The sequence below is a fragment of the Burkholderia plantarii genome, assembly GCF_001411805.1.
GTDB classification, from domain to species: Bacteria; Pseudomonadota; Gammaproteobacteria; order Burkholderiales; family Burkholderiaceae; genus Burkholderia; species Burkholderia plantarii.
Genome location: NZ_CP007213.1, coordinates 1,656,904 through 2,579,649 on the forward strand (window position 1 = coordinate 1,656,904; position 922,746 = coordinate 2,579,649).

A 922,746-nucleotide genomic window follows, 5' to 3' on the forward strand; every position below is an offset into this window, starting at 1 on the left:
CGAATGCGCTCGCCGGACGCACGACGTACGTCACGCAGGTGGCTGCGGACCGCGACTACGTGAACTCTGCGCAGCAGTACTACGACCTCGCACAGGCACGCTACCGTAGCGGCACCGATAGCTTCTTGACGCTGCTCGACGCGCAGCGCACGTTCTATACCGCGCAACAGCAACTGGTCACAGACACGCTTGCTAAGCAGTCGAACCTTATCACGCTGTACAAAGTGTTGGGTGGCGGATGGTCGGAGACGAGTGTGATGGCGCTGCGGTAGCGGGAGAGGTGGCCGCGCAAATTCGGACAGTCGGGTAAGTGGAAAGCCCGGGGCCTGAGCCAGCGATAATGTGTAGAAGTCGCGACCCGATCTGACAGTTACCCGTTCCGACGGTGCGTGACTGTCAGATCAGATTCAGGTGGCTCACTTTCTCCTTCCACACCTCCTTGCCCGCGATGAGCGTTTGCACAGGCGTGCGACCACGACACATCTTACCTTGATGGGTCCGCTCGCCGTTGTAGTACGCCAGCCAGGCATCGAGATCGGCCTGCAGCTCCGACAGCGTCCAGATACAGCTTGCGGCGGAACGCGACCTGATAAAACTCCTGCAGGATGGTTTTGTGGAACTGCTCGCAGATGCCATTCGTCTGCGGATGTCGCGCCTTGGTTCTGGTGTGCTCGATGTCGTTCAGCGCCAGGTACAGTTGATAATCGTGCGATTCCGGCTTGCCGCAATACTCCGTGCCTCGATCGGTCAGCATACGCATACACCCATGCCGTGCTCCTCGAAGAACGGCAGCACCCGGTCATTGAGCAGATCGGCCGCCGTGATCGGCGTCTTGGAGGTGTACAGCTTGGCCATGGCCACTTTGCTGTACGTGTCGACGAAAGTCTGCTGGTAGATCCGGCCTACGCCCTTGATCGTGCCCACCTAGAACGTGTCTTGCGAGCCCAGATAGCCGGGATGAGCGGTTTCGATTTCGCCATGAGCCACATCGTCGTCCTGCTTTCTTTCCAGCGCGGCCACCTGGTCCTCGCTCAGCACGACGCCTTTTTCAGCGACCTGCTTCTCCAGCGCCACGAGCCTCAGCTTGAAGGACGACAACGCGTGACGCAGCCGGATCGAACGAACCCCGGATGCAGACACGAAAATGCCGCGCCGGCGTAATTCGTTGCTGACCCGAACCTGCCCGTGGGCGGGCTGCTCCATGGCATAGGCCAGCACGGCGGTTTCCCTAGCTTCATCGACGCGATTCTTGGGATTCGGTTTGCGCCGATTGCTGCCGAACAGGGCATCGACGCCGCCCTCGGCCACGGCGTCCTGATAGCGGTAGAACGTATCGCGCGACACGCCCATCACCTTGCAGGCTTTCGAAACGTTCCCGAGCTCGGTGGCCAGATTCAGCAGACCGATCTTGTGGCGGATGACATTTTGGTTGAGACTACTCACGGGTGACTCCTTGGCGCTTGCACGCTGTTTTGATGAAGATTCGCACCTCTATCAAAACGGGTAACCCCACCTCCTGGCAAGGCCCTACTGTCAGATCAAGTCTGAACTTCTACACCTTAAGGCCGGAAATCTCCAAGTCTAGGCGCTCGGCTAGTCGGGGGGAGGTCAGTCATCTCTGCGAGCATCATGACGTTCTTCATCCATCTTTGCGACAGCCATTTTCAGTAGCGAACGTAGCCAGGTTAGCCCGGGGTCCGAGGTCCGATGCTTGTGCCATTGCATCGCCTGCTCCAGCGTCGGTACCGGTACTGGTACTTCGCGCAACACGATCGGCAGACTGCGCGCAGCCTCTTCGGCTAGCCGCCGATGCATAGTGGCAATCCGGCTCGTGCCGGCCAGCAGGTGAGCCGGTGACACGAAGCTGTACGTGCTTGCCTCGACGCGTCTTACGAGGCCGAGTCGCTGCATGAACCAGTCTTCGATTGTTGTCTGTGCGTCGCCTACCTGCACGACGACGTGCCCGGCAGCCATGTAGCGCTCGCTCGTCATCTCGCCTTTCGAGAGGGGGCTGTGGCTCCATACGGCACAGCAGTAAGTTTCCTCGAGCAGCAACTCGGCTGGATGCTCAGTCGAGCAATACTCCTTGGGGATGATCAGTAGATCCGCTTCACCGCGCTCCAGTACGCGGTGCGGATAGGCGACCTGCGGATGTAAATCGAATCGGATGCCGGGTGCTTCCTTGTAAGCGAGCGCGAACAGATGCGGCATTAGTGTCGTCATCGTATAGTCCGAGACGAATAGGCGAAACAAACGATTCTCTTGCGCCGGCACGAATTCGGGCCGGGCCGCCACGGTTGCATCGACGCGCACGAGAATGTCGCGCACGGCATCTTTGAGTGCCTCGGCACGCGGCGTCGTCTCCATTTTACGGCCGACCTGTACGAGCAGTTCGTCGTGGAAGTATTCGCGCAACCGTGACAGCGCGTTGCTCATCGCTGACTGGCTCAGATGAATTTTTTCGGCCGCTCGGCTGATGCTTTGTTCGCTCAAGAGAGCGTCGAGTGCCACGAGCAAGTTGAGGTCGAGCTTGTTGAACCGCATACGTGCTATCTCCATTCTCCCAATCGCCGCCACATTACCGAGACCGCATGCGATATCAGGGTTTAACCTCAAAGTATTGACGCCGTCGATATCGGCAATGGATCGAATCCATTTTTAGGCTACGTTGGCCTATCTTAACCTAGCCACATCTCGAAGCGACGTCAGCTGACGCTTCGCATCGGGAGGCCGGCGTCAGGGGCATTTTCGGATCGAACGAACCGCTTTACCTCGACCGTCTGCACCACGCTTTCCGCTATTAAAAGAGATTCCAGACGGCGCAAACGTGCCCCTAGGAAGAGGAGACAGCATGTCCATGAAACTGATCGCAGCCATTGCCGGGTGCGGTGTGTTGGCTATGGGTTCGATGAACGAAGCACGGGCGTTCGAAGGCGGCGTTTCGCCGTATGCGGCCGGCGCGGTGGGTACGAATATCGCCAATATGCCGCCAATCCCCGGCCTGTTCGCACTGGAACAATACAACTACAGCTTTGCGAACGGGCTCTATGGCAATGACGGCAGGAAACTGCCGACTCCATTCCATACATCGGTGTTTTCGGCAACTACTCGCCTGCTGGCGGCGTATCCATTCCACCTCCTCGGCGCAAACGTCTATACGCAGTTGGTCATCCCCGTTGTGTCTTTGCACAGCACTGTCTACGGGCAGTCGAGCACACAAAATGGTCTTTCCAACATAACGCTGACGCCTGTGTTGCTGCAATGGAATCTCTCACCGAACCTGGCGGTTGCGTCGGGCATCGATGTCGCATTCGCGACAGGCTCCTATAGCCCGGTCAAGTCGAGCGTCGCGGTGGGCTACACCTCGGTACAGCCGTTGATCGCGATTCGCTATAACGTTCCCAACGGAATCGACGTCGCACTCGCGAACCGCATCCTGCTCAATCGAAGGAATGACACGACAGACTACAGGTCGGGCGACGGTTACGTTGCCGAGTTCAACGCTGGCTGGAACTTCGGTCCGTGGAAGCTCGGCGTTGTCGGCGCATACCTCAACCAGTTAGGCGACGACAAGGCTGGCAGCGCGAACGTGGGCAATCGAATGCGGACCTTTGGCATGGGGCCGTCGGTCGTGTACGACGCCAGAAGCTGGAGCATCAACCTCAATTATCAACAAGGCATCTATGCCGCAAACACGGCCAAGAGCAGCAACGTCTGGCTGAACATCGCCATCCCGTTGTGGGCAGGTTTTGGGCGCGAGGGCTGAGCATCGTCTCGAGGGCCGGACCGCGTGCGGCACCCAGGTCATGAGCACCGTCATCGAGCAATACGCAATTTCAATCGAGGCAATCAGTATGTTCCGATACTTTCCTACCAACTACGTCTGGAATCTGTCCGTCAATCTCGCCATCGAAATGGGCGCGCGCATCGGTGAAATCGAGGAAATGTGCGAACCGCTCAAGGAAGCAGCGAAGCAGCCAGACACTGACGGCACGCGCGCGTTTCGCGAAGCATGGGTCGAGAAGGCCGACAGTCTTTGTGACCTGGCGCAGGAAGACGAGGCCCTAGGGCGGCTGCTGTCAGCAGGCGAGAAATTCAAGCGTGCCGCAATCTATCTGATCACGGCAGAACGCATGCTCGCACACGATGCCCCGGGGCGCATGGAGCTCTACCGACGCTCGCTCGATACCTTCGACAGGAGCATCGCACTTTCCGGCGACGACTGCGAGCGCGTCGTTATTCCCTACCACGATAAACATCTGTCCGCACTCCTTGTGAAGGCGAAGAATACCGGCGCGCGTAGTCCACTGCTGGTGCAGGTGAACGGGCTTGATTCGACGAAGGAAATGAAGTACCTCGTGGGCTTGCCGGCGTGGCTTGCGGCGCGCGGTGTATCGTCATTGATCGTCGACCAACCCGGCACCGGCGAAGCCTTGCGGATGCACGGCCTGCACGCGGTATACAACTCGGAGGCCTGGGCGAGCAAGATTGTCGACTGGCTCGAAGATCGGGACGATATCGATCCGAAGCGGATCGGTATGGAAGGCGTGTCGCTTGGCGGCTACTACTGCCCACGCGCGGTCGCCTTCGAGCCGCGCTTCGCCTGCGGGGTAGTGTGGGGCGCGAATCACGACTGGCGCGACGTCCAGAAGAAACGTCTGCAGCGCGAGGGTAACTTCCCGGTACCGCATTACTGGGAGCACGTCTGCTGGGTCTGGGGCGCGAAGGATATCGACGATTTCATGCGTATCGCCGAAAACGTGCATCTCGACGGTGTGCTCGATCGTATCAAGGTGCCGTTCCTCGTCACGCATGGCTCGAAGGATTCGCAGATCCCGGTAACCTGGGCTCATCGAACTTACGAGCAACTCGTAAATAGCGCCAAGCGTGAGCTCAAGATCTTCACCGAGCGTGAGGGTGGCGTCCAGCATTCGAGCTTCGACAACTCGATCAACGCAGGGCATTTCATCGCCGATTGGATCGCCGAGACGCTCGGCGGACGCACCTCGCTCTGACTCATTGGTCAATCTTAAGAACGCACATCTCATGAATATCATCGGACCCGATACGCTGGTCTTCGGCGTGGACGACGTCGCCGCCTGCAACGAATATCTGCTTGACTACGGCCTGCTGCCGGCGCGAAGCGAAGGCGCTGGCAGCCGATTCGAGGCGCTCGACGGAACTGGCATTGAAATCGTGCCCCGCGACGACCCGGCGTTGCCGCCTGCGCTCGGCACCGCAAGCATGTTGCGCAAGACGATTTACGGCGTCGCCGATGCCGCGACGGTCGACGCCATCGCGCAGGAGCTGCGCCGCGATCGCGAAGTGCGCAAGGTTACAGACGGATCGATTGAATCGCTCGATGACATGGGCTTCGCGATCGGCTTCCAAGTCACCACGCGCCGCTCGCTTTCCCTGCCCGCCGAGCCCGTGAATGCACCGGGCGCGCCCGCGAAACGCGCGCCGAACGTCGTGGCCGTGAGCGACGATGCCGTGCTTACCCCGCGCACGCTCTCGCATGTCGTCTATTTTGTGCCGGATGTCGCCAAAGCCGAAGCGTTCTATGTGGAGCGTCTTGGCTTTCGCTGTACCGACCGATTCACGGGCGTCGGGCCGTTCCTGCAGCCTGCCGGCACGCTTGATCATCACACGCTATTCATGATTCAGACACCGCCGTTCATGAAAGGCTGCGAGCATTTCACGTTCCATATGGGCGGACCGACCGAGGTTCTGCAGGCAGGTACGCGATTCGTCGCGAGGGGCTATCAGTCGTTCTGGGGGCCGGGGCGTCATCGTTTCGGCTCGAACTGGTTCTGGTATTTCAACAGCCCGCTCGGCTGTCACGTCGAGTACGACGCCGATATGGATTTGCACGACGAGGCATGGAACGCGCGCGAGGCACCGATGGGCGCTGACGCATCGCAGCTGTTCCTGTTTCAGCATCGCGAGAAGTGGGTGCCGGGCGGTCCTCCCCCTCAGGCGGCGGCGAAGTCGGATTGACGGCGAGCACCGTGCTGCCATGACCAGTACATATTCCGATCGCATTCATCTTGCAAACGTCGACGATCTGCCCGATCCCGGCGCGCGTGGATTCGACCCCTACGAGGAGGGATGCGATACGCTTTTTGTCGTCCGATGCGGCGCGCAGGTTCGTGCATATCGTGACGCGTGTCCACACTTTTTCGGCGTAACACAGATGGCTTGGCGCAAGGACGCCTACCTGAACGGTGATGGCACTCGCATCGTCTGCCACGCGCACGGTGCGCAGTTCGACATCGCAAGCGGCGAATGCGTGCTCGGCCCGTGCCTCGGCCAGCGGCTGACGTCCGTCGAGATCGACGTGACGGACGACGGTGCCATCATGCTGACCGCGACATGACATACCAACACCCACAACAGATATATCAAGGAGACACCCGGATGGTAGCCCCTCTTCACTCCGTCCTCGTCATCGGCGGAGGCTTTTCCGGTATGGCGACGGCAATCCAGTGTGCGAAGCTCGGCCTCACGGTCGACCTCGTCGAGATCGACCAGGGCTGGCGCTCGTACGGCGCCGGCATCAGCATCGGGGGGCCCACGTTGCGCGCGCTGCGCACGATCGGCGTGCTTGATGCCTTTTTCGAACGAGGCCACGGCGGGGACGGCGTGAATCTGTTCACAGCCGGCGGCCAACTTATTGGCACGCTGCCGACGCCGCGAGTGGCCGGCGAGGACGTTCCCGGCGGCGGTGCGATCATGCGCCCGGCACTGGCCGATATTCTCGCCAAGGCTACACGCGCCGCAGGCGTACATGTGCGGCTCGGCTGTACGTTCTCGCAGATCCAGCCAGGCGACGAGCAAGTACACGTTGCGTTCACCGACGGCACGCACGGAACCTACGACCTCGTGGTCGGTGCCGACGGACTCTATTCGAAGGTGCGCGCCGCTGCGTTTCCCGATGCGCCAAAGCCGCGCTATACGGGCCAAGGCGTGTGGCGTGCGGTGGTGCCGCGGCCGGCGGAGATCGCTTGTGCAACGATGTGGTTGGGACAGAAGATCAAGGCGGGTGTCAATCCGGTCTCCCTGGACGAAATGTACGTCTTCGTCACCGAGGACAGACCGACCAACGATCACATCGATCCTGCCGAATGGCCACGCATGCTGTCCGAGTTGCTGGCCTCGTTCGACGTGCCGCTGATCAAGTCCATCCGCGCGCAGATCGGCGCCGAATCGCGCGTCAACTACCGTCCGCTGGAAAGCCTGCTGCTGCCCACCCCCTGGTTCAGCGGACGGGTGGTGCTCGTCGGTGATGCGGTGCATGCCACCACGCCACATTTGGCCGCGGGTGCGGGTATCGGCATCGAGGATGCGATCGTGCTTGCTGAAGAACTGGGGCGGGGCGTGACGGTGGAAGCGGCCTTGCAGGGATTTCAGGCGCGCCGCTGGGAGCGCTGCCGCATGGTGGTGGAAAACTCGGGGCGTCTCGGCGAAATCGAGATCGTCGGTGGCGACAAAGACGAGCACAAGCGCATCATGCACGAGACACACATGAGTCTCGGTCGGCCGATCTGATACAAAGCGGAGACACGATGGAAACGAACCTTTCCCACACGGCGTCGGCAAGCGACGATCTTTCGATATCGACCGACACGACGCGGCTTGGCCCGTTCGGTGCCATCGCGTTGATGTTCGCGCATTGCGCTGGCATGGTCGACCTGGTGGCCTTACCGGTCTGGGTCGGCACATTGATCGGCGCGTATCGGCTGGACCCCCAGAAGGCAGGCCTGCTCGCCACGCTTTTCCTGGCCGGTGCCGTTCTGAGCAGCCTCCTTTTCTCGCCACGCTTGAATCGCCTGCCGGCGCGCGCGATGTCGACCGCAGGCTTCGGCATCGCGGCGTTCGCGTTTTTCGGAATGACGTCGGTGCCGGTCGATCGCTATCTGGCGATGGCGGCCCTGCATGCAGTCGCGGGCATCGCCGTCGGGTGCGGCCTTAGCTTCACGCACGGCACCGTCGGACGCAGCCGCAACCCGCATCGCCTGTTCGCGATCGCCGGCCTCACGCTGGGCATCTTTTCGATCGCGTTTCTCGGCACCGTGCCGGGGCTGATCGCAACGCATGGCGGCCCGATTCTGTTTCGCGTGTTCGCCGGTGTGATGGCCGTCGCAGCGATCGCGTGCGCGCTTGCATTTCCATCGATTCACGCGTTCCGTAGCGCGGCGACTGGCGCTGAGCCTCGCTTCGAGCGTGTCGTCTGGTTTGGCATGGTGGGCGTCGGCTGCATGGCACTGACGCAGTCTATGCTGTTCAGCTTCGTCCAGCGTATCGGACTCGATCGTGGCTTCGGATTCGGTGCCGTGACCGGGACGCTGATCACGCTCGGCTTCGTCAACCTGTTTTCCGCGCCCGTCGCGGGGCTGCTGGAAACGCGCATGCCGGGCCGCCAGGTCGTGCGGGCAGGTCCCCTTGTGCAAGCCGCACTCGCGCTGGTCATCACGCAAAGCGCGGCGTTCGTCCCATACGCGGCGGCGACTTCTGTATTTGCTGCGGTGATGATGTTCACCCATACCTTTGCCTTCGGCATGCTGGCGCGCATCGACCGAACAGGCCGCGCCGTTGCCGCGACACCGGCCATGTTGATGACGGGCGCCGCCATTGGCCCCCTGCTCGGCGGCACGCTCGTCAAGCAGTCCGGCTACGGCAGCCTCGGGATCGCTGCGATGCTGATCACTGCCGCCGCGGTGATCTGCTTCTCGCAGTTCGACCGTGGTCCCCAACCCCAAGGAGTCTGAACATGAAGCCCGTTCGACGGTTCGTCGATCTCTCCATCTATCTCGAGAACGACGTCCTATCCGATCCGCCGCCGCTCGCGCCAAAGATCAGCTATCAGAAGCACGGAGATACGCTACCCGAATTTATGGCGATGCTGCCGGGTACGAGGCCCGAGGACTATCCCGATGGCGAGGCCGCCGCCGCGGAGTGGGTCACGCTGACGACCCACAGTGGCACACATCTCGACGCGCCCTGGCACTTCCATTCGACGATGGATGCGAGCCTGGGTGAATCGCGTCCCTCCATCACGATCGACCAAGTACCGCTGGAGTGGTGTTTCCAGCCGGGAGTGAAGCTCGACTTTCGTCACCTCCCGGACGGCTACGTCGCGACGGCCGCCGACGTTGAGGCCGAACTCGCGCGCATCGGCCATGAACTGCGGCCGCTCGATATCGTCGTCGTGAACACGCGAGCCGGATCGCGCTACGGGCATGACGATTACGTCAATGCCGGCTGCGGCATGGGCTATGAGGCGACCATGTATCTGTTGGAGCGTGGTGTGCGCTTGACCGGCACTGATGCATGGAGCTGGGACGCGCCGTTCTCCTATACCGCGAAGAAAATCGCGGAAACGGGCGATACGTCACTGATATGGGAAGGGCACAAGGCGGGGCGGGATATTGGCTATTGCCACTTGGAGAAGCTGCACAACCTCACCGCCTTGCCACCAACCGGCTTCACGATTAGTTGCTTTCCTCACAAGATTCGCGGTGCGTCGGCTGGATGGACGCGTGCCGTCGCAATTTTCGATGGGCCCGATGTGGAGGCGGTGGCATGAGCTTTTCGTCGATTCGTCGCGTGGTGACCGGACACGATATTGACGGCCGTGCTGTCGTTGCATCCGACGGCCCTCTGCCGAGTGTGGTGGAAATTGCCGCGATTCCTGGCACCGTATTCCACGAAGTGTGGAGCACGTCGTCGATCCCCGCCGTAGTGGACAACGGGCCTGATCCCACGATTGGTGCGCTCATGCTGGCGCCCCCGAAGCACGGCACCCGTATGCGCTTCGTCGACATTCCGCCCGACACGCCGGAATTTCTTGCGCACGGTGCGACGAAAATGTACGACGCCTTCAGCCAGATCGGTGATGTCAAAGCGTCGACGGTCGAGCCGGGCTCCCCTCATCCGCTGATGCATCGCACCGAGTCGATCGACTACGGAGTGGTGATCGAAGGCGAAATGACCTTGATCCTCGACGCTGCCGAAGTCGCACTCGTGCCGGGCAGCGTGGTGATTCAGCGCGGGACCAACCATGCTTGGGCGAATCGTTCGGGCCGTCCATGCCGCATGCTGTTCGTTCTGGTCGACGGTGCCTATGATCCGGCGATTGCCGCCGTGCTCGATATGCCCACACACGGAGGTGCATGATGAAATTCGCCACCTTGCCCGACGGAAGTGCCGATGGCCGCTTGCTGCTGGTGTCGCGCGACCTTCGCCATGCTATCGAGGCTGCGCCGATCGCACCGACTTTGATTGATGCGCTCGACCGCTGGGAGGCGCTTGCACCGGCCTTGCAGGCGCGTTACGACGCACTGAACGCTGGCAGCGTGCCCGGGGCGCATTCGTTTGACCCGATCGAATGCGCAGCGCCCTTGCCGCGCAGTCCGCAATGGTGCGATGGTTCGGCGTTTCTGAATCACGGCCGCCTGATGGAGCAGGCGTTCAACACTTCGCCGATCCCCGAGTTCGATACGGTGCCGGTCATGTACCAAGGCGCCAGCGACGACTTCCTCGGCTCGGCCGATGACGTTCCTTTACCCAACGAGGATGACTGCATCGATTTCGAAGGTGAATTCGGGGTGGTGGTGGGGCAAGTGCCGATGGGCGTATCGGCCGCGGCTGCGCTGGGCTGCATCCGTCTGATCGTCCAGCTCAACGACTGGAGCCTGCGGGCGTATGGCCCTCGCGAAATGAGGACGGGCTTTGGTTTCCTCCAGGCCAAACCCTCTACAAGCTTTGCCCCGGTCGCCGTTACACCTGACGAACTTGGGAGGGGCTGGCGCGACGGGCGCGTGCATCTGAGCTTGCATGTCGAATGGAACGACCGTTGGTTCGGACATCCGCATGGACGTGAGATGAACTTCGGGTTCGGTGAACTGATCGCGCATGCAGCCCGCACGCGCCGCCTGTCGGCGGGGACGATCGTCGGGTCCGGCACCGTGTCGAATGCCGATCGCAACGCGGGATCGGCATGCCTTGCCGAGCGTCGCGTAATCGAAATGATCGATGAAGGGAGCGCGCGCACGAGGTTCATGCGCTTCGGTGACCGGGTCAGGATGACGGCGCGCGATGACGCCGGCAACGCACCGTTCGGCATGATCGATCAGCGGGTGGTGCGCGCTCCGCGCGCCGACGATGAGGATACGTACCCATGAGAGTGATGGTAACCGGGGCGGGTGGATTTGTCGGAACGGCGTTGGTTGAACGGCTGCTTCGCGACGGTATCGCGAAGACGGGCGATGTGTCGGAGCTGTTGTGGATCGATCGGCAATCAGGGTGGCCGCACGGCGATGCTCGAATTACGGCGCTTGTCGGCGATTTCAGCAGCCGGGATATTCTCGAATCGTCCCTGTCGAGACCTGTCGACGTTGTCTTTCACCTAGCGAGCATGCCTGGCTCGCAGGCGGAGGCCGAACCGGAAGAGGGCGACCGGGTGAACCTGTCGGGCATGCTGGCTCTGTTCGAACGCCTGGCAAAACAAGCGATCGAGCACGGGCATGCGCCACGCGTCGTCTATGCCAGCAGCGTCGCGGTGTTGGGCGATTCTTTACCTACATTCGTGGACGAGCACACCGTGTCGAAACCGACGATCAGCTATGGCGTGCACAAGCTGGTCGGGGAACTGCTCCTTGCCGACTGGACGCGACGCGGCAAGCTGGATGGCCGCGCGATACGCCTGCCGGGCATCGTGGCTCGTCCGATGCTGTCTACAGGGCATGGATCCGCGTTCATGAGTCAGATTTTCCGCATGGCGCAGAGCGGCCAATCCTATACGTGTCCCGTATCGGCGTCGGCTACCGTGTGGTGGATGTCTCGCAGATGCAGCGTCGATAACCTGCTGCACGCCGGACGCATGTCTGCGGAGGGTTTGTATACGGGTCGGGTCTGGACGCCCCCGGTGCTGCACCTTTCGGTTCAAGAGATCGTCGATGTGTTGGTCCAACGCTTCGGCCCGTTCGACATCGATTACGCACCGGTGGAGTGGATCGAGCGCCTTTTCGGACGACAACCTCCGTTGACGGATCACCGCGCCATCGAGGCGGGATTCCGGCACGACGGTACGATTGACGAACTTGTGACGCATGCGCTTGAGCTAGAGCGCCAGCCCTCCTGAACCGTGACGCGCTCCGAACTGCTCGACCGCCAAGTCGAGCAGTTCGAGGACATCCCCGGGTAACTCGGTATGTAGTAGCCAGCCTCTGAGTGATCAGCTACGTACGCCCGGAATTGGCGCCTGCTGAGACCGCAACATATAAGCGGCTTGGCCGGCAGCGAGCATGATGCTCCATTCGACAGTTTGCGCCTTGAGGGGGACAAGCAGATTGAGGTCCGGCTTGTTGAAGCGCATGTCGTCAGGGGTTAACCCAAAGAGTATTCACATAATCGATATCTCGAATGGATGCAAACAATTTTGCGCTTTCCGCCATCCTCCGTAGTCTCACTGCGATCAAACACAAAACGAAATACGGAGGCTAGAAATGGATCGCTGCCATGCGAAGGACGAGTTAACGTCTGCTACTTCGGAGGTGCAGTGATGCTGCAGCAGCGGATGACCCGGGCGCGGACCATGCGCGTCGCCTCAAAGACCTCCGAAGCGCTCGACATCTTCTCCTTCGAACTGGTGGACGCTGCTGGCGAACCGCTGCCCGCGTTCTCGGCGGGATCCCACTTGGACGTGTACACCCCGGCAGGGCCCATTAGGCAGTACTCGCTATGCAACGATCCGCGCGAGTCGAATCGCTACCTGATCGCCGTGTTGAGGGATCCGGCCTCCCGGGGCGGCTCCGTAGCCATGCACTCTATGGAGGTTGGCCAGACGCTGAAAATCAGCGATCCAAAGAACTATTTCCCGCTTGTCCATGATGCCCGGTCGAGCATCTTGTTCGCCGGCGGCATCGGTATCACTCCGATTTTGTGCATGGCCGAACATCTGGCCGCCTCAGGTGCCGACTTCATGCTCCACTACTGCACCCGATCGGCGGAACGCACCGCGTTTGCGGATCGGATCGCGCGTTCGGCCTTCCGCGAGCGTGTCTTCTTTTATCACGACGACGGTCCTTCGAATCGCCGGCTCGATGCGCAGGCTGCCGTCGGCAAGTTTGCACTCGGACGCCACCTCTACGTCTGCGGCTCCACCGAATTTATGGAGTGGATACTCGACGCGGCGCGGGGGCTCGGGTGGCCCGAGAATCACCTACATCGCGAGTACTTCGCGACAGCGCCGACACGCACCGATGAGGATGACACGCTTGGGATATCGAAGGCTTCGACCGGTCATGTTATCTCTCCGGATAAGAATCAAAGTGTTGTCGCGGAGTTCGCCATGAGCGGGGAGGCGGAGGCGCTCGGTGCCGCTCGCGGCACGTGCGCTCAGCCAACTACGTCGCCGCATGCCGAGCTGCACCCCGATCTGGCACTGAAGCTGATTATCGTAGGCCGCCGCAGGCCCGGCACCACGCTGGCCGACCACCGACGCCACATGCGGCGAGTGCATGGCGAACTGGTAGTGCAGAACATCGCCGCCGATCCCACCAATGCTCCGCGGCGCTATGTTCAAAACCCGGTGTTTGACGGCACGTTTCGCGCCACCGACACGGGTGCGGCGGACCCGTTCGCGCTGAATCGCGACTTCGTCACCCAGATCTGGTTTCCGGACATGGCGTCGCTGATGCGCGCACGTCAGTCCGCGTTTTATATGGAGAAGGTCAAGCACGACGAGGACAACTTTGTCGACCAAGCCAGCGTCGTCTTCATGCCGGTTCGTGAACGCGTGATTGCAGGCGCCGCCGCGCCGGCCACCCAGCACGTCAAACTATTTGGTTTCCTGCAGCGCTCGCCCGGTGCAACGCCCGAAGACTTCCGCCGTGCCTGGGACACCGCGCCCTGGGCCGTGGCTGGCTACACCGGTGTTCTGCGGTACACGCAGAACGACACGCTGCCGACCCCGACAGGGCTGCCGCTGGTCGACGGGATCGACGAGTTCTGGTTCGACGACGAAGCCGACGCGCGCATCTTCCTCGCATGCTGGCAGGCGTGGGTGTCCGAGGCGCTCGTGTGCCCCGGGCTCGCACCTAAAGGCCGCCATTTCGTGCTGCTCGTGCACGAGGACGTTATCCACGCCGGCCCGCGCTGACATCTTCCGTTTCTTCTGGGCAAATATCCGCCGTGAACATCGTCGGACTCGACGACCTCGCGGTCTGCGGCTAGTTTCGGGGTAAGCGATTGATCACGGCCCTCTTGAGAGGGTGACGAAAGGCGGCAAGGATAGCGCCCGCGAAATATTGCGGGCACGATAGTGGACAGAACTGACAACGTTCTTGGGGCGGAACGAAACGGACGAATTTTTCCGACGAGTACTCTCGGGCAATTGTGGAGATGACATTGACGCCCGGGGCGTCGACCTCACCGATTGATCGCGAGAACGGCCTTTATGCCAGATGTCGAAAGATAGGTATTCCGATGCGCATGGACCCCGTTCGAGCCGTACTGCGTGAGCTGATCAAGATTGGCCCAGCGGACGATGCTCGCTAGCGGGAGGCAAGTCGACATGGTGTGGTTGCCGGAGGTCAGTGCCGCGCCCGTCAGCAGCATCTTAAGTTGGGCGCTGGCTCTCGATCACCGCTGCCAACCTCCGCGCCATCGCCTGACGTTGCAGTTGTGCGCGACGGGCTCTATTCGGCCATCAAAGGCCGTTGGGCGAAGTTGCCCGGGTGTCTGCTCGCAGATTGTCAAAAGACGACGGATGAAGCCTGATCAGCGCGTTTTCCTAGGTGCGACGGTCGGCTGTCCGCAGTATATTTTGCGAAGCAAGCCCTGCGCGCAATACTGAAGCGCACGGAGGAAACTTGGTGCGCATCGTACACATTTGCTAATACAACGAGTAGCGGGAATAGGTCTCGATAGGAATGATTGCCTGAGCGGGAACTCCTCCCCCTGCGCGTGCCGTTCTCAAATGTTCAACCGCAGTGCGAAGCAGGAGCCGAAGATCCTGTGTGAGCAAATAGTCGATGGTATCGGAACGCAACAGCGGCTCGGTTATTCGGTTCACTTCGTGCGTGATATAAACCGTCCGGCCCACGAGATCGCGTTCACGCAGCGCCGCTGCCAATCCTTCATTGCCGCCCGCCACGTTGTAGATGGCGTCGAGCTTGCCGTGTCCCTGTAGAAAGCGCTTGGTCGCCTCATAGGTCGCAGCGCCGGAATCTGCACCTTTGATCACCTCCACGAGATTCACGTTCGGGAACCGTTGTCTTAGCAACGAACGGAAGCCAATCTCGCGGTCCTCGTGGCACGTATAGGAGAACGTGGCGACGACCACTGCGACGTCGGGTGCGGCGTGCGCCTGCAGATGCCGTCCAATGAGGAACGCCGCGGACTGACCCGCCGCGCGATTGTTGACGCCTACGTAGGTGTGGCGGGCGTCAGCATCAACGTCGGTGATCAGCGTCACGACCGGTTTGCCGGCAGCCATGCATCCGCGCAGTGCCGCAGTTGTTGCAGCCGTATTCGTGCAGATGATCGCGATACCGTCTGTCTCATCGGCAGCTCTGTGCACCCTCGCGGCGACTTCGTCGTCAGGCGCTCCCACGCAACTCTCGACCTCCAGGCGCACGTCCGAGGCCGCGAATTCCGCTTCGAGTCCAGCCGCGCTGCGCGCCAATTCCTCCGTGAACGCGTCGCCCGCCTGGGGTAGCAACCTGAACACATAGCTGCGCTGTCCCACCGGAGTGACCGGGTGCACTGGTGGTTTGGAATCCAATTGCCTCAGCGCGGCATCGACAGCACTGCGCGTGCGTGGATGCACGCCGGGCCGGTTGTTCAGCGCGCGATCGATTGTCGCCCGGCTGAGCTGCGTTATTTCCATCAGTTGTTTCAGTGTCGGCTTACCCATTGTCGCGCGGTCCTGGTTGTCGCAGCGCGGCATAGCCCGCGCACGCATCATTTTGCCTCAAAAATGAGGCTATTGAGGCTGCTGCCCTGTTTGGTGCCCCGCATAGGCCGACACGCGGATTGTGGAATACCCTATATGGCTCATAATGAGGCATATTATGGTTTGACCGTAGCTCATAAAGAGCCTTAAATGCACTCACGGATGATCAACGGATCATCTCATGACGACGGTCAACATCGGGAAGGGGGCGATTCATGTCCAACCAGCAAGACAGCAGACAAACGATCACCATGGACGACTGGTATAAATGCCGACTCGACAGGAAGGTGCTCAAAGAGGTCACACGGCGTAACGACACCGCCGCGTTGCTGCACTTTGGCGGTTTCATCGCGTTGGTCACGGCAAGCGGAGCGTGCGCGTGGCTGTCGCTCGATACTCTCTGGTGCGTACCGGCGTTCTTCCTTTACGGAACGCTCTATGCCTTCGCGGAGGCGATGGAGCACGAGTTGCGTCATCGCACGCCCTTCAAAAGCGAATGGCTGAACGAATCGGTGCACTGGCTGATCTGCTTTATGACGTGGCGCGAACAGATCTACAGCCGCTGGTCACATGCGCAGCATCATACGTACACGCACCTGACAGCAACCATCCCATCCGACGTTGAGCTCGCCGTCATGCGGCCGCCGAACTACCTGAAGCTCGCCACCGATTTTCTGCGCGTTTCGCACGGCATTCATCATCTTGGCAATATCGTGCTGCACAGCTTCGGCATCGTGTCGAAAAGCGCGAGAGCCGTCGTGCCGGTCACCGAATATCGTGCGATGTGCCGCAATTCACGCGTGATTCTGCTGCTCTACATTGGCGTGGCCGGTTGGGCACTTGCCGTCCATAGCTGGCTGCCCGTGGTGTTCCTCCTATTGCCGCGCGCCTATGGCGCATGGCTGCATGAATTGCTGGCGATTACCCAGCACACGGGGCTGCGTGAAAACGAACTAGATCATCGCTTCTCGACACGAACGATCAAGCTCAACCCGGTGCTTCAATTCCTTTACTGGAATATGAACTATCACGTCGAGCATCACATGTTTCCCAACGTGCCGTTCCATGCGTTGCCGAAGCTGCGTGAGGCGATCCAAGCGGACCTACCGCCTGCCTATAACGGCCTTTTTAGCGCGTGGGGCGAAATCCTCCACGTGTTCAGAATGCAGCGGCGCGATCCTGACTTTATGGTGACCCCGCTCGTACCCGGCAAGCTGCCCGTGGCGGCCGCGGGCCAAACTACTGATACGACGCTTGGCGCGGTTGAGACCCGCTGAGCCCCGGAGACACGTTAATGAACATCCTGCAATGGCATTTCGTCTGCGCATGCGATGACATCGAGGAAGAAGATGTCATTGAGTTTAGTCACGACGATAAGCTGTATGCGATCTATCACACGCCGACTGGCTTTTACGCATCGGCAGGCCTGTGCACCCACGAGACGGCGCGCCTCACTGAGGGACTCGTGTTTGGCGACATTATCGAATGTCCGATGCACATGGGACGCTTTCATATTCCGACAGGCACGGCGAAAGGTGCTCCCGTCTGCATCAATCTCGCCATTCATCCCGTAAAAATTGAGGACAACAAGGTTTTCATCGGATTGCCAACGGATTGACTGCGGCAACTTGCGGTCGAGGCATGGCGCGAATGGCCGATGTCTCCCCATCCGCAAACAGACCATAAACAAGGAGACACGTATGAAGCATGCTATTGGAAAAGTGCTTGGCATTAGCGTCATTGTGCTGAGTATGGCGCTATGCACGGGGGCTTGTGCGGACCCGGTTGCCCATTTCGATTTCATCACGCACGCGCCGGATTCCGATGCGTGGTGGAACACCGTCAAGAACGGCATCACGCAAGCCGATCAGGATTTCAACGTCCGGACCGACTATCGCAATCCACCAAACGGTGACATCGCGGACATGGTTCAACTGGTCAATCAAGCGGCAGCACGCAACTATGACGGCGTGGTGCTGACGATTGCCGACTACGATCTGCTGAAAGGAGCCGTCTCGAAGCTGAAGGATAAAAACATCCCTTTCATAACGGCCAATACCGGTACGGAGCAGCAGAGCGCCGAGCTCGGGGCGCTCATGCACGTGGGCCAGCCGGAGTACCTAGCTGGCAAAGAGGCCGGACTGCGTGCGAAAGCCGCCGGTATCAAGACGTTTGTCTGTGTGAATCACTATGCCACCAATCCGCTCTCATTCGAGCGGTGTCGTGGGTTTGGTGAAGCCATTGGTGCAGCCTCGAAGGCGTCGTCGCTCGATGTCGGCATGGATCCGACCGGCATCGAATCGAAGGTGAGCGCATATTTACGGACCCACCCGGATACGCAAGCCGTGTTGGCGCTAGGGCCAACTTCCGCGGACCCGACCATTCGCGCCGTGACCAAGCTGGGGCTTGCCCGGAAGATCTGGTTTGCCACCTTCGATATCGATCCTGACGTGGCCAAGGCAATCAAGGACGGCACCATCAAGTTCTGTACCGACCAGCAGCCGTATTTGCAGGGATACATTCCGATCGCCATGCTCGCAATCATGCACAAGAACCACAACACGGATGTGATCGCGGCTCGCGCGGAACTTGAGAAGAACCCGAGCTTCATCAAGCGTCTTCAAGACTATGGTCTGAAGCCGGTCTACGGGGCGCGCAACATCAGCTCGGGACCGGGCTTTATTACGCCGCAGAACATTGATCAGGTCTCGGCGCTGGCCGGCCGCTACCGCTAAGCGCAAGAGGAGCCACCGATGAATGCAACGCACCCGATGGTGATTGTCGGCGCAGGCCAGTGCGGAGTGCGTGCGGCGCAGGCGTTACGCGAGAACGGCTGGAAGGGCGCCATCGCGCTTCTCGGCGACGAAGGTTTGTTACCTTATGAACGGCCGCCGTTATCGAAGTCAGTGTTGCTCGGGAAAAGGACGACCTCGCAATGCACAATCTACGACGAGACGTTCTTTCGGGAACAGCGCATCGATCTGCATACCGATGCGCCTGTGGTTGCCATCGATCGTGCGGGGAACAGGGTGGTCCTCGCCAGCGGCGACACGCTCGGCTATCACCGGTTGCTGATTGCGACGGGTGCACGGCCACGCCTGCTGGATCTGCCGGGAGCGAAGCTCGCCGGAGTTCATGTGCTGCGTGGCGTGCGCGACGCGCATGCGATTAGCGTCGAACTGCGCCCGGGCCGCCGCATCGCAGTGATCGGCGCAGGCTTCATCGGGCTTGAAATCGCAGCGACAGCGGTGGCGCTCGGTTGTGAGGTCGTCTTGCTCGAAGCGGCGCCGCGGGCATTAATGCGTGCCGTACCTGAAGTCGTGGCGGAATGCCTTGTGGCGCTGCATAGACAACGAGGTGTAGACATCCGCTTCGGCGCGCACGTGGAGTGTTTGATCGGAACAGCGCGTGTAAGTGGGGTGGGGCTTGTCGATGGAACAACATTGGCGTGCGACGCCGTGATCGTGGGCATTGGCGTGACACCATGCACTGAACTTGCTCAGGAGTCAAAGCTTGACGTCGAAAATGGCATCGCAGTCGACGCGACACTATGCACAAATGACCCCCGCATTTTCTCGGCCGGGGATGTTTGTTCATTTCCCCACCCGCTGTTCGGCCGCCGGATTCGGCTTGAATGCTGGAAAAACGCTGAAGACCAGGCGCGTGTCGTCGCGCGCAATATGCTTGGCCACGGCGAACCCTGTTCGTCAGTGCCATGGTTCTGGTCTGATCAATACGACGTGACGATCCAGATCACCGGCATGCCTGCGCTCGGAGCGACGACGGCGGTACGCGAGACGGGTTCGGCGTCGCACGTGTTCTTCGCACTGGATGGCGAAGGCGTGCTTGTCGGCGCGAGCGGGATTGGCCAGGCTGGTGAAATTGCGCGCGACGTGCGCTTCGCGCAAGAACTGATTGCGCGGCGCGCGCGCGTGGAGCCGCGTCTACTTGCCGATCGCGCGACGAAGCTTAGGTCGCTGCTCGAAGCGGAGGCGCCATGAGTCAACGACTGCTTGTGTTTCAGTCACTTTGGGCGATGGAGCGTCGCCACACCGATGGCTACGAACGCACACTTGAAGAGAACGTGCGGATGATTGCCGATGCCGGGTTTGAAGGCGTGAGCGCGCACTATATGAAGCGTGAAGACGTAAAGCGGCTTGCTCAATTGCGTGCTGCATGCGGACTGCACGCGGAAGGTCAGTGTTTTCCACGCACGATCGATGATTTACAACCCGTGCTTGAAAATGCCGTCGAATTTGGTGTGCATCATATCGACCTGCAGCCGGACGTACGTCCTCGCACCACCGCAGAATGCGTAGCTCTGCTCGATGGCTGGCAGAGACTGGCCGAACAGGTCGACTTCCCGGTCTACATCGAGACGCATCGCGATCGCATGACCACGGATCTCTATTTCACGCTTGACCTGCTCGATGCTCGGCCCGATCTAAAGCTGCTTGGAGACATCTCGCATTATCTCGTTGGACGCGAATTCTCGTGGCCGGTGTCCGATGAGAATCACGGGTTGATGCAACGTATCCTGGATCAGTCGTGGGCTTTTCATGGGCGCGTCGCGAGTCGCGAGCAAGTGCAGATAGAGTTATCGTTCGAGCCGCACCGAATGTGGGTCGATCTGTTTCTCGACTGGTGGGGCTATGGCTTCGCGTCGTGGTGTCGACGGGCGGATACGGACGGCACCCTCGCCTTCACTTGCGAGCTTGGACCTAAACCGTACGCGATCATTGGCCGCGACGGCAACGACACGACCGACCGCTGGGCAGAATCGCTGCTGCTGCACGACATGATCCGTCAGGTGTGGATAGATGTTCAACGCGACGTTCGACCAACGGACCACGCAAATCACGGACAACAAACGCTTCAGCACAGGAGTTCAGTATGAAGACACGAGCAGCCATTGCATGGAAGGCCGGTGCGCCGCTGACCATCGAGGAAGTGGATCTGGAAGGCCCGCGCGCGGGCGAGGTGCTGATCGAGGTGAAGGCCACGGGGATCTGCCATACCGACTACTACACGCTGTCGGGCGCCGATCCGGAAGGGATCTTCCCGGCGATCCTCGGCCACGAGGGCGCGGGCGTGGTGGTGGACGTCGGCCCCGGCGTCGGCACGCTGAGGAAGGGCGACCACGTGATTCCGCTCTACACGCCGGAATGCCGCGAGTGCAAGTTCTGCCTGTCGCGCAAGACCAACCTGTGCCAGAAGATCCGCGCCACGCAAGGCAAGGGCCTGATGCCCGACGCGACTTCGCGCTTCTCGCTCGACGGCAAGCCGATCTTCCACTACATGGGCACCTCCACGTTCTCGAACTACATCGTCGTGCCCGAGATCGCGGTCGCGAAGATCCGCGAGGACGCGCCGTTCGACAAGGTCTGCTACATCGGCTGCGGCGTGACGACGGGCGTGGGCGCGGTGGTCTACTCGGCGAAGGTCGAGGCCGGCGCGAACGTGGTGGTGTTCGGCCTCGGCGGGATCGGCCTGAACGTGATCCAGGGCGCGAAGATGGTGGGCGCCGACAAGATCATCGGCGTCGACATCAACCCGGCGCGCGTCGAGCTCGCGAAGAAGTTCGGCATGACGCACTTCATCAACCCGAAGGACGTCGAGAACGTGGTCGACCAGATCGTCCAGCTGACCGACGGCGGCGCCGACTACTCGTTCGAGTGCATCGGCAACGTCACCACCATGCGCCAGGCGCTCGAATGCACCCACAAGGGCTGGGGCCAGTCGTTCATCATCGGCGTGGCGGCGGCCGGCCAGGAGATCAGCACGCGACCGTTCCAGCTCGTCACGGGCCGCGAATGGAAGGGCTCTGCGTTCGGCGGCGCGCGCGGGCGCACCGACGTGCCGAAGATCGTCGACTGGTACATGGAAGGCAAGCTCAACATCGACGACCTGATCACGCACCGGCTGCCGCTCGATCAGATCAACGACGGCTTCGACCTGATGAAGAAGGGCGAGTCGATCCGCTCGGTCGTGGTGTACTAGACAGAGCTTTGACCGTCTTGCTTTGCTTGAAGGTCCAGGCGTAGTTCGCTGCAGGCTTCAGCAGATAATTGGGTCTTCGCCATCTCTCGAAACTTGCTCTGCCACTCGGCCGTTGCCAAGCGCCCGAAGGCCTCGGGTACATCAGTGCGTGCTAGCCGGTAGCGGCGACCGCAACGCCAGAGGTGGTCCCGCAAATTCGGACAGTGTGATAAGTGGAGCGACCGAGACCTGAGCCGGAGATAATGCCGACAGAGGAACCGAGAACATGACTGGAGTTGCCCCCGTAACTCCGGACACGGCCCCCACTTAGGTGTAGAAGTTCAGACTTGATCTGACAGTAAGGCCTTGCCAAGAGGTGGGGTTACCCGTTTTGATAGAGGTGCGAATCTTCATCAAAACAGCGCGCAAGCGCCAAGGAGTAACCCCGTGAGTAGTCTCAACCAAAATGTCATCCGCCTATCTGCCGCTGGCGGAGCTGCAGGTCGATCTCGATACTTGGCTGATGTACTACAACGGCGAGCGAACGCATCAAGGTAAGATGTGTTGTGGTCGCACGCCTCTGCAAACGCTCATCGCGGGCAAGGAGGTGTGGAAGGAGAAAGTGAGCCACCTGAATCTGTTCTGACAGTCACGCACCGTCGGAACGGGTAACTGTCAGATCGGATCGCGACTTCTACATATCAATGTCCACCCGCAAAACGCCCCGTCGCCGTGGTTGCAGTCAAAGCTCTGTTCTCAAACTGTCGAAGGCGTCCCGCAGGAACTTGGCCACCGGCTTTCGCTGGCCGGTCTGATCCCTCCACGCCTGAAGCGCGAGTCTCATCGCACCGACGGACACCACAGCCACCATCCGAAGGGCCAACCGCCGCTCAGGCTGCCGCCAGACCTCACACAGCGTGTTGAACAGCGCCTGCTCCTGCTCCGCGTAGTACGCCTGCTTGCGCGCAAGGAGCGATTCGCTCGAACGCATGAGATTGTCCGCGGCTGTCATCTGCTCGGTCGTATAGCGCGCGATGTGCTTCACCATCACATCGCGAACAGCATCGAGTGGCGGTACATCGGGCGATGTCTTCAGCAGATCGGCAATCAGCCTGGCCGAATCGGCGTCCTGCCAGAACAAGATGATGTCGTCCTTCGATTTGAAGTACGAGAAAAACGCGCGGCGCGAGATGCCGGCCGCTGCTGCGATGGCGTCCAGCGTTGTGCCTTCGTAACCGTTGGCGAGGAACAAGCGCTGGCCGACCTCGGCGATGCGCTGACGTGTTTCGCGGCGCTTGCGTTCCCGCAAGCCTTCTGTGGGCGCTGTACCTGCGAGAGGGAGGGTTCCTGACATTCCGATGGCCTATTGCTAGACTGCACCAAGTGCATTAAAGTTAGCACCAAGTGCATGTTTATATGCACTCAGTATACATTCCCATTCCTCGACAGGCAAGGATCATGACCCACTGGACGGTTTCCGACATCCCTTCTCAACGCGGCCGTACGGCGGTCGTCACCGGTACTGGCGGCTTGGGGTTCCAAGACGCGCTGGCGCTGGCCCGTGCCGGTGCAAACGTCATCATCGCGGGTCGAAATCCCTCGAAAGGGGCAGCAGCAGTCAATCAGATTCGCCAAAGTGTTCCTGGCGCGAATGTGACTTTCGGGACGCTGGATCTCGCCAGCCTCGAATCCATCAAGGCGTTCGGCGAGAGCCTGCGGAGTTCGCGCGACAGCCTCGACTTGCTGATCAACAACGCGGCAGTGATGACGCCGCCGAAGCGTCAGGTGACTTCCGACGGATTCGAGTTGCAGTTCGGCACGAACTACCTGGGTCACTTCGCCTTGACTGCCCAACTGCTGCCGCTGCTGCGCAAGGGCAACAAGCCACGCGTGGTGAGCCTTTCAAGTGTCGCCGCCCGAAGCGGCACGATCAACTTCGATGATCTGCAAGCCCAGCGCAGCTACAGGCCGATGCCGGCTTACTGCCAATCGAAACTCGCTTGCCTGATGTTCGCCCTTGAATTGCAACGCCGCAGCGATGCTGCGGGCTGGGGCATCCAGAGCATCGGTGCCCATCCTGGCATTTCGCGCACCGATCTGTTGCCCAATGGCGCCGGAGCATGGAGCGCTCCGGGTCTGGCTCGTCGTTACATGTGGTTCCTGTTCCAGCCGGCAGCGCAGGGTGCGTTGCCGACCATCTTCGCCGCGACTTCACCGCAGGCTCAAGGCGGTGTCTACTACGGTCCGGACAAGCTCGGCGAAACACGCGGCTATCCGGCCGTTGCCAAGATTCCTCCGCAAGCACTGGATACGAGCGTCGCTGCGAGGCTGTGGATTGAGTCCGAAGGGCTTACGGAAGCGGTCTTTCGATAAACCAAGCATGCACAAATAGATCATCTATGCAGCCTATGGCTGGCTCACCCTTGAATCGCCCAGGATTTTAAGGAGGCTGCAAGGTAATCCCGCCGTTTTCCACGGGGTTCAGAAGTAGAAACTAAGCTATAGAAGTCGCAACCCGATCTGACAGTTACCCGTTCCGACGGTGCGTGACTGTCAGATCAGATTCAGGTGGCTCACTTTCTCCTTCCGCACCTCCTTGCCCGCGATGAGCGTTTGCAGAGGCGTGCGACCACGACACATCTTACCTTGATGGGTCCGCTCGCCGTTGTAGTACATCAGCCAGGCATCGAGATCGACCTGCAGCTCCGACAGCGTCAGATACAGCTTGCGGCGGAACGCGACCTGATAAAACTCCTGCAGGATGGTTTTGTGGAACCGCATCGCAGATGCCATTCGTCTGCGGATGTCGCGCCTTGGTTTTGGTGTGCTCGATGTCGTTCAGCGCCAGGTACAGCTGATAATCGTGCGATTCCGGCTTGCCGCAATACTCCGTGCCTCGATCGGCCAGCATGCGGATCACACCCATGTCGTGCTCCTCGAAGAACGGCAGCACCCGGTCATTGAGCAGATCGGCCGCCGTGATCGGCGTCTTGGAGGTGTACAGCTTGGCCATGGCCACTTTGCTGTACGTGTCGACGAAAGTCTGCTGGTAGATCCGGCCTACGCCCTTGATCGTGCCCACCTAGAACGTGTCTTGCGAGCCCAGATAGCCGGGATGAGCGGTTTCGATTTCGCCATGAGCCACATCGTCGTCCTGCTTTCTTTCCAGCGCGGCCACCTGGTCCTCGCTCAGCACGACGCCTTTTTCAGCGACCTGCTTCTCCAGCGCCACGAGCCTCAGCTTGAAGGACGACAACGCGTGACGCAGCCGGATCGAACGAACCCCGGATGCAGACACGAAAATGCCGCGCCGGCGTAATTCGTTGCTGACCCGAACCTGCCCGTGGGCGGGCTGCTCCATGGCATAGCCCAGCACGACGATTTCCGTCGATTCATCGACGCGATTCTTGGGATTCGGCTTGCGCCGATTGCTGTCGAACAGGGCATCGATGCCGCCCTCGGCCACGGCGTTCTGATAACGGTAGAACGTATCGCGCGAGAGCCCCATCACCTTGCAGGCTTTCGACACGTTGCCCAGCTCGGTGGCCAGATTCAGCAGACCGATCTTGTGGCGGATGACGTTTTGGTTGAGACTAATCACGGGGTGACTCCTTGGCGCTTGCGCGCTGTTTTGATGAAGATTCGCACCTCTATCAAAACGGGTAACCCCACCTCTTGGCAAGGCCTTACTGTCAGATCAAGTCTGAACTTCTACACCTAAGGTGTAAGATCTCTCGGCAGGTTGAATTCCAAAGTGAGCGAGGACGAATCCAGGGTCGATTGATGTATGCTTAGCATCACTCCACTCTATATTCTACGAGATATGCGCCGGAATAACCGAAATTACCTTTTTCACACTGGCGAGCTCTTCCAGCAGCTAAGTGCCGGGCTTAACTCCGTCCGAGATGCTGTGGGAAACATCCCCCGGGATCAGTTTCTCGCGACGAGCGTAGATACGTTGGTTGAGTATATTGAACAGAAGTTTCACATTGAGCCCTTGGTCCTTCACGAGGATCAGATGCAGATGGAGCACAGCGAGACAAAGATCGATGTTACCGGGCGGATTGAATACGGAAGCTTTGACGGTAACCGCGTTCTGACGGATGGGCATAAATTGCGATTCTTTCTACCGTTCTCTGGTAACGCCGAGCTCTGGAATTTGCGGCCGAACGCATGGAGTTCGATGGTTCCTGAAGGTGAAGTCGATACTCTTCGGCGGATATTGACAATTTCATTTTCAAATACGAGCAGTACGGCGCCAGAATGGTATAAAAACGAACTTGAAAGTACACTTCAGTTGATTCGTCAATCCATTTCTTCCCAAGCTTCGATGATCAAGGAACATCTGTCGTCAGTGAGCCGGACAGCGCGAGATGCGATTGCACATCGAAGGCAGGGCATTGATTCGCTTCAAGGGCTTTCTTCGGTTTTTAACATTCCAGTGGTCAAAAATTTGGGGATGCCTGAATTTAAACCTCTTGAAATAAAGAGAAATTCGGCTCGTGCCCTCCCTAGGGCCCCAGTTTCAGGTTACAGGCCTGAGCCAGCAATCAATGAGGAGTTGTATGAAGAGATATTGGCGAATATTCGGCATATGGGGGCAACGTTCGAGGGAACGCCCCAAACTTATCAGCCTATGGGCGAAGAGGGGCTGCGCGATATTCTGCTTGCAAGCTTGAATGGCCTCTATAGAGGAAATGCGACAGGGGAAGCCTTTCGTAAATACGGAAAAACCGATATTCGCATCGAAGAAGAGTCTCGGTCAGCCTTCGTTGGCGAATGTAAGCTTTGGGGCGGAGAGAGAGTTCTGAGTGACGCGCTTGATCAGTTGCTCAGTTATCTTACGTGGCGTGACTGCAAGGCTGCACTTGTCTTGTTCAATAAATCGGTCGCTGGATTCTCGGGCGTGCAGGCAAAAATCGAGAGTGCCTTATCTCAGCATGGGCTGTTTTTGAGGGTGAAGTCGGTGATGCAGCCTGGAGAGTGGCGATTTGTATTAAAATCAAAAGAGGATGATGGGCGCGAAGTCACTGTGCAAATCTTCTGCTTTAATCTGTTTGTGTCGGAAGAGCGGGCGGGAAAGAAACGATAATATTTAATGCTCGAAATAGGATCGATAACCGATACTCTGTGAAACGACGACAGCCCTTGCGCATCTAGCAACCCAAGTCTGCGCCATCGGGCAGGAACGCTAGCACGCTGCGTAGGTCGTCCGCGTTCCGGTAAACGGGCAATGGTTTGCCGATTGGACCAGTGCTACTGGCCAGAACGGTATTCGTGTATTGGACGCCGCGGAGATCGGTATGCGAGTGAACATCTTGATTCAGACAGGCCTGCACGCGACAGTGTTTTGTCGATTGCATTATCAATGATGGTTCAGGCGGCAGATTAGTGTGCCGACGACGTAAATTGCACCCTACAGGTGTTTTTTAGCGGGATTCGTTGAGGTGGCGGCAGGCGTTGGCGCGGTGGCCGCAACGCTCCCCACAGTAGCTCCCGCCGGGTGCAGCGGTGGTGGCTTGGCCGGTGCCGACATCGGAATCGATGGCGGCGAGGGAGGTGCGAAAAACGGCGGTGAATGGCTACCAGTGTCCCGGTGCTGGCTCGACGCCACTGCAGCGGGGTTTTCCTGGCCTTCCGCAGCCGCTTTATCGAAACTCGCCATCCAGTTATAAGCGTCGGGGCCGGTACGCCATGTGCCCTTCGGAGAACGAATACCGCTGAAGTAGTCCGAGTGCCCTGCGTCGTTGGTTGTTCCGACGCCGTATTTCGGCGTGTATGGTGTGGGGGTGGACGAAAGCCGCCATTGCGGCGGTTCGGTCGGTGCACTGGTCGATCCGATCGCGGTCAGCACGGCCTGCGTATGCGCGGCGGTAAGATCGCGCACCTCGTTCTCGTCGGGCATGTTGCGATCGCCGTCCTGATGGTGCGTATGCGCCGGTGAGTAATGCTGCGACAGCGACGATCTCCCATGCGTATATCGCACTCGAGTTTCGAGCGTGCCGGCGCCCTCGCCGTTACCACGGATTCGGGCGACGTTGACCTCGCGCACCTGAGCATCTGGCACCAGCTTTGAGAGCGCATGGTGGCTTTCTTCCATCGCCATGTCCTCGATGTTGCTGCCGACTGCTGCTGGCACCGCGCCTAATGTACCGGTGAACCCACCGGTCGCCTGCTGACGATGATGCGCAATTTCCGAAAAATGGACGCCGCCGCTATGCGGGGCTCCCTGCTGTCCAGGCACCTGCCGAAGGCGAGCATCCAATCTGTGACTGATCGTGGTCTGATCTGTCGACCACGAGCGGCGATCGATATGTGGGCCGGTCATCCCCATGCCCTCCAGATGGCGACCCGGCGAGACCCGTCCGCCATATACGACCAAGAAGCTGTCTGGCGAAGCGCTGCTTGGTCCCGCGAGCGCCAGCCTTGCCCGATTCAACTCGGCGGAAGATTGCCCGTCCACCGGTGTCAGCGCACGACCGGCAGCAGTCACGTGTGAACGAGACTGCTCGTTGGCACGTGCGGCCATCAATTCCTCGTGCTGTTGGCGCTTCTGCAACGTGGACGACCTGACGCTGCGTCGCGATTCATCCGGTGCATGGTCAGCACGCGTCGCCGTGACAGGATCGGCAACGTCGGGCATCGGCACGTGCGCCGATGTCACAGCGACCGGCGCGACCAGGGAAGGACGTGCAGCCGTGGCAGCGATCGACGGAGCAGACGCATGCTGCGAGGGAATCGATGGGAGAAAACCCGCCGGGGGCATCCCAAACGCGGATGCTCCGCCGGATGTGGGCGGCGCTGGCGTGAAAGCCGAGGGCGGCGCAGGCTGGACCGACGGTAGAAATGAACGCGCTGTCGATTCGGCGGAGGGTTGGCCGCGACCTGGCTGACCGTTTTGACTATTGGGATCGCGCTGTCGAAGGTTACTCATGATGTCTGGATAACGGCCGTCACGTACAGGGAAGCTGGATCGCCAGATCGAACAACTCGAATTGCGGCTGGAAGACCCGCGGGCCGACGAAGGCGCCGCCGATATGGCCGCCGCTCGGGCGGCGCCGCACGCGTAACGCGAAAGTGTCGGTCGGAAGCCGCTGCCTGATCACCTCGAACGCGAAGAGCGCGTCCATCTACTTGAATTAATCCTGTTCAGAGTGTAACGGGGCTATCGGGACCGGCGCGACGTCCTGGTCAGAGCCTCAAGTCGGATCACGTCGGTTTCGTAGTCGCGGAGCGCGGTCAAATAGAGGCTGGCCATTGCCGCCTCGCAGGCAAGGGTCGTCCATAGTATGAAAGCGCCGAGAGCAGTGTCCTCGTAGATCTGTTGGCGTGGCAGGCGTGACGAAGCCCTCGCTTGTTGCATGTGCTCGCGGATCACGAACTCCGTTTGGCGCGTCAGTATGTCATATGTGAGGCTGGAAGCTAGCGGCATGACGGATTCCGTTTGGTGATGTGTGAAGTTCCGCTAAATTGTAGAAGTCGCGACCCGATCTGACAGTTACCCGTTCCGACGGTGCGTGACTGTCAGATCAGATTCAGGTGGCTCACTTTCTCCTTCCACACCTCCTTGCCCGCGATGAGCGTTTGCAGAGGCGTGCGACCACGACACATCTTACCTTGATGGGTCCGCTCGCCGTTGTAGTACATCGGCCAGGCATCGAGATCGACCTGCAACTCCGCCAGCGTCAGATACAGCTTGCGGCGGAACGCGACCTGATAAAACTCCTGCAGGATGGTTTTGTGGAACCGCTCGCAGATGCCATTCGTCTGCGGATGTCACGCCTTGGTTCTGGTGTGCTCGATGTCGTTCAGCGCCAGGTACAACTGATAATCGTGCGATTCCGGCTTGCCGCAATACTCCGTGCCTCGATCGGTCAGCATGCGCATCACACCCATGCCGTGCTCCTCGAAGAACGGCAGCACCCGATCATTGAGCAGATCGGCCGCCGTGATCGGCGTCTTGGTGGTGTACAGCTTGGCCATGGCCACTTTGCTGTACGTGTCGACGAAGGTCTGCTGGTAGATCCGGCCTACGCCCTTGATCGTGCTTACGTAGAACGTGTCCTGCGAGCCCAGATAGCCGGGATGAGCGGTTTCGATTTCGCCATGGGCCACATCGTCGTCCTGCTTTCTTTCCAGCGCGGCCACCTGGTCCTCGCTCAGCACGACGCCTTTTTCAGCGACCTGCTTCTCCAGCGCCACGAGCCTCAGCTTGAAGGACGACAACGCGTGACGCAGCCAGATCGAACGAACCCCGGATGCAGACACGAAAATGCCGCGCCGGCGTAATTCGTTGCCGACCCGAACCTGCCCGTGGGCGGGCTGCTCCATGGCATAGGCCAGCACGGCGGTTTCCCTAGCTTCATCGACGCGATTCTTGGGATTCGGTTTGCGCCGATTGCTGCCGAACAGGGCATCGACGCCGCCCTCGGCCACGGCGTCCTGATAGCGGTAGAACGTATCGCGCGACAGCCCCATCACCTTGCAGGCTTTCGAAACGTTCCCGAGCTCGGTGGCCAGATTCAGCAGACCGATCTTGTGGCGGATGACATGTTGGTTGAGACTACTCACGGGGTGACTCCTTGGCGCTTGCGCGCTGTTTTGATGAAGATTCGCACCTCTATCAAAACGGGTAACCCCACCTCTTGGCAAGGCCTTACTGTCAGATCAAGTCTGAACTTCTACACCTTATCCCCGCTGCCCAAACTCTGCTTCCTGCGCCGTCCACCCTGCCACCCGCTCGCTCAACGTCAACCCGAGCCCCGGCCGCGTCGGCACGATCATCCGCCCGTCGCGCGTCTCAAGCTTCTCGTTGAACAGCGGCTCGAGCCATTCGAAGTGCTCGACCCACGGCTCGCGCGAATACGCCGCCGCCAGATGCACATGCAGTTCCATCGCGAAGTGCGGCGCGAGCATCATGCCGGCGTGCTCGGCCAGCGTAGCTACCTTCAGGAACGGCGTGACGCCGCCCACGCGCGGCGCGTCGGGCATCAGGTAATCGGCGCCGCGCTGGCGGATGAATTCCCAGTGCTCGGACACGCTCGTCAGCATCTCGCCGGTGGCGATCGGCGTGTCGAACTGCGCGGCGAGCGCGGCGTGGCCCTCGGCGTCGTAGCAGTCGAGCGGCTCCTCGATCCAGATCAGGTCGAACTGTTCGAACGTGCGGCACATGCGCTGCGCGGTCGGGCGGTCCCATTGCTGGTTCGCGTCGACCATCAGCGGGAACGTGTCGCCCAACTGCTTGCGCACGGTCGAGACGCGATGGATGTCGAGCGCGCAGTCGGGCTGGCCGACCTTCAGCTTGATGCCGCCGATGCCCTTCTCGCGCGAGATTTCGGTGTTCACAAGCAGTTGATCGAGCGGCGTGTGCAGGAAGCCGCCCGAGGTGTTGTAGCAGCGCACCGAATCGCGCTGCGCGCCGAGCAGCTTGGCCAGCGACAGGTTCGCGCGCTTCGCCTTCAGGTCCCACAGCGCCACGTCGAAGGCGCCGATCGCCTGCGCCGCCATCCCGCTGCGGCCCACCGACGCGCCGGCCCAGGCGAGCTTGTCCCACAGCCGCGCGATGTCGTTCGGATCTTCCTCGAGCAGCGCCGGCGCGATTTCCTTCGCATGCGCGAACTGGCCCGGCCCGCCGGCACGCTTCGAATAGCTGAAACCGAGGCCGCGGTGGCCGTCGGCCGTCTCGATCTCGACGAACAGGATCGCGATTTCGGTCATCGGTTTCTGGCGGCCGGTCAGCACCTTCGCGTCGCTGATCGGGTTGGCGAGCGGCAGGAACGTCGAGGCGATCCGAATCCACTTGATGCGATCGTTCGAGGCTTGCGGCGTGAGCGGCTTGACGGTGTTCATGAGCAGGGTCCTTGACTGAGGCTTGACGGCCGCAAGCGCACGGTGCGCGCGACCCGAATCAGGTGATTGCGCAATCATTCTAGCAACAAATGATTGCGCAACCATGATCGTTAACACTGAAGGCGAATCGAAGCGGTGGAAATGATCGATACGGCGCGCCGGCTACGAGCTTCACGAAGACGTTCGGAAAGCGCGCCAGCGCGAGCAGCTCTCGAATCTGGTCGGCGCGTTCGGGAGGGTATCGACCATGTGATCGATGACCACGGCGAGATCGGATGGCGATCGGCAACGCGGGAAAGGCGAATCCGCGCGGCAACGGCTGCCGTGCGGACGGGGAGGCGGCACGGCGGGCCATCGGGCGGGCCGCGAGCGCCCCGGGCATCAGCTTCGACGCTATGCTGCCGCGCTTGGGCGGCGGATACCGCGCCTCCGATTGCGGCTTCAACATCGCGAGATAGAGCGGTACGATCACCAGCAGGCCGAGCCGGCCCGCGATGTAGAACAGCGCGCGCCGACCGGACGCGTCGTACAGCGGCGTGAGCAACATGAAGCCGATGGCGAGCGCGAGGAACTGGCCGTAATACTGGATCACGGCGTTGGCCTTGGTGCGCTCGTTCGGCGCGAACCAGGCGGTCGCGAAGCGCGATTGCTGCGGCCAGTAGATGCCTTCGCCGATCCCCTGCAGCACGCGGCAGATCAACAGTACGGTGATCGAATTCGTCATCCCGATGTGGAACGTCGCCACCGATCACAGCGCGAACGTCCACGCCGCCACGTATTTCGGGTCCCGGCGCCGGGGCAGGGCGCCGCCGAGCACGTTGGCCACGGCGTAGCCGATCAGGAACGCCGTCGGCGGCCGGCTCGCGGTGGCCGCCATGTTCGGGCCAGCGAAACCGAAATCCCTCGCGATCGAGCAGAGCGCCACCGACAGCGCGAGCCGGTCGAGATACGCGACGAACAGGCCGGCCAGCAGGCTGCCGCCGATGCGTATCCATTTGTGCGATGCGTTCGTGCATGTCTCCTGCTTCGTGGATCGAAGCCCGTCGTGTTGCGCGTGGTGTCAACCGTGCGCGACGGCGGCGTCGCGTGCCTGCGATCCGGCATCGTCGATTTCGATGCGTTCCAGCTTGCCGACGATCAGAAGATAGGACAGCGCGCCGAGCAGCGACAGCGCGGCGATATACGTCAGCGCGATCTCGAACGAACCGGTGAGCTTGATCATCGCGCCGATCGCCAGCGGCGTGACGATGCTGGCGAGGTTGCCGCACAGGTTGAAGATGCCGCCGCTGATGCCCATCGCGTGCTTCGGCGAGACGTCGCCGACGATGCACCAGCCGAGGTTGCCGACGCCCTTGGCGAAGAACGCGAGCGACATCACGCCAATCACGAGCGCAGTCGAATGGACATAGTTGGCGGCCACGATCGAGCACGACAGCACGAGCCCGGTGATGATCGGCGTCTTGCGCGCGGCCGACAGGCTGAAGCCGCGCTTGAGCATCCAGTCCGACCACGCGCCGCCGGCCAGGCCGCCGATGCAGCCGGCGATCGCCGGGATCGAGGCCACCAGCCCCACCTTCAGGATCGACATGCCCTTCGCCTCGATCAGGTAGGTCGGGAACCAGGTCAGGAAGAACCACGTGATCGAGGTCAGGCAGAACTGGCCGATGTAGATACCGACCATCATCCGGTGCGCGGCGATTGCCTTCACCTGGCGCCAGCTGAACGGGCGCGGGCTGTCGCCCATCTTCGGCAGCCCGCCGCCAGCTTCGATGTAGGCCAGCTCGGCGGCGTTCACGCGATGGTCGCGCTGCGGCTCGCGCACCACCTTCAGCCACCAGAGGCCGATCAGCACGCCCACCGCGCCCGTCGTGTAGAACACGTAGTGCCAGCCCCAGGCGCTGACCGTGTAGGTCATGATCGGCGTGAACACCGCCAGCGCGAAATACTGCGCGAGCTGGAACACCGAGGTCGCGAAGCCGCGCTCGGCGCTCGGGAACCACATCACCGTCAGCCGGCTGTTGCACGGGAAGGCCGGCGATTCGGCGATCCCCATCAGGAAGCGCAGCGCGAACAGGGCCGCGAACGCCGATGCGAACAGATGCACGTAACCCTGCATGAACGTCAGCACCGACCAGACGATCAGGCTCACGCCGAGCACGAGACGCGCGCCGAAGCGGTCGAGCAGCAGGCCGCCCGGAATCTGCATGCCGGTATAGGCCCAGCCGAACGCGGAGAACGCGACGCCCATCGTCAGCGCGTCGAAGCCGAGGTCGTGGCGCATGCTCGGCGCGGCGATCGACAGCGTCGCGCGGTCGACGTAGTTGAAGGTCGTGACGATGAAGATCATCGCCAAGGTGAGCCAGCGCACGTTGGTGCGCCGGGATGTGTCGGGTCGTGCGGCCACGCCTGTCTCCTGAAGTGGATCGGTCGGACGAATCGCAGCGGGCTTTCCGTGTCGACGCGTCAACGTATTTTTTGACGATCATACAGTGATTGCGCAATCATTCAATTGATTTTGATTGCGCAATCACTGTCGTTTACACTGAGGCGGGATTCGTCGGTCGCCGGTCTGGCGAACGCGGATCGTGTTCTAATCCCTCCGCATGAACAGGACGGGCAGGGGAGCCAACGGATGAAGAAGAAAGACGTGCGCGCCGCGCCGGTCGACAGCGCGGCGTCGGGGCATAGCGTGACCCTGATCGACGTGGCGCGGGTGGCCGGCGTCGCGCCGATGACGGTGTCGCGCGTGCTGAACCGTCCCGAGCTGGTGCGCGCCGATACGCAGAAGAAGGTGCTCGACGCCGTGCGCGCCACCGGCTACGTGCCGAACCTGCTGGCGGGTGGCCTCGCCAGCAATCGCAGCCGTTTGGTCGCGATCCTCGTGCCCACCATCGTCAATTCGATTTTCGCGGATACCGTGCAGGCGATCATGGACGGCCTGTCGCGCTTCGGCTACCAGACGCTGCTGGGCCTGACCGCCTATTCGACGCAGCGCGAGGAAGAACTCGTCGAGGCGATTCTCGGTCGTCGGCCCGACGGCATCGTGCTGGCCGGCACGCTGCACAGCAAGGCGACGGTCGAGCGGCTGTCGAAGGCGAAATTACCGGTGGTGGAAATCTGGGATCTGACCAGCAAGCCGATCGACATGGTGATCGGCTTTTCGCACGAGAAGGTCGGCAAGGAAGTCGCGCGCCATCTGGTCGGCAAGGGCTATCGCTCGTTCGGCGTGGTATCGGTGGACGATCCGCGCGGCCTGCGTCGCCTGAAAAGCCTCAAGACGGAACTGGCGGCGCTCGGCATCGCCGAGCCCGCCGTGGCCGTGATGCCGGCGCCGGCCACGTTGCAGGCGGGACGGGAAGGGGCGGGGCGGCTGCTCGACGCGGCGAAGCCCGACGTGATTGTGTGCAGCTCCGACACGCTCGCGCAGGGCGTGCTGGCCGAAGCGGCCAGCCGCGGCCTGCGCGTGCCGGCCGATCTTGCGGTGATGGGATTCGGCGATCTGAGCACGGCCGCGCAGGTGTTTCCTGCCTTGTCCACCGTGCGCATCGACGGCGCGGCGATCGGCGCGAGTACGGCCGAGGCGCTGCTCGCGCGCTTCACCGACGCCGGCGACGCGGCGGCGGCCGCCGCCGTGAGGATCGACAAGGGATTCACGATCGTGGAGCGGCACAGCGCCTGAAACGTGACGTTCGCGGCTCTCCCGGCTTCCTGCGAAATCAGCCCTGCGCCCAGCCCGGCAACGTGCCCACCGCCGCCACCGGAATCTCCTCCGAATCGTTCACGTGCCGCGCGCGGGATGCCGTTAAACCCGGGGGCAGTTGCCGCACGACCGGGCGCTGACTCCGCTTTGGCGTTTGCAAATCACGCCGGAGGAACGCCGCTTCGGGCATTACCTGCTGGTGAGACGCAGCCTTTGAGAAGTGACCTCCTCCCGAAAAACCGTAGCGGCGAAGACTGGAGATTTCTGGCAAATTTGAAGCCCTGACGGGTGGGTGGTTTGCATGAAGAAATCGAGGTACACGGAAGAGCAGATTGCCTTCGCGTCGAAGCAGGCCGAACTGGGCACCACGGTCACGGACGTGTGCCGAAAGATGGGCATTTCGGAGGCCACCTTCCACAACTGGAAAAAGAAGTATGACGGCCTCGGCGTGTCCGAGCTACGGCATCCGAAGCAACCGGAAGAGGAAAATGCCCGGCTCAAGCACATGGTGGCCGGCCTCAGCCTGGACAAGCAGATGCTGCAGGAGGTGGTGCGAAAAAGCTATGAAGCCGGCGTGCAAACGCGCGTCGGCTGATTTCTTGATCCAGGCCTATCGCGTGAGCATGCGGCGAGCGACGGCTGTATTGCAGTTGCGTCAGGCCACGTATTGTTATCAGCCTCATCCACGTGAGGACCGCGCCGAACGCCAGCGCATCCGGGAAATTGGCGAAACCCGGATTAATCAATCACAAGAAAACGTATCGGATCTACTGCGAGGAAAAGCTGAATTTGCGACGTAAGCGGCCACGCCGGCGCGTGGCCGCCGCACACCGCTTGGCGCGGCCGGAAAACTCTACCGTCAACACGTGCTCGAGCATGGACGTCGTGGCCGATCAGCTGTTCAACGGGCAGAAAATCCGCGCCTTGACCGTGGTCGATAATTTTAGTCGGGAGAGCGTGGCGATCACGGTCGACTACGCCTTGAAGGCAACCGATGTGGTCGCTACGCTGACCCATCTGGAATCGCTTCGCGGCACCAAAACGGATAAAGGTCGATAACGGCAGCGAGTTCATCTCGCCTGCATTGGATCACTGGGTGTATGAAAACGGGGTGACCTCGGACTTCTCACGCCCTGGCAAACCCACGGATAATGCGTTCATCGAGTCGTTCAACGGCAGCTTGCGGGACGAATGTTTGAACGTGCATTGGTGCTTGTCACTGGACGATGTCCGGGAAAAGATCGAGCATGGGCGGCAGGATTACAACGAATCCAGACCGCACAGTTCGCTGGGCGATCTGACGCCGTGCGAGTTCCGGCTCGCACACCTTACGGCCGGACACCTCCAAGTCTAGGCGCTCGGCTAGTCGGGGGGAGGTCAAGGCCACTGCCTGAAGCAATCCGGCAGCGCACGTAGAGGAAGGAATTGGTAGTGCGAAGGAGGGGCTTGAGCTGCCACGAGCGGTGGCCGCAGTCGGCCGTCGCTGCGAGCCTGGCGGCATGGCAACGCAGCGCCGGTGTGCGCTCCAGACAGCAGAGGCAATGAAGCGATGAGGCGGCGCGGCCACAAGCCCACGCCGCGCCCCGACGCTTGCCCTCAGAATCCCACTTCGCGCTGCAGCACCGCCGCCACGAAGCGAACACCCTTGCCGACATAGCTCTCGCGCCCCGCGCCGAGCTGCACCGTGCCCGGCACCTCGCGCCCGAGCCCGTCTCCGCCATTGCATTCGCCGAAGCGCACCTGCCAGGTGGCCGCGAGCGGCACCAGCTGGTGCGTCCTCGCGTCCTGCTCGGCCGGGATCGGGCCGCCGTAGGTGCTGGCCACCGACGGCGCGTCGAGCGTCGCCAGGTTGACCTTGTCGATCGCGTCGATCCGGCAGCGGCGCGCCGCCAGTTCGGGCAGGCTCGCCACGAAGCTGGCCGACTGTCCGGCCTTCAGCCGCGCCACGTCGTTCTCGCCCACGTAGGCGTCGCCCTTCACGGCGCCGGGCGCGATCAGGTCGTAGAGGCGCTCGCCGCGCGGCAGCCAGGTGCCGGGCGCCTGCGCGTCGTCGTTGGCCTGCACGGTGCCGTCGAACGGCGCGCGGATCGTCAGCTGCGCGATCTGCGCCTGCAGGCCGGCCACGGTCTGCCGCGCCGAATCCCAGCGATGCGAGAGCGCGGTGCCCTGCTTCTGCAGCCGCTCGTCGAACGGCTGCTGGTCGACTTCCCAGTGCAGCAGCGCCTCGTCGGCGCTGGCGGCGGCCAGCTTGGCATCGAGATCGGGTGACACCAGCACCGCCAGCACCTCGCCGGCGCGCACGCGCTGGCCGTCGCGCGCCGGCGTCGGCATGGCGGCGAGGTAGCCGGGCGCGACGCTGTAGAGCCCCTGCGCGCGCTGCGGCGCGAGCACGGCCGGCGCGCTCACGCCGGCGTGCCACGGCAGCACGAGGAAGCCGAGCAGTGCGGCGCCGAGCAACGCGCTGCGCCGCGTCTCGCGACACCAGCGCAGCTCGTCGCGGCGCTGCCAGGTGAGCGTGGCCTCGCGCCAGACCGGGCGCACGATGAACCAGCCGAACTCGACGCAGAACAGCAGCATGCCGAGCAGCTTGAAGAACGCGTGATAGACCACCAGCGCGATCGACATGAACACCACCAGCCGGTACAGCCAGGTGGCGAACGAGAACGCGATCAGGAAGCGTCGCCGCGAGGCGCGGCACGGCTCGGGCTGCGGGTCGCCGAAGCCGAACAGCCACTCGCGCAGCCACCAGCGGCCGAGCGCGAACGCGCGGTCGTGCAGGTTCGGCATGTCGAGCCAGTCCGACAGCAGGAAGTAGCCGTCGAAGCGCATGAACGGGCTGGCGTTGATCGCGAGCGTGGCCACCCAGGTGGTGGTGGCGAGCATGAACGCGCCGCCGCGCAGCGGCCCGTCGGGCAGGAGGCTCCAGGCCAGCGTCGCGAACGCGGCCAGCGCGATCTCGCTCAGCATGCCGGCCGCGCCGATCCAGAGCCGGTCGCGCCGCGCCGGCACCTTCCAGGCCTCGGTGGTGTCGGTGTAGAGCACCGGCAGCATCACCAGCAGCGCCACGCCCATGGTCGGCACGCGGCAGCCGTGGCGCTGCGCCGTGTAGGCATGCGCGAACTCGTGCAGGATCTTCGCGAAGCCGAGCGCGATGCCCACCCCGATCAGGCCGCGCCAGTCGGCGTAGCCGTGGAAGGTGTGGACGAATTCGTCCCAGTGGCGCGAGGCGAGGATCAGCCCGATCAGCGCGACGGCGGCCACCACGATCCACGACGCCGGCCGGAACGCGAAACGCACGTAGCGCTCGGTGGCGCGCAGCAGCGGCATCGGATGCCAGAGCGGAATCCGGATCATCAGGTAGTGCTTGAGCAGCCACATCGCGCGCGAGGTGCGCTGCGCGGCGCCGTGCTGTTCGAGCCGCGCGGTGTCGGCGGCGCTCGCGGACACCAGCAGGCTCTGCTGGCGCAGCATGCGCGCGAGCGCCTCGAGGTCGTCGAGCGTGATGGTCAGCGTGGTGTCGCGGTTGACGGCATCGACGATCGCCTGCGCGTCGTCGAGCGGCCAGCGCGAGAGCATCTCGAAGGCCGGCCAGCCGATCTGGAAGAAGCGGTTGGCGGCCGGGTCGTGCAGCATCCAGGTGGGCGCGCCGTCGGGCGTGGCCGCGCCGGGCGAGAGCGTCAGCTCCTGGCGAAGTTGCGGAAGTCGTGGCATGGCGGAAAGCGCGCTGTCACCAGCCGAGCCATTGACGCGCGAGCGTCAGCGGGCGGCGCAGCACGTAATAGATCGCCGGCACCCACGGGCCGCGGATGCGCGCGGTGCCCATCGCGCCGAGCGGGGCCTGGCGGGCATCCTCGTCGCGCGTGTCGAAGCTGGCGCGCACGCGGTACGCGAGCACGCCCTCGGGAGTGGGCTCGGCGCGCCAGGCGATCGAATCGACGCGTGCCTCGTAGCTGGTGAGCGGCGAACTCTTCGGATAGAGCGTGAGCGCGGTGCCGGGCTGCACGTCGATGTTGTCGGCCACCGGCAGCCAGGCGGTCACCTCGACGTGGGCCGGATCGGCCAGCACCAGGATCTTCTCGCCGACGGCCACCGCCTTGCCGGTCCATTCGTTCGGATCACTGAACACGGCCACCCCCGAGCGCGCGGCATTCACGCTCACGCGGGCGAGCTGGCGCGCCGTGTAGTCGAGCTCGACGCGGCTCTGGTCGAGCTTGCCGCGCCGTTCGGCCATGTCCAGGCGCGTGCGGTCGTCGGTGACGGCGAGCTGCTCGGTCTGGCGGAATTCCTCCTGCGCGGTGTCGTAGTCCTTGCGTGCCACGGCGTAGCGCGACTGCAGCGTGGTGGCGTCGAGGCCGAGCAGCGGCGTGCCGGCCTGCACCACCTGGTTCGGCTTCACGTAGAGCCGGTCGATCACGCCGTCGAGCGGCGAGCGCACCACGAACGGATCCTTCGGCGTGACCTCGGCCGGCGCGAGCACGGTCAGCCGCATCGGGATCACGCAGACCACGGCCACCCCGATCAGCACGCGGCGCTGCTGGCGGCCGGGCCGCAGCACGGCGCGCGCGCGTTCGAGCCAGCTCGCGCGCGGCGAGAACGCCTCGAACGCGTGCGCCCACACTTGGCCGAGCTCGGTCAAAAGCGCGGTGTCGGTGGCGCTCCAGGCGGTGTCGCGCGCGAACACCACGCCGCCCACCGGATGGCCGGCGCGGTCGGTCAGCGGCAGCCACGCGCCGTTCGCGGGCCACCAGGCTTCCCATTCGGCCGCCACGTGGGGCGCCTCGGCCTCGAGGTCGGCGGCGGTGAAGGTCTGCACCTTCGGCCGCGCCGGCAGCACCGGCGCGCCGTGGCCTTCCACGTGCGCGGCGGCGTCCCTCGGCGGCGCGCCGCGCAGGCCGTGCGCGAGCGCCTTGCAGAGCGCGCCGAGCCACTGCACGTAGGGCGCGTTCGGGTCGCTCTGCGGCAGGCCCGAGACGGCCGCGACGTGACCCGGCGTGTCGCCGCGCCACCAGGCCGCCTGCCGGTAGGGCACCAGCGCGAGCGTCTCGTTGACGATCGTGAAGCCGAGCGTGGTCTCGCTCGCGGCGAGCCGCGCGCGCGTCGACAGCTGCCACAGCAGCGCGAGCTGCTGGCCGTCGATGCGGACCTGTTGCGCCGCGTCGTCGGCCCTATGCGTTTGCGTCATTGCATCACCGCGCGAAGGTCGCCCAGCCGCTCATGCCCGGCAGCAGTTCCGGCGCGCCGCCGTTGAGCGCCGCGGTCACGTCCACGGTCTGCGTGACCGGATCGACGCGCGCGCCGATCCGCGCGACCCTGGCCGGATAGGTCTTGCCGACCTCGTCCACCTGCACGCTGAGCGGATGGCCGGGCTTGAGCCAGGCGAGCCACTTCGACGGCACGATCATCTTCAGTTCGAGATGGCTGGTGTCGATGATGGTCAGGAGCGGCTTGCCCGGCTCCGCGAACTGCTGCGGCGAGGCGCTGCGCTTGGAGACGCGGCCGTCGAACGGCGCGGCGATCGCGCACTTGCGGACGGTGGCCTGCATGTAGGCGACGTCGGCGGCGCTGGCCTTCTGCTTGGCCTGCGCCTGCTGCACCTCCAGCTCGCCGATCGAATGCAGCGCCTGCAGCTTGCGGTTCGTGTCGAGCAGCTCGCGCGCGCCTTCCGCGTCGGCCTGGGCCTTGCGCAACTGCGCATTGAACAGCGAGCAGTCGAGCGTGACGAGGGTCTGCCCGGCGCGGAACGTGTCGCCGTCGCGGAACGGCAGCGAGGCGATCTTCGCCGAGATCTCGCTCGACACGTCCACCTGGTCGCGCGAGACGAGCTGGATGCGGATTCGCGAGTCGTTGCCGTCCGGGCTCGCCGGCGCGGCGGCCGGTGCCGCGGGAGCCGCCGGGGCGGCGGCCGGCGCCGGAGCCGGCCGCGCGGGCGGCGCGGCGGGTGCCGCCGTGGCCGCCGAGGCGGCCCGTGCTGCGACGAGCAGCGCGACTGCGGCCGCCGCCCGGTATTTCATGAACTGCGTCATTTCGGGGTGGCTCCCGCCGGCAATGCCGCTGCCGCGGCGATCGTCGGACCCGGTTGCGCGAGGGCGGCGGCCTGGATGCCGTGCTGGGCGATGTCGTCCCAGCGCTTCTGTTCCTCGCCGATCGATTGCGTCAGCGACGAGAGATCGGTGCCGTTCAGCCTGGCCGGCACCGGATCGAGGCCGAGCGTGGCCAGCATCTGGCCGTAGGCGCTTTCGAGTTCGCCGTAGCTCTGGTACAGGCGCAGTTCGGACATCATCGCGGCGGTGGCCACGCGGATTTCCTCGAGCTTGCCCTGGGCGTTGGCCACGGTGGCGTTGTGCGTGTGTTCGAGGATCTGCTGGTCGATGTCGTTCAGCTGCTTGAACAGGTCGAACTGGCGCGTCTTGGCGCCGAGTTCGCTGCGCGCGACGTGGACCTGCGTGAGCACGGCCATGCTGAGCGCCATGCGCTGCATCTTCGCCACGTCGAGCTGGGCCTGCGCGGTGCCGCGGATGTTGCGCTGGTTGAGCAGGTTCAGCAGGTTCCAGCTCACGCTGATGCCGGCCGAGCGCCACGCGTTGTACACCAGGAAGCTGTTGCTGTCGTAGTGCGCGCCGAGGCTGAACTCGATGCCGGGCAGCAGCTTGGCGATCGCCTTGTGGGTTTCGTTGACGCTGATGCGCTCGTTGTAGCTGGCCTCGACCAGTTCCGGGCGGCGCTGCAGCGCCATGTCTTCCATCTGCGGCATCGCCATGTCGAAGGCCGGCACGCGGAAGTCGTCGCTCGCGGCGAGCGTGAAGTCCTTGCCCGGTTCGAGGTTCATCAGCGAGGCCAGACGCGGCTTGGCTTCCTCGAGCTGGTCGCGCACGGCTTCGAGCTGGCGCATCAGGTCGAGCAGCGAGCGCTGGTAGTTGAGCGTCTCTACCGGCGAGCGCAGGCCCTGCTGCTGGGCCGCGCGCGAATCGTCGAGCGCGCTCTTCGCCTGGTCGAGCAGCGGCCCGATGCGGTCGTGCAGGCGCTGCGCGCCCATCGCCTGCCAGTACGCCTCGCGCACCTGCTGCATCATCAGCTGCACGACCTTGCGGCGGCGCTGCTCCAGCACCAGCACGTGGTCGGCCTGTTCCTTGGCCTCGAAGTAGCTGACGCCGAAATCGAGGATGTTCCAGGACAGGTTCAGGTCGGCGGTGCGGCTGTTCTTGTCGGTCGAGTACGACGGAATCAACGATTCCTCGTGCGTGAACAGACCTTCGGAGGCCGACGCGAGCTCGTGGTTGCGGTTCGTGTAGCCGGCCGCGGCGGTCAGCTTCGGCAGCAGGTCGAAGTTCGACAGGTCGAGCTGGCGCTGGGCCAGCGCCTCTTCCATCATCTTCAGGCGATGGTCGAGGTTGTAGCGGATCGCACGCGCCATTGCCTCGTCGAGCGTGATCGGTCCGTTCACCGACTGCTGGTTCGCGAACATCGTGGCGCGATCGGTGCGAGCCGTTTCGGCCCGTTCGGCGTCGGAGAACGGCATGGGCTTGACCGCGCAGCCGGACAGCCAGACGACGGCGAGCGCGACCGCGAGCAGGGCGGGACGCGGTGCGCGTCCACGGAGCGACAGGGTTTTCACTTCGGCTGGTCTCTTATGTGATTGAGCGAGTTGGGCAAGGAAACCGGGGTTCATGAGCGGCGCTCCGTGGTGGCATGGATGGCATCGGAAGGCGCCGCGTCGTGGCGCGCGACGTGCAGCGCGGCGTGCGCGCTCGCGAACTGCGCGGCGAGCGAGGCCTTCGCGGGCGGCAGCGCGGCGTGCGGGGCGGCCGGCGCCTGCGCTCCCCGCGCGGCCGGCTTCGCGGCGTCGTGACCATGACCGGGGTCGCGCGGCGCGTGGGCGGCCGGCGCGTCGAAGCGCACCGTCACCTCGCGGCGCGTCACGTTGCCGGCCGCGTCGCGCACCAGCAGCGTGACGTGGACCGAATGCACGCCGGCGGGCGGCGTGCCGCTCAGCACGCCACGCGCCGCGTCGTAGTGGAGCCAGGCCGGCAGCGGCGCGCCGTCGGGCAGCGTGACGGCCACGCTGGTCCCGGCGTGGCCGGCATCGGGGCCGGCCGGGGCCTGCAGCAGCGGCGCGACGCGCAGCGCGAAGCGGCTGTCGCCCTGACGCAGCGGATGGACGTCTGCGGCGGGCAGCGCGCGCGGCACGGGCGGCGCGCCTTCCACGCCGCGCGGCACGATCGAATCGAGCGCGCTCACATGGGTGTCGCCGAGCGAATCCTCGCGAGCGCCGTGCGTGCCGAACGTGAAGGTCGTGCGCGACGGGATCAGGCCGAGCCCGCGCGGCGCGTCGAGTTCGTTGAGCACGATGGTCGGGTTCGATACGCCGTCGCTGTGGCCGTTGACGTCGGCGACGATCAGCGGATTGGCGCGGCCGGTGAACAGCGGCGGCGGCGCGATGATCGGCGGCTCGATGCGGCGCGGCTGGGGCCACGGCAGGATCGGCGTGCCGACCTGGTCCTGGCCCGCCTGGATCTGCAGCGAGCGCGTGAGCGGCGCGCTGGTGGCGGTGCCGTCGCCGATCGTGAAGATCAGCGTGCGCGAACCGGCCTTGCCCTCGATATGGTTGTCGCGATAGGTGACGGCGGCCAGCGCCGCCTGCCACTGGTCGACGCTGGCCGCGCCGCCGGCCGACTGCAGCGTCAGCGTGCCGGTGGCGGCGTTGTAGCTGGCCGTGATGTCGCCCGTCGCGGCGCTGGCATTGAAGGCCAGCACGTCGTGCAGCGGATCGAAGCCGGTGCCGATCGACACCGTCGCCAAGGTCGGCGGCGTGCCGTTGCGGTCGGTCAGCGTGATGCCGGCGCCCACCGCCACGCTCGACTTGCCGTCCGCCGTGTAGCTCAGCGTCGCATCGCCGCCGGACAGCATTGGCGTCTGATGGGTGGCGGTGACGGTGACCTGGCGCGTATGGGCGGCGCTGGTCTTGGTGTCGTCGCTGACCGTGAAATCGATGGTGCGGGTGGTCGTGTCGGGCGTGACGGCCGTGTCGGTGTAGGTGACCGAGCGCAGCGCGGCCTGCCATTGCGCGAGCGTGGCGGTGCTGTTGGCCGAGGAGAGCGTCAACGTGCCGGTGGCGGCATCGTAGCTGGCGGTGATGTTACCCATCGTGGCGCCGTCGTTGACGAACGCGAGTACATCCTCGCCGGCGTGGAAACCCGCGCCGATCTGCACGGTGGCCGAGGCCAGCGTGCCGTTGTCGCGATCGCCCACGATGATGCCGGCATCGACGGCGATCGGCGTGGAGGTCGTGTTGTCGCCCGACACGAATGCGGCCGGCCCGGTGCTGCCGGTCGACATCGTCGGCGTTTGCTCGGTGTCGGTGATGCTGACGTCGCGCGAAATCGCGGTGCTCGACTTGGCGCCGTCGTTGACGGTGAAGCTGATGGTGCGGGTAGCCGTGTCGGGCGTGACGGCCGTGTCGGTGTAGGTCACGGCGCGCAGCGCGGCCTGCCATTGCGCCAGCGTGGCGCTGGCGTGCTGCGAGGTCAGCGTCAACGTGCCGGTGGCGGCGTCGTAGCTGGCGCTGATGTTGCCCATCGTGCCGTCGTTGATGAAGCCGAGCACGTCCTCGCCGGCGTGGAAGCCCGTGCCGACCTGCACGGTGGCCGAGGCCAGCGTGCCGTTGTCGAGGTCCGACAGCGTGATGCCGTTGTCGACCACCACCGGCGTCGAGGCCGTGTTGTCGGCGGCGACGAACGAAACCGGGCCGGTGCTGCTGGACGAGACGAGCGTGGTCTGGTCGGTGGCGGTGATGTCGATGTCGCGCGAATAGGTGGCGCTGCTCTTGGTGCCGTCGCTGATCGTGAAATCGATGGTGCGCGTGGTCGTGTCGGGCGTGACGGCCGTGTCGAGATAGGTCACGGCGCGCAGCGCGGCCTGCCATTGCGCGAGCGTGGCGCTGGCGTGCTGCGAGGTTAGCGTGAGCGTGCCGGTGGCCGCGTCGTAGCTGCCCGTGATGTTGCCCATCGTGCCGTCGTTGTTGAACGCGAGCACGTCCTCGCCGGCGTGGAAGCCGGCGCCGATCTGCACGGTGGCCGAGGCCAGCGTGCCGTTGTCGAGGTCGGACAGCGTGATGCCGTTATCGACCGCGATCGGCGTCGAGGCGGTGTTGTCGCCCGACACGAACGCGGCGTCGCCGCTGTTGGTGGAGCCGACGATCGGCGTCTGGTCGGTGTCGGCCACGGTGATGTTGCGCGTGAGCGCGGTGCTCGACTTGGTGCCGTCGTTGATGCTGAAGCTGATGGTGCGGGTGGCCGTGTCGGGCGTGACGGCCGTGTCGGTGTAGGTCACGGCGCGCAGCGCGGCCTGCCATTGCGCCAGCGTGGCGCTGGCGTGCTGCGAGGTCAGCGTCAACGTGCCGGTGGCGGCGTCGTAGTTGGCGCTGATGTTGCCCATCGTGCCGTCGTTGATGAAGCCGAGCACGTCCTCGCCGGCATGGAAGCCCGCGCCGATCTGGAACGTCGCCGAGGCCAGCGTGCCGTTGTCGAGGTCGGACAGCGTGATGCCGGTATCGATCGCCACCGGCGTCGAGGCGACATTGTCGCCGGCCGTGAACGGCACCGAGCCGGTGCTGCCGGTGGTGAGGATCGGCGTCTGGTCGTTGGCGGTGATGTCGATGTCGCGCGAATAGGTGGCGCTGGTCTTGGTGCCGTCGCTGACGGTGAAATCGATGGTGCGCGTGGTCGTGTCGGGCGTGACGGCCGTGTCGAGATAGGTCACGGCGCGCAGCGCGGCCTGCCATTGCGCGAGCGTGGCGCTGGCGTGCTGCGAGGTTAGCGTGAGCGTGCCGGTGGCCGCGTCGTAGCTGCCCGTGATGTTGCCCATCGTGCCGTCGTTGTTGAACGCGAGCACGTCCTCGCCGGCGTGGAAGCCGGCGCCGATCTGCACGGTGGCCGAGGCCAGCGTGCCGTTGTCGAGGTCGGACAGCGTGATGCCGTTATCGACCGCGATCGGCGTCGAGGCGGTGTTGTCGCCCGACACGAACGCGGCGTCGCCGCTGTTGGTGGAGCCGACGATCGGCGTCTGGTCGGTGTCGGCCACGGTGATGTTGCGCGTGAGCGCGGTGCTCGACTTGGTGCCGTCGTTGATGCTGAAGCTGATGGTGCGGGTGGCCGTGTCGGGCGTGACGGCCGTGTCGGTGTAGGTCACGGCGCGCAGCGCGGCCTGCCATTGCGCGAGCGTGGCGCTGGCGTGCTGCGAGGTCAGCGTCAACGTGCCGGTGGCGGCGTCGTAGTTGGCGCTGATGTTGCCCATCGTGCCGTCGTTGATGAAGCCGAGCACGTCCTCGCCGGCATGGAAGCCCGCGCCGATCTGGAACGTCGCTGAGGCCAGCGTGCCGTTGTCGAGGTCGGATACGACGATGCCGGAGTCGATCGCCACCGGCGTCGAGGTCACGTTGTCGCCAGCCGTGAACGGCACCGAGCCGGTGCTGCCGGTGGTGAGGATCGGCGTCTGGTCGGTGGCGGCGACGGTGACGTCGCGCGTGTATACGGCGCTGGTCTTGGTGCCGTCGCTGATGGAGAAGCCGATGGTGCGGGTGGCCGCGTCGGGCGCGACGGCCGTGTTGGTGTAGGTCACGGCGCTCAGCGCCGCCTGCCATTGCGCGATCGTGGCGCTGGCGGTGGCAGAAGTCAGCGTCAGCGTGCCGGTGGCGGCGTCGTAGCTGGCGCTGATGTTGCCCATCGTCAGGCCGTCGTTGACGAACACGAGCACGTCCTCGCCGGCGTGGAAGCCGGCGCCGATCTGCACGGTGGCCGAGGCCATCGTGCCGTTGTCGAGGTCCGACAGCGTGATGCCGTTGTCGACCGCGACCGGCGTCGAGGCGGTGTTGTCGGCCGACACGAACGACGCCGAACCGGTGTTGCTGGAGCCGACGATCGGCGTCTGGTCGGTGTCGGCCACCGTGATGTTGCGCGTGAGCGCGGGGCTCGACTTGCTGCCGTCGCTGATGCTGTAGCTGACGGTGCGAGTGGCCGTGTCGGGCGTGATGGCCGTGTCGGTGTAGGTCACGGCGCGCAGCGCGGCCTGCCATTGCGCGAGCGTGGCGCTGGCGCCGGCCGAGGTCAGCGTCAACGTGCCGGTGGCGGCATCGTAGTTGGCGCTGATGTTGCCCATCGTCAAACCGTTGTTGACGAACGACAGCACGTCCTCGCCGGCATGGAAGCCCGCGCCGATCTGGAACGTCGCCGAGGCCAGCGTGCCGTTGTCGAGGTCGGACACGACGATGCCGGAGTCGATCGCCACCGGCGTCGAGGTCACGTTGTCGCCAGCCGTGAACGATGCCGGGCTGGTGCTGGTGGTCGACATGATCGGCGTCTGGTCGGTATCGGCCACGGTGACGTTGCGCGTGTACGCCGCGCTGGTCTTGGTGCCGTCGCTGACCGTGAAGCTGATGGTGCGGGTAGTGGTGTCGGGCGTGACGGCCGTGTCGGTGTAGGTCACGGCGCGCAGCGCGGCCTGCCATTGCGCGAGCGTGGCGCTGGCGGTGGCGGAAGTCAGCGTCAGCGTGCCGGTGGCGGCGTCGTAGCTGGCGGTGATGTTGCCCATCGTGTGGCCGTCGTTGACGAACGTGAGCACGTCCTCGCCGAACTGGAAGCCCGCGCCGATCCGCACGGTGGCCGAGGCCAGCGTGTTGTTGTCGAGGTCCAGCAGCGTGATGCTGTTGTCGATGGTGACCGGCGTCGAGATGTCGTTGTCGGCCGCCACGAACGACACGGCGCCGCCGTTGCTGGTCGAGATCAGCGGCGTCTGGTCGGTGTCGGCCACCGTGATGGTGCGCACCAGCGTGTTGCTGGTCTGCGCGCCGGCGCTGAGCGTGATGTCGATGGTGCGCGTGGCGGTGATCGGCGTGACGGACGTGTCGGTGTAGAGGACCGCGCGCAGCGCGGACTGCCACTGCGCAAGCGTGGCCGTGCCGCTCGACGAGGTCAGCACCAGCACGCCGGTCAGCGTGTTGTAGACGCCGCTGATGTCCCCCATCGTCGTGCCGTCGTTGGTAAAGCCGAGCACGTCCTCGCCGGAATGCAGGTTGCCCGTGATCGCGATGATCGCCGTATCCACCACGTTGCCGAGCGGGTCCGCGACGGCGATGTTCGCGTCGATCGCCACCGGCGCCGCGGGGGCGTTGTCGCCCGCCACGAAGCTGACGCTGCCGGTGCTGGTGGTCGCCAGCGCGGGGGCGGAACTGATCACGTCGATCGAGTAGGACACCGGCGCGCTGGTCTTGACGCCGTCGCTGATGGTGATCGAGATCGCGCGCGTGCCGAGCGGGGCGCTGCTGCCGGTTTCGAACTGCAGGTTGTCGAGCACGCTCTGCCATTGCGCGAGGGTGCCGCCGGTGGAGGTGATCGTCAGGGTGCCGGTGGCGGGATCGTAGCTCGGGCTGATGCCGTTGACGGGAATCTGGCCCAGGCCGCTGAAGGCCAGGATGTCGCCGCTCTCGAAGCCCGAGGTGATCTGCACCGTGATCGTCAGCGAGACCAGCGCGGACGGGCTGCCGACGTTCAGGTCGGTCAGCGCGAGGCTGCCGTCGATCGTCGTGGCCGAGTTGCCCGGCAGGAAGTTCTGGCTGGTCGAGGAGCCGCTGGTCAGGACCGGCGTCTGGTGGGTCGCGACGACGGACAGCGACTTGGTCTCGGTGGCGCTGGTCTTGGTGCCGTCGTTGACCGCGAACGAGATGGTGCGGGTCGTGCGGGTCGGCACGGCGGCCAGGTCGGTGTAGGTCACCGAGCGCAGCGCGGCCTGCCATTGCGCGAGCGTGGCGCTGGCGCCGGCCGAGGTCAGCGTGAGCGTGCCGCTGTTGCCGTCGAAGCTCGCCGTGATGTTGCCGAACGAGCCGCTGCCGAGCGCCAGCAGGTCCTCGCCCCCCACGTAGTTGCCGGTGATCTGCACGGCGGCCGAGGCCATCGTGCCACTGTCGCTGTCGGTCAGCGTGATGTGGGTGTCGATCGCCACCGGCGTCGAGGGGGCATTGTCTGCCGCGGTGAAGGTGGTGGTGCCGCCGCTGGTGCCGAGCAGCGGCGTCTGGTCGGTCAGCGCCACGTCCACGGTGCGGCTCCACACGCTGCTGGTCTTGGTGCCGTCGCTGATCACGAAGGTGACGACGCGCGGCGTGGTGGTGGGCGCCGCCGAGAAATTCTGGAACTGGATCGAGCGCAGCGCGGCCTGCCATTGCGCGACCGTCGCGGTGGAGTTCAGCGAGGTCAGGGTCAGCACGCCGTTGGAGTACGAGCTGCTGATGTTGCCCATCGTCGAGGGGTTGCCGACGAACAGCAGCACGTCGCTGGGATCCTGGAAGTTGCTGATCGCGACGGTGGCCGAGGCGAGCGTGGCGTTGTCGAGGTCCGACACGACGATGCCGCTGTCCACCGTGACCGGCGTCGAGGAGGTGTTGTCGCCCTGGGTCAGTGTGACGGTGCCGCTCGTGCCGCTGATGAGCGGCGTCTGGTCGGTGTCGGCCACGTTGACGGTGTCCGTCACGGTGGTGCTGGTCTTGACGCCGTCGCTGATGCTGAACGTGACGGTGCGCGGCACGTTCGACGGCGTGACGGCGGTGGACGTGTAGGTGACGGCGCGCAGCGCGGCCTGCCACTGCGCGAGCGTGGCGGTGCCGGTGGGCGAGATCAGCGTGAGCACGTTGTTCGAAATGGACGCCTGGATGTCGCCGTACAGCACCGTGTTGTCGTTGCTGAACGACAGGAAGTCGGTGGACTGATAATTGCCGGTGATCGTGACGGTGGCCGTGTGCAGCGGGCCGCCGTCGGCATCGGCCACGGTGATGGTGTTGTCGACCACCACCGGCGTGGAATTGGTGTTGTCGCCCGCCACGAAGCTGGCGGTGACGCCGCCGCCGCCGATGATCGGCGTCTGGTCGGTGTCGGTCACGCTGATGTTGCGAGTCGCCGCCGGGCTGACCAGGGTGCCGTCGTTGATCCGGAACGTGAGCACGCGCGTCGCGTTCGACGGCACGACCAGGTCGCTGGTGAAGGTGACGGCGCGCAGCGCGGCCTGCCATTGCGCGAGCGATGCCGTCCCGCTCGCCGAGGTCAGCGTGAGCAGGCCGGTGCCGGTGTTGTAGATGGCGCTGATGTCGCCCATCGTCGCCGGGTTGTTGCTGAACAGCAGCTGGTCGTGATTGACCTGGAAGTTGCTGGTGATCTGGATCGTGGCGCTGGCGAGCGTGGTGCTGGTGCCGTCGCTGATCGTGACGCCGGCGTCGACCACGACCGGCGTCGAGGGCGCGTTGTCGCCGGTCACGAACGCTGCCGTGCCGCCGTCGGTGGTTACCGTCGGGCCGACCGCCACGACCACGCTGTGATGCAGCGCCGCACTGGTCTTGGTGCCGTCGTTGACGACGAAGGTGAGGTCGCGCGTGCCGCTGGTGGTGGTGCTCGACGACGCGAAGGTGACCGCGTCGAGCGCGGACTGCCATTGCGCGACGGTCGCCGCGCCGCTGCCCGAGAACAGCGACAGCACGTGCGTGCTCGGGTTGTAGCTGGCCTGGATGTCGCCGTACAGCGTCGAGTTGTTGTTGGTGAAGCCGAGCGAGTCGCCGCTCGCGAACCCGCTGGCGATCGTGATGGTGGCGGTGGCCAGCGAGGCGTTGTCCGCGTCGCTGACGTGAATGTTCGCATCGACCGTGGCGGCGGCCGTGCCGGCGAGATAGTTGGTGCTGGTCGCGCCGCCCTCGGCCAGCACCGGCGTCTGGTCGGTCGCCGTGATGGTCACGTTGCGGGTGGCGATGTTGCTGGTGAAGGTGCCGTCGTTGAACGAGAACGAGATGGAGCGCGTCGTGGTCGAGAGGGTCGGCGAGGTCAGCGAGCTCGAGAACGTCACCGATTCGAGCGCGGCCTGCCACTGGGCGAGGGTCGCGGTGCCGGCGCCGGTGCTGAGCGTCAGCGTGCCGGTACTCGTATTGTAGACGCCGGAGATGCCGTTCTGCGCCGTGAAGTTGAGCACGTCGCCGGCCTGGACGTTGGTGATCTGCACGGTTGCCGTCTTGGCCGTGCTCGAGCTGCCGTCGCTGAGCGTGAGGCCCGGGTCGACCGGCACCGCGTTGCCGCCCGTGCCGGTGCCGTTGTCGGCCGAACTCCACGCGGCGCTGCCGCTGCTGGTGGTGACGGTGGGGCCGGTGTCCTGGTAGGTCAGGTTGTCGAGCGACGGCTCGAAGGCGCCGGAGTCGTTCTGGTCGATCAGCGAGAACGAGACGATGTTGTTGAAGGCGCTGCCGAGCTGGCTCGACACGGTGGCGCCCGGGAAGCCGCCCACGGCGGCCGTGGCGAGCTGGATCAGCGCGCTCGAGGTGCCGTTGGCGTAGTGCGCCTGGATGTAGAGGTCGCCGTTGAACGAGCTGAGGTCGAAGCTCTGCAGGTTGAAGGTGTGGCCGTTCGCGAGCGAGATGGTGACGTTGCTCATCGCCGAGGCGCCGTCCGCGTTGATCTCCAGCACGCCGTCGGTCTGCGAATCGGTGATGTCGGTCGGGCCGTTCGGCGCGTTCGAATCGTTGTACGCGAAGGTGTTGGCGGCCTGGTCGAGCGTGTAGACGATGCCGTCGAGCGTGAACTGCGACGAGCCGAGCGCCTGGAAGTTGTTGTTGGCGGCCGTGTCGTAGGTTTCCACCGTCACGCCGAGCAGTTCGTTGAACTGCGCCTCGGCGCTGGCCGATTCGTTCAGCGTGCTGTGGACGTTGCCCGCCTGGTATTCGAGCGTCCAGTTGCCGCCGAGCGAGGCGGCGCCGGTCGCGTCGGTCGAGGCCGCCACGTTCAGGTGCGTGATGCCGGCGATCTGCTGCACCAGCGCCTGGCCGTCGGCCTGCCGGGCCACGTCGCAGCCGTAGATCAGGAAGTCGCCGCCGGCCTTCATCGCCGCGCCGATCTGCGCGAGCTGGGCGCTGTAGGCCGACAGGTCGGACGCGGTCAGCCAGGTCGAGCCGGCCTGGATCGCGCCGTCGGTGCCGTGCGAGATCAGCGCGATCGAATCGACGCCGTGGTGGCTCTGCAGATACTGGGCGATCTGCGCGAAGCCGTCGGTGCTCGCGTCGAGCACCACGTACTGCGTGCCGGCGGCCAGCCCGGCGATCAGCGTCTGGTAGTTCGCCACGCTCGGGTCGATGAACACCACCTGCGTCCGGGCGGCCGGCATCGCGACGCTGACGTCGTTGGCGTTGGTGTGCTGCGTATCCTGTTGGGCCTGCTGCTGGTTCTGCGCGGCGGCGGCCGTCGAGGTCGGGTCGCTCGCGGCGCGCGAGGCGCCGCGCACCGGCTTGTCCACCGGTGCGTTCTGCGTGGCGTTGGCCGAGGCGGTATCGGTCTGGGACTCGGTGCTGCGATGCGTGTCCGCGTGCGCGTGTTCATGCGCATGCGGCTGGGCGGCGATGGCGGCCACCGACGCGTCGTAGACGACGCGCGGCTCGAGCGCGAGCAACAGCGGAGAGGCCGCGACGCGCGGTCCGGGTCGGTTGGCGCTTTGCTGCTGGCGTGCGAACCACTGCTTGACGATCTTCATGACGATGCTCTCCATGCTGCTGCTACCGGCCCGACGCCGCGCTCGCGTGCCCGGGCGGCCGATCCGCCCCGGGCGATGTTTGACGCTGCGACGCGCTTTAGCCGCGCGTCGGATACACCCCTTGCAGCGCGATGATGAACGTCAGGCCGATGTAGGGGTTGCGACTGTCGAACGGCAGGCTGCCGCCGGCCGCCGAGTTCGTGATGCTGGGCGGCGCCGTGGTCACGCTGGCGTTGAACGGCAGCAGGTTCGTGTTCGGCGTGGAGGTGCTGTACACCGTTGCCGTGTGGCCGCTCGAGGCGCCCGGGCCGAGCACCATCGCGGCGCCCGGCACCGACTGCGGATTCGCGGTGTTGGTGGTGGCCGGGATCGAGATCGACACCGTGCTGGTGCCGCCGCCGCCCGTCACGAGCGCGGCGTGCGTGTGCATCGGCATTTCCGAGCTGGTCAGGGTGATCTGCTCGGCACCGCCGGTCTCGCCGAGCACGATCGGCGCGAGGCCCGCGCCGGTGCCGACGCCGACCGGCGAGCGACCCTGCAGGTTCGGCAGGCCGAAGTTGGAGACGCCGGTGCCGCCGTAGTTGGTGCCGAGCAAGGCGAACAGCGCGTTGTTCTGCGAGATCGGCAGCAACTGGCCGCCGCAAAGCGCCCAGCCATAGGGGGCGAAGTCGAAGGCGACCATGCGGATTTCGCCAAGGTACTGATCGGACATGTTGACTCCTGAAGGAGATCGGGTGGGGAAAATGGTGCGATGGGAGCGGGAGTCGTCCCGCCGCCGTCAGGCGCCCGCTGCCGGTGCGCCGGCGGTGGCCGCGGCGTCGTCCAGACGGCGATGGATGACCACGCAGATCGTGCCGGCGCCGGTCGCGAGGGGGCGCGTCGGCGACGCGAACAGCGACCATGCGCGGCCGTCGGGGGCGCAGAAGCGGTAGGTGTCCTGCGGCAGCCGCACGTTGACGGGCAATTCGAAATTCGCCAGATAGCAGGCGTGCTGGTCGTCCATCGGCAGGCCGTCGGGCGCATCCGTCAGGCGCGTCTGGGTCAGCGGCACCGCGGCGGCGTCGGCCGTCGTTATCGTCAATACTTGTCCGAGCAGTGCCTTCAGCTCGTCATGGGTGGGTAGAACTGACACGTCTCATTTCCCCAGGCGTTGGTCCATGCGCCCGCCCGTTCGCGGGCGCATGGCCGTGCGAGCAGGCGATCCTTGTTATTGCATCGTCAGGCCGCGGAAATCTTCCCGTGCCACGCCCGAGACTCCGGTGCCAGACTGGCTGCATGGAATTCGGTTTCCATGTCGTTTTAATCGAGCGTTAAACCATGGCCTAGGGTTTTCACTATCGTCCAGCTCTTTCTGTTTACGGCGTCCGCCGGTTTTTCTTGAGTTCGAACCGGTTTCTTCGAGCGAGCCGCATCCCTTAAAGCGGTTCGGTCGGCACGACCGGGTCGCGCCGCAACCCCGCCAGCGGAGTGGCCGGCAAATCGAACCGGACAGCATCGCGGCGCATGGTTTCGTACACTCCGCCGCTGCCGGTTTTAACGAAACCGAGCCGCTTGTATAACCGCTGCACCGGATTGTCGGCCTCCACGTTCAGACTCACTGGTAAGCCTTGCAGGACCGCCTCGGCGATCACCGCATGCATGAGCCGGGTGCCGATGCCGCGGCCGCGCCATTCGGCCAGCAGCGAAATGTCGATCACCCGGACCTCGTCGCCGAGCTGGCGCGGGCGCCAGGCGTGATAAAGGCGCCCGACCGGCTGGCCGGCGAGCGACACCACGTCGAAGCAGCCCTGCCGGTAATGCTCCTGATAATACTTGTGCTGAAGTCCGAACTGTTCGCGCAGAAAAGCATCGACCCGCTCCGGCCCCCAGCCGGTTCGCATGAATTCCTCGCGACGGGTACTGATGAACACCTCGCAGAGAAACGCCAGATCAGCATCGGTCGCGGCTCGCAGCGTCAAATCCGCATTCGCGCAATCGCTTGCCGCGAGGAGATTCGGAGCGGATATCAAATCGACTGTCATGGACCCAAATATCTGAAATGGCTGGCAAAAAAATGACAGACGAGATGCTAACCAAATGTCAGATGAGCAGCAACAGGATTTTATTCAGGGGAAATCCGGTAATTGCACGAATACGTTTGCGCGCGTATTTTCGAATTTTTCACTGCTATTTTTCTGGCGAATTTGGTAGAGCCGGCTCTGGTAGTCGCGACCATTATGAAGATGTGCATCTTCGATTGAAGGCAAAACGAAAGAATTGAAGGGCGGGCCGGATGCGGAGGCAAAAAAACGCCCCTGGGCGGCCAGGGGCGTCGGGTGAGCTGGCGGCGTGCGCCGCAGCGGGCTCAGTGCGGCTTCGGATCGTCGTCGAGCGTGTGCAGGAACGCGATGATGTCCTGGATGTCCGCCTGCGTCATGGCCGGCGTGTCGCCGAACTTGCGGTCGAACGGAGCATCGGTCACGTCGACGTTGGCCTGGTACCTGGCCGGGACGTCGTCGTATTTCTCGATCTTGCCGTCCGGGCCGCGCGGGTAGAACTTGCCCGGGTCCGTGTTGCGCGCGTTGTAGAAGTCCATCACGTGCTGCAGGTCGTGGTAGATGCCGTTGTGGAAGAACACCTGGCGCGTGGCGGCGTTGCGCAGCGTCGGCGTGAGGAACATCGAGCAGTATTGCGACTGGTCCTTCAGGTCGGTGCGGAACGGGCCGCACACGCCGATATCGTAGAACGCCGGGTCCTTGTTCTGCGCGAGCGCGTGGTTGCGCGGCACGCCCAGCGCCTCGTACTGGTAATCGGTGAACATCGGCGGCAGGCCTTCCGGGCTCGGCTTCGAGAGATGGCAGCCCGCGCAGTTCGCCTTGTCCGGATCGTTGAACAGCCGCAGTCCGTTCAGCTCGGCATGGCTCAGGCGCGCCTTGCCTTCCAGCCAGCGGTCGTACTTGCTGTTGTACGGGTGGAACGAGGGGTCCTCGAACTGGTAGCGCGCGATCGCGAAGACGATCTCGGAGGCGGCCAGCCGCGGATCGTTGAAGACGTTGTCGCCGAACATCTGCTTGAGCGTCGTCGCGTACTTGCTGCCGGCCACGCGCGTGACCAGGCCATCGATGTTCGGGTTCGCCATCTCGACCGAATTCAGCAGCGGCCCGAATGCCTGCTGCTGCAGCGTATCGGCGCGGCCGTCCCAGAACAGGCCGCCCTGCGGCACCATCTGCACCGGGGCCGCGCCGCCGGCCGTCTTCTGCGCCTTCACCACGCCGGCGTTCTGGGCGGCGAGTTGCTGCACGGTGGGCGCGGCGTCGTTCTCGCCCGCGTCCGGGCCGATGCTGAAGTTCGGCTGGCGGTTCAGGTACATCAGCGAGGGCGGCGGGCGGTAGCCCTGCTGGTCCAGGTTCCGGCCGCCGAGCTGCACGTCGAGATCGTTCGGCGGGCCGTAGGCGTGCGCCGGGCTGTGGCACGACGCGCACGACATCTTGCCCGAGGCCGACAGCATCGGGTCGAAGAACAGCGATTTGCCGAGCAGCGCGACGGCGGAAAGCGGGTGATCGACCGGACGTTTCAGCACGACCGGATGCGGATTCGCGCCCGTCAGGTTCTCGACGATCTCGCCCACGGCTTCGGGCACGTCGGCCGGGAACGCGACCGCGTAGCCGGCGTAGCCCACCGCGGCCAGCACGGCGGCGCCGGCGATCGTCAGCACGACCGCGCGCAACGGATGGCGGCGGGGTGCCGCGGGAGAGGGAGGGACGGCGGGCGTGGCGGAAAGCTCGTTCATGCTGGTGTGGTCGATTCGGGAGGGCCGCCCGCGAAGGCGGCCGCACAGGCAAAAGGCCGGCGCTCGGGCGCCGGCCGGTTTCGTTACATCGTGCCGGATCAGTTGGCCGGTGCCGCGCTCAGCTGCGTGCCGGCCGACGGATCGAGGAACAGCGCCGTCGTGTTGGCCGTGCCCGTCAGGTTCAGCATGTCGCTCATGTCGCCGGTCGTCGCGTCGAACGAACCACCGCCAAGGCGTGCGCCGCCGAGCCAGTTGTCTTCGATGAAGCGCGCCACCGATGCCTGCGTGATCTGGACGTGGCTGACGTAGTTCGTCTTGGCCCACGGCGAGATCAGCACGAACGGGATGCGCGTGCCCGGACCGCAGCGGCCGTTGACGGCCTTGCCCGTGACGCCGAGCGGTGCGGTGGTCGAGCCCGTGCCGCAGATGCCGTCGCCGTTCAGCTGGTCGACCGCGTCGAACGACGCGTGCGTCGGCGTGGCGTACTTGTGGTCGTACCAGCCGTCCGAATCGTCATACGTGACCACCACGGCCGTGTTCTTCCAGTCCGGCTGCTGCATCAGGAAGTTCACGACCTTTGTGACGAACAGCTGCTCGTCGAGCGGGTCCGAGTAGCCGGCGTGCGCATCCTGCGCGCCCGGCGCCTTCAGGAACGACACCGACGGGAAGTTGCCGGCCTTGACCGCCGCGAAGAAGTCGTCCGAATCGTACTGGTGGTTCGCCGGCTCGGCCGTCTTGCCGTCCGCTTCCAGGCTCGAGCCGATTGCCGCGGTCGAGCTCGGGCGCGTGTGGTTCGGGTTGGCCGTCGAAGCGAAGTACTGGAACCAGTTGTGGTGCGGGATGTAGTCGTTCGTCGCGGCGCCGACGGCCACGGCCGTCGTCTTGCGCGTGCAACCCGTCGAGCCGTCGGCGTTCTTGGTCGACAGGTTGAAGCCGCCCATGAAGCCGCCCCACGTGATGTTCTGCGCGTTCAGCAGGTCGCCGATGTTCTTGCCCTGCATCATCGCCTGATCGGTCGTGCTCGAGCAGACGTCATAGCCCGGGTCCACGTCGTTGATCATCGTGTAGCCGCTCTGGCCGTCGTTGATGTAGTACGAGCTGGCCAGCTTCGTCGACGTCGACTTCGAGGTCTTCACGATCTGCATGCCGTTGGTGTTGCCCGACACGACTTCAAGCGCGCCCGGCGTCGACGGACCATAGGTGTCCGTGAACGCGTTGTCGCTCATCGCGTAGTGCGAGGCGTAGTTCCACAGCGCCGTGACGGTGTTGCCGTCGTAGTAGCCCATCACCTGGCCCTTCGTGCCGAAGCCGCCCACGCCGCCCGGCGTCGCCGTACCGGTGTAGAGCGGGAACAGGTCGGCCGCGCCGTTGTCGTAGGCCTGCTGTTCCGGCGTGTACGCGTGGTTCTGGTCGGCCGAGGCGGCCTGCGTGCGGTCCAGACGGAACGGGCCCGAGGCGTTCGCGCCGTTGGCCGGATTCGTCTGGTTGCCGTTGGCGGTGCGCAGCGTGCTGGTGGCGACGCCGAGGTTGTCGATGTCGGTCTGCGTGTTCGCGGCCGGCGTGAAGGCCGGTTCGCCCGGCAGGTTGGTAGCGTTCGGGTAGGTGCCGAAATAGTGGTCGAACGAGACGTTCTCGCCGTAGATCACGACCAGATGCTTGATCGGCGTCTTGGTCTGCAGGGCGTCCTGAGCCGAAACCGTCGCGGTCGTCGGCGGCGTGGTCGAGGTCGAGGTGGACGGGGAACTATCATCATTGCCGCCACAGGCGTACAGCGCGATCGCGGACGCGGCGCATGCAGTGGCAATCAAGGTTCGACGAAGCAGCATTGTGTGAGACTCCATTGGAAGGCCGTCTGTTGTTTCATTCCCCGTGCGGGACGGCGCGGACCATTTTTGGTAGCGGGCGGGGTCTTCGAGGCGGGATACCCCCCCGAGCGTCGAAGTGCGAGCATTGGAACAGGTCGGTATGAAGCTGGCGGGAAGAGTTACTTTCGCGGCAGTTACGCATGCGTATCTGGAGCATTACGCGTGATTGGATGGCGAAAGAATCATGAAGGCATGGCGGCGAGGCGCGTGACGGGCCGGCAAGCCGGGCCGGCGGCACGCGTTTTCCCATCGTGACGAAAGCTCGACGATCCGATGAAATTCATGCGAAGAAATGCTTTCGAGTACATTTTTCGAGGCTGTCCGAATGATTCCCGAGACGTCGAAACGCCGGCGGAGCCGGGTGCCGATACGCGGCGGGCGATCGGCGGCGATCGTCGGCGAGATGGCGTGGTGTCCGTCGATAACAAAATGAAGGCTGGCGACAAGTCGGGCGAAAGCCGTGGTCTGGACGAAAGCCGCGGCGCGCGGTGATTCACGATTCGGGCGCCGGGGCGGGCCGGCGCGGCGGTTTTCGCGGCGGCGCATGCCGATCACGCGCGCCGCCGGTGCGCAATCGCCCGGCCGCCAGCGCAGCCCCGCGCACGATGGCGTTGCAGGCGTGCGTGACACGCCGCGAACGCGCCGGTTTCGTCGCGCGGACACCACAGCGCCTGCCAGATTTTTATGTGTTCCCTGCGCGGGTCGACGCGAACGGCAAAGCCGCCGAGCCGCAAGCCATTACAATTGCGGATTGCCGACGCGCCGGCGGCGCGCCACCCGAGGGCCGGGGGGCGCCCGCGAGCCGGCGTCGTCGATGGGGGCGAGAGAGGTGCGGCCGATCCATCCATCCATGGGGGGAAGACGCGCATGCTACGGAGACAACATGGTTGAACCTACTGACAACGACAACGGTGGCCTGAAGCGCGGGCTCAAGAACCGCCACATCCAGCTGATCGCCCTGGGCGGCGCGATCGGCACGGGCCTTTTCCTCGGTATCGCGCAGACCATCCAGACGGCCGGGCCGGCCGTGCTGCTCGGCTATGCCGTGGCCGGCATCATCGCGTTCTTCATCATGCGGCAGCTGGGCGAGATGGTGGTGGACGAGCCCGTCGCCGGCTCGTTCAGCTACTTCGCCGCCAAATACTGCGGCCACTTCACGGGCTTCCTGTCGGGCTGGAACTACTGGGTGCTCTACATCCTGGTCAGCATGGCCGAGCTGTCGGCGGTCGGCCTCTACGTGCAGTACTGGTGGCCGGGCGTGCCGACCTGGGTGTCGGCGCTGGTGTTCTTCGCGCTGATCAACCTGCTCAACGTGGTCAGCGTGAAGTCCTACGGCGAGACCGAATTCTGGTTCGCGATCGTCAAGGTCGCCGCGGTGGTCGGCATGATCGGCTTCGGCGCGTGGCTGCTGCTGTCGGGCGGCGCGGGACCGCAGGCGAGTGTGACCAACCTCTGGCGCAACGGCGGCTTCTTCCCGAACGGCGTGGGCGGCCTCGTCACCTCGATGGCGGTCATCATGTTCTCGTTCGGCGGGCTCGAACTGGTGGGCATCACGGCCGCCGAGGCCGACGATCCCACGCGCAGCATCCCGCGCGCGACCAACCAGGTGATCTACCGGATCCTGATTTTCTACATCGGCGCGCTCGGCGTGCTGCTCTCGCTGTTCCCGTGGCAGAAGGTGGTCACGGGCGGCAGCCCGTTCGTGCTGATCTTCCACGCGCTCGGCAGCGACCTGGTGGCGAACGTGCTGAACGTGGTGGTGCTGACGGCCGCGCTGTCGGTCTACAACAGCGGCGTGTACTGCAACAGCCGCATGCTGTTCGGCCTCGCGCAGCAGGGCAACGCGCCGCGCGCGCTGCTGTCGGTGAGCCGGCGCGGCATCCCGCTCGCGGCGCTCGGCGTGTCGGCGGTGGCCACCGGGATCTGCGTGCTGATCAACTACCTGATGCCGGGCAAGGCGTTCGGCTTCCTGATGGGGCTGGTGGTGTCGGCGCTGATCATCAACTGGGCGATGATCAGCTACATCCACCTGCGCTTTCGCCAGGCCAAGCGCGCGGCCGGCCAGACCACGCTGTTCCGCAGCCTCGGTTATCCGCTCACGAACTGGCTCTGCCTGGCGTTCCTCGCGGCGATCCTGGTCGTGATGTACCTGGACCCGGATCTGCGCCTGTCGGTTTACCTGATCCCGGTCTGGCTGGTCGTGCTCGGAATCGGGTATCGTCTGCGCGGGCGGCGCGCGAACGATGCGGCGCCCGGCGTTTCCGTGCAATAGTTCAGCTTTCCCGCTTCCTCCGATTGACCAGGACTCACCATGTTCGAACACATCGATGCCTTTCCGGGCGACCCGATTCTCTCGCTGAACGAGAATTTCCAGCACGATCCGCGCGAGCGGAAAGTCAACCTGAGCATCGGCATCTATTTCGATGAAGCCGGCAGGATTCCCGTGATGGGCGCCGTGCGCGAGGCGGAGCGGCAGCTCGCCGCGTCGGTCGGCCCGAAGCCGTACCTGCCGATGGCCGGCATCGCCGGCTATCGCGACGCGGTGCAGACGCTCGTGTTCGGCAAGGACTGCGCGGTGCGCGATGCGGGCCGCATCGCCACGGTGCAGACGGTGGGCGGCTCGGGCGCGTTGAAGGTCGGCGCCGATTTCATCAAGCGTTATTTCCCCGATACGCCGATCTGGGTCAGCGACCCGAGCTGGGAGAACCACCGCTTCGTGTTCGAGCGCTCGGGCCTGAAGGTCGAGACCTATCCGTACTACGACGAGGCCACGGGCGGCCTGCGCTTCGAGGCCATGCTCGCGGCGCTCGACGCGCTGCCGGCGCGTAGCGCGGTGCTGCTGCATGCCTGCTGCCACAACCCGACCGGCGTGGACCTCGACGACGCGCAATGGCTCAAGGTGATCGACGTGCTGCAGGCGCGCGAGCTGCTGCCGTTCATCGACATGGCCTACCAGGGCTTCGGCGCGGGCCTCGACGCCGATGCGTTCGCGGTGCGCGAGCTGGCGCGGCGCGGGATGCCGGCGCTCGTCGCCACCTCGTTCTCGAAGAACTTCTCGATCTACGGCGAGCGCTGCGGCAGCCTGTCGGTGATCTGCGATGACGCGGCCATCGCCGAGCGCGTGCTGGGCCAGCTGGCCAGCAACGTTCGCGCGATCTACAGCAACCCGCCCACGCAGGGCGCGAAGATCGTCACGGCGGTGCTGGGCTCGCCGGCGCTGCGCGCGCAGTGGGAGGAGGAACTGGCCTCGATGTGCCGCCGCATCGCCCGGATGCGCACCGCGATCCACGACGGCCTGCGCGAGCACGTGCCGGCCGAGGCGCTGTCGCGCTACGTCAAGCAGCGCGGCATGTTCACCTACAGCGGCCTGACCGGCACGCAGGTGGACGTGCTGCGCGAGAAGTACGGCGTCTACATCCTGCGCTCGGGCCGCATGTGCGTGGCCGGGCTCAACGAGTCGAACGTCTCGATCGTGGCCGATGCGATCGGCGAGGTGATCGCGAGCGGCGTGTAAGCCGCATGCAAGCGGCGTGCGAGCCGGCGCCGGGCGGGCCGGCTGTCTGACGCGGCGCGGTTTCGTCGCGCAACCGGCGCTCGCATGGTCGGGAGGATTGTCGTATCGTCGGCGGGGTCGCCGTGGGTCGTTCGCATCAGGCGGGCGGCGCGCGGCGGCCCTTTTTCATGCCAGTTTTTTCCCGTTTCTCATGCCGGTGCCGTCGCCGCGCGGCCGGCAATCTGCTCGGAGGTCCGGATGAGCATCCGTGTGGTTCGGCTCGGCGCGCCGCGCGCGCCCGACGAGGGCGTGCGCATCGGCACCGTGCGGCGCCCGCCACGCGGCGTGCCGAAGGCCGAATTCGCGACGCGCGACTACTACGACGTCTGGCTGCCGGTGCTCGCGCCGAGCGACACGCTCGTCAAGGCGATCCACGCCGTCACCACCGACGCGCAATGGCACGCCTGCGAGCGCAGCTTTCGCGCCGAGATGGCCAAGGGCGATGCCGGCAAGGTGCTCGACCTGCTCGCCGCGCTGTCGCACACGAGCGACTTCTCGGTCGGCTGCTATTGCGAGAACGAAACGCACTGCCATCGCAGCGTGCTGCGGCGGCTGCTCGAATCGCGCGGCGCGGCGGTGCTGCCGTGAGCGCGGCGGCGGCCTGACCAACGGGGTGGCACGGCGCTTGCGCGGCGATGTGCTCGCGCGGCGCGCGAGGCGTGGGGAGCCGGTACGCGGCGGGCGGGTGGAGAGGTCATGCACGGCGGCCGCGGTGTGCCACGGCAGCTTGACCGTGCGCAAGCGACGGCGCGGTCCGCCGTCTATTCTGGAGTGACGATGCGTGCCGCATCGCCATCAGGAGGCTGCCATGCACATCTCGTTTCCGCAGGAACTCCCGCAGTACACCCCGGCCGATCCGGCCATCGCGTTTCCGGTGCTGATCGACACCACGCGCCTGCGTTGCGAGATCAGTGCCGAGGCGCTCGAAAGCCATTTCGGCGCGGCGTCGGCCGGCGAGGGGGACCTGCGCCACGCCTTCAGCGCGCATCGCGACGAAATCGAGGAAGCCGCGCGGCGCATGATCGAGGCGGCGGGCGGCAGGCCCGTGAAGCTGAACAGCGGCTATTTCCGTTTCTGCGGCTGAGTTGGGCCGCTCCGGCCGGTGGTGTTCGGCCACCGCGCCGGCCGCCTTCTGGCTTCCAGGACGCGCTGCCTCTGGTTGCCCCGTATTGTTCCGATTGCCCCCGTTCTCCGTTTCCGGTCCCGGCTTCGTGCCGCGGGCGCGTCAATCGTCCGGATCGTCGACCAGCCGGTGCCGCAGCGCGTAGCGCACCAGCGCCGCCTCGTGCGGCATCTGCATCTTTTCCAGAATCCGCGTCTTGTAGGTGCTGACCGTCTTCGCGCTCACGCATAGCGCGTTGGCGATCTCGGTCAGCGTCTGGCCCGCCGCGATGCGGCGGAACACGTCGAACTCGCGGTCCGACAGCCGCTGGTGCGGCAGCGTGTCGGCCGGCTCGTTGAGGCTCTGCGCGAACCGCTCGGCCATCGACAGGCTCACGTACACGCCGCCCGAGGCCACCTTCGCGACCGCGCCCACCAGCTCGGCGCTCGCGCTTTCCTTCGTCAGGTAGCCGGACGCGCCGGCGCGAAACGCGCGCATCGCATATTGCTGTTCGGCATGCATGGTCAGCACGAGGATTCGCAGCGTCGGCTTCTCGTCCTTGATCTGGCGGATCAGCTCCACGCCGTTGCGGCCCGGCATCGACAGGTCGAGCACCAGCACCTGGGCCGGCGTGGCGCGGATCAGGGCGATCGTGGAGGCGCTGTCGCAGGCTTCGCCGGCCACTTCGAAGCCGGTGGCGTCGCGCAGGATATGGCGCAGCCCGTCGCGCACGAGCGCGTGATCGTCGGCAATCAGCACATGGATCATGGCAGGTTCGGGTCCTGTGTCGAAGGCAGGGGGATGGTGATCGTCAGCGCGTAGCCGCGGTCGCGCGCCGTCTCGATGCGCACGGTACCGCCCAGCATGTGCGCGCGCTCGCGGATCCCGAGCAGGCCGAACGACTTGTCGTCGGGCGCGCGGCGGCCGTCGGCGTGATCGGCGCCCACGCCGTCGTCGACGATGCGCAGCAGGCACTGGCGGTCCTCGATGCCGAGCGTGAGCTCGACGCGCGAGGCTTCCGCGTGGCGCGCGACGTTGGTCAGCGCTTCCTGCACGATGCGGAACAGCGCGGTGGCGGTGGCGTTCGGGAACCGCACGTCGCCCGGTTCGATGCGGCGCTCGACGTCGATCCCGTAGCGGTTCGTGAAATCGTTCGCGAGCCATTCGATGGCCGGCACGAGGCCGAGATCGTCGAGCATCACGGGCCGCAGGTCCGCCGCGATGCGGCGCACCGAGGCCACCGTCGCGTCGATCAGGCGGCGCATCTCGCGCAGCGGCTCCACCACGCTCGCGTGGGCGTTGCCGGTGCCGTCCCGCAGCAGCCGGTGCTCGACGGCCGAGAGGTCCATCTTCAGCGCCGTCAGCTGCTGGCCGAGGTCGTCGTGCAGTTCGCGCGCGATGCGGGTCTTTTCCTCCTCGCGCACGCGCTGCAGGTTCGCGGACAGTTCGCGCAGTTCCTCGCGCGAGGCCTTCAGCGCGTTTTCCGCCTGCACGCGCTCGGTCACGTCGCGCATCATCACCGTGTAGAGCTTGCCGTCGCCGTCGTGGATCTGCGAGATCGACGCCTCGATCGGGAATTCGTCGCCGTTCGCGCGCAGCCCGTACAGCAGGCGCTGGCTGCCCAGGTGTCGCTCGGACTGACCGGTCACGCCGAAGCGCGCGATGTGGCTCGAGTGCGAGTGGCGAAAGCGCGGCGGGATGAAGCGCGTGAGCGGCGCGCCGATCGCGTCCATCGCCGATACCCCGAACACCTTTTCCGCCATCGGATTGAAGATGACGATCTTCTGCTCCTCGTCGACGGTGATGATCGCCTCCATCGACGAGCGGATGATGCCCATCATGCGCGCCTCGTTGAGCCGGCTGCCGCTCGGCACCGTGCGGGCCGCCGCGCGGGCGCGCGACCAGCCGGCCAGCGCGGCGGCCAGCGACAGCGACGCGACCAGCCCCGCCGCGAGCACGATCGAGGCGAGCGTGCGGGCGCCGGCGGTGGCGTCCGCCGCCGTGTAGGCGAGCGTCAGCGTGGCGCCGCCGAACGCGAGCGTGTCGGTGCGCCGGAAGTTCGCGCGCGCGAGCGGCGAATCGTCGGCGGGCGGCGTATCGGTGGCATAGAGCGGCGCGGTGCCGGGCGCGGCGAAGGCCTGCAGGCCGAGGTTGCGGTCATCGGCGCTGGCGAGTTCGAACAGGCGCGTGACGTCGAGCGGCGCGAACAGGTAGCCGCCCGGCGCGCGGCGCGGCGCGGTGCCGGGAGCCGCGGCGGGCGTGGCGTCGGCGGCATTCGCGACGTCCACGGGCAGGTAGAGCGTGAGCGCGGCGGGCAGGCCGCCTTGCGCCGGGCGCGCGGCGAGCGCGAGCTGGCCGCTCTCTCGCGCGCGTTGCAGGGCGCCGGCATCGGCGGCCGGCGGCGTCGGTTGCGCGCCGTGCGCGATCGGCGCGAACAGCGTGATCGAGGCGGTGGATGAAGCGGCGGATGAAGCGGTGGCGCTGGATGAGGCCGCTGCCGGCGCGGAGACAGCGGCTTGCGCGTCGCTCGCGGCGAGCAGGGACCGTGCCTGTCCGAGGCTCACGCGGCCGGTGCGCGTGGCGTCCGGCAGGATCGCCGTGCTCGCCGGGCCGGCACCTGGGCTCGCGGCGCCGGCCGTGGCGTAGCCGAGTCCGGCGAGCGGCGCGCGGGCGCCGTCCGGATCGAGCGTCGCCACGTAGTCGCGCCACGCGGCGGGGGCGAGGCCGGGCGCCAGCTGCAGCACGCCGCGCGCGCTGCTCAGCACGGCGCCGCTCGCCCGCAGCTCGCGCCGCAGGTTGGTGGTGACCAGGCTCGCGCGGCGCTCGAAGCGCGCCGTCATCGAGTCCTGCCAGGCCTGACCGACGAACCATGCGACACCGATGGACAGCACCGCGCCCACGGCGAACGCGGCCAAGCCGGCGGCGGCCGGGCGGGCCAGCGCGGCGCCCAGCCGTGAGCGGGGCGCGCGCGGCTGGCCGGAAGGAAAGCGGGAAGAACCGCTAGCAATCATGGCGAGTTGTCGTTGGCGTCGCGTGCTGGAGCGTCTCCGCGTGCGGAAATTGCGCACGCGCCCATCGAACGGTCCGTTGCGGTGATCTACGTTCGTTCTTATCGAGATGAAATTGTGATCGGTTTCCCTACTTTTGGCTAATGGGAAGAGGCAATCGAGCGCAGTTGGTATGGTTGCCAGATTATATTGACGCATCGCGTGCCCCGGGGGCGGGCATCGGGAAATCGCGCCCGGCGTGATTTCTGGCACCTTGCCGGGTTCGGTCATGGGGGCAACGGAATGGAGCAATCGCTCGGCACCGGCCGCCCCCGGGAAAACCTGCAGCGGACGAACGGGCCATGGGTGAACGGCGGCGACGAACCCGGGATGCACTCGGGGCGATCCGGCTGCCGTCCGGCCGGCCAACGGCCCGGCGTGGCGGGCACGCCGCCTGCGCTGCGCCGCCCGCACGCATGGCGTATGAAATCTGCAACGATCCTTTGCTCACGTTCTGTAACCGAAACCGTCTAAAATGCGGCATCCCGGTCGTGCGGCCGGGCGCCGCAGTCGGCACGCCGCCGCCGGGCGGTTCCGACCCGCGCAGCCCGGCTCGATCGTGATTCAGGAGCGGCGCCGTGTGGCACTTTCCCGTTGCAATCCCCTCGTCGCTCGGCCCGTGGGCCGTCTTTCTGAGCGTGCTCGTCACGCAGCTCGGCCTGCCCGTGCCCGCGGCGCCGATGCTGATCCTCGGCGGCACGATGGCGGCGATGGGGCAGGCGTCGTACACGAGCATGTTCGTCGCCGCGATCAGCGCGACGCTGCTCGCCGATTCGCTCTGGTTCAGCGCCGGGCGCCTGCGCGGGCGCCGGTTGCTGAACGGGCTGGTGCGCTATTCGCTGTCGCTCGACACCACGCTGCGCATCGCGCGCAACGTGTTCGAGCGCTACGGCGCGCCGATCCTGATCGTCGCGAAGTTCCTGCCCGGGCTCGGCCTGATGTCGGCGCCGCTGCTCGGCACCACCTCGATCGCGATACCCGTGTTCCTGCTCTGGGATTTCGCCGGCGCGACGATGTGGGCCAGCGTCTGGCTGCTCGGCGGCGCCGCGCTCGACCATGAGATCGTGCGCATCGTGCTGTGGGTGCGCAGCAGCGGCGGCACGATCTTCGACGCGTTCGCGGCGATCTTCGTCACGTTCCTGCTCTATCGCTGGGTGCGGCGCATCCAGTTCCGCCGCTGGCTCGCGAAGGTGCGCATCGAGCCGGCCCAGCTCGACGCGATGATGAAGTCGACCGAGCCGCCGCTGATCTTCGACGCGCGGCCGCGCGCGATCCGCCAGAAGGACGCGTACCGGATCGCCGGCGCCTATCCGCTCGATCTCGATTCGTCGGACCAGCTCGATCCGGCGCTGCTGAACCGGCCGCTCGTGGTGTACTGCGTGTGCCCGAACGAGGCCACGGCGAAGAAGATCATCCAGCAGCTGCAGCGCAAGAACATCCACCAGGTGCGGGCGCTGAAGGGCGGGCTGGATGCCTGGGAGAAGCATGGCTATCCGGTCGAGCCGCTGCCGGTGGATTTCGATGCGTCGCGGTATACCGTGAAGCCGGAGCTGGAGATGGATGGGGAATACACGGTTCGGGCGCGGTTGTCGGATACGTGACACACGCCGGCGGGGCGCCGCCCGGCGCCTCGCGCATCCGTTGCGATGGCATGGCGGATCTCCGTCCGGTCGCAGCGCCTGCCGCCGGCACGCGTCGCCTCCGTCGCGAGCCACGATTGCCCGCTCCGATCACCGGCCCCTCGCGCGGCTCGCCGCGCCCGTTTCCCCACCCCGCCGTCCCCGCCTGAATACACGTTTCGCCGCAACCGGGCACAATCGTCCGCTCTGCCTCATCCAAACGCGCGACCGCGCGGCTTCGCGCCGTCGCGTATCCCGACGTTCGCGCGCCTGCCTCACGAGGGCGGCGCGCGGACTGCCTTCACTTCGAACGGAGCGCCCATGGCAAGCAAAACGATCGCAGATTATCTGGCCCACACGCTGGCGGAAGCCGGTGTCGAACGCATCTGGGGGGTGACGGGCGACAGCCTGAACGGCCTCTCGGACAGCCTGCGGCGGCTCGGCAAGATCAAGTGGGCACATACGCGCCACGAGGAAACCGCGGCGTTCGCGGCCGGCGCGGAGGCGGCCGTCACGGGGCGGCTGGCCGTCTGCGCGGGCAGCTGCGGCCCCGGCAACCTGCACCTGATCAACGGCCTGTTCGATTGCCATCGCAATCACGTGCCGGTGGTGGCGATCGCCGCGCACATCCCGTCCTCGGAGATCGGGCTCGGCTATTTCCAGGAGACGCATCCGCAGGAACTGTTCCGCGAATGCAGCCACTACGTCGAGCTCGTGTCGAACCCGAAGCAGTTCCCGCGCGTGCTCGATCGCGCGATCCGCACCGCGGTGGAGGAGCGCGGCGTGGCCGTGATCGTGCTGCCCGGCGACGTGGCGCTCGAGGCGGTGCCCGACGCCGCGGTGCCCGGCCACGTCAGCTACGAGACCGGCGCGGCGGTGCCGCCCGAGCCGCAGCTCGACCAGCTCGCGAAGCTGCTCGACGCGTCGCGCAAGGTCGCGCTGCTGTGCGGCAGCGGCTGCGCGGGCGCGCATGACGAGATCGTGGCGCTGGCCGACACGCTCGGCGCGCCGATCGTCCACGCGCTGCGCGGCAAGGAGCACGTGGAATGGGACAACCCGTTCGACGTCGGCATGACCGGGCTGATCGGCTTCAGCTCCGGCTATCACGCGCTGAAATCGTGCGACACGCTGCTGATGCTCGGCACCGACTTCCCGTACCGCAACTTCTATCCGACCGACGCGAAGGTGATCCAGATCGACCGGCGCGGCTCGGCGATCGGCAAGCGCGTGGCCGTCGACCTGGGGCTCGTCGGCGACGTGAAGGCGACGCTCGCGGCGCTGCACGGACGCCTCGCGCGCAAGACCGACCGCCATTTCCTCGATGCCGCGCGGCGCCATTACGCCGAGGCACGCGAGGGGCTCGACAGCCTCGCGCGGCCGTCGCCGGCCGGCAGGCCGATTCATCCGCAATACCTGACGAAGCTGGTCAGCGAGCTGGCCGACGACGACGCGATCTTCAGCGTGGACGTGGGCACGCCCACGCTGTGGGCCGCGCGCTACCTGAAGATGAACGGCAAGCGGCGCCTGCTCGGCTCGTTCAACCACGGCTCGATGGCCAACGCGCTGCCGCAGGCGCTCGGCGCGCAGGCCGCGCAGCCGGACCGCCAGGTGGTCGCGCTGTGCGGCGACGGCGGGCTGTCGATGCTGATGGGCGAACTGCTCACGGCGCGCCAGCAGCAGCTGCCGCTCACGCTGGTGGTGTTCAACAACAGCTCGCTCGGCTTCGTGTCGATGGAGATGAAGGCGGGCGGCTATCTCGACGACGACACGCGGCTCGCCGACACCGATTACGCGGCGATCGCGCGCGGCGCCGGGATCGAGGCGATCCGCGTCGAGCAGGCCGAGGAACTGGAGGGCGCGCTGAAGGAGGCGTTTGCGCTGCGCAAGCCGGTGCTGGTCGACGTCGTGACGGCACGACAGGAGATCGCGCTGCCGCCGAAGATCGAATGGGCGCAGGCCAAGGGCTTCAGCCTCTACATGCTGAAGGCGGTGCTGAACGCGAAGGGCAACGAGGTGGTGGAACTGGCGACGACGATGTTCCGCTGAGGCGGACGCAGGAAGAGGGCGGCCGGCGGCGCGGGCCGCCGGCGCGAGGCCGGGCCGGACACGCGCCGGCCCGCTTCGGTTTACTTCGGTTCGGCGTCGTGCCCGACGTGATCGGCCTGGCCCGCGTCGGTGTCGGAGGCGGCCGTCTCGACGGCTTCGCTCGCGTCGGGCGCCGGCGTTGCCGGAGCCCCGGCGGCGTGCGCCGTCACCTCGGCTGCCGGCGCGGCGTCGGCTGCGGCCTCGGCGGCTTCGGGCTGCGCGGCCGCATCCTGCTCGCTCGCCGCGTTCGCATCCGGGGCGCCCTTGGCGCCGTCGCCGCGCTTCGTGTCGCCGGCCTTGCCCTTGCCGGACGCGCGCGAACGGCGCGCCGCGTCGAGGCGGACCGCGCCGGCCGCCTGCTGGGCCGTCACGGTGCCGGCTTCGGCGCCCGTCAGGTCGACGCGCGCCGCGCCGTCGACGAGGCAGGCCCAGTAGCGGCTGCCGCGGCACCATTCCTTGATGGCGTCACGCAGCTGCGCTTCGTCCAGGCCGAGTTCGGCCGTGTGGGCCACCAGGTCCTTGAAGATGCCGATCTTCAACGGCACCTTCGGCGCGGGGCTCTTCGGGAACGCGACCGGGAAACGGCGCTGCAGCTTGCCGATCGCCAGCACGGTCGGATTGACCGGCTTCGCGTCGGCGGCCGGGGCCGGGCGGCGCGCGTGCTGTTGCGGCTTGCCCGCCGACGGCTTGCCACCGCCATGCGCTGCCGCCGGCTTGCCGGCGGATTGGTGATGCGCCGGCTTCGACGATTTCGCCGGCGGCTTGCCGCCGGACGGTTTCGCGGCGGGCTGGCCAGACGGCTTGCCCTGCCGGGCCTGCGGTTTGGCATCGGCTCGCTGCTTCGCGAGTTGCTTCTTCAATTCTGCGAGTTGTTCGAAACCCATTTCGCACGATCATTCAGGTTGGACGGCGATTGTAACAGCCCGGCATCGGGTTTCGCCGGTCGCCACTGAAAGAACTTCACGGCGCGCCACGCTGATGCGCGAAAACGTCATCACGGCGCCACCGGCCGCGCCCATGCCGGTATTCGCGTGAATTTTCCGGGCCGATCCTCAATTTTTTCCAGCAACCCTCAAGTTTTCTGAGCGCGTGCCGTTTACCGTTCCAGCCCCTGATCCAGGGCTGAAAAACCGCGGGCCACAAGCCCGTTCGACCGAGCTTTCACCATGCTTTCGTCCCTCCGTGCCCGTATCGTCGTCGCCAGCGTCGCCATCGTGGCGTTCGCGCTTTGCGCCAGCACGATCATCGGCTACGTCGTCACCCGTTCCTCGAATCTCGACAACCTCAACGTCAACCTGTCGGCGACCGCCGCCGACAACGGCAGCGGCGTGCGCGACTGGGTCGCCTCGAAGCGGCGCATGATCGAATCGCTGACCGACGTGGCGACATCGGCCGACCCGGTGCCGACGTTCCGGCAGATCGTGGCGGCGGGCGGCTTCCTGAACGTCTACGCCGGCTACCCGGATAAAAGCTGGAAGTTCTCGGACGCGGACGGCGTGCCCGCCGACTACGATCCGACCGCCCGCCCTTGGTACCGGCAGGCGGCCGAGGCCGGGCACACCGTGGTCACCACGCCCTACGTCGACGCGCGAACCTCCAGGGTGGTCGTGACGGTGGCCGTGCCGGTGCTGCGCGACGGCCAGCTGAAGGCGGTGGTCAGCGGCGACGTGACGATGGACGACGTGGTCGCGAACGTGAAATCGATCCACCCCACGCCGGGCAGCTTCGCGATGCTGGTGGACGGCACCGGCCACCTCGTCGCGCACCCCGACGCGTCGCTGGTGGGCAAGCCGCTGGCCGACCTTTCGCCCGATCTCGCGAACGTGCCGCTCGCCACGCTCGACGACGCGAGCCGGCCGTTCGTGGCCCGCATCGGCGGGCGCGACGAGTGGTTGCGCGCGCAACCGATTGGCGGCACCGACTGGCGGCTCGTGGTGGCGTTCGACGAACAGGAGGCGACCGCCGCCACGCGCTCGCTGCTGGTGACGTTCGCGATCGTGTTCGTGGTGATCGTGCTGCTGGCCTCGGTGATCGTGGTGGCGATCACGCGCACCGCGTTCCGGCGGCTCTCGCAGGTGCGCGACGCGATGACCGCGATCGGCTCGGGCTCGGGCGACCTCACGCAGCGGCTGCCCGCCGACGGCCGCGACGAGGTGGCCGACATCGCGCGTTCGTTCAATGCGTTCGTGGGCAAGCTGCACGACGTGATGCGCGAGGTGCGCGACGCGGCCGAATCGGTGCGCTCGGCCGCCGACGAGATCGCGGCCGGCAACGTCGATTTGTCGTCGCGGACCGAATCGGCCGCCGCGAGCCTGGAGCAGACCGCCGCCTCGATGGAGCAGATCACCGCCACCGTCGGCCAGTCGGCGAGCGCCGCGCAGCAGGCCGACGAACGAGCGGGCGCCGCGCAGCAGATCGCCTCGCACGGCGGGGAAGTGGTGTCGAAGGTGGTCGCGACCATGGAGAAGATCGAGGGCGCCTCGAGCCGGATCGGCGACATCATCGGCGTGATCGACGGCATCGCGTTCCAGACCAACATCCTGGCGCTGAACGCGGCCGTGGAAGCGGCGCGCGCCGGCGAACAGGGGCGCGGCTTCGCGGTGGTCGCGCAGGAAGTGCGCAGCCTCGCGCAGCGCAGCGCGCAGGCCGCGCGCGAGGTGAAGACGCTGGTGGAGACGACCGTCGAGCGCGTCGGCGAGGGCGCCGCGCAGGTCCGCGCGGCGGGCGCGACGATGGACGAGATCGTCGGCAACGTCGCGAACGTGACGACCATCATCTCCGAGATCCGCCACGCGTCGGGCGAGCAGACGCGTGGTATCCAGGAGGTCAATCGTGCCGTCACGCAGCTCGATGAAATGGTCCAGCAGAACGCGGCGCTGGTCGAGCAGTCCACGGCCGCCGCGGCCGCGCTGCAATCGCAGGCGAAGATGCTGACGGCGACGGTCGGGCGTTTCCGGGTCGCCTGAGCGGCGCGGAGCGGCATGGGCGGCAAGCGCGTGCCGCCGGCCGTAAGGGGCGTTGAGCCGCCGCACGGCGGGCGGGCGATTGGGCTGACGTGCGTGGCGGGTAGCGGGGCGTGCCCGATGGGGCGCTTGATGGTCTGCCGGATGGTCTTGTTGGCGGCTTGCCGAACAGGTCTGCCTGATGGATCTGCTTGATGAGTCTGCCGAATAGGTCTGTCTGATGGATCTGTCTGATGAGTCGGCTTGATGACTTGCCCTGGCGACGGCCCGATCCCGGCCGGCGGCGCCTCCGGGGCGTGCCGGCCGACGTGGCCGGCCGGCACGGCAAGGCGCGGCGGGCGCGTCAGGAACAGCAGCACGAGGGCGGGGACGCAGCCGGCCGGCGACGCTTTCTCCCGTCATTTCAAAAATGATTGGAGCGGGCGCTTCAGGCCGCGCCGCGCCTGCCGTTTACCTAAAGAGTTCGGTTCGCTTGCATGGGAGTTCGCCTGCCTGATGCGATCGCACCGCGCGCGGCGCATAATCGCCGCGGCCATTCCGGTCAGACCCGCGTCGCGTATCGCAGCGCGACGCTGGCCGTTCAGCCGTTCGTCGTGGTGCGCCTCGTGCCGGGAGCGCCTCGCCCGCGCTGCCGGCGAGACGAAGGGTGGGGAACGGGAGGATGTAAAAAAGCGAGCCACTATCTCAGAATAGTGGGTTGAGACCTGTTTGAGCGTCATAAACCGTTGCCACGCGTGGATCGAGCGTTTCGCCCTCTAGCGGCGCATCGTTGCCGGTCGATCGCGCGGGGACTTCGGTGTCCTACGAGGAAGCTGTCATGTCGAATTACCACGAGCTGCTCGCTCAACTGAACGAGTTGACCCGCCAGGCCAGCGAGGCCCGCGAAACGGAGCTCAAGGCCGTGATCGCCGACATTCGTCGCGCGATCGCCGAGTACGGGCTGACCGAACGCGACCTGTTCCCGCCGCGGCTTGGCCGTCCGCGCAAGGAGGACCAGAAGCCGAAGCCCCGCTACCGCGACCCGGAGACGGGCGCGACGTGGACGGGCCGCGGTCGCGTGCCGGGCTGGATCGCCGGACAGGATCGCGAGCGCTTCCTGATCTCCTGAGCGGGATCGTCGACGGGGCGGGGAGACCGCGCCGCGCCGGGCCGAGGCAGCACCGGGCCGGGCGCGGACGCGCCGAACCGGATGCGACCGGCGCCGTGCCAGACGGCGGTCGCGAGTCCGGCGCCACGTAGCGGTCGCCAGGCTGCCGCGGCAGCCTGAAAAAATGTGATCGACCGATCACGGGAGTGGTGTTTTTAGCGCGAATTCGCACGCGCCGGCGTTTGAAACGCAGGTCAAACGTTTGCGCGTTTCGAATTGCCCGAATCGAGAAAAAATACGAGACCGCGCAGGCGGCAATGAAAAAGGCGGCCGCGATTTGACCGCGGCCGCCCTGCAGACCGGATTACCACCCCACGTCCGGTCGACCGTCAGGCCGCCCGCGCCGCTGCTTCCCACTCGGCCGTGAAGCGCTCGATGTCGCGCGCCGAGGGCGACTGCCCGCTGCGTGAGCGCACCGCCGGCAACGCATCCACCTTCGCCTGCCAGGCCGTGAGCGCGCTCAGCTCCGGTGCGATCTGCAGGCCCGTGAACGGCAGGAACAGCAGCGCCGCGTAGAGCGTGATGTCGGCCATCGAGAACGTGTCGCCGGCCAGGAACGCGCGTTCTCGCAGCACCCCGTCCCAGTAGCGCAGGCCACGCAGTGCCGCCTCGCCGCGTCGCTTGCCCCATTCGCCGCGACCGGGCCAGTCCGGCATGCGCCACGGCGCGAGCGCGCGGCCGAGGCCCGGCGTGCCGTAATGGAAATAGTCGTCGATCGGCTCCAGCAGCAGTTGCTCGACGCGCCGCTGCATCATGTGGATCAGCGCTTTCTCGCGCGGCGTCGTGCCGGTGAGCAGCGGGCGGCCGTCGAGGTTGTCGAGGTATTCGGTGATCGCGGTCGATTCCGAGATCACGAGGCCGTCGTCGAGTTCGAGCAGCGGAATCTTGCCGATCGGGTTCTTCGCGAGATAGCCGTCCTGCTTCTGCCCGGCGGACAGCAGATCGACGGGGACGAATTCGACGCATGGCTCGAGACCTTTCGCGGCCAGCACGATGCGGATACGGGCGGCGTTGGGGGCACCTTCTGAATCGTAGATCTTCACTTCAGCTCCTGGGTTCCGGTGTGGCGATTCATGCGCCGAGCGCATCGGGTGAGCGCCGGTTGCATGGCCGGGCCGGCATGGCGGCCACGGATGACGCGACTGTAATCAGGCGCCGGCCGGTTGCCTATCCCGATGGACGGATATCAGTGATCGATCGGGCGCATCAATCGCGGTACGGGTCAAGGCCGTCGCTGTCGTGGCCCAGGTGCGTCGCCGTGCGCGGAACAGGGCTTGCTAGGCGCGCGGCTCGCTGCGCCGCCGCACGCGGTGATGCCGGGCGCGCGCGCATCGCCGTCGCCGTGCCGCCGGCCGGCGTTCCCGACTCCGGCCGGTGCCGTGTGCGGTGCCGCACGCCGCGCGCCGGCGAAGCTTACGGCTGTGGTCTTTCCCGCTTACACCGCCACAACCGCCGTGCGCCGTCTGCCGTCGTTTGCTCTACGCTCCTCACGCGATCCCGCCCGGGTCGCCTCGCGGGCCGCTCCGGCAACGCATCTTGCCGGGCCTCGCGCCTGCATTGCGCGGTGCATGGCCGTCACCGCCGGGCGCGCGTCCGTCCGCTTGACAACACCATCGACAGGAGGGGGCATGACAGCACGCCGTTTCGTGACATCGCTGATCGCGTCTTGCATCTGTGCGGGCCTGCTGGCCGCCTGCCATGACGACGACGGCACGCCGTCGGGCGGCACGCAGGCCGGCGCCTCGGCGCTGGCGTTTCGCATGGACGCGGGCGGGCAGGTGAACGCGTTCCTGCGGCAGGACAAGGTGGCCGCGCATCTGCTGATGCGTTCGTCGACCAAGCCGCGCCTGCTGGTGGTGTTTCCCGCCGGCAACAGCGGCACCGGGCTCTGGTTCGACGACACCGCTCGGGCCGTGAACTGGAGCATCGACACGCCGCCCGCGCCGATCTCGCAGCAGGACCATCTGGGGCGCCCGCTCTACGGGATCGCGTCGGACGTGTCGGTCGACACCGGCACGCTGACGATCCATCAGGGGCTGGCCAGCAGCGTGCGTTTCCTGCGCGACTACAACGGCGGCGCGACGGTGCCGCAGCAGATCATCACGGCGCCCGTGGTGCGCGATGCCGGCGCGCAATGGCAGCGCGATCGCGTGGACGGCGCGCCCGGCTACGCGCTGCGGATCTCGCTGCGCCAGGGCGGCACCGTCACCGCCACGCCGGACGGCAAGGTCGTGCTGCAGGCGGCGTCCGGCGCCGGCACGCTGAAGCTGCACGTCGAGGCGCTGACCGGCGAGACGCCGCTCTCGCCGATCGCGCACGACGCGCTGTTCGACGCGCAGGCGGGCGCCGATCCGGTGAGCCGGAACGTGGTCGAATTTCTCAGCTTCGACGACAAGCTGCTGGCCGGCTCGTGGCAGTACGACACCTACTTCGGACGCGACACGCTGATCTCCGTGCAGATGCTGATGCCGGTGCTGCAGCCGCCCGCGATCGAGGCCGGCCTGGGTTCGGTGCTCGACCGCCTGGCGCCGGACGGCAAGGTCGCGCACGAGGAGGGCATCGGCGAATTCGCGCTGATCGACAACGCGAAGAACGGCCGGCCCAACGATCCCACGCCCACCTACGACTACAAGATGATCGACGGCGACTATCTGCTCGCGCCCGTGATGGCCGCCTGGCTGCTCGACGACACGCGCGGCCAGGCGCGCGCCGCCGCGTTTCTCGCGCAGGCCGCCGGCGGCGGCGGGACCAACGGCAGCCGGTTCGTGACCAACCTGCTGCACGTGGTGAACACCGCGCAGCCGTTCGTGCAGCAGCCGTCCGCCGCGAACCTGATCCACCTGCGGCCGGGCGAGATCGTCGGCAACTGGCGCGACAGCACCGACGGGCTCGCGGGCGGCGTGGTGCCCTACGACGTCAACGCCGTGCTGGTGCCGGCCGCGTTGCGCGCCGCGGGCAACTTCCTCGCGCGCGGGCTGCTCGATCCGTACCTGAGCGCGGACCAGCGGGCCGTGTTGCAGAACGCGACCACCGAGGCCGCGGCCTGGGAGCAGCAGGCGCCGCCGCTGTTCCAGGTGAGCGTGCCGGCCGCGCAGGCCGCCGCCGACGCGTCCACCTACGCCGCGTCCGCCGGCGTGCCGGCCGGTGGCGCGCCCACCGCACCGCTCGATTTCTACGCGCTGTCGCTCGACGCCAACGGCGCGCCGATACCGGTGATGAATTCCGATGGCGGATTTGCGCTGCTGCTCGGCACGCCGTCGGAGGATGCTTTGCAGCGGATCGTGACCGACGCGACGCGGCCGTTTCCGAACGGGCTGATCACCGACGTCGGGATGCTGATCGCGAATCCGGCGTATGCCGATCCGTCGTTGTGGCCGAAGTTCACGAGTTCGGCCTATCACGGCACCGTGGTGTGGTCGTGGCAGCAGGCGATGTGGGTGGCCGGGCTGGACCGGCAGCTCGCGCGGCAGGACCTGTCGGACACCACGCGCACGCTGCTCGCGCAGGCGCGGCAGCAGATCTGGCAGGTGATCTCGAACGCGCGCGAGATGCGCACGCAGGAGATGTGGACCTGGTCCTATCTGAACGGTCGGTACCAGGCCGACGCGTTCGGCACGCGCAGCGCCGACGCGACCGAGGCGAACGCCGCGCAACTCTGGAGCACGACGTATCTGGCGATCCAGGATCCGGGGCTGCGGGCCGGGAAGTTCTGGTGGCAGGCGGCGGGTGGCGTGGGCGGTACGAGCGATGCGCGGGCGCCAATGCCGGCTGCGCGTGCCGTTGCGCCGGCCGGGGCGCGTGGATCGTGGCGGGGTGACGGGGTGACGGGGTGATGAGGTGGTGATGCGATTCATCGGCGTGATGTGGGGCACGCGGGCCTCGATCCGTCCGATGAATCGTGTGTCGCCGGGCATGCGAGGTCGGCGGCCGGCGCGAGTGGCCGTGACGCGACAGCCGCTTGGCGATTCGCGACCGACGCGGTGTTTTCCCGGTAGGCACGAGGCGCCGCGAGCCGCTATAACGTCGGGAACGTCGTTCGGACGGGGAGGCCCGCGATGAAGTGGCTGGTGATGTTGCTGATCGGACTGGTCGGCACGGCGGCGGTGGCCGCGCGTAGTGCGGGAGACGACGTGGGCGTCGTGCTCGCGGTTGGTTACGCGGCGACGGTGGTGGCCGGCGTGATCGCGGGGCGGGTGCTGTGGGGACGGGTGGGGCGCGGGCGGTAGGTGGTACGCGGCAGGCGGCGAAACGGTCGCGTGGGAGCGGACGGAATTTCCGGGCTGCCGCGCCGATTCGCCTGGATGCGAGTCGTGGGCAGGCGCGTTGTCGAAGATTGTGTCCGCGCCATTTCGCTTGTCCTGCTTCGCGGCAGCGTCGACCTTGGCCGCCTTGTCATGTGTACGCGTCGAGCCGGCACGCGCCGGCCTCCCGCCCGATCAACGAGACCGCGCCGCCGCCGCTCCTGCTCCCGGCTTCGCCACCGCGCCGCGCACCTCGAACGCCACGTGGTCGGCCACCTTGCCGCCGGCATCGAGCAGCGCCAGCTCGTGCCGCCCGGGCCACGGCAGCCACGCCACGCGCTCGCCGCGGCCGATCACGCGGCCGTCGAGCCGCCAGCTGCCGGGCCCGCTGTTGCCGGCCACGCGCTCGAACCAGACGCGCTGGTTGCGGGGCGGGATGTCGGGATCGACGGCGAAGATCGTGCCGTCGGTGGGGGCGGCGATCGCGAGCGGCGCGCGCGGCGCCAGGCCGGCGGCGCCGGCCGACACGGTGCGCAGGCGTCCCGCCGGCATCGCCTCGCCGCGGGCCGACGCGGCCGGCTCGCCGTTGGCGCCGGCCGCGAGCCGCACCTCGGCCGTCTCGGTGCCGCGCAGGAACCACTCGTCGCGCGTGGGCTCGATCGCGCGCTCGAAGCTCACGCGCTCGCGCACCACGCCGGGCGGCGCCGGCGGCGCGACGCTGCCGCCGTCACGATGCAGCCGCGCGACGATCGCGGCCCACACGGGCGCGGCGCCCGTCACGCCCGACACGTTGCGCATTGGCGCGCCGTCGGCGTTGCCCACCCACACGCCCACCGTGTAGCGCGACGTGAAGCCGACCGTCCAGTTGTCGCGCATGTCCTTGCTGGTGCCGGTCTTGACGGCCGAGAACGCATGCGTGGCGAGCGGGCTGTCGAAGCCGAAGGTGCGCGTGCGCGCGTTGTTGTCGGCGAGCATGTCGGTGACGATGAAGCTCGCGTCGGCGCTGAACACGCGCCGGCCAGACGGGGCGGCCTTTGATGCGGTGACCGGCGTGGCACCGCGTGGCAGGTCGAAGGTGGGCCGCGCGATCCCGCCGTTGGCGAGCGCGCGGTAGGCGTTGGCGAGCGTGAGCAGCGAGACGTCGGCGCTGCCGAGCGCGAGGCTGTAGCCGTAGTAGTCGCCCTGTTCGGTCAGCGGCAGGCCGAGCGCGGTCAGCGTCTTCGAGAAGCGGTGCGGCGTGACGAGCACCAGCGTGCGCACGGCCGGCACGTTCAGCGACGAGCCGAGCGCGCTGCGCACGCTGACCCAGCCCTTGAAGTCGTGATCGTAGTTCTGCGGCACGTAGAGGCCGCCGCCGGCGGCGAGATCGACGGGCGAATCGTCGAGCAGCGTGGCGCCCGTCACGCGCCGTTCGTCGATCGCCTGCGCGTAGAGGAACGGCTTGAGCGTGGAGCCGGCCTGGCGCAGCGCCAGCACCGCGTCCACCTCGCGCGCGGCCGACAGCGCGCCCGACGAACCGACCCAGGCGAGGATCTCGCCGCTGCGGTTGTCGATCACGATCGCGGCGCCGTCCTGCACGTCGCGCGATTGCGGCGGCGCGTTCAGTTCGGTCAGCGTGCGCGTGAGCGTGTCGCGCGTGAAGCGCTGCAGGCCGGCATCGAGCGTCGAACGCACGCGCGCGCCGGCTTGCGGCCGCGCTTGCGCCGCCACGCGCCGCGCGAAATGCGGCGCAAGCGCCTCGCCGTCGAGGAACGCCGACGACGGCGTGGCCGGCCGCGCGAACACGAGCTGCACGAAGCCGTCGAGGCCGGCGCAGCGCGGCGCGGCCTGCATGTCGCGCAGGATCCGGCAGGCGCGTTCGGCCACTTTCGGATACGGCGCGTTCGGCGCACGGATCAGCGCGGCGGCCACCGCCGCTTCGCGCTCGTCGAGGCCGGACGGCGCCTTGCCGAACAGCGTGTACGACAGCGCCGAGAGGCCCACGGTCTCGCCGCGGAACGGCACGAGGTTCAGGTAGGCCTCGAGGATCTGGTCCTTGCGCCAGCCGCGTTCGAGCCAGAGCGCGTCGATCGCCTGGCCGGCCTTCTGCGGCAGCGAGCGCTGGCCCGAGTGGCGCGCGCCGTCGCCGAGCAGGCCGGCCAGCTGCATCGTGACGGTGGACGCGCCGCGCGTGCGCGCGTTCCAGAGGTTCGCCCAGGCGGCGCCGGCGATGCCGCGCCAGTCCACGCCGCTGTGCGCGTAGAAGCGCTTGTCCTCGGACACCACGATGGCCTCGCGCAGCGCCGGCGAGACGTCGGCGAGCGCGACCCAGTCGCCGCGCCGCTCGCCGTCGTCGATGCGCGTGCGCTGCAACGGCGTGCCGTCGCGCGCGAGCAGGATCCAGTCGGAACTGCGCCAGTCGCGGCGCACGGCGTCGTAGCCCGGCACCGCGCAGGCGAGCGTGGCCGCGCCGAGGCACAGCGCGCCGGCGATCCCGCGCAGCAGGCGCGCGAGGCGGGGCGCCCTGTCGGGTATCAGCGAACAGCAACTGGTGCCGGCGTGGTTGGCCTTGTTCGGCGAGGCGGGCGCCGTTGAGGCAAACCGCGGCTTGTGCCGTGCCGCGAGCGGCCGGTCGAACGGCGCGTCGATCGACTGATCGAGCGCCCCACCGGGCGGCTCGCCGAGCGACCAACTGATCGGCCCACCAGGCGAGCCTCCAGACGGCCCACCCGGCGGCCCACCAGACGGCCCACCAGACGGCCCACCAGGCGCCCGCCTGGGCGGCCCCTCGGGCAACCCGCCCGAGGGCCTCGCCCGCGATCCCGAACGCGAACCGCTCACGGCCGCGCGTCCGGCGCCGGCTGCACGACCACCGGCGCGTTCGGCGTCACGCCATACGCCGACGGCGCATAAAGCGCCTCGACGCGCGTCGGCGGCAGGCCGAACGTGCCGACCGCGTTGAGCCGCACCGTGTATTCGAGCGTCGCGTGGCCCTTGGGCAGGTAGTCGTAGTAGGCGCGATAACCGTCGAAATCGCGCTCGACGAACACCGGCCAGCTGCCCTTCGGCGCGTTCTCGTCCTGCGTGGCCGCGGCCGAGTCGCGGCCGAGGCCCGAGCCGAGGATCGTCGCGCCGGCGGGCACCGGATCGTTGACGGCCACCCAGGTCATGTCGGCCTGCGCGTCGATGTCGAGCTTCACGCGCAGCACGTCGCCGCGCGTGAGCACGCCCTTGACGGCGGGATCGACCGGCGTGACCGTCTTCACCACGCGGTAGCCGGCCGCGAACGGCGCCTTCAGCGCGACCGCCGCGAGGCTCTGGATCGTCGCCCACGGCTTGCCGGTGCCTTCCTGCGTCAGCGTCAGCGTGACCGGCGCCGGCTGCGCGGCGGGCCACGGCAGCAGCGCCTGGCGCGCGCCGGCCGCGCGCGTGGCGGCGGCCGTGGAGGCCGCGTTCGACGGCGCGGCGGCGGCCGCGGCCGAAGCGGTCGAAGCCGACGCCCCGGACGACGCAACCGAAGCCGACGCACCCGCCGATGCCCCGGCCGGCACCGCCGCGCCGCCCCAGCCGATGCGTCGCTGCGTGGCGCCGAACTGCAACAGCGTCTGGCCCGCCACCGGCGTGCTTTCATAGGTCTTCGAGAAGCGTTCGACGGCAAGCTGGCCGAGCGCGTTCGAGGTGGTGGTCTGCCACGCGCCGTTGCGTTGCAGCGCGAGCAGGCCGGCCAGGATCCTCGGCATCTCGTCCTTCCAGGCCGCGTCGCCGTTGAACTCGAGCGCGAGCCGGGCGGCGTTGGTCTCGGTGCCGCTCATCAGCCACCAGAGGTCGTCGTCGCGCGCGGTCGAGAACACCAGCTGCGTGCCCTGATAGGTGATGCGCGCGCGCAGCAGCTGTTCGACCTGCGCGCGCTTCTCGTCGCGCTGCGGGATGTCGGCCACGCGCGAGAGGATCGCGTGGTAGTCGAGCAGCGCCGAGGTCGGCCAGCGTTCCGGCGCGATCGTCAGCGAGCCGAGCATGCGGGCCTGCGCCGCGCCGTGGCGCGACAGCGCCTCGATCGCGGCGAGCTTGCGCAGTTCGAGATCCTGGCGCGGCGCCCAGCTCTCGCGCGTGATGCGGCCGTCGACGAAGCTCGCGAGCCCGGCCTCGAGCTGCGAGCGCAGCGCGTCGGGGATCGCGAAGCGCGGGTCGAGCCTGGCCGCCTCGTCGGTAACCGACAGCAGATAGGCGGTCAGCGCGGTGCTGCCGGTCGGGCCACTGTCGGCGTCGGCCGGGAAGTAGTTCGCGAGGCCGTCGCGGTCGAGATAGGCCGGCATCTGCGCGACCACGGCCTGCCACATCCCGGGATCGTGCAGCCCGATCGCTCGCGAGGTCTGCTGCTCGATGCAGCGGTACGGATAGCGTTCGAACCAGCGCGTGACGCCGGGCAGGCCGTCGGCGAGCCGCGCCTGCAACGCCACCGAGATGCCGCCGCGCGGCACGCCGCTGCGATCGGCGGCGGCGCCGGCCGGCGCCGCGACGGGCAGCGAGACGCTGCCGTCCACCTGGGTGAGCGTGGCCTGCTGCACGGTGACGGGCAGCGACGGCACGATCCGCTGCGTGATCTTCAACGCGTCGGCGGCATGCGCGCCGCCCTGTTCGGCGGCCGCGACGCTCCACGGCAGCGCGCCGCCCGCGTCGGCGATGCCGTCGGGGATCGCCACGCGCCACGACACTTCATGCGAGGCGCCGGCCGCGAGATCGACCGTCTGCGCGGCGAGCGCGAGCCCCGGCACGTTCGGCGTGACCACCACCTTCATCGCGCGCGAGGTGGTGTTGCGCAGCGTGAACGGCGCGACCAGCGCGTCGCCCTCGCGCGCGAGCGGCGGCAGCCCCGGGATCAGCTGCAGGTCCTGCGTGCTGCGCACGCTGGCGCGGCCGGTGCCGAAGCGGTCGGCGCCGGTCGAGGCAATCGCGACGATCGAGAAGCGCGTCAGCGCATCGTTGAGCTTGACGTCGAGCGTGGCCTCGCCGTGCGCGTCGAGCGTCACGCGCGGGTTCCACAGCAGCAGCGTGTCGAACAGCTCGCGAGTGGGCGCGGCACCGCCGCCGCCGCCGGCCGGCACGGCCTTGCGGCCGAAGTGGCGGCGCCCGACGATCTCCATCTGCGCGGTGGCGGTTTCCACGCCGTAGCCGCGCCGCTGCAGCATCGCGCCGAGCAGGTCCCAGCTGTCGTTCGGCATCAGTTCGAGCAGCGCCTCGTCCACCGCGGCCACGGCCACCTGCGTGCCGGCCGGCGCGGGTCTGCCGTCCGGCAGCTTGACGGCCACCTTCACGTGGGCGGTGCCGCGCACGGGATAGCTGGCCGCGTCGGTCGTGACCGTCACGCCGAGCCGGTGCGGGGCGATGCCCACCTTGATCTCGGCCACGCCGTAGCGGAACGCGGGCTTCGACAGATCGACGAGCGGGGTGGGCGGCACGTAGTGGCGGCCCTCGTTCCAGAACGCATGCGCCCACTCGATCGGGGTCTTCCAGCCCCAGCTGAAGAACGAGTACCACGGCACCTCGCGCAGCCGCCCGCGCAGCGCGAGTACCGACACGTAGACGTTCGGCCCCCAGTCCGGCTCCACCTTCAGTTCGACGCTCGGATCGCGCCCGTTCAGCTGCACCACGTGCGTTTCCATCACGCCCGAGCGCTCCACGGCCACCAGCGCGGTGGCGAAGCGGAACGGCATGCGCACCTGGAAGCGCGCGGTTTCGCCGGGCTCGTAGGCGGGCTTCTCGGGGATCAGGTCGATGCGGTCGGTGTTGTTGCCGCCGAACCAGAGTTCGTCCTCGCGCACCACCCACACCGAGGTGCTGCCGGTGGCGGCGCGGCCGGCACCGTCCTTGACCACGGCCACCAGCGAGATTTCGCCGGCGGTCTTGAGTTTCGCGTCGCAGGCGAGGCGCCCGTGGTCGTCGGTCTTGCCGCTGCAGAGCGTGCCGAGGTCGCTGGTCTCGCTGCGGTCGTCGTAGGCGTAGAAGCCGCCCACCATGCGCTTGCGCGACGAGGTGGTGACGCGCGCGTAGCCGTGGATCTCCATCTCGGCGCCGGCGTGCGGCTTGCCGTCGAGGTCGATCGCGAGCGCGGTGACGGGCACCGTGTCGCCCACCGCGACCCAGTGGCCGGCCTTGATGCCGGCCGCGAGCGCGGCGGGCCACAACGTGGCGTCGCCGCGGATCGTCTGGATCTCGCCGTTCGGATCGGCGAAGGTGGCTTCGAGCGAGAGCTGCCGCGGCGCGTCCACCTTCGGCAGCGATTTCAGCGCGAGATTGCCGGCGCCGTTGCGGTCGAGCGTGACGGGCAGCTTGTCGGCCACCAGCTTCGGCGCGTCGGGGTCGGGCGCGGACGCGGTGTCGGCGCCGCCACTGTCGCCGTCGTCATCGTCGTCGCTCGCGCCGGCGTCGGAGCCCGGCTGCTGCGCGCGGTACGGGTTGAACGAGAAGTCGGGATAGCGATCGAGGAAGGCGGGCGTGGCGGGGCGCACCAGCGCCGACACGCGCACCGGCAGGTTCGATGCGGGGCCGCCCGACACGTAGTCGAGCTGCACGGTGACGGGTGCCTCGCTCGCGCCGACGAGCGGGCTCGTCTTCGTGTCGCGCACGCCCACGGTGCCCTTGAACACCGGCAGGCGAAACGCCTCGACGCGGAACGAGCCGCTGTCGTAGCTGGCGCGCGAAGCATCATCGTCGTCGGCGCCGCCATCCTTGTCGTCGGCATCGGCGCTGCCGTTGTCGAGCGTCACCGCGTATTCGCCGAGCTTCGCGGCGGGCGGCAGCGTGAACGACGAATCGGCGGTGTGGTCGGCGGCCCAGACGAGCGGCTGGTGATAGGTGTCGCCGCTGCCCAGATGGCGGATCGTGACGCGGTTCGGATACTGCTTCGGAAAGCCGAGCGAGGCGAGCTGCTCGACGCGCAGGTAGTGCTTCATCGAGACCGTCTCGCCGGCGCGCACCAGCGTGCGGTCGAACACGGTATGGGCGATCGCGCGCGAGCCGCTGCCGTATTCGGTCGGCACGTCGAAGCGCCAGCGCTCGATGCCGCGGTTCCAGTCGTCGATCACGAACGCCATGTCCGGGCCGGTGACGGGGTCGTTGACGCGCGCCGACACGAACGTATTGCGATAGCCATGTTCGTAGTCGCACGCGCGCCGCGCGGCGAGCGTGCCGTCGATGGCGAGCAGCCCCTGCGCGTTGGTGCGGCCCGAGGCGATCGTCTCGCCGTTGCAGTCGGACACGCGGATTTCCGCGTTCGGCACCGGCTTGCCCTTGTCGAGCGTGGTCACCCACACCAGGCTGTTGTCGCGGCCCTGCTTGAAATGCACGCCGAGATTGGTGACCAGCACGGTGGTGCGCACGTACATCGGCGCGGGCCTGGCCATCAGCGAGCGGCCGAGCGCGGGCGAGGCGAGTTCGAGCACGTAGAAGCCGGGCCTGGCGATCGGCACGCCCACCACCTCGAACGGCCGCAGCGTGGCCGGGTCGGCCTTCGGCAGCACCAGCCGCTGCAGGTTCGGCTCGCCGGCCAGCAGCGACAGCGAGCGCAGGTCGACGATGCGGCGCTGGCCGGTGGGCGGCTTCTCGCCCTCGGCGGGCGGCACGAACACCGGGTGGGCCGCGTGTTCGAACAGGCCGGGGCGCACCGCGTCCAGCTCATGCACCGACATCGCGATGCCGTCGAGCCGCTCGACGGTGCGCATCCAGTCGCGGATCGCGCCGTCGTCCTCGACGCGGATGTTCGCGAACTCGGCGCGGCCGGCCTCGAGCCCGGCGACCTTCAGGTCGGCCTCGACGTTGCGCAGCGTGACGGGCACCAGCGCCGGCGAATCGGGCTCCGCGTAGCGCTCGATGATGCCGAACGTCGACGACGAGAACTTCGCGAGCGGCGGCATCGCGGCGGTGCGGGTCTTGAGCGGGAACAGGTCGGCGTTGCCGAGCGGGCGGCCGCTGTCGTCGGTCAGCCCGGCCGGCAGCGTGACGGTCAGGTCGGCGCTGGCGGGCAGCGGCGCGGCGAACGCCACGGTGCGCGTCTGGGCGGACTTGTCGTCGGGCTTGAAGGTGGGCGCGATCGCGCCGCCGGGGCCTTGCAGGCGCAGCTTCTCGGCGTCGGCGCGCGCGATCGGCGCGTTGAACTCGATGCGCACCGGCCGCAGCGGCGTGCAGGGCGCCTTCGCGTTCTCGCGCTCGCAGCTGAACGAGGCCGCGAACGGCTCGCGCACCTCGTAGTCGTAGCGTGCCTCGTTGTCGTTGGCGATGCCGCTCGGGCTCGCCACGCCCTTGCCGAACACCAGTTGCATCTTCACGCCGGGCGGCAGCGCCTGCGCGCAGCCGAGCACCAGCACGCGGGCCGCGTCGGCCTTCCATTTGAAATGATCGAGCAGCTTGCCGCGCGTATCGGCATCGGCGAGCGTGACCGGAATGCGGTTGCCGATGCCGGTGGCCTCGCACCAGACATGGTCGCGTACCGAGGCCTCGGTGGCCGGGCCGGTCAGCTTCAGCACGAACAGCTGGCGTTCCTCGATGCGCCCGCCGCCGGGGCGCACCGTGGCCGGGTAGGGGCCGCCCGTCTGGAACGTGAAGCGGCGCGGGCCGGTGACGGCGTGGCCGGCCACCGAGCGCAGCTTGTCGTCGAGTTCGATCGTGCAGGACACGCCGGGCGGCAGGTCCTGGCGGAAATTGACGAGCCAGGTGCGCGCGTCGCTCCAGCTCGCGTCGTATTTCGTCGCGGCGGCGTCGTTGCAGCTCAGGTGGGCCGGGTCGGGTTGCGCGGCCGAGCCGAACGCCACCATCGGCTCGTCGAACTTCACCACCGCCTGGCTGACCTGGGGCGAGGTGCCCTGCGGCGAGACGCTGACCGTTTTGGCGGCATCGGCGCGCCAGCCGAAGCCGGCGCCAAGGCCCGCCGCGAGTGCCGCGACGGCACTCCAGCGCAGGATTTTTTTTGATGTGATCTGCTTCATCGCTGGCCGTTCCTGGAGAGGGAAGCATTTCGGAATGCCTGCGATTCTAACCGAGCCCTTTCACGGTCAGACGGGATTTTGACGCGCGATAACACGATTGGGCCGTGCAGGGAAGCGCTGTCGCGCCGATCCGACATCTCGGGCCCGGCGCGGGATTATCGCGAATCAGCAAATGCTTCATGCACTATAAAGAGATTGTCCGTCAGGCCGCGAACGCGTACATTGCCGGTCCGCGCGAACGGTCAACCCTCCGAACGGACCCGGCCGCCCCGTTGCATCACGATCCGGGCGGCCTCGAGCGAGACGACCCACGCACGCGGCATCTGGCGATTCGTTTGCCGATCACACAAGAACACCGTATCCGCGGGCGGCGTCGCTGCGCCGGCGGTACGGGCCCGGGACGCTTCACGGCCGCATCCAGCAGCGCGGCGGCGCGCCGGAAGTGCCAGTCAATCTGAGAGAGATACAGGCAGGGGATATGAAACTTCGAATCAGAACCATCGCGGCGCTGAGCTTTGCCATGCCGGCCGCCGCGTTCGCGCAGTCGAGCGTCACGCTGTACGGCCGGATCGACGGCGGCATCCAGTACATCAACCACGTCGCCAACGCGACGCGCACCGGCACCAGCAACCTCTGGAGCGCCGAGGGCGGCGACTGGGGCACCAGCATGTTCGGCCTGAAGGGCGTGGAGGATCTGGGCGGCGGGACGTCGACGATCTTCGACCTGGAAACCGCGTTCCAGGTGATGAACGGCACCACGGGCGGCGGCCGGATGTTCTCGCGGCGCGCCTACGTGGGCCTGAAGAACAACGAGTGGGGCACGCTGCAGGCCGGGCGCAACCTGTTCATCGACAGCGACGGCGTGTGGGAATTCGATCCGTTCGTGCAGCAGGCGTTCTCGTCGGCCTCGCTGGTGCGCGGGCGCAACTGGCAGCAGACCAGCAACAACATCGAGTATCACAGCCCGGTGTGGAACGGCTTCGACGTGCAGGGACAGTTCGCGTTCGGCAACCAGACCAGCTTCAACACCGGTCCGAACAACGACTTCGGCCGTTCCGACGGCATCATGCTGTCGTACCACTCGCCGCTGTTCGACGTGCGCGGCATCTATGACGAGCTGCGCAACAGCAACGGCAAGATGGACAACGTGTTCACGGCCTCGCGCGAGTACTTCGTCGGCACCAACGTCTACGTGCAGAAGTTCAAGGTCCAGGCCGCCTATACGCATTACTCGGCGCCCGACACGCCCACCGGCCTCGCCGATCGCGCCGATCACATCTGGCTCGGCGCGACCTACACGGCCACGCCGGCCTGGGCCGTCACGGCCGGCGGCTTCTACGTGCGGGTGGGCAGCGGCGGCGGCGACGCCACGCACGATCCGTCGGGTCACGCGATCATGTACGTGCTCGGCACCACCTACAACCTGTCGAAGCGCACGTTCCTGTACGGCACGGTCGCCTACATGCGCAACAGCGGCAACTCGGACTTCTCGCTGATCGCGACCTCGCGTGACTCGACCAGCGGCACCAACCCGTTGACGGGCGAGTCGCAGACGGGCGCCTACGTCGGCATCATGCACAACTTCTGATGCGGGGGCCGGCCGCTGTCGTTGCGCCGTCGGTCAGGGCCGCGTAGCCAATGGCGGGGCCGGTGGCGGTGGCGTGAACCCGCCGCCGACCGGGTCACCGCGGGCCGGCCACACGTCGGCCATACTTCGGCCATACTTCGGCCGCGCGGCCGGCTCCATGACGCGCGCAGTGCGCGGCACACCGCCAACGACCACCGCCCGGAACGCCTCGCGCCGTCCCGGGCGGTGGCGCGTTCAGCGCCGGCGCATCAGTCGCCGGCCGTCCACTCGACGTTCGCGCCGACCGAGCGCAGGTTCTCGACGAAGTGCGGATGCGCGCGGCGGATCGGCTGCGCGTTGAGGATCTCGGAGCGGCCCTCGATGCTGGCGGCCACCATCAGCAGCGCGATCGCGACGCGGATGATGTAGGGGCTCTCGACGCGCGCCGGCGTGAGCGGCAGCCCGCCAAACGTGATCAGCCGGTGCGGATCGGACTGGAACACGTGCGCGCCGAACTTCGAGAGCTCGCCGGTCCAGCCCATCGCGCCGTCGTACACCTTGTTCCAGAACATCACGCTGCCCTCGGCCTTGACGCCGAGCGCGATGAAGATCGGCAGCAGATCGACGGGCAGATAGGGCCACGGCGCGGCCTCGATCTTGGTCAGGATGTTCTGCGTGAACGGCTTTTTCACCTTCATCGCGCCGTCGCGCGTGGCGCGCGACCAGCCGTTCGCGTGCGTGACCTGCACGCCGAGCTTGGCGAAGGTGCGGTCGATCAGCGGGAACTGCTCCGGGCCGCTGTTGCGCACCGCGATGTCGCCGCCCGTGATCGCGCCGAGCGCGAGGAACGTGGCGATCTCGTGGAAATCCTCGGCGAAGCGGTGTTCGCCGCCCGCCAGCTTCACGCCGCCCTGCACGCGCACGTGCGAGGTGCCGATGCCCTCGATCGGCACGCCGAGCATGGCGAGGAAGCGGCAGAACTCCTGCACGTGCGGTTCCGAGGCGGCGTTCACGAGCGTCGACACGCCGCCGGCCGCCGCCGCGCACAGCACGAAATTCTCGGTGGTGGTGACCGACGCATAGTCGAGCCAGTGGTCGTTCGGCGTGAGCGTGGTGGCGCGCACGATCAGCGAATCGGTGGTGCGCTCGATGCTCGCGCCGAAGCGCTCGAACACTTCCACGTGCGGATCGATCTCGCGTACGCCGAGCGTGCAGCCCTTCACGTCGTTCTCGAGCCGCGCCACGCCGAAGCGGGCGAGCAGCGGCGGCACCAGCATGATCGACGAGCGCATTTCCTCGGGCAGCCGATGCACGGCCGGATCGAACTGCGTCGCGCGGTGATGGAGATCGAGCACGCCGCTGGCGAAATCGATCGACACGTCGCTGCCGAGCGTGCGGAAGATCTCGAGAATCTTGCGCACGTCGGTGATGTCGGGCACGCCGACGAGCCGCAGCGGCTGGTCGGACAGCAGGGTGGAGCAGAGGATCGGGAGGACGGCGTTCTTGTTGGCGGACGGCGTGATTTCCCCGCGTAGCGGGGTGCCGCCGTGGACGATCAGATTCGACATGTTTTGGCGCGGTAGGGATGAAGGTGGCGCAAGTTCGTATCATGCCATCGTTTGCGGGGCGGGCGCGAGCCGGAGCGGCCCGGTGCGGGGGGGGGCTTCACGCCGGTTTCGTGCATCCGGCCCTCGTCGGCCGGTGTTGCGCCGTCCCGCGCCGCGTCTCAGGCGGCGAGCCAGCCCTGCGCGATCCTCACCCAGTAGCTCGCGCCGATCGCGAGGATCTCGTCGTTGAAGTCGTAGCCGGGGTGGTGGACCATCCGACCGTGGCGGCCTTCCAGGCCGTTGCCGAGCAGCGCGTAGCAGCCGGGCCGCGCCTCCAGCATGTAGGCGAAATCCTCGCTGCCCATCAGCGGCGGCGCCTGTGCCTCCACGCGCGCGTCGCCGAGCAGTTCACGGGCGATGCCGCGCGCGAATTCGGTCGGCGCCGCATGGTTGACGAGCACCGGGTAGCCGTAGTCGTAGTCGACCACGGCGGTGAGGCCGTAGGCGGCGGCGTGGCCCTGCGCGAGTTGCGTGATGCGCAGTGCCAGCTGCCTGCGCACCTCGGCGTCGAGCGCGCGCACCGAGAGCTTCATCTCGACCGTCTCGGGAATCACGTTGAAGGTCTCGCCGGCCCGCACGCTGCCGACCGTGATCACCGCCGCCTGCTGCGCATCGATGTCGCGCGCGACCACGGTCTGCAGCGCCACCATCAGGCCGCCGGCCGCCGACATCGGGTCGCGCGCCAGATGCGGCAGCGCGCCGTGGCCGCCCATGCCGCGCAGCGTGATCGTCACGCGATCGCACGAGGCCATGGTCGGACCGGTGCGGAACGCCATGTCGCCGGCCGGGCGCCCCGGCATGTTGTGCAGCGCGAAGATCGCGTCGCACGGGAAGCGCTCGAACAGGCCGTCGTCGAGCATCGCCTTGCCGCCGCCGAAATTCTCCTCGGCCGGCTGGAAGATCAGGTTCAGCGTGCCGGAGAAGCGCCGCGTGGCGGCGAGGTAGCGCGCGGCGCAGAGCAGCATCGCGGTATGGCCGTCGTGGCCGCAGGCGTGCATGGCGTGCTCGTGTACGCTCGCGTAGGGCAGGCGCGTGGCTTCGCGGATCGGCAGCGCGTCCATGTCGGCCCGCAGGCCGAGGGTCTTGCCACTGCGGCCCTCGCGCAGCACGCCGACCAGCCCGGTCCTGCCGATCCCGCGATGGACGGCATAGCCCCACTGCGTCAGCCGCTGCGCGACCAGGTCGCTGGTGCGGTTTTCCTGGAAGGCGAGTTCGGGGTGGGCGTGCAGGCGGTGGCGCAGTTCGATGAATTCGGGCGCGAGCTCGGCGATGCCGGCGATGACGGGCTGGGTGGCGGACATGACGACTCCTGGTGGACGGGGCTCGCGGACGCGGAGCCCGTGGGGCGTGAGTTCAGCCCAGCATAGGCGGTGCTCGCGCTCGCCATAAGCTGTTAAATTGTCCCGCCAGCCGCGCTGGAGGATTGCCGGCGCGAAGCGGCACGAAGCGGCACGAAGCGGCGCGGATCGACGCGCGATGGCGGTGCCGCAAAAGCGTGGTCGGATGCGGGAACTGCCCGCCGATATGAAAACACCCCGCCGGGGCGGGGTGTGGCGTGCCCGACGAAGCGGGCCGAGGCATGTCGTGGCGGTGGAGTCTGGCCGCGACGCGCACCAGTCAGGGAAGCGTGGTGCGTGTCGCGGCGAGGCGCCGGCGCGCCCGGCCGCTTCGCTTACAGGCAGGTGCTGAGATCCGCGGCAGCCGGGTTCGCGGCGTCGCCGACCGAGCGGAAGCCCACCCAGGTGGCGGCACCGGCCGAGCGGGCCGGACGCACCATCGCGGCCGCGCCGTTGGGCGGCTGCTGGCCCGGCACGTAGACGTCCATCGCCATGTCGTTGGCGAGCACGTCCTGCGAGATCACCTGTTGCTGGGACTTGTCGGCCCAGCTCTTGGCGATGCAGGCGGCAACCTGCGGAGCGGGCTTCTGGCTTTGACCGACGTTCTGGATCGTCCACTGCGGTTGTTGCTGTTGCGCGAAAGCGGAAGCAGCGACGGTCAATGCGATAAGCGGCAGCAGTTTCTTCACGTTTATCTCCTTCTTCGGTCTTCGGTAAAAACACATGCCGGACACCCGCGATGCCGATGCCGGCGAGAGCTACGAAAATGTCGAATCGCCTGTTTCGCGCCGGGGTTCCGGCGATAGCGCAACGGCTTGTCAAGTTGCCTTGCGAAACGTGTCGAGACGTTCCCCGGTACATCCGGCGGCGTCCGACGAGGCGCTTGCCCTGATCGCTGGTCTTGCGACGTGGCATGGAAGGCCGCTTCGCGACGAGGTCGCGGCGCGGCGGGTGACGAGATCGGCACGGGCGGAGCCGGCACGACCGGACTGCTGGAGCGAGGTGGCCGCCAGGGCCGTCCGCCTACGCCGCGGTTCTATGACCGCTGGCGTAGTGTGCGTGCTGAGCGGTGGCCCCATCGCATTTGCCTTCATGATGGCGCAAAACGCCGCCGAAATCTGTTAAGCAGATTTAAATTCGTGACGGATTGTGACAGCGGTGGCGTCGCCGCGAGCCTGGCGGATCGCTCCGACCTGCGTTCGTCGAGGCCGTGGAGGTCGTCAACCGGGCCGCGCGATGCGCTTTCGCGAGCGCGTGGCGCGCGCCAGGCGGATGCCGTGGAAGCGTTCGCGCTTGTGCACTTCGTCGAAGTGGCGCAGCGCCGGTTTCACCAGATCGCTGCGCGCGACCAGGCCGACGAGCCGCGGCGAGGCCTCGTCCGCGATCACCGGCAGCCGTTCCAGCCCATGCACGGCGAGCCGCGTCGCGACCAGCCGGCAGGTCTCGCGCGTCAGCGCCCAGGGGCCGCGCGAGACGCCGCGCAGCGCTTCGCCGACGCCGGCGTGCGGGCCGTGCTCGGCGTCGAGCCGTTCGAGCGCGGTGCGGTCGAGCATGGCCACGAGCCGGCCGTCGCGCAGCACCGGGTACGCGCGATGCTTCTGGTCCGCGCCGAAGCAGAGCGCGCGCGCGAAGCCGGCCACCGCGCAGGCCAGCGCCACCGGCAGGAAACTGCGCGGGCGCCATTCGAACAGCAGCAGCTCGACGGCCAGCAGCACCGCCGCGACCGGCGTGCCGAACACGGCGGCGCCCGCCACCAGCAGCGTCTTGCGCTCGGCGGCCGTCACCTTGAAGCATTGCGCGATCAGCGAGCCGAGCGCGCCGCCCGTCATGATGATCGGCCCTTCCGCGCCGAACGGCCCGCCGCTGCCGATCACGATGCCCGACGAGAGCGGCTTGAGTATCGCCACCTTCGGCGACATGCGGCTCTTGCCGGACAGGATCGCCTCGATCGCCTCGGGAATGCCGTGGCCGCGGATCTTCTCCGAACCGAAGCGCGCCATCAGGCCCACGATCAGGCCGCCGATCACCGGCACCGCGATCACCCAGGCGCCGGGCGCGTGGCCGGCCGGCGCGCGGTCGGCGAACGACCAGCGGCCGAAGAAGAACAGGTTCGTGAACAGATGGATCAGGTTCAGCAGCACGACCGCCGCGAGCGTGCTGGTCACGCCGATCGCGGCGGCGAGCACGGCGATGCGGGGCAGGCGGAGGTTCGGCGCGAAATCGCGCTGGTGCGGCGCGACGGGATGCATGATGGTCGGGGGACGAAGAGCGAGGAAACGGGGCTAATAGTCGATCTGCGGCACCTGGAACGTGCCGCGCAGCGATTTGATCTCGGCGCGATGCAGCGCGGCGAGCCGCGCCAGCACCGTCTCGCCGGCCTTCAGCAGATGGACTTCCACCTGGCGCCGGTCGCTCGCGCTGGGCCGGCGCTTGACGAGCCCGGCCGCCTCGCAGCGCGAGACCAGCGCGACCACGCCGTGGTGCTGCGCCTGCAGCCGTTCGGCCAGCTCGCCGATGGTGGCCCATTCACGTGCCGGGTAGCCCTTGATGTGCAGCAGCATCAGGTATTGCAGCGGCGTCACGCCCTCGCTCTGCGCCGCGCGCTCGGAGAAGCGCTCGAAGCGACGCATTTGATAGCGGAACTCGGACAGTTGTTCGAAATCGGATTTCTGCAGGAGTTGGGTCGAGTCGGTCATCATGATTCCAGGTCTGGCGGAATCGATTAATATATCATGTCGTGATATATGTGGCCGTGAAACAGCGGAAATATTGAGGTTTCGCATCGTGTCCGCCGGGCGCGGCTCAGGCCGCCCGGCGCTCCCGCGTGCCCCGATACAGCCCGGCGATCAGGTCGGCCTGCGTGACGAGCCCGACCACCTGCTCGCCCGCGTCGACCACCACGATCACCGGCTCGCCCGCCTCGGCGAACAGCGGCACGAGATCGGTGATCGGCTCGGTGGACAGGATACTCGGTGCGCCCGCCACGATCGCATCGGCGATCGGCGGATCGTGTCGCGCATCAACGATCGGGCTGGCGTGTCGGGCGGCTGGCCGCTGCGCCGCCGCGGCCAGCGGCGCGAGCCGCGCGCGCGTGACGACGCCGAGCACGCGACGCGCCGCGTCGACCACCGGCAGCGCGTCGGTGCGCAGCCGGTCGAGCAGCGCGAGCGCGGCCGAGACGCGCGTGGCGGCGTCGAGCCCGACGCGCGGATGCGCGACCAGATCGGCGCAGCTCAGCGCGCCGAACGAGCGCGCGTAGGCGTGCAGTTCGGTTTCGCGCAGCAGCGCGTCGAGATCGTCGGTCGAGACGTCGAGCCATTCGGTCCGGCGTGCGAGCACCGCCTCCAGATCCTCGCGCGAGAAGCCGCGCGCGGGCGGCCGGTCGGCCTCGCGCGGGGCCGCGGCGCGGTGGGGATAACGGTGGCCCGTCAGCGCGTGATAGCCGAGCGCGGCGGCCAGCAGCGCCGCCGACTGCAGCGCGATCGGCTCGAACACGAAACCGAAGCCGAGCGCGTGGACGGACGGCCCGCCCACCACGGCCGTCAGCGCCACCGCGCCGGACGGCGGGTGGACGCAGCGCAGCGCCAGCATCGCGCCGACCGAGCAGGCGATCGCGAGCGAGGCGGCCGCGACCGGCGACGGAATCCACCGCGCGCAGGCCACGCCCACCACCGCCGACACCAGGTTGCCGCCGATCAGCGGCCACGGCTGCGCGAGCGGGCTGGCCGGCACCGCGAACAGCAGCACCGCCGACGCGCCCATCGGCGCGACCAGCAGCGGCACCGCGTCGGGGATGCCCGGCAGCACGCGCATCGCGAGGCCCACGCAGGCGATGCCGAGCAGCGCGCCGAGGCACGAGCGCAGCCGTTCGCGCGAGCTGAGCACGACCGGGGCCGGCGCGAAACCGAGCAGCCAGGCGCGCAGGCGGGCGGCGAACGACAGGAGGGAGTGCGACGGCAGCGGCGACATGAGCGGATCTGGGGTGCGACGATCGGATGGTCGGGAATTATATCGCAACATGATATTTATCACGGTGCATCCCTGCATTGCGTGTAAAGGCGTGCGATTTCAAACGAGCGTTCGACCGATCATCGGCGTACAATTCGCCGCAGCCCCGATTGCTTCAAATCAAATTCGAATCCGACAAGATGCCGCGCGCGATGCCGATCCCCAGCCCAGCTTCCGGCCCGGATCGCGTGTCTGCCGCCTGCGCCGCCAGGCCCCGAGGGGCCGCGGCATCGCCAGTTCCTCCGTATCCCTGATCCCCCATGGACATGCTCGAAAACATGCGGCTGTTCGTGCGCGTCGTCGAGGCCGGCAGCTTCACCGCCGTTGCCAAGGAAATCGCCGCCACGACCGCGCAGGTGTCGCGTGCCGTCTCGAATCTCGAGGCCCACGTGCAGACGCGCCTGCTGCACCGCACCACCCGCCACCTCGGTCTGACGGAAAGCGGACAGCGCTATTTCGAACGATCGAAGTCGATCCTGGCCGAGATCGACCACGCCAACGCCGAGGCGCGCAACGCCTTGCTGAAGCCGAGCGGGCGGATGCGCATCCATGCGATGACGGGACTCGGGCAGAGCCACGTGGTGCCGGCCGTGGCGCGTTATCAGGAAGACAACCCCGAGGTGTCGATCGAGCTGACGCTCGCGCAGCGCATGCCGAACCTGGTGGAAGAGGGCTACGACGTGTCGATCGTCACGGCCTCGCAGCTGCCCGATTCCGGCTACGTCGCGCAGACCTGCGGCGAGAGCTGCAGCGTGCTGGTGGCCTCGCGCGATTACCTGGCGCGCCACGGCGTGCCGAAGACGCCCGACGACCTGCTGAAACACATCTGCCTGCGGCTCGACACGCCGTCGTCGCCGGGCGGCGAATGGCGGCTCGAGAGCGACGACGGCGACGAGCGGCGCTTCGAGCTGCCGACCTCGCCGTTCCAGGTCAACGTGCCCGACGCGCTCGCCGTGGCGCTGCGCCTCGGCCGCGGCATCGGTTCGATCGCGCTCTACACGGCGCTCGACGACCTGCGCTCCGGCAGGCTGGTGCGTGTGCTGCCGAACTACCGGCTGCATACGATCCACGTCTATGCGGTGTATGCGACGCGCCGCTATCTCGACGCGAAGACGCGGACCTTCCTCGACCATCTGCGCACGACGCTCACGCCGGCGCTCGCCAACGATCTGGTCGAACTGGCGCGGCTGGCCGGCACGGTGCCGGCCAGCGCCTGAGCGCGCATCGAGTCAAGGGGAGCCGTGCCCGCCGGCACGGCAGATGAGGGGGCGGGCGTCGCCAACGGCTCGCCCGGTGCATCGCGCGCATCGCGCCGGCCGCACACGTGGCGCAGGCGCTTGGCGCCGCCGTCCGGCGCGCGGGACCGGCCGCGATCCGCCGGAATCGGCGCGCAACCTTCCCGTGCCGGCGCGCGGTCGTCAGCGCGTGACCGGGTGGGCGACTTAGTGCGTGACTTAGTGCGTGACCGACAGGAACAGGTAGGCGGCGAACAGCGAGAGGTGGACCACGCCCTGCAGCACGGTGGTGCGGCCCGCGCTCAGCGTCAGCGTGCTGACCAGCAGCGTGAGCGAGAGCAGTACCGTTTCCATCGAGCCGATGCCGAGCGTGAGCGGCTGGCCGGTCCAGATGAACACGATGGCCACGGTCGGGATCGTCAAGCCGATGCTCGCGAGCGCCGAGCCGAGCGCGAGGTTGAGACTCGTCTGCAGGCGGTTCGCGCGCGCCGCGCCGACCGCCGCGAGCCCTTCGGGCAGCAGCACCAGCGCCGCGATCACGATGCCCACCGCCGCCTCGGGCGCGCCCAGGCGCGCCACGCCGCGTTCGACGGCTGGCGACAGCAGCTTCGCGAGCAGCACCACCGCCACCAGCGCGATCAGCAGGAACGCCACGCTCGTCAGCGCGACGCGTGCCGTGGGCGGCGCCGCGTGGATCGATTCGTCGGCGCTTTCGGCCACCAGGAAGTAATCGCGGTGGCGCACCGTCTGCACGAACACGAACACGCCGTAGAGCACCAGCGAGGAGACCCCCGCGAAGGCCAGCTGCGAGGTGGAGAACTGCGGGCCGGGCGCCGCGTTCAGGTAGTTCGGCATCACCAGCGAGAGCACCGACAGCGAGGCCAGCACCGCCAGCGACTTGCTCGCGCCGCGCCCCTGGAAATCCTGTTCGCCGTGCTTCCAGCCGCCCGTCAGCAGGCAAAGCCCGACGATGCCGTTGCAGACGATCATCACCGCCGCGAACACCGTGTCGCGCGCGAGGCCCGCTTTCTCGGGGCCCGCCGACAGCATCACCGAGACGATCAACGCCACCTCGATCACCGTCACCGCGACGGCCAGCACCAGCGTGCCGAACGGCTCGCCGACGCGATGCGCGACCACCTCGGCGTGATGCACGGCGGCGAACACCGAGCCGGCCAGCGCGAGCGCGACCAGCGTGATCGCGAGCCACTCGAACGGGATGAAGCCCGCCAGCGCGAGTACCAGCCAGGCCACGATCGGGGCCACGAGCGTCCAGCGGGGCAAGGCTTGCGAGGAGTTCGGCATCGGCGGTCCTGGGTTGCTTTGTTGATCGGGAGTTCCGTCCCGGCGCTCGGCCCGGGCGGGTGCGCGCGTGCCCGATTCTAGCAGGCGGGCGGGGCGTTCCAGCCCAGCGGGCGGTTGCCGTGCGTCGATACGGCGGCCCGCCTGGCGGCACATGAAAGGGCCGGTAAAGGCATGCATGAACGGCGATGTCGGCATGCGGCGTGCCGGGCCCGTCATCGATTCGTTCGCGCCGCCGCCGCGAGCGTGAACGGCTGCACTACAATGGCGCCGGCCCGATCCCGTCCGCGTGCCCGGACGCCGTCGTCTTTCTTTTTCGACCGATGATCCTCCACCGCCTGATTTCCGAAATCCTGTTCGGCTTCACCGGCCTGATGGGCATCCTCAATCCGTTCGGGATCGCGTTCCTGTTCCTCGAACGCACCGATTCCCTCAACGAGCGCCAGCGCGCCGCGCTCGCGCGCAAGGTGGCGATCAACGCGTTCATCGTGCTGATGGTGGCGTTTTTCCTCGGCACGCCGGTGCTGCACTTCTTCGGCATCTCGATGGAGGCGCTGCGCATCGGCGGCGGCTTCGCGGTGGCCGTGTCCGGCTGGCAGATGCTGAACGCGCCGGACGTGCCGGGCGGCGAGGCCGAGGTCAAGCCGCTCAACCCGCACAACGTGATGTCGCGCGCCTTCTTCCCGCTGACGATTCCGCTGACGGTCGGGCCGGGCTCGGTCGCCACCGCGATCGCGCTGAACGCGAACCGCACCCACAAGCTCTCCGAGTTCCTGATGTCGAGCATCGTCTCGGTGGCCGTGTCGGCGCTGGCCGCGCTCGTGATCTGGCAGACCTACAGCCGTGCCGAGGTGCTCGCCCGCTACCTCGGCGCCGAGGGTACCAAGGTCGCGCAGCGCGTGTCGGCGTTCCTGCTGCTGTGCGTGGGCGTGCAGATCATGCTGACCGGCTTCTCCGCGTTCCTTCAGCCGCTGGCCGATCAGGCGAAGTAAGAGGCGGCGCGGGCCTCGCCTGACGCTCAGGCACCGGTTGCCGCGCGCAGCGGATAGGTGAATAGCGCGAAATGCACGAGGTCGAGGCCGGCGTGGGCGATCCAGGCCGCGCGCAGGCCGCCGAAGCGGTAGGCGAGGCCGTAGCCGAGGCCCGACAGCGTGGCCAGCGCGACGAACGCGGCGCCGCCCGGCGCATGGGCCGCGCCGAACACGAGCGAGGCCACGAGCAGCGCGAGCCACTGGCCGCCCGGGGCGCGCGCGAGGCCGATCTCGAGGCCGCGCTGGAGCCAGCCGCGAAACAGCGCCTCCTCGGCGAGCGCGACGATCAGCAGGTTGTTGGCGAGCCAGAGCCAGCCGGCCGCCGGCCATTTCGGCGCCCAGCCCACCGCGCCGAGCGCGGCCGCCAGCGCGAGGCAGACCAGCGCCGTGCCGAGCGCGGCCGCCGCGCCGATCGGCAGCGACTTGCTCCAGCGCACCGGCCGCACCGCCGACGGCAGCACCCACGGCAGCCAGAAGCCGACCAGCGCCTTGTCGGCGTTCAGATACATCGTGAACGGAACCGCGTCCGGCGTGAAACGGATCGCGGCGATCACGCGCGGGTTGTGGAAGCCGGGCAGCAGGTGCAGCGAGAGCGCCACGGCCAGGATCGTGAACAGCACGCCGCCGGCGATGCGCAGCGGCCAGACGCGACCCGGACGGATCGCCCAGGCGGCCAGCGCCAGGCCCGCGAGCGGGGCGAGTGCGAGGGGAGCGAGCTGGCCGGCCGCGAACGCGGCGGCGTAGCCGATCACGGCCAGCGCGAGGCTGGCCGGGCGCAGGCGGGGCCACCAGACTAGCAGCGCGGCGGCGAAGATCGCGGCCCAGGGCAGCAGCGGCGGGAGGTTGGACATATCGGGGAGCGATGAAGCCGACGGGCGCACATCATAGCTTGGGTGGAGGGGTGGTGCGTTGGTGTCGGGGAGGTGAAAGGGAGGCGGGGACGGCTAGACAGGGCTGCCCGCATCGGTCGTGGCGGCCGGGATTCAAGGCGTCGCCGGATCGCGCGCATGGCTCGCGTGGGTACCGCGCCCGCTTGCCTGCCGCCGGGATTTTTGAGATGGTTCAATCGAGTGTTTTTCAACCAACAGCCAGGTCGCGATACGCATGAGCGAAAGCGTTCAACGAATCCAGATACGACAACCGTCCCTCCACGATTTGCACGGGCTGTTGGCGTGTCGAAATACGGGCTTGTCGCCCGATTCGCCCGACCTCATGTCCGAGGACGCTGCGACGCGTCTGCTCGAGGAGCAGGCGTTGAAAACGGATGCCGATCCCGGCTGGCGCATGTTCACGATTTGCCGCGATGGCCACGATGACATGATCGGCGAGGTCGGCGGATTCGTTCATGCGGGAGACACCCCCGTGATCGATATCGGGTGGTGGCTGGCCGCGCCGTTTCGAGGAAACGGCTATGCCACCGAGGCGGCGCGACGGCTGCTGGTCTGGTGTTTCGACGTCCGCCACGCCAGCGAGGTCACGGCGCACTGCCTGGCCAAAAACACGGCGTCGAGAAAAATAGCCGAGAGACTTGGCATGCGTGAGAGCGGACGGAAACCTGTCGGGACGGACGGGGCGCAAGAGGTGGCGTTCGTGTTGAGTCGGGACGCGTGGGGTCGGCGCAATGGCTGAGCGGCGATTCAACGATGCCGTTCGGCGTGGCGGCTGGCGATGGCGGGCCAGGCATGCTTGCCTGCAACGCACCGCCGAACCGGCGTGCCGCTGCCGCGTTTTCATGCGCGGCAAGGCGCGTCACGCGTCACGCGCCGGCGGCGCGGGCCGCGTTCGGGCGGCCGCCTGGAATCCCGCGCACGGGCACGCGCAATCGCTCACCCGAACCCGCCGCGCCGCGCCGCGTCGTGCGACCCGCCTTACTCCGGCTTCGCCCCGACCGTGAACGCGAACGACGCGATGCCGTCCACGCCGCCTTCCACGCGATCGCCCGGTTGCAGCGCCGCGACGCCGGCCGGCGTACCGGTGAAGATCAGGTCGCCCGGCTGCAGTTCGATCGATTGCGACACATACGCGATGATGTCCGGCACCGGCCAGATCATGTCGGCCAGGTCGCCTTGCTGGCGCGCCTCGCCGTTCACCGACAGCCAGATCCGGCCGCCCTTCGGATGCCCGACCTCCGCCGCCGGGTAGAGCGGCGTGACCGGCCCCGACGCGTCGAAGCCCTTGGCCCAGTCCCACGGGCGGCCGAGCTTCTTCGCCTCGGCCTGCAGGTCGCGGCGCGTGAGATCGACGCCCACGCCGTAGCCCCAGACGTGCTCGAGCGCCTGGGCCGGGTCGATGTTCTTGCCGCCCTGGCCCACCGCGATCACGAGTTCGATCTCGTGGTGCAGGTCCGAGGTCAGCGGCGGGTAGGGAATGGTGCCTTCGGCCGGCACCACGGCGTCGGCCGGCTTCGAGAAGAAGAACGGCGGCTCGCGGGTCGGATCGGCGCCCATTTCGCGGGCGTGCTCGGCGTAGTTGCGGCCGACGCAGAACACGCGGCGCAGCGGAAAGCGCGCCGACGAACCGGCGATCGCGACGCTGGCGACGGCGGGCGGCTGGATGGCATAGGAAGCGGAATGATCGGTCATGTCGGAACTCGGGTCGAAGACGGGGAAGCGGAACCAGGCGGCCGTGGCGACACGGCCCGATGACAAGATAACAAGCGCGGCCGTGCCGGGATGCGACTCAGCTGTCGACATTCTGGACAAATCTACGCTGCCTGCCTACCGGCGCCATCGCGGCGGGGGGCGGCTTGGTTCGCGGCCAGCGCTTTCTCCCGCCGTTTCAACCTGCCGCTGCGTCCCGCTGTTGTTGTCTTGGCGTTCGCCGCCGGCCTCGGGCAGGCCGTTTTCGACCGGATCAGCCGCCGCTGGCGCCTCGGCTTCGGCGTCCTCGCCCCCGGCGGCGAAGCCCGCCGCGTCGTCGCCCAGCGCCGGCCCGGCCGCCACCATCCCCGCACCACTCGCCGCGCTCAGCGCCCCGGCCACGTTCGCCGACGCGCCACGCGGCGCGCCGGCCTCGCCGTTCGCCTCGCGATAGTCCTTCGGCGACATCCCCACGCAGGCCCGGAAGCGACGCGAGAAATAGCCCTCGTCACGAAACCCGACCTCGTGCGCGATCTCGGCGATGCGCCGCGTGGTATGCGCTAGCAGCGACTGCGCGAGCGCGATGCGGCGCCCGGTGACGAGTTCGGTAAACGTGCTGCCGGTCTCCTTGCGGATCAGGTGGGCAAGATAGTTCGGCGACAGGAACGCGGCCTCGGCGGTGCCGGTCAGCGTGAGTTCGCCGCTCGTCAGGTTGGCGCGGATGTGGCGCATCACGCGCGCGAGCGCGTCGCGCCGGCCGGCCTTCTGCGCGCCGTGGCTGTGCGCGAGCCGGCCGAGCGCGCCGGCGTACAGCGTGCTGACCAGGCCGATCAGCTGCAGCAGGTAGCCGCGCAGCAGCGTGGCCGAGCCGAAGCCGCGCTCGCGGTCGGTATCGAGCATGCGCTGGGCCAGGCGTCGCGCGTCGTCGAACGCGTCACCGGTCAGGATGTAGTCGAGCCGCTCCTGGAAGCGGAACGGCGCGAGTTCCGGCACGCGCTGCACGGGCACCTCGTCCAGGTCGAGCGGATCGACGTCGAGATCGGCGCGCAGGAACGTCTGCGAGAAGTTGATGACGATGAAGTGCGCGCCGGGCGGGTGCGGGATCAGGTGCTCGCGAAACGGCAGGATGAACGCCAGCGCGCCGCGCGGAAACGGCCGCGTCACGCCGCCGATGCGCTGCTCGGTGTCGCCGCCGAGGTTGAACTGGATCTGGAAATACGCGTGCCGGTGCGGCTCGGTGATCGGCTGCCGGGTGGTCTGGTCGCGAACGTAGAAATCGAGGCGGTCGCTGCGCTCGGGCATCGCGTAGGTGCGCGGCTGCGGATTGGCTGGCATGGCGGTGAAGCGGGGTCTTGCTGGTCGAGCCGGGATGGTACAGCGGTTGGGGCGGAGGGTGTCACGGATCGTTCGCAATGACATGAAATGTTTTTGTTGTTGTTTATAATAATCATTCTCATTTAGATGAAGAGGCCCGGCGTGAGCGTCGGAAGAAGGTTCGATGTCGGCCAATCCACTGCTTCAACACCGCGAAATCGATGCGCTCTACAGCGGCCATCATGCCTGGCTGCAGCGCTGGCTGTGCCGCCGGCTCGGCTGCGCGCATCGCGCGGCCGACCTCGCGCATGACACGTTCATGCGGCTGCTGGCCCGCGAGGAGCCGATCGGCGCCGACGAGCCGCGCGCGTTCCTGACCACCGTCGCGCAGCGCGTGCTCTACAACCACTGGCGCCGCGAGCGCATCGAGCAGGCCTATCTCGACGCGCTGGCCGCGCAGCCCGAGCCCTATGCGCCGTCGCCCGAGACGCGCGCGCTGCTGCTCGAGACGCTGGTCGAGATCGACCGGCTGCTCGACGGCCTGCCGGTGGCCGCCAGGCGCGCGTTCCTGCTCTCGCAGCTCGACGGGCTCTCGCAGGCCGAGATCGCCGCCGAGCTTGGCGTGTCGTTGTCCACGGTCAAGCGCCACCTGACGCGCGCCGCCGCCCGGTGTTTCTTCGCGATGGCGCTCTGATCTCATGCAATCCGAACCGAACCCGGCGATTCCGCCGGAAGTCGCGCAGCGCGCCGTGCAATGGTGGGTGGAAATGCAGGGCGCCGGTGCCGCCGCCGATGCGGCGGCCCGCGCGGGCCTGGCCCGCTGGCGCGCCGAACATCCGCTGCACGACGCCGCGTGGCGCCATATCGAAACCGTGCAGGGGCGCTTCACGCAGCTGGCCGCCGGGCTCGACGCCGGCGCCGCGCGCGCCGCGCTGCTGCCGGCGCGCTCGCCGAAGCGGCGCGCCGCGATCAAGGCGCTGGCGCTGCTGGTGTTCGCGGGCGGCGGCGTCTGGACGCTCGATCCGGCGCGGCAGTGGGCCGTCTGGACCGCCGACGCGCGTACCGCCGTGGGCGAGCGGCGCCGCATGACGCTGGCCGACGGCACCGAGGTGGTGCTCAACACCGACAGCGCGATCGACGTGCGGTTCGACGCGAGCACGCGCCGGATCGTGCTGCTGCGCGGCGAGATCATGGTGACGAGCGGCCACGAACGGCGCCTGCCGGCGCGCCCGCTGGTGGTGGCCGCCGCGCCGGGCGAACTGACGCCGCTCGGCACGCGCTTCGGCGTGCGGCTCGACGGCGCCGTGCTGCGCGTGGGCGTGTTCGAGGGGGCCGTGCGCGCGCAGCCGGGCGAGCCCGGCGCGGCGTCGCGCGTGATCGCGGCCGGCCGGCGCGCGGCCGTCACGCTCACGGCGGTCAGCGAGCCGCAGCCGCTCGGCGCCTACGCCGGCAGCTGGACCGACGGGACGCTGGTGGCGTCGAGGCTGCGCCTGGGCGACCTCGTCGCCGAACTGGCGCGCTACCGGCACGGCTACCTGCAGTGCGATCCGGCCGTGGCCGGCCTTCGCGTGTCGGGCAGCTATCCGCTCGACGACGCCGACCGCGTGTTCGAAACGCTGCGCGCGACGCTGCCGATCGACGTCGAATCCTTCACGCGCTACTGGGTGCGGATCGTGCCGTCGCGCGCCTGAACGGGCCGCCGCGCGACACCGGCGGCCGGTGCCGGCCGATCCCGACCGCGCCCGACGGCCGTCGCCCGTGGCCCTCCGGTCGATCCCGCCATCCGTCTCTCCCTCCACTTCGCAAATTATTTTCGAGAAAACCTGAGCTGTTTTGCCTCGCTCGCGTGACAGGGAACAGGAAAGCCACTCTCTTTGCCCTCGTCTCCGATTCTCCGATCATGCAACCGACCCGTACCGCCCGGCCGCCGCGCCGTTCCCCCGTTTTCTCCCCGAGCGGCGCGCCCGATTTCGCCGCGCTGGTGCCACGGCGCGTGGTCGGCCGGCTCGCGGCCGCCGCGTTGCTGACGGCGCTGGTGCCGCCCGTCGCGACGGCCGCCGATGCGGGCGCCGGCGCGGGCGCCCGGTCCGGCGCACCCGTCGCCGCGCCGCGCGGCTACGAGATTCCGGCCGGCCCGCTGGAGGGCGCGCTGAACCGCTTCGGCCACGAGGCCGGCATCCTGCTCGCGTTCCCGGCCGATCAGGTGGCCGGCCTGCGCAGCCCGGGGCTGCATGGCCGCTTCGAGGTCCGCCAGGCGCTCGACCAGCTGCTGTCGGGCAGCGGCCTGAGCGCGGTGCGCCAGCCGGGCGGCGGCTACACGCTGATGCATGCCGAGGGGGCCGCGGCCGACGCGGCGCCGCTGCCGGCCACCGCGCTCACCACCATCGTCGTCGAGCGCCAGGCGGTGAAGGCCGACAGCTACCGGCCGCAACGCGAGGCGAACGTCACGCGCTCGAACGAGCCGGTGCTCGACACGGCGCAGGCCGTCGACATCGTGCCGGCCCAGGTGCTGCGCGACCAGAAACCGCGCAACCTCGACGACGCGCTCGCCAACGTCAGCGGCATCACGCAGGGCAACACGCTGGCCGGCACGCAGGACGCGATCATGAAGCGCGGCTTCGGCGACAACCGCGACGGCTCGATCATGCGCAACGGCATGCCGGTGGTGCAGGGCCGCGCGCTGAACGCCACCGCCGACAGCGTCGAGGTGCTGAAGGGGCCGACCTCGCTGCTGTACGGGATCATGGACCCGGGCGGCGTGATCAACGTGGTCAGCAAGGTGCCGCAACTGGTGCGCTCGAACACGGTGTCGGTGACGGGCGAGACCTACGGGCACGGCAGGAACGGCGGCGACATGATGCTCGACCTGACCGGCCCGATCGGCGACACCCGGCTGGCCTACCGGCTGATCGTCGATCATTCGGACGAGCCGTACTGGCGCAACTTCGGCACCAGCCGCGAGACGCTGGTGGCGCCGTCGCTGGCCTGGTACGGCCGCGACACGCAGGTGGTGCTGTCCTACGAGCATCGCGACTTCCTCTATCCGTTCGATCGCGGCACGGCGCTCGACCCGCGCACCAACGCGCCGCTCGCGATTCCCGCGCGCGAGCGGCTGGACGAGCCCTGGAACAACATGGTCGGCGCCTCGAACCTGTTCCAGCTCTCGGCCGACCACCAGTTCAATTCGGACTGGAGCGTCCACCTGGGCTACAGCGACAACCGAGAGACCTACGACGCGAACCAGGTGCGCATCACCGGCGTGAACACGGCCACCGGCACGCTCACGCGCAGCGACGACGCCACCCACGGCGCCCTGAGCACCGACAGCTACGGCGTGGCCTACGTGAACGGCAAGCTGCGGCTGGCCGGCATGCAGCACGACCTGCAGTTCGGCGTGGACAGCGAATACCGCCGCATCTATCGCGCCGACCTGCTGCGCCAGGCCGTGTCCACGCCGTTCAGCTACCTGAACCCGGTGTACGACCTGATCTCGCCGTCCTCCACGGTGTCGCCGCCCGACAGCGACCAGACCGACAAGCTGCACAGCCTCGGCCTGTTCGCGCAGGACGCGATTCACCTGACCGACAAGTGGATCGTGAGCGGCGGGGTGCGCTTCATGCGCTTCAGCCAGGTGGCCGGCAAGGGCCGCCCGTTCGTCGCCAACACCGATCTCGACGGCACCAAGTGGCTGCCGCGCGCCGGCATCGTCTACAAGGCCAGCAACACGTTCTCGCTGTACGGCAGCTATTCGAAATCGCTGAAGCCGACCTCGTCGATCGCGGTGCTCTCGTCGGGCTACGTGATCGACGGCGCCACGCCGCCCGAGCAGTCCACCGCCTACGAGGTGGGCGCGAAGCTCGACATGCCCGGCGGCATGACCGGCACGCTCGCGCTGTTCGACATCGACAAGAAGGACGTGCTGGTCTCGCAGTTCAACGACGTGACCAAGCTGACCGACTGGCGCACCTCGGGCCGGGCGCGCTCGCGCGGCGTGGAGCTCGACGTGTCGGGCCGGATCGGCGCGCACCTGGACCTGATCGCGAGCTACGCCTACATCGACGCCAAGACCACCGAGGATCCGCTCTACGCCGGCAACCGGCTCTGGAACGTGGCGCGCAACACGGCGTCGCTGTCGGCCGTCTACGACGTCGGCACGCTGTTCGGCGGCGACGACCTGCGCATCGGCGGCGCCACCCACTACGTGGGCGCGCGGCCCGGTGACTCGGCCAACAGCTTCACGCTGCCGTCCTACCTGCTGTTCGACACGTTCGCCACCTACGACACGCGGATCGGCAAGCAGAACCTGTCGTTCCAGCTCAACGTGAAGAACCTGTTCAACCGCACCTACTACCCGTCGAGCGCGAACCGCTATTTCGTGGCGATCGGCGACGCGCGGCAGGTGCTGCTGACCACCACGCTGCAATTCTGATCCGGAGCCCGTGATGAAGACGTTCGGGCAAGACGGGGCGGCGCGGGGCCGCGCGGTCGAGGACGGCGCGATGGAGCCGGCCGCCGGCTCGCGCGAGGCCGGCGCGGCGCACGACGCGCGGCGCCGCTCGTGGCTGCGCGCGGCGGCGGGCGCGGTGGCCTGCGGGCTCGGGGGCGTGGTGGCCGCCGGTGGTGCGCGGGCTGCGGAGGCGGCGCGGGGCGGCACCGCGCGCGTGACGCTGCTGGCGCAGCTCGGCGGCCCCGATCTCGCCGTCGATCAGCGCATTGCCGCGCATCTCGGCGAGCGCGGCTACGCGGTGCGGCTGGTCGATCAGGCCGCGCCCGTGTCGGTGGCGGCCGACGCCGATCTCGTGATGATCTCGTCCACGGTGTCGGCCAAGGCGGTGCTGGCCGGCTGGCGCCACCTCGCCACCCCGCTCGTCACCTGGGAGAACGACCTGCTCGACGATCTCGCGATGACGGGCAAGCGCCACGATGTCGATTTCGGCGAGACCGGCCAGGAGCGCCATCTGTGGCTCGTGAACGCGCCGCATCCGATCGCGGCGGGGCTGCCGGCCGGCACCACCGACGTGTACGGCAAGCAGGCGCCGATGAGCTGGGGCAAGCCCGGCCTCGGCGCGTCGATCATCGCCACCGTCTACGGCCAGCCGGAAAAGGCGGCGATCTTCGCCTACGAGCGCGGCGCGACGATGGACTACGAAGCGCTCGCGCCGGCGCGCCGCGTGATGCTGTTCCTCGACAACGATACGTTCCCGAACCTGTCGACGGCCGGCGTCGCGCTGTTCGACGCGGCTGTCGATTGGGCCGTGGGGCGGCGCTGATGGAGGCGGCGGCGCGGTGAACGCGGCGCCGGACGGCGAGCAGACCATGTTCGGCGGCGCGAATCGACGGCCGAGGCCCGACGATTGGTTTGTCGCGGCCGCCTTCGTCGGGCGCGGCCGCCGGTCCGCTCAGCGTGCGCCGGCCCTGGCCGGCGATGCCGCCGGCAGCTCCTTGCCGGCCGGCGCATCCGACGGCATCGGCGCGCCCACCGTCGCTGTCGTCGCCGTCGCTGCCGCCGTGTCGGCAGCCGCTGCCGTATCGGACGCGGCGGTGCTGGCCGCCGCGGCGGCGGCCGCCTCGTCCTCCCACCCCCCGCCCAGCGCCAGGAACAAACGCACCTGGTCGGCCGCGACCTGGCCTTCCACGGCGGCGACCTGTGCCTGCACGCTGGTCAGCGTGCGCGTCGCGTCGAGATCGGAGATGAACGATTCGCGGCCCGCCGTGTAGAGCCGGTGCGTTTCGTCGGCCGAATCGCGCGCCGACTGGTACGCGGTGCGCAGCGCGTCGGCGCGCTGCGTATCGGCCGCGTAGGTGGCCAGGCTCGTCTGCGTCTCGCGCAGCGCGTTCAGCACCACGCCGTCGAAATGCGCGAGCGCGCCGCCCGTCGCGGCCTCGGCCTCGCGCACGCGGGCGCGCTGGCCGTTGGCCGGGAAGGTCCAGCTGATCAGCGGGCCGAATGCCCAGCGGTTGGTCTCCGACGAGAGCAGGTCGCCGAAGATGCCGGTGGTGCCCACCGAGGCGCCGAGACTGACCGTCGGATACATCGCGCCCACCGCCACGCCGATCCGCGCGGTGGCCGCCGCCAGCTGGCGCTCGGCCTCGCGCACGTCGGGGCGGCGCCGCAGCAGCGCGGCGCCGTCGCCCACCGGGATCGCCTGCTTCAGGCGCGGCAGCCTGCTGCAGCCGAGCGCGGCGGCCGGCAGCTCGGCCGGCGAGCGCGCCAGCAGCGCGGCCAGCTGGTACTGCGCGACGCGGCGGCGGCCCTCGAAGCGCGGGATGTCGGCGGCGAGCGTCTGCACTTGCGTGACGCCGCGCGTGACGTCGGGCTGGTTGCCGCGCCCGGCGTCGCGCAGCCGCCGCGAGAGCGCGACGCGCTGCTTCTGCAGGTCGAGCGACTGCTTCGCGATCTCGAGTTCCTCGCCCGCCGAGCACGCTTCCACATAGGCGCGCACGACGTCGGCCACCACCGTGATGCGCGCGAGATCGCCGGCCGCCTTCACGGCGTCGCTGTCGGCGCGCGCGGCCTCGACGCCGCGCCGCAGCTTGCCGAACAGGTCGAATTCGTAGGACACGTTGAAGTTGAACGCGCCTTCGTTGACCACCGGCAGCTTGCCCGAGAGCAGGTATTGTTCGGCCGACTCCTGGGCGCGCTGCGCGCCGCCCTCGAAGTTGCCGCCGAAGCCGCCCTGCGCGTTCGCGACGTCGAGCGCCGCGCGCGAGCGCGCCAGGTTCGCCGCCGCCACGCGCAGGTCGGTGTTCGAGCCGAGCGCCTGCTGCACGAGGCCGTCGAGCACGGGGTCGTCGTAGAGCCGCCACCAGTTGGCGGGGACCGCGTCGTGCGAGACGAGCGCGCCGCCGCTGCCGGCGCCGTCGAGCGGGGCGTTCGCGAGCGGCGCGTTGACGAGCGCCTGCCTCGGCAACTGGTAGTTCGGGCCGACGGTGCTGCAGGCCGTGAGCACGAGCGCGGCCGCGAGCGGCGTGAGGGCGGCGGCGCGGCGCGAGATCGATGCCGATGCCGCCGAAGCCGCCGCGAGCGCGAAGCGGCGCTTCATCGCGCGGCTCCGGCGGAGGCCGCGTGCGATGCCGGCGCCTCCGAGGTACCGGGCGCGCCGGCGACGCTGGCCGTGTCGGTGGCGTTCGTGGCGTGCGCCGTAGCGGATGCCGCCGAAGCGCTCGATGCACCCGACGCCGGGCCGCCAAGCCGGCGCGGCGCCGCGGGCGAGCCCGGCGCGCGCATCGCCACGGTCGCGGTGCGTCCCGCGATCATGCGGAAGTCGTCGGGCACCTCGTCGAGCGAGACGCGCACCGGAATCCGCTGCGCGAGCCGCACCCAACTGAAGGCCGGATTCACGTTCGGCAGCAGGTTCGCGCTCTGCGAGCGGTCGCGGTCCTCGATCGCGGCGACGATGCTCTGCACGTGGCCGCGCAGCGGGCGCGGCTCGCCCATCACGGTGATGTCCACCGGCTGGCCGATATGGATGCCGCTCAGCTTGGTTTCCTCGAAGTAGCCGTCGACGCGGAACGAATGCTGGTCCACCACCGACAGCACCGCGCGGCCGGCCGGCACGTATTCGCCCACGCGCGGCGCGCGGTCGTTCAGGTAGCCGTCCACCGGGCTCACGATGGTGGTGCGCCGCAGGTTCAGCTTCGCGGTATCGACGTTGACCTGCGCGTCGGCCACCGCCGCCTCGCCCTGGTCGACGCGCGTGCGGCTTTCCTCCAGCTGCTCGCTGGCCACCAGGTCGCCGAGCTTCAGGTTGCGCGCGTATTCGCGGCGCGCCTGCGCGAGCGTGGCGCGGCGCTGTTCGAGCGTGGCCTCGGCCAGCCGCAGCGCGAGCGTGTAGCGCGCCTGGTCGATCACGAACAGCACCTCGCCCTGACGCACCGCCTGGTTGTCCACCACGCGCACGTCGGTGATGAGGCCCGACACGTCGGGCGCCACCTGGATCACGTCGGCGCGCACGTGGCCGTCGCGCGTCCATGGCGAGAACATGTAGTAGTTGACGATGCGCCACAGCACGAGGGCCGCGACGACGACGACGATCAGGGTCAGCAGGACCTGCCCCGCCGAGAACCAGGTTCTTTTCACGTTGAGGTAGCCACGAAATGGTGGGAGACGAGCACGACGCCGGCCAGCAGGAACACGTAGATGCCGAGGTCGAAGATCGACCGGTGCCAGACGAAGCGATAGAGGCCGACGCGCGTGAAGATCGCGCGCACGACGATGTTGAGCAGGTAGGCGATCAGCATCAGCACCAGCGGTGCGGGCACGTAGACGCCGAAGATGTCGAGTTCGCCGATCATGGTTGCGCGAGGTTGGGCATAGGAGCGTCGGGTCAGGCCTGCGCGGCCTCGGGCGCGGGCGGTTTCGGCTGCATCAGCACGGGGTTCAGCGACAGCCGCAGGCCCACCAGCGCATGCAGCGCGTCGCGCAGCCCGCGCTGCGGCGCGGCGGCCGGGCGCTCGTCGTGCGGCGGCGGCACGGCGCCGGGGACGGCGTCGGCGTCGGTCCCGGCGCTGGCTGCGTCGGCGGACGCGCCGCCCCGGGCCGGCTGGCGCAGCGACAGGCGGTCGAGCGCCTCCTCGATCGATTCGATCAGCGAGGGCGGTACCGGCTGGCGCGCGTTCGCGTCGGCGCAGGCGGTGAAGTGCGCGTTGACGCCGTCGAGCACGCGGTCGATCGCGGCCGGCATGTCCCCGCCGAGCCGGCGCCGCGAGCGGTGCAGGTCGAGCGCGTTGAGCGCCACGCGCAGGTCGCGGAACGATTCGATCGACGGGTGGCGGTGGTCGTCGGAGGCGGCCAGCCGCGGCAGCAGCTGGGTGACCCGGTCGAGCATCCGCGAGGCGTGGTTGCGCTGGTCGCGGACCGGCTGCGCCGAGGCCGATTTCGCCACGTCCTCCCAGCTCGAGCGCAGCAGCCGCCGCACCGCGAGTTCGGCGCCGAACGGCCGCGTCACGCGGGTCCAGACGAACGCGAACAGCAGCCCCGCCACACCGGCGATGTTGCTGTTCAGGAAGATCAGGAAGTCGGCCTGGTAGGCATCCTGGATGCTGATGAAGGTGGCGGTGTTGACGGCCACCAGCATCGTCACGAGATTGAACTGCGGGCGCGGGATCAGCGTGCCGATCAGGATGAACGGGCCGGCGAACATCACCACCAGCATCGCGAAGTCATGCACGTGCGGCAGCACCAGGAACAGGTAGAGCCCGGCCAGCACCACGCTCGCGCAGGTCGCGGCGAAGAAGCGGAACACCATCGGCGCCGGTTCGTCGAGCGCGGCGAAGAAGCAGCAGGCCACCGCCGCCAGCGTGACCGCGCCGGCGCCGTCGGCCCAGCCCGACGAGATCCACAGCCAGCACGCGAACACGATCGCGCCGCCCGCCGTCAGCGTGGAGAACAGCATCATGCCGCGATCGAAGTAGCGCTCGGTGCCGCCGATCCGCCAGTGCCGGTAGCGCGGCTGCCAGACGCCCGACTCGTCGGCGATCAGCGCGCGCAGCGCGCGGCAGTCCTGCCAGACGTCGATCACCTGGCGCAGCCGCCACAGCGCGTTCGACAGCAGCGCGCCGTCCCAGCGCGTGAGCGCCTCGCCGCGCGGCTGCAGGGCCGCGATCCGCGCGCGCAGCCGGTCGGCCTCCGGCTCGTCGGCGCCGCCGGCGGCATCGGACGCGTTCGGCAGCGGCGCGTCGAACCAGCGGGCCGCGTCGGCCAGCAGCGTCTCCAGCTCGACCGGCAGCTGCTTCAGCTCCTGCATCAGCGCCACCAGCGGATCGGCCAGCGCCGACATCAGCGGCAGGAACAGCTGCATGCGCCCGCGCAGCGCCTCGGCGCGCGCCAGCACGCGCGGCGACGAGTGATCGTAGCCGAGCTGGCTCAGCAGGAATTCGAGCGCCGAGATGGTCGAGGCAAGGCGCTGCCGGCAGGCCGACAGCGCCTTGCCGGCCAGGTGGCCCGACAGCGTTTCGCGGCCGTAGAACGCCGCGTCGCGGAACCACGCGTCGGTGCGCTCGATCAGCGTCGGCGCGAGCCGGTTCGGCAGGATCGCGCTGCCCACCACGCTCGCGCAGACGATGCCGAGCGTGATCTCCTCGGTCCGCGCGATCGCCACGTCGAACACCGTGGTGGGATCGGTCACGGTGGGCAGCGCGATCAGCGGCATCGTGTAGCCGGCCAGCATGAACACGTAGCTGCGCGCGGTGCGATCGGAGATCGCCAGATAGAGCAGGGTGCCGGTCCACAGCGCGACGATCACGCTGAACAGGAACGGCGTCTCGACGAACGGCGGCACCAGCAGGATCGCCGCGGCCGCGCCGAGCGCGGTGCCGAGCGCGCGGTACAGCGCCTTCGAGCGCGTGGCGCCGACGAACGGGTTCGAGACGATGTAGACGCTGGCCATCGCCCAGTACGGGCGCGGCAGCTGGAAGTAGAGGCCGAGATAGAGCGCGAGCATCGACGCGGCGAACGTCTTGGTCGAAAACAGCCAGTCGCGGACCGACGGGTAGGTCATGATGCGGCGTGATCCTGGCCGCCCGCTTCGTTGAAGGCGTTCAACACGCGCAGCGTCGCTTCCAGATCGGCGCGGCTGACCGATTTCAGCACCCTGCCGCGCAGCGCGCGCAGATCCTCTTCCATCTTTTCCGTGACCGCGCGGCCTTCGTCGGTCAGCGTGATCGTCTTCGCGCGGCGGTCGGCGGGATCCTCGTCGCGGCGCGCGAGGCCCGCCGCGCAAAGCTGGTCGAGCAGCCGCACCAGCGACGGCCCCTCGATGCCGACATATTCGGCCAGCGTGACCTGACGCACCGCCTCGCCGAGCCGGCCGGCGATCAGCAGCGGGGTGGCGCAAGCCTCCGACACGTTGTAGGCGGTCAGCACCGAGTCGCTGGTGCGCCGCCACTTGCGCGCGGCGATGGTCAGCGTGCTGCTGACGGCAAGGCGCAGGTCATGCAGATTTGTCATGGCCGGCATGATAGCGGAAATCAATTCGATAGCAAACTAACTTGTTTTCGTCGATGCACGGCGCGATCGCGCGGGCCGAAAAGCGAGCGGGCCGGCGGGCTCGGGCCGCTTCATGCCGGCATGGTGATGCCGGTTCGATGGCGGGACGATGTCGTTTTCGTGCCACGTCGATGCCGCGGCGCGGCCGGGTTGGCGGGGCCGACGCCGCGGCGCGTCGAGCAGGCCGGCATACCGCCGGGTCACGGTCGGTCCATCGCGCCGCGTCATGCCGGGCAGGGCCTTGCCGGTCCTGGCGGTGCGGGCACGATGGCTGCTCGGCGATGCTGCGGTGCGGCGAGCGCGAACCACGGCGCGGGGCGGTGCGGCCTCGGCGCCAACGCGTGCCGCACCGCGCGAACGCCGGCTCGCGAGCCGTAGCGCTCGGCTCACGCAGGCGGCCGCGATCTGTCGAATCGGGTCGGATGTGCTTATAGTTCCGGATGCCTCGCGCCGTCGGCGCGCGGTGGCCGATCCTTCCCGTCAAGCCCTGCATCGAGGCCCCAGAATGAAGAAGAAATCGCTTGCGATGTTCGTTCGTCCGCGCCGCCGCGCCGGCGAGCTGGCCGCGCGGCGCAACCGGAAGATGGCGCGCTCGGTCCACGCCTACGTGCGCGGCAACACGGCCCGCTATTACGAGTGGCTCGAGAACGCCAAGGTGGGCACGCTGCCGGAAGGCCCGGCGATCTGGATCTGCGGCGACTGCCATACCGGCAACCTCGGCCCGGTGGCGAACGATGCCGGCGAGATCGAAATCCAGATCCGCGATCTCGACCAGACCGTGATCGGCAACCCGGTCCACGACCTGATCCGGCTCAGCCTGTCGCTGGCCACCGCCGCGCGCAGCTCCGACCTGCCCGGCATCGTCACGGCCCGCATCATCGAGGAGGTCCACGAGGGTTATACGCACGCGCTGGCGGGCGGCAAGCCGCGCGCCGCGGCGATCCAGAAGCCCGACGTGGTGCGGATCGTGATGCGCGACGCGCTCGAGCGCACCTGGAAGCACCTCGCGCGCGAGCGCCTGATGGGCGCGAAGCCCGAACTGCCGCTCGGCAAGCGGTTCTGGCCGCTGTCGGCGGCCGAGTCGCGCGGGATCGCGTCGCTGGTCGGCACGCCCGCCATCGCCGAGCTCGCGATCGGGCTGCGCGGCCACCGGCCGGGCGAGCACGTCGAACTGCTCGACGCCGCTTACTGGGTGAAAGGCTGCAGCTCGCTCGGGCGGCTGCGCTACGCCGTGCTGCTCGACGTGGACGGCGCCGCCTCCGACGGCGACGACCTTTGCCTCGTCGACATCAAGGAGGGCACCACCGCGCTCGCGCCGCGCTATCGCGACAGCGTGATGCCGCGCGACAACGGCAAGCGCGTGGTGGAAGGCGCGCGCCACCTGTCGCCGTATCTCGGCAACCGGATGTGCGCGGCCACGCTCGCCGATCGCTCGGTGGTCGTGCGCGAACTGCTGCCGGCCGACCTGAAGCTCGAGATCGGCAGCGTCGACGAGGTCGAGGCGCGCCGCATCGCGCGCTATCTGGCCTACGTGGTGGGCGTCGCGCACGCCCGGCAGATGGATGCGGCCACGCGCACGCGCTGGCACGCCGAACTGAAGCGCGTGCGCTCGAAGACGATCGACGCGCCGTTCTGGCTCTGGCGCAGCGTGCTCGAGCTGATTGGCAGCCACGAGATCGGCTACCTCGAACACTGCCGGCGCGTGGCCGCGCAGCACGGCAAGGCGTGAGCCGGGCCGGGACAGCCGGAACGCAACGACAGGAACAGGCGGGAGCGATCGGACCATGAAAACGTTTCATTGCGGAAACTGCACGCAGCTGGTGTTCTTCGAAAACGTCCGCTGCGAGCGCTGCGAGGCGCCGCTCGGCTATCTGCCCGACGTCGGCGAGGTCGGCGCGTTCGAGCCCGACGCGTCGGGCAGCTGGCGCAGCCTGCATCCGGCCGCGCACGGGCGGCGCTACCGGCAATGCCACAACTACGCGGTCGAGAACGTCTGCAACTGGATGATTCCGGCCGAGTCCGACGCCACCTATTGCGAAGCCTGCGCGCTGACCGAGACGATTCCCGACCTGTCGAACCCCGACAATCGCCCGCTCTGGTATCGCACCGAGGTGGCCAAGCGGCGGCTGCTCTACACGCTTTCCATGCTCGGGCTGCCGATCGAATCGCGCAGCGCGTTTCCCGAGCGCGGCATGAGCTTCGCGTTCAAGGCCGCCACTGAGACCGAGCCGGTGATGACGGGCCACGCGAACGGCCTCGTCACGCTGAACCTCGTCGAGGCCGACGACGCTGAGCGCGAGCGCGTGCGGGCCGCGATGCGCGAGCCGTACCGCACGCTGGTCGGGCATTTCCGGCACGAGATCGGCCATTACTATTTCGATCGCCTGATCGTCGGCACGCCGTGGCTCGAACCGTTTCGCGAGCGCTTCGGCGACGAGCGCGCCGACTATCAGGCCGCGCTCGACGCGCATTACCGGCATGGCGCGCCGGCGGGCTGGGAGGATGCCTACGTCAGCGAATACGCGACCATGCACCCGTGGGAGGACTGGGCCGAGACCTGGGCGCATTACCTGCACATCGTCGATACGCTCGACACCGCCAACGCCTGCGGGCTCGTGCTCGATCCCGACGACGAGAGCCTGCCGCGCCTGGACGACCAGACCTCCGTGGACGAGGCGTCGTTCGGCAACCTGATGCGGCGCTGGTTCCCGCTGACCTATGCGCTGAACAGCCTGAACCGCAGCATGGGCGTGGCCGACGCCTATCCGTTCGCGCTTTCGGCGACGGTAGTGGCGAAGCTGCGATTCGTCCATCGCGTGGTGACGGCCACGCGCGAGGTGACGCCCGACGATGGCGCCGGTGCGCGCGCCGTGGGCAGCGAGGGGGAAGCGGGTTGAGCGTGTAGGGGCGCGCGCGGCGGGCGTGCCGGGATCGACAGATTGGTCCGGCGCACCGCCGAAGCGGCGCGCCGCGATTTCACGACTCGTCGGCGGTGCCGGCCGTGCCGCGCGGGCGGCGCGCGCGCGCGGCGCCGCTGCGGGGCGAGCGCGAACGTTTTGCGGCGGCCGGAGCCGGTGCGTCGTCGGCCGGCAGCAGGCTGGCGGGCGCCGTATCCGGGCTGGACGAATCGGCGGCGGGCGCCGATGCCGGTTCGGCGTCATGCCCGGCATCATCGGCCGATGCGGCTGCCGCACCGGCGTTCTTGGCCGCCGTCTTGCGCGTGCGGGCCGGCGTCTTCCTCGCCTTCGCCGTTTTGCGGGCGGGCTCGGCCTGCGCATCCACCACCTCCCACACCGCCGCCTCGGGCGCCGCCGGTTCGAACCCGGCCGGTTCGGCCGGCTCGGCCGGCGCGATCGTGTCGACCTCGGCCGGCGTGTCGTCGATCAGCGGCATCTGCTCGGGCTTGCGCGAGCCGCGGCCCTTGCCGTGTTTCGCGTCGTCGCGCTTCGCTTGGCGGCGCTCGTCGCCGTGGCGTGGCTGGCGGCCGTCGCGATGCGGCTTCGCGGCGGCCGGTGCTTCGACCGGTGCCGGCGCGGTGGTGTCGATCGCCTCGGTCGCTTCGCCTGCCTCTGCCGGTTCGGTCGCTTCGTCCGGCTTGCCCGCCCTGTCGGCGTGGCGTGCGTCGTCGCCGCCGCGTTGCGCGTCGCGATCGCGGCGCCGCGAGCCGTGCCTGCCTTCGCCATGGCGCGAGGTGCGTGCCGGTTCGGCCGGCGCGTCGGCCGTGAAGCCTTCCTCGGCGCCCTTGGCCGCGTCGCCCGTCAAGGCCGGATCGACGGTCACGCCGCCGCGCGACACGTAGGTGCCCGACTTCTCGTCGCGACCGATCTCGAGCAGCCCGCGTGCCTGCGCGTCGTCGAGCAGGTTGCCGAACGCGCGGAAGCCGTAATAGCTTTCGTTGAAGCCCGGCTTGCGGCGCTTGATGGCGCTTTTCAGCACCGAGGCCCAGATCTTGCCGCTGTCGCTGCGCTCCGAGGCAAGCGCGTCGAACGTTTCCACCGCGATCGTGATTGCCTCGAGCTTGCGCGCGTCGCCATCCTGCTTGCGCTGGCGCTCGTCGTCGGCGCGCTTGCCCGGCGCGGCCGTCGCGGCGGCGCGGGCATCGCGCTTGGCCAGCTCGCGTTGCTGCTCGCGGGCGAGGTCGTCGTAAAAAATAAACTCGTCGCAGTTCGCCACGAGCAGGTCCGAGGTCGAGTTCTTCACGCCCACGCCGATCACGCGCTTCGCGTTCTCGCGCAGCTTCGAGACGAGCGGGGAGAAGTCGGAATCGCCGCTGATGATCACGAACGTGTCCACGTGCGATTTCGTGTAGCAGAGGTCGAGCGCGTCCACCACCAGGCGGATGTCGGCCGAGTTCTTGCCCGACTGGCGCACGTGCGGGATCTCGATCAGCTCGAAGCTCGCTTCATGCATCGCGCCCTTGAACGTCTTGTAGCGATCCCAGTCGCAATACGCCTTCTTCACCACGATGCTGCCCTTGAGCAGCAGTTTTTCGAGCACCGGCTTGATGTCGAATTTTTCGAACTTCGTATCGCGCACGCCGAGCGCGATGTTCTCGAAGTCGCAAAAAAGCGCCATGTTGACGCTGTCCTGAGGCAAGGCCATGAGTTCTCCAACCGAAGGCTCGCCAAGGCGGCGAGCGCTGAAATTGCGGACATGATAGCGGTTGTGCGGCGCGCCAACGGAAAAAGCGCGGCGCGCGGCGGACGGTTTGCGTAACCGGATGTTGCGTCGCGCGTGGCCGGGACGCGGTGTCGAGCCCGTCTCGCACCGCCCGTGGGCAGTGGTGGGCGCGGCTGCCCGCCGTCAGCTTCGCGGGTCGCGCAGCTTGCGGATCGCCTGCCACGCGCAGCCGGCCGCCGTCGCGACCAGGCCGGCGAACGCCACCAGCACGCCGAGCGCGAAACCGGCCGGCATCTCGCCGCTGTCGGGCGTATCGGGGCGCGCGATCGCCATCGCCAGCGCGCCGGCCGCGAGCAGCGCCACGCAGATCACCCAGTAGAGCCGGCCGCGCGTCGCGCGCAGTGCCTGCCAGCCCGCCCAGCCGAGGCCGCAGACGTAGAGCAGCGCGAGCACGCCGAGCGCGACCAGATCAGTGACGGGGGAGGCTTGGGCGAGGGCGGCGGAAGCGGGCATGGCGATGAGGCTGGCTGGAGCGGTGAGGGCGGTGGCTGCGCGGGGGACCGATGCGCCCGCGGATGGCGCGGGCAGCCGTGACTGTATCGGCGACGGTGCCGGGAACGCAAGCGACGCGAGGCGGGCGGCGCCAGGCTTCGTGGCTTGCCGATGATCACCACGCGTCCGCAACGAGATATCAAAAACAGATCGTGGTTGGCACGCGCCTGTTTAGAATCGAGTCTTTTCCCGTTCCGAGACCGTTGCCATGACGCACACCCCGCCCGCCTCGATCGATCCCGTTGCCCTGTCGGGCCGCCTCGACGCCGTGTTCGGGCGGGCGCTGAGCGAGCGGCGCGTGGTGGGCGCGGTGGGCGTCGTCGCGCAGCACGGCAAGCTGCTGTACCGGCGCGCGCACGGCCTGGCCGACCGCGAGGCGCGGCGGCCGATGCGCGAGGACACGCTGTTTCGCCTGGCCTCGGTGACCAAGCCGATCGTCGCGCTCGCGGCGCTGCGGCTCGTGGCGAGCGGGGCGCTGGCGCTCGACGCGCCCGTCACGCGCTGGCTGCCCGGGTTCCGGCCGACGCTGGCGAACGGCGAGGCGCCGGAACTGACGATCCATCATCTGCTCACGCACACGGCCGGCCTCGGCTACTGGCTGCTCGACGGGCCGGGCTCGCCTTACGACCGGCTCGGCATTTCCGACGGGCTCGACCTGAGCGATTTCGATCTCTACGAGAATCTGCAGCGGCTGGCCGCGGCGCCGCTCGCGTTCGCGCCGGGCACGGGCTGGCAGTATTCGCTCGCGCTCGACGTGCTCGGCGCGGTGATCGAGCGCGCCACCGGAACGACGCTGGCGCAGGCGGTGGCGACGCTGGTGGGCGAGCCGCTCGGCTTGCGCGACAGCGGCTTCGTGTCGAACCAGCCCGAGCGCTTCGCGACGCCTTATTTCTACGGCAGCCCGGAGCCGGTGCGGATGACGGACGGCGTGGACGTGCCGCTGCCCGACGGGCACGGTGCGGCGGTGCGCTTCGCGCCGTCGCGCGTGTTCGAGCGCGACGCGTATCCGTCGGGCGGCGCGGGGATGTACGGCTGCGCCGACGACGTGCTGCGGGTGCTGGAGGCGATTCGCGACGGCGGGCGTTTTCTGCCCGAGGCGCTGGCCATGGCGGCCCGGCGCGACCAGGTGGGCGCCGCGGCCGAGACGCGCGGGCCGGGCTGGGGGTTCGGCTACGTCGGGGCGGTGCTGAGCGAGCCGGCGCTGGCGCAGACGCCGATGGCGGCCGGGGCGCTGGCCTGGGGCGGCGTGTACGGGCATGCGTGGTTCGTCGATCCGGCGTGGGGGTTGAGCGTGCTGCTGCTGACGAATACCGCGTATGAGGGGATGTCGGGGGAATTGAAGATCGAGTTCGGCGAGGCGGTTTATGCGGGATGAGCGGCCGGCTCGGGGCGGGCTGTATCGATGAGATCGTCGCGCGGCGTGGCGTTGCCGGCGGGCCGGGCGGGCCGTCGAGCGGTGGGGCCGCGCCGGGCCGTGGCATGTGGGATGTCGAGGCGGATGCCGCGTGCCCACGCGCCCGGTTCACGAGGCGCCGCCGCCGACGCGACGCTCCGTGGCCGGAGCGGCGGCATCAGCCCGTGACGGTACTCCTTCAATCCTGACCGGCGCTCGTCGACCCGGTCAGGAAAATGCTGTTGCCCGTTTCGGGCTCACCGCCCCGGCAGCTGCCGCGTCAGAACGCATCCCATTCGCCGTCGGCCACCTGAGCCATATGCGCCGAAGGCGCCACGGCGGCATTCGGCACCGCGACCGCGCGCTTCGGCTGCGGCGCCCTGGCCACGCGTGCCGCAGGCGGCGGCTTGGCGGGCGCCGGCGCGGGCGCTGAGGCGGGCACGAAGGTCCGGTCGTCGCCGACGCGGAACACCGAGACGGTCTGCTTCATTTTGGCGGCCTGCGCTTCGAGCGATTGCGCGGCGGCCGCCGCCTCCTCGACGAGCGCCGCGTTCTGCTGCGTGGTCTCGTCCATTTGCGTCACGGCCTGGCTGACCTGCTGGATGCTCTGGTTCTGCTGCTCCGAGGCCGCCGTGATCTCCGCGACGATATCGGACACGCGGCGAATCGCTTCCTTGACGTCGGCCATCGTCTTGCTGACTTCCGAAGCCTGCTGCGTGCCGCCCTGGATCGTCGTGACCGATGTCGAGATCACTTCCTTGATCTCCTTGGCCGCGCTGGCCGAGCGTTGCGCCAGGCTGCGCACCTCGCTGGCCACCACCGCGAACCCGCGCCCCTGCTCGCCGGCGCGCGCGGCTTCCACCGCCGCGTTCAGCGCGAGGATGTTGGTCTGGAACGCGATGCCTTCGATGACGCCGGTGATCTCGGAGATTTTCGTCGAACTGCTGCTGATCCGGCTGATCGTGCGCACCATGCTTTCGACGGAGGCATGGCCCGTGTCGGCGACGCTCGCGGCCTGCAAGGCGAGCGCATTCGCGTGGCGCGCGTTTTCGCTGTTCTGGCCGACCGTCTCCGTCAGTTCCAGCATGCTCGCGGCAGTCTGCTCGAGCGATGCCGCCTGCTCTTCGGTCCGCGACGACAAATCGACGTTGCCGCTCGCAATCTGCTTCGACGCGACGCTGACCGACTCGGCGCCTTCGCGAACCGAGCCGATCGTTGCCGCGAGTTGCTCCTGCATGCGCGCCACGGCGAACAGGATGCTGCGGCGGTGGGTGCCTCCGGTCTCGATGCGCTGGCTCAGATCGCCGCCCGCGATCTGCTCGACCACCTGCGCGACCGCCGCCGGTTCGCTGCCGATCTGTTGCACCACGGTGCGCGTCACCATCAGCCCGAGGCCGATCGCGACCGCCACGCCGCCGAGCGCGCAGCCGACGATCCACCAGGTCACCGAGGTGACCAGCGTGGCGCCGTCCGCGACGCGCGCGCGCGCGAGTGCGTCGCGCACGTCCGAGAGCTTGATCAGCAGCGTGCGCAGCTTGACGTGCAGCGGGTCGGTGGTCGATTTCAATTCGGCCAGGGCGCCGGACTGGTCGGCCTGGTCGGCGAGCGCCTCGACCTTGGCGACGGAACTCATGTAGGCCGGCCAGGTGGCGTCGAAATCGCTGATCAGCTGCTTCTGGGCATCGGTGCTCGCGTGCGCGCGCTCGTAATCGAACGCGGCGAGGATCGCCGCTTCGCCACCGTGGTTCAGCCGGATCGTGTCGGCCCGGCCGGCCGGGTCCGGGTTCAGGATGTACGAATAAAGACGGCGGAAATGCGAAGCGGCCTGCCATGCGGCAGTGCCGTCCTGACGCACCGGAACGAATTCAAGGTTGTACATTTCGGTCTGCATCGTCGCGACTTCGCGCACCTTGACCAGACCGACCGCGCCCACAATGGCGGTGACGAGCGCGCACAGCACCAATGCGCCGACCAGCTTCTGACCAAGCTTGAGATTGGAAAACCACTGCATTTTTTGAATACGCCTGTCGTGAGGAGATGGGAGCGCCGACGCGACGTCGCCGGATCGGGATTCGGGACGTCTGTCGCACGTCGTCGTATCGGCAATCGGCGCGGCTTCTTAAGGCTCCCGGGCCGAACCTGCCGTTAACCCCTATCCACCAACGCGTCGATTCCGCACCGCGACGCCGCACGCCGGCAAGCCCGGGGCGCCGCGCTCGAGCAGGCCGCGTATGCGCGTCAGAGCAGGTTTCCTTCGGTGTCCTTTCGAATCGATTCGGCGACAGCCGATGCGCCATGCGCGTCGTGACGGGCCGGCACGGCGAGGCGCGGGCGCCCGCGACACGGCCTGCCGCGTCGGCGATTCGACGCGTCATGCCTTGCCTTTTTAGCGCGCCCCGACATGGTATCGGGTGAGCTGGCGATACGGCCGTCCCGGCATCACGAGTATCCCGTCCCGATCCGCCATGTTGATCTGGTTCGGGAATCCGCCCGCCTCGAGACACAGGCCGGCATGCCGGCGATACGGGTTCCCGCCGCGGGCGACCACGCCGTCGAGGAAGTTGCCGCTGTAAAACTGCAAGCCGGGCTGATCCGTCGACACGGTCAGCACGCGTCCGCTTTTCGGCTCCTCGACACGCGCCACGTCGCGCACGGCCGGCCCTCCCTCCGGGGAGGCGGCGGCGCGGAGCAGGTAGCAATGGTCGAAGCCGCCCGCGAGCCGGATCTGGGCGTGCCCGGCGTCCAGCCCCGGGCCGATCGGCGCGCCGGCCCGGAAGTCGAACGGCGTGCGATCGACCGGCGCGCATTGCTGCGGAATCAGCGCGCCGTCGACCGCGAAATACGAGTCGGCATGGATCGTCAGCCGATGATCCCGGATGTCCCGGTCCGGCCGCCCCGTCAGATTGAAATACGCATGATTCGTCAGGTTCACCGGCGTCAGCCGGTCCGCCTCGGCCAGATAGTCGATTTCCAGCGTGCCGTCGTCGCTCAGCCGGTAGCGCACCTCGACGTGCAACTGGCCCGGGAACCCGCCGTCGCCGTCCGGCGAATCGAGCTGCATCACCAGCGACTCGCCCGCCGGCCGAGCGCGCCAGAGCCGTTGGTGAAAGCCGTCATGCCCGCCGTGGAGCAGGTTGCCGCCTTCGTTGGGGGGCAGCCGGTATTCCACCTCGTCGAGCTGGAATCGCGCCGACTCGATCCGGTTGGCCCATCGCCCGACCACCGCCCCCAGGTACGCGCGCGAGCTCAGGTAATCGTCGGGCGAATCGTGGCCGAGCAGGATCTCCCCCGGAACGCCGTGCCGGTCGGGCGCGATCCACGACACGAGCGTCGCGCCCAGTTCACTGATTCGCACGCTGGCGCCTTTCGCATTGCGCAGCAGAAAAGTCCGCACGGTCCTGCCGTCGCGCAGGAAGCCGCTATCGGTGGCGGCCACGCGTTGCGCCGCGTTCACGTTTTCCGTCGACACGGCTCGTCTCCTTCAGGTTGAACGTTCATTCACGATGCGTCGGCCGGTGTTCCGCGGCCCGCGCCAATCCGCCGTCCGGCCCGTGCCTCGCGGCTCTCGCACCGGCGTCGCGCGATTACCGCGGGGGCCTGGTCCGCGTGCCGGTGCGCTCGATGGTGAAACGGAAGCAGCGGCACAGCTTCGCGCCGGCATCGAGCCACACGGCATCGTCGTCGCGACCGGCAAGGCCGGCGCCCCCGGCGGGACCGCCGAGCGCGTGGAACCAGAAACGCGCTTGCTGCGCGGGCGCATGCAGCCAATAGGCGCGCGCGTCGGCCGCGACCTCGAGCGCGTATTGCCGGGCCGGCCAGGCAAACCTGGCCCGTCCGCCCCAGCCCGTGAAAAGATGCCCGACCCGCGCGCGCGGCAGCGGATAACTCACGCCGAACTGCCAGGCCGGCGGCGTCGGCACGGGGTGCTGCCCGCCGCCGCTGCCGCACGGTAACCACAGCCCGCTGGCGGGCGCGCACATCGACGTGTCCGCATCGCGAGGGAGCGCCCAGCACAGGCCGGCCGCCACCCGTACCGGCACGCGGGCCGCGTTCTCGAACTCGATCCGGATGGTGAGCGTCGGCCCGTCCAGCTCGAATGCCTGAGTGACGGCGTAGGGCGGATCCGCGAGGCTGCGCGTTGCCAGCCGCAACCGGTCGCCGGCCACGCCATCGACCTGCCATGGCGCGTCGGCGGCGGGGCAGGGCGGGCGCGGCCATGCCGGATCGTCGGGACGCGTTCGCGGCCGGCGCGCGCCGCGGCGCGAATGGCCCCGCATGTCCCACACCGGATAGCAGGCGAGCCCACGCGCCCCGGCGTCGGCTGCCGCGGGCGGCGTGCCGTCGAAGACGGGCGTCCAGGCGCCGCGATCATTCCAGTCGACGCGTGTCAGGCCGCCGCGCGCGCCGGCGACGGCCTCGAGCCGCAGGCAGGCGTTCGCCAAGGTCACCGGGGCCCGGCCGGGCCGCGAGCCCGGCGCCATCGTCCCGCCCTCCGGCACCCCGGCCTCGCGCGCGTCGGCGTGATCGGCTGCCAGGTTCGCGCCGCGCCTGCCGGCGGCGTCCCCGCCGTACAGGCTCATGGCCCCGTGCCGACGAGGGCGGTTTCCTTCCCCTCGTCGCCTCCCCGGGACGGATGCGTCGCCGGCCGGGCCGCTTTCGCGTCGGTTCCGGAGCCGCCCGACTGCCGCCGCCGCGCATGGCGTTCGATGAACCGCTGCAGCAGGCAGAAAATGCAGAGCAGGGCGCCGATCACGATCCGCGTCCACCACGAACTGAGCGTGCCGTCGAAAATAATCAGCGTCTGGATGGTGCCGAGAATGCCGACCCCGAACAACGAGCCGATCACGTAGCCGACGCCGCCCGTCAGCAGCGTCCCGCCGATCACGGTGGCCGCGATCGCGTCCAGTTCCATTCCCTGCGCCTGCAGCCCGTAGCCGGACAGCACGTAGAGCGTGAACACGACGCCGCCGAGCGCCGAGCACAGCCCGCTTATCGCATAGACGCCCACCTTGGTGCGCGCCACCGGCAAGCCCATCAGCAGCGCGGAGCGCTCGTTGCCGCCGACGGCATAGACGTTGCGTCCGAAGCGCGTGAAATGGGCGACGTAGATCGCCACGCCGAGCGTCACGACGGCGATCAGCGCGCCCGCGTTCAGGGTCCCGCCGCCCACCGGCACGCTCAGGCGCGCGATGGCGCGAAACGTCGGCTCGTCGATCGTGATCGACTGCGTCGTGATCAGGAAGCAAACGCCGCGCGCGAGAAACATCCCGGCAAGCGTGACGATGAACGGCTGCAGCCGGCAGAAGTGGATCAGCGCGCCCATCGCCGCGCCGTACAGCGCGCCGAAGGCGAGCACGACCGGCACGATGGCCCAGAACGGCCAATGCAGCCGCTCGGCGCCCACGGCGCACAGGATCGTGGTCAACGCCACCACCGCGCCGACCGACAGGTCGATGCCGCCGGACAGGATCACGAACGTCATGCCGATCGCGACGATCAGCAGAAAGGCGTTGTCGACCAGCAGGCCCGTCAGCACCTGCATGGAAAAGAAGCCCGTGTACATCACGGAGCCGAAGCCGAACAGCGCGGCGAACAGCACGATCGTCACGACGATCGGCAAGGTACGGGGATCGGCCAGATGGCGAGTCAGCGTCTTCATGATGTCGTCGAGCCGTTGACGAGGCGCGCGCGCACCCCAAGGAGCCCTCTCCGGATCGGCCGCATCAGCAGCCCCCGCGCGGCGTCCGACTGGATCACGCTGACCAGGATCACGACCACGGCCTTCACGACCAGCGTCGCCTCGGGCGGCACGCCGATCGAGTAGGTGGTGTAGGTCAGCGTCTGGATGGTGAGGGCGCCGAGCACGGTGCCCGCCATGCTGAAGCGCCCCCCCATCAGCGACGTGCCGCCGAGCGTCACGGCCAGGATCGCGTCGAGTTCGAGCAGCAGGCCCGCGTTGTTGCCGTCCGCGCTGCGTACGTTCGAACTGGCGATGATGCCGGCGATGGCCGCCGTGAGCCCCGAGAACGCATAGACGCTGAAGACGATCATGCCGGATCGCAGGCCGACCAGGCGCGTCGCCACCGGGTTCACGCCGATGGCGCGGATGAACAGGCCGAGCGCCGTGCGGTTGACGAGCAGCGCCGACAGCGTCACCACGGCGGCCGCGATCCAGACGGAACACGGGATCGTCGCGAGATAGCCGTCGCCGAGCCGCAGATAGCCGCCGGCGCCGATCGGGATGATCTGGCCGTCGGTGAGCAGTTGCGCAACGCCGCGTCCCGCCACCATCAGGATGAGCGTGGCGATGATCGGCTGCATGCCGATGAAGGCCACCAGCAAGCCGTTCCAGAAGCCTGCCAGCAGCCCGACGCCGGCCGCCGCGACAAGCGCCTGGGGAAGGTGGGACGGGTCCGCCTGCAGGATCACCGCCGCCGTCGCGCCGGCAATGGCGACGATCGCTCCCACCGAGATGTCGATGCCGCGCGTCGCGATCACGAGCGTCATGCCGAGCGACACGATGACGAGCGGCGCCGCGCGGTTCAGGATGTCGATCGGCGCGCCGAACAGATGGCCGTCAAGCATCGTCACCGACAGGAAGCTGGGCCGATAGACGACGTCCAGGGCGAGCAGAAGTGCCAGCGTCGACGCCGGCCAGACGAGCGGATGGTCGAGCCGCCCGAGGATGCGCTTCATGACTGGCCTCCCGCGATGAGCCGATAGACCTCGTCCTCCGACAGCGACTCGCCCGCCACCTCGGCCACCTTGTGCCGGTCGCGCAGCACCGCGATCCGGTGGCTGACGCGCACCACTTCGCCGACGTCCGAGGAGATGAAGAGAATCGAGAGACCCTTGGCGCAAAGCGCGAGCACGCGATCCATGATGTCGAATTTCGCGGCGACGTCGATGCCGCGCGTGGGCTCGTCGAGAATCAGCAGCTTCGGCTCGGTGGCGAGCCAGCGGGCCAGCAGCACCTTCTGCTGGTTGCCTCCCGAGAGCAGCCCGATCGGCTGCTCCGCGTCGCGGGCCTTGATGCCGAGCTGCGCGATGTATCGCTGCGCCAGCTCGCGCTGGCGCGCAAGGCTCATCATGCGCCACCAGCCGAGCCGGGCCTGCAGCGCGAGCACGATGTTCTCGCGGATCGACAGCGCCGCGACGATGCCTTCCTTCTTGCGGTCCTCGGGGCAATAGGCGATACCGTGCCGAACGCCGTCGCGCGGCGACGAAAGCTTCACCGCGTCGCCGCCCACCGTCATGCGGCCGCTGTCGGCGCGCTCCGCGCCGAACACCAGCCGCGCGGTCTCGGTGCGGCCCGAGCCGAGCAGCCCCGCCAGACCCAGGATCTCACCCGGCCGGATGGCGAGATCGAGCGGATGCATCAGGCCCCGGCGGCCGACGCCCTGCATCGTGAGAAACGGCGCCGTCCGGTGCTCGGCGCGCGCGCCGTCGCCGTCCTTCAGGCGCTCGCTCATGCGGACGTGCCCGGTCATCCTGGCGACCAGTTCGTCCATCGGCAGGTCCCGGGCCAGGTATTCGCCTTCCCGCTCGCCGTTGCGCATCACCGTGATCCGGTCGGACACCGCGTAGGTCTGCTCGAGGAAGTGCGTCACGAACAGGATCGCCATGCCTGACGCCTTCAATTGCCGCAGCACCGCGAACAGCCGCTCGACCTCTCCATCGTCGAGGCTGGAGGTCGGCTCGTCGAGGATCAGCACGCGCGCCTCCACCGAGACGGCCCGCGCGATCGCCACCATCTGCTGGACGGCAATCGGATACGCCTCGAGCGAGCGGGTCACGTCGATGGTCAGGTTCAGGCCGGCGAGAATCTCGCGGGCGCGCGTGCGGATCGTCCGCCAGTCGATCGCGCCGCGCCTGACCGGCTGCCGCCCGGCGAAGATGTTCTCGGCAACCGAGAGGTTCGGACACAGATTGACCTCCTGATAGATCGTCTGTATCCCGGCCGCCTCGGCCTCGATCGGCGCGGCGAACCGCACCGGCTCGCCGCCCAGCCGGATCTCGCCGCCGTCGTGCGCGAGCACGCCGGTCAGCACGTTGATGAGCGTCGATTTACCCGCGCCGTTCTGGCCCATCAGCGTATGGACCTCGCCGGGGAACAGCCGGAAATTCACCTGCTGCAACGCCTTCACGCCCGGGAACGTCTTGTCGATCCCGGTCATTTCCAGCATGGGTGTCTGGATCATTGTGTTCACCGCCCGTCAGTGCCCGCCAGATAGTGGAAACAGCCGAACGCGGCCCGGCGACGCGCGCCGGGCCGCGTGGCACGCGCCTCAGTATTTCCGGGTCGGCAGGACCTGCGCCGCGACGTCCATCGGGAAAATGGTTTCATTGGTCACGATGCGCCGCGGAACCGGCTTGCGGGCCACCACGTCTTTCACCGCGCTCATCAGTTGCGGGCCGAGCAGCGGGCTGCATTCGACGTCCACGTTGATCTTGCCCGCCTTCATCGCCTCGAAGCCGCCCCGCGTGGCGTCGAACGAGACGACCGTCACGTCCTTGCCGGGCTTGATGCCGGCTTCTTCCATGGCCTGAATGGCACCCAGCGCCATGTCGTCGTTATGGGCGTACACGACATTGATCTGCTTGCCGTAGGTTTTGGCGAACGCTTCCATCACCTGCTTGCCGCCGGCCAGCGTGAAGTCGCCGCTTTGCGACGCGATGACCTTGAACTTCGGATCGTTCTTGATGATTTCCATCAGGCCCGCATGGCGGTCGTTGGCCGGCGCGGAGCCCACCGTGCCCTGCAGCTCGGCGATGTTGATCGGGCCCGGCTCGTTCTTGTAGCGTTGCTCGAGCCAGTGCCCGGCGCGCCGTCCTTCCTCCATGAAATCGGAACCGATCATCGTCACGTACAGCGACGGATCCTTCACGTCGACGCCGCGGTCCGTGAGGATGACGGGGATCTTCGCGCGCCTGGCTTCCTCCAGCACCGGCCCCCATCCCGATTCGACGACCGGCGAAAACGCGATGACGTCGACTTTCTGCGCGATGTACGACCGTATCGCCCGGATCTGGTTTTCCTGCTTCTGCTGGGCATCGGAAAACTTGAGATTGATGCCGGCGTCTTTCGCGGCGGACTTGATCGATACGGTATTCGCGGTGCGCCAGGCGCTCTCCGCGCCGACCTGCGAGAATCCCAGCGTGATCGGCTTGTCCTCGGCCGAGGCATTCGTGCCTGCCGCCAGCGCGAACACCGCTCCCACCAGCGCACCCACCGCAAACGTCCTGATTCGTCTCATCGTCGTCTCCTGTTCATCGGGTTTGTATTTCTTTACTTGCCATGCCCGCGCTGCCGGCAGCGCGTCTTCCGGGCGCCCGCGACGGTTACACCGCCTGCTTGGCGCGCCGCAACAGGTCGAACCGGGCCGGCAGCAGCGCCATGCCGCCGCGGATCGGTGCTGGATGAACGGCCGTCACGTCCGTGAGGCGATGGCGTCGTGCCCGGCGCCCGGTGCGCCCCGCGCGAGGCTCGCCCACTCGCGGGGCGCCGGATGCCGGACGCCCGGCCGGCGACGGCGAGGCGGCGTCGCGGGCGCCTTTGTCGCCGGCGGTCTGCGTCGGCGCGTCGGAGAGGTTTTCGTTCTGGAAGCCGGCGGTGCCGATCAGCAGGTCGTCGGTCAGAGGCGCCGTCACGATCGCGTCCTCGCCGGTGCGTCAGTCGGAGTCAAGATCGCGTCTCCCGCCGGCCCGCGGCATGCGATCGAAATGACGTCGCGGTTCCAGGCCACCGGGAACTCGACCGGAACGCGTCCCGCCCCGGATGCGCCGCGCCGGCCCGGGCACGCGCCGGGGCCGGGTTTTGCGGATGATCGGCCGGTCGCCGGCTTCATGGTCGGGATTGCCCGGATTCTTCATCCAGCTTCGAGACATGAAGCCATCGTTGTCCGTGGTGCCGGACCATCGTTGGGAGCGCAGCTTGGATTGCGTGTCCGACATCGCTCTTCCGTGAGAGTGACTGGATTTGCGAGCAGTCTAAAGAGAAGCTTTATAGCCTACTAATGAAATATCAAGCGCTTCCGATATCGTTTCCCGTATCCGCGTAAACACCGAAGCCCGCCCGGCGGGCTTCCCGGCCGTCGCGCGCGCCACTTGTACCGCGCCGCTCCGAGTGGATGCCGGGCCCGTGGTCGATCACATCCAGGCCGTCCGCGGCGCAGCGGATCACCACCTCCGCGGCGTCGGGCGACACGTCGATGGCGTTGTCCACCAGGTTCTTCAGCAGGATGAACAGCGCGCTGCGATCGGCCAGGATCTGCCGCGGCGCGGCGCCGTCGTCGATGCCGGGCGTGACCTGTCTGGCGTCGGCCTTGCGCGCCAGCCAGGCCTTCACGTCGTGGACCACGTCGCCGATCGGGATCTGCGCGAAGCGGAAGTTCCGGGTCTCGCGCACTTCGTCATCATCGCGCGGCAGCCGGAAGCGGCGAGACCGAAAGCATCGCGATTTCAAGGCGTCGAGACTGGCCGTTCACTTACCAAAGGGCGACGCACGTCTTGCCCGGTCGGGACGGCGAAAACCGGCGGCAATCGATCGCGGGCGAGGGCGACGGAAAGGCGAACAAGAACGCGGACGAAAAACGGACAAAAAAACGGCCGGAAATCGTTCCGGCCGTCGTGGTTGCGGCGCTCGACCGGCCGACGCCGGCCCGGCGCTGCCTCACAGATCGAAAAACACCGTCTCCCGATCGCCCTGCATGCGGATGTCGAAGCGATAGACGACGAGGCCGTTCGAGCGCGCCTCGCGCCGCGCCATCAAGGTCTCGCGCCGCGCCGCCGGCACGCTGTCCAGCACCGCGTCGGCCGCGTTCGCCTCGGCCTCGTCCTCGAAGTAGAGCCGCGTGAAGGCATGCGTGAGCACGCCGCGCATCATCACGGTCACGTCGACGTGCGGGGCGCCGGCGTCGGTCGCGGCCGGCTTCACGGTGCGCACCATGAAGCGGTGCTGCGGGTCCGTGCCGGTCCCGACGCGGGCGAACCCGGTGAAGCCGCTCTCGTCGATGTCGGCGCGCGAAGCGGGAAACCGGCCCGCGGCGTCCACCTGCGTGAACTCGAGCATCGCGTCGAGGATCGGCTGCCCGTCGCCGTCGAACACCTGCCCGACCAGCAGGATCGGCTCGCCCGGCGTATGCGGCGCGGCGATCTCCGGCGAGAACAGGCTCTTCATGTCGAAGTTGTACTGCTGCGGACACAGCCCGTAGGCGAAGTACGGGCCGACGGTCTGCGAAGGGGTCTGTTTCAGGGTCGTCATGATCAGCGCTCCATCGGGGTGGCGTCGCGGCCACGCAGCACGATATCGAATTCGTAGCCGAGCGCGTAGCTTTCCTCGGTCACGTCGAGCGAGAAGCGCGACACCAGCCGCTCGCGCGCGGCTTCGGGCGTGCCCTGGAAGATCGGATCGTGTTGCAGCAGCGGGTCGCCGGGGAAATACATCTGCGTGACGAGGCGCGAGCCGAAATGGTCGCCGAACAGCGAGAAATGGATATGGTTCGGGCGCCACGCGTTGGCGTGGTTGCCCCACGGATAGGCGCCGGGCTTGATGGTCAGGAAGCGGTAGCGGCCCTCGCCGTCGGTCAGGCAGCGCCCGGCGCCGAGGAAGTTCGGGTCGAGCGGCGCGTCGTGCTGGTCCGCCTTGTGGACGTAGCGCCCGGCGGCGTTCGCCTGCCAGACCTCCACCAGCGTGTTGCGCACCGGCTTGCCGCCTTCGTCGAGCACGCGGCCCGTCACGATGATGCGTTCGCCGAGCGGCTCGCCGTTCTTCACGGCGTTGCGGGTCAGGTCGTGGTCGAGCGCGCCCAGATCGTCGCTGCCGTACACGGGCACGCGCTGGTTGCGCAGCCGTTCCTTCAGCGGCACGAGCGGCTGCGTCGGGCCGCGCTTGACGGACGAGCGGTATTCGGGGTGGACGTAGGCGGGATGCGAGGGCCAGTCGCGCGGGCTGAGGATGGAATCGTCCATCGCGGGGTCTCCTGTTTCGTATTGGCGGGAATGGCAAGACTTTAGCCAATCCGGAAAGTTATGCAAAATGACGTTTCTTCCCATCTCGTATAACCGCTCGTTATGTCCAACCGAATCGCCGACGGCCGCGTCAAGTTCCGGCACCTGCAGTGTTTCCTCGCGGTGGCGCAGCTGGGCGGCGTGCAGAAGGCGGCCGAAAGCCTGTCGATCACGCAGCCGGCGGTGTCGAAGACGATCGCGGAACTCGAATCGATCCTCGGCGTGAAGCTGTTCGAGCGCGGCCGGCAGGGCGCGCAGCCCACCCGCGAGGGGCAGCTGTTCCTGCCGCACGCGAGCGCGAGCGTGCTGGCGCTGCGCCAGGGCGTGGGGCTGCTGGCCGGCGAGAGCGGCGGCGCGGCGGCCACGCTGGAACTCGGCATGCTGCCGACGGTGGCGGCCTCGCTCGCGCCGGCGGTGCTCAAGGCGCTCACGGCGCGGCTGCCGCGCGTGATCGTGCGGATCGCGACCGACGCGAACGCGCGGCTGCTCGAACGGCTCAAGTCGGGCGAGATCGAATGCGCGATCGGCCGGCTCTCGGAGCCCGAGCGCATGGTGGGGCTGTCGTTCGAGCAGCTCTACAACGAGCCGCTCGTCGCGCTGGTGCGCGCGGGCCATCCGCTCGCGTCGCATGCCGCGCCGGCCGGCGAGCTGGGCCGCTTCCCGGTGGTGCTGCCGCCTTACGGCACGCTGATCCGCCAGTCGGCCGAGCAGCTGCTGGCGGCCTGCGGGGCGCCGCCGCTCGAGGCGTTCGTGGAGGTGCTGTCGGTATCGGTCGGCCGCGCGCTGGCGCTGGAGAACGACGCGGTGTGGTTCGTGCCGCGCTACGCGGCCGAGTACGACCTGGCCGCGCGCACGCTGGTGCGGCTCGCACTGCCGGCCGAGGGTGCCGACGAACTGGTGGGGCTGGTCCTGCGCACCGACGCGCGGCCGTCGCCGGCCGCGCAGGCGTTGATCGACGCGGTGCGCAACGTCGCGCGCGATCGTTTCGCGAGTTTCGCGCCGCGCCGCCCGGCGGCGCGTAAACGGCGTGGTTCCGCGGCGCCGCATCGGTGATAATGGCCGCTCGGCACACTTCACGGAACCGGCCCGCGCGGCACGGTCCGCATGACAACGATGAACGAGAGCACTGCCGGGTGGCGCGGATGGAGAGATCCGTCGCCCCGGATGCCGTTGGGTTATCTCGTGATCGCCGCCGGTGTGGCGATCGCGCTGGTGATGATGACGATCTGCGCGGCGATCCTGCGGGACAGCCGCGTGGATGCGTTCGAGCGCGCCCAGGACAGCGCGCGCAACACGCTGCTGATGATCGAGCGCGACGTGGCGCGCAGCCTGCACATCGACGACCTCGCGCTGCAGGGCGTGGCCGCCGGCCTGCGTGATCCGGCGCTGGCCGCGCTGCCGGTGGCGCTGCGCCGCCGCCTGCTGTTCGACCGCGCGGCGGTGGCCAACGACGTCGGCGGGATCTACGTGCTCGACGCCGCCGGCCGCCTGATTTTGTCCTCGACCGATCTCGACACCGGCGACGAACGCTTCGACGACCGCGATTTCTTCGCGGCGCAGCGCGACGACCCCGACACCGGCCTGTTCGTCAGCAGCCCCTACACGTCAGTGCTGCATGGCGACGATCCCAGCATCGCGCTGTCGCGCCGGCTCAACGGCCCGGACGGGCGGTTCGCCGGGGTGGTGGTGCTGTCGGTGCGGCTCGAATATTTCCGCCGGCTGTTCGCGGGGCTCGCGCTCGGCGCGCACGGCGCGATCGCGCTGATCCACGCCAACGGGCGGCTGATCATGCGCGCGCCGAGCGACGCCACGCTGATCGGGCGCGACCTGCGCGGCACCGGCCCCTACACGCGGATGCTGGCGGGCGGCAGCGGCTCGTTCGTCGACGTCGCCTCGATCGACGGCGTGCGCCGCAGCTACCTGTTCCAGCGCCTGCCGCGGCTGCCGGTGATCGTCCAGGTCGCGGTGGCCGAGCAGGACGTCTACGCCGAATGGCGGCGGCGCGCCTGGCGCTTCGGGATTCTCACGGGCGCGTTCGGCATCGCGTTCGTGGTGCTGAGCGCCTGCCTCGCGCATTCGCTGTGGCGCCAGTCGGAGGCCGAGGCCGCGCTGGCGCGGCTGGCCGGCACCGACAGCCTGACCGGCCTGCCGAACCGCCGCTCGCTGGACGCCTCGCTCGATCGAGAATGGCGCCGCGCGGTGCGGGCGCGGCGGCCGCTCGCGATCCTGTTCGTCGATATCGACCACTTCAAGCGCTACAACGACGAATACGGCCATACGGTCGGCGACGAGGTGCTGGCCAGCGTGTCGGCCAGCATCGCGCGGCAGGCGACGGGCTCGCACGACGTGGTGGCGCGCTACGGCGGCGAGGAGTTCGTGGTGGTGCTGCCCGAGACCGACAGCGCCGGCGCGCGCGCGATCGGCGAGCGGATTCGCGACGCGGTGCGCGAGCTGGCGATCGTCCATGCCGGCTCGGAGTCGGGTTACGTGACGGTCAGCGTCGGCGTGGCGACCTGGCGGCCCGATGCGGGTTTTGCCTCGGACGTGGCGGTGGTGGTCGACGCGGCCGACCAGGCGCTCTATCGCGCGAAGGAGAGCGGGCGCGACCGCGTGTTCGAGACCGAACTGGCCTGAGCGCGAGGCGGCGGGGCTTTTCGATGTCGATGCGGGGGCGGGCGAGGTCGCGCGTCGCGGGCCGTGCTTTGTGTCGGGCCGTGCCGTATCGCGGCAACCCGCGAGCAGCGGCGAGATCGCGACATCCGCCCGCTCAGCGGCGGCTGCCCGGCGGTTCGCGGCCGGCGGCCACGGCATCGGCCGGCCGCCGCGCGCTGCTCGCGTCCTTCGCCGGTTTCATGGCCGGCATGCCGTCGATACCGCCCCGATCCGTTCCCGCGTCGCCGCGAACCACCTCGTCCAGCCCGTGCCGGTGCCGCAGCTCGTCGAGCACCGGCCGGCTGACCGCCAGCTCGGTCGCGGCGCGCGCGAGATCCGCGCCGTGGCGCCGCAGCGCGGCGTCGAGCGCCTGCCGCTCGGCGGCCTCGCGCGCCTCGGCCAGCGTCGGCGCGGGGCGCGCCGCGTAGTCGCCGAGGTCGAGATCGTCGGCGCACAGCACCGGATGCTCGGCCATCACCATCGCGCGGCGAATCCGGTTGATCAGCTCGCGCACGTTGCCGGGCCATGCGTAGCGATACATCGCCTCGATCGCGCAGGGCGTGAAGCCACGCACGCGGCCGCCGCCGTCGCCGCCGAAGCGCTGCAGGATGTGGCGCGCCAGCACCTCGATGTCGCGGCAGCACGCTTTCCTGCGCCCGCGCGGCCGGCGCGCCGAGGGCGGCGGCCAGCGTGGCGGCGAGGATCAGGCAGAGGTGGCGGTAGAGGTTCGGCATCGCGGTTCTCCGTGGCGCACTCCATTCAGCGAATAGCGTGCCAACGGCGGCACAGCCGCGCCGCTGCTCGCGCCGGGCCGGCACAGCGTGGCGCGCGGCGGGCGCGGCGCTCGAAAACGTATCAGCGGTGAAACGCGCGGACCGGCGAGCGCGCTGCGGGGGCGATGCGCGGAGTCGCGCGCGGCACGGCGCGCGGGCGGTGAAAGAAAGTGAGCGCGATGCGCGACGCGGCGCGCAGGCGAACACGCACGGGTTCGGTGCGCGCGAGCGGGCAGGGCGGATGCCGCCGTCGCGGCGCCGCTCGTGCTGCAAACGTATCGGCGCGGAAACGTCGGCTTACGGTTTGATGACGAGGCAGGCGGCAAGATCAGGAGGCGAGGCCGTGCCGGAGCGGCGGGCGCAAAGGCGCAGGCAAGGGTGGGCGACGCGAGGAGGCCGACTCGTCAGGTCGACGGCGACGGTTGACCGGGCCGGGAATCGGCCCGGAAAGCGGCCCGGAAAGCGGCCCGGGAAGCGGCCCGGGAAGCGGCCCGGACGGCGGACCGAGAAACGGCCCGCCGCCGCGCCGCGCAGGCGCTCAGGACGGCCGCAGCGCCGCGTTGTGCGGCAGGCCCGTGGCGAGCGCGCGCGTGTCCGCCGGCGGCGCGCTGGGCCGGGACGCCACCGAAAAGCCGAACGTGTTCCAGCCGTCCTCGCTGGCCACGAACACCGAGCCGCCATGCATCTCGGCCACCGCCTTGACGATCGACAGGCCGAGCCCGTGGTTCTCGTTGCTGTTGGTGCGCGCTTCCTCGCGGCGGTAGAAGCGCTCGAACATCTGCGCGCGCACGGCGGGATCGAGCGGCGCGCCGGGGTTCGACACGGCGATCTCGACCTGCTCGCCGGCCGCGCGGATCTTCACGCGCAGGGTGTCGCCGGGCCGCGAGTGCTGGATCGCGTTGATCAGGAGATTGGTCATGGCGCGGCCGAACAGCGAGGTGTCGACGCTTGCTCGCGCGTCGCCGGCCAGCTCGGCGCGCAACTGCGCGTCGTCGAGCGAGATCTCGAGGAAGTCGAGCATGCGCGACACCTCCACGGCCAGCGACACGTCGCTGAGGTTGGTGGCGCGCTCGCCGCGGTCGCTGCGCGACAGGAACAGCATGTCGTTGACGATCACGCGCAGCCGCTCGAATTCCTCCAGGTTCGACTGCAGCGTGCGCTGCATCCGATCGACGCTGCGGTCGCGCGAGGTCAGCGCCACCTGGGTCTGCCCGATCAGGATGCTGACCGGCGTGCGCAGCTCGTGCGCGACGTCGGCGTTGAACGATTCGAGCCGGTCGTAGGCGTGCTCGATCCGTTCCAGCGCGCCGTTGAACGAGCTGGCCAGATCGTGCAGCTCGCTCGGCAGCGCGTCGGTCCGCAGGCGCTGCTTGCGGTTCGCGGGGCTCAGCGCGGCGGCCTCCTTCGACAGCCGCACCAGCGGTTCGAGCCCGAAGCGCGTGACGGCGCGGCTCAGCAGCAGCGCGATCACGGTGGCCGCGCCGATCAGCCCGGCCAGCGTCAGCGCGATGAAGCGCAGCATTTTCTGGGTGCGCTCGCAGGTCGTGGCGACCACCAGCGTCAGCTCGGGCCGCACGCCGTTCGGCGGGATCACGGTGGTGCGGGTCATCACGTCGTAGCCGCTGCCGACGCAGTGGATCAGCCGGAACGCGCCCACCGGCATGCCCTTGGTCTCGCCCTTCAGCGGCGTGCCGAGCCGGAACGCCGGATCGGGGCTCGTCACGATGTAGCGTGTCGAGCCGTCGAGCGGCTGCAGGTCGTTGAGCTTCTCCTGCGTGATGTGCCAGCGCGCGGCGGTGGTGGCGTGCGAGACGATCAGCTCGGCCACCTTGGCGCGCGTCTCCAGCGTGGCGCGCAGTTCGGCGAACAGCTGCCGCTCCATCATCGCGAACAGGCCGATGCCGACCAGCGAGAACACCAGCAACGAGGTGATGCCGAACATCAGGGACAGCCGCAGCGAAATCGAACGCTTCATCGCGGACCTCAACGACGCAGGTCGGCTTCCGGCTCGTCGCGCACCTCGAGCACGTAGCCCATCCCGCGGATGGTATGCAGCAGTTTGTCGGAGAACGGCCCGTCCAGCTTGGCGCGCAGCCGCTTGATGGCGGTTTCCACCACGTTCGCGTTGCTGTCGAAATTGACGTCCCACACCAGTTCGGTGATGGTGGTCTTCGACAGCACCTCGCCGCGCCGGCGCGCGAGCACGCCGAGCAGCTGGAATTCCTGGGCGGTCAGGTCGAGCCGGATGCCGTTGCGCGAGGCGCGCCGGCTGATCAGGTCCACCCGCAGGTCGCCGATCGAGATCAGCGTCGATTCCTGCACGCGCGCGCGGCGCGTCAGCGCGCGCAGCCGCTCGATCAGCTCCAGGAACGAGAACGGCTTGGTCAGATAGTCGTCGGCGCCGCCGCGCAGGCCGCGCACGCGGTCGTCCACGCGATCGCGCGCGGTCAGCATGATCACCGGCGTGTCCTTCTGGGCGCGCAGCGCGCGCAGCACGCCGAAGCCGTCGATCTTCGGCAGCATCACGTCGAGCACGACCACGTCGTAGTCGTATTCGACCGCCTTCCAGGCGCCGTCCTCGCCGTCGGTCGCGGTGTCGACCACCCAGCCTTCCTCGGCCAGCCCGCTCTTCAGGTAATCGACCACCTTCGGTTCGTCTTCGACTATCAGTACTTTCATTCGCTGGTTCCGGTTGCGATGCCGGCGGCCGGCCGGGCCGCGGAGTCGGCGGCCAGGCGGGGCGCCGGCGCGCCGCCACGGGTGTCGCCGTTCGTGACATTGGCCGCCACGGGCGCGGCGCCCGACCAGCCGCCGCCGAGTGCTTTTGCGAGATATACCACCAGTGCGGCCCGTTGGCCACGGATCTGCACTTCCTGGCGCTCGCTGGTGAGCAGCTGCTGTTGCGCGCTGATCACGTCGATGTAGGCGGTCAGGCCGCCGCCATAGCGGTCCTGGGCGAGCGAGACGAGCTGGCGCGCGTCGTCCACGGCCGCGCGCGCGCGCCGCTCGGCCTCGTCGAGCGCCGACAGGCCGGTCACGGCGTTCTGCACTTCCTGGAAAGCGGTCAGCACGGTCTGGCGGTAGCTGGCGCGCGCCGCGTCGTAGCCGGCCTGCGCGACCTCGACGCCGGCCTTGAGGCGGCCGCCCTCGAACAGCGGCTGGGACACCGAGGCGCCCACCGACCACACCAGCGCCGGCACCGTGAACAGGCTCGCGAAGCGCGTGGCTTCCCAGCCGATGTCGGGCGACAGCGTGAGGCGCGGGAAATAGGCCGCGTGCGCGATGCCGATCTGCGCGTTGGCGGCCGCCATCGCGCGCTCGGCCGAGGCCACGTCGGGGCGCCGCTGCAGCAGCTCGCTCGGCACGCCGGTCGGCAGCCGAGGGGCGGTGAGCGGCTGCACGCGCGGCGCGATCGAGAACGACGGCGCGGGCGTGCCCACCAGCGTCGCGATCGCGTGTTCGTATTGCTGGCGCGTGTTGAGGAGCAACTGCGCCTGGGTTTTCGTCGCGTCGAGCTGCGAGCGCTGCTGCAGCAGGTTCAGGCCCGACACGGCGCCCAGCTCGTGCTGCGCGGTGACGAAATCGAGCGCTTTCTGCTGCAGCGCGACCGAGCGGTTCAGCACGTCGGTCTCGGCGTCGGTCTCGCGCAGCGCCAGGTAGGCGGTGGCCAGATCGGCCGTCAGCACCAGCCGCGCGTTGACGAGATCGTCGCCGGACTGCTCGGTGCTCGCGCGCGCGGCCTCCACGGTGCGGCGGATCCGGCCGAACAGGTCCAGCTCGTAGCTGGCGTTGGCACCGATCTGCGTGTCGTTCTGCACCGTCGACATGTTGCGCTGGGCGTAGTTCGTCAGCGGCCGGTCCGCCGAGATCCGCTCGCGCGCCGCGCTGGCGCCGAGCCCGATTGACGGCAGCAGCGAGGCCGAGGTCGAGGCCAGCGCGGCCTGCGCCTGCGCGTAGTGCGCGGCGGCCACGGCGAGCGTCTGGTTCGCGCCGAGCGCGCGCGTCTCCAGCGCGTCGAGCAGCGGATCGTTGAACGCTTCCCACCAGTCCGGCGCGAGCGGCGCGTGCGAGGGCGTGCCACGCTGCCAGTAGGCGTCGCCGGGCGGCGGCTGCCAGGCGGCGGGCGTGTCGTCGACGCCTGGGCGGTGGTAGTCGGGGCCGACCGCGCAGCCGGCCAGCGCGAACGCGGCCAGCGCGAGCGCGGCGGGCAGCGCGGGCGGGGCGCGACGTGAGCGCGGCGCCGGGGGCGAGGCGGGCGTGCGAGATGCGGCCGGGTTGGGCGTGCCGCGAACGGCGAACGTCGCCGTGCCGCTCGCCTGGCCGGCGTCGGCCGCGTGGGCGGCACGGGCCACGCAGGCGGATGAACCGGCAACGGCCGTGGTCGCGCGTGCGGCGCGCCGTGCCGGGAAACGGACCCGGATCACGATCCGGCCCCCGGGCCGGCCTTGGTGGCCGAGGCGGCGTCCGGCGCGGCGGACGAGGTGGCCGAAGCGGCCCGGGTCGAAGCCGAAGAAGCCGAAGAAGCCGAAGAAGCCGACGGGGAAGCCGCCGCCCCCGAAGCCCCACCCGCCGGCGCCGCCGCCTTGACGATCACTGCGTCGCCGTTGGCGAGCGAATCGCTCGGGTTCAGCACGAGCCGGTCGCCGGCCTCGACGCCTTCGTCGATCTCGAGCGTCTTGCCGAGCGTGCGCGCGATCCGCACCGGGTGCAGCGCGATCTTGCCGTCGGCGCCGACCACCGCCACCGTCGGCCCCTCGGCGCGGAACAGCAGCGTGTTGGCCGGGATCGACAGCGTGCCGACCGCCGCCATCGGCAGCGTGGCCTTCACGTAGGCGCCCGGCAGCAGCCGGCCGTCGCCGTTGGGCAGCGTGATCTCGATCTGCAGCGTGCGGGTGGCCACGTCGATCGCCTGCGCCGTGTGCGTGATGGTGCCGTCGAAGGTGCGCCCCGGCAGCTCCGACTGCGTGATGGCCACGTGCTGGCCGAGCCTGACCTGCTGCGCGTAGGTCTGCGGCACGCGCACGTACAGGCGCAGCCGGTCGGCCTGGGTCACCACGAACAGCGCGCGGCCGGCGCCGCCATTGCCGGCGTTGACGAGGTCGCCGATGTCGAGGTTGCGCTGGGTGACCACGCCGTTCACCGGCGCGACGATCTTCTGGAAGCCCTTCAGCTCGGTCAGGCGGCGCACGTTCGCGTCGGCCGCCGAGAGGTTCGCCACGGCCTGGTTGTAGGCGCCCTGGCGGTCGTCGAGTTCCTGCTGCGAGACGGCGTCGCGCTCGCGCAGCTGCCGGGCGCGATCGAACGAGGTCTTGGCCAGCGCCAGCGTCGACTGCACCTGCTGGCGCTGCGCCACCGCCTGCGCGAGTTCCTGGTCCACCTCGGGCGTGTCGAGTTCGGCCAGCACCTGGCCGGCCTTCACGCGCGTGCCGATGTCCACGTCCCAGCGGCTCACGTAGCCGCTCGCGCGCGCGTAGATCGGCGCTTCCACGTAGCCGCGCAGCGTGCCCGGCAGGGCGAGCCGCGTGTCGCCGGTGGCGGGGCCGGGCCGCACCACGCTCACGTACTGGCGCGCGTTCTGCTGCGCGAGCTGTTCCAGCTGGTCGTGGTTCAGGTGGTCGGCCACCAGCGTGCGCACCGCCAGCGCGGCCAGCAGCACGCCCGCCACGATCAGCGCGAGCGTCGCGCGGCGCCTGACCTGCGCGCGGGCCGGCAGATCGAGGCCCGACGATTCGTCGACGTGGAGCCCGACGGAGCTGTGACGTTTCTCTTCCATGAGTTCAACCGGTCTATACGAATCCAGGGGTCAGGACGCCTCGGCGCGATGCTCGCGCCGCTTCGCCAGCCGATGATGCACGCCCGCGAACACGAGCGGCACGAAAAACAGCGTCGAGACGGTGGCGAACAGCAGCCCGCCGATCACCGCGCGGCCGAGCGGGGCGTTCTGCTCGGCGCCCTCGCCGAGGCCGACCGCCATCGGGATCATGCCGATGATCATCGCCAGCGCGGTCATCATGACCGGGCGAATTCGCGTGGCGCCGGCCTCCAGCGCGGCCGACAGCGCCGGCACGCCGGCATCGAGCCGCTGCCGCGCGAACGCCACCACCAGAATGCTGTTGGCGGTGGCCACGCCCACCGTCATGACCGCGCCGGTCAACGCCGGCACGCTCAGGTGCGTGCCGGTCACGAACAGCATCCAGGCGATGCCGGCCAGCGCGGCCGGCATCGCGCTGATGATGATCAGCGGGTCGATCCACGACTGGAAGTTCACCACGATCAGCAGGTACACCAGCACGATCGCCATCGCCACGCCGGCGCCGAGCCCGAAGTAGGAACTGCGCATGGTTTCCACCTGGCCGCGCAGCGTGACCGAGGTGCCGCGCGGCAGCGTCGCGCGCGCCCTGGCGACGATCGCGTCGATGTCGGAGGCCACCGCGCCGAGGTCGCGGCCGTCCACGCTGACGTAGAGATCGGTGACGAGCCGGATGTTGTAGTGCGTGACCACCGCCGGATCGACGTCGCGGCGTATCTCGGCGAGGTTCGAGAGCAGCTGGTACGGCGTGCCCGGGCTGCCGGACGCGGCCACCGGCGTGGAGAGCAGGTCGCCCACCGAATGGATCTGGTATTGCGGGGTCTGGATCGTCAGCGGGTACTGCACGCCGGTACGCGGGTTGACCCAGAACGTCGGGCTGGTCTGCGAGGTGCCCGCCAGCGAGATCAGCATGTTCTGCGCGACGTTCTGCGCCGACAGGTTCAGCTCCTGCATCCGCGTGCGGTCCATGTAGGCGGTCAGCAGCGGCTCGTCGTTGCGCTGCAGGACGTGCGCGTCCACGGCGCCGGGCACGGTGCGCACCGCCTTGAGCAACTGGCTCGCGATCCGCATGTTCGAGGCCGCGTCGTTGCCCTGCACCTGCACGTCGATCGCCGCCGGCTGGCCGAAGTTCAGGATCTGCGTGACGATGTCCGAGGGCTGGAAGAAGAACTCCACGCCTGGGAAGCGTTCCGGCAGGATTCGGCGCAGCGCCGCCACGTAGCGGTGCGCGCTCGGGTGGCCGTCCTTCAGCGCGATCATGATCTCGCCGTCGAGCGTGCCGATCGTGCCGGCGTTGCTGTAGGACAGGTTGATGCCGCTGGAGGGCAGGCCGAGGTTGTCGACGATGGTGTCGAGCTGGTCGCGCGGCACCACCTCGCGGATCACCTTTTCCACCTCGTCGGCGAGCCGCGCGGTTTCCTCGATGCGGATGCCGGTCTGGGCGCGCATGTGCAGCCGGATGTTGCCGGAATCGACGCTCGGGAAGAAGTCGCGGCCGAGCGCGAACACCAGGCCGGTGGACAGCAGGCAGAAGCCGAGGAACGCGATCGCGGCCACCCGGCGGCGCACGATCAGCATGCCGAGCAGCACGATGTAGGCGGCGCGCAGCCGCTCGAAGCCGCGGTCGAAACCGTGATGGATGCGCGCGAAGCGCGACGCGCGGCGCGCCGGCACGGCGTCGTGGCCCGCGGCGTGCGCGCCGGCCGGCGACTTGACGCGAAACAGCAGCATCGCGAGCGTCGGCACCAGCGTGCGCGACAGCACGTAGGAGGCCAGCATCGCGAACACCACCGCCTCGGCGAGCGGCACGAACAGGAAGCGCGCCACGCCGGTGAGGAAGAACATCGGCACGAACACGATGCAGATGCAGAGCGTGGAGACCAGCGCCGGCACGGCGATCTCGCCCGCGCCCTCGAGGATCGACTCGCGCAGCCCGGTGCCCAGGTGCAGGTGGCGCTCGATGTTCTCGATCGTGACGGTGGCGTCGTCCACCAGGATCCCGACCGCCAGCGCGAGGCCGCCCAGCGTCATGATGTTGATGGTCTGGCCGAGCGCGGCGAGCGCCAGGATCGAGGTGAAGATCGACAGCGGGATCGACACCGCGATGATCAGCGTACTGCGCCAGTTGCCGAGGAACAGCAGGATCATCATCGCGGTCAGCAGCGCCGCGATCAGCGCCTCGCGGATCACGCCCTGCACGGCGGCCTTCACGAACACCGACTGGTCGAACAGCGCGCTGATCTTCAGGTCGGCCGGCAGCGTCGCCTCCACCGAGGGCAGCAGCGCCTTGAGCGCGCCCACCACCTGCAGCGTGGAGGCGTCGCCGTTCTTCATGATCGACATCAGCACGCCGCGCTGGCCGTCGCGGCGCACCACGTTGGTCTGCGGCGTGAAGCCGTCGCGCACGTGGGCCACGTCCGACAGGTAGATGGTGGCGCCGTTCTGGGTGCGCACCGGCAGGTGGTTCAGCTCGGCCACCGTGTCGGGCGAGGCGTTGGTGCCGACCCGGTATTCGGTCGGGCCGATCTTCGCGGTGCCGGTGGGCAGGATCAGGTTCTGCACGCCCACCGCGTTGACCACGTCGGACGGCGTGAGGCCCTTGGCCATCAGCGCCTGCATGTCGAGGTCGACCGAGATCACGCGCGTGCGCCCGCCATAGGGCGCCGGGATCTGCACGCCGCGCACCGTGACCAGCTGCGGGCGCAGGAAGTTCTGCGCGATGTCGGCCAGCGACTCCTCGGGCAGCGACTGGCTCGACAGCCCGAGCTGCAGCACCGGGATGCTCGACGCCGAATAGCTGATGATCAGCGGCGGGGTGGCGCCGGGCGGCATCTGCCGCACGATCGACTGGGCCGACGAGACCGTCTGTGCGATCGCAGTTTGCGTGTTCGCGCCCGGCTGCAGGAACACCTTGACGATCGCGATGCCGGGCAGCGTCTGCGATTCGAGGTGCTCGATGTTGCCGACGGTGGTGGTCAGCGTGCGTTCATGGACCGAGGTGATGCGGTCGGCCATGTCGCGCGCCGAGAACCCGCTGTACGTCCAGATCACGCTGATCACGGGGATGTCGATCGACGGCAGCACGTCGGTCGGCGTTCTGACCAGCGCGAGCGGCGTCGCGAGCAGGATCATGATGGCCATCACGATGAACGTGTACGGGCGGCGCAGCGCTAGATTGACGATCCACATGGAGGCAGGGGGCGGGCGGCTCGGGAGGCGGGGCGAGGTCGGGCCTGGATGATAGTGAATCACGCGGGACGCATTCCTGACGCCAAAATGGCTGAATTGTCAGGAAGCGGCCGGCGGGATGCGCCAGGGCACGGCTTCAGATCTGGTCGGTGCCGATCGTGCGCAGCCGCGCCAGATCGGTCACGGCGATCTCGTTGTAGGCGATCCGCAGCAATCCCGCGCGTTCCAGCTGCCGCAGCGACGGGTTGATCCGCTGCCGCGACACGCCCACCAGCATCGCGAGTTCTTCCTGCGAGATCGGCAGCGTGGCGCCGGTGTCGGGATAGAGATCGGGGTTCATCAGCTGCGCGAGCGCCTGCGCGACGCGCGCGTCCACGTCGAGCAGCCGCGCGTTCTGGATCGAGGCGATGAATTCGCCCATCCGGTTGTTGAGCTGGCGGATCACGAAACCCGTGAACGGCAGGCTGGTGTCGAGCAGCGCATGGAACGTGGCCGACGGCACGAACAGCATCAGCGAGCGGCGGATCGCGATCACGTCGTACTTGCGCAGCTCGCGCTTGATCACGCTGCCCTCGCCGAACCAGCCGCCCGAGGGCACGCCCGAGAGCGTGCAGCCGCGCCCCTGCGCGTTGTGGATCGCGAGCTTGACGAGCCCGTCGTGCACGCCGATCCAGTCGCCGGACGGCGCGTGGCGGCGCGCCACCGCCTCGCCCGCCTCGCGCCACTCGGCCCGCGCGTCGGCCAGCACGCGCGCCTGGTGCTCGGGCGCGAGCGCGCGAAACCAGCCGCAGCGCCCGAACAGCACGGCGAGCGCGGGCAGCGCCGGCACGGCGGGCGGCGCGGTACCGGACGGAGGATTCGCGAGGGCGGCGTCGGTCATGGGGCAGGGTTTGCGAGCAGAGGGATAACGCGGGTTCGAATCGGGCGAGTCTGTCGTTTCGATGACAGACGGCTCACAATGCCGGCGGTAGCCTATCGCAATTCGAACGAGATCGAAATCGCGAATAACGAGCGGGCGCGGCCGGCGCGGACGGCCCCACCCGACACCAACGAGCAACACGGAGACACGACATGACGCAGCTGTTCGAGACCGGGCTGGGCCGGCGCGAGGCGAACCACGTAGCGCTCACGCCGATCGATTTCATCGCGCGCGCGGCGGAGGTATACGGCAGCCGGCTCGCGGTGGTGCATGGCGCGCAGCGCACTACCTGGAGCGAGGCCTACGAGCGCGCGCGGCGGCTGGCCGGCGCGCTGGCCGAGGCCGGCATCGGCCGCGGCGACACGGTGGCCGCCGTGCTGCCCAACATCCCGCCGATGATCGACGCGCACTTCGGCGTGCCGATGGCGGGCGCCGTGCTCAACGCCATCAACACGCGGCTCGACGTGGCCTCGATCCTGTTCATGCTGCGCCACGGCGAGGCCAGGCTGCTGATCGTCGATACCGAATACGCCGAACTCGCGCGGCGCGTGGCGCAGGAGCTGCCGGCGGTGCGCATCGTCTGCGTGGCCGACGCGCTGCCGGCCGACCCCGCCAGCTTCGGCGGCGCGACCGACTACGAGGCGTTCCTCGCCGGCGGCGACCCCAACTACGCCTGGACGCCGCCCGCCGACGAGTGGGACGCGATCGCGCTCAACTACACCTCCGGCACCACCGGCGAGCCGAAGGGCGTGGTGTACCACCACCGTGGCGCCTATCTCGCGGCGCTCTCGAACCTGCTCGAGTGGGACATGCCCAAGCATGCCGTCTACCTCTGGACGCTGCCGATGTTCCACTGCAACGGCTGGTGCTTCCCGTGGGCGGTGGCGGCGCGCGCGGGCGTGAACGTCTGCCTGCGCAAGTTCGATCCGCGCACCGTGTTCGAGCTGATCCGCCGCGAGCGCGTGACCCACTACAGCGGCGCGCCGATCGTCCACGGCGCGCTGGCCGACGCGCCGGCCGAATGGCGTGCCGGCATCGAGCACGTGGTCCACGCGCAGGTGGCGGGCGCCGCGCCCGCGCCGGCCGTGATCGCGAAGATGAAGGCGATCGGCTTCGAACTGCTGCACGTGTACGGGCTGACCGAGATCTACGGGCCGGCCACCGTCTGCGCCGAGCAGCAGCACTGGGCCACGTTGCCCGACGAGGAGGTGGCGCGGATGAAGGCGCGGCAGGGCGTGCGCTACCACCTGCAGGCCGGCGCCACCGTGCTCGACCCCGACACCATGCAGAGCGTGCCCGCCGACGGCGAGACGCTCGGCGAGATCATGTTTCGCGGCAACCTCTGCATGAAGGGCTACCTGAAGAATCCCAAGGCGACCGACGAGGCGTTCGCGGGCGGCTGGTTCCATACCGGCGATCTCGGCGTGCTGACGCCGGACGGCTACATCCGCATCAAGGATCGTCGCAAGGACATCATCATCTCCGGTGGCGAGAACATCTCGAGCATCGAGGTGGAGGACGCGCTGTACCGGCATCCGGCGGTGGCCGTGGCCGCGGTGGTGGCGCTGCCGGACCCGAAGTGGGGCGAGGTGCCGTGCGCGTTCGTCGAACTGCGCGAGGGCATGCAGGCGAGCGAGGCCGAGATCCTCGCGCACTGCCGCACGCTGCTGGCCGGCTACAAGATGCCGAAAGCGGTCCGCTTCGGCGAGCTGCCGAAGACGTCCACCGGCAAGATCCAGAAGTTCCAGCTGCGTACGCAGGCGCGCGCGGAGCGGGAGAGCGACGAGGGCGCGCGGGCGGGGAATGCCGCGCTCGCGGCGGACCGGACCGGTTGAGACGGGCGGGTGCGGGGCGCCGGGATCAGGTCGCGGGCTTGCGGCGGCGCGCCGTCGGCTCGGCCGGGGCAGGCCGGCCGAGGGGCCGGTTCGGGTGGCGCGATCCGCTTCGGGGTGGTGCGGCACGATTCGCGCTGGCCCGATCCGCATGTCAGCGCCGCCCCGGCGTCGCGCGACGCAGCGACGGGCGCGGCCACGCGGCGGCGCGCGGCGTGACCCGCGCGGATCATGCCCGTCGCGGCGCGGCGCGCGGGACGAAAGTCGTCCGCTGCCGGGCCGCTGCCGCCAGCCGGCGGCTTTTTTGCTTGCTCAGCGCGTGACGAACGGCGTGCCGGCAGCCGGCGCGCCGCGCGCGAACCGGCGCTGCCGCAGCAGCGCCACGCGACAGTTCTCGCGCGCGACGTCGCGGCCGTCGTCGTCGAGCAGCACGAGGTCGCCGCGCATCACGTTGAGCGTGATCACCTGGCCGCTCGGCGAGGCCAGCGTCTCGGGCGTGTGGACCGAGCCGGCCGGCTCCAGCACCGTGCTGCCGGCGCGCGCGATCCAGTCGTATTCGCGATAGCGCCACTCGCCCTCCAGCGTATAGACGAACACCGTGCCTTCGTGCCGGTGCCGCGGCAGCGCCATGCCCACCGGCATGCGCAGCAGCACGGTCAGTTCGTCGCGCGCGGCGTCGATGTGCAGGTACTGGATCGCGAGTCCCGGCAGCGCGTCCGCCATCGGCAGCCAGGGCAGATCGTCGTGTTGCAGGCAATGGATCGGCGGCAGCGCGAAATCGGCTGGAATCATGACGGGGATCATTGGAGAGATGGCGCGAAACGGCCATGGGGCGACTATTATGGCAGACCGTCGTCCGCCCCGAGCGAGCCGGCGCCGTGGCTCCGCCCCGGCCCGGGCCATCGCGGCGGACGGCGGCCGCGTAATCGAGGCAGCCCGCGGGCTGCGCCCGGCCGGCCCGGATCACCGCCTTGTTATTTCGGTATGCAGAACATCGGGCGGCGTGCCGGCTTTAACCAGCAAGGACAACAATGACCGGAATCACCCGCTGCCGGAGAGTGGCAGCCGCGCCGCTTGCTCGGCTCGTTTCGTTCGCCCTGGCGGCATCGTGCGTGGCCGCGCACGCGGCCGCCTACCGCCCGGACACCACCCTGCTCACGCAGGACATCGTCTACGACGTCCACGCCGACGGCACCTACACGAAGGACGTGACCGAAAGCTGGCGGATCGACACCGAGAAGGGCGTGCGCGAGGACGGCGAAGGGCGGCTTTCCTACAGCACCTCGCTGCAGGCGCTCGACGTGACCGAGGCCTACACGCTGACGAAGGACGGCCGGCGCGTGGCCGTCGGCGCCGGGCAGATCCACGATCAGCAGACCCCCGAGAGCGCGCGGGCACCGATGTTCGACGACAACAAGGTGAAGGTCGTGGTGTTCCCGGCCGTCGAGGTGGGCGCGACGCTGGTGCTGCATTCGCGGCTCACGCAGAAGGTGCCGATCTTCCCGGGCCAGTTCTCGGCGCTGAACTACTTCACCGACAACGTGCGCCGCGAGTCGATGCAACTGACGGTGCGTGCGCCGGCCGACATGCCGCTGCACGTCGATGCCGTCGATCTGCCGGGCGGTCGCGTCGAGTCCGACCGGCCCGACACGCAGGTGTGGCGCTGGTCGCTGACCGGGCGACCGGCGCGCACGCCGGAGCTGTCGGCGACGGCCAACCTCGATCACAGCCCGCGCGTGGCGATCACGAGCTTCGCCGACTATGCGCAGATCGGTGCCGCCTATCAGCAGCGCGCGCTCGACAAGGCGGCCGTGACGCCGCGCGTGCGTGCGCTCGCCGAGCAGCTCACGCAGGGCGTGAGCGACCGCCGCAAGCAGGCCGAGATCCTCTACGACTGGGTCAGCACGCAGATCCGCTACGTGGCGATCCATCTCGGCTTCGGCGGTGTGGTGCCGCATGACGCCGACGCGATCCTGGCCGCCGGCTACGGCGACTGCAAGGACCATGTCACGCTGCTGGAGGCGCTGCTCGCCGCCAGGTCGATCCGCAGCGAACCGGTGCTGATCAACCTCGGCGACGCTTACTGGGTGCCGAAGGTGGCGCTGCCGCTCGGCGTGTTCGACCACGCCATCAGCTGGCTGCCCGAATTCGATCTGTACGTCGATTCGACCGCCGGTTTCGCGCGCTTCGGCGTGCTGCCGCCGGGCGAACTCGGCAAGGTGGCGCTGGTGGCCGGCGGCGAGGGGAGCCCGGGCGGGCTGCGCACGCTGCCGCTCGCGAATCCCGACACCGCGCGCGTGACCGTGACGACGCGCATGAACGTCGCGCGCGACGGCACCGTGACCGGCAGCGCCCGGGTCGAGAACGGCGGCTACTTCGATCTGGCCGCGCGGCAACTGATGGCGTCCGTGCCGCCCGGCATGGAGGAGCAGCTGGCCGAGCGCGTGCTGTTCGTGACCGGTCAGGACGGCTCGGGCACCTATCACCATGGCGACGTGCGCGACCTGAGCGTGCCGTTCGACTATGGCGCCGACTTCCGGCTGCCCGACTACGCGCTGTTCCCCGGGCCGGGCGCGTTCAAGGTGCCGCCGGGCCTCGGCAGCTTCGAGGGCATCAGCGGAACCTTCATCGCGGCGGGGCCGGACACGCGGAAGTTCGCGATCGCCGTGCCGGGCCGCCACCTGACCGAGATCTCGATCATCACGCTGCCCGCCGCGATCCGCGTGCCGCGCCTGCCGAAGCCGGTGTCGGTGTCGTCGCCGCTCGGCACGTATACGGCCACCTACCGCGCGAACGGGGCCACCGTGACCGTCACGCGCGACCTGTGGCTCACGCCGCCCGGGCCGGTGATCACGCCGGCCGATTATCCGGCGTTCCGCAAGCTCGGGCTGGCCGTGAAGCGCGATCTGCGCACGCAGCTCGTGTATTGAGCGGGTGGCGGCACTGGCGGGCCGAGGTGCGTGGCCGCGGGTGCGGGTCGGGCGGCCCGCCGGGATTTCGCGTAGGCCGTCGCGCGGTCACGGCGGCGGCCCGCCTGATCGCCGGTGCGGCGGGATGGGGGCGCCGGCGGTGCTTCGCGGCCCGATCCGACGCGCAAGCGAGTTCGGTGGCGGGTTGATGCCTCGCGCCGGCCGATCCCGGTGCCTGCTTCGCTTCGCGCGCCCGGCGTTCGGGTTTGCCGCGCCCGGCCGCCGCGTTCGGGCGTATACCAACGCGCAACGACAGGGCGCGCGCGGCGTCGCCGCGACGAGCGCGCCTGTCGGCTTTCCCGATCCGACGCGTATGACCCGAATCCCGCCCTCGAACCTGCCGTCCGCCTACGCACCGCCCACCGCCGACGATTCCGCGCGCGGCCCGGCGGCGGACGCGCCCGGCCTGGCGAGCGCGCCGGGCGGCACGATCGCGGGGCTGCGCACCATCGCGGCGGACGGCAAGCGCACGCGCGGCGCGCTTACCGCGGTGCGCAGCGAGGCCACGCGCGAGCGCCTCGGCCGGCTGCGCACCGAACTCGCGCGGATCAGCCCGCCGCCCGCCACGGCCGACGCGGCGCGCGCGGCGATCCTTGCCGCGATGGCACGCGCCAATCTCGCCGGCTGGACGATCCCGGCGCTCGACGATGCCGACTCGCTGGCCTATCAGGACGGCTCGCGGCGCATCATGCTGATCGCGCACGCGATCATCTTCAATCCGTCCGGCGCGTTCCGGATCGTCGATCTGCGGTCGAGCACGCCGGTCTATTTCGAGGCGGCGGGCGAGGGCGAGTGCCGCTTCGTGATGCCGCGCGATCGGGACGGCGCGGGCGTGGCGGGCGGCCGGCGGCGGATCGGGATGCGCTAGGGCGGCGGCGCGGTCGGCCACGTCCGCGCCGCGCCGGTCAACTCCGCGCCACCTCCGCGCCGCCCGACGCAACCGGTAGGCCGCCGCCGCTCACCCTACAGGCATCGCGCTTGCTATCTCATCCTGTTTCAGCCACCCGGACGAGATCATGCCGATGAACGATGCCAACCGCCAACCCTCCGACGAATCGCGCCAGCCGGCCAGCACGAAGGTGCCCGCGCCGTCGCGCGGCGAACCCGCGTCGCCGGCCGGCCGGCACCCCGCGCCGCCATGCACGCTGGTGATCTTCGGCGCCGGCGGCGACCTGACGAGCCGGCTGCTGATGCCCGCGCTCTACAACCTCGCGGTGGACGGCCTGCTCGACGACGGCACCAAGATCATCGGCGTCAATCACGGCGAACGCGAGACCGGGGCGTGGCGCGACGATTTACACAGCGCATTGCAAAAGCTCGCCGCCGACAAGGCCAGCACCTTTCACGCCGGCAAGCTGGACGGGCACGCCTGGGACTGGGTCGCGCAGCGCCTGCAGTACATGGCCGGCGACTTCGAGGACGACGGCGCCTACCAGCGCCTCGCGCAGCAACTCGGCAAGGACGGCAAGGGCGACGCCGGCGGCAACGTGGTGTTCTACCTCGCCGTGAGCGGGCGCTTCTTCAAGCCGATCGTCGAGCGCCTCGGCAAGGCCGGCCTGCTGAAGGAGGCCGGCGACGGCGGGCCGTTCCGCCGCGTCGTGATCGAGAAGCCGTTCGGCAGCGATCTGGCCTCGGCGCGCGACCTGAACCAGCACCTGCTCGGCTTCATGAAGGAGTCGCAGATCTACCGGATCGACCACTTCCTCGGCAAGGACACGGTGCAGAGCATCCTGGCCGTGCGCTTCGCCAACGCGCTGTTCGAGCCGATCTGGCGGCGCGAGTACATCGACAGCGTGCAGATCACCGCGTCCGAGGTGATCGGCGTGGAGCGGCGCGGCAGCTTCTACGAGCAGACCGGCGCGTTCCGCGACATGGTGCCGAACCATCTGTTCCAACTGCTCGGCATGGTCGCGATGGAGCCGCCGAACTCGTTCGACGCGGAAGCCGTGCGCGACAAGAAGGCCGAGATCTTCGACGCGCTGAAGCCGCTCGCGCCGCAGGACGTGGTGTTCGGCCAGTACACGGCCGGGCCGGGCGGCGCGGCCTATCGCGACGAGCCCGACGTGGCGCGCGACAGCACGACCGAGACCTACGCGGCGGCGCGCGTGCAGATCGACAACTGGCGCTGGGCCGGCGTGCCGTTCTACCTGCGCACCGGCAAGCGGCTGGCCGAGCGGCGCACCGAGATCTCGGTGCAGCTGAAGCCGGTGCCGTTCCGGCTGTTCCGCGACACCCCCAACGACGCGCTGACGCCGAACGTGCTGACGCTGCGCATCGATCCCTCGCACGGCACCAGCTTCGACTTCAACGTGAAGACGCCGGGGCCGGTCATGCAGATCGGCGCGGTGCGCTCGTCGTTCGATTACGATGCGTTTTTCCCCGAGCGCGCGAACGTCGGCTACGAGACGCTGCTTTACGACTGCCTGCTCGGCGACGAGACGCTGTTCCAGCGCGCGGACAGCATCGAATCGACCTGGGAAGCCGCCGAAGCCGTGCTGCACCCGCGCGACGGCGCCGCGATCCCCGTGCATGACTACCCGGCCGGCAGCGAGGGGCCGGCCGAGGCCGACGCGCTGATCGAGCGCGACGGGCGCGCGTGGCGCCCGCTCGAGGCGCGGGAGGCGGGCGCCGGGGCGGATTCAAGGCCGGATTCGAAGTCGAAGTCGAAATCGGATGCGAAGCCGGACGCCGGCAAGGCGTGACGACGGCGCGACACCCGGCGGCCCCGGTCACGGCATCGCCGGCCGGCCGGCGCATGGTAGCGACAGGCGGAACCAGACGAACCACGAGACGAACTTCATGAAACCGAGCAAGAAACCCAGCACGAAACCCCATGACGCGAACGACGCGGCCGATTCCAGCGGCGGCGGGCGCATCCTCTCCATCGACATCGGCGGCAGCGGGCTGAAGGCGGCCATCGTCGACACCCGGGCGAACATGCTCGGCAAGCGCGTGCGCGTGGAGACGCCGCATCCGTGCCCGCCGGGGCTGCTGGTCGATACGCTGCACGCGCTCGTCGCGCCGCTGATCGCGAGCCATGCGCCGTCGCGCGTGTCGATCGGCTTTCCCGGCTTCGTGCGCGACAACCGCGTGCTGACTGCGCCGCACATCGGCCCGGACGGCTGGCGCGACGTGCCGCTCGCGGCGATGCTCGGCGAGCGGCTCGGCATCGACGCGGTGCGCATGATCAACGACGCGGAGATGCAGGGCCTGGCCGCGATCGAGGGGCACGGCCTCGAATTCGTGCTGACGCTCGGCACCGGCGCCGGCACGGCGCTGTTCCGCGACGGCGAGCTGATGCCGCATCTCGAGCTCGCGCATCATCCGGTCAGCAAGAAGCACGCGTATGACGAATACATCGGCGACGCGGCGCGCCGCAAGGCCGGCAACAAGCGCTGGAGCCGGCGCGTCGGGAAGGTCATCGACATCCTCGAATCGCTCGTGCATTACGACAGGCTGTGGATCGGCGGCGGCAATGCCGCCCGGCTGAAGCTGGCGCTGCCGCCGAACGTGGCGACGGTGCCGAACGATCGCGGCATCGAGGGCGGGGCGCTGCTGTGGCATCCGCGCTCGGTGCGGGAAGCGCGGCGGGGCTGACGGCCCCTGGCGCGCCGGCTTCCCGGGCGATATTTACAGCGACTTCGCGGCGTCGGCCGTGGGGATGGCCGGCGCCGGATCGGCCTCGTGGCGCAGGCCGTTGTCGAGGACGCGCACCACCACGCGCGCCTTGTCGTCGACGAACGAGTAAGGCGCCGGGTAGCAGGCCACGGTGTATGAGTGTCCCGCCTCGAGGTCGGCCGTGGTCGCCGGCTCGGCCGAGAACGACATGTGTCCCATGTTGATCCATCCCCGCACGAAGGCGCGGCCGAGCGGCGACACCGAGGAATCGACGGCGACGTCGCCGTTGCCGCAATGCGCGGTGATGGTGTGCTTGCCCGGCAACGCGTCGACCTTCGACGGGAAGCCGAACAGCCAGCTGCTGTCGTCGACCTGCTTGATGCTGGTGACCAACTGGATCATCAGGGTGCCGGAGCGCACCGCCTGCGCCTGGGTCGGGTCCGGCAGCAGCGTCGCCACTTCGGAGGCCGGGCGCGCCGGTCCGTCATAGGCCTGCATGCCGGGCATCATGGTGGCGCATCCCTGCAACAGGGTGACGAGGCCCAGCCCCGCGGAAATCATTATTGTTTTCATGGTGGTCTTGATTCGGTGATGTCTGCCTCGATCCCGAGGCTCCCGTTTTCTTACATGGATTACAGCGCGGCGGATGATAGCAGAAGGATCGGCCGGCGCCGCGCGGTGGAGGAAAGCGTTGATAGCCATGCGTTTCCCGGGGTGAGCGCCGGGCGAAAGCGGGTAGACTCCGCAGTTTCGTCGTCCCGCGATATCGGAGCAGTTCGTGAAACGCATTCTTGTGATCGGCATCGGCGCCGGCAATCCCGACTACCTGACCGTGCAGGCCATCAAGGCGCTGAACCGCGCCGACGTGTTCTTCGTGATGGACAAGGGCGCGGCCAAGAGCAAGCTGATCGAGCTGCGCCGCGAGATCGTCGAGCGCTACGCGACCGAGCGCAACTACCGCGTGGTCGAGGCCACGAGCCCCGAGCGCGGTCCCGACGGCGCCAGCTACGTGGGCGCCGTCGAGACGCTGAACCGCGACAAGCAGGCCGTGTTCGAGCGGCTGATCGCCGACGAACTGCGCGACGGAGAATGCGGCGCGTTCCTCGTGTGGGGCGATCCCGCGCTCTACGACAGCACGCTGCGCATCCTCGACGCGATCCTCGCCGATGGCCGGCCTGGCTTCGACTACGAGGTGATCCCCGGCATCAGCAGCGTGCAGGCGCTCGCGGCGCAGCATCGCGTGCCGCTCAACGCGATCGGCCGCGCGTTCGAGGTCACCAACGGCCGCGGGCTCGCCGAGGCCGGTTTCCCCGCGCGGGCGGACAGCGTGGTCGTGATGCTGGACGCGCGGAACGCGTTCACGCGCCTGGACGGCGGCGATCTCGAGATCTTCTGGGGCGCCTACGTCGGTACGCCCGACGAGATCCTGATATCCGGTCCGCTCGACGAGGTGCGCGACGAGATCGTGCGGGTGCGCGCCGAGGCGCGTGAGCGGCACGGCTGGATCATGGATACCTATCTGCTCAGGAAGCGCGCGCGCGGCAACGGCTGAGCCGGCATCGCGCCCTCAACCGAACCAGCGGTTGGTGCGCGCCCAGCGCGCGAACAGCTTCGGCCAGGAGGCCGGCTCGCTGTCCGGCACCCCGAGCGACCAGCCGTGCCCGCCCGACTGGTAGACGTGCAGCGCGGCCGGCACGCGCGCGTTGCGCAGCGCGGTATGCGCGAGCAGCACGTTGTCCACCGGCACGATCGGATCGTCGAGCGCCTGCGCGAGGAACGTGCGCGGCGCGTTGGCGTCGATCCGCAGCACCGGCGAGAGCGCCTCGGCGGCGCCCGTCGACGGCGCGTCGCCGAGCAGGTGGCGGTGCGAGCGCGTGTGGTCGAACGGCGGCAGCAGCGTCAGCACCGGATACATCAGCGCGGCGAGATTCGGGCGCGCCGAGAGCCGGTCCGCGCCGTCCGTCTCGGGATAGCGCCGCGCGTTCGGATCGAACGCGGTCATGCCGGCCAGGTGGCCGCCCGCCGAGAAGCCCAGGATCGCGATGCGCGCCGGATCGATGCCGTCGCGCTGCGCGCGCGAGCGGATCACGCGCATCGCGCGCTGGCCGTCCTGCAGCGGCGCGCCGCGCTGCCAGCCCTGCTCCGGCAGCCGGTAGACGAGTTCGTAGGCGGTCACGCCGAGCGAGGCGAGCCAGCGGCAGACCGGGCCGCTTTCATGGGCCAGCTCCACGCATTCGTAGCCGCCGCCCGCGATCACCAGCGCGGCCGCGCCGTTCGGCGTGGCGGGCCGGTACACGTGCAGGCGCGGCGCGACCACGCCGATCACGGCGCCGCGCCGGATCACGCGCTCGCCGTCGAGGTTCATGTCGGGCAGCGGGTCGGGCGGCAGGTCGCGCCACAGCCGGATTGCCTCGTCGGGCAGCAGGCGCGGCGGCGCGGCCGTGGCCGGTTCCTTCGCGGGTTCCTGGGCGCGCGCGGCGGCCGGCAGCAGCGCGCCGAGCGTGCCGCCCACGGCGGCGCCGAGCAGATTGCGGCGGGTGTCGTCCATATCTGGGGAAGGGGCGCGATGAAGCGATGGCGTCAGGCTTGCATTTAACCGCATCGAGGCGGTCGGGGTTGTGACGTAATGTATAAATGATCGCCAGCAAGTGATTCGCCTGGTTCTCCCGGGCCGTGTCAATCGGGGAGAACGGCCATGCCGGCCACCCGGCACGTCGATCACGCATTCCGTGCGAGCGGGCTCTCGCCGTGGCGCGAACGGCGGCACGACCGGCCCTGGCATCCGGCTTCAGATCCCACGCTGGTTCACGCGTTTCGACAGTGCCTCCGCGCTTTCCTTGCGCTCGCTGTAGCGGTCGAGCAAGTACGCGCCGGTATCTCGCGTCAGGAACGTGAACTTCACGAGCTCCTCCATCACGTCGACGACCCGGTCGAAATACGCCGACGGCCTCATCCGGTCGCGCTCGTCGAATTCCATGAACGCCTTGGCCACCGACGACTGGTTCGGGATGGTCAGCATCCGCATCCAGCGGCCCAGGATACGCATCTGGTTGACCGCGTTGAACGACTGGGAGCCGCCGCTGACCTGCATCACGGCCAGCGTTTTGCCCTGGGTCGGACGCACGGCGCCGATCGACAGCGGAATCCAGTCGATCTGCGCCTTCATGATGCCCGTCATCGCGCCGTGGCGCTCCGGGGAACACCACACCATGCCCTCCGACCACTGCACCAGTTCGCGGAGCTCGGCCACCTTCGGATGGGTCTCGGGCGCGTCGTCGGGCAGGGGCAGGCCGCCCGGATCGAAGATGCGCGGCTCGGCGCCCATTGCCGCCAGCAGGCGCGCCGCTTCCCGCGTCAGCAGGCGGCTGAACGAGCGCTCGCGGACCGAGCCGTAGAGCAACAGGATGCGTGGCGCATGCGAGGACGGGGAACGGTTCGACAGGCGGGCCGGGTCGGGAACCTGGAAACAGGCGCTGTCCACCTGCGGCAGGTCGTGGGTGGGCTCAGGCATGCTTGCCCCGCGCATCGATCACGACTTCGCCGTCTTCCTTGGTGAACGGGGCCGCCTGCGGGGTCGGCAGGAGCGCGAGGACCGCTTCCGAGGGACGGCAAAGCCGCGTACCGATCGGCGTCTGCACGATCGGCCGGTTGATGAGAATCGGGTGGGTGATCATGAAGTCGATCAGTTCCGCATCGGTCCACTTCACGTTGTCGAGATCCAGCGCGTCATACGGCGTGCCCTTGCGCCGGAGCACGTCGCGCACCGGCACGTTCATGGCGGCGACCAGCGCAAGCAGTTCGTCGCGACTCGGCGGTGTCTCGAGATAGCGCACCACGTGCGGTTCGACGCCGGCGTTGCGGATCATGGCCAGGGCATTGCGCGAGGTGCCGCAATCCGGGTTGTGGTAGATCGTGATATCGGTCATGTCGTGAGATTCCCGGCGTGGTCAGGCGCGTTCATACCAGGCCTTCGATTGATTGACGATGCGCACCACCAGCAGCATGACGGGCACCTCGATCAGCACGCCCACCACGGTTGCCAGGGCCGCGCCCGAGTGGAAGCCGAACAGGCCGATGGCGGCGGCCACGGCGAGTTCGAAGAAGTTTGATGCGCCGATCAGGGCGGACGGGCACGCCACGCTGTGCTTTTCTCCCACGGCCCGGTTGAGCCAGTAGGCAAGCGCGGCATTGAAGAACACCTGGATCAGGATCGGCACCGCCAGCAGGGCGATGACCAGCGGCTGGCGGAGAATCGCCTCGCCCTGGAATGCGAACAGCAGGACCAGGGTAGCCAGCAGCGCCACGATCGACCAGGGGCCGATTCTCGTCATGGCGGCATCGAAGGCGGCTGGTCCGTTGGCCAGCAGCATTCGCCGCCAGCACTGCGCGAGGATCACCGGGATCACGATGTAGAGCGCCACCGAGGTCAGTAGCGTCGCCCACGGCACCGTGATCGCCGACATCCCCAGCAGCAGGCCGACCAGCGGCGCGAACGCGAACACCATGATGCCGTCGTTCAACGCGACCTGCGAGAGCGTGAACAGCGGGTCGCCGCCCGTCAGCCGGCTCCAGACGAACACCATCGCGGTACAGGGCGCCGCGGCCAGCAGTATCAAGCCGGCGACGTAGCTGTCGAGCTGATCGGCCGGCAGCATCGGCGCGAAGAGATGCCGGATGAACAGCCATCCGAGCAGCGCCATCGAGAACGGCTTGACCAGCCAGTTGACGATCAGGGTCACGCCGATGCCCTTGACGTGCCGGCGTACCTCGTGCAAGGCGCCGAAATCGACCTTGACCAGCATCGGAATGATCATCACCCAGATCAGCAGCCCGACCGGCACGTTCACCCGCGCGTATTCGAGGCGGCCGATCGACTGGAACACGCCGGGCATCATCTGGCCGAGTCCGATGCCGGCGAGGATGCACAAGGCGACCCACACCGTGAGATAGCGTTCGAAACGGTTGATCGCGGGCTTGCCCATCACGCGGCTCCCTCGTCAGGCGTCGCGCAGCCGCCCGCTGCCGGCAGGCAAGGATTGCCCGCGCAGCAGTTCTCGGTCAGGAAGCCGAGCAAGTCGTTCATGACGCTGAAGTTCGCGGAATAGATCATGAACCGGCCCTGCTGCCGGACGCTCGCCAGCCCGGCGTGGCTGAGTTCCTTCATGTGAAAGGACAGCGACGATGGCGCGATCTCGAGGCGCTCGCCGATCTGCCCGGCGGCCAGGCCAGCGGGGCCGGCTTCCACGAGCAGACGAAAGATGCCCAGCCGTGAAACCTGAGCGAGGGCGCCAAGCGCGCGGACGGCGGAGTTCATTTCCATGTTTCGATGATAATCGAAATGTTGAAACGAGCGAAAGGCCGGCTTGAAAAATCCCACGTTCGCGGCAGAGCGGACGGTTTTCGCATCGAGGCAGGCGAACGCGGCTTCACGGCCGCGGCGCTTGCCGACACCCGCGGCACATGCGCTATCATTCATCCCTGTACAAACGTACAGCTTCCGACCATTTCCGTGCCGCCCGCCGTTCCCGCTCCCTACGCCTTCTATTACCTCGACAACTTCGAGCGCGCGCTCGCCTGGATCGCCGGGCGTTACGACGACCTGCTCGACCTGGCCGAGCAGGCATTCCTGCGCGAGTTCGCCGGCTTGCCGCGCGCCTCGCGCGCGCTGCTGGTGCGGATGCTGATGCGCAGCGGGCCGTGGTTCCGGCGCAGCAAGCTCGCCTATGACGAGATCGGCGACACGGCCGCGGCCGCCGCGCCGCTGGTGGCGCTGGGCTGGATCGACGCGGCGCCGGCGCTGGCGCTCGACGCCGTGTTCGCGCTGGCCACGCGCCCGGAACTGGCGCAGCGCTTCGCGGCGCCGAAGGGCGCGCGCAAGGCCGACTGGCTCGACGCGCTGCGCGCCGAGGCCGGCCACGCGCTCGAGCAGCCGTTCGAGGCCTGGCTGCCGGCCACCGGCGACAACGTGTTCGAGGTCCGCATCGGCGCGCTGTGCGAGCGGCTGCGGCTGATGTTCTTCGGCAACCTGCATCAGGACTGGTCCGAGTTCGTGCTCGCCGATCTCGGCGTGTTCCAGTACGAGCGGGTGGACATCGCGCCGTCCTCGCGCGCGTTCCAGCAGCGCGCCGACGTGGATGCGTATCTCGCGCTGTTCGTCTGCCGCGAGGCGCTGGCCGCCTGGCCCGACGACGCGCCGCTCGACGCGCTGACGGCCGAGGTGGGCGCCGTGGCGTGCGGGCAGGGCTGGCTCGAGATGCGCCGCGCCAAGCTGCTGCACGGCATCGGCAACGCCTGCGAGCGGCGCGCCGACTGGCCCGGCGCGCTGGCCGCCTATGCGGCGAGCGGCTGGCCCGGCAGCCGGCACCGCCGCATCCGCGTGCTGGAGCGCTGCGGGTGCGACGCCGACGCGCTCGCGCTGGCCGAGGCGGCCTCGGCGCAGCCGGAGAGCGAGGAGGAGCGCCAGCGCGTGGCGCGCATGCTGCCGCGCCTGCTCCGGCGCGCGGGCCGGCCCGTCGCGCGAGCCGCGGGCGCCGTGCTGGTGGCGCGCGAGACGCTGGTGCTCGCGGTGCCGCGCGTGCCGCATTCGGTCGAGACGGCGGTGGGCATGCATCTGTCGGGCGATGGCGCGATCGTCTATTACGTCGAGAACACGCTGATCAATTCGCTGTTCGGCCTGCTGTGCTGGGACGCCGTGTTCGCGGCCGTGCCCGGCGCGTTCTTCCACCCGTTCCAGCGCGGCCCGGCCGACCTGCACGCGCCCGACTTCCGCGCGCGTCGCGCGGCGCGTTTCGACGCCTGCCTCGCGCAGCTCGAGTCGGACGCCTGGCGCGAGACGGTGCTGCGCCGCCATGCGGAGAAGGCGGGCCTCCAGTCGCCGTTCGTGTTCTGGGGCGCGCTCGACGACGCGCTGCTCACGCTGGCGCTCGACTGCATCGATCCCGTGCATCTGCGGCGCTGCTTCGAGCGCCTGCTCGACGATCCGCGCGGCAACCGCTCGGGGCTGCCGGACCTGATCCGCTTCTGGCCGGCCGAGCGCCGCTACGAACTGATCGAGGTGAAGGGGCCGGGCGACCGCCTGCAGGACAACCAGATCCGCTGGCTCGACTACTGCGTCGGGCACGGCATGCCGGTGCGCGTGATCGACGTCGAATGGGCGGCGCAGATCGTGCCGGCCTCGCATGCGGGGGCGCGGATGGACGCTGCCGCTGCCGCTGCAGCAGGGCTGGCGGAGCCGGGCGCATGAACTACACCGTGGCCGTGCGCGCGATGTGCGAGTTCACCGCGAAGCACGGCGATCTCGACCTGCGCTTCACGCCGGCGCCGTCGGCGCAGGAGGGGATCATCGGCCACGGCATCGTCACCTCGCGGCGCGACGACGGCTACGAGCGCGAGATCGTGCTGACGGGCGAGCACGGCAACGTGACGGTGCGCGGCCGTGCCGACGGCTACGATCCGGCGCTGAACCGCATCGAGGAAATCAAGACCTATCGCGGCGACCTGAACCGCATGCCCGCCAACCATCGCGCGCTGCACTGGGCGCAGGCGCGCGTGTACGGGCACCTGCTCTGCAAGCTGCGCGACCTCGCGAACCTGACCGTGGCGATCGTCTATTTCGACGTCGATTCGCACCAGGAATCGGTGTTGACCGAGACGCACAGCGCCGAATCGCTGCGCGACTGGTTCGAGTCGCAATGCGAGCGCTTCGCCGCGTTCGCGGCACGCGAGACGGCGCACCGCGCGGCACGCGACGCCGCGCTGCGGGTGCTGCCGTTTCCGCACGGCGCGTTTCGCAGCGGGCAGCGCGCGCTGGCCGCCGACGTCTATCGCGCCGCGCGTGACGGCCGCGCGCTGCTCGCGCAGGCGCCGACCGGGATCGGCAAGACGGTCGGCACGCTGTTTCCGATGCTGCGCGCCTGCGGGGACGGCTATCTCGACCGCGTGCTGTTCCTGACCGCGAAGACGCCGGGCCGCGCGCTCGCGCTCGATGCGCTCGACTTGCTGCGCGGCGCGCATGCGGAAACGGCGGGGGGCGACGGGCAGGCTGTCGCCGGCTCGTCCGATGACGCGACCGCGATTCGCGCCGCCGCCGAGAAGGCCACGGAAGAGGCGGCGCCGGGCGTGGTCTTGGCGGCCTGCGTGGGCGATGCGCGGGGGACGCCTTCGCAGGCGGTCCCGGCTGTCGTCACCGATGCCGTTTCCGGCGTCGCGCCGGACGATGACGGCGGTGTGGCCGCAGTCGCCGTCACCGACGATGCTTCGATTGCAGCCGGCGGCGCCGGCGGCTCGAACGCCGCGATCGCCGATCGAGCCGCCTCCACCCCGGTCGCTCGCGACCGGCCGGTTCCTCCCGCCGCAAGTTCCGCGGCTGCCGGCACCCGTGCTCCAGCGATCGATTCCGCCACCACCGCCACCGCGCTGCCCCTGCGCACGCTCGAACTCGTCGCGCGCGACAAGGCCTGCGAGCATCCGGACCGCGCCTGTCACGGCGAATCGTGTCCGCTCGCGCGCGGCTTCTACGATCGGCTCGACGCCGCTCGCGCCGTGGCGCTCGCGCGTCTCAGGCTCGACCGCGCCACGGTGCGCGAGGTGGCGCTCGCGCACGAGATCTGCCCGTACTATCTCGCGCAGGAGCTGGCGCGCTGGGCCGACGTGATCGTCGGCGACTACAACTACTACTACGACGGCAGCGCGCTGCTGCATTCGCTCGCGGTGCAGAACCAGTGGCGGATCGGCGTGCTCGTCGACGAGGCCCACAACCTGCTCGACCGCGCGCGGGGCATGTACAGCGCGACGCTCGACCAGTTCGTGCTGGCCGACGCGAAGCGGCGCGCGACGCCCGCGCTCGCCGCGCCGCTGGAGCGGCTCAATCGCGAATGGAACGCGCTGAACCGCGAGCTGGAACAGGACTACGTGGTGCAGGCCACGGTGCCGTCGGCGCTGCTGCTGGCCGCGCAGCGCTTCATCGGCCGCGTCAGCGAACTGCTGGCCGACGTGCCGCTGTCGATCGAGCCGCAGGTGCTGCAGTTCGCGTTCGACGCGATGCATTTCGTGAACCTGGCCGAGCAGTTCGACACGCATTCGATCTTCGACATCACGCGCGTGGCGGGCGAAGCGGCGCGCGTGCGCGGCTCGCGCGGCGGGCGCGCGAAGTCGGTGCTGTGCGTGCGCAACGTGATTCCCGCCGATTTCCTCGCGCCGCGCCATGCGTTCGCGCGCGCCACCGTGCTGTTCTCCGGCACGCTGAGCCCGTTCCATTTCTATCGCGACACGCTCGGGCTGCCGGACGGCACGCCCGCGCTCGACGTCGACGGGCCGTTTCGCGCCTCGCAGTTGCAGGTCCACGTGGCCAGCCACGTCTCGACGCGCTGGCGCGACCGCGAGGGGTCGCTGGCGCCGATCGTCGAACTGATCGCGACGCAGTACGCGCGGCGGCCCGGCAACTACCTCGGCTTCCTGAGCAGCTTCGATTACCTGCGGCGCATCGTGGAACTGATGCGCGAGCGGCACCCCGAGGTGCCCGTCTGGGCGCAGGAACGCGGCATGGACGAGGCCGCGCGCGACGCGTTCCTCGCACGCTTTCGCGACGGCGGCCGCGGCGTGGGCTTTGCCGTGCTCGGCGGCGCGTTCGCCGAGGGCATCGATCTGGCCGGCGACCGGCTGATCGGCGCGTTCATCGCCACGCTCGGGCTGCCGCAGGTCAACGACGTCAACGAACAGATGCGTCGCGCGCTCGACGCGCGTTTCGGCAGCGGCTACGACTACATGTACCTGTTCCCGGGCATGCAGAAGGTGGTGCAGGCCGCCGGGCGCGTGATCCGCACCGAACACGACGAGGGCGTCGTGCATCTGATCGACGACCGGTACCGGCGCCGTGAGGTGCAGCGGCTGCTGCCGAGGTGGTGGCGGATCGAGGGGTAGTCTTACTGTGTCAATAAATTCCTACCATGACAGAAACTTCTGCATCCATGGCGCGAGCAATGATGAACTGGGAGACGTCGTTCGAGCGGTATCTGGCATTTGTGCGAAGCGCTTGGGCATCACGATCGCGCATCAGGCTTGAAGGGCTATTGCCAAGGGCTGATGCTGCCATTTCGGCGCAAGAGCATCGAGCCATTGGCGGCACATCTGGAACCGGAGCAGGTAAGCGCACGGCACCAGTCGCAGCATCATTTCGTGGCGAAGTCGGAATGGTCTGATACGGCGCTGCTCGAGCAGGTGCGGCGCTGGGTACTGCCGCACATGGACCCCGCTGGCGGGTTGTACCGGATCCTTGACGACACTGGATTTCCCAAGAAGGGCAAGCATTCGGTCGGCGTGGCGCGTCAATTCTGCGGTCAGTTGGGCCAGCAGGACAACTGCCAGATTGCGGTGAGCCTGCCAGTGGCGACGGAAGACGCAAGCCTACCGGTGTCGTATCGACTGTATCTGCCGCGTGAATGGAGCGATGCTCCCGCGCGACGACGGAAAGCAGGCGTGCCCGAAGAAATCGCTGGGCGGTCTGACGCCTGCGACCTACGCTCGCCGACTGGCGGCAAAAGCCAAGACATCAACCCAGGATTCTAAAGCCGGGCGCTACTGAAAACGAGGGGACGTCGGACGTGTGGGCGGTCGGCAAGGTGACCACGATGCAGGCTGGCGAAGACCATATTGGAAACCACAGGGTGCCTGGACGGTTGGTGGGACCGATCGTCGTGCGCCTCGCGGATGGGCTGCGGACAAATACGACGACGGACCGCACGGTTAGGCGATACCGGTGCTTACAGGCAATAGCTCGTCTGCAAACGTGCTCGGCCCTCGACTGCTCGTCGGGGAGCGGCCCGCCGCTGGCTGCGCTAGGCTGGACCTGTGTCTAATGCGGAGCCAATCGTGCGATTAGCGCCGGTAGATCGGTCCACGTAACGCGTCGTATCGGCAGGATGACGTTCGCGCCGGGAAAGGTGTCGGTGAATGGGGCCGACTCGTTGCCGCTGATACGCCGGTAGAACTCTCGCGCCTGCGTGTTGCCATCGAGCACGTAAAGGTAAAGCGGCCGCCCTGGCCAGCCTTCGATCGCGCGGGCGGCGCACTGTGCAAGCAGTCGCTTGCCAAGGCCGCAGCCCTGGAACGCGGGAAGGACGTGTAGGTTGTCGAGGTAGACGCCGTATTCCGGTTCCGACGCGGGCCTGAGACAGCTGAAGCCCGCAGGCGTGCCATCGACGCGGCCGAGCGAGATCTCCAGCGGTCCGTCGGCACCTTCGAGCAGGCGGGCCCGCCACGTGACGCGACGCTCGGTCGGAGCCCGATGCATCAAGTAGTCGGCCGGTAGCAGCCCGGCATACGCGTGCTGCCAGCTGACGGTTTGGATGGCAGCTATCGTGTCAACGAAGCCTTCGTCGTAGGGGCTGGTAATAAGAGGAAGGTCGATGCGAGGCATAGGGAGGCTCTGGAAGGCGACTTCTGCATTCTGCCGCATTGCAGGGCTCACCGGCAGCGATTGATCGTGACCAGCGTGTTGCTGGACGCCCGTCTCCTAGGCCGCTCTGTTGACGGGCTGCCGCTCGGGCGCGGGTCGCGGTGCGCGAGTGCGGAGGCTGGTGCCATGCACAGCCTGGGTCCGGTGCTGGGCGGCACCGCCACACGAGGTCGACGTGCCGACGAACCGCACGGCAGCGGTCGTCCGGGTTCGATCGGTTGCGGCTGTTCCATGCGCTCAATCCCGCCCTTGATCCTTCGTCATGTCGCGTTGATATCTGGAATGACGTGTTAGGATTTTGCAAAAATCGAATGCCATTTTTTTCGGCATCAAATATTTCGATCTTTACCTGAAGAGAATAAAAAAATGCGGCGAATTCCAGCGGGGATGGCTGAACTCTTGCTCTGTGCGATCTTGCTCTCGCAAACCGCTTGCGACGAGGTCAAGGTAAGCGTTCCCGATGACATCAAACCTGCTGTGGACGCGTACCGGCTGTCGAGTATCGGTGTTTCCGATTTGACCAGGCCGGAGATTCGGCGCTCGCTGGTTCAACTGAGCCGCGAGGCCTGCAATCGCGATGCAATGGGCCGCATGGCCGCGCAGATCGACCGGCTCGGTTACCGGCGCGAGAGTGCGGACGCGCTGGTCGGCTTCGTGGATCGATGCGGCAGGGCGGACGGATTCCTGAGCGCGGCTCTCGAGGATCTGATTGCCGCCAGCGACTCCAAAGGTGCGGTGGCGGTCGCCAATCGCCTGCTCGCGAACGATGCCACCGAACCGCAATACTATTTCGATCGCGGCCGTGCCTACGAAGTCGGCCAGCTGGACGACGCGGCGCTGGCCGACTACATGCAAGTGCTGGCCTTGTCGCCGAACCGCGCGTCGATCACCAGCAACCTGTTCATCCGCATCGCCGATCTGCATGCCAAGGCCGGCCAGTATTGCGATGCGGTGAGCGCGATCCGGATGTGGGTATCGGCCGATCCCGAGCGTGCCGACAACGCAGCAGCCAAGAATAGGATTGCCCGTTACGCCTCGCAGGCAAACTGTCCATCGAACTACGCCTCGGGGCAGGAGCGCTTCGCGCGCTCGAGCGGCAACACCATCCGAGTCAATGCACGCATCAATGGCGTGGAGGGCACCTTCATCGTCGATACCGGCGCGAGTTATGTCATGACGAGCCGAGACTTCGCGCGGCGAGCCCGGATCGACACCGCGCAGGCCCGGCATATTCACCTGCAGACCGCCAATGGATCGCGTGAAGGCCTGCTCGCTCAAGCGAATTCCGTCACGCTCGGCAAGGTGGAGGCTTCCGCCGTGCCTGTGTCGGTCGACCCCGCGGCCAAGACACCGTTCGGGCAGGGTATCGACGGCCTGCTGGGCCAATCGTTTCTTTCGCGATTCGAAGTCTCATTCACACCAACGCAGTGGTCGATCCGGCAGCATTCCTGAGTATCGACATCGTAGGCTTGTACGACCTCCCACCACGCTTGCGGGGCGCAAGACGTTCGCCCCGCGGTTTGCTTCATGGTAGGCTGCATTCGGCCATCAAACGACGCTCGACTGAGGCGTCAGAACAGGCGACAATTTCTCGTCTCGTAAGCGTTCCGCGTATCCGGTAGAAAAATCTAACCTGTTCGAAATGAATTTGAGAGTCGCATGTCCGCTTATCGAAAACTAGCGTTATATAGCGATCAGGACTTTCCCGCTAACGAAGAAATGGATGCGCGTCTTCTACGACTGATCGGACGACCGCAGCCGAAGATTGGATATATCCCCGCGACAGGGGACCCAGAGCGCATTTACTTCCGGCGCAAAGCGGACTACTACGCCGCGATTGGCGCCAATTTGGTAGTGTACGTGGACCCAAGCCAAGGCACATCGGAAGCAGAATGGTCCACTCTGCTCTCGTGCGATGCGATTCACCTCTCTGGCGGAAATACATTCTCATTCTTGTCGTGGCTGCAGCGACGTAACGTCCTGCCGCTCCTGACTCGGTACGTATCCGAAGGAGGGGTGCTGATCGGCGTAAGTGCGGGTGCTATCTTGATGACACCAAGCGTGAATTCAGCATTACTGTGCGGCGATGTGTGGGACGAACAATTGATGAATGACGTAGGACTCGGCCTAGTTGATTTCCACTTTTGGCCGCACTTCATCTCTGAAAGCGTTACCCGAGATCAGGCAAAGTTGTCTTCTACTATCCCAGACCTCTATGCGTGTCCCGACGGTTCGGGGATTGTCATTGACGGCAATGAAGTCGAGTTGTTCGGACAGGTTCATCGATACGACTCGGAAGCGATTCGTTCTACCTCTCTTTAAGAATTGAGGTCGTCTATTCTGCGTTGATGGCCTATGCTCGGTTACTGAAGGTCCGCTTCGTAGAAAATCGAACGTCATATATGGGTCAGTAGCCGTCTGCCGCATCCGTCTGTAGGCGGCCAGGAGAAGTCGGTCGGGTGCCGGATTGAGCGCCGAATAGCGGCCACTCGCCCGCTGCTGAAGCGAGAGGGAATCGGTCCGACTCCTGGAGCTAGCCTTGTTGCAACGCCCACGGCCGCACCTGATCAGTAGAGGTCGTTGTGCATCCCATGTTGGTAATGAGCATTGACTTGCTCAATCTGTTCGTCGGTCATTCCGGCCTGCGCGTCGTCGAGCATGGTCAGTTCTGCGAGCATCTGCCCGACCGTCGGGAGAGCATGGGGGGAGATGCGGGAGTCGTCCTGCCAGAGCTTTGCTCGGTTAATGGCCTTGCCGCAATGCATCAGTACCTCGTCGATGGTCACCACGGTGGCCGTCTTAGGGATGCGCTCGCCTTCCGTGAGCGCCGCCAGCAGCGAGGGCTCGGTCGAGATCCGGCCGCGCCCGTTGATACGCATGAAGATATCCAGGCCCGGAAACAAAAACATCAGCCCCAGGCGGCCGTCGCTTTCGAGATTACGCAGTGACTCGATCCGGTTGTTGCCAGGCCAGTCGGCGTACGCCACGGTTCGGCTATCGAGCACGCGGACGAAACCTGGCGGACCGCCGCGCGGCGATGCGTCGAGTCCGTGCTCGCTGCCGGTGGCCAGGCAGAAGAAGGTTGCCGCCTTCAGGTATTCGATGTGACACCCGATGAGGCGGTCAAGCACGGCTTTTTGGATCCTTTGGACGGGCGGATCGTAAAGCGTGTCCAAGTCTGGTCGCCGGTCACCTTGGCTCTCATTGCGGGTCTCATTCGAGGTCATCGGTCAATCTCCAGGGGTAGTCTCTGGGGTAGCTAGCGAAGGATAGACGTCAATTCGTGGCGGCTGTAAAGCGATCAAGCCATTCAGTATTAAAATGCCGCCATGAGCCACTTGAATTTCGATGCGAACGCGCGCGACAGTTCGGCCGGGCCGGTCGTGTTCGTCGTCGCTGGACGTGGCGAGGATGAGCACGCCACTGAGCCGCATCAACATGCGCGTGGACAACTCTTCGGCTCCCTTCGCGGCCTCCTGACCGTGGAGCTCGACGAGGGCGTATGGGTTGTTCCCGCGATCCATGCCGTGTGGATACCTCCCCACTACAAACACGGCGGCAAGACACACGGCCCATTCCATGGCTGGAGCGCATACATCGCCGAGGCTGCGTGCGGGAGCCTGCCCAAGCAGCCCTGCGCGCTGCGGACCTCGGGGCTGCTTCGAGAGGCGGTGCTGCGCGCGAGCCAATGGCCGATCGCTGCGCTCGACGAGCAGAAGACGCACGTGGCCGAAGTCATCCTCGACGAAATCCGGACGCTCCCGATCGAACCCCTGGGCCTGCCGTTTCCGCGCGATCCGCGTCTACATCGGATAGCCAGGGCGTTGATCGCCAACCCAGCTGATGACCGTGATCTGAAGCGCTGGGCAACGTGGGCGTCAGTAAGTTCACGCACGCTGAGCCGCCGATTCGTCGCGGAAACTGGGTTCAATTTCACGGCGTGGCGCCAGCGGGCGAGATTGATGCGGTCGCTCGAAATGCTCGCGGCCGGGATGCCGGTCACTGCGATAGCGCTCGACCTGGGCTATTCGACGGCCAGTGCCTACATCACTTTGTTCAGACGCACATTCGCTGAAACCCCCGCTGCTTACCGGCTTCGACTTCAGTCCTGACCGCGCCTGCAAAAAACGGGCTGTAGCCGCGAATTTCATTGCTGGCATCTACTTCGGCGTATGCACCAGCGGCAGGTATCCGGCTAGGACTGGTCTGGGTCGCCGGCGGGCTGCACCGGACGCCGCCCGGCGAATTCTGGCCAGTTTACGACGTTCGACAACGTAGCCAGGATCGCTGACAATCGGAAGCGGGTCATTTCGTATTAACGCGCTGAATTCGAAGATGAAAAAGAAGAACTGGAAATTCGCTGCCTGCGTCGTGTTTTCTCAGCTAACGGGGTGCGCAAACGATATTGCACAGACGACAAGCAATGTGCCAACGATACCCCTCGAGCAAGTAATCAACCATTGCTTGGCGCGCGTTGCCCCGCAAGGAGGGCCGACGCCTACGCAAAACAACCTCACTGCATCGCAATGGATCGGCTATGTCACTTGCGCCATGAGTAGCAATTTGCGAGTCGACGTCGATCAGGTTCACGAGAACCCGGCGGCAACTGTCGAGATCCTCATAGGCAATGATGGGGCTATCAACTCCGTGAAGCGCTTGCGGACGAGTGGCAATGAAGCTTGGGATCGTGCTGTCGACATATCGATCAGAGCTGCACCTCCTCTGGCGCCAGCGCCTACTGCACGCTATTTTTCGAAGTTGGATCTGATTTTCACGCCATTTTCACAAGGTGGCGGGATGAGTCGTGGCGCAACTCTGACAGGGCAAAGTCATTGGTCGATGCACCAATGCACGACGGCCGGCGGTGCCGTAGCATGCAATTAGCTTCTGAGTTAGATCGAGTATGAGTGGCTGCTTTCTGGAATTACGGATGACTGTTCGGGGTCGCCTACCGCCGGTCGAGCTGCACCGAGCGCCAACCGGCGACTTCCGGCTGTTATGAGCCATTCGAGATTGCTACCGGATTGGGCGTTGCAAGACGATGAGTTCGCCGGTAAACCGCGGACTGCTTTCGCGTCGAATCTCCGCGAAGCCCTCGCGCTGCCAGAATGAATAGGCGCGAGGATTGGTTGAAACAACTGCAAGTTGCGCCGTGCGGTAGCCCCATTCGCCCGCCATCTCAATCAACAACCCTAATGCGGCCTTCCCGTAGCCTCGCCCCTGATGTGCCTCGGAGAAAAGCATCAGGCCGATCCATACGCAGTCGCCATTTGGATACGAACGGATTACATCCGCGCAGCCGATCATGTCCCATTCAACATAGAATCCAAACACTGATTTGTGTGCCGCATCTGTGCCCACTGGCTTGCCGAAGAAGAAGTCGTCGACATCTTCCGTGGAGGGCGGACGACCTTCGACAAGTTCAGTGTAGGCAGGTGCTTCGGTGAAGATGCGTAAGACGCTTGCGCGGTCGCTGGCCGATTCGTTGGTAAGTGGGAGCGATGTAAGCATTGTGTAATCGCGGGAGACGAGGAATTTGATTCTAAGCTGGTTGATTCCGCAATGACCTCATGCATCGTCGCTGCGAACGTCCGCTACATAGAAATGTCGCTTCAGGGTCGGCAAGAGAAGCTCGCGCCGAGATCGGGCAGGCCGCTAACGGGTGCCGGCCGAACTTCCGGGTTCGGCCAGGACGTGACGCTCGGCGCCCGCTCCTACATCGTCAGCGATCAACCGGCAGCAAGGGCTGGCTCAACCGTCACGACAACGTGTCGGTGTGAACGGCGGCACGGCGATAAGTAAAGACGGTGTAGCTGGTCGGACCGCTTACGTCGACCCTTTCTGCGCAATGGAAGTCCGCCGGCAAATCTGGAAACGTTGCATCGCCCGTCGGCTCCAAGTCGAGTTCTGTGAGATACACAGTATCTGCATACGGCAAAAACAGGCGATAAATCTGCTCACCGCCTGCGATAAAAACCTCTTCCCGCGAATCGTTTGCGATGACTTCAAGCGCATCCTGCAGCGTGGTGCATGTCGACACCCGTTCGGCGGCGATAGACTGTCTTCCAATCACCAGGACGTCCCGGTTTGGTAGCGGTCGACCTATCGACTCGTATGTCCGTCGTCCCATTAGCACCAGGTGACCTTCGGTCAGTTGGCGAAACCGCTGCTGCTCTCCCGGCACCCGCCACGGAATGTCGTTGGCCGCGCCGATCACCCGATTTTTCGCCATCGCAGCTATCATTGAAATCGTCTTGCCGTTCAACATTCGCTCATCTCGCTGTGGGTTTTTCAGCCTATTCTAATGGCGACCAAAGTAGGCGGTGACGAGTGGCGGCCGTCGAGGAAACCGAAGGGTTGGCGTATATCGGGTTGCGACTGCCGCGCGTTGAAGGGCGGCAGTCGGCCGAGATCGGCAAGAAAGGGACATTCGACATGGATGCTTGGATCGCCGACAATCTGGTTCCTTGACGGGAACCCGCGACGCCGCACCGATGGCAACAAGATTCGACATTGTGAAGTTTCGTCCCTTGACGATACTTATCGCTTCCATTGGCTTATGGAGCATTGTCATACCGATGCTGCAGCCAGCGCCCCCGTCCAAGCTTTCGGACCTATGCCACTTGAATGCGTCTGGCGATCCGGCAATAGACAAAGTGGCTGCCGGGCGCGTATCGCACATTACAAATGCCTACTTCATCCAGGAGGCAGGGGACAACGCCACGCTTCTGTCGCGTTGTGCCAAGGGTGGTTGTGGTCCACTCGATCCGAGACTTTTCGAGGCGCGGGTCGGTTCCCCAGTACGTGCAGAGTTCTGCGGCGGCCATCCGGTAGAAGTGACGATTTCCGGTACCGAAGTATTTCGATTGACTCAGCAGTATCTCGATGGTCAAGTTGCCGCGACTCGACGAAGTAGTAAGTGGATGATCCAATTCGGAGCTTTCTGGTGTGGCTTATGGTTGCTTCTGCAAATGATCGCAGAGATTCGATTCAAGCGATTAAATACATAGCTACGCACCCGGGCAGCTAGTCGTCCACTCGTGGCTAACTTGATCGGTTCGAATGATTGCCTTCGAGATCGTCCTCAGGGTCCGCTACCGCGGACCGCATCAGGCAGCGGTCGGCTGCGGACACTCGGCCGCCATAGATTACGTTATAGAAATCAGATGCTCTTGTTGAGCGACCTTTTGAGAAACAATCACATATGCAGCGATTTCGAAAGTATATATTTACATTGCTTTCCCTGAGCCTTGTCGGCAGCTTCGTGATAGCGATTGCTTTGCAACCGCTCGTATCTGCCACCTTTGCAACGAGAGAGTTCTCTCAGTGTATCAATCCGCTCGTGGTTGCCGTAATCAGCGTAATTGGCCTGATCGTCTTGGCAACACTTTTATGGCTCGCGCTCTGGCGTTCGCCATCGTCTTCGTCTGCGAAGCCGCCATTAGCTATGCTAGAAGCGGCCGGACTGCCAGCGCTGCCGTCGCAAGTCATTGTCTTCGTTTTGGTTTTTGGCGCCCTTAACTGCCTGACTTTCTGTTTTCTTATTGGCGATATTGAAGCGCTTGTAGTCAGATTATCGGCCAAAAGAGATGTGTTTTACGAAGAAACTGTTAAAGAAACATATCAGAAAGGATGTGGCAATGCGGTTGAATGGATCGACTCGTTCGTTGGCGGCAGCGTGACCGTTTGCTTGACCTCCCCATTATTTACAAAGCACGGCGGTCCGATCAGCAGATTGTCGATTGTGCATTCGCTGCGTGGCCCATTCGGCATACGTGTTCTGACGGTTCATGCGGTCGATTCCGAGCCGGGCCGTGTCGATTTTTCTCAAATGCAGACAAATCCGGCCACGCACTGAACCGGCTCGATTGCCGATTGCCTGATTTCAGGGTTAAATCTACCGTGGCATGAGACGCCTGTCGGCCAGAAGGCGGCATTCGATGCAGGGAGTAGAATCGCCGACGATCGGACGGCGACGCCGCGCCGAGCTTTCTTCTAGGAGTGACGCAATGGACGAAGCGCTTACCGACCTCAGTTCTTTCTCTTTCGTTCTCGCAGTACCAGATATCGATGCCAGTGCCGCGTACTTTCGCGACGCGCTTGGTTTCCGATTGGATTGGCCTGATGGCATCGGGTGGAAGTTGGCAACGAGAGGAGGCGTGCGCGTCATGCTTGGCCATTGTCCCGACGCGATGCGGCCATCGGCAACAGGCGACCACAACTATTTCGGTTACGCCCATGTGACGAATGCCGACGCGCTTCATGAAGAACTTGTCGCTCGGGGTGCCATCATCCTGCAACCTCCGACCGACAAACCGCATGGCATGCGCGAATTTCTCGTGGGCACCCCAGACGGTCATCGACTGATGATCGGCCAAGACCTGTCCAAATGAAGGGCCGTTGTGGTGTGAGACCGCTCACTGGCTGAAACGGGTCGCATGCATCTATTTGCCCGCAGGCCGGCTGCATATGCGGTACGCATGAGGCGCTGATCGGCCAAGAGCGGTCAGTCGATAGCAGGCTCCAGATCGTCAACAATTCAACGCCGCATATCGTTCAAGAATCTCATGTATCGGATACGGAACTCGCGTTTCTTTATCTCAGAATGTCTCTCAGAGCCAGTCTTCGTATTGGAAGGAGCCGCGTCGGAATGGCTCTTTGCCTCGGGGTTCTGGACTCGGGTTAACCGCTTGATGGGGACGATGTACGATCAGTACGAAGAGGACGAGGCGTCTCCCGCGACTCTCGAGCAGATTGCATCACGAATGCGTTGCCAGATTCGTGAGCTTGAAATGGGCGACGAAGAAATGATTCGTTTCACGTGTGGGTGGTTCAGTACAGGCGCAGCTTGTGTCCTCGAAACCCCGAGGGCCGTCCTCGTATCGCAACTAATTTTGCTCCAAAGTTTTCTGGAGCGGATGGCTGAAAGCGGCACTACTCTTGAGTTAAGCCTTTGAAGGCAACACTGCCATGAACATTGAAACAATGGCCGCTCGATGTGAAGATCAAAAGTTGAGTTTGCCTGACGTTGATACCGCATGCCAAGCCGCGAAAATGTCAAGGCTGGAATTTTTTGACGAGCTGGCCCGCTGGCTTGCCATCGAGTTCCTCGAAGGCCGGCGCGATTTCACGTTTTGCGATGGCGTCGTCAACAACATGATGCCGCTCGCAGATTGGAACCTCAGTGATTTTGCGTGGTCGATTTTCCATGCGTTCGACAATGGCGAGTTCTACCATAGGGAGGATTCGCGAGATGTCAATCCCGTGGAGAAATACACAAAACCGATGCTGGCGCGAGCGTTAGCGGAACTGAAATGATCGCTTACATGGAATGGGTACGAACGGCCGAAGATCGGAGAAGGCAACTAAATGGCTAAGAAGAAAATGAATCGGCTGAGACTGCTGTTCCGACAGCCGGTCCCGTCGCCTGCGCCGTCCATATCGGACGGATTCCCGTTGCCTTGGTCAGAGGGGCGGCCTAGTATCTACCGCTTTCTGTCGGATTTTGCGGTTGCGGATGACCAATGTCTTTCCGACGTGGCTGCGACGTTGCCTGATGAGGAGTTACTGTCGATCCGAAGTGGCACACAACTGCGATGGGCACCCGGCGCAATGGACGGCGCATTCGGTCATCACGCGGCGAGCGATGGCAGCACACAGGTCGAGCGGGTAGTTGCCATGCTTGTGTCGGCGGCTGACGCTCGATCGGCTGAAGCGGTCAAGAATCTCTACGACCTGATTGCCGGGGATGAAGCACTGCGCCTTGTCGATCCTTTGCTGACGTCGTTGCGGCAATTGCGGCCAACGGACCCCGAGCGTTTGCATGCCTTGGCTCACTGGCTCGCCAGCGAAAGTCCGGATAGAGGCGCGGTCAAGATTGGTATTGCACTGCTCGGGATGTTTCAACCGCCTCGGGACACGGCGTTGCTTATCACTCTTGGTTTGCATGAGGAGTTCACGCTCTATGTAGCAGTGGCCCTCGGAAACACGTTGCCAGCCCCGGACAGGGAGGATGCCTGGTGGTCGCTGGCCAGACGAGTGAACGGATGGGGACGCATCCATTTAGTTGAGCGTCTGGCAAAGACTGAACGAAGCGATATAAAGGCCTGGATGCTGCGTGAGGGCTACAAGAATTCGGTGATGATCGAATACTTGGCCTATCCATGCGCAGTCGGCGGCGATTTGCTGCGCGCGCTGCGGGAGAATGACGTCGACGATGCATTGCTCAACGGCGCCGGTGATATGCTGCAGGCGCTGATCGCAGGCGGCCCGGCGCAGGACATGCGCGATTACACTGAGGGTGCCGAGGCCACTAGCCTGTATTTGGGTCACCTGGCGCGACGCGTGTCGGCCCGACTCGATGACTATCTGGTCGTCTCGGACATCGCAGGGTTTGCTACGGATGAGGAAAGACCTTGGGAGGTATTGGGAGCGCGCGGTTGGACCGCAGAGCGTAGGGCGCACGTCGCTGCATTGGCCAGCGCCATCGTCGCGGACTCGAGATGGCCAGCGCTGGCCGCTGAAAGCCTTGGCGCACCCGACGAGGCAGCTTTCTGGACGGCAGCAACAGTGGCGGAGCGCTTGGGGTTAGATCCGTGGGAGGTGCGCTTCGATCGTCAGCGCGCCGGCCAAGGGAGCCAGTGGTTTTATCTGATGCGGGATGCTGATACGCAGCGCGCCGATCGCGTGGTCACCTTGGCGATGGAGCAACTGTCCTTGAATGATCTGGCGACTGGAGCGGCGGATGAGTCCGGTCTTGGGCCTGGGTTTGCACAACAGACCGTGCTCGGTGCGATCCTCCAGGAACTGGGGCGCTTTCCTTGCAAAGGCTGGCCTCTCGTTGAGGCAGGTCTTCGGAGCCCGGTGGTCAGGAACCGGAACATGGCGTTGAAGACCTTGGATACTTGGGGCAAGGAGAAATGGCCGACGGCTGCCGAGGCTGCACTCAATAACGCCCTCTGCGCAGAGCCTAACGACCGGGTGCGAGAGTACATCACTCAGGTGCTTTCTCGTTAAACTCCGACTTGTGCTCGCGAGGACAGGCAACGCTGATGGCGCTCGTCGAGAGTTGGATCGCTTTCTCGAAGGGCGTTCAGCGGAAGACCCAGTCTCCATACGGCTCGGCGAGATGCTGGCTAAAGCTACCGGCATGGCATGATCGCGAACAAAGAATCCTTCGTGTGGATGGCGGGCGACTGCGCCAATGAACATGCGCCGAGTGTCCGCTTGCAGGAGATCTGACTGTCTCTTCAGGGTCGATCTGCGCCGGTCGCGCATGACAGGGCGGCGGCCGGCCGTGTCCGGCCAGGAACAGACGATCGTAGCTCGCAGACGATCTCTGTCCGAACGTCGGCGCCCCTGTCTGCAACGGTCATTCGAATCCGACGACACATCTCCGCCAAACGTTTCCACAGTTGATCATGTCAATTGAAGCATTCGATATGGATAAGATAGCGTTGCAGGCATAATCGCGGGTACAAGCACTTGTCTGAAGCGCACGGCCATGGCCGGGGTGGGCGCTGGCAACGCCCATTTATCCGTGGTAGCCGATATGAAGGCGGAGCAACATCATTCGGCATAAACTCTCGTTTGCTCGTTCGAATCAACGGAATCGTGACGCAACTCCAAGGAAAAACGTTTGCGGGCAAGAGGCTCGCATTCACCGGTGGCGGCTCGGCTGGGCACGTTGTCCCTTTGCTCCCATTGATGGAAGATGCTTCGGCACGCGGGGCAGAGGTCCGATACATGGGCTCCGTGGCAGGCATCGAGAAATCGATCATCGCCGCGACGGGCATACCCTACGTCGCTTTGCACACGACAAAGCTGAGACGGTCATTCACCGTCAGCAACCTCGCAATCCCTTGGCGCCTCGTACTCGGCATACGCGATGCGATCGGATTCTTCAAACGATACGAGCCGGATGTACTGATTTCAAAAGGCGGGTTTGTATCCGTGCCGGCAGTTATCGCAGCGTGGCTAACCAGGGTACCTATCGTGTCCCATGAGTCAGATTTGACTACGGGCCTCGCAAATCGGATAGCGTTGCCGTTCTGTACCTCAATGTGTACCGCGTTGCCGCTTTCCCTTGTCAAAGGACGAATTACGAGCAAGCACGTATTTACCGGGATTCCGATCCGGCGCGAATTCGTTAGCGCGAAGAAATCAGTTGTTTCTATACCCTGTAAGCCCACGTTACTTGTGTTCGGTGGCAGCCTGGGCGCAAGTGCGATAAATACCGCGATCCGGGCCGCCCTTCCTTCGTTAGCGGGCTATCGCGTTGTGCATATATGCGGACGGGGAAACGTTGACACGAATTACGACGCCCCCGATTACATTCAGCACGAGTTTGTGACTGAAGGAATGGCCGCGCTGATTCAAGAGGCGGAGGTCGTTCTCTGCCGTGCCGGCATGACTTCTATCCTTGAGCTTCTTTATCTGGAAAAGCCGGCAGTGCTGGTGCCGCTTGGGAAAGCCGCGAGCCGCGGCGACCAGCTTGACAACGCGAAGCTATTCGAGGACTTGGGCATCTTTCAAACGTTGCACGAAGATGCGATCGCAACAGACCTCCTACACAAACTCAAGGTTGCGCGGGAACGACGCATCGAATCGCAGCACGCGATTCGAGCGCTCGGCCTCCAATTCAGTACCGCTCCAATATTACGTGTTCTGGCCGACGTAATGCACGTGTAAAGGGGCGCCCTAATGCGGTTGAACTGTAAGCGCCTCACGCCGACCGTTCGCGATCGCTCGCTCGCGGATGGCAAGCTATTGATAGCGCGTTGATGAGTACTCGGTAGACGTTGCGGAGATCAGGTTATCGCTGAGAGCGGAGCGGATCGCGTGGCCAACTTGGCGGCCACATCCCAAGGCAGCGGTTCATCGATGCAGTTGACCGATGCTCATTGATCACGTCGCGCATCGCTGATGCCTGTCTGGCGATGGGGCTGACCATCGATCTAGCGAGGGCCGAACAACGGAACCGGCGCGTCGACGAAGATCGCGATCTGTGCGGCGTCTGTTCGCGACTTGCTAGCGTAAGCAAACTCCCGCTCCACCAACACGTCCTATACTGCGAGTTTTTTGGGGAGGAGAGATCAATGCGCGCCCCGTTTCAGATCCTTGCCATTCCTTATCGTGTCGGCTGTAAAGGATCGACGTTCGCCGCCCTCAAACGTTCTGACGATGGACATTGGCAGGGTGTCGCTGGCGGCGGAGAAGTTGGTGAAACTCCGTTCCAGGCGGCAGTCAGGGAATGCCAGGAAGAAGTCGGCGTTGGCTCACGCAGCAGGGTTCGATCGCTAAAAAGTCGGGCGTCGATCCCTGTTGAGCACTTCACCGACCGCGGACATTGGCCGACTGACATGTTTGTCATCCCCGAATATTGCTTCGGGCTGGACTGCACAGACAAGGAGCTTGTTCTATCAAGCGAACACGTGGACGTGCGTTGGGGAACATATCGAGAGATTAATGCGCTACTGCGCTGGGATTCAAACAAGACAGCTCTCTGGGAACTCAACTGTCGTGTCACCAAGGAGTAGTCTGCCCTTGCTTCGGACGGTGAACGTAGATACAAACCTATCGGCCGTCGTGTTGCTCGCTGTAGACGACCCAGAACCGGTTGAACTCGACTTGGTCCAAAGACGTTTGGTGCTAGTTTGGGATCGCTCATTCGCAAAGGCGAGCGGCCGTTGTCAGTTTTGGAACGGGCATCACAGGAATGAAGCTGTGATCGTCGCTTCAGGGTCGCCATCTGCCGTCGGCGTCCGCAGCCTCCAACGAGGCGCCGCGACGGTCGTCGTCGGGCCGAGTTCGGCCAGGAACGGGCATTGGTCACCGGCGGGTAGATGTCCCCTCATGAACGAGGAAAGGCCCCTTGACGCGGATCAAGTGCCCGGGAGGCTACTGACCTGAATGCGCCGCCACCCTTTGTAGTTGGTCTCACCCTACAACTATTTTCAGTTCAGTCAGCGAGTATCCACTACGGATGGCGTGGCTCGGAAGCGTTCGAATGTCAGCCTGGTGCGTTGCGCTGTTGTCTCCCAAAGAGCCTCGGTGAGCGTATTAAATCGCGCGAGGGCCAATAAGATGCGCAACTGGTGGAAAACTACACACAGGGGCAGCGACGCGCTCTCTAGCGCATTGAGCGGTCGCTTGACCTGGTAGGCAGAGAGGAACGATTCCCAGAGCGCTGCAGCGTCAGACAGGTCTCGGAGATGAAGCGGCAGAGCGCCAAGATCGAAAATGAGCGCACCCTGGCCGCACTCGTCGAAGTCAAAGAACGTCACCGTCTCGCTCTCGATTCGAGCGTTACCTGTCCAGACGTCGCCATGACATGCCCCGAGCGGTAGCCGGCGATTTGCCAGCTCGGTCATCAGGTCGATGCCTTCGCGCAAGACCTGTTCGGCGATTCTCTCGCCAATCGGCCCAACCCGCCGCAACGCTTCGATTGCTTCATAGCCAATGCAGACAGGATCGAGCGTCCTCAAAAATGTGGGCTTGAAGTTCGCCGATGCATTGTGAAGCTTTGCCAAGGCGCTACCGAGTCGCTGCATGTCTTCAGAGTCGAGACAAGGTTCGCGACCTTCGGCAGCGGTAAATAGGCAACCCACTCGGGCCTCACCTTCGAGGATGAAGCGGGTAAGCGCGTTGCCTTCGACGTTTCGCACGGCCTTCGATACGGCAACGTCCTGTTTTTGTGCTAGTACATCAACTAGCGCAAGCTCATATCCGATCTCTTCCAGTGAGCGGCCCAGCGGCCTGTAGAGCCGGAGGTAGAAGCTTCCATCATCTGTCGTGAGGCGGTAGGTCCGGTTAATTCCGTCGACGATAAGTTTCATCTCCAGAAAATGACGGCCGTAGCAATTGGCGAGCGCGGCTAGCGCGACGTCATGTAGTTGAATCGCATCTGCTGGCGGATCTTTCCGGCCACCTGAAGTAATCATCAGGGATACCTTGTCGTTTCAATGCTCAATGATCTCTTGGCAGCCGAGAAGATTGCAAGGGCTCCGAATTTGCCTGGCCCGACATACCTTTCATTGGTGATCGGATGCACCCAAGGAGTTTTTTCTGGTTCAACGAAAACGAACGACCGGTTTCGGAGAGTGACACGGACATTCCCCGGACATTGACGGCGGGCCGTTGTGGGTCGCCATCTGCCGTCGGCGTCCGCAGCCTCCAACGAGGCTGCCGCGACGGTCATCGTCGGGCCGCGTTCGGCCAACCGCAGGCGTTCATCAATTTCTGAACTCCGACGTACGAATGTCTGCGTCGCGACCGGTTGCAGACATTCTCCCGAATCAGAGGACCGTACAAGCGTTGCATCCGAGTCGGCCTGACGGTGCCCATGCGCGGCTCGCAAGCTTTCATATCTCGTGCATCAGTTCATTCGCCTGGTACTAAGCCGCTCTGCTCAGGGCATTGATCGCGACCCGTAGCCGCGCGGGGATAACCGCCGCCGTTGCCCAGAGCAGGTGGACATCATGGTGGCGTGCAGGGAGGTGGGGTAGGAGCTGAACAAGCGTACCCGACGCGAGCGCATCCTCGACCAGCCAGTCGGGCAACCACGCGACCCCTCGGCCCGAGACCGCCGCGTCAAGGATGACCCCGAGATCGGCAACGCGGAAGCGCGAACGTGGCTCGACCAGTTCCAGTCGTCCGTCCCCGGTCGGGAAAATCCAAGGCTCGCTCCATCCGTCGCGATGGTAGACGAGCGAGTCGTATCGGCCAAGGTCGTCGAGCGAATTGGGCATGCCCAGCCGCGCAACCAGCGACGGTGCCGCGCACAGGACTGTCGCGTGCCGGCCGACAGTGTCCGACGACAGGCCAGCCGCCGTACCGATCGATCCGCTCCTGACGGCCAGATCATATCCCTCCTCGACAAGAGACACGCAGCGATCCCGCAGATCAATTTCGATTGTCAGCTCCGGATTCTCATCTGCGACACGCAGCAGCAGTGGTGCGACTTTCAGTCGGCCGTAGAGCACGGGCATCGTGATTCTTAGCACGCCGCTGGCGCGTTCGCGCCCGGCATCCAGCCACGCGGCGCCCTCGCGCAGTTCCTCCGTGGCTCTCACGCATCGAGAGAGAAAGGCGCGGCCCTCATCGGTGAGCAACTGTGCGCGTGTCGTTCGGTTGAACAGGCGAACACCGAGGCGATCCTCGATGCGCGCGATCGCCTTGCCGACCGCCGAGCGCGAAAGGTGCAATTGCCGGCCGGCGGCCGCAAAGCTCCCCGCCTCTGCTGCGGCGACAAAAGCAGGGACGTCTTTGAAAAGATCAATCACGTTGTATCCCCAGAGGCTACATCAGGGCGAAATATTATCGTTACCGTCGCCAGACAGGCGCGGTCTACCATCGGATGCATGGATATTTCTTTTCGTTCCCTTAACAGCCGCAAGGAGATTCGCGTGTACTCACCTCGTTTCCTTCTTCCTCTCGTGATGTCGCTGGCCACCCTCGGCATCTTCTTGACCGTCCCGGTTTCGGCTCAACAGAGTGAGCAAGCGAACGTAGCGCGGGAGACGACAGCCCTGTCCAGTCAGCAAGGAAAGTGGATCGTTGTCGAGACATTCTGGGTTCGCCCGGATGCGCCGCCAGTAGTCACCAAAGGGCTGGTCGCCGAAAGGCGCATGGTGGGCCGCTTGCTGGAAGAGCGTCTGTATGCTGTGAACAGCAGAGAGCCCGTGCGTATCGATTATCTTGGTTATGATGCGATCGCGGGGCAGTGGTGCTATGTCTCCATCGACACTCGCGTGCCCGTTCCACCGATGTCGGCATCGAGCTTCGAACGCGACACTCCTGACCGCATCACGCTGCGTTTCGAGCCGTTTGCCGCGCCACCGATCGTGCCTGAATGGTCAGGACGATTGCTTCGAATGGAACAGGTGATCGCGCGCAAAGGCCTCGACCACGAGACGAAGGACCAATACTTCATTCTGGCGGATGGAAGCGGTACCCGATGGCTCGCGCATCGGTACGACTACCAGCGCGAGCGTTGAACGAACAGATCTACCAATCCCTCGTGCCCGCGATGCGTGCCGGCCAGTGGGTGGCCATCGTTATCGCCAACCTGCTGCTAAACGCGAGTGGGCACGGTGAATGGTTTGGCGCGGCGGTGATTCTGATCGTCGCCTGCATTTTCTTTCGTTGGCCTATTATGGTTCCGCCCCAATGTGCTTCATGCTTACCGGTTTGGCCTTGGCGTTAGTTGCACTCTCGTATCCCTGGTTCGGCACGCGTCAACCTGGCTTCCCTACGGGCGCCTTCGCCACCGGCGTGATTTTGTGGGTTGCCGCCCTGGCCAGTTGAGCGGCGCAAAGTCCATAGAGACTTTTCATGGCCCGTTGCGCAAAGCATCGCCGCTCGGCCACAATCGGCCATTCGACATCTGGGTTCAAATTGCCGACAATTGAGCACGTCCGACCTAAAGAGAACTCGTATGCCGGCTGATCGCGATTTCCACTCGAGTTGCAGCAAGACCTCGGAGTATCTTCGCGAGGTGCGAGCTTGCCTCTCCGAAACTGCCGAGGGAGTGTGTGCGGATGAGATCGCCGAATTTGCGGAATTCTTGAACCACAACGAGTTCGAACTGGCGCTGGACGCCATCGAAGCCTCATTTAGGAAGGGAGACGATGCGAACTGGCGTGTGCTGGAGTATATGGCCATGGCAGCACTGAGCATGGAGTTGGTAGATCGCCAAAGGACGTACGATCAATGGCTAACAAAAGCGCGAGGCTGGAATTACAGGACGGTTCTACCACGATAGGTTACAAGCCGAATGGCCGGCTTACGTCGAATTGATGGATCGCTCAGGGTCGGCTGCCACCGACCGAGCCCAGGCGAGGAGACGTGGGGCGACTTCCGGCCACAAACAGCCGATCATCAAAGGCGATTACCCCTCGAACGACGTTTCCCAGTTCATCATTGCTCGCGCCATGGATACAGAAGTTTCGATAATGGCAAAAAATTTATCGACACGGTAATAACATGGGCGGCTCTCGTGCGTCGGCAAACCGAGCCGGGTATTCGGCCCGGCCGGCTCTGGATGATCGATCGTCGGGGCGGCGGGAGGGGAGCCACGGCGGCCATGCGAGCCTCGCGATCCGTGGGACGGAGATCGGGGCGCATGCCGTTGGAATCCGGCTCGCGCCGGGCGGCAGCGTCACTTTTCGTTTTCGTCGACGCTGGCCGGGACAACCGTTCGACTGGTGCCTTGGGGCGGATTCGTCGCGCGACCGCCGCATCAATCGAGGTCCCGGCGCCGTCAGGCCGCTTCGCGCTTCGTGGCCGCTGCCTCCGGCGCCACGCCGACCTTCCAGACCGTCGACGGTTCGGTGCCGTTGACCGAGTGGTTGCCGACGATCCTCGCCTTGTAGATCACCGGGTTGTGCGAGGCCACCGTGCGCGCGTTGCGCCAGTGGCGGTCGAGCGCCGCCGCGCCGCGCGTGGCCGACGCGCCGAGCGCGTTGAACAGGTGCGTGGCCGCGCGCAGCACGAGCTCGGTCACCACCACCTGGGCCTGCGCCGATTCGAGTTCGGCGGCGACGTTCGCCTCGTGTTCGGCCGGCGTGTCGGCGCCATCGTGCAGTTGGTAGGCGCGTTGCGCGGGCTCGGCCGCGCGCAGCGCGATCGCCTCGGCCGCGTAGGCCCACGACGCCACTTCGCCCACCACCTGCAGGATCTGCGGATCGTCGCCGGCGCGCGCGGCGTTGCCGTGGCTGTAGATCCGCTTGCGCTCGCGCACCAGGCGGCCGGCGTCGCGTTCGGCCGCGCGCGCGATGCCGGCCAGCGTCGCCAGATGGAACAGCTGGTAGAACGCGGTCTGGTAGCGAAAGCGCCGCGAGAAGTCGATCAATCCGTGCGGATCGACGCGCGCGTCGGTGAAGCGCGTCGTGCCGCTGCCGGTGGTGCGCTGGCCGAAGCCGTCCCAGTCGTCGACCAGCGTGACGCCCGGCTGGGCCGTGGCGACGGCCGCGATCACCGGCGCGCCGTCGTCGGCGCGCTGCGCATAGACGTCGATCCAGTCCGCGAACAGGCTGCCCGTGGTGTAGAACTTCTCGCCGTTGACGACCCAGCCGTCGTCACGACGCGAAACCCGGGTGCGCGCCTCGCCGAGCGCCGCGTCGCCGGTCTCGCTCCAGGCGTTTCCGACCAGCTGCCCGGCCGCGAAGCGGGCGAGCCAGGTGTCGCGCGCGGCACCGGGCGGCGCGTTGAGCCAGTCCTCGACGAACGCGAAATGGCCGCGCAACGCCTGCGGCAGGTTCGAATCGGCGGCGGCGAGCTCGATCAGCAGGCGGAACAGCTGCGGGATCGAGGCGCCGAGGCCGCCCGAGGCCGCCGGCACGCGCAGCGCGCCGAAGCCGGCCTGCTTGAGCCAGCCGATCGCCTCGACGGGCAGCGTGCGGTGTTGATCGCGCGCCACGGCACCGCTGGCGATGCGCGCGAAGATCGGCCGGAAACGCTCGGCGAGGGTGTCGTAATCGGCGCCGGTCGAGCGGGCGGGGGCGGATGGCTGAGGCATGGCGGCGGCTCCTGACGGATCGGACAAGCCCGATTTATACGGAGCGGCGCGCGGGGCTGACAACGAAGCAGTTCGGGGATCGATATTCTGGCGGGCGGAAAGCGGCCGGGAGCAGGCGTGGGCGAGCCGGGGCGTGGGCGAGCCCGCGGCGCGAGGCCGGGCTTTCACGCCACGCTCGGCCCGCGGTCATCGCGCGGCCCGCACCGATCGCCGTCGATCCACCGAATCGGACGCCCGCCGAACACATCACCGCCGGCCGCCAGCGGCGTCGCGCGGCTTCAATTCAGCGGCGACCACGGCTCCGGCAGACAGATCGTCGAGGTGGCGTGCTCGATCTGCTCGGGGCCGCCGCGCGGCGGCCACAGGCCCTCGGCATAGTGCTGCCGGCGCAGCGCCATGCGCTGCTCGAGGCTCGAGAATCCCCAGAGATGCGTGATGCGCGGCGGCCCGTCGAGCGCATACAGATTGCCCACCAGATGCGACGTATAGGCCGCGGCCGGTCCCACCGTCCGCTCCCAGGCGGCGATGGTGGGCGCGATCCCGCCCGGCTTGAGCCAGTAGCGCCGCAGTTCGTAGAACGCGCCGAACGCAGCCGGCTCGATGTCGGGCAGGAACGGGAACAGCGCGTGGCTTTCCATGCTCAGCTCGATTTCGGCGCCGTCGATCGCGAACGGTCGGCCGGCGAGCAGCGCGCGCCGGCGCTCCTGCATCAGTTCGTCCGTGCTGGCGAAGCCGCGCAGCACGACGATGCGCGACAGCTCGCCGATTTCGGTGCGCCATGCGCCGAGCAGCCGCCCGGCGGCATCGGCGTCCGACACCCAGCGTCGAGCGCCGGCGGACACCGCGTCCTGTTGCAGCAAGGGGCATTTCAGCGTTGCGAATTCGTAGATCGTCATGGGATGCGCTCCGTTCGAGGTGAGCGTGGGCGGGGCGGCTGGGCGCATCCTCGGGCACGCGCGATGGTGCCGCCTGCCGCTCACTGCCTGGCAGTCAGAATTGGCAATTGTCGCTGAATTGTTCCGGCAGGACATTGCACGCGCCATCGGACGCGACGGCTGCCTTTGCTGCTCCGCTGGCGCGGCCCGGGCTATTGCGGGCGCGTCGACGAAGGCGCCCGACGGGATGCGCGACGGTGCCGGTGCGAAGATCGGTCAAGGCTCCGGAAAGTCAAAGTCGTATTTCCCGTTGGAATTGGAAATGAATCCCTTGAGCGCGATGATCAAGCCGTGGTACGTGCCGAGCGCTGCTTGAATTTCGCTACGGGTCTCCCCGTCGTATCCACTCACCTGCAACACCGCTGACGGGTCGCGACTCGACAGCCAAGGCACCAGACTGCGGCCGGCCGGCATCCTGCTCCCGGTTGTGAATAAAATCCGATGGTCCCGACTTCATTCGCATCCGCCAGCCCTCCATGTTTTGGGGAATGTAGCAATGCATTTTCCGGTTCCGACGGCCGGGGTCGGGCTGGCCGCGCCGATCGGATCTCCCTGCCGGTTGCCGGTGATCGTGCAGATCTGGTCGAAATCCCCGTTGACGAACAGCACCGGTTGCAACAGGCGGCCACCGTCCGGCGCCGCGCGCGCATCGGTGATGCCGGCATGGGCGTTGCTTCCCCCGCGGGGGCCGCACGACATTGCCATGCGCAGCGGCGCGCACCGACAAACAAATGTGAAAACAGGGGAGTGAGCCCATGAGCCGGAGGAAAAAAAGCACATCTGGCGCCACCGACAGGCTGCAAACCGTTCCGGATACGTCGAGCCCCGCCTTTGCGACCGGCAACCCGGCCGCAAGGGCGTTCGACGGCTTCGCGGCGACAGTTACGCGCTGGGCCGGGTCGCCCATGGCATTTTGCGTTGCCATCCTTGCCGTTGTCGCGTGGGTGGTGACGGGGCCGATCTTTCATTATTCGGATGCGTGGCAACTGGTGATCAATACGGGGACCACCATCGTCACCTTCCTGATGGTGTTCCTGATTCAGCAAAGCCAGAACAAGGATAGCGTCGCCGTTCATCTGAAGTTGAACGAGTTGCTCGCGTCGCAGAAGGACGCGAGCAACCGGTTGATCGGAATCGAAGACGCTTCCGAAAACGATTTGCGCCGCATTGCGGCCGCCTATCTCGAGCTGGCCGAGCAAGCCGGGAGCGCATCCCGGAAAGGCCGCGATGTCGACGACTGTATCGAAGACTCCAGAGAGCCGAAAGAGGCGCCCCCGCCGGCGGGAAACCGAACGTGAATGCGTGGCCCGGCCGCTCCCGGCTACCCGCCGCGAAGCATGCTTCGGGCGACCCGAAGCGCGTGCGCGAGGGGCTTTCGGAAACTGCGAAAAGAACCGTAGTGAGCGGATAGAATCAGCTTTTTGGGCCGGAACGGAGCCTCCGTGAGCAAGCAAGACACGCATGATCTCGACGCCGAGGGAACTGGCGCCCCCGATTTCCTCCGCGGCGGCGGTGCATTGGGACGGTCAATGCGGGTACACGCTTGGGAGGCGACGTCGCTTGGCGTGCCGGATACCTGGCCGCAGAGCCTGCGGTCGGCGGTCGGCATTTGCCTGGGCGCCAATTTTCCCATCGCGATCTACTGGGGCCCGGAGCTGGTCCTGCTCTACAACGACGCCTGGAGCCCTATCCCGGGCGCGAAACACCCTTGGGCGCTGGGACGCCCCGGCGTGGAAGTCTGGCCAGAGATATGGACCGAGATCGGGCCGCTGTTCAGACAGGTCCTGGACACCGGCGTCGGCGTCTGGCAGCACGACCAGCTGCTGCCGATGCGCCGGCACGGCTACACGGAAGAGTGCTACTTCAATTTCACGTTCAGCCCGATCCATGGCGACACGGGAGCGGTGGAGGGCATTTTCAACGCGGTCCTGGAAACCACCTCGGCGGTCATCTCGAAGCGACGCGAACGCGTCCTGCGCGAGCTTGCGGAGGCCCTGGCCGAAGCGCGAGACGAGCGGGACGTTTTTTCCGCCGCCGCCGAGCTTCTGGCCGCGGAGCGTGCCGATCTGCCGTTTTTCCTGCTCTACCAGTCCGGCGGCATGCCGGCGGTGGCGCAACTGCGCGCGGCCGCCGGCGTCGAGCCCGGCGGGCCGGCCGCGCCCGACTCGATCGCGCTGGACGCGGATGCCGGCGCCGTCTGGCCGCTCGCCGCCGTATCGCTGACCGGGCGGGCCGTGCTCGTCGATGATCTCCAGCCGCGTTTTGCCTCGGCATTGACAGGCGGCCCATGGCCGGAGCCGTGTACCCAGGCGCTGATCCTGCCGGTGGTGACCACGGCGCATCCCGCCACGGTCGACACGTTCCTGGTGGCCGGGGCGAGCCCGCGCCGCCCCCTCGACGACGAGTACCACAGCTTCCTGCAACGCATTTCGGCTCACATCGCCGCGGCGCTCGCCAGCGCGCGCGCCTATGCCGAGGAGCGCCGTCGAGCCGATGCACTGGCGGAGATCGACCGCGCCAAGACGACGTTCTTTACCAACGTGAGCCATGAATTCCGCACCCCGCTGACGCTCATGCTCGGGCCGCTCGAGGAACTGCTGGCGGTCCCGGACCAGTTTCCGCCGGCCGCCATCCCGGCCCTGCAGGTGGCGCATCGAAACGGATTGCGGCTGCTCAGGCTGGTCAACTCGCTGCTCGATTTCTCGCGGCTCGAGGCGGGCCGGCTGCAGGCCAGATTCGTGCGAACCGATCTGGCGAAACTGACGATGGATCTGGCCAGCAACTTTCGCTCGCTGATGGAGCGTGCGAATCTGGCCTTCGCGGTCGACTGCGAGGCGCTCGCCGCGCCGATCGCGGTCGACCGGGAGATGTGGGAAAAAATTGTCCTCAACCTGCTCTCGAACGCGTTCAAGTTCACCTTCGCGGGCGGCGTCTCGGTCACGCTTCGCCAGCGCGAGCACGTCGAGCTGATCGTCAGCGACACCGGAATCGGGATCGCGGCGGAGCAACTGCCCCGCGTCTTCGAACGCTTCCACCGGATCGAGGGCGCACGCGGCCGATCGTTCGAAGGCAGCGGAATCGGTCTCGCGCTTGTCGAGGAACTCGTGCGCATGCATGGAGGCAGGATCGATGTCGTCAGCGCGGTGGGCAAGGGCACGACCTTCACGGTGTCGATCCCGCCCGGCCCGCCGAGCCTCTCCGGCGCCGAGCCCGATGCCGGCTCCCGTCCGCCCGACCGCGATGCGGCGCAGGCTTTCCTGGAGGAAGCCGCGCGCTGGCTGCCCGATGCGGGGGAGGGCGCCTGCGGCGCCGCCGCCGCGCGACTCGACGCGCAAGCGCTGCCGCCGCGCAAGGAGAACACGCTGATTCTCGTCGCCGACGACAATGCGGACATGCGCGCCTACGTGCAGCGCCTGCTTGGTGACCAGTACGACGTCGCCAGTGCCGTCGACGGGCACGACGCATTGCGGGCCGCGAGACGCAGCCGCCCCGATCTGATCCTGGCGGACATCATGATGCCGGGGCTCGACGGGATTGGCCTGCTGGAAACGGTGCGCCGCGACGAGGCGCTGCGCGACGTGCCGGTCATCCTGCTGTCCGCGCGCGCCGGCGAGGAAGCGCGCGTCCACGGCATGCGGGCCGGCGCCGACGACTATCTGGTCAAGCCTTTCTCGGCGCGCGAACTCGTCGTGCGGGTGGGCGCGCTGCTGAAGATAACGGCACAGCGGCGGAAAAGCGAGGACCGCTTTCGCGCGCTGGTCGGCGCATCCTCGAACGCGGTCTATTCGATGAACGCCGACTGGACCGAGATGCGCTTCCTCGAAGGCCGTGACTTCATCGCCGATACGCAAACCCCAAGCTCGACCTGGCTGGAGCGATATGTCGATCCGGAGGACCGGCCGACGGTCCTGGCCCACGTCAGGGAGGCGATCCGCACCAAAGGCCGGTTCGAACTCGAGCATCGCGTCCGGCGTGCCGACGGCTCGCTGGGCTGGACGCTGTCGCGTGCCATTCCGGTGCTGGACAAGGCCGGCGAGCTGGTCGAATGGTTTGGCATGGCCATCGATACCTCGGAGCGCAAGCGCGTTGAAATCGTGCTGCGCGACAACGCTGCCTGGCTGGAAGCGCAGAAGGAGGCATTTCAGGCCGCGGTGGACAATGCGCCGCTGCCGGTGTCGCTCGACATCCTGGCGCGCGCCGCCGTCGCCCAGATCGGCGGCGAGGCGCGCTGCGCCTTCTATCTGGCCGATGCCGGACAGACCGAGCTGACCCGTGTCCCGGGAATGTCCGAAGACATCGCCGACAACGTGGAACGCTTCCCCATTTCAGGCGACTCCTTCGCATGCGGGCTGGCCGGATACACACGGCAGCCCGTCATCACGCCCGACGTCGACGACGATCCCCGCTGGCAGGACTGGCGGTGGCTGGCCCGGCAGCACGCCTATCGCGCCTGCTGGGTGTTTCCGGTCGAGACGTCGGTGGGAAAGGTGGTGGGCGCGTTCGCCATGTACCATCCGGTGCCCCGAACGCCCACGGATCGCGACCACGAACTGGCGCTGCGGCTGACTTTTTGCGCCGCCATCATCATCTCGCGGCATAAGGAAGCCGAGGAGCGAGCTCGCGGCGTCGAGGCACTGCGTCTCGCCGATCGTCAGAAGGACGAATTCCTGGCGATGCTGGCGCACGAGCTGCGAAACCCGCTCGCCCCCATTGCCAACGCGAGCGAGCTGCTGTCGCGGATACCGCTCGGGGATCCGCAGGTCGGATTCGCAACCGACATCATCCGGCGCCAGATCACCCAACTCAGCCGGCTGGTCGACGACCTCCTCGATGTGTCTCGAATCACGCAGGGCCGCATCGTCCTGCAGCGTCAGCCGGTGGAGCTGGCCAGCGTGATTTCGCAGGCGATCGAAACGATCGCGCCGCGGCTTCGGGAGCGACGGCATCATCTTTCCGTCGAGACGGCGGGAGACCACGAGCGCCTGTGGGTGGAAGGCGACATGGCGCGACTCGTGCAATGTGTCGGCAACATTCTGGCGAACGCCGTGAAATATACGGACCCGGGGGGCACCATCCGGGTCTGGTCAGGTTCGGAGGGCTCGGTCGCCGTCATCGGGGTGTCCGACAACGGCGTCGGTATCAGCGCCGAACTGCTGCCTCACGTCTTCGATCTTTTCGTCCAGAGCGAGAGGACGCTCGATCGCGCGCTGGGAGGGCTGGGCGTCGGGCTGGCGATCGTGAAGCGGCTGGTCGCCATGCACGGCGGCACGATCAGCGCGCGTAGCCAGGGGCTCGGAAACGGCTCCACCTTTGAAGTTCGACTGCCGCGCATCGCGCAACCGGCGGCTTTGCAAGCGCATGACGCGCAGACGCGGACGAGCGCGAGGCGCGTGCTGATCGTGGACGACAACGCCGACGCGGCGGATTCGCTGTCGATATTGCTCGGGCTCCAGGGCCACACGGTGGAGGTCGCCTACAGCGCCGAGGACGCGATTCGTTGCGCCGAGACGTTTCGCCCTCAGGTCGCACTGCTCGACATCGGGCTGCCCGGCATGAGCGGCTACGAACTGGCCCGGACGCTTCGGGCAATGCCGCAGCTCGTCGGCACACGCCTCGTGGCCGTCACCGGTTACGGACAGACCGACGACGTGCGGACGGCATACGAGGCCGGGTTTGACGAACACCTCGTGAAGCCGGTCGAACCGGCGGCGCTGGAACGCAGCCTGGCGCAGCCGTGACAGGGCGATTCCCGCCGTGCCTGTTCGCGAACGCGCTTGCCGCGCGCGCGGCCCGGTGGGGCAGGCGCGGCGGGCACTGACGCGACGCTGCACCGGACGCGGCAGGCGCCCGCATCAAACGGATCGTCGCGCGTGCCCGCCGCGCCGCCCACGAGCCGGTCCGCGCTCCGGCCGGCCAGCCGCGTCACGGGCCACGCCGCAGCAGCGGCGTGGGCTCCGGCTGCCCCTCGTAGTAATCGGCCTCGCGCAGGAACCCATGGCGCCCGAACGCATCGACGACGAGTGCGCCGCTGTCGGGATAGGTGCAGATCTCCGCGGGCGGCGCGGCGCCGATCGCGAGATAGACCAGATCCGTGCCGCCCGGCGTCGCCGGATTGGCGATCTGGTGCGCGATTCCCGTGTCGGCCGGACAGGAAATGCAGTCTCCCGCGCGGATCTCGTCGACACGATCGCCGTAGCGGAACAGCCCTTGTCCCTCCAGTACGACGAAGATCTCGTCGGCCATCAGGTGCGTGTGGGCCGGGCACGCGCTGTGGCCCGGCGGCACCCGTATGGCGTTCATGCCCAGACGCCCCATCCCGAAGCGCCCCGGCCCCGCCTCCCTCATCGCGGGCGTCAGGTCGCGGTGGAAGTGCGTCCAGGCGGCGGGGGCGTCGGCCGCGATTTCCGGCGCCGTATGCAGGTTGATGATCGTGGGCGCCTGCTTGTCGGTCATGTCGTATCCTTGTCCTCTGGGTTCCGCGCCGGTCAGGCACAAAGCCGGATCTTCCGGCCCGCGCGGCGCGATCGTGAACAGCGTGGCGAAGGCAGCCCGGCCGGTCAAGGCCGCGAGGCATGACGATCGCCGCGAAGGGTACGCCGTTGTCGTCACGCTCCAAGGTCCCGCGCCGCGCGCGACATCGCCCGCTCAATCGCGCGCCGCGAGTGCCACCCCCGCATCAGCGGCAACGCATCCGGCCCGGCCACCTTCTGGCGCGGCAGCAGGATGCCTTCCATGGCCTGCTTCTCGTGCGTGCGCGCCGCCTTCCCGCTTTCGCGGACTGCCTGTTCGAGCGTCCAGGATAGCTAGCCGAGTGCGAGTCCAAGGCCGCATTCGACGCGACGGCCTCGAAGGCCGCGGGAATGCGGTCGATGAGGTAATGCGCCCGAGGCGCCAAACGGGAAGACCGTGAGCGAGGCACTGCCATCCATGGAGCAGATCTGCGTCGGCGGCCAGCATCCGCAACGCGTCGAATCTCCGGAGCTTCATCCCGCGCGCGTCCGGCGGACTCTCACGTCGATTCCGGAAGTGCCGAGACGCTATGGCGGGCCGCGACGGTCCGGACAGTGGTCGATGCCAGATGCATGGCATGCTGCAGGATCATCTCCACCGACACGCCGGCGTCCAGATACTCCTGGACCTTCACAACGGCAGGCTGTCGACGCTGAGGCTGGCCAACCGGGTATACGGTGATTTCGACTTCGGCCGTCTTGCCGGTCATCGCCACGATGACGTGCATGCCCGCTACAGTCGCTGCCAGTTTCGCCATGCTCTCGCCTTTTCCTAAACGCTGCAAACCGCCTCGCGGCCCTCGTGACGATCCATTCTAAGCGAAAGTCGCGCAAGGAGGACCGGCGCGGAGCGCATCGAAGGCAAGGCGCGCGGGCCGCTGCCCGCGTCGTTCTCCCTCGGGAGGGTCTAATGCTGCATCATGACGGGGTCTAGTAACAGAAGGAGACTTTCATGCACCGAGTAATCGCATACCGCGGCTTCGAGATTCGAGTCGAGTTGCTCCCGGCGGCCGACAAGGACATGTTTGACGTGACGTTTCAGATAAAGGGCGCGTCAAACCTCGAAGTGCTCGGCGCGCGGGGAGACCGTATTCCGTTGCGCAACGGTCCCTTCACGGAGCGATGGGCCTATCTCGTGGGCGAAATAGCGGGGCAAGCCGCAATCGACTTGTTGCTGGGTCCTGTCGATTGACTGCATGCTTGTCTGCCACCGTGCTCGGCGAGCGTGCCGGCGGACGGCTTGATGGCTGGCGGCCGTCCCCGCAAGGCGGGAGGTTAGGCTGCCGAACTGTTTGTGCGCGGTATGGCAACCTGCCCGGGGAACCGCCCAGGTGCGCTAGAGTTTGCGGATCAGATAACGGTAGCAGGCGTTCCTGAGGATGCACCGCTTTTCACGCGCATCGTCTGTCGTCTTTTTCGATTCGACCAACGGGGCCAGGAACGGAACGATGAACGCCGGGCCATAAGCGGCATGCACGGACCGGGCTACCTCGAGCGAGGCCTTGCCGAGCCAGATCCGGTCTCGCCAGTCGCACTTCATCCGATGTTCGCCGATCCAGCCATGAAGCAGGGCCACCAGTTGCGCGACAGGAAGCCACGAGTCCAGCTGACGCCTCGCGGCCAGCTGGGCAACGACGAGAAAGTAGAGGAGGGTGATGTACTTCACGATCGCCTGCTTGCCGGCCGGGCTGTAGTCCATATCGAGATCATCGGCCTGCTTGCTGCCGTGCTCCCGCCCGCGAAGGCTGCATTCCCAGCCATTCGACCGTTGCCGACTTCTGGGACAGAATGCCCTCGCACACGAACCTGGTTTCGAAGAACCCGGCGGATTCCGCTGTCTCGATCAGCCTGGCGTAAAGCTCGGCCTCGCGCAGCATATCCTCGCGCAGATGGAACAGAGCGTGAGCGCGCTCGGCCCCGTGGGCTCCGGAATCGATGGGTATCGGCGCCGTAGCGGTATCCGGCGAATCATGCACCGGGGTCGGGGTGTCCTCGATCCGGTTCACGGCTGCCCGCAGCAGGCCCTGTTGCTCGATCGTCTGGGCAAGCAGGTCTTCCAGTTTCCGGCTTCGCGCGGCGGGCGGCTCATGCGTCAGAAGGCGCCGCAAACGGCGCTCCATTTCCTCTCCCGAAGCGCATGCTGCGTGAAGCAGATGCAGGAGATCGTCGCGATTCGGTGAAGTGGTGGAAGCGTTCATGTCGACGGGCCTTGCTCCGGAGGATCATGAGCGTGACGGGGGGGCTGCGGGACCGCCGTCGACACTCAGGGCTTTCTCGATGGCGGCAATCAACGCGAACGCGTCGTTGCGGTCGAGCATGAATCCCCGGCTGGCATACTCGCAGCCGAACGCGTAGTAGGTTGGCAGCAAGGTGATCCGGTCGAGGGCGGGATTAAAGTCGACCTCGCAGCGCGTCAAGGCGAAGTAGGTTAGGCCGGCAACTTGCCTGACTTCCATGTCGTGTTCCTCAATACAGCTTCGGTGGCGGCATCGCGCGTCTGAGCCGGGCACGCTGCCTCGATACCGCGCTGGCGAGCTTGCGCTTGCGTTGCGTGGTCGGCTTCTCGTAGGAGCTGCGGTCGCGCACCTCCTGGATCAGGCCACTTCTCTGGATTTCACGGCGAAATCGACGCAGCGCGACCTCGACAGGTTCATCGATCTTCAGGACGATTTTGGTCATAGCTACCCGGTTGAGTTATGAGGGCATCCAGTTCTCGCCGTCGTGCCGGTCGATCATGCCTTGCGCGAATTCGAGCGAGGCGCGACGGGCGGCGCCGGAGGTCAGGAACGGAGTTGCCTCGTTCAGTTTGAAGGTGTCGCTGCAGGTCAGCTCGGGGCCGCGCAGGCAGATCCTGACGGCGGCGTCGAAGCCGTCGTCATAGTTGCGGCCCGAGCCTGCCACCGGTTTTGCGTGTTGGTAAATCAACGGATAGATCTCGAAGCCGCGATACAGATGCATGCTCATGTTCGCCTCCTGGCGAGCCGCGCGGGCGGGAGTGGTGAAGCGTGACGGACTGCCCGCGCCTGGCACGGCTGGCAGCAAGATGAGAGGACGACGAAAGATCGACTGGGGGCGGGGGATGAAGGGCGTCGAAGCGCAGACGCACCACGAACGACATGATCCCGAGGCGTGGTCCATCATACTCCGCTTGTTCGGCGAGAAACCGTGCCGCGCGCAATTTATATTCGAATCGGCCAGGCTCTTTGCCGCGCTGGTACTTCCTTGCCGCGCTGGTACTCGCGCGAGCAGGCACGCGCGTCAATCAAGTTTCCTGCCCCCGGGCTTCGAAGGTCGATTCCCCGGCGTGACGAATCGATGCCGCGAGCGAAATCGTTTGACCGACGCGGCCACAACGCGTAAGGTCCGCCGTTGAATCGACAAGAAGCGCGATTGCTGCTCATCACTGACCGCTACACTGCGGTATTCGTTGTCCTCTCCCTCCTTGATTCTTTTCCGTGCTCGAACAGGGCGCGCGGCTCTGTACGTCTACTCTTCATCAAAGGATTCTCATGGACACCGGTATCGTCACGTGGTTCGACGACAGCAAAGGGTTCGGCTTCATCGCGCCGGACAACAGCAAGAACGATCTCTTCGCTCATTTTTCCGAAATTCGCGGCGACGGCTTTCGCACCCTGATCGAAGGCCAGCGCGTGAGCTTCGAGACGAAGATGGGTCCCAAAGGGCTCCATGCGAGCGACATCACGGCACTCTGATTCGCCCGCTCCGTGCCTGGAGAAATGAATCCGGCAACGGCAGCACTGCTGAACTCGCCCCGTCGAAGCACGCGTGTTTCCGAATCATCGAAGTCCTGACGACCCGTCGGTTGCATGAAGCCGCGTCGTCACGGGCCGTGCCCGACCGGCGTCCCGCAGCGGCCGGCTCCCTTCGGTGATCGGGCCCGGCCGCGCGCGACATCGCCCGCTCAATCGCGCACCACGGGCGCCACCCCCGCATCGGCCGCAACCCGGTCCAGCCCGGCCACCGTCTCGAGCGGCAGCAGGATCCCCTCGGCAGCCTGCTTCTCGTGCGCGCGCGCTTCCTTCTCGCCCGGATAGAACACTTCTTCGACGCCCTCGGCGAGCGGCACCGCCTTCAGCGTCTCGATGTAGCGCTCCATGCGTGCATGAAACGCTTCAAGCGGCTGAAACGCCGCCACGTTTAGCGCGATCATCAGGTGCCCGGCCCGGCTGCGATTGACGGGATCGTAGGGGCCATGGACCTCGTCCAGGAAGCCGCTGCCGGACAGCACGCCCGACAGCACGTCGACGATCGTGCCGATCGCGTAGCCCTTGTGGCCCGCCATCGGCAGGATGAAGCCCTCGAGCGCTTCCTTCGGATCGGTGGTCGGGCGGCCCTTCGCGTCGACGGCCCAGCCGGTCGGGATCGGCTCGTGGCGCGTCTGCGCGAGGAAGATCTTGCCGCGCGCCACGCCCGAGTTCGCCACGTCCATGACGAGCGGCGCGTAGCGTCCGGCCGGCACCGCCACCGACCACGGGTTGGTGCCGATCAGCTTTTTCAGGCCGCCCCACGGCGCCATGTTCGGGCCGCCGTTGGTGGTGCAGAGCATGATGCAGTCCTGTTCGGCGGCCATCCGCGTGAAGTACATGCAGGTGCCGAAGTGGTTCGAGTTGCGCACCGACACGGCGCCGATGCCGTGCGCCTTCGCGCGCCGGATCACGTCGAGCGCGGCGTGCCTCGCCACCGCCGGGCCGATGCCGTCGGCGCCGTCCATCACGGCGATCGCGCCGGCGTCGACGGGAAAGCCCGGGCTGGCCTGCGCGCGCATCGCGCCCGAGCACAGCCGCGCGTAGTACCAGCCGAGCCGCAGCACGCCGTGCGACTGGTGTCCCCACAGGTCGGCCTGCACCATCGCGTCGGCGGCGACGAAGGCGTCGTCGGGCGTCGCGCCCTTCGATCGGTAGACGGCGGCCACGAACTCGCGCAGCGCATCGGGGGCCAGGCGTCGGAAGGTGTCGGGGGTGTCGTCGCTCACGGTGCGAACTCCTCGGAAGAACCGGCGGGATGGTCGGGGCCTCATGATGCCGGAGGCCCGCGCGCGGCGGCGCCAGGCAATCAGGCGGCCGGGCGTCGCGGCAATCGACACCCGGCCCGGTCGCGGTCCGGCTCAGGCCGGCAGTCCGCTCCCGCGCCGCCGCACCGCCGGGTCCGCGAGCAGTTCACCCAGCGTGCGGATCGCCTGCTCGATGGCGTCCGACCACGGGTGCCCGAAATTGAGCCGCACGCAGTTCGCGAACGCGTGCGAGGCCGAGAAGATCGGCCCCGGCGCGATCCCCACGCCGCGGGCGAGCGCGCGCGCATGCAGCGCCATCGCGTCGATCTCGTCGGGCAGCGCGATCCAGACGAAGTAGCCGCCACGCGGCCGCGTCCAGCGCACGTCGCGCGGCAGCCAGCGCGCGATCGCGCGCGCCAGCGCGTCGAGCTGCGCCGCCAACGCGCCGCGCAGCTTGCGCAGGTGGCGGTCGTAGCCGCCGTGTTCGAGGTAGTCGGCCAGCCCGGCCTGCACGGGAATGCTGGCCGCGATCGTCGTCATCAGCTTCAGGCGCTGCACGCGCGGCGCGAACCGGCCGGCGGCGGCCCAGCCGATCCGGTAGCCGGGCGCGAGCGTCTTCGAGAACGAACTGCAGTGCAGCACGAGCCCGTGGCGGTCGAACGCGCGCGCGGGCAGCGGCGCGCGCGCGCCGAAGTGCAGCTCGCCGTAGACGTCGTCCTCGATCAGCGGCACCTGATGCCGTGCGAGCAGTTCCACCAGCGCGCGCTTCTTCTCGTCGGCGAGCAGCGCGCCGGTGGGATTCTGGAAGTTCGTCATGAACCAGCAGGCGCGCACGGGGTGCCGCTCAAGCGCTCGGCCGAGCGCATCGAGATCGAGGCCATCCACGGGATCGACGGGAATCTCCACGGCGCGCAGGTCGAGCCGCTCGATCGCCTGCAGCGCGCCGTAGAAGCCGGGCGCTTCCACGGCCACCACGTCGCCGGGGCGCGTCACAGCCATCAGGCAGAGGTTCAGCGCCTCGAGCGCGCCGTTGGTGACCACGATCTCGTCGTGCGGCTGCGCGATCCCGAGCCCGAGGTAACGCAGCGCGATCTGGCGGCGCAGCGCCTCGTTGCCGGGCGGCAGGTCCACCACGGTGCTCCAGGGGTCGAGTTCGCGCGCGGCGGTGGCCAGCGACTTCGCCAGGCGCGGCAGCGGAAACAGCTCGGGCGACGGGAACGCGGAGCCGAGCGGGGCGACGTCGGGGCGCCTGGCGGCATCGAGCACCGAGAACACGAGTTCGCTGATGTCCACCTTGGTCGAGGCGGCGTGCGGCGGCGCCGGTGCGTGGTCGGCCCGCGCGGCGGCCACCACGCGCGCGCCGGGCGCGACGTAGTAGCCCGAGCGCTCCTGCGCGCGGATCAAGCCCCATTCCTCCAGCAGGTAGTAGGCGCGGAACACGGTGGATTGGCTCACGCCGTGCTGCGCGATGATCTGGCGCAGCGACGGCAGCCGTGCGCCGACGGCGACGTTGCCGGATCGGATCTCGTCGGCCAGCGCCCGCGCCAGCGCCTCGTAGCGCGTGACGGGAGCGGCCGGCGAGGGCGGCCCGGCGCGGCGCGTCATCGGGCGGCGGCGCGCGAGCGCGGCACGGCGGCCGGGGCGCGGCAGGTCGCGAACGTGGCGGGCGCGACGCAAGCCACGGATGCCAAGGCGCAGCGGGCAGCGGGGGACTCGGGAGAGCGGGGCATCGGGAGGCAGTCGGGGCGGCGGGACGTCGGTCGGCGCATTGTAGGGGATCGATCGGGGATCGAACAGAACCGGCTGGTGCGCGGCCGCTCACCGCCGCGCGAGGCGGCTGGCCGCGAGCTTGCCGGGTGGAGGCGGCGGGCGCTATGCTCGGCGCTGGTTCTCCGGCCGGCTTGCCGGCCGCCCCGGCCGCCGTCCCTTCGATCGTGGCGCCGGTGGATGCCCGACAAACCGCCTCGCCTTCCAGGAGACATCCCCATGCCGTTTTCCGCCGGATCCTTCGACGAGGTGACGGCCGCGCTGCTCGCCGCCGTCGCGCCCGCGCGCGTGCTCGACATCGGCTGCGGCGCGGGCAAGTACGGCCACATGGTGCGCGCGGCGCTGCCCGGGGCGCGGCTCGAAGGCGTGGAGATCGAGCCGTCCTACGTCGGCAAGTACGGGCTCGACACGCTCTACGCGCCGCTGCATCTGATGAGCGCGGCCGACATCCCGGCCACCATGACCGACGAGATGTTCGACCTGACCATCATCGGCGACTGCATCGAGCATCTGCCGAAGTCGGCCGGTCTCGATCTGCTCAATTTCCTCACCTACCGTTCGGCTTACACGGTGCTCGTGCTGCCGGAGGCGGCGATCCAGAACTCGGTGGACAACGTGCTGTCGGAGGCGCACGTCTCGGTGTGGTCCGAGCGCGATTTCGGCTGGCACGACAACTGGGCCTGGGCACAGGTCTGGCAGATGCAGTACTTCATCCTGCGCGGCTACGCGCCGGCGCGCATCAGCCTCGCCGATCTGGTCGCGACGCTGCACGCACGGCAGTTCGTCCTGCAATACGACTGGGTGCGCGCGCCGCTGGCGTTCACGCACGTCAACCACACCAAGCTCGTACCGGCCGCGGACGGCGGCAGCGTGTACTGGCGCCAGCAATGACGCGGTCGGGCCGGGCGGCGCATGCGTTCCATGCCGGAACGATGCGAAAGCATCTCGTAAAATTTCGATTGTTTCGAGATATCGCGCGCGTAAATTTTCGTGTGATCGTGTTTGAATGAAAAGCCGATCGCGTATCCGCGCATACGGCACGTGCTTGATTTTTATCAAGGCAATCAGGATTCACGGGACAGTCGTCGATTGAAAGCTTGCGCCGCGGCAGGCATGTCGCGACATTATCCCTCGGAGCGGCTTAATGTGGTTATTGATCCATTATTTTATCCGGACGAGCTTGTCGTCTTTTCGATCCAATAAAAGAAAAATACTGGCAGGCATGGTGGGATGGGGAGCGATTTCAATGCCGCTCTTTTTTTGCGAGCCAGCTTGGGCTCAGGTGGTACCCAGGCGGCCGGTGGTCGACAGCTACGGAAATTGTACGTGGCGCGACAATGGTGATGGTTCGGTGACGGCATCGTTGATCGCTAATTTCCGGATATACACGGATTCGAGTTTTACGGGGAGGCTGTATTCCAGGACGATAATGCCATTGGTTTATGACAAGGACGGAAAGGTAGTCCCGGGCACTGAGGCATTTTCACCGATCGTGGTAATGGACGGAGTACCCTCCAACTATAGCGTTAGCGTCACCCGGCCAGATTGGCCCGGCAGGATATTTTATAGGCTATGGGACCCCAATGAAAATAATTCCTGGTCCAATACCTTTAATTTTGCCGCCTATATCGAGGTCACTGTCCGGGGGCAATGGTCGGCAATCAGCATTACCGCCGGGAATTATAATGTGGGTGGAATGGCCTTCACCGAGGAGGTAACCGGAGCCGCCTACCTGTACCCGGACTCCAACGGGAGCGGGTGTCAAGTCGTCGATCCGTTTCACCCGCCGAAGCCTCCCGTCACGATCCGCATGTCCGCACCCGACTGGGATCTCGGTGAGTTGCCGATGGACCATGGAGAAAAACGATTCACGGCGGCGGACGATCAACTTTGTTTTTCCTATTCGGGATTGAGCGCCGGTGGTGCCGCCGTGGTGGTCGACGCCGAAAGCCAGAACGGAGTCGTCAATGACCAGTACCAGTTGAAAGCACTGGACGATCCCAACCAGGTGATACCGTACACCGTGGTGCTGAACGGTGGCCTTTATGATATCGATCTGCCAAACCGGAGAAGACTCCCCGTCGTTCTGAACGCCTCCGGCAGAACGTGCTTCACGTCGGTCTTCCACACTTACGTGGCGCCCGGCCTGAAGCAGGGCGACTACAGCGACGTGCTCACCTTCACCGTGGTCAGCATGACGTGAGAGGGCGCCTCGCTGCCGTGATCCGTTTTCTGCGGTAGATTCTCCGGACCCGCCGCGCGCACCCGCGCCGCGGCCTCATCGCGTCGTCTTCATGGAGGTTTCCCGGATGGCAGATCGTTCGTTGGGCAATTCGGATATCCGGGTCTCGCCGCTCGTGTTCGGCGGCAACGTGTTCGGCTGGACGGCCGACGAGGCCACCTCGTTCTCGTTGCTCGACGCGCTGGAAGACACCGGCATCAACTTCATCGACACGGCCGACGTCTACTCGGCCTGGGTGCCGGGCAACCGGGGCGGCGAGTCGGAGACGATCCTCGGCAAGTGGCTCAAGCGCTCGGGCAAGCGCGAGCGCGTGGTGATCGCCACCAAGGTGGGCATGCTCGAGGCGCGCCCGGGCCTGTCGCGCGAGAACATCCTGAAGGCGGTGGACGATTCGCTGCGCCGCCTGCAGACCGATTACATCGATCTGTATTTCTCGCATCGCGACTTCGCCGATTCGGCGCCGCTGGAGGAAACGCTCGCCGCGTACCAGACGCTGATCGAGGCGGGCAAGGTGCGCATCGTCGGCGCGTCGAACTACAGCGGTGCGCGGCTGCGCGAGGCGGCCGGGATCAGCCGGCGCGACGGGCTGCCCGCCTATCAGGTGATCCAGCCGGAATACAACCTGTACGACCGCGCCGACTACGAGCAGGACCTGGAGCCCGTGGTGCGCGACCTGAAGCTCGGCGTGATCACCTATTTCGCGCTCGCGAGCGGCTTCCTGAGCGGCAAGTATCGTTCGAGCGACGATCTCGCCAAAAGCAAGCGCGGCTCGCGCGTGGAGAAATACCTGAACGCGCGCGGCTGGCGCATCGTCGACGCGCTCGACAAGGTGGCCGACAAGCACGGCTCCACGCCGGCCTCGGTCGCGCTGGCCTGGCAGATCGCGCGGCCGAGCGTGACGGCGCCGATCGCGAGCGCCACCTCGCTCGACCAGTTGAAAACGCTCGGCGCCGCGTTGCAACTGACGCTCGACGCCGACGACGTGCGCGCGCTCGACACCGCCAGCGCGCCCTGATCCTGCCCGCCGCGTGCCTGTCGCGCTCGCGGCTGCATGCGGTGCGGGCGGCGCAGCCAGATTGCGGCACGTCAGCCGCCCGGGCCGCCGCACCCGGTGCGGCGGCCTGATGATGCCGCTGCCGGCCGCGGTGCCACGTCCGGACCGCCCGCCGCCCGCCGTTCCCCATCCCGGCATTGATGCGCGCGCAACGATCGAGGCGGGCACGCGGCCTGCTAGACGCGCCCGCTCCCCGGTCTCGCATCCGGTTCCTTCAAATACACGCAAGGCCAGTCAAATCTGCTGCGTCGCCGCATGATCGTTCGATATTTTTTACCGTTCGATTCATCAGCCTCTTGATCATTCATTGAAACGATTCGATATGGGCCATTGAAACGACAAAGCAAATTCCATTGCGCCAGCATGATGCCGGCAATCACATGCCAGGCCGCGACCATCGAGTCAATGACGGCGCCAGGCGTGCCTTTGCACGTTTCGCCCCGGTTGGCAATCGCGCCACGCGATTGTGTCCCGACTGTAACGTTTGCCGGCCGATGGATATCCGCGCCGGGATTCTTTGGCTAGAATCTCCGATGCTAAAAAAGACGGTCGGATCGTGCGATCCATGACTTCGTCGTTTCCCATCGCCGCCATGAAAATCGATGACACCACGCCGACGCCTTGCCGATTTCCGCGAATCGTTACGAGCAGCCTCGGCACCTGATGCCGCCTCACGGGCATCGGCCGCGATCCGGCGCCGCGCCGGCGCGGCGGCGAAGGCCATCGGCATGCTGATGGCGGCGGCGGTGGTGGTCCTGGCGAGCGCGCCGGCCGCGCTCGCCGACGGCGACACCGCACCGGCCGCGCCGGCGGCCCCGGCGCAGCAGCCCGCCCCGCCCACATCGCAAACGACCCCGCGGGCGCCGGACGGCAATGCCGCCCAGCCTTCGTTCGCGCTCTACTACGGCGCCCATCCCCCCGTCGAGCTGCTGTCCGCCTACGATGCGGCCGTGGTCGAGCCCGACAGCGGCTTCGATCCGCTCGCGCATCCGCTGCCGCACACCACCTGGTTCGCCTATGCGAGCGTCGGCGAGGTGCTGCCGTCGCGCGCCTATTACAAGGCGATCCCGAAGGCCTGGTTCGCCGGCAGCAACGCGGCGTGGGCCTCGCGCGTGATCGACCAGAGCCAGCCCGAGTGGCCGGCGTTCTTCGTCGACCACGTGATCCGGCCGCTATGGGAGAAGGGCTACCGCGGCTTCTTTCTCGACACGCTCGATTCCTACCAGCTCGCCGCCACCACCGACGAGGCGCGTGCGCGCCAGCAGGCCGGCCTCGTGGCCGTGATCCGCGCGATCCGCGCGCGCTACCCGCAGGCGAGGCTGATCCTGAACCGCGGCTTCGAGATCCTGCCGCAGGTCCACGACCAGGTCTATGCGGTGGCGTTCGAATCGCTCTACCACGGCTGGAACCAGGCGCAGCAGCGCTACGTGGCGGTGCCGCAGGCCGATCGCGACTGGCTGCTGGGGCAGGCGCGCACGATTCGCTCGCAGTACGCGCTGCCGGTGATCTCGATCGACTATTGCGCGCCGGGCGATGCCGCCTGCTCGCACGATTCGATCGACCGGATTCGCGCCGACGGACTGGTGCCGTTCGTGACCGACGGCGCGCTCGCGACGATGGGCGTGGGCGCCGTCGAGCCGATGCGCCGCCGCATCCTGGTGCTGCAGGATCCGCCGCCGCGCACCGACCTGAACGTTTCGCCGGGCGTGCGTTACCTGGCGATGCCGCTCAACTATCTCGGCTACCAGGTCGATTACGTGGACGCGCGCGGCGACCTGCCGGCCGGCCCGCTCGCGGACCGCTACGCGGGCATCGTGCTGTGGCTCAACAACGACGTGCCGCGCGGCGCCGCCTATCGCGCGTGGCTCGAGGCGCAGGTGGAGGCGCACGTGCCGATCGCGGTGTTCACCTCGTTCGGCACGCCGCTCGACGTGCAGCTCGCGCGCAGGCTCGACCTGACGATGGTGGACGGCGCGCCCGCCAACGGCCGGCTCGACGTGCAGTCCTACGATCGCGCGATGATGGGCTTCGAGATGAAGCCGGTCGCCGACCCGCGCGACTACACGGCGGTGCGCGCCGGCGCCCACAGCCGCTCGCTGCTGCGGCTGCGCTCGGGCGCCTTCGAGATCGACGGCGCCGCGCTCACGCCGTGGGGCGGCTACGTGATGCGGCCGTTCGGCGTCTATGCGCTCGGCGCCGTCAACCAGGCGCGCTGGGTCACCCAGCCGCTCGCATTCCTGCGCGCGGCGCTGCGCCTGCCGGCCGACATGCCGGTGCCCGACACCACCACCGAGAACGGCCGCCGCCTGCTGATGTCGCACATCGACGGCGACGGCTTCGCGTCGCGCGCCGAGTATTCGACGCCGTCGATGAAGAACGACAGCAGCGCGCCGGCCTATTCGGGCGACACGCTGTACCGGCTGCTGCGCGACTCGGGCATGCCCACCACGGTGTCGCTGATCGAGGGCGAGGTCAGCGACCAGGGGCCGTTCCGCGCGTTCGCTCCGCACCTGCGCACGCTCGGCCGCAGGATCTTCGAACTGCCGAACGTCGAGGTGGCCACCCACACCTACACGCACCCGCTGCAATGGATGCGCGTGACGGGGCTGGGCGTGTCCGACGACGACACGCCGGCCGAGGGCGGCGGCGGCAACAACACGAGCGGCCTGTCGATCGACATCCCCGGCTACGTGTTCAGCATCGACCGCGAGGTGGGCGGCTCGATCGCCTATCTCGACCACAGCGTCGCGCCCGCCGCGAAGCCGGTGAAGATGGTGCTGTGGAGCGGCGACTGCCAGGTGCCGGCGCCGGTGCTGAAGGCCGCCTATCAGGCCGGCGTGCTGAACATGAACGGCGGCGACACGCTGATCACCAAAAGCTACCCTAGCTGGACCGCGATCGCGCCGCTCGGCGTGATGAAGGACGGTTACTACCAGGTGTTCGCGCCGAACCAGAACGAGGAGCTCTATACCGACCTCTGGCACGGCCCGTTCTACGGCTTCACGCGCGTGCTCGAAACCTTCGCGATGACCGACGCGCCGATCCGCTTCAAGCCGATGGACATCTACTACCACATGTTCTCGGGCACCAAGCTCGCGTCGGTGAAGGCCCTCGAGACGATCTTCAAGAGCGTGCTGGCGCAGCCGGTCACGCCGGTGTTCTCGTCGGACTACGCGCGCAAGGTGCTCGACTCGCTCGACATGAGCGTGGCGCGCGACGGCGGCGCCTGGGTGGTGCGCGACGCCGGCCGGCTGCGCACCGTGCGGCTGCCGCCGGGCAAGGTGCCTGACCTGCGCACCGCCACCGGCGTGGCCGGCTACGCGCCCGGCCCGGGCGGCACCTACGTCCATCTGGCCGGCAGCGAGGCGCGCTTCGTCGTGATCGACGCCGCGCGCGCGCCGCGCGTGCCGTACCTGGCCGACGCGAACGGCGAGCTCGACGGGTTCGAGCGCAGCGCGCGCGGCTTCTCGTTCGATCTGCATTCGCTGGTCGCGCCGCAATTCCGCCTCGCGAACGCCGGTGCGTGTCGCGTGACCCGCCATCCCGTGGCTTCCCATCCTTCGAGCCTGCATGTCGACGTCGCCTGCGACCTCTGAGCGCCAGCGGTTCTTTCCGCTGCCCGTCGTTCTCGTCCTCGGCTCGCTGATCGGCGCGTTGCTGGTGCTCGCGTATCCGCGCGGCAAGCTCGAGGCGCGCATACTGGCCGGCACCGACAGCCTGACGATCGCCTATCTGGAAGCGTGGCTGCGCATCGAACCCGACGCCGCCGACGTGCAGACCGAACTGACCCGCGCCTATCTGACCGGCGGCCGCAGCGCCGACGTCGCGCGCATGCTGGCGCGGCTCGATGCGTCGCGCGATCCGTCGGCACGGCAGAACGCGCTGGCGATCCGCATCTCGCTCGCGCAGCGCGCGCTGTACGGCCTGAAGCCGGGCGATCCGGCGCGCGCCGCGCGCATCCGCGAACTCGACGCGCTGCTGCAAGGCGCGGTCGACCAGCCGTGGGACGTCGAGGCGCTGACGGCGCTGGCGCGCCAGGCGCGCGGGCTCGGCGACAACGCGCTGGCGGGCCGCTACTACGCGCTGCTGGCCCGGCGCGACACGGCGCACGCCGATGCGTGGCTGGCCGAACTGGCGGCCACGCGGCTCGGCGGCAAGAACTATCGCGAGGCCGCCGACGCGTGGTTCGCGGTGCAGGCGCGCGCCACCACGCGCGCGGCGCGCCGCGACGCGTTCGCGGCCGGCGTGAAGGCGCTGCAGTCGGGCAACGACATGGCGGGCGCGATGGCGGCGGCGCAGGCCCACCTCGGCGACCTCCGCGACGATCCCGACACGCTGCGCTTCCTGTCGAACGTCGCGCTCGCGGCGGGGCGGCCCGATCTGGCCGCGCAATACGTGAAGCGGCTGCTGCAGGTGCTCGGCGACGCGGGGCGCGTCGACGGCGCGCCGCGCGTCGGGCTCGCGGCCTGGCATGGCGCGGACCCGGCGCCCGGGCGCGCCGATGCGCGCGCAGCCGCCGGCGTCGCGCGCGTGTCTCGCGTCGTCGCGGCACCGGCGGCAAGCCCCGGCGTCGAGGCGCCCGCCGACGCGGGGCATGCCGCGCACGACGACACGCTCGTCATGCATCGCGACGCGCGGGTAGCCACCGGCGCCGCGCTCGATTCTCGCGTCGCGACGGCGCCGCCGGCACGCCCCGGCATCGAGGCGCCCGCGAGCGCCGGCCATGCCGCGCATGACGACGCGCTCGTCGTGCATCGCAACGCGCGGGGCGTCTGGCTGCGGGCCGCGTGGCTGCCGGCGTTTCACGCGCCGGCCCGGCCCGGCGCCGCGCTGCGCGACGCCGGCATGCGGGCCACCGACCCGGCGCGGATCGTGCGGATTGCCGCGAGCGGCGACGCGTCGGCCGCGTCGGCCTCATCGATGTCGCCGGCCGCGGCGGTCTCGTCCGCGCCGCGCGCGGGTACGCCGGCCGCGGCGCGCGACGCGGCGCGGCTGATCCGCGTGCCGGTGCCGTCGAGCACGACGGTGGCGACCGGCGCGATTTCCGGCGACGCGGCGAGCGCGCCGCCGGCGGGCGGTGCGGTAGCGGGCGCCACCGCGCCGGCTGCCGCGCCCGCCGCCGACGCGCCGAAGCAGAAGGCCGGCGCCGCCGATTTCGAACTGGCCTACCGTGTGTTCCTCGCCGCCGGCGACGTGGCGAGCGCCGAGCACGTCGCGCAGCAGGCGCTCGCGCGCGACCCGGGCTCGGACGCGTGGCACGAGCGGCTCGCGCAGGTGGCGGAGTGGAACCATCACCCCGACGTCGCGCTCGCCAACTATCTCGCGCTCGCGCAGTCGCGCGGCGACGCGCGCGCGTGGCAGCAGGTGGCCCGGCTCGCGCCGGGCCTGAACGACCAGCGCGCGCTGCTGGCGCTGACGCTGCATCAGGCCGACGCGAACCCCGGCGACATCAAGCGCGTGGACGCGGCCGTCACCGCCTACGAATCGAACGCGGACCCGGACGGCGCGCTGCGCTTCCTGCAGGCGCGCTTTCACGGCCCGATCGGCCGGCTGGTGCGCGAGCGCTACGCGACCGAGGCCGAGCGCAAGGGCGACGACGATCTGGCGCTCGCCACCTGGCGCGATCTCGAACGCGACTACGGCCCGAACGCGGGCTACGCGCTGAAGATCGCGACCATGCTCTACACGCGCACGCAGTTCGACGCGGCGCTGGCCGCGATGAACGAGGCCAGGCGCGGCGCGACGCCGGCCGACGAGGATTTCTGGCGCTTCTACGCGCTGCTCGGCTCGACCACCCAGCAGCAGCACGACACCGGCGCCGGCTATCGCGAGCTGCTGGCGAGCGGCAAGGCCTCGCGCGACGATCTCGAGGCGATGATCGGCTTCTACGACGCCTCGCCGCTCGACGCGGCGCGCCTGGCCGAATACGGCTACCGCCAGTCCGGCAACGTGCGCATGCTCACGCAGGCGCTCTACTACTACGAGCGCGCCCATGCGCGCGGCCGGATCGCGCCGCTCTTGGCCTCGCTCACGCCCGCGCAGACCGCGGCGGCCGAGCAGTCGGCGCCGTTCCTGCTGGCGCGCGCGCAGTTCGAGCGCGACGCGGGCCGCCAGGAAGACGTCGCGCGCGACGTGCAGCGCGCGCTCGCGCTCGCGCCGGACAGCACCGAGGCACAGGTCACCTGGCTCTGGTATCTGAACGATCGCGGCACCGAGGCCCAACTGCGCGACGCGATGCGCCGCGACGCGGCCCGCGCCGAAACCGACGCGCCGCTCTGGCCGCCGATGATCGCCGCCGCGCTGCGGCTCGGCGACGGCCGCCAGGCGCTGCACTACCTGCGCAAGCAGGCCGACGCGAACCGCCAGGACCCGCTCTGGCGCCTGACCTTCGCCGACGCGCTCGAACTCGACGGCCGCGCCGACGACGCGTGGCAGCTGCGCAAGTCGGTGTGGATCGAACTCGCGCGGCGCCGCCGCGATCCGGACGCCGCACCGCTGCCCGAGGCCGAGCGCGAGGATCTGGCCGGCCGCTACGTGTCGCTCGCGACGCAGTTCGGCACCGGCGACCAGTCGCGCGCGGTGCTGATCCAGCTGCTGCGCGCCGACGTGGCCGGCGACGACGCGCAGCAGGGCGCCGCGGCGTATCCCTCCCAGCTCGGCGACTTCGCGATGCTGCCGCCCGTCAGGCAGGAAGCGATCCGGCGCGAACGGCGCGTGGTCTCGGCGATCGCGCGCGAGGCGGCGGTGTCGTGGGCGCAGGCCCAGCAGGCGCCCGACCTCGAACACGCGTGGCTGACCAGGCTGTTCATCGAGCGCAACAGCCGCCCGGTGTACGCCGAGGCGCAGCTGGCGATCGACGAGGGCGATGTCAACACGCTGAACCGGCTGCTCGACACGCTGCCGGACCTGATCCCGCGCCAGAACCGCGTGGACGCGCAGGTGCTGACCGGCCGCCTGACCGACGCGCAGTCGAGCGCCTACCAGGCGCTGATCGCCACGCCGCACGACGACGTGATGCAGCAGCAGCTGCGCGACGCGGCGATGAAGAACGCGCAGTCGGTGGACGTCGGCACGCGCTACAGCAACCAGGGCTCGCTGCGCTACAACGAGCAGAGCGCCTCGGTGGGCGCGCGCATCACGCCGTCGCAGAGCGTGCGGCTCGGCTACCGCCAGCGCGAGCAGTCGGGCGACGCGGCCACGCTGCCGCACATCCCGACGCAGGACCGCGTGCTGGAGGCGATGTACCGGCACCAGGGCCAGTACGACGAGGAAACCGTCACGGTGGGCCGCCGCGAGGCGCTGCGCGACATCACCACGGCGCGCGTGGAGGGCAAGGCGCGCGTGAATTCGAAGCTGACGCTGACCTACGCGGCCGGCTACAACCAGACCGCCACCGAGACCACGCAGCTGACCGTGGGCGGCGTGAAGGACCTGGCCTCGGTGGGCCTTTCCTACCAGTTCGATCCGCACTGGTTCGGCAGCGGGCGCTACGAATACTCGCGCTTCCTCGGCCAGGACCGCACCTATCTCGGCGACGGCCACCTGATCGAGGTCAGCGCCGGCTACAAGATCAAGGCCGACTACCCGGACTACACGATCCGCGCCGTGTTCACGCACGGCCAGTACGGCAACGGCAACGGCACGCCGGGCGCGCGGCTCGCGGCGCTGCTGCCGCCCGGCACGCCGGTCACGGCCGCCGCGTTCATGCCGCAGACGTTCACGCAGGGCGCGCTGCTGTTCTCGTTCGGCGACGACCTGCCCGACACCTATACCAAGGGCTGGCGCCCGATGTTCTCGGCCGGCCCGGTGCGCGACTCGCGTTCGGGCTGGACCGGTCAGGTCGAGATGGGGCTGGCGGGCAGCGTGTTCGGCGGCGACCAGGCACTGCTCTACGGGCTGTACCAGGGGGCGTCGTCGAACAGCTCGACGTCCGTGAAGGAAATCGGCGCGCGGTATCGCTGGCTGTACTGACGCGCCATGACACGCCATGCCACGCACACGCAGCATCACACGCAATCTGAGGAGAAACGCATGAACACGAACCACGCATCGCGGCGCTTCCGGGCGGCCGCGCTGGTCTGCGCGGCGACGCTCGCCGCGGCGGCGCTCGGCGGCTGCGCGGTGGTCGACCGCAGCGCGGCGGTGCCCGCCTCGAAGGGCGAGGCCTGGACCGTCCTGCCGATCGCGAACCACACCGAGACGCCGCAGGCCGGCCAGCGCGCCGGCTCGATCGCGCAGAGCCTGCTGCGCACCTACGGCTACCAGAACGTGGTGCCGTACCCGGGCGGCGGCGACGACGAGACGCTGTTCGATCCGGCCAAGCCCGACGCGCAGCAGAACGCGCTGAACTGGGCGCGCCAGCAGAACATCCACTACGCGCTGACCGGCGCGGTCAACGAATGGCGCTACAAGGTGGGCGTGGATGGCGAGCCGGCCGTGGGCCTCACCTTCAACGTGATCGACGTGCAGACCGGCAAGATCGTCTGGACCAGCACCGGCAGCCGCACCGGCTGGAGCCGCGACGCGGTGTCGGGCGTGGCCCAGAAGCTCGAGCGCGACCTGCTCGCGCCACTCGGCCGTTGAGCGGTGGCGGCCAGGTGGCGCGCGCGATGAAGCGGACTTCGACATCGATCAGGCGGTGGGCATGAATACCCAGGCAACGGGGCCGGCCGGGCCCGGCAAGCGCGACGCGCAGGCGCGGACCGTGCGCGCCACCGGCGCGGCCGCATGGTGGAGCGCGCTGATCGCGCCGCCGGACCGCTCGCCGCGGCGGCGCGTGATCGCGCTGGTCGAGACGCTGGTCTTCACGGTGGTGGTGCTCGCGCTGTGCCGCGCGTTCTCGGCCGACGATCCGCTGCTGATCCACGTCGGCTTCGGCTGGATCTGGCTCGCGCCGGTGGTGCTCGCGCTGCGCTACGGCTCGGTGTCGGGCCTCGTGTCCGGCTTCGTGGTGCTGGCCGCCTGGTATCTGCTGTATCCGGCCGTGCCGGTGCCGGTCGCCGCCGCGGGCGGCGCGGCCGCCTTCGCGGGCGAGACCACCTTCGTGCGGCCGTTCCCGATGGAGTTCTTCTTCGGCGGCTTCCTGCTCACGCTGCTGACCGGCCAGTTCGGCGACATCTGGATCGCGCGGCTGCGCCAGAACCGCATCGCCAACGATTACCTGTCCGAGCGCCTGTCGATCCTGACGCGCAACCAGTTCATGCTGCGGCTCTCGCACGAGCGGCTCGAACAGGACCTGCTGAGCCGCCCGGCCACGCTGCGCGATTCGCTCTCGCGGCTGCGCGCGGTGGTGTTCGACGCCACCCCGTCGGCGGCCGGGCAGGGCGAGGTCGCGCTGCGCGGCGCGCAGGCGTTTCTCGACGCGGCCGCGCAGGCGGTGCAGCTCGAGGTGGCGAGCGTGCACGCGTGGCGGCACGGCGCACCGGCCGCCGAGAGCGCCGCCGCGATCGGCGGCGCCGCGCCGCTCGACGTGAACGACCCGCTGGTGCGCGAGGCGATCGAGACGCGCAAGCTGGTCCACGTGGAGGCGCGCGGCGACGCGGCCGCCTCGATCGGCAGCCGTTATCTGGCCTGCGTGCCGCTGCTGGACGTGAAGGGCGCGCCGGTCGGCGTGATGACGATCGAGCGCATGCCGTTCCTCGCGCTCACGCGCGACAACCTGCAGTTCCTGCTGGTGCTCTGCAACTTCTACGCGGACGGCGTGCGCCATGCCGAGGTCACGCGCGAGATGCTGGCCGCGTTCCCCGACTGCCCGCACCGCTTCGCGCTCGACTATGCGCGGCTGGTCCACCTGCGTCGCGACTCCGGCGTGCTGTCGGCCGTCGTCACGCTGGTGTTCGACAGCGACGAGCGCGGCGCCGCGCTCTGCGAGCACGTGGTGCGCACGCGCCGCGCGCTCGACTCGCAGTGGGAGATCGTCGGCGCGCGCCGCCGTGCCGTGCTGACGCTGATGCCGCTGTCGGGCACGAGCGGCGTGGACGGCTACCTGATGCGGATCGAGGACAACCTGCGCGCGCAGTTCGGCGTCGATTTCGAGGGCGCGCACGTGGCCGTCTATTCGATGAACGTGCCGGCCGAGGACCCGATGCACCCGCTCGTCAAGCTGATGGAGCACTGCGGTGTCGCCGGCTGATCCGCGCCAACCCGGCGCATCGGGCAAGCCTGCCCCGGCCGCGCGCGGCCGCGACGCGGCGGGCGCCGTGCTGGCCGTGCTGCTGGTGGCGCTCGGCCTCGCGCTGCAGGGGTATGCGTGGCTGCTGACCGCGCGCAGCCTGCCGGACCCGTCGGCGCAATGGCTCTCGGGCCTGCCGGTGGCGGCCGAGGCGTCGGTGGCGGCGGTGGCCGTCAACACGCGGCTGGTGGCGATCTGCCTGGCGCTGCTGGCGGTGGCCGCGCTGCTGGTCACGGCCGGCAGCGCACGGCTGCTGCCGCGCGCGCTGCGGCCCGCCACCGCGCGCGGTCTGATGCTGCTCGGCTTCCTGAACTTCGCGGTGCCGTTCGGCGGCGTGATCTGCACGCTCGGCGCGTTCGCGCTCTCGCGCCTGCTGCCGGCCAACCGCGCGAGCCTCGCGGTGAGCACGGTGGAGGAACCCGAGTTCGCCGAATACCTGATCGGCTCGGTCTCGTATGGGCGCGGCGCGCGCCTGAAGGCCGAGCTGCGCAACGCCGAGGCCAGCGTCGATTTCCGCATGACCGCGCTGCTCGCGATGCAGTCGCTGCCGGTGCGCACCGTCTCGCCGATCCTGCAGGAGATGCTGGCCGATCCGCTCGACGACATCCGGCTGCTCGCCTACGGCAGCCTCGAAAGCAAGGAGAGGGCGCTGACCCAGCGCATCACCGCCGAGCGCGCGGCGCTGGAGGCGCTGGACGCCTCCGACGCCTCCAGCGCCCCCGGCGGCGGCGCGCGGCCGGCGGCCGAACGCGCCCGCATCAACAAGGTGCTCGCCGAGCTGTACGGCGAGCTGATCTACCAGCAACTGGTGACGGGCGACGTCTACGACAACGCGATCGCGCAGGCCGACCGCTTCGCCGAGGCCGCGCTCGCGCTGCTCCCCGACGACGCCGCGCTGTGGCGCCTGCGCGGCCGGCTCGCGCTGCTGCGGCGCGACCTGGACGCGGCCGATACGCTGCTGCAGCGCGCGATCGACAGCGGCTTCCCGCGCGACCGCCTGCTGCCGTATCTGGCCGAGTCCGCCTACTGGCGGCGCGATTTCGCGCGCGTGGCCAGCCTGCTCGGCGCGATGGGAGCGAGCGGCGTGCCGCCCGCGCTGCGCGCCGCGCTCGAATTCTGGCAGCCGGCCGCGGCCGCGCCGGCGCCGCAAGCCGATCAATAAGCGGATGACCAAGCCGATGTCGACACCGACCCCCCCCGCGCTGCCGCGCGCCGCCTCCGCCGACGTGCTGCTGCTGCTCGAGGGCACGTTCCCGTACGTGAGCGGCGGCGTGTCGAGCTGGGTCAACCAGATGATCCGCGCGTTCCCCGAGCGGAGCTTCGCGCTGTGCTTCCTCGGCAGCCGGCCGCAGGACTACGCGAAGCAGCACTACGCGCTGCCCGAGAACGTCGTGCATCTGGAGAACCACTACCTCTACGATTTCGCGCCGCCGCCGCTGGTGAAGAAGATGGGCGGCGACGCCGACGCGTTCGCGCGCTCGGCGAAGCTGCACGAGACCATGCGCAACCCGGCGCTGCGCACGGTGGGCGCGCAGCTGCTCAAGCAGATGCTGGCCGACCTGAAGCCGGGCGGCGCGCTGGCCGAGGACGCGTTCCTCTATTCGAAGGAAGCCTGGGATTACCTGACCGAGCAATACCGCGCGCGCTGCACCGATCCGTCGTTCGTCGACTACTTCTGGACCGTGCGGATCATGCACAAGCCGCTCTGGCAGCTCGCGCGCGTGGCCGAAGGGCTGCCGGCCGGCCGGGTGCTGCATACCGTGTCCACCGGCTACGCGGGTTTCCTCGGCGCGCTCGCGCATTACCGCACCGGGCGCCCGCTGCTGGTGTCCGAGCACGGCATCTACACCAAGGAACGCAAGATCGACCTGTTCCAGAGCGAGTGGATCCGCGACAACCGCAGCATCTTCGAGCGCGACGTCTCGCAGGTCGGCTACTTCCGCGACCTGTGGGTGCGCTTCTTCCAGGCGCTCGGGCGCGCCTGCTACGACGCGGCCGACGACATCATCGCGCTCTACGAGGGCAACCGGCAGCGCCAGATCCTCGACGGCGCGCCGGCGCCGCGCACCGGCACGATCCCGAACGGCGTGAATCTCGGGCGCCTCGCGCCGCTGCGCGAGCGCCGCGCGGCCGGGGTGCCGAAGACGCTGTGCCTGATCGGCCGCGTGGTGCCGATCAAGGACATCAAGACCTTCATCCGCGCGATGCTGACCGTGCTGCGCCGGATGCCCGAGGCCGAGGCCTGGATCGCCGGCCCCGAGGACGAGGATCTGGCCTACGCGCAGGAGTGCCGCGCGCTGGTGGACAGCCTCGGCCTGAAGGACAAGGTGAAGTTCCTCGGCTTCCAGAAGATCGACGAGCTGCTGCCCAGGTGCGGGCTGCTGGTGCTCAGCTCGATCTCGGAGGCGCTGCCGCTGGTGGTGCTGGAAGGCTTCGCGGCCGGCGTGCCGTCGGTGACCACCGACGTCGGTTCGTGCCGCCAGCTGATCGAGGGGCTGCCCGGCGAGGACGCCGCGCTCGGCGCGGCCGGCCGCGTGGTGCAGATCGCCGACCCGCGCGCGCTGGCCGAGGCCGCCATCGACCTGTTCGACGACGCCAACTGGCACGCGGCGCAGGCCGCCGGCGTGGCGCGCGTCGAGCGCTACTACACGCAGGACCGGATGGTCGATTCGTACCGCGCGCTGTACCAGCGCCTGATGGCCGCTGACACCCGGCCGGCCGGGGACGGCGCGGCCGTCTCCACGTCTCGTTGAGGGGAGCGGCGAACCATGGCCGGAATCGGATTCGAACTGCGCAAGATGCTCCGTCGCGACACGCTGACGGGGCTGATGCAGGCCTATACCTACGCGGGGCTGATCGGCGCCGGGCCGTGGGTGCTGTCGATCGTCGGGATCCTGCTGATCGGCGTGCTGAGCGTGCCGTTCGTGCAACCCAACGGCGCCGTCACGCAGTTCCAGGTGTCGGTCACGTACCTGATCGCGGTCTCGCTGGTGCTGACCGGGCCGCTGCAGCTCTGGTACACGCGCTTCACCTCGGACCGCCTGTTCGAGAAGCGCCGCGACCTCGTGCTGCCGAACTTCCACGCCGTGATGGCGGTGGTGACGGTGGTGTCGGCCGTGGCGGGCGCGCTGGTGGTGCTGTTCGCGTTCGGCGGGCAGACCGCCGCCTACCGGCTGCTGATGCTGGCCGGCTTCGTGGTGATGGGCAACATCTGGATCGCCACCATCTTCCTGTCGGGCATGAAGCGCTACGTGGCGATCATCGTGGTGTTCTTCGTCGGCTACGCGGTCACCACGGTGGCCGCGCTGGCGCTCGACGGCTTCGGCCTCACGGGCCTGCTGGCCGGCTTCGTGGCGGGCCAGACGCTGCTGCTGTGCGGGCTGCTCGGGCTGATCTACCGCGACTTCGAGAGCGACCGCTTCATCTCGTTCGAGATCTTCGAGAAGCGCTACCGCTATCCGTCGCTGATGCTGATCGGGTTCCTCTACAACCTCGGCATCTGGATCGACAAGTTCATGTTCTGGTACACCACCGGCACCGGGCAGCCGGTGATCGGGCCGCTGCGCGCGTCGATCATCTACGACATTCCGGTGTTCCTCGCCTACCTCGCGATCATCCCGGGCATGGCGGTGTTCCTGCTGCGCATCGAGACCGATTTCGTCGAGTACTACGACGCGTTCTACGACGCGGTGCGCGGCGGCGCCTCGCTGCAGCACATCGAGCGCATGCAGCGCGCGATGGTGGAGGCGCTGCGCGATGGCGTGTGGGAGATCCTCAAGATCCAGGCGATGGCCGCGCTGCTGCTGTTCGCGGCCGCGCCCACGCTGCTGCACTGGCTGCACATTCCCGCGCTGTACCTGCCGCTGCTCTACATCGACGTGATCGCCGCCAGCATGCAGGTGGTGTTCATGGGCGTGATCAACGTGTTCTTCTACCTCGACAAGCGGCGCATCGTGCTGTGGCTGGTGGGCGGCTTCGTGCTGCTGAACGTGGCGCTGACCGCGCTGACGCTGGCCTCGAGCCCGGCCGCCTACGGCTACGGCTTCGCCGGCGCGCTGTTCGTGGTGATGCTGGCGAGCCTCTACTGGCTCGACCGCAAGCTCGACACGCTCGAGTACGAGACCTTCATGCTGCAGTGATGGCCGCCGGCGGCCGCTCGCCGCCCGTCGTCAACTGGCTGGCCCGACCCGCAGCGGGCGGCGGGGCCGTTCGACGGGGTTTGGAAAGCGGAAAGGAAGCCGCCTGGAAGCCGGATGTCACGTGAAACCAGTCGCAATGCGCGGGTTCACGACGTCGATTCGCATGCCGGTGCGTGAGTTCGCACGGCTCGCCCACGCGTGTGGACGCCGCATGAAATGCTCGCGGTGCTGCCTGCCGGAGTGGGTCTCTTGCCTCCGATTCGACGGGGCCGCGCGACCGGTTCGAACCGCTTGCGCCCGAGACCGTTGCGGCGGGTTCACAGGTTCATCCACGGGAGCGTGTCGGTTATGGTCGGTCTGGTCACGAGCAGTTTCAACATGGGCATCGGGCCCGTGATTCCCTCGGCGGGCGAGCCGCTCGGCGGCGGCGCTTCGCCGGACTTCGGCGCGGCCGATCCGCAGACCGCCTCGGCGCTGCTGACCGTCATCATGCAGGCGTTGCAGCAATTGCAAAACGCGCTCGGCGACGGCGGCGCACCGTCGATGCCGGCCGCGACGCCGGAGGGCATGCCGGCGAACGCCGCCGCCTCGCCGTCGGGCGTCGCGAGCGCGCTGTCGGCCGCCACCGGCGGCACGACGGCCGCGGCGACGCCAGCCGGCAGCGGCACGCCGGGCGGCGCGTCGAGCAGCACGCCCGCCGCGGGCAGCAGCGGCGGCAGCGGCACCGCCGGCACGAATTCCGACCTCGAGAACGCGATGGCGCAGACCCAGGCCAAGGACCCGACGCTGTACGCGAAGACGATGAAGGACGCGCAGAGCGGCAACGGCAACGGGCTCGTCGAGGACGAACTGCAAGCCTACAAGGAAGGCGCGATCACGAAGCAGCAGGCCACCGAGGAGGTATCCGGCGCGCAGAGCCTGGCCAACCAGAACGGCGGCGGCCGGATCAACGGCAAGGTGCGCGGCGAGGCGCAGGACGCGCTCGGCAAGAACGTGATCGGCAAGGGGCAGACGCGCATCGAGCACGACATCGTCAAGGCGTTCGAGAGCTTCACGCCGATCGGCGCGATCATCAAGGGCTCGAAGGACAAGACCTCGAAGCAGGGCCCCGAGAACATCATCCAGGCCGGCCAGGCCGTCACGCAACAGGCGTCGCAGACGGCGATGCAGGACATGCAGTCGGCCGACCCGAACCTTGCCGCCAAGTTCCAGCAGGACGCGCACAAGGGCGACGGCAATGCGATGGTCGAGGACATGGTGCAGCTCAAGAGCGAGGAGCAGAGCGGCCAGGTACCCGACACGTTCACCGACCAGGACGCGCAGATGCTCGGCAGCCAGGTCGGCAACTACGGCAAGGGCAAGGTGAATTCGCAGGAGGAGCAGTCGTTCACGCAGGCGTTCGGCGCCGACACGCTGTATCGCGGCTCGACACGCGGCTCGAAGGCGTTCAACAAGGTCGAGGATGCCGTCGGCGGCATCATGGGCAAGGTGGTCTCGCCCGTCACCGACACCGTGGGCGGCGTCGACAAGCTGGTCCACGGCGACATCAAGGGCGCGTTCAAGGAGTTCGGCAACGCGCTGGCCGGAGCCGCCACCGACGTGGCGATGGTGGTGGCGCCCGAGGCCGCGCCGGAGCTGGAGGTGGGCGCGATGGCGGCCGAGGGCGCGAGCGCGGCGGCCAGCGCCGACCGCGTGCTCGACCCGATCCTGAGCGGCGCGCGCACGCTCGGCAAGGCCAACGATCACGTCAACGACGCGAACGACGCCGTCAACATGCTGACCGGCAACAACAATAACGGCGGCGGCAGCCGCACGGCCTGACGCGGCGCCATGGTGCGGGCCTGGACGGCCCGCGCCGGATCTCGTCCGGACCGGTCGGCGCGAGCCGGCCGTCCCGCAGCCGGCCCCGGCCCGGGCCGCCGTTCGCGCCCGGCGCGACGACGCGCGTCGCCTCGCGCCGCCCCGCCATCACAGCACGTTCAGCATCGCCAGCGCGGTCTCCTGCAGCGGCGGCAGCACGCGCGCGAGCGCGGCGGCCGGCGCCTCGCCGCCGATCGGCATGTTGGTGCTGAGCGCGGCCACCACCTCGCCCTGCCGGTTCTTCAGCGGCACCGCGATGCCGCGCACGCCCACCTGCAACTGCTGCTCGATCAGCGCGTAGCCGTCCTCGCGCGCCTGCGCGATGGTCTGCTGCAGCCGCGTCTTGTTGGTCAGCGTATGGGGCGTGTAGGGCGGCAGTTCGGTCGTATCGAGCCAGGCGGCCACCTCGGCGGCGGCATGACGGTGCGCGAGCAGTACCACGCCGGCCGAGGCCAGCGGCGCCGGCACGCGTGCGCCGAGCACGAAGCCGGTGGTCATCACGCGCGACACGCCGTTGCGCGCGATCACCACCAGTTCCCAGTCGTCGAGCACGCTGACGTAGGCCGACTCGTTCAGCGTCGCGCTCAACTGCTGCAGATAGGGCTGCACCATGCGCGGCAGCCGCGCCGAATCGAAGTACGACCAGCCCACCCGCAGCACGCGCGGCGTGAGGCCGTAGAGCTTGCCGTCGGTGTGGACGTAGCCGAGCGATTCGAGCGTGAGCAGGTAGCGCCGCGCGGCGGTGCGCGTGAGACCGGTGCGCGCGGCCGCCTGGGTCGGCGTCATGCGCGCATGTTCGCTGTCGAATGCCTCGAGGATCATCAGGCCTTTTTCGAGGCCGGCGATCCAGTCGCGCCTGTCGAGCGGGGTCTTTTTCATCGGAACGGAAGGCGGCGGCCGCCGTCGCTGGCGCGAACGCCGGCGGCGTTCAGGCCGGGCGCATGCGCGCGGCGACCAGCACCGAGATCAGGCAGCCGAGCGCGAGGTAGCCGGCCACCAGGTGCCACGAGCCGCCGCCGACGCTGACCAGCGCCACCGCGATGAACGGCGTGAAGCCGCCGCCCACCACGCTCGCGAACTGGTAGCCGACGCCCGCGCCGCTGTAGCGGTACTCGGCGCCGAACAGTTCGGTGAAGAGCGGCTGCTGCACGCTCACCACCATGTCGTGCGCGACGTTGGCGAGCATCACCGCGAAGATCACGATCCAGACCGTGGCGCGCGCTTCCAGCGCGACGAAGAACGGCACCGCCGAGGCCAGGCCGATCAGCGCGCCGGTGATGTAGACGCGGCGCAGGCCGAAGCGGTCGGCCAGCCAGGCGAAGCAGGGGATCGTCACGCAGCTGGTCGCGCCCACCAGCAGGCCGATGTTCAGGAACAGCTCGCGCGACATGCCGAGGTTGGCGGTGGAGTAGCTGAGCGCGAACGCCGTGACGATGTACATCGTGAACAGCTCGGCGAGCCGCAGCGCGACGATGTAGAGGAACGCGCGCGGATGGCGCGCGAGCGCTTCGAGCACCGGCATCTTCAGCTTGCGGTGGCCATGCTCGACCTTTTCCACGAACTCCTGCGATTCGTCCATGCTCGAGCGCACCCACAGGCCGATCAGCACCAGCACCACGCTGGCGAGGAACGGGATGCGCCAGGCCCAGGCGCGAAACGCGTCGTCGCCGAGCACGTGGCTCAGCAGCGAGACGATGCCGGTGGCCAGCACGAGGCCCACGCCGTAGCCCACCTGCACGCCGCTGCTGTAGAACGCCTTCTTCTTCGCCGGGGCGCTTTCCACGGCCATCAGCGCCGCGCCGCCCCATTCGCCGCCCACCGCGAAGCCCTGCAGCGCGCGCAGCAGCACCAGCAGCACCGGCGCCCACCAGCCGATGCTGGCGAAGGTCGGCAGCAGGCCGATCGCCACCGTCGACACGCCCATCATCATCACCGTCACCACCAGCATGCGCTTGCGGCCGAGCCGGTCGCCGTAGTGGCCGAACACCACGCCGCCGAGCGGACGGAACAGGAAGCCGACGCCGAACGTGGCGAACGCGGCGAGCGTGCCCATGGTGGGGCCGACCTTCGGAAAGAACGCGGCGTTGAACACCAGCGCGGCGACGATCCCGTACAACAGGAAGTCGTACCAGTCGACCACGGCGCCGACGAAACTGCCGAGCGCCGCCTTGCGGGCCTGGCTGCGCGCGCGCTGCGCGCCGGCCTGGTCGAGTGAGTCGTAAGCGGGTGTCATGGGTGTCTCCTGGTGTCCCGGGGCCGGCGCGAGGCGCCGCCGGCCGATGCGTGCCGCCGCGCCTGGCTGTCGTCGCGACGGAAATTGCACGCAGCATAGGGGCGCGGCCGCGTTGTCACAATGCGCGGTTGCACGCCGGAGCGCGATTATCGTTCAATTCCGTGCGATCATCGATCGTTTTCGGGGTTAGCACTAGGCGCCGACGGTCGTCGCAGGGAGGCCCGACGGCATGCCCGCCGCGTCGTCCGACGAGCGGCCCGAGGGAATGCCGGATTGCCGGGCCGGCCGGAATCGATCCAGACTAGCCACCGGGCCGGCGCCTATCGTCCTGTGCCGCGGGGCTTGGGCCGGAATGAACGATCTGGTTAAAATCGCGGCTGGGGCGGCTCGGGACGCGCATGCCACCATGGCCCGCCCGCGACGCCTCGCAACGCAACGCAACTTCGTCTGCTTCTGGAGACCACGGATGTCCAGCCACTTTCCCGCGTCGTCGGCCACGACGACGTGCCCGATTTCCCCGGACGCGAACCCGCTCGGCATCGCGGGGCTCGAATTCGTCGAATTCGCGGCGCCCGCGCCCGACGAACTGGCGCGCCGTTTCGTCCAGCTCGGCTTCAAGGCGATCGCGCGGCACGTCAGCAAGGCGGTCACGCTGTACCGGCAAGGCCAGATGCATTTCCTGATCAACGCCGAGCCCGATTCGTTCGCCTCGCGCTACGCGGAGGAATACGGCATGGGCGTGTGCGCGATCGGGATTCGGGTGGACAGCGCGCCGCGCGCGTTCGACCGCGCGCTCGAACTGGGCGCCTGGGCGTTCGAGGGCGAGCGGATCGGCCAGGGCGAGCTGGCGATCCCGGCGATCCAGGGCATCGGCGATTCGCACCTCTACTTCATCGATCGCTGGCGCGGGCGCGGCGGCCTCTCGGGCGGCACCGGCGACATCTCGATCTTCGACGTCGATTTCCGGCCGATCAACCCGGCCACCGCCCAGGCCGACCTGCAGCACGCGGGCGCCGGGCTGCGGCGCGTCGATCACATGACGCAGACGGTGGGCGCCGGGCGCATGCCGGAATGGCTCGAGTTCTATCGCGACCTGCTGCACTTCCGCGAGATCCACGAACTGACCGCGAACCGGCACCTGCCGGACGAATCGCGCGTGATGGTGTCGCCGTGCGGCGAGATCCGCATTCCGCTCTACGAGGAAGGCACGCCGCGCACGCAGCTGATGCTCGACTACCTGCCCGATCATCCGGGCGAGGGCGTGCAGCACGTCGCGCTGGCCACCGACGACATCGTCGCCTCGGTCGATGCGCTGACCGCGAACGGCGTCGAGTTCGTCGAGCCGCCGGCCGCCTATTACGATTCGCTCGACGCGCGGCTGCCGGGACACCGGCTCGACGTCGAGGGGCTGCGCCGGCGCGGCATCCTGGTGGACGGCGAGATCGCCGACGGCGTGCCGAAGCTGTTCTTCCAGACCTTCGTCAAGCGCCGGCCCGGCGAGATCTTCTTCGAGATCGTCCAGCGCAGCGGCCACCACGGCTTCGGCGAGGGCAACCTCGGCGTGCTGGCGCGGGCGCGCGAGCAGGGGGCGCGCTGAGCGTCGGCCGCTGCCGCCGTCATGCGGCGGCCCCGATCCGCGCCAGTCATCGACCCCACGAAGCACGGCGGGCGCCCCCGACCAGGAGCGCCCGCCGTGTTCGTTTCCCGCTGCGGACCCTCAGGCCACCTGCTTGTAGCGCGGCGCCGCCAGCGCCTGGCTGATGTTCGGCAGCATCGCGCGGCGCGTGTTGTCGTAGGCGTGCCACTGCGCGTCGTCATGCAGCGTCGGGATCGTCACCGCTTCGCGCTGGTCGTAGCCGGCCAGCGCCGCGTCCACGAGTTCGTCCACTTCCATCACCGCCTGCAGCGTGTTGACGTCGATGCCGCCGTGATCCCAGATCTCGGTGCGCGTGGCGGCCGGCAGCACGGCCTGCACGTACACGCCCTTCGGCCCGAGTTCGAGGCGCAGGCCCTGCGAGAGATAGGTCAGGAACGCCTTGGTCGCGCCGTACACCGACAGGCCCAGCTCCGGCGCGAATCCCACCACCGAGCTGATGTTGACGATCGCGCCCGCGCCCTCGCGCGCGAAGCGCGGCGCGACGGCCGCCGCGAGCCGCGCCGGCGCCGTGGTGTTCAGCGTGATCAGGTTCTCGACCACCTCCGGCGTCTGGTCGACGAAGCCGCCCGGGATCGAGGTGCCGGCGTTGTTGACGAGCACGCCGATCGCGGCGTCGTCGCGCAGGCGCGCCTCGACGCGCACCAGGTCGTCGTGCTTCGTCAGGTCGGCGTTGACGACGGCCACGGCCACGCCGTGCTCGGCGCGCAGCCGCTCGGCCAGCGCCGTCAGGCGCGCCTGGTTGCGCGCGACGAGCACGAGATCGTGGCCGCGGCGGGCGAAACGGTCGGCATACACGGCACCAATGCCGGTGGACGCGCCGGTGATCAACACTGCGGGAAGCTTCGACATGCGGGTTCTCCAAAAGTGGGGGAGCGACCGCCATCCGATTTATTCATGATGGCCGTCATGTTTTTAATCATGATGTCTGTCATGTATCATGTCAAGCATCGAATTGGAGGACGTATGCGAGTCAGTCGGGAGCAGGTGGCCGAGAATCGGCGGAAAATTCTGGAAGTGGCGAGCCGGCTGTTTCGCGAGCGCGGCTTCGACGCGGTGACGGTGGCCGACGTGATGAGCGCCGCGGGGCTCACGCACGGCGGCTTCTACGGCTACTTCAAGTCGAAGGACGACCTGATCGCGCAGACGCTGGCGGCGCTGGTGAAGCGCGACGTCGCGACGTCGCTGGACGTCCACGGCTATGCGAGCGCCTACCTGACGCCCGCGCATCGCGACGACTGCGCGGGCGGCTGCCCGGTGGCCGCGCTCGGCGCCGAGGCGGCGCGCCAGGCGCCCGAGGTGCGCGCGGCGCTGGGCGGCGGCCTCGGGCGGCAGATCGACCGGCTCGCGGCCGGCATCGAGGGCATGGACGCCGGCGCCGCGCGGCGCGCCGCGATCGGCAGCTGGGCGGCGATGGTGGGCGCGGTGATCCTCGCGCGGCTGACCGACGACACGGCGCTGTCCGACGAGATGCTGAGCGAGACGCTCGCCTTCATCGACGAGCATCTGCCGCACGACGCGTCCGCCGCGTCGTGAGCGCCGGCCGGCGCCCGGCTTGCCTGCATCGCTCCCGGTAACTGGCCGGGAGCCTTTTCCTCATCGCCTGAACCACGTCGCAACCATGTCCGATACCGTTTCCCTGCCGCGCTACACCGGCTTCGAGGGCGCCACGCACCTGGCCTCCGGCGATCTCGCGACGGTCGCGCTCGCGATTCGCCGGGCGGCGCGGGCGGCCGACGCGCCGCCGGTGCTGCTGTTCGACAACGCGACGGGCCGCGCCATCGACGTCGACCTACGCGGCAGCGACGACGAGATCCGCGCGCGCTTTGCCGCCGACACCGGTACCGGCACCGACGCCGCCGCGCCCGGTGCCGCCGATGCGGCTGTCGAGCCGCCCGCCGGCGGGACGCCGCGCGGCCGGGGCCGGCCGAAGCTCGGCGTGGTCGCGCGCGAGGTCACGCTGCTGCCGCGCCATTGGGACTGGCTGGCGACGCAGCCGGGCGGCGCCTCGGTGGCGCTGCGCAAGCTGGTGGACGAGGCGCGCCGCGTGTCCGGCGAGCGCGACCAACGGCGCGCGGCGCACGAGCGTGCCTATCACTGCATGTCGGCGCTGGCGGGCGACCTGCCGGGCTTCGAGGAAGCGGCACGCGCGCTGTTCGCCGACGACGCGGCCGGCTTCCGGCGCCGCATCGCCGGCTGGCCCGCCGACGTCCATGCCCATCTGCTGCGGCTCGCGCAGGCCGGGCCGGTGGAGGGGTGAGCGCTTGAACCGCCGTCAGCCCGCGGCGACCCGCCCGGCGCCGCCCGTGGTCATGGCAGGCTGGCGATGCGCCGATGGAGCGCCGCGTAGAAACCGTCCGCGTCCACCTCGGTGATCCAGGTCGCGTTCGGCTTGCGGCCGGTCTGCCCGGTCCAGTCGATCACCGTCTCGCCGAGCGTCAGGGCGCTGCCGGTCTCGACCTCGACGTTGACGGCGCGGCCCTTGAACAGCGACGGCTCGATCAGGTAGCCGGTCGCGCTCGGGTCGTACATCGGCGCCCAGTCGACGCCGGCCGCGGCCCGCTGGTGCGCGACCTCGGCCGTCATGATGTCGGCGACGATCTTCCCGCAGCGGTTGCCGAGCGCGCGAAACGGCGCGATGCGCGCCGGCGTGATCGCGGCCTTCACGGCCACGTCGCGCGGCACCACGGTGATCGGCACGCCGCTCGCCAGCACGGCCCGGGTGGCCTCGGGATCGACGTAGACGTTGAACTCGGCCACCGGCGTGATGTTGCCGCGCTCGAAGAACGCGCCGCCCATCATCACGATCTCGCGCAGCGCCTCGCGGATCTCCGGCGCCTCGGCCAGTGCGGTGGCGAGGTTGGTCTGCGGGCCGAGCGTGCAGAGCGTGAGGCTTTGCCTCGGCGCCGCGCGCAGCGTCTCGATCAGGTATTGCACCGCGTGCTGCGGCGCGAGCGGGGCGAGCGGCTCGGGCAGCTCGACGCCCTCGATGCCGGTCTTGCCGTGGACGTTGGCCGCCGTCACGAGGTCGCGCACGAGCGGGCGCGGGCAGCCGGCGTAGACGGGCAGCGTCTGCGTGCGGCCGGCCCAGTCGCGGATGATGCGTGCGTTGCGCGAGGTCAGGTCGAGCGGGACGTTGCCGGCCACGGCCGTCAGCGCGCGCACGTCGAGCCGGTCGCGCGCGGCCAGCGCGAACAGGATCGCGATGGTGTCGTCCTGGCCCGGATCGGTGTCGATGATCACGTCGCGCCGTTCGCCGGCCGCGAAGCTGGTGAGCGGGAACAGCGTACTCGCCGCGAGTGCGGTGGTCGTCATGAGAAAGCTCCGCCTGGTTGTCTTGGACATGGTGGTTTCGGAAGACGTGACGCATGCCGGGGGTGGCCGCCGCCTGGCGCGAGGCACCGCGCTTCAGCGGGAAATCGTCGGCCGGCTGGTTTGCCCGGCGCCGTCCGGGTTGGCGGCGAGCGTTGGTGCAATCGCCGGCCGCGCCGGATACGCATACGGGCGTCATCGTGGTGCCCACGACGACGGGCCTATTCTGCAGACGTAAGCGGGAATTTTCCAGACGGTCGTGGCGCGTGCCGGTGATCGGCGCAACGAAACCGGTACCGCGCCGCGCCGGCGCCGCGTTCGATCGAGGCGTGGCAGGAATGGTTCCGTGGCCTGGCCGTCCGCATCGGCGGGCATGAGCCGGCAGGGGGCGCAGGCAGTGGCCGGCCGCCGACACCTCGCCGGCGGCGCCGGTCGGCGCGCTTCGCCCCACGCGTCAGCGCGGTGCGCCGGCATGATCGGGCGCGCCGAACCAGCGCGCCATGGCCCGCGCCGCCCGATCCGCGTCACCGGCCGGCGAGGGCGTCGCGGCATCGGCGGCCCAGGCGACGATGCCGTCCGGGCGCACCAGCAGCGCACGCAGGCCGAGCCGATCGCGCGCCTCGCCCACGGCATGCCGAACCCGCGCAGCCCGGCCACGCGCGAGCGCGTCGAGCGCGGTGTCGGCCTCGAACGCCAGCAGCACGCCTCGGCCGTCGTGCAGCAGCGCGGCGGCCGTCGTGCCGTCGGCCAGCGCGAAATCGGGCATGCCGCGGCCCACCAGCGGATGCGCGTCGCCGAGCGCGTCGCGCTGCGACACGCCCCACACGCGCTCGGCGAAATAGGTCGCGCCGTCGCGCGTACCGATCAGCTCGCCGAGGATCGCCGCCAGCGCGCGCGTGCCCGGCGTGGGCCGCATCAGGGCGACTTGCGCGCGCGACCAGTCGAGGATGCGCGCGCCCGCCGGATGGCGTTCCGCGTGATAGCTGTCGAGCAGGCCGTCCGGCGCGTCGCCGCGCAGCGTGGCCGCCAGTTTCCAGCCCAGATTCATCGCGTCGCCGATCCCGAGATTGAGCCCCTGGCCGCCGAGCGGCGAGTGGATATGGGCGGCGTCGCCCGCCAGCAGCACGCGCCCGCGGCGGTAAGCCGTGGCCTGCCGGGCGCGATCGGTCCAGGTCGTGGCTTGATGCAGCGCCACGATGCCGACTCCGGTGCCGGACACGCGCCGCAGCACCGCCTGCACGTGCTCGCGCGTGAGCGCGGTGGTGCGGTGGCAGGCGCCGCCGTCGAATTCGACCATCGCGAGCGTGCCGGGCCGCGTGTAGGTGTACATGCCGGCCGGCGTGCGATGCCGGCCGGGGCGCAGCGCGTGCGGATCGGTCAGCTCGGCCTCGATCGAATAGCCGGTGAATTCGGCGTCGGTGCCGGCGAACTCGAAGCCGGCCGCCTTGCGTACCGTGCTGCGGCCGCCGTCGCAGCCCACCAGCCAGCGACCGTGGAAGTCCCGGCCGCCGGCGCGCGCCGTGACGCCATGATCCGCCGCCGTGACGTCCTCCACGCCCGCCGCGCGCCGGATCTCGACGCCGAGCGCGGCGGCGCGGCGCGTCAGGACGGTGTCGAGCGCGGCCAGCGTGACCGGCATGCCGTGTCCGCCCGGGCCGGGCAAGTGATACGGCCAGCGGGCGGTATCGACGTTGTCGTGATGAAACGCGATACCGGCGAAATGGCCGGCGGGCCGGCCCGGCTGCTGCATCCAGTGCGCGGCGGCCGCGGTCCGGCCGGCGGCGTCGCCGGCCTGCATCCGCGCGACGAGCGCATCGAGCAGGCCGCGCCGATGCAGGGCGTCGAGGCTCGGCATCGACAGGCCGCGCAGGCCGAACGGCAGCTGCCCGAGCGGCGAATCCGCGGTGTCGCTGCGCTCCAGCACGAGGACCGAGCAGCCTTGCAGGCGCAGCTCGCAGGCCAGCAGCAGGCCGACCGGGCCGGCGCCGGCGATGATGACGTCGCGGGACGCGCCGGCGCGGCGGGATTCGCGCACGGATGCGTGGCGCGATGAATGAGGATGGTGAGACATGAACGGCTCCGGTGTCGTGGATCGACCGGAGCGTTCCTCGCGACGAGCGTGACCCGGACGAACCTGTTGCCGGGCGCCGGAACGGCGCCGGGGTTCGTCGTGGGAGTCTCGTGCGCGAAGCCAAAGACCAGAGCTTTCGTTACCGAAAGGACTTGGGCTGACCAGACCAAGCCTGCCTTTTCCGACACGGCTTTATAGCATCGCAAGGCGGGAGGCGCAACGCCGGGTGGGATCCTGCCCGGCGCTGGCGGTTTCCACCCACCTGGCACCCGCCGCCGCCGGGGCGCACGGCATGGGCCTCGACGTACACAACGGCGGCGCGGCGGCGCATCGGCATGGGTGAAAGACGACCCGGCGCGTGAACCGGTGGCCCGTCGATTCAAATAGTTACGCGCGCACGCCGCTGGCACGGAGTTTGTGTAGGAAGTGACGGCGCAGGTGTCCGACCTGCGGCACGGGCCACGCGATCGCAGCGGATCGGCACGGCCCGCGGATCGACGGCAACACACGGAGCGATATCGATGCAACCGAAACGCGATAAGGCCACCCAGCAATTCCTCGACAATCATGTCGAATTCCTGAAGCAGCACACCATGACGGCGGATTTCGCCAAGGCGCTGAGGGACAACTACGAGATCAAGACCAATCCGAATCTGCAGCGCCAACTGCTGCCGGACAAGATCGAGGCACTGAGGAAAAAGGGGAGCACGCAAACGACCGAGCCCGTCAGCGAGCAGGAACAGCGCAAGAATATCTCGGTGGAGGCGGGACGCGTGCTGGCCAATAGCGGTCTGAAGACGCATTTCTTCGATGTCATGCCGGATGCCGATCGCGAGAACGTGTACAACCTGACGCCGGACGTCCAGGCGTATCGCAGGAAATACCTGGATAAAGCGAAGCAGTACAAGGATATAGACAACCTGTCGGCCAAGCGGAAAAACAAGCTGAAGGCGCTGGGGGAGATATTCGACAGCTTTGCCATGATGCATGTGCCGGATGACCCGCAGCAGGCCGAGAGCACCTCCATGCAGTCCGGCTATTTCCCCTACAAGACCGAGCTCGACTCGAACGCCAAAGGGGTGGGCGTCACCGAGCTCTACAGCAAGACGAAGAACGCGAGCGGGCGCTGGGTGTTCACGGGCCAGATGAACGGTTGCGCGATCGCCGTGGAGAACATCATGGACCAGCGCATGGCGTCGGCGGACAACGTGAACCGCGATGCCAAGGCGCATCATTTCCCGAGTCCGGCGAGCAACTTCGAGCGACTGAAAAACTGGGGCGAGCGCGGCAAGCTGTCGAGTTGGTTCGGTGTGAACGGTTACACAAGCGAGGTCCGCGACCAGGCTTACGATGGCTTCAACGCGTTGCTCGTCAAGGGGGCGGACGTCCACGTGGTGTCGCAGAAACAGGTGCGAGACATGCGAACGCAAACGACCACGGCGACGGGCGAAGTGGACGTGTTCAAGGCCGGCCGTGCCCGACTCGTTCCCGAGGACGGCTTCCTCAGGAGCCAGCCGGAGACGGCAGACGTCTTCGGGATGACCCGGGAGGAACATCACATGCCGGCACCGGTCAGACCGGCACCGGTCAAGGAGAGCTCCCTGGCGACCCGGATATTCAGCACGCTCTTCGGCAAGGGCGAGAAGAAGTAGCGCGGGCACCGGCCCGCCGCTGCGCCCACCCATGTCCGCCGAACGCCCGGCTCAGTCCGCCTCGATCGCCACCTTCAGCTCGCGCGCGAGCGCGAGCGCCTTCTCCCCCGACTTCACGTTCGCGAAGCCGAGCAGCAGCCCCTTCTTCGGCGGCGCCTCGATATAGCGCCCCGAAAGCGGCTCCACCGCGAGGTTGCGGCTCTTGGCGCGCTGGGCGAGCAGGCGGTCGTCCTCGGCGTCGTCGAGGCTCGCGATCAGGTTCAGGCCGCACGGCATGTCCTCGTACTGCATGCGGCCGCCGAACGTCGCGCGCATGCTGTCGATCACCATCTCGCGCCGCTGCGAGTAGGCGGCCCGCATCTTCTTCAGGTGCCGCGCGAAATAGCCTTCGTTGATGAAATCGGCGGTCACGCCCTGGATCAGCACCGGGCAGCCGTCGTGCAGGCGCGCGCAGGCCTCGTTGAAGCGCGCCACGAGCGGCTTGGGCACGACCAGGTACGCGAGCCGCAGCGCGGGGCTCAGCGCCTTGCTGAAGGTGCCCACGTAGAGCACGTTGCCGGTCGCGACGAGGCTGGCGAGCGCGGGCAGCGGGCGGCCGTCGTAGCGGAATTCGCTGTCGTAGTCGTCCTCGATGATGAACGCGTTGTTCTGCTGCGCCCACGTGATCAGTTCGAGCCGCCGCGCGAGCGACAGCGGCACGCCGAGCGGGCTCTGATGCGCGGGCGTGACAAGCGCGAAGCGCGCATGCGGGGCAAGCTCCTTGCCCTTGGCGACGCTGAGCCCGTCCTTGTCGACCGGCACCGGCACGATCCGCGCGCCCATCTCGGCGAACAGATAGCGGCTCGGCGGGAAGCATGGATCCTCGAGCCAGAGCTCGTCGAGCGGGCGCAGCAGCGTGCGCGACAGCAGGCCGGTCACCCCGCGGTAGCCGGGCAGCACGAACACCTGCTCGGGCGAGCAGTCGAGCCCGCGCGAGATGTGCAGGTAGGCCGAGATCGCCTCGCGCAGCGGCTGGTAGCCGGCCGGGTTCGGATAGGCGAACAGCCGGCTCTGCACGCGCGCCTGACGCGTGACGAGCGAGGCCCAGAGCTTGTGCGGGAACAGGTCGAGCGCCGGCAGGCCGAGCTGGAACGGCGGCGGATACGATTCCGTCGCGGCGTCGGGCGCGCGCGCGACCGGGCGCGCGGTGCCGGCGCGCTGCAGCGAATCGCGCACCTGCTGCGGCGCGAGCGAGGGCGACACGATGGTGCCGGCCTGGCCGCGCGCCACCAGATAGCCCTCGCCGATCAGCAGGTCGTAGGCGAGTTCGACGGTGCCGCGCGAGATCTGCAGCTCGCTCGCCAGATTGCGCACCGACGGCACGCGCGCGCCGGGTGCGTAAGTGCCGTTCGCGATCGCGCGGCGAAAGCGTTCGTAGATCTGCCGGTACAGCGGGTCTTCGCTGCCGTGTTCCAAGTGCTGGTGTCCCGCCAATTTAATGCTCCAGAACGCCTGGCACGCGCGGGTCGAACGGGGGCCGTCAGGCCTCGCCGCAACCACTCGATCCCAGGGTCCGGCCGGACCCGCCGTGCGAGGTCAAACATGTAGGAAACAATCACCGGTGCGCATTTTAATCTTTGGAACGCCGCGATGCCGATCACAATATGCCGATGTCCCGATTTTCGGTATGTCGGCGCGGAATTGACGAAACGGAAACGGCTATTTGTCTTGCGCGGGATGAATATGGCCCGCGCGCATGCACGGCGCTTCGCCCGTTTCGTGTATGAGGCCGCCATTTTCATGGATTGCCGATCCGGGAATCGGGTAATTGCCTGATTCGCCAAAGGAAACGACTCGCTTAATTGCGCGTGGCGCCGGCGGCCGGGGCACGGGCGGGGCACGGCCGGGGAGGACGTTGCGCGCGCATCGAGATACGACGTCGGCTGACGCGGCGGCGTGATCCGCAGCGCCGACGCATCCGGCGGATTCCGAGCATCCGATGAAAAGTCGCGGCCGGTAACGGTTTCCGGATGGCCCGGTGGCATGACCACCGGGCCGGCGTGGCCGGCGAGACCGCCAGGCCGCCGGGCGCGGCCCCGAAATCCGGCACCGACATCGCCGTTTCACACGACCATGGCCATCGCGCGGGAACGCCGGCACGGCATCATTTTTACCAGTGGCTTGAGAATGACATGGCAAAAAAGCCGGAATGCGGGGTGCCGTTCTTGTCATGCTCGATAAGTGCCATCTTGTCCGTGAAACTATCTCGGGTGGTGCTGTATATTTGCCCCCGTCGTGAAGCGAAACGATGAAACGAAATGAGTTAGGGTGATGTTGCCAATCGTTGATTCTTTCAAAGCTGACGGTATTTTCCGTGAATGGATTCTTGAAAAAACCGAAAAGCTATTCATGAAATCTGCATTGAATATCGACTTCATATATTCACCGGCGCCACGCACGGCGGGTGCCGGGTCGGACCACTCCGGACGACTTGAACGGGCAGGGAACATGAACGGTTTGCGCCTCGAATACTGGAATCTGTCGCCGCGGCTGCTGCAGGGCCTGCGCGACGTCAGGGACGGCCTCGAGCACAGCACGCTCGGGCTGCCGCTGATCGAGCTCGTCTACCTGCGCATCGCGCAGATCAACGGCTGCTCGTTCTGCCTGAACAAGCACACCAGGAGCCTGCGCGAGCGCAACGAGACCGACCGCCGGCTGGCCGAGCTGGCCGGCTGGCGCGTCAGCTCGCAGTTCACGGCGCGCGAGAAGGCCGCGCTCGAATGGACGGAGTCGCTCACGCACGTGGCCGCGACGCATGCCGACGACGCGTCGTACCGGCCGCTCGAAGGCCACTTCAGCGCGGTCGAGATCTCGGACCTGACGTTCGCGATCGCGCTGATGAACGCCATGACGCGGCTCGCGGTCGGCATGCGTCACGACTGATCGGGCCACGGCGGGCGGCCGATCCGCTGCCGCCCGTCTATCGGCTGTTTGCTGCCTGTCGACATGGAGGGCGTGGTTCGCAATGCGCGCCATGCGGGCTTCGTTCGTCCGGACGAAAGCCGATCGAAGTAGCAGTCCGCTGATTCTTACATCTCAAGAACCACGAGGGAAAAAATGGAAGTCCAGGCGAAAAAGGAAGTGTGGGCCAGGCTGTTCGACGACAAGGCGCTCGGCGCCGGCAATTTCCTCATCAAGGCGCATCAGGCCTATCCGGACCGGGACGAGGTATTCCTGTTTCTGGAAAAGCCCTATGTTTCGCCGTCCGGCCAGGCGCATTCGTCCTTTTCGCTCGACACGCTGCATACCGTGGTGGCCGAGCTGGCCGCCTGGTACGCGCATCATGACGTGCAGCAGGGCGCCTACGTATGCGTCTACCTCGGCGACGGCATCGCCTCGTTCCTGCACTTCCTCGCGCTCAACAGCCTCGGCGCGGTGCCGGTGCTGGTGAACGGCAACCTGCGCGTCGACATCGCCGTCGCCTATGCGCAGATCAACCGTTTCACGGTGTTCGCCTACGACCGCGAGACGGCCGCGCGCTGGCAGCTGCCGGCGCCGCTGGCCGGCGTGAAGGCGCTCGACGCCGGCTTCGCCGAAGGCGTGGCCGCCGCGCTGGCGCCGCTGCCGGCCGGCCAGTGGCCGGTCGAACGCCGCGGCGACGACACCATCATGATCTGCCACAGCTCGGGCACCACCGGGATTCCGAAGGCGGTGCTGTTCGGTCACGACCAGTTCTTCGCCGGCAAGCGCGAACGCCTGCAGGGCTTCGTCGAGCGCGACGACGACCGCCTCGCCACCGCGATGCCGACCACCCATGCCGCGGGCATCAGTTATCTGATGACGGGCACGCTGCTGCAACTGCCCACGCTGTCGCTGAACACGCAGCTGGGCGGTGCGGTGGCGGAGGCGATCGTCGGGTTCCGCGCCACCATCGTCACGGCGTTCTCGCAGACCTACGCGTCGCTGGCCGAACAGAAGCTGCCGGACGCGTTCCTCGGCACCGTGCAGCGCTTCTACAACACCGGCGACACGGCGCACGAATCGCATATCCGCGAGTTGCTGCGCATCGCGCCGGACGCGCGCTTCACCGACATGTTCGGCGCGTCCGAACTCGGCATGTCGCAGTTCTACAAGGTGTCGCGCGCCAGCGACGTGACCACCATCCGCACCGTCGGCTCGCCCGCGCCGTATGCGCACTGCGTGATCCTCTCGCCGGACGGCCGCGAGCTGGCCGACGGCGAGCCCGGCTACTTCGGCGTGCGCTCGCCCACCGTCACGCCCGGCTACCACGGCCAGCCGCACCTGACCGCGCTGACGCGCCTGAACGGCTACTGGCTCACGGGCGACGTGGGCCTGCGCAAGACCAACGGCGAGTTCGTCCACCTCGACCGCATCGTCGACGTGGTCGACACCACGCTCGGCGCGCCCGGCTACACGCTGCTGCTGGAGGAACACCTGCTGCGGCTCGACCAGGTGTTCGACGTGTCGGTGACGGGCGTCTCGCGCGGCCCGGTGCGCGAGGAGGCGGTGCTGGTGCTGGTGCGGCTCGCGGCCGGCGCGACGCTCGACGTCGAGCAGCTGCTGCATCACACGCTGGCCTGCCATCCGTTCCAGGGCAAGCCGGCGCTGCCCGACTACACGCTCTGCGTCGGCGTGATCGCGCCGGACTTCGCGCTGCCGGTCGGTTCGACCGGCAAGGTGCTCAAGCGCGTCGTGCGCGACGGCTTCTGGTCGTGGCAGCGCGATTTCGACGGCGGCGACCGCAGCCGCTTCGCCGAGCTGCGCTGGAACCACCAGGCCGACCTGTCCGCGCTGCCGCGCGAGGCCGAGCGCAGCCTGCTCGAACACGTGTTCGCGGCGTAAGGAGGCGGGATGGACATCCTCGACACCGAACAGGTTGACGAAGCCGCGTTCCAGCAGCGCATCGACGACGGCCGCAAGATCGAGCCGCAGGACGGCATGCCGGCCGCCTACCGCCGCACGCTGATGCGCCAGATGGCGCAGCACGCGCACTCGGAATACGTCGGCATGCTGCCCGAGGGCGGCTGGATCTCGCGCGCGCCCACGCTGCACCGCAAGTGCATCCTGCTCGCCAAGGTGCAGGACGAGGCGGGCCACGCGCAGTACCTCTACAGCGCGATGGAGACGCTCGGCATCTCGCGCGCGGAGGCCTACCAGCAACTGCTCGACGGTCGCGCGAAGTACCTGAACATCTTCAACTATCCGGCGCTGACCTGGGCCGACGTCGGCATGATCGGCTGGCTCACCGACGGCGCCGCGATCGTCAACCAGGTGCCGCTGTCGCGCTGCTCCTACGGGCCGTATGCGCGCGCGATGGTGCGGATCTGCCAGGAGGAGAGCTTTCACCACCGGCAGGGCTTCGACCTGGTGATGAAGCTCGCGCAGGGCACGGCGGCGCAGCGCCAGATGGCGCAGGACGCGCTCAATCGCTGGTGGTGGCCGACGCTGATGGTGTTCGGCCCGCCCGACGCGGATTCACCGCACTCCGCACGCTCGATGAAGTGGGGCATCAAGCTCTATTCCAACGACGTGCTGCGCCAGAAGTTCATCGACCAGACCGTGCCGCAGGTGCATTACCTCGGCCTCGAGGTGCCGGACAGCCAGCTGCGCTTCAACGCCGACACCGGCCACTACGAGACCGGGCCGATCGACTGGGACGAGTTCGAGCGCGTGATCAACGGCGGCGGACTCTGCAACCGCGCCCGCATCGAGGCGCGCAACAAGGCCTGGGACGACGGCGCCTGGGTGCGCGAGGCGGCCGCCGCCTATGCGGCCCGCCAGGAGATCACGGAGGCCGCTCATGGCTGACTGGAAACTCTGGGAAGTGTTCGCGCGCAGCCAGAACGGCGTGGCGCACCGCCACGTGGGCAGCGTGCAGGCCACCGACGCCGAGATGGCGCTGCAGCACGCGCGTGACGTCTACACGCGCCGCGGCGAGGGCGTGAGCCTGTGGCTGGTGGCCTCCGAGCATCTCGTGACGAGCGACCCGGGCGACAAGGCCGCGTGGTTCGCTTCGTCCCAGGACAAGGCGTACCGTCACGCCACGTTCTTTCAGGTACCGGAAGGAGTGCAGAACCTGTGAAGACCCACAACGGATTCGACATGGGGCTGGCCGACTACGTGCTGCGCCTCGGCGACAACTGCCTGATCCTGTCGCAGCGCCTGTGCGCGTGGTGCGGCCACGGCCCGACGCTGGAAGAAGACCTCGCGCTGTCCAACGTCGCGCTCGACTATCTGGGCCAGGCGCGGCTCTGGCTCGACTACGCCGGCAGCCTGCACCCGGTGGCGCGCGGCGAGGACGAACTGGCGTTCCTGCGCGAGGCCGGCGAGTTCCGCAACGTGCTGCTGGTGGAGCAGCCGAACCAGGACTTCGCCGACCTGCAGATGCGGCTGTTCCTGTTCGACAGCTGGTACGCGCTGGTGCTGGCCGCGCTCGCCCATTCGCGGGACGCGCAGATCGCGGCGATCGCGGCCAAGTCGGCCAAGGAGAACGCCTATCACCTGCGGCGCAGCAGCCACTGGATCGTGCGCCTGGCGGGCGGCACCGAGCTGAGCCGCGCGAAACTGCTGCGCGCGCTCGACGGCTGCTGGGAGTACACCGGCGAGCTGTTCGAGATGGACGAGCTCGATCGCGCGATGCTGGAGCGCGGCATCGGCTGCAATCTCGCCGATCTGCACGTCAAGTGGCAGTCCTACGTGAAGGACGTGTTCGACGAGGCCGGCATCGCGCTGCCCACCGGCGCGTTGCGCACGCAGTCGGGCAAGCGCGGCGAGCACTCCGAGCATCTGGTCTGGCTGCTGATGGAGATGCAGTACCTGCAGCGCGCGCATCCGGGGGCGCAATGGTGAGCGCGCTCCACGAGGGCGAGGTGCGCCCCGACATCGAGCGCATCTGGGAATGGATCGCGCGCGTGCCGGACCCGGAGATGCCGTTCATCTCGGTGGTCGATCTCGGCATCGTGCGCGAGGTGGGCTGGCTGGCCGGCGCGCTGCGCGTGGTGGTGACGCCCACCTACAGCGGCTGCCCGGCGAAGCTGCCGATCGAGGAGGCGATCCGTTGCGCGCTCAACGATCACGGCATCGACCACGTGACGATCGAGAACCGCCTCGCGCCGCCCTGGACCACCGAATGGATCAGCCCGGCCGGCAAGGCCAAGCTCGCCGCGGCCGGCATCGCGCCGCCGCTGCCGGTGGGCGAGAGCTGGCAGCCGCTGCGCTTCGTGCCGCCCGCGCCGCCGTGCCCGCACTGCGGTTCGTGCGCGACGCGCATGACGAGCGAGTTCGGCGGCACGCTCTGCAAGTCGATGCATGTCTGTGACGATTGTTTGAATCCGTTCGAGCACTTCAAGTGCATCTGACGGGCAAGGCAAAAAGGAGCCATTCATGTCGCAGTTCTTTCCGCTGACGATCGCGGCCGTGTATCCCGAGACGCGCGACGCCACGGTGCTCGAGTTCGACGTGCCGGACACGCTGGCCTCGCGCTTCGCGCACCGCCAGGGCCAGCACCTGACGCTGCGCGCGACGATCGGCGGCCAGGACGTGCGCCGCGCCTATTCGCTCTGCAACGCGGTGGGCGCGCCGCTGCGGGTGGCCATCAAGAAGGTGGAGGGCGGGGTGTTCTCGGGCTGGGCGCAGACCAACCTGCGCGCCGGCCAGCAGATCGACGTGATGCCGCCGTCGGGCAATTTCCACGTGCCGCTCGAGGCCGGCCGCGCGCGCCATTACGCGGGCTTCGCGAGCGGCAGCGGCATCACGCCGATGCTGTCGATCCTCAAGACCACGCTGCAGGAGGAGCCGGCCAGCCGCTTCACGCTGGTCTACGGCAACCGCAACGTCGGCTCGGCGATGTTCCGCGAGGAACTGGCGGACCTGAAGGACCGCCATGCGTCGCGGCTGTCGCTGATCTACGTGTTCAGCGGCGAGGCGCAGGAAGTCGAGCTGTGCAACGGGCGCCTCACGCACGAGCGCGTGCAGGGCCTGCTGCGCAGCTGGCTGCCGGTCGCCTCGATCGACCACGCGTTCGTCTGCGGCCCGACCGGGATGATGGACGACGTGTGCCGCGCGCTGGAGGACGGCGGGCTCGCGAAGTCGCGCATCAAGCGCGAGTACTTCCAGCCCGCCGGCGCGCCGGCCGCCGTCGCGCACCGGGCGGCGGGCGCGGCCGATGCCGGCAGGCGCATGACGCTGATCGTGGACGGCGCCACGCGCCAGGTGGCGTGGACCGGCACGGCCGCCACCATCCTCGACGAGGCGCTCGCCGCCGGCATCGACCTGCGCTACTCGTGCAAGGGCGGCGTGTGCGCCACCTGCCGCTGCCGCGTGATCGAGGGCGCGGTGGAGATGGATGCGCAATACGCGCTCGACGACGACGAACTGGCCCAGGGCTACGTGCTCGGCTGCCGCGCGCGCCCGAGTACGCCGAACCTCGTGCTCGAGTTCGACTGAGCTTGACCCGGCCGGCCGCGCCGCCCGACCGCGCGTGGCGTTCGCGCGCTTCCCGGACCTGAATCCAACTTCACAGAGCAAGCATGGAATCCAGCAAAACCCTGTCGCGAACCGAGAAGTGGCTGTTCTGCCTCGCCACCGGCTTCTCGGTGGCCGCGGTGGTCTACCAGCAATCGATGACGGAGGCGATCGCCGCCGGCTTCCAGGTGCCGGCCGGCTCGCTGTCGCGGCTGTCGGTGGCCACCCAGCTCGGCTACGGCCTCGGCCTCGTGCTCGGCCTGCCGCTCGGTGACCTGATCGCGCCGCGGCGCCTCGTGCCCGGCGTGGTCGGCGCGCTCGGCCTGGTGGTGATCGCCGAATCGGCGGCGCCCTCGCTCGACGTGCTGACCGTGCTGTGCCTGCTTGCCGGCCTGCTGTCGATCGGCGGCCAGCTGCTGATCGCCTATTGCGCGAAGGCGTTCGCGCCCGAGCAGCGCAACCGCGTGGTGGGCGGCATGATGTCCGCGCTGTTCGGCGGTCTGCTCTGCGCGCGCGTGCTGTCGGGCTGGGGCGCCGAGCACATCGGCTGGCGCCACGTCTATCTGCTGGCGGGCGGCCTCACGCTGCTGTGGGCGGTGGGCCTCGCGCGCGTGCTCGGCCCGGTGTCGATGGGCTCGCCGCCGCGCTACGGCCAGATGCTGCGCCGCCAGCTCGGGCTGTGGCGCGGCTACCCCGAGCTGCGCCGGCTCGCGCTGGTGGCCGCCTGCTTCTTCGCCGCCTCCAACGGCATCTGGGCCAACGTGATCTCGCTCGCGCACGCCACGCTGAACTGGAGCGCGGGGCAGACCGGGCTGCTGGCCTGTACCTCGATCGTCGCGCTGCGCGCGCCGCAGCTCGCGCGCCGGCTGCAGCAGCACCTGCACTGGACCGGCGTGATCGCGCTGTTCGGCGCGGTGCTCGCCGCCGTGTCGCTGGCAGGCTTCGCGATCGGCACGCACGTGCTGATGATCGTCGTCTTCTTCATCGGCTGCGACCTCTGCATCCGCTCGGTCCACGTGATCTCGCAGGGCCGCGTGCTCGGTCTCGATCCCGCCGCGGCCTCGCGCCTGAGCAGCCTGTTCATGACCGTCTTCTTCACCGGCGCCGCGCTCGGCTCGTGGCTGGGCGGCATCGTCGCGCGCCACTACGGCTGGCCGGGCATGTTCCTGTTCCCGCTGCTGTGCGCCGGCACGGGCGTCGCGCTGCTGCGGCTGCGCAGCGGCGAGGTGAGGTTCAGTCCGGCCTGAGGCGGCAGCCGGATTTTTCATTGAGGCGCGGCCTCGCGCGCAATCGCGCGGCATCGCGCCGGCAACGGTGCAGTGTTCATTTCTTCAACAGAGGCAGGTATGGAAATTTTGATGGAAGTCGATCGCAGCAAACCCGCGCAGCAAAAGCCCCACAGTCTCGTCAGCGAGATCTGGGCAGGCTGGCTGCAGGAGCAGGATCTGCAGCGCCTGGTGGAGCACCCGCTGCTGCTCGCGCTCGCGAACGGCGAGGCGAGCCCCGACACGCTGAAGACGTTCCTGGCCCAGCACAGCCACTACTCGCGCCACTTCACGCGCTACCTCTGCGCGCTGATCGGCCAGCTCGACGACAGCGAGAGCATCCTCGCGCTGCTCGACAACCTCCAGGAGGAAATGGGCGTGGACGGCGACGGCCTGATGACCCACGCCGAGATGTTCCAGCGCACGCTGCGCGTGGTGGGCGTGGTGCCGGCCGACCACGAACCGCTGCCGGCCACGCTGCAACTGCGCAACACCATGATGGCCCACTGCAAGTCGAGCGATCCGCTGGCGGGCCTCGCCGCGATGTGCCTCGGCGCCGAGGCGATCGTGCCGGTGATCTACCAGCCGGTGCTGCTCGCGCTGCAACAATCCGGCCACACCGAGGAAGCCACCGAGTTCTTCCGCCTGCACATCGAGGAGGACGAGGACCACGCGCTGACCATGCTGGCCATCATGCGCGACCTCACGAACAACGAGCCGGAGCGTTTCGAGTTCGCGGTGCGCGTGGGCCGCGAGCTGATCGCGCGCCGCGTCGAGATGTTCGACGCGGTCTGGCAGGCATGCCGGCACTACGAGACCGCCACGCAAGAGGACGGCGCCCCGGCCTGAGCCGGACGGCGGACGAGTCAGCGGCCGGCCGTTCCTCGCGAAGGGCCGCCCAGTGATCAGCGGAACAGGTTTAAGAACGAGACTGAGATGTCAACTTTACGCGAACCGTGGCATCCGACGACTTGGCAGTCGATGCCGCAACAGCAGTTGCCTCACTACGTGAACGGCGCAGCGCTCGGGGCGACGCTCTCGCGCCTCAGCAGCTACCCGCCGCTCGTCGCGATCGGCGAGATCCGCCGTCTGCGCTCCTGGCTGGCCAACGTCGCGCATGGTCGCGGCTTCGTGCTGCAAGGCGGCGATTGCGCGGAAACGTTTGCCGATTTCCGGCAGGACGTGATCCAGCGCCACTACCGCCTGCTCGAACGCATGGCGCAGACGATCCGCGACGCGTCGGGGCTGCCCGTCGTGCGCATCGGCCGGATCGCCGGCCAGTACGCGAAGCCGCGCAGCAAGCCGGAAGAGCAGCGCAACGGCCGGTCGCTGCCGAGCTACCGCGGCGACATCATCAACGACGTCGCGTTCGACGCCGAGGCGCGCGACCACGACCCGGCCCGCATGGAAACCGCCTATTTCCGCGCCGCCGGCAGCCTCAACTACCTGCGCGGCCTGAACGACGCGGGCCTGCTCGGCACCGGCGGCGCCTATTTTTCCAGCCACGAGGCGCTGCTGCTGCCCTATGAGCAGAGCATGGTGGAGCGCGACGAGCTCGGCAACTGGTACTGCTGCTCGGGCCACTTTCTCTGGATCGGCGAGCGCACGCGCCAGCTCGACGGCGCGCATGTGGAGTTCCTGCGCGGCGTGCGCAACCCGATCGGCCTGAAGCTCGGCGCCGGCATCGGCCATGACGACCTGCTGCGCCTGATCGACGTGCTGAACCCGCTCAACGAGGCGGGGCGCCTGACGCTGATCCCGCGCATGGGCGCCGGCAAGATCGACCGGCTCGCCGGGCTGCTGGAGACGGTGCGCCGCGAGGGCCGCGAGGTGGGCTGGATGTCGGATCCGATGCACGGCAACGGCACGCAGACCGGCACCGGCATCAAGACGCGCCACACCGCCGACATCGTCGCCGAGCTCGACGGCTTCTTCGCGGCGCATCGCGCGGCCGGCACCCATCCGTCGGGCGTGCATCTCGAGCTGACGGGGCTGGACGTGACCGAGTGCATCGGCGGTGCCAGCGTGCCGGGCGAGGCCGACCTCGAACGCGCCTACCTCAGCAGCTGCGACCCGCGCCTGAACGCGGACCAGGCGCTGACGCTGGCCGGGCATCTGGCCGGCCTGCTGGTCGCGCACGGCATGCCGCGCAGCCACGGCGAGCAGGTCGAGGCCGGTGCCGCGGCGAGCAAGGCAACCGAGGCCGCCGAAGCGGAAGCCGATCGCTACGACCTGGAGCGCAGCGTATGAGCGACGTCAATCTGGCCGCCGAGCTGCTGTTCAACAAGCGCCACCTCGACAAGCCGGCCTACGTCGGCCCCGACTTCACGCTCACGTATGCCGAACTCGACCGCGCGGTCCGGCGCCAGGCCGCCTGGATGACGATGCAGGAAGTCGCGCCCGGCGAGCGCATCGTGATCGCGCTCGACGACGGCCCGGACCTGGCCGTGATCTTCTTCGCCTCGCTCGCGGTCGGCGCGCTGCCGGTGGTGGTGAGTTCGAAGCTCGACACGGCGCCGTTGCGCCACATCCTCGGCGACGCCGAGCCGCTGATGGTGTACGGCAAGGCGGTGCAGGGCGACACGATCCGCGCCGCGATCGACGGCCTCGCCACGCGCCCGCAGGCGTTCCTGCTGGAGGCGGGCTGGTACCGCACGCTGCTCGCGCGGCGCGTCGGGGCCGCGCGCGAGCCGGCCGCCGCGGTGCTCGCCGGCGACGGCTTCGACGAGGCGCCCGACGAGGCGCTCACCGACGCGGCGGCCGACGAGTGGGATGCCGCCGTGCCGCGTCCGCGCCATGCGCCGGCGCTGATCCAGTACACCTCGGGCACCACCGGGCTCTCGAAGGGCGTGACGCACAGCGCCGCGTCGGTGCTGGCCTGCTGCGCCGCCGTGACGGGGCAGCTGCGCCTGACCGGCGACGACGTGCTCTATTCGGTGCCGAAGTCGTTCTTCGGCTTCGGCATGGGCAACAGCCTGTTCTTCCCGCTCCATCTCGGCGCGAGCGCCGTGCTCGACGCGGCCTGGCCGAGCGCCGAGCAGGTCGAGGCGAACCTGCGCCGGTTCCGGCCCACGGTGCTGTTCGCCGTGCCGACCCTGTACCGGATGCTGCTCGACAACGGCTTCGGCCCGAACGATTCGCCGCTGCGGCTGGCGTTCTCGGCCGGCGCGCCGCTGGCCGGCAACACCGGCGCGCGCTGGCGCGAGCGCTTCGGCTTCGAGCTGCACGACGGCATCGGCGCGACCGAACTCTGTCACGTGTTCGCCACCAGCTACCCCGATTCGCTGCGCGCGGGCAGCCTCGGCCGGCTGCTGGCGGGCTGCGAGGCACGCATCGTCGACGAGGCCGGGCACGACGTCCGGCCCGGCGAGACCGGCGTGCTGGTCGTGAAGTCGCCGGCCGTCTCGCCCGGCTACTGGCGGCGCCCGCAGGACGACGCGGCGCGCTTCGACGCCGGCTGGTACCGCACCGGCGACCTGTTCAGCCGCGACGCGGACGGCTTCCTCTATTTCCATGGCCGCGAGGACGACCGCTTCAAGGTGTTCGGGCGCTGGGTGGTGCCGGCCGAGATCGAGGCGCTGCTGGTGGCGCACGCGCCGCAACTGGGCGACTGCTTCGTGGTGCCGGGCCGCGAGCACAACGGCGAGGATCGCCCGGTGCTGTGCCTGCTCGGAACCCACGACGAGAACGCGGTGCAGGCCGCGCTCGCCGTGCTGCGCCGGCTCGACGGCTACAAGCGGCCGGTCAGGCTGCTGCCGGTCGACCAGCTGCCGCTCACGCCGAACGGCAAGCCCAACCGCCGCGCGCTCGCCCAGCTGGCGAGCCGCGCGCTGCAAGACGGGACGGGCATCAATCTAGTGGAGAAACCAACATGTTGAGCCAGGATGAGTTTACGCGGTACGGCGAGGCGGGGTTCAACCTCGTCCCGCTCTGGAAGGTGCTGCCGCTGCCCGAGCGGCTCGATCCGCTGGATGTCTATCGCGCGCTCGCGAACCGGCGCGACGACTATCTGTTCGAGACCGGCGAGTGGGAGAACGCGGTGTTCACGCGCCACTACTCGACCATCGGCCTGCCGTGCAGCGAGCGCATCGAGCTGGACGAGGACGCGATCCGCCATCTGCGCCACGACCACGTGGAGAGCGAGCAGCGCACCGACGATCCGCTCGCCGCGCTGCGCCGCCTGCAGGAAGGCTTCCGCGTGCCGCACTTCGACGCCCTGCCGCCGTTCTCGGGCGGCCTGTTCGGCTACTTCGGCTTCGAGACCACGCGCCTGATCGAGCCGCGCCTGCGCCGCGTGGCGCGCAAGCCCTCGGGCCTGCAGGTGCCCGACGTGGTGAAGCTGGTGAGCCGCGAGCTGGTGGTGATCGACCATCGCCGCCGCCAGCTGTTCTGCATCGTCCACGAGGATCCGCGCGAGGCCGGCGGCCACGCACGCGGCACGGCGCGGCTCGAGGCGATCGTCGCGCAGGTGCAGGCGCTCGACGCGGCGCCCGAGCGCGTGCCCGGCACCACGCAGGGCCTGACGGTGGACGCGGGCCGGCTGTCGTTCGGCTTCGCGCGCGAGGCCTACGAAGGCGCCGTCGACCGCATCAAGGACTACATCGCCGCCGGCGACGTGATGCAGGTGGTGCTGGCGCAGCGCATGAGCCGCCCGCTCGCCTGCGATGCCACGGCGCTCTACCGCGCGCTCGGCGATCTCGCGCAGACGCCGTACCGCTACGTGGTCAACCTCGGCGAATGCGCGATCGTCGGCGCCTCGCCCGAGATGCTGGTGCAGCAGCGCGGCGACATCGTCACGAGCCGGCCGATGGCCGGCACGCGCCGGCGCACGCAGGACGACGCCGAGGACGCGCGCCTGAAGGAGGAACTGCTCGCCGATCCGAAGGAGATCGCCGAGCACATGATGCTGGTCGATCTCGCGCGCAACGACGTGGGCCGCCTGGCCGTGGCCGGCGGCGTGCAGGTGGACGAGCTGCTGACGGTCGAATACTTCTCGCACGTCATGCACATCGTCTCGACCGTCACCGGCAAGCTGCCCGGCCAGGTCAACGGGCTCGACGTGCTGCGCAGTACGTTCCCGGCCGGCACGCTGAGCGGCGCCTCGAAGGTGCGCGCGCTGGAAGTGATCGCCGAACTCGAACCGCACTCGCGCGGCATCTACGGCGGCGCGGTCGGCTATCTCGACTGGCGCGGCCAGGCCGAGCTGGCCATCACGATCCGCACCGGCGTGCTGCAGGGCGGCCTGCTGCACGTGCAGTCGGGCGCCGGCGTGGTGAAGGACTCGGTGGCCGAGCGCGAGTGGCAGGAAACCATGGACAAGAGCCGCATGATGCTGCTGGCGGCCGAGCTGGCGGAACGCCAGAGCGAAACGGAAACGGCGCGCCCCGGCGCGGCGCAACAGGAGGCAACGGCATGCATCTGATGATCGACAACTACGATTCGTTCACCTACAACGTGGTCCAGTATCTCTGCACGCTCGGCGCGCAGATCGAGGTGAGGCGCAACGACCAGATCACGATCGAGGAGATCGAGGCGCTCGCGCCGCAATCGGTGATCGTCTCACCCGGGCCGTGCTCGCCCGCCGAGGCCGGCGTCTCGATCGCCGCGCTGCGCCACTTCGCCGGGCGCCTGCCGCTGCTGGGCATCTGCCTGGGCCACCAGTGCATCGCCGCCGCGTTCGGCGGCACGGTGCGCCGCGCCGAGGTATTCCACGGCAAGTCCTCGCCGATGCGCCACGACGGCTCCGAGCTGTTCGCCGGCCTGCCGGCGCAGTTCAAGGTCGGCCGCTACCACTCGCTGGTGGTGGACGACCTGCCGCCCGAGCTGGTGGTGACCGCGCGCATCGCGCACGAGGACGGCACGGCCGGCGAGATCATGGCGATGCAGCATCGCGAGCTGCCGATCTACGGCCTGCAGTTCCACCCCGAATCGGTGCTGACCGAGCACGGCTTCAGCATGCTGGCCAACTACCTGCGCGTCGTCGAGCAGCATGCCGCGAGCGCGGCCGCCGTCGCCTGACCCGCCCCACGCAAGGACTCCACAATGAGCGCGGCAAGCTTCGAAAAAGACTATCCGATTCGCTTTTCCCACTGCGATCCGGCCGGCATCGTCTATTTCCCGCAGTACCTGGTGCTGACCAACTGGGCACTCGAGGACTTCTTCAACGAAGGGCTGAAGGTGGACTTCGCGGGCCTGATCGAGCGGCGCCTGGGCATCCCGATCGTCAGGCTGCAGACCGAGTTCGTCCGGGCCTCGCGCCAGGGCGAGGTGCTGACGCTGCGCATCGAGGTGACGCGGCTCGGCGAGCGTTCGCTCACGGCCACCTTCACGGGCCGCGTCGGCGACGAGGTGCGCCTGCGCAGCGAGCAGGTGTTCGTGATGATCTCGCTCGACAAGGTGGCCTCGATGCCGTTCCCCGACGACATCCGCGACGCGCTGCAACGCTACCTGCCGGTGGCCGAGGAGGTGGCGTCATGATGCAGATCCTGCAACCGCCCGAGTGGGTGCGCCCGCGCGGCTACGCCAATGGCGTGGCCGCCAAAGGGCGCCTGGTGTTCACCTCGGGCCAGCTCGGCTGGGACGCACAGGAGAAGCTTGCCGGCGAGCGCTACGCGGAGCAGGCGATCCAGGCGCTGAGGAACATCGTGGCGGTGCTGGCCGAGGCCGGCGCGAAGCCCGAGCACCTGGTGCGCCTGACCTGGTACGTGTCGGACCGCGAGGCCTATTTCGCCGAAGCGAAGGAAGTGGGCCGCGCGTACCGCGAGCTGATCGGGCATTTCCCGCCGATGAGCGCGTTCCAGGTGGCCGCGCTGATGGTGGAGGGCGCCAAGGTGCAGATCGAGGCCACCGCGGTGATCCCCGACTGACGCGGCGCGCGTGATCGGGACGAGAGATTCGCGGCGGGCGGCGGCTCGCCGACCGCCGCGAACCCGGCGCGCGCGCAGACGATTCACGCATCGACGACTGACGGCACAACGACAACAACCCTTCCGGATGCCGGCCCGACGCGGCCGGACATTCGACCCAGGCCATTCCGAACCATGCGGGCCGACTCGCCGGACGCCCGCGACCCGCCGGATCGACCGGCGGGCTCCCCGCCCGTCGATCCGGCGCGAGCGCGGCCGTGGGCGCCGGCTTCCGGCGGCCACGCGCGGCGGCTCGCGGCCTCGACGGGCCACGTCGCCGGCGGCGGCCGGGCGGGCGCAGGAGACGCGACCACTCACGCCGCCGCCGGAACGCGACGGGCGGGTCAATACGATTGGATACCAAAACATGCATACGGCTTCCGGTACGAAACACGACGCAAAGCACGACGCAAAGCACGTCATCACGCCTCCCGACGGTTCGACCCCGAACCGCTTCGCGCCGCCTTCCCATCCCGCCCGCACCGTCCCGCGCGCCGCTTCCGGCGCCGTGGCGCTGGCCGCGCTGCTCGCGCTGGCCGCCTGTCAGGGTGACAAGCGCGATGCCGCGCCGCCGCCGCCCGAAGTCGGCGTGACGCGGCTCGCGCCGCAGTCGGTGCCGCTCGTCGATACCTTCAACGGCCGCGTGGAGGCCGTCGATTCGGCCGAGCTTCGCGCGCGCGTGAGCGGCTATCTGGAGCGGATCGCCTACAAGGAGGGCGACACCGTCGCGCAGGGTGCCGTGCTGTTCGTGATCGACCCGCGCCCGTACCGCATCGCCCTGGAGCGCGCCGACGCGCAGCTCGAACACGCGCGCGCGGCGGCCCGGCTCGCGCAGACGCAGCTCGCGCGCGCCCGCACGCTGATCGCCACCCACGCGGTCTCGCAGGAGGAACTCGACACGGCGCAGGCCGCCGACCTGCAGGCGCGCGCCGACCAGCACGCGGCCGAGGCCGCCGTGGACGACGCGAAGCTGAACCTCGGCTACACCGAGGTGCGCGCGCCGATCGCCGGACGCGCGAGCCGCGCGCGGCTGACGGTGGGCAACCTCGCGCGCGCCGACGATTCGCTGCTGACCACGGTGGTCTCGCAGGATCCGGTCTACGTCTACTTCGATTGCGACGAGCAGAGCTACCTGCGCTATCTGGCGCAGCGCACCAACCCGGCCGGCCGCGCGCTCGACGCGAACCCGGTGCGCGTCGAGCTGGCCAACGAGACCGGCTTCCCGCACGCGGGCACGGTCGATTTCCTCGACAACCGGCTCGATCCGGCCACCGGCACGATCCGCGCGCGCGTGCGCCTCGCCAACCCGAACCGGCTGTTCACGCCGGGCCTCTACGCGCGCGTGCAGCTGACGAGCGGCGAGGACCATGCGGCGCTGCTGGTGGACGACAAGGCGATCCTGACCGACCAGGACCGCAAGTACGTGTATGTGCTCGGCGCCGGCGACAAGGCGCTTCGCCGCGACGTGACGATCGGCCGGCGCATCGGCGCCGAACGCGTGGTGGAGAAGGGGCTCGCCGCCGGCGACCAGGTGGTGGTGGACGGCACCCAGCGCATCTACTACCCGGGCGCGCCGGTCAAGCCGAAGGCGGTACCCGCGCCGGCGCTGACCACCGCCGGCACCGACGCCGCGTCGCCCGCCACGGTGCAGTGAGGAGCGTGCCGCCATGGACTTTTCGAAATTCTTCATCGACCGGCCGATCTTCGCGGTGGTGCTGTCGATCATCATCTTCGCGGTCGGGCTGATCGCGATCCCGCTGCTGCCCTCGGGCGAGTATCCGGAAGTCGTGCCGCCGAGCGTGGTGGTGCATGCCAACTATCCGGGCGCGAACCCGAAGGAGATCGCCGAATCGGTGGCCGAGCCGCTCGAGGAAGCGATCAACGGCGTGGAAGGCATCATGTACATGAAGTCGGTGGCGGCCTCCGACGGCAGCCTGCAGGTGGTGGTCACGTTCCAGCCGAACGTGGACCCCGACACCGCCGCCGTGCGCGTGCAGAACCGCGTGAGCCAGGCGCTCACGCGGCTGCCCGACGAGGTGCGCCAGTACGGCGTGACCACCCAGAAGCAGTCGCCCACGCCGCTGATGTACGTGAGCCTCTATTCGCCCGACGGCAGCCGTGATTCGCTGTACCTGCGCAATTATTTGACGCTGCACGTGAAGGACGAGCTGTCGCGGATTCCCGGCATCGGCGACGTGAGCCTGAACGGCTCGGGCGACTACGCGATGCGGATCTGGCTCGACCCGAACCGGCTCGCCTCACGCGGGCTCACCACGGCCGACGTGATGGCCGCCGTGCGCGAGCAGAACGTGCAGGTGTCGGCCGGCCAGCTCGGCGCGGAGCCGGCGCCGAAGCACAACGACTTCCTCACCTCGATCAACGTGCGCGGCCGGCTGCGCAGCCCGCAGGAATTCGGCGCGATCGTGCTGAAGAGCGGCACCGACGGGCAGGTGGTGCGCCTGTCGGACGTCGCGCGCGTCGAACTCGGCGCCGACAACTACACGCTGCGCTCGTTCTTCAACGACAAGTCCTCGGCCGTGACCGGCATCTTCCTGTCGCCGGGCGCGAACTCGCTGCAGGTGGCCAACGCGGTCTACGCGAAGCTCGACGAATTGTCGAAGCGCTTTCCCTCCGGCGTCGCGTATCGGCCGGTGTGGGACCCGACCGTGTTCGTGCGTGACTCGATCCGCGCCGTGCAGCACACGCTGATCGAGGCGGTGGTGCTGGTGGTGCTGGTGGTGATCCTGTTCCTGCAGACCTGGCGCGCCTCGATCATTCCGCTGGTGGCCGTGCCGGTGTCGGTGATCGGCACCTTCGCGGGGCTCTACCTGCTCGGCTACTCCATCAACACGCTGACGCTGTTCGGGCTGGTGCTCGCGATCGGCATCGTGGTGGACGACGCGATCGTGGTGGTGGAGAACGTCGAGCGCAACATCGCGCAGGGGCACTCGCCGCGCGAGGCCGCGCATCGGGCGATGAAGGAGGTGTCCGGGCCGATCGTGGCGATCGCGCTGGTGTTGTGCGCGGTGTTCGTGCCGATGTCGTTCCTGTCGGGCGTGACCGGGCAGTTCTACAAGCAGTTCGCGGTGACCATCGCGATCTCCACGGTGATCTCGGCGATCAACTCGCTGACGCTCTCGCCGGCGCTCGCGGCGCGGCTGCTCGAGCCGCACGGCGCGCCGAAGGATGCGCTCGCGCGCGCCATCGAGCGCGGCTTCGGCTGGCTGTTCCGGCCGTTCAACCGCTTCTTCGAGCGCAGCTCGACGCGCTATCACGGCGTGGTGGCGCGCTCGCTGGGCCGGCGCGGCGCGGTGTTCGTGGTGTACGTGGCATTGCTCGGCGCCACCGTGCTGCTGTTTCGCGCCGTGCCGGGCGGCTTCATCCCGCTGCAGGACAAGCTCTATCTCTACACCGGCGCCAAGCTGCCCGAGGGCGCCTCGCTGGCCCGCACCAGCGCGGTGGCCGCGCGCATGCAGCAGATCGCGCACGAGACCGAGGGCGTGGAGATGGTGCAGGGCTTCGCCGGCCTGAACGCGCTGCAGCAGACCACCACCCCGAACGTGACCGCCTCCTACGTGATCCTGAAGCCGTTCGACGAGCGCAAGCGCGGCGCCGGGCAGATCAGCGCCGAGCTGAACCGGCGCTTCTCGGCGATCAAGGACGGCTTCGTCTACGCGCTGATGCCGCCGCCGATCCAGGGCCTCGGCAACGGCTCGGGCTATTCGCTGTACCTGGAGGATCGCGCGGGGCTCGGCTACGGCGCGCTGCAGAACGCGCTGTCGGCGTTCCAGGCGAGGGTCGCGCAGACGCCGGGCATGCATTACCCGGTCAGCAGCTATCAGGCCAACATCCCGCAGCTGGAGATCAACGTCGATCGCGTCAAGGCCAAGGCGCAGGGCGTCGCGCTGACCGACCTGTTCGACACGCTGCAGGTGTATCTGGGCTCGGCCTACGTGAACGACTTCAACCTGTTCGGGCGCGTCTACCGCGTGATGGCGCAGGCGGACACGCCATTCCGCCAGAGCGCCGACGACATCGCCAACCTGCGCACCCGCAACGCGGCGGGCGAGATGGTGCCGATCGGCTCGATGGTCAGCGTCACGCCTGCGTTCGGCCCCGATCCGGTGATCCGCTACAACGGCTATCCGGCCGCCGACCTGATCGGCGAGGCCGACCCGAAAGTGATGTCGTCGGCGCAGGTGATCGCCAAGCTGCAGCAGATCGCCAAGGAAACGCTGCCGCCCGGCATCACGCTCGAATGGACCGACCTCAGCTACCAGCAGGTCACGCAGAGCAACGCGGCGGTGGTGGTGTTCCCGCTCGCCGTGATGCTGGTGTTCCTGGTGCTGGCCGCGCTCTACGAGAGCTGGACGCTGCCGCTGGCGGTGATCCTGATCGTGCCGGTCTGCATGTGCGCCGCGCTGTTCGGCGTGTGGCTCTCGGGCGGCGACAACAACGTGTTCGTGCAGGTGGGGCTGGTGGTGCTGATGGGCCTGGCCTGCAAGAACGCGATCCTGATCGTCGAGTTCGCGCGCGAGTTGGAGATCCAGGGGCGCTCGATCGTCGGCGCCGCGCTCGAGGCGTGCCGGCTGCGGTTGCGGCCGATCGTGATGACCTCGGTGGCGTTCATCGCGGGCTCGGTGCCGCTGCTGATCGGCTCGGGGGCCGGCAGCGAGGTGCGGGCCGCCACCGGCGTCACGGTGTTCTCTGGGATGCTCGGCGTGACGCTGTTCGGGCTGTTCCTCACGCCGGTGTTCTACGTCGCGATCCGCACGCTGGCGAGCCGCCGGCCCGCCGCGTGGCATGAGCCCGGCGCGAGCGCGCCGGCTGTTTCGCAGGAGGTCGCGCAATGAACGCAACGCTTTCGTCGTCCAGGCTGTTCCGTTTGGCGCCGCTCGCGCTGGCGCTCGTGATGGCCGCCTGCACCGTCGGCCCCGATTTCCGGCCGCCGTCCACGGCCGCGCTGCCGGCGCGCTTCGCGCGCGCCGACGCGGGGCGTGAATCGGCGGTGCCCGACGTCGCGCCGGTGGCATCTGCTGCATCCGCTTCGTCCGGCGCGTCGGTTGCCTCGGCCGCATCCGGTGCCGGGGCCAACCCGGTGCCGCCGGCCGTGGCCGCAGTGTCCGGCGATGCCCCGGCCGCCCTCGATCCGCCGGACGCCGCGTTCTGGCGCGGCTTCGGCGATCCGGTGCTGAGCGGGCTGATCACCGCCGCGCTGGCGTCGAACCCGGACCTGCGCGTGTCGATCGCGCGCTACGACGAGGCCAACGCGCTGCTGCGCAACGCGCGCTTCGACCTGTTCCCGACCGTCACCGCCAATGCGCAGATCGGCCATCAGCTGATCAGCCGGGATCAGGCCTACGGGGCGCCGCGCAGCGAGCGCGACACGCCGAGTTCGGGCGCGAACCTCAACGCGAGCTGGGAGCTGGACCTGTTCGGCCGCGTGCGGCGCGGCGTCGAATCGCAGCGCGCCGAGACGGCCGCGAGCGCGGCGGACCTGCGCGCGGTGCGGGTGGCGATCGCCGGCGACGTGGCCGCCGCCTACCTCGACCTGCGCGGTCAGCAGGAACGGCTGCGCATCGCGCGCGAGAACGCCGCGAACCAGCGCGACACGCTTCGGCTGATCGACACGCGCTTCGCGGCCGGGCGCGGCTCCGAGTTCGACGCGGCGCGCCAGCGCGCGCAGTACGAAACCACCTCGTCGCGGGTGGCCGTGTACGAGGCCGCGATCGGCGTGGACGAGCACCGCCTCGCCGTGCTGACCGGGCAGCCGCCCGACGCGCTGATCGCCCGGCTCGACGCGCCCGCGCCGCTGCCGGTGGTGCCGGCCGGGATCGATCCGGGCACGCCGGCCGGGCTGCTGCGCCGGCGCCCCGACGTGGCGGCGGCCGAGGCGCGCCTGCACGCGGCCACCGCGCGGGTGGGCGTGGCCACCGCCGACCTGTTTCCGCGCTTCACGTTCTCGGGCTTCATCGGCAGCCTGACCAACAGCTACGGCGTGTTCCGCGAGGGCAGCGACCAGAACCTCGCGATGCTCGGCATCGACTGGTCGTTCCTCGACATCGGCCGCGTGCGCGCGCGCATCGCGCAGAGCGACGCGCAGGCCGCGCAGCAACTGGCGCAGTACCAGCAGACCGTGCTCGGCGCGCTGGAGGACACCGAGAACGCGCTGCTGCGCGCCGCGCGCACGCGCGACGAGGCGGCCGCGCTCGAACGCGCGGCGGCCGACAGCGCGCGCGCCGAGCAGATCGCGCGGGCCCGCTTCACGGCCGGCTCGATCGGCTATTTCGAGGTGCTCGACGCGCAGCGCTCGCGGCTCGACGCGCAGGATGCGGCCGCCGACAGCCGCACGCGCGGCGCGGCGGCCGTGGTCGCGCTGTACAAGGCGCTGGCCGGCGGCTGGCCGCCGGACGCGGCGAACGCGGCGGCGAGCGTGCAGCGGGACGCGGCGGCGAATCCGGGCGCGGAGGCGACCGTGAACCGCTGAGGGCGGGGGCTTGCGGTCATGCCGGCGCCGGCCTGGCGGCGGTCCGTTCGCGCAGGCCGGGGCCGCGCCGCGGCAGGCGCGCGGTGTCATCACGGTGCCGCGCCGGCGGCGCCCGGCGAGGGCGGCCCGATCGCGCCGGCCCGGGCCGCATCGCGGCGGGCGGGACCGCGAGCGCCCGCCGCGCGGCCGGCATGCCTGGCGCGTGCCGGCCGGATGCCGCTTCGGGACGCGGGGCTCAGAGCGTCGGCAGGATGTTGGGGGCCGGCACCAGTCCCACCGGCGGCGAGCTGTAGTCGGACGCCGCGACGAAGGTATTGGTGGGAATCAGGCCGAGCTGGCTCGTCGTGATGCTCCAGAACGCGATGTCCCCCCACTGGCCGCCGCCTTTCGCGCCCGAGTTCTGGTCGCTCCAGATCATCCTGCCGAACTCGCCCGGCTTGACGTACGAGCTGTTGATGGCCGCCAGCTTGTTCCACCAGAAGCTGCCGGCCGGGCTGCCTTCGTAGCCCTCGCCGACCCAGGCGAACAGCCCGAGCGCGGTGTAGCCCTGCTTGGCCGGCTGCGGCGCCCAGATCTCGATGTCCTGCGCGCCGTCCGAATGCTGGTCGGTCCACAGCGCCTGCGTGCCGGCGTTGACGGGGCAGACCGCGTTGCCGTCGAGCGGCTGCACGATCACGGCGTAGGGCGCGATGTTCGCCACGGCCGGCGACGTGTACGGCACGGAGCTCGGCAGCGACACGGCGAGGTCGCCCAGGTAGTACCAGCCGTCCGGAATCGAGACCGGGCGGTAGATGGCCACGTTGAGGCTGGCGCCGCTGCCGTAGTCGGTATAGATCGGCGCGGTGGGCACGATGGCGATGGCGAGGCTTTCGGCGAAGGAAGTGGTCATGATGATGGTTGTCTCCTGTTGGCTCGACGGCGGGAAAACCGCAGGCCGCCCCGGGCCCGCCGAGGCACGGCGCAAAGGCGCAAAGGCGGGGCGGCGGCAAGGCGCGATCGGCTCTCTCCGATCGCGCGCCAGTATGGTCACCAGCGCGAGTCGATCCGATGGAATTTTGCAGAAATTCGCATGATTCAACAGACTTTCCGCCGCCTTGCGGCATCCGCGCGCGACGGCGCCCGCGCCGCTCGAGCCCCCGCCCGACACCCAATTGACGCCCGCATGGCTTTTCAATGAAAGTGGGCGGATAACAAGCCATCCACTCCCGGGCCACCATGAAACCGACTCCAGGCATCTTCGTCGCGACCCCCGCCTATGGTTCGAGCTGTTATCTGCCCTACGTGACCGGGCTGCTGTCGCTGCAGCGCGCCTGCCTCGAGGCCGGGCTCGGCTTCGAATTCTTCTACGTGAGCGGCACCGCGCTGCTGCACCAGCAGCGCAACGTGCTGATCCGGCGCTTCCTCGACGAATCCACGCTCTCGCACCTGCTGTTCGTGGATGCCGACGTCGGCTTCGAGGGGCGAGACGTGCTGCGGATGCACGCGCTGCGGGCCGAGATCGCGCTCGGCCCCTATCCGGCCAAGCAACTCGACTGGCAGGCGGTGGTGGAGACGGCGCGCCGGCGGCCCGAGCTGTCGGCGCAGCAGGTGGCGCTGGCCGCCGCCGACTATCGGCACACGCTCTACGCGATCGGCGACGGCGCCCTGCAGGGCGAGCAGCCGGTCGAGGTGGCGGCCGGCGGCGCCGGCCTGATGCTGCTGGAGCGCGCGGTGTTCGAGAAGCTCGCGCTGGCCTATCCCGACACGCGCGTCGAGGTGCCGGAGGTGTATCGCCATCTCGTGCCGCACGCCACGCATCTGCACGAGCACTTCGAATTCCTGCGCGAGCCGAACGGCCGCGCGCTGTCCGAGGATCTGTCGTTCTGCCGGAAATGGCGCGACCTCGGCGGCGCGATCTACGCCTGCCCGTGGTTCCGCACCACGCATGCGGGCGTGCATTACTTCGACGGAAACCTGCCGGCGCTGCTCGGGCGCGCTTGAAGGTTCGGCGGCGCGGGCGGGCGGCTTGATGGCTTCACCCGATTTGGTTGCAAATCGAAACCTATTCGATTACGCTCTGTTTGGTCCTCATTTGAAACCAGATGGAGTTCCTCCATGGATGTGTCCGTGCCGTGCCCGGCCGCCCGGCCATGCGAAACCGCGGTGGCGCATGACGCCCGCATGCCGCGCGCGCTCGTCGCGCTGTTCGCGGTCGCGAGCGGCGTGAGCGTCGCCAACGTCTACTACGCGCAGCCGCTGCTCGATGCGTTCGCGACCGATTTCGGCATCGCGCGCGGGGCCGTCGGCGGCGTGGTCACGGCCACCCAGCTCGGCTGCGCGCTGGCGCTGCTGCTGCTGGTGCCGCTGGGCGACCGCCTCGACCGGCGGCGCCTGATCGGCGCGCAGTGCGTGGCGCTGGTCGCCGCGCTCGCGGCGGTGGCCGGCGCGCGCTCGGTGCCGCTGCTGCTCGCGGCGATGCTCGGCGTGGGCCTGCTCGGCACGGCCATGACGCAGGGGCTGATCGCCTGCGCGGCCAGCGCGGCGGCACCCGACGAGCGTGGCCGCGTGGTGGGCGCGGCGCAGGGCGGGGTGTTCGTCGGGCTGCTGCTGGCGCGCGTGGTGTCGGGCGCGCTCGGCGATCTGGTGGGCTGGCGCGGCGTGTACGCGGCTTCGGCGCTGGCGATGCTGGCGCTCGCCTGGCCGCTCGCGCGGCGGCTGCCGGCCACCGCCCCGGCGGCGCGGCGCGGCTACGTGCAACTGCTCGCGTCGATGCTGGCGCTGCTGCGCGAGGAACGCGTGCTGCGCGTGCGCGGCGTGCTCGCGCTGCTGATGTTCGCGGCGCTGAACGTGTTCTGGAGCGCGCTGGTGCTGCCGCTGTCGGCGCCGCCGTTCGGCTTTTCGCACACGGCGATCGGCGCGTTCGGCCTGGCCGGCGCGGCGGGCGCGCTGGCGGCGTCGCGGGCCGGGCACTGGGCCGACCGCGGTTTCGCCGGCCGCACCAGCGCGCTCGCGCTGGCCCTGCTGACGCTGGCCTGGGCGCCGCTCGCGCTGCTGCACCGGTCGCTCGGCGCGCTGCTGGCGGGGATCGTGTTGCTCGACGTCGGCGCCCAGTTGCTGCACGTGACGAGCCAGAGCCTGATCTTTCGCGCGCGGCCCGATGCGCCGAGCCGCCTGATCGGCGTCTACATGCTCTTCTATGCGGCCGGCAGCGGGCTCGGCGCGATCGCCACCACGGTCACCTACGCGCGTGCGGGGTGGGAGGGCGTGTGCCTGCTCGGCGCCGCGATCAGCGCGGCGGCGTCCGGCTTCTGGTGGACGACGCGCGAGCGCGGCTGAGGGCGGCGGCGGTGCGGTCCGCCGCGCGCCAGCCGATGAAGAGGCAGCGCATCGCCGCGCTCACGCGAGCCGGAACACGGCCACCGCCGAGCGCAGCCGGCCGGCCTGCTCGTCGAGCGAGCTCGCCGCGGCCGCCGCCTGCTCGACGAGCGCCGCGTTCTGCTGCGTGACCTCGTCCATCTGCGTGACGGCGCGCCCGACCTGGTCGATGCCGGTGGCCTGCTCGGCCGAGGCGGCCGAGATCTCGCCGATGATGTCCGAGACCTGGCCGATCGAGCGGTCGATCTCGGCCATCCGCTCGCCGGCCACCTGCACGAGCCGGTTGCCGTCGCCGACCTTGTTCACCGACATCTGGATCAGCTCCTTGATGTCCTTCGCGGCCGAGGCGCTGCGCTGCGCGAGCGAGCGCACCTCGCTCGCCACCACCGCGAAGCCGCGCCCGTCCTCGCCGGCGCGCGCGGCCTCCACGGCCGCGTTCAGCGCCAGGATGTTGGTCTGGAACGCGATGCCCTCGATCACCGAGGTGATGTCGGCGATCCGCCCGGACTGCTGCGCGATCAGCGACATGGTGTCCACGACCTCGCGCACCGCCGCGCCGCCGCGCGCGGTGGCGTCGTTGGCGGTGTCGACGAGGCCGTTGGCCTGCCGCGCGTTGTCGGCGTTCTGGCGCACCGTGCCGGTGATCTGCTCCATGCTCGCGGCGGTCTCCTGCAGCGAGGCGGCCTGCTGCTCGGTGCGCTGCGAGAGATCGAGATTGCCCTGCGCGATCTCGCCGGCGCCGTGCGCGATCGCCTGGCTCGCCGACTGGATCTCGGCGATCATCGTGGCGAGCCGGTTGCGCATCTCGGCCAGCGCGGCGATCAGGCTGCCGGGCGCGGCGCGTGAGGCGTCGAACGTCACGTGCAGGTCGCCGTTCGCGATGTCGGTGGCGATCGCGGTGGCATGGGCGGGTTCGCCGCCCAGCGTGCGCCGCACGCTGCGCACCATCGCCACGGCGATCGCGGACACCACCAGCGCGATCACGAGGCCGATGCCGACCATGATCCAGGCGAGCCGGTCGAACACGCGGTCGATGTCGTCATAGAAGAAGCCGGTGCCGACCAGCCAGTTCCAGTCGGGCACCTTCATCACGCCCTGCAGCTTCGGCACGGGCGGCTTGTCGGCCGCGCGCTTGATCAGCAGGTCGACGATCGCGAAGTGCGATTGCGCGAGCCCCCGCGCGTAGGCCTCGGCGTCGGTCATGCCGCTCGCGGTGTGATTCCCGGTTATCCGCTTGCCGATGAAGGCCGGATTCACGTGAACGAGGTTCCGGTGCTCCGCGTTCTTCACCCAGTAGTAGCTGTGATCGTCGACGTTCAGTGCCGTGATCGCCGATATCGCGAGCTTTTGCGCCTCGGCGGCGCTCAGCTCGCCGCGTGCCTGCCGGTCGCGTATCCCGTCGATGAGATGCTCGACCTTCTTCAGCAGCACCACCACTTCGGCGCGCCGGCTGTCGATGAACGCATCGTGCATGATGGTGAGGCCGGTGACGGCCATCAGGACGATCCCCGCGAGTGCCGCGATCACGAGCACGGACAGCTTGGTGGACAGCTTCATGCCTTGCGCCTCGATACGTTGTGTCTTCCTTAACGATATCGGCGCGAAAAACGCGCGGCTTGAGTGCGCGCGCGTGCAGACAAACCCGCATCACGAGGCGGGTCCGCGGATGAGGAGTCTGGTCTGACGAAACCGCCTGGTCCGATGAATCCATCCGTGCCGATTTGCTTAGGGATTCGAATCAACCGGACGAAGCACGCGGCTCAGGGCCAGTCGGGGAACGGGTTCGCCCAGGTGGTCCAGACGGCCGGCCCGGCCGCCATTTCGGCATCGTCGAGCAGGCACGCGTCGAGCCGCGCGCGCAGCGCCGCGTCGTCCATGTCGACACCGATCAGCACCAGCTCCTGGCGCGCGTCGCCCACGCCGTCGGCCCATTTCTCGCGGATCAGCGCGACCGCCTCGGGATCGGCGGGCCAGCGCTCGGGCGGCACCGCGGCCCACCACTGGCCTGCCACGCCGTGATGCGCGAACGCGCCGGCCTGCGACCAGTTGCCGGCCAGCGTCGGATGGCTCGCGAGCCAGAAGAAGCCCTTCGAGCGCACCACGCCGGGCCATTCGCTTTCGACCAGCGCGAAGAAGCGCTGCGGATGAAACGGCCGGCGCGCGTGATAGACGAAGCTGCGGATGCCGTATTCCTCGGATTCGGGCACGTGTTCGCCGCGCATCTCCTTGAGCCAGCCCGGCGCGCGCGCGGCCTCGTCGAAATCGAACAGGCCGGTGTCGAGCACGCGCGCGAGCGGCACCTTGCCGAACTCGGCGATCTCGATGCGCGCACGGGGATTCAGACTGGTCAGTATCGCGATCAACCGCTCGCGTTCCTCGGCGGCGACCAGGTCGGTCTTGTTCAGCACGATCACGTCGCAGAATTCCACCTGCTCGACCAGCAGGTCCACCACGGTGCGCTGGTCCTCCTCGCCGAGCGATTCGCCGCGCGCGGCGAGCCGGTCCGACGAACCGTAGTCGCGCAGGAAGTTGAACGCGTCGACCACCGTGACCATGGTGTCGAGCCGCGCGAGGTCGCCGAGGCTGCGGCCGTCCTCGGCCTCGAACGTGAAGGTCTCGGCCACCGGCAGCGGCTCCGAGATGCCGGTCGATTCGATCACGAGCTGGTCGAAGCGGCCGTCGCGCGCGAGGCGTTCCACCTCGATCAGCAGATCCTCGCGCAGCGTGCAGCAGATGCAGCCGTTGCTCATCTCGACGAGCTTCTCGTCGGTGCGCGAGAGTTCGGCGCCGCCGTTGCGCACCAGCGCGGCGTCGATGTTGACCTCGGACATGTCGTTGACGATCACCGCGACGCGGCGGCCGTCGCGGTTGTTGAGGATGTGGTTCAGCAGCGTGGTCTTGCCGGCGCCGAGGAAACCGGACAGCACGGTGACGGGCAGCTTCGGCGAGACGCCGGGCAGGGTGGGTGTCGTCATGAAGGTGGCGGGCGCTTGTGGGTTGGGACGTCGTGCGGCGTGCCGGCGGCATCGGGCGGACCGACGGCGCGGGGCGGGCGCATCACGGGGTTTTGAGATGATACGTTATATCATCTCAAAATTCACGGACGACGATATGTCGTCCCGACGCCAGGCGCGGAAGTGGCCGCCGTTGGCCCGCTCAGCCGCGGCGGCGCCACCAGGCATCGAGCGACCACGGGCCGCCGCCCGTCAGCGCGATCGACAGCGCCACGCAGCCCATCAGCACCGGATATTCGATGCCGCGCTCGAGCCACGGCCAGGTCGGCCCGAGCACACGGGCGATGCCGATCATTTCGGCGAAGATCGCGAGCGCCACCGCGCGCGTGCCGAGCCCGAGCATCAGCAGCAGCGCGCCGGCCGTCTCGATCAGCATCACCAGCGTGGCGAGCTGTGGCGCGAACGGCAGCCCGGCGCCGTCGCGGATCAGGCGGATCGAGCTGGCCATCGGGTCGGCCATCGCGCCGTGCGCGGTGTGCAGCAGCTTCGGCAGGCCGTGCGTGAGCAGGATCGCGCCGAGCGAGACGCGCGGCAGCGCGGCGCCGAGGGCCGCGCGATACGACGCGGCGCAGGAGGTGGATGAAGTGGAGGAGGGGGCCGGCATCGGGGGCTCCAGCGCGGTTGTGAGGGTTCGCTGCGGTTCGCGGTGGCGCCCGGCCGCCGCGAACCGTCCGGCGTCAGGCGCCGCTCTTGGGCGAGCGCCCCATCTTTTCGAGCGTCAGCGTCTCGTCGGCGCGGCCCCAGCCGCCGTCGGCGACCTCATCGACGAGCACCATCGAATACGGCCGCACGCCCTCGCCGAAGTAGTCGACGAACATCGCCGTGGTGCGATGGATGATCTCCTCCTTGGTGGCGGCGTCGAGAATCCCCTCGGGGAACTTGAAGTTGGCAAATGGCATGGTCGAGACTCCTGATGGAAGGCCGATTGCTCGGCCGAGGCGCGGCGGCACGGGCCGCCACGCGCGGTTCGGTTGCGGATGCGGGGCGGGCGGGCCGACGCTCAGGCGAAGCCGCCGTTCACGCGCAGCACCTGCGCGTTGACCCACGCGCCGTCGGGGCCGGCCAGGAACGACACGGCCGAGGCGATGTCCTCCGGCTCGCCGAGCCGTTCGAGCGGGGCGAGCTTGCTGATCTGCGCGATCTGCTCGTCGCTCTTGCCGTTGAAGAACAGCTCGGTGGCCACCGGCCCCGGCGCGACCGCGTTCGCGGTGATGCCGCGCCCGCGCAGCTCGTTGCCGAGCACGCGCACGAGGCCCTCCACGCCGGCCTTGCTGGCGATGTACGGCCCGTAGCCGGGAAACGAGCGCGCGATCACGCTGGTGGACAGCGCGATGATCCGGCCGCCGCGCTGCAGCCGCTTCGCCGCCTCGGCCAGCACGATGAACGCGCCGCGCAGGTTGACCGCGAGCGTGCGGTCGAAGGCGTCGAGGTGCGCGCCGTCGATGGTGGCCATCGACATCACGCCGGCGCTGTTCACCACCGCGTCGACGCGGCCGAAGCGCTCGACGGCGGTGTCGAACAGGCGCGTGACGTCGGCGTCGTTCGCGACGTCGCCCTGCACGGCGATGGCGGTGCCGCCCGCCTCGGTGATCGCGTCGACGGTTTCCTGCGCGCTCGCCGCGTTGCCGGCGTAGTTGACCACCACGGCGAAGCCGTCGGCGGCGAGGCGCGCCGAAATCGCCCGGCCGATGCCGCGCGAGCCGCCCGTGACGATGGCGGTACGGGTAGAGGAAGTGTGCATGTCTGGCTCCTGTTCGAAAGGGCGTCGTGCCCGTCAGGACCTATTCTTCTCGTTTCGGCGGCATGGATAAACCCGGGCGGCTTGCTAATACAATTCAACCAGCCTCAATAATCACTGGACCATCCACGCGGGATGGCGCTGTTTTTCGATGTGTGCGGCTGGTAAAGTGGCACCGATATTCAAGTCAAATCAATAATTGCGCCCATGGATCGCCTCGACACGCTGCAACTGTTCACCCGCATCGTCGAAACCGGCAGCTTCAGCCGCTCGGCCGACATGCTCGGCATTCCGCGCGCGAGCGCCACGCACGCCATCAAGCAGCTGGAGGCGCGGCTCGGCACGCGGCTGCTCGACCGCACCACGCGGCAGGTCGCGCCGACCCAGGACGGCAGCGCGTTCTACGAGCGCTGCGTGCTGATCCTGAGCGAACTCGACGACGCCGAGGCCTCGCTGCGCCACGTCGCGTCGAACCCGCGCGGCGTGCTGCGCGTGGACATGCACGGCACTCACGCCACGCAGGTGGTGCTGCCGCGCATCGGCGAATTCCATCGCCGCTATCCGGAGATCGAGCTGGTGGTCAGCAGCGGCGACCGGCTCGTCGATCTGGTGCGCGAGGGCGTCGATTGCGTGGTGCGCGGCGGGCGCCCGCACGACTCGTCGCTGGTCGCGCGCCGGCTCGCGATGATGCCGCAGGTGCTGTGCGCGAGTCCCGCCTATCTGGCCGAGTTCGGCGTGCCGGCCCATCCCGACGAGCTGGCCTCGCATCAGGCGGTGCGCTTCTTCTCGAGCAGCGGCAACATCGATTACCCGGTCTCGCTGGTGGTGGACGGCGAGGTGCGCGACTACGACCTCGGCGGCTGGATGTCGGTGAACGACGCGGAGAACTACGTGGTGGCCTGCGAGAGCGGCGGCGGCCTGATCCAGCTGCCGCGCTTTCACGTGGCCGCGGCGCTGCGCGAGGGGCGCCTGGTGGAAGTGCTGCCCGCGTGGCGCAGCCCGGACCTGCCGCTCACGGCGCTCTATCCGTACCGGCGGCAGCTCTCGCCGCGCGTACGCGTGTTCGTGGACTGGTTGCGCGAGGTCTATGCGGAGCTGTTCGGGCCGGCATTGTAACGAAAGACATGAATTAATAAAGTCAATGAATGATAAAATCAAAGACATGCATGATGGATGCCTGGCTTAAATTAAAAGACGGTTCACTGCCAATAAAGATAATTGGCTTCGAGTTTATCCCAGAAGCCAGGGGGTAACTTGATTTCTCCGTCATCGCCCTCGGCCGAGGTGTCGTATATTAGAGAGTTTTTTGTCCATGCAAGCCTGATTCTGTCTTGGTAGTCATAGAGACGCTCGGCCAGCAGGTTTTTTGAATGAGCATCGTATAATCTTAGCAATATCTTGCCGCGCGGCAAATATGCGTATTCGGCAAAGTAGTCGCCGTTGAGTGAGGCCTCTCTGCCGAATTTTGCGGTAGATATATCGCTTTCGATAATGAGATGTCTGAGGATGGCGAGTCCGGATATGAGCAGCAGGATCACCACTGAAGTTCTGGCGAGTGCTGTTTTGTATCGGTCAAGTCTATCGATCTTTGATTTTGAAGTGCGCTGCCGGGAGATCGAAAATATAATGAAGAGGGCTAAAATAAAAATGGCGAATAACCCACCGGATGCGGAGATTTCGGCGTAAGTGGATAGTCCGTTCATTCGAAGTGGACGAATATCGGTTTTTTTAGATAAAGCGGCTTGTAGTTGGAGTAAATGATGAAATCGCCACCCCTTCCATGCATCCGTTGCCATTGCCTGAAATCCCTGTTGCGGATTGGGTAGTAGATCTTTCCTGCATCATAAAGTGCCTGTGCGGGGGCCGTGAGAATAGGTTGATCCAGCCACGGGAATCTCGCCAGATTGGCGGCTTCGGTGCCAGTAGAGATAATCACGCCATTTTTGCTCCAGTGTCCAAGATATTGGGAGGTCGAATCCGCTGCTCCCTGAAATGAATAGCTGTCCTTCACGTAAACCACGATCCTTCTAACAATTGCGACTTTTTTTTGGAAATCGTATTCGAGGTCCGGAATGGCTGCGTTTATTTCGAAGGAACCCAGTGCGGCGGTCAAGTCATCAGGAGCGCGGAAGGTCGCTTGTGCCAATGCAGTCCAGGCCTTTTGTTCAAACGTGCTGTCAACAGTCACTCTCTGGAACTGGAAATATTTGTGCAATTCCCGTATGTCGTCATCGCAGGCGTCCCACGCACTAAAATACATGCGATGGTGACGTTGGTGCTGGTTGACAATGTTTTGGATGACGGCCAAAGCTTTTGGGTTATAAATTCTGTCATTTATCAGATGGTCAAACTGCTCTCTTGCTCTCCCGAATTTTAGTACCCAGTCCGTAGTTACGATTTTGTATTCATACATGTCGTCGGAATAGGGATTTCCATTTTGATCAATTTCGTTGGCTTGATCGGCCTCGGATTTCGAATAGTTCAGTCGGCCAGCAAACCAACGTTCCATGAGTTTCGCAGCGACAGGCATCATTTCCTTGCGCATGGCGCCGGGGATCTCCTGGATGTCGAACAGCGGAACTGTCGGGGGAACCTTTTCGGATTTGGGTGGTTTGGGCAGGGGCGGAGTATTGAGCCATCTCTGGAAGCGGTCATGTACCTCAAACATCTTCAGTAGACCGTCACCGGTTTGCGCTTTGGGTTTCGGAGGAGGGGGAACCCGGACCGCAGTCGATTCGTTGACCAGTGGAGGTGGAGCTTTTGCCATGGACAGCTCAACCCCACGTACAACAAGTGCGCCTTCCTTTCTGCGCCAGCGCCACATGATCTGATTGATATCGTAATACGGCACGCCTGCCATTAGCTTACTCCCGGTAGATCGAGGGGCTGATAGTCATTCTCCGCCCCACGCTACCACGAGGCCAACAACAAAAATGTCGGGGATTGCATCGCAAAGTTGATAATCCTCACGCTAGTATGACTTCTTGTGCTGAGAGGGAGTTGAAATGGAAAAAGCACTCCAGGCTGCTTCTGGAGTAGCTACCCCCCTGGATTCGTGGATGATTTGTGTTGGCGCTCTTATTCCCGGCACGCTTTAGCATCGCAGGAATCGGACTTTGGCGGGGCAGGCCGCGCGGCTACCATCGCGGCTCCCGATGGCATGCCATCACAAAACCACCGCCCGCGCCAACCACAATGAATCCGTCCGCCGCGCCTTCGTCCCGTTCCGAATCCGCTCCTTCGCGTTTGCGTCCGCGTCTGCGCCTCGGCGTCGCGGCCCTCGCCGGCGTGCTGTCGCTCGCCGCGTGCGGCGGTAGCGACGGCGACGGGGCCGCCCCGCCCGCGACGTCCACCACGCCGGCGCCGCCGCTCGCGCAGAAGCGGCCGAACATCCTCTACATCATGGCCGACGACCTCGGCTACTCCGACATCCATGCGTTCGGCGGCGAGATCCACACGCCGAACCTCGACGCGCTGGTGGCCTCGGGCCGCATCCTGTCGAACCATCATGCCGGCACGGTCTGCGCGATCACGCGCTCGATGCTGATCTCGGGCACCGACCACCACCTGGTCGGCGAAGGCACGATGGGCGTGCCGACCGACGAGCGCAAGGGCCTGCCCGGCTACGAGGGCTACCTGAACGACCGCTCGCTGTCGGTCGCGCAACTGCTCAAGGACGCCGGCTATCACACCTACATGGCGGGCAAGTGGCACCTCGGCTCGGGCATCGTCGGCAGCGCCTCGGGCAGCGGCCAGACGCCCGACCAATGGGGCTTCGAGCACAGCTACGCGCTGCTCGGCGGCGCCGCCACCAACCACTTCGCGCACGAGCCGGCCGGCTCGCAGAACTACACCGAGGACGGCCGCTACGTGCAGCCGGGCCAGCCCGGACAGCCGGGCGGCGCCGGCGGCAACCCGGCAGTGTTCTATTCGACCAACTTCTACACGCAGCGGCTGATCTCGTACATCGACGCGAATCACGGCGACGGCAAGCCGTTCTTCGCCTATGCGGCCTACACCTCGCCGCACTGGCCGCTGCAGGTGCCCGACCCGTGGCTGCACAACTACACGGGCGTCTACGATGCCGGCTACGACGCGATCCGCAACGCGCGGATCGCGCGCCAGAAGGCGCTCGGCCTGATTCCGGCCGACTTCACGCCGTTCGAGGGCCTGCCCGAGACGCTGACGCGCTCGCCCGCCACCGCCAACAACGGCACGCCGGCGGCGCGGTACATCAGCGCCGTGCATCCGGCCTCGGCCGGCTACAGCGACTACGGGCAGGGCAAGGTCGACAAGGCCTGGGCCAGCCTGTCGCCGGCCGAGCGCCGCGCCCAGGCGCGCTACATGGAGATCTACGCCGGCATGGTCGAGAACCTCGACTACAACGTCGGCCTGCTGATCCAGCACCTGAAGGACATCGGCGAATACGACAACACCTTCATCATGTTCCAGTCCGACAACGGCGCGGAAGGCTGGCCGATCGACTCGGGCGCCGACCCCACCGCCACCGACACCGCCAACGCGCAGGATCCGGTGTACTCGGCGCTCGGCACCGACAACGGCCTGCAGAACGCGCAGCGGCTGCAATACGGGCTGCGCTGGGCCGAGGTCAGCGCCACGCCGCTGCGGCTCTCGAAGGGCTATTCGGCCGAGGGCGGCGTGTCGGTGCCGGCGATCGTCCATCTGCCGGGGCAGAGCGGCGCGCTGCCGACGCTGAGCGTGTTCACGCACGTCACCGACGACACGGCCACCTTCCTCGACGTCGCGCGGGTCACGCCGCCGTCCGAGCCGGCCCCGCCGCTCGTCAACACGCTGACCGGCGTGGACGCGAACCGCGGCAAGGTGGTCTACGGCAACCGCTACGTGTATCCGGTCACCGGCAAGTCGCTGCTGCCGGTGCTGGCCGGCACCGCGAACGGCGCGGTCCACACCGAGCCGTTCGGCGACGAGGCCTACGGGCGCGCCTACCTGCGCAGCGCGGACGGCCGCTGGAAGGCGCTCTGGACCGAGCCGCCGCTCGGGCCGGCCGACGGCCACTGGCAGCTCTACGACCTCGCCACCGATCGCGGCGAGACCACCGACGTGTCGGCGCAGAACCCGGACGTGGTCGGCACGCTGTTCGACCAGTGGAACGCCTACATGGCGCGCGTGGGCGGCGTCGAGCCGCTGCGGCCGGTCGGTTACTACTGAGGCCGCGATGCATTTTTCGACCAGGCTCGCGGCGGCCGGCGCCGTGCTGTTCGCGGCCGCCTTCGCGCTGTCTTATGCCATCGCCGGGCGCGCCGACGCGCCGGGCGCCGGGTTCGACGCGGCCAACCGCGGCCGCGCGCTCGCGCCGCTCGGCAGCGAACGGCAGTGCGAACGCTACTCGGGCGTGCCGGCCGGCTGGCGCGACGATCCGTTGGCCGGCATGGTGCATCTGCATGGCGGCGGCTTCGTGTTCGGCGGCACGCGCGGCTATCCCGACGAACGGCCGGCCGGCGACGGCCGCACGCGCGTGGCCGGCTTCTGGATCGACCAGACCGACGTGACGATCGCCCAGTTCGCCGCGTTCGTGCGCGCCACCGGCTACGTGACCGAGGCCGAGCGGCAGGGCGGCGCGGCCGTGTTCCATGTGCCGGATCGCGAGGAACTGAACGCGCGCGACCTGGCCTGGTGGAGCTGGGTGGACGGCGCGTCGTGGCGGCATCCGCGCGGTCCCGGCAGCGACGTCGACGGCCACGGCAACCTGCCGGTCACGCTCGTCACGCAGCACGACGCGCTGGCCTACGCGCGCTGGCTCGGCCGCGACCTGCCGACCGAGGCCGAATGGGAATACGCGGGCAAGGCCGGCCACGACGGCGCCGAACTCGACGCGGCGCCGGTGGACGCCGACGGCAAGCCGTCCGCGAACTACTGGCAGGGCGTGTTCCCGATCATCGACACGGCCGAGGACGGCCACGCCGGGCTGGCCCCGGTGGGCTGCTACGCGGCCAACGATTTCCGGCTCTACGACATGATCGGCAACGCCTGGGAATGGACGCGCGACGCCTACAGCGGCCCGCATCAATCGCATACCAACGGCGACACGGCGGCCGTCGCGCCGGCCGCGCTGCGCCACGACACGCCGATGGTGATCAAGGGCGGCTCGTTCCTCTGCGCGCGCGATTACTGCGTCCGCTATCGCGCTTCGTCGCGCGAGCAGCAGGAGGCGGATCTCGGGGCTTCGCATATCGGCTTTCGGACCATCCTGAGGGATGCGTCGTGAGGGAGGCGGCGGGTATCGCGCGTCGATGGTGTTCGGCGGGGCGCCCGGGCGGCGGGGGGGATGGGCGCGTGGCGCTTCGCGTCGGGCTCGTCGGCGTGCTGCTTGCCGTGGCCGGGCAGGCGGCGGCCGCGTCAGGCCCGCTGGTGGAACCGCTCGGGCTGGTTCCGGCAGTGTCGTCGGCGTCGTCCGTCTCGCTTCCGGCGCCCGCGCTGGCAGCGGTGCCGACGGCACCATTGCGGCTCGGCGTGACGCCCGGCCCGCGAGCCGAGATCTTCGCGGAGGTGAAGCGCGTGGCCGCCGCGCGCGGGCTGCCGCTCGACATCGTCGTGTTCGACGACGCGACCCGCATCGACGCCGCGCTCGCGGCGGGCCGCCTCGACGCGGCGAGCTTCGAGGACGCGCGCCAGCTGGCCGCCGCGCGGCGCGCCCACGGCTATGCGCTCGGCAACGTCGCCACCACCGTCACGCTGCCGCTGGCGCTCTATTCGCGCCGGCTCACCGGCCTGAACCAGCTGCAGCCGGGCGCGCGCGTGGTGATTCCCGCCGAGCCGCGGGCCGCGGCGCGCGCGCTGGTGCTGCTGCAGAACGAGACGCTGCTGACGCTGCGCGACGGCGCCGGGCTCGACGCGACACCGCATGACATCACCGGCAACCGGCTCGGGCTGCGCATCGTCACGCGTCCGGCCAGGCAACTGTTCGCGGCGCTCGACGCCGCCGCGCTGGTGGCGATGGATCGCGAGACGGCGGCACGCGCGGGCCTGCAGCCGGGGCGCGACAGCATCGGCATCGAGGACGCGCGCTCGCCGTTCGCCGACGTGCTGGCCGTGCGCGACGCCGACCGCGCGCGGCCCTGGGTGCGCGAGCTGATCGCCGCCTGTCATTCCGACGAGATCGCGCATTTCATCCTGGTCCGCTATCAGGACTCGGTGCGGCGCCCATGGTGACGGCCGCGGCAGCCGGGCCGCCCGCTTCGTTCTCGCTGGCCTGCCATGCCTGCGGGCGCTGCTGCAACAGCGCGCCGGCGCTGTCGATGCGCGAGCTGTTCCGGCATCGCGAACGCTTCGCCGCCTGTCTCGCGATCGGCCGCGTGGCGCGCCGCCGGCCCGGCGAGCGCGTGCGGACCGGCGGCCACGAGCAAGTGCTCGATGCCAACGATGCCGACTCCTGCAACGCGCTGGCCGACACATTGTTCGTGCGAACCGCGCCGGGGCGGGACTGGCTCGCGCTGACGGCGCAGGGTTTCGACTATCCGTCGCTCGATCGCTGTCCGGCGCTGGCCGGCGACGGGCGCTGCTCGCTGCACGAGGCGGGCAAGCCGGCGATCTGCGAGGCGGTGCCGCTCGATCCGCTCGCGCCGGACCGGCTGCAGCCGCTGGTGCTGGCCGCGCGGCGCGACACGGCCGTCTGGTTCGGCGCGGGCTGCCTGCACGATGCGCCGGCGGCGGGCGCGATGCCGCTCGTCGAAGCGGGGCGCGTGGCGGCGCCGGCGGCGCTCGACGCTTACCGCGAGGCGCTGCGCGTCGAGCGCGCCATCTGGCGCGACGCGGTGGCCGCGCGACTGCTCGCGAGCGGGGCCGGCTGGGCGCGCAGCTGGGCGCAACTGGCGCCGGGCGCGCGCCTGACGATCCCGGTGGTGCCGGCGCTGCTCGAGATCGCGCGCGTCTCGGCGCGCTGCCGCGACGCCTGCATCGAGGTCGCCGACTGTCAGCAGCGCCTGATCGCCACGATGATCGAGACGGCGCTCGCGCGCCGGCGCGCCGACGATCGCGAGGCCACGCGCGAGCTGCGAGGGTTCGCCGAGGCCCTCGTTCGGCTGCGGCGCGAACTCGGCTCGGCCGCGTTCACGGCCTCGGCTCACGCGGCGGTCGACGCGAACGCCGTCGAGGCGTGGCTCGGCGTGGCCTGAGGCGGCGACGCGCAGGGCAAGCGCCGTTGCGCGACGAGATGGCGGCGCGACCGGGGGCTGGCGAGGGTGCCGGGCTCCGGCGCTGTCAGTGCTTTCCGTGTCCGCTCGTGTATGTCCAGTCCGATGACGAACGCCACGTTCGCGTCGGCCTCGGGCGTGCTGGCCGGGGTGGGCGCGCATGGCTCGCCGATCCTTCCGGCGGGGCAGCGACGCCGCGCCGACGGCATGTGGAAAGCGCGGGGCGCGAGATCCGTCGCCCGCGTCCCGCGTCGACGCAAAAACGAGGTCGGATCCCGTTCGATGCGATCACGTCGGTTTCCATGCGCAAACCGCCCGGGTTCGCGGCTGACGCGGCCTTGCGTCCGTTATGACCGCCGATGATATCCGTATCGCTTTTGCTTCGTTGTCATGGCGCGGCCGCGGCCGTAGATTGACGTTTTCGTTTCGCTGGGATCGTAGAACGTGAGCGCGTCCGCCGTTTTTGCCTCTTCCCCCTCCGTCCCGGCCGCGGCCGGCCGGTTTTCCGACAATGCGTCCGGGGGCGGGTTCGACATCGTGCCGTTCGACGGCCCGCTCGGCGCCGAGGTCATCGGCCTCGATCTCTCGCAGCCGCTCGGCGACGCCGCGTTCGCGCGCATCCATCGCGCCCATCTCGATCATCACGTGCTGGTGTTCCGCGAGCAGCGCATCACGCCCGACCAGCAGGTGGCGTTCAGCCGCCGCTTCGGCCCGCTGCAGATCCACGTGCTGCACCAGTTCGCGCTGCCCGGGCATCCCGAGGTGCTGATCGTGTCGAACATCGTCGAAGACGGCAAGCCGATCGGCCTGGGCGACGCCGGCCATTTCTGGCATTCGGACCTCTCGTACAAGGAGAAGCCGAGCCTGGGCTCGCTGCTGCATGCGCAGGAGCTGCCGGCCGAGGGCGGCGACACGCTGTTCGCGAACATGCACCTGGCCTGGGACACGCTGCCCGACGCGCTGAAGCGGGCCGTGCAGGGGCGCCGCGCCGAGCACACCTATCTCGCGCGCTATGCCGAGCTGCAGGCGCGCAGCCCGTGGCGGCCGAACCTGAGCGCCGAGCAGATCGCGCAGGTCAAGGCGGTCGAGCAGCCGATCGTGCGCACGCATCCGGAAACGGGCCGCCGCGCGCTGTTCGTCAGCGAGCATTTCACGACGCGCATCGTCGGCCTGCCCGAGGACGAGAGCCGCGCGCTGCTCGACGAGCTGTTCGCCCACAGCGTGCGCGACGCGTTCGTCTACCGCCACCAGTGGCGCGATCACGATCTGGTGTTCTGGGACAACCGCTCGCTGATGCATCTGGCGGCCGGCACGCCCGACCACCTGCGCCGCAAGCTGTATCGCACCACGATCGAAGGCGACGTGCCGGTCTGATTCGCCTGATTCGTTCGATGGCGGCGGCGCACGCCGCCGAGCGTCCGCGCGCCGGCAACCGGTTCACCGCCGGCCGCGTCGCCGTGGTCGGCGCGGTCGCGGCTTCGCATGCCGCGCCGCCGGCCCGCGCGTGCCGCCGTCTCCGTCCCGCCATTTCCCCGTTTTCTTCAGCCGCCGAGAGGTTCCCGATGTCGTTTCCGTTCCGCGCCACGCTCGCGCGCACCACGCTTCACGCGCGCCGCACGGCCGCCGCGTTCGTCGCCGCCACGGTGGCCGCGGCCGGCCTCGGCGCCGCCGCGCCCGCTCATGCCGAGGGCACGATCCGGATCGCCGAGCAGTTCGGCGTCGTGTACCTGATGCTGAACGTCGCGCGCGACCAGCACCTGATCGAGCAGGAGGGCAAGAAGGAAGGCATCGACATCCAGGTGGACTGGGTCAAGCTGTCGGGCGGCGCGGCCGTGAACGACGCGCTGCTGTCCGGCGCCGTCGACATCGCCGGCGCGGGCACCGGCCCGCTGATGACGGTATGGGACCGCACGCGCGGGCACCAGGACGTGAAGGGCGTGGCCTCGCTCGGCAACCTGCCGTACTACCTCGTCAGCAACGATCCGGCCGTGAAGACGATCGCCGATTTCACCGCCAAGGACCGCATCGCGGTGCCGGCGGTGGGCGTGTCGGTGCAGTCGCGCGTGCTGCAGTACGCGGCCGCGAAGCAGTGGGGCGACAAGTCGTTCGACCGGCTCGACAAGCTCACGCAGGCGATCCCGCATCCCGACGCGGCCGCCGCGATCATCGCCAACAGCAGCGTGATCACCGGCCACTTCGGCAATCCGCCGTTCCAGCAGCAGGAGCTGGCCGGCAACCCGAAGGCGCACGTCGTGCTGAATTCCTACGACGTGCTCGGCGGCCCGAGTTCGGCCACGGTGCTGTACGCGACCTCGAAGTTCCGCGACGCGAACCCGAAGACCTACCGCGCGTTCGTGGCGGCGCTGGCCGACGCGGCGAAACTGATCGCGGCCGATCCCGAGCGCGCGGCCGACATCTACATCCGCGTGAACCAGTCGAAGATCGATCGCGCGCTGCTGCTGAAGATCCTGCGCGACCCGCAGGTGCAGTTCAAGACGGCGCCGCAGAACACGCTCGGCCTCGCGCAGTTCATGTATCGCGTGGGCGCGATCCGTCACGAGCCGAAATCGGTCCACGACTATTTCTTCGACGATCCGGCCACGCAGGGCGGCAGCTGAGCGCCGCGCTTATCGGCGCGCGGCATTTGGATAGCGGCAATGATTGGTTGGGATCGCCCGCGCGCGCCGGTATGTTGATGTTTTGTCTGTCGCATTGTCGAGGTGGAGCATGAATCTGTCGAACGCCTGGCCGGCGCCGCGCGCCGCGCGTACCGCCAATGGCGCCGAACCGGCGGCACGCGCCGGCGCGCGCCTCGATGCGGGCGCACCGCCGGCGGCAGTCTCCAGGCCGGACGCGGCGGCGGGCGAGCCGATCCTGGCCGTCGATCGCGTCACGCTCGAATACCGCACCGGCGAGCGCGTCGTTCGCGCCACCCAGCGCGTGAGTTTCGAGGTCGATCACGGCGACCGCTTCGTGCTGCTCGGGCCGTCCGGCTGCGGGAAATCCACCTTGCTGAAGGCGGTGGCCGGCTTCGTCGAACCGGCGGCGGGCGGGATCGCGCTGGACGGCCGGCGCATTGCCGGGCCGGGCGTGGACCGCGTGGCCGTGTTCCAGGAGTTCGACCAGCTGCCGCCGTGGAAGACGGTGCTCGAGAACATCGCGTTTCCGCTGCGCGTGGCGCGCCGGCTCTCGCGCGCCGAGGCGAACGAGCGCGCGCGGCATTATCTCGACAAGGTCGGGCTCGCGGCGTTCGCGAACGCCTATCCGCACACGCTGTCGGGCGGCATGAAGCAGCGCGTCGCGATCGCGCGCGCGCTCGCCATGCAGCCGCGCGTGCTGCTGATGGACGAGCCGTTCGCCGCGCTCGACGCCCTCACGCGCCGCAAGATGCAGGAGGAACTGCTGCGACTGTGGGACGACGCGCGCTTCACGCTGCTGTTCGTCACGCACTCGATCGAGGAGGCGCTGGTGGTCGGCAACCGCATCCTGCTGCTGTCGCCGCATCCGGGCCGCGTGCGGGCCGAGCTGAACAGCGAACGGTTCGCGCTCGACAGCATCGGCAGCGACGATTTCCAGCGCAGCGTCGCGCGTATCCATCACCTGCTGTTCGACACGCCCGGGTCGGCCGGACCGGTCGATACCGAAACCGCTCCGGAGGCCCGCGCATGAGCACGCCTTACCCGCCTCATCCGTCGATTCCCGTCGCGCCGGCCCGCGCCGAGTACGAACTCGCGCTCGAACCGGCCGATGCCGGCAGCCAGGCCGCGCGCGCCTCGCTGGCCGCGCGCGTGACCGGTTCGAGCGCGTTTCGCCGCGTGCTGATCGCCGTGGTATTGATCGCGACCTGGGAGATCGTCGCGCGCGTGGTCGACAACGACCTGCTGGTGCCGACCTTCGTCGCCACGCTGCGCGCGTTCGTGGGCGGCATCGCCAGCGGCGAGCTGCTGGTCAAGACCGGCATCTCGCTGTCGGTGCTGCTGCGCGGCTACGCGATCGGCGCCGTGCTCGCGTTCGCGCTGACCTCGGTGGCGGTCTCGACGCGCATCGGCCGCGACCTGCTGTCGATGCTGACCGCGATGTTCAACCCGCTGCCATCGATCGCGCTGCTGCCGATCGCGCTGCTCTGGTTCGGGCTCGGCACCGGCAGCCTGCTGTTCGTGCTGGTCCACTCGGTGCTGTGGCCGCTCGCGCTGAACATGTACACCGGCTTCCTTGGCGTGCCGGCCACGCTGCGCATGGCGGGCCGCAACTACGGCCTGCGCGGGCTGCGTTTCGTCTGGCTGATCCTGGTGCCGGCCGCGCTGCCGTCGATCCTGTCGGGGCTGCGGGTGGGCTGGGCCTTCGCCTGGCGCACGCTGATCGCGGCCGAGCTCGTGTTCGGGGCGAGTGCCGGGCAGGGCGGCCTCGGCTGGTACATCTTCCAGAACCGCAACGAGCTGTATACCGACCGCGTATTCGCGGGCCTCGCCGCCGTGATCGTGATCGGGCTGCTGGTCGAGCACCTCGTGTTCGATACGCTCGAACGCCTGACCGTGCGCCGCTGGCACGCCTGAGCCACGCGGCGCCGACCCCGCGCCGAGTGTGGACATACGCGCTCGTGCCAGTTGTGATAAATTTTCGCCGCGACGTGCCTCGGTGCGTCGCGAACGTTCTCAGGGCGGGGCGAAATTCCCCACCGGCGGTAATCGTGCCTCGTGCATGTAGCCCGCGAACAGCTCGCGTCAGGTACACCTGCGCGATGCCTGCCGACCCGGTGGGATTCCGGGGCCGACGGTCATAGTCCGGATGAGAGAGAGCGGGGTTTTTCCGCACGCGCAACGCGTGCGGTGTGGCCCTGTGCGCCCATTCAACTTGACCACAGGACCTTGTCGATGACTCAGATTTTCCCTTCCTCCCAGGCATTCCCGCGCCGTATCGCGTTCGTCCAGTCGTGCTGGCACAAGGACATCGTGGACCAGTGCAAGACCGCGTTCGTGGCCGCGCTCGCCAAGGCCGGCATCGCCGATACCGAGATCGATGTCTTCGAGGTGGCGGGCGCGTTCGAGATTCCGCTGCACGCGAAGCTGCTCGCGAAGACCGGCAAGTACGCCGCGGTGGCCTGCGCGGGCCTGGTGGTGGACGGCGGCATCTACCGGCACGAATTCGTCGCGCAGGCGGTGATCTCGGGGCTGATGCAGGTGCAGCTCGAAACCGACACCGTGGTGCTGAGCGCCGTGCTCACGCCGCATCATTTCCATCACGGCTCGCACGAACACACCACGTTCTTCCACGAGCATTTCGTCGTGAAAGGCACCGAACTCGCGCACGCCTGCGCCGACACGATCGCGAAGGTGGCGAAGCTGCATGCGCTGGCCGGCGAAGGCGTGGCGGACGCCGCCGTGCGGCAGGCCGCCTGAGGGCGGGCCGGGCGCGCCGCGTGTGATCGCGATCGGCTCGCGACGAAACGGCGAGGATGGGATCGTCGTGAACCGACGTGAACCGACGTGAGACGGCTCGGGCCGGCTCGAATCGGCTCGCGCCCGGCGTGGCGGATGTGGCGCGCCGGGCCACCACGCCAAGCCGCCCGGTTCAGTGCTCGGGATTACGCCGCAGCGGCGCGGTGCGCTGACGCAGCAGGTAGGCCACGCCGAGTGCGGCGAGCCAGCCGAGCCCCACGTACAGCGCGACGCGCGTATCGTCGAACCAGCCGATCATCACCACCACGAACACCATGAACGCGATCGCGAGCGCCGGTCCCACCGGCCAGAGCGGCACGCGGAACTTCAGCGCGTCGACCTCGGCGCGGGTGAGGCGCCGGCGCATGGCCACCTGCGAGAGCAGGATCATCAGCCAGACCCAGACGGTCGCGAAGGTCGCGATCGCGGCCACCGTCTCGAACACGTCCCTCGGCATCAGGTAGTTCAGCACCACGCCCACCAGCAGCGCGGCCGTCATCACCAGCACCGTCACGTAGGGCACGCCGTGCCGCGAGGTGGCCGCGAACAGCGGCGAGGCCTGGCCCTGCCGCGCCATCCCGTACATCATGCGGCCCGCGCCGTAGATGTCGCTGTTGATCGCCGAGATCGCGGCGCTGATCACCACCAGATTCAGGATCGTCGCGGCCGAGCGCACGCCGAGCGCGGAGAAGATCATCACGAACGGGCTGCCGCCGGTGCCGATGCCGGTCCACGGGAAGATCGACATCAGCACCACCATCGTCAGCACGTAGAACAGCAGGATGCGCATCGGCACCGTGTTGATCGCGCGTGGCAGCACGCGTTCGGGATGCTTGGCTTCGCCCGCGCTCATGCCGATCACCTCGATGCCGCCGTAGGCGAAGATCACCACCGCCAGCGACTCGATCAGCCCGCCCACGCCGCGGGGCAGGAAGCCGCCGTGCGACCAGAGATTCGACAGCGCCGGCGCCGCGTCATGCTGCGCGCCCAGATGCATGCCGACGATCAGGATCACGATGCCGCCCGTCACCATCGCACCGATCGCGGCCACCTTGACGATCGAGAGCCAGAACTCGAGCTCGCCGAACACCTTCACGTGGCACAGGTTCAGCCCGCAGAGGATGATGACGATCGCCAGCACCCAGATCCATTGCGGCACGCCGGGAAACCAGAAGCGCATGTAGATGCCGAACGCCGTCACGTCGGCGATCGCGACGATCACCATTTCGAGCGTGTAGGTCCAGCCGGTGACGAAGCCCGCGAACGGGCCGAGATTGTCCGTGGCGTACTGGCCGAACGAGCCCGACACGGGCTCGCGCACGGCCATTTCGCCGAGCGAGCGCATCACCATGTAGACGGCCGCGCCGCCGATCAGATAAGCGAGGATCACGGCGGGGCCGGCGAGCCGGATCGCCGAGGCGGAGCCGTAGAAGAGGCCGGTACCGATTGCCGAGCCGAGAGCGAGAAAACGGATGTGACGCGCGCCGAGGTGGCGCTGCAAGTGCTTCATCAAGGCTCCGGGATGGGTGTCGTGGGGAGGCTTCAGGGGATCGGGGTGCCTGAAGTTGTCTAGACAGGCTCGGGCGACGAACATCTTACCAACGGACGGGCGCAGGAAAAAGCGTTTTGCGCGCTCAAAATGACGCGCGGCGGCGAACGAAACCCTTGCGCAGGAAGGCTCCGGGGGCAGTACGGCGAAACTGGCCCATATCCGGTATCCGGCCGTTGATATGCGGCTCGGAAAGCGTGATTCGGATCAACAAAGCGCGTCCGGATTTGCGCGAATCGGCGCGCGCGGGCGCTCCGGCGCGGCTGCGTTTCGAATCGATGGTACGTTCCAGCGCGAGAGAGAACACCATCAAACAACGCATCATGAACGTATCGCATCGGGGCCTGGGTGACGTCGTATTCGCAGCCGTATCGCCATCTTCTGCGGCGTGGCCGGCAGGTTCCGCGCCCACGCCTGTTCCACCCTCGACACGCCGAATCCGCACGGTAGTCCGCACCGCTGCGAGGCGCGCGCGCCGTTTGCCCGGCCGTGCCGACGTCGCTTCCGACTGACGCCGGCCCGACGCGAGCCGCGCGGCACCGGCCCGACATTCGCTCCCGACCGATTTCCGTACCCGGCCATGTCCTGCCGCGGCCAGTGCCGCGCGGGCCGCGAGCCGGGATGCACGCCGGCCCTCCCAGACTCATTCATCCGATAAGGAATCCTCCATGAATTCATCGTTTCGATGCCGCGCCGTGCCGGCGCTGATCGCGGCCGTGCTGGCGCTCGGCCTGGGCGGCTGCGCGACGCAAGCCTCGCGCACGCAGCCGGTCGAGCTGGTGCCGAGTGCCCAGGTGCCGTTCAATGGCACGCCGGTGCCGATCGCGGTCGGCAAGTTCGACAATCGCTCCAGCTATCTACGCGGCGTGTTCTCGGACGGCATCGATCGCCTGGGCGGCCAGGCCAAGACGATTCTGATCACGCGCCTGCAGCAGAGCCGCCGCTTCGACGTGCTCGAGCGCGACAACCTCGCCGAGATCCGCCAGGAGGCCGGTTTCCTGAAGCGGCCGCTGACCGTGCAGGGCGCGCATTTCCTGCTGACCGGCGACGTCACCGAGTTCGGCCGCAAGGAGGTGGGCGACCACGAGCTGTTCGGCATCCTCGGCCGCGGCAAGCAGCAGGTCGCCTATGCCAAGGTGAACCTGAACGTGATCGATACGGCCACCTCGAAGGTGGTGCTGTCGAGCCAGGGCGCCGGCGAATTCAGCCTGTCGAACCGCGAGGTGATCGGCTTTGGCGGCACCGCGAGCTACGACTCGACGCTCAACGGCAAGGTGCTCGATCTGGCGATCCAGCAGGCCGTCGATCACCTCGTCGCGCAGGTCGACGCCGGTGCGCTGCACGCCGCGAAATAAGGCGCATCGCCCCGACGAGCGGCGATGCGGGTCGTCGGTTCAATCACGACCCGCATCCCAACCCGAATCCCAACCCGAATCGCGCGGCGGCCGGCGTCATCCATCACCGGCCGGGCACCGCGCGATTCCAACCCACACCACCGACATGACACTCACCATCGCCTTGCGGCGTGCCGCGCTGCCGCTCGTCGGCGCGAGCGTGCTGCTGGCCGGTTGCGCCGCTCCGCAGCCGCCGTCGCTCTACGAATGGAACGGCTATCAGCACGAGGTCTACGACTATCTGAAGGGCGAGAAGGCGCCGCAGGAGCAGATCGACGCGCTCGAGAAGGCGCTGCAGAAGATCCGCGCGGACGGCAAGCGTCCGCCGCCCGGCTTCCAGGCGCAGCTCGGCGTGCTCTATGCGGGCGCCGGCAACGACGAGCAGGCGATGCAGGCCTTCGAGGCCGAGAAGGAATCGTTTCCCGAGTCCGCGCCGTACATGGATTTCCTCATGAAGAAACCTGGCAGGACCACGCCGCTCGCCCTCCCGCCTGCCGGCGGCGACGACACCGCGACCGCGGCTCCGGCCGCTCCCGCGAGCGCCGCCCCGCCCGCCGCCGCGACCACGGCTGCGCCCACCGCCGCGATCACCCAACCCTGACGGGAGACCTGCCATGCTGAAACGCGTATCGACCCGGCTGCTGGCCGGCGCCGCCGTGCTGACCCTGCTTGCCGCCTGCGCCGGCCCGCGGCAGCACCTCGACTACACGGCATTCCGGCACAGCCGGCCGCGCTCGATCGTGGTGCTGCCGCCCATCAACGACACCAGCGACGTAAAGGCGACCTACGGGGTGCTGTCGCGCGTGACGCTGCCGCTCGCCGAATCCGGCTACTACGTGGTGCCGGTCGGCCCGATGGAGCGGACCTTCAAGTACAACGGCCTGTACACGCCCAACGACATCGCCGAAGTCTCGCCCGCGAAGCTGCGCCGGATCTTCGGCGCCGACGCGGCGCTCTACATGAAGGTGTCCGAGTACGGCACCTCGTACCGCGTGATCGACAGCGTGACCAAGGTGGCCATCACCGCCAGGCTGGTCGACCTGAAAACGGGCGACGTGCTCTGGCAGGGCAAGGCCGACGCGAGCGATGCCGACCTGGGCGGCCACGGCGGGGTGAGCGGCAGCGGCACGATCGGCCTGTTCGTGATGCTGGCGCAGGCCGCCGTCAAGCAGATCGCGAAGACCGTGACCGACGAGAGCGTGGACGTGGCCGGCGTGGCCGATGGCCGGCTGCTGCGGGCCGGTCAACCGGACGGCTTGCTGTATGGGCCGTATTCGAAGCTGTTCGGCACCGATTGAGCCGAACGGCGAGCGGCGGCGAGCCCGACGCGGCGCGGGCGGCCACGCGGCGGCCGCCGCCGGGTCTCGCCGTTTTTCCGCCAGGTCCCGAGCCTCCGGCTCGCATCCGCTTGGAGTGGGCCGCCGCGGCGGCCTGCTTCCCGTTTACCGATCCGCCTTTTTTCCGTGATCTCCATCGTCGTTGCGGTTGAGAATCGTTCGCAATGACGTATCATCGCGACTTCGCGTGAGCGATAGGGGAACGACAACGCGGCGATTCCGCCGAGGATTGCGCCCGGGGCGCGCCGGCATCGGCCGGCGCCGTCCGATCCTCCCGACCCGCATTCGATTTCGATGGAGAAAGTGCAGTGACCGCCCGTTTCACCCTACACGCCGCGCGCGCGGCGCTTGCGGCATGAGCGCCGTGTCGGACCGCTGGCGGCGCCTCGGGCCGCTGCTGTCGCGGATCGTCTGCGCGATCGCCGGCGGCTATGCGCTCGGCGCGCTCGCCAGCGTGGGCGCGATCGCGCTGCCGATCGACCGCTCGCAGGCCGTGCTCACTGGCATGCTGGTCAGCTTCCTGTTCTACACGGGCGCGGTGATCTGGGTGTTCCTCGCGCGCACCGCGTGGCGTGCCTGGGCCGGCCTGATCGCGGCCGCCGTGCCGCTGCTGGCCGCCGCCGGGCTGGTCTGGAGCGGGGTGATCGCACGATGAGCACCGTCACCGCTCCGAAGCCGCGCGGCGTGCGCCAGAGCATGGCCGACCTGCATACCTGGGCCGGTCTGCTGTGCGGCTGGCTGCTCTACGCGATGTTCCTGACCGGCACCGTCAGCTACTTCAAGGACGAAATCTCGCAGTGGATGCGGCCCGAGCTGGCGCATCGGCAGCAGGCGCCGGACCCCGCGCGCGTCGCGCAGCGCGTGACCGACCGGCTCGGCACGCTGGCCGCCGACAGTTCGCAATGGGGCATCACGCTGCCCACCGCGCGCAGCAACGTGGCGAGCGCGTTCTGGCGCCTGCCGCCGGGCTCGCCGCCCGGACGCTTCTTCGGCGAGGCCACGTTCGATCCCGCCAGCGGCAACGTCACCAGGGCGCGCGACACGCTCGGCGGCGAATTCTTCTACCGCTTCCATTTCCAGTTCTATTACCTGTCGCCGCTCTGGGGCCGCTGGATCGCCGGCTTCTGCGCCATGTTCATGCTGGTGGCGATCGTGAGCGGCGTGATCACGCACAAGAAGATCTTCGTCGACTTCTTCACGTTCCGCTGGGGCAAGGGCCAGCGCTCGTGGCTGGACGCGCACAACGCGCTGTCGGTGTTCGGGCTGCCGTTCCACCTGATGATCACCTACACCGGCCTCGTCACGCTGATGACGATGTACATGCCGTGGGGCCAGCACGCGGCCGTGAAGACGCCGGAGCAGCAGGCCGCGCTGACCTCGCAGATCAGCGCCTACATCCAGCCCGGCAAGGCGGACGGCAAGCCGGCCGTGCTCGCGCCGGTCGATGCGATGGTGCGCGCGGCGCAGGCGCGCTGGGGCGAGCAGGGCGTCGGGATGGTGACGATCACGAACCCCGGCGACAGCGCGGCGCGCGTGGCGGTGGCGCGCGGCGAAGGCGGGCGCGTGTCGCAGAGCCCGCAGTACCTGCTGTTCGACGGCGTGAGCGGCAAGCTGCTCGAGACGCACGACGCGGTGGGCGCCGCGGCCGAGACGCGCGGCGTGCTCTACGCGCTGCACCTCGGGCGCTTCAGCGACCTGCAACTGCGCTGGCTCTATTTCATCGTCAGCCTGGGCGGTACCGCGATGGTCGGCACCGGGCTCGTGATGTGGACCGTCAAGCGCCGCCAGCAGCTGGCCGATCCGCAGCGCCCGCACTTCGGCTTCCGGCTGGTGGAGCGGCTCAACATCGCCAGCATCGCCGGGCTGTCGATCGCGATGACGAGCTATCTGTGGGCCAACCGGCTGCTGCCGGACGCGCTCGCGCAGCGTTCGAACGCCGAGATCAACGTGTTCTTCGCGGTGTGGGGCGCGACGCTGCTGTTCGCGATCGCGCGCCCGCCGCGGCGTGCCTGGATCGAGCTGCTGTGGATCGCGGCGGGCTTGCTGGCGCTGCTGCCGGTGCTCAACGCGCTGACCACCGACCGGCCGCTATGGCGCAGCGTGGCCGACGGCGACTGGGTGTATGCGGGCTTCGATCTGATGATGTGGGCGTTCGCGGCGCTGCACGCGCTGCTGGCGGTCCGCACCAGCCGCCACCGGGCGCGGCCGCGCCCGGCGGGCAAGGCCACCGGCGCGGCACGCGCGTCGGTGGCGATGCATAGCGAGGAGCGGTTCTGATGGGGGTCGTGATGCTGATGGTGTGCGTGGCCGCGTTCGCGTGCCTCGCGCTGTCGATGGAGCGGCATCAGCAGACCGTGTTCCGGCGGGCGCTGGCCGCCGCGCCCGCGCGGGTGCTGCGCGTGGCGGGCTGGGGCGGCTTGCTGGCGGCATTGTGGCTGGTCGTGGCCGCGCGCGGCTGGGCGCTCGGGCTCGTCACCTACGGCGGCATGACGAGCCTCGCGGCCGGGATCGTGATCGGTGCGCTGATCGTGCGCGAGCGGCGTGCTTCGATGCGCTGAATGCCGGCGATGGCGCGATGACCTCACGGCGAGGCGCGGCTCGACAGCCCGTCCGCCGCGCCTTTCGCGGTTCGGCTAGGACTTTTTCTCGTACCTGGGTGCCGGTTTCGCCGGAACGGGCCGCGGCGCCGCGTGGGCGGTCGGCAACGCCGGCGCCGGGCGGCCGGCGCGCGGCATCGCGCCCGGATGCTCCGGCCCGCCGTGCGGAGCCGGCCCGGCATGCTCGGGCGCGCGCTCCGGCCCGTGTGCGTAGTCGCCATGCCCGGGACCGTGCGCCGCGATGGCGTGGGCCGGCAGGTGGCCGCCGTGGTTCGTCATGACGTGGCGCAGTTCCTCGCGGCGGCGGAACACGTCGCGACGATGATCGCCATGCGCGTAGAACTGGCGATGCCGCACGCCGTTCGGTCCCGCCACCCAGATATAGGTATCGCCGCGATAGATCACGACGTCGGTGTCCACGGCGGTCGCGACGTAGATATCGGTCGGTATCGGCTCGTAGGCCACTTCGGCGCCCGGCGCGGCATCGACCGACAGCGACACGTCGCTGCCCCTGCCTGGTCCGACCGCGACGCGGCCCTGGCCGCTGGTTACGCATCCCGCGATGCCGGCCGCGCTCGCGAGCAGCACGAGCGAGAGTTTGAGCGTTGGCTTCATCATGGTTCCCCGGTGTGTTTTTTTTCGATGAATCACCGGATATCGGCGCGGTGCGGCCCAGCTTGATGACTTTTCCCGGCCGGCGGGCGACGCGAATATTTCAAGCCGTTACGGCGGGCGGCGGCCCGTGCTCATGCCGCGTCGACGATCAGGTGCGGACGCACCGCGCGAACCCGCCGGTCCACGAAATATCCGCCGCCTTCCACGTAGCGCAGCATCAGCCGGCCGCAGGTCCTGCAGGCCCAGACGTCACACTGGTTGTACGGAAAATGGCGCGGCGAGATCGGCGCCTCGGGCGACCAGTACTGGAGGCCGCTCGGCAGGTATTCGTCATAGGACGGTTCGCGGCCGTCGTCGGCACGCAGCGTGCCGACCGGCGCCAGCATCGCCTCGTCGAGCGAGAGCGGCTGCGAGACCCAGCCGTCGAGCGAGGTTTTCCGGCAGTCGCAGGCGGGCGGGTGCCGCGCTTCCGAAGCTTGGGCGAGGGCGAGCAGGGCGGCGGCGTCGAGAAACGGGATCATCGGTCGGGAATGGCTGGGTGAAGGGGCGGGCGACGGGCGGGCGAGGGCTCATCGCCGCGAACCCGCAAGTGTAGCCCCGCGCTCGCCGGCGCGTCGATTCGGTCGCGCTCGTTCACGGCGGAGTTCGCGATTCGCGAACGCGGCGAGGTCCGGCACCCACCCCGCGCCAACCATGCGATGATATCCGGCGATTACCCAGAGACACGCAATGACGACTGAATTTGACGAGACGACGACGGCGGCGATCGCCGCGTTCGCCCGGCTGGATTTCGACACCGCCGCGCAGGCGATGCGCGCCGAGGCCGACTACGACAGCGAACGGGACCGCTGGATCTCGCGCTACATCGACGAGCATGGCGGCGGCGAGGACGACGCCGAGTACGACGCCTTGCACGCGGAGGCCCAGACCACGCCGGAATACGCGCAATTCCTCGATACCGTGCGCCGCGACATCCTCGACTACTTCGGCGTGACCGACGATCAATTGGACTGGACGATGGTGCTGCGCGAAGACGACAGCGACGCGCTCTGGGCCGAGGTCAACCGGCAGCGGACCGCGCTCGGCACCGGCGAGGTGCGCGGCGACCTCTGAGCGCCGCCGGGCGGCGGGAAGCAACGACGGTCAGGGCGCGCCGCCAACCCGCCCCAACGCCTCCCTGACATCGCGCTCGAACTGCGCCAGCGCCGCCACGTCCGGCGCCGGCGGCTGCAACGCCACCCACAGCACGCCGATCAACTGCTCGGCCGTGCGCTCCGCGTCCAGCTCGCGCCGGCCCAGGATCGCGTCCCACAGCACATGCTCGATCGGCCCGAACACGAGCGAGCGCAGCAGGCTCAAGGGCAGATCGGCCCGCACCTGCCCGGCCGCCTGCCCGCGCGCGAGCACGTCCATCAGCGGGGCGGTGTAGCGCCGCTGCAGCGCGCTTAGCTCGTCGCCGAGCATTTCCTGCCTGGCGCGCCCCTCCGACAGCACCAGCGCGCACAGCCCCGTCCCGTTCACCAGCATCAGCCGCAAATGCGTGCGCACGATGAACGCGAACTGCTCCCGCACCGGCGCGCCCACCGGCAAGCCGGCCTCGAACGCGGCGATGTTCTCGTCGTACCAGTCCGCGATCACGCGCGCGCACAGCTCGCGCTTGCCGCGAAAGTAGCTGAACACGGTGGCCTCGGACACCCCCACGCGCTGCGCGATCTCGGCCGCCGTGGCGTGTTCGTAACCTTTCTCCGCGAATACCTCGCGCCCGGCGCGCAGGATGTCCTGCACGCGCTGCTGCGACTTGCGTCCGGCGGGCGCGCGGCTGCCGTCGGCGCGCTCGGACTTGACGGGGCTGCTCGTCATGATGGATTCACGTTCCGCTCGATCGATCCGGCCGATGATAGCCGAGTCCGGCTAAAAAATTGAGTAACACTCAAAAAACAATTGACGCGCCATCGGGCCAAGCGCGACACTAGCCGCCATCAAACGGCATCGTTCAATCGATCGGCGCCCGGACAATTCTGAGCAAAACTCAGATCGACAGGCAGCACCGGATCGGCCGAACGCACTTTCTGGAATCGGAGGAGGAGACATGAGCAACCTGCCCGGCGTGCAATTCATGCTCGGTGAGGACATCGAGATGCTGCGCGACGCGATCGCGACGTTCGCCGCGAAGGAGATCGCGCCGCGCGCGGCCGAGATCGATCGCACCGACCAGTTCCCGATGGACCTGTGGCGCAAGTTCGGCGAGCTCGGCGTGCTCGGCATGACGGTGGGCGAGGAATACGGCGGCGCGAACCTCGGCTACACGGCGCACATGGTGGCGATGGAGGAGATCTCGCGCGCCTCGGCGTCGGTCGGCCTGTCCTACGGCGCGCATTCGAACCTCTGCGTGAACCAGATCCACCGCAACGGCAGCGAGGCGCAGAAGCGCCGCTACCTGCCGAAGCTGATCTCGGGCGAGCACGTGGGCGCGCTGGCGATGAGCGAGCCGAACGCGGGCTCGGACGTGGTCAGCATGAAGCTGCGCGCCGACAGGCGCGGCAGCCACTACGTGCTGAACGGCACCAAGATGTGGATCACGAACGGCCCCGATTGCGACACGCTCGTGGTCTACGCGAAGACCGAGCCGGAAGCGGGCGCGCGCGGCATGACGGCGTTCATCGTCGAGAAGGGCATGAAGGGCTTCTCGGTGGCGCAGAAGCTCGACAAGCTCGGCATGCGCGGCTCGCACACGGGCGAGCTGGTGTTCCAGGACGTGGAAGTGCCGGAAGAGAACGTGCTGGGCGAGGTGGGCAGCGGCGTGAAGGTGCTGATGAGCGGGCTCGACTACGAACGCGCGGTGCTGGCGGGCGGCCCGACCGGCATCATGGCGGCCTGCCTCGACGCGGTGGTGCCGTACATCCACGACCGCAAGCAGTTCGGCCAGTCGATCGGCGAATTCCAGCTGATCCAGGGCAAGGTGGCCGACATGTACACGAACTTCCAGGCCTGCCGCGCCTACCTGTACGCGGTGGGCCGGCACCTGGACGCGGCCGGCAGCCAGCACGTGCGCCAGGCGCGCAAGGACTGCGCGGGCGTGATCCTCTACACGGCCGAGCGCGCCACCTGGATGGCGGGCGAGGCGATCCAGATCCTCGGCGGCAACGGCTACATCAACGAATACCCGGTGGGCCGGCTCTGGCGCGACGCGAAGCTCTACGAGATCGGCGCGGGCACGAGCGAGATCCGCCGCATGCTGATCGGCCGCGAACTGTTCGCCGAGACGGCCTGAGCGCCGCGCGGAGCCGACACGATGCCGATCCTCGAATCGAAACTGAACCCCCGCTCCGACGAATTCCGCGCCAACGCGGCCGCGCTCGACGCGCTGGTGGCGGACCTGCGCGAGAAGGTCGCGCGGCTCGCGCTGGGCGGCGGGCAGGCCGCGCGCGACAAGCACGTGGCGCGCGGCAAGCTGCTGCCGCGCGAGCGCATCGCGCTGCTGCTGGACCCGGGCTCGCCGTTCCTCGAACTCTCGCAGCTCGCCGCGTTCGGCATGTACAACGACGACGCGCCGGGCGCCGGCATCATCACCGGCATCGGCCGGATCGCCGGGCGCGAGTGCGTGATCGTCTGCAACGACGCCACCGTGAAGGGCGGCACCTATTACCCGGTCACGGTCAAGAAGCACGTGCGCGCGCAGGAGATCGCGGCCGAGAACCGGCTGCCCTGCGTCTATCTCGTCGATTCGGGCGGCGCGAACCTGCCGAACCAGGACGAGGTGTTTCCCGATCGCGACCACTTCGGCCGGATCTTCTACAACCAGGCGAACCTGTCGGCGGCCGGCATCGCGCAGATCGCCGTGGTGATGGGCTCCTGCACGGCGGGCGGCGCCTACGTGCCGGCGATGAGCGACGAATCGATCATCGTCAGGGAGCAGGGCACGATCTTCCTGGGCGGCCCGCCGCTCGTGAAGGCGGCCACCGGCGAGGAAGTCAGCGCCGAGGATCTGGGCGGCGGCGACGTCCATACGCGGCTGTCGGGCGTGGTCGACCATCTGGCGCAGAACGACGCGCACGCGCTCGCGATCGCGCGGTCGATCGTCGGCAACCTCGGCGCGAAGGCCGCGCCGCCGCTCGCGCCCACCGAACCGCTGCCGCCGCGCTACGACCCGGCCGAGCTGGCCGGCGTGATCCCGGCCGATACGCGCAAGCCGTTCGACGTGCGCGAGGTGATCGCGCGCATCGTCGACGATTCGGCCTTCGACGAATTCAAGGCCCGCTTCGGCACCACGCTCGTCACGGGCTTCGCGCGGATCTGGGGCCATCCGGTCGGGATCGTCGCGAACAACGGCATCCTGTTCTCGGAATCGGCCGTGAAGGGCGCGCACTTCATCGAGCTGTGCTGCCAGCGCAAGATCCCGCTGGTGTTCCTGCAGAACATCACGGGCTTCATGGTGGGCCGCAAGTACGAGAACGAGGGCATCGCGCGGCACGGCGCGAAGATGGTCACGGCGGTGGCCACGGCCAAGGTGCCGAAGTTCACGGTGATCATCGGCGGCTCGTTCGGCGCGGGCAACTACGGCATGTGCGGCCGTGCCTACTCGCCGCGCTTCCTCTGGATGTGGCCGAACGCGCGCATCTCGGTGATGGGCGGCGACCAGGCCGCCTCGGTGCTGGCCACGGTGCGCCGCGACGGCATCGAGGCGAAGGGCGGCAGCTGGTCGGCCGACGAGGAGGCCGCGTTCAAGGCGCCGATCCGCGAGCAGTACGAGCGGCAGGGCCACCCGTACTACGCGAGCGCGCGGCTGTGGGACGACGGCGTGATCGAGCCGGCCCGCACGCGCGACGTGCTCGGGCTCGGGCTGGCCGCCGCGATGAACGCGCCGATCGAGGACACGCGTTTCGGCGTGTTCCGGATGTAAGGAGGCAGGCATGCGATACGAGACGATTCGCGTCACCGACCAGCAGCGCATCGCCACGGTCACGCTGGCGCGGCCCGAGGTGCGCAACGCGTTCAACGAGACGACGATCGCGGAGCTGACCGCCGTGTTCGGCGAACTCGACGCCCGCGACGACATCCGCGCGGTGGTGCTGGCCGCCGACGGGCCGGCGTTTTGCGCCGGCGCGGACCTGAACTGGATGCGCCGCATGGCCGGCTACACCGACGACGAGAACCGCGCCGACGCGCGCCGGCTCGCGCGCATGCTGGAGGCCGTCTACCGCTGCGGCAAGCCGGTGATCGCGCGCGTCCACGGCGACGCCTACGCGGGCGGCGTCGGCCTGGTCGCGGCCTGCGACGTCGCGATCGCCGCCGCGCCGGCGCGCTTCTGCCTGTCGGAAGCGCGGCTCGGGCTGATCCCGGCCACCATCGCGCCCTACGTGGTGCGCGCGCTCGGCGAGCGCGCCTCGCGCCGCTACTTCACCACTGCCGAGGTATTCGACAGCGCGCGCGCCGCGCAGCTCGGGCTGATCCACGAGGCGGTGCCGGCCGAGGCGCTCGACGCCGCGATCGCGCAGCTGGGCGAGACGCTGCGCGCCAACGGGCCGGCCGCGGTGCGCACCGCCAAGCGGCTGGTGGCCGAGGTGGCCGGCCGCGCGCTCGACGACGCGCTGATCGAGCAGACCGCCGACTGGATCGCGGCCACGCGCGCCGGTGCCGAGGCGCGCGAGGGCATCGCGGCGTTCCTCGACAAGCGCACGCCGTCATGGCGCGAATGAGGCCGGCGCGGCGGCATCCCGGCGGCGCGGATTGCCCGCGCCCGAACCGCCGCTGATCCGCCGTCACGGCCTTTCCGAACCCCGATTACCGAATCCCGACCGACCATGTTCGACAAGATCCTGATCGCCAATCGCGGCGAAATCGCCTGCCGGGTGGCGGCCACCTGCCGCCGTCTCGGCATCGCGAGCGTCGCCGTCTACTCGGACGCCGACGCGAACGCGAAACACGTTGCCGCCTGCGACGAGGCGGTGCCGATCGGCGGCGCGGCCGCCGCGGACAGCTACCTGCGCGGCGAACGCGTGATCGCGGCCGCGCTGGCCACCGGCGCGCAGGCGATCCATCCCGGCTACGGCTTCCTGTCCGAGAACGAGACGTTCGCCGAGGCCTGCGCGGCCGCCGGTCTGGTGTTCATCGGGCCGCCGGTGCAGGCGATCGCGGCGATGGGCTCGAAGGCCGCCGCCAAGGCGCTGATGCAGCATGCCGGCGTGCCGCTCGTGCCGGGCTATCACGGCGCCGACCAGGACCCCGCGCTGCTGCACCGCGAGGCCGACGCGATCGGCTATCCGGTGCTGCTGAAGGCGAGCGCGGGCGGCGGCGGCAAGGGCATGCGGGTGGTCGAGCGCTCGGCCGATTTCCCGGCCGCGCTCGCCTCGTGCCAGCGCGAGGCCGCCAGCAGCTTCGGCAACGACCGCGTGCTGATCGAGAAATACCTGCTGCGCCCGCGTCACGTCGAGGTGCAGGTGTTCGGCGACATGCTCGGCAACACCGTCTATCTGTTCGATCGCGACTGCTCGGTGCAACGGCGCCATCAGAAGGTGCTCGAGGAAGCGCCGGCGCCGGGCCTGCCCGACGCGCAGCGCCGCGCGATGGGCGACGCCGCGGTGGCGGCCGCGCGCGCGGTCAATTACGTGGGCGCCGGCACCGTCGAATTCATCGTGACGGGCGAGCAGTTCTACTTCATGGAGATGAACACGCGCCTGCAGGTCGAGCACCCCGTCACCGAGATGGTGAGCGGGCTCGACCTCGTGGAATGGCAGTTGCGCGCCGCGTCCGGCGAGCCGCTGCCGCTGCGCCAGGACGCGCTGCGCGTGAGCGGCCACGCGATCGAGGCGCGGCTCTATGCCGAGAACCCGGCGCGCGGCTTCCTGCCGTCCACCGGCACGCTCACGCACCTGCGGCTGCCGGAGGGCGTGGAGTTCGCGACCGGCGCGGCCGTGCGCGTGGACAGCGGCGTGCGCGAGGGCGACGCGATCACGCCGTTCTACGACCCGATGATCGCCAAGCTGATCGTCCACGGCGCCGATCGCGACGAGGCGCTCAAGCGCTTGGCGCGCGCGCTGCGCGACTGCGAGGCGGTGGGGCTCGCGACCAACGCGGCGTTCCTGCAGCGGATCGTCGAGAGCGTGCCGTTCGCGAGCGCCGACCTCGATACCGGGCTGATCGAGCGTCATCACGACACGCTGTTCGCGCCGCGCGCGCTGGCCCCGGTGGCGGTCGCGCTGGCCTGCGCGGCGCTGCTGGCGCGCGAGCGGGCGGCGGCGGGCAATGGCGTGATCGGCAGCGCCGTCACGCAGGGCGCCTCGCCGTGGCGCGCGCTGCCGGACTGGCGGCTCAACGGCGGTCACACGCGCACGCTGGCCTGGCAGCCGGCCGATCAGGAGGCGGCGGTGACGGTTCGCTACGAACGCACCGAACATGGCGAGCAGCTCGCGATCGGCGACGCGGCGCCGGCACCGTTCGCGTGGCGGCACGGCGCGCACGCGCGCGAGTTCGTCGTGACGCTGGGCGACGAGCGCGGCGCCGGCCGCGTGGTGGCCGAGGCCGACACGTTCCATGTGTTCGCGCAGGGCGCGGCGGACACGCTCGAATGGCTGAACCCGCTCGCGCATGCCGGCGACGCCGAGCACGGCGGCGGCCGGCTGACCGCGCCGATGCCGGGCAAGGTGATCGCCGTGCTGGTCGAGCCGGGGCAGGCGGTGGAGGCGGGCGCGCCGTTGATCGTGATGGAGGCGATGAAGATGGAGCACACGATCGGCGCGCCGAGCGCGGGCGTGGTGGCCGAGGTGCTGTATGCGGTCGGCGATCAGGTGGCGGACGGCGCGCAGCTGATCACGCTGGAAGCGGCGGCCTGAAGGCGCCGCTTGAACTGGCTACCTGAGCTGGCTACCTGAACGGGCTGCCTGAGCTGGCGGCTTGAAGGCGCCGTTTCGGGCGGCGAGCCGCTCGGCGGCGGCCTGCCGCCCGCGATCTACTCGCCGGGCGCCGAACGCTGCAGCGACGCCAGCCTGGTGCGCGCGCGATCGGACAACGGCTTCGAACGGCGCGTTCCGCTATCGATCTGGACGATGACGGTCTGGGCGAACGCGGCGCATGTGTCGTCCTGGAACAGGCACTGTTCGAGCTGGATCGAGGCGCGGCCGATCGAGGCGATGCGCGTCGCGATTTCCACCGTGCCGGGCCAGCGCAGCTCGGCGCGGAATTCGAGCGACAGGTTGGCGATCACGAACTCGCCATCCGGGTCGGCGAGCGGTTCATGCGTGCCGTAGAGAATCGCCACGCGACCGGTTTCGAGGAACGTCGCGAACACGGCGTTGTTCACGTGCCCTTGCCGGTCGGTATCGGCGTAGCGGATCGTGTCGAAGCCCCGGATCGGGAAGTCGTCCGGCGTCGGGCTAGTCACGTGGGCTCCGTGCCCGCAGGCCGTGATGGGTGGGCGCGTGTCTCGCGATGCCACCGAACAGGTCGAACATGCGTTCGCGCCACGCGTAGGCGGGATCGTCCGGGGCGAGCAGATCGAGGTCGGTCACGCAATGGCCCCACATGAACATGCCGAATACGCAGTAGTCGGCGTAGTTCGGCGAGCTGCCGGCCAGGAACGGTTGACGCCTCAGCGTCGCGCGCAGCGGCGTGAGCACGCGCTTGAGATCGCCGAGGAATTCCGGGCGGCGCGCCCTCAACGTCTCGAACGTCATCCCGAGCCGCGCCTCGCGCGACGAACGGAAATACGACTGATCCTTGGCGGGCAGCACCGCGGGGATGTCCGGGGCGAGCAGGCGGGCGAGCACCGGCAGCAGCGCCGTGTCGGCCCATTGATTGACGAACGCGCAGGCGGCCAGGTCGCCGTTGCGGCCCGCGAGGGAGGGCCGGTCCGGAAAGCGTGCCTCCAGGTGCTGCGCGATGCGCCACGAGTCGCTGACGGGCGCGCCGTCGTCGATCAGGACGGGCACGCATTCCTGCCCCGAGAACGCGATGCTCGATTTCTCGGTGAAATGCCACGGCACGGCTTCCGCGCTCAGATCCTTGTGGGCCAGCGCCATCCGGATCTTCCAGCAATGCGGACTGAAGCGCAGTGCCTGATCGGCGCCGGCCAGTTCGAACAGGATCAATCCCGAACCGCTCATGTCTTCCTCCCGGTCCGGCGCGGCGAATCCGAACGCCGCCCGGACGAATGTCGATGCGACCGTGCCGTTACGGCGGTCGCCGTTGGTGATGCCGCCGGTGACGCGACCGGCGTGGACAGCGGCCCGAACCGGCGCCGCGGGTGCGGAAAATCATCCGGAATCCGTCGCCCCGGCCGTTCACGCGTCGAGCATGTCCCGGACGCCATGGTCGCGATCCGCCGGCGCAATGTCCAGTATGCGATAAAGCGGGCCGACGGCGGCGTCCGAACGATGTGTCAGGGGGCGGGTGCGCGGCAATGATGATTCTGCCGCGCCGCCGGTGTGGCGCCGCCGTGGATCGGCAGGTCCGGCGAGACGGCCGGCGGCGCCCGGGCGAGGCCCGCGATGCCGTGCGGACAGCAATTGCAGGCTGCTGCTCGGCCCGCGGATCGCGGAGCCGAAGCCGCCGTGGATCCGGCTATCCTGACACGACACGGCGCCGGCCGATGCAGGGTCTCGCCGCGTTCGCGAATCCCGCGTCGATTCGTTCCGCAGGCGGCACCGGTTCGCGCAAATCGGGCCGATTCGAACCGGAATTGGCGAAAAAACGCGCGCCATGCCGTGGAAATCGTGCTCGCGGTGCCGGAAACGCGCGAGAATCCGCCTGTCGTGGCAAGCAGGTGCGGAGGAATCCATGGAAATGTCTCGCTCGAGGTCGGGTGCCGTCGCGGTCGTGCTCTGGGCGGTGCTGTATCTCGCGAGCGCTCAGCTGTCCCATCAACTGAACGGACCGGTCGACCTACCCGGCTACATCTGGCTGCCGGCCGGCGTCACGGTGGGCGCGTTCATGCTGCGCCCGCCGCGCGAGTGGCTCACGCTGGCGCTCACCTTCCTCGCGGCGCAGCTCGTGGTGGCCGCGATCGAGCACGACAGCTACCTCGACTCGCTGGTGTTCGCGCTGATCGCGATCGGCTCGGCCGCGCTCGCGGTCTGGCTGGTACGGCGCGTGCGGCTCTCGCTCGAGGGCCTGTACTTCCTGCGCTCGATGATCTCGGCCGCGCTGCTGACGAGCCTGTTCGGCGCGCTCGCGAGCGGGGCGTGGTGCGCGTTCGTGAAGGGCTCCGCGTTCCGCGACGTCGCGCTCGTCTGGGCCGCCTCGGACTTCGTCGGGATCCTGCTGGTCGCGCCCGTGCTGGCGTCGTGGTCGCGCTTTCGCGCGCATCGCTCGGGCGACCACGAGCGCTTCGACGTCGGGCTCGGCATCGTGTCGTTCGCGCTGCTGGTGGCGGGCGCCTGGGCGATCTTCGACAGCGGCGGTGCCGGCGGCGCGCCCGTCGGCGCGATCGGCTTCGCCGTCACCTACATCCCGCTGTTCCTGACGGTCGCCGTGACGGTGCTGCTGGGCGGCCGCGCGGGCTCGCTGTCGGTGCTCGTGCTGGCCGTGATCGTGATCCTGCAGACCGCGGCCGGCGACGGGCCGTTCTCGCTGCTGGAAGCCTCGCGCGGACGCTCGCTGCTGGAAGCGCAGCTCTATCTGGCGGTGGCTTCGCTGCTGGTGCTGACGGTCAGCACGCTGAAGACCGGCAACGAACGCGTGAACGCGCGCGCCGACACGCTCGCCAGCAACATCGAGCTGGCGCTCGCGAGCGCCGACCAGGTCGCCTACGTGCTCGATCCGGTCACGCAGACGCTCGAATGGAGCGGCGACCTGCAGCGCGCGTTCGGACCGGGCGCCGAGGCCGCGCAACTCGCAAGCGTGGCGCGCGTGCTCGACCGGCTGGCGCCGCGCGATCGCGACGCGCTGCGCCGCCACTGGCGCGCCGGCGCGGCCGACGAGTCGGGCGAGTCGGGCGAGTCGGGCGAGGCGATCAGCTTCGGCATCGTGCAGCCGGACGGCGCGATCCTGCGCGTGACCGACCGCGGCGCGCCGCTGAGCTACGCGAACCTGGACGTGACGGTGGTGGCGGGCGTCTGGCAGATCGTGCGCGAGCCCGCCGGTGCGGCCGGCGCCTGAGCGGACGGCCCGCATCATGACCGGCCGCACCGGCGTCCTGCTGATCCACGGGCTCGGCGGCACCGAATACGATCTCGGCTCGCTGCACAAGGCGATCCGCCGGGCCGGCGGCGACGCGCACATCATCACGCTGCCCGGCCACGGCACGCGGCCCGAGGATCTGGCCAAGGTGCATGCCGAGACGTGGCTCGACGCCGTCACGGCCCAGTACCGCGCGCTCGAGGCCGAGTACGACACGCTGCACGTGGCCGGCATGTGCATGGGCGCGCTGGTCGCGCTGCTGCTGTGCCACCGCGTGCAGCACGCGAAGGGGCGCCTCGCGCTGCTGGCCGCGCCGGTCTACATCGACGGCTGGTCCACGCCGTGGTATCGCGCGCTGCGCTACCTGCTGTACCAGGTGCCCGGCGTGACCGAGCGCATGCGCGTGGAGGAGGGCGAGCCGTTCGGCATCAAGAACCCGGTGATCCGGGCGCTCGTGAAGAAGAAGTTCGCGCGCCAGGACAGTTTCCACTACCCGTGGGTGCCGCTCGTGACGATCCGCCAGGTCGACCGGATGCGCGGCTGGGCGCGCGCGGCGGCGCCCGATACGCGCTGCACGACGCTGATCCTGCACGCGCGCGAGGACGAACTGACGAGCCTGCGCTCGGCGCGCTTCCTCGAGGCCGCGATGCCCGACGCGCGCTGCATCGTGCTCGATAACAGTTATCACATGATCTGTGCCGATAATGACCGCGACGCCGTCGCGCGGCACGTGCTCGAGTTCTTCGGCTTCGATCCGGCCCACGCGGTGAGCCCGGCGATGGCGCGCCGGCTGGCGCGCGGGGGCGGCTCGGGCGAGGCGGCGCCGGACGTGCCCGACGGTACGCCGTAAGCTCGGGCGCCGCGCCGGTCCATCCTCTTCCCGGCGGCGTCGCGGCGTGAGCGCCCGCCCGCATGCCCGTGTTCGTGGCCGCCCGCCCCCGCAAGCGTTGTCCGCGCGCATCGCCGCGTGCCGCGAGCGGTCGGCGGCACCGTGCCGCTGCGCTATGATCACGCCTTTTGATCGCGCCGCCCCCCGGCGCGAGCGCCTTTCCGACTCTCCGATGACACGACGATTGCCCGCGGCCGCGCTGCGACAACTCCCGCGCACGACCGCGCTGCACCGCCGGCTCCGCCTCGGCCTGACCATGATGGCCGCGCACGCGGCAGCGGCCGCGGCCGCGCCGGCCGAGGTTCCCGCCACGGCGGCCACGGCGGCCGCCGCCACGCGCGCCTCGGCCACGACGCCGGCAACGGCTCCCGCCGCCCAGGCACTGCCCGTCGTCGACGTTTCCGCCGCCGCCGATTCCGCATGGCACGCACGTACCGCGTCGGTCACCGGCCGCGACGACGCATCGATCCGCGACACGCCCGCCTCGATCACGGTGGTGAGCGCGCAGCGCATCGCCGACCAGCAGGCCAGGACGCTCGCCGACGTGCTGCGCAACGACGCCTCGATCAACGCCGACTACACGCCGGTCGGCTACTACGGCAACTTCACGATCCGCGGCTTCCCGCTCGATCCGGCCAGCGCGATCCGCCAGGACGGCCTGACGCTGTCGGGCGAACAGAACGTGCCGCTCGAGAACAAAGCGCGCGTGGAGATCCTGAAGGGGCTTGCCGCGATCGACAGCGGCGTGCTCTCGCCGGGCGGCGTGGTGAACTTCGTCAGCAAGCGGCCCGAGAACGTGTCGAGCGTGACGGCCGGCGTGGACAGCCGCGGCTCGACCTCGGCCGCGGTCGATCTCGGCCGCCGCTTCGGCCCCGACAACCAGTTCGGGTTCCGTATCAACGCGGCGCGCGAGAACCTCCATTCCTACGTGGACGACGCGAACGGCCACCGCACGTTGGGCTCGATCGCGGCCGACTGGAACATCACGCCGCGCGCGAGCCTGCAGGTGAACGCCGAGTTCCAGAACTGGATCCAGCGCTCGGTGTCGGGCTACCAGCTGCTCGGCGGCACGGTGGTGCCGCCGGCCGCCTCGACCTCGAAGCTGCTCGGCGTGCAGCCGTGGGCGAAACCCGTCACCACCGACGCGCTGAACCTGAACGCGCGCTTCGACTACGCGTTCAACGACGCCTGGCGCCTGTACGTCACGGGCGGGCGCAGCCGCACCATGATCGACGACGACGTGGCGTTCGCCTACGGCTGCGCCAACGTGCCGAGCTGCGGCGCGGGCGGAACGTCGCCGTACTTCTTCTCGCAGAACGGCGATTTCGACGTGTTCGACTATCGCAGCCCCGCCGAATACCGTCGCAACGACGAGCTGCGCGCGGCCGTGGACGGCAAGTTCAGCACCGGCGTGCTGCGCCACGACGTGCTGTTCGGAGTGGGCGCGCTGCACCGCGTGGTCCGGCTCTCGAACGCCGTGTACGACTACGTGGGCAGCGAGAACATCGACGGGCCCGACCTCGCGTTCGATCCGTCGCCGAGCCAGACCAGCGCCTCGTTCCCGCAGCTCGACGCGTGGCAGGTGTCGCTGTTCGGCACCGACCGGATCAGCTTCGGCGAGCACTGGCAGCTGCTGGCCGGCGGCCGCCAGGTGCTGCTGCGCCAGCGCGCCTGGACCAGCCAGGACGGCCCGGCCGATCACACCGACCGCACCAAGTTCCTGCCGCAGCTCGCGCTGGTCTACAAGCCGGTCGTGCCGCTGACGTTCTACGGCTCGTACAGCAAGGATCTCTCGCTCGGCGACCAGGCGCCGGTGCGCGCGAGCAACGCCTACGCGTTCCTGCCGCCGCTCGAATCGACCGCCTACGAGGTCGGCGCGAAATACGACTGGGCCAACCGCGTGACGCTGACGGCCGCCGCGTTCTCGATCAGCCGGCCGTTCCAGTTCGCGCAGCCCGACGACTCCGACGCCGGCTACACCTTCGTGCAGCGCGGCCGCGAGCGCCACGACGGCATCGAACTCGGCGCCTCGGGCCGCCTCACCGAGCGGCTGGCGCTGAACCTGAGCGTCGCCGCGATCCGCGCGCGCGCCTACGATTCGGGCTCGCCCGCCTACGAAGGCCATCAGGTGATCAACGTGCCGGCCCTGCGCGCGACGCTGAACGCCGACTACGCGGTGCCGGGGCTGCCCGGCTTCGACCTGCTCGGCGGCATCGAATACAGCGCGAGCCGCAACGCGAACGAGGAGGGCACCGCGCGCGTGCCGGGCTGGATCGTGTTCAACGCCGGCGCGCGCTACACGACGAAGCTCGGCGGCCACCGCGTCACGGCGCGGCTGTGGGTCGACAACCTCTTCAACCGCTATTACTGGCGCGATGCCGGCGAGCAGCAGGGCGACGCCTACCTGTTCCTCGGCGCGCCGCGCACGGCCCGGATCTCGGTCACCTACGACTTCTGACCCGGCCCGCCACGTTCCCGGAGACTTCGCTCCCATGTCCCCCCTCGAAATCACCGGCGTGATCGTGAGCGCGCTGGCGATCTGGCTGGCCGCGCGGCGCAGCATGCTGTGCTGGCCGGTCGGGCTCGCCTCGGTCGCGCTCTACGCGTGGATCTTCTTCGATGCGCGGCTGTACTCGGACATGCTGCTGCAGGGCGCGTTCGCGCTGCTGCAACTGTACGGCTGGTATGGCTGGCTCACGCAGCGGCGCGACCGTGCCGGCGAGCCGGTGGTGCCGGAGGGCGGGGTGGGGCCGCGCCGGCTCGCGCCGGGGCTGGCCGCGGCCGTGGTGCTGAGCGCGCTGCTGGGCAGCGCGATGGCGCGCTGGACCGACGCATCGCTGCCCTACGTCGACGCCACGCTGACCGCGTTCAGCCTCGTCGCGCAATACTGGACCGCGCGGCGCTATATTGCGTCATGGCAGCTCTGGTGCGTGGTCGATACCGTCTATGTCGGCATGTTCGTGTTCAAGGCGCTGTACCTGACGGCCGGGCTCTACGCGCTGTTCGTCGCGCTCGCCGCGATCGGCTGGCGTGACTGGGCACGCGCGCTGGCCCGTGCGAACGCCTCGGCCGCCGCGGCTGGCCCCGCGCCGCGGCTCGACGGCGGGCCATGAGCGAACCATTTTCCGGAGATCCGCTGGTGACGTCAGAGTCTGATTCCGATCCCGCTTCCGCTTTGCGTGGCGCGCCCGACCATGACGACGCGGCGCTCGCGCCGCCGCAGTTCACCGTGGACGGCGAGGCGAGCGAGCGCGACTGGCCGCTGATCACGCGCGCCGAGCTGGATCGCGTGCTGGCCGGCTACCCTCGCGTGGGTGCGCTCGCCTCGCTGTCGTGGCACAGCCCGCGGCCGTTCTCGGCCGCCGTGCTGGCCACCACCGAGGCCGGCGCGGGCGTGTTCGTGAAGCGCCACCACCGCAGCCTGCGCGACGTGGCCGGGCTCGAGGAGGAGCACCGCTTCATCGCGCATCTGCGCGGCCACGGCGTGCCGGTGGCCGAGGTGCTGACCGACACGCACGGGCGCACCGCCAGCACGCACGGCGACTGGACCTACGAGCTGCATGCCGCCTCGCCCGGTGTGGACACCTATCGCGGCGTGATGTCGTGGAAGCCGTTCTTCCACGCCTCGCACGCGGCTGCGGCCGGGCGCATGCTCGCCACGCTGCATCGCGCGGCGGCCGGCTTCGACGCGCCGGCACGTGAATTGAAGCCGCTGCTGACGAGCTTCCGGGTGCTGTCCTCGCCTGACCTGCGCGGCGCGCTCGACGCCTGGGTGGCCGCCCAGCCGCGCCTGGCGCGCGCGCTCGAGGGGCGAGCCTGGCGCGACGACGTGGAGCGCGTGATCGGGCCGTTCCATCGCGCGCTGGTGCCGTGGCTCGACACGCTCGCGCCGCTCTGGACGCATGGCGACTGGCATGCCTCGAACCTGCTGTGGACCGACGACGCGGCCGGCGCGCGGGTGGCGACGGTGCTCGACTTCGGGCTGGCCGACCGCAGCTGCGCGGTACTCGACATCGCCACCGCGATCGAGCGCAACATGGTGGACTGGCTCGCGCCGGCCGGCGCGCGGCGCATCGAATTCGAGCATCTGAACGCGCTGCTGGACGGTTATGAATCGGTGCTGCCGCTGTCCGGCGACGCGTATCGGGCGCTCGCCGCGCTGCTGCCGGTCGCGCATGCCGAATTCGCGCTGTCCGAGGTCGAGTATTTCAACGGCATCCTGTCGTCGCCGGTCGGTACCGAGGCGGCCTACGACGGTTATCTGATCGGCCACGCGCAGTGGTTCGCCGGGGCCGACGGACAGCGGCTGCTGGATGCGATCCGGGCGCGTCGGCCGCGCGGCTGAGCGAGGACGGCGTGTTTGGTCGGCCGCGCAACCGATCGACATCCCCGACCCGAAACGGCGCCGACCGCGCGCCATCACGGCCCGGCGTCCGCGAGCCGCGCCACCACCAGCTCGACGAACCGGCTGAGCCGCGGCTGGCGCCGCATGTCGCGGTGATAGCCGAGCCACGTGTCGCGCGTGGGCGGCGCCTCGCCGAGATCGAGCCGCGCGATGCCGGGCGTCGCGTCGCCGAGCGGCGTCGGCAGCACGGCCAGCCCGACACCGAGCGCGCAGAGCCGCGCCTGCGTCTCGCGGCTGTTGCTGCGCGCGGCGACGCCGGCCTCGGGCAGCCGCCGCGTGATCCAGCTCACGTCGGGCATCGCGCCGAACGCCGTGTCCATCAGCACCAGCCGCGCGCCGCGCCCGCCGTGGTCGAGCGCCGGCGCCTGCCCGACCGCGCCGTAGACCGCGTAGCGCGTGGTCAGCAGCCGCCGGCTGACCACGTCGGGATCGTCGAACGGCAGCATCCGCAGCACGCAGTCGGCCTCGCGATGCGGCAGGCTGTAGAGCCGCGGGTCGGTCAGCAGCTCGATCGCGACGCCAGGATGCCGCCGCGTGAATTCGGCGATCACGGGGGCGAGCCGCAGCGCGCCGAACCAGTCCGAGCACGACACGCGCAGCAGGCCCGACAGCAGCGCCTCGGCGCCCGACAGCTCGCGCAGCGCGGCCAGCGCCTCGCTCTCCATGCGCTCGGCATGCGGCAGCAGCGCCTGCCCCTCGTCGGTCGGCACGAAGCCGTGCGGCGTGCGCTGGAACAGCACGTGGCCGAGTTGCCGTTCGAGCGCCTTCAGGCGCCGGCCCATGGTCGGCTGGGTCTGCCCGAGTACACGGCCGGCCGCGCCAAGGCTGCCCTCGCGCGCGATCGCGAGGAAGATCCGCAGGTCGCTCCAGTCCATCTCCGCCATCGCGTTACCTCATTTATTTTTGCATGAGCATCATGCGATTTTAGCGAATTCCCATGCAGGTTTGTTGTCGCTACAGTGATGGCCGACACCCGACAACCTGACAGCCGGAGAACGACGATGTCCCACCCGCTCATGCGCGCCTGGCCCGCGACCGCCCCCGACGCGCCGTTTCGCCCGATCGACCTGCCGGTCCCGATGCCGGGCGCGGGCGAGGTGCTGGTGCGCGTCCATGCCAGCGGCGTCAATCCGCTCGACACGAAGATCCGCGCCGGCGCGGCGCCGCATGCGCGCCAGCCGCTGCCGGCCGTGCTCGGCATCGATCTGGCCGGCATCGTCGAGCGCGTGGGCGAGGGCGTGAGCGGTTTCGCGCCCGGCGACGCCGTCTGGGGCGCGGTGGGCGGTGTCGGCGGGCTCGCCGGCACGATGGCCGAGTTCGTCACGGCCGACATGCGGCTGCTGGCGCGCAAGCCGGCCGACCTGACGATGCGCGAGGCCGCCGCGCTGCCGCTCGCCGCGATCACCGCCTGGGAAGGGCTCGTCGATCTCGCGGGCGTGCGGGCCGGCGAGCGCGTGCTCGTGATCGGCGCGGCCGGCGGGGTCGGCCACGTCACGGCGCAACTGGCGCGTGCGCGCGGCGCGCGCGTGTTCGGCGTGGCCTCGGTGCGTGATGCCGGGTACCTCGAATCGATCGGCGTGCGCTACGTGGCGCGTGCCGACGCGGCCGATGCGTGGGTGCGCGAACATACGGACGGGCAGGGCTTCGAGGTGGTCTACGACAGTGTCGGCGCGCTCGCGGCCGCGTTCGACGCGGTGCGGCCGTTCGGGCGCGTGACGAGCGCGCTCGGCTGGGGGAGCGTGTCGCTCGCGCCGCTGTCGCTGCGCTCGGCGCGCTATGCGGGCGTATTCACGTTGCGGCCGCTGCTGAGCGGCGCGGGCCGCGACGCGCACGGCCGGATCCTGGCCGAGGCGGCGAGGCTCGTGGAGACCGGCGCGCTGGTGCCGCGGCTCGATGCGCGACGCTTCACGATCGGGCAGGCCGACGCGGCGCATGCCCTGGTGAAAAACGGACAGGCGAACGGCAAGGTGGTGCTGGAAATGACGTAAAGACGGCGCGATGGTGCGACCCCGAGGATTGCGCGACCTGCATCAGATCAGGATCCGGCCGGGATGGCATCGGCCGCTCCCGGTCAATCGTTCGCATCGCCAAAGCCAGGTGGAAACGAGCGATGCCGGAATGATCGGCATGGCGTATCGCGACATCGGCAAGCCCCGGTTTTCCTTGATGGAATCGCGAGCGCACGGTGCGTAATTGAGATAATCGAGGGCGCGTTACTGACCCGCAACGGGGTCAACTCTCCAGGCGAGAATGTCGCAGCTGATCCGGAATCCTGTATGATGTGTATCTCAAAAAAATAGCCCGACAATTAGCTTAATTCGCCCAGTTTATGAAGAGAAAAATCGCCGTGCTTTTCGGCACTCGTCCGGAAGCAATCAAAATGGCGCCTATCGTCCGGGCACTTCGCGAATCCCAGTATCTTGAGCCCCTGATTATCGCGACTGCGCAACATCGCGAAATGCTCGATCAGGTGCTAGCGGTGTTCGGTATCGAGCCCGATCATGATCTGAACCTGATGCGTCCCAACCAGACGCTCGCGGGCCTGACGTCGCGCCTGATCGCGTCGATCGACGACGTGGTGCGCGAGGCCGCGCCGGTGGCGATGCTGGTGCAGGGCGATACCACCAGCGTGCTGGCCGGCTCGCTGGTCGCGTTCTACAACGACATTCCGGTGGGCCACGTGGAAGCGGGCCTGCGCACGCACGACATGCGCAATCCGTTCCCGGAGGAAATGAACCGCGTCGTCACGGGCCGGCTGACCCGCTGGCACTTCGCGCCCACCGCCTCGTCCGCGCGGAACCTGCGCGACGAGCGTTATCCGGACGAGACCGTGTTCACCACCGGCAACACCGTGATCGACGCGCTGTTCGAGGCACGCAAGCATCCGGCCAAGGTCGCGGTGCAGCCTACCGAGGGGCGCCGCATGATGCTCGTGACGACGCATCGGCGCGAGAACTTCGGCGAGCCGCTGCGCCGCATCTGCGCCGCGGTGCTCGAATTGCTGGAGCGCGACCCCAGCCTCGAGGTGCTGTTCCCGGTCCATCCGAATCCGAACGTGTCGTCGGTGGTCCACGACCTGCTCGGCACGCATCCGCGCGTCAAGCTGTGCGCGCCGCTCGACTACCTGTCGTTCATCGCCGCGATGGAAGCCGCGCACCTGATCCTCAGCGATTCCGGCGGCGTGCAGGAAGAGGCGCCCGCGCTCGGCAAGCCGGTGCTCGTGCTGCGCGACGAGACCGAGCGCCCCGAGGCGATCGAGGTGGGCGTGGCGGCACTGGTCGGCACCGACACCGCGCGCATCGTCGAGAAGGTCTGGCAACTGCTGACCGATCCGGCCGCATATCGCGAGATGGCACAGGGCGCGTCGCCGTACGGCGACGGCTTCGCCGCGCGTCGCATCGTCGATATCCTCGAACGGGAACTGGGTTGCCGCGAACAATCGGCCCGGGACGATGGCACGGTGGCGCAGGTCAAGCCTGCATGACCGCGCGCGCAGCGACCCGTGCCGCGACGGCCGGCCGTTGCCGGCTTATTTATTTTTCATCCGTTCCCTACGCGAGCTACGCCCAGCGTCCGCACTTCATGGTGCAGGCGTTCGCGGACCAGGGCTTCGACGCGGTCCTCTGGATCGACCCGTATCCCACGCGCCTGCCGAGCCTGGGCGACCTGCGGCGAGTGCGCAAGGCGGCCGCGGACGTCGTGCATCCAGTGGATCCTCGTGTCGAGGTGGTGCGCCCGCGGGCGCTGCCGATCGAGCCGCTGCCGCTGAGCGGCGCGCTCAATCGCCTCACCGCGTGGCGCGCGCTGGGCAGGCGCATGGAAGCTTTCGCGCGCGGCGCCGGCTGCTGCGTGCTGGGAATCGGGCGGCCGAGCAAGCTGGCCGACTGGGCGCTGCGGCACGTGCCGCATGATCGCTCGTTCGCCGACGTGCTCGACAACTTCCCCGCGTTCTATCGCGGCTGGTCACGCCGGTCGATGCAAAGGCGCATGAGTGCGATGCTCGCGAGCGTCGACGACGTCTATTGCTCGTCGTCGGCGCTGGCCGACGAGGTACGCCGCGAGCGCGCCGACGCGCTGACCGTCCTCAACGGCTATTCGACGGCCGGCCTGCCCGAACCGTCGGCCGCCGCGCAGCGCAACTGCATCGGCTACGTCGGCAGCATCGCCGACTGGTTCGACTGGCCGCTCGTGCAGGCGCTCGCCGAGGCGTTGCCCGACGTGTCGATCCGCCTGGTCGGCCCGGAGTTCGTCGCGCGCCCGGCCAACCTGTCGGCCAACGTCGAACTGCTCGGCGAGGTGGCGCAGAAGGACGTGGCCGCGCTGGTGCGCGAGTTCACGGTAGGGCTGATCCCGTTTCGCGTCAACGCGCTCACCGACGGCGTCGATCCGATCAAGTTCTACGAGTACCGCAGCCTGGGCGTGCCGGTCTGGTCGACCGCGTTCGGCGAGATGGTGCATCGCGGGCACGCGGACGGCGTCACGCAGGTCACGTCCGGCAGCGACTGGCGTGCGCTCTGGAACGACGCGCGCACGGCCGTGATCAGCGCCGAGGAGGTCGCATCGTTCCGCCGCGAGGTGGACTGGAGCCGGCGCTTCGACCCCATGATCGAGCGCTCCCATCCGGCCCTTGTGAAGTCGAAAGCGGAAGCCGGAGTTGATAGACTTCAAATGTCGCAGCCGCCCTCCAGGCCGCAGCCCCCTGTCATTCGAGAACGATGAGTCAATCCACTTTTATCAAGGAAGGCACTGAACTGAAGCATCGTGCGGCTTTCTGGAAAGTCCTGCACGACCTGATGATCCATCGCCAACTGCTTTCCCAGCTCCTGCGGCGCGACATCGCGAGCCGCTACCGCGGATCGCTATTCGGCACGATCTGGGCGTTCCTGAACCCGCTGCTGATGCTGTCGCTGTACACCGTCGTGTTCGGCGTGTTCCTGCATGCGCGCTGGGCCGGCGCGTCGAACAGCCTGCAGTTCTCCGTGACGCTGTTCGCCGGCCTGATCGTCTTCAACTTCTTCTCCGAGTGCCTGAACCGTTCGCCGATGCTGATCGGCAGCCACGTCAACTACGTCAAGAAGGTCGTGTTTCCGCTCGAGCTGCTGTCGTGGATGACGGTGGGCACGGCGCTGTTCCATGCCTGCGTGAGCCTGATCGTCTGGATCATCTTTTCGGCGTTCGTCTACGGCACCGTGCATTGGACGCTCGTGTTTCTGCCGCTGATCTTCATCCCGCTGATCTTCATGACGGTGGGCATCAGCTGGATCGTCAGTTCGCTCGGCGTGTACGTGCGCGACATCGGCCAGGTGATCGGCGTGGCGACCTCGTTCATCATGTTCCTGTGCCCGATCTTCTATGCGATCGAGTCGCTGCCGAAGGCGTTCCAGGCGCTGCTGCGCGTGAATCCGCTGACCTTCATCATCGAGCAGGCGCGCACCGTGATGATCGCCGGCCAGTTGCCGAACTTCCCGATGCTGGCGATCTACGTCGTGTCGAGCTTCATCTTCGCGTGGCTGTCGCTCGCCTGGTTCCAACGCGCACGAGACGGGTTTGCCGATGTACTCTGATTCCACCACCCTGGCTGCCGACCGGGCGAAGCAAGAGGCGCCGGTCATCCGCATCGAAGGGCTTTCGAAGCACTTCGCCGTCTATCACTCGCCGCTCGAGCGGCTCAAGCACGTGATTTCGCCGAACCGCCAGAAGGGCTGGAGCGAATTCCGCGCGCTCGACAACATCGACCTGACCATCGCGCGCGGCGAGACCTGCGCGATCGTCGGCCGCAACGGCTCGGGCAAGTCGACCCTGCTGCAGATCCTCTGCGGCACCCTGCGCGGCACCTCGGGCCGCGTCGAGGTGAACGGCCGCGTCGCGGCGCTGCTGGAGCTGGGCGCCGGCTTCAACAACGATTTCACGGGGCGCGAGAACGTCTACATGAACGGCGCGGTGCTCGGCCTGTCGCGTGCCGAGATCGACACGCGCTTCGCCGACATCGAGGCGTTCGCCGAGATCGGCAGCTTCATCGACCAGCCGGTCAAGACCTATTCGAGCGGCATGTACGTGCGCCTCGCGTTCGCGGTGGCGATCCACGTCGATCCGCAGATCCTGATCGTGGACGAGGCGCTCGCGGTGGGCGACTCGCGTTTCCAGGCCAAGTGCCTGAACCGGATCAAGGCGATGCAGGCCAACGGCGTCACGATCCTGTTCGTGTCGCACGACGTGGGCGCCGTGCGCACGCTGTGCGAGCGCGCTCTCTGGCTCGACCAGGGCAAGGTGCGGATGCTCGGCGACGCGTTCTCGGTGACGGCGCAGTACAACCAGTTCCTGTTCGAGGCCGACGCCGAGAACGAAGCGAAGGGCAAGCGCGATGCCGCCCCCGGGGCCGCCGACGCTGACGCCGCCGTTGCCACGGATGACGACGCCAGGCCGGACGACACCGGCGACGGCAGCGCCCTCGAGCAGATGGCGCGCCATCGGCCGATCAATCACTGGGGCAGCCACGTCGGCTCGATCCTCGATGCCGGCATCTTCAGCCCGGCCGGCGAGCGCCTGACCACCGTGATGGCGCTCGACGACATCGAGGTCCGCGTCAGGATCCGGCCGCCCGCGCATGCCGATCGCTCGACGCTGAGCGTCGCGTTCTCGCTGAAGGACCTGCGCGGCACCGACCTGTTCGTGTCGACCACCTGGGACCAGCGCGCGCTCGACTTCACGCAGGCCGGCGAGACCATCGAGGTCCGCTTCAAGCTGAAGAACCAGCTCAATGCCGGCAACTATCTGCTGGCCGTGGCGCTCGAGGACCGCGCCAGCGTCATGCCCCAATACTACGAGTACATCGAAGGGGCGCATTACTTCTCTTCGCTCACCGCGCACAAGTTGTACGGCACGTTTGTCGCCGAGGTCGAGCAAACCATGGACGCGGGGAACGCCGCACTGCGAGTATCCGCATGACCGATCAAAATCAGAACGAGATCAACAGCAACCAGTATTGGGACAGCCGCTTCGAAACCGACTGGGAGTCGAACAGCGGCCGCGAGCAGAGCCGCTTCTTCGCGCGCGTCGCGATCGAGGCGCTGCCGCAATGGTTGCAGCACAAGGTGCGCTGGGACAATCTCAGCGTCTGTGACTGGGGCTGCGCGCAAGGCGACGGCACCGAGGCGCTCGCGCAATTGCTGTCGTGGGACGTCACCGGCATCGATTTTTCGCAATCGGCGATCGAGCGCGCGACGCATACCTATCCGGCCGTCAAGTTCTCTCACGAGAACCTGCTGGAGCAGCCCGACCGGCCGCCGTTCGACGTGCTGTTCTCGTCGAACACGCTGGAGCACTTCGCGAAGCCCTGGGAAGTGTTCGGGCAGGTCGCGCGCTACGCGTCGAAGTTCATCGTGCTGCTGCTGCCGTATCGCGAGTACGAACGGCATGCCGAACACGAGGTGACCTTCGACTCGACCAATATCCCGCTCGTGCCGCATCCGGACTGGGTGCTCGTCTACGACGCCGCGGTCGACACGCGTTTCCGCCAGCCGAGCTACTGGGGCGGCCAGCAGATCCTGCTGGTGTACGCGCGCATCGCGCACCTCGGCGACTATCAACTGTCGCTCGAGGACGCCAAGTTCGCGGGCGAAGGCGAGCCGGCCGACGTCGTGCTCGCCAAGGCCGAGAAGGCCCGGCTCGAGCGGGCGCAGACCGCGCTCGTGTCGGCGCTCAGCAAGTTCGCCGGCGAGGGCGGGCAGGGCGGCGCCGCGCCCGCCGAATCCGAAGCGGAGAAGGCCCGCGCCGAACAGGCGCAGGCGGCGCTCGAGCTGGAACGGGCGCAGGCCGCGATGCGCGTGTCGGCTCTCGAGCGGGAAAGCGAGGCGCTGCGCACGCAGTTGCAACAGCTCGGCGAGGAGCACGCGAAGCTGGCCGCGGAATCGCATCAGCGCGACGAGCGCATCCACTTCCTGCAGTACCGCGAGCAGGCGCTCGTCAACGAGGTGAACACGCTGCTCGCCACCCGGAGCTGGCGGATGACGGCGCCGCTGCGTGCCGTGCGCGGCGCCCCCGGCTGGATGCGCAAGCGTGCGAAGGACGTCAGCTATGCCTACCAGCATGGCGGCGTGCGCAACGTGGTGCAGCGTTCGCTGATGTACATCCCGAGGCATGCGAAAGCGCGCGGCACGGGTGAGCATGCGCCGTCCGCGGTGCAGGTCGTGCGGCCCGCCGGCCCGGCCATTCCGAGGGCGCCGCGGCCGCGCCGCGAATTGCCCGACGTGTTCGTGTTCAGCATCATCGACTGGCACTTCCGGATCCAGCGGCCGCAGCATCTCGCGCGTGAATTCGCGCGGGCCGGCCATCGCGTGTATTTCTTCACGAACCATTTCGAGGACGCGCGCGAGCCCGGCTTCTCGATCGAGCAACTGGACAGCGCGCTGCCGCTCTACCAGGTCAAGCTGAAGGTGCAGAAGGCGCCGGCCATCTATTTCGCCGCGCCCACTGCCGAGGCCGTCGAGCAGATCCGCGCCGGCATGCGGCTGTTCTTCAACTGGAGCGGCACCGAACGCTCCTGGTCGATCGTGCAGCACGGCTACTGGTATCCGGTCGCGACCGGCCTGCAGTCCGAATGCGTGGCGTATGACTGCATGGACCACCACGAGGGCTTCGGCAACGTCCCGCAGGAACTGCTGGCGATCGAGGATCAGATGATGGAGCAGGCCGACCTGCTGGTCGCCACTTCGTCTTGGCTCGAGGACATCGCGCGCAAGCGCAACCCGCACGTGTCGGTGATCCGCAACGCCGGGCAGTACCGCGACTTCTGCGATGCGCCGGCCGAGCGCTTCGTGGACCCGCAGGGCCGGCAGATCATCGGCTACTACGGCGCGATCGCGGAATGGTTCGACGCGGAACTCGTCGAGCGGATCGCGCAGTCGTTCCCGGAGGCGCTCGTGCTGCTGGTGGGCGCCGATTCGGCCGGCGTGGGCGAGCGCCTCACGAAGCATCGCAACGTGCAGATGATCGGCGAGGTGCCTTACGCGAAGCTGCCGTACTACCTGTATGCGTTCGACGTCTGCCTGATGCCGTTCCGCGTCATCCCGCTCACGCTCGCGACCAATCCGGTCAAGATCTACGAATACCTCGGCGCCGGACGCTCGGTGGTCGGCGTCGACCTGCCCGAGATGGCGCAGTTCGGCGATCTGGTGCGGATCGCGGATTCGCACGAGGGCTTCATCGACCAGGTGCGGGCCGCGCTGGCCGCGCTGCCCGATGCGCCGGACGTCGTCGCGCGCCGCAAGGAATTCGCGGCGGGGCAGACCTGGGCGCATCGCGTGTCCGATTTCGGCGACGCCATCCGCGCGCTGCCGCAGCCGACCGTCAGCGCGATCGTGCTGACCTACAACAACCTCGACCTGACGAAGAACTGCCTCGAGAGCCTCGAGCGCTACAGCGACGGCGTCGCCCTCGAGATCGTGATCGTCGACAACGCCTCGAGCGACGGCTCGCCGGCGTTCCTGTCGACCTGGGCGAGCTCGCGCAAGCACGTCAAGCTGATCCTCAACGACGACAACCGCGGCTTTGCCGGCGGCAACAACCAGGGGCTCGCCGCCGCGACCGGCGACTACCTCGTGATCCTGAACAACGACACGGTGGTCACGCGCGGCTGGGCACGACGCCTGGTGAACCATCTGCGCCAGAATCCGGGGCTCGGCATCATCGGCCCGGTGACCAACAACATCGGCAACGAGGCGCGCGTGGAAACGTCCTACCAGGACCTCGCCGCGATGCAGGTTGAGGCGCAGGCGCTGACCGACCAGTACCTTGGCGAGTGGTTCGAGCTGAACACCGTGGCGTTCTTCTGCGCGATGCTGCCGCGGGACACCTACGAACGCTGCGGCCCGATCAGCGAGGACTACGGCGTCGGCTTCTTCGAGGACGACGATTACTGCCGCCGCGTCCAGGCCGCCGGCCTGCGCATCGGCTGCGCCGAGGACGTGTTCGTGCATCACCACCTGTCGGCTTCGTTCAACAAGCTGGGCGCGGAGCGCAAGCGCGCGCTGTTCGAGGCGAACCGCCTCGTCTACGAGGCGAAGTGGGGGCCCTGGACGCCCCACCAGTATCGCCGCCGCAAGAGGCTCGGGAACTGAGGCCCGACCGCCGCCGATGCCACGACGCCCCACTCCGGTGGGGCGTCGCGTTTTGCGGCCGCCGTTCCGCTCGCGGGCCGGTGCTCGCCGCCGCGCCCCGTAATCACCCGTAATAAAAATCATTCTCAGCAAGAGCTACAGCGACATCACCAACGTCAACGCGATCCCGTCCTACGTGATCGCGAACGCGGCGTTCGGGTATGACACGCGCCGCTGGGGCGTGGACCTCAACGTCCACAACCTCACGGATCACCGCTACGACATCGCCGCCAACGCGGCCGGTGCCTACGCCGGCGAATCGCTGAGCGCGTTCGTCAATCTCCACGCCGGCTTCTGAACGAAACGCGTCGAGGAAAACACTGACGAAAGCGGCCGCCGGCGGAAGCCCCGGCGGCCGTGCCAAGGCAAGGATTGCTCAGATCATTGCACCACGCCGGCGCGGCGAAGTTCGCGTCCGGCGCGGCAAGTCAGGGATAACCCCGCTGCGGAGCGGGGCGTGCGCTGCCGTCATCACAGGTGCCGGCTCAACCCCAGCCTCGTAAGCCAACGATAGGCGATTGCTCCCATGCGCACCATGACCCTGAACCGGAAATTGACCTCGATGATCGCGATCCTCTGGATCGGCCTGCTGCTGATCGCGGGGTTCGGCGCGTGGCACGCGCGCCAGTCGATGATCAGCGAGCGGCACGAGGCGCTCGCGGCGCTCGTCAGCGAAGCCTACGGCGTGGCCGATCACTATTACCAGCTCGCCCAGCAGCACGCGCTGCCCGAGGACGACGCGAAGAAGCGCGCGCTCGAGGCGATCTCGGCGATGCGCTACGGCAGCGACGGCTATCTGTCCGTCAACGATTCGCAGCCCGTGATGATCATGCATCCGATCAAGACGCAGCTGAACGGCACCAATCTCGCGGGCATCGCCGATCCGAACGGCACGCACGTGTTCCTCGAGATCGTCAAGGCCGGCAACCAGGCGGCGCCGGGCGAGGTCGGCTACATCGGCTACCTGTGGCCGAAGCCGGGCGCCGACGCGCCGGTGGAGAAGTCGAGCGTGGTGCGCCGCTTCGCGCCGTGGGACTGGTACATCGTCACCGGCATGTACATGGACGACGTGCGCGCCGCGCTCTACGCGGGCATCCTGACCTGGCTCGGCGTGTCGGGCGCGCTCGGCGTGGTCTCGACGATCCTGATGATGCTGGTGCTGCGCAGCGTGCGGCGCAGCCTCGGCGGCAACCTGGAGGAAGCCGTCGAGACCGCCAGCCGCATCGCGCGCGGCGACCTGACCGTGCACGTCGCGCTGCGCGGCGAGGACCACGGCAGCCTGCTGCACGCGCTGCACACGATGCAGACCGGCCTCATCGAGATGGTCTCGCGCGTGCGCCACGGCACCGAGAACATCAACGTCGGCGCCACCGAGATCGCGGCCGGCAACACCGACCTGTCGCAACGCACCGAGCAGCAGGCCGCGGCGCTGGTGCAGACCGCCTCGAGCATGGACGAGATGACCTCGCACGTGCGGCAGAGCGCGGAGAGTGCCTCGCAGGCCGCGCAACTGGCCGGGCAGGCCGCCAGCGTCGCCACGCGCGGCAGCGACGTGGTGGACGACGTGGTGCGCACCATGGACGCGATCACCGACAGCTCGCGCAAGATCGCCGACATCATCGGCGTGATCGACGGCATCGCGTTCCAGACCAATATCCTGGCGCTGAACGCGGCGGTGGAGGCGGCGCGCGCCGGCGAGCAGGGCCGCGGCTTCGCGGTGGTGGCCAGCGAGGTGCGCTCGCTCGCGCAGCGCTCGGCCAGCGCGGCGAAGGAAATCAAGTCGCTGATCGAGACCTCGACCACCACCGTCGAGCAGGGCGCCTCGCTCGTCACGAACGCCGGATCGACGATGCAGGAGATCGTGCAGTCGGTGAAGCGCGTCAACGAGATCCTCGGCGAGATCAGCCAGGCGGCCGGGGAGCAGAGCACCGGCATCGAGCAGGTCAACCGCGCGGTGGGCGAGATGGATCAGGTGACCCAGCAGAACGCCGCGCTGGTCGAGCAGGCCGCCGCCGCCGCGCATTCGCTGAAGGATCAGGCCGAGAACCTGCGTGAAGCGGTGACGCGTTTCGCGCTGCCGGCGTGACGAACACACGAGGTCGACATGAGGACGATAAAAACCGTGACGACGGTGGGGCGCGCGCCGCGCGCGACGGCCGGGCCGCGCGAGCCGCGCCCGCGCGGCGCGCTCAGTTCGGCGTCAGCACGACGAGGCCGGCGAGCTGCGCCGTGGGCAGCCAGAGCGCCAGCTCGGCCCGGATCTCGCCCTCCGGGCGCCGCGTGCGGCGCGCCGCGGCACGCGCGCAGTCGCTGAGCGTGGCCGCGCGCCGGGCGGCGTGGCGCAGCGCGAAGAACTGCCAGTCGGCGAGCCGCTCCATCGACACGCGAAACTGCTGGCGGCGGATCGCGACGTAATCGCGCCGGTCTTCGGCCGGCTCGTGAGATTCCTGGCCGCGCAGCCAGGGCCGGAAGCCGTCGGCCGCGTGGCGCAGCGCGAGCAGCCGCGTGGTGTCGGGCAGGCTCAGCGCATGGGCGTCGCCGGCCAGCAGCACCAGGTCCCACAGATCGTCGGCCGGCACGGCGGCCGGTGCCTGCCCCTCGCGGCCGCCGGCGCGGCCCGATTCGGCGATCGCGCGCTCCAGCCGCGCCAGATCGAGCGCGAAGGTCTGCGTCGGCGGCCGGCGTGCGCCGTTCGCCGCGCGCCGCTGCGAATGCAGCAGGAACGCCGGGAACCGCGCGCCGAGCGTGTGCAGCGACGGCGAGCGCGACGGATGCCGGTTCAGGTACGAACGCGCGAAGAAGCCGAACAGCTGCGGGCCGAGCATGCGCCGCAGCGCCGGAAACTCGGTTTCGAGGCACGAGATCAGGCGGATCCAGTAGCCGTCCGCGTAGATCGCGAGGCGCCGGCGCGCGTCGACGCCGGCCGGCGTGTCGACCACGGCCGCGAGGTCGAGGCCGTGACGCGCGTCGGCCAGCGCGAGCCCGGGGCCGAGCCCGGCCGGGTGCGTGGTGGCGGCCTGCATCCAGCGCTGCACGGCGGCCAGCGAAAGCTCGCCGCGGCGGGCGGCGTCATCCATCGATGGTCTCCGGCGTGGGCAGGTGCAGCGGGGTGGAGGTGGCCATTTCCCCCTCCCTCTCCCGTTCCATGGCGGCGCCGGCCGCGCTGTCGCCTCCGGCCATCGGCAGCGCCTCACCGCGCGTCACGCGGCGCGCCTTGTCGAGTTCGGCGAGCAGCCCGTCGTAGTCGGGCAGGTTCGCGTCCCATTCGAGCAGCGTGGCCACGCCGCCCGTGAGCTGCTGCGCGAGCGCGTAGAGCGCCCACACGCCTTGCGGCACCGGCTGGTCGTGCGTGTCGATCAGCGTGTCGCCCCAGGCCGTGTGGCCGGCCAGGTGGATCTGCACCACGTGGTCGGGCGGCAGCGCGCGCAGGTAGGCCTGCGCGTCGAAGCGGTGGTTGAACGCGCTGACGTAGACGTTGTTGACGTCGAGCAGCAGGCCGCAGCCGGTGCGCTCGGCGAGCCGCGAGAGGAATTCGCATTCGCTCATCGTCGAGCTGCGGAACTGGATGTAGCTCGACGGATTCTCGAGCACCAGCGGCCGGCCGAGGAACTGCTGGACCGCGTCCACGCGCGCGGCGACGTGCTCGAGCGAGGCCGCGTTGAACGGCAGCGGCAGCAGGTCGTGCGAGTTGTGCGAACCGAGCCCGGTCCAGCACAGATGATCGGATACCCAGACGGCGCGCACGTCCTGCATCAGGTCGCGCAGCTTCGTCAGGTAGGCCAGGTCGAGCGGCGCGTCCGAGCCGATCGACAGCGACACGCCGTGCATCACGATCGGCACGTCGGCGGCCAGCCGGTCGAGCATCGCTCGCTGATACCCGGCGTCCTCGAAATAGTTTTCGGAAATGATCTCGAACCAGTCGACGCGCGCGCCGCCGGCAAGGATGGCCGGCAGGTGCTGCGGGCGCAGCCCCACGCCGAAGCCGAGATTCGGCAGGCCCAGGCGCGGCGCGCGCGCCGGCCCCGGCGCGGCACGGGCCGGGCCGGGGCCGGCGGGCGATGCCGCCGGGCCGATCTCGTCGGGATTGACGGTAACGGACATGTGAACGCTGGATCAGGTCGACGGCGGCAGGGCGATGCGCAGGTCGGTGGCCGGCGGCGGCGTGTCCTGCGGCTTGTAGTTCGGGTCCTGGTGAGCCCGCACCGTCTCGACGGCCTTCCACGCGGTGTCGTAGACGGAGTCGCCGTACCGGATTTGCTGGAGTACCCGATTGCCGTCGGCATCCGTGAGCTCGACCGGATGGCCGTCCGGGTCGAACTTGTAGAGCTGCATCGTCAGCGTTTCGCGCTTCGGATACAGCTGCGAGGCCGAAATCGGCACCGCGCAGCCGCCGTAGCCGCCGCACTTGTTGTCGGCCGGTGCGCTGTACAACGTCGGTGCGCCGCAACCGCCGCCGACCTCGGCACCGGTGAGCTGCACGTTCGACGACGAGCAGTTGCCGCCGCCCTGGGTCGACTGGACGAAGCCGCAGCCACCTTGCGTCGCGCAGAGATTGGAGCCCTTGCAGCTGTGGTAGGTCGCCTGCGCCGCGCAGTCGGCGCCGCCCGAGCCGTCCAGCGACAGCGACTGGCAGGCGTGATTCAGGGCGCGTGCCGCGCCGGCCTGCACCCCCACGGGGGCATCGGTCGCCGCGCGCAGGGTCGGCGTTTCGCCGTAGACCGCCCAGAACAGCGCGATGCGATCGCCCGAGCCCACCATCGACGGGAACGGGAATTCAACCGACGGATCGGACCAGGACTTCGACAGCACCGTCGTGATGCCGGCGAGTGCGCCCTGGGCGACGTTGTCCAGAACCGCGGCCGGCGTGTTCAGCTTCAGCGCGTTCAGCGCGTCGGCCACCTGCTGCGGCTTCGGAATGTTGGCGGGCGCCTTGGACTCGTCGTAGTCGGCGGTCGTCAGCATCTCGGCCGTCCATTTCTTGCCCGCGGCATGCCATTGCCGCCACGTCGTCACGTTGCCGATCCATTGCTCGGCGATCAGGGCGAAGCGGTCGTAGTGCGGAATCTTGCCGTTGTCCACGCGGGCGATCGCGTCGTCGCTGTCGGGCAGTTGCTTGCCGACATCGTCATAGGACGGATAGTCCGTCGCGAGCGCATGCGCATCGGGCTGGAACTGATCGAGCACCACGTTGGCCTCGAGCAGCGCAACGGGGCGGGCGAGCATCACGCCGCGCTGGCGCGCGGTCTCGTGGACCATGGCGAGATACGCCTTGATCGTGGTCTCGCTGATGCCGCCTTCGCCCTGGTCGCAGATCGCCAGGATCATCTCGATGGCCTGGAGTTGCGCCTGCAGCGCGGACGCCGAGCCGATCTGCGACGGCATCTTCGGGTACTCGGCCATCGGGTGCGTGCCCGCCTTGCTGTTGAAGAGGTCGCGCTGGCCGGCGAACATCTTTTCCCAGAGCGTCACGCCGTCCGTGTACTGGATGGTCGTGTACTGGAGCAGGCAGTAGTACATCCAGCTGATCGTGCCGAACATCGGCAGATCGGTTTCGCTGTCGTGCGCCTTCCAGCCGTCGAACGGAACCTCGGGGAAGTACGCGTACTTGCGCTCGCCCTCCGGCTTGAGCTGCCCTTGTGCGAGTTCGTCGTTCTGCTCGATGATCATGAACAGCGCGAGCTGGCTCGGCGTCAGCTCCTTCAGCGTGATGCTCGTCTCCGGCAGCGGCGTGTTCAGGTCCGTCAGGTCGATGATGTGCGGAATGGTGGTCTGGTCCGCGCCGTAGCAGGTCCAGTTGTAGCGCTGGTCCTGCAGCGCCGGACTGTTGAAGTCCGGTGCCAGGCCGAGCGTCGCGCACAGGTTCGACGCCATCTGCAGGTGCAGCATTTCGTCGATGAACACCGAGAAGATCGTGTTGTAGGCCGACTGGTTGGCGATCGCGACGGCATTGTCCCCGGCACTCTTCTGCGGGTCGTTGGCCGGGATGCGGCCAATCGAGCGGCCCGGCCAGACGCGCCCCTTGTAGTAGTCGACATCCTGCGCGTTGATCGCGTGCGTGCCCTGGATCGACTTCATCGCGCTCATGTAGAGCGGGATGGTGAACAGCTCGACGTTCACGGCCGCCTGCAACAGGGCGCGTACCGCGGAAACATCGGACAGGAAGTACTTGAGCTCGCGATTGACGATCTGGGAGGGATTCTCGGGGATTTTCCCGAGCATCGTTGAAGACGTGGTCATATGTGCCTCTGTAGGGATTTTCCACCTCGACCCGAACGGGCATGGCGGCTTGATTTTTTGCATTCCCACGGCGCGGGAGCGATAGCGCCATGGCGGATGCTTTCAATTCGTGTGGCCCCGCGAATTGAAACACCCGGGCGTTACTTCCGTGTTACACCCCATGGCATCGCCTGATTGCGGTTATGCCAATGGCGCGCATCAGACTACCGCAGAAAATAAGCTTCGTGGATAAATTTCTCGCAAGCGTTTGCGAAAGACGTGGGTAATTATTTACCCTGCCGACTATTCATTTGATGCGCCGCCGCATGCTTTCCGGATGTGTCCCGGCGGGCCCGCCGCCCAGGCGGGGAGCGGCCGGAAAGCCGGGACCGTCGGCCCTCGCCGGCGCAGTCCTGCGCTACCGGTCGGCCTCGCCACGCGCCGGCATGCCGCGATTATCCGATACGCCGCAGCCGGAATTGAAGAAATCGTCGCGCCGATTTCTTCAATTCCGGCAGGAAGCCTGCCGATTGCCCCGACATGCGATCCGCATTCGCGCGTGCCAATCATTTTGGCATGTCAACCGGTTGAAAAAATCACGGTTCGATTGCATCCTGATTCACCCGATTTTTGATTTTGCCTTGCACAAAAATTCAATTCGATCGCGCACGGGCATGTGACCTGTGCCATCGCTCGACCGGCAAGGCGCCCCAACCGGACCACCGGGCCAGGCGGCGCGGGTCACGAGCTTGTCATCGCGCGCTGCTGGAATGAGCACGCACCGACGAGGAGCGACCGAAGTCGCTCCTTTTTTCTTTATCCCTGGGAACGACAATGAAAAAGACGTGGATTGCCGTGGCCGCCGCCTGCCTGATCGCCGTCGCCCCCGTGCATGCGCAGAGCTCTCGCACCAACTGGGTGGTGAACCAGATCTACAACGCCAACCATCCGTTCGCGGCCACCGACAGCACCGATCTCGCGACCAAGATGTCGACCATGGCCGCCGATTCGTTCGCGTTTTTCCGCGGCACCGATCACATCTTCTATCAGGATATGCTGACGCTGCCGGCCTCGAACTACACCACCTCGCAGACCGGCTACACCTGGATCGGCGGCGACGCCCACATCGGCAACTTCGGCGCGTGGCAGGACAGCGGCGGCAACACGGTATTCGGCGTCGACGATTTCGACGAAGGCTATCTCGGCCAGTACGTCTGGGACCTGCGGCGCCTGGCGACCAGCATGGTGCTGGTCGGCCGCGCCAACGGCATCGCCGACGGCGACATCACCACCGCCATCAAGACCATGGTCGGCGCCTATGTCGGCGAGATGAGCGACTTCAAGGGCAGCAGCGACGAACTGAGCTTCCAGCTCAAGAACGGCAATACCTCGGGCGTGGTGCAGTCGACGATCGGCGACGCCAAGGACGACAGCCGCTCGGACCTGCTCGCCAAATACACGCGGGTGAGCGGCGGCGCGCGCAGCTTCCAGACCATCGCCGGCAGCCTGGTGCCGGTGGACGGTACGACCTATGCCAATCTCTCGGCGGGGATGAGCAGCTACATCAGCAGCATCGGCTCGTCGAAGCAGTACGCGGCCAGCTACTACAAGGTGAAGGACATTCACCAGAAGATCGGCTCGGGCGTGGGCAGCCTCGGCAAGCTGCGCTACTACATCCTGATCGAGGGGCCGTCGTCGTCCACCTCCGACGACGTGATCCTCGAGGTGAAGCAGGAGACGGCGAGCGCGGTGGCCGTGGCGAGCGGCAACGGGCAGGCGCTCGCCTCGGCCGACGGCAGCAACGACGCCGCGCGCGTGGCGATGACCAACAAGGCGCAGACGCTGAACGCCGACGTGCTGGTGGGCTATGCCACGGTCAACGGCGTGAACTACACCTTCCACGAGAAGTCGCCGTATCAGGAGGACTTCGACTACACGAAGCTGACCAGCGCGGGCAAGCTCGCCACGGCGGCCACCTATCTCGGGCAGGCGCTGGCCTCGGCGCACGCGATCTCCGACCAGGACTACGACAGCGCGATCGTGACCTACAGCATCGACAAGCAGGTGACCGACGCGATCACGAGCACGAGCGGGCTGCAGACCGAGATCTCGAACTTCGCGTTCAGCTACGCGAGGCAGGTGAATCTGGACTGGCAATCGTTCGTCGGCGCGTATCAGGCCGGCACGCCGCTGTATTGATGGCGGCGCGGCGGGGGCAGGGCGCCCCCGCCGGGCGGGGCAGGCCGCGCTGCGCGGGAGGGGGATTCGACGCGATCGTGCCGGCGGCGGCCGGACAACGATCGCGTGCGCGGCGGGCCTGGGCGGCCTGAAGGCCTGGGTGGCCCGGGCCGCGATCGGGAGGTCAGTAGTACAGGTAGACGTTGCCGGGGCTCACGGCCACGCTGTAGTTGCATTGCGGCGAAATCGACGAACTGGCCTTGCCGGCCTGCCAGGGCGGCGACAGCACGTTGCCGTTGGTATCCCATACCGTCACGCCGTAGAACTGCGTCATCGCCTGTGGAGGCAACTGGTTGCAGTTGCTGATGCCGTACACCTCCAGCACGCCGCCGAACACCCACTGCAACTGGCCCTGCGGCGCCGTGTTCAGCGTCACGCTGCGGCCGTTGGTGGTGTCCTGCGTGACGATCGACCACGAACCGCAATCGTAGACGCCCGTGCCGCAGAGCGAATACGTGTCGCCCACGATCTCGTCGCCCGGCGAGACGCTGGCCGGATCGGTGTGGGTGGTCGTGCCGGCCGTGCAGCAGTTCCAGCTCGCGATGGTCCAGGCGTGATCGCCGAAGCCGTTCCAGCCCAGCACCGGCTGCAGGATCGACTGCACGGTGGGCAGCTGCTCGAGCCCGGGGAAGAAGAACACCGTCTGGTTCTCGGCGTCGCCCGGCGTGGACGGCACCTTCCAGCTGGCGCGCAGCCGGCCGACGTTGCTGCCGTTGTTGTAGTTCGCGCTCTCGATCCACCCGGTGTAGGCGGGATTCACCGTGTCGGCGGCTGCGGCCGGCTGCTGGCTCGGCGCGTTCGGCGCGATGCCGTGGCCTTGCCGGTCAAAGTGCGCGCGGCCGCATCTGGCCGCCGCGCGCACGCTGCCGTCGTGCTTGAGGATGCTGCCGTCGGCCCGCAGGCGTTCGTCCGCATGGATGGTCTGCACGCATTCGGGCGCGAAATAGCCGTTGGGCGTGACGACGTAGTCGAGCGGCACGTTCGCGGGGCGCGCGGCCGCGCTCAGTGAAGCGACGCTCGTGAGTTGCGCGGACGGCACCGCGGCATCGACGGCGTGTGCCGGCGCAGCGGCCACCGGAAGCAGACACGCCAGGGCGAGCAGCCAGGCCCGGGCAGGCCGGGCGAGAAACCGACGTTGATTGGAATTCATTGGGCATCCTTTGGGAATGAAGGTTTTTTGAATTGCCGCAACAAGCGAATGAGTCCAGAAATGCGCGAAACGCTTCGGGACTGGACGTCCTGCGCCCCCCTCCGGAGCCCAGGATGGCTCACACATGTACCATGCAATCAGCGCGGCGCGGAATATTATTCCGGAGTGCCCAGTAATTGAGTGAGTGGAATGAATTCGCATCACGATTGCTCAACGGTTCGTGATTATTCGAATCATAATTAATTAAAAAATGTCGGCCGCATCTCATCACCGAGGCAACCCCATGTGTCGCGGCGGCGCGCAATCGGGATCGGACGGGCTCTGGCGGCTGGCACCCGGCAAACCGGCCATGGGCGGCGCATTTGGCATGATTGCGAGCGATCCATGATTTCCTTTCCGGACGCGGCCCGGCCGTGACGCCCGACCGATGAGGCCGGAATGCGTCGACGCGTGACGCGGCCGGCGGTTTGCTGCGCCGCAGAACGAAACCGATCCTCGATTTCGCCAACCCCGAATGCGCCGGGCGGCGCAAACGATTATTTCGGCACGACACATCGTAAAAACCGGCGATATTGTGATTCTTTTTGATGGAAATTTCATGCGGCACCTCATGAAAGCCAGAATGCAATGCACAAATCGACGTAGTTTCGCGTTCCGTTGAAATATCAGGCTTGACGATGTAAATCACGCGTGAAAATATCGCCTCGCATTCCGAGTGCCGAACGGCCGGTGATCTGCCCGGCCGCCAATCGAACCTGACAATCCGAGAAGAGGAGTACCAACATGCCGAACTGGGTCATTACCGAACACAGCAATCCGCAGGACAAGGTGGTCGGCTATCAGAACGTGCTGCAGGCAATGCGGACCTTCGTGCGCACCGGCGGCGCGCTGGCGTGGGACATGATCAACGTCTATCGCGCCCCCATCGTGCCGAACGCGCCGGTCACCACGCTGCACTTCGCCAACAACAATTTCCAGGTCGACCAGATCAACGGCAACGTCATCAACTACAACTATCCGGCCAACATGCCGACGTTCTATGCCAGTACGTTTCCGGACGCGTTTCCCGTCGCCCCGACGGCGGTCGACCAGTCGCAGAAAACCCAGCTGCTGTTCCTGTTCGTCGAGGCCGCGCGCAGCCAGGTGATTCAGGACAAGTTCGAAGCCGCGTTCAAGTCGAGCGGCCAGGTGCCCCTGACCGATCTGGCGGTACTGGCCAAGTGCTACGACCACACCTGCCAGACCGTGGGTATCAACACGGCCCATCCGCAGCGCCCGCTGACCTGCGCCGACTACCGGCGCTACGCGGCCACGCTGCCGGAGCGCACGCCGGACCGCGTCACGATCGAACGCATCTGCCCGTAAGCCGCGACGGGATGGACGAGGGCGGCCGCTACCACTGGTAGGTCAGGCTGCCCGTCACGCTGCGGCGCTGCCCGTAGAAACATCCGCCCGCCGAGAAGCACGACGACACGTAGGTCCGGTCGAACAGGTTGTTGACGTGCGCGGCGGCGCGCCAGCCCTTCAGCGCCGGCCGCCAGGCGCGCAGGTCGTAGCCGAGCGCGAGATCGACGAGCGTCACGGCCGGCACGTCGAACGTGTTCGCCGTATCGCCGGCGCTGCGGCCCACGTAGCGCAGGCCGCCGCCGAGCGTCAGCCCGACCGGCGTCGCGTAGTTCAGCCAGACCGACGCCATCTGGCGCGGCACCGCCGGCAGGCGCTTGCCGACGCTGGCGGCGTTCGAATCCTCGGTGTCGATCGTGTCGAGCCAGGTGTAGGCGACGATCGCGTCGAGCCGGTCCATCAACTTCGCATGGGCCTCGACCTCGATGCCGCGCGAGCGCACCTGGCCCTGCTGGATGTTGCTGAACGGATGGTCGGGGTCCATCACGATCACGTTGCGTTCGTCGATGTCGAAGCCGGCCAGCGTGATCGCGGCGTTCCAGCCCGGCGGCTCGTAGCGCACGCCGATCTCGCTCTGCTTCGCGCGGGTCGGCACGAACGGCTGGCCGCCGAAATCGGTGCCGAGCGTGGGCTGGAACGAGGTGGAGTAGCTCGCGTAGGGCGACAGCCCGTTGTCGAATTCGTAGACGCCGCCGACGCGGCCCGTGAAGGCGCGATTGCTCTGCCGGTTCGCGCTGCCGCCGAGTTCGTCGTCGGTGGTGGTGCGGGTCCAGTCCTGCCGCCCGCCGAGCGTGAACGCCCAGCGCCCCACGCGGATCTGGTCCTGCACGTAGACGCCGAGCCGGTCCTCGCGCTGGCGCGAACGCTGCGCCACGGCGGGCAGCGCGAGCGGCAGGCCGTAGGACGGATTCAGATAGTCGATCGACGGTGCAAGGCCGTAGCCCGACGCGGTGATGTCGGCGTTCTCGTGATCCCAGGCGAGCCCGGCCAGCACCGTATGCCTGAGCGGCCCCGTGCGCAGGCGCGCCTCCACCTGCTGGTCCACCGTCACGCTGTTGACCTGCTCCCGTGACCACGACGCGTCGCGGTTCAGCACGCCGGGCGTCGCGCCGAACGGCGACGAGAAGTCGATGGCCACGCCGCGGAAATCCACGCCGAGATGCGTGTAGCGCACGTTCTGCCGAATCGTCCAGGTGTCGTCGAAACGATGCTCGAACGCGTAGCCGAGCAGGTACTGGCGGCGGTCGTAGCCGTCGAAATCGGGCTCGCCCGGGAAAAAGCGGGTGGGAATCCGGCCCGCCGGCCCCGCCGTCAGGGTGCCCGCGGCCGGCAGCCAGCCCGGGAACGTATTGGCAGGATCGTTCTGGTAGAGGCCGAACGCGGTCAGCTTCGTGCTCGCGTCCGGTTTCCATTGCAGCGTCGGCGCCACCACGATGCGCTGTTCCTTGCCGTGATCGGTCTGCTCGTCGTCGCGGCGCGCCATCGCATTGAGGCGGTACGCCCAGACGCCGTCGTCGGTGAGCGGGCCGCCGAAATCGAGCGAGCCCTGCGCCCGCCCGCGGCTGCCGGTTTCCACGGCGAGCTCGTGATACGGCTTCGCGGTGGGGAGCTTGCTCGTCAGGTTGACGATGCCGCCCGGGCTGGCCTGCCCGTACAGCACCGAGGCCGGGCCATGCAGCACCTCGATGCGCTGCAGCACCGACGGATCGATCACCGGCGCCGCCCAACTGATGCCCATCGGCAGCGGCAGGCCGTCGAGGAACTGCGGGCTCGTGGCCGCCGCCGCAAATCCGCCGAAGCCGCGCAGGAATACGCTCTCCAGCACGCCGCCAATGCGGCTGTCCGCGTAGACGCCGGACGTGTAGCGCAGGCCGTCGCCGACGCTGTGCACGTTCTGCTGATCCATCTGGTCGCGCGTGACCACCGACACCGCCTGCGGAATCTCGCTGATCGGCGTATCCGTTTTGGTGGCCGTGCGCGTGACGTGCGCCACCACGCCGGCCACCGGCGTCACGCCCGTCTCGCGCGCGGCGTTGACGGCGACGGGCGCGAGCACCGTGACGCCGCCGGCATCCGCGCCGGCGGACTGCGCCAGGCAGATCCGGCTGACGCCGACCAGTGCCAGCAGCAGCGGCAATTGTTTCGGCCGGCAACGCAATGCCGGAAGGGCGGCGCCGGCGGAAGCGGGCGACGGATGCAGATGGATGGACATGGACTCTCGCGCGGTAGGCCTGCCGGATCAGACGCGGGAACCGGCGGCCCGTTCTTGGGCCCGCGTCCCAGCCCGCTTCTCACGTATTCCTGTCCGGCATGGATTGTTTGGTAACGAGATTCATTCTCGTTATCGAGCCAGGTGACGTAAATGCCTTCGCGGTTACGGCAGCGGTGCGTGTGGCGCAACGATGATCGGGTTCACGCAACTCGTGGCAGAGGGGGCAACAGCCAAGGGGCTGCCGCTAGAGCCGTTCACCGTCCTTGACCTGCGCCGCACCGGGTCGACGCCGTTGAACGAAATCGGCTTCAATCGCGACTGGATCGAGAAGTGCCTGGCGCACGAGGACGGACGTTCCTCGCGATCGGTCTACGACAAGGCCGAATGCGCGGAGCAATGGCGCCACATGCTGCGAGAGTGGGCCCGCCTGATCGATGCCTGGCGCGACGGGCAGGCCTATCGGATCCAGGATGAGCCGTGACTGACCTGCCTGACGCTCCAGGGCCGGAAAGGGCGCCGTGCATGTTTCATTCCAGACAATGATATGTTCCGGCCAGTTGGATCTCTTTCATCGCGTGGAATATTGAATGGACAGACTGGAAGCAATGTCGATCGTGCTGCTCACGATCGAAAAAGGTAGTCTCACCGCGGCCGCGAAGGCCCTGAACATGCCGCTCCCGACAGTTAGCCGGAAGGTCACGGAACTCGAGGAGTACCTTGGCACGAAGTTGCTGCATCGTTCGACGCGCAAGCTGACCTTGACCGATGCCGGCCGGGCTTACGTCGAGTCGGCCAAACGCGTCATGGAAGACATCGAGGAAATCGAACGAACTGCGGCCGGCGAGTACACCACTCCACGGGGAGAACTGGTTCTCACCGCGCCGGTGCTGTTTGGCCATATGTACATCTTGCCCATTGTCACGGACTTCCTGGCTGCCTATCCCGAGATCAACGTCCGGTTGGTTCTCTCCGATCGGAACCTTCATCTCTACGATGACCACGTTGACATGGCAGTCCGCATCGGCACCTTGCCGGACAGCAACATGATCGCAACCCGTGTTGGCGCGATGGATACACTGGTGTGTGCTTCGCCGGACCTGCTTGCTGCGCACGGCAAGCCAAGACACCCGAGTGACCTGGAAAAGCTTCCGTGCGTTGTCTTCGCTGGCCCTTCCACCGCGACATGGTGGTTTCGGGATCCGGCGACCAAACGTGATTTCAGCGTCAACATCATCCCGCGCCTGTCAGTGACCACCGCCGAGGCCGCGGTACAGGCTGCGCTCCGTCGCACCGGTTTGACGAGGGTGTACCGCTACCACTGCGATGCTGCGCTCCGCACTGGGGAGCTTGTTCACGTCCTTCCGAGGTTCGATGTCGAGTCGATACCCGTCAGTCTCGTGCATGGGGAGCGCGGGCTGTTGCCGCTCAAGATGAGAGTCTTCCTCGACTTCGCGGTCGACCGGTTGCGGTCGGCCATGTCGGAGCTGGGCAAGACCTGACGGGCGTTCGCTCTACCGAATACGCCGCTTTTCCGCCCCCTCGATCCTTTCATTCTACGGAAGGCTGGTTCTTGAAAATAGCCAATTATTATCTTTGACGGAAGTCCCTACTATCTCTCCTACCGAAGCCACGGTGGCTCGGATTCACGGAGAAATCTCATGTCCCGCCTTCCCATCCCCTCGAAAGACGCAGCGCCCGCCAAAGCGCAACCGTTCCTCGCGAACTACGAAAAAGTGCTCGGCGTGATCCCGAACTTCTTCGCGCTGATCTCGCAATCCCCCGACGCACTGAAGGCGATCGCCGACATGCACGGCGCGCTCGGCAAGAGCCTGGGTCACAAGACCCGCGAACGCATCCACGTGATGACCGCCGAAGTGAACGGCTGCAACTACTGCCTGTCCGCGCACACGTATTTCGGCGCGAAGCTGCAAGGTCTGACGCCGGAAGACATGGAACTCAACCGTAGCGGCCATTCGACAGACCCGAAGGCAGACGCCGCGCTGCAGTTCGCCTACAAGATCGCGACGTCGCGCGGTCACATCGAAGACGCGGACGTCGAGGCCGTGCGTGCCGCCGGCTTCAGCGACGAGCAGATCGTCGACATCGTCGCCGAAACCGCGTTTAGCTTCATCACGAACCTGTTCAACAACACGTTCAAGACCGACATCGACGCGACGTTCCCGCCGCTGCAAACCCGGGCTCGCCAGGCCGCCTGAGGTCCGGCCGCATGGCCGATGGATGGTCGCCCCGATCCGGCCACACGCGGCCTGTCGTGCGCGCGTGGTCAGTCGGAACACTTCTTCGATGCAACACGCCGGATTGTCGTGTCTACCGGACGCTTCGATTCGTGAGGGAATCGCCGATGTCTCGCTTGCACATCCCTACGCGCGATGAAGCGCCAGCCGATAGCAAACCGATACTGGACATCGTCTATCAAAAGCTGGGCGTCGTGCCGAATCTTTACCGCCTGATCGGCAGTAGCCCGGCTGCGCTGGCAGCGTTCGCCGCTTTCCAGGACGGTCTGTCGAAGACACTCGATCCCGGAAACCGCGAGCGAATCGCGCTGGTCGTTGCCCAAATCAATGGTTCGGATTACTGCCTGTCCGCCCATGGCTATCTGGCGATCAACTTTGCCAGGTTGTCTCCCGACGAAATTGCGCGCAATCGGGGTGGTGGCGCTAAGGACCCTAAGGCCGCGGCACTGGTGAAATTCGCCGCGCGAGTCGCCGAGCAGCGCGGCCATATTGTCGATGCCGATGTCTTGGCGGTGAGGCAGGCAGGTTTCAACGACGCGCAGATTGTCGAGATCGTTGCGCAGGTGGCCGTGAACGTTTTCACGAACTACCTGAACGAAGTGGCCAGAACCCGTATCGACTTTCCAGTCGCGCCGAGCCTGGCACCCCGAGCGCAAGCAACAGCGGCTGGATGAGTGATGGACCATCCACACTTTATCGATCCCCGCGTGGCGAAGGGGCGAGCACGAATTATCTCGGAGGCGACCTCGCAGTTCACGTTCCTCCGGGTATTCGACGGCACGATCAAGCGCATCTCGAAGCAGTGGCAACCGGGAATGAGCGGCAGAAAAGCCTTCCGCTACATGGAGCGCGTTCTGAAGCCCGAACTCGACAGGCACCTCATCCCGTTTCCGCTGATACGTCTTGGCGAAATGACCCTGTACTGCGGGCTGTTCGAGCAGCGCGGTGCTACCGGCGGGCTGGATTTTTTCTTCTTCGTCTGTTCGTCGGCTGTTCGGCCGGAAGACGGTCTGATGTACCGGATCGAGGTGAGCCAGCATGCAATGCAACGGATCATCGAGCGGACGGGCCGCACCGGCGAGGACGAGATTCGCGCGCGCCTCTATACCGCCATGGCGAATATCTACTGGTTGCAGCCATGGATCTATCGGGACAAATGGCTGCAGTTGGGGCTGGTGTGTGAGGAGGGTGTGTTCGTCGGTGAAGTGCAAGATGACTGCTACAGCATCAGGACTTTCATCCCGGCGATCGACAACGGCAGACCGTCACGATGGCGCGATTTGCATGCCGATCTGTGGCCCCGGATCCAGCGACGCCTTCCCCTCGACAAGACGTACGAAGCGGATCAAGGCGCGATTGGCGACTGGTACTTCTTTGCGGATGGGCTGACCCGGCGTCACGCCTTTCTGCTGAGGCCCTATGTGCCCGGACACGATTATCTCGCCGCAGCATGGGCGAGTCGCCCGGTTTGATCTGGAAAATATTCAAGGGATCACTATCAACGACTACCGTAAGTGTGGGGCCGATACCGTCTTGACGGCGTGAGTTACCGGTTTCCCCAACGATTGGACGCCATGCGCAGCAGCGTGGCATTGGCCGCACGCAGATCGAACCGATCGGCATCGAAGCCGGGGCCAACCCGGTTTCGGTAATGTTCTGCCTCTTCGCTATTCGGATCGTTGGATAGCGTGTTCAGGAACGCGTCGTAGCCAGGCGGGCCGCCCACGTCTTCTGGCGGGCACGCGCGAGCACCATCGATGATGCCGCTTCAGGGCGAAGTGCCGGCCGGTGGCGCAGCGTGGTCCGCACCGCCGGTACCGTTGTGCTTGCCGCCGAACCCGCCCTACGCGGAAGTATGGCGCTGTAGTTGCCGTGGCGCCTTCCGATGGCCGGTCGCTCACGCTTGCCCGCCTGCGCCTCGCCTCGGATTCCCCATTCAGAGGCAGCGGGATATCGTCGTGCCGTGAATGGCGAGGCTCACTCGAAACGATAGAGCTTTTCGGGGTTCGTCACGAACGCCATTTCCTGCCGATCGGCGCGCCCGAGCCACCCGGCGATGACATCGACCAGGTTCGCATCGTCGGGTTTTGTGCCTTTCTCGGTCGGATGCGGCCAGTCGGTGCCCCACAACATTCGTTCCGGCGCCATATCGATAAAAGCCTTCGCCACGGCCGCGACATCGCCGAACAAGGGCGCGCCACTTTTCGTATCGACGTACGGCCCGGACAGCGTAATCCATGTATTGCCCTTGTCGACCAGCCTCCGCGCCACGCGAAAGCCCTCCGATGCCATGCCGTCCGGCTGCGGAACATGCGCGATGTGATCGAGTACGAGCGGGCACGGCAGGGCCGTCAAATGAGATTCGATTTCCGGAAGACGCTTGCCCTGGATCACCAGCTCGACATGCCAGCCCAGCGGTGTGATGCGCTTGGCGAGTGGCGCGAGCATGTCGAGCGTGGTCGCGCCCGGATAGCTCAGATTGAAGCGGATCGCGCGAATGCCGCCCGCATCCAGCGTGTGCAACGCCCCGTCGGTGATCGATGTGTCGATGACGGCGACACCGCGTGCGTTCTTGCCGAACTGCGCTATCGCGTCGAGCGTCACACGATTGTCGGTGCCGTAGGTCGATGGCGTGACGACGACGTTGCGCTGCACACCCAGGCGTTTCTGCACATGGCGATATTGCTCGATGGACGCGTTCGGCGGACGCAGCGTCGTGCCGGGTACCGCCGGAAAGCGATCGTCGTAGATGTGCATATGGCAGTCGATCGCTCCCGCAGGCAGCGTGAATGCCGGTGGCGTGCTTCCACTGGTCCAGTCCTGCTGCGCTTGGGCGAGCGAGGGCAGGGCGGCTGCCGCCAGCAAGCTACTCGCGCCACACATGAATTCACGTCGATTCATTCGCGACATGGTCAGATTGCCTCCACGTTGTTGTCGAGCACCGGCACTCGTCCGGTGGGGCCGTTGCGCGTGAGCAGCAGCAGCGTCGCCACGCTGACGAGCGTGAGGATCGCCAGCGGCATCAGCGCGAGCGAGTAGCTGCCGGTTGCCTGCTTCACCCAGCCATATACGTTCACCATCAGGCCGCCGCCCAGCAGATTCGCGATGGCATTGACCGTGGCGAGGCCGGCGGCCACCGTGCTGTTCGACAGCATGTCGGTGGCGAGTGTCCAGAATGGTCCCTTGAATGCATAGGCGCCAACCAGCACGGCGCACAACATGAGAACGGTCGGCGCGAGCGAGCCGGTGAACGAGGTCGCGAAGAGGCCGAGGCCGATCAGCAGCATCGGCACGACGGTATGCCAGCGATGTTCGGCGAGTCGATCCGAGCGGCGTCCCCAGTAGATCATCAGTACGGAAGCGAGCGCGTAGGGAATCGCATTGAGCAGACCAGTCTGCAACACGGTGAGTCCGTACGATTTCAGCAACTGCGGTTGCCATACCGACAAGGTACTGCCCGCCGCCGATGCGCAGGTATCGACGAGCGCGAGACACAGCACATAGCGATTGCGGAACAGACGGGTCACGGGCATCGCCCCGACCTTTTTCGGCGCCTTGCGCTCCGAAGCGAGCGCGCCGAGCAGCCAGCCGCGCTCCTCCTTGCTCAGCCAGGTGGCCTCGGCCGGCCTGTCGGTCAGCATGAACAGGCAGGCAAGGCCCAGCACGACGGTCGGCAGCCCCTCGAGCACGAACAGCCAATGCCAGCCGCGCAAGCCGGCAATGCCGTCCATTTGCAGCAGCAGCGCGGAGATCGGGGAGCCGATGAAGCTTGCGGCGGGGATCGACACCATGAACGTCGCGACGGCCCGGGCACGATATTTCTTCGGTACCCAGTACGACAGGTACAACAGCACGCCCGGCGCGAAACCCGCCTCCGCCGCGCCGAGCAAGAAGCGCAGGATGTAGAAGCCCGTGGCGTTCTGCACCAATGCCGTCGATGCCGACACGATGCCCCAGGTGATCATGATCCGCGCGAGCCAACGGCGTGCGCCATACTTTTCGAGTGCGAGATTGCTCGGCACTTCGCAGAGGAAATACGAAACGAAAAAGAGGCTTGCGCCAAAGCCGAATGTTCTCGCCGACATGCTCAGGTCGTGATTCATCTGGAGCGATGCCATGCCGACGTTGCCGCGATCGATGAACGCCATCAGGTAGCAGATCATCAGGAACGGCAGCAATCGCCAGATCACCTTGCGCATCGTTTGACGCTCGAGCAACGCGTCGTCCGTCGATTCCATTTCCATGTCCTGTCTCCTGTGTTCTCAAGCGCCGGAGCGCTGTTTTCTGAATGTTTGCAGCAGCGTGATCGACAGCACGCCGGTGGCCAGCATCGCGGCCATCGCGCAGAAGGTATTGCGCACGCCCAGCGCCTCCGACGCGGTGCCGACCAACAGATAGCCGAACGGCATCGTGCCGTTGTAGGCCATGCCGTACATGCCGACGAGCCCGCCTCGCACGTGCTCCGGGCAGCGGCGCTGGATGGTGGCGTTGGTCGAGGTCGCGGCAAAGGTGAGGCTGAATCCGAGCGCATAGAAGGCGGGCCCCGATGCGACGGCGTTGGTGATCACGGCCAGGACGAGCAGCGCCGTGACCGCCGTCCATGGCGACCAGGCGATGAAACGTGCCGAAGCCCGCGGCCCGAGCGCCGACGAGAGCAGCACCGCCGCCGACAGCGAGCCCGCTCCCGCGCATGCGAAGAACAGGCCGGTGAAGTACGCGGCATCGTGATAGGCGCGATCGGCGAGCAGCGGCACGAGCGTCTGGTAGCTGCCCGCGAACAGCCCGATACAGGCGAGGATCGGCAGGTAGCGCGCGGAAAACTCGTCCGCCATCACGTAGTCGACCGCGTCGCGCAGCCCGCTGGCCTGCTTCGCCGGCACGTCCGAGTTCAATCGGATCGAGCGTATGCAGGCCGCCATGAAGCCCAGCGCCGCCATGTAGATCGCGAACGACATGCGCTCGCCGAAGGCGGGGTAGACGAAGCCGGCGATGGTGGGGCCGACCATGCGCCCGACGTTGTAGACCATCGTGTTCATCGCGACGGCATTCGATGTGAGACTGGCATCGCGCAGGCTCGACAGCAACAACACCTGACGCGCCGGCACCTCGATCGCGCTGGATATGCCGATCGCGAGCGCGTGCGCGAGAATCAGCTTGACACCGAGCATGCCGGCGAACGACAGCACGAACAGGCTCGCGGTCAGCGCGAGCGATGTCATCAGTACGCACAGCGTGACGCGCCGCGCGTTCTCCGACTGGATCCGCGATCCCGCCACGGGCGCCACGATCAGCTGGGGGCCGAAGAGCAGGAAATTGAGCAGGGCGAGGATCGCGGCGGAACCGGACAGGTGATACACGAGCAGATTGAGCGTGACGTTCTGTGTCCAGCTGCCCAGCACCGATGCGATCTGTCCGCTCAGGTAGCGCCGCAGCGAGGCCTCCGCGAGTGCGGGAAAGAGCCGGTTGGCCAGGCTCATCATCATGACAGCGCTTTCCCGCGCGTTTCCGGCGCGAAGAACACCACGATCGCGGCGGCGACGAACGCGACGATCGTGGTGGAAAGGCCGAGCACGAAGCCGCCGGAGGTCGACGCCAGCGCACCGATGATCAACGGCGCGATGAAGCCGCCCAGCCGGCCGCCGTTGTATGCCAGACCCATGAAGAAGCCGCGCGAGGCGGTGTCGCCGATGATTTCCGCCAGAAACGGACCGGCGCCCGCGAAGATGCCGTTGACGCTGAAGCCGGTGAAGAAGATCGCCGCCATCAGCAGCACGGTGCTGGTCGACAGGATGTAGACGAACACGGCCACCGCGCCGACCAGCAGGTACGCGATGAACATCGGGCGTCGCCCGAGCCTGTCGACCAGGGCCGAGAACAGCAGGAACCCGGTGATGGCGCCGAACTGCAGCGACAGCACGAACTTCAGGCTATGCACGAAATCGAGGTGCTTGACCGCGACGAGAAACGTCGGCGTCCAGGTGAAGACGCCCCAATACAGGTATTGCAGGAAGAAGATGAACAGGAACGCCGTCGCGAGGCCACGCACGTTCAGAGCGCCGACGTGCGAGCCGGCGGCCTTTGCCGAGGTGCGCTTCGCCTGTTCGTGCCGCTTGAGCCAGATGGGCGATTCCGGTGTCCGGCGCGCGACCCAGGACAACAGAAAGAACGGCAGCGCGCCGATCAGGAACAGCAGGCGCCAGCCGTGGCCCGCCAGCCCACCGTTCATGTTGCTGACGATGCCCGCGATCGTGATCGCGAGGATCGCGCCGACCGGCAGGCCCATCTGCATCAGCGCGCCGCCTTTGCCACGACGATTGGCATGCCAGGTTTCCGCGATCAACGCGGCACCGGCGGTCCACGTGCCGCCCATGCCGAGCGCGCCGCAAAAGCGCAGCGCGGCGAACGTCTGCTCGTTGGGTGCCAATGCAAGCAACCCGGAAAACAGGGAATAGATGCCGATGCACAGGAGCGCGGTGCGTACGCGCCCGATCCGGTCGGACACATAGCCGAACAGAATGCCGCCCAGTATCTGGCCGGCGGCCGTGATGCTGGTGAAGAGGCCGAGTTGCGCCTTGCTCAAGCCGAACTGCAACGCGAGCGTTGGCAGCAGCAGCGACAAGAGGAACGAGTCGTAGCTCTCGAAGGTCCAGCCGAGGCCGGCCAGCGTCAGCGAGCGGCGCTCGGCGCGCGTGATGTCGCGATAGCGGGTGCCGTCGTTCCCATGCTCGATGGCGGCCTTGGACGGCAGGATTGCGCCTGTCTTCATGATTGGTCTCCCGGAATGGGCAAGCGGTACGTCGATGCCGCCGTGCGGCTGAAAAGTGCCGCCTTCTCGGCGGCGGACATGGCCTGGGCCAGTCGCTTGAACGCGTTCCACACCACGTGGTAGCTGAACATGCCCTTGTCGACCGGGAAGTTGCTTTCGAACATGCAGCGCTCGACGCCGAACAGTTCGATGCAGGTGTCGAAATAGGGGCGCCAGGCGGCAGCGAGCGTTTCCGACGACGGCGCGCACTCCCGTGCCGCGAAGTCGAAACCGAATACGGGCATGCCGGCGCCGCCGAGTTTCATCCGCGTATTCGGCAGCGACGCGAGCTTTCGCAGTGCCTGTGCCCAGGCTCGACGGGCTTCGTCATGCCGCCCGGCGTGAGGTCCGACGCCGAGCGGGCCGCCGAAATGGTCGATGACGATGGTCACCGCCGGGGCGGCCTTCGCCAATTCGTACAAGGCATCGAGCTGCGTGTGATAGACCCAGGCGTCGAGCGTCAGCGCGTAGCGTTCGAGCGTCTGCACGCCGCGCACGAAAGCCGGACTCGCCATGCGGTCTCGCGGCGGCGTCGCAGGACTGGAGACAACGGCCGGATCCTCGTGCCACGCGAGCGGGTTGCGGATGCCGCGCAGCCGTCCGCCCGATACCTCGAGCATCGCCTCGAGCACCGGTGCCACCTCCGAGGCAAGCGCCAGGTCCGCGCCGCCGACGATGGCATCGCATGCCCGCGTTGCTCCGTATGCGCCGCTCGCGAACATCGCGGCCACGCCCGTCGCGAACTCGACCTCGCCGACAGGTTTCAGCGCCTCCGGCCCCGTCGATCGCAGCATCGAGCGGCACTGGACGTAGACGGTCGAGACGATTCGATGCCCGCTGGCGAGATCGTCGCGGAATTCGTGGGCCAGGTAGCGGCCCGACTGCCTGTCCCAGAGATGATGATGGGCGTCGACGACGGGCAGCTCGGGTTCGAGGATCGCTTCTTCGCGCGATGCGAGCCAGTCGGCTCGGATCGGCAGATGCGGGGCGTGGACGATCTGCATGGTGGGTTCCGTGTCAGAACTTCGATCGCATGCCGATCGCGATCCCGGTCTGGTTGTAGCCGGGGGCCACCGTGCCGTAGCCGTTGACGCCGAGCGCGGAGTTGCCCTTGTTGCGTGCGTAGCCCGCGACCGCGTACAGGTCGGTGCGCTTGGACAAGGCGTAGTCGGCCATCAATACGGCGAGCCAAGGATCGGCGTTGGTGCCATGCACGTCCTGGTAGTAGCCGGAGGCGGTCAACTGGAAAGCGGGTGTCACGTAGTACTGCAAGCCGGCGTAATAGAGATTCGCGGTGCTCGCTTGACCACCCTGCGCGACGATCGGATTGACGGGTTGAAACGCATCGTCGTCCCGCAACCAGCGGTAGCCGGCGAAGCCCTTGACCGGGCCGAAGTTGTAGGTCGCGGCCACGTAGGCGCGCCGTTCGCTGGCCGTGTTGGTGGCCACCGTGTTGCTGTTGCGCTGCTCGTAGACGGCGGTCGCGGCGAACGGGCCGCTCGTGTAGGTCAGCTCGCCGCTGAAGAAGCGGCCCGTGAGTTGCGCGCCGGGCACCTCGCTGCCGTAGCCGGCGTCGTAGCGCGTGCTGTACATGGCGGCCACCGTGACGGGACCGAAGTTGCCGACGTACTTCACAGAGTCGTCGATCCGCGCGGCCATGGCGTAGTCGACGGACAGGATCGAGTAGCGCGACGACGCGCCCATCGGATCGAACGGCACCGAGACGTCGTAGAGCAGCGCGTTTTGGCGGCCCAGGCTCAGTTGCTGGCCCGCATAGTTGAGGCCGACCCATGCCTGACGGCCGAACAGCCGTTGCGTGGTTGCGGCGTTCGCACCGAGTCCCTTGGTGCTTTGTGAGGTCGTGCCGTCGTTGATGTTGAAGCCGTCCTCGAGATCGAAGATCGCCTTCATGCCGTTTCCGAGGTCTTCGACGCCGCGCAGGCCCCAACGCGAACCCGACAGGTTGCCCGATACCTGGCGGGTCTGGCTGCCGCCGGCCGGCGTGTTGTTGATATGTTCGATCCCGGCGTCCACGATGCCGTACAACGTGACGCTGCTTTGCGCGCATGCCGATCCGGCCACCAGGCACGCGCCGGTGGTGACGAGCAGGGTGGTGCGGGAGGGCGATCTTTTAGTACGACGAATTTTCAACGACATGGTGTCTCCAAACACAATCATTGATTTATAGGAATGGTGCTGCTTGAAAGCCTGTTTATCTGCCGGTTGACGACGGCCTGGACGCATTGCTGGATGCGCCCGCATCGGCGCCCGGATCGCCGAGCCATGCGGTGATCAATGCGCCGGCCAGCATGACCGCCGCGATCGCGATCAGGGGCCACGTGAAGCCACCGGATAGTTGCCTCAGCGCGCCGATCATCGACGGCCCCACGAAGCCGCCGAGATTGCCGACCGATACGATCAGCGCGAGGCCGCCCGCCGCGGCGCGACCGGTCAGGAAGCCGGACGGGATCGCCCAGTAGGTCGCCTGGAAGGCGAGAATGCCGCTCACCGTGAAGCACAACGCCACCAGCTTGAGCGCGGGCACGTCGGTGAAGCCGGACAGGCACAACGCGAACGCCGCGACCGCCAGCGCGCCGGCCACATAGGGAATGCAGTTCGCCGAGCGGCGCGCGAGCCTCGCCCACAGCAGCATCACCACGGCTCCGGTCGCGTAGGGAATCGCGGTCAGCCAGCCCACCGCCGTGTGGCTCACTCCGAACTGCCTGATGATCTGCGGCATCCAGATGCCGACCCCGACCGAACCGACGATTCCGCAAAAGTTGATCAGCGCGAGCACGAAAACCCGCCAGTTGGTCAGCGCATCCTTCAGCTTGTTGCCGTGCTTTGCGCCGATAGCGCCCTGTTCCAGCGCCAGGCGTTTCTCCAGCGAACGCTTTTCATCGTCGGTGAGCCAGCGCGCCTTTGCCGGCCGATCGGACAGCACGAACAGGCACGCGATGCCGAGCAGCACCGCCGGCAGGCCTTCGATCATCAGCAGCCACTGCCAGCTGCGCAGGCCGTGCGCGCCGCCGAGTTGCAACAGCGCGCCCGAGATCGGCGAGCCGATCATGTTCGCGACCGGAATGCCGACCAGAAACGCGGCCGTCACCTTTGCCCGCCACTTCCCTGGAAACCAGTGGGTGAAATACAGGTAGATGCCCGGCGTGAAGCCGGCTTCGGCGATGCCGAGCAGAAAGCGCGCCGCCGCGAAGCTCTTGGGACCGACCACGAGGGCGGTCGCCATCGAGAGCAGCCCCCACGTGATCATGATCCGCGCGATCCAGACGCGAGCGCCGACCCTCTGCATGACCAGGTTGCTCGGGATCTCGAAGAGGAAGTAGCCGATGAAGAAGAGACCGGCACCGAGCCCGAATTGTTCGGCGCTCAGCCCCAGGTCCTGGTTCATCGTCAGCGCGGCGAAGCCGACGTTCGTGCGATCCAGATAGCTCACGACGTAGCACGCGAAGATGAACGGCAGGATGCGCCGGAACGCTTTCGCGAGCGTGCGTTCGCTGGCCGCGTACTCGTCCCCGGACATCGGGGGAGCGGACGACGCGGTCGAGCCGCCTGCGTCGCCGCCGACTCGGGTTTGATGTGCTTGCGCATCGACGCGCAGCGCCGGATTGCTTTCCATGCTTGCTCCTCCGCCGCGCTCTACGGCGCGGTGTGTCAATGACGGTCGGGCGTGAGCCGTGGGGTTCGCGGCTCATCTCCCTGCCGCTGTCTATTGCCTCGCGCGGTGCGGTAGCGGCCCGGCGGTTTTCATCCGCGTCTTGAGCACGGTTCCCGACACGGATTCGGTCATGTAGAGCGTCTTCATGTCGTCACCGCCGAAACACAGGTTGGTCAGCGACGTGCCCGCGGAATTGGTCAGGACTTCGACCGGCTCGCCGCGATGATTCAATACCCAGACGTATCCGAGTCCGGGATTGGCCACGAGGACCCGCCCGTCGTTGTCGACGGTCAGGCCGTCGGGGCCGCTCGGCCCGTACGAGGTGAAGAACTGGCCGACCTTGCTCACCGATCCGTCCGCTTGCAGCGGTACGCGCCATACGCTGTTGCCTCGCGTCATGCCGACGAACAGCACCTTCTCGTCGGGCGACAGCACCAGGCCGTTCGGGCTCGGACAGTTACCGAGCAGCATGTCGAGCTTGCCGTCCGGCGAGAGGCGATAGACGCGCCCGGTCGGGTCATGCAGGCCTGATTGCCCCTGGTCCGTGAAGTACAGGTTGCCGCGCGAGTCGAAGCTGAGGTCGTTGACGCCGCGAAAGCGCTCGGAATTGCGGCGCTCGAGAAACGGCCGCACGGTGCCGCGCTCGATGTCGAGCAGCATCAGGCCGTTGCGATAGTCGGTGATCAGCAGATGCGCGTCGTCGTAGCGCTTCATGCCGTTGGGCTCGCCCTCGTATTGCACGACCAGTTCCCACTCGCCGTTGGCCGAGATGCGGAAGATGCGGCCGTGCGGGATGTCGGTGACGAACAGATGGCCCGCCGGGTCCCACACCGGGCCTTCGAGGAACGAGTCGGTGGGCTGCCCGCCGCGATTGGCGCGCGCCCAGTCGGTTTGCACCTCGGGCTTGCGGAACGCATCGGGCATTCGCGTGAAGACTTCGGTTTCGCGCACTTCGGGCGCGCTCAGGAAAAACATGTCCGTTTCCTCGCGTAGGTCAGGCGGCCTTGCCCGCGTGCGCTTCCAGCACGGCGATCACGTTGGCTGCCGCGGCCGTGCCCATGTTCACGTATGCCGTGTCGCTGACGCCGCCGACGTGGGGCGACAGGATCAGGTTCGCGATGCCGTCGAACGGATGGGGATGCGGTTTCGGCTCGATCGCGAAACTGTCGAGCCCCGCCGCCCGCAGGCGGCCGCTCGCGAGCGCATCGACCAGTGCCGCTTCGTCGATCAGGCCGCCGCGCGCCGTGTTGACCAGAATCGCCCCTTGCTTGAAGCGCGCGAACGCCGCGGCATCGAGCATCTTGCGATTGTCGTCGGTGAGCGGGCAGTGCAGCGATATCACATCCGAGGCGGCGTAGAGCTCGTCGAGCGCGACGAGCGTCACGCCGGCCGGGGCTTCCTTGGCATAGGGATCGAAGGCGATGACCTTCATGCCGAACGCGATGCCGGCCGCCGCCACGCGGCGCCCGATGGCGCCAAGCCCGACGAGGCCGAGTGTGCGGTCGTTCAATTCGATCGACTTGTGGATCGACTTGTCCCAATGACCCGAGCGCATTCGCGCATCGAGCTGCGGTACCGCTTTCGCGCATGCGAGGATCAGCGCCCAGGCATGTTCCGCGACTGCCGCGGCATTGGCACCCGTTGCGGCGCGCACCGCGATGCCGCGCTCGGCCGCCGCTGGCTGGTCGATCACGTCGATGCCACTGCCATGCTTCGAGATCACCTGGAGATTGCCGGCGGCGTCCATGATCCGCGCATTGACCTTGCCGTAGCGAACGATGATCGCGACCGGGTCACGACGTGTGCAGAGCGCGACGATGTCGTCTTCGGTCGGCTGCTTGCCGGCAAACACCACATCGAAGGGAGACAGCATGTCGAGCGCCTCGGGCGCGAGATCGGCGGCCGTGACCAGGACCACGGGTTTGTTCATGACGGCTTGCATCACAGCGCCTCTCCTTCTGCCAGCATGCCAGCGGCACGCAGTTCCTTCTCGATCCACGTCGGGCGCAGTTCACCCTTCGCGATGCCGGCGAGGCGGGCGGTTTCGCTTGCCAGCTTTTTCGCGGCGAGATCGACGACGCGGGCGACGTCGCCGCGCGGAATCACGACTACGCCGTCCGCATCGCCGACGATCAGATCGCCCGGGTTGACCGCGGCGCCGCCGACCGAGATCGGGAAATTGAGGCGGCCGGCAACGCTTTTGGTCGGGCCGCAGGGGTTCGTGCCGACCGAGAACACCGGAAAGTCCCACGTCGCCAGTTCGTGCGAATCACGCACCGCGGCGTCGATGACGAAACCCGCCAGGCCACTCGCCTTTGCCTGCGACGCCATGATTTCGCCAATCAGCGCGCAGCTCTGGTCGCCCTTGCCATCGACCACGATGACGTCTCCGGGCTGAGCGATCGCGAGCGCGGCATGGATCGCGAGGTTGTCGCCGGGACGCACCTCGACCGTGATGGCCGACCCCGCCACCTTCATCGTCGGCGACAGTGCCCTGACCCGGCCATTGATCGTGCCGCGACGGCCGGCGACGTCGGCCAGGATCGCTGCCTGAAACTTGCCCGCCGCTGTCACGAGATCGGGCGACACGCGTTCGATGTGGCGATTGATGGAAATGTGTCCGGTAGGAAGCGCGCTCATAAAGAATCCTTCGCTGAAAGTTGTACGATGTACAACATAGGTGTACATGATGAAATGACTATAGCGTCGATGATTCAAAATGAGCCATTCAGGTTTACCCCTTTACACCATGAAACGTCGTTGTACGATGTACAATCTTGAATCGCCACGATCGGGGGAGTTCGGAGCAATGGGAAACGATGGAGTTGCCGCGGTCGAGAAAGCGCTGTCGCTGCTCGACTGTTTCAGGCCGGGGAAGGAAAAGCTCGCGCTGGCCGCGCTTGCGCAGGCCTCGGGCATGCACAAGACAACCGTGTACCGGTTGATGAATTCACTGGAACGAATGGGCTACGTGGTACGAGCCGAGTCGGGCGAATATGCCCTCGGCGCGCGACTGCTGTACCTAGGCAAGCTCTACGAGCAATCGTTCCATCTTTCGACGATCGTCGAACCGGCGTTGCACGCGCTTGCGGCGCAGACACGCGAAAGCGCGTCCTACTATGTGCTCGACAACGGGCAACGGCTTTGTCTTTTTCGTGCCGAACCCTCCGAGGGGCTGCGTGAAACCCGGCTTCCGGGCACCGCGCTGCCGCTGGACGACACCGCGATCAGCCATGTGATCCGCTTCTGGGGCGTCGGCGAGCCGATCTACGACACGCTGCCGCCGTTTCCGTGGTTCACGTCAGGCGCTCGCGATACGCACACCGCCGGGTTTGCGACGCCCGTGTTCGGTGCCGGCGATCGCTTCATGGCGGCGCTCGCCTTGTCCGGTCCCGCGTCGCGTCTGAGCGCGGCGCACGAAACCGGCGAATTGATCGAGCCGCAATTGCGCGCGGCATCGGATCTGTCCAGGAAGCTTGGGGCGAGCCTGGCCTTCTGCGAGCAGATGTACGCTCGCGGCTGAAATCATTTCGATGCGGGCCGGCGGCGTGGCGTGAGTTTCGTCCTCGGCACGACCGCGCCCAACTGCGTACTGGCGATCGACGCTTCCGCATGGAGCGTCGATCGCAATCCACGATCGTCCACATCGAAATCGCCGATGACGCCCGACAGCGTGAGCACGCCCACGAAGCCATTGCCGGCGCCGAACAGCGGCATCGACATCGAGGCCAGCAGCGGGTCGCCTACGCCTGCCGATACGCTCACGTTGTCCAGGCCGTTCTCTCCCAGCGCCGCAGTCGTGAGTGTGCCGAAGCGCTTGAATGCCTGCCCCGAGGCGGTTTTGTCGATCGGGCGCCGGGTGCCTGCCCGGATCGCCACGCGCACGACGCGATCGGGCTCGGCGCGTACGAGGCACACACGCGAGTTGCCGTCGCGTACGTAGACCGACGCGCTATGTCTGGTCTTTCGCATCAGCCGATCGACGATGGGCGCCAGCGTGTCGACCAGATCGATGCCACCATCGAATGCCTTGCCGAGCTGCGATGCCTTGATGCCGAGTCGGTAGGCGCCGCTCGTCTCTTTGTGGACGAAGCCCCTGGCCTCCAGCGACAGCATGTAGCGCAGGATCACGCTCTTGAACAGACCGGTTCGCGCTTCGAGCTCGCCGAGCGAGCGCGTGCCCGGTTGGCCCAGGAAGGCTTCGAGTAGTCGCAGCGTCCGGTCGACGGCGGCTACCGAACGATCAACGGGTTCGTCTTCGTGTTTCATGCGAGCGGTCCATTATCGGTGGCGCCGTCTTTCAACAACATGTGCGGACCGAGCTCATCGAGGGCGTTGAGGCCGAGCAGTCCGAGGTTGCGCTGCACTTCGGCGCGAAGTATGGCAATGGCGTGATCGACGCCGGCTTCTCCGGCGACCGCCGCCGCGTAGTTGAAGGGGCGTCCGACGAATACGAAATCAGCACCCAGCGCGAGCGCCTTCAGCACGTCGGTGCCGCGCCGGATGCCGCCGTCGATCATGACCGGAATGCGTCCCCTGACCGCCGCCGCGATTTCCGGCAGCACCCGCAGCGGCGCCACGGCCCCGTCGAGTTGGCGCCCGCCGTGGTTCGATACGATGACGCCGTCCACGCCGCGATCGCTCGCCATGCTCGCATCGTCGGCGGCAAGCAGCCCCTTGATGATCAGCCTGCCTTTCCACTGCCGCCGAATCTGCTCGACATGTTCCCAGTTCAGATGATCTTTCGCACCGAAATCGCGTGCCACGCGGCGCGAGAAGATCGGAGCACCGCGCGTCGCATAAGAGTTTTCGAAATGCGGCATGCCGTGCCTGGCCAGCGTCTTCAGCGCCGTGCCAAACAACCAGCGCGGATGCGTGAGGCCATCCATGGCAAGACGCAGGCTCGGCTTGAGCGGTGTCGAGAACCCGGCGCGAACGTTGTTCTCGCGATTCGCGAGCACGGCGGTATCGACCGTCAATACCAGCGTTTCGTAGCCTGCGCGCTCGACTCGCTCGACGAGGGCATGGATCTTGTCGGGTTCTCCAGGCAGATATGCCTGGAACCAGGTCCGTGGCGCGGCGTGTGCCACCGTTTCCAGGGGAATGAGCGACGAGCCGCTCATGATCATCGGGATATCGGCGCGTCGGGCTGCCTGCGCCAGGACGAGATCGCCGCGATAGGCGGACAGTGCCGAGATGCCCATCGGTGCGATGCCGAACGGCGCCGACCAGGTGTGGCCGAACAATGTCATCGAATGTGAACGCTTGGATACGTCGCGCAACACACGCGTGATGAACCGGTACTCGGCATACGCGCGTTGGTTGTCGTCGAGCGATGCGTTGCGCTCGGCGCCGCCGGAGATATAGCCAAATAGGGGGCGGGGGAGATGCCGTTTGGCTGCAAGCTCGAAGTCGTCGAGCGACAGATACCTCGTCAGCGCCTTGTGCGGTTGCCGGGCGGGTGTTCGATTCACGGTGGTCATGCAAGAATCATAACGGCATTATGATTCTTGCATGTCATGGGGTAACTACCAGGATGAGGGGCGGAGTGCGCGAGTTGCAGCGAAGCCACGGTACCGGTGCCGCAGTGTTATTTCCTCCGCTCGCTTTGTTCCACCTCCCTTGGCGTCACCCCTAGCATGTGCTTCATCCAGTGCGCCACATGGCTCGCATGCGCGCAGCCGCAATCGAGCGCGATCTGGCTGACCGGCAGTCGAGTAGCCGCTTCGCGCGTTCGACGCGCTTCTCCACCACAAACTGATGCACCGGCGTCCCGAACGTCCGCCGGAACAGCAACTTGACTCGGCCAGCTCAACGACTTCAACGTACTGGTGAATGAGCTTGCGATTGGGCGCCGTGTCCTGCAGCAAATACATCACCCGGTCGTACTGGACGGTCAGCGCATTCGTGACCTTGCGCGGTACCCGGTAGGCCAGAATCTGCCGCAGATCCTCGTCATCGCGTACCGGCCGATGTGCGTTGTGATCGCCCGCCGGCGGCTTGGCAAAACGTCGGTTGAAGTCGGCGATGGAGGAGGGCGCATAAGCATTGGCGGCCTCCCATGTGCTGATCTCGCGCAGCCGTAGCTCCTTCACGAGCCGGTCCTGCAGCGTCAGGTTGGCTCGCTCGACACGCATCTTGGCCTGGCGCGTGTTGGCGCAAAATGCCTCGATGTCGAGCTGGTACAGCGCGCGCCCAAACTGCGTTACGCCTTTGCCGGCTGTCGCAGAACGGTTCTTCACGTAGAACACGCTGGCCTTGTCGCTGTAGAGCGCAACCGGCTTGCCATGGGCGCCCAGATATTTGTCGACAGCCTCAAAGTAGCTGATGGTCGATTCCGTCGCCGTTAAATTCAGCGCCATCAGACGGCTGGTCGCATCGTCAATGAACACCAGTAACGTGCAGGCCGCTGCCCGATACTCGAACCAGCGATGGTTGCTGCCATCGATCTGGATCAACTCGCCATCCGTGACACTCGTGAAGCTTCTCGCGCGCCAGGGTCGGGCCGAAATCGGCGTAGCGCTCGCGGATGATCGCGATCGATGACCTTGACGCGTTGCAGTTCGTTCATGCTGACCGGGCTTTTGCATGGCAGGCTCTACCGTGTTGCGCCTCGACAGCATGCGCCTGCGGTGGCTCCGAACCGGGCATTTCTAACTGGCCCAAACCGGACATGACTAAATAGCCACAACACATAATGTCAAAGCCAGATCCAGATGTCCGCTGTCCAGCCAAGTTCAGATGTCCGCTCTTGCGGGGTTAGAAATCTCTATCTCGGGGTTTCAACTCACGCAGTGTCGAAGGATGGCGCCTTAACGGGCAGGGCGCTTACGCCTGTTCCACTGTCGCTTGCGGACCGCCGGCCAGGTTTGCGCGGTGGCGCGGTCTTGCGTTGCGAGAGTTCCACGACTACGTGCTCGACATCGGCCTGCGTGAACTCGCGCTGTTTCTTTGTACCGGGTGGACGCCCGGGCTTGCGCACTTCGATGCCCTGGTTCGTGCGCGATGGCGAGCCCGAGATGCGCCGGTTGTCACGCTGCGCCTGCAGCGCCTGCGCGACCTGTAGCGCGTGAGCCAGGCGCTTGTGCTCGACCACCGCGCCCTGATCGATTTCCGCGAGCCGGTCATACTGCCGGCAGGGCAATGTCTGGCCATCCGCCCGGATCTCGATGCGCCCGTCCGGGTACTCCCAGACGTCGATATACCGGTGGATGAGTTTGCGGTTCGCCGGCGTGTCGTCGAGCAGGTACAGCACACGGTCGTACTGCACCGTCAGCGACTTCGTCACGCGCCGCAGTTCGCGCCACGTCAGCAGCAGATCCAGATCCTCATCGTCACGCAACGGACGGTGCGCGTCGAACGTGCTTCTCGGCGGCTTCGCAAAGCGCGCGTTATAGGCCGCGATGTAGCAGGGCGCGTACGCGTTGGCGTCGGCGACCGTGCTGATACCCTTCAGACGCAACTCCTTGACGAGCCGGTCCTGCAGCGTCAGGTGCGCGCGCTCCACGCGTCCCTTCGCGGAACTTGAGTTCGCGCAGAACGTGTCGATGTTCAGCTCGTACATCGCCCGGCCAAAGTGCGTCACACTGTTGCCCGTCTTGCCGGCCGACGTGCTGCGAAACACACTGGCCTTGTCGCTGTAGAACGCGCCCGGTTTGCCGTGAAGCTCGATGTACGCGCGCGTCGCCTCAAAGTAGCTGAACGTCGATTCGCTCACCGTGAAGTGCAGATGCATCAGCCGGCTCGTCGCGTCGTCGACGTACACCAGCAGCGTGCATTGCGGTGCGCGCTGCTCGAACCACGCATGCTCGCTGCCGTCGATCTGGATCAGTTCGCCCAGGCACGCGCGCCGCGCTCGCGGCTGGTAGACCTTCGGCGGACGCTGGCGGCGCGGCACCCACAGGCCGGCGGCCGTCATGAGCCCACGCACCGTTTCCTTCGCCAGGCGAATGCCATGACACTCATACAGCTTCTCGCAGGCCAGCGTCGGCCCGAAATCTGCGTAGCGCTCACGGATGATCGAGATTGCACGGTCGGCCGTCACGGCATCCAGACGGTTGTTGCTGGGCTTTGATCGACGACCCGACACGAGACCCGGCGCACCCAGATCACGCAGCCTGCCGACCAGTCTGCGGATCTGCCGCGTCGTCAGCCCGAGCCGTTCCGCGGCGCGCCACGGCTTGAGCATGCCGTCCGCCACGTCCTGAATGACCTTGAACCTGTCCAGCTCGCGCATCGTCATCGTGATCCGTTCCGTTGCAGCCATCGCAGCCTCCAGCGCTGGATTCCCAGCGGCCGGTCAGCTTACGATGGGTCGAAAAGCGGACATTTGAACTTAGCCAGAAGCGGACATTACAACTTAGCCGCTACACATAAATTGTCGATAATTTACCTTATGTCAAATGACATATACACCTTGGCATCCCCCTCCGCTCACGAGCCCAACCTCAAGCCCTCGACTGTCAGCATTCGAGCGGCGCGCCGTTCGCGTCCGGCTTTATCGTCAGGGTGCCGTACCTGACGATCACCGGCACACCGCTGTTTACGCGGTGCGAGACGGCACCGGGAATCATGTCGACCAGCCGATCTTCGAACGGTTGAAACATCGCGTCGAGCATCGTCTGCGTGCGTCGACGGCGCGCCGCGGATTGCGCCGGCAGTTCGATCCCGGCCTGCTGGAGCAATCGGCCTTGATCGCGCTCGGCCGCCCGGCCGGGCTTCTCGCTTGACGAGGTCGCGCGGATGATCGCACCTGAGGCACGGCCGCGCATCGATCGCCGGATGCTCGCGGCGAAGGCCGGCGAGCTGGACGCGACGATCCGCAAGCCGATCGTCACGCGCGACGGGTTGAGACATGCTGCGGCCTGCCCCGCACCCAGCCACATGGAATGCTCCACGTTCCGCCGCATCCTTCGAGCCGTCGCGTCCCGAGGGATCGGCACGCCAGGCAAGGCGATCCGGAAGTAAGCGTCGGGCGGCCCTGAGCCGGCGTTCGCCGGTGACCCGTGCGGGCACGCGGCGTCACGCTGCATGCGGCGCATGCGGGCGCGATCGCCGCCTCGCGCGGCGCCGATCGCACCCCGCCCCGCTCAGGTCGCCGACAGCACCGGCAGCGCCGCCGCATGTTTCGACGGCCTCGACGTCACGGCATCGACACGGCGCGTGTCGCCGTCGAGCCGGAACGCGGCCACGGTGCCGGTCAGCGCGTCGGCCTGGTTGCGCAGCGCCTGGGCGGCGGCCGCGCTTTCCTCGACCAGTGCCGCGTTTTCCTGCGTGACCTGGTCCATCTGCGTGATGGCGTGGTTGATCTGCTCGATGCCGTCGCTCTGCTCCCGGCTCGACGCGCTCATCTCGTTGACGATCGACGACACCGCCGTGATGCTCTTGACGACCTGCCGGATCGTCTCGCCGGCCTGCTCGACGATGCCGGTGCCCAAGCCGACGTGGCTCACCGAATCGTCGATCAGCGTCTTGATTTCCTTGGCCGCCACCGCGCTGCGCTGCGCGAGGCTGCGCACCTCGCCCGCCACCACCGCGAAGCCGCGCCCGTTCTCGCCGGCGCGCGCCGCTTCCACGGCCGCGTTCAGCGCGAGGATGTTGGTCTGGAACGCGATGCCCTCGATCACGCTGATGATCTCCACCACCTTGCGCGACGAGGCATCGATCGCGTTCATCGTGTCCACCACGCGGTCCACCGCCTCGCCGCCCTTCACGGCCACCGCCGACGCCTCGCCGGCGATCTGGTTGGCCTGCTGCGCGTTGCTGGCGTTGTGCTTGACGGTGGAGGTGAGCTGTTCCATCGCGGCGGCGGTTTGTTCCAGCGCGCTCGCCTGCTGCTCGGTGCGCGTGGACAGATCCATGTTGCCGCTCGCGACTTCCTGCGAGGCCAGCGTGATGGCGTGGGTGCCGCCGCGCACGTTGCCGACGATGGTGTTGAGGCTCTCGGTCATCCTGCCGAGCGCGGCCAGCAGGCGCGAGACCTCGTCGCGGCCGGTCACGTCGAGCCGGTGCGTGAGGTCGCCGCTCGCCACGGCCTCGGCCAGCGCCACCGCGCCGTTGATCGGCCGCGTGATGCTGCGCGTGATGAACCAGCCGGTCAGCACCGACGCCAGCACCGCGCTGAGCGCGAGAATCGCCATCTGCAGCTTGGCCCATCGGCCCTCGGCCGTGGCCTCGGCGACGTCGTTGTTCATCTGGCCGGCCTGGAAGTCCACCATCTTGTCGACCAGCGCGAAATACACGTCCTGCAGGTGCGCGATATCGCCGAGGTAGAGGTCGCGTGCCTCCTCCTGCCTGCCCGCCGCCACCATCGCGAGGAAGGTCTTGACGGCGTTGCCGTAGTCGGTACGCGCCTGGAGCTGGCTCCTGAACAGCGCCCGGCTCTGGTCGTCGGTCAGCTGCTTTTCGAATTGCGTATAGGTATCGGCGTTGAACTTGCGGATGACGGCGTAGTCGTCCGTGTATTTTTTTGTCTGATCCGGGGTGGAAGCCAGCAGCAGGTTGCTGAGAATGATATTGGCTTTCAGGCTGGTGGTCTTGATCAGCGTGCTCGTCGAAATCAGCGAATAACGCTGGTTGACGATGCCGTTCATTCGATTGAGACTGGATTCGATATGGCGAATGCCGAGCAGCGTGGTGCCGATCAGCAACAGGACGATGATCGCGAAGGCCGCACTCAGGCGAACCCCGATTCTCAGGTTTGAAATGGTCATGATGTGCCTATCCTTTTCAAGGATGCTTTTTACTAGTGCTTTCCTTTTCCCGAAGCCGGATCATGACGGCCGATTCGGCGGGTGCGCGATCGCGGCCGTCGTGGCAAGAACGCGGCGACCGCCGGCGGGAAAACTGCAGGCCCCGTAGCACTATCTCTCAGGCGTGTTTACGGCATCACTTCTTCTCAATTGAATTTTTTTGATAAGGGCAATTACCTAGCGGCGACGGAGTGATCACGGACCGGAGCATTTTGATGTATGTCCGGGTATTCATTCGCCGGATGCGTTCATTCAGCGCATTAATTCTTCATTTTGAAACGGCGCGTTGATTTGATCTGACACGTCATGCCGGAAAACAGCGGCGCGGCCGGCATGGCGCGATCCACTCGCCCGTGCCGGCCGCACCGCCGCGCCGTCAGAACGCGTAGCGCGCCCGCGCGTAATAGAAGCCGCCGTTCGCGCCGATGGTGGCGGCGGCGCTGTCGTAGCGGATGCCTTCGAGTTGCGCCTCGTAGGGCAGCTCGGACGGTTTCGCGTCGAACAGGTTGATCGCGCCGATCGCGATCTGGAAGCGCGGGGTCACGTCGTAGCGCACCTCGAGGTCGGTGGTGTATTTCGCGGCGTTGCGGAACCGCACGAACTGCGTGGTCGAGAACGCGTTCGGGCCGACGATGTAGGTTTCCTCGCTGGTGGTCGGGCCGAAGCGCGTCTCGTGCAGGCTCACCGCCCATTTGTCGAGATGCCAGGTGCCGCCGAGGATGATGCGGTTCTTCGGCGTCGAGGTGGTCAGCCAGGCGATCTGCTGCGCGTTCAGTTGCGGCGAGCCGTTCGGGTTGGTGCCGGTGCGCGTGACCGAGGTGGTGTTGAGGTTCACGCCCAGTTCCCAGTCCACGCGCCCGTACTGGCCGAAACGCGTCTGGTAGGTGCCCGTCAGGTCGAGGCCGCGCGTGCGCGTGTCGGCGCCGTTGGTGAAGTAGCTCGCCGACACGGCCGAGGCCGGCACCGAGCCCGACACCGACAGCCCGGCCGCCTGCAGCGCGGCGAGCGCGGCCGCGCCCGAGGCCGTGCCGCCCTCCACGATGCGGTTGCGGATGTCGATCTGGTAGGCGTCGATCGCCAGGTTCAGGTCGCGCGCGGGGGTGAGCACGAGGCCGAGGTTGAGGTTGGTCGACTTCTCCGATTTCAGCGGCTGCGCCCCGATCAGCCGCGCGGCCGACGAGTTCGCGGCCAGCAGCCCGCTGGCCGAGGCCGGCGAGGTGTTGACGTTGGTGTAGTTCTCCTCGGCCAGCGACGGCGCGCGAAAGCCGCTGCTGATGCTGCCGCGCAGCGCGATGGCCGGCGACAGCTCGTAGCGCGTCGCGAACTTGCCGTTCGCGGTGTCGCCCACGTCGCTGTAGTGTTCGAAGCGGCCCGCCACGTCGATCTTCCAGCGCGGCGTGATGCGCGTGGCCAGATCGACGTAGGTGCCGAGCACGTCGCGCGAGGCGCGGCTCGCGCTGACCGGCGCGAGCCCCGGCAGCGCCTGCGCGCCGCCGAGGATGGACGACGCGTCGTCGCCCGGCGCCACGCTGTAGGTCTCGTGGCGCTGCTCCACGCCGAACGACACGGTGAGCGGCGCCGCCAGCAGCGGCAGGTGGAACGCGCGCGACAGGTCGAGGTTGTTGGTCAGCTGGGTCGAACTCAGCGTCGAGAGATGGAAGCGGGTCGGCGTGTCGCCGCTCGCGGCATAGAGCCCGGTGTTGGCCGAATCGAGCAGGCCGAACGACGAATGATCGCCGCCGTAGGTCGAGCTGAGATCCCAGGTGAAGCCGAACAGGTTCTCGCCCTTCAGGCCGGCCGTCACCGAGAAATCGTTTTCGCTGACCGCTTCCACCGGCACGAAGCCGTTCGGGAACACGGCGGGCAGCACCGAGGGCGGCCGGTAGTTCTGGTAGGCCTCGCCCCTGCGGTGCGCGAAGGTGCCGAAGCCGTAGAGCTGGACCTCGTCGGTCAGGTAGTAGCCGGCGTTGAAGCCCACCGTCGTGCGCGTGCTGGCCGGATCGCCCTCGATCGGGTTCGGGTAGCCCTGGCCCGGCGCGAGGCTGCCGAAGTAGTCGTCGGTGCCGGTGCGCACCGTGTGGTTTTGCCGAGCGAATCCGGCGCCGAGGTCGAGAAAGCCGCGGCCGCCCAGATTGAAGCCGATCACGGCCGATTCGTCGTTGCGAAAGCCGTCGCCCGCGTAGGTCTTGCCGTTGGTCGATTCGAGGCTGCCGCCGTGCGTGCCGCGCTTCAGGATGATGTTGATCACGCCTGCGATCGCATCCGAGCCGTACTGCGCGGCCGCGCCGTCGCGCAGGATCTCGATGTGATCGATCAGCGCGACCGGGATCGTCGAGATGTCCACGCCCGTCGCGCCCTGGTTCAGGCCGCCGTCGAGCGAGATGTTGGCCGTGGTGTGGCGGCGCTTGCCGTTCACGAGCACCAGCACGTGGTCGGGCGTGAGCCCGTGCATCGACAGCACGTCGCTCAGCACGGCCGTGTCGCCCGCATACGATTCGCGCGTGATCGACGGCGAGAGCCGCACCAGCGCGTCGCGCAGGTTCGCCGCGCCGGTCTGCTGCAGTTGCGCCGCGCCGATCACGTCCACCGGCGTCAGGCTCTGGCTGGCGCGCGTCTGCGTGCGTGAGCCGGTCACCACCACCGCGTCCTGATGCACGGTGGCCGTAGCCGACTGCGCCGGGCCGGCCGGCGCCGCCGCGGCGGGCGGCTGCCCCGCGGCTGCCGTGCTCGCCGGATCGGGCATCTCGGCGCCTTGCGCCCAGGCCGTGCCGCAAGCCAGCATCAGCGCCGCCGCCGCGCCGCGCGGCGCCCGCTTGGCGAGCCCGTCGATCGGCGCGTCGGCGCGCCGTGCCATGTATGACCGCATCGAATCTCCAGTGTGGGAACCGTGATGAACCGCGAGACGGGAACGATCGACGAACACCGGCCGCATCACCGTCGTGGCAATGCCGATTCGGATTCCTGATTGAATGGGTGACTCGCAGGGCGGGCCGTCGGTCGCTTCTCGCGCGCCTCGCACGATACGGGTCGTATCGGTCGAGGGACGGCACCCAAGATAGCAGCGCGCGTGGTCCGCACGAACCAAGCATTCGGCACAACGATATGCGCGCGCGCCCCGCCGCCCTCCGCGACACCGGCAGCGCGAGGGCTCGTGCCGCGGTGCTCGCTGCCGCGGGTTGCGTCGCGGTGTTCGGGCGTCGCGTGGCGACGCCCGATCAGGGGAAAGCGCGCCGCGCCGGACGGCGGCGGCGCCCGACGCCTCCGTCGAAGCAAAGGAGAACGCGGCGGCCGGCGTCGCGCGGCCGGATCGGCACCGACAGGATGACTGCCGCGAGCAGAACGGCCGGTGCCGCCGGCCTTTCCGTCATGCGATGCCGGGCGCCTAGCGCGGCGCGGCGGTCTGCGCCAGCAGCTCGCTCAGGTACGGCTTCCACGCTTCCGGATGGGCGAGCGTCTGGTGGCCATACGCGTTCGGCCCTTCCGGAATCTCGACGAAGCGCCCGCCCGGCACCTTCGGCACGAGCCGCTGCATCACGCCGAGGTCGGCCGCGTTGATCAGGTCGTCCTGGAAATTCACGGCGAACAGCTTCGCGCGAATCTTGCCGAGCCGCGGCTCGGGATCGTAGTCCGACGAGGAGCGGAACCAGTACAGCACGTCGTTGGCGTCGTATTTCGCGTACTGCGCCACGGTCGTGTCGTAGAGCTTCGTCGCGGCCTCGCGGTCCGGCGCGGCGAGCTGCAGCTGATGCGGGTTCTGCGTGATGATCGTGAAGATCGGCATCACGCGCGTCCATTGCGTCGGCGAGGCCGCGTAGTCGCCGTGCTGCCAGCCCGGATCGTGCTCGATCGCGCCGATCACCATCTGCCGCCACAGCCAGTTGCGCCCGGCCATCGCGATCGGCTGCGAGGCGATCGGCATCAGCGCGTCCATCATCGCCGGATGCTGCTCGCCCCAGAGCCAGGTCTGCATGCCGCCCATCGAGGTGCCGAGCACGAGCCGCAGATGGTCGACCTCGAGCCCCTCGGTGACGAGCCGGAACTGCGCCTGCACCATGTCGTTGTAGCCGTACTGCGGAAAGCGCGTGCGCAGGCCGTCGCTGGGCTTGGCGGAGCCGCCGCGCCCGAGGCCGTCGGGCACGATCACGAAATACTTCTCCGCGTCGAGCGGCGCGCCCGGCGCGAACAGTTCCTCGCGCGAGTGCGGGGTGAGGAACTGCGCGCCGGTGCCGGTCGTGCCGTGCAGCAGCAGCACGGCGTTCGTGACGTGACCGGCCGCGTCGCGCCGGATCCGCCCGAGCGTGACATAGTGCAGCTTCAGCTCGGGCAGCACCGTGCCGTCGGCGAAGCGGAAATCTTTCGCGACGTAGTCGCCGGCCGTCTCCGGCGCCGGCCCGGCCGGCGTCTGCGCGTGGCCGAGCGTCCCCAGCATCGCCGTGGCGCAACCCAACACAATCCTTTTCATGGCTTTCCCTGTCCTTGCGAGTTCGGAAATGCGCCGGCGCGAATGGCCCGCCAGCGGCACGCCGGCGGCACGTGTGCCGGCCGGCGACGCCCGTCAATGTAGCCGCGGCGCGCGGCGCGCGTCTGGACAAAACGGGGGTATTCCTGCACGGATTTGCGTTTCAGGGATCGGGCGGCGGCTTGGGCGCCTACAGCAGCTCGGAGATCTCGATCAGGTTCAGGTCGGGATCGCGCACGTAGACCGAGCGAATCCGGCGCGTCGCGCCGGTTCGTTCGACCGGACCCTCGACGATCGGCCAGGCGGCGCGTTCGAGATGGGTGATCACGGCGTCGAGCGGCACCGACGCGATGAAGCACAGATCGAGCGCGCCCGGCACCGGCAGGTGCGCCTTCGGCTCGAACTCGGCGCCGCGCACATGCAGGTTGATCTTCTGGTTGCCGAAACGGAACGCGAGCCGCCCTGCGCCGAACGTTTCCAGCTGCATGCCGAGCACCTCCACGTAGAAGTGCCGCGTCGCCTCGGGATCGACGCAGGTCAGCACGAGGTGGTCGAGATGATCGATCAGCGACATGGCGCGGCCTCCCGGGTGACGAGGCTTGCCAAGGGCCGGCTCGGGGCCGGCCATCGGCGGCGGGGCGAAAGCTTGCGGGACGGTGTCATGCGTGCGGCTCCATCGGGTTGAGGCGTCGAGCGGATCGTGCCGCATTTTCGGCGCGCCGATAAGCGCTGTTTTTCGCAAGTCGCCGTTTCGGCCGCCGCCAGCGCCCGCCGCTCAAGCCTCGTGATCGACGACCACGCATTCGGTGCCGGCCGCGCGCGCCGCCGCGTCGATCGCCTCGGGCAGCCGGGGCAGCGCGAACGTGGCGGCGTCGCAGGCGTCGGGCCGCAGCAGGCCGGCCGCGATCAGCGCCAGCACGCCGCGCCCGGCATCGCGCGCATGCATGAACTGGCCGAGGATCTCCCAGCCGTGGCGCATCACCTCGGTATAGGGCAGCGGCAGCGGCACGGCCATGCTGCCCATCAGCACCAGGCGGCCGCCCGTGTTCAGGCTGTGCAGCGCGGCCAGCGTCAGGTTCGGATCGGCCGCGTTGCCGACCATGTCGAATGCGAGCGATACGCCCGCGCCGCCCGCCGCCGCGCGCAATGCCGCCGCGTCGGCCGCGACCTCGCCGCTGGCCGCCACCGCCACGGCGCGCGCGCCGGCTTGCGCCACCACCCGCCCGAGCGCCGCCGCGTTGCGCCCGAACGCGATCACGCGCGCCGCGCCCAGCGCGAGCGCGAGCGGCACCGCCGCCGAACCGTAGGCGCCCGTCGCGGCCGACACCACCACGGTCTCGCCCGCGGCCAGCCGCCCTTTCAGCAGGCCGCCATAGGGCACCACGTAGCGCATCGCGGTCGCGAGGCGCCGTGCGTCGAGGTCGGGCAGCGCGTCGGCCGGCGTCAGCGCCGCCGCCGGCAGCAGCGCGTAGTCGGCCAGCGTGCCGTCGGGCCAGTCGTCCTGCATGCGCCGGCCGGCCTCGCCGCCGGCCGTCACGCCGATCAGCATCCGCGCCGGCTCGGCCACGTTCTCGCGCGCCACGCTATACGGCGAGATCATCACGCGCTGCCCGACCCGCAGGTGCCAGACGTCGCGTCCCACTTCGTGGACGATGGCCACGCCGTTGCCGCCCGGCACGAACGGCCGGGACGGCACCTGATAGCCGGGCAGCCGGCCGTCCACGTAGTCGCGCAGGTACGACATCAGCACCGAGGACTGCATGCGCACCACCACGGCGCCGGGCCGCGCGCGCGGGACGGGTCGATCGACGAGCGTCAGCGCGCCGCCGGGGCGCTCGAGCTGCCACGCTCGCATGAGGGTCGGCTGCATGAATGTCTCCTTCGAGAACGGTTCGGGGCACGGGGCACGACGCCCACGCCATGGATGAAGGATCTCGCATCGAAGCCGATGCTCATATAATCTTTTGCTCGATATTCCTATTCGATCGTACAGATATGGATGCATTGTCCGAGATGTTGTCGATGCTGCGCGTGTCGAGCGCGCTGTCGTCGCGTTTCGAGGGGCACGGTGCCTGGGCTTTCCGGTTTCCGAGCTATCGCCACGTCAAGTTCGGCTCGGTGCTGCGCGGGCAACTGTTCCTGTGGATGGACGGCGAATCGCGCCACCACCGCATGGAGGAAGGCGATTTCTACCTGCTGACCGACGGCGCGCCGTTCTGCTCGGCGAGCGATCCCGCGCTGGCGCCGGCGGACGGGGTGCGCTGCTACCGCGAGCATCGCGGCGCCGACGACGTGGTGCGTTACGTGAGCCCCGACCCCGGCCCCGGTTCGCTGCCGCTCGTGAGCCTGTCGAGCGGCCGCTTCACGTTCGAGAACGAGCTGTCGGCACTGCTGCTCGCGCATCTGCCGCCGCTGATCCATCTGCGCGCGGCCGACGTGGCCTCGCACGCGCTCGGCCACGTGCTCGCGCTGGTACACAGCGAGACCGAGACGGCGCGGCCGGGCGCCGACGTCGCGCGCGCGAGCCTCGCGACGCTGGTGCTGGTCCATGCGCTGCGCGCCTATCTGGCCACCAGCGACGCGCCGGCCGGCTGGCTCGGCGCGCTGGCCGACGCCCGCATCGGCCGCGCGCTGTCGCTGATGCATGCGTCGCCGGCCGAGCGCTGGACCGTCGACTCGCTGGCGGCGGCGGTGGGGATGTCGCGCACCGCGTTCGCGCAGCGCTTCCGCCGGCGCGTGGGCAGCGCACCGCTCGAATACCTGCAGGCCTGGCGCATGTCGCTGGCCATGACGGCGCTGTCCGGCTCGGACGAGTCGCTCGCGCGGATCGCCGAGCGCGTCGGCTACCTGTCGGATACCGCGTTCAGCATCGCGTTCAAGCGCAGCACCGGCGAGAGCCCGGGGCGCTTTCGCAGCGCGCGGCGCAAGGGCGTGGGGGAAGCGGCGCCGGCTTGAAGCGCCGCGGGGCGGAACGCGGCCGATCGCGCCGCGTCGCCCGCGGCTTCGCTGTCGCGCTTCAACGCTGCCTCGCGCCGGCCTCGCCTCGCCTCGCGGGCGGATCGGGAAAGCTAGATCGCGAAATCCACGCCCGTCATCCGCTCGCTCAACGTCCACAGGCGCCGTGCCGCCTCGCCGTCGATCGCCCACGGCAGCACGCCGTCGAGCGGCTGGTGGTCGGCCGGCACCGCCGCCGCGATGTCGTTGTCCTCGCAATACACGCCGCCCAGCCCCGCCAGCGCCGGGCTCGTCGCGCACCAGACGGTGGTGGCCGCGCCCTGCTGCGGGGTCTTGTAGCTCGCGCGCAGCGCCGCCGGGATCTCGCCGTTCGAATCGCGCCAGCCGACGCGCTGCATTTCCTCGAGCGGGATCGAACGCTGCAGGCCGGTCTCGATCCGGCCCGGATGCACGGCGAACGCGCGCACGCCATGCCCGCGCGCGCGGCGGTCGAGTTCCACCGCGAACAGCACGCCGGCCGTCTTCGATTGCGCATAGGCGGTCCACTTGTCGTAGTCGCGCCGCCGGAAGTCGGGATCGTCGAAATCGAAGGCGGCCCACCGATGCGCGCCCGACGACAGCACCACCACGCGCGCCGCCCCGGCCTGCCGCAGCGCGGGCCACAGTCGCGCGGTCAGCCGGAACGGGCCGAGATGGTTGGCGGCCAGCTGCGCCTCGTGGCCCTGCGCCGTGTAGTGCAGCGGCGTGGCCATGATGCCGGCGTTTTGGATCAGCAGCGGCAGCGGCTGCCCGCCGGCCAGGTATTGCGCGGCGAACGCATCGATCGAGTCCGCGTCGAACAGGTCGAGTTCGGCGATCGTGGTGCGCGGCAGGTCGCGCAGCGCCTCGCGCGCCTTCGCCAGCGTGCGCGCCGGCACGATCACCCGCGCGCCGGCCTCGGCCAGCGCACGCGTGGTCTCGAGGCCGATGCCGGAGTAGCCGCCGGTGACGATCGCGGTCGTGCCGTGCAGGTCGATGCCGGCGACGACCTCGCGGGCGGTGCGTGTCGCGTCGAAACCGGAGTGGATGGGCGTTTGCATGCTCGACACGGGAAGGCTCCTGAGGTAACGATGGCCCGGGCGGGCCGGAGCCTGCGATGATCGGGCAGCCGGCGCGGCTTTCCCATGCTGGTTCGTGCGCGATTCCTTGGCGATCGTCCGGCCTTGCCGGTCGCCGATGCCGGCGCCGGCCCCGGGTCGCCTCGGCTTGCGCGGCGCAACATGCGGGTATATGCTCGCGTGCATGAACACGCCTTGCCTCTGCACCGATCTGCGCCAGGCCACGCGCCGGCTGACCGAGTTGTACGATGCCGCGCTGGCATCGCTCGGCATCAACATCGCCCAGTATTTCCTGCTGCGGACCATCGGCGGGTATCAGCCGGTGAGCCTGACGGAGCTGGGCCGCCATGCCGAGCTGGATCGCTCGACGGTCGGGCGCAACGTGAAGGTGCTCGAGCGGATGGAACTGGTCGGCACCGGCCGCGAAGGCAGCGACCTGCGCGAGGCGCTGGTGTCGCTGACGCCCGCGGGCAAGGCACTGCTGCGCAAGGCCACGCCGGCGTGGGAACGCTGCCAGCAGGGTGTCGAGGCGCGGCTCGGCGCCGGCAACGTCGAGGCGCTGCGCACCGCGCTGGTGCGAATCGACGCGACGCTCTGATCCCGGCGCGACGGCGCGCGTGGCCGGCACGAGGTAGAACCGGGCGGCGAATGCCGTCGCAATGCGGGTACCTGCCCGCGAAACCCGAGGCCGGCGTGCGCGCCGCCGCCCTCGCCCCGAACATGGAGCGCACGACATGAACCCTCGACGGCCCGGCATCGCGGCGGTTCGACGTGGCCGCCCGACACCGGGTATCACCCGGCCCGGCCTGCCCCGCCAGCGTCGCGACAGCCGCCGCGTCCGCGCGGCCGCGGCTCATGCCCCGGCACCATCGCACCATCCCGTTTCCCGCGCCGCGACCGGCGCCGTGCCGCGAGCGGGCCACCGCCCGCCCGGCGCCGCCTCGCGCCCCCTGCCCTCATCGCATCCGACTCCGGAGGTTTCATCATGACGACTCGCGACATCGTACTTGCCCACCCCGTGCGAACGGCCATCGGCACCTACAACGGCACGCTCAAGAGCGTCCCCGCCACCGAGCTCGGCGGCGTGGCGATCCGCGAAACGCTGCGGCGCGGCGGGCTCGACGCCGCCGAAATCGGCGCGGTGATCATGGGCAACGTGGTGCAGGCCGGCAACCGCATGAACCCGGCGCGCCAGGCCTCGATCGGCGGCGGCCTGCCGGTGGAAGTTCCCGCGCTGACGGTCAATCGCGTCTGCGGATCGGGCGCCCAGGCCATCGTCAACGCGGCCATGGAAATCGCCTACGGCCTGCACGACGTGGCGATCGCCGGCGGCATGGAAAACATGGACCGCGCGCCCTACCTGCTCGATGGCGGTCGCTGGGGCTACCGGATGGGCGACGCGAAGGTGGTCGACAGCATGCTCGGCGACGGCCTGCTCGACGCGTTCTCGGGCGAGCATTCGGGCTGGCACACCGAGGATCTGGTCGCGCGCATGGGCCTCACTCGCGCCGAGCAGGACAAGTTCGCCGCGCGCTCGCAGCAGCGCTTCGCGGCGGCGCAGGAAGCCGGCCGCTTCAAGGACGAGATCGTTGCCGTGGAGATCGAGGGACGCAAGGGCGTGCAGCGCTTCGACACCGACGAGGCGCCGCGCCCGGAAACCACCGAGGCCGTGCTCGCGAAGCTGAAGCCGGCATTCCGCCCCGAGGGCACCATCACGGCCGGCAATGCGCCGGGCCTGAACAGCGGCGCGGCGGCGATGATCGTGGCCGAGCGCGGCTTCGCCGAGGCACGCGGGCTCGCGCCGCTCGGCCGGCTGGCCGGGTTCGGCGTGGCCGCCGTGGAGCCCGGGATGTTCGGCATCGGCCCGGTGCCGGCCGTGCGCAAGGCGCTGGCGCTGGCGGGCTGGTCGCTCGGCGACGTCGGGCGCGTCGAGATCAACGAGGCGTTCGCGGCCGTGCCGATCGCCGTGGCGCGCGAGCTGGGCCTGTCGCTCGATATCGTGAACGTCGAGGGCGGCGCGATCGCGCACGGCCATCCGATCGGCGCCACCGGCGCGATCCTCGTCACGCGCCTGCTGCACGCGATGCGTCGCGACGGCATCGCGCGCGGGATCGTGACGCTCTGCATTGGCGGCGGGCAAGGGATCGCGCTGGCGCTGGAAGCGCTGTAAGCGTCATCGCGGGCGGAGGCTCGGGCAAAGGCTCGGGCGGCCTGAGCGGCGCTGCGGCCCGTGAATTTCGAGGCGGCCGGCCGGCGGTAGTACCATGCCGGCTGCCTTGCCCGCGAGCCTTGTCTTTCCGTCGTCGCGCCGGCCTTGCAGAGGCCATGCAGGGGGCGCTTCAGAATCCGGACAATAAAGCACGTTAAGCCGCGACGCCCCGTGGCCATTGGCTTTGGGGTTAGCGTGCGGTGAAAGCGTTGTTCATTTGCCGCGCCCGCTCGATATCGTCGCCATGCAGGTACATCGAAGTCGTGGCGATCGACGCGTGGCGCAGGTTGTCGCGCACCGCGATGAGTTCCGCTCCGCGCGCGAGGGCGTGACTTGCATGGCTATGGCGCATCCCGTGGGGGCTTGCACGGCGCAGTTTTCAGCGACGGCGGGGTGGTCAGACTGGATCACGTCGGCAGCCTGCCCGAAGAAGCGCCGCATGATGTGCCACAGACGCCTGCCGACGATACCCGCATCACCGTCCTCGCCAAGACTCGCAACCAGCGGTGTTCTTGGCACCCAGCGTTGCGGGGTAACCGTTAACCGCCGCTGAACCAGGTACTGGTCCAGCGCGCTGCGGGCCAGCGACGGCAGCGCGACTCGCGCGCGCTTGCCGCCTTTGCCGGTCACGTCCAGCCAGTGATCGCCCCATTCATCGCCCTGCACGTCGCCCAAGGTCGCGCCGACCAGTCCACTGGCACGCAATCCCGTCGCATACCCGAAATCCAACAGGAAGCGCAGTCGCTGCGGGTGCCGATGAACTAGCGGAGATCAATCAGGACGGAAAGCCATACCCGCCTGAGATGTACGACACCAAAACCATCAAGCTGGACTGGGTGCTCAAGTTCGCTCGCGCCAAGGAAAAATTCGACTATCTGGTCAATGAGGCTATTCGTTCGCCGGTGGCCAAGGAGGTGCTTGAAAGGAAACTTGTGCCCTACAAGGATAGCGTGACCCTACTGGACTGCGCAGATATTTGCGGCAACGACACCGCCAGCCTGCATCATCACTTCCAGTTTCAACTTGCAGCCGTTGATGGCTCATTCGGGCAGAAAATCAACGTATTCCTGCACGATCTGGAGCGCAGAGGTGCGCCGGATGACCTCACCGGCGCGCTCGGCTCATTCAATTTCTACGCGGCCCTCGGGCACGCCCGCTTTCACTGGGATGTAGAGTCACGGCGAACGAGAGCCGAGGTGAAGGGGATCTGGGTGTATGTGAAAGATAACTACACATTCACCGACAGGCAAGGCGATCGCTCGCAGTATCTGGGACACTGGAGCAGCGATGGCGTGATCGTCATCCCGCTCGACGCGGTTGCGGCGACCTCTCCTTATGTTCCTTACGTCGAATCATCCGTTACCCTTCCGTACATCAATGCATCCGTTGCTCTTGGCAGTCCGGTTATCAAGGGCGACGTCTACTATCCCGTACACAACAGCGATTTCCGAAAGTGGGCAATCAGGCACCATCGGGGCGGTGACTTCGTCATCTATTCCGACCGTCGCTATGTTCCGGTCGTCCCGCCAATCACGATAAACCTATGAAGCTCTTCAATCGCATGGTGCTATTTGTAGCGGCTGTTGGCATGCTTTCCTTCTGCCTTACCGAGCGCACCCCGCATGGTACGGATTGCCAGAAATCAGCGTCTCCAGATGAACTTTACATAGCCGAACGATGTTTGCTCAAGTGGATTCCGGGTGGAAATTCAGAATATGTTGGGCGAGTCTTCACGAAAAACGGCAAGTTGCTGGCACAGCGCACGTTCAGCACGCCCGTTGCGGATTTTATATGGTCTGACGGTGTGTGTGCTTCCGACGGTCCGGAGTTGCCCGAGGAATGCACTGGTCCCGGTGTCCTGTTTTCCCGTGGGGACCCCAGTCAGGGCGATTCCAGCATCTCGCTACCGCCTTCCTGGTGGGACAGGTTTCTTGCGGCGCGTCCGCGCCTGTAGTGGAACTCACCCCACCTTGCCGGTTTGTCGTGCCCCCACCTCTGCCGTGCTGTTGATCGGCGCAGCGTTGATTGCAGATAACGCTAGACGCCCGTAACCACATGGCTTTGCCGCTTGCCGTGCTTTGTTTTACGAATTCCGAAGCGGGACCAGGCAGGCGGGCGCGCCAGACGACCCAACGATGTCGCCCGAGCCGCTCGCTGCCTTCGACGCCACGACGGGTCATCCGGACCCGGATGCCGCGTGGTCCCGGATAGCGCCGGCGACGAACGAAGTCATGGCCCTCGTCCGCGTGCAGCGTGCCCGGACGCTTGCGCAGGCCTGGTACCGGCAATGGCATCACGCGTGGGCTCGAATGCCATCGAAAGCAGACCATGTGGCGTGCGCGGCATCATGTCCCGGTTGGGTTGGCCACGCTGGTTACTTCTTCAATTCCTCGGCCGCCTGCTCGATCATTGCCCGCATCTTCTCGAGTTCGCCCTGCATGCTCGACTCGGGCGAGCCGTCATGCATGGAGAGGCGACCCTCCTTGCCGAACGGGTTGCTCATGAACGGCGGCATGCCCATCGGCGCGAAGTCCTCCAGCGAAACCGTCTCTTCGTCGGCCGTCGTCGTGTGTGCGTTTTGCTTGCTGGTCGATTCGCTGATGAACGGCGGCATGCCCATCGGCGCGAAGTCCTCCAGCGAAACTGTCTCTTCGTCGGCCGTGGTCGCGTGTCCGCTTTGCTTGCTGGTCGATTCGCTGATGAATGGCGGCATGCCCATCGGCGCGAAGTCCTCCAGCGAAACCGTCTCTTCGTCGGCCGTGGTCGTGTGTCCGCTTTGCTTGCTGGTCGATTCGCCGATGAACGGCGGCATGCCCATCGGCGCGAAATCGTCCAGCGAAAGCGTCTCCTCGTTGCCCGACGCAAGCGGCAAGCCGGGGCTCGGCGACGACGGCTCCGAGAACGCGCTCATCGACGTGGCGGACGACGTGGACGACCACGGCGAGGACAGGCTCGAAGACGATGCCGAGGAAGACGATGCCGTGGACGCACCGCCCGACGACAGGCGCCGCGTCGGAATCTTCAGCGGCGGCAGGCTCTGGCGCTGGCGCGCGGACATCGCCGACGGCGATGGCGAGGCGGACGGTCGCGAGACCGAGGAAGCCGCCGGGCCATAGGCACGCTCGAGCGCCTGCTGGCTGACCCTCACGCCGGCATCGAGCGCGCTGTCCACGCGCGCCCGAAACGCGGCCTGCTCGCTCGTGCCGCCGGACGCAGGCCGGAGGCTTTCGGCGATCGCCGTCTGCAGCGCCGGATCGTAGGCGCGCTCGAGCGCCTGCTGGCTGACTTTCACGCCCGAGTCGAGCGCGCTGTCCACGCGCGACTGCAGGCTGGCCTGCGGTTCGGCCGGCTGGCCCGCGCCGTCAGGCATCGACGCCAGACTCGCCGCGATGCCGGCCGCGAGCGCCTCGTCGTTGGCTTCCTGCAATTCCTGCTGGCTGACGCGCCCGCCCGTCTGCGCGGCGCGCGCGAAGCGGGCCTGCTGAGGCGTGAGCATCGCGGCATGCCGGACGCCCGGCTGGCCGCCGCGCTCCATGCGCGTGAGCCCGGACAGCATCGAATCGGGCCGGCCCTGACGCGAGGGCATCGGCGGCGCTTTCGCCTCGGCCGGTTGCCCGTCGGTGGGCGACAGCGGACGACTGAGGTCGGTACTCGATATGCGTGACGGTTTCATTCCGGTTTCGGCAAGGTTCCGCGGTGGGCCCGATGGCGGCGGTGCTGGCGCATCTACGATGCGCGCCATGCCCGCTACGAATCAGCCAGATATAGCAGCCGCCGAGGCCTGCCGCAGCGAGAGTCCGAAGCTGCAAGCCGCCTTGCGAACTTTCCGGCATCAGTCTTCCCGCGCCGCGTCCGCGTTTCCGGCTCGATTCCCCCCACGCGAACGAGGTCGGCCATTTTGCCGGTTGTCGTTTGCGCGCGGCGGACCGACACTGCCGGATACGCCAACCGGGCCCTCTGCCCGATTCCCGCGATCCCCGCGCATCGGGCCCCGCCGCCTGCCGCGCTCGCCCGCCCATCTTCATGGAGCCGCTCACCGACATGCCCACCGACACCTCCCGCGTTCCCACCCATGGCCTCGAACTGCGTTCGCTGATCACCGCGCAAGGCGAACTGCGGCTCTGGTTCGAACGTGTCCCCGTGCCGACCCCGTCCGCCGCCGAGATCGTCGTGCAGATCGAGGCCGCGCCCGTCAATCCGTCCGACATCCTGACCCTGCTCGGGCCGGCCGATATCGCGACGCTGGCCTGCGAAGCCGGCGCCGACGGTGCCACGCCGGTCACGACGGCCACCATCCCCGCGGACCAGCTGCCCTCGATGGCCGCGCGCCTGGACCTGCCGCTCGCGATCGGCAATGAAGGCGCCGGCACCGTGGTCGCGGCCGGCGAGCAGGCGTGCCATCTGCTCGGTCGCCGCGTCGGGCTGCGCAGCGCGCACGGTACCTACGCGCAATATCGGCTGGCAGCCGCGGCCGAGGTGCTGGTCCTGCCCGACGGCACCGCGGCCGAGGCCGGCGCGTCCGCGTTCATCAATCCGCTGACGGCGCTGTCGATGCTCGAAACCATGCGCACCGAGGGCCACGCGGCGATCGTCCATACGGCGGCGGCCTCGAACCTCGGGCAGATGCTGGTGAAGCTGTGCGCGGCCGACGGCGTGCCGCTCGTCAACGTGGTGCGCAGTGCCGCGCAGGCGGACCTGCTGCGCGGGCTCGGCGCGCAATGGGTGCTGGACAGCTCGGCGCCCGATTTCGACGAGGCGTTGGTGGCGGCGGTCGATGCCACCAGCGCCACGCTCGCGTTCGACGCGATCGGCGGCGGGGACATGGCGCAACGGCTGCTAGTCGCGATGAACGAGGTCGCCACGCGCCGCATGACGCGCTACGACCGTTACGGCTCGCCCACGCACCGGCAGGTCTACCTGTACGGCACGCTGGACCCGCGCCCGACCGTGCTCGACCGGCGCTTCGGGATGGCCTGGGGCATGGGCGGCTGGCTCGTGACGTGGCGGCTGCAGCAGTTCGGCCCGGCGGTGGCGGCACGCATGCGCGAGCGCATCGCGGCCGAACTCGACACCACGTTCGCGAGCCGCTACAACGAGCGGATCGCGCTCGAACAGCTGATCGATCCCGACACGATCCGCCGCTTCACGAAGCGCGCCACCGGGGAAAAATTCCTGGTCGTACCGGCGCCTTACGCCTGAGATCGCCGGGCCCGCCGACGGCTGATTGCGATCGCGGCGCCCGCGGAGCGGTCACGGCGCGCCTCGCCGCCCGCTTGCCGGCGCTCGGCCCCGGCTCACTGCTCGATCTGCCGGTTCCAGCGCGCGTCCCACTGCGCGCGATGCGCGTTGATCGCATCCCAGTCCACCACCGTCACCTTCTTCACGAGCTGGTCGAGATCGCCGAGGCTCTTCTGCATGTCGGGCGGCATGCTCGCCTGGCGGTTGGTCGGGATCTGCTTGCCGGCCACCGCGGCCCTGGTCTGCGCCGGCGCCGACAGCAGGAACTGCGCGAGCTTCTGCGCGAGCTGCGGATCGGGGTTGTTCTTCACGACGCAGAGATCCACCAGCAGCAGCACCGCGCCCTCCTTGGGCGCCGCGTAGGCCACCGGCAGCCCCTTGTCCTTCAGGTCGCCGACGCCGGTGGGCGTGAGCGGGAAGATGGCCGCCTCGCCGGTCTGGATCATCTCGGAGAGCTTGGCCGAGTTCGGAATGTATTCGGCCACGTTCGGCCCCACCGTGCTGGCCCATTTCGTGAAGCCGGGCTCGACGTTGTTCTCGTTGCCGCCGAGCAGCCGGTTGATGGCGAGGAAGCCGTGCAGCCCGAACGTGCTGCTCGACGCCGACTGGAACACCACCTTGCCCTTGTATTTCGGATCGGCGAAGTCCATCCACGAGGTCGGCGGCGCCCAGCCCTTCGCGGCGAACAGCTTGGTGTTGTAGCCGATGCCGGTCATGCCGAGCTGCACGCCCGCGCCGATGTCGCCCTTCATGCGCGCGAACGGATACAGCTCCTTGAGCACCGGCGCATCGTCGAGCTTCTCGCACACGCCCATGCTGACCGCGCGCGCCATCACGCCGTCGTCGAGGAACACCACGTGCATCTGCGGGTTGGCGCGGTTGGCCAGCAGCTTGGCGAGCACGTCCGACGAGGTGCCCGGCACCACCACCACGCGGACGTTGTTGGCCTTCTCGAAGTCGGGCAGCACGCCGCTCGTGTAGGCCTTCTCCATCGGGCCGCCGTTCATGCCGATGTAGATCGTTTTCGTCTGCGACCAGGCCGGCAGCGTGATGCCGAGCGCGAACAGCGCCGCGAGCGATGCGAGAGTGCGAGACAGTTTCATCGTGGATCTTCCTTGGGGCGGATGGGTCTTGACTGGAATGACGATAACGACGCCGGATGCTGTCGGGGCGTGGGGGCCGGTTCGGGCACCGGCTCGGATGCGCGATCCGCGCCGGCCGCGAAGCGCGCGATCGAGAATGCCGCGATCGGCGTGTCCGTCTCGCCGCGCACAATCAGTTCGGCGAGCAGTTCGCCCACGCCCGGCGCGAGCAGGAAGCCGCCGCCCGAGAAGCCGAATGCGTGCAGCAGGCACGGGGTCGTGCCGCTCGGCCCGATCACCGGATTGCTGTCGGGCGTCTCGCCCTCCACGCCGCTCCAGGTGCGGATCAGCAGTGCGTCGCGCAGGCCGGGCAGCAGCGCGCAGGCCTCGCGCATCACGGCGCGCGTGGTGTCGGCCGACGGCTGCGCGTATTCGCCGTCGCCGTGGCCGCGCCCGCCGCCGATCACGCAGTTGCCGCGCGCCACCTGTCGCGCGTAGACGCCCCCGCCCACCACCCCGAGGTTGTGCTCGATGAACGGCGGCAGCGGCTCGGTCACCCACATGTTCGGATAGATCGGCCGCAGCGGCACGGCCTCGCCGAAGCGGCCGGCCACGGTGTTGCCCCAGGCGCCGGCGGCGTTCACCAGCCAGTCGGCCGTGACGCGCCGGCCGCCCGCCTGCAGCACGAAGCGCGTGCCGTCGAACTCGACGTCGGACAGCTCGGTCTGCTCGTAGAGATCGGCGCCGGCACGCCGCGCGGCGGCGGCGAAGGCCGGCGACACGAGCCGCGGGTTGGCGTGGCCGTCGCTCGCGCAGAGCGCGCCGCCGATCGCCTGCGCGCCGAGCCACGGATAGCGGCGCCGGAACGCGTCGCCCGACATCACCTGTGAACGCACGCCGTAGCCGCTCGCCATCGCGGCCCAGGCGTGCAGCGCGTCGAGATCGGCCTCGCGTCGCGCGAGCCGCAGGTGGCCCGACACGACCAGTTCGCCGTCGATGCCGATCAGCTCCGGCAGCCGGTTCCAGATCCGCCGCGCGCGCGTGGCGAGCGGCAGCTGTTCCTCGGGGCGCCCCTGGGTGCGCACCCCGCCGTAGTTCACGCCGCTCGCCTGCGCGCCGCAGAAGCGCCGCTCGAACAGCGCCACCGGCACGCCCAGGGCCGCGAGCGCGCGCGCGGTCGAGGCCCCGACCAGTCCGCCGCCAGCGATCGCCACGTGGTAATGCCGGGCCTCATTCATCGTGGGCCTCCTCGTCGCGCACCCGCACCGCGTATTCGAACAGCATCGGCGAGATCGGGATCGGCTTCACCGGCGCCTGCCCGCGCGGCCGGCCCACCTGATCGAGCGGCCGGCCGGTCTCGGCGGCCAGCAGCGCCATCGCCGACTCGCCGCACATGCGGCCCTGGCAGCGCCCCATGCCGACCCGCGTGAGCGCCTTCAGGCGGTTCACCTCGCCCGCCATCCCGCCGCGGATGCACTCGCGCAGCAGGCCCGCCGTGAGCGCCTCGCAGCGGCAGACGATGGTCGCGTCGGACCAGCGCGCGGCGGCGTCGGCCGGCGGCGCGAACGCCGTCTCGATGCCGGCGCGGAACCGCGCGAGCCGCGCGAGCCGCCGTTCGATCGCGGCCGGGCCGAGGCGGCCGGGACCGCCGGCGGCGCCGGTCGTCCCGCGCGGCGCGGCGATGCCGAGATCCTCGAGCAGCGCGAGCGCGGCGCGCCGGCCCGCCAGCTCGGCCGCGTCGGCGCCCGCGATGCCGGCGCCGTCGCCGGCCAGATAGACGCCCGGCACCGAGCCGCGCCCGGCCGCGTCCCTCCACGGCAGCCAGCCGCGGCTCAGCGGGTCGAACTCGAAGCGGCAGCCGGCCAGGTCGGCCAGCTGCGTCTCGGGGCGCAGGCCGAAGCCGAGGCCCACCGCGTCGCAGTCGGTGTGCCGCTCGACGCCGTCGGCGCTGCGCCAGCACAGGCGCTCCACCGCCTGCTCGCCGTCGATCGCGTCGAGCGTCACGCCCGACACCACCGGCACGCCGTGCGCGCGCAGCCAGCCGAGGTAATAGAGGCCCTTGGCAAACGTGGACGGCTGGCTCAGCAGCTTCGGCACGGCCGCCGCCTGGCGCCCGAACGGGCTGGTGTCGAGCACCGCCGCGACCTGCGCGCCGGCTCGCGCGTACTGGTAGGCGACCAGATACAGCAGCGGCCCGGTGCCCGCGAACACGGTGCGCCGGCCGATCGCGCAGCCCTGCGCCTTCAGCGCCACCTGCGCGCCGCCGAGCGTGTAGACGCCGGGCTGGGTCCAGCCCGGCACCGGCACGACGCGGTCGGTCGCGCCGCTCGCGATGATCAGGTGGGTCCACGGCAGCCGTGCCTCGCGGCCCGCGCGCAGCGTGTCAAGCCAGCCCGGCTCGCACGACCAGACCAGCGTGTCGGGGCGGTAGTCGAGCTGCGGCAGCAGCCGCGCCATGCAGGCGTGGACCGCCTCGGCCTTGCGCGCCTCGAAGCCGTAGAGCGCGGCCTTGCCGCGCGTGAAGCCGGCGTCGGCCGGCGGCTGCCGGTAGATCTGGCCGCCCCAGCGTGGGTGCTCGTCGAGCACGGTGGGCCGGATGCCGGCCGCGACGAGCGCCTCGGCCGCGCGAATCCCGGCCGGCCCGGCGCCGACGATCACCACGCGCGGCCCGGGGGCGCCGTCGTCCCACGACTCGCAGGCCGGCAGCAGGCCGTCGTTGAGGTTGTCGTCGATGTTCATGCTCATCGCGCGCCTCCATCGGTGGTCGGGTGCGCCGGTGCCGCCGGCGGGGGCGCGGCGATCGGCGCCGCCGGTTCCTCGCGCGGTCCGGCCGGGGCGGCCGAGCCTTGCGGTTCGCCCGGGCCCGCCGATGCCGCGGCCGTCCGCGACGCGGCGGCCTCGCCCACCGGCACGGCCCGCGTCGCATCCCCGCCGCCCGCCGCCCAAGCGGCGCGCGTCACCACCCGCATCCCCTCGCGCAGCGGCGTCGAGCAGGCGCGCAGCCGCGTGCCGTCCTCGGTGCGCACCCAGCAGTCCTGGCATGCGCCGATCAGGCAGAAGCCCGCGCGCGGGCCGTCGCCAAACTCGCTGTCGCGCAGGTAGCGCTGCCGGGTGAGGATCGCGGTCAGCAGCGTGTCGCCGGCCAGCGCCTCGACGGCGACGCCGTCGAGCACGAACCGCACGCGCGCGCGGCCGGTCTCGGCCACGCGCACGAGTTGCGGCCCGGCGGGCGGCGGCGGGAAAGCGGGCGGGCGGGCTGGCTGGCTCATCGATGGAAAAGCGCGAGGCGCGAAGAAGGAATCGAACGGGAAACGACGGGGCGACCCGGGGCGCGGCGCATCAGTGCTGCCCGATCAGGACGCGGTTCAGGCCGTACACGCGGTCGAGGATCAGCATCGCGCCGGCCGTGATCGCGATCACCAGCGTCGAGACCGAGGCCATCATCGGATCGATCGACTCGGTCGCGTACATGTACATGCGCACCGGCAGCGTGACGGTCTGCGGCGAGGTGATGAAGATCGACATGGTCAGCTCGTCGAAGCTGTTGATGAACGCGAGCAGCCAGCCGCCCGTGATGCCCGGCACGATCATCGGCAGCGTGATGCGGCGGAACGTGGTCCAGGCATTCGCGCCGAGCGAGGCGGCCGCGTGCTCGGCGCTGCGGTCGAGCCCTGCCACCGCGGCCAGCACCAGCCGGATCACGAACGGCGTGACGATGATCGTATGCGCCAGCACCAGCCAGCCGAACGAGCCGGTCACGCCGATCAGCGCGAACAGCCGCAGCAGCGCGATGCCGAGCACGAGGCCCGGCACCACCAGCGGCGAGAGCAGCAGCGCGTTGAGGAACGCGCGACCCGGAAAGCGCGCGCGGCCGATCGCGAGGCCCGCCGGCAGCGCCAGCGCGAGCGACAGCGTGGCCGAGGCGAACGCGAGCCTGACGCTGTTGCCGAACGCGCCGATGAAGTCCGGGTAGTCGAGGATCGCGCGGAACCAGCGCAGCGACAGGCCGTGGGTGGGCAGCGTCAGCGTCTCGTCGGGCGTGAACGCGACGAGGATCACGATCGCGAGCGGCGCGAGCATGAACAGGATCACGAGCGTGTGGAACGCGAGGGCGAGCGGACCGTTTTTGCGCATGGCGGTGGCGTCGTTGGCTGGGCTGGACCGGGGCTTGGCTGGACGGCGGCGCGCGTCAGCCGAGGCTGCGCGTGTAGCGGCGTTCGAGCACGCGGTAGTAGGTGAGCATCACGATCAGGTTCGCCGCGAGCAGCAGGATCGCGATGGCCGCGCCGAGCGGCCAGTTCATGGAGCCGAGGAACTGGTCGTAGACGGCGGTGGCGGCCACCTTCAGGCGCCGCCCGCCGAGCAGGCCCGGAATCGCGAACGCGCTGGCCGACAGCCCGAACACCATCAGGCTGCCCGACAGGATGCCCGGCATCAGTTGCGGCAGCACGATCCGGCGCAGCGTGGTGGCGGGCGAGGCCATCAGCGACAGCGCCGCGTGCTCGGTCTGCGGGTCGAGCCGCTGCAGCGCCGTCCAGACCGGAATCACCATGAACGGCAGCATCACGTGGACCAGCGCGATCACGATCGCGAAGGTGGTGTATTCGAGCTTGTACGGACCGCGGCCGGCCAGCGCGAACAGCTGGTTCACGAGCCCGTTGGTGTTGAGCAGCATGCTCCAGCCGAACGCGCGCACCACCACCGACACCAGCAGCGGCGCGAGGATCACGAGCAGGCAGGCCGAGCGCCACGGATCGCGCATGCGCGACAGGATGTAGGCCTCGGGCGTGCCGATCGCCACGCACAGCAGCGTGGTGAGCGCGGCGATGCCGAAGGTGCGCAGGAAGATCGTGTGGAAGTACGACTCGCGCAGCACCTCCAGGTAGTAGGCCGGACCGAACGCGGCCACCGGCCCGCTCGACGGATCGAAGCGGTAGAACGACAGCACCAGCGTCATCGCGAGCGGCACCAGCACCAGCGCGACGAACAGCAGGCACGCCGGCGCGCTCATCAGCCACAACGGCAGCCAGGCGCGCCAGCGCGGGCGCACCCGGCCGCGCGCGGCGCCCGCCTCGCGGCCGGCCATGCCCAGCGCGTCATCCACGGGCGCCCTCCTGGCCGATCACGCGCATCGCGTCGCCGCGCCAGTCGATGCCGACCACGGCGCCCTCCGCGAGCGGCTCGTCGCCCTCGTTCTGGCAGCAGGCCAGCATCTCGCCCGCGCGGCTGTCGAGCCGGTACAGCCACTGGCTGCCGAGGAAGAAGCGGCTCGTCACGCGCCCCGCGATGCGGCCCGTGCCGGCCGCGCCGAGCGTGAGCTTCTCGGGGCGGATGCAGAGCGTGACCGCCTCGCCGGTGCGCAGCGTGCGCGTGCCGGCCGGCGCGCAGACCGCCTCCGGCAGCGCGTCGCCGAGATCGATGCGCAGCCGCTCGCCGTCGTGCTTCACCACCTTGCCGTTGAGCAGGTTGGTCTTGCCGATGAACTGCGAGACGAAGCGGTTGCCCGGATGTTCGTAGGCGTGATACGGCGTGTCGACCTGCGTGATGCGGCCCGCCTCCATCACCACCACGCGGTCGCTGATCGACAGCGCCTCCGCCTGGTCGTGCGTGACCATCACCGTGGTGGTGCCGATCTTGCGCTGGATCGCGCGCAGTTCGAACTGCATCTCCTCGCGCAGCTTCGCGTCGAGGTTCGACATCGGCTCGTCGAGCAGCAGCACCGGCGGCGCGATCACGATCGCGCGCGCCAGCGCCACGCGCTGCCGCTGGCCGCCCGACAGCTCGCGCGGAAAGCGTTGCGCGTAGGCATCGAGCCGCACCAGCGAGAGCGCCTCGCGGGTGCGCGCCTGGCGCTCGGCGCGGCCCACGCCGCGCATCTCCAGGCCGAAGCCGACGTTCTGCTCGACGCTCATGTGCGGGAACAGCGCGTAGCTCTGGAACACGATGCCGAGCCCGCGCCGGTTCGGCGCGAGGCGCGTGATGTCGCGACCGTCGAGCGTGATGGTGCCGCGCGTCGTCTCCACGAAGCCCGCGATCATCTGCAGCGTGGTGGTCTTGCCGCAACCGGACGGCCCGAGCAGCGACACGAACTCGCCCTTCTCGACCGACAGGTCGATGCCGGCGACGGCCTGCAGGTCACCGAACGACTTCGAAACATCCGTCAACGTGAGGAACGACATGGTCTGGCCTTTCGGTGCCGCGGCACCTGCTGAAGCGGTTGCATTCCGGTGCACCGACTCTATCCGTTCAATTTTTTCGACGTCAACGCGAAATTCCGGACGGCGACATTAGTTTCCGATTTATTCCGCTGTATAGAATCATTAAGCCGATGCCTTGTTGAATCGTTTCGGCCAGCGATCTTCGGGCGAACCCTGAGCAACCGGCCGTGCAAGCGCCGGCGCAACGCGGTACAGTCGGGACGCGCCGGACGCGGCGCAACCGGCATTCCGCTGGATGGAATCATTCGAGGCGAACGTGAAAACCACACGAGAAGACAACGGCAGCGTCGACGACGCGCGCGGCCCCGGCGTGCTGCAGCGCGCGTTCGCCGTGATCCGCGCGCTCGGCGAACATCAGGCCGAGGGCAGCCGCGTGACCGCGCTCGCGAAGACGGTGGGCCTCACGCAGGCCACCGTCCACCGCATCCTGCAGGGGCTGATCGCCGAGGAAGTGGTCGAGCAGGACGAGCGCACGCGGCGCTACCGGCTCAGCGTGGCGTTCTTCGCGATGGCCGCGCAGGCCGGCAACCCGAACGGCTTGCGCACGCTGTGCCGGCCCGCGCTGCTGCGGCTCTGCGCGAGCCTCGGCGACTCGATCTTCCTGCTGGTGAAGAGCAGCTTCGATGCCGTCTGCCTCGACATCTGCGAGGGGCCGTTCCCGATCCGCTCGTTCACCGGCACGATCGGCGGGCGCGTCGCGCTCGGCATCGGCCAGGGCAGCCTCGCGATCCTCGCGTTCCAGCCCGAGGCCGAGCGCGAGGAGATCATCCGCTTCAACGTGCCGAGGCTGCGCAGCTACGGCGTGCTCGACGAGGTCTACCTGCGCACCGAGATCGAACGCGTGCGCGCGCTCGGCTTCGCGGGGCGCAACAGCGGCGTGCTCGAGGGCATGGCCGGCGTGGCCGTGCCGATCTTCGACCAGCACCGTTGCGCGGTGGGCGCCCTCAGCGTGGGCACGCTCTCGACGCGGCTGACCGAGGAGCGCCTGCCGACCGTCGTGCAACTGCTGCAACGCCAGGCCGAGATCATCGGGCCGCAGATGAACCCGTTCGACGTGGCGATGCGTGAGCCGCTGCAGGGGCTCACGCAGGGGTATGCGGCGCGGGCGGGCAGCGCCGTGTGAGGCCACTCAATAGAACGTGTTCGCGCCACCCTGACAGCCGTCGAAGATTTCCTGCTTCGACCGGCCCTCGCGGTGCTGCATCTGGCTGCCGACACAAGCCTCCGTGCGCCGTTGCGATTCCGCGTCGTCCTGCTTGCGCTTCTCCTCGGCCTCGAGCCGCTGCTTGCGCTGCGCCTCGTACAGGGTGCCCGAAAAGCGGCGGCTGAACGCCGTGCCGCCCGGGGTTGACGCGGGTTGACCAGGGAGCGCCGGCATCGCGCCGGCGCTCGACGTGGCGAAATTGCGGCTCAGCGCCGATTCGTACCTCGGGCTGCCAGCGCCGGTGCGCGGCATGGTCGGCCGGCGCGTTGCCGGTGCGACCGTGGCATGCGTGGGCGCCCCCGCCGCGGGCCGCGAAGGCTCGCGGTTCGGCTGTGCGACTGCCTGCACCGCGGCGCCCAACAGCATCCATGTCACGAGATATGTCTTCATAGGCATGCATCCGACCGAAAAGCGGCGCCATGGATTGCGCCGGGCGTCCGGGCCTGGCCAGTCGAAAGACCGGTGATTAATTTTTCATGAATACCATCGGCGCTCGCGCCCGTCGAGCCGATCCGTCATGGTTTCGTCACCTTCGGCCGCCCTTGCGTGCTTCGCCGGCACCCCGCACGCCGGCCATCACACCCGCCACCGCGCTTGACGCGCGGCCGGCGTGCCCCGAAGATGACGGCCGCGGAATGCGGCGGGCTTCGGCCCGCGCGCCTTGCGCCGGCACGCTCACGGGCGTGCGGGTGGTCCGGTTCCGCCGGTTTTCCTGCTTGATTCCCTGCTCGCTGTCCCGAGCTTTTTCGGCCCCGCACCCGCGCCGCTGCTGCCCATGACGCTTCGTCTCGCCCTGTTCGATTTCGACGGCACCCTCGCCGACTCCTACCCCGTGTTCGCCGATTCGCTGAACGGCCTGGCGGCCCGCCACGGCTTTCGCCGGACCGCCGACGACGATCAGCGCAAGCTGCGCGGCCTCAGCGCGAGCGAAGTGCTGCGCGAGCTCGCGCTGCCGATCTGGAAGGTGCCGGCCGTGCTGTCCGACGCGCGCCGCCTCATGAACGAGCGGATCGACGAGGTGCGGCCGTTCCCCGGCATCGTGGCGGCGCTGCATGCCTTAATGGACAGGCAGATCGCGGTGGCCGTGGCCACCTCGAACTCGCAGGACAACGTGCGCGCCGTGCTCGGCAACGCGCTGGTCGAACGCTTCGCGGCGGTCGAATGCAGCTCGTCGCTGTTCGGCAAGTCGCACCGGCTGCGCACGATCCTGAAGACCACCGGCATCGACACCGCGCACGCGATCTACGTCGGCGACGAGATCCGCGACGCCGAGGCGGCCGACGGCGTCGGCCTGCGCTATGGCGCGGTAGGCTGGGGCTATACCGATCTCGACGCGCTGTTGGCAAAGCGGCCGCATCAGGTGTTTCGCGCGCCGGCGGAATTGCTCGCGCTGGGCGAAGGCACGGCGCGGCAGGCGCCGCGGGCGGACGCCTGAACGCGCCTGGCGTGGGGACATGCAGCGGTGGGAATCGGGCCCGATACGTGGTGATCAAACCCGTGCCGCCCCATCCGGACGAAGCGACTCACGGCTGCGGACGAGCACACCTGCCCCTCCCGCCAACCGCTACCGATCCCCGTCGACTCACCGTCAAACAGCCAGCTCCCGCGCGAGAAACCGGACCAGTGCGTCCTGCACCTCGTTGAGCGCCTGCCCCGCGCCGACGAGCGCGAGTTCGGTGGGCGGCAGCGCCGGCAATTCCTCGCAGACAACATGCTCGGGCAACAGCGCCGTGTCTGGCAGCACCGTCACGCCCAGCCCCGACGCCACCGCGGCCTGGATCCCCGTCAGGCTGTGGCTGCCGAACGCGATGCGCCAGCGCCGCCGCGCGTGATCGAGCCCGCGCAGCGCGCGCTGCCGGTACAGGCAGCCTTGCGGAAACAGCGCGAGCGCGATCGGCTCGCCGCTCTCGCGGTCCGGCAGTTCCGCGTGACGGCCCCTCGCCCACACCAGCGTCTCGGGCCACGCCGCAAGGCAGTCGCCGCTGTCGGGCTCGCGCTTGACGAGCGCGATCTCGATCTCGTCGGCGGCGAGCTTGCGGCGCAGGTCGGTGCTCATGCCGGCCACGGTTTCGAGCCGCGCGTCCGGCCGCTCGGCGGCGAAGCCCGCGAGGATCGCCGCCATCCGGCGCGCGTCGAAATCCTCGGGCACGCCGAGCCGCAGCGTGGTGCGCCGCACGCCGCTCGCGAGCGCGTCCTGCGCCTCGTGCGACAGCGCCAGCAGCCGGCGCGCGTACTGCGCGAGCAGCTCGCCGTGCTCGGTCGGGGTGACCTGATTGCCGCTGCGATCCCGCAGCAGCAACGGGTGGCCGACCATCTCCTCCAGCCGCCGCACCTGCTGGCTGACCGTCGACTGGGTGCGATGCACGCGCTCGGCCGCGCGCGTGAAGCTGCCCTCGTCCACCACGCACAACAGCGAATTCAACAGTTCCAGATCCAGCATGGCCGGCTCCCGTTATTCGATTTTCCACTGAGAAAGCGATTCTAATTTAATTTCCCCGATGAGCGGGCCACGCGTAGCCTGTCGTTTCCGATCCATCCGACACCTGCCCGGAGCCGCCATGTCGCTTGAAAACACGCCCCGCCCGAAGTGGTTGACCTTCGACTGCTACGGCACCCTGATCCAGTGGGACGAGGGCCTGCGGGCCGCCGTCGCCGGCATCGTCGCGCGCAAGGGCGCGCGGCACATCGAGCCGGCGGCGCTGATCGCCGCCTACGACCGCCACGAGCATGCGCTCGAGCAGACGCCGCCGCACCGCTCGTTCCGCACGCTGGCCGGCGAGGCGCTGAAACTCGCGCTGGCCGAGTGGAGCCTGCCCGCCGACGACGGCGACGCGCGCTGCCTGACCGATGCCATCTCGGCCATGCCGCCGTTTCCCGAGGTGGTCGACGCGCTGCGCGCGCTCAAGGCCGCCGGCCATTCGCTCTGCATCGTGTCGAACACCGACGACGACGTGATCGCCGGCAACGTCGCGCAACTGGGCGGCACGATCGACCGCGTGATCACCGCGCAGCAGGCCGGCGCCTACAAGCCGAGCCGGACCCTCTTCGAGCACGCGCACGCGCGGCTCGGCGTGACGCGCGAGGAGGTCGTGCATCTCTGCGCGAGCCCGCACCTGGACCACGCGGCGGCGCGCGACATGGGCTTTCGCTGCGTGTGGATCGACCGCGGCACCGGCCGCGCGCCGCTGCCCGACTACACGCCCGACGCCACGCTGCCCACGCTCGATCGCGTACCCGCGCTGTTCGCCTCGCTGGGCTGGTAGGCGCGCCACGCGAGCCGGGGCGGCGCGTTGGTAAGCTTATGTCTTTACGATTGCGGTTTCGCGGAGGGCGAGCAGATGGCACATCAACTCAATATCGACACCGGCGCGAGCGGGCGGCGCGCCGGGCTCGACTCGGACGCGGTGCGGGCCGCGCGCATCGAACTCGCGGCCTGTTTCCGCCTGGCCGCGCAACATGGCTTCGAGGAAGGCATCTGCAATCATTTCTCGGCGGTCGTGCCGGGCCATGACGACCTGTTCCTCGTGAATCCCTATGGCCATGCGTTCGCGGAGATCACCGCGTCGCGGCTGCTGATCTGCGATTACGACGGCAACGTGATCGAGGGCGAGGGCCAGCCCGAGGCCACGGCGTTCCACATCCACGCGCGGCTGCACCGGGCGATGCCGCGCGTGAAGGCGGCCTTCCACACCCACATGCCGAACGCGACGGCGCTGTGCCTGCTCGAAGGCCCGCCGCTGCTGTGGCTCGGGCAGACCGCGCTGAAGTTCTACGGCCGCACCGCCGTGGACGAGCACTACAACGGGCTCGCGCTCGACGCCGCCGAAGGCGACCGGATCGCGGCCGCGCTCGGCGACGCCGACGTGCTGTTCCTGAAGAACCATGGCGTGATGATCGCGGGCGCGAACCTCGCCGAGGCCTGGGACGATCTCTACTACCTCGAGCGCGCGGCCGAGGTGCAGCTCAAGGCGATGCAGAGCGGCCAGCCGCTGAAGACGGTGCCGCGCCACGTCGCGCAGCGTGCCTACGAACAGATGCGGCTCGGCGATCCGGCCAGCGCGCGTGCCCACCTGGACAGCGCGATGCGCCAGCTGCGCGCGGCCGGCAGCGATTTCGAGCGGTAGGCGGGATCGCCCGGACGCAGAGCGCTCAGTCGAAATGGTCCGAATCGGTGCTCTGCCGGCGACAGGCCTGCACCACCGGCCCGATCGCGGCGTTGCTCTGCACGCCCGGCAGATGCGCGAGCAGGCAGCGGTGGAACGAGACGTCGGTGGGCGTCAGCATGGCCCAGCGCCGATAAAGGCGATCGCACGAGACGCGGATCATCTCGACCACGTTGCGGTTCCAGGTGCCCGACACCGTATTCAGAATGCATTCGTTGTAGTTCGCTTCCTCGTTGAACGCGAACGCGGGGCTGGCCGCGGCAGCCAGCGCGGCCAGCAGTACGATGCGGGTCGCTGCCCGACGGATCGGATGGATCGATTTCATGAGCGCGCCCGCCGGAAGAAGCGTGGATGCCGGACGAGGATGATAGCGTTTCGTCAGGCTGTTGACAGCTTGCAACGCAGCAAGCCGCCACCAACCACGATAACGCCCGGCGGCGCGCGTTTATTCCATCGCGCCGGGCCGCCCCCGGACCCGGCCACGGCGGCGGATCACGGCTGGCACGCCTCCATGCCCACTTCGATGCCCTGCAGCTGCACGTGCCCGTTCGTCTTCACGAACGAGAAGCTCATCGCGCGCGTGCGGGCGCCGGCGATGCAGGCATGGCGCTCGTCGTCGAAACTGAACATCGATACGCAGCGGTTCGCCGGAAACACGCCGGCTTCCTTGACCGCGTCCGGGTGGCGGTCGCGCCCCGGGTAGTACAGGTAGTGCGCGCTGTGCCCGGTGCGGAACGGCGCGAAGTATTCCGGATGCTGGCTCGCGTAGGTGGCGAAGCTGCGCGCGCGCGTGGGGCCGTCGGCCTTCGCCAGCTCGGGGCGCATCAGGTCGACGATGTTCGTGTCGAGCCGCATGTCGGGCGCCGCGTAGGCGGCGAACCCGTCCGGCGACGGGAATGTCGCCCAGAAATCGGTGTCGAGCTTCGTCACCTCGGCCTGGGTCAGGCAATCGGCGCCGGCCGCATGCGCGAGCGGCGCGACGCAGGCGAGCGCCGCCACGCATAGCAGCTCAGCGATCCGCATTGGCTTTCTTCTTGGCGAATGCAATGTGAAATTCCTCGTTCAGTTTGGCGGGCGTGGACACTTCGAGTTTGGTGCCTTTCGCGAGTTCCTCCTTCGCGAACTGCAGATAGGTGGCGGGCACGAAGAAGCCCTTCAGCTCCGCGGCCTTCTGCATGCCGAAGTTGATCGCGTCGCTCTGGTTGCCGCCCAGCAGGATCGGCGCGCCGGCGCTGGTCTGCGCGTAGACGAACGCCGCGTGGCCGCCCTTCTTGTGCTTGTAGACGGCGATGGCGCCGAACACCGGCTTGTCGATCTTGACGAAATTCTTGCTGTAGCGAAACGACTGCGAATCCATCGGCGCGGCCGTCTTCGGATACTTCGCGCTCTGCAGGCACCAGTTGACGAACGACGCGCACCACGGATTGCCGTCGCCGACCAGCGACTTCAGCGAACCGCCGACTTCCTTGTGGTAGTTGATCGTCTTGGTGATCACGCCCTCCTTCTGGCCGTGCCAGAACTTCGCCTGCTGCAGCGCGAACTCCATCCACGGCGCTTGCGGCGAGGCGGCCGCCACGAACGCCACCGGATGTCCCTGGCCGAGCTTGCTGCGGTCGAGGACCACGGCGGGATCGGCGGTCGGGGCGGAGGTGGTCGGCGACGCGGATGATCTCGACGCGGCCGGTGTGGCCGGTGCAGCGGGCGAGGCAGCGACCGGAGCCGGCGCGGCGCTGGCCGGAGCCGGCGCCGGGGATGCCGCCGGTGCGGACGAAGCCGGCGCGGCGGCCGTGCCCGCGCCGCCGGCGGGCTTGGCGAAATCGTCGATGCTGACGGCTTGCCCTTGCGCCTGCCCGGCGGACGCGGTCGCCGACGCGGTCGAGGCCGTCGACGCCGCCGGCGCGGGCGTGCTCGCGGTGGATGCGGTGGATGCCGCGCTCGCGGACGCGGCCCGATGCGTGGCGGCCGGCTTCACCGCCGCCGGATTCGGCGGCGCGGCCGGCGCATCGTGCGGCTTCTTCGCGTTGATCATCAGGTAGTCGCCAGCGAAGATCCGCGACGATTTCAGATGATTGTCCGCCTCCAGCTGCGCGACGCTGACCTTGAACTTCTGCGCGATCTTGCCGAGCGTGTCGCCCGACACGATCCGGTAGCGAAAGCCGGGAATCGCCTCGCGCCTGGCGGTGTCCTTCACGTAGTGCGCGCTGGTGGGCGCGGCGGTCTGGAACAGGTCCTGGAAGAACACGTAGGCGGCCGAGGCGTTCTGCGTGGTGATCTGCCCGATCTGCTTCAGGCCGTCCTTCGCGTGATCGACGAGGAACTGGATCTGCTGCCCGGCCGACTCCATCGGCAGCAGCGGCAGCTGGCCGAACGCGTTGGTGGTCAGCACCGTCTTCTTCGCGCCGGCCTGCACCGTCACCTTCTGGTTCGGGATCGGCCTGGCACCGTCCGACAGCGTGACCGACGCGGTACGGATCCAGCGCTCATGGCGCGTCTTGATCCGCGCGTTGTAGCCCTCGTGCTTCTCCATCACGCTCATCATCGAATCGAGATCGGCGTCGCTCATGGTATTGAGCACGCGCGTGCGGGCGAAGCCGGTGCCGTTGCAGATCGCCTGGATGTAGGCCTCGGTGTTGTTTTCGTTGGGCGGCGCGTACACCTGCATCGCGTCCGAGATCGACATGTCGTTGTACTTGCGGCGCAGCAGCGCCTTCTTCTCCGCGCGGCCGGTGTCGTAGTCCGGGAAGATGAAGAAGTCGCCGCTCGCGGTGTTGCCCACGCCGATCGAGGTCAGCACGTACTTCGACTTCGGCCGCAGGTTGCCCGGATTGTTGAAGCGCCAGGCGATGGTGCCGCCGCTGCGCAGCAGGATGTCGCCGTTGTCGGCGACGTACTGCACGGTCAGCGTCGCCTTGTCGTGGGTCGCGGAGATGAACTTGGTCATGTTCGTCGGGAGGCGGATGGACGCAACGCGTTCGGGATCAGTGCAGCGCCTTCGCGGTCTCGGCCAGCGCGCGCTCGACGGTGTAGTTCTGCTGCTCGCTGTAGCCGCCCTGCGCAACCGGCGCGAAGTACCAGCGCCATTGCGCCTCGTCGCCCTCGACCAGCCGGTACGTCCTGGTGGTCACCGCGGCGGGCCGGTTGTAGCCATGCACGGCGTCCTTGTGCGCGGTCACGAGCCAGGTGCTGGCGCCTTTCACCGCCACCACCGCGTCGGTCAGGATCTCGCCGCCGCCGTTGAACGTGCTGAAGTTGAGGCGATAGTCGTTCAGCTTCTTCGGATCGTCCACGATCGGCGCCAGGTACAGCGCGTTGTCGCTGGCCTGCACGTAGAACGTATAGTTCAGGTAATGCAGGCGCGAGTTGTCGTCGAGCACGCCCGCCACCATCATCAGCTTGCCGCCCTTGATGTCCCAGCGCGTCGCGCCGCTCTGATACTGCTCCGCGTGGGCCGCGCCCGGCGCCAGCACGCCCAGCGCGGCGGCCGCGAGCACGGCGGCCATCACGCGCGGGCCGAACTTCGTCGTCTTCATGGCTTACTGCTCTCCTTCGCTAACCTGCGCCAGCACGGCCGGCGTCAGCAGCGCCGCCAGATGCTGGCTGTCGATGAACTGGCCTTCCTGCTGTTCCGCCGGAAGGAAATACGGATCGTCCTGCGGGCTCAGCGCGGCGTCGGTGTTGGTGCGCTCGGCGCCGTCGGCATCATCGGCGCCGTCGGCGGTGGCCGGCGGCGGCGCCGGCGATCCGGTCGGCGATGACGACATGCCGGGCGCGGCGTCCGCCGCGCCGGTCGTGGTCGTGGTCGAGGCCGGCGTCGACGCCGATGCCGCCGTGGTGCCGGTGGTGCCAGTCGTAGTGCCGGCGGGCGGCTCCGCACCGGGTGTCTCGGCCACCACCTCGTGAGTTTCCCATTTGCCGGTGCCCACCTTCAGCACCAGCGTCTGCGCGGCATCGACGAGCGTGCGCGGCAGCCGGCCGTCGGCCCCGACCTGCCCGGCGGCCAGCACCTCGCCCGCGGCGTTGGCGATCTGGTACGGCTTGTCGGTCCAGCCGATGTCGTCGGCCAGCTGGTCGGCGCCGAAGGTCGCGAAGCGCAGGCTCTGCTTGCCGATCAGTTCGCCCTGCGGCAGCGGCGGCAGCGGGTAGTTCGTTCCCTGCGGGCCGGCGAACAGGTGCTCGGCGCCCTTCACGTCGACCTTGCCGGGCGCGTGGATCTCGATGTTGCCGTCCTTGATGCGGATATAGGCATTGCCCGAGGTGAGCAGGATCCCGTCCTTCGCGGCCACCTCGACACCCGCGCCCGAGGACAGGACCTTCACGGTCTGCTGCGCGGTCAGCTCGATATTGTCCGAATGCGCCTGGATCTCCACCTTGCCCTTGCCGGCGAACAGTTTCATCCCGGCGCTCTGCACGAACAGGCTCAGCTTCTGCGCGACACTCGCGATCAGCGACTTGCCGGCCGCGATATGCGTGCTCTCGCCGCTGACCAGGTTGACCTGCCGGTCCGCATGGATCTGCGCGGCCTGCTGCGTGGACAGGCCGATCCCGGCCGGGCTGCCAAACACCATCACCGGCTCGGCGAACGCGTTCGCGTTGCCGGTGCCGCCGCCCGCGGTGCGCCCGCCCAGCGCCGCGCCCGCCGCGTCGAGCCGAGTCGCGTCGAGCAGCGTCTTGAGCGCCGCGCGCCCGCTGTCGAGCCCTTCGGCGTGATGCTCGACGCCGGCCTGCGAGAGCGTGTCCATCAGGCTGCCGGCGCTCTCGAGCTGCCGCTGCGTCTCGCCCGCGTCGAGCGGCTGGCTCGTGGCGCTCTTCGCGTGGGTGGTCACGTACAGGCCGCGGTTGGCGCGCACCGCGCCGTAATGATCGGTGCGCAGATCGAAGCCGCTGCCGAGATAGTTGCCACGCACGTTGCCCTGCTGGTCGATCAGGTAGCCGAGGTGAAGCGCCGTGCTGCCGATGCTGCTCGCGAGCTTCGCGCGGTTCTGGCCGGTGGCGTCGTCGAGCACCAGCTCGTTGAAGCCGCTGCCCGCGTATTCCTTGCTGCGAAAGCCCGACAGGATGCCGTTGCTGTGCCACTGCGGCCGCGTCTTGCCGTTGAACACGCGGAACAGCACGATCGGCCGGTCGCAATCACCGCCGAAGTACCCCACCCCCACTTCCTCCCCGACCCGCGGCAGGTGTACGCCGCCGTAGCCGCTGCCGGAATCGGACTGCGCCACGCGCAGCCAGCACGAGGCGCGTTCGTCGCCATCGTTCTGGCGGTCCCAGTGGAAGCGCACCTTGACCCGGTTCAGGTCGTCGGTATACACCTCCTCGCCGCTCGGGCCGACCACGGTGGCGGTCTCCAGATGCATCTCGGGCTTCTCGTGCTCGAGCGGGCTGCGATACGGGATGGTGGTGCGCTGGGCCTCGATGTCGACGTGATAGAAGCCGGTCGAGCCGTCCGCGTGCGCGACCGGCTGCGCCTGCCCGCCGCTCGCCGCGCGCGCGAACTCGGGCGCCTCGGCGAGACTGTGCGGGAAGCGGAAATCGGGGATCGCCACGTTGTTCTGGATCGTCCACCGCACGTCGATCGCCACGAACTCGCGCTGCTGGGCGCGATCGCGATCGTGCTCGGGATGACCGTTCAGCACGAAGCGGCGCCCGGCATCGATCGCGCGCACGGCGCCGCTGCCATGGAAACGCTTCGCGCGCGATTCCCATTCCTCGACCTGGATCTGCGACAGCGACTCTCCGCGCTCGTGCTCGGCGTAGGCATAGGCGCCGGTGTATTCGTACACCTCGAGCTGCTGCGGCAGCTCGCCTTGATCGGCGCGCGTGGGCAGCGTGGTGCCCTTCGGGTTGTACGGCGTGGACGGATTCTTGTAGTCGAACGTGCGCGTGGTGTGATGGGCGCTCTGCAGCATGCGCGAGCCGGCCCAGTGGCCCAGCGCGTCGGCCTCCGCGTGGGTACCCTGGCGCTGGAACCAGACGTCGAACGGCGCCGGCGTCGCGTACAGCGCGTCGACGATCACCATCGTCTGCGAGCTGCCGTCCGGTGCATATTCCCAGTAGCAATAGAGCCCTTCGGACTCCATCATCCGGTGGACGAAGTTCCAGTCGGTCTCGTGCTGGCGGCAATACGAGCGCGCCGGCAGCTTGCGCGACAGCTCGAAGCGAAAGCGCCCCTGCAGCTGCGGATGCCGGTTCAGCACGTCGGTGATGATCGCGTCGGCGGCCTGGTCCTGCCAGTAGCGCTCGTCGCGCCGGTAGTGCAGGAAGTGCAGCGCCGAGGTGAAGCGCAACTGGTACAGCGTCATCGCGCCGTCCGAGCCGAGCCGGCGCGCCACCAGCACGTAGCCCTGCACCGGACGGTAGCCGCCGTCGCCCTGCTGGATCCACAGCGTGACCGGCTGCGCGATCAGCGCCTTCAGTTCGAGGTTGCCGACCGTCGAGACGACGTCGAGCGTCCATTCGACGTCGCGGCCGAGCCTGGCATGGCCGATCGCACGCGAAACGATCAGCGTGTCGGCCGGCAATGTCGTATCGAGTTTGAGTAACCGGTCCTGCTGAAGCAGACCGCCGCGTAGCGCGGACATTATCGATTGAATATCCAACTGCAACCCCATTCTTATTCGCGTTCTGGCGTGCCCCGCCGGGCCACGAGATTCTACGCATTCCCGAAACGAGGCGCCATACTGTTGCATGAATATTTGAAAAATTCCTTTAAAGCGGGCTGGTGGTCGAGGTGAGGCGGCGGGAGTTGGCTGGATTGGGATGGCGGCGATTCGAAAATCGAGAATAAATTGCCGAGCGAGAATGGCGGCTCAGTATTTATTTCCTGATCGTCGTATCGCCCCGGCATGCTCGCCGGGTGCCGACAACGGACATTCTTCATATCTTTTCCGGTCCGTGACACGCAGCTCGGTGATTGGCGAGAAACCCGCCTTGATCGGTGCTTTGGCGGCTTCATTATTGGTTTCACCCAATTAGAGATGAATTCGATCTTGCTCAATTGGTCGGGAATCGAAAATTCCAATCGACCCGTCAATTAATTTCGTTTCAAACGATAAAATAGCGAACCCATTAAAACCAGTTACATGAATACGTGCTGCCGCATGCGGCCAGAGCTGCGGTAGTGGCTTGCGCCATAGTCGTCGATATCAGCGAATTGCGCCCCATCAGTTGTTTTCGCAGCTGCCGGAATCAAACGGGCCGCTGCCGTCGCCGCGTCGCTTGAAAACAGGCACACGAAAAAGTATCTCCAAATAATTGATTCGCCGCCTTGGCAAATCTTGCGGGAACTCGACACGTCAATCGATTCAGCCGGGCAAACGGCATTGAGGCGGTAATCCGAAAAGTACCCTCGAGTTCGGCGCGCTCCAGCGATCGGGTGGCTTCGTGCATGCCGGGTGTCACCTCATGCCGCCTCATGCGAGCGCGATTGTCCGACACGTCACTCCGCCCGTCATTGGAGGTTCGCACGCGCTGCGGTACGTCCGGCTGGGTCTTCATCCGGTAGTTGGCACCGTTCGCTTCGACCGACTGTTTGAACCCGAAACCGCCCTCTTCGATGCGTCGATTCGCCCTGCAAATCTGGCAAGGCTGTCTGATGTAATGGCGCCGGATTGGCTTCGTTGTGACTGGCGTTCGGAAGAAGCGGGGGGCGACGTGACAGGTCGAAACAAAAGGAATCAAGGAAGCCGGGACATGCCTATTTCGTTGAAGCAGAGCGCCGACACAGTCCGCTCACGATCCGCCACCCTTGGTATCGCCGCCCTTGTCGCATGCGCGTTACTCGTTCTTTCTGCGTGCGCGGGTAGTTCGGTGCTGCCAGATGATCCTCTCGCCAGCGAGCATCCGTTGTGGATGGTTCCAGTCAATCCGACGGACAACTGGGCGATCAACATGGCGATAGACCGGTACGGGATGGGGGATTCGAATCCGCACGACGATGGTGCAGGTGCAGCCTGCTGCTACCCCAGTCCTAAAGACTGGAGCAGGCCTGTCACGGTCCACTGGGAGTGGGACACGGTAGTGCCGCCGGGGACAAAGATCGTGCCGCCAACCGAACCCCACACGATGGTCTTGCATTTCCCACCGGGCGGCCCCGCGAAGAACGACCGTTACCTGTGCTTGATCCTGCGCGACCGTGATACGGCAGAACTCGCATTCGCCACCAGCCGAACACGCTGCGCCGCCAAATAACTACCAAGGAAATCAAACATGACCACACGTCAGGCCGATGCGCCCGTGAGCGATGTCGAATTGGATCGCGCGACTGCTTATGGCGCGAGCCGGCGCGATAAAACAGTCCGCTCGCGATTCGTCACGCTTCGCGCTACTGCCCTTACCGCATGCACGCTATTCATCCTGTCTGCGTGCGCGAGTAATTCGTTACTGCCCGATGATCCGCTCGCCAGCGAGCATCCATTGTGGATGGTCCCAGTCAATCCGACGAACCACTGGGCGATCAACATGGCGGTAGACCGGTACGGGATGGGGGACTCGAATCCGCACGACGATGGTGCAGGTGCGGCCTGCTGTTACCCCAGTCCCAAGGACTGGAGCAAACCGGTCACGGTTCACTGGACATGGGGTACGGAACTCGACCCAATTACGAAGGCTGTCATCCGGCATCGTGAACCCCATTCGATGGTCTTGCATTTCCCGCCGGGTGGCCCCGCCAAGGACGACCGGTATCTGTGCTTGATCCTGCGCGACCGTGATACGGCAGAACTCGCGTTCTCACGTGCCGCCACACGCTGTGCCACCAAATAACTTCCAAGGAAATCCAACATGACCACACGTCAGGCCGATGCATCTATGAGCAATTCCGAGTTGGATTGCACCGTTGCTTATGGCGCGAGTCGGCGCGATAAAACAGTCCGCTCTCGATTTATCACGCTTCGCACTACTGCCCTTGCCGCATGCTCGCTATTCATCCTGTCTGCGTGCGCAAGCGATTCGTTACTGCCCGATGATCCTCTCGCCAGCGAGCATCCATTGTGGATGGTCCCAGTCAATCCGACGGACAACTGGGCGATCAACATGGCGGTAGACCGGTACGGGATGGGGGACTCGAATCCGCACGACGATGGTGCAGGTGCGGCCTGCTGTTACCCCAGTCCCAAGGACTGGAGCAAACCGGTCACGGTTCACTGGGAGTGGGACACGGTAGTGACGCCGGAGACAAAGATCGTGCCGCCAACCGAACCACACACGATGCTCGTGCATTTCCCGCCGGGCGGCCCCGCGAAGAACGACCGTTATCTGTGCTTGATCCTGCGCGACCGTGATACGGCAGAACTAGCGTTCTCGCGTGCCGCCTCACGCTGTGCCACCAAATAACTTCCAAGGAAATCCAACATGACCACACGTCAGGCCGATGCCCCCGTAAGCGATGCCGAGTTGGACCGCGCGGCCATGCGCGGGATAAGCCGGCGGTTCGCTGCTGAATGTCCCGACGATCCGAAGGCTCGCCTTCAATGCCGTCTCTATCCGAAACTCAGCTTCTTCTTCGACGGCACCGGCAACAACATGTATCAGGAGCTGCAGAAGCCTGAACACGAACAGGCGCTGTCGAACGTGGCCAAGCTCTATCTCGCGGCAATTCGTAACCGCTCGCAAGGCACCACGCCACGATACTTCTCCGGCGTCGGCACACCATTCAAGATTCCCCGGCGCGTGCCCGGCTACTCCGCCGAACTGCTGCGTGACGATCCGGGCGGCGTGATTGGCCTGGGCTTCGGCCTCGGAGGGCGGACGCGTATCGACGCGGCCCTCGCCGAATTCGCCATGATCCTCGGCGAGGATTGGAGCGAGGGCGCGCGGCGGCACATGCCGTTCATCAGCGTGGCGGTGTTCGGTTTCTCGCGCGGCGCGACCGAAGCGCGTGCGTTCGTGCGGGAACTGCTTTCGCATTGCGTCGACAAGGACGGCCAGCGGTGCTGGCTGGACAAGGGCCTGCGCCGCATCCCGCTGCGCATCACGTTCATGGGCTTGTTCGACACGGTGGCGTCGGTGGGCGGCCCGGGTCTGCATCTGAGCTGGGCCGCCGAACTGGCGATTCCGCCCGAGGTCGAGCGCTGCGTGCATTACGTGGCTGCGCACGAGGTACGGCAGGCGTTTCCGCTCGACTCGGTGCGCGTGGGGCGCACCTGTCCAGCCAATTGCGAGGAGGTGGTCTATCCCGGCGTGCATGCGGATGTCGGCGGCGGCTATGCGTCGGACCAGCAGGGCCGCAGCAACCTGCTCGCACGGATCTCGCTGCGTCACATGTACGCGGCGGCGCTAGAGGCCGGCGTGCCGCTCTGGTCGCCCGATAAGTTACCAGCAAACCGGAAACCTCTTTTTTTCCTCCCGGACGATGAGCCGGTGGTGGCCCTTTACCAGGACTACATGGCCACCCTCCCCTCAACAAAACCCGAAGTGGAGGCACTGATCCGAGCACACCGGCGCCTGCTGTTCCAATGGCGAGGCGGCCTCACCCGCAGGCACGAGGACACACGCGTGCTCGGCAGCCTGTACGGCAGGCGCGGTGTATCGGCAACATCCTGTCAGGCCGTGCAGCCGGCCACCGACCACGACCATCCCGAGTGTGATCCGACGCAGTGGATCTATGAGGTGCCGTCCAGCCCCGAACGACAGGCAACCCAGTTGCTGGCCGAGCAGCGGCGCCTGACTCGGCGAGTCGCCTTCCTGCGCAACCCGGTCGAAAGTTTTACGAGCAATCGGGAATGGCCACCACCCCAGCCGCGCAAGCTCACCGCCTACGAAGATCTGATCCTGTCGGCGTGGGACATCGACTCGGCCGTACCGTCGGCCGTCGACAGCCTGCTGGCCGAACACATCCATGACTCCGTCGCGCACTTCATGACCTGGCCATGCACCTTGTACGACCCGCGGGAAGTCTATTGCGACCAGGTCCGCTACTACGCCGAGAGATCACGGCCCGGCCGTCAGCTGGAGGCCGCGATCTGACGGCCGGTGCCGGCGGAACGATCACTCGCGGCGCCACGCTTCCTACGCTCGCATGCGCGATCATTACCCCAGCCGGTCGCGGCCCGAGCGGTGTCCGCCGCCGCCTCCGGCGATCTATTTTTTATTCGAACCCGCGACTCAGGCCAAAGGCGACCACGAGCCCCCTGACCGGCCCGACGGAAAAACCGCCAAAGGCCGGCCGGCCAACTCGATCCTCGCGCACGCGCGGATCGACAACGATACCGCCGCCTCAAACCGGCGACGGATTGCGCTCCTCGAACCCGGCCTGATGCCAATACGGATAAGCCGGCTCCACGCGGCTAGCCGCATCGAGCTTCGCGACCTGCTCCGGCGTCAGGTTCCAGCCGATCGCGCCGAGGTTCTGCCGCAGCTGTTCCTCGTTACGCGCGCCGATCAGCACGGTCGCCACGGTGGGCCGCTGCAGCAGCCAGTTCAGCGCGATCTGCGGAATCGTCTTGCCGGTCTCGGCCGCCACTTCATCGAGCGCGTCGACCACGCGGTACAGATACTCCTCCGGCACCTGCGGCCCCTTGTCGGCGGTCTTGTGCAGCCGGCTGGTGGCCGGCAGCGGCTGGCCACGACGGATCTTGCCGGTCAGGCGGCCCCAGCCGAGCGGGCTCCACACCACGGCGCCCACGCCCTGGTCGAGGCCGAGCGGCATCAGTTCCCACTCATAGTCGCGGCCCACCAGCGAGTAGTAGGTCTGGTTCGCGACGTAGCGCGGATAGCCGTAGCGGTCGGCCACGTCGAGCGACTTCATCAGGTGCCAGCCCGAGAAATTCGACACGCCGATGTAGCGGATCTTGCCCGCGCGCACCAGATCATCGAGCGTCGAGAGCACTTCCTGTACCGGCGTCCTCGCATCGAAGCCGTGCAACTGGAACAGGTCGATGTAGTCGGTCTGCAGGCGCTTGAGCGCCGCATCGACGGAGTTGATCAGGTGGAAGCGCGACGAACCGACGTTGTTCGGGCCGTCATCGAAACGAAAGGTCGCCTTGGTCGAGATCAGCGCCTTGTCGCGGCGGCCCTTCAGCGCCTCGCCGAGCACCTGTTCCGAGGCGCCGCCCGAATAGATGTCGGCGCTGTCGAACATGGTCAGGCCGGCGTCGAGGCAGATGTCGACGAGGCGGCGTGCCTCGGCGACGTCGGTCTCGCCCCATGCCTGGAAGAATTCCCCCTTGCCGCCGAACGTTCCGGTGCCGAAGCTCAGTACCGGAACCTTGAAGCCTGATGCGCCGAGATGTCGATATTCCATGCCAGTTCCCGAAAGTAGGTTGTAACGAACGTGGCCGCGCCGCGCGATCGCGGCCGGCGCGCCCGCCTTGACTGGCGATGCGCCGCGCATCGCCGGAGCGTTAACCTACTGCAACTTCGCGATGCGTGCAGTCCGGCACGTGCGCTTCAGCGCATCAGGTTGATATCGATATCAGCCTCGCGCGGCAACGGCGCCGCGGCCAACGCGAGACCACCGGGCGCGATGCGCTGCGCGGCGGGAACCTTGGCGGCCAGCTCGCGCATCTTCACCAGCGACAGCACCTTGGTGCCGGTCCATTCGCGCGACAGCATGGCCGTCCGCACCGGTGCCTCGGGGCCGTTGTAGGCCACGGTCGCGGTGTTGCGCTCGAAGTCGAGCACGAAGAACAGCAGGAACTCCGCGCGCCCCGTGCCCGGTGTAAATGCCGGACCGGTGCCGGCCTTGCCGGTGGCCTTGACCTGCACGGTCTGCCCGGCCGCCGTCAGCGCGTCCACGCCCTTGGTGCGCCTCGTCGGCAGCGTCAGCGCGAAGTGGTCGAGCGCCAGCGCCTCGGCGATGTCGCCGACCAGCCGCCCGTCGAGCGTGAACCTGAGCCCCGTGCGCCGATAGTGTGCCGCGAGCGCCTGCTGGGCGATCCATAGCTGCCTGACGGCCTCGGGCATCGCGAACGTGATCGGCGTGTCGGACATCGGGACTCCCCGGTTGTGAAATGTGTCGAGCCATCGATGACGCGACGCGTCAGGCCGTGTCGGCCTTCAGCGTGAGCCGCGCCTCGAGCCCGCCGCCCTCGCGGTTGCGCAGCACGAGCGTGGCGTCCATCGCCTGCGTCAGCTGCCGCGCGATCGCGAGCCCGAGCCCGGTGCCGCCGGTACCTCGGTTGCGCGAGGTCTCGATCCGCACGAACGGCTCGAACACGGCGTCGAGCGAGGCCTCCGGAATCCCCGGGCCGCGATCGAGCACGGCGATCACGGCCTCGCCGCGCGGCGACACGGCGACCCGCACCTGCGCCTCGCCGGCGAACTTCAGCGCGTTGTCGAGCAGGTTGCCGACCACGCGCCGCAGCGCCTGCGGGCGCGCCATCACGGCGATCCCGGCGCGCGCCTCGAAACGCACGTCCTGCCCGGCGTCCTCGTAGTCGCAGACCATGCTGTCGAGCAGCGCGTCGAGATCGATCCGGCACGGCGCCTCGGCGGCGCCATGCACGGTTCGTGCGTAGGCGACGCCCTCCTTCACGAGCTGCGCCATCTCGCTCAGGTCCTGGCGCAGCTTGGCGGCCTGCGCCTCGTCGTCCATCACGTCCACGCGCAGCCGCATGCGCGTGATCGGCGTCTGCAGGTCGTGCGAGATCGAGGCGAGGATCTGCATGCGTTCGGCGGTGTAGGTGGCGATCCGGTCCTGCATCGCGTTGAACGCGCGCGCGGCGCGCGCCACCTCGGACGGCCCGCCCTCGGCCATGCGCTCGCCCTTCAGGTCCGGCCCGAGCGCGTCGGCGGCCTTGGCCAGCGCGTGCAGCGGCCGCGTGGCGAGCCGCACCGCGAACCAGCAGCAGGTGGCCAGCACCGCCAGCTGCAGCAGCATCACCACCGGCAGCCAGCCCGACAGCGGCACGCCCGACACCGGATGCGCGTCGATCGTGAGCGGCGTGCCGTCGCTGAGTTTCAGATGCACCTGCAGGTGTTCGCTGTCGCCGGGAATCGCGTTGGCGGTCACGGCATAGGTGCGGCCGATGCCGTCGCTGATCGAGCGCTCGACGCGCGCCGACAACGCGGCGTCCACCGGACCGCCCGCCAGGCCGGGCCCGAGTTCGAAGCGGTAGCTGCGCCGCGCGAGCCGCGGCAGCCAGGCCGCGCGCTCGGCGGGCGGCAGGTGGTCGAGCAGCGCCACCGAGGCCACCACCTCGCGCTCGATGTAGCCCATCATCAGCGTGGTGGTGGCCTGGTCGCGCTCGGTCAGCGTCAGCCAGAACGACAGCATCTGCGCGGCGGCGAGCCCCACGCAGAGGATCAGCGCGAGCCGCGCGAACAGCGAGCGCGGCCAGCGCGGGCGGGTGGCGTCGCTCATGTCGGCTCGTCGATCACGCTCACCGCCGCCGAGAACACGTAGCCCTCGCTGCGCAGCGTCTTGATGTAGCGCGGCTCGCGCGCGGTGTCGCGCAGGCGCTGGCGCAGGCGGCTCACGAGCAGGTCGATCGAGCGGTCGAACGGATCGGCCTGGCGTCCCTGCGTGAGGTTCAGCAATTGATCGCGCGTCAGCACGCGCTGCGGATGGTCGAGGAACACGCGCAGCAGCCGGTATTCGGCGCCGCTCAGCGCGACCAGCGTGCCTGCCTCGTCAAGCAGGTGACGGCCGGTGGTGTCGAGCCGCCAGTCGCCGAAGCCGAGCCACTGCGCGGCCTCGCTCACCTGCATGCCGGGCGGCAGCATCCGCGCGCGGCGCAGCACGGCGCGAATCCGCGCGTACAGTTCGCGCACCGCGAACGGCTTGGTCAGGTAATCGTCGGCGCCCATTTCGAGGCCGACGATGCGGTCGGTTTCCTCGTCGCGCGCGGTCAGCATCACCACCGGTACCGCACGGTGCTTGCCGGCGCGCAGCTCGCGGCACAGCACGAGCCCGTCGTCGCCGGGCATCATCACGTCGAGCACGATCAGGTCCGGCGCGCCGTTCTCGAGCTGGCCGCGCATCTCGCGGCCGTTCGCGGCCAGCGACACGCGCATGCCGTTCTTCTCCAGGTACTGGCCGACCAGCTCGCGGATGCCGCGGTCGTCGTCGACCACCAGCACGTGATCGGGGCGCTCGTTCATCATGCGCGCGCGTCTCCTTCCCTCTCGTCATCGCGATCGCGCCGGCGCGCCGCGGCCGGGCCGCGCGCGACGAGCGTGTTGCAGGTGAACGGATGCGCGATTTCCGTGGCGAAGCCGCCCGCCACGAACGCGACGATCGCGACGAGCCGCAGCAGCGGATGGCGCCGCGCTGCAAGTGGCGCCTGCATGGCGTGGCTCATGCGTCCTCCACCACCGACAGGCTCGCGCCGTCGTTGAGGCTGGCCTGCTGCACGTAGGGATCCACGCCGTCGAGGCAGCCGAGGTTGGCGCGCCAGCGCGTCGGGTCCACGCGCGTCTGATGGAACGGATAGATCCCGCAATGGCGGCAGAAGAAATGGCGCGCGGCACGCGTGTTGAAGCGGTATTCGGCCAGCGCGTCCTCGCCGGCGACGATGGTCAGCGCGTCGCGCGTGAACGGCGGCGACATCAGCGCGCCCTTGCGACGGCACAGGCTGCAATTGCAGCGCGTGGCCGGCGCGAGCGGCGTGCGTACCTCGAAGCGAACGGCCCCGCAGTGGCAGGAACCTTGATACGTGTCGGCGTTCATCGTGCGAGCCTCCCTCAGTCATTGAGCAATGACGGTTTTATAGCCGATGGCGGCCGTCGATTTGTGTCGCAATGTATCTGAAATCGCCCTCGACACACAACATTGCACAGCCCCGGGCCGGCCGAAACATCGGCGATACGCGGGCGCGCTCCAATGCTTCCACCGCCGCGGCGCGCGAGTGATCACCGCCGCCGCGCCGCCTTCGTCTTGGCCATCCAGGAGCCCCCAACATGCGCCCGCTTTATCGTCTGTGTACCGCCGCGATCGTCGCCACCGCTGCCTGCGTCGCCGTGCTTGCCGCCACCCGGCCGGCCGCCCTCGCGTCCTCCCTCACACGCGCCGAGCCGACGGCCACGGGTGCCGCGCCCGAATTCACCGGCATCGACCACTGGCTGAACGGGCCGCCGCAGTCGCTCGCGCAATTGCGCGGCAAGGTGGTGCTGGTCGATTTCTGGACCTACACCTGCATCAACTGCATCCACACGCTGCCCTACGTCGAGCGCTGGCACGAGAAATACCGCGCGCAGGGGCTGGCCGTGATCGGCGTGCATACGCCCGAATATCCGTTCGAGCGCAGCACGGCCAACGTGCGCGACGCGGTGCGGCGCTTCGGCCTGACCTACCCGATCGCGCAGGATAACGACTACGCCACCTGGCGCGCCTACGGCAACCAGTACTGGCCGGCGTTCTATTTGATCGACAGGTCCGGGAACATCGTCTACCGGCAATTCGGTGAAGGCGATTACGAAAAGACCGAAGCGGAAATCGCGAAACTGATCGCGCAGCCGGGTTGAAACCGGCACGCTCCCGAGGTGCGGATCGCGATTATTGGCCGGCGGCACGAGTTTTCGCCTCGATAATCGCGACACCGGCCGGCGGGATAATTCATGATCGCCGCGCCCGGTGAAGCGGATTAATATCGGCAATTCCCCGGCAATCTTGATTCCCGGCACGACGGGCGTGAATTCGACGCAATCGCATTGCAGCATGCCGGGCCGCGCCGGTGCGCCGAAAGCGGCCCGGGCCGGGGCTTGCAGGCATTTCGTAAAAACCAATTGCAGTTTTTGCACGAGCGGCTAAGATACGAAGCGCGGGAAAAACCCCACCTCGTTTCCACACAATACAAGCCACATCGGACGGCGGGGTAATTCGAACGCAATAACGGAAGCCGTGATTCCGGAAAATCAGAAGCCGTTCCGCTGTATCAAAAAGAAATCAGACCAACAGGGGCCTAGCCATGAAAACCGTCCATTACCGGGCCGCGGCACTCGCCGCGCTGCTCGCCGGTGCCGCCGCATCGGTACACGCCGATCCCGTCCCGCTGCCCGACCCGCAGATTCCCGGCTATCACTTTCCCGAAACGGAAGCCACGCTGCTCGGCTGGGTCAACCAGCCCACGGCCGCCAACCGGCAATCGATCGACCTGCATGGCTGGGGCCTGTGGGCCTCGTTGACCGCGCCGAGCGGCCAGACCGAATTCGGCATCCAGAACGTCCCGGTTTACCTGACCTGGCTGTCGCCGCAGGAAATCGCCAAGCTGCCGCCGGGCGCCGCGTCCAGCCCCGTGAAGCTGGCCCACGTACAGCGCGCGCTGACGCTCGGCCTGCCGACGCAGTTCTTCCGCAGCAAATCGCTGATCGACAAGCTGGACAACGACGCCGCCAAGCACAAGAAGCTGCTGGGCGCCGCGTCGTCCACGCCGATGAGCGTGCGCGATACCGACGTGATCGAGACGGTCGGCTACGATCCGAGCGCCGCCGCGTTCGCGCAGCAGAACAACCTGTTCTCGCTCGCCGCGCTGCGGGCCATCTACAAGGCCGGCAACGCGTCGATCCCAGCCTTCCCCGACACGGCGGTCACCATCAAGCCGGTGTACAAGGTGGTCAGCAAGGCGCACTCGTTCCAGAACCTGTACGTGATGCCGGCCTGGCCCGGCACGCCTGAGGTCATCACGCCCAAGATCAAGTCCGAGGGCTTCCCCGAAAGCGCGTGGCCCGGCTGCGTCTACGTCGACAACCAGAACACCGGCACCTCGACGGCCAGCGGCGTCGATCCGACCTGCAAGGGACCGACGGCGAACAGCACCTATGGCCTCGGCGACTTCATCCATGCCACGGTGACGAAGGACAACATCGACCAGATCAAGAGCACGAGCCGCCTCACCGACATCGAGCTGGGCGACACCGTGATCCTGGTCGGCATGCACGTGACCTCGCGCGAGATGACCGAGTGGACCTGGCAGAGCTACTTCTGGACGCCCGATCCGGCGAACCCGCCGCTGCCGAGCAGCGCCGAGGTGGCCTCGCACCGGCCGGCCCAGCTGACCGGCCCGGCCGCCCACTACGCGATGACGATCGGCTACCAGATGGTCGCGCCGAACCAGCCGGTGAGCGGCGGCAAGAGCGTGGGCGAGCCGGTGATCGCCTACAACCCGTATCTCGAGTCGGGATTCAATGCCGCCACGTTCGGGCCGACGCCGGCCAACCCGGGCATCACCAACCCGGCCACGGGCAAGACCTACCGGGCCACGGTCGGCGTGCAGACCAACTGCATGGCCTGCCACGGCACGGCGTCGGCGGCGTTCGACGGCAGCAAGCGGCTCGCCTACCTGACCGACATGTACCTGTCGCGCACCGACCCGGTGTTCCAGAAGCATCTGCAGACGGAATTCCTCTGGTCGATTCCCGACAACGCCAAGTGATGCCGGCGCGCCGCGGCGCGTGAGCCATCGCGGCGCGCTTCTCACATCCAGGCGAATCCCTGCTCCCCCCCAAAAAAACACGCGGCCCGCCAAAACCTGGCGGGCCGCGTGTTGCCCTTGAAGCGCGCATCATGGGTGCTTCGGCGTCCCGGCTCCGGCGTCAGAACGCGAGTTGCCCGGCGTTTCGCCGCGGTGCGGAATCAGTCGATGTCCCAGGCGCCGACGAATCCGAGATTCACGACGTTCGTCATTGCCTTGAGTACCTGCACCGTGCCGTCCAGATTGATGCGTCCCGGCGCGATCCCGTCGCCATCGCTGCCGCCCGAATACACCACCACGATCGGCGTCGACAACGCCGGCACGTAACCTTGCGGAATCGTCGCCACCACGGCGCCGTAGGCAACGGCACCGGCCGTCTGGCTGATCGTGCCGTTGATGATGCAACGCTTCGCTTTCTTGTTCAGAACGGCGTCGGACGTCCACCCGCTCGCTACCGGCAATTGAACCGGCGCGCGATAGGTCAATGGAGACCAGTCGCCGGCCCCATTCGTGCTCATGTACGGATTGCCGTGAATTTCCGTTTCCAGCGCCACCGTGGCATTGATGCCGTAACCGCCGTTGTTGCGGATGATGGTGTTGTCGGCCACCGTCAGGAGCACCGTGGCATCGTCCACCCGGATTGCGTCGCCGTTGCAATTGAAAATTTCCGGGCTGCCAATCGAAACGGCGCCCGTATTCCAGTTCTTGATGTAAATCGCATTTTCGACAGCGGAGCCCATGAAGCAATCTATGAGGATTTGTCCATCTCCGGCAACCTCGCAATCCACGATGATGTCATACGTCGTATGGTCTCCAAGCCCGTCGAAAGTCGCGCCGTCAGAAATAATGATTTCACGATTACTCTGATTGTTGAGCGAGTTGTCGATCGCCAGCCCGGCATAACTATTGCCGAGAATTTCCACGTTGCTGCCGATGAACAGGCCACCGAATCCACCGCCGCACCGAATACCGGCCGCGCCGCAAAAATTCAGATAGCCATTCGACAAATACAGATCCGCATTGGACGAAACGTCGTTGCCTGATACGGATAAGCCGTTGTATTGGCACTCGACGGCGAAATCGTTGAGCCACACCTCGTGGCAGCCATCGAAAAAATAGCCGTTCCAGAGCGTGCGGCTTCCGTCCATGCCGTCGGCGATCACCTTGTCGACGAACGAATCCGAAAAACGCTGCATGCGCAGCGCGTAGCCCTGCGTCATGGTCGTGCCCGACGTCACGCGAAACCCTGAGAGCAGCCAGTTGTTCTGGTTGTTGGTGCCGTCTCCCAACACGATCAGGTCCTCGACGGTTGCGGTGCCGACGTATTTCAGGATCGACGCATAGGCATCGCCGCGGATGGTGATGCCGCTGCCCGATTTCTGCAACTGCTCATCGAACAGATAGGTTCCGGCCGGGATGTAGCCCGATTGCGTGTCGGACAGGGCCTCGAGCCAGGCCACGAGCGCGGCCGTGTCGATCGTGACGCCATCGCCCTTGGCTCCGAAATCCTGCGGCGTGACGGGCAGATCGCTCAACTGAGCGCCGACGCTGGCCGCGGCCCGCTGCTTGATTGCTTCGATATTCATTTGACTCCTCGCTGCATCCTGTTGATCCAACACGCTTGCCCGATATCGAAAATTCCGGCACCACCTTTCACGTCGCTCGACCGGGAATATCCCTCTCGGGAGTTCGAAATCCGACCGCAAGGAAAAATAAATCCTGAATCAATTGGAGCAATAAACTTCCCACGTGAAGCGGGATTGATTAGATCACGCTTGCCGATCGAGGCGCATGATTTTATTTTTTTGGGGGAAGATCGAAATTTTCATTTATCCGCAGATGGCGGCCGGCGCCGCAAAGCACCGCATCAAACGAACACGCGGCCTGCCGAAACCGGCAGGCCGCGTGTCGTGTTCCGGCAAGCACCCCATGTCCGGCCTCAGCGTCGGACGGGTGGCGCGCCGTCCTGTCAGAAGCCGAGATCCGGACCGCCCGGCGCACCGCCCGGCGCCGCCGGCGCGGCCGGCTTCGGCGCCTCGTGGACGGTGGCGTCGGTGGTCAGCAGCAGGCCCGCGACCGAGGCCGCGTTCTGCAGCGCCGTGCGCGTGACCTTGGTCGGATCGAGCACGCCCGATTCCACCAGGTCACCGTACTCGCCGGTGGCCGCGTTGTAGCCGAAGTTGCCGCTGCCCTCGGCCACCTTCGCCACCACCACGCTGGCTTCCTCGCCGGCGTTGGTCACGATCTGGCGTAGCGGTTCCTCCAGCGCGCGCAGCACGATCTTCACGCCGGCGTTCTGGTCCGCGTTGATTCCCTGCACGTCGCGGATCGCCTGCTTGACGCGGATCAGCGCCACGCCGCCGCCCGGCACGATGCCTTCCTCGACGGCCGCGCGCGTGGCGTGCAGCGCGTCGTCCACGCGGTCCTTCTTCTCCTTGACCTCGATCTCGGTGGCGCCGCCCACCTTGATCACGGCCACGCCGCCCGCCAGCTTCGCCACGCGCTCCTGCAGCTTCTCGCGGTCGTAGTCGGAGGTGGCATCCTCGATCTGCACGCGGATCTGCTTGACGCGCGCCTCGATGCTGGCCTTGTCGCCGGCGCCGTCGATCACCGTGGTGTTCTCCTTGCCCACCTCGATGCGCTTGGCCTGGCCCAGCTCGGCGAGCGTCGCCTTCTCGAGCGTGAGGCCGGTTTCCTCGGCGATCACCTGGCCGCCGGTGAGGATCGCGATGTCCTCCAGCAGCGCCTTGCGGCGGTCGCCGAAGCCGGGCGCCTTGACGGCCACCGTCTTCAGGATGCCGCGGATGTTGTTGACCACCAGCGTGGCGAGCGCCTCGCCTTCCACGTCCTCGGCGATGATCAGGAGCGGCCGGCCCGCCTTCGCGACCTGTTCGAGCACCGGCAGCAGGTCGCGGATGTTCGACACCTTCTTGTCGTGCAGCAGGATGTACGGGCTGTCGAGCACCGCGATCTGGCGGTCGGGGTTGTTGACGAAGTACGGCGAGAGATAGCCGCGGTCGAACTGCAGGCCCTCCACCACGTCGAGTTCGTCGGCGAGCGACTTGCCGTCCTCCACCGTGATCACGCCTTCCTTGCCGACCCGATCGATCGCCTCGGCGATGCGCTGGCCGATCGATTCCTCGCCGTTCGCCGAGATCGTCGCGACCTGGGCGATCTCCTTGCTGGTGGTGGTCGGCTTGCTGATCTTCTTCAGCGCCTCGACGGCGGCGATCACGGCGCGGTCGATGCCGCGCTTCAGGTCGAGCGGGTTGAGCCCGGCCGCGACGTACTTCTGTCCTTCGCGGACGATCGCCTGCGCGAGCACGGTGGCGGTGGTGGTGCCGTCGCCGGCGCTGTCGCTGGTCTTCGACGCCACTTCCTTGACGAGTTGCGCGCCGATGTTCTGCAGCTTGTCGGCCAGCTCGATCTCCTTGGCGACCGATACGCCGTCCTTGGTGACGACCGGCGCGCCGAAGCTGCGCTCGAGCACCACGTTGCGGCCCTTCGGCCCGAGCGTGACCTTGACGGCGTCGGCCAGCACGTTCACGCCCTCGATCAGTTTGGCGCGGTTCACGTCGCCGAATACGATGTCCTTGGCTGCCATGTTGGTTGCTCCTTCGAAATCAGACGTTGACCACCGCGAAGATGTCTTCCTCGCGCAGTACCAGCAGTTCGTTGTTGTCGACCTTCACGGTCTGGCCGGCGTACTTGCCGAACAGCACGCGGTCGCCCACCTTCAGGTCGGGCTCGATGCGCTTGCCGTCGTTGTCGCGGCGGCCCGGGCCGACCGCGAGCACCTCGCCCTGGTCCGGCTTCTCGGCGGCGCTGTCGGGCAGCACGATGCCCGAAGCCGTCTTGGTTTCCTGATCGAGTCGTTTCACGATCACGCGATCGTGCAGCGGACGAAGGCTCATCTCGGCATTCCTCTCTGGAAAATTTGCTGTGGGATTGGCACTCGTGTGGTTCGAGTGCCAAGCGGAATCCAGTATAAGAAGCGGGCGCGCGCCGATCCAATAACGGATCGGCAGAAGGTTATGAACGGGCGTGAAGAAGGCATATCGGGGCGGCCCGGTTGCCCGCGCCCGCCGCCAGGCGAGAGGCCGGACGCGACGCGGCGGGAGGCGACGCTCCGCGAGCCGCTCAGGCGCCGGTCGTGTCGCCCGCGGCCGTGCCCAGGTAAGCGCTGCGTATCCGCGCGTCGTCGAGCAGCATGCGGCCCTGCCCTTCCAGCACGACGCGGCCGGTCTGGAGCACGTAGCCGTAATGCGCGATCTGCAGCGCGAGGCTCGCGTTCTGCTCGACCATGAACACCGTCACGCCCTGCCCGTTGATCTGCCCGATCAGGTCGAGCACCTTGTCGACGTAGAGCGGCGAGAGCCCCATGGTCGGCTCGTCCATGCAGATGAGCCGCGGACGCGCCATCATCGCCCGCGCCATCGCGAGCATCTGCTGTTCGCCGCCCGAGAGCGTGCCGGCGCGCTGCGCGAGCCGCTCGCGCACGCGCGGGAACAACTCGAGCACGCGCTCCAGGTCCTCGGCGATGCCGGCGCGGTCGCGTCGCGTGTAGGCGCCGATCAGCAGATTCTCGCGCACGCTCATCTCGCCGAACAGCCGCCGCGCCTCGGGCACCGCGGCGATGCCGCGCCGCACGCGCTGCGGCGTCGGCAGCGTCGTCACGTCTTCGCCGTCGAAGCGCACGGTGCCCGTGCGCGGGCGAGTCAGCCCGAGGATCAGCTTCATCGAGGTGGATTTGCCGCTCGCGTTGCCGCCGAGCAGGCTGACGATCTGTCCACGCCCGACCGTCAGGTTGACGTCGAAGTGGACCTGAACCGGCCCGTAGAAGGTATCGATGTGGTCGAGTTGCAGCAGCGGGTCGGTCATGGTCGCTCGGTGGGCGTCGGTGTCGGATGGAAGCGGCGCGCGGCGGCCCGGCTCACGCGGCGGCACGCGCCCGGGCAGTCTGGCGATGGCCGAGGTAGGCCTCGATCACGTCGGGATGGTCGCGCACCTCGGCCGGCGCGCCGTCGGCGATCTTGCGGCCGTTGTCGAGCACGATCACGCGGTCGGACACGCGCATCACCAGGTCGAGCTTGTGCTCGATCAGCAGGATCGTCAGGCCGTCGGCCTTGAGCCGCAGGATCAGCTCGAGCATCTCGGCGGTCTCGGTCTCGTTCATGCCGGCCGTGGGTTCGTCGAGCAGCAACAGGCGCGGCCTCAGCATCAGCGCGCGACCGATCTCCACGCGCCGCCGGTTCGCATACGAGAGGCTGTGGGCGGGCTCGTCGATGCGCGGCAGCAGCCGCTCGCCGAAGCCGGCGATGAGCGCGCGCGCCTCGGCGCGCAGCGCCGCTTCCTCGGCCCGGGTGCGCCGGCCCGGCAGCAGCGCGCGCAGCGTCTCGGCGAGCGCGCCCAGCACCGGCCAGCCGCGCCGCGCGACGCGCAGCCGGGCATGGGCGCCCACCAGCACGTTGTCGAGCACGCTCAGGTTGCCGAACACGCGGCCGTGCTGGAACGTGCGCGCGAGCCCCAGCGCGGCGAGCCGCTCGGGCGGCAGGCGGGTCACGTCGAGGCCGTCGAGCCGGATCCGGCCCGCGTCGGGCCGATCGACGCCGGCAATCAGGTTGAACAGCGTCGATTTGCCGGCGCCGTTCGGGCCGATCACGCTGAGCAGTTCGCCGCGCGCGAGCGCGAGGTCGACGCCGTCGAGCGCGGTCACGCCGTCGAAGCGGCGCACGAGGCCGGCGACGTCCAGCAGGGGGACGGGATTCGCGATGTCGTTCATGGCCGCCTCACACCGTGCCGAGCACGCCCTGCGGCCGGAACCGCACGAGCAGCAGCAGCACCAGCCCGTAGATCAGCATCCGGTAGTCGGCCGCCCAGCGGAACAGCTCGGGCAGGCCGATCAGCGCGAGGGCGCCGAGCATGCTGCCCGGCACGTTGCCGAGGCCGCCGAGAATCACCATCGTCAGCGCGAGGATCGACACCTGGGAATCGAAGGTCTGGTAGTTCACGTAGCTGTACAGATGCGCGGCCACGCCGCCGCCGACGCCGGCCGCGAGGCCGCCGAACGCGAACGCCAGCGCCTTGTAGCGATTCGGCGAGATGCCGTGGGCGCGCGCGGCGACGTCGTCCTCGCGGATCGCGCGCAACGTGCGGCCGAGATGCGAGCGCAGCAGGCGCGCCTGCAGCAGCGCGAACCCCGCGAGCAGCGCGAGCGCGATCCAGTAGACGGCGGCCGGCCCCGGCGAGCCGGGCAGCGGCGGGATGCCGGTCACGCCGATCGGCCCGCGCGTGAGGCTGTCCCAGTTGAGGATCACGAGCCCGACCACTTCGCCGATGCCGAGCGTGGCGATCGACACGTAATGGCCGCGCAGCCGGAACGCCGGGTAGACGAGCAGCGTACCGAGCGCGGCGGTGATCGCGCCCGCGCACGGGATCGTCACGGCCGGCGACCAGCCGAGGTCGAGCGACAGCAGCGCCGAGGCATAGGCGCCGATCACCAGCAACGCGGCGTGACCGAGCGAGACCTGCCCGACGGTGCCGGCCACCAGCGTCAGGCTCAGCGCGAGCAGGCCGTACAGCCAGGCGTTGGTCAGCGTCTGCAGCAGGTAGGCCGACACGCCGGCCAGCGGCAGCGCCGCCGCGACGGCCGCGAGCGCGGCCAGCAGCCCCGGCGGCACGCGCACCGGCCTGGCCGCGGCGAGGAAGGTGCCCGTCATCGGCTCGGCGGGCGGCTGGTGGCGGCCGCTGAAGAGCCCGTTCGGGCGCCACACCAGGAACACGATCAGCAGCGCGTAGGCGAACAGGTCGCGGTAGCTGGTGCCGAACAGCGCCACGCCGTAGCTTTCCACGAGGCCGAGCAGCAGGCTGCCCGCGATCGCGCCCGGCACGTTGCCGAGGCCGCCGATCAGCAGCGCGACCACGCCCTTGAGCGTGGCCTGGAAGCCCATCGCCGGGTCGACGCTGTTGTAGTACATGCCCACCAGCAGGCCGCTCACGCCGCCGAGCGCGCAGGCGATCGCGAACACGAGCTGGTTCACGCGGTCGACGTCGATACCCATCTGCAGCGCGGCGTCGCGATCCTGCGCGGTGGCCCGCACCGCCCAGCCGAGCCGCGTGAAGCGCAGGAAGCCGAACAGCAGCGCGGCGGCGGCCAGGCCGATCGCGGCGATCAGCAGGTCGAGCGCGCCGAGCGTGGCACCGCCCAGGCGCAGGTGCCAGTCGGGCAGCGGCGTCGGTACCGGACGCGGATCGGCGCCGAACAGCAGCTGCGCGGCCTGGTCGAGGATGAAGCTGATGCCGATCGTGGCGAGCAGCGGCGCGATGCGCGCGCCGTGGCGCAGCGGCCGCAGCCCGATGCGCTCGATCGCGAGGCCGATCACGGCGCAGACCGCCGCCACCAGCACCAGCGCGGCCGGCAGCGGCAGCCCGAGCCGGGCGAGGCAGAACCAGCCCGCGAACGCGCCCGCCATGTAGACCGAGCCATGCGCGAAGTTGATCAGGTGCGAGACGCCGAAGATCAGCGCGAGCCCGACCGCCAGCAGCGCGTAGATGTTGCCGACGATGAGGCCGTTGATCGTGTAGTCGAGCCAGGTGGACATGGGCGCTCCCGGTAACGGCCGGTCAGTGCGCGGCCGCGGCCGGCTTCCTGCCGTCCCACAGCGCGAACTGCCCCTGGCGCACCACCAGATACACGGTGCGGGCGCCAGCCACGCGGCGCGTGGCCGGATCGAAGCGCACCTTGCCGAAGATCACGCTCGGCACATCGGCGATCCTGCCGAAGCCGTCGTGCGCGGCCTCGCGCGTCGTGCCGTAGCGGCGCAGCACCTCGGCCGAGAGGATCATGGCATCGTAGGCGCGCGCGACGAACGAATCGGGATCGCCGTGATACTTCGCGCGATAGTGCTCGACGAAGTTGCGTACCTCGGGTCGCGGCTCGCCGGGAAAAAAGTTCGACTCGGTGTAGACGCCTTCCACGGCCTGCCCGCCCAGCTCGATGAACTTCGGCGAGTAGACCGAGCCGACCGCCGCGATCGGCTGCGCGAGGCCCGCGCCGCGTGCCTGCCGGACGATCTGCGCGCCGTCGGCGTAGTACGAGATCAGCACGATCGAATCGGGCCGCGCCGCGTTGATGCGCACCAGCGTCGAGCGGAAGTCCTTCTCGTTGGGCTGGTAGCCCTCGGCCGCCACGATCTGCGCGCCGTAGCCGGCCGCTGCCCTGGCGAAGATGTCCTTGCTGGTGCGCCCCCAGTCGGTGTTCAGGTACAGCACCGCGATCTTGCGGAAGCCGAGGTCGCTGACCGCGTAGCGCGCCAGCAGCGGCTGTTCCTCGGCCTGGCTCAGCGCGGTGCTCCAGAGATAGTCGCCCCCCTTCGTGAAGTCTGGATGCGAATTCGTGAAGCCGAACTGCACGAGCCGGCCGCGCTGATAGATCGGCGAGGCGGCCATCGAGGTCGCGCTCGAGAAATCGCCCAGCTCGATCAGCACGCGCGGATCCGAAACGAACTTCTGCGCGATCGCGACGGCCTGGCGCGGGTCGCTGCGGCTGTCCTCGAAATCGTAGGCGAGCGGACGGCCGTGGATGCCGCCGTTCGCGTTGACCTCGTCGAGCGCGAGATCGAAGCCGCGCTTCCACTGTTCGCCGTACTGCGCGTCCTGGCCCGTGAGCGGCCCGCTCACGCCCACCAGCACCGGCTCGCCGGTGGCCGCCGCGTTGAGCGTCGCCGCCCCCGCCGCCACGCTCCATGCCGCCGCGAGCGCGACCATCGCGGCGCGCGCGCGCCGCATCGCGCGATGCGCGCCGCTGTTCGAAACCGTCATGCCAACCTCGCTCGTTCGAAAAAGTGCGGCCATGAAATCACGCACGATTCGGGCGTCCCAACGAAGTTTTCCGCATATCGATATCGCGCCGGCCAACCCGATCCGGCGGCGCCGCCCCGCCGGATCCGACGGCCGGCACCCGGCCGGCCCGCGCGCGGCGCATCGGGCCTTGATTTCGCGGGGAATTCACGAGGAACGGGGTACCGCCGGCACGGCGAAGACGGCCTCGCCGCGAGGCGGCCCATTGCATGTCCACGTCTGTCGATAGCAGGAATCATTATAAGAATCACGCATGCTGATGCCGCTAGAATGCGCCGAACACATACTCGTGTCCGCCGATGGAACTGCATCAACTCGAAGCGTTTTCCGCCGTCATGTCGGCGGGCAGCATCACCGGCGCCGGCGAACTGCTGGGCCGCTCGCAGCCGGCCGTCTCGCGGCAGATCCAGGAGCTGGAACTCGACCTCGGCTACGTGCTGTTCGAGCGCCACGGCCCGCGCGTCACGCCCACGCCCCGCGCGTTCCTGCTGCACGACGAGGTCGAGCGTTCGCTGGTCGGCCTGCGTGCGATCGAGGCGCGTGCCCGCGCGATCGGCGCCGACGCGGCCGAGCCGGTGCGCATCGCCGCCACGCCCGCGCTCGCCGCCACGCTGGTGCCGGCCGCCCTCGCCCGGCTCGACGCGGACCGGCAGGCGCCGCAATACGTGCTGCGCGGCGCCTCGGCCGAGCATGTCGTCAACGAGGTGCTGATGCGCACCGCCGACATCGGCGTCGTCACGCTGCCGCTCGCGCATGCCGGGCTCGAGGTGCACTGGATCGCCGAAACGCCGTGCGTGGCCGTGCTGCCCGCGACGGATCCGCTCGCGTCGCGCCCGGTGCTCGCGCTGCGCGAACTCGCCGGGCGCCGCATCGCGACGGTCGCGAACCGCCACCGGCTGCGCGCGCGTATCGACGCGGCACTGACCGCCGCGCGGGTCGAGGCCGTGGCGTTCATCGAGACCAATGCATCGCTGAACGCGGTGATGGCCGCGCGCGCCGGCCTCGCGATCGCCATCGTCGATCCGGCCACCGGCCTCGGCGTGCCGGTGGCCGGCACGGTGACACGGCCGCTCGACGTGGCGATCCCGTTCAGCTTCGGTATCGCGACGCCGGCCGGCAAGCCGCCGGCGCCGGCCGTCGGGCACGTGCTGGCCGCGCTGGCCGACGCCACGCGTGCGCTGCTGCCCGACACGGTGTTCCACGAGGCGGGCGCGCACGACGCGCTGCTGCGCCGCGCCACGCATCGCGCCGCGCGCACGCGCGGCCGCGCGGAGGCTTCGGCATGAGCCAAGACCGCGCCTCCGGCTCGTCGGACTCGCTGGCGGCGCTCGAAGCGCGCCTCGCCGACGACCTGCGCCTGCTCGACCTGCCCGCGCCGGCGTGGGTGCCGCCGCGCGAGGCAGACGGCCGGCGCGTAGACGACGTCGTCGTGATCGGCGCCGGCATGGCCGGACTCGCCGCCTCGGCCGAACTGCGCCTGCTCGGCATCGAGCACCGCGTGTACGACCGCGCGCCGGCCGGCCGCGAAGGACCGTGGGTGACCTACGCGCGGATGCGCACGCTGCGCTCGCCGAAGCAGCTGGCCGGCCCCGCGCTGCGCTTCGCGGCGCTGACGTTCCGCGCCTGGTACGAGGCTCAATTCGGCCGGGCCGCCTGGGACGCGCTCGACAGGATCCCGCGCGTGCAGTGGATGGACTACCTGCGCTGGTACCGCCGCGTGCTGGCGCTGCCGGTACGCAACGACACGGCGCTCACCGCGCTGCGACCGCGCGCCGACGGCCTGCTCGAGCTGGCGCTCAGCAGCGGCGGCCAGCAGCGGGTCCGGCTCGCCCGCCACGTGGTGCTGGCCACCGGCCGCGAGGCACTCGGCGGCCCGTTCGTGCCGGCCGTCGCCGACGGCATCCCGCGCACGCGCTACGCGCACTCGTCGGACGCCATCGATTTCGCGGCGCTGGCGGGGCGACGCGTGGCGGTGGTCGGCGCCGGCGCATCCGCGTTCGACAACGCCGCCACCGCGCTGGAAGCCGGCGCCACACGGGTGGACCTGCTGTTCCGGCGCGACGACATCCCGCGCATCAACAAGCTGACCGGCATCGGCAGCCCGGGCCTCGTGCATGGCTTCGCCGATCTCGACGCGGCCGACCGATGGCGCTTCCTCCATCATTCGCTGAGTACGCAGACCCCGCCGCCGCGCGACAGCGTGCTGCGCGTGTCGCGCCATCCGAACGCGTTCTTCCACGCCGCCAGCCCGATCGAGGCGCTGCGCGCCGAGCCGGACGGGCTGGTGGTCGTGACGCCGCGCGGCAGCCACCACGTGGATTTCCTGATCTTCGCGACGGGCTTCCAGACCGGCTTTCGCGACGACGGAGCCGCGCGCCCCGAGTTCGCCGCGTTCGCGGGACGGATCCGGCGCTGGCGGGATCGTGACGACTTCCCGCCGGGGCCGGGAAACGACGAACTGGCGGACTCGCCCGATCTCGGCGAGGCCTACGCATTCCGTGAACGCGAGCCGGGCACCTGTCCGGCGCTCACGCGCGTCCATTGCTTCAACCACGCCGCGAGCCTCAGCCACGGCAAGCTGTCGGGCGACATCCCGGGCATCAGCCAGGGCGCGCTGCGACTCGCGACCGGCATCGCCAGCGCGCTGTTTCGCGCCGACCGGGAGCGCCACCACGAGGCACTGCTCGCCTACGACAAGGCCGAGCTGCTGGGCGACGAGTGGCGCGACGCCGGCGGCCGCTGAGCCGCGACCGACGCCGCCGCGCCGTCATCAACCGTTCTTTCGAGGAGTGTCCCCGCGATGTCAGCACTTGAACCGGGCGCCTGGCCCGACACCATCGATCAGGCCGCCGGCCTGCACGCCACCGGCCCCGTGGCCGGGCTGCGGCGGGCTCGCGAGAAAGCGGACCGGCACACGCGCGGCAGCGAAGCCGCGCTGTTCGATCCGGCGTTGACTGGCCTGGCGCTGACCGAGCGGCTGCACGCGGCGCGTCAGGCGGCCGTGCTGTCGCGCGCCGACGCGCTCGCCGGGCTGTACCGGCGACGGCTGATCGAGCACGAGGTCGCGGCCGGCACCGCGCCCGAGGCCGTGGAGGCGACGCTCCACGCGATCGACGAGGGCGACCGGGCCGCGCTGCCGCCGCGGCTCTCGGCGATCGCCTCGCATACCCGGCGGCTCGTCGCCGCGCCGGCCACCGCCTCGCCGGCCGACCTGCTCGCGTTGCGCGCGGCCGGGTTGACGACGCCAGCGATCGTCGCGCTGTCGCAACTCGTCGCGTTCGTCACCTATCAGGCACGCGTGGCGGCGGCCTGCGCCGCGCTTCAGGCCCATCTCGCGCCGGAGGCCCCATGAGCACCGCCCTGGCCTTCACGTCCGCGCCGCTCGGCTGGCGTGCATGGCTCGACACCGTGCCGCTCGAGGCGGCCACGCCGGCACAGCTGGCCGTGCTGGAAACGAGCCATCCGCAGGCGCGCGCCTCCGAGTACTACCGTCTGCTGGTGCATGAGCCGGCCATCCTCGACGAGCGCTCCGCCGTGTTCAACGCGATCATGTACGCGCCGGGCGGCCTGTCGCGGGCCGAGCGCGAACTGGCCAGCACCGCGGTCTCGCGTGTGAACGGTTGCGTGTACTGCGCCTCGGTCCACGCGCAGCGATTCATGCAACTGACCCGACACGACCTCGTGATCGAGCAGGTTTTCGCGAACCCGGACCGGGCCGGAACCACGGCGCGCGAGCGGGCGATCGTGCGCTTCGCGATCGCGCTCACCGAAGCGCCCGACGCCGTCGATGCCGAGGCGATCGCCGCGCTCGCGGCGGCCGGCCTCGCGCCGGCCGAGATCCTCGATCTCGCCCACGCGGTCGCGATCTTCGCCTGGGCCAACCGGCTGATGCTGTCGCTCGGCGAGCCGGTGCCGGCCGCTGCGGCACCCTGAGCATCGCGACGATGCCGGCGGGCGTCATTTCGCGTCCGCCGGCACGTCGAGCCGCAGCGCGTCGTACATCACCTGGCCCGGTGTCGTGTTCGCCGGCACCGATCGGTCCCGCGACGCGGGACCGAAACGCGCGAACGGCACCGCATCGGCATGGCGCAGCGTGATCACGTTCGGTCCGGCTTTCAGCAGCGCGGCGCCGAACGCGATCTCGCGCACGTTGCAGGGCGCATCCTGCCCCCGCCCCGGTAGCCTGCCGCGCCAGTCTTCGGCAGATGAATCGCGGCGGCCTCGGTGCCGTCGACGGCCCCCTCCGATCGGTGAGCCGGTGCCCCGGCGCCGGTTGCGCGGACGCGAAGCCGATCGTCAATGTGGCCCGACCGGCGCGGTGACGCGGCGGATCGAAACGGACCGGGTTGCTGACAATCCTCAACCGCCTGAATCCTCGGCTGGAGGAACGCGCCCGCACATCGTTCCATCCCTTGTGACCGGTGATGGACGGGCCAGGCGGCTCCCGATGCCGGCCCCGGGCGCGCGGGCTCGCGCCATCCATCGCGGACGGCATCGTGCATGTCGCGATCGGGCCGGACGCGAGCGGGACGTCCGCCCGTGTCCGCGCGACGACACGACTTGCCCTCAAAACCGCTCGCGCAGCGGCGGATCCGTGACGATCGCATGCAGCCGCGCCGGCATCCGCTCGCGCAACCCGATCAGCTTGCGCAGATCCGGAACCGGCCGCGCCAGCGCCGCATCGCGCGCGAACGCGGCTTCGAGCGCCTGCGCCGCGTCGAGCAGGCCGGCCTCGCCGCGCATCGGGCCGATCACCTGCAGGCCGAACGGCATGCCCATGTGGTCGACGCCGCACGGCAGCGACAGCGCCGGGTTGGTCAAGAGCGTGACGACGTAGGTCAGCGCGACCCAGCGGTAGTAGGTGTCGAGCGTGATGTCGCCGATCCGGACGCAATGCGGCGTGGTCCACGCGAACGGCGTGACCGGCGACACCGGCGAGACGATCAGGTCGTAGCGCGCGAACAGCGCCTGGAAGCGCCGGTACATCGCGGTGCGCCGCGTCTCGGCACGCGCCGCGTCGGCGAGCGTGAACGCGCTGCCCATCTCGTAGTTGGCGCGCGTGTTCGGCCCGAGCAGCGCCGGATCGCGCTCGTGGGTCTCGCGCATCGCGGCGACGAATTCCTGCGCGCGCACCACGTCGAACACCTCGTGCGCGTCGGCCAGCTCCGGCTCGACCGGCTCGCACACGCGCACCAGCGAGGCGAGGCGCGCGAGCCTGGCGCGGAACGTCGCGCGGATCGAATCATCCACCGCGCAGACGCCGAAATCCTCGGTGTAGCCGATGCGCAGCGTGGCGGGATCGCGCCGCGGGCCGGCCCGCGGATCGAGCCACGCGGGATAGCCGAGCGGATCGTCGGGCGCGTGGCCCGCCACGGCGGCCAGTTGCAGCCGCACGTCGGCCACGCTGCGGCCCATCGGCCCGCTGACCCAGTTCGGCGCCCAGCCCAGCAGCCGCTGCGCCGACGGCACGAAGCCCGGCGAGGCGCGAAACCCGACCACGCCGCACAGCGCCGCCGGAATCCGCAGCGAGCCGCCGAGATCCGAGCCGGTCGCGAGCGGCAGCATGCCGGTGGCGAGCGCCACCGCCGAGCCGCCCGACGAGCCGCCCGCGTTCAGATCCGGATCGAACGGATTGCCGGTGGCGCCCCACACGGCGTTGCGCGTGTTGGCGCCGGCGCCCATCTCGGGCGTGTTGGTCTTGGCGGCGACGATCGCGCCCGCCGCGCGCAGGCGCGCGACGAACGCGTTGTCGGCGGCCGGCACGTGGTCGCGATGCGGCACCGAGCCGTAGGTGGTCAGCAGGCCGGCCGTTTCCTCCAGATCCTTCACGCCGATCGGCAGGCCGTGCAGCAGGCCCAGCGGCCGGCCGCGCGCGACGGCTTCCTGCGCGAGCCGGGCCTCGTCGCGCGCGCGCTCGAACGCGGTGGCCGCGAGCGCGTTCACTGCCGGCCCGACGGCCTCGATGCGCGCGATGCAGGCGTCGAGCAGCTCGACGGGCGAGAGCTGGCCCGCGCCGATCAGGCGGCGGGCCTCGACGGCGGATAGTTCCGTTAAGGTGGCGGACATGCGGATCGGGGAAGAATGAGCGGCCGGACGAAGCCGGCCCGTGAAGCACGGGCGCGCTCAGGCCGCCAGCGCGCCCGCGGACCGGTCGACGCAGGCCACGATCGCGTCGCGCGTATTGAGCAGGTGCAGGCGCGTCTGCTCATGCACCGCGGCGGTGTCGCGCGCGCGCCAGGCCGCCAGCAGCTGCGCGTGATCGTGGTTGTTGCTGGCCATGATGTCCGGTTGCACGTACATCGAGAGCGACACGTAGGGGCGCGCCAGCAGCGACAGCCCGCGCACCACCTCGAACAGCCGCGTGCCGGCCTCGCACTGCATCAGCGCCTGATGGAATTCCTCGTTGAGCAGCGTCCACTGCTCCGAACTCGGCGCGGCCTCGCTCATCGCGTCGTGGCACGCGGTGGCGGCCTCGAGCTGGGCCTCGCTCGCCTGCCCGCAGGCGCGCGCGGCGAGCATCGGTTCAAGCAGCATGCGCAGCTCGTAGATCTCGCTGACGTCGCCGGCCGTCAGGCCGCGCACCTCCACACCCTTGTTCGGATCGATCGCGACGAGCCCTTCCGCGCGCAGGTCGCGAAACGCCTCGCGCACCGGCGTCGTGCTCACCTCGAGCCGCCTGGCCACCTCCTCCTGGCGCAGGCGCGTGCCGGCCGCGTAGACGCCCTGCAGAATCTCCGCGCGCAGCGTGCCGAGTACATATTCCTGGATGGTGCGATACGGTTTGCCCATGATGTCCCCTCCGATGCCGATGCGGCTGCCGATAACGGTGTGTCAGGCCACGGCGCCGAACGCGCCGGGATCGAGATCGCGCCGCGCGCCGATCTCGCGCTCGACCCAGGCCGCGATGCGCAGCGTCGCCAGGTCCGCGCCGAACGCGCCGACCACCTGGAAGCCGAGCGGCAGGCCCTGCGCGGTCCAGCCCGACGGCACCGTCACGGCCGGCATGCCGATCAGGCTCCACGGCGCGCAGAACACCGGATCGCCGGTGTCGTCGAGCCCTTCGGGCGCCGCGCCGGTGGCCGGCACGCCGACCAGTGCGTCGCAGCCGTCCAGCAGCGCCGCCGATTCGGCGCGCAGCGCGCGCTGCAGGTCCAGCGCCTCGCGATAGCGTGCCTCGGGCATCGCCGCGCCTTCATCGACGAGCGCGCGCATGTGCTGGCTCAGCTGCCCCGGATGATCGCGATCCACCGGCCCGACCGCCCGCCACGCCTCGACGCGCAGGATCACCTGCAGCGCGTCGACGATCCGCGCCAGGTCGGCGCCGAACGCGATCTCCACCACCTCGGCGCCGGCCGCGCGCAGGCGCGCGAGCGACGCCTCGAAGTTGTCCTTCTGCGCCGCCTGCATGCGCGCGTCGAACGGCGTGCGCACCACGCCCAGGCGCGGCGGCACGGCCAGCGGCGCGAACCAGGCCTGCCAGCTCGCCACGTCGCCGATGGCCTGCGGCTGCCCGGCCACGAACAGCGCGTGCGCGAGCGCCGCCGTCTCCACCGACTGCGCGAAGAAGCCGACGTGATCGAGCGAGGCCGCGAGCGGATGCACGCCCTCGCGCGAGACGCCGCCGTGGCTCGGCTTGTAGCCGACCACGCCGCAGTAGGCAGCCGGCCGGATCACCGAGCCCACCGTCTGGGTGCCGAGCGCGAGCGGCACGATGCCCGCGCCCACCGCCGCGGCCGAGCCGCTCGACGAGCCGCCCGGCGTGTGCGTGGTGCGCCACGGGTTGACGGTCGGGCCGGGCTGGCGCCACGCGAACTCGGTGGTCACGGTCTTGCCGAACACCACCGCGCCGTATTCGCGCAGCTTCGCCACCACGGCCGCGTCGGCGGCCGGGCGATGCTCGCGGTAGATCGGCGAGCCGTAGGCGGTCGGCATGTCGGCCGTATCGATCAGGTCCTTCACGCCCACCGGCAGCCCCGCCAGCGGCGCGCCGGCGGCGGGCTCGGCATACGCGGCCGGGCGATGCGTGAAGGCGCGCAGCACCGGTTCGAGCGCCTCGGCGCGCGCGATGCTGGCGGCCAGCCGCGCGCGGCTCGCGGCGGGCTCGCCGCGCTGCGAGATCAGCGTGGTCACGAACGACGGGGCGGTTTCGGTCATGTTGCGGCTCCCTGCGGAGCGTTCGCCGGCCCCCGGCCGCGAACGCGTTGATCGAAGCGCGGGCGGGCCCGCGCGGAACTCACTTGCCCAGCGCCGCGGCGAACGAATTGTCGACCGCGCCGGCGTAGGTCACGCTGCCGGGCTTGATGTTGCCGATCGACTCCTGCAGGTCCAGCGCGTTGCGGAATGCCTGCTCGGAAATCGCGGGCGTCGGCGCATAGATGTTCTGGTCGATCAGGCGGCCCACGGCAGCCTCCACGATCTTCGGGTCGAGCGTCGGAAACTCGCTTTTCGCCACGTCCTTGGCGGTCTGCGGCGACTGGCGGATCAGCGCCTCGGCCTCGGCCATCGACTTCACGAAGGCGGCCACCATCTTCGGCTTGTCCTTGATGGTGGACGCCAGCGTGTCGATGGTCGAGAACGCGTAGCCGCCCGGGTAGGCCTTCGGGAAACCATATACGATCCGGTAGCCCTGCGCGATGCCGGTGTCGGCCTGCGGCTCGTAGACGGCCGCCGCCTGGCTGCGGCCCGCGCTCACCGGCGCGAGTTCGGTGCCGATCTGCACCGTGTTGAGCGCGACCTTGTCGATCTTCTGGTCCTTCACGAGCCGCTGCAGCAGGTAGGTGCTGGTGGACGGCGGCAGCGCCACCGCCACGCTCTTGCCCGACAGGTCGCCCGGCTGATGCACGCCGGCCTCGGGCGGCGCGATCACCCACACCGGCACGCCCGCCACCACGTTGGCCACGCTGATCACGCTGGCGCCCTTCAGGTTCGCGAGCACCGCCGTCATCGGGTCCTGCAGCGAGAAATCGGCATGGCCGCCGATCACCGCCGCCACGCCGGCCGCGCCGCTGCTGGCCGTCACCTTCTTCACGTCGAGCCCGTTCTTCGCGAAGATGCCCTTGTCGATCGCGACGTAGAGCGGCAGGTACTGGATCGACTGGAACGCCTGGTACACCGTCACCGGCTCGGCCGCCCGCGCCTGCATCTGTCCCGCCAGTCCGGCCGCGAGCGCGACGCCCGCCGCGATTGCTCCCGTGCGCATGTTGATTCGCTTCATCATCTTGCCTTCCATGAAATCACCTTCGCTTCCGTGAATTGAACGATCCAGCTCAGCAGCGTCGCCATCAGCGTGAGCACGATGATGCCGAGCCACACCGTGTTCAGGTCGAACAGCGAACCCGCGACGAACACCTCGTGGCCGAGCCCGGCCTGCGAGGCGATGTACTCGCCCACCACCGCGCCGATCAGCGCGAAGCCGATGTTCACGCGCAGCGTCGAGAACACCCACGGCAGCGCGCCCGGCAAGATCAGCTTGGTGAAGATCAGCGCGGGCCGCGCGTTGAACGAGCGGAACAGGTTGAGCAGATCGCGGTCGATCTCGCGCGAGGCCGCGCACGCCGAGATCATCGCCACCGCGAACGTGGAAATGCCGGCCAGCCACACCTTCGACGCCATGTCGGAGCCGAACCAGATCACGATCAGCGGGCCGAGCGCGATCTTCGGGATGCTGTTGAGGATGATCGACAGGCCCTCGGCCACGCCCGAGACGCGCGGCACGAACCACAGCAGCAGGCCGGCCGCGATGCCCAGGCCGCTGCCGATCACGAGGCCGAGCACGGTCTCGTAGAACGTGACCAGCGTGTCGCCGACCAGCGTGCCGCCGTCGAGCCCCTGCCGCAGGGCCAGCCAGATGCCGGTGGGCGAGCCGAGCAGCTTGCCGTTGATCCAGCCCGCCGAGACCGCCAGCTGCCAGAAGCCGATCAGCAGCAGCACCACCAGCGCGACCGCGCCCGTGGTGCCGAGCCGGGCGGCGCGGCGCGGTTTCGCGCGCCGGCGCGGCGGCAGATTGGACGAATTCGACGAATTGGAAGACATCGCTACGTCGCTCATGTCGTGGCTCCCGCGTGCTGGATGGTGTGGCTGCGCAGTCCGTTCCAGACGCGCGAGTGGTAGGTGCGGAACTCCGGCGCCTCGCGCGCCGACACCGCGGTGCGCGGGCCGTGCGTGGTGAGGCGCACCTCGATGTCGTCCTCGATGCGCGCCGGGCGCCCGCCCAGCAGGATCACGCGATCGCTGACCGCGATCGCCTCCTCGATGTCGTGCGTGACGAGCACGACGCTCGTGCCGTTCTGCTCGCGCAGCATCATCACGTCGTCCTCCAGCGCGAGCCGGGTCTCGTAGTCGAGCGCGGAGAACGGCTCGTCGAGCAGCACCAGCGTGGGATCGACCAGCAGCGTGCGGGTCAGCGCCACGCGCTGGCGCATGCCGCCCGACAGCGAATGCGGATAGGCGTCGGCCACGGCGCCCAGCCCGTAGCGCGACAGCATCTGGCGCGCGCGTTCGAGATCGGCCGGGCCGATCTTGCGGTACAGCTCGATGCCGAGCACCGCGTTCTGCAACACCGTGCGCCACGGCATCAGCAGGTCCTTCTGCAGCATGTAGGCGATGCGGCCCGCGCTGCCGTCCTCGCGCGCGCCCACGCTCACCTGGCCCGACTGCGGCCGGATCAGCCCGGACACCAGATTGAACAGCGTGCTCTTGCCGGCGCCGCTGCGCCCGACGATCGACACGATCTCGCCGCGCTTCACGCTGAAGTCGAGCCGCTCGAAGATCGGCACCTCCACGTCGTCTGCAGTCCGAAATGCATGGCTGAGCTGCTGGACCCTGAGGCGGTCCGTGCCCGATGCGCGCATCGCATCGATCCCGCCCGCTGCAGGCGCAGCGGCAAAGGCAGAGAGATTCATGGACATCTCCATCGGTACGTGATGTACGTTTGTGCTATGCACAACGCATCATGCACAATCAAAAAAGCCGTGGCACAAAATGAAAAAAAGTCGGTGGCGGCCGCGTGCCGCAAGCTGGGGCGCGGGTCGCGCACGAAAAACGTGCGGGCTGGTGAAGTGTCGTGCCGGCGCGGGGAATGCCGCACCGCGATGGCGCACGAGGCGGTGCGCCGGCAACGATCGCCGAGGGAGGACGGGGGAAGGAGGCGACTTCGTTGTTCTTCGTTATTGAACGAAGCCGCCGGAGCTGGAAAACCTGTCGGTGTGTCCGCGCCGTATCCGGGATCGCGATGGATTCGATCCGGCTGGCGGCGCTGCGGGCCTTGTGCCCCTACGCGGCCGGCTCGCGGCAGAACACGAACATCGGGCTGGTGTGGTGATACGTGTCGCCCGGCTCGGTATCGATGTCCACCAGTTCCAGCGCGTAGTCGGACTTGCGCAGGAACGCGCGGTAGCCATGGGGATGGGTCGCCTGCACGCCGGCCTGGAACGGGTGCCGCAGGTCGCCGAACAGCTCGGCGATGATCGCGCGCGGCGGCGCCTCGGCCAGCGTCCGGCGCGCGCCCGCGAGCGCGTCCACTTCGGCGCCCTCGATGTCGAGCTTCCAGATGTCGAACGCGCCGTGGGCGTCGCGCAGCGCGTCGATGGTGGTGGTGCCCACCTCGATGCGCTGATGCTGGTCGCCGAAGATGTACGGGAACAGCGCGAGCACCTCGTCCTTCAGGCTCGAGCCCTGGTTGTGCGCGAGCGAGATCGTCATCGCGGCCTGGCCGATCCCGCCCGAGATCGCCTGATCGACGGCCACCACGCGCACGGCCGGCAGCATCGCGAGCCGCGCGAACAGCGCCGGGACCGGCTCGGCCGCGATCACGCGGCGCGCGCCGGTTTCGAGCAGCTCGAGCGCCGTCACGCCGATGTTCGCGCCGGCGTCGAGCACCTGGTCGCCGGGCTGCACGAAGCGCCGGAACAGCGCGCGGTCCACGTCGCCCTGTGGGTAGCGCAGCTCGAGCAGCAGCGACGCCGCGTAATAGCGTTCGTGCCGGTGGGACAGGTCCAGCGTGATGGGAATCGCGCCGATCTCGAAGCTGACCTTGCCGCTGTCGCGGATGTTGGCCTCGATTTCCGTGTGCAGCATTTCCCGCTTCGACATGGTGCGCTCTTCGGTTGGATGAAGGCGCACATTATGCCGTACCCGCCGCGCCGCCCGTTCGGGCGCGCGGCGGCACTCCGCACGGCGTGGCGCGGGCTCAGGCGGTGAAGCCGGCCACCGCGTGCGGCACGTAGGGCGCCTCGAGCGCCGCGATCTCGTCGTCGTCGAGCTTCAGCTCGAGCGCGGCGAGCGCGTCGGTCAGGTGGTGCGGCTTCGAGATGCCGACGATCGGCGCCGTCACCGCGCTCTTGCGCGCGACCCAGGCCAGCGCGACCTGCGCGCGCGGCACGTTGCGCGCGGCGGCGATCCTGGCCACCGCCTCCACCACGGCCTTGTCCGCCTCGGCGGTGGCGTCGTAGAGGCGCGTGCCGACGTTGTCGCTCTGCTGGCGCTCGGAAGTCTCGTCCCAGTTGCGGGTCAGGCGGCCGCGCGCGAGCGGGCTCCACGGAATCACGGCCACGCCCTGCTCGGCGCACAGCGGCAGCATCTCGCGCTCTTCCTCGCGATAAAGCAGGTTCAGGTGGTTCTGCATGCTGACGAACTCGGTCCAGCCGTTCAGGCGCGAGGTGTAGAGCGCCTTCGAGAACTGCCACGCGGCCATCGACGACGCGCCGATGTAGCGCGCCTTGCCGGCCTTCACCACGTCGTGCAGCGCTTCGAGCGTTTCCTCGATCGGCGTGGTCGGATCCCAGCGATGGATCTGGTACAGGTCGACGTAGTCGGTGCCGAGCCGCTTCAGGCTGTGGTCGATCTCGGTGAGGATCGCCTTGCGCGACAGGCCCGCGCCGTTCGGGCCGGGCCGCATGCGGTTGAACACCTTGGTGGCGATCACCACGTCGTCGCGCTTCGTGTATTCGCGCAGCGCGCGGCCGACGATCTCCTCGGAGGTGCCGTCCGAATAGGTGTTCGCGGTGTCGAAGAAATTGATGCCGGCCTCGATCGCCGCGCGGATGATCGGGCGGCTCGGCTCCTCGGGCAGCGTCCACGGATGGGTGCCGCGCGCCGGCTCGCCGAACGTCATGCAGCCGAGCACGAGCTTCGACACTTCCAGGCCCGTGGTCCCGAATTTCACGTATTCCATTTCCCACTCCTCCATCAGATTGATTCGCCGGTCGGCTTGCACCGGTTTTGCAATTGGCTTACGGCGGCGGGCGCCGCGCCGCGTGCCGACGCCAACGGGACAGGATTGTCGCCCATCTCGGGGGAGGCTGCCGCGAGGCCGCGCGCGGCGCGGCGGGCGGTGGTCACGCTCTGGTCACTGCTACGCGTCGCGATATCCCGGCGGGTTCGTCTCCGAGCGCGGCAGCGCCTCGTCCGCGAGCCCCCAGCGCGCCAGCGCCGCGCGATACTGGCCGCCCGCGATCAGGCGGTTGGTGGCCGCCGTCAGCACCGGCGCGAGGCCGCCGCCCTTGCGCGTGGCGATCGCCACGTCGGCGCGCTCGGGCCAGCCCGCGTTCACCGTGCCGACCAGGCGAATCGTGTGCTGCGTGGCCGCCTCGTAGGCGAGCGGCGCGTGCGGATTCAGCACCGCGTCGGCGCGTCCCGAGCCGAGCGCGAGCAGCGCCGAGGCGGCATCGTCGAAATACAGCAGCGTGGCCGCCTTCAGGCCGTGCGCCACGTTCTCGCGGCTCCATGCCAGCAGGATGCGCTCCTGGATCGTGCCGGAGCTGGTGATGATGCGCAGCCCGGCGATGTCGCGCGGCCCGCGGATCGCCGCGATCGGGCTCGCGGCCGGCACGTAGAACGCGTGCAGGCCGAGCCGGTAGGTGCTGAAGTCGAACTTGCGCTTGCGCTGCTCGGTCACGCCGACGTTCGAGATCACCGCGTCGAACTTGCCCGACGCGAGCCCGAGCGGCCAGTCGGGCCACGCCACCACCACCGGCGCGAGCGCCAGGCCCAACGCGTCGGCGAGCAGGTGCGCGTAGTCCGGGTCCGAGCCGACCAGGGTCCGCGCGTCGCTCGCATAGGTGGCGATCGGCGGCGCGAACGGCGACACGGCCACCGTCAGCGCGCCGGGCGTGACGAGCCGGTAGCCGGAGGCGGCGAGCGCGGCCCGCGCGGCCGGATCGTCGGGCGCGCGAATCCGGCCGCGCTGCGCGGGGCTGAAATCGAAGGCCGGCGGCGGCGTATCGGGCGATGGCGATGGCGCGGCGGCGGCGGCGAGGCCGTCGCGCCACGCCGCCGCCGTGAGGGTCCAGGTGCCGAGTTGCGCGAGGAATTGTCTGCGTCGGGTCATGGGTGGTCCTGCGTCGTGCCGGGTGGTCCCGCAGCGGCGCGGCGCGAAGCCGTGGCGAAGGCCGCGCGCCGCTGCCGCAGCGGCTGTCGCCGCCGAGTGTAAGCAATGCGCGCGGGTTCGCGAACGAGGCGATCCGGGAATCCTTATCGCCAGACGTGCACAAGCGGCGCGGCGGCGCCGGACCGGCGTGTTACGCTGCGTGGCGCGTCGCGTCGGCGGCCGCGTCGATCCCGACATTCGTCAAAATCATCAGAACGACACGAGACCCGCTAACCATGATCGCCAACCTGCTGACCGGCCTCGTCGCCGCCATCCACGTCTATATCGTCGTGCTCGAAATGTTCCTGTGGACCACGCCGAAGGGCCGCCGCGTGTTCGGCCTGACGGCGGACTTCGCGCAGCAGACGCGCGTACTGGCCGCCAACCAGGGCCTCTACAACGGCTTCCTCGCGGCGGGGCTGATCGCCGGGCTCGTGTCGGCCGAACACGGCCACGCGTTCAAGCTGTTCTTCCTGATCTGCGTGATCGTGGCCGGCGTGTTCGGCGCGGCCACCGCGAGCCGCCGCATCCTGTTCGCGCAGGCGCTGCCGGCCGCGATCGCGCTGGCCGCCCTGTTCGCGAACGTCTGATGCCAGGCCGCGGTGCTTGATGCGCCGCGCGCCCGACTTCCTCGCACGAACGCGGCGGCGCCGAGCCGTCGCGGCGCTCGCCTGATCGGCCCGCCCGACGGCGCGGCACGCGTCACGACGCCGGGCAACATCGAAGCCCGCGACGCCGCCCGCATCGCGCATCGGCACCGATAAAAACCACCCCCGGTCCGCCCGTTCCCACCAGACGCGGCGCGACGACACGAATCGCGACGCGGCGCAACACCGCGCGATCCTCCACTCGCGACGCCCTTCCCGCCCGCATCCTCGCCTCGCCCCATGCCATACCTTCGTCTATCTGTGCGCCCGCGATAGCGGTCGATACGATGGGTTCCATGGAGCGCCGGATCACACGAGCCGACCACCGCCGTGTTCAACCACTTAGCGAGAATGCCATGTCCTTTCCCCTGTCTCCCGCCCAGGTCGCCCAGTTCGAAGCCGACGGATTCCTCGTCATTCCCGGCCTGCTCGACACCGAGGCGGTCGCCTCGATGCAGGCCGCCATCGACGAGATCATCGCCTCGACCAGCGACCTGCGCGAAGTCGCCGAACTCGAGCCGAGCGATCCCGCCGTGATCCGCCGCATCTGGCAACCGTCGAAGCGCCACGCCGCGTTCCGTGCCGTGCAGGAGAACTCGCGCCTGCTCGATCATCTCGAGTCGCTGATCGGCCCCGACATCGTGTTCCACCACAGCAAGCTCAACATGAAGGGACCGCGCGTCGGCTCGCCGGTGGAATGGCACCAGGATTTCTCGTACTACCCGCACACCAATTCGAAGCTGGTGGCCTGCCTCGTCTATCTCGACGACGCGTCCGAATCGAACGGCTGCCTGCGCGTGCTGGCCGGCTCGCACAAGGCGCAGATCTACGACCACTCCGAGAACGGCTTCTTCCGCGGCAAGGTCGGCCTCGACAAGCTGCCGTCCGGCTGCGTGGAAAAGACCGCGGCGGGCCGCGCCGGCAGCGCCGTGTTCCTGCACTGCCGCGTGCTGCACCGCTCCGACCCGAACCATTCGGACCGCTACCGCCGCTGCTTCATCCCGGCCTACCGCGCCGCCGACGCGCTGCCGATCTACTACGGCCCGCACGCCGCGCACAACGAGGCCGGCACCTATCTGCTGCGCGGGCAGCAGCGCCGCTTCGTGACGAGCGAGGCCGGCACCTGGCCGATGCCGATCACGGAGAAGGCGTTCAACTCGCTCTACGCGCTGCAGCAGGGCGAGCACACGCTCGACCAGCCGCTGCACACCGTGTCGAGCGGCTACGCCACCCAGCCCCACCAGCCCGCCACCCACCAGTAACGGGGTCGTCATGAAACCGCACATCCTCGTGATGAATCGCTGGCCGCAATACCGCAACGGGCATCCGTGGGATCACGAGCTGTGCCGGCATGACGAAATCATCCCGTCGCGCTACGCGGTCAGCTATCTCTGCGACGAGGAAGGCAGCCGCGGGCTGCCGCTCGGGCAGGACCCGGCCCGCGTTTATCGCGTCGACGATTTCCTCGACACCGAGGCGCTCGCCGCGCAGGTCAAGCGCGCGATCGTCGAGCACGGCCCGGTCTCGCACCTGCTGGCGTTCTCGGAGTACCTGCTCGACCCGGCCGCGGCGATGCGCGAGCGCTTCGGCATTCCCGGCCAGAGCCGCGCCGAGGTCGACCGGTTCCGCGACAAGACGCTGATGAAGCGGATCCTGCAGGCGGCCGACCTGCGCGTGCCGCGCTGGTTCGCCTGCACCACGCCCGACGAGACCGAGGCGCGGGCGCGCGAACTGGGCTTCCCGCTGATCCTCAAGCCGATCCGCGGCGCGTCGAGCAAGGGCGTGCGGAAGCTGGACTCGATCGACGCGCTGCGCGCCGCGCTCGCCACGCCGGACCTCGGCCAGTACGAGATCGAGGAATACATCGACGGCGAGATCCTGCACGTGGACGGCGTCCTCGACCGGGCGGGCCGCTGCATGTTCCTCTGCGTGAGCCGCTACATCTCGTCCTGTCTCGACTTCGAGGCCGGCGTGCCGCTCGGCTCGGTGATCCAGACCGACACCCCGCTCGCCCGCGCCTGCCGCGCGTTCGCGCTGGCCTGCCTGCGCGCGCTCGAGCTGCGCGGCTCGGCGTTCCATCTCGAACTGTTCAGCCGCCACGGCGAGCTGGTGTTCCTCGAGATCGGCGCGCGCGTGCCCGGCGCCGACGTGCCCTACACGGTCGACCGCGCGTTCGGCGTCAACCTGTTCCGCCTGTGGGTGGACGCCGCGCTCGACCTGCCGGCCTCGCTGCCGGTGGTGTCGCCGCCGCGCAGCGCCGGCTGGGTGACGATTCCGCGGCCCGCGCCGCTGCCGCGCCGGGTGGTGTCGGCGGGCTCGCTGCTGGGCCGCGTCCCCGGCCTCTATCGCGAACTGATCCCGACGCCGGGCGACCTGCTGACGGACACCGGCGGCGGCTACACGCACCTGCAGGGCGGCCGCTTCCTGATCGAGGGCGCCAATGAGCGCGAGGTGCTCGCCTCGATCCGCGAGATCGTCGCCCGCTACGAACTGAGCACCACTCCCGTTTCAGCCGCCTCTGTCGATTTTCACCAGGAGACTCCCATGCGAACGCTTACCCATGCCGAACTGCTTGCCAAACGATGCGTCGTCTTCGCCGAGGGCTGCTTCGGCCTCTTCACCAGCAAGGTGGCCGCCTCCTACCTGCGCTACCGGCCGGAATCGGCGCTGGCCGTGATCGACAGCACCCAGGCCGGCAAGCGCGTGAGCGACGTGATCGGCTACGGCGGCGAGATCCCGGTGGTCGCGAGCGTCGAGGAAGCGCTCGCGGGCAAGCCCGAAGTGCTGCTGATCGGCAAGGGGCTGCATTCGGCCCAGCTGCCGCCGGGCTGGAAGGTGCCGCTGCTCACCGCGATCCGCAGCGGCCTGCACGTCATCAACTGCATCCACTTCCGGCTGCGCTCGGACCCGGACCTGGCCGCGGCGATCGACGAGGCCGGCATCACGGTCTGGGAGACCAAGGAGCCGGTGCCGCTCGAACTGAACAAGGCGCGCGTGCTGGCGCTGCCCTGCTTCGTGGCCCATACCTGCGGCAGCGATTCGAACATCGGCAAGAAGACCGCGGCGCTCGAAATCAGCCTGGAAGCGAACCGGCGCGGCATCCGCACCGGCTTCGCCGCCACCGGCCAGACCGGCATGCTGATCTCCGGCACTGGCATCGTGGTGGACTGCATCCCGAGCGACTTCGTGGCGGGCGCCGCCGAGAAGGTGGTGCTCGACGCCGCCGAGGGCAACGACTGGGTGGTGCTCGAGGGCCAGGGCTCGCTCAACCACATCGGCGCGAGCGGCATCGCGCTGGCGCTGCTGCACGGCGGGCTGCCGCACGCGCTGATCTTCTGCCACCGGCTCGGCCTCGAACGCACCAAGGTGTGGGACACCAAGCTGCGGCCGATCCCCGAGCTGATCCGCCTCAACGAGGCGCTCACGGTGTTCGAGCGGCCGGCCAAGGTGGTGGCGATCAGCGTGAACAGCGCGGGCTTGAGCGACGCCGACTACCGCGCCCAGGCCGACGCGCTGGCGCGCGAGACCGGCCTGCCGGTGGTCGATCCGTGCCGCGACGGCGCCGGCCTGCTGGTGGACGCGCTGCTGGCCTACCAGAAGACGCTGGAAGCCGCCCCGCACGCCGAAGAGGTGACGCAATGAAAGACGCCGTGATCCTGCTGATGCATCAGGGCAACTCGTTCGTGCAGGAGCTGGCCGCGCTGCTCGCCGCGCGCGATCTCGCGCTCGTGGCGGTCAGTTCGAAGCCCGCCGACACGGCCGTGTTCGAACGCAACCAGGCGTTCCTCGACGGCTGGCAGCTGACCGACTCGGCCGAGCTGCGGCCGGCCGACGTGACGACCGCCGCGCGGCACTTCGAGCAGGCCGGCTACCGGTTGCGCGCCGCCATCGCCACCTTCGAGGGCTATCGGCTGCTGATGGCCGAACTGAACGCCACGCTCGGCGCGCGCGACGCGCCCGCCGCGGCGCTCGCGCTCGCGCTCGACAAGTTCCGCTGCCGCACCTTCCTGCGCGAGGCGGGCCTGAGCGAGGTGGCCTGCGAGCTGATCGAGGCCGGGGCGGCGGTGCCCGACCTGGATCCGTCGCGCCGCTGGTTCGTCAAGCCGGTGCGCGGCGCGGCCTCGTTCGGCTGCTTCATCCTGGCCCATCCCGACGACCTGCGCGACCTGCCCGAGATGCAGGCGCAGATGCACAACGACGGCAAGCTGTCGTCGATCTTCATGGGCAAGTTCGGCTTCTTCGCCGAGGAATACGTCGAGGGCCCGGAGTTCAGCTTCGAGATCGCGGCGGCGGACCGCCCGCGCGTGGTCTGCGTCCACGAGAAGGCGCGCGTCGAGCGCCTGCAGCGCACCACGCTGGAGAGCATGTCGATCTCGCCGCCCGTGAGCCTGCCCGAGGCCACGCTGCGGGAAGGCGCCGCGTTCGTGTCCGAGTGCCTGGGCCGGATCGGGCTCACCAACGGCGCGTACCACGTCGAGATGAAGTACTGGGAGGCGCGGCGCCGCTGGGAAATCATCGAGATCAATCCGCGCATGGGCGGCAGCCTGATCAACGCCAGCACCGAGCGGATCACCGGCGTGTCGATGCTCGAACTCTGGCTGCGCTCGCTGCTGCTGCGCGACGCGGCCGGACTGGCCGGCTTCCACGGCTTCGTCGACGGCGTCGCGCAGGCGGGCCGCGCCGCCGCCGAGACCGGCGAGCGCGCCACGGTGTTCGTCAGCAAGTACGGCCAGAAGGGCCGCACGGTGGCCTCGATCGAGTACGACGCGGGCGGCCGCACGCCCGACGTGCTCGAACTGCACGTGAAGGCCGGCGCGACGCTCGAGAACTCGGACCGCGCGATCTGCGTGATGGACGCGCTCTGGGAAGTCGATCGTGCCTCGCTCGCGCAGTCGGTCGAGGCGATCGAGCAGGAATCGGACGCACGCTTTCACATCACGTACCAGTGACGATACGGCGGCCCGCACGGCGGCCGTCCGGCGGTTGGCTCCTTCCTTGTCGGAGACGTTCATGGCAGATCTGTCCCATCCGGCTTTCGACGCCCATCTCGGCGGAAAGCTCGAAGTCGTCGGCCGGGTTCGCATCGACACGCGCGAGGATCTCGCGCGCGTCTACACCCCCGGCTTCGCCCACGTCGCCGCCGCGATCCATCGCGATCCGGCGCTGATCCGGCGCTACACCATCCGCCAGAACACGGTCGCCATCGTCACCGACGGCACCGCCGTGTCGGGCATCGGCAACGTCGGCCCGCATGCCGCGCTGCCGGTGATGGAAGGCAAGGCGCTGGTGTTCCGCCGCTTCGCCGGCCTCAACGCGGTGCCGCTCTGCCTGGCCACCACCGATCCGGACCAGATCGTCGAGACCGTCGAGCGGATCGCCCCGGCGTTCGGCGCGGTGATGCTGGAAGACATCTCGGCGCCGCGCTGCTTCGAGATCGAGACACGCCTGCACGAGCGGCTCGAGATCCCGGTGATGCACGACGACCAGCACGCCACCGCGATCTCGGCCGGCGCGGCGCTCGTCAACGCGCTCAAGCTGGTGGGCAAGCGCGTCGAGACCGTCAAGGTGGTGATGGTGGGCGCGGGCGCGGCCGGCACCGGCTGCGCGAAGATGTTCCTGAACCTCGGCGTGCGCCGGCTGATCGGCTGCGACCGCGCGGGCGCGATCCATCGCGGCCGCGCCGATCTGAACGACGCCAAGGCCTGGTTCGCCCGGCACGCGAACCCGGATCAGGAAACCGGCTCGCTGCGCGAGGTGCTGGCGGGCGCGGACGTGTTCCTCGGCGTGTCGGGGCCGGGCGTCGTCACGGCCGACGAGATCCGGCTGATGGCGCGGCGCCCGATCATCTTCGCGCTCGCCAATCCGCAGCCGGAAATCATGCCGGCCGATCTGCGCGACGTCGACGCGATCGTGGCGACCGGGCGCAGCGACCTGCCCAACCAGATCGACGGCGGGCTGGCCTACCCGGGCCTGTTCCGCGGCGTGCTCGACGTGGGCGCGGCGAAGTTCTCGGAGGCGATGAAGCTGGCCGCCGCGCAGGCACTGGCCAGGCTCGTGGACGGCGCCGCGCTCGAGGCCGGGCGAATCGTCCCGGACATCTTCGACGAACGCGTGATGCCGGCCGTGGCGGCGGCCGTCGCGGCGGCCGCCACGCCCGCGGCCCGCGCCGCCTGACGCGGGGCCGCGCGATGCCGCCTCCCGTTCATTCCGTTCGCGCCGCTGCCGCCGCGCGATGCGTGCCGCGCCGCTCAGGCCGCCAGATGGACGCGGGCCTGGTCGAGCACCACCTGGCGCAGCTGCTCCAGCGCCGGCGACATGCGGGTCTGGCCGTCGTGCAGGCACAGCTCGACGACCGGCAGCCCGGGCAGGCCCTCCGCCTCGCCGAGCCGGCGCAGCGTGGGCGGAATCCCGGCGGCGGTGCGCAGGGTGATGCCGAGCCCCGCCTCCACGCCGGCCCACAGGCTCTGCAGGCTCGCCGTGGTATAGGCGAGGCGCCACGGGATCTTGGCGTCGTCCAGCGCCTGCACGCCGGCGCGGCGGAACTGGCACGGCGGGTTGTAGAGCGCGAGGTCGAGCGGGCGGTCGGGCCGCGGCGGCGCCGCCGCGCCGTGGTTCGGCCCGATCCAGGCCATCGGCAGCGAGGCGATGTGCCGGGCGTCGGCGCGCGTGGCATGGCCCATCGCCAGCGCGAGATCGAGTTCGCCGCGGTCGAGCCGCTCCAGCAGCAGCCGGTTCGGCTCGACGGCGATCTCCACGCGCACCGCGGGATGGCTTTTCTTGAAGTCGCCGAGCACGGCGGGCAGCCAGGTCTCGGCGAAATCGCTGGGCAGCCCGAAGCGCACGCTGCCTTCCAGCGCGCTGCCGCGCACCGAGAGGATCGCCTCGTCGTTGAGGTCGAGGATGCGCCTGGCATAGGAAAGAATCACGTCGCCCGCCTCGGTCAGCACGAGCCCGCGGCCCTGCCGGCGAAACAGCGGCAGCCCGACCTGTTCCTCGAGCTTGCGGATCTGCTGGCTGATCGCCGATTGCGATCGCCCGACCCGTTCCGCCGCCCGATTCAGGCTGCCCAATTGATGCGCGGCCAGTAATGTCCGCATTACATCCATATCGAGATTCGGCAGCGACATGATTCAGTTTTTCCACAGAGTCGATGAAGAATTATCGCATTTCTTACGGGCCGGGTTGGCTACCATTCCGGTTGCGATTCGCACCAGCGGCCCTTACCGGCCGGCGCTTATCGATTGGTGATGGAAACGGAATAATGCCGAACCCGAAATCATTATGGATCCCGCATATGCTCAAGAAAACTGAATGGTCGTTGCCGCGCGGCGCGCTGGCCCTGCTCGCCTGCGCCTCTCTCGCGATGCCGCTGCGCGCCATGGCCGACGGCGCCGCGGCCGCGCTGGCCGGCACCTGGACGCTGGTCGCGGCCGACGTGGAGCACCCCGACGGCACGCGCGGCCGCGATTATGGCGCGGCACCCTCGGGATTGCTGATGATCGACGGCGAAGGCCGTTATTCGCTGCAGATTTTCAAGCAGGAACGCGAACGTTTCGGCACCGGCGACAAGGCGACCGGCACCGCCGCCGAATACAAGGGCGCGGTGACGGGTTCGAGCACGCATTTCGGCACGCTCGAAATCGATCCGGCCGCGCATACCCTGGTTTTCCATATTCAGCATGCGTCGTTTCCGAATTGGGAAGGCGCGCAACAGAAACGGACTTACGAAATTCACGGTAACGAATTGAGTTATCGCGTGGTGGCCCGTCCGAACGGCGATGTGCCGATCTCGGTCTGGAAGAAAGTGGATTGACGCGGCTTCCGGCGGCGCGCGCCGGGCGGGCGGCATGCCTCGCCGCTCCGCCAGGCGCGCCGCCGACGCCGCCCTCACCCTGACGAACTGACATGGCAACGCTCTCATCGACCCCGTGGGAATGGGCCTGGGTGCCCATCGTGCTGTGCGCCGCCTTCGGGCGCACCGTGCGCAATGCGGCGCAGCGCAGCCTGACCGAACAGGCCGGCACGCTGCCCGCCACCCTGGTGCGGTTCCTGTACGGGCTGCCGTGCGCGCTCGCCTGGCTGCTGCTGCTCGAACACCTGAGCGGCGGCGCGATGCCGGGCGTGACGCCGGTCTGGGCCGGCTGGCTCACGCTCGGCGCGGTCGCGCAGCTGAGCGCCACCGCGCTGCTGCTGATGGCGATCCGGCATTGCAACTTCGTGGTGGCCGTCACCTACTCGAAGACCGAGCCGGTGCAGGTCGCGCTGTTCTCGCTGCTGTTCCTCGGCGAGCTGCCCGGCGAGTATTCGATCCTCGGCATGCTGATCGCGATGGCGGGCGTGGCCCTGCTGACGTTTCCGCGCCGCGAGCAGCGCGCCGCCATGGCCGGCAGCTGGCTCGGCCGCTCGACGCTCTACGGGCTCGGCGCGGGCGCGCTGTTCGCGCTGATGGCGGTGGGCTATCGCGCCGCCGCGCTGCACCAGCCGCACGTCACGCCCTGGCTGAACGGCGCGTGGGGCGTGCTGTGGGCGCAGGCGATCCAGTCGGTGCTGCTCGGCGGCTACCTGCTCGCCACCAATCGTCCGGGGCTGCTCGTGATCCTGCGGGTCTGGCGCTTCTCGACGATGGTCGGCACGGTCGGCGCGCTCGCCACCATCGGCGAGCTGACCTCGCTGGCGCTGCACGGCGCCACCGACGTGCGCACCCTGGGGCTGATCGAGGTGCTGTTCAGCTATCTGGTTTCGCGCCGCTTCCTCCGCGAGAAGCTCGGGGCGATCGAGGGCTGGGGCATCGCGCTCGTGACCTCGGGGCTCGTGGTGGTCTGCGCGCAGTGGTAGCCACGCGCCCTCGCGCGCCGTCGCGGTACGCCTTACCGCCCCCCTCAGGAGATGATCGATGATGCCAAGCCTCAAGTTTCGCGAGCTGAAGGCCACCCCGGTGCGCCTGCCGATGTCGAACCCGATCCGCACCGCCAGCGGCACGATCGCCGATGCGCCGTTCGTGCTGATCGACCTGCACACCGACCAGGGCGTGACCGGACATGCCTACCTGTTCGTCTTCACGCCGCTCGTGCTGAAGGCGCTGACCACGCTCATCACGCAGCTCGGCGAGCGCCTCGAAGGCAAGCCGCTCGCGCCGCTCGACACGCGCGACGCGCTCGAATCGCAGTTCCACCTGGTCGGCAACACCGGGCTCGTCAGCATGGCGATCGCCGGCATCGAGATGGCGCTGTGGGATGCCCACGCGCGCGCGCTCGGCGTCCCGCTGGTGCGCGCGCTGGGCGGCACGCCGCAGCCGGTGCCGGCCTATTCGAGCATCGGCATGCTCGGCGCCGAGGCCAGCTGCCGGCTCGCCGAGCAGTCGGTCGAGCGCGGCTTTCGCGCCATGAAGATCAAGATCGGCCACATCACGCTCGAGCAGGACCTGGAGGTGGTGCGGGCCGTGAAAGCGGTGCTGGGCGACCGCTCGATGCTCTGCATCGACTACAACCAGGGCCTGACGGTGGACGAGGCGGTGCGCCGCTGCCGTGCGCTCGACGAGCTGGGCCTGGGCTGGATCGAGGAGCCGACCCGGCAGGACGACTACGCCGGCCATGCCCGCGTCGCGGCCGCCACCGCCACGCCGATCCAGATGGGCGAGAACTGCTTCGGCATCCACGAGCTGGCCAAGTGCATCGCCGCCGGCGCGTCCGACCTGCTGATGTTCGATCTGATGAAGATCGGCGGCGTGTCGCGCTGGCTGCAGGGCGCGGCGCTGGCCGACGCCGCGTCGCTGTCGGTCAGCACCCACAACTACCAGGAGATCAGCGCGCACCTGATGGCCGTCACGCCCACCGCGCACTGGCTCCAGTACTACGACTACGCCGACCTGGTGCTGCGCGAGCCGATGCGCATCGTCGACGGCAACGCGATCCCGAACGAGACGCCCGGCAACGGCATCGACTGGAACCCCGAGGCCGTCGCGCGCTACCGGGTCGAATGAGGCGCGCGGGCCGCGCCGCCGCGCCTCGCGGTGGGGGCGCGGCGGCGGATGAATCACGGCAGGCAGGAAAAAAGCCTGAAAATGTTGACGGGACGTCCGGAAAAAATGGCAGCCAGGAATTCAGGGAGGACGCCGGGCGCGAGTTCGGGCAGAGAGTTCGGGCGGGAGGCGCGCGGCCGCGAGCAGGCGGGCGGCCGCGCGTTCGCCCGTCTCGTTCGCTCGTGCGTTCGCCGTCCCGGGGAAGGGGGACGCGGAAGGACCGGAGCGGTCGCCGGGACGGCCCGCGGTGCCGGGTGGCGATCGGTGGCGGACCGTCGGACGGCGCGGCCCGCGGCACCGGCTTGCGCGTGCGCCGGCGGCGCACGCGTGGCGCGTCAGGCCTCCTCCTTCACGGCCAGCCAGTCCGGCTCGACCTCGGCCGTGCTGGTGATGAGCCCCATGCCCCGTACCGCGGCCCTGGTTCGATTGGTCACGCCGAGCTTCTTGAACAGGATGCCGATATGCATCTTGACCGTGACGATCTCGATGCCGAGCAGATCGGCAATCGCCTTGTTCTGGTAACCGTGGATGATGCAGACCAGAATCTGCTGCTGTCGCGATGACAGCTTGGGGACGTCGTAGCCGGACAGCTCCACCGCCTCGTCCTGCCGATACTCGCCGCGCTGGCCCGGGGTCGGCCTGAACCCGGTGGACGCTGCCGGCTGCGGCGAGCGCCGCGATCGGGAAGTGTCGTCGTGCCGCACGACACCCTCGCAATTCATCTCGAATTCGAATCGCTTTTCCACTGCTCTCTCCAGGTGGATCAAACGGAAACACGTCCAGCGTCGGGGCGGCTACATGGGCTGCCCGATTTATTCGTCGGCGGCTTCGACGACGTAATGCGCCGATGCCGTACTCTGGACGCCAAGCGCTTGGAACTGATCGAGAAAATCGGGAAACGAGCACGTCACGTCGCTGTATCCGTCGAGATTGCAGGCCTTGTCGAAACGCAAGGCCGCCACGAACAGCGACATGAAGTTGCGGTGGTCGCCCTGGCTGCTCAGCGACACGCCGCCGGCGTAACGCGCCCTGCCGCGCGTGACGAATCCGTCGACGTGGCCGTCGGGGTGATACAGGATCTCGATGTCGGCGCCGAGCTTCAGCACCTCGGCCACCATCGACTCGATCCGCGACGACTTGTGGAAGCGCGTGACCGCCCCGCCCCTCACCGTGAATTTGCCCTTCACGAACAGGCTCAGCGCGACCAGCGTCGGGATGATGTTCGGCCCGTGGCTGACGTCGAATTCGAACTGCCCGTCCAGGCTGGCGGCGGTGCTGTCGACATGCAGGACGCGGCCGGCCTCGTAGCGCATCGTCGCGCCGAGCGCCTCGGCGATCTCGACGAACAGCTGCTCGCCCTGCAGCGTGGCCGCGTCGATGCCGGCGATCCGGTAGTGGCCCGGGAACAGCACGCAAGCCATCAGCAGATACGACAGCGACGTGAAGTCGGCGTTGATCTCGGTCTCGAACGGCTGGTAGGCGCCGGGATGCACCCGATACGCGGCATAGTCGGGGCTCGCCTCCACGTTGATGCCGGCGAGGCGCAGGATCTCGAGCGTCTGCGCGATGTACGAGTTCGACAGCACCGGCGAGGTCATTTCGATATCGACGCTGTGCTCGCCGAACGGCGCGGCCATCAGGATCGCCGTGACGAACTGCGAGCTGATGTCGCCGGCCAGCTGGCAGCGCGTGCCCTTGAGCGCCTTGCCCCAGTTGATCACGGGTGCCTTGTCGTCGTCGCCGAGGAACGTGAAGCTCGCGCCCAGCGAATGCAGCGCGTCGAACAGCGGCTTCATCACGCGGCGGCGCAGCGTGGCGTCGCCCGTCAGGATGGTGGGAAAGCCACGCATGCAGTTCAGCGCCATCATGGTGCGGAACACCAGGCCGGAACCCTTGGCGTCGATCACGTGGATGTCGGTGCTGAAGCGGCCCCCCGCGCCGGTGATCACCAGCGAATCGTCGGTCTCCTCGATGATCGCGCCGAGCTTGCGGCACGCGGTTTTCATGGTTTCGGTCTCGAGGCAGCGAAGATCGTTATGGATGATCGACGTACCCGCCGCGAGCGTGGCGGCCAGAATCGCCCGTTGCGTTTCCGGCTTCGAGGCGGGAACGCGCATATCCCGTCCCAACTGTTTGATCGGTTCGACACGCAGATACATACCCTCTCCCATCGGATTAAAAACAGGGAATGCCGGAATGGCGGATCCATTCCGGGCACCGGCGCGGCCCGCGGCAAGGCTCGCGGTCGGCCACGCGCTCACGAAGGCCGGCAGTGGCCCGGCCGGACCGGCTTACGCCGCCGTCTTCTGCGTTGCCTTCAGCACCGTGTCTTCGTAGATCTCGCGAAAGAACATCGCGAGGATCTCCTGCACGTCGTCGATGTACTTGAACACCGCTTCGTAGTCGTCCTCGCTGAGGATCAGCTGGTTCAGGATCTTCCACATCTCCAGCGAGTGATCGTCGCGGGTGTCCACCACCAGATGCGCCTCCTGCCCCTTGATCAGGTCGTGGCCGAGCGTGGACTTCAGGTTCTTCACGATGTCCGGCTGCAGCTTGGCCTGCGTGTATTCGACCAGGTAGTTCGACACCACCGGCGCCATCGGGTGTTCGTGTTCGAGGGTGTAATAGAAATAACCTTCGAACAGCTTGGTCGAGAGGTACGGCTCGGTGTTGAGGATCTCCTCCATCGAGACGCCGGCGGCCTCGCAGTCGTGAATGTAAAGCTTGTCGTGCAGCATCTCGTCGGCCTGATAATGCGCGTATTCCTGTGCCGCGGCCGGCGAAATCTGGGCGATCTTATAGATCGCCTTCGACTGGCTCACTCGGGAAAGACGAATCCGCCACACGTGCTCGATCAGTGTGCGCCGGTAGTAATTCATGTTGATGGTTTTGTCTTTCATATGGGAGGCGTATGGCACCGACTGGCGCCAGGCTTCCATCTTCTTGTCGAGATAGCGATCGATTCTCGATTTCCGCTCCAACCCCTCCGTATCGGAGAAGAACGGAGTCGGATGCTGAATGCCGGTGTGTTGAACGCGATTCATGGATAGCTCCAGGGGGACAAGCGAGGAAAGAAACAGCCGATGGCATGGGCAGCCGATGCGCAAGGCGCGGCCTGTTACAACTTCGTTGACACAGATCCCTCTCTCATGGACATCTGTTCTTTGAATTCGAGAAAAACCAGCTCTCGAGTGGAATTTCTAATTCAACGAATCGCGAAAACCCGGAATGCCGCGCAATTGCCATAAAAAAATAACCGCAATTGCCTTTGCAACCATTACCGCCGCCCGTCGATTCGCTTAACATTCTTAATGCTCATAATATGTGAGCCTCGCGATCGGAAAAGATATCCAAAGGTATATGTTCGATGCACCGGGAAATACCTTGTAAACTTTTCCGGATTTCCTGAAACAAACAATTCCCGTGGCAATCCGCCATGCACAATAAATCGTGGAAAATTGCCGCGAAAGTCCACAAGCGCGCGCAGTGGCGGACATGCAAGCGGCATGGCGCGGCGCATCACGCGGGGCGGCGGGCGTGGCCATGGCCTGGCGCTTCTGTCGAACCGCATGGCGGGCCGCGTGTTGCCGACGCCGCGCGACGGGGTCGGACGAAGCGGGCACGCGATGCGCGAAGCGGGGGAACACGAGAGCATGCCGGGGATCGAATGCGGCGCGGTGCCCGGCCACTTGGCAGGCGGGACGTGAGGCGGGAGATGGATGACTCGCACCGTGACGGTGCGAGGCGAGGCAACCGGCATCCGCGCGACACGATCGACACGACTGGTGCGATCGCTCATGGCGCCCCGCGCCGCCGCGCGTCGTGATGACGGCGATGACGACGCCAACGATGACGACGCCAAAAGCGGATACGGCCCGATCGGCACTTGATCGGGCCGGCATGGCATGGGCGCTCACCATACGGCCCCCGGTCTCTCGCGAACAGCTTGTCGTTATCGATGCAGAGGCGTGCGGCGCCATCGGCAGGATGGCTCCCGTGCTCCGGCTCCGCGACGCCCGCCCCCGTTGGCGTGGGCTGCCGGCTGCCGCAGATCGACCGTCATGGATCCGGACCGCCATGGTGCGTGGCCCGCGCGGCGTTCGACGAGTCCGGCACCGACCCGTCGCGACTGCCCGGCCACCTGCTTCCACCATCGAACTTGATGCGGGCTTCGGCTATCCATGCTTTCCCGAAGCGCGGCGCGATGCAGGTCGTTGCACGAGCGAGCGGCCGGCCTCGCCGCGCATCGGGCCACCGGTTCCGGCCCCGGCCCGCCCGGCGGCGCGATTCGCGCGGCGCCACGCGAACCGGCCTCGTTCATTTGACCCAGCGCGAGCGATTTTCCTTCCGCCCTCTTTTCGTTCGTCACCGGCGGCTGGCATGTCCTGCGCCGACGCCCGGCGTCGTGCGTGACCTCAGCATGCGCAGCGCGCGGCGGGTACGACGACTGCTCGACCGGCTCGCCGCCTCCCGTCCTGCGCAACCACCCGGCCCCCGGCGCGTGGTGCCCCGCCACCGCGTCACGCGCCACCGGCGCGCGATCCCGCCACCGGCCACGGCCCATCGCGCCTCGCGCCATCCTTCGTTCGCACCCGGCGCGGTTTGCATAGCGCGATTCCTCGTTTGCGGCCGTTGCGCCATTGAACAACAATCGAGCGCGACATTCACCGATCCCCAACCCGCTGCCGCGCCGGCCGGTCGCCGCCCGTCGTCCGGACTCGCCATCGAGCCGGGCGTCGCGCAGGCGATCACCGGCGCCGGCCGCCGCTTCGCTCCGGAGACGCGACGCATGCCCACCGAAAACTCCCGTCCCTCACCGGCGCCCGCCTCGCCGTCGCGCCGCGGCGCGCTGCGCCGGCTCGCCGCCAACGCGGCCGGCGGCGTCGGCGCCACGCTGCTGCCGACACTGGCCCCCGCCGCGCCGCTCGAGGTCGCCCCCTGGACCCGCGAGCCCGGCGCCGCGCTGCTCTCGCCGCCCTACGGCCAGCCGAGCCCGCACGAGGCCGACGTGATCCGCCGCAGCGCGCGGCCGGCCGCGATGCCGGGCTCGGGCTCGTCGATGACGCCGCTCGCCGAGCTGCACGGCACGCTGACGCCGAACGGCCTCGTCTACGAGCGCCATCACGCGGGCGTGCCCGCGATCGACCCGGACCAGCACCGGCTCGCGGTCCACGGCCTGGTGCGCGAGGCGCGGCTCTACACGATGGACGACCTGCTGCGCTTGCCGTCCGAGACGCGCATCCACTTCCTCGAATGCTCGGGCAACACGCGCAGCGAATGGGCCGGCCCGAGCGGCCAGCCGGTGCAATACACGCACGGCCTGCTGTCGTGCTGCGAGTGGACCGGCGTGCGGCTCGCCACGCTGCTCGACCAGTCCGGCGTCGATCCGGCCGCGCGCTGGCTGCTGGCCGAAGGCGCCGATGGCGCCGCGATGACGCGCAGCCTGCCGCTCGATCGCATCCTCGAACGCGCGCTGGTGGTCTACGCGCAGAATGGCGAGCGGCTGCGCCCCGAGAACGGCTACCCGCTGCGGCTGATCGTGCCCGGCTTCGAGGGCAACACCCACGTCAAGTGGCTGCGGCGCCTGAAGCTGATCGCGGCGCCCGAGATGACGCGCGAGGAAACCTCGAAATACACCACGCTGCTGCCGAACGGCTGCGCGCGGCAGTTCGTGTTCGAGATGGATGCGAAGTCGGTGATCACACGGCCCTCGGCGGGGCACCGGCTGGCCGCGCGCGGCTACTACGCGCTGAGCGGCTACGCGTGGTCGGGGCGCGGGCGGATCCTCCGCGTCGAGGTGTCCACCGACGGCGGACGCAGCTGGCGCGAGGCGCGCCTGGCCGGTGCGCCGCACGATCGCGCGCTGACGCGCTTCGAGGCCGACTGGACCTGGGACGGCGGCCCGGCGAACCTGCAGAGCCGCGCGATCGACGAGACCGGCTACGTGCAGCCCACGCGCGAGGCGCTGGTGGCCGCGCGCGGCTTGAATTCCGAGTACCACTACAACGGCATCCAGAACTGGCGCGTGGACGAAACCGGGGAGGTGCGCAATGCCTGAACGGATCGAATGCGGCAGCGGCCGCGACGCTGGTTTCGGCGCAGCCGCGCATGCGCGGCGGGCACGGCCCCGGTTCGCCGCGGCGCTCACCGGGCTCGCGGCCTGCGTCGCCGTCGCCAGCGCGGGCTGCACGAACGGCGGGGCCGGCACGGGCGCGTTCGCCGCCACCGGCGCCACGCCCGCATCCGCGCCAGCGCGATACGGGCTCGGCCAGCCCGTCACGGAGGCCTCGCTGGCGGCCTGGAACATCGACGTCGCGCCGGACGGCCGCGGCCTGCCGCCAGGCTCGGGCAGCGTCGCGCACGGCGGCCAGGTGTATGCGCAGAAATGCGCGATGTGTCATGGCGCGAAGGGCGAAGGCGGCGCCGGCGACGCGCTGGTCGGCGGCATCGGCACGCTCGCGGACAAAAAGCCGAAGAAGACGGTGGGCAGCTACTGGCCCTACGCGACCACGCTGTTCGACTACATCCGCCGCGCGATGCCGTACAACGCGCCGGGCTCGCTGAGCGCCGACGACGTCTATGCCGTCAGCGCGTTCCTGCTCAACCGCAACGGCATCGTGCCGGACGGCACGACGCTCGACGCTCGACGCGACCACGCTGCCGCAAGTGAGGATGCCGAACCGCGACGGCTTCGTGCCCGATCCACGCGGCCCCGGCAAGCTGTAGCACGCCCTGCCGCGGCCTGCCGAGCCCGGTCGCGCGCTATCGCGCCAGATGCACGCGCAGCCGTTCGACGATCGCCTCGAAGCCGGGGCGGCTGCCGGCATCGGGGCTCAGGCAGGCCGCCGTCAACGCGGCCAGCGCGTCGAGCGCGGCCGAGCGGTGCGCCTCGGTGCGTTCGAGCAGTTCCTCCAGCAGGCAGCCGAACGCGCGCACCTCGATGCGCTGCAGCGCGAGGCCGGGCGCCGCGTCGCGCGGGCCATACAGCGAGGCGGCGCCGAAATCGCCGAGCAGCGCGTGGCCGGCGCCGTCGTGCAGGATGTTGTGCGCGTAGAGATCGCCATGCAGGATGCCGCGCCGGTGCAGGTGCGCGGCGGCCGACGCGATGCCGTGCGCGATCCGCAGCGTCGCGCCCAGATCGAAGCGCCGGTCGTCTGGATAGACGTCGCGCGTGCAGCTGTCGAAGCTCGGCGGCGCCGCGAGTACTTCGAAGTCGTGTTCGATCAGCGGCATCACCAGCCCCTGCTCGCCGATCGGATGGCCCTTCAGCTTGCCGAGCGCGCCGATCAGGTTCGGCTGCGCGCCCGCATGCAGGCAGGCGGCCATCTCGCGATCGGGCAGGCCGTCGCTCGTCACCGCGCCCTTGAACAGCTTCACGGCCACCGCCTGCTGCGGGTGATGGTCGGCCGACAGCCGGATCGCGCGATAGATCACGCCCGAGGCGCCCTCGCCGAGCTTCTGGCCAAGCGCGAGCGTGGCCCAGCCGATCTCGCCGACCGCGCCGTCGGCCGCCGCGTCGGCCTCGGCCGCGGCGGCGCACGGGTTGCCCGCGTAGCCGAGCCAGGCCAGGCGCGGCAGCCGCAGCAGCCACTCCGGCAACGCCTCGAACCGGTTCGCGGCCAGCCGCACCAGTTCGAGCCGCGTGCAGGCCGCCATCTCGTCGGGCAGCGCGCTCAGGCGGTTGCCGGCCAGCATCAGCTTCTGCAGTTCGGCGCAGCGGCCGAGTTCGGGCGGCAGCGCCGCGATCTCGTTGTCGGTCAGGATCAGCCAGCGCAGCCGCGGCGGCAGCGCGGCGCCCGGCACCTCGCGAATCCGGTTCGCCTTGAAGCCCACCATGCTCAGCTGCCCGCACTCGCCGAGCACGGCCGGCAGTTCGGTAAACGGATTGTTCGAGGCGAACAGCACGCGCAGCTTCGCGAGCCTGGGCAGGTCGTCGGGCAGCGTGCCGAGCGCGTTGCCGGACAGATCGAGCACTTCCAGCGTGTCGGCCAGCTCGAAGATCTCGCGCGGGAATTCGGTCAGGCCGCCGCCGAGTTTCAGGTGCCGGGCGCCCGCGAGTTCGCCGGCTTTCAGTTGTTCAAGGGTGGTCGTCACGAGCGGAACCGGCGGCGGCCGGGGTGGATGGAGGACGTTTCGATTCTACCGGGATCGCCCGCGCGGCGAGCGCGGAGATACCCCGAACGGCGGCCCGCGCGCCGCATCCAAGCCCGTCGATCCGGCGGGTTCCGGCGCCTCCCGGGCACCGCACGCCGGGCACGACGCTTGCGTGGCGCCGGCATCCACGCGGCGGCATCCGCCACCCACACCCACGCGCGCAGCGCCCCGCGCCCCACGCTCGACGCGACCGTCGCCCCGGCCTCGACCCGCCGCCGCGCCGCCCGTGTTAGCGTGAACCGACCTCAGGCCACCGCGCCCCCCGCCACCCATCCCATGAGGGCCATCGAATGACTTCCACCCCGAAGAGCGTCCCCGCCCCGCGCGATCCGCATCTGCGCGAGATGGCGAACTGCATCCGCTTCCTGTCGATGGACGCGGTCCAGAAAGCCAACAGCGGCCACCCCGGCGCGCCGATGGGCATGGCCGACATCGCCACCGTCCTGTTCCGCGATTTCATGCGCTTCGACGCGGCCGATCCGCACTGGATCGATCGCGACCGCTTCGTGCTGTCGAACGGCCATGGCTCGATGCTGCTCTACAGCCTGCTCTACCTGACCGGCTATGCCGACATGACGCTCGATCAGCTCAAGCAGTTCCGGCAGGTGGGCAGCAAGACGCCGGGCCACCCCGAGTACCGCCACGCGGACGGCATCGAGCTGACCACCGGGCCGCTCGGCCAGGGCATCGCCGAATCGGTCGGCATGGCGCTCGCCGAGCGGATCCTGAACGCGCGATTTGGCAACGAGCTGGTCGATCATTTCACCTACGTGTTCCTCGGCGACGGCTGCCTGATGGAGGGCATCAGCCAGGAGGCGATCTCGCTGGCCGGCCACCTGAAGCTCGACAAGCTGATCGCGTTCTGGGACAACAATTCGATCTCGATCGACGGCCCGACCAAGCTGGCCGTCTCCGACAACGAGATCGAGCGCTTTCGCGCCTCGGGCTGGCGCGTGCTCGAGATCGACGGCCACGACACCGACGCGATCCACGGCGCGATCGTCACCGCGCGCGAATCGAGCGGCCAGCCGACGCTGATCGCGTGCCGCACCATCATCGGCTTCGGCTTCCCGACCCGCGCCGGCACCCAGAAGGCGCACAGCGACGCGCCCGGCGAGGAGGAAATCGCCGGCGCGCGCGAGCTGCTGGGCTGGCATTCGCCGCCGTTCGAGATCCCCGCGCCGCTGCTGAAGGAATGGCGCGAGATCGGCGCGAAGGGGCGCGAGGCGAGACTCGCCTGGGCCGACCGCGTGAAGCAGGCACCCGCCGCGCTGCGCGAGGAATTCGAGCGGCGCAACGAAGGCCGGCTGCCGCCCGACTGGAAGGCCGCGATCGCCGCCGCGCGCGACGCGTTCACGACGAGCGGCGACGAGATGGCCACGCGCAAGGCCAGCGGCACCGTGCTCGACCACCTGTTCGACGCGATTCCCGAACTGCTCGGCGGCTCGGCGGACCTGACGCCGTCGAACAACACCAAAACGAAGCACCAGACCGAGATCAGCCCCGGCCACTACGACGGCGCCTACGTCCACTACGGCGTGCGCGAGCACGGCATGGCCGCCGCCATGAACGGCATCGCGCTGCATGGCGGCCTGATCCCCTACGGCGGCACCTTCCTCTGCTTCTCCGACTATTGCCGTCCGGCGATCCGGCTCGCGGCGATGATGCAGATTCGCACCATCTTCGTGATGACGCACGACTCGATCGGGCTCGGCGAGGACGGCCCGACACACCAGCCGGTCGAGCATCTGGCCGCGCTGCGCGCGATCCCGCACCTCGGCGTCTATCGCCCCGGCGACCCGGTGGAGACGGCCGAGTGCTGGGAGCTGATCCTCGATCAGCCGCGCCGCGCCGCGCTGATCGCGCTGTCGCGCCAGCCGGTGCCGCTGCTGCGCAAGGAAGGCGGCACCGAGAACCGCTCCGCGCGCGGCGCCTACGTGCTGCACGAGGCCGAGGGCGGCCCGCGCCGGCTCACGCTGCTGGCCACCGGCTCGGAGCTGCATCTGGCCGTGCAGGCGCGCGAACGCCTGCAGCGGGACGGCGTGCCGACCGCCGTGGTGTCGATGCCGTGCCGGCTGCTGTTCGAGGAGCAGGACGCCGCGTACCGGCGCGCGGTGCTCGGCGACACGCCCGCGCGCGTGGCCGTGGAGGCCGCCGTCGAACTCGGTTGGGAACGCTATCTCGGGCCGCAGGGGCGCTTCATCGGCATGCACGGCTTCGGCGAATCGGGCAAGGTGCAGGACGTCTACGAGAAGTTCGGCATCACCGTGGACGCGGTCGTGAAGGCCGCGCGCGAGGTGATCCGCGACGTCGAGGGCTGACGCCCTGCCTGCGGGCCATGGGCGGCGGACCGGACGGCTCGGCCGGCGGCGCGCCCGGGCATCTCGCCCGCTCGGCCGCCCTTGCTCAGCGCCGGAAGTCGACCACGCTCTTGCCCCGGTGCGCCGAGACGCGGTGGCGCTCGATCGCCCCGGCCAGCTGGTCCGGCGCCACCACCTCGGTCACGCGCGACACCAGCCGCCCTCGCGCGACGTCCGCGATGATCCGTTCGAGCCGTTCGGCATCGGGCGTCACCATGAACCAGAGCCCGCGACGCCCCGCCGGCGTGCGCGCGACGATCTCCGGCGAGGTCGTGCCGACCACGCAGCCCCCCGGCGCCAGCACCTGCCACGAGCGCTCCAGCGCCTCGCCGCCGACGTAGTCGAGCACCAGGTCGACGTCGGCCACCTCCGCCTCGAAACGCTGCGTCTCGTAGTCGATCACCTGATCGGCGCCGAGCGCGCGCACCTCGTCCGCGTAGCGCCCACGCACGGTCGCGATCACGAACGCGCCGGCCTGCTTCGCGAACTGCACCGCGAAGCCGCCCAGGCCGCCCGCCGCGCCGTGGATCAGCACGCGCGCGCCCGGCGCGAGCGGCCCGGCCGCGTGCAGGCTCTGCCAGGCCGACATCGCGGCCACCGGCAACGCGGCGGCCTGCACCTCGTCGAACCCGTCGGGTACGCGCGCCAGCTTCGCCGCGTCCACCGCCACGTAGTCCGCGTAGGCGCCGACGCGGCCCAGGCCGCCCGCCACGCGATCGCCGCGCGCGAAGCGCGTCACGCCCGCGCCCACCGCCTCCACCACGCCGGCCAGCTCGATGCCGAGCACGGTCGGCAGCGCCAGCGGAAACGCGTCGCGCACGTAGCCTTCGCGGATCTTCCAGTCGAGGCCGTTGATGCCGGCCGCGGCGACGCGCACCAGCACCTCGCCCGGCGCGGGCGCCGGCTTCGCGACGGTGTCGAGCCGCGTGTTCGATGCATCGCCATAGCCGTTCAGCACGAGGGCACGGTTGGAATTCATGAGGTTGCTCCTTCGATGTCAGGGGAGCCCTCACGATAGGCCGTATCGAATCGGAAACACAGCCGCTACAATTCGAACGCCCTGTCTCGAAAATGGAACGAAAATGGACCTGAACGCGCTGGCCGATTTCAATCTGGTTGCCGCGCACGGCGGCTACGGCCGGGCGAGCCGCGCGAGCGGCCGGTCGAAGGCGACGCTGTCGCGCCGCGTGGCGGAACTCGAGCGCGCGATGGGCGTGCGGCTGCTCGAGCGCGGCGCGCGGGGGCTGGTGCTGACCGAGGCGGGCGAGCTGCTGGCCGCGCGCACCGAGGGGCCGATGCACGAGGTGGCCGACGCCGTGGCCGCCGCGCGCGAGGGGCTCGCCGCGCCGCGCGGGCTGTTGCGGATCGCCGCGCCGCTGCTGTTCTCACAGATCGCGCTCGGGCGGCTCGCGGCCGGCTTCGCGGCCGCCTACCCGGAGGTGCGGATCGAGGCCGTGGCCGAGGACCGCGTGGTCGACCTGATCGAGGAGCGCTTCGACGTGGCGATCCGCCCGAACCCGCGCGCCGATTCGAACCTGGTCGGCCGCTGTTTCGTGCGCGACCGGATGGTGGTGGTGGCCGCGCCGTCGGTCGCGAGACCCGTGGCGGCGGATGGCGACGGCGCCGCGCCGGTGGCCGTGCCGGCCGTGGTGATGGCCACCCGCGAGGGCGAGACCTGGCGCCTCGACGCGGGCCGGCTCGTGATCGAACCGGTGCCGCGGCTGCGGCTGTCGTCGCTGCTGATGGTGCGCGACGCGGCCATCGCCGGCGCCGGCGTCGCGCTGCTGCCGCGCTCGATCGTGGCCGCCGCGCTCGCCGCCCGGCAACTCGTGGAATGGGGCGCGCACGGCGCCGAGGTCGAGCTGTGGGTGCTGCACACCTCGCGCCGGCTGCCGAGCCCGAAGGTGCGCGCGTTCGTCGAATTCGTCTGCGCGCGGTTCCCCGACGGTGCCCTGCTGACCGACGCGTGACGCGGCGCGGGCACCGCCGTGCTCAGACCGCGGCGGCCGGCAGGTCCGCCGCTTCCGGCGCCGCGGTGCGCCGGCGCACGAACCACGCCATCGCGATCCGGTCCAGCGCCGAACACAGCACCAGATACAGCAGCGCGACGAACAGGAACACCGGGATCGGATACACCATCAGCCGGTTGTTGACCTGGGTGGCCACGAACGAGAGTTCGTTGACGCCGACGATATAGGCGAGCGAGGTGTCCTTCACCAGCGACACCCACTGGTTGACGAACGACGGCGCCATGATCCGCACCGCCTGCGGCAGCACCACCTCGCGCAGCGTCTGCCAGCGCGTGAGCCCGAGCGAGAGCCCCGCCTGCCACTGCGCGTCGCCCACCGCCGCGATGCCGGCCTGCACCGAATGCGCGAGATAGGCGCCGCCGATCAGCGACAGCGCGCAGACCACCGCCACCAGCCCCGGCACGTCCACGTCGAACAGGATCGGCAGCAGGAAATACGTCCAGAAGATCAGCATCAGCACCGGAATCGCGCGAAAGAAGCCGATCACCACCAGCAGCGCCACGCGCGTGGCGCGGCCCGCCATCGCCAGCGCCACGCCGGCCGCGAAGCCGATCACGCCCGAGGCCAGCGCCGAGGCCACCGCCAGCACCAGCGTCAGCGCCGCGCCGCCGAGCGGGCCGTCCGGAAACGCACCGATCAGCAGATAGCGCAGGTTGCCCGCGAACACGTCCCACGGCATCATCGGCGCGCTCCCTGGCCGGCCGCGCCGGCATGGCGCACCGCGTGCAGCGCGGCCTCGATCACCGCGATCGCCGCGATGTAGAGCACCGTGGCCACGCCGAACGCCTCGAAGGTGCGGAACGATTCCGTCTCCACCTGCCGCGACGCATAGGACAGCTCGGCCAGGCCGATCGCCATCGTCAGCGAGGAATTCTTCACGAGGTTCATGTACTGGCCGAACAGCGGCGGCAGCGCGATCCGCACCGCCTGCGGCAGCACGATATGGCGAAACGCCTGCAGGCGCGTGAGGCCGAGCGCGGCCCCGGCCTGCCATTGGCCCTCGCGCACGCCGGCGATGCCGGCCTCGAACTCGCCCGCGATGAACGCGGCCGAGTAGCAGGTCAGGCCGAGCCAGCCCGCCACGAACTCGAACGACGGCCAGTGCAGCGCGCCCAGCAGCGTGGTTGCCACGTGCGGTGCGTTGAGCCAGCCGATCGCCGCGTCGGGCAGCAGCGTGGCCGCGCCGAAGTACCAGAAAAACAGTTGCACGAGCAACGGGGTGTTGCGAAACGCGCCGATGTAGGCGCGCACCAGGAAACGGGCCGCGCGCCAGCGGGAGCGGCCGGCGAGCGCGAGCGAAACGCCCGCGAACGTCGACGACACCGCCGCGGCGAGCGTAAGCCCGATGGTCACGCCGAATCCCTGCCAGAGCCACAGCAGGTATTTCGGCGCCAGGAAGCTGTCGATCATCGTGTGAAGCCGATGGCGCGCGCCGCTCAGGTCTTGTCGCCGATCTTGAAGGTCCGCGTGAGCGGCGTCTTGGTGGTCGGCCCGAACCAGCGGTTGTAGATCGTGGTGGCCGTGCCGTTCGCCTCCAGCCCCTTCAGCGTGTCGTTGACGAACGACACCAGGCGCGGCTCGCCCTTCGGAATGCCCACGCCCATGTAGTCATTGGTGATCGTGAACGGCGGGATCTCGTACTTCTGCTTGTCGGGCACGTTGGCGAGCAGGCCGACCAGCTTCGGACCGTCCTGCGTGATCGCCTGCACGTTGCCGGCGCGCAGCGCGGCGAACGCGAACGGCGTGTCGTCATAGGCCACGATGGTCGCCTTCGGGAACTGCTCGCGCACCGCGATCTCGTTGGTGGTGCCCTTGTCGGCACCGATCCGGAAGCCGTTGAGCTGGTCCTTCGAGGTCAGCACGCCCTTCTTCGCGAGGAACTGCTGGCCCGACGAGAAATACGGAATGCTGAAATCGACCTGCTTGGCGCGCTCGTCGGTGATCGTGAAGTTCGCGAGCACGAGGTCGACCTTCTTCGAGGTCAGGAACGGAATCCGGTTCGCCGGATTGGTCGACTGCAGTTCGAGCTTGACGCCGAGCTTGTCGGCCAGCGCCTTCGCGTAATCGACGTCGAGGCCCACCGTGTGGTTGGTGGCCGGATCGACGAAGCCGAACGGCGGGTTGCTGTCGAAGGTGGCCACGCGCAGCACGCCGGCCTTCTTGATGTCGTCGAGGCGATCGGCGTGGGCGAGCGCGGGGAACAGCGCGGTGAAGCTGGCAAGCGTGGCGAGCGAGGCGGCGAGCAAAGTCTTTTTCATTGGAGATTCCGTAGGCAGTGGTCATGCCGGGCCAGGATCGAGCCGATCGTGCCGACCCGGTGGCGCGCCACGTTAGCATCGGCCGGCGCCAAACCTAAGCGAGGAATTCTCCTGAATAAAGCAGTAAACGTGATAACGATGCACGCCTGCCGCGTGGCGCGCGCTTAATCCGCCGACGCGCGCGTCTGCGCCTGCCACATCGCGCGATAACGGCCGTCCGTGCCCATCAGTTCATGACGGCTTCCCTGCTGCACCAGCCGTCCGTCTTCGATCACGAGAATCCGGTCGGCCCCGACGATCGTCGAGAGCCGATGCGCGATCACCACCACGGTCCGGTCGCGCACCAGCATGTCGATCGCGTGCTGGACCGCCAGTTCGCTTTCCACGTCGAGCGCGGAGGTGGGCTCGTCGAGGATCACGATCGGCGCGTCCTTCAGCAGCGCCCGTGCGATCGAGATGCGTTGCCGCTCCCCGCCCGACAGCCGGCCGCCGATCTCGCCGAGCCGCGTCTGCCAGCCCTGCGGCAGACGCTCGATGAACTCGTCGCACCGTGCCGCGCGTGCCGCCGCCAGCACCTCGTCGTCGGACGCACCAGGGCGCGCCATGCGGATATTGGCCAACGCCGTATCGTCGAACAGGTAGACGTCCTGGAACACCACCGAAATCAACGCATTCAAGGCCGGCTCCGGGATCTCGCGCAGATCCACGCCACCGATCCGGATCGCGCCGCGCTGCGGATCGGCATGCCGCAACAGCAGGCGCACGAGCGTCGATTTCCCGCAGCCGGACGGCCCGACCAGCGCCGTCATCCCGTACATTGGCAGCCTCGCGTCGAAATCGACGATCGCCGGCTTCGTCGCCTGCGCGTACTGGAAACTCACGCCCTCGAAGCACAGATCGAAGCGGGTCGGCACCCGCGCCGGCGTGCGTTGCGCCAGCGGTTCGATCGCGCCCAGCGCCTCGATCCGCACCAGCGCCGCCTCGATCATCTCGATGATGGTCGAGTAGCCGATCAGCGTGGCCATCGGCTCGCTGAAGCGCGCCACGATCACCGTGACCGCCGCGACCACCGAAAGCGAGAGGGTCCCCATCACGACCCACGTCACGCCCGCCACCACCACGATCTGCAAGCCGAGTTCGACCACGCTCGCCACCGCCAGATCGGGCTTGGCGCCTTGGCGCAGCGTGGCGAGCTGGACGTCGTGTACGCGCTGGAACACCTCGTCGAGCCGCTGCGCCCGGTCCGCGTCGCAGCAGGCCGCGCGCAGCACCGGCAGCCCCTGGACGAACTCCACCACCTGCGCGTTCAGCAGCCGGTGCGCGTCGGCCAGCGCCTGGGTGCCGCCGCCAAGCGACGGCCGCCGCCAGCGATAGATCGGCACGATCGCCGGAAACACCAGCAGCAGGATCAGCCCGATGCGCCAGTCGAACCACAGCGCGGCCAGCGCCACCACGCACGGCGTGACGGTCGCCACCAGGATCAGGTTGGCGATCGCGATCGCGTAGTTGAGGTTCTCGTCGACGCTGCCGAGCAACAGCGCGTTCAGTTCGCCGGAGCGCTTCGCCTGCAGCGCTTCCAGCGGCATCCGGCGCAGCTGTTCGCCGAGCCTCATGCGCAACGCGTGCGTGGTGAGCGCCAGGCGGCCGTTGTATTCGAACCCTTGCGCGTACCAGCGCACCACGGTCACGAAGATCGTCAGTGCCGTCATCGCGCCGAGCCAGCCGAGCGCCACCGCGCTCGGCCGCCGTGCCAGCAGCGCGCCGAACAGCGGAAACAGACAGGCGAACGCAAGCCCCTGTGCGAACGCGGCCGCGACGAGCCCCAGCACGCTGCGGTGCAGGGCCGGCGCGTAGCGGCCCGAGCTGCGCAGCAGGCGGCGATAGGTTCCATACCAGGAAGTCGGGCGCCGCTGCGGCTGGCCGGCATCGGTATCGTGCCTCGTGCCCGCGCTCATCGTGTCCCCTCCTCTGCCTGCCGGGCCGCTCCGGCCGCCGCCTCGCCGCGCAGCGCCCAACGATGCACGCGCTCGTGGTCCTCCCATAGTTGCGCATAGCGGCCGTGCCGTGCCAGCAATGCGTCGTGCCGCCCCTGCTCCACGAGCCGGCCGCCCTCGAACACGAGAATCTGTTCGGCGTCGCGGATCGCCGCGAGCCGGTGTGCGATCGTGACGACGGTCTTGCCGTGCATCAGCTGCGTCAGCGCCTCGATCAGCTTCATTTCGTTCTCGGCGTCCGCGAACGCGGTGGCTTCGTCGAGCACGAGTATCGGCCGATTCTGCAGGATCGCGCGCGCGATGGTGATGCGCTGGCGCTGTCCGCCCGACAGAAACGTGCCGCGCTCGCCGGCCAGCGACGCGTATCCGTCCGGCAGCGCCATGATGAAATCGTGCGCGCGCGCCGCCACGGCCGCCGCGATCACCTCGTCCATCGTGCTGTCGGGCGAGCCGAGCCGGATATTGTTCGCGATCGTATCGGCGAACAGGAACGTCTCCTGAAACACGAACGACACCTGCGACATCAGCGTGTCGGACGCCAGCTCGCGCACGTCCACGCCACCCACCAGCACGCGCCCAGTATCGACGTCGCGCAGGCGCGGGATGAGCCGCGCCACCGTCGTCTTGCCCGCTCCGGACGAGCCGACCAGCGCGGTGGTGGTGCCGGGCTCGACCCGAAAGCTCACGTCGTCCAGCGCCGGCGCACCGGCGCCGGCACCGCTGCTGTCGTCATCGCGGCCATAGCGAAACCCAACCCGCTCGAACCGCACGCTCGCGTCGCCGGGCAGGCGTGCCTGCTGCGGCACCGTCATCACGGGCAGCGCCATGATCTGCTGGATCCGCGCCACACTGAGCTTGGCCTTGTCCACCATGTGGTTGAGCGCCATCATCGGCGTCACGGCCTCGGCGATGCCGGTGCCGACCAGCAGCGCCCCCACCCAGGTCGCGAAGTCCACCGCATCGTGAACCATCAGCGCCAACCCGATCCACAACAGTGCCAGCAGGGTCGGCAGCGGATTGAGCACCGCGAGCGAGAAGCGCGCGCCGAAGCCGGCCTGCCGATACCAGCGCGTCAGCACGTCGAGATAGGCATCCAGTGCATGCTGATAGCGGCCGAACGTCGAATAGCCGGCATCGAAGGTGCGCACCACCGGCATGGCCTGCACGAACTCGATGACGGCCGTGCTGACGCGCTCGCGCGCGGCGTTGTACAGACGGCTCATCTCGACCGAATTGCGGATCGCCAGCGCCAGCACGGCGAACCCCGTGCCGAGCACGGCCACCACGCCGAGCGCGAAGCGCCAGTCGAGCCAGATCAGCGCCAGAAACATGACGGCCGGGCCGAAGAAGGCTCGCGCGCAGAACGGCGTGCTGTCCGCCACGAACACATGCAGCGCCTTCACGTCGTCATGCACGACCTTGGACAGCGCACCCGCGCCGATCTCCTCCAGCGTGCCGAGCGGGACGCGGGTCAGATGCGCGACCAGCGCGCGACGCAGGATCAGTTCGAGCCGGAACGCGGCCCGGTGCGACTGGCCGAACGCGGCGAGCCGAGCGAGATAACTGCCGATCAGGCACACGATCGCGGCCGCGACCGGATCCAGCGGCCAGACCTCGGGCGCGGCGTCGAGGCGGCGGAACGTCCAGGCCAACGACAGCAGAAACCCCAGCCCGAGCAGCGCCGCGAGCGCCGCCAGCCCCATCGCGAAGCCGATCTGCCCGCGCACCGGCCGCATGATGCTCCAGGGGCCCTGGCGTGGCGCTTCGCCCGCCTCGGTGGGCGGAACCGCATTTCGCTGCGACGAACTTGGCATGCTTGCTCCCATTGAACGTTTCCGTATAGACGATCGCGCGCCGGCCGCGATGCGGCTCGTCGCGATGGCCGCGGGCGAGTCGCGTGCGGCGCCGGTCCGCGCCCGGTGTCTCGCGAAGACCGGCTGGTTCCGCTAGGCCGCGCCGGCAGCCTTCGGACGCAACAACACCGCCGGCACCGGGCTGGCGTCGAGCCGCTGCGCCTGCAGCCCGGCCACGGCGGCTTCGTCGATCAGCCGGGTCAGCGCGAAGGCGTGCCAGTCGCGCTCGACCGTAAAGCGCCGCACGAGATGCTCGCCGTCCCATTGCTCGTAACGCGTGGTCCAACGGACCCGGTCGTCGCCGGCCGGCGCCCCCGACAGCCAGACGTCGTAGCGATGCGCACCGACTTCGGTACTGACGGCGCGCATCTCGTCGACCACCTGCGGCCTGTCCAGCGGCATCAGGTCGGCCAGCACCCGTGCGTCGGGCGCGAGACTGGCTGCAAGGCGCCGCCATAGCCGCGCACGAGCCGCCTCGTCCATGAAGCCGAGACAGCCGCACACCATCGCGAAATCGATCCGTGCCGGCAGCCTTGCGTCGTCGAAACCGACCGGCTGCACGCTCACGCGCCGGCGCAGCTCGGCGTCGGCGACGATGCGCGTCATCAGGCCGACCCGCATCGAGGCCGACGGCTCCACGGCGTGAATCCGCGCTGCCGGCAGCGCGGCGGCCAGCAGCGGCAGATACGGCCCGGTGCCGGTCCCGATATCGAGCACGACCTCGGCGTCGCGCACCTGCTCGAGCGTGGCGGCCAGCGACGCGCGCCGCGCCTGCCAATGCGTCTCGCTCAACAGGTCGTACAGTTCGGCCGATTGGACATAGGGGTCCGCTTCCCTCATCGCCATCTCACGTTGCCCCTGGTTGGCGGGGCGGGCGCCGCCCGCCCCGCAGTGGAATCAATAATCGAATGCCACCGTGAAGCCCACCGTGCGCCCGAGCCCGACCTCGGCCATCTTGCCGCCGGGGCTGTTGAATCCGTACATGCGGTAATCACGGTTGGTCAGGTTGTGCGCGTACAGCGTCAGTTCGACATCGCGGCGCGGCTGCCAGCCGATCGATGCGTCCACCAGCGCGTAGCCGCCCTGGCGCAGCAGGTTTTCCTTGTCGAAATACTGCGCACCGAGCCACCGCACGGCAACGCTCGGGCGCAGCTTGCCCACCTCCGTCGGAATCGCGCCGGCCAAATTCAACGTCACGCCGTACCTCGGCGCGAACGGCACGTTATTGCCCGCGCAGGTCGGGCAGCCGGCCGCATCGGTGTAGTGCCGGAACGTCGCGTGGTTCACGAACGCGTCGAGCCCCGCCGTCCAGCCTCGCGCGAGCCCCCATTCGAGCCCGAACTCGGCGCCGATCGAGCGCGAATCGCCGACGTTGTTCAGCGTCATGTAGCCGGGCGCGCCGGCGTAGAGCTGCACGTTGCGGATGTCGATCCGGTACAGCGCCAGGCTGCCACGCAGCGCATGGCCGTCGTAGCGCGTGCCGAGTTCGTAGCTGACGGCGCGTTCGGCACCGAAGCCGGCGGCGTCGGCGATGCTGGTCGGCGCGAGATTGAAGCCGCCCGGCTTGTAGCCCTGCGACACGTTTGCGTAGGCTCGCCAGGCGCGATCGATCTGGTAGCCGGCCGAGACCTTGCCAAGCACGCGATTGCCGCTGCGCGCGTTGGCACCGGCGAAGCCCGCATAGCCGCCCGACGGCAGCATCGAGCTGCCGGCAAAATCGGTCCACGCCTGGTCGAGCGAGACGCGCAGGCCGGCGGACAGGTCGAACGCATGGGTCACGTGCCAGGTCGCGTCGCCATACGCGGCGAGCGACGAGCTCTCGTTGCCGGACAGCGCCGTCATCATCGAGGCAAACATCGGTACCGTCATCGAGTACAGCGAACTGCGCGACTGATCGACGTCCTGCCGGTACAGGCCGAACACGGCATCCCAGCGGCGGCCCGGCGCATGGGTGGCGAGCCGCAGCTCCTGCACGTTCTGCCGCCAGTTCTCGGGCTGCTGGAGAAAGCTGGTACCGGACGAGAATTCGCGCGAGAAATGCGAGGTCTGCCAGGCCGACATCGCGGTCAGGCGCCACTGGCCGAAGTCGTAACGCCCCGACAAGGCATAGTTGCTGCCGCATCGATTCAGGTAGGGCTCGGCATATTGCGCCGGCAGATTCGCGGCGATGCCCGCGGTGTGGTTGCCGATGTTGTCGAACGGCACGTAGATGTCCTGCGTGGCCATCATGCAGTCGCGGCTGGCCGTCAGGTTGATCTCCCACGGCGCGCCGCTCGGCGCGAGCCGCAGCCGCGCGGTGCCGGCATACGAACGCGAGCCGCCCTCGTGATTCGCCCCGGTCACGGGATTGGTCAGGTCGCCGGGCGCATCGACATGGGCGAGCGAGACGCTGCCGTACAGCAGATCCTTGACGATCGGCCCCGCCACCGCCAGTTGCTCGACGTTGCCGAGCCGGCTCGACATCCCCGCGTCGGCGTGAATCCGCAGCTGGTTGTCCGGTGCCTGCGTGACGATGTCCAGCACGCCGCCTTCCGCGCTCTTGCCGTACAGCGTGCCCTGCGGTCCCTTGAGCAACTCGACGCGGTCCACGTTCAGCAGCGTCTGCATCGTGAACGTGGGCAACTGAGGCACGCCGTCCACATAGACCGTCAGCGCGGGATTGTAGAAATCCTGCGCCGACGACACGCCGCGCACGCTGATCATCGGAAACAGGGCCGACCCGCCGTTGGCCATCTGCACGCCCGGCAGCACGCGCTGCAGATCCATCGTGTTGTTGACCTGGGCCGCATCCAGCGCCGGCCGCTCGACCACGACCGCCGAACTGTTGAGAGTGGCCAGCGACTGGTCACGCTTGCTCGCCGTCACCGTCACGACGGGCAGCGCAGCGCCGCCCCCGGCGCTCGCACGACCTCCTTCGCCCACGGTTTCACCTTCCGCGCGACGTTCGGCCAGCGCCGACGCCGGAATTTGCGCCAGCGCAATCGCGATGAAAACGACGATCGCCTTCGGTGAAGGACGGTCTGACCGCCAAGCTCGTTGACACACCATGAAACCCTCTCCTGATTCCAGATCGAAGTGAAGAATCGACGCGGCTGCGAGTCGCACTCTGGTCGCCGACACGACACGACGGCCCGACCTTGAACGGCCCGGCCACGCCGCACCGAAACGGGCACCGGCCGCGCCGGTCAGGCGGACGGCCTCGCGAAGATGCCCGGAATGCAAACTGGCGGTCGTCTCGACAAGCGTTATGGACACCGTAATAATGATATCGATTCTCATTTATCCTTCTACCCGAAACCGGTTGGATTTCACTCCGATCGGATCATCGACTGCCCGGATGCCCTGATATCCATGCCGCTTCACAGCCACACGCTCACGCCGGCCGAGGTCACGGTCTCGGCCCTGATCACCGATTACGCTGCACCGGAAGCCACCGTTCCGGGCTACCAACTACTGCGAACCACGCTACGCGACGGCATCGACCTGCTCGTCTGGCGAGGCGGCCAGCCGCAACCGCTGTCGATGAACGTCCGCGACGACTGGGGCCGCGTGCAGTTCAGCTATGCGCTGCAAGGCCACGCGCATTTCTCGTTCGATGCGCGCAGGCGGGTCGTCGAGCACACCTTGACGGCCGGTTCGAGCTGCATCAGCCATACGCCAGACTGTCGCGGGAAATCGACGCACGTCGGCCAGATCGAAAACGTGGTGGTGTCGATCCGGCCCGACCTGCTGCACGAGCTGGCGCCCGACATGGACGGCGCGCTCAGGCAACGGCTCGATTCGCGGCGCTGCTGCGTGCCATGCCGCTGCTGTGCGGAAATGGGCGCCACCGCGCGGGCCTTGAGCGACGCGCTACAGGCACCGCAGCGCGCGGCCGGATGCCGCGTGCATCGCTCGACGATGTGGCTGCTCGGGCAGAGTCTGGCGCTCACCAGCCTGATGCTCGACGCGCATCGCGACGCCGAGGCCGCACCCGGCACGCTGCCGCGGGCCGATCACGCGAAGCTGCTGCACGCGCGCGATCTGCTGCTGGCGGACCTGACCTGCGCGCCGACCATCGTCGAACTGTCGAAGGCGGCCGGGCTCAGCGAGCAGAAGCTCAAGCGCGGTTTCCGGCTGCTGTTCCAGCACGGTGTCTACAGCCTGTTCCAGCACGAGCGCATGCACGAGGCGCGCCGGCGGCTGGCGATCACGGGCATGTCGGTGATGACCGTCGCGACCGACATGGGCTATGCCAATGCGAGCCACTTCACGGCAGCGTTCCACAAGCAGTTCGGCGTGAACCCGTCGGCACTCAAGCAGAGCCGGCGGTCGGTGTCGATCGTTCACCGCGAGTGAACGCGGCTTGCCGGTCCCGCACCCGGACCGCGGAGCGCGCGCCGCACCGATCCGAGCGGAACTGATCCGATGCGGGTAGAAACATGAAAACGTGAATGCTTATCATTACCTCCACTGCCGTGACGAGGCGAGCGCGGACCGCACGTCCCCTCGCCGGCTTTGCGCGGTACCCGCATCGCGAACCAGGAGGCGCCATGACCGATTTCATCGACACCCGGCTCTGGCCGATCGTGCAGCTGCACATGCCGGCACAGGTCGACGACGCGAGCGCGGACGAGCGGCTCGCGCAATTCCAGGCGGTCCACACCCGCGGCGAACGGTTCGTGTTCCTGCTCGACGGCGAGGAGCTCCCGCGACATTCGCCGCGCTTCATGTCGGCCTATACGCAGTGGACGCATGAGAACGTCGAGCTGCTGCGCAATTGTGCGGGCGCGATCCGGATCGAACCGGACCCGCGACAACGCGGCGTCCACGAGGAAAAGGCCCGCATCTGGAACGCGTCGGATCAGGCGCCCTACCCATTCCTGGTCGCGGCCAGCCGCGAAGACGCGCTGGCCCGGGCCCGCGCGCTGCTGTCGGCGGCCTCGGACGCGGCTGCCGGGCCGCGCACCGAGCCGAATCCATAAACGGATCGCCGCCGATCCCTCTGCAGCACGCGCGGCAGGGCCGACGCCGCGCGTGCCTGTCACCTTGCATTCCGAATCCGTGCCCGCGCCGGTCGCCGTTCGCAGGCGTGTTCGCCCGACACGCGTCGTCATCGATTCGCATCACTAATCAGAATATTCACGCATGCCACCATCAGAAATACGTCCTGACTCCGCCGCGGCAGCGCCGCGCACGCGGCTCGATGGCGATTCGCTGCGCGCCGCGCTCGCCGCCGAGCTGGGCATCGACGCCGCCGAGCTCGGCGACGACACCAGCCTGCTGGAACTCGGCTTCGATTCGATGCGCCTGATGGCGTGGCTGAACCGGCTGCGCTCGGACGGTTACGCGCTGACGATGCGCGACCTGTACCGCGAGCCGACGCCGGCAGGCTGGCGCCAGCTGCTGCAACACCCGCCCGCGCCGCCGGCCGAGCCGGACCCGGCGCCCCGGCACTGGCCGACGATGCGCGACGGCGATGGCGTCGCCGACGCGCTCTACAGCGACAACCCCGCGATCGACTGCCTGAATCGCGGCGCCGCGCAGATCGCCCGCGCGCTCGCCGCCCCGCACGACGGTCTGGCCGTGCTCGAAGTCGGCGCGGGCACCGCGGCCACTACGCGCCACCTGCTTCCGGCGCTCGAAGGCCGGCTGCAAGGCTACCGCTTCACCGACGTCTCGCCGCTGTTCCTCGACGACGCCCGCCGGCGCTTCGCCGGCCACGCGGCGCTCGACTACGCGCTGTTCGACATCAACGCGGCCGTCGATTTCGACGCGCATCCCGAAGCCGGCTACGACCTCGCCGTCGCGGTCAACGTGCTGCACGACGCGCGCGACGCGGTGGCGTCGCTGCGGCGGATCGGCCGCTTGCTCAAGCCGGATGGCCGGCTGCTGATGATCGAGGCGACCGAGCGCAGCAGCATGCTGCAGCTGGCCAGCATCGGCTTCATCGAAGGCCTGAACGGCTACGACGACCAGCGCACCGTCGACGACAAGCCGATGCTCGACCTGCCGATGTGGCGCGACGCGCTCGCGCGGGCCGGCTTCTCGGTGGAGCTCGTCTGGCCCGATGCCGAGCGCAGCCCGTTGCGCCAGCATCTCGTGCTGGCCCGCGCCGAGCATGGCGGGCGGCTCGATCTGCCGACGCTCGCCGGAGAACTGCGCGCCCGCTTCGGCAATGCGCTGCCGCCCGTGCGGATGCGGCAGTGCGAGCACATCGATCGCTACGCGCCGCTGCGAACCGGCCCCGCCGCCGGCCCGGACCCGCGCGACGAAGGCGGCGATCCCCTCATGGCCGCCCCCGGCCGTGCGGCCCCTCCCCCGGCGCAGCAGGCCGCGCTCGAACGCGAGGTCGGCGCACTCTGGCGCACGCTGCTCGATCGCGACGTCAGCGGCGACAGCGACTTCTTCCAATGCGGCGGCGACAGCCTGATCGCCACGCGCATGGTCGCGCAATTGAGCCGCAGCGGCGTGCGCGGAGCGAATCTGCAGGCGTTGTTCGCCGCTCGCACGCTCGCCGCGTTCTGCGCCACGCTCGCGGCCCCGGCGGCGGCCGATGCAGCGAATCCGGCCGATTGCATCGTGCCGCTCGCGGCGGGCGAGGCGGCCGACGAGGTGTTCGTGTTCCACGCTTCCGACGGCGAGCTTGCCGCCTATCTGCCGCTCGCGCGGCAGCTGGGATGCCGCGTCCACGGCCTGCGCGCCACCGACGCGCCGTTGCCGGACAGCCTCGACGCGCTGGCGACGCATTATGCGCAGGCGATCCGCGCAACGCGCAAGCAAGGTCTCTGCACTCTGGTCGGCTGGTCGTTCGGCGCGTTCACCGCGGCCGCGGCCGCGCGCGTGCTGCACGAAGCGGGCGACACGGTGGAACTGGTGCTGCTCGACCCCGTATGCCGCGATGATTTCCGTCACGGCGACCGCGCATCGCTGCTGCGGCTGCTCGATCAAGGCCGGGGCGGACTGACGCTACCCGAGTCGTTCGGCGAACTCGACACCGATGCCCAGCTTGCCTGCTTCACCCAGGCCGCGCGCGAGGCGGGGCTGCTGCCCGCGGCGGCCGGCACCGACGATGCCCGCCGCTGGCTGCAACGCGCGGGCGAGCTGCTCGCGCTGCTGACGCGCCATCACGCGCCAGTGCCGCTGCCGATTCGCTGCCTGTGGCTCACCGCCGAACGCCGCCCGGCGCACTGGCAGCCCGGCGAAGCCGACTGGCACGACTGGCAGGCCCGTGCCGAGCGCCACACGCTCGACGCCGACCATTGGTCGCTCGTCCTCGACGAAACCAGCGCAGTAAAGGTCGCCACGCTGATCCGGCAGTGGCGGCAGCAAGCTCACAGCTCCTCGGAGGCTTCCTGATGACACCCAACGCGAGATTCGGCGCCGCGCGCAACCGGCGCGTGCTGGTGGTCGGCGCCAAGTTCGGCGAAATCTATCTGAACGCCTTCCTCGAGGCGCGACCGGGCTTCGAGCTCGCGGGCCTGCTCGCCAACGGCAGCCCGCGCGCGCGGCAGCTCGCCCAGGCCTACGGCATCGCGCTCTACACCTCGCTCGACGAGGTGCCGCCCGACATCGACATCGCCTGCGTGGTGGTGCGCTCGGCGGTGGTGGGCGGGATGGGTACCGTGCTGGCCCAGGCGATGCTCGAACGCGGCGCCCATGTCGTGCAGGAGCACCCGCTGCACCCCGACGACATCGTGCGGCTGCAGCGCTTGGCCAGCGAGGTGGGCCGGATCTATTGGGTCAACGGCTTCTACGCACACACCGCGGCCGGCCGCTGCTGGATCGAGCAGGCCCGTCGCGTGGCGCTGGCGCTCGGCAACGCGCCGGCCCGTTTCGCCCACCTCGCGACGAGTCGGCAATTGCTCTACTCGTCGCTCGATCTGCTGCTGCAGGCATGCGGCACAACCAACGCCATCGTCGAGCCGATCCCCGACGACAACCCCGATTTTCAACTGCTGAGCGTCGGCCTGCCCGGCTGCCGGGCGCTGCTGCGCCTGCAGACCTGGCTCGATCCCGACGACCCGGACCTGCACAGCCTGGTGATGCACCAGCTCACGCTCGGCTGGCCGTCCGGCTATCTGTCGCTCGACGCCAGCTACGGCCCGGTCGTCTGGACCTCCTCGCCCTACGATCCGCGCCATCGCGACAACCACCACAGCCTGTATCGGGCCGGCAGCGCGGAGCGTCCCTATCTCGGCTGGCCACCGGCGGCGGTGCTGCATGCGGCGCCGGCGCGCTGGGGCGACGCGTTCGAAATCGATGCGCCAGCGGGCGTGGCGAGGGTCCTGCACCTGCTCGCGCGTCATCTCGACGGCGCGGCCGTGCCCGCGGCGTTCGATGCCACGTACCAGCTCGCGCTGGCACGCCTCTGGCAACGCGCGCTGCAATGCGCCGGACCGGCACGCGAACGCCAGGTCGCGGCACCGCCCGCGCTCGACCCGCGCACGCTCGCGGCCCCGTCGTCGTCGCCGGACACGGTGAATGCGACATGACGCACGCTCCGATGCTGCGGCCCTGGCTCACATCACCCGAGCCCGCTGCCTGGCTCCTCGTGATGTGTCCGTTCGCGGGCGGCGGCAGCGGCGCATTCCGAAGCTGGCGCACGATCGACGACGTCGGCCTCGATGCCTCGCTCGCGATCTATCCCGGCCGGGACCACCGGATGGGCGAGCCGGGCGCCGCTGATATCAATACACTCGCCAGCCAGCTCGCCGACGAACTCGCGGCGGCGCCACGGCCCGGCAAGCTCGCGCTGGCCGGCCACAGCTTGGGCGCGCAGGTCGCGTTCGAGGCTTGCCTGCTTCTCGAACGGCGCGGCGCGGCACCCGATGCGCTGGTGCTGTCGGGCTGCCACGCGCCGCATCTGCAGGGGCGCCGACTGCTCAGTCAGCGCAGCGACCGAGCCTTCGTCGAGCAACTGGCCGAGATTGGCGGCACCGACACCAGGTTGCTGTCGGACCCGGCGCTGCTGTCGATTTTCCTGCCGATGCTGCGCGACGACTTCCGGATCACCGAAGCCTACCGGCGCCTGGCCCCTCCCGCCGTGCCGCCCGTCGCGACGCGCTCGCTGCTCGTGTGGGGCAGCCGCGATACCGAGGCGTCGTGCGAGGAGGTAGCCGCCTGGCGCGAATGGCTGCGTCATGCAGACGAGCCGATCGCGATTTCCGGTGACCATTTCTACGTGACCCGTCGGCCGCGTGCGTTTCTACGCCAGATCACGCGCTGGCTCGAGTCGCTTTCCGCCGGCGGATGACCTGCCGACCCGCAGGTGTCCCACCCGGGCGATCGGGATCGGCCGCCGCGTTGCGCGGCAAGGTTGTCCGGGCGCGGATGTCCCCCCTTCGAACGAGCCTTCGCCGATGCCTCGTCTCACCCGTGCAATGGCCGTTGACCGTCGCGGCCAGGGTCAAGATATTTGGTTCTTCGCGGGAAACCGTGGAGGCTTGAACGCGATTGCGTGGCCTGACGCCTGGCTTTAAGCCGTTCAGGACGATTCACTCGTTCGCAAGGCACGTCAGGCACCGCGCTGCCGGACCGGCTGCCGGCTGGCGCGGCTGGCGCGGCCGGAATGCCCGGCGGACCGCCGATGCCGGCGAGCGCCTCGAACGACGGCACTGCGAAGTCCTCGACATCCGCCGGCGAGCTGGCATGCGGTGGCCGCGTCGCCTTCAGCCGTCCGTAGCCGACCGGGAACGCGTTGGCAAGCCAGGTCGACGCCGTGGCATGCCGCTTCAAAATCGCCGCGTGACGGCGCGATACCAATCCCGCACCCGCAGCCATCGGCCGTTCCGCCGAGGCGTCGCCGTCGCCACCACGGCGACCAACCAGTCGATTATCGAGCGGGATCCGTATCCGTTCGCTACCGTGGCCATCGACCAGGCCGATTCCCGACACGGCCCGATCGGCCCGGCATCTCAAGCGCACCACGTCACGCGGCGCAGCGGCCCCCTGAGCGTATTCCCGGGCGAGTAGGTGTTTTCACCGAACGCCATTTGCTTGTGTTATCAGTCTCCCTGATATTAAATCGAGCCACTGTGAATCCCGGCGTGCTCATCCGGCCACCGCGTGTTCGCAGCGCCTCGCGGCGCGCGCGCCGTGCATGAGCCACGAGAACGCGCCGCATCGACAGGCGAGGCAAGCCCGCTTTGTTCCGGCTGTTCGAACCGTCACACAATAATCAGGATTGCTACGTGAAAAGAGTTGACTCATCCACCTCGTTCGGCAACAGGAACGGTGGCGCGACGACCGTTCGCGCAAGTGCCGCCGTGACCCTGGGCCTGTGTTTCGCCGTCGCGCTGCTCGAAGGGCTCGATCTGCAATCGGTCGGCGTCGCGGCACCCCGCATGGCGCGTGAGTTCGGCCTGTCGGTCGCGCAAATGGGCGTGGTCTTCAGCGCCGGCACGTTCGGCCTGCTGCCGGGCGCGATGCTCGGCGGCCGGCTGGCCGACCGGATCGGCCGCAAGCGCGTGCTGGTGATTTCCGTATGCCTGTTCGGCGTGCTTTCGATCCTGACCGCGTTCGTCCGCGACCTCCACATGCTGGCAATCGTGCGGATAGTGACCGGGATCGGCCTGGGCGGCGCCCTGCCGAACCTCATCGCCCTGTCCTCGGAGGCGGTCGAGCCGCGCTCGCGCGGCACGGCCGTCAGCGTGATGTATTGCGGCATTCCGTTCGGCGGGCTGATCGCGTCGGTGATCGGCATGCTGAGCGTGGGCGACACCGAATGGCGCCATATCTTCTACGTGGGCGGCGCGGGCCCCCTCGTGCTGGTGCCGCTGTTGCTCGCGTTCCTCGGCAATTCGAGGGCCTTCGCGAAGGCGTCCGATTACGGCCGCGCGAAACCGGCGCCGGTCGGCCGGATTCTGTTTGGCGAAGCGCGCGCGCCGTCCACCGTGCAGATCTGGGTCAGCTTCTTCTGCACGCTGATCGTCCTCTACTTCCTGCTCAACTGGCTGCCGTCGCTGATGGCGGCGAGCGGCCTGTCGCGCGTGCAGGTGGGCTACGTGCAGATCTTCTTCAACATCGGCGGCGGGCTCGGCGCGCTGTTCATCGGCACGTTGATGGATCGCTTGCGCCCCACGCTGATCGTCTCGGGCATGTATGCCGGCATCATCGCGTCGCTCGCGGCGCTGGCAATGGCGCCCGGCTTCGGCGCGTTCGTCGCGGCGGCCTTTTTTGCCGGAATGTTCGTGATCGGCGGCCAATCGGTGCTCTACGCGCTGTCGGCGGAGTTCTATCCGACGGCGATGCGCGGCACCGGCGTCGGCGCGGCGGTGGCGATCGGGCGGCTCGGCTCGGTGGTCGGGCCGCTCGCGGCCGGCCAGTTGCTGGCGATGGGCCGCAGTTCGTCGACGGTGATCGGCGCGACCATCCCCGTCACGCTGATCGCCGCCGCCGCCGCGCTGATGCTCGTGCGCCGCCCGCGCGCCGCGGACTGAACGTGAACGCGCGCTCGGGCGCGCCGCCGACACGAGACACCCATAACAACGAACGACATTGCGAGTCAGGCAAGTCATCAACGGTCTGGAGACACCACCCATGCAAGCATCCGCCAACCTGGTACTTTGCGGCGCCTTGTGCGCGATCAGCGGCGCGGCCGCGGCGCAATCGAGCGTCACGCTGTACGGCATCATCGATACCGGGATCGAATACGTATCGCACGCGAACGCGGCGGGCAAGGGCCTGTTGCGAATGCCGGGCGTCACGGGAGAACTGCCGTCGCGCTGGGGCCTGCGCGGCAACGAGGATCTCGGCGGAGGCTACAGCGCGGTGTTCACGCTGGAAAGCGGCTTCAACGTGCGTGCCGGTGATTCGGGCCAGGGCGGCCGGCTGTTCGGACGGCAGGCATTCGTCGGCATCAAGAGCCCGTATGGCACGCTGACCTTCGGCCGCCAGTACACGATGACCTATCTCGCCCTGATGGGGGCGGACCTGATCGGTCCGGACATCTACGGGCTCGGCTCACTCGATGCCTACGTGCCGAACGCGCGCGCCGACAGCTCGGTGACTTACCTCGGCAGCTACGCAGGCGTCACGCTCGGGGCGAACTATTCGTTCGGCCGCGACTCGACCGGCACCGGCAACTCTCCCGGGCAAGGCACCTGCACGGGATCGGTGGCGGGACGCCCGACGGAGTGCCGCGAGTGGTCGCTGATGCTGAAGTACGACACGCCGCTGTTCGGCGTCGCGGCCTCGTATGAGGAACAGCGCGGCGGCAGCAGCGCGGCGGCGAATTTCTTCGACGGCATCGCGCCGACGCCGCTGGTCGATGCCGCCGACAAGGACGTCCGCACGCACGTGAGCGCCTACGCGAACCTCGGCAGCAAGACGAAATTCAGCCTCGGCTGGCTGAACCGGCGCGTCGAGCCGATCTCGGCCTCGCTCGCCGGGGTGCGCACCAACCTGTTCTTCGTCGCGGCGTCGTACTTCGTCACGCCCGCTTTCATCGTCGACGGCGAGGTCTATCACATCGACAACCCGCAGCACGACACGCGCGCGACGATGGGCACGCTGCGCGGCACCTATCTGCTGTCGAAGCGCACGGCCGTCTATGCCCAGGCCTCCTATCTCGGCAACAGTGCGAAGGCCCGCTATTCCGTCAGCGGCGGCGGCGGCGGCACGACGCCCGCGGCCGGCGTGGGCCAGACCGGCGTGATGCTCGGCATGCGCCACACGTTCTAGACACTCCGGAGTTCCCCCATGAACCACACATCGATCGCCGCCGCGGTGGCGGCCCTGCTCACGCTCACGCTCGCGGCCTGCGGCGGCAGCGACGGCGCCCCGGATGCTTCCGCCGGCACCGGCACGCTGCCGCAACTGAGCGCCGCCACGCCCGGCACGCTCGCCGGCAATTGCGCGGCGCTGGGCGCGAGGCTCACGTTCGCCAATACGGTATTCAGTTCCGTGACCGACGTGGCCGCGGGCACCCTGACGGTGGCGGGCAAGCCGATCGCCGAGCACTGCCTGATCCAGGGCAGCATGAACCAGCGGGTCAGCAGCGTGGACGGCAAGACCTACGCGATCGGCTTCGAGATGCGTCTGCCGCTCGCCTGGAACGGGCGCTTCTTCTACCAGGCCAACGGCGGGCTCGACGGCAGCGTGGTCACGGCCACCGGCGAAATCGGCGGCGGCGGTCCGACCAACGACGCGCTCAACATGGGCTTCGCCGTGATCAGCTCGGACTCGGGGCACAGCGCCTCGCAAAATCCGCTGTTCGGGCTCGATCCGCAGGCGCGCCTCGACTACGGCTACACGGCCGTCGACACGCTCACGCCGATGGCCAAGCAGGTGATCAAGCTCGCCTACGGCAAGGCGCCGGACCGCAGCTATTTCGACGGCTGCTCGAACGGCGGGCGCCATGCCATGGTCACGGCCGCGCGCTCGTCGGGCGAATATGACGGCATCATCGCCGGCGATCCGGGCTTTCATCTGCCGAAGGCGGCGATCGGTGAAATGTGGAGCGCGCAGCAACTGGCGAAAGTGGCCACGGCGACCACTGCGAACGGCCTGCCCGACATCACCACCGGCTTCACCGCGGCCGAGCGCCAGATGGTGGCGTCGGCAATCCTCGCGAAGTGCGACGCGCTCGATGGCGTCGCCGACGGGCTGATCCAGGACATCAAGGCATGTCAGGCGAATTTCAGTCTCGCGAACGACGTGCCCACCTGCGCGGGGAACGTGCGTGACGGCACCTGCCTGAGCGGCGCGCAGAAGGACGCGATCGGCAACGTGTTTTCCGGCGCGCGCGACAGCGCGGGCAACGCGCTCTATGCGAGCTTTCCGTACGATGCGGGGCTCGGCGCCGGCTGGTCGGCATGGAAGCAGGGCAACTCGATCACGCTCGACCCGGCGGCCGCGGCCTTCGTGTTCTCGACGCCGCCACAAGGCGCGTCGGAGCTGAGCCGGCTGTCGTCATACGCGCTGAACTTCAGCATGGACAGCGACGCGCCGAAGATCTTCGCGACGAGCGGCGTCTACACCGAATCCGCGTGGTCGTTCATGACGCCGCCGGACGAAACCAACCTGAGCGCCTTCAAGCGGCGCGGCGCGAAGCTGATGGTGTATCACGGCACGAGCGACCCGGTGTTTTCGTCCAACGACACGACCGACTGGTATCAGCGGCTTGCCGGCGCGAACGGCGGCGACGCGACGAATTTCGCGCGGCTCTACACGATTGCCGGCATGAATCATTGCAGCGGCGGACCGAGCACCGACCAGTTCGACATGCTGACGCCGTTGATCGCCTGGGTCGAACAGGGCAAGGCACCGGACAGCGTGACGGCCACCGCGCGCGATGCGAGCAATGTCACGCCGAATCCGGACGTGCCGGCGAGCTGGGGCCAGGGGCGCACGCGGCCATTGTGCGCCTACCCGAAGGTAGCGCGCTATACGGGCGGCGACGTGAACCGCGCGAGCAGCTTCGCATGCCGTTGAGCGGCATGCCGCGGGCCTTCGCGCCGCGACGGTAGCGGCGCGAAGGCCCGCGGCGCTCAACGCTCCCTGAGATTCTTCACGCAGCCGTGCAGCAGCGCGCGCAGCACCGGCTCGTCGGTGCTCATGTCGCCCAGCATCGACCGTTCGATCTCGTCGACGCTTTCATTGCAGCGCTTCAAAAGCGCCTTGCCCGCGGGCGTCAGAAGCAGCAGCACGATCCGGCGATTGGCCGGATCCGGCTCCCGCGTGACCCATCCGTTCGATTCCATCGTCTTGACCACTTCGTTGGCCGACTGCGGCGTGATGAACGAGCGCTCGGCCAACTGCGCGTTCGACGAACGCCCGCGGCCGTTCAGGACCGACAACGCGGTGAACTGGGGCAGCGTGAGGCCGTGGATGGCGAGCGCCTCGGTGAGGCGCCGCGACACGATCCGGTCGAGCTGCCCGATCAGGTAGGTGAGCCGCATCGGCGCATGGACGGCGGGCGCGGCGCCGTTCGGCGCCACGATCCCGGATGCGGTGGAAGCGGCAGGCGCGGCGGCGGAGGCTGTCTTTTTCGTGGATGCCCGGGGCTTCGTGGTCATCGGTTCGCGTGGGTTCGAGGAGTGGAACAGGGTCAATCATAATCCACGCCGAACGCCGGGCCGCATGCTGCCGGCCATCCGGCGCGCGGGATCGGCGAGTCGGCGCCGCGCCCCGTTCAGCCGCGCGGCCGCCAAGCGCGGCGCACGCACGCGCGTCGCGAAACGCCGCGGCCAACCGCATTCGGCATCGCCGCGCACGCGGCCGTCCGGGCCGGCGGTTCGCGCCCCCGCCCCGCGACGGGCAACCCGACGCCGCCTGCACCATGACCCCGGCCCCGTTCAGGGTTTTTACCAGCACCGCGACATTCCACTTTACATATCAGGTAGCCTGATAGTAAATTGTTTTCAGGCCGCACCTGCGGCACCATTCACGGAGAAATGCAATGAGCTATGAAGGTCGCTGGACGACGGTCAAGGTCACGGTCGAGGCGGGCATCGGCTGGGTGGTACTCAATCGCCCCGAGAAGCGCAACGCGATGAGCCCGACGCTGAACAAGGAAATGATCGACGTGCTCGAAACGCTCGAGCTCGACGACGAGGCGCGGGTGCTGGTGCTGACCGGCGAAGGCGATGCGTGGACCGCCGGGATGGACCTGAAGGAATATTTCCGCGAGGTCGACGCGGCCTCGGACGTGGTGCAGGAGCGCATCCGCCGCGACGCGAGCCGCTGGCAATGGCAGCTGCTGCGCATGTATTCGAAGCCGACCATCGCGATGGTCAACGGCTGGTGTTTCGGCGGCGGGTTCTCGCCGCTCGTCGCCTGCGATCTCGCGATCGCGGCCGACGAAGCCACCTTCGGCCTGTCCGAAATCAACTGGGGCATTCCCCCCGGCAACCTGGTGAGCAAGGCCATGGCGGACACCGTCGGCCACCGCCAGGCGCTCTACTACATCATGACCGGCGACACCTTCACCGGCACGCAGGCCGCGCAGATGGGCCTCGTCAACCAGAGCGTGCCGCGCGCGGCGTTGCGCGAGGCGACCGTCGCGCTCGCGGCCAAGCTGCTCGACAAGAACCCGGTGGTGCTGCGCAACGCGAAGCACGGCTTCAAGCGTAGCCGCGAACTGACCTGGGAGCAGAACGAGGACTACCTGTACGCCAAGCTCGATCAGGCCAACCATCGCGACAAGGAAGGCGGCCGCGAAAAGGGCCTCAAGCAGTTTCTCGACGACAAGAGCATCAAGCCGGGCCTGCAGGCCTACAAGCGCTGATCCGGTCGGCTCGACCGGGCACACGGAGGAGACAACACGATGAACGAGATCGGTCTGTTGATCGACGGTCAGGCTCGGCCGGCGTCGAACGGCGGCACCTTCGAGCGTATCAACCCGGCCACCGGCGCCGTGGCCACGCGCGCGGCCGCGGCCACGCCGGAGGACGCCGACGCGGCCGTGGCCGCCGCGGCCCGCGCGTTTCCCGGCTGGGCCGCGCTGTCGCCGACCGAGCGCCGCAAGCGGCTGCTCGCGGCGGCCGACCGGATGGACGCCCGCACCCCGGAGTTCGTCGCGACGGGCGCCGCCGAAACGGGCGCGATGGCGAACTGGTACGGCTTCAACGTGATGCTCGCCGCCAACATGCTGCGCGAGGCGGCGGCGATGACCACCCAGATCGACGGCGCGGTGATTCCGTCCGACGTGCCCGGCAGCCTGTCGATGGCGGTGCGCCAGCCGTGCGGCGTGGTGCTCGGCATGGCGCCCTGGAACGCGCCGGTGATTCTCGCCACGCGCGCGCTCGCGATGCCGCTCGCCTGCGGCAATACCGTGGTACTGAAGGCATCGGAGGGCTGCCCCGGCGTGCATCGGCTGATCGGCCAGGTGCTGCACGAGGCGGGGCTCGGCGACGGCGTCGTCAACGTGCTCTCGCACGCGCCGCGCGATGCGCCCGCGATCGTCGAGCGGCTGATCGCGAATCCGCTCGTCAGGCGCGTGAACTTCACCGGCTCCACGCGCGTCGGGCGCATCGTCGCGCAGCTGTCCGCGCGCCACCTCAAGCCCGCGCTGCTCGAACTGGGCGGCAAGGCGCCGGTGCTGGTGCTCGACGACGCCGATCTCGACGCGGCGGTGGACGGCATCGCGTTCGGCGCGTTCTTCAACCAGGGGCAAATCTGCATGTCCACGGAACGCGTGATCGTCGATCGGAAGGTTGCCGACGCGCTGGTCGACAAGCTGGTGGCGAAGGCGCGCACGCTGAAGGCCGGCGACCCGTCGCAGCCGGGTTCGATTCTCGGCACGCTCGAGAGCGAGGCGTCGGCGCGGCGCATCCAGGCGCTCGTCGACGACGCGCGCGCGAAGGGGGCACGGCTGCCGCTCGGCTGCGAAGTGAGCGGCGCGATCATGCAGCCCGTGATCGTCGAGAACGTCACGCGCGACATGAAGCTGTATGCGGACGAATCGTTCGGCCCGGTCGTGACGGTGCAGCGCGTGGACGGCGACGAAGAAGCGCTGCGCGTGGCCAACGACAGCGAGTACGGCCTGTCGGCGGCGCTGTTCAGCCGCGACATCGGACGGGCGATGAACCTCGCCAGGCGCATCGAATCCGGCATCTGCCACATCAACGGTCCGACCGTGCATGACGAAGCGCAGATTCCGTTCGGCGGCGTGAAGGCGAGCGGGTACGGGCGCTTTGGCAGCAAGGCGTCGATCGCGGAGTTCACCGAACTGCGCTGGATCACGGTGCAGACCACGCCGCGCCACTATCCGATCTGAAGGCGATGGCGGCGCACGCGCCGCGAGTGACCATGCCATGCCGCGTGCCCCGTCGCGATCGAATCGACGCGACGGGGCACGCGGCGGGCCAACCAGGAGACAGGCCTTGGAAACGGACCCGAGCCTTGCATTGGCGAACCCAGCCGGATACCGGCGTGTCGCCGTCAAGGCCACCTCGCCGCGCATCGAGCGGCGCGGCGAGTGCTGGTACCTGCGCGCGAGCGAGCCGCTCGGCGCTTATCCGCTGCGTTTGACGGACCGGCTCGTCAGTGGCGCGCAAGCCCACCCCGACCGGCTGCTCGTCGCGCAACGCGACGCGCAAGGTGCCTGGCGCGGCGTGACCTACGCGCAGATGCTCGAGCACGCGCGTTCGATCGGCGAGGCGCTGCTCGGCCGCGGCCTGAGCGCCGACCGGCCGCTCGCGATTCTGTCCGGCAACAGCATCGCGCACATGCAGATGGCACTCGGCGCGATGTGGGCGGGCATTCCCCATGCGCCGATCTCGCCGGCCTACTCGCTGATCTCGGGCGATTTCGGCAAGCTGCGCCACGTGTTCGACCTGCTCACGCCGGGCCTGGTGTTCGCCGACGACATCGCGGCCTACGCGGCCGGCCTCGATGCGGCCTTGCCCCGCGACGTCGAGCGGGTGAGCGCGAGCGGCGGCGCGAGCGGCGCGACGCCGTTCGCCGCGCTGCTCGACACGATGCCGCGCGAGGTCGATGCCGCGCATGCGCGGGTCGATGGCGACACGATCGCGAAATTCCTTTTCACGTCCGGCTCCACGCGTCTGCCGAAGGCCGTGCCGACCACGCACCGGATGCTGTGCGCCAATCAGCAGATGCTGCTCGAAACCTTTCCGCAGTTCGGTATCGAGCCGCCGGTGCTGGTCGACTGGCTGCCGTGGAATCACACGTTCGGCGGCAGCCATAACGTCGGCATCGTGCTGTACAACGGCGGCACGCTGTATATCGACGACGGCAAGCCGGTGGCGGGCAAGTTCGACGAGACGGTGCGCAATCTGCGCGAGATCGCGCCGACCGTATTCTTCAACGTGCCGAAGGGCTGGGAGGAGCTGACGGCCGCGCTGGAAACCGATGCGGCGCTGCGCGAGCGTTTTTTCTCGCGCGTGAAGATGTACTTCTTCGCCGGCGCGGGCCTGTCGCAGGCCGCGTGGGAGCGGCTCGAGCGCGTGACGTTCGCGCATTGCGGCGAACGCATCCGCATCATGGCGGGGCTCGGCATGACGGAGACCGCGCCCTCGTGCCTGTTCACCACCGGTCCGGTATCGGGCGCGGGCTACATCGGCCTGCCGGCGCCGGGCTGCGAGACGAAGGTCGCGCCGGTCGACGGCAAGTACGAGGTGCGTTTTCGCGGGCCGAACGTGATGGGCGGCTACTGGCGGATGGCCACGGCCACCTCGGACATGTTCGACGACGAAGGCTACTACCGCAGCGGCGACGCCGTGCGTTTCGTCGACGGCGAACGGCCGGAACTGGGTCTCGCCTTCGACGGGCGCATCGCCGAGGACTTCAAGCTTGGCTCGGGCACCTTCGTGAGCGTCGGGCCGATGCGCGCACGCATCATCTCGGAGGGCGCGCCCTACGTGCAGGATGCGGTCATCACCGGCATGAATCGCGACGAGGTGGGCGCGATGGTGTTTCCTCGTGTCGATGCCTGCCGCTCGCTCGCGGGGCTGGGCCAGGACGCGAGCGTCGCGGACGTGCTGGACGCGCCGGCGGTGCGGGACTTCTTCGCGGCGCTGCTCGGCAAACTCAATCGGCACGCCACCGGCGGCGCGACGTTCATCGCCAGGCTGCGGCTGCTGTCGGTGCCGCCTTCCCTCGATCTCGGCGAGGTGACCGACAAAGGCTCGATCAACCAGCGCGCGGTGCTTCGACATCGCGCGGCGCTGGTCGACGCCATGCACGACGGCGACGACCCGGATGTCATTCACGCGCGCGAGCGCCTCGGCCAGGCCGGGAAGCGATGACGGCAAGGCGGCGCGCGCCACCGGTCCGGCGCGCACCGCACATCGACGATCCGCTCTGTCGATGTGCCCGCTACGGGAAGCAACGCTTTCCCCGTGCCCGGCGGCCAATCGACCGGCCATTGGCCGCGAGCCAACGCCGGGGTGCCGCCCGCGTCGCCGCGTCCGGCGGTCGAGCCTTCGGCCGGGCTTAACGGCCGGTTTATCGAGCGTTAAGCACAACCCACCGATCCGCTCTTATAGTGGGTGGCTGGAATGGGCGAGATCGGCGGCCCGCCGCGTGTACCGCATCGTCAGGAGCGAGAGAGATGAATCTGGAGTCGTTGAATACCCCCGCCGCGCTGGTCGATGTCGCGCGCATGAACCGCAACATCGAACGGATGCAGCAGCACATGAATGCGCTCGGCGTGAATTTCCGGCCGCACATCAAGACCACCAAGTGCGCGCCGATCGTCATGGCGCAACTCGAGGCCGGCGCGCGAGGCATCACGGTGTCCACGCTCAAGGAAGCCGAGCAGTGCTTCGCGCTCGGCATTCGCGACATCGTCTACGCGGTCGGCATCGCGCCTGCGAAGCTCGCGCGGGCGCTGGCCTTGCGCCGGCAAGGCTGCGACCTGAAGATCGTCGCCGACAGCGTCGCCTGCGCCGAAACCATCGTCGCGTTCGGCCGCCGGCACGACGAAAGATTCGAAGTCTGGATCGAGGTCGACGTCGACGGCCATCGCTCGGGCCTCGATCCCGACGACGATGCGCTGCTCGCGGTCGCGACGGTGCTCGTGAGCGGCGGCATGCAGCTGGGCGGCGTGATGGCGCATGCCGGCTCCAGCTACGACTACGACACCCACGACGCCCTCGTTCGCCTGGCCGAGCAGGAGCGCTCGCGCAGCGTGCGCGCCGCCGAGCGCATCCGGTCGGCCGGCATGCCGTGCGACGTGGTCAGCATCGGCTCGACGCCGACCGCGCTGGCCGCCGAGCGGCTGGACGGCGTGACGGAAGTGCGCGCGGGCGTGTACGTGCTGTTCGATCTCGTCATGCACAACGTGGGCGTGAACCCGATGTCCGAGATCGCCTTGAGCGTCCTGACCACGGTGATCGGCCACCAGCGCGAGAAAGGCTGGGCCATCGTCGATGCCGGGTGGATGGCGATGAGCCGGGACCGCGGCACCCAGCGCCAGAAACGCGACTTCGGATACGGGCTGGTTTGCCTCGAGAACGGCGAGGTGCCGGGCGACTACCTGATGAGCGGCGCGAACCAGGAGCACGGTATCGTGTCGCGCTCCGGCGCGCCGGATCACGAAATCGAGCAGCGCTTCCCGATCGGCACGCGTCTGCGCATCCTGCCCAACCACGCATGTGCCACCGGCGCGCAGCATCCCGCCTACCAGGCCATCAAGCCGGACGGAAGCGTCGAGACCTGGCCGCGGTTCCATGGCTGGTGATCGCGGGCCGTCCGCCCCGCTGCCCGCCGACGCGCCGCCCGGCGCCGCTCCGGTGCGCGGCTGCGCCGGCTTCGTCGCCGGCGATCGCGCCCGGCGGCATGCGCTTCGCCGCGGAACACGGCAGCGTTGCGTCGCTCGCCATGGACGAGACGCCGTGCGTGCCCGAGCGGACGCGGACCGGAACGAAAAAGCCGCGAGCGCGCGGCCGGGTTCCACCTCACCCGGGCTGTCGCGGCGGCTGCGCGAGATCGGTCATGCCGCCTCCCCGCCACATCGCGCCTTCACCCACCCTGCCTGCCGGCGCCGACGCGGGCATCATCGGCGGCGGGATCATCGGCGTGGTCACCGCTGATTGCCTGCCCCGGCGCTGGCACCCGGCCGGGCCGGCGAAGGCCGCCCCCGCCGTGACGGTGCCGTTTGCGCCGGCCAACCCGCGCGCGCACGGCATCCATCCCGGAAAAAATATTTTGCCGTGTCTACCATGGGGGAGTGAACCGTCGATGGGGGGGAAATGCTGCAACTCGAAGACATGCAACTGCTGCGTGCGCTGGGTGCCTCGCCATCGCTCGCGGCCGCCGCCCGGCTGCTGGACCTGACGCCGCCCGCCGTCACGGTCCGGCTTCAGCGCATCGAGGAACGGGTGGGCGTCAACCTCGCGACGCGCGCGGCGCGGGGCATTTCCCTGACCGACGAGGGGCAGCGCCTGATCCAGGAAGCCATCGACATCCTCGATCGGATCGAGTCCATTCCGTCCCGCCTCGCCGGAGAGGCGAACGGCGTCGGCGGCCGCCTGCGCGTGGTGGCGCCGTTCGGGTTCGGGCGCGAATACGTGGCGCCGCTGATCCGCGGCCTGCACCGGTCGCATCCCCGGCTCGCGGTCTCGCTCGTCCTGGTGGAAAGTCCGCTGGCGGCGGCATCGGGTGCCGACGTCGTCATTTCCATCGGTCCTGTCAAGGGCTCCTCGTGGATCGGACATTTCCTGGCGCCGAACGAGCGCTTCCTCTGCGCCGGTCCCGCCCTGGCACGCAGCCTGTCCGGACTCGGGCATCCATCCGAACTCAACCGCTACCCGTACCTCGCGTTGCGGGAGAACGACGAGGAAGTCACCCGGCTGCGCTTCACGCAGCACGACGCCGCGGGCAAGCGCCTCGGCAAGGCCGTGACGGTGAGGTTGAACAGCGTCCTGTCGTCGAACGACGGCACCGTGGTGCGGGACTGGGCGGCGGACGGGCTCGGCGTCGTGGCCCGATCCGAATGGGACTGCGCGCGGCTGCTCGCCGAGGGCAGGCTCGCGCGCGTCCTGCCGGCATGGCGGCTCGAGCCGGCACCGGTGATCGCGCTGGTGCCCACGCGCCAGGGCCTGACGATTCGCCAGCGGGTGTTCCTGGACGCGGCGAAGCGTGCCTTCGATCCCGTACCATGGCGGACTTGACCCGGCCCGCCACCCCACCGCGATGAACGCCGCCGCGCGGCCCGCCCGATACACGCGTCGGGCGCCGCAAGCGACCGCGCCGGCACCGCCTTCGATATCGCGGGCACGGGCGCGGCAGCCACGGCCACGCCTGCGCCCCCCGCCAACCGCGCACCGGCTGGTCCGGCCGCATGCGGCCCTTCATCCGTAACCGGAGTCCGACATGTCCCGCTTCATTTTGATGTTGACCGAGAACGACGCCACCGTCAGCGATGCCCTTGCCGTCTACGACGGCCTGCGCGACAGCCCGGTGCGATTCGTCGGCTTCAAGGACGTCGGCCTGCCGGTGGCGACGCTGAAGCAGTTGGCCCGGCGCATCCGTGCCGATGGCCGCGAAGTCATGCTGGAAGTGGTCGCCACGAGCCGCGAGGCGGAGCTGGCATCGATCGGCGCGGCGCTCGAGATCGGCGTGGACTACCTGCTCGGCGGCCGCCATGTCGAGGACGCGCTGCCGCTGCTGCGCGGCACGTCGATCCGGTATTTTCCGTTCGCCGGGCATACCGTCGGCCATCCGACCGTGCTGGCGGGAACCATCGACGAGATCGTCGACGACGCGCGCCGGCTCGCCTCGCTACCCGGCGTGCATGGCCTCGACCTGCTGGCCTATCGGCTTGCCGGCGGCGGCGAGCCCGCCGAGCTGGCGCGGCGCGTCGTCGAAGCGGTCGGGCTGCCGGTGATCGCGGCCGGCAGCATCGACGGGCCGGCGCGCGTGATGGCGATACGCGACGCCGCCGCGTGGGGCTTCACCGTCGGCAGCGCGCTGTTCCAGCATGCCTTCGGCGCCCGGCCGCTGGCCGCGCAGATCGACGCGATCCTCGGCATCGACGGCGTGACGGCGTGATGCGCCCGCCCCGGCGCTCCACCGCGCCGCGCGGCCGTCACCGCGCGCGGCGTGGCCGGCCTGTCGCGCCGGCCCGGCGCATCAGGGCGCGTGCCGGTAGTAATGCCGCGCCAGCGCGACCCAATACCGGACGCCGGCCGGGATGATGGCGTCGTTGAAGTCGTATTCCGGATGATGCAGCGCCGCCGCGGCCGCGCCGTCCGGCGCATTGCCGATCAGCACGTAGGCGCCCGGCCGCGCCTCCAGCATGAAGCCGAAGTCTTCGGACGTCATGTTAGGCGGCACGTCGCGGTGCAGGCGTTCGTCGCCGAACGTGTCGCGGATCACTGCTTCGCACAACGCCGTCTCGGCCGGCGTGTTGACCGTCGCCGGGTAGTACTGGAAGAACTCCACGTCGGCCTGCGCGCCCTGGGCCGCGGCCAGCCCCTCGCAGGCCATCCGGATGTCGCGCTGCAGCTTCTGCTGCAGTTCGGACGACAGGGTGCGAATCGTGCCGCGCAGCTCGGCCGTGTCCGGAATGACGTTGTCCGTCGTGCCCGCATGGAACATGCAGACGGAAATGACGGCGGGATCGACGGGGTCCTTGTGCCGCGCGGCGATGGTCTGACACTGCAGCACCATCAGGCAGGCGGGCGGCACGGGATCGATGCCCAGATGCGGCTGCGCCGCGTGCGCACCCTTGCCCCGTACCGTGATCCTGAAGCGCGAGCCCGCGGCCATGATCGGCCCGGTGCGCAGCCCGAACCGCCCGGCCGGCAAGCCGGGCCAGTTGTGCATGCCGAACACCGCTTCGGTGGGATATTGCTCGAACAGCCCGTCGTCGATCATCTTGCGCGCGCCCGCGCCGCCCTCCTCGCCGGGCTGGAACACGAAATGCACGCTGCCCGGCAGCCGCGGCAGCGACTTCAGCACGCGCGCGGCGCCGAGCAACATCACCGTATGGCCGTCATGCCCGCACGCATGCATGACCCCCTGCGTGCACGATGCGTGCGCGAAGTCGTTCGCTTCGTGGATCGGCAGCGCATCCAGATCGGCGCGCAGCACGATGCCGCGGCCCGGGTCGGCCCCGGCCAGGCTCGCGACGACACCGGTGCCGCCCAGCCCGCGCGACACCGAATAGCCGAGCGACTCCAGTTCGCGGGCGACGATGTCGGCGGTGCGATGCTCCTCGAACCGCAGTTCGGGATGCGCGTGCAGGTCGCGGCGCAAGCCGGCCCAGTGGGCCTGATGCGGGCTCAGCGACGCGTCGGAAATGACGGCGTGTTCCAATTTCGGCACCTTCGAAAAATAGACGGCATCCATTCCGTGCTGCCGGCGCGGCGGCGCGGCCGCGTCGGTCGTGGTCGGTCGTGGTCGGTCGTGGTCGGTCGTGGTCGGTCGTGGTCGGTCGTGGTCGGTCGTGGTCGGTCGTGGTCGGTCGTGGTCGGTCAGTCGTAGTAACCCAGGACCGACTTGACCTCCATGTACTCCTCCATGCCCTCGATCCCGTACTCGCGGCCGTTGCCCGACTGCTTGTAGCCGCCGAACGGCGCCTGCGGGTCCCATGCCGGATAGTTCAGATGCACCTGCCCCGACCGGATGCGCGCGGCCACCGCGCGCACGCGCGCCATGTCGGTGCCCTGCACGTGCGCGCCGAGCCCGTACACCGTGTCGTTGGCGATCGCGACCGCTTCGTCCACGGTATCGTAAGGCAGGATCGCGAGCACCGGACCGAAGATCTCCTGCTGCGCGATCGTCATGTCCGCGCGCACGTCGGAGAAAATCGTCGGCCGCACGTAAAACCCCTTGTCGAGGCCCGCCGGGCGCCCCGGCCCGCCGGCGATCAGCTTCGCGCGTTCGTCGCAGCCGGCGTCGATCATCTGCGCGACCCGCCCGAACTGCGCGCGATTGGCGAGCGGCCCGTGCGTGGTCGCCTCGGCGAACGGATCGCCGACGACGAACGCCCGCGCCGCCGCGACGGCGCGCGCCTCGACCGCGCCGAGCAGGTTGCGCGGCACGATCATGCGGGTCGGCGCGCTGCACGACTGCCCCATGTTGCGGAACGCGGCCGCCACGCCCGGCGCGACGGCCCGCTCCAGGTCCGCATCGGGCAGCACGAGGTTCGGCGACTTGCCGCCCAGCTCCTGCGCCACGCGCTTGACGGTGGGCGCAGCCGCCTGCGCCACCAGCACGCCCGCGCGCGTCGATCCGGTGATCGACACCATGTCGATCTGCGGGTGCGCCGATAGCGCGGCGCCCACCTCCGCACCGCTGCCGCTCACCAGGTTGAATACGCCGGCGGGCACGCCCGCGTCGGCGATCACTTCCGCGAACAGCAGCGCGCTGAGCGGCGACAGCTCGCTCGGCTTGAGCACCATCGTGCAGCCGGCGGCCAGCGCCGGCCCGACCTTCGCCGTGATCTGGTAGATCGGCCAGTTCCACGGCGTGATCAGCGCGCACACGCCGATCGGCTCGCGCACGATCGCGGTGGTGCCGCGCCGCGCGACGAACGGGTAATGCGCGAGGTTGTCGCGCGCGACGCGAACATGCTCGGCCGCGAGCGGCACGTGCGCGCCGCGCGCGTAGCTGATCGGCGCGCCCATTTCCATCGCCAGCGCGGTGGCGAACAGCTCCGCGCGCTCGAGGATCAACGCATGGACGCGGTCGAGCACCGCCGCGCGCGCCAGCGGCGGCGTGGCCGACCACGGCTCGAAGGCGCGGCGCGCGGCACGCACCGCGCGCTCGACGTCGAGCGCGCCGCCGAGCGGAATCTCGCACAGCGTCGCTTCGGTGGACGGGCACACGACGGCGAACCGGTCGCCGCCCTCGGGCAGGACCCAGGCGCCGTCGATGAAGAAGCGATCCAGCCTGCCGGCTTGCCGCAGGCGAGCAACGGGGGAGTTCATTGCAGGGTGTCCTTGAGTCGGTACCAGGCGCCAACGAGCGGCAGGAACCAGGGCTTGCCGAAGTGCCCGGGAATCGCCGGCCAGTCGAAATCCCTCCACGGGTTGAGATCGGCGCGCCCGTCCATGATCTCCGCCATCAGCGTGCCCATCAGCGTGGCCATGTGCGTGCCGTGGCCGCTGTAGCCCATCGAGTAATACACGCCGTCGCGCTCGCCCGCGCGCGGCAGCCGGTTGGCCGTCATGTCCACCATGCCGCCCCAGCAATAGTCGACGCGCACGTCGGCCATCTCCGGAAACACGGCGACCATCTGCCGCCGCAGGATCAGGCCGCTCTTCTCGTCCGAACGCGGGTTCGAGGTGGCGAATCGCGCCCGCCCGCCGAACAGCATGCGGTTGTCCGGCGTGGCGCGAAAGAAATTGACGAATTGCTTGGTGTCGGTGACCATCCGGCGCGTCGGCAGCAGGCGGTCGAGCCGTTCGCGCGACAGCGGCTCGGTGACGATGATGAACGCGCCGACCGGCACGATCCTGCGGCGAATCCAGCCGAACGGGCCGACCTGCGAAATGCCGCTGGCAAGCAGCACCTGGGGGGCGCGGATCTCGCCGAGCGGCGTGTGCGCCACGTAGGTGCCGTCGGTCTGCCGCTTCAGGCCGAGCACCGGCGCATGCTCGAGGATCTGCGCGCCGCGGGCCTGCGCGGCGCGCGCCAGACCGCGCACATAGCGGCCCACGTGCATCCCCGCGCTCTTGCCGAACAGCAGCCCGCCGTGATAGCGGTCCGAGCCGATCTCGTCGCGCAGCGCCGCCTTCGTCACCAGCCGCGTGTCGGGGTCCACGCTCGCCGCGAGCAGCGCCTGGCTGCGCGCGAGCTTGTCATAGTGCTCGGGCTTCGCGGCGAGCTTGAGCTTGCCGCTGCGCGCGAAGTCGCAATCGATCGACTCCTCCCTGACCAGCCGCTCGACCGTGTCGACGCCCGCATCGAACGCGAGATAGAGCCGGTTGGCCAGTTCGGGACCGATGCGCCGCGAGAGCGACGCGTAGTCCTGCGCGAAGCCGTTGTTGCACATGCCGCCGTTGCGCCCCGACGCCGCCTGCCCGACGGTGCCCGCCTCGCAGACGGTCACGCGCGCGCCTTTTTTGGCCAGCGCCAGGGCGGCCGCCGAGCCGGTGATTCCGCCGCCCACCACGATCACGTCGCAGTGACGGTCACGCAGCCCGGTCGAGCCGCTCGCGAATGGCGCCGACGTATCGAGCCAATAGGAACTGAAACGCATCAGATACTCCAAAGCTGTCACATCCGGCTGCCGGCGCGGCCGCGAGGCCGATGCACGGCGGCCGCCCCCGTCGGCCGCGCCGGCGCGGGGCGGATCGATCCGCCTCGGCCGGGCCGCCCCGCCGCCGCGCGATGGTCGAGCGCCGGGCAGGCTAGAAATCGGCGACCTTGCCCCACGCCGCGTCGTTGAACCGGCCGGGCCGGTACGGCACCGGGTCGACCAGCGGTGGCGCGCCCGTGGCGAGATCGGCGATCAGGTGGCCGGCGCCGGGGCCGATCCCGAAGCCGTGGCCCGAAAAGCCGGCCGCCAGGATCAGCCCCGGCACGCCCGGCACCTCGCCGATGCCCGGCACGCCGTCCGGCGTGCTGTCCACGAAGCCCGCCCAGGCGTGCGTGATCTTCGCGTCGCGCAGTTCGGGCAGCAGTTCGGCCGCGCGGCGGTAGGTCTCCCTGACGGTCGGCATGTCGGGCTTCGGGTCCAGGATGCGGACCGCCTCCATCGGCGTCGGCGCGTCGAGCCGCCAGCGCTTCAGCGTCTCGTGGCCGCCGCGCACCCCCTCGAGGCCGCCCGGCAGCAGATTGCGCCAGCGCTTCGCGAACATCGGCACGAATTGCGGCGCGAAGCGCAGGAACTGCGGCGTCGGGTCCACGCGCGCGCGGCCGCTGATCGCCAGGGCGTAGCGTCCGTCGCTGCGGCGCGTCACCGACACGCCCGACGTGTACATCGCATCGGGCAGCGGACGCGCGACCGGCGCCACGCTCAGGATCGACTGGCGGATCGAGGCCTGCGGAAAGCGGATGCCGAGCTGGCGGCAGAACGACGACGCCCAGGCGCCGCCGGCCAGCACCACCGTCCTGGTCTTGATGACGCCGGCTTCCGTCACGACGCCGGCCACCCGCCCGCCCTCGAGTTCGATGCCGCGCGCCGCGCAGAACTGGTGGACGCTGCCGCCCAGCTTCATCAGCGCGGCGGCCACGGCCGGCGCGGCCTTGCCGGGGTCGGCCGTGCCGTCGCTCGGCGAGAACACGCCGCCCTTCCAGGGCCGCCCGGTGGCGTGCCCACGCTCGGTGGCCTGCTTGCCGTCGAGCATGCAGGTCGTCACGCCAGCGGTTTTCGCGAATTCGCCCCAGCTGGCCCAGCGCGACAGCTCGGCGTCGTCATTGCTCAGATACAACAGCCCGCAGCGGCGAAAGCCGGTGTCCTCCCCGGTGTCGGCGGCGAAGCGCTCCCACAGATCGATGCTCTTGCTCGCCATCGGCAATTCGCGCTCGTCGCGGTTCTGCTGGCGGCACCAGCCCCAGTTGCGGCCCGACTGCTCGGCGCCGATTCGTCCTTTCTCGACGAGCGCGACCGATACCCCGCGCCGGGCGAGGTAGTAGGCGGTGAACACGCCGATGATGCCGCCGCCGATCACGACGACGTCGGCCGAGGCCGGCGGCGTGGCCGGGGTTTCAATATGGCGAAGTGGTGGCGACATGTTCAGTCTCGCGCGGTGGATGCATCGACGTTCTGCACGACGTAAAACTTGGACACGGGTTCGCTGCTTTCCCAGCCGACCGGCGTGCCGCGCGGCAGGAACAGCGCGTCGCCGGCCCCCAGCGACAGCACGCTGCCGTCGGGCGCGGCGAACCGTACACCGCCCGCCAGCAGGAACATGAACTCGTTCACGCGATGGGGGCGCACGATCCGGTGATAGGGCGTGGAATCCCACGTGCCCGCGCAGTACGCGGCGCCGTCGTCGTCGAACACGTTGTCGCTACGGCACTGCGGCGCCGGGCCGAGCAGCACGTCTGCCGGCAGCGTCGCCGAGGGCTTGAAATCGGCATCCGCGTGGAGCGCGACGACGCCGCGCCTGGTCGGTGTCGCGCAGGCGGCCGCGCAGAACACCAGCCGCGCCGGGGACCGCGCGGCGAGGCGAAGCGCGGTGCCGCCGCCGATCACGGCGCCTTCACGCGGGCCGAGCACCCGGGGCGCCGCCCCGGCCGGTGTGAGCGTCAGCTCGCCCTCGACGACCACGATCGTCTCGACGTGCGGAAAGCTCGGCACCTCGATCTCGCCGGCGAAGGTCAGGCGCCCGGCGGCCATCGCGCCGGGCCCTTCCCACGCGATCTCCCGATGTTGCGCGAACGGGTCGTGCGCGCCGAACGCCCGCCGGCGAAACGCGGTGGAAGGGGCCGTGCCGTCGGCACGATGCAACACGAACGCTGCGGTCATCTCTGCTCCTGTGCGGTGCGCGGCGGCTTCGCTGAAGGCCGCCGCGCGATATCGTCAAATCGTCGTTGACCGGCCCACGGCCGGAAATCCCCGGGCGGCCCTGCCGCCCATGCCCTTGCTTACGCCGCGTGGCAGGCCGCTTCGCGGCGCCCGGCGGGCGGGCGCGCCGGTGGCCTGCGCGCTGCCGCGCCGCCCGCCCGGGCCACCACGTAATCGCGCGGCGTGATCCCGAGCTCGCGCCGGAAATGCCGGCACAGATGGCTCTGGTCGAAGAAGCCGACATCGGTCGCGACCACCGACGGCGCGAGCCCGGCACGCAGCAGGTCCTGCGCGCGCCGTACCCGCACGAGGCACAGATACCGGTGCGGCGACAGCCCGGTTTCGCTGCGAAAGCGCGCGGTGAAGCGCGACACGCTCAGGCCGGCCACCGCCGCGAGCGTGTCGAGGCTCAGCGGCTGCGCGAACGAGGCTTCGATGGTGCGCAGCACGTCGCCGATCGGCGACGAGACGGGCCGCGCGACGCGAGGCTGGCCACCGGATTGCACTGTCATGTCGAATTCTCCGCGGCGCCCGCTTCAGTGCAGGAAATCCTGCATCCGGTAGTACGCGCCGACGAACGGCAGGAACCACGCATGCCCGAAATGGCCCGGCATGGCCGGCCAGTCGAGCTCGCGCCACGGATTCGACGCGCTCGCGCCGTACAGCACGTCGGCCATCACGCGGCCCATGTGTACCGACATCTGCACGCCGTGGCCGCTGTAGCCCATCGAGTAATGCAGCCCGTCGTGCATGCCCGCGCGCGGCAGGCGGTCGGCGGTGATGTCGACCAGCCCGCCCCAGCAGTAGTCGAGTCGCACATCGGCCAGCTCGGGAAAATAGTCGACCATCCCGGCGCGCAGGATGTCGCCGCTCTTCGCGTCCGAGCGCGGGCTCGACATCGCGAAGCGCGCGCGCCCGCCGAACAGCAGCCGGTTGTCGGGCGTCACGCGGAAGTAGTTGCCGATCTGGCGCGACGTCACGTAGGCGCGGCGCTGCGGGAGCAGCCGGTCCAGCCGGGCCTCGGCCAGCGGCTCGGTGACCACGATGAAGCTGCCGACCGGCGCGATGCGGCGCCGGAACCACGCGAGCGGCCCCTGCTGCGACGCGCCGGTGGCGACCAGCACGCGATCGGCGCGGATCGTGCCGCGCGTGCAGGTGAGCACGTGGCGCTCGCCGTCGAGCCGCTCCAGCTTCGTGACGGCCGCGTGCTCGTAGAGGCGCGCCCCGGCCCGCGCGGCGGCATGCGCGAGCCCGACGCCGAACTTGCCCATGTGCATCTGCAGGCCGTTTCGCTGCAGCAGCCCGCCGTGAAAGCCGTCGGACGCGACTTCGTCGCGAATCCGCGACGGCTCGATCAGCTCGATGTCGGGATCGATGCCGTGCCGCAGCATCTCGAAGGTCCTCGCGAGCCCCGCGAAATGCTGCGGCTTCGCGGCCAGCTTCAGCTTGCCCGCGCGCCGCAGGTCGCAGTCGATCGCCTGCCCGGCGACGATCGTCTCGACGCTCTTCACGGCGCTTTCGTAGGCGAGATAGAAGCGCTTCGCGGGCTCGATGCCGACGCGCGCGGCGAGCGACGCGAAATCCTGCGCGACGCCGGTGTTGCACTGGCCGCCGTTGCGGCCCGACGCCTCGCCCGCGACCTGCGCGGCTTCCAGCACCACCACCGACACCCCGCGCTGCGCGAGCGCGAGCGCCGCCGACAGCCCGGTGAAGCCCCCGCCGATCACGACCACGTCCGCGTGCCCTTCGACCGGCCCTTCGCTGCCGGCGCGAAACGCGGGGCGGGTATCCAGCCAGTACGATTCCAGTTTCATCGAATCCTTCGTTTGCATGCCGGTGACGGTGCTTCATCGAGAATCATTTAAACATCGATAACCAGCGCGTTTACCGCGTATTCGCCTCCGGCGCGCGCCTGATTCGCTGTTTTGCGCGGCCGCGGCGGCAGACTATGCGGCACGGCCGGCCGCCGCCGCCGCGGCGCGCGCTACCGGCTCGCCGGCCGCCCCCGCGCGGCGTCGGCTTGCGCCGGCTCCGCCTGGAAGCGCATGAGGTCCGCCTCGCTGCGATGGCAGAGCACCCGCGCGCCGTTGCCGAGGGTGCGCAGCGCCGGCGCCGTGACGTTGCACACACCGTCCACCCGCATCGCGCAGCGCGCCAGGAACGGACACAGCCCGGCATCGTCCGCGCGCCCGCCGATCGGCACCAACGGCCGATGGCAGCGCTCGGACGCCGCGTCGAGCCAGCCCGCGCGCAGCTCCGGCGCGGACGACACGAGCAGGTGCGAATACGGGTGGTAGGGCGGCGCGCACAGCGCGTCGCGGCTGCCGGTCTCCACGCGGCGTCCCGCGTACAGCACGACGATGTCGTCGCTGATCGCGCGCACCTTGGCGATGTCGTGCGTGATGAACACGTAGGACACGCCGAGCTTCGCCTGCAGGTCGCGCAGCAGGTCCATGATCGCCGCGCCGACCACCGTGTCGAGCGCCGAGGTGACCTCGTCGCAGAGGATCAGGTCGGGCTCGGCGGCCAGCGCGCGCGCGAGGTTGACGCGCTGCTTCTGCCCGCCCGACAGCTCGCTGGTGCGCCGCGCGGCCACCGCCCGCGGCAGCCGCACGAGGTCCAGCAGCTCCGCCACGCGCTGCCGCGCGCGCGCGCCCCTGATGCCGTGGTAGAACGCGAGCGGCCGCGCCAGCGTGCGCTCGACGGTATGCACCGGATTGAGCGCGGTGTCGGCGTTCTGGAACACGATCTGCACGCGCCGGTGCTGCTCCTTCGTGCGCTTGCCGATGTCGAGCGCGAGCGGTTCGCCGTCGAGCAGGATCTGGCCGCCCGTGCCCGGCACGAGCCCGGCGATCACCTTCGCGAGCGTCGTCTTGCCGGAGCCGGACTCGCCGATCACGCCCACCGTCTGCCCGCGGCCGATGCGCAGGTCCACGTCGTGCAGGATCATCTTCGCGGGCCGCCCGTGCCTGTCGCGGCTGCCGTAGCCGGCGACCGCGCCGCGCACGTCGAGCAGCGGCGCCGCCGCCGCGGGCGCCGGTTTCGCGTCGCGCGGCCCATCGTTGGGGGTGACCGCCGCGATCAGGCTTTGCGTATACGGATGCGCCGGCGCGTGCAGGATCTGTCCGGTCTCGCCCGCCTCGCGGATCGCGCCGTCGCTCAGCACGACGATGCGGTCGGCCATCTGCGCGACCACCGCCAGGTCGTGCGAGACATAGACGGCGCTCGTGCCGCCGTGCCGGAGCACGCGCTTGAACGCCTGCAGCACGTCGATCTGCGTGGTCACGTCGAGCGCGGTGGTGGGCTCGTCGAGGATCACGAGATCGGGATCGGTGATCAGCGCCATGGCGGCCATCAGCCGCTGCAGCTGGCCGCCCGACACCTGGTGCGGATAGCGCCTGCCGATCGTTTCCGGCTCGGGCAGCGCGAGCGCGCGAAACAGCTCGACGGCCTTCGCCTGCACCTCGCGCCGGCTCGCCGTCCGGTGGATCAGCGCGCTCTCGATCACCTGATCGAGAATCGTGCGCGACGGATTGAACGCGGCGGCCGCGCTCTGCGCGATGTACGCGATCCTGCGCCCGCGCAGCGCGGCAAGCGCGGGCGCCGACAGCGTGCGAAGGTCCGTGCCGGCGAACCTCACCGAGCCGCCGGCGATCCGGCAGCCGGCGCGCGCGTGGCCCATCAGCGAGAGCGCGACGGTGGTCTTGCCGGAGCCGGATTCGCCGATCAGCGCCAGCACCTCGCCGCGCCCGATCTCGAAGTCGATGTCATGGACGATCGTGGTTTCGGCGCCGCCGGGGCGGCCGCCGACCACGCGCAGCCCGCGCACCTCGACGAGCGGAGTCGATTCATCGCGCATCAGCGTTCTCCGTGGCTGCGCCCCTGCGGCGGCCGCGATGCGGCAGGCCGTCGATCAACAGGTTGACGCCCACCGTCAGGATCGCGATCGCGACCGCGGGCACGATCGCGACGGCCGAGCCGTCGCCGAGGCTCGCGATGTTCTCGCGCACGAGCGAGCCGAGGTCCGCATACGGCGGCTGCACGCCGAGCCCCAGAAAGCTCAGGCCGCTCAGCAACAGCACGACGAACGTGAAGCGCAGCCCCGTGTCGGCCAGCATCGGGTGGATCATGTTCGGCAGCATCTCGACGCACGCGATGTACAGCGCGCTCTCGCCGCGCGCCCGCGCGACCTGCACGAATTCGAGCGTGCTGAGGTTCACGGCCAGCGCGCGGGCGATCCGGTACGAGCCGGGCATGTAGCTGACGGCGGCGGTCAGGATCAGCAGCGGCAGCGACGAGCCGAACGCCGCGACGAACATCAGCGCGAACATCTTCGACGGAATCGAGGTGAGCGCATCGAGCAGCCGGCTCATCGTTTCGTCGACCGCGCGGCCCGACACGGTCGCGAGCAGCCCGAGCGTGGTGCCGGTCAGCGCGGCGAGCAGCACCGCGGCCAGCGCGAGCAGCACGGTCAGCCGCGTGCCGTACAGGATCCGGCTCAGCATGTCGCGGCCGAGGTAGTCGGAGCCGAACGGCAGCTTCGCGCTGAACGGCGCGAACACGTCGGTCGTGACGAGCGTGCCGATGTCGTGCGGCGCGAGCAGCGGCGCGAATGCCGCGAGGGCCAGCATCAGGGCGACCATCGCCAGGCCGACGCGGCCGCCCGCCGTCAGGCCGAGGCGCACGAGGCGGCGCTTGCGCGGCCGGTCGGCGGAAGTCGCGGCGGGCGGCGTGGCGCCGCTCCACGGTGGGTGTCGGTCGCCGGACGGCGGCAGCGCCTTGCCGCGTCGGGTGGGTTCGAACGGTTGCATGGGAGGCATCTCGGACGGAGAACGAAACACTCAGGTGCGCAGTCGCGGGTTCGACACGATCGAGCAGAGATCGGCGAACAGCACGAGCGCCAGATAGGCCACGCAGAAGATCAGCGTGCAGGCCTGGATCAGCGGAAAGTCGCGATTGCCCACGGCATCGACCATCAGGCTCGCGAGGCCCGGATAGTTGAAGATCGTCTCGACGACGATCACGCCGCCGAGCAGATACGACAGGCTCAACGCGATCGCGTTGGCGATCGGCCCGATCGCGTTCGGCAGCGCGTGACGCAGCACGACGCGCGTGGGGCTCGCCCCCTTGAGCACGGCCATCTCGACGTAGGACGCGCTCAGCTGCTCGATCACGGCGGCGCGCGTCATGCGCGCCATCTGCGCGATCACGACCGCGCACAGCGTCAGGACCGGCATCGCATAGGCACGCAGGAAGTCGTGCAGGCTGTCGATCGGGCCGCCGTAGGACAGCGCGGACAGCCAGTGCAGCTTGACGGCCAGCACCAGCACGGCGATCGTCGCGATCAGGAATTCCGGTGTCGCGACGAGCGACAGCGTGCCCAGGCTGATCACGCGATCGACCAGCGACTCGCGCCTGACCGCCGCGACGATGCCGAGCAGCAGCGCCGTGGGCACCGACACGGCGGTCGTGATCGCCGCGAGCGTGAGCGACTTCGGCAGCCGCCCGCCGATCATCTGCGACACCGGCATGTCGCCGGACAGCGACCGGCCGAAATCGCCGTGCAGCAGCCCCGCGAGCCAGTGCAGGTAGCGCACGTGCGCCGGCAGGTCGAGGCCGAACTGCAGACGCAGCGCGGCGACCGTCTCCGGGGTGGCCGACTGGCCGAGCGCCGCCTGCGCGGCGTCGCCCGGCAGCAGGTTGGTGATCGTGAAGATGATCACCGAGACGATCAGCAAGGTCAGCGCGGTGACCGCGATGCGCCGGCCGATCAGGCCGATGAGGGTCCGGTTCATGAAGCGAGGCTCCCGAAAAGGTCGAGCGTGGCGGCGGCGGGCGTCGGGCTCAGGCGTTCCACCAGACGTATTCGGCGAACATGCCGCCCATCATCGGGCCGGTCGGGATCGAGCCCAGCCCGCCGATGCGCTTGTCGTAGCCGTCGAGGAAGCTGATGAAGGCGGGAATCCCGACCCGGCCCTGCTGCGACACGATGGTCTGCATCTCGCCGTACATCTGCTTGCGCTTCGCGTCGTCGGTTTCGGAGCGGGCGGCCAGCAGCAGCTGGTCGAACCGCGCGTTCTTCCAGCCCGACTCGTTCCACGGCGCATCCGACTTGAAGAACTGCGTGAACAGCACGTCGGCGCTCGAGCGCGGGTTGATGTTGCCGAACCCGAGCGGGTGCTTCATCCAGTGGTTCGACCAGTAGCCGTCGGACGATACGCGATTGACCTGCAGGTTCAGCCCGATCTTCTGCCCGGCCTGCTGCAGCAGCACGGCCATCTCGATCGAGCCGTTCGCGTCCGGCGTCGCGTAGATGGGCGGCAGCGCGGAGCCGAGCGCGCCGGCCTTCTGGAACAGGAATTTCGCCTTGTCCGGATCGTGCGGGCGCTGCGGCAGCGACGCGTTGAAATAGCGATGTCCCGGCGGAATCGGCTGGTCGTTGCCGATCACCGCGTAGCCGCGGAACACCGCCGAGCGGATCTGCTCGCGATCGAACAGGTACTTCATCCCTTCGACGAACTCGGGCTTCGCGGTGATCGGGTTTTCGCCGCGCATGATCAGGTCGGTATAGAGGCCCGACTTGGTTTCCTTCAGCGCATAGCCGGGCGTGGCGTCCACCCGCTGCGTCGAGCGCGGATCGACCGCGTTGACCAGATGCACGTCGCCGGACAGCAGTGCGTTCAGGCGCGCGGCGCTGTCGCTGATGCCGATCAGCTCGATCTCGTCGAGATACGGCATCCCCGGCTTGAAGTAGCTGTCGTTGCGCACGCCGACGGTCGACACGCCGGGCTGGAACGACTTCAGCTTGTACGGGCCGCAGCCGATGCCGGTGCTGAAGTCCGTCGCGCCGTCCTTGACGATCACCAGCTGCGGGGTCGCGAGGATCACCGGCAGGTCGGCGTTGGCGCTCGCGAGCGTCAACGTCACCTCGTCGGGGCCGCTCGCCTTCGCGTCGGCGAACTGGTCGGCGAGCGGCTTGACCTTCGATGCGGTGGCCGCGTTCTTGTGGCGCATCAGGGAATACACCACGTCGGCCGGCCCGACCGGCTTGCCGTCGTGGAACGTGACGCCCTTGCGCAGCTTGATGACCCAGGTCTTCGCGTCGGTCGTGTGCAGCGACTCGGCGAGATTCATCTGCGGCGTCAGGCTCTGATCGAGCTGCGTCAGGCCGCTGTAGAACATGAAGAAGCGGATGTAGTCCGCGCTCGTCGACCCCTTGGCCGGGTCCAGCGTATCGGCCGTCGAACTCGATTCGTTCGCAACCCGTATCTTCCCGCCGCGCTTCGGCGCGGGCGCGGCGAGCGCCGCCCCGGGGGCCACCAGCAGTCCGCCGGCGCCGGCTGACATCACGCAGCCCGCCGCCATGATCCGCATCATGTCGCGGCGCGTGAAGCCGGCCTTGCCGCCGCCATTGTCGATATCGTCGCTCATCCGTCCTGCTCCTGACTGTGGTAAGTGGGTCCTGGGGTCCAGCCTGGCTCTTCGATCCCGCCGCGCCCGACTGCTGGTGGCGGGCGCAACGTCATGCCGATGCGAATTCATTTAAGCATCGCCAAAATGCGGTTTGTCGCGATTCGGGCCGCCCGCACCATCGGAATCGACCGTTTTGAGCCACCCGCGCAGCATGATTTGCTGCGTGCCCGCGTAGCGCCGCCGGCGCGGCCAGCGAGCCGCGCCGGCGGCGCTTCGCGTGCCGACGCAGTCCATCGTAAGACGGCACGCACGGCAGATTGCACCGACAAAATTGCCCGTTCGGCATCCGGCGCCCGTTCGACTCGCGCAAACCGCACGTCCGTGTCGCCCGCGCGCATGCGTGCCCGCTTCGCCGGCGGCACCGGCACTCGCGTGCATGAAAGTCCAGAGGACTGCCACGCGACCGGAGCGGCCGTGCGTGCAGCCGCCCTGCCCGGGATTCGGGCGCGTGCCGGCGCGGCACGAGGCGGGTGGGGAGGCGGGATGCTGGAGGCGGGATGCGGGATGCTGGAGGCGGGATGCGGGATGCGGGAGGGAGAATGCGCGAGATGGGCCGGCTGCCGGCGCACGACGCGAGGCCGTCAGACAGCCGGACAGCCGGACAGCCGCGCAGGCAACCGGGCAGTCGGGCAGCCGGCCGCGATCGCGATGCGGCGGCCGCCGGTTGCGCGGCCCGCCATCCGGCGCGGCCGCGACGGCCGCCGTCGGCCCGGCGGGCAAGGCATGGCGCGGGCGGGCGGCTTCGACTGGCGTGATCGCCGGGCCGGCCCGCGCGATCACGCCGCCGCCCGCCGGCGCGGGCGCCGCCTACAGGCCGAGCCGCGTGGCGAGATGGCCGATGTCCGACACTTCGTAATAGTTGTAGTACGGCGTGCCCGGCTCGTGGCCGCGATTGACGAACGCCTTGTGCCGGATGCCGAGATCCTCGGCCGTCATCAGGTCGTAACGCAGGCTCGACGACACGTGCAACACGTCCTCCGGCTTGCAGCCGAGCTTGTCGAACATGTATTCGAAGCCCTGCATCCGCGGCTTGTACGACTGCGCCTGCTGGGCGGTGAATACCGCATGGAACGGTGCGCCGAGCTTGTCGACGTTGCTCATGATCTGGTCGTCCGACGCATTCGACAGGATCACCAGCTTGTACTTCGTCGCGAGCCGCGAGAGGCCCGCGGGCACGTCCGGGTGCGGGCCCCAGGTCGGCACCGCCAGATAGAAGCGCTCGGCCTCGGCCTCGTCGAACCGCACGCCGACCCGCTGGCAGGTACGCCGGACCGCATTGACGACGACCTCGCGAAACGGCTTCCAGGCGCCGAGCACCTCGTCGAGCCGGTAGCCGGCGAACGCGCGCACGAACTGTTCGAGCGCGGCCGGCGAGAGCCGGTCGGCATAGACCTCGCGCGCCGTCTCGGCCATCCGGAAGTGGATCAGCGTGCCATAGCAGTCGAACGTGATGTACTTCGGCTCAAATTGAATCATGGTGACGTCCTGTCGGTGTGAAGCCCCGGCAGGGCCGGGGACGGGCTGGGTTCAACGAAATTGGAACAGGGCAAAAAGCCGTTCGCGCGTCGTTTGCCGCCGCGCGAAACGCAGATTCGCCGCGAGTTGCGAAGCACGAACAGCACGATCTGCGGCGAGGCCCGGCAACACGCCGCCGGAGCCGGCCGGCGGCCTTCGCGGCCGCGCCGCGGCACGCTCACGAACGCCCCGGCCGCGCCGAGACGGTCGTGGCATTCGCGCGGCGTTCGCGCGGCATTGGCATGGCGCAGGCTGCCGGATCGGCATGCCGTGGCGGCACGCACCGGCCCGGTCGCGCGTGCCGGTCGCGCCCGTTTCCATCGATGTCGGCCCCCGGTCCCGACGGCCGCAAAACAGGCGAATCGTCCTATCCGGGCCGCACCGGCGCTGGCAGAGTGATACGTCATTCCTACCGCTTTGGAGTTCCGCGTGGCCGACCTCAATCCTTCCCGCACGCTTACCTATCGCCCGCTCGCCGAAACCGACCTGCCCGCCGCGCATCGGCTCTCGGTGGCAGTCAAGTGGCCGCACCGGCCCGACGACTGGCGCTTCGTGCATCAGCTCGGCCGCGGCTTCGTCGCCGAGGACGAATCCGGCGTCATCGGCACCGCGCTCGGCTGGCCGTTCGACGACGCGCACGCCTCGCTCGGCATGGTGATCGTGTCGCCCGAGCACCAGGGCCGCGGCATCGGCCGCGAGCTGTTCTCGCGCGTCGTCGACAGCCTCGGCACGCGCACCTTGTTCCTGCATGCCACGCCGGCCGGCGAGCCGCTCTACGCGAAGTTCGGTTTCCGGGCGGTCGGCACGGTCGATCAGCACCAGGGCGCGGCGTTCCGGCCGCCGCTGATCTCGCTGCCGCCGGGCGAACGCCTGCGCCCGCTCGGGATCAACGACGGCCCGCGCCTGGCCGCGCTCGCGTCACGCACGGCCGGCTACGAGCGCGGCGTGGTGATCGAGGCGCTGCTCGAGGTGGCAAACGGCATCGCGCTCGATCGCGACGGCGAGCTGCTCGGCTTCGCGCTGTTCCGCCGCTTCGGACGCGGTCATGTGATCGGCCCGGTGATCGCGCCGGACACGCTGCGCGCGCAGGCGCTCATCAGCCACTGGCTCGCGCTGCACGAGGAGAAATTCGTGCGCCTGGACGTGCCCGGCGACAGCGGGCTGTCGGAATGGCTGCAGGGGCTCGGCCTGCCGCGCGTCGATACCGTGGTGGCAATGGCGCGCGGCGCGGTGCCCGCGCGCGATCCGCAAGCGCGCGCGTTCGGGATCGTGAGCCAGGCACTCGGTTGAAGCCGCGCGCGATGAGCTTCCTGTACAAATCCGATCCGGTACGCGGCGCGCAATGGGCGCAATGCTTCGCGCAACACGCGCCCGACCTCGCGTTCCACATCTGGCCCGAGATCGGCGACCCCGCGGCGGTCCGCTATCTCGCCGCCTGGCAGCCGCCGGACGATCCGGTCGCGCTGTTGCCGAACCTCGAGGTGGTGTTCTCGGTGGGCGCCGGCATCGACCAGTTCGACCTGTCGCGCGTGCCGGCGCATATTCCCGTCGTGCGGATGATCGAGCCCGGCATCGTCGAGGGCATGGTCGAGTACGTGACGCAGGCGGTGCTGACCGTGCATCGCGACCTGTTCGACTACGCGGCGCAGCAGCGCGCGCAGGCCTGGCAGGCGAAGGCCGTGCGCGCGGCCGCGTCGCGCCGCGTCGGCGTGCTCGGGCTCGGCACGCTCGGGCAGGCCGTGCTCGAGATGCTGCGCCGCTTCGGCTTCCCGTGCGCCGGCTGGAGCCGCACGCCGCGCACGCTCGACGGCGTCGATTGCCACGCGGGCGACGCGGCACTCGAGGCGTTCCTCGCCCGCACCGACATCCTGGTCTGCCTGCTGCCGCTCACCGACGGCACGCGCGGGCTGCTCGGCGCGCGCGTGTTCGACGCGCTGCCGGCCGGCGCATCGCTCGTGCAGGTCGGCCGCGGCCCTCAGCTCGACGCGGCCGCGCTGCTCGCGGCGCTCGACAGCGGCCGACTCGACAGCGCCATCCTGGACGTGACCGATCCGGAGCCGCTGCCGGCGGGCCACCCGTTCTGGCGCCATCCGCGCATCCGGATCACGCCGCACATCGCCAGCGCGACGCGGCCCGACACGGCGGTGGAGGCCGTGCTCGCGAACCTCGCGCGCCACCGCGCGGGACAGCCGATGATCGGCGTGGTCGACCGCGCGCGCGGCTACTGACGCGCGCCCGGCAGCAGAAAATGCCGCGGCGCGCCGTGCAAACGCCGTGTCCATACGTTCCAGGCGGCAAATTGAAGACGCATGCGGATTTCTCGCCCGTTAGCATGTCCTCACCGCCGACAACCGACGAGCTCCCGCCCCCGCCATGAACCCAGCCGCGCTGATCGAAGCCGATCGTCAACACCTGATCCACCCCGTCGTCAACTACCGCACGCACGAGGCGCGCGGCGTCACCGTGCTCGAATCCGCGCACGGCGTATTCCTGCGCGATGCCCACGGCCATACGCTGCTCGACGCGTTCTCGGGCCTGTGGTGCGTCAACGTCGGCTACGGCCGCGACAGCATCGTGAAGGCCGCCGCCGAGCAGATGGCGAAACTGCCCTACGCGACCGGCTATTTCCATTTCGGCTCGCCGCCCGCAATCGAGCTGGCCGAGCGGCTCGCGTCGCTCGCGCCGCCGTCGCTGAACCGCGTGTACTTCACGCTCGGCGGCTCGGATGCGGTGGACTCCGCGGTGCGTTTCATCACGCACTACTTCAACGCGACCGGCCGGCCGTCGAAAAAGCAGATGATTGCGCTCGAACGCGGGTATCACGGCTCGTCCTCGGTCGGCGCCGGCCTCACCGCGCTGCCGGCCTTTCACCGCCATTTCGACCTGCCGCGCCCGGAGCAGCACCATATTCCGTCGCCCTACCCGTACCGCCACCCGCTCGGCGACGATCCCGAGGCGCTGATCGCCGCGTCGGTCGCCGCGCTGGAGGCCAAGGTCGCCGAACTCGGCGCGGACCACGTCGCGGCGTTCTTCTGCGAGCCCGTGCAGGGCTCGGGCGGCGTGATCGTGCCGCCGGCGGGCTGGCTGCGCGCCATGCGCGACGCGTGCCGGCGCCTCGGCATCCTGTTCGTCGCCGACGAGGTGATCACCGGCTTCGGCCGCACCGGCCCGCTGTTCGCCTGCGAGGCCGAACGGGTCGAACCGGACCTGATGACCGTCGCGAAGGGGCTGACCGCCGGCTATGCGCCGATGGGCGCGGTGCTGATGTCCGACGAAATCTACGAGGGCCTCGCGGGCAGCCGCTCGGAGTCCGCCGTGGTCGGACACGGCCACACGTATTCCGCGCATCCGGTGAGCGCGGCGATCGGCCTGGAGGTGCTGAGGCTCTATCACGAAGGCGGCCTGCTCGCGAACGGCCAGGCGATGGCGCCGCGCTTCGCCGCGGGGCTCGACGCGCTGCGCGCGCATCCGCTCGTCGGCGACGCGCGTTCGATAGGCCTGCTCGGCGCGCTCGAGCTGGTGGCCGACAAGGCGCGCAAGACGCGCTTCGACCCGGCGCTGGACCTGCCCGACCGGATCGCCCGGACCGCCTACGCGAACGGCGTGACGTTCCGTGCATTCGGCGACGGCGTGCTCGGTTTCGCGCCGGCGCTGAGCTTCTCCGCGGGCGAGTTCGACCTGCTGTTCGAACGCGTGCGCAAGACCCTCGACGACGTGCTGGCCGACCCGGCCGTGCTGCGCGCGCTGGACCTCGCGCACGCGTAGCCGCCACCGGCCCGGCGAGGGAAAGCCGGGCTTGTGGCGAGCATCGATCGACTCTACAGTGACCGGACATTCCATTTACGCCTTCTCACGTGAACATGACGGACAGCAAGCTGGATCGCATCGACCTGCGCATCCTCTCCCAGTTGCAAAAGCGCGGTCGCATGACCAACGTCGAGCTTGCCGAGGCGGTCGGGCTGTCGCCCAGCCCGTGCCTGATCCGCGTGAAGCGGCTCGAGAAGGCCGGCTACATCGGCGGCTACGGCGCGCACATCCAGCTCGAGAAACTCGGCGACGTGCAGGTCGTGTTCACCGAGGTCACGCTCGCCGACCACCGGCGCGAGGATTTCGACCGGTTCGTCGCGGCGATCCGCGTGGTCGACGAGATCGTCGAGTGCCATCTCGCGAGCGGCGGCTACGACTATCTGCTCAAGTTCATCACGCGCAGCGTGAGCCATTACCAGACGATCGTCGAAGGGCTGCTGGAGCAGAACATCGGCATCGAGAAGTATTTCAGCTACGTGATCATCAAGTCGCCGTTCGTCAAACGGCACTACCCACTCGAATCGCTGTTCGGCGACCGGCACTGATGGATCGCGGCCGGCAACCTCGAACGCGGCAGTCCGCTGCCCGCGCGGGGCCGCCGCGCCCCGCGCCGCCGTATCGCCCCATCCAAGGACCCGCCATGCCGCTTACGCTGAACCGAACCGAACTGCTGCGCGCCGCCAACCTGATCGACGGCGGGTGGCGGGACGCGCTCGACGGCGCGCGCTTCGAGGTCGTCGATCCGGCGACGCTCGAAACCGTCGCCCAGGCCCCCGACAGCGGCGCGGCCGACGCGCGCGCCGCGACCGACGCGGCCGCGCGCGCGCTGCCCGCGTGGCGCGCGACGCCCGCCCGGGAACGCGCCGCGATCCTGCGCGCCTGGCACGCGGCGATCGTCGCGCACACCGACGATCTCGCGAAGCTGATGTCGCGCGAACAGGGCAAGCCGCTCGCCGAGGCGCGCGGCGAAGTCGCCTACGGCGCATCCTACGTGCTGTGGTTCGCGGAGGAGGCCACGCGCGCCTACGGCGACCTGATTCCGCAGCAGCAGCGCGGCAAGCGGCTGAGCGCGGTCAAGGAGCCGATCGGCGTCGTCGCCGCGATCACGCCGTGGAATTTCCCGCTCGCGATGATCGCGCGCAAGATCGCCCCCGCGCTCGCCGCCGGCTGCACGGTGGTGGCGAAGCCGGCGGAGGACACGCCGCTGACCGCGCTCGCGCTCGCGTTCCTCGCGCAGGAGGCGGGCGTGCCGCCCGGCGTGCTGAACATGATCGCCGCGTCGCGCGAGCACGGCGTGGCCGCGGTGGCCGACTGGCTCGCGGACGGCCGCGTGCGCAAGATCACGTTCACCGGCTCGACGCCCGTCGGCAAGCTGCTCGCCCGCGAATCGGCCGCGACGCTCAAGAAGCTGTCGCTGGAGCTCGGCGGCAATGCGCCCTTCATCGTGTTCGACGACGCCGAACTCGACGCCGCCGTCGACGGGCTGATGGCCGCCAAGTTCCGCAACGGCGGCCAGACCTGCGTGTCGCCGAATCGCGTGTACGTGCAGGCCGGCGTCTACGAAGCCTTCGCCGCGAAGCTCGCCGGGCGCGTGGCCGCGCTGAAGGTCGCGCCGGCCACCGACCCGGCCGCGCAAATCGGCCCGATGATCAATGCGCGCGCGGTCGACAAGATCGCGCGCCATGTGGGCGACGCCATCGAGCTCGGCGCCCGCGTGCTGACGGGCGGCAGGCGCCTGCCCGAACTCGGGCCGAACTTCTACGCGCCGACCGTGCTGGCCGACGCCGCCGCCGGGATGCAGCTGAGCTGCGAGGAAACCTTCGGCCCGATCGCCGCGCTGTTTCCGTTCGACACCGAGGACCAGGCGGTGGCCGCCGCGAACGACACGCCGTTCGGGCTCGCCGCGTATTTCTACACGCAGGACGTGCGGCGCATCGCGCGCGTGTCGGCGCGGCTCGCAACCGGCATCGTCGGGATCAACGAAGGCGCGCTGGCGAGCGAGGCCGCGCCGTTCGGCGGCGTGAAGGAATCGGGCTACGGCCGCGAAGGCTCGCGCTACGGCCTCGACGACTATCTGTCGATCAAATACCTGTGTCAAGGCGGACTCGACTGAACGGCGCGACGCCTCGGGCGCCTTGGGCGCCTCGCGTCCGGGAGCGGCCTGCCCGGGCGGCGGCTCGCGCATCCGCCGCCGCGCCACGACCCGCAGGCGCCACGCGCCCGTCGCGGCAGGCATGATCGGCCGGCGCCGGCGCAATCGCGGCGCGCCCGCCGCGAGCGAGCCCCGGCAGGCGGCGCGGCCGCCAGACCCGCGCGGCCGAAACCGGGCGGGACCGCATGCCCGGCAGCGCTTGCGAACGCCCGCCTTGGGGCCCGGCACCGGCCGCGCCCTCGCCCCTCGCCCCTCGCCCCTCGCCCCTCGCCCCTCGCTCCTCGCGCCGCCGTGCCGACGCCTGCCGTCCGACCGCTTCGGTCCCGGCGCGACAAAGCAAATCACAAATCCTTGGTTGCCGCGCCCCCGCCGGCATGCCACGCTGACCGGTTTAGACCATCCGCTCCGGCGCGCCGCCCCCACGATGACGACCCGCAAGCCGATCCGCCTGAACGCGTTCAACATGAACTGCGTCGGCCACATCAACCACGGCCTCTGGACGCACCCGCGCGACCGCTCGGCCGACTACCACACGCTCTCGTACTGGACCGACCTCGCGCGCCTGCTCGAACGCGGGCTGTTCGACGGCCTGTTCATCGCCGACATCGTGGGCGTCTACGACGTATACGGCCAGTCGCTCGACCTCACGCTGCGCGAGTCGATCCAGCTGCCCGTCAACGATCCGATGCTGCTGGTCTCGGCGATGGCCGCCGCCACGCGCCACCTCGGCTTCGGCATCACCGTGAACCTGACCTACGAGGCGCCCTACCTGCTCGCGCGCCGCTTCTCGACGCTCGACCATCTGAGCGGCGGGCGGATCGGCTGGAACATCGTGACCGGCTACCTCGACAGCGCCGCGCGCGCGATGGGCCTGACCGGGCAGATCGCGCACGACGAACGCTACGATCGCGCCGACGAATATCTCGAAGTGGCCTACAAGCTCTGGGAAGGCAGCTGGGAAGACGGCGCCGTGCGGCGCGACCGGGCCGCGCGCGTGTTCGCCGATCCGGCCAGGGTGCATCGCATCGCGCACCACGGCCGCTTCTACGAGGTGGACGGCTACCATCTCGCCGAGCCGTCGCCGCAGCGCACGCCGGTGCTGTTCCAGGCCGGCTCGTCGGGGCGCGGCCAGACGTTCGCGGCGCGCCACGCCGAATGCGTGTTCGTGTCGAGCGGCAGCCGCGAGGGCACGCGCCAGCTGGTGGCCGCGCTGCGCCGGCAGGCCGCCGAGGCGGGCCGCGACCCGGCCGATCTGAAGATCTTCATGGGCGTGACGGTGATCGTGGGCCGCACCGAGGCCGAGGCGCGCGACAAGCATGCCGAGTACGCGCGCCACGCGAGCCCCGAGGCCGGCCTCGCGCATTTCGCGGCCGGCACCGGCGTGGACTACGCGGCCTTCGACCTCGACGACGAGATCACGCCGGCCGACGGCAGCAAGCCGCGCGGCATCGAATCGTCGGTGCAGCGCGTGACCGACGGCCGGCGCGGCATGACCGTGCGCGACCTGCTCGGCCAGATGGCGCTCGGCGGCCGCTACGCGACCATCGTCGGCGACCCCGTGCAGGTGGCCGACGCGCTGACCGGCTGGATCGACGACACCGACATCGACGGCTTCAACCTCGCGCGCGCCGTCACGCCCGAGAGCTACGAGGACTTCATCGACCTCGTGATTCCCGAACTGCAATCGCGCGGCCGCTACAAGACCGAATACGCCGAGGGCACGCTGCGCGAGAAGCTGTTCGGCGCCGGCCCGACGCTGCCGGACACGCACGCGGGCGCCGGCTACCGGCGCGGCAACGCGCGCTGACGCGAACCGGCGGCGTACCAGCGAACCCACCCGCAAGCGCGCGCCCGCCCGGGCACGCGCTGCGACGACGCTTTCCACGCCGCGGCATCACCCCTCGCAAACCGAAAATCCTTAGCAGGATCGCTTGGTTTGGCGCGCAACGGCCGCCCCCTACACTTGTCATGTCTTGTCATGACAAGTTGACCATGTCGAAAGCCCCTCTCCTTGCGCTGCATCCGCAGCCGCTCTACCAGCAGATCAAGGACGCACTGCGCGCGCGCATCCTCGACGGCAGCTACGCGCCGCACGGCAGGATGCCGTCCGAGCACGAACTCTGCGCGATGTACGGCGTGAGCCGCATCACCGTGCGCCAGGCGCTCGGCGACCTGCAGAAGGAAGGGCTGGTGTTTCGCCTGCACGGCAAGGGCACCTTCGTCTCGAAGCCCAAGGCGTTCCAGAACGTGGCGTCGCTGCAAGGCTTTGCCGAGGCGATGTCGTCGATGGGCTACGAGATCGTGAACCAGCTGCGCAGCCTGCGGACGGTCAGGGCGGACCGTCGGGTGGCCGCGAAGCTCGGCCTGCCCGAGGGCGCCGGCGTGACCGAGATCCACCGCGTGCGGCTGCTCAACCGCGAGCCGGTGTCGCTGGAGGTGACCTGGGTACCGGAGGCGCTCGGCAGGCGGCTCGCGAACGCGGATCTCGCCACGCGCGACATCTTCCTGATCCTCGAGAACGACTGCGGCGTGCCGCTCGGCCATGCGGACCTGTCGATCGACGCGATCCTCGCCGACGACGACATCGTCGCGGCGCTGCGCGTGGAGGACGGCAGCCCGGTGCTGCGCATCGAGCGGCTCACGCACGACGAGGCGGGCCGGCCGGTGGACTACGAACACCTGTATTTCCGCGGCGACGCGTTCCAGTACCGGCTGCGCGTCGATCGCCGCAAACCTGGCGGACATCAGAGGAACTCGCGATGAACACCGAAGTACACGATTACGACCTGGTGGTGGTGGGCGGCGGCACGGCCGGCCCGATGGCGGCGATCAAGGCGAAGGAGCGCAACCCGGCGCTGCGCGTGCTGCTGCTGGAGAAAGCCAACGTCAAGCGCAGCGGCGCGATCTCGATGGGCATGGACGGCCTCAACAACGCGATCATCCCCGGCCACGCCACGCCCGAGCAGTACACGCGCGAGATCACCATCGCCAACGACGGCATCGTCGATCAATCGGCCGTCTACGCCTACGCGAAGCACAGCTTCACCACCATCGAGCAGCTCGACCGCTGGGGCGTGAAGTTCGAGAAGGACGGCAACGGCGACTACGCGGTGAAGAAGGTCCACCACATGGGCGCCTACGTGCTGCCGATGCCGGAGGGCCACGACATCAAGAAGATCCTGTACCGGCAGCTCAAGCGCGCGCGCATCGCGATCACCAACCGGATCGTCGCCACGCGCGTGCTGACCGACGCGCAGGGCCGCGCGGCCGGCGTGCTGGGCTTCGACTGCCGCACCGCGCAATTCCACGTGATCCGCGCCAAGGCCGTGATCCTCTGCTGCGGCGCGGCCGGTCGGCTCGGGCTGCCGGCCTCGGGCTACCTGATGGGCACCTACGAGAACCCGACCAACGCCGGCGACGGCTACGCGATGGCCTATCACGCCGGCGCCGCGCTCGCGAACCTCGAATGCTTCCAGATCAACCCGCTGATCAAGGACTACAACGGCCCGGCCTGCGCCTACGTGACGGGGCCGCTCGGCGGCTTCACCGCGAACGGCAACGGCGAGCGCTTCATCGAATGCGACTACTGGAGCGGCCAGATGATGTGGGAGTTCTACCAGGAGCTGCAAAGCGGGCGCGGCCCGGTGTTCCTGAAGCTCGACCATCTCGCAGAGGAAACCATCCGCACCATCGAGCAGATCCTGCACACCAACGAGCGGCCGAGCCGCGGCCGCTTCCACGAAGGGCGCGGCACCGACTACCGGCACCGGATGGTGGAAATGCACATCTCCGAGATCGGCTTGTGCAGCGGCCACAGCGCCTCGGGCGTGTACGTGGACGAGCACGCTCGCACCACCGTGCCGGGCCTCTACGCGGCCGGCGACATGGCCGCGGTGCCGCACAACTACATGCTGGGCGCGTTCACCTACGGCTGGTTCGCGGGCGCGCACGCGGCCGACGAGATCGCGGGCCGCGAGCTGGCGCCCGTCGACGACGCGCAGGTGGCGGCCGAGCGCGAGCGCGTGCTGGCGCCGCTGCAACGCGAGCATGGGCTCGCGCCGGCGCAGGTCGAATACAAGCTGCGGCGCATGGTGAACGACTACCTGCAGCCGCCGAAGGTCACGCGCAAGATGGAGATCGGCCTGCAGCGCTTCGCCGAGATCGCCGAGGACATCGGCGCGCTCAAGGCCAGCCATCCGCACGAGCTGATGCGCGCCGCCGAGGTCGGCGCGATCCGCGACTGCGCCGAGATGGCCGCGCGCGCCTCGCTGTTTCGCACCGAAAGCCGCTGGGGGCTCTACCACCATCGCGTCGATCATCCGCGGCGCAACGATCGCGACTGGTTCTGCCATACCCATCTGCGCCGCGATGCCGACGGCCGCATGGTCAGCGAGAAACGCGCGATCGAGCCTTACGTGGTGCCGGTGTCCGACCACGAACTCGGCGCCTATTCCCGACTGCGCATCCGCGAGCCGGGCGCGGCGGGCACCGTCACGCCCCCCGCCGCGGCACCCCATCCGCTCACGGCCCACTGAGGAACACCGCCATGCCCACCACGCCGCACGACATCCTGCAACGCAGCAGCGCGCCCGTCACGATCGACGCGGGGCTCTGCATCGCCGACAAGGGCTGCACCGTCTGCGTCGACGTCTGCCCGCTCGACCTGCTCGCGATCGACGCCACCACCGGCAAGGCCTACATGCAGTTCGACGAATGCTGGTACTGCCTGCCCTGCGAGCGCGACTGCCCGACCGGCGCCGTGAAGGTGGCGATTCCGTATCTGCTGCGCTGACGGCGCCGCCGACACCACGACGGGCAACCGGCGAAGCCGGCATCGCATGCCCGATGCGCCGCGCGCCTTCGATGCGAGGCCGCCCGAGCGCGGCGCCTGGCGCGAACCGGGCCGCCGCTGCCAAGGCGGCGGCCTGAACGGCGGGGCGTCGCCCAGGCACGCGGCCCGGCATCGACGCGCGCCTGCCCGCCCGATTCCACCGCCCCACACCGAGAAACCGACCGATGACTCTCCTTCCCGCCGCCGCGTTCGCCTCGCTCGCCGCGTTCGACGCGGCCGATCCCGCCGCGGCGCCGCTGCTGGCCCGCGCGGCCGACGCCGATCCGGCCGTGCGCCGCATCGCGCTGCTCGAACTCGCCGATCTCGAGGACCCGGCGCTGGTGCCGGTGTTCGTCGCGCTGCTGGCCGCCGATCCGGCCGCCGAGGTGCGCCGCGAGGCGGCGCTCGCGCTGGCCGCGTGGGAGCAGCCCGACGCCGTCGACGCGCTGTGCGCGGCACTGCTCGACACCGGCCCCGGCGTGCGCGAGGCGGCCGCGCAAAGCCTGTCCGAACTGAAGGATCCGGCCTCGGGCGACACGCTGCGGCGCCGGGCCGGCCACCATGACCCGTTCGCCGCGCGCGCGGTGCTGCGCGGCCTGCGCGAGCTGCGCCACCCGGACGCCTACGCGCCCGCGCTGGCCGCGCTCGATACCGCCGATGCCGAACTGCGGCTCGAGGCGATCGCCGTGCTCGGCTGGCTCAAGGAGCGGCGCGCGCTGCCGCGTCTGGCCGCGCTGGCGGTGGGCGATCCGCATCCGGCACTGCGCCGCGCGGCGGCCGGCGCGCTCGGCTTCGTCCCCGAGGACGAAGCGGACGATTCGGATGAAGTGGACCAAGCCGTCGCCGCCGCCCTGCTGGCCGCGTTGGCGGACGACGCATGGCAGGTGCGCGAGGAAGCGGCCACCACGCTCGGCAAGCGGCGCGAAATCCGGGCCGTCGAAGCCCTGACGGCGGCGCTCGATGATGCCTACTGGCAGGTACGATTGCGTGCGACGCGCGCGCTGGGCCGCATCGGCGCGCGCGCGGCCACGCCGGCCGTGGCCGCGCTGCTCGCGCATCCCGTCAGCAACCTGCGCCGGGAAGCGGCGCTCGCGCTCGGCGAGCTGCGCGACCCGGCCGCGCTCGACGCGCTGCACGCCGCACACCAGGATGCCGATCCGGAAGTCCGCAAGGCGGTGCGGATCGCGCTTCAGCAGATCGAACAGGCCGAAGCGCGCGAATAGTGCGCTTCGGTCCGTGCCGCGGAAGCTCTCACGCCTCCTGCTCCCGCCCGGCCGTCGCCGGCATCGCGGCCCCGGCCGGCGCGGCACGCGGCGGCTCGACCGTGGCCGCCGGCGCCGGCGCCGCCACCGGCCGCTTGCCGCGCAGCGCGAACGCCGCCGCGGTACACCCGAGCATCGCGATCCCGGCAAGCAGGAACGTGTCGCTGTAGGCCATCAGCAGCGCCTCGCGCATCACGCGCTGGTTGATCAGCGCGAGCGCCGTCTGGTGGGGGCCGCCGAACGCGCTGCCCGGCAGCGCGTCGGCGAGCGGCGCGTGCAGCCGCGAGAGCAGCCGCGTGAGCACCGCCATGCGCTGCTGGAACGCCTCCGAGAACGGCGTGACGGCCTCGCCGATGCGCATCGCGTGCAGCTTCTGGCGCTCCACCACGATCTGGCTCGCCACCGCGATGCCGATCGCGCCGCCGACGTTGCGGACCATGTTGAACACGCCCGAGGCCGAGCCGAGCTGCGCCTTCTCGATGCCGTCCACCGCCATCACCGACAGCGCGATCACCACCAGCGACTGGCCGATGCCGCGCACGATCAGCGACGGCACGATCACGTTCCAGGCCGCGTCGGCGTCGAGATGGATGTTCATCAGGCAGCCGGCCGCCACCAGCAGGAAGCCGAGCACGATGGTGGTGCGCGCCCCGACGCGCCGCATCATCGGCGGCGTCAGGAACGACATCACGAACTGCACGAGCCCGTACGGAATCATCGACAGGCCGATCTGCCGCGCACTGTAGCCGTGCAGCTCGGCGAAATAGTTCGGCACCAGGAACACCACGCCGAACACCACCGCGCCGAACAGGAAATACATCAGGCTGGCGATGCCGAAGTTGTAGCGGCCGAGCAGCCCGAGGTTGATGAACGGGTCGGCGCGGCGCAGCTCGATCACGACGAACCCGACCAGCCCGATCGCGGCCACCAGCGACAGCTGCACGATCATGTCGGAGGCGAACCAGTCCTTGCGCCCGCCCTCCTCGAGCACGATCTGCAGCGCGCTCAGGCCGATCGCCATGGTGGCGATGCCGGCCCAGTCGGCCTGCTTCAGCTTCTCCAGCTGCATCGGCACCGGCCTGATGGCCCAGCTGATCGCGCCGATCAGCGCGAGCGCGGGCGGGATCTGCAGGTAGAAGATCCAGTTCCACGAATACATGTCGGTCAGGTAGCCGCCCATCGACGGCCCGGCCGCCTGCGCGACGTTGTTGGCGACGGCGAACAGCGCCATGCCGAGCGGATGCCGCGACGGCGGCAGCTCGGTGACGATCAGCTGGAACGACAGCGGGATCAGCACGCCGCCGAACGCGCCCTGCAGCGCGCGCGAGGCGATCATGGTGGAGATGGTGGGCGCGAACGAACAGGTCAGCGAAAACAGCAGGAACCCGCTGGTGCCCACCAGCAGCACGCGGCGCGCCGAGAACACCTTGACCAGCCAGCCGGTGAGCGGGATCACCACGATCTCGGCCACCAGATAGGCGGTGGTGATCCACGAGCCCTCCTCGAAGCTCGCGCCGAGCGAGCCGCGAATGTCGGGCAGCGCCGCGTTCGTGACGTGGACGTTCATGCCGGCCATGAAGCAGCCGAACACGCCGCCGAGCACCGCCACCCAGGCGCGCAGCGAGACGGTTTCGTCGTGCGCGGCCGGCGCCGCGGCAGCCGTCACGAGCCGGCTCCCTGGCGCGGATGCGTGTCGACGCGCGCGATCACCGACATGCCGGGCCGCAGCACGACGTCGGCCGGCGTCGCGTCGAGCCGGATCTTCACCGGCAGGCGCTGCACGATCTTCGTGAAGTTGCCGGTCGCGTTGTCGGGCGGCAGCAGCGCGAACTCGGCGCCGGAGCCCGGCGACAGGCCGAGCACGCGGCCATGCAGCGTATGGCTCGAATAGGTGTCGACGTCGATCTCGACGGGCTGGCCGTCGCGCATCGCCCCGAGCTGGGTCTCCTTGAAGTTCGCCACCACGTAGACGTCGTCGAGCGGCACCACGGCCAGCAGCGGCAGCCCCGCCTCCACGTACTGGCCGGCGCGCACCGAGCGCTGCCCGACCGAGCCGTCGCGCGTGGCGCGGATCACCGTGTGCTCGAGATCGAGGCCGGCCAGCTCGAGCTTCGCGCGGGCGGCCTCGACGCGCGCGCGCGCCTGGCCGATCACCGCCGTGCTCTGCTCACGGCGCCGGCGCAGCACGGTCTCCTGGTCGGTCTGCGCCTGCAGCGCCGCGCCCGCGCGCGCCAGCTGCGCGCGCGCCGTCATCGCCTCGGCATGGGCCTGCTCCCAGCGCTGGTCGCTGGCGGCCGATTCGGCCAGCAGCGCCTTGTAGCGCGCGGCGTCGGTGTCGCGCCGGGTGGCCTCGACGCGCGCGGCGTCCACGTCGGCGCGCGCCTGCGCGATCACGCTGTGCTGCTGGCCGACCTGCGCGTCGAGCGTCGCGGCCGCGGCCTGCTCGGCCGCGAGCGTCGCCTCGGCGGCATCCACCGCGGCCTGCGCGTCGGCCACCTTCGCGCGGTAGTCGCGGTCGTCGAGCCGCACCAGCACGTCGCCGCGATGCACCGGCTGGTCGTCGTCCACCGCCACCCGCGTCACGTAACCCGACACGCGCGGGCTGACCGTCACGATGTCGGCACGCACGTAGGCGTCGTCGGTGCTCTGGATGAAGCGGCCCACCGTCCACCAGCGCCAGCCGAACAGGGCCAGCGCGACGACGCCGATCACGGCGCCGGCGACGATCCAGTGGCGCTTCGTGAGTCGGGCGGTTTTCTCGGGTACGGCGGTCGTGCTCATGATCGGAGTCGGGATGAAGGGGTTGGAGACGAAATGCCGGAATGCCGGCGCGGGATCCGGCTACTGCTGCCAGCCGCCGCCCAGCGCCTTGAAGACGGCCACCTGGTCCAGCGCCACCTGCTGGGTCGAGACGGCCAGCGCCGAATCGGCCGCCACCAGGCTGCGCTGCGCGTCGAGCACGCCGAGGAAATCGAGCGCGCCGGCCTTGTAGTTCGCCTCGGCGAGCCGGTAGGCGCGCGCGTGCTCGCCGCGCGCCGTCTCGATCGCGGTGTGCTGGCGCCAGGCGGCGCCGTACAGCGTCAGCGCCTGCTCGGTCTCCTTCAGCGCGCGCAGCACCTGCGCATCGAACGAGGCGCGCGCGGCCGCGTCGTCCGCATGCGCCTGGGCGAGCTGGGCGCGGTTGGCCGCGAGGTTCGGGAAATGCCAGGTGATGAGCGGGCCGACGCCCCACGCGATCGCGTACTTGTTGCCGAGCGTGGACGGGTCGCCCGTGGTCGAGAGCCAGTTCACCGAGCCGCCGAGCTGGATCGACGGATAGAGATCGGCGGTGGCCACGCCGATCCGCGCGTTGGCGGCGGCCAGCCGGCGCTCGCTCTCGCGCACGTCGGGGCGGCGCCGCAGCAGCGCGGCGCCGTCGCCGACCGGGAACGGCCGGGCCAGCACCGGGGTGGCGTGGCAGGCCGCGGCGGCGGCCGGGATCTGGTCGGGCGGGCGGCCGGTCAGCACCGCGAGTTCGTAGAGCGCGGCGCGGCGCGCGCCGGCCAGCGCCGGCAGCGCGGTGCGCGTGTCGTCGGCGAACGCGCGCGAGCGCGCCACCTCCAGGTCCGAGACGAGGCCGTGGGTGCGCTGCTTGCCGGTCAGCGCGGCCAGCCGGTCGGCGATGTCGATCGAGCGCTCGGCCACGTCGATCCGCTCGCCGTAGGCGCAGGCCCGCACGTAGGCGGCGGTGGTCTCGCTCGCCACCTCCACGCGCATCGCGTCGGAGGCGGCCTGCATCGCCTGGGCGTCGGCGCGCGCGGCATCGACGAGGTGGCGCACGCGCCCCCACAGGTCGACTTCCCACGAGAACGCGAACGACGGCGCGAAACCCCAGCGCGTCGGGGCGCGGGTGCCGTCGGCGGCGGCCTCGATCTGGTCGGCGTCGTGCTTGCCGTAGTCGACGCCGAAGCCGGCTTGCGTATCCGGCAGCCGCGCGGCGCCGGCCTCGTCGAGCACGGCGCGCGCGCGCTGGACGCGCGCCGCCGCCACCGCCAGGTCGCGGTTGCCGGCCAGCGCGTCGCTCACCAGCGCGTCGAGCGCGGAATCGTCGTAGAGCCGCCACCATTGGTCGGGAAGGTCGCCGCCGCTCGTCACGCGCGCCTCGCCGGCGGCATCGAACGGCGCGCCGCGGGCCGCGTCGGGCGCGGGCGGCCGGTACGGCTCGCCGACCGAGCAGCCGGCCAGCAGCGCCGCCGCGAACAGCAGGCCGGCCGCGCCGGCGACGGTGGCAGGCCGCGGCCGGCGCGGCACGGCGCGCGACAAGGCGGAAGCGAGGGACGAAACGGACGGGTCGCGCATCGGAGATCGGGAAAGAGGCTCGGGCAAGCGGCGGATCGAATCAAACGGTGGACTTATGGTAATTTCGGCACCAATGGTTGGTCTCGCGCGCATCGCGCATTCGTCGTCGAGAAAAGGACAATTGGACAACTTCTTCGCCGCCCTCGAACGCCTCGACCTGGACAAGCAGATCGCCGCGTTCGCGTCGGACTCGCCGGACGGCGTCGCCTACCCGCCGCACACGCACCGCCACAACCAGTTGATCCACGCGATCTCGGGCGTGACCATCGTGCATGCCGAAGCGGGCAGCTGGGTGGTGCCGACCGGCCGCGCGGTGTGGGTGCCGGGCGGCATCGAGCACGAGATCCGCACCGCCGGCGGGGTGCAGCTGCGCACCGTGTTCGTCGGCCCCGAGGTCCGGCCGGGCCTGCCGCGCGAATGCCGCGTGATCGGCGTCGGCACGCTGCTGCGCGAGTTGATCGTGACCGCCTGCGGGCTACCCGCCGACTACGACCTGACGCGCCGCAGCGGGCGCGTGCTCGCGCTGATCCTCGACGAGATCGAGATCGCGCCGCCGCTCTCGCTGCACGTGCCGATGCCGCACCAGCCGGTGCTCGCGCGGCTCTGCACGCGGCTGCTCAACGATCCGTCCTCGACCGTCGCGCTGCCGGACTGGGCCGCCGACGCGCGCATGAACGAGCGCACCTTCGCGCGCCTGTTCAAGCGCGAGACCGGCATGACGCACGGCGCCTGGTGCCGCCACGCGCGGCTGCTGCTGAGCCTGCCGCGGCTGGCCGCCGGCACCTCGATCCTCGAACTCGCGCTCGAGCACGGCTACGACAGCCCGAGCGCGTTCTCGGCGATGTTCCGCCGCGCGCTGGGCGTGCCGCCGAGCGAGTATTTCGAGCGGCGCTGAGCGCGCCGGGCCGCCGGGCCGCCATCTGTCCGTTCCGCGACGATCGCGCGGCGCGGCGCGCGCGAAACACACGAAGCCGACCGAAAGCACGCAGCCCGCCCGGCGCGCCGGGCGCCACCATCACTGCGGCTTGAACAGCGCGCGCAGATTGGTCATCGCCATCTCGAGGAACCCCGTGACGAACGCGTTGAACTCGGGCTGGCGCGCCGCGCCGCCATGCGACGGCTCGCCGGCGATGTCCCAGGTCACGGTGCAGGCCCGCTCGCCGCGCGGCTCGACCCGCATCAGCGCCCACAGGTTGCCGATGTCGAACGAGGTGTGAATCAGGCTCCAGGTCATGACCATGGCCGCGTCGTCGTGGCTGTTGAGCTGCTCGACCACGAAGTTGCCGTCGACGAAGCGCTTGACGCGCAGCGCGCGCACGCCCTCGCCGATCATGTCGGTATGGTCGAGCCCGGTGATGAAGCGGGCGAAGCCGGCGAAGTCGCCGACCACGCGCCAGGCGTCGCGCGCGGGAACCTCGAGATCGGCGGTGCCCGACAGGATCGGCGTGTCGGGTGCGTAGACCAGGGTGGACGGTCGAACGTCCGGTGCAGTACGTTGCAGCATGATGCCTCCTTGAATGATGCGAACCATGAAAAACTCGGGGGGAATGGCGGACCGCCTACCAGGCGGGTTCGGGGTCGCGCCGCGCGGCGTCCTCGTGCGACGCGGCGGGCTCGGGCGGCGGCGGCAGGAACCCGCATTCGACGAGATAGCCGAAATGCGCGGCCAGCAGCCGTTCGTCCTTGTCCGGGTAGCTCACGCCGAGCCGGCGCAGCACGGCCCCGGTGCGCGCGTGGTCGATCACCGACATGTCGCCGATGTCGTCCTGCCGGTCGTCGAGATAGAACGCCACCACGTCGAACAGCGCGTTCGTTTCGTCGATCGACAGCAGCCGCTCGCGCCAGCTGTCCTGCGACTCGAATTCGAGCCGGTAGCCGCGCCCGGCCAGCGCGCGCAGGTAGCCGGCCCAGTCGAGCGGCGCCGGGTTGTGCAGATGGAACACGCGCTCGCTGCGCTCGGCGTCGAGCGTGCAGGCCACGATCGCGCGCGCGAGACAATCCACCGGGCTCAGGTCGAACTGGCCGCCCTCGCTCGCGAGCGGCGCATAACCGAGCTGGATCGAGCCCTTGAGCAGCAGCAGGATCCGGTTGCGGCCCGGCTGGCACAGGCCGCTTTGCGCATGGCCGGTGATGTTGCCGGGCCGCAGGATGGTGGTGTCGATGCCGCGCGCGGCGGCCTCGGCCACCAGATGCTCGGACACCCACTTCGTCAGGTTGTAGCCGTTGTTGACATAGGCGGGGCCGGTATCCGACGGGTTCGCCTCGGGCAGCCGGCCGGCCGCGTCGATCGCGCTCGCGGCCGACAGCGTCGAGACGAAATGCAGCGACTTGCGACGCCCGAGGCAGCTAAGGCGCAGCAGTTCGAGCGTCGAGCCGACGTTCTCCGCGTGCAGGAACGGATAGTCGTAGACGTGGTTGACGTGCGCGCCGTTGTGATAGATCACGCCGACCTCGGCCGCGAGCTGGCGCCACGGCTCGTCGGCCAGGCCCAGGCGCGGCGCGCCGAGTTCGCCGCGCAGCACGCGCACGCGCGGATGCCCGCACAGGTGGCCGAGCCCGTTGACGAGCGCGGCCTCGTCGAGCCGGCGGCGCGCCGTGGCATCGTCCTCGCCGCGCACGATGCAGTAGACGGTCTGGCTGGTGCGGCTGACGAGTTCGCTCAGCAGGAAGGTACCGAGAAAGCCGTTCGCGCCCGTCAGCAGCAGCGCGCCCGGCCCCTCGCCCGCTGCCTGGTCGGCGGCGGGACGCACGTCGTCGGGTAGACGACGATCCTCGTGTACGCGCGGCGGGACGTTGGCGCCGCGCTGAAGCGTGTCGTCGGTCAACAGCGCGGCCAGCGCCGCCACCGTCGGCCGTTCCATGAAGCGGGCGAGCGCGGCGTTGCCGCCCAGCTCGCGCTTGACGGCCAGCATCAGGCGCGACACCAGCAGCGAATGGCCGCCCAGCTCGAAGAACGAATCGTCGCGGCCGATCTCGCCGGGCGCGAGTTCGAGCAGCGCCGCCCACATCGCGGCGAGCCGGATCTCGAGCGGGCCGCGCGGCGGCTCGTGCGCGTCGGCGCCGGCACGCGAGAGCGGCAGCCGCGCCAGCGCCGCGCGGTCGATCTTGCCGTTGGCGGTGGCCGGGAACACGTCGAGCGCCGTCACGTCGTAAGGCACCATGTAATCGGGCAGCGCGGCCGCGAGCGCGTCGCGCAGCGCCTCGGGCGTGGCGTTCGCGTCGACCGGCCTGGCCGCGAACAGCCGGATCCGCTTGCGCTCGTCGGCCACCACGGCGCACTGGCGATAAAGGCCCACCGCCAGCGCCGCGTTCTCGATCTCGCCCGGCTCGACGCGAAAGCCGCGAATCTTCAGCTGCGTGTCGCGCCGGCCCACGTAGCGCAGCGTGCCGTCGGGCTCCCAGCAGGCGATGTCGCCGGTCCGGTACATCGTGGCCGCCGGCGTCTCGCCGAAGGGGTCGGCCACGAAGCGCTCGGCGCTGAGCGCCGGCTGCCCGAGATAGCCGAGCCCGACGCCGGCGCCGGCGATGCAGAGCTCGCCTTCCTCGCCGGTGCGGGCCGGGCGGTCGCCGGCCGCCAGCACGTAGCAGCGCGCGTTCGTGATCGGCAGGCCGATGCGGCGGTTGCTGTCGCCGGCGCGCAGCTCGCCGGTGGTCGCCAGCACCGTGCATTCGGTCGGGCCGTAGATGTTGTGCAGCCGCCGGCCGGCGCTCCAGCGCGCGATCGTGTCCGGATCGCAGACGTCGCCGCCCGTCACCAGATGCGCGAGCGAGGGCCATTCGCAGGACGGCAGCGCGGCCAGCAGCGCCGGCGGCAGGAACGCGTGGGTGATGCGCGTCTCGGCGACGAGCGCCGCGAGCGCGTCGAGCTCGCGGCGCTGCGATTCGGCCGGCACCACCAGCAGCGCGCCGGCCAGCCAGGTCGGGAACATGTCGAGCAGCGACGCGTCGAACGCCACCGTCGAGAACTGCAGCACGCGCGACGCCGCGTCGAGCGAGACGTAGTCGCGATACCAGTGGCAGAAATGCACGATGTTCCGATGCGAGAGCATCACGCCCTTCGGCACGCCGGTCGAGCCCGAGGTGTAGATCGCGACCGCGCAGCGCGCGGCGCGCCCGGCGTCGGCCTCGATCGGCCAGCGTGCGTCGTGGTTGCCTTCGTCGCCGTCGCCGTCGGCCTCGCTGTCGGCCTCGCTACCGGCGTCGTAGTGGATCAGCTCGATCCCGGCGCCGTCGAGCAGCGCGGGATCGAAGCCGGCATCGACGACGATCGCGTCCGCGCCCGATTCGCGCAGGATCGTGCGGGTGCGCTCGGCCGGAAACGCCGGGTCGAGCGGCACGCAGGTGGCCCCGCTGCCGAGCACGCCGACGAGCGCCGGATACAGCGCCACGCCCTTGTCGAGCCGCACCGCGACGACGCGCGGCGGCTCGCGGCGCGCCGCGAGCCGCGTGGCGAGGCGCATGGCACGCGCCACCAGCGCGCGATAGGTCAGCACGCCGTCGGGCGCGACCAGCGCGATCGTCCCAGGCCGCGTCGCGGCCGCGCGCGAGACCAGTTCGGGCAGCGACGGCTCGCCGGGCCGGTTCGCCGTGTTCAGGTTCGACGCGTGCCAGCCGGCCAGCCGGTCCAGATCGAGCGCCAGCGCCAGGTCGCCGGACGGCAGCGCGCGCGGTGCCTCGGCCGGCTCGCAAAGGTCACGCGCGATCCGGCTCGTCACTTCGTGCAACAGCTCGACCACGGCGGCCGCCAGCGTGTCGGCCAGGTCGGCGCCGTTGCGCGCCGCCTCGAGCAGCAGCGTGTCCTCGGCCAGCACGCGCGCGTCGCCGGGCGCGACCTCGGTCAGCCAGGCGATGCGTGCGCGCCGCGGCGGGAACGCGTCGCCCGTGATCTCGCAGCGCAGCGGCCGCGCGTTCGCGCAGGCGAGCGCCGGGTCCGGCTCGCCGCAGGCGATCCACCATTCGGCCGCGTCGAGCAGCGGGCCGGGCGCCGGCACCGGCAGCAGCAGCGCGCCGGCCGCCTCGCGCAACGGGCCGTCGCGGCCGTCCGCGATGCCGACCTGATGGCCGGTTTCCTCGAGTTCAGCGGCGAGCCGGGCCGCCAGGCGGGTCTGCCCGCCGATCGCTATGTTGATCGCTTTCATCGCCGCCGCTCACAGGTAATCGGACAACGCCGCGCGGGTCGGCGCGTGATCCAGCAGCCCGCTCATCTCGAAGAACTGCCGGATGTTGACGATCATCGGATGCTGGCTCGTGATCGGATACGCGCCGACCATGTCGGCCGCGATCCGTGCTCGGGTTCCGGCGGGCAGATCGAGCGACTCGATCAGCCGGCGGTCGAACTGCAGTTGCAGGTCGGCGCTCAGGTACTCCTGCAGGAAGCACGGCAGCCCCTCGCCGAGCGCGAGCCGCGTGCTTTCGTCGATCTGCGACCAGTAGAGTTTGACGAGACTGATCCAGAAGCTCGAATGGCGCCCCTCGTCGGCCAGATGGTCGGACATCACGCCCTTCACCGAGCGCTTGAGCGTGGCGTCGCGCGCGAACGCGGCGACCTCGGCCGTGACGGTATTCTCGGAGATCGCCACGCAGAGCAGGTCCATGCCGTCGCGATGGGCCGGCCCGACGCGCTCGATCGCGCGCGGGATCGCGCGTGACAGCTCGATCTCCTGGTTCGGCGGCAGCGGCGCGATGCCGGTGCTCTCCTCCACCTGCCGCAGGTAGTCCATCGCCACGTAGGCGTGGTAATCCTCGTCGATCACCACCGTCATCGCGTCCTGGCGGCAGGCGAACGGGAACGGATGCGCGAAGCGTCCGCGCGCGATGCGCAGCGCCGTCGCGTTGACGATCTCCGTCTCGAAGATGATCACGTCCTGGATGTACTTGTAGAAGCTCTGCAGCAGCACGTAGTCGCGCACCGCGTCGCCCGCGTCGACGATCGCGGGATGCGCGCAGAGCGGCTGGCGATCGATCGGGTAATAGTGCAGCGCGTCGTCCTCCACGACGCGGCGCGGGCGCGAGCGCACCGTCGCGCGCGCCTCCCAGCGATCGGCGTGGCTGACGTAGGGCGTGGCGGCGGTCATCGCGCGTCCTCCCGGTGGCCGTAATAGTGGATCTCCAGCAGCAGGCAGCCCGCGTCGCTGCACAGCGGGCCGTGCGGCGTGCCGGCCGGGCGCACGAAATAGCTGCCCGGCTGGTAGGTCTCGAAACGCACCTGGGACCCCACGTCGTAGCGGCTCTGGTCGCCGGTGATCAGGTAGACCTCCTCGTGGTAGTCATGCACGAACGGCACCAGCGTGCCGCGGCCCGGCGCGAAGCGCACGATGCGCGTGCGCATGCCGCGCTTCGCGTGCTCGTCGAGCGTATCGACCAGCACCACCTGGTCGATGCCCTCGTCGAAATGCGGCGGGTGCTCCCAGTCGAGCGCGCCGAAGTCGACGATCTTCTCGATCAGCGCGGGCTTCATGCCGTCACCAGCTTGCGCGTCTCGCCGAGGTGCGCGAGCAGGCCGTCCCACAGCCGCAGGCGTTCCTCGATCGCGTCCAGGCCGGCCTGCAGCGCCTCCTCGAACTTCGCCGGATCGCCGCCCGCGGCTTCGCGGATCATGGCGCGCGCGGCCGGGCCGTGCTCGCCCGAATCGACCTCGATATGGCGATCGAGGTAGTAGGCCAGCAGCGGGATCGATTCGCGGTCGATCTTCCATTCGTCGAGCAGCGTGCGGAACATGTCCGGGATCACGTTCTCGCGGCCGTAGAAGAAGTTGCCGAGCACCTGATGCGTCTCGCCGGCCGTGCAGGCGTTGAGCGTGGCTTCGACGAAGCGCGCCACCGGCGCCGGCGCATCCACCGTCTTCAGCGCCGCCGACACCGAGAAGCCCGAGCGCACCAGCGCGATCATCTCCTCGATGCGCGCCGTCGAGGCGCCGACCTCGCGCATCGAGTGCAGATACAGGTCGTAGTGGCTCATGTGGCCTTTCGGCGTTTCATCGGATTCCTCACCAAGCACGATCTCGTTGATCAGGCGCGCGGCGTTCGGATTCGCGGGCGCGACCCACGGCAGCGTGACGGTGGTCAGGTCGAGCTGCAGCCGCTTGACGAGCGACATGAAATCCCACACCGCGAACACGTGCCATTCCATGAAGACACGCAGCTCGTCGATGGTCCGGATCGATCCGAATACCGGGTGATGCGCGAGGCGCTCGTGCTGCTCGCTGATTTTCCGTTCCAATGCTTCGACTTGATTCACGGCACTCTCCTCTCGGTGTCCAATCAGGCAAAAACCAGATGTTCCGAACAACGTCGCCGACCACTGTTTCGCGGCTTCGCCATCGGGCGTTCAACAATAACGAGCGTTGATACTAAATAACCGCACAAAACCGCGCCTATCCGGATCGGACATCCTCATATTCTTTCCGGACCAGATTTTCACGGACCGCCCGCAGAGCCCCACCGGACTTGAAGTTCAGCCAATTCACGCCAAATCGCCGGGATTTGACACGAATGCCTCCGGCTGAATAGCATAGATGTCGACGTCCGAAAAAATGAAACTGACGATTCGACTTTTCAATCAATTAAAACCGGGCCAAAAATCACGATAAATATTTGAATGAATTCGGCGGGCGTGGCGGCCCCCGGCGATATCGGACCACCGCGGCTTGTCGTGCGGGTGAGGAAGAAACGGGAAAACCGGCGTGCAGCACCGGTTCCAGGCACGCGTCACGGCGCTGCCGCGCAAGCGCGCGGCGGCGCGGCGGCCGGCGCAACGGAAACGCACGACGGCAACATGGCGCCGGCGCGGCGGCCGCGTCGACGAGGTGCTTCGTGGTACGAACGGAATGGCCGGCGCGCACGCAACGGTCGCGCTGGTCGCGCTGGTCGCGTCAGGGTGGCGCGATGCGCGAGCGCGCGGGGATCGGCGAACGCGTTTGCAGGCGCAACGGCAGGCGCGAACGCCGGGGCGTCCTCGACGCTCAGCGCGCGGCGTCCTCCGGGGTCGCGAAGTACTGGCTCGGCGCCACGCCGAACGCGCGCTTGAACGTCGCCGCGTAGGTGGTCGGGCTGCGATAGCCGACCTGATGCGCGACCTGCGTGACCGGCATGCCGTCGGCCAGCAGCGCGAGCGACATCGACAGCCGCAGTTGCTGGCGCCACGCGGCGACGCTCATGCCGGTCGCCTGGCGAAACAGCCGGGCCAGATGGCGCGCGCTTAGCGCGACGTCGCTGGCCAGCGTATCGAGCGGCAGATCGCAATACGGCTCGCGCTGCAGCCGCTCGCACAACTTCAGCAGGCGGCGGTCGCGCGGCATCGGCAGCGACAGCGGGAGCTGCGCCTGCTGCTGCAGTTCGTCGATGCAAAGGCGCGCCACCGGATCGTGGGCGCGCTCGCAGTCGAGCGGCGCATCGACCCGGCTCGCCAGTTCGCGCAGCAGCGGCGAGACGGCCATCGCGCTCAGCTGCGCGGGCAGCCGCGCGCCGAGCGTGGCACCCACGTAGAGCGCGCAGATCCGCACGTCTCCCAGCGCGCGGATCGCATGCACGGTGCGCGGCGGAATCCAGATCGCGCGCAGCGGCGGCACGATCCAGCACCGCCCGTCGATGTCGATCACCAGCACGCCGCGCGTCGTGAACAGCAGTTGCCCGTACGCGTGCGCGTGCGGCGCGTACTCGATCGCAACCGGCAGCCCCGCACCGGCGCCAGGCGCGCGCGGCGTCGCGATCGCACGAATGCCGCCCGCCGGAAACGCGTGCATCGCGTTGGGGTGGAGCGTGCTGCGCGATCGAATGGGCAAGTCGGAAACGCTCGTCATGATCGGATCTACCGGAGGTGAAATCAGAAAGCACGGCAACGGCTGAAGCCGTCTGGCACACGGCTCGCCGAGGACAGAACGCGAGCCGCCGCCATTAAACATGTATTTGCAACTGCTTTAAAACTGCCCTTTTGAACAGGATGAGCGGATCGCCATGCACGATGCCCGCCACATGCCCGAGGATTTTCCCCATGGATTTGACGACGCTTTACGAGTGCTTCGAGGCGCTGCAGCGCGCCCTGACGGCGGACACCGCACTCGATGCCATCACCACGGCCGCGGCCGCGCTCGGCTTCCCGCATTGCCTGTACCGGCTGCGCCGCACGCTGCCGCTCGCGCGCCCCGAGGTGCGCTTCGTCGGCAATCACCCGGTCGCATGGGAACGCGGTTACGAGAAGTTCGGCTACGTCGCGATCGACCCCGTGATGCGGCGCCTCGCAAACGATCCACGGCCGGTGGTCTGGAATTCGCTCGACGAGCGCGGCGACGCCGCGTTCTGGGACGACGCGGCGCGCCACGGCCTGCGATATGGCTGGTCGCACGGCTGCTTCGATCGCACCGGCAACCTGGGCGTGCTGACGCTGGCCCGCGATACGGCGCCGCTCGACGCCGAGGAAAGCGCGCAGTTATACGCGCCGTGCGCGAGCCTCGCGCTGGCCGCGCATGCGTACCTGATGCCGCGCCTGGCGGCACCGGCCGGGCCGCCGGACGGCGGGCTGACCTTGCGTGAACGTGAGGTGCTGACGTGGACGGCCGACGGCAAGACGGCCTATGAGATCGGCAGGATCGTCGGGATTACCGAACGTACCGTGAAGTTTCACTTGCAGAACGCGGTCATGAAACTGGATGCGATGAACAAGACGCATGCCGCCGCCAAGGCGGCCATGCTGAGGCTGCTGCCGTGAGCGCGCGACGCATCCTTCGCGGGATGCGTCGCGCCGCCCGGCGGCCTTCATGCCGCCGGGCGGCCGGATGCCGACGCTCAGGCCACTTCGCTCGCGGCCGGCTGCACGGCGAAGAAGCCGTCCCGCGCCGCCTGGTCGGCGCGAGCGTAGGCGCGGTTGATGCCGCTGATCACGGCGCGGATCGACGCGGTGGTCAGGTTCGCGTCGATGCCGACGCCGAACGCGCTGCCCGGCACGCCCTCGCCCGCCAGTTCCGCGATCGCCACCGCCTTCGCGTCGGCGCCCTGCGACAGCGCGCGTTCCTCGTAGTGCTGGATGCGCAGCGGCGTGCGCAGCGCGTTCATCAGCGCGTCGAGCGGGCCGTTGCCCTCGCCGCGCAGTTCGCGCCGCTCGCCGTGGATCTCGGCGCTCAGCACGATCAGCTCGCGGCCGTCGCGCTCGCTCAGCTCATGGCCGACGTAGCGCAGCGGCGCCTGGTTCGCGACGTACTCGGATTCGAACAGCGCCCAGATCTGCGCGGCCGAGACTTCCTGGCCGCTCTCGTCGGTCAGGCGCTGCACGGCGCCGCTGAAATCCACCTGCAGGCGGCGCGGCAGCACCACGCCGTAGCCCTGTTCGAGCAGGTAGGCGATGCCGCCCTTGCCCGACTGGCTGTTGACGCGAATGATCGAATCATAGGCGCGGCCGAGATCGCTCGGATCGATCGGCAGGTACGGCACTTCCCAGACCGCGTCGGGGCGCTGCACCGCGAAGCCCTTCTTGATCGCGTCCTGGTGCGAGCCCGAGAACGCCGTGAAGACCAGATCGCCGACATACGGATGACGCGGATGCACCGGCAGCTGCGTGCATTCCTCGGAGGTGCGCGCGATGGTGTTGATCTGCGAGAAATCGAGGCCCGGATCGACGCCCTGCGTGTAGAGGTTCAGCGCGAGCGTGACCAGGTCGACGTTGCCGGTGCGCTCGCCGTTGCCGAACAGGCAGCCCTCGATGCGATCGGCGCCGGCCATCACGGCCAGCTCGGCCGCCGCCACCGCGGTGCCGCGGTCGTTGTGCGGATGCACCGACAGGATCAGCGAATCGCGGCGCGCGAGATTGCGGTGCATCCACTCGATCTGGTCGGCGTAGTAGTTCGGCGTGCCCACCTCGACGGTGGCCGGCAGGTTCACGATCGACTTGCGCCCGGGCGTCGGCTGCCAGACGTCGAACACCGCGTCGCAGACTTCCTTGGCGAAATCGAGTTCGGTCGCCGTGAAGGTTTCCGGGCTGTATTGGAGCGTGAACTGCGTGTCGGTGGCCGCGTCGGCCAGCCGCTTGATGGTGCGCGCCGCGTTCACCGCCAGCTGCTTCACGCCCTCGCGCTCGAGGCCGAACACGATGCGGCGGAATTCGGGCGCGGTCGCGTTGTAGAGGTGGACGATCGCGCGCCTGGCGCCGCGCAGCGACGCGAAGGTGCGCTCGATCAGGTCGTCGCGCGCCTGCGTCAGCACTTCGATCGTCACGTCGTCGGGAATGTGGCCGCCCTCGATCAGCTCGCGCACGAAATTGAAATCGGTGTCCGAGGCCGACGGGAACGCCACCTCGATTTCCTTGAAGCCGATCGCGACCAGCGTCTTGAACATGCGCATCTTGCGCGCCGCGTCCATCGGCTCGAACAGCGCCTGGTTGCCGTCGCGCAGGTCGGTGCTCATCCAGATCGGCGCGCGCGTGATGGTGCGCGACGGCCACTGGCGATCGGTCAGGTTGATCGGCGTGAACGGGCGGTACTTGGTGGCGGGGTTCTTGAGCATCATGATCGGTCCTCGGTCAGGTTTTCGTAAGCGTCGCGGCGGGCCGGGAATCCGGGGTACGGATCGGGAAACACGCGCGACGATGAAACGGCACAACGGCAAAGCGGCGAATACTGGCTGGCCTTGGGGGTTGTGCGACGGGAACCTGGAGGGAGAATCAATGCGGGCACCGGTCGACAACCGGGGCCAGGCGTGATGCGGGGAAACGCTGGCGCTTCAGGAACGAAGCAGGGAGAACGCGCGCAGCCGCAGACCTAGCCCGGATAGCGGGGCTAGTAGTCGTAGCGAGAAAAGGATCTGGGCGGCTTGCATGGCCGCAATAAAACCACGCCGGGCACCCCGCTGTCAACCGGATTTTTGGCCCGCGCGGGGACGCGGTCCGGTGCCGGGCGCGGCGATGGTTTCGGCTGTTGCGGATCGTGCCCCATCGTGACGCATCGGCCGCCGGCCACGCGAGGCGGCCGGCCCGGGCCGGCTTCGCGAGTCCCGCCCCTGTCGCGCGCAGGCCTCACTTCGCGCCCGGCCCATCGATCAAGTTTTCCTGACGATTCCATCGGCGCCGCATAAGCGACCGCGCCGCTTGCCAGATCGATGTATCCGCAACGAGATTCGTCAGCATTCCGACAGATTGTCCGGTCGCGCGCGGCGAAGCGGCGATGGCCGCCGCGAACCATCAAATTCTGCTTTTCAAATCCCGCATCGTCGGTTCCGCGCCGCGCGCCGCCCGCCTAGCATCGTCTGGCTTTCCCCCAACTCGCACACTCACAACAACGAGGAAAACCATGCTGAAGCAAACCCTGGCGTTTGGCGGCGCCTTCGCGGCGTCGCTGGCCGCCCACGCGCAAAGCTCGGTCACGCTGTACGGCATCGTCGATGCCGGCGTGGCCTACACCAACAACCAGAAAGGCGCCGCGAACCTGCAGCAGACGAGCGGCAAGCTGTCGGGCAGCCGCTGGGGCCTGAAAGGCACCGAGGATCTGGGCGGCGGCCTGTCGGCCGTGTTCACGCTCGAGAACGGCTTTCGGACCAACGACGGGACGCTCGGCCAGGGCGGCCGCGAGTTCGGCCGGCAGGCGTTCGTCGGGCTCGCCAGGGCCGGCCTCGGCACGCTCAGCTTCGGCCGCCAGTACGAGCCGCTGTCGGACCTCGTGGCCCAATACGCGGGGCCGGGCTTCTGGTCGCCCGCGACCCACGTCGGCGACAACGACAACCTGAACCAGACGTTTCGCATCAACAACGCCGTGAAGTTCCGCAGCGATACGTTCGCCGGCTTCACCGTCGACGCGCTCTACGCGTTCAGCAACCAGGCCGGCTCGGGCGGCGGCACCGGCTTCGGCAACAACCGGGCCTGGGGGATCGCGGCGACCTACGCCAACGGGCCGCTGTCGCTGGGCGGCGGCTACCTCGTGCTGAACCACCCGAACGCGGCCGGCAACGCCGGCGGCGCGATCGGCGGCGCCAGCCCCACCACCGGCGACGACTACGGCGGCGCGTTCTTCTACGGACTCGACGGCGGCGTGACGAAGCAGCAGATCGCCGTGGCCGGCGCGAACTACACGGCGGGCGCCGCGATCGTCGGCTTCGCCTGGAGCCATACGCAGCTGGACTACGTGGACGGCTCGTCGCGCAAGCTCGACAACTACGACCTGAACGCGCGCTACCGACTCACGCCGGCCACCACGCTGGTCGGCATCTACGCGTTCACCGACGGCCGCGCGAGCGGCCTGCCCGGCGCCGGCGGCACGCTCAAGCCGCGCTGGCACCAGTTCACGCTCGGCCTCGACTACGCGCTGTCCAAGCGCACCGAGCTGTATCTGTCGGGCGTCTACCAGCTCGCGGCCGGCGACGCGAGTACCTCGGCCGGCGGCGGCTACCGCGCGATCGCGGCGATCGCCGACGCCGGCACCGCATCGTCGACGAACCGCCAGGTGGCCGCGTTCGGCGGGATTCGCGTGAAGTTCTGACGGCCGGCGGCGGCTGCAAGGACCGTAGCGATCACGACAACCGTCGCCGCCGCGGGCGGCCCGCCGGCTCGCCCGCCGCCCGCCATTGCAGCCGCTTCCTCCGCCGTCGCCGGCGCGGCGCGCCGCCCTCCTACTCGTCCGCGTCCGGCATCCAGGCGGCGCGGGCCGCGTCGGCACGGCGGAACGCCGGGAACTTCGCGCCGAGTTCGGCGATGTTGTGGATGTCGAGCTTCTGCAGGTCGGCGCGCGTGATCAGCGTCGGCTTCACCTCGATGCGGTGCCCCGGGTCCTGCCCGGCCACCAGCAGCGCCGCGGCGCGCACCGACACGGCGCCCACCACGGCCGGGTTGGTGGCTGCGGTGGCCACCCACGGGCTGTCCGGCGCGCGGATCGCCTGGATGTCGGCGGTCGAGATGTCGGCGCTGTAGATCCGCAGCTTCGCGGCGATGCCGTTCTCGTCGGCGGCCAGCTTCGCGCCGCGCGCGAATTCGTCGTAGGGGGCGAACACCACGCGCACGCCCGGATGCGCGCGGAACGCGGCCGCCGCCTGGTTCGCCACCGACTGCGCGATCGGATTGTCGACGGTGCCGAAGCGGGCGCTTTCCTTCACGCCCGGATGCGCGGCCTTGAACGCCTGCCAGACCGCGTCGCGGCGATCGAGCGGCGCGAAGCCGGCCACGTAGACGTAGGCCGCCTCGAACGCCGTGCCGTTGTCCTTCACGGCCTGCCCGAGCAGCAGCGTGGCGAGGTCGTGGTCGCTCTGCTCGATCTGCGGCACCTTCGGGTTCGCCAGATCGACGTCGAACGCCACCACCTTGATGCCCTTGTCGAGCGCGCGCTGCACGACGTCCTTCAGCGATTCGGGCAGGCCGTGATTGACGACGATCGCCGCCACGCCGAGATCGATCGCCTGCTGGATCTGGTCGCGCTGCTGCGCGGCGTCCTGGCGGCCCTCGAACACGCGCAGGTCGATGCCGAGCGCCTTCGCCTGCTTCTGCGCGCCGGCCTCGTAGGCCTGGAAGAAATCGCCGGCCGACAGGTAGTTGACGAGCGCGACCTTGACGCCGCCGCGATCGAACGGCGCGGGCGCGTGCGCGAGCCCTGGCGCGGCAAGCGCGGAGGCGGCCGGGAACGCGGCGGCGAACAGCAGCGGCAGCGCGTACTTGCGGACGAACGAATCGATCATGAGCAGGAACCTGGATGAGAAGTGAATCGGGACCGGCGCTTGAAGGCGCGCCGGCCGCCTGGGTGAAACCGTCGATGCGTGCATCGCGCCGGCCGCGCGGGCGCCGCCGGCCGGCGATGCCTCGCCCGGATGCCGCGACGACACGCCATGCCGCCTACCGCGCGGCCCGGCCATGCACGGACGAGGCGGCAAGGCGTTGAAACGACGCGGCAAAACAACGATTCGCGACAACGACGCGGCAACGGGCCGAAACGGGCTGAAACGGCGAAACCCCGCCGTGCCGCCGCTCAGCGCACGCCCCGCGCGCCGATCCCGAACGTGAACGCGAGCGCGCCCACCAGCAGCGCGCCCTTGATGAAATCCTGCATGTAGTACGGCGCGTTGAGCATGGTCAGGCCGTTGAGCAGCACGTCCACGAAGATCGCGCCCGTCACCGCGCCGATCACGTTCGGGCGCTTGAGGCCCCACACGGCGTACCCGATCAGCGCGGCGGCCACCGCGTCGAGCAGCAGCGAATGACCGGCGCCCACGTCGCCGCGCCCGACGCGCGCGGCGATCAGCGCGCCGCCGAGCGAGGCGATGCTGGCCGACGCCACGTAGGCGGCGATCCGGTAGCGCGTGGTGGGCGCCCCGGCGAGCCGGGCAGCCGTCTCGTTGCCGCCGGTGGCGTAGAGCACGCGGCCCCAGCGGCTGAACTCGGTGACGAGCACCGCCAGCACGGTCACGGCAGCCAGCACCAGTACCGGCAGCGGCACCACCTCGAGCCAGCGCGCGCGGCCGAGCGCGAGGAACGCGGCCGGGAATTCGCCGCTCGCCTCGCTGCCGTCGGGCAGGATCGTGCCGGTGGCGAGCGAGCGCCCGCCAGTCGGAATCAGTTGCAGGCCGGCCAGCAGGAACAGCGTGCCGAGCGTCGCGAGCTGGTCTGGAACCTTCAGGCGCGTGATCAGCAAGCCGTTCACGAGCCCGGTCGCCACCCCGAGCACGAGACACGCGCCGAGCGCCGCCCAGGCACCGCCATGCCAGACCACCAGCACGTAGCTGGCCGCCATCTGCGCGGTGGCGGCGGTGCTGCCGACCGACAGGTCGAAGCCGCCCACCGCCAGCGACAGCGTCACGCCGATCGCGAGCAGCGCGACGATCGAGGCCGCCTGCAGGATGCTGAACAGGTTGTCGATGCCGATGAAGGCCGGCTCGCGCCAGGCGAAGCCGGCCACCAGCGCGGCCAGCAGCACCAGCAGCCCGCCGCGTTCGAGCCAGCCGGCGAAGCGCCGCGCCGGGCGCGCCGATGGGGCCAATGGCGCCGATGGTCCGGGCGGCGGCGGCGCCGGTTCGGCGCGCGCGGGCGCCATGCTTGCGGCCAGCCGGCCGACCCGGGTTTTCATCACGCGGTCTCCCTGATCACGTCGTCGCTGCGGCCGATGCGCAGCCGGTCGAATTCCAGTACCCGGTCGGCGAGTTCGAACGCCTCCTCGGGATCGCTGACGAACACCAGCGTCGCGTAGCCGGCCGCGCCGCGGCGCAGCACCTCGACGATCTCGGCGCGCGCGCCCACGTCCACGCCCTGGAACGGCTCGTCGAGCAGCAGCAGCGCGGCCGGCTCGGCGAAGCCGCGCGCCAGCGCGACCTTCTGCTGGTTGCCGCCCGACAGCCGCGCGACGCGGTCGTCCGGCCCCGTGCAGCGGATCGTCAGGCGCCGGATCAGCGCAGCCGCGCGCTCGCGTTCGAGGCGGCGGGCGACGCGCCCAAGCGGGAACCAGCGCGCGAGGAACGCGAAGCTCAGCGTGCCGGCCACCGACGCGAACGGGACCGAATCGGGGAACAGCGAACTGGCCCAGCGGTCCTCGCCGAGCATCACCACGCCGGCGGCCACCGCCTCGGCCGGGCCGCGCGGCCGCCAGGGCCGGCCGTCCAGCGTCATCGCGCCGGCCGCGTACCGCTCCAGGCCGAACACGGTGCGCGCGAGGCGCGACTTGCCACCACCGATCGGTCCGGCGAACGCGACGATCTCGCCGCGCGCCGCGTCGAAATCGAGCGGTGGCGCGTCGTCGAACAGCTTCAGGCCGCGCGCCGAGAAGCCGGCCGCCAGCGGCGGCGCGCCGTGGCGGGCCGGGCCGCGAGGATCGTTCGGGTTCGCCGGGTTCGCTGGATACGACGAACCCGCCGCGCCATGCGCCGCCTTACGCGGCAGCGGCCGGCCGATCATCGCGGTCACGGCCGCGTCGTAGTCGAACGGCGCCGCGATCGCGGCCACCTCGCGCCCGTCACGCAGCACCAGCGCGCGATCGGCCATGCGACGCAGGTCGCCGGAGCGATGCGAGACGAGCAGGATCGCCACGCCGCGCTCGCGCAGGCGGTCGAGCGCGCCGAACAGGCGCTCGGCCTCGTCGGCCGACAGGCTTGCCGTGGGCTCGTCGAGGATCAGCAGCGCGGGATCGGCGTCGAGCGCGCGCGCCAGCGTCACGAGCTGGCGGATCGCCACCGGCTGCGCCTGGGCCGGCGCCGCCAGATCCACCTCGAGCCCGACGCGCGCGGCCAGCGCCGCCGCGGCGCGGCGGCGGGCCGCCGGCGTTTCGAACCAGCGGCCATCGCCGCGATTCGTCCGGTCCAGCAGCAGGTTCTCGGCGATCGACAGCGTCGGCACGATCGCCTCGGCCACCGACTGGTGCATGGTCGCGATGCCGGCCGCCTTCGCCTGCTGCGTGCCGGCCGGCGCGAACGGCCGGCCGCGCAGGCGGATCGTGCCGGCGTCGGCGCGCAGCACGCCGCTCAGGATCTTCACGAGCGTGGATTTGCCGGCGCCGTTCGCGCCCATCAGCGCGACCACCTCGCCGGCGCGCATCGTCAGGTCGACGCCGTCGAGCGCGCGCGTCGCGCCGAAACGCTTCGCCAGGCCGCGCGCCTCCAGCACCGGCGCCGCGCTCATGCGGCGCCTCCGGCCCGACGCACGACGGCCGCGCCGGCGCTCGGGCGAGCGGCGCAAGGGGGGAGCGAATGGTTGGCGGGCGGCGTCATCGCAGCGTTATATAGGCGATCGCGCGCGCGAGGCAACGAATCGGTTCTGCTATGCATATCAGCACGGCACGCTCGGCACGGCACGCGGCGCGCGCGCACGAATGCAAATCACAAATGCTTGTTTGCGATCGCGCGGACGCTCGACAAGAATGAATCGTCCCTGCGTCTGCCGTCATGCGCCGCGCCGCCCGCTGACGCCGTGCGCCATGTCGTGCCCTACGCCGTGCCCCGCGCCATGTCTTATGCCGCTCATTTCGTTAGTGATCCTTTTCGATCACGACCGGCACGGCATTCGTCATGACGCCCGCTTCCACGACCGCCACCTGCCGCCCATGCCGATCCGTCCCGTGTCCCGCCAGCCGTCCCGCTTCGCCGGTTTCCTCCGTTGCCTCCGTGTCGCCGCCGTGCTGGTGCCGGGCGCGTTCGCGGCCTGCCTCGCGACCGGCGCGGGCGTGGCCCGCGCCGCCGAACCGCTGACGATCCGCATCGGCGTGGCCCAGCAGGGCGCGGGCGATCCGCCGACCTTCGGCGGCAGCGCCGGCGCGACGGTGCAACAGCAGAAGCTGCTCGAAAAGGAATTCGCGCGCGACGGCATCCGCGTGCAGTGGCTGTTCTTCAAGGGGGCGGGGCCGGCCGTCAACGAGGCGATCGCGGACAAATCGCTCGACTTCGCGCTGCAGGGCGACCTGCCGGCCGTGCTGGCGCGCGCCAACGGCCTGAACACGCACCTGATCGCGGCCGTCGGCGTGAGGAGCGGCATCAAGATCGGCGTGCCGGCCGGCTCCGCGATCCGCTCGGTGGCCGACCTGAAGGGCAAGCGCGTCGCGATCTTCCGCGGCACCAACCTCCAGCTCGTGATCGACAACGTGCTGGCCGCGAACCATCTCGACGAGCGCGACCTGCGCGTGATCAACCTGGACACCGCCAGCGCGCTCGCGGCGCTGGCCTCGCAGGGCATCGACGCGTCGGTCAACGACTATCACCTGTCGAAGCTGGTCGATTCGGGGCTCGCGAAGATCATCTACGAATCGCAGGACGACGGCCCGCAATACACGCGCCAGTCGCACCTGCTGGTGCTCGACGATTTCGAGCGCGCGCATCCCGACCTCGTGCAGCGCGTCGTCAACGTGTTCGTGGCCGCCTCGCGCTGGGCCTCCGACGAGGCGAACCGCGACGCGCTGCTCGCGCAGTGGGCGGCGAGCGGGATTCCGGTGGCGTCGTGGCAGGCCGAATTCCCGGCCGGCACGCTGAAGTCGCGCAACTCGCCGCTGCTCGATCCGTTCTTCGCCGCGCGCTATCAAGCCGTGGCGCAGGACGCGCTGAAGCTGAAGCTGATCCGCCGGCCGGTGGACCTCAACGGCTGGATCGAGCCGGTCTATCTCGACCGCGCGCTGAAGGCGCAGCACCTCGAACACTACTGGCCGGGCTACGACGCGTCGGGCCGGCCGCAATCGTGACGGAGGCCGCCGCCATGAGCGATACCGCGATCCCGCTCGCCGAGCGTCGCCGCGACGGCGCCGCCGCGCACGCCGCTCCATCCCCGGCGCCGGCCCCGGCCTCGGCTGCCCGGGCATTCGCGCCGCCGCACGGCGCCGCGCCACCGCGCGGGCGCGCCGCCGCGCTCGGCTGGTGGCTCGCGCCGTGGCTGCTGCCCGCGCTGCTGTTCGCGCTCTGGACGCTCGGCTGCGCGCGCGGCTGGATCGCGCCGCAGATCCTGCCGCCGCCCGAGGCGGTCTGGCAGACGCTCGTCGAGCTGGCGCGCGGCGGCGACCTGGCCAGCAACGCCTGGATCAGCCTGCAGCGCGTGCTGCTCGGCTTCGCCGCCGGCACGCTGGGCGGTTTCGCGATCGGCGCCTGGCTGGGCGTGTCGCGCACGGCCGAAGCCTACGTGCTGCCGAGCTTCAACGCGATCGTGCAGATCCCCGTGCTCGGCTGGCTGCCGTTCCTGCTGCTGCTCGTGGGCGTCGGCGAACCGCTCAAGATCATCCTGATCGCGCACGCGGCGCTGGTGCCGGTGGCGATGAGTACCTTGCAGGGCTTTCGCGAGGCGCCGGCCGCGCTCGACGAGGTGGCGCGCGGGTTCGGCTACACGCGCCGGCAGCGCATCGCACACGTGGTACTGCCGGCCGCCGTGCCGACGCTCGCCACCGGCCTGCGGCTCGGCTTCACGAAGGCATGGCTCGCGCTCGTGGTGGTCGAGCTGGTCGCCTCCTCGGAGGGGCTCGGCTACCTGATCGTCTATGGGCGCCAGCTGTTCCAGCTCGACCTGGTGATGGCGGCGGTGGTGATCGTCGGCGCGATCGGCTACGCGATCAACCGCCTGCTCGACGCGCTCGAGGCGCGCCTGCGGCGCGGCCGACCCTCGGCGTTTCGCGCATGAGCGACGCCCGCCTTCCACCACTCGCCTCCCCGGAGCCGCGCCGCATGTCGCCCGCCGCGCCATCGCCCGCCCCGCCGGCGCAGGACGCGCCGGCCGCGCGGCGCGTCCTGCGCCGCCCCGACCTGCGCGGGCTCGTGCTGCCCGCCGTCGCGCTGCTCGTCTGGTGGGCCGTGGCCGCCGCGCATCGCGGCCACGCGGGCCTGCTGGTCGGCCCCGACGCCGTCTGGCGCACGGCGGTGCAGCAGGTCGCCAGCGGCGCGCTCGCCCGGGCCCTGTCCGCCTCGCTCGCGCGCGAGTTCGCCGGTTTCGCGATCGGCACCGCGCTCGGCCTGCTGCTCGGCACGGCGCTCGGGCTCTCGCGGCTCGCCGCGCGCCTGATCGGGCCGAGCTTCGACACCTTCAAGCAGATCTCGCTGTTCGCCTGGATTCCGCTGATCTCGGTCTGGTTCGGCCTCGGCGACACCGCGAAGGTGGTGTTCCTGTCGCTGGCCGCGCTGCTGCCGGTGGCGGCCCACACCTGCGACGGCATCCACGCGGTGCCGCGCGCCTACGTCGAGGTGGCGCGCACGCTGCGCTACTCGCGCGCGCAGCTGCTGCGCCACGTGATCCTGCCCGCCGCGCTGCCGTCGATCTCGACCGGGCTCTACCTGGGCCTGATCTATTCGTGGCTCGCCACGCTCGGCGCCGAGTACCTGCTGGTGGCCGGCAGCGGCATCGGCAACACGCTGATCGACGGCAGCGAGCAGTTCCGCATGGATCTCGTGCTGTTCGGCATCCTCGTGGTCGGCACCACGGGCTGGGCGCTCAATGCCGCCGCGCGCGCGCTCGAACGACGGCTGCTGGCGCGGCGCGGGCGTGCCTGACGGCGGCGCCACGCCCTCCCTTCCTCACTTCACCGGATCGCCATGACCACCCATTCGATCGATTCGCCCGTCGCGCTCGAGATCCGCCAGGTCCGCAAGCGCTATGCGCAGCGCGGTGCCGCGCTCGAGGTGCTCGACGACATCTCGCTCGCCGTGCGCGACGGCGAGTTCGTCAGCATCGTCGGCGCGAGCGGCTGCGGGAAATCCACGCTGCTGCGCCTGATCGCCGGGCTCGACACCGATTACGACGGCGAGATCCGCGCCGGCGGCGAGCGCGTGCGCGATACCTCGCTTCAACGCGGAATCGTGTTTCAGGACCACCGGCTGTTCCCGTGGCTGACGGTCGAGCAGAACGTCGCCGCGGCGCTGCGCAACTCGCCGCTCGCGGCACGCGCCCGGCGCGAGGCGGTGGCCGAGCACATCGCGCTGGTGGGGCTGGCCGGCTTCGAGGCGGCCTATCCGGCGCAGCTGTCGGGCGGCATGGCGCAGCGCGTCGCGATCGCGCGCGGGCTCGTCAACCGGCCGAAGCTGCTGCTGCTCGACGAACCGTTCGGCGCGCTCGACGCGCAGACGCGCACGCGCATGCAGCACGAGCTGCAACGGATCTGGGCGCGCGAGCGCATCACGATGCTGCTCGTCACGCACGACGTGGACGAGGCGGTCTGGCTCGGCGACCGCGTCGTCACGATGGCGCCGCGCCCGGGCCGCATCGCGCGGATCGTCGAGGTCGGGCTGCCGCGCCCGCGCGAGCGTGCCTCGCCCGCGTTCGCGCGGCTGCGCGACACGATCCTCGCCGATCTCGGCGACGACGATGCGGCCGCGCGCACCGCTCCGCCACCCGCCGTGCCGCGGCCGGCCGGCGGCTGGCGGCTGGCCTGGTAGCGCGTCCGGCCGGCCCGGATTGCTACCGCTGCAAATCGGACTATCGATACGAGGAATCGTCAGTTCAGTTTTGCCGCGCGGGCTGCTTGAATGTCCGAAAACATCCTCCCTCCCCACTCCAGGAGACACTCCCGATGTCCGACGTCCAGATCGCCACGCCGCTGTCGCATGCCGCCGCCGTTCCCTCGTCCGTGTCCGCGCCGGACTCGCCGCTGTCGCTGCGGCGCGTGGCGGGCCGGATCGGCGCCGAAGTCACCGGCCTGCGCCTGTCGGCCGGGATCGACGCGGCGAGCTTCGACGCGGTCCTCGACGCGCTGCACACGCACAAGGTGCTGTTCTTCCGCGGCCAGCACCATCTCGACGACGACGCGCAACAGGCGTTCGCGCGCCGCTTCGGCGAGACCGTCGCGCACCCGACGGTGCCCCCGGTCGACGGCACGGCGCTGCTCGAACTCGACTCGGCGCACGGCGCGCGCGCGAACTCGTGGCACACCGACGTGACCTTCGTCGACGCCTATCCGAAGGTGTCGATCCTGCGCGCGGTGGTGATCCCGCCCGCCGGCGGCGACACCGTCTGGGCCAACACGGCGGCCGCCTACGCGCACCTGCCGGACTCGCTGCGCGAGCTGGCCGACACGCTGTGGGCCGTGCATACCAACGCCTACGACTACGCGTCGTCGCACGTCAACGCCGACGCCGACCAGCTGAAGCGCTACCGCGAGGTGTTCACCTCGACCGTCTACGAAACGCTGCACCCGGTGGTGCGCGTCCACCCGGTCACGCAGGAGCGCACGCTGGTGCTCGGTCACTTCGTGCAGCGCATCCAGGGGCTCTCGGCGAGCGACTCGGCGCATCTGCTGCAGGTGCTGCACGAGCACGTCACGCGGCTCGAGAACACGGTGCGCTGGAGCTGGCGCGAGGGCGACGTGGCGATCTGGGACAACCGCGCGACCCAGCACTACGCGATCAACGACTACGGCGACGCGCGCCGCGTGGTGCGCCGCGCGACGGTCCACGGCGACGTGCCGGTGGGCGTGGACGGCCGCGCCAGCGTCGCGCTGAAAGGCGGCACCGCCACGCTGCAGTGAGGCCGGGCCGCGCCCGTCACAAACCCATTCTTCCAGACAGGAGACGCACATGAACCAGGCCGTAGCACCGTCGCTCGACGTCCTTCCCTTGTCCGCGCACATCGGCGCCGAGATCCGCGGCGTCGACCTGACCCGCCCGCTCGACGCCGAGCAGGTCGCCGCCATCCGCGGCGCGCTGCTGAAGTGGCGCGTGGTGTTCTTCCGCGAGCAGTTCCTCACCCACGAGCAGCACATCGCGTTCTCGGCGCAGTTCGGCGAGCTGACCGTGGGCCACCCGGTGTTCGGCCACCTCGAGGGCCATCCCGAGATCTATTCGGTCTCGAAGTACCGCAAGGCCACGCGCTACGACGGCCAGCCCGTGCTGCGCCCGTGGACCGGCTGGCACACCGACGTGACGGCTGCCGTCAACCCGCCGTGGGCCTCGATCCTGCGCGGCGTGACGATTCCGCCCTACGGCGGCGACACGCACTGGACCAACCTCGCGCGCGCCTACGAAACGCTGTCGGCGCCGCTGCGCGAGTTCGTGGACGGGCTGCGCGGCATCCACCGCTTCACGCCGCCGCCCGGCGCCAACGCGACCGCCGACTACGCCGACGCCGTGGAGCGCCGCACGCTGGTGACCGAGCACCCGCTGGTGCGCGTCCACCCCGAGACGGGCGAGCGCGTGCTGTACGTGAGCCCCGGGTTCCTGAAGTCGATCGTCGGCCTGACCCCGCGCGAGAGCCAGGGGCTGCTCGAGCTGCTGTGGGAACACATTACCCGCCCGGAATTCACGGTGCGTTTCAAGTGGGAGCCGCGCAGCCTCGCGTTCTGGGACAACCGCGCCACCGCGCATCTGGCGCCGTCCGACATCTTCGATCTCGACTTCGACCGCCAGCTGTATCGCACCACGCTCGTCGGCGACGTGCCGGTCGGCCCCGACGGCCGCGCCTCGGTCGCGCTCGAAGGCACGCCGGTGGACGCCGCCGCCGCGATCGCGCTGAACTGACCGCGCGCCGATGTCCGACGAGATCCTGACCCAGGCGAGCGAGCGCGACGGCGTGGCCGAAGCGGCCGCCACGCCGTTCGTCCCGGTGGCCTCGCCGGCCGATTTCCCCGACAGCCCGGTCTCGCGCGTGTTCGCGCAGCCGCTGATGCTCGGGCTGTTCCTGCCGATCCAGGCCGGCGGCTGGAGCGCCTCGACGCTGCCGCGCACCACCGACTGGTCGTTCGACTACAACGCCGCGCTGGTGCAGCAGGCCGAGGCACTCGGCTTCGACCTGGTGTTCGCGCTCTCGCAGTGGCTGCCCAAGGGCGGCTACGGCGGCGTGTTCGACGGCCAGGCGCTCGACTCGTTCATGACGCTCGCGGCGCTGACCGCGCGCACCGAGCGGATCGTGCTGGCCGCGACCACCCACGTGCTCTACGGGCCGTGGCACCCGCTGCACTTCGCCAAGTTCACGGCCACGCTCGATCACATCTCGAAGGGCCGCTGGGGCATCAACGTCGTGACGGGCCACCGCGCGCTCGAGCACGAGATGTTCGGCTGGCCGCGCATCGAGCACGACCACCGCTACACGCTCGCCGCCGAGTTCCTCGACGCCGTGCAGCAGCTGTGGGCGCAGCCCGACAATTTCAGCTACCAGCCGGCACGGTCGAGCTGGCGGCTCGGCGAGGCGTTCGTCACGCCGAAGCCGCGCTACGGCCGCCCGCTGCTGATCAACGCCACCGGCTCCGACGCCGGCATCGCGTTCGCGGCGCGCTACTCCGACGTGGTGTTCGTGACCAGCCCCGGCGGCCCGACGCTCGATGCCGCGCTGCGCACGCTGCCCGCGCACACGGCGCGCGTGAAGGCCGCCGCCGCCGCGCACGGCCGGCGCATCCGCACGCTGCTGAACCCGATGGTGATCTGCCGCGAGACGGCGGCCGAGGCGCGCGAATACCGCGACGCGATCGTCGCGCATGCCGACGCGGGCAGCTTCCAGCGCTTCGACAGCGACGCGCACGCGTGGCGCGGCGGCGCCGCCGAACGCGCGCAGGCCGAGCATCGCGCGCTGGGCGGCAACATGTCGATCACCGGCTCGCCCGAGGAAGTCGCCGATGCGATCGTGCGGCTGCATCGCGCCGGCGTGGACGGCGTGCAATTGAGCTTCTACGACTTCCAGCCCGACCTGGCGCTGTTCGGACGGCGCGTGCTGCCGCTGCTGCGCGAGGCGGGTTTGCGTCACTGAGGCCGCCGCGGGATTCACCTTCGGCGGTGCGACATCTCAAGCGCGCGAGCACGGCCGCCCCGCCGTGCCGTCGCGCGCGCTCACCATGCACATCGCCTGCGCGCCGATTTCACGCCGCCGTCTCGGCCTGCCCGCGCCGCGCGGCCGTGGCCCGGTCGGCCGGCCGCGCGAGGCCCAGATGCTCGCGCAGCGTCGTGCCCGTGTACGCGTCGCGGAACAGGCCGCGCCGGCGCAACTCCGGCAGCACCAGCGCGATGAAGTCGTCGAGGCCGCCCGGCAGCGTCGGCGCCATGATGTTGAAGCCGTCGGCGCCGTGGTGCATGAAACGCGCCTCGAGTTCGTCGGCGATCTGCCGCGGCGTGCCCACCAGTTGCCAGTGTCCGCGCGCGCCGGCGACGCGCAGCGCGAGCTGGCGGATCGTCAGGTTCTCGCGGCGCGCGAGTTCGATCGTCAGCGCCTGGCGGCTCTTGCTCGCGTTGGTTTCCGGCAGCGCCGGGATCGGCCCGTCGAACGGATGGGCCGACAGATCGAAGCCGCCCGTGAGCCCCGACACCAGCGCGAGCCCGACGGCCGGATCGATCAGCTGCTGCAGCGCCTCGAATTTCCCGCGCGCCTCGCTCTCGTCGCGGCCCACCACCGGCAGCACGCCCGGCATGATCTTCAGTTCGTCGGGCGCGCGGCCCCATTCGGCCATCCGCCCCTTCACGTCGGCGTAGAACGCCACCGCCTCGTCGAGCGTCTGCTGCGCCGTGAAGATCACCTCGGCGGTGCGCGCGGCGAGCCGCTTGCCGGCTTCCGACGAACCCGCCTGCACGACCACCGGCCGCCCCTGCGGCGTGCGCGGCACGTTCAGCGGCCCGCGCACCTGGAAGAAGCGCCCGCGATGCGCGAGCACGTGACGTCCGGCCGGATCGAAGAAGCGTCCGGCCGCCTTGTCGCGCACGAACGCATCATCATCCCAGCTGTCCCACAGCGCGCGCACCACGTCAGCGAATTCCTCGGCGCGATCGTAGCGCTCGTCGTGGCGGAAATGTTCGTCGCGGTTGAAGTTCTCGGCCTCGTGGCGATTCGACGAGGTGACCAGGTTCCAGCCCGCGCGGCCGCCGCTCAGGTGATCGAGCGAGGCGAACTTGCGGGCGAGATGGTACGGCTCGTTGAAGCTCGTCGAGGCGGTGCCGACCAGGCCGATCCGTCCGGTCACGGCCGCCAGCGCCGAGAGCAGCGTGATCGGCTCGAACTGCGCGTTGTAGCTGTGCGCGGTGCGGCTCAGGAAATCGACGTCGTCGCCGCGCGTGCCCACGCCGTCGGCGAGGAACACGAGATCGAAGCAGGCCGCCTCGGCCGCCTGCGCGAGTCGCGCGTAATGGCGGAAATCCACGCCGGCATCGGCCGGCACGTCGGGATGGCGCCAGGCCGCGATGTGATGCCCGGTGGGATAGAGGAACGCGCCGAGGGCCAGCTGGCCGCCGCGGGGTCGGGTCATGATCGTCTCCGGAAATGGACGGACGGCGGACGCCGCCCGCGCTCAGAACACGCGGCCTTCGGTCAGGTGCGTGGTGACGCCGTTCAGTTCGTAGTCGCCGACCACGCGCGCCTTGTGCAGCAGTGGGTTGTGGCTGAAGATCGTGCGCAGGTTGCGCCAGTGGCGATCGAGGTTGTGGCTTTTCGAGGTGGCCGTGGCGCCGCCTACCTCGAACAGCCGCTCGCCCGCGTGCAGCGCGAGCTTGCTGACCACCAGTTGGGTCCGCGCCGTGGCAAGCGCGCCTTCCAGCACCCGTGCCTCGGCATCGGCCGCGCCGGCCAGCAGCGCGTCGGCGGAACGGTCGAGCACGCGCGCGTTCTCGCGCACCAGCGCGTCGATCGCGTGGCTGTGCGCGCTCAGGTCGCCGACGACCTGCTGGATGAAGTGATCGTCGCGCGCCGTGGCGGCCGGGCTGTGCAGCACCGGCCGGCCGAAGGTGGTCACGTAGCGGCGCGCATCGGCGGCCACGTTGCGCACGATGCCGGCCGCCACCGCCACCAGATGCAACTGTCGAAGCGCGCCGCCATGGCGCCCGACCAGCGTGGCGCTGCCGCGGTCGATCACCTCGTCGGGCTCGACGCGCACGTTCTCCAGCACCAGCGTGCCGCTCGCCGTCATGCGCTGGCCCATGCCGTCCCAGTCGTCCTCGATGCGCAGGCCCTCGCGATCGACCGGAATCACGATCGCGAGGCTCGGGTCGGTCGCCGTTTCGCCCTGCACGTTGATGCGCGCGTAGTCCGAGAACAGCGTGCCGGTCGAATAGTATTTGCGGCCCGTCACGCGATAGTGATCGCCCTCGCGCACGAGCTGCGTGGCGATCTCGCCGGGGCGCGAGGTGCCGCGCTCGGTCGAGGCGCCGCCGAACAGCGCGCCCGACAGCACGCGCTCGACCTGCAGGTCGTTGAACGGCGTGCGCGGCGACAGCCGCAGCGCCTCGGTCACGTCGTAGTGGATGCGCAGCGCATGCGCGAGATTCGAGTCGGCGGCCGCGAGCGTCGCGATCACCTCGAACAGGTCGACCAGCGAGCCGCCGAGCCCGCCGCGCGCGGCCGGTACGCGCAGCGCGCCGAGATCGGTGGCGCGAAACAGCGCGAAGCCGTCGAACGGCAGCTCGCGATCGGCCTCGCGCCGCGCGGCGTCCTTGCCGATCCCGGCGGCGAGCGCCGGCAGCGCGGCCAGCGCCGCGTCCAGGCGTGAGCGGGAATCGATCGTGTGGGGGGCATTCATACCGTCCGTCCTCTGGCTGTCGTTCATCGGGCGCGCGGCCGGCCGCCGAAGCGGGGCGCGGCCGCGCGCGAGACAGTATAGAAACGGGCGGATCGTGCGAGTACGACCGATTTCAGCTATCGATATGAGGCCGCCGGCTAAGCCCGGGGCAACCGCCGCCGGTCCGGCGCGGCACGGCGCGGCGCGGCGCGGCGGCGAGTTCAGGCCATGGCCTCCCGCTGCAGCTCGACCACGTTCACCTGCGGGCCGAACACCTCGACCACCAGCGGCAGCAGATGCGCGTGGTGCGTGAGGAACAGCACCTGCGTGCGGGTGGACAGCTCGCGCAGCGCGGCGAGCCCGGCCTTCGAGCGCGTGTCGTCGAAGTTGATGAACAGGTCGTCGGCCACGAACGGCAGCGCGGCCTTGTTCTCGAGCTGCAATTCGAGCGCGGCGATCCGCAGCGCGAGGAACAGCTGGTCGCGCGTGCCTTCGCTGAGGCCGCCCACCGCCACCGGCTTGCCGTTCGCGCGCCGCGCGGACAGCTCGGGCGGCTGGCGCTCGGTGTCGACCACCAGCCGCGAGAAATCGCCGAGCGTGAGCGCCGCGAAGATCTCGCTCGCGCGGCCCAGCATCGGCCCCTGCCGCTGCTCGCGATAGCGCTCGATCGCCCAGCGCAGCAGGCGGCTCGCGGTGGCGGCCTCCAGATACTGTTCGGCCGTGTCGCCCATCGCGGCGAGCGCCTCCTGGCGCTTGGCCTCGGCGAGCGCGGCGCTCGACTGGCCGGCGATCGCGTCGAGCGCCTGCCGGGCCACCACCTCCTCCTGCGCGAGCCGGCTCAGCGTCGCGCCCAGCGCCTCGCTGTCGTGCCGCGTCGCTTCGAGCCGTGCCGGCATCTCGGCCAGATCCTGCCCGGCGATCTCGGCCGCGATCGCGTCGGGCGCGAGCCCGTCGCCGTCGCGGATCAGCGTGGCGCGCGCGGCCGCGATCTCCTCGCGAAGCCGGCGCGCCGTGTCCGAACGTGCCGCGAGCGGCAACGCCGCGTCGATCGAGTCGACCTGCGCGCTCGCCAGCAGCGGCGCGACGCGCGCCTGTTCGGTGGCAAGGCCCGCGTTCGCCTCGTCGAGCTGGCGCCGCGCCTGGGCGAGCGCCTCGTCGGCGCGGGCGATCGCGGCCGCGTTCTCGCGCGCCGCCAGCAGCCGGGCGGCCAGCACGCGCGCGATCGCGGCGCCGTCGTGCGTCGCCGGCAGGCCGGGATCGAGCGCGTCGGCCAGCACCGCGGCCTGCCGCGCAAGCGCGGCCAGGTCGGCCTGCATCGCGTCGAGCCGGCGCGCCGGCACGTCGGCCGCGGCCAGATGCGCGGCCACCTCGTTGGCCAGGTCGACGGCGCCCTGCGCGGCCGCCTCCGAATTCGCGCGCTCGCCCAGCCGCGCCTCGGCCAGCGCCGCGCGCCACTGCTCGTCCCACTTGTCGTGATCGCGTTGCGCGCGCTCGACGCGGGCCGCCGCCGTGGCGCGTGCCTGCTCGGCCTCGGTCACGCGCGCGTCGAGGTTGCCGCGCTGCGCGACGGCACGCTCGGCCGCCTGCACGAACGCCTCGGCCGCGCCGAGCCACTGGCTCAGCCGGTCGGCGTCGAGATCGGCATCGACGCCGGGCGCCGCCGCGAGCAGCGCGGCAGCCAGCGCCTGTTGCGCGCCCGCGCGTTCGGCGCGCAGGCCGTCCAGCTCGCGCGCCTGCTGGTCGACCGTCCGCTGTGCCGCCAGCGCCGTTTCGCGCCGCCCGAGCCAGTCGCCGAGGTCGGCCAGCGCCATGCCCGGCAGGCCGGCGGCCTCGGCCGCCTCGCTCCAGTCGCGCCGGGTGGCCGCGAGTGCCTGCTCGGCCTCGGCGAATTCGGTTTCCCTGCGCGCGAGCCGCGCGCGTTCCACCTCGAGCTGCTGCCGCAGCGCCTGCAATTCGGCGGCGGCCTGCACCGTGCCGAGCTGCGCGTCCACGAGCTGGTCGGCGCGCAGGATCGCGTCGTCCAGCGCCGATGCGCCGGCGTCGAGCGCGACGGCGCCGCGTTTCAGCTCGCTCCACAGGCCGTCGCGTCGCACGCGCTCGGCGCGCACCTCGGCTTGCGTCACGATCTGCCGACCCTGTACCGCGTGCCGCTCCTGCAGCGCGAGCTTCTCGAACGCGAGGCGCGCCTCGGCCAGCGCGCCGCGCGCGGCGCCCACCGCGCTCAGGCCGTCGCTGTCGGCCTTCTGGTACGCGGCGAGCCGCGCGGCCGACGGCAGGTCCATCGTCCTCAGCGCCGCGACCGGAGCACGCCAGCGGCCGAGCTGGTCGAGCGCGTCGGCGAGCGTGTGGCCGCTCTCGGCGAGCGCCTGTGCCAGCGCGCGCTCCTTCGCCTCGCTCTGCCGAAAGCCCTGCGCGTCGGCCAGCGCGGCGCGCAGCGCGTCGGGCACCTCGTCGGCCACGATCGCCGCGCGCTGCGCGCTCAGTTGCTTCAGTTCCTGCTCGCGTTCGGCGAGCGCGTCGCGCGCGCCGTCCAGCGCCTGCTCCAGCGCGCCGCGCCGATGCAGCAGGTTGGTGACCGTCTTCAGCGCGAGTTCGGACGGCAGCGCCGCGCGCAAGGCGGCCTCGTCGCGCGGCCAGCCGAGCTGCGCGGCCGCCGCGAACGCGGCCTCGAGTTCGCGCGCGATCTCGGCTTCCACCAGCGGACGCGCCTGCTCGTGACGCGCGCATTCGACGCGCAGCGCGTCGAGCGCGTCGATGTCGGCGGCGAAGGCGATCGCGTCGGCATCGGCGACCAGTGCGTCGCGCTCGGCCTGCCGTGTCGTTAGCGACTGACGATTCAGTTCGAGCTGCTTATGTTCGACGGCGAGCGTGGCGCGAGCATCAAGCAGATCGGCCGTCGCGCTCGGCGGCAGGTCGATCACCGGGCCAAGCGCCTCGAGTTCGGCCGCCTTCGCGGCTTCGGCGTTGAGGTAGGGCGCGAGGCGCCGCACGCGTTCGAGCTTCGAGCGCTCGGCGTCGAGCCGGCGCTGCGCGGCGCGCGCCTGCTCGATCTCGCCGCGAATCCTGTCGAGCGCCTCCTGGCGCTCGACCCAGTCGCGCGTGCGGACCTGGAATGCACGCAGCTCGGCGGTGGCGTCGGTGAAGGCCGCCTCGGCGACGGCGAACGTGGTCTTGCCGCTGCGCGGCGCCCACAGCGCGGCGCGCAACGCTTCCAGCTCCTCGCGCACCGGGCCGAGGCTGCCGACGCCGGCCGCCGACTCGAACAGCACCTGCCCGAGCTTGTCGGACGCGTCGAGCAGGCTGCGCCCGCCCGCCACCAGCCGCTCGTGGTCGAGGCCGAACATCTGCTCGAAGAACTCGCGGGTCGCGCCGTCGAGCACCGCGTCGAGGAAATCGTCGGGCAACTTCGCATCCTTGCCGTCGGGCGTGCGCAGCGATTTGTTGCCGCGCGCGCGATGGAACGCGAGCGTGGCCGGGTCCGCGCCGCCGCGTCCGACGTCGAGCACGCCGCCCAGGCGCAGGTCCGAGATGTCGTGGACGAAACTGAGCGGCGTCTTCAGCTTCATGCCGAACAGCAGCTCCGACACGGCGGTGCGCACCGTCGACTTGCCGGCCTCGTTCGGTCCGACGATCACGTGGAAATCATGCGCCGCCGCCGGGAACCGCAGCGTGGCGTCGGTGAACTTGCCGTACTTGAACAGATCGAGTTGACGAATCCGCATCGCTCACTCCCCCCGCGCCAGGCGCGCGAGCAGCGCCGTGCCCACCTGCTCGACCAGTGCCGGCAGCTCGCCCGCGCGCGCGGCGCCGAGCAGCGGCACGTCCTCGCCGCGCACCTCGCTGCGCACCTTGCCGACGAACGGCTTCAGCTCCCGGTCGAGACTCGCGAGAAACTCGGGATCGTGAATCGCCTCGGCCAGGATGCGCCGCAGGTCGTCGAGCGCTTCGAGCGGCTCGCCGTGCGCGACCGGCTCGGCGGGCGGCACCGTGCGCAGCTTGACCTTCTCGAGCCAGAGCCGCTGGTTGCCGAGCATGCCGATCTGGTTCAGCACCTCGGCACGCAGCTCGGCCGCGCGGCCGAACAGCTGGCCGTGCAGCGGCGTCGCGCCGGTGACGGTCACGCGCACCGCGCGCGGCACCTCGCCGTCGGTCGCGAGCAGCGCCTCCAGCGCGGCGCCGATCTTGTGCGACAGCGCCTCGATCGTCTCGCAGTCGCCCGCCTCGACGTCGAGCGCCTCCCAGCGCAGCACGTCGATGAACAGCCGCTCGACCTGCGTGCGGCCGCCCTCCACCGTCACCAGCACCGCGCCGCGCCGGCCCGTCTCGCGGATGTGGCGCCCCTGGAGGTTGCCGGGGAACACGATCGTCGAGGCCTCGTCCCATTGCTGGAACTCGTGGACGTGGCCGAGCGCCCAGTAGTCGTAGCCCTTCGCATGCAGCTCGGCGCGCGAGCACGGCGCGTAGTTCGCGTGGATCGTGCCGCCCTCGAGCGCCGTGTGCAGCACGCCGATGTTGTAGGCGCCCGGCACCGGATCGGGATAGCCGATCGCGAGGTTGTCGATAACCGATTTGTCCTTGAAGCTCTGGCCGTGCAGCGCGACGCGCGTGCCGTCGGCGTCGTTGACGACGAGCTGATAGCTGGCCGGCTTGCGCGACGGGAACACCGTGACGTTGGGCGGCAGCGCGAGCTTCTTGCTCATCTCGCTTTCGGCGTCGTGGTTGCCCCACAGCACGAACACGGGGATCTGCGCCTGCCGCAGGCGGGCCATCTGCCGGCCGAAGAAGATGCCGGTGTTGTGATCCTTCCAGTCGCCGTCGTAGAGATCGCCGGCGATCACGACGAACGCCACCGCTTCGTCGATCGCGCGATCGACGAGCAGTTGCAGCGCGTCGCGCGAGGCATGGCGCAATTGCGCGGCGGGCGCGTCGGGATAGGCGCTGAGGCCGTGCAGGGGGCTGTCCAGGTGGATGTCGGCCGCGTGGATGAACTTCACGACGAGTCCTCTCGTTCGAATCGGGGGAAGGGCCGCCTGGGGCGCGCGCGACTCGTGTCGCGCCGGGGCGGCTTGGTCAGCAGATTGTAGAGGGCAATCGCCGGCGGGATGCGGAAAGATTGGCGGGCTGGTTGTGCGGGCGGGTGCTTGGGAGGTTGTGCGGGCGGGCGGTCGGCCCGATGCGGCACGGCGCTTCGCAAGCCGCCGCGGGCCGCCCTTGCCGGCCGTTCGCGCGTTTGCCGGTCCGATGCCCGACGGCGGCCGGCGCCTAGCGCCGTGTCGTGGCCGCGCCGTTCGCCGCGTCCGTGCCTTCGACCATCGCCGCCGGCAGCGTCAGGCGCGTGACGCCGAGCGCTGGATCGGCCTCGATCGCCGTCTCGTCGAACGGCGTGCGCAGCCAGCGCCGCGCCGCGTAGCGACGCGTGCCGTCGGCGTAATGCGGCGAGGCCGGGTCGTCGGACTCCGAATGCGCGAGCAGCGTATGCGCTTCGGGTCCGTGCGCATCGAACGTGACCACCTGCAGGTAGCTGTTGCCCGCCATCGCGTCGGCCGTGATCGGCTGATGCGCGCGGCGCTTGTCGTAGTCGCAGACGGCGGTGAAATAGCCGAGATTCGAGCAGCCGCCGTAGAGCGGGATCGCCTCGCCGTTGCGCGTCAGGTAGAGCGTCTCGCCGCGCGTGGCGTCGAGCGCGAAGCCGGCGTCGGTCACGGCCAGGATCGCGGCGCCGAACGCCTGCACGATCGCGGGATCGTCGGCGCGCAGGCCCGCCGGCGTATGCAGCGGATCGGCCGGGTCGAACGGCTTCGCGTAAAGCCGCGCCGGCGCGAGCGTCTCGACGCGCGCCCGGAACTGATCCCACAGATGCACGCCGCGCGCCTCGGGATCGGCCACGCCGCGCCAGGCACGCAGCGTCGTGCAGGCCACGGCGGTCGGCGCGACGCGCGCGGGGCGGAACACGGCACCGCTGAGCGGGTCGCGCTCGACCGTGATGACCGGGCTCGCGCAGACGCGGTCGAGCACGGCCTGCCGGTCGCGCGTCGCCGGCAGCGTCTCGCCCGCCAGCGAGAAGCGCTCGAGGTCGGCGGTCGTCACCGGCTTCGGGGCGGCCGATGTGGCCGGCGCGTTCGGCGCGTTCGGCGCGTCTGCCGCGTTCGCTACGTTCAATGCGTTCAATGCGTTCAATGCGTTCGATCCGCTCGATTCGCTCGATTCGCTCGATTCGCTCGATCCGCTCGATCCGCTCGATCCGCTCGATCCGCTCGATGCGCTCGATACGTCCGATGTGTCCGATGTGTCCGACGCGCTCGGTGCGCTCGACGCTGCAGCCAGCGCCGCCTCCCGCATCGCGAACCGCAGGCCGAGCCGCGCGCGCAAATCGAGCGGCGCGACGCCGATGCCGGTCACGCGCGCAAAGCCCGTCAACGGCGCAGCCGGGTTGGCGAGCCAGTAGCTGTTGTTCATGTTGGCGACGAAATCGCGTCGCAGCAGGCCGGGCATCGCGTCCGCGGGCAGCGAGCCCGGTCGCGCGGCGGCGCTGTCGCGGCGCCAGTCGCAGTCGGCGCGCGAGCCGTCGAGGAACGGCACGCCGGGCAGCTTCGCGTCGAACGCGCGGCCGAGCGGCGGCGTGCAGCGCTCGGCCAGCGCATCGGGTACGTCCGGCACGTTGCCGATGTCCGAATACCAGACCCGCGGGTCGGCGCGCCCGATCGCGAGCGTGTTGACCCACGGCATCGCGGTCGAGGCCTTCTGCGCCGCGATGAACGCGTCGAGCGAACGCGCGCGGCCGAACGCGAGGAAGGTGCGGAAGATCGCGTCGTTACCGGCGTTCACGTCGCGGATCGCGAACGCCTGCGTGCGGGTCCAGGCCAGCGCCGGCGACCACGACGACAGGTCGACGACCGGGCCGTAGCGGCTGCGGTACAGCGTGCGCGTGACGTTCGCAAGCGTGCCGTCGGGGCGGCGCACCGGCACCGTCAATACCACCGGCGTCATCGCGACGCGCCGGCCGTCGACGCGATAAGCGGTCGGATCGTCCGCGGCGAGCGTCAGCTGGAACAGGCCGAAGCGGCGCGCGCCGGACACCGTGTGGGTCCACGCCACGGCGTCGTTGTAGCCGATCATGATCACCGGCACGCCGAGAAACGAGGCGCCGCTCACGTTCAGCCGGCCGGGAATCGTCAGTTGGGCCTGATAGAAACGGTCGGGGCCGCTCCAGAACCAGTGCGGATTGCCGAGCAGGATCGGCTCGCCGTGCGTGGCGTCGCGGCCGAACGCGATGCCGTTGCTACCGATGCCGTGGTGGCCGCCGACATGCATCGCATCGGCGTCGAGACCGGCGAACATGGCGGCGGCCGGCGCGGCACGGCCCGCCGTGTCGTCGGCATGCAATGCCGCGCCGGCGGGCGGCCGCGCGTTCGCGATCGCCGGGATGAAATATGCCTCGCCGCCGGCCAGGTTCGCCGCGTAGAGGCGCCGGTAGATGTCGTCATCGCTGATGGCCGCGAGCCACGGCGCCGCGCGGCACGCGGCATGCCGGCCCGGCGCCCCGCCCGCGCGAATCCCGGCGAGATAGCGGTCGTAGCCGGCCGCGAAGCCGCTGATCAGTTGCCGTAGCTCGGGCGGCTGGCCGCCGCGATAACGATCGAGCGTCGCCGTCGACGCGACGAGCCGGAAAAAGAAATCGGAGTCGAGATTGGTCGGCGCGCCGAGCGTGGAACGCGCGGACGGCCTGCCGTCGGCACCGAAGAAGCGTGCGCGCTCGCCGCGATAGGTGACGAACGCCTCGGCCATCGTGCAGAGGTTGTCGCTCGCCTGCGCGTAGCCGTAGCCATAACCGAGCGCCCGCCAGTTCGCGGCCTCGATGTGGGGGATGCCGTCGGTGGTGCGGCGGATCACGACCGTGGCGGCCTGCCCCGGATCGGCCGCCGGGTTGGTGACCGGATCGACGGCCGCATTGGCGCCCCTCTCGCGCGGGCCGGCACACCCCGTGCTGCCGACCAGGCCCGCGAGGCTCGCGGCCACCGCGAGCGCCGCCCCCCATCCGAAGAATCGCCGGCCGATCCGGCCGGCCGCGTCGTACCGCTTCACCAAACGTGCGAAAACCATGCGCCTCCCAGGCGTGACTGATGGACGGCCGAAGCCCGTTCCGACCGGCCGCGCCGTGCGCAACGCACGGCCGGCGCCGGTCGGGGATGGCCTCTCTCGATCCCTTGACACGCGCAGGAGCATCGTTATTGGAATGCGGTGGCGGCGCTGGCGAAGGGCCTCCCTTCGGCAGCGTGCCGTGCCCGGAGCAAGCCGGGCGACCTCGGATGCGTCAGGCGCCGTCGGGATCGGTGCCGTCGGCACCAACGACACCATCGGCACCGGATCGCGCGTCGCCGCCTTCGAGGCCGTCGGCGCGCGCCTTCGGCCGGCATTCGGCGCAATAGCCGTGCAGCACGAGGTGGTGGCCCGTCAGCAGATAACCGAGCGAATCGGCGGCCGCCTTCTCGCGGCCGTCGATCAGCGGATCGGAAAACTCGTCCACCTTGCCGCAGGCGAGGCAGATGATGTGGTCGTGCCGCTTGCCGTCGTTGAGTTCGTAGACGTGGCGGTTCGAATCGAGCGTGCCGCTCGTCAGGATGCCCGCTTCGACGAACTGCGAGAGCACCCGGTAAACCGTCGCGAGACCGATGTCGATCTTCTCCGCCACCAGATGGCGAAACACGTCCTCGGCGCTGACGTGCCGCGGACGCGCCGCCGCGAAGAATTCCAGCACCTTCACGCGCGGCAACGTCGCGCGCAACCCCGCTCCCTGCAACTGTTCATGGACTGGCATCAGCATAGGCGAATCGACAAAAGATGGACCGGCCCGGGCGGCCCGCCGCGATCGATCTCGCCGCCCTGCCGCCGCGCGCCCCGGCCCATGTACCCGGCCGATCGACGACGACCGTCGGGACGGGTAATCGGTAATCGCGGCCGTTACGGCGCGTACCCGATACATCGGCGCCACGCCGCGCCGGCCGCGCGCGTAGGCGTTACCATACCTCACAACAATACGAATGAGAATCATTTGCACAAATGAAAAGACTTGCGCATCATGTCGCGACTCAGTCGATCGGAGAAACCATGACGCAACACAACTTCACCGCCCCGACGCCGGCCGCCGCCGATCGCGTCGCATCGCGGCCGGGCCACGCGCTCGTCGAGATCCTGCTGTCGCGCCAGTCGCACTGGCAGCTGACCGAGCCGGCACCGCGCGACCATGAGCTCGGCCTGATCCTCGACGCCGCGTTGCGCGCGCCCGATCACGCGCAGCTGCGGCCGTGGCGCTTCGTGCTGATTCGCGACGAGGCGCGCGCCGAGCTGGCCGAGGTGCTCGTGGAACTGGCCGTCGCGCGCGAGCCGGACCTGCCGCCCGACCAGCGCGAGGCGCGCGGCCAGGCCGCCTACGCGGCGCCGCTGATCATCGCGGTGGCCGCCGCGATCAGCGACGCGCACGGCATCCCCGAGATCGAGCAGATGCTTTCGACGGGCGCCGCGACGATGAACATGCTCAACGCGATCCATGCGCTCGGCTACGGCGGCTTCTGGATCACGGGGGCCGACAGCTACGATCCGAAGCTCGCCGCGGCGCTCGACTTCGAGCCGCACGACCGGCTGCTCGGCTTCCTGATGGTCGGCACGCCGGGATCGGCGGACGCGCCGCCGGCCCGCCCGCCGCGCGCGAATCATGTGCGCGAATGGCTCGGCCGCTCGGCGATCTGAACGGCGATCGAGCAGCGGATCAAGCCGGCCCCGCGGTCGGGTCGGCGACCACGTCGGCAATCAAGCCGTCGACCGGGCTGACAACCGCATCGGTTCGACCAACGGGTCGGGCATCGAACCGGCGGCCGGCATGAGCCGGCCGCCGCGCCGCCTCAAAGCACGCTCGCGCCGTTCGAGGCGGCGAGCCCGGCGATCTGCGCGGTCCCGCGATCTTCGTAGGTGAATTCCGCGCCCTTCGCGGTCTCGATGATCTGGCCGCGCTCGATCCGGATCACGCGGTCGGCGACGTGGAAGTAGCGGTCGTCGTGCGAGACGATGATCAGCGTCTTGCCCTGGCGCTTCAGTTCCGGCAGGAACACCGTATAGAACACGCGGCGGAAGGTTGGATCCTGGTCGGCCGCCCATTCGTCGAACATCATCACGGGCCGCTGCTCCAGCATCGCGTGGATCAGCGCGAGCCGCTTGCGCTGCCCGGTCGAGAGATCGATCGTCGAGAACACGCCGTCCTCGATCTTCACCTTGTGCGCGATCTCGAGCTGCTCCAGGTAAGCCTGCGCGCGCCCGATCAGCGCCGCGTCGCGCACCACCAGATCGTCGAACAGGTGATAGTCGGCGAACACGGCCGAATAGAGCTGGCGATACGCATCCATCTGCCCGGCCTCGACCGGCGCGCCGTTCAGCAGCAGTTCGCCGTGCCCCGCCTCGTAGAGCCCGAGCAGCAGCTTGATCAGCGTGGTCTTGCCGCTGCCGTTCTCGCCGATCACGAACAGCATTTCGCCGCGCTCGATCTTCAGGTCGATCGGGCCGAGCTTGAACGGCGGCTGGTCGCCGACGGGCGGGAAAGTCCACGACGCGTGGCGCAACTCGATCTCGCGCAGTTCGACCGCATCGGCCGCGGGCTCGCCGTCGAGCAGCCGCGCCTCGCGGTTCGCGAACTGCGCGGTCAGCTCGGCGATGCGCTGGAACGAGATGCGCGCCTGGATCAGCGCCGGCAGCCCGCTCGCGAGCGTTTCCACCGGCCCGCGCACGTAGAGCAGCACGATCACGAAGCCGCTGACCACTTCGGGCGACACGCCGAGCCGCTGCTGCAACAGCAGGATCGCGCCGATCACGACGAAGAACAGCGTCGTGCCCGACGCGCTCGCGCCGTAATAGAGGCGCATCGCCTTGATCTTGAGGTTCGAGATCTCGTCGGCCGCGCCCGACAGGCGCACGTTGAACACGCGCCGGCGGCGTTCGCGGTTGATCCGCAGTTCCTTCGCGCCCTCGGTGATGGCGCGGTACTGCTTCTGCAGCTCGTCCTGCGCGCCGCGCACGCCCTTGTAATAATGGCCCCACTTGAGGCTCGCGTACTGGTTGATCGCCACGCCCACCACGATCGCGACCAGCGCGATCAGGAACAGCGACGGCGACAGCACCAGCATGTACGCCACGCAGCCGAGCGTGATGGCGGCCGCGACCGCGAAGTTCGGGAAGCTGAAAGTGAACGCGCTGACCGTTTCCACGTCGCTGTTCAGCGTCGAGAGCAGCCGGTGCGTCTTGTAGCGTTCGAGCGCGGCCACCGGCGCGCAGACGATGCGCGCCGAGATGTCCTTGCGCAGCGCCGCGATGATGCGCTGGCCGGTGACGCTGTTACCGATCCCGGCGATGCCGTTGCAGAGCAGCGTGACGAGGCACAGCGCGATGAAGGTCACGGCCGTCTTCATGCCGATGCCGCCCGGCGCGTGCAGGCTGCTGTTGATCACCGACAGCAGCCACGCGGTGCAAAGGCCGCCGACGATGCCGAGCAGCGTCGCGATCAGCGTGACCGGAAGGAATGGCCTCAGCAGTTGCAGCAAGGTGCCGCCGTAGTTCGCGCGGTTCATTGCGCCCTCATCGCGAGTCATTCGATAGTTCCTCGAGTTCGTGGTGTGTTCATCGATCGCGCCGGGCCGGCACCGGCCCTCGCGCCATCCGTGAGCGATGGCCTTGAGAGCCGCTCTCGTTTACCGCCCGCGCCGCCGCCCGGTACGGCCGGGATCGGGGTAGCCACGCGATAATGATTCTTATTTTCAACTCGCGAATGATATTAGCTGGCCATTCAAATGGCAACCGCGCGCCCGGCCGGGATCGGGTGGTTTCAGGCGCGATGCGCGGGGCCGGCACCAGGTAACGACGTCCACGGCAGCCCCAGGCGGCGGACCAGCACCGGCGGGTGGCGGCGAGCGAAGCTACGCCCGCGCGAGGACGCGCGGCCCGCACCGGCATCACTGAAGCACCAGCGCGCCACCGCCCGGCATGTCATGCGCCCGAATCCAGCGCCGCACGAGGGTGCCGCCGCCCCGGAGAGAAACGGCCACGATCCCGGCCCCTCCTTCATGAACCTGGATTTCTACCTTGCACTCTATGCCGTCTGCGTGCCACGGGGGCTGTATTCCCGTTTGGCACGACGCCGGAAACAGCGTGCGGAAGCGGCCTGGGCCGTTGTCGATGCAAGCCATGGCGCCTCCCTTTCAGCAGCCTGTCGGCTCGCCCGGGCCATCGGCGCCCCTGATGGAGGCATGGCTGGCGGCCGGGTCTGGGTCCGGCTTCGGCCGGACGAAATCGCAACCTTCTGGCTGGCGCGCGGCCATGCCGGACACGCGCGACACGGTCCACCGACGCGTCGCCGTACCCTCTCCCCCTGGCCGATTGGCCAATTCGATTTGCCCCCGTTTGTTGTCGATTGTGTTCCCTCCAGATACTGGATATATTTACAGCACTGTATTAATAAACAGTACGAGGTGAGCAATGGAACACCGGGTTCGACTTGTCAACGACACCGACCGCCAGATCCTCGCCTGGCTGCGCAGCCAGGTCGGCGATGAGCGCGTCGCGCGCGCCATCCACCAGCTCGGGCGGGTACGCAAGCCCTATGTCTCGGCGATCTGCCGTTATCTCGGGATGCGGCCGCCGTTCTCGATCCAGCGCCCGGTGCGGCGCGCCGCGATCGATCACTCGGTCGGCGACCATTACCTGTCGCTGATCCGCCAGCATCTGGCCGGCCATGCGGCGCGCTGAGATCCGCCGCGGCACACGGCGGCCGGGGCCACGGCCCGTGGGCGGCCCGCCGTGCAGGCCCGGCCCGGCGGCGGAATCGGTGGCGGCGCTGCCCTTTCCGTTTTCACGAGCCTGGCTGCTCGCCATGGTCGGCCCTGCCTGCCCGAAGCCCGACCTTGCCGCGCGGCTCGTCAGGTCGCTGTCGGCCGCGCAGGCCCGGCATCGAACACGTTGCGCGCGGTCGTCCGTCGGCGCCGTTGGCCGGCGGGTTCGTTCGGGACGGGGCTGACGCGTCGCGCAAGCCCGGCGGCATCCGCATCGGCTGCCTGTGGCACCAATTGGTTCGCTCGCCATCCGGCAGCCAGGCGGGCCACCCCGCCATCCAGCCCGGAAGGCTTGCTGACGCTGCTCGTGGAACGTCCGGCTCGCGGAGGCGCCGGTCATGCCACGGCAAACGACGTCGCGCCGCCGGCCGCCCGGTCCGCCGCGCAGGCCCGGGCCGCTGGCGCCGTCGCTGTCAATGGGGGCTGGCGATCGGCCAGATGTTGCTCTTCGCGAGCGAGGCGATCGTTTCCACGAACGGCTCGGCGCTCACGCTGACTTCGCCCACGAACGGCCGGTCCACCGCCAGCACGAAAAACAGCGTGAGCCCCAATGTAACGGCCCAACTACCGATCAACGTAATGTGAAACGGCGTGGCCGGCAGCACGTACATCAGCGCGAACGACATGGCGCTCACGATCAGGATCACGGCCCAGAGCGTGGCCGGCATCGCCACCTTCAGCGCGCTGAGGCGACGGTGCCGGTGCTTGACCATCTCGTTCGACCGCGCCAGGACTTCGGAGAGCAACGCCGTCTGACGGGCGTCGAGCGGCTGGATATGGTTCGCGGCATCGAACATCGTGTCGAAACGCTGCTGGGTCTCGTCGGCCGCGCTCGCATGCTGCTGCATCGCCGGCCATTCGGTCTGGACGACCGACACCAGATACGCGCGCAGCGCCTGGTTGGCGAGATCGGCGGGGGGCGAACGGAACGCCGCGAGATCGCGCGCCAGTTCCCTCGCGCAGGAGGCTTCGTCCATCACGGTCAGGTCGGCCCTGTTGTAGTCGTCCCAGACGTTGATCGCCGCGAAGGCGACCAGCAGCGAGTTGATGGTCGTGATGACCGACACCATGGAAAGCGTCATGCCGCGCTGCTCGGCATCGAGTTCCAGGAGGTTGAGGCGTCGCGCGACGGCATAGCCGACCAGGACGATGACAAGCGTCAGGCCGACGATGAGCGCTCCCATCAGCGTGGTCGGCAGGTTGTACAGAAACAGCATGGGGGTTCCTCGTGCGGTTATGGCGTTGTGGTTGGAGATACGGATGTCATGCCCGACAGGGCCGGTGCCGGCGCGGCATCGGCCGGCTCCGCGCCTTCGTCGACATGGGGGCCGCCGTCACCGGTCAAGGCCGTCCGGGTCAGCGTCGCGAGTTGCCGCCGCACGGTGTCGAGCGACGCGCCGGCGTCGAGCGTGCGTTGCAGGGCCAGCAACCGTTGCGTGTGCTCGTTCTGCACATGCATGCGCTCCGAGGTCGCGTAGGCGCGCTGACTTTCGAGCGCGGCATGGACCTGCGCCGAGGGGTCGCCGCGCACCACGGTTTCGAGCGAATCAACCACGCGCTGCAGCAGGCGATGCACGGCGCTCGCCGAGAAACCGCCCAGCATCGCCATTGCCGGCTTGCCGAAGCCGCTTGCGCTGCCGCCCGCGAACAGATGCGCGGGCAGGATCTCGACGAGGATCAGCCCCGCGATGAGCCCGAGGATCAGGCGGGCGCCATACGAGGCGTCGAACTTCGGGTCGTAAGTGGAGTTCGCGATATAGCGGTGCGCCTGGAACAGCGTCGCGAACGAGGCGCCGAGCCCCGCGCAGCACATCAGGAACAGCATGTTGACGAGCAGCGTCGTGCCCGACGACGCCAGCATGCCGCGCTCGAGATTCTCGGAAGTGACCTCCGCGGACAGCCCGCTCAGGATCACGGCGCCGAGGAACCCGATCGCCGCCAGTGTCAGCGCGCGGATCAGCGGCACCGGGCCGAGCAGCCCGATCACGTGCGGCGAATGACGATGCCGGTCGAGCAGCGCGACGCCCTGCGGCGTCGCCGGCGCCACCACCTGCGCCAGCCTCGCGTGGATCATCGCGAAGTCGCGTGTTCGCGCGGCAACGCCGGCGCTGTCGCCGGCGGGCCGCTCGTCGCTGGACAGCAGCGCCACCAGGCGCGCGACCGTTTCCGGTGCAACGTGCAGCCCGTGCTGGAGCGCGTGGCGTGCCATCGCTTCGCACTCGTGGCGCAGTTGCGCGGCGAGCGTCGGCGCGCACGCGGCCGCCACGTCACGCTCGGTCTCGACGGGCGCGCTCTCGACAGGCGCGAACAGCGCCGGATTCGATTTCATGGATGGCACCTTCCCCGTCGGTGCGGGCCGCGAATGGACAGCAAGCTCTCGGCGCGCCGGGGCAACTTACCCGCATGAGCGGCGAGATTGGCCGGCGAGTCGGGCCACGCCGGCGCTGCCGGCCGTGAACGCAGGTTCTGCGCGCAGCGCCGGTGCTGGCCGAAGCGCTGGCCCGGATTCGGCATGGCCGCGCGGTACCGCGCGCGTGGCCAGCAGGACCGCAAGGCCGCCGCCCCGGAGACGGCCGCGCCCGACGCGCCCCGCGAAGCGCATACCGATATCGCCGCCGGAAACGAGACCGGACGCATCAACATGTTCGCCATTGAAAGGAATTAAGGAAAACGAATCGATAAAAACGAAAACTTCCGCCCGATCCGGCCCGCCTCTCGCGACTCGACCGAGTCCGACGCAACCGGATCACACATCCAGACGGCACGACCATTCTCGATAGCGAGCCGATTTACCTCCATACGGCAAATGCGGTATTCGCCAAACGCCACGCAGAATAATCGAATCATCCGAATCATCTGAAACACCGTTGATTCGGTATTTCCATCGCATCCAGATCCGCAAAATCGCATCAAGAAAATCAAACCGGCGTGATTTTCCGTTTCATTTGCCATGGCTGCCGTGTTTCCCGATCCATAAGATGGGCGTATCGGGTTCCGCGCCGACACCTGCGTCATACCCGCGGCCCCGCAGGGCAGTGGCAGCGCCGCCGTTTTCGTCAATCTGCAAGATCGCTTCTCGCCGGGCTTCGCGTTACCGCTCGTCATCTGAACCAACGAGCATCGCATCGCCCGTGACGGCCGGTTCGGCCGCGATGGAGCGCGCGCCTTGCGTTTTCGCCATGGACACCGGAATGTCCCTCACCTCGCGGGAAAGCGCCGTGCTCGAACTGATCGCGCTCGGCAACACCGATCGCGAAATCGCGGCGCGACTGGGCATCGCCACCTCAACCGCCAGAAAACACCGCGAAAACCTGTTGATCAAATTTCAAGCCAGGAAATCGGCGGAATTGGTAATGGCCTGGTTCAGGCTGGCGACCGATTCGCCAAGGCATCGGTTTCCGGCCGCGACGGCGCCGCTCACGCCGCGCCAGATCGAGATTCTTTCGCTGCTCGCGCACGGTTTCGGCGACAAGCAAATCGCGCGACACCTGAAAATCAGCGACCAGACCGCGCGCACGCATCGCCCTCAGATGCTGCGTCGCGCGCAGGCCAGAAATGTCTGTGAATTGATTTTCAAGGCGCTCGATTCCGGCTGGATCGCGGTTTCCGATCGTTCCATCGCGCCTACCGCATTTGACGAATGGTGCGATGCGTCGAATCGTAAAAAAATAGGATCAGCCGCTGCGGATTTTCCGCCGGCATCGACCAGGAGAAAACAATGAAGGGATGGCGATTGACATGGCGGCGCATGGGCGCGCGCCTCGCGCTCGCGGCGCTGATCGGCACGGGCGCGGGCGCCTCGGGCCTGCTGCACGCGGCACCGCTGCAGGGTTACGGCGCCGATCCGGCGCAGACGTCGGTATCGGGGCTCTCGTCGGGCGCGTTCATGGCCGCGCAATTCGACGTCGCGTGGTCCACTCACCTGATCGGCGCCGGCATCGTCGCGGGCGGTCCATTCTATTGCGCGGGTCTGTTTCCGCTGGTCAGCCCGGCCACGGCCGCGCAGACCCATTGCATGAACCCGCTCGGCGACACCGGCCCGCGCGCGCAGGACGCGCTGCGCGCCGCCCGGAAATTCGCCGACGAAAAGCGCATCGACGAGGTTCGCGGCCTCGCCGCGCAACGCGTCTACGTGTTCAGCGGCAGCCAGGATCGCACGGTCACGACGCGCGTGGTCGCGCAGGTGCCGCGCTTCTACCAGCTCGCCGGCACCCCGGACAGCCAGATCCGCTACGTCGACAACGTCGCCGCCGGCCACGCGCTGATCACCGACAACCAGGCCGATACGACCTGCGCGCTCTCGCAGCCGCCGTTCATCAACAACTGCGGCTTCGAGCAGTCGCGCGACATCCTGCGCTGGATCTACGGGGACCTGAAGGCGCCCGCGGCCAGCGCGCCGTCCGATCGCCTGCTGAGCTTCGACCAGCGCCCGTTCGATCCCGACGGCGACGCCTCGCTCGGGCAGACCGGCTACGTCTACGTGCCGGCAGCCTGCACACGGGCCGGCGCCGCCTGCCGAATCCACGTGGCGTTTCACGGCTGCCTGCAGAGCGCCGAGAAAATCGGCGAACGGTACGCCAGCAGCACGGGCTACAACGAACTGGCCGAGACCAACCGGATCATCGTGCTCTACCCGCAGGCCGGGGCGTCGGCGAAGAATCCGCTCGGCTGCTGGGATTTCTGGGGTTATACGAGCAAGGATCCGATGAAGCCGGATTTCTTCAGCCGCAAGGCCCCGCAGATCGCCGCCGTGATGCGCATGGTGAACCGTCTTTCCGATCCGCGCCAATGAGTTCCCCGGGGCCGCGGCGTTCGCGGTCCCGCTTTTTTCACCCGGCAGGCGCGATCGACGACGAACGCGCCGCCGCTATCGAGATCGCCGAACATGAACACCGACCCGATGCAACCCCCCTTGATCCTGATGCGCGCCGCCGCCCAGATCGGCGCCGGCATCGCCACCTACGGAACGCAGGCCTTCGCCGCCGCCATTACGCCGGGCACCGGCGCCGGCTGGCCGGCCGCGATGGCGCGCACGCTCGACTTCGCGAACCAATGCACGAAGACGGGCACCGCGGCCTTCAACGCCGTCTGGCAGGCCCAGCGCGACACGCTCGGCCTCGATGCGGCGGCGCGTGCGCTGCGCGCGCTCAACAGCGTGCAGACCGATACCACCTCGACCTGGAACGACCTGAACACGAACGCCACCGCCGATGGCGCCACCGGGCTCAGGGAATGGCTGCTCGCGGTGTCGAAGGCGCGCGACGCGAACGACCTCACGCTCGGCACCTTCCTGTTCCTGCAGCAATGGCAGGACATGATGAAAACCGCCGGCACCGGCTTCGCGGGGCTCGCGACGCGCGCGGCCGGCGCGAACCTGGAAGCGCTGCGCGAGAGTTTGCAGGATTCGGCGCCGGACTCGCAGGCGGCGGCTTCCTGAGCAGACCGGCCGTCGTCGATTCGCCCGAACGGCCGGCCCGCGCGGAACGTCGTAACAGCCGGCGGGCGGGCCGCGGCGGACGTGCCCCGCTCGCCCCCGCCGTTACGGCTTCATCGACCCCGTGCGCACGTAGCGGTCGTGCCACGACAGCGCCTCGCCGAGCAGATGCGGCGTCTGCTTGCCGAAGCTCTCGTGGCTCGCGCGCTCGAAGTAATCGGCCAGCATCGGCCGGTAGTCCGGGTGCGCGCAGGTGTCGATGATCTTGCGCGCGCGCTGGCGCGGCGACAGCCCTCGCAGGTCGGCAAGCCCCTGCTCGGTCACCACCACGCCGACGTCGTGCTCGGTGTGATCGACGTGGCTCGCCATCGGCACGATCCGCGAGATCGTGCCGCCCTTCGCCGTGCTCGCCGACATGAAGCACGACAGGTAGCCGTTGCGCGCGAAGTCGCCCGAGCCGCCGATGCCGTTCTGGATCTTCGTGCCCATCACGTGCGTGGAATTGACGTTGCCGTAGATGTCGGCCTCGATCATGCCGTTCATCGCGATGCAGCCGAGCCGGCGCACCAGCTCCGGGTGGTTGCTGATCTCCTGCGGACGCAGCAGGATCTTCTTGCGGAACAGCGCGATGTCGTCGGCGAAGCGCTTGACGGCGTCCGGGCTCAGCGACAGCGCCGTGGCCGAGGCGAAGCTCAGCGTGCCGTTCACGAGCAGGTCGAGCATGCCGTCCTGGATCACCTCGGTGTAGGCGGTCAGGTTCGTGAAGCCGCTCTCGCCGAGCCCGGCCAGCACCGCGTTGGTGATGTTGCCGACGCCCGACTGCAGCGGCAGCAGGTTCGCGGGCAGCCGGCCGCGGCCGATCTCGTGGCGCAGGAACTCGATCAGGTGGCCGGCGATCTGCTTCGAGGTCGCGTCGGGCGCCGAGAACGCGTTGCTGCGGTCGGGGGCGTCGGTCTCCACGATCGCGATGATCTTGTCGGCCGGGCAGCGCAGGTAGGGCTCGCCGATGCGGTCGTCGGCGGACACCAGCGGAATCGGCTTGCGATGCGGCGGCAGCGCCGTGCCGTAGTAGATGTCGTGCATGCCGTCCAGGCCGAGCGGCTGCCGCGCGTTGACCTCGAGGATCACCTTCTTCGCCTGGTCCAGCCACGTCTTGTTGTTGCCGACCGAGGCCGACGGAATCAGCAGGCCGTCCTCGCGAATGCCGGCCACTTCCACCACCGCCACGTCGAGCTCGCCGAACAGGCCGAACCACGCGTATTGCGCGACGTGGCTCAGGTGGATGTCCTGATAGTCGAGCTCGCCGGCGTTGATCTTCTCGCGCAGGATCGGATCGGACTGGTACGGCAGGCGCATCGAAATGCCGTCGGCCTTCGCGAGCGCGCCGTCGAGTTCGGGTGCCGTCGAGGCGCCGGTCAGCACGTTGATGCGGAAGTCCTCGCCGCGCGCGTGCGCGGCCGAGATGCGCGTGGCAAGCGCGGCCGGCACCGCCTTCGGATAGCCGGAGCCGGTAAAGCCGCTCATCGCGACGGTCATGCTCGGCGCGATCAGGGCCGCCGCTTCATCGGCGGTACGGACGAGGGAACGCAGGGATTCGGCGAGGATTCGGGAAGTGGGCATGGCGAGAGATCGAACGGGTAGTTATATATCGCGTCGTAGGCGCCGCGGCGGGTGTCTCGGGAGCGGCGCGCGCCCCGACGGTTCGCGGCGGCGAGCCAGGTGGGGGCAGCGCGCGCAGTATCGCAGAGGCCGCCGCGCGCATAGATCGGCAGCGCTGCAAAACTTTTTTGCCGAATTTGCGCGCTATTCGAACAAAAAGATGCCGATTCGACCTGCCGGGGCCGCTATCCAGCGCGTTTTGTTACGTGCTTCGCCGCGCGTCTGGCTAGGCGTCTGGCTGTTTCCGCCGGCCTCACCTATCGGCCGGCGCCTTGCCCGACAGCATAGCGCGCTCATCGTCGTCGACGTCGACCCGCCTTCGCCGTCCGAGGAGCCAGATCAAACTTCCCGATCTTTACCGTGACGCGGGCGCGGATACCAAGCCGCGCCAACGTTGCGCTGGAACCGGGCGCGGCCGTTCAATAGACGTCGCGCAGGTAGCGCCGCTCCTTCGCCATGCGCGCGACGTACTCGCCGGCGCGCGCCTCGTGCATCCCGCCATGCTCGGCCACCACGGCCTTCAGCGCCGCATCGACGTCGCGCGCCATCCGCGCGGCATCCCCACATACGTAGAAATGCGCGCCGGCCTCGAGCCACGACCAGAGCTGCGCGCCGCGCTCGCGCATGCGGTCCTGCACGTAGACCTTGGTGTCCTGATCGCGCGAGAACGCGAGATCGAGATGCGTGAGGAAACCGTCGTCATGCATCGCGCTCAATTCGTCGCGATAGTAGAAATCGGTGGCGGCATGCTGTTCGCCGAAGAACAGCCAGTTGCGCCCGCTCGCGCCGCGCGCGCGCCGCTCGTGCAGGAAGCCGCGGAACGGCGCGATCCCGGTGCCCGGCCCGACCATCACGATCGGCGTGTCGCCGCTCGCGGGCGGGCGGAAATGCGCCGACTTCTGCACGAACACGGGCACCGGCACGTCGCCGCCCTCGCCCGCCTGCGCGCGATCGGCGAGGAACGTCGAGGCCACGCCCTTGCGCTCGCGCCGGCCGTTGCTGTAGCGCACCGCCGAGACGGTCAGATGCACCTCGCCGCGATGCGCGGCCGGACTCGACGCGATCGAATAGAGCCGCGGCTGGAGCCGCTTGAGCATCGCGACCAGTTCTGCCGCCGACAGCTCGACCGGGAACTCGTGCAGCACGTCGGCCAGCTGCTGGCCCCAGAGCCAGTGCTTCAGGTCGGCCTTGCGCTCGTCGGCGAGCAGCGACTTCAGCGCGCCGTTGCGGCTGCGCCCGGCGATCAACGCAAGCGCGTCCGGATGCGGGCGCGTGATGTCGAGATGGCGGCCGAGCGCCTCGCCGAGCCGCAGGTCGCCCACGCCGGTCACGCTCACCGGCGTGTCGGCCGACAGCCGCGTCAGCGTCAGCAGTTCGTCGACGACCGACGGGCAATTGGTCGGCCAGATGCCGAGCGCGTCGCCGGCCTCGTATTCGAGCGCGGTGCCTTCGGTGGACAGCGACAGGTAGCGTGTGTCCTTCGCGGCGCCCGGCCGGTTCAGCTTCAGGTTCGCGACGAGCCGCGAGGCGGCCGGCCGCGCCTTGGTGGGCAGCAGCGACGGGATCGCGCCGCCGTCGGGCACCGCGTGCAGGGCGGCGTCCACGGCCTTGATCCGCGCGATGACGCCCTCGAGCCAGCTGTCGGCGGCCGGCTGGAACTCGACGTCGCAATCGACGCGCTCGGTCAGGCGCGCGGCGCCCAGCTCGGCGAGCCGGGCGTCGAGCCGGCGGCCGTGGCCGCAGAACGCGTCGTAGTTGCGGTCGCCGAAGCCGAGCACGGCGTAGCGCAGGCCGTCGAGGCGCGGCGCGTCGGCGGCGGCCAGCGCGGCCGAGAACGCGGCACCGTTGTCGGGCGCGTCGCCGTCGCCGAACGTGCTCGTCATCAGCAGCGCGTATTGCGCGTTCGCGAACACGGCCGGCGTCGCGTCGGCCATGCAGGCCACGCGGATCTCGAAGCCGGCGTTCATCAGCGTGGTCGCGTAGGGCTCGGTCAGCGATTCGATGTTGCCGGTCTGCGAGGCCCACAGCAGCACGACCTTCGGCCGCGCATGGACGATCCGCACGCCGGCGGCGGCCGCTTGCGCCGCTTGCGCCGGCGCGTCGGCCGGCCCCGGCAGCGCCGGCGCCTCGCCCTGCGGCGCGCGGCTGTAGAGCCCGGCCAGCATGCCGTCAAGCCAGAGCCGCGTGGCCGGCGCGCAGGGCGCGCCCGCCGGCAGCACCGGCACGCCGCCGGCGGGCGCGGCGCGCAGACCGCTGACGAAGCCGGCAACGTAGGCGCGTTCGGCATCGGAAAGGCGCGGCGCGGCGAGATCCTGCAGGCCGAGCGCGGCCGCAAACGTATCGAGAGCAGCAGTCATGGGGGATTCCTGATGCGGGGCCGCGCCGGCCTCGACGGGCGTGGCCGGCGGGTTCGGCGGTAGGCGCGCGGCGCCGGCCGCATCGTGGACGACGTCGGCGGCGCTCGCCACGCGCGTCAGCGCGACGGCGCAGAATTTCAGTTCGGGTTGCAGCGAGACCGGATCGACGGCATCGTGGGTCAGCGCGTTGATGCAGAGCTCGTCGCCGTACACGTCGTTCCAGTGCATCGGCGCGAACGCGGCGCCAGGCTGCACGCGATCGGTGACGACGGCCGGCAGCACCGCGCGGCCGCGCCGCGAACGCAGCTCGACGCTGTCGTTCGCGCCGATGCCGAGCGCCGCGGCGTCCTCCGGATGCAGCTCGACGAACGGCTTCGGATTCAGCTTGTTGAGCATCGCGACCTTGCCGGTCTTGGTCATGGTGTGCCACTGATGCTGCAGGCGGCCCGTGTTCAGCACGATCGGGTATTCGGCGCACGGCATCTCGGCCGCGTCGGCGTGCGGCCGCGCGAAGAAACGCGCGCGGCCGGTGGGCGTCGGAAACGCGAGCGCGGGCACGCTGCCGTCGTCGGCGACGCGCCGCGTCTGGCTCACGCCGTCGTTCAGGTAGCGCAGCGGGTGCCGGTCCCGTCCGTCGTCGGGCGGACACGGCCATTGCAGCGGCGTGGCGCGCAGCGCGCGATGGCTCGCGCCGCGCAGGTCGTAGCCGGTGTTCGGATTCGAGAAGCGCACGATCTCGGCGAACACCTCGTCGGCGCTCGCGTAGTCGAACGCCTCGCCGTAACCCATCTCGCGCGCCACGGCCGCGACGATCGCCCAGTCGGCGCGCGCGTCGCCGGGCGGCTCGATCGCCTGCTGCATCAGCGTCAGGTTGCGCTCCGAGTTGATCATCACGCCCTCGGCCTCGGCCCACAGCGCGCCGGGCAGCAGGATGTCGGCGTAGCGGTTGGTCTCGGTGTCGAGGAACGCGTCCTGCGCGATCACGAGTTCGGCGGCCTGCAGGCCGGCGATCGCGTTGGCGCGGTTCGGGACGGTGGCCGCCGGGTTCGTGCAGATGATCCAGCAGGCCTTGATCTCGCCGGCCGCCATCCGCTCGAACATGTCGATCGTGCCGGCGCCGCCGCCGTCCGCGCGCAGCGTGCCGGCCGGCAACTGCCAGGCCGCCTCCACGAACGCGCGGTCGTCCGCGTCGAGCAGGCTGCGCTGGCCCGGCAGCCCCGGCCCCATGTAGCCCATCTCGCGCCCGCCCATCGCGTTCGGCTGGCCGGTCAGCGAGAACGGCCCGCTGCCGGGCCGGCAGATCGCGCCGGTGGCCAGGTGCAGGTTGCAGATCGCGTTGGTGTGCCAGGTGCCGCGCGTGCTCTGGTTCAGGCCCATGGTCCAGCAGCTCATCCAGTCGCGCGCCTCGCCGATCATCTGCGCGGCGCGGCGGATCTCGTCCTCGGCCAGCCCCGTGATCCCGGCCACCCGCGCGGGCGGGTAGTCGGCGAGGAACGCCGGCATCGCGTCCCAGCCCTCGGTGTGGGCACCGATGAACGCCGCGTCGGTGCGGCCGTTCTCATGCAGCAGGTGCAGCAGCCCGTTGAGCAGCGCGAGATCGGTGCCGGGCCGGATCTGCAGGAACAGCGCGGCCTTGTCGGCCGTGGTGGTGCGGCGCGGATCGACCACGATCAGCTTCGCGCCGGCCTTCACGCGGTCCATCATGCGCAGGAACAGGATCGGGTGGCAGTCCGCCATGTTCGCGCCGATCACGAAGAACAAATTCGCGCGGTCGAAATCCTGGTACGAGCCGGGCGGGCCGTCCGCGCCGAGCGAGAGCTTGTAGCCGCTGCCCGCGCTCGCCATGCAGAGGCGCGAGTTCGATTCGACGTGCGAGGTGCGCAGGTAGCCCTTCGCGAGCTTGTTGACGAGGTACTGCGCCTCGATCGACATCTGGCCCGACACGTAGAACGACAGCGCGTCGGGGCCGTGCGCGTCGCGGATCGCGGACAGCCGCCGCGCCGTCTCGCGGATCGCGTCGTCCACCGGCAGCGGCACCGCATCGCGATCGCGCGCCTCGCGCAGATAGGCGCTTTCGAGCCGCCCGGCGTGGCGCAGCGCGACGTGCGCGGACGAGCCCTTGGTGCAGAGCCGGCCGAAGTTGGCCGGATGCTCGGGGTCGCCCGACACCTTGACCACCTCGCCGTTATCGACGTGCAGCACCATCCCGCAGCCGACGCCGCAATACGGGCACACCGTTTTCACGCTCGCGTTCGTCATTGCCGCTCCGTTGCGATCAGCCGGCGAGCCGCCGTGGCCCGCTCCCGCGGGTCATGCCGGCCGCGGCGCCGGTGGCGACCGTCATGCCGCCTCGACCCAGACGAGGCCGTCCTCGACGCGCGAGGCGTAGACGCCGACCGACTTCTCCGGCGCCTCGACGCACTCGCCGGTACGCAGATCGAAGTGCTGCTTGAACAGCGGCGAGGCCACCACCACGCGCTCGCCGAGGCTGCCCACCAGCCCGCGCGAGAGCACCGCCGCGCGCGAGAGCGGATCGATGTTGTCGATCGCGTAGATGTCGGTCTCGCCATTACCGGCCTCGACGCGGAACACGGCCACCTGGCCGCCGTTGACGAGTGCGCAGACGCCCGTGTTCGGCACGATGTCGTTGAGCGGGCAGACGGGCGTCCAGCGCGCGGCGGCCGCCGTTTTCGGTTCGCTATGCATGAGCTTCTCCTCGATCGGATGAGTGAACGCGGGCCGCCGTCAGGCGGTCACCGGCTCGGATGCGTCGGATGTTTCGTCGGCCTCGCCGGGCAGCGCGGGACGGATCTGGCCGCGTTCCTCGACGAACGCGATGGTGGCGTCGGGCGCGTCGCTGTTGACGAAATGGCGGAACCGGCGGCGCGTGGCCGGATCGTTGACGGCCTTCTTCCATTCGCATTCGTAGGTGTCGACCACATGCGCCATCTGCGCCTCGAGTTCCGCGCCGATGCCGAGCCTGTCATGCACCACCACGTCGATCAGGTAGTCGAGGCCGCCCTCCAGGTTGTCGCGCCAGGTGCTGGTGCGCTGCAGGCGGTCGGCGGTGCGGATGTAGAACATCAGCACACGGTCGATGTAGCGGATCAGCGTTTCGCGGTCGAGGTCGGCGGCCAGCAGCTCGGCGTGGCGCGGCTTCATCCCGCCGTTGCCGCACACGTAGAGGTTCCAGCCCTTCTCGGTGGCGATCACGCCGATGTCCTTGCCCTGCGCCTCCGCGCATTCGCGCGTGCAGCCGGACACGCCGAACTTGATCTTGTGCGGTGCACGCAGGCCCTTGTAGCGGTTCTCCAGCTCGATCGCGAGGCCCACCGAATCGCCCACGCCGTAGCGGCACCAGGTCGAGCCGACGCACGACTTCACGGTGCGCAGCGACTTGCCGTAGGCGTGGCCCGACTCGAAGCCGGCCGCGATCAGTTCCTCCCAGATCAGCGGCAGCTGCTCGACGCGCGCGCCGAACAGGTCGACGCGCTGGCCGCCGGTGAGCTTGGTGTAGAGGCCGTACTTCTTCGCCACCTGGCCGACCGCGATCAGCCCCTCGGGCGTGACCTCGCCGCCCGGCATGCGCGGCACCACCGAATAGGTGCCGTCGCGCTGGATGTTGGCGAGGTAGTAGTCGTTCGAATCCTGCAGGCTCGCGTGCTCGCGCTTCAACACGAACTCGTTCCAGCACGAGGCGAGGATCGAGGCCACGGTCGGCTTGCAGACGTCGCAGCCGAGCCCCTTGCCGTGCTTGCGCAGCAGCTCGCCGAAGGTGTGGATGCCCTCGACGCGGATCAGGTGATACAGCTCCTGGCGCGAATGCGCGAAGTGCTCGCAGAGATGGTTGTTGACGGCCAGCCCCTGTTTCTTCATCTCGGCCTTCATGATCTGCGTGACGAGCGGCACGCAGCCGCCGCACGAGGTGCCGGCGCCGGTGCAGGCCTTCAGCGCGCCGATCGAGGTCGCGCCGCCCGCCACTGCCTCGCAGATCCGCGCCTTCGACACGTTGTTGCACGAGCAGATCTGCGCCGCGGGCGGCAGCGCCTCGACGCCGATGCCCGGCTTCGCGGCGCCGTCGGCTTGCGGCAGGATCAGCATTTCCGGCTCGGCCGGCAGCTCGATGCCGTTCAGCATCATTTGCAGCAGCGTGCCGTATTCGGCCGCGTCGCCCACCAGCACCGCGCCGAGCAGGCGCTTGCCGCACCCGGACACCACCAGCTTCTTGTAGACCGCGCGGCGCTGGTCGCCGTACTGCACGACGCGGCAGCCCGGCGTCGTGCCGTGCGCGTCGCCGATGCTCGCCACGTCCACGCCCATCAGCTTGAGCTTGGTGCTCAGGTCCGCGCCGCCGAACGCCGCGTCGCCGCCCGCCAGCTGCTGCGCGACCACGCGCGCCATCTCGTAGCCGGGCGCGACGAGCCCGAAGGTCTGGCCGCGCCAGGCCGCGCATTCGCCGATCGCGTAGATCGCCGCGTCGCTGGTGCGGCAGCGGTCGTCGATCGCGATGCCGCCGCGCGGCCCGATCTCGAGCCCGCAGTCGCGCGCGAGCTGGTCGCGCGGGCGGATGCCGGCCGAGAACACGATCATGTCGGCCTCGAGGTGCGTGCCGTCGGCGAAGTTCATGCGATGCGTGGCGGCCTCGCCGTCGACGATCTCGAGCGTGTTCCTGCCGGTATGCACCCGCACGCCGAGCGCCTCGATGCGTGCGCGCAGCATGCTGCCGCCGCCGTCGTCGACCTGCACGGCCATCAGGCGCGGCGCGAATTCGACCACGTGCGTGTCGAGCCCGAGATCGCGCAGCGCCTTCGCGCATTCGAGGCCGAGCAGCCCGCCGCCCACCACCACGCCCGAGCGCGAGCGCGCGCCGCAGGCCTGCATCGCGACCAGATCCTCGATGGTGCGGTAGACGAAGCAGTCGGCGCGGTCGCGCCCCGGCACGGGCGGCACGAACGGCGTCGAGCCGGTCGCGAACACCAGCCGGTCGTAGCCGATCGTCTCGCCGTTCGCGAGCGTGACGGTGCGCGCGGCGCGATCGACCGACGCGGCGGCCGTGCCGAGGCGCAGCCGGAAGCCCGGATGCGATTCGAAGAAGCCGGGCGCGACGAGCGAGAGATCCTCGGCCGTCTTGCCGGCGAAGAATTCCGACAGGTGGACGCGATCGTAGGCGGCGCGCGGCTCCTCGCAGAGCACGGTGACCTGAAGCGTGCCCGCGTCGCCGGCGAGGCTCTCCAGCAGCTTGTGGCCGACCATTCCGTGACCGATGACGACGATGTTCATGTTGCCTTCCTCTTTGTTATTCCTCGATATCTCGACGCCGGCTCAGTGGGCGACCGGCACGTTGGCGAGCGCGCTGGCGCGCAGCGCGGCCTCGCGTGCCATGTGCTCGGCGCTGAAGCGCACGGCGATCGCGCAGAGCGAGGTGACCAGCACGAAGCCGCCGAGCAGCGTCAGCGTGGCCTGCACGTCGCCCACGCCCTTCATCAGGAAGCCGGCCGCGACGGCGCCCACGTTGCCGCCCGCGCCGACGATGCCGGCCACGCCGCCCAGCGCCTTGCGGTCGATGAACGGCACCAGCGCGTAGGTCGCGCCGCAGGCCATGTGCGTAAACAAGCCGAACGCGACCATCGCGACGATCGCCGCGCCGACCTGCCCGGCATGCGAAAACGCCAGCAGGCCGAGCCCTTCGCCCGCGATCAGCACCGCCAACAGCATCGAGCGCACGCCGAGCCCGCGGCGCGCGGCGACGCGATCCGACAGCCAGCCGCCGAGCGCGCGCGCGAACAGCGCCAGCAGGCCGAAGATGCCGGCCGCGAGGCCCGCGTCCTTCAGCGACAGCTGGAAGTGATTCACGTAGTACAGCGAAGCGATGTTGTGGATGAACACTTCCACGCCGAAGCAGGCACCGTAAGTGATGGCCAGCATCCAGACGCGGTAGTTCCGGCATGCGACGAAGAAGCTCGCCCAGCCGCCCTTCTTGCCGCTTTCCACCGTCTCGCCGCGTGCGCGCAGCGTGATGAAATCGCCCTGCGGGCAGTCCTGCGTGTAGCGCCAGTAGAGCACCGCCATCACCAGCATCGCGATGCCGGGCACCACCAGCGCGACGCGCCAGGCCGAGGCGTCGCCGACGCCGAGCATCAGCACCACGGCCACCAGCATCGGCACCAGCGCCTGCGCGGCGCCGGCGCCCGCGTTGCCCCAGCCCGCCGTGGTGGCGTTCGCGGTGCCCACCACGTTCGGCGCGAACATCACCGAGGTGTGGTATTGCGTGATCACGAAGCTCGCGCCCACCGCGCCGATGCCGAGCCGGCACAGCAGGAAGCTCAGGTAGTCGTGGCTGAAGGCCACCGCGATCACCGGCAGCGCGCCCGCCACCAGCAGGCCGGCGTAGACGCGGCGCGGGCCGAAGCGGTCGCAGAGCGGGCCGACCACGAGCCGCACCAGGATGGTGGCCGCGACCGCCGCGATGTTGATGTCGGCCACCTGGCCGGCACTGAGGTGGAACTGCCTGGCGATCAGCGGCATCAGCGGCGCGCAGGCAAACCACGCGAAGAAGCAGACGAAGAACGCCATCCAGGTGAGATGGAACGCGCGCATCGGCACGGTGCGCAGGCTGAACAGATCGATGCGGGTGGCTTTGTTCGACATGAGGATCTACCAAAACAAAACGGCGCCCTGAGAACCCGGTCGAAAGACCGGATGCACAGGACGCCGTTGCCCAGAAAGCCCGTTGCCGGGCCGCTCAGTATTCGGTGTTGCAAACGAATCGCCGTTGACTCGTTCGCCTAACGCTTTGCAAGCGCCGTGCCAGACGGCGTGAAACGCCGCGTGGCGCGGGTTGGCGGCACATTCTCGTGATTCGACGTGGCGCGCGCGGCACCGCGAGGCGGCGCGCGACGGCGCATCGTCGCCCAATTGTGGTGCGGCGCAGCACTACGCGCGTGCGGCGGCGGCGGTCACGAACGGGACGGAGCACGCCGACGCCCGGCTGGCCCGAAACAGGCGTGGTGCCGACCGCCATGACGAGAGCGGCGAACCCGGGCGCGCCGGCCCGAACCACGCGGCGCGCGCCGCCGCGTCGGCCCGGGTCCGGACAGGAGCACCGTGAAGCAAAGCTGGCGCGCTTATTGCGTGATACGCGATGCGTCGACAACGAAGTCGGCGCAGGCAATCCGATGCAGCAGCAAGACCCGACGATTGATTCGGGCCGCGCCAGACGCGGCCCGCCCGGACAACGGCGTCCCGAACGCCCGGCCTCGCGGCCGGCGCGCGACGCCTTGCGGTTCCGGCGGCGCGCGCCGCGTCGTGCGCCACACTGGAACTGAACGAGAATGACGACCCCCACCGACCCGACCGGCAAGGTCACCCTGCTCGGCGCCGGCCCGGGCGCCGCCGACCTGCTGACGCTGCGCGCCGCGAAGGTGCTGGCCAGCGCGGACGTCGTGCTGCTCGACGACCTCGTCGATCCGGCGATCGCCGCGCTCGCGCCGCAGGCGCGCATCGTGCGCGTCGGCAAGCGCGGCGGCTGCCGCTCCACCCCGCAGGCGTTCATCGAGAAGCTGATGTGCCGCCATGCCGCGCGCGGCCAGCACGTGGTGCGCGTCAAGGGCGGCGACGCGCTGCTGTTCGGCCGCGCCGGCGAGGAACTGGCCGCGCTGCACGCGGCCGGCGTGCCGGTGACGATCGTCAGCGGGATCTCGTCCGGCTTCGCGGCCGCGGCCGAGCTGGGCGTCTCGCTCACGCACCGCCGCCACTGCCAGGGCGTCACGTTCGTCACCGCGCACCAGCAGGATCATGGCGAGCCCGACTGGGCCGCGCTCGGCGCGGCCGGCACGACGCTCGTCGTCTACATGGGCATGAGCCGCATCGAGCGCGTGGCCGCCGGCCTGCTCGCGGCGCTCGACGCGGCCACGCCGGCCGCCGTGGTGCAATGGGCCGGCACGCCGCGCGCGCGGCGCTGGACCGGCACGCTCGCCGCGCTGGCCCGCGAGCCCGCCGCGGCCGGTCTCGGCAGCCCGGCCGTGATCCTGGTCGGCCCGGCGATCGGCGAGGCGCTCGCGATGCTGCCGCCCGTGCCCCTCGGAGCCGCCGCGACCCCGGCCGACGCCGACGCTGGCTGCACGCCGGCAGCCGTCGCCATGCCGGATCGGGAGCGCCTGTCCAATGTCGCGTAAGCGTCACGCCGCCCTCGCCTCGTCCGCGTCCGCCATCGCCCGGGCGCGTGCCGGCCGCCGCGTCGCGGCATGCACCGCCTGCCCGCCGTGCGCCCGGCCCGCCGCGCGCGCCTCGTCATCGCCTTCCGCCCCGCTCGCCTCATGGGACTGACCGAACCCGCCCGCCCGCTGCGCGTGCTGCTCGTCACCGATACCGACAAGCCGATCGGCGAGCTGCGCGACACGCTCGCGCGGCTGCGCTACGAAATGCTCGACGAAGTGGCCACGCCGGCGCGCCTGCCGGCCGTGGTCGAGAAGGAGCGCCCCGACGTGGTGATCATCGATACCGAATCGCCGTCGCGCGACACGCTCGAACAGCTCGCGGTGATGCATGCGCGCGCACCGCGCCCGGTGCTGATGTTCAGCCCCGACGCGGACCAGCAGCTGATCCGCGCCGCGGTGGGCGCCGGCGTCAGTGCCTATCTCGTCGAGGGTCTTTCCGCCGAGCGGCTCGCGCCGATCCTGGAGGTCGCGCTGGCGCGCTTCTCGCACGACGAGGCGCTGCGCCAGCGGCTCGCCGAGGTGGAGAGCGAGCTGGCCGACCGCAAGCTGATCGACCGCGCGAAACGGCTGCTGATGGATGCGCGCCGGCTGTCCGAGCAGGATGCCTACGCGGCGCTGCGGCGCCGCGCGATGAACCAGGGCATCCGGATCGTCGAAGCCGCGCGGCAGATCCTTACCGCGTCCCGAATTCCCGATGGTGAAGCATGAACAATCCGACCTTCCCGCCGCCCGAACGCCGCGAACTGCGGCTCGGCTTCGTCGCGCTCAGCGACGCCGCGCCGCTCGTCGTCGCGCAGCGCCTGCAGCTGGGTGAGCGGCACGGCCTCGCGCTCACGCTCGAGCGGCAGCCGTCGTGGGCCAGCATCCGCGACAAGCTGCTGACCGGCGAGATCGACGCCGCGCATGCGCTGTACGGGCTCGTCTACGGCGTGCAGCTCGGCATCGGCGGCCCGCGCGCCGATCTCGCCGTGCTGTCGGTGCTGAACCGCAACGGCCAGGCGATCACGTTCTCGAACCGGCTCGCCGACGCGTGGCAGGCCGGCGGCGATCTGCGCGCCGCGCTCGCCACGCTCGGGCGCAAGCCGGTGTTCGCGCAGACCTTCCCGACCGGCACCCACGCCATGTGGCTCTACGCGTGGCTGGCCGCGCACGGCGTCGATCCGCTGCGCGAGGTGCGCAGCATCGTGATCCCGCCGCCGGGCATGGCCGACGCGCTGGCCTGCGGCGAGCTGGACGGCTTCTGCGTCGGCGAGCCGTGGAACGCGGTGGCCGAGGCGCAGGGCGCGGGGCGCACCGTCGCCGCCACCAGCGAGGTCTGGCACGACCACCCGGAAAAGGCGCTGGCCTGCCGGCGCGAGTTCGCGGCGCTCTATCCGAACACGGCGCGCGCGCTGATCCGCACGCTGCTCGACGCCTGCGCGTGGCTCGACCGGCCCGCCAACCGCGCGCGCGCGGCCGGCTGGCTCGCCGCGCCCGAGGCGCTCGACGTGCCGGTCGAGCGGATCCTGCCGCGGCTCGCGGGCGACTACGGCAGCGGGCCGTTCGCGCGGCCGCCGGCACCCGTGCGCTTCCACGACGGCGGCGAGGTGAACCGGCCGCGCGCCGCCGACGGCCGCTGGTTCATCGACCAGTACCGGCGCTGGGGCATGCTGACGGGCGAGCACGACGACGCGGCGATCGCGGCGGCCGTCACGCAGGGCGCGCTGTATGACGAGGCGGTGGCCGGTTACGAGGCGGCTGGCGGCGTGGCTTGAGGTTGGGGCCACGCCGCCGCGGCGCCACCCCGCGATCGCGCCCGCCGCCCTCGTATAAGCTACGCCGATGGATATCCGTCAGCTCAAGTACTTCGTCGCGATCGTCGATTGCGGCAGCCTGTCGAAGGCCGCCGAGCGGCTGTGCGTGGCCCAGCCCTCGCTGAGCCAGCAGGTGGCGGGCCTCGAAACCGAACTGAGGGCGCGATTGCTGCTGCGCAGCCACCAGGGCGTCAAGCCCACCGAGGCCGGCCGCGCGCTCTACCTGCGTGCCCGCGACGTGCTGCGCCAGGTCGCGCAGATCCCGCTCGCCGTGCAGGTGGGCGGTGCCGAGGCCGGCGAGGTGGCGATCGGCCTGCCCACCAGCGTCGCCGTGGTGTTCGCGATGCCGCTCTATCGCCACGTCCGGCGGCACTTTCCCGGCATCCGCCTGCATATCGTCGAGGGCATGAGCGGCCATCTCGCCGAGCTGATGGCCAACGGCCGCCTCGACATGGCGATCCTGTTCCGCGAGGCCGAGACGCGCGGCGTCTCGGTGCGGCCGCTGTTCGAGGAGAACCTGTACGCGTTCGGCGAGATCGCCGGGATCCGCGCCGGCGAGCCCGTGCCGCTGCGCCGCCTGGCCGGCATCCCGCTGGTGCTGCCGAGCAACGCCAACGGCCTGCGCACGCTGATCGAACGCGCCTTCGCGCGCGAAGGCGTCGAGCCCGACGTGGTGGCCGACGTCGATTCGCTGCCCACCATGCTGGCCATCGCGCGCGAGCGCGACGCCGTCACGATCGTCTCGTCCGACGCGTTCGCGGACCCGGCCGACCAGCCGCTCGTGCATCGCATCGTCGAGCCCGGCATCTCGCGCGCCGTGGCGCTCTGCGTGCCGACCGCGCTGCCCGCCAGCGCGGCCTCGCTGGCGATCCAGGCGCTGGTCGCGCGGCTGGTGGGCGAGCTGGTCGACAGCGGCGTCTGGACCGGCGTGCTCGATCCGGAGAGCGGCCCGGAGAGCGACCCGAAAAGCGGCCTGGCGGGCCGCTGATCATAGGCGTGGCCTATACCCGGTAGCCTCAATCGGTATTTCCCGGGCGCCGGGGCCGGCGGTTAGATTGTCTCCATCGACACGATAAAAATGCCCGTGAGGCATGCGAAGGAGACACATGTATACCCAGGTTTTCGACCCGGTCGCGCATTCGATCGCGGCCTCGGCCGCGTTCGCGGCGCTCCCCCTGCTGACCCTGTTCGTGCTGCTCGGCGTGCTGCGCCTGGCGGCGCGCCGGGCCGCGCTCGCCGCGCTGGCGGTGGCGCTGGCGGTGGCCGTGCTGGTCTACGGCATGCCCGCCGGCCAGGCGCTAGCCGGCGCGCTCGAAGGCGCGGCGATCGGCTTCTTCCCGATCATCTGGATCGGCATCAACGCGATCTGGCTGTTCAAGCTCACCCAGGAAAGCGGCCACGCCAACGTGCTGCGCCGCGCGCTGGCCGGCGTCAGCACCGACCAGCGCGTGCAGGCGATCCTGATCGCGTTCTGCTTCGGCGCGCTGCTCGAGGCGCTGGCGGGCGGCGGCGCGCCGGTGGCGATCTGCGCCGTGCTGCTGATCTCGCTCGGCGTCGATCCGCTCAAGTCCGCCGCCATCTGCCTGCTGGCCGACACCAGCCCGGTGGCGTTCGGCGCGCTCGGCCTGCCGATCACGGTGCTGGCGAAGATCACGCGGCTGCCGGTCCACGAGATCAGCGTGATGGTGGGCCGCCAGGCGCCGCTGCTCTCGCTGCTGATCCCGCTGATGCTGGTGTTCATTCACGACGGCCGGCGCGGCGTGCGCGAGATGTGGCCGCTCGCGGCCGTGGCGGGCGCGTCGTTCGCGTTCGCGCAGTGCGCCGGCTCGATGCTGCTGCCGGTCGAGCTGGTGGACATCGTCGCCGCGCTCGGCTGCGCCGGCGCCTCGATCCTGTTCCTGCGCGTGTGGTCGCCGGCGTTCCCGCGCGCCGACCTGAGCGCGCCCGACGCCGCTGAAGCCACCGCGGCGCGCCGCGCCCGGGCCGGCGCGCCCGGTGCCCACGCCGCTCCGGCCCACGCCAGCGCGGCCCCGCACGGCGCCGCGCTGGCCATGCCGATGACGGGCGGCGGGTTCACACGCCACGCCGATGCCGACGCCGGCCGCGCCAGCCGGGTCGAAGCCATGCCCTCGGCATCCGGCGCGCCGCGCGATCCGGCCGCCGAGGTGCTGCGCGCGCTGGCGCCCTATGCCGTGGTGATCCTGGTGGTCGCGGCCACCCAGGTCGGCGTCGTGGCGCACGCGATGGGCCTCGTCACCTCGTCGTTCGCGTGGCCCGGCCTGCACGTGGTCGATCCGGCCGGCGCGCCGGTCGCGGCCGTCAACGCGCGGTTCGAATGGCTGCTGTCCGCCGGCTCGATCGTGCTGATCGCGGGCGCGCTGTCGGTGCCGCTGCTGCGGCTCGACGCGCGCGTGGCCGCGCGCAGCTACCTGCGCAACCTGCACGAACTGCGCTGGGCCGTGTTCACCGTCTGCTGCGTGGTGGGCGTGGCCTACGTCATGAACCTCTCGGGCCAGATCGTCACGCTCGGCATCTGGGCGGCCAGGGCCGGCCCCGCGTTCGCGCCGGTCTCGCCGGTCCTCGGCTGGTTCGCCACCGCGCTGACCGGCTCGGACACCTCGGCCAACGCGCTGTTCGGCATGCTGCAGCTGACCACCGCGCACCACACCGGCCTGCCGGCCATCCTGCTGGCCGCCGCCAACACCGCCGGCGGCGTGGTGGGCAAGGCGATCTCGCCGCAGAACCTCGCGGTGGGCGCCGTGGCGGTCGGCATGATCGGCCGCGAGGGGCAGCTGTTCCGCCGCGTGGCCGGCTGGACGCTCTTGATGATCGCCGCGCTGAGCCTGCTGGTCTGGGCGCAGTCCACGCCGCTGCTCGGCTGGATGCTGCCCTGAGCGGCCCGCTCGCGCCCCCGTTGACTTTCAGGCAAGGACCTACCGCTTCATGAACCTGCACGACACGCCGCTTCCGCTGGCCGACATCACCGTGGTCTCGATCGAACAGGCGATCGCCGCGCCGCTCGCGAGCCGCCATCTCGCCGACTGGGGCGCGCGCGTGATCAAGATCGAGCGGCCCGGCGCCGGCGATTTCGCGCGCGGCTACGACACCGCGATGGACGGGCTGTCGAGCCAGTTCGTCTGGACCAACCGCTCGAAGGAAAGCCTCGCGCTCGACATCAAGGACGAGGCGGGCCACGCCACGCTCGAGGCGCTGCTCGAACACGCCGACGTGTTCATCCAGAACCTCGCGCCAGGCGCGGCGCAGCGCCAGGGGCTCGACGCGACATCGCTGGTGGCGCGGTTCCCGCGCCTCGTGGCCTGCGACATCTCCGGCTACGGCAGCGGCGGCCCCTACAGCGACAAGAAGGCCTACGACCTGCTGGTGCAGTGCGAGAGCGGCTTCCTGTCGATCAACGGCACGCCCGAGACGCCCGCCAAATGCGGCCTCGCGATCGCCGACATCGCCACCGGCATGTATGCGCTGAACGGCATCCTGATGGGTCTGCACCAGCGCGCGCGCACCGGGCGCGGCATGGCCTTCGAGGTCTCGCTGTTCGACGCGATGACCGAATGGATGAGCTATCCCGCCTACTACACGCGCGGGCGCGGCGTGCCGGTGCCGCGCAGCGGCGCGCGCCACGCGACCATCGCGCCCTACGGGCCGTTCGCCGCCGGCGACGGCCAGACGGTGTTCTTCGGTATCCAGAACGAGCGCGAATGGCGCGGCTTCTGCGCGGTGGTGCTCGACGACGCCGGCCTCGCCGACGATCCGCGCTATGCCACCAACTCGCTGCGCCTCGAGCATCGCGACGCGCTGGAGCGCACCATCACCGAACGCTTCGCGGCCTGGAGCAGCGACGAGGTGCTGGCGCGGCTCGACCGCGCGGCCATCGCGAACGGCAAGATGAACGACGTGAACGCGCTGCTCGCGCATCCGCAGATCGTCGAGCGCCACCGCTATCGCAGCGTGCAGACCGAGCGCGGGCCGCAGGACATGTTCCTGCCCGCCGTCAGCATCGCCGGCCTGGCGCCCGTGATGGGGCCGGTGCCGGCCGTGGGCCAGCACACCGAGGCGATTCTCGCGGAGCTAGCCGGCCGGCGCGCCCAGGCCGGAACCGGCGCTGGGGCCGGGGTTCAGGCCGAAACTCAAGGCGAAACCGAACGTGAAGTCGACCAACCAAGGAGCGAGGCATGACCAGGACACGCGCCACCCGCACCGTGCTCGCGGTGCCGGGACACCGGATGAAGATGCTGCAATCGGCGGCGGCCAGCGCGGCCGACGCCGTGTTCATCGATCTCGAGGACGCCGTGCCGCCCGAGAGCAAGCGCGACGCGCTGGCCTGCGCGGTGCAGGCGATCGACACGCTCGACTGGGGCGACAAGCGGCTGCTGGTGCGCGTCAACGCCGGCGTGGACGGCGTGGCCGCCGAGGAAGTGGCGACGCTGGCGCGCGAGGCGGCCCGGCTCGACGCGCTGCTGGTGCCGAAAGTGGAATCCGTCGCCACCCTGCACGAGGTGGAACGGCTGCTGCGCGAGCAGCGCGGCGCGCGGGCGCCGCTGGCCGTCGAGGCGCTGATCGAGACGGCGCGCGGCATCGTCGGCGTGGACGCGATCGCCGCGGCCGGCGGCGCGCTGGCGGCGCTGCACTTCGGCGTCGGCGATTTCTCGGCCTCGATCGGCGCGCGCAACGTCGAGATCGGCGGCACGCATCCGGGCTACGCGCTGACGCTGAAGACCGAAGCCGGCAGCTACACCACCACCGCACTCGATCTGTGGACCTACCCGATGATGCGCCTGCTGGTGGCCGCGCGCGCGTTCGGCCTGCGCGCGATCGACGGGCCGTGCGGCGCGTTCCGCGATCCCGTGCTGACGCGCGCGTGGGCCTTGAAGGCCGCCGCGATGGGCTACGACGGCAAGCAGGTGATCCATCCCGAGCAGATCGAGCCGACCCGCCAGGCATTCTCGCCGACGCCGGCCGAACTCGAGGACGCGCGACGCACCATCGCCGCGCTCGAGGCGGCGCAGGCGGCCGGGCTCGCGGCCGTGTCGCTGGACGGCAAGCTCGTCGATTTCGCCAACGTGCGGATGGCCGAGCGGATTCTGGCGATGGCAGACGCGGGGAACGTGAAGTCCCGAGCCGGCGCGTCGTGACGTCCGCCGCAGCGGCATTCAAACCGCTGCGGCCGTCGATCGACAAACCAGGCTTCGGCGGGCCGTCCTCGTGACGGATTGTCGACGGATAGCCGACTCCGCCGTCGCGGCATGACGAAAACCTCGACCGATCGGACGGATCGGGCGAGGTCTTCATGGGCGATGCCGCGCGGGCGCCTACAAACCCGCGAGGATGTCGTTCAGCTCGGCGGCCAGCGACGCGTCGCCGGCGGCCGGCACGCGCAGCGCATCGACCGCCTCCGCCAGCGCTTCGAGCGAAGGATTGCGCATCAGCTCGACCAGCGCCACATCCACGCCGAGGCTCGTGCGAATCGACGTCTGCGCCTGCATCGCCGCGAGCGAATGGCCGCCGAGCTCGAAGAAACGATCGGTGCGCCGCACCGGCTCGACACCGAGCACGCGCGACCAGATGCCGGCCAGCGCGATCTCGGTGTCGCCGCGCGGCAGCGCGCCCGCCTCGCCGGCAGCCTCGTCGCTCGCCTGCACCACCGGCTCCGGCAGCGCGGCGCGGTCGATCTTGCCGTTCGGGTTCAGCGGCAGCGCGTCGAGCACCACCACGGCGGCCGGCACCATGTAGTCGGGCAGCCGCGCGGCCAGCGCCGCGCGCAGCGCCGCGCCCTCCACCGCCACGCCCGCGGCCCGCGCCACGTAGGCCAGCACGCGCAGCCCGCTCGGGCCGTCGCGCGTGATCACGGCCGCCTCGCGCACGCGCGCGTCCTCCAGCAGCACCGCCTCGATCTCGCCGAGTTCGATCCGGAAGCCGCGGATCTTCACCTGGTGATCGGCGCGGCCGAGATAGGCCAGCGTGCCGTCCTCGTGCCAGCGGACGATGTCGCCGGTGCGGTAGAGCCGCGCGCCGGGCAGCGCCGCGAACGGATCGGCCACGAAGCGCTCGGCCGTCAGCTCCGGGCGATCGTGGTAGCCGCGCGCGAGCAGCGGCCCGCCGATGCACAGCTCGCCGGCCGCGCCGAGCGGCGCGAGGTTGCCCTGCGCATCGAGCACCACCAGCGTGCGGCCCGGCAGCGGGCCGCCGAGCGGAATCTGCGCCGGCACGTCCGCGCCCGAGGCGGCCAGCGCGCCGCAGTCGAACAGCGTGGCGGTGACGGTCGCCTCGCTCGGCCCGTAGGTGTTGGCGAGCGCCACGCCGGCCAGCCCCGCCGCGCGCCAGGCGCGCACGCCATCGGCCGGCATCGCCTCGCCGCCCGCATGGACGCGGCGCAGCGTGGCCAGCGCGGCGCGCGTCTCGGGCCGCGCCGCGAAATCCTGGGCCAGCGCGTTCCAGTAAGCCGTGGTCAGGTCGGCCACGGTGATCCGCTCGCGCGCCACTTCGTCCGCGAAGCGCGCCGTGCTCCACAGCTCCGGCCCGCGCACGATCAGCGTGGCGCCGGCGGCGAGCGTCGGGAAGACCTGCTCGACGAAACCATCGAAGTTGAAGGTCGAGAACTGCAGCACGCGGTCGGTCTCGCCGATCCCGAACATCGCGATCGACACCTCGGTGTGTCGCGCCAGCGCGTCGTGCGTGATGCCGACACCCTTCGGCCGCCCGGTGGAGCCCGAGGTGTAGATCAGGTAGGCGAGATGGCCGGCTTCCACCGCGTCGGGCGGCACGGTGCTGGCATAACCGCTGTCTTCGGCGGCAAGGTCGGTTAGGTCGAGCGTGGCCACCGGCACCCGTTCGCGATCGGTGGCACCGGCGCCTTCGGTCAGCGCGAGCACGATGCCGCTGTCCTCGATCATCATCGTCAGGCGCTCGGCCGGATACGACGGATCGAGCGGCACGTAGGCGCCGCCCGCCTTCAGCACGCCGAGGATCGCGACGATCATGCCGAGCGAGCGCTCGATCGCGATGCCGACGCGCACGTCGGGGCCGACGCCGGCCGCGCGCAGCGCGTGCGCGACGCGGTTCGCGCGCGCCTCGAGCGTGCCGTAGTCGAGTGAGTCGCCGCCGTGGACGAGCGCCACTGCCTCGGGCCGGCGCGCGGCCTGCGCGGCGATCCGGCGATGCACGGGCGGCAGCGCGCCGGTCTCGGCGCCGCGCCCCCATTGCGCGAGTCGCGCGCGCTCGGCGGCCGGCAGCGGATCGAGCGCGCCGAGCCGGGCCTCCGGATCGGCCGCGAACGCGTCGAGCAGCGCGCCCAGCTGCGCGGCCAGCCGCTCCACCTGCGCCGGCGCGAACCGGTCGCTCGCGTAGGCGAACTCGATGTCGAGCACGTCGGCCTGGCCGGCGGTGGCCGCGCGTGACGGGCGGCCGTGCGTGACCGACAGCGTCAGCGGATAGCTGGTGCGATCCTCGTTGCGCAGCCCCGAGAAGCGCAGCCCGTGCGGCGACGCCTCGTCGAGGATCGCGTCGACCGGATAGTTCTCGAACACCACCAGCGTGTCGAACAGCGGCTGGCCGCCGTCGATGCCGGCGCTGCGCTGGATCTCCACGAGCGGCAGGTGTTCATGCTCGCGCGCGGCCACGCCGTCGCGCTGCACGGTCGCGAGCCAGTCGCTCACGCGCATCGAGGGCAGCGGCGCGCCGATCACCGGAATCGTGTTGATGAAGAGGCCGAGCATCTGTTCGGCACCCGGCAGCGCGTCGGGGCGGCCGGCGACGGTCGCGCCGCAGCTCACGCTGCGCTGGCCCGTGTAGCGTTGCAGCAGCAGCAGCCAGGCGGCCTGCACCAGCGTGTTCAGCGTGGCGCGCCGCGCCTTCGCGAACGCGGCAAGTCTTGCGCTGCGCGCGGCATCGCACACCAGCCGCACGATGCCGTGGCGGGCCAGCTGCGCGGCGCCGGCGGCCGGCGCCGGCAGTGATCGGGCCAGCAGCGTGGGACCGTCGAGGCGCGCGGTCTGATCGCGCCACCAGGCGTCGCTGGCCTCGCGCGGCTGCGCGGCGAGCCAGCCGATGAAGCGGCGATAGCGCGGCGGGGTGCCGGCCGGCGGCGTACCGCCGTAGGTCGCCAGCACCTCGGCCAGCAGCCGCGCGGCGCTCCAGCCGTCGAGCAGCGCGTGATGGAAGGTCCAGACGACGTGATGGCGCGCCGGCCCGGTGCGCAGCAGCGCCACGCGCCAGAGCGGCGGGCGCGCCAGATCGAAGCCGCGCGCGAGATTGTCGGCCGCGAAACGGTCGAGGCGCGCGTCGAGGCTGTCCGTGGCGCCGTCGCGCCAGTCGGCCAGCAGGAACGGCGTGCCGACGGCGCGCGTCACCCACTGGCGCGGCATGTCGTCGAACGACAGGAAGCCGGTGCGCAGGATCTCGTGGCGCGTCGCGACGGCCGCCCAGGCGGCTTCGAAACGCGCCGCGTCGAGCCCGTCCACGTCCACGCGCAACTGGTTGACGTAGGCGCCCTGCTGCTCGCCGAGCAAACTGTGGAAGACGATGCCGGCCTGCATCGGCGCGAGCGGATAGAGATCGACGAGATCGGCCGGCGCCACCGGCAGCGCGTCGAGGCGGGCCTGATCGATCGCCGCGAGCGGCACGTCGGACGGCGTGAGGCCGGCCGCGCCGCTCGCGCAGTGGTCGAGCAGCGCGGCCAGTTCGACGCGCAGGCCGGCGGCCAGCGCGTCGAGCGTGGCCGCGTCGTAGCGGTCGCCGCCCGGATGGCGGAACGTCACGAGCAGCTCGCCGTCGCGGATCTGCGCGACGATGTCGAGCGCATGCGTCGGCGCATTGATCGCGGCCACGGGCCGGCCGCCCGGTTCGGCGGCGAGCCGCCAGGTGCCGGTGCGCGGCGGGGTCGTTCCTTCGTCGTCGTTTGCGCCGTTCGCGCCGAGCGAACCGTCGAGCTGGCCGAGATAGTTGAACAGCACGTCCGCGTCGCCGATCGACGCGAGCGCCGTGCGCTGCGACGCGTCGCCGGCGTGGCGCAGCATGCCGAAGCTCGTGCCGCCGTGCGGCGCCTCGCGGCGCGCCTGCTTCACGCGCTTGATCGCGGCGCCGAGTTCGCCGGTGGGCGCGAGCGCCATCGGATGGAGGCTCGTGAACCAGCCGACCGTGCGGCTCAGGTCCGCGTCGCCGACGGGTGCGTCGCGGCCGTGGCCCTCGACGTCGATGCGCAGCGTCTCTCGGCCCGCGAACCGGCACAGCACGCGGCCCGTGGCCACCAGCAGCAGGTCCGCGATCGTGGTGCGGTACGCGGCGCAGGCCGGCTGCAGCAGGCGGCGGGTGGTCTCGGCATCGAGACCGACCGACGCCGAGCCGGCTTGCGGCCGTGCGCCCGCGCTGCCGCCTGCGATGCCAGGCGGCAGCGTGCCGTCGATATCGGCGAGCGCACGCCAGTGGTCGAAGCTTGCGCTGATCTCGGGGCGCCGTGCCGCCTCGTGCAGACGGCGCGCGAACAGCGGATACGACAGCGTGGGCGCCGGCAGCGCCGGCGCCTCGCCCGCCTCCCGCTGGCGGTAGGCGCGATGCAGATCGTCCAGCAGGATCCGCCACGACACGGTGTCGACGGCCAGATGGTGGATCGCGATCGCGAGACGCCAGCTGCCGTCCGTCACGCCAATCAAAAGCACGCGCAGCAGCGGCCCGGTGCCAATGTCGAGCGCGCCCTGGATCGTGTCGCAGGCCGCGTCGATGCCGGTGGCCGGCACGCCGGTCACGGTCGCGACGAGCGGCGCCTGCTCCTGCGCCCGGTCCGACGCGGCGAGGAACTGGTGCCAGCCGGTGGCTGCGCCGTGCGCGAAGCGCAGCCGCAGCGACGGATGCGCGGCCACTACGGCCTGCAGTGCCTGCTCCAGATGCACGGCGTCGGGCCTTGCATCGAGATGCAGCAGGACCGACTGGTTCCAGTGGTTGCGGTTCGCGAGCGGCTTCGACAGGAACCACGCCTGCACCGGCACGAGCGGCACCTCGGCGTCTTCGGCGAGCGCGGCGGCCTCCTCGGCCGCGATGTCGGCGGCGCCGGCATCGACGCGCCCGATCGGCTCGGCCACCGCCGCGAGTTCGACGATTGTCGACTGCTCGAAGATCTGCCGTGCGTGGAGCCGGTAGCCTGCCTGCCGCGCCCGCGCGACGATCTGCAACGCGAGGATCGAATCGCCACCCAGTTCGAAGAAATCGTCATGGCGGCCCACGCGCGGCACGCGCAGCAGCGTGGCCCAGATCGCGGCGAGGTCGGCTTCGATGCCGGCGTGCGGGGGTTCGTGGTTCGCGCCGTCGTCGGTGGTCGCTTCCGGCGCCGGCAGCGCGCGCCGGTCCACCTTGCCGTTCGGGCTCAGCGGCAGCGCGTCGAGCACCACGATGCGCCACGGCACCATGTAGTCGGGCAGGCGTGCGGACAACGCGGGGCGTAGCACTGCCGGGTCGAGTGCTTCGGATGCCTCGCTCGTTACGTAAGCGATCAGCCTTCCGTCGAGTGCCACCACCACCGCCTCGCGTACCGAGGGCAGCGCCGTCAGCGCCGACTCGATCTCGCCCAGTTCGATCCGCAGTCCGCGAATCTTCACCTGATGATCGACGCGGCCCAGATAGTCGAGCGCGCCATCCGTGCGCCAGCGCGCGAGGTCGCCCGTGCGGTACAGCCGCGCGCCGGGCACGGTCGCGAACGGGTCCGGCACGAAGCGCTCGGCCGTCAGGTCCGGGCGCCCCAGATAACCACGCGCGAGGCCCGCGCCGCCGAGGTACAACTCGCCCGGCACGCCCGGCGGCACCGGGTTCAACCGTGCATCGAGCACCCAGGTCTGCGTGGCCGCGATCGGCCGGCCGATCGGCACCGCGCGGCCCGCTTCATCGATGCAGGTCCATGCGGTCACGTCGATCGCGGCTTCGGTCGGGCCGTAGAGATTGAACAACCCCACGCCCGGCAGCACGTTCGCCACGCGTTCGCGCAGGTCGGCCGGCAGCGCCTCGCCGCTGCACACGATCCGCTTCAGCGTCGTACCACATGAGGTCGCTTCCGCCTCGCTCGCCACGAACGCCTGCAACATCGACGGCACGAAATGGAGCGTCGTCACGCGATGCGCCACGATCGTCTTCGCCAGTTCCGCCGGATCGCGATGCGCGCCCGGCGCCGCGATTGCCAGCCGCGCACCCACCATCAGCGGCCAGAAGAATTCCCAGACCGATACGTCGAAGCTGAACGGCGTCTTTTGCAGCACCGTCTCGCCGCGCCGCAGCCCGTATTCGCGCTGCATCCAGACGAGGCGGTTCGACAGGCTGTCGTGGCGGTTGCCGACGCCCTTCGGACGCCCGGTCGAGCCCGAGGTGAAGATCACGTAGGCGAGATTCGCGCCGTCGAGCTTCACGTCCGGATTGTTGGCCGGAAGCGATGACGCGTCCGACAGGTCGAGCGTGTCGAGATCGACGCGCTCGACGCCGTCTCGGGACGGCAGGTCGATATCGCGCTGCGCGAGCAGCAGGCCGATGCCGCTGTCATCGATCATCGCCGCGATCCGGTCGGCCGGATAGGACGGATCCAGCGGCACGTAGGCCGCGCCCGCCTTCATGATCGCGTAGAGCGCGATCACGAGTTCGATCGAACGCTCGGCCGAAATGCCGACGCGCGACTCCACCCCGACGCCCCGCACGCGCAGCCAATGCGCGAGGCGATTCGCGCGCGCGTTCAGTTCGGCATAGGTCAACGTCGTATCGCCGAATACAAGCGCTTCATCGTCGGGATACGCCGCCGCATGACGCTCGAACGCATGGAACACCGGTTCGATTTCGTCATAGACGGTATCGTTGCGGCTCCACGCGTCGAGCATCGCGCGCTCGGCGTCATCGGTCAGCGCGATATCGGCGATACGCACGTCCGGATCGCCCTGCGCGATCGCGGCAACGCAGCGCTGGTAATGCGCGGCCAGACGCGCGATCGTCGCCTCGGCGAACAGTTCACGTGCATAGCTGAATTCGAGCGTCAGCGTGCCGTCCGCATCCTCGTGCGTGTTGAGCATCAGCTCGAACTGCGCCATCGTGGTCGGCAGGCGATGCGGCTCGATCGTCAGGCCCGGCAGGCCGTCCAGCACGCGCCAGTCGCGCCGCTGATGGTTGAACATCACCTGGAACAGCGGGCTGTGGCTGAGGCTGCGCTCGGGGCGCAGCGCCTCGACCAGCACGTCGAACGGCAGATCCTGATGCGCCTGCGCACCAACCGTCCCCAAACGCAGCCGTTCTAGCAACGTGTCCAGCGTGTCGTCGCCGTCGAAGCTCGCGCGCATCACCTGCGTGTTGACGAAGAAGCCGATCAGCCGCTCGGTCTCGACGCGATGGCGGTTCGCCACCGGCACGCCGACGCGGATGTCGTCCTGCCCCGTGTAGCGATGCAGCAGCGCCTGGAACGCCGCGAGCAGCACCATGAACGGCGTGGCCGAGCGACGCTGCGCGCAGGCCTTCACCGCCTGCGCCAACGAGGCCGGCAAGACCAGCAGATAACGCCCCGCCGCGTATTCGCCGTGGGCGTTGCGCGTGCCGTCCATCGGCAGCGACAGCACCGGATGCGAATCGCCGAGCGTCGTCTTCCAGTAGGCGAGCTGGCGCTCGCGTTCGCCGGCGTCGAGCCAGTCGCGCTGCCACGCCGCGTAATCGGCATACTGGATCGGCAGGTCCGCCAGCGGCGTCGCTTCGCCGAGCACGCGCGCACGATAAAACGCGACCAGTTCCTCCAGCAGCACCTGCACCGACCAGCCGTCCGAGACGATGTGGTGCATCGAGACGGCCAGCAACCGGCGGCCGGCACCCTTCGCCGCTTCGCGATACAGCCCCGCGCGCAACAGCGGCCCGGCGCCGAGATCGAACGGCTCGTCGGCCAGCGCGCGCGCCGCTGCCTCGAGGCCACCATCCGCCACCGTCTCGTCGCGCCAGTCGATCGACGCCTGTGCATCGACATGGGCCGTGACTTCACCGGCCTCGTTTTCGACGAAGCGCGTGCGCAGCGCGTCGTGTCGCGCGACGATCGCCGCGAACGCGTCGCGCAGCGCCGCCGCATCGACCTCGCCCGTCAGCCACAGGCCGCCCGAGATGTGATACGCACGGTTCTCCGGCGACAGTTGCGCCAGCACCCATTGGCGGCGCTGCGCATACGAAACCGTCACCGGCCCCGCCTGCCGCGCGCGCGGCAGGATCGGAAACTGCGCGGGGCTCACGCCGTCCGCTTGCATCTTTGCCCAGAACAGGCGTCGCTTGTCGGGCGTCAGCTCGATGAAGCGCGCGGCAATGCGGGCGGCCGTGGTCTTGTCCATGAGTGCGTTCAAAGCGAATCCATAAAGAGATCGAGGTCGCGCAGCGTGTCGTCGCCGGGTTGCGCGGCACGCACGCGTTCGATGGCCTCGGCTTGCGCGGCCAGCGTGCGCGCGTCGAACGACGTGGCGAGCGGCAGGCTCGCGTTCAGGTCCAGGCCGATCCGCGCGTTCAGGCGCACGACGAGCAGCGAATGGCCGCCGAGATCAAAGAAGCTGTCGTGGCGGCCGATGTGCGTCGTGCCGAGCAGTTCGGCCCAGATCGCGGCCAGGTCGGTTTCGATGCCGGCGTGCGGGGGTTCGTGGTTCGCGCCGTCGTCGTTTGCTGCTTCCGGTGCCGGCAGCGCGCGCCGGTCCACCTTGCCGTTCGGACTCAGCGGCAGCGCGTCGAGCACCACGACGCGCCACGGCACCATGTAGTCGGGCAGGCGTGCGGACAGCGCGGTGCGAAGCGCTGCCGGGTCGAGTGCTTCGGATGCCTCGCTCGTTACGTAAGCGATCAACCTTCCGTCGAGTGCCACCACCACCGCCTCGCGTACCGAGGGCAGCGCCGTCAGCGCCGACTCGATCTCGCCCAGTTCGATCCGCAGTCCGCGAATCTTCACCTGATGATCGACGCGGCCCAGATAGTCGAGCGCGCCATCCGTGCGCCAGCGCGCGAGGTCGCCCGTGCGGTACAGCCGCGCGCCGGGCACGGTCGCGAACGGGTCCGGCACGAAGCGCTCGGCCGTCAGGTCCGGGCGCCCCAGATAACCACGCGCGAGGCCCGCGCCGCCGAGGTACAACTCGCCCGGCACGCCCGGCGGCACCGGGTTCAACCGTGCATCGAGCACCCAGGTCTGCGTGGCCGCGATCGGCCGGCCGATCGGCACCGCGCGGCCCGCTTCATCGATGCAGGTCCATGCGGTCACGTCGATCGCGGCTTCGGTCGGGCCGTAGAGATTGAACAACCCCACGCCCGGCAGCACGTTCGCCACGCGTTCGCGCAGGTCGGCCGGCAGCGCCTCGCCGCTGCACACGATCCGCTTCAGCGTCGTACCACATGAGGTCGCTTCCGCCTCGCTCGCCACGAACGCCTGCAACATCGACGGCACGAAATGGAGCGTCGTCACGCGATGCGCCACGATCGTCTTCGCCAGTTCCGCCGGATCGCGATGCGCGCCCGGCGCCGCGATTGCCAGCCGCGCACCCACCATCAGCGGCCAGAAGAATTCCCAGACCGATACGTCGAAGCTGAACGGCGTCTTTTGCAGCACCGTCTCGCCGCGCCGCAGCCCGTATTCGCGCTGCATCCAGACGAGGCGGTTCGACAGGCTGTCGTGGCGGTTGCCGACGCCCTTCGGACGCCCGGTCGAGCCCGAGGTGAAGATCACGTAGGCGAGATTCGCGCCGTCGAGCTTCACGTCCGGATTGTTGGCCGGAAGCGATGACGCGTCCGACAGGTCGAGCGTGTCGAGATCGACGCGCTCGACGCCGTCTCGGGACGGCAGGTCGATATCGCGCTGCGCGAGCAGCAGGCCGATGCCGCTGTCATCGATCATCGCCGCGATCCGGTCGGCCGGATAGGACGGATCCAGCGGCACGTAGGCCGCGCCCGCCTTCATGATCGCGTAGAGCGCGATCACGAGTTCGATCGAACGCTCGGCCGAAATGCCGACGCGCGACTCCACCCCGACGCCCCGCACGCGCAGCCAATGCGCGAGGCGATTCGCGCGCGCGTTCAGTTCGGCATAGGTCAACGTCGTATCGCCGAATACAAGCGCTTCATCGTCGGGATACGCCGCCGCATGACGCTCGAACGCATGGAACACCGGTTCGATTTCGTCATAGACGGTATCGTTGCGGCTCCACGCGTCGAGCATCGCGCGCTCGGCGTCATCGGTCAGCGCGATATCGGCGATACGCACGTCCGGATCGCCCTGCGCGATCGCGGCAACGCAGCGCTGGTAATGCGCGGCCAGACGCGCGATCGTCGCCTCGGCGAACAGTTCACGTGCATAGCTGAATTCGAGCGTCAGCGTGCCGTCCGCATCCTCGTGCGTGTTGAGCATCAGCTCGAACTGCGCCATCGTGGTCGGCAGGCGATGCGGCTCGATCGTCAGGCCCGGCAGGCCGTCCAGCACGCGCCAGTCGCGCCGCTGATGGTTGAACATCACCTGGAACAGCGGGCTGTGGCTGAGGCTGCGCTCGGGGCGCAGCGCCTCGACCAGCACGTCGAACGGCAGATCCTGATGCGCCTGCGCACCAACCGTCCCCAAACGCAGCCGTTCTAGCAACGTGTCCAGCGTGTCGTCGCCGTCGAAGCTCGCGCGCATCACCTGCGTGTTGACGAAGAAGCCGATCAGCCGCTCGGTCTCGACGCGATGGCGGTTCGCCACCGGCACGCCGACGCGGATGTCGTCCTGCCCCGTGTAGCGATGCAGCAGCGCCTGGAACGCCGCGAGCAGCACCATGAACGGCGTGGCCGAGCGACGCTGCGCGCAGGCCTTCACCGCCTGCGCCAACGAGGCCGGCAAGACCAGCAGATAACGCCCCGCCGCGTATTCGCCGTGGGCGTTGCGCGTGCCGTCCATCGGCAGCGACAGCACCGGATGCGAATCGCCGAGCGTCGTCTTCCAGTAGGCGAGCTGGCGCTCGCGTTCGCCGGCGTCGAGCCAGTCGCGCTGCCACGCCGCGTAATCGGCATACTGGATCGGCAGGTCCGCCAGCGGCGTCGCTTCGCCGAGCACGCGCGCACGATAAAACGCGACCAGTTCCTCCAGCAGCACCTGCACCGACCAGCCGTCCGAGACGATGTGGTGCATCGAGACGGCCAGCAACCGGCGGCCGGCACCCTTCGCCGCTTCGCGATACAGCCCCGCGCGCAACAGTGGCCCGGCGCCGAGGTCGAACGGCTCGTCGGCCAGCGCGCGCGCCGCCGCTTCGAGGCCACCGCTCGCCACCGTCTCGTCGCGCCAGTCGATCGACACCTGCTCGTCGAGCCAGGCATCGACCTCGCCGGACGCGTTCGCCACGAAGCGCGTGCGCAATACGTCGTGCCGCGCGACGATCGTCGCGAACGCGTCGCGCAGCGCCGCCGCATCGACGTCGCCCGTCAGCCACAGGCCGCCCGAAACGTGATATGCGCGGCTCGCGGGCGCCAGTTGCCACAGGAACCAGAGCCGCTGTTGCGCGTAGGATGCCGGGCCACGCAGGCGCGCGGCGGCCGGCAAGCGCGGAATCGCCGAAAGTTCGAACGAGCCGGTCGATGCCAGGGCCGGGCGAGCCGGATCGGCTGCGCCGACTGCTGAAGCCGACGTGTTGTTGGCGACGCTGCCGGCCGCCTTCGCCGCGCTCGCCGCCGCCGCTTTCCCGGCCAGCTCCGCGAGCGTCAGCCGCTGGAACAGCTGCTTCGGCGTGATTGTGATACCGGCCTTGCGCGCACGCGCCACGACCTTCAGCCCGAGCAGCGAATCGCCGCCCACTTCGAAGAAATTCCTGCTGCGGCCGATACGGCCGACGTCGATCTCGATCACGTCGGCCCAGATCGCCGCGATGGTCCGCTCGGTGTCGTCTTGCGGCGCATCCGGCAACTGCGCAGCCGGGTCGGCGCCCAGCGTCTTCGCGAGATGCGCCTCCAGTTGCGCGCGCAACGCCGCGCGATCGAGCTTGCCGTTCGCGTTCAGCGGCAGCGCTTCGAGCGCGATCGCGTCGGCCGGCACCATGTAGTCGGGCAGCACGCGCGCGGCGGCTTCCAGCAGCGCGGTGCCGCGCGGGCCACCGACCACGAACGCGGCGAGCCGCGTGCCGCCCGGCGCCTCGTGCGCGAGCACGGCCGCGCCGCGCACGCCGTCGAGGCCCGCGAGCGCGCGCTCGACCTCGGCCGGCTCGACGCGATAACCGCGCACCTTGACCTGATCGTCGGCACGGCCACGGTATTCGAGCAGGCCGTCGGCGCCGATCCGGCCAAGGTCGCCGGTTCGGTAGAGCCGCTCGCCAGCCAGGAACGGATCGGGTACGAAGCGCTCGGCGGTCAGCCCCGCGCGCCCGTGGTAGCCGCGCGCCACGCCGGGGCCGCCGACGTAAAGCTCGCCGTCCTCGCCGTCGGCGACGCGCGCCAGGTTCGCGTCGAGCAGATGGATTCGCATGCCGGGCAGCGCGCGGCCGAGCGGCAGGTCACGCGTGGGCGCGGCATCGGCCGGCCATGCATGCATCGCGACGCCGACCGTGGTCTCGGTCGGGCCGTAGTGGTTGAACACGCGGCAGGCCGGCGCGAGCGCGGTGATCCGCGCCAGCAGCGCGGCCGGCGTGCGCTCGCCGCCGACGATCAGCGCGGCGGCCGGCAGCACCTGCTCCGGCCGCGCGGCCGACAGCAGCGCCGCCAGATGGCTCGGCACGATCTTCAGCACGCCGATGCGATGCGCGGCCATGTAGCGCGCGAACGCGTCGGGCTGGAACACCAGGTCCGGTGCGATCAGATGCAGCGTGCGGCCCGACGCGAGCGAGCCGAACAGCGTCGTGTGGCCGAGGTCGGCGGCCGGCGTCGAGACCATCGCGAACGAGGCGTCGGCCGGCGCGTCGAGCGTGGCGAGCATGCCGCGCACGTAGTTCGCGAGCGCGCGATGCGTGACGACCACGCCCTTCGGCTCGCCGGTCGAGCCCGAGGTGTAGATCATGTAGGCGGCGCGATCGGCATGGCGCAGCGGCGGCGAGACGCGCGGCGCGCGCACGGCGGCCGGCGTCTCGTGACGAAACGCGAGCGGCACGGCCGCTGCTGGCTCCACGCCGTCCGGCAGCGGCACCGCGTGCAGCAGCACGGCCGCGCCGCTGTCGGCCAGTTGCGCCGACAGGCGCGCGGCGGGCGCGCGCGGATCGAGCGGCAGCCAGGTCGCGCCGGCCTTCAGCGCGGCCAGCATCGCCAGCACGTGCTCGATCGAGCGTTCGGCCAGCACGGCGACGCGCGCCTCGGTGCCGATGCTGAGTGTGACGAGCCGCGCGGCCAGTGCGTCGGCCGCCGCGTCGAGTTCGGCATAGGACATGGTACGGGCGCCGTCGCGCAGTGCGAGCCGGGCGCCGTCATGCGCGACGCTGGCGTCCCACAGCGTCAGCAGGTCGTCGGCATCGTGCCCGTCCGATGCGCCCGCCTCGCCCGCATCGGCGGCCGCCGCGGCATCGGCCACCGCGCGTTCGAGCGGCAGCGCCGGCGCCTCGACGAGCCGCGCCGCGAACGTCGCGAAGCGCGCCACGAAGCGCGCCACGAACGCGGCGTCGAACACCGCGTCGTCATAGGCGAGCAGGCAGTCGATCGATGCGCCGCTGTCGGTGAAATCGAGTGCGAGATCGAAGTGCGGCGCCTCGTTCGGCAGCACGCGCAGCTGCGCGTCGAGCGGGGCGAAACCGCGCGTATCGAACGGCCGCTGCTCGGTCAATTTGACCTGGAACAGCGTCTCGTCGCCGTTCGCGCGGTTCGGCAGCAGCGCGCCCACCAGCCGGTCGAACGGCACGTCCTGATGCTCGTGCGCGGCCAGCACGGTGTCGCGCACGGCATCGAGGAGCGCCGCGAAGCCGCGCTGCACGTCGAGGCGCGTGCGCAGCACCTGCACGTTGATGAAATAGCCGATCAGCGCCTGCGCCTCGGGCCGCTTGCGCAGCGAAACCGGCGCGCCGACGCGGATCTCGTCGCGCCCGCTCAGGTCGTGCAGCACCGCGTTCAGCACGGCCAGCATCGCCATGAACGGCGTCGCGTGCCGCTCGGCCGCGAAGCGCCGCAGCTTCGCGGCCACCTCGCGCGGCAGCGAGAATTCGACACCGCGCTGCGCGCCGCTCGTGTGATTCGCGGGTCGCGCGAACAGGCGCGCGGCGGCGGCAGGATCGCCGTCGCCGGCGAGCTGCGTGCGCCAGTAATCGAGTTGCCGCTGCAGCGCGGCCTCGCCGAGCGAGGCACGCTCCCAGGCCACATAGTCGGTGTATTGCCACGCCGGCGCATCCGTCGGCGTCGAACCGGAAGCCGCCGCCCCGCGCGTGCGGGCCGCGTAGGCCCGACCGAGCGCGTCGAGCAGCACGTTCACGGACCAGCCGTCCGCCACGATGTGATGCAACGCGATCAGCAACCGGTGCGATTGCGGCGCGATCCGCACCAGATGCGCGCGCAGCAGCGGCCCGGTTTCGAGGTCGAACGGTGCCTGCGCGACGTCGCGCGTGACGCGATCGAGATCGGCCGCCGATTCGCAGACGGTCAATGGCAGCGCGATCGCGAGCCCGGCCTCGACGATCTGCAGCGCCTCGCCCTCGTCGCCGAGTTCGAAACGCGCGCGCAGCACGTCGTGCTCGCGCACCACGTCGCCAAGCGCGAGCCGCAGCGCCTCGGCGTCGAGCGGGCCGTCGAGCCGCAGCTCGCCGCTCATGTTGTAGGCGGCGCTGGACGGATCGCGCAGCCAGGTCAGCCACAGGCTGCGCTGCGCATCGGCGGCGATCGCGACGCGGCGCGCCTCGGCGTCGAGCGGCGCGAACGCGACGGCCGGCGCCGCCGTGCCGAGCGCGAGACGCTCGCCGATCCGCGCGGCCGCGCCCTGCAAGGTCGGCGCGGTGAACACGTCGCGCGCCGTGTAGTCGATCGCCCAGCGCGCCTGCACGGCCGCGGCCACCTGCACGGCGGCGAGCGAGCTGCCGCCGAGCGCGAAGAAGCTCGCCGTGCCGGCCGGCCGCGGCGGCACGGCCGGCAGCAGCTCGCGCCAGATCCCGGCCAACTCCGATTCGATACCGGCAGTTGCCGCGCTTGCGGCGGCATGGTCCGCGCCGCCGCCCGTCGGCGCCGGATCCGCCGCGGCGTCGATGCGCTGCCCCTGCACGAGCGTTGCATAGGCATCGAGCGAACGATCGCGCCAGCCGCGCCCGCAGGCGGCGCGCTGCACCTTGCCGCTCGACGTCTTCGGCAGGCCGCCCGGGTTCAGCAGCACGACCACGGCGGCCGGCTCGCCGCAGGCGATCGCGACGGCCTCGGTCAGCGCGGCGGCGATCGCCTCGGGCGTCGCGATCTTGCGCACGTTGCGCGACACCTCGGCCGCGATGCCGATGCCCTCCTGCCCCTGCACCTCGACGGCGAACGCGGCCACGCGCCCGCGCCGCACGAGTTCGACGTCGCGCTCGATCGCGAGCTCCAGGTCCTGCGGATAGAGATTGCGGCCACGCACGATCAGCAGGTCCTTGATGCGGCCGGCCACGAAGAGTTCGCCGTCGTGGACGAAGCCGAGATCGCCGGTGCGCAGCCAGACGGCGCCGTCGCGCTCGACGAAGCTGGCGGCCGTCGCATCGGCGCGCCGCCAGTAGCCGGCCGCGACGCTCGGGCCGCGCACGAGGATCTCGCCGATCGCGCCGGCGGGCAGCGCCGCGCCGCTCTCGCGTTCGACGATCGCGATCTCGTGGCCGCTCGGCGGCGTGCCGCACGACACCAGCGCGGTGCCGGCCGCGTCGGCCAGCACGCGCCCGCGCTCCAGCGCGGCGGGATCGAAGCCGGGCGCGCGCGCGCCGCGTCCGCGCCCGACGCCGGACACGTAGAGCGTGGCCTCGGCGAGCCCGTAGCACGGGAACAGCGCGGCGGGATCGAAGCGCTGCGGCACGAAGCGTTCGACGAACGCGTCGAGCGTCGCCTTGCGCACCGGCTCGGAACCGGAGAACGCGAGCCGCCAGCTCGACAGGTCGAGCGCGGCGCGCGCCTCGTCGCCGATGCGGTCGGCGCAGAGCCGGTAGGCGAAATCGGGGCCGCCGGAAATCGTGCCGCGATGACGCGCGATCGCCTCGAGCCAGCGCACCGGCCGTTCGAGGAAGAACTGCGGCGACATCAGCACCAGCGGAATCCCGCTGAACACCGGCTGCGAAAGCGTGCCGATCAGGCCCATGTCGTGATAGAGCGGCAGCCAGCTGACGAACACGTCGTCGGCCGTCACGCCGAGCCCCTCGCGGATCGCGATCTCGTTGGCCCACAGGCTGCCGTGCGTGACCATCACGCCCTTCGGCGTCGAGGTCGAGCCCGAGGTGTACTGCAGGAACGCGATGTCGGCGGGCGCGGCGGCATGAGGCAGGAACGCCTGCGCGTCGACGCCCGCGTGATCGAGCCTGTCCATCTCGATGCAGGCCGCCCCCGGCGCGATCCGCGCGAACGCCTCGCCGAGCTTCCCGGCGAGCGCGCCCGTGGTCACCACGAACGCGGCGTCGGCATCGGCCGCGATCGCGGCGAGCCGCGCGAGATGCTGGCCGCGCAGCGATTCGGGCGGATAGACCGGCACCGCGATCGCGCCCGCGTAGAGACAGCCGAAAAACGCGGCGACGTAGTCGATGCCGCTGTCCATCGCGAGCAGCACGCGCGCCGCCTGGCCGCCCGCGCCGCGCTCGCGCAGCAGCGCGGCCAGCGCGATCGCGCGGCGTTCGAGCGCCGCGTAGTCGTAGCGCGTGTCGCCATGCGCGTCGACGGTCACCAACGCGGTGTCGGTCCCGCGCTGCACGGCCAGCGAGCGCAACCGCTCGATCATGTTTTCTGCCATTTCGTCCCTCGCCCTGCCTCTCGCCCTGCTTCGTCACGGCGCCGCGTCATGCGCGGCGATCCGGGCGCGCTGCGCGCCCGGCCCTCTTCATTCCTCGCCGACCTCGTGACGCTCGCGCGCCTGCGGTCCGTGGCGATGGTCCTGGCCGTGCCAGGACGACACCGCGCCGTACTGATCCTGCTGCGCCACGATGCGGTGCTGCTGCCAGTGCCGCGCGCCGGCCTCGTCGGCCGCGGCGGGCCGCGCCTGCACCACGCCCGCGCGCGACGGCGCGAAGTCGGCGGCGATCACCACGTCGGCGGCGCTCGCCTGGCCGAACGCGGCGCGGGCCGCTTCCACGTTCTGCTTCTGGCGTTTCAGGAACGGGCAGCGGTCGTCGGCCGGCAGGTTCGCGTCGTCGAGGAAATACTGCTTCCATTCGAGGTTGCCGGGGTCGCCGTAGAAACCCAGATCCGGATGCGCCGCCACCTCGTCCCAGGTTTCCAGGCGCTTGCGCACCTGGTTGCGCGCCTCGCGGCCGATCACCTTGTTGGTGATGGTGTCGACGAACACGCTGCGCGGCTGGAACAGCAGCACCATGCCCGGCCCGAGGTTGCGGCTGTGGCGCGAGCGGAACGACGGGCACGCGCAGACCACGAAGGTCTCCACGCCCGCGAACGAGAACTCCCAGTCGCCGTCGGACGGATCGGGCTGCGCGTCGGCCTTCGGATCGGGATCGACGTCGTGCAGGTGCTGCAGGATCTGCCAGAAGTGCTGCTGGTAAGCCTCGTGCGTGAGCGGCTGCGGGTCCGGCTCGAAGAACACCGCGATGTTGTTCTTGCGGTACTCGGGCCGCAGCGCCAGTTCCGCGAAGGTCTGCATCGTGGCGGGCAACTGCGAGATGTCCTTGCCGTTCACGTAGGCGTAGAACATCTCGCCGCGCTTCTCGGCCATGGTGCCGAAGAAGCACGGATAGTCGGGGTGCATCACCTGCTTGCGCAGCGTCTCGTACGACGCGTCGAGCCAGGCCGGCGGGTTTGCGGCGGCGCCGAGCGCGCGTCCGGCGATGACGCGGCTCTTCCAGTCGCCCGGATCGAAGCCCTCGCTGCCGGGTGTCGCCACGCCGGGTTGCGGCATCACGTTGACCTTGTCCTCGGTTGATCGCATTTCATATCCTCGTTCGTCGCCTGCGCGGGCGAGCGTGCCGGGCCGCGCGGAATGCGCGGCCCACCATTCAAAGCGGATTCCTGCCGGGCAGGACTCAGGCGGACGCGTTCGAGTTGGCCTCGAGTTCCGCGACGAGCGCCTTCACCCAGTCGTCCGGAATGATCGGCTGGTGGTACGTGCATTCGCCGGAGAGCACCGTGGAGCCGTGCAGGCGGCCGTCGGGGATCAGCACCTTGTCGCCGACGTTCATCTTCAGCTGCATGCCGACATTGCCCCAGAACAGCATCTCGCCCTCCTCGATCGTCACGAGGCGGTGATCGTTGTGGACGTGGGTGGTCGAGCACATCTCGAACGGCTCGACGAAGGTCTCGCGGTCGATGCCGGGGCACTCGACGTCGATGCGGTCGCTGATGCGATGCGCGAAGCGGACGTAATGGCGGATCGACGAGAGCCACAGCAGCTGTTCGCCGAGATCCCAGCGGCCGCGCTCGCAAAGCCGCTCGTGCGCGGCGGTGCCCTGCACGGCCTGCGCATAGGCGGGCGGCCCGAAGCGTCCGGCAATCGTTTGCAGAGCCTGCTCGAACCGCGCGACGAGCGCGTCGGCACGGCGCTCGACATCACCGGGCTGGCGGCCGGCCGGCACAAGATGCGCGCAGGCACGCTCGAGCGCGGCGCCGAACGCGAGCCATTCGGCTTCGGCCGCGAACGCGGCGCCGGCGAACGCGAACGCGCGATCGGGACGACGGCCGAGCGCGTAGAGCAGGTTGCATTTCGCGGTGCTGGTGGGCAGATAGAACTGCCAGTACGCGTGCTGCTGGCGCGTCACGCCCACCGACGCGGCGATCTTCTCGAGCAGCGCGTCGTCGGGCAGGTCGCCTTGCAGCGTCGGACGCAGCGCGTCGGGCAGCATGTCGAGGAAGCCGCTCGCCGTGGCGCGCGCGAGCGCACGGCGCTTGGACGGCAGTTGCGCCCAGCGCTGCACCATGATGAAACGCAGCCCCTCCTGCAGATAGTCGTTGCGCATCAGGCGCGCGAAGGTCTCGGTCCAGAACGCCGTCTCGTCGTCGATGACGCGCTTCAGGCGCGCGGCCGCGGCGCCCGCCTCGGCTTCCACGGTCTGGTCCCGCGCCAGGTATTCGAACGCGTAGGCTTCGAGGAACGGCACGATCTGCGCGCCGAACACCTGCACGTCGTCGCCGTAGAAGCCGCTGAAGTGCTGCCATTCGTCGGCGTCCGCGCTGCGCGGCAGGCGCGCCACGCCAAGCTCGTAGATCGACAGCAGCGTGCGGCCCGAGGCCAGCGCCGGCAGGCGGCTCACGTTGTGCATGCGCACCGGCTTCTGGAACTTCAGGAACTCGAAATCCTCGGGGCGCAGCGGCCGGCGGTGGAAATCGTCGTCGAGCAGCAGTTCGCTGACCTGCGCGCTGCGGAACGCGTGGGCGGCGGAGAACTGCTTGATCAGCTCGACATGGCGTTCGCTTTGTCCGACGAACGGCGAGAAGTCAAATAGCAAGGGCATGGCTTGCGTCATGGCGAAGGTTCCTTGGGAGAAATCACGAGAGCGCGCGGAGCGGCCGGAAAGCCGGCGAGCGCGGGAAAAGGCCGGACGCGCCGGCAACGGGCGCCGCGCGCAGGCATGCGCGGCAGCGGGCGGATCGGGGCGGGCTGCGGACAGGCCCGGCCGGGCGGACAGGGCGCGCGGCGTTCGACATCGTCATGCACAGGTCAGCGACATTCATCGTTCCCTCCATCGCCCGTTCACGGCGTGCCCCGGCATGAGGGCGGCGCCACGCGGGTCAATTGCACGACCCGGCTTCGGCCCGAAGCGTGTCGTGTCCGGTTAGTTATGGACCAGCATACGAATCAACAATGCAAATTGGAATGATTCGCATTCTATGTTTCAGTTTCACGACCACCAGGTGACCGCCGCTGTCATACATGCGCTTTCCTGCCGACACATGCTCCCGGCCAGGCCGGGTAAAACGGCCCGGGCGCGCGGAACGCCCGGGCCTTCGATGCGGCGGGACCGGCCCGCCGCGTTGCCTCGATCCAGCTTGATCAGAAGTCCGAACGCACCGTCAGCATCACGTTGCGGCGGTCGCCGAACACGCTGTAGAAGTTGCCGGGCGGACGCAGGTAGTAGTCGCGGTTGAAAATGTTGTTCAACGACACCGCGGCTTCCACGTGCTTGTTGAAGCGGTAGGACACCTCGGCATTGAAGATCGCGTAGCCGCCCTGCACCACGCCACGCGTGGTCTGCGTCTGGGCCAGCATGCCGCCGCCAACCGACAGGCCGCGCAACTGGCCGCGCGAGAACGCGTATTTGGTCCACAGCTTGAACAGATGCTTCGGATCGGTGCCTTCCGACAGATCCGCCGCGGCGTTGTCGTAAGACGCGTTCAGGTACGTGTAGCCCGCGTAGATATTCCAGTTCTCGGTCGGCTGCCCGGTCACCTCGAACTCGAAGCCCTGGTCGCGCACCTTGCCGGCCGGGATCGAGAACGTCGGATTGTTCGGGTCCGCCACCGCGCGGTTGTTGTCGTTGATGCGGAACAGCGCCGCGGTGGTGTTCAGACGGCCGCCGAGGAAGCTGTTCTTGATCCCGATTTCATACTGCTCGCCGGTACGCGGCGGCACCACGCTGCCGTCCGCCTCGTTCGCCACCTGCGCGGCGAGGAACTTCGAGTAGCTCGCGTAGGCCGTGGTCGACTTCGTGATGTCCCAGACCAGCCCGACCGACGGCAGGAACCGGTGGTTCAGGTTCACGTTGGTCTTCCAGTCGGCCACCGTCGGCAGCGTCGACTGCGTGCGCTGCTCGTAGAACGCCTCGCGCCCGCCGAGCACCAGCGTGACCGGATCGAGCAGCTTCACGCGCGCCTGCGCGTAGAAGCCGTACTGCACGAGCCGCGTGTTGGTGCCGAACTTGAACGGCACGTTGACCTTGCCGATCACGTTCGGGTCGTAGAGGCTGAACGTGCCGAGCGGGCCGGGGCCGACCAGCGACTGGCTGCCGCTCAGCGCCGTTTCCGACATCAACGAGTAGTTCGCGCCGATCGTCAGCGTATGGGTACGGCCGAGCGCCTCGATCGGGCCGGTCACGTTGGTGTCGGCGCCGAACCAGTCATAGGTGTTCTGCTGACGGCGTTCCGTGTACTTCGCGATCCCCGGGGCGAGCGCGCCCGGACCCGGATCGGCCTCGTCCGAACTCACGTATTCGTGGCGGTAGAACAGCGTCGTCTGGGACTTCCAGCCGTTCGAGAAACGGTGAACCAGGTTGCCGTTCACTTCCTGCATCGAGGTGTAGCCGTAGTTCCAGTCCGGCGAGAAATTCTGCGAATACGAGCTGCCCACGCGCGCGAACGGCGCCGCCGAGGTCGGCGTCGCGAACAGACCCGGCGCGCCGTAGTCGTAGCCGTTGTTGGTGTTGACCTGGTAGCCGGCGGAAAGCGACAGCGTGGTGCGCGGCGTGATATCCCAGTCGAGCGCGCCGTAAGCCGTCACTTCCTTCTTGCGCGCCCGGTCGATCGACTGATGCTGGTCGCTGCCGATCAACACGGCGCGGCCGCGCAAGGTGCCGTCCTTGTTCAGTGCGCCGGTCACGTCCACCATCTGGCGCACGCCGCCGAACGAGCTGACCTGGGTTTCGGTCGCGAGATGGAATTCCTTCTGCGGGCGCTTGCGCACCAGGTTCACGGTGCCGCCCGGCTCGCCGTTGCCGTCGAGCACGGCGTTCGGTCCGCGCACGAGCTCGACGCGGTCGTAGATGCCGAGATCGAATTGCTGCAGGTATTCGAGGCCGCTCACGATCGACACGCCGTCGAACTCGATGCCGAGCTGGGTGCCGCGCGAGTGGAAATACGCGGTGCCGTCGCCGTACTCGATCGCGCTCACGCCGGTCATGAAGCGCAGCGCGTCCTGGATCGTCGTCATGTTCTGGTCGTTCATGCGCTCGCGCGTGAGCACCGACACCGACGCGGGAATCTCCTTGATCGCCACCGGCGTGCGGCCGCCGATGGTGGCGTTGCGCGTGGTGTACGAACCGCTGTCTTCCGTGGTCGCGTCGGCCTCGGAGGTGACGTTCACGGTCGGCAGCGCGGTGGCCGGCGCGCCCTGCGGGGCGGCGACCTGCTGCGCGTGGGCGGCACCCGCCCAGGTCGCGCACAGCGCCACGGCGATCGGCGTGAGCCGGATCATGCCCGCCGATCGATACGAAACGCGCTTACCGCGTCGCCACAAGTCCATCGAGATTCCCATTTTGTTCGCTGCGCTCCATGTGTGGTCTGCCGCCCGCCGCAGCCGGATCAACACGTTCCGGCGGTCGCTTGTAAGAATCGCCGCCGTGACTCGCGCATGCCCGTCATCGACATTTCTGAGGTACGGCGATCGCATTTGGCCGGCCTTCACGCACCCCGTTGGCCAAACCGCGAGTGAGAATATTACCGATAACGATTCTCATTTGCAATTTATTTACGAGATGGAATGCGGTGATTGGCGGTGCTATCGAATGCGCCTATCGGACCGGCGGGATCGATGGCGCGGGCCGTCGGTCGGGCGAGCTGGCAGACCGTCGGTATCACGACGATCTGATTGTGAAAACGCCGGGAAAACGCCGTGCGCAAGGCTTTCAGCTCGGTTTCATTCTGCTGTCCGAATCAATGCCGAACCATCCCCCGGACGAGCCGCACCGATCATCCCGAACGCGTTTCGTTCAAGTGTCCTAACTAGATGGCAAGCAATTGACCCATGCAAAGACGCGCAATAAAACCGGAATGATTCCACGCCACCGCCGCGTCTGGACGCGGCGGTGGCGCGGCGGCGTTCCGCTCAGGTGGACGTCACCGTCTTGCGCAGCATCAGCGCGATCAGGTACGGGCCGCCGATCAGCGTGGCGACGAGCCCCGAGGCGACCTCCTCCGGGAACACCAGCTGGCGGCCGAGCCACTCGGCGAACGCCATCAGCAAGGCGCCGATCACGGCCGCGACGAGGATCTGCGAGGCGGGCCGGCGCGCGCCGGAGAAGCGCGCGATATGCGGCGCGATCAGGCCGACGAACGACAGCGGCCCGACCAGCATCGTCGAGGCGGCCGTCAGCACCGAGGCGAGCAGCAGGATCGTCACGCGGGCGCGGGCGACCGGCACGCCGAGGCCGCCCGCCACGCCGGCGCCGAGCCCGAGCGCCTCGACCCAGCGGCTCAGCAGCGGCGCGCAGGCGAGGCCGAGCAGCGCGATCACGGTGGCGCCGTAGGCGATCGGCGCCTGGACGTAGTAGGTCGAGCCGACGATGAAATTCAGCACCAGCCCGACGCGCGAGTCGCCGCTCGACATCATCGCGCTGACGATCGCCTGCAGCAGCGCGCTGATCGCCACGCCGATCAGCAGCAGCCGCTCCGGCGCGAACGCGGCGCGCGAGCCGAGCCACATCAACAGCGCGAGCGTGACGATCACGCCGCCGAGGCAGCTTGCGAACAGCACGCCCGGGCTCGGCAGCACGCCGGCGAACAGCACCACCACGATGCCGAGCATGCCGCCCGAGCTGACGCCGAGCAGGTCCGGGCTTGCCATCGGGTTGGCGGTGACGCGCTGGATCAGCGTGCCGCCGATCGCGAGCAGCACGCCGGCCGCGGCGGCCGCGATGGTGTGCGGCGCGCGCCAGAACAGGATCGCGCGCATCTGCTCGAGATCGCCGATGCGCCAGCCGTCGAGCGTGCGCGTGACGCCGAAGCTGAGCCCGATCACCAGCACCAGCGCGACGAGCGCGACCGGCAGCCGGCGCGCGAGCCGCGCGGGCGGCGCGGCGGCGATGCCGGCCGCGTGCAGGTCGGGCTGCGCGCGCAGCTGCGGCAACAGCAGCAGCAGCAGCGGCACGCCGACCAGCGAGGTGACGGTGCCGGTCGGGATCAGGTGCGCCGAGAACAGTTCGGCCGACGAGGCCACGCGCACCAGCTCGTCGGTCAGCCACAGCAGCGCGGCGCCGAGGCACGGCGCCCAGATCAGCCGCTGGCCGAGCCGCCGCGCGCCGGCGAGCCGCGCGAGCGTGGGCGCGGCCAGCCCGACGAAACCGATCACGCCGACCGTGGAGACCACCGCGGCGGTCAGCACCACCGAGATCAGCAGCGCCACGGCGCGCGTGCGATGCAGGCCCACGCCAAGGCTGCGCACCGTCGCGTCGCCGGCGTCGAACACGCCGAGCGGACGCCGCAGCAGCACGGTGACGATCGCGCAGCCGAGCACCGCCAGCGCGAGCAGTCGGCTCTCGTGCCAGCCGGTCTGGTCGAGCGCGCCGCCGCCCCAGATCATCAGGCCGCGCAGCAGCTCGAAGTGCGCCATCGACAGCGCCAGGCAGATCGCCCCGCAGTAGAGGTTGACGATCATGCCCGACAGCACCACCGCGAGCGGCGCCATCTTCTGCCGTGCGGACAGCGCGAACACGATCAGTATCGCGACGGTGCCGCCCGCCAGCGCGATCGCGGGGCGGCCCAGCACGAGCCACGACGGCGCCCACAGATCGGCGAGGATCAGCGCGAGGTAGGCGCCGGGGAACACGCCGAGCGTCATCGGCTCGGCGAGCGGGTTGCGCAGCACCTGCTGCGCGAGCGTGCCGGCCAGCGCGAGCGCGCCGCCGCAAAGCAGCGTCATCGCGATGCGCGGCAGCATGCTGTCGCGCACCAGGATCTGGTGCAGGTCGCGCGGGTCGGGCGCGACGAGCGCCTGCCAGAACGGCGCGCCGTCGAGTTCGGTGCGGATGCCGACCACCGCCAGCAGCAGCGAGACGGCGAGCAGCGCGCCCACCAGCCACCAGCGGAACTCGCGCGGCGCAACAAGGCGCGGCAAGGTCATGGGATTACGCAACACCGCCTCCTCCCGCCTCGATCGTCGTCAGCGCCGCCTCGATCGCCTCGGCGAATCGTTGCATCGATACCAATCCTCCATAAGGCGCGATCACGGGCAGCTTCGCGACGCGCCGTTCGCGCACCGCCGGCAGCGCCTGCCAGATCGCATTGCCGTCGAGCCCGCGGCGCGCGGCCGGCTTGACCGGGCCAACCAGCAGCACGCTCGCCTCGGGCACCTCGGCGAGCCGCTGCAGCGGCACCAGCGTGTAGCCCGCCTGGGTCGGCCAGGTCGCGCCGCCGTCGCGCGGATGCGCGGCGTTGGCCGCGCCGAGCTTCGCGAGCATCTCGTCGAACAGGCTGCCGCGGCCGTAGACGCGCAAATGGCGGTCGTCGACCAGATCGGCCACGATCAGCGGATGGCGCAGCAGCGCCGGCCGGGCCGCGAGCCGCGCGCGCACCGCCTCGGTGGTGCGGGCCGCCTCGGCCACCAGCTGGTCCGCGCGCCCGGTGCGCCCGAGCCGCGCGCCGAGCGTCACCGTCTCGCCGCACAGATCGCGGTACGGCTGCGCGCTCGTCATGTACTGGCTCAGCGTGATGGTGGGCGCGATGCGCTGCAGCGTTCGCAGCGCCGGCAGGTGGCCCGGCGTGATCACCAGCAGGTCCGGCTTCAGCGCCAGCAGCACCTCGAAGTTCGGCTGGTACAGCAGGCCGATGTCGGCCACGCCCGGCGGCAGCGGCGGCTCGACGATCGAGCTGCGATACCAGTCGGGCAGCGAGACGCCGATCGGCACCACGCCGAGCGCGAGCAGCGTCTCGGTCAGTTCCCAGTTCATCGAGACGACGCGCGTGGGGATGGCGGCGGGCACGGCACCATCCGAAGCGGCGGCGGCCGGCGCCGCCGCGCGCAGCGGCGCGGACCAGGCCAGCGCGCCGAGCAGGCCGAGCGCGCCGCCCTGGGCGAGCCAGCGGCGGCGGCGAGGATCGAGGCGCCGCGCGGGGGGCGCGCGCCGGACGGAAAGCGGCCGGCTCATCGCGGGTAACCGATGCGGTGGCCGCCGACCGGATCGGTCATCACGCCCATCGGCACGCCGTAGATCGCCTCGAGGCTGTCCTCGCGCATGATCTCCTCGGGGCCGGCCTGCATCAGCACGCGCCCGCCGCGCAGCGAAACCAGCTGCGTGCAGAAGCGCGTCGCCATGTTCACGTCGTGCAGCACCACCACCGCCGTCATGCCGCGCGCGTCGCACAGCGTGCGGATCAGTTGCAGCACCTCGAGCTGATGGCCGATGTCGAGCGCCGAGGTGGGCTCGTCGAGCAGCACGCAGCGGCTGTTCTGCGCGATCAGCATCGCCAGCCAGACGCGCTGGCGCTCGCCGCCCGACAGGCTGTCCACCGGCCGCCCGGCGTAGTGCGCGACGTCGGTGGCGGCCATCGCGTCCTCGACGTGCGCGTGATCCTCGCGCGTGAAGCGGCCGAGCGCGCCGTGCCACGGGTAGCGGCCGAGCGCCACCAGCTCGCGCACCAGCAACCCGTCGGTCTGCGGCGTGTATTGCGGCAGGTGCGCCACCTGCTGCGCGAAGCGGCGATGCGGCCAGCTTTCGAGCGGCGCGCCGTCGAACGCGATGGTGCCGCGCGTGGGCGCGTGCAGGCGCGCCAGCAGGCGCATCAGCGAGGTCTTGCCGGAGCCGTTGTGGCCGATCAGGCCCACGACCTGCCCGGCCGGCACGTCGAGCGAAATGTCCTGCAGCAGGGTTTTGTCGCCGATCGCGAAATCGACGCCAGACAGGCGGTAGAGCGGCGTAGCGCCGGCGGGTGTGGTCACGGCTTCAATTCCATCGTCATCAGCATCGTCTTGCGGGAGCGGCGGGCCCGGCCCGCCGGGTTGGCATTATCCGACAGTTCAACCGCGCTGCGCGTCGTCGCGAACAATTTGCGCCGTCGCGGCGGCCCCGTCCGGGCGACGGCGCGCATCGAGTGGAGGGACGGATGCGGGACCGGCGAGCGCGCGCAGCCGACGCGCGAGGTCGTCGTGGACGGCCGGATGCAGCACGATCCCGCTATGCGTCGCGTCGGCTTCCACCACCGTCACGCCCGCGCTCGTATGGGGCCGCCAGTCGCGTTCGCGGCCCGCAACGACATCTCGCGCGGCATGCCAGAACGTGACCGGCACGTCGAGGCGCGGCAGCGCGTGTTCGAGCCGCAGCCGGTAATGCAGCGCGTCGATCTCGGCCGCGCGCGCGAACAGCGGCCGCAGCAGCGCGCCGTCCGGCTGCGCGTCGAGCCAGCCCGGCAGCGCATCGAGCGCGCCGGCCGTGCCGGCATCGGCGTCCTGCGCCCCGTCGTGCCCGGGGTCATGCGCGTCGGCGGTGCGGATCGCCGTGTCGAGCAGCCCGACGAAATCGACCGCGTGACCGAGCGCGCGCAGCCGCGCCGCCACCGTGAACGCGATCCGGCCGCCGAACGACCAGCCGAGCAGCCGGTACGGGCCGCTTGGCTGCGCATCGAGCACGCTGCGCGTGCAGGCGTCGGCGAGCGCGTCGAACGAGTCGGGCCAGTCGGCCGGCGTCGAGGCCGGGAACGCGAAGCCGGGCGCGCGCAGCGCGATCACCGACGCGACGCCCTGCAGCGCGGCCGCGAGGAACCGGTATTCGCCGGTCAGGCCGAAACCGGGATAGCAGCAGAACAGCGTGACGGGCGCGTGCGCCGCGTTGAGCGGCTGGCGCAGCGGGTCGGGCGACGGCGCGAGCCGCGCCTCGGTGTAGAAGCGCTCGCGCCAGACCGCGAATGCGGCGTCAGCCGCCGTGTTCGTGCTCGATCCGGTGCCCGGCACGGCTGCCGGCATGGCATCGACCGGCAGCCCGCCGAACCCGCGCGGCGCCGCGGCCGGCGCCGCCTCGTCCATGGACGCGCTGCGTGCCGCCGCGTCGGCGAGCGAGCGCACCTGCGCGTCGAACGCGGCGATCAGGCGGTCGAGCCGCGCCTCGTCCACGGAACGGTCGGCCGCGCTCCAGTCCACCTTGAGGCGGCCGTCGGCGATCAGGCCGTTCAGGTCGAGCCAGTGGCGCGGCCCGTTCGCGGCGCGGCCGGGCATGCCGTCGCCGCTGTCCTCGGCGGCGAAGCCGAAGCGTCCCGCGCCGAGCCGCTCGTCGAAGCGGCCCAGGTAGTTGAAGCCGACCGTGGTGGCCGGCAGCGCGGCCAGCGCCGCGCGCGACGAGGCCAGGCCCGCGTAGCGCAGCAGGTTGTAGTGCAACCCGTCGGCCGGCAGTTCGGCGCGGGCCGCGGCGATCGCGCGCCGCGTCGCGTCAGGTGCCTCGCGCGCCTCGATGCGCAGCGGGTACTGCGTCGTGAACCAGCCCACCGTGCGGCTCAGGTCGACGCCGGGCACGCGCTCGCCGCGGCCATGGCCTTCGAGCTCGACGATCACCGGCACCTCGGGCAGCACCCGCGCGCAGGCATGCGCGAGCGCCGCGAGCAGCACGTCGTCGATGCGCCAGCCGGCATCGGTCAGGCGCTTCGTGGCGGCGGCGTCGAGCGCCCAGGCGCGATGCCGCTGGCCGCCCTCGGCGCGCGGCGCCGCGTCGTGCGCGGTGCCGAGGCGCGCCTGCCACCACGCCAGCTCGCTCAGCAGTTCGGGCTGCGTGGCGTAGGCCGCGAGCCGGCGCGACCAGTCGGCCCAGCCCGTCACCGGGCGCGGCAGCGCGGGCGGTGCATCGACCGACGCGGCCGGCGCGGCGCGCGCCGCGTCGTAGGCGCTCAGCAGATCGTCGAGCAGGATCCGCCACGACACGCCGTCCATCACGACGTGATGCGCCACGATCAGCAGTCGCGCGCCGTCGGGCGTCGCCACGGCCGCCGCGCGGATCAGCGGCCCGGCGGCCAGATCGAGGCCGCCGTGCAGGCGGTCGGCGTGGCGCGCCAGCGCGGCGCGCCAGTCGCCGGCATCGGCCTCGGCTTCACGCAGGTCGATCGAGTCGAACGCGGCATCGACCAGCGCGGCCGACGGCGGCACGAACGTCTGGGTCCAGGCCCCGCCGGCCGGATCGCGGGCGAAGCGCGCGCGCAGCGCGTCGTGGGTGGCGAGCAGCACCGCGAACGCCGCGCGCAGCGCGGGGACGTCGAGCGGCTCGGCGCTCGTCAGCAGCACCGACTGGTTCCAGCGCGACGGCGCATCGGGGAACCGTTCGAAGAACCACTGCTGCATCGGCACGAGCGGCGCGTCGAGCGGGCCGTCCGCCGGGTTGCCCGCGTCGCCCGCCGCGCCCTCGCCCGCCGCCGCGTCGGCGCGCTGCGCGACGCGCGCGAGCGCGCGCACGCTCGGATGCTCGAACACCTGCCGCGCGCTGACGATCCAGCCGGCCGCGCGCGCCTGCGCGATCACCCGCAGGCTCGAGATCGAATCGCCGCCGAGCGCGAAGAACGCATCGGTCACGCCGAAATCGGCGCGCCCCAGCACGGTCTGCCAGATCGCCAGCAGCGTGGTTTCGAGCGGGCCGTCGGGCGGCACCGCGCCGGTCTCGACGGCGGCGTCGGGCTCGGGCAGCGCGCGACGGTCGAGCTTGCCGTTCGGCAGCGTGGGCAGCGCCGCCAGCGCGACGCAGACCGACGGCACGTGCGAGGCCGGCAAGGTGGCCGCGAGCGCCTCGCGCACCGCCTCGGGCGTGGCCGCGCCGGTGAAGTAGGCCACCAGCCGCTTGCGTTCGCCCTCGCCGCGCAGTTCGACCACGCCCTCGCGCACGCCGGCCGCGCGCCGCAGCGCCGCCTCGATCTCGCCGAGTTCGATGCGATGGCCGCGCAGCTTGATCTGCTGGTCGAGCCGGCCGAGAAAGTCGATGGTGCCGTCCGGGCGCGCGCGGCACAGGTCGCCGCTGCGGTAGACGCGCGAACCGGGCGCGCCGGTCGGATCGGGCACGAAGCGCTCGGCGGTCAGCTCGGGGCGGCCGAGATAGCCATGGGCCAGCGTCGCGCCGCCGATGCAGAGTTCGCCGAGCGCGCCGTCGGGCGCGCGGTTGCCGTCGAGGTCGGCCACGTAGGCGTGCCGCGACGGGTAGCAGCGGCCGATCGCGACGATCGCGCTGGCCGCGTCGGCCGGTCCCACCGGATGATGCAGCGCGGCCACGGTGGTCTCGGTCGGCCCGTAGAGGTTGTCGATCGCGACGTGCGCGAGCGGCCCGTCGAGCCATTTCGCGAGCGCGTCGCCGGGCAGCCCCTCGCCGCCCACCGTGATCTGCCGCAGCGCCAGCGCCTCGGGTGCCGGCAGCGCGATGCGCCACTGCTGCCACAGCGCGGTGGGAATCCGCGCGAACGTCACGCGCTCGTCGGTCAGCGTGCGGTTCAGCGTGTCGAGTTCCCAGGCGCGCGGGCCGCGCATCACCACGCGAGCGCCCGCGATCAGCGCGGGCAGCAGCTCGTGCAGCGCCACGTCGAAATTGATGGTGGACGATTGCAGCACGACGTCGGTCTCGGCGATGCGGTGGTCGTGCAGGAAATCGTCGAGGTGCAGCGCGAGCGCGCCGTGCGAGATCGCCACGCCCTTCGGCGTGCCGGTCGAGCCCGAGGTGTAGATCACGTAGGCCAGCGCCTCGGGATGCAGTGGCACGGCCGGGCCTTCGGCGTCGCCGGGCCAGCCCGCGTCGGCCTCGCCGCGCAGCCACCACGCATCGATCGCGCGCAGCGGCGCGAGCAGGTCGGGCCACAGCGCGCGCGTGTCGTCGTCGACGATCACGCGCGTCACGCCGGCGTCGGCGATCATCGCGCGCAGCCGCGCTTCCGGGTACTCGGGATCGAGCGGCACGAACGCGCCGCCCGCGTGCCAGACGCCGAGCAGCGCGGCCGGCAGCGCGAGCGAGCGGTTCAGCAGCAGGCCGACGCGCTCGCCCGGCACGAGGCCGTCGTCGCGCAGCGCCGCGCCGATCCGCGCGGCCCAGCCGTCGAGCTGGGCATAGCCGAGTTCGGCGCCCTCGCAGCGCAGCGCGACGCGGGTCGGGCAGCGCGCCGCGCGCTCGGCGACGCGCCGGTGCGCGGGCTGGAACGGCGCGCGCGCGATCTCGGCGCGCGCCGCGTGATGCCGGCGCGGCACGGCAAGATCGGCCACGCGTCGCGTCGGGTCGGCCGCGATCTGCGCGAGCAGCGCCGTGTAGTCGTCGAGGAAACGCGCCACGCTGGCCTCGACGAAGCGGTCGCGCGCATAGGTCAACGCGAGCTCGACGCCGCCGCCCGCGCCGCGGTCGCGCCCGTTCAACGCGAAATCGAAGCGCGCGGTCGCGGCCATGTCGCCGACCGGCTCGGCCAGCAGTCCGTCGGGCAGCGTCAGCGGCTGGCGCGGCTGGTCGACGGCCAGGTCGAACATCACCTGGAACAGCGGTGAGCTGTCGAGATCGCGCTCCACCGCGAGCGCATCGACGAGCCGCGCGAGCGGCACGTCGCGATGCGCCTGCGCGTCGAGCACGCGCGCATGCAGCGCGCGCAGCAGCGCGTCGAAACGCTGCGCGCCGTCGAGATCGGCGCGCACGATCAGCGTATTGACGAAGAAGCCGACCAGCGCCTCGGTCTCGCGGCGCTCGCGGCCGGCCGACGGCACACCGATCACCACCGTGCGCTGCGCCGCGTAACGGCCGAGCAGCACGCCATAGGCCGCCAGCAGCAGCGTGAACGGCGTGGTGCCGTGCTCGCGCGCGATCGCGCGCAGCTGCCCGGCGAGCGGGGCGTCGAGCGTGCGGCGCACCGTGCCGCCGTCGTGCGAGCGCTGCTGGCGCGGCGGCAGATCGCGCGGCAGCGTGATCGCGCCGGGCGCGCCGTCGAGCGTGGCGCGCCAGTGCGCCAGCTGCGCGTCGAGTTCGCCGGCGGCCAGCCATTCGCGGCGCCACATCGCCACGTCGGCGAACTGCAGCGGCAGCGGCGCCGGCGTGTCGCCGCGATAAAACGCGAGCAGGTCGCGCAACAGCAGCTCCATCGACCACGCGTCGGCGACGATGTGATGGACCACGATCTGCAGCACGTGCTCGCCCGGCGCCACCTCGAACACGCCGACGCGAATCGGCAGGCCGCCGATCAGGTCGAACGGCGCGCAGGCGAACGCGCGCAGCGCCGCCGCGAGCGCGGCGGGATCGGAGCCGACTCGACGGGGGGTGACATCGGCCTCGGCCAAAACCGAAACCGGCACCGGGATCTGCATCGGCACGCCGTCGCCGGCCTCGAAGCGCAGCCGCAGCGATTCATGGCGCGCCAGCAGCGCGCCGAGCGCGCGCCGCAGCGCCGCGGCGTCGAACGGACCGGTCAGGCGCAGCGTCTGCGCGAGGTGATAGCCGGCGTGGTTCGGATCGAGGCACCAGAGAAACCACAGCCGCTCCTGCGCCGGCAGCAGCGGAAAGCGCGCCGGGCGCGGCGCGAGTGGCACGGCCGGCAGCGCCGAGGTGTCGATGCCCTGGCTGCGCGCGCGGGCGCGAAACAGCGCGCGCTTGTCCTCGGGCAGCGCCGCGTATTGCGTCGCGAGCCGCAGCGCGTCGGGGCGCGCGGTAGGTGTGTTGTCCGTCACGTTGTTCGTTTCCAGTCTGTCGTTGCGTCGGCCCCCGCGCGCGCGGCGCGGGCCGGGCGCCGGCGGTCTCCCGCGCGGCGCCCGCACGGGCGCGGGTTACAGCGAGTCCAGCAGGCCCTGCATCGCGTCGAGCGAACCGCCTCCCCCCTCGCCGCCGCTCTCGCCGGCCCCGGCCTCGCCGTCGAGCCGCGCGGCCAGATCGGCCGCGCGCGGCTGCGAGAACAGCAGCGCCAGCTCGACCTTGCGGCCGAGCCGTTCGCCGAGCCGCGCGGCCACCCGCACCGCGGCCAGCGAATGGCCGCCAAGCACGAAGAAGTCGTCGTCGCGGCCGGCCCGCGCGATGCCGAGCACCTCGGCCCAGGTCTCGCAGACCTGTACCTCGGTCGGCGTTCGCGGCGCGACGTAGTGCTCGTCGTCATGCGCGGCGACCTCGGGCAGCGCGTTGCGGTTGAGCTTGCCGTTCGAGGTCAGCGGCAGCGCGTCGAGCCGCACTACCTGCGCGGGCACCTGCTGCATCGGCAGCTGCTCGGCGAGCCGCGCGCGCAGGCCGGCCGGATCGGCCTCGCCCGTCACGTAGGCCACCAGCCGCCGCGCGCTGCCGTCGCCGACGATCCGGCAAGCCGCGTCGCGGACGCCGTCGAGCGCGCGCAGCGCCGCCTCGGTCGCGCCGAGTTCGATCCGGAAGCCGCGCAGCTTGACCTGCTGATCCGCGCGGCCCAGGTATTCGAGCCGGCCGTCGCGGCGCACGCGGCACAGGTCGCCGGTGCGATAGAGCCGCGCGCCCGGCGCGCCGTGCGGATCGGGAATGAAGCGCTCGGCGGTCTGCCCGGCACGGCCCAGATAGCCGCGCGCGAGGTTCGCGCCGCCGATGCAAAGCTCGCCGACGCCGTTGTCGGGCACCGGCTGGCCGCTTTCGTCCAGCACCTGCAGCGTGGTGTGTTCGAGCGGCGCGCCGAGCGTGATGCGCGCGCCGGCGTCGAGCCGCGCGGCGCTCGACCAGATCGTCGTCTCGGTCGGACCGTAGAGGTTCCAGAGCGCGACGCCGCGCGCCTGCAGCGCGTCGGCCAGGTCGGGTGGCAGCGCCTCGCCGCCGCACAGCGCCGTGAAGCGCCCGCGCCGGCCCTGCCAGCCGCCGTCGAGCAGCACGCGCCAGCCCATCGGCGTGGCCTGCATCAGCGTCGCGCCGGACGACTCGGCCAGCGCGGCCAGCCTGGTGCCGTCCACCACCGTCTCGCGCGTGGCCAGTTCGATCGTCGCGCCGGCCGCGAGCGGCAGGTACAGCTCCAGCGCGGCGATGTCGAACGACAGCGTGGTGACGGCGAGCCAGACGTCGTCGGGGGTCGGCGCGAGCCGCGCGCGCAGGCTCTCGAGAAAGCGCGCGAGCGCGCCATGCGTGACGCCGACGCCCTTCGGCCGCCCGGTCGAGCCCGAGGTATAGATCACGTAGGCGAGCTGGGCCGGATCGACGGCGGGCAGATCGGCGTCGCTCGCCGGATCGGCGGCATCGGCGGCGTCCGGCGCGGCGGTGTCGTCCGGATCGATGAGGCGATGCGCGTCGCCGAGCGCGCCGAACGCACCCAGCGCACCGAGGCGCTCGCGCCCGGCCGCGTCGGCCAGCGTGCAGGCCAGCCCGGCGTCCTCGATCATGCCGCCCAGATGCGCGTCCGGATAGGCCGGATCGAGCGGCACGTAGGCGGCGCCCGCCTTCAGCGCCGCCAGCACGGCCACCAGCATCGCGCCGGAACGCGCGGTGCAGACGCCCACCCGCGCCTCGGCGCCGATCCCGCTCGCCAGCAGCTGCCGCGCCACGCGCGTGGCGCGCGCGTCGAGTTCGCGATAGCTGTGCAGGACGCCGTCGCAGCGCACCGCGATGGCGTCGGGCGTGCGGCGCGCCTGCGCCGCGATCCGCTCGTGGATGGCGACGAACGGCGGGTTGCCGAACGCGCCGCGGCTCGCCACGGCGCGCGCCTCGAGCTTGAAATCGCGCAGGCGCGGCGCCGGGCGCGCATCGGGCGCTTCGCCCGCTTCGGGCAAAGTACCGGCCAAAGCACCGGCCGACTTATCGACCGAGGCGCCGGCCGCCGCGCCGCCGACGATCTGCGCGAGCAGCGCGCGATAGTCGTCGAGCAGGCGCACCACCGTGTCGCGATCGAACAGGTCGGTCGCATAGCCGAACGACAGCCCGATCCGCTCGCCCACCGAGACGCCGAGCGTCAGGTCGAACTGCGCGGCGGTGCGCGCGGCGCCGAACGGGCTCAGCCGCAGCGCCTCGCCGATCCGCCGCTCGCTCGCGCCCTGCCGCACGTCGTAGTTGAACATCGCCTGGAACAGCGGCGTGTGGCTCGCCACGCGCACCGGCTGCAGCGCGTCGACCAGACGCGCGAACGGCACGTCCTGGTTCGCCTGCGCGTCGAGCACGCGCTGCCGGACCTGCGCGAGCAGCGCATCGAACGGCAGCGCGCCGGACAGCTCCGCGCGGATCACGGCGGTGTTGACGAAGAAGCCGATCAGCGGCTCGATCTCGATGCGCTCGCGCCCGCCGAGCGGGATGCCGATCCGCACGTCGCGCTGGCCGCCGTAGCGATGCAGCAGCGCATGGAACGCGGCCAGCAGCGTCATGAACAACGTCGCGTCGTGGCGGCGCGCGTAGGTCTGCAGCGCGTCGGCCAGCGCGCGGTCCAGCTCCATGCCGACCTGCCCGCCCTGGCCGTCGCGCACCGCCGGCCGCGGCCGGTCGGCGGGCAGTTCGAGCACGGGCTGCTCGTCGCCGAGCGTGTCGCGCCAGTAATCGAGCTGCGCGTCGAGCGCGGCGGCGTCGAGCGAGGCGTGCTGCCAGAGCGCGTAATCGACGTACTGGACCGGCAGCGCCGGCGCATAGGCCCGCGCGTCGCCGGCCAGTGCCGCCTCGTAGGCGGCGGCCAGCTCGTCGATCAGCAGGTTCATCGACCAGCCGTCGGCGGCGACGTGATGCAGCGTGAGCTGGAACAGATGGGCGTCGGCGCCGACCCGGGCCAGCCGCGCGCGCAGCAGCGGGCCTCGCAGCAGGTCGAACGGCCGGGCCCCGCACTCGCGCAGCCACGCGAGGCAGGCCGCGTCGTCGGCCGAAGCGAACGCGGCCTCGTCCCAGCCGGCGCGCAAGGTTTCGTCGACCACCAGCCACGGCGCGCCGTCGCGTTCGTCGAAGCGCGAATGCAGCATCTGGTGGCGCGCCACCACGGCGTCGAGCGCCGCATGCAGCCGCGACGCGTCGAGCGCGCCGTCGATGCGCACCGCCAGCGACAGGTGATAGGCCGGGTTGTCGGGCGCGAGGCGCCAGAGGAACCAGAGGCGCGTCTGGCCATGCGTCGGCGGCGCCTCGCGGAGGCCGCTGGCGCGCACCGGCGGCAGCACGCGCGCGCCGGGCGCGGCGCCGGCTTCGAGCCAGGCGGCCAGCGCGGCCAGCTCCGGATGATCGAACAGCGCGCGCAGCGGCACCTCGCGGCCGAGCGCGCGTTGCAGGCGCGCGGCCACTTGCAGCGCCAGCAGCGAATGACCGCCGAGCGCGAAGAAATCGTCGCGCGCGCCGATCCGCTCGATGCCGAGCACGGCCTGCCAGATTTCGGCGACGGTCGCCTCGAGCGGCGTGGCCGGCGCCACGTAGCCGGTCGCGCTGTCGGCATCGAGCGCCGGCAGCGCGCGGCGGTCGAGCTTGCCGTTGGGCAGCGTCGGCAGCGCGTCGAGCACGCCGATCGCGGCCGGCACCAGGTAGGCCGGCAGGCGTTCGGCCAGCGCGGCGCGCAGCGCGGCGGCGTCGGGCGCCGCACCGGCCTCGCCGGCCGCGCCGATCCTGCCGACCACGTAGGCCACCACGCGCCGCGCGTCGCCGTCGCCCTGCGCCACCACCACCGCATCGGCCACCTCCGGCCGCGCCAGCAGCGCGGCCTCGATCTCGCCGGGCTCGATCCGGAAGCCGCGCACCTTGACCTGCTCGTCGAGACGCCCGAGGTAGGCCACGCTGCCGTCCGGCAGCCAGCGGCAGCGGTCGCCGGTGCGATAGAGCCGCGCGCCGGGCGCGCCGAGCGGATCGGGCACGAAGCGCTCGGCGCTCAGCTCCGGCCGGCCCGCGTAAGCGCGCGCGAGCGTGGTCCCGCCGATGCAGAGCTCGCCGACGCCGTGCGCCGGCACCGGCAGGCCGTCGCGATCGAGAATCCGGTAGACGCGCGAGGCCGAGGGCCGCCCGATCGGCGCGGCGAGGCAGCCCGCCTGCGCGGGCTCGACGCGTTGCACCGACGAGGTCACGGCGATCTCGGTCGGCCCGTAGGTGTTGAACAGCGGCACCTCGCGCAGCGGCGAATCGAACCACTGCGCGACCGCCGTGCCCGGCAGCGCCTCGCCGCCGATCAGCATGCGCCGCAGCACGAAGCCGGGCCGCGGGCGGGCCTGGCGCACCCATTGTTTCCAGTAGCCGGTGGGCAGATAGGCGAACGTCACGGCGCGCCCGGCCAGCACGCGGTCGAACTCGTCGGCGCTCCACAGCGTGGCGCCGCGCATTTCGAGCGAGGCGCCGAGCGTGAGCGGCGCGAAGATCTGCTCGACCGACGCGTCGAAGTTGACGGTCGAGAACTGCAGCACGTGATCGTCGGCGCGCAGGCCGTGATCGGCGATGAAATCGTCGAGATGGCGGCTCAGCGCGCCGTGCGTGAGCGCGACGCCCTTCGGCCGGCCGGTCGAGCCGGACGTATAGATCAGGTAGGCGAGCTGCTCGGGATGCGGCTCGGCCGAGGCGCCGCAAGCGGCCTCGGTGGCGGCATCGCCCGCTTCGATCACCTCGGCGGCGTCCAACGCGACACGCCCCTCGGCGGCGATCCAGTCGGCATGGTCGGCCGCCGTCGCGGCATCGGTCAGCACGATCGCGATACGCGCGTCGCCGCACATGTCGCGCAGGCGCTCGCGCGGATAGGCGGGATCGAGCGGCACGTAGGCGCCGCCCGCCTTCAGCACGCCGAACAGCGCGGCGATCAGGGCCGGCGAACGTTCCATGCAGACGCCCACCGGCGCGCCGGCGCGCACGCCCGCGTCGGCGAGACGCCGCGCGATGCGGTTCGCGGCGCGATCGAGCGCGGTGTAGCCGAGCGAGGCGTCGCCGCAGCGCAGCGCGAGCGCGTCGCCATGCTCGCGCACGGCCGCTTCGAAGCGCGCCGCCACCGGGCGATACGGATGCGGCTCGGCCACGGCCGCCCCCGCCACGCCCGCCGGGCCGCTTGCGCGCAGCGCGGCCAGCGTGGTCGCTTCAGGCCGCGCGAGCTGCGCGAGCATCGCCTCGTAGGCGGCGGCCAGCGCGTCGAGCGTCGCCTCGTCCAGACGCGACGCGTCCCAGCTCCATTCCAGGCCGATCCGCTCGCCGGGCAACACGCCGAGCGTGAGCGGATAGTGCGTGCGTTCGAACGACACCGACGCCTCGACGGTCAGCCCGAGCGAGCCGTCCTTCAGCGCCGGATCGATCGGGTAGTTCTCGAACACCAGCAGCGAATCGAACAACGTGCCGACCTGCGCGCCGGCCCATTGCTGGATCGAGGTCAGCGGCGTGTGCTCCACCTGCCGCAACTCGACGTTGCGGTGCTGCAAGGCCAGCAGCCAGTCCTGCAACGGCGCGTCGGCCGGCACGTCGACCCACAGCGGCAGGCTGTTGATGAATACGCCCTGGATCGCGCCGGCGCCGGCCAGATCGGACGGACGGCCCGACACGGTCACGCCGAACGCGGCCTGGCGGCGATCGCCGTGGCGCGCGAGCACGAGCGCCCAGGCGGCCTGGATCAGCGTGTTGAGCGTGACGCCGCGGCGCCGCGCCGTGTCGGCCAGCGCGGCCGACAGCGCGGCGCCGAGCGGCGCGGCGCGGTGGCGGAACGTGTCGCCGCCGCGTTCGGCCTGCACGGCGGCTGCCGCCGGCGACGGCACGGCATCGAGCAGCAGCGCCGGCTGATCGACGCGCGCGAGCTGCGCGCGCCACCAGTCGCCGGTATCGGGCTGCGCGGCGAGCCAGTCGGTGTAGCGCGAGAACGGCACGACCGGATCGAGCACGGCCTCGCCGCCCGCGCGCGCGGCCACGTAGGCGCGCGTCAGCTCGCCGAGCAGCTGCGACTGGCTCCAGCCGTCGGACAGCGCGTGATGGTTGAACCAGGCCAGATCGTGCGCGCCGTCGGGACGGCGGAACAGCGCGACATGCATCAGCGACGCGGCGTCGAGGTCGATGCGCTTGGGCGCCGCCTCGTCGAACCAGCTCGCGAACGCCGTCTCGTAATCGTCGCGCTCGCGCCAGTCGTGGACCTCGAACGGCAGCGGCACCGCCGCATGCACGGCCTGCAGCATGGTGCCGCCGTGCGCGCGCACGAAGCGCGTGCGCAGCACCGGATGACGCGCGATCACGGTCTGCCAGGCGCGGCGCATCGCGTCGATGTCCACCTCGCCGCGCAGCGTCAGCCGCTTGCGGTTCAGGTAGGCGCCGCGTTCGAGCAGGCTGTGGAACAGCAGGCCCTGTTGCAGCGGCGTGGCCGGATAGAGCTCGTCGAGCGCGACCGCGGCCAGGCCGAGCGCGTCGAAATCGGCCTCGCTGATCGCGGCGCGCGGGAAATCGGCGGCGGTCGCGCGCGGCGCGGCCTGCTCGCAATGCGCGACGAAGCGCGCGACCTCGCGGTCGAACGCGGCGACCAGCGCATGCTGGCGCTCGGGCGAGACCCGCGCCGGATCGAAGCGCCACGCGAACGACAGCCGCCCGTCGACGATCATGCCGTTGATGTCGACCGCATAGGCGAGCGCCTCGTCGGCCGGCTGTTGGGCGCCCGATGGCTCGGTCGCGAAGCCGAACGGGCCGTCGTCGGCGAGGCTGCCGTCGAACTGGCCGAGATAGTTGAAGCTGACGCGCGGCACGGGCAGCGCGGCCAGCGCCGCGTGCGCGGCCGCATCGCCGTAGGCCTGCAGCCAGCCCCACGACGCGCCGCCGTCGGGCAGCGCGCGCAGCCGCGCCTTGGCGTCGATCAGCGCGGCCGCGTCGTCGGCCGGCGCCGGCAGCCAGGCCGGATAGCGCGTGGTGAACCAGCCGACCGTGCGGCTCGGATCGAGATCGTGGCGATCGTGGATATCACGGCCGTGGCCTTCGAGCGCGATCAGCGCGCCGTCGCCGCCGAACGTCGCGGCCATCGCACGCGCGAGCGCGGCGAGCAGCAGCTCGTCGATGCCGAGCCGGTAGGCGCGCGGCGCGGCGCGGCGCAGCGCGTCGGTCGCCTCGCGTTCGAGCTTCCAGTCCACCACGTCGCTGGTCGCGGCGCTGCTGGCCGGCGCGTCGAGCGGCACCACCGCGCCGGCCAGCGCGGCCTGCCACGCGGGCAAGGCCGCCGCGAGCCGGGCCGGGGTGGCCGCGTCGCGTTGCGCGGCGGCCCAGACGCTCCACGGCAGCGCCGCGTCGAGCACGATCGCGCGGCCCTCGGTGGCCGCCGCGTAGGCGGCCGCGAGATCGGCGAGCAGGATCCGCCACGACACGCCGTCCACGGCAAGGTGATGGATCACGAGCAGCAGCCGGCCGTCGGGCGAGCCGTCGGCCAGATCGGGCGTGCGCCACGCCACGGCGTGGACCAGCCGGCCCGAGGCCGGATCGAGCGCGCGCTGGGCGCGCTCGGCGGCATCCTCGAGCGCGGCGGGCCAGCGCCCGCCGGCCTCGCGCAGATCGATCGACGCCACGGCAACCGCCGGCGCCTCGGCCAGCACGCGCTGCCGCCACGCGCCATCGGCCGGATCGCGCTCGAAGCGCAGCCGCAACGCATCGTGGCGCGCGATCACGGCGCCAAGCGCGCGTTCGAACGCGGCGCCGTCGAGCCGGCCGCGCACGCGCAGCAGTACGGACTGGTTCCAGTGCGGCTGGCCTTCCGGATAGCGTGAATGGAACCACGCCTGGATCGGCGTGAGCGGCAGCGGATCGCGCAGCTCGGCGGCGGCCTCGGCCGTCTCCAGCGGGCGCATCACGGCCGCGAGCCGCGCCACGGTGGGCTGCTCGAACACCTGGCGCGGCGTCAGCAGCCAGCCTTGCGCGCGCGCCCTGGCGATCAGTTGCAGGCTCAGGATCGAATCGCCGCCCGCCGAGAAGAAGTCGTCGTCGATGCCGAGATCGTCGCGGTTCAGCACCGCGCCCCACCACGCCAGCAGCGCGCGTTCGGCGTCGTTGCGCGGCGCGGCGCGCGGGCCGTCGGCCGCGGCGACCTCGACGGCCGGCAGCGCCGCGCGATCGACCTTGCCGTTCTGCATCAACGGCATGCGCTCGAGCACCGCGAGCGCGGCCGGCACCATGTGCGCCGGCAGCTGCCGGGCGAGCGAGCGCTGCAGTTCGGCGCCGTCGAGCGTCGTGCCGGCGGCGCCCACCACGTAGCCGACCAGCCGCGCCACGCCGCGCTCGCTGGCGAGCACCACCACCGCCTCGGCCACGCCGGGCTGGCGCCGCAGCGCGGCCTCGATCTCGCCCGGCTCGATGCGGAAGCCGCGCAGCTTGATCTGCTGGTCGAGGCGGCCGAGGAAGTCGATCGCGCCGTCGGCGCGGCGCCGGCACAGGTCGCCGGTGCGGTAGAGGCGCGAGCCGGGTGCGCCGAGCGGATCGGGCACGAAGCGCTCGGCCGTCTGCGCGGCGCGGTCCAGATAGCCGCGCGCGAGCGTGTGGCCGCCGATGCAGAGTTCGCCGAGCGCGCCGACCGGCGCCTCGTTGCCGTCGCGGTCGAGCACGCGCGCGGTGCGCGACGCGTAGGGCACGCCGATCGAGACGATCGACTGCGCGGCATCCTCGGGCGTGGTCGCGCGATACATGCAGGCCACCGTGGTTTCGGTCGGCCCGTACAGGTTCGCGAGGCCGATCCGGCCGAGCGGGCCGCGCTGCCATTGCGCGAGCGCGTCGCCGGGCAGCCCCTCGCCGCCCACCGTGATCTGCCGCAGCGCGGCCAGCGCTTGCGGCGGCGGCGGCGTGCGCAGCCACTGCTGCCAGTAGGCGGTCGGCAGCCGCGAGAACGTCACGCGCGCGTCGATCAGGTGGCGGCTGGTGGTGTCGATGTCCCACGGCTCGGCGCCGCGCATCTCGATCCGGCCGCCCTGCAGCAGCGCCGGCAGCATCTCGTGCAGCGCCACGTCGAAGTTGATCGTCGACGATTGCAGCTGCGTGTCGTCGGCGCCGATGCCGTGCGCGGTGATGAAGTCGTCCAGATGCGCGGCGAACGCGCCGTGCGAGATCGCGACGCCCTTCGGGCGGCCCGTCGAGCCCGACGTGTAGATCACGTAGGCGAGTTGGTCAGGATGCGGTTCGTGTACGAACGTGGCGATAGCGTTCGCATCGCCCTCGCCCTCGCCCTCGCCTTCCAGCGCGTCGACGTCGATCGCGGCGCGCCCGGCGAACAGCCCGCCGCATTGCCGCCGCGCCGCCGCGTCGGTCAGCACGACCTTGACGCCGGCGTCGTCCATCATCATCGCGAGCCGCTCGGCCGGATAGGCCGGATCGAGCGGCACGAACGCGCCCGGCGAACGCAGCGTGCCGAGCAGCGCGGCCACCATGCCGAGCGAGCGCGTCATGCAGATGCCGACGCGCTCGTCGTGGCGCACGCCCGCCGCGGCGAGCGCCCGCGCCACGCGTTCGGCGTGGCGGTCGAGCTGCGCGTAGGTGGCGTGCTGCCCTTCGCAATGCGCGGCGAGCGAGGCGGCGTGGCGCGCGGCACTCGCCGCGAAGCGCGCCGGCACCGAGCGGTATGGCTTGACGGGCGCCGGCGCCGGCCCGGGCGCGGCGGCCGCGAGCGCGGCCAGCGGGCGCTGCGGCGCGCCCAGCGCCGCGTCGAGCAGCGCCACGAAGTGATCGAGCATCGCGCCCATGGTGGCCGCGTCGAACAGGTCCTCGGCATAGGTGAACGCCACCTCGAAACCGTTCGCGCGCTCGCGGGCGTCGAGCACGAGATCGAAGCGCGCCGTCTGCATGTCGATCTCGTGATTCGAGACGTCGAGCCCCGGCAGCCGGATCGTGTCGTCGTCGTTGCCGAGATAGTTGAACATCGCCTGGAACAGCGGCGTGTTGCCGAAGCTGCGCTGCGGCTGCAGGGCGTCGACCAGCTTCGTGAACGGCAGGTCCGCGTGCGCATGGGCCTCGAGCACGCGTTCGCGCACCTGCGCGAGCAGCGCCTCGAAAGTCGGCACGGCGTCCAGTTCGCTGCGGATCACCAGCGTGTTGACGAAGAAGCCGATGGTGCGCGCCACCTCGGGCCGGTCGCGGCCGGCCGCCGGCACGCCGACGCGGATGTCGCGCTGGCCGCTGTAGCGCGCGAGCAGCAGGTCGTAGGCGGCCAGCAGCGTCATGAACGGCGTGGCGTCGGCGGCGTTCGACACGCGCAGCAGCGCGGCGTGCAGCGCCGGCGGCAGCACGCGCACCACGCGCCCGCCCGCGCCGCTGCGCATGCCGGTGCGAGTGCGCGTCTTCGGCAGTTCGAGCACCGGATGATCGGTGCCGAGCCGGTTGCGCCAGTAGTCGAGCTGGCGCGCCAGCGCGCCGTCGTCGAGCCATTCGCGCTGCCATAGCGCGTAGTCGCCGTATTGCACGCCGGCCGGTGCCGACGCGGCACGCGCGCCGGTCGCCGGTGCCTCGGCGTCCTCGCCGAGGCAGGCCGCGTAGGCGGCGCCGAGTTCGTTGACGAGCACGCCGACCGACAGCCCGTCCGACACGATGTGATGCAGCGCGACGTGCAGCACGTGATCGTCGGGCGCGAGCGCGATCAGCGCGACGCGCAGCAGCGGCCCGTGCTCCAGATCGAACGGCGCGGCCGAGCGTTCGGCCAGCAGCGCGTCGAGCGCGCCATCTTCCGCGGCGTCGAGCGCGAGCGTCTGCCAGCCGTAATCGCGCGGCCCGGCGCTCTGGTACGGCACGCCGTCGACTTCGTCGAAGCGCTGCCGCAGGCTTTCGTGCGCATCGACCACGCGATCGAGCGCGGCGCGCAGCGCCGGCGCATCGAGCCGGCCGCGCAGGCGCATCGCGCCCGTCACGTTGTAGGCGGCGCTGGCGGGATCGAGGCGCCACAGGAACCACAGCCGCTCCTGCGCATGCGAGAGCGGGAAACGCCGCTCGGCGCCGGGAAACGGCACGATCGGCAGGCGCGCGGCGTCGATGCCGCGCTCGCGCAGACGGCCGCGAAACACGGCGCGCTTTTCCGGCGGGAGGGCGACATAGGCCGTCGAAATCGACAGCAGATCGTTCGACACTTCGCTCACGGGTTCACTCTTCGAGGTTCGGTTTCGGAACGGCAAGCGGCCGCCCGGCAGTCCTGCCGGCGGCCGGGCCGAGGTGCGCCGCGCCCGGGCGGGGCACGGCGCCGGCTCGCGTCACGGCGTCAGCGCGTCATCGCCACCAGCACGCGGCGCTTGCCCGCGAACGGCGCGCGGCCGTGCGACATCAGCAGGTTGTCGAGCAGCAGCAGGTCGGCCGCCTGCCACGGGAACGACAGCATCGTGTCGCGATAGACGGCGCGGATCTCGTCGAGCATCGCGTCGTCGATCGGCGTGCCGTCGCCGAAATACGTGTTGCGCGGCAGGCGGTCCGGCTCGACGACTTCGAGCATCGCCTCGCGCACGCCTTCCGGCAGGTTGGTGACATGGAACAGGTGGGCCTGGTTGAACCAGACCGTCTCGCCCGTCTGCGGATGGCGCAGCTCCGACTGGCAGACCTGGCGCGTGCGCAGCGCCTCGCCGTCGTCGAGCCATTCCCAGGCGATCCGGTTCGCGGCGCAGTAGCGCTCGACCTCGGCGCGGTCCTCGGTGCCGAACACCTGCTCCCACGGCAGATCGAGGCCGTTGCCGTAGTTGCGCACGTACATCACGCCATGCTCGGCGAAACGCCGGCGCAGCGCCGGGTCGATGCGCGCGTACACGAGCCGGCTGTCGGCCACCGGCGTCGCGCCGCCCTCGTCGGCCGCGATCTCGCAGTAGAAGCCGATCGAGCCCGGCCACTTGAGCGTGTACGACTGCTCGTTGTGCTGGTCGATCCACTGGTTCGCCGGATAGTCGGTCGACGAGAACACGCCGTTGTCGACGCGGCTGCGCGGCGTCGAGCCGAATTCGTAATCGCGGATCGGCTCGCCGAAGCGCGCCGTGAAGCGCTCGAAGCCGGCCGGGCCGGCCGGCGCGAAGCCGCGCAGCAGCACGCCGCCGTGGCGCGTCTTCTCGCGCGCGACCAGCGCGGCGAGTTCGTCGGCCAGCGCGGCGTCGAGCGTCGGCGCGGGGGCCGCGCCCGCCGCCGGGCTCACCACCAGCACGCGCGTGCCGTTCTGTTCGAGTTCGCGGGTATCGAGCGCCACCGCCGCGTGCGCCGTCGTCATTGCATCCATCCTGCCTCCGTCGGCAACGCGGCCGGTGCCGGCCCGGCGAGCGCGCGCGCCAGCGACGAGGCCACGCGCGCCAGTACCGGTTCGGGTCCGGTGTCGAGATAGAAGTGGCCGCCGGCGAACGCGTGGAACGCGCATTCGCCGCGGGTGGTGTCGCGCCACGGCGCGAGCTTTTCCGCGTCCGCGGTGGCCGGATCGTCGCTGCCGGTGAACACCGTCAGCGGGCAATCGAGCGGCGCGCGCCGGGGTTCGGCCGGGAATACCGAGGGATAGGTGCCGCACAGATGGAAATCCGCGCGGAGCGTGGGCATCAGCAGCTCGATGAAATCGTGGTCGTTCAGCAGCGCCTCGGGCGTGCCGCCGAGCGCACGCAGCTTGTCGACCATTTGCCGGTGCGTGCAGCCGAGCCAGTGCGTCTCGCTGGCGCGCCGCGACGGCGCGACCGATGCCGACGCGCCGAACCAGACCGGCGCCGCCTCGCCGCGCGCGCGCAGCGCATGGAGCAGCTCATGGGCAACCAGCGAGCCCATGCTGTGGCCGAACACGGCGAACGGCAGCGACGGGTCGCGCCGCGCACGCCAGTCGGTGCAGAGCGACTCGATCAGCGACGGCCAGTCGGTATGGGGCGGCAGCGCGCGGCGCAGGCCGTGCCCCGGCAGGTCGAGCGCGATCACGGCGACACCGCGCGGCAGCGCCTGCTGCCAGCGCCGGTACAGCGAAGCCGCGCCGCCCGCATGCGCGAAACAGAACAGTTGCACGGGCGGCAGCGCCGCCGGTGCGCGATCGCTCGCCGACATCGATCAGTTCGCCGAGCGCTTGGCTTCCTGCTCCGCCATGGCCTTGCGCAGGCTCAGCGGACGCATGTCGGTCCAGACCTCCTTGATCCACTCGAGGCAGGCCTCTTTCGTGCCCGACTTGCCGGCGGCCGTCCAGCCCGGCGGAAGCTCGCGGAACTCCGGCCAGATCGAATACTGTTCCTCGTGATTGACCACCACCCGATACGTCGTGTTTTCGTCGCCCCAGCTCATCGATTGCTCCGTTCGACCGGCTTGCCGGCCAGTGAAAGTTGAATAAACGAATCTCATTTACACACAACGGTGTGACGTGGCCCTGTACGTCTTGCGGAGCGAACCGGTCGTCGCATCGACCCGGCGTCGATGCAGGCCCGGCGCACGGCGTGCCGCCCCGCGAATGAGAATCATTGGCATTTGGTGCGTACTCTGACGGGCGCGCCCTGTGTTGTCAAGTCACTTCACAACGCGGCGAGCCGGTTTCCGTCTGGGCGACTGGCGAACGACGGCGTGGGCAGCGGAATTGCTTTCATCCGGCCTTCATTCACGCAGTCATCATGCGTGGAGGGTACCGTGAGCGCTCCGCCATGCTGAAGTCCAGCGCATGACACGTCGATCTTCCGCCGCTTACATTCTGCAAATGAGAACCATTTGCATTAGTTGGAGAACTATCGGAATATAGCGGCACTTCAAATCACAATGAGAGAGCCCGATCGATCATGCATGCCGAGATCCGAACGCATGCCGCCGTGCGATCGTCCGCCCCCGGCGTCGTGCCTGGCCGCCGCCCGCCGGAGCCGATCGCATGAGGGCCGGTACCCGGCCCCCCGGCCCGCGAGTCGCGCCGCCGCTTCCCGATTCCCTGCCCGAACGCTCGATCCACCTCGCGCCCGACGTGACGTTCAGCGCGCACGCGCTCGCCGAGCAGCCGCCCTACTGCGCGCAGCCGCTGCGTGACGGCGAACTGCGGCTGTGGCTGCTGCGGCCCGAGTGGCAACTGCTGTCGAAGGAGGACGCGTTCGCGCGGCTCTCGCGCTACGAGCGCAAGCGCGCCAAGTGCTTTCCGCAGCCCGCCATCGGCAAGCGCTTCGCGGTGGGGCGCGCGGTGCTGCGCGGCATTCTCGGCGGCATCGTGGGCACCCGGCCCGAAGCGCTCGAACTCGTCGATCACGAAAGCGGCCGCATCACGCTGGCCGAGCCGTGGGCGGACGGCGCGCTCGACGTCGCGATCGCCTACGCCGGCATCTGGATCCTGATCGGCGTGAGCGCGCAGCCGATCGGGCTCGCCACCGCGTTCTCGGTAGGCGATGCCGTGGACCACGACGAGCAGCAGCGCGTGCGGCTCACGAGCGTGGCGAGCGCCGCGCGCGCGCCGGCCGGCGACGCGCTCGCCGTGCCCGATGTCCCGGCCGGCGGCGATGCGTCCGCCACGGTTCAGGTCGAAGCCGGCCCGGCCCCGCATGCGCACCGCGTGCATACGCACGACGCCGGCAGCTGGCGCGTGATCGACCTGCCGATGCCGGGCCGTCAGTGCATGGCCGCGGTGGCCGCGCGCGAGATTCGCGAGGTGCGGGCGAGCGGCTGGAACAGTTCGGTCAAGCTGCCGCTGCCGGCCGACGACGCGCCGCGCGGACGGCGCGCGACGAGCCCGGCGGTCGGCATCCGGCGCGCCGTGGCACGCGACTGACATCCGTGGCGGCACGCGGCCGTCGCGAGCCCGCGCGACAGGTCTTCACAAACTTGCGGCGAGCCCTGCGCCGGCGGGCGCGGCGCCGCTTCGCGGCATCGTTGCCACGCCTCGGCGGCACCGATATATTACGGACGGCCAGGCCCGCCGCAGGTCGTGTCTGGCGCGCCACGCGGCGAGCCGGCCGCGTGGCGCCCCTCCCTTCCGACACGACGGTGGATCGATGACGTCACGCAAGAATCGCTTCCTCGTGTATCTCCTCGCGGCGCTGCTCGGCGTGATCGCGGTGCGCGTGGTGCAGCACCTGCGCGGCGAGCCGGACGGCTCGACCGCCGTCACCACCACGGCGGCCATCGCGGCCAGCGAGGACGAGGAGGAAGACGACAACCCGTTTCCCGAGAACGTGCCCGCGCACGATGCGTTCGACGCGTTCATGGAAAGGCTCGACGCCGATCCGAAGTTCAAGGCGATCGCCGACGGCACGCAGGCCGCGAACGCCTACGACAAGGGCTTCGGGCTCACCCAGGACGGCTTGTCGAGGCTGTCCGACGCGCAACTCGAACAGCGCCTCGTCCTGATGTCGAAGGTGGTGACGTCGATGCCCGACGCCGACTGCCGGACCACCTCGCGGCCCACCGTCGACGCGGCCGACAAGCAGCGCATCCTCAACGACGCGATCGGCCGGCTGGACCGGAAGGATGCGGCCGAGTGGTTCGATGTCTCGTTCGCGGCCGCCCGCGCCGTGCTCGACAAGGCGCCCGTGATTGCTTCCGATCACGCGACCGTCACGGCCGCGCTGGAGCGGATCGTGCGGCAGGTGCCGCAGCAGGACCGGCAGCGCTTCCTGAACGCGATCCGCACGCCGGCCGCGGCCGAGCCGGCCGACACCTGCTGGGCCACGCGCACGCTCTACCAGAAGGCGGTGAAGCTCGACGAACCGTATCGGGCGGCGCTGGCGCGCGGGCTGGTGGAAACGGCGGGCTGACGACGGCCGGGCGAGACCATCCGGGCACGGATCTGCCGGCCGGCATGGCGCGAGCGCGGTGCGCCCCACGGCGGAGGTGTACGCCCGGCATGCATTCCGCACTCGATGAAACGATTGCAGTGCGTTCCGCAACGCTTTTATGCTGTTGTCCTTTCCCTCCCGTGCCGTGTTTCGCCGATGCCCATGCCCGCGTTTCGCCAAGCCGTTCCCGCCGACGTCGATCGTTGCTTCGCGATCGAAACCTCCGCCTACGAAGGTGACGAAGCCGCCACGCGCGAGAGGATCGCGACGCGGATCGCCCGCTACCCTGAAGGATTTCTCGTGATGGAGCTGGACGGCGCGGTCATCGGCTTCATCAACGGGGGCTGCGCCCGTCAGGTGGTGATGTCAGACGAGGCGTTCAAGGAACTGGTCGGCCACGACGCCGACGCGCCGAACGTGGTGATCATGTCGGTGGTGATCGATCCGGCGCATCAGGGCAAGGGCTACGCGCCGGCCATGATGGCGCGCTTCGTGGCCGGCATGCGGGCGCTCGGCAAGACCACCATCCATCTGATGTGCAAGAAGCGGCACGTCGCGCTGTACGAGCGCCTCGGCTATCGCTACGTCAAGCCGTCCAGTTCCGGGCACGGCGGCATGGCGTGGCACGAGATGCTCATGACGCTCTGAGGCGTTTCTGCCGCGCCGCCGGCGCGCCGCCGAGGCGCCCCTGCAGCGCACCCGCCGCCCGCCGCTCCGGCCGGCGCCGGCGCGCGCCTTCCTCCTCCGCCATCGCCACGAACGCCTCCAGCGCCGCGCTGCGGTAGGCATCGCGGCGCATCAGCAGCGCCACGGTCCGGCGCGGCAAGGCGGGCTTCAGGCCCACCAGCCGCAACTCGGCGTTCTCGCGCGCGATCGCGGCCGGCAGCAGCGTGGCCAGCGCCCCGCGCCGCACCACCTCGACGGCCGCGCTGATCGAATTGACCTCCATCGCGATGCGTGGCGCCACGCCGTGCCGCCGGCAATAGCGGTCCAGGTAATGACGCGTGGCGAACTCGCCGTTCAGCAGCACCAGCGCCTCGTCGGCGAACTCGCGCAGCGTCAGCGCCGTGCGCCGGCCCGCATACGAATGCGACTTGCCCACCACCACCGCCAGCGCCTCGACGAACAGCGCGCGCACCTCGAAATCCGGCGAACCGGTCTCGCTGAAGGCGATCCCGACGTCGAGCGCGTCCTCGCTCAGCAGCGGCTCCATGCGCTCCTGCGGCATCTCCAGCACGCTCAGCGCGATGTTCGGATAACGGCGGTGATAGCGGTCCAGCAGCGGCCCGATCAGGTAGGTGGCGAAGGTCGGCGTCATGCCGATCCGCAGCGAACCGCGGCTCAGCTCGCTGACGTCGTCGATCGCGCGCCGGCCCGCCTCCAGGTCCTGCAGCGCGCGCCGCGCGTAGTGGGCATACGCCACACCGGCGTCGGTCAGCCGGATCGCGCGGCCCGAGCGGTCGAGCAGCGGCACGCCGAGCGTGTCCTCCAGCTGCCGGACCTGCTGCGACAGCGTCGGCTGCGAGACGTGCAGCGCCTCGGCCGCGCGCGTGAAGTTGCCGTGTTCCGCGACCGCCAGGAAATAACGAATATGCCGGAGCAACATCGAGCGTCCTCGAACTATTGGTGATGCCTATGGCTCCGATAATAAACCGGTCTTGGACGCTATAGGCACGCCGGCGCATTCTCTGCCCATCGATTGTCGACCCGGTTGTCGACCCCAACGAGGACGGAGCGAACCATGCAAGAGGTCATCGACGGTTTCCTGAGGTTCCAGAAGGACGTGTTCCCGCAGCGCACCGAGCTGTTCAAGCGCCTGGCCACCCGCCAGCAGCCGCGCACGCTGTTCATTTCCTGCTCGGACAGCCGGCTGGTGCCGGAACTCGTCACGCAGCGCGAGCCGGGCGACCTGTTCGTGATCCGCAATGCCGGCAACATCGTGCCGTGCTACGGCCCGGAGCCGGGCGGCGTGACGGCCACCGTCGAATACGCGGTGGCCGCGCTCGGCGTGACCGACGTGGTGGTCTGCGGCCATTCCGATTGCGGCGCGATGACGGCGATCGCCACCTGCCAGTGCCTCGACCACATGCCCGCCGTGCGCAACTGGCTGCGCTATGCCGATTCCGCGCGGGTGGTGAACGAGGCACGCGAGCATCGCGACCAGGCCGCCCGGATCGACTCGATGGTGCGCGAGAACGTGATCGCCCAGCTGGCCAACCTCAAGACTCACCCGGCCGTGCGGCTCGCGCTCGAACAGGGGCGCCTCGCGCTGCACGGCTGGGTGTACGACATCGAGACCGGCTCGATCGATGCGCTCGACGGCACCCGCTACCGCTTCGTCCCGCTCGCCGACCATCCGCACGCGCGCGCCACGCCGCCCCGGCTCGACCTCGCGGCCTGAGCCGCCCCGCCTCGCTTTCCCCGCCCTTTCCCAAGGAGCCTCACCATGACGCAATCGCAACACAGCCAGACCGCCCGCCAAGCCCTGACCGACGCGATCATCGACGCGAAGATCCGCAAGAACCTGACGTTCGAACAGCTCAACGAAGGCACCGGCCTGAGCGTCGCGTTCGTCACCGCCGCGCTGCTGGGCCAGCACCCGCTGCCGGCCGAGGCGGCCCGGCTGGTGGCCGGCAGGCTCGACCTCGACGAGGACGCCGTGCGCCTGCTGCAGACGATCCCCGTGCGCGGCAGCATCCCCGGCGGCGTGCCGACCGATCCGACCATCTACCGCTTCTACGAGATCGTGCAGGTGTACGGCTCGACGCTGAAGGCGCTGATCCACGAGCAGTTCGGCGACGGCATCATCAGCGCGATCAACTTCAAGCTCGACGTGAAGAAGGTGGACGATCCCGAGGGCGGCTCGCGCGCGGTGATCACGCTGGACGGCAAGTACCTGCCCACCAAGCCGTTCTGAGCCCGCTGGCGCGCGGTCTGGCGTGGCCGCGGCGCGGCTCGCAATGGATTCATCCGACGCGGACGCGGCTGCCGCGCCGCCGCGAGCGCCTCGACCCCGGCGCCGTGGCGCCGGCTCGGCGGACGAACGGACGGAACCGGCCTGCGGGCTCGGCCGCCGTGCCGGCGGCGGCCTTCCCGCCGGCCTCAGTGCCCCGCCGCCGCAGCGGCGGCGCCGCCGGCCGGCGGCGTCCAGATCCGGATGTCGGTCGCGGTGACGCGTGCCGGGATCATGCCCGCCGCGCGATACGTATCGGCGATGCGCTGCTGCTCGGCGAGCTGGTCGCGCCGCACCGGCACGATCTCGTAGCTGCGCCGGCTGTTGGCCAGCGCGACGGTGGCTTCCGGCAGATTGCCCCAGACGGGGCTCAGGATCTTCGCGGCCTCGTCCGGATGCGCCTTGACCCACTTGCCGGTCTGGTTCAGCAGGTTGAACACGACGGGCAGCACGTCGGGATGGCGGGTCACGAACGCCGTGGTCGCCGTGTAGAAACGGTTGTACTGGGCGAGCCCGTCGCGCCCGTCGGCCAGCACGCGCACGTGGTCGTCACGCTGCTCCGAGGCCAGGAACGGATCCCAGATCACCCATGCGTCGACGTTGCCGCCGCGAAACGCGGCCAGCGCGTCGGACGCTTCCAGATAGCGGATGTCGACCTCGCCGGGCGCGATCCCGGCGCGCTTCAACGCGGCCAGCAGCAGGTAATGGCAGCCCGAGCCCTTCGACACCGCCACGCGCTTGCCGCGCAGGTCGGCCACGCTGCGGACCGGCGAGTTCGACGGCACGATGATCGCCTGCGCGGACGGCGCCGAGGTCTCCTCGGCGTAGTAGGTCAGCGGCGCGTTGGCCGCCTGCGTGAACAGCGCGAACGCGTCGGCCACGTCGGCGTTCAGGTCGACGCTGCTGGTGTTCATCGCTTCCAGCAAGCCGCTCGCGAACTCGTGCCAGCGCACGTCGTAGCCGAGCGCGCCGAGCCGGCGCTCGAGTTCGCCGTTGCGCTTGAGCAGGATGAACAGCGCCGAGGAGCGCTGATAGCCGATCGATACCGTGTCGCGCGCCGCCGCGGCGGGCGCGAAAGATGCGACGGCCACGCCCAGGCCGAAGGCGATGACACCGCGAACGGCGGCGCGCATGACGATGCGCCGCCGGGAAACGAACCACGACATGAACAGGACTCCGGAACGGACAATCCGGCGACTATAGCGTCGCGAGAGCGGCGGCCGAACCATCGATATCGCATATCGTTAGCAGCGCGACGCGCGCCCGCCCCGCCGCCCGCCCCGCCGCCTGCCCTGCCTCGTGGCTCGATCGCGCGTCGCATGACGCGGATCCTGCGCCATTGTTATCGACCTGTTACATTGCATGAATCCGTGGGCCGTCGTGCCCGCGGATGCGCACGATCGTTGTGCGCTCCACCAAAACAGCAATCCTCAGGAGAAAGTCGATATGCGCACCACCCGCAAGCTGTCTCTTGCCGCCCTCACGTTGTCCCTGACGCTCGGCCTGTCCGGCGTCGCACTGGCCCAGACGGCCGCTTCCGATCCGGGCGCCGCGGCGGCCGCCCCGGCCAGCGCGCCGACCAAGGCCGAGAAGCGCAAGGCTGCCCGCGCGCAGCACAAGGCCGAACGCAAGGCCGCCCGCGCGAAGAACAGCGCCGAGCTGAAGAAGCTGGAAGACAACGGCTACAAGCCGTCGGCGAACGATCCGAACTATCCGCAGGATCTGCAGAACGCCGAGAAGCGCGCGGCCGGCGGGGCATCGTCGGGGCAGTAAGCGGCGCGGTAGTGTGTGCTGGATGTGAAACCGGCGGCCGATCAGGCCGCCGGTTTCGTTATGGCGAAGGCAAACGTCGTGGCTCGTCTTGGCCGGTGAACGTGGCGAGCGAACCCGCAACGCCGCACCGCTCACCCTCAGTGGCACTCGATCACTTGCACGCCAGCACCACGACGCCGCCGATTCCCTGCGTGTTCGGCAGCGTGGCCGAATAGCCGACGGCGATCAGCGGCTGCGTCGCGTCATGACCCACCACCACCGACTGGACCAACAGTTGCCCGCTGGTCGCGGCGCCGTTCAGCGGCGTCTGCGTGCTGGTGAACGTGTAGGGCGTATCCCTGACGCGGATCGACAGGCTCAGATTGTCGAGCGTGCCCGCGCCGGGATTGAGCGTGGCCGAACTCGCGTCGAGCGTGCCGGCGACACCGCCGTCGCCGTCCGCCACCGCGTCGGCGATCAACTGCGTGCAGGCGAGCGTGCCGCTCGTCGCGGACAAGGCCAGCGGCGTACCGACCGCGTAGTGAACGCCCTGCTCCATGGTGTAGGTATTTTCGTCGGTGTCCATCGCCTGATTCCACCGACCGATCGCCACGTCGGTACCAACGCCCTGGATCTCCGACACCACCCCGTGGTCCATCCCGAGGCAGTCCGATGCCGCGGCCGACGAGGCGAGCGTCGTGAACGCGCCGCTCGGCTGCTGGACCTGGCTCGATGCGGGCGCGTTCGGCGCCGTCATGTTACGGCCTTTCGAATAGGCCTTCGGCAGGCTCGGCACGACCAGCACGGCGAGTTGGCCGTCGTTCGCCGCGATCTGCGAGGCGGAGCCCGAGTAGGTGAAGTCGCCGGCGGGCCGGCACGCCACCTGGGCGGCGGGCGGCGTCGAAGCCGCCGGCGTGGACGATGCCGGCGCCGGTACCGCGGGAGTGGAAGCCGCCGATGCCGCGGCCGGCGTACCGGCATCGTCACCGCCGCCGCATGCCGAAAGCGCCGCGATGGCGAATACGGTGGAAACCAACTGGAAAGCGCGAATGGATTTTTTCATTGAATCGATCTGCGGTTTTTCTCGATATCATCGAGAAAATGGTTTTAGAAATAGTTTTCACATCACTGACGATGGCCTCTCGCCAGCGATGCGTTAATAGCACGAGCGAATTTTCCGGGTCAATGCGACCCGGCGCCCGCCAGGCGGGAACGGGCTCGACGGCCGGAGCGCCATCGACAGCGCCAACCGCTTCCGCGATTCAACAAAAACGCTTGGTTCAGCACGATTTCCTTATCGATTGCGCGGCACTCGCCTGCCAATCCGAAGCGCCCGACTTCACGCGCTGTCAACCGACATTCCGCACCCTCGCGACGGGCCGCCACACCTGATTCACGCTGCCGTTATACTTGCCGCTCGACATCGCGCCGGCATCGCCGCACCGCCCGGCATCGCGGGTCGCCGCCTCGTCCGCCCCATCGCCGCTCGACGCTTCCACTTCATCACGCCGACATGCGCCTCGCCCTCGACCGCCGTACCGCCACCGCGCTGCTCGTGGCCGCCGTGTTCTTCATGGAGAACCTCGACGCCACCGTGATCGCGACGGCGCTGCCGGCCATGGCGCGCGACTTCGGCACGGCGGCCGCGCATCTCTCGATCGGCGTGTCGGCCTATCTGGTCGCGCTCACGGTGTTCATTCCGATCAGCGGCTGGATGGCCGACCGGTTCGGCGCGCGCCGTGTGTTCGCGACGGCGATCGTGGTGTTCACGCTGTCGTCGCTGCTGTGCGCGGCGAGCGGCAGCCTGGCCGCGTTCACGGCGGCGCGCACGCTGCAGGGCCTGGGCGGCGCGATGATGGTGCCGGTCGGCCGGCTGGTGGTGTTGCGCAACACGCCGAAGGAGCAGATCGTGCGCGCGATCGCGATCCTCACCTGGCCCGCGCTGGTCTCGCCGATCCTCGGGCCGCCCGTGGGCGGCTGGATCAGCACGCACTGGAGCTGGCACTGGATCTTCCTGCTGAACCTGCCGCTCGGCGTGATCGCGCTGGCCGCGGCGCTGGCGCTGGTGCGCAACGGCGAGGCGAAGCGCGCGCCGTTCGACGTGCCGGGCTTCGTCCTCACCGGGCTCGGCTTCGGCCTGTTCATGGCGGGCCTCGAAGCGGCGAGCCGCGCCGACGTGGCGCGCGCGATCGCGTTCGCGATGCTCGCGGCCGGCGTGGTGCTGCTGCTGGTCTCGGCGCGCCATCTGGCGCGCGCCGAGCATCCGCTGTTCGGCCTCGAACCGCTCGCGATCGACACGTTCCGCGTCACGGCCGTGGGCGGCTCGCTGTTTCGCACCGCGATCGGCACCGCGCCGTTCCTGCTGCCGCTGATGTTCCAGCTCGCGTTCGGCTACGACGCGGTGGAGGCCGGCGCGCTGCTGCTGTGGCTGTTCGCCGGCAATCTGGCGATGAAGCCGGCCACCACGCGCATCATGCATGCGTTCGGCTTTCGCCGCGTGCTGGTCGGCAACGGCGTGCTGGTGGCGCTCGGCTTCGCGGCCTGCATGACGCTGACGGCCGACACGCCGCACTGGCTGGTCTGCACGCTGCTGTTCGCCACCGGCATGACGCGCTCGATGCAGTTCACGGCGCTGAACACGATCGGCTTCGCCGACGTGCCGCAGCCGCAGATGAGCCACGCCACCACGCTGTTCTCGGTACTGCAGCAGATGAACGCGGGGATGGGCATCGCGATCGGCGCGCTCGCGCTGTCGGTGGCCGGCATCATCCATGGCTCGCCGCAGGGCAACCCGGGCAGCGCCGATTTCCATCTCGCGTTCGGCCTGATCGCGCTGATCGCGGCGCTGGCCGTGGTCGACAGCCTGCTGCTGCCGCGCGACGCCGGCGAGCGCCTGCTCGCGCGCGGGCGCTGACGGCGGCTTGGTACTACAGCCGTAGATGGAACGAAGACGGAGGTACGCAACCCCGGTGGTCATCGCTAAGACAGGCTTCCCGCCAACAGCAGTGCGTCTTACCCTCCGAATAGCCAACCCTGATAACTCGTATTACCAGGGTCACGTTTATGCACGAATGCATGCCCGTCAGAACGATGCCCATTCGCCGCTTCCCGTCCTGGCCGCAGCCAGTTGCGCCGCCTGCGCCCGCCCGGGGTGGCGCTTCGGCTGCTTCGGCTGCTTCGGCGCGACGTGCGTTCTCGCGGGAGCCGGCTCCGTCCGCGCCGTTGCCTCAACCCGGAAGATCGACACCGCGGCCCGCAGGCTTTCCGCCTGATCCGCCATCGACTGCGCCGCGGCCGTTGCCTGCTCCACCAACGCCGCGTTCTGCTGGGTGACCTCGTCCATCTGCGCCACTGCCACGTTGACCTGTTCGATTCCCGTGTTTTGCTCCGCTGACGCCGACGCGATCTCACCCATGATGTCGCTGACCCGCTTCACCGATCGGACGATCTCGTCCATGGTCGCGCCAGCGCCGGCCACCAGTTGCGAGCCGGCAGCAACATGCGACACCGACGTCTCGATCAGTTCCTTGATTTCCTTGGCCGCCACCGCGCTGCGCTGCGCCAGCGTCCGCACTTCCCCGGCGACCACGGCGAAGCCGCGCCCCTGCTCGCCTGCGCGCGCCGCTTCCACCGCCGCGTTGAGCGCCAGGATATTGGTCTGGAACGCGATGCCCTCGATCACGGAAATGATCTCGGCAACCTTGCGAGAACTCGACGTGATGTTCTCCATGGTGCCCACCACCTGCCGGACCACGTCACCGCCCGACGAAGCGGTCTGCGATGCCGTGACGGCGAGCGTGCTGCCCTGGCGGGCATTGTCGGTATTGTGTTTCACCGTCGACGTCAGTTCCTCCATGCTGGCCGCCGTCTCTTCGAGCGATGCCGCCTGTTCTTCGGTGCGTTGGGAGAGGTCGACGTTGCCCTGGGCGACCTCGTTAGCGGCAACGGAGATGGACTCGGCCGATGTCTTGATGCCGTGAACGATCGACGTGAGCCTGGCGCGCATCGCTTCGAGCGACGCCATCAGGCTGGTCGAGTCGCCAAGCTTCAGGTGCAGATCCACCATCAGGTTGCCCTTGGCGATCTCCCCCGCCACCGACTGCGCGAGGCTGGGTTCGCCGCCAAGCTGGCTCAGGATGCTGCGCGTAATAAGGATCGCGGCCGCGGCGGCTAGCAGCAGCGAGCCGGCAACGACGGCGGCGATCAGTGCGCGAACGCTCGAGTACGTGCTTACGGCTTCTCGCTGCGCTTGTTCGTTGAGCTGGTCCTCGAAATCAGCCAGTTCGACCGCACGGGCCAGCCAGATCTGCTGCGGTGGTCGAGCATTCTGCATCAGCTCCCGGGTCGCGCCAGCCATATCGTTCGACTGGCCCAGTTGGGCGGCCTTGCGCAATGGCGGCAGCGCCGCCGCCTCATCCTGCTTGAGCTGGGCGAGGAGCGTCTTCTCCCGCTCCGTGGTGCTGGGTTCGTCCGCAAACATCTGCGACAGCTTCTGGTAGGCATCGGCATAGATCTGTTCCTGCTTGCTGATGCGCTCGGACTCCTTGGCCATGTCCCGTTGGTCTGTAAGCAGCGCCAAGTTCCGAACGGCAATGGCACGATCCTGTATTGAGGACCGTAACCGGTTAGCCAGCTTCGCTTCGCTATTGTTCACTCGCGCGATATCGTCCAGCTGTCCGTTCAGCTGGGACAACCCGTAGAAACCGATCACCGCCACTGCCAACAATAATGCCGTCAACAACCCGAACCCGATAACCAAACGGGTCGAAACATTCATGTTTTTCATTGCGGCTCCCAGACCGTGACAGATTGTTTTCAACTTGTTAACGGCCGCCTGAAAAACGACTGAAGGGGTGGAAAGACCTTATGATTACGTCGTCGTTGAGATTGATCAGGAATCGCCGCCCGTCCCGCCTCCGCGAGTTGTTTCAGGCGCTCCTGCGCGTCCGGATATCGAAGGCTCGCGACACTGAGCAGTTGCCGGTCGTGCATGGCCAAGATCTGCTCGATCGCCTCACGTTCGGTAGCCTCCAGCCTGCCGGAACCGTGCAGTCGGCACCGCTTCCCGTTCCTCGCGTGACGCCAACAGATACGTGATTTCCACCACGTCGAGAAGAGTCGCAAGCCGCGCCGTTCCGGCACGCTGGTCGAGCATCGGGTCTCAGCAACGATTTCAAGAGAGGCTGCTGGCGGTGGTGCCGGCGACCAGGCGGCGCTCGTCGGGGCCAGCCAGCCGCTCACTTGCCGCGGCGAGCGGCCAAGCGGGCATGCGAGCCGCGCCACCGCGCCGAGCACGACGAACACGAACAGCGCGGCGCTGAGATAGAAGCAGGCCACCAGCTTGAACATCGGCAGCAGCGAGCCCACGCCGAACCTGCCGACGGTGAACGCGATCGCGCCGATCGCGCCGAGCGGCGCCACGCGCGTGATGAAGCCGACGATCCGGAACATCATCGCGGCCACGCCCTCCACCACCGGCCGCACGCGCTCGCCGAGCACCGACAGCGCCGAGCCGCACAGCATCGCGATCAGCAGCACGGGCAGGATCTCGTCGTGCGTGAACGCGCCCACGAACGTCTCGGGAATCACCTGCATCAGGAAGCCGGCCACGCCCTCGCCGTGCGCGGCACGCGAGACATAGCCCGACACGGCCGACGCGTCGAGCGAGGCGACCGACACGTTGAAGCCGGCGCCGGGATGCAGCAGGTGCCCCATCAACAGGCCGAAGCCGAGCGCCACGCTCGACACCAGCTCGAAATAGAGCAGCGCCTTGCCGCCGGCGCGGCCCACGGCCTTCATGTCGCGCATGCTGGCGATGCCGGCCACCACGGCGCAGAACGCCACGGGCGCGATCACCATCCGGATCAGCCGGACGAACAGGTCGCCGAGCGGCTTCAGCGCGAGCGCGGCGCCGGCGGCGCGCGGTTCAGCCCGTCGCGCGCGTCGCGTCGAGCTGCGCCCACGGCCGGGCGGCGCGGTGGCGCTGCTCGAACGCGTCGATCCGGTCGGCCATCGCGAGCGTCAGGTCGATCGTGTCGATGCCCTCGATCACCATGCGCTGGTGGCGCGCCCCGAGCGCGAAGTCGAAACGGCGCCCGGCCGGCGACGCCACCTGCCGCCACTCGATGTCGATGCGCAGCACGCCGTCCGGATTCGCGACGGCCTCGGCCGCGAGCGCGTCCACCTCGTCGCGCGCGAGCGTGACCAGCAGCAGCCGGTTGTTCATCGCGTTCGAATGGAAGATCTCGGCGAAGCTCGGCGCGATCACGGCGGCGAAGCCGTATTGCAGCAGCCCCCACACGGCGTGCTCGCGACTGGAGCCGCAGCCGAAGTTCGCGCCGCCGATCAGCACCCGCGCGCCGGCATGGCGCGCGTCGTTCAGCACCGAGTCCGCGCGCGGCGCGCCGCCGGCATCGAAACGCAGGTCGTGGAGCAGCCCCGGCGCGAGCCCGGCCTTGTCGATGCCGCGCAGGAACTGCTTCGGCATGATCTGGTCGGTGTCGAGGTTGTCGATCGGCAGCGGCAGCGCGCGGCCCTCGATGGCGGTCAGCAGGCTCATGTCAGCTCCAGGGTTCGAACGTCGGTCAGGCGGCCGGTCAACGCGGCGGCGGCGGCCATCGCGGGACTCATCAGGTGGGTACGCCCGCCGCGGCCCTGGCGTCCTTCGAAATTGCGGTTGGTGGTGGACGCGCAGCGCTCGCCGTCGGCCAGCACGTCGTCGTTCATCGCGAGGCACATCGAGCAGCCGGGCTCGCGCCACTCGAAGCCGGCCTCGACCAGCACGCGCGCGATGCCCTCGGCTTCCGCCTGGCGGCGCACGCGCCCCGAGCCCGGCACCACCATCGCGCGGATGCCGGGCGCCACGCGCCGGCCGCGCACGATCGCGGCCACGGTGCGCAGGTCCTCGATGCGGCCGTTGGTGCAGGAGCCGATGAACACGCGGTCGATCGGCGTGCCGGCGATCGGCGCGCGCGGCGCGAGGCCGATGTAGTCGAGCGCGCGGCGCGTCGATTCGCGCGCGGCCGGGCTCGACGCGTCCTCGACGGCCGGCACCGTGGCGTCGATCGCGATCGCCTGGTCGGGGCTGGTGCCCCAGGTCACGAACGGCGCGACCTCGCGCGCCTCGAAGCGGTGCTCGGCGTCGAACGCGGCGCCCGCGTCGCTGTGCAGCCCGGCCCAGTCGGCGCAGGCGGCACGCCACTGCGCGTCGTCGAGATCGACGTGGGCGCGCACGTAGTCGAGCGTGGTCGCGTCGGGCGCGATCAGCGCGGCGCGCGCACCGGCCTCCACCGTCATGTTGCAGACCGTCATGCGCGCCTCGGCGCTCAGCGCCTCGAAGGTGCTGCCCGCGTACTCCACCGCGTAGCCGCGCGCGCCCTGCGCGCCGAGCCTGGCCACCAGCCAGATCACCAGATCCTTGGCCGAGGTGCCGTAGGGCAGCGCGCCGTCCACCACGATCCGCATCGTCCTAGCGAGCCGGTAGACCAGCGTCTGCGTGGCCAGCACATGCTCGACCTCGGACGTGCCGATGCCGAAGCCGAGCGCGCCCAGCGCGCCGTAGGTGGTGGTATGGCTGTCGCCGCACAGGATCACCATGCCGGGCCGCACGAAGCCGTGCTCGGGCGCCACCACGTGCTCGATGCCCTGGTCGGGATCCTGGGTGCCGAACAGCCGGATGCCGGCGCGCTCGCAGTTGCGCGCGAGGTTGGCGGCCTGGGTGGCCGAGGCCGCGTCCGCGATCACGCGCGGGCGCCCGGCATGGGTCGGAATGATGTGGCTGACCACCGCCACCTGCTGTTTCGGCCGGCGCACCGCGCGGCCCTTCGCGTCGAGCCCGGCGAACGCCTGCGGGCTCGTGTATTCGTTCATCAGGTGCAGGTCGACGTAGAGCAGCACGTTGTCGGCGTCGAGCGGCGCGACCGTGTGCGAATCGACGAGCTTCTGGTACAGCGTCCGGATCGCCATCCCGGTACCTCGTTGTCGTGTGATTGGGAAAAGGTGGCGCGGCCGCCGCCGCGCCGGGTTCAGCCGCGCAGGAACGGCAGCGCGGCGTCGAGCAGCGCCTCGGGCGCCTCCTCGGGGATGTAGTGGCCGCACGGCAGCGCGTGGCCCGTCACGGTGCCGGCCCAGCGGCGCCATTCGGCGAGCGGGTCGAAGCACTGGCCGATCACGCCGTCGCCGCCCCACAGCGCCAGCATCGGGCAGGCGATGCGCGCGCCGGCCGCGAGATCGGCGCGATCGTGGTCGAGGTCGATCGTGATCGAGGCGCGATAGTCCTCGCAGATGCCGTGCGCGGTGGCCGGGTCCGACAGGCAGCGCAGGTATTCGGCGTAGGCCTCGGGCGTGAACGGCTCGAGGCCGGCGCTGCGCGCGCCGATCGTCTGCTTCAGGTAGAGGTCGGGGTCGGCCGCGATCAGCGTCTCGGGGAACGGCGCCGGGCGCACCAGGAAGAACCAGTGCCAGTAGGCGCGCGCGAACGCGAACGAGGTCTGCTCGTACATCGCCAGCGTCGGCGCGATGTCGAGCGTGACGAGCCGGCGCACCGCGTCCGGATGGTCGAGCGCCATGCGCACCGCCACGCGCGCGCCGCGATCGTGCGCCAGCACGTCGAAGCGCGCGAGGCCGAGCGCGCGCATCAGCTCGACCTGGTCCCGCGCCATCCTGCGCTTCGCGTAGTTCGCGTGATCGGGCAGGCCGGCGGGCTTGTCGCTGTCGCCGTAGCCGCGCAGGTCGGCGGCCACCACCGTGAACTCGCGCGCCAGCACGGGCGCCACCCGATGCCAGATCGCGCGCGTCTGAGGATGGCCGTGCAGCAGCAGCAAAGCCGGCCCGCGGCCGCCGCGCAGCGCGCGGATCGTGATGCCGTCGTCGGTCTCCACGCTGACCGGGGCGAAGTCGTCGAACATGTTTCCTCCGTGTTTTTTGTAGTCTAATTGCTGCCTTGAACGCCATGGTATCGGCGAAAGCAAACCGGTATTAACTTGAGAGAAACAATGGACGCGATCTCCGATCTCGCGCTGTTCGAGCTGGTGGTGCGCCAGGGCAGCCTCACGGCGGCCGCGCGCGAACTGGGCGTGACGCCGCCGTCGGTCAGCAAGCGGCTCAAGCAGATCGAGCAGCGGCTCGGCGTGCGGCTGCTGAACCGCACCACGCGGCAGATCAGCGTGACGACCGAGGGCGAGCTGTACCTCAACAACGGCTCGCGGATCCTCTCGGAGCTGGCCGAGCTGGAACAGCGGGTGAGCCGCAGCCGCGCCGAGCCGGCCGGGCTGCTGCGCGTGAACGCCTCGTTCGGCTTCGGCCGCACCTGGGTGGCCGCGGCGATCTCGGAGTTCGTCGCGCGGCATCCGTCGATGGAGATCCAGCTGCAGCTGACCGACCGGCCGCTGAGCCTGCAGGAGCAGGCGTTCGACGTCGGCATCCGGTTCGGCGACGTGCCCGAGGCGCGCATCAACGCGCGGCGCATCGTGCGCAACCGCCGCGTGGTGTGCGCGGCGCCCGCCTATCTCGCGCGGCACGGCACGCCGCGCACGCCGCGCGAGCTTGCCCAGCACGCCTGCCTGATCCTGCGCGAGAACGATTCGGCCTACGGCAGCTGGCATTTCACGCGCGGCAGCCAGGAGGAGACCGTCAAGGTGCGCGGGCCGCTCAGCAGCAACGACGGCGCCGCCGTGCTGAAGTGGGCGCTCGACGGCCACGGCATCGCGATCCGCTCGCGCTGGGAGGTGGACGCGCGGCTGCGCGACGGCTCGCTGGTGCCGCTGCTGGCCGACTGGACGCTGCCGAACGCCGACATCTACGCGGTCTACCTCGAACGCAACCAGCTGTCGGCGCGGCTGCGCACCTTCATCGACTTCCTCGGCACGCGGCTGCCGCAGCTGCTCGGCGTGCCGGCCGAGCGCCGGCGCGGCGGCTGACCCACCGCCGACCCGACCTGCCAGGCCGCCCGCCCGGTCGAGGCGGCGGCCCCGCCGCCGGGCGATGCCGACAGTCACTCTGACGTCAAACTGACCCTTTACTGTCGCGGAGCAGACGACAACAGGAAATCAACACATGGACCGCCGCCACTTTCTCCGTTCCTCCGCGTTCTTCACGATTGCTGCCGCCACCGGCACGCTCGCCGCCTGCTCCGACGACGACAATGGCACGACGCCCGCCCCCGCCGCCAGCACGCTGCCGAGCGCCGGCACCTTCCAGTTCCCGCAGGGCGTCGCGAGCGGCGACCCGCGCGGCGACAGCATCGTGTTCTGGACCCGCGCGATCGCGGCATCGGGCGCGAGCGCGCCGGTGTCCGTGCAGCTGCAGGTGTCGAGCGCGGCGGACTTCTCCGCGATCGTGGCGCGCGTCCCGCTGCAGGCGCTGGCCGACTACGACTACACGGTGCGCGCGAAGGTCACCGGCCTGAACCCGGCGTCCACCTACTACTACCGCTTCGTGGCCGGCGCCGACAACAGCGTGGCCGGCACCGCGAAGACGGCCCCGGCGGCCGGCGCCGCCAACGCGAAGATCCGCTTCGCCTGGTTCACCTGCCAGGACTGGACGGTCAACCACTGGCAGGCGCTCACGCTGATCGCGGCCGAGACCGATCTCGACTTCGTGGTCCATCTCGGCGACTACATCTACGAGACGGTGGGCGCGGCGTTCCAGACCGGCACGGCCGAGCCGGCCCACACGCAGATCAGGCTGCCCGACGGCGGCGCGCTGCCGGGCGGTGCGGGCACCTACGCGAGCAGCCTCGCAGACTACCGCACGCTGTACCGCACCTATCGCGCCGATCCGCGCCTGCTGGCCGTGCATCAGCGCTTCGCGATGATTCCGATCTGGGACGACCACGAGTTCTCCGACGACTGCTGGCAGGACCACCAGACCTACACCGACGCGAACGCGCAGCAGACCGCGCGCCGCCGCAGCGCGAGCCAGGCCTGGGCCGAATACATGCCGATCGACTGGAGCGACGTGCAGTTCAACCCGGGCGATGCCGGCTACGACAACATCAGCATCTTCCGCAGCTTCAGCTACGGCAGCCTGATGGACCTGGTGATGACCGACGAGCGCCTGTTCCGCGACCAGCACGTGATGAGCGAGCAGATCGGCGGCCCGGCCGCCGGCGCGCTGAACCTGCCCGACGCGAGCAGCACCAGCTCGGTGGGCGTGCGCTATTTCGTGACGCAGAACGCGCTGACGGCCGCCGAGGGGCTCGACACCGCCGCGCTCGGCCGCGCGCCGTCGATCCTCGGCCCGACGCAGACGCTCTGGTTCAAGGAGAAGATGAGCAGTTCCAGGGCGACCTGGAAGGTGTGGGGCAACGAGGTGATGCTGAACCGTCTCTGGATCGACCTGACCTCGGTACCGGGCGTGCCGGGTTCGGCCGCGTTCAACTACGTGATGAACTGCGATTCGTGGGACGGCTACCCGACCCACAAGGCCGACGTGCTCGGCTTCCTGAAGAAGGCCAACGTGTCGAACGTGGTGGCCATCACGGGCGACCTGCACGCGTTCCAGGCCGGCGTGGTGCGCGACGTGCCGGACCCGGCCACCGGCACGCCGGTGCTGGTCGACTTCGTCACCGCGGGCATCAGCAGCTCGTCGTTCTACAGCTACATCGTGCAGCAGACCGCGGGCACGCCGTATCAGGCGCTGCTGCCGCTGCTCGGCGTCACCAACGGGGCAAGCTTCGACGCCACGCTGCAGGCGTTCAACCCCGACCTGACGTTCGCCGATCACGACGCGCAGGGCTATGCGTCGGCGACCGTCACGGCCGATACGTTCTCGGTGGTCTACACCAAAGTGAAGCCGCTCAACGCCGACGGCAGCGCGCCGGCCGACCCGGTGCTCAAGCGCACGCAGCTGAGCGTGGCCTCGGGCACCCATACGATCCAGGTCACGCCGCTGGCCGGCTGAAGCACGGCGGGCCGTCGCGCCCGCCTCGCCTGATCTCGCCGCGGTCCCGGATGCGCCGGGACGCGACGCGCCTCGGGTGCCTGCCGCTCACCCCCACCGGCGATAGAGGCGGAACGATCCGTTCCCGGGAAAGCGCCGCGTGAGGATCACGAATGCGGCGCGTCGCCCGCTTCGCTCGCGGCGCGCGCTTCCTTGGCCTTCTTCGCCGCGTGATGGTGGCCGATCGCGCAACCGGCCGCCGCGCCCAGCACGGCGTGATGGCCGGCCACATGGCCCGCCACGCCGCCCACGGCGGCTCCCTTCAGGCAGCCGGCCGCGTTCGCGACATTGGCCGCGGCCAGCAGGCCGACACACGAGACAGCAATCAACAGGCGTTTCATCATCGAGCTCCTTGTCCGGATCATGGCGCGACGGGCCGGCTGCCCGCGTCGGTCAAAACGACCCGTCGCGAACGCGCACGCCCGGCGCGAACCGGCTCATTGTGCGCGAAGGCGCAACGCACGGCCACGGCCGATGCCGTTCGTTACCGAAGCGACAGCGCTGTTACATCCGACCCCGTTGAACGGAAGGCAATCGAAAGCCACGGCCACCCGGCGGCGCAGCAGCACCGCGTTCGCTCAAGGCACGAGGCGCGTGAACACGTAGTCGTGGTTCCTGACCAGCGCCTGATGGCAGGCGAAGCAGGTCTCGTGCTGCGCGGCGTCCACGGGCACGCCGTTCACGAAGCGGCCGAAGCCCCAGCCTCCCGTCGCGGCGTAGCGCTTCGCGTCCTTCACCATCACCTGCACGGTGGTCGCGCGCCCCGCCACCACGGCGGTGGGCGACTCCGCGGACGGCTGGCGCCGGTACGCGAGCTTGACGAGGATCGTGCCGTCCGGGAACGGCAGCGTCGCCTTCTCGAGCGCGGCCACCGCGACCGGATTGCCGAGCACGACGCGCAATTCGTCGAGCGGCGCGGGCTCCTCGGCCGGCGCGATCATCTCCCACTTGCGATAGCCGGGCGGGATCGTCACGCCGTAGATCGGCGAGGCGGCCGGCTGCGGTGCGGACGCCGCGGATGCGGCATCTCCGGCAAACGCCGGCGCGGCGCCGAGCGCGCCCAGCAGGCATGCGCCCGCCGCGAGCCGACGGCCCGGCCGGGCCGCCCCCGCCACCAGCGTCGGCCACGGCATGCCAGGCCGGCGCATCGACATCGACGCCAGCCGGCGCGCGGAAAAACGGAACAGGCAAACGATCGGCATCGCAACCCCCCCGCGCATCAGAGCGTCACCACCTGCAGGATCGCGTCGGCGAACGCGGCCGGCGCCTCCTGCGGCAGGTTGTGGCCGATCCCGCCGCCGAGCGTGCGGTGCCGGTACTTGCCCGTGAACTTCTTCGCGTAGGCGGCCGGCTCCGGATGCGGCGCGCCATTGGCGTCGCCCTCCAGCGTGATGGTCGGCACGCCGATCGCCGGCGCGGCGGCGAGGCGCTGCTCGGTCGCGTCGTACTTCGCCTCGCCGCGCGAGAGGCCAAGCCGCCAGCGATAGTTGTCGATCACCACGGCGACATGGTCGGGATTGCCGAACGAGGCGGCGGTGCGCGCGTAGGTGGCGTCGTCGAAGCGCCACTTCGGCGAGGCGAGCTGCCAGATCAGCTTGTTGAACGCGTCGCGGTTCGCCGCGTAGCCGAGCGCGCCGCGCTCGGTCGCGAAGTAGAACTGATACCACCACTGGAACTCGGCCTGCGGCGGCAGCGGCTGCCGGTTGCCGGCCTGGCTGCCGATCAGGTAGCCGCTCACCGACACCAGCGCGACCACGCGCTCGGGCCACAGCGCGGCGATGATGTTGGCGGTGCGCGCGCCCCAGTCGTAGCCGCCGAGGATCGCGCGGTCGATCTTCAGCGCGTCCATCAGCGCGACGATGTCGTAGGCCACCACGGCCTGCTGCCCGTTGCGCGGCGTGTCGTCCGAGCGGAAGCGCGTGGCGCCGTAGCCGCGCAGGTACGGCACGATCACGCGATAGCCGGCCGCGACGAGCCGCGGCGCGACTTCGGCATAGGCCTGGATGTCGTAGGGCCAGCCGTGCAGCAGCATCACGACGGGCGCCGTCTTCGGGCCGACGTCCACATAGCCGACGTTCAGCGCGCCGGCGTCGATCTGCTGGATCGACGTGAACGCCGCCCCTCCGGCGCGCGGCGCGGCTGCTTCGGGCTCCTGCGCGCCAGCCAGGCGGATGAAGCCCGGATCGACGAGGCTGAAGCCCGCGAGCGTGGTGCCGAGAATGCGGCGGCGCCGCAGATTGACGTGGTCCGACATGGTCCGTTCTCCTGGTTTCGCGTATCCGGATCGAGCCGCGCCGGATCCCGGCGCGCCCCCTTGATCGACCGCCCCGCCGCCGTGTCCCGCACGGCGCGCCAGGCGTCCGGACGCATTTATAGCCGAGCCCGCCGCGCGCTTTGTATCGCAGTGTGTCCGCTCGCCGACACGACACAGAGCGAATCAAATCGGCGCCGTTTCGCGACATGGCGATACGAAGCCCGGCCCTCTCGCATCGCGCACGAAGCGTCGTTTCTTACGAATCGCCGACGTTTGACTCGCGCAACGGCGACGTCGAACGGCTGCAATGTGTGACGGAATGCCTCACAATCGATGCGCTTCGGCCCGGGGACGCCCGCACGGGCACGGCCGGGCCCAAAAACGACGTGTACACGAACTTGCAACCACCCCTGGAGGAGAGACCCATGTCTGACAGCCCGGACAACGAACTACGCAAGAAGAAGCCGCTCTGGATCTGGATCGCGCTGCTGGTGCCCTACGTGGCGCTGCTCTGGCTGCCGTTCTACAACTACGGCGAGCCGAGCTTCGGCGGCCTGCCGATGTTCTACTGGTACCAGCTGCTGTGGGTGCCGATCACCTCGGTGCTGCTCTATCTCGTCTATCGGGGGGAGAAATGAACGGCACCATCGCAATCGATCCGGTGGCACTGACCGTCTTCGTGGCCTTCTTCGTGCTGGTCACGGTGATCGGCTTCTTCGCGGCGCGCTGGAAGCGCGGCGACCTCACGCAGCTCAATGAGTGGGGGCTCGGCGGGCGGCAGTTCGGCGTCGTGATCTCGTGGTTCCTGGTGGGCGGCGACTTTTACACGGCCTACACCGTGATCGCCGTGCCGGCGCTGGTGTACGCGGTGGGCGGCTACGGTTTCTTCGCGCTGCCCTACACGATCATCGTCTATCCGTTCGTGTACCTGGTGATGCCGCGGCTCTGGAAGATCGCGCACGCGAAAGGCCACATCACCGCGGCCGACTACGTGCATGGCGAGTTCGGCGGCAAGTGGCTGCCGGCCGCGGTGGCGATCACCGGCATCGTCGCGACGATGCCCTACATCGCGCTGCAGCTGGTGGGCATGCAGGTGGTGATCAAGGGGCTCGGCGTGACGGGCGAGCTGCCGCTCGTGATCGCGTTCCTGATCCTCGCGCTCTACACCTATACGAGCGGCCTGCGCGCGCCGGCGATGATCGCGTTCGTGAAGGACATCATGATCTACATCGTGGTGATCGCGGCGGTCTGCCTGATTCCGGTGAAGCTCGGCGGCTACGCGCACGTGTTCCAGGCGGCCGATACGTACTTCACGGCCAAGGGCGGCCCGACCGGCCTGCTGCTCAAGCCGACCCAGTTCACGGCCTACGCGACGCTGGCGCTCGGCTCGGCGCTGGCCGGCTTCATGTATCCGCACACCATGACGGCGGTGCTCTCGTCGGCCTCGGCCAACACGGTGCGCAAGAACGCGATCTTCCTGCCGATCTACACGCTGCTGCTCGGCCTGATCGCGCTGCTCGGCTACATGGCGATCGCCGCCGGGGTCCACGTGAAATCGCCGAGCGACGTGGTGCCGACGCTGTTCCGCACGCTGTTCCCGTCGTGGTTCGTCGGCTTCGCCGCCGCCGCGATCGCGATCAGCGCGCTGGTGCCGGCCGCCATCATGTCGATCGGTGCCGCGAACCTGTTCACGCGCAACCTGTGGCGTCCGCTGGTGGCGCCGAACCAGTCCTCGGCGGGCGAGGCCTCGACGGCCAAGATCGTCTCGCTGGTGGTGAAGTTCGGCGCGCTGGTGTTCATCGTCGTGCTGCCCACGCAGTACGCGATCGACCTGCAGCTGCTGGGCGGGGTGTGGATCCTGCAGATCCTGCCGGCCGTGGTGCTGTCGATGTACACGCGCCGCCTGAGCTCGACGGGCCTGCTGGTCGGCTGGTTCATCGGCATCGTGGTGGGCACCGGCCTCGCGACCTCGACCGGGCTCAAGCCCGTGTACACGCTGCATTTCGGCGCCGCGTCGTACACCTTCTACATCGGCCTGATCGCGCTCGTGATCAACATCGTGACGACCTTCATCGTCTCGGCGCTGACGCCGGCGAGCCGCTCGCAGGCGGGCCGCGCCGCGGCCTGACGGCCGGGCCGACGCCGGTCCGCCCCGCCGCGCGCGGGTGCCGGACCGGCACGGCGGTTTCCTTCAGCGGCGTCGCGGTGCGTCGGCTTCCCGGTGCCGGCGTGTCGGTGCCGGGAAGCCGTTCACGGTGCGGCATCCGGCGCCGCGCGATGCGCTCGCCGGCGGCCTCGTCCATCGTTTGCGAGCGGCCTCGCGCCGCTTCGCATCGCGTCCCTTCCTGCCGCGCCGCCTCTCCCGCCTACAGCAGACCGGTGGTCAGCGCCTTCAGCGTGGCCGCCGCGCGCGTCGAGCATTCGAGCTTGCGGAAGATGCTCTCGACGTGCGTGCGCACCGTGCTCGGGCTCAGGTCGAGCATGCGCGCGGCTTCCTTGTTGCTGAGGCCGGCGCTGATCTGGCGCAGCACCTCCACCTCGCGCGGCGAGAGCAGCGTCGAGCCGCGCCGCGGCGCCGGCACCGCGCCGCCCGCCGCCGCGACCACGGCCGCCGCCACCTCGGCGTCGAAGCGCCCCGCGGCGGCCTCGCCGTGCAGCAGCGCGGCGGCCGCGTCGAGCGCGTGGGCCGGCCGCCACGGCCGCGCTTCCAGCAGCGCCTGGAACGCGACGGCGGTGGCCAGCACGCGCCTCGGCAGGTCGAGCGCGGCGCCGGGCAGGCCGCGGAAATAGCCGCTGCCGTCGAGCCGCTCGTAGGCGTGCGAGGCCAGTTCGGCCGCCTCGCGCAGGCCGGCGATCTGCTGCGCGGCGCGCGCGGTCCAGTACGGCACCAGCCGGATCTGCTCCCACTGGTCGCTCGACAGCCGGCCCGGCGTCTCCCACAGCCGGTTCGGCAGCGCCGCGCGGCCGATGCCGTGCAGCAGCGCGGCCGCCTCGAGCCGCGCGCAGGTATCGGCGTCGAGCCCGAGCCGCTCGCCGGCGCGCGACGCGAGGCCCGCCACGCGCCGCGCGTAACCGGCCAGCCAGGGCAGCTTCAGTTCGGTGACGTCGGCCAGCAGGCTCAGCTCGACGTGGGCCCTGGCCTGATGGCCGGCGAAATGCCAGCCCGCGGTGTCGGGGTCGCCCTCGTCGAGCGCGTCGAGCCAGGCGTCGGCATGCGCGAGCGTCAGCTCGGCCAGCGCGGCCGGGTATTTCGTGCCGGCCTGCGCGCGCAGGTAGTCGCGCGCGGGCTCGCGGCCGTGCGCGCCGGCGAGGATCTCCAGGTCGCTCGCCAGATTCACGAGGTAGACCGCCTGCGGAATCGCGTCGGCGGTCCGCCGCTGCGGCACGCCGTTGCCGTCGTAGCGCTCGAAGATCCCGCGCAGCGCCGCCACCACCTCGGCCGGCATGCCGAGCGTGACCGCGATGTCGCCGGAAATCTCGCAGTGGATCTGCGCGAGCGGCAGGAGCAGCGGCTGCGCCTGCGGCGCGAGCGGCGGCAGCCGTTGCGCCAGCATCGCCTCGCGCGCCGCGACGTCGTCGCCGAGCAGTTCGGCGAAGCCGCCCGCGTTCGCGGTGCAACCCGACCAGCGCAGCATCGCCGTCGCGCGCGCGTGGTCGCAGCCGGCCTCGTCGGCGCCGGCCGCGGCAGCCAGCCACCCGGCCAGACAGGCGGTGCGGCGGGAATGATCGGTCGAGCGGCCCATGCTCAGATCGCCAACAAAGGCCAGCGCGAGGATGGCGTCGGTGAGTCGTGCCTGGCTCGTGGGCATCGTGGAAGGTGGTGGATCGGGCGAACCGGATGCGGCCGGCGGGACCGGCGGCGCCGAGCGCCCGGCCGCGACGCGCGCGGGCTGTCGGGCCGGCTCCCGGGTCGAACGACCTCACTCGATGAGATCGGAATGAAGCGTCATTCTAGCGCAGGCCCCGCGCGCCGCCCGGACAAGGTTCAAGGCGCGACGGCGGCACGCACGCGGGCGCCGCGAGCGCGAGCCGCCACGAACCTCGGCGCGACGGGCCGGCTGGTCCGGCCGGTCGGTCGGGAACCCGGCAATGTTTGCCGGTCGAGGCGGTTTCGAGGCGGTCTTTCCCGGGCCGATCTCGCCGGGCACCGCCCCGCCGTCGTTCATGCCGTGCAATGGCACGGCCGCATCGCGCGCCGCCGCATCCGTTGACGCCCATGCAACGTAACTGTCCGGCATCGAACACGAAAGCACGACCCACGGCGTCGAAACGGAGAGACTCATGAACTTGAAGGTAGGGCTGGCGGTGCTCTCGGTACTGCTCGCGGGCGGCCTGCTCGCCGCATGCCGTCCGGTGTGGCTGTTGAACGCGCTCACGCCGGACGGGGCATTCCAGGTGTCCCGAGGGGTCCGGTACGGGACGGGCCAGCGGCAACTGCTCGACCTCTACGTGCCGTCGCGTGCCGCCGCCCGTGCGCCCGACGGCGCGAAGCCAGGCCGGCCGATCGTCGTGTTTTTCTACGGGGGCAGCTGGCAGTCGGGCGAGCGCGGCGATTATCGGTTCGTCGGTGCCGCACTCGCGGCGCGTGGATTCGTTGCCGTGGTGCCGGATTATCGGACCTATCCGGCAACCCGGTTCCCCGGCTTCATGGACGACGCGGCGCAAGCGGTGGCCTGGGCGCGCGCGCACGCCACGGCGTATGGCGCGGACCCGAACCGGCTGGTGTTGATGGGCCATTCCGCCGGCGCCCAGATCGCCACCCTGCTCGCGACGGACGGCCGTTATCTCGAGGCCCGACGCCTGCGCCGCGACGACGTCGCGGGCGTGGTCGGCCTGGCCGGTCCCTACGATTTCCTGCCGCTGCACGACGCGACGCTGGAACGAATCTTCCCCGAGGACGTGCGTGCCGCCAGCCAGCCGATCCGCTTCGTGAAAGGCGGCGAACCGCCGATGTGGCTGGCGGTGGGCGAGCAGGACACGGTAGTGGAACCCGGCAATACCGACCGCTTCGCGCGAGCGCTGCGCGACGCGGGCGACGAGGTGTCGGTGAGGCGGTACCGGGGCCTGAGCCACGCGACGCTGGTGGGCGTGCTGGCGGCGCCGCTGCGGCCTCTCGCGCCCGTGCTGGACGACCTGGTGGCGTTCGTGGACGGCCTCGCGGCCACGCCGGGTGACCCGTCGCGGCCGCCCGCCGCGACGCGTTCCGGAGCGCCGGCCGCCTCGGCGGCGCAATAGTCGAACGGGCGGCGCCGCCGTGCCGCCCGGCACCCGACCGGCAAGGCACGGGGGCGTCGCCCGTCGTTCCGGCGTTCGATCAAGCAGGCGAGGCGCCGCCCGGCGCCGCCAGGCCTTCCTTGCGAAGCACCATCTCGAGCGCCGTCTCGAGCAGTGTGGCCGCACGATTCGCGGCATCCCCCAGATGGCGATGCAGCAGCGCATCGGCCGGCGAGCGCGACACGCATTCGTCGCTATATTGCTCGAATGCACTCAGTTGCCGGATCAGTTCCGACAGATGGCGCGGGCACTCGCACTTGACGGTCGACGACAGGCTGCCGAGCGAGGCAAGCGTCGCCTCGTCGAAGCGGCGCCGCGTGCGCAGCCACAGCCCCTGGTCGGCGTCACCCGCGCGGCGCGACGCGACGACCGCGCGCGCCAGCTGCGACACGAGCGAGAGCGGGTTGGCCCGAGTGTCGATCGACCGGAACAGTGCGAAGCCGGACAGCCGCGCCAGTTCGACCGCCCCGGCCGTGCCAAAGCCGTACACGACGGTCACCGCCTGCGCCTGCCGCGCCTGCGCGAGCCTCGCCAGCCGGCCGACCACATCCTCATGCAGCGACGCGACCGTGGCGACCAGCGCATCGATGCCTGCCGCCCCCGACTCGCTTGCCTGTTCGAGCGAGTCGATCCGCTCCGCGATCTCGATGCCCATGCGCCCGGCGGCGGCGTCCGTCACGGCCAGCGGGCCGATTATCGCCAGCCGCACCGCCTCGCCGGACGGCACCGCGCCGTGCGACTGCGTCATGGACAGGGCCTCGAGTTCCTCGCGCCCGAGCGAGGCGATCGCGCCGATCGTGTGTCCGGCGCCCACCAGCGCCTTCAACAGCCGAATGCGCTGCACGTCGCTGTCGGAATACATTCGCTGGCCCGATGGCGTCTTCGGCGGCGCGACCACGCCGTAGCGCCGCTCCCAGATTCTCAACGTCGCGGCCGGCATGCCCGCCAGCCGCGCCGCCTCGCCACTGCGGTAACGGTAGGGCGCGGGGCGTTCCTTGCGGGTGGGCATGCTGGATCTCCTGGAATCACTCGATATTGAAACGGAATTTTACGCAGACTCGCGGCAACGTGAAGCGGAAAAGTGACTCAACGAGTCGATTTCCGCGAAAAAAGATGGTTCACGTTGGCGGGCCGATCTACACTCTGCTCACGGCCGGCTGCCGGAAGGCAATGCGCTTTGTCATCGTTCCGACGGCACCTGGCGAAGGCGAGGACTGGCATGACGACATTGCGACTGATCCTGGGCGACCAGCTCGACCCCAACCACCCGTGGTTCGCCGACATTCGGGCCGATACGTCGTACGTGCTCATGGAAGTGCGGCAGGAAACCGACTACACGCTTCACCACGCACAAAAGATCCTGGCGATCTTCGCGGCGATGCGCCGGTTCGCCGGGCGGCTGCGCGACGCCGGCCATCGGGTCGACTATCTCGGCATCGACGATCCCCGGAATCGCCAGGACATTCCCGACAACCTCGCCATGCTCGCCGGGTCGATCCGCGCGCGGCGCATCGAGTACCTGCTGCCGGACGAGTGGCGTGTCGATCGGCAGCTCGGCGCGTACGCGGCGGCATCGGCCATTCCCGTGGCGGCCGTCGACACCGGCCACTTCTACACCACGCGCGACGAAGTCCGCGAATCGATGGGAGCCGGCCGCTCGTGGGTCATGGATCGCTTCTACCGCGCGATGCGGGTGCGCCACCGCGTCCTGCTGGATGCCGACGGGCGTCCGGCAGGCGGGCGCTGGAACTACGACGCCGACAATCGCCAAGCATGGTCGGGCCAGCCTCCCGAGCCCGCCGACTGGCGCCCGCGGCACGATCATCGCGATCTGTGGGCACGCATCGTGGCGGCGGGCGTGCGCAGCTTCGGCAACCCGTCGGCGGACGATCTGCGCTGGCCGGTCGATCGCGACGAGGCGCTGGCGTGCCTCGACGCGTTCATTCGCGATGCCCTGCCGCACTTCGGGCAGTTCCAGGATGCGATGCATGCGTCCGCGCGGCGGCTGTTCCACTCGATGCTGTCGTTCGCGCTCAACGTGAAGATGCTGAATCCCCGCGAGGTCGTCGCGCGCGCGGAGGCGGCCTACCGTGCCGGCGCGGTGCCGCTTGCCGCCGCCGAGGGCTTCATCCGGCAGATCCTGGGGTGGCGCGAGTTCGTGCGCGGCGTCTACTGGGCGCGGATGCCGGATTATGCGCGGAGCAACGCGTTCGGCCATCGCCGCGCACTGCCTCGCTGGTTCTGGGACGGCGACACCCGGATGGCCTGCATGTCGCATGCGTTGAAGCAATCGCTCGGCGATGCGCACGCCCACCATATTCAGCGGTTGATGGTGATCGGCAACTTTGCGCTGCTGGCCGGGCTGGATCCGCAGGCCGTCCACGCCTGGTATCTCGGCGTGTATATCGACGCGTTCGAGTGGGTCGAAATGCCGAACACGCTCGGCATGAGCCAGTACGCCGACGGCGGTGCGATGGCGACCAAGCCCTATGTATCGAGTGCCGCGTACCTCCACCGCATGAGCAACTACTGCAGCGGCTGCGCCTACGATCATCGTGCCCGGACCGGCACGAACGCCTGCCCGTTCAACGCGCTCTATTGGGATTTCTTCGATCGCCACCGAGATGCCCTGCAGCACAACCATCGGCTGACGATGGTGTACCGGCAGCTCGCGCGCTTCGACGACGAGGCGCTCCAGGCCCTGCGCGCGCAGGCCGCGCGCGTGGTCGGCCAACTCGAATCGCTGTAGCGCGCCGCCGGCGCGGGGGCGTCGTGCCGCTCGACGCGGCGCGCGACCGGCTTCCCGGCGCCCCGCCCGTCGCGTGCTCGCGCGAGCGCGCCGCGCCGGGACCGCTTCATGGACGATCCGGCGTCGCGCGTCGCGACGCGGCGTCATCGCGGCGGCCGTGCCGCCGCCTCGCTCTCACGGTCGAGCGCCGCCATGCGAATTGCTGCGTCCCCCGGTGTCGCGGCCGGCGAGAGCGACGCGGCGCCGGGCCGAAGCAGGCGGGGGTCCGGCGAGCCGGCACGGCGCGCGGCGCTCGCGACGACCGCCCCGCTCCCGCGAGGGTTCGGCGCGGCCCGGCACGGCCGTCGCCCGCCTCATCCCCGGCTCTTTTCCGGCAGCAGCGAGAGAAACTCGCGGCGAAGCGATGCATCGGCCAGGAATTTCCCCCGCATGACGCTGTTGGTCATCCTCGCCTGATCGTCCTTCGTGCCGCGCCAATGCATGCAGAAATGCTCGGCTTCGAGCACCACGGCGAGCCCGTCGGGCGCGATGCGGGCTTCCAGCAGGTCGGCGATCTGCTTGACCGCTTCCTCCTGGATTTGCGGACGCGTCATGACCCAGTTCACGAGGCGCCCGTACTTCGACAGGCCGATCAAACTGGACGCGGCGCTGGGCAGCACGCCGATCCATATCCGGCCCATGATCGGACACAAATGATGCGAGCATGCGCTGCGCACGCGCAGCGGGCCGACGATCAGGAGTTCGTCCAGACGCTCGACGTTCGGAAACTCGGTGACGGCCGGCGCCGCTTCGTAGCGCCCCGCGAACACTTCGCGCACGAACATCCTGGCCACGCGCGCGGCGGTTTCGCGGGTGTTGTGGTCGTTGTCGACGTCGATCACGAGCGAGCGCAGCACGCTTTCCAGGCCTTGCGCGACCTCGGCCTGCAACGTCTCCAGTTCGCCGTCGCGCAGGTAGGCCGCGATGTTGTCGTTCGCGTGAAAGCGCGCGCCGGCGCTCTCGAGCCGGCGGCGGATGATTCTCGACAATGGCGCGCCCTCGTCCGTCGCGGCCCGCGTGAGTTCGGGAGCATCGATCAGATTGCCCATTTCGGTTCGGTTCCCCGGTTGGATGGCGATGCGGAATATGCCGGGCGCGCGCTTTTCGAAGCACGGTCCGCCTGCTTCACGGGCGGCGCCGGCTGGCGGCGCCTCGGCACGTCGACAGCGCGAATCCTTGCATCCCGGTTCGGAACGTCAACCGATCAGCGTCGCTGCCTCGACGCGATTGTATTCAAATTTTCGCATGCATGAAGCATAAATTTGATTCACCATAAATAATGAATCGAAATTTTCGTTTCATTATTTTGATACAACCGCCCCGACAGTCATTTCCCACCCACGCGCCATCTCGATCCCGCGCCGCCAGCCTCCAGGCGGCGTCCAGCGTGAAACGGGATTGGGAGTCAATTTTGGCCGAAAGCCGGCGGGCGGGTGCGGCCCGCGGACCTCTTGCCGTGTCAGGCACCGCGACGCGTGCCGTCCAGGCGGGCGCCCAGCCAGACCGCCAGGGGCAGCAGCACCGCCCAACCGCATCCGAGCACGAGCCAGGCCGCCGGGCCGCCGAACTGCACGGCGCCGAGCGCCGCGCCGGCCCGGAACGACAGCGGACCGGCGGCGGCGCCGACCAGGGCCGCCGTCAGCCAGCGGCCGCGCAGCCAGCGAAACAGCATGTTCAGCTGGGCGGCGAACAACATCCACAGGCCCGCCATCCAGTACGGCGCGGTACCGCTCAGCAGGATCCCGTTCGGATATCGCAGGCTGCCCAGCGCCATGGGCACGGCTTCCCAGATCCAGCCCAGCGCCGACACCACCGCGATCAAGGCGGCCTCGCGCGCGGGCGCGCGAGCGCGCAGCAGATGAGCACCGGCGAGCAGCATCGCGCACAGCATCCCGAGCCATCCGCATCCCCGCGCGGCGCTGACGACGCAGGCCAGCCAGCCGGCTTGCGACAGCACCGCGTACACCGCCGTCTCGGCGCCCGTGCCGGTCGCGTCCGCCTGCTTCGCGCGCGATTCGGCGGGCACGTCAGCGTGCATCGTCGCCGAGCAGTTGGCGGCGCAGCGAAGCCGCCCGCGTGCGCGGATCGAGCCAGATGCCGAAGAACGCGCGAGCGAACTGCGGATCGGCCACGTCGGCCGTCAGTTGCCCGTTCGTGTAGAAACGCGCCCCCCTTCCGGGCAGATAGACGCCGCACAGCACGTCGCCGCGCGACACGTCGGTGAAGGCGCGCGCCATGTCCGCGCGCCATGCGGCACGGGTCGCCTCGGGCAGCGGGCCGGGCGCCAGCCGGTCGATTTCGTCCATCCCCGTCGAGACGAGCCGCGCGCCCTTCACGTCGTGGCGGTATTTGAGCGAGAGCGCGAACGGCGTGTCGGCCGCGGCGGGCGGCAGCGCCGCCCACAGCTGGGCGTCGTAAAGGCAGATGCCGATGATGCAAAACTGGCCGGCGCCGATCAGCCGGGCCGAAGGAACCTCGTCGACGCAGTTCGCCGCTCCCGAGGGCGGGGAGGCAGCCAGCAGCGCCCCCACCAGCAGCGCGATCCGTAGCACCATGTCAGCCTCCCTTCGAAAGCACGAAGTGCATCACGTCCGTGCGACGCTGCGCGAAGCCCGCCTCGCAGTACGCCAGATAGAACCGCCAGGTGCGCACGAACGTCTCGTCGAATCCTTGCGCGCGCACCGCGTCGAGTTTCGCCTCGAAGGCCGCGCGCCACGCGTTCAGCGTGCGCGCGTAGTCGAGCCCGAACGCGAATACCGGCTCGGCGGCCAGGCCCGCGCGGCGCGCCGTGCCCACGAAGCGGGCGGGACTCGGCAACATGCCGCCCGGGAAGATGAATTCGCGAATGAAGTCGCTCGAGGCCTGATAGGCCTCGAATTGCGAGTCGAGAATGGTGATGGTCTGGATCAGTGCCCGCGCGCCCGCCTTCAGGCGCTGCCTGACGACCTCGAAATAGGTCGGCCAGAACGCCTCGCCGACGGCCTCGAACATTTCGATCGACACGACCGCATCATAGTGGCCGTCCACGTCGCGGTAGTCGCGCAATTCGATCCTCGCCCGATCCGCCAGCCCCAGCCGCTCGATCCGCTCGACCGCCCACGCGTGCTGCGCATGCGAGATCGTCAGCGCATGCACGTGGATCCCCAGGCGCGCCGCGTGCTCGGCGAAGCCGCCCCAGCCGCAGCCGATTTCGAGCACGCGCATGCCGGAGCGCAGGCCCAGCGTGTCGACGATGCGTTGATACTTCGCGGCCTGCGCGGCGGCGAGCGAACGATGGACGTCGCCGTCGAAGCAAGCCGCGGAATACGTCCAGGTTTCGTCCAGCCACAGCCCGTAGAAAGGGTTGCCGAGGTCGTAATGCGCATGAACGTTGCGCCGGCTGCCGGCACGCGTATTCTTGCGCAGCAGGTGGCGCAGCCTGTACCACCAGCGTGAGAGGCGGCCGCCCGTGACGGGCCGCGACACCGCCCGCTCGTTCAGGATCGCGAGGCTCAGCAGCGCGACCGGATCGGGCGTGTCGACCCAGCAGGCCCGATATGCCTCGGCAAAGCCGATGTCTCCGGCCCGCAGGATGCGGCGGCAGGCGCGCCAGTCGTGAATCCGCAGCGTCGCGGCCGGCAGGCGGTGCGGATCGCCGAACACGTACCGCGCGCCGTCGGGCGTGAGCAACGTGAGGTGGCCGTCCCGGATTCGCCGCAGTAGCGCCATGAACAGCCGGGCCGCGAGGGGGACGGACGGTTGCGATGCGGAGAAGAACAGATGCAGCGTCATGGTCGGTTCTCGTTTTTGGACACCGCGTGCAGGCACGCCGGAACGGCCTCGCCCCATGGAGGCGCGCAGCGCGCGACCGCGGGCGGCAGACCACGCGGCGGCGGCGCGTGGCCCGCGCGCATCACGGCGTCGACGCGCGCGTGACCCGCCGCGCCGATGGCAACCGGGACGGGCGCCGGTGCCGGCCTCGCCGGCCCGGCGCCGGTGAGCCGCTGGCCGGACCGCACGACATCGGATTCCGGCGTCATCGGCAGGAAGCCCCGCCTGGCGCACGCAGGAACGAGACCGCGCGATCGAGCCATACGGGCCGAACACCGGTTTGGGTGCATCCGGCGCGCCTAATCGTGATCGCCCGGCGATGCGAAGCCCGGCTGGCCGATCTGGCCCGGGGTTTGCGGCACGCGCCTGAAGCGGGACGTGTCATAGCCCATCGTGTCCAGTCTGGCCAGCAGTGACCGATAGGTGGCGTCGTCCATGGTCGGCTCGCGCGAGAAGATCCAGCCGAGCTGCTTGCCGGGATAGCCGAGGATCGTGTATCGATAATCCGGATCGACATAGAGCGTCAGTTGCCAGACGTAGATGGGCCAGAACAGCCGCACCCGCCAGACGCCGCCATCGCTGCCCGGCTTCACGGTGTCGAGAAATTGATGGCGTGTTTCAGGCTGGTCGAAGCCGCCTTTTCGTCCCGTGAACACGTCGTCGATGCGACCGTCCGCACGCAGCGTCCACTGCGCGCGGCTGCCGACGAAGCCGCGTTCCGCGAAGTACGGGATATGGGCGATCACGTACCAGCGGCCCATGTAGCGCGGCAGATCGACAGGCACGGTCGACAGCGGCACCGCCGCACGCGGGTTCGGGTTCGGCGGATCGTTCGAACAGCCCGCCGTGACGGCGAGGCCGACACCGATCACCAGCATGGCGACGATGCTGCGCGGCAAAAAGCGTTTCACGGCGAACCTCGCATGTGGGTGGCGTGCTTCTTGAACGGGTAATGGGCAGCGCCCCCATGGGGCTCGCGTGAATGGCCGGGCGGCCCGGCCTGGCCCAGACAACGCGGAAGCCCGCGCGGCAGGCGGGTGCGGGCGTCGGCGCCGCGGGCGCGATCGCCAAGCCGGAGACGCCGGTCGGGCCGCGTGCGTCGGCGGCCAGCGCAGGGCAGCGCGGTTTCGCGGTCCCGCCCGGCGGCGGCGCCGGACAAGGCGATCGCCACGAACACGACGCCGGGCCTGGCCGTCCGGACGGAGGCAATCGTCCCGTCCTGGCGGGCGGGCGGCCGGTCCGGCCATGCCGCCGTGAACGGCACTGCCCGATCGATGAAAGCGAGCGGGACGATTTCGATCACAGCCATATGAGCTCCGCGAAGGCGATGACGACCATATACGGAGCCCGAAGTCCGGCGGATGCACGGCGGGCGCCGGCGCGCCACGCGGGCGAGGCGCGGCGCCGGCCGGCGGCGGCGCCCGCCTGCCGCGCTCGACGGCGATGCCGGCATGCGGCACGCCATGCACGCGGCCCGGATCGACCCCGAGCCTCGAGGGGGACCGCGCTTACGCGCCCGCACCGGCCCGGAACACCTGACACGTGAAACGGGTCACGCCAGGCGTGCCGGCCTCGCCGTTGACATTCGCCCTGATCGAACGATTTTTATTCACGGCTGCCACTTCAACCCACGCCGACCCATGGCGCGCGCCGCCGGGGCCCTTACCGAAACCGCCGGTAGCGGGCGAGCCCGCCGATGCCGGTTCCCGTCATTCCCGGCCGCCCGCGCGCACCGACCGGACCAGGTTGTCGCGCAGCGCGACCACCGCCTGCCGGGTCTGCTCGAACTGGTCCGGCGTCAGGCCGCAGGCCTCGACGGGGTTCACCTGCGCGAGTTCCTCGCGCAGCCGCCAGCCCTTCTTCGTCAAGGTGATCAACACCTGGCGCTCGTCGTGGGCGGCGCGCTGCCGCTGCAGATAGCCGAGCGCCTCGAGCTTCTTCAGGATCGGCGTGAGCGTGTTCGATTCGAGGAACAGCTTCTCGCCAAGACGGCCGACGGTGGGCGCCTGTTCCTCCGACACCGCCACCAGCGTGATGTACTGCGTATAGGTCAGGCCCAGTTCGTCGAGCAGCGGCTTGTAAGCCTTGCCGAACGCGAGATTCGCCGAATAGACGGCGAAGCAGAGGAAATCGCCGAGCCTCGGGGTGGCCGGGCCGGCCTGGGCAGCCTTGTCCTTGCGGTTCATATGCGTCCCTGTCGATGCGCGGAAGGTTGCGATCCGCGCATCATATATCGGACCCGATAGGCTCGCCCCGCGAGCAGATCGGGAGCGACGGGAAAGCGCGGTCGCGGCGGGGGTGTTGCCGGCGCGGCCATCGTCGTCATTGCCGGCGGCGCCATGATTGGTTATAGATGACGGTTGGCCTGTCGGCACCGGACGGCGGCAGGCTGGCGCGACCGCGCCCTCCTTCGTCCGTTCGCGCCGTGCTTCCGATGACCTATACCTTCACGCTGACCGATACCGCCGACGAGCGCATCCGCAAGCAGATCGCCGCGCCGCTCGTCGCTTACAACGACAGCCGCGCCGGCCCGAGCGGAAACCGGCCGCTCGTCGTGATGCTGCGCGACGCTGCCGGGGACGTGGTTGGCGGCCTGTGGGGCGCGACCGGCTACGGCTGGTTGTTCACGCAACTGCTGGTGGTGCCGGAAGCCGCGCGCGGCATGGGGGTGGGCACGCGCCTGATGCAACTGGCCGAGCAGGAGGCGCTTGCGCGCGGCTGCCATGCCGCGTGGCTCGACACCTTCGAGTTCCAGGCGCGGCCGTTCTACGAGCGGCTCGGCTACAGCGGCTTCGCCGAGTTGCCCGACTACCCGCCCGGCTTCGCGCGCCTGTTCATGAAAAAGACCCTGTGACCCGCCGCGGCGCGGGCCGCCGCAGCCCGCTCACGCCGGCGATCACCGCCGCGCCGCAGGCCAGCCCGGCGAGCAGGTCCACCAGATAGTGGCCGCCCACGGTCAGCGTCGCCATGATCATCAGCGCGTTCAGCGCCAGCGCGAACGGGAACACCCCGCGCACCCGGCGCACCGCCCAGGCGAAGAACATCGCCAGCATGGTGTGGAACGACGGCATCGAGACGAGCCCCTGCACGGCGAACGGATCGACGGCCCGCAGCACGCCGAGCCGCAGCGGCTCGTAATGGCTCACGGTGGACGAGGTGCCGGGATCGGTCACGCCGTAGTAGAGGAACGCGCTCTCGGCCGGGAACGGGATCGAGATCAGCATCAGCAGGATCGACGCGGCGACCAGCACCACCAGGAACTCGGCGATCGCCTCGACGCGACGCGCGACGGCCAGCACGAACGGAATCGCCAGCAACTGGAAATAGGCGCTGAAGTAGGCCCAGCGCAGCACCGTCTGCAGCCGCGGATGCGCGCCGACCCAGCGGTACGCATGCGGCCAGTCGAAGCCGAGCGCGTGGTCGAGCCGCACCAGCAGGGCCGCGTTCGACGGCAGGCCGAGCCCGATGCCGATGTATTCGGCGATCGACACGGTCTGCGCCCAGACCACGATGGTGAGCAGGCAGAACACCGCCGCGGCCAGCTCGGCGCAGCGCAGCCGGTCGGCGACGCGCGCATAGCGGGCGATGCGGGACAGCGCGAGCAGCACGAGGCAGCAGGCCAGCGAGACCGTCACGATCTTCCAGAGCGAAACCGGCCAGCCGTGCAGGATCGAGAAGCCGCGCGCCCGCGCCCAGCGAAAATCGAATCCGATCGCCACCAGCGTCACGCCCCAGACGCCCGCGAAGGTCCCCACCGGCCGAAGTCTCATCGTGCTCCCGATCTCCTGGTTGCGTCCGCCGAGTCTAGCAGCAAGCGGCGGCCTTCCGGCGGCCCGGCAACGGCCGCGCAGCCATGCCGGGCCGCCCGCGGCGGGCGCCGCCGGCGCCTCGTGACGGCATGCGATGCAGCAAAACCGCAAGCTCGCGCGCGCCGACGTGTAAACTGCTGCCTTTTTTCGTTTCCTGCCGCATGCCGCCTTCCCCGCCGCGCACGCTTTCCGGTGCGCCCGCCCTCGTCCGTCTGCTGGCCAGCCTTGGCGACACCGGGCTGCCGCTCCCGGCCCAGGCCGCCCAGCAGCCGCTCGCCGACCGGCTCAGCCAATGGCTGAGCTGGACCGACGCGGTCACGCTGTCGTCGGTGCTCGGCGCGCCCGCCCCCGCCCCCGCCGGCGGCAGCGCACGCGCGCGCGACGACGAGGCGGCGCAGCGCTGCCGGAAGCTGCGCGCCACGCTGTCGGCGGCGATCGCCGGCGACCCCGTGCTGGCGCCCGCGCAGGCCGCACGGCGCGGCGCGGCGGCCGGCTTCGGCGCCCGGCGCGCGCAACACCGGCCGGCGCCGGACACCCCCGCCACGGACGCCGATTTCGCGGTCTATCGCCAGAGCTACCTCGCGTTGCAACAGCTGATGGACAGCGATATCGGCGAGCTGCGCACGTTCCTGCGCGGCCGGCTCGTCGCGAGTTCGCCGGCCATGGCGCGGCTCGCCGTGCTCGACGCCGCGATGGAGCGCTCGCTCGCCACGCGCGAGCGCAGCCTGTTCGGCGCCGTGCCGGGCCGGCTCGCGGCGCGCTTCGAGCGCCTGCGCCGCGAGGCGCTGGCCAATCCGGCCATCCGGACTGATCAGGCCGATCAAAGCGGTCAAAGCGATCGAGCGGATCGGGTCGAGCCAGCATCGGCACGGACATCGGCAGCCGGACAGTCCGGCGCCGACAACGCGGACCACGGCGGCCCGGCCGCGTCCGCCGGCGCGCCCGCGCCGCTCGCCTGGCTCGACACCTTCCGCAAGGATCTGCAGAGCGTCCTGCTCGCCGAACTGGAGGTTCGGTTCCAACCGGTGGAGGGGCTGCTCGCGGCCCTGCACGCCCGCTAACGCAAACCCTATGTCCAGACTTCGTATCGATCTCGTCGTGTTTCTCGCCGGCCTCGCCGTGGTGTGCTGGATCGGCGCCGGCTACCTTGCCACCAATCCGCTGGCGCTGGCCGTCACGGCCCTGATCGCGGCCTGCTACGCGGGTGGCGCGTTCGAACTGCACCGCTACCGGCAGGCCACCGCGAACCTCGCGCGCGCGCTCGCGCTGCCGGCCGCGCCGGCCTCGTCCGGCGCCTGGCTCGACGCGCTGCACCCGAGCCTGCGCGGCGCCGTGCGCGCGCGCCTCGACGGCGAGCGCGCCGCGCTGCCCGGCCCCGCGCTGACGCCCTATCTGGTCGGCCTGCTGGTGCTGCTCGGCATGCTCGGCACGCTGCTCGGCATGGTGGCGACGCTGCGCGGCACCAGCGCGGCGCTCGACGGCGCCACCGGCCTCGACGCGATCCGCGTCGCGCTCTATGCGCCGATCCGCGGGCTCGGCTTCGCGTTCGGCACCTCGATCGCCGGCGTCGCGAGTTCCGCCATGCTCGGGCTGCTCTCGGCGCTGTGCCGCCGCGAGCGGCTGGAAGTCGCCCAGCGCCTGGACGCGCAGCTCGCCACCACGCTGCGTCCGTTCACGCAGGCGCAACAGCGCGAGGCCGGTTTCCTGATGATGCAGCGGCAGGCCGAGGCGCTGCCCACGCTGGTCGCGCGCCTGGAAACCCTGATCGCCGGCATCGAGCGCCAGAGCACGACGCTCGGCGAGCACCAGATGGCCGGCCAGCAGGCGTTCCTCGCCAGCGCCGAGGCCAGCTACACGCGCCTGGCCGCCACGCTCGGCGACGCCCTGACGGCGAGCGCCGAGCACAGCGCGCGCGCCGCCGGCGCGGCGATCGCGCCGGTGGTGGAGGCGGCCATGGCCGGTCTCGCGCGCGAAAGCGCCGCCCTGCACGGCTCGCTGACGCAGGCCGTGGAGCGCCAGCTCGACGGCCTCACCACCGGCTTCGAGTCCAACGCCACGCGCGTGGCCGGGATCTGGACCGAGGCGCTCGACGCGCAGCGCCGCTGGGGCGACACGCTCGCGCACGACCTGCGCGGCGCGCTGGACGGTTTCAACAGCAGCTTCGAGGCACGCTCGACGGCCCTGCTGCGCGAGGTCGGCACGCAGCAGGCGACGGCCGCGGACGGCGTCTCGCAGGCGTGGCAGGCCGCGCTGGCGCGCCAGGAGCAGACCGGCGAGAAGCTGGCCGGCGAGCAGCGGCAGGCGCTCGCGGCCGCGGCCGACACCTTCGGGCGGCAGGCGGCCGGGCTGCTGCGCGAGCTGGGCACGGCGCAGGCCGACTGGCAGGCGCGGCTCGCCGAGCGCGACGACACGCGGCTCAAGGCCTGGACGGCCGAGCTCGCCGCGCTCGGCGCGGCGCTGCGCGGCGAATGGCATACGCTCAACGCACAGGCGGCGCAGCAGCAGCAGGCCGTCTGCGCGACGCTCGAACGGACCGCCGGCAGCCTCGTCGCGCAGGCCGAGACGCAGACCAGCCGCACGCTCGCCGAAATCGCGCGCGCCGCCACCACCACGTCCGCCGCGTGGCAGACGGCGAGCGCGCAGGCAGCCGAGCGGCAACAGGCGCTCGGCGAGGCGCTCGAACGGACCACGCACGGCATCGCGGCGCAGGCCGAGGCGCAGGCCGCGCGCACCATCGCCGAAATCAAGCGCGCGGCCGACACGGCGTCGGCCGCGTGGCTCGCGGCGAGTACGCAGGCGGCCGAGCGTCAGGAAGCCGTGTGCGACGCGCTCGCGAAGACCGCCGGCGAGATCGCCGCGCAAACCGAAGCGCAGGCCAGCGGCACCATCGCCGAGATCGCGCGCGCGGCGGAAGCCAATGCCTCGGCATGGAAGGCCGCTTCGACCGAAGCCGCCGAGCGCCAGCAAACCATCTGCGACGCGCTCGCGAAAACCGCCACCGAGATCGCCACGCAAACCGAAGCACACGCCAGCGGCACCATCGCCGAGATCGCGCGCGCGGCCGAAGCCAATGCCTCGGCATGGAAGGCCGCTTCGACCGAAGCCGCCGAGCGCCAGCAAACCATCTGCGACGCGCTCGCGAAGACCGCCGCCGAGATCGCCGCGCAAACCGAAGCACACGCCAGCGGCACCATCGCCGAGATCGCGCGCGCGGCCGAAGCCAATGCCTCGGCATGGAAAGCCGCATCGACCGAAGCCGCCGAGCGCCAGCAAACCATCTGCGACGCGCTCGCGAAAACCGCCACCGAGATCGCCGCCCACACCGAAACGCACGCGAACGGCACGATCGCCGAGATCGCGCGCCTGGCCGACGCGGCCGCCGACGCGCCGCGCGCCGCCGCGGAGATCGTCGGCGAGCTGCGCCGCAAGCTCTCCGAGAGCATGGTGCAGGACACCGCGATGCTCGAGGAGCGCGCGCGCCTGCTCTCGACCGTCGCCACGCTGCTCGACGCCGTCAGCCACGCGAGCACCGAGCAGCGCGACGCCATCGACGCGCTGGTGCAGACCTCGGCCGGCCTGATGGAGCGCGTGGGCACGCGCTTCGACGAGCAGGTCGCGGCCGGCGCGCAGGCGCTCGACGGCGTGGCCGCGCAGGTCACCGGCAGCGCGGTCGAGATGGCCAGCCTGGCCGATGCGTTCGGCCAGGCCGTGCAGCAGTTCGGCGCGACCAACGATCAGTTGATGACCCAACTCCAGCGCATCGAGGCGGCGCTCGACCAGTCGCTCGCGCGCAGTGACGAGCAGCTCGCCTACTACGTCGCGCAGGCCAAGGACGTGATCGACCTGAGCCTGCTCTCGCAGAAGCAGATCGTCGACAACCTGCAGCGCATCGGCGGGACGAACGCGGCATGAACGACGAGATCGAAGGCGGCGTGGAGCCGACCGCGCCCGTCTGGGCCGCGTTCGGCGACCTGATGGCGGCGCTGCTCGGCGCGTTCGTGCTGATCCTGGTCGGCGTGATCGGGCTGCAGCTCGAAGCCTCGTCGCGGCTCGCCGACGAGGTGAAGCAGCGGCAGCTCGAAACGCAGCGGCGCAAGACGCTCGAGCAGGCGCTGGCCGGCCCGCTCGCGGCAGGCCGCGTGACGCTGGTGGACGGCCGCATCGGCATCAGCGGCAACGTGCTGTTCGCCGTGAATTCCGACCAGTTGCAGCCGCAGGGCAGCGAGCTGCTGCGCAGCCTCGCCGGGCCGCTGAGCGCCTATCTGCGCGACCGCGACCAGATCCTGATGGTCAGCGGTTTCGCCGACGACCAGCAGGTCCACGCCGGCAACCATCGCTTCGCCGACAACTGGGAACTCTCGGCCGAACGCGCGCTGACGGTCACGCGCGCGTTCATCGATGCCGGCGTGCCCGCCGCGTCGGTGTTCGCGGCGGCGTTCGGCTCCGAACAGCCGGTCAGCTCGAACGCCGACGAGGCGGGCCGCGCGAGAAACCGCCGCGTGGAGATCGCCGCGGTGCCGCGCCCGACGAGTTCGGTGGCCGCCGCCGCGCAGGCTTCGGCCGCTTCGCGCCCCGCCGCCGCGACGGGCAACGCGCATGAGTGACGCGCTCCCGCCCGGGCGCGCCGAGGCCCCGGCACCCGATGCCGCGCCGCGCGGCTCCACCGCGATCGAGGCCCGGCTCGCCGCGTGGCGCGCGCACGGCGCCGACCGGCTCGCCCCCGTGCGTTTCGCCGCGCTCGACGCGCTGGCACGGCGCGCCAGTACGCATGCGGGCGCGGCGCGGCGCGTGCTGGACGCGCGGCTCGATGCCCGGCTCGCCGATTACGCGGCCATCGTCGAACGTGCGGCAACGCACGAACCCGTCACCGCCGCGCCTGCCGAAGCGAGGCCGGCGCGCCATGCATTCGCGGCACTGCGCGACGACGTCGCGCGCGCCGCGCGCCGCGGGCCGCCCGCCGAACTGCTCGATTATTTCCGTGAAGTCTGGTCGAAGCTAAGCGCCGACCAGCAGGTGCAGCAGTCGCTCGACCGCGTGCCGAAGAACGCCGGGCCGCTCAATTCGAGCAGCCTCGTGCATCGCGCGCTGCTGTCGATGCGCGAGCTGTCGCCCGACTATCTGCGCCAGTTCCTCGCCTATGCCGACGCGCTGTCGTGGCTCGAGGATCTGCATGGCGACGCGGCCTCGACGCAGAAGGAAGCGCCGCGCGCGACGGCCGGCGCGCCGAGGAAAACCCGGCGCGCGAAGGCGCGATAGGCGCGATAGGCGCGAACGGCGTGCCGCGCGACGGCAAGCTGCACCGCATCGCACCGTGTCGCGCCGCCTGACACGGCGGCGCCCCGACTCACGTTCGCCCAAGCGCCACGTTCGTGCGCCTCGCGACACGCCGCCGGGAACCCGGCGCGGCGCGCCTGAAACCACCCGGATCGCCCCCTTCGCCCCCTTCGCCGTCGTGACGCGGCTGCCGCACGGTGTTCGCGTCCAGATCGCGGCGCCACTCCCGTGTGCAACGCAGCATTGTTAAATAAAGATAAATCGAGACGCCAAACCTTTGCGCGATTAAACCTGCACCGCCGCGCGCCGTTATTGCTCATCAGATGGCCTTCATCGCCACGACCGACAAACCGAGCGCGTCGGCTTTGAGAGAACTTCCTTCACGTCTCGGAAAAGCTATTCGGAATCCATTGGTATGAGCAATAAGAAGATGTCGGTCAAGGTAAAACTCTATGGCGCGTTCGCCGTGCTGGCGGCCGTGGTCGCGATCGTATCGGCGATCTCGCTGGCGATGCTTGGCAGCGCGAACGATCGCTTCATGCGTTTCGTATCCGGCGTCAACGCGCGCGCGATGCTGACGCATCAGGTGCGCAACGCCGTGGACCGGCGCGCCATCGCGGCGCGCAACATGGCGCTCGCCGTGCGTCCCGCGGATTTCCAGCTGGAGAAGGAGGTGGAGGCGCAGGCCGACCATGAGGTCGAGTCGAACCTTTCGAAACTCAATGAGTTGATCGCGAACGGCCAGGACACCAGCCCGAGGGCACGCGACCTGGTGGGCGAGATCAACCGGATCGAGGCGGCCTACCGCCCGGTCGCCCAGGGGATCGTCGATCTTGCCGTGGCCGGCAAGCGCGACGACGCGATCACCAAGATCAACGACGAGTGCCGGCCGCTGCTGGCCGCGCTGGTCAAGGCCACCGACGCCTATCAGGCGGCCGCGCGCGAGCGCGCCGACGGGATGCTGCGCGAGTCCGCGGAGCGCTACGCGTTGCAGCGCAACCTGCTGGTGGCGATCTGTCTGGCGGCGATCGCGATGGCGGTGATCGCGGGGCTCTTGATCACGCGCGGCCTGATGCGCTCGCTCGGCGCCGAGCCGGACGACCTGAATGCCGTGGCGCGCCGCGTGGCCGACGGCGACCTGAGCCGCGTGGCGGGCGGCGAGCACGCGCCCGAGGGCAGCGTGCTGGCCTCGATGGCGCAGATGCAGACCAGCCTCGTCGACCTGATCGGCCAGGTGCGCTCGGCCGCCGACGGCATCGCGACCGGTTCGAGCCAGATCGCCTCGGGCAACGTCGACCTGTCCGCGCGCACCGAGCAGCAGGCCGCCTCGCTGCAGGAAACCGCCTCCAGCATGGAGCAGCTGACGTCCACCGTGCGCCAGAACGCCGAGAACTCGCAGCAGGCCAGCATGCTCTCGACCAACGCCTCGGAAGTGGCGGTGAAGGGCAGCCAGGTGGTGGGCCAGGTGGTCAGCACGATGGGCGACATCAGCGCCAGCTCCACGCGCATCGCCGACATCACCGGCATCATCGAGGGCATCGCGTTCCAGACCAACATCCTCGCGCTGAACGCGGCGGTGGAAGCCGCGCGCGCCGGCGAACAGGGCCGCGGCTTCGCGGTGGTGGCCAGCGAGGTGCGTTCGCTCGCGCAGCGCTCGTCGAGCGCCGCCAAGGAAATCAAGGAACTGATCGGCGAATCGGTGCGCAAGATCGCGGAAGGCTCGTCGCTCGCGACCACGGCCGGCGCGACCATGTCCGAGGTGACCCAGGCGGTGGCGCGCGTGACCGACATCATGGGCGAGATCGCCTCGGCCTCGCAGGAGCAGAGCCGCGGCATCGAGCAGGTCAACCTCGCCATCACGCAGATGGACTCCGTCACGCAGCAGAACGCGGCGCTGGTCGAGGAAGCGGCGGCGGCGTCGAAGTCGCTCGAAGGCCAGGGCCGCCATCTGACCGAGGCGGTGGCGTTCTTCCGCGTCGGCGAGAGCGCTTGACGCAAGGCGCCTCGGGCGAGCCGACCGACGGGGCGGCGCCCGCCGCTTGGTCGTCACCCTCGGCCTCGTCACCCTCGGCGCCGTCATCGCGGCCGAGCTCGTGCCGCATGACGTGCTCGCCGGCTGGTTCGTGCCGATCAGCGCGACGCCGGCGCGGCGCACCACGCGCCGTGGCCGGCCTCGTGCCGCGGCGACGCCACCGACGCGATGGGCGGCGACAAGCGGCCGGCCTCGCGCCTCACCCGCGCGCCGCCGGCGCCCTCGCCCACGCGTCCAGCGCCCGCGCGAGCCGCGCCACCACGCGCGTCCATCCCTCGTCGCCCCACTGCCGGAACAGGCGCACGCTGCCCGGATACCACGGCGAATCCTCGCGCGCCTGCATCCAGCGCCAGTCCACGTCGCGCGCCGGCAGCAGCACCCAGCACGGCACGCCCAGCGACGCGGCGAGATGGACGGCGGCCGTATCCACGCCGATCAGCAGGTCCAGTTGCGCGATCACGGCCGCGCTGTCGGCCAGATCGCCCACCGCCGCGCCGAGCTGCAGCAGCGGCTGGCCGGCGGGCGGGCGCGCGGCCTCGTCCTCGCCCGCGCCCTTCTGCAGGCTGACGAAGTCGATGCCGGGCGCGGCCCACAGCGGCGCGAGCATGGCGAGCGACGGCAGCGAGCGGTGCGCGTCGTTGTGATGGCGCGGGTTGCCCTTCCAGACGAGGCCCACCTTGCGCCCGCCCGTCAGCGCGTCGAGCGGCGCCCGCCACCGCGCGAGCCGCGCGGCGTCCATGCCCGGCGCCAGCGGCGCGGGAATCGTCTCGACGGTGGTGCCGAAATGCGCGGGCGCGCTCATCAGGCTCGTCCAGCAATCGAAACGCGCCGCCTGCGCCTGCGCGGCGTCGTGGTCGAGGACGGCGTCGACGCCGTCCATGCCCGCGAGCCAACGGTGCAGCGCGCCCATGCAGGCCACGGTCACCTGCCGCGCGCCGGCCGCCTTCAGCATCGGCAGATAACGGGCGAACTGGATCATGTCGCCCAGGCCGTCCTCCTGCCATACCAGCACGCTGCGCCCGGCCAGCGGCTCGCCCTGCCATTGCGGGCACGGCAGGCGCCGCTTCGTGTCGGCGTGGACGAAGCGCGGGTGCGTGTAGCGCGATTCGTAGCGCCGCCAGCCCTCCTCGTAGCGCCCGAGTGCCAGCAGCAGCGTGGCCAGGCCGAACTGCGCGTCCGGATAGTCGGGGCGCAGCGCGAGCGCGCGGCGGTAGGCGGCCTCGGCCTCGTCGAGGCGGCCTGACTGGCGCGTGATGCTGCCCAGGTTGTAGTGCGCCTCGGGCAGGTCCGGATCGAAGATCGCGGCAAGCCGCACGTGCGTCTCGGCTTCCGGCAGGCGGCCGAGCACTTCGAGCACGTTGCCGAGATTGCTGTGCGCCGCGGCGGCGTTCGGCAGCAGCCGCAGCACCTCGCGATATTCGCGTTCGGCTTCGGCGTAGCGATCCTCGCCGACCAGCGACAGCGCGAGTTCGAAATGTGCCTGGGCGGGGTGCGGATCGGAAGACGGGGCGGACATGACGGCGGACGACCGGAAGGCAGGAGACGAGCTTCACACGTTACCGCAAGCCGGCCGGGCCCGGTGGCGCGAATTGCGCGGCACGGCGGGCGCGGGCCGGCACATCGCGGCGAACCGCGACCATGCCGGCGCGTCCGGGCACGCCGGTGCGACGGGCGGGGGCCGCTCCCTCGCGGCGGCGGCCACGCTGCCCGCGCCTGCACCGCCTCGCGGCCTCGCTTCACGACCGGCTTCACGCCGCGGCCTCGCCCCCTCGCCTGCCGGCACCGGCCGTGGACGGAACACCGGCCCGATCGCGGCGCGGGCCGGCATCCGGCCGTTCAGGCGCCGGCGCGGTCGATCGCCTCGACCACCGTGTCGGTTCGCAGCAATTCCGGCAGCGCCAGGCCGTCGGGCAGGTTCGGCCCGTACACCACGTCGAGCGGAATGCCCGCCCGGCCGAAGCGCGTCACGTAGCGCGCGATGTCCGGATCGACGTGACTCCAGTCGGCGCGCATGCGCACCACGTGCGGGGCGGCGAGCGCGCGCCGCACGGCGGGCTGGCTCAGCACGGTCAGTTCGTTGACCTTGCAGGTCAGGCACCAGGTCGCGTCGACGTCGACGAACACCGTTTCGCCGGCCGCCACCAGCGTCGCGATGCGCTGCGGGTCGAACCGCTGCCAGCCGGCCCGCTCCGCCGGAACATCCGCCTCCGCCGCGCGCCCGGCCCCCACGGCATCGGGCGCGCGCCGCGCGTCCGGCAGACCGGCCACGACGATCGCGCCGACCGCCAGCCCCACCAGCAGCACGCGCGGCCAACGACGCGGCGCGGCGGGGGCGAGCCCGGACACGATCGCGCGCAGGCCCACCAGGGCCGCCAGCAGCAGCGCCACCGCCAGCGCGATCCGCGCGCCGGTGACGGCCGACAGCAGCACCAGCAGCCAGCCGGTGGTGGCCAGCAGCAGGAAGCCGAGCCCCGTGCGCAGCCGGTTCATCCACGCACCGGGGCGCGGCAGCCAGCCGGCCAGCGACGGCGCGATCGCGATCGCCCAGAACGGCGACGACATGCCGATCCCCATCGCGAGCAGCACCGCCACGATGTCGAACGGGCCGCGCGCGAGCGCGAAGCCCACCGCGGTGCCGACCAGCGGCGCCGAGCACGGCGTGGCGAGCAGCGTCGCGAACGCGCCGGAGAGGAAGGCCTCGACGAGCGGCCCGCGCGTGGCGGGAGCGCCGGCCAGATCGGCGAGCACGGCGGGCAGGCCGAGCGGCAGCCAGTCGAACAGGCTCGCGGCGAACAGCGCGGTGGCGACCGACATGGTCGCGAGAAACCAGGGCTGCTGGAACTGGATGCCCCAGCCGATCGCGCCGCCGCCGAGCTTCAGCGCCGCGAGCCCCAGCGCGAGCAGCAGGAACGACGCGACGGTGCCGAGCGCGGACGCGGCGGCGAGCCGGCGCGTGGCGGCGCGCGAGGCGCTCGCGGTCTTGACCAGCACGAACGCCTTCAACGACAGCACCGGCAGCACGCACGGCATCAGGTTCAGGATCAGGCCGCCGGCCAGCGCGAGCAGCAGGATCGACAGCCGGCCCGCCTCGCCGCGCGCGGCCGCGCCGGCCCGCGCGCGATCGACCTCGAAGCGGGCCGCGCGGCCGCGATCGACCAGCGTCACGCCCAGCGCGCGCGCCGCACCGGCCGCCGCCGGCAACCCGACGTCGAAGCGTGCCTCGCGCCGGTCGTCCGACAGCCGCACCTCGGGCGCGGCCGGCAGGCCGCTGCCCGCGCCCTCGACGAACAGGTCCGGCGCGGCAAACGGCCCGGCGGTACTGCGCACCCGCACCTGCAGATGCGGCGCGCCCGAGCGGTTCGTCGAGGGCGCCGCGAGCGTGGCCGAGACGACCGAGAACCCGGCCCGCGCGGGCGGCCCCGGCAGCGCGCGGGCCGCCGCGTCGAGGCTCGCGGCCTGCGCCGACGGCGCTACCGTCGCGCCGGCGGCGGCCGGCAGATCGAGCGCGAGATCGGCATGCTCGGGCACGCAGACGTTCGAGCAGGTCGCGTAGTCGAGCGCGAGCCGCAGCCGCGCCGGCGCGTGCGCCTCGCGCAGCCGCAGCGTCAGCGGCAGCACGACGTCGCCGGTGTAGACGGCGTTCTGCAGCCCCTCGACGACGAGCCGTGTCGGCGCCGGCCACGCGAGATCGGCCGCCACGACACCGGCCGAGCGCGACCAGTCCAGATGCGGGGCGACGCCCGCGTCGCCGGGCGTGCGCCAGTAGCCGTGCCAGCCGGGCGGAAAGCGCAATTCGAGGCCGGCGCGCAGCGTCGCGCCCGTCACGCCGTCGGCGGCGGTGACGAGCCGTGCCTGCGCGCGCGCGTCGCCCACCCAGCCTGACTCGGCTGCGTGCGCGGCGCTCGCCGCCGCCAGCAAGGCCGCGGCCGCCAGCGCCGCGCGCGCGAGCCAACGCAGGATACGCATGGTGCCGGCCTCCCGATCCCGTGCGAGTCCGCCGGCGCTCAGCGCGCGCCGGGCGCGGCGGCGTCGGCGACGCGCGCGGCCCCCACGATCCGGCCGTCCGGCGCCTCGAGCAGCACCGCCAGGCGCTCGCCCTCGACCAGCGCGACATGCAGCGTCAGCGCCGCGCCGTGCCACTCGCCGATCGGCATCACGCCGCGCACGATGTTCGACTCGGTCAAGGTCCGGCCGGCGTTCTCGCCGCGCCCGACCGGCGTCGCGCGGCGCGCGTCGTAGCCCACCAGCAGCACGCGCGCCGGCCCGGCCCCCGCGCCGATCGACACCGCCACCGCGTCGCCGCCGCGGCTCGCGCTGACGGCGGCGGCCGTGACGCCCGCGCGCCTGGCCCGGTCGATCGCGGCCTCGGCGGCGCCGCGATCGGAGCCGACCACGGCGGCCGTGCCGTCGACCACCATCTCCGGCGTATACGAGCCGTCCCGGAAGCGCTCGCCGTAGCGCGCCTGGCGCTGCGTCGCGCCATCGAACGACCAGGGATCCTTCCAGCCGAGCTGGTTCCAGTACGTGACGTGGAACGCGAGCGGCAGCACGTCGGCGCGCGTGTCGCTGAGCTCGGAGAGGAAGCGGTCGGCTGGCGGGCAGGACGAGCAGCCCTGCGACGTGAACAGCTCGACGACGACGGGCCGCGGCGCGGCGGCCATCGCCTGCGAGGCGACGAGCACGGCGGCACCCGCGCACAGGGCGGGGAATGAACGGAACGGCATGGCTGGCCTCCGGTGACGAACGGTATCGGTATTTCGTCCGGCACGGCGAAACGGTTACAGCCGCATGCACATTCGCGGCACGGCCGGCGCATGACGGCACGGAACCATGGCACCGCCGGCGCGCGCATCGCACGCGCGCGGCGCCATCCCGCAACATCCGGCGGACGGTGGCGCCCACCCGGCCGCCACCGCCACCATCGCCGGCGCGTACCGCTCATCGCCCCTCCTGCGCCTGCTCCCGCGCTACCGGCCCCTCGGGCACCCGCTCGTCCGGCGCCGCCGCCAGCATCGCGTCGAGCCACACCGCCACCTCCGCCAGATAGCGCGGCGTGCCGATGTCGTCGTGCGAGCAGGCGATCGGCGTCGAGCGGATCTCGCCGTCCACGTGGGCGCGCCAGTGCGTCAGCGGCGATTCCATCCGCACGGCTTCCTCGGTGGCCGTGAAATGCGTCAGGGTGCCCTTGAACACGCTGCCGGGCAGGTAACGCTGCGAGATCCGCAGGTTGTTGCGCCGCACGGCCACCAGGCCATGGATGTGCGCCTCGGTCAGATCGGCGAACATCTGGCCGTCGCGGCGCACGATCGCGGCCACTTCCTGCACCGTCAGCCGGCGGCCCGCCTCGATCGTCTCCATCGGATGGCCGGCCGTGCGCAGCACGTTGGCGAGCGTGTACTGGTCGTCGACGGGCACCTCCTCGGTGGTGTAGAGGATGTAGCTGTCGAGCATGCCGAGAAAATCGACGCGCTCGCCCATCGCCTGCAGCTGGCAGGCGATCTCGAACGCCACCAGCCCGCCCATCGACCAGCCCAGCACGCGGTACGGCCCCCGTGGCTGCACGCGGCGCATGGCCTCGATGTAGTCGCGGCTCATCGCCTCCACCGATTCCGCCGGCGCCGTGTCCGGCTCGATGCCGGCGGCCTGCAGCCCGTACACCTGGAAACGCCCCCGCGGATGACGCCCGAGGCCCACGTAGGACCAGCTCAGCCCGCTCGCCGGGTGGACGCAGAACAGCACCGGGCCGCCCTCGTCGCGCACCTTGAGCGGCAGCGTCATCGCCACCGGCGAGGCCACCGCGAGCGGGAAGTCGATCTGCCGGGCCTGCCGCGCCAGCTCCGGATACGCGAACAGCGTGCTGATCGACAGCCGCACCGCGAACGCCTTCTCGATCCGGTCGAGCAGCGTCATCGCCAGCAGCGAATGGCCGCCGAGCGCGAAGAAGCTGTCGTGGCGGCCGATCGTCTCGAGCTTCAGCACCTCGGCCCACAGCGCGGCCAGCGCCTGCTCGGTCTCGCCCTGCGGCGCCTCGTAGGCGCGGCTCGCGTAGGCGCTCGCGTCGGGCGCCGGCAGCGCGCGGTGGTCGAGCTTGCCGTTCGGCGTGAGCGGCAGCGCCGCCAGCCGCACGTAGGCGGACGGCACCATGTGCTCGGGCAGGCTCGCCTGCAATTCGGCGCGCAAGTCCTCCGCGCCGCGCGCCTCGCCGCTCCAGTAGGCCACCAGGCGCCGGTCGCCGGGCACCGTGCCGGCCTCGCGCGCGACCACCGCCGCCTCGCGCACGCCGGCGCAGCGCGCGAGCCGCGCCGCGATCTCGCCCGGCTCGACGCGGAAGCCGCGGATCTTCACCTGATCGTCGTTGCGGCCGAGGTAGTCGAGCGTGCCGTCGGCGCGCCAGCGGCCGAGGTCGCCGGTCCGGTACATCCGCGCATCCGGCGCGCCGTCGAACGGATCAGGTACGAAACGCGCCCGGCTCAGATCGTCGCGATTGCGATAGCCGAGCGCCACCTGCGCCCCGCCGACGTGGATCTCGCCCGCCACGCCCTCGGGCACCGGCTCGCCATGCGCGTCGAGCAGATAGATGCGCGCGTTGCCGACCGGCCGCCCGATCGGCGGCAGCGCCGGCCACGCGGCCGGATCGTCGGGCAGCGTGTGCGCGACGCAGACGTGCGATTCGGTCGGGCCGTAGTGGTTGTGCAGCCGGCAGCCGGGATGGCGCGTGAAGAACGCGGTCAGCTGCGGCGTGATGCGCAGCTGCTCGCCGGCCGTGATCACCTCGCGCAGCGCCGGCGCGCACTCGGCACCCTCGGCGGTGGCGGCCTCGGCGAGCGCCTGCAGCGCGATGTACGGCAGATACAGCCGCGCCACGCCGCGCGCGCGGATGTGCGCCCAGAGCCGCGCGAAATCGAGCCGCAGGTCGGCGTCGATCAGCTCCAGCGTGGCGCCGGCGGCCAGCGTGCCGAAGATCTCCTGGAACGCCACGTCGAAGCCGAGCGCCGCGAACTGCAGCGTGCGCCCGGCCGTCACCGCGCCGGCCTGCCATTGCAGCAGGTTGACGAGCGGGCCGTGCGCCATCGCCACGCCCTTGGGCTGGCCGGTGGAACCCGACGTGTAGATCAGGTAGGCCAGCTGCGCCGGGCCGTGACCCGGCACCTCCGGGCGATCGCGCGGCGCGCGCGGCCAGCCGTCGGCGGCGTCGAGCAGGACGGCCGGCACCGCGCCGGGCTCAAGCAGCGGCGCGGTGGCCTGCTGCATCAGCAGCGCGGCCGGCGCGCTGTCGGCCAGCATGTCGGCGAGCCGCCCGGGCGGATAGGACGGATCGAGCGGCACGTAGCCGGCGCCGGCCTTGAGGATCGCCAGCAGCCCCACCACCATCTCCGGACAACGATGGACGCAGATCGCCACGCGATCGCCGGGCCGCACGCCGCGCGCGATCAGATGATGCGCGAGCGCGTTGGCCTGTTGGTCGAGCTGCGCGTAGCTGAGCACCCGCTCGGCGCCGTCGTCGGGCGAGCGCTGCGCGACCGCCGGCGCGTCCGGCGTGCGCCGCACCTGCGCCTCCACCAGCGCGGCCACGGTCGGCACGAACGGATAAGCGGCCTCCGTGCGGTTGTGCGTGGTGAGCAGACGCCGCCGCTCGGCGTCGCCGAGCATCGGCAGGGCGGCGGCCGGCTCCTGCTCGCGCGCCGTCATCTCGCGCAGCACGCGTTCGAGGTAGCCGACGTGGCGTTCCACCGTCGCGCGATCGAACAGCGCCGTGGCGTATTCGAGCGCGCCGACGATCATGCCGTCGGCCTCGCCCAGCTCCAGCGTCAGGTCGAACTTCGCGCTGGCGCGCACCGGCGCCAGCGGTTCGAGCGTGAGCCCCGGCAGCGCGAGCGCGGGCATCTCGACGTTCTGCCACGCGAACATGACCTGGAACAGCGGGCTGTGCGAGAGGCTGCGCACCGGTTTCACGAGTTCGACCACCTGCTCGAACGGCAGGTCCTGGCGCGCCTGCGCCTCCAGCGTGCGCGCCCGCACGCGGCGCAGCAACTCCGCCACGCGCGGCTCGCCCGACAGGTCGACCGGCAGCGCCAGCGTGTTGACGAAGAAACCGATCAGGTCCTCGGTCTCGGCGCGCATGCGGTTGGCGGCGGGCGAGCCGATCACGACCTCGTCCTGCCCCGACAGGCGCGCCAGCACCACGGCCCAGCCCGCCAGCAGCGTCATGTAGAGCGTCGCGCCGTGGCGCAGGCTGAGCGCCTTGAGCGCCGCGCTCAGTTCGGCGTCGAGCCGCACCGGCACCGCCGCGCCGGCGAAATCCTGGCGCGCGGGGCGCGGCCGGTCGGTCGGCAGGCTCAGCAGCGCCGGCGCGTTCGACAGCGCGTCGCGCCAGTACGCCGCCTGCTCGCGCAGCGCGTCGCCGTCCAGCAGGCGCCGCTGCCAGGCCGCGTAGTCGGCGTACTGCACCGGCAGCGGCGGCAGCGGCGCCGGCGCGCCGCGCCGGCATGCCTCGTAGTGCGCGGCCAGCTCGCGCGTGAGCACGCCCATCGACCAGCCGTCGGCCGCGATGTGATGCATCGTCAGCAGCAGCGCGTGATCGTCGGGGCCGAGCCGGATGAGCTGCCCGCGGATCAGCGGCCCGCGTTCGAGATCGAACGGCGCGAGCGCCTCCGCCTCGATCCGCCCGGCGAGCGCCGCGTCGAGCGCCCCGGCCGACGGACCGGACCGGTCGGACAGGTCGTGCAGGCCGAGCGCGAAGCCGCGCCCGGCCTCGTCGATCCGCTGCACGGCCTGCCCCCGCACGCGTTCGAAGCGCGTGCGCAGCACCTCGTGGCGCGCCACGATGCCGTCGAGCGCGCGGCGCAGCGCGTCGGCGTCGAGCCGGCCGCGCAGCCGCAGCGCGCCGGGGATGTGATACGCCGCGCTCGCGCCCTCCACCTGCGCGAGGAACCAGAGCCGCTGCTGCGCGAACGACAGCGGCAGCGCGCCGGCGCGATCGGCCGGCTCGATCGCGGGCAGGCTGCTGCGCGCGGCGCGCGCCACCGCCCCGGCCAGCCCGGCCAGCACCGGATGCGCGAACAGCTCGCCCAGCGCCAGCTCCACGCCGAACCGCTGCCGCACCTGCGAGATCAGCCGCACCGCCAGCAGCGAATGGCCGCCCAGTTCGAAGAAATGATCGTGCCGCCCGACGCGCTCCACGTCGAGCAGCGCCTGCCACAGCGAGGCCAGCGTGGCCTCGGTCGCGCCGCGCGGCGCCTCGTAGACGCGGCTCGCGTAAGCCTGCGCGTCGGGCTGCGGCAGCGCGCGGCGATCGAGCTTGCCGTTGTGCGTGAGCGGCAGCGCGTCGAGCCAGACGAACGCGGCCGGCACCATGTGCGCGGGCAGGCTCGCCTGCAGGCGCTCGCGCAGCTGCTCCGCGTCGATCGGCGTGCCGGTGCAGTAGGCGACGAGGCGCGTCTGTCCGGATCCATCGCCACGCCCGTCGTCGCGCGCGATCACCGCCGCGTCGTCGGCGCCGGCCCGCACCAGCTGCGCGCCGATCTCCTCCAGCTCGACGCGGAAGCCGCGAATCTTCACCTGGAAGTCGTTGCGGCCGAGATAGTCGAGCGTGCCGTCGGCGCGCCAGCGGCCGAGGTCGCCCGACGCATAGACGCGCCCGCCGGGGCGGAACGGATCGTCACGGAAACGTTGCGCGGTGAGCGCCGCGCGGTTCAGGTAGCCGCGCGCCACGCCCACGCCGCCGATGTGGATCTCGCCCGTCGCGCCGAGCGGCACCGGGCGGCCCCGCGTGTCGAGCAGGTAGATCGCGAAGTTGTCGATCGGCCGGCCGATCGGCGGCGCGCCCGCCTGGTCGGGCCGGCAGACCTGCCACGTCGCCCAGATGGTGGCCTCGGTCGGGCCGTAGGCGTTCACGAACAGCCGCCCGCCGGCCCAGCGCCGCACCAGCCGCTCGCCGAGCGCCTCGCCCGCCACCACCAGCGTGCGCACGCCCGGCAACGTCACCTCGTCGGGCAGCGCCGCGAGCACCGCCGGCGGCAGCGTGGCATGCGTCACGCCGCCTTGCGCGATGGCCTCGCGCAGCGCGCCGCCGGCCAGCACCACGCCGGCGGGCGGCACGACCAGCGCGGCGCCCTGGCACAGCGCCATCACGATCTCGAACACGCAGGCATCGAAGCTGAACGACGCGAACTGCAGCACGCGGCTGCCGGCGTCCACCGCGAGGTGGCGCGCCTGCATCGCGGCCAGGTTGGCCAGCCCGCGATGCGCGACCATCACGCCCTTCGGCTGTCCCGTCGAGCCGGACGTGTAGATCACGTAGGCGAGCGGCGACGCGTCCGGGCCGGCCGGTTCGGCTTCGGCTTCGGCTTCGGCCGGCAGCGGATCGTGCGGGCTCGCCTCGCGCCACGCCTCGGGCCGGTCGAGCCGGATGCGGCGCGCCTCGCCCGCCTCCAGCCGCCCGGCGGTGGCGGCCTGCACCAGCACCGCGGCCGGCGCGCTGTCGGCCAGCATGTAGGCGAGCCGCTCGCGCGGATAGGCCGGATCGAGCGGCACGTAGGCCGCGCCGGCCTTCCACACCGCCAGCACGCCGACGATCATCTCGATGCCGCGCTCGACGCAGATCGCCACGCGGTCGGCGGGCCGCACGCCCAGCTCGCGCAGATGACGGGCGAGCCGGTTGGCCTGCTCGTCCAGCTCGCGATAGGACAGGCCGCGTTCGCCCTGCACGAGCGCGAGCGCGTCCGGCGCGCGGCGCGCCTGTGCCTCGAACAGTGCGTGAGCGGTGGCGTCGGTCTCGAACGCGGCCCCGGTGGCGTTGAAGTCGACCAGCAGCTCCCGTCGGGCGGCCGGCGACAGCACCTCGAGGTCGCGCACCGGCGTGTCGGGCGCCGCGTCGAGCGCCCGCGCGAGGCTCTCCAGCGCGCATCGCATCAGCTCGCAGAGCCGCGCCGCGCCCACCGAGGCGACGGTTTGCGCGCTCAGCGAGAAGCCCTCGCCGAGATCGTCGACCGACAGGCTCAGCGGATAGTTGGTGCGCTCGCGGCTGTCCAGCGCGGTGATGCCGTCCCACGGCGCGGCGCCGTCGGCCGGCACCGGCGCGCTGTGCCGGTAGTTCAGCAGCGCGCTGAACAGCGGCGCCGGCGCGGCCACGCCGCTGCAGCGCTGCGCCAGCGCCAGCGGCGCGTGCTCGTGGCCGAGCAGCGCGGTGAGCCGCGCGTGGGTGGCCCGCACGGCGTCGCGCGCCGGCTGCTCGCCCACCGCCACGCGCAGCGGCAGCGTGTTGATGAACATGCCGAGCGCGCGCTCGGCGCCGACGCCGCCCTGCAGCCGGCCCAGCAGCACGGTGCCGAACACCACGTCCTCGCGGTCGGCGGCGCGGCCGAGCACCTGCGCCCAGGCGAGATGGTGCAGGCTCGCCGCGCTCACGCCGAGCCGCCGCGCCTGCGCGCGCAGCCGGCGCGACAGCGCGGCGTCGAGTTCGAGCCGCGCCTCCTCGATCGTCGCGCCCTGCTGGTTCACGTCCACCAGCCCGAACGGCAGCGTGGGTTCGTGGACGTCGTGCAGCATCTCGCGGAAGAACGCCTCGTGGGCCGCGCGGCTCACGCCGAGCGTGGCCTGCGCGACGTGGTTGCGATACGGCACCGGTACCGGCAGGTGCTCGGCACGGCCCTCGAAATGCGCCTGGATCTCGTGCTCGACGATCTCGAGCGCGGCGTGGTCCAGCACCATGTGATGGAACGCCAGCATCGCCACCCAGCGCCCGTGCGCGGCGTCGTGCGCGAGCACCATCCGCATCAGCGGCGCCTGCGCCAGATCCAGCCGCGCGTGGCGCGCGCGCAGTTGTTCGGCGATGTCGCCGCCGGCCGGATCAGGATCGATGGTCTCGACCGGCATCCGCGCGCGGCGCCAGACCACCTGCATCGGCTCGTCCAGATCGGCCCAGACGATCGCGGTACGCAGGATGTCGTGACGGTCGATCACGCCCTGCAGCGCGGCCGCGAACGCGTCGGCGCGCGCGCGGCCGTCCACGGCGAACAGCGCCCGCAGCACGTAGGGATCGTGCTCGCCGGCCGCCAGATGGTGGTAGAGGATGCCCTCCTGCAGCGGCGCGAGCGGATAGATGTCCTGCACGTTGGCGAGGCCGCCCGGCACGCTCGCCACGATGCGGTCGATCCCGGCCTGCGTGAGGCGCGGGGCGAGCGGCAGCAGCTCGGGCGTGAGCCGCGTGCAACCGGCCGCAATGCGGTTCCCGGGCACGGCGACCGGCGAGCCGGCTCCCGGCGCGGCGCCCGGCGCGGCATCGAGCGCGGCGGCCAGCGCCGCCAGCGTCGGCTGGCCGAACAGCACGCGCACGTCGGCGTCGAGCCCCGCCTCGCGCATCCGCGCGATCAGGCCGAGCGCGAGCAGCGAATGGCCGCCCAGCTCGAAGAAATGATCGTGGCGCCCCACCCGCTCCACGCCCAGCACCTCGGCCCACAGGCGCGCCAGCGTCGCCTCGGTCTCGCCGAGCGGCGCCTCGTAGGGGCGGCTCGCGTAGGCCCCGGCATCGGGCGCCGGCAGCGCCCGGCGGTCGAGCTTGCCGTTCGGCGTGAGCGGCAGCGCGGCGAGCGTGACGAACGCGCCCGGCACCATGTAGTCGGCCAGCGCCGCGGCCAGATGCTCGCGCAGCGCGGCGGCCGGCAGCTCGGCGCCGTCGCGCGGCACCACGTAGGCCACCAGCCGCTTCTCGCCGGCCGGCCCGGGCGCGTCCTGCCGCGCGATCACGGCCGCGTCCCGCACGCCCGGGTATTGCGCGAGCTTCGCCTCGATCTCGCCCGGCTCCACGCGGAAGCCGCGAATCTTCACCTGCTGGTCGTTGCGGCCGAGGAATTCCAGCCGGCCGTCGGGCAGGTAGCGCGCGAGGTCGCCGGTGCGGTACATGCGGGCGCCGGGCGCGGTGTCGAACGGATCGGCCAGGAAGCGCTCGGCGCTCAGGTCCGGACGGTCGAGGTAGCCGAGCGCCACGCCGTCGCCGCCCACGTAAAGCTCGCCGGCCGCGCCGAGCGGCACCGGCTGGCCATGCGCGTCGAGCAGGTAGACGCGCGTGTTCGCGATCGGCCGGCCGATCGGCAGGCGCGGCAGTTGCGCGTCGGCCGCCGTGATCTCGCAGGTGGTCGAGAACGTGGTGTTCTCGGTCGGTCCGTAGCAGTGCAGCAGATGGCGCGGCGCATGTTGCGTCAGCACGCGCGCGACCACCGCGGGATCGACCGCGTCGCCGCCCACCAGCAGCAGGCGCAGGCTGCCCAGCACGTCGCCGAGCGGCCCGGCGATCTGGCTGAAGAGGCCCGAGGTCAGGTGCAGCACCGTGACGCGCCGCGCCAGCAGCAGCGCGCGCAGTTGCTGCGGCGCCAGCACGCTGGCATGCGGGACCACCACCAGGCAGCCGCCGTTCAGCAGCGGCGCCCACACTTCCAGCGTGCTGATGTCGAAGGCCGGATTGCCGACCCAGGCCACGCGGTCGTCGGCGCCGAAGCTCGCGTAGCCGTTGCCGAGGATCAGCCGGTTGATGCCGCGGTGCGGCACCAGCACGCCCTTCGGCGTGCCGGTCGAGCCCGAGGTGTACATCACGTAGGCGACGGCATCGCCGTCGTCGGAAAGATCGATGCCGCCGGTGGTGGCGGCACGGCCGCCGTCGTCGTCGTCGACGCACATCGCGTGCGCGGCGATCTCGTCGGGCAGGCCCGTGCACGCGCGCGTCACCAGCGCGAGCGGCGCGCCGCAATCGCGCATCACCCACGCCTGACGCGCGGCCGGCGCCTGCGGATCGATCGGCACGTAGGCCGCGCCGGCCTTCAGGATCGCCAGTTGCGCGACCACCAGCGCGGCGCCGCGCTCGAGGACGGTGACCACGCGCGCGCCCGGCCGCACGCCGGCCGCGACCAGACGCTGCGCGAGCCGGTCGGCCCGGGCATCGAGTTCGGCATAGGTACACGTCGCTTCGCCGTCGATCACGGCCACGGCGCCGGGGGTTCGGCGCGCCTGCGCCTCGAACAGCCGATGCACGCGCTGCCGCGCCGGATACGGCGCGCGCGTGCGGTTCCAGCCGTCGAGCAGCAGCTCGCGCTCGGGCGCGCCGAGCATCGGCGCGCGCAGCACCGGCTGCGCCGGCTCGGCCACCATCGCGCGCAGCACGCTGACGAGATAGCCGGCATGGCGCTCGATCGTGGCGCGCTCGAACAGCGCGCTCGCGTATTCGAGTTCGCCCTCGATGCGGCCGTCGCGCTCGTCGAGCGCGAGCGACACGTCGAACTTCGCGCTGCGATGCGTGGCGGTGAGCGGTTCGAGCGCGAGCCCGTCCAGCGCCAGCCCGCCGGTATCGACGTTGCGCCACGCCAGCAGCGCCTGGAACACCGGGCTGTACGCGAGGCTGCGGGCCGGGCGCAGCGCTTCGATCACCTGCTCGAACGGCAGGTCCTGATGCGCCTGCGCGTCGAGCACGCGCGCCTTGATTCGCTGCAGCAGCGCGTCGGCCGAGACGCCGCCGGACAGGTCCACGCGCAGCGCGAGCGTGTTGACGAACAGGCCGATCAGCTCCTGCACCTCGGCGCGCCGGCGGTTGGCCACGGGCGCGCCGATCACCACCTCGTCCTGCCCGGCCAGCCGGCCGAGCACGGTGGCCCAGCCCGCCAGCAGCACCATGAACGGCGTGGCGCCGTGGCGCCGCGCGAGCGCCTTCAGGCCGGCCGTCAGCGCCGCGTCGAGCACGACCGGCACCGCCGCGCCGGCGTAGTCCTGCACCGCGGGCCGCGGCCGGTCGGTCGGCAGCTCCAGCAGCGCCGGCGCGCCGAGCAGCGTGTCCCGCCACCAGGCGCCCTGCTGCTCCAGCATGGCGTCGTCCACCAGGCGGCGCTGCCATGCGGCGTAGTCGGCATATTGCACGGGCAGCGGCGGCAGCGCGGGCGGCGGCGACGTCGATGCCGCGCCGGCTTCGCGATAGCCGCGATACAGCGCCGCCAGCTCGCGCGTGAAGACGCCCATCGACCAGCCGTCGGAGACGATATGGTGCATCGTCACGAGCAGCGCATGCCGGTCCGCGCCGAGCCGCACCAGCTGGCCGCGCACGAGCGGCCCCGCCGCGAGGTCGAACGGCGCGCGCGCCTCGTCATCCGCAAGTCGCGCGAGCGCGGTCTCGCGCTCGCGCGCGGACGGCAGCGCCGACAGGTCCGGCGTGCGCAGCGCGAAGCCCGCGCTGGCGGCGGCGATGCGCGGCCGTGCCTGCCCCGCCTCGGCCACGAACGTGGTGCGCAGCGCCTCGTGGCGCGCGACGATCGCGTCGAGCGCGCGCCGCAGCGCCGCCTCGTCGAGCGCCCCGCGCAGGCGCAGGCCGCCGACGATGTGATAGGCCTCGCTGCCGCCCGCCATCTGCGCCAGGAACCACAGCCGCTGCTGCGCGAACGACAGCGGCAGCACCGCGCCCGGCTCGCGCGAGAGCGGCACGACGGGCGGCAGGCTGCTGCGCGAGGCGCGCGCGAGCGCGCCGGCCAGCGCGCTCAGCGACGGATGCGTGAACAGCTCGGCCAGCGGCAGCTCCACGCCCAGTTGCTCGCGCACCTGCGAGATCAGCCGGATCGCGAGCAGCGAATGCCCGCCCAGCGCGAAGAAATGATCGTGGCGGCCCACGCGTTCGACGCCGATCAGCGCCTGCCAGATTCGCGCGAGCGCCTGCTCGGTGTCGTTCGCGGGCGCCTCGTAGGCGTGGCTCGCGAACGCGTCGGGGTCCGGCGCCGGCAGCGCATGGCGATCGAGCTTGCCGTTCGGCGTGAGCGGCAGCGCGTCGAGGAACACGAACGCGCCCGGCACCATGTGCTCGGGCAGCGTCTCGCGCAATGCCGCGCGCAGCGCCTGCGCGTCGCGCGTCTCGCCCGCGCAATAGGCCACCAGCCGCCTCTCGCCCGGCGCGTCCTCGCGCGCCAGCACCGCCGCCGCCTTCACGCCGGGCAGCGCCGCGAGCCGCGCCTCGATCTCGCCCGGCTCGATCCGGAAGCCGCGGATCTTCACCTGATGGTCGTTGCGCCCGAGATATTCGAGGTTGCCGTCGGCACGCCAGCGGCCGAGGTCGCCGGTGCGGTACAGGCGCGCGCGCGGATCGTCGCTGAACGGGTCCGTCACGAAGCGCTCGGCCGTCAGCCCGGCGCGGTTCAGGTAGCCGCGCGCCACGCCGTCGCCGCCGATGTGGATCTCGCCCGCCACGCCGGGCGGCACCGGCTCGCCGTGGGCATCGAGCAGGTAGATCTGGGTGTTCGACACCGGGCGGCCGATGTGCGCGGCAAAGCCCTGCTCGCGCGGCATCGATACCCAGGTCGAGTAGGTGGTGGTCTCCGACGGCCCGTACAGGTTGCAGAGCCGCTGCACGCCGGTGCGCGCGAACAGCGCCTCCACCAGTTCGCGCCGCAGCGCCTCGCCGGCCACGTTCACAGTGCGCACCGCCGCGCCCAGCGCGCCGCTGTCGAGCAGCGCGGCGAGCGCCGACGGCACCGTGTTGACGAGGCCCGCGTCGCTGGCGCGCTCGCGCAGCGCCAGCACGTTGGGCACCACCTCGATGCAGGCGCCGCGCGTGAGCGGCGCGAAGCATTCGTAGACGGCCAGGTCGAAGTTCAGCGACGTCGAGAACAGCGTGCGGGCCTGCTCCCGCGCCTCGAACGCGCGATGCGCCCAGCACAGGAAGTTCACCGTGTTGCGGTGCTCGATCATCACGCCCTTCGGCTGGCCGGTGGAGCCGGAGGTGTAGATCACGTAGGCCAGATGCCGTGCGCCGAGGCCGGGGACGACCGGGTTGCCGGCGGGTGCGCCGTTCGCCTCGGCCGCGTCGTTCGTCGGCAGCGCATCGGGCAGCAAATCCGGCAGCGCATCGGGCAGCAAATCCGGCAGCGCATCGGGCAGCAAATCCGGCAGCGCATCGGGCAGCGAATCCGGCAGCTCGATCAGCGGCACGCTCGGCGCGGCGCCGAGCACCGCGCGCGTGGCCGCCTGCGCGAGCACCGCCACCGGCGCGCTGTCCGCCAGCATGTAGGCGAGGCGCTGCGCCGGATAGGCCGGGTCCAGCGGCACGTAGGCGGCGCCCGACTTCAGGATCGCCAGCAGCCCCGCCACCATCGCGATGCCGCGTTCGGCGCAGATCGCCACGCGATCGTCGGGCCGCACGCCGTGCGCGATCAGGCGGTGCGCGAGCCGGTTCGCGTGTGCGTTCAGTTCGGCATAGGTCAATTGCCGGCCGTCATGGATCACCGCCGGCGCGTGCGGCGTGCGGGCCGCCTGCGCCTCGAACAGGCCGTGGATCGTCTGCTCGCGCGGATAGTCGGCCCGGGTCGCGTTCAGCGTGCGCAGCAGGTGCGTGCGCTCCGCCGGCGGCAGGATCGCGATCGTGCGCAGCGGCTGTTCCGGCTGCCGCGCCAGCGCGTCGACCAGCCCTTCCAGCGCTGTCTGCAAATAGGCGCAGATGCGCGTCGCGCCGATGCCTTCGGCCACTTGAGCGGTGAGCATGAAGCCGTCGCCGAGATCGTCGACGGACATCATCAGCGGATAGTTCGTGCGTTCCTCCCCGCCGAGTACCTCGATGCCGTCGGCGATCGTCTGCGTCGCCGCCTCGGCGCCGGCCGTGCCGTGGCGGTAGTTCAGCAGCGCGCTGAACAACGGCGCCGGCGCCGCCACGCCGCTGCAGCGCTGCGCCAGCACCAGCGACGCGTGCTCGTGCGCGAGCAGCGCGCTCAGCCGCGCGTGCGTCGCCCTCACGCCGGCCCGCGCGCCCTGGTCGCCCACCGCCACGCGCAGCGGCAGCGTGTTGATGAACATCCCCAGCGCCCGGTCCGCCCCCACGCCCCCCTGCATCCGCCCCAGCAGCACCGTGCCGAACACCACGTCCTCGCGCCCCGACACCTTGCCCAGCACCTGCGCCCACGCCAGGTGGTACAGGCTCGCCGCGCTCACGCCCAGCTGCCGTGCCTGCGCTCGCACGCGCCTCGCCAGCGCGAGATCCACGTCGAGCCGCGCTTCCTCGATGCCGCGGCCGTCGCCCTGCACGTCCACCAGCCCGAACGGCAGCGTCGGCTCGTCCACGTCGTGCAGCATCTCGCGGAAGAACGCCTCGTGCTGCTCGCGGCTCGTGCCGAGGCGCGTCTGCGCCACGTAGTTGCGATACGGCTGCGCCGCCTGAAGGCCGCTCGCGTCGCCGTCCAGGTACGCGAGCATTTCCTGCTGCATCACCTCGAGCGCCGTGTGATCGAGCGCCATGTGATGGAACAGCAGCGCCAGCACCCAACGATCGTTGACCGCGTCATGGGCGTAGGCCACCCGCAGCAGCGGCGCCTGCCGCACGTCGAGCCGATAATGGCGCGGATCGAACCGCACGTTCATCTGCTGGGCGACGTCGCCCGGCGCCGCATCGACGGCCACCTCCTCCACCGCCAGCGGCGCCGCGCGGCACACCACCTGCACCGGCTCGTCCAGCCCTTCCCACGCCACGCGCGTGCGCAGGATGTCGTGGCGATCGATCACGCGCTGCAACGCGGCGACGAACGCCGCCACGCGCTCGCGATCGGGCAGGCTGAACAGCGCCTGCAGCAGATACGGATCGCCGTCGCCGCTCGACAGATGGTGGTACAGAATCCCTTCCTGCAGCGGCGCGAGCGGATAGATGTCCTGCACGTTGCGCATCCCGCCCGGCACGCCCGCCACCGCCGCATCGATCTGCGCCTGAGTCAGCGCGACCAGCGGCAGCAGATCCGGCGTGATGCGCTCGCAGCCGGCCGGAATCCGGTTGGCCGGCGCGGCCACCTCGCGGTGCGTCCCCACCGCGGCGGCCAGCGCGCTCAGCGCCGGCTGGCCGAACAGCACGCGGATGTCGGCGCTCAAGCCCGCCTGACGCATCCGCTCGATCAGCTTCATCGCCAGCAGCGAATGCCCGCCCAGCTCGAAGAAGTGATCGTGGCGGCCCACCCGCTCCACGCCCAGCAGTTCCTGCCAGATCCGCGCCAGCGTGCGTTCGGTGTCGCCGACCGGCGCCTCGTAGCGGCGGCTCACCACGGCATCGGCGCCCGGCTCCGGCAGCGCGCGGCGGTCGAGCTTGCCGTTCGGCGTGAGCGGCAGCGCCGCCAGCGGCACGTAGAGCCCCGGCACCATGTAGTCGGGCAGCACCGCCAGCAGCGCGGCATGCAATGCCTCGGGCGGCTGCGCGGCGCCCGTGTAATAGGCCACCAGCCGCTGGCCGCCGGCCGCGTCGCCGCGCGCCACCACCACGGCGTCCTTCACGCCGTCGAGCGCTTCGAGCCTGGCCTCGATCTCGCCCAGCTCGACGCGGAACCCGCGCACCTTGACCTGATGATCGTTGCGGCCCAGATAGTCGAGGCTGCCGTCCTCGCGCCAGCGCCCGAGATCGCCGGTGCGGTAGAGGCAGGCGTGCGGATCGTCGCCGAACGGATCGCGCACGAAGCGCTCGGCCGTCAGCCCGGCGCGGTTCAGATAGCCGCGCGCCACCTGCGCGCCGCCGACGTGGATCTCCGCGACCACGCCGTGCGGCACCGGCTGCCCGTGCGCGTCCAGCAGATAGACCCGCGTGTTGGCGATCGGCCGGCCGATCGGCGGCAGCGTGGCCCACGCCTCGACGTCCTCGGGCAGCGCGAACGCGATCGTGACGTGCGTCTCGGAGGGGCCGTAATGGTTGTGCAGGCGCGCGCCCAGGCGGCGGAACAGCTGGCGGATCTCGGCGGTGATGCGCAGCTGCTCGCCCGCCGTGATCACCTCGCGCAGCGTGCAGTCCGACAGGTCCAGCCCGCGCCGGATTACCGTCTCCGCCAGGCTCTGCAGCGCGACGTAGGGCAGGTAGAGCCGCTCGATGCGCCGCGCCACGATGTGCGCGAACAGCTGCTCGAAATCGAAGCGCAGCGCCTCCGGAATCAGCTCCAGCGTGGCGCCCTCGCAGAGCGTGCTGAAGATTTCCTGAAACGCCACGTCGAAGCCGAGCGCCGCGAACTGCAGCGTGCGTCCGCCGCAGTGGCCCTGCTGCCGGCCGCCCGTGGCCTGCCAGTGCAGCAGGTTCACGAGCGCGCGATGCGGCATCGCCACGCCCTTCGGCTGGCCGGTCGAACCAGAGGTGTAGATCACGTAGGCCAGCGACGACGCATCCGCGTCCGCCTCGCGGGCCGGCGCCTCGGGTTCGGGCATGGCCTCCTCGACGACGCCGTCGATGGCCGCGTCGATGTCGATTTCCGGCGTCCCCGTGGTGCCGGCCACGCCGGCCGTGTCGGCATGCACGAGCACCGCCAGCGGCGTGCTGTCGGTCAGCATGTAGGCGAGGCGCTCGGCGGGATAGGTCGGATCGAGCGGCACGTAGGCCGCGCCCGATTTCAGAATCCCCAGCAGGCCCACCACCATCTCCAGGCTGCGCCCGACGCAGATCGCCACGCGCGCGTCGCGCCGCGCGCCGCGCCGCCTCAGCAGGCGCGCCAGCCGCCCGGCCCGCTCGTCCAGCTCGCGATAGCTCAGCCGGGCTTCGCCGAACACGACGGCCACCGCGTCGGGCGTGCGCCGTGCCTGCGCCTCGAAACGCGCGTGGACGGTCGGCTCGCGCGGGGCGTCGGCCCGCGTCGCGTTCAGTGTCGTGAGCAGGCGGGCGCGCTCGTCGGCGGGCAGAATCGTCAAGCCGTGCATCGGCGCGTCCGGCCGCTGCTCCAGCGCCTCGACGAGCGCCGCCAGCGCCGCCTCCATGTAGCCGCCGATCCGATCCGCACCGATCGCCGCGACGGCCTGCACCGCGAGGCCGAACGCGTCGCCGCGATCGTCCACCGACAGCATCAGCGGATAGTTGCTGCGTTCCTCGCCGCCGAGCACCGTCACCTCGGCCCATGCGTCGGCGCCCGGTTGGGTCTCACCGGCCTGCACCGCGTCGTGCCGGTAGTTCAGCAGCGCGCTGAACAGCGGCGCCGGCGCGGCCACGCCGCTGCAACGCTGCGCCAGCGACAGCGACGCGTGTTCATGCGCGAGCAGCGCGCTCAGGCGTTCATGCATGCGCGCCACCGCCGCCCGCGCGCCGATCGCACCCACCTCTGCGCGCAGCGGCAGCGTGTTGATGAACATGCCGAGCGAGCGCGCCGCGTCCGCGCCGCCCTGCATCCGGCCCAGCAGCACCGTGCCGAACACCACGTCCTCGCGCCCCGACAGGCGCCCGACCACCTGCGCCCAGGCCAGGTGATGCAGGCTCGCCGCGCTCACGCCGAGCCGCCGCGCCTGCGCGCGAATCCGCCGCGACAGCGCCGGCGCCACCGTGCGCCGCGCCTCCTCCAGCTCGGCGTCGCTGCTCAGCACGTCCACCAGCCCGAACGGCAGCGTCGGCTCGTCCACGTCGTGCAGCATCTCGCGGAAGAAACGCTCCTGCGCCGCGAGGTCCACGCCGAGGCGCGTCTGCACCACGTAGTTGCGGTAAGGGACCGGCGGCGGCAGCGCCGCGGCCTGCCCGTGCAGATGCGCGTCGACCTCGATGCCCATGTAACGCAGCGAGGTGGCGTCGTCGATCAGGTGATGGAACAACAGCAGCGCGACGTGGCGCTGGCGTACCGGATCGTGCGCGTGGACGATCCGCATCATCGGCGCGCGCGTGATGTCGAGCCGCCGCGTGCGGAAATCGAATTGCGCGCGCAGTTGGGCGGCGACGTCGCCCCGCGCCGCGTCCAGTTCGATTTCCTCGACGGGCAGCGGCGCCTCGCGCCATACCACCTGCACCGGCTCCTCGAGCCCCTCCCACGCCACGCCCGTGCGCAGGATGTCGTGGCGATCGATCACGCGCTGCAACGCGGCGACGAACGCCGCCACGCGCTCGCGGTCCGGCAGGCTGAACAGCGCCTGCAATACATACGGGTCGCCCCGCGCCGCCGACAGATGGTGATACAGGATCCCCTCCTGCAACGGCGCGAGCGGATAGATGTCCTGCACGTTGCGCATCCCGCCCGGCACGCCCGCCGCGATGCGGTCGATCTGCACCTGCGTCAGCGACACCAGCGGCAGCAGGTCAGGCGTGATCCGTTCGCATGACGAAGGAATCCGGTTGTCCGGCACCGCCACTTCAGCGCCCCGGTTCTCCGCCACCGCGGCCGCTGCCAGCGCCGACAACGTCGGCTGGCCGAACAGCACCCGCACGTCCGCGCTCAGGCCCGCCTGACGCATCCGCTCGATCAGCTTCACCGCCAGCAGCGAATGCCCGCCCAGCTCGAAGAAGTGATCGCTCCGGCCCACCCGCTCCACGCCCAGCAACGCCTGCCAGATCCGCGCCAGCGCGTGTTCGGCTTCGCCGACCGGCGCCTCGTAGGCGCGGCTCGCGAACGCGTCGGCCTCCGGCGCCGGCAGCGCGCGACGGTCCAGCTTGCCGTTCGCCGTCAGCGGCAGCGCGTCGAGATGCACGAACGCGGCCGGCACCATGTAGTCCGGCAGGCTCGCCTGCAACGCCGCGCGCAAGGCTTCCGCCTCCTGCACCTCACCGGTGTAATAGCCCACCAGCCGCCTGTCACCGGACAAACCGGACAAGCCGGACACGTCCTCGCGCGCCAGCACCGCCGCCGCCTGCACGCCGGCCACGCCGCCGAGCCGCGCCTCGATCTCGCCCAGCTCGATCCGGAAGCCGCGAATCTTCACCTGATCGTCGTTGCGGCCCAGATAGTCGAGCGTGCCGTCGGCCAGCCAGCGGCCCAGGTCACCGGTCCGGTACATCCGCGCGTCCGGCTCGTCGTTGAACGGGTCGCGCACGAAGCGCTCGGCCGTCAGCGTCTCGCGATTCAGGTAGCCGCGCGCCACCTGCACGCCGCCGATATGAATTTCGCCGACCGCGCCGAGCGGCACCGGCTGCCCGTGCGGGTCCAGCACGTAGATGCGCGTGTTCGCGATCGGCCGGCCGATCGGCGTGCTGGCGCGATCCTCGTCGCAGGTCCAGGCGGTCACGTCCACGGCGGCCTCGGTCGGGCCGTACAGGTTGTGGAGCCGCGCCGTGGCCAGCTGCGCCTGGAAGCGCCGTACCAGCGCGGCCGGCAGCGCCTCGCCGCTGCATACCACGCGCGTGAGGCTCGTGCAGCGCCCCGCATCGCCGTCGGCCAGGAACGCGTCGAGCATCGACGGCACGAAGTGCAGCGTCGTCACGCCATGCTGCTGGATCAGCGCCTTCAGATAGGCCGGCTCGCGGTGGCCGCCCGGCTTCGCCATCACCAGCGTCGCGCCGGTACTCAGCGTCCAGAAGAATTCCCAGACCGACACGTCGAAGCTGAACGAGGTCTTCTGCAGCACCGCCTCGCCCGGCTGCAGCGCATAGGCGTCCTGCATCCACAGCAGGCGGTTGACCACGGCGTGATGCTCGTTCATCACGCCCTTCGGCTGGCCCGTCGAGCCCGAGGTGTAGATCACGTAGGCCAGCTGGCGCGCACCGTGCCCGTCCACCACCGGGTTGTGGTCCGCTTCGCCGTGCCATGCCGGCGCATCGAGCCCGATCACCGGCACCGATGAATCAGCCAGCAACGCGCGCGTCGCGGCCTGCGCGAGCGCCGCTTGCGGCGCGCTGTCCGCGAGCAGATAGGCGAGCCGCTCCGGCGGATAGCCGGGATCGAGCGGGACGTAGCCGGCGCCGGACTTCAGGATCGCCAGCAGCCCTACCACCATCTCGAGGCTGCGTTCGGCGCAGATCGCCACGCGGCCGTCGGGCCGGATGCCCTGCGCGATCAGGTGATGCGCGAGCCGGTTGGCCTGCGCGTTCAGTTCGGCATAGGTCAATTGCCGGCCCTCATGGACCACCGCCGGCGCGTGCGGCGTGCGGGCCGCCTGCGCCTCGAACAGCGCATGGATGGTCTGCTCGCGGGGATAGGCCACGCGCGTGGCGTTGAAGGTGTCCAGCAGTCGTGCGCGCTCCTCGGGCGGCACGACGGCCAGGCCATGCAGCGGCGCGTCCGGCCGCTGCTCCAGCGCCTCGACCAGCTGCGCGAGCGCCATGGCCACATAGCCGCCCACGCGCCGCGCGCCGATGCCGGCCGCCACCTGCACCGTCAGGCCGAAGCCCTCGCCGAGATCGTCCACCGACAGCGTCAGCGGATAGTTGGTGCGTTCCTCGACATGCAGGATCTCGACGCCGGCCCAGGCCGGGTGGGCGCCGCCGTCGCTCGACAGTTCCGCGCTGTGCCGGTAGTTCAGCAGCGCGCTGAACAGCGGCGCCGGCGCCGCCACGCCGCTGCAGCGCTGCGCCAGCACCAGCGACGCGTGCTCGTGCGCGAGCAGCGCGCTCAGCCGCGCGTGCGTCGCCCTCACGCCGGCCCGCGCGCCCTGGTCGCCCACCGCCACGCGCAGCGGCAGCGTGTTGATGAACATCCCCAGCGCCCGGTCCGCCCCCACGCCCCCCTGCATCCGCCCCAGCAGCACCGTGCCGAACACCACGTCCTCGCGCCCCGACACCTTGCCCAGCACCTGCGCCCACGCCAGGTGGTACAGGCTCGCCGCGCTCACGCCCAGCTGCCGTGCCTGCGCTCGCACGCGCCTCGCCAGCGCGAGATCCACGTCGAGCCGCGCTTCCTCGATGCCGCGGCCGTCGCCCTGCACGTCCACCAGCCCGAACGGCAGCGTCGGCTCGTCCACGTCGTGCAGCATCTCGCGGAAGAAACGCTCCTGCGCCGCGAGGTCCACGCCGAGGCGCGTCTGCACCACGTAGTTGCGGTAAGGGACCGGCGGCGGCAGCGCCGCGGCCTGCCCGTGCAGATGCGCGTCGACCTCGATGCCCATGTAACGCAGCGAGGTGGCGTCGTCGATCAGGTGATGGAACAACAGCAGCGCGACGTGGCGCTGGCGTACCGGATCGTGCGCGTGGACGATCCGCATCATCGGCGCGCGCGTGATGTCGAGCCGCCGCGTGCGGAAATCGAATTGCGCGCGCAGTTGGGCGGCGACGTCGCCCCGCGCCGCGTCCAGTTCGATTTCCTCGACGGGCAGCGGCGCCTCGCGCCATACCACCTGCACCGGCTCCTCGAGCCCCTCCCACGCCACGCCCGTGCGCAGGATGTCGTGGCGATCGATCACGCGCTGCAACGCGGCGACGAACGCCGCCACGCGCTCGCGGTCCGGCAGGCTGAACAGCGCTTGCAATACATACGGGTCGCCCCGCGCCGCCGACAGATGGTGGTACAGGATCCCTTCCTGCAACGGCGCGAGCGGATAGATGTCCTGCACATTGCGCATCCCGCCCGGCACGCCCGCCGCGATGCGGTCGATCTGCGCCTGCGTCAGCGACACCAGCGGCAGCAGGTCAGGCGTGATCCGTTCGCATGACGAAGGAATCCGGTTGTCCGGCACCGCCACTTCAGCGCCCCGGTTCTCCGCCACCGCGGCCGCTGCCAGCGCCGACAACGTCGGCTGGCCGAACAGCACCCGCACGTCCGCGCTCAGGCCCGCCTGACGCATCCGCTCGATCAGCTTCACCGCCAGCAGCGAATGCCCGCCCAGCTCGAAGAAGTGATCGCTCCGGCCCACCCGCTCCACGCCCAGCAACGCCTGCCAGATCCGCGCCAGCGCGTGTTCGGCTTCGCCGACCGGCGCCTCGTAGGCGCGGCTCGCGAACGCGTCGGCCTCCGGCGCCGGCAGCGCGCGACGGTCCAGCTTGCCGTTCGCCGTCAGCGGCAGCGCGTCGAGATGCACGAACGCGGCCGGCACCATGTAGTCCGGCAGGCTCGCCTGCAACGCCGCGCGCAAGGCTTCCGCCTCCTGCACCTCACCGGTGTAATAGCCCACCAGCCGCCTGTCACCGGACAAACCGGACAAGCCGGACACGTCCTCGCGCGCCAGCACCGCCGCCGCCTGCACGCCGGCCACGCCGCCGAGCCGCGCCTCGATCTCGCCCAGCTCGATCCGGAAGCCGCGAATCTTCACCTGATCGTCGTTGCGGCCCAGATAGTCGAGCGTGCCGTCGGCCAGCCAGCGGCCCAGGTCACCGGTCCGGTACATCCGCGCGTCCGGCTCGTCGTTGAACGGGTCGCGCACGAAGCGCTCGGCCGTCAGCGACTCGCGGTTCAGGTAGCCGCGCGCCACGCCGGCGCCGCCGACGTACATCTCGCCCGGCACGCCCACCGGCACCGGCTCGCCGTGCCGGTCGAGCACGTACAGACGCAGGTCCGGGATCGGCACGCCGATCGGGCTGCGCCCCGTGCGCCGCGCGTCGTCGGCATGCAGCGCGCGGTACGTGACGTGGACCGTCGTCTCCGTGATCCCGTACATGTTCACGAGCTGCGTGCCGGCATTGCGCTCGCGCGCGAACCACGGCTGCAGCATGCCCGGCTCCAGCGCCTCGCCGCCGAACACCACCTGCCGCAACCGGTGTGCCAGCCCGCTCTCGCCCTGCGCCGCGATCAGTTGCTGGAACGCGCTCGGCGTCTGGTTCAGCACCGTCACGCCCTCGTCGCACAGCAACCGGTAGAACGCCTGCGGCGACCGGCCGACCAGCGCCGGCACCACCACCAGCCGGCCGCCGTGCAGCAGCGCGCCCCAGATCTCCCACACCGAGAAGTCGAACGCGAACGAATGAAACAGCGTCCACACGTCCTGCGCGCCGAACTCGAACCACGGCGCCGTGGCCGAGAACAGCCGCGGCACGTTGCGATGCTCGATCATCACGCCCTTCGGCTGGCCGGTGGAGCCCGACGTGTAGATCACATAGGCCAGATGGTGCGATCCCAGCTCGGGCAGCCGCGGATTGTGTGCCGGCATGGTCGCGAGCGCCGCGTCGTCGAGATCGACCGTCGCGAGCGCATGCGCGCCGAGCGCGGCGCGGCTCGACGCCTGCACCAGCACCGCCACCGGCGCGCTGTCGGCGAGCATGTGGCTCAGCCGCGCGGCCGGATAGGCCGGGTCCATCGGCACGTAGCCGGCGCCCGCCTTCAGCACGCCCAGCACGCCCACCACCAGCGCCAGCCCGCGCTCGACGCAGATCGCCACGCGATCGTCGGGCCGCACGCCGCGCGCGATCAGGTGATGCGCGAGCCGGTTCGCGCGCGCGTTCAGTTCGCCGTAGGTCAGCCGTTCGCCCTCATGCACCACCGCGATCGCATCGGGCGCGCGCTCGACCTGCGCCTCGAAGCGCGCATGAATGGTCGAGTCCGCCGCCGCGTCGCGCGGCAGGCCGGCCTCGGCCGCGCCCCAGCGGGCGATCCGCGCGCGCTCCTCGGGCGTGACGACGGCGAGCCGGTGGAGCGGCGTGGCCACCTCGGCCAGCACCTGGTCGAGCAGATGCCGGAAACGCTGCGCCAGCGCCTCGATCTCGTCCTGCTCGAAATAGGCCTGGTTGTAGATGAAATGCACCCAGACCTGATCGTCGAACCGGTTCTCGCGCAGGTAGACGGCCAGCGGCGTCTGCTCATGGTTGTTCGAACTCTTGACGGCGCTGGCCACCGCCTCGCCGAACCGCAGGTCGTGGTCGTTGCGCTCGTAGGACAGCGAGATATCGAACACCTGCGAACGTTGCACGCGCCACAGTCCCAGCTCGCGATTGAGCTCGCTGACCGGGAAGCGCTGGTAGCGATAGTCCTGCTTCAACAGCGAGCCCAGCGCCGCCAGCAGCTCGCGGAACGACAGCGCGTGGTCGAAGCGCAGACGCACCGCGCTGACGCCGGCGAACATGCCGAGCGTGGCCTTCAGCTCGGCGTTGGCGCGGTTCAGGATCGGCAGGCCGACGGTCAGGTCCTCGCGCCCGGCGGTCCTGGCGAAGTAGACATAGAGCACCGCGAGGATCACGTGGAACGAGGTCGCATCGCAAGCCTGCGCCAGCGCCACGAGGCGCTCGTAATAGGCGCGCGGCAGGCTGAAACGGTGGTGGCGGCTCGGCACCACGCCGCCGCGCGCCGCCGCCTGGAAACGCGGCGCGAACAGCGGCTCCGGCACGTCGCTGAACTTGTCGAGCCAGTAGGCGCGATGCTGGTCGAACTTCGGCGACTCGCGATATTGCCGGTCCTGCTCGATGAACTTCACATAGGACGGCGCCGACAGTGCCGGCGCCTGCCCGGCCTCCAGCTCGCCGTAGATCGCGCCGAGCGAATCGAGCATCAGGCCGATGGCCCAGCCGTCGATGATCAGGTGGTGATGGACCAGCACCAGCTGGAAATTCGCCTCGCCGAGCTTCAGCAGCTCGAAGCGGAACAGCCGGCCGCCTTGCAGGACGAACGGCGTTTCCAGCTGCCGGTCCACGCGCAGGCGCGCCGCCGCGTCGGGATCGTCGAGCGCGGAAAGATCGGTAAACGGCAGCGTGAACGGCATCTCGCGCGCGATCTCCTGCATCGGCACGCCGTCCTCGTCCTGCACCGGCGACAGCACGATGCGCAGCGCGTCGTGCTTGTCGATCAGCAGCCTGATCGCCTGCTCCATGCGCGCGGGGTCCACCTTGCCGGCGATCCTCACGTAGCCGCCGATGTTGTAGACCGGCGCATCGCCATGCACCTCCTGGTCGAACCAGATTTCCCGTTGCGAACTCGTCAATCGATAGTAAATCTTGTTCGGCACATTCTTATTCATGAAATTCGACCAGGAAATGGGTTAAACGGAATTGCGCTCTCTCAATTCGCAATTCCATGCTTGGCGAAATACGCCATCATTCGGCACGGTTCGAATGGCAGGCATCCACGTGACGGCCGGGCCATCGCGGCATGCACGAAGCGGCCGCCGATTCGCACCGGATTCACATAGTGGGCATCGCTCGACCTCCACCGGAAACGACACCGACGGGCCGCCGGGACGCATTCCCGCCATTCATCGAACACGCCAGAGAGTACGGCCTCGCGTAAGAACGTGTCCTGAGCGCCGCGAATCCGGCAGCGCCGAAACGAATGAAGCCGGCGACGCGCGCAGCACGAATCGGTTCGTGCCGGGGGTTTGCGGTCGTGGCAAGCGCATGGGCGCAAAGCGCCTGCCGCAAGGCGGTTCCGCGCGAACTCGACCCGATTCGACGTGATTCGGGCAGTCGCGTGCGCGACGGGCGCTCGGCCGCGGCGGCGCGTTCGCCATGCGTTGCGTCGGCGGCGCAACGGGGCCGGTTTCATGCATGCGCCGCTCGCCGACGATCGATATCGGACCGGCGACATCGCAGTCGAACGCCAACGGGCCGGGAAAATTCACGCGACGGGCCGCGCCGAGCCAGAAGCATTCCTGCCGTGATTTCATGGCGCCACGACATTCCCTTTCTTTGCTGATTTTCCGGGAGTCGCGCCGACGCCTTGCATGCCGATCGCGTTCGAGATCGCGTGAATTCGAAGCGATTCATCGAGGCGGCGGAATTTCCGGATTTTTCTCGGTGCCGGCGATTCAGGACACCGCGATATCCGTCGATTCATTCGGGCCGACTTCGTCGGTCGTTGATGGACTCGAGGCAATGGCTCGAGACCGTCGAGCCGAACGGCGGCAAGGAAAATCGGATGAGAACCCGCGATCTCGCGGGGTGCCCGCCGCCGCGATCAACCGGCGACGCGTCGCCGGCACCGGCATGGGACGAAGCCGAAACGGACCCGGCCGGAGCGGGCGAGGACGGCGGCGATGGGGCGGGCAACCTGCCGCCGGGATGCGTCGAGATCGACGAGCCGGGCGCGGCCGATCCGCCTGTCGGTTCGATCGCCGATGTGATGACGCGGATGGAATCGTGCCGGCGGCCCGTATGCCGATTTCATTCAGCCCGGACCCGGTATCCGCCAATCCGGCGGCATCGCGCGCCGCCGCGTGAATCACCGCATGCGTTGCCGTATGCGTCGATATCGATTTGCACGGCGCATAAATTAATGCGAATGCCTGGAAATAAACCGTCGGTCGCTCACGAGCGGGACGATCGGTGAATTGAAATATCGATGACGATGTCGGGCGGAACGCAATCGCGCACGGCAGGCGTCGATAACCCGGAGCAGGCCGCCGTCGCATTCCGCCAACAGGCCGATCCGCCACGCCGTCCTGCCACCGGCCGCGCTCGCCGGATCGCATTGGCGCCGGTTTCCCACCATGTGCGCAACGTCGGCCAGCCCCGCGCCTCGCGCATTCCAAATGCGCCATCGCGCCGTCGGGCGCGGCCCGGGCCGCGCGTCACAAAATGCGAAGGCTCGCGTGGCGGGAAGATGGCGGCGCAACCCACGCCTCGGCGCAGAGCATAGCAGAGCTATCGCGCCACGTGATAGGACATCTCGCTTCGAATTTACCCTGATTCAATTGAATATCGACTGGTGGCATGGTTCGAAATTGTTGCGTCATCAAGGACAAAATCTGTATTACGAAGTGCTTGACACGTAGTACGAACGTTTCACGCCGTATCGGTCGTTTCCAGACGGAGCTTCGATGCCGCCATCGAGTCAAGGGAGACCAGCGATCCGATATCGACGGCGGCGGCAGCTGGCTTAACTCGATGGTTAATACGTGGCTGCGGCCTGGCTTCGCGCCGACAGCGGAGACAAGAACAAAAGCCCGACGATGCTCCGATCGGGGTTCAGAGACACATCAACGACAACTACCCACCCATGAAAAAAACAATCATCGCGTGCGTCGCGCTCGGCACACTGGCCGGCACCGCTCACGCGCAAAACAGTGTCACCCTGTTCGGCATCATCGACGAAGGGATCGACATGGTCAGCAACAACAAGGGCGGCCACGTCTACCAGACCGCCGGCAGCGTGATGCAGGGCAACCGCTTCGGCCTCACCGGCACCGAGAACCTGGGCGGCGGCCTCAAGGCGGTGTTCATGCTCGAGAACGGCTTCAACGGCAACACCGGCGGGCTGAGCCAGAACGGCCTGATGTTCGGCCGCCAGGCGTGGGTCGGCCTCGCGTCGCCCTACGGCACGGTCACGTTCGGCCGCCAGTACGATTCGGTGTTCGACTACGCGGCCCCGCTCGCGGCCGGCCAGCTCGGCGGCGGCGTGTACGGCGCGCACCCGGGCGATCTCGACAACTCCAACATCGATTACCACGCGAACAACTCGATCAAGTACGCGAGCCCGACCATGGGCGGCTTCCGGTTCGGTGGCCTGTACAGCCTCGGCGGCACGCCCGGCAACGTCACCAACAACGAGATCTGGTCGCTCGGCGCGGCCTACAATCACGGCCCGGTCGCGTTCGGCGCCGCCTACCTGAACGCGCGCAACCCGGGCACCGGCATGTTCAGCACCGCCGCGTCGAGCCTGCCCGAGACGCTGATGACGCCGATCTACTCGGGCTTCATGAGCGCGAACACGTTCCAGCTGATCGACGTGGGCGGCTCCTACGCGTTCGGCCCGGCCACGCTCGGCGCCACCTACACCAACGCGAAGTTCATGAACCTCGGCAGCAACGCGATGCCGACCGGCGCCAAGGGGCCGGCGGCCGGCTACTCGCACGGCAGCACCGCGACCTTCAACGACGTGCAGGTCAACTTTCAGTTCCAGTTCTCGCCCACGCTGCGCACGCTCGCGGCGGCCGACTACGTGACCCGCAACGCGCTCACGCAGGCCAACGGCACACCGGTCGATCGCGCGAAGTACCTGCAATACGAACTGACGCTCGACTACTCGCTGTCCAAGCGCACCGACGTCTACACGATGGCGATCTACCAGCGCGCGCTCGGCGAGGACTCGACGGGCGGCCCGGCCGTGGCGGCCATCACCGACACCACCGCGATTTCGTCGAACGGCAAGCAGTTCGTCGTGCGCGTGGGGATTCGGCACAAGTTCTGAGGTTCGGGCCGAAGGGGGAACCGGCGGCGCGCGCGGGCGCCGCCGGTTTCAAGGCAGGCAAGTCGACACGACGCCATCTGGTCCATTGCTTAGCTTTCCTGCCAAAAATAAAAAGCCGCGCACATCGTCGATCACCTCCCCGCCTCACCCTCGTTTCACCCTTCGCGCGTCCCTGATTTCCCGTTCCACCACCGCCTGTCCCGCGCCGACGATCGCCACGATCCGCCTCGTCGGGCCGCGCCTGTGCCTTGATTTTCCTGCCTCTTTTTTTCTTGATAGGGGTTTTCCCACCCCTCAAGAAATTCTCAAGCACTGTCGAGAAAACGTCTGCCGGCTGGGCTGCTGAAGCTTCCTCCGGGCTTGCCACTCCAATCCTCGGAAGAATCGGAATGAAAGTATCGAATTCGATCGGTTTCAAGATCAACCTTGCCTTCGGTACCGCGCTGGTTCTCAGCGTCGCCGTGCTGGCGACCGTCGGCACGCTGAACGTGCGCCATCAGGCCGTCAACGAGTTCGAGCAATCGAGCCAGGCCCGCATCACGCAAGCCGACGGTTCGCTCGACGGCACCTTCAGCGAAGTCGAGCAGAACCTCACTTATCTCGCCCAGACTCCCGAGCTGACGTCGGCCGACGCCACCATCACCAACTACCTGACCCACACCGGCAAGATGACGCCGGACAGCAACGGCGGCGTCGAGCAGCGCATCTTCACGGTGCTCAAGCAGTTCGGCGACGCGCATCCGGGCATGCGCTACCTCGACATCGGCACGCACTGGGGCGGCTACGTGCAGTGGCCGATGGAAACCATGAACGGCGACCACTACGATCCGCGCCAGCGGCCGTGGTACACGGCCGCCATGGAGACCCCCGAGCGCGTGGCGCGGCCCGCGCCGTACCTGAGCGCGGCCGGCTCCGGCGGCGCGATCATCCCGTTCGCGCGGGTGGTGAAGACCGCCGGCGGCGAGGTGCTGGGCGTGCTCGAGGGCGACCTTTCGCTCGAAGGCTTCGCCAAGCTCACCAGCGGCATTCGCTTCGGCCAGAGCGGCTACCTGATCGTGACCGACAACAACGGCAAGGTGTTGATCGATCCGCGCGACAAGAGCCACGAATTCAAGGATTTCAAGTCGCTCGGCGGCGGCTACGACCAGCTCGCAGCGGCCGCCGACGGCCGCACCGCCGTGACGATCGATTCGACTGCCTACCAGGCCTACGCCTACACCTCGCCCAGGAACGGCTGGCGCTACTTCGCGCTCGAACCGGAGGCCGAGATGATGGCCGCCGCGAACCGGCTGACCTCGCAGCTGGTCGGCACGGGCGCGCTGGTGATCGTGATCGCGCTGTTCGCGATGGTCATGCTGAGCCGGCAGATCGCGGTGCCGCTGCGCACGCTGGCGGGCTCGATGCATGAGATCGCGGTCGGCGACGGCGACCTGACGCGGCGCCTGCCGATCGTCAACAGCGACGAGGTCGGGCTGCTCGCGGGCCGCTTCAACGCGTTCGTCGAGAAGCTGCATGGCGTGCTCGTCAAGGTATCGTCGAGCATCACGCACCTCGAAACCGCCTCGCGCGAGGTCTCCGCCGGCAACAACGACCTGTCCGCCCGCACCGAGCAGCAGGCCGCCTCGATCCAGCAGACGGCGGCCAGCATGGAGCAGCTCGCCAGCACGGTGCGCGAAGCGGCCGACCGCGCCAAGCACGCCAACGCGATCGCGTCCGGCGCCGTCGCCACCGCGCGCCGTGGCGACGAGGCGGTGGCCGAGGCCGCGAAAACCATGCAGGCGGCCGTGAGCGAATCGGAGCGCATCATCGGCATCGTCGGGATCATCGAGGGCATCGCGTTCCAGACCAATATCCTCGCGCTCAACGCGGCGGTGGAATCCGCGCGTGCCGGCGAGAGCGGCCGCGGCTTCGCGGTGGTCGCCTCCGAAGTGCGCAACCTCGCGCAGCGCTCGACCGGCGCCGCGAAGGAGATCAAGGCCCTGCTCGAAGCCTCGGTCGGCAACGTGCGCGAGGGCGCGAGCCGGATCGGGCTGGCCGGCAGGACCATCGCGGAACTGAATTCGGCGGTGGGCAACGTCGCGCAGATCACCACCGAGATCGCGGCCGCGGCCGACGAGCAGAGCCGCGCCATCGACGAGGTCAACCAGGCCGTCGCGTCGATGGACCAGAACACCCAGCAGAACGCGGCGCTCGTCGAGGAAATCGCGGCGGCGTCCGAATCGCTGAGCGCGCAGGGGCGCGACCTGCACGCGACGGTCGGCTTCTTCAGGCTGCAGGCCTGATGGCGGCGCGGCGCGCGTGAGGCTCACGCGCGCCGCGCCGTCGAAGCGGGCACGGCAACGCCCGCATGCTTCGGCATCGAAGCGCGACGGACGCCGTCAGTCCGACTCGGTGAACTGGATCGACGGCGAGGTCGAACCCGAGCCGGCGGACGCCGTGCATTTGCCGAGCGTGAGATTGTTGGTCTCGCCCGTCGTGCCGCCGTTGCTCGGCCCGATGCACTTCGGCGCGGCCGTCGAGCCGTCGCTGACCGCGACGTTGACGGTCAGCGAGGCGCCCGAATTGAAGTCCGCGCGCGAGCCGCCGGCATTGCCCACCACGTTGAACTCCGCCTGCGTCCAGCCGCTCGCGATGTCCGATACGTTGTCCTTCACCGACGAGCTGTAGGCCTGCGTGCCGTAGGTGACGGTGGCCGTGTCGGTGCCGTTCGCCGTGGCGCTGCCGGCCAGCTTCAGGCTTGCCAGCGAGGTGATCGGCAGCTGCCTGGCGACCACCACCGACGGGCTGTTCCGGTAGCAGTCGTCACCCGTCTGGTCCGGGCCGGCATCGGTGTAGCCGCTGGGGCAGATGTTGGTGTTGCCGCCGTCCACGTCGCGGCCGTAATTGATCAGCCAGGTCTGGATGAACACGTCGGAGGTGCCGGTCAGCGCCGTGCCGGACGCATTCACGTCGTCCGACACCAGGATGTATTGCTGCCAGGCGTAGCACCCCGAGTAGCCGTTGCACGCCGCCGATCCCTGGTACAGGTTCGTGTTGAGCTGCAGCGTGTATTGGTTGGCGCCCGTGATGCCGTCGCTCTCGCCGGAGCCGAACGGCACGTTGGCGCCCTTCTCCGAGCTGACGCCGCTGACCGACGGGAAGCTCCCCACCGCGGCGCTGATCAGCGCGCCGGCCGGCGCCTGGACCGCGTAGTCGGAGCCGTTGCCGACCACCTGCTGCGACGTGCCGCGAAGCGCCTGCGCGCCGATCAGGCGCGCGAGATCGGGACGGGAGGATCGATAGCCCGATACCGGGCCGCACGCCACCTTGTCCCATTTCAGGTTCGGATAGCTGGCGTGATAGCAGCCTTCGCCCTGCGGCGCGAACTGCCGGACGTTCTCGCGCCAGTCGGCCTGCGCCGCCGCCTCGGCCTGCACCTGCGCCTGGTCGACGAACGCGCCGGCCACCTGCCCGGCATAGGCGGCCGGCAGCGCGGCCATTCCGATGCCCAGCCCCGCACCCAGGACCACCGCGGCGCGAGCAATGTCATGCATGTCAAGCAAGGTCCTCGATCGCATCTGTTTCTCCAGTGGAAGCAATGGTTTTCCGTGTCCGGCCTTCGGGGATTCGAAAGCCTGGACGTTTCGAACGACAATCCGCGGCCGGCCCGGCGGCAACCACGCCGGTCGGCCAGGGATCACTTGCCACGAGGTGGCGAAGTGCTTTCGGTGATGGCTTCACGAGGATTCAACGAGATCCCCCCTCGTCGGGCACTGCGAGACCCATCAGGCATTCGTCATGTCGGCAATCTATTTTTAAAAAGAACCATGATCTGCAATCCGAATCATTTTTCATGAAACGCGGTATATGAAACCCCCGCCGGGGCAACCCGCCACCGGCTGCCGTGCCGCCAAACAAATGCAGGACTGCCAATCATATTGATATGATCGAGCCCGTTGAAAGACTGCCACGGCCACTGCCTGAACTACACGCGCCTTTTCTTGAAATTGAATTTAAATATAACGTCGGCTTTCTGTAGGATTCCTGGAAATCGGGCCGCCGGCTCTGGATTGGCAGGGAGAATGCAACCAAACATTTGGCTCGTCAAACTTTTTTTGATGAAGTGGAAAGTATTTTCATGATCGAAATGATCGGGCCACGCCATTGATACGCGAAAGTAAAATGTCCTCGCCAACTCCCAAAGAAACGCATTCAATATTCGCCGCGCGGCGGCCCGCCGAGCGGCTGCAGCGGCGGGCCGCCGCGCGGCCGGCTTCCGGCACGACATCCAATCGTCGGCATGCGCGCATGAAAATGAAAGCATCGGTGCCCGCGCCGGACCCCGGCACGGCCAGCGCGATTTGTAATCCACATGATGGATATCCACATTCCAAACATCCATTTGATTAATTTATGATGCGATGCGAGAGTATCCGCTCCCTCACTTCGCATCACGCGCCATGTCCACCAATGACCTGCAGGCACTCCGCGTCCCGTACCCGGACGGCTTGCCGACCAACCAGCGGATCGCGGCGCTGATCGCCATTTCACTGGCGGTCGCGATGGCCACGCTCGACACCGCCATCACCAACACCGCCCTGCCCACCATCGCGGCCAGCATCGGCGCCGACCATTCCTCCGTGATCTGGGTGGTGAACGCTTACCAGCTGGCAATGGTCGCGACGCTGCTGCCGTTCGCCTCGCTGGGCGAGATCGCCGGCCATCGGCGCGTCTACATTGCGGGCCTGGCGCTGTTCACCGCCAGTTCGCTGGCCTGCGGCCTCGCGTGGTCGCTGCCCACGCTGGCCACGGCGCGCGCGCTGCAGGGCGTCGGGGCGGCCGCCATCATGAGCGTCAACACCGCGCTGATCCGCTTCTCCTATCCGGCCCGTCTGCTCGGGCGCGGCCTGGGATTGAACGCGCTGGTGGTGGCCGTGTCCTTCACGGTCGGCCCGACCGTGGCGTCGGCGATTCTCTCCGTGGCGTCGTGGCACTGGCTGTTCCTCGTCAACGTGCCGGTGGGCCTGGCGTCCGTCCTGATGGCGGCCGGCACGCTGCCGGCCACGCAGCGCGCCCGGCACGGTTTCGACCTGGCCGCCGCGCTGCTCTGCGCGATTTTCTTCGCACTCCTGATACTTGGCCTCGGCACCGTCGCGCACGGCGGCGTGACGCGCGCCGTCGTCGCCGAATGGATCATGGCGGCGCTGTGTGGCTACGCGCTGCTGAGGCGCCAGGCCGGCCATCCGGCGCCGATGCTGGCGGTCGACCTGTTTCGCCGCTCGGTGTTCACGCTGTCCGCGCTGACCTCGGTGTGCTCGTTCACCACGCAGGGCTTCGCGTTCGTCTCGCTGCCGTTCCTCCTGCAGATCGGGCTCGGCAACAGCCAGGTCGCCACCGGCTTCCTGATGACGCCGTGGCCCGCCGTGGTGGCGATCATGGCGCCCATCGCCGGGCGCCTCTCCGATCGCTACCCGGCCGGCGTGCTCGGCACCATCGGGCTGCTGACGCTGTCGGTCGGCATGGCGTCGCTGGCCACGCTGCCGCCCGCGCCCTCGACCTTCGCGCTCGTCTGGCGCATGGTGCTGTGCGGCGCCGGCTTCGGCTTCTTCCAGGCGCCCAATCTCAAGGCGCTGATGGGCAGCGCACCGCCCGAACGCAGCGGCGCGGCCAGCGGCATCGTCGCCACGGCGCGCCTGCTCGGGCAGACGCTCGGGGCCGCGCTGGTCGCCCTGTGCTTCCACGTGGCCGGCGCGCACGGCCCGATCGTCGCGCTGTGGGCCGGCAGCGGCTTCGCGCTAGTCGGCACCGTGGTCAGCTGCTTCCGCCTGCTGCCGTACCGGCAGCAAGCCTGACGCGCAGCCCGGCCCGCGCCCCGGATCACCGCCGACGCCGGCCGTGCGTCGTTCACTGCCGGCCGATCGCGCCTCCGGCGGCCGGATTCCAGCCGACATCGAATTATCCGATATCCAGAATAAAATTCCAGATTGCGATTTTTTTTAATTGACAATCGAATTTAAAGCAGGCGACACCAATCCGGATCACGCAGGCGCCAGCCTCGCCCATTATTCAAAAATCAGGCATGCCGCAGCGGATCGACTCGGCCGGATTTATATTTACCAAACAGATATCGGCATTTTAATTATCAACTTCAAATCCGCCGGCCGTCTGCTTATGCTTGGATCTCGCGGTGCAGCAAGCAGTGTTCACGGTTGACCGAAATGCTGTCCGGTGTTGTTTCCGGACGATCAATCCTCATCGGTGCATTCCCTTTTTATTGCAAGCGGATCGGGATAATTTTCGGCAAATCATTTCGTCATGCTGATCATCATGACCGTGCAACCCGCGGCCACCGCATTACCGGCAATTCGTTTGATTCGGCGCGGCGCTCGTGTCGGCACCGGCAACCATGCGTCGGGACGGCGGCCGGCCGTCATCCGGAACCGGCGCCGACAGGCAGTGCGGCATTCGTTTTCCTTTTTCTCGATCAAGGAGAGGTGATGATTTCTGCTCAACAAGCGAGGTTCTATGCCCACCATGGTTTCGTGGTGGTGGACGATGTGTTCGATGCGGCGAAGGTCACCGAGGCGATCCGCGCGATCGACGAGCTGCTCGACCCGAGCAATCTCGGCAAGGCGTTCGAGATGGAGCCGCAGGACGGCTCGACGGTCCGGCGCATCTGGTCGCCGACCCAGAAGCACGAGGTGTTCGAGCGGCTGGCGGCCGACCCCGATCTGCTCGACAGCATCCAGCAGCTGATCGGCGACGACGTGATGTTCCACTACAGCAAGGTCAACATGAAAGGGCCCAAGGTGGGCAGCGTCGTGAAGTGGCATCAGGATTTTTCCTATTACCCTCACACCAACTCGGATCTGCTCACGGCGCTGATCTTCCTCGACGACGCGAACCGCGAGAATGGCTGCCTTCGCGTGATTCCCGGCTCGCACCGCCGCGGGCTTCGCTCGCATGAGATCGACGGTTTTTTCCGCGGCACCGTGCAGGACGTGGTGGAGGCCGACGCCGTGGAGGTGGAGGTCAAGTCCGGCGGCGTGCTGTTCCTGCACTGCCTGACCCTGCATGCGTCCGCGCGCAACACCTCGAACCTGCCGCGCCGCACGTTCCTGCCGGCCTACCGCGCGGCCGATTCGTTCCCGATCTACTTCGGGCCGCACGCGGCACACAACGAGCCGGGCGTGCGGCTGCTGCGCGGGCAGCCGTCCCGCATGGCGCGCGTGGAAGCCGGCCTGCACCGCCTGCCGATCGCCGAGCGCGATTTCGGTTCGCTCTACGAAGTGCAGGAAGGCTCGCACCTGAACAAGCAGATGTCGGACATGAAGTCAGCAGGCTACGCCGTCGCGTGACGCGCCGATTGCCGATCCCCCGCCCCCATCCAGACAAACGAGGTCATCATGTACCTGAGAGTGAATCCCGCATCGCATCTGAAGCCCGTGATGTCCGTGCCCGCGTCGAAGCCGGAGACCCAGCGCGCCATCGTCACCGCGAGCCTGGCCACCGGCCGCTCGCGCATCCACAACGACCTGCGCTGCCTCGAAACCGACACCATGAAGCAGGCCTGCCGGCAGCTCGGCGCGCGCATCAGCGAGCAAGACGGCTTCCTTGAAATCGACGGCGTGGGCCGCCAGTTCACCAACGACACCCTCGTGATCGACGCGAAGGGCTCGGGGCTGGTGTTCCGCACGCTGTCGGCCATCACCTGCGCGCGCCGCTCGCCCACCATCCTGACCGGCGATCACACGCTGCGCCGCCGGGTCATGAAGCCGCTGTTCGACGCGCTCGACTCGCTCGGCGCGAACATCCAGCACATCGGCGACGCCGGCAAGGCGCCCGTGATCAACTGGGGGCAGCGGATCTCGCGCACCCATGCCGAGCTGCCCGGCGACGTCAGCTCGCAGTTCGTCACCGCGCTGCTGTTCCTCGCGCCGCTGTCGGACCAGCCCATGACGATCCACCAGAGCGAGCCGGTGCTGTCGAAATCGTACATCGCGCAGACCGTCGACTTCCTGCGCCGCGCCTCGATCGACATCGAGGCGGACGAGCGGTTCAGCCACTTTTCCGTGCGTCCGGGCGAGTACGTCGCGTTCGATTCGCGGATCAACGCCGACTACACCTCGCTGTCGTACCTGCTGTTCGCCTGCACGGTGTTCCCGGGTGAGTACGTGATCCGCGGCATCACCAGCGACACGCTGCAGGGCGAGCAGATCTTCATCGACGTGGTACAGGCGCTCGGCGTGAAGGTGATGCACGACGATGCCGCGCAGGAGCTGCTGGTGTCGAGCGTCCATGCCCGGCTGTCCGGCCGGCACGAGGTGGACGTCAGCGACGGCCCGAACATCATCCCGACGCTGGTCGCGCTGAGCCTGTTCGTGGAGGGCGAATTCCGCGTGGTGGGCGGCTCGGTCACGCGGCTCCACAAGTCGTCGCGCATCGAGTCGATGGTGACCGAGGCCAGCAAGCTCGGCGCCGACATCAAGCTGCTCTGGAACCGGCAGGGCGACATCGACGGCTTCGTCACGCGTGGCAGGAGCGATTACGAGGGCGGCGAGATCCTCACCAGCTGCGGCGACCATCGCAACTTCATGTCGCTGTTCGTCGCCTCGCTGAAGTTCCGGCGGCCGTGCCACCTCGACGGCTTCGAGGACGTGATCTGCTCGTTTCCCGAGTTCCTCACCCAGTTCGAGGCGCTCGGCGCGTCGTTCTCGCCGGTGCAAAGCGTCGTCTCCGGCCCGGCGGTGATCGACGAGTAAGGTCGCGCCGCGCCCTCACCCACCCGCCGGCATGGCGCGGGTGAGGGCCTGGGCCGGGTCCGGCTCGCGCGACGCCAGCCCGCTGGCCGCCGCGCGAATCCGCTCGCGCATCCAAGCCTGCGCGGGGACGCTGTCGTGGCGCCGGTGCCAGTACATCGACCAATGGAACCGCGTCGATTCGAACGGCAGCGCCTTGATCACGAGCCCGTCCTGCGCGAAGCGCCCGGCCAGCCGCCCGGACATCACCGCGATCATCGAGGAATGGCGCAGCAGGTGCGGAACCACGAGCCAGTGCGGCACGTTCAGCGCCACGTTCCGCGCGCGCTGCATCCGCGCCAGCGCGGCATCCACGTAGCGGCCGTCGGTCGAGTTGATCGACACCTTGAGGTGCGGCAGCGCGAGAAACAGCTCCATCGTCATCTCGTCGCCGGCATGCCGGTGCTCGCGCGACAGCACGCACACCATGCGATCCTCGAACAGCGGCGTCGCGCGCACCGCGCCCGTGTGCTCCAGATCCATGCTCACCGCGAGGTCGATGTCGTCCGCGTCGAGCGCCGTCACGGTCTGGCGCGGCGGCAGGTGCACGACGTCGATCGTCACCTGCGGCGCCTGCTGCCCGAGCTGTTCGAGCAGGGCCGGCATCAGCAGGTATTCGAGCACGTCCGACATGCGGAGCCGGTAATGCTGGGTGCTGGTGGCGGGGTCGAACGAACTGCTCGACTTGATCAGCCGCTCGGCCTGGCGCAGCAGCTGGCGCAGCGGCTCCTCCAGCTCCAGCGCGCGCGGCGTGGGCTCCATGCCCGACGCGTTGCGGATCAGCAGATCGTCCTGCAGCAGCGTCCGCAGGCGCCCGAGCGCGCTGCTCATGGCCGACTGGCTCAGCCCGATCTTGGTCGCGGCTCGCGTCACGTGCTTTTCGGTCAGCAGCGCATCGAGCACGACCAGCAGGTTCAGATCAACGCTGCGTAGATTCATAGGGACTTGCGCTCTGGTGGGTTGAGGCGCGACCCGGGACGCGTGCCGGCATCCCGCCGGCGCGACGGGCCACGCCCCGGATCGAGACGGCCGGCGGCACCACCGGACGCCGCGGCGCCGGCCTCGTGGTTCCACCCGCCTCGCCGGACGCGGCCGGTCGCTTGGGGCCAGCCCGCCGTGGCCCGCGGCCGAAAGCCGTGAGCGCGGTGGGCCATGCGCGGCCGCATCGGCACCAGTTTATGCCTCACCCGCGCGGTTTCGGATGGACGTTTGTTTTTTTATTCGCCGTCCCGCCGAATTTGCCCCGGTATCTCCGGACAACCCGCGAGCCCAGCGGCCTCGCGCGGCGTTCCTGTGATGCGGCCCGCTTCGCCCGATGCCAGCCAGGAATGCCGCCACCGAGGCGATGTCGGCAGGCTGCCCGTCACGCACGCCGAAGTGCGGGCGCAAATCGTCGAACCGGGACAGGCCCGCTACGACCCGTTCGGCCAGGAAGGCGCCGGCTGCACCGGAACATGGAGGCCGCCGGGCGCGTGATCGCGCGGCGGCGCGCGTCGCGCCATCCCGTATCACCAGCTGGAGATGGCGGCGCGGCCCGACCGGATCCTGACCGAGCACGCCACCGAGATCGCCGGCCTGACCGTCTACACGGTGCTGGCGACGCCGCGGCGCGTCCCCTCGCGGATTCTGGAACGCGACTCGTATGCGTACTGGGACAAGGTGGCGGGCGCCGATTTCGATTCCGCCAGCGAATTCCTGCGGTTGCTGAAGGAGGACGGCCTGTTGCGACAGCAAGGCGAGGCGCTCGCGATCGAGCAGCTGGACACGGTGTCCGACCGGCGCGTCTGGCATTCGGGCGTGAAGTACGCCGATCTGTTTCGCTGCAAGCTCACGCACCGGCTGCGCGCCGGCGACCTGCTGCTGCAGAACAACGTGACCTGGTCGCATGCCACCAGCAACTGGACGCCGGGCTCGGGCGTGCGCCAGGTCGCGGCGGCGTTCGCGTGACGGGGCGCGGGGGTGGTCGGGCAGGCCGGCGCCGCGGCCGGGCCGGATCGCTTCGTCGGTGGCCGATCCGCGGTCGGATCGAACCGGGTTCGATGGCGCCGCCGGCTGTCGCCGGCCCGGCTCTGGCCCGTTGCCGGACCGCCGGCCGGGCCGCCGGTCGGGCCGCCGCCAGCACGCGCGGCTGATGATTTTCCCCGCCGGTCCGTTTATGTCACGGTAGCATTGGCAAACCAAAGTCACGTCTGCGCGCCGGGATGGCGGCGACCGCCATGAATCGACGGCCCGATGCCGCGACGACGTGACGACGTGACGACAATCCATCCACGCCAGCCAACGGGGAAATCCATGCCTTTTGTCCGCCTCCACGGGCACCGGTGCGAGTCGGGCCGACATCGTTGACGGTCGCGCCACGCCGGTTCGGCGCTCTCCCCCTGTCCGTCGGGACGAATCCGCGAGCCGGTGGCGTGCCTGCCGATCCGGGCGCGCGACGGGACGCATCGAAATCGCCATCCATACCCACGCAAGAGACACCATGCAAACCACCGACAACATCGTCATCGCCTTCGTGCCCGGCACGTCCGCATCGGAATTGAACCTCGCCGGCAACAGGAAGCGGGCCTGGCCCGATGCGCTGGAACTGATCCACGTCTTCAGGGATGACGAGCGGTGCAAGGAGGTGGCCGACCAGACGACGCTGCCGGTCGGCGACATCGTCGATCACTTCCGGATCGGGCCGGAGAACCTGTCGTGCTACGGCCACCTGATCCACTTCATGCAGCACGAGATGGGCTTCACCAGCGCGATTTCATCGAGCTGCACGCCGCTGGCAAGCCCTACGAAGCCGCTCGACAAGCCGCTGCCGAAGGTCTTCTACCATTGCCCCTACGACTGGCGGCAAGACAACCGCGAGTCGGCGAAGCGGCTTGGCGCGGCGCTGACCGAACTCGATCACGTCTACGCGAGTGCCGGCCAGACCTACAAGCTGTATATCGTCGGGCACAGCATGGGCGGGCTGGTGAGCCGCGGCCTGCTCGAGGATCCCGCCTCGAAGTCGGCGCCGTGGTTCGGCAAGGCCCGGGCGCTCATCACGCTGGCGACGCCGCACTATGGCGCGCCGCTCGCGTTGAGCGCGATGCTCGGGCAGCAGATCGCCAATGTCGAGCTGATGGCCTACGTCAACTACGTGCAGTCGGTGGTCGACAAGCCGATCTTCCCATCCACCTATGAGCTGCTGCCCCCGCCCGGGCATCCGTTCATCCAGGATGGCAACGGCGCCACCCTGGACGTCTATACCGCGGAGCCCGCGGCACCGTTCATGAAGGCGCTCGCCGATTTCAGGTTCAACCCGGAAAGCCTCGAGAAGGCGCAGACGTTCTTTTCGACGCTCACGGTGACGTCGCCGGACAATACGCCGATTCCGTACCACTGCTTCGTGGGCACGGAGCGGCCGACGCTCGCCAGCGACGCCGCCGGGCACCGACCGGCTTTCACCTATCGGCCCGATCCCGCGCATCCGCAGGACGACCCGTTCGTCAGCGCGGAAAAAGTCGCGGTGGGCGACGGTATCGTTCCCGAGGACAGCGCCCGCTTCGTGTTCGAGCTCACCGATGCGCGATGCAGGACGTTCCCGGGGTATTCCCATGGGGAAATGGGCGGGTCGAACATGAAGAAGGCACCGGATGCGATCCGGGCGATGCTTGAACTGATCGGGCTGGAACTGCCGCCGCGCGGCACGGAAGACGAATCGGACGACGCGATGGACAGTTCGAACGCCTCGTGATGTGCTGAACCGCGCGGCGGCATGCGATGCCCTGGACGTTTGCCGGGGCGTGGTCGGCAGCGGCAAGCCCGCCGCCGAGAGGGCGTCGCGCGTCCCCGGGTGCTACAAGGACACCACGATCTTGCCGAAATGCGTGTTCCGCTCCAGGTGGCGATGGGCTTCGACGATGTCGTCGAAGCCGAAGGTCTCCGCAACCACCGGCTTGAAGACGCCGCTTGCAACACCGGTCAGGACGTAGGAGGCGGCCGCCTCCAGGCGCTTTCTGTCGGTCGTGAGTCCGAACAGGTTGTAGCCGCGAATGACCGGCATCCGGGGAATCACCTCCAGCAGCGGCAGGACGGTGGGCTCGGTGCTCAGCGCGCCGTAGAGAAACATCGTCGCCCCCGGCGCGCAAGCCGTGACCAGCCTCGCGAAATCGGGGCCGCCAACCGGATCGAAGACGATGTCGGCCCCTTTCCCGCCAGTGATCCGCATGATCTCCACGACGACGTCCTGCTCTTCGGTGACGATCACGTGCGCCGCCCCCGCCTTGAGCAAGCGCGCACGTTTGGCGCTGGTGCGCGTCAACGCCACCGGCACGCCACCTCCGGCGTTGACGATCTGGATCGCACCCAGGCCGATGCCGCTCGACGCGGCCGGGATGACGACCGTATCGCCCCGTTTCATCGTGCCGTCTTCCAGCAGCGCCCCGTATGGCGTGAGGAACACGTTCCACAAGGTCGTCGCCTCGACATGCGGCATCGGCTCGACATGCCTGATGACCGCCGCGGCCGGCGCCAGCACCCGTTCGCCGTACATGCCATAGTCGTTCATCGAAAATGCCGGCACCGTGGTCACCTGGTCGCCCACCGCCAGCCCGCCGACGCCCGCCCCGACGGCATCGACATAACCCGAAACCTCGTATCCCAGACGAGCCGGCAAGCGCACCGGCTCGACGTAACGTCCGGAGCGCCACATCGACTCCGCGCGATTCAGGCCGATGGCCTTCACGGCGATACGGACTTCGTCGGCTGCCGGTTCCGGCAGTGCCACGTCGACGATCTGCAGGACGTCCGGACCACCGTACTCACTGAACTGCACCACACGCGACATGTTTGTCCTTGCTTTGAAATCGCCGCCTAGCCGGCAGCGGCCCGGGCGCATCAGGCAGCGCCCGGACGGGATGGAACGGGGCGCACCCGCCGTGATGCCCTGGCGGCGCCAGGGGTTCGGCATTCATTCCGGCGCCCGCCTCGAGGAGGATGCCGCTACCTTGCTGATCTGCATCTGCGGAGCGTGGCTGGAGCAATTGTCGAGATCGGCTTCCAGTTCCGCCCGGTTGCGCTGGAGGGCGGCCAGGAAGCCGTCGAGATCGCGGGTATGGAAATGCCCGACGGCGAGGAACGGCGGCGAGACCTCGCCGGTCGCCACGCCGAAATCCACCTCCCACGATTCGCAGAGATCGCCGATGCGCTCGGCGACCAGCGGCACGTGGTGGTCCCGGTAATAGCTGCCGTCGAAGCGGATTGCCTCGTCGGCACGATAGAGCATGCTGATCCTGAACATGATTTTTCCGTGGAGACCGTTCGTGGTGCGCCGGGGCGGCGAACCACCCAGGCGCCGGGACGCATGCCTACTGCCGGTAGATATCTGCGAATCGCCTGGCAAACTGCTCGATCCGAATCCCGCGCAACTCGCGCTTCTGCTTGACGTAGTCCTCGAACAACACGCCGCGATCCAGAGCGACGAACATCTCCAGATAGTGATCGGCTGCGCCCTCGGCAAAGCCGTACTTGAGCAGCACGTTCCTGAACTCGCGATCGTCGAAGCGCAGCCATTTCATGTCGGGTATGCCGATTTCCTTGCCGATGAGCGCCGCGATTTCATCCGTGCCCGTCTCGTCGCTGACCACGTAGCGGAACGAATGCCCGTGGAAATCGAGCGACATCAATGCCTCGGCGGCTTCGTCGGCGATCGCCGCCGGCTCCACCACCGTGAAGGTGCCTGCCGGTATCTCGAACATGTTGCCCATGTGTCCCGCGCTTCGGATCAGCCCGATCGACAGCAGCAGGTTGGTATAGAAATAGCCGGCGCGAAGGTGCAGGACGTTGACCCCTTCCAGGCCGTTGAGGACGACCTCGGCCAGGCCCATTCCGCTGATCGCTCCGGCATCGTGCAAGCGGTGCGCGCCGTAGCTGCTGAGGAACACCGCATGCTTCACGCCGGCGGCGCGAATGGCAGCCGCGAAGTTTTCCGCCAGCGCGACGCTGAATTGCTTCAGGTCCGGCTGATCCCATCCCGGCGGCAACATCAGATAAACGCCGTCGGCGCCTTCGAAGGTCCTGGCGAGGAACGCCGCATCCTGCAGGTCGCCCACCGCGGCGACGGCACCGAGCCGGACCAGTCCGGACAGGTTGTCGGCATCGCGACCGATCACCGTGACCTCGTGACCGTTCTCGAGCAGTCGTGTCGCCAGCGGCCGGGAAACATTGCCGGCACTTCCCGTTACAACGTATTTCATGTCACACCTGTTGAAGAGAGTTCGCAGCAAGGATCCGAATGTCGAAGATTCGAACCCCTCGAGTCAGGTACCCCCAGGCCCGGCACTGCGCCCGTGAGCCTGGTGACCGGCGATTCAGTCGCGCCGGATCGATCGTCATCGAGGCTTTCAGTGTCGCGCAAACCCTCGCAAGAACTAAGTACTTGCGATTCCGAAGAATCCGGACGCCGCCGTCCACAATGGCGACGAACCCGGTTCCTCGCGCGATCGGGGCGCGGCCTCTCATCGCCGGTGCGAGGCTTGCCGCCGCGGAGAAATGTTCCGATCTGTTTCAACTGTCGCCGTGTTTATCCTCGCGGCCGTTTCGCCTACCGTTTCCCCGTTTCCAACCGATTCGTGGAGATCGTCGATGAGCAATTCCGCTGCAAGTGGTGACGCGCGTCCCGTCGTGCTGGTCACGGGCGCGCTAGCCGGTATCGGCCGCGCGACCGCCCTGGCATTCGGTGCCGCCGGCTATCGCGTCGTGGTGTCGGGGCGCCGCCCCGAAGCTGGGAAGGCGCTGGAGGAAGCGCTGCGCGCGCTCGATCACGAGGCCAGGTTCGTCGAGGCGGACGTGCGCTTCGAGGAGCAGGTCTCGGCACTGATCGATACCACGGTTCGACACTTCGGCCGCCTGGATATCGCCGTGAACAATGCCGGTATCGACGGCAAGTTCCGCTCCATCCTCGAACACGACGCGAAGAGCTACCAGGAAGTCTTCGATGCCAATGTCCTGGGCACTTTTCTGAGCATGAAGCACGAGTTACGCGCCATGCGCTCCCGGGGATCCGGCAGCATCGTCAACATTTCGTCCACCATGGGTACCCGGGGCGCACTCAATGCCTCGCTCTATGCCGGCAGCAAACACGCGGTGGAAGGCATGACCAAGGCGGTCGCGCTGGAGGCGGCGCCGTTCTCGATTCGCGTCAACGCGGTGGCCCCCGGGCCGGTCCAGACGGAAATGTTCGACCGCATCGCCGTCGATGCCGGGGGACGCGACGCCATGATTGCTGGCGTTCCACTCAAGCGGCTCGGCACCGTGGAGGAAATCGCGCAAATGATCCTGTTCGTCGCCTCCGACAAGGTTCCGTTCCTGACCGGAGAAGTCATCCGCGTCAACGGCGGCAAGACCGCCTGAGGCAAGACCGGCCCTGACGACGGAGCGGCCCGCACAGGCCAGCCCGTCGGTTAATTTTTTTCTCCTGCCTTCTTCCCATGATCATCCACAGTATCGAAGACCGGACCGGCACCCATTGCATCGATTTCATCGAGGACGAGGCCGAGGGCGGCTTTCGCTTCAAACTGTTCAGGAAGGAACCGGAAGACCATGGCCGCTGGTCATTGACGGCGGACTACTCGGGGACCCGATACGATGATCTCGCCCAGGCCATCGCCGCCGCCAGACGGGCAGTGCCCTGGCTGGACGACCAACCGGCCCGCTGACGGGGCCGGTTGGTCCTTGCGGTCGCCCCTGGCCGCCATCTCGTCAACCCGGGCCGAGCGCCGCCTTGCGTGCCCGGTAGCGCATTCCCGCGAACCACGACAGCGCGAAGGCGATCATTTCACAGGTGGCCGCCGACCACCCCAGGTCGGACACGGAAGCCAGCGAGATCGTCAGCGACCCCAGAGAGGCGCCCAGCGAAAAGCCCAGGTACATGAAGGAAGCGTTCATCGACAATGCGATCGGGGTGCCGGCAACCCCGGCGACGCCGATCAGCGTCACCTGCTGGGCAGGATAAAAGGCCCAATGCGCCATGCCCCAGCCGACGATGCAGAACAGGATCGGCAGCAGGCTGCCGCGCGCGCCCGGTAGAGGGAGATGGGCACGCCACGACATCGTCGCGAATACGAGGACCATCAGCGCGAGACTGGGGAGTACCACGCGGCGGGGCCCGAGACGATCCGTTCCCTCGCCGCCGATCACCACACCGATCGCCGCCGACGCCCCCCACGTGAAGAGGATGTAGCCGATTTGCGCGCCATCGAGCCGTGTCACGCTGGAGACGAACAGGGCCAGGTAGGTGTACATCGTGTAGGCGCCGGTCGCCCAAATCATCGTGACCAGCAAGGTCAGCAGGATGGCCGGCTGCCGGACCGTCCGCAGCCGCTGGCGCAGGCTCGCCACGGTCATGCCCTTGCCGATATGCGAAGGCATGCCGACGATCAGCCCCAGCGTCGCGACCGCCGACAGCACGGCCACGCAGGCAAAGGTCATCCGCCATCCAAGGTGATTGCCGATCAATGCACCGAACGGGACACCGAAGGCGATCGCGACCGAAATGCCGCCGTTGACGATGGCCAGTGCCTTGCCGCGCCTTTCAGGGCCCGCGACCACGCCTGCCAGGGCATTGGCTCCCGGTACGTAAAGCCCGGCGGCACCTGCCAGCAGGACGCGCGCGGCCATCAAGGTCCAGTAGCCGGGGGCGGCCCAGGCCAGGATGTTGGCCGCGCTGAAGGCCAGCATGGTGAAGATCATCATGCGCCGCCGATCGACATGCCCCGTCAGGGCGGTGAGGATCGGCGAGCTCAGCGCGTAGGCCAGGGAAAACACCGTCACCAGCTGGCCGGTGGCGACGACGCTGGCATGCAGATCCCTTGCCATCTCGGGCAGGAGCCCGGCAATCACGAAGCTCTCGGTTCCGACTGCGAAGGTACCGAGTGCCATGAAGAACAGGGGAGGATAGGAAAAGCGTTCGGGTGGATTCACGGGGCAGGTTTCCTGCGGGAGGGCGCCGCCTCGCGCGCCCCGGCACTCGTACGAACAACCGGGCAGCGGCGCGGGCTCACGGCAATGGAGCCCGATGATAGGGATGCGAGGACCGGGGAAAAAGATGGGGCATGTCGCATCACTTCGGACACGCCTGTCCGAAGTGATGCGCGCCCGCCTTCCGCAAGGCAGCGACGGGCGCCGAACCAGGACGGCTCGACCCAGGCGCATGCCGCGGCCAGGACGCGAGCCGGACAGTCGTGTCCGAAATGATGTGAACTGCGAAGCATTTTTCTCCGTCGCGCCGGCCCCTACCATGGCAGGGTTGCGGATCGACCGCATCGTGCAAGGAGAAAACATGAATGACATGGTCTCGAGTTCCACCGACACAATCAGGGTGGGTGTGATCGGAGCCGGCACCTGGGCCGAATACGGCCACTTCCCTTCCCTCAAGCTGTTGCCGCAATACGAACTGACGGCCATCCACAGCCGTTCCTGCGACAAGGCTGCCGCATTGAAGCGGCGCCACGGCTTTCGTCACGTCGCCGGTTCGCTCGATGAGCTGGTGAATCACCCGGAGGTCGACCTGGTACTGGTGCTGACCCCGGCGCCGCAGCACGAGGCAGGCATTCGCGCCGCGATCGCCGCCGGGAAGGACGTCTACTGCGAATGGCCGCTGACGCCCGGCACGGCGCTGTCGAGGGAACTGCTGGAACTGGCCGGCAGGGCTGGCGTGCGCACCCTGGTCGGACTGCAGCGCCGCCTCGCACCGGACTATCGATACCTGCACGACCTGATCGAGGCGGGAAAGATCGGCGAGGTCCGCTCGATCCGGCTGCACATCAGCGTCGAATACTTCACGCGGCTTCGCACGATCGGCCTGCACTACACCGTTCCGGCGGAAAACTTTTCCAACGTGCTGGCCATCTATGGCGGCCATTATCTGGACATGCTGTTCCATACGCTGTTCGACTATCCGGACCGCATACAGGCCCTGCTTGTGAACCAGTTCAAGGAAATCACGTTCCGGGAAACGGGTGCCACGCTGCCGCACGGCACGCCGGATCAGGTCGTGCTGGCCGGAACCTTCCCGAACGGCGCGATCCTGACCGTCCACATCGAGGCAGGCAAGCTGAACAACTACGGCATCCAGCTCGACGTCACCGGCACCGAAGGCGACCTGCGGGTGACCAACCCGGCCAGCTTCGGCGAGACGTCCAACCGGCTCGAGATCGCCGTCGGCGAAGGCCAGGCGCTGCAACGGCTGGACGTGCCCTCCGGGTACGAGTGGCTTCCACCCAACGCACTGGGCGCCAGCACGCGCGAGCTGGCCAACCTTTACGCGGCCCACGCCCACGACCTCCGGCACGGCGGCCAGCGTGCGCCCACGTTCGCCGACGCCATCCGCGTCCACGAACTGATCGACCAGATCGTGGCCGCCCATGACGGCGGCCGGCGCATCGACCTGAACTTCTCGTAACGGACCATCCATGCCAACGCTTTTCACTCCCATCCAGCTCGGCCGCTATGCGCTGAAGCACCGTGTCGTGCATGCACCGGTGACGCGGCTTCGTTCCGATCCCGACGACACCCCGAGCGCCATGATGGTCGAGTACTACCGACAGCGCGCCAGCGATGGTGGTCTCCTGATATCGGAGTCGTCGCATACCCTGCGCAGCGGGCGCGGCTACCTCGGCGGCCCCGGCATCTACGAAGACCGGCATATCGCGGGCTGGAAGAAAATCGCCGACGCGGTCCATGAAAAGGGCGGCCGCATCTTCATGCAGATCGTCCACGACGGCCGCCAGTCCCACGTCGACCTGACGGGCGGCACGCCGCCCGTGGCGCCATCCGTGGTTCCGTTCGAAACCCGGGTGCTCACGGCCAGGGGCTGGGTCCCGAACTCCCCTCACCGGGCGGCCGACATCGAGGAGGTACGCCTGTTGATCGATGCCTACCGCACCGCCGCGGAGCGCGCGCTGGAGGCCGGCGTCGACGGCGTGGAACTGCATTCGGCCAACGGCTATCTGGCGGACACCTTCCTGCAGGATGGCACCAACACACGCACCGACGACTACGGCGGCAGCATCGAGAAGCGCGCCCGCTTCACGCTGGAGGCCGCGCGCGGCATGATCTCGGTGTTCGGCGCCGACCGCGTCGGCGTGCGCCTGTCCCCCAGCGGCAAGTGGGGCGCCATGTCGGATTCGTCGCCGCAGGACACGTTCCGTTACGTCGTCCGGCAACTCGATTCGATGGGCCTCGCCTACCTGCATCTGATCGAACCGCGCGTCATGGGCGTCGAGACGCTGGACGACAAGGCGGGGCCCGTGGCGTCGGAATACCTGCGGCAATTCTTCGACGGTCCGATCCTCTCCGCCGGCGGTTACGACCGCGAGGGCGCCAATGCCGCGCTGCGAAGCGGCCATGCCGACCTGATCGCTTTCGGTCGCTATTTCACCTCCAATCCGGACCTGCCGGAGCGCCTGCGCCTGAACCTGCCGCTGGCGGACTACGACCGTTCGGCCTTCTGGGGCGGCGACGAGCACGGATATATCGACTTCCCGGCCTACGGCGCCGCGCGCGTCGAATGAACAGTCCGGGGCCCCGCGACGGGGCTCCCGGACGGGCTATTTCGAGCCGGCACGACCAGCCACTCGGCAAGCGCGAGCCGGCGCCCCGATGCGCGCCTCGCGCCGACGTCACTCACCGTGCGCCGTGACGCGTATCGCCGAACACACCGGCATGCTGCGAAGGCGGTGCGCGCCAATAGGACGGTGCAGCCTGCACGCTTGCCCCCAGGACGGCGGCGGCATGCCATGCCCAACGCGGATCGAACAACATCGCGCGCGCCAGGGCCACGAAGTCGGCACGGCCGTCGGCCACGATGTCCTCCGCCTGATGCGGGTCGGTGATCAAGCCGACCGCAACGGTGGTGACACCGCTTTGCTTGCCGATGGCCTCGGCCAGATGCACCTGGTAACCGGGCGCCACCGGGATCTGCTGGCGCGGCGATATCCCCCCCGAAGAGGCCGTGATCCAGTCCACCCCCAGTTCCTCGAGGCGGTTGGCCAGCACGACGCTCTGGTCGAGGTCCCAGCCGCCGTCCACCCAGTCGGTGGCGGAGATCTTGACGCCGATCGGGAATCCGGCCGGCAGCGCCTCGCGGACCGCCGCCACGATCTCCAGCGGATAGCGCATGCGATTGTCCAACGAGCCGCCGTATGCGTCGTCCCGATGGTTGGAGACGGGCGACAGGAACTGGTGCAGCAGGTAGCCATGCGCGAAATGCAACTCGATACCGTCCACGCCGAGACGCAGGGCGCGCCGGGCCGATTCGACGAAGGCCGCCCGGATGCGCCGCATGCCGGCGTGGTCCAGGGCTTGCGGCGGCACCTCGTGTTCCCGTTGGGACAGCGCCGACGGCGCCACCGCGATCCAGCCGCGATCGTCGGACGCCAGCTGTTGCCCGCCCTGCCAGGGCTCCGCGCTGGAGGCCTTGCGCCCGGCATGGCCCAGTTGCAGCAGCAGCCTGGTCCACGGCGCGACCGCTCGCGCCGCCTCGATGACCTTGCCGAGGGCGGCTTCGGTATCGTCGTCCCACAAGCCGAGATCGCCCGGGGTAATCCGTCCTTCCGGCAATACCGCCGTGGCCTCGACGAAGACCGCGGCCGCGCCGGAAGCGGCCAGGCCACCCACGTGGACCACATGCCAGGCAGTCGCCGCGCCGTTCTCGGCCACGTACTGGCACATGGGCGAGACCAGGATGCGATTGGGCAGCGCCAGCGATCCCAGCGCGTACGAGGAAAACAGTGCGCTCATCGCGGCTCCTCAGGCTGCCCTGGCTTCTTGATGGAACGGATAGTCGGTGTAGCCGACCTCGGTACCGCCGAAGAACGAAGGACGATCGTATGCGTTCAGCGGCCAGTTGTTGCGAATGCGCTCGGGCAAGTCCGGGTTCGCGATGAAGTGGCGGCCGAATGCGACGGCGTCCGCCGCGCCGCTGTCGACGATGGCTTCGGCCTTGGGGCCGTCGAAGCCACCGGCCGCCACGATCACCCCCTTGAAGAACCTGCGCATCAGCGGCGCGGCCACCGGCTCCGGATTCTTCGTCTCGTCGTCGACGTTGCCCAGCACCCGCGGCTCGATCAGATGCAGGTAGGCCAGGCCGCGCTTGTCCAGTTCGGCGGCGGCATGGGTAAACAGCGCCTCCGGATTGCTGTCGCCCATGTCTCCCCAGGTTCCGCCGGGCCCCAGGCGAACGGCCACCCGTTCGTTGCCCCAGACCGAGATCAGCGCATCGGTGACTTCCAGCAGGAAGCGGACGCGGTTGGGGATGGTGCCGCCGTACCGGTCGGTGCGCTGGTTCGCGTTGTCCTGCAGGAACTGGTCGACCAGATAGCCGTTGGCGCCGTGCAGTTCCACGCCGTCGAAGCCGGCCTGCAGCCCGCGCCGGGCGGCGGCCCGGAACGCCTCGACGATCTCGGCGATCTCGGCGATTTCCAGGGCGCGCGGCGGCGTATTGGGCACCCAGCCGGCTTCGGTGTAGGCCACGCCCCCGTGCTCGACGGCCGACGGCGCGACCGGTTGGCCGCCACCCGGCTGCAGCTGGCTGTTGGACTGGCGGCCGGCATGGTACAGCTGCAGGAAGATCAGGCCGCCCTTGGCGTGAACCGCGTCGGTCACCTTCTTCCATCCGGCGATCTGGCTGTCGTCGTACAGCCCGGGCGCGCCGAGATAACCGTTGCCGTTGGGCGCCGCAATGGTTGCCTCGCCGATGATCAGGCCGCCCCTGGATGCGCGCTGGCCGTAGTATTCGGCCATCAGGTCGCCGGGCACGGCACCGCTTTCGGCGCGCATGCGGGTCAGGGGCGCCATGATCACGCGGTGCGCCAGACGGTGGGGACCGACCTTGAGAGAAGTCATGATTTTCATGCGAGTTCCTTGGGATTCGATAGGGATGGGCACGCTGCCCGGCGAGCACGCCGGTTCGGCCGATGCGGATCGAGAGCTAGTGTAGTAACGGCCGTCGCAAACCAGAACCCGGAACGGCATCCGAACATTTCGGAATAAAAGTCCGGAATCGGGGGGAACGATAGCCGGGGCGTCCGGGACCGGCCGCCGCCGGTTTGCGCTACCGGCGGGCGGCCGCGTGACCACGCGGCCCCTCGCGTACGCGGCGCGCCGCCGCCTCGCGCCGACAATTGTCGGTGTTCCGGAAATCGGCTAAGGTAGGCGCCGACAATCGTCCTCAATGGCAATGCAAGGATTCCGCCGAATGGATAGCCTGAGCGGTATTTCGATGTTCGTACAGGTTGCGGAAACACGCAGTTTCACCGAGGCCGCGCGCATATTGGGCGTGTCCGCATCGGCGGTGGGCAAGAGCATCGGCAGGCTGGAAGAGCGGCTGCGCGTGCGCCTTTTTCACCGCAGCACGCGCAGCATCACCCTCACGGCGGAGGGCGCGCTGTTCCTGGAGCGGTGCCGCCGCATCCTCGGCGAACTCGACGCGGCCGAGTCGGAGCTGTCCCATGCCGCCGGCTCGCCCCGCGGGAAGCTGAAAGTCGGCATACCGCAGTTGAACAAGTTGTTCATGCCGGTGTTCGACAGCTTCATGCAGCGCTACCCCGACATCGATCTGGATATCGACATGTCCGACCGCATGGTCGACGTCATCGAGGAAGGCTTCGACATCGTCGTGCGCACCGGCGAGCAGCACGACTCGCGTCTCGTCGTCCGGAAGATGGGCGCGTGCGCGCACGTGCTGGTGGCGACGCCCGGTTATCTGGAACGCCACGGCGAGCCGCGGCATCCGTCGGAGCTGGTCCGCCACATGTGCCTGCAGCATCGCTTCCCGGCGACGGGAAAACTCGAGCGGTGGCCGTTCCTGCTCGACGAGTCGGAGCCCGACGTCGTGCTCCCTGAAACAATGACGGCCAACACCATCGAGCCGCTTGCCTATTCCGTGTTGCAAGGCCGCGGGATCGCCTTCCTGCCCGCTTTCCTGGTGCGGGATGCACTGGACAACGGGCAGCTGCGCACCGTGCTCGACGACTATCTCGATCGCACCGTCGAATTCCGGATGCTTTGGCCGGCGAGCCGCTATGCGTCTCCGAAGCTGCGCGTCTTCATCGACCACCTGATCCACCATCTCAAGATCTAGCCCCGCGCGGCAACCGCGTGACCGGCATTCGCGAATGGCGTGCGGGGGCGGCGCCCCTCAAGCCGCGTCCGGCTGATTCTGCGGCAACGCCGCCGCAAACGCGGGATCGTCGAGACAGTCACGGGCAATTCGCGCGACCCGCTGAAACGAATCGGCCTGCACCCCGTTATTCAGCGCGCTGACGAACTGAGGCACGAGAAACGCGTCGGCCAGCGTCGGTGCCTGGCCGAGACAATATCGTCCCGCCCGATCCGCGCGCTGCAGCGTTACCTCGATCGCGCCGAGCCCCTCGCGGATCCAGTGTTGCACCCAGGTCCGGCGCGCCTCGCCGTCGAGCGCGAAGCGGCTGCCGAGAAAGCGCGGCACGCGAAGCGAATGCAGCGGATGAATGTCGCTCGCGAGCGCGGCCATCAGGCTGCGCACGTAGGCGCGCTCGTTCGCCTCGCGCGGCAACAGCGGTCGCGTTGGATACCGCTCCTCCAGATACTCGCAGATCGCGATCGATTGCGTGATGCGCTGGCCGTCGTCGGTCACGAGCACGGGCAGCATCCGTTGCGGATTGATCGCCTCGAAGGCCGACGTATTGTGCTCGCCGTCGCCGCGCAGCAGGTCGACGGCAACGGTCTGGTACGACAGGCCCTTCAACGCCAGCGCGATCCGCACGCGGAACGACGCCGTCGAGCGAAAGTGGGAATACAGCTGCATGAGAAGCTCCCGCGCCGCTCAACTGCCGGCGTAAGTGAGATGAATGGGCTGGCCGGGCTCCGCACGCGCGAGATTGCCAAGCGCTGCGTTCTGCGGCACGTTTTGCAGCGCGTACAGCTCGAGCGCGACGAGACCGTCGCGATTGTCGATGGCATGCGAGCACCAGGCCGGCACGAACACCCAGTCGCCGGGTGAGATGGCAAGGCGCCCGACCGCGTCATCGAGGAGCAGGCAGCCCTGCCCGCTCAGCACCGAATACAGATGCCAGAAGGAATGGCTGTGAAGCGGCGCATGCATCCCCGGTTCGACGCGCTGCGCCGTCAGCGACAGGCCCGGCGCGGCCTCGGTGGCGTCGCGCGTTGCGGCGCGCGTCAGCGCCACGGAGCCGCGCGCGTGGCGCGGCTGCAGGCCGACGGTGCGCCATGTGGCATCGCGGCGCCAGATGGCGGGCGCCTCGGGCAATGGTCGCGTGCCGTCGAGATAGGCGGAAAACGACATGAACGTCCCCTCTTGGATTGGCATCGAAGGCCTCCGTTTCGAATCATGACCGGCACCCCGCTCGCGAGAGCCGGGCGTGCCGCAGCGCCCCGCCTCGCTCAACCGTCTAGCGACAACACGGCCGGAAGCGCCCGCGCCAGCGTGGCTGTCCCGGTCGCCGTACCGCCAAGCGCCGCGAACAGGCCCTGGACACAGGTTTCGGCATCGAGCGTGAGCCGCGACTTGCGGCCCGGGCGCGGCAGTTCCTGCGTGTAGTAATGCGGGCCCTCGACCGGATAGCCGATCGCCCAGATGCACGGATTGACGGCACCGTCGCGCCCGATCACGTGGTTCGACCCGGCGATGTCGATGCCGCCCGGCCGATAACCGCCGTTGCGGTAAGGACGAATCAGGCCGCGCGCCAGCAGGTTGGCGACGAGTTCGGAGCGGTCGGACTCCGGATGGAACACGTCGATACGAGAGAACACCAGCACGTCGGCATGGCGCCGTTCGACGCCGTGCCCGAAACGCGATTCGATCGCGAAGCGGGCCGCCTGCCGATCGTGGACCACGCTGGCCCCCGGCCCGCCAGCGACGTCGAGCAGGCCCTGGTCGATCAGCGTCAGCCATTCGAGGTTGCGATGCCGGGGCGGCCCGAATACGATCCGGTTCAGCGTATTGACGAACTGCTCGGTGAACACGCGGTTCGAATCAGGCGTGAAGCCGCCGAATTCCGCGGCATGGCGGAACTGTTCGCGCAGATCGCGCAGCACGTCGGTCGCCGCCTTGAGCGGGCTCCCGACGTTGCCCTTGTCGACCTCGACGAGATCGTCGACGAGAAAACCGCGGAAAAATTCGCGGTAGCGCTGCAGATCGTCGAAACGGCGCGTGCCGACCGGATCGAGAATCGCCTCGATCGCCTCGCGCGCCGCCGCGTCGAACACAAAGGTGCCGGGCGCCGGTTCGCGGCCGGTGCGCGCCATCTGGCTCGCGTAGGCCATGTCGGCCATCACCAGCGGCATCAGCTCCGTGACGAAATCGATGCGCGGGTCGCCGCGCGCCGAGCGAGCCTGCTCGCGCAGCCGTGCAATCGCCTCCATGGTCAGGAAGCGCGGCGTATAGCGGCCCGCGGCGCCTTTCTGGTTGATCGCGCGCGCCGAAAACGGCAGGCCGCTGCGCGAGAACAGCAGCATGGCGGGCTCGCGGCCCGAGCGCTCGTAGCGCAGTTTCCCGTCCCGCCGGACGAACCGCCCACCGCGCCCCACCGTCAGATGCGAGACCACGTCGTGAGCGGTCAGGCCCATGCCCTGGATCGCGACCGTGGCATCGGGCGAGATCCGGCCGAGTCGCTCGGCCGGATAGGCGTGCGAGAGGAAATCGAGCCGGTCGTTGCGGGCGCCGAGTGCCGTCACGAACGCCTCGTGCGCGAGATCGGCCTGATCGGGCTTGCGCTTGCCGTGGCCGGTCGTCAGCATCAGATAGTCGGTTTGCAGCGTGGCGCCGCCGGCCAGATGCACCACGAACCCGTGCCCCGCCGGCTCGACGTCGAGCGCCGCGCGCCGGTGGTGGCACACCGTCACGTTCGCCGGCAAGGCGCGCACGATGCGATCGAACGCGGCCGAGAAATACCGGCCGAGCAACTGGCGCGGCAGATAGTGCTGCTCGCCGATCTCCTCCCCGTGCGGGGCGCCGGTGGGATGGAACGCGCCATCGAAATGCCGGTAGCCGGCCTGACGCGCCCATTCGATGAAGCTCGGCGCGGCCGCGCCGCCAACCGCGTTGTCGGGCGGAAAGATCGTCACCTGGCTGGCGAGCGTGTTGGTCAGCAGGTGCCACGGTTGCGTATCGTAGTGGGTCCCCTGTCCGCATTCGCCGGGGTCGACGACGTGGACACGAATCGGGACCTCGCTCCGATGCGCGTGCAAATGCTGCGCCAGGCGCTCCAGCAGGCTGACGCCGCGTGGCCCCATGCCGATCACGGTCAGCGTGATGTCGTTCATCGTCGCCCCCCTCAGACCGGCTCGCCCGCGAGCGTCGGCTGGCGCTCGACGGCGGCCTGACCGGCGAGCGGCGGTTCGTGCAGCAGCGCGGTGTCAGGGTCACCGGGCCAGCGCGGAAAGGTGCTCAGCACCGCAGGATCGTGGCCCGGGATGACGTGGTCGGGGCCATCGGCCAGCGCATCGATGCGCGCATAGCCTTCGAGCATCCGCGCGACGTCGGCCACCAGCGGGAACGGCCGCCGCTCGCGAATGTTGGCCCAATAATGCGCGCCGTCGCTGGCGATGACGAGGTGGCCGCGCCGCGTGCTTACCCGCACGACCTGCTGGCCGAGCGTATGACCGCCGATCAGGTGCAGCGAGACGCCCGGCGCCAGTTCGGCGTCGCCGTCGTGGAACACGAGGCGCCCGTCGTAGAGGTGGCGCACCGCGGCGATCACGTCTTGCCGCTCGAACGGCCGGCGCAGCAGTTCGTGGCACATGCAGCGACCGGTGCAGTACTGCATCTCCAGGTCCTGTACGTGAAACCGCGCATTTGAAAACAGGTCGAAATTGCCCGCGTGATCATAATGCATGTGGGTAATGACGACATCACTGACCTTGGCCGCATCGATTCCAACGCGTTCCAGCGCCGCGCCGGGCGAACGCAGAAACACGCGGTGGCGCCTTGCCGCCATTTCCGAAGTGAAACCGGTATCGACCACGATTACGCGCTGGCCGTCGCGAATCGCCCAAATAAAATAATCCTGCGGCATCGGGCCGTCATGGCCGTCGTAAAACAGGTAATTCTCGCGTGCCGTCCGGTCGGGCTGCACGGCATATCGCAAGGCAAATACCTCGTGGTTGGGGGCAAGCGGGGAAATCATGCAGTCACCTTTTCGTTTTAAATACGTGTTCGAATATCGATGCATGGCCGCCATCGCCGATTTCATCGGGCGAATGACGCGCCGCAGCGGAATTCATTGTTTTCTGAACACGTACAGATAGAGACTGCTCGATACCTTCAGCTCGCCGGTGCGGGCCCGGTGCGCCTCGATGACCTCGCGTGCGGCGTCACGCAGCGAATCGTTGCCCAGTTGCAGGGCCACGTTCCTGTAACGCATGGTATGCGTGTAGAAATCGAGCACGCGATCGACCGAATCGAATGTCATGGTGCCGTCGAACCATGGCTTGCGCACGAGTTCGAGCGAAGCCGGTGCGTGGCGAAGGATGTTGGCGTCGCAGAAGCGGTTGGTGCCGGGCGCGGTCAACGCCGGGTGATCATGCGCGAAGCCGAGCTTGAGCAGCGCGTGATCCTGGAAGCGGTTCAGCTCGCTCATCCAGTCGAAATCGGGCGTCAGCAGGGCAACGTGGCCGCCGGGCCTGGTCAGCGCGGCCAGCCTGTCGAATGCACCGCCGATGTCCGGCACGTGGAACAGCACTAGATTGGCGAGCACCAGGTCGAAGCTTTCGTCGGCGAACGGCGCGTCCTCGATCGAGGTGCGCAGGAAGCGATGCCGGCCCGGCGTGGTGCCGACCTGCTCACGGGCCGCCTCGACCATCGGCTCCGCGATGTCGATCGCCGTCACGTTGACCGGACGCGAGGCGGCCAGCGCATGGCTGAAGCGGCCCAGCCCGCAGCCCGCGTCGAGCACTTCGGTAAAGGCGAGATCTCGCAGCTGATCGGCATACCAGCGCGAGATCGACTGCTGCGCGAGTGACTCCCACGCTTCGGAACGCACCCGGAAATCCTCGGTGGTGGCGTAGCTGTGTTTGACCAGATGATCCTTGTTGAAGTAAACGCTCATGTCCATCGTCAGCTCTCCTGATTGACGGCACCGGCGGATCGCCGGGCCGATTGGTGATGCGCGAATGCGGGACCTCCGACTGAATGGCCAATCAATCAAGCTTTCCATTCGCTTGATTTTTATGAGGTCATAAAAAATAAAAATGCATACGGATTATTATTCCATGTCGATTTGTTATGCCATCGATCGACGGCTTTACGGGCGACGTGATGCATATGTAGGTTAATCAGGCATTTGATGTCAAGGCATTTTTACGCTTGACAACCATGCACGTTGAACTAGAGTACACCGGGATTTAAATGAATATTCCAGGAGTCAGATTCCATTCTGTTACAGTCAGATCGATATTTAAAATCGAGATATGAATTCTTAAAATGGGAGATTTCCAATGGACGACAAAAACAGATCGGCGCAACTGTTTGCTCGCGGCAAGCGCCATATTCCGGACGGCGTCAGTTCGCCGTTGCGATCGTTTCGGCTGGTGGGCGGCGACCCGGTGGTGGCACGCGAGGCGTGCGGGGCGCGGATCCACGACGTGGATGATCGCGAGTACCTCGATTTCCTGAACGGCTTCGGCGCGCTGATCCTCGGCCATGCGCACCCCGAGGTGGTGGAGGCAATCCGCGCGCAGGCAGGCCGCGGCACCTCGTATGGCCTCGCCAACGAGGCCGAGTACCAGTTGGCCGAGCGCATCGTCGACAGCACCCCGTCGCTCGAGGCGATCCGCTTCGTCTGCAGCGGCACCGAAGCTGTCATGACCGCCACGCGCATCGCGCGCAGCCATACCGGGCGCAGCCTGATCCTGAAGTTTCGCGGCTCGTACCACGGCCACTCGGACGCGCTGCTCGCCAGCCCGCTGAACCTCGAGGGCGGGGCGGCGGCGCTGAAGACGGTCAGCCGCGGCATCACGCGCCAGGCAAACCGCGAGGTCGTATTGTCCGAGTACAACGACGTCGAGGAAGCCTCGCGCGTGTTCGCCGACCACGGCGACGACATCGCCGCCGTGGTGGTCGAGCCGCACTCGACCAACATGGGTTTCGTGAAATCACGGCCCGAGTTCATCCAGGCGCTGCGCGACCTCACGCACCAATATGGCGCGCTGCTGATCTTCGACGAGGTGGTGTCGGGCTTCCGCTTCAACTACGGCGGCATCAGCAGCCAGTTCGGCATCGATCCCGACCTGACGACGTTCGGCAAGATCATCGGCGGCGGCACGCCAGTGGGCGCGTACGGCGGCAAATCGCTGTACCTGTCGCACGTCGCGATCGGCGGCGGCGTGTTCCAGTCGGGCACCTTCGCCGGCAACCCGCTGACCACGGCGGCCGGCAACGCCACGCTCGAGATCCTGTCCCGGCCGGGCTTCTACGAACGGCTGGACGCGCTCGGCGCGGACCTGCAGCAGCGCCTCGAAGCCGGTTTCGCCGCGCATGGCATTCCGTATGTGGTCAGTCGTGCTGGTTCGGTGCTCGGCATCGCGTTCCGCGACGCCGCCGTGCCGATGCGCAACTATCGTGACGTGAAGACCCAGGACTACGACACCTTCACGCGCTTCCACCAGCGCCTGCGCCGCGAGGGCTTCCTGCTCGCGCCGTCGCTGGAGGAGCCGATCTTCCTGTCGGCCGCGCACACGCCCACCGATCTCGCGCGCTTCGCCGACGCGGCCGTGCATGCGTTACGCGAGCTTCATGCCGAGCTGAACAATTAGGACTATTGATTCATTTTCGCCAGACCCCTACCCATCATCCTGAGAGATTCCAGATGAACACCGAAAGCCCATCCGAGGCCGCACGGATCGACGAGGCCGTGACCCGCTGGTACGGGAATGCCACCGTGCGCAACAGCCAGCGCATTCTGGTGCCGCGCAGCATCGTGGAGGAAAACATCTTTCCGAAGTCGCGCCAGCTGATCGCCGAGCACCAGATCGTCTCGTCGCTCGGCAGCGAGGCGATCGCCTACGTGCTGGCGCAGTCGACCTACAAGTACATGTACGAAATCGGCCTGCTCGAGACGCGTTTCGTGATCGACTGCGCGCTGAAGATCATCAACGGCGAGATCATTCCCGCCGCCAGCGAGGAAACACGCCGCGACGCGATCACCATCGTCATCGACGAGGGCTATCACGCCTACGTCGCGCTCGACTTCATCATCCAGCTCAAGGCGAGCACCGGCATCGAGCCGCTATCGGTGCCGCAGACCAACGGCAACCTCGACGCGGTCCACCGCGGCTACGCGACCCTGCCCGCCGCGCTGCACCCGTCCTATCAATTGCTCGCCACCTGCCTGGCCGAGCACACCCTGACCAAGGACCTGCTCAGCATCGGCCGCGAGAAGGAGGCGACGCGCGCCTTCACGCAGGTGATGACGGATCACGTTTCCGACGAGGGACGCCACGCGACCTACTTCGCCACCCAGCTGCGCGAGCACTGGAAGACGCTCGACGCCGCCACGCGCGAACGCATCGGCGTGTTCCTGCCGGCCTACCTCGACGACTATCTGGCCGCCGATCTCGACCGGCGCTTCGATCGCAACGTGCTCGAACAACTCTCGCTCGCGCCTCGCGACATCGACATCGTCCTGGGCGACACGCAGGTGCAGTTCGCGAAGAACGCCGGCGATTACATCGGCGTGACGCGCGCGAACCTCGTAAAGCTGCTCGAGCGCTGCGGCGTGCTCGACGACACCGTGGTAAGGCGCGCGTTCGACGCGCACGATCGGGCGCAGACCTGAGTACACGGCGCGGCTGTCGACCCCGGCGGGGCCCCGAATGACATCGGAGGATACATGTTGCTAGAGCAGATATACCGACACGCCGCACGGCGGCCCGAGCAGGCCGCCGTGCGAGACGAACGCAGCGTATTGAGCTACGCCGGACTGGCACGCGAGAGCCGCCGCATCGCCGCCGCGCTGGCAGCCGCCGCGCCGGCGCGCGGCGCGCTGATCGCGATCTATCACACGCGCTGCGCGGCGCTGGTGGCAGCAATCGTGGCCGTGTGGCGGGCCGGTGCGTCGTATACGATCGTGGAGGCCGATGGCGTGACCGAGGAGCACTATCGCCGGCTGCAGACCATCTCCCCCGATCTCGTGCTGACCACGCGCGAGCACGAGGCCGGGCTGGTCGCGCGCGGCCTGCCCGTCTGCGTCGTCGATTTCACCGCGGTTGCGCTGGCCACCGATGCGCCCGGCGCGGCTCCCTCGGACACGCCGGCGCCGCCCGCCGCCGCCGACCCGGCCTACGTCCTCTTCACCTCGGGCTCGACCGGCGTGCCGAAGGGCGTGGTGGTCACGCACGGCAACATCGCCCATTACGTCGACGCCATCGCGACGCGGCTTGGCATCGAGCCCGGCCTCGCCTATGCGCACGTCAGCACGATGTCGGCCGATCTCGGCAACACCGGCCTGTTCCTGTCGCTGTACACGGGCGGCACGCTGCATGTGATCGAGGATGCGCGGCGCAAGGACCCGGCCGCGCTACTGGACTATCTGGTGGCACAGCGCGTCGACGTGCTGAAGATCACCCCCTCGCACTGGGAAGCGATGTTCGCGCTGCTCGGTGCCGGCCGCACGCACGATCTCGCGCTGCGCCACCTGATCCTCGGCGGCGAGGCCTTCCCGGTCAGGCTCGCCGCGGCGATCCTCGAGGCCGGCGTCACACGCTCGCTCGTCAACCACTACGGTCCGACCGAAACCACCATCGGTATCACCGCCTGCCTGGTGGACCACGCCGGGCTGGCCGCACTCGCGGCCGACGCGACGGTGCCCGTCGGCCGCCCGCTGGGTGCCACGCGGCTTCGGGTGCGCACCGATAGCGGCTACGCCGGGTGCGACGCGCAGGGCGAGTTGTTCGTCGGCGGCCCCGGCGTGTCGGCGGGCTATCGCAACAACCCGGAAGCGAACGCGAAGGCATTCGTCACCGATGTCGAAGGCGATGCACGTTTCTATCGGACCGGCGACATGGTCCGCATCGACGCGGACGGCGTCGTCCATTTCCTCGGCCGCGTCGACCGACAGGTCAAGGTCAACGGCTACCGGATCGAACTCGAGCAGATCGAGCGAACCCTGAAATCACTGGACGGCTGCGAAGGCGCGGCCGCCTTCCTGCTGACGATCCGCGAGCGCCCGGCGATCGTGGCCGCGGTGCTGACACGCGGCGGCCGTGGCGCGCCCGGGATCCGCTCCGAGCTGGCCACGCTGCTGCCCGCCTACATGCTGCCGCGCGAGCTGCTTGTACTGCCGGCGTTTCCGCTGAACCCGAACGGCAAAACCGACCTGGCCGCGCTCCGTGCGATCGTCGAGACAGACCTGCGGACGGCACGCCCCGCCGCCGTCGCGAACCGGGCAACAGCGGCGGCCGGGCCCGTTGACAACGCCGGCGACCACGACGGCGACGACCTGCGCTCGGTGGTGCGCGCCGCATGGCGCAAGTGCCTCGGCATCGACGCATTCAGCGACGACGCCGATTTTTTCGCACTCGGCGGCGATTCACTCGATGCCATCGAGGTGATCGCACAATTGCAGGCAGCCGGCCAACCGGTTTCGGCGCGCGCGTTCCTGAAGCAGCCGACCGTCGCGGCGCTGCTCGACAGCATCCGCCGCAGCGCGTGTCCGGCGCCGGCGGTGCCGCCCCAGCCGGATCCGGACAGGACGGTGCCTTTCGCGCAGCTGTCGGCCGCCCAGCAGCAATTTCTCGAAACGAGGCTGAATCGCGTCGATCACCATAACCAGGCGTTGTTGTTCGATCTCGACGGCCCGGTGTCCGCGCCGTGGCTCGCACGCGCGCTCGACTGCGTGCGCCGCTGGCATCCGCTGCTGTCGACGCGGTTTCGCCGCAACGGCGAAACGTGGTTCGCGCAGGCGCAGCCGGACGCGCCGCGCGACGCACTGCTGCCCGTCACCGAGATCGAACCGGCGCACGGTCCCGACGCGGCACGCGCCCTGATCCGCCGCACCAGCCAGGCCCTGCAGGCGTCGTTGAGCCTCGAGGCCGGGCGCCTGTTCGCTGCGCATCTTTTCATGCGCGCGAACGGTACCGGCCATCTGCTGCTGTGCGCGCATCACGTCGCCGTCGATGCCGTGTCGTGGCGCATCGTGGTCGACGACCTGCAGCGCGTCTACGGCGCGCTGGCCGCGCATCAGCCACTGCCGCCGACGCCGCGCAGCCGGCCGCTGTGGGACTGGACCGCGCATCTGGCAAGCACTCCCGCACTCGAGGGCGACCTCGCCTACTGGCGACGCCTGCCCTCGAATCGGGTCAGCGCCGCGCTGCAGCGGCGCCCCGAGCGCAATCTCGAGCGGCACGCGCGAGCCTGCTGGTGCGCATTCTCGCGCGACACCACGGCCCGGCTGCTGCGCGAGCTGCCGGCCCAGCTCGGCGCGCCATTCCACCACGTCCTGCTGGCCGCCTATATGAAGGCCTGCGACGCGACGCTGGGCGCCGATCCGCACGGCTGGCTCGTCGAGGTCGAGAGCCACGGACGCGTCAGCTTCGACGACGCCGTCGACGTCTCGCGCACTGTCGGCTGGCTGACGTCGGCCTGTCCGGTGGCGTTCGGCGCGCCGTCGGACGACTTCGCCGCCGCGGTGGCCCACGTCAGCTCCGTGCTCGATGCCGTGCCAAACCTCGGCGTCGCCTACGGCGTCCATCGCGCGGCGCTGCGCGAGGCATGGGGCGGGCTGCCGCTCGCACGACACTGCTACAACTTCCTCGGCCACTTCGATCACGACGCCGACGGCCCGCTGAAGCTGCGGCCCTCGACCGGTTCGCCGGGCTTCGCGCGGGGCTACGACAATGACCGCCTCCACGAATTCCGCATGACGGCCCGCATCATCGACGACCAGTTGATCTGCGACCTCGGCTACAGTGGCGAGCACCACGACGACGCGAAGATCGAGGCATTGATGACGCGCGTCGCGGTCCTGCTATGCGAGGCCGCGGCGCCGTTACCCCTGGCCGGGCGGGCCGCGCCCGGCTTCCGGCTCTACGTCGAGGCGGGCAGCAGCGCGGGCCTGCTCGCGTATCGCCCCGCCGCGCTCGGCCTCGATCGCGTCCCCGGCAGGCGACGTCGCACCGGCGACCGCTACGCCGAGATCCTGCTCACCGGCGCGACCGGTTTCGTGGGCGCCTATCTGCTGCGCGACCTGCTGCACGAGACCACGGCCCGCGTTCATTGCGTGGTGCGCGGCGAGACCGATGCACATGCCGCGCGCCGACTGGCCGAGGCGTTTGACGGTTATTTCCCCGCCGCGCCGCTGGCAAATTATGGCGAGCGCGTGAGCGTCCATGCCGGAGACGTGACGCAGGAGCGGCTCGGGCTCGCCCCGGCGGTCTACGCACGGCTCGACCGCAGCGTGGATGCGATCTACCACCTCGCGGCCGACACGCGCCTGTTCGCTACCGAGGAGGCGCTCGACCGACAGAACGTGCTGGGCACGCGCCGCGTGATCGCGTTCGCGCAGGGGCTGCGGCCGAAGCATTTGCACCACATGTCGACCCTGGCGGTCTGCGGCGTGGTGGACGCCCCGCAGGCGATCGCCTTTGACGAGACGAGCCTCGAGATCGGCCAGACTTTTCAGAACGCCTACGAGCGGTCCAAATTCCAGGCCGAGAAGCTGGTGGGCGAATTCGTCTCGCGCGGCGGGCGCGCCTTCATTTATCGAAGCGGCAACGTGTCGGCCGATTCGGTCAGCGGTCGCTTTCAGCACAACGCCACGGACAACCGTTTCATTCAGCTGTTGCGCGCCGCGCTGCGGCTCGGCACCATCCCCGGCGATCTCGATGAAGCCGTCACGCTGAGCCCGGTCGATCTGGTGTCGCGCGGGATGGTGAAGCTGTCGCTCGACGAAGCCGCGAGCGGTACCGTATTTCACGTGGACAGCCCGTGGGAGATTGCGCTCGGCGAGGTGTTCGAGGTGCTCGCCGAACTCGGCGTGTCCCTCGAGACGAGCCGCGGCGCAAGCTTCGCCGAACTGTTCGGACGCGGCTTCGGCGCCGCCGATCGTGACATCGCGCTCGGCTATTTCTGGGCCACGCGGCCGCGACGCGGCGTCCGCTTCGACCATTCCCGGACGCTGCGCCGGCTCGACGGGCTTGCCTGCGGTTTCGGGCGTCCGACCCGCGAATGGCTGCACGCGTTCATGGCGCATTTGCTGGAAACCGGTGCGCTGTCCCGGCAATCGGCGGTCGCCTGACCAGTTGCTCCGGCGAGGCGACGCCATCGCGCGTCGCCTCGCCGGAACCGGTATTTCCGACGCTTTGCCGACGCGATGCGTCGTCGCTTCCGCATGAAACGGAACTCGAGAATCGCGCGGAAACAATCTGCCCAATTGAATACAGACGAAAAATCAAACAATTGGATGCACGGCATACGAACTTGACTGGCAAGTGTTGCCAATAAGAGAATGCCGTGGCTCCATCATGCGTGGCGTCCCGAGGAGGGCATTTTCGATGATTACGCTTGACGTCGATGCAGTACATGCATTTGTCCTGGTGGCCGATCTGGGAAGTTTCACGAAGGCCGCGCATGCGCTGGGGACTTCGCAGGCCTCGGTGAGCGTGAAAATCAAGCGACTCGAGGACCGGCTCGGCTATCGCCTGCTCGATCGCACGCCGCGCCACGTCAGGCTCTCGATCCGGGGCACGGCGTTCCTGCGGCCGGCCCGCAATTTCGTTTCGGCGCATGAGCTGGCCGTGGCCGGCCTGAACGTCTCGTCGAAGCGGCTCGCGATCGGCATCAGCGACCAGGTCGCCGGCCCCAACCTGCCGTCGCTGCTCGCCAAGCTGAGCGCCTACGATCCCACGCTCATCATCGAGGTCCAGATCGACGCCTCGCGCGCCCTGGTGGAAGCGTTCGAGAAGGGCGCGATCGATGCGGCCATCGTCCGGCGCGAGAGCGAACAATGGGACGGCGAGCCGCTGATGCGCGAACGGCTCGGCTGGTTTGCCTCGCCGCTGCGCGAGCATCGCGACGACGAACCGCTGCGGCTCGCCTCGCTCGCGCCGTCGTGCGGGGTCCGCGCGCTCGCGACCGAGGCGCTCGACGCGGCGGGCATCGCCTGGACCGAGGTATTCATCGGCGGCGGGATGGCCGCGGTCGGCGCGGCCGTATCGGCCGGCCTCGCGATCGCCGCGTTCCCCTATAGCGTCGCACCGCTCGGCACCGTCGACGTCGGCCAGCGCTACCGCCTGCCGGCCCTGCCCGATTCCACCATCGTATTGTTCAATTCGACCACCGATGCGGCCTCGCAGGGCGCGATACGGGCGCTGACGGCGTCGTTCCGCAACGTCGAATTCGTGGCGCCCGAGGAAGAACCGAGCGCCATGGTGGCCTGAGGGCCGGCTACCGGCCTCCAGCCTCCGGGACGCGACGCGGGCGGCATCCGCCCGTTGCCGTGCCAGCCCGGGCCGGCCCGCAACCGGACCGAGCAGACACCGCCTACCCCGCTTCCGCACTGCCGTTCCATGTGCCGGCGCCGCGCCGGCACATGCACGCGCGCTCCCGCTGCCGTTTTCCGCATGCGGTGTGCCGCCCTCCAATCATAACGAATCGTTGTTTCTGATATGTTAATTCATCGCTGTTCGTTATCACTGACATCCATTAGAGTGGTTCGCATCCAAGTGCCGTGCGCCGGTTGTGCCCAGCGCGCGGGTATGCCCGCCATCGGGCACTTTCCTTCGATGACCACCGACCATGAAATCCAGGGATTCAGACGGAAACGCAGCCGCCGACGCGCGCCCTATCTCCCGCAGCCTGGCATTGATCGTTTTGCTGATCGGGACTTTTCTTTCTCCACTCGATTATTTCATCGTCAATCTCGCGCTGCCCGCGATTAAAACCGGATTGCACGCCACGGCCGCCGAATTGCAATTGATCGTTTCAGTTTATGCCTCGGCATTCGCGGTATTGCTGGTAACGGGCGGCCGGCTCGGCGATTTATTCGGGCGCAAGCGATTATTCATGGCGGGCCTGGCCGGCTTCGTGCTGGCCTCGGCGCTGTGCGCGGCGGCGCCGAACGGCGGCGTGCTCGTGATCGGCCGGATCCTGCAGGGCGCATCGGCCTCGATCATGGTGCCGCAGATCCTGGCGACGATCCGCACCGTGTTTCCTCCCGAGCAGCAGACCCGCGTGATGGGCTTCTACGGCTTCGTGTTCGGCTTTGCGTCGGTGGCGGGCCAACTCGGCGGCGGCGTGCTGATCACGCTGAAGCCGTTCGGCCTCGACTGGCAGTCGATCTTCCTCATCAACGTGCCGGTGGGCGGCCTGGCGCTGCTCGGCGCCTGGCGCTTCGTGCCGGAGAACCGCCCCGATCGGCGGCCGCGGCTCGACCTCGGCGGCGTGGTGCTGCTGTCGCTGTTCCTCGCGCTGATCATCTATCCGCTCACGCAGGGCCGCGAAACCGGCTGGCCCGCCTGGACCTTCGTCTGTTTCGCAGCGAGCGTGCCGGTGCTGCTGCTGTTCCTGTTCGTCGAGCAGCGGCTCAAGGCGCGTGGCGGCGATCCGCTCGTCGATTTGCACTTGTTTCGCAATCCTGTCTTTTCGATCGGCCTGATTCTCGCATTCTGCTTCTACTGCGACAGCGTGTTCTTCCTGACCTACGGCATCTACCTGCAAAGCGGTCTGCACTGGAGTGCGCTGACGTCGGGGCTGGCGGTGCTGCCGTTCGGCGCCGGCGCGATCTTCGGGCCGCTGATGTCGCCCGCAATCGTGCGGCGCGCGGGCAGCCATGTGCTGACCGCGGGCTTCGCGCTGCTCGCGGTCGGCTTCGGCCTGTCCGGCCTCGCGCTGCGGCACGGCACCGAACCCGATCTGCTGTTCTATTTCGGCCTGCTGCTGGCGGGGATGGGGCACGGCACGGTGCTGCCCTCGGTGGTGCGCATCGTGATCGGCGAGATCGAGCCGGCCCGGGCCGGGCTGGCCGGCGGCGTCGTCACCTCGATGCTGCAGATCGGCTCGGCGTTCGGCGCGACCGCCATCAGCGGCATCTTCTTCTCGGTGCTGTCGAACGGCCGGACGGCGGCCGACTATGCCCATGCCTACCAGGCGGGGATCGCTGTCGCGGCGGTGCTGTTCGTGGTCTGCGTATTCCTGTCGGCCGCACTCGCGGGACGCCACGTCCGCCGCGCGGCGGCCGCGGCCTGAACACGGCGCACGGGCACGCCGGCCGGACGCGTGACGGTGCCCGGCCCGAACCACAAGAGGAGCCCCCCGGGGAAGATCGATGTCGTTCATCACGCCGCTGGACCAGCTGTTCGTCATTTCCCATCTCGAACCTCCCGGCGTGTTTCCGGCTCCCTGGCGCCTGACCGTGAGCGGGCTCGTGGCACGCGACGCGACGCTCGACCTCGCGGACCTGCACCGCTATCCGCAGGCGTCGCTCGAAAGCGTCCACCATTGCGCCGGGAACCCGCTGGCACCGTCCGAGGCATCCCGACAGGCCGCCAACCTGAAGTGGAGCGGCGTCTGGCTGCGCGATGTGCTCGACGACCTCGGCGTGCGGCCTGGCGCGCGCTTCGTCTGGAGCGACGGCCTCGATAGCGGCAGCTTCGCCGGCGAGACGGTCGAGTTCTATCGCAAGGACCTGCCGCTGGCGCGCGTCGCCGAGGACGTGATGCTGGCCACCGGCCTCAACGGACAGTCGCTCGGGCGCGAGCACGGCGGGCCGCTGCGCCTCGTGGTGCCCGGTTACTACGGCACCAACAGCGTGAAGTGGTTGCTGCGCCTGACGCTCGCCGCCGAGCGCGCGCGGGGGCTGTTCACGACGCGGCTCTACAACGACTCGCCGGCGGGCGGCCCGCTGCGGCCCGTCTGGGAGATGGCGCCGATGTCGATGATCGCCGTGCCGGCCGAGGGCGCGCGCGTCTTCGCGCCTGTGCTGGTGCGCGGTTGGACCTGGGGGGATCGTGAGATCCGCAGCGTCGAACTGAGCGACGACGGCGGCCGGCTGTGGTCCGAGGCGTTCGTCGGGCGCCGTCGCGGACGCGAATGGCAGCCATGGTTCGCGCTGTGGGTGCCATCGAAGCCGGGACGCCAGACCATCCAGTGCCGCGCGACCGATGCAGCCGGTGCCACGCAGCCGCACAGCGGCGCACGCAACGGCATTCATCGGATCGAGATCGAGGTCGTCGAGTCGCTCGACGAATGAGGCGGCGCCAACTCACACTCTCACCCCGCCGGAGTTCTCCATGCAAGCGAGAGAAGCGCCGTTCGGAATTCAGCTGAGCTGGGTCTCTCGCCGAAGAACCTGGAGGAAGAAGGCTGTTCAACAACGGTAGTTCTGCCGTCTGGTGACCAGGCCGCCGACATGGCAGGCAGGCGCCAACGCGAGAATTTTGTCAATTTCTCAGACCAACGAAGTGCCTCCCGTTCGGCTCTCGTGAGTGCGTCCGTCGCCCTGCGCGACGACTACGATCGACCGCAACGGCGGGGCGATAATCGCGTTCGCGAGCCGCTGTAGGTCGGGGCGAGGCCTGCACATTTCAGATGATCGCGAAAACGCCGCTTCCAGCGCCTCGCAGATATCCAGCGTACGCCGGTCGCCGCGAAACGGTCCGATGACCTGCAAACCGAACGGCATGCCGGCTTCGTCCTTCCCGCACGGCAAGCTTGCGGCCGGATTAGTGCACAGCGTGGTCACATAAGTCAACGCGAGCCATCGATAGTAGTTTTCCTGCGCACGACCGCCTACGCTGCTCGCGAACATCTGCGTCCACGGGAACGGCGAAACCGGCGTGGTCGGCGCGAGTATCACGTCGTAGCGGCCGAATAGCTGCTGAAAGCGTCGCGCGATGGCCGTTTGCGCCGCGTGCGCCGAGGCGGAATCGGCGAGCGTCATCGCCGCGCCCAGCTCGTAATTGGTGCGCGTATTCGGGCCGAGCGACTCGGGATCTTTCTCATACGCCGCGCGCAAACCCGCAACGAAACTCTCGGCACGAATCACGTCGAAGGCGCGATGTGCATCGGCGAGATCCACGTCGATCGGCTCGCAAACCGCGAACATCCCGCGCATGACCTCGAGCTTGCGGAGGAACGTGCGGCGAATATCGTCGTCGACATCGCACACGCCGAAATCTTCTGTCCAGCCCACGCGCAGGCGGCTCAAGTCAATCTCGCGCGGCGCGAGAAACGCCTCCGCATCCACCTCGTAGCTGAGCAAATCGCCGCTATCGAGGCCGACCGTGGCCGCGAGTTGCAGGCGCGCTTCCGCCACGTTGCGCCCCATCGGCCCGACCACGGAAATGGGCGTCCAGCCCAGCAGCTTTCGTGGACTCGGCACGAGCCCCGGCGACGGCCGAAAGCCCACCACGCCACACAACGCCGCCGGAATGCGCAGCGAGCCGCCCGTATCGGAGCCGGTACACACGGGCAGCATGTCGCACGCGAGCGCCGCCGCCGAACCGCCGGACGAGCCGCCCGCGTTGCGGTTCGGATCGAACGGATTGCCCGTTGCGCCCCACACGGGGTTGCGCGTATTCGCGCCCGCGCCCAGTTCCGGCACGTTGGTCTTGCCGACGACGATCGCGCCTGCCGCCCGCAAGCGCGCGACGAGCAGATTGTCCTCGGCTGGTACGAAATCGCGATACAGCGGCGAGCCGTGGGTGGTGAGCAAGCCCGCCGTGGCTTCGAGATCCTTGATGCCTGCGGGCAAACCATGCAGCAGACCAAGCGGCACGCCGCGCATCACAGCGTCTTCCGCCGCTTGCGCCGCGCGGCGAGCCGCGTCGAAGTCGGTGGCCGCCATGGCATTCACGTAGGGATCGAGCGCCTCGATACGCGCGATGCACGCCTCGGTGAGTTCGATTGGCGAAATGGCCTTGCTGCCAATCATCTTGCGCAACTCGGGCGCGGGCAATTCGACGATATTCATCTCGCTAGCGATCCGAATTATCGTCGCGCGGCAGCAGGTGTGCGTAGCGTTCGATGAAACTCGCGAGTGCCGCTTCCAAGCGCGCCATTTCCGCGTCGCCCACCGGCAAACTCAGCACCACATAGCCGCGCCGGGCGATGTAAATGCCCTGCTCGATCAGATGGAAGAACAACAGGTCCTTGAACTCGTTCATCCCGGCGTCGATGTCGCGTACCGAACGCACGGGCCGCCCGGTGATCTGCACATTCATCAACGAGCCAATGCCGATAAATCGCATCGCCACGTTTGATGCCGCAAAACGCGAGTTCAACGCTTCGCGCAATGCGTCGCCGCGCGCCGTGAGCGCACGCGCAGCCTCGGGCGTGAAGATCTGCGTGAGGCCGGTCCAGCCTGCCGCCATCGTCATCACGTTATTGTTGAAGGTGCCCGCGTGCTGCAATGCGCCGCTCCTGCGCGGATCGAACAACGCCATGATTTCGGCGCGGCCGCCGAACGCGCCGAACGACATGCCGCCACCAATGTACTTGCCAAGCGACGTGAGATCGGGCGCGACGCCGAGTTCGGCTTGCAAGCCGCCCGGCGCCAGCCGCGAGGTCATCACTTCGTCGAACATCAACAATGCGCCATGCGCGGTCGAAAGCTCGCGCAAGCCCTGCAAAAAGGCGGTTTCGCCGACGATGCAACCCGACGCGCCTTGCATCGGTTCGACGAGAATCGCCGCGACTTCGTTGACGTTTTCGTCAAGCAGACGTCGCACGCTGTCGAGATCGTTGTACTCGGCATAGAGAAACGCGTGCGGCACGTTGACGACATTTGCGCCGCGCCCGAAGCTGAGCACGCCCCCGTGATAGCCGCCCACGAATACGATCACCTTGCTGCGCCGCGTGAAGGCTTTCGCGGTGGCCAGCATCATCAGGTTGGCCTCGGTGCCCGAGTTCGTGAAGCGCACCGTTTCGAGCGAGGCGAAACGCTCGCACACAGCTTTGGCCAGACGAGATTCGAGCAGGTTATGGCCGCTCAGATTCAGGCCGTCGTCGAGCGCCGCGTCGATAGCCGCGCGAATCTGGGGATGCGAATGGCCGTAAATGCCCGCGCTGAATTCGGCGATGAAATCGAGGTATTCGTGACCGTCCGCGTCCCACAGGCGGCAGCCCTCGCCTTTCGCCATTGCCAGCGGAAACGGCTCGTAAAACAGCACCGAACGCGTGTTACCGCCGGGCATGACTTCGGTCGCGCGTTTGTATTGCTGCGCGCTTTGCGGGTTGCGCGCGGCGAACGCGGCAGCAGCAGCGGCCAGCGCTTCGCCGACCGTCGCGGCATCGCTGCGAGCGTGGACCTGGGTTTCGGGAAGAATCGACGTCGTCATTCGGTGTGTTCCTGCTTCGTTGATCGGTTGATCTTAACTTCATTGTACAGTGAACAAGTAATTTTCGCTGCGAAGCGCGCATCAAATCGACTTTTCGCGCGCGCGGTCGTTCATCACAACGAGCGCGGGAAGCGTGAACAACGCGCTGCCCGCGAGCAGCCAACCCGCGTTCGCGCTCGCGCCCGTCGAGGCGATCATCCACGTGGTGAGGAACGGCGAAAAGCCGCCGAGGATGGTCGCAAGTGCGCCGCCGAACGCCACGCCGGTGGAGCGCACGCGCGTCGGGAACATCTCCGCGAGCGCCGCCGGGCCCGCACCCGAATACATCGCGAACACCGCGTTCATGAGCAATTGCGTCCAGAAGAACGTCATGAAACCGATGCCCGAGACAATGAACGCATAGAGCGGATACGAAAGCAGCGCGAAGAACACGCAACTCGCGAGCAGCACAGGCTTGCGGCCGATGCGGTCGGACAGCGCGCCCATGAGCGGCGCGACGATCATCACCGTGGCGAGCGAGGCCGTGCTGGTCCAGAGTGCCTGCGTGCGCGAGATATGCGCATACTTATTCGCGAACGTGGGCATATACACCGCCACCATGTACGAACTCACGGCCCAGAAGATCACGAACGAAAACGCGTGAAACAGCGACTTCGCGAATTGCACGCCGCTCAATGTGTGAGCGCGCGCTGCCTCGCTCTCGAACGACGGTGACTCCTGCACGCGACGGCGCACGTACATACCCACCGGCCCGAGCAATGCGCCGAGAAAGAACGGGATTCGCCAACCCCACGAAGCGAGTGCGTTCGAATCGAGCGCGCTGCTAAGTATGGCCGCGACGAGCGAGCCCAGCAGCAGGCCCGCTGCGATGCTCGATTGCTGAAACGCGCCTAAGAAGCCGCGCCGGTTCGCGCCGCCCCACTCCACCAGAAACGCCGCCGCCGTGCCCCACTCGCCACCCGCCGCGAAACCCTGCACGAGACGCGCCGCCACCAGCAGCACGGACGCCCAGATGCCGATGCTCTCGTAAGTGGGCAGAAAGCCAATCGCAACAGTACTGAGCGCCATCAGGATCATGGTGGTGGCGAGCGTGATGTGGCGGCCGCGCACGTCGGCGATTCGGCCGAGCACGACACTGCCGATGGGCCGCGCGATGAAGCCCACGCCGAACACCGCGAATGAGGCCAACAACGAGGTGAATTCGTCCGTCGACGGGAAAAAGTTCTTCGCGATGATCGCCGCGAGAAAACCGTACACCCCGAAATCGAACCATTCGAGGATATAGCCGACCATACCTGCGCCGATGGCGCGCCGCTGCTCGGCGCGCAGCGTAGCGGGCGTGGTGGTATCGAAGGGAGCTGCGTGAGAGGAGCTGCTGTTCATGATCGCGTCCGGCAGAGAGACTGGAGATAGGAGTAGTGCGTTGGCGCAGTGGCGAGCATCAAAACTTGTGGCGAATGCCCACGCGCACGGCAAGCTGTTTGTCGTTGCCCGAGATCGGCAGCGTCACGAGCACGGCGCGCGCGCCGCCGTTGGCCTTGTCGTAGTTCGCGCTCAAGTACACATCGGTACGTTTCGAAAGCAGATAGTCGAGCACCGCGTTGAATTCGTTCCACTGATACGGCGACATCTTCGAGTAACCGTAGCCGCCCGCGAGCACAAGACCCGGCCGCAGCTCGCCGTGCAGGATCACGTTAAAGCTTTGCATCGTCGAGGCGTTCGCGCCCTTTTCGTAGCGCGTATTCGTGTACAAGCCCGAGAGGCCGACGATGCCGAAATCGTACGACGCGCCCACGCCGGCCGTGCGATAGCGATCGACCACCACGGCTCGCGACGAGAACGCCACGTTCGTGCCGAGGAAGCTGCCCACGCCAAGGCTGCTGCCGGGCGTGACCGTGTAGTCGTGAATGCTGGTGGCCGCCGCACCGATGCTGAACGGCCCATGCTCGTAGGTCGCGCTCAGGCTGTACGCCACGCCGTAGTTGTTCGCCGTGGCGCTGAGCGAATTGAAAGCGTATTGCGCGGAGAAATGCAGGCCGCGCACGGTCGGGCTCACGTACGTCACGACATTGTTGAGCCAGTTGCCGGAGATGCGGTCGTGGTCGCCCGCGTCGAACGCGTAGATGCCGGACCAATAGCCCGAGTGGTAGCGGATCAGCGTGGTCGTCATCTGGTCGTAGGTGCGGCCGAGGGAGAGCGTGCCGAAGCGGTCGCTTTGCAGCCCAACGTATGCCTGACGTCCAAATTCCAGGCCGCCCTGACGCGACGCGCCCGTGTTGGGATTGAAGCCGCCTTCGAGATTGAAGATGGCCTTCAGGCCGCCGCCCAGGTTTTCCGCGCCGCGAAAACCAAAGCGGTCGCCTTGGCTGATGCTGTCGTCCATGCGATACGCGTGATGGCCGCCCTGATTCGACACGAATGTGAGCCCGTCGTCGATCACGCCGTACAACGTGACCGACGATTGCGCGTGCGCAGCGGCGCTCGCCGCCATCACGCCTATTGCGCTCCCCAACGCTTTCCATTTCATAACGATCTCCGATACCCGTCGTGTGAATGTCGCGGCTGCACGTTGCAAGCCACTGGTCTGTTCCTCGAACATTATTTTGTTGTTCAGTGAACAAGACGAGGTTATAGGGCGATCAAAATGGAAACGCAACGAGGAAAAAAAGGAGATGCGTCCTGCGTCGCGGTGACGAGACAGTTGTGCGGTATACAATGAAAGCCTTGTCCGACCCGGCCCTACTTGACCGCACTGGCCAAGGGTGGCGCACGGGGCGCTTCATCGAATAACGGATCACATGTGAAGAAAGCCACCACCGCAAACGAAGCCGCAGCAAAAACGAAAGCGCCGGCTAAAACGTCGGCCAAAGCTTGGGCGGAAACGACCGCGAAACGCCCCAGCAGCACGACCAGAAAGAAAGCGGCACCTGCCAACAAGGCGCTTACGCGCGAGCGCATCGTCGCGGTGGCGATCGAGCAGATCGACCAGAACGGCCTCACGGCCTTCAGCCTGCGCGAAGTGGCACGCCAGCTCGACGTCTATCCCACCGCCGTGTATTGGCACGTGCCCAATCGCGACGCACTGCTCGCCGCCGTGGTCGAAGCGACCATGGCGGGCGTCACGCCCGAAATCGGCAAGCTCAGCTGGCAGGATTGGTTTCGCGAGTTGTTCCGCCGCTACCGCAAGTCGGTGCAGCAGCATCCGAATGTGGCGCAACTCGTGGGCGCGCAACTCGTGTCGAACGCCAGCCTGAGCCCGCTGCTGATCGACCGCATCCTCGCAGTGCTATTGCAGGCGGGCTGCGACGAAACACGCCTCGTCGACATGTACAACGTGGTGGTCGCGAGCATGGTCGGCTTCGCCACGCTCGAATTCGCGCCGCTGCCCACCGACGATCTCGCGGTCTGGACCAACCAGTTGCAGGAGAAAGTTCACGATATTCGCGCGCTCGAATACCCGACACTCGCGCGTCATCTCCCCGCGCTCGCGAATCGCGCGTTTATCGTGCGCTGGCAGAGCGGCAGCGAGGTGCCGCTCGATTCGAGCTTCGACACCTTCGTGGAAGTCACCATCGCGGGCATGGAGCGCATGCTCGCGCAATGAGTTGGGGATCGAGCCGCGTCAAACGAACGTCAGCAGACGGCGAGGATTGCGCGTAAGCAGCGTGTCGATTTCGTCCTGTGTGAAGCCACGCCGGAGCATGCGCGGCACGATATTGGCGAAGATGTGCTGATAGCCGTGGCCGCCGTAACGACCCAGGCGCGTGCGCGTGCAGATGTCATGGCTGATCAGCACGCGCTCGGCGTGACCATGGTCGAATAGCGAGCGCACCATGCGCAGGCGCGTGCCGTCGTTGGGCATGTCGATGTCGGACATCGGATACGCGCTCTGTTCCCAGCCGAACAGGTCGAATTCGATCACGCAGCCCGAGTCAGCGAGACGCAGCAGACGCTTGTCGTCGAAAATCGTGCGGTCGATATGGCTGATGATCACGCGCTCCAGCGGAAAGCCCAAACGCCGGATCGTATCGACGAGTTCCTGCGGCTGATCGGCGTGGCGTCCCGGATGAAGGTTGAGCGCCGCGCCGGTTTCCTGCTGCGCGAGCAGCGCGCCATGCACAACGCGCTTTTCCTGATCCGTCCACGGCGACTGGCAGCCTATCTCGCCGATCATGCCCGCGCGCACCGCCGTGCCCCACGCGCCTGCCGTGATCTGCCCGATCATCTCGCGCGCGAAGTCGTCTACGCTGCGCTTCGCGTTTGCCGGGTCCTGATACTCGTGCACGTAATGGCCGCAACCCATCACCACCTGCACGCCCGTTTCGCGCGCAATCTGCGCGAGTCCTTCGGGATCGGGCTTTAGCCCGCCCGTAGTCAAATCGACAATGGCAGCGCCACCCGCCGCGCGCAATTCCGCCAGTTCCTCGATCGCCACGTCCTTCTGGTCGAGCCGATAGTTCTTCAGCGAGGGCACCTGCCCGTAGTTGATCTTCCAGCAATTGCAAATGTCGATGTCGGTCTGATCGTGATCCGCGTCTTCGGCAAGGCGCGGCGGCACGAGGTCGATCAGCAGATGCTCGTGCATCAGCGTGGGACCGAGCTCGTCGGGCTCGATCAGACCGAGCACGGTCTGAATGCGACCCTTCCGTGAAAGAGGTTCGTTCATGTTGCGGCGTCCATGAGAGCGACGGAAGCGGCGAGCGTGAACTGGTACAGGCTCACGTTATCCCCAGGTTGATGCGTCCGCCAAGCGGGAATAGATTTCATTGTACGCTGAACAACGTAAAACTGTTCTTCGGTCAAAAAGATTTCGCCGAAACAACTTTTCCCGGAGACGACACCCATGAGCAAACCGAAAGTCGTCGTGACCATCGCGCCAACGGGCGGCATGGCGAGCAAGAAGCAGAATCCGCACTTGCCCACGCAACCGGACGAAATCGCGCGCGACGTGTACGACTGCTTCAACGCGGGCGCGAGCGTCGTGGCGATCCACGCGCGCCGGCCCGACGACGGCGCGACCTGCAATCCCGCGATCTATCGCGACATCAACGCCCGCATTCGCGCGCAATGCGACATCGTCATCAACAACTCGACGGGTGGCGGCGTGCACGGCGACATGATCGCGCAGGCGCCCAACGGCTATTGGGAGATTCTCTGGGAGGAACGGCTGAAGGGACTCGGAGCGGGCGCGGAAATGTGCACGCTCGACGCGACCACCATCATTGCGGGTTTCGACGACAAGGAACGGCTCATGCATACATCGCCGCAGCGCTCGAGGCAGCTCGCGGCGGAAATGAACAAGCGCGGCATCAAACCCGAGTGGGAAGTTTTCAGCCCGACGCATATCGCGCAGGACGTGGCGACGCTCACGGCCGCCGGTTTCGACACCGAACCGTTCTTCGTCAACATCGTGCTGGGCGCGCATCGTGGCTTTCAGAACGCCATGCCGTATACGGCGCGCGTCTTGCAGTCGATGGTGGATCTACTGCCGAAAAGCAGTATCTTTTGCGTGAGTGGCATCGGCACGGCGCAACTGCCTTCGGCAATGAATTCGCGCCTGCTGGACGGCTACGTGCGCGTGGGTCTCGAAGACAATCTGTACTACGGTCCCGGCGAACTCGCCACGAACGTGCAACTCACCGAGCGCATCGTGCGGCTCGTGCGCGAGATGGGTTACGAGCCAGCCACGCCGGCGGAGGCTCGCGACATCATCGGCTTGAGACCAGGCTCTCATTTGCATCGCTGATCGCAAATGTCGGTCTACGCGCCTTCGACATAGATCCGGAAAATTCACAGGGAACCCGATTTGTCGGTGCTCAGTCCACTCATCGCTCCGACTAATGGTCCGTCCAGGTGTGTCGAGATCTAACTCCGCCTTCCTCTCCCTTGACACCGTCGATCACGAAAATTTCGTTCGGTTGCGCGCCACTCGTATTCGCTCAGGCATTCGAACGTCTGCTTCGCTCCAGCATGGGACGTTTGGCTGTAACGATGCGACAGCAACGGGTCGAAATACGTCCGCCGAGTGATGCACCGTTAGTCCTACAGCCGTAGATTTTTCACTATGTTAAAAATAATTAGGATGACGAGATAAATGACCAATGCCTTCAACTGAAAAAGCGTGGGAACATGAACTAGCGTCTTTGCATCGACGGCTCGGCGACCTGTTCAAGCGTCCGGAGCCACGGCAACGGTCACTCGCGTACCTGAAAGGCTTGATGAGCACGGTCGAACGTAAAAACGGCTGGCAACTCTCCGAATGGATCGGCGAGTCGATACCCGATGGCGTGCAGCACCTGCTAGAGCGGGCGCAGTGGGATGTCCATGCCGCACGCGATTTATTGCGGGAGTATGTGGTTGAGCAGGTGGGTGAACGCGACGCGGTGCTGATCGTGGATGAGACAGGCTTTGTCAAGAAGGGGCAGCACTCGGCCGGTGTTCAACGCCAGTACAGTGGCACCGCTGGTCGTATCGAGAACAGCCAGATTGGCGTGTTCCTCTGCCATGCAGGCCGTGGCGGTAGCGCGTTTATTGATCGCGAGCTGTATGTGCCCAAGGCGTGGACCGACGACCGTATGCGCTGCAAGGCGGCGGGCATTCCCGGATCGGTGGAGTTTGCAGCGAAGCCGCCGCCTCGGCGGCTTGTTTGAACGTCACACTTGGCGCATCAGCGGCTGCGCGCTCGGTCTGGACACGGCGGCGATTCTCAATTGGATCGATGCCCTGCTTCACCAAGACCCGGCACTCGACAGCCTCTTTTGGGACCGCTGCCAGGGAGAGAACCGAGAGAGCGCCCAGCCCCATCTCACGCGATCGCCCGGCGAGCATAAATTTGTAGACCCACGACCTCGAGCCGCTCAGCGTGATCTGCAAATACAGGCCGCCACCGTCAGCGTAATATCCCGGATCGACCAGCTTCGCGATGCCCATTGCGGTCAGCCGGTGCAGTTGCCGCGCCATCCCTCACCCCCAAATCCACCCCCAAAAGAGGCTTCAATTCTGCGGGAACATGAGAGGCCGAGCAAGAATGGCGACACCCCCAAAACGCCCACCAGATAAGGCTCAGGAGGTGATGATCGGGAGTAAACGAGAAAGCTTGAGAGCGTTGAGTGGCGGAAGGCAGCTGGAGTCGAACCAACCCGGGAACGATTGACGTCCCCAACCAGGTTTGAAGCCTGGCCGCACCACCGGATACGAATGCCTTCCGCGAGCGTGCCGCGCGCCGCCACGCCGACTGAAACATCTACGGGAGCTCGCGTTTCGCGCTCTCCCCGCGCAGCAGGTGGCGGTCGCGGTGAAAGCGAGTATACCCAACCCGGTCGAAGAATTCGAGAATCTGGATCGCGCGTTTGCGGCCCAGGCCGGTCGCGTCGCGGAACGTCGCCGCGTCCACCGAGCCGCCGCCCTGCTCCGCCAGCGCGGCGATGATCCGCGCGAGCTCGGCCACCACCTCGCGCGCGTAGAACAGGTCGCGCACCACCTGATGCACGTCGCCGCGCCGCGCGAGCTTGCGCAGCAGCGTGCGCACCGTCTCCTCGCCGGCGCCCGTCGCGGTCGCGAGATCGCGCACCCACGGCGCATCGAAGCGCCCCGCCGCCAGCAGCGGCAGCAGGCGCTGCGCGAGCGCCTCGTCGGCGGGCTCGAGGCTTGCCGTGTGCGTTGGCAAATGCACCCACTGCCCCTGCCGCACCACGCTGCCCTCGGCCACCATCGCATCGATCAGCGCGCGCCACAGCGGCTCGTCGGCGAGCGGCAGCGCGATGCGGCGCAGCCGCCCGAGTTCCGGCCCCGGCTCGTCGGGCGTGCGCTCGTGGAACACGGCCAGCGCCTCCAGCACGCGCCGGCGCAGCGCCTCGCGATAACGCGGCGCGATCGCGCGCGGCCCGTCCGCGCCGGGCACCACGGCCGCGTTCCCGGGCAGCGGCAGCGCCTCGGCGGCCAGCCCGGTCAGATGCACCAGCGTCGCGATCGGCACGCCGAGCGGCGCCTCGTCGAGCAGTGGCCCGAGCTGCCCCTCGTCGAGCCACGCGGCCAGCGCGTCGAGCCACGCGCGGCGCGCGAGGGTCCGGCGCTTGTGCGCGGGACCGAACGGATCGAGCACGCGGCCGCCGCCCACGGTGCGCGTGGCCTGCGCGTTGCGCACGATGAAGCGGTCGCCGGGCATCGCGAATACGGGCGCGTCGAACACCAGCTGCACGCGGCCGCGCTGCCCGGCGGCCAGCGCGTCGCCGTCGATCGGCACGACGTGCGCGACTTGATGCTGCGTGCCGAGATGCACGTGCAGCGGCGCCCAGTGCGTGAGCGTGAGATTAGCGTCGGCCAGCAGGCTCAGTTCGACGTCGATGCGCGGCGACACGCTCGCGAGCCGCGCATCGGCCACCACGTCGCCGCGCGCGAGCGCGGCCTTGTCGATGCCGGCCAGGTTCAGCGCGCAGCGCTCGCCGGCACGTCCGGTGTCGGCGGCCCGGTTCTGCGCGTGCAGGCCGCGCACGCGCACGACGTCGCCGGAGCGCGCGACGGTCAGCGCCTCGCCGGCGCGCACGCGCCCGGCGAACGCGGTACCGGTCACCACGGTGCCCTGCCCGCTCAGCGTGAACACGCGGTCGACGGCAAGCCGGAACAGCCCGTCGTCGCGCCGCGCGCGCCATCGCGCGGCCAGCTCGCGCAGCGCGGTGCCGAGCGCGGCCACGCCGGCGTCGCCGGCCTGCGTGGCGCGCGTCTCGAAGATCGGCGCGGCGGCGAGCGCGGTGCCGGCCAGCTCGGCGCGAATCTCGTCGGCCACGCGGGCGAGGCGCGCGGCGTCCACGCGATCGCATTTGGTCAGCGCGACGAGCCCGTGCGTGACGCCGAGCAGTTGCAGGATCGCGAGATGTTCGCGCGTTTGCGGCATCACGCCGTCGTCGGCGGCGATCACGAGCAGCGCCACGTCGATCCCGCAGGCGCCGGCGGCCATGGTGTGAACCAGCCGCTCGTGGCCAGGCACGTCGATCATGCCGAGCACGTCGCCGTTGTCGAGCGGCGTGTAGGCATAACCGAGCTCGATCGAGATGCCGCGCGCCTTCTCCTCCTTCAGCCGGTCGGTGTCCACGCCGGTCAGCGCGCGCACCAGCGTGGTCTTGCCGTGGTCGATGTGGCCCGCGGTGCCGACGATCATGAGCGCGCGCCTCCGGGTTCGCCCGGCGCGGCGGCGGTCGTGGCGGCAGCCATGCACTGCGCGATCAGCGTGGCCTCGTCGGCGGCTTCGAGACAGCGCAGGTCGAGCCGCAGCGCGTCGTCGGCGATGCGGCCGATCACGGGCCGCGGCCACTCGCGCAACCGCGCCTCCAGCTGCCCGAGCGCGCGGCCGCTGCGCTTCGTGCCCACGGCGCGCACCACGAGCCCATGGCTCGGCAGCACGTCCACCGGCAGCGCGCCGCTGCCGATCTGGCTGAACATCGGCTCGGCGCTGACCGCGAACGCCTCGCCGACGGCGCGCTGGAACGCGGGCAGCAGGCGCTCGGCCGTGGCCGCGATCTCGGCCTGCGCTCGCGTGAGCAGGCGCAGCGTGGTGAGCCGTTCGCGCAGGAATTCGGGCGCGCGATAGAGCCGCAGCACGGGTTCGAGCGCGGCCAGCGTGAGCTTGCCGACGCGCAGCGCGCGCTTGAGCGGATGCTTCTTGATCCTCGCGACGAGTTCGCGCGAGCCGACGATCAGGCCGGCCTGCGGGCCGCCGAGCAGCTTGTCGCCGCTGAACGTGACGAGATCGGCGCCGGCGGCGATGGTGTCGCGCACGGTGGGCTCGTGCGGCAGCCCCCATTGCGAGAGATCGACGAGCGTGCCACTGCCGAGATCGACGGCCACCGGCACGCCGCGCTCGCGGCCGAGCGGCGCGAGTTCCTCGATCGGCACTTCCCTGGTGAAGCCGCTGATCGCGTAGTTGCTGCAGTGAACCTTCATCAGCAGCGCGGTGCGCGGCCCGATCGCCTCGGCATAGTCGCGCGCGTGGGTGCGGTTGGTGGTGCCGACCTCGCGCAGCCGCGCGCCGGCGCGGCTCATGATGTCGGGAATCCGGAACGCGCCGCCGATCTCCACGAGTTCGCCGCGCGAGACGATCACCTCCTTCCTCGACGCGAGCGCGGACAGCGTGAGCAGCACGGCGGCGGCATTGTTGTTGACGACGGTGGCGGCCTCGGCGCCGGTCAGCTCGCAGATCAGGCCGTCTATCAGGTCGTCGCGGTCGCCGCGCTTGCCGGTGTCGAGATCGAACTCCAGGTTCATCGGCCGCGTCAGCGCGGCTACCACGTCGCGCACGGCCTCGTCGGGCAGCAGCGCGCGCCCGAGGTTGGTGTGCAGCACGGTGCCGGTCAGGTTGAACACGGGCTTCAGCACGCTCGCGTCGGCCGCCGCGAGCCGTGTGCGGACCTCGGCGGCAATGCCGGCGTCGTCGGGCGCGCTCACGCCGGCCGGATCGCGCCGCGCGCGCTCGCGCCAGGCGTCGAGCGCGGCGCGCACGGCGCCGAGCACGCGCGTGCGGCCATGGCTGGCGATCAGCGGGCGCACCGCGTCGGACGACACGATCCGCTCCACCGACGGCACGCGCGCGAGCAGCGCCTTCAGTTCGGTCAAGCCGTTATCGCTATCACTCAAAGGCGTGCTCCGCTCAGGCGTCGGACGACGACAGCTCGGGCCACAGCAGCGGATTCGGCGACGCGCGCTGGTAGCCGGCCTCGTTCATCAGCAGGTCGAGCGTGAGGCTGGCGAGATCGTCGGCGAGCGGCTCGAACGCGTAGTCCTTGTCCTGGTAGCCGATCTTGCGATAGGTATGGCATTCGTCGCACGATTCGGCCTTGATCGCCTCGCTGCCGCCCTCCACGCCGTGATAGGCGATGCCCTTGGTCGAATCGCAGTGCGAGCACTTGGTGCGCACCATGTGCCATTCGCTCGTGCAGAGCGAGCATTGCAGGAAGCGATAGCCGTTGTACTGGCCGCCGACGCGGATCACGCTCGCGACCGGATGCGAGCCGCACACGGGGCACAGGCCGGGCTGGTCGAGATACGGCACGTCGCCGGGCGCCACGCGCGAGGCGAGATCGGTCCACACCACCTGCAGCGCGGCCGCGATGAACGGCGCCGAGGCGGGCTCGACCTCGGCGAGCCGCAGCGCGACGATCGCGTCGGCCTGCGCGTCGAGTTCGGCCGCGCTTTTCAGGCGCAGCGCGTCGATCAGCTTCGCGAGCGGCGGCGTGACGAGCCCGGCCCGCTCGATGCCGTCGAGCAGGCGCTGCAGCACGGTGCGCCATTGCGGATCGCGCGCGCCCGTCATCGCCGGCAGCACCGGCATCGAATGGGCCTGCGCCTGGCGGATCGCCTCGGCGCTGGGCGGCGCGGCGTCGAGCGTGTCGAGCACGGCCTGCTGCGCGTCGGCGAGCGTCGCCATCAGGCGCAGGTAGCCGGCAATCGGATTGAGGTCGGCGAGCTTGCGCAGCCGCGCGGCGCGCTCGGCGAACACGCTGGCGCGCTCGGGCAGCCGGAAGCGCGGAATCGCCGAATGATCGAGCGCCGCGATGTCGTTCGGATCGAGTATGCGTTGTGTCACGTGGGTCACCCAGTACAGTCTGTGCCGGCGCCGCCGGGGCGCCGGATGATTCGCCGCGACCGGCATGCGCGGGGCGCGATCGCCGCCGCGAGGATCGATGCCGATCGGGAATGAAGGCCGGCTCGCAGGGCCGGCCGGGGCAGCCGACGGCCGGCAAAGCGCCGCCGTGAAGCATACCGCTTCCGCGCGGCCGACGCCACGAACCGGGCCGTGGCGCGAGCCTGGCAGGCCACGCCGCGTGCGATCGCTTCGTATCCGGAAACAATCGCCTCGCCCGTGGCCGGTCGTGCTCCGGCAACAGGGGCCATCCGCGGATGGCCCCGATCGGCGCCGGCCGGCCCTGACGCGCGCCGGCCGGCGCCCGATGGCGAGCGCGGCGCCACGCGCCTAGCGCGCGCGGCCCGACTCCTTCACCGCCTGACGGAACCACTTCGGATGGTGCTTGCGCGCCCAGCCGAACGACACCGTGCCGCGCACCATCGCGCCGATCGAGCCCTTCACCCACAGCGCCGCGTAGATGTGGACGATGATGCTGGCGATCAGCACGAACGCGGCGGCCGCGTGCGCCACGGCCGCGAGCCGGATGATCCCGATCGGGAAATAGAACGAGAAGTACCGGCGCCAGATCACGATGCCCGACAGCAGCAGCACCAGCAGGCAGGTGACGAGCGTGAAGAACAGCAGCTTCTGCCCGGCGTTGTAGCGCCCGACGGGCGGCAGGTTTTCCTCGCGGTTGTTCAGCACGTCGTTCATCTGACCGAGCCAGCGGCGGTCGTCGGCATCGATCAGGTTGTGATGCCAGTAGCGCACCACCATGATCGCGAACGACACGAACATCACCACGCCGACGAACGGATGCAGGATGCGCGTCCACTGCCCGCCGCCGAACAGCGCGGTGAGCCAGAACATCGACGGATGAAACAGCGCGAGGCCGGACAGCGCGAGCAGCACGAACGAGATCGCGGTGATCCAGTGGTTCGAGCGTTCGTTCGCGGAGTAGCGGACGATCAGGTTCGGGTCCTGGTGGCTCATTTCACGTCCTCCTTGATCCGGCTGGCTTCCTCACGGGCGGCGGCGTCCTCTTCCTCCGTCACCTCGTTCGGACCGACCCGCGTGTAGTGGAAGAACCCGGCCAGCGCGGTCAGCGCGAGGCCGGCCACCGCCAGCGGCTTGGCGATGCCCTTCCAGAGCTTCACGAACGGGCTGATCGACGGATTGTCGGGCAGGCCGTGGTACAGCGACGGCTTGTCCGCGTGATGCAGCACGTACATCACGTGCGTGCCGCCCACGCCCTGCGGGTCGTACAGCCCCGCGTGGGCGAAGCCGCGATCCTTGAGGTCCTCGATCCGGTCGGCCGCCTGGCGCTTCATGTCCTCCTTGGTGCCGAACATGATGGCGCCGGTCGGGCAGGTCTTCACGCAGGCGGGTTCCTGGCCGACGGCCACGCGATCCGAGCACAGCGTGCATTTGTAGGCACGGTTGTCCTGCTTCGAGATGCGCGGGATGTTGAACGGGCAGCCGGTCACGCAATAGCCGCAACCGATGCAGTTCTCCTCGTGGAAATCGACGATGCCGTTGTTGTACTGCACGATCGCGCCCGGCGACGGGCAGGCCTTCAGGCAGCCGGGATCCTCGCAGTGCATGCAGCCGTCCTTGCGGATCAGCCACTCGAGGTCGCCGGCCGGGTTCTCGTATTCGGAGAACCGCATGACCGTCCACGAATGCTCGGTCAGGTCGGCCGGATTGTCGTAGACGCCGACGTTGGTGCCAACCTCGTCACGCAGGTCGTTCCACTCCATGCAGGCCGTCTGGCACGCCTTGCAGCCGATGCACTTCGACACGTCGATCAGCTTCGCGACGGTGCCCGTGACCGGATCGCGCGCGGTGGGCGGCGGGGTGGTGGTGGCGGACACCCGTTTGATGTCCAGTGATTGCAATGCCATCTCGGGTTCCCCTTATGCCTTTTCCACTTTCACCAGGAACGACTTGAATTCCGGTGTCTGCGAGTTGCCGTCGCCGACCGACGGAGTCAGGGTGTTCGCGAGATAGCCGGGCTTCGTCAGCCCCTTGAAGCCCCAGTGCAACGGAATGCCCACCGTCTGCACCTTGCGCCCCTCCACCATCAGCGGCTTGATCCGCTTGGTCACGAGCGCCACCGCCACGATGTAGCCGCGGTTCGACGACACCTTCACGCGGTCGCCATGCACCACGCCCACCTCCTTCGCCAGATCCTCGCCGATCTCGACGAACTGCTGGGGCTGCACGATCGCATTGAGCCGCGCGTGCTTGGTCCAGTAGTGGAAGTGCTCGGTGAGCCGGTAGGTGGTGGCCGTGTGCGGGAACTTGTCCGGCGTGCCGAACGAGGCCCGGTCGTCCGGGAACACGCGCGCGGCCGGGTTGTTCAGCGCGCGCGGGTTGCCCGGATTGAGCGGGTTGGCCGCGAGCGGCGTCTCGAACGGCTCGTAGTGCTCGGGGAACGGACCTTCGTTCATGCCGTCGCGGGCGAAGAAGCGCGCCACGCCTTCCGGGTTCATGATGAACGGTCCCATGCCGGTCTCGGGCGCCTCGTCGACCTTGTAGTCGGGCACGTCGGCCCCGCCCCAGGCGCGACCGTTCCAGCCGATCAGCTTGCGGGTGGGATCGAACGGCTTGCCGGCCGTGTCGCAGGACGCACGGTTGTAGAGGATCCGCCGGTTCGCGGGCCACGCCCAGGCCCAGTTCAGGGTCTGGCCGATGCCGGTCGGGTCGGCGTTGTCGCGCCGCCCCATCTGGTTGCCGGCCGCCGTCCACGCGCCGCAGAAGATCCAGCAGCCGCTCGCGGTGCTGCCGTCGTCCTTCAGCTGCGCGAAGCCGGCCAGCTGCTCGCCGCGCTTGACCAGCACCTTGGTCGGGTCCTTCGGGTCGGTCAGGTCGGCCAGCGCGCGGCCGTTGAACTCCATCGCGAGTTCCTCGGGCGTCGGGCTCTCCGGGTTCGCATACGGCCAGGTCAGATTGACGATCGGGTCCGGATACTTGCCGCCGTCCTTCTTGTAGGCCTCGCGCATGCGCAGGAAGATCCCCGACATGATCTCGAGGTCGCTGCGCGCCTCGCCCGGCGCGTCCGCGCCCTGCCAGTGCCATTGCAGCACGCGGCCCGAATTGACGAGCGAGCCGCGCTCCTCGGCGAAGCAGGTGGTGGGCAGCCGGAACACCTCGGTCTGCACCGCGGACGGATCGACCACGTTGTAGTCGCCGTGCGGCTTCCAGAACTCGGACGTTTCGGTGGCGAGCGGATCCATGACCACGAGCCACTTCAATTTGGCCAGCGCGGCCGCGGTCTTCACCTTCGCGGGCGCGGCCGCGAGCGGGTTGAAGCCCTGGCAGATGTAGCCGTTCATCTTGCCCTGCGCCATCAGCTCGATGGTCTGCAGCAGGTCGTAGGGCTTGTCGAGCTTGGGCAGGTAGTCGTAGCCGAAGTTGTTCTCGGCGGTGGCCGCGTCGCCCCACCACGACTTCATGAAGCTCACGAAGAAGGCGCGGTAGTTCTTCCAGTAGCTGAGCTGGTTGGGCCGCAGCGGCTGCGTTGCGCGCTTGCCGATGTAGGCCTCGTAGTCCTGCTCGGCCTGCGAGGGCAGCGTCATGTAGCCGGGCAGCAGGTTCGACATCAGGCCGAGGTCGGTCAGCCCCTGGATGTTCGAGTGGCCGCGCAGCGCGTTCATGCCGCCGCCGGCGATGCCGATGTTGCCGAGCAGCAGCTGCACCATCGCGCCGGTGCGGATCATCTGCGCGCCGACCGAGTGGTGAGTCCAGCCGAGCGCGTAGAGGATCGTGCCGGCGCGACCGGGCACGGCCGTGGTCGCGAGCATCTCGCACACCTTCAGGAACTTGTCCCTGGGCGTACCGCAGGTCTTCTCGACCATCTCGGGCGTGTAGCGCGCGTAGTGCTGCTTCATCAGGTTGTAGACGCAGCGCGGATGCGAAAGCGTCGGGTCGACCTTCACGAAGCCGTCGTCGCCACGCTCGTAATCCCACGTGGCCTTGTCGTAGCTGTGCTTGTCCGGGTTGTAGCCGGAGTAGATCCCGTCGTTGAAGGCGAAATCCTCACGGACGATGAACGGGAAATCCGTGTAGTTGCGCACGTACTCGTGCTGGATCTTGTCGTTCGCGAGCAGGTAGTTGATCACCCCGCCGAGGAACGCGATGTCCGTGCCGGTACGAATCGGTGCGTAGTAGTCCGCCACCGATGCCGTGCGCGTGAAACGCGGGTCGACCACGATCAGCCGCGCCTTGCGGTGCGCCTTCGCCTCGGTCACCCATTTGAAGCCACAGGGGTGGGCTTCAGCGGCATTGCCGCCCATTACCAGAATGATGTCTGCGTTCTTGATGTCGACCCAATGGTTCGTCATCGCGCCGCGGCCAAACGTCGGGGCAAGACCTGCCACCGTCGGGCCGTGTCAGACACGCGCCTGGTTGTCGAACGCGAGCATCCCGAGACTGCGAATCGTCTTGTGGGTCAGGTAACCCACTTCGTTGCTGCCGGCCGACGCGGCCAGCATGCCGGTGGTCAGCCAGCGGTTGACCTTCTGGCCGTCCGGCGTGGTCTCGACGAAGTTCGCGTCGCGGTCTTCCTTCATCAGCTTCGCGATGCGGTCGAGCGCCGCTTCCCACGAGATCGGCTCCCACTTGTCGGAGCCGGGCGCGCGGTATTCGGGCTGCGTGAGCCGGCTCGGGCTGTGGATGAAGTCGATCAGGCTCGCGCCCTTCGGGCACAGCGTGCCGCGGTTCACCGGATGGTCGGGATCGCCTTCGATATGGATGATGCTCGACTTGGCGTTCTTCGCGCCGTCACCGAGGGAGTACATCAGGATCCCGCAGCCCACCGAGCAATACGGGCAGGTGTTGCGGGTTTCGACGCTACGCGCCAGCTTGTATTGGCGAACCTCCGCGAGCGCGTCGGCGGGCGAGAATCCCAACAGGGCGAGACTCGAGCCGGCGAGCGTGGAGGCGGTCACCTTCAAGAACTGGCGCCGGGACAGGTGGAGCATGATGGTCTCGGCGGTGAGGTAGGGGGGACGTAAGGTTTTCATATGACGACTGGGTCGCGAGGCGATTTTACGCGTTTCGTCTCATTTCGTTTATAGGAAACCGTTTTTCCGATAGCTAGTCGGGTCCGCCCGGATTCGAGGATTTGGTCAATCGCACGACGCCGCCGGCGCCGCTGCGATCTCCCCGGCGCCTTTCGCCACAAGGCTTTCCGCGATTCTCCCACACGCGTCGTCATATCCCAAAAAACATAGCGACTGACGGCGCTTCAATCATTGGCGACGCAACACGACAAGGACTTCTGCGAATCCCTTATCAATCGATTCATCATCGGAAATGCCATGCCTTCACCTCGCTATATATATAAAAGCATGGCGTGGTGAATCGCGAGCCCGAGCGGTGACGAGCGATGCGACGGGCCGGAATGAAGAAGGCGAACGCGTTGCATGCGCAACGAAGTGCCGCGCGTGCCGGACCACGAGCGGCAGGCGGCACGGCGCGGGAACGAGAAGGAAGACGACGCGGGCGCCCGCGTCAGAGCGTGTCGTGCGGCTCGGCGAGCTGGAACAGGCAGTCGCCGCGCCGCGTCTGCGCCGGCACGCGGCGGCACACCACCTCGCCCGACGCGTCGAAGCGATGGACCACCGGCTCGCGCAGCGGCGTCTCGGGGAAATGGATGCGCGCCGCGGGCTGGCCGGCCTGCACGATCTCGCCGAGTTCGACGAGCGGCTCGTAGATGCCGTGCTCGTAGGCGAACACGAAATGCTGCGGCCCGCTCGCGCGCATGAAGCGCGTGACGGCGGGCGGGCCGTCCGGCACGAGCGGCCCCCGCACCACGCCGATGAAGCCGAGGAAATGCAGCAGCCCCTGCCAGCCGTGGCGCAGCAGCTTCGCGTCGGTCATGCCGGCGCCGCCCAGCTCGGTGAGGATCGAGATCGCGCCCTGGCGGCGCGCGGCGGCCGAGGCATAGGTGGGGTTCGGCGCGTGCAGGAACGCGCGCGGCATGCCGAACGCGCCGAGCAGCGCCTTCACGCGGACTTCCTCGTCGGCGTCGCGCGGATCGAGCGCGATCAGGTTGCCGCCGTCGTAGATCAGCGAGCTGCCGCCCGAATGCATGTCGACCAGGTAGTCGGCGCGCGCGAGCAGCGTGTGCTCGATGTAGTCGGCAATCATCTGCGTCGGCGTGCCGGCCGGATCGCCCGGGAACGTGCGGTTCAGGTTGCCGTCGTCGAGCGGCGAGGTGCGCAGCCCGGCCTCGGCGGCCGGGAAATTCGCCATCGGCAGCACGATCACCTGCCCGCGCACCGCCTCCGGCGTCAGCTCGCGCATCAGCCGCGAGGTCAGCACCTGCCCTTCGTATTCGTCGCCGTGATTGCCCGACATCACCAGCACGACCGGCCCCTCGCCGTTGCGAATCGAGGCGATCGGCACCGGCAGCCAGCCATAGGCGGAGCGATGCACCGAATGCGGCAGGCGCAGATAACCGGCCTGCTTGCCGTCGGCGTCGAGATCGATTTCACAGCGGATCGGGTTCGGAAGTCGGGGGGATACGTCGGTCATGATCAGGGTTGGCGGGCTCGGAAGCGATACCGGCAGCTTACCGGCATTCGCGAGAATCGGGGCGCCGCGCGGGTATCACGGCGCGCGGCGGGGGCGCGGCGGCACGGCCCGCGCTGCCGGAGCATGCCGGGCATGGCGTTTGCGCGTCAGATCCGGCGTCCGCGCGTGGGCATGGCGCGCGTTCCGGCCCCGACGCCCGCCACGCGCGCCCGGCCCGGCTGGACACGACGGCCGCCGGCCGGCGCGGATGCGCGCAGGCAAGCGGCACCGCGCGCCCGATCGAATAAACTTTTTGAAAGATGATGCGTCCGATCCGAAAACAACCATGAACGGCGCGCCTCGCGCACGACCTCCAACGCCTATGAAGCCCTTGCTCTCGCAACCGCAGGAAAAGCTCGTCAAGACCAACGTGAACTGGGCGCTCGACGCGTTCCGGCGCTTCTCGGCGGATCACTGCACGACGATGGCCGCCGCCATCGCGTTCTATTCGGCGTTCTCGCTCGCGCCGATGCTGGTGATGGTGATCGCCGTGGCGGGCTGGTTCTTCGGCGCCGACGCGGCGCGCGGCGAGGTGTTCAGCCAGGTCCACAACCTGATCGGCAACGATGCCGCGGCCGGCGTGCAGACCATCGTCGAGAACGCGCACCGCAAGGGCAGCGGCGGCGGCGTGGCGGCGGCCGTCTCGATCTTGCTGCTGGTGGTGGGCGCCTCGGCCACGTTCTCGTCGCTGAACACGGCGCTCGGCGTGGTCTGGCCGTCGGCCGAGAAGCGCTGGTCGTCGATGTTCGGGCTGGTGCGGGTGCGGCTGATCTCGTTCGGGCTGGTGCTCGGCGTGGCGTTCCTGCTGATCGTCTCGCTGATGCTCGACACGGCCATCACGTTCGTCGGCCGCTGGCTGTGGGGCAACACGCCGTTCGTGGTGATCGGCAACCTGCTGCAGTTCACGGCCGGCATCGCGATCCTGGCCGCCGCGTTCGCCGCGCTGCTGAAGTTCCTCCCCGACGCGCACGTGACGCGCCGCGACGCGCTCACGGGCGGGGTCGTCTCGGCCGTGCTGTTCTCGGGGGGCAAGAAGCTGTTCGCGCTGTACCTCGCGCACGCGGGCACCGCCAGCGCGTTCGGCGCCGCGGGCTCGCTGGCGGTCCTGCTGATGTGGCTGTACTTCTCGGCCGCCGTGCTGCTGCTCGGCGCCGAGTTCGCGGCCGCGCGCGGCGACGCCGAACACCAGCGCGCCCAAAACCGCGCGGCTAGTCCGCATAATCCCTGATACGCGGCGGCCTCCGCCGCGACCGGGCCATCCCTGCCCCGAACGGCACGCCCGGCACGCCGCGTGCCGTCCGCCGCCTCGCACGCCATCACGCGCGCGCCGCGCGCAAACGTTTGAAGCCGCGCGTTTTTGACGAAAAATCGCCGCCTTGCGACGCCATGCTGTCATGGCCATCAATTTCCACAACAATCCAAGCAACAAACTCGGAAATGTCAACAATTTCCGCAACAACCTTCTATCTAGTTGATATTCAAAGAAGTTTATCGCTGTGACGTTTTGGAGACACTTTATTTTTTCTCGGTTTCTTGCGTGTTCTGCGCTGCGCTATTCTCCATTCCGCAACAAATAAATAACGAATCACTTTGCGTGGAGAACTTTTCCTATGAAAAAAATCGCTCTGTCTGCCCTCTCCCTGGCCCTGCTCGGCGCAGCAGGTGCCGCTCACGCCCAATCGAGCGTGACGCTGTACGGCATCATCGACACGGCAATCACCTACGTCCACGGCAGCGGCGGCCAGGGTAACAACACCTGGGCCATGAACAGCGGCAACCTGCAGGGCAGCCGCTGGGGCCTGAAGGGCACGGAAGACCTGGGCGCTGGCCTGAAGGCGGTGTTCCAGTTGGAAAACGGCTTTGACTCCACCAACGGCAAGCTCGGCCAGGGCAGCAAGATGTTCGGCCGCCAGGCTTACGTCGGCCTGCAAAGCGATCACTACGGCACGCTGACGCTCGGCCGCCAGTACGACCCGCTGGTCGACATGGTCCAGGCCGTCACGGCCGACAACTACTTCGGCAGCGTGTTCGCCACGCCGGGCGACGTCGACAACAACGACAACAGCCTGCGCGTGAACAACGTGGTCAAGTACACCTCGCCGGTGTTCGCCGGCCTGCAGTTCGAAGGCATGTACGCGCTGGGCGGCGTCGCGGGCTCGAACGGTTCGGGTCAGACGTGGTCGGCCGCGTTGGCCTACAACAACGGGCCGATCGGCGTGGCGGGCGGCTACTTCTACGCATCGAACCTGTATGGCGCGTCGCGCGGCACGAACTGGGGCGGCACGTCGGACGCGATCTTCGACGGCCCGATCAACAGCGGCTACACCAACGCGAAGTCGATCGGCATCGGCCAGGTTGCCGGCCAGTACACGTTCGGCCCGTTCACGGCCGGCCTCGGCTACAGCAACTCGCAATACAAGCGCGACAGCTTCTCGTCGTTCTCGAAGACCGAGAAGTTCAACACCGGCCGTGCGTTCGCGACGTACCAGGCCACGCCGGCGATCCTGCTGGGCCTCGGCTACTCGTACACGAAGGCGAGCGGCGACACGGACGCGAAGTACCACCAGGTTTCGCTGGGTGGCGACTACTCGCTGTCCAAGCGCACCGACATCTACCTGGTCGGCGCTTACCAGCACGCGAGCGGCACGCAACGTCTGGCCGACGGCTCGACGCAGGCAGCCCAGGCATCGATCGGCTCGTATGGCATCGCCGGCACGAGCTCGCAGGAACTGGTCGCACTCGGCGTGCGCCACAAGTTCTAAAAAAAGCATCACCCGCGGCTCGCCGCGGTGCCTGCCGGCACCGCGCGACGGCCGCCCTGGAAAACCAGCCCGAGGCATGGCGCCGACGGCTGGTTTTTTTTCGCCCTGGCGCGCCGCGGGCCGGCCGTCATGCAGAGTGCCGTGTCGCTACGGATGCCGAAGCAGCACGCGGCGCCCGCCCACCCGACCGGACGACGAATAAAAAAATCCCCGCGCGCTTGCCGCACGCGGGGATCTTTTTGGGCTACCGTGACGGCCGGATCGCTCCGGGCGCCTCAGCAATTCCCTCAGGCTGCTGCGTCCTTCAGCTTCTTCAGCGCACGTGCCTTCACGCGCACGCTCGCGGGCTTCGCCGGGAACCAGCGCTCTTCACCCGTGAACGGATCCTTGCCGAAGCGCTTCTTCTTCGCCGCGACTGCCTGCGCCGAGATCTTCAGCAGACCCGGCAGCGTGAATTCGCCCGCACCCTTCTTGTGGATCGAGCCGAGGATCACGTTTTCCAGCGTCGCGAGCACGGCCTTGACCGTCTTCAGCTCGACTTCGGCGCGCTCGGCGATATGCGTTGCGAGCGATGCCTTGGTGAAGCTGTCCTTGATCGGCGTCGGAGCGGCCGGCACCTTCGCGGCAGCCTTCTTGGCCACTACTTTCTTCGCGGGCGCTGCTTTTTTGGCAGCCACTTTCTTGGCCGGTGCGGCAGCCTTATTGGCCACCTTTTTTGCGGAAGTCGCCATGTTTCTCCTACCAGGTGTGGTCGTTGGATGCGAAGCACACGTTGTGCATGCTTCAAGGCCGGATTCTACAAGCGGCGCGGCGCTTTGTGCTGCACTTTTGTGCGCGATACGCGGGTTTTCGGCAGGTTTTGTTGCTCGGCGCAGACTGTCGTGTGCGCCGGCACGGTGGTGAACGCGCCGGGCGAGGTCGGCGCAAGTCGAATTATGTGCGATCCGGTGGGCCGTCACCGCGTCGGCCGCGGTGTCGACGAGCCTTCCATCAAGGCTTCGATAGGCGCTTCCATGACGCCTTCGGCAAGCCATCCGGCACGGCGCCGCGCGTGCCGCGCGTCCACAAAAAAGCCCCGGCGCTGCGCCGGGGCGAAGGGAACAACCACCACATGGACGACATGAAACGGAACGTCGCGGCGCGCTTTGGGCGGGCCTGCCTCGGGCGACGTCAGGCGACGGCGGCCAGCACCGGCAGGCAGGTGCGCAGATAGGCCTCGAACTCGCGGCGCACTTCGGGATGCTCGAGCGCGAGCTCGACGGTCGCCTTCAGGTAGCCGAGCTTGCTGCCGCAGTCGAAGCGCGTCCCGTAATAGCGGTACGCGAGCACCTGTTCCTCGGTCAGCAGCGACTGCACGGCATCGGTCAGCTGCAGCTCGCCGCCGGCGCCGGGGCGAATCCGGCGCAGGTGGTCGAAGATGCTCGGCATCAGCACATAGCGGCCGACCACGCCGAGGTTCGACGGCGCGTTTTCCGGCGCCGGCTTCTCGACGATGCCCGACAGCTTGATCACGTCCTCTTCCCACTCGCGCCCCTCGACCACGCCATACGAACGGCTGTCCTCGCGCGCGATCGTTTCGACGCCGATCACCGAGCTGTGATAGTGATTGAACACGTCCACCAGCTGCTTGAGCACGGGCTGCTCGCCATGCAGCAGATCGTCGGCGAGGATCACCGCGAACGGCTCGCCATGCACCAGCTTCTCGGCGCACAGCACCGCGTGGCCGAGCCCGAGCGCCTCGGGCTGGCGCACGTAATAGCAGTCGACGTGGCTCGGCTTGATGCCGCGCACGAGCTCGAGCAGCTTGTCCTTGCCGCGCGCCTCGAGCTCCGCCTCGATCTCGTAGGACTTGTCGAAGTGATCCTCGATCGCGCGCTTGCTGCGCCCGGTCACGAAGATCATCTCGGTGATGCCGGCGTTGATCGCCTCCTCCACCGCGTACTGGATCAGCGGCTTGTCCACCACGGGCAGCATTTCCTTCGGGCTGGCCTTGGTCGCCGGCAGGAACCGCGTTCCCAGCCCGGCAACGGGAAACACGGCCTTCTTGACTTTGAGCATGATTACGTTCCGGTGAAAGTGATGGCCGCGCGCAGCGGGCGGCCTGCGCAAACCACGGAGCCGGCACGGCGCGCGCGGCCCGCGGCGCACGCGGCACGCCGGCCGCGATGCCTGTCCACGGTCACTCGAGTTCCTCGGCCAGCGCGTTGCCGTCATCGAAACCGAAACGGCTGATCGGTTCGTTTTTCAGCGCGTCGCGATAGGCTGACAACATGACCATCACGAGCAGCACGGCGCCGCTTGCAATCCAGTTGATGTCCATCCTGAACTCCTCGTCTGTTTCGACCCGAACCCAAACTATCAAAAAAAAATCGAGAAATAATTGGGCGCGTTTCACCAGCTGGGAAAGCCGCGATGCCGAAACGTCTTGTTGCAATTTCGGGCCGCGTTTTTTTTGTTCATCGTTCGATTTCTCACGTCCTAGGATGAGCGTGCGCGCGTTGCGTCCGGCGGCGAAATCGCCGGCGCGCGGCGCACTTCCCGCACTTACCAGGCAAGGACACCGACGCATGAATTCCCACAGCGGGCCGGCACTCGCGCGGCCGGCCGCACTCGACCACAAGGACGCCCTGATCGACGCGCTGCGCGGCTTCGCGGCGCTGCTGGTGGCGTATTTCCATTGCCGGCAGGTGGTCTGGATCGGCATGCAGGCGTTCCACCAGACGCACGGCCACGCGCTCGACGCGGGCGCGCTGGCCGCGTACCTGACGTTCCCGTTCGCGTGGGGCTCGGCCGGCGTGCCGGTCTTCTTCGTGATCAGCGGCTACTGCATCCATCGCGGCGCGGCGCTGAAGCTGGCCGCCGCGCCCGGCTATCGTCTCGATACGCTGAACTTCTGGGCGCGCCGTTTCGCGCGCATCTATCCGGTGCTGCTCGCCGCGCTGCTCGTCACGCTCGCGCTCGACCTGATCAGCCTGCAGATCACGCCGGTGAGCCACAAGATCCGCGAGATCGGCTGGATGGCGTTCGCGGTGAACCTGCTGTCGCTGCAGGGCATCGCCGGCAAGACCTACGGCTCGAACGGCGCGCTCTGGACGCTGTCGCTCGAGGTGCAGTTCTATGCCGTCTATCCGCTCTGGCTCGCGCTGCGCAAGCGGATCGGCCTCATGCCGGTGGTGCTGGCGGTGGCGCTCGTCAACGTGGCGTCGGCCTGGCTGTTCGAGCGGCACGACATCCAGGTCTTCACGTCGTACTGGCTGTCGTGGACGCTCGGCGCGCTGATCGCCGACCTGCGCGTGCGGCGCGCGGCCGGCCCGGCGCCGTCGCGCGGCTGGTATCTGGCCGGCGCGGCCGGCATCGCGCTCGGCTGCGTGGCGTTCCGCGTCGGCCAGTACGGCGCGTTCCAGCTCTGGTCGATCGGCTTCGCCTGCTGCCTGCATGCCGCCATCGCGCGGCCGGCGCCGTCCGGCGCGATCGTGCGGCTGTTCGCGTGGCTCGGCGATTTCAGCTATTCGCTGTACCTGATCCACCTGCCGCTGTTCGTCTGCTTCGCCTCGCTGCTGTACCGCTCGCAGTTGCAGGCGTCGATCTGGCCGTCGTTCGCGTTCATGGCGGTCGCGATTCCGCTGGCCTGGCTGTTTTACCTGGCCGTCGAGCGGCCCGCGATGCGCTGGTCGGCGAGTCTGAAGCCGTCGGGCGGCAAGCCGCGGCCGGCCGCGCCGACGCTGGCGGCGTGAGGGGCTGGACGATGGCGCGGATGCAGCCCGGTGGTGCGGATGCGCCGCGCCGGCGGTACGGCGAGGATCGATCGCCGCGGCGCGCCTGCCCGCCCGTGCCCACGGCCGCGCACGCAGCGCGCCTGCGCGGCCGGTCATGCCGGCGACATCCTGGTGACGGCGGCGGCGGCCCGGGAATACGTGGAAGTGTCGGTGACCGGCGTCGGCGGCCTGCTGAAAACGCCGTGGCAAGGCTCGATGGATGCCGCTGACGGGCGAGCATGATCGCCTGATTCACGCGCCGACGCCGCACGCGGAGCATCGTCGCCCGAAGATGTCGAGAAGACGCCGCTCCAGCCGCTTGCGGAAGCGGCTTCAAGGATGGATGGCGCGCGCCGCGCCCGCGCCGGAGATCGGAGATCGGAGAACGCGTGGGCGGCGTGACGCGCGATCCCGCGCCGCCACGCCCTTCCCGGTCACGACATCAGCGCTTGTCGCGCGCGACTTCCACCAGAATCCGCTCGACGGCCTCGACATAGGTGTGCGTGCCGAAGCGCCGCGTGGCCGTCTCGAAGCCGTTCGCGACGAGCCGTTCGCAGCGCGCCGGATCGCGGCGCAGCGCGGCGAGTGCCGCGCTCAGCGACGGCACGTCGCCGGGCTCGCAGAGCAGCCCGTTCACGCCGTCGTCGATGATCTCGACCACCCCGCCCGCCCGCGCGGCCACCACCGGCCGCTTCGCGAGCATGCCCTCCACGATCACGCGGCCGAACGGCTCGGGCGTGATCGAGGTGTGCGCGACCACGTCCACCGCCTTCATCCACGACGCGATATCGCGCTGGAAACCCGCGAAGAACACCCGGTCGCCGAGCCCGCGCCGCGCGACGAGATCCTGCAGCTCGGCCGCGTACTCGTCCTCGCCGAACAGCGGCGCGCCGACCAGCACCACGTGCAGATCCGGATCGCGCATGGCGGCCTCGAGCAGCAGGTGCTGGCCCTTCCAGCGCGCGAGGCGGCTGAACGAACCGACCAGCCAGGCCTGCCCGGGCAACCCGAGGCGCGCGCGCAGCGCGGCGCGCGGCACGGCCTCGAGCGCGACGAACGGCGCCGCGTCGATGCCGTTGAAGATCACGTCGACCGACTCCTGCGCGCCGCCCGTCAGCGCCAGATAGGCCTGCGCGGACGCGTTCGAATTGGCGATCACGCGCGTCACGCCGAGCTTCGCGCAGCGCCGGATCGCGAACAGCTGCTTCGCGCCGAAATGCGCGTCGCTGACGATGTCGCGCAGATGCCAGACCACCGGCTTGCGCGCGATGCGCCCGGCGATCGCGCCCACCACCATCGCACGCTGCGTGTTCGCGTAGATCACGTCGACGTCGCGCGCGCGCCGCACCACCTCGCGCACCAGCGAGAACAGCCCGCCCGCCGCCCGCAGCGAAACGCCGCCCTGCTTGCGCACGCCGTCGAGGCCGCGCGAGCGCAGCACCGTCACGTCCACGCCCGCCTCGGCGAGCGCCGCGTGGAACGGGCCGTCGTCGAACAGCAGCACGTTGGCGTTGCCATGCCAGTGCGTGACGAATTCGAGCAGCGACAGCTCGGCACCGCCGAGCACGCCGCTCTGGTCCAGCACCAGCGCGCGCACGCGCGACGCCGCCACGGTGCCGGCGTCGCGCGCGCCGGCCCGGGCGCGCGCCTGCGCGTCGGGCAGCAGGCTTTCGATCTGCTCCACCAGCCGGCGCCGGAAATGCTGGGCCGCGAAGCGTTCCGCGTTGGCGCGGCAGGCCTCGGGCGTGAAGCGCCCGGGCGCCTGCTCGAATGCATCGACGGCCGCCACGATCGCCGGCACGCTCTGCTCGTCGAAGAACAGGCCGGTGGGCGCCGTGTCGGCGCTGCCGTCGCGCACGGTCTCGAGCGCGCCGCCCTTGCCGAACGCGATCACCGGCGTGCCGCAGGCCTGCGCCTCGACGACCGAGATGCCGAAATCCTCCTCGGCCGCGAACACGAACGCCCGCGCGCGGCGCATGTGGTCCTGCAGCACCTTGAACGGCTGGTAGCCGAGGATCTCGACGTTCGGGCCGGCCTTGGCGCGCACCTTGTCCATGTCGGGGCCGTCGCCGATCACCACCAGCCGCCGCCCCGGCATGCGCGCGAAGGCCTCGACGATCAGGTCGATCTTTTTATACGGCACCATCCGCGAGGCGGTGACGTAGAAGTCCTCCTTGTCGGTGGCGAGCGAGAACGCGTCGACGTCAACCGGCGGGAACACCACCGCCGCGTCGCGCTGGTAGACCTTGCGGATGCGCCGCGCGATGAACGCCGAATTGGCGATGAAGCCGTCCACCGAATTGGACGTGCGGCTGTCCCAGTTGCGGATGTAATGCAGGATCAGCCGCGCCGCATAGGATTTCACGCCGCGCGTGAGCTGCGACTGTTCGAGGTACTGGTGCTGCAGGTCCCACGCGTAGCGGATCGGCGAATGCACGTAGCTGACGTGGATCTGGTCCGGCCCGGTCAGCACGCCCTTGGCCACCGCGTGGCTGCTGGAGATCACGAGGTCGTAGGCCGACACGTCGAGCTGCTCGATCGCGAGCGGCATCAGCGGCAGGTAGGCGCGGTACTTCCTGCGCGCGAACGGCAGCTTCTGGATGAACGAGGTGGTGACCGGGCGGTCATGCAGGAAGCTGCGATCGTCGAGGAAATCGACGAGGCTGAACAGGTCCGCGTCGGGAAAGCACGCGATGATCTGTTCGAGCACGCGCTCGGCGCCCGCATAGGTGACGAGCCAGTCGTGGACGATCGCCACGCGCAGCGGCTTGCCCGACGGCTTGCCGGCCGCGCGCGCGGCGCCGGCTGTCTGGATCTGCCGTGCAAGCGACGGCACGGAGCGTTCTACGAGTTCGCCTTTCATACGCTTTTCCCGGGAATCAGGCGCCCCAGCACGCCGCGCGCGAGCGCGCGCAGGCCGGGCGTCATCATGAAGGACCACGCGATGTTGAGCGCGGCGACGAGTGCGCAAAGCGCGGCGGCCTGCACCAGCGTCGGCATCGTCCAGGCCAGCGCGAGGCTGGCGAACAGGAAGGCCAGGTGCGCGGCCATGTCGACCACGATCGGCCGGCGCTTGACCGACGCCAGCACCAGCAGCACGCCGTAGTCGACCAGCGCGCGCGCCACCACCACCACCGCCGCGCCGATCAGGCCGAAATGCGTGATGCCGAACCAGAGCCCGCCGACGAAGAACGGCAGCTCGACGAGCCCGGCCAGCGCGGCGCGGGCCGGATTGACCTGCGACTGGATCAAAATCCGCATCACGCCGGCCTGCCCCACCAGCCAGATGCCGATCACGAGCACGCGGCCGACCGGCGAGGACTGGGTGGCGAGATCGTGGCCGACCCAGAGTTCGAGGAACGGCTGCAGCGCGAAGATCGCGACGATCGCCACCGGCGTGAACACGCCGTTGAGGAATTCGAGCGACTGCCGCACGAGGTTGTCGGCATGGTCGCGATCGACGGCCGACAGCCGCGGGAACAGCGTGCGCACCACCGCGTTGGGCAGCATGTTGAGCCGCGTGACGAGGTTCTGCGGCACCGTGTAGTAGGTCACGTAGCGCGCGCCCAGATGCGCGCCGAGGATCACGCGGTCGAGCGAGTCGGCCACCATGCTCGCGGTGCTGGCGATCAGCATCCAGCCGCCGAACGTGAACAGCTCCCTGGCGGTGCGCCAGCGCGGCGGCGCGACGTGCCGGATGTTCAGCACGCGCAGACTCGCGCGGCCGAGCAGGATCGCCGCGATCAGCCGCGCCAGCACCGCGGCGGCCAGCACCGTCGGCAGCGTCGGCGCGATCAGCCAGGCCGCGAACAGCGGCAGCAGCTGGAACAGGAAAGTGCCGAAGGTCTGGTTCGCGTTGTAGATGCCGAAGCGCTCGGCGCCGTTGATCGCGCCCGAGAACACCCAGGACACGTTCGCGATCGGGATCGCGCAGGCGAGCCACGGCAGCGCGTGATAGACCTCGTGCTGCAGCTCGGCCGAGACCCGGGTGAAGTACGAGGTGTAGATGAACGCGCCGAAATAGATCAGCAGGCCGCCCGCGATGCCGGTGGCGAGATTGAGCCAGCAGGCGCTCCAGAACACGCGCTCGCACTGTTCCGGGTCGCCGCTCGCGAGCGCCTTCGAGATCTGGTTCTGCGCGGCCATGCTCATGCCGAGATCGAGGATGCCGAAATAGCCGATCAGCGTCCAGACCAGGCTCACCACGCCGTAGCGGTCGACGCCGAGCGCATGGATATAGGCCGGCACCGTCACGAGCGAGACGAAGGTCGGCAGGATCAGCCCGATGAAATTCACCGCGACGTTCTTCAGGATGCGTTTATCCACGGCGCCGCCTTGCGCCGTGCCGCGCGTTCACCACCGTCATCTTGATCGTCATTGCTTCGTCGCCTCCGTTGCTCGCGGCGTCCACCGGTACATCATCACCTTGCCCCGCGCGTCTTCCTCCACGAAGATCAGGTACTCGCCGTTGTCGCGGCGATGCGCGCTGATGCCGAACGGCACGTCCACCCAGCCCGAGGCATGTCCGACCTCGGCGCCCGGCTTGATCACGCCGAGCTCGCGGCCGTTCTCCTTGTCGTAGACGTGGACGATGCCGGCCGGCTCGACGCCGAACAGGTACCGCCCCTCGACGGTGATGCCGATCAGGTCGAAGATCGGCTTGGCATCGAGCTGCCACGGCAGCGCGAGCTTGTAGCGCTGCACCGGCGAGCCGCTCGACCACTTGTCGTAGCGCACCAGCACCGGGCCGACCTCCTTGTTGATGCCGCCCTTCGGCGGCATGTCGGCCGTGTAGCCCGTCACGTAGAGCGTGTCGGTGTCCGGCTCGTAGATCGCGCGGCGCAGCTCGGTGAACGGCGCCGGCGTCGGATAGTCGGTCAGCTTGTCGAACGAGTAGACCGGGTTGCCGGCCTTGTCGAGGCCGCCGTAGCGGAAGCGGTGGATGCCGCGCGTCTCGCTGGTGCGCCAGATGTCGCCGCGGGTGTCGACCCACCAGCCCCAGCCGCCCGCCGCCTTCGGCTTGCCGGTCGTGTTCAGCGAGAACTCGCCGTCCTCGAAGCGGCCGTTGCCGTTCTGGTCGCGCCAGATCCAGTCGCCGCCCGACGGCCGGTTCGGCACCCGGTCCACCGGCCGCGCGCGCCCGGCGATCAGGCCCGACGGGATCGCGGTCTCGCCGTCGCGCTTCGGATCGAAGCGGTAGATCTTCAGGTGATCCGCGTACATGTCGGTCAGGTACAGGAACGTGTGGCCGTCGAGCCGGCGCGCGGTCGGCATGCCGGGCCACTGGTCGGTGGTGAACACGGGGTCCTGCGGATACTTGAAGCGGTTCGTCAGGAAGCCCGCGTAGCGCCACTCGCGGCCCGCGGGCTTCGAGAAGTCGAGCTCGAAGCGCTTGTTGCCGGTGTAGACGCTGTCCGGCCGGGCCGGATCGATCCAGGCGCCGTCCACGAACAGCAGGCCGTCCACCTGCCAGCGCAGCTTGCCGTCCGGCGCATAGCTCGCGAGCGTCGCGCCGAGCCCGGCGCCAATCGACCCCTGCTTCACGCCGATGCCGTTCATCGCCACGTAGATGTTGCCGTCGCGATCGGCGCCCACGCCGGTCAGGCCGTTGAAGCGCTGCGGCCCGGGGCGGCCCGCGACGCCGGCGAAGATGCCGCCGCGCTCGCCGAGCGTGCCGCCCGGCGCGTAGCCCCTGTCCGACCTCGCGTAGATCAGGATCTGCTGGCGCGGGCCGTTGTCGGCGATCAGCAGGCGGCCCTTCGGATCGACCGCCACGTCCACCGCGTCGGTGCCGGCCGGCAGCGCCGGCGCGTCGTCGATCGCGCGGCCGTCGGATTGCAGGTGCGCCAGCTTCGCGGGGCCGTTCACCGAATCGGTCAGCAGCCACAGCGTGCCGTCGGCGGCGAGCGCGATGCGGCCCGGCTCGTGCGCCGTGAACGAAGCGACCTTGTCCATCGACTCGGCGTCGTAGACATCGACGCTGTCATGCTGCGGATCGGTGGCGTAGAGGCGCTTGTTCGAGGCGGCGAGGCCGGCGATCTCGGCATGCGTGTCGACGGGCACGTCGTTGATCTTCAGGAAGCTCGCGGCGAGCTTGCCGCGCGCGTCGCTGGCAGCCGCCGCGCGAAACGGCGCGGGCCGCTTCAGGTCGCCGATCGCGCGCCGCGAGATACCGTACCACTGGCGGCCCTTCTCCGGCCAGATGCCGGGGTTCACGAGCCGGCCCTTCTCGTTACCGACGCCGATCGCGACATACGCGTAGCGGTCGTTGACGGCGATCGCGTTGCCGCCGGCATCGCCCCAGCCGTGCGTGCCGCCCGCGAAGCCGAGCATCCGGCCGTTCTGGTAGACGCTCGCCTCGGCGCCGCTCTCGTCCCAGGGCGCATTCGTATAGACCTTGCCTTCGGGCGTGACGGCGATCGCGCGGATGTCGATCTGGGTCCAGCTGCCGTCGCCGTAGCCGTAGGTGTTGCCGATCCAGGAATTGGTGGCGTCCAGCGTGGTCGCGCCCCGGGCGTGCAGCGGCAGGCAAGCGGCGAGGATCAGGGCGATCAGGGCAATCAGGGCGATCGGGGGGGAACGTCGCAATGGGGCTCTCCGGAGTGGACGGATGGGCAAAACGGTCCGTGTCCGTGCCGGCCGGCGGCCCTTGCGTGTGTTCGCAGCAATCGCGTTCGCATCGGGCCGCGCCACGACGCACGGGCCGACGCAGGTTACAAGCGAAAATAATCACAAGAAATTGCGAATAATTCCCCGCAACGCATCAACTCCGCACGCACCGGCATTCGGGATCCGTTTTGCGAACAATTCGGCAAATTCGGCGTTTCCAGCCAGCAAATTCCCGTAACTTGTACCGGCAATCGTGCGATGATCGCTCCCTCGAAAACGATTGCGCCGCCCCCGCCCCGACACCGCGCGCCAACCCACATCGCTATTTTTTGCCGATTTCTTTTCCCTAGAATCCAGACAGAATCGTTGCGCCGATCGGGCGATTGTCCGAACCGGTGAAACGATTCGAATGCCGTCCGGGCGCTCCGCGGGTTTTCGCATGATCGACGTGATGTGATCGCCCGCGCGTCGTTCGGCATTCGTCATGCGCAGGGCCTCGACCCGCGTCACTCACGAACCAGGCACGCGTGCCTCTTCCCAGGGCTGAACGGACACGATGACGACCGACACACTTCCTCCGCCGATTCCGCACGCAGGCCGCATCGTCCAGCTCGACGGCCTGCGCGCGATCGCCGTGATGGCCGTGTTCCTGCAGCACGCCGTGAAGGCACCGCTGTGGATGGGCGTGGATCTGTTCTTCGTGCTGAGCGGGCTGCTGATCACCGGCATCCTGCTCGACCGCAAGGAGCGCGGCCTGCCGCTGTTCCGCCATTTCTACGTGCGGCGCGCGCGGCGCATCCTGCCGTCGTATGCGCTGCTGCTGGTGGTCTCCACGCTGCTGTTCGGCGCGGGCTGGCTCGCGCACTGGCCGTGGTACGCGTTCTTCTCGACCAACATCGGGCTGTCGCTGGGCAGCATCGGCCACGAGAGCCTGAACGTGCTGTGGTCGCTCGCGGTGGAGGAGCAGTTCTACATCTTCTGGCCTTTCGTGGTGCTGTTCTGCCCCGCGCGCTGGCTCGCGTGGGTGGCCGCCGCGCTGGTGGTGGCGGCCCCCGTGCTGCGCGCGATCGCGACGCCGTGGTTCGATTCGTTCTGGCCGATCTACTACCTCACGCCGTTCCGCATGGACCTGCTCGCGGCCGGCGCGCTGCTCGCCGTGGTGCTGCGCCGCGACCGCCGCGTGCTCGAACCGTACACCGGCGTGGCGGTGGCCGCCGCCTGCATCGCGCTCGCGCTGCTGGCCTGGCTGCACCTGTCGAATCCGCGCTTTCGCGCCGCCAACACGCCGCTGTCGAACGCCGCGCTCTACAGCATCTCGCTCGTGCTCTGCACCTCGATCGTGGTGATCGCGCTGCGCGGGCGCGGCCTGGTGCAGCGCGTGCTGACGCATCCGGTGCTGGTCTACGTCGGCACCATCAGCTACACGATCTACCTCGTCCACCTGAGCGTGCTGTACGCGCTCTGGTCGTGGCATCTGAGCCGCTACGAGAGCGCCGCGCTCGCGCTCGTCATCACGCTCGCCTACGCGACGCTCACCTGGTTCGGCTTCGAACGGCGCCTCACGCGCTCCGCGCCCGTGCCGGCGCGGCAGGCCGCGCTCCGGCCCTCCACACGCTCCATCAGGAACCCGCTATGAATTCTGCACGCAAGGCGATCATCACCGGCATCTCCGGGCAGGACGGCGCCTATCTGGCCAAGCTGCTGCTCGACGGCGGCTATCAGGTCACCGGCACCTACCGGCGCACCAGCTCGGTCAATTTCTGGCGCATCGCCGAGCTCGGCGTGGCCGAGCATCCGAACCTGACGCTGGTCGAACACGACCTGACCGATGCCGGTTCGAGCCTGCGGCTGATCGAGCGCGTTCAGCCCGACGAGCTGTACAATCTGGCCGCGCAGAGCTTCGTCGGCGTCTCGTTCGACCAGCCGATGACGACCGCCAGCGTGACCGGGCTCGGCACGCTGAACCTGCTCGAGGCGATCCGCGCCGTGAGCCCGCGCACGCGCTTCTACCAGGCCTCGACCTCGGAGATGTTCGGCAAGGTGCAGGCCATTCCGCAGATCGAATCGACCCCGTTCTATCCGCGCAGCCCCTACGGCGTCGCGAAGCTGTTCGCGCACTGGATGACGGTCAACTATCGCGAGTCCTATGGCATCTTCGCAGCCAGCGGTATCCTGTTCAACCACGAATCGCCGCTGCGCGGCCGCGAGTTCGTCACGCGCAAGATCACCGATACGGTCGCGAAGATCAAGCTCGGCAAGGCCACCAAACTCGAACTCGGCAACCTCGACGCGAAACGCGACTGGGGCTTCGCGCTCGAATACGTCGACGGCATGCGGCGCATGCTGCAGGTGGACGAGCCCGACACCTTCGTGCTCGCCACCAACCGCACCGAGACGGTCCGCGATTTCGCGCAGATGGCGTTCGCCGCGGCCGGCTACCAGCTCGAATGGAGCGGCAAGGAGGAACGCGAGCGCGGCATCGACACGGCCACCGGCCGCGTCCTGGTGGAGGTGAACCCGCGCTTCTACCGGCCGGCCGAGGTCGATCTGCTGATCGGCTGCGCCGACAAGGCAAGGGAAAAACTGGACTGGCAGCCCCGCACGACGCTCGAGCAGCTCTGCCAGATGATGGTCGAAGCCGATCTCACGCGAAACCTTCATCATGAAACCTTCTGATTCGAACCCGAACCGCCGCGCGCTCGTCACCGGCCTGGCCGGCTTCACGGGCCGCTACGTCGCGACGAGCCTCGAGGCGGCCGGCTACGAAGTGTGGGGAACCGTGGCACCCGGCACCGCGGCGCGGCGCCGTTCGCTGGTGGCCCGCCACCAGATGCTCGAGGCCGATCTGCTCGACCTCGACTCGCTTCGCGCCGCGGTCGAGCAGTCGAGCCCGGACGTGGTGGTGCACCTGGCCGCCTGCGCGCACGTGGCGAACAACGATCCGCGCGACCTCTATCTCGTCAACGTGGTCGGCACGCGCAACCTGCTGACGGCGCTCGTCGACGCCGGCGCGAAGCCGGACTGCGTGCTGCTGGCGAGCAGCGCGAACGTCTACGGCAACGCCAGCGTCGAATCGCTCGACGAACTGGTGCCGCCGCAGCCGGCCAACGACTACGCGGTCAGCAAGCTCGCCATGGAGCACGCGGCGCGCCAATGGTCGGACAAGCTGCCGATCGTGATCGCGCGGCCGTTCAACTACACCGGCGTCGGCCAGCTCGACACCTACCTGCTGCCGAAGCTCGTCTCGCACTACGCGAACCACGAGCCGCGCATCCTGCTCGGCAATCTCGACGTGAGCCGCGACTTCTCCGACGTGCGCGACATCGCCGAGGCCTATACGCGCCTCGTGGACGCGGCGCCGGCCGGCGAGACGTTCAACGTCTGCTCGGAGCACGCGTATTCGCTGAAGGAAGTGATCGTGATGCTGTCGCGCATCGTCGGCTACGTGATCGACGTGACCGTCGATCCGCGCTTCGTGCGCGGCAACGAGGTGAAGAAGCTGGTGGGCTCGCGCGAGAAGCTGCGCGCGCGCTTCGGCGACCTGCCCGTCACGCCGCTCGACGACACGCTGCGCTGGATGGTGGAGGCAATGAAGGCGCGCCTCTCGTCGGGCGAGAGCGGCACCTATCCGGCCGCTTCGCAATACCTGGCGGCGAACTGAACGGGGCGCGCCGCGCGCCGATGCCGGGCGGCGGCGCCGTGGCCCCACGTCAGGCGCGAAGCGCCGCGCGCCGCCGATCCGGCGTGCGCCGGACCCTCCTTACCGTTTGACTCAGCCCGCGAGCCCGCGCGCGATGTCGTCGCGGATGTCGCCGGCATTCTCCAGCCCCACCGCCAGCCGGATCAGCCCTTCGCTGATGCCCGCCGCCGCGCGCGCCTCGGGCGTGATGCGCGAGTGCGTAGTGGTGGCCGGATGCGTGATCGTGGTGCGCGTGTCGCCGACATTCGCGGTGATCGACACGATCTTCGTGTTGTCGATCACGCGCCACGCGTTCGCGCGCTGCGCCTCGGGCGTATCGCCCTTCAGCTCGAACGACACCACCGCCCCACCCGACTTCTGCTGGCGCTTCGCGATCGCGTACTGCGGATGCGATTCGAGCCCCGGATAGAACACGCGCTTGACGGCCGGATGGCTGTCGAGCCAGCGCGCGATCTCGAGCGCGTTCGCCGACTGCTTCTCGACGCGCAGCGACAGCGTCTCCATGCCCTTGAGCAGCACCCACGCGTTGAACGCCGACAGCGTCGGCCCGGCGCTGCGCACGAACGGGAACACCTTGCCGGTGATGAACGCCTTCGAGCCCACCAGCGCGCCGCCCAGCACGCGCCCCTGGCCGTCGAGGAACTTGGTGGCCGAGTGCATCACCACGTCGGCGCCAAGCTTGAGCGGCTGCTGCAGCGCCGGGCTGCAGAAGCAGTTGTCGACCACGAACAGCGCATTGGCACCCTTCGCGACCTTCGAGATCGCCTCGATGTCGGCGATCTCGGTGAGCGGGTTCGACGGCGTTTCGAGGAAGAACATCTTCGTCTCGGGGCGCACCGCCGCGCGCCACGCGTCCAGGTCGGTCGGATCGACGAAGGTGGTGGTGATGCCGAACTTGCTGAAGATCTGCGAGAACATGCCGAGCGTCGAGCCGAACAGGCTGCGCGAGCTGACCAGATGGTCGCCCGCCTGCAGCGCCGACATCACCACCGCCATGATGGCCGCCATCCCCGAGGCGGTCGCGATGCAGGCCTCGCCGCCTTCCAGCGCCGCGAGCCGGTCCTGGAACATCGTCACGGTCGGGTTCGTGAAGCGCGAATACGTATAGTTGTCCTCGGAGTTCGCGAAGCGCTCGGCCGCATCGGCGGCGCTCGTGAAGCAGAAGCTCGAGGTCAGGAAGATCGCTTCCGAGTGCTCGTTGTATTCGCTGCGCAGCGTGCCCGAGCGAATCGCGAGCGTGTCGAAGTTGAAAGAGTCGTCCATGTCTGGTTCATCCGGTTTCATTCGGGCGCGCCGCGCCGCGCGCGCGCCACTGAAGGCCGCGAGGGCCAACGAAAAAGCCCGCGACGCGTCGGCATCGGCGGGCTTCAGGTGCGGTGTGGCAGCTTTCGACTCGGGCCGGCATTCCGGCCGGCCTTCGCTTTAGCTGTTTCGGGTGACTGCCCCGCGTCCGCAAGCTGAGATCAAATCGACGCAGCGCCCATCGTAACACGCGTGACGGCGGGCGCGGCGCTTCACTCGACCGACAGTTGCAGGTTCATCTGCGAGCGGCCCGACTCGCCGTTCTGGTCGCGATCGAGCTGCGAGGCCGGCGCGAGGCGCGCGCGTTCGAGCGAATCGAGGTATTCGGGCGTGACGTGGCCGGTAATGTAGCGGCCGTCGAAGCACGACGCCTCGAAGTCCTGGATCGCCGGGTTGATGTCGCGCACCGCGCGGCGCAGGTCGTCGACATCCTGATAGATCAGGTAGTCGGCGCCGATCATCTTCGCCACTTCCTCGTCGGTGCGGCCGTGCGCGACCAGTTCGTTGCGGGTCGGCATGTCGATCCCGTAGACGTTCGGGAACTTCACGGGCGGCGCGGCCGAGGCGAAGATCACCGACTTCGCGCCGGCGTCGCGCGCCATCTGCACGATCTCGTGCGAGGTCGTGCCGCGCACGATCGAATCGTCGACGATCAGCACGTGCTTGTCCTTGAACTCGATGCTCATCGCGTTGAGCTTCTGGCGCACCGACTTCTTGCGCACCGCCTGGCCCGGCATGATGAAGGTGCGGCCCACGTAGCGGTTCTTGAAGAAGCCCTCGCGATACTCGACGCCGAGCTTGGCGGCCACCTGCATCGCGGCCGGCCGCGACGAATCGGGAATCGGCATCACGACGTCGATCGGCACGTCCTTCAGCTCGCGCTTGATCTTCTCGGCGAGGTAGTCGCCCATGCGCAGGCGCACGTTGTAGACCGGCACGCCGTCGAGGCACGAATCGGGACGCGCGAGGTAGACCCACTCGAACATGCACGGATTCAGGCTCGGGTTCTCGGCGCACTGCTGGCTGTGGAAGCTGCCGTCGAGCGTGACGAACACCGCCTCGCCGGGCTCGACGTCGCGCACGAATTCGAAGCCGATGCCTTCCACGGCCACCGATTCCGAGGCGACCATCCATTCCGTGCCCTGCTCGGTCTCGAGCTTGCCGATGCAGAGCGGACGGATGCCGAACGGATCGCGGAACGCCAGCATGCCGTGGCCGGCGATCTGCGAGACGATCGCATACGAGCCCTGCGCGCGGCGATGCACGCCCGCCACCGCCTTGAACACCGTGGCCGGATCGAGTTCCAGGCCGGTGGTGGCCAGCTGCAGCTCGTGCGCGAACACGTTCAGCAGCACCTCGCTGTCGGAATTCGTGTTGATGTGGCGGCGGTCGATGCGGAACATCTCGTCCTTGAGCTGCCCCATGTTCGTCAGGTTGCCGTTGTGCGCGAGCACGATGCCGAACGGCGCGTTGACGTAGAACGGCTGCGCCTCGGCCTCGCTCGACGCCGAACCGGCCGTCGGATAGCGGACCTGGCCGATCCCCGAGGTACCCGGCAGGCTGCGCATGTTGCGCGTGCGGAACACGTCGCGCACCATGCCGTTGGCCTTGTACATGTGGAAGTTGCTGCCGTCCGCCGTCACGATGCCCGCCGCGTCCTGACCGCGATGCTGCAGCAGCAGCAGGCTGTCATAGATGAGCTGGTTGACCGGGGAGTGAGAGATAAAGCCTACGATGCCGCACATGGCATGGGTCCTTCAAGGATACAAAAACGGTTTGGCCGCCGCGTACTCAGATGTGGATGTACGCAGCCAGCGCGTCAGGCAAGAACGGCTTCAGTTCGCGCACGCCTTGCTCGGCGAAGGGACGCAACAACGCGTTGCGCCAGAAAACCTGTTTCGGCAGCTCGGTCAGCCCCGCCGCCGCCACCAGCAGCAACACCAGCAGCACGCCGCGCACCAGGCCGAACAGCAGCCCGAGCGAGCGGTCCACGCCGCCCAGCCCCGTCGCCTGCGCGAGCCTCGACAGCAGCGCGTTGGCCACGCCCGCGACCAGCACCACGCCGATCACGATCACCCCGAACGCGATCACCCACTGGGTCAGCGCGCCGCCCGGCCAGGTGGACGGGATAAAGGGCAGCACCACGCCGACATAGCGGCAGGCGATGATGAACGCCGCGATCCAGCCGATCAGCCCGAAGATCTCGGACACGAAGCCGCGCCACGCGCCGCGCAACGCCGACAGACCGATCACCGCCAGCACGGCGTAGTCGAACGCGGTCAGCATCGGCGCTTACTGGGTCAAGCCCGCATCGCGCACCTTCGCGATGGCGGCCGACGCGGCCGCGCGATCGGCGAACGGGCCGGCCCGAAGCAGTGTAGCCGTGCTGCCGTCAGCCTGCTTGCGATGCTCAACATATGCGGGCACGCCCGCCGATTTCAATTTGTCCGCCCAGCCGCGCGCGGTTGCCTCGTCCTTGAACGAGCCGAGCTGCACCGCGAAGCGCGCGCCGGCCGGCGACGCGGGCGACGCGCCGCCGCCGTTCGCGGCGGCCGGCTCGGCGGCCGGCGCCGGTGCCGGCTTCGCCTGCGCGACGGGAGGCCTCGGCGCGGCGGGTTTGGGCACGGCCTGCGGCGCGGCCGGCTTCGCGGTGGCGACGGCCGGCGACGACGGCTGCGGTTGCGTCCGGGCCGCCTGCGCGGTGGCAGGACTGGAAGTGTCGGAAGGGTTCGCACCGGAAGCGGCCGCCTGCGCGGGCGCCGAGTCGTCGTCCGCATCGGCGGTGCCCGGGCCGGGCAGCGCGTCGTGCGCGACCCCGGCCTGCGTGTCGATGGCGTCGTCGCTGCGCGCGGGCACGGCGTGCGCCGGCTTGTTCGGGATGTCGATCGCGATGTCGTCGGTGACGGGCTTCGGGTGCGAGTCGAGCACCATCGGCAGCACGATCACGGCGGCCACCACCAGCGCGATCGCGCCGACCAGGCGGCGCCGCGCGCGTTGTTTCTCGGGGAGGGTCGGGTCGAGCAGCAGTGCGTCCGCGTCGGGGCGCTCGGCGCGGCGCGAGCGTCGCTCGGCCCGTTCACCGCGACTGGCCCGGGAGTCAGACCGTGACCCGGACCGTGACCCGCGCCGGGGCGGCGCGTCGTCGTCTTTCTTCTTGCCGAACGAGAAGATTCCCATGTATGGCTGATCCGAACTGCCCGTCAGTGTTGCTGCGATTTACGGTAGGCCATCACGCCCGCTACCGTATAAAAACTACCAAAGACCACGATTCTATCATTCTCCGACGCCCGCTTCAGGCTATCTCGAAATGCCTCGGCAGGCGACGCGTAGCGCGTCACGCTGCTGTCGGGGCCGTCCTCGACGCCGGCTTCGCGCAAGGCCGCCTCGAGCGACTCGGCCGAGGCCGCGCGCGGCAGCGGCAGGTCGGTCACGCACCAGTGGTCGATCTCGCCCTTCAGTTGCCGCAGCACGCCCGCGATGTCCTTGTCGTGCATCGCGCCGAACACGGCGTAAGTGTACGGAAAGAATCCCATGTTGCCGAGGTTTTGCGCGAGCACGGCCGAGGCGTGCGGATTATGCGCCACATCGAGCACGATCGCCGGCTTGCCGGGCAGCACCTGGAAGCGCCCGGGCAGCTCGACGTTGGCGAGGCCGAGCCGGATATCCTGCGCCGACACCGGCAGCCGCGCGCGCAGCGACTCGAGCGCGGCCAGCGCGGCCGACGCGTTGATCAGCTGGTTCGCGCCGCGCAGCGACGGATAGGCGAGCGCCGGGTAGCGCTTGTCGCGGCCCAGGTAGCTCCACTGCTGGCGCTCGCTGCCGGGCTGCACCTCGTAGCGGAAATCGCGCCCGACCAGCCAGAGGTCCGCGCCGATCGCGTTCGCGTGGTCGATCAGCGTCTGCGGCGGCGAGGGATCGCCGCAGACGGCCGGCGTGCCGGGGCGGAAGATCCCGGCCTTCTCGAAGCCGATCTTCTCGCGCGTGTCGCCGAGGTATTCGGTGTGGTCGATGTCGATGCTGGTGACGATCGCGCAGTCGGCGTCGAGCATGTTCATCGCGTCGAGCCGCCCGCCCAGCCCCACTTCGAGGATCACCGCGTCGAGTTCGCTGGCCGCGAACAGGCGCAGGATCACCAGCGTCGTGAATTCGAAATAGGTCAGCGTGACCGGCTCGGCCAGGCTCAGGCGCGCCGCCTCCACCGCCTCGAAATGCGGCAGCAGCGTCCCGTCGTCGACGTTCGCGCCGCCGATCCGCGCGCGCTCGTTGAACGCCAGCAGGTGCGGCGAGGTATGGCAGCCGACGCGATAGCCGGCCTTCAGCAGGATCGTTTCGAGGAACGCGCAGGTCGAGCCCTTGCCATTGGTGCCGCCCACCGTGATGACCGGGCACGTGAACGCGAGCCCGAGCGCCTCCTTGACCTTCGTGACACGGGCGAGGCCCATGTCGATGCCGACCGGATGCGCGGTTTCGAGATGCGAAAGCCACGCGTCGAGAGTGGGAAATGTGCTCATCTGTACCACTGCGAAGCTGGACGCCCGCGAACGGGCGTGCCCGGAAAAACGAAAAACGCGCCGCCCGGCCGGGCCGGACGACGCGTCGGCGGATGCCGCGCGGCGCGCGCCGCGTTACGCGAGCGCGTCGGCCGGCTGGCGCTGCAGCAGCGCGAGCAGTTGCGCGATCTCGTCGCGCATCTTGCGGCGGTCGACGATCATGTCGATCGCACCCGATTTCAGCAGGAACTCGGAGCGCTGGAAGCCTTCCGGCAGCTTCTCGCGCACGGTCTGCTCGATCACGCGCGGGCCGGCGAAGCCGATCAGCGCCTTCGGCTCGGCGATCACCACGTCGCCGAGGAACGCGAAGCTCGCCGACACGCCGCCCATGGTCGGATCGGTCAGCACCGAGATGAACGGCAGCTTCGCTTCCGACAGCTTGGTCAGCATCGCCGTGGTCTTGGCCATCTGCATCAGCGACAGCAGGCTTTCCTGCATCCGCGCGCCGCCCGAGGCGGTCACGCAGATGAACGGCACGTGCTGTTCGAGCGCGTTCTGCGCGCCGCGCGCGAAGCGCTCGCCCACCACCGAGCCCATCGAGCCGCCCATGAACGAGAACTCGAAGCAGGCCGCCACCACCGGCAGCGTGCGGATCGCCCCGCCCATCACCACCATCGCGTCGGTCTCGCCGGTATCCTCCATCGCTTCCTTCAGGCGATCGGGATACTTGCGGCTGTCCTTGAACTTCAGCGTGTCCACCGGCACGATTTCCTGGCCGATCTCGTAGCGGCCTTCCGCGTCGAGCAGCGCGTCGAGGCGCTCGCGCGCGCCGATCCGCATGTGGTGGTCGCACTTCGGGCAGACGTGCAGGTTCGCCTCGACATCGGAGCGATACAGCACGGCCTCGCACGACGGACACTTGACCCACAGCCCCTCGGGGATGCCCTTGCGGCTCTTCGGGTCGGTCTGCTTGATCTTCGGCGGCAACAGCTTGTCGAGCCAGCTCATCGTTTGGTTTCCTTCTTCATGGCGGGCCGGATGGCGGCCCGCGTTCGGTGTTTCTGGACGGTGCGCGTGCGGATGCGGCGACGGCAACCGGCTGCGGCGGCCCGTCAGGCCGCCTTCGCCTCGCCGTCGAGCGCGGCGCGGATGTCGGCGATGAACGCCTGCAACGCGCCCACGGCCGCGTCCGGCGCCGTGTCCTCGAGCAGCTGCACGAGGCGGCTGCCGATCACGACGGCATCGGCGACCTCGGCCACGGCGCGCGCCGTGGCGGCGTCGCGAATCCCGAAGCCGACGCCGACCGGAACCGGCACGCGCGACTTGATGGCCGGGATTTTACCCGCAATGCTGGAAACATCCAGATTTCCGGCGCCGGTTACCCCCTTCAGCGACACGTAATACACGTAGCCGCTCGCGATTCGGCCCACTTCGGCCATCCGTTCCTCGGTCGAGGTCGGCGCGAGCAGGAAAATAGGGTCGATACCCGCGGCACGCATCGTGGCGGCGAAACCGGCCGCCTCCTCGGGCGGATAGTCCACCACCAGCACGCCGTCGACGCCGGCCGCGCCCGCCGCGGCGGCGAACGCCTCGGCGCCCATCCGCTCGATCGGGTTGGCATAGCCCATCAGCACCACGGGGGTCCTGTCGTCGCGCTCGCGGAAGCGCTTGACGTCGTCGAGCACGTGCCGCAGCGTGACGCCGCGCGCCAGCGCGCGCTCGGACGAACGCTGGATCACCGGGCCGTCGGCCATCGGGTCCGAGAACGGCACGCCGAGCTCGATCACGTCGGCGCCGCCGGCGGCCAGCGCATGCATGAAATCGACGGTCTTCGCCGGGTCCGGGTCGCCCGCCGTGATGAACGGGATCAACCCTTTACGACCCTGGGCGGCCAGTGCTGCGAAGGTATTCTGGATTCGGGACATGGTGTCGCTTTCCTTGATTCGGTGACGATCGGCGGCGTGCAGGCGGGCATCCGGCCCGCGTCACGCATCCGCCGGCGCGGCGAGCGCGGCCACGCGCTCGTGCGCGATCGCGCAGTAACTTTCGTTGATCTCGTAGCCGACGAAGCCGCGCCCGTGCCGCGCGCACGCCACGGCCGTGGTGCCGCTGCCCATGAACGGGTCCAGCACCACGCCGCCCGGCGGGCAGCTCGACAGCACCATCCGCTCGACGAGTTCGAGCGGCTTCTGGGTCGGATGGTCGACGCGCTCCGCGTGCTGGCGGTGCAGCCGCGAAATCGACCAGACGTCCTTCGGGTTGTAGCCCATCTCGAGCCACTTGCTGCCTTCGAACAGTTTGCGCGAACGGGCCTTCTTCGTTTCGGCGTCGTAGGGGATGCGGACCGGATCGAGATCGAAGTAATAGCCCTTCGACACCGCGAAAAACCCGATGTTGTCGTGAACCGACGTGTAGCGGCGCGTGGTGCCGCCCATGCTCGGCACGCGCCGGTCCCAGATGATCTCGTTGACCATCGTGAGACGCGTCTTCAGGAAGCTGAAGATCTCGGGCGCGTATTGCCAGGTGCAGAACACGTACAGCGAGCCGCTGGCCTTGAGCTTCGGGATCGCGAGCTCGAGCCACTGGCGCGTCCACGCGAGATGCGCGTCGCCCTGCAGCTTGTCCGAGTCGTTGCCGTAGTCCTTGCCGAGCCCATACGGCGGATCGGCCACGATCAGGTCGATCGAGGCGTCCGGCAGGCTCGCCGCATCGGTCAGGAAATCGCGGTGGCGCAGGTCGATGCCGCCGGGCAGCGCGCGCGCGGGCGCCGCGGCCGAAGCCGCGCCGGTTTCGCTGGCCGCGCCGCCGGCGGGCTCTTCGATCAGGTCGCGCATCCGGGCGTCAGAGCGTGATGCCGCCGCGCTCGGCGACGGTATGCATGTCCTTGTCGCCGCGGCCCGACAGGTTGACGAGCAGGATCCTGTCCTTCGGCAGGCTCGGCGCGAGCTTCGCGCCGTAGGCGATCGCGTGGCTCGATTCAAGGGCCGGGATGATGCCCTCGATCCGGCAGCAATCGTGGAACGCCTTCAGCGCCTCCTCGTCGGTGATCGGCACGTACTGCGCGCGGCCGCTGTCCTTGAGCCAGGCGTGCTCGGGGCCGACGCCGGGATAGTCGAGGCCCGCCGACACCGAATGCGTCTCGATGATCTGGCCGTCAGCATCCTGCAGCAGGTAGGTGCGGTTGCCGTGCAGCACGCCGGGGCTGCCGCCCGTCAGCGAGGCCGCGTGGCGCCCCGTGTCCAGGCCGTCGCCGGCCGCCTCGACGCCGATCAGCTGCACGTTCGTGTCGTCGATGTACGGGTAGAAGATCCCCATCGCGTTCGAGCCGCCGCCCACGCAGGCGATCACCGCGTCGGGCTGGCGCCCCGTCATCTCGGGCATCTGCACCTTGCACTCGTCGCCGATCACGCGCTGGAAGTCGCGCACCAGCATCGGGTACGGATGCGGGCCGGCCACCGTGCCGATGATGTAGAAGGTCGTCTCGATGTTGGTGACCCAGTCGCGCATCGCTTCGTTGAGCGCGTCCTTCAGCGTGCGCGAGCCTGATTCCACCGGCACCACGGTCGCGCCGAGCAGCTTCATGCGGTAGACGTTGGCGGCCTGGCGGCGCACGTCCTCCGAGCCCATGTAGACCACGCACTCCATGCCGAAGCGCGCGCAGATGGTGGCCGTGGCCACGCCGTGCTGGCCCGCGCCGGTCTCGGCGATCACGCGCTTCTTGCCCATCCGGCGCGCGAGCAGCGCCTGGCCGATCACGTTGTTCACCTTGTGGGCGCCCGTGTGGTTCAGGTCCTCGCGCTTCAGGTAGATCTGCGCGCCGCCGAGCATCTCGCTCCAGCGCTGCGCGTGGTAGATCGGCGACGGGCGGCCGACGAAGTGCTTCAGTTCGCGGTTGTATTCGGCGACGAATTCGGGATCGTCGCGAAAACGCTCGTAGGCGCCGCGCAGTTCGTCGAGCGCGTGGATCAGCGTTTCGGCGACGAACACGCCGCCATAGGGGCCGAAATGGCCTTGCTCATCAGGAAGGTTGTACATGCCGTGACTCTCGATTGGACGGCGCGGCGCAGGGGCCGCGCCGGCATTTGGCTCACCGGGCGTCCGCGTCGCGCACCGCGCTCACGAACGCCGCCATCCGGGCGTGATCCTTCACGCCCTTCTCGCCCGCTACCTCGATGCCACTGGAGACATCGACCGCGTAGGGGCGGACCTGGCGAATCGCATCACCGACGTTTCGAGCGTTCAAGCCACCACTCAAAACGGCCCGATGCACGAGCTCTGCGGGAATAAGTGACCAATCGAAGACCTTGCCGCTACCGCCGTAGTCCGGCACATGGGTGTCGAACAACCAGCCGGCGGCTGTCGAATAGTGAAGTGCCGATTCTACCAAATCGGCGCGCCGCGTCGAGTCGCCCACGCGCAACGCGCGCAGCCACGGCAGGCGCGCCTCCTGCGCGAGCGCCAGGCAGTGCTCGGGCGTCTCGTCGCCGTGGAACTGCAGCGTGGTGAGCGGTACCGCGTCGAGCACGCGCGCGAGGTCGTCGGCACTGGCGTTGACGAACAGGCCGACGGCCGAGACGAACGGCGGCAGGCGGCGCGCGAGATCGGCGGCCTGTTGCGGCGTGACCGCGCGCGGGCTCTTCGGATAGAACACGAAGCCGACCGCGTCGGCGCCGAGCGCGACCGCGTGCTCGACGTCGGCGGGACGGGACAGCCCGCACAGCTTGATGCGGGTGCGGGGGCGCGGCGCGGCGCCGGGGGAAATCGGGGTATCGGTCATCGTCAACAAAAAATCGGCTCGGGCGCGGGCATCGCCGCCCGCATCACGGATTGGCGGGCGGTGCCGGCGGCGGCGCGTCGAGATCGGCCCAGACCGTGCTCCACGGCACGCTGCCGAGTTGCGCGGGCGGCACGGCGAAGTGCTCAGGATAGCCGACATGGGCCAGGTAGAGGCCGTCGGGCGCGAAGGTCGGCGCGGCGCGTTCGCGATTGCGCGCGGCCAGCACCTCGGCGAGCCAGTCGGCCGGATAGCGGCCGCGCCCCACCGCGATCAGGCAGCCCATCAGGTTGCGCACCATGTGATGCAGGAACGCGTTGGCGCGAAAGCGGAAATGGATGAAGCTGCCCGACGGGCGGATGTCGATCTGGTGCAGGTGCTTGACGGGCGTCTTCGACTGGCATTCCGACGAGCGGAACGACGAGAAGTCGTGCTCGCCGATCAGGTGCGCCGCGGCGGCGCGCATCGCCTCCACGTCGAGTGGCGTATGCACCCAGCCCGCGCGCGCGGCCAGCATCGGCGAGCGCACCGGATGCACGTAGAGCGCGTAGTAATAGGTGCGCTCGAACGCGGCGAAGCGGGCGTGGAACGTCTCGGGCATCGACCTGGCCCACTGCACCGCCACGCTCGGCGGCAGAAACGCGTTGGTGCCACGCACCCACGAGAAATCGGTGCGGTCGAGTTCGGTGTCGAAATGAACCACCTGGCCGAGCCCGTGGACGCCGGTGTCGGTGCGCCCCGCCACCACGGTCTGCAGCGGCACCAGCGCGAACGCCTTCAGCGCCTGTTCCAGCGTGTCCTGCACGGTGTTGCCGTGCGGCTGCGACTGCCAGCCGTGGAACGCCGCGCCGTCGTACTGAATGCCGAGCGCGATCCGCATCACGTCGCGTCGGCGAGTTTCGCGAGCAGCGTGCGCGCGGCGTCGCTGGTGCCGGCGCGGCCCGCGTCGACCACCTCGTTCAGCAGCGTGCGCGCGCCGTGCAGATCGCCGAGTTCGACGTATTCGGCGGCCAGTTCGAGCTTGTTCTGCGCGATCCGGTCGAGCGCCGCGTCGGTCGGCGGCGGCAGCGTCGCGCTCGGGCCGACCGGCAGGTCGAGGTCGAAATCGAGATTCAGCGCGCCGAATTGCGCGCCGCCGAGCGCGCCGAACGCAGCAGCGGGACGGCTCTCGGGGACCGATCCGGATGCGGGCGGGTCGAGCGGTTCGTCGTCGTCCCATTGATCCTCCCCCGCAATCGCGGCCGGCGGCTCGCCGTGGCTGGATGCCGGCTGGCCGGGTGAATCGGGCATGAATGCCGAGGCGTCGGCGGGTGAACTTCGAGGGGTCTCGGCGGCTAGACCGTTAGTTGCTTCTTGCGATGCAAAATCAGGCGGCGTGGGCAGGCCGGGCTCCGGCTCGCCGACGCGCGGCGGCAAGGGCATGTCGAGGCTGTCGAGCGCGGACACCGCGTCGGCCGGAAATTCGTGCGCGGGCACGTCGGCCGAAGCGGGGTAAGTCAGGTCATTCAATTCGGTGGGGCTCGTGGGGATGACGGGCGTCGTCCCGGCGGCTTCGTGCTGCGCGGGCGGCGTCCCGCTTTCGGGTTGGCCGGACGGCGGCGCGGCCGCGTCCGGCAGGTCGTTCCCGGGGACCGTCGGCGCGGGCGGCTCGGCCTGCGCTTCGGGTCCGGCCGGTGCCGGTGGTTCGCTCGGCACGAGCGGTTCGGCCATGGCGGCGGGCGATGCCAGCTGCTCGGTCAGCACCGGCGGCCCGGATGTTTTCGGCGGTTCAACAGGTTCAACAGGTTCAACAGGTTCAACAGGTTCAACAGGTTCAACAGGTTCAACAGGTTCGGTCGCGGGCGGCAGCGGCTCGTCCTTGAGCGTCATCGGCGCGGCGGGCTCAGCCTCGTGCGGCGTCGGCGCCACGACGGGCGGCTCGATCGGCTCGGGTTCGCCCTGCGCGTGACGCGCGACCGGCTCCGGTTCGTGCGACGCCGCATCGGTCGCCACGGCAACGGCGGCGGCGCCGGCCGCCGCGGGCACGACGGTCTCGGCGATATGCGTCGGACGCGCGTCGACGTCGCGCTCCGGCGTTTGCGGAGCCGGCGTCGGCGTCGCTTCGTCGGGCTCCGCACGCTTGCGGCGGCGGAACGCGAAACCGAGGATCAGCGCCGCCGCGGCCACGCCGATGGCGATCGCCGCGGTCCGGTCGAGCGGAACGGAAGATGATGCCGGCTGGGCGGCGGCCGGCTTCGGCGTGGCCACCACGGTCGGGGCCGGCGCGGATGCGGACGCGGCGGCCGAGGCGGCGGAACCCTCCTCGGCGGCGCTCGCGGCCGAGGCGGTGGCCGGCGCGCTCACCGCGGCCGGGGTCGATGCCGGCGTGGCCACCTTCGGCGACGGCGCCGCGTTCTCGGCGGCCGGCTTGCCGATGCCGTGCTGTTGCAGTTCCATCAGCACGCGGTTCTTCAACGCGAGCAATTGCTGGAGGCTCGACGGACGTGCCTGCGCGGCCGCCGGGGCCTGCGCGGCGCTGCCGCCGGCCGTGGCGCCGGGCGCGAGCAACGCGGCTTCCGCCGCGCTCGAACCGACCGGCGGCGCGGTGTGGATCGAGCCGCTCCAGCTGTGCGGGCCGCTCGTGCCGGCGGCCGAATTGGCATCGGCCGGATGCGCGCCTGCGGCGGGCGCCGCGGGCGCGACCGATGCCGCGTTCGCCGTGGACGACGGCGCAACGGCAGCCGCCGAGGCCCCCGCGTTCGCCGGCGCCCCACCGCCCACCGTTGCTCCCCCGGTCGCGGCGGCCGTGGCGTCGGCCGCATGCGATGCGCCGTTCGCGGCAGCTGGCGCCACCGTGGCAGGATTGGCCGCCGGCGCCGCGCCGGGCGAGCCCGCCGACGCGCCAGCGGCTGGCGCCGCCGCCACGTCCGCGCGCGCCCCGGCCGCCGTAGCCGCCGCCGTAGCTGCCGCAGCTGCTGCGCTCCCGGCGCGCGGTGCCGCAGCACCCGCCGCGGCCGCGCTTGCCGTCGAAGCACCAGCAGCACGCGCGGCACTCGCCGCCGCACCCGGCACCGAAGCCGCCGGAGCCGCCAGCGCCGCCCCGCTCGCATCGAGCGGCGGCACGGTCAGCGTCGATCCGAGCCGCAGCCGGCTCGGATCGTGTTTCATGAACGCCTGGGGATTCGCGTCGAACAGCGCGCGGCTCGCGCGGCCGAGCACCACGGGATCATGCGATTGCGTGACGGCCACGGCGATATCGGTCAGCGACTGGCCCGGCCGCACGGTGATCGCGAGCGGCGCGGCGGCAGCCTCCGAGGGTGCCGCATGAGCGAGCGGCGCGACAGCCGACATCAGCGCGGCGGCCAACGTCAGCACCGCGGCCGCGATCGGACGAATCACGAAAGCGCTGCCCCCGGCGGGCGGTCGGATTCGGGCAAGGGAGGAAATACCGGGGAAAAATCGCAGCGTCATCGGCACATTCGCCGCGGCAGCGCGCGGCCCTGGTTCGCGTTGGAAGGAGGACAGGATTCGGGGACGGACGCGCCGGCGGCTCGAGGCGCCCTGCGCGTGCGACGCCGGATTGCATCGTAGCCGCGTAGTTTACTTTACCCGCCGCGCCTTTCGCGCATTTCATCGCATTCGACACGCGCGAGGGGCGGACAACAGCAGGCGCGCCGCATGGCATACGCGGCCCTTACCGCACGATCGGCCCGCCAAAAACGAAGCGGCGTTCGCCGCCCCCGGCCGGATGCCGGGCACCGCGAACGCCGCCGTCGTCCTCGCGGACGCGGACCGCGCAGGTCTTATCGGTCGAGCAGGATGCGCAGCATCCGGCGCAGCGGCTCGGCCGCGCCCCACAGCAGCTGGTCGCCGACCGTGAACGCCGACAGGTATTCACCGCCCATCGCCAGCTTGCGCAGGCGGCCGACCGGCACCGACAGCGTGCCCGTGACGACGGCCGTCGACAGCTCGCGCATCGACGCTTCGCGCTCGTTCGGCACGACCTTCACCCAGTCGTTGCCCGAGGCGAGGATCGCGTTGACCTCGTCGAGCGGCACGTCCTTCTTCAGCTTGATCGTGAGCGCCTGCGAGTGGCAGCGCATCGCGCCGATCCGCACGCACAGCCCGTCGACGGGGATCGAGCCCGGCTCGCCCATGGCCGGCTTGCCGAGGATCTTGTTGGCTTCGGCGCCGCCCTTCCATTCCTCCTTCGACATGCCGTTGCCGAGATCCTTGTCGATCCACGGAATCAGCGAGCCGGCGAGCGGCACGCCGAACTGGCTGGTCGGCATCGCCTCGCTGTTCATCGTGGCCGACACGCGGCGGTCGATGTCGAGGATCGCCGAGGACGGATCGGCCAGCTGGTCGGCCACCGCGCCGTGCAGCGCGCCCATCTGCGAGATCAGCTCGCGCATGTTCTGCGCGCCGGCGCCCGAGGCGGCCTGGTACGTCATGGCCGTCATCCAGTCGATCAGGTTCTCGCGGAACAGGCCGCCCAGCGCCATCAGCATCAGGCTCACGGTGCAGTTGCCGCCGATGAAGTTGCGGCTGCCCTTCACGAGCGCGTTCTTGATCACGTCGAGGTTGACCGGATCGAGGATGATGACGGCGTCGTCCTTCATCCGCAGCGACGAGGCCGCGTCGATCCAGTAGCCCTTCCAGCCGTCCGCGCGCAGCTTCGGGAAGACCTCGTTGGTGTAGTCGCCGCCCTGGCAGGTGATGATCGCATCGCAGCGCTTCAGCTCGTCGATGCTCGTCGCGTCCTTCAGCGTGGTCTCGTTTTTCGCGAAGGCCGGGGCCTTGCCGCCTGCATTGCTGGTGCTGAAAAACACCGGCTCGATCAGATCGAAATCGCCCTCTTCCTGCATGCGCTGCATCAGCACGCTGCCGACCATGCCACGCCAACCTACGAGACCTACCTTCATGACTCACCCTTTGTTTGAGAGTTTTCCCCGCCTTTTCCGCCCCCCGCGTAACCGCGCGGGGAAATCAGGCGGGCACGACGGACGACGATCAGCTTTTCGTGATCGTTTTCGTGGTGATGATTTTCGTGGAGACGATGGCGAGCGCATCCACACGGGCTGTGCCGTGCGGATTCAGGACCGGGGAGATCAAGAGATTCAGCGCCATGCGTTGGAGTCTACACAAACCTTCAGGGTCGGACAACGACCCCATGAAACAATCACGAACGGCGCGGGACAAGCCCCTTTTTCAGGGGACAAAGCGCGCCGGCTCGCGTCATGACCGACGGCGGGCGACCGGCGGCGGGCGACCGGCGGCGGGCGACCGGCGGCGGGCGGACAGTGCCGACGCCCGCCGGATCACGCGTTACAGCGCGGCGACCACCGCGTCGCCCATCTGCGCGGTGCCGACCTGCTGGCAGCCCGGCGTCGCGATATCGCCGGTGCGGTAGCCCTGTTCGAGCACCTTCTGCACGGCGCGCTCGATGCGGTCGGCCTGCTCGGCGCGGTTCAGCGAATAGCGCAGCAGCATCGCGGCCGACAGGATGGTGGCCAGCGGATTGGCCACGCCCTTGCCCGCGATGTCCGGCGCCGAGCCGTGCGAGGGCTCGTACAAGCCCTTGTTGTTCTTGTCGAGCGAGGCCGACGGCAGCATGCCGATCGAGCCCGTCAGCATCGCGGCCTCGTCCGACAGGATGTCGCCGAACATGTTGCCGGTGACGATCACGTCGAACTGCTTCGGCGCCTTCGCGAGCTGCATCGCCGCGTTGTCGACGTACATGTGCGAAAGCTCGATGTCGGCGTATTCCTTCGACACGTCGATCATCAGGTCGCGCCAGAACTGCGAGGTCTCGAGCACGTTGGCCTTGTCGACCGACAGCAGCTTCCTGCCGCGCTTCCGCGCCGCCTGGAACGCCACGTGCGCGATGCGGCGCACTTCCGGCTCCGAATAGCGCATCGTGTCGAAGCCTTCGCGGGCGCCCGCGAACGGGCCGTCCGGCGCCTCGCGCGTGCCGCGCGGCTGGCCGAAGTAGATGTCGCCGTTCAGTTCGCGCACGATCAGGATGTCGAGGCCGGCGATCAGTTCGGGCTTGAGCGGCGACGCGTCGACAAGCTGCGAATAGCAGATCGCCGGGCGGAAGTTCGCGAACAGCTCCAGATGCTTGCGCAGGCCGAGGATCGCCTGCTCCGGGCGCAGCGCGCGTTCGAGCGAGTCGTACTTCCAGTCGCCGACCGCGCCGAACAGGATCGCGTCCGCCTGCTTCGCGAGCGCCAGCGTGGCCTCCGGCAGCGGATGGCCGGCCGCCTCGTAGCCGGCGCCGCCCACGGGCGCCTGTTCCAGTTCGAACGTCTCGTCGAGCGCGTTGAGTACCTTCACCGCTTCCTTGACGATCTCGGGACCGATGCCGTCGCCCGGCAGCACTGCAATCTTCATGCGATTTTTCCTGGGTAGATTGTGAATTCAGGCGCGGGGCCGCGCAGCCGGCCGCGGCCGGCTTCGCGCGCGTGGCCGGCGCGCCGCCTCAGCCGATCAGGCGGTTGTTCAGCCAGGGCTGGCGCGCGATCCGCTCGGCCTCGAACTGGCGAATCTTGTCGGCATGGCGCAGCGTCAGGCCGATGTCGTCGAAGCCGTTCAGCAGACAATACTTGCGGAACGCGCTGACCTCGAACGCGTACTCGCGGTTGTCGCCCGTGCGCACCACCTGCGCGTCGAGATCGATCGTCAGCTGGTAGCCGTTGAACGCGTAGGTCTCGTCGAACAGGTAGGTGACTTCCCGCTCGCTCAGCACGATCGGCAGCAGGCCGTTCTTGAAGCAGTTGTTGAAGAAGATGTCGGCGAAGCTCGGCGCGATGATCGCACGGAAGCCGTACTGCTGCAGCGCCCACGGCGCGTGCTCGCGCGAGCTGCCGCAGCCGAAGTTCTCGCGCGCGAGCAGCACCGAGGCGCCCTGGTAGCGCGGCTGGTTCAGCACGAAGTCGGGGTTCAGCGGCCGCTTCGAGTTGTCCTGGCCCGGCTCGCCGTGATCGAGGTAGCGCCATTCGTCGAACGCGTTCGGGCCGAAGCCGGTGCGCTTGATCGACTTCAGGAACTGCTTCGGGATGATCGCGTCCGTGTCGACGTTCGCGCGATCGAGCGGCGCCACGACGCCGGTGTGTACCGTGAATTTTTCCATGATCCGTGACCAGATTGGATGCCGGCCCGCGGGCCGGCGAAATCGATTGTCCGTCGCGCGGGGCGCGCCGCTCAGTTCGCCGCGCGCGTGATCGCGCGGCCGGCGGCGTTGATGTCCTCGCCCATGCCCGCCACCGTGTTGCAGGCCGCGAGACCGAGCACCATGCCCACGAGGGCGAAAGCCGCCGCGAGGCGGCGCAGATGCGTGCGTTGCATGAGGCTTACCCGAGGCGGCGAATGTCGACGAAATGGCCTTCGATGGCCGCGGCCGCCGCCATCGCGGGACTCACCAGATGGGTACGGCCGCCCGCGCCCTGACGCCCCTCGAAGTTGCGGTTCGAGGTGGACGCGCAGCGCTCGCCCGGATCGAGCCGGTCGGCGTTCATCGCGAGGCACATCGAGCAGCCCGGCTCGCGCCATTCGAAGCCGGCCTCGAGGAACACCTTGTCGAGCCCCTCGCGCTCGGCCTGCGCCTTCACGAGGCCCGAGCCCGGCACCACCATCGCGAGCCGCACGTTCGCGGCCACGCGCCGGTTCAGCTTCTTCACGACGTAGGCGGCCGCGCGGATGTCCTCGATGCGGGCGTTGGTGCAGGAGCCGATGAAGATCTTGTCGACCTTGATCGACTCGATCGGCGTGTTCGGTTCGAGCGCCATGTAGGCGAGCGCGCGCTCCATCGCGTTGCGCTTGACCGGGTCCTTCTCGCGCTCGGGATCGGGCACGCGGCTGTCCACCGCCGTGACCATCTCCGGCGAGGTGCCCCAGGTAACCTGCGGCACGATGTCGGCGGCGGTCAGCTCGACCACGCGGTCGAAATGCGCGCCCGCGTCGGACGCGAAACCGCGCCAGTACTGCACGGCCTGATCCCACTCGGCGCCCGTCGGCGAGAACGGACGGCCCTTCAGGTAGTCGATCGTGGTGTCGTCCACGGCCACCATGCCGGCGCGCGCGCCCGCCTCGATCGCCATGTTGCAGACCGTCATGCGGCCTTCCATCGACAGCGAGCGGATCATCGAGCCGCCGAATTCGATCGCGTAGCCGGTGCCGCCGGCGGTGCCGATCCTGCCGATGATCGCGAGCACGATGTCCTTGGCGGTGCAGCCGCGCGGCAGCTGGCCGTCGACCTTCACGAGCAGGTTCTTGCTCTTCTTCTGCAGCAGCGTCTGGGTGGCCAGCACGTGCTCGACTTCCGAGGTGCCGATGCCGTGCGCGAGCGCGCCGAACGCGCCGTGCGTGGAGGTGTGCGAATCACCGCAGACGATCGTCATGCCCGGCAGCGTCGCGCCCTGCTCCGGCCCGATGATGTGGACGATGCCCTGGCGCATGTCGTTCATCTTGAACTGGGTGATGCCGTAGCTGTCGCAGTTCGCGTCGAGCGTATCGACCTGCAGCTTCGAGACCGGATCGGCGATGCCGTGCGTGCGGTCGGTGGTCGGCACGTTGTGGTCCGACACCGCGAGGTTCGCGCTGATGCGCCAGACCGGGCGCTCGGCGATCTTCAGGCCCTCGAACGCCTGCGGACTCGTCACTTCGTGCAGCAGGTGACGGTCGATGTAGAGCAACGCGGTGCCGTCCTCCTCGGTGTGGACGACGTGAGAGTTCCACAATTTGTCGTAGAGAGTCTGTGCCATGGCTATGCGGGGGTTATGGTGACAACGGGCGCTTCAATGGTAGCGATTATGCCATCAACGCCGTCTCCCGGTACGGCATGCGCCCGGGAAAACCCAATGAAAACAGTGGTTTGAGTGGTATTTTCAATACCCGGATAAGTGTTACCCGGGAGCCCGGCCCTGATTTTGGCCATGGCGCGGGGGCGCCTGCAGCGGGCGGCGGATGCCGGGCCGGGGAGCGGGCGGGCCACGGCTCCACCGGTTCCGGCATGGCCGGCGCGGCGCGCAGCGCGGCGGCCGGTACCCGCTCAGGCCACGTCGTACTGCACCGTCAGTTGCCCCTTCTTCTCCTTGAGCTTGACGATCACGATCCGCCCGACCTGCTCGCTCGACGCCACATGCGTGCCGCCGCAGCCATGGGCCTCGAAGTCACCGAAACCGATGACGCGCACGCCGTCGCGAATCCGCATCGTGCGCGGCAGCGCGGCCGCCACCACGGCATCGACCTCGCGCGCGAGCGCCTCGGCCTCGATCGGCCGCGCGCCCTCGCCCGGCTCGAACACGACGCGCGCCTCGCCGGGCCAGTGATGCCCCTTCACCGCGCGCCAGCCCGACGCCGCGCCCGCATAGCCGATCAGATGGCCCGCCGAATGCAGCCGCGCAAGCAGCGCGCGCGGCGCCGCGTCGACCTCGACGGACACCGCGCCGGGCGCCACCGCGCGATCGGTGCGATGCACGATCGCCTCGCCGTCGGCAACCACGTGCAGCACGCGCGCCGCACCGATCCGGCCGGTGTCGGATGGCTGGCCGCCGCCCTGCGGATGGAACGGCGTCTCGGCCAGCCTCACGCGAAAATGGCCGTCGTCGTCGGGCTCGCAGGCCAGCACCTCGGTGTCGAGCGACAGCGCATCGCTGTCGAAATAGCGTCGAATCGTCATCAAAGCTCCTGGGGCAATGCCATCGAGGCTCCGACTATGCGGGCGCCGGCGCCGCCGCTCAAGGGGGCCGGGCCATTCAATTTTTTACAATCGGGGCACCGCGCGCCGCGCTAAGGTTGCCGCCACCGTTTTCTTTTCTCGACAGGATTCACGATGGATCACGCCGCCTCCCCCGCCACGCCTGACCCGGCCGGCGCGCCGCTCAACTTCAGCAGCGACAACGCCGCCGGCGCCTCGCCCGCCGTGCTCGACGCGCTGGTGGCCTGCGCCAGCGGCCACGCGCCGGCCTATGGCGGCGACCCTTGGACGGCCAGCGTCGAGCGGCGCCTCGCCGAGTTGTTCGAGCACGAGGTGGCCGTCTGCATCGTGCCGACCGGCACGGCCGCGAACTCGCTCGCGCTGGCCGCGCTGACGCCACCCTGGGGCAGCGTGCTTTGCCATCCCGACAGCCACATCAACAACGACGAATGCGGCGCCCCGGCGTTCTTCGCCGACGGCGCGAAGCTGGTGACGGTCGAGGGGCCGGACGCCAAGCTCGATCCGGCGCGGCTCGCCGCGGCGGCCCGCGCCAAGCGCGGCGACGTCCACACCACGCAGCCGTCGGCCGTCAGCATCACGCAGGCCACCGAGGTGGGCAGCGTCTACACGCTCGACGAAATCGGCGCGATCGGCGAGATCTGCCGCGCCGAAGCGCTGTCGCTGCACATGGACGGCGCGCGCTTCGCCAACGCGCTGGTCTCGCTCGGCTGCACGCCGGCCGAGATGACCTGGCGCGCGGGCGTGGACGCGCTCTCGTTCGGCGCGACCAAGAACGGCGTGCCGGGCTCGGAGGCCGTGGTGCTGTTCGATACGCGCCGCGCGGCCGAGCTCGCGTTTCGCCGCAAGCGCGCCGGCCATCTGAGTTCGAAGATGCGTTTCCTGTCAGCGCCGCTCGACGCCTATCTGGCCGACGAGCTGTGGCTGCGCAACGCGCGCCACGCGAACGCGATGGCCCAGCGCCTCGCCGACGGGCTGCAGGCGCTGCCGGGCGTCGCGCTGGTGGGCGGCAACGCCGCGAACATCCTGTTCTGCCGCCTGCCGCAGCCAGTGATCGCGGGGCTGCTGGCGGCCGGCGCGTACTTCTATCACGACCGCTGGGCACCGGGCGTGGTGCGCTTCGTCACCTCGTTCGCGACCACCGAGGATGAGGTCGACCGGCTGATCGCGCTCGCGCGCGGGCTCGGCGCGGCGGGCTGAGCAGGTCCACTCGAGCGTGGCGGACGCGGCATTGGCGGGCTGACCCGCGTGCCGCGATGTCTTGACCAAACACCGCCGGAAGCGCCGTCAGTACCGCGACGGCGCGCAGCCGAACGCGCGCCGGAACGCGCGGTTGAAGTGGCTCTGGTCGTAGAAGCCGACCGCCTGCGCCACCTCGGCGATCGATTGCGTGCCGCGATGCAGCATCAGGCACGCGCGTTCGAGGCGCAGCCGCACCAGCCAGGCATGCGGCGTCATCGCGGTGGTCTGCTTGAACAACTTCAGGAATACGAAGCGATCGACGCCGCACAGCGCGGCCAGCTCGTCGAGCGTGATCTTGTCGGCCAGATGGGCCTCGCAGTAGTCGCGCACGCGCGCCCACTGCGCCGCCGGCAGCGCGCCGCCCACCTCGCGCGGCGTCAGCGCGCCCGAGGCGGCGAACAGGCGTTCGAGCAGCACGAGCCAGGCCGACTGCACGCCGAGCGCCGCCTCGCCGCGTTCGACGCGCAGCGCAGCATGCAGGCCGCCGAGCCGCCGCGCGAGCGAGGGATTGTCGAGCGCCACGCCGCGCAGCGCCGGCTCGCCCGGGCGGCCCGACAGTTCCTCGATCACGCTCGCCATCAGCTCGGTCGGCAGCCGGAACGTCTTCAACGTATAGGCTCCGTCGCCCACGCGCGTGCCGTCGTGGACCTCGCCCGGCGGCATGATCGAGACGCTGCCCGGGCCGAGCAGCACCGTGCGGCCCGCGAACTGCTGGCGCTGCACGCCCTCGGTGATGACGCCGACGTGGAAATCGAGGTGGTAATGCCGATCGAAACGGAAGTCGCTGAAACGCGCGTCGCCGAGCACGAGTCCGGGGACGTCGCGGCTGCGGGTGTATTCGACACGGTCTTTCATGGGAACGGCTGCGAGGCGGGAAACGGAAACCGGGCGCGAAAACCAGGCACACGGCTCGGCGACATCGTGATCGGACGGGCGAGCCACGGCTTGGTGTTCGACGAGCTTAGCATGCCCGGCCCGCGCGCGCGAGCATGCCCCGGCGGCCGCCTCGCCGTCGCCCTGCCGCCGTGATCCGCCCGCGCGGCGCAAGGCGGCGCGGGCGCCCTATTCCGTCGCCGCGGGGGGTGCCGTGGCCGAGGGCGGCGGCACGAACGGATAGCCGTCGGGCGACGACTTCGCGATCCGCTTCGGATCGCACGGCGGCGCGAACAGCAGGTCGCGCGGATCCTTCGACGGCGCGAACATCGACACGCCCGCCGCCAGCACGGCCAGCGAGGCGAGCCCCATGCCGGCGCCGAGCAGGCTGTTGCCCTCGCCGCGCAGCATCGGCGCCGGAGCCCGGCCCGACGAAGGCCGGCACCGGGCCGGCTCCTCGGCCTGGTTTTTCACGGTGCCGGCCGCGGCGTCGCGAATGTTCCGCTCGATCCCGTCGGCACGCGCGCCGGGCGCGGCGCCCAGCAGCGACCCGATCAGCAGCGCCGGCAGGACGGAACGACGATTCATGGGCGGTCTCGTGAACGGATGGATTCGATGGTGGCCCGCAGTGTAGCGGCGATCCGGCGTGCGTCCTGTCGAGTTTTGTCAGCGCGCCGCCGCCCGGAAACCGCCACCGGCAGACACTACGCCGGCGCGTGGCAGCAGACGCAGAGCTTGTTGCCGTCCGGATCGCGGAAGTACGCGCCGTAGTAATCGGCATGGTATTGCGGGCGCAGCCCCGGCGGCCCTTCGCAACTGCCGCCCGCGGCCAGCGCGAGCGCATGGCAGCGATCGACGGTGGCGCGGTCGCGCGCGAGCAGCGCCACCATCTGGCCATTGCCGGGCGCCGCCGCGCCGCCGTCGAATGGCCGGCAGACCAGGAACAGCGGCCGCGCCGCATCGGCCGGCATCCAGCCCGTCATGTCGGGCGGCGCATGGAATTTCAGCGGCAGGCCCAGCGCCTCCATCAGCGGCGCGTAGAACGCGTGGGCGCGCTCGACGTCATGGACTCCGATACAGACATGCGACAGCATCGACGGCTCCCGGGCGGATCAAAACACCGATCATGCCACGGCGGCGGCCGGCATCGCGGCGCCACCGCAGACCATCCCGCCCGCAAGAAAAAATACCCCGGAGGCCGAAGCCGCCGGGGTGTTTTTTACGCGTGACGCGGAGCCGGTCGATCGCGACCGGGCACGATCACGAACGCTTGTCGATCGGTGCTGCTTCGCGCGGCGTCTCGCCGACGAACAGCTGGCGCGGACGGCCGATCTTCTGCTCCGGATCGGCGATCATTTCGTTCCACTGGCCGATCCAGCCGACGGTACGCGCCATCGCGAAGATGCAGGTGAACATCGAGGTCGGGATGCCCAGCGCGCGCTGGACGATGCCCGAGTAGAAGTCGACGTTCGGGTACAGCTTGCGCGACACGAAGTATTCGTCTTCGAGGGCGATCTTCTCGAGTTGCATCGCGAGCTTGAACAGCGGATCGTCGTGCAGGCCGAGCTCTTCGAGCACTTCATGGCACGTTTCGCGCATCAGCTTCGCACGCGGATCGTAGTTCTTGTACACGCGGTGGCCGAAGCCCATCAGCTTCACGCCCGAGTTCTTGTCCTTCACCTGCTTGATGAACTCGGGGATGTTGTCCGGCGAGCCGATCTGCTCGAGCATGTTCAGCGCGGCTTCGTTCGCACCGCCGTGCGCCGGGCCCCACAGACACGCGATACCGGCCGCGATACACGCGAACGGGTTCGCGCCCGACGAACCGGCCAGACGCACCGTCGAGGTCGAGGCGTTCTGCTCGTGGTCGGCGTGCAGGATCAGGATCCGGTCGAGCGCGCGCACCAGCACGTCGTTGACCTTGTACTCCTCGCACGGGTTCGAGAACATCATGTGCATGAAGTTCGCGCTGTACGACAGCTCGTTCTTCGGATAGACGAACGGCTGGCCGATGCTGTACTTGTAGGCCATCGCGACGAGCGTCGGCAGCTTGGCGATCATGCGGATCGCCGAGACTTCGCGGTGACGCGGGTCGTTGATGTCGAGCGAGTCGTGGTAGAACGCCGACAGCGCGCCCACCGCGGCGACCAGGATCGCCATCGGGTGGGCGTCGCGGCGGAAGCCACGGAAGAAGAAGTGCATCTGCTCATGCACCATCGTGTGCTTCGTGACGGTGTCGACGAACTCCGCCTTCTGGGCCGCGTTCGGCAGTTCACCCTTCAGCAGCAGGTAGCACGTTTCGAGGAAGTCCGCGTTTTGCGCGAGATTGTCGATGGGGTAACCGCGGTACAGCAGCTCGCCCTTGTCCCCGTCAATGTACGTGATCTCCGAATTACATGCCGCCGTGGACATGAAGCCCGGGTCGTACGTGAACTTGCCGGTCTGGCCGTACAGCTTGCGGATGTCGATCACGTCCGGGCCCATCGTGCCCTTGTAGATCGGCAGTTCGACGCTCGGCGAATTGTCGCTGAACGATAGCGTGGCTTTAACATCAGACGGAGTCATGGCACATCCTCAATCGAAAATGGAAACGGGATTCGATAACGGGCGCAGCGCTCTCATGCACTGCGCAGCATCTCCAGCAGCCGGGAAACGTCCGGGCCGGCAAGGTCGCCTTCCGGTTCCTTGCGGGCAAGCAGCAAGTCCATCAGGTCGTTGTCGGATAGTTCGAGCAGGCGGGTCAGCGCGCCCACGTCGGTATCGGTGAGGTCATGCTCGTATCGGCTGAAGAAACGTTCGAAAATCAGATCGTTCTCCAGCAGACCGCGCCGCGCGCGCCAGCGAAGGCGCGCGCGGCGGTGCGGGTCGGACTGGTGCGACGGTTCAGTCATGTCGAATCAGCTCAGACCGCGCGGCGAACCATCAATTCCTTGATCTTGCCGATCGCCTTGGTCGGGTTCAGCCCCTTCGGGCAAACGTCGACGCAGTTCATGATCGTGTGGCAACGGAACAGACGGTACGGATCCTCGAGGTTGTCGAGGCGTTCGGCGGTGGCTTCGTCGCGGCTGTCGGCGATGAAGCGGTAAGCCTGCAGCAGGCCGGCCGGGCCGACGAACTTGTCCGGATTCCACCAGAAGCTCGGGCAGGAGGTCGAGCAGCTCGCGCACAGGATGCACTCGTACACGCCGTCCAGCTCTTCGCGTTCCTCCGGCGACTGCAAGCGCTCCTTCTCGGGCGGCGGCGTGTCGTTGATCAGGAACGGCTTGATCGAGTGGTACTGGTTGAAGAAGTGCGTCATGTCGACGATCAGGTCGCGCACCACCGGCAGGCCCGGCAGCGGGCGCAGCACGATCTTCTCGGGCAGATCGTTCAGGTTCGTGAGACACGCCAGACCGTTCTTGCCGTTGATGTTCATCGCGTCCGAGCCGCACACGCCTTCGCGGCACGAGCGACGGAACGACAGCGTTTCGTCGATTTCCTTCAGCTTGACGAGCGCGTCGAGCAGCATGCGTTCATGCTTGATCTCGACTTCGTACGTCTGCATGCGCGGCGCCGCGTCCTTGTCCGGATCGTAACGATAGAGTTCGAAAATGCGTTTTGCCATGTCAGATTCCTCGAATTCGGCTTAGAACGTACGCGCCTTCGGCGGCACGGATTCGACCGTCAGCGGCTGCATGTGCACCGGCTTGTAGTCGAGACGATCGCCTTCGCTGAACCACAGCGTATGACGCATCCAGTTTTCGTCGTCGCGATGCGGGAAGTCGTCCTGCGCATGCGCGCCGCGGCTTTCCTTGCGGGCTTCGGCCGACACCATGGTGGCGCGCGCCACTTCCACGAGGTTCGCCACTTCGAGCGCTTCGACGCGCGCGGTGTTGAACACCTTCGACTTGTCCTTCAGGTGGATGTGCTGGGCACGTTCCGCGACCTTCTTGATGTCCTGCACGCCTTCGGCCAGCAGCGCCGAGGTGCGGAACACGCCGGCGTGCTTCTGCATCGAGCCGCGAATCTCGTTGGCGACGCTTTGCGCGTACTCGCCCGAGCTCGAGCTGTCGAGCTTGGCCAGACGCGACAGCGCGAAATCGGCCGCGTCCTTCGGCAGCGGCTTGTGCTCGCGCTGCTTCTTGACGTGTTCGACGATGTGATTGCCGGCCGCACGGCCGAACACCACCAGGTCGAGCAGCGAGTTCGTGCCCAGGCGGTTCGCGCCGTGGACCGACACGCACGAGCACTCGCCCACGGCATAGAAGCCGTTGATCGGCTCTTCATGGCCGCGCGGCGTGCCGACGACCTGACCGTGAATGTTGGTCGGGATGCCGCCCATCTGGTAGTGGATGGTCGGCACGACCGGGATCGGCTCCTTGATGCAGTCGACGTTCGCGAACTTCAGCGCGATTTCGCGGATCGACGGCAGACGCTTCAGGATCGTCTCGGCGCCGATGTGCGACAGGTCGAGCAGCACGTGGTCCTTGTTCGGACCCACGCCGCGGCCTTCCTTGATTTCCTGGTCCATCGAGCGCGAGACGAAGTCGCGCGGCGCCAGATCCTTCAGCGTCGGCGCGTAGCGCTCCATGAAGCGCTCGCCGTCCGAGTTGCGCAGGATGCCGCCTTCGCCTCGCACGCCTTCGGTGATCAGCACGCCCGCGCCGGCCACGCCGGTCGGGTGGAACTGCCAGAACTCCATGTCCTGCAGCGCGATGCCCGAACGCGCGGCCATCCCGAGGCCGTCACCGGTGTTGATGAACGCGTTGGTCGACGCCGCGAAGATGCGGCCCGCGCCGCCCGTGGCGAACAGCGTGGTCTTGCCTTCGAGGATGTAGACGTCGCCCGTTTCCATTTCGAGGGCGGTCACGCCGAGCACGTCGCCGTCCGCGTCGCGGATCAGGTCGAGCGCCATCCATTCGACGAAGAACTGCGTCTTGGCCGCGACGTTCTGCTGGTACAGCGTGTGCAGCAGCGCGTGGCCGGTACGGTCGGCCGCCGCGCAGGCGCGCTGCACCGGCTTCTCGCCGTAGTTCGCGGTGTGGCCGCCGAACGGGCGCTGGTAGATCGTGCCGTCCGCGTTGCGGTCGAACGGCATGCCGAAGTGCTCGAGCTCGTAGACGGCGTTCGGCGCTTCACGGCACATGAATTCGATCGCGTCCTGGTCGCCGAGCCAGTCGGAGCCCTTGATCGTGTCGTAGAAGTGGTAGTGCCAGTTGTCTTCGCTCATGTTGCCGAGCGAGGCACCGATCCCGCCCTGTGCGGCGACCGTGTGCGAACGCGTCGGGAACACCTTCGAGAGCACGCAGACGGAGAGGCCCGCGCGCGCGAGTTGCAGCGATGCGCGCATCCCCGAGCCGCCCGCGCCGACGATGACCACGTCGAACTTGCGACGCGGCAGGGAAGTGTTGATTGCAGCCATGCTTTTAAACTCTCCAGAGAATCTGCGCGGCGTAGCCCGCGCACGCGAGCAGCCAGACGATGGTCAGCGATTGCAGCAGCAGCCGCACGCCGACAGGCTTCACGTAATCCATCCAGATGTCGCGAATGCCGACCCAGGCGTGATAGAACAGCGCGAGCAGCGTGACGAACGTCGCCAGCTTCATCCACTGGGTCGAGAAGATCGACGCCCAGCCGTCGTAGGAGAAATCGCGGGCGGTGAAGAACCAGGCCAGCAGGATCACGGTGTAGACCGCCATGATCACCGCGGTGATCCGTTGCGCGAGCCAGTCGCGCAGGCCGTAGTGGGCGCCGACGACGAGGCGCTTCGAGCCGATTCGGTTATTGCCTGCCATTTTCTTAGAATGCTCCGAACAGTTTGAGCGCGACGACCAGCGTCAGCACCAGCGACACCACGAACACGATGGCCGCGGTGCGCTTGCCGCCTTCCTTGGTGACGGCGTCATGGTTGACGTCCATCAGCAAGTGGCGAACGCCGGCGCAGAAATGATGGAGGAACGCCCACGACAATACGAGGACGATCAGCTTGACGATGATGTTGGAGAGGAAGGCCTTGAAGACATCGAAACTCAATTCGGATGTCAGGCTCTGATCGAAGAGGTAAAGCAGAAACGGAAGGGACAGAAATAACAGCGCACCGCTGACACGGTGAAAAATCGATAGTTGCCCGGCAAGCGGCAGACGATATTTGAGCGTTATGTCTCCGATGCCGATGTTCCGATACTCCGGTCTCGGTTTTCTTACTGCTTCAGTCATGCTAGACCCCTACTATGTAGTCACACTAATCCGCGATTTTAGCGCCTTTTCATGTCGCGCTGCAGCGAAAACCTGCTCAGGACAGTTACGCGGCAGCGAACAAAGGCGGCCCAAAACGTGCTTCGCGTGTGGGCGCGAGCCCGTTCCCCACTTCTCTTTCCGTGCCGCCGGATTATCCCGGCGGCCGTCCATCAGCTCAAATCGTTCTGATAGTAATACCCGGTCGTGACATACCAACCGCGCCGCACTTCGACGGGGCGGTCCCCATAGGTATAGGACACGCGCTCGACCGACAGCAATGGAAATCCGTCGGCCACGCCGAGCAGCACCGCCACGGCGGGTTCCGCGGCGATCGCGCGGACCTTCTCGGTGGCGCGGATCATGCGCGTGCCGAACTCCGACTCGAACATCGCGTAGAGCGGCCCCTTGTAATCACTGAGGCGCTCGAACGTGAGGCCGCGGAACATCGCGCCCGGCAGCCAGATCTCGTCGAGCACCGTGGCGACGCCGTCGAACTCCAGCAGCCGGCGCACCTGGACCACCGGGTCGGCGGGCTTCAGGTCCAGCTGCCGCGCGATCTCGGCGGGCGCCCGGGTGCGGCGGCATTCGAGCAGGCGGCTCACGTGCGGGTGCTCCACGCCGTCCTCGGCCAGCAGGCGCAGGAAGCGGAACTGCGCGCGCTCCTCGCTGTGGGTGGCCACGAAGGTGCCCTTGCCCTGCCGGCGCACCAGCAGGTTGTCGGCGGCCAGCTCGTCGATCGCCTTGCGGACCGTGCCCTGGCTCACCTTGTAGCGCGCCGCGAGCTCGACCTCGCTTGGTATGATTTCACCCGGCTTCCACTCGCCCGATTCCAGCCCCTGCGTGATCAATGCCTTGATCTGCTGATATAAGGGGCTAAAGGTAGGCGATGGCGATGCCGCAGGCGTCACTTCGCCGCCGGCCGGGCCTTGGCCGGGGGCGTTCGGGTTCGCCGCGTTCGCCTGGTTGGATGTCATGGCGCGCATTTCAACACAAAGCAGACTTTTACGTCCAGATTTTTCCCGCAATACATCTGTCTTATATAAGACATATGATACCGTTTGACTTTGCCCGGTCGCACTCCTACACTCCGGGGCGAGCGAGGGTTCGCGGCCTCCAGGCGCGCCCGGCCCGGTGTCGGGGCCGGCTTCGCGGTCACGGCGCGCATGCCCCGAGAGCCCTCCGCCCTGCTTCAACGCATCGCTACGCGTAACGCGCATAGAATGGCGTTTTCCCTAGCGTCCTACGCTCATCGTCCTGGAGATTTCTCATCATGGCTAAGCCCGCAAAGCGCGTTGCCGTTACCGGCGCCGCAGGTCAAATCGCATACTCGCTGCTGTTCCGCATCGCGAACGGCGACCTGCTCGGCAAGGACCAGCCGGTCATCCTGCAACTGCTCGACCTCCCGCAAGCACAAGCCGCCGTCAAGGGCGTCGTGATGGAACTCGACGACTGCGCGTTCCCGCTGCTGGCCGGCGTGGTCGTCACGGACGATCCGAAGGTCGCGTTCAAGGATGCCGACGTCGCGCTGCTGGTCGGTGCCCGCCCGCGTTCGAAGGGCATGGAGCGCAAGGACCTGCTGTCGGCCAACGCCGAGATCTTCACGGTGCAGGGCGCCGCGCTGAACGAAGTCGCGAGCCGCGACGTGAAGGTGCTGGTGGTCGGCAACCCGGCCAACACGAACGCCTACATCGCGATGAAGTCGGCGCCGGACCTGCCGAAGAAGAACTTCACGGCGATGCTGCGCCTGGACCACAACCGCGCGCTGTCGCAACTGGCCGCCAAGGCCGGCAAGCCGGTCGCCTCGATCGAGAAGCTCGCCGTGTGGGGCAACCACTCGCCGACGATGTACCCCGACTTCCGCTTCGCGACCGCCGAAGGCGAATCGCTGCTCAAGCTGATCAACGACGATGTCTGGAACCGCGACACGTTCATCCCGACCGTCGGCAAGCGCGGCGCGGCGATCATCGAGGCGCGCGGCCTGTCGTCGGCGGCGTCGGCGGCCAACGCGGCGATCGATCACGTGCGTGACTGGGTGCTCGGCACCAACGGCAAGTGGGTCACGATGGGCATCCCGTCGGACGGCTCGTATGGCATCCCCGAAGACATCATCTACGGCGTGCCGGTGGTTTGCGAAAACGGCGAGTACAAGCGCGTGGAAGGCCTGGAAATCGACGCGTTCTCGCGCGAGAAGATGGACGGCACGCTGGCCGAGCTGCTCGAAGAGCGTGACGGCGTGGCCCACCTGCTGAAGTAAGTCCCGCCGTTCCGCCCCGGCCTGCCGGCGCGGCGGGCGGCTCATCGTTAGAGCCCGCCCGCGCCGGCCCGGCCGCCCGGCTCCCGCCGGCGGCCGTCCAGGCCCCGCATTCGATCCGCACGCGCGTTGCCCGCGCCCGCCGCCGCAGCGCCCGTCCGAATCCGATGCTTTTTCGATCACGCCGCTCCGACGCGTAACGACGATGCCTGCGCTCTCCCCCGCAGAAGTGCTGTACGACGGCGCTTCGCCCCCCGCGCTCCTGCCCTGCTGCGATCACTACGCCGGCAGCGAGAAACTGATGCGCAAGTCGCTGGCGCTGCAGGCCGAACTGGGCCCGGTGTTCGACGTGACGCTCGACTGCGAGGACGGCGCCGCCGTCGGCCGCGAGGCCGATCACGCCGAACTGGTCGCCGCGATGCTCGGCGACGAGGCCAACCGCTTCGGCCGAGCCGGCGTGCGGATCCACGATTTCACCCATCCGCACTGGCGCGACGACCTGCGCATCGTGCTGCGCGCCGCCCGGCCGCCTGCTTACATTACGCTTCCAAAAGTGACCGACGCGGCAGACGTGGCCGAGGTCTGCGCGTTCATCGAAGGCACGCGCCGCGAGCTCGGCATCGCGCGGCCCATCCCGGCCGACGTGCTGGTCGAGACGCACGGCGCGCTCGCCCAGGTCGCGCGGATCGCCGCGCTGCCGGCCGTCTCGACGCTGAGCTTCGGGCTGATGGATTTCGTCTCCGCGCACCACGGCGCGATTCCCGACGCCGCGATGCGCGCGCCGGGCCAGTTCGACCATCCGCTGGTGCGCCGCGCCAAGCTCGAGATCGCCGCCGCCTGCCACGCCCACGGCAAGACGCCGTCCCACAACGTGACCACCGAGATCCGCGAGATGGCCGTGGTGGCGAGCGACGCCGCCCGCGCGCGCGACGAATTCGGCTATACGCGGATGTGGAGCATCCATCCCGCGCAGATCCGCGAGATCGTGGCCGCGTTCGCGCCGCGCGAGACCGAAGTCGCGCTGGCCGCCGAGATCCTGCTCGCCGCGCAGGCCGCCGACTGGGGCCCGACGCGCCATCGCGACACGCTGCACGACCGCGCCAGCTATCGCTATTACTGGTCGGTGCTGCGCCGTGCGCACGCCGCCGGCGCCGCGCTGCAGGCCGAGGTCGCGCGCTGGCTGCCCGCCGACGCCGCCCGCGCGGCCGGCAGCCAGGCTCCCGCATGAGTCGTTCCCGTGCGCCCGGCTCCGCTCCGCCCGCGCCGCACGTCGGCAAGCATCGACAAACCGGCCAGCCCGCTGGCCCCGAGCTCCCCGCGACTATCGCGAAATCACGACAGAAGCTTCGAATTCCTTTAAAACCATCGGGCGAATTAGGAGAAAATAGCGGCCGCTGCGCACCCTGGAGACGCGTGCCGCCGCGGTCGAGCGGGCCAGCCGCGTTTCCTGTCCACCCCGACATTGATAAAAGGTTTTGAGCACATGAACAAACTGTTGATCGCCACCGCCATCGGCGCCCTGTCCGCGACGCTGCTGACCGTGGCTCCGGCCGCCTCGGCCCAGACCACCACGGCCAAGACGACGACGACGAAAAAGGCCGTCGCCAAGCGCCCGGCGCCGAAGCGCCACCTGATCCCGCGCAGCAAGCGCGCCCAGGCGGCCGCGGCGGCCAAGGTCGATCCGGCGCCCGAAGGCGCGGTCAAGTGGTCGTGCAAGGAAGGCCTGTCCTACCTGCTCGCCGGCGACATGAAGCGTGACCAGATCGTCACCGTCCACTGGGCGAACAAGAACTACAAGCTGCCGCGTCAGGCCACCACCACCGGCGCCGACGTGTTCTACGATCCGGCCAGCGGCCTGAAGCTCGTCGTGATCCCGACCAAGGGCATGCTGTTCAGCGACAAGGAAGACACGCGCCTGGCCGACGAATGCGTGACCGCCGAGATGGCCGCGAACGGCACGCTGGCACCGACGCAGTCGAACGAACTCGCGCCGAACACCGGCAAGTAAGCGCCCCGGCGTCACCGCCCTACAGGAAGCAATCGGCCGCCACGACAGGAAACCCGATGTCCGCTCCGCAAACGAACGTCCGGCCCGCGCCGGACCCGGTACTGGTCGAGATCGTCGACTACGTGCTGGATGTCGAGATCGGCAGTGCGCTCGCGCTCGACACGGCGCGCCACTGCCTGCTCGATACGCTCGGCTGCGGGCTCGAGGCCCTGTCGTATCCGGCCTGCACCAAGCTGCTCGGGCCGCTGGTGCCGGGCACCAGCGTGCCGCATGGCGCCCGGGTGCCCGGCACCGCGTTCCAGCTCGATCCGGTCAAGGCCGCGTTCGACATCGGCACCACGATCCGCTGGCTCGACTTCAACGACACCTGGCTCGCGGCCGAATGGGGCCATCCGTCCGACAATCTCGGCGGCATCCTGGCCACCGCCGACTGGCTCTCGCGCACCGCCGTGGCGGCCGGCAAGCCGCCGCTCACGATGCGCGCGGTGCTGATGGCGATGATCAAGGCGCACGAGATCCAGGGCTGCCTCGCGCTCGAGAACGCGTTCAACCGCGTCGGGCTCGACCACGTGCTGCTGGTCAAGGTCGCCTCCACCGCCGTGGTCGGGCAGCTGCTCGGCCTCACCCGCGACGAACTCGTCAACGCGCTGTCGCTCGCGTTCGTCGACGGCCAGGCGCTGCGCACCTACCGGCACGCGCCCAACACCGGCTCGCGCAAGTCGTGGGCGGCCGGCGACGCCACCTCGCGCGCCGTGCGCCTCGCGCTGATCGCGCGCACCGGCGAGATGGGCTACCCCACGGCGCTCAGCGCGCCCGTGTGGGGCTTCTACGACGTGCTTTTCGAGGGCAAGCCGTTCCGCTTTCAACGCCCTTACGGCAGCTACGTGATGGAGAACGTGCTGTTCAAGATCGCGTTCCCCGCCGAATTCCACGCCCAGACCGCCGCCGAGGCGGCGCTCGTGCTGCACCGCCGGCTCGCCGAGGCGGGCCGCGGCGCCGAGTCGATCCGGCGCGTCACGATCCGCACGCACGAGGCCGCGATCCGGATCATCGACAAGACCGGGCCGCTCGCCAACCCCGCCGACCGCGACCACTGCATCCAGTACATGGTGGCCGTGCCGCTGCTGTTCGGACGCCTGAGCGCCGCCGACTACGAGGACGACGTCGCGGCCGACCCGCGCATCGACGCGCTGCGCGCGAAGATCGCCTGCGTGGAAGACCCGCAGTTCACGAAGGATTATCACGACCCGGACAAGCGCGCGATCGCCAACGGATTGACCGTCGAGCTTGACGACGGCACCGTGTTCGAGGAGGTGGTGGTCGAGTACCCGCTCGGCCACCGGCGCCGGCGCGCGGAGGGCATCCCGCTGCTGCTCGACAAGTTCCGCACCCACCTCGCGCGCCGTTTCCCGGCGAAACAGCAACAAGCGATTCTCGACGTGTCGCTGGACCAGGCAAGGCTCGAGGCCATGCCGGTCAATGAATACGTCGACTTGTATGTGATCTAGCCGTCAGATACAGGACTTCTTTCCTCGCCTTAACCCAGGAAAAACACCATGGCCCACAATCTCCACAAGACACTGCAAGAATTCGACAGCGGCTCCGGCAAAGGCAAGTTCTATTCGCTGCCCCAGCTCGGCAAGGGACTGAAGACGAAGATCGAACGCCTGCCGGTGTCGATCCGCCTCGTGCTCGAGTCCGTGCTGCGCAACTACGACGGCAAGAAGATCACCGAAGAGCATATCGAGCAACTGGCGAACTGGAAGCCCAACGCCAAGCGCGTCGATGAAATCCCGTTCGTGGTCGCGCGCGTCGTGCTGCAGGATTTCACCGGCGTGCCGCTGCTCGCCGACATCGCGGCCATGCGCGGTGTCGCCCAGCGGGCCGGCCAGGACCCGAAGAAGATCGAGCCGCTGGTGCCCGTCGACCTGGTGGTCGACCACTCGGTGCAGATCGACTACTTCCGCCAGAAGGACGCGCTCGACCTGAACATGAAGCTGGAATTCCAGCGCAACAACGAGCGCTACCAGTTCATGAAGTGGGGCATGCAGGCGTTCGACACGTTCGGCGTGGTGCCGCCGGGCATCGGCATCGTCCACCAGGTGAACCTCGAGTACCTGGCGCGCGGCGTCCACAAGAAGGCGGAAGGCGCGGACACCGTGTACTACCCCGACACGCTGGTGGGCACCGACAGCCACACCACCATGATCAACGGCATCGGCGTGGTGGGCTGGGGCGTGGGCGGCATCGAGGCGGAAGCCGGCATGCTCGGCCAGCCCGTGTACTTCCTGACGCCGGACGTGGTCGGCGTGGAGCTGAAGGGCAAGCTGCGCGAAGGCGTGACCGCCACCGACCTGGTGCTGACCATCACCGAAATGCTGCGCAAGGAGAAGGTGGTCGGCAAGTTCGTGGAGTTCTTCGGCGAAGGCACCGCCTCGCTGTCGCTGCCGGACCGCGCCACCATCGGCAACATGGCGCCCGAATATGGCGCGACCATGGGCTTCTTCCCGGTGGACGAGAAGACCATCGAATACTTCGAGGGCACCGGCCGCACCAAGGCCGAGATCGCCGCGTTCGAAAACTACTTCAAGGCGCAGAAGCTGTTCGGCGTGCCGAAGGCCGGCGAGATCGACTACACCAAGTCGCTGACGCTCGACCTGAGCAGCGTCGCGCCGTCGCTGGCCGGCCCGAAGCGCCCGCAGGACCGCATCGAGATCACCCATGTGAAGTCGACGTTCGCGGATCTCTTCTCGAAGCCGGTCGCCGAAAACGGCTTCAACAAGAAGGCCGAGGACCTGACCGCCCAATACACCACCAGCAACGGCGTGGACGTGAAGAACGGCGACATCCTGATCGCCGCGATCACGTCCTGCACCAACACCTCGAACCCGAGCGTGCTGCTGGCCGCCGGCCTGCTCGCCAAGAAGGCCGTGGAAGCGGGCCTGACGGTCGCCCCGCACATCAAGACGTCGCTGGCGCCGGGATCGCGCATCGTCACCGAATACCTGACCAAGACGGGCCTGCTGCCGTACCTGTCGAAGCTCGGCTTCGAGCTGGCCGCCTACGGCTGCACGACCTGCATCGGCAACGCCGGCGACCTGACGCCCGAGCTGAACGAAGCGATCGTGAAGAACGACATCGTCGCGGCCGCCGTGCTGTCCGGCAACCGCAACTTCGAGGCACGGATTCACCCGAACATCCGCGCCAACTTCCTGGCCTCGCCGCCGCTCGTCGTCGCCTACGCGATCGCCGGCACCATCACGCGCGACCTGATGACCGAGCCGGTTGGCAAGGGCAAGGGCGGCCGTGACGTGTACCTCGGCGACATCTGGCCGTCGAGCGAGGAAATCCATGCGCTGCTGAAATACGCGCTGAATCCGGAAGCGTTCGTCGCCAACTACGCGAAGCTGACCAAGAAGGGCGACCTCTGGAGCAAGATCGAGGGCGAGACGGGCCAGGTGTACGACTGGCCGAAGTCGACCTACATCGCCGAGCCGCCGTTCTTCGGCAAGGACTTCCCGATGCAGCCGTCGGACTCGATCGCGCCGGTCAAGGGCTCGCGCGCGCTCGGCGTGTTCGGCGACTCGGTGACCACCGACCACATCAGCCCGGCCGGCTCGATCAAGGAAGACTCGCCGGCCGGCAAGTGGCTGAAGGAGAACGGCGTGCAGAAGGCCGACTTCAACAGCTACGGCTCGCGCCGCGGCAACCACGACGTGATGATGCGCGGCACGTTCGCCAACGTCCGGATCAAGAACCTGATGATCCCGGCCAAGGCCGACGGCTCGCGCGTGGAAGGCGGCCTGACGATCCACCAGCCGGACGGCGAACAGATGCCGATCTACGACGCGGCGATGAAGTACATCGACGCCGGCACGCCGACCGTGATCTTCGCGGGTGAGGAGTACGGCACGGGCTCGTCGCGCGACTGGGCGGCCAAGGGCACGCAACTGCTCGGCGTGAAGGCCGTGATCGCGCGCAGCTTCGAGCGGATTCATCGCTCGAATCTGGTGGGCATGGGCGTGCTGCCGCTGCAGTTCAAGGGCGCGGACAGCGTGCAGTCGCTCGGCATCACGGGCGAGGAAACGTATGACGTGGAAGACCTCGGCGACGATTTCAAGCCGCAGCAGGACGTGACGCTGGTGATCCACTACAAGAACGGCGAGACGAAGCGCGTGCAGGTGCTGCTGCGTGTGGATACGCCGATCGAGGTGGACTACTACAAGCACGGCGGGATTCTGCCGTTCGTGCTGCGTTCGCTGCTGGCGGCTTGAGCGGTCTGTTTATTTTTTGCAGGTGCCGCGTGTTGGGAGTGTGGTTGCTTCCGGTGCGCGGACATTCGAGCCCGGCTTTGGCCGGGCTTTTTTTGTTTTGGAGAACGTGGGCGGCGAGCGGCTCGTGATTGGGAGCGGCTTGCTGGCCTTGAAGCGGGCAATGGCGCATGTCGCCGCCGCGACTGGGCATGCCGACGAGTGCCGGTGTGCGGGAGATCATTCCCCGACTTCCCCGTTTCGCTGAACGCCATCCGCTGCTACGAATCGATGTCGTGCTCGACGACCGTCGTCAGGACCTTGTCCGCGACGCAGTCGATGTCGCGATCCGGACCCGCTCGCAGCAGGGCACAGAGGCCTTGAAACGTTTAGACGTCAATGCGCCCCGGCAGGGGTCGGTTATTGCCCGCTCAGGCGCGATCGTTTCGATCGCAAAACGTGGAAGGTCCCGAGGGAAGTGTCCGTTGTGTAGCGTTGATGCAGCAGATGATGCGTCAACGCCGAACTTGGACGAATTGCTGCGAAGCTGAGCCGAAGGTTACCGGCACAGACGCAAGAAAAAATTCCGCGCGGCAGGTAGTGGTTTTAGAACCCGCCCGCTTGCTCAGAAAGTCTGCCAACTGTCCACGTCATTGGTGGCCATGCCGTTGGGCAGCGAAGCAGGCACCGGCTCGGTACGCTCCATTGTCCGCGTGCGGGCAGTCTGAGTTTGGGCCAGGACGCGGGCCTTCGCCGTGCCTCCCGAACGACGCGCGACCGGCAGCACGGTCTTTGGCGGCTCCGCCGCCCAGGTAGCCGCGCCACCTTCGACGTTGAACACCGACACGGCCCCGCGCAGTTCCTGCGCCTGCTGCGCCAGCGCTTGCGCCGCTGCGGATGCCTGCTCCACCAGTGCCGCGTTCTGCTGCGTGACCTCGTCCATCTGCGTGATCGCGGTGTTGACCTGTCCGATGCCGGTGCTCTGCTCTTCAGAAGCCGCCGCGATCTCGTTCATGATGTCGGTGGTGCGGCGCGACGCTGTCACGATTTCGTCCATCGTCCGGCCTGCATTTTCGACCAGCTTCGAGCCTCTCTCGATACGTGTCACCGACTCCGTAATCAGCTCCTTGATTTCCTTCGCGGCGCTCGCACTGCGCTGCGCCAGCGTGCGGACCTCGCCGGCCACGACCGCGAAACCGCGGCCCTGTTCGCCGGCGCGCGCCGCCTCGACAGCCGCGTTCAGCGCGAGGATATTGGTCTGGAAAGCGATCCCTTCGATGACGCTGATGATCTCGGCGACCCGAGCCGAACTCTCCGCAATCTCGTGCATGGTCGCAACGACATGGCCGATCTCCGCGCCGCCACGTTGCGCGACGCCGGAGCCGGTTTCGGCCAACTGGCTCGCCTGTCTGGCGTTGTCCGCGTTCTGACGCACGACGCTGGTCAATTCCTCCATGCTCGACGCGGTCTCTTCCAGCGACGCAGCTTGTTGCTCGGTGCGCTGCGATAGATTGGTGTTGCCTTGCGCGATCTCGGCGGCGGCGATCGTAATCGATTCGCTCGAACGCTTGATGCCACGCACGATACCGGTCAGTTGCTCTTTCATCTCGACCAGTGAATGCATCAGGCTGCTGGTGTCGCCGGTCTTCAGGGGCACGGCAATGTGCAGATTGCCCGCGGCGATCGCACTGGCCATCGCCGCCGCTTCCCGCGGCTCGCCGCCGAGCTGTCCGACCACCCCGCGAGCGATCAGCAGCGCCACGCCCAACGCAATCACAGCGGCGGCGGCGCTGAAGCCGATCGTCAACGCAATCGCGGTGTGATATGCATCGTTGGCGCTCGCGCCTTCGTGCGCGGCGCCTTGCTCATTGATGGCGACGATCTTGTCGATATTCTTTGCGAGCGCGTCGCGAACCGTGCCCGCCTGCCCCGTGAGAATGCTCATCGCTTGCGCCCGGTTGCCAGCCTTTGCCTGCTCGCGCACCTGGCGATCGAGATCCAGGTACTGGGGCGCAAGCGTCCGTATTTCCGCATAAGCCGTCTTCTCATCGGGCTCCGAGATGAGCTTTTCGTAGGCTGCGCTGGCGAGCCGGAACTTCTCGACACGCGGATCCATCCTCGATTCCACCGCTTGCACTTCGTCGGCCTTGTCGGTCGACGCCATGCGGAACTCCGCGAGACGGATCTGATTCAGCGCGTTCTGCATTTGCAGACTGGTGCTGACGCTGGCCGACCATTTGTCGCGCAACGCTGCCACGTGATCATTTTCCGCACTGATCACGCTGAGCGAAAACACGCCCAGACCGACCAGCAGGAGGATGACTACAGCAAAAGCCGAGACCAGCTGCGTCACCACTCTCATGTTCTTCAGATACGCCACGATGTTTTCCTGTACGCCCGCGACCTACTCGTGGCTTTCGAACCGGTGGCGCGCGTCCATGCCCGTTTCGGCCTCGTCGTCGAATTAAGTAAAGCTAACGTAGGTATTTACGACGAGTTCCCATGAAACTTTAGGTGCGTCGACGTAGCCGGCAGCCTGCCGGCACGGAAGGTCTTGCATCGCCCCGTCACGGTCTGCCGCACATCCGCGAAGCGGACGTTCGATTGGCGCCTCGCAGTGCCATTCACTCGGACTGGCATAGCCGCAGGTCCATCCTCCCTGGACCTTAGGTCAGATGCGTCGAGCAGGACATCAGACTGTCGAGCTTATCGACGGTGCCACAACCTTCAAGCGGCGTGTAGACCGTGAGCTTCCGTTCGGAGCCGTCCAGTAGCGCGAAACTGGTGTATTCAAAAGTCATCGAGCCTTTTTCCGGATGATTGATGCGCTTGAGGTTCGATAACGGATTGAGCACCTCGTGCTTGGGCCACCAAGCATTGAACTCGACGCTACATGCTCGTAACGTCGAAATCAGTCGCCGGAAATCAGGATCGCCGACATAGCGCGCGCTGTCGAGGCGAAACATCGCGACGGCCGCTCGCGCCAATATCTCCCAGTCAACGAGCAGACGGCGGTGCTGCTCGTTCGCAAATACCATGAACATCAAATTGCGTTCATCGGTTGCGATCCGCGCGTAGTCGCCGAACACCCGTGAAGCGGCACGGTTCCATCCGAGGATGTCCCAGCGCGGCCCGGTCACATACGCGGGCTGCCTCGTCAGGCTATCGAGCATCCGCTGCACCGGTTCCTCCAGTTTTTCCGAATAAACGGGCCTGATGTCCGGTGACGGCCGATCGCTCAATACGAACAGATGCTGTCGCTCCACCGCGTCGAGTCTCAAGGCATTCGCGATCGCCACGAGTACCTCCCGCGAGGCACGCACGTCGCGCCCTTGTTCGAGCCACGTGTACCACGTGGTGCCGACGTCCGCGAGCATCGCCACTTCCTCGCGGCGTAAGCCCGGCGTACGGCGCCGGAGACCCTCCGGCAGTCCGACCATTGCCGGACTCAGGCTCTCGCGTCTTGAACGCAAAAATGCGCCCAGTTCGGCGCGACGGCTTTGGGTGCTATGGATTGGGTCACTCGTCGTCATCGTGGTAGTCGTCAATACCAGTATCGATCCAAAACTGCTTACCGTCTGGAAAAGCGCAGAGCATGTGCGGGAGATCGACTGTCGATCTTCGATGCCGGTCCGCACGGCTTCCGAGGCCCGGAATCTTTATAGAACGGAGAACTCAATCATGTCACAACATGTTTTTATCGTCGGTGCATCTTCCGGTATTGGGCTGGCTACTGCCAGGCGTCTTTTATCTGAAGGCTACGCGGTTACGATCGCGGGACGAAGTCAAACCCGATTGGCCGAGGCAAAGGTTGCGCTCGACAATGCCGCCAACACGGTCGAGTTCGATGCGTCTTCCGATAGGTCGAACCTCGCAAGAATGTTCTCGCAGATCGGGACGATTGACCATCTGGTACTCGCCGTTGGCAGCAGCAAAGGAGGCGGTCCGTTTCCTTCCGTGAGTCTCGACGATGTACGCATGGGATTCGAGGAAAAGGTCTTTCCTCATATCGCATGCGCGCAGGCAGCCCTTTCGTCGATCGCGGAGAACGGAAGCATCACGTTTATTTCTGCCGTGACGGCGCACACGGCCATGCCCGGTACCGCAGGTCTTGGCGCCGCGAATGCGGCGATTGCCGCAATGGTGCCTATCTTGGCGGCGGAGCTCAGGCCATTGCGGATCAATGCAGTATCGCCCGGCGTAATCGATACGCCGTGGTGGGATTTCCTGCCGGCGCAGGACAAGGCGTCCGTGTTTGCTGGTTACGCAGCGAAAACGCCTGTGGGACGAGTTGGCCAGCCCGACGATATTGCTCGCGCCATCGCATTTTTAACTTCAAATACGTTCATGACGGGCCAAACCATCGTGTGCGATGGTGGGCTCGGTTTGAGTTCATAAGTAGCGTTGGGGATTAGCCGGTCGATACCGACGGCTAACGGAGGCGACCGGCTGCTCCTGGCCGGCTTCCGCCTGATGGGATTGGCAGTAGCCGACCCACTCCGGTCGTCTGGTTTGCTTCATATCGGACGTTCAGCGCCGAAAACTCCGGCGTTATCGAGCATCTGAATTAGTTCTTCAGGATAGACGGTCTCGGTGGTGCTCAACAGTTCCTCTCGGCTCCACCATTGATGATCCGCCATCACGTCCTTCTCTTCCGCGGTCCAACTGTCGCGTGAAATGGATTCGGTGTCGGTATCGACGACGAAATACTGCTCGACGGCGAACACGTGCTCACCGTCCGGCAACTGCAAGAACAATTCGCGTCGTCCCACTGGCTGTGATACCCGCGCCTTGCGAATGCCCGTTTCTTCGCGAAGCTCGCGTATCGCCGCGTCTGCAAACGTCTCGTCACGCTCGACACCGCCGCCCGGCGTTGCCCAATAGGCCGTACCAGCGAGCGCGCCAGTCTTGTGGACGAAACGGAATAACAACACGCGCCGCTTTGGAGTGGTTATTAGAAGCCTGGCCGATGGCCGCTCGCGCAACGGACTTGCAGCTTTCTCGTAGAGTGACCATATATAGCCACCGGCTTTTGGCTCGGCGTACTGCCCTACGCGGATGAACCCAAGCGATTCGTAGTAAGCGCACAGCATTGCGTTGTGGACGGCGCAGTCGAGTCGAATAAAACGCCGATTCAAGGCGCTAATTTTGTTACCGCACCAATCAAGCATAAAGCTACCGAGCCCACGTCCGTTAAAACCCTTCCGAACCGAAAGGCCATGGACATACCCGGCGATCGGTTCTTGAGGCCCCCAATGCTTGTCCTCATCTAGAACGAGTGAAAACGTTGCGACTGGAGTGCCCTCCAGTTCAACTACATACACTTCCTTTTGAGAGACATTGTTTCGTACCCAGTTTTCCGAAAATCCGTCCCCGTCCTTCCCCCACGCATAGTCGCGGTACGCTACCTTCTTCGCATGCGCATCGTTACGAATCTGTGTAAGCACAGGTACGTCATCTGCCGTTGCGCGGCGGATGCTTTTCGAGGCCATCGCTCATATCTCCGTTGAGAAGCTGACAACGCCTTGTAAGGTGAACTGCACTCGAACCTAAGATGCGAGATTTTCAACGATTTACATGCTGTCGTCGACCGTCCGTTTCTGGCCGGAAGTCGTCGGTCGGCGCTCGGGGCGGCTTGACCGGCGAATTTCGACCCGAAGCGGCCCTTGGGAGCCGCGAGAGCCGAACGGCGGCTCTGGCTGGGCAACGGACGGCACGACGAGGACTCGACCCTATGGCGGGTTCGGTGCCGAATACAGCGACACTGCAAGTTAATTTGATCCCGGTCTCCCGATCCCGGGCGAGCCACCTAGATCTCCATCAAAAAGAGAGCCCTGCGCTGGCGAAAAGCGATGCCCCCACGTTACTAACCAGTTGCGACCCGACCGCGATTGCACCTAGAACGATGCCACTGGTTTCAATGTCGAGAAGTTGCGTTTGAAAGTAAGTCGATAAAGTTCACGATCAAACGACAGTCAAAAGCGGATTTGCGTCTGCAAAGAAAACACATGCGAAATTATTTATTGTTAGTGCCGCATCCTTTTCATCATCAAGAGATTTTAAATATGTCTTTTCGGATGCGGACAATGCTTTTAGTGTAGCGTTAATCGTTGTTTTTCGTCCCATTGCGCTCGTCATGCGCGTAACCGAATTTAGAAGTATATCTAAATATGAATGCAAATTCTCAACCAAAACATCGAGGTCTCCGTGCGCCGTTGCACTATGCATTAGCGTGTTCCGGGTGATATATATTCGCCGTATTTGCCACTCCAACCTTTTTCGGTGCCTAAGAAGCTCCTCTTTCACCTTTTTGCGTGTTGAAAAATTTTCGAACAAGGAAAACATTCTATATCGCAACAATGGAGAAACAGTCGGTAGCTTTAAAAGCTCATCGAGCTTATCCGAAAACTCAGGGCATACTATAAGTGCCGCGACATTTTTCTCAAAAGCGTCGCCACATGGGAGGCTGTTTATAATAGAAATGGCTTGCGCGCCTGCATTTTTGATGCCCATCGCAACATACCGAAACTTCTTTTCCGCATATACCAATATTTGGGGCGGCAAAATATGATCGAGCACCGAGCCAATTCTAGGGCTTTCATCAATAGGTTGAGGTACGAAGCCTTCTAACGCCGCCCACAAATCGATGAGCTGATTCTCTAGAGAACTTGAATCTAGCGCCTCCTTATGAAACCGAAGCGCAGAAATCAATGATTTTCTTGAGGATTCTGATAAATTTCCGATGGCGGAAATCAAATCCTTAGTCCTAGTTTCGTCGGTAATCGTAAGAGTTTGGGAGGTCTGGCCACGTAGCATAACATTGGTCGGACGCTTGATCCGTAACTCTTTCCCGGACTCTACATCTTTAATTAGGCAATCCTGCCCGAAATGTGCTACGGGAGAGTGATTTAAAAATTGGTAGATGGAGTTGTTTGCATTAATCGAAACAAAAAATCTTTCGCGGGCACTAAAAGGATCACAGGCTTCGATCTCAGTGCGCACTGCGTACATATCAAAGCCGCCTTGTTGCTGAGATACGCTATCAGTGAGCTCAAGTAAAGAAATTTTGTTAAAGCCGGTCGGATCTTTAATGAACTCCAACCGACCAGATCGTTCCGTCTCTTTTGGCAGATTCAACTTGCATCGAGCTATTGCTGTATATTTTTTTTGATCGCCAGTAAATTTTGAAAAAAACTCCAATACAACCGTCTCGGCATCGATGACATCTTGCATCGAAAGTTTTGCCGCAAGACAATTCTTCGATATATGTCGTATGTACTCTCGACTGTAGCCAAGTGTCTGGAGTTGGACAACAAGACTATCGCTCACAGCCGAGATTTTTTTCTTTTCCTTGTGCGCAAGAATTGAATTCAGCAAAAGCTCTTGAGTAGAGGTTATATAATTGGATAACAAGCCAATTGCACCAGCCAAAGAGTCGGCGGCTTCAATTATCAAACGTGGTTTGTTTTCTGAAATAGCCTCTTTGACCTCCTCGACCATGCGAAGCAATACGTTTTTGTTTTGCATCGCCTGAATAACGTAGTCGTTTCTAATGCTGTCAGCAAGCTCCTCTAGGAGTGGATTAAGAGCCTGTGGTTTCTGAGTCGTTGCGTAAGTGTGCCGGAGCAGTCGCTCCAGTTCCCGCGCGCGGCCTGGCGAGTTTAGCGCTGATACCTTGAAAGAATCGTCAGTGGAGTGAGCTAGGAGCTCGCGCATCCGCTCAGAGAAAAATATGAGCCCTTCCAGTGCATCTTTGTTGTGGGCATTGTTCACGCGAACTGTTTTCATAGTAATCCCCGGTATCTGTAAGCCTGCTGTCGCAGGAGAAATCGTATCTCACTGTCTGGCACCGGGGAAGTTTTGGAGGCTACCGATGGCGGTTACGGCTTTTTACGAGTAGCGAAGGCAGGGACGTCCGAAGAGAGTTGTAGATCTGACGTTTGGATGGCAGCCGAAGAACGCAATCGAGAGACCGTAGATGGCCGGATCGAGTCCTCCGCGCTTCCCCAAAGCGGCCATTCGATTTCGCGGGCACGCGCCGTGGCCGACGGCAGTTGCCCCTGCCTGCCTCGCCACTAGCAGCGGCCGACCACTGCGGATCGAAGCCGACGCCCGCTCATCTCGCCCTTGCTATGTGAGATTCAACCCGCCGTCCGATAGCAGAATTTCTCCGGTCAGGTAGTCCGAAGCGACCAGCATCGCGACGGCTTGAGCAATATCTTCGGGACTCGCTGAGCGGCGCATTGGGGCCCGTTTTTTCCACAGATCTCGCGCTTGCGTCCAGTCTGCGGTCAATGGCGTGTCCACCAATCCGGGAGCAACACCATTTACTCGAATATCGGGTCCAAGGGATAGTGCCAGCAAACGGGTCATGTGGTTGAGGGCAGCCTTAGCGGCCGAGTACGGAATTGACGCGCCCTTAGGCCGAACACCTGCATGGGAACTGATGTTGATCACGCTACCAGGGCGGCCTCGCCGAGCTGCTTCACGTAAGGCTGGTTCCGCTTCAGCTATCAAACGAAACGGGGCGATTACGTTGACCTCGTGCAGCTCTTGCCAAATAGCTGGTGTAGCTGCAGCCAGATTCGCATGGGGGATAACACGGCTGATCCCGGCATTGTTGATGAGCACGTCGAGTCGCCCCCAAGCCGCAACAGCTTCGCGGATAAGTCGCACTCTGTCCATGTCTTCGGCTAAATCGGCCTGTACGTAGATTGCGGAACCGAGTTCACGGGCCATTGCTTGCCCTGTTTCCGCCGAACTACGCGAATGCAAGACAACAGCGAATCCGTCACTTGAGAGCCGCCGAGCGATGGCAGCGCCGATGCCGGAAGTTGAACCAGTGACAAGAGCCACAGGACGCTGAATGGTCATAGACACTTCGATAGGTTTAAAAACCGCCTGATTGTCCCCAATCTCGGACAGGCTGTCCAATGACCGATCCTGGCCGGCCTGCGACGGTCTCGCCCCGTAGGATGGCGGCGGACCGTGTTCGACCCGAAGCGGCCCCTCGTTCCAGTGACAACGCTATGGCAGCTTCCAAATTGGATCGGCCATTCGTGCGGCGATGTACGAGTGACCGGAATTCGGCAAGTAATTCACTTTGAAGTTGGAGTATTACCCAAGTAAGAGCAGGAATTGGAATCGTCCACCGATGACTTCAGACTGGCCAGACATGGCGAACTTCGCTTATTGCGCTCGGATTAGCCAGAGTCGCGAAGCGACTGATGACACTCCTTGGCGGGAACGCTAGAAGCTTAAAGACTAGGCGATAGTCCACCATCGATTCGCAGATTCACGCCGGTAATGTATCCAGCAAGCGGACTAGCGAGGAAGGCGATGGCATCCGCAATTTCGTCCAGTCGGCCAACCCGGCCAACGGGAACCTGAGCAAACATAGGTAGGACTGCACGTTCTATCACTTCCCATGGCGCGTCTTTATTCGCCACGCCGCGCTCGGCTGCGACCTCACGGAAACGGCTATCGAGGGCGGAACTGTGTATCGTGCCGGGAGACACGGCGTTGACCGTGACCCCGTCTGCCGCCACCGCCTTTGCCATCGATGCGGTCATGGCGTTCATAGCAGCCTTGCACGCCGAATAGTCGGGTGCCGTCGGCGGCGGCATCGTCGCGGCGAGGCTCGAAATGTTAATCACACGTCCCCACCTGGCCTGCTGCATGCCCGGCAGCAGCAGCTTCGCGACACGAAGGGCAGCCAGGACATTGCGATCATATGCGGACGTCCATGAGCCCGGCTGTGTGTTTGCCCAACTCTCTTTTGAGCCACCTGACCCGCCTGCGTTGTTGATCAAAATATCGATCGGGCCTGCGAGCTGTACCGCATCCTCGACCAATCGCTGGATATCAGCGTCGTACGTTAGATCGCCAGCCACCACGTAGGCGTGGCCGCCCTGCGCGGTAATCTCATTGGCTACATTCTCCGCCTTGGCTCTATCGCGACCGTGAACGATGACGATCGCCTTCTCTTGTGCGAGTTTCCGGACAATGGCTTCGCCAATGCCTTTGCTGCTCCCGGTGACCAGCGCCTTCTTCCCATACAATTGCAAGTCCATCGCACGTAACCCATTTTCTAGTTGCTAAGATCTTTCAGGGTAGGGACAGATAATGGACGAAACAAGTACGCACCTTTATGTGCCCATCCCGCCGGAGGCACGGGAAGTTTGTCTCGGACCCGACGGATCGGTTGCGCACGTAACAAGGGTGATACGCATGATCCACGGCCGATGGAAGCTGCCAATCCTCTTCAGGCTCTACGCCGATCCATCGATGCGAACCTTGCAGTTGAAGCGGGACTTGCCAGGCATCTCGCAAAAAATGCTGACCCAACATCTTCGAGAGCTAGCGGAAGATGGCTTGGTCGACAGAGTCGACTTCTGTGAGAAGCCTCTGCGGGTCCAGTATCAGTTGTCAGAAATGGGCAGGCAACTGTTGCCCGTCCTCATAGCGGCGCGTAGCTTCTCGATTCATCACCCCGCTTAATGGGCGGCAGGGCGCAGGATGGATGCGATCACGGCACTCACGCGCCGACCCGTCCCCTTACTGCCCCCCGCCGCTCTTTCGTGGAGATTGCGGGCAACGGCCGTACAGACGCGTAGCAGCCGTTGAATCTTGAAGTTCCAAACGACCCTTATCAGGCTGCTACCCGACGTTCGAATGTCCAACGGCGTCATCACGTGAACGTCGCCTCTTGGTCGACCAGCGACTGTGGCCGTTGACACCGTGGGGCGTCGCGCGACAAGGCGGCTCTCAGTGCGTTTTGATGTCTACGCGCTGCTGAACCGCGGCATTCATCGCCTCAAAGTTCCGTTGAGTTTCCTCGATTACGTCTTTCGTCAACCGCCCAACGAGCAGTCCCGAAAAGGACTCCGTTTGCTCCAGACGGGTACCGCCAGTTACGGCCGTGAGGTGGATGCAATGTGTACCGTCGAATACGCCGCGAATCCATACACTGCCACGCCAGCACAGGTCTTGCTCCGGATGAACGATCAGAACAGTCGGGTTAAATATCATCGCATCCGGTCCAGTGCCCAGCACGATACGGATTGTCTCTCCCTCCCTGAACTCGCCGTCAACACGAGTAATGAAGGGATTCCAATCGGGATACGCGGTGCTGTTCGATACGACCTTCCAGACATCGGCAGGCGTCCGATCAATGAATGTTTCAGCATGCGCGCTAATATCTTCGTGCAGAAAAAACAGGGGCCCAATAATCCCGACGACAATGACAGCGATGCCTTTCAGTAGCAATCCCCGCAAGCCCATATTCGCCTCGCAATCGGTCGAAATTACACCGCTACAGTTTTGAACGCACAGATTGTTGACGATCTAGCCAGCGACGTCGAGTGTCTGAAGCTGGCCGCATGCGGTCCGATGCCGACTTCCGTACACGACCCCGAACGGCCCTTCACTCTTCTCCAATCCAGTCGTTCATTTTGCAATTTCGGCGGATTCAAGGAGCCAGCCGAGAATTATCTGACACGGCGAAAGCCACACACTGGAGGTGACGACAAAGTTCACCGAGACGCTCAATAAACTGGTCGCGAGATGATGTTGACCATGCCTGACCAGAGTGCAGAGCGAGATGCGCGGAACCCACCGGGTCATTCGCCAGGGTGACTTCCAGACTATATTCCTCGCGATTCACGAACAGGCCGGTTGTAGCTCCCGGGAACTTGGCTTCAAAGATTCTCCGGACGGACTCGGCATCGCCCAAAGGGCTTACTTCGCGGACGGCGCTCAGACTTTCCGTATCGAGATTCGTTGGTCTAATGGTGATGATGTCAAAACTCATTACCGGTCCTTGTACGAGTTAGATTATGCAGGCGAGTTCCGAGGTTCTCCGGCGAATTGTCGACGATCTATGCGCCGATGTCGAACGTCCCTTCTTGGCCGACTACAGACAACCACCCAGCAACGCACGGTGCGTCACTCGCCCCCTATACCAAACGGCCAACGCTCCATCAAACGCACATAACCATCACCCATCCCCAGCCATCCAAGGCTAAAGTGGGCATACGTTCACGCGCGATTACCACGCGTCCGGAAGGCAACCAAAATCCGCCTCCCCGACTCGAAAACCACGCGTAAACGAGCGCGGCCCGCAGGTGCTACCAACACCATACGGACCGCTGACCATCACCAACTCGACCAAGGAGTTAGCCATGGCTGACACGAATCATAACGCACTCGTTTTGTTCCCCGACCGCTCCGTGACCATTCGGGAGTCTTACCGCTACATCAACGCGGACTTGGATCAAAGCACCTACCCGTCGATGAGAATCAGAGGAAAGTGGCTTGAGGACGCGGGTTTCGCCCCACCGCAGCGGGTACGAATCGAGGTAACGCTGGGGCGCCTCGTCATCACGCCGATTCCGGAAGAGGATTGCGATCACCTTGGGCGGGACGGCTTTCCGATCCTCGATCGGCAAACCGGCCTGAGGCGCCGCATGAGGTGTCCGGCCAATGATAAAAACAAACCGAACGCCTTCACCGCTTAACAGCCGAATCGTCTTCCAAACGAATCGACAAAGACGAAGCACGCGACAGCCACGTCGGCTGCGCGTGCCATCAGGCAAAACAGTTCCTTGCCAAAAGCCACTGAACACGCCCTGAAACTTCGTGTACCACCTTGCCAATTTTCATCCAGGACGGTCAGTCAGTCGAAGCCGGCCCGGCCGTCACCTTCATGTAGTTCTTTATCTCAGGCTGGCCAAGGGCAAGCACGTTGAGCATGGCAACCCCCAGCCTGCGCGCAAACTCGTCATCGATCTGATAATCGAAATCATCCAGGAGAATCGGCATTTCGAGCTTGCCTGTCACCAATGGGGCAACCTCGGCCGGATCAACGGCATGGACCGTCAGCATCCGCCGATCTTCTGCATAGGTCAAAACCACTGAATAGCGTGAATGGTTTGCCATCCGTATCCTCTGCACCGTTAAGCATTGTCGAACGCCCTATGCTCGCACAACGCTTGGCCGCGCCCCTCGTCACTTCCCCACCCGCGTCGCCCCCACCGCCTTCCCCGACCGATGCGAAGGCGCAAACAACCGCAACCCGCTAGCCACGCTCGCCGCCGCCGAGAACCCGGCCCCCAGCGCCAACGCCAGCGTCGGCCCGTGCCGCCCCACAATCCCGAAGCACAGCGCCACCAGCGCCGCCCCCGTCGCCTGCCCGATCAGCCGCGCCGTAGCGATAATCCCGCTCGCCCCACCACTGCGCTCGGGCGGCGCGCTCGCCATCAGCGCCTTCAGGTTCGGCGATTGAAAGAACCCGAACCCCGCCCCGCACAGCGCCATCCGCCAGACGATATCGGCCACCTGCGGATACGCCGGCAGCGCCGCCAGCAGCGCCATCCCCACCGCCAGCACGGCCAGCCCCACCGCCCCGAGCAAGCCAGGCGGATAACGATCCGACAACCGCCCGGCCACCGGCGCCGCGAGCGCAACCACCACCGACCACGGTGTCATCAGGAACCCCGTCTCCACCGCGCTGCGATGCAGCACGTCCTCGAAGTAAAACGGCAGCGAAACGAACGCAAGCCCCTGCGCCGCGAACGAGCACACCGCCGTGACCGCCGACAGCGTGAACACCGGCCGCCGGAACAGATCCACCGGCAGCATCGGCGCCGCATGCCCGGCCTCGCGCCGCACCAGCAGCCAGCCGAACCCGAGCGCGACGCCGGCCGCGCCGAGGCTCAGCGCCAGCGGCCCGCGCTGCGCGGCCTCGCCGAGCGCGAAGATCAGCGCCGCGAACGTGATCACGTTGAAGCACGCGGCAACCGGATCGAACGCGTGGCCGCCGCGCGGCGTCTGCGGCAGCGCGGGCATCGCCACCACGAGCGCGGCGACGCCGAGCGGCACGTTCACGGCGAACAGCCAGGGCCACGCGGCCACCGACAGGATCACCGAGGCCACGGTCGGCCCCACCGCGAACGACACGCCGACGATCAGCGCGTTCAGGCCGAGCCCGGCGCCGAGCCGGTGCGCGGGATAGAGGCAGCGGATCAGCGCGGCGTTGACGCTCATGATCGCGGCGGCGCCCAGGCCCTGCACGATCCGCGCGGCGGTCAGCATCGGCAGCGTGCTGACGAGCGAACAGGCGAGCGACGCGGCGGTGAACACGATCAGGCCGCCGATATACACGCGCCGGTGCCCGAGGATGTCGCCGAGCGCGGCGAGCGGCAGCAGCGTGGCGACCATCGCGAGCTGGTACGCGTTGATGATCCAGACGGAGGCGGCGGGCGCCGTGTGCAGATCGGCTGCGATTGCAGGCAGCGCGGTATTCGCGATCGCGGTATCGAGCGTGGCGAGCGCGACCGACAGCAGGATCGCGATCATCGCGCGCCAGTTGAACGCCGGCTCCGCGGGGCGGCTGGCGTGGAGAGTTTCGGACAAGGCAGGACTCGGCGGGACGGGCAGTGCGCGACGCGCACCGCGGATGGAACGACGCGGCGGCGCGCCTGCATCGATTCCGATCGTCAAACGCGCCGCCGCCTCGGCATTGTTACAGAGCGTCGTGATTCTTGCTCGCTCGCGGTGCCAATGAAAGCGCGTGGAAAGGCAAAAACCCGAAACCATGTCGGCACGCTGTCGGCACGCTGTCACAAGCGCCATTTCAGCACGAAACATGCGATGCAGCGGCTGGAAACGCCGTGCGGCCCCACCCGTTCGAAGCACTCGCGAAGCACACGGTGCCCGGCACGCCGGCGCCCCCTAACCGCCCGCGCCGCGATCGAGCGACGCCGCGCGGATCGCCTCCCCCGGCGCCGTAAAAGTCTGCTGCCTGAGCTGCGCGATCCGCGCATCGCGATCCTGCGGCGCGAGCCCCTGCGCCGCGATCCGGTCGCGCTCGGCCGCATAGGCTTGATAGCGCGTCTGCCACGCCTCGTCGTCCTGCTGCATCTGCGCGGCGCGCGCGGCCGCCTCGGGCCCGAGCGTCTGCGCGATCTGCGCGCGCATCTGGTCGGGCGTCGCGCCGGCCTTCTGCAGGTCGGCGATCTTCGTCACCGCGTCCTGCTGCGCATGCAGCGCCGCCTGCTGCGCGCGCTCGTCCGGCGTCAGCTGCGCGTCGAGCGCGGCAAGCCGCGCGGCCTTCTGCTCGGGGCTCAGCGTGGTGTCGTTGGCGATCCGGATCCGTTCGAGGTCATGGCGCTGCCGGCGCTGCTCGTCGCCGAAGAACGGCTCGGCCCACTCGCCGAGCGTGCGGTCGGCCAGCGCCGCGCGCTGATCGAGCGCGAGCTGCATGGCGGCCGGATCGAGCTTGTCGCCGAGCACCGCGCCGTCGCCGGGCAATTGCGCGAGCGCGTCGAAGTAGGCGCGATAGCGGCGCCAGACGCCGAGCGCCTCCGCTTGCGCGGGGCTGCCGTCAAGCTGCGCGGCGATCTCGCGCCGCACCAGCGCATCGAGCGCGGCGGGCGTCAGTTCGCCCTGCGCGGTCAGGCAATAGTCGAAGAACTCGCGCACCGCGCGCGTCCTCGCGAGCCCGCCGCCGGCGGCCAGCGGCAGGCGCGGCGCATGCGAGCCGGCCAGCGCGCCCGGCAGCGCCGCCGGCAACGGCATGGCGGCCTCCGCCGCGCCGCTTGCCGCGGCGGGCACGCCGGCCGCCGGCCCGCCCGCGACGGCACCGGCCGGCGCGGGCGACGGGGCGGCGGGCCGAAGCCACAGCACGACCGCGGCACAGGCGGCACACGCGACGAGCCCGGCCAGCGCGAACGACGCGCCGCGCATCGGGCGCGCGGCCAGCCCGCCGCGCGCCGGACGATCGGCCTGCGCCATCACACGCCCTGCAGCTTGAGCCGGTTCACGTGCGTGCGGATCACCGCGACCGGATCTTCCGCGTTGGCGCCGCGCACGCCGAGCAGCTGGTTGATCTCGTCGAGATGGTTCCAGTGGTAGCTGGTGCTGATCACCTGCCCGAACAGCGAGCTGCAGCGCGAGACGAGCCCGTCGTTCTGCCCCGAGGCGCGATTGATCATCACCGCGCCGGTGGCGAGCAGCGCGAGCGTGGACGGGTCGGTCACGTTCGCGACGTCGAGCGTGCCGGTGCTGGTGTCGGTCGCGCCGGTCACGCCGAGCACGGTGGAGGTGGGCTGGATCGCGGTGCCGCCCCACGAATAGAGCAGGTGCTGGCTGCCGCCGACGGTTTCGGTCGCGGCGCCCGTCTGGCACGAACCGGGCGCGCCCAGGCCCGCGCTCGGGAAGTTCCGGTTGTAGGTGGCGGTCTGCGCGGTGGTGAGCGTGCGCAGCGCCGCGAGCGCATCCTGGTCGGTGTTGTGCGAGCTGCTGACGAGCGTGCCGAACACGTTGACGAAGGCGGCGATCACCGTCGACGAGAGCCCGGTCGGATCGGTCTTCAGCACGTCCTGCACGAAGTCGGCGAACTCGGAGCCGCGATGCGGCGTGCCGATCGTCGTCACCGACGCCACCAGTTGCGGCGCCACGGCCGCGACGTAGCGCGAGGTCAGGCCGCCCTGGCTGTGGCCGATCAGGTTCACCTTGGTCGCGCCGGTGGCCGCGAGCACCTGCTTCACGTAGGCGAGCAGCTGCTCGCCGCGGCCGTTCGGCCCGTCGTCGCTCTGGAATCCCGAGAGATTCGCGACGTACACCTTCGCGCCATGCGATTGCAGATCACTCTGGATTCCGTACCAATAGTCCACCACGTTCGCGAACTTGTCGGTGCCCGCGAGGCCGTGGACGAGGATCACCGGATAGCGCGTCGCCGCGTAGGTGTCCGCCGCGACGGCCGCGGGCGACGCGGCCATCGTCAACCCGGCCGCGCCGGCCAGCGGCATCACCGCCAACGCCCATGCCACCGCCCTCGCCGCCACCCTGGAACGCATCGATCTGACCATGTTTATCTCCATCGTTATCGGTTACGTCGATCGGAATGCCACGCCGCGCGGTGCCGCGCCGTTCTCAGGTCGTCGGGCACGCTCGAGCGGCAAGTGCGGAGTGAAACATGGCGGCGCGGCTCCTGTCTGCAATCAGACGGCCGTTTGGATAGGCGTCTCTACTCGATGGACAGCGCCGCGCGCGCGCGGCGGGTGGACATATGACGGCGCGGATGCTGCGGCGCGCAAGCGGGCGCGATCGATCCGGTGAATGGCGTGCCGCGCGCGCGCCACGCGGGCGCGGGCGGCGATCAGGTTGCGGGCGCAACAATCACGCCGATTGCCGACGATTGCATCGCGAATCGACATGACACGGCGCGAGACGTATTGCGGCGCAGCGCGAAGGCCGCGCCGCGCGCGAAACGCCTGCGTTCAAGGTGAATTCGGAACGGGTCGGGGATGAACCCGGAAGCGCGTCCGGGACGCGCCCGGGCTCAAGGCAGGATCCGGCGCAGCGCCGCGTCGCGCTTCACGAAGTGATGCCAGAGCGCGGCCAGCGCATGCAGCGCGATCACGTAGTAGAACGCATTGCCGAGGAATTCGTGGATCTCCTTCAGCGGCCCGCGCAGGGCCGGGTTCGGCCCGAACAGCGTGAACGACAGATGCAGCGGTGCGATCTCCACCGGGTGCCCGCCCATGTTGACGAACGCGATGCCGAGCAGCGGCTGGCCGAGCGTGAACAGATACAGCATCAGGTGCGCGAGCTTCGCGAGCAGCGCGAGCACGAAAGGCTGCGGCAGCGGGTCCGGCCCGCGCGACGAGAACCGCCACAGCACGCGCAGGATCGACAGCGTCAGCACCAGCGTGCCGGCGGCGAAATGCACGCTGGTCCAGAACGTGCGGCTGTCGGTGCCCTTCGGGCCGCGAATCTCGATCGCCAGGTATGCGAGCGCGACGAGCAGGACGATCAGCCAGTGGAAAGCGATCGCGGGGCGGTTGTAGCGCGGCTGGGTCGCGAGGATGTTCTTCATCGGGGCTTCGGCGAGCGGGTATTGGTGGGATGAATGGGAGGCGTGCGGCGGCGCCGGTGGTCCGCCGGCTGCCGCGGTGCGATTGTACCGGGCGCGCCGCACGTCGGACGCATCCGCGCCGTCGCGGGGCAATGACAGGAGTCAAATCGTGGCGCGGCCGACCGGGAAACGTGCCGCGAAGCTCACGCTTGCCCTCGCCGTTCCGCCCGCGCCAAAAGAAAACGCCGCGCATCGAGCGCGGCGTCCGAAGCCCGCGCGGCGCGTCCCGGGCCGGGAGCGCCGCCGTGCCATGCGCGGCCGGCGGCCTCAGCCGCCGTTGCGCGGCAGGAACGTCATCGGATCGACGGGCTTGCCGTCCTGGCGCACCTCGAAGTCGAACGAGGCACGGCCGTCCGGATTGGTATCCATCTCGGCGACGGGCTGGCCGGCGCTGACGGCATCGCCGTCGTTCACGAGCAGCTTGCCGTTGTGGCCGTAGGCGGTGATCAGGCCGCTCTCGTGCTTCAGGATCACGAGCGGGCCGTACTTCGCCACGCCGTTGCCGGCATAGACCACGCGCCCCGCCGCCGCCGCGCGCACGGTCTTGTCGCCGGTGGAGGTGATCGTGATGCCGCGCGTGCGGCCCGGAATGAAGCGCGAGGTGACGGTGCCCTGCGCGGGCCACGCCAGCGCCGGCTGCGCCTCGGCGGGCGGCGTGCCCGGCAGCGCGGACGCCGACGGCGCCGTGCCGGCCGGGACCGGCGAGGTCACCGCGGTCGAGCCGAGCGGCGGCGCGACGCGCAGCACCTGGCCCGGCGTCAGCATGTCGGTGGGCGCGATGTGGTTCCAGCTCGCCAGGTCCTGCACGCGCTGGCCGAAGCCGGCCGCGACGCCCGGCAGCGTGTCGCCGGGGTTCACGCGGTAATAGCCGGCCAGCACGCCCGCCTGCGACTGGCGGCTCGGCTGCGGTTGTTGCCCGGACGGCTGCCAGTTGTCCGTCCATGGCGTCATCGTGCAGCCGCCGACGAGCGCCGCGCCGGCCGCAAGCCCGATCGCGCGCGAGACGGCGCGACGGTACGTGGTGGTTTCGGTGAAGATCGTTCTTCTCAAGCTGCCTCCCTAGTTTCGCTTCGCGGCCGGCCGCGCATCGCCAACGCCGCCGGCCACCTGGCCCGATTCGGGCCGGTCCCGTGCAATGAGACCGTCAGACGCTGCCCTCGGTTTCCACGACGAGAATACGGGCTTCCCCTCGCGGATGGGCAACGTGCTCGGTGCCCACCGTGGCGTGAAAGATGTCGCCGGCCTCGAGCACGGCAACGTGCTCGCCGGCGGCATCGCGATAGTGCATGTCGACCTGTCCGTCGAGCACGACGAATACTTCCTCGCCGTCGTTGACATGCCAGACGTAAGGCTGGTCGGTCCAGTGGAGCCGGGTCGTGATACCGCGCATGTTCGCGATATCGAGCGCGCCCCAGGCGCGCGACGCGGTAAAGGTCTTGCTGCGAATCAGCTTCATGTCGGGTTCCGGCACGGCGCGCATGGCGCCGCTGTCTCGCCGCGCGGCCCGGCCCGGCCGCTGCGTGCCCGTCGGATAGTAACCGCTCGACGTGAATTGCGGAACCTTCGTGCCCCGATTCACGGCGGCCCGTGGCACCCGCGGCGCGCTTTCCCGTCATGCGAAAAAGCGCCGGCCCGTGATTCCTCGCGGAAATCACGGGCCGGCGCTCATGGCAACGTCTGCTTCGTCGGTCTTGCCTCAGCAAGCGGCGTGCCCAGGGGAGTGGCGCGCCGCTTGCTTTCGATCAGCGACCCTTGTAGACCGGGGCGCCGTCGGCGATGCGATGAACCTTCGACGGCGTGCCCGACTCAGCGGCGGCGGCCGGTTGGGCGCCGTAGCCGCTGGTGTCGGCCGCGGCATAGTCCTGCTGCGGGTGGATCCGCGCTTCGGCTGCCTGGATTTCGTTCGGGTAGTCGATACGGTCCGCGTTCGGGCTGTAACCGGCCTTTTCGAGCTGGACCAGTTCGGCCTTCACTTGAGCGCGCGTCAGCGGGCCGTTCGATTGCTGGGCGAACGAAACGGCGGGGACGGCGAGGACGGCAGCAGCAGCAACAGTAGCGATCAGCGATTTCATGATTTTCACCTCCGAGACTTTTTTTGCTCCGCCGCCCACACCATGTGAGCAGCGAGTGATGTGAAGTCTAGTCGCATTGCAACTTAGGGAAAACCATGAAACCACGAAAACACTGTTCCGCAAGAGACACTAATCCGCCGTCCTGACCGCTATCACCCCGATAGATAACATGGTTATCTGCAACAATTACCGCCGCCGCGCCGCGTCATGCCCAATTTGCGTGGAAGCTGCCCGGCTTGTCGGTACGTTCGAACGTGTGGGCGCCGAAGAAGTCGCGCTGCGCCTGCACGAGGTTCGCCGGCAGCCGCTCCGAACGGTAGCTGTCGAAGTAGGCGATCGCCGACGAGAACGCCGGCACCGGCACGCCGGCCTTGACCGCGGCCACCACCACGTCGCGCAGCGCTTCCTGGTAGTTCGCCGAGATCTCCTTGAAGTACGGATCGAGCAGCAGGTTCGCGAGCTCCGGGGCGGCCTTGTAGGCGTCGGTGATCTTCTGCAGGAAGCGCGCGCGGATGATGCAGCCCGCGCGGAAGATGCGCGCGATCTCGCCGAGGTCGAGCTTCCAGTCGTATTCCTTCGACGCCGTGTCGAGCTGCGCGAAACCCTGCGCGTAGGAGATCACCTTGCTCAGGTACAGCGCGCGGCGCACCGCCTCGATGAACGCCGCGCGATCGCCCTCGGGCTTGCCCGCGGCCGGGCCGCTCAGCACCTTGCTGGCGGCCACGCGCTGCGTCTTCAGCGACGACAGCACGCGCGCGAACACCGATTCGGTGATCAGCGGCAGCGGCACGCCGAGGTCCAGCGCGTTCTGGCTGGTCCACTTGCCGGTGCCCTTCTGCGCGGCGCGATCGAGGATCACGTCCACCAGGTATTCGCCGGTCTCGTCGTCCTTCTTGGCGAAGATCTTCGAGGTGATCTCGATCAGGTAGCTGTCGAGTTCGCCCTGGTTCCATTCGGTGTAGACGCGGCCCAGCTCCTCGTTCGAGAGGCCCGCCACCTGCTTGAGCACGGCGTAGCTTTCGGCGATCAGCTGCATGTCGCCGTACTCGATGCCGTTGTGGACCATCTTCACGAAATGGCCGGCGCCGTCCGGGCCCATGTAGGCCACGCACGGCTCGCCGTCGGGCGCCTTCGCGGCGATCTGCTTGAGGATCGGCTCGACCAGGTCGTAGGCGTCGCGCTGGCCGCCGGGCATGATCGACGGGCCGTGCAGCGCGCCCTCCTCGCCACCCGACACGCCGGTGCCGATGAAGTGCAGGCCCGACTGCGCGAGTTCCTGGTTGCGGCGGATGGTGTCGGTGAAATGCGTGTTGCCGCCGTCGATCAGCACGTCGCCCTTGCCGAGCAGCGGCTTGATCGCCGCGATGGTGGCGTCGGTCGCCTCGCCCGCCTTGACCATCAGCAGGATCCGGCGCGGCGTTTCGAGCGACCCGACGAACTCCTCGAGCGTGTAGGTCGGCACCAGCTTGCGGTCGGGGAATTCGGCGATCAGCTCGTCGGTCTTGTCTCGGCTGCGGTTGTACACGGACACGGCGTGGCCGCGGCTTTCGATGTTCAACGCCAGATTGCGGCCCATGACGGCCATTCCGACCACGCCGATTGCTTGTTTGCCCATTGTTCACTCTCCGATGAAATCACGGCGCGGCCCGACCGAGCCGCGCGCACAAGCCGCAAGGATACGGGAAAACCTCATGGCGACGCTGCGCCGCGCTCAGCGCGCCCGACGCCGAAACACCACGCAAAGGTTGTTGGCCGGCATCTCGACCACCTGCGCGGCGTCGAATCCGGCGGCCTGCGCGAGCGCGTCGACGGCCTCCAGGTCGCGCACGCCCCATGCCGCGTCGCGCTGGCGCAATTGCGCGTCGAACGCCTCGTTCGACGGCGCGGTGTGCGCGCCGTTGCGGCGGTACGGGCCGTACAGCACCAGCACGCCGCCGGGGTCGAGCCGCTGCGCGGCGCCGTCGATCAGCGCGCGGCCCGCCTCCCACGGCGAGATGTGGATCATGTTGATGCAGACCACGGCGTCCAGGCCGCGGGTGCCGTCGAGCGGCCAGCATTCGGCGCGCACGTCGAGCGGCAGCGGCGCGCGCAGGTTCGGCAGCGCGGCGTCCGCGACGCGCACGGCGATCGACGCGAGCGCCTGCGGGTCCGGGTCGGTCGGCTGCCAGACCAGCTGCGGCAGCGCGGCGGCGAAGAACTCGGCGTGCTGGCCGGTGCCGCTCGCGACTTCGAGCACGGTGCCGGCCTCGGGCAGGACCTCGCGCAGCACCGCGAGGATCGGCTCGCGATTGCGCTCGGCGGCGGGTGCGTGCAGGCGCAAGGAGCCGCGCTCGGGGTCGGTGGACGTGGCGGGGTTCGGCTTGGCGGCGGCAGGGTTTGGGGTCGTCATGAATCGGCAATTGGCGTGGGCCGGACAGCGGCGATGGCCGCAGTGTGCCGCATCGGCGGCCAATGCGCGACGTGGGTGGTGCCGTTTCACCTCGCGCCCGCGAAGCACGCCAGCGCGGCCGGCGGCATCCGCGCCGCCGCCGGCCACGCGGCTCGCCGAATTCAGCCGCCGCCGGATTCAGTCGTCGATGTCAGCCATCGATCGGCCAGCCGGCCGGATCGCCATCGAGCCCGAGCCGCCCCGCCAGCGCGTCGAGCGCCGGCCCGCACGGCGCCTCGACCTTCAGCGCGAGCAGCGGATCGGCGCGCGTGCGGCCGAGGTTGAGCGCGGCCACCGGCTTGCCGCGCTGCCCTGCCCAGACGCAGAAGCGGTAGCCCGAATACACCATCAGCGACGAGCCGACCACCAGCATCGCGTCGGCCTCGTCGAGCGCGAGCGTCGCCGCGGCCACGCGCTCGCGCGGCACGTTCTCGCCGAAGAACACCACGGCCGGCTTCAGCATCCCGCCGCAGATCGGGCAGTCCGGCACGCGGAACGCATCGAGCGCGGCCCATTCCAGATGCGCGTCGCCGTCCGCCAGGGGAGCCGCCTCGACGGCCAGCAGCGCGGGGTTGTCGGCCTCCAGCGTGAGCTGGATCGCGGCACGCGAATGGTGGGCGCCGCAGGCCAGGCAGGTCACGCCGTCGATGCCGCCGTGCAGCTCGATCACGTCCGCGCTGCCGGCGCGCTGATGCAGCCCGTCGACGTTCTGCGTGACGAGCCGGCCGACGCGCCCCGCCGCGCCGATTCGGGCCAGCGCGCGATGCGCGGCGTTCGGCCGGGCACGGCCCACCACCGGCCAGCCGAGCATGCTGCGTGCCCAATAACGGCGCCGCGCGTGGTCGGAACCGACGAATTCCTGGTACTGGATCGGCTGGGAGCGCATCCACTGGCCGTTGCGGTCGCGATAGCCGGGAATGCCCGAGTCGGTGCTGATGCCGGCGCCCGTCAGGACGAACAGGCGCGGATGGCGTTCGACGAACGCCTGCAGCGCGTCGAGCGCCGCGGGGTCCACCGTGGAATCGGTCACGATCGCGGCGGACATCGGATCTTGGTCGTTCATGGCTGGGTGGGGAGTCCGGCAGGCGCCGCGGGGGAGCGCGGCCGATGCCTGCGTGTGGCCATGATACCGAACGCGCCCGAGCCGCGTGGGCGCGCCACCCGGTCCGGCCGGATCGCGCGGGCGGCGCGGGATCTCGCGGCGGAACCCGGCGCGGCGCCGCCGCCGTTGTGTCGACACAACGCGTGAAGAGCGCTTGCAGATTTCGCTTGCCACGCCTAGTACAAACCCTTAGCATTGCATCTGTCTCCTCCATGTCTCCAACATGGATTCAGCCCGCAACAGTGTTGCGGGCTTTTTCTTTTGTGCCGTCGTTAGCGCCCCGCCGCCGGCCAGCCCGTTCCCCCTTCCTCCTCAGGCGCTCGCTTCGATCGCGAGCGTCAAGTTCAATCCGTATAACCGCGCCGCCCCGCCAGATCGCCGACCGCCCGCACCGACAGCAGGCTCGCCGAATCGTGCTCGTCGCGCGCCGTCTGCGCGCCGGCCACCCCCGCCGGCACGCCGGACGCGCCGCCGCGCACGAAGCGTCGCCCGGCCGGACCGTACACCGCGTCGGGCTCCGGGAACCATTGCAGGAACAGCAGGTACAGCCCGCCGCCGAGCACCATCGACACCGGTACGCTCAGGTCGAGCCCGCCCGCCAGGTTGCCGAGCACGCCCACGAACTGCCCCGGCAGGTTCACGCAGGCGAGGCCAACCAGCGCCGCCGGCAGCCACGCCCCCATCGCCCGCAGGTTCCAGCCGTGCGTGAACCAGTAATGGCCGCCGCGCCCGCCGCGATTGAACACCTGCAGGTCGTCGGCCAGGTAGTGGCCGCGCCGCGTCACGTAGCCGATCACCATGATGGCCATCCACGGGCAGCTGAACGTGCCGATCAGCGTCGAGAACGTCGAGACGCTCTCCACCAGGTTGAACGCGAAGCGGCCGACGAAGATGAAGCCGATCGCGAGCGTGCCGATCAGGATCGTCGCGCTCACGCGGTTCAGCCACTTCGGCACCATGCTCGACATGTCGAGGCCGGTGCCGTAGAGCGCGGTGGTGCCCGTCGACATCCCGCCGATGATCGCGATCACGCAGGTGGGCAGCAGGAACCAGCGCGGCGAGACGGCGAGCAGGCCGCCGACGTAGTCGTTCGAGGCGATGAACGACGGCGCGTGGGTGGCGATGACGGTGGCGGTGGCGAGGCCGAAGAAGAACGGCACGAAGGTCGCGAACTGCGCGACGAACACGGCGCCCATCACGCGGTGGCGCGGCGTGGTGTCGGGAATGTAGCGCGCCCAGTCGCCGAGCGTCGAGGCGAACGAGACCGGGTTGCTCATGGCGACCAGCGCCGAGCCGCAGAACGCGGCCCAGAAGCCCGGGCTGCCGGTGGTGAGCGTGCCGGCGTAGTGCGGGTCGAAGGTGCCCGCGAACGCCACGGCGCCCGCCACGAACATCAGGCTCGCGGCCCAGACCGCGATCTTGTTCACCCACAGCATGAGGCGGAAGCCGTAAATGCAGACGACCAGCACCAGCACCGCGAACACCAGGTACGACGCGCCGACCGTCGCGCCGTTCACGGGCAGCCCGACCAGGCTGTGCGCGCCGCCGACCAGCGCGTCGCCGGAACTCCACACCGCGAGCGAGAAGAACGCGATCGAGGTGAGCAGCGCGAGGAACGAGCCGACGATGCGGCCGTGGATGCCGAAGTGGGCACCCGACGAGACCGGATCGTTGGTGCCGTTGCAGGTGCCGAACAGGCTCATCGGCGCGAGGATGCAGGTGCCGCCGATCACGCCGAGCAGGATCGACAGCGCGCTCGCCTGAAACGACAGGCCGAGCAGCACCGGGACACTGCCGAGCACCGAGGTGGAGAAGGTATTGCAGCCGCCGAACAGCAGCCGGAACAGGTCGATCGGCCGCGCGTAGCGCGAGGCGTCGGGGATGCGTTCGAAACTGAAGGTCTCGACGCGGGTCATGCTGGTGTCCTCAGCAGGGATATCGCTCATTGTCTCGCTCCATTCGGGCGCCGGTCCGTGCCGCTCGCGCGGCCGTCCGGTGTGTTGTGCCGGCCGGCGCCCTGCCTCGTCTGGCCGGCGCCGCGCAATCCTTTCGGATTCCTCATGCATTGCCGCGGGTCTTGCCGCGACGCCTGCCGCGGTTCCTGCCGCCGTGCGGCCCGGCACGCGGCCGGCCGCGCCGCCGCTACATCGGGAAACCCAGCGCCTTGATGCCGCGAATCCAGGCGCGCTTCCAGCCGCCCTCGGCATCGGCGCCGTCGAACGCGTGGAACGTGAGCTTCGCGGCGAGCCAGCGCACCGGCTCGGGCGGAATGTAGGTCGGGCTCTGGTTCGCGATGTCGAGCCGGCGCTCGGGGCTGTCGCGATCGAACAGGATGTTCAGCCCCATGAACGCGCCGAAGCGGCTCGCGGCCACCCCGAAGCCGGTATAGCCGGCCACGAACACCGCCTTGTCGCCGAGATAGCGCTTGGCGAACACCGAGCCGCGCGAGCAGTAGTCGATCGGGCCGCCCCAGGCATGCGAGAAGCTCACGTCGGCGAGCTGCGGGAAGGTGCGGAAGAACGCCTGCGCGAGCCGCGTGTAGGTGTCGTGCCGCGCGTCCTGCGCCGGGTTCGGATCGCCGTCGAAGTGATAGCTGACGAGCCCGCCGAAGATGATCCGGTTGTCCTTCGTGAGCCGGAAGTAGTTCAGCTGGGTGCGCGTGTCGTAGATGCCCTGGCGATTGCGCCAGCCGATCCGCGCGAGCTGCGCGTCGCTGAGCGGCTCGGTGGCCAGCACGTGGTCGCGCACCTGCAGCACGCGGCGGTTGATGTCGGCGATCCCGACCTTCGCGGTGCCGCTGCCGAACAGCACGCGCGGCGCGCGCACGCTGCCGTGCGGCGTGGTCGCGAGCACGGTGTCGCCGTCGTCGCGGATCGCCTGCAGCGGCGTGTGCTCGTGGATGCGCACGCCGAGCGACAGCGCGGCGCGCTTGAGGCCCCAGGCGAGCTTGGCCGGATGCACGGTGCCGCTGCGATTGCGCGACCAGAGCGCGCCGGCGAACAGCGGCGAATCGAGCTGGCCGCGCGTGGCCTGGCGGTCGAGCAGCACGACGTCGTGGCCGTAGCGCGTATGCAGTTCGTGGTCGTCGCGCAGCTGCGCGAGATGGTCGGGATCCACCGCCACCGTCATCTCGCCGTTCCATTCGATGTCGGCGTCGATGCCGTAGCGCTCGAGCGTGGCCTCGAAGCCGTCGAGATTGCGGTGCCCGAATGCCTCGAGCTGCGCGATGTCGTTCGGGAACACGCGCACCGCGTTCGGCAGGCCGTGCATCACCGAGGTCGAGATGATCCCGCCCGCGCGGCCCGACGCGCCGTGCGCGACGCGGCCGGCCTCGATCAGCACCACGTCGAGTTCGGGCATCTGCTCCTTGGCCTGGATCGCGGCCCACAGCCCGGTGAAGCCGCCGCCGACGACGAGCAGGTCCGCGCGCGTCCCGGTGGCGAGCGCGGCTTCGGCGGGCGGCTCGATCGGGTTGTCGAGCCAGTACGGCATCAGCTTCGCGCCGGCCAGCGCGCGTACCGCGTCGGCTTGCGCGGCGCCGCGTGCCGTGCCGGCGGCGGCCGGCGGCGAGGAAGCAGGCTGCGAGGCAGGCTGGGAGACCGGCGCGCCGGCGTCGCGGCGGTTCGTGGCATCAAGCATCGCGGGCCTCCTGCCGGAAGGCGCCGCCGGCGAGCGGCGACGCGGCGAACGGAACATGGCCGCGCGCGGCATGCGACCGGGACGAAACGGCGGACGGATTCATCGCGAACCTCACGGCGTGGCCGGCTTCAGGCCTGTTCGAGCAGCACATAGAACTTCTTCGCATCCTCGATCGTCTCCCAGCGGCCCGCGAAGCCGGCCGGCAGCAGGTAGCCCTGCCCCGCCGAGAACTCCCGGCGGTTGCCCTCGACGTCGGTCAGCGCGACGCGCCCCTCGACGAGCCAGACTGCCTCGTCCGATTCGGTGGCCGGAAACTCGACCGAGCCGACCTTGCCTTCCCACCAGCCCACCACGTAGCCGCGGCTGTTGCCGGCGCCCGCGCGCCAGTCGCATTCGTCCATGCCGTAGTCGAGCCGCGTGAATTCGCCGAGGCCCGCGCCGAGCGCGACGATGTCGTGGATCAGTTTGCTCATGTGCGTCATTCCAGGATTGAAAAGAATGGAGTGGACTGTACCCACCGGCCGTGCGACGGTATGCCCCCCCTCAGGGGGGGCAGCGCGCGTTTCGTGGCCGGCCGCAGGCCCCGAAACGGGATCCGTACAACACCGGCTTTACGGCGACCGCCGGGCCTGTCCTATAATTGCCCCGCCTTCATTCCGGCACGCCATATGGCCGTCCACGCCCGCTCCTCGTCCCCCGATTCCACGCCGATCCCGCTGTCGTTCCAGACGCTCGGCCAGGTCATCGAATCCGTTGGCAGCCCTGAATTCGTGCCGCGCCTGACCGTGCTGCTCAACGAGATCGTGCCCGTCAACGTGGTGCATATCGAACGCTCGCGCGCCGACACGGCGATGCCGACCGGCTTTCGCTGCGAGTGGGTGGGCAGCGGCGGCGTGGGCATGGACAGCCGCACGATCGCCGACGTGATGACGCTCTACTACGACCGCTTCTACGATCGCGACCCGCTGTTCGCGGGCATTCGCGGCGAGGTCGGCACGCTGCTCGTGGTGCGCGACATCGGCGCGATCCCGCCCGGCGAATTCCGCCAGCGCCTCTACGACGAGGTGCAGATCGCGCACGAATGCGTGCTCGCGCGCGGCACGCGCCACGCCCAGCACTCGATCGCGCTCGAACGCGACACGCGGCAGCCGGCGTTCTCGCTGGCGGAAATGCAGCGCTTTCGCACCGTCAGCGACTGCCTGTTCCCGCTGCTCGAACTGCACGCCTCCACCACCGCCGCGAAGCGGATCGGCATCGCCCCGGTCACGCCGCACCTGCACCCGCTCGCGCTGTTCGATGCGCGGATCGCACGCGACCAGCCACGGCTGTCGCGGCGCGAGTACGAGATCTGCGCCCATCTGATCGGCGGCAGGACCGTGCCCGAGGCCGCCGACATCCTCGGCGTGCGGGCGGCCACCGCCGAGTCCTACGTCAAGCGGGCGTTCGCCAAGCTCGGCGTGCGCACCAAGCGCGAGCTGATCCTCTGGGGCCAGGCCGGCGCCTGATCCTCGCTTCGCGCGTTTCGTTCATTTCGCGCGGCCGGCCCGCAGGTTCGTTTTGCCGGGCCGCTTTGCCGGCGCGGCCCGACTGCGTACACGCGGGCCGCGCCACGGCCCTCGCCGCATGCAAGCATCGACCGCGATCGATGTGGACATCGGCAATTCGCGATTCGTCCGCCGCGCGAACTCCCCTACCATCGTCGCGGCGCGGTTCCCGCGACGCATCGCATCGACATACCGGAGACACCCGATGAGCTTCCTCCCGACCCGTCATGGCGCCGACGGCCTGCCCGTGTACCCCGCCGCGACCATCGCCGGCACCCACCACTACGGCAGCGACGACGCGCCCGAGCCACGCAGCGCACTGCACCACGCGGCCAGCGGCGAGCCGGCCGGCTGGCAGGACAGCGCGAGCGCGGCGCTGATCGACGCGGCGGTGGCCGCGGCACACGCCGCGCTGCCCGGCTGGCGCGCCACTACGCCGGCCGAACGCGGCCGGCTGCTGCGCAAGATCGCCGCGCACATCGAAGCCGACACCGCCGAATTGAGCGCACTGCAAAGCCGCATCAGCGGCAAGCCGCCGGCGGAAGCCGAAATCGATGTCGGCGACGCGGCCGCCACGTTCCGCTATTACGCGGACCTCTGCGAGGACGCGGCGAATTTCGGCCCCGAGCCGGTCGCCGTACCCGGTGCCGGGATCGTGGCCGAGCGCGCCTGGCAGCCGGTCGGCGTGGCCGCGCTGATCGTGCCGTGGAATTTCCCGATGGTGACCACCGCCTGGAAGCTGGCGCCGGCGCTGGCCGCCGGCTGCACGGCGGTGCTCAAGCCGTCGGAGCTGACCTCGCCGGTCGAGCACCGGTTGATCGCGCTGCTGCACGCGGCGGGCGTGCCGGCCGGGGTGGTCAACGTGGTGAACGGCGGCGCCGAGGTGGGCGCGCAGCTGACGGCGCACGGGCAGATCGACAAGATCTCGTTTACCGGCAGCACCGCCGCCGGCCGCCACGTGATGCGCGCGGCCGCCGAACGGATGACGCGCGTGACGCTCGAACTCGGCGGCAAGTCCGCGCTGATCGTGCGCGACGACGCCGACCTCGAGCTGGCCGTCTCGCTCGCCGTGGGCGGCGCGTTCACGAACGCCGGGCAGATGTGCTCGGCCACCTCGCGGATCCTGGTTCACGAGCGTGTCCACGCCGCGTTCATGGCCGGCCTCGAGCACGCCGTGCGTGCGCTGGTGGTGGCGCCGCCGCAGGTCGCCGAGGCCGCGATGGGGCCGCTGATCTCGGCGGCGCACCGCGCGCGCGTGGACGCCGCGCTCGACGCGGGCCTCGCGGCCGGTGCCGCCATCGCATTCGCGGGCCGGCTCGACCCGGCCTGCGGCGACGGCTTCTTCCGCGCGCCGGTGGTGATCGCCGAGCCGGCGCTCGACAACGTGCTGTGGACCGACGAGGTGTTTGGTCCGGTGGCCTGCGTGAAGGCCTTCCGCGACGACGACGAGGCCATCGCGCTCGCCAACGACACGCGCTATGGGCTCGTGGCAAGCGTGGTCACGCGCGACGACGCGGCCGCGCGGCACTATACGGCGGCGCTGCGCGCCGGGCTGGTGTGGATCAACACGCCGCAATTGGTCTTTCCGCAGGTCTGCTGGGGCGGGCTCGGACTCAGCGGGATCGGCCGCGAACTCGGCGTGGCCGGGCTGCGCAGCTATCAGGAGCTGCGGCACTCGATCGCCGCTTGATACGGCGGGCGCCTGGCGGCCCGGCCTGCCGGTCATGCGTCGATGCGCGATGCGCCCGCGAGCAACCGGGCGCCAATCCGGCACGTTCCGTCGGCGCGCTCCGGCGGCACGCGACGCCACCACGCCGACCCTCCACGCCGCGCCCTCCGGTTAGCGTCACCGCCCCTGCATCACTCGCCGCAACTCGCCAGCTGCCCTGGACCGCCGCCGCTCCGCCACGGCACGTGCCGCGCCCGACAGTCGACGCACGATCGCCCGCCCCGCTGCCCGCACCCGCCAGCGCCCCGCCCCGTCTCCCGCCTCCCGCCTCCCGCCTCCCGCGCCCGCCCGCGCATAGCTGCTATGCGGCCCACGCAACGGAGCCGCGTCCCTCATCGCCATGATCAGTCTCGCCCTGTCGTGCGAGCCGCACCGCCGCACGGCAGGCCGGCATCTATAACGACAGGCTTCGCCGCCTGCTGGAGATAGACATGCCATCGTGGTATCGCATGGCGCCCGCGCAGCGCCGCGCGTTCCGGGCCGGCTTCCTCGGCTGGGTGCTCGACGCGATGGACGTGCAGTTCTTCGCGTTCGTGATCCCCATGCTGCTCGCCACCTGGGACATGAGCCGCGCGCAGGCGGGCATCATCGGCACCTCGGCGCTGGTGGCCTCCGCGCTCGGCGGCGTGGCCGCGGGCGTGCTGGCCCACCGCATCGGCCGCGTGCGCGTGCTGAAGCTCGCGATCCTCTGGTTCTCGCTGTTCACCGGCCTGTCGGCCCTCACCAACGGCTTCGAGCAGTTGCTGTTCACGCGCAGCCTGCAGGGGCTCGGCTTCGGCGGCGAATGGGCCGCCGGCGCGATCCTGATCGGCGAGGTGGTGTACCGGCGCATCCGCGGCCGCGCGGTGGGCGCCGTGCAGAGCGGCTGGCCGGTGGGCCATGCGCTGGCGGCGCTGGCCTACTGGGTGCGGTTCAACACGCTGCCTGAACACCTGGCCTCACGCGCGCTGTTCCTCGTCGGCATCCTGCCCGGCCTGCGGGTGCCGTGGATGCGCCGCAACGTGGCCGAATCGGAGGCGTTCGAGGCGACCGCCGGCTTCCGCGCCCAAAGCGGCACGCTCGACACTTTCAAGCGCATCTTCGCGCCGGCCGTGCTGCCGCGCACCGCGCTCGCCTCGCTGATGGCGGCCGGCGCGCTCGGCGGCAACGACACGATCCTGACCTGGCTCGTCGCCTACCTGCGCCAGACCCGGCATCTGGCCGTCAACCTGACCACCGCCTACCTCGCGGTCAACCTGCTCGGCTCGTTCTGCGGCTACATCGGCATGGCCTACCTCAGCGACGGCATCGGCCGCCGCCGCACCTTCGCGCTGTCCGCGGCCGGCGCGATCCTGACCGGCTGGTCTACACCATGCTGCGCCTGCCGCCCGTCACGCTGCTGTTGCTCGGCTTCCCGCTGGGGCTGTTCCAGTCCGGGATCGTGTCGGACGTGGGCGCCTGCTTCACCGAGCTGTTCCCGGTGCAGATCCGCGCCTCGGCGGGCCGCCAAATTGATCGAAACAATCAAATTTGAGTGAATCCAGCCGACTCAATCGCACCCCAATTGATTGAAATGTCGCTTTCATGATTGATTTGCGCAAAAATTTGAACTGAACTACACTCCGACCTGATCGAAATGATCATTTTGAGATTGTTCCCGGCGGAGAACGGTCGCTACGACGAACAACATCTGGAGACATGTGAGATGCAGATCCCCATCAAACGCTCGATCGAACGCGTGCCCGGCGGCATGATGATCGTCCCCCTGCTGATCGGCTCGATCGTGGCGACGTTCCTGCCCGGCATGCCGAAGTTCTTCGGCTCGTTCACGAACGCGCTGTTCACCGGCGCGCTGCCGATCCTCGCCGTGTTCTACGTCTGCATGGGCGCGGGCATCGACATCAAGGCCACCCCGTACCTGATGAAGAAAGGCGGCGCGCTGCTCGTCACCAAGGTGGGCGCGGCCGTGGTGGTGGGCATCGTGCTCGGCCATTTCCTCGGCGAGCAGCCGGTCTCCTCCGGCCTGTTCGCCGGCATCTCGACGCTGGCCGTGGTGGCCGCGATGAACGACACCAACGGCGGCCTCTACATGGCGCTGATGGGCCAGTACGGCCGCTCGGAGGACGTCGGCGCCTACACGCTGATGTCGCTCGAATCGGGACCGTTCCTGACCATGGTGACGATGGGCGTCGCGGGCCTGTCGGCGTTCCCGTGGCAGACGCTGGTGGGCAGCATCCTGCCGCTCGCGCTCGGCATGCTGCTCGGCAACCTGGACCGCGAGATGCGCGCGTTTCTGGCCAAGGCCGTGCCGGTGATGATCCCGTTCTTCGCGCTGGCGCTCGGCGCCGGCCTCGACCTGCACAAGGTCTGGCAGGCCGGCCTGCTCGGCATCGGCCTGGGCGTGGCGGTGGTGGTCGTGACGGGCATTCCGCTCTACTTCGCCGACCGCCTGACGGGCGGCACCGGCGTGGCCGGCGTGGCGGCGGCCAACACCGCCGGCAACGCGGCGGCCGTTCCGGCGCTGGTGGCGGCGGCCAACCCGGTGTACAACGCGGCGGCGCAAAGCGCGACGCTGCTGGTGGCGGCCTGCGTGGTGGTGACGGCGATCCTCTCGCCGATCCTGACCGCGTCCGTGGCCAAGCGCTACCAGCGCCGGCAGGAGGCCCGGGCCGCGGCGTCGAACCCGGGGCGGGAGACGGCATGACGCGTTTGCTGATCATCGCGGACGACCTGTCGGGCGCCGCCGACTGCGCGATCGGCTTCGCGGGCGCGGGCCATCGCACCGTCGTCACGCTGGACGCGACGCGCCTGGCCACGCATGAAGACGCCGACACGATCGCCGTCGACACCGATACGCGGCGCCTCACGCCCGAAGCAGCGTCGGCGCGCACCACGGCCGCCTACGCCGAGATCTGCGTGCGCGGCCAGCGGCTGTACAAAAAAATCGACTCGACGCTGCGCGGCAACTGGGCCGCGGAAGTGGCCGGACTGCACGCGCTGGTGGGCATGGCGATCGTCGCGCCGGCGTTCCCGGCCACCGGTCGCACGGTGCGAGGCGGCCATGTCTACGTCCACGGCGAGCCGCTCGAGCAGACCGCGACCTGGCAGCTCGAACACGCGGAGCGGCCCGCGGGCCTCGCCGAGCAGCTCGCCGAGGCCGGCCTGCGCACCGCGCTGCTGGACGCCGAAGCGCTGCGCGACGAGCCGCAACAGCTGGCGGCCCGGATCGCCGCGCTGGCCGCGGACGGCACGCAGGCGCTGATCGTCGACGCGCAGAGCACGCAGGCGCTGCGCGCGCTGGCCGACGTGACGCTGCGCAGCGACGCGGATTTCTTCTGGGTCGGCTCGGGCGGCCTCGCGCGAGAAATCGCGGCGCTCGACGCACGCGACGGCGCGAGCGGCGCGGATGACGCGAGCGGCGCGTTTCCCGGCGGCCCGATCCTGATCCTGGTCGGCAGCCTGTCGGCCGTCAGCGAGCGCCAGTGCGTGGTGCTGCGCGAGCAGGGCGGCGTCGAGGAATGGACCGTGCCGCCCGCCGTGCTGCGCCGCGCGGCCGGCCACGCCGACTGGCAGGACTGGCAGGCGCGGATCGGCGCGGCGCTCGGCGCCGGCCGCGATCTGCTGCTGCGCATTGGCCGCGACGACGCGTTCGATCCGGCGGAAAGCATGCAACTGTCGACGGCGCTCGCCGCGCTCGTCGAGCCGCACTTCGCGAAGGTCGGCGGCCTGATCGCGACCGGCGGCGAAACCGCGCGCGCGATGCTCACGGCCGCGCGCATCGGCAACCTGCGCCTGCTGGCCGAAGTGGAAGCCGGGGTGGCCGTGGCACGGCCGCTCGACGCGGCGCATCCGCATCGGCCGGGCGTCGTGACCAAGGCCGGCGCGTTCGGCACCGACCGCGCGCTGTACGCGGCGTGGCGAACCCTGCGCAACGAAACCGGACCGGACGTCGGCACACGCTGACGTCCGGACCTCACAAAGAACCGAGCAGCATCCCCCTGACGGCTAACGAGATCACATCATGAGCAACTATCTTCCTGTAATCGGCATCACGATGGGCGATGCGGCCGGCGTCGGCGCGGAGGTCGTCGTCAAGAGTCTCACGCACGCGTCGGTCTACGCGCAATGCCGCCCGCTCGTGATCGGCGACGCGAAGCGGCTCGAACTCGCGAACCGGATCGTCGGCGGCACGATGCGGGTGCGCCGCATCGAGGACGCCTCGCAGGCCCGCTACGAGCAGGGCACCATCGACTGCATCGACCTCGGCCTGATCCCCGAAGACCTGCCGTTCGGGCAGCTCTCGGCCGTGGCCGGCGACGCCGCCTACCAGTACATCAAGCGCGCGGCCGAACTCGCGCAGGCCGGCACGATCGACGCGATCTGCACCGCCCCGCTCAACAAGGAAGCGCTGCACGCGGGCGGCCACAAGTATCCGGGCCACACGGAAATGCTCGCGGCGCTGACCGGCGTGGACGAGGTGTCGATGATGCTGGTCGCGCCGCAGCTGCGCGTGATCCACGTGACGACCCACATCGGCATCCTCGACGCGGTGCGCAAGATCGAGCCGGGCCTCGTGCAGCGCACGATCGAACGCGGCCACGCGACGCTCGTGAAGGCCGGCATCGAGAAGCCGCGCATCGGCGTGTGCGGGATCAACCCGCATGCCGGCGAAAACGGCCTGTTCGGCTACGGCGAGGAAGAGGAAAAGATCATCCCCGCGGTGCAGGCGCTGCAGGCGCGCGGCCTCGACGTGACCGGCCCGCTGCCGGCCGACACGCTGTTCTTCCGCGCCGGGCGCGGCGACTTCGACCTGGTGGTGGCGATGTACCACGACCAGGGCCATGGCCCGGTGAAGGTGCTCGGCCTGGAGGCCGGCGTGAACGTGACGGTGGGCCTGGAAGTGATCCGCACTTCGGTCGATCACGGCACCGCGTTCGACATCGCCGGCAAGGGCGTGGTGGACGAAGGCAGCATGCTGGAAGCGCTGCGCCAGGGCGCGGAGCTGGCCACGCGCCGCCACTGACGCGGCCGGACGGCCCGCTGCGGTAAGATTGCAGGCCATTTTCATGCTCCTTGCTCCGTGAAGAAAACCACCGACCGCCATCAGGCGATTCTCGAACTGGTCCGGACCCGCGACGCCAACGTCGAGGAACTGTGCGCGGCGCTGGGCGTGTCGGAAGCGACCATCCGGCGCGACCTGACCACGCTCGCGCGGCAGCGCCGGCTGGTGCGCACCTATGGCGGCGCGACCGCGGCGCAGGTCGGCGTCCATGAACCCGAGGCCTCGCTGAAGGAACGCGAGGCCGCGCAGCGCGAGCAGAAGGAAGCCATCGCGCAGGCCGCCGCCGCGCGGGTCCGCGCCGGCGACACCGTGCTGCTCGACGGCGGCACCACCTGCGCCGCGCTGGCCCGGCACCTGGCCGCGCGCGAGGATCTGCACGTGGTGACCAACAACCTGCTCGCGGTGATGGCGCTGGCCAGCGCGCCGGGCGTGCGGCTCACGCTGATCGGCGGCGAGCTGCGCAATTCGAGCATGAGCACGCTCGGGCCGCTCGCCGAACTCGTGCTCGGCAGGCTGACCGTCGACATCGCGTTCCTCGGCGCCGACGGCGTGGTGGCCGGCTTCGGCCTCTGCGAGGCGTCGGTGCAGCAGGCGTATCTGAAGGAATGCATCGTGGCGCGTGCCGCCGAGGTGGTCGTGCTGGCCGACTCGGCCAAGCTCGGCCGCGCGCGGCAGCAGCACTGGACGCCGCTGCCGCGCCGCTGGCGCCTGATCACCTCGGCGCAGGCCGATGAAGCCACGCTCGCGCCGTTTCGCGAGCTCGAGGAAGTGACGATCGAACTCGCTTAGCGAGTGTCCTCTCCTGATCGCGCCGCGTGCGCCACGGCCGCCGCGGCACGGTTTTTCTCACCGCCTCACCGCCTCGCCGCCGCCGTCTCCCCCGCCGCGTCCACGTACCCTCCATGGCCGTGCCGTACCCCGGGCGGGCGGCGCCCGCGCATGCAGGGCAAGCGAAAGGTCACGCCACTAGAATCGCTCGCGAGACCACCACGAGAGACCTCTCGACCATGACAATTCAAACGAGCTGCCTGCTGGCGCTGCTGGCCGCGCCGATGATCTGCCACGCCGATTCGATCGCGGCGCCGGCGATTGCCGCCGGCGACACCTGGACCTACGCCACCACGTTCGAAACGGCCCCGAACGGCTGGCGCGAGACCCACGACCGGCTGGTCGTGCTGCGCACCACCGCCGATCACATCTACCTGGAAGCCAAGCCGGACGGCTCGGCGCAGGCGCCCGTGGAAACCGTGACGGGCGCCGACTGGGCTCGCTCGCGCAACATCAACGGCACCGATACGATCGTCAACCGGCCGCTGTCGTTCCCGCTTTCGAAGGGCAAGCAGTGGCAGGTCAAGTTCACCGAGCCGCATCCGAATCCGCGCCTGAATTCGGCGCAGCTCGACGTGAAGATGCAGGTGGTCGGCAACGAGCCGATCGATGTGAAGGCCGGCCACTTCGACGCGATCAAGGTCGAGGGCGAAGGCGAATGGAAGACCGAATCCATGCCGGTGCGCGTCAACGGCGCCGAGATCGTCCACGACGGCGCCGGCACGACGGCGATCGCGCATTCGGGCGGCAGCCAGATCACCGTCGAGACGGGCCGCGTCTACTACGCGTATTGGTACGTGCCGGCGGTGGGCCGGTGGGTGAAATCGGTCGAGGAAAACTACAACGCGAGCGGCGTGCGCACGCGCCGTTGGTCGGCGGAACTGGAGTCGTTCCAGTCGAACGCGAAGCACCTCAGCTTTCCTGCCGCAAGCGCCGCGCCGGCAAGCGCCGAGCCGGCAAGCACGACGGCGCCGGCCGTGGCGACGCACGAGCCCGCCACGCCGGCGTCGTAAGCGGCGCCCGCCCAACCCGACGAGCCCCCGATGCTGTTTTCGATCCAGTTGCTCGACAGGCCCGGCACCATCGCGCTGCGCACTGAACTGCGTCCGGCCCACAAGGCTTACCTCGGCGCCGTGGCCGAGCGCATCGCGTTCGCCGGCCCGCTGTTCGAGGCCGACGGCGAGACCGTGGCCGGCAGCCTGCTGGTGCTCGACTTCCCCTCGCGCGAGGCCGCGCTCGAATGGCTCGACGCGGAACCGTTCACGGCGGCCGGCGTGTACGGCACGCGCACGATCCACGCGTTCGCGAATCTGTGGCCGCAACGCGCCGGCTTCCCGCCGGCCTGATCCGCACCCGGCGCGCGGCGATCCACTCCCGCCGCGCGCCGATGCCGGCCCGCGAAAGCCGCCTTGCAGCGCCCCGACCCTGGTCTGACGAAAGCTCGGCATCGCGCTGTCGGGCAGCTTTCCGCCCCCGCCGCGCGATTCATCGATCCGGTAGATCGCTGCCATCAAAATATCTCATATAACAAAATGAAATCGATGGCATAGTCGCGAGCTTCGATATCCGGCGGTTCCCGAACCGCCGCCAAGCACCAAGCCAGCGCGTCCCGATCACGCCAGCCAGGTGCCGCGCCCGGGCCACGCCGGCACCGCGCCCACTCCGGCGCCGGCCACGCACGCCACGGCGCGTCGACCTTCAGCCCGAACCGCGAACGACGCCACGACCGTCACCGTTCGCCGCGTTTCACTGAGCCGTATTCCCCATGCCGGAGGGCGCGCGTTCGCCCGCCGCCGGCCGATCGATTCCCTGACGAAATCCGAGACAGCGCGCCAACGAAATCGCCGTAATCCGCTTACAGATAGAGATGATTCTCATTCCAATTGCGCCAGTCGTTCGCCGACAAACCGGCAGGAACGAGGCATCCGCGAGACGCGTCCGTACCCGTCCGCCAGCCGCGCCCCCGACCGCAACCCGTTTCGACAACACCAAGGAACACCGCATCATGGCAAGGATTGACCGCCATTTCACCGCCCCGCCCCGCCTGACCCGCTGCGCGGCGCTCGCCGCGCTCGCCTGCCTGTCGGTTGCCGATCCGGCGCTCGCGCAGGATGCCGACACGGCCCCGAAGGACTCGCAGAAGACCGCCGTGCTCGACACCATCAACGTGTCGGGCGACTGGCTCGGCAGCGGCCTGCAGAACAGCGTGAAGACCTTCGCGGGCGCGCGCACCGTGGTCGATCACCGGCAGATCGAGCAGAGCGGCGCGTCGAGCATCGGCGACGTGCTGCGCCGCGTGCCGGGCGTGCAGGCCACCGACAACTCGGGCTCGGCGGGCAGCGCGATCTCGCTGAACATCGGCGTGCGCGGCCTGACCGGCCGCTACGCGCCGCGCTCGACGATCCTGCTCGACGGCATTCCGCTCGCGTTCGCGCCCTACGGCCAGCCGCAGATGTCGTTCGCGCCGGTGAGCCTCGGCAACCTCGAGTCGATCGACGTGGTGCGCAGCGGCGGCTCGGTGCGCTACGGCCCGCAGAACGTGGGCGGCGTGATCAACTTCCGCACCCGCGACGTCCCGAACAAGCCGGGCCTGACGGCCGACGCGACGATGCGCGAGAACATCTACACGCACGGCGGCGCGAGCACGCTCTACAGCACCTACCTCGGCACGCAGATGGACAACGGCCTCGGCGTGGCGCTGCTCTACTCGGGGATGGCGGGCCGCGACTGGCGCGTGGGCAGCGACGAGAGCGTGAACGACCTCGCGCTGAAGTGGCGCTACGCACTCACGCCGTCCTCCGAGCTGTACGGCAAGTTCTCGTACTACGACGTCAAATCGCACACGCCGGGCGGCCTGACGGTGGCGCAGTTCAATGCCGACCCGTTCCAGAACACGCGCCCGACCGACTTCTGGTACGGCGACCGCAAGGCGTTCGACGTCGGCTACCTGAATACGATCTCGGCGAACCAGGAGTTCGAGATCCGCACGTACTACAACGAGAGCTACCGCACCAGTTCGCTGATCAACTCGGCGCGCACGCAGCTGCAGGACCAGCCGCGCACCTACTCGGTGTTCGGCATCGAGCCGCGCTACACGCAGCGCTTCACGCTCGGCCCGACCACGCACGACGTGACGGTGGGCTACCGCTACATCCGCGAGCGCGGCACCGACAACAGCTTCAACCAGTCGATCGCGAGCGGCGTGACCAGCGGCACCACGCGCTTCGACAACTCGACCGATGCGCACGCCGCCTACATCGACGACAAGATCGCGTTCGGCCGCTGGCGCCTCACGCCGGGCATCCGCTACGAGCACATCGAATCGACGCGCCGCGACGACATCCTCAACCAGGACTTCGGCGCGAAGAACAACAAGCCGCTGCCCTCGGTAAGCCTGTCGTACCTGCTGACGCCGGCGCTGACGCTGTTTACCGACTACAGCACCTCGTTCGGACCGGTGCAGAACCTGCAGCTCAATTCGCAGTCGGCCACCAACCCGCTCGCGCCGGAAACCGCGAAGACCTTCGAGGTGGGCGCGCGCTGGACCAGCCGGCGGATCCACGCCGAGGTCAGCGCGTTCAACATGCGCTTCGACAACCAGATCCTGCAGGTGGTGGGGGTCGTGCCGGCCACCTTCCAGAACATCGGCGCGACGCATCACCAGGGCATCGAATCGGCGTTCGACTACGCGTTCGCCGACGACGGCCCGCTGCGCGGGCTCGACGCCTACGTGAACTTCACCTACACCAAGGCGATCCAGGAATCGGGGCAGTTCTCGGGCCGCGACGTGCCGTTCTACTCGCGCTTCACCGATACGCTCGGCATGCGCTATCAGCGCGGCGACTGGACCTTCAACCTGTCGAGCACGCACCAGAGCGCGCAGTATTCGGACACGGCCAACACGGTGGCCGAATCGGCGGACGGCAGCGTCGGCCGCGTGCCGGGCTTCCGCGTCTGGAACCTGCAGGCCGACTGGAAGATCCCGCACTGGAAGGGCAGCACGCTGACGGCCGGCATCAACAACCTCGGCGACGCGCGCTACTACACGCGCAACGTGGACGGCAACGCGGGCCGGATGGTGGGCGCGCCGCGCATGGTCTACGTGCAGGGACACTTCGTCTACTGAGCGTGACAGGCCCGCCAGACGGCGGGCGGCGGGCGGCGGGCGGCGGGCGGCGCGCGAGGATACGCGGCGCGGGCACGGCGGGCAGCGCATCGCGCGCCGCCCGCCGCTCAGCCGGCTCGCGCCCGACGTGCCGCCGGCCGCGTCGTCAGACGTGCTCGGCGAACCACGCGAGCTGCCGGGCGATGCTGTTGTCGAAATGCGTGCCGTCGTACATGTCGTAATGGCCGGCACCGGCCTCCACGTGGAGCGCCTTGGTTGCGGACGCAACGGCGTCGTGCAGCGCGACGCCCTGCTCCGGCGGATTGACGCCGTCCTCGCCCGCCACCACCACCAGCACCGGGCAGGCGACGCGCGCCGCCGCCTCCGCCGGCTTGTAGTTCAGCATCTCGCGCACGGTCAGGAACGGGATCTTGATGTCCATCGCCGGATATTGCCGGCGCATCGTCTCGACGAACGCCTTCGACTGCTCGTCGGTCAACACCTTCGTGATCGCGACGAACATCTCGCGGCCGGTGCCGGCCTTCTTCTCCTGCATGCGCTCGAGCATCGCGACGAACTCCTGGCGCTGCTCGCCGGACATATGGCGCGTGACCACCTGTTCGCCGTCGGCGAAGCTCAACTGGCTCACTACCGCCTTCACCGCCGGGTCGGCCGCCGCCGCGGCCAGCACGTGGCCGCCGCCGAGCGACGTGCCCCACAGCGCGACGCGCGCCGCGTCCAGGCCCGCCTGCGCCTTCACGAAGGCGAGCACGGTCGCGATGTCCTCGATCTGCAGCGCCGGCACGAGGCGCCCCGCCTCGCCGCCGCTCGCGCCGAAGCCGCGATAGTCGAACGTGACGGCCCCATAGCCGGCCGCGACGAACGCCTCGGCGAAGCGCGGCAGCAGCACCTCCTGAATCCCGCAGAAGCCGTGGCACAGCACGATGACGGGGACCGGGCCGGGCGTGTCGGGGCGGCGCACGGTGATCGCGATCTCGTTGCCGGTTCGATGTGTAGTGATGTCCATAGGATCGGAAGCTGGAAGTGGAAAAGCGATGGATCCGGCGGCGCGCGGCGCGGCCAGGCACGCGCCGCGTGGCCGCGGGCCGCCGGAAGGCGGCGCCCATGATACAAGAGGCGCCGCTCCGGCGCGCAAACGTTTCGCACCGGCTGCGGGCCGCCGTTTCGCACGCATGGGGGCGGGTTCGCGCCACGGGCCGGCGGCGGCGCCCGAGCGCCCGTGCGGAGCCGGCGAGGGCCGACACGCGGCGCGCCGGAAGACGGCCGGCCCGGTGCGCGTTCCGGAGCCGGTCCGAATTGATCAGTGATCCTGCCTATCTTCACGAAACCGAAGCCGCTCGCGTCGGGATGCGCGCCGGCCCCAGCCCGATCAAGCCGGGCGCCGCGCCGTCGCGCTATCATCGCCCGATCCCGCCCGCCCCTTGCACCACCTTCGCCATGACCGAACCGCCCGCCCCCCTGCCCACCCCGCTGCTCGCCGGCCGTCTCGTCGAATTGCGCCCGCTGCGCCGCGCGCACGCACGCGCGCTGCTGGAGGCGGCGGCCGACGGCAGGCTATGGGATCTGAAGGTGACGGCCGTGCCCGACGCGAGCACCATCGACGCCTACCTCGACAAGGCCCTGCAAGGCGAGCAGGCCGGCACGGTCATGCCGTTCGTGATCGTGCGGCGCGACACGGGCGCCGTGGTCGGCAGCACGCGCTTCTGGAAGATCGATCGCGCGAACCGGAAACTGGAGATCGGCCACACCTGGCTCGCGGCCTCGGCGCAACGCTCGGGCATCAACACGGAGGCGAAGTATCTGCTGCTCGCCCATGCGTTCGAGACGCTCGACTGCGTGCGCGTGCAACTCACGACCGACGAGCTGAACGAGAAGTCGCGGGCCGCGATCCTGCGCATCGGGGCGAAGTTCGAAGGCATCATCCGCCACGAGCGCATCATGCCGGACGGGCGCAAGCGCAACTCGGCGCGCTTCAGCCTGATCGACAGCGAATGGCCGGAAACGAAGGCGATGCTGCGCACCCGGCTCGACCGCCGAATCGCCCGGCCGCCGGATCGCTAGATCGCGGCGGCGAAACCTGGCCGTTGCCGCAGCGCATCACGCGCCGGGATCAGCTCAGCGAGTGGTCGAGCACGAGCGTGCCGCGCCCGGCGAAGCCCTTGATCAGGCCGCGCCGCGCCACCTCGCGAAACGCGGCATGAACGGTGTTCGGATGGAAACCGAGCGAATCGGCGATGGCCTGCTGGCTCGGCAGCCGGTCGCCGGGCCGGAACACGCCGGCGCGGATCGCCTCCTCGATCTGGTCCGCGATCGCGCGCGCGACGTGACCGCGGATACGCGCGAAGTCAGGGCGCCAGTCTTGCGCGAGACGTGGCGCGCGCGATTCGCTGGCGCGGCCGACCATGGTTTCGATGTGTGCTTGCATGCGCTATCCACCTAGTGTGAGTGCCCTTTCACGCCGGCAGGCTCGATGGTTGTCGATCGTCGGCGGCGACGGCCGCGCCGCGCCGACGATGCCGCGATTCTGACATCAAACGGTCGCCCGGTTCCAGCGCCATCGACATCGTCCGGCAACTGTCCCGACGAGCCGGGACGCCGGCGATCCAGGCCGGCGGCGGGCCGTTTTGCTTCACCGCACCATGTCGATGAAAAAGCGGATCAATACGGCATTTTGTGCAGCGCGGCGCAACGACGGCACGCTCGCCATACCGTGCGATCTGTCAGACAAGTGAAAACGGAGCCGCGTTTGCTTCGTTTTAATTTTTTCGGCCACCCCTTTACCGGCGGGCGTTTTCGGCCATCCGTCCGTTTGGAATTCGACATCCATTTACTTGGTGGGCGGTCCGTATCATAGTTTCGCGAAACAAGATTCACCAATAACACTTGGCGCGTACCGACGGAGACATCGATGCTACGCACACATACCTGGGGCCAAGCGGGCACCGATCGCCCGTCATTCCCGCCGGAACGGACAGCGCGCACGAGGCGCTTCACGTCCTTCCTTTCGCCTTCATGGCATCCACATCCGATTATTGTCGGCCGCGGCGTCGCGATTCGCGACGGGCGCGGCGCCTGAACATGCATTCGTAATTCCGGACGCGCAAGCCGGCACGCCCCGCAACCGGGTGCCGTCGGCCACGTACACGGAGATCGCCGGTCGAACCGCCGCATTCGCGAGCCGCTGTCGGGCTTGCATACGATCGACGAAAAACACCTGGTATCACCAACAAGGAGGGGGTATGTTCCGCAACACCAAGCCGCGCACCGCGCTGCTGTCCTGTTTCGTGCTCGCAATTCCGTTCTTCGCCGGATGTGGCGGCGGCGACAGCGGCGATGCGCCGGCCGCGATCCAGGTCCCGCAATGCTCGGGCAGCAGCTGCCCGGCCAGCGGCTCGACGACGACCACGACCGTCACCAACAAACTCTGTCCTGATGCGCTCGACTACTCGACCACCTACACCGGCGGCTCCGGCAGCGGCGAATACATGAAGGTGCAGTTCGACACCACCAAGCTCACGTACCAGATGCAGTTCATCCTGTCGTCGGTGCCGACCAGCGCCGGCCAGGTGAACGTCACGCGCGCCGGCCAGACCATCACCGGCACGTTCCACCGCGCCACCACGCTGCCCACCGCCGAGCAGAACCGCTGCGCGTTCGTGCTCGACAACGGCACCTCGGCGGACGGCAGCTACTCGGTGACGATCAACCCCGCCGATCCGCCGACGCTGTTCGTCGGCAACGGCGTGGTGGGCGGCGGGATTCCGGGCGCGACGATCGAGTTCGACGGCGTCGCGCTGCTCGGCAACCTCGGCGCCGTGCCGTCGCGCACGTTCGACTTCTTCCCGTTCATCGGCTTCACCGACACCGAGACCGACTTCACGAAGGTGGCGGGCAACTACAACGAACTGGGCGTCCACCTGTCGCCGACCGGCACCTCGTACCAGACGGCGAAGCCGCAAGGCTGGCAGCCCGACGTGATCAACTGGAACGAGACGCTGAACGCGGACGGCTCCTGCACGATCACGCCGGGCAGCGACTACTCGTGCCGTACCACCGGCACGCCTTGGGCGCTGCGCACCAACACCGACGGCTCGCCCGACAACGTGTTCGTCAGCAAGCCGACCTCGGCCAGTTCGCCGTATCCGAGCGCGGGCCAGGGCCAGCCGATCGTGCTGCTGGCGCCGAGCCAGGCGCAGGGCATCATGATCGTCGGCAAGCTGCGCGGCGCGCTGGTGCCGATCGTGATCCGGGTGGGCCAGGCCTTCGTGCCGACCGACATCGCGGACCTGCTGAACACCGTGGCGGACGCGGAAATCGGCATCTCGGCACTGGCGCCGGCCACGACGATCGCGTCGAACTCGCTCACGGGCGGCTTCATCGGCGCGACCAGCGCGTCGGCCTGCGGGATCGTGGCCAACGACGGCAACTCCGGCGCACCGGCCGTGGGCGATGCGAGCTTCAACGCCTCGCTGCCGCATCCGAACCTGCCGGGCGTGTATAGCGGCACGTTCTTCGAGCCCACCGCCGGCAACTGCCTGGACGGCACCGCGGTCTCGACGTTCGGGGCGAACTACACGTCGACGCTGTTCAGCGGCGCGACGGCCGCGTTCATCGATCCGCTGACGTCCAACAGCACCAGCACGTTCTCGCTCGACTACACGCAGGCCACCCCGGGTCTCGTCAAGGTCACCGCGCTGCAGGACTTCGACGCGCGCAACAGCAGCGGCCCCGTCGCGATCTTCCACAGCGGTGACACCGGCTGGGCGATCAAGGTGGGCGAGGTCTACGCGATGGTGATGAACAACAGCCAGTACAACCCGTTCTTCACGGTCGGCGCGTTCGTGCAGTAACGAAAAGACGGCAGCGAAACGAATCGGCGGCAGCGTGTCTGTCGCCGATTTAGCAAACGAAATGATCGATAGGAGACCTATTGATCGAATGGTGATTCGAACGCGGCAGGGCGTGGCGTATCGATGATGCGCCGCGCGCCGGGAGCGTCGGATCAAGCGCCGGCAACGCGAGCCGAGGGGGCCGTCGGCCGGCACGACAGGACAGTTTCGACCGGGCGCATCCGCGCGGATGCATCCGGTTTTTCGCGGAACGCGGGTGGTACGCCGCCCGAAGTCCGCTTACCCATGGCGGTTCGCCGCCAATCGTCAATTGAGGCACGCATCATGACTATTCGAAAAGTGGCTTCCCTTGTCGTTGCTCTCGCTGTCTCGTCGGCGCTCGCCGCGCCGGCATTCGCCGTCACGGTGACGCTCGCCAACGGCAACCCGCTGAGCTCCTCCGGTGAGCCGTTCTCGGCCACCGGCGCCACCACGCTGACGAAGGGCACGATCAGCACCAGCTGCACCGCGACCTTCAACGGCATCATCACGTCGACCGGCGCCGTCACCATCACGTCGACGACGTTCGGCGGCGGCGGCCTCTGCGGGCTGATCTCGGGCAGCGCCACCAGCACGGCGCCGTGGACCGGCCAGGCGGTGTCGCCCACGCAGCTGACGATCAGCAACGTGCAGGTCAGCGCTTCGCTGCTCGGCACCTGCGGCCCGAGCCCGGTCTCCACGGCCTTCAACAACGCTCAGTCGGGCACGACGCCGCCGTCGTCGCTGACGTTCAACGGCGCCACGCTGACGCCGAACTGCACGGTGAGCGGCATCGTCACCACCTCGCCGGCATTCAACGTGCAATAAGCGGCCAGGCAGGATGCGCGGTGCGCCGGGGCGTAGGGCCACGTTGCGGCGCGGTACGCGGTTACGGACGGGATGGTGTCGCGCGCGCCGTCCCGTTTTTCATTGGCGCGCGCTCTTGCTCGCGGTTTCGCCCGCCGTTTTTTCGAGGCGCGGCCATACGGGAAGGCGACCCTGCCGCTCCGCACGGCGGCTTGCCTCGCGCGGGCCACGCGAATTGCGATCGCAGACGAAAAAAAAGCCGGCTCCCGACGGCCGGCCCGGTGAAAACGGATGGATTCGCGCTCAGCGCCGCGCGGGCGCCACCGCGAGCGAATCGGTTTCCCTTGCGAGCCCGATCATCAGCGCGATCAACTCGACGAACTCGTCCTCGGGCAAGTGGTCCGCCCACTGGTGATATTCGGCTTCGGACATGTCGAAGAACGCCTGACCCAGCTCGCGCACTTTCGCGACCGCCCGGTCGCGCGCCTCGGCATCCTCGAGCGAAGGCGGAAGGTTGTCGCCGAGTTTCTGGAAACGGTCCTGAATCTTCAGCTTCAGTTTGTATCCCGTAAGACCTCTCATCCCCTGACCTCGATTGTCTGATCGTGATATTGACAACGGCACCTTGCCGGTCGGGTCGCGTCTCGCTCTCTCCGCACGAGAGCCGGCGGTGTTGCCCGGCATCGAACCCGCCCTTTCGGCTTACCGATTCGATACGCCCCGACACGTCAGTAAAGCCATCGGGTATGGAGAAAGCAATTGCGATCCGCTTTCAGATTTGATCTAGATCAATGATTGACGGACACGTCTGACGGAACTCGAGAGGCCGGCCAATCCGTCTTGACGACACCATCCTGGACTGTTTCGATGGTGGCTGACAGGCTCGCGTGACTCCGCGCGATCCACTGTGCAGCCATGCGTTTGGCTGGATGCTCCGGCCGTTGCCATCAGAAAACCTGAAGGCACGAATAAGGATTACTTGCTTGGTGCGGCTTGCCGGATCTGGGATAGTGAATGTCACGACGTTGTAACACGGTCCGCCGGCCTCGCCCGTGAGCTTGCGATGCCGCGCTGGCGATGCCGCCGGAGAACGTCGTGATGTCGGTCGTGCGGTTGTTCGGCTGCCGGACCCGCGAATGACCGTCGCCGCTCATCCGATCTTCAGCGCAGGAGACCCCGCCATGCCCGCCCTTTCGTCGCCCGATTCCCGCCACATCGCCATCGGCGCGGATCATCCGCCCGACGGCACCGTCAAGCCCGTCACGCCCTATGAGGCGGTCCTGCGCAATCCGACCTGCGCGCTGGCGACGAGCGTCTCCGAGCGGCCCGAGGTCGAGACCAGCGCGATCCTCGGCTACAACTGAACACGCGCCTGGCACGCGCCGGGCGCGGGACGCGAAACCATGAAGCCGCGAAATCCGTCGCGGCTGCACGCGGCCCGATTCACTCCGGATAGTTGGCGTCCACCTCGAAGCGCGCGAGCTTCAGGATCGTGCGCAGCGTGCGCGGCTGGATCTCGCGGCATGCGGCGAGCGACGACAGAATGAAGTCGAGCGCACGGCCGTAGCGGTAGAGCGTGAGCCAGCCGTCGGTATCGCCGATGTCGGTCTGCAGGTGCTCCGCGACGCGCAGCATGTTGGTGGACAGGGCGCGCGCCATGTCGAGCTCGATTTGCTGTTTCTCCCCCCAGCCGATCGGCTCGGGTTGGGCGAGCAGTCGCGCGAGAAAGGCCTGGAATTGCGTGTCGGACTGGTTCGGGCAGGTATCCATGTTCGTTCCTTTCTGCGGTTGAGCGGGCGGATGCGATCGGGTGGCCCGCGGGTTGCGCCAGTACGCCACTTTCGTGGCGCTCGTATGACATACTCAGCAGAATTCGTACCAGCGCACGGCAGGCGCCGGCCGATCGCGCGCAAAGTCGCGCCGGCATTGGGTTTGTCGAGGTTTGCGCGCCTCCCGCGCGCGGCCCGGCGGGCCCCGTCGGCTGCGCGATACATCACCACGTAACGTGACATGTACCCGGAACTCCACATGCGCGCCCGCACGGCCTTCGCCGGCGGTCCGCCGCCATGCCCCGCCTCGTGCGGCGTACCTCGGTGGCCTGCATTGGCGGCATGCAGCGCGCGCCTGCCTGCCTCGCGCCCACGCGCGCGGGCCGATATGGCTGGCTATAATGCGCGCCATGCGATGGCTCCGGACCCTCCTCGTCTTGCTGCTCTGCACGGTACTGCCCCTGAGCGGGCTGGCCGCGAGCGGGTTCGCGGGCGCCTGCCCGATGCGGTCGGCGGTGCCATCGATCTCGCTCGCCGAGCCCGGCATGCATGAGGCCGACGGCATGCGGGCGGTCGCCCCCATCGCGACTCCCTCCGCCATGCCGCCCGCGCGCGGCGGCAAGCACGAGGCCGGCGGCAAGTCATGCCGGATCTGCGCGCAATGCCAGTCCGGCAGCCTCCACCAGCCGCCCGTCCATGCCGGCGTCAGCCGCCGCGCCGTGCACGGCGTGCCGGTCCGCTTTCACTACACCGACTTCCTCCGCACGCGTGACCCGAACGGGTTGTGGCGCCCACCCCGCCCGCTCTGATCCCGCGCCGCCGTCTCGCCGCGAACGCGGCGGGAGTCGTGCTGTCCGCCAAACACGGCCCTTCAGGTTCCGATGCCGGAACCGCAATCATGCAACGCCGCTCCGGCGCGCCCGTCCCGTGGCGTGCCGCGCGTGATGCTTGATGCCACCAGCCTGCCGCGCGACGCGATCGTACGCGGCGGGCGCCGGCCTCTCGCATCCGTTTTCCCACCCCCCGGGGCACGCGCGCGTGCCCGCTTTCCCCAACTGGAGATACTGATGAAACCTCCCTTTGCCACGCTCGCCATGCTCGGCGTCCTGACCGCCGCCGGCCTGTCCGCCATGCCGGCCCTCGCCGACGACGACATGGCCGGCATCGAGACGGCCGCGCCCGCGGCACCCGCCGGCGACGAAGCCGGCCTCGCCGACGCCGTGGTCCGCAAGGTCGATCCGGCCACCGGCATGGTCACGCTCAAGCACGGCGCGCTCGCCAACATCGGCATGCCGGCCATGACGATGGCCTACAAGGCCGGCGACGCCGCAATGGCGAAGCAGGTCCATGCCGGCGACAAGGTGCGCGTGCGCATCGAGAACGTGAACGGCACGCTGACGATCGTGAAACTCGTCAAGCCATCTTGAACCGCTAAAAACAGCGCGCGCCGGCACCAACCGGAGTGCCGGCGCGCGCTTGCGCGAAGCGACGGACGCCAACCCGAAGCAATCAAAAAGAAAGCATCCGCTCGCGCCGTCGAAAGGCACCCGTCCAGCACCCTTACGTCTCACGCCGCAACCTTGCTGAAAGGCCGACCGCCTTCGGCCGGCCACCCACTCCCTCTCCGCAAGGCCCGGCGCGCCATCACCGTCACCGGGCCAATTTTTTGTCACATTACAAAAATACAATTTGTAAATTACCGATCCAATACTCGAAAAACGAGAACGTCGGCAAGGAACGCCGTCCGGCGCGCTCGACTTTCAATGTTTACGGTGCATCAGCCCTCGTTTCACGACGACGGCGGAGCCCGCTCGTCCGTCGGCGGCCCGCCGGGCGTCGGCAGTCAGCCCGCGTGTTCATGTTCGATAACCCATCACTCTCCCCATGACAAAGAAGCCCACCATGACCTTGTCCCGAACCGGCATCTCGTGCCTGCTGATCGCGCTGGTCGGCAGCGTGACCCTGGCCGCCTGCGGCGGCGACGACGATCCCGTCACGCAGCCGGTACAAGCCACGCCGACCGCGCTGAAGACGCTCGACGGCAACCCGCCGCTCGTGATCGGCCACCGCGGCCTGCCGGGCCTCTACCCCGAGGAAACGGAAGTGTCGTATGAAGGCGCGGCCAACGCCGGCGCCGATTCGCTCGAGGAAGACCTGCACCTGAGCAAGGACTGCGTGCTCGTGGCGCGCCACAACCCGTGGCTCGGCGACAACACGAACATCGCCGACGTGGCGAAGACCAATCCCGACGTCGCCTCGCGCAAGCGCACCGTGCCGGGCGTGCGCGTGGCGGTGAAGTGGGCCACCACCGCGACCACCGGCCCGTCGACCTACCTGAGCGACCTGACCGATCCGGGCAACCAGAAATCGGTGCTGAAATCGCTGATCGTGGACGGCGAGGATCACACCAACGACTGGTCGATCACCGACTTCACGGTGGCCGAACTGAAGCAATGGATCCGCGGCACCACGTTCGACGCGAAGGACGTGCGCCCGACGGCGCTGAACGGCCAGTATCCGATCCTGACGATGCAGGAGGTGTACGACATCGCGCGCGCGAAGTCGGCCGTCACGGGCAAGCCGCTCACGATCTATCCGGAGGCGAAGAACCCGTACTGGAACAACCAGCAGGCGATCGCGAACGGCTGCGGCGCGGCCGGCACGCGCCCGTTCGAGGTGGCGATCGCGAAGTTCCTCGACGACAACAACCTGAACAGCCGCAGCGCGCCGGTGTTCGTGCAGAGCTTCGATCCGGACAGCCTGAAGACCCTGCGCGCGCTTGGCGTGCAGACGCGGATGGTGCAGCTGATCGACGGCAACGCGGTCAACTACCAGACGGGCGAGATGATCTACCAGACCAACGACGACTACGCGTTCGTCGACGGCCGCCCGTACAGCTGGACCCTCAACGGCGACCCGCGCTGGTTCGGCGACCTGCTCACGCCGGCCGGCCTCGCCGAAGTGAAGACCTACGCCGACGGCATCGGCCCGTGGAAGCCGCAGGTGTTCGCCTGGAAGGTCACGCCGTGGAAGGACAGGAACGCCGACGGCACGGCCTACACGGGCTCGCTCGCCGACGTGAACTCGGTCGAGCCGACCAGCCTGATCGCCGACGCCCACAAGGCCGGCCTGTTCGTCCATTCGTACACGTTCCGTAACGAGGCGCGCTACCTGCCGGGCAAGTACCACGGCGATCCGGTGGGCGAGTATCTCGACGCCTATCGCGCCGGCATCGACGGCGTGTTCTCCGACTTCGCGAACACGGCGGTGGCGGCCCGCACGCAATACCTGAAGGAAACCGGCCGCTGATCTGCGCGGCGGCCGGCACGCATCGCGCTCGTGCCGGCCGGTGCCTGCGCGCGGGGCACCCCGTCCCGCGTTGCTGGTCGCGCTTCGCGATACTTCCCGCACTGCATCGCGTCACGATCGAACATCGCGGCATGTTTCGCAATGCCCCCGCTCGCGATATCGATCAGCACGTTTATCGATAACCATGCGGGATTCGCATTATCGGAACGGCGCACGCCGCCGATAAATCGCGCGGCCGATCGATTCGATGATTCCGGCATTCCGCGATTCCTGATTTCCTCGTTTTCACGCGCACAATCCGCCGTGGCAGCGTGTTTTGGCCGGTCTCCCGGCAATTAACCGCGCCTTCATCGACGGATCGGCGTCGATTTACGAAAATCATTCAATTCATTACAAAATCCATTCATTCATTGCAATCTAACTTTTTTAGATATTCTTGAAAAAAGTTTGTGAGGCTGATTTGACGGTGCTACCATCCACCACGAAATCGGCCGGTAAAGCGTGTCGACGCCTGCCTGCACACCGCGCCCGATTCCAACAAGACCGGTCCGTCGAAGTCCCGACGGCAAACCGGTGTCGTACCGGCTGGCGGGACGCCCCGGATACCCGGCGGCATGCTTTGCCCGGCTGTTCCAGCCCGTTTCCGCGTGACGGCTTCACACGAATTGCTTAGCAATCCGCATCAATTGTTCTGTTGACACACATCGTGCGTATCCGCCCGACGCAAAGGCGCCGGCGGGTACGCGCGCGCCCGGCGGCGCGCCCGCATCCCGCGGGACGGCCGGGCAGTGACCGAAGTCGTTCGAACATTCCGAGGGGGAATCCGCAATGAACCGTGTTTCCGGCAAGACCCGTCAACGCTTCACCACGCTCCTGATCACCGCCGCGGCGCTGGCCACGTTCGGCGCGTCGGCCGCGCAGGCGGCCACGCAGCAGGGCTGGGCCACCACCCGCACCAAGGCGTTCCTGCCGCTCGTGCAACCCGCGAGCGCGGGCGCCGCGTCGCTCGCGCAGGCGGCCGGCGCCGCGCAAACCGCGCAACCGATCGCGCTCGCCAACGGCGCGATCGTCCATGTGACGGTGGGCCTGAAGCTGCGCAACGAGGCGCAGCTCGACCAGTTCCTCGCGAAGCTGCAGCAAGGCGGCGCCGGCACGCTCACGCCCGAGCAGTTCGCCGAACAATATGGCCCGACGCAGCAGCAGGCCGACGCGGTCGCGCAGCACCTGCGCGCCTCGGGCTTCACCAACGTGCAGATCGCGCCGAACCGCCTGTTCGTGACGGCCGACGGCACGGCCGGCACCGTCAAGCAGGGCTTCAACACCACGCTCGAGCAGTTCACCACCGGCACCGGCCGCCGGGTGTTCGCCAACGCGCAGGACGCGCAGGTGCCGAGCGCGCTCGGCAACGTGGTGGACACGGTGCTCGGCCTGCAGAACGTGGTGGTCGCGCACACCTTCCACCACGTGCTGCCGGCGGGTTCGCCGGCCGGCGCGGCGGGCCCCGTGCGCGCGGCCGCGGCCGCGGCCGCGGCCGGCACCGCCACCGGCCACAACCCGGTGCAGTTCTCGTCGATCTACGACGCGGGCTCGACGCCCACCGCCGCGAACACCACCGTCGGCATCATCACCTACGGCAACCAGAGCCAGACCGTCAGCGACCTGAACACGTTCGCGAGCCGCAACGGGCTGGCGAAGGTGTCGTCGTCGATCGTCAACACGGGCGGTTCGGGCCGCACCTACAACAGCGGCGACCTCGAATGGCAGCTCGACAGCCAGTCGATCGTCGGCGCGGCGGGCGGCGCGGTGCAGCAGGTGATCTTCTACAACGCGCCTGACGACGCGCGGACCGACCAGGCGCTGCTCGACGACATCTCGAACGCGTTCAACCGCGCCGTGACCGACAACAAGGCGAAGGTGATCAACGTGTCGCTCGGCTGGTGCGAATCGGATGCGGACGGCACCAGCATCCGCGCCGCCGACAACAACATCTTCAAGCAGGCCGTGGCGCAAGGCCAGACGTTCTCGGTGTCGAGCGGCGACGAAGGCGCCTACGAATGCAGCACGAGCCGCGTGTCGGGCATCGGCGGCGTGCCGAACACGACGCACTACTCGGTGTCGGCGCCGGCCAGCTCGCCCTACGTGATCGCGGTGGGCGGCACCACGCTCTATACCTCGGGCAGCAGCTGGGCGAACGAAACCGTCTGGAACGAAGGGCTGCAGGCGATCGGCTATTACGACAACGCCGGCGACTACGATTCGACCAAGCGCCTGTGGGCCACGGGCGGCGGCTACAGCACGCTCGAAGCCGCGCCGTCATGGCAGACCTCGAGCATCACCGGCTCGTCGAGCGCGCGGGCGCTGCCCGACATCGCGTTCGACGCGGCCGCCAGCACCGGCGCGATCCTCTACTACAACGGCAGCACCACGGATTCGAGCGGCAACCCCAACCAGGTGGGCGGCACCAGCCTCGCCTCGCCGATCTTCGTCGGCATCTGGGCGCGCCTGCAGTCGGCCAACGGCAACGCGCTCGGCTTCCCGGCCGCCAGCATCTACAAATATTTCCCGGGCACGCCGTCGCTGGTCCACGACGTGACCTCGGGCAACAACGGCAGCGGCAGCTACAAGGGCTTTGCCGCCGCGGCCGGCTGGGACGGCTCGACGGGCTTCGGCAGCATCGACATCTCGCAGCTGAACACGTTCATCAAGAGCCACGCCGACTTCGCGCACTGACGCGAGGCGTAACGCGCGGGCCGGCCACGGCTCGCGCGTGAAGGTGGCGCGCACGGCCACGACTGCGCGGCCGTGCCTCCCGTCAGCCGCCAGTCATCGCGGATCGCGGCCGAGGCCGGCCGCTCTTCCTGGATCCGGCAAGGCATCCACCGCGCGCCCCGTACCCAGACCACGCGATCATCGCGCTATCCAGCCGATCCCGTCGCGATTTACCGCGAGCCGCCGCCACCCGCGAGGCGCGCCATTCCCTGCCTGCGTAACGGGAATCGCATGGGAATCGCATGGGAATCGCATCCAGTTTCAAAATGACAGGCACAATACGCCACCGACGCCGCGCGCCCCGCCCGATGTTCGTCATGCGAACCGGCACGACCCTTGCACGCCCCGCTTCGCGCGCCGCCGCCCCGTTCTCCGATGCCGTCATGAACCCCGATACTCCAAGCCGCTCCACGCAGGCGGGCGCCGCCAATTCGCCGCGCTTCCTGTTGTTCCTGATCTGCCTGTTCGCGTCCGCCGGACAGCTCGCGATCGACATCTACGTGCCCGCGCTGCCCGCGATGGCCCGTTACTTCTCGACCTCGCCGCAGGCGATCCAGTCGAGCGTCTCGGGCTACATGGCGGCCTACGCGCTGGGCCAGCTGATCTTCGGGCCGGTGGCCGACGCCCACGGCCGCAAGCGCGTGCTCGGCTTCGGTCTCGTGATCTACACGATCGGCTGCCTGCTGTCGCTGGCCGCGCCGAACCTCGAGACCTTCCTGTTCGCGCGCTGCCTGCAGGGCTTCGGCATCGCCACCACGAACCTGCTGGCCAAGGCGATCATCACCGATTCGTTCTCGGGCCAGGCGCTGGTCCACGCGTTCACCTACATGGCGATCGCCTGGGGCGTCGCGCCGATCATCGCGCCGGTGATCGGCGCGCACCTGCAGACCTGGTTCGGCTGGCAGGCCTGCCTCGTGTTCCTGCTGATCTATTCGCTGACGATGTGGGCGATCCTGTGGCGCTTCCGCGAGACGCTGAAGCAGCCGGTGCGGCTCGCGCCGCGCACGCTCGCGACCAACGCGGGCAAGGTGCTGGCGAGCCCGGTGTTCCAGAGCTGCTTCCTCGCGCAGGGCGTCTGCTACAGCATCCTGCTGGTGTTCAACATCGTCGGGCCGTTCATGGTGCAGAGCACGCTGCACAAGCCGCCCACCTACTTCGGCTACCTCGCGCTCGCGATCGGCGCGATGTATTTCTTCGGCGGCCTGTCGAACCGGATCCAGAGCGCGGCGCTGCCGAATTCGGAAACGCGGCTGCGAGTGGGCGCCTACGTGATGGCCGCGGCGTCGCTCGCGATGCTGGTGTTCGCGCTGACGATCGGCCTGCGCGTCTGGACGCTCGCGCTGCCGGTAATGGTGATGGGTTTCTGCGCCGGCGCGATGTACCCGACGCTGATGGCCAAGGGCAACTCGCTGTTCCCGCATATCGCCGGGCTGACGAGCGCGATCCTCGGCTGCGCGCTGCTGCTCGTCTCGGCCGCGATGATGGGGCTGGCCGGCTTCGTGTCGGTCCACAACCTGACGCCGCTCGCGGTGTTCTTCGTGATCCTCGCGGTGGTGGTGGTGGCCATGGTCACGAAACTGCTCCGGCATCTGGCGCTGGACCGGCCGGTGCCGCCGCGCGTCGTCTGCAAGGCCGGCGAGGCGGCCTGAGCGGCGCGTTCACCGCGCACGCAGGCCGGCATCGCGCCGGCCTGCCTTGATTTCCCGCCCTTCTCGCCGCACCCGGTGGCGCCTTCTCGCGTCCCGTCGTGCTTCGTCACGCCACGCTCGCGCATCCCGGCGATCCGCACCGCAAACCGCGTCAGGTAGCGCCGGGCCGCGTCGCGTCTCGCGTCAGCCGCCGCGCGCGCGGCGCCGCCAGGCAGCCGGCGTCGCGCCGACATTGCTGCGAAAACGCTGCGTGAAATGGCTCTGGTCGACGTAGCCGAGATGCGCGGCGATCCGCGCGACGGGCCAGTTCGATTGCGCGAGCAGGCGCTGCGCCTCGCGCACGCGCCGTGCCGACACGTAGCGCATCGGCGTGACGCCGAGTGCTCGACCGAACACGCGCACGAGTTGCGAGGCGCTCAGGTGGACCGCCTCGGCCAGATCGGCCAGCGAGAATTCGCGCGTGAGGTTGTCGTCGATCCAGGCCAGCGCGGCGGCCACGCGTGCATCGCCATCTCCGGCGGGCGGCGCGGCGCCGCTCTCGTCGGCCAGCGCGGCCAGCAGCGCGAGGCCGCGGCCCTGCGCGTAGAGCGCCGCGAAGGGCCGGGCCGGCGTGGCGGTCTCGCATGCGTCGGCCGCGCACTCGGCGAGCAGCGGCGCGATCTCGGCCCACACGCGCGCGCTGCGGAGCGCCGTCACCGGCCGCAACGCCGGCCGCAGCGCATCGAGCCAGTCGTGGCGCGGATCGATCAGCACCACGCCGTAGGTGACGATGCCGTCGCCGGCCGGCCGGAACGAGACGAGGCCGCGCTCGGTGACGAATCGCACCGGCGCGCCGTCACGCCGCGCGCCCGCTCCGGATTCACGCCGACTTGACCGCCAGCCGCCACCGCGCGGCGTATCGGCCCGCCCACGGGCCACGCGCGGAAACGACTCCTGCGCCCGCCATGGCGAATCCATTCGTGGAAGCCGGTCACGAAGGCCCCGGCGCCACGGACGAATTGGACACCATGCCCCCGCACGTCCCGCTCGCGCATGCTGAAACCTTCGCCCACATCGGTTCGATGGCCGATGCCGGCACGTCGCGCGGCCATGTCGATCCCGCCGCGACCGGTTGCGAGCGACACGCGCTCAATTAGCCGTTGAAACGCGCCGCCCGGGCGCGCATGCTGTCGTGCCGCCATTCCATCCATGATGCGATCGCGCTCCAGTCCGCCGCCGTGATGGCGCCCCCCCTCGAAGCGCCGCCCGGCCCGGCCGGCTGCGCCGACCTCTCCACCAAGGACGATTCGTGATCGACATTCCCGCCACCGAGGGAAGACCTCGCCGCTTTCTCATCGTGGGGGTCGGTGCGTCGGCAGGTGGCCTCGAGGCGATTTCCGAATTCGTCTCGGCGCTGCCGTTCCCCAGCGGCATGGCATTCCTGGTCGTGCAGCATCTGGAACCTTCGCGGCCGAGCCTGCTTGTCGAGATTCTCGGCAAGCACACCGCCATGCCGGTGGTGGAAGCGACCGAGGAACTGGCGGTGGAACCCGACCGGCTCTACGTGATTCCGCCGAACACGCGCATGACGATCGAGCGGGGCCGCGTGAAGCTGCGCCCGCGCGGCGAGCCGCACGGCCCCCCCATGCCCGTGGACGATCTGCTCGAATCGCTCGCACGCGACCACGGCGCCAATGCCATCGGCGTGATCCTCTCGGGCAGCGGCTCGGACGGCGCGCTCGGCCTGCAGATGCTGCAGAATGAAGGCGGCATCACCTTCGCCCAGGATCTCGTTTCGGCCCGCGTCGCCGGCATGCCCCAGGCCGCGATCCATCTCGGGTGCGTCGATTTCGTGCTCCCCCCCGCCCGGATCGCCGAGGAAATCATCCGTATCGGCCTCCAGCGCCTGGCCACCGACGGCACGCTGGAGCGCACGCACGAGCCCGGGAACAGCCTGCTCCCGATCTTCCGGCTGCTGCAGAAAGCCTGCGACATCGATTTCACCCACTACAAGCGCGGCACCATCGAGCGGCGGCTCGCGCGGCGCATGGCCTTGCGGCAGGTGGAGTCGATCGCCGACTATACGGCCGAACTCGACAACGATCCCGCGGAAGTCCTGGCGCTCGGCCGGGATCTGCTGATTCGCGTCACCTCGTTCTTCCGCGACCCGGAATCGTTCGAGGCCCTCGTGCAAACCGTGTTTCCGCGAATCCTCGCCGATCGCGAGCCGCAAGCGCCGATCCGGATCTGGGTGGCCGGCTGCTCGACCGGCGAGGAGGTCTACTCGATCGCGATCTCCCTCGTCGAGTACCTCGGCGAACGGGCGGGCGACGTACCGATCCAGATCTTCGGCACCGACATCAGCATCGACGCGCTGGAGATCGCCCGCGCCGGACGCTACATCGAGAACATCGCGCGTCATGTGTCGGTCGAGCGGCTGCAGCGCTTCTTTGTCCGCGAAGAGGCGTTCTACCGCGTCGACAAGCCGATCCGCGATCTCTGCACGTTCGCCCGTCACAACGTCTTCACCGATCCGCCCTTCTCCCGTATCGACCTGCTGAGCTGCCGCAATCTGCTGATCTACCTGGACCCGGTCCTGCAACGCAGCGTCATGCCGCTGTTTCACTACGCCCTGGCCGCGAACCGCATCCTGATGCTCGGGCCGTCCGAAACGGTGGGCGGCTTTTCCGATCTGTTCGCCGTGGTCGAGAGCCGGCGCACCCGGCTCTACGGCAAGCGCTCGCGGCCGATGCTGCCGGTCGCGAAATTCTCCGGGCCGGTGTCGGCGGCGCTGCCGGCCAGGCAGTCGCGCGAGCTTGCCGTCTCGCGCCGCGATCCGTCCGGCGGCGAGCAACTGAGACGCCTGGCCGACCGGCGCGCGCTGGCCCGCTACGTGCCGCCCAGCGTGCTCTGCGACGACGAACTGAACGTCATCGAATTCCGCGGCGACACGACTCCCTACCTGGGCAACCCGAGCGGGCCGCCCACCACGAGCCTGCAGCGCCTTGCCAGGCCCGCGGTGTTCCTGGCGATCGTCGACGCCGTCAAGCAGGTGCGCCAGGATGGAATCGCGGTGCGCAAGACCGGGATCCATCTGGAGGCCCCTCACGGGATCCGGAACGCCAGCCTCGAGGTGCATCCCATACAGGCCGACAAGGTCGACGGCCGCTGGTTCCTGGTCTTTTTCGAAAACCCGACACAGCCGCCGGCATTCCTTCCGATGGTTCGACGCGATTCGCTGCGCGGCTGGATGGCGAGCGCCTTGCGCGGCCGGTCGAAGCCGGACATCCGGGAAAAGGACGCCGAAATCGCGCGCCTCGGCGCCGAGCTCGACGCCGCGCGCGAGCAGTTGCGAGCGACGCTTGAGGAGCACGAGAGCGCGCGCGAGGAACTGAAGTCGAGCGAGGAGGAACTGCTCTCGAGCAACGAGGAATTCCAGAGCGCCAACGAGGAACTCGAGACCGCGAAGGAGGAACTCCAGTCGATCAACGAGGAACTGTCGACGACCAACGACGAACTGCGTTATCGGGTTCGCGAATTGCGGGAGCTCCACGACGAAATCACCCGCGCCCGCGACTATGCCGACGCGATCATCGAGACGATCTCGGAGCCCTTGCTGGTGCTCGAACCGGACCTGCGCATCGCTCGCGCCAACCGGGCGTTCTACCAGACCTTCGGGACCTCGGCCGAGCAGACCCTGGGGATCCGGCTGTTCGATCTCGGCCACGGGCAATGGAATATTCCGGCACTGCGCTCGCTGCTGGAAGATCTGCTGCCGGAAAAGACTTCGGTTCGAAATTACAGCATCACCCACGAATTTCCGCGCATCGGCCAGCGCACCATGCGGCTCAATGCGGCACGCGTGGCGTGGCCCGCGCGAGTGCTGATCCTGTTGACCATCGACGACATCACGCAGCAGCATCAGGCGCTCGAGCAATTGCAGTTGGCCGATCACCAGAAGGATGAATTTCTCGCGATGCTCGCGCACGAACTGCGCAATCCGCTGTCCGCGATCCGCAACGGCCTGCAGATCTGGCAAAGCGGCAGCGCGGATGCCGAGACCACCCGCAACGCGCAGGCGACCGTTCAGCGCCAGCTCGATCACGAGATCGGCCTGGTCGACGACCTGCTCGACGTGTCGCGCATCACGCGCGGCATCATCCGGCTTCGCACCCGCCCGATCGATCTGCTCCAGGCGGTGCGCGGCGCCATCGACGGGATGCGCGCCGAGGTGACGGCACGGCGTCACGAACTCACGACCAGCCTGCCGGACCAGCCCGTGACGATCGACGCCGACCCGATGCGCATCGAACAGATCGTGACCAACCTGCTCGGCAACGCCGTGAAATACACGCCCGAAGGCGGACACATCCATCTCTCGGTCGAGCGGGACGGCAACGACGCAATGCTGAGTATCGACGACGACGGCATTGGCATGACGGCCAGCTTCATTCCGACCCTCTTCCACGTGTTCGTCCAGGCCGAGCGCTCCCTCGACCGGCGTTCGGCGGGCCTCGGCCTCGGCCTCGCGCTGGTGCGGCGCCTGGTCGAGCTGCATCGCGGCAGCGTACAGGCATCCAGCGGCGGCCTCGGCAAGGGCAGCCGGTTCGTCGTGAGGCTGCCGGCTCGCTCCCCGGACGCGAATCCCGCGAGCGGGCAGCCGGACGACCACGACGCGGTGGTGCCCTCCTCGGCCCGTTACCGGATCCTGGTCGTCGACGACAATGCCGACGCGGCCGAAAGCACGTCGATCATGCTCGGGATCGACGGCCATCAAACGCGCGTCTGCCACGACGGGCCATCCGCCCTGCGGCAGATGTCGACGTTCCGTCCGGAGGTCGTATTGCTCGATATCGGCCTGCCGGGGATGGACGGCTATGAAGTGGCGGCCCGCATCCGGGCGATGCCCGACCAGGCCGACGCGATCCTGATCGCGCTGAGCGGATACGGGCGCCCCGAGGACCTGAGCCGCTCACGCGAGGCCGGCTTCGACCGGCATCTGGTCAAGCCGGCGGACATCGCCCGGCTGGGCGCGCTGATCGATTCGTGCCGCAGCGAGCGACGTTAGCGTGGCCGTGTTCACACCCGCCCGGGATTCGACGTGAGGCTTCGGGGATGGACATCTCCGAGGCGCGCATCACGAATACGCCGCTGTTCCAGAGGTACTCGCCGGAGTGGACGTACTGCTCCGCCAGCTCGCAACGGGGCTTCTCGACGAAACGGTCCATCACGAAACCGCCGCCCGCGCCGATCGGCGGGCCGGGGCGAACGTAACCGTAACCGGGTTCGACGCGGCGCGGCACCACGCCGATGGCCGCGATCGCGCCGTCCGCCGCGTAGCGCACGGCGCGCAGCACCGCGGCCTGGAACGCGACCAGGTCCGGCATCGCGTGATCGGCCGGCATCACCACCAGAATCGTGTCGCTGCCGTTCGCGGTGCCGACCAGCGCCGTGGCCGTCAGCGCCGGCGCGGTGTTGCGCGCGCACGGCGGACAGCACGACGGTAGCGAGGCACTGGCCGCGCATTTCGCGTCGCGGGGCGTGCCGGTCGAATCGATCGAATTTCCGAACTACGCCGAGGCGCTTCGCTCGCCCTGGCTGACGGGGTCGCCGCTCGCCATGCTGAACGAGGCGGCGGACTGGTTGTCAGGCCCGGTCCGCCCGGGCGCGGCGGCAAGCAGCCGGACCGCCCGGGACGGCGTTCACCCCGGCCTGCCGGTGCAGGGCGCCGTCGAGCGCCCGGTCAAGGCCGGCGACGGGCGGCTCGCCGGCAAGCCGCGCAGGGTCGCCTCCGGACTCCGGCACCTCGCGGGCGACGCGTCAGGCTCGGGATTGATCCGCCCGGGAAAGCCTCGCGACGGGTCGGGGTTCATGAGATCAGATACCGGTTCTGCGGCCCCGGTGCATATTGGCTCTGCGCGATCTCGAGCACCTTTTCGCGGAATTTGTCAAACACGACGAGCACCGAGCGCTCGTCGGACTCCATGCCAGGCTGCAGGCCGCCGAGTACCGCATCGTCGATCATGAAGCTGATTTCGCGCGAGTTGTCGTAACCCCAGAAACACACGCAATGTCGGGCTGCATCGTAGCTACGGCTTGGATTAGGGAATTGAAGCATGTTGTCTATCCGGACCAGTCCATCATGTCAAGGCGAAGACCGGCATCGTCACGCGTCGATGTCGAGAAGCGACACGGGGCGGCGAAGCCGATCCGGCAGGGCGGCGTCACTGCCGCTTCGACGCCTCCTTCTTCAGTTTTTTCGCGGTTTTCTTTTCCTTAGGGGTTCGGATAGCAACTTTCTTCTCCGATTTTTTGGTGTCGTGGGCCTTGCTCATGGTTAGCTCCTTGCATGGAAATCTCGCATCGCCTGCCGCGATGCCCTGTCGCGTCGCGGCTGCGACCCGGGTCGCGCATTCGGCGACCATTACCCCGGTCGCCACGAATTCGCCGGCCGGTCAGATCGGAACGGGCGTGATCTTGCCGTCCACGATGTCCTTGCCGAATTGCATCGCATCATCAAGTGCCCTCTCCTCGGTCGACGGCTCGCCGTTCGCGAAGATCGTCCGGTACCGCATGGCAGGCGCCGACGTGGGTGGAATGGTGTCGATCCGGACAATCGAGCCGAATCGCCTGGGTCCGGGCGAATGCGGGTCGCCGAACGGCGGGAACAGGCACTGGGAATAGGCACGAAGCTCGTGACCTCGGTAATCGATGGTGGGAATGGTGATGATCGGCTCCTGATCGGACTGCGGTTTGTGCGGGAGTGTCCAGGGCGGCGCCGTGCCCTTGAACGGCCCGGCCCGGCCCGGCCCGGCCAGCCTGCGCGCCCCGTTACCGACAAGCAAGCGAATTCCGGCCCGTCACGGGAAACGCCAGATTCGAACGCGCACCTCGACGCGCGGTACGCAACGACACCTGCGCCATGCACGTTGCGGCCGCGCATGGACGCTCCACACCGGCGAAAGCGGCACGCCGTCACCGGTGCCGTGCGTCGACGCGCTCGCCACGACGGACGATGCCGGACGCACTGCGGGGATGGTGATCGGGACGGCGCGAATATCGGACTGTCGTTGCATCGATCCGGTCCCGTGCGAGGGAATCCACCACCGTGCGCGGCCCCGGTCCGGACGAACCGCCGGGACCGGCAAAGCCGAAGGCCGGCGTTTCGCCGGCTTCGACATCCGCCTTGTCATGGCGGCTCCACGTTCTGTTTGAGCGCGCAGAGGTTGAACGACGGTACGCTGCATCGAGACTCGGGCGGGACCCGCATGCCGGGCCGTTTTCGGCTGGCGCAGATGCGTTGCCCGGGCGGGCGGATGCGCGGGGCGGCCACGGAATCGAACCACCAGGCAAGACGCGCCGCCGGCATGCCGTCGTCAGCGGCACGCTCGCTGGCGCGCAGTGGCCGAGCCGTTTACCCGCGTGCCAGGGACGTCATCCAGGCGTCGCTCGTCAAGCGACGCCTTGGCATGCGGGCCGCATGCCTCAAACTACTCGCCGCCGGCACGGCAAGTCGGTACGTTGCCGTACGAATCGCCGAGAGCCCGCCGGAGACCGCGTGTCCGAGGCCGGGCCTGACGCCGCCCGGGCGCGCATGCCGCGATCGCCCCGGCGTATCGACGCGACCGCATCATTGCCTCGCCAGCCTGCCCGGCCCGAGGCGCGATCGTGCCGGCGCCCGCCGCCGGCATCGTGTCATGCCGACCGCCTCACCGCCCGCCGCCGGACGAACCCTCTCCGCGACGCGAGCCGAGCGTTGCGATACCTCAATCCGGCGCGGACTTCGATCCGTGTCTGTCCGCCATCGGACAGACGCCGCCTCGGCTCGCTGCAACCTTGGTCCGGCCGGGGCATCGCCAGCGGCCCACCCGCTTCACGGACGCATCGAAAGATCCGCATCGGATCCCACCCGCATGGCGCGACGCCGCCTGCTGCATTCCGCAAGGCACGGCGAGCGAGCCGTCACACAACCAGGTACCCAACGTGGCCGAAACGATCGGATATCTCATCTTTGGCGCCTTGCTGATTTTCATGGGCCTCATCGGCTCGTCGCTGAAGGGCCTGCCGATGAGCGCGGCCATGGTTTATCTCCTGATCGGCTTTCTGATCGGACCATCCGGCATCGGCGCCCTGTCGCTGACACTGCCGGACGACGTCACGCATTTGCGCATCGCCGCCGAAATTGGCCTGCTGATCTCGCTGTTCGCCATCGGCCTGAGACTACGCGTCCCGCTCGTCGATCGGCGCTGGATGATTCCGATACGGTTGGGCGTCGTTGCGATGATCCTCACCGTCACGTCGATCGCCGCGCTCGGTATGGTCCTGCTCCATTTGAGTCCCGGCGTCGCGGTACTGCTGGGCGCGATCATCGCCCCGACGGATCCCGTGCTGGCTCACGATGTCGGCGTGCGCGACGCGGGCGATGTCGAGGTCGTGCGCTTCTCCCTGTCCGGCGAAGGCGGCATCAACGACGGCACCGCTTATCCATGCGCGGTGCTCGGCCTGCTCCTGTGCAACGCCGGATCGACCTCGGGCCTTCACTGGAGCTTCGTCGCCGGCATCGCGTGGGGCATCGTCGCGGGCGTGACGGCCGGCGGGCTGGCCGGCTCCGCGACGGCCCGGCTCGTCGCGTTCCTGCGCAGCCGTCGCGGCCAGGCGCTCGGCCTCGAAGGATTCTTCGCCCTCGGCGTGATCGGGCTATCGTACGGCACGGCGGTCTCGATTCAAGGCTACGGGTTTCTGGCCGTGTTCGCCGCCGGCGTCGCGATGCGTCGCGTCGAGCATCGATCGAGCGGCCACAAGACGTCGAAAGCGACGCTCGGCATCGTGGACAGCGAGGATGTCGAAGCCACCTCCACCGACCCCGACAAGGCCCATGCGTTCGTGGCGGAATCGGTGATGGGCTTCACGATCGAACTGGAACACATCGCCGAGGCCGTGCTGATCCTGCTGATCGGCGCCCTCGTCTCCAGGTATTGGGCCGACATGCTGACCTGGACCTGCACCGCCGTCGTCGCCGCGCTGCTGCTGGTCATCCGGCCGGGCGCCTGCCGCCTGGCGTTGCTCGGTTCGTGCTCGTCGCACCGCCAGCGCCGGTTGATCGGCTGGTTCGGAATTCGCGGCGTGGGATCGCTGTATTACATGATGCTGGCCCTGGAACAAGGGCCGCGCGCGCAGTTGATGCCGCTGGTCCCGTGGGTGCTGGCGACCATCGCGCTGTCGATCGTGCTGCACGGCATGTCGGCGACCCCGCTGATGCGGCGCTACGCCTGAAGGGCGCCGCGAATGTCGCGCCCGCGGCCGGCTGCGCGCGAATCGATCGAGGCGGCCGGCCACCGCGCGCGACCGGACGGCGTCGCCGGGGCACCGCCCGCGCGCGGGGACGCCGCGGCTCACCCGCGTAGAAACGACCCATCCTCCCGGGTAGCGGTCGCGCTCCGGCACGGCACCGCGCAACGATGCCTCGAGCAGCCTCCGGCGGGGATGCGATCGATCCTTCGATGCCGCGAGGGCCCCGTTCCCGGCCAGGCATGAGCCGTGCGCCATGACTGACACCCCCAACAGCGAAAGGAGCCAGTCATGGCGCAACGCAAGACGGTGGACGATCTGTTCGTCCACATGCTGTCGGATATCCACAGCGCCGAGAAACAACTGACGCGCGCGTTGGCGAAATTCGCGCGCGCGGCGACCGAGCCGTCGCTCAGCGACGCCTTCAAGGCCCATCTCGAGGAAACACAAGGCCAGGTGGAGCGCATCGATCAGGTGGTCGAAACATGCGGCCTGCGCCTCAAGCGCATGAAATGCGTCGCGATGGAGGGCCTCATCGAGGAAGGCCAGGAATTGATCGACGAGATCGAAAAGGGTCCGGTGCTGGACGTTGGCCTGGTGGCCGCGGCGCAGAAAGTCCTGCGGCAGGGCGGGCACCTCGTGCCCGCCCTGCCGCCCTCGCCGCGCCTTCCGTGCCGAACGCAGGCACGGGCGTGGGTCAGACAAGCGCGCGCCGTCCCTATCGTGCGTGCAAGCCGGCATCGCGATCCACCGCGCGCCTCAACGCGGCAAGGACCCGCGACGGCGCCAGCGGCTTCGCGCAATGCGCATCGAATCCGGCTTCCCTGGCGTTGGCCATCGCGGCAGCCGACGTGAATCCGGACCAGGCGATCAGGATCGCGGAGCGCGTATCGGCGCCGCCCCTCAGGCGCCGGGCCAGCTCGCAGCCGTCGATGCCGGGCATTGCGACATCGAGCACCACCGCGAACGGTTGCCACCGCCGGACCGTCTCGCACACCTGCCGTGCGTTTGTCACCGCGAGGCATTCGAAGCCCATGGCCTGAGCCAGGAATTGCCAGGCCTCGGCGGCGTCCCGATCGTCATCGACGACCAGCATGCGCGCGTGGGAAGATCGAATCGTGTCGGGGGAGCGCCACCAGACGATGTCGTCCTCCGCATGCTCGAAAAACGATAATGTCATTTCGCTCCTCATGCGTTGCCGTCCCGTGGGGCGCCGCCTGGCACGACGCCGGGACGAAGCGCGTCAATCACGAGCGCCCACAATCACGCGCACCCGTCGCGCCCGGGCCGCGACCGCGAGCGCCTGCCCCGCCTCCAGCTGGCAACGAACTGCGGGCCTCGCCCGCGGATCGTCGTGACGCAACAAAAATGACAACCCGCGCACAAGGGCGGTGTCACCTCTACCTGGATTGCTCGGGTCTCCCAACCATTCCGATGCGTTTCCGGTGCAACACGGGAGGCGATCGAAGCCGATGCCGCCGGTCGCGAAATTCTGCAGGCCAGTGTCGGCGGCGCCGCCGGTCGACGCGTGCCGCGGCGCGCGACGGCAGCGCGAGTCCGGCTGACGGCACCGGATCGCGCCGGCCGGCGTCCGCGCTCCGGCCAGCCGGGCGGCGGACGCAGCCGACGGCGCCGGGCCCGACTATATCCGTCCCAACACGACCAATATGATCAGCACGACCAGGATCACGCCCAGCGTGCCGCTCGGCCCGTAACCCCAACCGCGGCTGTGAGGCCACGTCGGGATCACGCCGATCAGCACCAGCAGGATAACAATCAGTAAAATCAGTCCCAACGACATGTCATTTCTCCTTGGTCAAGATAAGCAACGCGCTCTCCGGGCGACTTGATCAGGTCCTCCGTCACGGCATTCGGAGTTCGCGAAGCACGAGCGCTTCGCGGCACGGGCGCGAGGCCGGGCGGAATCGTCCGCGCGATCCGCGCCGGCAGCGCCCCCGTCCTCTCCTCCTGCGGTGCCGCCACCGCCAACCGTCGAACCGGCTGTGCCGCACCGGCTCCGTACCCGCCGGACTTCGAACGCGAATGCAATGGCCCGGCACCGCGCGGTCACGCACCGGCTCCCGGTCGTCGGCGATCCACCGAACCATGGGGCCCCGCGCACCGATGCGCGGCATCGACACCGCAAAGATCGTGCCTCCGCACGCATCACGCGGACGCTGCCCCCGCGCGCATGGCGGGCCACCGACGCCGCGCCGCCGGATCGTTCGCTTTCCTTATTGCCGTAGCGGAATCCGCGCTGCCCCGCCGCCATCCGGACGTCGCGGGCACGAGCCGCGCGCCGGGCCGCCATCCGATGCCCTTGCCGCCACCGAGCGATCCCGTGTCCCGGCTTTACAAAATTCCCGGGCGAGCTTGTCAAAAGAACCCTTCCCGGCGTCGCGCCCGCGCGGGCGCCTGCACGGGCGAAACCCGGGCGAAACCCTCGCAACGGAGCCCGTGCGGAGGAGATGGCGCCGCGCGTTCGCGGATCGGGGCGACAGCGTCCGGCAGCGTACCGCCATGTCTCGCGCGCGGACGCAGAATGGCCCGGGTACACCGGAAATCGGCGCGCCGTGCCTTGGCGCAGGGTGTGGAGGACGGCGTGGTGGAATCGAGGAGCGTAGATGACGACCGCAATGTGGGGCATCGTGATCGGGATGGTGCTGATCACCGGATTTTCGTTTCGCCGATCCAGGCAGAGGGGGGCAACACGCGCCCGTTGAAGCCGATGGCCGGCGTGGGCGGCAAAGGTGCGCGGTCGGCCGGCGGCCCCGTCGCCTCCCCGGTTGCGAATCGATCGGGGGAGGACGGCCGTGCCCGGCGGGCTGCGGGTTTCGAGCCGGGGCGCGCCGCACCCTCGCGAGCGCCCCGAGCGCCCGTCTGGCGCGGCGGTCGGGCTCACGCCCTGGCCGTCATCGGCCTCGTCCTCGTCCGGGCAAGAGACGGCCGGCCGCCGGCAGGCGAACCGGCCCGGGCAAGGTCACTCCGGCTTGCGGAGCGCCTCCTTGGCGTTGCCGAGTTCCTTTTGCGCCTCGCCCGCCGCCTGCTGGGCGTCGCCCTTGACCTCCCGCTTCGGACTGCCGGTGGCCTTGCCAACCGCCTCGTTGACCTTGCCCTTCACTTTCTTGGCCGTGCCCTTGAGCTGGTCCTTGTTCATGATTTCTCTCCCATGCCTCGATGCTGCCAGACGGATGGAATCCCGCCGTCACGGGAACGCCCCGCATTCGAAGCGGATGCGCGCGATGCGCAGGCGGCTCGAGTGACTCGATACGGGGCTGCCGGGCGGGACGCGTGGGCGTCCGGCGCGGGTAATGCCGGTTCGGTCTAGCGCGGGACCGGCTGGAACCGCGGCCGGACGAGCCCGCGTCGAAGCGTGTTCCGCAGATCGAACGCCGCGAGCGTACATGCCATGCATATCAAAATGAAAAGAGGGGTCATCTGAGCGTATCCAGGAAACGGGTAATGCGTTGTGCCGGAAACTTCGGGCATGGTGCCTGTCGCCGGCCGACGTCAAGCGCCAACCATGTCATCCTGCCGGACGCGCGCGGGCAAGTCCGTCCGATCCCGTACAGGGTTCGCGCAAATCCTCCGCGTCGGCGCCCCGCACCGGGCAGGCCGAGGACTGCCTGAGGCCGCACGGCGGCTGGGCGCGCAACTTGCGGCACCGCGTTCGGCATCCTCCGCCTCGAAGCCTCGCTCGCATCCGGTTCCGTCCGGCTCAAGCCGGGATGGCCCGATCTCGCGGCCTTCGCCACCCACCGATGCCGAGTCGGATACGATGAGCGGTTCACGCCGCCGATACCCTCGGCTCCACCGGCTCCTTCATCGTCAGCCAGACGCACACGCTCAGGAGCGACGCATGCATCTCCCCCTCCCTCACGCCCAGAACAACCTGCTGGCCGCCCTGCCGGAATCCGAGCGCGTCCAGCTCATGCCCCACCTGACGCTCGTGGACATGCCGTTGGGCAAGGTGCTCCACGAATCGGGGGGCCTGCTTCACCACGTCTACTTCCCGACCACCTCGATCATTTCGCTGCTGTACGTGATGGAAAACGGCTCTTCCGCGGAGATCGCCATCGTCGGCCACGAGGGCATGATCGGCGTGTCGCTGTTCATGGGCGGGGAAACCACGCCGAGCCAGGCCATCGTGCAAAGCGCGGGGCAGGCCTATCGCCTCGAAGCGAGTATCCTGAAGGCGGAGTTCCGGCGCGGCAATGCAATGCAGCGTCTGTTGCTGCGCTATACCCAGGCACTGATCACGCAGATGGCGCAGACCGCCGTCTGCAACCGCCATCACTCGATCGATCAGCAACTGTGCCGCTGGCTGCTGCTCAGTCTCGATCGCCTGCCGTCGAACCAGTTGAAGATGACCCAGGAGTTGATCGCCAACATGTTGGGCGTGCGCCGGTCGGGCGTCACGGAAGCGGCGTTGAAGCTGCAGGACGCCGGCCTGATCCGCTACAACTACGGCCATATCGAGGTCCTGGATCGGCCGGGGCTCGAGAAGCGCGTCTGCGAATGCTACGGCGTGGTCAAACGCGAATTCGACCGTTTGCTGCCCGATCTGCATCGTCTGTAGGCACCACCGAGCGGCAGCGTACCGACGTCGCGCCGCGCAACGTTCATACTGTGGAAGACGTGGCCGCCACCGACAGGCAATCGCGCCACGACGTGCCGACCCAGGTTCGCGCACGCAACCCCGCCCCACTCGCGCCCGCCCCCGTCACCGGCGGCAGGGCGCCCCACCCGGCAGCCGGGCCGCATCGACCGATCGAGGTTCGATGCGCCTCCTTGAAGCCCGGCGCGCCATCTCCAGGAAGGAACCATGAAACCCTACTCACCCACCACGCCCGATCAACGCGATCGGGAAACGCGGCAAAAGCAGCGAGACGCGTTGACCCGCGCCGATCTCGAACGGGCCGAACAGCGCGTCATCAACGACGCCGCCATCGATTCCAACGCAGTCAAGTGGCGCTATTCGCCGCCTGACCAGCAGGGCAAGTGAACGGCCCGGCCCGGCGAGTCCGGCGCGCCGGCCTGCCGTGACGCCGACGCGCGCGCCTCGCGAGCGAGCGTGCCGTGCCTGACGAAGCAGGCTCGCGCGCGCCGGTTCGCCGCCTCACGGCAGCACCGGCTGCGCGTGGCCCAAGGTCACATGCACCGGATGGCGCCGCCCGTCGTCCACCATCCGCAGCGTGGTCACGCCGGATTCGAGCGCCACGCCGTCCACCACGATGCGCGCCACGCCCGTGGCGACCGACGCCGAATTGTCGATCACGATGTCATAGTGTGCCGCCCCGTGACGAAGGGTGGCGCTGAAACCCGGCCAGGATCGCGGGATGCAGGGGCGCAGGGTCAGCATGTCGCCCTGCTTGCGCAGCCCGAGCAGCCCCTCGATGCCGGCCCGATACAGCCATCCTGCCGAGCCGGTGTACCAGGTCCAGCCGCCGCGGCCGACATGCGGCGCCACCGAATAGATATCGGCCGCGACCACATACGGCTCGACCCGGTAGCGATTCGCGCCGCTGCGCGTGCGGCTGCGATGGACCGGATTGAGCAGGGCAAACAGGCTGGCGGCGCGCTCGCCGTCGCCCAGGCGCGCGAACGCGAGTACCGACCAGCTCGCCGCGTGGGTATATTGCCCGCCGTTTTCACGTATGCCCGGCGGGTAGCCGCGGATGTACCCCGGATCGACCTGCGCCCGGTCGAACGGCGGCGTGAACAGCAGCGCCAGCCCCTCGTCGTCGCGTATCAGCTGCGCGTCCAGCGCCGCCATCGCCTGCGCGGCGCGCGCCGGATCCGCCGCGCCCGACAGCACGCTCCACGACTGCGCGATCGAATCGATCGCGCATCCGGCCGCGCCGGCCGAGCCGAGCGGCGTGCCGTCGTCGAAGTAGCCGCGCCGATACCACCCGCCATCCCAGCCCGCGTCGTCCAGCGCCTCGCGCAACGCATCGGCGCGCGCGCCCCAGCGCCGCGCCCGCTCGGACTCGCCGCGCGCCGCGGCGAGCGGCGCGAAGGCTCCCAGCGTCGCGTGCAGGAACCAGCCGAGCCAGACGCTTTCTCCGCGCCCCGCCTCGCCCACCCGGTTCATGCCGTCGTTCCAGTCGCCGGTGCCGATCAGCGGCAGCCCGTGCGCGCCGAACAGCGCCAGGCTTTGCTCCAGCGCGCGCGCGCAGTGCTCGAACAGCGACGCGGTCGTTTCCGAGACGCCGGGGATGAAGAACGCATCGGATTCGCCGGCCGCCAGCGGCCTGCCTTCCAGAAACGGGATCGCGACGTCGAGTACCGCCAGGTCACCGCTGACCTCGACATAGTGCGCGGCCGTGTAGGCCAGCCACACGCGGTCGTCGGAGATCCGGGTGCGCACCCCGCTGCCGCTTTCCGGCAGCCACCAGTGCTGCAGGTCGCCGTCGGGAAACTGGCGCGCGGCCGCCCGCAGCAGATGCTCGCGCGTCAGCGCCGGGCGGGCCACCGCCAGCGCCATGCCGTCCTGCAGCTGGTCGCGCAGGCCGTAGGCGCCGCTGGCCTGGTAAAAGCCGGCGCGCGCCCAGATCCGGCTCGACAGCGTCTGGTACAGCAGCCAGCGATTGAGCATCAGGTCCATCGCGCGGTCCGGCGTCTCGATCCGGATCGCGCCGAGCGTCTCGTCCCAGAATGCCGTCACCTCGGCCAGCACCGCATCGAGATCCGCCTGGCGATACTGCCCGATCAGTTGCCGCGCCGCCGCCACGTCGCTTCCCTCGCCGAGCAGCATCACGATCTCGGCGGTCTCGCCCGGTGCGAGGTCGATCGTGGTCAGCAAGGCGGCGCACGGGTCCAGCGCCGCCCCGACGCGGCCCGACAGCGGCGCCGCCGCGCCCGCGCTGCCGGGAAAGCCGGCGGGATCGCCCAGCGCGCCGTTGCGGCCGACGAACTCGCGCCGGTCCGCCGTCCACGAGGTCTGCAGGCCGCCCAGATCGGCGAAGGCGACGCGACCGCGATAGGCCTGGCTCCAGTCGTTTCTCGCGAACACCGCGCCGGTGACCGCATCGAGTTCGGTCACGACGTGCGGCGCCGCGGCACCGCGCGACGCTCCCAGCGCCCATTCCACGTAGGCCGCGACCGACAGCCGACGTGGCCGGCCCGACAGGTTTCGCAGGCTCAGCCGGGAAATCTTCACGGGGTCGGCAAGCGGCACGAACTGCAGCAATTCGACGGCGATCCCGGCGGCGCCGTGGCTGAAGCGGCTGTAGCCCTGCCCGTGGTTCGCCAGGTAGAGCGCCTCGTCCGGCGTGTCGTCGCGGATCGGGCTCGCCCGCGGCCCCCAGCGCATGCCGGTCTCGTCGTCTCGGACATAGAAGGCCTCGCCGGGCGGATCGGTGACCGGATCGTTCGACCAGGGCGTCAACGGGTGCTCGCGGCTGTTCGTCACCCAGGTATGCCCGCCGCCCTCGGCCGACACCAGGAAACCGCAGGCCGGGTTCGCCACGACATTGACCCATGGCATCGGCGTGCTTTGGCCGGGCTGCAGGATCACGGCGTATTCACGGCCGTCGCGCGCGAAACCGCCGATGCCGTTGAAATACTCGAGATCGGCGCCGGGCTGCGCGCCCCGGGGCGCCGGCTGCGCGCGCGGCGGCTCCGCCGCGCGTGCGAGGTCGGGGCGGCCCGGCAGCGGCGCGCCGGTCAGGCGCCGCAGCTGGTCCACCAGCCTGCCGTTGCGTGCCGCGAACACCGCGCGCGCGACGACAGGGAACTGCGAGCGCGCCGCTGCCGCCATCAGGTCCGCACGCAGCACGAACACGGCGCCGCGTCCGGCCTGGCCCGGCGACGGCCGGTTGCGCACCAGGCCTTCCAGCGCGGCCTGCAGGTCCTGCACATACGAGGCCGCGCGTTCGTTGATGATCACCAGGTCGACCGCGAGCCGCTTGATGTGCCAGTACTCGTGCGCGCGTATCAGCTGCCGCACCATCGCGATGTGCTCGATGTCGTCGATCCGTACCAGCAGGATCGGCAGATCGCCCGACACCCCGTGCGCCCAGAGCGGCGCGGCGCCGACCCCGCCGGCCGCCGCCGCCGCTGACGCATGGCGCAGCAGCGTGGCGGAATTCGGGCGCATCAGCGGGTCGCTGTACAGCATGCATCCGGCCAGCTGCTGGAACAGCGCCGCCTCGTCGAGGCTCACCGCGCTGTGCCGCAGTTGTACCTGGGCCTGGGTCCAGGCGAGCATCGCCGCGCGTGCGAAGGACTCACCGTCCCGATATTTGTCGATGAGGTCCAGCAGCTGTTCGCGTGAATCCGCGACCAGGGTCCAGTACGCGAGGCTCGCCTTCGCGCCGGGCTCGATGCGCAAGCGCCGCCGCAACGAAAACACGGCATCCAGCACCGTGCCGGCGGTGCCGCCCAGCGCGCGCGGCTCAGCCAGCGCAAGCGGCTGGCGCACGCTGCGGCCGCGGCCGATGAAGCGCATGCGGTCGGTCTCGAACTGCCCCGCGCCAAGCGGCTCGCCGGCGCCCACCGTCAGGTGCGCGGCCCAGACCTGCGGCTCGTTCGGCGAGCGCTGGCGGCGGGTGGCCAGGATGGCGCCGACGGCAGGCAGGTACTCGGTCTCGACGAACAGTTTCGAGAACGCCGGATGCGCGTGATCGGCGGCGGACGGCGCCAGCACGATCTCGGCGTAGGAGGTGATCTCGACCACGCGGGCCTGGGTTCCCGTATTGGCCAGCGAGATGCGCCGCACCTCCGCGTCGTCCTCGGCCGACACCACGACCTCGAGCGTGGTCGTCAGGCTGCCGTCGCGGCGCACGAACTCCGCGCGATCCTCGGTGAAGCTCACGTCGTAGCTGTCCGGCACCGCCCCCGTGGGCTGCCAGCCGGCCGACCAGACCGCGCCGCTGTCGAGATCGCGCAGGTACAGGTAGCTTCCCCAGTCGTCGCGCGTCGCGTCCTCGTGCCAGCGCGTCACGGCAAGGTCGTCGCGGCGGCTGTAGCCCGAACCCGCCGACGTCAGCATCACCGCGTAGCGGCCGTTCGACAGCAGGTGCGTGACGGGCGCGGGATCGTCGGCCGACTGCATGCGTCGCGCGACCGTGCGGGCGCTGCCGCGAACCCGGCCGGCGAAACCCGCATCGACGCGCGGCCGCACCGCCGCGACCCGGCTCGGCACGCGCTCCTGCAGCAGCAGCTCGGTGGCGCGGACCGCCGGCTCGGCATGGAAGAACGCCCGGATACGGCCGGCCAGCAGGGCATTGGCGATCGACACGATCGTCATGCCCTGGTGATGCGCCATGAACGCGTACACCACGGCGAGCGGCAGCCCTTCGGGCACCCGCGAGGGCGTGTAGTCGAGCGCTTCGTAGAAGCCGTAGCGTCCGCCCGCGCCGGCGGCCCGCAGCCGCTCGAAATTGCGCGCGGCGGCCCGCGGCGCGACCATCGCCGCGAGCGCGCTCGCATAGGGCGCGACGACCCGGTGCTGGGCCAGATCGCGCTTGAGTCCCAGCTCCGGCACGCCGAAGCTCGAGTATTGATAGGTCAGCTCGATGTCGCGCGCGTTGTAGGCCGACTCGGACATGCCCCACGGCAGGCGCAGGCCGTCGCCGTAGGCGATCTGCCGGCGCACCACCAGCTGATTGGTACGGGCCATCAGGCTGCTGGCCGGTGCCCGCATCACCAGCGACGGCATCAGGTATTCGAACATCGAGCCCGACCACGAGATCATCGCGGCGCCCTGCCCGACCGGCGTGGCCAGGCGGCCGAGCCGGAACCAGTGCCGGACCGGCACGTCGCCCTTGGCGATCGCCACGAAACTCGCCAGCCGCGCCTCCGAGGCGAGCAGATCGTAATTGCCGGGGTCGAGCCGCCCGTCGGCCACCGCGTAGCCGATCGACAGCAGCTTGCGCACCGGGTCGAGCAGGAAGCCGAACTCCATCGCATAGGCCATCCGCAGCGCGACATCGGCCAGCGCATGCAGCCGCCCGGCGAGCGCGGCCGCCTCGCCGGGCGTGTTCGCCGCGTCCCGGTCGTGGCCCTGCACGGCGTGCTCGAGCGCCTGCGCCCAGAACAGCACGTCGTCGACTTCGTCGCGGCCGATCCACGCCGCCTCGTCCATCAGCGCGCGGGCGACGTCCGCGACGGCGGCGACTCGCGTCAGGATCGTCGACCAGGCCGGCGAAGCGTGCAGCTCCGCCATGCCTTCCTCGCCGTTCGCGGCCGCACCGGCCACGACGAGCGCATCGGCCAGTTCATCCGCGGCCTGCTCGAATTCGCCACGCAGGATGCCGCGGACCTCGCCGCCGCGGCCCAGCGCCTCGCGCAGCAGCGCGAGCGTATCGCCGATCCCGGCACAGACCGCCTGCCGCCCCGCCCCATGCGCCTGATTCGCCCACGCGCGGCAGCCGTTGCCGAGCGCGATCAGATGGCCGGCGAGATTGCCGCTGTCGACGCTCGACACGTACCTCGGTTCGAGCGGCTGCAGATTCCGCGTGTCGTACCAGTTGTAGAAATGGCCGCGATGACGGGCCAGTCGCTCCATGGTCGCGAGCGTCGCCTCCAGGCGCGACACCGCGGCCTGCGTGCCGAGCCAGCCGAACTCGCGGGCGCTGACGGTGGACAACAGGTACAGGCCGAGATTGGTCGGCGAGGTCCGGTGGGCGACGACAGGCTTCGGATCCTCCTGGAAGTTGTCGGGCGGCAGCATCTGGTCGTCGGCCGTCACGAAGCGCTCGAAATAGCGCCAGGTGCGGCGCGCATCGAGCCGCAGCTGGCGCGCGTCGTCGGGCGCGACGGCCAGATCGCCGGCCGACCTCGGCGCGCGGCTCAGCCAGTAGGCAAGCGCCGGCGCCGCGAGCCACGCCGCCGCGAACGGCACCACCAGCCAGCCGGCCGGGCGATCGAGGCGCCAGCTCGCCGCCAGCACCGCGGCCGTGCCAAGCAGCGACAGCGCCACGCCGCCGCGCATCCGCAGGTAGGTGGACCCGGGCGTGGGCCGCTCGCGTGCGCTCGCCTCGGCCGCGGTGGTCCATTCGAGCAGGTGCCGCCGGCTGATCCCCACGCGAAACAGGGTTCGCGCGATCGCGTCGCCCATCGACCAGGCCTTCTGCGGCAACATGATGAGCGACAGGCCGAAGCGCAAGCCGGCGAAGCCCCATTGCACCGCCCATTCACGGAACAGGCTGCGGGCGGTCAGCTTGACTTGCGCGCGCCGCCAGTTAGGCAGCAGCGCACTCAGGGCGGGCAGCAACAGCGGCAGGGCGATCGTCGCCAGCACGAAGGCGCTCCACGCCAGCGACGCGCGCGTCGAGGGCAACAGCCAGCCAACCAGCAGGGCAAGCAGCCACGCGGGCTCGGTCAGCGTGCGACGCAGGTTGTCCAGCATTTTCCAGCGGCCGACCGCCGGCAGCGGCCCACGGCCGAACACCAGCCACGGCAGCAGTTGCCAGTCGCCGCGCGCCCACCGGTGCAGACGCGCGGCCGCCACATCGTAGCGTGACGGAAACGCCTCCACGACCTCGATGTCCGAGGCCAGGCCGGCCCGCGCGAAGATGCCCTCGAACAGGTCGTGGCTGAGCACCGTGTTGTCGGGCACGCGGCCGGCGAGCGCGGCCTCGAACGCGTCGATGTCGTAGATGCCCTTGCCGGCGTAGGAGCCTTCGTCGAACAGATCCTGATAGAGGTCCGACACGGCCGACGTGTAGGGATCGATACCGTGCGCACTCGACGACACCCGCTGGAACAGCGAGCCCTCGTCCCCGCTGGCGAGGGAGGCGCTCACGCGCGGCTGGAGCACGCCGTAGCCCTCGATGATGCGCTGGCTCGCCCGGTCGAACACCGGACGATTGAGCGGATGCGCCATCTTGCCGATCAGGCGGCGCACGGTGTCGCGCAGCAGCCGCGTATCGGCGTCGAGCGTGATCACGTAGCGCACCTCGCCCGGCACGACCGGCGGCCGGCCTGGCCGGGCGAGGAATGACGTGTCGGATGCGCCGCGCAGCAGGCGGTTCAGTTCGTGGAGCTTGCCGCGCTTGCGCTCCCAGCCCATCCAGCATCGCTCGCCGGCGTTCCAGACGCGCTCGCGATGCAGCAGCAGGAAGCGCGGCGCCTCGCCCGGCGCCGCCGGATGGCGCTGGTTCAGCCGATCGATTCCCGCCATGGCGCTGGCCAGCAGCGCGTCGTCGCGCGCGAGGCGCTGCACCGGCGCGTCCACCCAGTCGGACAGCAAGGCGAAGTGAAGCGCGCCGCCGGGGCTCGCGAGATGATGGATTTCCAGGTGCTCGATCTGCTCGGCGAGCGCGGCCTCCGAACTCAGCAGCATCGGCACCGCGACCATCGTGCGCAATTCCGGTGGAATGCCGTCGAGCAGATCGAGGCCCGGCAGCGGGCTCGCGCCGATGTCGCGCATCACCCCGCGATTGACCAGTGCAACCGCCACGTCGAGCACCGGCAGCAGGCCGGCCACGCCGAGCCCGACCAGCCAGGGGCCGGGCGTCCCCACGCGCGCCAGCCACGCCAGGATTGCCGCCAGCAAGACCGCGGCAAACAGCCCGATGCGGCCGAGATAGCCGCCGAGGCCGGTGCGCCGCGTCAGGCGCTGCCACCACAGCGCAACCGGCGCACGATAGCCGATCGACGCCTCGAGCGCGGCGCGGCCGCCCGCCAGCAGGTGATAGCCGGGATCCGCCTCACGGATCGGCGCCCCCGTGCCGTCCGACGCGCGGCGCGCCCCCCACGCCTGCGCGTCGGCCACGACCCGGCACGCGATCTCCTGCTCGCTGACCCGCGAACCACGCGCCAGCGTCTCGACCGCGTCCCGATACCGATTGCGGGTCGGGAAATCCATCTGGACGAAGCCCGGGTGATTGCGCAGCACCTGGTCGACCGGGCTGATGCGCTCGAACAGTTCGGTCCAGTCGACGTCCGAGATCAGGCGCAGGCTGGTGATCACGTTGCGCACGGTCAGGCTGGCCGCGCCCTGCTCGTGGTTGACGGCGGCCACGATCAGCTCCGGCGTCGTCCCGCGCGCCGCCAGCTGCCGGTGCAGCCACGACAGCACGGGGGCGATGGCCGGGTCGTGATCGTGCAGCCGCTGAATCAACTGCACCGCGAACGCATCGTGCGACACCGCGTATTCGTAACGGGACATCAGCGGGCCGGACGGCTGCCGGGCCTGTCCGCCTTCCCCGAGCAGACGATCAGCCAGCGCATTGGCATCGAGCCGCGCCTGCCGTTCGCCCGTGATCTGGTCCGCGAGCCGCCGCAGGTTCTCGATCAGGACGATCCGCAGGGTGATGCCCACCGCCCACAGCTCGCCGATGGTCAGCGGCTCCACTGCCTGATAGGCCAGCATGAAGCGGCACAGCAGGTCTGGATCGAAGCGGCTGTCGGTATGCGCGACGAACGCCCAGCTTATGCCGAGCACGCGCGGATAGCCGGCGAACGGACCGCCGCCGAGTTTGGGCAGCTGCCGGTAGTAACGCGGGGAGAGATCATCGCGAACCTCGCGCACCTGCTCCGCGACCACGTAGTAGTTGTCGAGCAGCCACTCCGCGGCCGGCATGATCTGCTCGCCGAGCGCGTCCGACACCGCCGTGTTCCGGTAGGCCTTCAGCAGGTGATCCGCGTTGTCCTTCAGGCGCCGGGCCAGGGACGGGCCGAACGCCCGACGGGGCGCCACCTGTTGGGCGAGCGCGAGGCTCTCCGCATGCTGCGCCAGCCGCTCCTCGCCGAAGAATTCTTCGCGAATCGGCAGGGTATTGTCCCAGGGCGAACCCTTGCCACCTGCAAAATGACCTCTCAACACGGCGTCTCCTTGCTCGCGACCGACCCTCGCGCCCGGCCTCGGCTACGGCCACGGCGCAAGCGACGGACATCGCGAACGGATTGGGGGCGGTGACGATCGGACGGCCCGCATCGCGCGCGCCACCCGGCGTCCGGTACGTCACATGATGGGGAATTCGGGCAATGCGGCCGGCGCCAGCCGGTCCGGCCCGGCGCCGCGCGCGGGATGGCCGGCCCCGTGCTCGCACAGCAGCGACACGGTCAGGTCACGCGTGATGCCCAGCTCGCTCGCCATGCGATCGATGTCGCGCACGAGTTGCCTGGGCAGGGACAACGCCACGAGCAGGATGGTCGACGACATCCGGCCAAGGTCGATTTCGATGAATCGCCAGATCCCCTGGCCGGTGTCGAGCCCCGAGGCCTGCAGGATCGACATGTCCACGGTGGGCGGCGGGACGAGGCGCGCTTGTCCGTCGTGGCGGGCGACGATCTGCTGTAAGGCGCTCGCGTCCAGTTCAGCGTAGGAGCCGCCTTCCGCCTCCACCGCCGGAAAATCAGGGAGTGCGCCGCGGTAGCGCGATATCCCGCGCCGCGTGATGTAGATCGGATATTCCACTTTCGTCCTGATGCGGGTTCCATGGAACGCATCGTGCAACGTGATCGGGCTCCGAGTCGGTACGATAGAGCACCATCATCCAGGCCGCCCTCGCGCGAGGGCGCCTGGATCGGGCAGCGTCGCGGCGTTCGAGGCGTGGGACGAGGCCCGGCGAGCCGCGCCAGACCGTTCGTGTTAGCCTGCAGAACCCTGCTGGAGACTGTCATGAATCGGGTCATCACGTACCGCGGCTTCGAGATCCACATCGAATTGGCCCCAGCCACCCCGGACACCTTCCATGTGACCTTCCAGGTGAAAGGCGGCACGAATCTCGAAGTGGTGGGCGCACGCGGAGGCCGCATCCCGCTGCGCCACGGCCCCTTCACCGAGCGATGGGCCTACCTGGTGGCCGAGATCGCCGGACAGGCCGCCATCGATGTCCTGCTGGGTCCGGCCGACTGATTCCTCCGCCGTTTTCCTCGCCGTCTCCACTCCGTGGCGGGCCACCCGCTCGCCGCCCGGGACGCAACCGGGCACGGGCCGTCGTGTCCTGACCGCGCCGGATGCCCACCGGGCAGCTGCCCGCCCCTCCCGTCCCTGCTGGTAATCCCTTACTTGTGCCGCACGCGGCACGATGACACTCTGTGCAAACCGGTCAACCGTTCGAACGGTTGACCGGTTGAACCAATCCCGAACTCCGCACGAACGCCCGATGAAGAACGCCACCATCGAACTGCCGAAACTCGACGCCGTCCGCACCGAATCGACCGTCGAGCGCATCGCCCAGCGCCTGCTCGATTTCCTGCTGTCGGGCGCGGTCGAGCCCGGCGACCGGATTCCGTCGGTCACGCGGCTGTCCGCGCAGCTTGGCATCGCGCGCTCGTCGGTGCGCGAGGCGGTGAAGCTGCTCGAGTCGCGCGGCGTGCTCGACGTGCGCCAGAGCAGCGGCTGCTACTTCAAGGGCAACGATCCGAGCGCGCTGTTCAAGACCGTCGAATGGGCGCTGCTGTTCGGCACCAAGGACATCACCGAATTCGTCGAGGCGCGCTGGCACATCGAGATGCTGCTGGTGGATCTGGCCGCGCAGCGCCGCACCGAGGCCGATCTCGCGCCGATCCGCGCCGCGCTCGACGCGATGCGCGACGCGGCCAGCGCCGATGCGTTCAGCGAGGCCGATCTCGCGTTCCACTTCGCGATCGCCGAAGCGGCCCACAACGCCGTGTTGCGCGACGTGCTGCGCGGCATCCGCTCGCTGACGCTGAGCTGGATCGGCCGCAACCTGTCGCGCGCCACCACTGCGCAGGTCGCCTATATCGATCACGTACCGATCTTCGAGGCGATCGTCGCGCGCGACAGCCGCGCGGCCCGGCTCGCGATGCACGAACACATGATCCGCGCGACGCAGCGGCTCGTGCAGACCATGCAGCCCGACGACGGCGCGGCGCTGCAGGAACGCATCACCGCGCTGGCCGCGCTGCCGGCCAGCGTGGTCTGACGCGGGCGGCGGCGCACCGGGCGCGATAGCCCGGCCGCCGCCGCCACGTTTTCCCGGCACGGCTCCGCGAGAGGGCCGGCCCCTTCCATCCTGGAGAGACACATGAGCGAGACAAGCGTCATGAATATTGAGGAATCCTCACCGGACAGCCTGTCCCGGCATCGCCGCAACGCCGCGCTGGCGAGCCTGATCGGCACCTCGATCGAGTGGTACGAGTACTACATCTACGGCGCCGCGGCGGCACTGGTGTTTCCGCACGTGTTCTTCCCGAACGTCAGCCCGCAGATCGGCCTGCTCTACTCGTTCGCGTCCTACGCGGTGGCATTCATCGTGCGGCCGATCGGCGGTGCGATCTTCGGCCATTTCGGCGACCGCATCGGCCGCAAGCGCACGCTGGTGATCACGCTCCTGATCACCGGGCTGTCCACGTTTCTGGTCGGCTGCCTGCCGTCGTCGGCGCAGGCCGGCGCGTTCGGGCCGGTCGCCCTGGTGATCCTGCGCGTGCTGCAGGGCATCGGCGTGGGCGGCGAATGGGGCGGCTCGGCGCTGCTGTCGCTCGAATGGGGCGACCAGAAGAAGCGCGGCATGTCCGGCGCGTGGCCGCAGATGGGCACCTCGGTCGGCCTGATCCTGTCCACCGTGGCGATGATCGCCGGCAGCGCCGTGGCCGGCGACGCGTTCCTGGCCTGGGGCTGGCGCATCCCGTTCCTGGCCAGCTTCGTGCTGATCGTGATCGGGCTCGTGGTGCGGATGAAGGTGGCGGAAACGCCGTCGTTCGCGAAGCAGCAGCGCAGCGGCAACGTGGTCGCGAACCCGGTGCGCGAGGCGGTCCGCAAGTATCCGAAGGAGATCGTGCTGTCGGCGTTCCTGCGCATGTCGGAGCAGATGCCGTTCTACGTGTTCACCGCGTTCACGCTCGACTACGCGACGCGCCAGGTCGGTATGGACCGCCAGTTCGTGCTGTGGTCGACCGTCGTCGCGGCCGTGATCGACATGTTCCTGCTGCCGTATTTCTCGATCCTGTCGGACCGCGTCGGCCGCCGCCGCATGTATTTCCTCGGCTGCGTGGCGCTCGCGCTGATCGCCTACCCGTATTTCGCGCTGCTCAACACCGGCAACCACGCGCTCGTGTTCGTCGCGATCGTGATCTCGATGCTGCCGCATTCACTGCAGTACGGCGCGCAGGCTTCACTGATTTCCGAGCAGTTCCCCGCCAACATCCGCTACGCGGGCGCCGGCATCGGCTACCAGCTCGCCTCGGTGGTGGCGGGCGGGCCGGCGCCGCTCGTCGCCACCGCGCTGCTGGCCTGGACCGGCAGCGGCTACGCGGTGGCCACCTACCTGCTGTTCGGCGCGATCGTCGCGGCCATCGCGCTGCGCCTGATGCCGGACCGCTCGCACCTCGACATGTGATTTCCCCACCTCATAACCGGAACTGACCGATGAATACAAGCCCCATCAGGACCATTGCCGTCGTCGGGACGGGCTACATGGGCGGCGGCATCGCGCAATGCCTGGCGCTGACCGGCCGCACGGTCTACCTGACCGATGCCGATCCGTTGCGCGCGCAACAGGCTCGCGCGCGGCTGCTGGAGGAAAGCGCCGCGTTCGAACAGGCGGCGCTGTTTCCCGCCGGCAGCACGGCGACGCTGGAGGCCAACCTGGTCGCCGCCGATTCGATCGAGGCGATCGGCCGGCAGGTCGACTACGTGGCCGAGGTGGTGCCGGAGAACCTCGAGCTGAAGCTGTCGGTGTTGAAGCGCATCGAGGCCGCCGTGGGCCCGGACTGCATCATCGCGAGCAACACCTCGGCGATCCCGATCCGCGAGATGGCAAAGGCGCTCGCCCGGCCCGAGCGGCTGTTCGGCGTTCACTGGATGAATCCGGCGCCGTTCGTGCCGGCCGTCGAGATCATTCCCGGCGAAGCGACGCCGGAGGCGATGCTGGCCGCGGCCGAGGCGCTCGTGCGGGAGGCCGGCAAGGTCACCGCGCGCGTCGCCGACGTGGCCGGGTTCGTCGCGAACCGGCTGCAGTTCGCGCTGTTCAAGGAGGCCGTGGCGGTGGTCGAGGAAGGGCTCGCCACGCCCGAGGACGTCGACAAGGTCGTCAGCAATTCGTTCGGCTTCCGGCTCGCGCTGTTCGGGCCGTTCGCGATCGCCGACATGGCGGGGCTCGACGTGTATGCGGCGTCGTATGCGTCGCTCGAAAAACAGTACGGACCGCGCTTTGCCGTGCCGGCGGGACTGAAGGCCCGCGTCGACAGCGGCGATCTCGGGCTCAAGAGCGGCGGCGGCTTTCTCGGCATCGCGCCGGAGGCGGCGAAGCCGCTGGCCGCTTATCGCAATCGGGCCTATCAACGCCTGATGCAGCTGCGCGAGGCGTTGGGGGAGGCGCCGTTCGGGGGGTGAACGCCGCGCGGGGGCGACGCAGGCCAGGCGCCTCGTCCCCCTACGGCGCCGCTCGCGCGTTCCGGCCCGCCGGGCCGGTGCCGCCGACGTCCGCTGCTAATGAATGGATTTCGCGCAGAATTCCAGCTCCGACGACAACTTCGTCGTCGCCTCCACGAACGCCACGGCCATTTCTCCCTGCTCGGCGGGTGTTTTCTCCTGGATCTGGCAGGCTCGAAATCGGCGCATGGCCGGTGGATTGAGATCCGATGCCTTCACCAGATCGAGTTTTTTCCCATCAAACAGGCATTCATCCTTTGTCGGTATTGCGACCACTTCGGCCAATACATCGGAAGCCGCAGTAGCAGCCGAAGCCGCTGTGGAAATTTCGCTATTTAATGTCCCAACTATCTCGTTGAAATCTCTCAGCTTCTCAACATCCGCCCCCGCGCGCAATTTCTCGATAGTCTCGGCGGCTTGCCGCGATGATAATGCCGCCTCTCTTGCCTTCTCGGCCGCCAGCAACTCTCGCCGCCCCTTGCTCGTGACCGATTGCGTAACCGTGGCAGCAAGCTTCTGAGTCGAACTCGCGGCAGTGGCATCGGCTGCCGATGCAGCATTCAAGGCGGACAGGATTTCCTGCCTGGATGGCTTGGCAAGCTGAATCGCAGCCAGCTCGATCTGAAGATTCACACTCACTTTCTGCACATAGTCTCGCACCTGCTGGGGAATGCCCGCGTAGGCGGATCTCGCTTCCGGCGTGAAATGATTCGTCAACGCCGGCCCCAGCACGTCGACCAGCGCCGGATCGATCGGATCGAGCCGATCCTGGGCGCAGCGCATCATCATGGCCGCATTCGCGAAAGCCTTGGACTGGACGCTCGGCTGGTAATGGCTGTCCAGCGTGACGCTGCCGCCCGCGATGACGCCGCCGATATTGCGCACCGCGATGCTGCCGGCCGCCACGCCGCCGGCGGCAAGCAGGGTCCCGTAGAACAACAATTCGCGAAGCACCAGTTTGCCGTCGTCGCGGTGCCGGCTCGCCGAATCGAGCTTCTGGGTCAGACCGATCACGAGATTGCGTGAATCATCCACGGTCAGCGGAACGGCCGCGGATTGGGCGCCGTCCTTGACGAGCGCACGCTGGTCGCTGGCATTGAATACCGGATAAATCCAGGTATCCGATGCGCAACCGGAAGTCAATACGACGACGAACGGCACGAGCCATGCTTTTTTCATTTTCTGGTCTCCACGCTATTCCGGCGTCACACGCCATCGCCTCACTCGACGCACGCAGCATCTGCATGCTGCGTTTTGCCGACGCCCCCATGACGCCACCCATTGTTTTGTAAGTCGAAGAAACCATATCACGGGAAAATTTGCTTTGCGTTTGCCATACTAAAATATTTTATTTGTATAACGAATATGATGTGACATTGAAGTTAATATCTGAGCGCATACTGGGAAAACAGCTACCGCATCGGCCGCGTTTCCAGCCGTGCGGCACCGAAAACGGCCCGTGCCCGGGCGCCACGCCCCCCCCCCACCACCGCCCCGACCAGACATACCGAAGTAAAAACTCCTTGTACTTTTACCCTCGGTATCCAGCCGTCTGCGCCCGACCCCATCAGCGTAAAATCAACCCGGCAGCCGAACCGTCGGCGGAACCCATACCGCCGGCTTCCCGAGCCACACGTTCGACCCGCGCAATCCGCCGGCCATCCCGGCACGCCGTTTCCCTTTCTCTTCGGTCGCTCCCGATCGCGCCGGCCGGTCATGCATGCAGGCAGGCCCCGGTTCACCGGATTGCATCGAACCCACCCAGCGAGGACACTTCACCATGCAGACGAAACCCGTACTGACGATCGCCGAAACGACACGCATCCTCGACGCCGCGCGCGCCGAAGCCGAGAAGCAGGCCTGGACCGTCTCGGTCGCGGTGGTCGACGACGGCGGCCACCTGCTCGGCATGCTGCGGCTCGACGGCGCCGGCCCGATCAGCTCGGAAATCTCGATCGGCAAGGCCCGCACCGCAGCGCTCGGCCGCCGCGAGTCGAAGGCCTACGAGGACATGATCAACGGCGGGCGCACCGCGTTCCTCGGCGCGCCGATCGTCACGCCGCTCGAAGGCGGCGTGCCGGTGATCGTCGACGGCCATGTGGTGGGCGCCGTCGGCGTGTCGGGCATGAAGCCGGCCGAGGACACGCTGATCGCCCGCGCCGGCATCGCCGCGCTCGACCAGACCGCGCGCTGACGCTGCCCGCGGCGCCGGCCGCCCGCGCGCTCCCCCGCGCCGGCCGCCGCATCGCCGCGGTCCGCAGTAGCCAGGCAAGCTGATTCGCCCGGTCCGAAGCACCCGCATCACCCGCCAACTTTCGCAACTCGAGGACCGGCTTCCCCAGGCCGGTCCGCATCAGAAGATGGAGCAGTCGATGAATTCCATGATCCAGCGTCAAGGACTCAACGTAGCCGAGAGCCTTGCGCGCTTCGTCGATACCGAGGCTCTGCCCGGCACCGGTATCGACGGCGACGCGTTCTGGGCCGGTTTCTCCGCGATCGTCCATGACCTCGCGCCGAAGAACCGCCAGCTCGTCGCCGAGCGCGAGCGTCTGCAACACGAACTGAATCGCTGGCACGGCGATCACCCCGGCCCGGTCGGCGACCTGCGCGCCTATCGCCAGTTCCTCGAAAGCATCGGCTACATCGTGCCGCCGCCGTCGAACGTGAAGGCCAGCACCGCGAACGTGGACCGCGAGATCGCCGAGCAGGCCGGCCCGCAACTGGTGGTGCCGCTGTCGAACCCGCGCTACGCGCTGAACGCGGCCAACGCGCGCTGGGGCAGCCTCTACGACGCGCTGTACGGCACCGACGCGATCCCCGACACCGACGGCGCCGAGCGCGGCAAGGCGTACAACCCGAAGCGCGGCGCGCTGGTGGTGGCGTTCGCGCGGCGCGTGCTCGACGAGGCCGCGCCGCTCGCGCAGGGCTCGCACGCCGACGCCACGCGCTACGCGGTCGAGGGCGGCAAGCTGGTGGTCACGCTCGCGAACGGCAGCACGCAGCTGAAGGACCCGGCGCAGTTCATCGGCCACCAGGGCGACGCGGCCGCGCCGTCGGCGGTGCTGCTCAAGCATCACGGCCTGCACCTGGAAATCCAGATCGACGCGAACGACACGATCGGCAGGACCGACGCCGCGCACGTGAAGGACCTGGTGCTCGAGGCGGCCGTCTCCACCATCATCGACTGCGAGGATTCGGTCGCGGCAGTGGACGCCGCCGACAAGGTCGATCTCTACCGCAACTGGCTCGGCCTGATGAACGGCGACCTCTCGGAGACGGTCACCAAGGGCGGCAAGACCTTCACGCGCCGGCTCAACGCCGATCGCGAATACGTCGGCGCCGACGGCGCGCCGGTCAGGCTGCATGGCCGCTCGCTGCTGTTCATCCGCAACGTCGGCCACCTGATGACGAACCCGGCGGTGGTCGATCGCGACGGCCACGAGATTCCCGAGGGCATCCTCGACGGCGTGATGACCACGCTCTGCGCGCTGCGCGACCGCCAGAACCAGCTCAACTCGCGCACCGGCTCGATCTACATCGTCAAGCCGAAGATGCACGGCCCGGCCGAGGTGGCGTTCGCGAGCGAACTGTTCGGACGCGTCGAGGACCTGCTCGCGCTGCCGCGCAACACCATCAAGATGGGCATCATGGACGAGGAGCGCCGCACCAGCGTCAACCTCGCCGCCTGCATCGCCGAGGCCGCGCCGCGCGTGGCGTTCATCAACACCGGCTTCCTCGACCGTACCGGCGACGAGATGCATACCGCGATGGAAGCCGGCCCGATGATGCGCAAGGGCGACATGAAGTCGAGCCGCTGGATCGCCGCCTACGAGCGCAGCAACGTGCTGGTGGGCCTGGCCGCCGGGTTGCGCGGCCGCGCGCAGATCGGCAAGGGCATGTGGGCGATGCCGGACCTGATGCATGCGATGCTCGAACAGAAGATCGCGCATCCGAAGGCCGGCGCGAACACGGCCTGGGTGCCCTCGCCCACCGCCGCGACGCTGCATGCGCTGCACTATCACCAGATCGACGTGCAGGCCGTGCAGCAGGCGCTCGAGGCGACCGACCCGGCCGCCGCGCGCGACGAGCTGCTCGACGGGCTGCTGTCGGTGCCGGTGGTCGAGAAGGCGAACTGGAGCGAGGACGAGATCCGCGCCGAGGTGGAGAACAACGCGCAGGGCATTCTCGGCTACGTGGTGCGCTGGGTCGATCAGGGCGTGGGCTGCTCGAAGGTGCCCGACATCCATGACGTCGGGCTGATGGAGGATCGCGCCACGCTGCGCATCTCGAGCCAGCACATCGCGAACTGGCTGCATCACGGCGTGGTCACGCGCGAACTCGTCGACGAAACACTCAAGCGGATGGCGAAGGTGGTGGACCAGCAGAACGCCGGCGATCCGCACTACCAGCCGATGGCGCCCGACTTCGACAAGTCGCTCGCGTTCCAGGCCGCCAGCGCGTTGATCTACGAAGGCCGCGCGCAACCGAGCGGCTACACCGAGCCGCTGCTGCATCGCTTCCGCCTGCAGAAGAAGGGCTGACGGCGGCTCCGGCCCGCGGAGCACGCTCTCGAGCGTCCCGCGGGTCGGTGTTCCCGACTTCACCCGAAATCGGGCGGCGCCAGCCTGCCTTTCAGCCGCCCGCACCTCCGCTGTCCCACCGTCCCCGCATCGTCACGACCCCGCCGGCGGCAGCGCCGCGCGCCCGGCGCGGCGCGCGCGCCGTCGCTCGGCCGCGAGCCGCACGCGGTCCATGTACAGATACACCACCGGCGTGGTGTAGAGCGTCAGGATCTGCGAGGCGATCAGGCCGCCCACCAGCGTGATGCCGAGCGGCGCGCGCAGCTCGGCGCCGTCGCCGTTGCCGAACACCAGCGGCAGCACGCCGAACAGCGCGGCCAGCGTGGTCATCAGGATCGGCCGGAAGCGTAGCCGGCACGCCTCGTGGATCGCGTCGAACGACGACAGCCCGCGCCGCGCCGCCACGATCGCGTAGTCCACCATCATGATCGCGTTCTTCTTGACGATGCCGATCAGCAGGAAGATGCCGATCAGCCCGATGATGTCGAACTCGGTGTTGAACAGCAGCAGCGCGAGCAGCGCGCCCACCCCGGCCGACGGCAGCGTCGAGAGGATCGTGACGGGATGGACGTAGCTCTCGTAGAGCACGCCGAGCACGATGTAGAGCGCGACCAGCGCGGCGACGATCAGCAGCAGCTGGTCGCGCAGCGCCTTCTCGAACTCCTCGGCGGTGCCGGCGAACGCGCCGCTGATCGAGGCCGGCATGCCGATCTCGGCCATCGTCTCGTAGATCACCTGCCGCGCGTCGGACAGCGCCACGCCGGGCGGCAGGTTGAACGAGATCGTGACGGCCACGAACGGCCCCTGATGGCTGATCGCGATCGGCGTGGTGCCGGGCCCGAACGTGGCGATCGCCGAGAGCGGCACCATGGTCGATTTCGAGGTCGAGACCGCGGTGCCCGACGAGGCGCCGGCCCGGCCGTTGGTGGCGATCGCGTTGAGCGCGGCGTTGCGCGCCGAGTCGCTCGCGATCGCCGCCGCGCTCTGCGTGCCGGCGCCCGAGGTGCCGAGCCGGCCGCTGCCGGCCACGAACGTGCCGGCCGCCGCGTTGGTGCTCTGCGAGCCGCTCGCGAGCCCGCCGCTGGTGCTGATGTACACCTGCTTCAGCATCTCGGGGTCCTGCCAGTATTTCGGCGCGACCTCCATCACCACGTGATACTGGTTCAGCGGGTTGTAGATGGTCGAGACCTGGCGCTGGCCGAACGCGTCGTAGAGCGTGTTGTCGATCTCGGCGGGCTGGATGCCCAGGCGCGCGGCGCTGGCGCGATCGATCGTCACCATCGCCTCCAGGCCACCCTGCTGCTGGTCGGAATTCACGTCGGCGAGCTGGTGCTTGCGCTTCAACGCTTCCACCAGCTTCGGCCCCCACTTGTAGAGTTCGGCGGTCGAATCGCCGAACAGCGAGAACTGGTATTGCGCGTTGCTCTGCCGCGCGCCGCCCCCGCCGCCGAGATCCTGCGCGGCCTGCAGGAAGATCTGCGCGCCCGCCACGTGATCCAGTTGCGGACGCAACGTGGCGATCACCTGGTCGGCCGACTGCCGGCGGTCGCGCTTGTCCTTCAGCGTCACGAACATGAGGCCGGCGCTGGTGGTGCGTCCGCTGCGGAACCCGGCGATGCTGACCACGTTCGGATCGGACTGGATGATGTGCATCATGTCGGCGAACTTGGCCTGCATCGCCTGGAACGAGGTGGACTGGTCGACCTGGATGCCGCCGATCAGCACGCTCGTATCCTGCTGCGGGAAGAAGCCCTTCGGCACCTTGGCGTAGAGCACCACGTTCAGCACGATGGTGGCCGCGAGCGACAGCAGGATCAGGCGCGGATGGCGCAGCGCCCACACCAGCGTCAGGTCGTAGCGGCGCTGCAGCCACGCGAAGCCGCGTTCGAGCCAGCGCGCGAAGCGGCCCTCCTCGCGATGCGTGCCGGCCTCGGGCAGCAAGCGCGCACACATCATCGGCGTGAGCGTGAGCGATACCACCAGCGACACGCCGATCGCGAGCGACAGCGTCATCGCGAACTCGCGGAACAGCCGCCCGATGAGGCCCGTCATCAGCAGGATCGGCAGGAACACGGCGATCAGCGAGAGGCTGATCGACAGCACCGTGAAGCCGACCTCGCGCGCGCCGTCGAGCGCGGCCTGCATGCGCGGCTTGCCGTTCTCGATGTGGCGCGCGATGTTTTCCAGCACCACGATCGCGTCGTCCACCACGAAGCCGGTGGCCACGATCAGCGCCATCAGCGAGAGGTTGTCGATCGAGAAGCCGAGCAGGTACATCGCGCCGAACGTGCCGATGATCGAGATCGGCACGGCCACGCTGGGGATCAGCGTGGCGCGCCAGTTGCGCAGGAACAGGAACACCACCATCACCACCAGGCCCACGGCGATCAGCAGCGTGTGCTCGGTGTCGTGCAGCGAGGCGCGGATCGTGCGCGAGCGGTCGAGCACGGGCGCCACGTCCACGTCGGCCGGCATCGCGGCCTTCAGGCGCGGCAGCGCGGCCTGCACGCGGTCGACCACGTCGATGATGTTGGCGCCGGGCGCGCGGTAGAGGATCACCAGCACGGCGCGCTTGCCGTTGGCGCGGCCGAGGTTGCGCACGTCCTCGACCGAATCGATCACGCTGCCGACGTCGGCCAGGCTCACGGCCGCGCCGTTGCGGTAGGCCACCACCAGGTCGCGGTACTGCGCGGCGGCCGAGGCCTGGTCGTTGGTGTAGAGCTGGAAGCGGTGCGGGCCGAACTCGATGGCGCCCTTCGGGCTGTTGGCGTTGGCCGAGGCCAGCGCGGCGCGCACGTCCTCGAGGCCGATGCCGTAGTGGAACAGCGCGGGCGGCTCCAGCTCGACGCGCACCGCCGGATTCGCGGAGCCGAACACGTCCACCTCGCCGATGCCCTGGATCTGCGAGAGCGACTGCTGCAGCACGGTGGAGGCCGCATCGTAGACGCGCGACGGCGCGGCCGTGTCGGACGTGACCGACAGCACCATGATCGGCGAATCGGCGAGATTGACCTTCTGGTAGGTGGGGTTGCTCTTGAGGCTGGCCGGCAGGTCGGCGCGCGCGCCGTTGATGGCGGCCTGCACGTCGCGCGCGGCGCCGTTCAGGTCGCGGTCGAGCACGAACTGCAGGCTGATCAGCGCGTTGCCGAGCGAACTCGTCGAGGTCATCTGCGAGACGCCCGCGATCGAGCCGAGGTGCCGTTCGAGCGGGCTCGTCACGCTGGTGGCCATGGTCTCGGGGCTGGCGCCGGGCAGCGCCGCGAACACCGAGATGGTCGGGAAGTCGACCTGCGGCAGCGGCGAGACCGGCAGCTTCGCGAACGCGAACAGCCCCGATAGCGCGATGCCGAGCGCGAGCAGCGTGGTCGCCACCGGCCGATGGATGAACAGGCGAGACAGATTCATACGGGGACGGCGTCTCCGGCTGCTGGGTTGGGCAAGCGTCCGGCGGCGTCGCGTGCATGGCGAACGACGGCGCGCGCGCGGCGCCGGAGGCGCTGCCCGGGCGCCTGCCGCCTGCCCTGCTGTCGCGCATCGGTTGCCGGCCGGATCTTCGAAGGCCCGATGATACCGGGATTCGCCGCGCCGCCCGCGCCAACGCTGTCAAGAACCGCCAACACAAGTCTTCCACGAATCTTGAGCAGATGATGGCGGCAGACAGGACGAGCAAGGCGATATGAATTTCGAGGCGACGCTCGAAGTGAATCCGCAGCTTTCCAGATCCAGAGAACCAGGAGTGCGTGCGCTCGAACACCCAACGATGCCGCCCGAGCCGCTCACTGCTTTCGACACCACGGCGGGCAATACTGGAGCGGCCCGCCGCTAGCATCGCGGTGAATGGTGCGTCAGCCTCGACGATGGAGGCCGCGATGGTCACGGCGCCACCGTCGGGCATCGTATGCTTGCGAACGCATCCCCTTCGAGCACGCTGCCACCGTGCGGTCAGCGGAAAACACTCACCGCCTTGACCAACCGGGTTACCTGCTGTTTTAAGCTGTCCGACGCCGCCGCACTTTGCTCTACTAGCGCGGCGTTTTGTTGTGTGATGTGGTCGAGATCGCTGACGGACTGGCCGACTTGCGTGATCCCGCTACTCTGTTCGATGGTAGCCGAGCTAATCTCGACAATCAGGTCCGAGACGCGTTTCACCTGATCGACAATTTCGTCCATCGTCTTGCCAGCGTCATCGACGAGCTTCGAGCCCGATTCGACCTTCGCGACACTGGCGACGATCAACTCCTTGATCTCCTTGGCCGCGCTGGCGCTACGCTGTGCGAGTGCGCGAACCTCGGCAGCGACGACTGCAAACCCACGTCCCTGCTCCCCGGCACGCGCAGCCTCAACCGCTGCATTGAGCGCCAGTATGTTGGTCTGGAACGCAATGCCGTCGATCACGCCGATGATGTCGGCGATCCTCTTCGAGCTGTCGGTGATGTCGTTCATCGTGGTCACCACCTCTGACACTGCCTGGCCTCCCTTTGCCGCCGCATCGCTTGCAGAACCCGAGAGCTGATTGGCTTGGGTCGCCGTTTCCGCGTTGCTTTTCACGGTAGCGGTCATCTGCGTCATTGATGCAGCCGTTTGCTGAACGCTTGTCGCGGCCTGCTCGGTGCGCGCGCTAAGATCATGGTTACCCTGTGCGATCTCGCTGCTCGCGGTTTGTATATTGCGCACCTGACCGCTGACGTCGTCGATCAGCCAGCGAAACATCAGGCCAAGCTGGCTGATCGTACGCAGCGTCATGCCGATCTCATCGACGCGATTCATGTGCACGGCCTTCTGGCTATCACCCGAGGCCACGCGCAACGCCTGGTCTCGCATCTGTTCGAGCGGTCGCGAAATCTGCGCTTCCAGCCACCATGAGGCCAGCAACAAGCCAATCGAAGTCCCCCCGGCAAAGCCGCCAAGCGCGCTTCCCGCCAGACCGAGTGCCCCGGCACCAATGACAAGTATCGGCGCCAGCACCAGCAGCGCCGAACGAATCCGCCAGCGCACGGGCATGGTCTGCACGATCGATGTCCAGCCCATCAGACCGCTGCGAACTATCACCCCCCTGTGAAAGACGCGGCGAACGTTGCCTTCACGGAGATCCTTGTAAAGGGCCTCAGCGGCGGCAATTTCCTCGCGCGATGCTTTGGTCCGCACGGACATATAGCCCACCGCCTGACCGTTTCTGACAACGGGTGTCGCGTTCGCGCGAACCCAATAGTGATCGCCATTCTTGCGCCGGTTCTTCACCAACGCGGTCCAAGGTTCGCCGCCTTTGAGCGTGGCCCACATGTCGGCGAACGCCTCTTCAGGCATATCAGGGTGCCGTACCAGGTTGTGTGGCTGGCCGTGGATTTCCTCAGGGCTGAAGCCACTGACTTCGACGAAGGCTGCGTTTGCATAGGTGATATTGCTCCGGGTGTCCGTGGTCGACATTAACGTCGCGTTGTCGGGAAACTCGAACTCACGTTGTGTCACAGGCTGGTTGTTTCGCATGGCTGCAGATCCGCTTGTAGGTTTTAAGCTAGGCCCGCACGGCAAGATCATTAATCAGACAAGCCCGCGCGGTTTGTTCGCCGTTCGTGGCTCGACCCCGTCTCTGAGTAAGAGCGGCCGGTCGCCGTGCCGCGCTTCCCGAAAGCCGAATGGCTACCCGGCGTCGCCGGCCGCGTCGAGCGGCGCCGGCTCATTGCCAGGCGGCGCCTCTGCCATCGGCGGCCCCGATCCGGAAAAAGGCCACCGCGTCACGCAGCGCGGTGGCCTGTTCGGCCATGGCCTGTGCGGCGGCCGAGGCTTGTTCCACCAGCGCCGCGTTTTGCTGGGTCACCGCGTCCATCTGGCTGACCGCCGTGTTGACCTGCTCGATGCCCGTGCCCTGCTCGTCGGACGCCGAGGCGATCTCGCCCATGATGTCGGTCACCTGACGGACCGACTTGACGATCTCGGACATGGTGGCGCCCGCCCGATTGACCTGCTCGCCGCCGGTTGCCACGCGATCGACCGAGCTTTCGATGAGGTCCTTGATTTCCTTGGCGGCGCTGGCGCTGCGCTGAGCGAGCGTGCGCACCTCGCCCGCCACGACGGCGAACCCTCGTCCCTGTTCGCCCGCGCGCGCCGCTTCCACCGCGGCGTTGAGCGCGAGGATATTGGTCTGGAACGCGATGCCCTCGATCACCGTGATGATTTGCGACACCTTGCCGGAGCTTTCCGAGATCGACTTCATCGATTCGACGACCTGCTCCACGACCGTGCCACCACGCGCCGCCACGTCGCACGCATTGGTGGCGAGCATGTTGGCCTGCTTCGCGCTGTCGGTGTTCTGCCGGACGGTCGACGTCAACTGCTCCATGCTCGCGGCGGTTTCCTGCAGCGACGCGGCTTGCTCCTCGGTTCGTTGGGACAGGTCCAGATTGCCTTGGGCGATTTCCCCCGCGGCCGACTTGATCGATTCGGCGGACGATTGGATGCCCGCGACGATGCCCCTGAGCTGCTGCCGCATGGCCTCCAGTGACGCCATCAGGCTGCTTCGATCCTTGTCGCGAACCGGTGCCGACACCGAGAGATCGCCCTGCGCGATGCGGCTGGCCACGCTCGCGGCGGCGGCGGGCTCGCCGCCCAGCGACCGGAAGATGCCGCGCGTAATGACGATGCCCAACACGATCGCAAGGGTGATCGTGACCAGGCCGGCGGCCGTCAAGGTGAACATGGTGGAGGCGGTCATCGTGGCAACCTGGCCGGCGCGCTGATCGAGCAGAGCCTGCTCGGCGCTGGCGATATCGGCAGACACCGTGCGGATGCGGGCCATGAGTTGTTTAGCCTTGCCCTGCTTGAAGTAGTCGGCCGGAGCGTTCTGCGCCTGAGCCCCTGCATCGACCTCGCGCCTGAGCGCGATGAGCTTTTCGTCGATGCCCCCCACTTCCTTGCGCAGCTGCGCCAACTCGCCTAGACGTTGCTGCTGAGCGGTGTTGTCGGACGTGAGAGAGCGTGTGGCCTCGTACGACCTGGTGAACTGCCCTTGGCCGCTCGCATAGCGATCGAGAAAGGCTTCGTCTCCAGAAATCACATATCCGCGCACGGCACTTCCCATGTTGACAATACCGGTCAACATCTCGTCGTTCGCGCGAAGCACACGATAGCTATGGATATTCCATTCATTGGCATCATTCAAGCGCAGGAAATTGATGATGGAGATCCCGCTGCCGATCAGCGATATCAGTATGATGATTCCAAATGCGCCAGCGAGCTTTTGACCTACGGTGAGGTTCTTCATGATCTTCCCCGAATGTAGTGGCTGCTGCGCATTGTTACGGCAACATTTTCGATTCCTGAAGCAATACGGACGAAGCGAGGCAGGAAAAATATTAATTTTTAGGCAAGCCGATCGGGTTTTCGGCGTATTACCCTATGCCTCTCGTCATTTTTTATATTCCTCGCTTCCGCACAACCGACTCACCTATCGATATTTTTGAAATAATTTTCCAAAAAAATCTCGATCCCGGGCAATCCGTTTCAAATCCGGATTCCGAACCCGGGCGTTACTGAAAACCGGGGGGGCGTCGGGAAATTAAAACCGGTTTCGAGGCGACCAAAGGCGAATGCGGGCTTGATCAACATGAGGTGCGTCGATGGCATGGCTGGTATCGCCACATCACGCTATCCTTGCTGGCCCATGCCGTGCTCGTGGCCCTGAGGGTCCATGGCAAAAAAACACCTGAAGGTTCGGTACCGCTCAGCGTGCAAGAGATACGCAGGCTGCTGTGCCGACCATTATCGACGGCGCGGCTGCATACCTCCCGATTCGTCAAATCTACGGCTGTAGTACCAAGGCGGACGCTCCCACCAAAGCGGCAGTGCGACAGCACTGCTGATTTGGTAGGGGATGTCAATTTCGTATTGACGACTTCAATCGGGTGGCCGATTAGACTTGAATTTTATAAAAACCTCGAGAAGGATAAATGCCAACGCGAACACCGCCGTGATCGACGCAATAGATGCCACGGCGCCTTCCGAAGAATGCCGGCCGAGAAGACGAAAAGTGGAATAGCATGCAATTATCACAAAATAAGCGAATACCAGGGAAATACGCCGGCTCTTGGGCGCGCCTTCCTTCTCGTTGGAGTGATTATGTATACTCATCTTTGCCTCGTATAATAGGGTTGCATGGTCCGGCATTCGCAATTCGATTGGATGTCCTGGACTGCTCGCTTGCCTCTTGAGCATCGGGTCGGAATAATTGCTAGCTCCGCTTTCATTCGCTGCGCGTCGTCGCAATGCCGACTTCAGCGAATTGAAAGAAACCAAAACGGAACGCCGGCCCTTCGCATTAGGAACATGCGTCGATGCATACCGACGCGACTCCAGCGGAAGCGCCACATGCACCGATGATCAAAGCAGTGCATGGGATCGCCAGCGAGCCGACGGTCACGGTGCTTCCTACCACGCAGGACGTGCCGACAGCAGCACATACCGCCCCGCCGAGAGCAGCGCATGTCGCATGACATGCCACCACACCACCACTCGTACCGCCATTGCCACCGGAAGAATCATCGCACGGCCCTGATTGACACTGCGCGCCGCAGTAGTCCCCGCCCAGCCCGCAGTAGCCGTACTGACTGCAACACAAATTATTATCGCAGACTGCGCCTCCGCCCTGGTCCCCGCACTGTTGCGAGAACGCAGGGGTCGCCCAGAAGGTAAGCATGATCGATAACATCGCGATAAAGCGAAAAAAAATTGCCTTGAACATTTCAAATACTCCTTTTAATTAATCAAGATTTGGCTTGGAATAATTTCAGTGCTCGAGGGTATTTTCACTTAAACCTTTGAAGCGCGGCATCGTTCATTTCCTGAGGCGCCATCGACAGCATGTATGGCAAAAGTGACATCCTGGGCATCCCCTGTTTCGCCCGGATACGTTTCGTGCTGTCGAAGAAAACGACTGCAGGCGTTCCCTGAAACCCCATGGCAGAGAAAAGCTTTCGATTTTCATCGAGCTCGGATTGAGTGGCTGGTGAAATTACTTCCTCCGGCTCTATCCCTCCCGACTCGTTTTTTTCAGAAAAATTACTCTCCATAGCGTAAAGAGCCTGGGATTTTTCTTTTGAATCAAGAAGTGCCGCCGCCTTCCCTGCGGAGTCATTCTTCAGGAATCCAATCGGAATCCATTGAACTTGCAAGCCGGCCTTCTCATATGGCTGAAGCGCTTTCCATAGCAAATGACAAAAGATACAGTTTGGATCCAGAAACACATATATTTTTGATTTTGCCGAGCCTCCGTCCGCACCCTCGAATACCGAAGGCGCGCGCTCCAGCGCGTCCTTGAATTTATCAAGATCCAACTTTGTTCCATATTTTTCAATATATTTTTCGTTAAGGCTAATCCCACTCCTGTCCAGCAGGGTGCCGATCAGCAGTACATCTTGATTGCCTTTCGGGGAAAATGCCAGGACGTTATTTCCGGGTCGATTTGATAAAACAAAACCAGTTAATCCCCCCTCTGCATCAAACTCTCTTACAACCTTCATCCCATTAACTTCCGCATGAGACGCAACAATTGGAGGAGCCGGCGCAATTTTGGCGTCTCTTTCGGAAGCGGCTTGGTTTGTAGTGTCGGCGGCGCTGACGCTTGCCAGGTTGTAAAATGTAAAAATCAAGGCGGCGATCCATCTTAAAAATGATGATGCGCCCATGAGGTAAGCCGGCCCCGTCTGGAATTTCATTTTGAAATCCTTTTCTTTCGATAATTGTTTGTATTTTCGGGTAGAAGATGCATCGCGTACCCAGTTTGATCATATGCCACGCTCCGACTTAAATCACGCCATTTCGGAGGCGCTCCATGAAAATGTTCTATTTTTTCGAAACCAAGGCCTGGACTGAAAATCCAGTTCTGATTTTATGAGGAATTTGAAATCCTATGCTTAATTAAATCCGACATTTCGTAAGGTGTGCGCGCGTGATTTTCAGTCGTGGACTTGCCGCTGCATGACCGGACACTTGGTCACGCTGAGGTTGGAGGATTTGCGTGCTGGAGAAACTCGCGTGGCGAGCAATATTTCAAGGCCCGGTACCGCAAAAGATCGCCACCCGCCAATCGCGCAGTTACCCGGCGGCCATGGCCGATATTCCCGAACTCGCCCACGTCAAGCACGTGTTCGTGAAGGCCGCTGCCCGCGTGAACAACCGCGCCGAGAACAGTCATCAGCCGAGCCGCGAACGCGAGCGACGCATGCGGGGATTTCGCGACCCGACACGCACTCAGGCTTTCCTCGAGCGCTTCGGGCTGATCCGTCGGCACTTCGCCCTGAAGCGGCATCGGCTGCGTGCTTCGCTTTATCGCAAACACCTTGCCGTACGCTTCTCGACGTGGCGTGAATTGACCGAGGTCACCCAGAATCCGTCTGCCGCATGAAACATGCGGGTCAAGCTTGCGCCCGTTGTGAACATACTCCGCTAACGTGACAGCGCCGTCTGGGCAGGTATCGATGGGTGGTCGAACGTACGCACGCCTGGCTCCATCACTTCCGCCCCCTCCGTATTCGTTTCGAGCGCCGTGCCGATATTCGCGGCGCGTTCCTCAAACTCGGCTGCTGCTCGATCTGCTGGAACACCTTGCAGCGAACTCACCGGTCTTTATGAAACCGTTTCTTACATAGCACTCCAGCAAGCGAGAGTAGAAGCATGACTTAACGGTACGTAAATCGATGCCATGCTGGACTTACTTCCTCGCTGAATTCCCCAGCCACGACATATTTGCTACTGTGGCAACTCGACTCCGCCGCCGAGTGCTGCAAACAACGCGACCTCACTTACCAGCGCGTCATAATTCGCAAGCGACAATGACAATTCCGCACTTCGGACGGCCTCGTTGGCGTCGAGAAGCGCCTGCAATGGCCCGGTTCCAATCTTATATTGAATTGCATAGGCGCGTTCTTCTTCATGGGCATATGCTGCCGCTTGCTGAAGTTTGACTACCTGCTGCTTATAGTTGTCAACCGACGATAGCGCATTTTCGACGTCAACCAACGCTTGGTAAAATATTTTCTTGAACTCCACCACATGTTGTTCATACGTTATCTTGACAGATTTAGTCTGCGATTTCACTCTCCACGCATTCAGAAATGGAAAGGCCATAGACGCGGCGATAGAACCAACGGGGTTTTCTAACAAGTTGCGAAGCGTGACGCTGGATGTCCCACCTGCGGCAGTCAAACCAAAGGTCGGATAAAAGCTAGTTCGCACTATGTCGATCTGTCGCATGGCCTCAATAAGCCGAAGTTCTGCAGCCTTTACGTCGGGCCTACGCGCCAAAATGTCCGCGGGCACACCCGCCGGGATAGCTGGCGGCAGGTCACGCAAAGCCCCGGCGCTAACAGCGTAGCGCGTCCCCACAGAATCTCCGATCATTATTGAAAGCGAGTTTTCGACTTGGGTACGCTGATCAACAAGAGAGAGTCGATATTGTTCCGCGCTATTGAGTGCCTGCTTCGCCATGGCCAAATCGATTGCCGTGGCAACGCCAATGTCATGGCGAGTTTGAACCAATTGCACCGTTTTCTCTTCGTACTGGATGGCTTCTTGATTCCGATCGATCTGGTCTTCGAGGAGCGCAAGCTGCCAGTAATAGTCAGCCACCTGCGAAGTCACAGACATAGCGACCGCCGATCTGTCTTGCTCGCTCGCCCGGGCCTCCCATTCGGCAGCATCAACCTGATCGGCAATATTTCCCCAAAGATCGAGTTGCCACGAAGCTGACAGTGACGTTGCAGCCAATTTGGTCGTCCCCGTAGGCACCTTGAAACCATGTGAAGCAGAGAGGCTGATTCCTGACGAAATCAATGGATAACCCTGCTCTCTTGCTATCACGACCTGCAGGCGTGCTTGACGCAAATTCAAAACAGCAGTGGCCAGATCCCAGTTCGTCGTGATTGCCTTCTCGATAAGGCGATCCAGCACGGGATCATGGAAAGTGGTCCACCAGGAGGATGGATAAATACAACCCACATCAGACGTCGGGCCATGCCAGTTGGGCAAAATTGATAATTCCGGGCGTTCGTAGGCTGATCGCTGGATGGAATCGCATCCAACCAGAGACAAGGCCAAGCCAGCCAATAAAAAAATACCAATGAAATTTCCATTGCCCGATATACCTGTTTTCATGAAAGCCATAGCCGATATGTTTTATTGTGCTCAGTCGACGGGCTGGCAGTCCCGCATTCGCAACAGGTGTATCTTCGCGCCTACAGATTAGGCGATCGTACAAAGGCCAGATATCTGGCGCAAGCAATGAATTGATATTTCAAATAAAACCTGAACCGAGGAATGAATTTCCTCGCAATGAGCAAGAACCATGTTTTCCGGAAATTTTCCACTAATTCCAAGCAAAAATACACCAATGTTTGACGATTGCCGCGAAATCAATTAGCTTCACGTTGTGCAAGAACGAAGCAACCAGCACCTGGCTCATCAATCTGCCGGCGGTTGACGGATTTATTACAAAACCCAAACGTCTCAAGTGTTCATTAATCACGACCGTCGCTTCGCGATCGCATTCTTGATCGCAATAACTTCAGCCCTAATCGGCTATGCCTACTTTTCACATCCGGCTCCAAGCTCTTTACCACGCTACGACACCATTCGGGTGGCACGAGGCCCGATCTCCGATGTAGTGCTCGCAACTGGCACCTTGGATTCGTCAACGGTGGTGAACGTTGGTGCACAAGTGTCGGGAGAAATCAAGAGCATGTATGTATCACTCGGCGATCACGTCACGAAAGGACAGATGATCGCCGAAATCGATAGCGCCACGCAGGTCAATGCACTGAATACCGCACGAGCCACACTCTCGTCCATAGATGGGCAGATCGAATCGGCAAGCGCGACGGTGGAACAGGATCGCATCGCATTCGATCGAATGCGTAGATTGGCTGAAAGCGACGCTGGCTCGCAGCAGGACATGGACAATGCCCGACTTGTTTACAGGGCGGCGTTGGGGAATCTCCATTCTCTTCAAGCACAACATACCGCGGCCAGGATCGCGGTGAGCACCGCCCAGGTAGCGTTGGCTTACACCAAAATCCAAGCACCTGGCGATGGCGTGGTTGTCGCCGTGCTCGCGGTTCAAGGACAAACGGTCAACGCGAATCAGATAACGCCAAATATTGTCATGCTGGCGGACCCCGAAAAACTCATCATACGGACATCGGTGTCTGAAATTGATATCGGTAAGGTCAAGCTTCAGCAGAAAGCCTCTATCTCTCTGTTGGGTGGTAGCCGCGAATACCACGGCACAGTTCGTTCAATTTCCCCCGCCCCCCACGACTTCGATAGTCCCAATACCATCAAGTCGGAGAAGCCGCAAAGTGCAATCATGTTCGACGTGGTCATCGATGTTGATGATCCAGACAAGCAGTTGAGGCTCGGCACAACGGCCAAGGTGCGCATGATCGTGGCATCCGCGTCGCATGCAATCCTACTGCCATCAGAACTGGTCAACGTACTCCCGGGAGGACGCAAAGGCTTCGTACAGGTTTTGGAGAACGGCAAACCGTTACTCCGGCAGGTAACGATCGGGATAGATAACGGTGCAGTAGTCCAAATTCTTGATGGCCTCCAGCCGGGTGCGCTTGTCGTCACGAAGATCCATCCCGCTGCAGGATCCTCTACTACGAAAATCAGTCAAAATGATGCCTAACCTGCGCGGCTCGGCAAATCCAATACTCAAGCTCGAACATATATCGCGGGAATATGTAAAGGACGGCAAGGCGCTGCGCGCGCTCGACGACGTATCGCTACATGTCACGGCCGGTGAGATGGTTGCGATCATCGGGAGTTCTGGTTCTGGCAAGAGTACGCTGTTGAATATCATCGGATGCCTCGATCGGCCGACGACCGGATCATATGCTATAGAGGGCCTTGAAATCTCCGATTTCGGCCACGACGATATCGCCGTCATTCGGCGCCGTTACTTTGGTTTCATTTTCCAGAGATATCATCTGCTCGCAGACCTAACCGCGTACGAGAACATCGAGCTGCCGGCCATTTACGCCGGCGAATCGGACATTGTGCGCCGAGATCGCGTCGCCGCACTGGCCGACCGCTTCGGGATCGGTCACCGGCTCTCGCATCGTCCAGCCGAACTCTCTGGCGGGCAGCAGCAGCGCGTCAGCATTGCGCGATCTCTCATGAATGGGGGCCGGGTCATACTGGCCGACGAGCCAACCGGGGCACTGGATCGGAAGAATGGCGACCGGCTCATGCAAGCGCTTTCGGAACTGAACGCCGCTGGACACACCATCATTTTCGCGACTCACGATCCCGCCGTGGCGCGCCATGCAACGCGCGTTATAACGATCGAAGACGGGAAATTGGTATCGGACGTTCTCCATGCGCCTCGTGCCCAACACACGGAAAATGATGCCCTGGCGTTCAAGCCCGGAGTTTCATCCAGCAGCGCATCGGGCCGAGACAACGCGTTCGCATCCGTCGCCCTACAGCGATCGCGTGTCGCCATATTGCCCATCGTGCGCTTCGCTCTGACATCGGTCGTCCGCCGCAGAATGAATCTGTTCCTTTCGATACTGGGCATTTCGATCGGCATTGCGGCAGTGGTATGTGCTAATGCAATCGGCGAGGCGTCACGTCAACGAATCATGCGCTCGCTTCAGAACGTTACCCCGAACACGATCGAGCTCTACCCCGAGCGCTTCCTCAATCCTGCTGCGCAACAACTGGTGCGTCCGATTACGATGGCGGATCTCGCCGCCGTCACCGCCCAAGATGGTGTGGAGGGCGCCACGCCGGTGTTGACCAGTGCGCAATTGCTTCGATCCGACTTGGGGACGGTCAACGGAACGCTGGACGGTGTGGATAGCACCTACGCCGCCGTGAATCGGCTCTCCATGCTGGAGGGCCGTTTTTTCAGCACGGTGGCACTTCAACGTGCCGTACCGGAAGCCGTTCTCGATACTGCGGCCCGTACCATGCTGTTTGGGCGCAAGCAGGCGGTCGGTCATAGCGTGCTTGCAGGAGCGACGCAATTTCTGGTCGTCGGCGTAGCCAAGCAAGGGCCGGGAGTGGCCGCGAATTCGTCGCCGACTATGTGGATAGCCGACACTGCCTATCTGGAACGCGTCAATCCTACCGCCGATTTGGACAGCATCGCTGTGCGTCCCGCCTCGGGCGCTAGCGTATCGGGGTTGGTGGCCTCACTCACCACGATGTTGATCCGGCGTCATCAGGCTTTAGATTTCCGGATTTTTGATACGGATACGATTCGCGCGACGATCCTATCCACCGACGACAAACTCAAAGGATTGATAGTCGCGATGTCGGCAATCACGCTCGTGATTGCGGGAGTCGGCGTGATGAACATGATGTTGACTTCCGTATCCGAACGAACGAGTGAAATCGGCGTGCGAGTGGCGATCGGGGCGCGCCGCCTGGAAATTCAGTTGCAGTTTCTATTTGAGGCCATTTTCGTCTGTCTTTGCGGAGGCATCGTTGGACTGGCACTCGCGTATGGCGCCAACCGCCTTACCGCCAGTGTCCCTCAACTGAGCATGATCTTTTCCATGAACTCGGTTGTGATCGCCTTTATCGTATCTAGCGCGGCGGGTATTGTCTTCGGCTCGTATCCCGCATTCAAGGCGGCTCGTCTAGACCCGGTTAAAGCCCTGGTCGATGAGTAAGCGACCCTTTTCATCAGGCATTGCATCTTACTTGCATCCCGGGTGAATTGAGTCGGTGACGTGGGCGCTGTCACGTTGGCGGGTATGGTCGCGTAAGATGAGCCAATGAAACCAAAATCGCTCTCACGGCCATCGATTCCCCGCAGCGATCATCAGCCAGGCGGTTCGCTGGTATTTCCGTTTCCAACTGAGCCTACGCGACATTGATGAGCTGCTGTTCGAGCGCGGCGTGATCGTCAGCTACGAGACGATCCGCCGATGGTGCGAAAAATTCGGTGCGACCTTTGCCCGGCGGGTCAAGGCCGCGCGACGAAAGCCGGGCCGCACCTGGCATCTGGACGAAATGTTCGTGAATCTGCGTGGCGAGCCCTGGCTGCCGTGGCGTGCGGTCGACGAACACGGTGCCGAGCGGGATCGTTATCGACCGGTTACGCAGCTACCCGGCGGCCATGGCCGATATTCCCGAACTCGCCAACGTCAAGCATGTGTTCGTGAAGGCCGCTGCCCGCGTGAACAACCGCGCCGAGAACAGCCGTCAGCCGACCCGCGAACGCGAGCGACGCATGCGGGGATTCGCGACCCGGCGTGCACTCAGGCTTTCCTCGAGCGCTTCGGGCTGATCCGCCAGCACTTCGCCCTGAAGCGGCATCTGCTGCGTGCTTGGCTTTATCGCAAACACCTTGCCGTACGCTTCTCGACGTGGCATGACTTGACCGGGGCCACCCGCAATCCGTCTGCCGCATGAAACCGGCAGATCGCGCTGGCGCTCCTTGTGAACATACTCCGCTAATGTGATAGCGCCCGGCGAATACCGGGCGGTGCCGGAACGGTTCCCTCGCATGAGGTTCGACATGTGGAGTTCGACGACCGGACAGGTCAGGATCGCAAGCGCATCGCGAATGCGGTAGCTGTAATGCGGCCACGCGCCAACGTTGATCAGCACGGCATCCTTGCCCGCTTCGCAAGCATGATGGATGCGCTCGTACATCGCCGCCTCGCTGTTCGTGCGGAACGATTCGACCCGCACGCCCCGTTGTTCGCCCTGCGCCTGCACCCTGGCGTCGATATCGGCGAGCGTCACCGTTCCGTACCGCGCGGGGTCGCGCTTGCCGAGCATGTTGTGATTGATGCCCTGAAGCATCAGCACATTTTCGCCGGGTTCTCCTTTGCTCCGCTAGTCGAGCGGCACCGCGAGACGGTCGATAACGGCGGCCGTTTGCGGACGCACGCCACGCCACCATGCAAACGCTTCGGCGGCCTGCTCGACGAGCATGCCGACGCCGTCGGCGATGCCATGCACGCCTGCATTGCGCGCGAGCCGCAGGAACGGCGTGAGCCGCTTGCCGTACGCCAGTTCGTAGGCGGTGCCACCAGGCATGAATACGCTCGGCGGGACGGGTGGCAGTTCGCCAGCCAGGCTTGCCGAGGTCGCGTTGACCACGAGATCGAAGCGGCCCATCGCCGCCAGATCTCCATAACGGCAAGCACGCAGTGCGGCGTCACGCGAACCGACCTGGGCCACCAATGCCTCGCCTTTGGACACGTCGCGGTTGGCGATGACCAGTTCGGCGGGACCGGCAGCGAGAAACGGCAGCAGCGCGCCACGCGCCGCGCCGCCTGCACCGAGCATCAATACGCGTCTGCCAGCGAGCGGGACGCCGAGATTGACCTCGATGTCGAGCAACAGGCCTATGCCATCGAAATTCTCGGCAATGATCCGGCCGTTCTCGAACTTGAGCGCATTGGCCGCGCCCGCCAGCGCCGCGCGTTCGCCGCGCTCATCGGCGAGCGCGAAGGCCTTCAGCTTGAACGGCGCGGTGACGTTCAAGCCCTTGCCGCCTTCGTCGGCGAACTGGCGCACCACCCTTGCGAATCCGTCATCGGGGTCTAGCGGACCTTCGATCGCGACGTACGACATCGCCTGTTGTGTCGCTTCGGCGAACAGGCCGTGAATCAACGGAGATTTCGTGTGTCCGATCGGATTGCCGATCACCGCATACTGGTCAGTCATGGTGTCTCACTTCGAATAGAGAACGCCTTCACTTTGCATCGCGTCGATTTCGGCGGCGGAGAAGCCGAGCGATTGCGCGACCTCCGCGTTGTGCTGCCCGAGATCGGGCGCGACGTCGCGGATGGTCGTGTCGCAATGAGAAAAGCGGAATGGCAGGTTGGGCAAACGCAGCTTTCCATAACGCGGATGCTGCTGCTCGACCACCATGCCGCGCGCCTGGATCTGCGGATCGTCGAGCACTTCGTCGATGCGCTGCACCTTCGCGCAAGGCACATCGATGCCATCCAGTAGTTCCAGCACTTGTGCGACGGGCCGTGCGGCGACCCACGGCTGCACGACGGAGAGAATCGCCTGCCGATGCGTGTTGCGGCCACCGCTGTCGTGAAAGCGTGAATCGCTGCCGAATCCGGCTGGTCCGCCATGTGTTTCGATCAGCGCGGCGAGACGTTTCCATGCGTCGTCCACTTGCGCCGCGATCACGAGGTCGCCGTCCGCGGCCCGAAACACGCCGTAAAGCGTCGAGGTAGGCATGTCGTGGCCGGTTTGCTCCGGCAGCACGCCTCGCAGCGTGTAGCACTGCACCGCGTACTCGTGCATCGAAACGAGCGTGTCGTACAGCGCCATGTCGATGTGCTGGCCGCGGCCGCTCTTCACGCGTCCAAGCAGCGCCGCGTTGATCGCCGCCACCGCGTGAATGCCGGTGTACATGTCGCCGAGCGAAATGCGCAGCAGCGGCGGCGGTTCGCCCGGCGTGCCCACCATCTGCATGATGCCGCTCCTTGCCTCCGCGATCAGGCCAAAGCCCGCACGATGCGCGTCCGGCCCCGTGTGGCCATACGCCGATATCGAGCAGTAGACGAGACCCGGATTGCGCCCGGAAAGCGCCTCATAGCCCAACCCCAGTTTATCCAGCGCGCCCGGGCGGTAGTTTTCGACGAACACATCGGCGGAGTCGCACAGGCGGTGCATGAACTCCTTGCCGCGCGCGTCCTTCATGTTGACGCTGACGCCGCGCTTGCCCATGTTCAGTTGCAGGAAATAGCCGCTTTGCTGGTCGTCGAGCACGGTGGCGTGCTGGCGTCCCGCGTCGCCGCTTCCCGGGCGTTCGACCTTGATGACTTCAGCGCCGAGCGCCGCGAGGCAGCGGCCCACGTAGGGACCGGCGAGGAAGTGGCTGTAGTCGACAACGCGTATGCCTTCGAGGGGACGAGCCTGCATCAGAACGCTCCCGGCCGGCGCGGCACCATCAGACGATGCTCGCCGCGTTGCACTACCTTGCCATCCTGATTGATCAATTCCGACGGAAGCACGACGATGCCCCAGCCCGGACGGCTGTTACTGGGTCGCATGGCACCGATGCGAAACTTCACGTGCAGCACATCGTCGACCTTGATAGGTTGCAGAAAATCCCACGTCCAGCCGAGCGACATGCCGGGAACAAAACGGTAGTCGCTCCGGGTCTTGAGGCCGTCCGCAATCGAGAGCCCGAACAGCCCATGCGCGACGAGGCAGCCGAAGTGGCTCGCGTTGGCATACGCTTCGTCCACATGCACGGGCGTGTGGTCGCCCGTGAGGTCGGCGTACGCGAGAATGCGCTCCTTCGTCACGGTGTAGCTCGGGCTCACGCACTCGTCGCCTTCGCGGGCGTCGTCCCAGTACTTGTCGATGATCGTCATGCTCACGCCTCCACGCGTGGGTTGATGCTCAGCGCCTGCGCGACACACGACGCGGGCCTCGCCTGAATCAGTTCGACGGCAAGGCCGTCGGGCAGACGCAGCCAGTTGCGCCCTTGCGGCATTTCGCTTGCGCCATGGGCCTTGGCCGCGGCCAATGCCGCTTCCAGGTCTTCACACATGACGCCAAGATGCGCGAGGCGCCCTTCGGGACCTTCGTATTGCGGCGCATGGATGAACTGCAGGCCGCCGAGCGTCCAGTACTGGCGCGGCGCGTCGATGGTGCCGTCGACTTCGCGCATGCTCATGCCCAGCACGTCTTCGAAGAAGCGGATATGCCACCGGATGTCCTTCACCCAGATGGCGACATGCTCCAGATAAGCCTTCGAGCCGCTCATGCCGTCGCCTCCTTGCGCTGCTGGTCGGCCATTGCGCGCTCGATGCCCTTGATGCACGCCACCAGCGTCGCGTTGACGGGCGTCGGCACGCCGAGCCGTTGTCCCCAGCGCACCACCGAGCCGTTGATGAAATCGATCTCCGTGACCGAGCCTTTTTCGAGGCTCTGCAGCATCGACGTCTTGAACGCGGGAGAGAGGCCAGCGGCTGCGAGTGTCCAGGCTTGCTCGGGGTCCGTCATCGACAGCGCGATGCCGGCCGCCCGCGCAGCCGCCATGGCTTCGCCGATGGCCGCGAGCGCCGTCGCCTTCAACAACGGCTCGTCATAAAGCTGACCGTAGGTGAGCCGCGTGATGCCCGTGATCGCGCCCGTGGCGACGTTGACGAGCAGCTTGTCCCACATCGTGCCCATGATGTTGCCGCTGACCGTGGTCATCAGCCCGGCGGCGGTGAACGCGTCGGCAATCGCCTGCACGCGAGGCGTGATCTGGCCATCGACTTCGCCGATATAGGTCACCTTGCCGGTGACGCCCGACTGGATATGCCCCGGACCGCGCAGCACGCCTCCGACATACGTCTTGCCTGCCAGCACGCGCTCGCGGCCCACGATATCGGCGAGCACGTCTTCGTGTCCGAGTCCGTTTTGCAGCGAAAGCACGAGCGTTTCGGGTCCGATCAGCGCGAGTGCGCCGCGCATCGCCGCGTCGGTGTGGAATGACTTGACCAGCACGACGACCACGTCGGCCACGCCGACTTCGCTCGCGTGGGTCGCCGCGCGCACCGCGATGCGCCGCGTGCCGTCATCGTCGTCGACCCGCAGACCGTCGCGACGCATCATGTCGACACGGACGGGCGAACGGTCCAGCAGCCAGGTTTCGTGGCCGCCCTCCGTGAAAGTGGCACCGATCGCGCAGCCTAGTGCGCCGGCGCCGAGAATCGCAATCTTCACTGGGCATCTCCTTGACGTTCAGGCACACGATAGGAGTTGCCGCCCATATCGGCAATGCAATGACTACAATGACGTCATTGCGACAGACAATAATTCCCGCCACGCCATGATGCCGCCCGATTTACCCGATCTGAAGCTGCTACAGCTCTTCGACCTGCTCTACGACACGCGCAGCGTCACGCGCGTCGCGGAGCAACTGGGGCAAAGCCAGCCGACCATCAGCATCTGGCTCGGGCGGCTGCGCGAAACGATGCAGGACCCGCTTTTCGTCCGCACGCCTGGCGGCATGGCGCCGACGCCGCAAGCCGACGCGCTGATCGGGCCTTGCCGCGAAATTCTCGAATCGCTCCGGCGCTTCGTCGCGTGGGAGATCGCTTTTGATCCGGCGACGGCGCAGCGGCGCTTTCGCATCTGCATGACTGACGCGAGCCACATCACGCTGCTGCCGCGCCTGCTCGCGCACGTGCGCGCGCAGGCGCCCGGGATCCGGCTCGAGGCTGCGGGAATCGATGGCAACACGGAGCGCGCGCTGGAGTCGGGCGAAGCCGACCTCGCGATCGGCTATGTGCCGTGGCTCGGCGGCGGCATTTATCAGCAGCAGCTCTATCAGCAGGACTGGGTGTGCTTGACCAACCGGCATCACCCGCGCGTTCGCGGGCGTCTCGGTTTGAAGCAATACCGTTCCGAGGGGCACGTCGCCATCGAATCGGGCACGGGTGCGCAACTGCTCGAACAGGCGCTGGCGCGCGAGCGGATCGAGCGTGACGTCGTGCTGCAACTGCCGGGGTTCCTCGGCCTCGGAACGATCGTCCAGACCACCGATCTGGTCGCGACGTTGCCACGTCACATCGGCGAAACGCTCGCGCAGGCGGGCGATCTCGCCGTTCATTCGTGCCCGGTTCCCGTAGATGGCTTCACCGTGCGACAGCACTGGCATGCGCGATATCACCAGGAGGCGGGGAATCGCTGGCTGCGTGGGGTGGTCGCTCGGTTGTTCGGGGTTTCATCGTAAGAGGCCAGTTCAAAAAGGCGGCTCGATACGCCTGAAGATGTCCCAACAGACGAGCGAGCAACCGAGTTTCAGGAATGCTTCGTGAACGTCAGCCCGTCGCTCGAAGCGAGTGCGTAGGCGGCGAAAACTATGAAGCCAGGCATGAGTGCGTTCGACCACCCAACGATGCTGTCCGCCGCGTCATCTACAGGCCGTGTTGGCGACGCTTGGAGCACCGCGGCACTCGCATGAACCTGCATGCCGCATGCTTTCGCTCGCCGGGGATGGCCGCAACGAGCCGCCGTCGTCGACATAGCAGACCAGGGCTCGCGACGACACCCCGCCCAAACAATCCGAGCCCTCGCAGCCCTGCCATGCAATCTCACTGCGCGGTCTGCAGCGCCGACGCACCGTCCCCCGCCGCGTCCGGATTCGGCACCAGCTGCAGCCGCACGCGCAGCGGCTGCAGCATGCCGGCGGGCGGCGGCGCCAGCCGCACGCCCGTCAGCAGCCGGCGCAGCGAGGCATCGGCCTGCGCGTCGCCGAGCGATTCGAATTCGAGGCGCGTGACCGCACCGTCGTCGCCGATCCAGGCCCGCAACGCCACGGCGGGCAGCGCGGCGGCGGCGTCCGTGCCCGAGGCGGTGCCCACGCGGTCGCCGAGCGTCTGCTCGATGCGCGCGGCGGTGTCGCCACCGGTCGCGAGCGCGGTCTGGAACTGCTGCCCCACCTGCTGCGCATAGCTGACCCACGCGGCCGGCGCCGCCGTCTGCTGCGCGTGAGCCACCACGGGCGCGACCGACGCCAGCAGGCCCGCCACCGCCAGCCATGCCGCAACCGCCATACCGCGGCTCGCCGCGAACCGCGCGCGCTGCCGGCGCCCCGGCACCCCGCGCCGGCCTGATTCGAACTTCATGCGTTTCCTCTCTCCGTTTTGCTTCGCCATCATCGAACCCGGCCTCAGCCGAGATCGAGCGGCACATACATGCGCGTGTCGCCACGCTGGACCAGCAGCGCGACGCTGCCGCGCGAGGCATTGAGGCCGGCCACCAGCGCGCTCACGCTCGCGACCGGCACGCCGTTCACCGACAGCACCACGTCGCCGGCCTTGAGCCCGGCGCGCGCGGCCTCGCCGCTGGTGCTCTCGACCACCAGCCCGGGCGGCCGGGCCGCTGCAGGGGCACCCGGCGCACCCGCAACGCCCGGAGCCGCGGGCGGCCTCAGCACGAGCCCGAGCCGCGCCAGCACCGGCACCTCGGCGGCCGGCGCGGTGCCGCTGTCGAGCGCGCCGACCACCACCGGCAGATGCTGCGCATGGCCGCCGCGCCAGATCAGCAGGTCGGCCTGCCGGCCGGGCCGAATATGCGCGATGGTGCCGAGCAGGTCGGCCGAATCGCCGACCGCGCGCCCGTCCACGGCCAGCACCACGTCGCCTGCCTGCAGCCCGGCGCGCGCGCCGGGGCCGCCCGCCGCCACCACCGTGACGAGCGCGCCGTCGGCGCCGGTCAGGCCGAACGAGCGCGCGAGCGCCTCGTCGAGTTCCTGCAGCGCGACGCCGAGGTGCCCGCGCGTGACCTTGCCGTTGCGCAGCAGCTGGTTCTTCACGTCGAGCGCGATGTCGATCGGAATCGCGAACGCGAGCCCCTGATAGCCGCCCGTCTTCGAGACGATCATCGAATTGATGGCGATCACGCGCCCGCCCAGATCGAACAGCGGGCCGCCGGAATTGCCGGGATTGATCGGCACGTCGGTCTGGATGAACGGGATGTAGCTCTCGCCCGGCAGCGAGCGCGCCTTGGCGCTGACGATGCCCTGCGTGACGGTGTTGGCGAACCCGTAGGGCGAGCCGATCGCCATCACCCAGTCGCCCACCTCGGTGCGCGCCGGGTCGCCGGTGGCCACGCTCGGCAGGTCGTGCGCGTCGATGCGGATCACCGCCACGTCCGAGAGCGGATCGCTGCCCACCACGCGGCCCTTGAACTGGCGCTTGTCGGTCAGCTTGACGTCGACCGTGGCTGCGTCGCCGACCACGTGGCGATTGGTCAGGATGATGCCGTCGGCGTCGACGATGAAGCCCGAGCCGAGGCTCACCTCCTCGCGGTTGCCGATCACGCGCCGCGCGAAGAACGGCGCGAGCGGATTGTCGGGCGAGATGCCGGGCGGCAGCTGGATGCCGACCTGGGTGACCTCGCGCGTGACGCTGATGTTGACGACGGCCGGCCCGTAGCGCCTGGCCATCGCGGCGAAGTTCGGCAGCGCGCCCGGCTGCATCGCACACGCACCGCCCGGAGCGGCCGGCGTCTCGGCCGCGCGGCCGTTGGCGACGAAGCCCGCCGAGGCGAGCCACATCACCGCCAGCACGCGAGCGCCTTGCCGCGCGCAGCTTCCCATGATGCTCTCCGTGATTGGCTCCATGAGTTGCCTCATGCCGCGCCGCATCGCGGCGGCGCTCCGGCCCGCCGCCACCGCCGCCACCGCCGCCATGCCGGCACGCCGCCGCCGCCCGACCGCGCGCTCAGCTGCCATGGCCGGCGAACAGGATCAACGCACGCAGTTCGTCGATGGTGAAGCGCCCGTCGAGCGTGATGGCGCCGCGGCACCAGTCGGGCCGGTCGCGCACGTCGTCCCAGTCGATCCAGCCGCTCGCGCCCCTGAGCAGGCACCGCGCCGCGCGCTGCGCGGCTTCTTCGTCGCTGCCGGGCCGGTGCGCCGGCCCGGTGGTGAGGTTCGCCTGCATCTCGATGCTCCCGCTCGTGAGTGTGCTCTGGATTCGCCGCGAAGGCCGTCGCGCGCGGCGCCGTCAGCGCGGCGGCACGACGATCGGCACGCCCGGGCGCTGCGGCGTGACGGACTTCCCCCAGGTGTTGCCGAACCGGTTGCGTTCGGCCGACAGGTTGAACGTGCCGACCCGGTTCGACGGCTGCGTCGCCAGCTGGCTCGACGCGGGCTGCGAGGCGCCCGCGGCCGGCGCGGCCGGCGGCTGCAGCTGCCGGCTCAGGCAGTCATACGACAGCGCGCGCACGCCGTCCACCTCGGCCTCGACGCAGACGCTGCGCGGATCCTTCGCGCCGGCGTCCTGTCGAGCCTGTTCAGGCTGCACGGCTGGAGCGGCAGGCAGCGGCGTCTGCGCCGGTGCCGCGCCCGCCGCGAGCCAGCCGGCCAGCAGCGCGACGCGCCAGCGCGCCGCCATCGTGTCGTGCCGGTCCGCGCGGCGCATCTCAGACGCCTCCGGCGCGCGCGCCGATGAAGCGCCGGAACACCGCGCGCTCATGATCGACCACGCGCGGCGCGGGCGCCTCGAGCGCCTCGCGCCACGCCTCGCGCATGCCGTCCACGCGATGCCAGCCGCAGACCTGCGCGCCAGTCGGGAACGGCGTCACCACCGGCTCGCGGTAATGCACGAGAAACAGGTTCGGCGCCGGCTCGGCGGTGCGCCAGAGATCGCTCGCGTCACGCACCGACGCCTCGAACCAGAAGCGGCCCCAGCGCGGCTCGCCGTCGGCGGCGGCCGCGCCGCCCGCCTGCGGCACGCGCAGGAAGCCGGCCATCACGAGCAGCACGGCCGGCAGGTCCTCGTCGCGCAGCGCCGGGTACGACCAGAGGTCGAGGACGTCGGCGAGCGCGAGCAGGTTCATGAAGCGCGCGAGCACGAGGCCGGGCCAGACGCGCCGCGCGATCGTGAAGTGGACGTCCCAGTGCTCGAGGAAGCGGCGCCGGTTGCGCCCGGCGATCGCGCGGTCGCCGGGGCCGCGCACGATCAGGTCGTCGGGTTGGTAGCGGCGCGTGGTCAGCGCGCAGCGCGCCGAGTTGCGCGTGCTGCGGTGGCGCGCGCGCCCTTCCATGCCGGGCATCGCTTCGAGCGCGCCGCCGCACAGCGGGCAGCGGGTCGGAAACGTGCCGGCCGGCCCCGGCCACGGATTCGCCGCGCTGCCGCGCTCGCGCGGCGCGGCGGGTGCCTTCGGCGCGCCATCGGCCGCCGGCACGTCACCCGGCGCGAGACGTTGCAGCGTCATGTCGATCCTTATGGCTCTCGTTGTTTTTATTGGGCGGCGGACAGCGCGCGACGCAGCGCATCCTCGTCGATCGGCGCGCTACCGGCGATCTTCGCGATGTAGGCCTGCGCGTTCTGCTGGGTCTGCTGCGCACGCAGCGCCGCGCGGATCTGCTCCTTCACGTCGGCGAGCGGACGCTGCGCGGCGGCACGCACTTCGATCAGCTTCACCACGTGGAAGCCCGTGGCGGTCTGGATCGGGGCCGACACCTGGCCCGGCTTCAGCGCGTCGGCGGCCTGGCGCACCGGCGGCATCAGCAGCGTCTCGGGCACGAAGCCCATGTCGCCGCCGTTGGCGGCGCTCGGCTTGTCCTGCGAGTTGGCCTTGGCGAGCGCCGCGAAATCGCCGTTGCGGGCGCGCATCGCGAGATCGGCCGCCTTCTTGCGCGCGGCGTCGATGGCGGCGGCGTCGGCGTTCGGCGGCGTGGCGATGTAGATCTGCGCGACGTGCAGCGCGCGCGGCGCCATGAAGGCGGCCTGGTTCCTGTCGTAGGCGGCCGAGATGTCGGCATCGGACGGATAGCCGGCGGGCGGCGCGCTGACCGAACCCAGATAGCTGCGCGCGATGATCTCGCGGCGCGCCTGCTCGATGGCCGTCTCCACGTCGGCCTGCTTGTCCCAGCCCTTCGCCCTGGCTTCGGCGAGCACCACCTTCTGCGCGAGCGTCGAACGCACGAGCTGGTCGAGCGCGCCCGGATCGGCGGCGAGCCGCGTGCGGCCTTCGGGGCCGACCGCCTTCAGCATCGGTGCGAGATCGGCCTGCGTGACCGAGGTCTGCGAGGCGCTGACGATCACGTCGCCCTGTGCGAACGCGGCGAGCGGCATGCCCGCGGCGGCGACGCCCAACCAGATGACCAGTTTCTTCATGTCCATGATTCCTGCTTGCGATTGCGTGTTCGTGATTGCGTGTTCGTGGATCACCACGGCCCGTTCGCGGCGCGGCCCCGCTTCAGGCCTCGCCGGCGAACCTCAGCCGCACCACCACCGGTTGCGGCATGCCCCTGGGCGGCACGGCGCCGATCTCGCGCCCGACCAGCGCGGCGGCCAGCGCCGCGTCGATCGCGGCACCGGCGGCGCCGTCAGCCGCGGCGCCCTCCCCGGTTCCGTCCGCCTGATTCCGCGCGTCCGCGTCGGTGCCCTCGTGCTCCGGCCCGGCGGCCACGCGCGCGATGGCGCCCGCCGCGTCGAGCCAGATCCGCAGCCGCAGCACCGGCACGGCGTCGCCGGCCAGCGCGCGCGCGTTTGCATGGCCGTCGATCGCGGCGCGCGAGCGCGCCGCCGCCGCGTCCGGCCCGTCCAGCACCTCGCGCAGGCAGCGCGAGACGCGATGCGCGTAGTCGCGCCAGCGCCCGGGCGCCGCGTCGAACGCCACCGGCTGCGCGGGCTCGTCCGGCCGCCGCCCGCGCGCGAGTTGCGTGACGCGCGCGCCGAGCGAGCCGACCAGCCGCGCGACGGCGCTCATGCGTCGGCGGCCGTTCCGCTGGTCTGCCGCGCGGTTTCGGCGGCCGCGCGGGCCGCCGCTTCCTGCTCGGCCAGCGCGGGCCGGCTGCGCAGATGCAGCAGGAATTCCTGCACGAGGCGGTCCCACAGCTCGATCGTCGAGCGCAGGTGGCGCTCCGACACGCCGCCCGCCACGATCACGTCCATCTCCAGCGCGAGGAACGCGCCGTGGCTCGCGAGCCGCGCGAAGCGCTTGGTGCGGTTCCAGGCGGCCGTCAGTTCGGCCGGCAGCTCGCCCTGCACCTGCAGCACGCAGCTCATCGTGTAGTCGAGGAAACGCGCCTCGGCCGCGCCGCTCTCCGGCGTCGCGCCGACCACCGGGTTGCCGAAGCGCACCGCGAAGCCGACGCCCTGGCTCGCGCTCATCAGTTGCACCGTGCCGTTGTGTTCCGCCGCCGTCACGCGGTAGCCCGCGCGGCGCAGCACCTCGGCCAGTTGCTCGGCGCCGATCGATTCGATCGCCGTGTCGTGCGCCGCGCGCTCCGTCTCGTTGTCTTGATGAATCTCAGCCATGTTTGCCTTTCCTTGGGGCCTGGGTGTTGCCAATCGACGGGCGGCCGCGGCACCGTTGCACGCGCAACGTGGTGCCCCGCCGCCCGCTACCTCTTTCCTCACTTCGCGCCGGAGGCGGCGGCCGGAGCCGCGGCGGCCGGCCGGCGAGCCGGGTCGTACTTGCCGGCGTAGAGCGCATCGCCGTAGCGCTGCCCGATCTCGTCGTACTTCACGCGCGCCGATTCGGCGAACGGCTGGCGCGACGACAGCAGCGTGCCGAAGCCGACGTGCTCGTAGGCATCGAGAATCTCGTGGCCGACGCGATACAGATCGGTATTCTGGGCCTGGCAGGTTTGCAGTTGCGTGTCACGCGACGTGATATCTGCCTGCAATTTGGTGCGTTGCGTCTCGCCGGCATGCACGCTGGCCTCCAGCGCCTCATACGAGGACTTCAGTTTCGCGAGCGCCTGGGTGTCCTGCGCGTGGGCGGCACGCTCCTCGGCGAGCGAGCGCTTCGCGGCGGCCTCGCCGCTCGATTCGCCCTTTGCCGCGGCGAGCTGCGCCCGGGCGTCCTTCAGGTCCGCCAGCGCCTTGTCGCGCGCCTGTTCGGCGGCGGCCTTGTCGGCCGTCAGCTGTGCCTGGCCGTCCTGCAGTTGGTGCAGCTCCTGGGTGGTCAGGCGCAGCTGGCTGCGCAGCTTGTCCTCGATGCCCTGCGCGTCGGCGGCCGGGGCCGCCGCCAGCAGCGCGGCGGCCAGGCCGGCGGCGAGCGCGGCGTGGGCGTGCGCGTGTCGGGGGGATCTCATCCGGGTCTCCGTCAGAAGCGCGCGTTGAGTTCGAGCTGCAGCACGTCGATCGTGACGGGCGGCCCGTACACTTCGCGCGCGCTCAGGTAACGCGCCGACACCCAGGTGTCGCGCGCGACGGCGTAGGCGGCGCCGAGCACGTAACCGCGCGCGTTGGTGCCACCCAGGTGGAAGTCGGGGTCGGTGAACGCGTCGAGCGTCGCGTCCGGCTGCAGGTACTTGTAGCCGACCGAGAAGTTCCACTGGCCCTTGTCATGCGGCTCCGGCTCGCCGAACGTCGCCTTCGCCATGAAGCCGTTCGGACCGCTGTGATAATCACTCTGCGCCGCGTGGATCGAGGTCGACTCGTAGTTGTTGACGGGCAGCGTGGCCGCCGAGAACGCCTTGTTGGAGTTGTAGGCGAGGTTGCGCACGAACTCGCCGTCGAGCCGCAGCTTGTAGCGGTTGGCGATCACCGTGTCCCACTGCGCCTTCAGGTCCAGCAGGCGGTAGTTGTAGGCGAGCCCGAACAGCTGCGGCTCGGGCGTCATGCCCGGCACCTTGGTCGGGTCCTGCACGATGTTGCGCAGCGCCACCAGCGTGTTGCCGCCCTGCACGAAGGCCGGTGCCTCGTTGTCGGTGTTGCAGCTGGTCGTGCCGAGGGAGAGCGCGCATGGCGAGGACAGCGTGCCGCGCATGTTCTGGTAGTCGTAGTAGGCGACCGCGCCCTTCAGGCGGTTCTGCTCGTTGATCTTCCACTCCGCGCCGAACTGCGCGCCCACCATCCACTTGGTGTCGCTGCCGACCTTGTCGGTGCTGTTCGACGGGAAGTTCTCGCTGGTGTACTGGATCGGGAACAGGCCGAAGGTACCGAACAGCGTGACGTTGTCGTTGCCGGGCAGCGCGCGGCGGAAGTTCGCCGCGATGCCGTCCATTTCCAGATCGTCGGCGAACAGCAGGTCCGACTTGAAGAACGGGTTGTCGAACCGGCCCGCCACCACGTTGAGCCACGGCGTGGGCTTGTAGCCGAAGAACGCCTTGTTCAGCCAGATGTTCTTCTTCGCGAAGCCGCCGCCCGCGGTCGCGGTGGTCGACACCGGCCCGTTGTCGTTGCCGCTCGCGAGCTGGATGCCGGCCATGAACTCGTCGGACAGCGTCGCCGTCACGCCGAGCCGCGCGCGGTAGCGCAGCAGGTTGTTGCGGTTCTGCGTGGTGTTCTGGGTCGGCAGCTGCGCCGGGTTGGTGTTCTGGTTGATGTCGAAACCGGTGCCCGACGCGTTGATCGCCTGGAAGTTCGTGACGTTGTTGGTATTGCGGCTGCCGTAGAAGTGATACTCGTCACGCACGCGCAGGTCGCCGTCGAGCTTGATGCGCGAGACCCAGTCCGGGAACGTGTTCGGCTGCGCCCAGTTCTCCTCCCTGGCCTGCGCGATCACCTCCTGCTTGACCTGGTCGCGGATCTGGTCGCGCACGACCTGCGGCACATACGGCACCGCGACGTCGCCCGGGCGCGTCGGCCCGTTGACGACGGTGGCACCCGCCACGCCGGCCACCACCGGGCCGCGCCCGGCCCTGGCCTGCACCGCCTCGGTCCGTGCCTCGCTGATCAGCTCGCTCGCGTTCTGCTGCGTCAGCACCCCGCGCTTCACGAGCAGGTTGATCAGGTTGATCACCACGCTCTCGGTCGGCGCGGCATTGCCGGCCGCCGCCTGGGCCTCCAGCGACTGCGCTCGCGCATCGCCCGCCCCCGCGAACCCGAGCGTCAGCGCGGCCGCGCCGATGCACGACATGCGTACCGGCATCGCCCCCCGCGAACGCCCCCCACCCCGTACCTGCCTGTTTTGAATCATCAAAGTGCTCCGAACACTGACTGTTCCTGTCCGGCAGCGCCCGCGGCGCGGGCCTGCCCTACGTTTTCTTCCGCGCGCGGCTAGGCCGGCTTGCGCCCCTGCAACTTCACCGTGACCGGAAAGCTGGTCGACGGCGGTGGTCCCTGATCCACCTTGCCCAGCTTCTCGACGGCCGCGATCACGGCCGAATCGATCCTCGCGTCGCCGGTCGATTGCGCGATCGTCACCTTCGTGATGCGGCCCGACGGGTCCATCCACAGATGCAGGCTGCCCGCGAACTGCGTGCCGCCCGCGTCCTGCACGCCCTTGTCGGATTCGATCGCGTGCTGCAGCGTGTAGACCATGTACTGCGCGTAGCTGGCGTTGCCGAAACCGTTGCCGGTGCCGTTGCCGCCGCCCATCCCGCTGCCGTCGCCCGCGCCGATGCCGAAGCTGTCGGTGCCGGCCTGCGCCGGCGCGTTCATCGTCATCGGCTTCGGGGTGTTGTCGGACGGCTTGGGCGCCTCGGCCGGCTTCGGCGCGACGGTCGGCTTGTCCACCGGCGTCTTCACCTCCTCCTTCACCTTTTCGGGCGGCGGCTTCTGCGGCGGCGGGGGCGGCGGCGGCGGCAACGGGATCACCGTGGTCACCTGCGGCGCGGCCGCGCGCTTGACGCCGGCCGTGTCGCCGGCGAAATGCCAGACCAGCGCGGCCAGGCCGGCCACCACCAGGGCGATCACCACCGGCTTCACGAAGCGGCGCGGCCCCTTGTCGGGCGGGCCGCCGTTGTAGGTCATCTCCATCGCCGGTCCCTAGCCGCCCTGCTTCGCGCGGCCGGTCACCAGACCGACCTGCGAGAGATCGAGCCGGCGCAGCAGGTCGAGCACGTCCATCACGCGCTGGTACTGCACGGCCGCGTCGCCCTTCAGCACGATCGGGAACTCCGGATTGCCGGCCTTCTCGGTGCGCAGCCGGCTCTCGAGCTCGTCCATCGTGACGGGGTACGCGTCGAGGTAGATCTGCCCCGAGTCGGCCACCGTGATGGCCTTCGTCTTCGGCTTGGCGAGGCTCGCGGACGAGCTCGCCTTCGGCAGATCGACCTTGATGCCCTGCACCGACGCGGTCGTCATGATGATGAAAATGATCAGCAGCACATACGCCAGATCCAGCATCGGCGTGATGTTGATGTCGTCGTAGGGCTTGTCGTCGTCCTGAACCTGCATGCTGTTCTCCCGCGCCGGTCAGTCGGCAAGCACCGCGTGATCCGGCGAGCGATGGGCCTCGGCCAGGCGCGTGACGAATTCGTCGACGAACACCTGCATGTTGGCGGTCACGTTCTTGTTGCGGATCAGCAGGTAGTTGTAGCCGAACAGCGCCGGAATCGCGACGAACAGGCCGGTGACGGTCGCCAGCAGCGCGGCGGCGATGCCCGGCGCGATCGCGTTGACGTTGACGTCGCCGGCCGCGGCGATCGCAGCGAACGTGATCATCACGCCCACCACGGTACCGAGCAGGCCGAGGAACGGGCCGCCCGAGATCGCGATGGTCAGCAGCACCATCGACTTCGACAGGCGCTGGTTCTCGCGCACCAGCGTCGCGTCCATCGAGGCACGGATCGCCTCGATCGATTCGTTGGTGATCACGGTGCGGCCCTGGTCGTTCACGCGGCTGTGGATTTCATGCACGCCGGCGCGGTAGAGGCGGTACAGCGACGACTTGTAGAGGCGCCGGCCTTCGTCGCTCTGCTCGTCGACGTGCGCGAGGCCCACCAGATGGCGGCCGGCCACTTCGCGGAAGCGCTGCACGAAGAACGCGTTCGCGCCGTCCACGGTGCTCACGTAGCGCGCCTTGGCATACATCACCACCCACGAGATCAGCGCCATCACCATCAGGATGCCGATCACGACCCACGCGTCGATCGTCACCGAGTGGACGATCACGCCGAAGTAGCCGAAGCCGAAGCCGGACTGCTTCT

Annotated in this window: 706 protein-coding genes, 1 tRNA gene, 26 pseudogenes and 1 riboswitch (2 of these 734 cut by a window edge); of the genes and pseudogenes, 333 read left to right on the forward strand and 400 right to left on the reverse strand. The window is 68.7% G+C overall.

All coding sequences use genetic code 11. From position 1 onward, the window contains the following. Positions 1-272: the end of an efflux transporter outer membrane subunit gene (locus bpln_RS24325; RefSeq protein WP_055140239.1), read on the forward strand. 1,156 nt of this gene lie to the left of the window's left edge; 272 of the gene's 1,428 nt are visible here — the last part of the coding sequence; its start codon lies off the left edge, out of view; it ends in the stop codon at positions 270-272. Positions 273-396: 124 nt separating this feature from the next. On the opposite strand, the pseudogene bpln_RS24330 reads toward bpln_RS24325, so the two are convergent. Together bpln_RS24330 and bpln_RS24335 are read right to left on the reverse strand one after the other, a co-directional pair. Then, a pseudogene (locus bpln_RS24330) lies at positions 397-1,443 on the reverse strand (IS481 family transposase). Positions 1,444-1,608: 165 nt separating this feature from the next. Continuing rightward, positions 1,609-2,544 carry a LysR family transcriptional regulator gene (locus tag bpln_RS24335; protein ID WP_042629390.1) on the reverse strand — a complete coding sequence of 312 codons (936 nt, stop codon included), beginning with the start codon at positions 2,542-2,544 and terminating at the stop codon, positions 1,609-1,611. A gap of 307 nt (positions 2,545-2,851) precedes the next feature. Between bpln_RS24335 and bpln_RS24340 the strand changes: the two genes are divergently transcribed. From bpln_RS24340 to bpln_RS24390, 11 genes are all read left to right on the forward strand, one after another. Next, positions 2,852-3,766 (forward strand): SphA family protein, encoded by a 915-nt coding sequence (locus tag bpln_RS24340; protein WP_042627788.1) that lies wholly within the window; start codon positions 2,852-2,854, stop codon positions 3,764-3,766. Between the two features lie 88 nt (positions 3,767-3,854). Next, entirely contained in the window at positions 3,855-5,015 is a 1,161-nt protein-coding gene (locus bpln_RS24345; protein ID WP_055140240.1) for an alpha/beta hydrolase family protein, read from the forward strand. Between the two features lie 31 nt (positions 5,016-5,046). Beyond that, the gene (locus tag bpln_RS24350; RefSeq protein ID WP_055140241.1) at positions 5,047-6,000 is read left to right on the forward strand and encodes a VOC family protein; all 954 of its coding nucleotides are present in this window, start codon (positions 5,047-5,049) and stop codon (positions 5,998-6,000) included. A gap of 19 nt (positions 6,001-6,019) precedes the next feature. Further along, positions 6,020-6,379, forward strand: a complete 360-nt coding sequence (locus tag bpln_RS24355; RefSeq protein WP_055140242.1) for a Rieske (2Fe-2S) protein — start codon at positions 6,020-6,022, stop codon at positions 6,377-6,379. 41 nt (positions 6,380-6,420) lie between these two features. Continuing rightward, the gene (locus bpln_RS24360; protein WP_055140243.1) at positions 6,421-7,551 is read left to right on the forward strand and encodes an FAD-dependent oxidoreductase; all 1,131 of its coding nucleotides are present in this window, start codon (positions 6,421-6,423) and stop codon (positions 7,549-7,551) included. A gap of 17 nt (positions 7,552-7,568) precedes the next feature. Continuing rightward, positions 7,569-8,771 carry an MFS transporter gene (locus bpln_RS24365; protein WP_082465421.1) on the forward strand — a complete coding sequence of 401 codons (1,203 nt, stop codon included), beginning with the start codon at positions 7,569-7,571 and terminating at the stop codon, positions 8,769-8,771. 2 nt (positions 8,772-8,773) lie between these two features. After that, positions 8,774-9,589, forward strand: coding sequence for a cyclase family protein (locus bpln_RS24370; RefSeq protein WP_055140244.1), 816 nt, complete (start codon positions 8,774-8,776; stop codon positions 9,587-9,589). After that, positions 9,586-10,179, forward strand: a complete 594-nt coding sequence (locus tag bpln_RS24375) for a cupin domain-containing protein (protein WP_055140245.1) — start codon at positions 9,586-9,588, stop codon at positions 10,177-10,179. The genes bpln_RS24370 and bpln_RS24375 overlap by 4 nt, the downstream gene beginning before the upstream one ends. Next, a complete protein-coding gene (locus bpln_RS24380; protein WP_042629393.1) occupies positions 10,179-11,186 on the forward strand; it encodes a fumarylacetoacetate hydrolase family protein in 1,008 nt (335 codons plus the stop codon). The genes bpln_RS24375 and bpln_RS24380 overlap by 1 nt, the downstream gene beginning before the upstream one ends. Continuing rightward, positions 11,183-12,145, forward strand: coding sequence for an NAD-dependent epimerase/dehydratase family protein (locus tag bpln_RS24385; protein ID WP_055140246.1), 963 nt, complete (start codon positions 11,183-11,185; stop codon positions 12,143-12,145). Before bpln_RS24380 ends, bpln_RS24385 begins: the two co-directional genes overlap by 4 nt. 420 nt (positions 12,146-12,565) lie before the next feature. Then, a complete protein-coding gene (locus tag bpln_RS24390) occupies positions 12,566-14,164 on the forward strand; it encodes an EthD domain-containing protein (protein ID WP_055140247.1) in 1,599 nt (532 codons plus the stop codon). 735 nt (positions 14,165-14,899) lie between these two features. On the opposite strand, the gene bpln_RS24395 is transcribed toward bpln_RS24390, so the two are convergent. Then, positions 14,900-15,922: a LacI family DNA-binding transcriptional regulator gene (locus bpln_RS24395; RefSeq protein ID WP_042629395.1), complete on the reverse strand. Its 1,023-nt coding sequence runs from the start codon at positions 15,920-15,922 to the stop codon at positions 14,900-14,902. A gap of 254 nt (positions 15,923-16,176) precedes the next feature. Between bpln_RS24395 and bpln_RS24400 the strand changes: the two genes are divergently transcribed. The 7 genes and pseudogenes from bpln_RS24400 to bpln_RS24425 form a co-directional block, all read left to right on the forward strand. Then, complete coding sequence (locus bpln_RS24400; RefSeq protein WP_055140248.1) at positions 16,177-17,238, forward strand: fatty acid desaturase; 1,062 nt, start codon at positions 16,177-16,179, stop codon at positions 17,236-17,238. A gap of 17 nt (positions 17,239-17,255) precedes the next feature. Continuing rightward, positions 17,256-17,579, forward strand: coding sequence for a non-heme iron oxygenase ferredoxin subunit (locus tag bpln_RS34440; protein ID WP_080937396.1), 324 nt, complete (start codon positions 17,256-17,258; stop codon positions 17,577-17,579). Positions 17,580-17,661: 82 nt separating this feature from the next. After that, entirely contained in the window at positions 17,662-18,696 is a 1,035-nt protein-coding gene (locus tag bpln_RS24405; RefSeq protein WP_055140249.1) for a sugar ABC transporter substrate-binding protein, read from the forward strand. Positions 18,697-18,714: 18 nt separating this feature from the next. After that, positions 18,715-19,962, forward strand: coding sequence for an NAD(P)/FAD-dependent oxidoreductase (locus tag bpln_RS24410; RefSeq protein ID WP_055140250.1), 1,248 nt, complete (start codon positions 18,715-18,717; stop codon positions 19,960-19,962). Further along, positions 19,959-20,858: a sugar phosphate isomerase/epimerase family protein gene (locus tag bpln_RS24415; RefSeq protein ID WP_042627798.1), complete on the forward strand. Its 900-nt coding sequence runs from the start codon at positions 19,959-19,961 to the stop codon at positions 20,856-20,858. Before bpln_RS24410 ends, bpln_RS24415 begins: the two co-directional genes overlap by 4 nt. Beyond that, positions 20,855-21,961 carry an S-(hydroxymethyl)glutathione dehydrogenase/class III alcohol dehydrogenase gene (locus bpln_RS24420; protein ID WP_042627799.1) on the forward strand — a complete coding sequence of 369 codons (1,107 nt, stop codon included), beginning with the start codon at positions 20,855-20,857 and terminating at the stop codon, positions 21,959-21,961. The genes bpln_RS24415 and bpln_RS24420 overlap by 4 nt, the downstream gene beginning before the upstream one ends. Positions 21,962-22,418: 457 nt before the next feature. Continuing rightward, positions 22,419-22,586, forward strand: a pseudogene (locus bpln_RS24425) (IS481 family transposase); the annotation flags it as partial. A gap of 96 nt (positions 22,587-22,682) precedes the next feature. Here bpln_RS24425 and bpln_RS24430 read toward each other — a convergent pair. Further along, the gene (locus bpln_RS24430; RefSeq protein ID WP_042627800.1) at positions 22,683-23,294 is read right to left on the reverse strand and encodes a TetR/AcrR family transcriptional regulator; all 612 of its coding nucleotides are present in this window, start codon (positions 23,292-23,294) and stop codon (positions 22,683-22,685) included. A gap of 104 nt (positions 23,295-23,398) precedes the next feature. Here bpln_RS24430 and bpln_RS24435 point away from each other — a divergent pair, with 104 nt between their 5' ends. Continuing rightward, on the forward strand, positions 23,399-24,313 hold the full coding sequence (locus bpln_RS24435) for an SDR family oxidoreductase (RefSeq protein ID WP_055140252.1): 915 nt from the start codon (positions 23,399-23,401) through the stop codon (positions 24,311-24,313). Positions 24,314-24,493: 180 nt separating this feature from the next. On the opposite strand, the pseudogene bpln_RS24440 reads toward bpln_RS24435, so the two are convergent. Then, positions 24,494-25,541 (reverse strand): annotated as a pseudogene (locus bpln_RS24440) (IS481 family transposase). A 186-nt stretch (positions 25,542-25,727) separates the two neighbouring features. Between bpln_RS24440 and bpln_RS36085 the strand changes: the two are divergent. After that, entirely contained in the window at positions 25,728-27,032 is a 1,305-nt protein-coding gene (locus bpln_RS36085; protein ID WP_148654156.1) for a hypothetical protein, read from the forward strand. A gap of 324 nt (positions 27,033-27,356) precedes the next feature. Here the strand turns inward: bpln_RS36085 and bpln_RS36090 are convergent, their stop codons facing one another. After that, on the reverse strand, positions 27,357-28,583 hold the full coding sequence (locus bpln_RS36090) for a hypothetical protein (RefSeq protein WP_148654157.1): 1,227 nt from the start codon (positions 28,581-28,583) through the stop codon (positions 27,357-27,359). A gap of 313 nt (positions 28,584-28,896) precedes the next feature. Here bpln_RS36090 and bpln_RS37945 point away from each other — a divergent pair. Further along, positions 28,897-29,073, forward strand: a pseudogene (locus bpln_RS37945) (IS66 family transposase); the annotation flags it as partial. Positions 29,074-29,464: 391 nt separating this feature from the next. On the opposite strand, the pseudogene bpln_RS24450 reads toward bpln_RS37945, so the two are convergent. The 5 genes and pseudogenes from bpln_RS24450 to bpln_RS24465 form a co-directional block, all read right to left on the reverse strand. Beyond that, a pseudogene (locus bpln_RS24450) lies at positions 29,465-30,511 on the reverse strand (IS481 family transposase). 117 nt (positions 30,512-30,628) lie between these two features. Next, positions 30,629-31,789, reverse strand: coding sequence for an L-talarate/galactarate dehydratase (locus bpln_RS24455; RefSeq protein WP_055140253.1), 1,161 nt, complete (start codon positions 31,787-31,789; stop codon positions 30,629-30,631). 79 nt (positions 31,790-31,868) lie between these two features. Continuing rightward, the gene (locus bpln_RS24460) at positions 31,869-32,513 is read right to left on the reverse strand and encodes an MFS transporter (RefSeq protein WP_148654158.1); all 645 of its coding nucleotides are present in this window, start codon (positions 32,511-32,513) and stop codon (positions 31,869-31,871) included. A 24-nt stretch (positions 32,514-32,537) separates the two neighbouring features. Further along, entirely contained in the window at positions 32,538-32,714 is a 177-nt protein-coding gene (locus tag bpln_RS36840) for a hypothetical protein (protein WP_158512066.1), read from the reverse strand. A 135-nt stretch (positions 32,715-32,849) separates the two neighbouring features. Further along, a complete protein-coding gene (locus bpln_RS24465) occupies positions 32,850-34,136 on the reverse strand; it encodes an MFS transporter (protein WP_055141206.1) in 1,287 nt (428 codons plus the stop codon). A 285-nt stretch (positions 34,137-34,421) separates the two neighbouring features. On the opposite strand from bpln_RS24465, the gene bpln_RS24470 reads away from it, so the two are divergent. Both bpln_RS24470 and bpln_RS24480 read left to right on the forward strand, forming a co-directional pair. Next, the gene (locus tag bpln_RS24470; protein ID WP_055140255.1) at positions 34,422-35,468 is read left to right on the forward strand and encodes a LacI family DNA-binding transcriptional regulator; all 1,047 of its coding nucleotides are present in this window, start codon (positions 34,422-34,424) and stop codon (positions 35,466-35,468) included. A 322-nt stretch (positions 35,469-35,790) separates the two neighbouring features. Beyond that, positions 35,791-36,843 (forward strand): annotated as a pseudogene (locus tag bpln_RS24480) (IS3 family transposase). Positions 36,844-37,085: 242 nt separating this feature from the next. Here the strand turns inward: bpln_RS24480 and bpln_RS24485 are convergent. The 11 genes from bpln_RS24485 to bpln_RS36100 all read right to left on the reverse strand — a co-directional run bounded on the left by bpln_RS24485 (position 37,086) and on the right by bpln_RS36100 (position 59,216). Further along, the gene (locus tag bpln_RS24485) at positions 37,086-39,200 is read right to left on the reverse strand and encodes an HlyD family efflux transporter periplasmic adaptor subunit (RefSeq protein WP_055140257.1); all 2,115 of its coding nucleotides are present in this window, start codon (positions 39,198-39,200) and stop codon (positions 37,086-37,088) included. 16 nt (positions 39,201-39,216) lie between these two features. Continuing rightward, a complete protein-coding gene (locus tag bpln_RS24490; protein WP_042627808.1) occupies positions 39,217-40,671 on the reverse strand; it encodes an efflux RND transporter periplasmic adaptor subunit in 1,455 nt (484 codons plus the stop codon). A gap of 4 nt (positions 40,672-40,675) precedes the next feature. After that, positions 40,676-41,512: an efflux RND transporter periplasmic adaptor subunit gene (locus tag bpln_RS24495; RefSeq protein WP_055140258.1), complete on the reverse strand. Its 837-nt coding sequence runs from the start codon at positions 41,510-41,512 to the stop codon at positions 40,676-40,678. Then, on the reverse strand, positions 41,509-43,155 hold the full coding sequence (locus bpln_RS24500; RefSeq protein WP_052498443.1) for a TolC family protein: 1,647 nt from the start codon (positions 43,153-43,155) through the stop codon (positions 41,509-41,511). Before bpln_RS24500 ends, bpln_RS24495 begins: the two co-directional genes overlap by 4 nt. Then, positions 43,152-53,027, reverse strand: a complete 9,876-nt coding sequence (locus bpln_RS24505; RefSeq protein WP_055140259.1) for a DUF4347 domain-containing protein — start codon at positions 53,025-53,027, stop codon at positions 43,152-43,154. The genes bpln_RS24500 and bpln_RS24505 overlap by 4 nt, the downstream gene beginning before the upstream one ends. A gap of 97 nt (positions 53,028-53,124) precedes the next feature. Next, the gene (locus tag bpln_RS24510) at positions 53,125-53,739 is read right to left on the reverse strand and encodes a phage tail protein (RefSeq protein WP_042627811.1); all 615 of its coding nucleotides are present in this window, start codon (positions 53,737-53,739) and stop codon (positions 53,125-53,127) included. A 66-nt stretch (positions 53,740-53,805) separates the two neighbouring features. After that, complete coding sequence (locus bpln_RS24515) at positions 53,806-54,159, reverse strand: DUF6916 family protein (RefSeq protein ID WP_055140260.1); 354 nt, start codon at positions 54,157-54,159, stop codon at positions 53,806-53,808. 283 nt (positions 54,160-54,442) lie between these two features. Then, positions 54,443-55,048: a GNAT family N-acetyltransferase gene (locus bpln_RS24520; protein ID WP_055140261.1), complete on the reverse strand. Its 606-nt coding sequence runs from the start codon at positions 55,046-55,048 to the stop codon at positions 54,443-54,445. A gap of 323 nt (positions 55,049-55,371) precedes the next feature. After that, entirely contained in the window at positions 55,372-56,796 is a 1,425-nt protein-coding gene (locus bpln_RS24525) for a cytochrome-c peroxidase (RefSeq protein WP_042627814.1), read from the reverse strand. A gap of 98 nt (positions 56,797-56,894) precedes the next feature. After that, a complete protein-coding gene (locus tag bpln_RS24530; protein WP_420807382.1) occupies positions 56,895-58,622 on the reverse strand; it encodes a phospholipase C in 1,728 nt (575 codons plus the stop codon). 195 nt (positions 58,623-58,817) lie between these two features. After that, positions 58,818-59,216, reverse strand: coding sequence for a hypothetical protein (locus bpln_RS36100; protein ID WP_148654159.1), 399 nt, complete (start codon positions 59,214-59,216; stop codon positions 58,818-58,820). A 328-nt stretch (positions 59,217-59,544) separates the two neighbouring features. On the opposite strand from bpln_RS36100, the gene bpln_RS24535 reads away from it, so the two are divergent. The 4 genes from bpln_RS24535 (at position 59,545) to bpln_RS24550 (ending at position 63,298) form a co-directional block, all read left to right on the forward strand. Next, positions 59,545-60,933: an amino acid permease gene (locus tag bpln_RS24535; RefSeq protein ID WP_055140262.1), complete on the forward strand. Its 1,389-nt coding sequence runs from the start codon at positions 59,545-59,547 to the stop codon at positions 60,931-60,933. A gap of 39 nt (positions 60,934-60,972) precedes the next feature. Further along, positions 60,973-62,175, forward strand: a complete 1,203-nt coding sequence (locus tag bpln_RS24540; RefSeq protein ID WP_055140263.1) for an amino acid aminotransferase — start codon at positions 60,973-60,975, stop codon at positions 62,173-62,175. A 237-nt stretch (positions 62,176-62,412) separates the two neighbouring features. Continuing rightward, on the forward strand, positions 62,413-62,802 hold the full coding sequence (locus bpln_RS24545) for a DUF488 domain-containing protein (RefSeq protein WP_042627817.1): 390 nt from the start codon (positions 62,413-62,415) through the stop codon (positions 62,800-62,802). A gap of 220 nt (positions 62,803-63,022) precedes the next feature. Next, entirely contained in the window at positions 63,023-63,298 is a 276-nt protein-coding gene (locus bpln_RS24550) for a DUF1488 family protein (protein ID WP_042627818.1), read from the forward strand. A 141-nt stretch (positions 63,299-63,439) separates the two neighbouring features. Here the strand turns inward: bpln_RS24550 and bpln_RS24555 are convergent, their stop codons facing one another. Then, positions 63,440-64,084: a response regulator gene (locus tag bpln_RS24555; RefSeq protein WP_042627819.1), complete on the reverse strand. Its 645-nt coding sequence runs from the start codon at positions 64,082-64,084 to the stop codon at positions 63,440-63,442. Next, entirely contained in the window at positions 64,081-66,327 is a 2,247-nt protein-coding gene (locus tag bpln_RS24560) for a PAS domain-containing sensor histidine kinase (protein WP_055140264.1), read from the reverse strand. The genes bpln_RS24555 and bpln_RS24560 overlap by 4 nt, the downstream gene beginning before the upstream one ends. 614 nt (positions 66,328-66,941) lie before the next feature. On the opposite strand from bpln_RS24560, the gene bpln_RS24565 reads away from it, so the two are divergent. Together bpln_RS24565 and poxB are read left to right on the forward strand one after the other, a co-directional pair. Then, positions 66,942-67,964 (forward strand): VTT domain-containing protein, encoded by a 1,023-nt coding sequence (locus tag bpln_RS24565; RefSeq protein WP_055140265.1) that lies wholly within the window; start codon positions 66,942-66,944, stop codon positions 67,962-67,964. Between the two features lie 339 nt (positions 67,965-68,303). After that, positions 68,304-70,028 carry a ubiquinone-dependent pyruvate dehydrogenase gene (gene poxB, locus bpln_RS24570; protein WP_042627822.1) on the forward strand — a complete coding sequence of 575 codons (1,725 nt, stop codon included), beginning with the start codon at positions 68,304-68,306 and terminating at the stop codon, positions 70,026-70,028. Positions 70,029-70,108: 80 nt separating this feature from the next. Here the strand turns inward: poxB and bpln_RS24575 are convergent, their stop codons facing one another. Beyond that, positions 70,109-70,951, reverse strand: coding sequence for a ProQ/FinO family protein (locus bpln_RS24575; protein ID WP_055140266.1), 843 nt, complete (start codon positions 70,949-70,951; stop codon positions 70,109-70,111). 282 nt (positions 70,952-71,233) lie between these two features. Here bpln_RS24575 and bpln_RS24580 point away from each other — a divergent pair, with 282 nt between their 5' ends. Both bpln_RS24580 and bpln_RS24585 read left to right on the forward strand, forming a co-directional pair. Further along, the gene (locus tag bpln_RS24580; RefSeq protein WP_055140267.1) at positions 71,234-73,033 is read left to right on the forward strand and encodes a methyl-accepting chemotaxis protein; all 1,800 of its coding nucleotides are present in this window, start codon (positions 71,234-71,236) and stop codon (positions 73,031-73,033) included. Positions 73,034-73,847: 814 nt separating this feature from the next. Beyond that, complete coding sequence (locus tag bpln_RS24585; RefSeq protein WP_042627825.1) at positions 73,848-74,138, forward strand: H-NS histone family protein; 291 nt, start codon at positions 73,848-73,850, stop codon at positions 74,136-74,138. Positions 74,139-74,506: 368 nt separating this feature from the next. On the opposite strand, the gene bpln_RS24590 is transcribed toward bpln_RS24585, so the two are convergent. Beyond that, entirely contained in the window at positions 74,507-75,220 is a 714-nt protein-coding gene (locus tag bpln_RS24590; protein ID WP_055140268.1) for a glutathione S-transferase family protein, read from the reverse strand. A gap of 585 nt (positions 75,221-75,805) precedes the next feature. Between bpln_RS24590 and bpln_RS24595 the strand changes: the two genes are divergently transcribed. Both bpln_RS24595 and bpln_RS36845 read left to right on the forward strand, forming a co-directional pair. Then, positions 75,806-78,010: a glucosidase family protein gene (locus tag bpln_RS24595; RefSeq protein WP_055140269.1), complete on the forward strand. Its 2,205-nt coding sequence runs from the start codon at positions 75,806-75,808 to the stop codon at positions 78,008-78,010. A 222-nt stretch (positions 78,011-78,232) separates the two neighbouring features. Further along, the gene (locus bpln_RS36845; protein ID WP_158336089.1) at positions 78,233-78,403 is read left to right on the forward strand and encodes a hypothetical protein; all 171 of its coding nucleotides are present in this window, start codon (positions 78,233-78,235) and stop codon (positions 78,401-78,403) included. A gap of 210 nt (positions 78,404-78,613) precedes the next feature. Here the strand turns inward: bpln_RS36845 and pbpC are convergent, their stop codons facing one another. After that, positions 78,614-80,935: a penicillin-binding protein 1C gene (pbpC, locus tag bpln_RS24600; protein ID WP_055141208.1), complete on the reverse strand. Its 2,322-nt coding sequence runs from the start codon at positions 80,933-80,935 to the stop codon at positions 78,614-78,616. Positions 80,936-81,234: 299 nt separating this feature from the next. Next, the gene (locus tag bpln_RS24605) at positions 81,235-87,375 is read right to left on the reverse strand and encodes an alpha-2-macroglobulin family protein (RefSeq protein WP_055140270.1); all 6,141 of its coding nucleotides are present in this window, start codon (positions 87,373-87,375) and stop codon (positions 81,235-81,237) included. A gap of 478 nt (positions 87,376-87,853) precedes the next feature. On the opposite strand from bpln_RS24605, the gene bpln_RS24610 reads away from it, so the two are divergent. Next, positions 87,854-88,963: a porin gene (locus bpln_RS24610; protein ID WP_042627828.1), complete on the forward strand. Its 1,110-nt coding sequence runs from the start codon at positions 87,854-87,856 to the stop codon at positions 88,961-88,963. A gap of 248 nt (positions 88,964-89,211) precedes the next feature. Here bpln_RS24610 and bpln_RS24615 read toward each other — a convergent pair whose 3' ends face one another. From bpln_RS24615 to bpln_RS24640, 6 genes and pseudogenes are all read right to left on the reverse strand, one after another. Continuing rightward, the gene (locus bpln_RS24615; protein WP_042627829.1) at positions 89,212-90,510 is read right to left on the reverse strand and encodes a UDP-N-acetylglucosamine 1-carboxyvinyltransferase; all 1,299 of its coding nucleotides are present in this window, start codon (positions 90,508-90,510) and stop codon (positions 89,212-89,214) included. A 158-nt stretch (positions 90,511-90,668) separates the two neighbouring features. Then, the gene (locus tag bpln_RS24620) at positions 90,669-91,850 is read right to left on the reverse strand and encodes a M20 aminoacylase family protein (protein ID WP_055140271.1); all 1,182 of its coding nucleotides are present in this window, start codon (positions 91,848-91,850) and stop codon (positions 90,669-90,671) included. Between the two features lie 371 nt (positions 91,851-92,221). Next, positions 92,222-92,611 (reverse strand): hypothetical protein, encoded by a 390-nt coding sequence (locus bpln_RS24625; RefSeq protein ID WP_042627831.1) that lies wholly within the window; start codon positions 92,609-92,611, stop codon positions 92,222-92,224. 881 nt (positions 92,612-93,492) lie between these two features. Next, positions 93,493-94,135: pseudogene (locus tag bpln_RS38475) on the reverse strand (chloride channel protein); the annotation flags it as partial. A gap of 33 nt (positions 94,136-94,168) precedes the next feature. Beyond that, positions 94,169-94,582 carry a MarR family winged helix-turn-helix transcriptional regulator gene (locus bpln_RS24635; protein WP_171907268.1) on the reverse strand — a complete coding sequence of 138 codons (414 nt, stop codon included), beginning with the start codon at positions 94,580-94,582 and terminating at the stop codon, positions 94,169-94,171. Positions 94,583-94,688: 106 nt separating this feature from the next. After that, positions 94,689-95,855 (reverse strand): HPP family protein, encoded by a 1,167-nt coding sequence (locus tag bpln_RS24640; RefSeq protein WP_055140274.1) that lies wholly within the window; start codon positions 95,853-95,855, stop codon positions 94,689-94,691. 299 nt (positions 95,856-96,154) lie between these two features. Here bpln_RS24640 and bpln_RS24645 point away from each other — a divergent pair, with 299 nt between their 5' ends. Further along, a complete protein-coding gene (locus tag bpln_RS24645) occupies positions 96,155-97,111 on the forward strand; it encodes a LysR family transcriptional regulator (RefSeq protein ID WP_055140275.1) in 957 nt (318 codons plus the stop codon). A gap of 237 nt (positions 97,112-97,348) precedes the next feature. On the opposite strand, the gene bpln_RS24650 is transcribed toward bpln_RS24645, so the two are convergent. Next, positions 97,349-98,434: a calcium:cation antiporter gene (locus bpln_RS24650; RefSeq protein WP_042627835.1), complete on the reverse strand. Its 1,086-nt coding sequence runs from the start codon at positions 98,432-98,434 to the stop codon at positions 97,349-97,351. Between the two features lie 320 nt (positions 98,435-98,754). On the opposite strand from bpln_RS24650, the gene bpln_RS24655 reads away from it, so the two are divergent. After that, positions 98,755-99,423, forward strand: a complete 669-nt coding sequence (locus bpln_RS24655; RefSeq protein WP_042627836.1) for a MarC family protein — start codon at positions 98,755-98,757, stop codon at positions 99,421-99,423. Positions 99,424-99,449: 26 nt separating this feature from the next. Here bpln_RS24655 and bpln_RS24660 read toward each other — a convergent pair whose 3' ends face one another. After that, positions 99,450-100,313 (reverse strand): CPBP family intramembrane glutamic endopeptidase, encoded by an 864-nt coding sequence (locus tag bpln_RS24660; RefSeq protein WP_055140276.1) that lies wholly within the window; start codon positions 100,311-100,313, stop codon positions 99,450-99,452. A 253-nt stretch (positions 100,314-100,566) separates the two neighbouring features. Between bpln_RS24660 and bpln_RS24665 the strand changes: the two genes are divergently transcribed. After that, positions 100,567-101,091: a GNAT family N-acetyltransferase gene (locus bpln_RS24665; RefSeq protein WP_080937397.1), complete on the forward strand. Its 525-nt coding sequence runs from the start codon at positions 100,567-100,569 to the stop codon at positions 101,089-101,091. Positions 101,092-101,330: 239 nt separating this feature from the next. On the opposite strand, the gene bpln_RS24670 is transcribed toward bpln_RS24665, so the two are convergent. Together bpln_RS24670 and bpln_RS24675 are read right to left on the reverse strand one after the other, a co-directional pair. Further along, positions 101,331-102,044 carry a fumarylacetoacetate hydrolase family protein gene (locus bpln_RS24670; protein ID WP_055140277.1) on the reverse strand — a complete coding sequence of 238 codons (714 nt, stop codon included), beginning with the start codon at positions 102,042-102,044 and terminating at the stop codon, positions 101,331-101,333. Between the two features lie 135 nt (positions 102,045-102,179). Further along, complete coding sequence (locus bpln_RS24675) at positions 102,180-103,343, reverse strand: helix-turn-helix transcriptional regulator (RefSeq protein WP_244132035.1); 1,164 nt, start codon at positions 103,341-103,343, stop codon at positions 102,180-102,182. Between the two features lie 196 nt (positions 103,344-103,539). Here bpln_RS24675 and bpln_RS24680 point away from each other — a divergent pair, with 196 nt between their 5' ends. From bpln_RS24680 to bpln_RS24695, 4 genes are all read left to right on the forward strand, one after another. Continuing rightward, positions 103,540-104,049 carry a sigma-70 family RNA polymerase sigma factor gene (locus bpln_RS24680; RefSeq protein WP_042627839.1) on the forward strand — a complete coding sequence of 170 codons (510 nt, stop codon included), beginning with the start codon at positions 103,540-103,542 and terminating at the stop codon, positions 104,047-104,049. Positions 104,050-104,053: 4 nt separating this feature from the next. Beyond that, positions 104,054-105,046, forward strand: a complete 993-nt coding sequence (locus bpln_RS24685) for a FecR domain-containing protein (protein ID WP_042627840.1) — start codon at positions 104,054-104,056, stop codon at positions 105,044-105,046. A 209-nt stretch (positions 105,047-105,255) separates the two neighbouring features. Beyond that, on the forward strand, positions 105,256-107,784 hold the full coding sequence (locus bpln_RS24690; RefSeq protein ID WP_055140278.1) for a TonB-dependent siderophore receptor: 2,529 nt from the start codon (positions 105,256-105,258) through the stop codon (positions 107,782-107,784). A 70-nt stretch (positions 107,785-107,854) separates the two neighbouring features. Then, positions 107,855-108,625 carry a hypothetical protein gene (locus bpln_RS24695; RefSeq protein ID WP_055141209.1) on the forward strand — a complete coding sequence of 257 codons (771 nt, stop codon included), beginning with the start codon at positions 107,855-107,857 and terminating at the stop codon, positions 108,623-108,625. A gap of 129 nt (positions 108,626-108,754) precedes the next feature. Here the strand turns inward: bpln_RS24695 and bpln_RS24700 are convergent, their stop codons facing one another. From bpln_RS24700 to bpln_RS24720, 5 genes are read right to left on the reverse strand one after another with little or no spacing between them, the layout of a single operon-like run. Further along, on the reverse strand, positions 108,755-110,398 hold the full coding sequence (locus bpln_RS24700) for an efflux transporter outer membrane subunit (RefSeq protein ID WP_055140279.1): 1,644 nt from the start codon (positions 110,396-110,398) through the stop codon (positions 108,755-108,757). Beyond that, positions 110,395-111,435, reverse strand: a complete 1,041-nt coding sequence (locus tag bpln_RS24705) for an efflux RND transporter periplasmic adaptor subunit (protein ID WP_042627843.1) — start codon at positions 111,433-111,435, stop codon at positions 110,395-110,397. The genes bpln_RS24700 and bpln_RS24705 overlap by 4 nt, the downstream gene beginning before the upstream one ends. After that, positions 111,432-111,650 (reverse strand): DUF1656 domain-containing protein, encoded by a 219-nt coding sequence (locus bpln_RS24710; protein WP_042627844.1) that lies wholly within the window; start codon positions 111,648-111,650, stop codon positions 111,432-111,434. Before bpln_RS24710 ends, bpln_RS24705 begins: the two co-directional genes overlap by 4 nt. 32 nt (positions 111,651-111,682) lie before the next feature. Then, positions 111,683-113,854: an FUSC family protein gene (locus bpln_RS24715; RefSeq protein WP_055140280.1), complete on the reverse strand. Its 2,172-nt coding sequence runs from the start codon at positions 113,852-113,854 to the stop codon at positions 111,683-111,685. Next, on the reverse strand, positions 113,851-114,303 hold the full coding sequence (locus tag bpln_RS24720) for a MarR family winged helix-turn-helix transcriptional regulator (RefSeq protein WP_042629406.1): 453 nt from the start codon (positions 114,301-114,303) through the stop codon (positions 113,851-113,853). Before bpln_RS24720 ends, bpln_RS24715 begins: the two co-directional genes overlap by 4 nt. A 544-nt stretch (positions 114,304-114,847) precedes the next feature. On the opposite strand from bpln_RS24720, the gene bpln_RS24725 reads away from it, so the two are divergent. Both bpln_RS24725 and bpln_RS24730 read left to right on the forward strand, forming a co-directional pair. Next, positions 114,848-116,071 (forward strand): DUF2252 family protein, encoded by a 1,224-nt coding sequence (locus bpln_RS24725; protein ID WP_042627846.1) that lies wholly within the window; start codon positions 114,848-114,850, stop codon positions 116,069-116,071. A gap of 55 nt (positions 116,072-116,126) precedes the next feature. Beyond that, complete coding sequence (locus tag bpln_RS24730) at positions 116,127-117,239, forward strand: zinc-binding metallopeptidase family protein (protein WP_042627847.1); 1,113 nt, start codon at positions 116,127-116,129, stop codon at positions 117,237-117,239. Positions 117,240-117,318: 79 nt separating this feature from the next. On the opposite strand, the gene bpln_RS24735 is transcribed toward bpln_RS24730, so the two are convergent. Together bpln_RS24735 and bpln_RS24740 are read right to left on the reverse strand one after the other, a co-directional pair. Further along, on the reverse strand, positions 117,319-118,917 hold the full coding sequence (locus bpln_RS24735; protein ID WP_244132036.1) for an NYN domain-containing protein: 1,599 nt from the start codon (positions 118,915-118,917) through the stop codon (positions 117,319-117,321). A gap of 228 nt (positions 118,918-119,145) precedes the next feature. Continuing rightward, positions 119,146-119,475, reverse strand: coding sequence for a hypothetical protein (locus bpln_RS24740; RefSeq protein ID WP_042627849.1), 330 nt, complete (start codon positions 119,473-119,475; stop codon positions 119,146-119,148). A gap of 247 nt (positions 119,476-119,722) precedes the next feature. Here bpln_RS24740 and bpln_RS24745 point away from each other — a divergent pair, with 247 nt between their 5' ends. Continuing rightward, a complete protein-coding gene (locus bpln_RS24745; RefSeq protein ID WP_055140282.1) occupies positions 119,723-120,889 on the forward strand; it encodes a serine hydrolase domain-containing protein in 1,167 nt (388 codons plus the stop codon). Between the two features lie 298 nt (positions 120,890-121,187). Here the strand turns inward: bpln_RS24745 and bpln_RS24750 are convergent, their stop codons facing one another. The 12 genes from bpln_RS24750 to pcaH form a co-directional block, all read right to left on the reverse strand. After that, positions 121,188-122,918, reverse strand: coding sequence for a methyl-accepting chemotaxis protein (locus tag bpln_RS24750; protein ID WP_055140283.1), 1,731 nt, complete (start codon positions 122,916-122,918; stop codon positions 121,188-121,190). 375 nt (positions 122,919-123,293) lie between these two features. Continuing rightward, on the reverse strand, positions 123,294-124,376 hold the full coding sequence (locus bpln_RS24755; RefSeq protein WP_055140284.1) for an aldose epimerase family protein: 1,083 nt from the start codon (positions 124,374-124,376) through the stop codon (positions 123,294-123,296). Between the two features lie 115 nt (positions 124,377-124,491). Then, complete coding sequence (locus bpln_RS24760; RefSeq protein ID WP_055140285.1) at positions 124,492-125,487, reverse strand: aldose epimerase family protein; 996 nt, start codon at positions 125,485-125,487, stop codon at positions 124,492-124,494. Beyond that, a complete protein-coding gene (gene yjfF / locus bpln_RS24765) occupies positions 125,484-126,566 on the reverse strand; it encodes a galactofuranose ABC transporter, permease protein YjfF (protein WP_042627854.1) in 1,083 nt (360 codons plus the stop codon). The genes bpln_RS24760 and yjfF overlap by 4 nt, the downstream gene beginning before the upstream one ends. Beyond that, positions 126,563-127,603 carry an ABC transporter permease gene (locus bpln_RS24770; RefSeq protein WP_055140286.1) on the reverse strand — a complete coding sequence of 347 codons (1,041 nt, stop codon included), beginning with the start codon at positions 127,601-127,603 and terminating at the stop codon, positions 126,563-126,565. Before bpln_RS24770 ends, yjfF begins: the two co-directional genes overlap by 4 nt. After that, a complete protein-coding gene (locus bpln_RS24775) occupies positions 127,600-129,108 on the reverse strand; it encodes a sugar ABC transporter ATP-binding protein (protein ID WP_042627856.1) in 1,509 nt (502 codons plus the stop codon). The genes bpln_RS24770 and bpln_RS24775 overlap by 4 nt, the downstream gene beginning before the upstream one ends. An 87-nt stretch (positions 129,109-129,195) precedes the next feature. Beyond that, on the reverse strand, positions 129,196-130,164 hold the full coding sequence (locus tag bpln_RS24780; RefSeq protein ID WP_055140287.1) for an ABC transporter substrate-binding protein: 969 nt from the start codon (positions 130,162-130,164) through the stop codon (positions 129,196-129,198). A gap of 85 nt (positions 130,165-130,249) precedes the next feature. Further along, a complete protein-coding gene (locus bpln_RS24785; protein ID WP_042627858.1) occupies positions 130,250-130,558 on the reverse strand; it encodes a hypothetical protein in 309 nt (102 codons plus the stop codon). A 21-nt stretch (positions 130,559-130,579) separates the two neighbouring features. Further along, entirely contained in the window at positions 130,580-130,861 is a 282-nt protein-coding gene (locus bpln_RS36105) for a hypothetical protein (RefSeq protein WP_123863748.1), read from the reverse strand. Between the two features lie 70 nt (positions 130,862-130,931). Beyond that, positions 130,932-131,315 (reverse strand): sensor histidine kinase, encoded by a 384-nt coding sequence (locus tag bpln_RS24790; protein ID WP_055140288.1) that lies wholly within the window; start codon positions 131,313-131,315, stop codon positions 130,932-130,934. A 264-nt stretch (positions 131,316-131,579) separates the two neighbouring features. Next, a complete protein-coding gene (pcaG, locus tag bpln_RS24795) occupies positions 131,580-132,170 on the reverse strand; it encodes a protocatechuate 3,4-dioxygenase subunit alpha (protein ID WP_042627859.1) in 591 nt (196 codons plus the stop codon). 2 nt (positions 132,171-132,172) lie between these two features. Further along, positions 132,173-132,877, reverse strand: a complete 705-nt coding sequence (pcaH, locus tag bpln_RS24800) for a protocatechuate 3,4-dioxygenase subunit beta (RefSeq protein WP_042627860.1) — start codon at positions 132,875-132,877, stop codon at positions 132,173-132,175. Between the two features lie 102 nt (positions 132,878-132,979). Between pcaH and pcaQ the strand changes: the two genes are divergently transcribed. Further along, positions 132,980-133,969, forward strand: a complete 990-nt coding sequence (gene pcaQ / locus bpln_RS24805; protein ID WP_042627861.1) for a pca operon transcription factor PcaQ — start codon at positions 132,980-132,982, stop codon at positions 133,967-133,969. A gap of 111 nt (positions 133,970-134,080) precedes the next feature. Then, on the forward strand, positions 134,081-135,550 hold the full coding sequence (locus bpln_RS24810; protein WP_171907267.1) for a GGDEF domain-containing protein: 1,470 nt from the start codon (positions 134,081-134,083) through the stop codon (positions 135,548-135,550). A gap of 133 nt (positions 135,551-135,683) precedes the next feature. Here the strand turns inward: bpln_RS24810 and bpln_RS24815 are convergent, their stop codons facing one another. From bpln_RS24815 to bpln_RS24845, 7 genes are all read right to left on the reverse strand, one after another. Beyond that, positions 135,684-136,193 (reverse strand): AAA-type ATPase lid domain-containing protein, encoded by a 510-nt coding sequence (locus bpln_RS24815; RefSeq protein ID WP_055140289.1) that lies wholly within the window; start codon positions 136,191-136,193, stop codon positions 135,684-135,686. Positions 136,194-136,879: 686 nt separating this feature from the next. Continuing rightward, positions 136,880-138,316 carry a heavy metal sensor histidine kinase gene (locus tag bpln_RS24820; RefSeq protein ID WP_055140290.1) on the reverse strand — a complete coding sequence of 479 codons (1,437 nt, stop codon included), beginning with the start codon at positions 138,314-138,316 and terminating at the stop codon, positions 136,880-136,882. An 8-nt stretch (positions 138,317-138,324) separates the two neighbouring features. Then, positions 138,325-139,020 (reverse strand): heavy metal response regulator transcription factor, encoded by a 696-nt coding sequence (locus tag bpln_RS24825; protein WP_042627869.1) that lies wholly within the window; start codon positions 139,018-139,020, stop codon positions 138,325-138,327. After that, positions 139,017-140,552, reverse strand: coding sequence for an efflux transporter outer membrane subunit (locus bpln_RS24830; protein WP_042629410.1), 1,536 nt, complete (start codon positions 140,550-140,552; stop codon positions 139,017-139,019). The genes bpln_RS24825 and bpln_RS24830 overlap by 4 nt, the downstream gene beginning before the upstream one ends. Positions 140,553-140,761: 209 nt before the next feature. Further along, positions 140,762-142,114, reverse strand: coding sequence for an efflux RND transporter periplasmic adaptor subunit (locus tag bpln_RS24835; RefSeq protein WP_055140291.1), 1,353 nt, complete (start codon positions 142,112-142,114; stop codon positions 140,762-140,764). A gap of 30 nt (positions 142,115-142,144) precedes the next feature. Continuing rightward, complete coding sequence (locus bpln_RS24840; protein ID WP_042627870.1) at positions 142,145-145,339, reverse strand: efflux RND transporter permease subunit; 3,195 nt, start codon at positions 145,337-145,339, stop codon at positions 142,145-142,147. A 136-nt stretch (positions 145,340-145,475) separates the two neighbouring features. Further along, positions 145,476-146,282 carry a Crp/Fnr family transcriptional regulator gene (locus bpln_RS24845; RefSeq protein WP_123863885.1) on the reverse strand — a complete coding sequence of 269 codons (807 nt, stop codon included), beginning with the start codon at positions 146,280-146,282 and terminating at the stop codon, positions 145,476-145,478. 128 nt (positions 146,283-146,410) lie between these two features. Between bpln_RS24845 and bpln_RS24850 the strand changes: the two genes are divergently transcribed. After that, positions 146,411-148,093, forward strand: coding sequence for an acyl-CoA synthetase (locus bpln_RS24850; protein WP_055140292.1), 1,683 nt, complete (start codon positions 146,411-146,413; stop codon positions 148,091-148,093). A gap of 309 nt (positions 148,094-148,402) precedes the next feature. Here the strand turns inward: bpln_RS24850 and bpln_RS24855 are convergent, their stop codons facing one another. After that, on the reverse strand, positions 148,403-148,894 hold the full coding sequence (locus bpln_RS24855) for a 2,4'-dihydroxyacetophenone dioxygenase family protein (protein ID WP_404991043.1): 492 nt from the start codon (positions 148,892-148,894) through the stop codon (positions 148,403-148,405). A gap of 227 nt (positions 148,895-149,121) precedes the next feature. On the opposite strand from bpln_RS24855, the gene bpln_RS24860 reads away from it, so the two are divergent. The 4 genes from bpln_RS24860 (at position 149,122) to bpln_RS24875 (ending at position 154,656) form a co-directional block, all read left to right on the forward strand. Beyond that, positions 149,122-151,020, forward strand: coding sequence for a DUF3857 domain-containing protein (locus bpln_RS24860; protein WP_055140293.1), 1,899 nt, complete (start codon positions 149,122-149,124; stop codon positions 151,018-151,020). 352 nt (positions 151,021-151,372) lie between these two features. After that, positions 151,373-151,927: a hypothetical protein gene (locus bpln_RS24865; protein WP_055140294.1), complete on the forward strand. Its 555-nt coding sequence runs from the start codon at positions 151,373-151,375 to the stop codon at positions 151,925-151,927. Positions 151,928-152,075: 148 nt separating this feature from the next. Continuing rightward, positions 152,076-153,761, forward strand: coding sequence for a glucose-6-phosphate dehydrogenase (gene zwf / locus bpln_RS24870; RefSeq protein WP_055140295.1), 1,686 nt, complete (start codon positions 152,076-152,078; stop codon positions 153,759-153,761). Between the two features lie 97 nt (positions 153,762-153,858). Further along, positions 153,859-154,656: an ROK family protein gene (locus bpln_RS24875; protein ID WP_042627875.1), complete on the forward strand. Its 798-nt coding sequence runs from the start codon at positions 153,859-153,861 to the stop codon at positions 154,654-154,656. A gap of 33 nt (positions 154,657-154,689) precedes the next feature. On the opposite strand, the gene bpln_RS24880 is transcribed toward bpln_RS24875, so the two are convergent. Further along, positions 154,690-155,250, reverse strand: a complete 561-nt coding sequence (locus bpln_RS24880; protein ID WP_123863753.1) for a hypothetical protein — start codon at positions 155,248-155,250, stop codon at positions 154,690-154,692. Between the two features lie 205 nt (positions 155,251-155,455). Between bpln_RS24880 and cobF the strand changes: the two genes are divergently transcribed. Then, the gene (gene cobF / locus bpln_RS24885; protein WP_055140296.1) at positions 155,456-156,229 is read left to right on the forward strand and encodes a precorrin-6A synthase (deacetylating); all 774 of its coding nucleotides are present in this window, start codon (positions 155,456-155,458) and stop codon (positions 156,227-156,229) included. Between the two features lie 15 nt (positions 156,230-156,244). On the opposite strand, the gene bpln_RS24890 is transcribed toward cobF, so the two are convergent. The 5 genes from bpln_RS24890 to bpln_RS24910 all read right to left on the reverse strand — a co-directional run bounded on the left by bpln_RS24890 (position 156,245) and on the right by bpln_RS24910 (position 159,997). Next, the gene (locus bpln_RS24890) at positions 156,245-157,225 is read right to left on the reverse strand and encodes an alpha/beta hydrolase (RefSeq protein ID WP_055140297.1); all 981 of its coding nucleotides are present in this window, start codon (positions 157,223-157,225) and stop codon (positions 156,245-156,247) included. A 240-nt stretch (positions 157,226-157,465) separates the two neighbouring features. Then, positions 157,466-158,203, reverse strand: a complete 738-nt coding sequence (gene arsH, locus bpln_RS24895; RefSeq protein WP_167352317.1) for an arsenical resistance protein ArsH — start codon at positions 158,201-158,203, stop codon at positions 157,466-157,468. Then, positions 158,181-158,603 (reverse strand): arsenate reductase (glutaredoxin), encoded by a 423-nt coding sequence (gene arsC / locus bpln_RS24900; RefSeq protein WP_055140299.1) that lies wholly within the window; start codon positions 158,601-158,603, stop codon positions 158,181-158,183. The genes arsH and arsC overlap by 23 nt, the downstream gene beginning before the upstream one ends. 21 nt (positions 158,604-158,624) lie before the next feature. After that, positions 158,625-159,659 carry an ACR3 family arsenite efflux transporter gene (gene arsB / locus bpln_RS24905; protein WP_055140300.1) on the reverse strand — a complete coding sequence of 345 codons (1,035 nt, stop codon included), beginning with the start codon at positions 159,657-159,659 and terminating at the stop codon, positions 158,625-158,627. Continuing rightward, the gene (locus tag bpln_RS24910; RefSeq protein WP_042627882.1) at positions 159,659-159,997 is read right to left on the reverse strand and encodes an ArsR/SmtB family transcription factor; all 339 of its coding nucleotides are present in this window, start codon (positions 159,995-159,997) and stop codon (positions 159,659-159,661) included. The genes arsB and bpln_RS24910 overlap by 1 nt, the downstream gene beginning before the upstream one ends. 189 nt (positions 159,998-160,186) lie before the next feature. Here bpln_RS24910 and bpln_RS24915 point away from each other — a divergent pair, with 189 nt between their 5' ends. The 3 genes and pseudogenes from bpln_RS24915 to bpln_RS34445 all read left to right on the forward strand — a co-directional run. After that, positions 160,187-161,920 (forward strand): VRR-NUC domain-containing protein, encoded by a 1,734-nt coding sequence (locus bpln_RS24915; RefSeq protein WP_055140301.1) that lies wholly within the window; start codon positions 160,187-160,189, stop codon positions 161,918-161,920. Beyond that, the gene (locus bpln_RS37950; RefSeq protein ID WP_055140302.1) at positions 161,917-164,595 is read left to right on the forward strand and encodes an ATP-dependent DNA helicase; all 2,679 of its coding nucleotides are present in this window, start codon (positions 161,917-161,919) and stop codon (positions 164,593-164,595) included. The genes bpln_RS24915 and bpln_RS37950 overlap by 4 nt, the downstream gene beginning before the upstream one ends. Before the next feature lie 62 nt (positions 164,596-164,657). Next, positions 164,658-165,165: pseudogene (locus bpln_RS34445) on the forward strand (IS701 family transposase); the annotation flags it as partial. Positions 165,166-165,526: 361 nt separating this feature from the next. Here the strand turns inward: bpln_RS34445 and bpln_RS24925 are convergent. Further along, entirely contained in the window at positions 165,527-166,090 is a 564-nt protein-coding gene (locus bpln_RS24925) for a GNAT family N-acetyltransferase (protein WP_055141210.1), read from the reverse strand. 426 nt (positions 166,091-166,516) lie between these two features. Here bpln_RS24925 and bpln_RS24930 point away from each other — a divergent pair, with 426 nt between their 5' ends. Next, complete coding sequence (locus tag bpln_RS24930; RefSeq protein WP_158512067.1) at positions 166,517-167,581, forward strand: retropepsin-like aspartic protease family protein; 1,065 nt, start codon at positions 166,517-166,519, stop codon at positions 167,579-167,581. A gap of 207 nt (positions 167,582-167,788) precedes the next feature. Then, positions 167,789-168,451, forward strand: coding sequence for a Type 1 glutamine amidotransferase-like domain-containing protein (locus tag bpln_RS34450; protein WP_082465424.1), 663 nt, complete (start codon positions 167,789-167,791; stop codon positions 168,449-168,451). Between the two features lie 245 nt (positions 168,452-168,696). Here bpln_RS34450 and bpln_RS24935 read toward each other — a convergent pair whose 3' ends face one another. Further along, positions 168,697-169,356, reverse strand: coding sequence for an MSMEG_1061 family FMN-dependent PPOX-type flavoprotein (locus bpln_RS24935; RefSeq protein ID WP_055140304.1), 660 nt, complete (start codon positions 169,354-169,356; stop codon positions 168,697-168,699). Positions 169,357-169,458: 102 nt separating this feature from the next. Here bpln_RS24935 and bpln_RS24940 point away from each other — a divergent pair, with 102 nt between their 5' ends. Then, positions 169,459-170,241: an AraC family transcriptional regulator gene (locus bpln_RS24940; RefSeq protein ID WP_055140305.1), complete on the forward strand. Its 783-nt coding sequence runs from the start codon at positions 169,459-169,461 to the stop codon at positions 170,239-170,241. 223 nt (positions 170,242-170,464) lie between these two features. Then, positions 170,465-171,013: a TonB C-terminal domain-containing protein gene (locus tag bpln_RS34455; RefSeq protein WP_082465425.1), complete on the forward strand. Its 549-nt coding sequence runs from the start codon at positions 170,465-170,467 to the stop codon at positions 171,011-171,013. A gap of 132 nt (positions 171,014-171,145) precedes the next feature. On the opposite strand, the gene bpln_RS34460 is transcribed toward bpln_RS34455, so the two are convergent. Both bpln_RS34460 and bpln_RS34465 read right to left on the reverse strand, forming a co-directional pair. Further along, entirely contained in the window at positions 171,146-171,640 is a 495-nt protein-coding gene (locus bpln_RS34460) for a GNAT family N-acetyltransferase (protein ID WP_082465426.1), read from the reverse strand. A gap of 247 nt (positions 171,641-171,887) precedes the next feature. Continuing rightward, entirely contained in the window at positions 171,888-172,397 is a 510-nt protein-coding gene (locus bpln_RS34465) for a dihydrofolate reductase (RefSeq protein ID WP_082465427.1), read from the reverse strand. Between the two features lie 62 nt (positions 172,398-172,459). On the opposite strand from bpln_RS34465, the gene bpln_RS36850 reads away from it, so the two are divergent. From bpln_RS36850 to bpln_RS34480, 8 genes are all read left to right on the forward strand, one after another. Further along, positions 172,460-172,600, forward strand: coding sequence for a hypothetical protein (locus bpln_RS36850; RefSeq protein ID WP_158512068.1), 141 nt, complete (start codon positions 172,460-172,462; stop codon positions 172,598-172,600). Between the two features lie 23 nt (positions 172,601-172,623). Then, positions 172,624-173,139 (forward strand): hypothetical protein, encoded by a 516-nt coding sequence (locus bpln_RS36110; RefSeq protein WP_148654161.1) that lies wholly within the window; start codon positions 172,624-172,626, stop codon positions 173,137-173,139. Between the two features lie 194 nt (positions 173,140-173,333). After that, the gene (locus bpln_RS36115; protein ID WP_148654162.1) at positions 173,334-173,987 is read left to right on the forward strand and encodes a hypothetical protein; all 654 of its coding nucleotides are present in this window, start codon (positions 173,334-173,336) and stop codon (positions 173,985-173,987) included. Between the two features lie 151 nt (positions 173,988-174,138). Beyond that, complete coding sequence (locus tag bpln_RS34470; RefSeq protein WP_082465428.1) at positions 174,139-174,522, forward strand: VOC family protein; 384 nt, start codon at positions 174,139-174,141, stop codon at positions 174,520-174,522. A gap of 577 nt (positions 174,523-175,099) precedes the next feature. After that, positions 175,100-175,447 (forward strand): hypothetical protein, encoded by a 348-nt coding sequence (locus tag bpln_RS24950; RefSeq protein ID WP_148654163.1) that lies wholly within the window; start codon positions 175,100-175,102, stop codon positions 175,445-175,447. A gap of 51 nt (positions 175,448-175,498) precedes the next feature. Continuing rightward, the gene (locus tag bpln_RS36120; protein ID WP_148654164.1) at positions 175,499-177,145 is read left to right on the forward strand and encodes a hypothetical protein; all 1,647 of its coding nucleotides are present in this window, start codon (positions 175,499-175,501) and stop codon (positions 177,143-177,145) included. 597 nt (positions 177,146-177,742) lie between these two features. Further along, positions 177,743-178,819 (forward strand): UDP-N-acetylglucosamine--N-acetylmuramyl-(pentapeptide) pyrophosphoryl-undecaprenol N-acetylglucosamine transferase, encoded by a 1,077-nt coding sequence (locus bpln_RS33400; protein WP_063891330.1) that lies wholly within the window; start codon positions 177,743-177,745, stop codon positions 178,817-178,819. Positions 178,820-179,226: 407 nt separating this feature from the next. Next, a complete protein-coding gene (locus tag bpln_RS34480) occupies positions 179,227-179,667 on the forward strand; it encodes an NUDIX domain-containing protein (RefSeq protein WP_158512070.1) in 441 nt (146 codons plus the stop codon). 426 nt (positions 179,668-180,093) lie between these two features. On the opposite strand, the gene bpln_RS34485 is transcribed toward bpln_RS34480, so the two are convergent. Together bpln_RS34485 and bpln_RS24970 are read right to left on the reverse strand one after the other, a co-directional pair. Beyond that, a complete protein-coding gene (locus bpln_RS34485; RefSeq protein ID WP_082465431.1) occupies positions 180,094-181,071 on the reverse strand; it encodes a phosphotransferase enzyme family protein in 978 nt (325 codons plus the stop codon). Positions 181,072-181,524: 453 nt separating this feature from the next. Beyond that, complete coding sequence (locus tag bpln_RS24970; protein WP_055140311.1) at positions 181,525-182,412, reverse strand: LysR family transcriptional regulator; 888 nt, start codon at positions 182,410-182,412, stop codon at positions 181,525-181,527. 78 nt (positions 182,413-182,490) lie between these two features. Between bpln_RS24970 and bpln_RS24975 the strand changes: the two genes are divergently transcribed. Further along, the gene (locus bpln_RS24975; protein WP_148654165.1) at positions 182,491-183,126 is read left to right on the forward strand and encodes a hypothetical protein; all 636 of its coding nucleotides are present in this window, start codon (positions 182,491-182,493) and stop codon (positions 183,124-183,126) included. 1,265 nt (positions 183,127-184,391) lie between these two features. Here the strand turns inward: bpln_RS24975 and bpln_RS24985 are convergent. Both bpln_RS24985 and bpln_RS24990 read right to left on the reverse strand, forming a co-directional pair. After that, positions 184,392-185,648 (reverse strand): acyl-CoA dehydrogenase family protein, encoded by a 1,257-nt coding sequence (locus tag bpln_RS24985; RefSeq protein WP_042627889.1) that lies wholly within the window; start codon positions 185,646-185,648, stop codon positions 184,392-184,394. Positions 185,649-185,926: 278 nt separating this feature from the next. Continuing rightward, positions 185,927-186,544 carry an NIPSNAP family protein gene (locus bpln_RS24990; RefSeq protein WP_055140314.1) on the reverse strand — a complete coding sequence of 206 codons (618 nt, stop codon included), beginning with the start codon at positions 186,542-186,544 and terminating at the stop codon, positions 185,927-185,929. A 100-nt stretch (positions 186,545-186,644) separates the two neighbouring features. On the opposite strand from bpln_RS24990, the gene bpln_RS24995 reads away from it, so the two are divergent. Next, positions 186,645-186,899: a hypothetical protein gene (locus bpln_RS24995; protein ID WP_148654166.1), complete on the forward strand. Its 255-nt coding sequence runs from the start codon at positions 186,645-186,647 to the stop codon at positions 186,897-186,899. A gap of 137 nt (positions 186,900-187,036) precedes the next feature. Here bpln_RS24995 and bpln_RS37470 read toward each other — a convergent pair whose 3' ends face one another. Further along, the gene (locus tag bpln_RS37470) at positions 187,037-187,288 is read right to left on the reverse strand and encodes a hypothetical protein (RefSeq protein ID WP_082465432.1); all 252 of its coding nucleotides are present in this window, start codon (positions 187,286-187,288) and stop codon (positions 187,037-187,039) included. Positions 187,289-187,338: 50 nt separating this feature from the next. Here bpln_RS37470 and bpln_RS25000 point away from each other — a divergent pair, with 50 nt between their 5' ends. Both bpln_RS25000 and bpln_RS25005 read left to right on the forward strand, forming a co-directional pair. Beyond that, positions 187,339-187,881 carry a low affinity iron permease family protein gene (locus tag bpln_RS25000; protein WP_055140316.1) on the forward strand — a complete coding sequence of 181 codons (543 nt, stop codon included), beginning with the start codon at positions 187,339-187,341 and terminating at the stop codon, positions 187,879-187,881. Between the two features lie 144 nt (positions 187,882-188,025). Continuing rightward, entirely contained in the window at positions 188,026-192,321 is a 4,296-nt protein-coding gene (locus tag bpln_RS25005) for an ATP-binding protein (RefSeq protein WP_148654167.1), read from the forward strand. A gap of 184 nt (positions 192,322-192,505) precedes the next feature. Here the strand turns inward: bpln_RS25005 and bpln_RS25010 are convergent, their stop codons facing one another. The 3 genes from bpln_RS25010 to bpln_RS25015 form a co-directional block, all read right to left on the reverse strand. Continuing rightward, entirely contained in the window at positions 192,506-193,036 is a 531-nt protein-coding gene (locus tag bpln_RS25010; protein WP_055140318.1) for a cupin domain-containing protein, read from the reverse strand. 152 nt (positions 193,037-193,188) lie between these two features. Continuing rightward, positions 193,189-193,317, reverse strand: coding sequence for a hypothetical protein (locus tag bpln_RS38210; protein WP_275472440.1), 129 nt, complete (start codon positions 193,315-193,317; stop codon positions 193,189-193,191). 275 nt (positions 193,318-193,592) lie between these two features. Next, the gene (locus bpln_RS25015; RefSeq protein WP_226993786.1) at positions 193,593-193,850 is read right to left on the reverse strand and encodes a hypothetical protein; all 258 of its coding nucleotides are present in this window, start codon (positions 193,848-193,850) and stop codon (positions 193,593-193,595) included. Between the two features lie 194 nt (positions 193,851-194,044). Here bpln_RS25015 and bpln_RS25020 point away from each other — a divergent pair, with 194 nt between their 5' ends. Next, complete coding sequence (locus bpln_RS25020; protein ID WP_042627893.1) at positions 194,045-194,284, forward strand: hypothetical protein; 240 nt, start codon at positions 194,045-194,047, stop codon at positions 194,282-194,284. A gap of 144 nt (positions 194,285-194,428) precedes the next feature. Here the strand turns inward: bpln_RS25020 and bpln_RS25025 are convergent, their stop codons facing one another. From bpln_RS25025 to bpln_RS25045, 5 genes are read right to left on the reverse strand one after another with little or no spacing between them, the layout of a single operon-like run. Further along, positions 194,429-194,791 (reverse strand): hypothetical protein, encoded by a 363-nt coding sequence (locus tag bpln_RS25025; RefSeq protein ID WP_055140319.1) that lies wholly within the window; start codon positions 194,789-194,791, stop codon positions 194,429-194,431. Between the two features lie 7 nt (positions 194,792-194,798). Next, positions 194,799-195,290: a hypothetical protein gene (locus tag bpln_RS25030; RefSeq protein WP_148654168.1), complete on the reverse strand. Its 492-nt coding sequence runs from the start codon at positions 195,288-195,290 to the stop codon at positions 194,799-194,801. Positions 195,291-195,314: 24 nt separating this feature from the next. After that, positions 195,315-195,548, reverse strand: coding sequence for a hypothetical protein (locus bpln_RS25035; RefSeq protein WP_042627899.1), 234 nt, complete (start codon positions 195,546-195,548; stop codon positions 195,315-195,317). Positions 195,549-195,558: 10 nt separating this feature from the next. Beyond that, positions 195,559-195,771 carry a 30S ribosomal protein S21 gene (rpsU, locus tag bpln_RS25040; RefSeq protein WP_042627900.1) on the reverse strand — a complete coding sequence of 71 codons (213 nt, stop codon included), beginning with the start codon at positions 195,769-195,771 and terminating at the stop codon, positions 195,559-195,561. Between the two features lie 15 nt (positions 195,772-195,786). Beyond that, entirely contained in the window at positions 195,787-196,056 is a 270-nt protein-coding gene (locus bpln_RS25045; RefSeq protein WP_042627901.1) for a hypothetical protein, read from the reverse strand. 545 nt (positions 196,057-196,601) lie between these two features. Between bpln_RS25045 and bpln_RS25050 the strand changes: the two genes are divergently transcribed. Continuing rightward, a complete protein-coding gene (locus tag bpln_RS25050; protein WP_042627902.1) occupies positions 196,602-196,805 on the forward strand; it encodes a cold-shock protein in 204 nt (67 codons plus the stop codon). A gap of 209 nt (positions 196,806-197,014) precedes the next feature. Here the strand turns inward: bpln_RS25050 and bpln_RS25055 are convergent, their stop codons facing one another. Both bpln_RS25055 and bpln_RS25060 read right to left on the reverse strand, forming a co-directional pair. Beyond that, entirely contained in the window at positions 197,015-198,085 is a 1,071-nt protein-coding gene (locus bpln_RS25055) for an Ldh family oxidoreductase (protein ID WP_055140321.1), read from the reverse strand. Positions 198,086-198,217: 132 nt separating this feature from the next. Then, the gene (locus bpln_RS25060; RefSeq protein ID WP_055141211.1) at positions 198,218-199,708 is read right to left on the reverse strand and encodes an aminotransferase-like domain-containing protein; all 1,491 of its coding nucleotides are present in this window, start codon (positions 199,706-199,708) and stop codon (positions 198,218-198,220) included. A gap of 381 nt (positions 199,709-200,089) precedes the next feature. On the opposite strand from bpln_RS25060, the gene bpln_RS25065 reads away from it, so the two are divergent. From bpln_RS25065 to bpln_RS25115, 11 genes are all read left to right on the forward strand, one after another. Beyond that, complete coding sequence (locus bpln_RS25065; RefSeq protein WP_042627905.1) at positions 200,090-200,761, forward strand: class I SAM-dependent methyltransferase; 672 nt, start codon at positions 200,090-200,092, stop codon at positions 200,759-200,761. Between the two features lie 253 nt (positions 200,762-201,014). Further along, the gene (locus bpln_RS36130) at positions 201,015-202,073 is read left to right on the forward strand and encodes a hypothetical protein (protein WP_148654169.1); all 1,059 of its coding nucleotides are present in this window, start codon (positions 201,015-201,017) and stop codon (positions 202,071-202,073) included. 106 nt (positions 202,074-202,179) lie between these two features. Continuing rightward, a complete protein-coding gene (locus bpln_RS25075; RefSeq protein WP_042627906.1) occupies positions 202,180-203,127 on the forward strand; it encodes an aldo/keto reductase in 948 nt (315 codons plus the stop codon). A gap of 641 nt (positions 203,128-203,768) precedes the next feature. Next, positions 203,769-206,762 carry a bifunctional glycoside hydrolase/polysaccharide deacetylase family protein gene (locus bpln_RS25080; protein WP_055140323.1) on the forward strand — a complete coding sequence of 998 codons (2,994 nt, stop codon included), beginning with the start codon at positions 203,769-203,771 and terminating at the stop codon, positions 206,760-206,762. Beyond that, positions 206,737-211,137 (forward strand): tetratricopeptide repeat protein, encoded by a 4,401-nt coding sequence (locus bpln_RS25085; RefSeq protein ID WP_063891333.1) that lies wholly within the window; start codon positions 206,737-206,739, stop codon positions 211,135-211,137. The genes bpln_RS25080 and bpln_RS25085 overlap by 26 nt, the downstream gene beginning before the upstream one ends. A 60-nt stretch (positions 211,138-211,197) precedes the next feature. Continuing rightward, complete coding sequence (locus bpln_RS25090; protein WP_055141212.1) at positions 211,198-211,749, forward strand: hypothetical protein; 552 nt, start codon at positions 211,198-211,200, stop codon at positions 211,747-211,749. Positions 211,750-211,810: 61 nt separating this feature from the next. Then, positions 211,811-213,298, forward strand: coding sequence for a PelD GGDEF domain-containing protein (locus tag bpln_RS25095; RefSeq protein ID WP_055140324.1), 1,488 nt, complete (start codon positions 211,811-211,813; stop codon positions 213,296-213,298). Further along, positions 213,285-214,499, forward strand: coding sequence for a sugar ABC transporter permease (locus bpln_RS25100; protein WP_082465433.1), 1,215 nt, complete (start codon positions 213,285-213,287; stop codon positions 214,497-214,499). Before bpln_RS25095 ends, bpln_RS25100 begins: the two co-directional genes overlap by 14 nt. Positions 214,500-214,515: 16 nt before the next feature. Beyond that, positions 214,516-216,090, forward strand: a complete 1,575-nt coding sequence (pelF, locus tag bpln_RS25105) for a GT4 family glycosyltransferase PelF (RefSeq protein ID WP_042629423.1) — start codon at positions 214,516-214,518, stop codon at positions 216,088-216,090. A gap of 15 nt (positions 216,091-216,105) precedes the next feature. Then, complete coding sequence (pelG, locus tag bpln_RS25110; protein WP_042627910.1) at positions 216,106-217,476, forward strand: exopolysaccharide Pel transporter PelG; 1,371 nt, start codon at positions 216,106-216,108, stop codon at positions 217,474-217,476. A 378-nt stretch (positions 217,477-217,854) separates the two neighbouring features. Next, positions 217,855-219,297, forward strand: coding sequence for a hypothetical protein (locus bpln_RS25115; RefSeq protein WP_148654170.1), 1,443 nt, complete (start codon positions 217,855-217,857; stop codon positions 219,295-219,297). A 147-nt stretch (positions 219,298-219,444) separates the two neighbouring features. Here the strand turns inward: bpln_RS25115 and bpln_RS25120 are convergent, their stop codons facing one another. Both bpln_RS25120 and shiA read right to left on the reverse strand, forming a co-directional pair. Next, complete coding sequence (locus bpln_RS25120) at positions 219,445-220,215, reverse strand: IclR family transcriptional regulator domain-containing protein (RefSeq protein ID WP_042627912.1); 771 nt, start codon at positions 220,213-220,215, stop codon at positions 219,445-219,447. Positions 220,216-220,264: 49 nt separating this feature from the next. Then, positions 220,265-221,569: a shikimate transporter gene (gene shiA, locus bpln_RS25125; protein ID WP_055140326.1), complete on the reverse strand. Its 1,305-nt coding sequence runs from the start codon at positions 221,567-221,569 to the stop codon at positions 220,265-220,267. A gap of 466 nt (positions 221,570-222,035) precedes the next feature. Here shiA and bpln_RS25130 point away from each other — a divergent pair, with 466 nt between their 5' ends. Next, positions 222,036-223,166 (forward strand): 4-hydroxyphenylpyruvate dioxygenase family protein, encoded by a 1,131-nt coding sequence (locus tag bpln_RS25130; RefSeq protein WP_055140327.1) that lies wholly within the window; start codon positions 222,036-222,038, stop codon positions 223,164-223,166. Between the two features lie 120 nt (positions 223,167-223,286). Here the strand turns inward: bpln_RS25130 and bpln_RS25135 are convergent, their stop codons facing one another. Further along, entirely contained in the window at positions 223,287-224,075 is a 789-nt protein-coding gene (locus tag bpln_RS25135) for an SDR family NAD(P)-dependent oxidoreductase (protein ID WP_055140328.1), read from the reverse strand. A gap of 114 nt (positions 224,076-224,189) precedes the next feature. Here bpln_RS25135 and bpln_RS25140 point away from each other — a divergent pair, with 114 nt between their 5' ends. Then, the gene (locus tag bpln_RS25140; RefSeq protein WP_055140329.1) at positions 224,190-224,759 is read left to right on the forward strand and encodes a TetR/AcrR family transcriptional regulator; all 570 of its coding nucleotides are present in this window, start codon (positions 224,190-224,192) and stop codon (positions 224,757-224,759) included. An 85-nt stretch (positions 224,760-224,844) separates the two neighbouring features. Next, positions 224,845-225,483: a DUF2239 family protein gene (locus bpln_RS25145; RefSeq protein WP_055140330.1), complete on the forward strand. Its 639-nt coding sequence runs from the start codon at positions 224,845-224,847 to the stop codon at positions 225,481-225,483. Between the two features lie 50 nt (positions 225,484-225,533). Here the strand turns inward: bpln_RS25145 and bpln_RS25150 are convergent, their stop codons facing one another. Both bpln_RS25150 and bpln_RS25155 read right to left on the reverse strand, forming a co-directional pair. Further along, positions 225,534-226,568 carry a nucleoside hydrolase gene (locus tag bpln_RS25150; protein WP_042627918.1) on the reverse strand — a complete coding sequence of 345 codons (1,035 nt, stop codon included), beginning with the start codon at positions 226,566-226,568 and terminating at the stop codon, positions 225,534-225,536. Positions 226,569-226,989: 421 nt separating this feature from the next. After that, positions 226,990-228,606 carry an FAD-dependent monooxygenase gene (locus tag bpln_RS25155; RefSeq protein WP_082465434.1) on the reverse strand — a complete coding sequence of 539 codons (1,617 nt, stop codon included), beginning with the start codon at positions 228,604-228,606 and terminating at the stop codon, positions 226,990-226,992. Between the two features lie 521 nt (positions 228,607-229,127). On the opposite strand from bpln_RS25155, the gene bpln_RS25160 reads away from it, so the two are divergent. Beyond that, a complete protein-coding gene (locus bpln_RS25160; RefSeq protein WP_055140332.1) occupies positions 229,128-230,258 on the forward strand; it encodes a hypothetical protein in 1,131 nt (376 codons plus the stop codon). Between the two features lie 51 nt (positions 230,259-230,309). Here bpln_RS25160 and pdxR read toward each other — a convergent pair whose 3' ends face one another. After that, the gene (gene pdxR / locus bpln_RS25165; RefSeq protein ID WP_244132032.1) at positions 230,310-231,713 is read right to left on the reverse strand and encodes a MocR-like pyridoxine biosynthesis transcription factor PdxR; all 1,404 of its coding nucleotides are present in this window, start codon (positions 231,711-231,713) and stop codon (positions 230,310-230,312) included. A 1,032-nt stretch (positions 231,714-232,745) separates the two neighbouring features. On the opposite strand from pdxR, the gene bpln_RS25170 reads away from it, so the two are divergent. The 18 genes from bpln_RS25170 to bpln_RS25255 all read left to right on the forward strand — a co-directional run bounded on the left by bpln_RS25170 (position 232,746) and on the right by bpln_RS25255 (position 253,378). Continuing rightward, on the forward strand, positions 232,746-233,180 hold the full coding sequence (locus bpln_RS25170; RefSeq protein ID WP_055140334.1) for a carboxymuconolactone decarboxylase family protein: 435 nt from the start codon (positions 232,746-232,748) through the stop codon (positions 233,178-233,180). A 174-nt stretch (positions 233,181-233,354) separates the two neighbouring features. After that, entirely contained in the window at positions 233,355-235,100 is a 1,746-nt protein-coding gene (locus bpln_RS25175; protein WP_042627922.1) for a class I adenylate-forming enzyme family protein, read from the forward strand. Between the two features lie 9 nt (positions 235,101-235,109). After that, positions 235,110-236,066, forward strand: coding sequence for a 1,2-phenylacetyl-CoA epoxidase subunit PaaA (gene paaA / locus bpln_RS25180; RefSeq protein ID WP_042627923.1), 957 nt, complete (start codon positions 235,110-235,112; stop codon positions 236,064-236,066). Continuing rightward, positions 236,059-236,340, forward strand: coding sequence for a 1,2-phenylacetyl-CoA epoxidase subunit PaaB (gene paaB, locus bpln_RS25185; RefSeq protein ID WP_042627924.1), 282 nt, complete (start codon positions 236,059-236,061; stop codon positions 236,338-236,340). Before paaA ends, paaB begins: the two co-directional genes overlap by 8 nt. Then, entirely contained in the window at positions 236,337-237,107 is a 771-nt protein-coding gene (paaC, locus tag bpln_RS25190) for a 1,2-phenylacetyl-CoA epoxidase subunit PaaC (RefSeq protein WP_080937406.1), read from the forward strand. The genes paaB and paaC overlap by 4 nt, the downstream gene beginning before the upstream one ends. Then, entirely contained in the window at positions 237,101-237,616 is a 516-nt protein-coding gene (gene paaD / locus bpln_RS25195) for a 1,2-phenylacetyl-CoA epoxidase subunit PaaD (RefSeq protein ID WP_042627926.1), read from the forward strand. Before paaC ends, paaD begins: the two co-directional genes overlap by 7 nt. Before the next feature lie 25 nt (positions 237,617-237,641). Further along, the gene (locus bpln_RS25200) at positions 237,642-238,703 is read left to right on the forward strand and encodes a 2Fe-2S iron-sulfur cluster-binding protein (RefSeq protein WP_042627927.1); all 1,062 of its coding nucleotides are present in this window, start codon (positions 237,642-237,644) and stop codon (positions 238,701-238,703) included. 83 nt (positions 238,704-238,786) lie between these two features. Further along, the gene (locus bpln_RS25205; protein WP_055140335.1) at positions 238,787-239,968 is read left to right on the forward strand and encodes an MFS transporter; all 1,182 of its coding nucleotides are present in this window, start codon (positions 238,787-238,789) and stop codon (positions 239,966-239,968) included. Between the two features lie 111 nt (positions 239,969-240,079). Continuing rightward, positions 240,080-240,835: an iron-containing redox enzyme family protein gene (locus bpln_RS25210; protein ID WP_042629425.1), complete on the forward strand. Its 756-nt coding sequence runs from the start codon at positions 240,080-240,082 to the stop codon at positions 240,833-240,835. An 87-nt stretch (positions 240,836-240,922) separates the two neighbouring features. Further along, on the forward strand, positions 240,923-242,236 hold the full coding sequence (locus bpln_RS25215; RefSeq protein ID WP_080937407.1) for a 3-deoxy-7-phosphoheptulonate synthase: 1,314 nt from the start codon (positions 240,923-240,925) through the stop codon (positions 242,234-242,236). Beyond that, positions 242,233-243,864, forward strand: coding sequence for an AMP-binding protein (locus bpln_RS25220; RefSeq protein ID WP_042627929.1), 1,632 nt, complete (start codon positions 242,233-242,235; stop codon positions 243,862-243,864). Before bpln_RS25215 ends, bpln_RS25220 begins: the two co-directional genes overlap by 4 nt. Further along, positions 243,858-245,408, forward strand: coding sequence for an anthranilate synthase component I family protein (locus bpln_RS25225; protein ID WP_055140336.1), 1,551 nt, complete (start codon positions 243,858-243,860; stop codon positions 245,406-245,408). Before bpln_RS25220 ends, bpln_RS25225 begins: the two co-directional genes overlap by 7 nt. Further along, positions 245,399-246,004, forward strand: a complete 606-nt coding sequence (locus bpln_RS25230; protein ID WP_042627931.1) for an anthranilate synthase component II — start codon at positions 245,399-245,401, stop codon at positions 246,002-246,004. The genes bpln_RS25225 and bpln_RS25230 overlap by 10 nt, the downstream gene beginning before the upstream one ends. Before the next feature lie 24 nt (positions 246,005-246,028). Further along, positions 246,029-246,463 (forward strand): acyl-CoA thioesterase, encoded by a 435-nt coding sequence (locus bpln_RS25235; RefSeq protein ID WP_042627932.1) that lies wholly within the window; start codon positions 246,029-246,031, stop codon positions 246,461-246,463. After that, complete coding sequence (locus bpln_RS25240) at positions 246,460-246,852, forward strand: RidA family protein (RefSeq protein WP_042627933.1); 393 nt, start codon at positions 246,460-246,462, stop codon at positions 246,850-246,852. Before bpln_RS25235 ends, bpln_RS25240 begins: the two co-directional genes overlap by 4 nt. Positions 246,853-247,258: 406 nt before the next feature. Further along, complete coding sequence (locus tag bpln_RS25245) at positions 247,259-248,545, forward strand: efflux RND transporter periplasmic adaptor subunit (protein WP_082465435.1); 1,287 nt, start codon at positions 247,259-247,261, stop codon at positions 248,543-248,545. Between the two features lie 13 nt (positions 248,546-248,558). Next, the gene (locus tag bpln_RS25250) at positions 248,559-251,744 is read left to right on the forward strand and encodes an efflux RND transporter permease subunit (protein WP_055140338.1); all 3,186 of its coding nucleotides are present in this window, start codon (positions 248,559-248,561) and stop codon (positions 251,742-251,744) included. Then, the gene (locus bpln_RS25255) at positions 251,741-253,378 is read left to right on the forward strand and encodes an efflux transporter outer membrane subunit (RefSeq protein WP_055140339.1); all 1,638 of its coding nucleotides are present in this window, start codon (positions 251,741-251,743) and stop codon (positions 253,376-253,378) included. Before bpln_RS25250 ends, bpln_RS25255 begins: the two co-directional genes overlap by 4 nt. Positions 253,379-253,613: 235 nt before the next feature. Here bpln_RS25255 and bpln_RS25260 read toward each other — a convergent pair whose 3' ends face one another. Then, on the reverse strand, positions 253,614-254,267 hold the full coding sequence (locus tag bpln_RS25260; RefSeq protein WP_042627936.1) for a hypothetical protein: 654 nt from the start codon (positions 254,265-254,267) through the stop codon (positions 253,614-253,616). Between the two features lie 326 nt (positions 254,268-254,593). Between bpln_RS25260 and bpln_RS25265 the strand changes: the two genes are divergently transcribed. Next, a complete protein-coding gene (locus tag bpln_RS25265; protein WP_123863762.1) occupies positions 254,594-255,358 on the forward strand; it encodes a hypothetical protein in 765 nt (254 codons plus the stop codon). A gap of 180 nt (positions 255,359-255,538) precedes the next feature. Beyond that, on the forward strand, positions 255,539-256,693 hold the full coding sequence (locus tag bpln_RS25270; protein WP_042629428.1) for an MFS transporter: 1,155 nt from the start codon (positions 255,539-255,541) through the stop codon (positions 256,691-256,693). Between the two features lie 60 nt (positions 256,694-256,753). Here the strand turns inward: bpln_RS25270 and bpln_RS25275 are convergent, their stop codons facing one another. The 5 genes from bpln_RS25275 to bpln_RS25295 form a co-directional block, all read right to left on the reverse strand. Continuing rightward, positions 256,754-258,289, reverse strand: a complete 1,536-nt coding sequence (locus bpln_RS25275) for a methyl-accepting chemotaxis protein (protein WP_042627938.1) — start codon at positions 258,287-258,289, stop codon at positions 256,754-256,756. Positions 258,290-258,492: 203 nt separating this feature from the next. Beyond that, positions 258,493-259,707 carry a zinc metallochaperone GTPase ZigA gene (gene zigA, locus bpln_RS25280; protein ID WP_055140341.1) on the reverse strand — a complete coding sequence of 405 codons (1,215 nt, stop codon included), beginning with the start codon at positions 259,705-259,707 and terminating at the stop codon, positions 258,493-258,495. 181 nt (positions 259,708-259,888) lie between these two features. After that, complete coding sequence (locus tag bpln_RS25285; protein ID WP_042627940.1) at positions 259,889-260,350, reverse strand: DoxX family protein; 462 nt, start codon at positions 260,348-260,350, stop codon at positions 259,889-259,891. A gap of 73 nt (positions 260,351-260,423) precedes the next feature. Next, positions 260,424-260,645, reverse strand: a complete 222-nt coding sequence (locus bpln_RS25290) for a tautomerase family protein (protein WP_055140342.1) — start codon at positions 260,643-260,645, stop codon at positions 260,424-260,426. A gap of 101 nt (positions 260,646-260,746) precedes the next feature. After that, positions 260,747-261,487, reverse strand: a complete 741-nt coding sequence (locus tag bpln_RS25295; protein WP_042627942.1) for an SDR family oxidoreductase — start codon at positions 261,485-261,487, stop codon at positions 260,747-260,749. Between the two features lie 204 nt (positions 261,488-261,691). Between bpln_RS25295 and bpln_RS25300 the strand changes: the two genes are divergently transcribed. After that, positions 261,692-262,600 carry a LysR family transcriptional regulator gene (locus bpln_RS25300; RefSeq protein WP_042627943.1) on the forward strand — a complete coding sequence of 303 codons (909 nt, stop codon included), beginning with the start codon at positions 261,692-261,694 and terminating at the stop codon, positions 262,598-262,600. 83 nt (positions 262,601-262,683) lie between these two features. On the opposite strand, the gene bpln_RS36135 is transcribed toward bpln_RS25300, so the two are convergent. Both bpln_RS36135 and bpln_RS36140 read right to left on the reverse strand, forming a co-directional pair. After that, positions 262,684-263,187 carry a hypothetical protein gene (locus tag bpln_RS36135; RefSeq protein ID WP_158512071.1) on the reverse strand — a complete coding sequence of 168 codons (504 nt, stop codon included), beginning with the start codon at positions 263,185-263,187 and terminating at the stop codon, positions 262,684-262,686. Further along, positions 263,184-264,344 (reverse strand): DUF6402 family protein, encoded by a 1,161-nt coding sequence (locus bpln_RS36140; protein WP_148654172.1) that lies wholly within the window; start codon positions 264,342-264,344, stop codon positions 263,184-263,186. Before bpln_RS36140 ends, bpln_RS36135 begins: the two co-directional genes overlap by 4 nt. 335 nt (positions 264,345-264,679) lie before the next feature. Between bpln_RS36140 and bpln_RS25305 the strand changes: the two genes are divergently transcribed. The 9 genes from bpln_RS25305 (at position 264,680) to bpln_RS25345 (ending at position 275,051) form a co-directional block, all read left to right on the forward strand. Continuing rightward, positions 264,680-266,674, forward strand: a complete 1,995-nt coding sequence (locus tag bpln_RS25305; protein ID WP_042627944.1) for an arylsulfatase — start codon at positions 264,680-264,682, stop codon at positions 266,672-266,674. 7 nt (positions 266,675-266,681) lie between these two features. Next, positions 266,682-267,731, forward strand: a complete 1,050-nt coding sequence (locus bpln_RS25310) for a formylglycine-generating enzyme family protein (protein WP_055140343.1) — start codon at positions 266,682-266,684, stop codon at positions 267,729-267,731. Between the two features lie 140 nt (positions 267,732-267,871). Then, a complete protein-coding gene (locus bpln_RS25315) occupies positions 267,872-268,675 on the forward strand; it encodes a MetQ/NlpA family ABC transporter substrate-binding protein (RefSeq protein WP_420807385.1) in 804 nt (267 codons plus the stop codon). After that, the gene (locus bpln_RS25320; protein WP_055140344.1) at positions 268,669-269,637 is read left to right on the forward strand and encodes a hypothetical protein; all 969 of its coding nucleotides are present in this window, start codon (positions 268,669-268,671) and stop codon (positions 269,635-269,637) included. Before bpln_RS25315 ends, bpln_RS25320 begins: the two co-directional genes overlap by 7 nt. Positions 269,638-270,099: 462 nt before the next feature. Then, positions 270,100-271,029 carry a TauD/TfdA dioxygenase family protein gene (locus bpln_RS25325; RefSeq protein WP_055140345.1) on the forward strand — a complete coding sequence of 310 codons (930 nt, stop codon included), beginning with the start codon at positions 270,100-270,102 and terminating at the stop codon, positions 271,027-271,029. Between the two features lie 188 nt (positions 271,030-271,217). Further along, positions 271,218-272,273 (forward strand): ABC transporter substrate-binding protein, encoded by a 1,056-nt coding sequence (locus bpln_RS25330; RefSeq protein WP_055141215.1) that lies wholly within the window; start codon positions 271,218-271,220, stop codon positions 272,271-272,273. A 109-nt stretch (positions 272,274-272,382) separates the two neighbouring features. Continuing rightward, positions 272,383-273,324 carry an ABC transporter ATP-binding protein gene (locus bpln_RS25335; protein WP_055140346.1) on the forward strand — a complete coding sequence of 314 codons (942 nt, stop codon included), beginning with the start codon at positions 272,383-272,385 and terminating at the stop codon, positions 273,322-273,324. Beyond that, positions 273,321-274,208 (forward strand): ABC transporter permease, encoded by an 888-nt coding sequence (locus bpln_RS25340; RefSeq protein ID WP_042627949.1) that lies wholly within the window; start codon positions 273,321-273,323, stop codon positions 274,206-274,208. The genes bpln_RS25335 and bpln_RS25340 overlap by 4 nt, the downstream gene beginning before the upstream one ends. A gap of 91 nt (positions 274,209-274,299) precedes the next feature. After that, positions 274,300-274,456, forward strand: a riboswitch (FMN riboswitch). Positions 274,457-274,526: 70 nt separating this feature from the next. Next, positions 274,527-275,051 carry a 6,7-dimethyl-8-ribityllumazine synthase gene (locus tag bpln_RS25345; protein WP_042627950.1) on the forward strand — a complete coding sequence of 175 codons (525 nt, stop codon included), beginning with the start codon at positions 274,527-274,529 and terminating at the stop codon, positions 275,049-275,051. Between the two features lie 172 nt (positions 275,052-275,223). Here the strand turns inward: bpln_RS25345 and bpln_RS25350 are convergent, their stop codons facing one another. Further along, a complete protein-coding gene (locus bpln_RS25350; RefSeq protein WP_042627951.1) occupies positions 275,224-276,600 on the reverse strand; it encodes an amino acid permease in 1,377 nt (458 codons plus the stop codon). Positions 276,601-276,724: 124 nt separating this feature from the next. Next, positions 276,725-276,949, reverse strand: coding sequence for a hypothetical protein (locus bpln_RS36150; RefSeq protein WP_148654174.1), 225 nt, complete (start codon positions 276,947-276,949; stop codon positions 276,725-276,727). A gap of 358 nt (positions 276,950-277,307) precedes the next feature. Between bpln_RS36150 and bpln_RS25355 the strand changes: the two genes are divergently transcribed. From bpln_RS25355 to bpln_RS25380, 6 genes are all read left to right on the forward strand, one after another. Beyond that, a complete protein-coding gene (locus bpln_RS25355) occupies positions 277,308-277,994 on the forward strand; it encodes a CsgG/HfaB family protein (protein WP_055140347.1) in 687 nt (228 codons plus the stop codon). Positions 277,995-278,139: 145 nt separating this feature from the next. Continuing rightward, positions 278,140-278,634, forward strand: a complete 495-nt coding sequence (locus bpln_RS25360) for a DUF4810 domain-containing protein (RefSeq protein WP_055140348.1) — start codon at positions 278,140-278,142, stop codon at positions 278,632-278,634. A gap of 13 nt (positions 278,635-278,647) precedes the next feature. Then, entirely contained in the window at positions 278,648-279,331 is a 684-nt protein-coding gene (locus tag bpln_RS25365; protein WP_055140349.1) for a DUF799 domain-containing protein, read from the forward strand. A 394-nt stretch (positions 279,332-279,725) separates the two neighbouring features. Beyond that, positions 279,726-280,025 (forward strand): DUF3649 domain-containing protein, encoded by a 300-nt coding sequence (locus bpln_RS25370; protein WP_055140350.1) that lies wholly within the window; start codon positions 279,726-279,728, stop codon positions 280,023-280,025. Further along, positions 280,022-281,647, forward strand: a complete 1,626-nt coding sequence (locus tag bpln_RS25375) for a PepSY-associated TM helix domain-containing protein (protein ID WP_055140351.1) — start codon at positions 280,022-280,024, stop codon at positions 281,645-281,647. The genes bpln_RS25370 and bpln_RS25375 overlap by 4 nt, the downstream gene beginning before the upstream one ends. Then, entirely contained in the window at positions 281,647-281,928 is a 282-nt protein-coding gene (locus tag bpln_RS25380) for a DUF3325 domain-containing protein (protein ID WP_055140352.1), read from the forward strand. The genes bpln_RS25375 and bpln_RS25380 overlap by 1 nt, the downstream gene beginning before the upstream one ends. Positions 281,929-282,003: 75 nt before the next feature. Here bpln_RS25380 and bpln_RS25385 read toward each other — a convergent pair whose 3' ends face one another. Together bpln_RS25385 and bpln_RS25390 are read right to left on the reverse strand one after the other, a co-directional pair. Beyond that, complete coding sequence (locus bpln_RS25385) at positions 282,004-282,582, reverse strand: hypothetical protein (RefSeq protein WP_141754995.1); 579 nt, start codon at positions 282,580-282,582, stop codon at positions 282,004-282,006. Between the two features lie 131 nt (positions 282,583-282,713). Continuing rightward, entirely contained in the window at positions 282,714-283,103 is a 390-nt protein-coding gene (locus tag bpln_RS25390; RefSeq protein ID WP_055140354.1) for a hypothetical protein, read from the reverse strand. A gap of 208 nt (positions 283,104-283,311) precedes the next feature. On the opposite strand from bpln_RS25390, the gene bpln_RS25395 reads away from it, so the two are divergent. Next, a complete protein-coding gene (locus tag bpln_RS25395) occupies positions 283,312-283,695 on the forward strand; it encodes a hypothetical protein (protein WP_055140355.1) in 384 nt (127 codons plus the stop codon). A gap of 30 nt (positions 283,696-283,725) precedes the next feature. Here bpln_RS25395 and bpln_RS25400 read toward each other — a convergent pair whose 3' ends face one another. Continuing rightward, positions 283,726-284,442, reverse strand: coding sequence for a TetR/AcrR family transcriptional regulator (locus bpln_RS25400; RefSeq protein ID WP_042627959.1), 717 nt, complete (start codon positions 284,440-284,442; stop codon positions 283,726-283,728). A gap of 229 nt (positions 284,443-284,671) precedes the next feature. Here bpln_RS25400 and bpln_RS25405 point away from each other — a divergent pair, with 229 nt between their 5' ends. From bpln_RS25405 to bpln_RS25420, 4 genes are all read left to right on the forward strand, one after another. Next, complete coding sequence (locus bpln_RS25405; protein WP_055140356.1) at positions 284,672-285,853, forward strand: isovaleryl-CoA dehydrogenase; 1,182 nt, start codon at positions 284,672-284,674, stop codon at positions 285,851-285,853. A gap of 21 nt (positions 285,854-285,874) precedes the next feature. Beyond that, positions 285,875-287,482 (forward strand): carboxyl transferase domain-containing protein, encoded by a 1,608-nt coding sequence (locus tag bpln_RS25410; protein ID WP_055140357.1) that lies wholly within the window; start codon positions 285,875-285,877, stop codon positions 287,480-287,482. Positions 287,483-287,492: 10 nt separating this feature from the next. Continuing rightward, on the forward strand, positions 287,493-288,278 hold the full coding sequence (locus bpln_RS25415) for an enoyl-CoA hydratase/isomerase family protein (protein ID WP_055140358.1): 786 nt from the start codon (positions 287,493-287,495) through the stop codon (positions 288,276-288,278). 105 nt (positions 288,279-288,383) lie between these two features. Continuing rightward, on the forward strand, positions 288,384-290,411 hold the full coding sequence (locus tag bpln_RS25420) for an acetyl-CoA carboxylase biotin carboxylase subunit (RefSeq protein WP_055140359.1): 2,028 nt from the start codon (positions 288,384-288,386) through the stop codon (positions 290,409-290,411). 116 nt (positions 290,412-290,527) lie between these two features. Here bpln_RS25420 and bpln_RS25425 read toward each other — a convergent pair whose 3' ends face one another. The 3 genes from bpln_RS25425 to bpln_RS36155 all read right to left on the reverse strand — a co-directional run bounded on the left by bpln_RS25425 (position 290,528) and on the right by bpln_RS36155 (position 292,355). Then, complete coding sequence (locus bpln_RS25425; RefSeq protein WP_042627964.1) at positions 290,528-290,959, reverse strand: acyl-CoA thioesterase; 432 nt, start codon at positions 290,957-290,959, stop codon at positions 290,528-290,530. Next, positions 290,952-291,680 (reverse strand): glutathione S-transferase family protein, encoded by a 729-nt coding sequence (locus bpln_RS25430; RefSeq protein WP_055140360.1) that lies wholly within the window; start codon positions 291,678-291,680, stop codon positions 290,952-290,954. The genes bpln_RS25425 and bpln_RS25430 overlap by 8 nt, the downstream gene beginning before the upstream one ends. 177 nt (positions 291,681-291,857) lie before the next feature. Then, positions 291,858-292,355, reverse strand: a complete 498-nt coding sequence (locus tag bpln_RS36155; protein WP_148654175.1) for a hypothetical protein — start codon at positions 292,353-292,355, stop codon at positions 291,858-291,860. Here bpln_RS36155 and bpln_RS25435 point away from each other — a divergent pair. From bpln_RS25435 to bpln_RS25455, 5 genes are all read left to right on the forward strand, one after another. Further along, positions 292,354-293,673, forward strand: coding sequence for an MASE1 domain-containing protein (locus bpln_RS25435; protein ID WP_055140361.1), 1,320 nt, complete (start codon positions 292,354-292,356; stop codon positions 293,671-293,673). The two genes, bpln_RS36155 and bpln_RS25435, sit on opposite strands and share 2 nt — an antisense overlap. A gap of 16 nt (positions 293,674-293,689) precedes the next feature. Next, positions 293,690-294,544: an alpha/beta hydrolase gene (locus tag bpln_RS25440; RefSeq protein ID WP_055141216.1), complete on the forward strand. Its 855-nt coding sequence runs from the start codon at positions 293,690-293,692 to the stop codon at positions 294,542-294,544. Positions 294,545-294,839: 295 nt separating this feature from the next. Beyond that, entirely contained in the window at positions 294,840-297,041 is a 2,202-nt protein-coding gene (locus bpln_RS25445; protein ID WP_420807386.1) for a TonB-dependent siderophore receptor, read from the forward strand. Positions 297,042-297,075: 34 nt separating this feature from the next. Further along, positions 297,076-297,696, forward strand: a complete 621-nt coding sequence (gene pnuC, locus bpln_RS25450; protein WP_042627968.1) for a nicotinamide riboside transporter PnuC — start codon at positions 297,076-297,078, stop codon at positions 297,694-297,696. Further along, positions 297,693-298,928, forward strand: a complete 1,236-nt coding sequence (locus bpln_RS25455; RefSeq protein WP_420807366.1) for a phosphotransferase enzyme family protein — start codon at positions 297,693-297,695, stop codon at positions 298,926-298,928. Before pnuC ends, bpln_RS25455 begins: the two co-directional genes overlap by 4 nt. A 74-nt stretch (positions 298,929-299,002) precedes the next feature. On the opposite strand, the gene bpln_RS25460 is transcribed toward bpln_RS25455, so the two are convergent. After that, positions 299,003-299,872 (reverse strand): LysR family transcriptional regulator, encoded by an 870-nt coding sequence (locus bpln_RS25460; RefSeq protein ID WP_208459474.1) that lies wholly within the window; start codon positions 299,870-299,872, stop codon positions 299,003-299,005. A gap of 117 nt (positions 299,873-299,989) precedes the next feature. On the opposite strand from bpln_RS25460, the gene bpln_RS25465 reads away from it, so the two are divergent. The 8 genes from bpln_RS25465 to bpln_RS25495 all read left to right on the forward strand — a co-directional run bounded on the left by bpln_RS25465 (position 299,990) and on the right by bpln_RS25495 (position 311,228). Continuing rightward, complete coding sequence (locus bpln_RS25465; protein WP_055140364.1) at positions 299,990-300,976, forward strand: alcohol dehydrogenase catalytic domain-containing protein; 987 nt, start codon at positions 299,990-299,992, stop codon at positions 300,974-300,976. Between the two features lie 341 nt (positions 300,977-301,317). Next, a complete protein-coding gene (gene wecB, locus bpln_RS25470; RefSeq protein ID WP_055140365.1) occupies positions 301,318-302,472 on the forward strand; it encodes a non-hydrolyzing UDP-N-acetylglucosamine 2-epimerase in 1,155 nt (384 codons plus the stop codon). Next, positions 302,469-303,707 carry a glycosyltransferase family protein gene (locus bpln_RS25475; RefSeq protein ID WP_148654177.1) on the forward strand — a complete coding sequence of 413 codons (1,239 nt, stop codon included), beginning with the start codon at positions 302,469-302,471 and terminating at the stop codon, positions 303,705-303,707. The genes wecB and bpln_RS25475 overlap by 4 nt, the downstream gene beginning before the upstream one ends. Then, entirely contained in the window at positions 303,704-304,552 is an 849-nt protein-coding gene (locus tag bpln_RS25480; protein ID WP_080937411.1) for an ABC transporter permease, read from the forward strand. Before bpln_RS25475 ends, bpln_RS25480 begins: the two co-directional genes overlap by 4 nt. Next, positions 304,542-305,933 carry an ABC transporter ATP-binding protein gene (locus tag bpln_RS25485; RefSeq protein WP_055140367.1) on the forward strand — a complete coding sequence of 464 codons (1,392 nt, stop codon included), beginning with the start codon at positions 304,542-304,544 and terminating at the stop codon, positions 305,931-305,933. The genes bpln_RS25480 and bpln_RS25485 overlap by 11 nt, the downstream gene beginning before the upstream one ends. After that, on the forward strand, positions 305,930-309,103 hold the full coding sequence (locus bpln_RS25490; protein WP_055140368.1) for a glycosyltransferase: 3,174 nt from the start codon (positions 305,930-305,932) through the stop codon (positions 309,101-309,103). The genes bpln_RS25485 and bpln_RS25490 overlap by 4 nt, the downstream gene beginning before the upstream one ends. Positions 309,104-309,278: 175 nt before the next feature. Further along, positions 309,279-309,440, forward strand: a complete 162-nt coding sequence (locus bpln_RS34495) for a hypothetical protein (RefSeq protein ID WP_244132033.1) — start codon at positions 309,279-309,281, stop codon at positions 309,438-309,440. 228 nt (positions 309,441-309,668) lie between these two features. Continuing rightward, entirely contained in the window at positions 309,669-311,228 is a 1,560-nt protein-coding gene (locus bpln_RS25495; RefSeq protein WP_055140369.1) for a methyl-accepting chemotaxis protein, read from the forward strand. 103 nt (positions 311,229-311,331) lie between these two features. On the opposite strand, the gene bpln_RS25500 is transcribed toward bpln_RS25495, so the two are convergent. The 3 genes from bpln_RS25500 to bpln_RS25510 are packed head-to-tail and all read right to left on the reverse strand — an operon-like array spanning position 311,332 to position 315,379. Continuing rightward, positions 311,332-312,219, reverse strand: coding sequence for an HvfC/BufC N-terminal domain-containing protein (locus bpln_RS25500; RefSeq protein ID WP_082465436.1), 888 nt, complete (start codon positions 312,217-312,219; stop codon positions 311,332-311,334). Next, positions 312,212-313,243: an MNIO family bufferin maturase gene (gene bufB / locus bpln_RS25505; RefSeq protein ID WP_042627976.1), complete on the reverse strand. Its 1,032-nt coding sequence runs from the start codon at positions 313,241-313,243 to the stop codon at positions 312,212-312,214. Before bufB ends, bpln_RS25500 begins: the two co-directional genes overlap by 8 nt. A 12-nt stretch (positions 313,244-313,255) precedes the next feature. Continuing rightward, positions 313,256-315,379 carry a ferritin-like domain-containing protein gene (locus tag bpln_RS25510; protein ID WP_055140370.1) on the reverse strand — a complete coding sequence of 708 codons (2,124 nt, stop codon included), beginning with the start codon at positions 315,377-315,379 and terminating at the stop codon, positions 313,256-313,258. An 813-nt stretch (positions 315,380-316,192) separates the two neighbouring features. Here bpln_RS25510 and bpln_RS25515 point away from each other — a divergent pair. Beyond that, positions 316,193-317,557 (forward strand): DUF2252 domain-containing protein, encoded by a 1,365-nt coding sequence (locus tag bpln_RS25515; RefSeq protein WP_244132034.1) that lies wholly within the window; start codon positions 316,193-316,195, stop codon positions 317,555-317,557. Between the two features lie 163 nt (positions 317,558-317,720). Here the strand turns inward: bpln_RS25515 and bpln_RS25520 are convergent, their stop codons facing one another. Then, on the reverse strand, positions 317,721-318,746 hold the full coding sequence (locus tag bpln_RS25520) for a hypothetical protein (RefSeq protein ID WP_042627978.1): 1,026 nt from the start codon (positions 318,744-318,746) through the stop codon (positions 317,721-317,723). Positions 318,747-318,864: 118 nt separating this feature from the next. Next, positions 318,865-319,434 (reverse strand): hypothetical protein, encoded by a 570-nt coding sequence (locus tag bpln_RS36160; protein ID WP_148654179.1) that lies wholly within the window; start codon positions 319,432-319,434, stop codon positions 318,865-318,867. Positions 319,435-319,529: 95 nt separating this feature from the next. Between bpln_RS36160 and bpln_RS25525 the strand changes: the two genes are divergently transcribed. Beyond that, on the forward strand, positions 319,530-320,111 hold the full coding sequence (locus bpln_RS25525) for a hypothetical protein (RefSeq protein WP_042627979.1): 582 nt from the start codon (positions 319,530-319,532) through the stop codon (positions 320,109-320,111). A gap of 28 nt (positions 320,112-320,139) precedes the next feature. On the opposite strand, the gene bpln_RS25530 is transcribed toward bpln_RS25525, so the two are convergent. Further along, entirely contained in the window at positions 320,140-322,362 is a 2,223-nt protein-coding gene (locus bpln_RS25530) for a TonB-dependent siderophore receptor (RefSeq protein WP_082465437.1), read from the reverse strand. Between the two features lie 202 nt (positions 322,363-322,564). Here bpln_RS25530 and bpln_RS34500 point away from each other — a divergent pair. From bpln_RS34500 to bpln_RS25555, 5 genes and pseudogenes are all read left to right on the forward strand, one after another. Then, positions 322,565-322,843 (forward strand): annotated as a pseudogene (locus tag bpln_RS34500) (tyrosine-type recombinase/integrase); the annotation flags it as partial. A gap of 106 nt (positions 322,844-322,949) precedes the next feature. Next, complete coding sequence (locus bpln_RS25540) at positions 322,950-323,861, forward strand: LysR family transcriptional regulator (RefSeq protein ID WP_042627982.1); 912 nt, start codon at positions 322,950-322,952, stop codon at positions 323,859-323,861. Positions 323,862-324,020: 159 nt separating this feature from the next. After that, positions 324,021-324,578, forward strand: a complete 558-nt coding sequence (locus bpln_RS25545; protein ID WP_055140373.1) for a carboxymuconolactone decarboxylase family protein — start codon at positions 324,021-324,023, stop codon at positions 324,576-324,578. 146 nt (positions 324,579-324,724) lie between these two features. Next, positions 324,725-325,291 carry a carboxymuconolactone decarboxylase family protein gene (locus bpln_RS25550; RefSeq protein ID WP_055140374.1) on the forward strand — a complete coding sequence of 189 codons (567 nt, stop codon included), beginning with the start codon at positions 324,725-324,727 and terminating at the stop codon, positions 325,289-325,291. Positions 325,292-325,294: 3 nt separating this feature from the next. Further along, complete coding sequence (locus bpln_RS25555) at positions 325,295-326,089, forward strand: hypothetical protein (RefSeq protein WP_148654180.1); 795 nt, start codon at positions 325,295-325,297, stop codon at positions 326,087-326,089. A 74-nt stretch (positions 326,090-326,163) separates the two neighbouring features. Here the strand turns inward: bpln_RS25555 and bpln_RS34505 are convergent. The 11 genes and pseudogenes from bpln_RS34505 to bpln_RS25605 all read right to left on the reverse strand — a co-directional run. Next, a pseudogene (locus bpln_RS34505) lies at positions 326,164-326,379 on the reverse strand (IS1096 element passenger TnpR family protein); the annotation flags it as partial. 215 nt (positions 326,380-326,594) lie between these two features. Continuing rightward, positions 326,595-327,527 carry an amidohydrolase family protein gene (locus bpln_RS25560; protein WP_055140376.1) on the reverse strand — a complete coding sequence of 311 codons (933 nt, stop codon included), beginning with the start codon at positions 327,525-327,527 and terminating at the stop codon, positions 326,595-326,597. A 2-nt stretch (positions 327,528-327,529) separates the two neighbouring features. After that, entirely contained in the window at positions 327,530-328,861 is a 1,332-nt protein-coding gene (locus tag bpln_RS25565) for an MFS transporter (RefSeq protein ID WP_042627987.1), read from the reverse strand. 18 nt (positions 328,862-328,879) lie between these two features. Further along, positions 328,880-330,100, reverse strand: a complete 1,221-nt coding sequence (locus bpln_RS25570; RefSeq protein ID WP_055140377.1) for an MFS transporter — start codon at positions 330,098-330,100, stop codon at positions 328,880-328,882. Beyond that, complete coding sequence (locus bpln_RS25575) at positions 330,097-331,383, reverse strand: MFS transporter (RefSeq protein ID WP_055140378.1); 1,287 nt, start codon at positions 331,381-331,383, stop codon at positions 330,097-330,099. The genes bpln_RS25570 and bpln_RS25575 overlap by 4 nt, the downstream gene beginning before the upstream one ends. Beyond that, positions 331,380-332,426, reverse strand: coding sequence for an amidohydrolase family protein (locus bpln_RS25580; protein ID WP_042627990.1), 1,047 nt, complete (start codon positions 332,424-332,426; stop codon positions 331,380-331,382). The genes bpln_RS25575 and bpln_RS25580 overlap by 4 nt, the downstream gene beginning before the upstream one ends. A 13-nt stretch (positions 332,427-332,439) precedes the next feature. Further along, a complete protein-coding gene (locus bpln_RS25585; protein ID WP_148654181.1) occupies positions 332,440-333,579 on the reverse strand; it encodes a porin in 1,140 nt (379 codons plus the stop codon). A gap of 55 nt (positions 333,580-333,634) precedes the next feature. Next, positions 333,635-335,056, reverse strand: a complete 1,422-nt coding sequence (locus tag bpln_RS25590; protein WP_055140379.1) for an MFS transporter — start codon at positions 335,054-335,056, stop codon at positions 333,635-333,637. Between the two features lie 90 nt (positions 335,057-335,146). Next, entirely contained in the window at positions 335,147-336,070 is a 924-nt protein-coding gene (locus bpln_RS25595; RefSeq protein WP_042627992.1) for an SMP-30/gluconolactonase/LRE family protein, read from the reverse strand. A gap of 19 nt (positions 336,071-336,089) precedes the next feature. Further along, positions 336,090-337,037, reverse strand: coding sequence for a hydroxyacid dehydrogenase (locus tag bpln_RS25600; protein ID WP_055141221.1), 948 nt, complete (start codon positions 337,035-337,037; stop codon positions 336,090-336,092). Further along, the gene (locus bpln_RS25605; RefSeq protein WP_042627993.1) at positions 337,037-337,735 is read right to left on the reverse strand and encodes an RraA family protein; all 699 of its coding nucleotides are present in this window, start codon (positions 337,733-337,735) and stop codon (positions 337,037-337,039) included. Before bpln_RS25605 ends, bpln_RS25600 begins: the two co-directional genes overlap by 1 nt. A 169-nt stretch (positions 337,736-337,904) precedes the next feature. Between bpln_RS25605 and bpln_RS25610 the strand changes: the two genes are divergently transcribed. Beyond that, positions 337,905-338,618: an IclR family transcriptional regulator gene (locus bpln_RS25610; RefSeq protein ID WP_042627994.1), complete on the forward strand. Its 714-nt coding sequence runs from the start codon at positions 337,905-337,907 to the stop codon at positions 338,616-338,618. A gap of 2 nt (positions 338,619-338,620) precedes the next feature. Here bpln_RS25610 and bpln_RS25615 read toward each other — a convergent pair whose 3' ends face one another. The 5 genes and pseudogenes from bpln_RS25615 to bpln_RS25630 all read right to left on the reverse strand — a co-directional run bounded on the left by bpln_RS25615 (position 338,621) and on the right by bpln_RS25630 (position 343,361). Next, positions 338,621-339,364, reverse strand: coding sequence for an IclR family transcriptional regulator (locus tag bpln_RS25615; protein WP_055140380.1), 744 nt, complete (start codon positions 339,362-339,364; stop codon positions 338,621-338,623). Further along, positions 339,361-340,578 carry an alpha-hydroxy acid oxidase gene (locus tag bpln_RS25620; RefSeq protein WP_055140381.1) on the reverse strand — a complete coding sequence of 406 codons (1,218 nt, stop codon included), beginning with the start codon at positions 340,576-340,578 and terminating at the stop codon, positions 339,361-339,363. Before bpln_RS25620 ends, bpln_RS25615 begins: the two co-directional genes overlap by 4 nt. Positions 340,579-340,685: 107 nt before the next feature. Continuing rightward, positions 340,686-340,894 (reverse strand): annotated as a pseudogene (locus bpln_RS37955) (helix-turn-helix domain-containing protein); the annotation flags it as partial. Between the two features lie 62 nt (positions 340,895-340,956). Further along, positions 340,957-341,718 (reverse strand): annotated as a pseudogene (locus tag bpln_RS25625) (ISNCY family transposase); the annotation flags it as partial. 164 nt (positions 341,719-341,882) lie between these two features. After that, entirely contained in the window at positions 341,883-343,361 is a 1,479-nt protein-coding gene (locus bpln_RS25630; protein ID WP_055140382.1) for an ISNCY family transposase, read from the reverse strand. 319 nt (positions 343,362-343,680) lie between these two features. On the opposite strand from bpln_RS25630, the pseudogene bpln_RS37960 reads away from it, so the two are divergent. Then, positions 343,681-344,062 (forward strand): annotated as a pseudogene (locus bpln_RS37960) (MerR family DNA-binding protein). 122 nt (positions 344,063-344,184) lie between these two features. On the opposite strand, the gene bpln_RS25640 reads toward bpln_RS37960, so the two are convergent. From bpln_RS25640 to bpln_RS25660, 5 genes are all read right to left on the reverse strand, one after another. Next, complete coding sequence (locus bpln_RS25640; RefSeq protein WP_055140384.1) at positions 344,185-345,807, reverse strand: methyl-accepting chemotaxis protein; 1,623 nt, start codon at positions 345,805-345,807, stop codon at positions 344,185-344,187. 415 nt (positions 345,808-346,222) lie between these two features. Further along, a complete protein-coding gene (locus bpln_RS25645) occupies positions 346,223-348,628 on the reverse strand; it encodes a TonB-dependent receptor plug domain-containing protein (protein ID WP_244131954.1) in 2,406 nt (801 codons plus the stop codon). Between the two features lie 600 nt (positions 348,629-349,228). Beyond that, positions 349,229-350,308, reverse strand: coding sequence for an alpha/beta fold hydrolase (locus bpln_RS25650; RefSeq protein ID WP_082465439.1), 1,080 nt, complete (start codon positions 350,306-350,308; stop codon positions 349,229-349,231). A gap of 187 nt (positions 350,309-350,495) precedes the next feature. Continuing rightward, complete coding sequence (locus bpln_RS25655; RefSeq protein WP_042628001.1) at positions 350,496-350,879, reverse strand: VOC family protein; 384 nt, start codon at positions 350,877-350,879, stop codon at positions 350,496-350,498. Positions 350,880-351,080: 201 nt separating this feature from the next. Then, entirely contained in the window at positions 351,081-352,175 is a 1,095-nt protein-coding gene (locus tag bpln_RS25660; RefSeq protein ID WP_244131939.1) for a zinc-binding dehydrogenase, read from the reverse strand. A gap of 125 nt (positions 352,176-352,300) precedes the next feature. On the opposite strand from bpln_RS25660, the gene bpln_RS25665 reads away from it, so the two are divergent. Then, a complete protein-coding gene (locus bpln_RS25665; protein WP_055140387.1) occupies positions 352,301-353,260 on the forward strand; it encodes an AraC family transcriptional regulator in 960 nt (319 codons plus the stop codon). Positions 353,261-353,373: 113 nt separating this feature from the next. Here the strand turns inward: bpln_RS25665 and bpln_RS25670 are convergent, their stop codons facing one another. Further along, the gene (locus tag bpln_RS25670; protein WP_055140388.1) at positions 353,374-354,348 is read right to left on the reverse strand and encodes an oxidoreductase; all 975 of its coding nucleotides are present in this window, start codon (positions 354,346-354,348) and stop codon (positions 353,374-353,376) included. 193 nt (positions 354,349-354,541) lie between these two features. On the opposite strand from bpln_RS25670, the gene bpln_RS25675 reads away from it, so the two are divergent. Both bpln_RS25675 and bpln_RS25680 read left to right on the forward strand, forming a co-directional pair. Beyond that, positions 354,542-354,955: a MarR family winged helix-turn-helix transcriptional regulator gene (locus bpln_RS25675; RefSeq protein ID WP_042629442.1), complete on the forward strand. Its 414-nt coding sequence runs from the start codon at positions 354,542-354,544 to the stop codon at positions 354,953-354,955. 387 nt (positions 354,956-355,342) lie between these two features. Further along, positions 355,343-356,527, forward strand: coding sequence for a thiolase family protein (locus bpln_RS25680; protein WP_042628005.1), 1,185 nt, complete (start codon positions 355,343-355,345; stop codon positions 356,525-356,527). A gap of 229 nt (positions 356,528-356,756) precedes the next feature. Here the strand turns inward: bpln_RS25680 and bpln_RS33405 are convergent. Beyond that, positions 356,757-357,313, reverse strand: a pseudogene (locus tag bpln_RS33405) (tyrosine-type recombinase/integrase); the annotation flags it as partial. Here bpln_RS33405 and bpln_RS25690 point away from each other — a divergent pair. Together bpln_RS25690 and bpln_RS36165 are read left to right on the forward strand one after the other, a co-directional pair. Continuing rightward, positions 357,271-358,113, forward strand: coding sequence for a DUF6402 family protein (locus bpln_RS25690; protein WP_226993811.1), 843 nt, complete (start codon positions 357,271-357,273; stop codon positions 358,111-358,113). The pseudogene bpln_RS33405 and the gene bpln_RS25690 overlap by 43 nt on opposite strands. Next, positions 358,110-358,520 carry a hypothetical protein gene (locus tag bpln_RS36165; protein WP_148654183.1) on the forward strand — a complete coding sequence of 137 codons (411 nt, stop codon included), beginning with the start codon at positions 358,110-358,112 and terminating at the stop codon, positions 358,518-358,520. The genes bpln_RS25690 and bpln_RS36165 overlap by 4 nt, the downstream gene beginning before the upstream one ends. A gap of 163 nt (positions 358,521-358,683) precedes the next feature. Here the strand turns inward: bpln_RS36165 and bpln_RS37965 are convergent. Both bpln_RS37965 and bpln_RS25695 read right to left on the reverse strand, forming a co-directional pair. Then, positions 358,684-358,836 (reverse strand): annotated as a pseudogene (locus bpln_RS37965) (IS5/IS1182 family transposase); the annotation flags it as partial. Positions 358,837-358,940: 104 nt separating this feature from the next. Beyond that, positions 358,941-360,239 carry a hypothetical protein gene (locus tag bpln_RS25695; RefSeq protein WP_148654184.1) on the reverse strand — a complete coding sequence of 433 codons (1,299 nt, stop codon included), beginning with the start codon at positions 360,237-360,239 and terminating at the stop codon, positions 358,941-358,943. A gap of 368 nt (positions 360,240-360,607) precedes the next feature. Between bpln_RS25695 and bpln_RS25700 the strand changes: the two genes are divergently transcribed. After that, a complete protein-coding gene (locus tag bpln_RS25700) occupies positions 360,608-361,765 on the forward strand; it encodes a zinc-binding dehydrogenase (protein WP_055141223.1) in 1,158 nt (385 codons plus the stop codon). 95 nt (positions 361,766-361,860) lie between these two features. Here bpln_RS25700 and bpln_RS25705 read toward each other — a convergent pair whose 3' ends face one another. The 7 genes and pseudogenes from bpln_RS25705 to bpln_RS25735 form a co-directional block, all read right to left on the reverse strand. Next, the gene (locus tag bpln_RS25705; RefSeq protein ID WP_055140391.1) at positions 361,861-362,907 is read right to left on the reverse strand and encodes an ABC transporter substrate-binding protein; all 1,047 of its coding nucleotides are present in this window, start codon (positions 362,905-362,907) and stop codon (positions 361,861-361,863) included. After that, positions 362,904-364,124 carry an NAD(P)/FAD-dependent oxidoreductase gene (locus bpln_RS25710; protein ID WP_082465440.1) on the reverse strand — a complete coding sequence of 407 codons (1,221 nt, stop codon included), beginning with the start codon at positions 364,122-364,124 and terminating at the stop codon, positions 362,904-362,906. The genes bpln_RS25705 and bpln_RS25710 overlap by 4 nt, the downstream gene beginning before the upstream one ends. Next, positions 364,117-365,631 (reverse strand): FAD/NAD(P)-dependent oxidoreductase, encoded by a 1,515-nt coding sequence (locus bpln_RS25715; protein WP_244131940.1) that lies wholly within the window; start codon positions 365,629-365,631, stop codon positions 364,117-364,119. Before bpln_RS25715 ends, bpln_RS25710 begins: the two co-directional genes overlap by 8 nt. Positions 365,632-365,816: 185 nt before the next feature. Next, positions 365,817-366,155: pseudogene (locus bpln_RS37970) on the reverse strand ((2Fe-2S)-binding protein); the annotation flags it as partial. 70 nt (positions 366,156-366,225) lie between these two features. Continuing rightward, entirely contained in the window at positions 366,226-367,020 is a 795-nt protein-coding gene (locus tag bpln_RS25725; RefSeq protein WP_055140392.1) for an ABC transporter permease, read from the reverse strand. 55 nt (positions 367,021-367,075) lie between these two features. Further along, positions 367,076-367,972 (reverse strand): ABC transporter permease, encoded by an 897-nt coding sequence (locus bpln_RS25730; RefSeq protein ID WP_055141225.1) that lies wholly within the window; start codon positions 367,970-367,972, stop codon positions 367,076-367,078. Positions 367,973-367,982: 10 nt separating this feature from the next. Next, a complete protein-coding gene (locus bpln_RS25735; protein WP_055140393.1) occupies positions 367,983-369,065 on the reverse strand; it encodes an ABC transporter ATP-binding protein in 1,083 nt (360 codons plus the stop codon). Positions 369,066-369,339: 274 nt separating this feature from the next. On the opposite strand from bpln_RS25735, the gene bpln_RS25740 reads away from it, so the two are divergent. After that, positions 369,340-370,227: an IclR family transcriptional regulator gene (locus bpln_RS25740; RefSeq protein ID WP_055140394.1), complete on the forward strand. Its 888-nt coding sequence runs from the start codon at positions 369,340-369,342 to the stop codon at positions 370,225-370,227. 6 nt (positions 370,228-370,233) lie between these two features. Here the strand turns inward: bpln_RS25740 and bpln_RS25745 are convergent, their stop codons facing one another. Further along, positions 370,234-370,674, reverse strand: coding sequence for a hypothetical protein (locus bpln_RS25745; protein WP_148654185.1), 441 nt, complete (start codon positions 370,672-370,674; stop codon positions 370,234-370,236). A 409-nt stretch (positions 370,675-371,083) separates the two neighbouring features. Between bpln_RS25745 and bpln_RS25750 the strand changes: the two genes are divergently transcribed. Then, entirely contained in the window at positions 371,084-371,743 is a 660-nt protein-coding gene (locus bpln_RS25750; protein ID WP_055140396.1) for an HAD hydrolase-like protein, read from the forward strand. Positions 371,744-371,896: 153 nt separating this feature from the next. Here bpln_RS25750 and bpln_RS25755 read toward each other — a convergent pair whose 3' ends face one another. Next, a complete protein-coding gene (locus tag bpln_RS25755; protein WP_042628012.1) occupies positions 371,897-372,748 on the reverse strand; it encodes a LysR family transcriptional regulator in 852 nt (283 codons plus the stop codon). Positions 372,749-372,866: 118 nt separating this feature from the next. On the opposite strand from bpln_RS25755, the gene bpln_RS25760 reads away from it, so the two are divergent. Both bpln_RS25760 and bpln_RS25765 read left to right on the forward strand, forming a co-directional pair. Beyond that, on the forward strand, positions 372,867-373,571 hold the full coding sequence (locus tag bpln_RS25760; protein WP_042628013.1) for a haloacid dehalogenase type II: 705 nt from the start codon (positions 372,867-372,869) through the stop codon (positions 373,569-373,571). Between the two features lie 75 nt (positions 373,572-373,646). Further along, positions 373,647-374,432, forward strand: coding sequence for an aldolase (locus tag bpln_RS25765; RefSeq protein WP_042628014.1), 786 nt, complete (start codon positions 373,647-373,649; stop codon positions 374,430-374,432). Positions 374,433-374,457: 25 nt separating this feature from the next. On the opposite strand, the gene bpln_RS25770 is transcribed toward bpln_RS25765, so the two are convergent. The 5 genes from bpln_RS25770 to bpln_RS25790 all read right to left on the reverse strand — a co-directional run bounded on the left by bpln_RS25770 (position 374,458) and on the right by bpln_RS25790 (position 381,064). After that, a complete protein-coding gene (locus bpln_RS25770) occupies positions 374,458-374,796 on the reverse strand; it encodes a VF_A0006 family four-cysteine protein (protein WP_055140397.1) in 339 nt (112 codons plus the stop codon). A gap of 167 nt (positions 374,797-374,963) precedes the next feature. Next, positions 374,964-375,494, reverse strand: coding sequence for a hypothetical protein (locus bpln_RS25775; RefSeq protein WP_055140398.1), 531 nt, complete (start codon positions 375,492-375,494; stop codon positions 374,964-374,966). After that, on the reverse strand, positions 375,481-377,412 hold the full coding sequence (locus bpln_RS25780; protein WP_055140399.1) for a TIGR02594 family protein: 1,932 nt from the start codon (positions 377,410-377,412) through the stop codon (positions 375,481-375,483). Before bpln_RS25780 ends, bpln_RS25775 begins: the two co-directional genes overlap by 14 nt. A gap of 37 nt (positions 377,413-377,449) precedes the next feature. Continuing rightward, complete coding sequence (locus bpln_RS25785; RefSeq protein WP_055140400.1) at positions 377,450-378,001, reverse strand: hypothetical protein; 552 nt, start codon at positions 377,999-378,001, stop codon at positions 377,450-377,452. Between the two features lie 3 nt (positions 378,002-378,004). Then, positions 378,005-381,064 carry a type VI secretion system Vgr family protein gene (locus bpln_RS25790; protein WP_420807367.1) on the reverse strand — a complete coding sequence of 1,020 codons (3,060 nt, stop codon included), beginning with the start codon at positions 381,062-381,064 and terminating at the stop codon, positions 378,005-378,007. 1,093 nt (positions 381,065-382,157) lie between these two features. Here bpln_RS25790 and bpln_RS34525 point away from each other — a divergent pair. Genes bpln_RS34525 through bpln_RS25795 form a run of 4 tightly spaced genes read left to right on the forward strand, consistent with a single transcriptional unit; the run spans position 382,158 to position 385,430 of the window. Next, positions 382,158-382,655, forward strand: coding sequence for a DUF3304 domain-containing protein (locus bpln_RS34525; protein ID WP_158512074.1), 498 nt, complete (start codon positions 382,158-382,160; stop codon positions 382,653-382,655). Positions 382,656-382,673: 18 nt separating this feature from the next. After that, a complete protein-coding gene (locus bpln_RS34530; RefSeq protein ID WP_148654186.1) occupies positions 382,674-383,228 on the forward strand; it encodes a DUF3304 domain-containing protein in 555 nt (184 codons plus the stop codon). Positions 383,229-383,246: 18 nt separating this feature from the next. After that, positions 383,247-383,798 carry a DUF3304 domain-containing protein gene (locus bpln_RS34535; protein ID WP_244131941.1) on the forward strand — a complete coding sequence of 184 codons (552 nt, stop codon included), beginning with the start codon at positions 383,247-383,249 and terminating at the stop codon, positions 383,796-383,798. An 18-nt stretch (positions 383,799-383,816) separates the two neighbouring features. Beyond that, the gene (locus bpln_RS25795; RefSeq protein ID WP_055140402.1) at positions 383,817-385,430 is read left to right on the forward strand and encodes a T6SS phospholipase effector Tle1-like catalytic domain-containing protein; all 1,614 of its coding nucleotides are present in this window, start codon (positions 383,817-383,819) and stop codon (positions 385,428-385,430) included. Positions 385,431-385,680: 250 nt separating this feature from the next. On the opposite strand, the gene bpln_RS25800 is transcribed toward bpln_RS25795, so the two are convergent. The 6 genes from bpln_RS25800 to bpln_RS25825 all read right to left on the reverse strand — a co-directional run bounded on the left by bpln_RS25800 (position 385,681) and on the right by bpln_RS25825 (position 390,075). After that, positions 385,681-386,706 (reverse strand): aldo/keto reductase, encoded by a 1,026-nt coding sequence (locus bpln_RS25800; protein WP_042628021.1) that lies wholly within the window; start codon positions 386,704-386,706, stop codon positions 385,681-385,683. 146 nt (positions 386,707-386,852) lie between these two features. Next, positions 386,853-387,395 carry a DUF6998 domain-containing protein gene (locus bpln_RS25805; protein WP_055140403.1) on the reverse strand — a complete coding sequence of 181 codons (543 nt, stop codon included), beginning with the start codon at positions 387,393-387,395 and terminating at the stop codon, positions 386,853-386,855. Positions 387,396-387,444: 49 nt separating this feature from the next. After that, positions 387,445-388,767, reverse strand: a complete 1,323-nt coding sequence (locus tag bpln_RS25810) for an ATP-binding protein (RefSeq protein WP_055140404.1) — start codon at positions 388,765-388,767, stop codon at positions 387,445-387,447. Beyond that, positions 388,764-389,510 (reverse strand): response regulator, encoded by a 747-nt coding sequence (locus bpln_RS25815; RefSeq protein WP_171907258.1) that lies wholly within the window; start codon positions 389,508-389,510, stop codon positions 388,764-388,766. The genes bpln_RS25810 and bpln_RS25815 overlap by 4 nt, the downstream gene beginning before the upstream one ends. After that, positions 389,507-389,707, reverse strand: coding sequence for a hypothetical protein (locus bpln_RS25820; protein WP_055140405.1), 201 nt, complete (start codon positions 389,705-389,707; stop codon positions 389,507-389,509). The genes bpln_RS25815 and bpln_RS25820 overlap by 4 nt, the downstream gene beginning before the upstream one ends. Continuing rightward, positions 389,704-390,075 (reverse strand): GFA family protein, encoded by a 372-nt coding sequence (locus tag bpln_RS25825; protein ID WP_055140406.1) that lies wholly within the window; start codon positions 390,073-390,075, stop codon positions 389,704-389,706. The genes bpln_RS25820 and bpln_RS25825 overlap by 4 nt, the downstream gene beginning before the upstream one ends. A 230-nt stretch (positions 390,076-390,305) precedes the next feature. Here bpln_RS25825 and bpln_RS25830 point away from each other — a divergent pair, with 230 nt between their 5' ends. Then, positions 390,306-390,869: a thioredoxin family protein gene (locus tag bpln_RS25830; protein WP_042628026.1), complete on the forward strand. Its 564-nt coding sequence runs from the start codon at positions 390,306-390,308 to the stop codon at positions 390,867-390,869. A 443-nt stretch (positions 390,870-391,312) separates the two neighbouring features. Further along, a complete protein-coding gene (locus bpln_RS25835; protein WP_055140407.1) occupies positions 391,313-392,776 on the forward strand; it encodes a hypothetical protein in 1,464 nt (487 codons plus the stop codon). 200 nt (positions 392,777-392,976) lie between these two features. On the opposite strand, the gene bpln_RS25840 is transcribed toward bpln_RS25835, so the two are convergent. The 7 genes from bpln_RS25840 to bpln_RS25870 form a co-directional block, all read right to left on the reverse strand. Then, the gene (locus bpln_RS25840; protein ID WP_055140408.1) at positions 392,977-394,401 is read right to left on the reverse strand and encodes a glycosyl hydrolase family 28-related protein; all 1,425 of its coding nucleotides are present in this window, start codon (positions 394,399-394,401) and stop codon (positions 392,977-392,979) included. 383 nt (positions 394,402-394,784) lie between these two features. Then, on the reverse strand, positions 394,785-396,419 hold the full coding sequence (gene groL / locus bpln_RS25845) for a chaperonin GroEL (RefSeq protein ID WP_042628029.1): 1,635 nt from the start codon (positions 396,417-396,419) through the stop codon (positions 394,785-394,787). 19 nt (positions 396,420-396,438) lie between these two features. Beyond that, entirely contained in the window at positions 396,439-396,729 is a 291-nt protein-coding gene (locus tag bpln_RS25850) for a co-chaperone GroES (RefSeq protein WP_042628030.1), read from the reverse strand. Positions 396,730-396,955: 226 nt separating this feature from the next. Next, positions 396,956-397,696: an ABC transporter ATP-binding protein gene (locus tag bpln_RS25855; RefSeq protein WP_055140409.1), complete on the reverse strand. Its 741-nt coding sequence runs from the start codon at positions 397,694-397,696 to the stop codon at positions 396,956-396,958. Between the two features lie 52 nt (positions 397,697-397,748). Then, the gene (locus bpln_RS25860) at positions 397,749-398,597 is read right to left on the reverse strand and encodes an ABC transporter ATP-binding protein (RefSeq protein WP_055140410.1); all 849 of its coding nucleotides are present in this window, start codon (positions 398,595-398,597) and stop codon (positions 397,749-397,751) included. A gap of 7 nt (positions 398,598-398,604) precedes the next feature. Beyond that, positions 398,605-400,416 (reverse strand): ABC transporter permease, encoded by a 1,812-nt coding sequence (locus bpln_RS25865; protein ID WP_055140411.1) that lies wholly within the window; start codon positions 400,414-400,416, stop codon positions 398,605-398,607. A 22-nt stretch (positions 400,417-400,438) separates the two neighbouring features. Further along, the gene (locus tag bpln_RS25870) at positions 400,439-401,635 is read right to left on the reverse strand and encodes an ABC transporter substrate-binding protein (protein ID WP_055140412.1); all 1,197 of its coding nucleotides are present in this window, start codon (positions 401,633-401,635) and stop codon (positions 400,439-400,441) included. A 338-nt stretch (positions 401,636-401,973) separates the two neighbouring features. Between bpln_RS25870 and bpln_RS25875 the strand changes: the two genes are divergently transcribed. From bpln_RS25875 to bpln_RS25890, 4 genes are read left to right on the forward strand one after another with little or no spacing between them, the layout of a single operon-like run. Continuing rightward, positions 401,974-402,960: a LysR family transcriptional regulator gene (locus bpln_RS25875; protein ID WP_055140413.1), complete on the forward strand. Its 987-nt coding sequence runs from the start codon at positions 401,974-401,976 to the stop codon at positions 402,958-402,960. Continuing rightward, positions 402,957-404,417, forward strand: coding sequence for a SidA/IucD/PvdA family monooxygenase (locus bpln_RS25880; protein ID WP_055140414.1), 1,461 nt, complete (start codon positions 402,957-402,959; stop codon positions 404,415-404,417). Before bpln_RS25875 ends, bpln_RS25880 begins: the two co-directional genes overlap by 4 nt. A 57-nt stretch (positions 404,418-404,474) precedes the next feature. Then, the gene (locus tag bpln_RS25885) at positions 404,475-405,026 is read left to right on the forward strand and encodes a carboxymuconolactone decarboxylase family protein (protein WP_055140415.1); all 552 of its coding nucleotides are present in this window, start codon (positions 404,475-404,477) and stop codon (positions 405,024-405,026) included. Further along, a complete protein-coding gene (locus bpln_RS25890; RefSeq protein ID WP_055140416.1) occupies positions 405,023-405,607 on the forward strand; it encodes a peroxidase-related enzyme in 585 nt (194 codons plus the stop codon). The genes bpln_RS25885 and bpln_RS25890 overlap by 4 nt, the downstream gene beginning before the upstream one ends. Before the next feature lie 24 nt (positions 405,608-405,631). Here the strand turns inward: bpln_RS25890 and bpln_RS25895 are convergent, their stop codons facing one another. The 10 genes from bpln_RS25895 to bpln_RS25940 form a co-directional block, all read right to left on the reverse strand. Then, entirely contained in the window at positions 405,632-405,823 is a 192-nt protein-coding gene (locus bpln_RS25895; RefSeq protein ID WP_055140417.1) for a hypothetical protein, read from the reverse strand. 417 nt (positions 405,824-406,240) lie between these two features. Further along, complete coding sequence (locus bpln_RS25900; protein ID WP_055140418.1) at positions 406,241-407,740, reverse strand: amidase; 1,500 nt, start codon at positions 407,738-407,740, stop codon at positions 406,241-406,243. Positions 407,741-407,797: 57 nt separating this feature from the next. Continuing rightward, positions 407,798-408,463, reverse strand: coding sequence for a GntR family transcriptional regulator (locus bpln_RS25905; RefSeq protein ID WP_055140419.1), 666 nt, complete (start codon positions 408,461-408,463; stop codon positions 407,798-407,800). A gap of 42 nt (positions 408,464-408,505) precedes the next feature. Then, a complete protein-coding gene (locus bpln_RS25910; RefSeq protein WP_055140420.1) occupies positions 408,506-409,828 on the reverse strand; it encodes an amidase in 1,323 nt (440 codons plus the stop codon). A 79-nt stretch (positions 409,829-409,907) separates the two neighbouring features. After that, positions 409,908-410,891 (reverse strand): ABC transporter substrate-binding protein, encoded by a 984-nt coding sequence (locus bpln_RS25915; RefSeq protein WP_338025973.1) that lies wholly within the window; start codon positions 410,889-410,891, stop codon positions 409,908-409,910. Further along, the gene (locus tag bpln_RS25920) at positions 410,888-411,721 is read right to left on the reverse strand and encodes an ABC transporter permease (RefSeq protein WP_055140421.1); all 834 of its coding nucleotides are present in this window, start codon (positions 411,719-411,721) and stop codon (positions 410,888-410,890) included. Before bpln_RS25920 ends, bpln_RS25915 begins: the two co-directional genes overlap by 4 nt. Further along, positions 411,718-412,575 carry an ABC transporter ATP-binding protein gene (locus bpln_RS25925; protein WP_042629453.1) on the reverse strand — a complete coding sequence of 286 codons (858 nt, stop codon included), beginning with the start codon at positions 412,573-412,575 and terminating at the stop codon, positions 411,718-411,720. The genes bpln_RS25920 and bpln_RS25925 overlap by 4 nt, the downstream gene beginning before the upstream one ends. A gap of 370 nt (positions 412,576-412,945) precedes the next feature. Beyond that, positions 412,946-413,764, reverse strand: coding sequence for an FkbM family methyltransferase (locus bpln_RS25930; protein WP_055140422.1), 819 nt, complete (start codon positions 413,762-413,764; stop codon positions 412,946-412,948). 97 nt (positions 413,765-413,861) lie between these two features. After that, positions 413,862-414,845 carry an aldo/keto reductase gene (locus bpln_RS25935; RefSeq protein WP_055140423.1) on the reverse strand — a complete coding sequence of 328 codons (984 nt, stop codon included), beginning with the start codon at positions 414,843-414,845 and terminating at the stop codon, positions 413,862-413,864. A 180-nt stretch (positions 414,846-415,025) separates the two neighbouring features. Continuing rightward, complete coding sequence (locus bpln_RS25940; protein WP_055140424.1) at positions 415,026-416,000, reverse strand: transporter substrate-binding domain-containing protein; 975 nt, start codon at positions 415,998-416,000, stop codon at positions 415,026-415,028. Between the two features lie 275 nt (positions 416,001-416,275). On the opposite strand from bpln_RS25940, the gene bpln_RS25945 reads away from it, so the two are divergent. From bpln_RS25945 to bpln_RS25970, 5 genes are all read left to right on the forward strand, one after another. Next, on the forward strand, positions 416,276-416,629 hold the full coding sequence (locus tag bpln_RS25945; RefSeq protein ID WP_175937923.1) for a DUF1304 domain-containing protein: 354 nt from the start codon (positions 416,276-416,278) through the stop codon (positions 416,627-416,629). Between the two features lie 413 nt (positions 416,630-417,042). Continuing rightward, positions 417,043-417,948 carry a phytanoyl-CoA dioxygenase family protein gene (locus bpln_RS25950; RefSeq protein WP_042628047.1) on the forward strand — a complete coding sequence of 302 codons (906 nt, stop codon included), beginning with the start codon at positions 417,043-417,045 and terminating at the stop codon, positions 417,946-417,948. A gap of 10 nt (positions 417,949-417,958) precedes the next feature. Further along, on the forward strand, positions 417,959-420,328 hold the full coding sequence (locus bpln_RS37975; RefSeq protein ID WP_148654187.1) for a DUF1611 domain-containing protein: 2,370 nt from the start codon (positions 417,959-417,961) through the stop codon (positions 420,326-420,328). Continuing rightward, positions 420,325-421,635 (forward strand): ATP-grasp domain-containing protein, encoded by a 1,311-nt coding sequence (locus tag bpln_RS25965; protein WP_055140425.1) that lies wholly within the window; start codon positions 420,325-420,327, stop codon positions 421,633-421,635. The genes bpln_RS37975 and bpln_RS25965 overlap by 4 nt, the downstream gene beginning before the upstream one ends. 61 nt (positions 421,636-421,696) lie before the next feature. Then, complete coding sequence (locus bpln_RS25970; protein WP_082465443.1) at positions 421,697-422,860, forward strand: NAD(P)-dependent malic enzyme; 1,164 nt, start codon at positions 421,697-421,699, stop codon at positions 422,858-422,860. 74 nt (positions 422,861-422,934) lie between these two features. On the opposite strand, the gene bpln_RS25975 is transcribed toward bpln_RS25970, so the two are convergent. Then, the gene (locus bpln_RS25975; protein WP_055140427.1) at positions 422,935-423,813 is read right to left on the reverse strand and encodes a LysR substrate-binding domain-containing protein; all 879 of its coding nucleotides are present in this window, start codon (positions 423,811-423,813) and stop codon (positions 422,935-422,937) included. A gap of 236 nt (positions 423,814-424,049) precedes the next feature. Here bpln_RS25975 and bpln_RS25980 point away from each other — a divergent pair, with 236 nt between their 5' ends. From bpln_RS25980 to bpln_RS25990, 3 genes are all read left to right on the forward strand, one after another. Continuing rightward, positions 424,050-424,499 carry a lipocalin-like domain-containing protein gene (locus tag bpln_RS25980; protein WP_226993812.1) on the forward strand — a complete coding sequence of 150 codons (450 nt, stop codon included), beginning with the start codon at positions 424,050-424,052 and terminating at the stop codon, positions 424,497-424,499. 92 nt (positions 424,500-424,591) lie between these two features. After that, a complete protein-coding gene (locus bpln_RS25985) occupies positions 424,592-425,521 on the forward strand; it encodes an EamA family transporter (protein ID WP_055140428.1) in 930 nt (309 codons plus the stop codon). Between the two features lie 58 nt (positions 425,522-425,579). Next, positions 425,580-426,665: an enolase C-terminal domain-like protein gene (locus bpln_RS25990; protein WP_042628053.1), complete on the forward strand. Its 1,086-nt coding sequence runs from the start codon at positions 425,580-425,582 to the stop codon at positions 426,663-426,665. Between the two features lie 374 nt (positions 426,666-427,039). Here bpln_RS25990 and bpln_RS25995 read toward each other — a convergent pair whose 3' ends face one another. From bpln_RS25995 to bpln_RS38565, 3 genes are all read right to left on the reverse strand, one after another. After that, positions 427,040-427,450, reverse strand: a complete 411-nt coding sequence (locus bpln_RS25995; protein ID WP_042628054.1) for a helix-turn-helix domain-containing protein — start codon at positions 427,448-427,450, stop codon at positions 427,040-427,042. A 66-nt stretch (positions 427,451-427,516) separates the two neighbouring features. Beyond that, on the reverse strand, positions 427,517-428,863 hold the full coding sequence (locus tag bpln_RS26000; RefSeq protein WP_042628055.1) for a 3-phosphoshikimate 1-carboxyvinyltransferase: 1,347 nt from the start codon (positions 428,861-428,863) through the stop codon (positions 427,517-427,519). A gap of 132 nt (positions 428,864-428,995) precedes the next feature. Next, the gene (locus bpln_RS38565; protein ID WP_042628056.1) at positions 428,996-429,748 is read right to left on the reverse strand and encodes a hypothetical protein; all 753 of its coding nucleotides are present in this window, start codon (positions 429,746-429,748) and stop codon (positions 428,996-428,998) included. Positions 429,749-430,423: 675 nt separating this feature from the next. On the opposite strand from bpln_RS38565, the gene bpln_RS36860 reads away from it, so the two are divergent. From bpln_RS36860 to bpln_RS34545, 3 genes and pseudogenes are all read left to right on the forward strand, one after another. Then, positions 430,424-430,594: a hypothetical protein gene (locus tag bpln_RS36860; protein ID WP_158512075.1), complete on the forward strand. Its 171-nt coding sequence runs from the start codon at positions 430,424-430,426 to the stop codon at positions 430,592-430,594. Positions 430,595-431,493: 899 nt separating this feature from the next. Continuing rightward, on the forward strand, positions 431,494-432,762 hold the full coding sequence (gene soxC / locus bpln_RS26010) for a sulfite dehydrogenase (protein ID WP_055140429.1): 1,269 nt from the start codon (positions 431,494-431,496) through the stop codon (positions 432,760-432,762). Positions 432,763-432,766: 4 nt separating this feature from the next. Continuing rightward, positions 432,767-433,430: pseudogene (locus bpln_RS34545) on the forward strand (c-type cytochrome). Between the two features lie 36 nt (positions 433,431-433,466). Here the strand turns inward: bpln_RS34545 and bpln_RS26015 are convergent. Beyond that, on the reverse strand, positions 433,467-434,798 hold the full coding sequence (locus tag bpln_RS26015) for a leucine-rich repeat-containing protein kinase family protein (protein ID WP_055140430.1): 1,332 nt from the start codon (positions 434,796-434,798) through the stop codon (positions 433,467-433,469). A 350-nt stretch (positions 434,799-435,148) separates the two neighbouring features. Here bpln_RS26015 and tkt point away from each other — a divergent pair, with 350 nt between their 5' ends. Then, complete coding sequence (gene tkt, locus bpln_RS26020; RefSeq protein WP_055140431.1) at positions 435,149-437,179, forward strand: transketolase; 2,031 nt, start codon at positions 435,149-435,151, stop codon at positions 437,177-437,179. Between the two features lie 85 nt (positions 437,180-437,264). Here the strand turns inward: tkt and bpln_RS26025 are convergent, their stop codons facing one another. Then, positions 437,265-438,197 (reverse strand): NADP-dependent oxidoreductase, encoded by a 933-nt coding sequence (locus bpln_RS26025; protein ID WP_055140432.1) that lies wholly within the window; start codon positions 438,195-438,197, stop codon positions 437,265-437,267. A gap of 103 nt (positions 438,198-438,300) precedes the next feature. On the opposite strand from bpln_RS26025, the gene bpln_RS26030 reads away from it, so the two are divergent. Beyond that, positions 438,301-439,188, forward strand: coding sequence for a LysR family transcriptional regulator (locus tag bpln_RS26030; protein WP_055140433.1), 888 nt, complete (start codon positions 438,301-438,303; stop codon positions 439,186-439,188). Between the two features lie 22 nt (positions 439,189-439,210). On the opposite strand, the gene bpln_RS26035 is transcribed toward bpln_RS26030, so the two are convergent. From bpln_RS26035 to bpln_RS26065, 7 genes are all read right to left on the reverse strand, one after another. Beyond that, the gene (locus tag bpln_RS26035) at positions 439,211-439,927 is read right to left on the reverse strand and encodes an amino acid ABC transporter permease (protein ID WP_042629457.1); all 717 of its coding nucleotides are present in this window, start codon (positions 439,925-439,927) and stop codon (positions 439,211-439,213) included. Continuing rightward, entirely contained in the window at positions 439,927-440,655 is a 729-nt protein-coding gene (locus bpln_RS26040; RefSeq protein WP_420807387.1) for an amino acid ABC transporter permease, read from the reverse strand. Before bpln_RS26040 ends, bpln_RS26035 begins: the two co-directional genes overlap by 1 nt. 29 nt (positions 440,656-440,684) lie before the next feature. Beyond that, a complete protein-coding gene (locus tag bpln_RS26045; RefSeq protein WP_042628064.1) occupies positions 440,685-441,506 on the reverse strand; it encodes an ABC transporter substrate-binding protein in 822 nt (273 codons plus the stop codon). Between the two features lie 164 nt (positions 441,507-441,670). Then, entirely contained in the window at positions 441,671-443,461 is a 1,791-nt protein-coding gene (locus bpln_RS26050; protein ID WP_055140435.1) for an ABC transporter ATP-binding protein, read from the reverse strand. Beyond that, complete coding sequence (locus bpln_RS26055) at positions 443,458-445,236, reverse strand: ABC transporter ATP-binding protein (protein WP_042628066.1); 1,779 nt, start codon at positions 445,234-445,236, stop codon at positions 443,458-443,460. Before bpln_RS26055 ends, bpln_RS26050 begins: the two co-directional genes overlap by 4 nt. Positions 445,237-445,446: 210 nt before the next feature. Continuing rightward, positions 445,447-446,193: a class I SAM-dependent methyltransferase gene (locus bpln_RS26060; RefSeq protein WP_158512076.1), complete on the reverse strand. Its 747-nt coding sequence runs from the start codon at positions 446,191-446,193 to the stop codon at positions 445,447-445,449. Between the two features lie 57 nt (positions 446,194-446,250). Continuing rightward, positions 446,251-448,401, reverse strand: a complete 2,151-nt coding sequence (locus tag bpln_RS26065) for a TonB-dependent receptor (RefSeq protein ID WP_055140437.1) — start codon at positions 448,399-448,401, stop codon at positions 446,251-446,253. 303 nt (positions 448,402-448,704) lie between these two features. Between bpln_RS26065 and bpln_RS26070 the strand changes: the two genes are divergently transcribed. The 5 genes from bpln_RS26070 to bpln_RS26090 all read left to right on the forward strand — a co-directional run bounded on the left by bpln_RS26070 (position 448,705) and on the right by bpln_RS26090 (position 454,588). Beyond that, on the forward strand, positions 448,705-449,691 hold the full coding sequence (locus bpln_RS26070; RefSeq protein WP_055140438.1) for a helix-turn-helix transcriptional regulator: 987 nt from the start codon (positions 448,705-448,707) through the stop codon (positions 449,689-449,691). A 194-nt stretch (positions 449,692-449,885) separates the two neighbouring features. Next, the gene (locus bpln_RS26075; protein ID WP_055140439.1) at positions 449,886-450,317 is read left to right on the forward strand and encodes a hypothetical protein; all 432 of its coding nucleotides are present in this window, start codon (positions 449,886-449,888) and stop codon (positions 450,315-450,317) included. Positions 450,318-450,480: 163 nt separating this feature from the next. Continuing rightward, positions 450,481-452,691 carry a phosphopantetheine-binding protein gene (locus bpln_RS26080; RefSeq protein WP_055140440.1) on the forward strand — a complete coding sequence of 737 codons (2,211 nt, stop codon included), beginning with the start codon at positions 450,481-450,483 and terminating at the stop codon, positions 452,689-452,691. After that, positions 452,691-453,827: a Gfo/Idh/MocA family oxidoreductase gene (locus bpln_RS26085; protein WP_055140441.1), complete on the forward strand. Its 1,137-nt coding sequence runs from the start codon at positions 452,691-452,693 to the stop codon at positions 453,825-453,827. The genes bpln_RS26080 and bpln_RS26085 overlap by 1 nt, the downstream gene beginning before the upstream one ends. Continuing rightward, the gene (locus bpln_RS26090; RefSeq protein ID WP_055140442.1) at positions 453,824-454,588 is read left to right on the forward strand and encodes a thioesterase II family protein; all 765 of its coding nucleotides are present in this window, start codon (positions 453,824-453,826) and stop codon (positions 454,586-454,588) included. The genes bpln_RS26085 and bpln_RS26090 overlap by 4 nt, the downstream gene beginning before the upstream one ends. Before the next feature lie 116 nt (positions 454,589-454,704). Here bpln_RS26090 and bpln_RS36175 read toward each other — a convergent pair whose 3' ends face one another. Further along, the gene (locus bpln_RS36175; RefSeq protein WP_148654188.1) at positions 454,705-455,229 is read right to left on the reverse strand and encodes a hypothetical protein; all 525 of its coding nucleotides are present in this window, start codon (positions 455,227-455,229) and stop codon (positions 454,705-454,707) included. A 296-nt stretch (positions 455,230-455,525) separates the two neighbouring features. On the opposite strand from bpln_RS36175, the gene mhpT reads away from it, so the two are divergent. The 3 genes from mhpT to bpln_RS26105 all read left to right on the forward strand — a co-directional run bounded on the left by mhpT (position 455,526) and on the right by bpln_RS26105 (position 459,768). Next, positions 455,526-456,773 (forward strand): 3-(3-hydroxy-phenyl)propionate transporter MhpT, encoded by a 1,248-nt coding sequence (gene mhpT, locus bpln_RS26095; protein ID WP_055141228.1) that lies wholly within the window; start codon positions 455,526-455,528, stop codon positions 456,771-456,773. A gap of 100 nt (positions 456,774-456,873) precedes the next feature. Beyond that, on the forward strand, positions 456,874-458,016 hold the full coding sequence (locus bpln_RS26100; protein WP_055140443.1) for a porin: 1,143 nt from the start codon (positions 456,874-456,876) through the stop codon (positions 458,014-458,016). Between the two features lie 18 nt (positions 458,017-458,034). After that, a complete protein-coding gene (locus tag bpln_RS26105; protein ID WP_055140444.1) occupies positions 458,035-459,768 on the forward strand; it encodes a tannase/feruloyl esterase family alpha/beta hydrolase in 1,734 nt (577 codons plus the stop codon). 56 nt (positions 459,769-459,824) lie between these two features. On the opposite strand, the gene bpln_RS26110 is transcribed toward bpln_RS26105, so the two are convergent. Then, positions 459,825-460,352 carry a MarR family winged helix-turn-helix transcriptional regulator gene (locus bpln_RS26110; protein WP_055140445.1) on the reverse strand — a complete coding sequence of 176 codons (528 nt, stop codon included), beginning with the start codon at positions 460,350-460,352 and terminating at the stop codon, positions 459,825-459,827. Between the two features lie 383 nt (positions 460,353-460,735). Between bpln_RS26110 and bpln_RS26115 the strand changes: the two genes are divergently transcribed. The 6 genes from bpln_RS26115 to bpln_RS26140 all read left to right on the forward strand — a co-directional run bounded on the left by bpln_RS26115 (position 460,736) and on the right by bpln_RS26140 (position 468,792). Next, positions 460,736-461,563 (forward strand): p-hydroxycinnamoyl CoA hydratase/lyase, encoded by an 828-nt coding sequence (locus bpln_RS26115; protein ID WP_055140446.1) that lies wholly within the window; start codon positions 460,736-460,738, stop codon positions 461,561-461,563. Between the two features lie 39 nt (positions 461,564-461,602). Continuing rightward, on the forward strand, positions 461,603-463,054 hold the full coding sequence (locus bpln_RS26120) for an aldehyde dehydrogenase (RefSeq protein ID WP_055140447.1): 1,452 nt from the start codon (positions 461,603-461,605) through the stop codon (positions 463,052-463,054). Positions 463,055-463,160: 106 nt separating this feature from the next. Continuing rightward, the gene (locus bpln_RS26125; RefSeq protein ID WP_055140448.1) at positions 463,161-465,044 is read left to right on the forward strand and encodes a feruloyl-CoA synthase; all 1,884 of its coding nucleotides are present in this window, start codon (positions 463,161-463,163) and stop codon (positions 465,042-465,044) included. A 305-nt stretch (positions 465,045-465,349) separates the two neighbouring features. After that, positions 465,350-466,480, forward strand: coding sequence for a DSD1 family PLP-dependent enzyme (locus bpln_RS26130; protein WP_055140449.1), 1,131 nt, complete (start codon positions 465,350-465,352; stop codon positions 466,478-466,480). Between the two features lie 511 nt (positions 466,481-466,991). Next, on the forward strand, positions 466,992-467,912 hold the full coding sequence (locus bpln_RS26135) for a LysR substrate-binding domain-containing protein (RefSeq protein ID WP_055140450.1): 921 nt from the start codon (positions 466,992-466,994) through the stop codon (positions 467,910-467,912). Between the two features lie 202 nt (positions 467,913-468,114). After that, positions 468,115-468,792, forward strand: a complete 678-nt coding sequence (locus tag bpln_RS26140; protein ID WP_055140451.1) for a beta/alpha barrel domain-containing protein — start codon at positions 468,115-468,117, stop codon at positions 468,790-468,792. 81 nt (positions 468,793-468,873) lie between these two features. On the opposite strand, the gene bpln_RS26145 is transcribed toward bpln_RS26140, so the two are convergent. From bpln_RS26145 to bpln_RS26200, 12 genes are all read right to left on the reverse strand, one after another. Further along, positions 468,874-470,061, reverse strand: a complete 1,188-nt coding sequence (locus tag bpln_RS26145; RefSeq protein WP_042629462.1) for a M20 aminoacylase family protein — start codon at positions 470,059-470,061, stop codon at positions 468,874-468,876. 158 nt (positions 470,062-470,219) lie between these two features. Further along, positions 470,220-471,677, reverse strand: coding sequence for an aldehyde dehydrogenase family protein (locus tag bpln_RS26150; RefSeq protein WP_042628084.1), 1,458 nt, complete (start codon positions 471,675-471,677; stop codon positions 470,220-470,222). Then, positions 471,674-472,951, reverse strand: coding sequence for an NAD(P)/FAD-dependent oxidoreductase (locus tag bpln_RS26155; protein WP_055141229.1), 1,278 nt, complete (start codon positions 472,949-472,951; stop codon positions 471,674-471,676). Before bpln_RS26155 ends, bpln_RS26150 begins: the two co-directional genes overlap by 4 nt. Before the next feature lie 151 nt (positions 472,952-473,102). After that, entirely contained in the window at positions 473,103-474,428 is a 1,326-nt protein-coding gene (locus bpln_RS26160; RefSeq protein ID WP_042628086.1) for an NAD(P)/FAD-dependent oxidoreductase, read from the reverse strand. A 2-nt stretch (positions 474,429-474,430) separates the two neighbouring features. Further along, positions 474,431-475,165, reverse strand: coding sequence for a cupin domain-containing protein (locus bpln_RS26165; RefSeq protein WP_055140452.1), 735 nt, complete (start codon positions 475,163-475,165; stop codon positions 474,431-474,433). A gap of 119 nt (positions 475,166-475,284) precedes the next feature. Next, positions 475,285-475,716, reverse strand: coding sequence for a helix-turn-helix domain-containing protein (locus bpln_RS26170; protein ID WP_055140453.1), 432 nt, complete (start codon positions 475,714-475,716; stop codon positions 475,285-475,287). Between the two features lie 24 nt (positions 475,717-475,740). Beyond that, positions 475,741-477,018 (reverse strand): NAD(P)/FAD-dependent oxidoreductase, encoded by a 1,278-nt coding sequence (locus bpln_RS26175; protein WP_055141230.1) that lies wholly within the window; start codon positions 477,016-477,018, stop codon positions 475,741-475,743. Positions 477,019-477,188: 170 nt separating this feature from the next. Then, a complete protein-coding gene (locus bpln_RS26180; RefSeq protein ID WP_055140454.1) occupies positions 477,189-479,063 on the reverse strand; it encodes an ABC transporter ATP-binding protein in 1,875 nt (624 codons plus the stop codon). Continuing rightward, positions 479,053-480,015, reverse strand: a complete 963-nt coding sequence (locus bpln_RS26185; RefSeq protein WP_055140455.1) for an ABC transporter permease — start codon at positions 480,013-480,015, stop codon at positions 479,053-479,055. The genes bpln_RS26180 and bpln_RS26185 overlap by 11 nt, the downstream gene beginning before the upstream one ends. Before the next feature lie 30 nt (positions 480,016-480,045). Further along, positions 480,046-480,999, reverse strand: a complete 954-nt coding sequence (locus bpln_RS26190) for an ABC transporter permease (protein WP_042628091.1) — start codon at positions 480,997-480,999, stop codon at positions 480,046-480,048. A 49-nt stretch (positions 481,000-481,048) separates the two neighbouring features. Further along, positions 481,049-482,635, reverse strand: a complete 1,587-nt coding sequence (locus tag bpln_RS26195) for an ABC transporter substrate-binding protein (protein WP_055140456.1) — start codon at positions 482,633-482,635, stop codon at positions 481,049-481,051. Positions 482,636-483,484: 849 nt separating this feature from the next. Beyond that, positions 483,485-484,153: a haloacid dehalogenase type II gene (locus tag bpln_RS26200; RefSeq protein WP_042628093.1), complete on the reverse strand. Its 669-nt coding sequence runs from the start codon at positions 484,151-484,153 to the stop codon at positions 483,485-483,487. Positions 484,154-484,621: 468 nt separating this feature from the next. Here bpln_RS26200 and bpln_RS26205 point away from each other — a divergent pair, with 468 nt between their 5' ends. The 10 genes from bpln_RS26205 to bpln_RS26250 all read left to right on the forward strand — a co-directional run bounded on the left by bpln_RS26205 (position 484,622) and on the right by bpln_RS26250 (position 496,205). Then, positions 484,622-485,482, forward strand: coding sequence for a GNAT family N-acetyltransferase (locus tag bpln_RS26205; protein ID WP_042629464.1), 861 nt, complete (start codon positions 484,622-484,624; stop codon positions 485,480-485,482). A gap of 11 nt (positions 485,483-485,493) precedes the next feature. After that, positions 485,494-486,420, forward strand: a complete 927-nt coding sequence (locus tag bpln_RS26210; protein ID WP_055141231.1) for a 2-hydroxyacid dehydrogenase — start codon at positions 485,494-485,496, stop codon at positions 486,418-486,420. 145 nt (positions 486,421-486,565) lie between these two features. Continuing rightward, on the forward strand, positions 486,566-487,957 hold the full coding sequence (locus bpln_RS26215; protein ID WP_042628094.1) for an aspartate aminotransferase family protein: 1,392 nt from the start codon (positions 486,566-486,568) through the stop codon (positions 487,955-487,957). Between the two features lie 95 nt (positions 487,958-488,052). Then, positions 488,053-488,544 carry an Lrp/AsnC family transcriptional regulator gene (locus bpln_RS26220; protein WP_042629466.1) on the forward strand — a complete coding sequence of 164 codons (492 nt, stop codon included), beginning with the start codon at positions 488,053-488,055 and terminating at the stop codon, positions 488,542-488,544. 95 nt (positions 488,545-488,639) lie between these two features. After that, a complete protein-coding gene (locus tag bpln_RS26225; RefSeq protein WP_055140457.1) occupies positions 488,640-490,112 on the forward strand; it encodes an NAD-dependent succinate-semialdehyde dehydrogenase in 1,473 nt (490 codons plus the stop codon). Positions 490,113-490,575: 463 nt separating this feature from the next. Continuing rightward, positions 490,576-491,958: an LLM class flavin-dependent oxidoreductase gene (locus bpln_RS26230; protein ID WP_042628096.1), complete on the forward strand. Its 1,383-nt coding sequence runs from the start codon at positions 490,576-490,578 to the stop codon at positions 491,956-491,958. 185 nt (positions 491,959-492,143) lie between these two features. Continuing rightward, positions 492,144-492,914, forward strand: coding sequence for a GntR family transcriptional regulator (locus tag bpln_RS26235; protein ID WP_055140458.1), 771 nt, complete (start codon positions 492,144-492,146; stop codon positions 492,912-492,914). Next, complete coding sequence (locus tag bpln_RS26240; protein ID WP_042628098.1) at positions 492,911-494,686, forward strand: fumarate reductase/succinate dehydrogenase flavoprotein subunit; 1,776 nt, start codon at positions 492,911-492,913, stop codon at positions 494,684-494,686. The genes bpln_RS26235 and bpln_RS26240 overlap by 4 nt, the downstream gene beginning before the upstream one ends. A gap of 11 nt (positions 494,687-494,697) precedes the next feature. Next, a complete protein-coding gene (locus tag bpln_RS26245; protein ID WP_042628099.1) occupies positions 494,698-494,943 on the forward strand; it encodes a 4Fe-4S dicluster domain-containing protein in 246 nt (81 codons plus the stop codon). A 224-nt stretch (positions 494,944-495,167) separates the two neighbouring features. Continuing rightward, entirely contained in the window at positions 495,168-496,205 is a 1,038-nt protein-coding gene (locus tag bpln_RS26250) for a HEAT repeat domain-containing protein (protein WP_055140459.1), read from the forward strand. Between the two features lie 28 nt (positions 496,206-496,233). Here the strand turns inward: bpln_RS26250 and bpln_RS26255 are convergent, their stop codons facing one another. The 3 genes from bpln_RS26255 to bpln_RS26265 are packed head-to-tail and all read right to left on the reverse strand — an operon-like array spanning position 496,234 to position 500,582. Further along, complete coding sequence (locus tag bpln_RS26255; RefSeq protein ID WP_082465444.1) at positions 496,234-497,910, reverse strand: DHA2 family efflux MFS transporter permease subunit; 1,677 nt, start codon at positions 497,908-497,910, stop codon at positions 496,234-496,236. After that, complete coding sequence (locus bpln_RS26260; protein ID WP_042628101.1) at positions 497,907-499,025, reverse strand: HlyD family secretion protein; 1,119 nt, start codon at positions 499,023-499,025, stop codon at positions 497,907-497,909. Before bpln_RS26260 ends, bpln_RS26255 begins: the two co-directional genes overlap by 4 nt. 60 nt (positions 499,026-499,085) lie before the next feature. Then, positions 499,086-500,582, reverse strand: a complete 1,497-nt coding sequence (locus tag bpln_RS26265; RefSeq protein ID WP_055140460.1) for an efflux transporter outer membrane subunit — start codon at positions 500,580-500,582, stop codon at positions 499,086-499,088. A gap of 121 nt (positions 500,583-500,703) precedes the next feature. On the opposite strand from bpln_RS26265, the gene bpln_RS26270 reads away from it, so the two are divergent. Next, on the forward strand, positions 500,704-501,477 hold the full coding sequence (locus bpln_RS26270) for an AraC family transcriptional regulator (protein ID WP_042628103.1): 774 nt from the start codon (positions 500,704-500,706) through the stop codon (positions 501,475-501,477). A gap of 120 nt (positions 501,478-501,597) precedes the next feature. Here the strand turns inward: bpln_RS26270 and bpln_RS26275 are convergent, their stop codons facing one another. From bpln_RS26275 to bpln_RS26300, 6 genes are all read right to left on the reverse strand, one after another. Next, complete coding sequence (locus bpln_RS26275; RefSeq protein ID WP_042628104.1) at positions 501,598-502,086, reverse strand: SRPBCC family protein; 489 nt, start codon at positions 502,084-502,086, stop codon at positions 501,598-501,600. Between the two features lie 55 nt (positions 502,087-502,141). Then, positions 502,142-505,720, reverse strand: a complete 3,579-nt coding sequence (locus tag bpln_RS26280) for an amino acid adenylation domain-containing protein (protein ID WP_055140461.1) — start codon at positions 505,718-505,720, stop codon at positions 502,142-502,144. Between the two features lie 9 nt (positions 505,721-505,729). Further along, the gene (locus bpln_RS26285) at positions 505,730-506,656 is read right to left on the reverse strand and encodes a diiron oxygenase (protein WP_042628106.1); all 927 of its coding nucleotides are present in this window, start codon (positions 506,654-506,656) and stop codon (positions 505,730-505,732) included. Continuing rightward, the gene (locus bpln_RS26290; RefSeq protein ID WP_042628107.1) at positions 506,653-507,039 is read right to left on the reverse strand and encodes a cupin domain-containing protein; all 387 of its coding nucleotides are present in this window, start codon (positions 507,037-507,039) and stop codon (positions 506,653-506,655) included. Before bpln_RS26290 ends, bpln_RS26285 begins: the two co-directional genes overlap by 4 nt. Then, complete coding sequence (locus bpln_RS26295) at positions 507,036-507,818, reverse strand: DUF3050 domain-containing protein (protein ID WP_055140462.1); 783 nt, start codon at positions 507,816-507,818, stop codon at positions 507,036-507,038. Before bpln_RS26295 ends, bpln_RS26290 begins: the two co-directional genes overlap by 4 nt. Positions 507,819-508,542: 724 nt before the next feature. Further along, on the reverse strand, positions 508,543-509,361 hold the full coding sequence (locus bpln_RS26300; RefSeq protein WP_244131943.1) for an AraC family transcriptional regulator: 819 nt from the start codon (positions 509,359-509,361) through the stop codon (positions 508,543-508,545). A 209-nt stretch (positions 509,362-509,570) separates the two neighbouring features. Between bpln_RS26300 and bpln_RS26305 the strand changes: the two genes are divergently transcribed. Continuing rightward, positions 509,571-510,284 (forward strand): helix-turn-helix transcriptional regulator, encoded by a 714-nt coding sequence (locus tag bpln_RS26305; protein ID WP_055140464.1) that lies wholly within the window; start codon positions 509,571-509,573, stop codon positions 510,282-510,284. A gap of 77 nt (positions 510,285-510,361) precedes the next feature. Here bpln_RS26305 and leuA read toward each other — a convergent pair whose 3' ends face one another. Further along, positions 510,362-512,071, reverse strand: coding sequence for a 2-isopropylmalate synthase (leuA, locus tag bpln_RS26310; protein WP_055140465.1), 1,710 nt, complete (start codon positions 512,069-512,071; stop codon positions 510,362-510,364). A 782-nt stretch (positions 512,072-512,853) separates the two neighbouring features. On the opposite strand from leuA, the gene bpln_RS26315 reads away from it, so the two are divergent. Then, complete coding sequence (locus bpln_RS26315; protein WP_055140466.1) at positions 512,854-514,035, forward strand: porin; 1,182 nt, start codon at positions 512,854-512,856, stop codon at positions 514,033-514,035. Between the two features lie 130 nt (positions 514,036-514,165). Here the strand turns inward: bpln_RS26315 and bpln_RS26320 are convergent, their stop codons facing one another. The 3 genes from bpln_RS26320 to bpln_RS26330 form a co-directional block, all read right to left on the reverse strand. Continuing rightward, positions 514,166-515,221: a substrate-binding domain-containing protein gene (locus bpln_RS26320; protein ID WP_080937428.1), complete on the reverse strand. Its 1,056-nt coding sequence runs from the start codon at positions 515,219-515,221 to the stop codon at positions 514,166-514,168. A 287-nt stretch (positions 515,222-515,508) separates the two neighbouring features. Beyond that, positions 515,509-516,570: an ABC transporter permease gene (locus bpln_RS26325; RefSeq protein WP_055141232.1), complete on the reverse strand. Its 1,062-nt coding sequence runs from the start codon at positions 516,568-516,570 to the stop codon at positions 515,509-515,511. Positions 516,571-516,602: 32 nt separating this feature from the next. Then, the gene (locus tag bpln_RS26330; RefSeq protein WP_055140467.1) at positions 516,603-518,144 is read right to left on the reverse strand and encodes a sugar ABC transporter ATP-binding protein; all 1,542 of its coding nucleotides are present in this window, start codon (positions 518,142-518,144) and stop codon (positions 516,603-516,605) included. A gap of 421 nt (positions 518,145-518,565) precedes the next feature. Here bpln_RS26330 and bpln_RS26335 point away from each other — a divergent pair, with 421 nt between their 5' ends. The 7 genes from bpln_RS26335 (at position 518,566) to bpln_RS26365 (ending at position 525,656) form a co-directional block, all read left to right on the forward strand. After that, positions 518,566-519,690, forward strand: a complete 1,125-nt coding sequence (locus tag bpln_RS26335; protein WP_082465535.1) for an ABC transporter substrate-binding protein — start codon at positions 518,566-518,568, stop codon at positions 519,688-519,690. A 14-nt stretch (positions 519,691-519,704) separates the two neighbouring features. Then, positions 519,705-520,613, forward strand: coding sequence for an ABC transporter permease (locus tag bpln_RS26340; protein ID WP_042628113.1), 909 nt, complete (start codon positions 519,705-519,707; stop codon positions 520,611-520,613). A gap of 44 nt (positions 520,614-520,657) precedes the next feature. Further along, positions 520,658-521,476, forward strand: coding sequence for an ABC transporter permease (locus bpln_RS26345; RefSeq protein WP_055140468.1), 819 nt, complete (start codon positions 520,658-520,660; stop codon positions 521,474-521,476). Between the two features lie 42 nt (positions 521,477-521,518). After that, positions 521,519-522,358, forward strand: coding sequence for an ABC transporter ATP-binding protein (locus tag bpln_RS26350; RefSeq protein WP_080937429.1), 840 nt, complete (start codon positions 521,519-521,521; stop codon positions 522,356-522,358). A gap of 134 nt (positions 522,359-522,492) precedes the next feature. Further along, a complete protein-coding gene (locus tag bpln_RS26355; RefSeq protein WP_055140469.1) occupies positions 522,493-523,446 on the forward strand; it encodes a TauD/TfdA dioxygenase family protein in 954 nt (317 codons plus the stop codon). Between the two features lie 49 nt (positions 523,447-523,495). Next, the gene (locus bpln_RS26360; RefSeq protein ID WP_055140470.1) at positions 523,496-524,434 is read left to right on the forward strand and encodes a TauD/TfdA dioxygenase family protein; all 939 of its coding nucleotides are present in this window, start codon (positions 523,496-523,498) and stop codon (positions 524,432-524,434) included. A gap of 10 nt (positions 524,435-524,444) precedes the next feature. Further along, positions 524,445-525,656: an LLM class flavin-dependent oxidoreductase gene (locus bpln_RS26365; RefSeq protein ID WP_055140471.1), complete on the forward strand. Its 1,212-nt coding sequence runs from the start codon at positions 524,445-524,447 to the stop codon at positions 525,654-525,656. Between the two features lie 109 nt (positions 525,657-525,765). On the opposite strand, the gene bpln_RS26370 is transcribed toward bpln_RS26365, so the two are convergent. The 6 genes from bpln_RS26370 to bpln_RS26395 form a co-directional block, all read right to left on the reverse strand. After that, positions 525,766-527,139, reverse strand: coding sequence for an LLM class flavin-dependent oxidoreductase (locus bpln_RS26370; protein ID WP_055140472.1), 1,374 nt, complete (start codon positions 527,137-527,139; stop codon positions 525,766-525,768). A 42-nt stretch (positions 527,140-527,181) separates the two neighbouring features. Then, positions 527,182-528,405: an acyl-CoA dehydrogenase family protein gene (locus tag bpln_RS26375; RefSeq protein WP_042628119.1), complete on the reverse strand. Its 1,224-nt coding sequence runs from the start codon at positions 528,403-528,405 to the stop codon at positions 527,182-527,184. 200 nt (positions 528,406-528,605) lie between these two features. After that, positions 528,606-532,106, reverse strand: a complete 3,501-nt coding sequence (locus bpln_RS26380; protein ID WP_055140473.1) for an ATP-binding protein — start codon at positions 532,104-532,106, stop codon at positions 528,606-528,608. A 3-nt stretch (positions 532,107-532,109) separates the two neighbouring features. Continuing rightward, positions 532,110-533,378 (reverse strand): metallophosphoesterase family protein, encoded by a 1,269-nt coding sequence (locus tag bpln_RS26385; RefSeq protein ID WP_042628121.1) that lies wholly within the window; start codon positions 533,376-533,378, stop codon positions 532,110-532,112. A 268-nt stretch (positions 533,379-533,646) separates the two neighbouring features. Continuing rightward, a complete protein-coding gene (locus bpln_RS34550; protein ID WP_082465446.1) occupies positions 533,647-536,484 on the reverse strand; it encodes a penicillin acylase family protein in 2,838 nt (945 codons plus the stop codon). Between the two features lie 211 nt (positions 536,485-536,695). Continuing rightward, complete coding sequence (locus bpln_RS26395) at positions 536,696-537,205, reverse strand: Fur family transcriptional regulator (RefSeq protein ID WP_244131944.1); 510 nt, start codon at positions 537,203-537,205, stop codon at positions 536,696-536,698. A gap of 284 nt (positions 537,206-537,489) precedes the next feature. Here bpln_RS26395 and bpln_RS26400 point away from each other — a divergent pair, with 284 nt between their 5' ends. Beyond that, positions 537,490-538,128 (forward strand): nitroreductase family protein, encoded by a 639-nt coding sequence (locus tag bpln_RS26400; RefSeq protein WP_055140474.1) that lies wholly within the window; start codon positions 537,490-537,492, stop codon positions 538,126-538,128. A 152-nt stretch (positions 538,129-538,280) separates the two neighbouring features. Here bpln_RS26400 and bpln_RS26405 read toward each other — a convergent pair whose 3' ends face one another. Further along, positions 538,281-540,014, reverse strand: a complete 1,734-nt coding sequence (locus bpln_RS26405) for a cyclic peptide export ABC transporter (RefSeq protein ID WP_055140475.1) — start codon at positions 540,012-540,014, stop codon at positions 538,281-538,283. Positions 540,015-540,897: 883 nt separating this feature from the next. Between bpln_RS26405 and bpln_RS26410 the strand changes: the two genes are divergently transcribed. Beyond that, positions 540,898-541,167 carry a CppA family protein gene (locus bpln_RS26410; RefSeq protein WP_042628124.1) on the forward strand — a complete coding sequence of 90 codons (270 nt, stop codon included), beginning with the start codon at positions 540,898-540,900 and terminating at the stop codon, positions 541,165-541,167. Between the two features lie 496 nt (positions 541,168-541,663). On the opposite strand, the gene bpln_RS26415 is transcribed toward bpln_RS26410, so the two are convergent. Continuing rightward, on the reverse strand, positions 541,664-542,467 hold the full coding sequence (locus bpln_RS26415) for a bestrophin-like domain (RefSeq protein ID WP_055140476.1): 804 nt from the start codon (positions 542,465-542,467) through the stop codon (positions 541,664-541,666). 17 nt (positions 542,468-542,484) lie between these two features. Beyond that, positions 542,485-543,579 carry a hypothetical protein gene (locus bpln_RS26420; protein ID WP_055140477.1) on the reverse strand — a complete coding sequence of 365 codons (1,095 nt, stop codon included), beginning with the start codon at positions 543,577-543,579 and terminating at the stop codon, positions 542,485-542,487. A gap of 183 nt (positions 543,580-543,762) precedes the next feature. On the opposite strand from bpln_RS26420, the gene bpln_RS36865 reads away from it, so the two are divergent. The 4 genes from bpln_RS36865 to bpln_RS26435 all read left to right on the forward strand — a co-directional run bounded on the left by bpln_RS36865 (position 543,763) and on the right by bpln_RS26435 (position 546,687). Next, positions 543,763-543,915 (forward strand): hypothetical protein, encoded by a 153-nt coding sequence (locus bpln_RS36865; RefSeq protein WP_158336100.1) that lies wholly within the window; start codon positions 543,763-543,765, stop codon positions 543,913-543,915. 526 nt (positions 543,916-544,441) lie between these two features. Next, positions 544,442-544,972: a response regulator transcription factor gene (locus tag bpln_RS26425; protein WP_226993660.1), complete on the forward strand. Its 531-nt coding sequence runs from the start codon at positions 544,442-544,444 to the stop codon at positions 544,970-544,972. Continuing rightward, positions 544,969-546,042 (forward strand): extracellular catalytic domain type 2 short-chain-length polyhydroxyalkanoate depolymerase, encoded by a 1,074-nt coding sequence (locus bpln_RS26430; protein ID WP_042628128.1) that lies wholly within the window; start codon positions 544,969-544,971, stop codon positions 546,040-546,042. Before bpln_RS26425 ends, bpln_RS26430 begins: the two co-directional genes overlap by 4 nt. 93 nt (positions 546,043-546,135) lie before the next feature. Further along, entirely contained in the window at positions 546,136-546,687 is a 552-nt protein-coding gene (locus bpln_RS26435; protein ID WP_042628129.1) for a hypothetical protein, read from the forward strand. Between the two features lie 102 nt (positions 546,688-546,789). On the opposite strand, the gene bpln_RS26440 is transcribed toward bpln_RS26435, so the two are convergent. The 5 genes from bpln_RS26440 to bpln_RS26460 all read right to left on the reverse strand — a co-directional run bounded on the left by bpln_RS26440 (position 546,790) and on the right by bpln_RS26460 (position 557,348). After that, positions 546,790-548,304: an acetyl-CoA hydrolase/transferase family protein gene (locus bpln_RS26440; protein WP_042628130.1), complete on the reverse strand. Its 1,515-nt coding sequence runs from the start codon at positions 548,302-548,304 to the stop codon at positions 546,790-546,792. 458 nt (positions 548,305-548,762) lie between these two features. Beyond that, the gene (locus tag bpln_RS26445) at positions 548,763-552,959 is read right to left on the reverse strand and encodes a bifunctional nitrate reductase/sulfite reductase flavoprotein subunit alpha (RefSeq protein ID WP_055140479.1); all 4,197 of its coding nucleotides are present in this window, start codon (positions 552,957-552,959) and stop codon (positions 548,763-548,765) included. A gap of 81 nt (positions 552,960-553,040) precedes the next feature. Next, entirely contained in the window at positions 553,041-553,406 is a 366-nt protein-coding gene (gene nirD / locus bpln_RS26450) for a nitrite reductase small subunit NirD (RefSeq protein WP_042628132.1), read from the reverse strand. A gap of 39 nt (positions 553,407-553,445) precedes the next feature. After that, entirely contained in the window at positions 553,446-555,980 is a 2,535-nt protein-coding gene (nirB, locus tag bpln_RS26455; RefSeq protein WP_042628133.1) for a nitrite reductase large subunit NirB, read from the reverse strand. A gap of 42 nt (positions 555,981-556,022) precedes the next feature. Beyond that, positions 556,023-557,348: an MFS transporter gene (locus bpln_RS26460; RefSeq protein ID WP_042628134.1), complete on the reverse strand. Its 1,326-nt coding sequence runs from the start codon at positions 557,346-557,348 to the stop codon at positions 556,023-556,025. 683 nt (positions 557,349-558,031) lie between these two features. On the opposite strand from bpln_RS26460, the gene cobA reads away from it, so the two are divergent. The 7 genes from cobA to bpln_RS26495 all read left to right on the forward strand — a co-directional run bounded on the left by cobA (position 558,032) and on the right by bpln_RS26495 (position 565,859). Beyond that, the gene (gene cobA, locus bpln_RS26465) at positions 558,032-558,874 is read left to right on the forward strand and encodes a uroporphyrinogen-III C-methyltransferase (protein ID WP_055140480.1); all 843 of its coding nucleotides are present in this window, start codon (positions 558,032-558,034) and stop codon (positions 558,872-558,874) included. 141 nt (positions 558,875-559,015) lie between these two features. After that, positions 559,016-559,624 carry an ANTAR domain-containing response regulator gene (locus bpln_RS26470; protein ID WP_042629475.1) on the forward strand — a complete coding sequence of 203 codons (609 nt, stop codon included), beginning with the start codon at positions 559,016-559,018 and terminating at the stop codon, positions 559,622-559,624. After that, on the forward strand, positions 559,621-560,670 hold the full coding sequence (locus bpln_RS26475) for a CmpA/NrtA family ABC transporter substrate-binding protein (RefSeq protein WP_042628136.1): 1,050 nt from the start codon (positions 559,621-559,623) through the stop codon (positions 560,668-560,670). Before bpln_RS26470 ends, bpln_RS26475 begins: the two co-directional genes overlap by 4 nt. A gap of 67 nt (positions 560,671-560,737) precedes the next feature. Beyond that, positions 560,738-561,697, forward strand: coding sequence for a LysR substrate-binding domain-containing protein (locus tag bpln_RS26480; protein ID WP_055140481.1), 960 nt, complete (start codon positions 560,738-560,740; stop codon positions 561,695-561,697). Positions 561,698-561,815: 118 nt separating this feature from the next. Beyond that, on the forward strand, positions 561,816-563,603 hold the full coding sequence (locus bpln_RS26485) for an L-lactate permease (protein WP_055140482.1): 1,788 nt from the start codon (positions 561,816-561,818) through the stop codon (positions 563,601-563,603). A 49-nt stretch (positions 563,604-563,652) separates the two neighbouring features. After that, positions 563,653-564,903 carry a CaiB/BaiF CoA transferase family protein gene (locus bpln_RS26490; protein WP_082465447.1) on the forward strand — a complete coding sequence of 417 codons (1,251 nt, stop codon included), beginning with the start codon at positions 563,653-563,655 and terminating at the stop codon, positions 564,901-564,903. Beyond that, entirely contained in the window at positions 564,900-565,859 is a 960-nt protein-coding gene (locus tag bpln_RS26495; RefSeq protein ID WP_042628139.1) for an HpcH/HpaI aldolase/citrate lyase family protein, read from the forward strand. The genes bpln_RS26490 and bpln_RS26495 overlap by 4 nt, the downstream gene beginning before the upstream one ends. A gap of 177 nt (positions 565,860-566,036) precedes the next feature. Here the strand turns inward: bpln_RS26495 and bpln_RS26500 are convergent, their stop codons facing one another. From bpln_RS26500 to bpln_RS26560, 13 genes are all read right to left on the reverse strand, one after another. After that, a complete protein-coding gene (locus tag bpln_RS26500; protein ID WP_055140483.1) occupies positions 566,037-574,040 on the reverse strand; it encodes a non-ribosomal peptide synthetase in 8,004 nt (2,667 codons plus the stop codon). Positions 574,041-574,048: 8 nt separating this feature from the next. After that, a complete protein-coding gene (locus bpln_RS26505; protein ID WP_055140484.1) occupies positions 574,049-582,553 on the reverse strand; it encodes a non-ribosomal peptide synthetase in 8,505 nt (2,834 codons plus the stop codon). Between the two features lie 87 nt (positions 582,554-582,640). After that, positions 582,641-583,699, reverse strand: a complete 1,059-nt coding sequence (locus bpln_RS26510) for a YqcI/YcgG family protein (RefSeq protein WP_042628142.1) — start codon at positions 583,697-583,699, stop codon at positions 582,641-582,643. Between the two features lie 94 nt (positions 583,700-583,793). Beyond that, positions 583,794-585,230 carry a cupin domain-containing protein gene (locus bpln_RS26515; RefSeq protein WP_055140485.1) on the reverse strand — a complete coding sequence of 479 codons (1,437 nt, stop codon included), beginning with the start codon at positions 585,228-585,230 and terminating at the stop codon, positions 583,794-583,796. A 527-nt stretch (positions 585,231-585,757) separates the two neighbouring features. After that, the gene (locus bpln_RS26520; protein WP_244131945.1) at positions 585,758-587,893 is read right to left on the reverse strand and encodes a TonB-dependent siderophore receptor; all 2,136 of its coding nucleotides are present in this window, start codon (positions 587,891-587,893) and stop codon (positions 585,758-585,760) included. Between the two features lie 630 nt (positions 587,894-588,523). Continuing rightward, entirely contained in the window at positions 588,524-590,548 is a 2,025-nt protein-coding gene (gene fhuB, locus bpln_RS26525) for a Fe(3+)-hydroxamate ABC transporter permease FhuB (protein ID WP_244131946.1), read from the reverse strand. Further along, positions 590,541-591,560 carry an ABC transporter substrate-binding protein gene (locus tag bpln_RS26530; RefSeq protein WP_055140488.1) on the reverse strand — a complete coding sequence of 340 codons (1,020 nt, stop codon included), beginning with the start codon at positions 591,558-591,560 and terminating at the stop codon, positions 590,541-590,543. The genes fhuB and bpln_RS26530 overlap by 8 nt, the downstream gene beginning before the upstream one ends. Then, a complete protein-coding gene (locus bpln_RS26535; protein WP_042628147.1) occupies positions 591,557-592,351 on the reverse strand; it encodes an ABC transporter ATP-binding protein in 795 nt (264 codons plus the stop codon). The genes bpln_RS26530 and bpln_RS26535 overlap by 4 nt, the downstream gene beginning before the upstream one ends. A 78-nt stretch (positions 592,352-592,429) precedes the next feature. Continuing rightward, positions 592,430-598,060, reverse strand: a complete 5,631-nt coding sequence (locus tag bpln_RS26540) for a non-ribosomal peptide synthetase (protein WP_055140489.1) — start codon at positions 598,058-598,060, stop codon at positions 592,430-592,432. 96 nt (positions 598,061-598,156) lie between these two features. After that, on the reverse strand, positions 598,157-609,310 hold the full coding sequence (locus tag bpln_RS26545; protein WP_055140490.1) for a non-ribosomal peptide synthetase: 11,154 nt from the start codon (positions 609,308-609,310) through the stop codon (positions 598,157-598,159). A gap of 119 nt (positions 609,311-609,429) precedes the next feature. Beyond that, complete coding sequence (locus bpln_RS26550) at positions 609,430-610,422, reverse strand: TauD/TfdA family dioxygenase (RefSeq protein ID WP_080937432.1); 993 nt, start codon at positions 610,420-610,422, stop codon at positions 609,430-609,432. Continuing rightward, positions 610,410-611,216, reverse strand: a complete 807-nt coding sequence (locus bpln_RS26555) for a thioesterase II family protein (RefSeq protein WP_042628150.1) — start codon at positions 611,214-611,216, stop codon at positions 610,410-610,412. The genes bpln_RS26550 and bpln_RS26555 overlap by 13 nt, the downstream gene beginning before the upstream one ends. A 3-nt stretch (positions 611,217-611,219) precedes the next feature. Next, positions 611,220-611,447 carry an MbtH family protein gene (locus bpln_RS26560; RefSeq protein ID WP_042628151.1) on the reverse strand — a complete coding sequence of 76 codons (228 nt, stop codon included), beginning with the start codon at positions 611,445-611,447 and terminating at the stop codon, positions 611,220-611,222. Positions 611,448-612,015: 568 nt separating this feature from the next. Between bpln_RS26560 and bpln_RS26565 the strand changes: the two genes are divergently transcribed. From bpln_RS26565 to bpln_RS26575, 3 genes are all read left to right on the forward strand, one after another. Next, a complete protein-coding gene (locus bpln_RS26565; protein WP_042628152.1) occupies positions 612,016-612,897 on the forward strand; it encodes a hypothetical protein in 882 nt (293 codons plus the stop codon). Between the two features lie 223 nt (positions 612,898-613,120). Then, on the forward strand, positions 613,121-613,882 hold the full coding sequence (locus bpln_RS26570) for a hypothetical protein (protein WP_055140491.1): 762 nt from the start codon (positions 613,121-613,123) through the stop codon (positions 613,880-613,882). A gap of 177 nt (positions 613,883-614,059) precedes the next feature. Then, on the forward strand, positions 614,060-614,551 hold the full coding sequence (locus bpln_RS26575) for a GNAT family N-acetyltransferase (RefSeq protein ID WP_055140492.1): 492 nt from the start codon (positions 614,060-614,062) through the stop codon (positions 614,549-614,551). Here the strand turns inward: bpln_RS26575 and cynR are convergent. Continuing rightward, positions 614,538-615,509 carry a transcriptional regulator CynR gene (gene cynR, locus bpln_RS26580; RefSeq protein ID WP_226993665.1) on the reverse strand — a complete coding sequence of 324 codons (972 nt, stop codon included), beginning with the start codon at positions 615,507-615,509 and terminating at the stop codon, positions 614,538-614,540. The two genes, bpln_RS26575 and cynR, sit on opposite strands and share 14 nt — an antisense overlap. Before the next feature lie 135 nt (positions 615,510-615,644). Between cynR and bpln_RS26585 the strand changes: the two genes are divergently transcribed. Further along, the gene (locus tag bpln_RS26585; protein WP_042628155.1) at positions 615,645-616,304 is read left to right on the forward strand and encodes a carbonic anhydrase; all 660 of its coding nucleotides are present in this window, start codon (positions 615,645-615,647) and stop codon (positions 616,302-616,304) included. Positions 616,305-616,349: 45 nt separating this feature from the next. Further along, entirely contained in the window at positions 616,350-616,820 is a 471-nt protein-coding gene (gene cynS / locus bpln_RS26590; protein ID WP_055140493.1) for a cyanase, read from the forward strand. A gap of 185 nt (positions 616,821-617,005) precedes the next feature. Here the strand turns inward: cynS and bpln_RS26595 are convergent, their stop codons facing one another. Further along, a complete protein-coding gene (locus bpln_RS26595) occupies positions 617,006-618,022 on the reverse strand; it encodes an aliphatic sulfonate ABC transporter substrate-binding protein (RefSeq protein ID WP_082465448.1) in 1,017 nt (338 codons plus the stop codon). A gap of 280 nt (positions 618,023-618,302) precedes the next feature. Between bpln_RS26595 and bpln_RS26600 the strand changes: the two genes are divergently transcribed. Then, entirely contained in the window at positions 618,303-618,629 is a 327-nt protein-coding gene (locus tag bpln_RS26600; protein WP_042628157.1) for a hypothetical protein, read from the forward strand. 151 nt (positions 618,630-618,780) lie between these two features. Here bpln_RS26600 and bpln_RS26605 read toward each other — a convergent pair whose 3' ends face one another. Beyond that, positions 618,781-619,491 carry a hypothetical protein gene (locus bpln_RS26605; protein WP_244131947.1) on the reverse strand — a complete coding sequence of 237 codons (711 nt, stop codon included), beginning with the start codon at positions 619,489-619,491 and terminating at the stop codon, positions 618,781-618,783. On the opposite strand from bpln_RS26605, the gene bpln_RS37980 reads away from it, so the two are divergent. Beyond that, positions 619,463-619,768, forward strand: coding sequence for a hypothetical protein (locus bpln_RS37980; protein ID WP_244131948.1), 306 nt, complete (start codon positions 619,463-619,465; stop codon positions 619,766-619,768). The two genes, bpln_RS26605 and bpln_RS37980, sit on opposite strands and share 29 nt — an antisense overlap. A 353-nt stretch (positions 619,769-620,121) precedes the next feature. Then, the gene (locus tag bpln_RS26610) at positions 620,122-621,522 is read left to right on the forward strand and encodes a DHA2 family efflux MFS transporter permease subunit (protein ID WP_042628159.1); all 1,401 of its coding nucleotides are present in this window, start codon (positions 620,122-620,124) and stop codon (positions 621,520-621,522) included. 168 nt (positions 621,523-621,690) lie between these two features. Here the strand turns inward: bpln_RS26610 and bpln_RS26615 are convergent, their stop codons facing one another. Genes bpln_RS26615 through bpln_RS26635 form a run of 5 tightly spaced genes read right to left on the reverse strand, consistent with a single transcriptional unit; the run spans position 621,691 to position 627,514 of the window. Next, positions 621,691-623,394: a methyl-accepting chemotaxis protein gene (locus tag bpln_RS26615; protein WP_055140496.1), complete on the reverse strand. Its 1,704-nt coding sequence runs from the start codon at positions 623,392-623,394 to the stop codon at positions 621,691-621,693. 29 nt (positions 623,395-623,423) lie between these two features. Continuing rightward, a complete protein-coding gene (locus bpln_RS37985; RefSeq protein ID WP_275472442.1) occupies positions 623,424-624,506 on the reverse strand; it encodes a cation:dicarboxylate symporter family transporter in 1,083 nt (360 codons plus the stop codon). Between the two features lie 28 nt (positions 624,507-624,534). After that, positions 624,535-625,167 carry a 3-isopropylmalate dehydratase small subunit gene (gene leuD, locus bpln_RS26625; protein ID WP_055140497.1) on the reverse strand — a complete coding sequence of 211 codons (633 nt, stop codon included), beginning with the start codon at positions 625,165-625,167 and terminating at the stop codon, positions 624,535-624,537. After that, positions 625,164-626,573, reverse strand: a complete 1,410-nt coding sequence (leuC, locus tag bpln_RS26630; RefSeq protein ID WP_055140498.1) for a 3-isopropylmalate dehydratase large subunit — start codon at positions 626,571-626,573, stop codon at positions 625,164-625,166. Before leuC (bpln_RS26630) ends, leuD (bpln_RS26625) begins: the two co-directional genes overlap by 4 nt. Before the next feature lie 59 nt (positions 626,574-626,632). Beyond that, the gene (locus bpln_RS26635) at positions 626,633-627,514 is read right to left on the reverse strand and encodes an alpha/beta fold hydrolase (protein ID WP_055140499.1); all 882 of its coding nucleotides are present in this window, start codon (positions 627,512-627,514) and stop codon (positions 626,633-626,635) included. Between the two features lie 87 nt (positions 627,515-627,601). Here bpln_RS26635 and bpln_RS26640 point away from each other — a divergent pair, with 87 nt between their 5' ends. Continuing rightward, a complete protein-coding gene (locus bpln_RS26640) occupies positions 627,602-628,525 on the forward strand; it encodes a LysR family transcriptional regulator (RefSeq protein ID WP_055140500.1) in 924 nt (307 codons plus the stop codon). 136 nt (positions 628,526-628,661) lie between these two features. Then, complete coding sequence (locus bpln_RS26645; protein ID WP_055140501.1) at positions 628,662-630,509, forward strand: alkaline phosphatase D family protein; 1,848 nt, start codon at positions 628,662-628,664, stop codon at positions 630,507-630,509. Positions 630,510-630,655: 146 nt separating this feature from the next. Here the strand turns inward: bpln_RS26645 and bpln_RS26650 are convergent, their stop codons facing one another. The 3 genes from bpln_RS26650 to bpln_RS26660 all read right to left on the reverse strand — a co-directional run bounded on the left by bpln_RS26650 (position 630,656) and on the right by bpln_RS26660 (position 632,802). Further along, a complete protein-coding gene (locus tag bpln_RS26650) occupies positions 630,656-630,889 on the reverse strand; it encodes a hypothetical protein (protein ID WP_042629481.1) in 234 nt (77 codons plus the stop codon). A gap of 237 nt (positions 630,890-631,126) precedes the next feature. Beyond that, entirely contained in the window at positions 631,127-631,681 is a 555-nt protein-coding gene (locus bpln_RS26655; RefSeq protein ID WP_141755067.1) for a cytochrome P460 family protein, read from the reverse strand. Between the two features lie 86 nt (positions 631,682-631,767). After that, positions 631,768-632,802 carry an alpha/beta fold hydrolase gene (locus bpln_RS26660; protein ID WP_042628165.1) on the reverse strand — a complete coding sequence of 345 codons (1,035 nt, stop codon included), beginning with the start codon at positions 632,800-632,802 and terminating at the stop codon, positions 631,768-631,770. A 425-nt stretch (positions 632,803-633,227) separates the two neighbouring features. Here bpln_RS26660 and bpln_RS26665 point away from each other — a divergent pair, with 425 nt between their 5' ends. Together bpln_RS26665 and mctP are read left to right on the forward strand one after the other, a co-directional pair. After that, positions 633,228-633,440 (forward strand): DUF3311 domain-containing protein, encoded by a 213-nt coding sequence (locus tag bpln_RS26665; RefSeq protein WP_042628166.1) that lies wholly within the window; start codon positions 633,228-633,230, stop codon positions 633,438-633,440. Continuing rightward, positions 633,437-634,930 (forward strand): monocarboxylate uptake permease MctP, encoded by a 1,494-nt coding sequence (mctP, locus tag bpln_RS26670; RefSeq protein WP_042628167.1) that lies wholly within the window; start codon positions 633,437-633,439, stop codon positions 634,928-634,930. The genes bpln_RS26665 and mctP overlap by 4 nt, the downstream gene beginning before the upstream one ends. 238 nt (positions 634,931-635,168) lie before the next feature. Here mctP and bpln_RS26675 read toward each other — a convergent pair whose 3' ends face one another. Next, on the reverse strand, positions 635,169-636,611 hold the full coding sequence (locus tag bpln_RS26675) for an HD domain-containing phosphohydrolase (RefSeq protein ID WP_055140502.1): 1,443 nt from the start codon (positions 636,609-636,611) through the stop codon (positions 635,169-635,171). A gap of 472 nt (positions 636,612-637,083) precedes the next feature. On the opposite strand from bpln_RS26675, the gene bpln_RS26680 reads away from it, so the two are divergent. Next, positions 637,084-638,037, forward strand: coding sequence for an alpha/beta hydrolase (locus bpln_RS26680; protein ID WP_055140503.1), 954 nt, complete (start codon positions 637,084-637,086; stop codon positions 638,035-638,037). Positions 638,038-638,116: 79 nt separating this feature from the next. Here bpln_RS26680 and bpln_RS26685 read toward each other — a convergent pair whose 3' ends face one another. Beyond that, entirely contained in the window at positions 638,117-639,085 is a 969-nt protein-coding gene (locus bpln_RS26685) for a MerR family transcriptional regulator (protein WP_055140504.1), read from the reverse strand. Positions 639,086-639,295: 210 nt separating this feature from the next. Here bpln_RS26685 and bpln_RS26690 point away from each other — a divergent pair, with 210 nt between their 5' ends. Further along, positions 639,296-640,825, forward strand: a complete 1,530-nt coding sequence (locus bpln_RS26690; RefSeq protein ID WP_055140505.1) for a cryptochrome/photolyase family protein — start codon at positions 639,296-639,298, stop codon at positions 640,823-640,825. A gap of 353 nt (positions 640,826-641,178) precedes the next feature. On the opposite strand, the gene folE is transcribed toward bpln_RS26690, so the two are convergent. From folE to bpln_RS26725, 7 genes are all read right to left on the reverse strand, one after another. Then, positions 641,179-641,913 carry a GTP cyclohydrolase I gene (folE, locus tag bpln_RS26695; protein WP_042628172.1) on the reverse strand — a complete coding sequence of 245 codons (735 nt, stop codon included), beginning with the start codon at positions 641,911-641,913 and terminating at the stop codon, positions 641,179-641,181. Between the two features lie 410 nt (positions 641,914-642,323). Continuing rightward, a complete protein-coding gene (locus tag bpln_RS26700; protein WP_042629483.1) occupies positions 642,324-642,890 on the reverse strand; it encodes a DUF2878 domain-containing protein in 567 nt (188 codons plus the stop codon). Between the two features lies 1 nt (position 642,891). Further along, the gene (locus tag bpln_RS26705; protein WP_055140506.1) at positions 642,892-643,419 is read right to left on the reverse strand and encodes a chalcone isomerase family protein; all 528 of its coding nucleotides are present in this window, start codon (positions 643,417-643,419) and stop codon (positions 642,892-642,894) included. 1 nt (position 643,420) lies between these two features. Beyond that, positions 643,421-644,635: an SAM-dependent methyltransferase gene (locus bpln_RS26710; RefSeq protein ID WP_055140507.1), complete on the reverse strand. Its 1,215-nt coding sequence runs from the start codon at positions 644,633-644,635 to the stop codon at positions 643,421-643,423. A 338-nt stretch (positions 644,636-644,973) separates the two neighbouring features. Continuing rightward, a complete protein-coding gene (locus tag bpln_RS26715) occupies positions 644,974-645,552 on the reverse strand; it encodes a lipocalin family protein (protein WP_055141235.1) in 579 nt (192 codons plus the stop codon). A gap of 29 nt (positions 645,553-645,581) precedes the next feature. Further along, entirely contained in the window at positions 645,582-645,983 is a 402-nt protein-coding gene (locus bpln_RS26720) for a hypothetical protein (protein WP_055140508.1), read from the reverse strand. 400 nt (positions 645,984-646,383) lie between these two features. Beyond that, on the reverse strand, positions 646,384-646,860 hold the full coding sequence (locus tag bpln_RS26725; protein WP_055140509.1) for a MarR family winged helix-turn-helix transcriptional regulator: 477 nt from the start codon (positions 646,858-646,860) through the stop codon (positions 646,384-646,386). 248 nt (positions 646,861-647,108) lie between these two features. Here bpln_RS26725 and bpln_RS26730 point away from each other — a divergent pair, with 248 nt between their 5' ends. Then, positions 647,109-647,528: a GNAT family N-acetyltransferase gene (locus bpln_RS26730; RefSeq protein WP_042628178.1), complete on the forward strand. Its 420-nt coding sequence runs from the start codon at positions 647,109-647,111 to the stop codon at positions 647,526-647,528. Here bpln_RS26730 and bpln_RS26735 read toward each other — a convergent pair. Further along, positions 647,509-648,444 (reverse strand): phosphatase PAP2 family protein, encoded by a 936-nt coding sequence (locus tag bpln_RS26735; RefSeq protein WP_082465449.1) that lies wholly within the window; start codon positions 648,442-648,444, stop codon positions 647,509-647,511. The two genes, bpln_RS26730 and bpln_RS26735, sit on opposite strands and share 20 nt — an antisense overlap. 128 nt (positions 648,445-648,572) lie before the next feature. Between bpln_RS26735 and bpln_RS26740 the strand changes: the two genes are divergently transcribed. The 5 genes from bpln_RS26740 (at position 648,573) to bpln_RS26760 (ending at position 655,750) form a co-directional block, all read left to right on the forward strand. Further along, positions 648,573-649,544, forward strand: coding sequence for a DUF3348 domain-containing protein (locus bpln_RS26740; protein WP_338025974.1), 972 nt, complete (start codon positions 648,573-648,575; stop codon positions 649,542-649,544). Positions 649,545-649,554: 10 nt separating this feature from the next. Further along, entirely contained in the window at positions 649,555-652,395 is a 2,841-nt protein-coding gene (locus bpln_RS26745) for a DUF802 domain-containing protein (protein ID WP_055140512.1), read from the forward strand. Then, positions 652,392-653,087: an OmpA family protein gene (locus tag bpln_RS26750; protein WP_042628181.1), complete on the forward strand. Its 696-nt coding sequence runs from the start codon at positions 652,392-652,394 to the stop codon at positions 653,085-653,087. Before bpln_RS26745 ends, bpln_RS26750 begins: the two co-directional genes overlap by 4 nt. Further along, positions 653,080-653,739 (forward strand): DUF2894 domain-containing protein, encoded by a 660-nt coding sequence (locus tag bpln_RS26755; protein ID WP_082465450.1) that lies wholly within the window; start codon positions 653,080-653,082, stop codon positions 653,737-653,739. Before bpln_RS26750 ends, bpln_RS26755 begins: the two co-directional genes overlap by 8 nt. Positions 653,740-654,172: 433 nt before the next feature. After that, complete coding sequence (locus tag bpln_RS26760) at positions 654,173-655,750, forward strand: methyl-accepting chemotaxis protein (protein ID WP_055140513.1); 1,578 nt, start codon at positions 654,173-654,175, stop codon at positions 655,748-655,750. 238 nt (positions 655,751-655,988) lie between these two features. On the opposite strand, the gene bpln_RS26765 is transcribed toward bpln_RS26760, so the two are convergent. The 4 genes from bpln_RS26765 to bpln_RS26780 form a co-directional block, all read right to left on the reverse strand. Beyond that, positions 655,989-657,305 carry a glycosyltransferase family 9 protein gene (locus bpln_RS26765; protein WP_055140514.1) on the reverse strand — a complete coding sequence of 439 codons (1,317 nt, stop codon included), beginning with the start codon at positions 657,303-657,305 and terminating at the stop codon, positions 655,989-655,991. A 320-nt stretch (positions 657,306-657,625) separates the two neighbouring features. Then, on the reverse strand, positions 657,626-659,755 hold the full coding sequence (locus bpln_RS26770; RefSeq protein ID WP_055140515.1) for a protein-disulfide reductase DsbD family protein: 2,130 nt from the start codon (positions 659,753-659,755) through the stop codon (positions 657,626-657,628). A 38-nt stretch (positions 659,756-659,793) separates the two neighbouring features. Beyond that, positions 659,794-660,513, reverse strand: a complete 720-nt coding sequence (locus tag bpln_RS26775; RefSeq protein WP_055140516.1) for a DUF1223 domain-containing protein — start codon at positions 660,511-660,513, stop codon at positions 659,794-659,796. Positions 660,514-660,727: 214 nt separating this feature from the next. After that, positions 660,728-684,313 (reverse strand): non-ribosomal peptide synthetase, encoded by a 23,586-nt coding sequence (locus tag bpln_RS26780; protein ID WP_055140517.1) that lies wholly within the window; start codon positions 684,311-684,313, stop codon positions 660,728-660,730. A gap of 725 nt (positions 684,314-685,038) precedes the next feature. On the opposite strand from bpln_RS26780, the gene bpln_RS36185 reads away from it, so the two are divergent. The 3 genes from bpln_RS36185 (at position 685,039) to bpln_RS26790 (ending at position 689,762) form a co-directional block, all read left to right on the forward strand. Further along, complete coding sequence (locus bpln_RS36185) at positions 685,039-685,620, forward strand: hypothetical protein (protein ID WP_148654189.1); 582 nt, start codon at positions 685,039-685,041, stop codon at positions 685,618-685,620. A gap of 669 nt (positions 685,621-686,289) precedes the next feature. Beyond that, entirely contained in the window at positions 686,290-687,480 is a 1,191-nt protein-coding gene (locus tag bpln_RS26785) for a porin (protein WP_042628186.1), read from the forward strand. 389 nt (positions 687,481-687,869) lie between these two features. Further along, complete coding sequence (locus bpln_RS26790) at positions 687,870-689,762, forward strand: methyl-accepting chemotaxis protein (protein WP_055140518.1); 1,893 nt, start codon at positions 687,870-687,872, stop codon at positions 689,760-689,762. Between the two features lie 96 nt (positions 689,763-689,858). On the opposite strand, the gene bpln_RS26795 is transcribed toward bpln_RS26790, so the two are convergent. Together bpln_RS26795 and bpln_RS37490 are read right to left on the reverse strand one after the other, a co-directional pair. Then, a complete protein-coding gene (locus bpln_RS26795; protein WP_055140519.1) occupies positions 689,859-691,013 on the reverse strand; it encodes a hypothetical protein in 1,155 nt (384 codons plus the stop codon). A 431-nt stretch (positions 691,014-691,444) separates the two neighbouring features. After that, positions 691,445-691,846: a hypothetical protein gene (locus tag bpln_RS37490; RefSeq protein WP_148654190.1), complete on the reverse strand. Its 402-nt coding sequence runs from the start codon at positions 691,844-691,846 to the stop codon at positions 691,445-691,447. Positions 691,847-691,919: 73 nt separating this feature from the next. Here bpln_RS37490 and bpln_RS26800 point away from each other — a divergent pair, with 73 nt between their 5' ends. From bpln_RS26800 to bpln_RS26810, 5 genes are all read left to right on the forward strand, one after another. Beyond that, entirely contained in the window at positions 691,920-693,311 is a 1,392-nt protein-coding gene (locus bpln_RS26800; RefSeq protein WP_055140520.1) for an MFS transporter, read from the forward strand. A gap of 148 nt (positions 693,312-693,459) precedes the next feature. Beyond that, the gene (locus tag bpln_RS36195) at positions 693,460-693,672 is read left to right on the forward strand and encodes a hypothetical protein (RefSeq protein ID WP_123863786.1); all 213 of its coding nucleotides are present in this window, start codon (positions 693,460-693,462) and stop codon (positions 693,670-693,672) included. 102 nt (positions 693,673-693,774) lie between these two features. Further along, positions 693,775-693,957 carry a hypothetical protein gene (locus tag bpln_RS36200; protein WP_123863787.1) on the forward strand — a complete coding sequence of 61 codons (183 nt, stop codon included), beginning with the start codon at positions 693,775-693,777 and terminating at the stop codon, positions 693,955-693,957. Continuing rightward, the gene (locus bpln_RS26805; protein WP_055140521.1) at positions 693,957-694,817 is read left to right on the forward strand and encodes a phytanoyl-CoA dioxygenase family protein; all 861 of its coding nucleotides are present in this window, start codon (positions 693,957-693,959) and stop codon (positions 694,815-694,817) included. Before bpln_RS36200 ends, bpln_RS26805 begins: the two co-directional genes overlap by 1 nt. Before the next feature lie 48 nt (positions 694,818-694,865). Beyond that, on the forward strand, positions 694,866-696,221 hold the full coding sequence (locus bpln_RS26810) for a 3-phosphoshikimate 1-carboxyvinyltransferase (protein WP_042628191.1): 1,356 nt from the start codon (positions 694,866-694,868) through the stop codon (positions 696,219-696,221). 15 nt (positions 696,222-696,236) lie between these two features. On the opposite strand, the gene bpln_RS26815 is transcribed toward bpln_RS26810, so the two are convergent. Further along, positions 696,237-697,196 (reverse strand): LysR family transcriptional regulator, encoded by a 960-nt coding sequence (locus tag bpln_RS26815; protein WP_042628192.1) that lies wholly within the window; start codon positions 697,194-697,196, stop codon positions 696,237-696,239. A 582-nt stretch (positions 697,197-697,778) separates the two neighbouring features. On the opposite strand from bpln_RS26815, the gene bpln_RS26820 reads away from it, so the two are divergent. Both bpln_RS26820 and bpln_RS26825 read left to right on the forward strand, forming a co-directional pair. Continuing rightward, positions 697,779-698,204: a hypothetical protein gene (locus bpln_RS26820; RefSeq protein WP_055140522.1), complete on the forward strand. Its 426-nt coding sequence runs from the start codon at positions 697,779-697,781 to the stop codon at positions 698,202-698,204. 352 nt (positions 698,205-698,556) lie between these two features. Further along, positions 698,557-699,984 (forward strand): esterase/lipase family protein, encoded by a 1,428-nt coding sequence (locus tag bpln_RS26825; RefSeq protein WP_148654191.1) that lies wholly within the window; start codon positions 698,557-698,559, stop codon positions 699,982-699,984. Positions 699,985-700,086: 102 nt separating this feature from the next. Here the strand turns inward: bpln_RS26825 and bpln_RS26830 are convergent, their stop codons facing one another. The 3 genes from bpln_RS26830 to bpln_RS26840 form a co-directional block, all read right to left on the reverse strand. Then, complete coding sequence (locus tag bpln_RS26830; protein WP_042628195.1) at positions 700,087-701,076, reverse strand: zinc-dependent alcohol dehydrogenase family protein; 990 nt, start codon at positions 701,074-701,076, stop codon at positions 700,087-700,089. A 123-nt stretch (positions 701,077-701,199) separates the two neighbouring features. Further along, positions 701,200-701,529 (reverse strand): EthD family reductase, encoded by a 330-nt coding sequence (locus bpln_RS26835; protein ID WP_042628196.1) that lies wholly within the window; start codon positions 701,527-701,529, stop codon positions 701,200-701,202. 67 nt (positions 701,530-701,596) lie between these two features. Then, positions 701,597-702,484, reverse strand: coding sequence for an NAD(P)H-binding protein (locus tag bpln_RS26840; protein WP_042628197.1), 888 nt, complete (start codon positions 702,482-702,484; stop codon positions 701,597-701,599). A gap of 388 nt (positions 702,485-702,872) precedes the next feature. On the opposite strand from bpln_RS26840, the gene bpln_RS26845 reads away from it, so the two are divergent. Together bpln_RS26845 and bpln_RS26850 are read left to right on the forward strand one after the other, a co-directional pair. Beyond that, on the forward strand, positions 702,873-703,640 hold the full coding sequence (locus bpln_RS26845; protein WP_042628198.1) for an SDR family NAD(P)-dependent oxidoreductase: 768 nt from the start codon (positions 702,873-702,875) through the stop codon (positions 703,638-703,640). 77 nt (positions 703,641-703,717) lie between these two features. Beyond that, a complete protein-coding gene (locus bpln_RS26850; protein WP_042628199.1) occupies positions 703,718-703,945 on the forward strand; it encodes a hypothetical protein in 228 nt (75 codons plus the stop codon). 43 nt (positions 703,946-703,988) lie between these two features. On the opposite strand, the gene bpln_RS26855 is transcribed toward bpln_RS26850, so the two are convergent. Further along, the gene (locus tag bpln_RS26855) at positions 703,989-705,209 is read right to left on the reverse strand and encodes an MFS transporter (protein WP_226993670.1); all 1,221 of its coding nucleotides are present in this window, start codon (positions 705,207-705,209) and stop codon (positions 703,989-703,991) included. Between the two features lie 358 nt (positions 705,210-705,567). Between bpln_RS26855 and bpln_RS26860 the strand changes: the two genes are divergently transcribed. Continuing rightward, positions 705,568-706,689 carry a Gfo/Idh/MocA family protein gene (locus tag bpln_RS26860; RefSeq protein WP_208459457.1) on the forward strand — a complete coding sequence of 374 codons (1,122 nt, stop codon included), beginning with the start codon at positions 705,568-705,570 and terminating at the stop codon, positions 706,687-706,689. A 10-nt stretch (positions 706,690-706,699) separates the two neighbouring features. After that, positions 706,700-707,800, forward strand: a complete 1,101-nt coding sequence (locus bpln_RS26865; RefSeq protein WP_055140525.1) for an alkene reductase — start codon at positions 706,700-706,702, stop codon at positions 707,798-707,800. Between the two features lie 112 nt (positions 707,801-707,912). Here bpln_RS26865 and bpln_RS26870 read toward each other — a convergent pair whose 3' ends face one another. Then, positions 707,913-709,028, reverse strand: coding sequence for an NADH:flavin oxidoreductase/NADH oxidase (locus tag bpln_RS26870; RefSeq protein ID WP_055140526.1), 1,116 nt, complete (start codon positions 709,026-709,028; stop codon positions 707,913-707,915). A 9-nt stretch (positions 709,029-709,037) separates the two neighbouring features. Continuing rightward, positions 709,038-710,141 carry an alkene reductase gene (locus bpln_RS26875; RefSeq protein WP_055140527.1) on the reverse strand — a complete coding sequence of 368 codons (1,104 nt, stop codon included), beginning with the start codon at positions 710,139-710,141 and terminating at the stop codon, positions 709,038-709,040. Between the two features lie 343 nt (positions 710,142-710,484). On the opposite strand from bpln_RS26875, the gene bpln_RS26880 reads away from it, so the two are divergent. Further along, positions 710,485-711,369, forward strand: a complete 885-nt coding sequence (locus bpln_RS26880) for a LysR family transcriptional regulator (RefSeq protein ID WP_042628205.1) — start codon at positions 710,485-710,487, stop codon at positions 711,367-711,369. A 57-nt stretch (positions 711,370-711,426) separates the two neighbouring features. Here the strand turns inward: bpln_RS26880 and maiA are convergent, their stop codons facing one another. The 5 genes from maiA to bpln_RS26905 form a co-directional block, all read right to left on the reverse strand. Further along, a complete protein-coding gene (gene maiA / locus bpln_RS26885) occupies positions 711,427-712,074 on the reverse strand; it encodes a maleylacetoacetate isomerase (protein WP_042628206.1) in 648 nt (215 codons plus the stop codon). An 18-nt stretch (positions 712,075-712,092) separates the two neighbouring features. Further along, entirely contained in the window at positions 712,093-712,596 is a 504-nt protein-coding gene (locus bpln_RS26890) for a cupin domain-containing protein (RefSeq protein ID WP_082465451.1), read from the reverse strand. A 74-nt stretch (positions 712,597-712,670) separates the two neighbouring features. Further along, complete coding sequence (locus bpln_RS26895) at positions 712,671-714,551, reverse strand: FAD/NAD(P)-binding protein (RefSeq protein WP_055140529.1); 1,881 nt, start codon at positions 714,549-714,551, stop codon at positions 712,671-712,673. A gap of 11 nt (positions 714,552-714,562) precedes the next feature. Then, positions 714,563-715,414 (reverse strand): N-acyl homoserine lactonase family protein, encoded by an 852-nt coding sequence (locus bpln_RS26900; RefSeq protein WP_042628207.1) that lies wholly within the window; start codon positions 715,412-715,414, stop codon positions 714,563-714,565. Between the two features lie 93 nt (positions 715,415-715,507). Beyond that, entirely contained in the window at positions 715,508-716,341 is an 834-nt protein-coding gene (locus tag bpln_RS26905) for a class I SAM-dependent methyltransferase (RefSeq protein ID WP_042628208.1), read from the reverse strand. 382 nt (positions 716,342-716,723) lie between these two features. On the opposite strand from bpln_RS26905, the gene bpln_RS26910 reads away from it, so the two are divergent. The 6 genes from bpln_RS26910 (at position 716,724) to bpln_RS26935 (ending at position 727,471) form a co-directional block, all read left to right on the forward strand. After that, positions 716,724-718,040: an aspartate aminotransferase family protein gene (locus bpln_RS26910; RefSeq protein WP_055140530.1), complete on the forward strand. Its 1,317-nt coding sequence runs from the start codon at positions 716,724-716,726 to the stop codon at positions 718,038-718,040. Between the two features lie 53 nt (positions 718,041-718,093). Further along, entirely contained in the window at positions 718,094-719,062 is a 969-nt protein-coding gene (locus bpln_RS26915) for a diiron oxygenase (protein WP_042628210.1), read from the forward strand. A gap of 54 nt (positions 719,063-719,116) precedes the next feature. After that, complete coding sequence (locus bpln_RS26920; protein WP_082465452.1) at positions 719,117-723,520, forward strand: SDR family oxidoreductase; 4,404 nt, start codon at positions 719,117-719,119, stop codon at positions 723,518-723,520. Between the two features lie 256 nt (positions 723,521-723,776). Then, the gene (locus tag bpln_RS26925) at positions 723,777-724,661 is read left to right on the forward strand and encodes a LysR family transcriptional regulator (protein WP_055140532.1); all 885 of its coding nucleotides are present in this window, start codon (positions 723,777-723,779) and stop codon (positions 724,659-724,661) included. Between the two features lie 358 nt (positions 724,662-725,019). Further along, positions 725,020-726,468 carry an MFS transporter gene (locus bpln_RS26930; protein ID WP_055140533.1) on the forward strand — a complete coding sequence of 483 codons (1,449 nt, stop codon included), beginning with the start codon at positions 725,020-725,022 and terminating at the stop codon, positions 726,466-726,468. Positions 726,469-726,547: 79 nt separating this feature from the next. Then, complete coding sequence (locus bpln_RS26935) at positions 726,548-727,471, forward strand: molybdopterin-dependent oxidoreductase (protein ID WP_055140534.1); 924 nt, start codon at positions 726,548-726,550, stop codon at positions 727,469-727,471. 198 nt (positions 727,472-727,669) lie between these two features. Here the strand turns inward: bpln_RS26935 and bpln_RS26940 are convergent, their stop codons facing one another. From bpln_RS26940 to bpln_RS26955, 4 genes are all read right to left on the reverse strand, one after another. Beyond that, complete coding sequence (locus tag bpln_RS26940) at positions 727,670-729,193, reverse strand: amidase (RefSeq protein WP_055140535.1); 1,524 nt, start codon at positions 729,191-729,193, stop codon at positions 727,670-727,672. A gap of 4 nt (positions 729,194-729,197) precedes the next feature. Then, positions 729,198-730,559, reverse strand: a complete 1,362-nt coding sequence (locus bpln_RS26945; RefSeq protein WP_055140536.1) for an aspartate aminotransferase family protein — start codon at positions 730,557-730,559, stop codon at positions 729,198-729,200. Between the two features lie 81 nt (positions 730,560-730,640). Then, positions 730,641-731,942: an MFS transporter gene (locus bpln_RS26950; protein ID WP_055140537.1), complete on the reverse strand. Its 1,302-nt coding sequence runs from the start codon at positions 731,940-731,942 to the stop codon at positions 730,641-730,643. Positions 731,943-732,000: 58 nt separating this feature from the next. Further along, complete coding sequence (locus bpln_RS26955; protein WP_244131952.1) at positions 732,001-733,158, reverse strand: porin; 1,158 nt, start codon at positions 733,156-733,158, stop codon at positions 732,001-732,003. A 201-nt stretch (positions 733,159-733,359) separates the two neighbouring features. Here bpln_RS26955 and bpln_RS26960 point away from each other — a divergent pair, with 201 nt between their 5' ends. Continuing rightward, complete coding sequence (locus tag bpln_RS26960) at positions 733,360-734,163, forward strand: TetR/AcrR family transcriptional regulator (protein WP_082465453.1); 804 nt, start codon at positions 733,360-733,362, stop codon at positions 734,161-734,163. 18 nt (positions 734,164-734,181) lie between these two features. On the opposite strand, the gene bpln_RS26965 is transcribed toward bpln_RS26960, so the two are convergent. Next, entirely contained in the window at positions 734,182-735,225 is a 1,044-nt protein-coding gene (locus bpln_RS26965; RefSeq protein WP_055140539.1) for a phosphotriesterase family protein, read from the reverse strand. 177 nt (positions 735,226-735,402) lie between these two features. Here bpln_RS26965 and bpln_RS26970 point away from each other — a divergent pair, with 177 nt between their 5' ends. Together bpln_RS26970 and bpln_RS26975 are read left to right on the forward strand one after the other, a co-directional pair. Further along, entirely contained in the window at positions 735,403-736,305 is a 903-nt protein-coding gene (locus tag bpln_RS26970; protein WP_055140540.1) for a beta-keto acid cleavage family enzyme, read from the forward strand. A gap of 355 nt (positions 736,306-736,660) precedes the next feature. Next, positions 736,661-737,188 (forward strand): annotated as a pseudogene (locus bpln_RS26975) (IS701 family transposase); the annotation flags it as partial. Here the strand turns inward: bpln_RS26975 and bpln_RS34560 are convergent. The 9 genes from bpln_RS34560 to bpln_RS27020 form a co-directional block, all read right to left on the reverse strand. Beyond that, the gene (locus tag bpln_RS34560) at positions 737,088-737,519 is read right to left on the reverse strand and encodes an integrase arm-type DNA-binding domain-containing protein (RefSeq protein WP_148654192.1); all 432 of its coding nucleotides are present in this window, start codon (positions 737,517-737,519) and stop codon (positions 737,088-737,090) included. The pseudogene bpln_RS26975 and the gene bpln_RS34560 sit on opposite strands and share 101 nt — an antisense overlap. A gap of 150 nt (positions 737,520-737,669) precedes the next feature. Next, a tRNA-Sec gene (locus bpln_RS26980) sits at positions 737,670-737,765 on the reverse strand. Positions 737,766-737,802: 37 nt separating this feature from the next. Next, positions 737,803-739,713 (reverse strand): selenocysteine-specific translation elongation factor, encoded by a 1,911-nt coding sequence (gene selB / locus bpln_RS26985; protein ID WP_055141238.1) that lies wholly within the window; start codon positions 739,711-739,713, stop codon positions 737,803-737,805. Continuing rightward, positions 739,710-741,185: an L-seryl-tRNA(Sec) selenium transferase gene (gene selA, locus bpln_RS26990; protein WP_055140542.1), complete on the reverse strand. Its 1,476-nt coding sequence runs from the start codon at positions 741,183-741,185 to the stop codon at positions 739,710-739,712. The genes selB and selA overlap by 4 nt, the downstream gene beginning before the upstream one ends. Before the next feature lie 13 nt (positions 741,186-741,198). Then, the gene (gene fdhE, locus bpln_RS26995; RefSeq protein ID WP_042629492.1) at positions 741,199-742,134 is read right to left on the reverse strand and encodes a formate dehydrogenase accessory protein FdhE; all 936 of its coding nucleotides are present in this window, start codon (positions 742,132-742,134) and stop codon (positions 741,199-741,201) included. 387 nt (positions 742,135-742,521) lie between these two features. After that, positions 742,522-743,166, reverse strand: a complete 645-nt coding sequence (locus bpln_RS27000; protein WP_042628215.1) for a formate dehydrogenase subunit gamma — start codon at positions 743,164-743,166, stop codon at positions 742,522-742,524. Beyond that, positions 743,163-744,077: a formate dehydrogenase subunit beta gene (gene fdxH, locus bpln_RS27005; RefSeq protein ID WP_042628216.1), complete on the reverse strand. Its 915-nt coding sequence runs from the start codon at positions 744,075-744,077 to the stop codon at positions 743,163-743,165. The genes bpln_RS27000 and fdxH overlap by 4 nt, the downstream gene beginning before the upstream one ends. Before the next feature lie 12 nt (positions 744,078-744,089). Beyond that, positions 744,090-747,158 carry a formate dehydrogenase-N subunit alpha gene (gene fdnG, locus bpln_RS27010; protein ID WP_082465538.1) on the reverse strand — a complete coding sequence of 1,023 codons (3,069 nt, stop codon included), beginning with the start codon at positions 747,156-747,158 and terminating at the stop codon, positions 744,090-744,092. 532 nt (positions 747,159-747,690) lie between these two features. Beyond that, on the reverse strand, positions 747,691-748,716 hold the full coding sequence (locus bpln_RS27020; RefSeq protein WP_042628218.1) for a succinylglutamate desuccinylase/aspartoacylase family protein: 1,026 nt from the start codon (positions 748,714-748,716) through the stop codon (positions 747,691-747,693). Between the two features lie 361 nt (positions 748,717-749,077). On the opposite strand from bpln_RS27020, the gene bpln_RS27025 reads away from it, so the two are divergent. Both bpln_RS27025 and bpln_RS27030 read left to right on the forward strand, forming a co-directional pair. After that, positions 749,078-749,983: a YihY/virulence factor BrkB family protein gene (locus bpln_RS27025; RefSeq protein WP_042628219.1), complete on the forward strand. Its 906-nt coding sequence runs from the start codon at positions 749,078-749,080 to the stop codon at positions 749,981-749,983. Positions 749,984-750,365: 382 nt separating this feature from the next. Then, positions 750,366-751,517 (forward strand): porin, encoded by a 1,152-nt coding sequence (locus bpln_RS27030; RefSeq protein WP_042628220.1) that lies wholly within the window; start codon positions 750,366-750,368, stop codon positions 751,515-751,517. A gap of 287 nt (positions 751,518-751,804) precedes the next feature. On the opposite strand, the gene bpln_RS27035 is transcribed toward bpln_RS27030, so the two are convergent. From bpln_RS27035 to bpln_RS36205, 3 genes are all read right to left on the reverse strand, one after another. Continuing rightward, positions 751,805-752,248 (reverse strand): HU family DNA-binding protein, encoded by a 444-nt coding sequence (locus bpln_RS27035; protein WP_042628221.1) that lies wholly within the window; start codon positions 752,246-752,248, stop codon positions 751,805-751,807. Positions 752,249-752,687: 439 nt separating this feature from the next. Then, positions 752,688-753,575, reverse strand: a complete 888-nt coding sequence (galU, locus tag bpln_RS27040; RefSeq protein ID WP_042628222.1) for a UTP--glucose-1-phosphate uridylyltransferase GalU — start codon at positions 753,573-753,575, stop codon at positions 752,688-752,690. Between the two features lie 121 nt (positions 753,576-753,696). Beyond that, positions 753,697-754,086, reverse strand: coding sequence for a hypothetical protein (locus bpln_RS36205; protein WP_148654193.1), 390 nt, complete (start codon positions 754,084-754,086; stop codon positions 753,697-753,699). On the opposite strand from bpln_RS36205, the gene bpln_RS27045 reads away from it, so the two are divergent. Both bpln_RS27045 and bpln_RS36210 read left to right on the forward strand, forming a co-directional pair. Next, the gene (locus bpln_RS27045; protein WP_055140543.1) at positions 754,085-755,251 is read left to right on the forward strand and encodes an acyltransferase family protein; all 1,167 of its coding nucleotides are present in this window, start codon (positions 754,085-754,087) and stop codon (positions 755,249-755,251) included. The two genes, bpln_RS36205 and bpln_RS27045, sit on opposite strands and share 2 nt — an antisense overlap. Before the next feature lie 30 nt (positions 755,252-755,281). Beyond that, complete coding sequence (locus bpln_RS36210; RefSeq protein WP_148654194.1) at positions 755,282-755,515, forward strand: hypothetical protein; 234 nt, start codon at positions 755,282-755,284, stop codon at positions 755,513-755,515. Between the two features lie 199 nt (positions 755,516-755,714). Here the strand turns inward: bpln_RS36210 and bpln_RS27050 are convergent, their stop codons facing one another. The 4 genes from bpln_RS27050 to bpln_RS36215 all read right to left on the reverse strand — a co-directional run bounded on the left by bpln_RS27050 (position 755,715) and on the right by bpln_RS36215 (position 762,367). Next, entirely contained in the window at positions 755,715-758,135 is a 2,421-nt protein-coding gene (locus bpln_RS27050; protein WP_055140544.1) for a glycosyltransferase family 4 protein, read from the reverse strand. Beyond that, the gene (locus bpln_RS27055) at positions 758,132-759,598 is read right to left on the reverse strand and encodes a flippase (RefSeq protein WP_055140545.1); all 1,467 of its coding nucleotides are present in this window, start codon (positions 759,596-759,598) and stop codon (positions 758,132-758,134) included. Before bpln_RS27055 ends, bpln_RS27050 begins: the two co-directional genes overlap by 4 nt. A gap of 48 nt (positions 759,599-759,646) precedes the next feature. Beyond that, positions 759,647-761,818: an NHL repeat-containing protein gene (locus tag bpln_RS27060; protein ID WP_404991056.1), complete on the reverse strand. Its 2,172-nt coding sequence runs from the start codon at positions 761,816-761,818 to the stop codon at positions 759,647-759,649. Between the two features lie 183 nt (positions 761,819-762,001). After that, positions 762,002-762,367: a hypothetical protein gene (locus tag bpln_RS36215; protein ID WP_123863791.1), complete on the reverse strand. Its 366-nt coding sequence runs from the start codon at positions 762,365-762,367 to the stop codon at positions 762,002-762,004. 70 nt (positions 762,368-762,437) lie between these two features. Between bpln_RS36215 and bpln_RS27065 the strand changes: the two genes are divergently transcribed. From bpln_RS27065 to bpln_RS27075, 3 genes are read left to right on the forward strand one after another with little or no spacing between them, the layout of a single operon-like run. Beyond that, the gene (locus bpln_RS27065; protein WP_055140546.1) at positions 762,438-763,517 is read left to right on the forward strand and encodes an acyltransferase family protein; all 1,080 of its coding nucleotides are present in this window, start codon (positions 762,438-762,440) and stop codon (positions 763,515-763,517) included. Next, entirely contained in the window at positions 763,514-764,557 is a 1,044-nt protein-coding gene (gmd, locus tag bpln_RS27070) for a GDP-mannose 4,6-dehydratase (protein ID WP_042628228.1), read from the forward strand. Before bpln_RS27065 ends, gmd begins: the two co-directional genes overlap by 4 nt. Next, a complete protein-coding gene (locus bpln_RS27075; RefSeq protein WP_042628229.1) occupies positions 764,544-765,542 on the forward strand; it encodes an NAD-dependent epimerase/dehydratase family protein in 999 nt (332 codons plus the stop codon). The genes gmd and bpln_RS27075 overlap by 14 nt, the downstream gene beginning before the upstream one ends. A 111-nt stretch (positions 765,543-765,653) precedes the next feature. On the opposite strand, the gene bpln_RS27080 is transcribed toward bpln_RS27075, so the two are convergent. The 18 genes from bpln_RS27080 to bpln_RS27165 form a co-directional block, all read right to left on the reverse strand. Then, positions 765,654-766,844: an O-succinylhomoserine sulfhydrylase gene (locus bpln_RS27080; protein ID WP_042628230.1), complete on the reverse strand. Its 1,191-nt coding sequence runs from the start codon at positions 766,842-766,844 to the stop codon at positions 765,654-765,656. Positions 766,845-767,095: 251 nt separating this feature from the next. Further along, positions 767,096-768,628, reverse strand: a complete 1,533-nt coding sequence (gene purF, locus bpln_RS27085) for an amidophosphoribosyltransferase (RefSeq protein ID WP_042628231.1) — start codon at positions 768,626-768,628, stop codon at positions 767,096-767,098. A 46-nt stretch (positions 768,629-768,674) separates the two neighbouring features. Further along, entirely contained in the window at positions 768,675-769,169 is a 495-nt protein-coding gene (locus bpln_RS27090; RefSeq protein WP_042628232.1) for a CvpA family protein, read from the reverse strand. Positions 769,170-769,175: 6 nt separating this feature from the next. Beyond that, positions 769,176-770,060: an SPOR domain-containing protein gene (locus bpln_RS27095; protein WP_055140547.1), complete on the reverse strand. Its 885-nt coding sequence runs from the start codon at positions 770,058-770,060 to the stop codon at positions 769,176-769,178. Between the two features lie 23 nt (positions 770,061-770,083). Continuing rightward, complete coding sequence (gene folC / locus bpln_RS27100; RefSeq protein WP_055140548.1) at positions 770,084-771,394, reverse strand: bifunctional tetrahydrofolate synthase/dihydrofolate synthase; 1,311 nt, start codon at positions 771,392-771,394, stop codon at positions 770,084-770,086. Positions 771,395-771,508: 114 nt separating this feature from the next. Next, a complete protein-coding gene (gene accD / locus bpln_RS27105) occupies positions 771,509-772,381 on the reverse strand; it encodes an acetyl-CoA carboxylase, carboxyltransferase subunit beta (RefSeq protein WP_042628235.1) in 873 nt (290 codons plus the stop codon). Between the two features lie 104 nt (positions 772,382-772,485). Then, the gene (trpA, locus tag bpln_RS27110; protein WP_042628236.1) at positions 772,486-773,298 is read right to left on the reverse strand and encodes a tryptophan synthase subunit alpha; all 813 of its coding nucleotides are present in this window, start codon (positions 773,296-773,298) and stop codon (positions 772,486-772,488) included. A 60-nt stretch (positions 773,299-773,358) separates the two neighbouring features. Further along, the gene (locus bpln_RS27115) at positions 773,359-774,207 is read right to left on the reverse strand and encodes a DNA-methyltransferase (RefSeq protein WP_042628237.1); all 849 of its coding nucleotides are present in this window, start codon (positions 774,205-774,207) and stop codon (positions 773,359-773,361) included. 7 nt (positions 774,208-774,214) lie between these two features. After that, positions 774,215-775,408, reverse strand: a complete 1,194-nt coding sequence (gene trpB / locus bpln_RS27120; protein WP_042628238.1) for a tryptophan synthase subunit beta — start codon at positions 775,406-775,408, stop codon at positions 774,215-774,217. Positions 775,409-775,460: 52 nt separating this feature from the next. After that, positions 775,461-776,150, reverse strand: coding sequence for a phosphoribosylanthranilate isomerase (locus tag bpln_RS27125; RefSeq protein ID WP_042628239.1), 690 nt, complete (start codon positions 776,148-776,150; stop codon positions 775,461-775,463). Between the two features lie 43 nt (positions 776,151-776,193). Continuing rightward, positions 776,194-777,027 carry a tRNA pseudouridine(38-40) synthase TruA gene (gene truA / locus bpln_RS27130; protein ID WP_042628240.1) on the reverse strand — a complete coding sequence of 278 codons (834 nt, stop codon included), beginning with the start codon at positions 777,025-777,027 and terminating at the stop codon, positions 776,194-776,196. Beyond that, positions 777,027-779,477, reverse strand: a complete 2,451-nt coding sequence (locus bpln_RS27135) for a FimV/HubP family polar landmark protein (protein WP_420807388.1) — start codon at positions 779,475-779,477, stop codon at positions 777,027-777,029. Before bpln_RS27135 ends, truA begins: the two co-directional genes overlap by 1 nt. A gap of 452 nt (positions 779,478-779,929) precedes the next feature. Then, complete coding sequence (gene asd, locus bpln_RS27140) at positions 779,930-781,051, reverse strand: aspartate-semialdehyde dehydrogenase (RefSeq protein WP_042628241.1); 1,122 nt, start codon at positions 781,049-781,051, stop codon at positions 779,930-779,932. A 403-nt stretch (positions 781,052-781,454) separates the two neighbouring features. Further along, positions 781,455-782,522 (reverse strand): 3-isopropylmalate dehydrogenase, encoded by a 1,068-nt coding sequence (gene leuB / locus bpln_RS27145; RefSeq protein WP_055140550.1) that lies wholly within the window; start codon positions 782,520-782,522, stop codon positions 781,455-781,457. Positions 782,523-782,610: 88 nt separating this feature from the next. Beyond that, the gene (gene leuD, locus bpln_RS27150; RefSeq protein WP_042628243.1) at positions 782,611-783,261 is read right to left on the reverse strand and encodes a 3-isopropylmalate dehydratase small subunit; all 651 of its coding nucleotides are present in this window, start codon (positions 783,259-783,261) and stop codon (positions 782,611-782,613) included. Positions 783,262-783,332: 71 nt separating this feature from the next. Beyond that, entirely contained in the window at positions 783,333-783,476 is a 144-nt protein-coding gene (locus bpln_RS27155) for an entericidin A/B family lipoprotein (protein ID WP_042628244.1), read from the reverse strand. 5 nt (positions 783,477-783,481) lie between these two features. Continuing rightward, positions 783,482-784,891, reverse strand: a complete 1,410-nt coding sequence (gene leuC / locus bpln_RS27160) for a 3-isopropylmalate dehydratase large subunit (protein WP_042628245.1) — start codon at positions 784,889-784,891, stop codon at positions 783,482-783,484. Positions 784,892-785,178: 287 nt separating this feature from the next. Continuing rightward, on the reverse strand, positions 785,179-785,808 hold the full coding sequence (locus tag bpln_RS27165) for an alanyl-tRNA editing protein (RefSeq protein WP_055140551.1): 630 nt from the start codon (positions 785,806-785,808) through the stop codon (positions 785,179-785,181). A gap of 153 nt (positions 785,809-785,961) precedes the next feature. Here bpln_RS27165 and bpln_RS27170 point away from each other — a divergent pair, with 153 nt between their 5' ends. After that, positions 785,962-787,044: a threonine aldolase family protein gene (locus tag bpln_RS27170; protein WP_055140552.1), complete on the forward strand. Its 1,083-nt coding sequence runs from the start codon at positions 785,962-785,964 to the stop codon at positions 787,042-787,044. 87 nt (positions 787,045-787,131) lie between these two features. Here the strand turns inward: bpln_RS27170 and bpln_RS27175 are convergent, their stop codons facing one another. The 10 genes from bpln_RS27175 to bpln_RS27220 all read right to left on the reverse strand — a co-directional run bounded on the left by bpln_RS27175 (position 787,132) and on the right by bpln_RS27220 (position 795,149). Then, positions 787,132-787,941, reverse strand: a complete 810-nt coding sequence (locus tag bpln_RS27175; RefSeq protein WP_055140553.1) for a helix-turn-helix transcriptional regulator — start codon at positions 787,939-787,941, stop codon at positions 787,132-787,134. Positions 787,942-788,148: 207 nt separating this feature from the next. Next, a complete protein-coding gene (locus tag bpln_RS27180; RefSeq protein WP_042628249.1) occupies positions 788,149-788,547 on the reverse strand; it encodes a hypothetical protein in 399 nt (132 codons plus the stop codon). Positions 788,548-788,663: 116 nt separating this feature from the next. Beyond that, positions 788,664-789,053 (reverse strand): VOC family protein, encoded by a 390-nt coding sequence (locus tag bpln_RS27185; RefSeq protein ID WP_042628250.1) that lies wholly within the window; start codon positions 789,051-789,053, stop codon positions 788,664-788,666. Positions 789,054-789,219: 166 nt separating this feature from the next. Beyond that, a complete protein-coding gene (gene gltA, locus bpln_RS27190) occupies positions 789,220-790,524 on the reverse strand; it encodes a citrate synthase (RefSeq protein ID WP_042628251.1) in 1,305 nt (434 codons plus the stop codon). Positions 790,525-790,577: 53 nt separating this feature from the next. Continuing rightward, the gene (locus tag bpln_RS27195) at positions 790,578-790,850 is read right to left on the reverse strand and encodes an FAD assembly factor SdhE (protein ID WP_042628252.1); all 273 of its coding nucleotides are present in this window, start codon (positions 790,848-790,850) and stop codon (positions 790,578-790,580) included. Positions 790,851-790,861: 11 nt separating this feature from the next. Further along, positions 790,862-791,563 carry a succinate dehydrogenase iron-sulfur subunit gene (locus bpln_RS27200; protein ID WP_042628253.1) on the reverse strand — a complete coding sequence of 234 codons (702 nt, stop codon included), beginning with the start codon at positions 791,561-791,563 and terminating at the stop codon, positions 790,862-790,864. A 21-nt stretch (positions 791,564-791,584) separates the two neighbouring features. After that, complete coding sequence (gene sdhA, locus bpln_RS27205) at positions 791,585-793,360, reverse strand: succinate dehydrogenase flavoprotein subunit (protein ID WP_055140554.1); 1,776 nt, start codon at positions 793,358-793,360, stop codon at positions 791,585-791,587. 4 nt (positions 793,361-793,364) lie between these two features. Next, positions 793,365-793,733, reverse strand: coding sequence for a succinate dehydrogenase, hydrophobic membrane anchor protein (gene sdhD / locus bpln_RS27210; RefSeq protein ID WP_042628255.1), 369 nt, complete (start codon positions 793,731-793,733; stop codon positions 793,365-793,367). A gap of 4 nt (positions 793,734-793,737) precedes the next feature. Then, positions 793,738-794,154, reverse strand: a complete 417-nt coding sequence (gene sdhC, locus bpln_RS27215) for a succinate dehydrogenase, cytochrome b556 subunit (protein ID WP_042628256.1) — start codon at positions 794,152-794,154, stop codon at positions 793,738-793,740. 191 nt (positions 794,155-794,345) lie between these two features. Further along, the gene (locus bpln_RS27220) at positions 794,346-795,149 is read right to left on the reverse strand and encodes a GntR family transcriptional regulator (RefSeq protein WP_042629495.1); all 804 of its coding nucleotides are present in this window, start codon (positions 795,147-795,149) and stop codon (positions 794,346-794,348) included. Positions 795,150-795,445: 296 nt separating this feature from the next. Between bpln_RS27220 and bpln_RS27225 the strand changes: the two genes are divergently transcribed. The 6 genes from bpln_RS27225 (at position 795,446) to bpln_RS37990 (ending at position 803,235) form a co-directional block, all read left to right on the forward strand. Beyond that, entirely contained in the window at positions 795,446-796,429 is a 984-nt protein-coding gene (locus bpln_RS27225; RefSeq protein ID WP_042628257.1) for a malate dehydrogenase, read from the forward strand. 202 nt (positions 796,430-796,631) lie between these two features. Further along, positions 796,632-797,654, forward strand: a complete 1,023-nt coding sequence (locus bpln_RS27230) for an HpcH/HpaI aldolase/citrate lyase family protein (RefSeq protein WP_055140555.1) — start codon at positions 796,632-796,634, stop codon at positions 797,652-797,654. A 255-nt stretch (positions 797,655-797,909) separates the two neighbouring features. After that, a complete protein-coding gene (locus bpln_RS27235; protein WP_055140556.1) occupies positions 797,910-798,434 on the forward strand; it encodes a hypothetical protein in 525 nt (174 codons plus the stop codon). Positions 798,435-798,490: 56 nt separating this feature from the next. Further along, positions 798,491-799,942: a bifunctional 2-methylcitrate dehydratase/aconitate hydratase gene (locus bpln_RS27240; RefSeq protein ID WP_042628260.1), complete on the forward strand. Its 1,452-nt coding sequence runs from the start codon at positions 798,491-798,493 to the stop codon at positions 799,940-799,942. A 48-nt stretch (positions 799,943-799,990) separates the two neighbouring features. Further along, positions 799,991-802,708: an aconitate hydratase AcnA gene (gene acnA / locus bpln_RS27245; RefSeq protein ID WP_055140557.1), complete on the forward strand. Its 2,718-nt coding sequence runs from the start codon at positions 799,991-799,993 to the stop codon at positions 802,706-802,708. 188 nt (positions 802,709-802,896) lie between these two features. Next, complete coding sequence (locus bpln_RS37990; protein ID WP_244131953.1) at positions 802,897-803,235, forward strand: type 2 periplasmic-binding domain-containing protein; 339 nt, start codon at positions 802,897-802,899, stop codon at positions 803,233-803,235. Positions 803,236-803,309: 74 nt separating this feature from the next. On the opposite strand, the gene bpln_RS38215 is transcribed toward bpln_RS37990, so the two are convergent. Together bpln_RS38215 and bpln_RS27255 are read right to left on the reverse strand one after the other, a co-directional pair. Beyond that, complete coding sequence (locus bpln_RS38215) at positions 803,310-805,064, reverse strand: methyl-accepting chemotaxis protein (protein WP_063891340.1); 1,755 nt, start codon at positions 805,062-805,064, stop codon at positions 803,310-803,312. Positions 805,065-805,350: 286 nt separating this feature from the next. Beyond that, positions 805,351-806,217 carry a helix-turn-helix transcriptional regulator gene (locus tag bpln_RS27255; RefSeq protein ID WP_055140559.1) on the reverse strand — a complete coding sequence of 289 codons (867 nt, stop codon included), beginning with the start codon at positions 806,215-806,217 and terminating at the stop codon, positions 805,351-805,353. Positions 806,218-806,365: 148 nt separating this feature from the next. On the opposite strand from bpln_RS27255, the gene bpln_RS34575 reads away from it, so the two are divergent. Next, entirely contained in the window at positions 806,366-807,082 is a 717-nt protein-coding gene (locus bpln_RS34575; protein WP_082465540.1) for an SDR family oxidoreductase, read from the forward strand. Positions 807,083-807,201: 119 nt separating this feature from the next. Here the strand turns inward: bpln_RS34575 and bpln_RS38485 are convergent, their stop codons facing one another. From bpln_RS38485 to bpln_RS27275, 4 genes are all read right to left on the reverse strand, one after another. Next, positions 807,202-808,176, reverse strand: a complete 975-nt coding sequence (locus bpln_RS38485) for a bifunctional GNAT family N-acetyltransferase/NUDIX hydrolase (RefSeq protein WP_082465454.1) — start codon at positions 808,174-808,176, stop codon at positions 807,202-807,204. Positions 808,177-808,648: 472 nt separating this feature from the next. Further along, the gene (locus bpln_RS36220) at positions 808,649-810,457 is read right to left on the reverse strand and encodes a hypothetical protein (RefSeq protein WP_148654196.1); all 1,809 of its coding nucleotides are present in this window, start codon (positions 810,455-810,457) and stop codon (positions 808,649-808,651) included. 357 nt (positions 810,458-810,814) lie between these two features. Continuing rightward, positions 810,815-811,558 carry an SDR family NAD(P)-dependent oxidoreductase gene (locus bpln_RS27270; protein WP_055140560.1) on the reverse strand — a complete coding sequence of 248 codons (744 nt, stop codon included), beginning with the start codon at positions 811,556-811,558 and terminating at the stop codon, positions 810,815-810,817. Between the two features lie 383 nt (positions 811,559-811,941). Further along, on the reverse strand, positions 811,942-812,757 hold the full coding sequence (locus bpln_RS27275; RefSeq protein WP_055140561.1) for an SDR family NAD(P)-dependent oxidoreductase: 816 nt from the start codon (positions 812,755-812,757) through the stop codon (positions 811,942-811,944). Positions 812,758-812,914: 157 nt separating this feature from the next. Between bpln_RS27275 and bpln_RS38005 the strand changes: the two genes are divergently transcribed. Next, a complete protein-coding gene (locus tag bpln_RS38005) occupies positions 812,915-813,184 on the forward strand; it encodes a winged helix-turn-helix transcriptional regulator (protein WP_226993677.1) in 270 nt (89 codons plus the stop codon). A gap of 267 nt (positions 813,185-813,451) precedes the next feature. Here the strand turns inward: bpln_RS38005 and bpln_RS27285 are convergent, their stop codons facing one another. Further along, complete coding sequence (locus tag bpln_RS27285; protein ID WP_055140562.1) at positions 813,452-813,967, reverse strand: SRPBCC domain-containing protein; 516 nt, start codon at positions 813,965-813,967, stop codon at positions 813,452-813,454. Positions 813,968-814,154: 187 nt separating this feature from the next. Continuing rightward, complete coding sequence (locus bpln_RS36225) at positions 814,155-814,496, reverse strand: hypothetical protein (RefSeq protein ID WP_141755210.1); 342 nt, start codon at positions 814,494-814,496, stop codon at positions 814,155-814,157. 370 nt (positions 814,497-814,866) lie between these two features. On the opposite strand from bpln_RS36225, the gene bpln_RS27290 reads away from it, so the two are divergent. Next, a complete protein-coding gene (locus bpln_RS27290; RefSeq protein ID WP_082465455.1) occupies positions 814,867-815,202 on the forward strand; it encodes a SymE family type I addiction module toxin in 336 nt (111 codons plus the stop codon). A gap of 154 nt (positions 815,203-815,356) precedes the next feature. On the opposite strand, the gene bpln_RS27295 is transcribed toward bpln_RS27290, so the two are convergent. From bpln_RS27295 to bpln_RS27360, 15 genes are all read right to left on the reverse strand, one after another. Beyond that, a complete protein-coding gene (locus tag bpln_RS27295) occupies positions 815,357-815,623 on the reverse strand; it encodes a hypothetical protein (RefSeq protein WP_042628286.1) in 267 nt (88 codons plus the stop codon). Positions 815,624-815,692: 69 nt separating this feature from the next. After that, complete coding sequence (locus bpln_RS27300; RefSeq protein WP_055140563.1) at positions 815,693-817,042, reverse strand: MFS transporter; 1,350 nt, start codon at positions 817,040-817,042, stop codon at positions 815,693-815,695. A 375-nt stretch (positions 817,043-817,417) separates the two neighbouring features. Then, positions 817,418-818,479, reverse strand: coding sequence for a lipase secretion chaperone (locus bpln_RS27305; protein ID WP_055140564.1), 1,062 nt, complete (start codon positions 818,477-818,479; stop codon positions 817,418-817,420). Further along, positions 818,479-819,555 (reverse strand): alpha/beta hydrolase, encoded by a 1,077-nt coding sequence (locus tag bpln_RS27310; protein ID WP_042628289.1) that lies wholly within the window; start codon positions 819,553-819,555, stop codon positions 818,479-818,481. The genes bpln_RS27305 and bpln_RS27310 overlap by 1 nt, the downstream gene beginning before the upstream one ends. Positions 819,556-819,687: 132 nt before the next feature. Then, on the reverse strand, positions 819,688-819,903 hold the full coding sequence (locus tag bpln_RS36230) for a hypothetical protein (RefSeq protein ID WP_123863796.1): 216 nt from the start codon (positions 819,901-819,903) through the stop codon (positions 819,688-819,690). 125 nt (positions 819,904-820,028) lie between these two features. Beyond that, complete coding sequence (locus bpln_RS27315) at positions 820,029-820,565, reverse strand: cytochrome b (RefSeq protein WP_042628290.1); 537 nt, start codon at positions 820,563-820,565, stop codon at positions 820,029-820,031. Positions 820,566-820,871: 306 nt separating this feature from the next. After that, positions 820,872-821,654, reverse strand: coding sequence for a peptidoglycan DD-metalloendopeptidase family protein (locus bpln_RS27320; RefSeq protein WP_042628291.1), 783 nt, complete (start codon positions 821,652-821,654; stop codon positions 820,872-820,874). A 94-nt stretch (positions 821,655-821,748) separates the two neighbouring features. Then, the gene (locus bpln_RS27325; RefSeq protein ID WP_055141241.1) at positions 821,749-822,060 is read right to left on the reverse strand and encodes a cupin domain-containing protein; all 312 of its coding nucleotides are present in this window, start codon (positions 822,058-822,060) and stop codon (positions 821,749-821,751) included. 286 nt (positions 822,061-822,346) lie between these two features. After that, on the reverse strand, positions 822,347-822,676 hold the full coding sequence (locus bpln_RS27330) for a DUF4148 domain-containing protein (RefSeq protein WP_042628292.1): 330 nt from the start codon (positions 822,674-822,676) through the stop codon (positions 822,347-822,349). Positions 822,677-822,881: 205 nt separating this feature from the next. Then, entirely contained in the window at positions 822,882-824,291 is a 1,410-nt protein-coding gene (gene gndA / locus bpln_RS27335; RefSeq protein WP_042628293.1) for an NADP-dependent phosphogluconate dehydrogenase, read from the reverse strand. Between the two features lie 96 nt (positions 824,292-824,387). Then, the gene (locus tag bpln_RS27340) at positions 824,388-825,065 is read right to left on the reverse strand and encodes a DUF938 domain-containing protein (RefSeq protein ID WP_042628294.1); all 678 of its coding nucleotides are present in this window, start codon (positions 825,063-825,065) and stop codon (positions 824,388-824,390) included. A 190-nt stretch (positions 825,066-825,255) separates the two neighbouring features. After that, positions 825,256-826,167: an NAD-dependent protein deacetylase gene (locus bpln_RS27345; RefSeq protein ID WP_042628295.1), complete on the reverse strand. Its 912-nt coding sequence runs from the start codon at positions 826,165-826,167 to the stop codon at positions 825,256-825,258. A gap of 383 nt (positions 826,168-826,550) precedes the next feature. Next, positions 826,551-828,152: a purine-cytosine permease family protein gene (locus bpln_RS27350; RefSeq protein WP_042628296.1), complete on the reverse strand. Its 1,602-nt coding sequence runs from the start codon at positions 828,150-828,152 to the stop codon at positions 826,551-826,553. Positions 828,153-828,348: 196 nt separating this feature from the next. After that, a complete protein-coding gene (locus bpln_RS27355) occupies positions 828,349-829,698 on the reverse strand; it encodes an NAD(P)/FAD-dependent oxidoreductase (RefSeq protein WP_055141242.1) in 1,350 nt (449 codons plus the stop codon). Between the two features lie 275 nt (positions 829,699-829,973). Then, positions 829,974-830,318 carry a cupin domain-containing protein gene (locus bpln_RS27360; RefSeq protein WP_055141243.1) on the reverse strand — a complete coding sequence of 115 codons (345 nt, stop codon included), beginning with the start codon at positions 830,316-830,318 and terminating at the stop codon, positions 829,974-829,976. 195 nt (positions 830,319-830,513) lie between these two features. Here bpln_RS27360 and bpln_RS27365 point away from each other — a divergent pair, with 195 nt between their 5' ends. From bpln_RS27365 to bpln_RS27410, 10 genes are all read left to right on the forward strand, one after another. Then, positions 830,514-831,350, forward strand: a complete 837-nt coding sequence (locus bpln_RS27365) for a helix-turn-helix transcriptional regulator (protein ID WP_042628297.1) — start codon at positions 830,514-830,516, stop codon at positions 831,348-831,350. Positions 831,351-831,594: 244 nt separating this feature from the next. Further along, positions 831,595-833,079, forward strand: a complete 1,485-nt coding sequence (locus bpln_RS27370) for an aldehyde dehydrogenase family protein (protein WP_055140565.1) — start codon at positions 831,595-831,597, stop codon at positions 833,077-833,079. A gap of 470 nt (positions 833,080-833,549) precedes the next feature. Continuing rightward, positions 833,550-834,635 (forward strand): MFS transporter, encoded by a 1,086-nt coding sequence (locus bpln_RS27375; RefSeq protein ID WP_244132143.1) that lies wholly within the window; start codon positions 833,550-833,552, stop codon positions 834,633-834,635. 167 nt (positions 834,636-834,802) lie between these two features. Then, positions 834,803-835,801 (forward strand): 2-keto-3-deoxygluconate permease, encoded by a 999-nt coding sequence (locus tag bpln_RS27380; protein WP_042629504.1) that lies wholly within the window; start codon positions 834,803-834,805, stop codon positions 835,799-835,801. Continuing rightward, entirely contained in the window at positions 835,798-837,060 is a 1,263-nt protein-coding gene (locus bpln_RS27385) for a four-carbon acid sugar kinase family protein (RefSeq protein ID WP_055140566.1), read from the forward strand. The genes bpln_RS27380 and bpln_RS27385 overlap by 4 nt, the downstream gene beginning before the upstream one ends. Before the next feature lie 58 nt (positions 837,061-837,118). After that, positions 837,119-838,120, forward strand: coding sequence for a 4-hydroxythreonine-4-phosphate dehydrogenase PdxA (gene pdxA / locus bpln_RS27390; protein ID WP_042628300.1), 1,002 nt, complete (start codon positions 837,119-837,121; stop codon positions 838,118-838,120). A gap of 57 nt (positions 838,121-838,177) precedes the next feature. Beyond that, positions 838,178-838,948, forward strand: a complete 771-nt coding sequence (locus bpln_RS27395) for a DeoR/GlpR family DNA-binding transcription regulator (protein ID WP_042628301.1) — start codon at positions 838,178-838,180, stop codon at positions 838,946-838,948. 218 nt (positions 838,949-839,166) lie between these two features. Beyond that, positions 839,167-840,000: a hypothetical protein gene (locus bpln_RS27400; RefSeq protein ID WP_055140567.1), complete on the forward strand. Its 834-nt coding sequence runs from the start codon at positions 839,167-839,169 to the stop codon at positions 839,998-840,000. A gap of 30 nt (positions 840,001-840,030) precedes the next feature. After that, entirely contained in the window at positions 840,031-840,333 is a 303-nt protein-coding gene (locus bpln_RS27405; protein WP_042628303.1) for a YciI family protein, read from the forward strand. Positions 840,334-840,992: 659 nt separating this feature from the next. Beyond that, positions 840,993-843,113, forward strand: coding sequence for a TonB-dependent receptor family protein (locus tag bpln_RS27410; RefSeq protein ID WP_055140568.1), 2,121 nt, complete (start codon positions 840,993-840,995; stop codon positions 843,111-843,113). Positions 843,114-843,258: 145 nt separating this feature from the next. On the opposite strand, the gene uilS is transcribed toward bpln_RS27410, so the two are convergent. Next, entirely contained in the window at positions 843,259-844,119 is an 861-nt protein-coding gene (gene uilS, locus bpln_RS27415; protein WP_055140569.1) for a UilS family quorum-quenching N-acyl-homoserine lactonase, read from the reverse strand. A 431-nt stretch (positions 844,120-844,550) separates the two neighbouring features. On the opposite strand from uilS, the gene bpln_RS27420 reads away from it, so the two are divergent. Then, positions 844,551-845,174: a GNAT family N-acetyltransferase gene (locus bpln_RS27420; protein ID WP_042629505.1), complete on the forward strand. Its 624-nt coding sequence runs from the start codon at positions 844,551-844,553 to the stop codon at positions 845,172-845,174. Positions 845,175-845,223: 49 nt separating this feature from the next. Here bpln_RS27420 and bpln_RS27425 read toward each other — a convergent pair whose 3' ends face one another. After that, positions 845,224-845,538 (reverse strand): winged helix-turn-helix domain-containing protein, encoded by a 315-nt coding sequence (locus bpln_RS27425; RefSeq protein ID WP_042628306.1) that lies wholly within the window; start codon positions 845,536-845,538, stop codon positions 845,224-845,226. A gap of 204 nt (positions 845,539-845,742) precedes the next feature. Continuing rightward, positions 845,743-845,940 carry a hypothetical protein gene (locus bpln_RS36235; protein ID WP_148654197.1) on the reverse strand — a complete coding sequence of 66 codons (198 nt, stop codon included), beginning with the start codon at positions 845,938-845,940 and terminating at the stop codon, positions 845,743-845,745. Between the two features lie 412 nt (positions 845,941-846,352). On the opposite strand from bpln_RS36235, the gene bpln_RS27430 reads away from it, so the two are divergent. Together bpln_RS27430 and bpln_RS27435 are read left to right on the forward strand one after the other, a co-directional pair. Beyond that, on the forward strand, positions 846,353-847,963 hold the full coding sequence (locus bpln_RS27430) for a DUF2957 domain-containing protein (protein WP_055140570.1): 1,611 nt from the start codon (positions 846,353-846,355) through the stop codon (positions 847,961-847,963). A 324-nt stretch (positions 847,964-848,287) separates the two neighbouring features. Then, a complete protein-coding gene (locus tag bpln_RS27435) occupies positions 848,288-848,809 on the forward strand; it encodes a hypothetical protein (protein WP_055140571.1) in 522 nt (173 codons plus the stop codon). 282 nt (positions 848,810-849,091) lie between these two features. Here bpln_RS27435 and bpln_RS27440 read toward each other — a convergent pair whose 3' ends face one another. Beyond that, a complete protein-coding gene (locus tag bpln_RS27440; protein WP_244132118.1) occupies positions 849,092-849,472 on the reverse strand; it encodes a hypothetical protein in 381 nt (126 codons plus the stop codon). Between the two features lie 497 nt (positions 849,473-849,969). Here bpln_RS27440 and bpln_RS27445 point away from each other — a divergent pair, with 497 nt between their 5' ends. Continuing rightward, positions 849,970-850,152: a hypothetical protein gene (locus tag bpln_RS27445; protein WP_042628310.1), complete on the forward strand. Its 183-nt coding sequence runs from the start codon at positions 849,970-849,972 to the stop codon at positions 850,150-850,152. Positions 850,153-850,231: 79 nt separating this feature from the next. On the opposite strand, the gene bpln_RS27450 is transcribed toward bpln_RS27445, so the two are convergent. Beyond that, a complete protein-coding gene (locus bpln_RS27450) occupies positions 850,232-850,558 on the reverse strand; it encodes a hypothetical protein (RefSeq protein ID WP_055140573.1) in 327 nt (108 codons plus the stop codon). 436 nt (positions 850,559-850,994) lie between these two features. Here bpln_RS27450 and bpln_RS27455 point away from each other — a divergent pair, with 436 nt between their 5' ends. The 5 genes from bpln_RS27455 (at position 850,995) to bpln_RS27475 (ending at position 858,284) form a co-directional block, all read left to right on the forward strand. Next, complete coding sequence (locus bpln_RS27455; protein ID WP_244132117.1) at positions 850,995-851,366, forward strand: hypothetical protein; 372 nt, start codon at positions 850,995-850,997, stop codon at positions 851,364-851,366. Between the two features lie 258 nt (positions 851,367-851,624). Continuing rightward, positions 851,625-851,984 carry a copper-binding protein gene (locus bpln_RS27460; protein ID WP_080937448.1) on the forward strand — a complete coding sequence of 120 codons (360 nt, stop codon included), beginning with the start codon at positions 851,625-851,627 and terminating at the stop codon, positions 851,982-851,984. A gap of 475 nt (positions 851,985-852,459) precedes the next feature. Beyond that, complete coding sequence (locus bpln_RS27465) at positions 852,460-853,866, forward strand: glycerophosphodiester phosphodiesterase family protein (protein ID WP_055141245.1); 1,407 nt, start codon at positions 852,460-852,462, stop codon at positions 853,864-853,866. 828 nt (positions 853,867-854,694) lie between these two features. After that, on the forward strand, positions 854,695-856,596 hold the full coding sequence (locus bpln_RS27470) for a S53 family peptidase (RefSeq protein WP_055140574.1): 1,902 nt from the start codon (positions 854,695-854,697) through the stop codon (positions 856,594-856,596). A 422-nt stretch (positions 856,597-857,018) separates the two neighbouring features. Continuing rightward, on the forward strand, positions 857,019-858,284 hold the full coding sequence (locus tag bpln_RS27475) for a multidrug effflux MFS transporter (RefSeq protein WP_055140575.1): 1,266 nt from the start codon (positions 857,019-857,021) through the stop codon (positions 858,282-858,284). A 183-nt stretch (positions 858,285-858,467) separates the two neighbouring features. Here the strand turns inward: bpln_RS27475 and bpln_RS27480 are convergent, their stop codons facing one another. Then, positions 858,468-859,109 carry an AraC family transcriptional regulator gene (locus bpln_RS27480; protein ID WP_055140576.1) on the reverse strand — a complete coding sequence of 214 codons (642 nt, stop codon included), beginning with the start codon at positions 859,107-859,109 and terminating at the stop codon, positions 858,468-858,470. A gap of 119 nt (positions 859,110-859,228) precedes the next feature. Here bpln_RS27480 and bpln_RS27485 point away from each other — a divergent pair, with 119 nt between their 5' ends. The 3 genes from bpln_RS27485 to bpln_RS27490 are packed head-to-tail and all read left to right on the forward strand — an operon-like array spanning position 859,229 to position 863,331. Beyond that, the gene (locus bpln_RS27485) at positions 859,229-859,420 is read left to right on the forward strand and encodes a hypothetical protein (protein ID WP_055140577.1); all 192 of its coding nucleotides are present in this window, start codon (positions 859,229-859,231) and stop codon (positions 859,418-859,420) included. A gap of 3 nt (positions 859,421-859,423) precedes the next feature. Further along, entirely contained in the window at positions 859,424-859,576 is a 153-nt protein-coding gene (locus tag bpln_RS36870) for a hypothetical protein (protein WP_158512078.1), read from the forward strand. Beyond that, positions 859,573-863,331, forward strand: a complete 3,759-nt coding sequence (locus bpln_RS27490) for a chemotaxis protein CheB (RefSeq protein WP_082465456.1) — start codon at positions 859,573-859,575, stop codon at positions 863,329-863,331. Before bpln_RS36870 ends, bpln_RS27490 begins: the two co-directional genes overlap by 4 nt. On the opposite strand, the gene bpln_RS38490 is transcribed toward bpln_RS27490, so the two are convergent. The 3 genes from bpln_RS38490 to bpln_RS27500 form a co-directional block, all read right to left on the reverse strand. Continuing rightward, the gene (locus tag bpln_RS38490; RefSeq protein ID WP_082465457.1) at positions 863,267-863,821 is read right to left on the reverse strand and encodes a sugar phosphate nucleotidyltransferase; all 555 of its coding nucleotides are present in this window, start codon (positions 863,819-863,821) and stop codon (positions 863,267-863,269) included. The two genes, bpln_RS27490 and bpln_RS38490, sit on opposite strands and share 65 nt — an antisense overlap. A gap of 311 nt (positions 863,822-864,132) precedes the next feature. Beyond that, positions 864,133-864,381 carry a DUF1488 family protein gene (locus bpln_RS27495; RefSeq protein ID WP_042628335.1) on the reverse strand — a complete coding sequence of 83 codons (249 nt, stop codon included), beginning with the start codon at positions 864,379-864,381 and terminating at the stop codon, positions 864,133-864,135. A 337-nt stretch (positions 864,382-864,718) separates the two neighbouring features. Then, complete coding sequence (locus bpln_RS27500; protein WP_042628336.1) at positions 864,719-864,991, reverse strand: hypothetical protein; 273 nt, start codon at positions 864,989-864,991, stop codon at positions 864,719-864,721. A gap of 1,255 nt (positions 864,992-866,246) precedes the next feature. Here bpln_RS27500 and bpln_RS27505 point away from each other — a divergent pair. Both bpln_RS27505 and bpln_RS38015 read left to right on the forward strand, forming a co-directional pair. Beyond that, positions 866,247-867,536: a cation:proton antiporter gene (locus bpln_RS27505; protein ID WP_055140579.1), complete on the forward strand. Its 1,290-nt coding sequence runs from the start codon at positions 866,247-866,249 to the stop codon at positions 867,534-867,536. Positions 867,537-867,842: 306 nt separating this feature from the next. Next, entirely contained in the window at positions 867,843-868,406 is a 564-nt protein-coding gene (locus bpln_RS38015; RefSeq protein ID WP_244132116.1) for a YciE/YciF ferroxidase family protein, read from the forward strand. Here bpln_RS38015 and bpln_RS38330 read toward each other — a convergent pair. The 3 genes and pseudogenes from bpln_RS38330 to bpln_RS27515 all read right to left on the reverse strand — a co-directional run. Continuing rightward, positions 868,372-868,743, reverse strand: a pseudogene (locus tag bpln_RS38330) (response regulator); the annotation flags it as partial. The gene bpln_RS38015 and the pseudogene bpln_RS38330 sit on opposite strands and share 35 nt — an antisense overlap. A gap of 450 nt (positions 868,744-869,193) precedes the next feature. Beyond that, a complete protein-coding gene (locus bpln_RS34600; RefSeq protein ID WP_042628338.1) occupies positions 869,194-869,352 on the reverse strand; it encodes a DUF3309 family protein in 159 nt (52 codons plus the stop codon). Positions 869,353-870,531: 1,179 nt separating this feature from the next. Next, positions 870,532-870,708, reverse strand: coding sequence for a CsbD family protein (locus bpln_RS27515; RefSeq protein ID WP_042628339.1), 177 nt, complete (start codon positions 870,706-870,708; stop codon positions 870,532-870,534). A gap of 702 nt (positions 870,709-871,410) precedes the next feature. Here bpln_RS27515 and bpln_RS27520 point away from each other — a divergent pair. Next, on the forward strand, positions 871,411-872,130 hold the full coding sequence (locus tag bpln_RS27520; RefSeq protein WP_042628340.1) for a Crp/Fnr family transcriptional regulator: 720 nt from the start codon (positions 871,411-871,413) through the stop codon (positions 872,128-872,130). 246 nt (positions 872,131-872,376) lie between these two features. After that, positions 872,377-872,556 (forward strand): hypothetical protein, encoded by a 180-nt coding sequence (locus tag bpln_RS27525; protein WP_055140580.1) that lies wholly within the window; start codon positions 872,377-872,379, stop codon positions 872,554-872,556. Between the two features lie 114 nt (positions 872,557-872,670). On the opposite strand, the gene bpln_RS27530 is transcribed toward bpln_RS27525, so the two are convergent. Together bpln_RS27530 and bpln_RS27535 are read right to left on the reverse strand one after the other, a co-directional pair. Continuing rightward, positions 872,671-881,328 (reverse strand): glycoside hydrolase family 94 protein, encoded by an 8,658-nt coding sequence (locus bpln_RS27530; RefSeq protein WP_055140581.1) that lies wholly within the window; start codon positions 881,326-881,328, stop codon positions 872,671-872,673. Positions 881,329-881,466: 138 nt separating this feature from the next. After that, positions 881,467-881,922: a type II toxin-antitoxin system HicB family antitoxin gene (locus bpln_RS27535; protein WP_055140582.1), complete on the reverse strand. Its 456-nt coding sequence runs from the start codon at positions 881,920-881,922 to the stop codon at positions 881,467-881,469. Between the two features lie 204 nt (positions 881,923-882,126). On the opposite strand from bpln_RS27535, the gene bpln_RS27540 reads away from it, so the two are divergent. From bpln_RS27540 to bpln_RS27555, 4 genes are all read left to right on the forward strand, one after another. After that, positions 882,127-882,363 (forward strand): hypothetical protein, encoded by a 237-nt coding sequence (locus tag bpln_RS27540; RefSeq protein WP_055140583.1) that lies wholly within the window; start codon positions 882,127-882,129, stop codon positions 882,361-882,363. Between the two features lie 250 nt (positions 882,364-882,613). Further along, positions 882,614-883,396, forward strand: a complete 783-nt coding sequence (locus tag bpln_RS27545; protein WP_055140584.1) for a FadR/GntR family transcriptional regulator — start codon at positions 882,614-882,616, stop codon at positions 883,394-883,396. A 120-nt stretch (positions 883,397-883,516) separates the two neighbouring features. Further along, a complete protein-coding gene (locus tag bpln_RS27550) occupies positions 883,517-884,809 on the forward strand; it encodes an MFS transporter (RefSeq protein WP_209444932.1) in 1,293 nt (430 codons plus the stop codon). Positions 884,810-884,838: 29 nt separating this feature from the next. Beyond that, positions 884,839-885,804: a 3-hydroxyacyl-CoA dehydrogenase family protein gene (locus bpln_RS27555; RefSeq protein ID WP_055140586.1), complete on the forward strand. Its 966-nt coding sequence runs from the start codon at positions 884,839-884,841 to the stop codon at positions 885,802-885,804. Between the two features lie 96 nt (positions 885,805-885,900). Here bpln_RS27555 and bpln_RS27560 read toward each other — a convergent pair whose 3' ends face one another. After that, positions 885,901-887,022 carry a hypothetical protein gene (locus tag bpln_RS27560; protein WP_148654200.1) on the reverse strand — a complete coding sequence of 374 codons (1,122 nt, stop codon included), beginning with the start codon at positions 887,020-887,022 and terminating at the stop codon, positions 885,901-885,903. A gap of 601 nt (positions 887,023-887,623) precedes the next feature. Here bpln_RS27560 and bpln_RS27565 point away from each other — a divergent pair. Next, on the forward strand, positions 887,624-888,037 hold the full coding sequence (locus bpln_RS27565) for a GlcG/HbpS family heme-binding protein (RefSeq protein ID WP_042628348.1): 414 nt from the start codon (positions 887,624-887,626) through the stop codon (positions 888,035-888,037). A 178-nt stretch (positions 888,038-888,215) separates the two neighbouring features. Then, complete coding sequence (locus bpln_RS27570; RefSeq protein WP_042629520.1) at positions 888,216-890,384, forward strand: malate synthase G; 2,169 nt, start codon at positions 888,216-888,218, stop codon at positions 890,382-890,384. A gap of 132 nt (positions 890,385-890,516) precedes the next feature. Here the strand turns inward: bpln_RS27570 and bpln_RS27575 are convergent, their stop codons facing one another. Continuing rightward, entirely contained in the window at positions 890,517-893,828 is a 3,312-nt protein-coding gene (locus tag bpln_RS27575; protein ID WP_042628349.1) for an efflux RND transporter permease subunit, read from the reverse strand. Between the two features lie 56 nt (positions 893,829-893,884). Here bpln_RS27575 and bpln_RS36240 point away from each other — a divergent pair, with 56 nt between their 5' ends. Further along, positions 893,885-894,103 carry a hypothetical protein gene (locus bpln_RS36240; protein WP_148654201.1) on the forward strand — a complete coding sequence of 73 codons (219 nt, stop codon included), beginning with the start codon at positions 893,885-893,887 and terminating at the stop codon, positions 894,101-894,103. On the opposite strand, the pseudogene bpln_RS37495 reads toward bpln_RS36240, so the two are convergent. The 3 genes and pseudogenes from bpln_RS37495 to bpln_RS27585 form a co-directional block, all read right to left on the reverse strand. Next, positions 894,040-894,228, reverse strand: a pseudogene (locus tag bpln_RS37495) (IS5/IS1182 family transposase); the annotation flags it as partial. The gene bpln_RS36240 and the pseudogene bpln_RS37495 overlap by 64 nt on opposite strands. Positions 894,229-894,365: 137 nt before the next feature. Beyond that, positions 894,366-895,907 (reverse strand): methyl-accepting chemotaxis protein, encoded by a 1,542-nt coding sequence (locus bpln_RS27580; RefSeq protein ID WP_055140588.1) that lies wholly within the window; start codon positions 895,905-895,907, stop codon positions 894,366-894,368. A gap of 190 nt (positions 895,908-896,097) precedes the next feature. After that, entirely contained in the window at positions 896,098-897,681 is a 1,584-nt protein-coding gene (locus tag bpln_RS27585; RefSeq protein WP_055140589.1) for a methyl-accepting chemotaxis protein, read from the reverse strand. Positions 897,682-897,959: 278 nt separating this feature from the next. Here bpln_RS27585 and bpln_RS38495 point away from each other — a divergent pair. Next, positions 897,960-898,279: pseudogene (locus bpln_RS38495) on the forward strand (hypothetical protein); the annotation flags it as partial. Between the two features lie 942 nt (positions 898,280-899,221). On the opposite strand, the gene dsbG reads toward bpln_RS38495, so the two are convergent. Then, positions 899,222-900,130 (reverse strand): thiol:disulfide interchange protein DsbG, encoded by a 909-nt coding sequence (gene dsbG / locus bpln_RS34610; protein WP_082465460.1) that lies wholly within the window; start codon positions 900,128-900,130, stop codon positions 899,222-899,224. A 341-nt stretch (positions 900,131-900,471) separates the two neighbouring features. Between dsbG and bpln_RS27590 the strand changes: the two are divergent. Both bpln_RS27590 and bpln_RS36255 read left to right on the forward strand, forming a co-directional pair. Next, a pseudogene (locus tag bpln_RS27590) lies at positions 900,472-900,819 on the forward strand (DDE-type integrase/transposase/recombinase); the annotation flags it as partial. A 59-nt stretch (positions 900,820-900,878) separates the two neighbouring features. Then, positions 900,879-901,046 (forward strand): annotated as a pseudogene (locus tag bpln_RS36255) (IS5/IS1182 family transposase); the annotation flags it as partial. Positions 901,047-901,163: 117 nt separating this feature from the next. On the opposite strand, the gene bpln_RS34615 reads toward bpln_RS36255, so the two are convergent. Beyond that, the gene (locus bpln_RS34615) at positions 901,164-902,567 is read right to left on the reverse strand and encodes an efflux transporter outer membrane subunit (RefSeq protein ID WP_158512079.1); all 1,404 of its coding nucleotides are present in this window, start codon (positions 902,565-902,567) and stop codon (positions 901,164-901,166) included. A 355-nt stretch (positions 902,568-902,922) separates the two neighbouring features. Between bpln_RS34615 and bpln_RS34620 the strand changes: the two genes are divergently transcribed. From bpln_RS34620 to bpln_RS34625, 3 genes and pseudogenes are all read left to right on the forward strand, one after another. Then, positions 902,923-904,101 (forward strand): efflux RND transporter periplasmic adaptor subunit, encoded by a 1,179-nt coding sequence (locus bpln_RS34620; protein WP_158512080.1) that lies wholly within the window; start codon positions 902,923-902,925, stop codon positions 904,099-904,101. Continuing rightward, positions 904,091-906,097, forward strand: coding sequence for an ATP-binding cassette domain-containing protein (locus bpln_RS27600; RefSeq protein ID WP_158512081.1), 2,007 nt, complete (start codon positions 904,091-904,093; stop codon positions 906,095-906,097). Before bpln_RS34620 ends, bpln_RS27600 begins: the two co-directional genes overlap by 11 nt. A 105-nt stretch (positions 906,098-906,202) precedes the next feature. Next, positions 906,203-906,842, forward strand: a pseudogene (locus tag bpln_RS34625) (IS6 family transposase). Positions 906,843-906,900: 58 nt separating this feature from the next. On the opposite strand, the pseudogene bpln_RS27605 reads toward bpln_RS34625, so the two are convergent. The 6 genes and pseudogenes from bpln_RS27605 to bpln_RS27630 all read right to left on the reverse strand — a co-directional run. Further along, positions 906,901-907,238 (reverse strand): annotated as a pseudogene (locus bpln_RS27605) (type II 3-dehydroquinate dehydratase); the annotation flags it as partial. 33 nt (positions 907,239-907,271) lie between these two features. Continuing rightward, positions 907,272-908,108, reverse strand: coding sequence for a shikimate dehydrogenase (aroE, locus tag bpln_RS27610; RefSeq protein ID WP_055140593.1), 837 nt, complete (start codon positions 908,106-908,108; stop codon positions 907,272-907,274). Between the two features lie 6 nt (positions 908,109-908,114). Next, on the reverse strand, positions 908,115-909,326 hold the full coding sequence (locus bpln_RS27615) for a CaiB/BaiF CoA transferase family protein (RefSeq protein ID WP_055140594.1): 1,212 nt from the start codon (positions 909,324-909,326) through the stop codon (positions 908,115-908,117). Next, positions 909,326-909,784 carry a MaoC family dehydratase gene (locus bpln_RS27620; RefSeq protein WP_055140595.1) on the reverse strand — a complete coding sequence of 153 codons (459 nt, stop codon included), beginning with the start codon at positions 909,782-909,784 and terminating at the stop codon, positions 909,326-909,328. Before bpln_RS27620 ends, bpln_RS27615 begins: the two co-directional genes overlap by 1 nt. A gap of 2 nt (positions 909,785-909,786) precedes the next feature. Next, positions 909,787-910,179, reverse strand: a complete 393-nt coding sequence (locus bpln_RS27625) for a VOC family protein (protein ID WP_055140596.1) — start codon at positions 910,177-910,179, stop codon at positions 909,787-909,789. Then, positions 910,176-911,126: a ketopantoate reductase family protein gene (locus tag bpln_RS27630; protein ID WP_055140597.1), complete on the reverse strand. Its 951-nt coding sequence runs from the start codon at positions 911,124-911,126 to the stop codon at positions 910,176-910,178. Before bpln_RS27630 ends, bpln_RS27625 begins: the two co-directional genes overlap by 4 nt. A 106-nt stretch (positions 911,127-911,232) precedes the next feature. Between bpln_RS27630 and bpln_RS27635 the strand changes: the two genes are divergently transcribed. Further along, on the forward strand, positions 911,233-912,138 hold the full coding sequence (locus bpln_RS27635; RefSeq protein ID WP_042628356.1) for a LysR family transcriptional regulator: 906 nt from the start codon (positions 911,233-911,235) through the stop codon (positions 912,136-912,138). 9 nt (positions 912,139-912,147) lie between these two features. Here the strand turns inward: bpln_RS27635 and bpln_RS34630 are convergent. The 14 genes and pseudogenes from bpln_RS34630 to bpln_RS27700 all read right to left on the reverse strand — a co-directional run. Next, a pseudogene (locus tag bpln_RS34630) lies at positions 912,148-912,312 on the reverse strand (transposase); the annotation flags it as partial. Positions 912,313-912,499: 187 nt separating this feature from the next. Beyond that, a complete protein-coding gene (locus bpln_RS27640; protein WP_123863805.1) occupies positions 912,500-913,033 on the reverse strand; it encodes a YbaB/EbfC family DNA-binding protein in 534 nt (177 codons plus the stop codon). Positions 913,034-913,077: 44 nt separating this feature from the next. After that, positions 913,078-914,532: a Do family serine endopeptidase gene (locus tag bpln_RS27645; protein WP_244132115.1), complete on the reverse strand. Its 1,455-nt coding sequence runs from the start codon at positions 914,530-914,532 to the stop codon at positions 913,078-913,080. 100 nt (positions 914,533-914,632) lie between these two features. After that, on the reverse strand, positions 914,633-914,854 hold the full coding sequence (locus bpln_RS27650) for a hypothetical protein (RefSeq protein ID WP_055140598.1): 222 nt from the start codon (positions 914,852-914,854) through the stop codon (positions 914,633-914,635). Positions 914,855-914,917: 63 nt separating this feature from the next. Beyond that, positions 914,918-915,334 carry a hypothetical protein gene (locus bpln_RS27655; protein ID WP_244132114.1) on the reverse strand — a complete coding sequence of 139 codons (417 nt, stop codon included), beginning with the start codon at positions 915,332-915,334 and terminating at the stop codon, positions 914,918-914,920. 1 nt (position 915,335) lies between these two features. Next, entirely contained in the window at positions 915,336-916,130 is a 795-nt protein-coding gene (locus bpln_RS27660; protein WP_244132113.1) for a hypothetical protein, read from the reverse strand. Positions 916,131-916,156: 26 nt separating this feature from the next. After that, the gene (locus tag bpln_RS27665; RefSeq protein ID WP_244132112.1) at positions 916,157-917,035 is read right to left on the reverse strand and encodes a peptidylprolyl isomerase; all 879 of its coding nucleotides are present in this window, start codon (positions 917,033-917,035) and stop codon (positions 916,157-916,159) included. Positions 917,036-917,117: 82 nt separating this feature from the next. Next, positions 917,118-917,630 (reverse strand): hypothetical protein, encoded by a 513-nt coding sequence (locus bpln_RS27670; protein WP_055140600.1) that lies wholly within the window; start codon positions 917,628-917,630, stop codon positions 917,118-917,120. Further along, positions 917,627-918,181, reverse strand: a complete 555-nt coding sequence (locus tag bpln_RS27675) for a YbjN domain-containing protein (RefSeq protein ID WP_055140601.1) — start codon at positions 918,179-918,181, stop codon at positions 917,627-917,629. The genes bpln_RS27670 and bpln_RS27675 overlap by 4 nt, the downstream gene beginning before the upstream one ends. Before the next feature lie 98 nt (positions 918,182-918,279). Then, positions 918,280-918,963, reverse strand: coding sequence for a hypothetical protein (locus bpln_RS27680; RefSeq protein ID WP_055140602.1), 684 nt, complete (start codon positions 918,961-918,963; stop codon positions 918,280-918,282). Positions 918,964-918,974: 11 nt separating this feature from the next. Continuing rightward, positions 918,975-920,744, reverse strand: coding sequence for a putative porin (locus bpln_RS27685; RefSeq protein ID WP_063891342.1), 1,770 nt, complete (start codon positions 920,742-920,744; stop codon positions 918,975-918,977). Positions 920,745-920,872: 128 nt separating this feature from the next. Beyond that, complete coding sequence (locus tag bpln_RS27690) at positions 920,873-921,568, reverse strand: energy transducer TonB family protein (protein ID WP_063891374.1); 696 nt, start codon at positions 921,566-921,568, stop codon at positions 920,873-920,875. 15 nt (positions 921,569-921,583) lie between these two features. Continuing rightward, the gene (locus bpln_RS27695) at positions 921,584-921,994 is read right to left on the reverse strand and encodes an ExbD/TolR family protein (RefSeq protein ID WP_042628363.1); all 411 of its coding nucleotides are present in this window, start codon (positions 921,992-921,994) and stop codon (positions 921,584-921,586) included. Positions 921,995-922,012: 18 nt separating this feature from the next. Then, positions 922,013-922,746, reverse strand: partial view of a DUF2341 domain-containing protein gene (locus bpln_RS27700; RefSeq protein WP_420807368.1) — the 3' end only. It continues 1,060 nt past the right edge of the window; the window shows 734 of its 1,794 coding nt (coding positions 1,061-1,794); its start codon lies beyond the right edge, outside the window; it ends in the stop codon at positions 922,013-922,015.

Excerpts from the sequence above, each read along its gene's own strand:
- bpln_RS24335 (WP_042629390.1), bottom strand. The coding sequence starts at position 2,544 with ATGCGGTTCAACAAGCTCGACCTCAACTTGCTCGTGGCACTCGACGCT.
- bpln_RS24340 (WP_042627788.1), top strand. The coding sequence starts at position 2,852 with ATGTCCATGAAACTGATCGCAGCCATTGCCGGGTGCGGTGTGTTGGCT.
- bpln_RS24345 (WP_055140240.1), top strand. The coding sequence starts at position 3,855 with ATGTTCCGATACTTTCCTACCAACTACGTCTGGAATCTGTCCGTCAAT.
- bpln_RS24350 (WP_055140241.1), top strand. The coding sequence starts at position 5,047 with ATGAATATCATCGGACCCGATACGCTGGTCTTCGGCGTGGACGACGTC.
- bpln_RS24355 (WP_055140242.1), top strand. The coding sequence starts at position 6,020 with ATGACCAGTACATATTCCGATCGCATTCATCTTGCAAACGTCGACGAT.
- bpln_RS24360 (WP_055140243.1), top strand. The coding sequence starts at position 6,421 with ATGGTAGCCCCTCTTCACTCCGTCCTCGTCATCGGCGGAGGCTTTTCC.
- bpln_RS24365 (WP_082465421.1), top strand. The coding sequence starts at position 7,569 with ATGGAAACGAACCTTTCCCACACGGCGTCGGCAAGCGACGATCTTTCG.
- bpln_RS24370 (WP_055140244.1), top strand. The coding sequence starts at position 8,774 with ATGAAGCCCGTTCGACGGTTCGTCGATCTCTCCATCTATCTCGAGAAC.
- bpln_RS24375 (WP_055140245.1), top strand. The coding sequence starts at position 9,586 with ATGAGCTTTTCGTCGATTCGTCGCGTGGTGACCGGACACGATATTGAC.
- bpln_RS24380 (WP_042629393.1), top strand. The coding sequence starts at position 10,179 with ATGAAATTCGCCACCTTGCCCGACGGAAGTGCCGATGGCCGCTTGCTG.
- bpln_RS24385 (WP_055140246.1), top strand. The coding sequence starts at position 11,183 with ATGAGAGTGATGGTAACCGGGGCGGGTGGATTTGTCGGAACGGCGTTG.
- bpln_RS24390 (WP_055140247.1), top strand. The coding sequence starts at position 12,566 with ATGCTGCAGCAGCGGATGACCCGGGCGCGGACCATGCGCGTCGCCTCA.
- bpln_RS24395 (WP_042629395.1), bottom strand. The coding sequence starts at position 15,922 with ATGGGTAAGCCGACACTGAAACAACTGATGGAAATAACGCAGCTCAGC.
- bpln_RS24400 (WP_055140248.1), top strand. The coding sequence starts at position 16,177 with ATGTCCAACCAGCAAGACAGCAGACAAACGATCACCATGGACGACTGG.
- bpln_RS34440 (WP_080937396.1), top strand. The coding sequence starts at position 17,256 with ATGAACATCCTGCAATGGCATTTCGTCTGCGCATGCGATGACATCGAG.
- bpln_RS24405 (WP_055140249.1), top strand. The coding sequence starts at position 17,662 with ATGAAGCATGCTATTGGAAAAGTGCTTGGCATTAGCGTCATTGTGCTG.
- bpln_RS24410 (WP_055140250.1), top strand. The coding sequence starts at position 18,715 with ATGAATGCAACGCACCCGATGGTGATTGTCGGCGCAGGCCAGTGCGGA.
- bpln_RS24415 (WP_042627798.1), top strand. The coding sequence starts at position 19,959 with ATGAGTCAACGACTGCTTGTGTTTCAGTCACTTTGGGCGATGGAGCGT.
- bpln_RS24420 (WP_042627799.1), top strand. The coding sequence starts at position 20,855 with ATGAAGACACGAGCAGCCATTGCATGGAAGGCCGGTGCGCCGCTGACC.
- bpln_RS24430 (WP_042627800.1), bottom strand. The coding sequence starts at position 23,294 with ATGTCAGGAACCCTCCCTCTCGCAGGTACAGCGCCCACAGAAGGCTTG.
- bpln_RS24435 (WP_055140252.1), top strand. The coding sequence starts at position 23,399 with ATGACCCACTGGACGGTTTCCGACATCCCTTCTCAACGCGGCCGTACG.
- bpln_RS36085 (WP_148654156.1), top strand. The coding sequence starts at position 25,728 with ATGCTTAGCATCACTCCACTCTATATTCTACGAGATATGCGCCGGAAT.
- bpln_RS36090 (WP_148654157.1), bottom strand. The coding sequence starts at position 28,583 with ATGCCCGACGTTGCCGATCCTGTCACGGCGACGCGTGCTGACCATGCA.
- bpln_RS24455 (WP_055140253.1), bottom strand. The coding sequence starts at position 31,789 with ATGAACACCGTCAAGCCGCTCACGCCGCAAGCCTCGAACGATCGCATC.
- bpln_RS24460 (WP_148654158.1), bottom strand. The coding sequence starts at position 32,513 with ATGACGAATTCGATCACCGTACTGTTGATCTGCCGCGTGCTGCAGGGG.
- bpln_RS24465 (WP_055141206.1), bottom strand. The coding sequence starts at position 34,136 with ATGATCTTCATCGTCACGACCTTCAACTACGTCGACCGCGCGACGCTG.
- bpln_RS24470 (WP_055140255.1), top strand. The coding sequence starts at position 34,422 with ATGAAGAAGAAAGACGTGCGCGCCGCGCCGGTCGACAGCGCGGCGTCG.
- bpln_RS24485 (WP_055140257.1), bottom strand. The coding sequence starts at position 39,200 with ATGCCACGACTTCCGCAACTTCGCCAGGAGCTGACGCTCTCGCCCGGC.
- bpln_RS24490 (WP_042627808.1), bottom strand. The coding sequence starts at position 40,671 with ATGACGCAAACGCATAGGGCCGACGACGCGGCGCAACAGGTCCGCATC.
- bpln_RS24495 (WP_055140258.1), bottom strand. The coding sequence starts at position 41,512 with ATGACGCAGTTCATGAAATACCGGGCGGCGGCCGCAGTCGCGCTGCTC.
- bpln_RS24500 (WP_052498443.1), bottom strand. The coding sequence starts at position 43,155 with ATGAACCCCGGTTTCCTTGCCCAACTCGCTCAATCACATAAGAGACCA.
- bpln_RS24505 (WP_055140259.1), bottom strand. The coding sequence starts at position 53,027 with ATGAAGATCGTCAAGCAGTGGTTCGCACGCCAGCAGCAAAGCGCCAAC.
- bpln_RS24510 (WP_042627811.1), bottom strand. The coding sequence starts at position 53,739 with ATGTCCGATCAGTACCTTGGCGAAATCCGCATGGTCGCCTTCGACTTC.
- bpln_RS24520 (WP_055140261.1), bottom strand. The coding sequence starts at position 55,048 with ATGACAGTCGATTTGATATCCGCTCCGAATCTCCTCGCGGCAAGCGAT.
- bpln_RS24525 (WP_042627814.1), bottom strand. The coding sequence starts at position 56,796 with ATGAACGAGCTTTCCGCCACGCCCGCCGTCCCTCCCTCTCCCGCGGCA.
- bpln_RS24530 (WP_420807382.1), bottom strand. The coding sequence starts at position 58,622 with ATGCTGCTTCGTCGAACCTTGATTGCCACTGCATGCGCCGCGTCCGCG.
- bpln_RS24535 (WP_055140262.1), top strand. The coding sequence starts at position 59,545 with ATGGTTGAACCTACTGACAACGACAACGGTGGCCTGAAGCGCGGGCTC.
- bpln_RS24540 (WP_055140263.1), top strand. The coding sequence starts at position 60,973 with ATGTTCGAACACATCGATGCCTTTCCGGGCGACCCGATTCTCTCGCTG.
- bpln_RS24545 (WP_042627817.1), top strand. The coding sequence starts at position 62,413 with ATGAGCATCCGTGTGGTTCGGCTCGGCGCGCCGCGCGCGCCCGACGAG.
- bpln_RS24550 (WP_042627818.1), top strand. The coding sequence starts at position 63,023 with ATGCACATCTCGTTTCCGCAGGAACTCCCGCAGTACACCCCGGCCGAT.
- bpln_RS24555 (WP_042627819.1), bottom strand. The coding sequence starts at position 64,084 with ATGATCCATGTGCTGATTGCCGACGATCACGCGCTCGTGCGCGACGGG.
- bpln_RS24560 (WP_055140264.1), bottom strand. The coding sequence starts at position 66,327 with ATGATTGCTAGCGGTTCTTCCCGCTTTCCTTCCGGCCAGCCGCGCGCG.
- poxB (WP_042627822.1), top strand. The coding sequence starts at position 68,304 with ATGGCAAGCAAAACGATCGCAGATTATCTGGCCCACACGCTGGCGGAA.
- bpln_RS24575 (WP_055140266.1), bottom strand. The coding sequence starts at position 70,951 with ATGGGTTTCGAACAACTCGCAGAATTGAAGAAGCAACTCGCGAAGCAG.
- bpln_RS24580 (WP_055140267.1), top strand. The coding sequence starts at position 71,234 with ATGCTTTCGTCCCTCCGTGCCCGTATCGTCGTCGCCAGCGTCGCCATC.
- bpln_RS24585 (WP_042627825.1), top strand. The coding sequence starts at position 73,848 with ATGTCGAATTACCACGAGCTGCTCGCTCAACTGAACGAGTTGACCCGC.
- bpln_RS24595 (WP_055140269.1), top strand. The coding sequence starts at position 75,806 with ATGACAGCACGCCGTTTCGTGACATCGCTGATCGCGTCTTGCATCTGT.
- bpln_RS36845 (WP_158336089.1), top strand. The coding sequence starts at position 78,233 with ATGAAGTGGCTGGTGATGTTGCTGATCGGACTGGTCGGCACGGCGGCG.
- bpln_RS24605 (WP_055140270.1), bottom strand. The coding sequence starts at position 87,375 with ATGAAGCAGATCACATCAAAAAAAATCCTGCGCTGGAGTGCCGTCGCG.
- bpln_RS24610 (WP_042627828.1), top strand. The coding sequence starts at position 87,854 with ATGAAACTTCGAATCAGAACCATCGCGGCGCTGAGCTTTGCCATGCCG.
- bpln_RS24615 (WP_042627829.1), bottom strand. The coding sequence starts at position 90,510 with ATGTCGAATCTGATCGTCCACGGCGGCACCCCGCTACGCGGGGAAATC.
- bpln_RS24620 (WP_055140271.1), bottom strand. The coding sequence starts at position 91,850 with ATGTCCGCCACCCAGCCCGTCATCGCCGGCATCGCCGAGCTCGCGCCC.
- bpln_RS24625 (WP_042627831.1), bottom strand. The coding sequence starts at position 92,611 with ATGTGTTTTTACCGAAGACCGAAGAAGGAGATAAACGTGAAGAAACTG.
- bpln_RS24635 (WP_171907268.1), bottom strand. The coding sequence starts at position 94,582 with ATGACCGACTCGACCCAACTCCTGCAGAAATCCGATTTCGAACAACTG.
- bpln_RS24640 (WP_055140274.1), bottom strand. The coding sequence starts at position 95,855 with ATGTCGCCGCTGCCGTCGCACTCCCTCCTGTCGTTCGCCGCCCGCCTG.
- bpln_RS24645 (WP_055140275.1), top strand. The coding sequence starts at position 96,155 with ATGGACATGCTCGAAAACATGCGGCTGTTCGTGCGCGTCGTCGAGGCC.
- bpln_RS24650 (WP_042627835.1), bottom strand. The coding sequence starts at position 98,434 with ATGCCGAACTCCTCGCAAGCCTTGCCCCGCTGGACGCTCGTGGCCCCG.
- bpln_RS24655 (WP_042627836.1), top strand. The coding sequence starts at position 98,755 with ATGATCCTCCACCGCCTGATTTCCGAAATCCTGTTCGGCTTCACCGGC.
- bpln_RS24660 (WP_055140276.1), bottom strand. The coding sequence starts at position 100,313 with ATGTCCAACCTCCCGCCGCTGCTGCCCTGGGCCGCGATCTTCGCCGCC.
- bpln_RS24665 (WP_080937397.1), top strand. The coding sequence starts at position 100,567 with ATGAGCGAAAGCGTTCAACGAATCCAGATACGACAACCGTCCCTCCAC.
- bpln_RS24670 (WP_055140277.1), bottom strand. The coding sequence starts at position 102,044 with ATGACCGATCATTCCGCTTCCTATGCCATCCAGCCGCCCGCCGTCGCC.
- bpln_RS24675 (WP_244132035.1), bottom strand. The coding sequence starts at position 103,343 with ATGCCCGAGCGCAGCGACCGCCTCGATTTCTACGTTCGCGACCAGACC.
- bpln_RS24680 (WP_042627839.1), top strand. The coding sequence starts at position 103,540 with ATGTCGGCCAATCCACTGCTTCAACACCGCGAAATCGATGCGCTCTAC.
- bpln_RS24685 (WP_042627840.1), top strand. The coding sequence starts at position 104,054 with ATGCAATCCGAACCGAACCCGGCGATTCCGCCGGAAGTCGCGCAGCGC.
- bpln_RS24690 (WP_055140278.1), top strand. The coding sequence starts at position 105,256 with ATGCAACCGACCCGTACCGCCCGGCCGCCGCGCCGTTCCCCCGTTTTC.
- bpln_RS24695 (WP_055141209.1), top strand. The coding sequence starts at position 107,855 with ATGGAGCCGGCCGCCGGCTCGCGCGAGGCCGGCGCGGCGCACGACGCG.
- bpln_RS24700 (WP_055140279.1), bottom strand. The coding sequence starts at position 110,398 with ATGAAGCGCCGCTTCGCGCTCGCGGCGGCTTCGGCGGCATCGGCATCG.
- bpln_RS24710 (WP_042627844.1), bottom strand. The coding sequence starts at position 111,650 with ATGATCGGCGAACTCGACATCTTCGGCGTCTACGTGCCCGCACCGCTG.
- bpln_RS24715 (WP_055140280.1), bottom strand. The coding sequence starts at position 113,854 with ATGACCTACCCGTCGGTCCGCGACTGGCTGTTTTCGACCAAGACGTTC.
- bpln_RS24720 (WP_042629406.1), bottom strand. The coding sequence starts at position 114,303 with ATGACAAATCTGCATGACCTGCGCCTTGCCGTCAGCAGCACGCTGACC.
- bpln_RS24725 (WP_042627846.1), top strand. The coding sequence starts at position 114,848 with ATGAAGAAGAAATCGCTTGCGATGTTCGTTCGTCCGCGCCGCCGCGCC.
- bpln_RS24730 (WP_042627847.1), top strand. The coding sequence starts at position 116,127 with ATGAAAACGTTTCATTGCGGAAACTGCACGCAGCTGGTGTTCTTCGAA.
- bpln_RS24735 (WP_244132036.1), bottom strand. The coding sequence starts at position 118,917 with ATGGCGCTTTTTTGCGACTTCGAGAACATCGCGCTCGGCGTGCGCGAT.
- bpln_RS24740 (WP_042627849.1), bottom strand. The coding sequence starts at position 119,475 with ATGCCCGCTTCCGCCGCCCTCGCCCAAGCCTCCCCCGTCACTGATCTG.
- bpln_RS24745 (WP_055140282.1), top strand. The coding sequence starts at position 119,723 with ATGACGCACACCCCGCCCGCCTCGATCGATCCCGTTGCCCTGTCGGGC.
- bpln_RS24750 (WP_055140283.1), bottom strand. The coding sequence starts at position 122,918 with ATGCAGTGGTTTTCCAATCTCAAGCTTGGTCAGAAGCTGGTCGGCGCA.
- bpln_RS24760 (WP_055140285.1), bottom strand. The coding sequence starts at position 125,487 with ATGAGCCTGTACGGCGGGGACGCCGCCGGCAGGCGCGGCGCGAACCTG.
- yjfF (WP_042627854.1), bottom strand. The coding sequence starts at position 126,566 with ATGAAGACGCTGACTCGCCATCTGGCCGATCCCCGTACCTTGCCGATC.
- bpln_RS24770 (WP_055140286.1), bottom strand. The coding sequence starts at position 127,603 with ATGAAGCGCATCCTCGGGCGGCTCGACCATCCGCTCGTCTGGCCGGCG.
- bpln_RS24775 (WP_042627856.1), bottom strand. The coding sequence starts at position 129,108 with ATGATCCAGACACCCATGCTGGAAATGACCGGGATCGACAAGACGTTC.
- bpln_RS24780 (WP_055140287.1), bottom strand. The coding sequence starts at position 130,164 with ATGAGACGAATCAGGACGTTTGCGGTGGGTGCGCTGGTGGGAGCGGTG.
- bpln_RS36105 (WP_123863748.1), bottom strand. The coding sequence starts at position 130,861 with ATGTCGGACACGCAATCCAAGCTGCGCTCCCAACGATGGTCCGGCACC.
- pcaG (WP_042627859.1), bottom strand. The coding sequence starts at position 132,170 with ATGACGACCCTGAAACAGACCCCTTCGCAGACCGTCGGCCCGTACTTC.
- pcaH (WP_042627860.1), bottom strand. The coding sequence starts at position 132,877 with ATGGACGATTCCATCCTCAGCCCGCGCGACTGGCCCTCGCATCCCGCC.
- pcaQ (WP_042627861.1), top strand. The coding sequence starts at position 132,980 with ATGTCCAACCGAATCGCCGACGGCCGCGTCAAGTTCCGGCACCTGCAG.
- bpln_RS24810 (WP_171907267.1), top strand. The coding sequence starts at position 134,081 with ATGCCGTTGGGTTATCTCGTGATCGCCGCCGGTGTGGCGATCGCGCTG.
- bpln_RS24820 (WP_055140290.1), bottom strand. The coding sequence starts at position 138,316 with ATGAAGCGTTCGATTTCGCTGCGGCTGTCCCTGATGTTCGGCATCACC.
- bpln_RS24825 (WP_042627869.1), bottom strand. The coding sequence starts at position 139,020 with ATGAAAGTACTGATAGTCGAAGACGAACCGAAGGTGGTCGATTACCTG.
- bpln_RS24835 (WP_055140291.1), bottom strand. The coding sequence starts at position 142,114 with ATGGAAGAGAAACGTCACAGCTCCGTCGGGCTCCACGTCGACGAATCG.
- bpln_RS24840 (WP_042627870.1), bottom strand. The coding sequence starts at position 145,339 with ATGTGGATCGTCAATCTAGCGCTGCGCCGCCCGTACACGTTCATCGTG.
- bpln_RS24850 (WP_055140292.1), top strand. The coding sequence starts at position 146,411 with ATGACGCAGCTGTTCGAGACCGGGCTGGGCCGGCGCGAGGCGAACCAC.
- bpln_RS24855 (WP_404991043.1), bottom strand. The coding sequence starts at position 148,894 with ATGATCCCCGTCATGATTCCAGCCGATTTCGCGCTGCCGCCGATCCAT.
- bpln_RS24860 (WP_055140293.1), top strand. The coding sequence starts at position 149,122 with ATGACCGGAATCACCCGCTGCCGGAGAGTGGCAGCCGCGCCGCTTGCT.
- bpln_RS24865 (WP_055140294.1), top strand. The coding sequence starts at position 151,373 with ATGACCCGAATCCCGCCCTCGAACCTGCCGTCCGCCTACGCACCGCCC.
- zwf (WP_055140295.1), top strand. The coding sequence starts at position 152,076 with ATGCCGATGAACGATGCCAACCGCCAACCCTCCGACGAATCGCGCCAG.
- bpln_RS24875 (WP_042627875.1), top strand. The coding sequence starts at position 153,859 with ATGAAACCGAGCAAGAAACCCAGCACGAAACCCCATGACGCGAACGAC.
- bpln_RS24880 (WP_123863753.1), bottom strand. The coding sequence starts at position 155,250 with ATGAAAACAATAATGATTTCCGCGGGGCTGGGCCTCGTCACCCTGTTG.
- bpln_RS24890 (WP_055140297.1), bottom strand. The coding sequence starts at position 157,225 with ATGGACGACACCCGCCGCAATCTGCTCGGCGCCGCCGTGGGCGGCACG.
- arsH (WP_167352317.1), bottom strand. The coding sequence starts at position 158,203 with ATGCGCGGGGCAAGCATGCCTGAGCCCACCCACGACCTGCCGCAGGTG.
- arsC (WP_055140299.1), bottom strand. The coding sequence starts at position 158,603 with ATGACCGATATCACGATCTACCACAACCCGGATTGCGGCACCTCGCGC.
- arsB (WP_055140300.1), bottom strand. The coding sequence starts at position 159,659 with ATGGGCAAGCCCGCGATCAACCGTTTCGAACGCTATCTCACGGTGTGG.
- bpln_RS24910 (WP_042627882.1), bottom strand. The coding sequence starts at position 159,997 with ATGGAAATGAACTCCGCCGTCCGCGCGCTTGGCGCCCTCGCTCAGGTT.
- bpln_RS37950 (WP_055140302.1), top strand. The coding sequence starts at position 161,917 with ATGAACTACACCGTGGCCGTGCGCGCGATGTGCGAGTTCACCGCGAAG.
- bpln_RS24925 (WP_055141210.1), bottom strand. The coding sequence starts at position 166,090 with ATGCCTCGCATCGACCTTCCTCTTATTACCAGCCCCTACGACGAAGGC.
- bpln_RS24930 (WP_158512067.1), top strand. The coding sequence starts at position 166,517 with ATGGCTGAACTCTTGCTCTGTGCGATCTTGCTCTCGCAAACCGCTTGC.
- bpln_RS34450 (WP_082465424.1), top strand. The coding sequence starts at position 167,789 with ATGTCCGCTTATCGAAAACTAGCGTTATATAGCGATCAGGACTTTCCC.
- bpln_RS24935 (WP_055140304.1), bottom strand. The coding sequence starts at position 169,356 with ATGACCTCGAATGAGACCCGCAATGAGAGCCAAGGTGACCGGCGACCA.
- bpln_RS24940 (WP_055140305.1), top strand. The coding sequence starts at position 169,459 with ATGAGCCACTTGAATTTCGATGCGAACGCGCGCGACAGTTCGGCCGGG.
- bpln_RS34455 (WP_082465425.1), top strand. The coding sequence starts at position 170,465 with ATGAAAAAGAAGAACTGGAAATTCGCTGCCTGCGTCGTGTTTTCTCAG.
- bpln_RS34460 (WP_082465426.1), bottom strand. The coding sequence starts at position 171,640 with ATGCTTACATCGCTCCCACTTACCAACGAATCGGCCAGCGACCGCGCA.
- bpln_RS34465 (WP_082465427.1), bottom strand. The coding sequence starts at position 172,397 with ATGTTGAACGGCAAGACGATTTCAATGATAGCTGCGATGGCGAAAAAT.
- bpln_RS36110 (WP_148654161.1), top strand. The coding sequence starts at position 172,624 with ATGGCAACAAGATTCGACATTGTGAAGTTTCGTCCCTTGACGATACTT.
- bpln_RS36115 (WP_148654162.1), top strand. The coding sequence starts at position 173,334 with ATGCAGCGATTTCGAAAGTATATATTTACATTGCTTTCCCTGAGCCTT.
- bpln_RS34470 (WP_082465428.1), top strand. The coding sequence starts at position 174,139 with ATGGACGAAGCGCTTACCGACCTCAGTTCTTTCTCTTTCGTTCTCGCA.
- bpln_RS24950 (WP_148654163.1), top strand. The coding sequence starts at position 175,100 with ATGAACATTGAAACAATGGCCGCTCGATGTGAAGATCAAAAGTTGAGT.
- bpln_RS36120 (WP_148654164.1), top strand. The coding sequence starts at position 175,499 with ATGGCTAAGAAGAAAATGAATCGGCTGAGACTGCTGTTCCGACAGCCG.
- bpln_RS34480 (WP_158512070.1), top strand. The coding sequence starts at position 179,227 with ATGCGCGCCCCGTTTCAGATCCTTGCCATTCCTTATCGTGTCGGCTGT.
- bpln_RS34485 (WP_082465431.1), bottom strand. The coding sequence starts at position 181,071 with ATGATTACTTCAGGTGGCCGGAAAGATCCGCCAGCAGATGCGATTCAA.
- bpln_RS24975 (WP_148654165.1), top strand. The coding sequence starts at position 182,491 with ATGGATATTTCTTTTCGTTCCCTTAACAGCCGCAAGGAGATTCGCGTG.
- bpln_RS24985 (WP_042627889.1), bottom strand. The coding sequence starts at position 185,648 with ATGCCTCAGCCATCCGCCCCCGCCCGCTCGACCGGCGCCGATTACGAC.
- bpln_RS24990 (WP_055140314.1), bottom strand. The coding sequence starts at position 186,544 with ATGACGATCTACGAATTCGCAACGCTGAAATGCCCCTTGCTGCAACAG.
- bpln_RS37470 (WP_082465432.1), bottom strand. The coding sequence starts at position 187,288 with ATGGCAATGTCGTGCGGCCCCCGCGGGGGAAGCAACGCCCATGCCGGC.
- bpln_RS25000 (WP_055140316.1), top strand. The coding sequence starts at position 187,339 with ATGAGCCGGAGGAAAAAAAGCACATCTGGCGCCACCGACAGGCTGCAA.
- bpln_RS25010 (WP_055140318.1), bottom strand. The coding sequence starts at position 193,036 with ATGACCGACAAGCAGGCGCCCACGATCATCAACCTGCATACGGCGCCG.
- bpln_RS38210 (WP_275472440.1), bottom strand. The coding sequence starts at position 193,317 with ATGGAAGGCATCCTGCTGCCGCGCCAGAAGGTGGCCGGGCCGGATGCG.
- bpln_RS25015 (WP_226993786.1), bottom strand. The coding sequence starts at position 193,850 with ATGGCGAAACTGGCAGCGACTGTAGCGGGCATGCACGTCATCGTGGCG.
- bpln_RS25020 (WP_042627893.1), top strand. The coding sequence starts at position 194,045 with ATGCACCGAGTAATCGCATACCGCGGCTTCGAGATTCGAGTCGAGTTG.
- bpln_RS25025 (WP_055140319.1), bottom strand. The coding sequence starts at position 194,791 with ATGGACTACAGCCCGGCCGGCAAGCAGGCGATCGTGAAGTACATCACC.
- bpln_RS25030 (WP_148654168.1), bottom strand. The coding sequence starts at position 195,290 with ATGAACGCTTCCACCACTTCACCGAATCGCGACGATCTCCTGCATCTG.
- bpln_RS25035 (WP_042627899.1), bottom strand. The coding sequence starts at position 195,548 with ATGGAAGTCAGGCAAGTTGCCGGCCTAACCTACTTCGCCTTGACGCGC.
- rpsU (WP_042627900.1), bottom strand. The coding sequence starts at position 195,771 with ATGACCAAAATCGTCCTGAAGATCGATGAACCTGTCGAGGTCGCGCTG.
- bpln_RS25045 (WP_042627901.1), bottom strand. The coding sequence starts at position 196,056 with ATGAGCATGCATCTGTATCGCGGCTTCGAGATCTATCCGTTGATTTAC.
- bpln_RS25050 (WP_042627902.1), top strand. The coding sequence starts at position 196,602 with ATGGACACCGGTATCGTCACGTGGTTCGACGACAGCAAAGGGTTCGGC.
- bpln_RS25060 (WP_055141211.1), bottom strand. The coding sequence starts at position 199,708 with ATGACGCGCCGCGCCGGGCCGCCCTCGCCGGCCGCTCCCGTCACGCGC.
- bpln_RS25065 (WP_042627905.1), top strand. The coding sequence starts at position 200,090 with ATGCCGTTTTCCGCCGGATCCTTCGACGAGGTGACGGCCGCGCTGCTC.
- bpln_RS36130 (WP_148654169.1), top strand. The coding sequence starts at position 201,015 with ATGTGGTTATTGATCCATTATTTTATCCGGACGAGCTTGTCGTCTTTT.
- bpln_RS25075 (WP_042627906.1), top strand. The coding sequence starts at position 202,180 with ATGGCAGATCGTTCGTTGGGCAATTCGGATATCCGGGTCTCGCCGCTC.
- bpln_RS25080 (WP_055140323.1), top strand. The coding sequence starts at position 203,769 with ATGACACCACGCCGACGCCTTGCCGATTTCCGCGAATCGTTACGAGCA.
- bpln_RS25085 (WP_063891333.1), top strand. The coding sequence starts at position 206,737 with ATGTCGACGTCGCCTGCGACCTCTGAGCGCCAGCGGTTCTTTCCGCTG.
- bpln_RS25090 (WP_055141212.1), top strand. The coding sequence starts at position 211,198 with ATGAACACGAACCACGCATCGCGGCGCTTCCGGGCGGCCGCGCTGGTC.
- bpln_RS25095 (WP_055140324.1), top strand. The coding sequence starts at position 211,811 with ATGAATACCCAGGCAACGGGGCCGGCCGGGCCCGGCAAGCGCGACGCG.
- pelF (WP_042629423.1), top strand. The coding sequence starts at position 214,516 with ATGTCGACACCGACCCCCCCCGCGCTGCCGCGCGCCGCCTCCGCCGAC.
- pelG (WP_042627910.1), top strand. The coding sequence starts at position 216,106 with ATGGCCGGAATCGGATTCGAACTGCGCAAGATGCTCCGTCGCGACACG.
- bpln_RS25115 (WP_148654170.1), top strand. The coding sequence starts at position 217,855 with ATGGGCATCGGGCCCGTGATTCCCTCGGCGGGCGAGCCGCTCGGCGGC.
- bpln_RS25120 (WP_042627912.1), bottom strand. The coding sequence starts at position 220,215 with ATGAAAAAGACCCCGCTCGACAGGCGCGACTGGATCGCCGGCCTCGAA.
- shiA (WP_055140326.1), bottom strand. The coding sequence starts at position 221,569 with ATGACACCCGCTTACGACTCACTCGACCAGGCCGGCGCGCAGCGCGCG.
- bpln_RS25130 (WP_055140327.1), top strand. The coding sequence starts at position 222,036 with ATGTCCAGCCACTTTCCCGCGTCGTCGGCCACGACGACGTGCCCGATT.
- bpln_RS25135 (WP_055140328.1), bottom strand. The coding sequence starts at position 224,075 with ATGTCGAAGCTTCCCGCAGTGTTGATCACCGGCGCGTCCACCGGCATT.
- bpln_RS25140 (WP_055140329.1), top strand. The coding sequence starts at position 224,190 with ATGCGAGTCAGTCGGGAGCAGGTGGCCGAGAATCGGCGGAAAATTCTG.
- bpln_RS25145 (WP_055140330.1), top strand. The coding sequence starts at position 224,845 with ATGTCCGATACCGTTTCCCTGCCGCGCTACACCGGCTTCGAGGGCGCC.
- bpln_RS25150 (WP_042627918.1), bottom strand. The coding sequence starts at position 226,568 with ATGTCCAAGACAACCAGGCGGAGCTTTCTCATGACGACCACCGCACTC.
- bpln_RS25155 (WP_082465434.1), bottom strand. The coding sequence starts at position 228,606 with ATGTCTCACCATCCTCATTCATCGCGCCACGCATCCGTGCGCGAATCC.
- bpln_RS25160 (WP_055140332.1), top strand. The coding sequence starts at position 229,128 with ATGCAACCGAAACGCGATAAGGCCACCCAGCAATTCCTCGACAATCAT.
- bpln_RS25170 (WP_055140334.1), top strand. The coding sequence starts at position 232,746 with ATGAACGGTTTGCGCCTCGAATACTGGAATCTGTCGCCGCGGCTGCTG.
- bpln_RS25175 (WP_042627922.1), top strand. The coding sequence starts at position 233,355 with ATGGAAGTCCAGGCGAAAAAGGAAGTGTGGGCCAGGCTGTTCGACGAC.
- paaA (WP_042627923.1), top strand. The coding sequence starts at position 235,110 with ATGGACATCCTCGACACCGAACAGGTTGACGAAGCCGCGTTCCAGCAG.
- paaB (WP_042627924.1), top strand. The coding sequence starts at position 236,059 with ATGGCTGACTGGAAACTCTGGGAAGTGTTCGCGCGCAGCCAGAACGGC.
- paaD (WP_042627926.1), top strand. The coding sequence starts at position 237,101 with ATGGTGAGCGCGCTCCACGAGGGCGAGGTGCGCCCCGACATCGAGCGC.
- bpln_RS25200 (WP_042627927.1), top strand. The coding sequence starts at position 237,642 with ATGTCGCAGTTCTTTCCGCTGACGATCGCGGCCGTGTATCCCGAGACG.
- bpln_RS25205 (WP_055140335.1), top strand. The coding sequence starts at position 238,787 with ATGGAATCCAGCAAAACCCTGTCGCGAACCGAGAAGTGGCTGTTCTGC.
- bpln_RS25210 (WP_042629425.1), top strand. The coding sequence starts at position 240,080 with ATGGAAGTCGATCGCAGCAAACCCGCGCAGCAAAAGCCCCACAGTCTC.
- bpln_RS25215 (WP_080937407.1), top strand. The coding sequence starts at position 240,923 with ATGTCAACTTTACGCGAACCGTGGCATCCGACGACTTGGCAGTCGATG.
- bpln_RS25220 (WP_042627929.1), top strand. The coding sequence starts at position 242,233 with ATGAGCGACGTCAATCTGGCCGCCGAGCTGCTGTTCAACAAGCGCCAC.
- bpln_RS25225 (WP_055140336.1), top strand. The coding sequence starts at position 243,858 with ATGTTGAGCCAGGATGAGTTTACGCGGTACGGCGAGGCGGGGTTCAAC.
- bpln_RS25230 (WP_042627931.1), top strand. The coding sequence starts at position 245,399 with ATGCATCTGATGATCGACAACTACGATTCGTTCACCTACAACGTGGTC.
- bpln_RS25235 (WP_042627932.1), top strand. The coding sequence starts at position 246,029 with ATGAGCGCGGCAAGCTTCGAAAAAGACTATCCGATTCGCTTTTCCCAC.
- bpln_RS25240 (WP_042627933.1), top strand. The coding sequence starts at position 246,460 with ATGATGCAGATCCTGCAACCGCCCGAGTGGGTGCGCCCGCGCGGCTAC.
- bpln_RS25245 (WP_082465435.1), top strand. The coding sequence starts at position 247,259 with ATGCATACGGCTTCCGGTACGAAACACGACGCAAAGCACGACGCAAAG.
- bpln_RS25250 (WP_055140338.1), top strand. The coding sequence starts at position 248,559 with ATGGACTTTTCGAAATTCTTCATCGACCGGCCGATCTTCGCGGTGGTG.
- bpln_RS25255 (WP_055140339.1), top strand. The coding sequence starts at position 251,741 with ATGAACGCAACGCTTTCGTCGTCCAGGCTGTTCCGTTTGGCGCCGCTC.
- bpln_RS25260 (WP_042627936.1), bottom strand. The coding sequence starts at position 254,267 with ATGACCACTTCCTTCGCCGAAAGCCTCGCCATCGCCATCGTGCCCACC.
- bpln_RS25265 (WP_123863762.1), top strand. The coding sequence starts at position 254,594 with ATGAAACCGACTCCAGGCATCTTCGTCGCGACCCCCGCCTATGGTTCG.
- bpln_RS25270 (WP_042629428.1), top strand. The coding sequence starts at position 255,539 with ATGCCGCGCGCGCTCGTCGCGCTGTTCGCGGTCGCGAGCGGCGTGAGC.
- bpln_RS25275 (WP_042627938.1), bottom strand. The coding sequence starts at position 258,289 with ATGAAGCTGTCCACCAAGCTGTCCGTGCTCGTGATCGCGGCACTCGCG.
- zigA (WP_055140341.1), bottom strand. The coding sequence starts at position 259,707 with ATGACGACACCCACCCTGCCCGGCGTCTCGCCGAAGCTGCCCGTCACC.
- bpln_RS25285 (WP_042627940.1), bottom strand. The coding sequence starts at position 260,350 with ATGCCGGCCCCCTCCTCCACTTCATCCACCTCCTGCGCCGCGTCGTAT.
- bpln_RS25290 (WP_055140342.1), bottom strand. The coding sequence starts at position 260,645 with ATGCCATTTGCCAACTTCAAGTTCCCCGAGGGGATTCTCGACGCCGCC.
- bpln_RS25295 (WP_042627942.1), bottom strand. The coding sequence starts at position 261,487 with ATGCACACTTCCTCTACCCGTACCGCCATCGTCACGGGCGGCTCGCGC.
- bpln_RS25300 (WP_042627943.1), top strand. The coding sequence starts at position 261,692 with ATGGATCGCCTCGACACGCTGCAACTGTTCACCCGCATCGTCGAAACC.
- bpln_RS36135 (WP_158512071.1), bottom strand. The coding sequence starts at position 263,187 with ATGAACGGACTATCCACTTACGCCGAAATCTCCGCATCCGGTGGGTTA.
- bpln_RS36140 (WP_148654172.1), bottom strand. The coding sequence starts at position 264,344 with ATGGCAGGCGTGCCGTATTACGATATCAATCAGATCATGTGGCGCTGG.
- bpln_RS25305 (WP_042627944.1), top strand. The coding sequence starts at position 264,680 with ATGAATCCGTCCGCCGCGCCTTCGTCCCGTTCCGAATCCGCTCCTTCG.
- bpln_RS25310 (WP_055140343.1), top strand. The coding sequence starts at position 266,682 with ATGCATTTTTCGACCAGGCTCGCGGCGGCCGGCGCCGTGCTGTTCGCG.
- bpln_RS25320 (WP_055140344.1), top strand. The coding sequence starts at position 268,669 with ATGGTGACGGCCGCGGCAGCCGGGCCGCCCGCTTCGTTCTCGCTGGCC.
- bpln_RS25330 (WP_055141215.1), top strand. The coding sequence starts at position 271,218 with ATGTCGTTTCCGTTCCGCGCCACGCTCGCGCGCACCACGCTTCACGCG.
- bpln_RS25335 (WP_055140346.1), top strand. The coding sequence starts at position 272,383 with ATGAATCTGTCGAACGCCTGGCCGGCGCCGCGCGCCGCGCGTACCGCC.
- bpln_RS25340 (WP_042627949.1), top strand. The coding sequence starts at position 273,321 with ATGAGCACGCCTTACCCGCCTCATCCGTCGATTCCCGTCGCGCCGGCC.
- bpln_RS25345 (WP_042627950.1), top strand. The coding sequence starts at position 274,527 with ATGACTCAGATTTTCCCTTCCTCCCAGGCATTCCCGCGCCGTATCGCG.
- bpln_RS25350 (WP_042627951.1), bottom strand. The coding sequence starts at position 276,600 with ATGAAGCACTTGCAGCGCCACCTCGGCGCGCGTCACATCCGTTTTCTC.
- bpln_RS36150 (WP_148654174.1), bottom strand. The coding sequence starts at position 276,949 with ATGGTGTTCTCTCTCGCGCTGGAACGTACCATCGATTCGAAACGCAGC.
- bpln_RS25355 (WP_055140347.1), top strand. The coding sequence starts at position 277,308 with ATGAATTCATCGTTTCGATGCCGCGCCGTGCCGGCGCTGATCGCGGCC.
- bpln_RS25360 (WP_055140348.1), top strand. The coding sequence starts at position 278,140 with ATGACACTCACCATCGCCTTGCGGCGTGCCGCGCTGCCGCTCGTCGGC.
- bpln_RS25365 (WP_055140349.1), top strand. The coding sequence starts at position 278,648 with ATGCTGAAACGCGTATCGACCCGGCTGCTGGCCGGCGCCGCCGTGCTG.
- bpln_RS25370 (WP_055140350.1), top strand. The coding sequence starts at position 279,726 with ATGAGCGCCGTGTCGGACCGCTGGCGGCGCCTCGGGCCGCTGCTGTCG.
- bpln_RS25375 (WP_055140351.1), top strand. The coding sequence starts at position 280,022 with ATGAGCACCGTCACCGCTCCGAAGCCGCGCGGCGTGCGCCAGAGCATG.
- bpln_RS25380 (WP_055140352.1), top strand. The coding sequence starts at position 281,647 with ATGGGGGTCGTGATGCTGATGGTGTGCGTGGCCGCGTTCGCGTGCCTC.
- bpln_RS25385 (WP_141754995.1), bottom strand. The coding sequence starts at position 282,582 with ATGAAGCCAACGCTCAAACTCTCGCTCGTGCTGCTCGCGAGCGCGGCC.
- bpln_RS25390 (WP_055140354.1), bottom strand. The coding sequence starts at position 283,103 with ATGATCCCGTTTCTCGACGCCGCCGCCCTGCTCGCCCTCGCCCAAGCT.
- bpln_RS25395 (WP_055140355.1), top strand. The coding sequence starts at position 283,312 with ATGACGACTGAATTTGACGAGACGACGACGGCGGCGATCGCCGCGTTC.
- bpln_RS25400 (WP_042627959.1), bottom strand. The coding sequence starts at position 284,442 with ATGACGAGCAGCCCCGTCAAGTCCGAGCGCGCCGACGGCAGCCGCGCG.
- bpln_RS25405 (WP_055140356.1), top strand. The coding sequence starts at position 284,672 with ATGAGCAACCTGCCCGGCGTGCAATTCATGCTCGGTGAGGACATCGAG.
- bpln_RS25410 (WP_055140357.1), top strand. The coding sequence starts at position 285,875 with ATGCCGATCCTCGAATCGAAACTGAACCCCCGCTCCGACGAATTCCGC.
- bpln_RS25415 (WP_055140358.1), top strand. The coding sequence starts at position 287,493 with ATGCGATACGAGACGATTCGCGTCACCGACCAGCAGCGCATCGCCACG.
- bpln_RS25420 (WP_055140359.1), top strand. The coding sequence starts at position 288,384 with ATGTTCGACAAGATCCTGATCGCCAATCGCGGCGAAATCGCCTGCCGG.
- bpln_RS25430 (WP_055140360.1), bottom strand. The coding sequence starts at position 291,680 with ATGAGCGGTTCGGGATTGATCCTGTTCGAACTGGCCGGCGCCGATCAG.
- bpln_RS25435 (WP_055140361.1), top strand. The coding sequence starts at position 292,354 with ATGGAAATGTCTCGCTCGAGGTCGGGTGCCGTCGCGGTCGTGCTCTGG.
- bpln_RS36155 (WP_148654175.1), bottom strand. The coding sequence starts at position 292,355 with ATGGATTCCTCCGCACCTGCTTGCCACGACAGGCGGATTCTCGCGCGT.
- bpln_RS25440 (WP_055141216.1), top strand. The coding sequence starts at position 293,690 with ATGACCGGCCGCACCGGCGTCCTGCTGATCCACGGGCTCGGCGGCACC.
- bpln_RS25445 (WP_420807386.1), top strand. The coding sequence starts at position 294,840 with ATGATGGCCGCGCACGCGGCAGCGGCCGCGGCCGCGCCGGCCGAGGTT.
- pnuC (WP_042627968.1), top strand. The coding sequence starts at position 297,076 with ATGTCCCCCCTCGAAATCACCGGCGTGATCGTGAGCGCGCTGGCGATC.
- bpln_RS25455 (WP_420807366.1), top strand. The coding sequence starts at position 297,693 with ATGAGCGAACCATTTTCCGGAGATCCGCTGGTGACGTCAGAGTCTGAT.
- bpln_RS25460 (WP_208459474.1), bottom strand. The coding sequence starts at position 299,872 with ATGGCGGAGATGGACTGGAGCGACCTGCGGATCTTCCTCGCGATCGCG.
- bpln_RS25465 (WP_055140364.1), top strand. The coding sequence starts at position 299,990 with ATGTCCCACCCGCTCATGCGCGCCTGGCCCGCGACCGCCCCCGACGCG.
- wecB (WP_055140365.1), top strand. The coding sequence starts at position 301,318 with ATGAAGAGAAAAATCGCCGTGCTTTTCGGCACTCGTCCGGAAGCAATC.
- bpln_RS25475 (WP_148654177.1), top strand. The coding sequence starts at position 302,469 with ATGACCGCGCGCGCAGCGACCCGTGCCGCGACGGCCGGCCGTTGCCGG.
- bpln_RS25480 (WP_080937411.1), top strand. The coding sequence starts at position 303,704 with ATGAGTCAATCCACTTTTATCAAGGAAGGCACTGAACTGAAGCATCGT.
- bpln_RS25485 (WP_055140367.1), top strand. The coding sequence starts at position 304,542 with ATGTACTCTGATTCCACCACCCTGGCTGCCGACCGGGCGAAGCAAGAG.
- bpln_RS25490 (WP_055140368.1), top strand. The coding sequence starts at position 305,930 with ATGACCGATCAAAATCAGAACGAGATCAACAGCAACCAGTATTGGGAC.
- bpln_RS25495 (WP_055140369.1), top strand. The coding sequence starts at position 309,669 with ATGCGCACCATGACCCTGAACCGGAAATTGACCTCGATGATCGCGATC.
- bpln_RS25500 (WP_082465436.1), bottom strand. The coding sequence starts at position 312,219 with ATGGATGACGCCGCCCGCCGCGGCGAGCTTTCGCTGGCCGCCGTGCAG.
- bufB (WP_042627976.1), bottom strand. The coding sequence starts at position 313,243 with ATGTCCGTTACCGTCAATCCCGACGAGATCGGCCCGGCGGCATCGCCC.
- bpln_RS25510 (WP_055140370.1), bottom strand. The coding sequence starts at position 315,379 with ATGACCACGTCTTCAACGATGCTCGGGAAAATCCCCGAGAATCCCTCC.
- bpln_RS25515 (WP_244132034.1), top strand. The coding sequence starts at position 316,193 with ATGAAAAAGACGTGGATTGCCGTGGCCGCCGCCTGCCTGATCGCCGTC.
- bpln_RS25520 (WP_042627978.1), bottom strand. The coding sequence starts at position 318,746 with ATGAATTCCAATCAACGTCGGTTTCTCGCCCGGCCTGCCCGGGCCTGG.
- bpln_RS25525 (WP_042627979.1), top strand. The coding sequence starts at position 319,530 with ATGCCGAACTGGGTCATTACCGAACACAGCAATCCGCAGGACAAGGTG.
- bpln_RS25530 (WP_082465437.1), bottom strand. The coding sequence starts at position 322,362 with ATGTCCATCCATCTGCATCCGTCGCCCGCTTCCGCCGGCGCCGCCCTT.
- bpln_RS25540 (WP_042627982.1), top strand. The coding sequence starts at position 322,950 with ATGGACAGACTGGAAGCAATGTCGATCGTGCTGCTCACGATCGAAAAA.
- bpln_RS25545 (WP_055140373.1), top strand. The coding sequence starts at position 324,021 with ATGTCCCGCCTTCCCATCCCCTCGAAAGACGCAGCGCCCGCCAAAGCG.
- bpln_RS25550 (WP_055140374.1), top strand. The coding sequence starts at position 324,725 with ATGTCTCGCTTGCACATCCCTACGCGCGATGAAGCGCCAGCCGATAGC.
- bpln_RS25555 (WP_148654180.1), top strand. The coding sequence starts at position 325,295 with ATGGACCATCCACACTTTATCGATCCCCGCGTGGCGAAGGGGCGAGCA.
- bpln_RS25560 (WP_055140376.1), bottom strand. The coding sequence starts at position 327,527 with ATGTCGCGAATGAATCGACGTGAATTCATGTGTGGCGCGAGTAGCTTG.
- bpln_RS25565 (WP_042627987.1), bottom strand. The coding sequence starts at position 328,861 with ATGGAAATGGAATCGACGGACGACGCGTTGCTCGAGCGTCAAACGATG.
- bpln_RS25570 (WP_055140377.1), bottom strand. The coding sequence starts at position 330,100 with ATGATGATGAGCCTGGCCAACCGGCTCTTTCCCGCACTCGCGGAGGCC.
- bpln_RS25575 (WP_055140378.1), bottom strand. The coding sequence starts at position 331,383 with ATGAAGACAGGCGCAATCCTGCCGTCCAAGGCCGCCATCGAGCATGGG.
- bpln_RS25580 (WP_042627990.1), bottom strand. The coding sequence starts at position 332,426 with ATGCAGATCGTCCACGCCCCGCATCTGCCGATCCGAGCCGACTGGCTC.
- bpln_RS25585 (WP_148654181.1), bottom strand. The coding sequence starts at position 333,579 with ATGTCGTTGAAAATTCGTCGTACTAAAAGATCGCCCTCCCGCACCACC.
- bpln_RS25590 (WP_055140379.1), bottom strand. The coding sequence starts at position 335,056 with ATGGAAAGCAATCCGGCGCTGCGCGTCGATGCGCAAGCACATCAAACC.
- bpln_RS25595 (WP_042627992.1), bottom strand. The coding sequence starts at position 336,070 with ATGTTTTTCCTGAGCGCGCCCGAAGTGCGCGAAACCGAAGTCTTCACG.
- bpln_RS25600 (WP_055141221.1), bottom strand. The coding sequence starts at position 337,037 with ATGCAAGCCGTCATGAACAAACCCGTGGTCCTGGTCACGGCCGCCGAT.
- bpln_RS25605 (WP_042627993.1), bottom strand. The coding sequence starts at position 337,735 with ATGAGCGCGCTTCCTACCGGACACATTTCCATCAATCGCCACATCGAA.
- bpln_RS25610 (WP_042627994.1), top strand. The coding sequence starts at position 337,905 with ATGGGAAACGATGGAGTTGCCGCGGTCGAGAAAGCGCTGTCGCTGCTC.
- bpln_RS25615 (WP_055140380.1), bottom strand. The coding sequence starts at position 339,364 with ATGAAACACGAAGACGAACCCGTTGATCGTTCGGTAGCCGCCGTCGAC.
- bpln_RS25620 (WP_055140381.1), bottom strand. The coding sequence starts at position 340,578 with ATGACCACCGTGAATCGAACACCCGCCCGGCAACCGCACAAGGCGCTG.
- bpln_RS25630 (WP_055140382.1), bottom strand. The coding sequence starts at position 343,361 with ATGGCTGCAACGGAACGGATCACGATGACGATGCGCGAGCTGGACAGG.
- bpln_RS25640 (WP_055140384.1), bottom strand. The coding sequence starts at position 345,807 with ATGACCATTTCAAACCTGAGAATCGGGGTTCGCCTGAGTGCGGCCTTC.
- bpln_RS25645 (WP_244131954.1), bottom strand. The coding sequence starts at position 348,628 with ATGCTGGCTTGCGGCACGGCCTGGGCGCAAGGCGCCGAGATGCCCGAT.
- bpln_RS25650 (WP_082465439.1), bottom strand. The coding sequence starts at position 350,308 with ATGAAAAGGATTGTGTTGGGTTGCGCCACGGCGATGCTGGGGACGCTC.
- bpln_RS25655 (WP_042628001.1), bottom strand. The coding sequence starts at position 350,879 with ATGTCGCTGATCGATCATCTCGACCACCTCGTGCTGACCTGCGTCGAT.
- bpln_RS25660 (WP_244131939.1), bottom strand. The coding sequence starts at position 352,175 with ATGCAGCCGACCCTCATGCGAGCGTGGCAGCTCGAGCGCCCCGGCGGC.
- bpln_RS25665 (WP_055140387.1), top strand. The coding sequence starts at position 352,301 with ATGGATGCATTGTCCGAGATGTTGTCGATGCTGCGCGTGTCGAGCGCG.
- bpln_RS25675 (WP_042629442.1), top strand. The coding sequence starts at position 354,542 with ATGAACACGCCTTGCCTCTGCACCGATCTGCGCCAGGCCACGCGCCGG.
- bpln_RS25680 (WP_042628005.1), top strand. The coding sequence starts at position 355,343 with ATGACGACTCGCGACATCGTACTTGCCCACCCCGTGCGAACGGCCATC.
- bpln_RS36165 (WP_148654183.1), top strand. The coding sequence starts at position 358,110 with ATGAAGCTCTTCAATCGCATGGTGCTATTTGTAGCGGCTGTTGGCATG.
- bpln_RS25695 (WP_148654184.1), bottom strand. The coding sequence starts at position 360,239 with ATGAAACCGTCACGCATATCGAGTACCGACCTCAGTCGTCCGCTGTCG.
- bpln_RS25700 (WP_055141223.1), top strand. The coding sequence starts at position 360,608 with ATGCCCACCGACACCTCCCGCGTTCCCACCCATGGCCTCGAACTGCGT.
- bpln_RS25705 (WP_055140391.1), bottom strand. The coding sequence starts at position 362,907 with ATGAAACTGTCTCGCACTCTCGCATCGCTCGCGGCGCTGTTCGCGCTC.
- bpln_RS25710 (WP_082465440.1), bottom strand. The coding sequence starts at position 364,124 with ATGAATGAGGCCCGGCATTACCACGTGGCGATCGCTGGCGGCGGACTG.
- bpln_RS25715 (WP_244131940.1), bottom strand. The coding sequence starts at position 365,631 with ATGAGCATGAACATCGACGACAACCTCAACGACGGCCTGCTGCCGGCC.
- bpln_RS25725 (WP_055140392.1), bottom strand. The coding sequence starts at position 367,020 with ATGCGCAAAAACGGTCCGCTCGCCCTCGCGTTCCACACGCTCGTGATC.
- bpln_RS25730 (WP_055141225.1), bottom strand. The coding sequence starts at position 367,972 with ATGGCCGGCCGCGAGGCGGGCGCCGCGCGCGGCCGGGTGCGCCCGCGC.
- bpln_RS25735 (WP_055140393.1), bottom strand. The coding sequence starts at position 369,065 with ATGTCGTTCCTCACGTTGACGGATGTTTCGAAGTCGTTCGGTGACCTG.
- bpln_RS25740 (WP_055140394.1), top strand. The coding sequence starts at position 369,340 with ATGGAATCATTCGAGGCGAACGTGAAAACCACACGAGAAGACAACGGC.
- bpln_RS25745 (WP_148654185.1), bottom strand. The coding sequence starts at position 370,674 with ATGCTGTTGGGCGCCGCGGTGCAGGCAGTCGCACAGCCGAACCGCGAG.
- bpln_RS25750 (WP_055140396.1), top strand. The coding sequence starts at position 371,084 with ATGACGCTTCGTCTCGCCCTGTTCGATTTCGACGGCACCCTCGCCGAC.
- bpln_RS25755 (WP_042628012.1), bottom strand. The coding sequence starts at position 372,748 with ATGCTGGATCTGGAACTGTTGAATTCGCTGTTGTGCGTGGTGGACGAG.
- bpln_RS25760 (WP_042628013.1), top strand. The coding sequence starts at position 372,867 with ATGTCGCTTGAAAACACGCCCCGCCCGAAGTGGTTGACCTTCGACTGC.
- bpln_RS25765 (WP_042628014.1), top strand. The coding sequence starts at position 373,647 with ATGGCACATCAACTCAATATCGACACCGGCGCGAGCGGGCGGCGCGCC.
- bpln_RS25770 (WP_055140397.1), bottom strand. The coding sequence starts at position 374,796 with ATGAAATCGATCCATCCGATCCGTCGGGCAGCGACCCGCATCGTACTG.
- bpln_RS25775 (WP_055140398.1), bottom strand. The coding sequence starts at position 375,494 with ATGCGGATCGCTGAGCTGCTATGCGTGGCGGCGCTCGCCTGCGTCGCG.
- bpln_RS25780 (WP_055140399.1), bottom strand. The coding sequence starts at position 377,412 with ATGACCAAGTTCATCTCCGCGACCCACGACAAGGCGACGCTGACCGTG.
- bpln_RS25785 (WP_055140400.1), bottom strand. The coding sequence starts at position 378,001 with ATGAAGACGACGAAGTTCGGCCCGCGCGTGATGGCCGCCGTGCTCGCG.
- bpln_RS34525 (WP_158512074.1), top strand. The coding sequence starts at position 382,158 with ATGCCTATTTCGTTGAAGCAGAGCGCCGACACAGTCCGCTCACGATCC.
- bpln_RS34530 (WP_148654186.1), top strand. The coding sequence starts at position 382,674 with ATGACCACACGTCAGGCCGATGCGCCCGTGAGCGATGTCGAATTGGAT.
- bpln_RS34535 (WP_244131941.1), top strand. The coding sequence starts at position 383,247 with ATGACCACACGTCAGGCCGATGCATCTATGAGCAATTCCGAGTTGGAT.
- bpln_RS25795 (WP_055140402.1), top strand. The coding sequence starts at position 383,817 with ATGACCACACGTCAGGCCGATGCCCCCGTAAGCGATGCCGAGTTGGAC.
- bpln_RS25800 (WP_042628021.1), bottom strand. The coding sequence starts at position 386,706 with ATGGAATATCGACATCTCGGCGCATCAGGCTTCAAGGTTCCGGTACTG.
- bpln_RS25805 (WP_055140403.1), bottom strand. The coding sequence starts at position 387,395 with ATGTCCGACACGCCGATCACGTTCGCGATGCCCGAGGCCGTCAGGCAG.
- bpln_RS25810 (WP_055140404.1), bottom strand. The coding sequence starts at position 388,767 with ATGAGCGACGCCACCCGCCCGCGCTGGCCGCGCTCGCTGTTCGCGCGG.
- bpln_RS25815 (WP_171907258.1), bottom strand. The coding sequence starts at position 389,510 with ATGATGAACGAGCGCCCCGATCACGTGCTGGTGGTCGACGACGACCGC.
- bpln_RS25820 (WP_055140405.1), bottom strand. The coding sequence starts at position 389,707 with ATGAGCCACGCCATGCAGGCGCCACTTGCAGCGCGGCGCCATCCGCTG.
- bpln_RS25825 (WP_055140406.1), bottom strand. The coding sequence starts at position 390,075 with ATGAACGCCGACACGTATCAAGGTTCCTGCCACTGCGGGGCCGTTCGC.
- bpln_RS25830 (WP_042628026.1), top strand. The coding sequence starts at position 390,306 with ATGCGCCCGCTTTATCGTCTGTGTACCGCCGCGATCGTCGCCACCGCT.
- bpln_RS25835 (WP_055140407.1), top strand. The coding sequence starts at position 391,313 with ATGAAAACCGTCCATTACCGGGCCGCGGCACTCGCCGCGCTGCTCGCC.
- bpln_RS25840 (WP_055140408.1), bottom strand. The coding sequence starts at position 394,401 with ATGAATATCGAAGCAATCAAGCAGCGGGCCGCGGCCAGCGTCGGCGCT.
- groL (WP_042628029.1), bottom strand. The coding sequence starts at position 396,419 with ATGGCAGCCAAGGACATCGTATTCGGCGACGTGAACCGCGCCAAACTG.
- bpln_RS25850 (WP_042628030.1), bottom strand. The coding sequence starts at position 396,729 with ATGAGCCTTCGTCCGCTGCACGATCGCGTGATCGTGAAACGACTCGAT.
- bpln_RS25855 (WP_055140409.1), bottom strand. The coding sequence starts at position 397,696 with ATGACCGACCCGCTGCTGCAACTCGACCACATCGATACCTTCTACGGG.
- bpln_RS25860 (WP_055140410.1), bottom strand. The coding sequence starts at position 398,597 with ATGAACGACATCGCGAATCCCGTCCCCCTGCTGGACGTCGCCGGCCTC.
- bpln_RS25865 (WP_055140411.1), bottom strand. The coding sequence starts at position 400,416 with ATGTCCACCTGGCTCGACTACACGATCAACGGCCTCATCGTCGGCAAC.
- bpln_RS25870 (WP_055140412.1), bottom strand. The coding sequence starts at position 401,635 with ATGACGGTTTCGAACAGCGGCGCGCATCGCGCGATGCGGCGCGCGCGC.
- bpln_RS25875 (WP_055140413.1), top strand. The coding sequence starts at position 401,974 with ATGGAACTGCATCAACTCGAAGCGTTTTCCGCCGTCATGTCGGCGGGC.
- bpln_RS25880 (WP_055140414.1), top strand. The coding sequence starts at position 402,957 with ATGAGCCAAGACCGCGCCTCCGGCTCGTCGGACTCGCTGGCGGCGCTC.
- bpln_RS25885 (WP_055140415.1), top strand. The coding sequence starts at position 404,475 with ATGTCAGCACTTGAACCGGGCGCCTGGCCCGACACCATCGATCAGGCC.
- bpln_RS25890 (WP_055140416.1), top strand. The coding sequence starts at position 405,023 with ATGAGCACCGCCCTGGCCTTCACGTCCGCGCCGCTCGGCTGGCGTGCA.
- bpln_RS25900 (WP_055140418.1), bottom strand. The coding sequence starts at position 407,740 with ATGTCCGCCACCTTAACGGAACTATCCGCCGTCGAGGCCCGCCGCCTG.
- bpln_RS25905 (WP_055140419.1), bottom strand. The coding sequence starts at position 408,463 with ATGGGCAAACCGTATCGCACCATCCAGGAATATGTACTCGGCACGCTG.
- bpln_RS25910 (WP_055140420.1), bottom strand. The coding sequence starts at position 409,828 with ATGACCGAAACCGCCCCGTCGTTCGTGACCACGCTGATCTCGCAGCGC.
- bpln_RS25915 (WP_338025973.1), bottom strand. The coding sequence starts at position 410,891 with ATGATGAAGCGAATCAACATGCGCACGGGAGCAATCGCGGCGGGCGTC.
- bpln_RS25920 (WP_055140421.1), bottom strand. The coding sequence starts at position 411,721 with ATGAGCGACGTAGCGATGTCTTCCAATTCGTCGAATTCGTCCAATCTG.
- bpln_RS25925 (WP_042629453.1), bottom strand. The coding sequence starts at position 412,575 with ATGAATCTCTCTGCCTTTGCCGCTGCGCCTGCAGCGGGCGGGATCGAT.
- bpln_RS25930 (WP_055140422.1), bottom strand. The coding sequence starts at position 413,764 with ATGTCGAAGCGGGAAATGCTGCACACGGAAATCGAGGCCAACATCCGC.
- bpln_RS25935 (WP_055140423.1), bottom strand. The coding sequence starts at position 414,845 with ATGGAATACGTGAAATTCGGGACCACGGGCCTGGAAGTGTCGAAGCTC.
- bpln_RS25940 (WP_055140424.1), bottom strand. The coding sequence starts at position 416,000 with ATGACCCGACGCAGACAATTCCTCGCGCAACTCGGCACCTGGACCCTC.
- bpln_RS25945 (WP_175937923.1), top strand. The coding sequence starts at position 416,276 with ATGATCGCCAACCTGCTGACCGGCCTCGTCGCCGCCATCCACGTCTAT.
- bpln_RS25950 (WP_042628047.1), top strand. The coding sequence starts at position 417,043 with ATGTCCTTTCCCCTGTCTCCCGCCCAGGTCGCCCAGTTCGAAGCCGAC.
- bpln_RS37975 (WP_148654187.1), top strand. The coding sequence starts at position 417,959 with ATGAAACCGCACATCCTCGTGATGAATCGCTGGCCGCAATACCGCAAC.
- bpln_RS25965 (WP_055140425.1), top strand. The coding sequence starts at position 420,325 with ATGAAAGACGCCGTGATCCTGCTGATGCATCAGGGCAACTCGTTCGTG.
- bpln_RS25970 (WP_082465443.1), top strand. The coding sequence starts at position 421,697 with ATGGCAGATCTGTCCCATCCGGCTTTCGACGCCCATCTCGGCGGAAAG.
- bpln_RS25975 (WP_055140427.1), bottom strand. The coding sequence starts at position 423,813 with ATGTCGCTGCCGAATCTCGATATGGATGTAATGCGGACATTACTGGCC.
- bpln_RS25980 (WP_226993812.1), top strand. The coding sequence starts at position 424,050 with ATGCCGCTGCGCGCCATGGCCGACGGCGCCGCGGCCGCGCTGGCCGGC.
- bpln_RS25985 (WP_055140428.1), top strand. The coding sequence starts at position 424,592 with ATGGCAACGCTCTCATCGACCCCGTGGGAATGGGCCTGGGTGCCCATC.
- bpln_RS25990 (WP_042628053.1), top strand. The coding sequence starts at position 425,580 with ATGATGCCAAGCCTCAAGTTTCGCGAGCTGAAGGCCACCCCGGTGCGC.
- bpln_RS26000 (WP_042628055.1), bottom strand. The coding sequence starts at position 428,863 with ATGTATCTGCGTGTCGAACCGATCAAACAGTTGGGACGGGATATGCGC.
- bpln_RS38565 (WP_042628056.1), bottom strand. The coding sequence starts at position 429,748 with ATGAATCGCGTTCAACACACCGGCATTCAGCATCCGACTCCGTTCTTC.
- bpln_RS36860 (WP_158512075.1), top strand. The coding sequence starts at position 430,424 with ATGACTCGCACCGTGACGGTGCGAGGCGAGGCAACCGGCATCCGCGCG.
- soxC (WP_055140429.1), top strand. The coding sequence starts at position 431,494 with ATGCCCACCGAAAACTCCCGTCCCTCACCGGCGCCCGCCTCGCCGTCG.
- tkt (WP_055140431.1), top strand. The coding sequence starts at position 435,149 with ATGACTTCCACCCCGAAGAGCGTCCCCGCCCCGCGCGATCCGCATCTG.
- bpln_RS26025 (WP_055140432.1), bottom strand. The coding sequence starts at position 438,197 with ATGAATTCCAACCGTGCCCTCGTGCTGAACGGCTATGGCGATGCATCG.
- bpln_RS26030 (WP_055140433.1), top strand. The coding sequence starts at position 438,301 with ATGGACCTGAACGCGCTGGCCGATTTCAATCTGGTTGCCGCGCACGGC.
- bpln_RS26035 (WP_042629457.1), bottom strand. The coding sequence starts at position 439,927 with ATGCCGTGGGACGTGTTCGCGGGCAACCTGCGCTATCTGCTGATCGGT.
- bpln_RS26045 (WP_042628064.1), bottom strand. The coding sequence starts at position 441,506 with ATGAAAAAGACTTTGCTCGCCGCCTCGCTCGCCACGCTTGCCAGCTTC.
- bpln_RS26050 (WP_055140435.1), bottom strand. The coding sequence starts at position 443,461 with ATGAGCGCGGGCACGAGGCACGATACCGATGCCGGCCAGCCGCAGCGG.
- bpln_RS26055 (WP_042628066.1), bottom strand. The coding sequence starts at position 445,236 with ATGCGGCCGGTGCGCGGGCAGATCGGCTTCGCGATGGGGCTGGCGGCG.
- bpln_RS26060 (WP_158512076.1), bottom strand. The coding sequence starts at position 446,193 with ATGAGGGAAGCGGACCCCTATGTCCAATCGGCCGAACTGTACGACCTG.
- bpln_RS26065 (WP_055140437.1), bottom strand. The coding sequence starts at position 448,401 with ATGGTGTGTCAACGAGCTTGGCGGTCAGACCGTCCTTCACCGAAGGCG.
- bpln_RS26070 (WP_055140438.1), top strand. The coding sequence starts at position 448,705 with ATGCCGCTTCACAGCCACACGCTCACGCCGGCCGAGGTCACGGTCTCG.
- bpln_RS26075 (WP_055140439.1), top strand. The coding sequence starts at position 449,886 with ATGACCGATTTCATCGACACCCGGCTCTGGCCGATCGTGCAGCTGCAC.
- bpln_RS26080 (WP_055140440.1), top strand. The coding sequence starts at position 450,481 with ATGCCACCATCAGAAATACGTCCTGACTCCGCCGCGGCAGCGCCGCGC.
- bpln_RS26085 (WP_055140441.1), top strand. The coding sequence starts at position 452,691 with ATGACACCCAACGCGAGATTCGGCGCCGCGCGCAACCGGCGCGTGCTG.
- bpln_RS26090 (WP_055140442.1), top strand. The coding sequence starts at position 453,824 with ATGACGCACGCTCCGATGCTGCGGCCCTGGCTCACATCACCCGAGCCC.
- bpln_RS26100 (WP_055140443.1), top strand. The coding sequence starts at position 456,874 with ATGCAAGCATCCGCCAACCTGGTACTTTGCGGCGCCTTGTGCGCGATC.
- bpln_RS26105 (WP_055140444.1), top strand. The coding sequence starts at position 458,035 with ATGAACCACACATCGATCGCCGCCGCGGTGGCGGCCCTGCTCACGCTC.
- bpln_RS26110 (WP_055140445.1), bottom strand. The coding sequence starts at position 460,352 with ATGACCACGAAGCCCCGGGCATCCACGAAAAAGACAGCCTCCGCCGCC.
- bpln_RS26115 (WP_055140446.1), top strand. The coding sequence starts at position 460,736 with ATGAGCTATGAAGGTCGCTGGACGACGGTCAAGGTCACGGTCGAGGCG.
- bpln_RS26120 (WP_055140447.1), top strand. The coding sequence starts at position 461,603 with ATGAACGAGATCGGTCTGTTGATCGACGGTCAGGCTCGGCCGGCGTCG.
- bpln_RS26130 (WP_055140449.1), top strand. The coding sequence starts at position 465,350 with ATGAATCTGGAGTCGTTGAATACCCCCGCCGCGCTGGTCGATGTCGCG.
- bpln_RS26135 (WP_055140450.1), top strand. The coding sequence starts at position 466,992 with ATGCTGCAACTCGAAGACATGCAACTGCTGCGTGCGCTGGGTGCCTCG.
- bpln_RS26140 (WP_055140451.1), top strand. The coding sequence starts at position 468,115 with ATGTCCCGCTTCATTTTGATGTTGACCGAGAACGACGCCACCGTCAGC.
- bpln_RS26150 (WP_042628084.1), bottom strand. The coding sequence starts at position 471,677 with ATGAACTCCCCCGTTGCTCGCCTGCGGCAAGCCGGCAGGCTGGATCGC.
- bpln_RS26155 (WP_055141229.1), bottom strand. The coding sequence starts at position 472,951 with ATGCGTTTCAGTTCCTATTGGCTCGATACGTCGGCGCCATTCGCGAGC.
- bpln_RS26160 (WP_042628086.1), bottom strand. The coding sequence starts at position 474,428 with ATGTCGCCACCACTTCGCCATATTGAAACCCCGGCCACGCCGCCGGCC.
- bpln_RS26165 (WP_055140452.1), bottom strand. The coding sequence starts at position 475,165 with ATGACCGCAGCGTTCGTGTTGCATCGTGCCGACGGCACGGCCCCTTCC.
- bpln_RS26170 (WP_055140453.1), bottom strand. The coding sequence starts at position 475,716 with ATGACAGTGCAATCCGGTGGCCAGCCTCGCGTCGCGCGGCCCGTCTCG.
- bpln_RS26175 (WP_055141230.1), bottom strand. The coding sequence starts at position 477,018 with ATGAAACTGGAATCGTACTGGCTGGATACCCGCCCCGCGTTTCGCGCC.
- bpln_RS26180 (WP_055140454.1), bottom strand. The coding sequence starts at position 479,063 with ATGCGCGATGAATCGACTCCGCTCGTCGAGGTGCGCGGGCTGCGCGTG.
- bpln_RS26185 (WP_055140455.1), bottom strand. The coding sequence starts at position 480,015 with ATGCAACCGTTCGAACCCACCCGACGCGGCAAGGCGCTGCCGCCGTCC.
- bpln_RS26190 (WP_042628091.1), bottom strand. The coding sequence starts at position 480,999 with ATGAACCGGACCCTCATCGGCCTGATCGGCCGGCGCATCGCGGTCACC.
- bpln_RS26195 (WP_055140456.1), bottom strand. The coding sequence starts at position 482,635 with ATGAGCGACGATATCGACAATGGCGGCGGCAAGGCCGGCTTCACGCGC.
- bpln_RS26200 (WP_042628093.1), bottom strand. The coding sequence starts at position 484,153 with ATGATTCAATTTGAGCCGAAGTACATCACGTTCGACTGCTATGGCACG.
- bpln_RS26210 (WP_055141231.1), top strand. The coding sequence starts at position 485,494 with ATGAGCTTCCTGTACAAATCCGATCCGGTACGCGGCGCGCAATGGGCG.
- bpln_RS26215 (WP_042628094.1), top strand. The coding sequence starts at position 486,566 with ATGAACCCAGCCGCGCTGATCGAAGCCGATCGTCAACACCTGATCCAC.
- bpln_RS26220 (WP_042629466.1), top strand. The coding sequence starts at position 488,053 with ATGACGGACAGCAAGCTGGATCGCATCGACCTGCGCATCCTCTCCCAG.
- bpln_RS26225 (WP_055140457.1), top strand. The coding sequence starts at position 488,640 with ATGCCGCTTACGCTGAACCGAACCGAACTGCTGCGCGCCGCCAACCTG.
- bpln_RS26230 (WP_042628096.1), top strand. The coding sequence starts at position 490,576 with ATGACGACCCGCAAGCCGATCCGCCTGAACGCGTTCAACATGAACTGC.
- bpln_RS26235 (WP_055140458.1), top strand. The coding sequence starts at position 492,144 with ATGTCGAAAGCCCCTCTCCTTGCGCTGCATCCGCAGCCGCTCTACCAG.
- bpln_RS26240 (WP_042628098.1), top strand. The coding sequence starts at position 492,911 with ATGAACACCGAAGTACACGATTACGACCTGGTGGTGGTGGGCGGCGGC.
- bpln_RS26245 (WP_042628099.1), top strand. The coding sequence starts at position 494,698 with ATGCCCACCACGCCGCACGACATCCTGCAACGCAGCAGCGCGCCCGTC.
- bpln_RS26250 (WP_055140459.1), top strand. The coding sequence starts at position 495,168 with ATGACTCTCCTTCCCGCCGCCGCGTTCGCCTCGCTCGCCGCGTTCGAC.
- bpln_RS26260 (WP_042628101.1), bottom strand. The coding sequence starts at position 499,025 with ATGAGCACGACCGCCGTACCCGAGAAAACCGCCCGACTCACGAAGCGC.
- bpln_RS26265 (WP_055140460.1), bottom strand. The coding sequence starts at position 500,582 with ATGCGCGACCCGTCCGTTTCGTCCCTCGCTTCCGCCTTGTCGCGCGCC.
- bpln_RS26275 (WP_042628104.1), bottom strand. The coding sequence starts at position 502,086 with ATGCTGCAACGTACTGCACCGGACGTTCGACCGTCCACCCTGGTCTAC.
- bpln_RS26280 (WP_055140461.1), bottom strand. The coding sequence starts at position 505,720 with ATGAAAGCGATCAACATAGCGATCGGCGGGCAGACCCGCCTGGCGGCC.
- bpln_RS26285 (WP_042628106.1), bottom strand. The coding sequence starts at position 506,656 with ATGACCGCCGCCACGCCCTACGTCAGCCACGCCGATCGCTGGGAGGCG.
- bpln_RS26290 (WP_042628107.1), bottom strand. The coding sequence starts at position 507,039 with ATGAAGCCCGCGCTGATCGAGAAGATCGTCGACTTCGGCGCGCTCGAC.
- bpln_RS26305 (WP_055140464.1), top strand. The coding sequence starts at position 509,571 with ATGGATTTGACGACGCTTTACGAGTGCTTCGAGGCGCTGCAGCGCGCC.
- leuA (WP_055140465.1), bottom strand. The coding sequence starts at position 512,071 with ATGCTCAAGAACCCCGCCACCAAGTACCGCCCGTTCACGCCGATCAAC.
- bpln_RS26315 (WP_055140466.1), top strand. The coding sequence starts at position 512,854 with ATGCTGAAGCAAACCCTGGCGTTTGGCGGCGCCTTCGCGGCGTCGCTG.
- bpln_RS26320 (WP_080937428.1), bottom strand. The coding sequence starts at position 515,221 with ATGATCGATTCGTTCGTCCGCAAGTACGCGCTGCCGCTGCTGTTCGCC.
- bpln_RS26325 (WP_055141232.1), bottom strand. The coding sequence starts at position 516,570 with ATGGCGCCCGCGCGCGCCGAACCGGCGCCGCCGCCGCCCGGACCATCG.
- bpln_RS26330 (WP_055140467.1), bottom strand. The coding sequence starts at position 518,144 with ATGAGCGCGGCGCCGGTGCTGGAGGCGCGCGGCCTGGCGAAGCGTTTC.
- bpln_RS26335 (WP_082465535.1), top strand. The coding sequence starts at position 518,566 with ATGCCGATCCGTCCCGTGTCCCGCCAGCCGTCCCGCTTCGCCGGTTTC.
- bpln_RS26340 (WP_042628113.1), top strand. The coding sequence starts at position 519,705 with ATGAGCGATACCGCGATCCCGCTCGCCGAGCGTCGCCGCGACGGCGCC.
- bpln_RS26345 (WP_055140468.1), top strand. The coding sequence starts at position 520,658 with ATGTCGCCCGCCGCGCCATCGCCCGCCCCGCCGGCGCAGGACGCGCCG.
- bpln_RS26350 (WP_080937429.1), top strand. The coding sequence starts at position 521,519 with ATGACCACCCATTCGATCGATTCGCCCGTCGCGCTCGAGATCCGCCAG.
- bpln_RS26355 (WP_055140469.1), top strand. The coding sequence starts at position 522,493 with ATGTCCGACGTCCAGATCGCCACGCCGCTGTCGCATGCCGCCGCCGTT.
- bpln_RS26360 (WP_055140470.1), top strand. The coding sequence starts at position 523,496 with ATGAACCAGGCCGTAGCACCGTCGCTCGACGTCCTTCCCTTGTCCGCG.
- bpln_RS26365 (WP_055140471.1), top strand. The coding sequence starts at position 524,445 with ATGTCCGACGAGATCCTGACCCAGGCGAGCGAGCGCGACGGCGTGGCC.
- bpln_RS26370 (WP_055140472.1), bottom strand. The coding sequence starts at position 527,139 with ATGACCCGACCCCGCGGCGGCCAGCTGGCCCTCGGCGCGTTCCTCTAT.
- bpln_RS26375 (WP_042628119.1), bottom strand. The coding sequence starts at position 528,405 with ATGAATGCCCCCCACACGATCGATTCCCGCTCACGCCTGGACGCGGCG.
- bpln_RS26380 (WP_055140473.1), bottom strand. The coding sequence starts at position 532,106 with ATGCGGATTCGTCAACTCGATCTGTTCAAGTACGGCAAGTTCACCGAC.
- bpln_RS34550 (WP_082465446.1), bottom strand. The coding sequence starts at position 536,484 with ATGGTTTTCGCACGTTTGGTGAAGCGGTACGACGCGGCCGGCCGGATC.
- bpln_RS26395 (WP_244131944.1), bottom strand. The coding sequence starts at position 537,205 with ATGCTGATGCCAGTCCATGAACAGTTGCAGGGAGCGGGGTTGCGCGCG.
- bpln_RS26400 (WP_055140474.1), top strand. The coding sequence starts at position 537,490 with ATGACGCAACACAACTTCACCGCCCCGACGCCGGCCGCCGCCGATCGC.
- bpln_RS26405 (WP_055140475.1), bottom strand. The coding sequence starts at position 540,014 with ATGACTCGCGATGAGGGCGCAATGAACCGCGCGAACTACGGCGGCACC.
- bpln_RS26410 (WP_042628124.1), top strand. The coding sequence starts at position 540,898 with ATGGAACACCGGGTTCGACTTGTCAACGACACCGACCGCCAGATCCTC.
- bpln_RS26415 (WP_055140476.1), bottom strand. The coding sequence starts at position 542,467 with ATGCTGTTTCTGTACAACCTGCCGACCACGCTGATGGGAGCGCTCATC.
- bpln_RS26420 (WP_055140477.1), bottom strand. The coding sequence starts at position 543,579 with ATGAAATCGAATCCGGCGCTGTTCGCGCCTGTCGAGAGCGCGCCCGTC.
- bpln_RS36865 (WP_158336100.1), top strand. The coding sequence starts at position 543,763 with ATGGCCGCGCGGTACCGCGCGCGTGGCCAGCAGGACCGCAAGGCCGCC.
- bpln_RS26425 (WP_226993660.1), top strand. The coding sequence starts at position 544,442 with ATGTCCCTCACCTCGCGGGAAAGCGCCGTGCTCGAACTGATCGCGCTC.
- bpln_RS26430 (WP_042628128.1), top strand. The coding sequence starts at position 544,969 with ATGAAGGGATGGCGATTGACATGGCGGCGCATGGGCGCGCGCCTCGCG.
- bpln_RS26435 (WP_042628129.1), top strand. The coding sequence starts at position 546,136 with ATGAACACCGACCCGATGCAACCCCCCTTGATCCTGATGCGCGCCGCC.
- bpln_RS26440 (WP_042628130.1), bottom strand. The coding sequence starts at position 548,304 with ATGCCCACTTCCCGAATCCTCGCCGAATCCCTGCGTTCCCTCGTCCGT.
- bpln_RS26445 (WP_055140479.1), bottom strand. The coding sequence starts at position 552,959 with ATGACGAACGCGAGCGTGAAAACGGTGTGCCCGTATTGCGGCGTCGGC.
- nirD (WP_042628132.1), bottom strand. The coding sequence starts at position 553,406 with ATGCATAGCGAACCGAAAACGGCGGCCGCCGCGCGCTGGACGCCCGTC.
- nirB (WP_042628133.1), bottom strand. The coding sequence starts at position 555,980 with ATGAACATCGTCGTCATCGGTCACGGAATGGTCGGCCACAAGCTGCTG.
- bpln_RS26460 (WP_042628134.1), bottom strand. The coding sequence starts at position 557,348 with ATGTCGAACAAAGCCACCCGCATCGATCTGTTCAGCCTGCGCACCGTG.
- cobA (WP_055140480.1), top strand. The coding sequence starts at position 558,032 with ATGACGACCCCCACCGACCCGACCGGCAAGGTCACCCTGCTCGGCGCC.
- bpln_RS26470 (WP_042629475.1), top strand. The coding sequence starts at position 559,016 with ATGGGACTGACCGAACCCGCCCGCCCGCTGCGCGTGCTGCTCGTCACC.
- bpln_RS26475 (WP_042628136.1), top strand. The coding sequence starts at position 559,621 with ATGAACAATCCGACCTTCCCGCCGCCCGAACGCCGCGAACTGCGGCTC.
- bpln_RS26480 (WP_055140481.1), top strand. The coding sequence starts at position 560,738 with ATGGATATCCGTCAGCTCAAGTACTTCGTCGCGATCGTCGATTGCGGC.
- bpln_RS26485 (WP_055140482.1), top strand. The coding sequence starts at position 561,816 with ATGTATACCCAGGTTTTCGACCCGGTCGCGCATTCGATCGCGGCCTCG.
- bpln_RS26490 (WP_082465447.1), top strand. The coding sequence starts at position 563,653 with ATGAACCTGCACGACACGCCGCTTCCGCTGGCCGACATCACCGTGGTC.
- bpln_RS26495 (WP_042628139.1), top strand. The coding sequence starts at position 564,900 with ATGACCAGGACACGCGCCACCCGCACCGTGCTCGCGGTGCCGGGACAC.
- bpln_RS26500 (WP_055140483.1), bottom strand. The coding sequence starts at position 574,040 with ATGGACAAGACCACGGCCGCCCGCATTGCCGCGCGCTTCATCGAGCTG.
- bpln_RS26505 (WP_055140484.1), bottom strand. The coding sequence starts at position 582,553 with ATGGCAGAAAACATGATCGAGCGGTTGCGCTCGCTGGCCGTGCAGCGC.
- bpln_RS26510 (WP_042628142.1), bottom strand. The coding sequence starts at position 583,699 with ATGCGATCAACCGAGGACAAGGTCAACGTGATGCCGCAACCCGGCGTG.
- bpln_RS26515 (WP_055140485.1), bottom strand. The coding sequence starts at position 585,230 with ATGACGCAAGCCATGCCCTTGCTATTTGACTTCTCGCCGTTCGTCGGA.
- bpln_RS26520 (WP_244131945.1), bottom strand. The coding sequence starts at position 587,893 with ATGATCCGGCTCACGCCGATCGCCGTGGCGCTGTGCGCGACCTGGGCG.
- bpln_RS26530 (WP_055140488.1), bottom strand. The coding sequence starts at position 591,560 with ATGAGCCGGCCGCTTTCCGTCCGGCGCGCGCCCCCCGCGCGGCGCCTC.
- bpln_RS26550 (WP_080937432.1), bottom strand. The coding sequence starts at position 610,422 with ATGGATGCAATGACGACGGCGCACGCGGCGGTGGCGCTCGATACCCGC.
- bpln_RS26555 (WP_042628150.1), bottom strand. The coding sequence starts at position 611,216 with ATGTCGGCGAGCGATCGCGCACCGGCGGCGCTGCCGCCCGTGCAACTG.
- bpln_RS26560 (WP_042628151.1), bottom strand. The coding sequence starts at position 611,447 with ATGAGCTGGGGCGACGAAAACACGACGTATCGGGTGGTGGTCAATCAC.
- bpln_RS26565 (WP_042628152.1), top strand. The coding sequence starts at position 612,016 with ATGAGGGCCGGTACCCGGCCCCCCGGCCCGCGAGTCGCGCCGCCGCTT.
- bpln_RS26570 (WP_055140491.1), top strand. The coding sequence starts at position 613,121 with ATGACGTCACGCAAGAATCGCTTCCTCGTGTATCTCCTCGCGGCGCTG.
- bpln_RS26575 (WP_055140492.1), top strand. The coding sequence starts at position 614,060 with ATGCCCATGCCCGCGTTTCGCCAAGCCGTTCCCGCCGACGTCGATCGT.
- cynR (WP_226993665.1), bottom strand. The coding sequence starts at position 615,509 with ATGTTGCTCCGGCATATTCGTTATTTCCTGGCGGTCGCGGAACACGGC.
- bpln_RS26585 (WP_042628155.1), top strand. The coding sequence starts at position 615,645 with ATGCAAGAGGTCATCGACGGTTTCCTGAGGTTCCAGAAGGACGTGTTC.
- cynS (WP_055140493.1), top strand. The coding sequence starts at position 616,350 with ATGACGCAATCGCAACACAGCCAGACCGCCCGCCAAGCCCTGACCGAC.
- bpln_RS26595 (WP_082465448.1), bottom strand. The coding sequence starts at position 618,022 with ATGTCGTGGTTCGTTTCCCGGCGGCGCATCGTCATGCGCGCCGCCGTT.
- bpln_RS26600 (WP_042628157.1), top strand. The coding sequence starts at position 618,303 with ATGCGCACCACCCGCAAGCTGTCTCTTGCCGCCCTCACGTTGTCCCTG.
- bpln_RS26610 (WP_042628159.1), top strand. The coding sequence starts at position 620,122 with ATGCGCCTCGCCCTCGACCGCCGTACCGCCACCGCGCTGCTCGTGGCC.
- bpln_RS26615 (WP_055140496.1), bottom strand. The coding sequence starts at position 623,394 with ATGAAAAACATGAATGTTTCGACCCGTTTGGTTATCGGGTTCGGGTTG.
- leuD (WP_055140497.1), bottom strand. The coding sequence starts at position 625,167 with ATGAGCCTGCTGACCGCCATCGAGGGCCGCGCGCTGCCGCTGCCGATC.
- leuC (WP_055140498.1), bottom strand. The coding sequence starts at position 626,573 with ATGGCGATCCGGACGCTGTACCAGAAGCTCGTCGATTCGCACACGGTC.
- bpln_RS26635 (WP_055140499.1), bottom strand. The coding sequence starts at position 627,514 with ATGTTCGACGACTTCGCCCCGGTCAGCGTGGAGACCGACGACGGCATC.
- bpln_RS26640 (WP_055140500.1), top strand. The coding sequence starts at position 627,602 with ATGGACGCGATCTCCGATCTCGCGCTGTTCGAGCTGGTGGTGCGCCAG.
- bpln_RS26645 (WP_055140501.1), top strand. The coding sequence starts at position 628,662 with ATGGACCGCCGCCACTTTCTCCGTTCCTCCGCGTTCTTCACGATTGCT.
- bpln_RS26650 (WP_042629481.1), bottom strand. The coding sequence starts at position 630,889 with ATGAAACGCCTGTTGATTGCTGTCTCGTGTGTCGGCCTGCTGGCCGCG.
- bpln_RS26655 (WP_141755067.1), bottom strand. The coding sequence starts at position 631,681 with ATGCCGTGGCCGACGCTGGTGGCGGGGGCGGCCCGGCCGGGCCGTCGG.
- bpln_RS26660 (WP_042628165.1), bottom strand. The coding sequence starts at position 632,802 with ATGTCGGACCACGTCAATCTGCGGCGCCGCCGCATTCTCGGCACCACG.
- bpln_RS26665 (WP_042628166.1), top strand. The coding sequence starts at position 633,228 with ATGTCTGACAGCCCGGACAACGAACTACGCAAGAAGAAGCCGCTCTGG.
- mctP (WP_042628167.1), top strand. The coding sequence starts at position 633,437 with ATGAACGGCACCATCGCAATCGATCCGGTGGCACTGACCGTCTTCGTG.
- bpln_RS26675 (WP_055140502.1), bottom strand. The coding sequence starts at position 636,611 with ATGCCCACGAGCCAGGCACGACTCACCGACGCCATCCTCGCGCTGGCC.
- bpln_RS26680 (WP_055140503.1), top strand. The coding sequence starts at position 637,084 with ATGAACTTGAAGGTAGGGCTGGCGGTGCTCTCGGTACTGCTCGCGGGC.
- bpln_RS26685 (WP_055140504.1), bottom strand. The coding sequence starts at position 639,085 with ATGCCCACCCGCAAGGAACGCCCCGCGCCCTACCGTTACCGCAGTGGC.
- bpln_RS26690 (WP_055140505.1), top strand. The coding sequence starts at position 639,296 with ATGACGACATTGCGACTGATCCTGGGCGACCAGCTCGACCCCAACCAC.
- folE (WP_042628172.1), bottom strand. The coding sequence starts at position 641,913 with ATGGGCAATCTGATCGATGCTCCCGAACTCACGCGGGCCGCGACGGAC.
- bpln_RS26705 (WP_055140506.1), bottom strand. The coding sequence starts at position 643,419 with ATGGTGCTACGGATCGCGCTGCTGGTGGGGGCGCTGCTGGCTGCCTCC.
- bpln_RS26710 (WP_055140507.1), bottom strand. The coding sequence starts at position 644,635 with ATGACGCTGCATCTGTTCTTCTCCGCATCGCAACCGTCCGTCCCCCTC.
- bpln_RS26715 (WP_055141235.1), bottom strand. The coding sequence starts at position 645,552 with ATGCTGGTGATCGGTGTCGGCCTCGCCGTCACGGCGGGCTGTTCGAAC.
- bpln_RS26720 (WP_055140508.1), bottom strand. The coding sequence starts at position 645,983 with ATGGCTGTGATCGAAATCGTCCCGCTCGCTTTCATCGATCGGGCAGTG.
- bpln_RS26725 (WP_055140509.1), bottom strand. The coding sequence starts at position 646,860 with ATGAACCGCAAGGACAAGGCTGCCCAGGCCGGCCCGGCCACCCCGAGG.
- bpln_RS26730 (WP_042628178.1), top strand. The coding sequence starts at position 647,109 with ATGACCTATACCTTCACGCTGACCGATACCGCCGACGAGCGCATCCGC.
- bpln_RS26735 (WP_082465449.1), bottom strand. The coding sequence starts at position 648,444 with ATGAGACTTCGGCCGGTGGGGACCTTCGCGGGCGTCTGGGGCGTGACG.
- bpln_RS26740 (WP_338025974.1), top strand. The coding sequence starts at position 648,573 with ATGCGATGCAGCAAAACCGCAAGCTCGCGCGCGCCGACGTGTAAACTG.
- bpln_RS26745 (WP_055140512.1), top strand. The coding sequence starts at position 649,555 with ATGTCCAGACTTCGTATCGATCTCGTCGTGTTTCTCGCCGGCCTCGCC.
- bpln_RS26750 (WP_042628181.1), top strand. The coding sequence starts at position 652,392 with ATGAACGACGAGATCGAAGGCGGCGTGGAGCCGACCGCGCCCGTCTGG.
- bpln_RS26755 (WP_082465450.1), top strand. The coding sequence starts at position 653,080 with ATGAGTGACGCGCTCCCGCCCGGGCGCGCCGAGGCCCCGGCACCCGAT.
- bpln_RS26760 (WP_055140513.1), top strand. The coding sequence starts at position 654,173 with ATGAGCAATAAGAAGATGTCGGTCAAGGTAAAACTCTATGGCGCGTTC.
- bpln_RS26765 (WP_055140514.1), bottom strand. The coding sequence starts at position 657,305 with ATGTCCGCCCCGTCTTCCGATCCGCACCCCGCCCAGGCACATTTCGAA.
- bpln_RS26770 (WP_055140515.1), bottom strand. The coding sequence starts at position 659,755 with ATGCGTATCCTGCGTTGGCTCGCGCGCGCGGCGCTGGCGGCCGCGGCC.
- bpln_RS26775 (WP_055140516.1), bottom strand. The coding sequence starts at position 660,513 with ATGCCGTTCCGTTCATTCCCCGCCCTGTGCGCGGGTGCCGCCGTGCTC.
- bpln_RS26780 (WP_055140517.1), bottom strand. The coding sequence starts at position 684,313 with ATGAATAAGAATGTGCCGAACAAGATTTACTATCGATTGACGAGTTCG.
- bpln_RS26785 (WP_042628186.1), top strand. The coding sequence starts at position 686,290 with ATGAAAAAAACAATCATCGCGTGCGTCGCGCTCGGCACACTGGCCGGC.
- bpln_RS26790 (WP_055140518.1), top strand. The coding sequence starts at position 687,870 with ATGAAAGTATCGAATTCGATCGGTTTCAAGATCAACCTTGCCTTCGGT.
- bpln_RS26795 (WP_055140519.1), bottom strand. The coding sequence starts at position 691,013 with ATGCATGACATTGCTCGCGCCGCGGTGGTCCTGGGTGCGGGGCTGGGC.
- bpln_RS26800 (WP_055140520.1), top strand. The coding sequence starts at position 691,920 with ATGTCCACCAATGACCTGCAGGCACTCCGCGTCCCGTACCCGGACGGC.
- bpln_RS36200 (WP_123863787.1), top strand. The coding sequence starts at position 693,775 with ATGCTGATCATCATGACCGTGCAACCCGCGGCCACCGCATTACCGGCA.
- bpln_RS26805 (WP_055140521.1), top strand. The coding sequence starts at position 693,957 with ATGATTTCTGCTCAACAAGCGAGGTTCTATGCCCACCATGGTTTCGTG.
- bpln_RS26810 (WP_042628191.1), top strand. The coding sequence starts at position 694,866 with ATGTACCTGAGAGTGAATCCCGCATCGCATCTGAAGCCCGTGATGTCC.
- bpln_RS26815 (WP_042628192.1), bottom strand. The coding sequence starts at position 697,196 with ATGAATCTACGCAGCGTTGATCTGAACCTGCTGGTCGTGCTCGATGCG.
- bpln_RS26820 (WP_055140522.1), top strand. The coding sequence starts at position 697,779 with ATGGCGGCGCGGCCCGACCGGATCCTGACCGAGCACGCCACCGAGATC.
- bpln_RS26830 (WP_042628195.1), bottom strand. The coding sequence starts at position 701,076 with ATGTCGCGTGTGGTGCAGTTCAGTGAGTACGGTGGTCCGGACGTCCTG.
- bpln_RS26835 (WP_042628196.1), bottom strand. The coding sequence starts at position 701,529 with ATGTTCAGGATCAGCATGCTCTATCGTGCCGACGAGGCAATCCGCTTC.
- bpln_RS26840 (WP_042628197.1), bottom strand. The coding sequence starts at position 702,484 with ATGAAATACGTTGTAACGGGAAGTGCCGGCAATGTTTCCCGGCCGCTG.
- bpln_RS26845 (WP_042628198.1), top strand. The coding sequence starts at position 702,873 with ATGAGCAATTCCGCTGCAAGTGGTGACGCGCGTCCCGTCGTGCTGGTC.
- bpln_RS26850 (WP_042628199.1), top strand. The coding sequence starts at position 703,718 with ATGATCATCCACAGTATCGAAGACCGGACCGGCACCCATTGCATCGAT.
- bpln_RS26860 (WP_208459457.1), top strand. The coding sequence starts at position 705,568 with ATGAATGACATGGTCTCGAGTTCCACCGACACAATCAGGGTGGGTGTG.
- bpln_RS26865 (WP_055140525.1), top strand. The coding sequence starts at position 706,700 with ATGCCAACGCTTTTCACTCCCATCCAGCTCGGCCGCTATGCGCTGAAG.
- bpln_RS26870 (WP_055140526.1), bottom strand. The coding sequence starts at position 709,028 with ATGAGCGCACTGTTTTCCTCGTACGCGCTGGGATCGCTGGCGCTGCCC.
- bpln_RS26875 (WP_055140527.1), bottom strand. The coding sequence starts at position 710,141 with ATGAAAATCATGACTTCTCTCAAGGTCGGTCCCCACCGTCTGGCGCAC.
- bpln_RS26880 (WP_042628205.1), top strand. The coding sequence starts at position 710,485 with ATGGATAGCCTGAGCGGTATTTCGATGTTCGTACAGGTTGCGGAAACA.
- maiA (WP_042628206.1), bottom strand. The coding sequence starts at position 712,074 with ATGCAGCTGTATTCCCACTTTCGCTCGACGGCGTCGTTCCGCGTGCGG.
- bpln_RS26890 (WP_082465451.1), bottom strand. The coding sequence starts at position 712,596 with ATGCCAATCCAAGAGGGGACGTTCATGTCGTTTTCCGCCTATCTCGAC.
- bpln_RS26895 (WP_055140529.1), bottom strand. The coding sequence starts at position 714,551 with ATGAACGACATCACGCTGACCGTGATCGGCATGGGGCCACGCGGCGTC.
- bpln_RS26900 (WP_042628207.1), bottom strand. The coding sequence starts at position 715,414 with ATGATTTCCCCGCTTGCCCCCAACCACGAGGTATTTGCCTTGCGATAT.
- bpln_RS26905 (WP_042628208.1), bottom strand. The coding sequence starts at position 716,341 with ATGGACATGAGCGTTTACTTCAACAAGGATCATCTGGTCAAACACAGC.
- bpln_RS26910 (WP_055140530.1), top strand. The coding sequence starts at position 716,724 with ATGGACGACAAAAACAGATCGGCGCAACTGTTTGCTCGCGGCAAGCGC.
- bpln_RS26915 (WP_042628210.1), top strand. The coding sequence starts at position 718,094 with ATGAACACCGAAAGCCCATCCGAGGCCGCACGGATCGACGAGGCCGTG.
- bpln_RS26920 (WP_082465452.1), top strand. The coding sequence starts at position 719,117 with ATGTTGCTAGAGCAGATATACCGACACGCCGCACGGCGGCCCGAGCAG.
- bpln_RS26925 (WP_055140532.1), top strand. The coding sequence starts at position 723,777 with ATGATTACGCTTGACGTCGATGCAGTACATGCATTTGTCCTGGTGGCC.
- bpln_RS26930 (WP_055140533.1), top strand. The coding sequence starts at position 725,020 with ATGAAATCCAGGGATTCAGACGGAAACGCAGCCGCCGACGCGCGCCCT.
- bpln_RS26935 (WP_055140534.1), top strand. The coding sequence starts at position 726,548 with ATGTCGTTCATCACGCCGCTGGACCAGCTGTTCGTCATTTCCCATCTC.
- bpln_RS26940 (WP_055140535.1), bottom strand. The coding sequence starts at position 729,193 with ATGAATATCGTCGAATTGCCCGCGCCCGAGTTGCGCAAGATGATTGGC.
- bpln_RS26945 (WP_055140536.1), bottom strand. The coding sequence starts at position 730,559 with ATGACGACGTCGATTCTTCCCGAAACCCAGGTCCACGCTCGCAGCGAT.
- bpln_RS26950 (WP_055140537.1), bottom strand. The coding sequence starts at position 731,942 with ATGAACAGCAGCTCCTCTCACGCAGCTCCCTTCGATACCACCACGCCC.
- bpln_RS26955 (WP_244131952.1), bottom strand. The coding sequence starts at position 733,158 with ATGTTCGAGGAACAGACCAGTGGCTTGCAACGTGCAGCCGCGACATTC.
- bpln_RS26965 (WP_055140539.1), bottom strand. The coding sequence starts at position 735,225 with ATGAACGAACCTCTTTCACGGAAGGGTCGCATTCAGACCGTGCTCGGT.
- bpln_RS26970 (WP_055140540.1), top strand. The coding sequence starts at position 735,403 with ATGAGCAAACCGAAAGTCGTCGTGACCATCGCGCCAACGGGCGGCATG.
- bpln_RS34560 (WP_148654192.1), bottom strand. The coding sequence starts at position 737,519 with ATGGCGCGGCAACTGCACCGGCTGACCGCAATGGGCATCGCGAAGCTG.
- selB (WP_055141238.1), bottom strand. The coding sequence starts at position 739,713 with ATGATCGTCGGCACCGCGGGCCACATCGACCACGGCAAGACCACGCTG.
- bpln_RS27000 (WP_042628215.1), bottom strand. The coding sequence starts at position 743,166 with ATGAGCCACCAGGACCCGAACCTGATCGTCCGCTACTCCGCGAACGAA.
- fdxH (WP_042628216.1), bottom strand. The coding sequence starts at position 744,077 with ATGGCATTGCAATCACTGGACATCAAACGGGTGTCCGCCACCACCACC.
- bpln_RS27020 (WP_042628218.1), bottom strand. The coding sequence starts at position 748,716 with ATGACCGACGTATCCCCCCGACTTCCGAACCCGATCCGCTGTGAAATC.
- bpln_RS27025 (WP_042628219.1), top strand. The coding sequence starts at position 749,078 with ATGAAGCCCTTGCTCTCGCAACCGCAGGAAAAGCTCGTCAAGACCAAC.
- bpln_RS27030 (WP_042628220.1), top strand. The coding sequence starts at position 750,366 with ATGAAAAAAATCGCTCTGTCTGCCCTCTCCCTGGCCCTGCTCGGCGCA.
- bpln_RS27035 (WP_042628221.1), bottom strand. The coding sequence starts at position 752,248 with ATGGCGACTTCCGCAAAAAAGGTGGCCAATAAGGCTGCCGCACCGGCC.
- galU (WP_042628222.1), bottom strand. The coding sequence starts at position 753,575 with ATGCTCAAAGTCAAGAAGGCCGTGTTTCCCGTTGCCGGGCTGGGAACG.
- bpln_RS27045 (WP_055140543.1), top strand. The coding sequence starts at position 754,085 with ATGAATTCCCACAGCGGGCCGGCACTCGCGCGGCCGGCCGCACTCGAC.
- bpln_RS36205 (WP_148654193.1), bottom strand. The coding sequence starts at position 754,086 with ATGCGTCGGTGTCCTTGCCTGGTAAGTGCGGGAAGTGCGCCGCGCGCC.
- bpln_RS27050 (WP_055140544.1), bottom strand. The coding sequence starts at position 758,135 with ATGAAAGGCGAACTCGTAGAACGCTCCGTGCCGTCGCTTGCACGGCAG.
- bpln_RS36215 (WP_123863791.1), bottom strand. The coding sequence starts at position 762,367 with ATGACGAATGCCGAACGACGCGCGGGCGATCACATCACGTCGATCATG.
- bpln_RS27065 (WP_055140546.1), top strand. The coding sequence starts at position 762,438 with ATGACGACCGACACACTTCCTCCGCCGATTCCGCACGCAGGCCGCATC.
- gmd (WP_042628228.1), top strand. The coding sequence starts at position 763,514 with ATGAATTCTGCACGCAAGGCGATCATCACCGGCATCTCCGGGCAGGAC.
- bpln_RS27075 (WP_042628229.1), top strand. The coding sequence starts at position 764,544 with ATGAAACCTTCTGATTCGAACCCGAACCGCCGCGCGCTCGTCACCGGC.
- bpln_RS27080 (WP_042628230.1), bottom strand. The coding sequence starts at position 766,844 with ATGGACGACTCTTTCAACTTCGACACGCTCGCGATTCGCTCGGGCACG.
- purF (WP_042628231.1), bottom strand. The coding sequence starts at position 768,628 with ATGTGCGGCATCGTAGGCTTTATCTCTCACTCCCCGGTCAACCAGCTC.
- bpln_RS27090 (WP_042628232.1), bottom strand. The coding sequence starts at position 769,169 with ATGCTGACCGCGTTCGACTACGCCGTGCTGGCGGTGATCGGTCTGTCG.
- bpln_RS27095 (WP_055140547.1), bottom strand. The coding sequence starts at position 770,060 with ATGGGAATCTTCTCGTTCGGCAAGAAGAAAGACGACGACGCGCCGCCC.
- folC (WP_055140548.1), bottom strand. The coding sequence starts at position 771,394 with ATGAGCACATTTCCCACTCTCGACGCGTGGCTTTCGCATCTCGAAACC.
- accD (WP_042628235.1), bottom strand. The coding sequence starts at position 772,381 with ATGAGCTGGCTCGACAAGCTGTTGCCGCCGAAGATCAAGCAGACCGAC.
- trpA (WP_042628236.1), bottom strand. The coding sequence starts at position 773,298 with ATGTCCCGAATCCAGAATACCTTCGCAGCACTGGCCGCCCAGGGTCGT.
- bpln_RS27115 (WP_042628237.1), bottom strand. The coding sequence starts at position 774,207 with ATGCGCGACCTGATCGAAGAGCCCGCCGGCGGCGCGGCCAGCGAAACC.
- trpB (WP_042628238.1), bottom strand. The coding sequence starts at position 775,408 with ATGTACAACCTTCCTGATGAGCAAGGCCATTTCGGCCCCTATGGCGGC.
- bpln_RS27125 (WP_042628239.1), bottom strand. The coding sequence starts at position 776,150 with ATGACCGATACCCCGATTTCCCCCGGCGCCGCGCCGCGCCCCCGCACC.
- truA (WP_042628240.1), bottom strand. The coding sequence starts at position 777,027 with ATGCGGATCGCGCTCGGCATTCAGTACGACGGCGCGGCGTTCCACGGC.
- bpln_RS27135 (WP_420807388.1), bottom strand. The coding sequence starts at position 779,477 with ATGTCGGCTGTCGCGCCGCTCGCTCATGCGGCACCCTCGGAGGCTGCC.
- asd (WP_042628241.1), bottom strand. The coding sequence starts at position 781,051 with ATGAAGGTAGGTCTCGTAGGTTGGCGTGGCATGGTCGGCAGCGTGCTG.
- leuB (WP_055140550.1), bottom strand. The coding sequence starts at position 782,522 with ATGAAGATTGCAGTGCTGCCGGGCGACGGCATCGGTCCCGAGATCGTC.
- leuD (WP_042628243.1), bottom strand. The coding sequence starts at position 783,261 with ATGGAAAAATTCACGGTACACACCGGCGTCGTGGCGCCGCTCGATCGC.
- bpln_RS27155 (WP_042628244.1), bottom strand. The coding sequence starts at position 783,476 with ATGCAACGCACGCATCTGCGCCGCCTCGCGGCGGCTTTCGCCCTCGTG.
- leuC (WP_042628245.1), bottom strand. The coding sequence starts at position 784,891 with ATGGCACAGACTCTCTACGACAAATTGTGGAACTCTCACGTCGTCCAC.
- bpln_RS27165 (WP_055140551.1), bottom strand. The coding sequence starts at position 785,808 with ATGACGATTCGACGCTATTTCGACAGCGATGCGCTGTCGCTCGACACC.
- bpln_RS27170 (WP_055140552.1), top strand. The coding sequence starts at position 785,962 with ATGGATCACGCCGCCTCCCCCGCCACGCCTGACCCGGCCGGCGCGCCG.
- bpln_RS27175 (WP_055140553.1), bottom strand. The coding sequence starts at position 787,941 with ATGAAAGACCGTGTCGAATACACCCGCAGCCGCGACGTCCCCGGACTC.
- bpln_RS27180 (WP_042628249.1), bottom strand. The coding sequence starts at position 788,547 with ATGAATCGTCGTTCCGTCCTGCCGGCGCTGCTGATCGGGTCGCTGCTG.
- bpln_RS27185 (WP_042628250.1), bottom strand. The coding sequence starts at position 789,053 with ATGCTGTCGCATGTCTGTATCGGAGTCCATGACGTCGAGCGCGCCCAC.
- gltA (WP_042628251.1), bottom strand. The coding sequence starts at position 790,524 with ATGACTCCGTCTGATGTTAAAGCCACGCTATCGTTCAGCGACAATTCG.
- bpln_RS27195 (WP_042628252.1), bottom strand. The coding sequence starts at position 790,850 with ATGACTGAACCGTCGCACCAGTCCGACCCGCACCGCCGCGCGCGCCTT.
- bpln_RS27200 (WP_042628253.1), bottom strand. The coding sequence starts at position 791,563 with ATGGCAAAACGCATTTTCGAACTCTATCGTTACGATCCGGACAAGGAC.
- sdhA (WP_055140554.1), bottom strand. The coding sequence starts at position 793,360 with ATGGCTGCAATCAACACTTCCCTGCCGCGTCGCAAGTTCGACGTGGTC.
- sdhD (WP_042628255.1), bottom strand. The coding sequence starts at position 793,733 with ATGGCAGGCAATAACCGAATCGGCTCGAAGCGCCTCGTCGTCGGCGCC.
- sdhC (WP_042628256.1), bottom strand. The coding sequence starts at position 794,154 with ATGACTGAAGCAGTAAGAAAACCGAGACCGGAGTATCGGAACATCGGC.
- bpln_RS27220 (WP_042629495.1), bottom strand. The coding sequence starts at position 795,149 with ATGACATCCAACCAGGCGAACGCGGCGAACCCGAACGCCCCCGGCCAA.
- bpln_RS27225 (WP_042628257.1), top strand. The coding sequence starts at position 795,446 with ATGGCTAAGCCCGCAAAGCGCGTTGCCGTTACCGGCGCCGCAGGTCAA.
- bpln_RS27230 (WP_055140555.1), top strand. The coding sequence starts at position 796,632 with ATGCCTGCGCTCTCCCCCGCAGAAGTGCTGTACGACGGCGCTTCGCCC.
- bpln_RS27235 (WP_055140556.1), top strand. The coding sequence starts at position 797,910 with ATGAACAAACTGTTGATCGCCACCGCCATCGGCGCCCTGTCCGCGACG.
- bpln_RS27240 (WP_042628260.1), top strand. The coding sequence starts at position 798,491 with ATGTCCGCTCCGCAAACGAACGTCCGGCCCGCGCCGGACCCGGTACTG.
- acnA (WP_055140557.1), top strand. The coding sequence starts at position 799,991 with ATGGCCCACAATCTCCACAAGACACTGCAAGAATTCGACAGCGGCTCC.
- bpln_RS37990 (WP_244131953.1), top strand. The coding sequence starts at position 802,897 with ATGCCGACGAGTGCCGGTGTGCGGGAGATCATTCCCCGACTTCCCCGT.
- bpln_RS27255 (WP_055140559.1), bottom strand. The coding sequence starts at position 806,217 with ATGACGACGAGTGACCCAATCCATAGCACCCAAAGCCGTCGCGCCGAA.
- bpln_RS34575 (WP_082465540.1), top strand. The coding sequence starts at position 806,366 with ATGTCACAACATGTTTTTATCGTCGGTGCATCTTCCGGTATTGGGCTG.
- bpln_RS38485 (WP_082465454.1), bottom strand. The coding sequence starts at position 808,176 with ATGGCCTCGAAAAGCATCCGCCGCGCAACGGCAGATGACGTACCTGTG.
- bpln_RS27270 (WP_055140560.1), bottom strand. The coding sequence starts at position 811,558 with ATGACCATTCAGCGTCCTGTGGCTCTTGTCACTGGTTCAACTTCCGGC.
- bpln_RS27275 (WP_055140561.1), bottom strand. The coding sequence starts at position 812,757 with ATGGACTTGCAATTGTATGGGAAGAAGGCGCTGGTCACCGGGAGCAGC.
- bpln_RS38005 (WP_226993677.1), top strand. The coding sequence starts at position 812,915 with ATGATCCACGGCCGATGGAAGCTGCCAATCCTCTTCAGGCTCTACGCC.
- bpln_RS27285 (WP_055140562.1), bottom strand. The coding sequence starts at position 813,967 with ATGGGCTTGCGGGGATTGCTACTGAAAGGCATCGCTGTCATTGTCGTC.
- bpln_RS36225 (WP_141755210.1), bottom strand. The coding sequence starts at position 814,496 with ATGAGTTTTGACATCATCACCATTAGACCAACGAATCTCGATACGGAA.
- bpln_RS27290 (WP_082465455.1), top strand. The coding sequence starts at position 814,867 with ATGGCTGACACGAATCATAACGCACTCGTTTTGTTCCCCGACCGCTCC.
- bpln_RS27295 (WP_042628286.1), bottom strand. The coding sequence starts at position 815,623 with ATGGCAAACCATTCACGCTATTCAGTGGTTTTGACCTATGCAGAAGAT.
- bpln_RS27300 (WP_055140563.1), bottom strand. The coding sequence starts at position 817,042 with ATGATCGCGATCCTGCTGTCGGTCGCGCTCGCCACGCTCGATACCGCG.
- bpln_RS27305 (WP_055140564.1), bottom strand. The coding sequence starts at position 818,479 with ATGGCGCAGGCCGATCGTCCGGCGCGCGGCGGGCTGGCCGCGCGCCCG.
- bpln_RS27310 (WP_042628289.1), bottom strand. The coding sequence starts at position 819,555 with ATGGTCAGATCGATGCGTTCCAGGGTGGCGGCGAGGGCGGTGGCATGG.
- bpln_RS36230 (WP_123863796.1), bottom strand. The coding sequence starts at position 819,903 with ATGTCGATTCGCGATGCAATCGTCGGCAATCGGCGTGATTGTTGCGCC.
- bpln_RS27315 (WP_042628290.1), bottom strand. The coding sequence starts at position 820,565 with ATGAAGAACATCCTCGCGACCCAGCCGCGCTACAACCGCCCCGCGATC.
- bpln_RS27325 (WP_055141241.1), bottom strand. The coding sequence starts at position 822,060 with ATGAAGCTGATTCGCAGCAAGACCTTTACCGCGTCGCGCGCCTGGGGC.
- bpln_RS27330 (WP_042628292.1), bottom strand. The coding sequence starts at position 822,676 with ATGAAATCGCTGATCGCTACTGTTGCTGCTGCTGCCGTCCTCGCCGTC.
- gndA (WP_042628293.1), bottom strand. The coding sequence starts at position 824,291 with ATGGGCAAACAAGCAATCGGCGTGGTCGGAATGGCCGTCATGGGCCGC.
- bpln_RS27340 (WP_042628294.1), bottom strand. The coding sequence starts at position 825,065 with ATGACGACCCCAAACCCTGCCGCCGCCAAGCCGAACCCCGCCACGTCC.
- bpln_RS27345 (WP_042628295.1), bottom strand. The coding sequence starts at position 826,167 with ATGAACGACCAAGATCCGATGTCCGCCGCGATCGTGACCGATTCCACG.
- bpln_RS27350 (WP_042628296.1), bottom strand. The coding sequence starts at position 828,152 with ATGAGCGATATCCCTGCTGAGGACACCAGCATGACCCGCGTCGAGACC.
- bpln_RS27355 (WP_055141242.1), bottom strand. The coding sequence starts at position 829,698 with ATGCCGTACTGGCTCGACAACCCGATCGAGCCGCCCGCCGAAGCCGCG.
- bpln_RS27360 (WP_055141243.1), bottom strand. The coding sequence starts at position 830,318 with ATGAGCAAACTGATCCACGACATCGTCGCGCTCGGCGCGGGCCTCGGC.
- bpln_RS27365 (WP_042628297.1), top strand. The coding sequence starts at position 830,514 with ATGGCCGTCCACGCCCGCTCCTCGTCCCCCGATTCCACGCCGATCCCG.
- bpln_RS27370 (WP_055140565.1), top strand. The coding sequence starts at position 831,595 with ATGAGCTTCCTCCCGACCCGTCATGGCGCCGACGGCCTGCCCGTGTAC.
- bpln_RS27375 (WP_244132143.1), top strand. The coding sequence starts at position 833,550 with ATGCCATCGTGGTATCGCATGGCGCCCGCGCAGCGCCGCGCGTTCCGG.
- bpln_RS27380 (WP_042629504.1), top strand. The coding sequence starts at position 834,803 with ATGCAGATCCCCATCAAACGCTCGATCGAACGCGTGCCCGGCGGCATG.
- bpln_RS27385 (WP_055140566.1), top strand. The coding sequence starts at position 835,798 with ATGACGCGTTTGCTGATCATCGCGGACGACCTGTCGGGCGCCGCCGAC.
- pdxA (WP_042628300.1), top strand. The coding sequence starts at position 837,119 with ATGAGCAACTATCTTCCTGTAATCGGCATCACGATGGGCGATGCGGCC.
- bpln_RS27400 (WP_055140567.1), top strand. The coding sequence starts at position 839,167 with ATGACAATTCAAACGAGCTGCCTGCTGGCGCTGCTGGCCGCGCCGATG.
- bpln_RS27405 (WP_042628303.1), top strand. The coding sequence starts at position 840,031 with ATGCTGTTTTCGATCCAGTTGCTCGACAGGCCCGGCACCATCGCGCTG.
- bpln_RS27410 (WP_055140568.1), top strand. The coding sequence starts at position 840,993 with ATGGCAAGGATTGACCGCCATTTCACCGCCCCGCCCCGCCTGACCCGC.
- uilS (WP_055140569.1), bottom strand. The coding sequence starts at position 844,119 with ATGGACATCACTACACATCGAACCGGCAACGAGATCGCGATCACCGTG.
- bpln_RS27420 (WP_042629505.1), top strand. The coding sequence starts at position 844,551 with ATGACCGAACCGCCCGCCCCCCTGCCCACCCCGCTGCTCGCCGGCCGT.
- bpln_RS27425 (WP_042628306.1), bottom strand. The coding sequence starts at position 845,538 with ATGCAAGCACACATCGAAACCATGGTCGGCCGCGCCAGCGAATCGCGC.
- bpln_RS36235 (WP_148654197.1), bottom strand. The coding sequence starts at position 845,940 with ATGGATGTCGAATTCCAAACGGACGGATGGCCGAAAACGCCCGCCGGT.
- bpln_RS27430 (WP_055140570.1), top strand. The coding sequence starts at position 846,353 with ATGTTCCGCAACACCAAGCCGCGCACCGCGCTGCTGTCCTGTTTCGTG.
- bpln_RS27435 (WP_055140571.1), top strand. The coding sequence starts at position 848,288 with ATGACTATTCGAAAAGTGGCTTCCCTTGTCGTTGCTCTCGCTGTCTCG.
- bpln_RS27440 (WP_244132118.1), bottom strand. The coding sequence starts at position 849,472 with ATGCCGGGCAACACCGCCGGCTCTCGTGCGGAGAGAGCGAGACGCGAC.
- bpln_RS27445 (WP_042628310.1), top strand. The coding sequence starts at position 849,970 with ATGCCCGCCCTTTCGTCGCCCGATTCCCGCCACATCGCCATCGGCGCG.
- bpln_RS27450 (WP_055140573.1), bottom strand. The coding sequence starts at position 850,558 with ATGGATACCTGCCCGAACCAGTCCGACACGCAATTCCAGGCCTTTCTC.
- bpln_RS27460 (WP_080937448.1), top strand. The coding sequence starts at position 851,625 with ATGAAACCTCCCTTTGCCACGCTCGCCATGCTCGGCGTCCTGACCGCC.
- bpln_RS27465 (WP_055141245.1), top strand. The coding sequence starts at position 852,460 with ATGACCTTGTCCCGAACCGGCATCTCGTGCCTGCTGATCGCGCTGGTC.
- bpln_RS27470 (WP_055140574.1), top strand. The coding sequence starts at position 854,695 with ATGAACCGTGTTTCCGGCAAGACCCGTCAACGCTTCACCACGCTCCTG.
- bpln_RS27475 (WP_055140575.1), top strand. The coding sequence starts at position 857,019 with ATGAACCCCGATACTCCAAGCCGCTCCACGCAGGCGGGCGCCGCCAAT.
- bpln_RS27485 (WP_055140577.1), top strand. The coding sequence starts at position 859,229 with ATGGCGAATCCATTCGTGGAAGCCGGTCACGAAGGCCCCGGCGCCACG.
- bpln_RS27495 (WP_042628335.1), bottom strand. The coding sequence starts at position 864,381 with ATGCTTCAATTCCCTAATCCAAGCCGTAGCTACGATGCAGCCCGACAT.
- bpln_RS38015 (WP_244132116.1), top strand. The coding sequence starts at position 867,843 with ATGGCGCAACGCAAGACGGTGGACGATCTGTTCGTCCACATGCTGTCG.
- bpln_RS34600 (WP_042628338.1), bottom strand. The coding sequence starts at position 869,352 with ATGTCGTTGGGACTGATTTTACTGATTGTTATCCTGCTGGTGCTGATC.
- bpln_RS27515 (WP_042628339.1), bottom strand. The coding sequence starts at position 870,708 with ATGAACAAGGACCAGCTCAAGGGCACGGCCAAGAAAGTGAAGGGCAAG.
- bpln_RS27520 (WP_042628340.1), top strand. The coding sequence starts at position 871,411 with ATGCATCTCCCCCTCCCTCACGCCCAGAACAACCTGCTGGCCGCCCTG.
- bpln_RS27525 (WP_055140580.1), top strand. The coding sequence starts at position 872,377 with ATGAAACCCTACTCACCCACCACGCCCGATCAACGCGATCGGGAAACG.
- bpln_RS27540 (WP_055140583.1), top strand. The coding sequence starts at position 882,127 with ATGAATCGGGTCATCACGTACCGCGGCTTCGAGATCCACATCGAATTG.
- bpln_RS27545 (WP_055140584.1), top strand. The coding sequence starts at position 882,614 with ATGAAGAACGCCACCATCGAACTGCCGAAACTCGACGCCGTCCGCACC.
- bpln_RS27550 (WP_209444932.1), top strand. The coding sequence starts at position 883,517 with ATGAATATTGAGGAATCCTCACCGGACAGCCTGTCCCGGCATCGCCGC.
- bpln_RS27555 (WP_055140586.1), top strand. The coding sequence starts at position 884,839 with ATGAATACAAGCCCCATCAGGACCATTGCCGTCGTCGGGACGGGCTAC.
- bpln_RS27560 (WP_148654200.1), bottom strand. The coding sequence starts at position 887,022 with ATGAAAAAAGCATGGCTCGTGCCGTTCGTCGTCGTATTGACTTCCGGT.
- bpln_RS27565 (WP_042628348.1), top strand. The coding sequence starts at position 887,624 with ATGCAGACGAAACCCGTACTGACGATCGCCGAAACGACACGCATCCTC.
- bpln_RS27570 (WP_042629520.1), top strand. The coding sequence starts at position 888,216 with ATGAATTCCATGATCCAGCGTCAAGGACTCAACGTAGCCGAGAGCCTT.
- bpln_RS27575 (WP_042628349.1), bottom strand. The coding sequence starts at position 893,828 with ATGAATCTGTCTCGCCTGTTCATCCATCGGCCGGTGGCGACCACGCTG.
- bpln_RS36240 (WP_148654201.1), top strand. The coding sequence starts at position 893,885 with ATGGCGAACGACGGCGCGCGCGCGGCGCCGGAGGCGCTGCCCGGGCGC.
- bpln_RS27580 (WP_055140588.1), bottom strand. The coding sequence starts at position 895,907 with ATGCGAAACAACCAGCCTGTGACACAACGTGAGTTCGAGTTTCCCGAC.
- bpln_RS27585 (WP_055140589.1), bottom strand. The coding sequence starts at position 897,681 with ATGAAGAACCTCACCGTAGGTCAAAAGCTCGCTGGCGCATTTGGAATC.
- dsbG (WP_082465460.1), bottom strand. The coding sequence starts at position 900,130 with ATGAAATTCCAGACGGGGCCGGCTTACCTCATGGGCGCATCATCATTT.
- bpln_RS34615 (WP_158512079.1), bottom strand. The coding sequence starts at position 902,567 with ATGAAAACAGGTATATCGGGCAATGGAAATTTCATTGGTATTTTTTTA.
- bpln_RS27600 (WP_158512081.1), top strand. The coding sequence starts at position 904,091 with ATGATGCCTAACCTGCGCGGCTCGGCAAATCCAATACTCAAGCTCGAA.
- aroE (WP_055140593.1), bottom strand. The coding sequence starts at position 908,108 with ATGACTGACCAGTATGCGGTGATCGGCAATCCGATCGGACACACGAAA.
- bpln_RS27615 (WP_055140594.1), bottom strand. The coding sequence starts at position 909,326 with ATGCAGGCTCGTCCCCTCGAAGGCATACGCGTTGTCGACTACAGCCAC.
- bpln_RS27620 (WP_055140595.1), bottom strand. The coding sequence starts at position 909,784 with ATGACGATCATCGACAAGTACTGGGACGACGCCCGCGAAGGCGACGAG.
- bpln_RS27625 (WP_055140596.1), bottom strand. The coding sequence starts at position 910,179 with ATGAGCGGCTCGAAGGCTTATCTGGAGCATGTCGCCATCTGGGTGAAG.
- bpln_RS27635 (WP_042628356.1), top strand. The coding sequence starts at position 911,233 with ATGATGCCGCCCGATTTACCCGATCTGAAGCTGCTACAGCTCTTCGAC.
- bpln_RS27640 (WP_123863805.1), bottom strand. The coding sequence starts at position 913,033 with ATGAAGTTCGAATCAGGCCGGCGCGGGGTGCCGGGGCGCCGGCAGCGC.
- bpln_RS27645 (WP_244132115.1), bottom strand. The coding sequence starts at position 914,532 with ATGGAGCCAATCACGGAGAGCATCATGGGAAGCTGCGCGCGGCAAGGC.
- bpln_RS27650 (WP_055140598.1), bottom strand. The coding sequence starts at position 914,854 with ATGCAGGCGAACCTCACCACCGGGCCGGCGCACCGGCCCGGCAGCGAC.
- bpln_RS27655 (WP_244132114.1), bottom strand. The coding sequence starts at position 915,334 with ATGCGCCGCGCGGACCGGCACGACACGATGGCGGCGCGCTGGCGCGTC.
- bpln_RS27660 (WP_244132113.1), bottom strand. The coding sequence starts at position 916,130 with ATGACGCTGCAACGTCTCGCGCCGGGTGACGTGCCGGCGGCCGATGGC.
- bpln_RS27665 (WP_244132112.1), bottom strand. The coding sequence starts at position 917,035 with ATGAAGAAACTGGTCATCTGGTTGGGCGTCGCCGCCGCGGGCATGCCG.
- bpln_RS27670 (WP_055140600.1), bottom strand. The coding sequence starts at position 917,630 with ATGAGCGCCGTCGCGCGGCTGGTCGGCTCGCTCGGCGCGCGCGTCACG.
- bpln_RS27675 (WP_055140601.1), bottom strand. The coding sequence starts at position 918,181 with ATGGCTGAGATTCATCAAGACAACGAGACGGAGCGCGCGGCGCACGAC.
- bpln_RS27680 (WP_055140602.1), bottom strand. The coding sequence starts at position 918,963 with ATGAGATCCCCCCGACACGCGCACGCCCACGCCGCGCTCGCCGCCGGC.
- bpln_RS27685 (WP_063891342.1), bottom strand. The coding sequence starts at position 920,744 with ATGCCGGTACGCATGTCGTGCATCGGCGCGGCCGCGCTGACGCTCGGG.
- bpln_RS27690 (WP_063891374.1), bottom strand. The coding sequence starts at position 921,568 with ATGACCTACAACGGCGGCCCGCCCGACAAGGGGCCGCGCCGCTTCGTG.
- bpln_RS27695 (WP_042628363.1), bottom strand. The coding sequence starts at position 921,994 with ATGCAGGTTCAGGACGACGACAAGCCCTACGACGACATCAACATCACG.